606 protein-coding genes, 33 pseudogenes and 1 other annotated feature (1 of these 640 running past the window's edge) are annotated in these 695,929 nt (G+C 66.0%); of the genes and pseudogenes, 339 read left to right on the top strand and 300 right to left on the bottom strand.

All coding sequences use genetic code 11. From position 1 onward, the window contains the following. The first annotated feature begins 191 nt into the window (after positions 1 to 191). The 6 genes from ACCD06_RS24010 to ACCD06_RS23985 all read left to right on the top strand — a co-directional run bounded on the left by ACCD06_RS24010 (position 192) and on the right by ACCD06_RS23985 (position 7,950). Positions 192 to 2,141: a TonB-dependent receptor plug domain-containing protein gene (locus ACCD06_RS24010; protein ID WP_413344048.1), complete on the top strand. Its 1,950-nt coding sequence runs from the start codon at positions 192 to 194 to the stop codon at positions 2,139 to 2,141. Positions 2,142 to 2,143: 2 nt separating this feature from the next. Beyond that, positions 2,144 to 2,677 (top strand): YfiR family protein, encoded by a 534-nt coding sequence (locus ACCD06_RS24005; RefSeq protein WP_413344046.1) that lies wholly within the window; start codon positions 2,144 to 2,146, stop codon positions 2,675 to 2,677. A 33-nt stretch (positions 2,678 to 2,710) separates the two neighbouring features. After that, positions 2,711 to 4,468 carry an ATP-binding protein gene (locus tag ACCD06_RS24000; RefSeq protein WP_413344044.1) on the top strand — a complete coding sequence of 586 codons (1,758 nt, stop codon included), beginning with the start codon at positions 2,711 to 2,713 and terminating at the stop codon, positions 4,466 to 4,468. Positions 4,469 to 5,030: 562 nt separating this feature from the next. Beyond that, positions 5,031 to 5,975 (top strand): IS110 family transposase, encoded by a 945-nt coding sequence (locus ACCD06_RS23995; RefSeq protein WP_413344041.1) that lies wholly within the window; start codon positions 5,031 to 5,033, stop codon positions 5,973 to 5,975. 678 nt (positions 5,976 to 6,653) lie between these two features. After that, a complete protein-coding gene (locus ACCD06_RS23990) occupies positions 6,654 to 7,277 on the top strand; it encodes a ParA family protein (protein ID WP_413344039.1) in 624 nt (207 codons plus the stop codon). Continuing rightward, complete coding sequence (locus tag ACCD06_RS23985) at positions 7,270 to 7,950, top strand: hypothetical protein (protein WP_413344037.1); 681 nt, start codon at positions 7,270 to 7,272, stop codon at positions 7,948 to 7,950. Before ACCD06_RS23990 ends, ACCD06_RS23985 begins: the two co-directional genes overlap by 8 nt. A 501-nt stretch (positions 7,951 to 8,451) precedes the next feature. Here the strand turns inward: ACCD06_RS23985 and ACCD06_RS23980 are convergent. Genes ACCD06_RS23980 through ACCD06_RS23950 form a run of 7 tightly spaced genes read right to left on the bottom strand, consistent with a single transcriptional unit; the run spans position 8,452 to position 16,309 of the window. Further along, positions 8,452 to 10,722, bottom strand: a complete 2,271-nt coding sequence (locus tag ACCD06_RS23980; protein WP_413344035.1) for a zincin-like metallopeptidase domain-containing protein — start codon at positions 10,720 to 10,722, stop codon at positions 8,452 to 8,454. After that, positions 10,709 to 10,972, bottom strand: a complete 264-nt coding sequence (locus ACCD06_RS23975; protein ID WP_413344033.1) for a hypothetical protein — start codon at positions 10,970 to 10,972, stop codon at positions 10,709 to 10,711. The genes ACCD06_RS23980 and ACCD06_RS23975 overlap by 14 nt, the downstream gene beginning before the upstream one ends. Beyond that, complete coding sequence (locus ACCD06_RS23970) at positions 10,923 to 11,537, bottom strand: lytic transglycosylase domain-containing protein (protein WP_413344031.1); 615 nt, start codon at positions 11,535 to 11,537, stop codon at positions 10,923 to 10,925. The genes ACCD06_RS23975 and ACCD06_RS23970 overlap by 50 nt, the downstream gene beginning before the upstream one ends. Further along, entirely contained in the window at positions 11,534 to 12,088 is a 555-nt protein-coding gene (gene traF / locus ACCD06_RS23965) for a conjugative transfer signal peptidase TraF (protein WP_413344029.1), read from the bottom strand. Before traF ends, ACCD06_RS23970 begins: the two co-directional genes overlap by 4 nt. Further along, positions 12,085 to 13,965: a type IV secretory system conjugative DNA transfer family protein gene (locus ACCD06_RS23960; protein WP_413344027.1), complete on the bottom strand. Its 1,881-nt coding sequence runs from the start codon at positions 13,963 to 13,965 to the stop codon at positions 12,085 to 12,087. Before ACCD06_RS23960 ends, traF begins: the two co-directional genes overlap by 4 nt. After that, a complete protein-coding gene (traI, locus tag ACCD06_RS23955) occupies positions 13,962 to 15,962 on the bottom strand; it encodes a TraI/MobA(P) family conjugative relaxase (protein ID WP_413344025.1) in 2,001 nt (666 codons plus the stop codon). The genes ACCD06_RS23960 and traI overlap by 4 nt, the downstream gene beginning before the upstream one ends. Then, positions 15,959 to 16,309 carry a plasmid mobilization protein gene (locus ACCD06_RS23950; protein ID WP_413344023.1) on the bottom strand — a complete coding sequence of 117 codons (351 nt, stop codon included), beginning with the start codon at positions 16,307 to 16,309 and terminating at the stop codon, positions 15,959 to 15,961. Before ACCD06_RS23950 ends, traI begins: the two co-directional genes overlap by 4 nt. 348 nt (positions 16,310 to 16,657) lie before the next feature. Between ACCD06_RS23950 and ACCD06_RS23945 the strand changes: the two genes are divergently transcribed. The 3 genes from ACCD06_RS23945 to ACCD06_RS23935 are packed head-to-tail and all read left to right on the top strand — an operon-like array spanning position 16,658 to position 18,265. Then, entirely contained in the window at positions 16,658 to 17,032 is a 375-nt protein-coding gene (locus tag ACCD06_RS23945) for a hypothetical protein (protein WP_413344021.1), read from the top strand. Between the two features lie 10 nt (positions 17,033 to 17,042). Next, positions 17,043 to 17,828 (top strand): P-loop NTPase, encoded by a 786-nt coding sequence (locus ACCD06_RS23940; RefSeq protein WP_413344019.1) that lies wholly within the window; start codon positions 17,043 to 17,045, stop codon positions 17,826 to 17,828. 5 nt (positions 17,829 to 17,833) lie between these two features. Further along, the gene (locus tag ACCD06_RS23935) at positions 17,834 to 18,265 is read left to right on the top strand and encodes a hypothetical protein (protein ID WP_413344017.1); all 432 of its coding nucleotides are present in this window, start codon (positions 17,834 to 17,836) and stop codon (positions 18,263 to 18,265) included. A gap of 66 nt (positions 18,266 to 18,331) precedes the next feature. Here the strand turns inward: ACCD06_RS23935 and ACCD06_RS23930 are convergent, their stop codons facing one another. After that, complete coding sequence (locus tag ACCD06_RS23930; RefSeq protein ID WP_413344015.1) at positions 18,332 to 18,610, bottom strand: helix-turn-helix transcriptional regulator; 279 nt, start codon at positions 18,608 to 18,610, stop codon at positions 18,332 to 18,334. Between the two features lie 13 nt (positions 18,611 to 18,623). Further along, positions 18,624 to 18,908 carry a helix-turn-helix transcriptional regulator gene (locus ACCD06_RS23925; protein WP_413344013.1) on the bottom strand — a complete coding sequence of 95 codons (285 nt, stop codon included), beginning with the start codon at positions 18,906 to 18,908 and terminating at the stop codon, positions 18,624 to 18,626. Between the two features lie 479 nt (positions 18,909 to 19,387). On the opposite strand from ACCD06_RS23925, the gene trbB reads away from it, so the two are divergent. From trbB to ACCD06_RS23815, 22 genes are all read left to right on the top strand, one after another. Then, positions 19,388 to 20,371, top strand: a complete 984-nt coding sequence (gene trbB / locus ACCD06_RS23920) for a P-type conjugative transfer ATPase TrbB (RefSeq protein WP_413344011.1) — start codon at positions 19,388 to 19,390, stop codon at positions 20,369 to 20,371. A 7-nt stretch (positions 20,372 to 20,378) separates the two neighbouring features. Next, positions 20,379 to 20,744, top strand: coding sequence for a TrbC/VirB2 family protein (locus ACCD06_RS23915; RefSeq protein ID WP_413344009.1), 366 nt, complete (start codon positions 20,379 to 20,381; stop codon positions 20,742 to 20,744). Further along, on the top strand, positions 20,741 to 21,043 hold the full coding sequence (locus ACCD06_RS23910; protein WP_413344007.1) for a conjugal transfer protein TrbD: 303 nt from the start codon (positions 20,741 to 20,743) through the stop codon (positions 21,041 to 21,043). The genes ACCD06_RS23915 and ACCD06_RS23910 overlap by 4 nt, the downstream gene beginning before the upstream one ends. A 9-nt stretch (positions 21,044 to 21,052) precedes the next feature. Next, entirely contained in the window at positions 21,053 to 23,521 is a 2,469-nt protein-coding gene (locus tag ACCD06_RS23905) for a transporter (protein WP_413344005.1), read from the top strand. Continuing rightward, a complete protein-coding gene (locus ACCD06_RS23900) occupies positions 23,505 to 24,110 on the top strand; it encodes a hypothetical protein (RefSeq protein WP_413344003.1) in 606 nt (201 codons plus the stop codon). Before ACCD06_RS23905 ends, ACCD06_RS23900 begins: the two co-directional genes overlap by 17 nt. Before the next feature lie 8 nt (positions 24,111 to 24,118). Continuing rightward, positions 24,119 to 24,832, top strand: a complete 714-nt coding sequence (locus ACCD06_RS23895; RefSeq protein WP_413344001.1) for a type IV secretion system protein — start codon at positions 24,119 to 24,121, stop codon at positions 24,830 to 24,832. A 218-nt stretch (positions 24,833 to 25,050) separates the two neighbouring features. Beyond that, positions 25,051 to 26,298, top strand: a complete 1,248-nt coding sequence (gene trbL / locus ACCD06_RS23890) for a P-type conjugative transfer protein TrbL (RefSeq protein WP_413343999.1) — start codon at positions 25,051 to 25,053, stop codon at positions 26,296 to 26,298. A 56-nt stretch (positions 26,299 to 26,354) separates the two neighbouring features. Next, positions 26,355 to 27,053: a conjugal transfer protein TrbF gene (gene trbF, locus ACCD06_RS23885; protein ID WP_413343997.1), complete on the top strand. Its 699-nt coding sequence runs from the start codon at positions 26,355 to 26,357 to the stop codon at positions 27,051 to 27,053. Between the two features lie 11 nt (positions 27,054 to 27,064). Then, positions 27,065 to 28,024 carry a P-type conjugative transfer protein TrbG gene (gene trbG, locus ACCD06_RS23880; RefSeq protein ID WP_413343995.1) on the top strand — a complete coding sequence of 320 codons (960 nt, stop codon included), beginning with the start codon at positions 27,065 to 27,067 and terminating at the stop codon, positions 28,022 to 28,024. Positions 28,025 to 28,027: 3 nt separating this feature from the next. Next, entirely contained in the window at positions 28,028 to 28,477 is a 450-nt protein-coding gene (locus ACCD06_RS23875; protein WP_413343993.1) for a conjugal transfer protein TrbH, read from the top strand. Then, on the top strand, positions 28,474 to 29,862 hold the full coding sequence (locus ACCD06_RS23870) for a TrbI/VirB10 family protein (RefSeq protein ID WP_413343991.1): 1,389 nt from the start codon (positions 28,474 to 28,476) through the stop codon (positions 29,860 to 29,862). Before ACCD06_RS23875 ends, ACCD06_RS23870 begins: the two co-directional genes overlap by 4 nt. Before the next feature lie 455 nt (positions 29,863 to 30,317). After that, a complete protein-coding gene (locus tag ACCD06_RS23865; RefSeq protein ID WP_413343989.1) occupies positions 30,318 to 32,021 on the top strand; it encodes a methyl-accepting chemotaxis protein in 1,704 nt (567 codons plus the stop codon). 29 nt (positions 32,022 to 32,050) lie between these two features. Continuing rightward, complete coding sequence (locus ACCD06_RS23860) at positions 32,051 to 33,652, top strand: chemotaxis protein CheW (RefSeq protein ID WP_413343988.1); 1,602 nt, start codon at positions 32,051 to 32,053, stop codon at positions 33,650 to 33,652. A gap of 22 nt (positions 33,653 to 33,674) precedes the next feature. Continuing rightward, a complete protein-coding gene (gene cheB / locus ACCD06_RS23855; RefSeq protein ID WP_413343986.1) occupies positions 33,675 to 34,748 on the top strand; it encodes a chemotaxis-specific protein-glutamate methyltransferase CheB in 1,074 nt (357 codons plus the stop codon). A 22-nt stretch (positions 34,749 to 34,770) separates the two neighbouring features. After that, entirely contained in the window at positions 34,771 to 35,400 is a 630-nt protein-coding gene (locus ACCD06_RS23850) for a HEAT repeat domain-containing protein (RefSeq protein WP_413343984.1), read from the top strand. 3 nt (positions 35,401 to 35,403) lie between these two features. Beyond that, positions 35,404 to 36,282, top strand: coding sequence for a CheR family methyltransferase (locus ACCD06_RS23845; RefSeq protein WP_413343982.1), 879 nt, complete (start codon positions 35,404 to 35,406; stop codon positions 36,280 to 36,282). Between the two features lie 32 nt (positions 36,283 to 36,314). Further along, positions 36,315 to 36,689, top strand: coding sequence for a response regulator (locus ACCD06_RS23840; protein ID WP_413343980.1), 375 nt, complete (start codon positions 36,315 to 36,317; stop codon positions 36,687 to 36,689). Next, positions 36,686 to 39,289, top strand: a complete 2,604-nt coding sequence (locus ACCD06_RS23835) for a chemotaxis protein CheW (protein WP_413343978.1) — start codon at positions 36,686 to 36,688, stop codon at positions 39,287 to 39,289. The genes ACCD06_RS23840 and ACCD06_RS23835 overlap by 4 nt, the downstream gene beginning before the upstream one ends. Beyond that, positions 39,289 to 39,537 (top strand): hypothetical protein, encoded by a 249-nt coding sequence (locus ACCD06_RS23830; RefSeq protein WP_413343976.1) that lies wholly within the window; start codon positions 39,289 to 39,291, stop codon positions 39,535 to 39,537. The genes ACCD06_RS23835 and ACCD06_RS23830 overlap by 1 nt, the downstream gene beginning before the upstream one ends. After that, on the top strand, positions 39,534 to 40,367 hold the full coding sequence (locus ACCD06_RS23825) for a ParA family protein (RefSeq protein WP_413343974.1): 834 nt from the start codon (positions 39,534 to 39,536) through the stop codon (positions 40,365 to 40,367). The genes ACCD06_RS23830 and ACCD06_RS23825 overlap by 4 nt, the downstream gene beginning before the upstream one ends. Then, a complete protein-coding gene (locus ACCD06_RS23820; protein WP_413343972.1) occupies positions 40,364 to 40,738 on the top strand; it encodes a response regulator in 375 nt (124 codons plus the stop codon). Before ACCD06_RS23825 ends, ACCD06_RS23820 begins: the two co-directional genes overlap by 4 nt. A gap of 34 nt (positions 40,739 to 40,772) precedes the next feature. After that, on the top strand, positions 40,773 to 42,665 hold the full coding sequence (locus ACCD06_RS23815) for a methyl-accepting chemotaxis protein (protein WP_158281969.1): 1,893 nt from the start codon (positions 40,773 to 40,775) through the stop codon (positions 42,663 to 42,665). A 440-nt stretch (positions 42,666 to 43,105) separates the two neighbouring features. Here ACCD06_RS23815 and ACCD06_RS23810 read toward each other — a convergent pair whose 3' ends face one another. The 3 genes from ACCD06_RS23810 to ACCD06_RS23800 all read right to left on the bottom strand — a co-directional run bounded on the left by ACCD06_RS23810 (position 43,106) and on the right by ACCD06_RS23800 (position 45,506). Next, positions 43,106 to 43,957 (bottom strand): IS5 family transposase, encoded by an 852-nt coding sequence (locus ACCD06_RS23810; protein ID WP_413343970.1) that lies wholly within the window; start codon positions 43,955 to 43,957, stop codon positions 43,106 to 43,108. Positions 43,958 to 44,067: 110 nt separating this feature from the next. Beyond that, complete coding sequence (locus ACCD06_RS23805; protein ID WP_146205479.1) at positions 44,068 to 44,709, bottom strand: hypothetical protein; 642 nt, start codon at positions 44,707 to 44,709, stop codon at positions 44,068 to 44,070. Next, the gene (locus ACCD06_RS23800; protein ID WP_146205480.1) at positions 44,688 to 45,506 is read right to left on the bottom strand and encodes a hypothetical protein; all 819 of its coding nucleotides are present in this window, start codon (positions 45,504 to 45,506) and stop codon (positions 44,688 to 44,690) included. The genes ACCD06_RS23805 and ACCD06_RS23800 overlap by 22 nt, the downstream gene beginning before the upstream one ends. 1,020 nt (positions 45,507 to 46,526) lie before the next feature. Between ACCD06_RS23800 and ACCD06_RS23795 the strand changes: the two genes are divergently transcribed. Further along, positions 46,527 to 47,219, top strand: a complete 693-nt coding sequence (locus tag ACCD06_RS23795; protein ID WP_109074281.1) for a thermonuclease family protein — start codon at positions 46,527 to 46,529, stop codon at positions 47,217 to 47,219. Positions 47,220 to 47,337: 118 nt separating this feature from the next. Next, positions 47,338 to 47,640, top strand: a complete 303-nt coding sequence (locus ACCD06_RS23790) for a hypothetical protein (protein ID WP_109074282.1) — start codon at positions 47,338 to 47,340, stop codon at positions 47,638 to 47,640. A 98-nt stretch (positions 47,641 to 47,738) separates the two neighbouring features. Here ACCD06_RS23790 and ACCD06_RS23785 read toward each other — a convergent pair whose 3' ends face one another. From ACCD06_RS23785 to ACCD06_RS23770, 4 genes are all read right to left on the bottom strand, one after another. Continuing rightward, a complete protein-coding gene (locus ACCD06_RS23785; RefSeq protein ID WP_109074283.1) occupies positions 47,739 to 48,020 on the bottom strand; it encodes a PsiF family protein in 282 nt (93 codons plus the stop codon). Positions 48,021 to 48,225: 205 nt separating this feature from the next. Beyond that, positions 48,226 to 48,663 (bottom strand): hypothetical protein, encoded by a 438-nt coding sequence (locus tag ACCD06_RS23780; protein WP_146205481.1) that lies wholly within the window; start codon positions 48,661 to 48,663, stop codon positions 48,226 to 48,228. A gap of 125 nt (positions 48,664 to 48,788) precedes the next feature. Continuing rightward, positions 48,789 to 49,619, bottom strand: coding sequence for an SOS response-associated peptidase (locus tag ACCD06_RS23775; protein ID WP_199232149.1), 831 nt, complete (start codon positions 49,617 to 49,619; stop codon positions 48,789 to 48,791). A 333-nt stretch (positions 49,620 to 49,952) separates the two neighbouring features. Further along, positions 49,953 to 51,137 carry a Fic family protein gene (locus tag ACCD06_RS23770; RefSeq protein WP_109074284.1) on the bottom strand — a complete coding sequence of 395 codons (1,185 nt, stop codon included), beginning with the start codon at positions 51,135 to 51,137 and terminating at the stop codon, positions 49,953 to 49,955. A gap of 312 nt (positions 51,138 to 51,449) precedes the next feature. Here ACCD06_RS23770 and ACCD06_RS23765 point away from each other — a divergent pair, with 312 nt between their 5' ends. Further along, a complete protein-coding gene (locus ACCD06_RS23765) occupies positions 51,450 to 52,313 on the top strand; it encodes an IS5 family transposase (protein ID WP_413343966.1) in 864 nt (287 codons plus the stop codon). A gap of 147 nt (positions 52,314 to 52,460) precedes the next feature. Here ACCD06_RS23765 and ACCD06_RS23760 read toward each other — a convergent pair whose 3' ends face one another. From ACCD06_RS23760 to ACCD06_RS23740, 5 genes are all read right to left on the bottom strand, one after another. Further along, positions 52,461 to 53,636 (bottom strand): Fic family protein, encoded by a 1,176-nt coding sequence (locus ACCD06_RS23760; RefSeq protein ID WP_158281970.1) that lies wholly within the window; start codon positions 53,634 to 53,636, stop codon positions 52,461 to 52,463. A gap of 14 nt (positions 53,637 to 53,650) precedes the next feature. Next, complete coding sequence (locus ACCD06_RS23755; protein ID WP_413343964.1) at positions 53,651 to 53,947, bottom strand: hypothetical protein; 297 nt, start codon at positions 53,945 to 53,947, stop codon at positions 53,651 to 53,653. Between the two features lie 361 nt (positions 53,948 to 54,308). Then, positions 54,309 to 56,018 carry a methyl-accepting chemotaxis protein gene (locus ACCD06_RS23750; protein ID WP_109074286.1) on the bottom strand — a complete coding sequence of 570 codons (1,710 nt, stop codon included), beginning with the start codon at positions 56,016 to 56,018 and terminating at the stop codon, positions 54,309 to 54,311. Between the two features lie 630 nt (positions 56,019 to 56,648). Further along, a complete protein-coding gene (locus ACCD06_RS23745) occupies positions 56,649 to 58,400 on the bottom strand; it encodes a sensor histidine kinase (RefSeq protein WP_413343962.1) in 1,752 nt (583 codons plus the stop codon). A 286-nt stretch (positions 58,401 to 58,686) separates the two neighbouring features. Then, positions 58,687 to 60,912 carry an ATP-dependent RecD-like DNA helicase gene (locus tag ACCD06_RS23740; RefSeq protein ID WP_413343960.1) on the bottom strand — a complete coding sequence of 742 codons (2,226 nt, stop codon included), beginning with the start codon at positions 60,910 to 60,912 and terminating at the stop codon, positions 58,687 to 58,689. Between the two features lie 240 nt (positions 60,913 to 61,152). On the opposite strand from ACCD06_RS23740, the pseudogene ACCD06_RS23735 reads away from it, so the two are divergent. Next, a pseudogene (locus ACCD06_RS23735) lies at positions 61,153 to 61,398 on the top strand (transposase); the annotation flags it as partial. Between the two features lie 288 nt (positions 61,399 to 61,686). Here the strand turns inward: ACCD06_RS23735 and istB are convergent. From istB to ACCD06_RS23720, 3 genes and pseudogenes are all read right to left on the bottom strand, one after another. Next, positions 61,687 to 62,439, bottom strand: coding sequence for an IS21-like element helper ATPase IstB (gene istB, locus ACCD06_RS23730; RefSeq protein WP_252142257.1), 753 nt, complete (start codon positions 62,437 to 62,439; stop codon positions 61,687 to 61,689). A 9-nt stretch (positions 62,440 to 62,448) separates the two neighbouring features. Further along, positions 62,449 to 63,976: pseudogene (istA, locus tag ACCD06_RS23725) on the bottom strand (IS21 family transposase). Positions 63,977 to 64,141: 165 nt separating this feature from the next. Continuing rightward, positions 64,142 to 64,273: a hypothetical protein gene (locus ACCD06_RS23720; protein WP_282183597.1), complete on the bottom strand. Its 132-nt coding sequence runs from the start codon at positions 64,271 to 64,273 to the stop codon at positions 64,142 to 64,144. Here ACCD06_RS23720 and ACCD06_RS23715 point away from each other — a divergent pair. Further along, positions 64,227 to 64,966, top strand: a pseudogene (locus ACCD06_RS23715) (IS5 family transposase); the annotation flags it as partial. The gene ACCD06_RS23720 and the pseudogene ACCD06_RS23715 sit on opposite strands and share 47 nt — an antisense overlap. Here ACCD06_RS23715 and ACCD06_RS23710 read toward each other — a convergent pair. Then, positions 64,967 to 65,521, bottom strand: coding sequence for a nucleotidyl transferase AbiEii/AbiGii toxin family protein (locus tag ACCD06_RS23710; protein WP_158282104.1), 555 nt, complete (start codon positions 65,519 to 65,521; stop codon positions 64,967 to 64,969). A 105-nt stretch (positions 65,522 to 65,626) separates the two neighbouring features. Beyond that, positions 65,627 to 66,238: a type IV toxin-antitoxin system AbiEi family antitoxin domain-containing protein gene (locus tag ACCD06_RS23705; RefSeq protein WP_109157375.1), complete on the bottom strand. Its 612-nt coding sequence runs from the start codon at positions 66,236 to 66,238 to the stop codon at positions 65,627 to 65,629. A gap of 293 nt (positions 66,239 to 66,531) precedes the next feature. Between ACCD06_RS23705 and ACCD06_RS23700 the strand changes: the two genes are divergently transcribed. Next, positions 66,532 to 67,227 (top strand): IS6 family transposase, encoded by a 696-nt coding sequence (locus tag ACCD06_RS23700; protein ID WP_413343926.1) that lies wholly within the window; start codon positions 66,532 to 66,534, stop codon positions 67,225 to 67,227. On the opposite strand, the pseudogene ACCD06_RS23695 reads toward ACCD06_RS23700, so the two are convergent. The 8 genes and pseudogenes from ACCD06_RS23695 to ACCD06_RS23660 all read right to left on the bottom strand — a co-directional run bounded on the left by ACCD06_RS23695 (position 67,133) and on the right by ACCD06_RS23660 (position 75,423). Continuing rightward, positions 67,133 to 67,942, bottom strand: a pseudogene (locus tag ACCD06_RS23695) (IS6 family transposase). The gene ACCD06_RS23700 and the pseudogene ACCD06_RS23695 overlap by 95 nt on opposite strands. Before the next feature lie 142 nt (positions 67,943 to 68,084). Continuing rightward, the gene (locus tag ACCD06_RS23690) at positions 68,085 to 68,558 is read right to left on the bottom strand and encodes a MarR family winged helix-turn-helix transcriptional regulator (RefSeq protein ID WP_413343956.1); all 474 of its coding nucleotides are present in this window, start codon (positions 68,556 to 68,558) and stop codon (positions 68,085 to 68,087) included. A 91-nt stretch (positions 68,559 to 68,649) separates the two neighbouring features. Beyond that, positions 68,650 to 69,444 (bottom strand): class II aldolase/adducin family protein, encoded by a 795-nt coding sequence (locus tag ACCD06_RS23685; RefSeq protein WP_109157395.1) that lies wholly within the window; start codon positions 69,442 to 69,444, stop codon positions 68,650 to 68,652. A 26-nt stretch (positions 69,445 to 69,470) separates the two neighbouring features. Next, the gene (locus ACCD06_RS23680; RefSeq protein ID WP_109157394.1) at positions 69,471 to 70,511 is read right to left on the bottom strand and encodes a ketopantoate reductase family protein; all 1,041 of its coding nucleotides are present in this window, start codon (positions 70,509 to 70,511) and stop codon (positions 69,471 to 69,473) included. After that, entirely contained in the window at positions 70,508 to 71,257 is a 750-nt protein-coding gene (locus tag ACCD06_RS23675; protein ID WP_109157393.1) for an ABC transporter ATP-binding protein, read from the bottom strand. Before ACCD06_RS23675 ends, ACCD06_RS23680 begins: the two co-directional genes overlap by 4 nt. Continuing rightward, on the bottom strand, positions 71,254 to 73,077 hold the full coding sequence (locus ACCD06_RS23670; RefSeq protein ID WP_247871640.1) for an ABC transporter permease subunit: 1,824 nt from the start codon (positions 73,075 to 73,077) through the stop codon (positions 71,254 to 71,256). The genes ACCD06_RS23675 and ACCD06_RS23670 overlap by 4 nt, the downstream gene beginning before the upstream one ends. A 47-nt stretch (positions 73,078 to 73,124) precedes the next feature. Further along, a complete protein-coding gene (locus ACCD06_RS23665) occupies positions 73,125 to 74,162 on the bottom strand; it encodes a branched-chain amino acid ABC transporter permease (RefSeq protein WP_109157391.1) in 1,038 nt (345 codons plus the stop codon). A 106-nt stretch (positions 74,163 to 74,268) separates the two neighbouring features. Next, the gene (locus tag ACCD06_RS23660; protein ID WP_199232130.1) at positions 74,269 to 75,423 is read right to left on the bottom strand and encodes an ABC transporter substrate-binding protein; all 1,155 of its coding nucleotides are present in this window, start codon (positions 75,421 to 75,423) and stop codon (positions 74,269 to 74,271) included. Between the two features lie 828 nt (positions 75,424 to 76,251). Between ACCD06_RS23660 and ACCD06_RS23655 the strand changes: the two genes are divergently transcribed. The 10 genes from ACCD06_RS23655 (at position 76,252) to ACCD06_RS23610 (ending at position 84,469) form a co-directional block, all read left to right on the top strand. Continuing rightward, positions 76,252 to 77,412: an amidase gene (locus ACCD06_RS23655; RefSeq protein WP_109157389.1), complete on the top strand. Its 1,161-nt coding sequence runs from the start codon at positions 76,252 to 76,254 to the stop codon at positions 77,410 to 77,412. Between the two features lie 111 nt (positions 77,413 to 77,523). Further along, positions 77,524 to 78,693, top strand: coding sequence for an acyl-CoA dehydrogenase family protein (locus tag ACCD06_RS23650; protein ID WP_109157397.1), 1,170 nt, complete (start codon positions 77,524 to 77,526; stop codon positions 78,691 to 78,693). A gap of 21 nt (positions 78,694 to 78,714) precedes the next feature. Beyond that, complete coding sequence (locus ACCD06_RS23645) at positions 78,715 to 79,074, top strand: IacB protein (protein ID WP_109157388.1); 360 nt, start codon at positions 78,715 to 78,717, stop codon at positions 79,072 to 79,074. Further along, positions 79,071 to 79,598, top strand: a complete 528-nt coding sequence (locus ACCD06_RS23640) for a nuclear transport factor 2 family protein (protein ID WP_109157387.1) — start codon at positions 79,071 to 79,073, stop codon at positions 79,596 to 79,598. Before ACCD06_RS23645 ends, ACCD06_RS23640 begins: the two co-directional genes overlap by 4 nt. 53 nt (positions 79,599 to 79,651) lie before the next feature. After that, the gene (locus ACCD06_RS23635) at positions 79,652 to 80,929 is read left to right on the top strand and encodes an aromatic ring-hydroxylating oxygenase subunit alpha (protein WP_413343950.1); all 1,278 of its coding nucleotides are present in this window, start codon (positions 79,652 to 79,654) and stop codon (positions 80,927 to 80,929) included. A gap of 187 nt (positions 80,930 to 81,116) precedes the next feature. Further along, positions 81,117 to 81,593 (top strand): aromatic-ring-hydroxylating dioxygenase subunit beta, encoded by a 477-nt coding sequence (locus tag ACCD06_RS23630; protein WP_109157385.1) that lies wholly within the window; start codon positions 81,117 to 81,119, stop codon positions 81,591 to 81,593. 15 nt (positions 81,594 to 81,608) lie between these two features. Then, the gene (locus ACCD06_RS23625) at positions 81,609 to 82,349 is read left to right on the top strand and encodes an SDR family NAD(P)-dependent oxidoreductase (RefSeq protein WP_109157384.1); all 741 of its coding nucleotides are present in this window, start codon (positions 81,609 to 81,611) and stop codon (positions 82,347 to 82,349) included. Positions 82,350 to 82,361: 12 nt separating this feature from the next. Then, a complete protein-coding gene (locus ACCD06_RS23620) occupies positions 82,362 to 83,324 on the top strand; it encodes a PDR/VanB family oxidoreductase (RefSeq protein ID WP_109157396.1) in 963 nt (320 codons plus the stop codon). A 19-nt stretch (positions 83,325 to 83,343) separates the two neighbouring features. Then, positions 83,344 to 83,856 (top strand): flavin reductase, encoded by a 513-nt coding sequence (locus ACCD06_RS23615; protein ID WP_109157383.1) that lies wholly within the window; start codon positions 83,344 to 83,346, stop codon positions 83,854 to 83,856. 34 nt (positions 83,857 to 83,890) lie between these two features. Then, positions 83,891 to 84,469 carry a hemerythrin domain-containing protein gene (locus ACCD06_RS23610; protein ID WP_413343947.1) on the top strand — a complete coding sequence of 193 codons (579 nt, stop codon included), beginning with the start codon at positions 83,891 to 83,893 and terminating at the stop codon, positions 84,467 to 84,469. 152 nt (positions 84,470 to 84,621) lie between these two features. Here ACCD06_RS23610 and ACCD06_RS23605 read toward each other — a convergent pair whose 3' ends face one another. Beyond that, complete coding sequence (locus ACCD06_RS23605) at positions 84,622 to 85,590, bottom strand: IS5 family transposase (RefSeq protein ID WP_413343945.1); 969 nt, start codon at positions 85,588 to 85,590, stop codon at positions 84,622 to 84,624. 308 nt (positions 85,591 to 85,898) lie between these two features. Here ACCD06_RS23605 and ACCD06_RS23600 point away from each other — a divergent pair, with 308 nt between their 5' ends. Then, a complete protein-coding gene (locus ACCD06_RS23600) occupies positions 85,899 to 86,927 on the top strand; it encodes an IS110 family transposase (RefSeq protein ID WP_413343943.1) in 1,029 nt (342 codons plus the stop codon). 596 nt (positions 86,928 to 87,523) lie between these two features. On the opposite strand, the gene ACCD06_RS23595 is transcribed toward ACCD06_RS23600, so the two are convergent. Beyond that, positions 87,524 to 88,927 carry an amidase gene (locus tag ACCD06_RS23595; protein WP_413343941.1) on the bottom strand — a complete coding sequence of 468 codons (1,404 nt, stop codon included), beginning with the start codon at positions 88,925 to 88,927 and terminating at the stop codon, positions 87,524 to 87,526. Between the two features lie 215 nt (positions 88,928 to 89,142). On the opposite strand from ACCD06_RS23595, the gene ACCD06_RS23590 reads away from it, so the two are divergent. The 4 genes from ACCD06_RS23590 to ACCD06_RS23575 all read left to right on the top strand — a co-directional run bounded on the left by ACCD06_RS23590 (position 89,143) and on the right by ACCD06_RS23575 (position 93,111). Next, positions 89,143 to 90,261 carry an ABC transporter ATP-binding protein gene (locus ACCD06_RS23590; RefSeq protein WP_109157124.1) on the top strand — a complete coding sequence of 373 codons (1,119 nt, stop codon included), beginning with the start codon at positions 89,143 to 89,145 and terminating at the stop codon, positions 90,259 to 90,261. 72 nt (positions 90,262 to 90,333) lie between these two features. After that, positions 90,334 to 91,380 (top strand): ABC transporter substrate-binding protein, encoded by a 1,047-nt coding sequence (locus ACCD06_RS23585; RefSeq protein ID WP_413343939.1) that lies wholly within the window; start codon positions 90,334 to 90,336, stop codon positions 91,378 to 91,380. Between the two features lie 36 nt (positions 91,381 to 91,416). Then, positions 91,417 to 92,274 (top strand): ABC transporter permease, encoded by an 858-nt coding sequence (locus ACCD06_RS23580; RefSeq protein ID WP_109152112.1) that lies wholly within the window; start codon positions 91,417 to 91,419, stop codon positions 92,272 to 92,274. 15 nt (positions 92,275 to 92,289) lie between these two features. Beyond that, entirely contained in the window at positions 92,290 to 93,111 is an 822-nt protein-coding gene (locus tag ACCD06_RS23575; protein ID WP_109157126.1) for an ABC transporter permease, read from the top strand. A 6-nt stretch (positions 93,112 to 93,117) separates the two neighbouring features. On the opposite strand, the gene ACCD06_RS23570 is transcribed toward ACCD06_RS23575, so the two are convergent. Then, positions 93,118 to 93,471, bottom strand: coding sequence for a hydroxyisourate hydrolase (locus tag ACCD06_RS23570; RefSeq protein ID WP_413343936.1), 354 nt, complete (start codon positions 93,469 to 93,471; stop codon positions 93,118 to 93,120). Between the two features lie 26 nt (positions 93,472 to 93,497). Here ACCD06_RS23570 and ACCD06_RS23565 point away from each other — a divergent pair, with 26 nt between their 5' ends. From ACCD06_RS23565 to ACCD06_RS23555, 3 genes are read left to right on the top strand one after another with little or no spacing between them, the layout of a single operon-like run. Next, positions 93,498 to 94,694 carry an MFS transporter gene (locus ACCD06_RS23565; protein ID WP_109157128.1) on the top strand — a complete coding sequence of 399 codons (1,197 nt, stop codon included), beginning with the start codon at positions 93,498 to 93,500 and terminating at the stop codon, positions 94,692 to 94,694. Further along, positions 94,691 to 96,082 carry an amidase gene (locus tag ACCD06_RS23560; protein WP_413343933.1) on the top strand — a complete coding sequence of 464 codons (1,392 nt, stop codon included), beginning with the start codon at positions 94,691 to 94,693 and terminating at the stop codon, positions 96,080 to 96,082. Before ACCD06_RS23565 ends, ACCD06_RS23560 begins: the two co-directional genes overlap by 4 nt. After that, on the top strand, positions 96,079 to 96,810 hold the full coding sequence (locus ACCD06_RS23555) for a GntR family transcriptional regulator (RefSeq protein ID WP_109157130.1): 732 nt from the start codon (positions 96,079 to 96,081) through the stop codon (positions 96,808 to 96,810). The genes ACCD06_RS23560 and ACCD06_RS23555 overlap by 4 nt, the downstream gene beginning before the upstream one ends. Positions 96,811 to 96,866: 56 nt before the next feature. Here ACCD06_RS23555 and hydA (ACCD06_RS23550) read toward each other — a convergent pair whose 3' ends face one another. From hydA (ACCD06_RS23550) to ACCD06_RS23525, 6 genes are read right to left on the bottom strand one after another with little or no spacing between them, the layout of a single operon-like run. Then, the gene (hydA, locus tag ACCD06_RS23550; RefSeq protein ID WP_413343931.1) at positions 96,867 to 98,303 is read right to left on the bottom strand and encodes a dihydropyrimidinase; all 1,437 of its coding nucleotides are present in this window, start codon (positions 98,301 to 98,303) and stop codon (positions 96,867 to 96,869) included. A gap of 31 nt (positions 98,304 to 98,334) precedes the next feature. Beyond that, positions 98,335 to 99,081, bottom strand: a complete 747-nt coding sequence (locus tag ACCD06_RS23545; RefSeq protein WP_247871579.1) for an aspartate/glutamate racemase family protein — start codon at positions 99,079 to 99,081, stop codon at positions 98,335 to 98,337. Positions 99,082 to 99,125: 44 nt separating this feature from the next. Further along, the gene (locus ACCD06_RS23540) at positions 99,126 to 100,478 is read right to left on the bottom strand and encodes an amidohydrolase family protein (protein ID WP_109157132.1); all 1,353 of its coding nucleotides are present in this window, start codon (positions 100,476 to 100,478) and stop codon (positions 99,126 to 99,128) included. Beyond that, positions 100,475 to 101,293, bottom strand: coding sequence for an ABC transporter ATP-binding protein (locus tag ACCD06_RS23535; protein ID WP_109157133.1), 819 nt, complete (start codon positions 101,291 to 101,293; stop codon positions 100,475 to 100,477). The genes ACCD06_RS23540 and ACCD06_RS23535 overlap by 4 nt, the downstream gene beginning before the upstream one ends. Before the next feature lie 4 nt (positions 101,294 to 101,297). Continuing rightward, a complete protein-coding gene (locus ACCD06_RS23530) occupies positions 101,298 to 102,104 on the bottom strand; it encodes an ABC transporter permease (protein WP_109157134.1) in 807 nt (268 codons plus the stop codon). 52 nt (positions 102,105 to 102,156) lie between these two features. Then, a complete protein-coding gene (locus ACCD06_RS23525; protein WP_109157135.1) occupies positions 102,157 to 103,173 on the bottom strand; it encodes an ABC transporter substrate-binding protein in 1,017 nt (338 codons plus the stop codon). Between the two features lie 223 nt (positions 103,174 to 103,396). Here ACCD06_RS23525 and ACCD06_RS23520 point away from each other — a divergent pair, with 223 nt between their 5' ends. The 7 genes and pseudogenes from ACCD06_RS23520 to ACCD06_RS23490 all read left to right on the top strand — a co-directional run. Continuing rightward, positions 103,397 to 104,110, top strand: coding sequence for a GntR family transcriptional regulator (locus ACCD06_RS23520; RefSeq protein WP_109157137.1), 714 nt, complete (start codon positions 103,397 to 103,399; stop codon positions 104,108 to 104,110). A gap of 194 nt (positions 104,111 to 104,304) precedes the next feature. After that, positions 104,305 to 105,000: an IS6 family transposase gene (locus ACCD06_RS23515; RefSeq protein WP_413343926.1), complete on the top strand. Its 696-nt coding sequence runs from the start codon at positions 104,305 to 104,307 to the stop codon at positions 104,998 to 105,000. A 57-nt stretch (positions 105,001 to 105,057) separates the two neighbouring features. Then, on the top strand, positions 105,058 to 105,300 hold the full coding sequence (locus tag ACCD06_RS23510; protein WP_413344087.1) for a TrbI/VirB10 family protein: 243 nt from the start codon (positions 105,058 to 105,060) through the stop codon (positions 105,298 to 105,300). Positions 105,301 to 105,719: 419 nt separating this feature from the next. After that, the gene (locus ACCD06_RS23505) at positions 105,720 to 106,649 is read left to right on the top strand and encodes a replication protein RepA (RefSeq protein WP_109156425.1); all 930 of its coding nucleotides are present in this window, start codon (positions 105,720 to 105,722) and stop codon (positions 106,647 to 106,649) included. Between the two features lie 439 nt (positions 106,650 to 107,088). Beyond that, positions 107,089 to 107,598: a transposase gene (locus ACCD06_RS23500; RefSeq protein ID WP_109156415.1), complete on the top strand. Its 510-nt coding sequence runs from the start codon at positions 107,089 to 107,091 to the stop codon at positions 107,596 to 107,598. Then, entirely contained in the window at positions 107,586 to 107,771 is a 186-nt protein-coding gene (locus ACCD06_RS23495) for a hypothetical protein (protein WP_413343924.1), read from the top strand. Before ACCD06_RS23500 ends, ACCD06_RS23495 begins: the two co-directional genes overlap by 13 nt. 15 nt (positions 107,772 to 107,786) lie before the next feature. Further along, positions 107,787 to 108,082 (top strand): annotated as a pseudogene (locus ACCD06_RS23490) (DDE-type integrase/transposase/recombinase); the annotation flags it as partial. Positions 108,083 to 108,169: 87 nt separating this feature from the next. On the opposite strand, the gene ACCD06_RS23485 reads toward ACCD06_RS23490, so the two are convergent. Beyond that, complete coding sequence (locus ACCD06_RS23485; RefSeq protein ID WP_413343922.1) at positions 108,170 to 108,793, bottom strand: hypothetical protein; 624 nt, start codon at positions 108,791 to 108,793, stop codon at positions 108,170 to 108,172. 14 nt (positions 108,794 to 108,807) lie between these two features. Then, the gene (locus ACCD06_RS23480) at positions 108,808 to 109,614 is read right to left on the bottom strand and encodes a helix-turn-helix domain-containing protein (protein WP_413343920.1); all 807 of its coding nucleotides are present in this window, start codon (positions 109,612 to 109,614) and stop codon (positions 108,808 to 108,810) included. 855 nt (positions 109,615 to 110,469) lie between these two features. Here ACCD06_RS23480 and ACCD06_RS23475 point away from each other — a divergent pair. Further along, complete coding sequence (locus ACCD06_RS23475) at positions 110,470 to 111,690, top strand: hypothetical protein (RefSeq protein ID WP_109156418.1); 1,221 nt, start codon at positions 110,470 to 110,472, stop codon at positions 111,688 to 111,690. A 97-nt stretch (positions 111,691 to 111,787) separates the two neighbouring features. Here ACCD06_RS23475 and ACCD06_RS23470 read toward each other — a convergent pair whose 3' ends face one another. The 6 genes and pseudogenes from ACCD06_RS23470 to ACCD06_RS23445 all read right to left on the bottom strand — a co-directional run bounded on the left by ACCD06_RS23470 (position 111,788) and on the right by ACCD06_RS23445 (position 116,101). Next, on the bottom strand, positions 111,788 to 112,498 hold the full coding sequence (locus tag ACCD06_RS23470; protein WP_413343917.1) for an IS6 family transposase: 711 nt from the start codon (positions 112,496 to 112,498) through the stop codon (positions 111,788 to 111,790). Positions 112,499 to 112,634: 136 nt separating this feature from the next. Beyond that, positions 112,635 to 112,823 (bottom strand): annotated as a pseudogene (locus tag ACCD06_RS23465) (IS6 family transposase); the annotation flags it as partial. Positions 112,824 to 113,178: 355 nt separating this feature from the next. After that, positions 113,179 to 113,907 carry a DUF3102 domain-containing protein gene (locus ACCD06_RS23460; protein WP_109156420.1) on the bottom strand — a complete coding sequence of 243 codons (729 nt, stop codon included), beginning with the start codon at positions 113,905 to 113,907 and terminating at the stop codon, positions 113,179 to 113,181. Between the two features lie 14 nt (positions 113,908 to 113,921). Continuing rightward, complete coding sequence (locus ACCD06_RS23455; protein ID WP_109156421.1) at positions 113,922 to 114,662, bottom strand: ParA family protein; 741 nt, start codon at positions 114,660 to 114,662, stop codon at positions 113,922 to 113,924. 531 nt (positions 114,663 to 115,193) lie between these two features. Further along, positions 115,194 to 115,427: a hypothetical protein gene (locus ACCD06_RS23450; protein ID WP_109156422.1), complete on the bottom strand. Its 234-nt coding sequence runs from the start codon at positions 115,425 to 115,427 to the stop codon at positions 115,194 to 115,196. Positions 115,428 to 115,711: 284 nt separating this feature from the next. Further along, positions 115,712 to 116,101, bottom strand: coding sequence for a hypothetical protein (locus ACCD06_RS23445; protein ID WP_109156423.1), 390 nt, complete (start codon positions 116,099 to 116,101; stop codon positions 115,712 to 115,714). 193 nt (positions 116,102 to 116,294) lie between these two features. Here ACCD06_RS23445 and ACCD06_RS23440 point away from each other — a divergent pair, with 193 nt between their 5' ends. Further along, positions 116,295 to 117,020 (top strand): hypothetical protein, encoded by a 726-nt coding sequence (locus ACCD06_RS23440; protein ID WP_413343914.1) that lies wholly within the window; start codon positions 116,295 to 116,297, stop codon positions 117,018 to 117,020. A 411-nt stretch (positions 117,021 to 117,431) separates the two neighbouring features. Here the strand turns inward: ACCD06_RS23440 and ACCD06_RS23435 are convergent, their stop codons facing one another. Continuing rightward, positions 117,432 to 120,815 (bottom strand): SNF2-related protein, encoded by a 3,384-nt coding sequence (locus tag ACCD06_RS23435; RefSeq protein WP_413343912.1) that lies wholly within the window; start codon positions 120,813 to 120,815, stop codon positions 117,432 to 117,434. 1,335 nt (positions 120,816 to 122,150) lie between these two features. Between ACCD06_RS23435 and ACCD06_RS23430 the strand changes: the two genes are divergently transcribed. The 4 genes from ACCD06_RS23430 (at position 122,151) to ACCD06_RS23415 (ending at position 124,505) form a co-directional block, all read left to right on the top strand. Beyond that, positions 122,151 to 122,504: a hypothetical protein gene (locus ACCD06_RS23430; protein ID WP_413343910.1), complete on the top strand. Its 354-nt coding sequence runs from the start codon at positions 122,151 to 122,153 to the stop codon at positions 122,502 to 122,504. Between the two features lie 106 nt (positions 122,505 to 122,610). Next, on the top strand, positions 122,611 to 123,090 hold the full coding sequence (locus ACCD06_RS23425; RefSeq protein ID WP_413343908.1) for an antitoxin Xre/MbcA/ParS toxin-binding domain-containing protein: 480 nt from the start codon (positions 122,611 to 122,613) through the stop codon (positions 123,088 to 123,090). A gap of 5 nt (positions 123,091 to 123,095) precedes the next feature. Further along, a complete protein-coding gene (locus ACCD06_RS23420) occupies positions 123,096 to 123,593 on the top strand; it encodes an RES family NAD+ phosphorylase (RefSeq protein ID WP_413343906.1) in 498 nt (165 codons plus the stop codon). Positions 123,594 to 124,151: 558 nt separating this feature from the next. Then, positions 124,152 to 124,505 carry a hypothetical protein gene (locus tag ACCD06_RS23415; RefSeq protein WP_413343904.1) on the top strand — a complete coding sequence of 118 codons (354 nt, stop codon included), beginning with the start codon at positions 124,152 to 124,154 and terminating at the stop codon, positions 124,503 to 124,505. 387 nt (positions 124,506 to 124,892) lie between these two features. Here ACCD06_RS23415 and ACCD06_RS23410 read toward each other — a convergent pair whose 3' ends face one another. Beyond that, a complete protein-coding gene (locus tag ACCD06_RS23410) occupies positions 124,893 to 125,420 on the bottom strand; it encodes a hypothetical protein (protein ID WP_413343902.1) in 528 nt (175 codons plus the stop codon). Between the two features lie 1,219 nt (positions 125,421 to 126,639). On the opposite strand from ACCD06_RS23410, the gene ACCD06_RS23405 reads away from it, so the two are divergent. Next, positions 126,640 to 127,371 carry a hypothetical protein gene (locus ACCD06_RS23405; RefSeq protein WP_413343900.1) on the top strand — a complete coding sequence of 244 codons (732 nt, stop codon included), beginning with the start codon at positions 126,640 to 126,642 and terminating at the stop codon, positions 127,369 to 127,371. Between the two features lie 8 nt (positions 127,372 to 127,379). Beyond that, positions 127,380 to 128,045 (top strand): tyrosine-type recombinase/integrase, encoded by a 666-nt coding sequence (locus ACCD06_RS23400; protein ID WP_413343898.1) that lies wholly within the window; start codon positions 127,380 to 127,382, stop codon positions 128,043 to 128,045. Positions 128,046 to 128,134: 89 nt separating this feature from the next. On the opposite strand, the gene ACCD06_RS23395 is transcribed toward ACCD06_RS23400, so the two are convergent. Then, positions 128,135 to 128,767 carry a response regulator gene (locus ACCD06_RS23395; RefSeq protein WP_413343896.1) on the bottom strand — a complete coding sequence of 211 codons (633 nt, stop codon included), beginning with the start codon at positions 128,765 to 128,767 and terminating at the stop codon, positions 128,135 to 128,137. 38 nt (positions 128,768 to 128,805) lie between these two features. On the opposite strand from ACCD06_RS23395, the pseudogene tnpA (ACCD06_RS23390) reads away from it, so the two are divergent. From tnpA (ACCD06_RS23390) to ACCD06_RS23375, 4 genes and pseudogenes are all read left to right on the top strand, one after another. Further along, a pseudogene (gene tnpA, locus ACCD06_RS23390) lies at positions 128,806 to 128,952 on the top strand (IS66 family insertion sequence element accessory protein TnpA); the annotation flags it as partial. Between the two features lie 45 nt (positions 128,953 to 128,997). Beyond that, positions 128,998 to 129,381, top strand: a complete 384-nt coding sequence (gene tnpA / locus ACCD06_RS23385; RefSeq protein WP_149472613.1) for an IS66-like element accessory protein TnpA — start codon at positions 128,998 to 129,000, stop codon at positions 129,379 to 129,381. Further along, positions 129,378 to 129,734: an IS66 family insertion sequence element accessory protein TnpB gene (tnpB, locus tag ACCD06_RS23380; RefSeq protein WP_149472612.1), complete on the top strand. Its 357-nt coding sequence runs from the start codon at positions 129,378 to 129,380 to the stop codon at positions 129,732 to 129,734. Before tnpA (ACCD06_RS23385) ends, tnpB begins: the two co-directional genes overlap by 4 nt. Before the next feature lie 69 nt (positions 129,735 to 129,803). Beyond that, positions 129,804 to 131,357, top strand: a complete 1,554-nt coding sequence (locus tag ACCD06_RS23375) for an IS66-like element ISAli15 family transposase (protein WP_413338464.1) — start codon at positions 129,804 to 129,806, stop codon at positions 131,355 to 131,357. A 10-nt stretch (positions 131,358 to 131,367) separates the two neighbouring features. Here the strand turns inward: ACCD06_RS23375 and ACCD06_RS23370 are convergent, their stop codons facing one another. The 5 genes from ACCD06_RS23370 to ACCD06_RS23350 form a co-directional block, all read right to left on the bottom strand. Beyond that, positions 131,368 to 133,806, bottom strand: coding sequence for a PAS domain-containing protein (locus tag ACCD06_RS23370; RefSeq protein ID WP_413343894.1), 2,439 nt, complete (start codon positions 133,804 to 133,806; stop codon positions 131,368 to 131,370). Positions 133,807 to 134,081: 275 nt separating this feature from the next. After that, positions 134,082 to 134,498, bottom strand: a complete 417-nt coding sequence (locus ACCD06_RS23365; RefSeq protein ID WP_413343892.1) for a VOC family protein — start codon at positions 134,496 to 134,498, stop codon at positions 134,082 to 134,084. Next, positions 134,495 to 135,148, bottom strand: coding sequence for a hypothetical protein (locus tag ACCD06_RS23360; RefSeq protein ID WP_413344091.1), 654 nt, complete (start codon positions 135,146 to 135,148; stop codon positions 134,495 to 134,497). The genes ACCD06_RS23365 and ACCD06_RS23360 overlap by 4 nt, the downstream gene beginning before the upstream one ends. Further along, on the bottom strand, positions 135,054 to 135,308 hold the full coding sequence (locus ACCD06_RS23355; protein WP_413343890.1) for a nucleotidyltransferase domain-containing protein: 255 nt from the start codon (positions 135,306 to 135,308) through the stop codon (positions 135,054 to 135,056). The genes ACCD06_RS23360 and ACCD06_RS23355 overlap by 95 nt, the downstream gene beginning before the upstream one ends. 337 nt (positions 135,309 to 135,645) lie before the next feature. Further along, positions 135,646 to 136,422, bottom strand: a complete 777-nt coding sequence (locus tag ACCD06_RS23350) for a toll/interleukin-1 receptor domain-containing protein (protein ID WP_413343888.1) — start codon at positions 136,420 to 136,422, stop codon at positions 135,646 to 135,648. A 156-nt stretch (positions 136,423 to 136,578) separates the two neighbouring features. Here ACCD06_RS23350 and ACCD06_RS23345 point away from each other — a divergent pair. Next, positions 136,579 to 136,974, top strand: a pseudogene (locus tag ACCD06_RS23345) (IS110 family transposase); the annotation flags it as partial. 400 nt (positions 136,975 to 137,374) lie between these two features. Here ACCD06_RS23345 and pcaB read toward each other — a convergent pair. The 6 genes from pcaB to ACCD06_RS23315 all read right to left on the bottom strand — a co-directional run bounded on the left by pcaB (position 137,375) and on the right by ACCD06_RS23315 (position 144,222). After that, entirely contained in the window at positions 137,375 to 138,724 is a 1,350-nt protein-coding gene (gene pcaB, locus ACCD06_RS23340; protein WP_413343886.1) for a 3-carboxy-cis,cis-muconate cycloisomerase, read from the bottom strand. A gap of 27 nt (positions 138,725 to 138,751) precedes the next feature. Next, positions 138,752 to 139,567 (bottom strand): HpcH/HpaI aldolase/citrate lyase family protein, encoded by an 816-nt coding sequence (locus ACCD06_RS23335; protein WP_413343884.1) that lies wholly within the window; start codon positions 139,565 to 139,567, stop codon positions 138,752 to 138,754. Positions 139,568 to 139,570: 3 nt separating this feature from the next. Next, the gene (locus tag ACCD06_RS23330; protein ID WP_413343881.1) at positions 139,571 to 140,770 is read right to left on the bottom strand and encodes a CaiB/BaiF CoA transferase family protein; all 1,200 of its coding nucleotides are present in this window, start codon (positions 140,768 to 140,770) and stop codon (positions 139,571 to 139,573) included. Positions 140,771 to 140,780: 10 nt separating this feature from the next. Beyond that, positions 140,781 to 141,641, bottom strand: a complete 861-nt coding sequence (locus tag ACCD06_RS23325; protein ID WP_413343879.1) for a MaoC family dehydratase N-terminal domain-containing protein — start codon at positions 141,639 to 141,641, stop codon at positions 140,781 to 140,783. Between the two features lie 65 nt (positions 141,642 to 141,706). Continuing rightward, on the bottom strand, positions 141,707 to 143,086 hold the full coding sequence (gene dctA / locus ACCD06_RS23320) for a C4-dicarboxylate transporter DctA (protein ID WP_413343877.1): 1,380 nt from the start codon (positions 143,084 to 143,086) through the stop codon (positions 141,707 to 141,709). A 29-nt stretch (positions 143,087 to 143,115) separates the two neighbouring features. Further along, the gene (locus ACCD06_RS23315) at positions 143,116 to 144,222 is read right to left on the bottom strand and encodes a 4-oxalomesaconate tautomerase (RefSeq protein ID WP_413343875.1); all 1,107 of its coding nucleotides are present in this window, start codon (positions 144,220 to 144,222) and stop codon (positions 143,116 to 143,118) included. A gap of 142 nt (positions 144,223 to 144,364) precedes the next feature. On the opposite strand from ACCD06_RS23315, the gene ACCD06_RS23310 reads away from it, so the two are divergent. Both ACCD06_RS23310 and ACCD06_RS23305 read left to right on the top strand, forming a co-directional pair. Next, positions 144,365 to 145,255, top strand: a complete 891-nt coding sequence (locus tag ACCD06_RS23310; RefSeq protein ID WP_413343873.1) for a LysR family transcriptional regulator — start codon at positions 144,365 to 144,367, stop codon at positions 145,253 to 145,255. 372 nt (positions 145,256 to 145,627) lie between these two features. Further along, on the top strand, positions 145,628 to 146,062 hold the full coding sequence (locus tag ACCD06_RS23305; RefSeq protein ID WP_413343871.1) for an N-acetyltransferase family protein: 435 nt from the start codon (positions 145,628 to 145,630) through the stop codon (positions 146,060 to 146,062). Between the two features lie 233 nt (positions 146,063 to 146,295). Here the strand turns inward: ACCD06_RS23305 and ACCD06_RS23300 are convergent, their stop codons facing one another. Continuing rightward, complete coding sequence (locus tag ACCD06_RS23300; protein WP_413343869.1) at positions 146,296 to 146,688, bottom strand: winged helix-turn-helix transcriptional regulator; 393 nt, start codon at positions 146,686 to 146,688, stop codon at positions 146,296 to 146,298. Positions 146,689 to 146,778: 90 nt separating this feature from the next. Between ACCD06_RS23300 and ACCD06_RS23295 the strand changes: the two genes are divergently transcribed. Further along, positions 146,779 to 147,501: an SDR family NAD(P)-dependent oxidoreductase gene (locus tag ACCD06_RS23295; protein WP_413343867.1), complete on the top strand. Its 723-nt coding sequence runs from the start codon at positions 146,779 to 146,781 to the stop codon at positions 147,499 to 147,501. A 479-nt stretch (positions 147,502 to 147,980) separates the two neighbouring features. On the opposite strand, the gene ACCD06_RS23290 is transcribed toward ACCD06_RS23295, so the two are convergent. The 5 genes from ACCD06_RS23290 to ACCD06_RS23270 all read right to left on the bottom strand — a co-directional run bounded on the left by ACCD06_RS23290 (position 147,981) and on the right by ACCD06_RS23270 (position 152,470). Next, positions 147,981 to 148,292 (bottom strand): hypothetical protein, encoded by a 312-nt coding sequence (locus ACCD06_RS23290; RefSeq protein ID WP_413343865.1) that lies wholly within the window; start codon positions 148,290 to 148,292, stop codon positions 147,981 to 147,983. A gap of 72 nt (positions 148,293 to 148,364) precedes the next feature. Next, on the bottom strand, positions 148,365 to 149,978 hold the full coding sequence (locus tag ACCD06_RS23285; protein WP_413343863.1) for an MFS transporter: 1,614 nt from the start codon (positions 149,976 to 149,978) through the stop codon (positions 148,365 to 148,367). Next, complete coding sequence (locus ACCD06_RS23280; protein ID WP_413343861.1) at positions 149,975 to 151,087, bottom strand: HlyD family secretion protein; 1,113 nt, start codon at positions 151,085 to 151,087, stop codon at positions 149,975 to 149,977. The genes ACCD06_RS23285 and ACCD06_RS23280 overlap by 4 nt, the downstream gene beginning before the upstream one ends. Before the next feature lie 100 nt (positions 151,088 to 151,187). Next, positions 151,188 to 151,634, bottom strand: a complete 447-nt coding sequence (locus ACCD06_RS23275) for a carboxymuconolactone decarboxylase family protein (RefSeq protein WP_413343859.1) — start codon at positions 151,632 to 151,634, stop codon at positions 151,188 to 151,190. Positions 151,635 to 151,717: 83 nt separating this feature from the next. Next, on the bottom strand, positions 151,718 to 152,470 hold the full coding sequence (locus ACCD06_RS23270) for an SDR family oxidoreductase (protein WP_413343857.1): 753 nt from the start codon (positions 152,468 to 152,470) through the stop codon (positions 151,718 to 151,720). Positions 152,471 to 152,720: 250 nt separating this feature from the next. On the opposite strand from ACCD06_RS23270, the gene ACCD06_RS23265 reads away from it, so the two are divergent. The 3 genes and pseudogenes from ACCD06_RS23265 to ACCD06_RS23255 all read left to right on the top strand — a co-directional run. Beyond that, the gene (locus ACCD06_RS23265; RefSeq protein WP_413343855.1) at positions 152,721 to 154,340 is read left to right on the top strand and encodes a winged helix-turn-helix domain-containing tetratricopeptide repeat protein; all 1,620 of its coding nucleotides are present in this window, start codon (positions 152,721 to 152,723) and stop codon (positions 154,338 to 154,340) included. A 261-nt stretch (positions 154,341 to 154,601) separates the two neighbouring features. Continuing rightward, positions 154,602 to 155,144, top strand: coding sequence for an AAA family ATPase (locus ACCD06_RS23260; protein WP_413344085.1), 543 nt, complete (start codon positions 154,602 to 154,604; stop codon positions 155,142 to 155,144). A 469-nt stretch (positions 155,145 to 155,613) separates the two neighbouring features. Further along, positions 155,614 to 155,835 (top strand): annotated as a pseudogene (locus ACCD06_RS23255) (DDE-type integrase/transposase/recombinase); the annotation flags it as partial. 76 nt (positions 155,836 to 155,911) lie between these two features. Here ACCD06_RS23255 and ACCD06_RS23250 read toward each other — a convergent pair. From ACCD06_RS23250 to ACCD06_RS23215, 8 genes are read right to left on the bottom strand one after another with little or no spacing between them, the layout of a single operon-like run. Beyond that, positions 155,912 to 157,051 (bottom strand): M24 family metallopeptidase, encoded by a 1,140-nt coding sequence (locus tag ACCD06_RS23250; RefSeq protein WP_413343853.1) that lies wholly within the window; start codon positions 157,049 to 157,051, stop codon positions 155,912 to 155,914. Continuing rightward, positions 157,048 to 158,259, bottom strand: a complete 1,212-nt coding sequence (locus tag ACCD06_RS23245; protein ID WP_413343851.1) for a M20 family metallopeptidase — start codon at positions 158,257 to 158,259, stop codon at positions 157,048 to 157,050. The genes ACCD06_RS23250 and ACCD06_RS23245 overlap by 4 nt, the downstream gene beginning before the upstream one ends. Before the next feature lie 19 nt (positions 158,260 to 158,278). Further along, positions 158,279 to 159,865 carry a nickel ABC transporter ATP-binding protein NikE gene (nikE, locus tag ACCD06_RS23240; RefSeq protein WP_413343849.1) on the bottom strand — a complete coding sequence of 529 codons (1,587 nt, stop codon included), beginning with the start codon at positions 159,863 to 159,865 and terminating at the stop codon, positions 158,279 to 158,281. After that, positions 159,862 to 160,692, bottom strand: a complete 831-nt coding sequence (locus ACCD06_RS23235; RefSeq protein ID WP_413343847.1) for an ABC transporter permease — start codon at positions 160,690 to 160,692, stop codon at positions 159,862 to 159,864. The genes nikE and ACCD06_RS23235 overlap by 4 nt, the downstream gene beginning before the upstream one ends. Continuing rightward, positions 160,685 to 161,632 carry an ABC transporter permease gene (locus ACCD06_RS23230; protein ID WP_413343845.1) on the bottom strand — a complete coding sequence of 316 codons (948 nt, stop codon included), beginning with the start codon at positions 161,630 to 161,632 and terminating at the stop codon, positions 160,685 to 160,687. The genes ACCD06_RS23235 and ACCD06_RS23230 overlap by 8 nt, the downstream gene beginning before the upstream one ends. 4 nt (positions 161,633 to 161,636) lie before the next feature. Next, on the bottom strand, positions 161,637 to 163,223 hold the full coding sequence (locus tag ACCD06_RS23225) for an ABC transporter substrate-binding protein (protein ID WP_413343843.1): 1,587 nt from the start codon (positions 163,221 to 163,223) through the stop codon (positions 161,637 to 161,639). Beyond that, positions 163,220 to 164,443, bottom strand: a complete 1,224-nt coding sequence (locus ACCD06_RS23220; RefSeq protein WP_413343841.1) for a M20 family metallopeptidase — start codon at positions 164,441 to 164,443, stop codon at positions 163,220 to 163,222. The genes ACCD06_RS23225 and ACCD06_RS23220 overlap by 4 nt, the downstream gene beginning before the upstream one ends. Beyond that, positions 164,418 to 164,591 (bottom strand): hypothetical protein, encoded by a 174-nt coding sequence (locus ACCD06_RS23215; protein WP_413343839.1) that lies wholly within the window; start codon positions 164,589 to 164,591, stop codon positions 164,418 to 164,420. The genes ACCD06_RS23220 and ACCD06_RS23215 overlap by 26 nt, the downstream gene beginning before the upstream one ends. 125 nt (positions 164,592 to 164,716) lie before the next feature. On the opposite strand from ACCD06_RS23215, the gene ACCD06_RS23210 reads away from it, so the two are divergent. Both ACCD06_RS23210 and ACCD06_RS23205 read left to right on the top strand, forming a co-directional pair. Then, positions 164,717 to 165,445, top strand: coding sequence for a GntR family transcriptional regulator (locus tag ACCD06_RS23210; RefSeq protein ID WP_413343837.1), 729 nt, complete (start codon positions 164,717 to 164,719; stop codon positions 165,443 to 165,445). A gap of 536 nt (positions 165,446 to 165,981) precedes the next feature. Then, the gene (locus tag ACCD06_RS23205) at positions 165,982 to 166,362 is read left to right on the top strand and encodes an arginase family protein (RefSeq protein ID WP_413343835.1); all 381 of its coding nucleotides are present in this window, start codon (positions 165,982 to 165,984) and stop codon (positions 166,360 to 166,362) included. 30 nt (positions 166,363 to 166,392) lie between these two features. Here ACCD06_RS23205 and hpaI read toward each other — a convergent pair whose 3' ends face one another. The 7 genes from hpaI to ACCD06_RS23170 all read right to left on the bottom strand — a co-directional run bounded on the left by hpaI (position 166,393) and on the right by ACCD06_RS23170 (position 172,433). Next, a complete protein-coding gene (gene hpaI, locus ACCD06_RS23200) occupies positions 166,393 to 167,169 on the bottom strand; it encodes a 4-hydroxy-2-oxoheptanedioate aldolase (protein WP_413343833.1) in 777 nt (258 codons plus the stop codon). Further along, positions 167,166 to 168,056 (bottom strand): amidohydrolase family protein, encoded by an 891-nt coding sequence (locus ACCD06_RS23195; RefSeq protein ID WP_413343831.1) that lies wholly within the window; start codon positions 168,054 to 168,056, stop codon positions 167,166 to 167,168. Before ACCD06_RS23195 ends, hpaI begins: the two co-directional genes overlap by 4 nt. A 30-nt stretch (positions 168,057 to 168,086) precedes the next feature. Further along, positions 168,087 to 168,488: a RidA family protein gene (locus tag ACCD06_RS23190; RefSeq protein WP_413343829.1), complete on the bottom strand. Its 402-nt coding sequence runs from the start codon at positions 168,486 to 168,488 to the stop codon at positions 168,087 to 168,089. Positions 168,489 to 168,501: 13 nt separating this feature from the next. Then, entirely contained in the window at positions 168,502 to 169,305 is an 804-nt protein-coding gene (gene hpaH, locus ACCD06_RS23185; RefSeq protein ID WP_413343826.1) for a 2-oxo-hept-4-ene-1,7-dioate hydratase, read from the bottom strand. 3 nt (positions 169,306 to 169,308) lie between these two features. Then, positions 169,309 to 170,187, bottom strand: coding sequence for a fumarylacetoacetate hydrolase family protein (locus ACCD06_RS23180; RefSeq protein WP_413343824.1), 879 nt, complete (start codon positions 170,185 to 170,187; stop codon positions 169,309 to 169,311). Between the two features lie 28 nt (positions 170,188 to 170,215). After that, on the bottom strand, positions 170,216 to 171,604 hold the full coding sequence (locus ACCD06_RS23175; RefSeq protein ID WP_413343822.1) for an MFS transporter: 1,389 nt from the start codon (positions 171,602 to 171,604) through the stop codon (positions 170,216 to 170,218). A 73-nt stretch (positions 171,605 to 171,677) separates the two neighbouring features. Next, positions 171,678 to 172,433, bottom strand: coding sequence for a flavin reductase family protein (locus tag ACCD06_RS23170; RefSeq protein WP_413343820.1), 756 nt, complete (start codon positions 172,431 to 172,433; stop codon positions 171,678 to 171,680). 37 nt (positions 172,434 to 172,470) lie between these two features. Between ACCD06_RS23170 and ACCD06_RS23165 the strand changes: the two genes are divergently transcribed. The 3 genes from ACCD06_RS23165 (at position 172,471) to ACCD06_RS23155 (ending at position 175,060) form a co-directional block, all read left to right on the top strand. Then, a complete protein-coding gene (locus tag ACCD06_RS23165) occupies positions 172,471 to 173,292 on the top strand; it encodes an IclR family transcriptional regulator (RefSeq protein WP_413343818.1) in 822 nt (273 codons plus the stop codon). 113 nt (positions 173,293 to 173,405) lie between these two features. After that, the gene (locus ACCD06_RS23160; RefSeq protein WP_413343816.1) at positions 173,406 to 174,374 is read left to right on the top strand and encodes an IS5 family transposase; all 969 of its coding nucleotides are present in this window, start codon (positions 173,406 to 173,408) and stop codon (positions 174,372 to 174,374) included. A gap of 98 nt (positions 174,375 to 174,472) precedes the next feature. Further along, positions 174,473 to 175,060 (top strand): rhodanese-like domain-containing protein, encoded by a 588-nt coding sequence (locus ACCD06_RS23155; RefSeq protein ID WP_413343814.1) that lies wholly within the window; start codon positions 174,473 to 174,475, stop codon positions 175,058 to 175,060. Positions 175,061 to 175,279: 219 nt separating this feature from the next. On the opposite strand, the gene ACCD06_RS23150 is transcribed toward ACCD06_RS23155, so the two are convergent. The 3 genes from ACCD06_RS23150 to ACCD06_RS23140 form a co-directional block, all read right to left on the bottom strand. Continuing rightward, positions 175,280 to 176,449 carry an NAD(P)H-dependent flavin oxidoreductase gene (locus ACCD06_RS23150; RefSeq protein WP_413343812.1) on the bottom strand — a complete coding sequence of 390 codons (1,170 nt, stop codon included), beginning with the start codon at positions 176,447 to 176,449 and terminating at the stop codon, positions 175,280 to 175,282. Positions 176,450 to 176,479: 30 nt separating this feature from the next. Next, the gene (locus ACCD06_RS23145; RefSeq protein ID WP_413343810.1) at positions 176,480 to 176,656 is read right to left on the bottom strand and encodes a hypothetical protein; all 177 of its coding nucleotides are present in this window, start codon (positions 176,654 to 176,656) and stop codon (positions 176,480 to 176,482) included. A 293-nt stretch (positions 176,657 to 176,949) separates the two neighbouring features. Further along, positions 176,950 to 178,305, bottom strand: a complete 1,356-nt coding sequence (locus ACCD06_RS23140; protein ID WP_413343808.1) for a GDSL-type esterase/lipase family protein — start codon at positions 178,303 to 178,305, stop codon at positions 176,950 to 176,952. Between the two features lie 387 nt (positions 178,306 to 178,692). Between ACCD06_RS23140 and ACCD06_RS23135 the strand changes: the two genes are divergently transcribed. From ACCD06_RS23135 to glsA, 6 genes and pseudogenes are all read left to right on the top strand, one after another. Continuing rightward, the gene (locus tag ACCD06_RS23135; protein ID WP_413344083.1) at positions 178,693 to 179,292 is read left to right on the top strand and encodes a glutathione S-transferase family protein; all 600 of its coding nucleotides are present in this window, start codon (positions 178,693 to 178,695) and stop codon (positions 179,290 to 179,292) included. Positions 179,293 to 179,483: 191 nt separating this feature from the next. Further along, positions 179,484 to 180,566, top strand: a complete 1,083-nt coding sequence (locus ACCD06_RS23130) for an IS5 family transposase (protein ID WP_413343806.1) — start codon at positions 179,484 to 179,486, stop codon at positions 180,564 to 180,566. Next, complete coding sequence (locus ACCD06_RS23125) at positions 180,563 to 180,889, top strand: hypothetical protein (RefSeq protein WP_413343804.1); 327 nt, start codon at positions 180,563 to 180,565, stop codon at positions 180,887 to 180,889. The genes ACCD06_RS23130 and ACCD06_RS23125 overlap by 4 nt, the downstream gene beginning before the upstream one ends. A 139-nt stretch (positions 180,890 to 181,028) precedes the next feature. Beyond that, a pseudogene (locus ACCD06_RS23120) lies at positions 181,029 to 182,369 on the top strand (IS1380 family transposase). A 589-nt stretch (positions 182,370 to 182,958) separates the two neighbouring features. Then, positions 182,959 to 183,249 carry a hypothetical protein gene (locus tag ACCD06_RS23115; RefSeq protein WP_413343802.1) on the top strand — a complete coding sequence of 97 codons (291 nt, stop codon included), beginning with the start codon at positions 182,959 to 182,961 and terminating at the stop codon, positions 183,247 to 183,249. A 1,985-nt stretch (positions 183,250 to 185,234) separates the two neighbouring features. After that, positions 185,235 to 186,002 carry a glutaminase A gene (glsA, locus tag ACCD06_RS23110; RefSeq protein ID WP_413343800.1) on the top strand — a complete coding sequence of 256 codons (768 nt, stop codon included), beginning with the start codon at positions 185,235 to 185,237 and terminating at the stop codon, positions 186,000 to 186,002. 94 nt (positions 186,003 to 186,096) lie between these two features. On the opposite strand, the gene ACCD06_RS23105 is transcribed toward glsA, so the two are convergent. Further along, positions 186,097 to 188,232 carry a methyl-accepting chemotaxis protein gene (locus ACCD06_RS23105; RefSeq protein WP_413343798.1) on the bottom strand — a complete coding sequence of 712 codons (2,136 nt, stop codon included), beginning with the start codon at positions 188,230 to 188,232 and terminating at the stop codon, positions 186,097 to 186,099. Between the two features lie 304 nt (positions 188,233 to 188,536). On the opposite strand from ACCD06_RS23105, the gene ACCD06_RS23100 reads away from it, so the two are divergent. The 11 genes from ACCD06_RS23100 to ACCD06_RS23050 all read left to right on the top strand — a co-directional run bounded on the left by ACCD06_RS23100 (position 188,537) and on the right by ACCD06_RS23050 (position 200,805). Continuing rightward, positions 188,537 to 190,108 carry an ABC transporter substrate-binding protein gene (locus ACCD06_RS23100; RefSeq protein ID WP_413343796.1) on the top strand — a complete coding sequence of 524 codons (1,572 nt, stop codon included), beginning with the start codon at positions 188,537 to 188,539 and terminating at the stop codon, positions 190,106 to 190,108. Positions 190,109 to 190,250: 142 nt separating this feature from the next. After that, positions 190,251 to 191,240, top strand: a complete 990-nt coding sequence (locus tag ACCD06_RS23095; protein ID WP_413343794.1) for an ABC transporter permease — start codon at positions 190,251 to 190,253, stop codon at positions 191,238 to 191,240. Then, positions 191,227 to 192,159, top strand: coding sequence for an ABC transporter permease (locus tag ACCD06_RS23090; RefSeq protein WP_413343792.1), 933 nt, complete (start codon positions 191,227 to 191,229; stop codon positions 192,157 to 192,159). The genes ACCD06_RS23095 and ACCD06_RS23090 overlap by 14 nt, the downstream gene beginning before the upstream one ends. A gap of 4 nt (positions 192,160 to 192,163) precedes the next feature. Then, a complete protein-coding gene (locus ACCD06_RS23085) occupies positions 192,164 to 193,165 on the top strand; it encodes an ABC transporter ATP-binding protein (protein WP_413343790.1) in 1,002 nt (333 codons plus the stop codon). Positions 193,166 to 193,250: 85 nt separating this feature from the next. Beyond that, on the top strand, positions 193,251 to 194,225 hold the full coding sequence (locus ACCD06_RS23080) for an ABC transporter ATP-binding protein (RefSeq protein ID WP_413343788.1): 975 nt from the start codon (positions 193,251 to 193,253) through the stop codon (positions 194,223 to 194,225). Continuing rightward, positions 194,222 to 195,382, top strand: coding sequence for an acetylornithine deacetylase (argE, locus tag ACCD06_RS23075; RefSeq protein ID WP_413343786.1), 1,161 nt, complete (start codon positions 194,222 to 194,224; stop codon positions 195,380 to 195,382). Before ACCD06_RS23080 ends, argE (ACCD06_RS23075) begins: the two co-directional genes overlap by 4 nt. Positions 195,383 to 195,468: 86 nt before the next feature. Beyond that, on the top strand, positions 195,469 to 196,356 hold the full coding sequence (locus ACCD06_RS23070) for a LysR substrate-binding domain-containing protein (protein ID WP_413343784.1): 888 nt from the start codon (positions 195,469 to 195,471) through the stop codon (positions 196,354 to 196,356). 396 nt (positions 196,357 to 196,752) lie between these two features. Next, the gene (locus ACCD06_RS23065) at positions 196,753 to 198,039 is read left to right on the top strand and encodes an alpha-hydroxy acid oxidase (protein ID WP_413343782.1); all 1,287 of its coding nucleotides are present in this window, start codon (positions 196,753 to 196,755) and stop codon (positions 198,037 to 198,039) included. Between the two features lie 93 nt (positions 198,040 to 198,132). Next, on the top strand, positions 198,133 to 199,104 hold the full coding sequence (locus ACCD06_RS23060) for an ABC transporter substrate-binding protein (RefSeq protein WP_413343780.1): 972 nt from the start codon (positions 198,133 to 198,135) through the stop codon (positions 199,102 to 199,104). A gap of 16 nt (positions 199,105 to 199,120) precedes the next feature. Continuing rightward, positions 199,121 to 199,951 carry an ABC transporter permease gene (locus ACCD06_RS23055; RefSeq protein ID WP_413343778.1) on the top strand — a complete coding sequence of 277 codons (831 nt, stop codon included), beginning with the start codon at positions 199,121 to 199,123 and terminating at the stop codon, positions 199,949 to 199,951. A gap of 14 nt (positions 199,952 to 199,965) precedes the next feature. Further along, positions 199,966 to 200,805, top strand: coding sequence for an ABC transporter ATP-binding protein (locus tag ACCD06_RS23050; RefSeq protein ID WP_413343776.1), 840 nt, complete (start codon positions 199,966 to 199,968; stop codon positions 200,803 to 200,805). Positions 200,806 to 200,859: 54 nt separating this feature from the next. On the opposite strand, the gene ACCD06_RS23045 is transcribed toward ACCD06_RS23050, so the two are convergent. After that, the gene (locus tag ACCD06_RS23045; RefSeq protein WP_413343774.1) at positions 200,860 to 201,141 is read right to left on the bottom strand and encodes a hypothetical protein; all 282 of its coding nucleotides are present in this window, start codon (positions 201,139 to 201,141) and stop codon (positions 200,860 to 200,862) included. Positions 201,142 to 201,913: 772 nt separating this feature from the next. Continuing rightward, positions 201,914 to 202,819, bottom strand: coding sequence for a LysR family transcriptional regulator (locus tag ACCD06_RS23040; RefSeq protein WP_413343772.1), 906 nt, complete (start codon positions 202,817 to 202,819; stop codon positions 201,914 to 201,916). Positions 202,820 to 203,416: 597 nt separating this feature from the next. Between ACCD06_RS23040 and ACCD06_RS23035 the strand changes: the two genes are divergently transcribed. Further along, positions 203,417 to 204,568: a M20 aminoacylase family protein gene (locus ACCD06_RS23035; protein WP_413343770.1), complete on the top strand. Its 1,152-nt coding sequence runs from the start codon at positions 203,417 to 203,419 to the stop codon at positions 204,566 to 204,568. Between the two features lie 210 nt (positions 204,569 to 204,778). On the opposite strand, the gene ACCD06_RS23030 is transcribed toward ACCD06_RS23035, so the two are convergent. After that, complete coding sequence (locus ACCD06_RS23030; RefSeq protein WP_413343768.1) at positions 204,779 to 205,402, bottom strand: FMN-binding negative transcriptional regulator; 624 nt, start codon at positions 205,400 to 205,402, stop codon at positions 204,779 to 204,781. Positions 205,403 to 206,031: 629 nt separating this feature from the next. On the opposite strand from ACCD06_RS23030, the gene ACCD06_RS23025 reads away from it, so the two are divergent. Together ACCD06_RS23025 and ACCD06_RS23020 are read left to right on the top strand one after the other, a co-directional pair. Next, positions 206,032 to 207,597: a methyl-accepting chemotaxis protein gene (locus ACCD06_RS23025; protein WP_413343766.1), complete on the top strand. Its 1,566-nt coding sequence runs from the start codon at positions 206,032 to 206,034 to the stop codon at positions 207,595 to 207,597. Between the two features lie 459 nt (positions 207,598 to 208,056). Further along, on the top strand, positions 208,057 to 208,866 hold the full coding sequence (locus ACCD06_RS23020; protein ID WP_413343764.1) for a substrate-binding periplasmic protein: 810 nt from the start codon (positions 208,057 to 208,059) through the stop codon (positions 208,864 to 208,866). 183 nt (positions 208,867 to 209,049) lie between these two features. Here ACCD06_RS23020 and ACCD06_RS23015 read toward each other — a convergent pair whose 3' ends face one another. Continuing rightward, entirely contained in the window at positions 209,050 to 210,363 is a 1,314-nt protein-coding gene (locus ACCD06_RS23015) for an MFS transporter (RefSeq protein WP_413343762.1), read from the bottom strand. A 1,491-nt stretch (positions 210,364 to 211,854) separates the two neighbouring features. On the opposite strand from ACCD06_RS23015, the gene ACCD06_RS23010 reads away from it, so the two are divergent. Beyond that, positions 211,855 to 212,739 (top strand): LysR family transcriptional regulator, encoded by an 885-nt coding sequence (locus ACCD06_RS23010; RefSeq protein WP_413343760.1) that lies wholly within the window; start codon positions 211,855 to 211,857, stop codon positions 212,737 to 212,739. Positions 212,740 to 213,383: 644 nt separating this feature from the next. On the opposite strand, the gene ACCD06_RS23005 is transcribed toward ACCD06_RS23010, so the two are convergent. After that, positions 213,384 to 214,610: an MFS transporter gene (locus ACCD06_RS23005; RefSeq protein WP_413343758.1), complete on the bottom strand. Its 1,227-nt coding sequence runs from the start codon at positions 214,608 to 214,610 to the stop codon at positions 213,384 to 213,386. A gap of 97 nt (positions 214,611 to 214,707) precedes the next feature. Between ACCD06_RS23005 and ACCD06_RS23000 the strand changes: the two genes are divergently transcribed. Then, complete coding sequence (locus ACCD06_RS23000; RefSeq protein WP_413343756.1) at positions 214,708 to 215,595, top strand: LysR substrate-binding domain-containing protein; 888 nt, start codon at positions 214,708 to 214,710, stop codon at positions 215,593 to 215,595. A gap of 185 nt (positions 215,596 to 215,780) precedes the next feature. Here ACCD06_RS23000 and ACCD06_RS22995 read toward each other — a convergent pair whose 3' ends face one another. Together ACCD06_RS22995 and ACCD06_RS22990 are read right to left on the bottom strand one after the other, a co-directional pair. After that, the gene (locus ACCD06_RS22995; protein ID WP_413343754.1) at positions 215,781 to 216,476 is read right to left on the bottom strand and encodes an IS6 family transposase; all 696 of its coding nucleotides are present in this window, start codon (positions 216,474 to 216,476) and stop codon (positions 215,781 to 215,783) included. A gap of 219 nt (positions 216,477 to 216,695) precedes the next feature. Further along, positions 216,696 to 217,574 carry a MurR/RpiR family transcriptional regulator gene (locus ACCD06_RS22990; RefSeq protein WP_413343752.1) on the bottom strand — a complete coding sequence of 293 codons (879 nt, stop codon included), beginning with the start codon at positions 217,572 to 217,574 and terminating at the stop codon, positions 216,696 to 216,698. 166 nt (positions 217,575 to 217,740) lie between these two features. On the opposite strand from ACCD06_RS22990, the gene ACCD06_RS22985 reads away from it, so the two are divergent. From ACCD06_RS22985 to ACCD06_RS22940, 10 genes and pseudogenes are all read left to right on the top strand, one after another. Then, a complete protein-coding gene (locus ACCD06_RS22985; RefSeq protein WP_158282859.1) occupies positions 217,741 to 218,793 on the top strand; it encodes an ABC transporter substrate-binding protein in 1,053 nt (350 codons plus the stop codon). A gap of 87 nt (positions 218,794 to 218,880) precedes the next feature. Continuing rightward, positions 218,881 to 220,260, top strand: a complete 1,380-nt coding sequence (locus ACCD06_RS22980; RefSeq protein ID WP_413343750.1) for an amidase — start codon at positions 218,881 to 218,883, stop codon at positions 220,258 to 220,260. Positions 220,261 to 220,352: 92 nt separating this feature from the next. Beyond that, positions 220,353 to 221,480 (top strand): ABC transporter ATP-binding protein, encoded by a 1,128-nt coding sequence (locus tag ACCD06_RS22975; RefSeq protein WP_413343748.1) that lies wholly within the window; start codon positions 220,353 to 220,355, stop codon positions 221,478 to 221,480. A gap of 11 nt (positions 221,481 to 221,491) precedes the next feature. Next, entirely contained in the window at positions 221,492 to 222,373 is an 882-nt protein-coding gene (locus tag ACCD06_RS22970) for an ABC transporter permease (protein ID WP_109076145.1), read from the top strand. Then, a complete protein-coding gene (locus tag ACCD06_RS22965) occupies positions 222,370 to 223,224 on the top strand; it encodes an ABC transporter permease (protein WP_109076146.1) in 855 nt (284 codons plus the stop codon). The genes ACCD06_RS22970 and ACCD06_RS22965 overlap by 4 nt, the downstream gene beginning before the upstream one ends. Positions 223,225 to 223,234: 10 nt before the next feature. After that, complete coding sequence (locus ACCD06_RS22960) at positions 223,235 to 224,779, top strand: N-acyl-D-amino-acid deacylase family protein (protein ID WP_109076147.1); 1,545 nt, start codon at positions 223,235 to 223,237, stop codon at positions 224,777 to 224,779. Positions 224,780 to 224,797: 18 nt separating this feature from the next. Beyond that, a complete protein-coding gene (locus ACCD06_RS22955; protein WP_109076148.1) occupies positions 224,798 to 226,459 on the top strand; it encodes a methyl-accepting chemotaxis protein in 1,662 nt (553 codons plus the stop codon). A gap of 33 nt (positions 226,460 to 226,492) precedes the next feature. Then, positions 226,493 to 227,782, top strand: a complete 1,290-nt coding sequence (locus ACCD06_RS22950) for a D-amino acid dehydrogenase (RefSeq protein WP_109076149.1) — start codon at positions 226,493 to 226,495, stop codon at positions 227,780 to 227,782. A 99-nt stretch (positions 227,783 to 227,881) separates the two neighbouring features. Continuing rightward, positions 227,882 to 228,793, top strand: coding sequence for an ornithine cyclodeaminase family protein (locus ACCD06_RS22945; RefSeq protein ID WP_413343744.1), 912 nt, complete (start codon positions 227,882 to 227,884; stop codon positions 228,791 to 228,793). Between the two features lie 244 nt (positions 228,794 to 229,037). Next, a pseudogene (locus ACCD06_RS22940) lies at positions 229,038 to 230,325 on the top strand (IS701 family transposase). 31 nt (positions 230,326 to 230,356) lie between these two features. Here ACCD06_RS22940 and ACCD06_RS22935 read toward each other — a convergent pair. The 13 genes and pseudogenes from ACCD06_RS22935 to ACCD06_RS22875 form a co-directional block, all read right to left on the bottom strand. Continuing rightward, positions 230,357 to 231,293, bottom strand: a protein-coding gene (locus ACCD06_RS22935) for an IS630 family transposase (RefSeq protein WP_413343742.1) whose coding sequence is annotated in 2 segments (ribosomal slippage) — positions 230,357 to 230,954 and positions 230,953 to 231,293 — 939 coding nt in all. Because the reading frame shifts where the segments join, the coding sequence is not laid out codon by codon here. A gap of 385 nt (positions 231,294 to 231,678) precedes the next feature. Further along, complete coding sequence (locus ACCD06_RS22930; RefSeq protein ID WP_413343740.1) at positions 231,679 to 233,082, bottom strand: N-acyl-D-amino-acid deacylase family protein; 1,404 nt, start codon at positions 233,080 to 233,082, stop codon at positions 231,679 to 231,681. 191 nt (positions 233,083 to 233,273) lie between these two features. Further along, entirely contained in the window at positions 233,274 to 234,284 is a 1,011-nt protein-coding gene (locus ACCD06_RS22925) for an ABC transporter ATP-binding protein (RefSeq protein ID WP_413343739.1), read from the bottom strand. Further along, entirely contained in the window at positions 234,281 to 235,345 is a 1,065-nt protein-coding gene (locus ACCD06_RS22920) for an ABC transporter ATP-binding protein (RefSeq protein WP_413343737.1), read from the bottom strand. The genes ACCD06_RS22925 and ACCD06_RS22920 overlap by 4 nt, the downstream gene beginning before the upstream one ends. A 9-nt stretch (positions 235,346 to 235,354) precedes the next feature. Then, on the bottom strand, positions 235,355 to 236,248 hold the full coding sequence (locus ACCD06_RS22915; RefSeq protein ID WP_413343736.1) for an ABC transporter permease: 894 nt from the start codon (positions 236,246 to 236,248) through the stop codon (positions 235,355 to 235,357). A gap of 52 nt (positions 236,249 to 236,300) precedes the next feature. Further along, the gene (locus ACCD06_RS22910) at positions 236,301 to 237,236 is read right to left on the bottom strand and encodes an ABC transporter permease (protein ID WP_413343734.1); all 936 of its coding nucleotides are present in this window, start codon (positions 237,234 to 237,236) and stop codon (positions 236,301 to 236,303) included. A gap of 57 nt (positions 237,237 to 237,293) precedes the next feature. Beyond that, complete coding sequence (locus tag ACCD06_RS22905; protein WP_413343732.1) at positions 237,294 to 238,907, bottom strand: ABC transporter substrate-binding protein; 1,614 nt, start codon at positions 238,905 to 238,907, stop codon at positions 237,294 to 237,296. A 33-nt stretch (positions 238,908 to 238,940) separates the two neighbouring features. Next, positions 238,941 to 239,951 (bottom strand): succinylglutamate desuccinylase/aspartoacylase family protein, encoded by a 1,011-nt coding sequence (locus ACCD06_RS22900; RefSeq protein WP_413343730.1) that lies wholly within the window; start codon positions 239,949 to 239,951, stop codon positions 238,941 to 238,943. Between the two features lie 194 nt (positions 239,952 to 240,145). Next, entirely contained in the window at positions 240,146 to 241,030 is an 885-nt protein-coding gene (locus tag ACCD06_RS22895; protein ID WP_413343728.1) for a LysR family transcriptional regulator, read from the bottom strand. An 89-nt stretch (positions 241,031 to 241,119) separates the two neighbouring features. Next, a complete protein-coding gene (locus tag ACCD06_RS22890; protein WP_109076158.1) occupies positions 241,120 to 241,998 on the bottom strand; it encodes an MBL fold metallo-hydrolase in 879 nt (292 codons plus the stop codon). Between the two features lie 120 nt (positions 241,999 to 242,118). Beyond that, positions 242,119 to 243,088 (bottom strand): annotated as a pseudogene (locus tag ACCD06_RS22885) (IS5 family transposase). A gap of 177 nt (positions 243,089 to 243,265) precedes the next feature. Then, the gene (locus ACCD06_RS22880; RefSeq protein WP_413343726.1) at positions 243,266 to 244,249 is read right to left on the bottom strand and encodes an NAD(P)H-quinone oxidoreductase; all 984 of its coding nucleotides are present in this window, start codon (positions 244,247 to 244,249) and stop codon (positions 243,266 to 243,268) included. Further along, entirely contained in the window at positions 244,249 to 244,797 is a 549-nt protein-coding gene (locus ACCD06_RS22875; protein ID WP_109076159.1) for a hypothetical protein, read from the bottom strand. The genes ACCD06_RS22880 and ACCD06_RS22875 overlap by 1 nt, the downstream gene beginning before the upstream one ends. 121 nt (positions 244,798 to 244,918) lie before the next feature. Between ACCD06_RS22875 and ACCD06_RS22870 the strand changes: the two genes are divergently transcribed. The 18 genes and pseudogenes from ACCD06_RS22870 to ACCD06_RS22785 all read left to right on the top strand — a co-directional run bounded on the left by ACCD06_RS22870 (position 244,919) and on the right by ACCD06_RS22785 (position 261,513). Further along, on the top strand, positions 244,919 to 245,839 hold the full coding sequence (locus tag ACCD06_RS22870; protein ID WP_413343724.1) for a LysR family transcriptional regulator: 921 nt from the start codon (positions 244,919 to 244,921) through the stop codon (positions 245,837 to 245,839). 114 nt (positions 245,840 to 245,953) lie between these two features. After that, on the top strand, positions 245,954 to 247,216 hold the full coding sequence (locus ACCD06_RS22865) for an MFS transporter (RefSeq protein ID WP_413343722.1): 1,263 nt from the start codon (positions 245,954 to 245,956) through the stop codon (positions 247,214 to 247,216). Positions 247,217 to 247,330: 114 nt separating this feature from the next. Further along, a pseudogene (locus ACCD06_RS22860) lies at positions 247,331 to 247,984 on the top strand (IS6 family transposase). Between the two features lie 390 nt (positions 247,985 to 248,374). Continuing rightward, positions 248,375 to 248,626 (top strand): type II toxin-antitoxin system RelE family toxin, encoded by a 252-nt coding sequence (locus tag ACCD06_RS22855; protein ID WP_136702277.1) that lies wholly within the window; start codon positions 248,375 to 248,377, stop codon positions 248,624 to 248,626. Then, positions 248,623 to 249,003 carry a helix-turn-helix domain-containing protein gene (locus ACCD06_RS22850; protein ID WP_413343720.1) on the top strand — a complete coding sequence of 127 codons (381 nt, stop codon included), beginning with the start codon at positions 248,623 to 248,625 and terminating at the stop codon, positions 249,001 to 249,003. The genes ACCD06_RS22855 and ACCD06_RS22850 overlap by 4 nt, the downstream gene beginning before the upstream one ends. A gap of 355 nt (positions 249,004 to 249,358) precedes the next feature. Continuing rightward, positions 249,359 to 249,601: a DUF4167 domain-containing protein gene (locus ACCD06_RS22845; RefSeq protein WP_109157556.1), complete on the top strand. Its 243-nt coding sequence runs from the start codon at positions 249,359 to 249,361 to the stop codon at positions 249,599 to 249,601. Positions 249,602 to 249,614: 13 nt separating this feature from the next. After that, a complete protein-coding gene (locus ACCD06_RS22840; protein WP_413343717.1) occupies positions 249,615 to 249,983 on the top strand; it encodes a hypothetical protein in 369 nt (122 codons plus the stop codon). 866 nt (positions 249,984 to 250,849) lie between these two features. Further along, positions 250,850 to 252,871, top strand: coding sequence for an ELWxxDGT repeat protein (locus ACCD06_RS22835; RefSeq protein WP_413343715.1), 2,022 nt, complete (start codon positions 250,850 to 250,852; stop codon positions 252,869 to 252,871). A gap of 425 nt (positions 252,872 to 253,296) precedes the next feature. Continuing rightward, the gene (locus ACCD06_RS22830; RefSeq protein WP_085083272.1) at positions 253,297 to 254,232 is read left to right on the top strand and encodes an IS110 family transposase; all 936 of its coding nucleotides are present in this window, start codon (positions 253,297 to 253,299) and stop codon (positions 254,230 to 254,232) included. A gap of 89 nt (positions 254,233 to 254,321) precedes the next feature. After that, positions 254,322 to 255,200, top strand: a pseudogene (locus tag ACCD06_RS22825) (IS5 family transposase); the annotation flags it as partial. Positions 255,201 to 255,327: 127 nt separating this feature from the next. Further along, positions 255,328 to 255,669, top strand: a complete 342-nt coding sequence (locus tag ACCD06_RS22820) for a substrate-binding domain-containing protein (RefSeq protein WP_247882522.1) — start codon at positions 255,328 to 255,330, stop codon at positions 255,667 to 255,669. After that, a complete protein-coding gene (locus tag ACCD06_RS22815; protein ID WP_256379215.1) occupies positions 255,654 to 255,785 on the top strand; it encodes a hypothetical protein in 132 nt (43 codons plus the stop codon). The genes ACCD06_RS22820 and ACCD06_RS22815 overlap by 16 nt, the downstream gene beginning before the upstream one ends. 146 nt (positions 255,786 to 255,931) lie before the next feature. Beyond that, complete coding sequence (locus ACCD06_RS22810; RefSeq protein ID WP_413343713.1) at positions 255,932 to 256,384, top strand: hypothetical protein; 453 nt, start codon at positions 255,932 to 255,934, stop codon at positions 256,382 to 256,384. A 233-nt stretch (positions 256,385 to 256,617) separates the two neighbouring features. Continuing rightward, positions 256,618 to 257,538, top strand: coding sequence for a polyamine ABC transporter substrate-binding protein (locus ACCD06_RS22805; RefSeq protein WP_199231859.1), 921 nt, complete (start codon positions 256,618 to 256,620; stop codon positions 257,536 to 257,538). A 63-nt stretch (positions 257,539 to 257,601) separates the two neighbouring features. After that, positions 257,602 to 258,660 carry an ABC transporter substrate-binding protein gene (locus ACCD06_RS22800; protein ID WP_247871110.1) on the top strand — a complete coding sequence of 353 codons (1,059 nt, stop codon included), beginning with the start codon at positions 257,602 to 257,604 and terminating at the stop codon, positions 258,658 to 258,660. 25 nt (positions 258,661 to 258,685) lie between these two features. Next, positions 258,686 to 259,936: an ABC transporter permease gene (locus ACCD06_RS22795; protein ID WP_413343710.1), complete on the top strand. Its 1,251-nt coding sequence runs from the start codon at positions 258,686 to 258,688 to the stop codon at positions 259,934 to 259,936. Between the two features lie 30 nt (positions 259,937 to 259,966). Continuing rightward, positions 259,967 to 260,770 carry an ABC transporter permease gene (locus ACCD06_RS22790; RefSeq protein WP_136702679.1) on the top strand — a complete coding sequence of 268 codons (804 nt, stop codon included), beginning with the start codon at positions 259,967 to 259,969 and terminating at the stop codon, positions 260,768 to 260,770. Beyond that, the gene (locus tag ACCD06_RS22785) at positions 260,767 to 261,513 is read left to right on the top strand and encodes an SDR family NAD(P)-dependent oxidoreductase (RefSeq protein ID WP_109155612.1); all 747 of its coding nucleotides are present in this window, start codon (positions 260,767 to 260,769) and stop codon (positions 261,511 to 261,513) included. The genes ACCD06_RS22790 and ACCD06_RS22785 overlap by 4 nt, the downstream gene beginning before the upstream one ends. 25 nt (positions 261,514 to 261,538) lie before the next feature. Here the strand turns inward: ACCD06_RS22785 and ACCD06_RS22780 are convergent, their stop codons facing one another. From ACCD06_RS22780 to ACCD06_RS22765, 4 genes are all read right to left on the bottom strand, one after another. Next, on the bottom strand, positions 261,539 to 262,216 hold the full coding sequence (locus ACCD06_RS22780; RefSeq protein ID WP_247871112.1) for a GntR family transcriptional regulator: 678 nt from the start codon (positions 262,214 to 262,216) through the stop codon (positions 261,539 to 261,541). 104 nt (positions 262,217 to 262,320) lie between these two features. Next, complete coding sequence (locus ACCD06_RS22775; protein WP_413343707.1) at positions 262,321 to 263,634, bottom strand: aspartate aminotransferase family protein; 1,314 nt, start codon at positions 263,632 to 263,634, stop codon at positions 262,321 to 262,323. A 61-nt stretch (positions 263,635 to 263,695) separates the two neighbouring features. Beyond that, on the bottom strand, positions 263,696 to 264,691 hold the full coding sequence (locus ACCD06_RS22770) for a transketolase family protein (protein WP_109155609.1): 996 nt from the start codon (positions 264,689 to 264,691) through the stop codon (positions 263,696 to 263,698). Next, complete coding sequence (locus ACCD06_RS22765; RefSeq protein WP_413343705.1) at positions 264,688 to 265,626, bottom strand: transketolase; 939 nt, start codon at positions 265,624 to 265,626, stop codon at positions 264,688 to 264,690. The genes ACCD06_RS22770 and ACCD06_RS22765 overlap by 4 nt, the downstream gene beginning before the upstream one ends. A 215-nt stretch (positions 265,627 to 265,841) precedes the next feature. Between ACCD06_RS22765 and ACCD06_RS22760 the strand changes: the two genes are divergently transcribed. Genes ACCD06_RS22760 through ACCD06_RS22750 form a run of 3 tightly spaced genes read left to right on the top strand, consistent with a single transcriptional unit; the run spans position 265,842 to position 269,768 of the window. After that, complete coding sequence (locus ACCD06_RS22760; protein ID WP_413343703.1) at positions 265,842 to 267,221, top strand: aminotransferase; 1,380 nt, start codon at positions 265,842 to 265,844, stop codon at positions 267,219 to 267,221. Between the two features lie 10 nt (positions 267,222 to 267,231). Then, entirely contained in the window at positions 267,232 to 268,659 is a 1,428-nt protein-coding gene (locus ACCD06_RS22755; protein WP_413343701.1) for an amidase, read from the top strand. Positions 268,660 to 268,676: 17 nt separating this feature from the next. After that, positions 268,677 to 269,768 carry an ABC transporter ATP-binding protein gene (locus ACCD06_RS22750; RefSeq protein ID WP_136702683.1) on the top strand — a complete coding sequence of 364 codons (1,092 nt, stop codon included), beginning with the start codon at positions 268,677 to 268,679 and terminating at the stop codon, positions 269,766 to 269,768. 210 nt (positions 269,769 to 269,978) lie between these two features. Here ACCD06_RS22750 and ACCD06_RS22745 read toward each other — a convergent pair whose 3' ends face one another. The 7 genes and pseudogenes from ACCD06_RS22745 to ACCD06_RS22715 all read right to left on the bottom strand — a co-directional run bounded on the left by ACCD06_RS22745 (position 269,979) and on the right by ACCD06_RS22715 (position 275,337). Beyond that, a complete protein-coding gene (locus ACCD06_RS22745; protein WP_413343699.1) occupies positions 269,979 to 270,689 on the bottom strand; it encodes an IS6 family transposase in 711 nt (236 codons plus the stop codon). A gap of 46 nt (positions 270,690 to 270,735) precedes the next feature. Beyond that, positions 270,736 to 270,954, bottom strand: a pseudogene (locus ACCD06_RS22740) (IS5/IS1182 family transposase); the annotation flags it as partial. Positions 270,955 to 271,015: 61 nt separating this feature from the next. Then, entirely contained in the window at positions 271,016 to 272,170 is a 1,155-nt protein-coding gene (locus tag ACCD06_RS22735; protein WP_413343697.1) for an iron-containing alcohol dehydrogenase, read from the bottom strand. A gap of 25 nt (positions 272,171 to 272,195) precedes the next feature. After that, the gene (locus ACCD06_RS22730) at positions 272,196 to 272,642 is read right to left on the bottom strand and encodes an acyl-CoA thioesterase (RefSeq protein WP_109155602.1); all 447 of its coding nucleotides are present in this window, start codon (positions 272,640 to 272,642) and stop codon (positions 272,196 to 272,198) included. A gap of 37 nt (positions 272,643 to 272,679) precedes the next feature. After that, positions 272,680 to 273,882 (bottom strand): acetyl-CoA C-acyltransferase, encoded by a 1,203-nt coding sequence (locus tag ACCD06_RS22725; RefSeq protein ID WP_136702687.1) that lies wholly within the window; start codon positions 273,880 to 273,882, stop codon positions 272,680 to 272,682. A 40-nt stretch (positions 273,883 to 273,922) separates the two neighbouring features. Continuing rightward, positions 273,923 to 274,858: an SDR family NAD(P)-dependent oxidoreductase gene (locus tag ACCD06_RS22720; RefSeq protein WP_247871109.1), complete on the bottom strand. Its 936-nt coding sequence runs from the start codon at positions 274,856 to 274,858 to the stop codon at positions 273,923 to 273,925. Further along, positions 274,855 to 275,337, bottom strand: a complete 483-nt coding sequence (locus ACCD06_RS22715) for a MaoC family dehydratase (protein WP_413343694.1) — start codon at positions 275,335 to 275,337, stop codon at positions 274,855 to 274,857. The genes ACCD06_RS22720 and ACCD06_RS22715 overlap by 4 nt, the downstream gene beginning before the upstream one ends. 274 nt (positions 275,338 to 275,611) lie before the next feature. Here ACCD06_RS22715 and ACCD06_RS22710 point away from each other — a divergent pair, with 274 nt between their 5' ends. After that, positions 275,612 to 276,253, top strand: coding sequence for a TetR/AcrR family transcriptional regulator (locus ACCD06_RS22710; protein ID WP_109155598.1), 642 nt, complete (start codon positions 275,612 to 275,614; stop codon positions 276,251 to 276,253). Positions 276,254 to 276,324: 71 nt separating this feature from the next. Here ACCD06_RS22710 and ACCD06_RS22705 read toward each other — a convergent pair whose 3' ends face one another. Then, complete coding sequence (locus ACCD06_RS22705; protein ID WP_413343692.1) at positions 276,325 to 277,959, bottom strand: AMP-binding protein; 1,635 nt, start codon at positions 277,957 to 277,959, stop codon at positions 276,325 to 276,327. Positions 277,960 to 278,151: 192 nt separating this feature from the next. Between ACCD06_RS22705 and ACCD06_RS22700 the strand changes: the two genes are divergently transcribed. The 13 genes and pseudogenes from ACCD06_RS22700 (at position 278,152) to ACCD06_RS22640 (ending at position 292,916) form a co-directional block, all read left to right on the top strand. Then, positions 278,152 to 278,895, top strand: a complete 744-nt coding sequence (locus ACCD06_RS22700) for an enoyl-CoA hydratase/isomerase family protein (protein WP_109155596.1) — start codon at positions 278,152 to 278,154, stop codon at positions 278,893 to 278,895. A gap of 40 nt (positions 278,896 to 278,935) precedes the next feature. After that, positions 278,936 to 280,174 carry an ABC transporter substrate-binding protein gene (locus tag ACCD06_RS22695; protein ID WP_413343689.1) on the top strand — a complete coding sequence of 413 codons (1,239 nt, stop codon included), beginning with the start codon at positions 278,936 to 278,938 and terminating at the stop codon, positions 280,172 to 280,174. Positions 280,175 to 280,269: 95 nt separating this feature from the next. Further along, complete coding sequence (locus tag ACCD06_RS22690; RefSeq protein WP_413343687.1) at positions 280,270 to 281,025, top strand: ABC transporter ATP-binding protein; 756 nt, start codon at positions 280,270 to 280,272, stop codon at positions 281,023 to 281,025. Further along, positions 281,018 to 281,755, top strand: a complete 738-nt coding sequence (locus tag ACCD06_RS22685) for an ABC transporter ATP-binding protein (RefSeq protein ID WP_085082702.1) — start codon at positions 281,018 to 281,020, stop codon at positions 281,753 to 281,755. Before ACCD06_RS22690 ends, ACCD06_RS22685 begins: the two co-directional genes overlap by 8 nt. Before the next feature lie 18 nt (positions 281,756 to 281,773). Then, positions 281,774 to 282,661, top strand: coding sequence for a branched-chain amino acid ABC transporter permease (locus ACCD06_RS22680; RefSeq protein ID WP_413343685.1), 888 nt, complete (start codon positions 281,774 to 281,776; stop codon positions 282,659 to 282,661). A 45-nt stretch (positions 282,662 to 282,706) separates the two neighbouring features. Further along, complete coding sequence (locus ACCD06_RS22675) at positions 282,707 to 283,642, top strand: branched-chain amino acid ABC transporter permease (protein ID WP_413344080.1); 936 nt, start codon at positions 282,707 to 282,709, stop codon at positions 283,640 to 283,642. Between the two features lie 182 nt (positions 283,643 to 283,824). Continuing rightward, positions 283,825 to 284,793, top strand: a pseudogene (locus ACCD06_RS22670) (IS5 family transposase). Between the two features lie 396 nt (positions 284,794 to 285,189). Beyond that, the gene (locus tag ACCD06_RS22665; protein ID WP_109156002.1) at positions 285,190 to 287,016 is read left to right on the top strand and encodes an ABC transporter ATP-binding protein; all 1,827 of its coding nucleotides are present in this window, start codon (positions 285,190 to 285,192) and stop codon (positions 287,014 to 287,016) included. A 55-nt stretch (positions 287,017 to 287,071) separates the two neighbouring features. Beyond that, entirely contained in the window at positions 287,072 to 288,013 is a 942-nt protein-coding gene (locus tag ACCD06_RS22660; protein WP_109156001.1) for an ABC transporter permease, read from the top strand. Between the two features lies 1 nt (position 288,014). Beyond that, the gene (locus ACCD06_RS22655; protein ID WP_109156000.1) at positions 288,015 to 288,884 is read left to right on the top strand and encodes an ABC transporter permease; all 870 of its coding nucleotides are present in this window, start codon (positions 288,015 to 288,017) and stop codon (positions 288,882 to 288,884) included. 34 nt (positions 288,885 to 288,918) lie between these two features. After that, entirely contained in the window at positions 288,919 to 290,511 is a 1,593-nt protein-coding gene (locus ACCD06_RS22650; protein WP_413343683.1) for an ABC transporter substrate-binding protein, read from the top strand. A gap of 206 nt (positions 290,512 to 290,717) precedes the next feature. Further along, positions 290,718 to 291,788 (top strand): MalY/PatB family protein, encoded by a 1,071-nt coding sequence (locus tag ACCD06_RS22645; RefSeq protein WP_413343681.1) that lies wholly within the window; start codon positions 290,718 to 290,720, stop codon positions 291,786 to 291,788. 129 nt (positions 291,789 to 291,917) lie between these two features. Continuing rightward, positions 291,918 to 292,916, top strand: coding sequence for a LysR family transcriptional regulator (locus tag ACCD06_RS22640; RefSeq protein WP_109076386.1), 999 nt, complete (start codon positions 291,918 to 291,920; stop codon positions 292,914 to 292,916). 24 nt (positions 292,917 to 292,940) lie between these two features. Here the strand turns inward: ACCD06_RS22640 and ACCD06_RS22635 are convergent, their stop codons facing one another. Then, entirely contained in the window at positions 292,941 to 293,909 is a 969-nt protein-coding gene (locus ACCD06_RS22635) for a LysR substrate-binding domain-containing protein (RefSeq protein WP_413343679.1), read from the bottom strand. 75 nt (positions 293,910 to 293,984) lie between these two features. Here ACCD06_RS22635 and ACCD06_RS22630 point away from each other — a divergent pair, with 75 nt between their 5' ends. The 3 genes from ACCD06_RS22630 (at position 293,985) to ACCD06_RS22620 (ending at position 297,498) form a co-directional block, all read left to right on the top strand. Continuing rightward, complete coding sequence (locus ACCD06_RS22630; protein ID WP_413343677.1) at positions 293,985 to 294,920, top strand: MBL fold metallo-hydrolase; 936 nt, start codon at positions 293,985 to 293,987, stop codon at positions 294,918 to 294,920. Between the two features lie 29 nt (positions 294,921 to 294,949). Then, positions 294,950 to 295,942, top strand: coding sequence for an alpha/beta hydrolase (locus ACCD06_RS22625; protein ID WP_413343675.1), 993 nt, complete (start codon positions 294,950 to 294,952; stop codon positions 295,940 to 295,942). A 221-nt stretch (positions 295,943 to 296,163) separates the two neighbouring features. After that, on the top strand, positions 296,164 to 297,498 hold the full coding sequence (locus ACCD06_RS22620; protein WP_413343673.1) for an MFS transporter: 1,335 nt from the start codon (positions 296,164 to 296,166) through the stop codon (positions 297,496 to 297,498). Between the two features lie 145 nt (positions 297,499 to 297,643). Here the strand turns inward: ACCD06_RS22620 and ACCD06_RS22615 are convergent, their stop codons facing one another. Further along, complete coding sequence (locus ACCD06_RS22615; RefSeq protein WP_136702703.1) at positions 297,644 to 298,315, bottom strand: GntR family transcriptional regulator; 672 nt, start codon at positions 298,313 to 298,315, stop codon at positions 297,644 to 297,646. A gap of 202 nt (positions 298,316 to 298,517) precedes the next feature. Here ACCD06_RS22615 and ACCD06_RS22610 point away from each other — a divergent pair, with 202 nt between their 5' ends. The 3 genes from ACCD06_RS22610 to ACCD06_RS22600 all read left to right on the top strand — a co-directional run bounded on the left by ACCD06_RS22610 (position 298,518) and on the right by ACCD06_RS22600 (position 302,171). Beyond that, positions 298,518 to 299,261, top strand: a complete 744-nt coding sequence (locus ACCD06_RS22610) for an enoyl-CoA hydratase/isomerase family protein (protein WP_413343671.1) — start codon at positions 298,518 to 298,520, stop codon at positions 299,259 to 299,261. Continuing rightward, positions 299,258 to 300,823: an acyl CoA:acetate/3-ketoacid CoA transferase gene (locus ACCD06_RS22605; RefSeq protein WP_413343669.1), complete on the top strand. Its 1,566-nt coding sequence runs from the start codon at positions 299,258 to 299,260 to the stop codon at positions 300,821 to 300,823. The genes ACCD06_RS22610 and ACCD06_RS22605 overlap by 4 nt, the downstream gene beginning before the upstream one ends. Before the next feature lie 175 nt (positions 300,824 to 300,998). After that, a complete protein-coding gene (locus ACCD06_RS22600; protein WP_413343667.1) occupies positions 300,999 to 302,171 on the top strand; it encodes an ABC transporter substrate-binding protein in 1,173 nt (390 codons plus the stop codon). A 45-nt stretch (positions 302,172 to 302,216) separates the two neighbouring features. Here the strand turns inward: ACCD06_RS22600 and ACCD06_RS22595 are convergent, their stop codons facing one another. From ACCD06_RS22595 to ACCD06_RS22585, 3 genes are all read right to left on the bottom strand, one after another. Continuing rightward, positions 302,217 to 303,587, bottom strand: a complete 1,371-nt coding sequence (locus tag ACCD06_RS22595) for an FAD-dependent oxidoreductase (protein ID WP_413343665.1) — start codon at positions 303,585 to 303,587, stop codon at positions 302,217 to 302,219. 97 nt (positions 303,588 to 303,684) lie between these two features. Next, a complete protein-coding gene (locus ACCD06_RS22590) occupies positions 303,685 to 304,743 on the bottom strand; it encodes a dipeptidase (protein WP_413343663.1) in 1,059 nt (352 codons plus the stop codon). Positions 304,744 to 304,820: 77 nt separating this feature from the next. Then, a complete protein-coding gene (locus ACCD06_RS22585) occupies positions 304,821 to 305,795 on the bottom strand; it encodes a LysR family transcriptional regulator (protein ID WP_109076376.1) in 975 nt (324 codons plus the stop codon). A gap of 204 nt (positions 305,796 to 305,999) precedes the next feature. On the opposite strand from ACCD06_RS22585, the gene ACCD06_RS22580 reads away from it, so the two are divergent. From ACCD06_RS22580 to ACCD06_RS22540, 9 genes and pseudogenes are all read left to right on the top strand, one after another. Further along, positions 306,000 to 307,475 carry a M81 family metallopeptidase gene (locus tag ACCD06_RS22580; RefSeq protein WP_109076375.1) on the top strand — a complete coding sequence of 492 codons (1,476 nt, stop codon included), beginning with the start codon at positions 306,000 to 306,002 and terminating at the stop codon, positions 307,473 to 307,475. A 53-nt stretch (positions 307,476 to 307,528) separates the two neighbouring features. Next, entirely contained in the window at positions 307,529 to 308,056 is a 528-nt protein-coding gene (locus tag ACCD06_RS22575) for an ureidoglycolate lyase (protein ID WP_413343661.1), read from the top strand. Positions 308,057 to 308,108: 52 nt separating this feature from the next. Next, on the top strand, positions 308,109 to 309,701 hold the full coding sequence (locus ACCD06_RS22570; protein WP_413343659.1) for an ABC transporter substrate-binding protein: 1,593 nt from the start codon (positions 308,109 to 308,111) through the stop codon (positions 309,699 to 309,701). A gap of 49 nt (positions 309,702 to 309,750) precedes the next feature. Continuing rightward, positions 309,751 to 310,986 carry a PLP-dependent aminotransferase family protein gene (locus ACCD06_RS22565; protein ID WP_413343657.1) on the top strand — a complete coding sequence of 412 codons (1,236 nt, stop codon included), beginning with the start codon at positions 309,751 to 309,753 and terminating at the stop codon, positions 310,984 to 310,986. A gap of 77 nt (positions 310,987 to 311,063) precedes the next feature. After that, complete coding sequence (locus tag ACCD06_RS22560) at positions 311,064 to 312,563, top strand: M81 family metallopeptidase (protein ID WP_413343655.1); 1,500 nt, start codon at positions 311,064 to 311,066, stop codon at positions 312,561 to 312,563. 56 nt (positions 312,564 to 312,619) lie between these two features. Continuing rightward, positions 312,620 to 313,504, top strand: a complete 885-nt coding sequence (locus ACCD06_RS22555) for a DMT family transporter (RefSeq protein WP_413343653.1) — start codon at positions 312,620 to 312,622, stop codon at positions 313,502 to 313,504. Positions 313,505 to 313,562: 58 nt separating this feature from the next. Then, positions 313,563 to 315,011 carry an amidohydrolase gene (locus ACCD06_RS22550; protein WP_413343651.1) on the top strand — a complete coding sequence of 483 codons (1,449 nt, stop codon included), beginning with the start codon at positions 313,563 to 313,565 and terminating at the stop codon, positions 315,009 to 315,011. A gap of 18 nt (positions 315,012 to 315,029) precedes the next feature. Then, the gene (locus tag ACCD06_RS22545; RefSeq protein WP_413343649.1) at positions 315,030 to 315,995 is read left to right on the top strand and encodes a D-2-hydroxyacid dehydrogenase; all 966 of its coding nucleotides are present in this window, start codon (positions 315,030 to 315,032) and stop codon (positions 315,993 to 315,995) included. Positions 315,996 to 316,292: 297 nt separating this feature from the next. Further along, positions 316,293 to 316,920 (top strand): annotated as a pseudogene (locus ACCD06_RS22540) (IS6 family transposase). A 61-nt stretch (positions 316,921 to 316,981) separates the two neighbouring features. Here ACCD06_RS22540 and ACCD06_RS22535 read toward each other — a convergent pair. The 3 genes and pseudogenes from ACCD06_RS22535 to ACCD06_RS22525 form a co-directional block, all read right to left on the bottom strand. After that, positions 316,982 to 317,153 (bottom strand): annotated as a pseudogene (locus tag ACCD06_RS22535) (IS5/IS1182 family transposase); the annotation flags it as partial. 94 nt (positions 317,154 to 317,247) lie between these two features. After that, positions 317,248 to 317,484 (bottom strand): tautomerase family protein, encoded by a 237-nt coding sequence (locus ACCD06_RS22530; protein WP_094304936.1) that lies wholly within the window; start codon positions 317,482 to 317,484, stop codon positions 317,248 to 317,250. Positions 317,485 to 317,524: 40 nt separating this feature from the next. Beyond that, the gene (locus ACCD06_RS22525; RefSeq protein WP_136702718.1) at positions 317,525 to 318,235 is read right to left on the bottom strand and encodes an SDR family NAD(P)-dependent oxidoreductase; all 711 of its coding nucleotides are present in this window, start codon (positions 318,233 to 318,235) and stop codon (positions 317,525 to 317,527) included. A 240-nt stretch (positions 318,236 to 318,475) separates the two neighbouring features. Between ACCD06_RS22525 and gcvA the strand changes: the two genes are divergently transcribed. Further along, entirely contained in the window at positions 318,476 to 319,399 is a 924-nt protein-coding gene (gene gcvA / locus ACCD06_RS22520; RefSeq protein ID WP_413343647.1) for a transcriptional regulator GcvA, read from the top strand. On the opposite strand, the pseudogene ACCD06_RS22515 reads toward gcvA, so the two are convergent. After that, positions 319,398 to 319,532 (bottom strand): annotated as a pseudogene (locus ACCD06_RS22515) (IS5/IS1182 family transposase); the annotation flags it as partial. The gene gcvA and the pseudogene ACCD06_RS22515 overlap by 2 nt on opposite strands. A gap of 353 nt (positions 319,533 to 319,885) precedes the next feature. Here ACCD06_RS22515 and ACCD06_RS22510 point away from each other — a divergent pair. Then, the gene (locus tag ACCD06_RS22510) at positions 319,886 to 320,782 is read left to right on the top strand and encodes a LysR family transcriptional regulator (RefSeq protein ID WP_413343645.1); all 897 of its coding nucleotides are present in this window, start codon (positions 319,886 to 319,888) and stop codon (positions 320,780 to 320,782) included. Between the two features lie 15 nt (positions 320,783 to 320,797). Here ACCD06_RS22510 and ACCD06_RS22505 read toward each other — a convergent pair whose 3' ends face one another. Then, the gene (locus ACCD06_RS22505; protein WP_413343643.1) at positions 320,798 to 322,123 is read right to left on the bottom strand and encodes an NAD(P)/FAD-dependent oxidoreductase; all 1,326 of its coding nucleotides are present in this window, start codon (positions 322,121 to 322,123) and stop codon (positions 320,798 to 320,800) included. Positions 322,124 to 322,368: 245 nt separating this feature from the next. Between ACCD06_RS22505 and ACCD06_RS22500 the strand changes: the two genes are divergently transcribed. Further along, positions 322,369 to 322,845 carry an Lrp/AsnC family transcriptional regulator gene (locus ACCD06_RS22500; RefSeq protein ID WP_085086154.1) on the top strand — a complete coding sequence of 159 codons (477 nt, stop codon included), beginning with the start codon at positions 322,369 to 322,371 and terminating at the stop codon, positions 322,843 to 322,845. 61 nt (positions 322,846 to 322,906) lie between these two features. Here the strand turns inward: ACCD06_RS22500 and ACCD06_RS22495 are convergent, their stop codons facing one another. The 7 genes from ACCD06_RS22495 to ACCD06_RS22465 all read right to left on the bottom strand — a co-directional run bounded on the left by ACCD06_RS22495 (position 322,907) and on the right by ACCD06_RS22465 (position 331,412). Then, positions 322,907 to 324,562, bottom strand: a complete 1,656-nt coding sequence (locus tag ACCD06_RS22495; protein WP_413343640.1) for an ABC transporter ATP-binding protein — start codon at positions 324,560 to 324,562, stop codon at positions 322,907 to 322,909. Then, positions 324,562 to 325,416 (bottom strand): ABC transporter permease, encoded by an 855-nt coding sequence (locus tag ACCD06_RS22490; RefSeq protein WP_413343638.1) that lies wholly within the window; start codon positions 325,414 to 325,416, stop codon positions 324,562 to 324,564. Before ACCD06_RS22490 ends, ACCD06_RS22495 begins: the two co-directional genes overlap by 1 nt. After that, the gene (locus ACCD06_RS22485) at positions 325,413 to 326,363 is read right to left on the bottom strand and encodes an ABC transporter permease (RefSeq protein ID WP_413343636.1); all 951 of its coding nucleotides are present in this window, start codon (positions 326,361 to 326,363) and stop codon (positions 325,413 to 325,415) included. The genes ACCD06_RS22490 and ACCD06_RS22485 overlap by 4 nt, the downstream gene beginning before the upstream one ends. Positions 326,364 to 326,484: 121 nt before the next feature. Then, positions 326,485 to 328,092 carry an ABC transporter substrate-binding protein gene (locus ACCD06_RS22480; RefSeq protein ID WP_413343634.1) on the bottom strand — a complete coding sequence of 536 codons (1,608 nt, stop codon included), beginning with the start codon at positions 328,090 to 328,092 and terminating at the stop codon, positions 326,485 to 326,487. A gap of 65 nt (positions 328,093 to 328,157) precedes the next feature. Next, positions 328,158 to 328,889 (bottom strand): HAD-IA family hydrolase, encoded by a 732-nt coding sequence (locus ACCD06_RS22475; RefSeq protein WP_413343632.1) that lies wholly within the window; start codon positions 328,887 to 328,889, stop codon positions 328,158 to 328,160. Between the two features lie 251 nt (positions 328,890 to 329,140). After that, on the bottom strand, positions 329,141 to 330,517 hold the full coding sequence (locus ACCD06_RS22470) for an aspartate aminotransferase family protein (protein WP_413343630.1): 1,377 nt from the start codon (positions 330,515 to 330,517) through the stop codon (positions 329,141 to 329,143). A 13-nt stretch (positions 330,518 to 330,530) separates the two neighbouring features. Beyond that, positions 330,531 to 331,412 (bottom strand): GNAT family N-acetyltransferase, encoded by an 882-nt coding sequence (locus ACCD06_RS22465; RefSeq protein WP_413343628.1) that lies wholly within the window; start codon positions 331,410 to 331,412, stop codon positions 330,531 to 330,533. Positions 331,413 to 331,750: 338 nt separating this feature from the next. Between ACCD06_RS22465 and ACCD06_RS22460 the strand changes: the two genes are divergently transcribed. Together ACCD06_RS22460 and ACCD06_RS22455 are read left to right on the top strand one after the other, a co-directional pair. Then, on the top strand, positions 331,751 to 332,419 hold the full coding sequence (locus tag ACCD06_RS22460) for a haloacid dehalogenase type II (protein WP_413343626.1): 669 nt from the start codon (positions 331,751 to 331,753) through the stop codon (positions 332,417 to 332,419). A 45-nt stretch (positions 332,420 to 332,464) separates the two neighbouring features. Beyond that, complete coding sequence (locus tag ACCD06_RS22455; protein ID WP_413343624.1) at positions 332,465 to 333,748, top strand: NAD(P)/FAD-dependent oxidoreductase; 1,284 nt, start codon at positions 332,465 to 332,467, stop codon at positions 333,746 to 333,748. Between the two features lie 67 nt (positions 333,749 to 333,815). On the opposite strand, the gene ACCD06_RS22450 is transcribed toward ACCD06_RS22455, so the two are convergent. The 6 genes from ACCD06_RS22450 to argE (ACCD06_RS22425) are packed head-to-tail and all read right to left on the bottom strand — an operon-like array spanning position 333,816 to position 340,375. Continuing rightward, a complete protein-coding gene (locus ACCD06_RS22450; RefSeq protein ID WP_109072793.1) occupies positions 333,816 to 335,276 on the bottom strand; it encodes an NAD-dependent succinate-semialdehyde dehydrogenase in 1,461 nt (486 codons plus the stop codon). 43 nt (positions 335,277 to 335,319) lie between these two features. Then, positions 335,320 to 336,363 carry a tartrate dehydrogenase gene (locus ACCD06_RS22445; protein WP_109072794.1) on the bottom strand — a complete coding sequence of 348 codons (1,044 nt, stop codon included), beginning with the start codon at positions 336,361 to 336,363 and terminating at the stop codon, positions 335,320 to 335,322. 28 nt (positions 336,364 to 336,391) lie between these two features. Beyond that, positions 336,392 to 337,867, bottom strand: a complete 1,476-nt coding sequence (locus ACCD06_RS22440; protein ID WP_413343622.1) for an aldehyde dehydrogenase family protein — start codon at positions 337,865 to 337,867, stop codon at positions 336,392 to 336,394. Between the two features lie 9 nt (positions 337,868 to 337,876). Beyond that, complete coding sequence (locus tag ACCD06_RS22435) at positions 337,877 to 338,230, bottom strand: cupin domain-containing protein (RefSeq protein ID WP_136702733.1); 354 nt, start codon at positions 338,228 to 338,230, stop codon at positions 337,877 to 337,879. A 56-nt stretch (positions 338,231 to 338,286) separates the two neighbouring features. Next, positions 338,287 to 339,210, bottom strand: a complete 924-nt coding sequence (locus ACCD06_RS22430; protein WP_109072797.1) for a 2-hydroxyacid dehydrogenase — start codon at positions 339,208 to 339,210, stop codon at positions 338,287 to 338,289. A gap of 40 nt (positions 339,211 to 339,250) precedes the next feature. Next, complete coding sequence (gene argE, locus ACCD06_RS22425; protein ID WP_413343619.1) at positions 339,251 to 340,375, bottom strand: acetylornithine deacetylase; 1,125 nt, start codon at positions 340,373 to 340,375, stop codon at positions 339,251 to 339,253. A gap of 305 nt (positions 340,376 to 340,680) precedes the next feature. Here argE (ACCD06_RS22425) and ACCD06_RS22420 point away from each other — a divergent pair, with 305 nt between their 5' ends. Together ACCD06_RS22420 and ACCD06_RS22415 are read left to right on the top strand one after the other, a co-directional pair. After that, on the top strand, positions 340,681 to 341,604 hold the full coding sequence (locus tag ACCD06_RS22420; protein WP_413343618.1) for a GNAT family N-acetyltransferase: 924 nt from the start codon (positions 340,681 to 340,683) through the stop codon (positions 341,602 to 341,604). Positions 341,605 to 341,747: 143 nt separating this feature from the next. Beyond that, the gene (locus tag ACCD06_RS22415) at positions 341,748 to 342,752 is read left to right on the top strand and encodes a DMT family transporter (protein ID WP_413343616.1); all 1,005 of its coding nucleotides are present in this window, start codon (positions 341,748 to 341,750) and stop codon (positions 342,750 to 342,752) included. Here ACCD06_RS22415 and ACCD06_RS22410 read toward each other — a convergent pair. After that, entirely contained in the window at positions 342,652 to 343,797 is a 1,146-nt protein-coding gene (locus ACCD06_RS22410; RefSeq protein ID WP_413343614.1) for an NAD(P)/FAD-dependent oxidoreductase, read from the bottom strand. The two genes, ACCD06_RS22415 and ACCD06_RS22410, sit on opposite strands and share 101 nt — an antisense overlap. 252 nt (positions 343,798 to 344,049) lie before the next feature. Here ACCD06_RS22410 and ACCD06_RS22405 point away from each other — a divergent pair, with 252 nt between their 5' ends. The 4 genes from ACCD06_RS22405 to ACCD06_RS22390 are packed head-to-tail and all read left to right on the top strand — an operon-like array spanning position 344,050 to position 349,755. Continuing rightward, positions 344,050 to 346,098: a hydantoinase/oxoprolinase family protein gene (locus ACCD06_RS22405; RefSeq protein ID WP_413343612.1), complete on the top strand. Its 2,049-nt coding sequence runs from the start codon at positions 344,050 to 344,052 to the stop codon at positions 346,096 to 346,098. Between the two features lie 5 nt (positions 346,099 to 346,103). After that, complete coding sequence (locus tag ACCD06_RS22400; protein WP_413343610.1) at positions 346,104 to 348,092, top strand: hydantoinase B/oxoprolinase family protein; 1,989 nt, start codon at positions 346,104 to 346,106, stop codon at positions 348,090 to 348,092. After that, complete coding sequence (locus ACCD06_RS22395; RefSeq protein ID WP_109072803.1) at positions 348,089 to 348,397, top strand: (2Fe-2S)-binding protein; 309 nt, start codon at positions 348,089 to 348,091, stop codon at positions 348,395 to 348,397. Before ACCD06_RS22400 ends, ACCD06_RS22395 begins: the two co-directional genes overlap by 4 nt. Continuing rightward, positions 348,394 to 349,755: an FAD-dependent oxidoreductase gene (locus ACCD06_RS22390; RefSeq protein WP_413343608.1), complete on the top strand. Its 1,362-nt coding sequence runs from the start codon at positions 348,394 to 348,396 to the stop codon at positions 349,753 to 349,755. Before ACCD06_RS22395 ends, ACCD06_RS22390 begins: the two co-directional genes overlap by 4 nt. A gap of 182 nt (positions 349,756 to 349,937) precedes the next feature. Here ACCD06_RS22390 and ACCD06_RS22385 read toward each other — a convergent pair whose 3' ends face one another. Beyond that, positions 349,938 to 350,858, bottom strand: a complete 921-nt coding sequence (locus ACCD06_RS22385; RefSeq protein ID WP_109072805.1) for a LysR substrate-binding domain-containing protein — start codon at positions 350,856 to 350,858, stop codon at positions 349,938 to 349,940. A gap of 118 nt (positions 350,859 to 350,976) precedes the next feature. On the opposite strand from ACCD06_RS22385, the gene ACCD06_RS22380 reads away from it, so the two are divergent. Next, positions 350,977 to 353,016 (top strand): FAD-dependent oxidoreductase, encoded by a 2,040-nt coding sequence (locus ACCD06_RS22380; protein WP_413343606.1) that lies wholly within the window; start codon positions 350,977 to 350,979, stop codon positions 353,014 to 353,016. Between the two features lie 174 nt (positions 353,017 to 353,190). Here ACCD06_RS22380 and ACCD06_RS22375 read toward each other — a convergent pair whose 3' ends face one another. Both ACCD06_RS22375 and ACCD06_RS22370 read right to left on the bottom strand, forming a co-directional pair. After that, positions 353,191 to 353,904 carry an IS6 family transposase gene (locus tag ACCD06_RS22375; protein WP_109072807.1) on the bottom strand — a complete coding sequence of 238 codons (714 nt, stop codon included), beginning with the start codon at positions 353,902 to 353,904 and terminating at the stop codon, positions 353,191 to 353,193. A 113-nt stretch (positions 353,905 to 354,017) separates the two neighbouring features. Next, positions 354,018 to 354,938, bottom strand: coding sequence for a LysR family transcriptional regulator (locus ACCD06_RS22370; protein WP_109072808.1), 921 nt, complete (start codon positions 354,936 to 354,938; stop codon positions 354,018 to 354,020). Between the two features lie 111 nt (positions 354,939 to 355,049). Here ACCD06_RS22370 and wrbA point away from each other — a divergent pair, with 111 nt between their 5' ends. Together wrbA and ACCD06_RS22360 are read left to right on the top strand one after the other, a co-directional pair. Then, entirely contained in the window at positions 355,050 to 355,685 is a 636-nt protein-coding gene (gene wrbA / locus ACCD06_RS22365) for an NAD(P)H:quinone oxidoreductase (RefSeq protein WP_109072809.1), read from the top strand. A 3-nt stretch (positions 355,686 to 355,688) separates the two neighbouring features. Further along, the gene (locus ACCD06_RS22360) at positions 355,689 to 356,927 is read left to right on the top strand and encodes an MFS transporter (protein ID WP_413343603.1); all 1,239 of its coding nucleotides are present in this window, start codon (positions 355,689 to 355,691) and stop codon (positions 356,925 to 356,927) included. Positions 356,928 to 357,049: 122 nt separating this feature from the next. On the opposite strand, the pseudogene ACCD06_RS22355 reads toward ACCD06_RS22360, so the two are convergent. Next, positions 357,050 to 358,004, bottom strand: a pseudogene (locus tag ACCD06_RS22355) (IS5 family transposase). 122 nt (positions 358,005 to 358,126) lie between these two features. Then, positions 358,127 to 358,684 (bottom strand): dihydrofolate reductase family protein, encoded by a 558-nt coding sequence (locus tag ACCD06_RS22350; RefSeq protein WP_109072811.1) that lies wholly within the window; start codon positions 358,682 to 358,684, stop codon positions 358,127 to 358,129. Between the two features lie 145 nt (positions 358,685 to 358,829). Here ACCD06_RS22350 and ACCD06_RS22345 point away from each other — a divergent pair, with 145 nt between their 5' ends. The 4 genes from ACCD06_RS22345 to ACCD06_RS22330 all read left to right on the top strand — a co-directional run bounded on the left by ACCD06_RS22345 (position 358,830) and on the right by ACCD06_RS22330 (position 360,671). Further along, positions 358,830 to 359,105, top strand: a complete 276-nt coding sequence (locus tag ACCD06_RS22345) for a type II toxin-antitoxin system Phd/YefM family antitoxin (protein ID WP_413343601.1) — start codon at positions 358,830 to 358,832, stop codon at positions 359,103 to 359,105. Continuing rightward, positions 359,105 to 359,521 carry a type II toxin-antitoxin system VapC family toxin gene (locus ACCD06_RS22340; protein WP_109072813.1) on the top strand — a complete coding sequence of 139 codons (417 nt, stop codon included), beginning with the start codon at positions 359,105 to 359,107 and terminating at the stop codon, positions 359,519 to 359,521. The genes ACCD06_RS22345 and ACCD06_RS22340 overlap by 1 nt, the downstream gene beginning before the upstream one ends. A 446-nt stretch (positions 359,522 to 359,967) precedes the next feature. Further along, entirely contained in the window at positions 359,968 to 360,213 is a 246-nt protein-coding gene (locus ACCD06_RS22335; RefSeq protein WP_109072814.1) for a type II toxin-antitoxin system Phd/YefM family antitoxin, read from the top strand. Positions 360,214 to 360,218: 5 nt separating this feature from the next. Then, complete coding sequence (locus ACCD06_RS22330; RefSeq protein ID WP_413343599.1) at positions 360,219 to 360,671, top strand: PIN domain-containing protein; 453 nt, start codon at positions 360,219 to 360,221, stop codon at positions 360,669 to 360,671. Between the two features lie 324 nt (positions 360,672 to 360,995). Here ACCD06_RS22330 and ACCD06_RS22325 read toward each other — a convergent pair. The 3 genes and pseudogenes from ACCD06_RS22325 to ACCD06_RS22315 all read right to left on the bottom strand — a co-directional run. After that, positions 360,996 to 361,614 (bottom strand): annotated as a pseudogene (locus ACCD06_RS22325) (IS5 family transposase); the annotation flags it as partial. A 729-nt stretch (positions 361,615 to 362,343) separates the two neighbouring features. Next, a pseudogene (locus ACCD06_RS22320) lies at positions 362,344 to 363,293 on the bottom strand (IS5 family transposase). 251 nt (positions 363,294 to 363,544) lie between these two features. Further along, on the bottom strand, positions 363,545 to 364,288 hold the full coding sequence (locus ACCD06_RS22315) for a FadR/GntR family transcriptional regulator (protein WP_136702754.1): 744 nt from the start codon (positions 364,286 to 364,288) through the stop codon (positions 363,545 to 363,547). Positions 364,289 to 364,478: 190 nt separating this feature from the next. On the opposite strand from ACCD06_RS22315, the gene ACCD06_RS22310 reads away from it, so the two are divergent. From ACCD06_RS22310 to hydA (ACCD06_RS22285), 6 genes are all read left to right on the top strand, one after another. Beyond that, a complete protein-coding gene (locus ACCD06_RS22310; protein WP_109072821.1) occupies positions 364,479 to 365,279 on the top strand; it encodes an ABC transporter substrate-binding protein in 801 nt (266 codons plus the stop codon). Between the two features lie 129 nt (positions 365,280 to 365,408). Beyond that, a complete protein-coding gene (locus ACCD06_RS22305; protein WP_109072822.1) occupies positions 365,409 to 366,080 on the top strand; it encodes an amino acid ABC transporter permease in 672 nt (223 codons plus the stop codon). A 97-nt stretch (positions 366,081 to 366,177) separates the two neighbouring features. Next, positions 366,178 to 366,876, top strand: coding sequence for an amino acid ABC transporter ATP-binding protein (locus ACCD06_RS22300; RefSeq protein ID WP_199231979.1), 699 nt, complete (start codon positions 366,178 to 366,180; stop codon positions 366,874 to 366,876). Continuing rightward, positions 366,873 to 367,400, top strand: coding sequence for an ureidoglycolate lyase (locus ACCD06_RS22295; protein WP_109072823.1), 528 nt, complete (start codon positions 366,873 to 366,875; stop codon positions 367,398 to 367,400). Before ACCD06_RS22300 ends, ACCD06_RS22295 begins: the two co-directional genes overlap by 4 nt. 17 nt (positions 367,401 to 367,417) lie before the next feature. Then, positions 367,418 to 368,671, top strand: a complete 1,254-nt coding sequence (locus tag ACCD06_RS22290; protein ID WP_211103511.1) for a cysteine desulfurase-like protein — start codon at positions 367,418 to 367,420, stop codon at positions 368,669 to 368,671. Between the two features lie 56 nt (positions 368,672 to 368,727). Then, positions 368,728 to 370,164 carry a dihydropyrimidinase gene (gene hydA / locus ACCD06_RS22285; RefSeq protein ID WP_109072824.1) on the top strand — a complete coding sequence of 479 codons (1,437 nt, stop codon included), beginning with the start codon at positions 368,728 to 368,730 and terminating at the stop codon, positions 370,162 to 370,164. Positions 370,165 to 370,219: 55 nt separating this feature from the next. Here the strand turns inward: hydA (ACCD06_RS22285) and ACCD06_RS22280 are convergent, their stop codons facing one another. Next, positions 370,220 to 371,533 carry a CynX/NimT family MFS transporter gene (locus ACCD06_RS22280; protein ID WP_413343595.1) on the bottom strand — a complete coding sequence of 438 codons (1,314 nt, stop codon included), beginning with the start codon at positions 371,531 to 371,533 and terminating at the stop codon, positions 370,220 to 370,222. Between the two features lie 797 nt (positions 371,534 to 372,330). On the opposite strand from ACCD06_RS22280, the pseudogene ACCD06_RS22275 reads away from it, so the two are divergent. Further along, a pseudogene (locus ACCD06_RS22275) lies at positions 372,331 to 373,044 on the top strand (IS6 family transposase). Between the two features lie 171 nt (positions 373,045 to 373,215). Here the strand turns inward: ACCD06_RS22275 and ACCD06_RS22270 are convergent. Next, positions 373,216 to 374,148, bottom strand: a complete 933-nt coding sequence (locus tag ACCD06_RS22270) for a LysR family transcriptional regulator (protein ID WP_109072826.1) — start codon at positions 374,146 to 374,148, stop codon at positions 373,216 to 373,218. Positions 374,149 to 374,525: 377 nt separating this feature from the next. Between ACCD06_RS22270 and ACCD06_RS22265 the strand changes: the two genes are divergently transcribed. From ACCD06_RS22265 to ACCD06_RS22215, 11 genes are all read left to right on the top strand, one after another. Continuing rightward, positions 374,526 to 375,299 (top strand): ABC transporter ATP-binding protein, encoded by a 774-nt coding sequence (locus ACCD06_RS22265; RefSeq protein ID WP_169054887.1) that lies wholly within the window; start codon positions 374,526 to 374,528, stop codon positions 375,297 to 375,299. Beyond that, a complete protein-coding gene (locus tag ACCD06_RS22260; RefSeq protein WP_413343592.1) occupies positions 375,296 to 376,813 on the top strand; it encodes an ABC transporter permease in 1,518 nt (505 codons plus the stop codon). The genes ACCD06_RS22265 and ACCD06_RS22260 overlap by 4 nt, the downstream gene beginning before the upstream one ends. A gap of 80 nt (positions 376,814 to 376,893) precedes the next feature. Next, positions 376,894 to 377,916: an amidohydrolase family protein gene (locus ACCD06_RS22255; protein ID WP_109072828.1), complete on the top strand. Its 1,023-nt coding sequence runs from the start codon at positions 376,894 to 376,896 to the stop codon at positions 377,914 to 377,916. Beyond that, complete coding sequence (locus ACCD06_RS22250) at positions 377,913 to 378,893, top strand: ABC transporter substrate-binding protein (RefSeq protein WP_413343589.1); 981 nt, start codon at positions 377,913 to 377,915, stop codon at positions 378,891 to 378,893. The genes ACCD06_RS22255 and ACCD06_RS22250 overlap by 4 nt, the downstream gene beginning before the upstream one ends. Before the next feature lie 14 nt (positions 378,894 to 378,907). After that, complete coding sequence (locus tag ACCD06_RS22245; RefSeq protein WP_109072937.1) at positions 378,908 to 379,726, top strand: SDR family NAD(P)-dependent oxidoreductase; 819 nt, start codon at positions 378,908 to 378,910, stop codon at positions 379,724 to 379,726. Then, positions 379,723 to 380,529 carry a sugar phosphate isomerase/epimerase family protein gene (locus ACCD06_RS22240; RefSeq protein WP_158281924.1) on the top strand — a complete coding sequence of 269 codons (807 nt, stop codon included), beginning with the start codon at positions 379,723 to 379,725 and terminating at the stop codon, positions 380,527 to 380,529. Before ACCD06_RS22245 ends, ACCD06_RS22240 begins: the two co-directional genes overlap by 4 nt. A 37-nt stretch (positions 380,530 to 380,566) precedes the next feature. Next, on the top strand, positions 380,567 to 381,127 hold the full coding sequence (locus ACCD06_RS22235; RefSeq protein ID WP_109072831.1) for a hypothetical protein: 561 nt from the start codon (positions 380,567 to 380,569) through the stop codon (positions 381,125 to 381,127). A 36-nt stretch (positions 381,128 to 381,163) separates the two neighbouring features. Continuing rightward, positions 381,164 to 381,952: an SDR family oxidoreductase gene (locus tag ACCD06_RS22230; protein WP_413343586.1), complete on the top strand. Its 789-nt coding sequence runs from the start codon at positions 381,164 to 381,166 to the stop codon at positions 381,950 to 381,952. A gap of 46 nt (positions 381,953 to 381,998) precedes the next feature. Next, positions 381,999 to 382,787, top strand: coding sequence for an SDR family NAD(P)-dependent oxidoreductase (locus tag ACCD06_RS22225; protein ID WP_109072833.1), 789 nt, complete (start codon positions 381,999 to 382,001; stop codon positions 382,785 to 382,787). Beyond that, on the top strand, positions 382,784 to 383,482 hold the full coding sequence (locus tag ACCD06_RS22220; RefSeq protein ID WP_413343583.1) for a ThuA domain-containing protein: 699 nt from the start codon (positions 382,784 to 382,786) through the stop codon (positions 383,480 to 383,482). Before ACCD06_RS22225 ends, ACCD06_RS22220 begins: the two co-directional genes overlap by 4 nt. 33 nt (positions 383,483 to 383,515) lie before the next feature. Then, the gene (locus tag ACCD06_RS22215) at positions 383,516 to 384,412 is read left to right on the top strand and encodes a TauD/TfdA dioxygenase family protein (RefSeq protein ID WP_109072835.1); all 897 of its coding nucleotides are present in this window, start codon (positions 383,516 to 383,518) and stop codon (positions 384,410 to 384,412) included. Positions 384,413 to 384,460: 48 nt separating this feature from the next. Here the strand turns inward: ACCD06_RS22215 and ACCD06_RS22210 are convergent, their stop codons facing one another. The 13 genes from ACCD06_RS22210 to ACCD06_RS22150 form a co-directional block, all read right to left on the bottom strand. Beyond that, positions 384,461 to 385,276 carry an amidohydrolase family protein gene (locus ACCD06_RS22210; protein ID WP_136702767.1) on the bottom strand — a complete coding sequence of 272 codons (816 nt, stop codon included), beginning with the start codon at positions 385,274 to 385,276 and terminating at the stop codon, positions 384,461 to 384,463. Beyond that, positions 385,269 to 386,039 (bottom strand): enoyl-CoA hydratase/isomerase family protein, encoded by a 771-nt coding sequence (locus ACCD06_RS22205; protein WP_413343580.1) that lies wholly within the window; start codon positions 386,037 to 386,039, stop codon positions 385,269 to 385,271. Before ACCD06_RS22205 ends, ACCD06_RS22210 begins: the two co-directional genes overlap by 8 nt. Before the next feature lies 1 nt (position 386,040). Beyond that, positions 386,041 to 387,240, bottom strand: coding sequence for an amino acid ABC transporter substrate-binding protein (locus ACCD06_RS22200; protein WP_413343578.1), 1,200 nt, complete (start codon positions 387,238 to 387,240; stop codon positions 386,041 to 386,043). Between the two features lie 52 nt (positions 387,241 to 387,292). Then, on the bottom strand, positions 387,293 to 387,709 hold the full coding sequence (locus ACCD06_RS22195) for a Zn-ribbon domain-containing OB-fold protein (RefSeq protein WP_136702770.1): 417 nt from the start codon (positions 387,707 to 387,709) through the stop codon (positions 387,293 to 387,295). Then, positions 387,709 to 388,872 (bottom strand): thiolase family protein, encoded by a 1,164-nt coding sequence (locus tag ACCD06_RS22190; RefSeq protein ID WP_413343576.1) that lies wholly within the window; start codon positions 388,870 to 388,872, stop codon positions 387,709 to 387,711. The genes ACCD06_RS22195 and ACCD06_RS22190 overlap by 1 nt, the downstream gene beginning before the upstream one ends. 24 nt (positions 388,873 to 388,896) lie before the next feature. After that, entirely contained in the window at positions 388,897 to 389,619 is a 723-nt protein-coding gene (locus tag ACCD06_RS22185; protein WP_413343574.1) for an ABC transporter ATP-binding protein, read from the bottom strand. Beyond that, positions 389,616 to 390,410, bottom strand: a complete 795-nt coding sequence (locus ACCD06_RS22180; RefSeq protein WP_136702773.1) for an ABC transporter ATP-binding protein — start codon at positions 390,408 to 390,410, stop codon at positions 389,616 to 389,618. The genes ACCD06_RS22185 and ACCD06_RS22180 overlap by 4 nt, the downstream gene beginning before the upstream one ends. Next, positions 390,403 to 391,371, bottom strand: a complete 969-nt coding sequence (locus tag ACCD06_RS22175) for a branched-chain amino acid ABC transporter permease (RefSeq protein WP_413343572.1) — start codon at positions 391,369 to 391,371, stop codon at positions 390,403 to 390,405. Before ACCD06_RS22175 ends, ACCD06_RS22180 begins: the two co-directional genes overlap by 8 nt. Beyond that, a complete protein-coding gene (locus tag ACCD06_RS22170; protein ID WP_413343570.1) occupies positions 391,368 to 392,249 on the bottom strand; it encodes a branched-chain amino acid ABC transporter permease in 882 nt (293 codons plus the stop codon). The genes ACCD06_RS22175 and ACCD06_RS22170 overlap by 4 nt, the downstream gene beginning before the upstream one ends. A 12-nt stretch (positions 392,250 to 392,261) precedes the next feature. After that, the gene (locus ACCD06_RS22165) at positions 392,262 to 393,443 is read right to left on the bottom strand and encodes an acyl-CoA dehydrogenase family protein (protein WP_413343568.1); all 1,182 of its coding nucleotides are present in this window, start codon (positions 393,441 to 393,443) and stop codon (positions 392,262 to 392,264) included. After that, a complete protein-coding gene (locus tag ACCD06_RS22160) occupies positions 393,440 to 395,029 on the bottom strand; it encodes a class I adenylate-forming enzyme family protein (protein ID WP_413343566.1) in 1,590 nt (529 codons plus the stop codon). Before ACCD06_RS22160 ends, ACCD06_RS22165 begins: the two co-directional genes overlap by 4 nt. Before the next feature lie 103 nt (positions 395,030 to 395,132). Further along, positions 395,133 to 396,050 (bottom strand): hydroxymethylglutaryl-CoA lyase, encoded by a 918-nt coding sequence (locus ACCD06_RS22155; RefSeq protein WP_413343564.1) that lies wholly within the window; start codon positions 396,048 to 396,050, stop codon positions 395,133 to 395,135. Between the two features lie 3 nt (positions 396,051 to 396,053). Further along, a complete protein-coding gene (locus tag ACCD06_RS22150; RefSeq protein ID WP_413343562.1) occupies positions 396,054 to 397,253 on the bottom strand; it encodes a CaiB/BaiF CoA transferase family protein in 1,200 nt (399 codons plus the stop codon). A 285-nt stretch (positions 397,254 to 397,538) separates the two neighbouring features. On the opposite strand from ACCD06_RS22150, the gene prpR reads away from it, so the two are divergent. Further along, positions 397,539 to 399,527, top strand: a complete 1,989-nt coding sequence (gene prpR / locus ACCD06_RS22145) for a propionate catabolism operon regulatory protein PrpR (RefSeq protein WP_413343560.1) — start codon at positions 397,539 to 397,541, stop codon at positions 399,525 to 399,527. 7 nt (positions 399,528 to 399,534) lie between these two features. Here the strand turns inward: prpR and ACCD06_RS22140 are convergent, their stop codons facing one another. Both ACCD06_RS22140 and ACCD06_RS22135 read right to left on the bottom strand, forming a co-directional pair. After that, on the bottom strand, positions 399,535 to 401,025 hold the full coding sequence (locus tag ACCD06_RS22140; RefSeq protein ID WP_413343558.1) for a class I adenylate-forming enzyme family protein: 1,491 nt from the start codon (positions 401,023 to 401,025) through the stop codon (positions 399,535 to 399,537). Beyond that, positions 401,022 to 402,188 (bottom strand): acyl-CoA dehydrogenase family protein, encoded by a 1,167-nt coding sequence (locus tag ACCD06_RS22135; protein WP_413343556.1) that lies wholly within the window; start codon positions 402,186 to 402,188, stop codon positions 401,022 to 401,024. The genes ACCD06_RS22140 and ACCD06_RS22135 overlap by 4 nt, the downstream gene beginning before the upstream one ends. A 208-nt stretch (positions 402,189 to 402,396) precedes the next feature. Between ACCD06_RS22135 and ACCD06_RS22130 the strand changes: the two genes are divergently transcribed. The 5 genes from ACCD06_RS22130 to ACCD06_RS22110 all read left to right on the top strand — a co-directional run bounded on the left by ACCD06_RS22130 (position 402,397) and on the right by ACCD06_RS22110 (position 407,373). Next, entirely contained in the window at positions 402,397 to 403,227 is an 831-nt protein-coding gene (locus ACCD06_RS22130; protein WP_413343554.1) for a phytanoyl-CoA dioxygenase family protein, read from the top strand. Positions 403,228 to 403,232: 5 nt separating this feature from the next. Beyond that, on the top strand, positions 403,233 to 404,348 hold the full coding sequence (locus ACCD06_RS22125; protein ID WP_109072853.1) for an alcohol dehydrogenase catalytic domain-containing protein: 1,116 nt from the start codon (positions 403,233 to 403,235) through the stop codon (positions 404,346 to 404,348). Then, positions 404,341 to 405,144 (top strand): enoyl-CoA hydratase-related protein, encoded by an 804-nt coding sequence (locus ACCD06_RS22120; protein WP_413343552.1) that lies wholly within the window; start codon positions 404,341 to 404,343, stop codon positions 405,142 to 405,144. Before ACCD06_RS22125 ends, ACCD06_RS22120 begins: the two co-directional genes overlap by 8 nt. Positions 405,145 to 405,248: 104 nt before the next feature. Beyond that, positions 405,249 to 406,532: an ABC transporter substrate-binding protein gene (locus ACCD06_RS22115; RefSeq protein ID WP_136702782.1), complete on the top strand. Its 1,284-nt coding sequence runs from the start codon at positions 405,249 to 405,251 to the stop codon at positions 406,530 to 406,532. A gap of 109 nt (positions 406,533 to 406,641) precedes the next feature. Then, on the top strand, positions 406,642 to 407,373 hold the full coding sequence (locus tag ACCD06_RS22110) for a GntR family transcriptional regulator (RefSeq protein ID WP_413343549.1): 732 nt from the start codon (positions 406,642 to 406,644) through the stop codon (positions 407,371 to 407,373). A 119-nt stretch (positions 407,374 to 407,492) separates the two neighbouring features. Here the strand turns inward: ACCD06_RS22110 and ACCD06_RS22105 are convergent. The 7 genes and pseudogenes from ACCD06_RS22105 to ACCD06_RS22075 all read right to left on the bottom strand — a co-directional run bounded on the left by ACCD06_RS22105 (position 407,493) and on the right by ACCD06_RS22075 (position 412,395). Then, a pseudogene (locus ACCD06_RS22105) lies at positions 407,493 to 408,462 on the bottom strand (IS5 family transposase). 110 nt (positions 408,463 to 408,572) lie between these two features. Continuing rightward, the gene (locus ACCD06_RS22100; RefSeq protein ID WP_413343547.1) at positions 408,573 to 409,103 is read right to left on the bottom strand and encodes a VOC family protein; all 531 of its coding nucleotides are present in this window, start codon (positions 409,101 to 409,103) and stop codon (positions 408,573 to 408,575) included. A gap of 101 nt (positions 409,104 to 409,204) precedes the next feature. Next, positions 409,205 to 410,053, bottom strand: coding sequence for an alpha/beta fold hydrolase (locus ACCD06_RS22095; protein WP_413343545.1), 849 nt, complete (start codon positions 410,051 to 410,053; stop codon positions 409,205 to 409,207). A 50-nt stretch (positions 410,054 to 410,103) separates the two neighbouring features. Next, on the bottom strand, positions 410,104 to 410,346 hold the full coding sequence (locus tag ACCD06_RS22090) for a hypothetical protein (RefSeq protein WP_413343543.1): 243 nt from the start codon (positions 410,344 to 410,346) through the stop codon (positions 410,104 to 410,106). Positions 410,347 to 410,354: 8 nt separating this feature from the next. Next, positions 410,355 to 411,005 carry an SDR family NAD(P)-dependent oxidoreductase gene (locus ACCD06_RS22085; protein WP_413343541.1) on the bottom strand — a complete coding sequence of 217 codons (651 nt, stop codon included), beginning with the start codon at positions 411,003 to 411,005 and terminating at the stop codon, positions 410,355 to 410,357. Continuing rightward, positions 411,002 to 412,045 carry an NAD(P)-dependent oxidoreductase gene (locus ACCD06_RS22080; RefSeq protein ID WP_413343539.1) on the bottom strand — a complete coding sequence of 348 codons (1,044 nt, stop codon included), beginning with the start codon at positions 412,043 to 412,045 and terminating at the stop codon, positions 411,002 to 411,004. Before ACCD06_RS22080 ends, ACCD06_RS22085 begins: the two co-directional genes overlap by 4 nt. 71 nt (positions 412,046 to 412,116) lie before the next feature. Next, positions 412,117 to 412,395 (bottom strand): EthD family reductase, encoded by a 279-nt coding sequence (locus ACCD06_RS22075; protein ID WP_247871334.1) that lies wholly within the window; start codon positions 412,393 to 412,395, stop codon positions 412,117 to 412,119. A 285-nt stretch (positions 412,396 to 412,680) separates the two neighbouring features. On the opposite strand from ACCD06_RS22075, the gene ACCD06_RS22070 reads away from it, so the two are divergent. The 3 genes from ACCD06_RS22070 to ACCD06_RS22060 all read left to right on the top strand — a co-directional run bounded on the left by ACCD06_RS22070 (position 412,681) and on the right by ACCD06_RS22060 (position 414,558). Continuing rightward, positions 412,681 to 413,544, top strand: coding sequence for a LysR family transcriptional regulator (locus tag ACCD06_RS22070; RefSeq protein WP_413343537.1), 864 nt, complete (start codon positions 412,681 to 412,683; stop codon positions 413,542 to 413,544). 25 nt (positions 413,545 to 413,569) lie between these two features. Next, complete coding sequence (locus ACCD06_RS22065; protein ID WP_413343535.1) at positions 413,570 to 413,962, top strand: transposase DNA-binding-containing protein; 393 nt, start codon at positions 413,570 to 413,572, stop codon at positions 413,960 to 413,962. Positions 413,963 to 414,366: 404 nt separating this feature from the next. Continuing rightward, positions 414,367 to 414,558 (top strand): hypothetical protein, encoded by a 192-nt coding sequence (locus tag ACCD06_RS22060; protein WP_109072861.1) that lies wholly within the window; start codon positions 414,367 to 414,369, stop codon positions 414,556 to 414,558. On the opposite strand, the pseudogene ACCD06_RS22055 reads toward ACCD06_RS22060, so the two are convergent. After that, a pseudogene (locus ACCD06_RS22055) lies at positions 414,558 to 414,701 on the bottom strand (IS5/IS1182 family transposase); the annotation flags it as partial. The gene ACCD06_RS22060 and the pseudogene ACCD06_RS22055 sit on opposite strands and share 1 nt — an antisense overlap. 317 nt (positions 414,702 to 415,018) lie before the next feature. On the opposite strand from ACCD06_RS22055, the gene ACCD06_RS22050 reads away from it, so the two are divergent. Continuing rightward, a complete protein-coding gene (locus tag ACCD06_RS22050; protein WP_413343533.1) occupies positions 415,019 to 415,597 on the top strand; it encodes a TetR/AcrR family transcriptional regulator in 579 nt (192 codons plus the stop codon). Positions 415,598 to 415,716: 119 nt separating this feature from the next. Continuing rightward, positions 415,717 to 416,205, top strand: a complete 489-nt coding sequence (locus tag ACCD06_RS22045) for a hypothetical protein (RefSeq protein ID WP_413343531.1) — start codon at positions 415,717 to 415,719, stop codon at positions 416,203 to 416,205. A 216-nt stretch (positions 416,206 to 416,421) separates the two neighbouring features. Here ACCD06_RS22045 and ACCD06_RS22040 read toward each other — a convergent pair whose 3' ends face one another. Beyond that, a complete protein-coding gene (locus ACCD06_RS22040) occupies positions 416,422 to 416,844 on the bottom strand; it encodes a transposase (RefSeq protein WP_413344077.1) in 423 nt (140 codons plus the stop codon). 226 nt (positions 416,845 to 417,070) lie between these two features. On the opposite strand from ACCD06_RS22040, the gene ACCD06_RS22035 reads away from it, so the two are divergent. Continuing rightward, positions 417,071 to 417,364: a DDE-type integrase/transposase/recombinase gene (locus ACCD06_RS22035; protein ID WP_413343529.1), complete on the top strand. Its 294-nt coding sequence runs from the start codon at positions 417,071 to 417,073 to the stop codon at positions 417,362 to 417,364. A 169-nt stretch (positions 417,365 to 417,533) separates the two neighbouring features. Here ACCD06_RS22035 and ACCD06_RS22030 read toward each other — a convergent pair whose 3' ends face one another. Beyond that, a complete protein-coding gene (locus ACCD06_RS22030; RefSeq protein WP_109072866.1) occupies positions 417,534 to 418,247 on the bottom strand; it encodes a TetR/AcrR family transcriptional regulator in 714 nt (237 codons plus the stop codon). 317 nt (positions 418,248 to 418,564) lie between these two features. Between ACCD06_RS22030 and ACCD06_RS22025 the strand changes: the two genes are divergently transcribed. From ACCD06_RS22025 to ACCD06_RS21995, 7 genes are read left to right on the top strand one after another with little or no spacing between them, the layout of a single operon-like run. Beyond that, complete coding sequence (locus ACCD06_RS22025; RefSeq protein WP_413343526.1) at positions 418,565 to 419,851, top strand: hypothetical protein; 1,287 nt, start codon at positions 418,565 to 418,567, stop codon at positions 419,849 to 419,851. A gap of 34 nt (positions 419,852 to 419,885) precedes the next feature. Beyond that, positions 419,886 to 420,761 (top strand): VOC family protein, encoded by an 876-nt coding sequence (locus ACCD06_RS22020; RefSeq protein ID WP_109072867.1) that lies wholly within the window; start codon positions 419,886 to 419,888, stop codon positions 420,759 to 420,761. A gap of 39 nt (positions 420,762 to 420,800) precedes the next feature. After that, positions 420,801 to 422,471, top strand: a complete 1,671-nt coding sequence (locus tag ACCD06_RS22015) for an AMP-binding protein (protein ID WP_413343524.1) — start codon at positions 420,801 to 420,803, stop codon at positions 422,469 to 422,471. Continuing rightward, complete coding sequence (locus ACCD06_RS22010) at positions 422,468 to 422,950, top strand: acyl-CoA thioesterase (protein WP_413343522.1); 483 nt, start codon at positions 422,468 to 422,470, stop codon at positions 422,948 to 422,950. The genes ACCD06_RS22015 and ACCD06_RS22010 overlap by 4 nt, the downstream gene beginning before the upstream one ends. Then, positions 422,947 to 424,101, top strand: a complete 1,155-nt coding sequence (locus ACCD06_RS22005) for an FAD-dependent monooxygenase (RefSeq protein ID WP_413343520.1) — start codon at positions 422,947 to 422,949, stop codon at positions 424,099 to 424,101. The genes ACCD06_RS22010 and ACCD06_RS22005 overlap by 4 nt, the downstream gene beginning before the upstream one ends. Continuing rightward, positions 424,098 to 425,468, top strand: a complete 1,371-nt coding sequence (locus tag ACCD06_RS22000) for an MFS transporter (RefSeq protein ID WP_413343518.1) — start codon at positions 424,098 to 424,100, stop codon at positions 425,466 to 425,468. Before ACCD06_RS22005 ends, ACCD06_RS22000 begins: the two co-directional genes overlap by 4 nt. Before the next feature lie 12 nt (positions 425,469 to 425,480). Next, positions 425,481 to 426,245, top strand: a complete 765-nt coding sequence (locus tag ACCD06_RS21995; protein WP_413343516.1) for an Asp/Glu racemase — start codon at positions 425,481 to 425,483, stop codon at positions 426,243 to 426,245. A 207-nt stretch (positions 426,246 to 426,452) separates the two neighbouring features. On the opposite strand, the gene ACCD06_RS21990 is transcribed toward ACCD06_RS21995, so the two are convergent. Both ACCD06_RS21990 and ACCD06_RS21985 read right to left on the bottom strand, forming a co-directional pair. Continuing rightward, positions 426,453 to 428,507, bottom strand: coding sequence for a M48 family metalloprotease (locus ACCD06_RS21990; protein ID WP_413343514.1), 2,055 nt, complete (start codon positions 428,505 to 428,507; stop codon positions 426,453 to 426,455). Positions 428,508 to 428,698: 191 nt separating this feature from the next. Beyond that, positions 428,699 to 428,941: a hypothetical protein gene (locus ACCD06_RS21985; RefSeq protein WP_413344089.1), complete on the bottom strand. Its 243-nt coding sequence runs from the start codon at positions 428,939 to 428,941 to the stop codon at positions 428,699 to 428,701. On the opposite strand from ACCD06_RS21985, the gene ACCD06_RS21980 reads away from it, so the two are divergent. Both ACCD06_RS21980 and ACCD06_RS21975 read left to right on the top strand, forming a co-directional pair. Further along, a complete protein-coding gene (locus ACCD06_RS21980) occupies positions 428,912 to 429,364 on the top strand; it encodes a transposase (RefSeq protein ID WP_413344075.1) in 453 nt (150 codons plus the stop codon). The two genes, ACCD06_RS21985 and ACCD06_RS21980, sit on opposite strands and share 30 nt — an antisense overlap. Further along, positions 429,336 to 429,881: pseudogene (locus ACCD06_RS21975) on the top strand (DDE-type integrase/transposase/recombinase); the annotation flags it as partial. The gene ACCD06_RS21980 and the pseudogene ACCD06_RS21975, both read left to right, overlap by 29 nt. Positions 429,882 to 429,988: 107 nt before the next feature. Here ACCD06_RS21975 and ACCD06_RS21970 read toward each other — a convergent pair. The 3 genes from ACCD06_RS21970 to ACCD06_RS21960 all read right to left on the bottom strand — a co-directional run bounded on the left by ACCD06_RS21970 (position 429,989) and on the right by ACCD06_RS21960 (position 431,859). Next, the gene (locus ACCD06_RS21970) at positions 429,989 to 430,294 is read right to left on the bottom strand and encodes a DUF4282 domain-containing protein (RefSeq protein ID WP_109072875.1); all 306 of its coding nucleotides are present in this window, start codon (positions 430,292 to 430,294) and stop codon (positions 429,989 to 429,991) included. Positions 430,295 to 430,692: 398 nt separating this feature from the next. Next, positions 430,693 to 431,532: a Fic family protein gene (locus ACCD06_RS21965; RefSeq protein WP_413343511.1), complete on the bottom strand. Its 840-nt coding sequence runs from the start codon at positions 431,530 to 431,532 to the stop codon at positions 430,693 to 430,695. Positions 431,533 to 431,577: 45 nt separating this feature from the next. Next, positions 431,578 to 431,859: a hypothetical protein gene (locus tag ACCD06_RS21960; protein WP_413343509.1), complete on the bottom strand. Its 282-nt coding sequence runs from the start codon at positions 431,857 to 431,859 to the stop codon at positions 431,578 to 431,580. A gap of 360 nt (positions 431,860 to 432,219) precedes the next feature. Here ACCD06_RS21960 and ACCD06_RS21955 point away from each other — a divergent pair, with 360 nt between their 5' ends. The 8 genes and pseudogenes from ACCD06_RS21955 to ACCD06_RS21920 all read left to right on the top strand — a co-directional run bounded on the left by ACCD06_RS21955 (position 432,220) and on the right by ACCD06_RS21920 (position 440,211). Then, complete coding sequence (locus ACCD06_RS21955; protein WP_109072879.1) at positions 432,220 to 432,393, top strand: transposase; 174 nt, start codon at positions 432,220 to 432,222, stop codon at positions 432,391 to 432,393. A gap of 143 nt (positions 432,394 to 432,536) precedes the next feature. Next, positions 432,537 to 432,920, top strand: a complete 384-nt coding sequence (locus tag ACCD06_RS21950) for a DUF1801 domain-containing protein (RefSeq protein WP_413343506.1) — start codon at positions 432,537 to 432,539, stop codon at positions 432,918 to 432,920. 338 nt (positions 432,921 to 433,258) lie between these two features. Next, positions 433,259 to 433,438: a hypothetical protein gene (locus ACCD06_RS21945; protein ID WP_413343504.1), complete on the top strand. Its 180-nt coding sequence runs from the start codon at positions 433,259 to 433,261 to the stop codon at positions 433,436 to 433,438. A gap of 63 nt (positions 433,439 to 433,501) precedes the next feature. Further along, a pseudogene (locus ACCD06_RS21940) lies at positions 433,502 to 434,206 on the top strand (transposase); the annotation flags it as partial. Positions 434,207 to 434,875: 669 nt separating this feature from the next. After that, positions 434,876 to 437,143: a pre-peptidase C-terminal domain-containing protein gene (locus tag ACCD06_RS21935; RefSeq protein ID WP_413343502.1), complete on the top strand. Its 2,268-nt coding sequence runs from the start codon at positions 434,876 to 434,878 to the stop codon at positions 437,141 to 437,143. Positions 437,144 to 437,265: 122 nt separating this feature from the next. Next, on the top strand, positions 437,266 to 439,776 hold the full coding sequence (locus tag ACCD06_RS21930; RefSeq protein ID WP_413343500.1) for an ELWxxDGT repeat protein: 2,511 nt from the start codon (positions 437,266 to 437,268) through the stop codon (positions 439,774 to 439,776). Between the two features lie 41 nt (positions 439,777 to 439,817). Beyond that, positions 439,818 to 439,961, top strand: a complete 144-nt coding sequence (locus ACCD06_RS21925; protein ID WP_413343498.1) for a hypothetical protein — start codon at positions 439,818 to 439,820, stop codon at positions 439,959 to 439,961. 61 nt (positions 439,962 to 440,022) lie between these two features. Then, positions 440,023 to 440,211 carry an EAL domain-containing protein gene (locus ACCD06_RS21920; protein WP_247871339.1) on the top strand — a complete coding sequence of 63 codons (189 nt, stop codon included), beginning with the start codon at positions 440,023 to 440,025 and terminating at the stop codon, positions 440,209 to 440,211. On the opposite strand, the gene ACCD06_RS21915 is transcribed toward ACCD06_RS21920, so the two are convergent. The 9 genes from ACCD06_RS21915 to ACCD06_RS21875 all read right to left on the bottom strand — a co-directional run bounded on the left by ACCD06_RS21915 (position 440,189) and on the right by ACCD06_RS21875 (position 460,479). Further along, on the bottom strand, positions 440,189 to 440,596 hold the full coding sequence (locus ACCD06_RS21915; RefSeq protein ID WP_413343496.1) for a type II toxin-antitoxin system VapC family toxin: 408 nt from the start codon (positions 440,594 to 440,596) through the stop codon (positions 440,189 to 440,191). The two genes, ACCD06_RS21920 and ACCD06_RS21915, sit on opposite strands and share 23 nt — an antisense overlap. Before the next feature lie 6 nt (positions 440,597 to 440,602). After that, positions 440,603 to 440,839 carry an AbrB/MazE/SpoVT family DNA-binding domain-containing protein gene (locus ACCD06_RS21910; RefSeq protein WP_109072883.1) on the bottom strand — a complete coding sequence of 79 codons (237 nt, stop codon included), beginning with the start codon at positions 440,837 to 440,839 and terminating at the stop codon, positions 440,603 to 440,605. A 153-nt stretch (positions 440,840 to 440,992) separates the two neighbouring features. Further along, a complete protein-coding gene (locus ACCD06_RS21905; RefSeq protein ID WP_136702789.1) occupies positions 440,993 to 441,421 on the bottom strand; it encodes a type II toxin-antitoxin system death-on-curing family toxin in 429 nt (142 codons plus the stop codon). A gap of 5 nt (positions 441,422 to 441,426) precedes the next feature. Then, the gene (locus tag ACCD06_RS21900; protein WP_109072885.1) at positions 441,427 to 441,651 is read right to left on the bottom strand and encodes an AbrB/MazE/SpoVT family DNA-binding domain-containing protein; all 225 of its coding nucleotides are present in this window, start codon (positions 441,649 to 441,651) and stop codon (positions 441,427 to 441,429) included. Positions 441,652 to 441,762: 111 nt separating this feature from the next. Then, a complete protein-coding gene (locus ACCD06_RS21895) occupies positions 441,763 to 447,657 on the bottom strand; it encodes an amino acid adenylation domain-containing protein (protein ID WP_413343493.1) in 5,895 nt (1,964 codons plus the stop codon). Positions 447,658 to 447,694: 37 nt separating this feature from the next. Continuing rightward, positions 447,695 to 450,646 carry a non-ribosomal peptide synthetase gene (locus ACCD06_RS21890; protein WP_413343491.1) on the bottom strand — a complete coding sequence of 984 codons (2,952 nt, stop codon included), beginning with the start codon at positions 450,644 to 450,646 and terminating at the stop codon, positions 447,695 to 447,697. Next, a complete protein-coding gene (locus ACCD06_RS21885; RefSeq protein WP_413343489.1) occupies positions 450,646 to 451,740 on the bottom strand; it encodes a TauD/TfdA family dioxygenase in 1,095 nt (364 codons plus the stop codon). The genes ACCD06_RS21890 and ACCD06_RS21885 overlap by 1 nt, the downstream gene beginning before the upstream one ends. After that, the gene (locus ACCD06_RS21880; RefSeq protein ID WP_413343487.1) at positions 451,629 to 459,437 is read right to left on the bottom strand and encodes an amino acid adenylation domain-containing protein; all 7,809 of its coding nucleotides are present in this window, start codon (positions 459,435 to 459,437) and stop codon (positions 451,629 to 451,631) included. The genes ACCD06_RS21885 and ACCD06_RS21880 overlap by 112 nt, the downstream gene beginning before the upstream one ends. A gap of 10 nt (positions 459,438 to 459,447) precedes the next feature. Beyond that, complete coding sequence (locus tag ACCD06_RS21875) at positions 459,448 to 460,479, bottom strand: TauD/TfdA family dioxygenase (protein WP_413343485.1); 1,032 nt, start codon at positions 460,477 to 460,479, stop codon at positions 459,448 to 459,450. A 351-nt stretch (positions 460,480 to 460,830) separates the two neighbouring features. On the opposite strand from ACCD06_RS21875, the gene ACCD06_RS21870 reads away from it, so the two are divergent. From ACCD06_RS21870 to ACCD06_RS21830, 9 genes are all read left to right on the top strand, one after another. Beyond that, positions 460,831 to 461,040, top strand: a complete 210-nt coding sequence (locus tag ACCD06_RS21870; protein WP_109072890.1) for an MbtH family protein — start codon at positions 460,831 to 460,833, stop codon at positions 461,038 to 461,040. 44 nt (positions 461,041 to 461,084) lie between these two features. Next, positions 461,085 to 462,533, top strand: coding sequence for a diaminobutyrate--2-oxoglutarate transaminase (locus tag ACCD06_RS21865; RefSeq protein ID WP_413343483.1), 1,449 nt, complete (start codon positions 461,085 to 461,087; stop codon positions 462,531 to 462,533). Positions 462,534 to 462,545: 12 nt separating this feature from the next. Then, on the top strand, positions 462,546 to 465,746 hold the full coding sequence (locus tag ACCD06_RS21860; protein ID WP_413343481.1) for an amino acid adenylation domain-containing protein: 3,201 nt from the start codon (positions 462,546 to 462,548) through the stop codon (positions 465,744 to 465,746). Then, positions 465,743 to 467,392, top strand: a complete 1,650-nt coding sequence (locus ACCD06_RS21855) for a cyclic peptide export ABC transporter (protein WP_413343479.1) — start codon at positions 465,743 to 465,745, stop codon at positions 467,390 to 467,392. The genes ACCD06_RS21860 and ACCD06_RS21855 overlap by 4 nt, the downstream gene beginning before the upstream one ends. Positions 467,393 to 467,482: 90 nt before the next feature. Beyond that, positions 467,483 to 468,571, top strand: a complete 1,089-nt coding sequence (locus ACCD06_RS21850) for a GNAT family N-acetyltransferase (protein WP_413343477.1) — start codon at positions 467,483 to 467,485, stop codon at positions 468,569 to 468,571. A 3-nt stretch (positions 468,572 to 468,574) separates the two neighbouring features. Further along, a complete protein-coding gene (locus tag ACCD06_RS21845) occupies positions 468,575 to 469,912 on the top strand; it encodes a lysine N(6)-hydroxylase/L-ornithine N(5)-oxygenase family protein (protein WP_413343475.1) in 1,338 nt (445 codons plus the stop codon). A 19-nt stretch (positions 469,913 to 469,931) separates the two neighbouring features. After that, entirely contained in the window at positions 469,932 to 471,986 is a 2,055-nt protein-coding gene (locus ACCD06_RS21840) for a TonB-dependent siderophore receptor (RefSeq protein WP_413343473.1), read from the top strand. Positions 471,987 to 472,720: 734 nt separating this feature from the next. Next, entirely contained in the window at positions 472,721 to 473,962 is a 1,242-nt protein-coding gene (locus ACCD06_RS21835) for a PepSY-associated TM helix domain-containing protein (RefSeq protein WP_413344073.1), read from the top strand. After that, a complete protein-coding gene (locus ACCD06_RS21830; RefSeq protein ID WP_413343471.1) occupies positions 473,955 to 474,263 on the top strand; it encodes a DUF3325 domain-containing protein in 309 nt (102 codons plus the stop codon). The genes ACCD06_RS21835 and ACCD06_RS21830 overlap by 8 nt, the downstream gene beginning before the upstream one ends. Positions 474,264 to 474,299: 36 nt before the next feature. Here the strand turns inward: ACCD06_RS21830 and ACCD06_RS21825 are convergent, their stop codons facing one another. The 8 genes from ACCD06_RS21825 to ACCD06_RS21790 all read right to left on the bottom strand — a co-directional run bounded on the left by ACCD06_RS21825 (position 474,300) and on the right by ACCD06_RS21790 (position 482,198). Further along, the gene (locus tag ACCD06_RS21825; RefSeq protein ID WP_413343469.1) at positions 474,300 to 474,515 is read right to left on the bottom strand and encodes a hypothetical protein; all 216 of its coding nucleotides are present in this window, start codon (positions 474,513 to 474,515) and stop codon (positions 474,300 to 474,302) included. Beyond that, positions 474,512 to 475,213, bottom strand: a complete 702-nt coding sequence (locus ACCD06_RS21820) for a uridylate kinase (protein WP_413343467.1) — start codon at positions 475,211 to 475,213, stop codon at positions 474,512 to 474,514. Before ACCD06_RS21820 ends, ACCD06_RS21825 begins: the two co-directional genes overlap by 4 nt. A 4-nt stretch (positions 475,214 to 475,217) precedes the next feature. Then, positions 475,218 to 475,727 carry a dihydroneopterin aldolase gene (locus ACCD06_RS21815; protein WP_413343465.1) on the bottom strand — a complete coding sequence of 170 codons (510 nt, stop codon included), beginning with the start codon at positions 475,725 to 475,727 and terminating at the stop codon, positions 475,218 to 475,220. A gap of 180 nt (positions 475,728 to 475,907) precedes the next feature. Further along, on the bottom strand, positions 475,908 to 476,927 hold the full coding sequence (locus tag ACCD06_RS21810; protein ID WP_413343463.1) for a GlxA family transcriptional regulator: 1,020 nt from the start codon (positions 476,925 to 476,927) through the stop codon (positions 475,908 to 475,910). A 647-nt stretch (positions 476,928 to 477,574) separates the two neighbouring features. Beyond that, on the bottom strand, positions 477,575 to 478,954 hold the full coding sequence (locus ACCD06_RS21805; protein ID WP_413343461.1) for an aspartate aminotransferase family protein: 1,380 nt from the start codon (positions 478,952 to 478,954) through the stop codon (positions 477,575 to 477,577). A gap of 27 nt (positions 478,955 to 478,981) precedes the next feature. After that, positions 478,982 to 480,223, bottom strand: coding sequence for an NAD(P)/FAD-dependent oxidoreductase (locus tag ACCD06_RS21800; protein ID WP_413343459.1), 1,242 nt, complete (start codon positions 480,221 to 480,223; stop codon positions 478,982 to 478,984). Continuing rightward, positions 480,220 to 481,050 (bottom strand): phosphonoacetaldehyde hydrolase, encoded by an 831-nt coding sequence (phnX, locus tag ACCD06_RS21795; RefSeq protein ID WP_413343457.1) that lies wholly within the window; start codon positions 481,048 to 481,050, stop codon positions 480,220 to 480,222. The genes ACCD06_RS21800 and phnX overlap by 4 nt, the downstream gene beginning before the upstream one ends. Before the next feature lie 29 nt (positions 481,051 to 481,079). Then, a complete protein-coding gene (locus ACCD06_RS21790; protein ID WP_413343455.1) occupies positions 481,080 to 482,198 on the bottom strand; it encodes a 2-aminoethylphosphonate--pyruvate transaminase in 1,119 nt (372 codons plus the stop codon). Positions 482,199 to 482,303: 105 nt separating this feature from the next. On the opposite strand from ACCD06_RS21790, the gene ACCD06_RS21785 reads away from it, so the two are divergent. Further along, positions 482,304 to 483,272, top strand: a complete 969-nt coding sequence (locus ACCD06_RS21785) for a LysR substrate-binding domain-containing protein (RefSeq protein ID WP_413343453.1) — start codon at positions 482,304 to 482,306, stop codon at positions 483,270 to 483,272. On the opposite strand, the gene ACCD06_RS21780 is transcribed toward ACCD06_RS21785, so the two are convergent. From ACCD06_RS21780 to ACCD06_RS21750, 7 genes are all read right to left on the bottom strand, one after another. Next, positions 483,190 to 484,926 carry a putative 2-aminoethylphosphonate ABC transporter permease subunit gene (locus tag ACCD06_RS21780; protein WP_413343451.1) on the bottom strand — a complete coding sequence of 579 codons (1,737 nt, stop codon included), beginning with the start codon at positions 484,924 to 484,926 and terminating at the stop codon, positions 483,190 to 483,192. The genes ACCD06_RS21785 and ACCD06_RS21780 overlap by 83 nt on opposite strands. Next, on the bottom strand, positions 484,923 to 486,008 hold the full coding sequence (locus ACCD06_RS21775) for a putative 2-aminoethylphosphonate ABC transporter ATP-binding protein (protein WP_413343449.1): 1,086 nt from the start codon (positions 486,006 to 486,008) through the stop codon (positions 484,923 to 484,925). Before ACCD06_RS21775 ends, ACCD06_RS21780 begins: the two co-directional genes overlap by 4 nt. An 86-nt stretch (positions 486,009 to 486,094) precedes the next feature. Continuing rightward, positions 486,095 to 487,135, bottom strand: a complete 1,041-nt coding sequence (locus ACCD06_RS21770; protein WP_413343447.1) for a putative 2-aminoethylphosphonate ABC transporter substrate-binding protein — start codon at positions 487,133 to 487,135, stop codon at positions 486,095 to 486,097. Between the two features lie 264 nt (positions 487,136 to 487,399). Continuing rightward, complete coding sequence (locus ACCD06_RS21765; RefSeq protein ID WP_199232005.1) at positions 487,400 to 487,912, bottom strand: plastocyanin/azurin family copper-binding protein; 513 nt, start codon at positions 487,910 to 487,912, stop codon at positions 487,400 to 487,402. Positions 487,913 to 487,914: 2 nt separating this feature from the next. After that, complete coding sequence (locus ACCD06_RS21760; RefSeq protein WP_413343444.1) at positions 487,915 to 488,328, bottom strand: hypothetical protein; 414 nt, start codon at positions 488,326 to 488,328, stop codon at positions 487,915 to 487,917. Between the two features lie 43 nt (positions 488,329 to 488,371). Then, positions 488,372 to 489,100, bottom strand: coding sequence for an RNA polymerase sigma factor (locus ACCD06_RS21755; protein WP_413343442.1), 729 nt, complete (start codon positions 489,098 to 489,100; stop codon positions 488,372 to 488,374). Positions 489,101 to 489,269: 169 nt separating this feature from the next. After that, positions 489,270 to 489,473: a hypothetical protein gene (locus ACCD06_RS21750; protein ID WP_371306928.1), complete on the bottom strand. Its 204-nt coding sequence runs from the start codon at positions 489,471 to 489,473 to the stop codon at positions 489,270 to 489,272. A gap of 860 nt (positions 489,474 to 490,333) precedes the next feature. Between ACCD06_RS21750 and ACCD06_RS21745 the strand changes: the two genes are divergently transcribed. Continuing rightward, on the top strand, positions 490,334 to 490,597 hold the full coding sequence (locus ACCD06_RS21745) for a hypothetical protein (protein WP_211103476.1): 264 nt from the start codon (positions 490,334 to 490,336) through the stop codon (positions 490,595 to 490,597). A 696-nt stretch (positions 490,598 to 491,293) separates the two neighbouring features. Further along, positions 491,294 to 491,694: pseudogene (locus ACCD06_RS21740) on the top strand (MucR family transcriptional regulator). A 159-nt stretch (positions 491,695 to 491,853) separates the two neighbouring features. On the opposite strand, the gene ACCD06_RS21735 reads toward ACCD06_RS21740, so the two are convergent. The 11 genes from ACCD06_RS21735 to ACCD06_RS21685 all read right to left on the bottom strand — a co-directional run bounded on the left by ACCD06_RS21735 (position 491,854) and on the right by ACCD06_RS21685 (position 501,456). After that, on the bottom strand, positions 491,854 to 492,438 hold the full coding sequence (locus tag ACCD06_RS21735; protein ID WP_109072914.1) for a hemerythrin domain-containing protein: 585 nt from the start codon (positions 492,436 to 492,438) through the stop codon (positions 491,854 to 491,856). A 17-nt stretch (positions 492,439 to 492,455) separates the two neighbouring features. Next, positions 492,456 to 493,163 carry an ABC transporter ATP-binding protein gene (locus tag ACCD06_RS21730; RefSeq protein WP_413343440.1) on the bottom strand — a complete coding sequence of 236 codons (708 nt, stop codon included), beginning with the start codon at positions 493,161 to 493,163 and terminating at the stop codon, positions 492,456 to 492,458. After that, positions 493,156 to 493,908, bottom strand: coding sequence for an ABC transporter ATP-binding protein (locus tag ACCD06_RS21725; RefSeq protein ID WP_136702816.1), 753 nt, complete (start codon positions 493,906 to 493,908; stop codon positions 493,156 to 493,158). The genes ACCD06_RS21730 and ACCD06_RS21725 overlap by 8 nt, the downstream gene beginning before the upstream one ends. Then, on the bottom strand, positions 493,908 to 494,903 hold the full coding sequence (locus tag ACCD06_RS21720; RefSeq protein WP_413343437.1) for a branched-chain amino acid ABC transporter permease: 996 nt from the start codon (positions 494,901 to 494,903) through the stop codon (positions 493,908 to 493,910). The genes ACCD06_RS21725 and ACCD06_RS21720 overlap by 1 nt, the downstream gene beginning before the upstream one ends. Positions 494,904 to 494,914: 11 nt before the next feature. Next, on the bottom strand, positions 494,915 to 495,772 hold the full coding sequence (locus ACCD06_RS21715) for a branched-chain amino acid ABC transporter permease (protein WP_413343435.1): 858 nt from the start codon (positions 495,770 to 495,772) through the stop codon (positions 494,915 to 494,917). 104 nt (positions 495,773 to 495,876) lie between these two features. Further along, complete coding sequence (locus tag ACCD06_RS21710) at positions 495,877 to 497,061, bottom strand: ABC transporter substrate-binding protein (RefSeq protein WP_413343433.1); 1,185 nt, start codon at positions 497,059 to 497,061, stop codon at positions 495,877 to 495,879. A gap of 51 nt (positions 497,062 to 497,112) precedes the next feature. Continuing rightward, positions 497,113 to 497,766 (bottom strand): maleylacetoacetate isomerase, encoded by a 654-nt coding sequence (gene maiA, locus ACCD06_RS21705; RefSeq protein ID WP_413343431.1) that lies wholly within the window; start codon positions 497,764 to 497,766, stop codon positions 497,113 to 497,115. Between the two features lie 13 nt (positions 497,767 to 497,779). Continuing rightward, a complete protein-coding gene (locus ACCD06_RS21700; protein ID WP_413343429.1) occupies positions 497,780 to 498,973 on the bottom strand; it encodes a 3-hydroxybenzoate 6-monooxygenase in 1,194 nt (397 codons plus the stop codon). A 39-nt stretch (positions 498,974 to 499,012) separates the two neighbouring features. Continuing rightward, the gene (locus ACCD06_RS21695) at positions 499,013 to 499,723 is read right to left on the bottom strand and encodes a fumarylacetoacetate hydrolase family protein (RefSeq protein ID WP_413343427.1); all 711 of its coding nucleotides are present in this window, start codon (positions 499,721 to 499,723) and stop codon (positions 499,013 to 499,015) included. A 21-nt stretch (positions 499,724 to 499,744) separates the two neighbouring features. Next, positions 499,745 to 500,782, bottom strand: a complete 1,038-nt coding sequence (locus tag ACCD06_RS21690) for a cupin domain-containing protein (protein ID WP_413343425.1) — start codon at positions 500,780 to 500,782, stop codon at positions 499,745 to 499,747. A gap of 218 nt (positions 500,783 to 501,000) precedes the next feature. Further along, complete coding sequence (locus ACCD06_RS21685; RefSeq protein ID WP_413343423.1) at positions 501,001 to 501,456, bottom strand: MarR family winged helix-turn-helix transcriptional regulator; 456 nt, start codon at positions 501,454 to 501,456, stop codon at positions 501,001 to 501,003. A 220-nt stretch (positions 501,457 to 501,676) separates the two neighbouring features. On the opposite strand from ACCD06_RS21685, the gene ACCD06_RS21680 reads away from it, so the two are divergent. The 4 genes from ACCD06_RS21680 (at position 501,677) to ACCD06_RS21665 (ending at position 505,352) form a co-directional block, all read left to right on the top strand. Further along, complete coding sequence (locus tag ACCD06_RS21680) at positions 501,677 to 501,949, top strand: transposase (protein ID WP_169054894.1); 273 nt, start codon at positions 501,677 to 501,679, stop codon at positions 501,947 to 501,949. Between the two features lie 213 nt (positions 501,950 to 502,162). After that, positions 502,163 to 502,636 carry a (2Fe-2S)-binding protein gene (locus tag ACCD06_RS21675; RefSeq protein WP_136702824.1) on the top strand — a complete coding sequence of 158 codons (474 nt, stop codon included), beginning with the start codon at positions 502,163 to 502,165 and terminating at the stop codon, positions 502,634 to 502,636. Beyond that, positions 502,636 to 504,921 carry a xanthine dehydrogenase family protein molybdopterin-binding subunit gene (locus tag ACCD06_RS21670; protein ID WP_136702825.1) on the top strand — a complete coding sequence of 762 codons (2,286 nt, stop codon included), beginning with the start codon at positions 502,636 to 502,638 and terminating at the stop codon, positions 504,919 to 504,921. Before ACCD06_RS21675 ends, ACCD06_RS21670 begins: the two co-directional genes overlap by 1 nt. Before the next feature lie 17 nt (positions 504,922 to 504,938). Beyond that, positions 504,939 to 505,352 (top strand): hypothetical protein, encoded by a 414-nt coding sequence (locus tag ACCD06_RS21665; protein WP_109072928.1) that lies wholly within the window; start codon positions 504,939 to 504,941, stop codon positions 505,350 to 505,352. A gap of 145 nt (positions 505,353 to 505,497) precedes the next feature. Here the strand turns inward: ACCD06_RS21665 and ACCD06_RS21660 are convergent, their stop codons facing one another. The 15 genes and pseudogenes from ACCD06_RS21660 to ACCD06_RS21590 form a co-directional block, all read right to left on the bottom strand. Further along, entirely contained in the window at positions 505,498 to 506,703 is a 1,206-nt protein-coding gene (locus tag ACCD06_RS21660; protein ID WP_136702826.1) for an ABC transporter substrate-binding protein, read from the bottom strand. A gap of 37 nt (positions 506,704 to 506,740) precedes the next feature. Then, positions 506,741 to 507,673, bottom strand: a complete 933-nt coding sequence (locus ACCD06_RS21655) for a 3-keto-5-aminohexanoate cleavage protein (RefSeq protein WP_109072930.1) — start codon at positions 507,671 to 507,673, stop codon at positions 506,741 to 506,743. 40 nt (positions 507,674 to 507,713) lie between these two features. Then, the gene (locus ACCD06_RS21650) at positions 507,714 to 508,745 is read right to left on the bottom strand and encodes a 3-hydroxyacyl-CoA dehydrogenase NAD-binding domain-containing protein (RefSeq protein ID WP_413343419.1); all 1,032 of its coding nucleotides are present in this window, start codon (positions 508,743 to 508,745) and stop codon (positions 507,714 to 507,716) included. After that, positions 508,660 to 508,857, bottom strand: coding sequence for a hypothetical protein (locus ACCD06_RS21645; RefSeq protein ID WP_413344071.1), 198 nt, complete (start codon positions 508,855 to 508,857; stop codon positions 508,660 to 508,662). The genes ACCD06_RS21650 and ACCD06_RS21645 overlap by 86 nt, the downstream gene beginning before the upstream one ends. Before the next feature lie 253 nt (positions 508,858 to 509,110). Continuing rightward, positions 509,111 to 509,191: pseudogene (locus ACCD06_RS21640) on the bottom strand (TetR family transcriptional regulator); the annotation flags it as partial. A gap of 929 nt (positions 509,192 to 510,120) precedes the next feature. Next, on the bottom strand, positions 510,121 to 511,200 hold the full coding sequence (locus tag ACCD06_RS21635) for a nickel-dependent hydrogenase large subunit (RefSeq protein ID WP_136702827.1): 1,080 nt from the start codon (positions 511,198 to 511,200) through the stop codon (positions 510,121 to 510,123). A 12-nt stretch (positions 511,201 to 511,212) separates the two neighbouring features. Next, on the bottom strand, positions 511,213 to 511,755 hold the full coding sequence (locus ACCD06_RS21630) for an NADH-quinone oxidoreductase subunit C (RefSeq protein ID WP_247871710.1): 543 nt from the start codon (positions 511,753 to 511,755) through the stop codon (positions 511,213 to 511,215). Beyond that, positions 511,745 to 512,287, bottom strand: a complete 543-nt coding sequence (locus tag ACCD06_RS21625) for a 4Fe-4S binding protein (RefSeq protein ID WP_109157659.1) — start codon at positions 512,285 to 512,287, stop codon at positions 511,745 to 511,747. Before ACCD06_RS21625 ends, ACCD06_RS21630 begins: the two co-directional genes overlap by 11 nt. A 14-nt stretch (positions 512,288 to 512,301) precedes the next feature. Next, positions 512,302 to 513,210: a respiratory chain complex I subunit 1 family protein gene (locus tag ACCD06_RS21620; RefSeq protein WP_109157660.1), complete on the bottom strand. Its 909-nt coding sequence runs from the start codon at positions 513,208 to 513,210 to the stop codon at positions 512,302 to 512,304. Then, the gene (locus ACCD06_RS21615) at positions 513,207 to 513,716 is read right to left on the bottom strand and encodes an NADH-quinone oxidoreductase subunit B family protein (protein WP_413343416.1); all 510 of its coding nucleotides are present in this window, start codon (positions 513,714 to 513,716) and stop codon (positions 513,207 to 513,209) included. The genes ACCD06_RS21620 and ACCD06_RS21615 overlap by 4 nt, the downstream gene beginning before the upstream one ends. Next, entirely contained in the window at positions 513,713 to 514,927 is a 1,215-nt protein-coding gene (locus ACCD06_RS21610; protein WP_413343414.1) for a proton-conducting transporter membrane subunit, read from the bottom strand. Before ACCD06_RS21610 ends, ACCD06_RS21615 begins: the two co-directional genes overlap by 4 nt. A 20-nt stretch (positions 514,928 to 514,947) precedes the next feature. Further along, positions 514,948 to 516,798 (bottom strand): NADH-quinone oxidoreductase subunit L, encoded by a 1,851-nt coding sequence (locus tag ACCD06_RS21605; RefSeq protein WP_413343412.1) that lies wholly within the window; start codon positions 516,796 to 516,798, stop codon positions 514,948 to 514,950. A gap of 14 nt (positions 516,799 to 516,812) precedes the next feature. Continuing rightward, the gene (locus tag ACCD06_RS21600) at positions 516,813 to 517,085 is read right to left on the bottom strand and encodes a MoaD/ThiS family protein (RefSeq protein WP_413343410.1); all 273 of its coding nucleotides are present in this window, start codon (positions 517,083 to 517,085) and stop codon (positions 516,813 to 516,815) included. A gap of 93 nt (positions 517,086 to 517,178) precedes the next feature. Continuing rightward, positions 517,179 to 518,984, bottom strand: a complete 1,806-nt coding sequence (locus ACCD06_RS21595) for an aldehyde ferredoxin oxidoreductase family protein (protein ID WP_413343409.1) — start codon at positions 518,982 to 518,984, stop codon at positions 517,179 to 517,181. A 2-nt stretch (positions 518,985 to 518,986) separates the two neighbouring features. Further along, positions 518,987 to 519,463 carry a 4Fe-4S dicluster domain-containing protein gene (locus ACCD06_RS21590; RefSeq protein WP_085091330.1) on the bottom strand — a complete coding sequence of 159 codons (477 nt, stop codon included), beginning with the start codon at positions 519,461 to 519,463 and terminating at the stop codon, positions 518,987 to 518,989. 561 nt (positions 519,464 to 520,024) lie between these two features. On the opposite strand from ACCD06_RS21590, the gene hypA reads away from it, so the two are divergent. After that, on the top strand, positions 520,025 to 520,366 hold the full coding sequence (gene hypA / locus ACCD06_RS21585; RefSeq protein ID WP_109107123.1) for a hydrogenase maturation nickel metallochaperone HypA: 342 nt from the start codon (positions 520,025 to 520,027) through the stop codon (positions 520,364 to 520,366). Between the two features lie 108 nt (positions 520,367 to 520,474). On the opposite strand, the gene ACCD06_RS21580 is transcribed toward hypA, so the two are convergent. The 5 genes from ACCD06_RS21580 to ACCD06_RS21560 all read right to left on the bottom strand — a co-directional run bounded on the left by ACCD06_RS21580 (position 520,475) and on the right by ACCD06_RS21560 (position 525,947). Next, positions 520,475 to 521,485 carry a hypothetical protein gene (locus ACCD06_RS21580; RefSeq protein ID WP_413343406.1) on the bottom strand — a complete coding sequence of 337 codons (1,011 nt, stop codon included), beginning with the start codon at positions 521,483 to 521,485 and terminating at the stop codon, positions 520,475 to 520,477. A 109-nt stretch (positions 521,486 to 521,594) separates the two neighbouring features. Next, the gene (locus ACCD06_RS21575) at positions 521,595 to 522,827 is read right to left on the bottom strand and encodes an ABC transporter permease (protein ID WP_413343404.1); all 1,233 of its coding nucleotides are present in this window, start codon (positions 522,825 to 522,827) and stop codon (positions 521,595 to 521,597) included. Continuing rightward, entirely contained in the window at positions 522,824 to 523,570 is a 747-nt protein-coding gene (locus tag ACCD06_RS21570) for an ABC transporter ATP-binding protein (RefSeq protein WP_413343402.1), read from the bottom strand. Before ACCD06_RS21570 ends, ACCD06_RS21575 begins: the two co-directional genes overlap by 4 nt. A 30-nt stretch (positions 523,571 to 523,600) precedes the next feature. Beyond that, positions 523,601 to 525,028: an efflux RND transporter periplasmic adaptor subunit gene (locus tag ACCD06_RS21565; RefSeq protein ID WP_413343400.1), complete on the bottom strand. Its 1,428-nt coding sequence runs from the start codon at positions 525,026 to 525,028 to the stop codon at positions 523,601 to 523,603. A gap of 190 nt (positions 525,029 to 525,218) precedes the next feature. Continuing rightward, positions 525,219 to 525,947 carry a HisA/HisF-related TIM barrel protein gene (locus ACCD06_RS21560; protein WP_413343398.1) on the bottom strand — a complete coding sequence of 243 codons (729 nt, stop codon included), beginning with the start codon at positions 525,945 to 525,947 and terminating at the stop codon, positions 525,219 to 525,221. Between ACCD06_RS21560 and ACCD06_RS21555 the strand changes: the two genes are divergently transcribed. Genes ACCD06_RS21555 through ACCD06_RS21545 form a run of 3 tightly spaced genes read left to right on the top strand, consistent with a single transcriptional unit; the run spans position 525,946 to position 528,458 of the window. Further along, positions 525,946 to 526,938: an ATP-grasp domain-containing protein gene (locus tag ACCD06_RS21555; RefSeq protein ID WP_413343396.1), complete on the top strand. Its 993-nt coding sequence runs from the start codon at positions 525,946 to 525,948 to the stop codon at positions 526,936 to 526,938. The genes ACCD06_RS21560 and ACCD06_RS21555 overlap by 2 nt on opposite strands. After that, positions 526,931 to 527,965: a hydantoinase/oxoprolinase family protein gene (locus tag ACCD06_RS21550; RefSeq protein WP_413343394.1), complete on the top strand. Its 1,035-nt coding sequence runs from the start codon at positions 526,931 to 526,933 to the stop codon at positions 527,963 to 527,965. The genes ACCD06_RS21555 and ACCD06_RS21550 overlap by 8 nt, the downstream gene beginning before the upstream one ends. A gap of 10 nt (positions 527,966 to 527,975) precedes the next feature. Next, complete coding sequence (locus ACCD06_RS21545) at positions 527,976 to 528,458, top strand: GreA/GreB family elongation factor (RefSeq protein ID WP_413343392.1); 483 nt, start codon at positions 527,976 to 527,978, stop codon at positions 528,456 to 528,458. Positions 528,459 to 528,467: 9 nt separating this feature from the next. On the opposite strand, the gene ACCD06_RS21540 is transcribed toward ACCD06_RS21545, so the two are convergent. The 11 genes from ACCD06_RS21540 to ACCD06_RS21490 form a co-directional block, all read right to left on the bottom strand. Further along, the gene (locus tag ACCD06_RS21540; protein WP_413343390.1) at positions 528,468 to 528,881 is read right to left on the bottom strand and encodes a chorismate-binding protein; all 414 of its coding nucleotides are present in this window, start codon (positions 528,879 to 528,881) and stop codon (positions 528,468 to 528,470) included. A gap of 43 nt (positions 528,882 to 528,924) precedes the next feature. Next, positions 528,925 to 529,521 (bottom strand): GNAT family N-acetyltransferase, encoded by a 597-nt coding sequence (locus ACCD06_RS21535; RefSeq protein WP_413343388.1) that lies wholly within the window; start codon positions 529,519 to 529,521, stop codon positions 528,925 to 528,927. 77 nt (positions 529,522 to 529,598) lie between these two features. Beyond that, positions 529,599 to 530,483, bottom strand: a complete 885-nt coding sequence (locus ACCD06_RS21530) for an ABC transporter permease (RefSeq protein ID WP_109157515.1) — start codon at positions 530,481 to 530,483, stop codon at positions 529,599 to 529,601. A gap of 3 nt (positions 530,484 to 530,486) precedes the next feature. After that, positions 530,487 to 531,770: a glycine betaine/L-proline ABC transporter ATP-binding protein ProV gene (gene proV, locus ACCD06_RS21525; RefSeq protein WP_109157514.1), complete on the bottom strand. Its 1,284-nt coding sequence runs from the start codon at positions 531,768 to 531,770 to the stop codon at positions 530,487 to 530,489. 64 nt (positions 531,771 to 531,834) lie between these two features. Continuing rightward, positions 531,835 to 532,617: an electron transfer flavoprotein subunit beta gene (locus ACCD06_RS21520; RefSeq protein WP_413343386.1), complete on the bottom strand. Its 783-nt coding sequence runs from the start codon at positions 532,615 to 532,617 to the stop codon at positions 531,835 to 531,837. Further along, positions 532,610 to 533,842, bottom strand: a complete 1,233-nt coding sequence (locus tag ACCD06_RS21515; protein ID WP_413343384.1) for an electron transfer flavoprotein subunit alpha/FixB family protein — start codon at positions 533,840 to 533,842, stop codon at positions 532,610 to 532,612. Before ACCD06_RS21515 ends, ACCD06_RS21520 begins: the two co-directional genes overlap by 8 nt. Continuing rightward, positions 533,839 to 535,755 (bottom strand): DUF3483 domain-containing protein, encoded by a 1,917-nt coding sequence (locus ACCD06_RS21510; RefSeq protein ID WP_413343382.1) that lies wholly within the window; start codon positions 535,753 to 535,755, stop codon positions 533,839 to 533,841. The genes ACCD06_RS21515 and ACCD06_RS21510 overlap by 4 nt, the downstream gene beginning before the upstream one ends. A gap of 31 nt (positions 535,756 to 535,786) precedes the next feature. Continuing rightward, positions 535,787 to 537,832: an FAD-dependent oxidoreductase gene (locus tag ACCD06_RS21505; RefSeq protein ID WP_413343380.1), complete on the bottom strand. Its 2,046-nt coding sequence runs from the start codon at positions 537,830 to 537,832 to the stop codon at positions 535,787 to 535,789. Positions 537,833 to 538,002: 170 nt separating this feature from the next. Next, complete coding sequence (locus ACCD06_RS21500) at positions 538,003 to 539,157, bottom strand: GlxA family transcriptional regulator (protein WP_109157525.1); 1,155 nt, start codon at positions 539,155 to 539,157, stop codon at positions 538,003 to 538,005. Between the two features lie 108 nt (positions 539,158 to 539,265). After that, positions 539,266 to 540,375: an FAD-binding oxidoreductase gene (locus ACCD06_RS21495; RefSeq protein WP_413343377.1), complete on the bottom strand. Its 1,110-nt coding sequence runs from the start codon at positions 540,373 to 540,375 to the stop codon at positions 539,266 to 539,268. Between the two features lie 111 nt (positions 540,376 to 540,486). After that, on the bottom strand, positions 540,487 to 541,767 hold the full coding sequence (locus ACCD06_RS21490) for an aromatic ring-hydroxylating oxygenase subunit alpha (protein ID WP_413343375.1): 1,281 nt from the start codon (positions 541,765 to 541,767) through the stop codon (positions 540,487 to 540,489). Here ACCD06_RS21490 and ACCD06_RS21485 point away from each other — a divergent pair. From ACCD06_RS21485 to fae, 3 genes are all read left to right on the top strand, one after another. Beyond that, on the top strand, positions 541,766 to 541,984 hold the full coding sequence (locus ACCD06_RS21485) for a hypothetical protein (protein WP_413343373.1): 219 nt from the start codon (positions 541,766 to 541,768) through the stop codon (positions 541,982 to 541,984). The two genes, ACCD06_RS21490 and ACCD06_RS21485, sit on opposite strands and share 2 nt — an antisense overlap. A 379-nt stretch (positions 541,985 to 542,363) precedes the next feature. Continuing rightward, the gene (locus tag ACCD06_RS21480) at positions 542,364 to 543,254 is read left to right on the top strand and encodes a glycine betaine ABC transporter substrate-binding protein (RefSeq protein ID WP_109157508.1); all 891 of its coding nucleotides are present in this window, start codon (positions 542,364 to 542,366) and stop codon (positions 543,252 to 543,254) included. Positions 543,255 to 543,478: 224 nt separating this feature from the next. Then, on the top strand, positions 543,479 to 544,012 hold the full coding sequence (gene fae, locus ACCD06_RS21475; RefSeq protein WP_109157507.1) for a formaldehyde-activating enzyme: 534 nt from the start codon (positions 543,479 to 543,481) through the stop codon (positions 544,010 to 544,012). A gap of 95 nt (positions 544,013 to 544,107) precedes the next feature. Here fae and ACCD06_RS21470 read toward each other — a convergent pair whose 3' ends face one another. Next, positions 544,108 to 545,301 carry an MFS transporter gene (locus ACCD06_RS21470; protein ID WP_413343370.1) on the bottom strand — a complete coding sequence of 398 codons (1,194 nt, stop codon included), beginning with the start codon at positions 545,299 to 545,301 and terminating at the stop codon, positions 544,108 to 544,110. A gap of 166 nt (positions 545,302 to 545,467) precedes the next feature. Between ACCD06_RS21470 and ACCD06_RS21465 the strand changes: the two genes are divergently transcribed. After that, a complete protein-coding gene (locus ACCD06_RS21465) occupies positions 545,468 to 546,244 on the top strand; it encodes an AraC family transcriptional regulator (RefSeq protein ID WP_413343368.1) in 777 nt (258 codons plus the stop codon). Between the two features lie 9 nt (positions 546,245 to 546,253). Here ACCD06_RS21465 and ACCD06_RS21460 read toward each other — a convergent pair whose 3' ends face one another. Further along, positions 546,254 to 547,141 carry an SDR family oxidoreductase gene (locus tag ACCD06_RS21460; RefSeq protein ID WP_413343366.1) on the bottom strand — a complete coding sequence of 296 codons (888 nt, stop codon included), beginning with the start codon at positions 547,139 to 547,141 and terminating at the stop codon, positions 546,254 to 546,256. Positions 547,142 to 547,243: 102 nt separating this feature from the next. Here ACCD06_RS21460 and ACCD06_RS21455 point away from each other — a divergent pair, with 102 nt between their 5' ends. After that, on the top strand, positions 547,244 to 548,104 hold the full coding sequence (locus tag ACCD06_RS21455) for a helix-turn-helix transcriptional regulator (RefSeq protein WP_413343364.1): 861 nt from the start codon (positions 547,244 to 547,246) through the stop codon (positions 548,102 to 548,104). 91 nt (positions 548,105 to 548,195) lie between these two features. Here ACCD06_RS21455 and ACCD06_RS21450 read toward each other — a convergent pair whose 3' ends face one another. Beyond that, complete coding sequence (locus ACCD06_RS21450) at positions 548,196 to 549,623, bottom strand: sigma-54 interaction domain-containing protein (protein WP_413343362.1); 1,428 nt, start codon at positions 549,621 to 549,623, stop codon at positions 548,196 to 548,198. A gap of 332 nt (positions 549,624 to 549,955) precedes the next feature. On the opposite strand from ACCD06_RS21450, the gene ACCD06_RS21445 reads away from it, so the two are divergent. The 6 genes from ACCD06_RS21445 (at position 549,956) to ACCD06_RS21420 (ending at position 555,907) form a co-directional block, all read left to right on the top strand. Further along, the gene (locus ACCD06_RS21445) at positions 549,956 to 550,867 is read left to right on the top strand and encodes a 3-hydroxyacyl-CoA dehydrogenase family protein (RefSeq protein ID WP_413343360.1); all 912 of its coding nucleotides are present in this window, start codon (positions 549,956 to 549,958) and stop codon (positions 550,865 to 550,867) included. A gap of 81 nt (positions 550,868 to 550,948) precedes the next feature. Further along, entirely contained in the window at positions 550,949 to 551,887 is a 939-nt protein-coding gene (locus ACCD06_RS21440; RefSeq protein WP_136702859.1) for a 3-keto-5-aminohexanoate cleavage protein, read from the top strand. A 34-nt stretch (positions 551,888 to 551,921) separates the two neighbouring features. After that, on the top strand, positions 551,922 to 552,701 hold the full coding sequence (locus tag ACCD06_RS21435; RefSeq protein ID WP_413343357.1) for a 3-hydroxybutyrate dehydrogenase: 780 nt from the start codon (positions 551,922 to 551,924) through the stop codon (positions 552,699 to 552,701). Between the two features lie 83 nt (positions 552,702 to 552,784). Continuing rightward, on the top strand, positions 552,785 to 553,993 hold the full coding sequence (locus tag ACCD06_RS21430; protein WP_136702861.1) for an ABC transporter substrate-binding protein: 1,209 nt from the start codon (positions 552,785 to 552,787) through the stop codon (positions 553,991 to 553,993). A gap of 169 nt (positions 553,994 to 554,162) precedes the next feature. Continuing rightward, positions 554,163 to 554,582, top strand: coding sequence for a CopG family transcriptional regulator (locus tag ACCD06_RS21425; protein WP_136702862.1), 420 nt, complete (start codon positions 554,163 to 554,165; stop codon positions 554,580 to 554,582). A 53-nt stretch (positions 554,583 to 554,635) separates the two neighbouring features. Continuing rightward, positions 554,636 to 555,907 carry an alpha/beta hydrolase family esterase gene (locus ACCD06_RS21420; RefSeq protein ID WP_136702863.1) on the top strand — a complete coding sequence of 424 codons (1,272 nt, stop codon included), beginning with the start codon at positions 554,636 to 554,638 and terminating at the stop codon, positions 555,905 to 555,907. Between the two features lie 78 nt (positions 555,908 to 555,985). Here ACCD06_RS21420 and ACCD06_RS21415 read toward each other — a convergent pair whose 3' ends face one another. Further along, positions 555,986 to 556,192 carry an MHS family MFS transporter gene (locus ACCD06_RS21415; protein WP_136702864.1) on the bottom strand — a complete coding sequence of 69 codons (207 nt, stop codon included), beginning with the start codon at positions 556,190 to 556,192 and terminating at the stop codon, positions 555,986 to 555,988. 334 nt (positions 556,193 to 556,526) lie between these two features. On the opposite strand from ACCD06_RS21415, the gene ACCD06_RS21410 reads away from it, so the two are divergent. Then, positions 556,527 to 560,246 (top strand): ELWxxDGT repeat protein, encoded by a 3,720-nt coding sequence (locus ACCD06_RS21410; RefSeq protein ID WP_413344069.1) that lies wholly within the window; start codon positions 556,527 to 556,529, stop codon positions 560,244 to 560,246. Positions 560,247 to 560,489: 243 nt separating this feature from the next. After that, positions 560,490 to 562,136: an isovaleryl-CoA dehydrogenase gene (locus ACCD06_RS21405; protein WP_413343354.1), complete on the top strand. Its 1,647-nt coding sequence runs from the start codon at positions 560,490 to 560,492 to the stop codon at positions 562,134 to 562,136. A 213-nt stretch (positions 562,137 to 562,349) separates the two neighbouring features. On the opposite strand, the gene ACCD06_RS21400 is transcribed toward ACCD06_RS21405, so the two are convergent. Further along, positions 562,350 to 562,799: a hypothetical protein gene (locus tag ACCD06_RS21400; protein WP_136702867.1), complete on the bottom strand. Its 450-nt coding sequence runs from the start codon at positions 562,797 to 562,799 to the stop codon at positions 562,350 to 562,352. 177 nt (positions 562,800 to 562,976) lie between these two features. On the opposite strand from ACCD06_RS21400, the gene ACCD06_RS21395 reads away from it, so the two are divergent. Further along, on the top strand, positions 562,977 to 563,651 hold the full coding sequence (locus ACCD06_RS21395; protein ID WP_413343352.1) for an FmdE family protein: 675 nt from the start codon (positions 562,977 to 562,979) through the stop codon (positions 563,649 to 563,651). Positions 563,652 to 564,024: 373 nt separating this feature from the next. On the opposite strand, the gene ACCD06_RS21390 is transcribed toward ACCD06_RS21395, so the two are convergent. The 4 genes from ACCD06_RS21390 to ACCD06_RS21375 form a co-directional block, all read right to left on the bottom strand. Continuing rightward, complete coding sequence (locus ACCD06_RS21390) at positions 564,025 to 567,636, bottom strand: molybdopterin cofactor-binding domain-containing protein (RefSeq protein ID WP_413343350.1); 3,612 nt, start codon at positions 567,634 to 567,636, stop codon at positions 564,025 to 564,027. Beyond that, the gene (locus ACCD06_RS21385; protein WP_413343348.1) at positions 567,533 to 568,117 is read right to left on the bottom strand and encodes a (2Fe-2S)-binding protein; all 585 of its coding nucleotides are present in this window, start codon (positions 568,115 to 568,117) and stop codon (positions 567,533 to 567,535) included. Before ACCD06_RS21385 ends, ACCD06_RS21390 begins: the two co-directional genes overlap by 104 nt. 80 nt (positions 568,118 to 568,197) lie before the next feature. Further along, positions 568,198 to 568,680: a MarR family winged helix-turn-helix transcriptional regulator gene (locus tag ACCD06_RS21380; RefSeq protein ID WP_413343346.1), complete on the bottom strand. Its 483-nt coding sequence runs from the start codon at positions 568,678 to 568,680 to the stop codon at positions 568,198 to 568,200. Positions 568,681 to 568,774: 94 nt separating this feature from the next. Further along, on the bottom strand, positions 568,775 to 569,824 hold the full coding sequence (locus ACCD06_RS21375) for a 2,5-dihydroxypyridine 5,6-dioxygenase (RefSeq protein ID WP_109154296.1): 1,050 nt from the start codon (positions 569,822 to 569,824) through the stop codon (positions 568,775 to 568,777). Positions 569,825 to 570,292: 468 nt separating this feature from the next. On the opposite strand from ACCD06_RS21375, the gene ACCD06_RS21370 reads away from it, so the two are divergent. The 16 genes from ACCD06_RS21370 to ACCD06_RS21295 all read left to right on the top strand — a co-directional run bounded on the left by ACCD06_RS21370 (position 570,293) and on the right by ACCD06_RS21295 (position 588,707). Beyond that, positions 570,293 to 571,441 (top strand): FAD-dependent monooxygenase, encoded by a 1,149-nt coding sequence (locus ACCD06_RS21370; RefSeq protein WP_413343344.1) that lies wholly within the window; start codon positions 570,293 to 570,295, stop codon positions 571,439 to 571,441. Continuing rightward, positions 571,438 to 572,265 (top strand): alpha/beta fold hydrolase, encoded by an 828-nt coding sequence (locus tag ACCD06_RS21365; RefSeq protein ID WP_413343342.1) that lies wholly within the window; start codon positions 571,438 to 571,440, stop codon positions 572,263 to 572,265. Before ACCD06_RS21370 ends, ACCD06_RS21365 begins: the two co-directional genes overlap by 4 nt. Positions 572,266 to 572,334: 69 nt before the next feature. Further along, positions 572,335 to 573,036 (top strand): Asp/Glu racemase, encoded by a 702-nt coding sequence (locus ACCD06_RS21360; protein ID WP_211103526.1) that lies wholly within the window; start codon positions 572,335 to 572,337, stop codon positions 573,034 to 573,036. An 11-nt stretch (positions 573,037 to 573,047) separates the two neighbouring features. Continuing rightward, complete coding sequence (locus tag ACCD06_RS21355) at positions 573,048 to 573,680, top strand: N-carbamoylsarcosine amidohydrolase (RefSeq protein ID WP_136702873.1); 633 nt, start codon at positions 573,048 to 573,050, stop codon at positions 573,678 to 573,680. 279 nt (positions 573,681 to 573,959) lie between these two features. Further along, positions 573,960 to 575,297 (top strand): MFS transporter, encoded by a 1,338-nt coding sequence (locus tag ACCD06_RS21350; RefSeq protein WP_211103484.1) that lies wholly within the window; start codon positions 573,960 to 573,962, stop codon positions 575,295 to 575,297. A 191-nt stretch (positions 575,298 to 575,488) separates the two neighbouring features. Next, positions 575,489 to 577,135, top strand: a complete 1,647-nt coding sequence (locus tag ACCD06_RS21345) for a methyl-accepting chemotaxis protein (RefSeq protein WP_413343339.1) — start codon at positions 575,489 to 575,491, stop codon at positions 577,133 to 577,135. A gap of 474 nt (positions 577,136 to 577,609) precedes the next feature. Beyond that, positions 577,610 to 578,785, top strand: a complete 1,176-nt coding sequence (locus ACCD06_RS21340) for a transporter substrate-binding domain-containing protein (protein WP_413343337.1) — start codon at positions 577,610 to 577,612, stop codon at positions 578,783 to 578,785. Positions 578,786 to 578,807: 22 nt separating this feature from the next. Continuing rightward, positions 578,808 to 579,413 carry an ANTAR domain-containing response regulator gene (locus ACCD06_RS21335; protein ID WP_109075071.1) on the top strand — a complete coding sequence of 202 codons (606 nt, stop codon included), beginning with the start codon at positions 578,808 to 578,810 and terminating at the stop codon, positions 579,411 to 579,413. A 539-nt stretch (positions 579,414 to 579,952) separates the two neighbouring features. Then, complete coding sequence (locus ACCD06_RS21330; protein WP_109075072.1) at positions 579,953 to 581,200, top strand: transporter substrate-binding protein; 1,248 nt, start codon at positions 579,953 to 579,955, stop codon at positions 581,198 to 581,200. A gap of 56 nt (positions 581,201 to 581,256) precedes the next feature. Further along, the gene (gene urtB, locus ACCD06_RS21325; RefSeq protein WP_413343335.1) at positions 581,257 to 582,126 is read left to right on the top strand and encodes an urea ABC transporter permease subunit UrtB; all 870 of its coding nucleotides are present in this window, start codon (positions 581,257 to 581,259) and stop codon (positions 582,124 to 582,126) included. 119 nt (positions 582,127 to 582,245) lie between these two features. Further along, positions 582,246 to 583,373, top strand: a complete 1,128-nt coding sequence (urtC, locus tag ACCD06_RS21320; protein ID WP_136702876.1) for an urea ABC transporter permease subunit UrtC — start codon at positions 582,246 to 582,248, stop codon at positions 583,371 to 583,373. Between the two features lie 14 nt (positions 583,374 to 583,387). Further along, positions 583,388 to 584,137 (top strand): urea ABC transporter ATP-binding protein UrtD, encoded by a 750-nt coding sequence (urtD, locus tag ACCD06_RS21315; protein ID WP_136702877.1) that lies wholly within the window; start codon positions 583,388 to 583,390, stop codon positions 584,135 to 584,137. Beyond that, the gene (gene urtE / locus ACCD06_RS21310; protein ID WP_413343332.1) at positions 584,130 to 584,825 is read left to right on the top strand and encodes an urea ABC transporter ATP-binding subunit UrtE; all 696 of its coding nucleotides are present in this window, start codon (positions 584,130 to 584,132) and stop codon (positions 584,823 to 584,825) included. The genes urtD and urtE overlap by 8 nt, the downstream gene beginning before the upstream one ends. Before the next feature lie 131 nt (positions 584,826 to 584,956). Further along, on the top strand, positions 584,957 to 585,997 hold the full coding sequence (locus ACCD06_RS21305) for an aliphatic amidase (RefSeq protein WP_136702879.1): 1,041 nt from the start codon (positions 584,957 to 584,959) through the stop codon (positions 585,995 to 585,997). Positions 585,998 to 586,113: 116 nt separating this feature from the next. Further along, complete coding sequence (locus tag ACCD06_RS21300; RefSeq protein ID WP_413343330.1) at positions 586,114 to 586,914, top strand: CbbQ/NirQ/NorQ/GpvN family protein; 801 nt, start codon at positions 586,114 to 586,116, stop codon at positions 586,912 to 586,914. Between the two features lie 41 nt (positions 586,915 to 586,955). Beyond that, positions 586,956 to 588,707 carry a nitric oxide reductase activation protein NorD gene (locus ACCD06_RS21295; protein WP_413343328.1) on the top strand — a complete coding sequence of 584 codons (1,752 nt, stop codon included), beginning with the start codon at positions 586,956 to 586,958 and terminating at the stop codon, positions 588,705 to 588,707. 187 nt (positions 588,708 to 588,894) lie between these two features. Here ACCD06_RS21295 and ACCD06_RS21290 read toward each other — a convergent pair whose 3' ends face one another. Then, positions 588,895 to 590,490: a gamma-glutamyltransferase family protein gene (locus tag ACCD06_RS21290; protein WP_413343326.1), complete on the bottom strand. Its 1,596-nt coding sequence runs from the start codon at positions 590,488 to 590,490 to the stop codon at positions 588,895 to 588,897. A gap of 331 nt (positions 590,491 to 590,821) precedes the next feature. Here ACCD06_RS21290 and ACCD06_RS21285 point away from each other — a divergent pair, with 331 nt between their 5' ends. The 6 genes from ACCD06_RS21285 to ACCD06_RS21260 all read left to right on the top strand — a co-directional run bounded on the left by ACCD06_RS21285 (position 590,822) and on the right by ACCD06_RS21260 (position 598,145). Then, on the top strand, positions 590,822 to 591,712 hold the full coding sequence (locus ACCD06_RS21285; protein ID WP_109154279.1) for a LysR family transcriptional regulator: 891 nt from the start codon (positions 590,822 to 590,824) through the stop codon (positions 591,710 to 591,712). A gap of 138 nt (positions 591,713 to 591,850) precedes the next feature. Next, on the top strand, positions 591,851 to 592,864 hold the full coding sequence (locus ACCD06_RS21280; RefSeq protein WP_413343324.1) for an NAD(P)-dependent oxidoreductase: 1,014 nt from the start codon (positions 591,851 to 591,853) through the stop codon (positions 592,862 to 592,864). After that, positions 592,861 to 594,081, top strand: coding sequence for an enolase C-terminal domain-like protein (locus ACCD06_RS21275; protein ID WP_413343322.1), 1,221 nt, complete (start codon positions 592,861 to 592,863; stop codon positions 594,079 to 594,081). Before ACCD06_RS21280 ends, ACCD06_RS21275 begins: the two co-directional genes overlap by 4 nt. A gap of 37 nt (positions 594,082 to 594,118) precedes the next feature. Beyond that, a complete protein-coding gene (locus tag ACCD06_RS21270) occupies positions 594,119 to 595,207 on the top strand; it encodes a maleylacetate reductase (RefSeq protein ID WP_413343320.1) in 1,089 nt (362 codons plus the stop codon). A gap of 59 nt (positions 595,208 to 595,266) precedes the next feature. Then, entirely contained in the window at positions 595,267 to 596,274 is a 1,008-nt protein-coding gene (locus tag ACCD06_RS21265; protein ID WP_413343318.1) for a TRAP transporter substrate-binding protein, read from the top strand. Then, positions 596,271 to 598,145, top strand: a complete 1,875-nt coding sequence (locus ACCD06_RS21260; protein ID WP_413343316.1) for a TRAP transporter large permease subunit — start codon at positions 596,271 to 596,273, stop codon at positions 598,143 to 598,145. The genes ACCD06_RS21265 and ACCD06_RS21260 overlap by 4 nt, the downstream gene beginning before the upstream one ends. 89 nt (positions 598,146 to 598,234) lie before the next feature. On the opposite strand, the gene ACCD06_RS21255 is transcribed toward ACCD06_RS21260, so the two are convergent. Continuing rightward, positions 598,235 to 598,399, bottom strand: coding sequence for an alpha-hydroxy-acid oxidizing protein (locus ACCD06_RS21255; RefSeq protein WP_413343314.1), 165 nt, complete (start codon positions 598,397 to 598,399; stop codon positions 598,235 to 598,237). 86 nt (positions 598,400 to 598,485) lie between these two features. Here ACCD06_RS21255 and ACCD06_RS21250 point away from each other — a divergent pair. Continuing rightward, positions 598,486 to 598,847, top strand: a pseudogene (locus ACCD06_RS21250) (IS3 family transposase); the annotation flags it as partial. Next, positions 598,770 to 598,869, top strand: a sequence feature (AL1L pseudoknot). It overlaps the preceding pseudogene by 78 nt. Here the strand turns inward: ACCD06_RS21250 and ACCD06_RS21245 are convergent. The 9 genes and pseudogenes from ACCD06_RS21245 to ACCD06_RS21205 form a co-directional block, all read right to left on the bottom strand. Further along, a pseudogene (locus tag ACCD06_RS21245) lies at positions 598,845 to 599,182 on the bottom strand (electron transfer flavoprotein subunit beta/FixA family protein); the annotation flags it as partial. (Overlaps the previous feature by 25 nt.) The pseudogenes ACCD06_RS21250 and ACCD06_RS21245 overlap by 3 nt on opposite strands. 5 nt (positions 599,183 to 599,187) lie before the next feature. Then, positions 599,188 to 600,057 (bottom strand): aldolase/citrate lyase family protein, encoded by an 870-nt coding sequence (locus tag ACCD06_RS21240; protein WP_413343312.1) that lies wholly within the window; start codon positions 600,055 to 600,057, stop codon positions 599,188 to 599,190. Beyond that, a complete protein-coding gene (locus tag ACCD06_RS21235) occupies positions 600,054 to 600,914 on the bottom strand; it encodes a MaoC family dehydratase N-terminal domain-containing protein (protein WP_413343310.1) in 861 nt (286 codons plus the stop codon). Before ACCD06_RS21235 ends, ACCD06_RS21240 begins: the two co-directional genes overlap by 4 nt. Continuing rightward, positions 600,914 to 602,404 (bottom strand): FAD-binding oxidoreductase, encoded by a 1,491-nt coding sequence (locus ACCD06_RS21230; RefSeq protein WP_413343308.1) that lies wholly within the window; start codon positions 602,402 to 602,404, stop codon positions 600,914 to 600,916. The genes ACCD06_RS21235 and ACCD06_RS21230 overlap by 1 nt, the downstream gene beginning before the upstream one ends. Before the next feature lie 29 nt (positions 602,405 to 602,433). Beyond that, positions 602,434 to 603,888, bottom strand: a complete 1,455-nt coding sequence (locus ACCD06_RS21225; protein WP_413343306.1) for an aldehyde dehydrogenase family protein — start codon at positions 603,886 to 603,888, stop codon at positions 602,434 to 602,436. A 53-nt stretch (positions 603,889 to 603,941) separates the two neighbouring features. Continuing rightward, on the bottom strand, positions 603,942 to 604,925 hold the full coding sequence (locus ACCD06_RS21220) for a ketopantoate reductase family protein (RefSeq protein WP_413343304.1): 984 nt from the start codon (positions 604,923 to 604,925) through the stop codon (positions 603,942 to 603,944). Positions 604,926 to 604,944: 19 nt separating this feature from the next. Beyond that, entirely contained in the window at positions 604,945 to 606,735 is a 1,791-nt protein-coding gene (locus ACCD06_RS21215) for a TRAP transporter large permease (RefSeq protein ID WP_413344066.1), read from the bottom strand. A gap of 169 nt (positions 606,736 to 606,904) precedes the next feature. Further along, the gene (locus ACCD06_RS21210; protein WP_247882492.1) at positions 606,905 to 607,552 is read right to left on the bottom strand and encodes a TRAP transporter small permease subunit; all 648 of its coding nucleotides are present in this window, start codon (positions 607,550 to 607,552) and stop codon (positions 606,905 to 606,907) included. A gap of 112 nt (positions 607,553 to 607,664) precedes the next feature. Then, positions 607,665 to 608,750 (bottom strand): TRAP transporter substrate-binding protein, encoded by a 1,086-nt coding sequence (locus ACCD06_RS21205; RefSeq protein WP_109155758.1) that lies wholly within the window; start codon positions 608,748 to 608,750, stop codon positions 607,665 to 607,667. A 508-nt stretch (positions 608,751 to 609,258) separates the two neighbouring features. Here ACCD06_RS21205 and ACCD06_RS21200 point away from each other — a divergent pair. From ACCD06_RS21200 to ACCD06_RS21180, 5 genes are all read left to right on the top strand, one after another. Continuing rightward, entirely contained in the window at positions 609,259 to 611,934 is a 2,676-nt protein-coding gene (locus ACCD06_RS21200) for a 2-oxoglutarate dehydrogenase E1 component (RefSeq protein WP_413343301.1), read from the top strand. Between the two features lie 73 nt (positions 611,935 to 612,007). Continuing rightward, positions 612,008 to 613,711, top strand: coding sequence for an acyl-CoA dehydrogenase family protein (locus ACCD06_RS21195; RefSeq protein WP_413343299.1), 1,704 nt, complete (start codon positions 612,008 to 612,010; stop codon positions 613,709 to 613,711). A gap of 106 nt (positions 613,712 to 613,817) precedes the next feature. Next, positions 613,818 to 614,777 (top strand): LysR substrate-binding domain-containing protein, encoded by a 960-nt coding sequence (locus ACCD06_RS21190; RefSeq protein WP_413343297.1) that lies wholly within the window; start codon positions 613,818 to 613,820, stop codon positions 614,775 to 614,777. A gap of 136 nt (positions 614,778 to 614,913) precedes the next feature. Next, entirely contained in the window at positions 614,914 to 615,666 is a 753-nt protein-coding gene (locus ACCD06_RS21185) for a glucose 1-dehydrogenase (protein WP_136702894.1), read from the top strand. A 74-nt stretch (positions 615,667 to 615,740) separates the two neighbouring features. After that, positions 615,741 to 616,949, top strand: a complete 1,209-nt coding sequence (locus ACCD06_RS21180; RefSeq protein ID WP_413343295.1) for a CoA transferase — start codon at positions 615,741 to 615,743, stop codon at positions 616,947 to 616,949. Between the two features lie 479 nt (positions 616,950 to 617,428). Here ACCD06_RS21180 and ACCD06_RS21175 read toward each other — a convergent pair. Beyond that, positions 617,429 to 618,199 (bottom strand): annotated as a pseudogene (locus ACCD06_RS21175) (IS30 family transposase); the annotation flags it as partial. Between the two features lie 89 nt (positions 618,200 to 618,288). On the opposite strand from ACCD06_RS21175, the gene ACCD06_RS21170 reads away from it, so the two are divergent. Both ACCD06_RS21170 and ACCD06_RS21165 read left to right on the top strand, forming a co-directional pair. Further along, positions 618,289 to 618,735, top strand: a complete 447-nt coding sequence (locus ACCD06_RS21170) for a transposase (RefSeq protein ID WP_413343293.1) — start codon at positions 618,289 to 618,291, stop codon at positions 618,733 to 618,735. Continuing rightward, positions 618,623 to 619,171, top strand: a complete 549-nt coding sequence (locus ACCD06_RS21165; RefSeq protein ID WP_413344064.1) for a transposase — start codon at positions 618,623 to 618,625, stop codon at positions 619,169 to 619,171. Before ACCD06_RS21170 ends, ACCD06_RS21165 begins: the two co-directional genes overlap by 113 nt. On the opposite strand, the gene ACCD06_RS21160 is transcribed toward ACCD06_RS21165, so the two are convergent. The 6 genes and pseudogenes from ACCD06_RS21160 to ACCD06_RS21135 all read right to left on the bottom strand — a co-directional run. Further along, a complete protein-coding gene (locus ACCD06_RS21160) occupies positions 619,151 to 619,549 on the bottom strand; it encodes an MmcQ/YjbR family DNA-binding protein (protein ID WP_247871139.1) in 399 nt (132 codons plus the stop codon). The genes ACCD06_RS21165 and ACCD06_RS21160 overlap by 21 nt on opposite strands. Positions 619,550 to 619,859: 310 nt before the next feature. Then, complete coding sequence (locus ACCD06_RS21155; protein WP_413343290.1) at positions 619,860 to 620,357, bottom strand: GNAT family N-acetyltransferase; 498 nt, start codon at positions 620,355 to 620,357, stop codon at positions 619,860 to 619,862. 154 nt (positions 620,358 to 620,511) lie between these two features. Next, positions 620,512 to 621,768 carry a glycosyltransferase gene (locus ACCD06_RS21150; RefSeq protein ID WP_413343288.1) on the bottom strand — a complete coding sequence of 419 codons (1,257 nt, stop codon included), beginning with the start codon at positions 621,766 to 621,768 and terminating at the stop codon, positions 620,512 to 620,514. Continuing rightward, entirely contained in the window at positions 621,765 to 622,376 is a 612-nt protein-coding gene (locus ACCD06_RS21145; protein WP_109155752.1) for a TetR/AcrR family transcriptional regulator, read from the bottom strand. The genes ACCD06_RS21150 and ACCD06_RS21145 overlap by 4 nt, the downstream gene beginning before the upstream one ends. A gap of 230 nt (positions 622,377 to 622,606) precedes the next feature. Then, positions 622,607 to 623,347, bottom strand: coding sequence for a class I SAM-dependent methyltransferase (locus ACCD06_RS21140; protein WP_413343286.1), 741 nt, complete (start codon positions 623,345 to 623,347; stop codon positions 622,607 to 622,609). A 454-nt stretch (positions 623,348 to 623,801) separates the two neighbouring features. Beyond that, a pseudogene (locus tag ACCD06_RS21135) lies at positions 623,802 to 624,215 on the bottom strand (transposase); the annotation flags it as partial. Positions 624,216 to 624,617: 402 nt separating this feature from the next. On the opposite strand from ACCD06_RS21135, the gene ACCD06_RS21130 reads away from it, so the two are divergent. The 12 genes from ACCD06_RS21130 to ACCD06_RS21075 all read left to right on the top strand — a co-directional run bounded on the left by ACCD06_RS21130 (position 624,618) and on the right by ACCD06_RS21075 (position 637,109). Further along, complete coding sequence (locus ACCD06_RS21130) at positions 624,618 to 625,553, top strand: flavin reductase family protein (RefSeq protein ID WP_413343284.1); 936 nt, start codon at positions 624,618 to 624,620, stop codon at positions 625,551 to 625,553. A 35-nt stretch (positions 625,554 to 625,588) separates the two neighbouring features. Next, on the top strand, positions 625,589 to 627,100 hold the full coding sequence (locus ACCD06_RS21125; RefSeq protein ID WP_413343282.1) for an aldehyde dehydrogenase: 1,512 nt from the start codon (positions 625,589 to 625,591) through the stop codon (positions 627,098 to 627,100). Positions 627,101 to 627,145: 45 nt separating this feature from the next. Then, a complete protein-coding gene (locus ACCD06_RS21120) occupies positions 627,146 to 628,261 on the top strand; it encodes an LLM class flavin-dependent oxidoreductase (RefSeq protein ID WP_109155748.1) in 1,116 nt (371 codons plus the stop codon). Positions 628,262 to 628,263: 2 nt separating this feature from the next. Next, a complete protein-coding gene (locus tag ACCD06_RS21115) occupies positions 628,264 to 629,106 on the top strand; it encodes an alpha/beta fold hydrolase (RefSeq protein ID WP_413343280.1) in 843 nt (280 codons plus the stop codon). Beyond that, a complete protein-coding gene (locus ACCD06_RS21110) occupies positions 629,099 to 629,497 on the top strand; it encodes a carboxymuconolactone decarboxylase family protein (RefSeq protein WP_413343278.1) in 399 nt (132 codons plus the stop codon). Before ACCD06_RS21115 ends, ACCD06_RS21110 begins: the two co-directional genes overlap by 8 nt. Continuing rightward, positions 629,494 to 629,808, top strand: coding sequence for an NIPSNAP family protein (locus tag ACCD06_RS21105; protein WP_109155745.1), 315 nt, complete (start codon positions 629,494 to 629,496; stop codon positions 629,806 to 629,808). Before ACCD06_RS21110 ends, ACCD06_RS21105 begins: the two co-directional genes overlap by 4 nt. A 230-nt stretch (positions 629,809 to 630,038) precedes the next feature. Further along, positions 630,039 to 631,166, top strand: a complete 1,128-nt coding sequence (locus ACCD06_RS21100) for a quaternary amine ABC transporter ATP-binding protein (RefSeq protein ID WP_413343276.1) — start codon at positions 630,039 to 630,041, stop codon at positions 631,164 to 631,166. Beyond that, positions 631,159 to 632,121: an ABC transporter permease gene (locus ACCD06_RS21095; protein WP_413343274.1), complete on the top strand. Its 963-nt coding sequence runs from the start codon at positions 631,159 to 631,161 to the stop codon at positions 632,119 to 632,121. The genes ACCD06_RS21100 and ACCD06_RS21095 overlap by 8 nt, the downstream gene beginning before the upstream one ends. A 70-nt stretch (positions 632,122 to 632,191) precedes the next feature. After that, positions 632,192 to 633,232: a glycine betaine/L-proline ABC transporter substrate-binding protein ProX gene (proX, locus tag ACCD06_RS21090; RefSeq protein ID WP_413343272.1), complete on the top strand. Its 1,041-nt coding sequence runs from the start codon at positions 632,192 to 632,194 to the stop codon at positions 633,230 to 633,232. Positions 633,233 to 633,338: 106 nt separating this feature from the next. After that, positions 633,339 to 633,950 carry an amino acid synthesis family protein gene (locus ACCD06_RS21085; RefSeq protein ID WP_413343270.1) on the top strand — a complete coding sequence of 204 codons (612 nt, stop codon included), beginning with the start codon at positions 633,339 to 633,341 and terminating at the stop codon, positions 633,948 to 633,950. A gap of 23 nt (positions 633,951 to 633,973) precedes the next feature. Then, positions 633,974 to 635,233 carry an MFS transporter gene (locus ACCD06_RS21080; protein WP_413343268.1) on the top strand — a complete coding sequence of 420 codons (1,260 nt, stop codon included), beginning with the start codon at positions 633,974 to 633,976 and terminating at the stop codon, positions 635,231 to 635,233. 82 nt (positions 635,234 to 635,315) lie between these two features. After that, positions 635,316 to 637,109, top strand: a complete 1,794-nt coding sequence (locus tag ACCD06_RS21075) for a helix-turn-helix domain-containing protein (RefSeq protein ID WP_413343266.1) — start codon at positions 635,316 to 635,318, stop codon at positions 637,107 to 637,109. A 79-nt stretch (positions 637,110 to 637,188) separates the two neighbouring features. On the opposite strand, the gene ACCD06_RS21070 is transcribed toward ACCD06_RS21075, so the two are convergent. The 9 genes from ACCD06_RS21070 to maiA (ACCD06_RS21030) form a co-directional block, all read right to left on the bottom strand. Then, entirely contained in the window at positions 637,189 to 637,758 is a 570-nt protein-coding gene (locus ACCD06_RS21070) for a histidine phosphatase family protein (protein ID WP_413343264.1), read from the bottom strand. Then, the gene (gene gph, locus ACCD06_RS21065; protein WP_413343262.1) at positions 637,752 to 638,447 is read right to left on the bottom strand and encodes a phosphoglycolate phosphatase; all 696 of its coding nucleotides are present in this window, start codon (positions 638,445 to 638,447) and stop codon (positions 637,752 to 637,754) included. Before gph ends, ACCD06_RS21070 begins: the two co-directional genes overlap by 7 nt. A gap of 12 nt (positions 638,448 to 638,459) precedes the next feature. After that, entirely contained in the window at positions 638,460 to 639,587 is a 1,128-nt protein-coding gene (locus ACCD06_RS21060) for an ABC transporter ATP-binding protein (RefSeq protein WP_109155738.1), read from the bottom strand. 41 nt (positions 639,588 to 639,628) lie between these two features. Beyond that, complete coding sequence (locus ACCD06_RS21055) at positions 639,629 to 641,341, bottom strand: ABC transporter permease (protein ID WP_252138580.1); 1,713 nt, start codon at positions 641,339 to 641,341, stop codon at positions 639,629 to 639,631. Between the two features lie 75 nt (positions 641,342 to 641,416). Then, entirely contained in the window at positions 641,417 to 642,781 is a 1,365-nt protein-coding gene (locus tag ACCD06_RS21050; RefSeq protein WP_413343259.1) for an extracellular solute-binding protein, read from the bottom strand. Positions 642,782 to 642,959: 178 nt separating this feature from the next. Beyond that, on the bottom strand, positions 642,960 to 644,306 hold the full coding sequence (locus ACCD06_RS21045) for a sigma-54-dependent transcriptional regulator (protein ID WP_413343257.1): 1,347 nt from the start codon (positions 644,304 to 644,306) through the stop codon (positions 642,960 to 642,962). Positions 644,307 to 644,316: 10 nt separating this feature from the next. Then, positions 644,317 to 646,812 carry an ATP-binding protein gene (locus ACCD06_RS21040; protein ID WP_413343255.1) on the bottom strand — a complete coding sequence of 832 codons (2,496 nt, stop codon included), beginning with the start codon at positions 646,810 to 646,812 and terminating at the stop codon, positions 644,317 to 644,319. Continuing rightward, positions 646,809 to 648,413 carry an ABC transporter substrate-binding protein gene (locus tag ACCD06_RS21035; RefSeq protein WP_413343253.1) on the bottom strand — a complete coding sequence of 535 codons (1,605 nt, stop codon included), beginning with the start codon at positions 648,411 to 648,413 and terminating at the stop codon, positions 646,809 to 646,811. Before ACCD06_RS21035 ends, ACCD06_RS21040 begins: the two co-directional genes overlap by 4 nt. A gap of 53 nt (positions 648,414 to 648,466) precedes the next feature. Then, a complete protein-coding gene (maiA, locus tag ACCD06_RS21030; RefSeq protein ID WP_413343251.1) occupies positions 648,467 to 649,120 on the bottom strand; it encodes a maleylacetoacetate isomerase in 654 nt (217 codons plus the stop codon). 315 nt (positions 649,121 to 649,435) lie between these two features. Here maiA (ACCD06_RS21030) and ACCD06_RS21025 point away from each other — a divergent pair, with 315 nt between their 5' ends. Next, the gene (locus ACCD06_RS21025; protein WP_413343249.1) at positions 649,436 to 649,942 is read left to right on the top strand and encodes a MarR family winged helix-turn-helix transcriptional regulator; all 507 of its coding nucleotides are present in this window, start codon (positions 649,436 to 649,438) and stop codon (positions 649,940 to 649,942) included. A gap of 42 nt (positions 649,943 to 649,984) precedes the next feature. On the opposite strand, the gene ACCD06_RS21020 is transcribed toward ACCD06_RS21025, so the two are convergent. Both ACCD06_RS21020 and ACCD06_RS21015 read right to left on the bottom strand, forming a co-directional pair. Further along, entirely contained in the window at positions 649,985 to 651,751 is a 1,767-nt protein-coding gene (locus ACCD06_RS21020; RefSeq protein WP_413343247.1) for a cytochrome c biogenesis protein DipZ, read from the bottom strand. A 59-nt stretch (positions 651,752 to 651,810) separates the two neighbouring features. Beyond that, positions 651,811 to 652,581, bottom strand: coding sequence for an alpha/beta fold hydrolase (locus ACCD06_RS21015; RefSeq protein WP_413343245.1), 771 nt, complete (start codon positions 652,579 to 652,581; stop codon positions 651,811 to 651,813). 226 nt (positions 652,582 to 652,807) lie between these two features. Here ACCD06_RS21015 and ACCD06_RS21010 point away from each other — a divergent pair, with 226 nt between their 5' ends. Both ACCD06_RS21010 and ACCD06_RS21005 read left to right on the top strand, forming a co-directional pair. Then, positions 652,808 to 653,548 carry a response regulator gene (locus ACCD06_RS21010; protein ID WP_109155728.1) on the top strand — a complete coding sequence of 247 codons (741 nt, stop codon included), beginning with the start codon at positions 652,808 to 652,810 and terminating at the stop codon, positions 653,546 to 653,548. Beyond that, the gene (locus ACCD06_RS21005) at positions 653,545 to 654,867 is read left to right on the top strand and encodes a sensor histidine kinase (RefSeq protein ID WP_413343242.1); all 1,323 of its coding nucleotides are present in this window, start codon (positions 653,545 to 653,547) and stop codon (positions 654,865 to 654,867) included. Before ACCD06_RS21010 ends, ACCD06_RS21005 begins: the two co-directional genes overlap by 4 nt. 7 nt (positions 654,868 to 654,874) lie before the next feature. Here the strand turns inward: ACCD06_RS21005 and ACCD06_RS21000 are convergent, their stop codons facing one another. Continuing rightward, positions 654,875 to 655,522 carry a TetR/AcrR family transcriptional regulator gene (locus tag ACCD06_RS21000; protein ID WP_413343240.1) on the bottom strand — a complete coding sequence of 216 codons (648 nt, stop codon included), beginning with the start codon at positions 655,520 to 655,522 and terminating at the stop codon, positions 654,875 to 654,877. Positions 655,523 to 655,637: 115 nt separating this feature from the next. On the opposite strand from ACCD06_RS21000, the gene ACCD06_RS20995 reads away from it, so the two are divergent. Continuing rightward, on the top strand, positions 655,638 to 657,236 hold the full coding sequence (locus ACCD06_RS20995) for an ABC-F family ATP-binding cassette domain-containing protein (RefSeq protein WP_413343238.1): 1,599 nt from the start codon (positions 655,638 to 655,640) through the stop codon (positions 657,234 to 657,236). A 185-nt stretch (positions 657,237 to 657,421) separates the two neighbouring features. After that, a complete protein-coding gene (locus ACCD06_RS20990) occupies positions 657,422 to 658,498 on the top strand; it encodes an alpha/beta fold hydrolase (protein WP_413343236.1) in 1,077 nt (358 codons plus the stop codon). Positions 658,499 to 658,608: 110 nt separating this feature from the next. Here the strand turns inward: ACCD06_RS20990 and ACCD06_RS20985 are convergent, their stop codons facing one another. Genes ACCD06_RS20985 through ACCD06_RS20975 form a run of 3 tightly spaced genes read right to left on the bottom strand, consistent with a single transcriptional unit; the run spans position 658,609 to position 661,912 of the window. Beyond that, on the bottom strand, positions 658,609 to 659,172 hold the full coding sequence (locus ACCD06_RS20985; RefSeq protein WP_413343234.1) for an Rrf2 family transcriptional regulator: 564 nt from the start codon (positions 659,170 to 659,172) through the stop codon (positions 658,609 to 658,611). A 34-nt stretch (positions 659,173 to 659,206) separates the two neighbouring features. Next, complete coding sequence (locus tag ACCD06_RS20980; protein WP_413343232.1) at positions 659,207 to 660,781, bottom strand: MDR family MFS transporter; 1,575 nt, start codon at positions 660,779 to 660,781, stop codon at positions 659,207 to 659,209. A gap of 27 nt (positions 660,782 to 660,808) precedes the next feature. After that, entirely contained in the window at positions 660,809 to 661,912 is a 1,104-nt protein-coding gene (locus tag ACCD06_RS20975) for an HlyD family secretion protein (protein WP_413343230.1), read from the bottom strand. A gap of 159 nt (positions 661,913 to 662,071) precedes the next feature. Here ACCD06_RS20975 and ACCD06_RS20970 point away from each other — a divergent pair, with 159 nt between their 5' ends. From ACCD06_RS20970 to ACCD06_RS20925, 10 genes are all read left to right on the top strand, one after another. Continuing rightward, positions 662,072 to 663,037 (top strand): LysR family transcriptional regulator, encoded by a 966-nt coding sequence (locus tag ACCD06_RS20970; RefSeq protein WP_413343228.1) that lies wholly within the window; start codon positions 662,072 to 662,074, stop codon positions 663,035 to 663,037. Between the two features lie 210 nt (positions 663,038 to 663,247). After that, positions 663,248 to 664,003, top strand: coding sequence for an SDR family oxidoreductase (locus ACCD06_RS20965; protein ID WP_413343226.1), 756 nt, complete (start codon positions 663,248 to 663,250; stop codon positions 664,001 to 664,003). A gap of 72 nt (positions 664,004 to 664,075) precedes the next feature. Further along, positions 664,076 to 664,492, top strand: coding sequence for a cupin domain-containing protein (locus ACCD06_RS20960; protein ID WP_413343224.1), 417 nt, complete (start codon positions 664,076 to 664,078; stop codon positions 664,490 to 664,492). A gap of 87 nt (positions 664,493 to 664,579) precedes the next feature. Further along, on the top strand, positions 664,580 to 665,110 hold the full coding sequence (locus tag ACCD06_RS20955) for an RrF2 family transcriptional regulator (protein WP_413343222.1): 531 nt from the start codon (positions 664,580 to 664,582) through the stop codon (positions 665,108 to 665,110). Between the two features lie 394 nt (positions 665,111 to 665,504). After that, complete coding sequence (locus tag ACCD06_RS20950) at positions 665,505 to 666,167, top strand: alternative oxidase (RefSeq protein WP_413343220.1); 663 nt, start codon at positions 665,505 to 665,507, stop codon at positions 666,165 to 666,167. After that, positions 666,164 to 666,298, top strand: a complete 135-nt coding sequence (locus ACCD06_RS20945; RefSeq protein ID WP_413343218.1) for a hypothetical protein — start codon at positions 666,164 to 666,166, stop codon at positions 666,296 to 666,298. The genes ACCD06_RS20950 and ACCD06_RS20945 overlap by 4 nt, the downstream gene beginning before the upstream one ends. Positions 666,299 to 666,486: 188 nt before the next feature. Continuing rightward, on the top strand, positions 666,487 to 667,644 hold the full coding sequence (locus tag ACCD06_RS20940) for a bifunctional nicotinamide-nucleotide adenylyltransferase/Nudix hydroxylase (RefSeq protein ID WP_413343216.1): 1,158 nt from the start codon (positions 666,487 to 666,489) through the stop codon (positions 667,642 to 667,644). Between the two features lie 85 nt (positions 667,645 to 667,729). Continuing rightward, complete coding sequence (locus ACCD06_RS20935; protein WP_413343214.1) at positions 667,730 to 669,442, top strand: NAD+ synthase; 1,713 nt, start codon at positions 667,730 to 667,732, stop codon at positions 669,440 to 669,442. A 30-nt stretch (positions 669,443 to 669,472) separates the two neighbouring features. Then, a complete protein-coding gene (locus tag ACCD06_RS20930) occupies positions 669,473 to 670,789 on the top strand; it encodes a nicotinate phosphoribosyltransferase (RefSeq protein WP_413343212.1) in 1,317 nt (438 codons plus the stop codon). Positions 670,790 to 670,806: 17 nt separating this feature from the next. After that, on the top strand, positions 670,807 to 671,571 hold the full coding sequence (locus ACCD06_RS20925; protein WP_413343210.1) for an isochorismatase family protein: 765 nt from the start codon (positions 670,807 to 670,809) through the stop codon (positions 671,569 to 671,571). A gap of 12 nt (positions 671,572 to 671,583) precedes the next feature. Here ACCD06_RS20925 and ACCD06_RS20920 read toward each other — a convergent pair whose 3' ends face one another. The 3 genes from ACCD06_RS20920 to ACCD06_RS20910 are packed head-to-tail and all read right to left on the bottom strand — an operon-like array spanning position 671,584 to position 673,769. Further along, on the bottom strand, positions 671,584 to 672,807 hold the full coding sequence (locus ACCD06_RS20920) for a glutathionylspermidine synthase family protein (protein ID WP_413343208.1): 1,224 nt from the start codon (positions 672,805 to 672,807) through the stop codon (positions 671,584 to 671,586). Between the two features lie 4 nt (positions 672,808 to 672,811). Continuing rightward, positions 672,812 to 673,396 (bottom strand): DUF1190 domain-containing protein, encoded by a 585-nt coding sequence (locus ACCD06_RS20915; protein WP_109155711.1) that lies wholly within the window; start codon positions 673,394 to 673,396, stop codon positions 672,812 to 672,814. Positions 673,397 to 673,415: 19 nt separating this feature from the next. After that, positions 673,416 to 673,769, bottom strand: a complete 354-nt coding sequence (locus ACCD06_RS20910; protein WP_247871132.1) for a DUF350 domain-containing protein — start codon at positions 673,767 to 673,769, stop codon at positions 673,416 to 673,418. Between the two features lie 277 nt (positions 673,770 to 674,046). On the opposite strand from ACCD06_RS20910, the gene ACCD06_RS20905 reads away from it, so the two are divergent. Genes ACCD06_RS20905 through ACCD06_RS20885 form a run of 5 tightly spaced genes read left to right on the top strand, consistent with a single transcriptional unit; the run spans position 674,047 to position 680,399 of the window. Beyond that, positions 674,047 to 674,631, top strand: coding sequence for a TetR/AcrR family transcriptional regulator (locus ACCD06_RS20905; protein ID WP_413343205.1), 585 nt, complete (start codon positions 674,047 to 674,049; stop codon positions 674,629 to 674,631). Next, complete coding sequence (locus ACCD06_RS20900; RefSeq protein WP_413343203.1) at positions 674,628 to 678,041, top strand: acyl-[ACP]--phospholipid O-acyltransferase; 3,414 nt, start codon at positions 674,628 to 674,630, stop codon at positions 678,039 to 678,041. The genes ACCD06_RS20905 and ACCD06_RS20900 overlap by 4 nt, the downstream gene beginning before the upstream one ends. Next, on the top strand, positions 678,038 to 678,730 hold the full coding sequence (locus ACCD06_RS20895) for a CDP-alcohol phosphatidyltransferase family protein (RefSeq protein WP_413343201.1): 693 nt from the start codon (positions 678,038 to 678,040) through the stop codon (positions 678,728 to 678,730). The genes ACCD06_RS20900 and ACCD06_RS20895 overlap by 4 nt, the downstream gene beginning before the upstream one ends. Beyond that, positions 678,727 to 679,425, top strand: a complete 699-nt coding sequence (locus ACCD06_RS20890; RefSeq protein WP_413343199.1) for a lysophospholipid acyltransferase family protein — start codon at positions 678,727 to 678,729, stop codon at positions 679,423 to 679,425. Before ACCD06_RS20895 ends, ACCD06_RS20890 begins: the two co-directional genes overlap by 4 nt. Before the next feature lie 20 nt (positions 679,426 to 679,445). After that, positions 679,446 to 680,399 (top strand): phosphatidate cytidylyltransferase, encoded by a 954-nt coding sequence (locus tag ACCD06_RS20885; protein WP_413343197.1) that lies wholly within the window; start codon positions 679,446 to 679,448, stop codon positions 680,397 to 680,399. Between the two features lie 60 nt (positions 680,400 to 680,459). On the opposite strand, the gene ACCD06_RS20880 is transcribed toward ACCD06_RS20885, so the two are convergent. Further along, complete coding sequence (locus ACCD06_RS20880) at positions 680,460 to 681,299, bottom strand: isocitrate lyase/PEP mutase family protein (RefSeq protein ID WP_413343195.1); 840 nt, start codon at positions 681,297 to 681,299, stop codon at positions 680,460 to 680,462. Positions 681,300 to 681,627: 328 nt separating this feature from the next. Here ACCD06_RS20880 and ACCD06_RS20875 point away from each other — a divergent pair, with 328 nt between their 5' ends. The 10 genes from ACCD06_RS20875 to ACCD06_RS20830 all read left to right on the top strand — a co-directional run bounded on the left by ACCD06_RS20875 (position 681,628) and on the right by ACCD06_RS20830 (position 694,488). Beyond that, entirely contained in the window at positions 681,628 to 682,152 is a 525-nt protein-coding gene (locus tag ACCD06_RS20875) for an RNA polymerase sigma factor (protein ID WP_413343194.1), read from the top strand. Positions 682,153 to 682,253: 101 nt separating this feature from the next. Next, positions 682,254 to 683,279: a FecR family protein gene (locus ACCD06_RS20870; protein WP_109155703.1), complete on the top strand. Its 1,026-nt coding sequence runs from the start codon at positions 682,254 to 682,256 to the stop codon at positions 683,277 to 683,279. A 162-nt stretch (positions 683,280 to 683,441) separates the two neighbouring features. Then, positions 683,442 to 685,898: a TonB-dependent siderophore receptor gene (locus tag ACCD06_RS20865; RefSeq protein ID WP_413343191.1), complete on the top strand. Its 2,457-nt coding sequence runs from the start codon at positions 683,442 to 683,444 to the stop codon at positions 685,896 to 685,898. Between the two features lie 36 nt (positions 685,899 to 685,934). After that, the gene (locus tag ACCD06_RS20860; protein WP_413343189.1) at positions 685,935 to 687,083 is read left to right on the top strand and encodes a PepSY-associated TM helix domain-containing protein; all 1,149 of its coding nucleotides are present in this window, start codon (positions 685,935 to 685,937) and stop codon (positions 687,081 to 687,083) included. Next, the gene (locus tag ACCD06_RS20855; protein ID WP_109155701.1) at positions 687,080 to 687,265 is read left to right on the top strand and encodes a hypothetical protein; all 186 of its coding nucleotides are present in this window, start codon (positions 687,080 to 687,082) and stop codon (positions 687,263 to 687,265) included. The genes ACCD06_RS20860 and ACCD06_RS20855 overlap by 4 nt, the downstream gene beginning before the upstream one ends. Positions 687,266 to 687,403: 138 nt before the next feature. After that, a complete protein-coding gene (locus tag ACCD06_RS20850; RefSeq protein WP_413343187.1) occupies positions 687,404 to 689,269 on the top strand; it encodes an ABC transporter ATP-binding protein in 1,866 nt (621 codons plus the stop codon). A gap of 50 nt (positions 689,270 to 689,319) precedes the next feature. Next, positions 689,320 to 690,855, top strand: a complete 1,536-nt coding sequence (locus ACCD06_RS20845; RefSeq protein ID WP_413343185.1) for an ABC transporter substrate-binding protein — start codon at positions 689,320 to 689,322, stop codon at positions 690,853 to 690,855. A 98-nt stretch (positions 690,856 to 690,953) separates the two neighbouring features. Continuing rightward, complete coding sequence (locus ACCD06_RS20840; protein ID WP_413343183.1) at positions 690,954 to 691,877, top strand: ABC transporter permease; 924 nt, start codon at positions 690,954 to 690,956, stop codon at positions 691,875 to 691,877. A 5-nt stretch (positions 691,878 to 691,882) separates the two neighbouring features. Continuing rightward, entirely contained in the window at positions 691,883 to 692,737 is an 855-nt protein-coding gene (locus ACCD06_RS20835) for an ABC transporter permease (protein WP_413343181.1), read from the top strand. Continuing rightward, positions 692,734 to 694,488: a M14 family metallopeptidase gene (locus ACCD06_RS20830; protein WP_413343179.1), complete on the top strand. Its 1,755-nt coding sequence runs from the start codon at positions 692,734 to 692,736 to the stop codon at positions 694,486 to 694,488. The genes ACCD06_RS20835 and ACCD06_RS20830 overlap by 4 nt, the downstream gene beginning before the upstream one ends. A gap of 75 nt (positions 694,489 to 694,563) precedes the next feature. Here the strand turns inward: ACCD06_RS20830 and ACCD06_RS20825 are convergent, their stop codons facing one another. Together ACCD06_RS20825 and ACCD06_RS20820 are read right to left on the bottom strand one after the other, a co-directional pair. Next, positions 694,564 to 695,790, bottom strand: a complete 1,227-nt coding sequence (locus tag ACCD06_RS20825; RefSeq protein ID WP_413343178.1) for an ABC transporter substrate-binding protein — start codon at positions 695,788 to 695,790, stop codon at positions 694,564 to 694,566. 51 nt (positions 695,791 to 695,841) lie between these two features. Further along, positions 695,842 to 695,929: the end of a hydroxymethylglutaryl-CoA reductase, degradative gene (locus tag ACCD06_RS20820; RefSeq protein ID WP_136702919.1), read on the bottom strand. The gene runs 1,202 nt beyond the window's last position; 88 of the gene's 1,290 nt are visible here — the last part of the coding sequence; the start codon falls outside the window, past its right edge; it ends in the stop codon at positions 695,842 to 695,844.

The following is a 695,929-nucleotide window of genomic DNA, read 5'->3' as shown; positions in this document are numbered from 1 at the left end:
ACTAGACAAGATCGGCTAGCTGGAAGCGAATCTCGCCACGCTGCGGTGGAACGCGAGCGCTTGGGGGGTTCCGGCGAGCAGCCGCCCGAAAGCTCTAGGAAAAGTTCGGCCGTTCCGCCTAGCGGATAGTCACGGTCAAGGCTGCTATAAAGCTCGTTCGTGCAGACACTGAACCGAGCCAGCAAGCACCAATGCCATGGTCAGCCACCCGTCGGGACAGCAGATGCCGCAGGTCTGAGAGAGCCGGTCGTCCGGCACGGTGGCTGTCGGTCGCCCTGTCGCTCGCCCTGATCCCGCATGCGGCACCGGCCCAAACGGTTGAGGATCTGTCGACCCTGTCAATCGAGGAGCTGGGGGCGATCAAGGTCACCTCCATCTCCAAGCGGCCGGAACCGCTGAGTGACGCTGCGGCGTCCGTCTATGTCATCACGGCGGAGGACATCAGGCGTTCCGGCGCGACCAGCCTGCCGGAGGCCCTGCGGCTGGCGCCCAACCTGGAGGTGGCGCGGCTGAACACCGCCGGCTACAGCGTCACCGCCCGCGGCTTCAACTCGCCGGAATCGGCCAACAAGCTGCAGGTGATGATCGACGGCCGCAGTGTCTATTCGCCGGTCGCCTCTACCGTCTTCTGGGAGGCGGTCAACGTCCCGCTGTCGGAGATCGAGCGGATCGAGGTGGTCAGCGGCCCCGGCGGCACGCTGTGGGGGGCCAATGCTGTCAACGGCGTCGTCAACGTCATCACCAGGTCCGCCAAGGACAGCCAGGGCGGATTTGCCGAGATCGGCGCCGGCTCCGGCGAGCGCAACGGCACCCTGCGCTATGGCGTGACGGCGGGGGGAGAGGGTAGGACCGCGCAGATGGCGCTGCGCGGCTATCTCACCGGCTTTGACCGGCGCAGCAGCCACGCGGTGACGCCGGGCGATCGCACCACCGACGCCTTCGACGGCTCGCAGGCCGGCTTCCGGCTGGACGGAACGGCGGCAGGCGGGGCGGCGTCCTATACCCTGCAGGGCGATCTCTACCGCAACCACACCGACTGGCTGGACACAACGCTGCATGGCGGAAACCTGCTGGGGCGCTGGACGTACAAGCTGAACGGCGGTTCGTCGGTGCAGCTGCAGGCCTATTATGACCAGCAGAACCGTGACTATCTGGTCGCGACCGACCGGTTGCAGACCTTCGACGTCCAGGCCCAGCACAATGTGGCGCTGGGCACCCGGCACCAGCTGGTCTGGGGCGGGCAGTACCGGGTGTGGCGGTCGGCCTTCCGTTCTCTGGTCGCCTTCGGCTTCCCGGACGAGGACGCGACGATCTCGCTGGGCAGCCTGTTTGCCCAGGACGAGGTGACGCTGGCCCCGAAGCTGAAGCTGACGGTCGGGATGAAGGCGGAATACAACAGCTATTCCGGCTTCGACCTGCTGCCCAACTTGCGGCTCGCCTGGAAGCTGTCGGATGCGCACATGCTGTGGACGGCGGTCAGCCGGTCGGTGCGCACGCCGTCGCGCATCGACCGCGAGCTGTCGGGGACGGGCATCCTGGCGCCCTCGCCCGACTTCCGGTCGGAGCGGCTGACCGCCTACGAGGTGGGATATCGCGGCCAGCCCACCGCCAACAGCCGCGTGGCCCTGTCGGCCTTCTACAATGTCTATGACGACTTGCGCACCACCAGCCTGACCAACGGCGGACTGCCGGTCATGCTGCGCAACGACATGGAGGGCAGCACCTATGGCGTCGAAGGCTGGGGCAGCTATGGGCTGACCAGCTGGTGGACCCTGCATGCCGGTGCCAACTGGCTGCACAAGAGCCTGCGGCTGAAGCCGGGGGCGACCGACCTGTCCGGATTCCAGTCTGCCGGGCAGGACCCGGCCTATCAGGTCCAGCTGCGATCGCGGATGAATCTGACGCCCGATGTGGAGTTCGATGCCACGCTGCGCCGGGTCGGCCGGGTGGCGGTGTCGAATGTCCCGGCCTATACCGAGGCCGATCTGCATCTGGGCTGGCAGGTCACGCCGTCGCTGGACCTGTCGCTGTTCGGCCGGAATTTGCTTCACGCCCGCCATCTGGAGGCCTACGACCCGTCCAACAACGCGCCGCGCGCCATCGGGCGGAGCATCTATGCCCGCCTGCGGGTGGGGTTCTGAGCGTGGAGGAGTGGCCGACCCGCTGGTGCCGTCCGCTGGCGCTGAGCCTGCTGCTGGTGCTGGCCGGCACCCCGGTGTCCCTGGCGGTGGCGGCGGAACCGCTGGAGGAGGCGGTCAAGGCGACCTTCCTCTACAAGTTCATCGCCTTCGTCTCCTGGCCGCAATCCGCCTTCGCCGGGCCGTACAGCCCGTTCCGCATCTGCGTCGAGGGGACGGACCCGTTCGGTGAATTGCTGGACCGCGCTGTCGCCGGGCAGAACGTCGGCGGCCGGCCCATCGAGCTGTGGCGCCGGTCGCGGTTCGACCGCGGGTCGGGCTGTCACCTGCTTTATGCGACCGGTTCCATGGACCGGCTGCGCGGCGAGCCGGTGCTGACCGTCAGCGACGTCGATTCAGCGGGAGGACCGGCCGCCGGTGCGGTTATCACCTTTGTGCTGCGCGAGGATCGGGTCCGCTTCGTCATCGATGCGGCTGCGGCACAGGACAACCATCTGGCGATCAGCTCCAAACTGATGAGCCTGGCGGTGCAGCCATGAGGAAACTGCCATGACCAAGCTGGAGGGCGGGACGTGACCGATCTGGCAGGATTCTGGCGGCATACGCCGCGTCTGACGGTGCTGGCGGTGGCGGTGCTGCTGATCACCGGCGGGCTGATGGCCCTGGCCAGCGAACGTGCGTATCGTGAGGAGCGGGCGGGGGACGTGGAGGTGCAGGCGCGCATCCTGGCCGCCACCGTCACCGCGGCGCTCAGCTTCAACGACCGCACGGCTGCCGGGGAATATGTGGCGGCGCTGTCCGCCAGCCCGGAGTTCGAGGCCGCAGGCGTCTATGACGGGAATGGCGCCATGTTCGCCACCCATACCGCGGGTGGGATGCAGCCGATGCTGGCATTCGCCGAGCCGCCGGGCCGTCATTTCGACGGCGGGCACCTGACGGTGACTGTGCCCGTGATGCAGGACGGGCGCGCCATCGGCAGCGTTTCGCTGCGCACGCAGGTGGAGCCCTTCGCCCGCCGGGCCGAACGCTATGTCGGGATGGCGCTGCTGCTGGCGATGACGGTGCTGATCGTGCTGGTGCTGGGGGCGGCGCAGGCGGCGCTGGCGCGGGCGAACCGCGATCTGGCGGAGCGTGCGCGCGACCTGTCCACCGCCAACGAGGCGTTGAACGCGGAAATCGCCGAGCGCGAGAAGGTCGAGGCCGCCCTACGCCAGAGCCAGAAGATGGAGGCGATGGGCCAGCTGACCGGCGGCATCGCCCATGACTTCAACAATCTGCTGCAGGCGCTGGCCGGCTGTCTTCAGCTGGTCGGCCGCCGGGCGAAGGAGCCGTCGATCCAGCCGCTGCTGGAAACCGGGCAGCAGGCGATCGACCGCGGCGCCAAGCTGGTCCAGCAGCTGATGGCCTTCGCCCGCCGCCAGACCCTGCGGCCGGAGCCGATGGACGTCCGCGACCGTCTGCTGGGCATGGCCGACCTGCTGACCCGCGCCATCCGTGCCGACATCACGCTGGAGACGGAGCTGGAGCCCGGCCTGTGGCCGGTGGAGGTCGATCCGACGCAGTTCGAGCTGGCGATCCTGAACCTTGCCGTCAATGCGCGCGACGCCATGCCCGAGGGCGGCCAGCTGCACATCACCGCCCGCAACCGGCCGGCCGGCGACGCGGGAATAGAGGGCGATCTGGTGCAGGTGACCGTCAGCGACACCGGCACCGGCATGGAACCGGAGGTGAAGGCCCGTGTCTTCGAGCCCTTCTTCACCACCAAGGAGGTCGGCAAGGGCTCCGGTCTCGGGCTGGCGCAGGTGTATGGCTTCACCCGGCAGTCGTCGGGACGGGTGGAGATCGACAGCGCGCCTGGCCGCGGCACCGCCGTCTCGCTGTTCCTGCCGCGGACGGCCAAGCCGGTGGCGGCCCCGGCGGCGGAGCGGGCCCTGGACACCGGGTGCGGGGGGGACCGGCACCTCCTGCTGGTGGAGGACGACCCCATCGTCGGCAGCATGGTGGCGGCGGCACTCGAGGAGATCGGCTATGCTGTGCTGCGCGCCGCCAATGCCGAGGAAGCGCTGGGGCTGCTGACCGATGGCGATCTGCGGATCGACATCTTGTTCAGTGACGTGGTGATGCCAGGGCCGATGAACGGTGTCGACCTCGCCCACGCCGCCCGGCGCCTGCGCCCCGGCCTGCCGGTGGTGCTGACCACCGGCTACAGCGAGGATGTCGCCCGCATCGAGGGGGTGCGGGTGTTGCCGAAGCCCTACCGTGTTGGGGCGCTGGCCGAACTGCTAGACGCGGTGCTGGCGGCCGAGGGGGATCTCACTCTCACCCGGTAAGAGGGTCGGGGTGAGGGCGATGCACCGGGAGGATTCTTGGTGAAGGGCCGCCGCGCGACCCCCTCGCCCTAGATGCCGTAATGGGCCTTGCACCAAGCTCTGGCTTGGGCGGGCGGCCTTCACTACAGTGAGAGCTTGTTCGCAGCAGGCGCATCCCTGGCGGGGCTGAGGTGATGTGGTGGACGGCTCTTCCACCTTCTGGGATTGATGGCAAGCTAATGCCGTCGAAGACGGCCATGTGTGGACGACCCCTCCGGTGCAAAAGGGAAATCCGCACTGGCTGGCCGAGAAGAATGCATCCATATGTGTCCAGCCTGTTGTCGCAGCCGCTAGCTGCTGGCCTTGATGAATTCGACGGATCGACACCCAAATCACCTTATGTCGTGGGAAAGTCCTAAATTGATGCCCAGACGGCCCGCCAAAGGCGGGCCGTCTGGGCTGACCGACCCCGCAATCACCTTGGCGGACAGGCCGTGACTGAGCTCGGAGGCGGTCAGCCCTTCCTTGAAGTCCGAACGGTTGCTTGGGCTCGAGCCCGCACCACAAGGAAGGAACAGCAAGGATGTCCACCATCGAGATGGCCGCTGGTATTGACTGCGGCAAGCGCTTTTTGGATGTGGCGGTTTCCGCCACCGGTGACACGATTCAAGTCGCCAACACGCCTTCTGGGCATCAGGAACTGGCGGCGTGGTTGGCTCATCGAGGGATCACGGATGTCGGCATCGAGGCCAGCGGCGGCTACGAGCGGCCGGTCCGTGATGCGTTGCGCGCGGCGAGCTTGTCGGTGCGGGTGTTTGATCCGGCACGCGTGCGTTTTTATGCAAAAGCCATGGGGCGGCGGGCCAAGAACGATACCATCGACGCCGCCCTGATCGCGGCCTTCACCGCCTCCGGGGCTGCGTCGACCGCCACGCCGGTGGATCCGACCCGCGAGGAATTGGCCGGCTTGGTAAAGGCGCGTCGTCTGCTCGTCGACAAGCGAGGCGATCTGCGCCGCGCCTTGATCTCCGCTCCGGCAGCAGCCAAAGCGGCGCTGGAAGAGGCCATTGACGCTTTGACCGAGGCGCTGACCACGCTGGAAGCCGCGATCGAGCGCACGCTCGCCACCGTGCCGGTGATGGCTGAAACCGTGGCTGCGCTCCAGACTGCTCCCGGGGTCGGACCGGTGGTGGCGATCGGCCTCGCCGCTTTGCTCCCGGAACTGGGCCACACGACCGGTTGGAAGGTCGCCGCCCTGGTCGGCGTTGCGCCCTTCGATCATGACAGCGGGCAAGCGCATGGCCGCCGTCGTATCGGTGGCGGCCGCCCCGATGTTCGGCGAATCCTCTACATGGCCGCCGCCGTCGCAGCCCTCCATACCACCGGCGTGATCGCCGACCACTATGCCCAACTGACCAAGCGCGGAAAGCCGCCGAAGTTGGCTCTCGTCGCCTGCATGCACAAGCTGATCGTCCGCCTCAACGCTATGCTCGCAAAGGGACGGACCTGGGAGATCAAAACCGCCTGACGATGCCGGCGGTCGACGCTCGCCGCCGACCCCATGCCAAACCCAATGAACCGGGTGCGCGGACGGGTCAAGGCCGCAGCCGCCCGAAGGGCGGGCGCGCGTCCGCGCGAGCCTTGACGCGGAGCACATCCGGTTCAAGCACGTTTCGTCATTAAGACGGTTGCTCAGTAGTTCGTACAGCCGTATGCACATGTCGTCGGCAATTGGAAGAGAACTGAGGAGCTACATGCCTCGTGAGGCCAGCCGGATTGTAGCGATCTGCGTGAGTCCCGATCTAAACTCAAACCTACCCGAGGTCATTCTCGTTGGTAAGTCGTCCGATGTCGAAGAACGAGCAGCGCAGTTCATCCAGCAAGCTGAAGCTCTTCCTGCCTTCGTTGAACTCGGGTCAAGCCAATGGATGTATCAAGCCAATGGATGTACGTAGGGGTGCGGACTTCGAAAACCACGACCACTGATCCGGCAGTGATCGCTTGCGAAGCGGCCCACGCTTCTCGAACAGACGTGGTGCGGGTTCTTTATATTAAGCAGGTTAGCCGATAAGGCGTGCCGTCAATCCGATCGCCCATCACACTCCGGTATCTTAGACTTGAGCGTTCCGCTGACTGCCATTGACAGCGCGTTCGGAAATCCTCCAGTTTTGTCGGCGAGAATTTCCTACACCGCGGGAGAAAGATCGTGGCGATCATCGCCGTTGCCACCACGAAGGGCGGCTCCGGGAAGAGCACGCTTGCCGCATGCCTCTCCGCGTATTGGGCTGAGAGCGGCGTTACTGTGCAGACCCTCGACACCGATCCCAACCGTAACCTGCTCGCCCGTCTCGATGGCTCAGGAATTCCATGCCTAGGCGTAGACGAGGAGGCAATCCTCATGGCTGTCGCCGCTGCAGCCAAGGAAGCAGAAATCGTGATCGTGGACGTTGCCGGCGCCCTCGCCCGCGGCATGCTCTACGCCGTCTCGGCCGCTGACATTGTCCTCATCCCCTGTCGCCCCGACCGTAACGACGTGGTAGAGGCTGTGCGGACCCAGGAAGTGATTCGGCAAGCCGAGGTTATGACCAGACGCTCGATTCCTCATTCCGCCCTGCTCACCCAGGTGAACTCGCGCGCCCAAGTGACAGGCCAGACCAGAACTCAGCTTGATGCTCTTGGTATCCCCTACTTCGGGGTCAACATGCCAGCTCGTACTGCTTACCAGCAAGCCTCATATACCGGCGCCCCACTCGCAGATACAGCCGTTCAGAAGGACATAGCAGCCATTGCTGCCGCTGTCACCGAACTGATGGAGCGTGGCAATGCCTAAGAAGGATCTTATGAAGGGCGTCGAGGTAGTACACAAGCTGCCGGGGAGGAAGCCGAAGCCGGCAATGCGCGCCATTGATCCAGATGAAATCCGCCGGCAGGTCGCCCCATTCGCCGACCGGCTGCCAAGTCAAACCGCCCCAACCGCTGTCACCTCCACTACGGACAAGCCTCTCAGAGGTGAGGTGCTACCGCCGGCACCGCAATCCCTTGACGAGTTCGATGCAGCGATCTCGGAGGAACTGGTCCGTGCACGCAAAAGCTACTTGCGAATCGGTGAGTTGCTCTCAGTCGCCGACGAGACCCTGCAGCCTGAGCAGCGGGCCGAGCTGGTCAAGCGGCTCGGCGCCCGGTTCGACCTAAAGAAATCAGCGTTGACGCAGATGATGAAGGCGTTTCGTGCCATTCGCTCGGGACGGATTCCCGAAGTCGTAGCGTCGGCGGGCTACACTGCCGTGTACACCCTTGCCAACCTGGACGACGAAAGCCGCGAGAAGGCGAAGAGCGCGGGCCTCTTCCGGTCCGGGGTGCGGCAGGCGGATGTCCGAGCCTTCGTACAGGAGCTCAAGGCGCCGAGAAACGACAAGGGAAAAAAGGAGGCCTTGGAAGCCGAGCTTGAGAGGCTGTTGGCTCGTGTCGAGAAAGTGCGGGCAGAGCTGGCGCAGTTTAGTTGACTAAACCGGCTAGCGTGGAAAACCTTTCCTTCCCCATCGTTCCTGAAGACCCGGTTTGCCGATGAACGCTGAGACCGAGCGATCATGCAGTGTGTCCTGCCCCTAGTACCGCATCGTTTCTCGGCCGACAACACCGCCCCGGGCCGCCTTGATCCATTCCACTATTCGCACGCCTATGGAAAGCGGAAGCACAGTCACACCATCCGCCGAATGACCCAGTGAAAATCGCGGCATTTGAGGTAGGCAGATCACGAAGGCATTGTCAGGACAATGACCTACAACCGCCCCTTCCACCTCACCACCATAGACTTAGAAACCCAATAATCCGAACTTTGGTAACACCGGTGCACTTCCCGTAAATCTTGAAAAACACCGAGGCTCGAAGCATGGAAACGCTTCGAGCCTCTGAAGGAATTGATTTCGTACGGAAACTGTGGCGACAGGACAAACGACCCCCGTTCTGGACTATAGGGCTCAGCAATCAGATGTAGCGCTTTATCATCACCTCCTGATGCCCCGTGCTTTACGATGTCGAATCTCTTGCTCAACCTGGGTCAATCGCTGGCCTTCGTCCTGGCGCAAACTCTTCTCCTGACTCTGCGCCTGAGGCTTGCGCGCCTGCGCCAGTTCGGCCGCCATACGCTGCCGCTCGCCCCGCGCCAGCCCGGCCGACACCTGCTCAACCAGCACCGCTCGGCCCTGCGAGCGTGCCAGATCGTTCCAGTCGGTGCCCTGGTCATCCGGCCGGAAGGTTGGCAGCAATAGCGTCCCACCGACCTTAGCCGCCGCGTCCTCGGCTTTCTCCCGCCCGACGTTCGGCTTGCCCTGGCGCTCCTTGACGTGATCGTTGTCACCGGCGATCATCAGCGGCTTCTCCGGATACCGCTGACGCAACGCCTCGGCCACCCGCCCAAGGTTGCCGGCGTTGAAGGCCACTGCTACGGCCAATCCGGTTTCCCGGTGCAGCGTCGCCGCGGTGGCATAGCCCTCCGCCACCAGCACCGACTTTGAGGCCGCGGCATCCCCGATCAGGAAATGCCCACCCTGCGTCTTGGCTTCCTTCTGGAAGCTCTTGCGCCCCTCGGCGGTGATCGCCTGCACCGACATCACCTTGCCGTCCATGTCCCGGATCGGCACCAGCAGGTTCCCCTCGCGGTCCTGGCGCAAACCATAGGACGGCACATCTTTGGACCGCAGATAGGGATGATCGTCAATCGCCGGCTCGGCTTGGGCAAGCCGTGCCTCGGCGGCGTCGGCTGCCCGCTCCTGCACCAGCTCGCGCTCTTGCGCGCGGGCCTGCCGGCGCTGGGCCGCCTCTGCCGTCAGACGAGCACGATCCACCGCGGTGGCGGCCTGCACCCGGCCCGGCGCCTTCCAATTCCGTTCCGCTCCCGTCTTATGGTTCTTGATGTAGCCGGCCGGATGCCCATCGGTATGGCCGACATAGGCGCCGCTGCGCTCGCCCGGCTTGTCGCCCTCCACCTTCACCCGCCGCATCTGGCCGTCCATCTCCGGCGGCCCATCCAGGCGCAGCCCGGCTTCGCGTAAGGCGGCGGCGAACTCGGCGCGGGGGTCGCGGCCGGCGTCCACATGCAGATCGGTATGCCCTGGCCGCCATTTCTCCAGCGGCGCCAGATCGACACCGGGCGGCGCATACCACGCCTTCTGCTGGCGGTCCCACTGTGCGCCCAGCCCCTTCGCCTCGTCCTTCTCCGCATAGGGCACCGCCAGATAAACCCGCTCGGCGGCCGTCTGCATCGCCACGACCTGCGTCTCTGTCATGAGCACCGGCATCTTGACCTGTACCCCCTCGTCCTGGCCCTGGGCCGGCACCGACGTCTGACCGCGGCCTTGCTCCTGGCCCTGGTCCTGGCTGAGCTGCTGCCCCAGCCCGTTGAGGTGCTTGACGATCTTCTCCGCGTCGGCCGCCGCGCGGAAAATCTCCCGTGGGTCCTCCTGCAGGACTTCGATCCACGCGCCGATGTAGGCGACGTGCTGGCCGGGGTCGTGGCCGATTTCGAGCTGCTGCCCCAGCACCATCGAGGCGATTTCTGCCCGCAGTTCCTCCCTGGCGTATCCCGCCGAGCCGAACGGGTGCGACAGGTCGCGGTCCAGGCGGGAGCTGTGCCCGGTCCAATGCCCCTTCTCGTGGAGCGCCGTCGCATAGAAGCCGTCGGCGCTCGGAAACTGCGAGCGCTCCGGCAGCACGATGTGGTCCCATACTGGGCTGTAAAAGGCGCGGTTGCCGCCTTGATGGAGGATCTTCGGATCGCCGGCCGACAGCAGGCGCTCCGCCTGCTCGTGCCGCTGCCACTCCGGCAGCGCCGGCTTCGCCTCAACCGCCGGCAACCCATCGATCTGCGCCGCGTTGAACACCACAGCGGCGAGGACGCGTGGCCGCTCGTAACGCGCCATCTGCTTGAGCGGCTGGCCGTCCTCGCCGGTCACCGGTTTGCCGTCCTGCCCCAGCACCGGCTCCAGGCCCTGCCATTTCCAATACTGGACGCGGGTGCCCGTCTCGCCCTTGCGCACCTGGGCGCCCGTGTCCTGCGCTTGGTTGTAGGTCATCCAGCGGAGATCGCCATAGCCCCTGGCCTGCCCCACCGCCATCAGCCACAGGGTGTTGGCGCCGCGATAGTCGTTGCCGGTGGTCGGGTTGTAGGGCAGGTGGCGCTCGCCCGGCTGCCACGGCTTGATCCAGGGGGCCGTCCCCTCCTTGAGCTGGTCGATGATGGTGTCTGCAACGGTCTGAACGAACTCACGCGACGCCATGGCCGAGGCCCTCCAGCTCTTCGCCTAAGTCGGCGTTCGACTCCCAAGCGGCGGCCTCGGTTAGCGCGGTTTCCTCGAACGCGCCCAGCGCCTCAGCCTCGTCAGGATCGACCTCGACCACCACCCCTGGCGTGCCGAAGTCCGACAGTCTGGTGGAGAGGATCGCGTCCTGCTGAATGCGGGTCGGCGCCTGTTCGGCGTCATTGGCGGCCTGGGGCAGTGCCCCCGTGGTCAAGCTGCTGTTGGACATTGGTCGTCCTCCGGTAAGCCGTGGTGTCAGCGTGATAGGGATCGGCCGGCGCCGCCTCGGGCGCCGGCGGGGGGAGGAGTTGGCGCGAAGGAGCCGCGTCACCCGAAGCAGCGCCGGCCGCAAAGGTCACACCCGCACCGTAGTAGCGGGCGACGTAGCCGTTGCGGAACCCGCGCTCGAAACTGCCGGTGTTGTAGGCGCTGAGCGCTGCCTTCAACGCCTCCTGGCCGGGACCGTGGCGCTCGACCGCCCGTCCATAGTTGACGGTCAGGATCGCCGCTCCGGCTTTCAGGTTGGTGCAAGGGTCGAACAGCTGCTCGACCGTGTAGCCGAACCTCGACAGGTTGGCCGAGTTCACCTGCATCAAGCCGAGATCCACCGTGTAGCCGGCGGCCATTGCCGAGCTGGCAAGCTTCACAGCATCGGCCACGTCGATGGCCGGCCGCGCCAGCGACGCGCCGTTGATGTTGATCGCCAGGGGATTCCCCCCGCTCTCCACCCGGATAATCTCCTCCACGGTCTGCGGCGCCACGTCCGGCGCACAGGTAAGGATGAGGTCGATCATGACGCCCCCTGCACCAGGATGGGCCGCGCGGTGCCCTGGATGCTTTCCAGCGGCAGCGCCCCGAAATAGCGGCTGTCGAAGGACGCGGGGTGATGGGAGGACACCACCCACACGGTGCCGGCCTCGACCCGGTAGCGGCCGGGCAGCAGCACCGGCATCGACCGGCCGGTGCCGTCTGCGGCGAGCGGCCGGCTGTTCACCAGCAGCAGGCCGTTCACCCGCACCCCCTCGGCCGTCAGCTCCACCTCGTCGCCGGCCTGGGCGACGATGGGCTTGAACAGCGGCTGATAGCCGCCAGGGCAAGCCCCCGCCGGCACATAGCCGCGCTCACGCGCCAGCCGGAATGGTTCGCTGTCGGGCGGGCACAACTCGACCACCACGCCGGGAGTCACGGCGCCGGCCGCATCCACCCGCCACAGCCCGACCGGCAGGGATGGCGTGGCATTGATCCGCCAGCCGGCCGTGCCGGCGGCGGTGGTCGCCACCGTGGTCAGGATGGCGGCGCACCATACTCCCACGGCAAAGCGCCGGCCACGATTGGGCCGGCTCACAGCACGAACGCCTTGCCCGGCTTTGGGCCGCGCAGATGGTCGGTCGGTGGAGCTGGGATCTTGGCCCGGTTGGCAAAGATCGGATCGCGGAAGTAGAGGCTCTGCGTGCCATAGACCGGGGCATGGCCGGCGGTAAACACCAGTACGTCGCCCGGCTCGCTGATCCGGCCGGCCTCGTCCTTCACCGGGGCTTTCAGCCGCATCACCTCGTCGGGCGTCAGCAGCGGCCGGCTCACCTCGTGATAGGAGCGTGTCACCTGCTGCAAGACGGCGCCGAAGCGCGACCCACTGGTGGAGATGTCTTCTTTCACAATCGTCGTGGTGCCGGTCATCTTCGACAGCCATTCGGCCGTCTCGACCTTGTTCGGCGCGTAGGCCACCCGGACGTGGCAACTGGACAGAATGCTCTCGTCCTTGCCGTAGAGGCTCCACAGCTGCGCCACGTCCTGAACAATCACATACGCCTTGATACCGTAGCCGGTGATGAAGGACAGCGCCTCTTGGAAGACCTCCAGCTTGCCGAAGCTGGCGAACTCGTCCAGCAGCAGCAGCAGGCGGTGCTTGTGAAGCGCTTGCTCCCGGCCGTCGACAAAGGTCATCTCCTCGCGCACCAGCACCCGGACGATCTGGTTGATGACCAGCCGCATCAGCGGTTTCAGCCGGTCCTTGTCGGCGGGGCGGACAACCAGGTAGAGCGACACCGGCCGCTCATGGTCCATCAGGTCGCCGACCATGAAATCGCTGCGCCCGGTGTTCTGCTCAACCAGCGGATCACGGTAGATGCTGAGGAAACGCCGGGCGGTGGAGAGGATCGAGGCGCGTTCCTCATCCTCGGTGTTCAGCATGTCGCGGGCCGCCGCCGCCACCAGCGGATGCGCCACCGCCTCGCCTGTCTCCGCCTTCCACAGATGCCGGTTCTCCAGCATCTCCTCGTACAGCTCGATCACCGGCCGCTCGGGATCGGACAGGGCCTGCGCCACCGCCGGCAGGGTGACGGCCCGCCCGTCCTTGGCTTCCTTGTAGCTGAGATGGAGGATGACCCCGGTCAGCAGCGCATGCGCCGATGCCGCCCAGTGGTCCAGCTGCCCGGTGCCCTGGGGATCGACCATGATGGTGACGACGTTCTGCACGTCGCCCACCTCGTAGAGCGTGCCGAAGCGGATTTCCGCCAGCGGGTTGAAGGCAACGCTGCCCTCGGCCGCCGCCGGATCGAACTTCATCACCACATGGCCCTGCGCCTTGCGCCAGCCCGCCGACATCGCCCACAGCTCGCCCTTCATGTCGTGGGCGACGACGCTGTGGGGCCAGGACAGCAGGGTGGGGACCACCAGCCCGACGCCCTTGCCGGATCGCGGCGGTGCGATGGCGGCGATGTGCTCCGGCCCGTTGTGCCGCAGGTAATGCAGCCGGCCGGTCGCCGGATCAGTCCAGCCGCCGACATAGACGCCGGCACCCGGCTTGTCCGCCGCCGGCAGCAGCCCGCTGCGCTCCACCTCGCTCCGGCTTGCCCAATGGGCGGTGCCATGCACGCCCTCATGCCGGGTGGCGCTGCGCGTCGCGAAACCAACGGCCAGCACAGTGGTCAGGATGCTGGCGCCCAAGCCGCCGAGAAAGCCGAGATTGACTGTGTCGAACACCTCCTTGGCGTTCCAGTACCAGTCCGTTTGCCACTTGAACCACGCCCACGGTGGATAGACCACCCCAATCAGCGGCTCCCCGAGCGCCGGGTGATAGCCGAGACTCTGCGCCACATACTGGGTGCAGACGCTCGACAGCCCGACCGCCGTCCCGGCCAGCAGCAGCGGCCCGAACAGCCGCGCCCGAGATCGTTTGCGCTTGGGCTGGAGGGTCGGACTTAAGGGACCGGCCGTCGTCATCGCTTACGCCCTCTCGATGGGGACAGGAGGCGGCCCCGGCTGTCCAGCTCGACCGTCTGCCCGACCCGCCATGTGCTCGCCTTGGCGGCTTGGGCGGGGGTGACCGGCTTGACCAGCGTCTCGCCGCCTCGATGCAGCAGCACCACCTCGGCACCGTCTTGCAACCTACGGCGGCCTTGGTAGACCACCGGGCCGGCGTCGCTCGCCGTCCAGAGGCGTATATAGTCTATCGACGTTATCGTTTCCCTCCTATTGTTCCGGCGGGAGATGAAGTCGGTGACAGATGTAGATCCTTCGGCCTGGGTCATAGGCTGGACCATTCGAGCGCGCTCCCGCTCGAGCTCGGGGTCGGCAAAACGCACCTCGAGCCCCTTTATCGCCGCGAGCTGCGCCACCTGCGTTTTGAAGGCATCAGAGCCCTCCACCACCAGGGCTTGACCACGGAAGCGGTCGTCGGCCAGCGACAGAGCGAGGAAGGTCGCCCCGGCGGTGACCTCGGTCACCCGCACCTGGGTTGCCTCGTCGCTGACCACCCCGCCATCCTCCACCCGGTAGACCAGCGCGCCGTTCTTGCCGGCCTTCGGGCGCAGCCGCTCATAGACGATGTGCCGGGCCACATCGGCGTCGGCAGCGGTCAGCAGGGTCTCCGCCATGCGGCGCTGCCGGCGGGATCGGCTGCGCAGAACCGCCACCGCGCCCTCATTGCCCCGGCTGGCTTCTACCGTCAGGAACTCCTGCCACGTCGGCAAACCCGTCCCTGCCGCCCCCTGGCGCTGCCGGCTTCGCTCCTGCCGCCACGCCGCCGCATCGGCCCGGCGCTGATGCGCCAGCATCGTGTAAGCATGTCGGCGCTCGGCCGCCGTCAGCACCGGACTGCCCTTGATCTCCGCCCGCCGCGCCGCATACCACGCCGCCAGCTCTTTGGCGTGTTCCGCCTGGGCTTGCCGTTGAGCAGCCCGCTGGGCGGTCCGTGCCTTTACCAGCGCCTCCCGCTGCGCCTGATACTCTTGGTACAGCCCTTCGCTGTTGCTATGGCGGTGCAGCGGCATTCTCTGGTAGTCGCGCCCTGGGTGCGCGGGATCGCCAGCTGGTGCTGATGTGACAAAACGGGCAGCGTCCGCAGCCCCTTGCGAACTGTCACCGTTCGTCCGGCGCTGGGCCGCCATTGGGGGCGGCCCGTAAGCTCCCAGCCGCCTGGTCAACGATTTGACCGACAGGCTGCGGTCGACACTGCTTGCCTTCACGCCGAGCCCTGTTGCCTCCTGCACGATGGCCAGACCGGCACCCTTGGGCCGGATCGCCAGCCCATAGCGCTCCAGCACCGCGTGCAGCTCGCCCCAGCTTGCCGCCTTGGCTGCCCCCTCCATGAGCTCGGCGCCGGCGGTCTCCTTCACCCACCGCAGGAACGACACCTCACCGGAATGCGCCTCCATGTCGCCCGGCCGGCCGGGCAGCGTCGGGCCATCCATTGGGTGGAGCTGAAGGCCATGCTTTTGCTCCAGCGCCCGGCACAGCCGGAACAAAGTCGGGTGGTCGTAGAACGGCTCGACGCACCGCAGAGTGCGGGGATGCACCCGGTTGATCGCGATGTGAATGTGGAAGTGCTGGGTGTTGGTGTGGGCGGCACTGATCCGCTGATGCTCGGCATAACCGATGCCGGCGCACAACGTGTCCTCGATGTCCTCGAGCTGAGCCCTGGTCGGCACCTCCCCCTCGGGGAAGCTGACGATCAGGTGATAGGTCTTGTCGCCCTTCGCCCGCTTGTTGCGCTCCTGTGTCACCAGGATCTCGCGGATCGCCCACCCCGGTTCGTCACTGGTGCAGTTGGTGATGCGCGACCACGCCAGCTTTTCCCCGCCGCCCTTGGCGTCCAGAATGTAGTCCGCCGTCCGCGTCCATAACTGCGCCGCCTCCTCGGTCTTGGCCGCCAGAATATAACGACCCAGTCTTGCGAAATCGGACGTCGCCTTGGTGCGCTTGACCCGCTTGGCGATCATAATCGCGTCACCGCATGGCGAAGCTCGTCCTGGGTATCCTTGATGTGTCCCAGCAGCTCGCGCACGTCGGTAACCGCTGCGCCCCGCCCCGGCGTGTCGATCAGCCACAACTTTAGGAGGCCGCCCAACCGCCCCAGGTCGGCGTTCACTATTATCAGCCGCTCAACCGCATCGAGGTCCACCACACTGCGCGGCTGGTGCCCCAGTCCGACGTTCCGCAGATAGGCCGACACCGACAGTCCGGCCGCTTCAGCCTGCGCCTCGATCCGCGCCCGCTCGGCCGCATTCACCCACACCTTCAAGGGCCGTTGCCGGTCGCGGGTCTTGCCCGCAGTCAGTGCTGTCATCGGGATTTCCCTCCTGGCGTTCAAAGCGGCGGCAGCCGCCGTATGCCTCGCAGAGCAAGATCAGCGTCGAGCCCAAAGGGCGAGTAAGCACGGGTGTTGTAGGACTGCACGGCTCTGCCGTGTAGGCCTACAACACATATCTTGTCAGCCAAAACTCTGCGAAACTCTGCAATAGTCTGCAACACTTTGCGAAGGTCTATCCCACCTGGGTCACAATCGTAAAGATCTGCAGAGCCTCTAAAACCTTCGCAATGGTTCGCAGAGTTTCGCAGTCTATACCGTCGGAGAGTTTGCGAAACTCTGCAAACCTTTGCGAGACTTGGGTCTCGGTAGCCGCTGAGAGAGCCGATGATGGACAAGCCGGACAATGCCGGCCCTGCGCGCCACTGGGGCGCCGGCCGGATCGCCTTCCTGACCATCCTTGAAACCGTTCGCAAGGACGTGACCCAGGGTTACCCGCTGACGGTGATCCACCAGCGTTACGCCGCCAGTCTGGGCGTCAGCTACTCAAGCTTCGCCCGCTATGTGCAACGCTACATCACTGAGGTGGACACTGCTGAAAGCCGGCGGCGAAAGAGCGACAGGGACGTGACCGCTCCTCCCAGTAAGGCCGACCTACCCGCGTCCCCTACGCCGCGGCCGCCCTCCGATCCGAACGCCGGTCCCATGATCCGTCACTTTAAATACAATCCTCGCGCGAAAAACCCCGAGGACCTGATTTAAGGAGTCACCGATGGCTACCAAGGCCCGACAGGCTGCCGATGAGGCCCTGACTGCTGCCCCCGCCTTATCTCAGCCGGCGCCGCAAATTCACATGACGCTCCAGGGGAAAGGGGGTGTCGGAAAGTCCATGGTCTCGTCCCTTCTGGCCCAGTACCTTACCGCCAACGGACGGTCGGTCACCTGCATCGATACCGATCCCGTCAACGACACCCTCTCGGGCTATACCGCGCTCAACGCCCGCCGCCTCGACCTCTTGCAGGGCAACCAGATCAACACCCGCCGCTTCGACGAGATGATGGAGTTGCTGGTCTCGGAGGATGCCAGTGTCGTGGTCGACAACGGCGCCGCCTCCTTCCTCCCCCTCACCAGCTACATGCTGGAAAACGGCGTTGCCAATCTTCTTGCCGCCTCGGGCCGGCAACTCGTCGTCCATACCGTCGTCACCGGCGGGCAGGCCATCATGGACACCCTCACCGGCTTCGATCAGCTCGCCTGCCAGCTCCCCGAATCCGTGCAGATGGTTGTGTGGCTCAATGAATACTTCGGTGACATCCAGGCCGGAGGAAAGAGCTTCGAAGAGATGAAGACCTACCAGATCAACAAGCATCGGGTGATAGGACTGGTACGGATCAAACGCTACACCGGAGAGACCTTCGGCAAGGACATGGAAATGATGCTGGATCGCAAGCTTACCTTTGATGAAGCGGTCAGAAGCCCGGACTTCGGTCTTATGGCAAAGCAACGTTTGACGATGATGAAGCGTGATATCTTCCAACAGATCGCTCTTGTCGTCTGACCGCCATGGACGTCCAACGCCTGATCGGGGAGGTTGCCAAGCGGCACAACGTGCTGCTCGGCCCCTCTGACCCGATCCTCGTCACCCTCACCCTCAACGAGTTGGTGCTCGCCCAGTATGTCGAGCGACTGAACGCCACGCTGGAACAGGCAGAGGACCGGACGGCTGCGGGATCGGCCCAGCAGATCGCCGCTGCCCGCGAGTTGGCAAGCAAGCTGGTCACCGAGACCGGCGGCTACGTGGCCGGACAAGTCGAGGAAGCCGGCAGGGCCGTGCAGGCGCAGCTTCTCGCTTCGCTCGACCTGCAGGTGCAGGCAGCACGGGAAGCCGCTCAGCAGGCCGCTTTGGCCCGCCGAACGGCCCTTTACGCCGCCTTAGTGGCTGTGGGGGCCGTCTGTTGCCTCGTCGGCTTGCTGGTGGGAGCGATCACCTTGTAGCGCCGCCTGCCTCCAAGTCACTCACCCGACGCTCACATGTCTGTTTGATGCCAGGGGGATGGTGAACTAGGGCTCGAGCAGCTCATACAATGGCTTTCCCACCACACGCGCAAGCAATGCCATGTAGCTGAGGCTGGGGGAGTGGCGGGCATTCTCAATAACACTGATATAGGCTTGGCCTATCCCAGTTAGTGCCGTGATGTCATTCTGAGAGAGCCCTGCTTCCAAACGAGCCCTTTTGAAGTTTCGTGCAAATGTGAGCAGCTCAGGCGGCGCATTTTCTTTCGTAACGCGTCGCTTGTGTGTCTTGGCCGGACCACTTACGTCTTGGTCGTCACTGGTCAACGCTTGACCCCCTTCATTTGCCGGGGGACGGCTTTAAGAGCTCATGCAAAGGTTTTCCCACCACACGAGCCAACAAAGCCATGTGGGTCAGGCTTGGATCAACCACAGCCCGCTCCACCTCGGACACATAGGCCTGCGACACGCCAATTCTCTTGGTGATATCAGTTTGAGTCAGTCCGGCGGCAAGGCGGGCTTGTTTGAAGTTATGCGCAAATATCAACAACTCAACAGGCTTGTCTTTATGGGACGTCCGACGCTTGCGAGAGGCTGGTTCTGGTTTTTCGTCAGGATCAACCATGTCAGTCACTCGCCCTTATCGATCTGCATGGCTCAATCCAGAATTTCTAATGTAGATAATGTGCCAAGTCCTAACGGAATAGACCCGATGCTTAATCCAACCGATTCACGGAGTGGGTATTTTCATGTAACGGCGAAAGCCTTACCCCTTCGACCGCAAGACAGAAGCCGGACATTTCCCTCACCCATTCAAAACAACTTCCAGGCTCAAGCCTGGGTTCACCTTACTGTTTGATTTCTAAAATACAAGGACGCTGCGCGTCCGATCTCCTACACAATCGGCATACCCAAATATGCATTTATTCTTGAACAATCGGTCACCGGGACTCTCTTACAGTTGCCCTACCCGTTTGTATGCACAACCTGGCCACGACCAAGGTGAGGTCTCCCTATACCCTTTCAGTCATTCTGAAGGTCATTCGATTACGGATATAGTGAGTTCCGCCGCAGATACGCAACGAACGACTCCGGGAGATGCCGATGGCTGTGGTTGCTGCCGCCTCGTTCCAACAGGAACACGACCGGCGCGTGCAGGAGAAGCTGCGCCGTGAGCTTGGCCAGTTGGTGTGTGGTTTTCTGGCCGAAGCGGATGTCGTGGAAATCGCGTTGAACCCGGACGGCCGGCTGTGGGTCGAGCGCCTGGGGCAGGAGATGATGCCGGTCGGCACCATGTCGGCCAGTCAGGCGGAATCCCTGATGACCACGGTGGCGGCGGCTCTGCGCACCACCATCACCCGCGACACCCCGATCCTCGAATGCGAGCTGCCCTTTGACGGCTCCCGCTTCGAGGCCCTCATTCCACCGGTCGCTGCCGCTCCCACCTTCGCCATCCGCCGCAAGGCGTCGCGCGTCTTCACGCTAGAGGAGTATGTCGAGCGCGGCATCATGACCGACCGCCAGCGGGCGGTACTGGTCGAGGCTGTGGCCGCCCGGCGCAATATCTTGGTGGTCGGCGGCACCGGCACCGGCAAGACGACGCTGACCAACGCCCTCATCAAGGAGATCGAGCGCGCCACCCCGCATCACCGGCTGATCATCATCGAGGATACGGTGGAGCTTCAATGCAGTGCGCCCAATGCGGTGCCGCTGCGCGCCACCGAGCATGTCAGCATGCTGCGACTGCTCAAAGCCACCATGCGCCTGCGCCCCGACCGCATTCTGGTGGGCGAGACGCGCGGTCCGGAGGCATTGGCGCTGCTGAAAGCCTGGAACACCGGCCACCCCGGCGGAGTCGCCACCGTCCACTCCAACACCAGCGACAGCGCCGGCACCGCCGGCTTGGTCCGCCTGGAAAGCCTCATTGCTGAAGCAACCCCGACGCCGATGCACACGCTGATCGCCGAGGCGGTCAACCTGGTGGTCAACATCGAAAAGACCTCATCCGGCCCGGGTCGGCGCATCGCCGCCGTTCTCGCCGTCGAGGGGTTCGACGGCAGCAATTACGTCCTGTCACAACTCGGATAAAGCCCCCATGCGCAATCCCCTCTTACGCGGCGTCTCAGCCGCCACCCTGACGGCTGCCCTCACGGTGCTGACCGCCGCTGCCAATCCGGCGCTCGCTGCCGGCGGCGGCGGTGGCGGGCTTCCCTGGGAAGCCCCGCTCCAGACCTTCGTCAACTCGCTGACCGGCCCAGTTGCCTTCGCTATCTCGCTGCTCGGCATCGTCGTCTGTGGCGCCATGCTGATCTGGGGTGGTGAAATCAACGAGTTCGCCCGCCGCTTCGTCATGCTGGTGCTGGTGGTCGCGCTCTTGGTGTTCGCCACCAACATCCTGACCCAGCTTTTCGGCGTCGGCGCGGTAATCGCTACGGCCGGCGCCGGGGTGGTGCTGGCGTGACCGGGGCCGCCACCGGTGGACTGCGCCGGACGGAGTTCCGCCGGGCGTTGCACCGCGCCAACCTGCTGATGGGCGGCGAGCGCGAGTTGGTGATGTTCACCGCGCTGGTGGCCGGCGGCCTGATCCTGACGGCGCAGAACTGGATCGCCACGGTGGTCGGTCTCAGCGTCTGGTTCGGCCTGATCGGCTTCCTGCGGACCATGGCGAAGGCCGATCCCCGCCTCAGCCACGTCTACACCCGCCACCTCCAATACCAAGCCTACTACCCGGCCCGGTCGCGGCCCGCCCGCGACCGATAAGGAGGGGCCATGCTGGCTCTCAAGACCTATCGCGACAAGGCCAGGGGCGTGCCCGATCTGCTCGACTGGGCCGCCCTGGTCGATGACGGGATCGTTCTCGGCAAGAGCGGCGCCCTGCTCGCCGGCTTCTACTACCGGGGGCCGGACACCGCCTCCTCGACCGCCGACGAGCGCAACTATGTGACGGAGCGGGTCAACGCCGCCCTTGCCCGGCTGGGAAGCGGCTGGGCCAGCTGGTTCGAGGCCGCCCGCCTGCCCTCGGCCGGCTATCCATCGGCCGAGGCCTCGGCGCTCCCCGATCCGGTCAGCCGCCTGATCGAGGCGGAGCGCCGCCGCCAGTTCACCACCCACGGCGCGCACTACGAGTCCGCCTATGCGCTGGTGGTGCAATACACCCCGCCGCTGCGGCGCAACACCAAGATCCAGGATTACCTGTGGGATGAGGATCCGACCGCGGCGCCGCAGTCGCCGGCCGACCAGACGCTCGCCGCTTTCAGGAAGGCGCTCGACGATCTGGAAGACGCGCTTGGCACCGTGCTGACGGTGCGCCGCATGACCAGCTACACCCATGTCTGCGCCCAGGATCGCGAGCATCTGCGCGACGAGCTGGTCGACTATCTGCATTTCTGCCTGACCGGCGACGACAGCCCGCTCAACATTCCGCCGGACGGGATGTATCTCGACGCGGTGATTGGCGGGCGCGAGCTGTGGACCGGCGACACCCCGCGCATCGGCGAGCGCTACATCGCCTGCGTCTCGCTGGAAGGCTTCCCCGGCGCCTCACACCCCAACATCCTCGACGTGCTGGAGCATCTGCCGGTGGCCTACCGGTGGTCCTCGCGCTTCATCCATCTCGACCAGCACGAGGCGGTGACCCACCTTCACCGCTACCGCCGCAAATGGAAGCAGAAGGTGCGCGGCTTCTGGTCCCAGGTCTTCCGCACCCAGGGCGGCGTCGTCAATGAGGACGCCCTGCTGATGGCCGGAGAGGCCGAAGCGGCGATCACCGACGCCAGTTCGGCTCTGGTGACCTTCGGCTACTACACCCCAGTCATCGTGCTGATGGGCGAGGACCGCGGCCAACTGCTCGACAGCGCCCGGCTGGTGTCGCGCGAGGTGCAGCGCCTCGGCTTCGCCTGCCGGCTGGAAACGATCAACGCTGTGGAAGCATGGCTGGGCACCCTCCCCGGCCATCCCAACCCCAACGTCCGCCGGCCGCTGATCCATACGCTGAACCTCGCCGATCTGCTGCCGCTCGCCAGCGTGTGGGCTGGGCTGGATGCCGCCCCCTGCCCGTTCTATCCGGAGGCGTCACCGCCGCTTTTGTACGGGTCCGCCCCCGGATCGACCCCATTTCGGCTCAATCTGCACGTTGGCGACGTTGGGCATACTCTGGTCTTCGGCCCGACCGGCGCCGGCAAATCCACCCTGCTGGGCACAGTGGCGGCCCAGTTCCGCCGCTACCCCGGCGCCACCGTGGTGGCCTTCGACAAGGGCCGCTCCATGCTCGCCCTGGCGCTCGCCTGCGGCGGTGCCCACCACGACATCGCCGGCGAGGCCAGCCGGCTGTCCTTCGCTCCGCTCGCCGCGCTCGATACCGCTGGGGATCTCGCCTGGGCGGAAGACTGGATCGAGTCCTGTTACCAGCTCCAGACCGGCATGCCGCCGACCCCGGCGCAGCGCGAGGAAATCCACCGCGCCATGCGGCTGCTGAGCCAGGAAAAGGGGCCGGAGGAACGCTCCCTCACCGACTTCCTGCTGACGGTACAGGACGAAAAGCTGCGCTCGGCGCTGACGCCCTACACCATCAGCGGCCCGCTCGGCCATCTGCTCGACAGCACCCGCGACGGGCTGGGAGAGGACGCCTTCACCGTCTTTGAGATCGAGGAGCTGATGGGGATGGGCGAGAAAAGCCTGATCCCGGTCCTGCTCTACCTGTTCCGCCGGTTTGAGAAGTCCCTGCACGGCCAGCCGGCGCTTCTGCTGCTGGACGAGGCCTGGGTCATGCTCGGGCACCCGGTGTTCCGCGAGAAGATCCGGGAATGGCTGAAGGTGCTGCGCAAGGCCAACTGCGCCGTCGTGCTCGCCACGCAAAGCCTGTCGGATGCGGTGCGCTCGGGCCTGCTCGACGTGCTGTTGGAGTCTTGTCCCACCAAGCTGCTGCTGCCCAACGAGGAAGCCGACAAGGGCGGCACGCCACAGGTGCCGGGGCCGCGCGACCTCTACACCGCCATCGGCCTGAACGAGGTGCAGATCGGCATTCTCAAGACCGCGGCCAAGAAGCGCGACTACTACTACCTGTCGCCGGAAGGCCGCCGGCTGTTCTCGCTCGCCCTCGGGCCGGTGGCGCTCGCCTTCGTCGGCGTCTCCGACAAGGAAAGCGTGGTGCAGGTGCGCGAGCTTGCCGCCAGCCATGGCGCCGACTGGCCCTTCCAGTGGCTCCAGAAGAAAGGGGTGCGCTATGACCACCTTCTGTAATGCCGTCACCTCGGCCGGCGCGCTGCTGGCCGGCCTCGCCCTGCTGCCGGAGCCGGCCAAAGCGGACGATTGGGGCTGTCAGGTCCTGCTCTGCATGAGCAACCCCGGTGGCCCGACGCAGTTTGCGGAATGCGTGCCGCCGATTAAACGGCTGTGGCGGCATCTGCGCCGTGGCGGCAGCTTTCCCACCTGCGACATGGCCGGCTCGCCGGAAAGCGGCGGCTCCTACGTACAGCAGGTGTTCGACCCGTACGACCTCTGCCCGGCCGGTCTCCAGCCGGCGCCGGCCGGCCAGTGGGTCGGCAGCCGCTCGCAGCTTGCACTCTTACCGCTTGGGGGCCTGCCGGCCGATGGGGATACCGCGCGGCCGGCCCAGTCGGAAGCCTCGATCACCAGCGACCACGGCGGGCGCCTGGGACCGCGGGCCTGTGTTGGCTCGCTGATGGGAACCACCGTCCAGGGCGGCTCGGACGATGAACGGATCACCGTCTCCATCTACGACGACGTGCAATGGCTGCAACCGAAGTCGCCGCAGGCCTTCGACGTCTACATCGACTCCGGGCTCTTCCACCGCGTTCGACTGCAGTAGGTGCCCCGATGCGCAAGCCGCTCTCCGCCTTCCTGCTGTCCGCCCTGCTGTTCCACACCCTGCCGGCGCAGGCCCAAGGCATCCCGGTGATCGACGTGTCGGCCATCGCGCAGATGATCACCCAGGTCGCCAACCAGATGGAGCAGATCAGCAATCAGGTTCAGATGATCGAGAACCAAGCCCGCTCGCTCCAGACCTTGGGCGGCGGCAGCTTCGGCGAGCTGCACGGCAATCTTAGCCAGCAGGTAGGCCAGCTCAACGCGGTGATGAACCGGGTTCAAGGGATCGGCTACCAGCTCGGCGGCATCGAACAGGAATTCAACCAGCTTTTCCCGCCGGGAACGGACTGGCAGTCGGTGCCGACCGAGGACGTGGCGCCCTACTACCAGCGCTGGTCCAGCCAATTGCAGGATGCCTCGCGCACGGCGATGGACAGTCAGGGGGTGGTGCGCAACGTCCAGCGCAACGTCTCGGTCGCGCAAGGCATTCTGGCTGACGCGCAAGCTTCGGACGGTGAAGTGCGCCAGCTCCAGGCGACCAACGAAATGCTGGCCCTGTTGGCGACCCAGCTTGGCGACATGACCATGACCATGGCGACCACCGGCCGGGTCACGGCGAGTGCGGCGACGGCGGCCCAAACACGATCTGATGCCGAAGCCGAGCTACAGCGCCGGTTCTTGAATCCTCCCCCTGTTCCCGTCACCAACGGTGAAGCTTTCTAAAGGAATAGCACAATGCTCCAAGTAAAGATGTCAATCGCTGCTCTAATTCTTATCGGCGCAATTTCCGGGTCTGCCATAGTCGCGCACGTTGCCACTAAGTATAGCCTTTCCGTTACCTGTGCGCCGCAGGCGAAAACCCAAGCTCAGCCACGAAACAGCCTGCCGATTGGGCCACCTGTCCCGGTTGGAAATGGCGAGAAGTTTTAGGAGGTCCCAAGATGAAGCAGGTTCTTCGCTTCTTGCCCTTCGCCATAGCTGTGGGCGTTGTGGTGATCTGCAATGACGCACTCGCTCAGGTGGCGCAAGATAACGCTTTGGATAACATAGTCCGGCTGTATCGTGACCATTCCGCGGCTTGGCAGGCAACCCTTCGGAATTATGCTATCTCCTTGTTTTGGATTTTAGTGGCTATAGAGTTCACCTGGGCGTCCGTCCGTTTGGCTTTAAAGGGCGCTGATTTCGGGGAGTGGGTGGCAGAGGTTACAAACCAAGTTCTTTTCATCGGCTTCTTCCTGACCCTGCTGCTCAACTCAGCCGACTATGCGCAATCGATTGTCAACAGCTTTCGGGAGGCCGCAAGTCAGGCAAGTGTCGCTACTGGAGGCTCTCCCAACATTTCACCATCCAACATCTTTGATGTCGGTCTGACGCTTGCCAACAACGTTGCTCAGCAGGCTTCCATATGGAAGCTGGCAGATAGTGCTGGATTGATCATCGCGGCACTCGTGGTTTTGATCTGCTTTGCCCTGATTGCGGCCTTCCTAATCCTCGCTCTGGTAGAGAGCTACATCGTCATCTCTGCCGGTGTTTTGCTGATGGGTTTCGGCGGCTCACGCTGGACCAAGGATTATGCCGTCAAGGTTCTGGTCTACGCCGTAGCGGTCGGCGCCAAGCTGTTTGTCCTGCAACTGCTCATTGGACTGGGGCAAGGCATGATTATCACTTGGTCAGGGCAGGTGATGAACAGCACAGCAGATGTGTTCGTCATCGTCGGCTCCGGTGTTGTCATGCTGGCGGTTACCAAGGTGGTGCCGGACATGGTCCAGAGCCTCGTGAACGGCACGGCCCCCAGCGGCGGTGGTGCCCTTGTCGGTGCTACCGCAGCAGTCGGCGGGGCTGCAGTTGGGGCCTTGGCCGGTGCAGCCGGCGCCGGCATGGCGGTCGGCGGCGCCTCCAAGCTTGCTAGCGCCCAGCTAGCCAGTTCGGGCCTGTCCTCGTCCCCTCCGCCAGCTTTTGCCGCCCGCATGGCCGCTCGTGCTGCCGGCAACCTTGGCCAGGCGGCGGTGCAGGACGTCGGCCGCCGCCTGTCCGGCCGCCATCACGGCACCATGGGCGGGCGCATGGGCGAGAGCATGATCCACAAGGCCCGCGAGCTCCGGGCCTCGACCGAAAAGCCACAGGCTCCGCAAGCCCCCCAGCCGGGGCAGCCGTCGGGCCAACCCAACAACGTGATCCGCCCCGAATAGGCGTTCGGGTTTGAACGCCAGGGGGAGGGATTCCTTTGCTCTATAGGCATTCGACTATGAAGACCCACGCCCTGCGCAAGCCGAAACCTCCAGAAAAGCCGCCGGCCGAAACCCCCTACCTCTCGGCCCGGCGCGAGTGGAACGAGCGGTACGGTTCCTACATCGCCCGCGCCAATGCCTGGCGTCTCACGGCACTGTCCAGCCTCGCCATCGCCGCCCTGGCGGTCGGGGGCGTGGTGTGGATCGGCAGCCAAAACCGCCTCGTTCCCTATGTCGTGGAAACCAACAAGCTGGGCGATGCGGTGGGGGTGCGGCGGGCCGATCAGATTTATGTGCCCAATGAGCGGGTCATCCGCGCCCAGCTCGCCCGCTGGGTCAGCAACATCCGCTCCGTCTATGTCGATGCGGCGGCGGAGCGGGCGCTGATCGACGAAGCCTTCGCCATGCTCAACAAGCGCGGCGCTGCCTATCCGCAAATCCTCGAACACTTCCGCGCCAACGATCCCTTCAAGCGCGCCGAAAGCGAAACCGTGACCGTCGAGGTGCAGTCGGTGCTGCCGATCAGCCAGGACACCTGGCGGGTCGAATGGCGGGAAAGCGTGATGAACCGGGACGGCTCGGTCAAGCAACTGCCGGTCTCCTGGCAGGCCACGGTGACGATCAGCATCGCGCCGCCAGCCACCGAACAGGCGATCCTCATGAACCCGATGGGGGTCTACGTGAACAGCTACTCCTGGTCCCAGCGGCTCATCTGACAGGTGCCCCCATGCTCAAGGTAACCCTTACCCTGGCCGCCCTGGCGGTGACCGGCGCGGGACCGACGCTTGCCCAGCAGGTTCCGGCCATCCAGACGGTGCAGACGGAAGCACCCGGCGCCGCTCTGCCGGCCGGCGATCCTCCGGCCGTCCTGACCCGCCGCACCGGCACCCCGCCGCCGGTCAACTTGATGTCGGGCAAGGAGGCCGAGCTGAACGCCAAGGAAAAGCGCGGCGTCGCGCTCTCCGGTGAATGGCGCGGCGGCAAGGACCGCCCGGCGCGCGGGCAGGCCGGCCGCGTCACCTTCACCTACGGCTCCACACTGCCCTCCGTCGTCTGCGCGCCTTTGCGGGTCTGCAATCTCGAACTCCAGCCGGGTGAGGTGGTGCAGCAGATCGACCTCGGCGACATCGCCCGCTGGAAGGCCACGCCCACCGCCTATGGCACCGGTGCCAATCAGACCAGCGTCATCGTCATCAAGGCGAGCGACAGCGGGCTGACCACCACCATGACCATCGCCACCGACCGGCGAATTTACGTGGTTCAGCTCGTCAGCCGCACCAAGGACTGGATGCCGCTGGTGGCCTTCGTCTATCCAGAAGATGTTCAGCAGGACTGGGACGCCTACCGGGCGGCGGTGAACCGGCGCCAGCAGGCCACCACCCTCTCCGATGGTCTGAACGCCGCCAATCTCGACTTCAACTTCGCCATCCGGGGCGACAGCCCGTCCTGGCGGCCGGTGCGGGTCTACACCGATGGGCGCAAGACCTACATCCAGTTTCCCAGCGAGATGCGCTACGACGAGTCCCCCGCCCTGGTGGCGATCGGCGCGGACGACAAGGAACAGCTGGTCAACTACCGGGCCAGTGGCGACCGCTATGTGGTCGACAAAGTGCTGCGCCATGCGGCGCTGATTTCCGGTGTCGGCGACGACCAGACCAAGGTCGAGATCCTCCGCAAAAGGAACTGAGCCATGCGGCACCCCCTGCATACCGCGGTGATCGGCGCGATGCTGCTGCTCAGCGGCTGTGCCGGCGTCGGCCCACGCTCCTCCTACGTCGAGGCGGTGACGCCGGCAGATGCCCCGGTGCTGGCGGCCGACATCGCCGGCTTCGTGGCGGAGCGCCTGCCGGCGGCCGCCACCACCCTGGTGCTCAATGCGCCGACCGGCGAGCTGGCCAGCGACAGCCTGACGCCGGTCCTGCGCGATGAGCTGCGGCGGATCGGCTTCGGGGTGGCGGACGCCGGCCAAAAAGCACCAGGCGCCCACCCCCTGCGCTATCTGGTGACGCCGCTCGATGCCGGGGTGCTTGTCCGTCTCCATGTCGACCGCACCACTGCCTCGCGCCTGTGGCTGCGCAACAGTGCCGGCACCCTCCAGGCCGGCTCCCCCTTCACCGTGCGGGAGGACGCCGCAGAATGACTGACCAGACGCAGCAGCCGGCCGATGGTCCCGACCGCTCGCCCGACTTCCTGGCCGGTCCCACGTTGCGACAGACCGGTGGCCGACGCCTGACCCGCGTGCCGATCTACATCCTGATCGGCATTTCAGCATTGGTTGCCATCGCCATCGCCTACACGATGAATGAGCGGGCCAAGCGCCGGGCGGCCGGTGCCAGCAGCACCGAAGTGGTGGCGGCGCCGGAGCCGGTGGACGCCAAGCCGCTGTTTGGTGCGGCGCAGAATGCCGGCATCATCGAGGCGCGGCGGGCAGCTCCGCCTCCTGCAACGCCGGCAATACCTCCTGCGATCACCCCCGCCACCCTGCCAGGGGCACCACCGGACCCGATGGGGCGAGGCCCCGCCGCCAATGGCGGCCGGACACTGGAGGATGACGCCCGGATGCGGGCATGGCAGCAGTATGACGCCGAGGTGCGGCGGATCGAAGAACAACGCCGGGCGGCACTGAAGGCGGCTCTGGAAGCGCCGACCACCGTCCCCGGCAACCGCACCCAGCCCGGGCAGATGCAGCAGCCGGCCGCAGCTGGTCCTGGCGCCGCCGGCACCAGCTCACAAGCACTCGCCCAGCTCGCCAATGGCTTCGGCAGCTCGGGGTCGAGCGGCGGCCTGGGCGCGGCCGGTGGGACTGGTGGCGGTGATGGCGGCTATGGCAGCGGCCAAAGGCGTGGGGAACAGGGCACCGGCCCGGATGCCAAACGCAACGTCCTCACTCAGCAGCCCGGGCGCGGCTCGCACTACCTCGCCGGCACCCGCGAGGCGGCACTGTCGCCCTATGAGGTGAAGGCCGGCGCCATCATCCCTGGTGTCATGGAAAGTGGCATCAACTCCGACCTGCCGGGCATCATCAAGGCGCGGGTGCGCGAGAACGTCTACGACACCGCCACCGGGCAATACCTGCTGATCCCCAAGGATTCCATGCTGATCGGCAGCTACGACAACGGGGTGGAGATGGGCCAGGAACGGGTGCTGATCGCCTGGAGCCGGATCATCTACCCTGACGCCTCGTCGCTGGATCTCGGCAGCATGCCCGGCGCCGATCAGGGCGGCTATGCCGGCGTCTCCGATCAGGTGAACAACCACTATGTCCGGACCTTCGGCAACGCCCTGCTGCTGTCGATCTTCTCGGCCGGCGTCCAGCTCTCACAGCCGCAGCAGCGCGGCGACACCCGCGGCGGCTATGACGCGCAACAGATCATCGCCGGCAGCCTCGGCCAGCAGATGGGCCAACTCGGCGCGGAGTACGCCCGCAAGGGCCTGAACGTCGCTCCGACCCTGGAAATCCGCCCTGGCTACCGCTTCAACATCATGGTGACCAAGGACATGATCATCCCGCCTTGGCAGGGATGAATTCACCAGAGCCGCTGTTGGAAGGCGTTCACAACCCGCTGGCTCGGGGGTGAAACCTGAGGGAACCCCAAAAAAAATTAATTCTCCAAGGAAAGACCCGAGTGCGGCAATACGTCATATTATGTATTAGGGTCTCACCCAATTTCCTATCTCATATAGGATATGCCTAACTTCTGGCTGAGGAGAGCCGGCCAGACCCTCCTCAATCAGTTGAGGAGAAGCTTCCTATGGCCCTGGTGAAGAAGACCACCCTATCCTATCCTGACGAGAGCGCAGACTATCGCACGCCCCCGCGGCCGAGCCGCGAGCGCAGCGGGCAATCGGAAGATCAGCGCCGCCGGGCCCGCACCCACGCCAAGTCCTAGAAGGCCGCGGAGCGCATCGCATCTGCCACCTCCCAGCTCGCCAGCGGCATCACCGAAGCGGCATCGGCCGCCGACCAGCTGCGCAAGGCGATGGAGCAGATCGCGTCGGGTGCCCAGGAGGCCGCCGGAGCTGCCGAGGAATCCCAGCGCGCGGTGACCGGTATCGGTCGCCAGATCCTGTCAGCCCGCGAAAACGCCGATGCCGCCAGCCGCAAGACCGAGACCCTTCAGGGGCTGATCGCTAGCGTCTCCACCCAGATCGCCAATTCGGTGACCGCCATCGGCACGGCGGCCGAGCGGCAGACCGCGTCTGTCACCATGGTGGCGGAGCTGGAGCGCCAAGCTGCCAACATCGGCGACATCGTCAAGGCCGTCGCCCGCATCGCCGACCAGACCAACCTGCTCGCTCTGAACGCGGCCATCGAGGCCGCCCGCGCCGGCCAGCACGGCAAGGGCTTCGCCGTCGTCGCGGACGAAGTGCGCACGCTGGCGGAGACCTCCGAAAAGAGCGCGCGGGACATCCAGGACCTGATTGGCCAGATCCAGGGCGAAGTGAAGGTCATCGCCGACGGCATCAACGCTTCCTCCCAGGCGGCCAAGGCCGAGGTGGACAGCGGCAGGACGATCTCCGCCCAGCTCGAGCAGGTGCGAATCGACATGGTCGAGGTCAAGCGCGGCGCCGACGAGATCACGGTGGCCGCCACCGAGGCCGACCGCGCCGCCGCGGAAGCGCAGAAGGGATCAGAGTCCATCGCCGCCGCCGCCGAGGAACAGTCGTCGGCCTGCCAGGAGGCACTGAAGACAGTCGAGCAGCAGGCGGTCGCGCTGAACCAGTCGGAACAGGCTGCCACCGAGCTGTCGGAACTGTCGGAGGACCTGAAGAACTCCACCGACATCGGCAAGTCGAGCGAGGAGGTCGCCTCCGCCGCGGAAGAGCTGTCGTCCGCGGTCGAGGAGATCAACCGCGCCGCCACCCAGGTCATGACCGCGCTGGACCAGATCGGCCGGGGTTCCCAGACAGCGTCCGCCGCCACCCAGCAGTCGGCGTCGGCCATCGTCCAGATCGAGAAGAGCGCGACACTGGCGCAGGAGCGCGCCGGTTTCGCCCGCGAGAAGGGCACCGCCCTCCAGGTCACGCTGCAGCAGAATCGCGGGGCGGTGGAGACGCTCATCGCCGGCGTCGCCAAGGCGGTGGAGGAGAATGCCCGGAGCCGCGACCAGATCGGCGGCCTGGAAGAGGTTGCCCGCCGCATCGACAAGATCGTCGATGCCATCAGCACCGTGTCAGTCCAGACCAACATGCTGGCGGTCAATGGTTCGATCGAGGCCGCCCGCGCCGGCGAGTTCGGCAAGGGCTTCGCCGTTGTCTCCACCGACATCCGCAACTTGGCGCGGGATTCGTCCGAGAATGCCGAGCGGATCAAGGATCTGGTGAAGGCCATCCAGGACCAGATCGCCAAGGTCCGCCGCGACCTGGAGGAGATCGCGACCTCCGCCGCCGCCGAGGTGGAAAAGAACAAGGCCACCACCGCCAACCTGGAGATCGTGTCGCGTGACATGTCCACCGTGGTGGAGGGTGCAGAGAACATCCTGAAGGGGGCCGACGCCATCGTCACCACGGTGGGCGAGGCCAAACGGGGGGTGGAACAGATCTCCGCCGCCGCCCAGCAGTCCGGTGCAGCCGCCAGCGAAGCGGCGCAGGCAGCCAAGGAACAGTCGCGGGGGGCCGAGGAACTGGCCGCCGCCGTCGAGGAAATCGCCTCGCTAGCCGACGAACTGCAGAACGCCGGCTGACCGGGGCACCCGACAGGAGAACCCAAGCGATGGCAAACCCCATTGACGTGGGCGCGGACGGATCGGCTCCGTCCGCCGCCCCCGGAGCCGATGCCGCCCGTGGCGACATTCAAGCCGACGGGCAGGCCGACAACCGGCAGTTCGTGACCTTCACTGTGCGCGGCGAAACCTTCGCCGTGCCCCTGGCCGAGGTTCAGGAGATCATCCGCCTTCCCGACATGGTGCAGGTGCCGATGAGCCCGCGCAGCCTGGAAGGGCTGGCGAACCTGCGCGGCACCGTCCTACCGGTCGCCAGCCTGCGCCGCATGTTCCAGGTCGAGGATGCGGAGCACGACGACGCCACCCGCGTGGTCGTCATCAACAGGGGCGTTCCCGTCGGCTTCATCGTCGACCGCATGGCCAGCGTCGTGTCGGTCGAGCCGGCGGACATCGAAACGGTGGACGGCATCCGCTCCACCGTCGCCGCCGATCTGCTGGCGGGCATGATCAAGCACGGGTCGGCGATGATCCAGATCCTGGACCCCGCGCGGCTGATCGAACAGGAGTTCCGCGGCTTCGGTGCGCGCCGGACCTCCGCCGCCGAGCTCGACGCAATGCGCGGGGGTGATGCGGGGCAGGACCGCGAGGCGGTGGACGAGGTGCAGCTGGTCAGCTTCGAGGTGGCCGGGCAGGAATATGCCCTGCCGATCGAGGACGTGCAGGAGATCGTGAAGGTGCCAGCCAGCATCAGCCACATCCCCAACAGCGACTCCCACGTCGTCGGCGTGATGACCCTGCGCCGGCGCCTGTTGCCGCTGGTCAGCCTGCGCCGCATGTTCGGCCTGCCGGCGACCGGGCTGGACGAGCACAACCGCATCGTCGTCGTGTCGCTGGGCACGGACGCGGATGGCGGCGAAAGCGGCGGCGGCTCGGTCGGCGTGGTGACCGACACCGTCAAGGAGGTGCTGCGGGTAAACCGCAGCCTCGTCGACAGCATGCCGGCCCTGCTCAACCGCGGCGGCGCGAAGGGTGAAATCCAGTCGATCTGCCGGCTGAAGGACGGCCAGCGTCTCGTCTCCATCCTGACCGCCGACCGCATGTTCCGAAACGCCGACCTGAGCGAGGCCGTCGCCGCCCAGGGCGACGGCGGGGAGATCAGCATGGACAGCAGCAACACGCGGCCGGGCGCGGTCGACGACGAGGAGCAATTCGTCGTCTTCCGGCTGGCGCAGGAGGAATATGGCGTCCCCATCGACAGCGTGCAGGAGATCGTCCGCGTTCCCGACGAGCTGACCCACGTCCCGAAGACCCCGGACTTCATCGAAGGGGTGGTGAATTTGCGCGGCACCGTCCTGCCCGTCATCGACCAGCGCCGGCGTTTCGGCCTGCCCGAGACCGCGCGCAACGACCGCCAGCGCATCATGGTCTTCACCATCAACGGCGTACGGACCGGCTTCATCGTCGACAGCGTGTCGGAGGTGCTGAAGATCGCCCGCTCCGTCATTGGCCGCGCACCGGAGCTGTCGGCGGAGCAATCGTCGCTGATCACCCGCGTCGCCAACATCGAACGGCAGAAGCGGATCATCCTGCTGCTGGACGTCGACCAACTCCTCGACAAGAAGGAGTTGGGGGCGCTGGTCCAGGCGGCCTGACCGGAGCTGGGGCGACTTTGGCATGGTCAAGCTGCTGATCGTCGACGATTCCGCCCTGATGCGGCGGTGCCTGCGCGAGATCTTCGAGGCCGAAGCCGATTTCGAGGTGGCGCAGGCCCGCAACGGCCGGGATGCGCTGGAGCAGATCGAGGGCTTTCGTCCCGACGTGGTGACGCTGGACGTCAACATGCCGGAAATGGACGGCCTCACCTGCCTCAGCGAAATCATGGCCCGCGAGCCGCGGCCGGTGGTCATGGTCTCCTCCCTGACCGCTGAAGGGGCGGAGGTGACGCTGGAGGCGCTGGCGCTCGGAGCGGTGGACGTCATCCAGAAGCCGGACGGAACGGTGTCGCTGCACATCAACCGCATCAGGCACGATCTGGTGGCGAAGGTGCGCGCCGCGGCGGGCGCCCGCGTCCGCCGCGCCCGCACCCTGGCCCGCCGCCTGCGCAAGCAGAGCGGCCGCCCCGGCCCGGCGAAGTCCCTGCCCGCTCGCCAGCCTTTGCCGCCGCTGCGCACCGCCACCCAAGGACTGATCCTGATCGGCGTGTCCACCGGCGGTCCCCGCACGCTCGAAGAGGTGCTGCCGCGTCTGCCGGCCGACCTGCCCTGGCCGGTGCTGGTCGCCCAGCATATGCCGGGCGCCTTCACCGGCGTCTTCGCCCAGCGCCTGAATACGGTCTGCGCGCTCGACGTGGTGGAGGTCGGCAAGCCCACCGCCCTTCAGCCCGGCCGCGTCTACATCGCCCGCGGCGATGCCGACATGGTGGTGGAGACGCGCCTGGGCCGGCTGACCGCGGTGCCGGTGCCCAGCGACGAGGCGCATCTCTGGCATCCCAGCGTCGCACGGCTGGTGGACAGCGCCATGCGCCAGCTTCCCGCCGACCGGCTGATCGGCGTGATGCTGACCGGCATGGGCAACGACGGCGCCGCCGCCATGGCCGAACTGCGGTGCCTGGGCGGCCGCACCATCGCCGAAGACGAATCGACCGCCGTGGTCTTCGGCATGCCGGCCGACCTGATCCGCCGCGGCGGTGCCGATGCCGTGCTGCCCTGTGGCGATATCGCCAGCCAGCTCCTGCGCTGGCTGTCCTGACGGAAGAAGGACAATACTGCAAATGCCGCTCGTCAAGAAGCCGACCCTTCCGGCCCCTGAACCAGTGCCGGACGACTCGTTCCCAGACGATTGGGACCTGCCGGCCCGCCTCGCCGCGCCGGCGGCATCGGTCCGGCGCGCCGCCGTACGTGCCTTGGCCGAAACCGGAGGCGACGATGCCGCACGCACGCTGTGCGGACGGCTGGCGGTGGAGACGGACGGCCCGGTCCGCGAGGCGATCTTCCTGGCGCTTGCCGCCATCGGCGGGGACGAGGTGGCGGCGGGCCTGCTTGCGCTGCTGCGCCACGAGGACCCGGCGTTGCGCAACGGCGCCATCGAGACGCTGCAGCAGCTTCCTCAACCGGTGGCGCCCCGCATGGAAGCCCTGCTGGCCGACCCCGATTCCGACGTGCGGATCTTCGCCGTCAACGTGGCGGGCAATCTGCGTCATCCGGACGTGGAGCGCTGGATGCTGTTCGTTTTGAGAGGCGACAGGCACGCCAACGTCGTCGCCGCCGCGATCGACACCTTGGCGGAGGTCGGCACGGAAGCCGCCTGCGCCGATCTGGAGCAGGTGGCGCAACATTTTCCCGGCGACGCTTTCCTCGCCTTCGCCCAGCGCACCGCCCTGCGCCGCATTCGCGGAGGCTGAGCGATGCCTGGCCCGCAGACCATGCCCCAGCCGCAGGGGATCGCGATCTCCGAAGAGGATTTCGCCCGCTTCCAGGAGTTCTTCTACCGGAAGACCGGCATCTCCTTCGACGCGAAGAAGCGCTACTTCGTCGACAAGCGTCTGGTCGACCGGGTCGAGGCGCTGAAGCTGCGGGACTTCCGCGAGTATTTCACCCACCTCCGCTTCCAGGTCTCGGGGGAAGAAGTCCAGACCCTCATCAACGCGATGACGGTCAACGAGACCTATTTCTACCGCGAGGAATACCAGTTCCGCTGCCTGGTGCAGTCGATCCTGCCGGAGCTGGTGCGGCGCAAGGCTGCGGGCGAGCGGCTGCGCATCTGGTCGATCCCCTGCTCGACCGGGGAGGAGCCCTATTCCTTGGCCCTCTATCTGCTGGAACATTGGGAGCATGTCGACCGCTTCGACATCGAGATCGTTGCGTCGGACATCGACACCAAGGTGCTGGAGGCGGCGCGCCAGGGCCGCTATGGCGAGCGCGCCCTGCAATACCTGCCGCAGGCGACGCGGCGCCGCTTCTTCTCACGCGTTGCCGAGGACACCTACCAGATCATCGACGATCTGCGGACCTCGATCGAGTTCACCACTGTGAACCTGAACGATCCGCTGCAAACCCGGCGGCATCGGGATTTCGACGTCGTCTTCTGCCGGAACCTGCTGATCTACTTCGACGACCTGTCCAGGCGGCAAGCGGCGGACACCATCTTCGACGCCCTTCAGCCGGGTGGCTTCTGCTGCCTCGGCCATTCGGAATCGATGAGCCGCATCTCCCCCCTGTTCCGCGTCCGCCGGTTCCCGGACGCCATCGTCTACCAGAAGCCGGACCGTGGGGAAGAGCCATGATCCTGCCGTTTCCGCGCCCACAGGAGGCCGCCATGAAGCGTGTGCTCGTCGTCGACGATGCCGCGACCGTTCGTCTCTATTACCGCGACGTGCTGGAGGCCGCCGGCTTCGCCGTCGAGGAGGCCGTGAATGGGCTGGAGGGGCTGGAAAAGGCGCTGGCCGATGCCTTCGACCTGTTTCTGGTCGACGTCAACATGCCGAAGATGGACGGCTACCGGTTCCTGTCGACCGTGCGGCGGGAGCCGGCGCTGCGCCCCGTGCCGGCCATCATGATCTCCACCGAGGCGAAGGACAGCGACGCCATGCGCGCCTACGCCGCCGGAGCCAATCTCTACATGGTCAAGCCCGTGCAGCCCGACGCCCTGGTCCGCACCGTGGCGCTGATGACCGGAGGTCCGGTGTCATGAGCGACCTTCTCGGCCAATTCATCTCCGAAAGCCGCGATCTGCTGGAAAAGGCGGCGGAGGGCCTCCTGGCCCTGGAAAAGGCGCCGGACGACGGCGAGCTGGTCAACACCATCTTCCGCTCGGTCCATACGCTGAAGGGCGCCTCGGGCTTGTTCGAGATCGCGCCGCTGACCCGCCTGGTCCATGCCGGCGAGGATCTGCTGGGCGCGGTGCGCGCCGGAACCCTGATGCTCGATCCCGGCACGGTCGACCTCCTGCTCGACGGGCTGGACCAGGTCGGCCGCTGGCTCGACGATCTGGAGGCCGCCGGCTGCCTGCCCGACGGGGCCGACTCCCTGTCGGACGGCATGGTGGCCCGTCAGCGCGCTCTGCTGGGTGCGGTGACCGCGGCCGACGGCGTCGTCACAGTGGCCGCCGGCGTGGCGCAGACCGCCGCCCCCTGGCTGGCGGACTTCAGCGAGGCCGAACGGCTCGCGGCGATGGAGCGCGTGCTGGACGGTGCCCGGGTGTGGGCGGTCGAATACCGGCCCGACAGCCAGTGCTTCTTCAACGGCGAGGATCCCGTCCATCTCGCCCGCCAGTTGCCGGACCTGCTGGCGCTCCGCATCGCCCCGCTCATGGAGCTGCCGGCGCTGGCCGACTACGACCCCTTCGTCTGCGCGGTCCGCTTCCAACTGCTGACCGCTGCTCCGGGCGAGGCGGTTCGGGACCTCTTCCGCTATGTGGAGGAGCAGGTCGACATCGTCGGGGTGGAGCCCCGGCATCTGGTCCTGCTGGACGGCGACCGGATCGACGGACCGCTCTACGAGGATTTCGCCGAGAATGCGCTGGGCTGGCTGGAGCGCGGCGATGCTCCTCGGCTGCGGTCGGCCGCGCGGACCCTGCTGGGGCTGACCGGCGCCGCCACCCATCAGGCATCGGGCCTGCGCGCCCTGCTCGCGGCGCTGGGAGCCGACGATTGCAGCCGTCCTCTGCCCGGCTGGCTGAACGCCCTGGTCGAGGCCATCGCCAGCGGCGCTGATCCGGATTGGACCGCCGCACCGCTGTCAGCCGGAGCCGCCGAACCGGCTGGAACCGCTGTCGCGATTGGGCTCGACGATGACAGCCGAACGATCCTGCGGGCGCAGCTCCGTCTGCTCGACAGCCCCTGCGCCGCCGAGGTTCGCCTCGGCCATCTGGAGGCCGCGGCGGCCGCCGTGCGCAACATCCTGCGAGCCGGTGGACATCACGACGACACCCTGGAAGGGACACTCGGCAAGGCTGTCGGGGACAACGATCCGGCGAGCCTGCGCGCCGCACTGTTCGCCCTCCTCGGCGTGGAGCCGGCCGCGGTGCCGGCCGTCGTTCCGGAGAGCGCATCGGAGCCTGCGCGTGGAGGAAGCCGCCCGGCCGAGCGCATGCTGGAGGAGGTGCGTACCGAAACCGCCGCGGCGCAGAAGGTGCTGAAGGTCGACCAGGGCAAGGTCGATTCCCTGATGAACCTGATCGGCGAGCTGGTGGTTGCCAAGAACGGCCTGCCCTATCTGTCGCGGCGGGCGGAGCAGATTTATGCTTCGCGCGAGATGGCGCGGGAGATCAAGGACCAGCACGCCGTCATCGACCGCATCGCGCAGGAGCTGCAAGAGGCCATCATGGCGGTGCGCATGCTCCCCGTCGGCCAGATGTTCCAACGGTTCCCGCGTCTCGTCCGCGATCTCGCCCGCCGACTGGACAAGCGGATCGAGCTGGTGGTCACCGGCGAGGAGACCGAAGCCGACAAGACGGTGATCGAAAGCCTGGTGGACCCGCTGGTCCACATGATCCGCAACGCCATCGACCACGGCATCGAACCGCCGGAAGACCGCCTTGCCGCCAGCAAGCCGGAGACCGGTACCATCCGCCTGTCGGCCTGCCAGGAGAACGACCGCGTCGTCATCGAGGTGTCGGACGACGGCGCCGGCATCGACCCGGCGACGATCCGCCGCAAGGCCGTGCAGCGCGGCCTGCTGGCTGCGGAGGCCGCGGAGGCGCTGTCGGACGCCGACGCGGTCAATCTGGTCTTCGCCCCCGGCTTCTCGACCAAGGAGCAGGTGTCGGACCTGTCCGGCCGCGGCGTTGGCATGGACGTGGTCCGCACCGCGGTGGAGAAGGCGGGGGGAACCGTCACGCTGACCAGCACGCTGGGCGGCGGGACAGCGGTCCGGCTGGCGGTGCCGCTGACGATGGCCGTAACCCGCGTCATGTCGGTGGACGTGAGCGGACATGCCTTCGGCGTCCCGATGGACATCATCGCCGAGACGGTGCGCATCCCCCAGGCCCGCATCCACAGCATCCGCGGCGACGAGGCCTTCGTCCTGCGCGACACGGTGGTGCCGGTGGTCCGGCTCGGCCGGCTGCTCGACCTGCCGGAGACGGCCGAACGGCCGGAGGAGGAGGCGGTGATGGTCGTCCGCTTCGGCAAGGAACGGCTGGGCGTGGTGGTCGACGGCTTCCGCGAGAGCCTGGAGGTCATCGTCAAGCCGATGGACGGCATCCTGGCCGGGATGCCCGGCTATTCCGGCACGGCCCTGCTCGGCGACGGCCGCGTCCTCCTCGTCCTCGACCTGAAGGAGTTGGTCTGATGCCGATCCGCTTTGAAAAGACCATGGCCGTGCTGGAGGGGGTGTGCGCCGTCGAGGAGGCCGAAAGCCTGCTGGACTGGCTGAAAGGCCGCAAGCGGCCGCGCGTCGACCTCGGCCGCTGCGAACACCTGCACACCGCCGTCCTGCAGTTGCTGATCGCGGCGAAGCCGGCGGTCGTCGCCTGGCCCGAGGATGCCGAATGGCGGCGCTGGGTCGTCGCGGCCTTCCCGGCGGAGGTGCCGTCATGACCGCCGCATCCGCCTGTCCGCAGGTGCTTGCCCTGTCCAACCGCAAGGGCGGAACCGGCAAGACCACCACCGCGGTCAATCTGGCCGCCGAATTCGGCCGGCGCGGCCTCCGCACGCTGGTCGTCGACCTGGACACGCAAGGCCATGCCGCCTGCGGGTTCGGCGTGAAGCCGGCCCGGGGAAAGCCGCGTGCCCATGATACGTTGCGCGGCGACGGTGTTCCGCTTGCCGATGCCGTGGTTCCCACCGACCAGCCGAACCTGTGGCTGGCTCCGGCGGACGAACAGTACGAGGAGGCCGACCGCCCGACACCCGCCCGGCGGCTGGCGGAGGCGTTGGCGCCGCTGCGCGGCCGCTTCGACAGGATCGTCATCGACACGCCGCCGTCGCTGGGCGGCACGCTGGTCAATGCACTGACGGCGGCCGATGCCGTGCTAGTGCCGCTGCTGCCGCATCATCTGGCCGGCGAAGGCGTCAGACAGCTGAGCCGGCTGTTCTTCCGCGTGGCGATGGAACACAACCCGGATTTGCGTCTGCTCGGCATCGTTCCGGTGATGGTCGACCGCCGGCTGAACCTACACCGGCAGGTGATCTCGGCAATGAGCCGTCAGTTCGGCGCCGACCGCATCTTCACCGGCATCCGCGCCGACATCCATCTTGCCGAAGCCTTCGCCGCCGGCAAGCCGATCGCCGCCTACCGGCCGCGCAGCCGCGGCACGCTCGACCACAGCCTGCTCGTCGACGAGATCGACAGCTTGTCCACCCACGGGTTCGACCGCCGGCCGGACCGGCACATCCACCCGCTTACCCGTACCGGAGCCCCGTTATGAAGCCGATTTTCCTCGTCGACGACAGTCCTACGATCCTGATGAGCATGACCGACATCCTGACCAAGGCCGGCTATGCCGTGGAAAAGGCGGCGAACGGTCCGGAGGCACTGAAGAAGGCGCAGGGCGGGCTGCAGCCGGCGCTGGTCATCACCGACTACCACATGCCCGGCATGACCGGGGTGGAGCTGATCCGCGAGCTGCGCAAGCAGGCCGGGTTCCGCTTCACGCCCATCCTCGTGCTGACCACTGAATCCCAGCAGGACAAGCGGACCGAGGCCAAGTCGGCCGGCGCCACCGGGTGGCTGGTGAAGCCGGTGGCGAGCGATCAGCTGCTGCAGGTCATCAAGCAAGTCGCCCCAACCGCACGCTGACACGGACCCTGCACCGACACACACGGAATCGATCATGTTCGGGTTGACCATCTCCGAGTGGCTGCGATTGAGAGCATTGCGGCGCCTGCAACTCCTCGACACGCCGGCGGACCCGCGCTACGACCGCATCACCAACCAAGCTGCCCGCCTGTTCCGTGTTCCAACCGCCCTGGTGTCGCTGGTCGACAGCGACCGCCAGTGGTTCAAAAGTCGGGTTGGTCTCGAAGCACCAGAAACCCCACGAGAGATCTCCTTTTGCGCGCAGGCGATCAAGGGTCAGGATCCGCTCGTCATCCTGGACGCCGCAAACGACGTGCGATTTGCCAACAACCCCCTGGTGACTGGAGCTCCGGGCATCCGCTTCTATGCCGGCGCGCCGCTGACCAGCTGTGATGGTCACCGGATCGGCACCTTGTGCGTCATTGACGACAAACCTCGCAGCGAGTTCACCGACGCCGACCGGACACAGTTGGTCAGGATGGCTCAGGCCGTGATGGACATTGCGCAAGCCCAATATCTGCCTGTGCAGCGCATGAAGACGCTCGTTGGCGCGGGGCTTGGGCTTCAAATCCTCGTTCTTTCCCTGCTGATCTGGGCGTTTGGTTCAACCTGGGTGGACCTCCTTGGCATAATCGGTCTGCCGGTGTCGGCTGCCATGGCTTTGGCGACCGCCAGTTTGCTGGCCATTGGACTGGCGGTGCTGCTCCTAGTGCTGGAAAAATTCACTGTTGCCGCTGCATTCAGCGATCTGGTACCCAAAATTCCGCTCGTTATCAGCGGGGAAAGCTATTCGGGAAAACACGCCGACGAGGCCATTGCAGCCATCGATGAAGACATCACCTATTCGCGGTCTTGCCTCATCAAAGCCGGCATTACAGAGGACTTGGACAATCTCCCATCTCTGTTCTCTGCTCGGCGCAAACACATGGAAGCCTTGGAATCCCGTGCCACCAGTGCCGCTGCCGCAGTGTCCGATGTTCCAGGATTCTGCGACGTGACCGGCGCCCATCTGCGCACCGTGGTCGACCAGACGGAAAACGCCGCCTTTGCCATCCTTGGGCAGCTGCGCGACATCGATGCCCATGTCGTTCGCCTCGTGGACTTCATCCGCCGCTCCGACCGGGAGTCGACGGCGCTGATAGACGGCTCCGGAGAGAGCATCGCCCGCAACCGCGACTGCATCGACACCCTGCAGCGTTACCTGGAAGAACGGTTGCAGGACGCCATGCACGACCGCAATCGGTTCTCGGAGATCGTTCAGGTGGCCGATGGGCTGGAAAGCTCCATCGACGCCATCACCCGCATCCTGTCAGCCACCAACATGCTCGCGCTCAACGCCACCATCGAAGCCACCCGGGCAGGCGAGTTCGGTCACGGCTTCAAGGTCGTCGCTGCGGAGGTGAGGGAGCTATCGCAGCAGACCTCAGTCGCGATCCGTCATGTGCATGAGGGCATCTCCAAGATGCGCCAAGCGATCAATCACCAGATCAACGGCCAGCAGCTGGAACAGAAGGTGGAGAGCGAGCGTGCCATGCTGACCGGCTTGACCGACCAGCTGGTCGGTATGTCCGACCGGTTCCATGGGGTCGCTCACTACCAACGCAGCCTGCTGGAGGAACTGGACCGTGCCGGTCAGGGGATTGCCGAGGTGATGATGAATGCGATGGGGCAGGTCCAATTCCAAGACATCGTGCGCCAGCAGGTCGACAGCATCCTGGCGGGGTTGGACGGGCTGCGCCGTTTCAATGACAGCCTGGCTGCTCATCTGGAGGTTGGGGGAGATGGAGCCCCGACCGACCTCAAGGCCGTTCTCGAGACGATGACGCGAACCTATGTCACCGAGGTCCAATGGCGCCGCCATGAGGAGGTGATGACCGGCACCATGGGGCGCCCCGCTGACGGGCTCCCTGCCATAGAGCTGTTCTAGGGAGACTGCAGGACAGCCGTCTGTGGCACTGTGGAGATGTAGGTGAATGCATCTGGTACCACGCAGATCGGATAGCCCACCGCCAAGGTGGCAGAGGGCTCCCTCCAACTCTGCCGACGAATTGTCCGGCAAGGCTGCCGGCATGTTCATAGGGCTGCCCCGCCTACCGCTCACATGAGTATCGTCCGCTGCAGCCGTACATCGCAGGGGCAGTCGCCCGCCGAAGTACGGTAAGCCACTCCGCTTCTGATCTTTGATCCGTCCGGCATTGGAAATCCCCTGTGTTGCGTGGTCCCTTTGGGCAGTCCCTGATCATGATGCGCCCCGACGTTGCCAAACTCGCGGTACTTTGGGAAACCGGTCTCCTCACGGGGATCGCCGTAATGGTGGCGTTGTTGCATAAATCGGACTGTGGGCAAATTTCCGCAATCTCCCGGGTTTCAGGCGAGTTTGCGTGAGACCGGCATTCCGAGGCTGGTCATCCGATTAAGGACGGCGCAGGCGATCCGGGCCTCGATCTTCTGAGCAGGCAGACTCCTGGCCCGGAGGCTCCGTCCGATGAGAACCTTGTAGCGGAAGAAAACCGTTTCCACGAGGGCGCGCCTTCCATAGCCGGTCGTCGCCTGCCAGCTCATTCGGCCCTTCTCGACGATCTGCTGGATGTGGTGGTCGCGCTGAGTGGGAGTGGTGTCGGCCTTCTGGCCCGGCACAGCCATGGCGCGGGGCGGGATGATCACCGCGGCAGTGGGGTGCCGGTCGGAAATGGCACGGTAGACGGGCTCTCCATCATACGCGCCGTCCGCCAGCACCGCGCTGACCGGGCCGGGTATGTGGTCGAGCAAGGGGCCGACCTGAGAGGCGTCGCCGTCCTCGGTGGTGGTCAGCTCCGCAGCCAGGATGTCACCGCTGTCCGGATCGATGGCGATATGTAGTTTTCGCCAGCTCCGGCGTGGCTTTCCGCCGTGCTTTTCCAAGTGCCACTCGCCGGCTCCGACCATCTTCAGGCCTGAGCTGTCGATCACCACGGTCATAGGGCCGATCGGCTTGACCAGCGCAGCCGCCAGCGACAGGCGGGCACTGCGTCGGGCCAGCGTTGTGTAATCGGGAACTGGCAACGCCATGCCGAGGATCTGGACAATGGAGCACAGCAACCCCTCCGTCTGCCGCCATGGGCGCCCAAAGGCCAAACGCAGCATCACCCCGGTCTCTATGGCGATGTCCGAGTAGGCTGCTGGACGGCCTCTCCGGCCGGTGACGGCGCGGTTCATTGTGCTTATACGGCATGCGGGCACTCGGCGGCGGAGCCCATCTCTATACCGGCTGCGCCGACGTCCCGTACCACAAACCGGATTTATGCGACAACGCTATCTCGCTCCCAACAAACCGCAGCCAAACATAAATCTTATTGATTTACCACATTGTATCGCTTTAGCTCAGCGCGAGACAACCAGTGAACTTCAGTCTTATGGGTTTCAACTATTGGCGTCATAAGCTCAAGACTCACAGACATTTCGACTAGATACTTCGCTTGGATTGCCGCGATACGAGCCGCCCACTGTTCAACGAACGGAATAACATCTCGAGCCCCGCTGGCGCCATAACGTCGGATCAGCGCGGTTATAGTTGCCAGCAGTTCCGGATCGACCTCCTTGGCCGACATATGCACTCCAATCCGGCCGTCCACGTTCCGAAAAACGCCTCCAATGAATGCATAGGCGCAAGCGCTGGCACAGTCCGCACCTGCTGGCACCCGGGTTGCCAAGCCTGTTTTCCTTAGATATCGACCTATGGCCAGTCCAGCACCAAGGGATCCACCCTCTGATGACAGCCACACCTCGTCAACGCGCCCTGCCCGCTCCACGGCCCTGATAAAGCGCTTATCATCGTCCAGCATAAACTTGCCAGTGGCGAGCAGGATTTGCTCATTTCCCGCCATCTGCTGCTTGAACTCCAGTGCGTCGGCGCCTCGGTAGGCGCCAACGATCCAGATGATTAAGGCAGCCATGACCGCCCATGTTCGAATCACGCGGCTCGCCGTGTCCAACCGACCGCTCCTGGAGCCCGACAATATTCGACTTGGTCGGCCTGCTCTTTACCATCGACATAGACAACTTCCCGCGCGGTCTTGCACACCGTCTCCATCTGAAGGGGTGAAGGCTCGATCGCAGAAGCTGGCTTCGGAACCTTTTCTACCGCAACAGAGGCAGTCTGCACCCTCGCCGGCTTGTCTACGTTCTTGGCGCGCGATGGCTTCGGAGCAGAGCTCTCCTGCTGCCCCCTTGAGGCAGGAGCGGGCATAGTGTCCGGAACCAATGCGAGATAACGCTCTCGACTGATCTCGACCACACTGCCGTTGCTTGGGCACCGCTGCGCCTCCAACCGATACGGCCTGCCGTTTCCAGGATCGCAATAGACAACCGGCCCGGTATAGGTTGTTTCCGAAACGGGAATGGTAACCGTTTGCCCTGCAGGCGTCGGCATCGCAGTCGTAGGAACGGTGCGGGTGCCAAGAATTTCGGTCCGGCCATAGACCGTCGTTGGATTCTTGGGGCTGGCCCAATAGATCGTTGAACCATTCCCATTCAAGGCCGCCTGCGTGGCCTCCTGTTGCTTGGCTCGATCGACGTCATCGATGATTTGGCCGACCATTGATCCGGCGATGAAGCCGGCGACACCACCGAACAGGGCGCCGCCAGCCGCACCCATATCGCTATGCCCTCCAATGGCCGCCCCAACAACCACTCCCAGAACGGTTCCAATGGCACCGCCCGCCTCCTTAGCGCTCTGCGCGTTGCAGCCGCCGAGAAGAATAGCTGCGCTCAATGCCGCAACGGACGCCACCTTACGATATCCACTCACAACCACCCCCACACGGTGTAACACCTTTGTGGATGATGCCATGGGTTGCGCTATCGAAGTCAAGATCGCCATGCAAAGCACAGTCACCCTCTTCAACCGACTGGTACCGCTCTCGGCACGAAACCAACGCAATCCCGCAACGCACATGGCGGCGGGTGGCACGTATGGGCGCTCAACGTCGTCAACGCCCATGACGAGAAACCACAGCGCTTTCGCCGCACGTTGACCGCGGGACGGCAACGCGCAACGCAGCGTTCCGCAGCGGCGGTGCTGGAGCGCATTGAGGGTGCGCTGGCGGTGGGTTTCGCTCCGAGCGGGGATGTATCCGCAATAACGCAAACTGTTAGCAGACCCGGTACAACGCCCCCTGTAGTCCGACGACGAGCAGCATCACGGGGCACGCCGACGATCTGCGGGAAGCGTCTGGTCACAGCGACCATCAACGCCGCAGAGGCCGCCGACCCATAGCTGTTCGTGTCGGACCGACGGCCGTCTGTCGGCTGGGTCGGCTGGCTCAGACCGTTGGGTATCTGCTGACGGGCCGATTACCGATCCACGAGCTTGGTGCCATATGTCCCGTTGTGTGGGTTATAATTTCCGCGGGCCTCGTAGTTGTCCCGCTTCGTCGAGTTGGGATTGGTCTGATAGTGGGGCGCGACGTACGTGCCCCGATTTGTGGTATACCCGCTGGTGTAGTGTGAGTTCGAGTTGGAACCAGTCCCGCTGTAGACCCTTGCGCCGCTTGAACTGTGTCCCCCACTGCCGCCACGCGCATAACTCGGCGATGCAGCAACTACGCTAGCGACGGCAATCAACAGAGCTAAATGCATACGCAACATTTGCCTTCCCCTTTATTTTTTGGCGATCAACAGCCTGTTATATGCAATCAAGCGATGTCAATTGGCCGCGTGACCCGTGCTTCCGTCGAGGTCCCCGTGATGATCGACAACAGCCGTGTTCCCGAGCATCATAGGGTTGCACGGCCCCCCTGCGAGTTCTCCCATGCGCATTCCTGTTCTCATCGCCACCCTTCTCTTCATCTCCTCCCCTGCGGTCGCGGCTGAGACCATCGCCGGCACTGCGTCGGTCATTGACGGCGACACCCTGGAGGTCCAAGACAAGCGCATCCGGCTCCATGGCATCGACGCACCGGAAAGTGCCCAGCTTTGCCAGGACGCCGCCGGCAAGGATTGGCGCTGCGGTCAGCGAGCGGCGCTGGCTCTGTCCGACCGGATCGCTCGGCGGCCGGTGACGTGCGAGGTGAAGGACACCGATCGGTACGGGCGGAGCGTTGCCGCGTGTTCGGCCGGCGGCGAATCGCTCAATGCCTGGATGGTCGCCAATGGATGGGCCATGGCCTATCGCCAGTACAGCAAGGAGTATGTCGACGCCGAGGCAACTGCCCGCGCCGCTCGCGCCGGCATCTGGGCCGGGACCTTCCAGCCTCCCTGGGACTGGCGAAAGGACAAGCGGGAGGGTAAGCAGCAGCCCGCCAATCAGAATACCGCGGCGCTGGCTGCGGCGGCCGCCAGGTGCACGATTAAGGGCAACATCTCCGCCAAGGGGGAGCGCATCTATCACGTTCCCGGCGGCCGGTTTTACGAGCAGACGCAGATCAACGAGCGCGACGGGGAGCGGTGGTTTTGCAGCGAGCAGGACGCTTCCGCCGCCGGGTGGAGGAAGGCGGCACAATGACCAAACGCGATCCCTTGTCCCGCGGCTTCACGCTCATCGTCGAAGGTGCCGTGTTCGCCTGCATCTTGGGTGCGCTTTACGCCTGGAGCTGCGTCGCCGCACGGCGGAGCCCCAGACAATGACCAACCGATTATCGAAGGTCTGTGCGAATTCCGCCGTCGCGGCGGCTCTGCTGATCGCCGGTACCGCGGTCGCGCGAGATGCCCGGCCGACCGATGACGAGGTGCGGCAGCGGATCATCGCGGAGTCGATCGCTTCCTACCCAGGCAACTGTGCCTGCCCTTATAGCACGATGCGCAACGGTCACCGGTGCGGCGGTCGGAGCGCCTACAGCAAGCCGGGGGGCCGGGCGCCGATCTGCTATTCCGACGAGGTGACGGAGGCGATGGTTGCGCAATGGCGCCGGGCTCACGGCGGTTAACCGCCACGCCGTGATTAGGAAGCCTACGCCGGCAGATTCGGTATCCGCCCGTCGACACTGCCCAACCCCGGTGACGGCGGGCAGTGTCGCCCCTGGTGTCAGCCCTTCAGGCAGCTGCTCATGAACGCCTTCCGATCTTCACCCGTTTTTCCAGCGGCGTCGGCGTTGCACTTCTTCATCTTGTCCTGCTGACCCGTCAGCGGCTTGGCAGGTTCGGCGGTTGCGGCCGGCTTGTTCGAGAGGCAGGCGCTCATGAACGCCTTGCGCTCGTCACCCTTCAGGCTCTTGGCGGTCGCATCGGCATTGCAGGTCTTCATCTTCTCCTGCTGCGGCATGGCCGCAGTCGACGCACCGGAACTGGCAGCCAGCGTCACGACCATGGCAGCAGCTGCAATTATGTATCTCAGCATCTTCTGATCCTCCCGAGCACGCCGCCTCGCACGAGACATGTCGCGGAAAACGGAGGATGGCACGGTAGAAGGCAAAGCGCTAAGGTTCTGACGGATTCAAACGCTCAGCAATGGTCAGTTCAGCAATGATCTATTCACTTGCTTCGCAAGTGATGTAAAATTTACCCTTGCACAGTCAATGGTGCCGCATAGACTGCCATTCCACTAATTTACCCTCTATGATTCCGAAAATTATAAAGGACATAAAATCATAATGGCACAACATTTTTACTTGCCGATCTGTAAATCTCATAGAAAGATACGGCTCTCTAATGCTGATGTATTTTGCATCGAACAACGTTTCTCGATTTTCATAGAAATACAATACGCAAGCCTCCTCAACTATCGTTACGCCCTCCTGATCTGCAGAAAAGTTATGGTAAATCTGACTTTGAGGGCCTTTCACCGAATTGTTTATATTGAATATATCATATAAGCGGCTGGAAAATCCTGGGATCCATTTATCAGCCATTGAAAGAACGAAATTCACCAAAAGAAACAATCCAAACGCTGCTCCAATAAGCACACTAAAATTGGAAGAAATTTTCTCGAATATATCCTTGTCGCTATCCATTTGTATCGCGACCTCAGCGTGGCGAAATATTTCCGGTCTTTGTGCGGCGACGTCTACTTGGAGTTGATGGGCTCGATCAGGCCGGGCCGGTCGTTCCGCACGTTGCCGACGTCCCCATGGACCGGTCACAGCCGTATCTGGTCCGCCGGGTACGGGCGCATCAGCGCCATCAACTCGTCGGCGCTGGCGCCCTCCTCCCCAAGCCAAGCGGCCCAAGTCGTCGGCGGCAGGATCACCGGCATGCGGTCGTGGACCTCGCGCGTGACGTCGTTCGCCTCGGTGGTCACAATGGTGAAGGTGTGCAGCCACTCATCGCTCGACGGATCCTGCCAGCCTTCCCAGAGCCCGGCGAAAGCGTCCGGCTTCTCGTTGCTCGTCGTGCCGAAGGCGAAGGGCTGCTTGGCCTTCCCCTCGGTCTTCCACTCATAGAAGTTGTCGAAGGGGATTAGGCACCGGCGCTTCTTGAACGCTGATCGGAATGCCGGCTTGTCGGGCGTCGACTCGGCGCGGGCGTTGATCATCCGCGCCGCGCCGCTGCTGTCCTTCGACCACACTGGCACCAGCCCCCAGCGAAGCAGGGAGAGCGTGCGCTCGCGGGTCTCCGGATGGGACCGGATCACCGGCAGCATCTGCAACGGCGCCGCGTTGTAGCGCGGGCCGAACTCTGGAAGCTGACCGACCACGCCGAATCGGCTGGCGATCTGGTTGCTCGGGCTGTGAATGGCAAATCGTCCGCACATGCGGTCAGGATGATCGTCCGGGTATGCTGCGTCAACCCGACCACCCGGCTTAACGACGGCCCAACCGCGCCGCCGACAGAATGGACAGGACAGGACATCGCGCAACTCCGCCAGCCGGACGTCCGGCCCCAGCCGCTGTATCGCGTCCACGACGTCCACCTCCCATCGCCGCCGGCAGGCGCCGCAGGTCGCGGAAAGCTGGCTGCGCACCGCCATTAGGTCGCCGATCCGACCATCATAGCGCGACAGCGACGGTGACGACTTCCAGGAGGCCTGTCCAGTATGAGCGCAGCGGGCGCATGCTATCTCGTTGACGGCGTGCTTCAGGAAGGCATGCGGCCCCAGGCGTCCCAACAACTCTGCCCCATCGATCTCCTCCTCATGCCCGCATCGATGGCATAGCCGCACCGCATCCACTGTCTGGCGGAGGAGGTCACGGAGGCGAAGGGTGGGTAGCAGTAGGACGGCACCCTGTATGCGCATGCGTTCCTCATACGTTCTCACCAATGAGAAGCGTCAGAGGAAACCGGAGTCAAGAGGGTGGAAATCTCAACCCGTCACCGGAAGCGGATCGGTTCCCTCGCTTAGAATTGCGAGGTATTGGCGGTAAGCGAACACACGCCCGCGTTTACGCCCGGTAACCTCCTCCACGATGCCGAGACGCTCGAGGTCAGCAAGCGCGGCGTTGACGGTCGGTGCGCTGAGGCTGGTACGCTCGACAAGGAGGTTGGCGGTCACAAACGGATTTTGCTGGAGAAGGTCGTGAACACGCAACGCCGAGCCAGTGCGTTCACTTGCCGCCGTTATGCGCTCGCGATCCTCCTTGAACAAACCGACTATACGGGTAGCGGCGTTGAAGGCTTGGTTAGCCGTCTCTGCAACCCCATCGAGGAAGAACTCGAGCCAAGCCTCCCAGGCGCCCTGCTCACGCACCTCCTGCAGCAGACGGTAATAGTCGGCCCGGTGGGTCTTGAGGTAAAGGCTCAGGTAGAGAAGCGGCGAACGCAGCACGCCATGGACACACAGGAATAGGGTAACGAGCAGACGGCCAATGCGGCCGTTGCCGTCTAGGAAAGGGTGAATCGTCTCGAATTGCACGTGAAGGAGCCCGGCCTTGATGAGCGTCGGCAACCGCGAGCGGTCCTCGTGCATGAATGCCTCGAGGGCGGCGAGGCAGGCGCCGAGTTCGGTCACCGGTGGCGGAACGTAGAGGGCATTGCCGGGCCGCGTGCCGCCGATCCAGTTCTGCGAACGCCGGAATTCGCCAGGGCTCTTTGTCTCGCCGCGACCGCTTTGAAGAAGGCGAGCATGCATCTCGCAGATCAACCGGAGCGACAACGGTAGCTCGTTCAGCCGCTCCAGCCCGAACATCATGGCATCGACGTAGTTGGACACCTCCCTAACATCGTCGATCGGCTGGCCAGCCTGCGCCTCGGTCTCAAAGCGCAGTAGATCGGTGAGCGTCGATTGCGTGCCCTCAATCTGCGAGGACAGCACGGCCTCCTTGCGGACGTACATGTAAAGGAACAGCTCCTGCCGCGGCAGGAGCATGGTAATGCCGTCGAGCCGGCCGAGGGCGCGTTCGGCGAGGCTGAGGCGCTCTAGGAGAGGCAGGACGTCTATGCCGGGCTCCGGCGGGAGCGGAGGCGGCACGAAGGCGTGGACCGTCTCGCCGGCAGCGGCGGTCTCTACGAAGCAGCCGAACCGCGGATTGGGTGCTACGGCGTCAGACATGCGGTCTTCTATAGCCGGCGACGATAAATAAAGCAAAAGGCAGTTGGCTTAAATAGGCGGGGCTCTTATTTAAGTGGGCTTAAACAAGCCGGAGGCACCTGCTACGCGAAGTGGTCGTCATGCTCGTTGGCCACCTATTAGAAATTTTCTCTCATAAAATCAGGAAGGTAGCCAGATTCAGAATTTGTTTGCACCCGAGCAGTCCCGGCTGGCGCTGAGCGGGATGCTACTTTAAGCTGAGTAGGGGTGGTGCGGCGGGGCGTGGTCTGGTAGGTCTGCGGCCCTCGTTCTGACTGCCTGGATCCGCACTCTATGGGCACTGCCGTTCGTCCCGCAAGCACCACGTCGGCGTCCTGGGATACGTTCTGGGATGCCGATGCTTTTGTCGATGAGGTGCTCAGCGAGCTGACAGCGATGGCGGCCGACGGCAGTCGCCCAACCCGTTCCGGGCCGAAGCCGGCGCTCACGGGAGCAGCGTTGCGCAATGCGATCATGGCAATCTGGTGCGTGTGCTTTTGCGGCATGCAATGGCGCGCCATCGGTCAGCTCACCGGCATTCCGTTCGGCACGTTGTACACCCTGTTCGCCCGCTGGACCCGGCTCGGACTGTGGCGGCGCTTACTCGACCGGCTGTGCCGCACGTGGCGCATGGCATGCGGCGACACGGCCGAGCCGAGCACGGTGGTGATCGACAGCCGCACCTGCCCCTCGGCCCCGAGTTGTTTCGCGCGGGGCGTGGATGGCGGCAAGAAGATCCGCGGCGTGAAGGTCAGCATCGCGGTGGAGAAGTACGGCCTCCCGCTGGCGATCGACGCCATGCCGGCCAACGTGCACGACACCAAGGGCATCGTACCGGTACTGCGCCAACTCGCTGGACGTGGGTTCCAAGGCCCCGCCATCGGTGATCTCGGCTATCGGGGTGAACGCTTGGCCAAAGCCGCGGAAGCGCTCGGCATCACCGTCCGGCCGATCGCCCGCGGCCGTGACGGCGTGTTCATTCCTACCGAGATCGCCTGGGTCGTGGAGCGCTCCTTCAGCTGGATCAGCCGCTACCGACGATTGAACACCATCGTCGAGCGGACGAAGGAGCACCTCGTCGCGTTCGTCGAAGTCGCCTTCATCTCCATCCTTTCCAGGCGCCTGAAGCGGCTCACGCCCCAGGAGGTCAGCGCATGACGTCTACGAACAGGTTCTAAATCGGCAGGGGTTTCGACGCCGATCGGCACAGTAACCTGCTGAGGGCATGAGAACTCTTGGGGTTCCACCTGCGTGCTGTTTCACAGCCCCTCCTTTCCTCCCGATCTCCAGGCGGACGGATTCCGTCTACGGGCGCGGCGTCCGGGACCGGGGTTCCGGAGTTGGGGCCCGCTGAGCGGCTGGACCCTCGAACAAGGCGACGATGGCGGAAGCGGTGAACAGGCGGTCACGCTGCCCTGCCCCGACGGGCTCCACAATCCCGGCGTTGGCAAGCTGGCCCACGGCCCGGTTGACGCTGGCGAAGGTTCCCCGGCCGATGCCTGCCAAGGCATCCCGGACGGTGAAGGTCGGCCGGGTCACGATCCACGGAACAAGGTCATGCACGGCGCTATCGGCGCGGACGCCCTTTGTCGCCCGCCTCCAGCCGTCGTAAAGTGCCCCGAGCCGCGCCACCCGGTCCAGATTCAACCCGGCCGTCTGCGCGGTCAGCGACAGGAACACCCTCGTCCACGCGCCCATGTCGCCCGTCTGCCGCCCCCGCTTCAGGGCGGAAACATACACGCCCTTGTCCCGGTGGACGGCTTCGCCAAGGAAGGCGCAAGCGTTCGCCGTCGCGCCTTTGGCCCGGAGAATGAGCGGTACCAGCAGCCGCCCGACGCGGCCGTTGCCGTCCGCGGTCGGGTGGACGTGCTCGAACATCCAATGCGACAGGGCTTGGCGGACCAGTTCGGGGCCGCCCTCGGCCATGGTGAACGCCCGCCACTCCTCTAGCACCCCCGACAGGGACGCCGGGGACGTGTAATGGAACAGCCCCGTTGCCGATTCCGGGTCGTCCGTGGCGTTGGCATAGGTCTTCCATCTGCCCGCCTGGTTGGCCCAATACGGGTCGGGGTCGCGCTCGAACAAGCGACGGTGGATCGCAAGAGCGGCGTCCAGCGGATCACCCATGCCCTCGTGCAAGGCGTCGAACGCCTCAGCCGCCCCCGACACGGACGCTGCGTCGTGCGGGTCTTTCGCCCGGCGCAAGACCGTCTGGAACTCCAGAAGGTCGGTAAATGTCGTGGTCGCCCCCTCTGCCCCGGAGGAATGCACGGCGTCCAGCCGGGCGAACAGGCGTCCGACGACACCGGGCACGGGGAAAGTGGAAAGCGCCCGGTCGAACTCCGCGACGACGGCCCGCGCCCGGTCCAGTACTTCCCACACGTCGTCAATGGGGGGCAGGGGCGGTACGGGCGGGCGGTAGCACGTCAGATACCGCCCGCCCTCGGCCTCGAACGACTCATAAGTGCCAAAGCCGATCATACGAACCCCTGTTGTTATACTTTGCTGTAGCAAAGTAAAATAGCACGCCATCCTATTATAGGATACCGCGCTAGAGGATCACAGGCGGGGTCCGCCTCCAGCCTGCGCCCAGGGGCCTCCTCCTCCCGGCGGCGCTGGGCGGCGTCGATCGCCGCGGCTGCCTCGGCCTCGGCCCGTGCTGCCGCCTTGGCAGCTTCGGTGTCGGCCTTGATGACGCCGCGGATTTGGTCGTTCCAATCCTTGAAAGCCGAGTCCGGGATGCTGTCCACAATCCGGGCCTCGGAGTTCCCTTCTTGCAAGGCGGCGGCCACCTTTGCCTTGAAGAGGGCAGCGCGATAAGTGTCAGCTAAACAACGCCAAGAGACGATTATCGGCGGTCGTTGACGGCGGCTCCGACAGGCCAGGGCGGCCGCCCCGCCATTGCCTGCATGCATGAGTGGACCGGCCGGCTTAACGAACCACCGTCGAGAAGACACTCGCCTCCGACCAGGACTCCGCCCGGCGGCGAGCCGTCCTCGGCCTGCAGTGTGAGTCAGCGCCAGTTCAGGACCCCTGTCAGGAAGGGGTTATCGGCTGTAAGCTAATGATCCATCTAACCTCAGGTAAGCAATTTCGGGGTCAATCAGACGCTGACAGGGGTCCTGAACTGGCGCTGATTCACACTACACCACCTCAAGCAGCCCGAACTCGGGCAATGAAGGTATCGACCTCGTCGCGCAGGCGCTCGGCTTCGTGTGATAGCCGACTGGCGGCGTCGAGAACTTGGCTCGAAGCCGTTCCCGCTTCCTCAGCCGCTTTGCTCACGCCGACGATGTTGTTGGACACCTCCTGGGTGCCTTGGGCTGCTTGCTGAACGTTGCGCCCAATTTCTCTGGTCGCCGCCGTCTGTTCCTCGACCGCTGCGGCAATCGTCCCGGCGATCTCGTTCACCTGCGTGATGGTGCGACCTATACCGCGAATAGCCTCCACCGCGCCCCCGGTCCTCACTTGAATCTCCGAGATTTGGCCGGCAATCTCCTCAGTGGCTTTAGCCGTTTGACTTGCCAGTTGCTTGACCTCGTTGGCGACCACGGCGAATCCTTTGCCCGCCTCCCCAGCTCGTGCTGCTTCGATGGTGGCGTTCAGCGCCAGCAGGTTGGTTTGGCTGGCAATGTTCTGGATCAGCCCAAGGACATCGCCGATGCGCTGAGCCGAGACGCTCAACCCCTCGACGGTCGTGTTGGTTTGCTCGGCCTGCACCACCGCGGCCCCAGAGATGCGGGAGGATTGGGTCACTTGGCGGCTGATCTCGCCGATCGAGCTGCTAAGCTCCTCCGAGGCCGATGCGACGGTCTGGACGTTGGCCGACGCCTGCTCGATTGCCACCGCCACGGCGGTGGACTGGCGCGCAGTCTCCTCGGCGATTGCCGACATGCTCTGGGCGTTAGACTGCAACTGTGCGGCGGCTGACGACACGAACTGAACAACGCCCTTGACGTTCGCCTCGAACTCGTCGGCAATGCGCCCCATCGTTCGGCGCTTGTCTTCTTCCGCCAGCTGCTTCTGCCGTTCCTGGTCAGACCGCAGCTGCTCAGCTTCGATCATATTGTGTTTGAACACTTCGACCGCACGCGCCATAGCGCCCACTTCGTCCTGGTGATCCACGGCTGGAATCGCAATACTCAAGTCGTGAGCAGCAAGCTGTGTCATCGCTACCGTCAGACCGGCAATGGGGGAAGTTACCTTGCGAAGGACGATGGCAAATCCACCAATAACCATCATGACGGCCAGCGCCGAGATGGTCCAGGTCGTGACGGTCGCTTGATTGTTTACCGCCGACACCGTGTCATAGCTACTGCCAGCGGCACGGACTTGGATGTCGATCAACTCCCCGATCTTTCCGGTGACAGGGTCGATACCCGCGTACAGCTCCTCGCGGACGAATTTGTCGAACCTGGAGGAATCCTTCTCTCTAAGAAGGTCGGAGAGAGTCTGCACGGTCCGGTTCGCGTGCTCCATCAAAGGCTTGATCTCCGTGAGGAGCCGTGTCTCATCCGGGTCCATGTCGGTTGCAAGGTAAGCTTGCCAACGCTTGGCAATTTCGAGCTTCGCCCTCTGGGTCGATGCAATGGCGGCGTTCCAGTCCGTATTGCCGTTGCGGACCTTGTGCGCTGCGTCAACGATGTCGACGGCGTAGGAATCAGAGATCACCTTCAGATCGCGCAAGGGAATCACGCGATCCTCATAGACAGATTTGAGGCCCTCCTTCGCGTCGCTCATCGAGCTCAAACTCACGGCATCCGACAACATCAGCATGCCGCCCAGCACGGCAAGAATGACCAGAAGGGTCGTTTTGATCGTGATTCTCATTCTCGCCTCGTCTTTTTGACTGGTATCTGTCATGCCGGCGCGCAGTCCGATGATTCCGGGTCCAGAATGTAAAAACCCTTAAATTTGGGCGCTTAGAAGTTAATGACTCGTTGCGAAATCAGCATGGAAGCATTCAAAGCATGCGCAATTGCATTGCAATGTGGTTTTTCTGTTTCAGAGAGACTCCTTTTCGCGATTTGCTATCTGCAGTCTGGCTTTATTTATTTCTAAAATGAGAAATAATATTCCTTCAGAGGCTTTAACAGCGTAAGAGCGCACCGCTCGTCCCTACATGCCCTCCCAAAGACGACTGGCGAGCGGCAAGCAAGGGGGCTTTCCCATTTAGGATGGCATAGGAAAGGTATCCATCCATCCCCACACCTGCTCGTAGCCTGATGCGATCGCCGCCGTAGGTTTTTGCAACTCGCTAACAACGTACCTGCACATTCGAAAAGCGCGCGATGGGGTTCGTTAAACACTGCCAAGGATGAATTGAACCGGAGCAGTTGCTTGCCCCCCTGACCGGCCTCCCGGCGGCGTGATCGGCGCCTTGCCTGTAGATCGGCGTCGATGCAGAGCCACTCTGCTGTGGGGTTTCTCTATCAAAATCAACGATGTAAACCGTCCTCCCATCTGGCCGTGATTGGGCGCCGATCCACAGACTCAGATAAGAAACATCACTCGCAGCTGGGTTCCGGGGCCAACCGTCCATTGTGGTTCCCCGCCAACCTGTTCGGCAAGCATGGCGATCAGCTGAAGACCGGAGGCCCGTGTCTGCCCCTCCGGAATGCCAATGCCGTTGTCGGTTAGGGTGAGACAGACGGACCCTGGATGTGGCACGTCCAGATCGAGCATGATCGTCCCTGCTCCTTCGGGGAAGGCATGCTTGGTGCTGTTGGTGACGAACTCGTTGGCGATCAGACCGAGCGACACCGCCGTGTTATGGTCGACGTAGACCTCACAGACGCTTGCCCTGAGGGTGACCTCCCCGGCAATGCTCCGCCCATACAAGGCGACTGCATTTGTGCAGAGCTCTCGCAGGTATCCGCCCAATTCGACCGTCCCAACTCGGCTGGTCTCGTAGAGGCGGCTGTGGATGAGGCGCAGCGCCTCGACACGGCCTTGCAATTCACCAAGGATGCGGTGGGTCTCAGCCCCATTGGACTGGCCGCTCTCCAAAGCGATCAGGCTCAGGATTGCCTGGAGGTCGTTCTTCACCCGATGTTGAAGCTCTCGCATCGCTGTCAGGCGCTCTTCCTCCACACGTCGCAGATGGGCATCGGTGGTCTGCATCGACTCGTACACCGAGGCCAGTTCCGCGAGATCGATACCGGGTGACGGCGGCAACTTCGCCTCCGGCTCCCGCATAGCGTCCACCACCCGCGCCAACCCCACGACAGCCTGGGATAGCCGACGTGCGTAGACCAGCACCAGGAGCGACGCGAACCCGAGCGCCAGGACGCATACCGTCGTCGCCAACATCAACGAACGGCGCATCGGGGCTTCGAACACCTTGGCAGGAGCGGCAAAGGCAACGGTCCACCCTGAGACGTGCGAGCGTGCAAAAGCCAGCGACAGCGGTTCTCCTTCCAGCGCTGGGCCTGACGCGTGGCCCTCTGGTGCCGTTTGAATGGCCTCCCGAACCCAGTCGGGAGCCAGTTTCCCGACGGAGCTTTCGGCGGCGCGAGTGCGAGCGACGATGACGCCGTCCCGGTCGATGATCCCGGCCACCCAGCCGGACGGGATTCGTTGCTCGTGCAGGAGTGCCTCCCACTTGATCGCCGTGACGGCGGCACCGAGCACATATTGTCGCCCGTCCGGCCCGCGGGCCGGTACGAACACCACCGCGACCGGGGCACGGGCAATCGGCCCGTACAAGAGGTTGGATACCTGCGGCTGGCCTGTGAGCAGTGCCGTGTTTATCCAGGGGATGACAGCGTCCGTTCCGGCTGCGGGAGCCCCGTAGGAAATAGCGGTGGTGAAAAGGATCTTGCCCGTATCATCACGCAAAATCACGTGCGACCAATAGGGATGATTGGTCATAACGTCCTCGGCGATGCGGTGCAGCCGTTCGGGGTCGGCATTCTCCTTCATGGTCGACACGAGGCTTTGCAGGGCGGCCGTGGTGACAAGAAGCTGCTGGTCGAGGGCGGCAGCGATGGCCTGGACGGTCCGGCCCATCTCCGCCTCGGCTAGCCGCCGCTGGGATGTCATGTTCCATGCCAACAGGCCCAGTGTGATCAGGGCCATCGATGCCAAGGCCGCGACCACGACGCGGAGAAGATGGCCACGGATGTTTTGCCGCGGTGACGAACCCAAGGGCGGTTGCGCCTTGGAAGAGGCTGACGCGCTCATCGGAACCGCCCCATCTTGGTTGAGCGATGCACCAGCAACCTCGCTGCTGCCCTTGATCACAGGAGCCGTCATCTTACCAGGAGAGCTCAATGGATTTGATTAATCACTTGAAGCGCAAAGAATTTGGTTTTTGGTCAAGGGGCATGACGATTGGTACGTCGCTACCCTCGTGCAGATCGGGGATCCTTTGATCGTTGGTCTTCGATGTCGGCTATAGAATTTTGGCGCACAATTTGTGAATCGCCGCCGCCTTAGGCCCCCTATCAGCGTCTGATCGATACTGGAATTGCTTACCTGAAGTTAGGAGGATCAATACCGTCATAAGAGGACGACGTTCCCGCATTGGTCAGGCTGCTTTTGACAATAGCCACTCCTTCAGCTTCGACCACCGGCGCCCTTCCTGACATGATCGTACCGCCATTCCGAGTGCCTTCCGCTGTCCCACGATGACGACCAGTCGCTTCCCCCGGGTGACGCCGGTGTAGAGGAGATTGCGCCTGAGCATCGTCCAGTGCTGCATCGCCAGCGGGATGACGACGGCTGGGTACTCGGACCCCTGGCTCTTGTGGATCGTCGTCGCATAGGCCAGCGACACCCGGTCGAGTTCTCCGAAATCATAAGCGACCTCCCGGCCGTCGAAGTCGATCAACAGTTCGCTGGTCTCGGGATCGATTGCTGTGATGACCCCCAGATCGCCGTTATAGACCTCCTTCTCGTAGTCGTTCTCGGTCTGCATCACCTTGTCGCCGACACAGTAGGTCCAGCCGAAGCGCTCCACCCGGACATCGCCAGGCGGGTTCAGCACCGCCTGGAGTCCCACGTTCAACGACCGGGCGCCCAGGCCCCCACGGTTCATCGGACAGAGCACCTGGACATCGCGCACGGGGTCGAGGCCGAAACGCTTCGGGATCCGGTTCCTGACGACCTCGATGAGCTTGCGAACACCGTCCTCGGGCTCCGCCGCCTCGACGAAATAGAAGTCCGAGCCTTCTACGGGCGTCAGGTCCGGCATCTGTCCCTGGTTGATACGGTGGGCGTTGATGATAATGCGGCTGGCCGCCGCCTGCCGGAAAACCTCCGTTAGGCGCACCACGGGCACAGCGCCGGATGCAATCACGTCGGCCAGCACCTGCCCCGGGCCCACCGACGGCAACTGGTCGACATCGCCGACCAGGATCAGGGCCGACCTGTCGGGGGTCGCCTTCAGCAGCGCGTTCATCAGCGGCACGTCCACCATGGACGTCTCGTCGACGACGAGCAGATCGCATTCCAACCGGTTCTCCTCGCTGTGCTTGAAGCCTCCGGCAGCCGGGTCGAAGGCGAGTAGCCGGTGGATGGTCCTGGCCTCCAGCCCGGTGCTCTCCGAGAGCCGCTTGGCCGCCCGTCCGGTCGGGGCGCACAGCAGGATGCGGATGTGCTTGGCGGCCAGGATCTTCAGGATGGAATTCACCAGGGTCGTCTTACCGACGCCGGGGCCGCCGGTGATAACCATGACCTTGGATGCCAGGGCAAGCCGGACAGCCTCCCGCTGGCTCGGCGCCAGCGTCAGTCCCGTCCTACCCTTCACCCACTCCAGCGCCTTCTCCATGTCGATGGTGGGCCAGGGCAGCGTCCCGCCCGCAAGCCCTCGCAGCCGGGCGGCGATGGCCTGCTCGGCCCGGTACAGCCCGGCCAGGAAGACGCAGTCCCTGCCCTCCAGCTGATCGGCGATGACGGCGCCGTCACGAAGCTCGTCGGCCAGCGCCTCGGCCACCAGATCGGTGCCGACCTCCAGGAGGTCGCTGGCCAGCTTCTCTAGGTCCTCCACCGGCAGGCCGCAGTGTCCCCCGTCCATCGCCTCGGCCAGGGCATAGCCGATGCCCGCTCGGACGCGGACCATGGCCGTCTTCTCGATGCCCAGCTTGGCCGCGATCTGGTCGGCCGTCTTGAAGCCGATGCCGCGGATGTCCCGGGCCAGACGGTATGGGTTTTCGGTGATGAGTTGGATCGCCTCCTGCCCGTAGGTCTTGTAGATGCGGACCGCCCTGGATGTCCCGACACCATTGGCGTGCAGGAACAGCATGATCTCCCTGATCGCCCGCTGGTCGGCCCATCCCTTGATGATGCGGTCGGCCCGCCTGGGCCCGATGCCCGTCACCTCGCGAAGGCGAGCAGGTTCGGCCTCGATGACGTCGAACACGGCCTCGCCGAATGCCTTCACCAGCTTCCTGGCGTAGACGGGGCCGATGCCTTTGATCATGCCGGAGCCCAGGTACTTCTCGATGCCCTCCAGCGTCGTCGGCTGGGTCGCCTTCAGGAAGGTGGCCTTGAACTGGAGGCCGTGGGTGCGATCGTTAACCCAGCTGCCGCTTGCCTGGATCCATTCCCCGGAGGAGATCATGGCGGCATGGGCGACGACGACAACCAAGTCGCGGTGCCCACGGACCTTTACCCGAAGCACGCAGAAGCCGGTCTCGGCGCTGTGGAAAGTCACACGCTCCACCAGCCCGGCCAGGGACTCCGTCGATGACACGATGGCTTGCCCGCTCATGTCGGGATTGTGCAGGATTCCCCAACGCCGGGCCAGCCGCATTCGCGGTCGACGGCCAACTGCAGCCATACAGATCAACGAGCTATATCATTGATCGGCTGATAGAATTTCCTGCGTAGGGTGGCCCTGCGTCGACGCCGATGGAGAGCCATCCACCAAGCCCTTTTCTTCGATGAACCAACAAGATGACCGATTGCAGGACGTTGGCGCATAAATCACCGAGGACTGGCGGTGTGAGGGTTCTGGCGGGTATAGAGGCGGCCCGCTGAAGCCGAGCCCCCGATGCCGTACAAGGCCAACGAGCCGCGCCGCGCCAAGATCCCGAAGGCCCGGTACCGTGTGGAGAACTGGGCGGCCTACGACGTGGCGCTGCGTCGGCGTGGCGATCTGACCATCTGGGTGACACCGGAGGCGATCGCCGCCTGGACGCCACCCGTCACGGGACGGCGTGGCCGGCCAGCGCGCTACTCCGACGTCGCCATTGAGACCGGGCTGATGCTGCGCCTGGCGTTCGGTTGCAGATTCCGATGAAGCCGGCCGGGTATTCCGATTTGAAGGCGGCCACTGTTCCGAACTGAAGCCGGCCAGCGTTCCGAAGGAAAGCGGCCGGGGTGGCGTATCCCCGCGAGGCGTTTTTCGTGTCGCATGAGCATGGCGTCGGGTCAAGCCGCCATGATCATGTCGAGGTGGAGGGCGTCCCCGGAATCCATAGGAGGGCCCCGGGCAAGCCGGTCGCGAGCGCGCCTCATCACGCTGGAGAGCGGCCGGCTTGCCTGGGAGGTGCCTGTGGAGCTCCGGGGGCGCCCGGCGGTCTCGTCACTCTCCGTCGGATAGGGCTGGCTGGCGTCGCGGCTTGCGCATTGAGTCTCCGGTGAGGTCGATGCGGTAGGCGTTGTGAAGAATGCGGTCCAAGATCGCGTCCCCGAGAGTCGGATCCCCAATGAGTTCGTGCCAGCGGTCCGTGGGAATTTGGCTGGTGATCAGCAAAGAGCCGGCGTTGTAGCGGTCCTCTACGATCTCGAGCAGGTCGCGGCGCTGCTCTGCGTTCAGCGGCTCTGGTCCCCAGTCGTCCAAGATGAGAAGTCGCACGCGGGCGAAGCCACGCATCAGGCGGGCGTAACGGCCGTCGCCGTGTGCAAGGGCCAGGGTCTCGAACAGCCGGGGCATCCGCTGGTAGAGTACCGATAGGTTTTCGCGGCAGGCACGGTGGCCAAGCGCGCAGGCCAGCCAGGATTTGCCGATGCCGGTCGGCCCGGTGATGATCACGTTCTGGTGGTCGTGGATCCATCGGCAGGTCGCCAGCTTCTGGAACAGGGCGCGGTCCAACCCACGCGGCGCCCGGAAATCAACATCCTCGATTACGGCGGGGTGGCGCAGCCGGGCGCTCTTGGCGCGTGCTTCGAAGCGCTTCTGCCGCCGCAGCGTCACCTCGTGATCGAGCAGCACACCCAGCCATTCCTCATGGCTGAGCGTGCCGGCCTCGCGGTTGGCCTGCATCTCGCGCAGCGCCTTGGCCATGCCGTGCAGCCCCAGGTCGCTGAGCTGGTCGAAGGTGGGATGGGAAAGCATGGTGGGCTCCTAATGAAAGTACCGCGAGCCGCGGATGTTGGCGTGGTCCAGCGCCGGCGCCTCAGGGCGGGCGGTGGAGCGAACCCGGTCCAGGTTGTTGCGCAGGATCGAGGCGATGCTGTCGGCGGTGGTGGCGCCGATCTCCAGCGCCCGGGCACTCACCGCCTCGGCACGGGCCCGGTTGGGGCCGCGAAACAGCTTCAGCACGCCACGGCAGGTGCGGAAGCCCTGTTCCGGGTGCGGCCGGCTGGCGAGAATGGCGCGGATCAACGCCACAGTGTTTGGGGCCAAGGTCGCCGGCGTCCCGCTCGAAACGCTCGGGGCTCCACTCGGCATAGCGGCGGTGTGCCGCCGGCATGTGCTCGGGCACGGTGCTGTGGCGCTCGCCGCCGTGCCGGCGGGCATGGGCGGCGATCCGTTGGCCGCGGTGGAAGAACTCCACCGTGGTGGCGGTGAGGCGCGCGTCGATCTGCTGGCGGATCAGCGTCGCCGGTACCGAGTAATAGAAGCCGGCGACCTCGACATGGTAGTCGGGGCCGACGCGCACGAGCTTCCACTCCGCGTATTCGTAGGGCGTGTCGGGCAGCGGCCGCAGCGCCGGCCGATCAAGCTGTTCGAACAACTCCCTGCGGCTGAGCCCGAGGCGGCGCTGGGGCCGTGTGTTGAGGTCCTCCAGCACCCGGTCTATCGCGCCATTGGCTTCGGCCAGGGAGAAGAACGGCAGATTGCGCAGCCGGCCGAGGATGAAGTACTGGGCGATGCGCACACCGGCTTCCACCTTGGCCTTGTCACGCGGGCGACGCGGACGCGCCGGCAGGATGCCGACGCTGTAGGCGTGCGCCATGTGGGCGTAACTGCGGTTGAGCTCCGGGTCGTAAAAGGAAGCCTTGAGGACGCCGCTTTTCAGGTTGTCCGGCACGATCAGGCGCGGGCAACCGCCGAGGTCCTCGAACATGCGGACATGCGCCCCAATCCAGTCGGGCAGTGTCTGGGTCCAGGTCGCCTCGGCGTAGGTGTAGTTGGAGGCGCCCAGCACGGCGATGAAGAGCTGGGCGGGCCGCACGGCGCCGGTGGCGGGATCGCGGATGGGCAGCGTCTTGCCGGAGTAGTCGACGAAGACCTTGTCGCCGGACAGGTGGGGCTGACGCATGCTGGGGGCGAGCCGCGCCTCGAACTCCCGGTACAACTCGCAGAAGCGGCTGTAGCCGTAGCCGTCGGGATGAGCGGCGCGGTACTCCTCCCACAGGATCATCAGCGTGACGCCCGGGCGTTTGAGTTCGCGGTGCATAGCCGCCCAGTCGGGTTCCGGACGCCGGCGGGCGCCGGGGCGAATGTTCGGGCGGGCGAACAGCCGCTCCTCCAGCTCGGCATCGCTGAGGTCGGGGGGCAGTGGCCAGGACAGGCCGGCGGCATGGGCGCGCTCCAGGTACTCCGCCACGGTGCTGCGCGCGACACCGAGCTGGGCTGCGATCTGGCGATCGCTGGTCGGCAGCAGGCTGCCGAACTTCAGGCGAAACAATTCACGGATCTGCCGCATGGAAAGCCTCAAGGCTGGCATCCGCTCCTCCTGTCGGTTGGATCAGGAGGCGGTGCTTGATGGAAGCTCTCCTCGCGGGGAAGACGCCATCATCATGCCGACGATGGTGCCGGCCGCGTTCACAGCGGAAGGGTGGCCGGTTTCATGTCGGAATGGTGGCCGCCTTCAAATTGGAATGCCGGCCGGCTTGCGATCGGAATACTGGCCGCTTTGGCGTCGGAAACCGTGGCCGCTTTCAGTCGGAATCTGCACCGGACGGCCGTGGCGCCAGACCGAGGGTTTGCTGGGCTCGCTCATGCGCCGGTTCGGCCTAGACCTCCCGGTTCCCGATCATACGACGTTTTCCCGGCGCAGTACCAATCTGGCTGTCGCGTCGGCCCTGGCCAGGACGGACGGGCCGGTCACCGTGGTCATCGACTCCACCGGGCTGAAGGTGTTCGGCCGGGGCGAGTGGCACCTGGAAAAGCATGGAGGCCAGGCGCGCCGGAGCTGGAGAAAGCTGCACCTGGCCGTCGATCCCGCCACTGGCGAGATCCTCGCCTCGGCGTTGACGGGCAACGAGGAGGGAGACGCTTCGCTGGTTGTCCGTTGCTCGACCAGGTCACGGGCCCGATCAGCGCGGTCCTGGCGGACGGCGCCTACGACGGCGAGCCCGTCTATCGTGCTGTCGCCGAGCGTGCGCCGGACGCCGAGGTGATCATCCCGCCGCGCGCGACCGCCGTGGTGAGCGACACCGCCCAGAGCGCGCCAACCCGGCGCGACCGCCACATCCAGACGATCAAAGAGCGTGGTCGGCTGGGTTGGCAGCGGGCCGTCCAGTACGGCAGAAGATCGTTGGTCGAGGTGGCGATGCTCAGGTACAAGGTCCTCATCGGACGCAGCCTGCGCGCCCGGACTCTGCCCGCACAAAGAGCCGAGGCCAAGGCCGCCTGCGCCGTCATCAATCGGATGACCAGCCTCGGCAGGCCGACCTCCCGGAAGGTCGCCTGATCACCATCGCCTCTGGGCAAAATCCGTCCTCAGGCCGAGTTCTGCACCAAAGTCGCTGATAACCCCAAGATCGTAGAAGTCTTTGAGTCGCCCGTTGATGTCGCCCAAGGAAATGATGGCTTCAAGTTTTTCTGCGATGACCGTCTCAGGCGGATAGGAGAGCACGCGCGGCGCGGGCTGGTTCAGAAGCGTAGGGAAGTGGATTTCCTGAGTGCCGGGCGTGATGGCATCACCGAAGCCGATATCGACCTGGATCGGAAAGCGTGCTCCGGAGATTGTTGCGTTTGTCGTGACGCGCACGCCATCGTACTCGTCCTCGGGGCGTATGCGCGTTGCCTCAATGGCCGTCAGGTCAAACTGGACGCCGTCGTCGGCGGGGAGAGACAGGATGCTCTGGAAGGCTTTCTTCATCTCATCGGTGTCACTGCTACCGAAGGAAAGGAAATCGGCGTCCCGGGTGGGACGAGCCGTATCCGCCTGCCACGCCAGGAAAAGCAGGCCACCTTTCAGGATAAGGCGGTCCCTGTGCTCGGAAATGCTGATGCGGTAAAGCAAGCGTTCCAGACTGACTGCGTGCAGATCTGTTGAAAGTCGGCAGCGCGGACTTTGGCCACGTTGAGCAGCTTCTGCCGCACTGAGGCAGCGATGTTTCTGGGGGGCTTAATCGTCACTGATGCAGGCCTCGAGATACGGGCGAACAATCTTCGCAACCCTCAATTCAGAGGCGTGGTCGAGAATCTCTTGGGGCTTGGCTTTGCGCTTTCTCAAACCCAACTGCATTCCCTCGATTGCCACATCGACGCCCACCAGCGAACGAAACTTGAAGCAATCGGCGACGGTCTTGGCTGGTGAGAAGATCGGCACCAGTACCCCTTCGATCTTATGGTGTTCCACTCCGGCGCTGATCGCCGCCCTTGCCATGTGGACGGTTTTGACGGGGGGATAGGCGAACTGCGGTCGCCAAGTCCCTTGCGGCAGAGCAAGCCAAACGCGCGATGGCATCTGCAAGGTCAAGCCATGATACACGAGGGCGGAAATGAGACAGATAACGCCTTTGGGAACCAGCCTTGCCACTTCAGCGAGGCTGTGCGCGGCGTCGAAGTCGGTGTCCGGCAACTGGTAGAGACCTCGAGCGAGTTGGACCACGTCGCCATTTTCGACCATCCGCATCAGTGTTGAAGGGGGCACTCCAAGCGCCCTGATGTCACGGGATCGTGCAATTCCATGCTCCCGCAGAAAGGCAACAACCTGCTCCCGCCTGGTGGAGCCCATGGTACGAACCCTCAGTAGTTCTAAACAAGTGTATAGGATTTGTACCAGATGGGAAGACCTCAAAACGGTGACCCGGTCCTCAGCTTGGTTCTTGTCAACCGACGTAAGCCGCAGGATGGGAGGCGCGTAACCAAGGTTCAAATCAGGCCGGATTGATGGGAGCAATCAGCTCCGGCCGATCGTTCCGGACGTTTCCGACATCGCGGTGGACGGGCCACAGGCGTGTCTGGTCCGCCGGGGGCATTGTCACATCAACGATGGTGGCCTGTCGGTCGTGACGGTAACCTCGCGGGATGCCGCCGCTCTCGTATGCCCGCCACCACTTCCCGCCCGCGATCATCCAGCATGCAATCTGGCTCTATCTCCGGTTCACACTAAGCTACCGGGATGTCGAGGAGCTGCTGGCCGAACGCGGCGTGGACGTATCCTACGAGACCATCCGCCGCTGGGTCCTGACGTTTGGACCGGCCATCGCCGGCAACCTGCGGCGATTGCGTCCCAAGCCCAGCCCACCCTGGCACCTGGACGAGATGGTGATCAGGGTCGGCGGCCGGCTCATGTACTTGTGGCGGGCCGTCGATGATGAAGGCGAGGTGCTGGAGGTGCTCGTCCAGCGCCGACGCGACAAGGCTGCGGCGTTGAAGTTGATGCGCAAGCTGCTGAAGAAGCACGGTTTCGCGCCCACCCAGGTCACGACCGACAAGCTCCGGTCCTACAGGGCCGCTTTCCGCGAACTCGGTTTGACCGCCCACCATGAACAAGGGCGTCGAACGAACAACCGCGCCGAAGTCTCGCACCAGCCGGTGCGGCGACGCGAGCGGAAGATGCAGCGGTTCAAATCGCCCGCGTCCGCTCAGCGCTTCGTTTCCCTGCACGCCGCCGTCTACAATTGCTTCAACCTCCAACGCCACCTGGTATCCCGTCGTACCCTGCGCACCTTCCGGGCGCGGGCCAGGGCCGACTGGCAAGCAGCCACCGCTGCGGCGTGAGCCTGTCGGGAAATCGAAGCATGCTGCGCGCCGGCCCCGTTTTCGTGACAAAGCCGTCGCGGGTGATGTTGAAGCTGGATGCTTGGCCTTTGCGAAGCGCCCGCATCACCTCAAAGCCCTTGATCGTTGCGTAGGCTGTCTTCGGGGTCTTGAAGCCCCGCACCGGGCGAATCAACTGCTTCAGCTTGCCATGGTCGGCTTCCACCACATTGTTCAAGTATTTGACCTGCCGGTGCTCCGTGTCCTCCGGGCATTTGCCCTCGGCCTTCAGTTCCGCCAGGGCTGGCCCATAAGGTGGCGCCTTGTCGGTGTTGATGACCGTCGACGTCTCCCACGCCTTCAAGCCGTTCAGCGCCTTGGACAGGAAGCGCTTGGCGGCGGCGGTGTTTCTCGCGGAAGAGAGGTAGAAGTCGATGGTGTTGCCATGCTTGTCGACAGCTCGGTATAGGTAGGCTCACTTGCCGCCCACCTTCACGTAGGTCTCGTCAACCCGCCAGCTGGTCGACCGCGGACAGCGCCACTGCCAGCGTAGTCGCTTCTCGATCTCCGGCGCATACTTCTGGACCCAGCGGTAAATGGTCGGGTGATCGACCGAAACGCCACGCTCGGCCATCATCTGCTCAAGGTCGCGATAGCTGATGCCGTACCGGCAATACCACCGCACTGCCCAGAGCACGATTTCACCCTCGAAGTGGCGACCTTTGAAGTCCGACACGGCTTGGCTCCGTCCAACCTCCAGCCATTCCGCCGCCTGCCGGCCAACTTTGCAACAGAGCCATCTCCGGAACTCGTCGCCTCGCTGCAACACGCCGCCCCTGGCGCAAATTCTACTGCAAACGAAAGCTAGGGGGGACGGCTCAATCCTCCGCGAGATTGTCGTAAAGCTGCTGCAGGGTAGCGTTCAGCTTAGCGATCTGCGATTCCGACAGCCCCTCGAAGCTGCGGGCGAACAGCCGCCCGGTCGCATCCTGGATGCGCTCCACCAGCGCGTGGCCGGCCGGCGTCATCGTCACCTCGGTGACGCGGCCGTCCTCGGCGTTGGTGCCGGTGTCGACTAGCCCCTCCGCCTTCATGCGATAGACAATACGGGTCATCGTCGACAGCTTGACGATGGCGTGGGTCGAGATCTCCGAAATGCTCGAGGTGCCGTGCGTCTTCAAGATGAACAGCACCCGCCAAGTCGGGATGTCGGTGCCGATCCGCTTCAGCGCCATTTCCATCTTCTGCGTGTAGATGCCCTGGACGCGGGCAAGCCAGTAGAAGGGGAATTCCTCGACTTGGAACTCGGGGTCGGACGGGATGTAGCGGCGAAGCTTCTTGGTGATGGCCATGATGCCCAATGTCTGTCCAGCGTTTGGCGAGGCCGGGGCCCTGTTGTACCAATGGCCGGTTAGCTTGCCAAACGCCTTACAGCGCGACTGCTCACCAGCCCGGCTCGCGCTCCGCCCGCATCTTGCGAACCATGGCGTCGAAGAACTTCATGGCAAAGCCGCTGTCGCGGATCAGCATGGCAGTCAGGTCGCTGCATTTCTGCCGGACCTCGGTGGACAGCTCCACATCCTCGCTGCGCATGCTGTCGGCCAGCGTCTGGATCTCGGCGGCGCGCTGCACCGTCCACAGCAGGAAGAAGGTCTTGGCGATGCTGGATTCGCCGACCGCAATGCCGTGGTTGCGCAGCACCAGGATGTGTTTGTCGCCCAGGCTCTCCAGCATGCGGGGCTTTTCGTCCGCGAACAGGGTGATGCCCTCGAAGGCATGGTAGCCGACGCGGCCGTACAATTGGGCGCCGTAGAAGTCGTTGTGCGAGAAGGCCTGCTTCTTCTGCACGATGGCTGACACCTCGGTGGTGTGGGTGTGGATCACGCAATGAATGTCGGCGCGCGCCTCGTGGATGGCGCTGTGCAGGGCGAAGCCCGCCGGGTTGGCGTCATAGGGCGACGGTTCCAGCTTCTCGCCGTCCAGACCGACCTTCAGCAGGTTGGCCGGGGTCACCTCGGTGTAATTCAGGCCGAAGGGGTTCACCAGATAATGATGCGCCGGCCCCGGCAGGCGGGCGGAGATGTGGTTGAAGATCGTCTCCGTCCAGCCCATGAAATCGACGAGGTGATAGCAGTCGGCGAGCTGGCAGCGCAGTGCCCACTCCTCCTCGCCGATGTGATCGGGCTTCACGACGCTGTTGTGGCCGAGCTTCGGCGCGGTGGTGGTCGCGGTAATCATGATTTGCGGTCCTCTTCGGATGGAGGTTACAGGCCCGCGGCGGCGCGCAGCGCGCTGTCGCTCTTGAAGCGGGCGAGGATGGCGATGTTGCGGGTCAGCGGCATGGACAATCCCTGCAGTTCGGCCAGTTCGATGACGGCCTCGCAGATGGCGGAGAGTTCCAGCGGCAGCCCCTTCTCGAAGTCCTGGAGCATGGAGGTCTTCACCGGCCCCATCCCGGCCCCCATCGCCAGCAGGGACGCCGGGTCCAGCTCGATCCGCGCGCCATAGGCGGCGGCGGTCAGCAGCGCTTCCGACAGCATCTGCCGGGCGATCTGCGACAGCGACGGGTCGCCGTAGATGTCCTGCAGCGTCGCCCCCGACACCACCGACAGCGGGTTGGAGGAAAGGTTGGCGATCACCTTGGTCCACAGGGGATCGCGCACCCGCTCGCTCGCCTGGGTGTGGATGCCGCAGGCGGTCAGCATGGCGGCGGTGCGGGCGAGGCGTTCGCTCGGGCGGTGGTCGATCTCGCCCAGGATCAGCTTCAACGGGTTGAAACTGCGGGCGACGCCGGGGGCCATCCGCTCCGCCGTGATGTAGGCGATGGCGCCGATCACGCGGTCGAGCGGCACCAGATCCTTCAGCGCCCCGTCGGGATCGACGGCGCGGACGGCGCGGCCCTGGTGGCGTCCATCCTCCCCCTCGAAATACCACCAGGGGATGCCGTTCACCACCGGGACGACCAGCGTGTCCGGCCCGATCATCGGCCGGGCGGCGCGCACCAGCGGCAGCAAATCCTGCGCCTTGGCGCAGAGGAACAGCAGGCCCGGCTGCCCGAGATCCTCCGCCGGCCCGGCCGCCACCCGCACATGATGCTCGCCCTCGCGGTCGGTCAGGTGCAGCCCGTCCTGCCGGATGACATCCAGCGTCGCCCCGCGCGCCAGCACGCCGACCCGGTGACCGGCCCGCGCGATGCGAACCGCCAGCGTGGTGCCGATGGCCCCGGCCCCGGCGATCCCGACATGCCAGTGCCCCACATGTCCGTGCCCGGCCTCCCGATGCGTTCGCCAGTCGGGTTCCGTCATGAGGCGAGCATCTCCTGATGCTTGCCGGCCATGCCGAGATAGGCCGCCACAACACGCGGGTCGTGCGCCAGTTGCGACGCCGGACCTTCCATGGCGATGCGTCCCAGTTCCAGCACATAGGCATAATCGGCGACGCGCAGGGCGGCGCGGGCGTTCTGTTCGATCAGCAGGATCGACACGCCCTTGCTGCGCAGTTCGGCGATGATGCGGAAGACCTCGCGCACGATCAGCGGCGCCAGCCCGAGCGACGGCTCGTCCAGCATCAGCAGCTTCGGCCCGCCCATCAGGGCGCGGGCGAGCGCCAGCATCTGCCGCTCGCCGCCCGACAGCGTCGCCGCCATCTGGCCGCGCCGCTCCTTCAGCCGGGGGAACAGGACGTAGAGTTCCTCCATCGCTGCGTCCTGCTCCCGCTTCGACCGCGAGTGGAAGCGGAAGCCGCCGAGCCGCAGATTGTCCTCCACGCTCATGGTGGCGAACAGCGCGCGCTTTTCCGGCACTAGGCTCATGCCGCGCGCCACCATGTCCTGAATGGCCGGCGACTGCCCGTCATGGCCGAGGAAGCTGACCCGGCCGCGCGACGGCAGCACGCCCATGATGGCGGAGAGCAGCGTCGTCTTGCCGGCGCCGTTCGGGCCGATTACGGTAACGATCTGCCCCTCGCCCACCCGCAGGCTGGCGTTGCTCAGCGCCTCGATCTTGCCGTAGGAGACGCAGAGGTCGGTGACCTCCAGCAGCGGCGCGCTCATTCGACACCTCCCAGATAGGCTTCGAGAACGGCCGGGTTGGTCTGGATCGTCTCGGGCGGCCCCTCGGCGATGCGCTCGCCGAACTCCATCACATAGACGCGGTCGACCAGCCCCATGACGAAGTCCATGTCATGTTCGACCAGCAGGATCGCCATGCCTTCCGACCGCAACTTGACCAGCAGATCGGCCAGCGCCTGTTTCTCCAGGAAACGCAGGCCGGCGGCCGGCTCGTCCAGCAGCAGCAGGCAGGGATCGGCGCACAGCGCGCGGGCGATCTCCAGGATGCGCTGCTGGCCGAGCGCGAGGCTGCCCGCCTCGGCATGGATATACTGGCCGAGGCCGACGCGGATCAGCTGACGCCGCGCCTCGTCGAGCAGCCGCGCCTCCTCCGCCCGGTCCAGCCGCAATGCCGCGGCCGCAACGCCCTTGGAGCCGCGCAGATGGGCGCCGATGGCCACATTCTCCAGCACGCTCATGGTGGGGAGCAGCTTGACGTGCTGGAAGCTGCGGCTGAGGCCGGCGCCGGCCATGGCGCGGGCGGTGCGGCCGTCGATGCGCTCGCCGCGGAACAGGATCTCGCCGGAGGTCGGGTGGTCGACGCAGGAGAGCTGGTTGAACAGCGTGCTCTTGCCCGCCCCGTTCGGCCCGATCACCGCCAGGACCTCGCCGGCCCGCACGGCGAAGCTGATGTCGCGGTTGGCGACCAGCCCGCCGAAGCGGCGCGTCACGCCCTTGGCCTCCAGCACCACCTCGCCCTTTTCCGGCATCGGCCGGCGGGGCAGCGGTTCGGCGGTCGGCAGTTCCACACCCTCCACCGCACCCTGGGGCCGACGCCGCCGCTCGAAGGCCTTGGTGATCCAGCCAGCGATGCCGCCGGGCAGGCGCTGCATCAGCAACACGATCAGCAGGCCGAAGACGATGGATTCGAAGTTGCCAGTGCGGCCCAGCAGATGCGGCAGCAGATCCTGCAGCCACTGCTTGGCGAAGGTGACGCCGGCCGCCCCGATCACCGCACCCCAGACCTGCCTGACCCCGCCGATCAGCGCCATGAACAGGAAGTCGATGCCGGCCTGCAGGCTGAAGGGGGCCGGGCTGACGAAGCGTTGGGTGTAGGCGTAGAGCCAGCCGGCCAGCCCGGCATAGAGTGCGGCGACCAGGAAGGCGGTCATCTTGGCGCGGAAGCTGTCGACGCCCATTGACTCCGACATGCGCTGCCCGCCGCGCAGCGCCCGGATGGCGCGGCCGACGCGGGAGTCCAGCAGGTTCAGCGTCGCCACCACCGCCAGCAGCAGGATCGCCCAGATCAGGTAGAACAGCGTCTCAGCATTGTCGAAGGCGATGCCGAACAGGCTCAGCGCCAGGATGCCCGACAGGCCGGTGTGGCCGCCGAGGAACTCCAGATTGCCGAACAGGTAGAACAGCGACAGCCCCCAGGCTATGGTGCCGAGCGGCAGGTAATGCCCCGACAGGCGCAGCGTCACCGCCCCCAGCACCGTCGCGATGGCGAGCGTCAGAATCAGCCCGACCGCCAGCCCGGCCAGCGGCGATCCCGCCATCCAGGCGAGCGGCGCCGGCAGGTCGGCCGCCGACACGGTGGCGAGATAGGCGGTGGCATAGGCACTGACACCGATGAAGGCCGCCTGCCCGAAGCTGGTCATCCCGGCGACGCCGGTCAGCAGCACGAGACCCAGCGTCGCCAGCGCGAAGATGCCGATGTTGTTGGCCAGCGTGACCTGATATGTGGGCAGAATCAGCGGGGCGGCCGCCAGCACAGGCAGCAGGGCCAGCACGATCCAGCCGGACGGCGACAGTCTGGGCATCGACAGGGACGGCCTTTCGGCGGAAGTTTTGGAAAGAACGCCGGGCTTCATTCCTCGTCCTCCGCGCCATGGTGGGAGAGGGAGCGCCAGACCAGCACCGGCAGGATCAGCGTAAAGACGATGACCTCCTTGTAGCTGCTGGCCCAGAAGGTGGAGAAGGATTCGGCCTGCCCGATCAGCAGGGCGCCGAGCGCGGCCACCGGGTAGCTCGCCAGCCCGCCGATGATGGCGCCGACGAAGCCCTTCAGGCTGATGATGAAGCCGCTGTCGTAGTAGATTGTGGTGATCGGCGCGATCAGGATACCGGACAGGCTGCCGATCAGCGCCGCCAGCGCGAAGCTGGCCTTGCCCGCCAGTTCCGGCGAGATGCCGACCAGTTCAGCCCCCAGCCGGTTGACCGCCGCAGCGCGCAACGCCTTGCCGTAAAGGCTGCGCTCGAAGAACAGGTAGAGACCCAGGATCAGGCCCAGCGACACCGCCACCACCCAGAGGGTCTGGCTGTTCAGCATTACCGTGCCCAGCCTGAGGCCGCCGTCGGAGAAGGGCTCCGTGCGGGCGCCTTCGGGGCCGAACATCAGCAGCCCGACGCCGACCAGCACGACATGCACGGCGATGGAGACGATCAGCAGCACCAGCGGGTGCGCCGCAGCGACCGGCTGGTAGAAGACGCGGTAGAGCGCCAGCCCCAGCGGCACGATCAGCGCCATGGTCACTAGCGCCTGCACCGCGACGCCGGCCTCGGCCAGCGGCAGCAGCGTCGTCAGCGCGGTCAGTCCCGCGGCATAGGCGACGCCCAGCGCCGGCCCGCGCCGCACCGCGATGCGGCCGTCGCGCCGCCATGTGGCGTGGCTGTCCATGACCAGGGCCGCGGCGGATAGCGCCAGCAGCAGCCAGCCCAGCCGGACCGGGGTTCCGCCCTGCATCGCCGCCATGGTCAGGGCGGCGAAGGCGACGAATTCGCCCTGCGGAATCAGAAGGATGCGGGTCACCGTGAAGACCAGCAGGATCGACAGCGCCAACAGTGCATAGATGGCGCCATTGGTGATCCCGTCCTGGCCCAGCAGCATGACGATCTGGAGGTTCATGACCGGTATTCCTTCGCTCCGGCGGCGGCCCAGGACATGGACTCTGGGCCGGGGCCGCCGCCGGATCACTTCACGAGGTCATTTCACGGGCGGTGCGTCACATGCCTCACTTCACCAGCGTCCACTTGCCCCCGGACACGGTGATCAGTTCGCGGCCCCGCTCGTCGAAGCCGCTGTGGTCGGCGGCGGTCAGGTTGTAGACGCCCTGCGTCGCCGGCAGCTCCTTCACCTGCTCCAGCGCGTCGCGGAGCGCGGTGCGGAAAGCGGCCGATCCCGGCTCCCCGCCCTTCAGGGCGACGGGGATGGCACGCTCCAGCAGCAGGCCGGCGTCGTAGACGTTGGCGCCGAAGGTGGCGGGCTTGGAGCCGTTCTGCTTCTCGTAGGCGGCGACATAGTCGCTGGCGATCTTCTTCGACGGATGGCTGTCCGACACCTGGTCCAGCACCAGCATCAGGCTGGCGGCCAGGATCGTGCCCTCCACCTTCTTGCCGCCCAGCTTCAGGAAGTCGGGCAGCGCCGCGCCGTGCGTCTGATAGATCTTGCCGCGATAGCCCTGGTCGTACAGCGTCGTCTGCGGCAGGACCGAGGAGCTGCCGGGGGCGGCGATCAGCACCGCGTCGGGCGAGGCCGACAGGATCTTCAGCCCCTGCGCCGTCAGCGAGGTGTCCTGCCGCTGGAAGCGCTCGCTCGCCAGCAGCTTGATGCCCCGCTTGGCGGCACCCTCGCCGAACACCTTCAGCCAGTTGTCGCCATAGGGATCGGCGGTGCCGATGAAGCCGACCGACTTGATGCCGGCCTTTGCCATATGCTCCAGCAGCGCCTCGGCGATCAGGTCGTCGTTCTGGGTGGTCTTGAACACCCATTTCTTCTGCTCGGTCATCGGCAGCACCACCGCGGCGGTGCCGACCGGGGCCAGCATCGGCACGCCGGCCTCGGCGGCGAACTGGATCACGCCCATGGCGTTGGGCGAGCCGGACGGGCCGATGATGGCGTCCACCTTCTCCTCGGTGATCAGCTTCTTGAAGGCGGCGACGGTGGCCGTCGGGTCGCTGCCGTCATCGAGCGTGATGTACTGCACCGTCTGGCCGCCGACGCTGGCCGGCAGCAGAGGCACGCTGTTCTTCTGCGGAATGCCGACCAGCGCAATGGGGCCGGTCGAGGAGGTCACCACGCCGACCTTGACCTGCGCGTCGGCCGGCAGGGCGGCGCCCACCGCGAACGCCCCGAACAGCAGCGAGACCGCCAGCTTCTTTGCAATCACCACACCCTCCATTTCGTGTTGCCGCCATTTCGTGTTGCCGTCTGTCCACGTCCGACGGACTTTCGCCGCCGAACCCGCCGGGCCGGTGCGGCCCGCCCCCTAAGGAGCCCCCAGCCGCCCGACCTCTTGTTCTGTCGAAAGGAACAAAGCAAAGACCGCGCCAATGAAAGCGGTGGCGCACCCCGTCAATTACCCAATACAGCGAAAATAGACGACGCGAACATTTATCGGGCGTCCCGCCGGGACGAATACCGGAAGGACATGAGGAAACAACGACGCTTCCACATCACGCCGGCCAATAATGGCCGGCAGCTTTGTTCTTTTGGGAGTTTGATGGCGGCGACACCACGCACCACCAGTGTAGTCCTGCGGTGGTCACGCCCGGTGCCGGTCGCTCTTGCCGCCCATTAAGCCAGAGTTCCGTGAATCCGCAATGGATTTTTCAAGAAAAACTGCCCATTTGTTGGCATTCCATTGCATGCTTTTCAGGCGAAATCCGACCAAGTGTGCCGATCAGGTACTTTGGAATGAAGCCTTATCCGGAAAGTAAGAATTTTCGGAAAAATCCTTCCTTATCAGCATGATGAAGAGAAGCTCCCCTCCATCTCGTTCCGCTTCACCGCCCGCGTCGCCGCCAAAGCACTGCTCGGATTTTGTGCTTCGCCGTCAAAAATTATTTTTCCAAAGTCAATTGACTATTCACGTTTCTCGCCGTTAGGCTCTGGGCATCCCATCCACCCCGAACGGCTCCGATCCCGGCGGCGAAAGACAAGCCCGGTGTCGTCTGAATCCGTGGGGAAACCGGTCAGACCGGGGAAGGCATTGCCCATGACATTGCCCACCATTGTGCCCAGCACGATCTTCGTTCAAACGCTCGACCTCGTCGGCAGCGGCACCGACCGCGACACGGCGCCCACGGTCGCGATAAAGGACAGCATCGACATCGCCGGCACGCCGACGCGCGCCGGCAGCAGGTCGCTGGACGATGCTCCGCCGGCCGCGGAAAACGCTGAAATCGTGGGCAATCTGCTCGCCGCCGGCTGGCGGATCACCGGCAAGACCACGATGCACGAACTGGCCTTCGGAACCACCGGCATCAACCGCTGGGCCGGCACCGCGCCGAACCCGAAATACCCCGACTTCGTGCCCGGCGGGTCGTCCAGCGGCTCGGCCGCCGCGGTCGCCGCGGGTCTGGCCGATGCCGCGGTCGGCACCGACACCGGCGGATCGGTGCGCATTCCCGCCGCCTGCTGCGGCGTGTTCGGGCTGAAACCGACCTTCGGACGGGTCAGCCGGCGCGGCGCGATGCCGCCCCGGAGCACGCTGGACTGCGTCGGTCCCTTCGCCGCCGACATGAAGCGTCTGATCGCCTGCATGGCGGGCATCGACCCGACCTTCGGACCGCCGCCGGCCATTGACGGCATCACCATCGGCTTGCTGAAGACGGACGCCGACGACGGAAGCAACCACGCGGTGAGTTGGGCGGTCGAAGCCGCCGGCCTGCCGGTGGAACCCGTCGTCCTGACCGGCATGCACGCAGCCTTCGAGGCCGGGCTGTCGGTCATCAATGTCGAGACCTGGGCCGCCTGCGCCGCCCTGGTGGAGACCGGGTTGGTCGGCGAGGATGTGGCGTTCCGCCTGCGCAACGCCGCCCGCACCACGGTCGAGGATGTGGCCCGCGCCGAGGCGGTGCGCGACGCCTTCACTGCGGAGGTCGATGCGCTTCTGGCGCGGGTTGCGGTCATCGCGTTGCCGACCATGGCCGGCCCGCCGCCGCTGGTGGCGGATGCCGGCGACACCAGCCGGCTGGTCGGCATGACCACGCTGGTCCGCCCCTTCAACCTGTCCGGCCACCCGGCCATCGCCATCCCGCTTGCCCCCGTCGGCGGCGCCCCCGCCAGCCTGCAGCTGGTCGCCGCCAAGGGAGCGGACGAGCTGCTGTGCGCGGTGGCGGCCCACATCGCCGAACGATTGTCTGGTCCGGCATAGCCGCTTCAAGACCAACGCCCATTCCCCAATGCCATGGACGGAGTTGCGCTCCGAATGCGGACGCGCGCCTTCCCTCCATCGCCTGCCCCATCGCCTGCCATGGAGATCCCGATGTTGGTGACTCTGCCCGCGCAGAAACAGGACGGCGGCCGGAGCTTCGACGACGCTCTGCTCGCGGAGCTTCTGACCGAGATCCGCGGCCGGCGCGCCGAATTCGAACAGCAGCAGTTCGTCTCCCAGGACATCATCGAACGCTACCGCAAGCTTGGCGTCTACCGCGCCCTGGTCGCGCGCCGCTTCGGCGGCGACGAACGCTCCCCCGCCGAGTTCTGTCGGCTGGTGGAGCGCATCGCCGAAGCCGACGGGTCGGCCGGCTGGGTCGCCAGCTTCGGCATTGGCGCCGTCTATCTGTCGGCCCTGCCGCTCGACACGCTGCGCAGCCTCTATGCCCGCGGCCCCGACCTCGTCTTCGCCGGCGGCATCTTCCCGCCGCAACCGGCGGTCTTCGTCGATGGCGGCCTGAAGGTGAAGGGCCGGTGGAGTTGGGCAAGCGGCTGCATGGGCGCCGACATCGTCGGCGTCGGCATCGCGCCGAAATGCAGCGACGGCGCCAGCGGCGGCCTGCCGCGCATGGCGGTGATGCCGCGCAGCGCGGTTAAAATCGAACGGAATTGGGACGTCGTCGGCCTGCTCGGCACCGGCAGCCACGACCTCGTGGTCGATGACGTGGTGGTGCCGGAGGAATGGACCTTCGTGCGCGGCGGCAAGTCGGCGCTGGACGAACCGCTCTACCGCTATCCGACGCTGGCCTTCGCGGCACAGGTCCTGTCGGTCGTCTCGCTCGGCATCGCCCGCGCCGCTTTGGACGAACTCCGCTCCATGGGTTCCCGCGCGTCGGTGACCGGTGCGCCGAAACTGGGCGAGCGCGCCGCCTCCCAGCTGGAGACCGCGAAGCTGGAGGCCGAGTTGCGGGCCGCCCGCTCCTGGTTCTACAGCGCCATCGACGAGGTGTGGCAGTGCCTGCTGGCCAGCGACGATCCCACGCCGGATCAGGTCAGCATGCTGCGACTGTCGGCCACCCACGCCACCCGCACCGCCGCCGACGTGACGCGCCGGGCGCAGATGCTGACCGGCATGGCCGGCGTCTATGAGCGCTGCCCGATCGCCCGCCAGGTCCGTGACGTCCAGATGATCACCCAGCACGCTTTCCTGGGCGACGTCACCTACCAGAACGCCGGCGCCATGCTGTTCGGCCTGTCCCCCCTGCCCGGTTATCTCTGACCCCATCCCCGGAGACCTTCCATGAGCGACAAGAAGCCCCTGCGCGTTCTGTTCTGCATCGGCGTCAACCAGAACTTCTTCGACGCCACGGCGGAGGAGGCCAAGCAGGTGTGGGGCGCCTTCTCCACCATGATGCGCGGCATCGGCGAGCTGCCGGGCGTCACGGTTCTCGGCAATCTGGACGACGACCAGATCATGGTCGGCCCGTCCACCAACTGGCCCTGGACCACCTATGTGCTGGCCGACGTGCCCGACATCGAGACGGTGACCGCCGCCTGCAACCTGTTCCGCGTCACCCCCGTCGGCGACGGCACCTTCAAGCTGTGGAAATACTGCCGCGTCGAGGCCCGCGTCGGCCGCGAGCTTGTGATTCCGCAATGACCGCCGCCCACCCCGCCGATCTCGCCGATCTGGCTGCACGCCTTGCCCGCTTCGAGGCGGAGGCCGCCGTCCGCGCCTGCATGGTCCGCTACATGGCGCTGTGCGACGCGCTGAACCCGGCGACGCCGCTGGACGAGCTTGCCGGCCTGTTCACGCGCGATGCGGTGTGGGAGGGCATCGGCGAGAAATACGCGAAGACCTTCGGCCGGATCGCCGGCCGCGCGGCCCTGCGGGAGATGTTCGCCAGATACATGGTCGAACCCTCCCACTTCGCGCTGAACGTCCATTTCCTGACCTCCGAACTGATCCGCACCACCGGTCCGGAATCGGCGGAGGGCAGCTGGATCATGCTGCAGACATCCACCTTTGCCGCTGGCGGATCGCACCTGAACGCCGCCCGGCTGACAGTGGATTTCCGCCTGGAAGAGGGCGCTTGGCGCATGAGCCATTTCCGCACCGAGAACCTGTTCAGCCGCCCGGTCGACAGCTGGAACCGCCCCGACCCGGTTCCGGTCCCGGAGTGATCCTCCTCCTCTCCGCTCCCCTTCTCCGCCCTTAAGACGGAAAGACCATAGCCATGGCCATCGATCTCAAAGCTCCGCCGGCAGCAAGCCGCGACCTTGCCGACCTCGTTCGCGCCGACCGCGCCCACACCTCGCTCTACACCGACCCGGCGATCTTCGAGCAGGAGATGGACCGCATCTTCGCCAACTGCTGGGTCTGGGTCGCCCATGTCAGCGAGGTGAAGGAGGCCGGCGACTACAAGTCCACCTATGTCGGCCGCCAGCCGGTGGTGGTGGTGCGCGACCGCAAGCAGAAGATCCATGTCCTGCTGAACCGCTGCCGCCACCGCGCAGCCACGGTCTGCGAAGAGAAGAAGGGCCGGACCAACAGCTTCGTCTGTCCCTATCACGGCTGGAGCTATGGCCTGGACGGCAGTCTGCGCGGCGTGCCGCATCCGGAAAGCTACGGCCAGTGCCTGGACAAGGGCGAATATCCGCTGAAGAGCCTGCGGGTCGAGGAATATGCCGGGATGGTCTTCGCCACCTTCCGCGAGGACATCGAGCCGCTCGCCGACTGGCTCGGCCCGGCAAAGAAATGGATGGACCTGTTCATGAAGCAGGGCGGCGGCTATCCGATCAAGGTGGCCGGCGAGCACCGTTTCCGCTTCCCCGGCAACTGGAAGATCCAGTTGGAGAACACCACCGACGGCTATCACTTCCCGGTCGTCCACAAATCCTTCCTGTCCTCGGTCGACGAGCAGACCGAACGCATGCTGGACTTCGTCAACGGCCCCGGCTTCGTCGAGGACCTCGGCAACGGCCACAGCGTCATGGTGATGATCCCCGAGCTGGTGGATCTGGAGGAGAACCTCGACGCCCCCGTCCCCGCCCGCTTCGCGGAGCTGGCGGAGGAACTGCGCAAGGAGGGCCATGACGAGGCCAATGTGCGCCGCATCGTCCGCGCCGTCGGCGGGTCGGGCTTCAACCTGAACCTGTTCCCCAACATCGCCTGTTCGATGGCCTTCTTCCGCGTGCTGCGCCCGGTGTCGGTGAACGAGACCGAGATCCACCACGCCGTCATCACCATGGACGGAGGCCCTGCCGCCGCCAACCGCGCCCGCCTTCGCCTGCACGAGCACTTCCAGGGCCCGATGGGCTTCGGCACGCCCGATGACTCGGAAGCCTGGGAGCGGGTGCAGAAGGGCGCCCAGGCCGGCACCGACCTCTGGATCCTGCTGAACCGAGGACTTCCCGGCGAACGCATCACCGAAGACGGCCGCGCCGGCGACGTCAGCGCCGAGACCGGCATGCGCGCCGCCTACCAGCAGTGGAAGAAGCTGATGACGGCGTGAGCGGGGCGGGGGTGATGCCCCACCCTAACCCTCCCCCGCTCTCGGACGACCGAAGGTTGGTCCGATCGCAGCGAGGGAACTGCCGCCACTCTCCCGCATCAGCACCTACTCCCTCCCCCGCCCAGCGGGGGAGGGTCGGGGTGAGGGCAAAACGTCGCTCTACCCTGACACCTCCGGAGACACGCCCATGAACACCCAACTCCTCACCGAGGTCAGCGCCTTCCTCTGGCAGGAGGCCGATATGCTCGACCACCGCGAGTATCAGGACTGGCTGGCGCAATGGACCGCCGACGGCCTCTACATCGTGCCGATCGATCCGGAGGCCACCGACCTCGCCGACCGGCTGAACTACGCCTATGACGACGCCGACATGCGGGCCAAGCGCGTCGCCCGCCTGACCAGCGGCGAGTCCGTCTCGACCCAGCCGGCCTCGCGCACCGTGCGTTCGCTGTCGCGCTTCCGCATCCTCACCGACGGCGGCGCCACCGTCACCGTCCGCGCCGCCCAGCATCTGCGCGAATTCCGCAAGGAGACACTGCGCGACTACACCGCCGACGTTACCTACGAACTCGCCCGCAGCGGCGACGGCTTCCGGCTGAAGAGCAAGATCGTCCGGCTGGTCAACTCCACCGACGCGCTGCACAGCATCGGCTACATCCTCTGACAAGGAGCCCACGGGATGACACAGGTCGCACTCGTCACCGGCGCGGCCCAGGGGCTGGGCCGGGTCATCGCCGAACAGTTCCTCATCGCCGGCTACCGCGTCGCCCTGACCGACGTCGCGGACGGAGCGGTGCAGGAGACGGCAACCGCCCTTGATCCGTCCGGCGAGGCGGTGCTGCCGCTGGTGCTCGACGTCACCCGCAAGGCGGATTTCTCCACGGCGCTCGACGCCGTGCTGGCCCGCTGGGGGGCCTTGCATGTGGCGGTCAACAACGCGGCGATGACGCCGATGACCCCGGTGATGCAGATCACGCCGGAGGAATTCGACGCGGTGCTGACCGTCAACCTGCGCGGCACCTTCCTCGGCTGCCAGGTCTTCGGCGCGCATCTGGCGAAGGCGGGCTATGGCCGCATCGTCAACATCGCCTCGCTCGCCGGGCAGAATGGCGGCACGGCGTCGGGCGCGCATTACGCCTCCTCCAAGGCCGGCATCCTGACATTGACCAAGATCTTCGCCCGCGAGTTGGCGGCCAGCAATGTCACCGTCAACGCCATCGCCCCCGGCCCGATGGAACTGCCGTCCGTCCGTGCCTCGGTCCCACCGGAACGGCTGGAAACGCTGATCGGCATGATCCCGGTGAAGCGGCTGGGCAACCCCGCCTTCGTCGCCCGGATGGCCGTGGAACTGGCCTCGCCCGACGCGGATTTCACCACCGGTGCGGCCTGGGACATCAACGGCGGCATCTTCATGCGTTGAGGAATGACGGTCATGACGACGCAAGAAACGCTGACGCTGACGGTTGCCCGCCGCCGGGTCGAAGGGAACGGGGTTCTGCTGCTCGACCTCATCGACAGGTCCGGCCGGCCGCTGCCGCCCTTCGAGGCCGGGGCGCATGTCGACCTGCATCTGGCGCCGGGACTGGTCCGGCAATATTCGTTGTGCGGCGACCCGGCCGACCGCAGCCGCTATCGGCTGGGCATCCTGCGCGATCCCGCCTCGCGCGGCGGCTCGGTCGCGGCGCATGACCGGCTGCAGGAGGGAACCGAGGTCGCGGTCGGGCTGCCGCGCAACCTGTTCCCCTTGGCGACCGGCGCCGCCCATTCGATCCTGATCGGCGGCGGTATCGGCATCACCCCGATGATCGCCATGGCCCATGCCCTGGCGGCGGCGGGCAGCAGTTTCGAGCTGCATTACTGCGGCCGCAGCCGCGATGCCTGCGCCTTCCTGAACGAACTGGCCGAAGCCGACTTCCGCGATCGCACCGCCCTGCATCTGGACGACGGCCCGGCCGGCCAGCGCCTCGACCTCCCCACCCTGCTCGGTTCCACGCCGGCCGGCACGCATCTCTATGTCTGCGGCCCGACCGGCTTCATGGACTGGGTGATCGGCGAGGCGACGAGCCTCGGCCTGCCCGCCGACCGCATCCACCGCGAATACTTCCAGGCGGAGGTCGCCACCGGCGGCGGCGCCTTCGATGTGGTGGCACAGCGCAGCGGCAAGACCGTGCGGGTGGCGGAGGACGAGACCATCGTCCAGGCGCTCGGCCGCATCGGCATCAAGGTGCAGATGTCCTGCGAACAGGGCGTGTGCGGCACCTGCCTGTGCAATGTGCTGGAGGGCACGCCCGACCACCGCGACGTCTTCCTGACCGACGAGGAGAAGGCCGACAACGACCAGATCCTGCTCTGCTGCTCGCGCGCCCGCAGCGACACGCTCGTCCTCGACATCTGATACTTTAAGGACTTCCGCCATGGTTGAGGTTTCCCGCTTCCGAAACGGCATGTCGATGCTGACCGGTGCCGTGAACATCATCACCACCGCCGGTCCCGGCGGCCGGGCCGGCTTCACCGCCACCGCAGTATGCAGCGTGACCGACCAGCCGCCGACCCTGCTGGTCTGCCTGAACCAGTCCTCCTTCGTGCATCGGGCCTTCACGGAGAATGGCGTGCTGTGCGTCAACCCGCTCTGCGGCGGCCAGCAATCCCTGTCGGAGGTGTTCTCCAACCGCGCCCTGTCGGCCGACCAACGCTTCGCCCATGCCGACTGGACCAGCCTGGAGACGGGCAGCCCGGCGCTGGCCGGCGCGCTGGTCAACTTCGACTGCCGCATCGTCGATACCCACAGCGTCGGCACCCACAGCGTCTTCTACTGTCAGGTCGTCGACATCCGCCAGCGCGAGGTCGACGGGGATGATCATCTCGGCCTCGTCTACTTCAACCGCGCCTACCACCGGCTGGGCGACACCTCGCGCGCGCTGCCCTGATCCTGACCACCCAGATCGGGGAGACCGACCCAGCATGGACGCCATCCGCATCATCAAGGACGAGCATTTCGCCATCGCCGCGGTGCTGCACGCCCTGCGCCACCAAATCCGCGCCATACGCGGCGGGTCCGCCCCCGACTTCCCCCTGCTTCATGCCATCCTGGACTACATCGTCAGCTATCCCGACCACTGGCACCATCCGAAGGAGGACCGCTTCCTCTTCGCCGCCGTCCGCCGCCGCGCGCCGGAGGCCGAAGTCCTGCTCGGCAAGCTGGAGCGCGAACACGCGCTGGGCTATCCGATGATCGAGACGCTGAAACGGCAGCTGTTCTGCTACGAGGCGGGCGACGATGGCGCGGCGGAGGATTTCTTCGCCACCGCCGAACGCTATGCCACGCTGGAATACGCCCATCTCCAGACCGAGGAGGAGCAGCTTCTCCCCCTGGCCGAACGGGTCCTGACGGAGGAGGACTGGCGGGAGATCGACGCCGCCTTCCGCGAGAACGACAATCCCCTTTTCGGCATCAAACCGAAGGAGGAGGCGGAGCGGCTCTATCAACGCATTCTGGATCTGGCTCCGCCGCCGATCGGCTATGGGCGCCAGGATGGTTAGACCGAACTCTCAATTGGGGACCTCATCCGGCGGCCGTTGGTGAGCAGGCGGGCGATTGTCCGCGCGTCCGGCGCTCGCCGGCGATCTCGCGCAGGACCGACGTTGTTGCATCGAGGCGGTGGAACTTCTGACGGCGTGGCCGACGCTGTTGATTACGCGATGCGGATGGAGTCCGGGCGTCCGAGGTCGAGCATGCGGTTCAGGACCAGGACGGCGACGCCGATCTCGGTCTGCTGCCGGTCGTCGGTATGGAAGCGCAGACCATCCCCGATCACGTGTTTGTAGCGGCTGAAGAAGGCCCCCACGAGCGCGCGTAAGTTGTAGCCAGATGTTGCCTGCCACGCCCTGCGACCACCGTCAGCGATGGCCTGCAGATGCCGGTCCCGCGGTGTCGGATCACTCTGCGCGGTATCGCTCGGCACCGCGGTGGAGCGCGGCGGCACGACCACGGCCGCCCCTGGGTGCCGCTCGTTCACGGCCTCGTAGACGGCGCTCTGGTCGTAAGCGCCGTCGGCGATGACGGCCTCGAGTGGCTCAGCGATCTGGTTCAGCAGTGGGCCGACTTGCGAGGCGTCATCCATGTCATGGTCGGTCAGTGTCGCGGCGACGATGCGCCCGGTGGCGGCGTCCAGGCCGATGTGCAGCTTGCGCCACGCGCGGCGCCGGCGCGTGCCGTGCTTCTCGACCAGCCAGTCGCCGGGGCCGCACAGCTTCACACCGGTGCTGTCGACCAGAAGACGCACCGGTTTGTTGGCTGTTGCCAGCGGGGCCAGGACGGTGACGGTCTTGGCCCGGCGGCTGAGCGTGGAATGATCCGGTACCGCCAGATCGAGCCCGAGCAACTGGACGAGGGAGGCGACCAGACCCTCCGTTTGCCGCAGGGCCAAGCGGTACACCGCGCGCAGCGTCAATGCTGTGAGGATCGCCAGGTTGGAGTAGGTGTGCTGCCCGCCCGGTGTGGATCGGGTCTCGGCCCGCCAGCGCTCCACGGCCTCGTCGCCGAACCACACGGTCAGGCTGCCACGCGCCCGCAGCGCGGCATCATACTCCTGCCAGTTGCGAACCCTGTATCGCTGCTTGGGGATGTGATGACGGCGCGCGGCGTTGGCTTTGAACGGCATCGGCTGGATCAGAACAGGGAAAGGTCAACGACGCCTCCCCTACGTTCCCACCCCGCCATCCGCAATCCCCGCCTCGCTGCAACAACGTCGAAGCACAGCCAAACCGCCGTCGCGATGATCTCGGCAGGATAGCGATAGCCAGCGTAGCGGGGATCGGGGCGCATCGCCATGCCGTCCCATACCCCGCCACCGTCGGCCCAGGCAACGGAATGGGCGACAAGTTGATGGTGTGGACGACCGCTGCTCCCGGCATCGAGGTGCCATAGATTGGTGGTTGCAGACTCCCACCTGACGAGAGGGCCGTCCACATGAGCATTGTCACCGTCGGTCTCGATCTTGCCAAGCACGTCTTCCAGGTCCATGGCGTTGATGAAGCCGAAAAGGTGGTCGTGCGCCGGCAGCTTCGCCGGCAGCAGGTGGAGGCGTTCTTTCGTGGCTTGACGCCTTGCCTGGTCGGTATGGAGGCGTGCGCGACGGCTCATCACTGGGCGCGTCTCATCAGGGCTCTCGGCCATGAGGTCCGGCTGATCCCGCCGACCCGGGTCAAAGCCTACGTCCAGCGCGGCAAGAAGAACGACGCCGCCGATGCCGCGGCCATCGCCGAGGCCGTGACCCGGCCGCAGATGGCCTTTGTTCCGATCAAGAGCGAAGAGCAGCAAGCGGCTCTGGTCCTTCACCGCTCCCGTGACCTGCTGGTCCGCCAGCGTACCATGCTGCTCAATGCCCTGCGCGCCCATCTGGCGGAATTCGGCATCGTGGGGGCGCAGGGCCCCCGGAAGCTGGCCGAGTTGATCAATCAGCTGAGCGATCTGCCGATCCCCGAGCTGGTTCGCTTGGCCCTGGGGGAATTGGCCCAGCAGGTCGAGAACTGCAGCGCGCGAATTGCGGCCCTGGAGAAGGCCATCCTGGCGTGGCATCGCACCACCGAAGCCAGCCGCAATCTGGCCACCATCCCCGGCATCGGGCCGATCACCGCCTCGGTGCTCGCCGCCACCGTCACCGATCCGAGCGCGTTCAAGAACGGCCGCCATCTGGCCGCGTGGCTGGGGCTGGTGCCGCGGCAGAATTCCAGCGGCGGCAAGGATCGGCTCGGCGGCATCACCAAGGCAGGCGACCGCTCGCTCCGCCGTCTTCTGGTCATGGGCGCCACCACGGTGATCCGCTATGCCCGCAGCAAAGCGCCCGGCGAGGGCGAGTGGCTGAAGGGCCTGCTGGCCCGCAAACCGGCTCGGTTGGCCAGCATCGCGCTGACCAACAAGATGGCCCGCATCGCCTGGGCGGTGCTCAGCCGCGGCGACGTCTACCGCAAGACTGTCCCGGTTCCGGCGGTTACCTGAGCCGTCAGCGCCAGGAGCATCCGGAGCGGATTGTCCGCCCGTCCGCGGAATCTTCTCAAGCCTGGCCCTGCGGGCCATCGCCTGCGGCGGCGCTGGGCTTAACAAGGCCCCGCCGACGAGCGGTCTGTTCCACAATCGGATGCAAGCCACCGTGTCGCTGGACCGTCCGGTTTGGTAACGCTGAAGAACAGGACAATGCTGTGTGGGGGTGCAGAGAGAGGTGATGGCGAAACGGTTCGAGCCAGGGATTGGGAAGACCCACGTACTGTCATGCGCCTCGAGCGCGGCAAGTTGATCGGGACCCAATCCCGCGGAGTTCATCATGGCCCGCGGTCATCAGCACCGCATTCTTCGAGGCCGGACACATGACCGCACCCGACCTTTTCGCCAAGCCAGTTCTCTTTTCCCTTGCGCCGCAGCGGTCGTCCACACATGACAGTACCATCTGGGCTGGAGGCGGCGATCGCCCAAGCCGGTTCCGTTCAAGGTTCCATCCCAGCCTTATGACCAAGCGCAAATCCCATAGATTTGCCCGGTTGCCGGCTCGGTCGACAGGTTGGTGCGGAGCAGCAAAGCTCTGGGATACGCGCGATATTTTATCGGGTCACCAAAGCGGGCGGCCAGCGATGAACGAACCCGGCCTCCCGCTCCAGCATCCGACCTAGGCGGATCAACCGTCGCTCCTCGCCCGGACGGGCAATCAGTTGGATGCCAAAGGGCAGTCCATCTCCACCGACCGGCAGGGTCAGCACGGGGAAGCCGATCAATGTGACAATGGCGGTGACACCGAGGTAGTCGAGAATGGTCTCCACCGGCCGCCCGTCGATCACCGTCACCTCGCCATCCTCGTTCGGCCAGGGCAGCACGCCGCAGGCCGGGGCGGCCAGCACGTCGATCTCCTCGAACAGGGCGACGAAGCGGCAGTAGAGCGCGGTGCGGGCGGCCTGCGCCGCCAGATAGGCGGCGGCGGTGATGCCGCTCCCCGCCTCGATGTTCCAGCGCACGGTGTCGGTCAGCGCGTCACCATGCTTGGCCAGCATCGGGCCGAAGGCGTGCCGGGTCTGGGCGGCACGCAAGGTGCGGAAGGTCGCCATGGCGTCGGCGCAGTCGGGATGGCGGCGCGAAATCGGTCCGGCAACCCGCTCCAGCCGCTCGACCGCCTCGGCGAAACGCTCCCGCACTGCGTGGGACACGGTGGCGACGCCGAAATCGGCGGTGGCGCCCAGCCGAGTGTCCGATCCATCATCGCGATCACCGAACAGAGACGTCGGGTCGCGCAGGTCGCTGCCCGCCATCGCCGACAGCAGCAGGGCGCAATCGGCGGTGTCGCGCGCCAGCACGCCGTGCGTCGCCAGCGTGTCCCAGCCCAGCGCGCGGCCGGGCGCCGGGATCAGTCCCGGCGTCGGCCGGATGGAGGCGACGCCGCAAAAGCTCGCCGGCACCCTCACCGACCCGCCGAAATCGGTGCCGTGCGCCAGCGGAGCCATGCCGGCGGCGACGGCAACCGCCGATCCGCCGCTCGATCCGCCGGAGGTCAGCCGCGCGTCGAACGGATTGCGCGTCGGTCCCGCCAGACGGTTGCGGCAGATCGCTCCGAAGCCGAATTCCGGCGTGTTGGTCTTGCCGATGACGATGCCGCCGGCCGCCTCGATCCGCGCCACCGCGATGTCGCTGGTGGCCGGCACATGGTCGGCATAGAGCGCCGAGCCGTAGGTGGTGCGGATGCCGGCGGTGTCCGTCAGGTCCTTCACCGCCACCGGCAGGCCATGCAGCGGGCCGGCGGGCGGGCCCGTCCGCCCCAGCGTCGCGTCCAGTTCCGCGGCCCGGGCCAGCGCCTCGTCCGCGGCGACGGTGATAAAGGCGCAAAGGTCGGGATTGGCGGCGGCGATCCGGTTCAGATGCGCCTCCATCACCGCCCGCGCCGAAAGCTCCCCACCGGCCAGACGCGCCGCCAAGGCGGCCGCGCCGTCCTGCCACAGACCGTCGCTCTGCACAGACATCCATCGATCTCCCAGCCGCTGTCCCGGCGATGGCGCCAAAAGCGGCAACTGCATCCGGTCGCCGCTCAAGATGACGGCATACCCGATTCCACGCTTCAGGCAGCGTATTCCAGAACATACTTATCATACTGTAATATATGGAAAACACGAAAATCGGCATGCTGTTTGCTTAGGGAGGACGCATAGAACGGAAACGCGAAAGGGATGGTGCAGCCATGGTCAGCGCTTCGCCCAACGGTCCGACTTCCTCACGCGGGCAGACGCTCCTCCTGGATGGGATCACCCAACGCTACGGCGCCTCACTCGCCGTCGACGGGGTCACGCTCGACATCCGCGGCGGCGAACTGGTGGCCCTGCTCGGCCCGTCGGGCTGCGGCAAGACGACCCTGCTCAGGATCATTGCCGGCTTTCTGGCCCAGACCAAGGGCCATGTGATGGTCGGCGGGCAGAGCGTCGACGGCCTGTCGCCCAACCGCCGGTCGGTCGGCATCGTCTTCCAGAACTATGCGTTGTTCCCGCACATGACGGTGGCGGAAAACGTCGCCTACGGGCTGGATGCGCGCGGCGTCGACCGTGCCACCCAGCGCAGCGAGGCGCAGCGCATGCTGGATCTGGTCAAGCTCGGGCATCTGGGCGACCGCACCCCGCGCCAGTTGTCCGGCGGGCAGCAGCAGCGCGTGGCACTGGCCCGTGCGCTGGCGGTCAACCCGTCGATCCTGCTGCTGGACGAGCCCTTCGCCGCGCTGGACAAAAACCTGCGGCTGGACATGCAGATCGAAGTGAAACGGATCCAGCGCCTGTCCGGCATCACCACCATCCTCGTCACCCACGACCAGGAAGAGGCGCTGTCGATGGCCGACCGTGTCGCGGTGCTGAGCCAGGGCCGCCTGGAACAGTTCTCCCCGCCGACCGAGATCTACGACGCGCCCGACAGCCTGTTCGTCAACACCTTCGTCGGTTCGGCCAACCTGCTGGGCGGGGTGCTGGTCGACTGCGACCGCACCGCCGGCCGGGTGCGGCTGGATGCCGGCGGACTGATCGAGACGCGCGCGCCCAAGGACGACCTGCGGCCAGGTTCCCGCGTCACCGTCTGCCTGCGCCCTGAACATCTGAGCGTCGATCCGGCCGCGACCGATGCCGACACGCTGAACGGCGTGGTGGAGATGGGGCTGCCGCTGGGCGCCACCGTCGTCCATGAGATCCGCGTCGGCGACGGCACCGCCGTCAAGGTGTCGGAACCGCGCATCCAACGCGCCGACCTGCTGGCCCCCGGCACGCCGGTACGGCTGGCGCCGGTGGCCCCCCGCCTCGCCTCGGTCTTCGCCGCGGCCTGACCTGCTTATTGCCCCTTAGATCCGCCCACCTCCTCTCACCTTCAGGCCTCCTCTCACCTTCAGGAGTGAACGATGCTGCTGACCCGCCGCAATCTGATGCAGACAGCGCTGACGCTGGGTGCCATGCACGCCTTCCCCGGCCTGACCTGGGCGCAGGCGCGCCCGCTGGTCTTCGCGACCTTCACCGGCAGCTGGGAGGAAGCCCACAAGGCGGTGCTCGTCCCCGCCTTCCGCAAGGCGGCAGACAATGCCAACATCGTTCTGGACCCGATGCTGTCGGTCGACCAGATCGCCAAGGTCAACGCCGCCAAGTCCAACCCGCCGATCGACGTCATGCTGCATGATCCGGGTCCGGCGCTGCAGGCCATCGCGCAGGATCTCGTCGAACCCTATCCGGTCGAGAAAAGCGCCCACTACAAGGACCTGATCCCGGCTGCGCAGGTCCCGATGGGGCCGGCGCCCTTCTTCCAGGTGGTCGGCATCACCTACAACCCCGAGACGGTGAAGACGCCGCCGACCTCCTGGGCCGACCTGTGGAAGCCTGAATTCAAGGGCCGCGTCGGCATTACCAACCTGAACTCGACCCTCGGCACCGGCTTCATGGTCGAACTCGCCAAGATGCATGGCGGTTCGGAAGCCAACATCGACCCGGCCTTCAAGGCGATCGAGGCACTGCGCCCCAGCCTTGCCGCCGTCGCCGCCAACCCCGGACAGCTCGCCACCCTGTTCCAGCAGGGCCAGATCGACATTTCCCCCGGCAACTTCAACGCCATCCAGATCCTGAAGGCGCGCGGCGTTCCGGTGGAGTTCGTCATCCCCAAGGAAGGCGCCATCGCCTTCAAGACGACCATCCACATCGTCAAGAACTCCCCCAACAAGGAGCTGGCCTTCAAGCTGATCGAAGCCGCCCTGTCGCCCGAGGTGCAGGCCACGCTGATGGAGGAGCCCTATCTGATCGTGCCGACCAACACCAAGGTCGCGATCAAGGGCGAACTGGCCAAGACGCTTGCCAAGGATCATGCCGAGATCGCCAAGAAGTTCGTGTTCCAGGACTGGGGCAAGATCAACGAGCAGCGCGCGGCCTGGATCGAGCGGTTCAACCGCGAAATCCGCGTCTGACCATCCCACAAGCCCGCCAGCCGGAGGAGGCGCCCCATGGCCGCGACGTTGCGCGACGTCACCACCTACGACCTGAAGCTCGCGGCTCCGCTGGCGGCGGGCTTCGTCCTGTTCTTCGTCACGCCGCTGGTGATCCTGCTGGCGCTGAGTTTCCAAACCGACCAGCAGGGCGGCCATTACGGGCTGACTCAATATGTCAATTTCCTGGGCGACAGCTTCAGCCTGGGGGTTCTGGGCTCCACCCTGTGGCTGGGGGTGAAGGTGACGGTGCTGACCCTGCTGCTGGGCTATCCGGTGGCATGGCTGCACCAGCGCTCCCCCGGCTGGGCCAGGGGGCTGATCATGCTGCTGGTGTTGCTGCCGTTGCTGACCAGCGTGGTGGTGCGCACCTTCGCCTGGGTGGTCATCCTGGGCCGCCAGGGCATCGTCAACGCCACGCTGGCTTGGCTGGGGCTGATCGATACGCCGCTTAAGCTGCTCTACACCGACGGTGGCGTAGTCGTGGCACTGGCGCAAGTGCAGATGCCGCTGATGGTGCTGCCGATCATCACGGCGCTCAGCCGCATCGATCCGAACCTCGCCGATGCCTCGTCGGTGCTGGGGGCCGGGCATTGGCGGACCTTCCGCAAGGTGCTCCTGCCGCTGTCGCTGCCGGGCATCGTCGCCGGCTGCCTGCTGACTTATGCCGCGGCGATCACCGCCTTCATCACGCAGAGCCTGATCGGCGGCGGCCAGATGCTGTTCATGCCGATGTACATCTACCAGCAGGCCTCCACCCTGCAGAACTGGCCCTTCGCCGCAGCGATCTCCATCGTCTTCCTGGTGTCGGTGCTGGTGGTGGTTTCGATCTTCAACGCGCTGGGCCGCCTGTCGCGCGGCTATGCCAACGCCTGACCAGGGGAGGCTGTCATGTCCAATATTGCCGGTCGCCGCATCGATTTCGACGCGCTCAGCTTCCGCATCGTCATGACCGGGATCGCGCTGATGGCCCTGGTCCTGCTGGTCGCCCCCACCGTGGTGGTCATCTGGGTATCCTTCACCAGCGGTTATTCCCTGAAATTCCCGCCGCCCGGCTATTCGCTGCGCTGGTATGGGGAGCTGTGGAATGCCTGGCAGCTCCAGTTCGCCATGATGAACAGCCTGAAGGTGGCCGCTTGGGCGACCGGTCTGTCGGTCCTGCTCGGCGTCTCCGCCTCGCTGGGCATCGCAAGGTCGCCGACGCTGACCGCCAAGGTTCTTGACAGCCTGTTCCTGTCGCCGCTGGTGCTACCGGCGCTGGCCTTCGGCCTGTCGTCGCTGATGTTCTTTTCGATGATCGGGGTGCCGGTGTCGCCGCTGACGCTCATCATCGGCCACACGGTCGTCTCCGTGCCATTCGTGGTGCGCAACACGGTGGCGTCGCTAGCCCAGATGAACCCGTCGCTGCTGGAGGCGTCGTCCAGCCTGGGTGCGGGGCGCTGGTACGGCTTCCGCCGCGTCACCCTTCCGCTGATCCGACCCGGCATCATGGCCGGCGGATTCATCGCCTTCATGGCGTCCTTCGACAACGTCCCCGTCTCGCTTTTCCTGCGCGACGCCGCCACCGACATGCTGCCGATCCGCATGTGGCAGGATCTGGAAGGCCGGCTGGACGTCACCGTCGCAGCGCTGTCCGGCGTGCTGATCGTCGCCACCATCGCGCTGATGCTGGTGATGGAACGTGTCGCCGGCCTTTCCAAACGGTTGACCTGACCCGTGTCATACACCCAAAAAGAGCGAAACCCCGTAGGGCGTGAACTTGAAGGGCAGATGGAGATGGCGGTCGAGGTCGGTGACGACAAAACGGAACGGAACGATGTCGAGGAAGCGGGCCTGCTCCTCGGCATAGCCGGCCGCGCGCAGCCAGTCGCCGACATGGAACAGCACCTCGTGCGGGCCTTCCGCGATGCCCTCGCCGCGCACAGTTGGATGGTCGAGCTGTCCGTTGGCGCCGAGGTCGCCCGTGGCCAGCAGCCGACGCTCCGGAGTCAGCGCGTAAAGCTCCACCCGCATGCCCTGGGCCGCGACGCCGCGCGCCACGTCCACGCCATGGATCGAAACTCCGCCTGCCATGCCGCCTCCGTCTTCGGTTCGCCGCGATGGTAGCCGACACGGCGACCGCGACGCCAGTTCCACGGCTTCCCCCGCTCCTTCCGGCGCTGGCCGGCATGACCGGCCTGCAGGCGCTGGTCGCGCTTGCCCTGTTCGCACCGGGGGTACTGGCGCCCCGATTGGGGATTGATCCGGCGGGGCTGGGCCTGTTCACCACAACCGGCTTCGCGGTCGGGATGGCGGCGTCGCTGTATGGGGGCGTGCTGGCCGGGCGTCTCGGGCCCTTCCGGGTCGCCAGCCTCTGTGCGGCGGCGGTCGCTGCCGCCATGCTGTGCGCGATGATGGGCGGGAGCGCCGCAGCGCTGCTGGCCGCTGGAATCGCCATCGGCCTTGCCTGCGGACCTGAAACACCGGCCAGTGCCGCGATCCTCGGCCGGCTGGTTCGGGAAGCCGACCGGCCGATGGTGTTTTCCGTCCGCCAGACAGGCAACCAGATCGGCGCCATGGCTGGATCGCTTGCTCTGCCGCTTCTGGCCGTCGCCCTGGATCCCCGCGCCGGCTATGCGGTCATCGCGATGCTGGCGCTGGCCTGCATTCCGGTCTTCGAGCGGCTGCGGCCTGTCTATGATCCGTTGACCCGCAATGCCGCCGCTGGTTTCGGTCTGGGTACGGCGATTCAACTGCTGCGCGGCGATCCGGCGCTGCGACGGATGGCGCTAGCGGCCCTCCCCTATTCCGCCAGCCAACTGACGCTGAACGGCTTTTTCGTGGTTTTCGCGGTGGCGGAACTGGGTCTGGAGCATGTGTCCGCCGGGGTAGCGCTGGCTGCCGGGCAAGCCGGCGGTCTGGTGGGACGGCTCGGCTGGGGCGTGGTGGCATCGCGCTGGATGGCGCCACGCCGGCTGGTCGGCCTGCTGGGGCTGGGCATGGCCGCAGCATCGATCCTGGTGGGATGGGCCGGAGCCTCCCTGCCCTTCCCGGTGCTGACAATGGCGACTTTCCTGTTCGGACTGACCGCCAGCGGCTGGAACGGCGTGTTCGTGGCCGAGGTCGCAAGGCTGGCGCCCGCCGGCCGCATCGGCGAGGCGACCGGCGCCGTCATGGTTGGCGGCTTTGCCGGGCTGATCGCCGGACCGATCCTGCTGGTCGCCGCCGCCGCGGTCAGCGACCTCGCCACCGGCTATATCGCCGTGGGTCTGCTGGCGGCGCTGGCCGGCCTCAGCCTTCTCGGAGACAAGCGATGACCAATCCTCCGCGTGCGCGCGCCATTGCCGAAGCCGTGCGCACCGGCCGCAGCAGCGCCCGCGCCGAAACAGAAGCGGCGCTGGTCCGCATCGCCATCGGCAACCCGGCGCTGAACGCCTTCGTCTCCGTCGATGAGGCCAAAGCGCTGGCCGAGGCGGATGCCATCGACCGCCGGCTGGCCGCCGGAGAAAAGCCGTTGCTGGCCGGTGTCCCGGTCGCGGTCAAGGACACCATCTGGGTCGCCGGCCGCCGCGTCACACAAGGGTCACGCCTGTTCGCGGACTTCCGTGCTCCGGCTGACGCCATCGCGGTGGAGCGGTTGCGCACTGCCGGCGCCGTCATCGTCGGGATGGCCAACAGCTCCGAATTCGCCTGCAAGGGCGTCACCACCAACCCACTGTTCGGACCAACGCACCACCCGCAGGATCCGACCCTGACCCCCGGCGGGTCGAGCGGCGGGCCTGCCGTGGCGGTGGCCGCCGGGCTGGTGCCGCTGGCGCTCGGCACCGATGCCGGCGGGTCGAGCCGCCGCCCACCCGCCCATGTCGGCGCGGTCGGGTTCAAGCCGTCCTTCGGCGCCATCCCCTACGGCCCCGGCTTCGCCGAACCCTTCACCGGCATCGCCGTGATGGCCCCGATCGCCGCCGATGTCGCCGACGCGGCGCTGATGTTCGAGGCGCTTTGCGGCCCCGATCCGCGCGATCCCGAGTCCATCGCCGTCGCCCCTGCGGCCACCCGACCGCCCGAATGCCTGACCGTCGCCTACAGCCCCCGCTTCGGCCTGGATGCACCGGTCGACGAGGATGTGCGGCAGGCGGTCAAAGGCACGGTGGACGCACTGGAACGGGCGGGCGGGCGCATCGTCCGGCGCGATCCGTCCTGGCCGGCCGGGGTGACAGAAACGGCGCTGATGCCCTTGCAGCATGCCGGACTGGCCGCCCTCTACGGCGACGCCTTCCGTCACGACCCGACGCTGTTCGATCCCGACATCGCCGTGCAGATCGAACGCGGCCTGACTCTGACGGGGGCGGAGGTCGCGGCGGCGCAGTTGCTGGGGGTGGAGGTCGCACGCGCACTCGCCGCCTTCTTCACCGACGCGGACCTGCTGATTGGCCCGACGACGCCCTGCGTCGCCTGGCCGCTGGACCGGTTGGGTCCGGAAGCCATCGGAGGGCAGGCGGTGCCGCCGCGGGCCCATGCCGTCTTCACCCCGTTGTTCAATCACGCCAAGGTTCCGGCGATCAGCCTGCCCTGCGGCATCGGCCGTGACGGGCTGCCCGTAGGGATGCAGGTCGTCGCCCCACGCGGGCGGGACCGCCGGGTGCTGCGCTTCGCCGCCCATATTGAAACGGTGCTCGCCGCCGGCGGGCAAGGACACCCCGGATGAGCATGGACAACGACGTTCCCAGAGACGCCTCCGAAACCGAAGCCGCCCCCCGGCGCCGCCGCACGGTGCCTCCGCCGCCGCTGGCGGAGATGGCGGTGGAACGTTTGCGCGCCATGATCATCTATGGCGAGCTGCCGCCGTCGGCCCGCCTGATCGAGCCGGAGCTGAGCGAGAAGCTCGGCATTTCCCGCACGCCCCTGCGCGAGGCGCTGAAGCTGCTGGCGGCCGACGGGCTGGTGATGCTGCGTCCCAACCGCAACGCCATCGTTGCACCGCTCAACGCCGACGAGCTGATCCACCTGTTCGAGGCTGAGGGCTGCATCGAGAGCTTCGCCGCGAGGCTGGCCGCCGAACGCATGACCGCCGCCGACCTGCGCCGTCTGCGCGGCTTCCAAGACAGGATCGAAGCGTTGCAGGGGGCCGGGGTTCTTGAGGAGTATTTCTCGATCAACCAGAAGATCCACCGGCTGATCGTGTCCGGCGCCAAGAATCCGGCATTGGTGGATGCGCATGACCGGCTGCTCGGCCGGCTGGCGCGGGCACGCTATTTCGCGCTGGGCGCCCAGGGCCGCTGGAAGGAGTCGGTGCTGGAACACCGCGAGATCCTGGCAGCGATGGAGGCCCGCGACGGCGAGACCGCCCAGCGCCTGTTCATGCACCATGTCGGCCGCACCGGCGAGGTGGTGGCCGCAGCCTGCGCCTCGCCAAAGGCACGGCGGGCTGGGTAGCGACCGTCCTTAAGCCGGCGAGGATCGCCCTCTCCCGCCCCGGGAGAGGGAGTGCATCAAAACGGCAGAACCGGCGCTGGGGCGCTTTTGGGACGCGCTGGGGCCGGCAGGCCGCAGGGCAGGAATTGGCCGCGGCCGGGCTGAGCCAGAAGCGCGCCGTCGCGGCACACCACCGCCCCACGGGAGATCGTCGCCACCGGCCAGCCGGTGACCTCCATCCCCTCATAGGGGGTGTAGTCCACATTGTGGTGCAGCATGGCGTTCGTGACGGTCACCCGCCGGGTCGGGTCCCACAGGGCGATGTCGGCGTCGGCCCCGACCGCGATCGTGCCCTTGCGCGGATGCAGGCCATACATGCGGGCCGGGTTGGTGGCGGTGAGCTCCACGAACTTGGTCAACTCCATCCGCCCGGTCATCACGCCAGCGGAGAACAGCAGCGGCAGGCGCGTCTCCACCCCCGGAATGCCGTTGGGCACGCAGCGGAAGGGCGCTTTCTCGCCATGGACCTTCTTGCCGCCCGGGCCGCCGAAATGGAACGGCGCATGGTCGGATGAGAAGACCTGGAAGGTGCCGCCGGTCAGCCCGTCCCAGATTACGGCCTGATTGGCGGCATCGCGCGGCGGCGGCGAGCAGATGCACTTGGCTCCGTCGAAGCCTTCCCCGCCCAGATCGTCGGCGGTGAGGAACAGATATTGCGGACAGGTCTCGGCGTAAATCCGCAGGCCGCGTCCCTGCGCCCAGCGGATCTGCTCCACCGCATCAGCGCCGGAGACATGGACGATCAGGATCGGCACGTCCACCAGTTCGGCCAGCGAGATGGCCCGGTGGGTGGCCTCGCGCTCCGCCACCCGCGGGCGGGAGACGCCATGGAAGAAGGGAGCGGTCTGCCCGGCGCGCTCCAGCTTTTCGGTCAGCCAGGCGATGCAGTCGGCGTTCTCCGCATGCATCATCACCATGGCGCCCTCGCTGCGGGCGATGTCGAGAACCTCCAGGATCTGGCGATCGTTCAGCTTCAGCGCATCGTAGGTCATGTAGATCTTGAAGGACGTGTAGCCCTCGCGGATCAGCGCCGGCAACTCCTGCCCCAGCACCTGTTCGGTCGGATCGGTGACGATCAGGTGGAAGGCGTAGTCGATGACCGGCTTGCTGGCGGCGCGCCGGTGATAGTCGTCCACTGCCTCGCGCAGCGACCGGCCCTTTTCCTGGCAGGCGAAGGGAAGCACCGTGGTGGTGCCGCCGAATGCGGCGGAGCGGGTGCCGGTCAGGAAATCGTCGGCCATCACCGAACCGTCGCCGGTCGGCTGGTCGAAATGGACATGTCCGTCGACGCCGCCGGGCAGGACCAGCAGACCGGCTGCGTCGATCTCCTCACCTCCGGGGGCGAGGCCGGCGCCCAGCGCGGCGATCGTCCCGCCGCGCACGCCGACATCGGCCTTGAACACGTCCGACGCGGTGGCGATCGTGCCGTTGCGGATGACCAGATCGAATTCCATGTTCCCCTCCCCTGTTTCAGCCATCAACCGGTCAGCCGTGCAGTTCCCGGAACAGGCTGCCCCAGCCCTCGACACGGCGGGTGTCGACGCCGGTCATGCGCAGTGCCTTCCACACCACGGTGGACACGGTATCGTAGACGGGGATGCCCAGCGCCTTTTCCACCCGCTCGGCCACCGGAGCGCCGCGCATGTTGGTGCAGATGATGGCGATGGCCTCCGGCTTCGCCTCCGCCACTTCGGCGCACATGCGCTCGATCCGCTCCTCGGTGATCTCGGAGAAGGAGAAGTTGCCGCGGTCGTTCAGATGACGCTCCGCCACGACTTCGAAGCCGGCGGCATTGTAGTTGGCGACCATCCGTTCCTGGATTTCGTCGAGATAGGGGCTGACGATGGCGAAGCGCTTGCGCCCCGTCGTCTGCAGAATCTCGTTCAGCGCCAGCATGGAGGTGCAGGCCGGGATGCCGGTCTCCGCCGCGATGGTGCGGCACAGCCTCTCGTCGGCATCGAAGCCGAGCCAGCCGGCCGAGGTGCCGTTCCAACCGATCACGTTCAGTTTCGCGTCGGCCAGCAGGCGGGCGGCGTCGAGGAAGGGCGCATCGGTGAACTGGTCCAGCGCCGCGGCGCGCAGCGAGATTTCCTTGACGGTGAAGCGGCCGAAATGGGCCGACACCTCCGGCAGCCCGCTCAGCATGGCGGAGGTCACCGGCTCGAGAACCGTGTTGGACGACGGGGTCAGCATCCCCAGAAGGACGCGCTTGGTCAGGTCGGGCATGCTCATGTTCGGTCCTTATCGCTTCAGGCGTTTCTTGTTCTCAGGGGGGCTCAGGCGCGCGCCCACAGCGCGCGGGCGGCCTCGTCGGCCTCGATGCAGATCCGCTCCAAGTCGGCGCGCAGCAGGCGGCCGTCTTCCACCAGAATCTCGCCGTCCACCATCACCATCTCCACGTCGCGGCCCTGGCCGGTGTGGACCAGCGTGCCGAGTGGATTGATCTGCGGGCGCAGGTGCGGACGGCGGCTGTCGAACACCACCAGATCGGCGCATTTGCCAACGGTCAGCGTGCCGATCCGGTCGGCCATGCCGACGGCCTCGGCCCCGCCCAGTGTAGCCATGCGGAAGACGTCGGCCGGCTGCCAGTCGGCGGTGACGCCGCCTTGGCCGATGCGGGCGGTGGCGAGCGCCCAGCGCATCGTCTCCACCATGTCGCCATGCTGGGTGTCGGTGCACAGCGCCAGATTAACCCCCGCCGCCTTCAGGGCGGGGGTCGGCGCGAGCCTGCCGGATGCGGCGTTGCATTTGGGCACATGCACCGCATGGGCGCCGGCATGGGCTAATCGGGTGATGTCGTCGTCATCGACATAGAGGCAATGGGTGGCGAGAAGCCGGTCGTTCAGCAGCCCGACCTCCTCCAGCAGGGCCGCGGGCGACAGGCCGGTGGACGCGCGGACGCGCTCCACCTCCACCCGGCTTTGCGCCAGATGAGTGTTGACGCGCATCCCGCGGGCCGACGCCTCGGTGCCGAGTGTCCGCAGGAAGCCGGGCGAACAGGTGTCCGGCGCATGGGCGGCCATCTGCACCTCGATGCGCCCATCCTGAGCCCCGTGCCAGCGGTCGTGCAGGTCGAGCGTCCGTCGCAGCAGATCCTCGCCGATCCCGGCATCGAAGCGCCACTCCCCCTGCGGCACGCGGGCGAAATCCACGTCGTGCACCCGCCAGCCGGCATGGACCCGCAGCCCCAATTCCGCGATGGCGTCAAGCGTCGCCTCGGCATGGACGAAATGGTCGCAGACCAGGGTGGAACCTGACAGCAGCGCCTCGGCCACGCCGAGCCGGGCCAGCGCCCGCGCCTCCTCCGGCGTGGCGTCGGTGCCCTTGGGAACACCGGGGGTGTAGGACGGGGCAAACCCCAGGTCGGCGGCGACGCCGCGCACCATCACCAGCACCGCATGGAGGTGGGCGTTGACGAAGCCCGGCGTTGCCAGCCGGCCGGGACGATACAGCGTGCGCTCCGCCGCCGGCAGTCCGGCGGAGACCGGGGCCAGATGGGCGATCCGGCCGTCGCGGATGCCGATGGCGGCGTCCTCGATGATGCCCAGCATCGGGTCGCCTGTGATGGCGGTGACGCCGGTCAGCAGCAGGTCGAGCGGGGGCCGGGTCGGGGGCGCGGCCGGGGTCATGCCGTCGCACCCTGCCGGCTGACCGCCAAGGAGTCCGGACGTGCCTCCTTGCGCTGCTGCATCCCTTCCTCGCGGATCAGGTTCAGGATGTGGCGCTTGTGGTCGTTGAACTGCTGGCTGGTGATGTCGCGCGGGCGCGGCAGGTCGAGGTCGATCAGTTCGCGCACCCGTCCCGGCCGGCTGGTCAGAACGGCGACCTGGGTGCCCAGCACCAGCGCCTCGTCCACGCTGTGGGTGACGAAGACGATGGTGCAGCGCTGCTTCTGCCAGATGGCGACCAACTCTTCCTGCATGTCCATCTTGGTCTGGGCATCCAGCGCCGCGAACGGCTCGTCCATCAGGATGACCTGCGGGTTCAGCAGCAGGGCGCGGGCGATGCCGACACGCTGGCTCATGCCGCCCGACAGTTCGGCCGGGAAATGGTTCTCGAAGCCGCGCAGGCCCACCATGTCGATGTATTCCTGCGCCGCCGCGCGGCGGTCAGCCTTGCGCCAGCCCTTCAGCCGCAGATGGAAGGCGACGTTCTCCCACACCGGCAGCCAGGGCATCAGGTTGGCCTGCTGGAAGACCATGCCGCGGTCGGCGCCCGGCCCGTCCACCGGCTTGCCGCCGACCGTCACGCTGCCGCTGGTCGGCTTCTCGAAGCCGGCGATCATGTTGAGCAGCGTTGACTTGCCGCAGCCCGACGAGCCCAGCAGGCAAAGGAACTGGTTCGGTTCCACCGAAAGGCTGACATCGTCGATGGCCAGCAGATCGCGCTTGCGCTTGGCGTCACGGAAAATCTTGGTGATGTTCTTCAGCTCGATGGAGGCCATGGCGTCAGCCCTCCCGGCTTTGCAGGGTGGATCCGTGCTGCCAGTGCAGCGCCACGGACATCAGGAGCTTGATCAGGCCGTCGGTCGCGTAGCCGAGCAGGCCGATGCTGGCCATGGAGGCGAGAACGAGGTCATAGCGCAGGAAGTAATAGCTGTCCCACAACACGTACCCCAGCCCGCTCTTGACCGCGACCATCTCCGCCGTGACCGTGAGCATCCAGGCGGCACCAATGCCGATACGCAGCCCGGCGAAGATGCTGGGCAGGGCCGCCGGGAACACCACATGGCGCAGAAGCTGCTGTTCGGTGGCGCCCATCATGGAGGCGGCGCGGATCAGGTTGCGGTCGGCCGTCTTCACCCCGTGGATGGTGTTCATCAGGATGGGGAAGAAGGCACCGAGGAAGACCAGGAAGATGGCCGGCTTGTTGGCGATGCCGAACCAGATGATCGCCAGCGGAATCCAGGACACCGGCGGAACCGGGCGCAGCATCTGGATGGTCGGCTCCACCGTCCGTTCGACCCAGCGCCACCAGCCGATGGCGATGCCCAGCAGGATGCCGCTGACCGCCGCGATGCCGTAGCCGGCGGCGACCCGCAAGGCGCTGGACAGCGCGTCGGCCAGCCAGCGTCCGCTGTTGGCCTGTGCGGTCTCGTCGAAGCCGAACACCCAGTCGCCCCACGCATGCAGAACCACCGTCGGCGGCGGCAGCAGCGCCGCGGGCAGAAGGCCGGAGCGCGACACGGCTTCCCACGCCCCCAGGATGAAGAGGGGAACGACAGCACGTTCCCAGGATTTCCATATCGCCGTCATGAACCGGACTCCTGTCCCATAAAACATCTGGCCGGATGCAGCCGGTTGCGGATCAGAATCCCAGCTCGGTCTTCGGCTTGTTCGTGACGGTCTCCAGGAACTTATAGTCGAGGTTCTTTTCGGCAGCGGCGGAGACGTCGTGGCTGATGTATTTCAGGTCGCGCATCATCGCGGCGATGGCCAGCGTGCTGTCCTTGTGCATGGCATAGTCGGGCGAGGCGTTCTTCAGCGCTTCCGCGGCGACCGTCTTGTCCATACCGGTGTACTTGTTGATGGTGTCGACCCAGGCGCCCTTGTCCGCCTTCAGCTTGTCGACCAGTGCCACGACGGACGCGACGGTCGCCTCGACCGCCTTGGGATGCTCCTTGATCACGTCGGACCGGGTGACGATCAGGTTGGTCAGGTTGCCGGCGGCCTGATCGTAGGGAAGCGTGAAGTGCCGGCCCACCCCGCTGCCGCGGATCTGCGAGGCGAAGGGCTCGACCGTGCAGATCACGTCGACCTCGCCGCGCTGGAGGGCGGCGGCATGGTCGGATGGGTTTGGGATGTTGACGAACTGCACGTCCTTGTTGGCGTCGATGCCGTTCTTCAGGAAGGCGCCGCGCATGTGGATGTCCTGGGCGTTCCCGCGCGACGCAGCGACGCGCAGCGGCTCTCCCTTCGCCTTGCGATCGGCGATCAGCGCCTTCAGCCCGGTCCAGTCGTCCGCTTTCAGCTCGATCCCCTTGGCGGTCAGAATCTCCGAGCCGCCATTCACCTGACCGGAGATGGCCACCACGTCGAACCCTTTGTCGAGAGCGGTGATGTAGTGGAGGTAGGTGACCTGCGCCACATCGATGCTCTTGGACACCAACGCCGTCAGCACGTCGTTGCCGGAATTGAAGTTGATCGCCTCGATCTTGACGCCCGTCGCCAAGTCCGGCGTCAGCGCCATCGGCAGGCAGTGGGCGCATTTGGCGAATCCCAGCTTCACCGCTTCCGTGTCGGCGGCTTGGGCGGTCACGGCAGCCGCGGACAGGGCGAGGACCACGCTGGTGACGGCGCCAAACGTGAAGGATCGAAGCGACATGGGCGAAATTCCCTGATGCGGTTGCGATGATCCGACAGTCGCAAGCCGCGTGCCAAATTGTATACAATATGGTGATTTGTAATTTATCTCGTTATATCAACTGCGTATGCTAATCCGTGATGAACATGCGCCAGCGTCCGCTCTTGCCTTGTTTTTAAGCGCATGGCATCGTTCGCGCATCACTGCACAATCATTCAGCACAATGGGCATCGCCGGATCGACCATGGACACCGTGAAGACCGCCAAGGCCTCCGCCGGGCCGATCCGCCGTGAAACACTGCATCACGGCGCCGTCGCGGAACTGCGCGCGATGATCCTTTCCGGCGAATTGCGTCCGGGCAGCCGCGTACCGGAGGTCCAGCTGTGCGAGCAGCTCGGGGTATCCCGCACGCCCTTGCGGGAAGCGCTCCGCGTCCTGGCGGCGGAGGGGCTGGTGGAACTTCGCCCGCACCGCGGCGCCGTGGTGACGCTCATCGATCCAAAGGAAATCGCCGCCGTCTTCGAAGTGATGGAGGCGCTGGAAGCGCTTGCAGGCGGACTTGCCTGCCAGAGGGGCACGGTGGAGGAGTTCGCCGAACTTGACCGGCTCCATGCCCTGCTTCACGCTCAATTCGAAGCCGGCGACCGGCTGGCATATTTCATGACCAATCGTCAGATACACGCCTGGATCGTCGCAATGGCGCGCAACCCATCTCTGGAAGTCACCTATGCTGGCTTCGCCTCAAAGATCCTCCGCGCCCGGTCACTGGCCAATTATGATGCCAACCGCTGGCGCGACTCCCTGAGCGAACATGAGAGCTTCATGGTGGCGCTCCGGCGGCGCGATGCAGCGGCGGCCGGCAGTCTCCTGGCAGACCACTGCGGCCACACCGCGGATGCCGTCCTCGCTGCGCTCAATGTGGCTCTGTTGCAAAGTTTGCCGGCAGGCGCGAGATGATGGTTACGGGCATCACCGCCGATGCTATGCGTCCTGGAGTTCGAGCTGCTGGCTGATGAACTGCACGGCCTCGGCGAGCACGCAGGGTCCGACGTTGAAGGCGCGTTCGACGAGGCGCGCCTCGCCCCGCATGTCGCGGGGGCATTGTCACATCAACGATGGTGGCCTGTCGGTCGTGACGGTAACCTCGCGGGATGCCGCCGCTCTCGTATGCCCGCCACCACTTCCCGCCCGCGATCATCCAGCATGCAATCTGGCTCTATCTCCGGTTCACACTAAGCTACCGGGATGTCGAGGAGCTGCTGGCCGAACGCGGCGTGGACGTATCCTACGAGACCATCCGCCGCTGGGTCCTGACGTTTGGACCGGCCATCGCCGGCAACCTGCGGCGATTGCGTCCCAAGCCCAGCCCACCCTGGCACCTGGACGAGATGGTGATCAGGGTCGGCGGCCGGCTCATGTACTTGTGGCGGGCCGTCGATGATGAAGGCGAGGTGCTGGAGGTGCTCGTCCAGCGCCGACGCGACAAGGCTGCGGCGTTGAAGTTGATGCGCAAGCTGCTGAAGAAGCACGGTTTCGCGCCCACCCAGGTCACGACCGACAAGCTCCGGTCCTACAGGGCCGCTTTCCGCGAACTCGGTTTGACCGCCCACCATGAACAAGGGCGTCGAACGAACAACCGCGCCGAAGTCTCGCACCAGCCGGTGCGGCGACGCGAGCGGAAGATGCAGCGGTTCAAATCGCCCGCGTCCGCTCAGCGCTTCGTTTCCCTGCACGCCGCCGTCTACAATTGCTTCAACCTCCAACGCCACCTGGTATCCCGTCGTACCCTGCGCACCTTCCGGGCGCGGGCCAGGGCCGACTGGCAAGCAGCCACCGCTGCGGCGTGAGCCTGTCGGGAAATCGAAGCATGCTGCGCGCCGGCCCCGTTTTCGTGACAAAGCCCCCTGCTGCTGTCGATCTTCTCGGCCGGCGTCCAGCTCTCCCAGCCGCAGCAGCGCGGCAACACCCGCGGCGGCTATGACGCGCAGCAGATCATCGCCGGCAGTCTCGGTCAGCAGATGGGCCAGCTCGGCGCGGAGTATGCCCGCAAGGGTCTGAACGTCGCTCCAACCCTGGAGGTCCGCCCCGGCTACCGCTTCACCATCATGGTGACCAAGGACATGATCATCCCGCCCTGGCAGGGATAACTCTTACAGTACGTCACATCACCTTGCTGGTAGATTCCACTCAGCATTCCGGACGTACGAACCAGGTGCTGGTAGATTCCACTGATCCTGCCGTTGCCGGTTTGCTGGTAGATTCCACCGCCGGCTAGGTACAGAAGGCAACCCCCGAGTCGCATGCGCTGATACATTCCACCGCTGAGAAGACCCCGATTCGGCCAACCGCGCTGGTAGATTCCACTGGACGGCCAAGGCGCCAGCAGCCGGAGATAATTGCTCAGTGGAATCTGAAAGCCAGATGGGTGGAATTTACCAGCACAGTACCGAGTCGCTCAGTGGAATCTGCCAGACAAGCAAATAGGTTGAACCAAATAACTTCGAATAGCCTGCCCTGGTAGATTCCACCGTTGACGATCCCTCAGGTCGATGAGGAAATGGGTCACATGAGGAACATTCATAAGCTGCTGATTGATCATGGCCTCGAAGCCGCCCGCGAGCTTGTCGTCGACAAAGCCGAGCGGCGCCAGTTGGAGATCGCCGCTGCTGTTTTGGCAGAAGAAAGCGAGACGCTCGGTATTTGTCATGCCGGCTTTGCTCTGACCTCATTACCTCACAAAGACATTATAGAGCCTTTCTGGCGCCGTGAGGGCCATCGGATTACCTTGATGGTCGAATCAGGCCGTGACCGCCAAGGCAATGTGGTCGGCATCCCGTATGGGTCAAAAGCTCGCATGATTCTCATCTACCTTCAAACCCAAGCTGTCCGTACTCGATGCCGTGAAGTCGAACTCGGCGGATCCCTCAAGGGCTGGATGAAGAACATGGGAATGGCATCCATCGGCGGAGCCACGTATAAGATGGTTACTGAACAGGCCCGTCGTATTTCCGCATGCCGCCTAACCTTCTTCACCGATCACGGCCACGCCGATCGGGTCGCTAAAGGTGCTTTTGTCGAAGAATACTTTGATTTAGCCGGAATGCTGAACGATGACAATCAACCGACCCTTTGGCAGGACAAGGTAACCCTAAACGACGCCTTCTACCGCTCCCTGATAGACCATCCTGTGCCGGTCAGCGAAACAGCCCTCCGGGAGATCGGCAACAAGTCGATGGCAATCGATATCTATGTTTGGCTCGCCTATCGCCTTCACAGCCTTAGCAAACCCACGCCAGTCTCTTGGCCGGCACTAATGGCCCAGTTCGGCGCTGGGTTCAACGCGATGCGCAATTTTAAGCCCGCTTTCACTGAGGCGCTTCGCATGGCGTTGGCGGCCTACCCTGATGCCAAAGTCCAGGTGGAATCTACCAGCATCACCCTATATCCAAGTGCGCCGCCAATCGCCAAGTCTCGCGACAGGCTCGGGGTATTGTAAGGCGCCTGCGGCGTTTTCGCCACGCTACCCCCTCAGGTGGAAGTCTGCAGCCAGAAAGCGTGCGCGCTTTACGCAGGCGCTTTTCTTCGATGAGCTTTATTGCTTGTGCCTACGGAGACCCGTGTGAAAACCTGTTCGCAGCGGGTGCGTCCCATCCGGCTTTAGCCGGGATGCTACTTCAAGCTGAGTAAGGGTGTTACGGCAGGAGCGTGATCTGGTCGGTCTGCCGCCCTCGATAACACCGCTTGGACCCGCACTCTATGGGCACTGCCATTCGTCCCGCAAGCACCACCCCAGCCTCCTGGGACGCGTTCTCGGATGTCGATGCCATTGTCGAGGAAGTGCTGGTCGAGCTGACGGCGATGGGAGTGACGGCACCCGTCCAGCCCGCACCGGGCCCAAAGCGCCTCTCACCGGAGCGGCGCTGCGCAAGGCGATTATGGCGATCTGGTGCGTATGTTTCTGCGGCATGCAATGGCGCGCGATCGGGCAGCTCACCGGCATCCTGTTCGGCACGTTGTACTCTCTGTTTGCCCGCTGGACCCGGCTCAGGCTGTGGCGCCGGCTGCTCGACCGGCTGCGCCGGATGTGGCGTCTGGCCTGCGGCGATACCGCGGAACCGAGCACGGTGGTGATCGACAGCCGGACCTGCCCTTTGGCCCCGAGTTGCTTCGCGCGCGGCGTGGACGGGGGTAAGAAGATTCGCGGGGTGAAGATCAGCATCGCCGTCGAGAAGCACGGGATCCCGCTGGCGATCGACGCCACGTCCGCCAACGTGCACGACACCAAGGGCATCGTGCCGGTGCTGCGCCAACTCGCCGGACGGGGGTTCCAAGGACCAGCGATTGGCGATCTCGGCTTCGCGGCGAGCGCCTGGCCAAGGCCGGAGCGGCGCTCGGCATCAGCATCCAGCCGGTTGCCCGCGGTCGCGACGGCGTGTTCATCCTGACCGAAATCGCCTGGGTCGTGGAGCGCTCCTTCAGCTGGATCACCCGCTACCGTCGATTGAACACCATTGTCGAGCGGACAAAGGAGCACCTCGTTGTCTTCGTCCAGATCGCCTTCATCTCCATCCTCTCCCGACGCCTGCGCCGGTTCGACACCCAAGCCGGCAGCGCGTGACGTCTACGAACAGCTTCTGACAAGCTGCGCTCCTATGGGGCTGCGTTTCGTGAGATCGGCCTGACGGCGCACACCATGAACAAGGCCGGCGCAAGAACTGCCGGGCCGAAGTCTCGCATCAGCCGCTCAGGCGACGCGAAAGGAAGATGCAGCGCTTCAAGTCTCCAGGCTCGGCCCAGCGTTTCGTCTCTCTGCACCCCGCCGTCTACAACACCTTCAACCTTCAGCGCCACCTGGTTTCCCGCCGCACCCTGCGCATCTTCAGGGCACAGGCCATGGCCGCCTGGCTATTCGCGACCATGGCCGCGTAAGCGAACGTCGAACTGGGGGGTACTGCATACCGGCTCAGTTCCCGTGACAGTGCCCTAATAAGCGCAGTACCTGTCCGCCCCCTGCCCTCAACTCATCCGCCGGATCGCCCCCGCCGTCAGCGCCTTGGCTGCCCCGCCTTGGACCCGGTTCTGCTGGCCGGCCTGAACAACCGCCTGCAGCCGCTCGGCCAGCTTGCGCTCTCCGGCGCAGAGGTCGTCGCACAAGGCCCGCATCTCCGCGATGGATGGCCGCCACTTTTTGCTCCGGCGCCAAACCCTCGCCGCGGCGTCGATGGCCCAAGCCGGGTACTCGCCTAGATCCTCGGCCCAGTCCAACGCCACCAGCCGCTCGACGTCGGGCGTCATGTTTTTCGCCGGGTAGTGGCTTAGCAGGGCCAACACTCGCGCAAGGACGTGATCCGTCGGCGCCGGGGCCAGGGCCATCATCGCCAGATCGTCCAGGGCGCGCTGCGCCATTGCGGCGTGCTGGACTGTCACACCGGCCGGCGGCGACCAGGTCTCGGTCACGCCGTCGAAACCGTCGTCGGAGAAACGCGGGCGGCGTTCGACGGGTCCGGCGACCAGCAGGTCCTGGAGTGGCGGCGGTAAGGCTCCGATCAGGAGAGAATGACGGTCGGCCGCGGGCATGGCCGGGTCGAACGGCAGCGGCGAGCGGGGGCTCGGGAAAGCGGTGATGTTCGGAGCGGGCATTGCCGACCTCACAATTAGGACGTGGATGTTGCCGCGGTGCGCTGGCGCAATTCGGCGGCGGCGGCGGCCCAGGCGCTGAAGCGCTGTTCGGCGGCGGTTTGTCGCGTGCGGCTCGGGGGCATAGCCGCGGCGCCGGCAAAGGGCGTGTTGCGGAGGATTGGTGCCTTGCTGGCGGCTGCATCCTGGGCCAGCCAAGCGCGCCAGGCAGACGAGATGTCGCGGTAACGGTAGCCGTGGGCTTGGCAGCGGAGGATGAAACCCTCGACGTGGCGGCCGAGGTCGACCTCAGCGTGACGGACTCGTGCCCAGGTTAGATCGTCGGTGGTCGGCATCCAGTCCACAGGCACATCGCGCACCGGCTCGCGCCCGCTCGAAGCGAGCGAGTCAGGAGTCTGTTCCGGATGGAGCTGTTCCTGACTCGCCTGCGAACAGGGGGTGTGCGCCTCCGAGTCATCCCTGTCGGCTGCCCGCACAGCGTGCTCGGCGGGCTCGCGCACCCCTTCCCCGCCGTCCTGGACGAACCGCAGGCGATACAGGCAGGACAGGCGGGCGCCGTCGCGGCCGCGACGATGCTCAATACTGACCAGCCCAATGTCGTCGAGGCGCTGCAGGATGCGGTTGATCGTTGGACGGGACCGCTTCAGTTTCGCCGCCAGAGTGGACTGCGATGGCCAGCACAGGCCGGTCTCGTCGGCGAAGGTGGCCAAGGCGGCTAGGACGGCGAACCCGTCGGCGTCGAGATCGGGGTGTTCCAGCCACCAGGCCGGGATGCGACCCCAGCGCCCGGTATCGGGACGTTCGGTAACGCTTGTGGATGGCATCGGGAAACTCCGCGAGGTGTGGTGCCAGGAAGGCCAGCGATCTTGCGGCCAGGATTCCTCGGGATGGGGCAAAGTACCAAACCGCCACCAAGTCCCATATGTTGGTCTCAGGTGCGGTTCTGTTGGAGCCAGGTGCGGACCTGTTGGTCGTAGGTGCACCCCTGTTGGAACCAGGAGCGATTCGGTTGGACCTGGGTGCGGCGATTTTTGCGAATCGGGACGCTGCGGACTCGGTTGCCCCAACAGCGCGCCCCGAGTCGATCATCGGGTTGTTCTTAGGTGCGCCACGAGATGGCAATCCTGTTGGAATTAGGTGCGTTTCGTGTGGTATTCCGCGTGGCAGACTGGGACCTTTTGGAAACAGGAGTGCCTTTGGAAGAGTCAAGCCTCTCCTGTTGGACCCAGGAGCGGCGGTACCATCCGTTCGGCCGGAACGTCGCTCCTCTCCGATCACGGGTAGGTTGGAACCAGGAGCGGGGCCCCCGACACGCCTAGAAAATGCTCGATCGACTCTGTTGGAACCAGGAGCGGGATTGAGGCCGCTGTGAAATGCCCGTCTCCACGCGGCGGGATGTGTCCTGTTGGAGCCAGGTGCGGCCGAGGGGAGGTGGCTGGAAGTCCAGGTGCGTGATTTCTGCGATTGGGATTCGCCCATGCGATTCGCCTCCACGCGCGGCCCTTCGCGCGCGAGGTTTTCCTGAGTTGGCTGCCCCGCACCTAGGTCCAACCGAACCGCTCCTGGCTCCAACAGGTCCGCACCTGGTTCCAACATAGCCGATCGGCGAGACGGCACCGACATGGTTGCCGACCTCCCACGGGCGGCGTTACGGTCGCTCGAGCGATTGGAGTGAGAGCATGACCGGCGACCGCGAGACGTGTGACGGCAAGGCCCAGATGACCTCCCTGCAGTTGACCCTGTGGGAGACGCCGGACGACGGGCAGGGCCGGGCGCGTGACACCAACGCCGTTGGCATCTACGACCAGGCGCCACGCTTCGTGTTCTTTGGCACTAAGAAAAGCAGGGACAACGGCGCCAAGCGGAAGGCTGGAGAACAGGCCGCCAGTGCGCAACCTGTCATGGTAAAGCCCTCTACAAGATCCCGCCGCATGATCAAGCGCGACTTCGACTTCGGCGGCGCGACCTACGGGGTGACGATCCGGCCGGTCCTTATCGAGCGCCGTGGCTCCGACGGCGAAATGACCGAATTGGAGGTGTACCCGGGCGAGCGCGAACAGATCGTCGAGGAGGTCATCCGTCGGATCGCGACCGAGCGGGCGCGCCTGCGCCTGTCGAAGGAGGACAGGATCCAGATGGATTTCTCGTTGTACGAGGTTCTGGAGGAGTTGCGCCGCGTCGGACATGGGCTGAATCTCCAGGAACTCAAGGAGGCCCTGACCATCCTCCATCTGGCCTCCATCCAGATCAAAGCCGTTGGTGCTGGCGGCGAGGAACTGCTGCACTCGTCTGCCTTCCCAGTCATGGCGTTGGCGTCTCGCGCGGGAGCGGAGGGCGAGCGGCAGGTGGAGCGAACCTACCTGGAGTTCAACCCGCTCGTTGCCAAGGCGATCCGCCAATTGCAGTTCCACCGGCTCGACTACGAATGTCTGATGCGGATCGACAACCCGGCGAGCCGGTGGCTCTACAAGCGCTTGGCCTGGGGCATTCAGAACGGCGAGGAAAACCTGTCGATCAGTGCCACACAAATTGTCCGTAACAGCGGGATGACGCCGTGGTCCCGATTGCGGGCCATGTTGTCGTGGATCACCAAGGCATGCGAGGCGCTAATCGAGAAAGGCATTTTGGCTTCGGTCGAGAAGGACATCATCAAGAACGGCGCAGCCTACGTGGACATAAACTACGTGCTCATCCCCTCGGAACACTTCCTGGGGCAGATGCGCATCGCGCGCGCTCTAGCCCAGCATGATGCGGCCGAAGTCAAGCGAATCACCGGCTCGACGAAGGCCCCTGATCAGTTTGTCCGAATCGATCACGAGACGGCCGTTACAACCCGTCGAAAGCGGAGGAAGGTGCTGAGCGCAGAAACCGAGGCTGTGTTGCCACTCATCGCGGAATAAACCGCTACTGTATTATTATTATTGCGCGTGCTGTTGTTGTTAACTTTACCAGCCAAGGACGCAATGACGATGAGCAGCCCCGCTTTTAGGTCGTTGGTCAGCTGACCTGAGCAAGGCCAGTCACCTCGCGCCAAACGGTGAAGGCGCGAGCGCGGGCGGCACGGTGCTCGGAGGAGGAGATCAGGTGGCGGTGCAGTTGGAAGTCATTGTGGACCGGGCTGTGGCTGGAGAGAAATTGCTGGGCCTGCTGGGCGGATTTGAACCGCTGCATGTGCCGCTCGCGCCGTCGGGTCAGCTGGTGCAAGACTTCGCAGCGATTGTTCAGGTATTGGCTTTGCCGATCTTCGTTGCCGAGCCTCATCCCCCTCTTCGCTGCCGCGTAGGTTTTCAGCTTGTCGGTGATGACGACCCGCGGCGCATAGTGCAGCCCTTTCAGCAGTTTGCGAAAGAAGCGCATGGCCCCCTTCGTGTTGCGCCGGCTCTGTACCGGGATGTCCAGCACCACCCCGTTCTGGTCGATGGCGCGCCACAGGTAGTGCTGCTTGCCGCGGATGCGGATGAACACGTCATCCAGGAACCACTGGTCGCCCGGCTTGGGCCGACGACGCCTGAGGGTGTTGGCGAAGTCGCGCCCGAACCGGAGGCCCCACTCCCGGATGGTCTCGTAACTGACCTCGATGCCTCGCGTCGCCAGGATCAGTTCGACTTTCCACAGGCTGAAGCTGAAGCAATGATACAGCCACACCGCTTCGCTGATGATCTCGGCCAGAAAGCGGAAACCACGATAGGGATTGGACGCCCTGCTCATGCTCGCCAACCTGCCACGCCGGAGCGGCCCAGCCCAACCTGACAACACCGACGTCGGCGATGAGCCGGGGTAACTCCCGAACGGTGCACATCGCGAGACGGACCACCATCCTCAGCCCAGGCAGACATGGGGACTTGTCATTGCGAGCCAGGCGGCGCTGGCGGATGCCGGTGGCAATCCCGCGGCCGAACTTCAGGCCCCACTGACGGATCGTTTCATAGCTCACCGCGATGCCGCGTAGCGCCAGCATCTCCTCGACCATGCGTAGGCTCAGCGGAAAGCGAAAGTAGAGGTACACCGCGTACCTGATCACCTCGGCAGGGAAGCGGTAGCCGACGTACATGCGATCGGGGCGCGTCGTCATCCCCGCCTTATACCGACGCTTCCCGGGTCCGGCCAGCCCACCTTGACGATGCCCTCCAGAGGCTCACGCTGCGGTCGTCGGCCGGCTCGTCGACGAAGTCGAGATGGCGGAGATGGATGCGGCGACGAGTGCGCGCATGTGGATCCTCCAATGTCTTGTCGGAGGAATCCTATCACGAGGTCAGCGATCCGATTTGCGCATGGAGCGGGCCAACGACGAATTTTGGCTATGATGGAAGGGGAGGGAGCCGATCGCCCTGCCCCTCCCCAACCTTCCACCCAGTTGTGAACCGGAAGCATGCTTCCAGTCTTGTGGATCAGTCGTCTGCTTCGACCGTCGCGGCGACGCGGCTACCTTGCAGTTCCGCCAGCCGCGCTTCGATACGGGCTTTTTCTTGGAGGAGCCGTGCGATCTCCTCAGCAACGGAGTCCATGGCTTCGGACATGAGATCGTCACCGCCCTGCCCTCCTCCAGAGACTTGGCGGCGGAATGCGAGGATTTCGCGTCGCGTGACGTCTGGACGGATAAGATCTCGCTCCTCAGCCAGTTTGCGCTCATCCTCCGACATGCTCGCCAAAAGGTACACGTTGGCCCAGGATCGTGGCGCCCGCTCTGGAGCGATGGTGCGGTTCGTGATGGCTCGTGCAGCCGTCATTAGCATGGTGGCCGTGCGGTGCGAGAACGGTAGCAAGGCTACCATCTTGCTCCATTCTCCATGCTGGAGCCGCGCCTTCGCCTCAATGAGGTGGCGGCCAATCTGAACGAACCGTTCCTCTGCCTCGTCGTAGAGGCGGGAGATAGTCGTCACATAATCGGCAACGGAGTCAGGCTTGCCTTCCGGCGGCAGAATTTCGATCGAGCCGGATGTCCTCTCCGACAGCAACGGAGAGGTCGGAACAGCGGATTTGCCGACCGCCCCACCCTGCGGGTTGGTTAGGCTCGGCATCCCCGCTGTCGCGGATCGCAGGATGCTGATTACATCCTGCCCTGCGGGCGCGCTGCTCGGGGACGAACCGGTGTCGATCGGCAAAGGCTTTTTGGCCACGGTCTATCCTCCCCTCACGCTGGGGTCGCGGCCGGAGCGGCCTTCTTTGCACGAAGCGCCCTGCCCTTTCCTGGCTTTGCCTCCGGCGGCGCCAATCCAGCGAGCGACGCGATTGCAGTGCAGACGGTAGCGATCTGCTTCTTGAGCACCTTGTCGGACACTTCTTGCGGCGAACACTTATGCCACCAGGCTTTTTCAAACGAAGTGCGGTGGGGAACATGCGCATCGTCACCGAACACGGGCACGTTCCACGCGGCCAACTGCTGCTTGGCCGCCTTGTAGGTGTCAGTGTTGGGCCGGACCTTGCACAGGAGCACCTTTGCCGGCAAGGAGAAGGAGGGGTTTCCGGCGGACAGCAAGGCTGTCGTCTGCTCAACAACCTGGTAGGTCTTGCGAGCCTCGTCGATGTCCCCTTTGCTCGAGCCCGACGGGATGACCACGGCCGAAGCGTAGCCAAAACCAAAGACCATTTCTTGGGTCAGCGCTCCAGCGAAATCGACGATTACGACGTCATGTTGTGCCTTGGTGTCGGTGATTGCCTCGACGATGTTCCGGCCGAGGAGAGACATAAGGGTAATGCCTTCCACCCGGCTCTCCCCTTTCTCATTACCGAGCCAGGAGATAAGTTTCTGGTTCGGGTCGGCGTCGAGCAGAGCGACAGTGCCACATTTGCGAAAGTGTTCTGCAAGCATAACGATAGTGGTTGTCTTTCCTACGCCACCTTTGCTGGAGGCTACCGCGAGAACCCCGTCCATGCACCTCTCCCCTGCTCTCTCGCCCCGGACGCTTGATCAGCATCCTTGTTTTGCCAACATCCTCAGGCTTATCAGCGAGGTCAACGTATTCAGCGATCATATGGAATTATCAGCAGCATTGCGTGTCGATTGAGACACGCCATTCATGCGCGCCACTGCCCTGAGGAATGCGCGCGCTCAAAGTGGAGGCATGCTTCCATTCTGCTTCCATCGAAGTGACCCTGTCAGACAACGACTCGGAGGGGCATGAGCCAAGCGTGCTACCGGGGCGCTATCCTGCCCACATTGAAATGGAAGCATGCTTCCACCTCTGAGCGCCGCCCTGCCCTATGCTCTCCACACCGAAGCTCCGCTGCGGCCGACAGCAAGCGGCGCCACATGTTAATGGCTAACTGGAAGCATGCTTCCACTCTCTGGAGATGTTCGCAGATACAGAGGTGGGGCGCAGCCTGTAGGTCAGCATCCAACCACAGCGCACGTAATGGCACGCGTCGGTATTGATGATTGTATGCTTCGGCACGCTGGCCTCCTTCAGCGTGTCGGCGAGACCGGATCGGCGATCACCTCGCCCAGGCGCTGCGCCACCTCGCCGCCGGCCCGGGCGGACATGGCACGCACGCTGCCGAGGAAGGCCACCGCGTCAAACGCCTCGGCGACAACCTTGTAGCCAGTGGTGCCGGAACTGTCGATGCCGATAGTTGCTATGAAGCGCTGCTGATCCGCACCCTCTGTGGTGAGGCTGTCGTACAGGCGGGCCAGCCGCATGCGGTCGATGTTGGTCGGCTCCTTCGATCGAGCGGTCCAGCGAAAGGTCGGTCGCCATGGCGAAGGAATTGAGCCGGAGCAGCCGGTCGGCCCGGTCGCGCTCTTCCTGCTGCGCGCTGGCGATCACCTGAGCCATGGCGTTGAACGCGACCTGCGCGCGATCCTAGCGGCAGGGCGCCATCGTGGGTGAGGTTGGGTTGGCGTTGAACGACTGACCGCCAAGCACCATCAATCCATGGCGCAGCGCGGTAAGGCCGGTATGCGGGGCCTTCGACGCGGCGGCGTCAGGTGTAAGCCGGTAGAGGTCGGCCGCCACGCGTAAAAACGGTCAGCCTTCTGGACGCGAAGCGCTGCATCACGGCCGAGTAGGGCGTCGTGTAGACGGTTTGCTGTGGTGTTCTCCAATGGCTCGGCGGTGAACGAGGAAAGGCTTGCGGCGTAGTCGCGCTCCGACCGGGAGAGCAGGGCAAAGCGCCCCTTGACTCGACGCGCTGGGCTTCCACAACCTTGACGAGGCGCATTCGGTCCTCGACTGAGTAGCCGGGCAGGGCGTTAGCGATGACATCGAGCGCCGCGGTGTCCACGCCAAGCCGTGCCGCCGGATTGACGTGCATGTCGCGGTCGACGTCGATGGTGATTTCCATCGCCTTGGAGGCGTCGGCCAGGACGGACATGGCCTTGTCGACATAGCGCTCGGCGGAGGCGCTGGCAAGCGAGACACCGCGCGCCAGATCAGAAGGGCAGGGTAAGGCAGGGTAGGGCAGGGGTGCCGGCGCACTCGACCGTCGCGTCAAACCTTGCGGGCGAGACCCTCAGCAGGGTGCCGCGAGGCGATGCATCCAGCCGGTTGCCCGCGGTCGCGACGGCGTGTTCATCCCGACCGAAATCGCCTGGGTCGTGGGGCGCTCCTTCAGCTGGATCAGCCGCTACCGTCGATTGAACACCATTGTCGAGCGGACGAAGGAGCACCTCGTCGCCTTCGTCCAGATCGCCTTCATCTCCATCCTCTCCCGACGCCTGCGCCGGCTCGACACCCAAGCCGGCAGCGCGCGACGTTTACGAACAGCTTCTGAGATCACTGGACCTTCGCATCTGTTGAGGGGGCATCGGCATCGGTTTGGGAGCCGAACCAGGACGCTTCAGCTGCGGGAGTTGAGTGAGGACGAGCGGACGGACGTGCAGGGGATCACACGCTCGCACACCCTCGGAGCTCGGCTGGTCCGGCCTGCCCAGATTATCGCACATGCCATGAGCGGCCTGAAGGCGGAGCAGAGCGCGACCCGCATGGACCTATGTGGCAACACGGTGCGCTACAGGCTGAACCGCTTCAACGCATGTGGCCTGGACGGGCTGAAGGAGGATGTGCGCACCAGGCGCCCACCGACCAATTCGGCCGCGCCGCGCCGTCATCGCCGCCGCCCTGACCTGCCCATCCGAGCTGGGCCTGCCCTTTGCAGTCTGGACGCTGGATCGCCTGGTCGCCTATCCGAGCTAGCAGGGGATCGCTATGCGCCGCAGTCGGATCAGCGAGATCGTCATCCGAGAAGGCCTGAAGTGGCGCCAGCAGGCGAGGTTGTTCGGCGCGTGGGTTGATCCCGACTTCGCCAAAGAAGGGGTATCGACCAGCTCTACATGGCGCCACCAGGCACCCAAGCCAGCGGCTCGTTCGACCGGCTGCACCGAAGGCCGATCAGGAAGGCGAACAGGCGGCGGAGTTGCCCCGAGATCCGCAGCAGATCCTCCAAGCCGCAGTGGTTCAGGCGAAGATGCTCCTTCACGAGCAGAGCGGCAAACAGGCTGGAGGGTCGGCAGGCAGAGCGGACGTACTTGCTCAGACGTAAGGGAAGCGCGCGGCGCGCCACAGCATCGGCCAGCCGCGCAAAGCACAGCAGATGATTTTCCGTGAAACCGTCAGATGGGCATCATACCGTTAGACGGCGAGGCTCTCGACAAAGCGAGGCGTGGTCAGGTGAGAGCATTCGGCGTCTCATCCGTTCGCCGATGTCACCCGTCGATGGGAGCCAACAGGAAATCGAGGTCGTCTGCGGTCAGCAGTTCCTCCGCCGTCTGGCCCCGGTCGTAAACCGCCTCCCCCAGCCGGCGCTTGCGCTCTTGGAGTTGTACCATACGTTCCTCCACAGTACCGCTGGTGACCAACTTGTAGACGAAGACCGGCTTGTCCTGGCCGATGCGGTGGGCGCGGTCGGTCGCCTGATCCTCGACCGCCGGGTTCCACCAAGGGTCATAGTGGATCACCGTGTCGGCGGCGGTCAGGTTCAGCCCGGTGCCGCCGGCCTTCAGGCTGATGAGGAATAGCGGCACCTCGCCTGCCTGGAAGCGCCGGACTGGGGTCTCGCGGTCCCTTGTGTCACCGGTCAGTTCGACGAAGGGGATGGCGAGTCGGTCGAGTTCCGGCCGGATCAGGTCGAACATCGAGGTGAACTGCGAGAACAGCAGGATGCGCCGACCGTCGGCCAGCAGCTCCGGCAGCATCTCCAACAGCCGCTCCAGCTTGGCCGACGCCGCCCCCTTTGGCACCCTCTTGCGCGCACTCTCCAGCTTCACCAGCCGTGGATCGCAGCAGACCTGCCGCAGCTTCAGCAGTGCGTCCAGGATGGTGATGCGGCTGCGCGCCAGCCCCTTGCGCGCCACCTCGTCGCGCACGCGCTGGTCCATGGTCAGGCGGATGGTTTCGTAGAGGTCGCGCTGGCCGCCGCCGGGCTCCACCGCTTCCAAGATCTCGGTCTTGGGCGGCAGCTCCGCCGCCACCTCCTCCTTGGTCCGGCGCAACAGGAAGGGGCGGACGCGGCGGGCCAGCACGCGCTGGCGGTCGGCATCGCCGTGCTTTTCGATGGGGGTGCGGAAGGTCCGGCGATAGCCGGTGCGGTCGCCGAACAGTGAGGGCACGCTGACGGCAAACAGCGCCCACAACTCGTCCAGGTTGTTCTCCACCGGGGTGCCGGTCAGGCAGAGGCGCTGGCGTGCCTCCAGTGCCTGTGCCGCCTTGCTCGCTTGGCCAATGGGGTTCTTGAGATATTGCGCTTCGTCGAAGATCGCCAGATGCCATGGCTGGGCCTCGAGCACCGCGCGGTCGCGCGGCAGCAGCGCGTAAGAGGTCACCACCAAGTCGTACTCGGTCAACGAACCCTGCGCCGCCTTGCGCTGGGGCCCGTGCAGGACCAGCGTGCGCAGGCTGGGAGCGAAACGCTGCACCTCCGCGCGCCAGTTGCCGAGCACACTGGTCGGCGCCACCAGCAGGCTGGGGCGGTCAAGCCGGCCAGCCTCCTTGTCCACCAGCAGATGGGCCAGCGCCTGCAAGGTCTTTCCTAACCCCATGTCGTCGGCAAGGATGCCGCCGAAACCGTGGGCGGCGAGGAACTGCAGCCAGTCGAGCCCCGCCTGCTGGTACGGGCGCAAGGTGGCGTGCAGCCCCTGTGGTGGGGGCACCGTTGGCACACCGCCCGCTTCGCGCAGGGTCTTGGCCATGCCGCGGACGGCGTTGGCGCCGAGCAGCGGGATGCCGGCAGCCGATGCTGCCTCCTCCAGCGCCGACAGGTCGCCCAGATGGGACCGGCCAATGCGCAGTTCGCCGCCGCCAGACTGCAGGCCGAACAGCTCCATCAGCACGCCGATCATCGGCGCCACCCGCTCCACCTCCAGCGGGATGTAGCGGGTGGAGCCGATCCGCACGAACATTGTCCCGGAAGGCGCCAACTGCTCCAGCACCGCCGCCAGCCCCGGCGTCCGGCCATCCGTCCTAGCGGTACCCTCCTCTCCATCGGCATCTTCGTCGAAGACCTCGTCGTCGAAATACTCATCGTCGAGCAGGTCCGGGTCGATCCGGGTGAGCGCATCAATCACCTCGCGCAGCACCGGCAGCAGATCGATGCGCTCACCGCCAATGTCGACGCCAAGCGACAGGCCAAACCAGTCGATCCCGGAGCCATCCTCAATCTCAAACGCCCAGTCCTTGGGCGCGTCCAGAACCTCGAAGGGGAAATCGGGAGCGATCTCAATGATCCAGCCGGCGGCCCGTAGGTCGGGAAGCACCGAATGGCAGAAGCTCAACCAGATCGACCGTTCATCGAGATCGTCGCCGGGGGCGGCGAACAACTCGTCGCGGACCGGTGAGGCGCCACCGACGCTGAGCGGCAGTGGCGGGATGGCGAGGCCAGCCTCCTCCAGTCGTTTGATCGCCGTCTTCTCCTCTTTCGGCTGAGGCTTGGCGATGACGAGGACACCGTCCTCCATCCATTGCAGCGGCGGTCCTCGCCGTTTCCAATGCAGCCGGGTGCCGGCATAGTCGAAATGGAGGTCGGCGACCGGGAGTTCGGGCATCCCTATCATCCCATAGGCCGAGGGGTACAAGGAGGACAGCCCCGCCAGCCGGGCCATGCTCAGCCGCAGCACCGGCCGCGGCACAATACGGCGATGTTCGGTCCGCGCCGGGGCGTCCGGCAGCACTGGCAGCCGGTCTCCGAGCCGTTCCGCCTCAGCCCGGAAGGCGGCCACCTCGCCCGGCGGCAGCGGCGGGGCAGTCAGCAGCGCCACGGCGATCTGCGGTGACACCGTCGCGGCGACGACGGAACCGCAGATGGCGTTTGTGGGATCGACATAGAGCAGCGGCACCGTCGGCAGCACGATGGCCGGCGGCGCTTCGACGGCGTTCGGCTGGAGCGCAATGGTGAAGCGCTGGCGGCCGGCGCCGTCGGTCTGCCAACGCGGTGTTCCGGTCAGGACAGGGCCTGAGCGCAGCGCTCTGCCGCTGCGGACATCCTGCCAATAGAGCCGGCCAGTGGGCAGCATGCGTTCGATCAGCCAAGGGGCGACGTCGGCCGACAGCACGAACCCGTGCGGACCGGCTTGTGCGTTGCGCGACACGGCATTCAGCAGCGCGTGGTCGGCCGGGGTGACAAACTTCGCCGAATTCAGCGTGCCGAACTGATAGGCATCATAGGCCTTGTCATCGTTGGCGAACTGGCCATCCTTGCGCAAGGTGGCCGAGAGGATACGCAGCAGCAGCCTGCGGTCGCCGGAGGGGGTGTCATCAAGGCGCAGGACGTAGAGCAGCCGCTTACGGACGGTGTCGGCATACTGCTCTGCGGTTTCACGCAGGACCGCCGCCGTCAGCCGCGACAGCAAATCCTTCACCGGAGCCGAGAGCCCGGGTTCTCCAGGCGGCGTCTTGTCCTGAACGGCAACAGCCGACGGCGACGGCAATGACGGGGCGTATCGAGCGAAGGATGGCCGTTCAGACGGTTGGCTGGTGGCAGTGGTGCTGCGCTCTGCCCAGGCCAGCAGCGCTGCGGCGACATGCTTGCAATTGTACCCCACCGGACAGTCGCACACCCCCTCCACCTGCCGGAGCACGCCATTGACGAGTTTCACCGTGATGTCCTGGCCGTAGAGCGCGCGACCTGAGCCTCGGACCATTGACGTCACGGTCCAGCCATCCCCTCGGCGCCGTTGCGCCTCAATGGTCTGGACGCGGCCGTCCGCCCAATAGTGCCGGCCCCGGTCAAGCGAGCCGGCATCGAAAAAGCGGCGGAGGTCAGAGGGGGAAAACACGCGGTACGTCTCCTCGCACGTCTCCAGATGTGGTTGGAACGGGCGCCCTGCAATGAAAGAAGGTGGCGCATTATCCGCAGCCAATTCCTCGGTCGCAAGCGGCGTCGGAGCAATACGTGACACTCCCAAATGTGGTTGGGGCCAGGGCAGTGTATAGACGGCACAGAATTGATGGAGGGCCGAATGCGTGAACGAAACCGCATACACTACCATGCTCCTCAGGGAGCTTATGGTGAGGCGGTCGGCGAAGTTTGGGAGGATGAAACCGGAGCGATGTGGGCTGGAAACGGAGAGTATGCGACGCGTGTAAGCTACAACCCCTTCACCGGGCAACCCGCACGGTCTCCCGTTGCCCTGATCAAAGCCAAGCCGGATGGCTACAGCGCTCCGAGTGGCATAGCCTTTACCTGGAGTGAGTGACTGCAAACAAACAGGCCTAAGATTAGGTGCCCAACGTCGAGGATGTGATTTTCACTCCTTTACTTCGTAGATCTTTCGCTTCTTATTGAGAGCTTCCCCACTGTTTCGCCGTAGCCGTCTGGTCCATCAATGGATTGAAACCACCGCCATAGGGCGGGAAGCTTTCTCGCGACGAGATGCGCTCGCATAGGGTGGCGCGTTCTGCTGATCCCGGCCCCCTCTTCCGACAATTAGCGTGTGGTGTCGGTGGGACCGCCTCATCATCGTGGGATGTCATGGCGTGGATCCTTGCCGTCACATGGGCCGACGTATTGGCCATTTCGGCCAGCGAGCTGGTGAGTCGGGGCGGGATTGCGGCCGGGCCGGTGGGAGCGGCGCTCGGTCCACGGCGTCCGGTGAGGCCGGCGCCCCGGTAGGGGAGGGGGACGTCGAGTACAATGGCGTCGCCGAGCCCCGCCGTACGTGGGCGGCTGACAGCGTCGAGATCAATAGTACGGCCGAGCAGGCACTCCAGATCACGCCGGGTCACTGGCTGGCGATAGGCGGTGGGGCGCATCGTCCGGGGCACCGAAGGGCGAAGTGAAAATCACCGCCTCAACCCGGCTCATCCACTCCTGCCACCGCCGCTCGGGCGGCGAATTGGCCAAGGCCCGGTCGAACGACAGGTTATTGGCGGCTTTTTCGGGAGGCGGTGCCATGGTCCCTCACTGAGAGCCCGTAGAGGCGGGTGGTGGTTTGCCCGGCCAGCTCGCGGACGGCACCGAGGGCGACCAGTCGATTGAACAGGCAGCGGGCTGCGCACTCTGGGACGAGGTCGGGCACCCTAGCGATCGCGAAGATGTTACTGGTACCGAGCGTGGCGTGCCCGACTGCGATGGTGGCTACTTCTACAACAACACCGCGGTCGAAGTTTGGCGCGACTGTGCGACGGTGACGACTTGGCCAACGAACGGTGGTGTCGAGCGGACGATTGTCGAGATCAATGCGGCGACTTTCGCTGAGATCGAGACGATTATGGAGCGGCACAGCTTCGGCGATGCCAACCCTGTTGTCGACGTGCAGCGAGCCATCGGGCACATGCCTTCCTGACCGGCTGGTGACGAACGCGGGAGGACGTTCGGCCGCGAGCGAGGTGGTGGCTTGAATCCCATTGCGTCATGTGTCACATTTTTGGCGACAGATGACGGAGAACGCCATGGCCGCGGTCGGGTCCGACACTGAACGGGGTGAGACGGGACCCTATCAGCGGGTCATCGACCTGCTCGGTGGTTCGCGGGTGTTCAAACGCCCAGTGATGACGCAACTCGATGCCCACAACGCCATCAAGACTGGCTTGCCTGGTGGCGCGCTGCACCATCTCGTGACCCACCTTCGGGTCCTCACGCCGGCGAGCATCGAGTCCGCCGTGGGGATGAGCGTGCGCACCTATCAGCGCCGCAAGGGGGCACCAGACAAGCCGCTCAGCCCCGAGCAGGGTGGGCGGACCTGGAAGCTGGCCGAGGTTCTGGCCCAGGCCTCTGAGGTCTTCGGCTCCCAGGAGGAGGCCGAGCAGTGGCTGGAGCGTCCGGCCATTGGGCTGGACAACAACCGTCCGCTGGACCTGCTGGACACGCCCACCGGGGTCGAGATGGTCGAGGATTACCTGGGGCGGATGGCTTCCGGGGTTTACACGTGACACCCTTGCCGGCGACGCTGGGCGGCACTGAGCTGGTCGCGTGGCGGCTCGACCCGGAGCCCTCCCGCACAACCTGGGACAGCGGCGAAGGGGCCTACCGCTTCGGCGGCCGCTGGAACAGCAAAGGGGTTCGCGCCGTCTACTGCTCTCTCGATCCGGCAACCGCGATCCTCGAGGTTGCGGTCCACAAGGGCTTCAAAGCGCTCGACACCGTCCCGCATGCGCTGACGGCTCTGACCATAACCGACCCTGCCGCCGTCCATGTGGTCACACCGGCCGAGGTGTCTAACCCCAACTGGCTTCGTCCCGGCATCCCTAGCTTTGGGCAGCAGCAGTTCGGCGATGCTGTGCTGAGCGCACACAAGTTTGTCCTCATCCCAAGCGCCGTGTCCTCGCACAGCTGGAACCTTTTGTTCGTCGCGTCTCTGGCGGCGGGGGCGTATACGATGCGCTCCCAGGAGCGGTTTGCGCTGGACACGCGGTTGCACCCGCCGCCCACCTGACGAATAGGCGTCCACCGCTCGCCTCCAGTCTGGCGGTGCACGCACGACCGCCTGGTCAGCCCGTCAACGACCCGGTCGTCAGGGCGTCGCGGAGTCCGTCACCGGCTCTTAAGCAGAAGCTGCACGCGTTCGACGACCCGGTTGGTATCGGCGAGCAGGGTGTCGAGTGCGGCGTAGTCGACCTCCATGCGCTGCGAGCAGGTGGGCACCACGATCTTCGGCCGTCCCCGCCGGCGTCCGTAGCGGCGCGGCCCGGCGGTTTCGCCGCGGATGCCCTCGGCGCCCGGCAGAGGCCGTACAGGGGTATGGCACGGCGCTGGCAGTGGCTTGTAAGGGCGATTAAAGCCAAGTTTTCCGCCATGTTGGCAGAGAGTTCTCCCTCGGCGACTGCCAAGATGGAGGCTTACAGCCGCATCGGCCCATCACGGCGTCACCTGCTGAGGAGGATGACCGGTTGGCGCTACTCCGGAGGAGGCGGGTGTCGCCTCCGTCCAGCGGTGCAGCGGGGATCCGCTTATGCTATCATACCTTTAGCACGAGAAGGCGGAGACCATTGCGATGGCCATTGATCCCGAGGATCCCGGTACGCTCGATTTGCTCGCGGGGATTACCCCGGCGGCCCCAGATGCTGTGCCGACAGTGGCCTCATCCATTGGAGCCGCGTCACATGAAGCCGAGTTAGCGGCGCTGCGGGCCGAAGTCGACCGGCTGACGGTTGAGAATGCAGCGTTGCAGGAGCGGACCCGCGTCGCCGAAGCCGAAGCTGTTGCCCTGCGCGCCCGCCTCGCGCGGCGTCACCCACTCTTTCCCGATGACGGTTTGGACGACGGGACCGGGGGACTGCTGCCAACGCCGCAGCCGCGCGGTCTTGCCGACCTTGGCAATCTGCTGTTCACGTTGCGCGGCCGCTGACCCCCGCCCAGCCGAGCCCATTGCATCGCCGCCGGTCTGCAACCGTTGGGCTGTTCACGCAGCCATGCCAAGTCGCTTACGCAGCCCTGCGTCACAGAGAAATGGCTATGAACTGCCCAATCGACCCCTCGATTACTTGCCGCGCATGTCCTTGACCCGTGGTCGGTTTCTGCCGAAAACTTTCGCTCCGTTACGCCGTCAATGGATCAACGCATCAACGGCTTCGATCCAACCCTTGCGGCGGAAAGGCTTCTTGCTGCCGAACGCGTTCGCGCCTGCGGTTGATACAATAGGCGGCTTACCGCCTCGCCTGCGATCTTCTCATGACGTCAGGTAACGGTCGACCGATGCACATGCGCAATGGCCTATTGGATGAGGCCCAGCCGCTCAGCGGCCGGGCGGCAGGAAGCTGAGGTCGCATGCCCAGACCCGCTCACCGCCGCGGTCGGCGATGTTGCGCACCACACCGGCCTTGGCGAGCTGCTCCACCAGCAGATGCACCCCGCGCAGCGACAGGCCGCAGCGCCCCTTCAGTTCGCCCGCCACCCGGCTGATGGTGAAGGCCGGGCGGTCGTGCAGCCAGTCGAGCACGTCGGGCAGACGCGAGCTGCTGCGCCGCGGTGTGGCGGCCAGCCGCGCCTCCCAGTGCTCCTGGACCAGATCGAGGTGGCGCAGCCGTTCCAGCTCATGCGTCACCAGTTCGGGCATGCTGTCGAGGACCCAGCGGGTCCAGGCGCCCTCGGTCCCGGCCAGGGCGAGCCGGTAGCCGGTGACGTCGCGAGCGAGGGCTGCCGTCACCGGTGGCCGCGCATGAAGCAGCCGGCAGGCCTCGCGGACCGGGTCGGAGGCGGCGAGCCATACCACCACGCTCCACCAGGATGTCGGTGGCCGGTCCGCCGCGACCGCAGCGCGCATGGTGGCGCTTTCGGCATCGTCGTGTAGCCACGGCGCTCCGGCGCTCCCGGATCGGGGCGCAGCGCCAGAGTCCGGATTGCCGCCGCACCGAGCAGGCCGGGGGCGGCCGCCAGGGCCTTCGCCACCGCCTCCAGTGCGGAAGCGGCATCGGCGGCGCGGGTCTGGTCAAGGCCGACCGGACGGTCGCCCTGGGCAACACTCCAGCGCCGGTGCAGCTCGTCCAGCCAGGGCCGGGTTCAGGGCGTCAACGGCGGCGAGACAGCAGTGGCCTTGTCGCCGTCAGCGTCTTCTGGATCGTCGCCGCCCTCGAGGTCAACCGCCTCCAGCGCGGCGATCGAGGCGCGCACCGCGGCCACGACATCCCCCGGGCCACCTCCCTGACCAGGTCTACCGCGGGCCGGGCGGAGGTGCGCTCTGGTGACACGGCGGCGCGGGCGGCCTCGCCCTAGGCGTGCTCCGGCGTGGCCAAGGCGCGCTGGAAGTCGTGGGCGCCGAGGCGGTGGCCGTCGAGGCGGATCACCGCGGCGGCCGAGCGGCGGGCGGCATCAGCGGCGAGGCGCCGGCGCCGCGCCGGCGAGCGCCTGGTCGAGGCGGCCGAGCGCGCGTTCGGCGGCGAGCAGGGCAGGGAGAAGGGAAGGGACGATCATCGCGGCTCCAGAAAAGCCATGCCAGGATAGCCAAGTGTAGCGATCGTTGCTAACTGCACCGACATCGGACATCCACAAAACTGGGTTTTGATAACGGTCTGATAATGACAGTTATCAGGACGTTATTATTGACGGACATAAAAAAAGGCGCCATCCTGGCACCCGAACTTGGCTGTCGGCTGGCGAAATAACCTTTACTGAAGCCGCTTCAGCCGGAATCCTGGTCGCAATAACGTGAACTGGGATCATGCTGCCGGTGCCCCCTCGACCTCAATAGCCTTTACCAGCTATCTCAATAACCTTGACTGGTACCCGGCCGCAGGCCCGTCTTCGGGAGGCACGCGTCGCCGTTTGGCCATGCTGCCGCCCGCCTGAGCGTCGGCTTGACCGCTGTCGGCCCGCACTTGTCCGACAAGCGACGTGGTCCTCCGGAGCGGGCAGCCGACATCGGGGCGATCCGGTTAACCTTATTGAGCTCAGGCTCGTGCTTCAGTTTGCATTATTGGTATCCAGTTAACGATAATGCGACCGGAACAAGTGCTTGGTTCTATGAGATTTGCGAGTAAAGCTTATTGGGATCGCTGACAGATGGCATCATGCCCACCGACCGCACGCTGATGGCCATAGATGCCGCCATTCCCTTCGCTCTGGTCCCGACCCTGACGTCCGCCGAGGTCAAGCGTTTGCGCGCCGCCTTCGCCGCCCGGTCCATGGCGGCGTCCACTCGGCGCGCCCTGCTCGGCGACGGGCGTCTGTTCGTGAGCTGGTGCGGGCAGACCAAGCGTCCGGCAATGCCGGCCAGCGGGGAGACGGTGGCGGCCTTCCTGAGCGCGGCTGCCGCAGACGGCCGCTCCCCGGCCACCTTGCGGCGCTACCGGAGCTCGCTCGCTTGGTGGCACGCCGCCGGCGGCTTGGCCAATCCGTGCGCCGGGTCGGCCGTGGCCGTGCCGGTGCCCAAGCCCGATCTTGCCAACGCCGCCATGGCGGCGCTGCGGACGTTCATGGACGTTGCCCAGCGCGGTTATGCCAAGGCGACCCTGCGCGCCACCGAGGCGGACGTTCGGCTGTTCGCCGGCTGGTGCGGTCCGCAGGGGCTGTCCTGGTTGCCCGCCGAGCCGGCGACGGTCGGGCACTACATCCGGGACCTCGGCAGCTCCCGCAAGCCGACGACCGTGGCGCGCTACCTGGCGTCGATCAGCCTGATCCACCGCGCCGTCGGGCATACCGACCCCTGCCGGCACTGGAGAGTGACGCTGGAGCGGCGCGGGCACGCGCGTGCGGTGGGCTCCGAGCGGCGGCGCTGATCGACGCGGTGCTGGCCCCCATCCTCGATCGGCTCGATCCGGCCCAGCCCGACCGGTTGAAACCGCTGAAGCCCATCGATCTCCGCGACCGTGCGCTGTTGCTGGTCGGCCGCGACACCCTTGCCCGCGCCGACGAGCTGGTGGCGCTGCGCTGGGCCGACCTGCGCCCGGTCGACCTTGCGTTGACCCCGGATGCACACCCGGGAGAGGCGACCATTCGGATCCGCCGCTCCAAAACCGACCAGGAGGGGCAGGGCGCTGAAGCTTGGCTGCCGGCTGAGGCTGTGGCGGCACTCACCGCTTGGCGGGCAGTGGCGCCGCGGTGGCCGGCCGAAGCGGACGAGGAGGGGCTGCACTCCCGGGACGGGGCTTACCTGTTCTGCCACCTGTCGCGCAGCGGCGCCGGCGAGCGGATGAGCCCGGCGCCGGTGCGCCGCGTGGTGGAGCGGCGCACCGGCGAAGCCAACCCGCTTGCCGTCGGCTTCAGCGGCCACAGCTTGCGCGTTGGCGCCGCCCAGGATTTGCTGGCCGCCTGCGTCGATCTGCCCGGGCTGATGCAGGCGGGGCGATGGACGCCGCCGGTGATGTCGGCGCGCTACACCGAGCGCCTGCGGGCGACGCGGGGTGCGGTGGCCCGGGTCCGGCGTCAGAAAGCTGGAAAGGTGTCGCCCTGAGGGGCGCACAGCTCCTCTGATCGGCGGCAAGCAGATCCAAACCAGTCAGCATCTCGGGTGGTGTCGCCGATGATCTCCAGCCGTTCCTGCTACAGGCGCCGTCGTGTCAATCGGCGCAGCACACGCGACACGTCGTCAACGGCATAGGGCTTGTGCAGCAGCTCGAAGCCGTGCCGCCCCTCTTCGGCCAGGACATGGCTGTAACCGGAGGTCAGCACCACCGGAAGGCCTGGAAAGCGCTGTCGGATTTCCCTCCCCAGCTCAATGCCACTCATTCCCGGCATGACCACGTCCGAGAACACCACGTCAAAGCGAGCAGCATCCTCATCAAGGAGCGTAAGAGCCTCCCGCGCATTCGCCGCCCAGGTGGTCTCGTAGCCGAGGTCCTGAAGAAGCTGAGTCGAGAACCGGCCCACCTCGATGTTGTCCTCGACAACCAGCACCCGCCGCCCGCCGCCGTCCTCGTCGTGGCCGTGATCTCGACCGGGATCTGAGGCGCCGCCCGTTTCGACGTCCCGCTCAACCATCGGCAGGTAGAGGGTGAAGGTCGTGCCCTTCCCGAGCTCGCTCGCGACGGCGACATCGCCACCGGACTGCTTGGCAAAGCCGTAGACCTGGCTCAGGCCCAAGCCCGTGCCCTTACCGATTTCCTTCGTGGTGAAGAAAGGTTCGAAAATCTGTAAGCGTTGTGTGACGACACATCCGACGTGATCGTGGTTCATGAAATATTCCGCTGGTCGCAGCTCAGCGGGGTAAGAGGATGTCGGGTCAGGATCTGGAGAGCTATTGGCGCAATCATGTTGATGCCTGGAAGGGCAGCGGGCTGACGCAGAAAGCCTACGCTGAAGCCCATGGAATTGGACGCTGGGCTCTGGGCCGGTGGTCGCACCGCTTTGCCGCTGTGGAGGAGGTGAGCGCTCGCTGTCATAGGGATAGTCCTGGTGCTGTCCCTATGACGGCGAGCGCTCCCTTGGTGATGGAGATCGTCGAGGCGGCACCCCGCCGGCGGTATTGGTCACAGGCAGAGAAGGAGCAGCTGGTGGCGGAAACCTGCGAGCCGGGCGTGAGCGTGTCGCTGGTCGCCCGGCGGCGCGGGGTCGATCCCAGCCTGCTGTTCCGCTGGCGCCGCCAGATGCTCACTCCGGCCGAGCCGACGCCCATCTTCGCGCCGGTGGAGGTGGCGGACACCACGTCGGCTCTTCCCCTCACGCCGCCAACTCCATGCGGTGCCAGCATGATCGAGATCGAGTTGGCCGGCGGACGGCGGCTGCGGGTTGGGCGGGATGTCGATGCCGAAGCACTGCGCCGGGTGATCAGCGTGCTGGAGCGGCCATGATGCTGTCGATCCCGGCCGGTGTGCGCATTTACCTGGCGCTGGAGCCCTGCGACATGCGCCGGGGCTTCGACGGACTCGCCCTGCTGGTGCAGCAGGCCCTCGGCAAGGACCCGTTCTGCGGCCACCTCTACATCTTCCGAGGGAAAGGGGCTGGACGCGTGAAAATTCTCTACGCCGATCAGAACGGCCTGTGCCTGTTCGCCAAGAGGCTGGAGCGCGGCCGTTTCGTTTGGCCAACCACCCGCACTCCGGGCGGCACGGTGGTACTGACGCCGGCGGAACTGTCCCTGCTTCTGGAGGGACTGGAATGGCGTCACACCGTGTCGGCATCCAGGCCGGCCGTAGCGGGATGAATGGGAGAAAAGATGAGGAAAACCGCGGGCTTGGCTGGCTTGGGGCCGTGATCCGAGGTACAATCGGCCATGCGCTTCGACCTCGACAACCTGCCCGCTGATCCGGCCCTGCTGCAGCAGATGGTGCGCGATTTGGCCGAGGTCGTGGAGCGCCAGAAAGCCGATCTGGCGGAGCTGGAGGCTCTGCGTCAGCAACTCCGGCAGATGCAGCGCACCGTCTTCGGGCGGCGCTCCGAACGGCTCGATCCCGATCAGCTCGATCTCGGGTTGGAGGAGCTGGAGGCGGACATCGCCCGGGTCGAGGCCAAACTCGCATCCCCTGAACTGGAACCGTCGGCCCCTGCGGAACCACCCAGCCGTGGCCGCGACTTGCCCGATGATCTGCCGCATCACGATCTCACGCTCGAGCCGCCTGGGCTGGAGTCCGGCGCCGGGGTTTGCCCCTGCTGCGGCGGGGCGTTGCATGAGGCCGGCGAGACGGTGGCCCGGATGATCGACTACGTGCCGGCCCAGGTGCGGGTGCTGCGCATCCGCCGGCCCAAGTACGCCTGCCGCGGCTGCGGCACGCTGCATCAGGCGCCGGCCCCGGAGAAGCCGATCGCCAAGGGCATGGCGACGCCGGCGATGCTGGCGCACGTCATCACCAGCCGCTACTGCGATCATCTGCCCTTCTACCGCCAGGCGCAGATCCTGGCCCGCAACGGCTTCCCCGTCGACCGCTCGGTTCTGGCGGGCTGGGCGGGACAGGCGTGTTGGTGGCTGGAGGCGCTGCATGAGGAGCTGGCCAAGGCCCTGTTCGCCTCGGCCAAGCTGTTCGCCGACGACACGCCGATGCCGACGCTGGCGCCGGGAACTGGCCGGGTGAAGACAGGACGGCTGTGGGCCTATGCTCGCGATGATCGGCCCTGGCAGGGGCTGGACCCGCCGGCGGTGATTTACGCTTACACCAGCGATCGCAAAGGCGAACGCCCAGCCGCCCACCTGCGGGAGTTCTGCGGGGTGCTGCAGGTGGACGGTTACGCCGGGTTCGAACGGCTGGCTGCCGGCAATAGGGTCGTGCTGGCGGCCTGCTGGAGCCATGCGCGCCGACGCTTCTACGACCTGGCCGAAAACGGCTCGCCGATCGCCGCCGAGGCGCTGCGCCGCATCGCCCGGCTCTACGCGATCGAAGAGCGCATCCGCGGCCGCACGGCCGATGAACGCCGGCAGCTTCGGCAAGCCGAGGCCGCTTCCCAAGTGGCGGAGCTGAAGGCGTGGCTGGAGCACGAACTTCCCCGCCTGCCGGGCCGCTCCAAGCTGGCCGAGGCGATCCGCTATGCGCTCGGCCGCTGGAAGGCGCTGTGCGTCTACCTGGGCGACGGCCGGGTGGAGATGGATACCAACACAGTGGAGCGCTGCATCAGACCGGTAGCCCTCGGCCGGAAGAATAGCCTCTTCGCCGGCTCGGAGGGCGGCGGCCATCGCTGGGCGGTGATCGCCTCGCTGGTTGAGACCTGCAAGCTCAACGCTGTCGAGCCGTTCGCCTACCTGCGCGACGTCCTGGAGCGCATGGTGAACGGCTACCCCGCCGCACGCCTCGCCGATCTGCTCCCCTGGAACTGGAAGCCCGCCGTCAACGCCTGATCCGGTGCGATCACGCTCCGCTTACGAAAATCTGGCCGAGCTGATCCGCCGGGATGCCCGACCCGGTATCGCTGATGGACACCGCCACGAACTTGCCGGCTCCGCCCGCATGCCTGCGGATCGGCGGCATCTGCGCGTGGGCATCGACATGCACCCTCAAGGTGCCCTCGCCATTCATGGCGTCACGGGCGTTCACCACCATGTTCACGACGGCCGTCTCGAACTGGACCACATCCGCCTCGGCAAAGCACCGATGGCATGCGGCGTCGATCACGATCTGGATGCGGCTTCCGACGATGGTGCGCAGCATGTCCGTGATTGCCTGCATCCGCTCAGGCACATCGAACACCTCCGGTTTGAGCGCCTGCCGTCGGGCAAAAGCCAGCAGCTGTCCCGTAAGCTTGGCGGCACGGTCCACCGTTTCGGTGATCGCGTCGATGTAGCGACAGCGGCGCTCCTCTGCGAGATTGGGCCGGCGCAGGAACTCGACCGACGAACGGACAATGGTGAGCAGGTTGTTGAAGTCGTGAGCCACGCCACCCGTCAATTGCCCCACCGCCTCGAGCTTCTGCGACTGGCGCAGGGCTGCCTCGGTCTTCTCACGCTCTGCGACCGCATGAAGCACGCGGGTTTCCAACTCCTCGTTGAGAGCGCGCAGGGCAGCCTCGGCTTTCCGACGATCGGTGACATCGAGAACGAACTCCACCACTTCGTCGCCGACCTTGCGTGGTGCGAACAGCCCCCACCAGCGCGAGCCGTCCTTGCGGAAATACTGCTTCTCGTAAGGCGTGGCCTCACCCGTCGTCATCACCTGTTCGACCGCCCGCCAGGACTCCGGGTAGAATTCCTCTGGCGTGAGCTCCTGCCAAGTTTTGCCGAGCGCCTCTTCACGGCTGAAGCCAGTCATCGCCAAGAACGCATCGTTCACCTCGGTGAGCCCGAAGTTCGGCCCCCAGAACAACACTCCGACCGTGCTGATCCCCACGGCTGTCCTGAGGCGCTCCTCGCTGCGGCGCAGCGCCTCCTCTGCGCGTACCCGCTCGCTGATGTCGCGGTAAAAGGCCGCCACTCCGCCTGGAACCGGGTAGACGCGCAGCGCCAGCCAGAGGTCGTGTCCGGTCGCCGCATCCTGGTAGTGATGGTTCAGCTCCACCGGCACGCGCTCGCCCATCGCCCGGCGGTACGCGGCCTCGACCGGGGTTCCGACCGAGGCGGGGAACAACTCCCAGTGGGTCTTCCCGACGATCTCACTTTCAGGTCGGCCATCGATCCGCAGGCCTTCAGCATTGATCTCGGTGACGCGGTAATCCTCGTCGAGAACAAGGAAGCCCTCGCTCATTGCCGCCAGTACGCTGCTGTATCGTGCGTTGCTGGTCTCAATGGCAGCCTGGGCCAGATGTACCTCTGTGACATCGTGGCCCTCGCAGAAGATCCCGGTGATGCGACCAGCCTCGTCCCGCACAGGCTCGTAAATGAAGTCGAGGAAGCGCTCCTCCGCGATCGCATCGGGTGAACGTCGGAGACGGATCGGCAGATGATGAGCCGCGAAGCGCTTGCCGCTGGTGTAGACTTGGTCGAGCTGTTCGAAGAAGCCTTGCCCTTCGAGTTCGGGGAAGACCTCGCGCACGGTCCTGCCGACGAAGTCACGGTCACCGAACAGGCGCCTGTAGGCTTGGTTGACGAACTCGAAACTATGCTCCGGCTGAGCCAGGACCGCCACAAAGCCTGGCGCCTGTTCGAACAGCCGTCGCTGGCGCTCGGTCTCGGCTGCAAGCCGCCGCTCGGCCATGACCTGACCCGTGATCTCGGTGCAGGGGCAGAAGAAGCCGGTGATGGCCCCTGCCTCATCGCGCACCGGCGTGTAGGAAAAGGCGAAGTGAGTTTCCTCCAGATAGCCGCGGCGCTCCATCATGAGTGTGATGTCGTCCATGTGGACGGGCTCACCGTTGTAGGCCTGCTCGACAATGGGCAGCAGATCGGCCCGGATTTCATGCCAGACCTCGAGAAAGTCGCGGCCCAAGGAAGCCGGATGCTTCCGTGCAAGGATTTCGGCGTAGGCATCGTTGTAGAGCAACGTGCGGTCCGGACCCCAGGTGACGAACATCGGCTGGATGGAACCCAGCATGACCCCGACCAAGGTCTTGAGGCCGGAGGGCCAGCCGGTGGGCTCCCCGAGCGGCGTCGCCGCCCATTGGTGGGCGCGGATGAGCGTCGCCATCTCGCCCCCACCAGAGAGGAAGTCCAGTCTGCGGTTCGATCCAAGGCTGCCGTGCATCGCGTCCGATCTCGTTGGTGCGCCGGATGGTGAGCCGGTATGGCCCAACTCAAGCTGAGCCAGGCAAGATGTCATTCCCGGCTCATGGAAGAAGGCGTGAAATGGGAAATCGAGCGGGAACTGTAAAGGCACCGTGCGAATATCGGATTCATCTTGTTCAGCTGCTGCCGGCATCTCCAGAGGAAGCCTGATTCTCCAAAATCCCACGCATTTTTGAGATATAGTTCCTGCTGCCTCTCAGAAGCCGCCCAGGGGGCGGCTCGTGCCTCGGAAACGGCAAAGGCCGCCGACTGAGCGCCGACGGCCTTGCTGTCGTCGCGGAAAGGTGGGGGCAGGCATCACTGGGCCATGGCTTCTACGCCGATCCGTAGGCCGCCGCCAGTCTCGCATCCCTGCACCACGCTGGCCGGCGTGGAAAGCGGACGGTCCGCCTTTGTTGATGTCTTGGATCAGTCGGACGCGTGGGGTTCGATCAGGTCCCAGAGATTTCCGTAGAGATCCTCAAACTTGGCGACCATCCCGTACGGCTCCGATCGCGGTGATTCGCGGAATACGACGCCCGCCGCGAAGTAACGGGCATGATCGCGGGCGAAGTCGTCCGTTTCAAGGAACAGGAAGACCCGACCGCCGCCCTGTCGGCCGACGGTGGCGCTCTGTTGTTCCCCGATGGCTCTTGCGAGAAGGAGCGAGGCGTCACCTCTGGGAGGCCCAACGACGACCCAACGCTTGCCGTCCGCCAGCTTGGTGTCCTCCCGTAGCTCGAAGCCCAGTTTGTCGACGCAGAAGGCGATCGCCTCGTCGTAGTCTCGGACCAGCATCGTCGCGAGGGATAGGCGCCGACGTCCCGTTCGATCGTCAACCGTCATCGGCTGTGGTCTTTCATGTCTGGCAACCCTCGACCGATGAAGTCGCGAAGGAGATCGGGCATCAGCCTGGTCTTTTTCAGCGCCGGATCGTCGGCCCGTAGATCAACGTAAAGGTCGATGCAGGCTTCGATGGCGTCCCTCACCGAAGCGACGTCGTGACGAGCGAGGGTCGTCGTCAATCTCTCATGCTCGTCCAACCGCAGAAGCTCCAGGCGTCTCACACCCCGCTGGTTCTTGCCGGCACGTCGATGTAACAAGGGGCCGAGCACCTGTTCGCGGAAGAAGCCAAGCATGCCGATCGCCTCGTAGAGTTCACCGCGAGCGAGCTTGGTGGCCGCGTAGTGCAGCCAGATCCAGGCGCGGGCTTCGAACCATTCGGAGGGTAGGTTCGGCCATTCGACCCGACCGAACCGTACACGCCTCTCAACTTCCGCATAGTCCCGGGCGAACAGGATCGCACGGCGTTCAATTTGGTTGTCGAGGTCGGCAGCCAGGACGAACTTCAAATCTACGTGCAGAAGTGGCGGACCGTAGAGACAAATCAGAAGCCGCGGCTCACCGACATGCTCGCCCGTGAAGGCACCGAGGAGATCGGGCAACGCTTCGGCAAAAAGCCATACGCGACGCCATGACGCCTGAGTAGCTGTCATCCTCAACGACGATCAAGAAGTCGAGGTCCGAGTGCTCATCGAAGCCTCCGTGTATGTACGAGCCGCCAATCAGAAGGGCGCTGAACCGATCGTCGGATGCGACCGCATCGCGAACACATTGAAGAAACGTGGCATGAAGATGGGGAAGGGTGCTGGGCATGTTTTTCTCCTAGCCAGCACCTCAGGATGCAATGATCAGAGGTGCCTTTGCAAGCTGTCACTTGCGCATCGACGACGGCTGCTTGCGTGTGAATGGGGGGCGAGTAGCCGCCCAGCTTCTCGGGGTCACTACACGGAAGTGCGCAAATTGCACGGGATCTGAGAACGCGGCGCGAGCATGGGCGTGGCTGCGCGTTCGCGCCCCCTTGTTGCTGACGAAAACGGTCGGCCCATGCCCCGGAAACAGCAAAGGCCGCTGGCTGGGCGCCGGCGGCCTCGCTGTCGCAAATAGGTGCGCATTCTGGCACACCAAACCGGGCCGGAGCCTCAGGGTCAGGTCAGGCACGCCCCTCGCCGCCCTCGCCGAAGCCATACCGTTCCAACTGCTCGAAGCTACGGGGTTGCACGATGTCGGTGAGCACCGCCAGGATGTCGGACACCTGGGTGAAGAAGCGCTGCATCAGCCGCAGTTCAGCGCTGCCGGATTGACCCAGGACGTCCACGCCGTGCTCGCGGGCGGCAGTGTCGAGCGCGTCATGCTGCGTCTTCCAATGGATGGCCCATTTCACCCGATCCAGCGGGGTCCAGATCGTGGCGTCCGGCAATGCATAGACGCGCACCCGGTCGAGGAAAGCCTTTCCCTCCTGCCGGCTGGTGCGCCAGATCTCGCTGAGTTCGAACAGGCAGTGGGGCGAGCGCAGATACTTGTCGCTGAGGATGACAAGGACGCGGTCGCCACCAGCGATCCGCCGCATGAAGGCCGAAATGCTGTCACCCAGCTCGAGAACCTCCTTGTCGCGCAGAATTTTGCGTCCGCGCGCCGCGGCGGCGTCGCACAGCCGGTCCACCACGTCCTCGCGCGCCTTTCCCTCGGGCGTTCCATCCCCCCAGGCGTAGGACACGTACCATTCCGGCAGAGCTGGTTTCTCCTGGGCGAAACTCATTGCCGCTTTCTCCCGTGTCGTGTCGGCCGAGGTCGAACGTTCCATCGCCGACGGCCGCAGGCCCATTCGGTTCTGTGCCCTTTCCACCAGCTTGACGAGAAGGTCCAGCAGTTCCGCCGCAAGACAGCCCTGGGTCCGGACCACGATCTCTCCCTGCCAGGGACCGGTCATGGTCTGCTCGATGCGCAGCCGGCTACCGCTGGTCGCTTCGAAGCCCGCTAGACCCCATGTCCCTGCTGAGCTGCAGGTGGCTCGTCTCACGTTATGTCACGCACGAGGACTGCGCTGGGTGGGCCGGCGCCGAGCCTCAGACACAAGAGACAAGCCATGGAGCAGAATACCGGGGTGTTTGTCGCCATGGACACGCACAAAGAGACGATCGCCGTCGCGGTAGCCGAGGCCGGACGCTCGGGCGAGGTGCGCTTTTGGGGCGAGATCCCCAACCGGGCAGATACAGTGCGTCGGCTGGTCGAAAAGCTGGCTGGCAAGTACGGCCGGCTGAGCGTGTGCTACGAGGCTGGGCCGTGCGGCGATGAACTGCACCGGCAGATCACTGATCTTGGCCATGAGTGCGTGGTGGTTGCGCCTTCACTCATTCCAGTACGCAGTGGCGATCACGTTAAGACCGATCGGCGCGATGCCCCGACCCTGGCGCGGCTGCACCATGCCGGCGAACTTACTGCGGTCTGGGTGCCCGACGCAGCTCATGAAGCCATGCGCGACCAGCGGGCGCAGCTTCGCTGATCTGGCTGGCCAGCATCGGCCGGCGCCGGTCAGAAGTAGGATCCCGGCCAACTGCCTCCGAACATCCGCAAAGAACCAATTGCAGATATAGAGCTTTTGGTGCAGCACCGATAGCTGCCCTCCGACATCTAAAGGCAGGCTGCTGACAGCCCGCCTCTTTCAGCCATCGAGCGCAGGGCCTTCCTGCAATTTCCCGGTGCTTTGTCTTCTACGGGGCGCCCATAACGCCCTTCTGGAGGAGTCCCGACAGGCACCGCGCAGGAGGAACGGTCCGCGCAGCCCGACAACACTGGCCGGGATGGCGGGTGTCCCGTTCGCCCAGGCGAAAACAACCAACAACCTGCGCTTGGTTCGTGTGAGCCTGTCCTGAACGGCCCAATCAGCTGTTCATGCGGGCCAGCACACGATCGACCATGACACCGGACTGTCCAAGGTAATTGGCCGGGTCGCACAGCTTGGCCAGTTCGGCGCGGCTGAGGCAGGCGCTGACTTCCGGCGTCTCGGCCAGCAGATCGAGCAGCGGTCGGTTCTGCCGCACCGCCTCGCGGCACAGGTCGTAGACGAGGTCATGGGCGTATTCGCGGCCGATGTGGCGGCCGAGCCCCATCATCACCGCCTCCGATGCCACCAGCCCGTTGGTCATGTCCAGATTGACGCGCATCCGCTCGGCATCGACCTCCATGCCGCTGACCACGAACCGCGCCTGCTTCAGGGCGCCGGCCAGCAGGCAGAAGGCTTCCGGCAGGACGATCCACTCGATCTCCCACGGACCGGTCGACCGCTCGTGGTCGGCCACCATGGCGTCGAGCAGGGCGGCCGTGTGCTGGCGCACCACGGAGATCGCAGCGTGAATGTAGCAGCTGGAGATCGGGTTGCGCTTCTGCGGCATGGTGCTGCTCGACCCGCGGCCGTGCGCATAGGGCTCGTAGACCTCGCCGACTTCCGTCTGCATCATCAGCTTCACGTCCATCGACAGCTTGCCGAGCGTGCCGCCGACCAGACCGAGGAAACAGCCGACTTCGGCAATGGTGTCGCGGATGGTGTGCCAGGCGATCACCGGCTGGGCGAGCCCCAACTCCTCCATCAGCCCGGCCTGGGTTTCCATGGCGCCATGCTCCAGGGAGGCCAGCGTGCCGGACGCTCCGGCGAATTCGCCCATCAGCACGCGCGGGCGGAGCTGGTCCAGCCGCTCCCGATGGCGTTCGACCGCCGACAGCAGCCCGGCCATCTTATAGCCGAAGGTCACCGGAACCGCCTGCTGAAGGTTGCTGCGGCCGATCATCGGCGTGTCGCGGTGGCGCTTGGCCAGATTGGCCAGCGCCGCCGAAAGGGCGGCCAGATCCTCGCTCACAAGGTCCAGCGCCTCGCGCACCTGCAGGACCGTCGCCGTGTCGGTGATATCCTGCGTGGTGGCGCCCCAGTGGCAATATTCGCCGAGCCGGTCGCGGCAGAGCGCGTTGAGCTGCGAGACGACGCCCAGCACCGGATAGCCGATGCGTTCGGTCTGCGCCTTCAGCTTCGCCATGTCGATCTTGTCGAAGGAGCAGTTGGCGACGATCTCGTCCGCCGCCGCCTGCGGGATGATGCCCAGCCGGCCCTGGACGCGGGCGAGTGCCGCCTCAATGTCCAGGTACTTGCGGGTGCGGTTCTCGTCCGACCAGACCCCACGCATGGCCTGGGTGCTGAAGATGTCGCCGAAGATGGTGGAGTCAATGATTGTGGACGGCATGGGTCTGCTCCTCCCAAGGAAAATTTGTCAGTTAGCGACGCGGTCGAGGATCGACTGCGCCTTCAGCAGCACGGGGCGGTCGACCATCCGACCGTCCACCTGCACTGCGCCCGCGGTGCCCTCGGCCGCGGCGGCGACCCGCCGGGCCCAGGCGATCTCCGCCTCGTCGGGCGTCAGGGCCCACCTGACGGCCGACACTTGGCGAGGGTGGATGCACAGTTTGGCAGTGAAACCGACGGCACGCGCCCAGGCGACGTCGCGGGCGATCGCGTTGTCGTCGCCGATCTCTGCCGTGACCCCGGCGATCGGCGGCGCCCGATCGGCGCAGCGCGAGGCGACGGCGATCGCCAGGGCCGGTCCCGTTAGGCCGCGCTCGTCGCCGGACAGGTTGAGATCCATGGTGAAGTCGAGCGTGCCGAAGGCGAGACGCTGGACGCCGTCGGTGGCGGCGATCTCATCCACGGCGCGCAGGCCGCGGGCGGTCTCGATCAACGGAACCACGCTTCCACCGGTGGAGGCGAGCGCCGCGCCGACCCGGGTGACCTGCCCGGCGCTCTCGGCCTTGGGCAGCATCACGCCGGAGATGCCGCGCTGGTGCAACAGCGCGAAGTCATCGACGAACCAGGGCGTCGTCTCGTCGTTGATTCGGACCAGCACCGGCGTCTCGCGGCGCGGACCGGAGTCCAGCCAATCGCGCACCGCGGTGCGTGCGATGGCCTTCGCGCCGGGCTCCACGGCGTCCTCCAGGTCGAGGACGACCGCGTCGGCACCGGAGCCAACCGCCTTGTCGAAGCGGTCCGGCCGGTTGCCCGGCACGAACAGATAGGTGACAGGGAGGGCCATGGATCAGATCGCCTTTTCGCTGCGCAGCCGGGCGATGTCGCCGGGCGCGTAACCCAACTCGGCCAGAATTCCATCCGTGTGCTGGCCGAGCGCCGGCACAGGGTCCATACGCTCATCCCCCGGACCCCCCACCATGCCCGGCGGCAGCAGGGCCGGCACCGGCCCGTTCTGGGTCTCCACCGTGCGCCAACGGTTTCGGGCCGCCAGTTGCGGGTGGTCCCAGACGTTCTGCATGGTGTTCACCTGGGCGTTGGCGATGGAGGCTTTCTCCAGCCGGGTGACCACCTCATCGGCGGTCAGGCCAGCGAAGGCCGCCACGATGATCCCGCGTAGTTCGTCGCGCGCCGCGTTGCGGCGGGAGTTGCTGGAGAAGCGCTCCTCCCGCGCCAGTTCGGGGCATTGCAGCACCGTCTCACAGAAGGCCACCCACTCGCGCTCGTTCTGCAAGCCGAGCAGCACGGTCTTGCCGTCACCGGCCGGAAAGGGTCCGTAGGGGTAGATGGTGGCATGGCTGGCGCCGGTGCGGGCCGGCGGCGGCGCGCCCTCGAAGGCGTAGTAGAGCGGGTAGCTCATCCACTCCACCAGCGACTCCAGCATGGAGACGTCGATCTTGCAGCCGCGTCCGGTCTGTTGACGTTGCAGGAGCGCCGCCAATATGTTGCTGTAAGCGTACATGCCGGCGGAAATGTCGGCGATGGACGGGCCGGCCTTGGACGGCGTTTCCGGCGTGCCTGTCACCGACAGGAAGCCGGATTCGCCCTGGATCAACAGGTCGTACGCCTTCTTGTCGCGGTACGGTCCGTCGCCGCCATAGCCGGAGATGTCGCAGACGATGATCCCCGACTTCTCAGCGGACAGCGACTCGTAGGACAGGCCGAGGCGGGCGGCCGCACCGGGGGCGAGGTTCTGCACCACCACGTCGGCGTGCTCGCGGATCAGGCGCTTGAGGATCGCCTGCGCCTCCGGGTGCTTGACGTCGAGGGCCAGGCTTTCCTTCGAGCGGTTGGTCCACACGAAATGCGAGGCGACACCCCGCACCCGCTCGTCGTAGCCGCGGGCGAAGTCGCCAACGCCGGGGCGTTCGACCTTGATGACGCGGGCGCCGAGATCGGCGAGCTGGCGCGTCGCGAAGGGGGCGGCGATGGCGTGTTCCAGTGTGACAATGGTGATGCCGTTCAACGGTTTCATGGTGGCGGCTTTCATGATCTCCTCCTCACTTCAGGACCGCGGTGGCGTCCATGGTCAGCCAGCCCTCATGGTCCTTGGCCCACAGGCGGACCGTCTTGCCATCGGCTGATGGCGTGCCGCACACCGAGAAGGGGTTGATGTCGAAGGTCGGCCGCACCGCCTTGAAGCTGTAGGAGGCGACCTCGGCCTCCGGCCGCTGGTGGCGCAGCAGGTCGAGCAGCAGGGTGGCAATCAGCGGTCCGTGCACGATCAGCCCCGGATAGCCCTCCATCTCCGTCACATAGCGCCGGTCGTAGTGGATGCGGTGGCCGTTGAAGGTCAGTGCCGAAAAGCGGAACAGCAGCACGTCGTCGGGCACCCAGCGGCGCTCCCAGGCCGCGTCCGCCGGCGCCGGCCGCGGCTCCGGCGGCGTATCGCCGGGCGTGGCGGCCTCGCGGTAGACGATATCGTGGAACTCGGTCAGCGCGACGTCGGTCTCGCCGGCGCGGCGGATCTCGTGGCGGACCTTGACGAAGACCAGCGGACCAGTGCGGCCGGATTTCTCGGTCACGTCATGGATGGCGGAGGTCCGGGTCAGGGTGTCGCCGACGCGCAGGGGGCTGCGGAACTCGAACTGGCTGCCCGCCCACATGCGGCGGGGCAACGGCACCGGAGGCAGGAAGCCGCCACGCTTGGCATGCCCGTCCGGCCCGATCTCCGACTGGCGGTGCAGCGGCAGGAAGTAGAGCCAGTGCCACAGCGGCGGGAGCGGAGTGCCGGCCGCGGGGCGCTCGGCGGGCCGGTCCAGCGTGGCCGACAGCGCGGCGTAGGGGGTGGCGGTGACGGTATCGGACACGGTCTCGGTCCGGCCGATCCAGTCCTTCGCGGTCATGGTCGGGGCGTTCATGATGGCGTCCTCGAACTTGCTTGCGGCTTCCGGGCAGAGCCCCCTTGGGGGCGATCTCCGGGAGATCAGTGCGACGGCTGGGCGGGGGCCCGGGTGCTCAGTTGCAGGGCGGCGATGTCGCCCTTCTCCTCCAGGGTCCGCTCGGTGCTGGCGTAGCTCTGGTTCAGCTCGCGGTGCAGGACATCACGGTCGCAGGCGTTCTCCCAGATTGAGACGACGATGCTGGCGACGCAGTTGCTGATGATGCTGGTCAGGGCACGGGCCTCGGACATGAAGCGGTCGATGCCGACGAGCAGCGCGACGCCGGCCACCGGAAGATCCGGCATCACCGTCAGCGTGGCGACCAGGGCGACGAAACCACTGCCGGTGACGCCGGCGGCACCCTTGGAGGTCAGCAGCATAACGCCGAGCATCGTGAAGATCTGGCCGGCCGACAGGTGGATATCGCAGGCCTGGGCAATGAACAGCGAGGCCAGGGTCAGATAGATCGCCGTGCCGTCCAGATTGAATGAATAACCCATCGGCAGCACCAGGCCGGAGACGCCCTTCTTGCAGCCCAGCGCTTCAAGCTTCTGCAGCACGCGTGGTAGGACCGGTTCGGAGGACGAGGTGCCGAGCACGATCAGCAGTTCCTCACGGAAGTAGCGCAGGATCTTCCACAGGCTGAAGCCGTGCAGCCGGGCCAGTGTGCCGATGATCGCTACCAGGAAGACGCCGCAGGCGACGTAGAAGGTGAGGATCAGCAGGCCGAGCGAGCCGATGCTGTCGATGCCGTATTTGCCGACGGTGAACGCCATCGCGCCGAACGCGCCGATGGGGGCCAGCTTCATGATGAAGCCGAAAGCGGCGAACAGCACGTGGGAGAAGGACTCGATGCCTTGGACCACCGGCTCGCCGGCCTCGCCGACCCGCGTCAGCCCGAAGCCGACCAGGACGGAGATCAGCAGCACCGGCAGCACCTCGCCCTCGGCGAAGGCACCGAAGAAGGAATGCGGGATGATGTGCAGCACGAAATCGGTAAAGCCGACCGGTGCGGCCTGCTTGGCGAAGCGCGCGGCCACCGCGGGGTCGAGCGAAGACGGCGACACGTGCATGCCCACGCCGGGTTCGATGATCAGGACCGTCGCCAGCCCAATGAGGAGTGCCGCCACCGTCAGCGCGTAGAACAGCGCCATCGATTTGACCAGCGTCTTGCCGATCTCGCGGGTGTCGTTGAGGCTGGTGATGCCGCTGACGATGGTGCAGAAGACCACCGGCGCGATCATCATCTTGACCAGCTTGACGAATCCGTCGCCGAGCGGCTTCAGGGAGGCCCCAATGTCCGGCCAGAAATGGCCCGCCAGGATGCCGAGGGTCAGGCCGACGGCGACCTGGAAATAGAGGGCCTTGTAGATGGCCTTGGACTTGGCAGGCGTCGGGGTATGAGCTCCCGTTTGTAGACGCATGGCGTTTCCTCCTCTGTAATGCTGTGGGATCAGGCCGCCATGGCGGCCCGCGGCGGGGTCGAGGGCCGTGCGAACACGGTTCCCTCGAACAGGCGCCGCGCGGTGCGCAGGATGCCGGCTACGGGGGCAGCTCGGCCGACACCCGCTTCAAGGCGGACGGTCAGCCGCCCGGCAGGATGTTCGAAAGTGACGTCGCCGGGCATGGCAAGCAGCCCACCCAATGCGGCGGCCACGGTTCCGGGAATGGTGCAGGCTGTGGCGGTGGCGACGGCGCCGGTGATGGCCATCGCCCGGTGGCAGTCGTGCGGCATGAAATAGCGAACGGTCAGCGTGCCGCCGCGCGCCGGCGGGGCCAGCAGGACGGGCTTGGGGATCACCAGCCCAGCCGTATTGGGGAACCCCATGCGGCGGCCGGCTTCAACGCGCAGCGCCTCCAGCCGGGTCATGAACTTCCGATCGGCCCGGTAGCTGTCGGCAGGTTCATAGCCGGTCTTGCCGAGGTCGGCGGCATGGACCAGCATCACCGGGATGGCCGCGTCGATGCAGGAGACCTCAATACCGTCAATCAGGTCGGCCGGCACACCGGTGGGCAGCAGCCGGCCGGTGTTGGCGCCGGCAGCATCCAGAAAGGCGAGGTGGATGGGAGCGGCGGTGCCGGGCACGCCGTCGATCATGGCCTCGCCCTCATAGACGACTTGGCCGCCGGGTGTCTGGACACACGCCTCGATCAGCTTGCCGGTGTTGACGTTGTGGATGCGCACCACCGTGACGCCGTCCGTCGTTTGAACCAGCCCGGACTCGATGGCGAAGGGGCCAACGGCGGCCAGCATGTTGCCGCAGTTGGGCGAGGTGTCGACCACGCCTTCCTGCACCCGCACCTGGGCGAACAGGTAATCCACATCCGCACCGGCCCTGGTGGCGGGACCAACGATCGCGACCTTGCTGGTTAGCGGATTGCCACCACCGATGCCGTCGATCCCGAGATCGTTCCCCGCTCCCATCACCGAGAGCAGGAGAGCATCACGCTCCGCCGGAAGGGCGGGAAGATCGGATGCGAGGAAGAAGGGTCCGCGGGAGGTCCCGCCGCGCATCATCACGCAGGGAATGCCGATCTGGCGGTTCATCAGATTGGTCATGGCGCTTGGTTTCTCTTGATTTCGCCGGCAGCGAAGAAAGCCGATGCACCGATATTCAGACTGTGAACGATATTTGTGAAATGCATTGATTCGCGGTATTATTCCATTCTACACATCAATCCAGGTGCGGGCGGAGTTCGGCATGAATTTCGAACTGGTGGACCTGAAGGCGTTCGTGGCGGTGGCCGAACTGGGCAGCTTCAATCGCGCTGCCGAGTTGCTGAACCTCTCGCAGCCCGCTCTCAGCCGCCGCATCCAGAAGCTGGAGGATACGCTGGGCGTCGCCCTGTTCGAGCGCTCGACGCGCCATGTCGCGCTCACCATGGTGGGACGCGACTTCATGCCCAAGGTTCGGCGCTTCCTGGACGAATTCGAGTCATCGCTGCTGGGGATCAGCGATCTGGGCGTCCGGAGCGGCGGGCAGATCACCATCGCGTCCGTTCCGACGGCGGTGTTCTACTTCTTGCCGAACGCGATCAGCCGCTTCAGCGTCGCGTTCCCGCGCATCCGCATCCGCATCCTGGACCTCGGCGCCAACGAGGGGTTGGAGGCGGTGGCCCGTGGCGAGGCCGATTTCGGCATAAACTTCATTGGCACGTCACACCCGGACATCGAGTTCACGCCGCTGGCCGAGGACCCGTTCGTCGTTGCCTGCCGGCACGATCATCCGCTGGCATTGCAAAAAGTTGTGAACTGGGAGGAATTGGCCGCCCATCGGGTCATTACCGTGGGCCGGACCAGCGGCAACCGGGCGCTGATCGACAACGCCCTAGCGCAGCACGGTCTGAAACTGAACTGGTCCTACGAGATCACGCATCTAGCCAGTTCGCTTGGACTGGTTGAGGCGGGCCTTGGCGTCGCGGTGCTTCCCAAGCTCGCCACCCCAGCCTCTGGCCACCCCATCATCCGGACCATCCCGCTGAGCCACCCGAAGATTTCTCGGACGATCGGCGTCGTCCAACGACACGGCGCCATCCTCTCCCCAATGGCGGCGCGCTTTCTGGGGGTGCTGCTCGGTTCCTGGAAAGCCTGATGCTCTTATGCAATGCCGCGTCGCGTTGAAAGCCGTCGAAGGACGGCTGCTGGCGCAATGCGGTTCCAGTCCAACTTCCGCTTCGGGTCAGAACCAGACGCTTGAGGGTGTCGGGAAAGGGGCGGCATAGCCACCTCGCTTGCATGCCGGCGGCGATCAGCTGGCCAGCACCAGCCCGGCCGGCTCCTCGATCTCCACCGCGGCCGCCAGCACGTCGATGTCGAGGCCCTGCGCTTGGTGCCCACTGTCCGGCGCCGACGGCGCGGCGTAAAATCAGCCGCTGAGAACCGATGTCGCGAAAGGGACCATGACGGATGGCTTTGGTGAGACAACTCGTGCCAGACGATGCCGAGGCCTTGCGGATGCTCCGTCTTGAAGCCCTGGAGTCGCATCGAGGCATTCGGATCGAGCCATGCCGAGGAGAGTGCCCGTTCCGTCGATACGTTCGCGGCATGGACCACGGGCGGCTACATCGCCGGTGGGTTTGTCGACAACCAGCTCGACGCGATGGCCGGCCTATCCATTCCTAGGACGGTTAAGCAGATGCACAAAGGCATGCTCTGGGGCGTCTATGTCCGGGAATGCCGGCGAGGCAGCGGCCTTGCTGAAGCGGTGATGGACGCCGTTCTCGACCATGCCGGAACACGGGTCGAGCAGATCCACCTCTCCGTCGCCGCCGCCAACGAACGTGCCATCAACCTCTACCGGCGCTTTGGGTTTCAGCCGTACGGGACCGAGCCGAGGGCGCTGATGGTCAACGGCATCTACATCAATGAACTCCTGATGGTGAAGTTCCTGAGCCGCTAGGCGAGGCAGTGTTTCGGTCCAGTATGATCTGGGCGACAATGGCGGTCACGATCGCCTGGGTGCTGTAGCGAAAGGGAGGCACCGCCGGCGTCACCATGGTCAATCAGCCCGCCAGTTGGCGCAGCCCGGCGGATCAGGCTGGTTGGCATCGACCGACGCCGGTCAGGTGAAAGGACGCCCCTCGATCACCTCCGAACGTCCGCAAAGCGCCAGGAGCGGACACAGGGACGCCGTCAACGACAATTTGCCGTGTTGTCATAGCTCAGCGTGGCTGCCTCGATCTTGTCGCCGTTGGCCTTTGCCCACAAGCACAACGCTTCAAACGGCTCCCGCAGTGAATGGCCTAGTGGAGTGATTGCATATTCCACGCCAATCGGTTGCGTTGGGAGTACGGTTCTCGTCACAAGGCCGTTCCGCTCAAGCCTCTTCAAAGCATCGGCCAGAGCCTTGTGGGTGATCCCATCGAGACGCCGCTTGAGTTCGTTGAACCGCGCAGGTTTCGGACAGATCACTGTCAGTATCAGGATCGTCCATTTGTCAGCGATCTTGTCGAGCACCGGACGAACCTGCGCCATGTCGCAAAGCGCGCGATGAGAAAGTGCCTCCAGGTCGGTATACTGGTCCATATCTAGGCTATTCCAGGTGCGTAATTGATATCAGGTATACAGCGCATATCATGTCGAGACCATTCAGTGGAAGGACTTACGATGGCTCGAATGAATGACAAAGTGGCTTTGGTCGTCGGTGGCGCAAAGGGTATCGGCCTAGCGATTGCTGAGCGGCTTTCTGCCGAAGGGGCAAATGTCTTCATCACCAGTCGTAGAGGTGAAGATGCTGAAAAGGCAGCCAGAGGCATCGGCAATGGCACGGTCGGCATTACCGCTGATGCAAGCTCTCCGGAAGATTTGGTGGAGGCTGTTGAGAAAGTTCGAAAAGCATGCGGTCGTATTGACGCGCTCGTTCTGAATGCAGGTCTTTCCGAGCCTTCGCAGATCGCCGAAATAACTCCGGACCACTTCGACCGCCACTTTGGCGTCAACGTCCGAGGGATGGTGTTCGGCCTACAGGCAGCGCTCCCCGCAATGACAGAAGGCAGCTCGGTCGTCCTCGTCGGGTCCATAGCCGGGAGCGCCGGCTACTCGGGTTATGGAACCTACTGCGCAACCAAAGCGGCCGTTCGATCCTACGCCAGAACTTGGACGGCAGAACTCGCAGCAAAAGGTATTCGGGTCAACGTCGTTGCACCCGGCCCCACGGATACGGAGATGATGGCTGCTGTTGCGGAAGACACTCGCGCGGCAATTGTCGCTCCGATTCCGATGGGTCGTTTGGCACGGCCTTCAGAAGTGGCTGCGGCCGCCTTGTTCTTATTGAGCGATGACGCAAGCTATATCGCCGGTGCTGAACTGTGCGTCGACGGTGGCTTGCGGCAGGTCTAAGGGTCTTTTGAAAAGGTGTACCCGATCTCGAATAGGTCGGGTACAGCAACACGCGCTCAATGACAGGCTGACTTTAAATTGAAGCCGTTCAACGTCGAAAAAAGTCACGGAACACCGAGTGCGATCATGTTAGCGCCTCTGTTCTCGACGAACCCATCCACCTGTCGTGAACCGTCCGCTTCGGGTCAGAAGCGGACGCTTGAGGGTGTCGCGAAAAGGGCGGTATGGCCACCTCGTCACCGCTGATGATGGATGGACCAACAAACTGGGCTATTTGTAGGTGGGCAGTGGCATACCAAGGTATGTTCACCAGCCATTAACTCGGCCGTACCACCCTGCGGCATCTTGTCCAGGGGGGCCTTTGAAGTGGGTGCCTTGTTGAGCGTTGCGGTTGCTATAGCAGGTGGATTTACAGCCGAAATCGCTGATCTTGGCGATCGTCGGGAAATTTCCGTCGTCCGTCGGGTAGGAACGGAAGTCTACCATGAGGTGACTACGGCGTCGTTCGACGCCTGCATCAGGCGTTTCGCCGCAGGATCAGCTGGCCCAGGTTGAGCATTGGTGTGGGACATCGGGTCAGTTTCGGGGGAACGGCGTCCTGCGAACTGGCTCGGCCGGTCGATCAGGGCATCAATGCCGGCTAGCCCGCCAGCCGAATCCTTCAGTACATGGCGCATGGCCATTGACGGCGCCGAATCGAGACGGCGAGCAGAAATTCCGCTCATGAGGACCTTAGAGTCGACACCGGAAACAATGTCGCGAAAGGGAGGCGTCATCAGAATGAGCATCATGCTCAGGTTGACGGGCTGGGCGCCGTTGGCGGCACCTCGGTCAATCAGCCTGTCAGCCGGCGCCTGCCTCGGCTATCGGGCTTCACTGCCGGCCCGGCGATAACGCGCCGCGCGCCCCATCCTGCGACGGGAGAGGCCGATCTTGATACCGATCAGCACGGGAGCGGCGATGACGAAGAGCAGGGCGACGGCGTTGAACGCCGTGTCGAAGGCGATCACCGTGGACTGACCCGTCACCGATCGGCCCAGAAGGCTCGTCGCGACCCGGTTCGCCGCCGCCGCCTCCAGCCCCTTCGCCGTCAGCGCGGCTGCGGTGGTCGTCAGCCGCTCGATGAGAAGGGAGCCTCCCGCGGTGACGTGGGCGCCGAGGACCGCGGCGTTGGCGGCGATGTCATGGTCGATCAGGGTCTGGAGCGCCGCGACTCCCATCAGGCCGCCAAGCTGGCGCCCCATGTTGAAGAGGCCGATTCCGGCCGCAAGAGACCGGCGGTCGAGGGTGTCAAAAGCGATCAGGGTGATCGACAGGAACAGCAAGCCAAGACCTAGGCCGCGCAGCAGGATCGTCGCCATCATATCGCCGGCGCCGCTCTCGGCGGTCGAGCCGGACAGCATCCACATGGCGGCCATGATCGCCAGGATGCCTAAGGGCACCGTCGCGAACGGGGAGACGCGGCGCACCTGAATCAGAAAGGCGGCCATCAGAAGCGAGCCGATGAAAAGCGCGCCGCTCGGCAACAGGAGCAGACCGGCCTCGATGGGGGTGAAGGCGAGGACGGACAGGGCGAAAGACGGAATCAGGAACGCGCTTCCGAACAGGGCGGCTCCGGCGACGAAGCTGACGATGAAGGCGAAGAAAAAGGCGTCCGATGAGAAGGTGGAGACGTCGAGCAGCCCCCGGCCCTTCATCGCGGCTTGCTGGGCCAGAAAGACCGGCAGAGCGGCTGCGCCGGTCACGGTCAGCCACAGGATGCGGGGCTCCTCGAACCAGTCCCACCGGCTGCCCTGACTGAGGACGCAGGTGACGCAGAAGAACGTGACGGCGATCAGGGCGAAGCCGACCCCATCAAAGGGACGGGGCGGGGCCGCGGCGGGCATCGGCCCGTTGGCGATCAGCAGAAGTCCCGCGGCCGCCAGGGCCAGCGGAACGACGCTGAAGAAGATCGAGCTCCAGGATTGGCTGTCGAGCAGCCACCCCAGGAAAGCGGGTGCGACGGTCGCGGGAGCGACGACGGCTCCCATGGCGAACGCGGCTTGAAGGACCGGTTGACGGGACCGGGGGCAAGCCAGAAAAAGGATCGCCTGTCCCCCGACGAGCAGGGTGCCGCCGGCGAAGCCCTGGATGGTGCGAAGAGCGACCAGCAGGTCCAGCTGATCGGTCAGGGCGGCGATGCCGCACGCCATGCCCATGACCAGGGTCGAGTTAACGACCATGCCGCGCGGGGGGACGCGGGTCATCAGCCAGGGGGCGGCCATGAAGCCGATGAGCTTGAGCGTGGTGTATCCAATGTCCAGCCAGGCGAACTCGTCGGGGGTCGCATACGTATCGCCCATGATGTCGCCGCGCCCGAGCGACAGGACGGTGCCGGCGACCGCCTCCGTCAGTGTGGCCAGCAGGATGCCGGCGACGAGGAGGATCTCGGCCGCAGCCCCGTCGCGGACCGGCGTGGCGGTGGAGGCGCCGGTCATCGGTCGTCTCCTCGGACGATCTCGACGCGCGCCGACAGGCCAGGCAGGAGGCGGCCAAGCAGCCGGTCGCCGACGAGTCGGATCTTCACCGGCACACGCTGGACGACGCGAACGAAGTTCCCCGTCGCGTTGTCCGCGGGCAGCAGGCTGAAGGCGGACCCGCTGCCGGGCGCGAGGCTGTCGACCACGCCGTCGAGCGTCCCATCCGGATAACCGTCGACGGTGATGCGGGCGCGCTGGCCGGGCCGGATGTGTTCGAGCTGGGTTTCCTTGTAGTTCGCCACCACCCACACGTCGTCGACCGGAACGATGTCGAGCAGGGAGGCGCCCGGCGCGACGAGGCGGCCGACGCGGACCTGGCGGTTGCCGATGACGCCGCCGACCGGCGCGCGCACCACGGTGCTGTTGAGATCGATCCGGGCGAGGTCGCACGCGGCCTCGGCCTGCGCCACGGCGGCGGCGACGGCGTCGCGCTGCGCCGCAAGCACGGCGAGGCGCTGCTGCTGGGCCTCGACCGCCGCCGAGGCGGCCGACACGCCCGCCTCGGCTTTCAAGCGCGCCGCGTCGCTTTCATCGAGGTTGGCTTGGCTGACGGCGTTGCCGCGGATCAGTTCGCGGCGGCGGTCGTAGGCCTTGGCCGCGAGAGTCATCTCGGCCATGGCCGACCGTCTCTGGGCTTCGGCCTGCCGGATCAGGACGTGCTGAAGCCGGGTCACCGCATCGACGTCGGCAAGCCGGGCCCGGGCGGCGTCAAAGTTGGCCACCGCCTGGGCAAGCCGCGCGCGGTAATCGCGGTCATCGATCCGGAACAGGACGTCGCCGATCCCGACGGTCTGGTTGTCCTCGACCTCGACGGTCGTGACATAGCCGGCAACCTTGGGGGCGAGCGAGGTCACGTCGCCGCGGATATAGGCATTGTCGGTCGCCGTTCCGCCGGTCGAACCGGCCCAGAGCCATCCCCCCGCCGCAGCCAGCACGGCGCCGAGGCATAGCAGTACGCCGGCCGTCCTTCTTGTGCCGGTGCGCGCAGCGGCGGCGCCGACCGCGGAATGTTCGCCGGTGACGCTTGCGTCGGCGACGGCGGCCTCCCTCCCCTCGATCCTATCCATTCCCTCATTCCCTGTTAGGTGTGACCGGCCGCCACCGCCACGTCGGGGTGTCGCCGGAGGGGAGCGGCCGCCGCTCGCCGCCGCTCCCCTCCGCATCGGCTCAAGCCTTGGCGGCCACCGAGAGACGGAAGGGGGCACCCAGCCGGTTGAAGGCGTTCATCGCGGCGATGGCGATGGTGAGATCGACCAGATCCTTCGGCTCGAACGCCGCCGATGCCGCCGCATAGGCGGCGTCCGACGCGTGGGTTTCGCTGACGCGGGTCACCTCCTCGGCCCAAGCCAGGGCCGCGCGCTCCGTATCGGAGAACAAATGCGGGACCTCCTCCCACACCGGCACCAGTGTGACCTTGTCGATCGACATCGTCTTGCGGAGGTCGCGGCTGTGCAGATCGATGCAGTGGGCGCAGCCGTTGATCTGCGAGACCCTGAGGAACACCAGATGGATCAGTTCCTCGGGCAGGTTGGTGCTCTTCGTGACGTAGTGATGAACGCCGAACAGAGCCTTCGCGCCGTCGGGCGCGACCTCGTGCCAAGCCAAGCGTGCCATGTCCTTTTCCTTTCCTGGATATGATCGATTGCGGTGCCCGCTTCGCCGGCCCATGGCCGCCGCAGGGGTGTCTTCGAAGTCCTTCAGCGCGCGGTTTGCCGGCCGAGCCAGTCCTCGAACCGGATGGCGCCGAGGCGGGGGTTCTGGCCGGGGGTCAGCGATTGATCGTTGAGAACGTCGCCGAAGTAGCGCGCGTGGATGTCCGGCACGACCTTGCGCGTGTCCTTTGTCGCCAGCAGGAAGCGCCGGACCAGCTCGTCGAGCGGAATCGCCTCCGGACCGGCGACTTCGAGCGTGCCGCCAACCGGCGGCGCGAGGGTGACGTCGACGAGCGCCGCCACCACGTCGTCGGAGGCGATCGGCTGGATCAGCGCCGGCGACAGGCGGATTTCCTCGCCGACGGTGGCCGACTGCGCGATCCCGCCGACGAATTCGAAGAACTGCGTGGCGCGCAGGATGGTGTGGGGAATGCCGGACGCCTTGATGAGGCTTTCCTGGGCGACCTTCGCCCGGAAATAGCCGTTGTCGGGAAGCCGTTCGCTGCCGACGATCGAGAGGGCGACGTGGTGGCGGACGCCGGCGGCCGCTTCGGCGGCGAGCAGGTTGCGGCCCGAGGCCTCGAAGAAGTCGAGAACGGCCTTGTCCTCCCACACCGGCGCGTTCGCCACGTCGACGACGATAGCGGCTCCGTCAATCGCCTGGGCCAGACCCTCGCGGGTGATGGTGTCCACCCCCGTCTTCGGGGAGGCTGCGAGCGCATCGTGGCCGCGTTCGCGCAGCGTCTTCACCAGCTTCGATCCGATGAGGCCGGTACCTCCGATGACGACGATCTTCATGGGGTCTCTCCGCGGTTCTCGGCGCGAACCAGCGCCGCCGATGGGACGGAGAGTGCCTGGGCTTACCGAGGAAGTCCTTGCGGCGGGCTTGGATTGCCCTTCAAGAACGCTTGCTTTTCCGTCCAAGGAAGCCATGAGGCGCGCCTTGACGCGAACGGTGCAGCCGGCAATGCGCCACTGTGCTATCACTGGCACGTACCGTTCACCCGTCGCCCCGGACAGGGAGCCGAGGGGGATCGGCCCCGGGGAGATGGTGACCTTGCGGTTCACGTTCGGAGAGTGTGTGCTCGATCAGGAACGCCGGGAACTGACCCTGCGCGGACAGGTCGTGGGCGTCGGCCCGCAGGTCTTCGACCTGCTGCTGCATCTCGTCCGCAACCACGACCGCGTCGTCAGCAAGGACGACCTGCTGGAGGCGGTGTGGAACGGACGGATCGTCTCGGAATCGACCATCACCAGCCACATCAACGCAGTCCGCAAGGCCATCGGCGACAGCGGCGATGAGCAGCGCCTGGTCCGCACGGTCCCCCGCAAGGGATTCCGCTTCGTCGGTGCGATCGAAGGTGGTGCGATCGAAGGCGGTGCGACCGGGGAGACACGGCAGCCCGGCGGATCGGAAATCGCCAGCCACGCGTCCGGCGAAGGCAGGGAGACACCGTCCGGGCCGGCCCTGCCGGGCAAGCCCTCGATCACCGTGCTGCCTTTCCAGAACCTGAGCGGCGACCCCGAGCAGGACTATTTCGCCGACGGGGTGGTGGAGGACATCATCGCCGCCCTGTCGCGCATCCGCTGGCTATTCGTCATCGCGCGCAACTCGAGCTTTGCCTACAAGGGCCGGGCGGTGGATGTGACGGAGGTCGGCCGCGAGCTGGGCGTCCGCTACGTGCTCGAAGGCAGCGTCCGCAAGGCCGGGAACAGGGTGCGCATCACCGGGCAGCTCATCGACGCGACGAGCGGGACGCATCTCTGGGCGGAGCGTTTCGAGGGCATGCTCGACGACCTTTTCGAACTGCAGGACCGGATCGCCGAAAGCGTCGTCGGCGCGATCTCGCCGCAGCTCGAGCGGGCGGAGATCGAGCGCGCCAAGCGCAAGCCGACGGAAAGCCTAGACGCCTACGATTACTATCTCCGCGGCATGGCGAAGCTGCACAGCGGAACCCGCGAGGCGATCGATGCGGCGCTGCCCCTGTTCCACAAGGCGACCGAACTCGACCCGGAATTTGCGTCGGCCTATGGCGCGTCGGCTTGGTGCCATCTCTGGCGCAAGGTGAACGGTTGGATGACCGACCGGCCCCGGGAGATCGCTGAGGGGGTGCGGCTGGCGCGGCTGGCGGTGGAGTTCGGCCGCGACGACGCGGTCGCCCTGACGAGAGCCGGGCATGCGCTCGGTCACTTTGCCGGCGATCTCGATGGCGGCATCGCGCTCATCGACCGGGCCGTGCTGCTTAACCCCAATTTCGCCCCGGCCAGGTTCCTCGGTGGCTACCTGCGCGCCTTCCGCGGTGAAACGGAAAGCGCGGGCGAGCATTTCGCCCATGCCGTCCGCCTGAGCCCGCTGGATCCGGAGATGTTCCGGATGCAGGCGGGAACGGCGCTCGCGCATTTCTTCGCCGGGCGCTACGATTGTGCTGCGGCCTGGGCAGACAAGGCGTTGGGGAACCTGCCCGGCCTCCTGGTCGCCATCGCCCTGACGGCGGCGAGCCACGCGCTCGCCGGGCGGATGGAGGAGGCGCGGCAGGCGATGCGGGGGCTGCGCGCGCTCGACCCGTCCTTGCGCGTCTCCATTCTTAAAGAGTGGCTGCCGATCCACCGTCCCGAGGATCTCACGCGGTTTGCGGAGGGGCTGAGACTGGCTGGGTTGCCCGAGTGAACTCGGCCCCTGTCTGAAACCTCGACAGATGCAGCTTTGCGTCACAAGCCGCCGCTTCCGGCTGGCCGCTGCGTCCTCCAGGTCCTGCACACCCCGGCGTCGACCGCGCCGCCCTCGGGGATCACCTCGCCGACATGCCGTTGAGGATCAGATTTTGCACGCATGCGGGCATACGCGCTGCAGGATCCTCCCGCTGAAAGGATGTCGCGAAAAGGAGGCGTCGTCGTCATGAACTCCAAGGTCAGCGGATAAGTCGAGCGTCTGCCGGTTCTGACCGGCGGCCCTGGCTCGGGCAAGACCACACTGATCAATGCACTTCAGCGAGCTGGTTATGCTCGGTCCTGGGAGGCTGGCCGCGGCATCATTCAGGATCAGGTCGCTATCGGTGGGCGCGCCCTACCATGGTGCGATCCGATCGCCTTTGCTGAACTAATGCTGTCTTGGGAGATGCGCTCTTACCGTCAGGCGCAGGACCAAGCCGGCCCGGTATTCTTCGATCGCGGGCTACCGGACATCGTCGGGTATCTGCGGATGCTCGATCTGTCGGTGCCGCTCAATCTCGTGAAGGCGATCAAACTATGCCGATATAACAAACGCGTCTTCATCGCACCTCCATCGCCCGAGATCTTTGAGCAGGATCAGGAGCGCAAACAGACGCTCGATGAGGCCGAAAGGACTTATAACGCGATGGTGGCGACTTATACTGAGTATGGCTACCAACTGGTCGAGCTTCCGCGCAAGCCGGTCGAGGAGCGCGTTCGTTTCATAGTTGAATCGATAGGCCGACAGGTGGTCTCCACCTGACGGCAGGCGATGCGGAAAGGAGCGGCTGGATCGGTACGGCCGCTGTCGCGAACGGGTCGGTATGGCCACCTCGCCGGCGCTGACGGTGCCGACCAGACTGCTACCACCGGCCCGGCCGGTCGGCCGCGCCCACCCGCGTCCGTCCGCGCGTCGGCAGACATTAGCATCACTGCCGCGTCGGAATATTTCCGCGCATCGTAGCCTTGCGCGGCGTAAACTCTGTCAGGTCAAAGGATGACCCTCCACTCTATTCAAGAAAGTTGGTAGGCCCCATGCCACCCCCCAGGTCCTACGTACCAGTGCCGCGACAGAATTGCAGCAAGTCCCGTCCCACCACGGCCATGTCGACCGGGGTTCGACCATCACCCGCCCGTGTGAACGGATCAGCGCTTCAGAAACAGTCTCAGTGGCTTGCCCGCGCGGCCGATGCCGAACGCATTGGCGATGGCGTGGAGGCTGAATTGTGTCGGCAGTCAGCGGAAACCTGATGTACGTGCGGCGGGCTGTCGATGAGGAAGGCGAGGTGTTGGAGGTGCTCGTCCAGCACCGGCGCGATAAGGCCGCAGTCTGCAAGCTGATGCGTAAGCTGCTGAAGAAGCACGGTTTCGCGCCCACCCAGGTCACTACCGACAAGCTCCGTCCATACGGGGCCGCCTTCCGTCAACTTGGTCTGACCGCCCGCTTTGCAAGTTCTACTTGCAGGCTCAGTTTCTGTGACAAAGCCCCCCGCAGCGGTGATCAAGCTGGCGCGAATACCGACGGAACTCTCAACCTTGTATAGGCTGACGCGGGCAGTTCGTCAGCAGGCGCGGCGCGGCTTCGGTCACGAGAACGATCTCGCTCACGGCGACGCCGCGCGCCGACGCGTACATGTGGAACACCTGACCCGGTTCCAGAATGAAGTCGGCGGCGGGATGAAAGGACTGCGAGAAGTCGCTTGGGCGCGGCGTGCGGGCGTAGAGGCCCATGGCATAGCCAGTCACGTTGCCGTACTCGGCCCGCAATCCGGCGGCTAGCACTGCTGTCCGCAACAGTTCATCGACGTCGCGGGCCGTACCGCCCGGCCACATGGCGGCGATCTGCCGGTCCTGAAACGCCACCAAACGGTGGAAGGTCTCCAGCGCCTCAGCTGGCGGGTCTCCGACGAATACCGGCCGCATCAGCCTGGCCCCGTAGTTCCCGACTCTCGGCGTCAGCTCGGCATGCAGGATATCGCCCGGCATCAACGTCCGGTCGAGGCCGCTGCCATGCAGGAAATCGACGTGGCCACCCGCTCCATGGCCGCCCGACACCAGGATCGGTCCCGGTCCGCCATCGTCCGCGCCGAGCCGGAGCTGTGCCGCGGCAGCCATTGCGGCCACGTCCCGCACCGTCTGGCCGGGACGCACCTGTCCTTCCAGACCGAGCATGCACCGGTCTGCGATCTTCGCCGCCGTTGCAATGGCGTCGATCTCGTCAGCGAACTTGCAGGCGCGCAAGCCGTCGCTCAGCCCGGGCATCAGGACAAAGCGGGCATTGGGGAGCAGTTCGGCAAGGCGACGCGCGGTGGCGACCGTATGACCGTAGGACATGGGATCGACGCCGATCCTCCCGTCGGCAAGTCCGCGCGCGGTGAGCGCGTCCGCCACTGCGCCATGCGGTTCCTCATGGTCGTCGAAGGTCACCACGTCACTGAACCAAGCCCCGGACCGGCAGGGACCGGCGTCGATCGAGCGAAGGACGAAGCAGGGATTGTCTGTCTTCGGCACAATGACGGCGCGGTAGAGCGTCTCCGACACGGTGTAGCCGCTGATCCAGGCGATCAACTCGGCATGGTCGGACAGGAACGCGTCGCAATCCTGCGCCGCCATGGCGTCGCGCAGCCGGGCCAACCGCGGCGCGAAGCGGCCAGCCGTGCCGTCGGTCATCCGCAAATCTCCAGGATGGTCAGCATGTAGACGCGGATCATGTCGAGGTAGTCGTCGATGTCGACCCGCTCATCCGGCATGGTGTTGTAGCGTCCGCCGGGACCGCAGACGACGCCCTCCATGCCTCCGGCATGCTGCAGGTGGCCGGCGTCGGTGCCGTAGAAGCCCGGCGGGGTGATGGCACCGGTCGGCTGGTCGGTGCCGCGCACTGCGTGGTAGGCGCGGTTCACCGCCTGCACGATCCGGCTGTCCTTCGCCACCTCGAAGGTCGGCATGGTCGGCGTGCCGCCGCGGTCTTCGGAGAAGACGCTGGCCTTCAGCCCCGGGAAGCGCGCCTCCAGCGCGTCCAGCTCGCGCCGCAGGTCGGCCAGCGCTCCCTCCTCGCTCTGGCCGGTGGCGTAACGGGCCGAGCCCTTGATCCGCACGAAGTCGGCGACCTGCGGCGACCGCCACTCGTGCAACTCCTTGCCCAGCGCGCCGTGGACGACGCCAACATGGACGCGGTTGATGGTCGCATGCTCCGGCGACTTGGCGCCGGACAGCGCCATGGCGTTCAGACGCGGGATCAGGTCGCAGGCGGCGGCGATGGCGTCGACCGCCTCCTCGCGCTTGGACAGGTGGCGGGTGTCGCCGACCAATTCGATGACGAAGCTCAGCGCCGCCGCGTGCATCGTCATCGCCTGCAGGTCGGTCGGCTCGCTGTTGATGAAGCAATCGGCGCGCAGCCCCTGTTCCATCAGCGCCAGCGTACCGACGCCGCCCTGAAGCTCGCCCACCACATAGGTCAGGATGACGTCGCCGCGCAGCCTCACCCCGGCGTCCATCAGAGTCTTGACCGCGCAGAAATAGGCGGCGTCGCCCGCCTTCATGTTGGAGCAGCCGATCCCGTAGATGAAGCGGTCGTCGATCTTTCCGCCCCAAGGATCGACGGTCCAGCCTTCGGTCACCGGGTTGGTGTCGATGTGGCCGTTGAACAGCAGGCTCTTGCCGCCACCGGTGCCGCGCCAGCGGCCGACGGCGTTGACCCGACCGCCCGGCACCGGCGTCAGCTCCGCCTCAAGACCAAGGGTCGACATGGAGGAGGCCATGAAGCGGGCCAGTTCGCGCTCGCCTTCGGTCTGGCTGTAGCTCTTGTGCTGGACCATGCGGGACAGGAAGGCGAGGGCAGCTTCCGTATCGAGACGGGCAAGAATGTCTGCTGTGTCCATGGGGAAGGTTCCTAGCGGGTCAGCCGACCGGGGTCGGGGAGGCGGCCATCAGGTCGCGCGTGTAGGGGTGGACATGGTCGGCGTCGACCGCGTCGATGGGCAGCAGATCGACCAGTTCGCCCCGGCGCATCACGGCGATGCGGTGGGCGATCTGGCGGATCAGATTGATGTCGTGGGTGATGAAGAGATAGGCGGCTCCGGTCTCGGCCCGCAGCGACAGCAGCAGCTCGATGATCGAGGCCTGGACCGACACGTCGAGCGGGGCGGTGATCTCGTCGCAGATGACCAGCGACGGCCGGGCGGCGAAGGCGCGGGCGATGGCGACCCGTTGCTTCTCGCCGCCGGAGAGCTGGTGCGGCCAGCGCTTGGCATAGGCAGCCGGCAGGCGCACCTGTTCCAGCATCCGGCCGATCTCGGTGCTGAGGTCGGCTGAGCCGGTGCCGAACAGCTTCAGCGGACGCGACAGGATCTCGCCGACTGTCTGGCGCGGATTCAGCGAGCCGTCGGGATGCTGGAAGACGATCTGCACCGCGCGGCGGTAAGCGCCGTCCATGTCGCGCGCCGAGGCGATCGGCCGGCCGTCGAAGCGGATGCCGCCGGAGAAGTCAGCCAGACCAGTCAGAGCACGCGCGATGGAGGATTTGCCGGAACCGGACTCGCCGACGATGCCCAGGATCTCGCCGGCCTTGATGTCGAAGCCGACCGCGTGGGTCGCCGGCGGCGGAGGCGGACGGAACAGGCGCGGCCGGGCATAGCGGACCGAGACCGCTTCGGCCGCGAGCAGGACGCGGTCTCCCGGCCGGTCGTGGACCAGCCTGTTTTCCGGGCGCGGCACCGCCGCCACCAGCTTGCGCGTCTCCTCGTGAGCGGGGCGAGAGAAGATCGAGGCGGCCGGCGCCTCCTCCACCAGCCGGCCCTTCTTCATCACCGCCACCCGGTCGGCGACGCGCGAGACCAGGGCGAGGTCGTGCGAGATGTAGAGCGCCGCCACCCCGGTCTCGGCGCGCAGCCGGGCGAAGAGGTCGAGGATGCGGGCGCCGGTGATGACGTCGAGCGCCGTGGTCGGCTCGTCGAAGACGATCAGTTCCGGCCGGCAGCCGAAGGCGGTGGCGATGAGGATGCGCTGTTTCTCGCCGCCCGAGATCTCGTGCGGATAGCGCCGCATCAGCGCCTCGGGATCGCGCAGCTCGACATGGCCCAGCAGTTCGAGCGCCAAGTCCCAGGCGGCACGCCGGGTCAGGCCGCGGTTGTTGACCAGCGTCTCCGTCACCTGCCTGCCGACGGTCAGCGTCGGATTCAGCGCGGTCGAGGGATCCTGGAACACCATGCCGATGCGCCGGCCGCGAATGCGGGTCAGCGCGCGCGGCGGCAGGCTGCGCAGGTCGGTGTCGCCGAGCCGGATGCTGCCGGACAGCTCGCGGGCGTTCTTCGGCAAGTGCCGCATGATCGCCCAGGCCAGCGTGCTCTTGCCCGAGCCGGATTCGCCGACGAGCCCCAGCACCTCGCCGGGCGCGATGTCGAGGCTGATGTCTTGGAGGACCCGCAGAGGACGGCTGCCGGTGAGATAGTCGAGCGTGTAGTCGCGCAATGAGAGGACTGCGGTCATCGTTCGTCCCGCGGGTTCATGGCGTCGCGCAGCCCGTCGCCGAGCAGGTTGAAGGCGATGGCGGTCAGCGCGATAGCCAGCGACGGCGCGATGATGATCCAAGGCGCCTGATGGACGTACTGGCGCGCCTCCGACACCATCAGGCCCCATTCGGACGCCGGCGGTTGGGCGCCGAGGCCGAGGAAGCTGAGGGTGGCGAACAGCATCACCGCGAAGGAGACGCGGATCGTCGCCTCGATCACCACCGGGGCCATCACGTTGGGCAGCATCTCGCGGAAGATGATCCAGGGCGCGCTCTCTCCGCGTACCGTGGCCGACTTGACATAGTCCTGGCCGCGGACGGTGAGGGCCACCGCGCGGGTGACGCGCGCCATGCCGGGCGCGAAGGTGACGGCGATGGCGATCATCGCGTTGCCGGCGCCGTTGCCCAGCGTGCTGACCAGCAGCAGGGCGAGCAGAAGGCCGGGCACCGCCATCACCGCGTCGATGGTGCGCATGATCGCCTCGTCCCAGCGCCCGCCGAGATAGGCCGAGGCGGTGCCGACCACTGCTCCGGCGACGGTGCCGAGCAGGGTGGCGGCCAGCGCCATCGGCAGGGTGGAACGGGCGCCGACCAGCAGGCGGCTCAGCACGTCGCGGCCGAACTGGTCGGCGCCGAACCAGTTCTGGGCGCCGAGCGGGCGGAAGCGGCCGAGGAAATCCATCTTCTCCGGATCGTGGGGCGCCAGCCAGGGGCCGAACAGGCACACCGCGGCCAGGATCGCCAGCAGGAACAGGCCGATGGCGCCTTGCGGCGTTCGCATCAGGCGGCGCAGCAGGTCAGTCATAGCGGATCCTCTTGTCGAGGAAGGCATAGGCGACGTCGGCCAGCGTGTTGGCGACGGCATAGGTCGCCGACATGATGAGGGCGCCGGCCTGGATTGACGGCAGGTCGCGGGCGGTGACCGCCACCATCAGCTGCCGGCCAATGCCGGGAATGGCGAAGATCTCCTCAATGACGATGATGCCGCCGAGCAGATAACCGACATCCAGCGCCACGATGGTGACCACCGGCAGCAAAGCGTTGCGCAGGGCGTGGCGGACCAGCACCGTGCGTTCCGGCAATCCCTTCAGCCGGGCGGCGCGGATGTAGTCGCTGTGCAGCACGTCAAGCGTCTCCGACCGCACCATGCGGGCGACATGCGCCACCAGGATCAGCGAGGCGGTCAGCACTGGCAGCGCCAGATGCCGCACCGCGCCGCCGAAATCCTCAAGGGGCGAGACGTAGCCCGTGGCAGGCAGCCACTGCAGGGTGTCGGCCAGCAGCATGGCGAGCAGCGTTGCGGTGACGAATTCCGGGAAGGAGACGCCGAGATAGGAGATCAGCCCGGTCGCCATGTCGGCCAGCTTGCCCTGGCGCACCGCCGCCACCATGCCCAGGGGCACGGCGATCACCAGCATGACCAGGATGGCGGCGACGGCCAGCAGCAGCGAACGGCCGAGCGCCGTCAGCATCTCCGGCCCCACCGGCTGGCCGGTGCGCATCGACAGGCCGAAATCGCCGGTCGCGGCGTGCCCGACCCAGCGCAGATACTGCCACCAGATCGGGTCGCCGAGGCCCAGCCGCTCCCGGATTGCGTTCAGCGCCTCGGCGGTGGCGTTCTCGCCCAACAGGGTGACGGCGGCGTCGGCCGGCAGGGCCTGGGTGATGCCGAAGACCAGCACTGACACGATGAAGACCGTGTAAAGGATCAGCGCCAGCCGCCGCAGGAGCCAGGAAGCGCTCACGGCCTCAACCCCGCTTGGGCGCCGCGGCCCCGAGCGAGACGAAGTCGAGGCGGAACACCGAGCCGCGCGGGTGCAGCTCGTAGCCCTCGACGTAATCGCGACGCGCCGCCAGCAGGTCGAAGAAAACCGGGATGACCGACGGCACCTCGTCATGCATCAGCTGCTGGGCCTTGGTGTAGAGGGCAGCGCGTTCAGTCTCGTCGGTCTTGGCCCGTGCCTCGGCGACCAGGGCGTCGAACGCCTTGTTGTTCCAGCGAGTCTCGTTCCAGGCGGCTTCGGAGGTGTAGAGCAGCGAGAAGACGGCGTCGGCCGTGGCCTGCATATTGTAGAAGCCGACGTAGAAATTGCCCTTCTTCCACACCTGATCCAGGTAGGTGGCGTGCGGCATGGTCTGCACCTGGATGCGGAAGCCGGCGGGCTTCGCCATCTCGCGGATGGCGACCGCCAGCTCGGTGCGGGTGCCCGGCTTGTCCGACGCGATCATGGTCAGGTCGACGCCGTTCGGATAGCCGGCCTCGGCCAGCAGTTTCTTCGCCTGGGCGAGGTCGGCCTTGCGCAGCGGCTGCTCGCTGTAGAAGCGGTAGGCCGGGCTGATCGGCGTGTCGTTGCCGGGGGTGCCGTAGCCGCCGGCGACGAAGCCCACCATCGCCTCGCGGTCGACGGAGAGCGCCAGCGCCTTGCGGACGCGCGGGTCGGAGAAGGGCTTCTGGTCGCAGCCCATGTTGACGTTCAGGAACTGGCCCGACGGCACCCGCAGCGCCTTGACGCCGGAGGCCTTCTCCAGCCGCTGGTATTCGCCGGGCGCTGTGCCCATCATCAGGTCGATGTCGCCGGAGATCAGAGCCGAGGCTTCGGCGGTGCGGTCGGGATAGACCAGCACCTCGACGCTGTCGAGATAGGGACGGGCCGGGTCGTAATAGGCGGGGTTGCGCTCCACCACGATCTTGCGGTCAGGTTCGAAAGAAACCAACTTGAACGGCCCGGTGCCAACCGCGCTGCGCGACAGGCTGTCGAGGTCGGTCTCGATCACCTTGGCCGGGATGATGCGGGCATTGGTGTAGGCCAGCGCCACCGGCAGGTCGGCATAGGGTGAGGTCAGGCGGAACAGCACGGTCCGCTCGTCCTTGGCCGTCACCTCCTTGATCGGGCCGACATTGGTGCGGCCCGGCGAGGCGGTTTTGGGATCGAGGATGGCGGTGAAGGTCGCGACCACGTCCGCAGCGGTGCAGGCGGAGCCGTCGTGGAAGGTCAGCCCTGGCCGCAGGACGAAGGTCCATTCGGTCAGCGTCTGGTCGGCCGACCAGGATTCGGCGAGGTCCGGTTCCACCTTCATGCCGGCGGCGAGCCGCGTCAGGCCGGAATAGAGCAGCTCGGCCACCAGATATTCGGGGTTCACGCGGGTGCGCAGCGGATGGATGACGCTGGCGGCCTGGTCGACCGAGATGCGCAGCACGCCGCCGCGGCCCGGCGCCGATTTGGCTGAGGCCGATTGGGCGAAGGCCGGCGATGCACCCGGCAGACCGAAGGCGGGCAGGGCGCCGAGGCCGGCGGCGGTCCCGGTGAGGAAGAGGCGGCGGGTCACGGAACTCATCGGTCGGACTCCTTCTGCGGGCCGCGGCCTGAGGTCGGCACGGCGTTCAGATCGGTATTCTCGGGGATCAGGTCAGGAGCGAAGCCGGCCGCCAGATAGGCCAGCACGCTCTGTGCCAGGGCGATGATGTCGGCGACTGTGGTGTGTTCGTCAGGGGAATGGACGTTGCGCTCCGGCCGGCCAAGCCCGGTCAGCAGCACCTCCTGCATGCCGGTGCGCTGGACCCAGCCGAAGTCGGAGCAGCTGGCCGCCCCCCAGGCGCGGAACTGGTCCGGGCGATAGCCGAAGCCGGCCGACAGCGCGGCCTGCCAGCGTGGCCAGTGCGGGCCGGTCGGATCGCCGGTCGGGGCGAGATGGCCGACCAGTTGGATGTCAACCGCGATGTCGGGAGCCCCGGCCATCGCCCGGGCGATGGCCGCCTCGATTTCAGCCCGTGCCTCCTCGTAATCCTCTTCCGGCGCGTAGCGGCGGCAGACCAGGATCTCGAACAGCGAGGGCACCTGCCCGCCGCAGATGCCGCCATGGGCGGCGGCGATGTCAAGCCGCGCCGTCAGCGGGCCGGATGCGGTCGGCGGCGGCGGCAGGGCCGAGGTCCGTTGCGCCACCACCGGCTTGAGGTCGGTCAATGCCTGGAGCAGCGGCAGCGCCGCCTCAATGGCGTTCACGCCGGAGCCTGAACGGTTGCCTTCGCCGGCATGGACGGTGTGGCCGTGCAGCCTGACCAGCAGGTTGAACAGGCCGAAGCAACCCGCCCAGATGCGTGGTGCCGCACTGCCGTTGAAGTTCAGGATATGGCCCTTCAGCAGCCCCTGCTCGGCGAGATACCGCACGCCGGGATAGAGCCCACCCTCCTCGTCGGTGCAGAACAGCAGCATCGGGTCGTAGGCCAGCGGCAGGTTGCAGGCCTCGGCAGCCCGCAAAGCCAGCAGCACGGCGGCGATCGTGCCCTTCATGTCGGCGGCGCCCAGACCGTACAGCCGGTTGCCCTCGCGGGTCAGGCGGAGCGGAACCTTGTCCCAGCCGGCGGCGGCGGGCACGGTGTCGACATGGAAATAAAGCCCGAGAACGGGCTTGCCCGTCTCCCGCTCGCCGATGAGATTGGTGCGCCGGCCGGACGCCGGCCCGTTGGGCACCTGCCAAAGGGCGTCGGGGACGACGATCCGGCTGGACCGGAAGCCCAGCGGCGCGATCAGCTCATCCATCAGGTCGGAAGGCGTCATAGCCGGCACCGGGAGGAAAGGACGTGTCGACAGCAATCATACGGGCAAGATCGGCCACAGCAGGTTCGGCCGAACCCGCGATCCATGCCATGGCAGCATCAAGGGAGTCGTCGCCCGTGCGCTGGCCGTATCCGTGCGGATTGTCCATGACTCCCTCGCCATTTTCTATATTCTATAAAGAAATGTGACCGGCGCACAAATCTTTGTCAATCATCAACATTCGAGCAATTTCTGACTATTTTTGAGGCGGTGATGAACAAAAAGGCGGCAAACATGGCGGGCGACCTGCCGATCCCACTCTATGAGCACGTCAAGCGCCGCATGGCGGAAGCCATTCTGCTGGGTGAATGGCCGCCCGGCATGGTGCTGCCGGGCGAAGTCGCGCTGGCCGCCGACTATGGGGTTGCGGTGGGAACGATGCGCCGTGCTCTGGCCGACCTGACCGCGGACGGCATGCTGATGCGCAGGCGCAAGACCGGGACGGTGGTCACCGGGCGCACGCCGCAGCACAGCCTGCGCTTCTTCTTTCAATATTACCGCCTGCATGGCGGCGATGGTCGGCTGCTGTCGTCCGAGGCGGTGGTGACGGAAATCATGTGCAGTCCGACGACTGCGGACGAGGCCGCCCTGCTGGGCGAGGAGCCGGGGGAGCCGCTGATCCGCATCACACGGCTGCGCCGGGTGGAGGGGCGGGCGGTGATGCGCTCCCATATCGCGCTGGTGGCCCGCCGGGTGCCCGATTTCCCGCTGGATCCGTCACTGGTGCCGCAGCGGCTCTACCTTCATCTGCTCGACGTTCACGGCATCCGCATTTCCGCCGTGCGCGAGCGGGTCTCAGCCGGACTAGCCACTGCCGAGGATCGCGCCGACCTTGGCGTTCCCGACCCGACGCCGCTTCTGGTAATCGACGAGGAGGCGTTCGACCAGACCGGAACCTTGACCATCATCAGCCACCACAGGACGCTGACGGACGATCACAGATATGTAAACGAAGTGCGCTGACGGACGAGAAAGCAAACAGGGCCAGGCTGGCGCCGATCCCGCCCCGGCAACCGGTCAAGGGAGGCGACCGGACCTTCCGCTTGAGCGGTACCGCGCACAGCATCGACGCTGTGAGAACAGCGGGAGTTGGACGCGGCCGCCGTTGTCCGCATGGGCTTTCGCAGCACGCGATGCGGCATCCTGGGCGCCGACCATGGTGCGCGCAGTTCCGGAACGAACCTGCTCGCCAGCGACCGTGACGACCCAGGCCCACAAGTCCGGCCCCCGCCAGATCACCGCCAGGTCGCACCCGTGGATCCGCAACACCGCGTGTCGAATCGTCCAGTCCGTCATCGTTGGCATGGCGGCGCCCCCATGAGTTCGGCTTGCTGTAACACAGGATCAAGGGAGCCAGCCAGTAGCGACCAGCTGTCGGTGCCGTTCTGGGTGGTGCGGTTGCCGATCAGCAGGATGACGTCGGCCTTCTCGACCATCGGGCGGAGGTGGGTGGGACCGCCGGTGCCCTTGAAACAGCCGCCCGGGCCGAACGACAGCGGGTGACGCTCGTCTACCGCCCCCTAGCCCATGGCGGTGGTGGGGATGGGCCGGTCTATGTCTCCTTCGACGTCGACTGCCTCGACCCGGTGTTCGCTCCGGGCACCGGTACGCCGGAGGTCAGCGGGCTGATCACGCGGGCGGCGATCGAGCTTCTCCGAAGGCTGGCCGGGCTCGACGTCATCGGCGGCGACGTGATTGAGGTGGCTTCGAAGTATGACGCCACCACAACCACCGCCCAGACAGGGGTGCAGATGCTGTTCGACATCCTGTGCCTCGCCGTCAAAGGGTTCGGCAGCAGCGGGGCTGATCCCTGCCGGCCGGTCGAGCGACCGTCCGCAGGAAGGCAGCCTGCGCGACGGTCACTGGCTTTGAGGGGGTGAGGACACATTTGCAGTAGAGACTCTGCACCGTCACCTCGTCGACCTTTCCAGCCCGAATCCGGCGGCAAGCTCGCGTGTTTTGCCAGTCAGCACTGAAACGTCGGTGCCGACGGCGACGAATCTTGCCCCCAGTTCAAGATAGTGCCTTGCCAGTGCCGGATCGCCGGTCAGGGCCCCGGCCGGGCAGCCCGATGCGGTCAATCTGACGATTGCATCGTCGACCCGCCGACAGATCTCCGGATGCCCAGGATTGCCGAGATGGCCGAACGACGCCGCAAGGTCGGCCGCGCCGATGAACACACCGTCGACGCCGGGGGTGTCGGCGATGGCATCCAGATTGTCCAACCCCTCGCGGCTTTCCACCTGAACCAGGAGGCAGACCTCCGCGTCGGCCTTTCCAGGATAGCCGGGAATGCCGTTCCAGCGGGATGCGCGTGCCAGCCCGCTGCCGACACCGCGCCTGCCATTCGGCGGATAGCGTGTCGCCTTGACCAGTTCGGCCGCCTGTTCCGCGGTATCGACCATCGGCACCAGCAGGGTTTGGGCACCGATGTCGAGCAACTGCTTGATCAGAACCGGATCGCCGACGGGCGGCCGGACCACCGGCTGGCTTCGGTAGGGGGCAACCGCCTGAAGCTGGGCCAGGATGCCGCGCAGGTCGTTGGGAGCATGCTCGCCGTCGATCAGCAGCCAGTCGAAGCCGGCGGTGGCGCAGATTTCCGCACTGTAGGGATCGGCCAGCGCCAGCCACAGCCCTATCTGCGGCTGCCCATTGCGCAATGCCGTCTTGAAGCGGTTCTCCATCATTGCCTCCCCTCGTCCGCTGCCGGGAAGCCGAACAGCCTGGCCGGATTGTCGACGAGGATGCGCCTGCGCTGCTCATCGTCCGGGGCGTATCGGAACAGCAGTTCCATCAGGTCGGCGTCGTTGGGCGGCTGGCGGGTGGAAACCGGATGGGGCCAGTCGCTGCCCCAGATGCAGCGGTCGGGCGCGGCCTCGATCAGCGTCTGGGCCAGCGGGACGACATCGTCCCAGGGCGGCCCGGCCTTCGAGGTCTTCTCGCCGAGCGACAGCATGACCCAGACGTTGCCGGTGTCCAGCAGTTCCAGCACCTTGCGGAGGTTTGGGTCATCGAGGCCGCGTTGCGGATCCGGGCGTCCCATGTGGTCGATCACCACCGGCACGTCGAGTTTCTCGAAGGGTGCGATTGCGGTCAGGAAATCGTCTGGATGCGGCTGGACTTTGACGTACCAGCCCAGTTCCCGCACCTTGCCCAGCGCCCGTTCGATGTCCTGCGGGCTCAGCGTGATGCCGAGGCCGGCGCGCGAAAAGCGCGCCCCGCGCACCCCGGCGGCGTCCAGCCGGTCGAGATAGGAGTCCGACGCCGTCTTCAGCACCGACGCGTTGGCACAGCCGCGGTAATTGGGGCCGGCGGCGGCAAGGCCATCGAGGACCACCTGATGGTCGGCACCGTAGGTCGTCGCCTGCACGATGACGCCGCGCTGCAGCCCGAGAGTGGCATGCAGCGCCAGGGCACGCTCGATGGTGGCGGACGGCATCTCGTAGACGGCGCCCGGCTGGACCGGGTAGCGTTCCCTCGGACCGAAGACGTGGAACTGGCTGTCGCAGGCCAGCGGCGGCAGCGACACCGACGGGGTGCGCGGATGCGGATCGAACGGAAAATAGTCTGGCATGGCGGAGAACCCATGAGGCTTGCGGTGTGGTCAGCCGATCACGGCCATGAAGTCGCATTGGACGAGCGACGGTCCGTCGGCGGTCAGGGGCTGCGCATGGCGGGCCGGCCGTGAGTCCGGATCCGGGAACATCCTGATCCACTCCTCGTTCAGGGCCTCGCGCCGGGACCGGTCGCGCAGCCAGACCGTCATCTTGATGATGTCGTCAGTGCTGCCGCCGCCGGCCTCGACGATGGACCGGACATGGGCGAACATGTGGGCGCATTGCGCCTCCAGCGTCTGAGCCACCGCACCGGTGGCCGGGTCGACGCCCAGAATGACGCCGGAGACCAGCAGGTTGCCGATGCGCGAGGCGTTGGGGATCGGGTTGACGTGCTTGAAGCCGTGGACAGTGACGCTGGTCCTGCGGGACATGGCGGGGGCGGAGGACATAAGGACGGGCTCCTCAGGAAAAGCGGCAGGAAACGGACCCGAAGGGGCCGTAATCGGCATGGATGGTGTCGCTGGCGGACACATCGATCGGCCGGGTAAAGGAACCGGCGAGGACGATCTCCCCCGCCGCCAGCGACTCGCCATGGGCAGCGAGCTTGTCGGCGAGCCAGGCGATCCCCATCGCCGGGTGATTGAGCACGCCGGCGGCGACCCCGGTTTCCTCGATGCGGCCATTGCGGAACAGGAGTGCCGCGATCCAGCGCAAGTCTGCCTCCCCTGGACGGACGGGCCGGCCGCCCAGGACCAGGGCGGCGTTGGCGGCATTGTCGGAGATGGTGTCGACCACCGTGCGCCCGACCCCGGTTTCGGGATCGCGGCGGTGCATGCGCGCGTCAAGGATTTCCAAGGCCGGCGTGACGTAGCGGGTGGCGTCCAGAACGTCGTAGAGCGTGCAGCCCGGCCCGCGCAGAGGCTTGTCGAGGATGAAGGCCAGTTCGACCTCCACCCGCGGCTCGCGGAAACGCGAGGCGGCGATCACGTCGCCGTCGTGATGGACCATGTCGTCGAACAGCACACCGTAATCGGGCTCGTCGATGCCGACGGCTGTCTGCATGGCGCGCGAGGTCAGGCCGATCTTGTGGCCCTTCACCACGCGACCGGAGGATATCTTCAGTTCGGCCCAGGCGCGCTGGACGGCGTAAGCGTCCCTCAGGGTCATTTCCGGATGCTCGCGCGTGAACATCCGGAGCGGCGTGCCGGTCCGCTCGGCCTCATCGAGACGACGGGCCAGCCCGGCGATGGTTGCTTCAGGCAGCATGGCTCACTCCTCGTCAACAACGTCGTTGCGCAGGGTGCCGATGGCGGTGCATTCGACCTCCACCCGGTCGCCCGGCTCCAGCCAGCGCGGCGGGTCGAAGCGGGCGCCGGCGCCGGTGGGCGTGCCGGTCAGGATCAAATCACCCGGCATCAGCGTCGCGAAGCTCGTCAAATAGGCGATCAGGTCGGCGAACGGGAACATCAGGCGGCCGGTGTCGTCCTGCTGGCGCAACTCGCCGTTGACCCTGGTGGACAGGTCGAGGGGACGGTCGAGCGCCAGTTCGTCGGCGGTGACGATCCAGGGGCCGATGCTGCCGGAGCGGTCGAAGTTCTTCCCCTGCGTGACGTTGAACTTGCCATGGCGCAGCCAGTCGCGGACCGTGCCCTCGTTCGCCAGGGTCATGCCGAAGACGTGGTCAAGCGCCCGCTCGGCGGTCACATGGCGGGCCGCCTTGCCAATCACCAGCACCAGTTCGCCTTCGTAATCGAGCTGTTCGGACTGGCGCGGCCGCACGACCGGCTGGCCGTGGCCGACGAAGGAGGTCGGCGCCCGGACGAACAGGCTCGGGTATTTTGGCAGGTCGGAATTGTCGCGGTATTCGGCGTTGCGGTCGCGGTAATTGACGCCGATGCACCAGATTTTCTGCGGCTCCGGGATCGGCGGCAGGAAGATCACCTCCGTCGGATCGTGATCGACAACACCATCGGCGGCAGCAAGCACGCGGCGGGCGGTCTCCAGCGCATCGGCGGCAATGAGGGCGCGCAGGCTCGGGAAGTCGACACCGATCCGGGCCGTCAGGTCGACGATGCCACGGTCGGTCATGGCGCCGTAGCGGGCCTGACCGTCAGGAGACCCGGGCGGCAGGTAGCTCAGCAGTTTCATAGCGGTTTTCCGTTGTGTGCCTGGACGATCAGGCGTGCTGGGACTTGGACGCGATCCGGTCGGCGTGCGTGTGCGCATCCTGGGTGCCGCCCATGGCACCGCCATGATCGACCAAGTCAGCGTCGGCGGCATCGGCATCGGCATCCAGCGAGCGACCGCGGGTTTCCGGCAGGACCAGAGAGGCGATCAGAAACAGGACGGCGGCCGGCAGGGCGATCAGCATGCCGTCGGCAAGGTGCCCGCCCATGCCCGATGCCGCGATCGGGACGATCACCGGGGCGAGGCTGCCGGCAGCGCGCCCGGCCATGTAGATGGTCGAGACCGCGGTGGCACGCACATTGATCGGATAGAGTTCCGAGAGCCATGCGCCGACCACGCCCAGGGCGGAGTTGCCGACCGCGAACAGCACGGCGATCCATAGCAGAGGCCAGGACAGCAGCGAGCCGGCGTACTGCGTGCCGTTGGCGGCGTAGAGGAGACCGAGGCTGGCCAGCCACGCCAGACACGGCGCGACGGCACCGAAGCGGCGGCCGAAGCGGTCGTTGCACCAGCCCATCACGATGTAGCTGATGCCACCCACCACCGAGGCGACGACCATGGTGACCTGCACCGCTTCCGGCGGCGTCGCCAGCACCCGCAGCATCAGGGTCGGCATGAAGACGATGATGCTGTAGTAGCAGAACATGTAACCGATCAGCCAAACCAGCGAGACCGTGGTGACCCAGGCCAATCGCCCGCGGAAGAGAACCGCCAGCGGGTTGCCGGTCCGCACCGCTGCCGGAACCTCGCCGCTCCTGCGCTTGCGGTCGAACTCGATCCAGGCCTTCGATTCAGGCATCCAGAAGCGGATGAAGATCATCAGGATCAGCGGCGCACCGCCCGTCAGCAGCCCGACGCGCCACCCCATCTCCTGTCCGAATCTGGAGATCGCCCAGATGCCGATGATCGACGCGCAGGAGGAAGCGACCACCGCCGATCCTTGGATCAGCGCGCTGCCTAGACCACGGCGGCGCGGGTTCCAGGTTTCGTTGAACAGCACCATGCCGGCGCCCCATTCACCGCCAAGGCCGATCCCGACCACGAAACGCAGGACGGCCAGGGACCAGTAGTCCCATGCAAAGGCCGAAGCGACGGAGCCGACCGCGAATAGGCCGAGCGTGAATTGCAGGGACGCCTTGCGGCCCATGCGGTCGCCCAGCCATCCGAAGAGTGCCCCACCCAGGACCGACCCGAACAGGGTGCAGCTGGTGATGCTGGCGACCTCCGTCAGCGAGATGGACAGGGAATGCTGAATCGACGGCATCAGGTAGGGCATGATGAGCACGTCGTACAGGTCGAGCGCAAAGCCGAGCATGCAAGAGACGATGATGGCCGTGCGTTGGAATGACGTGTAGGTGTTCGCGGATGACTCCGGCATAGGGGGCATTTCTCCCGGTTGCAGAGTATTGTTCTTGATTCTCTGCGGATTTATCGGACTTCGACGTTCGGTTTCAGCTTTTCGATGTTTGGTGGATCGACGGCATCCGGATGAGATCACCCAGGCGGGCATAGGTGGGGCCGGCGACCCTGGCGATAGGATCGAGTGCCGCCGTTTCGACCTTGCCGTCCGCAACCAACCCATCGCGGAGATGGATGACCAGCACCTCGCCGACCAGCAGGCGGCTTCGCGTCTCGCCGAACTCAACGCAGTGCCGGAACCGGCATTCCATCGCCACCGGCGCTGCGGCGACACGCGGCACCGCGATCCGTTCGCCGGGCACGGTGTCCAGTCCGAGCATCTCGGCCTCGCTGACGTCGGGCGGGAATTCGACTGCACTGCGGTGGACGACATCGATCAGCGGGCTGTCGGCGATGTGGACCACGAACTCGCCCGTGCGCAGGATGTTGTTGGCGGTGTCCTTGTAGCTGCCGGCCTTGTGGCCGACGCTGATTGCAAGCATCGGCGGTTTCGGCGCCACAAACGTGAAGGCGCTGAATGGAGCCAGGTTGACGCCGCCCACCGGCGAAATCGTCGTCACCCAGGCAATGGGTCGGGGGACGACCAATCCAGTAATCAGGCGATAGGACCGTTCTGCATCCAGATTCTCGACGGCAATGCGCATTGTGATTTCTCCACGGAAGCCGGGAGCTGTCCGCCGGCAACCGCTGCGGAAAAGATTGTTTGGAGTGCGATTATTCTGCTTTGCTGATTGCAGGATCTCACGATCGGCCGGAGCGGCCAATTGAAAAGCGGCAAAACTGTCCATAATGTGGACTTCATGTGAAGCAAGCCGGAATTTGGAAATGGACGGACCCGATGATGGTCATGGCGATCCTGTGGATCGGACGGCGGATGCGCAGCCAGTAGACGGCGCGCAGAGCATCCGCCGGGCGTTGACGATCCTTCGCATTATCGCTGAGGGCCGCGATGCCGGTGTGTCGCTGTCGGAAGTGGCGCGCGTCACCGAGATCAGCCGTCCGACGGTGCACCGGATCGTCCGCGTCCTGCTGGACGAAGGCGTGGTGGAGCAGAAGCCGAGAAGCCGGCGCTACGCCATCGGTGAGCAGGTGCCGCTGCTGGCATTGGCACGGTCGTCGCGGTCGCCGCTGCTGGCGGCGGCGCAGCATCCCCTGGACGAGCTGTCGCAGATCTTGGGCGATACCCTGTTCCTGACCATCCGGACCGGCCTGGACACGCTGTGCATTGCCCGCCGCATCGGTCCTTTCCCGATCCAGGTCATTTCGCTGGAGGTTGGCACGCGCCGCCCTTTGGGGGTCAGCAGTGCCGGCATCGCGCTGCTTTCACAGATTCCGGCCGAACAGGCTGCCGAAATCCTGGAACGCAATCGCGAGCGCTTCAAACGCTACCGCACGGCGGAGGAGACTGCCGCCGCCGAAGTGGCCGAGGCGCGCAGACTGGGGTTCTGTATCCGTAACATTGGCCTTGTGCCGGGGACCAAGGCGATCTCGGTGGCCTTCACCGGACCGGCCGGCAGCCCCCAAGCTGCCCTGACCCTCGCCGCGGTACAGCGGCGGCTGACCGCAAGGCGAGAACCGGACGTGGTCGATAGGCTCCGTCAAGGTGTGGAGGATATCATCGGCAATCTGGTAAGCCGGAGGAGCTAGTTGTCAGGTTGCGACACCTCCTTGGCACGACCTTGTTGCACCGAGGCCTTCAGTTGCGGCGTTCGGGCTATCGCGGTAGAAGGCCAGCCCTTCGCTCTCGTGCTGGTTCGGTCATGCTGTTCAAAGCCAATGCATCCCGCCGCCATCACATTCCGAAGCAGCGCCATCGGGTTCGCAACTGGGCGGGGTATGACGCGGGGCTTCGGGCGCGCGGCAGCCTGGCGGTCTGGTTCACGCCGGAGGCGGTCGCGCGCTGGCGGGCGGAGACGCGGACCACGCCCGGCGGGCAGCGCCTCTACTCGGACCTGGCGATCACGACAGCCTTGACCTTGCGCGCCGTGTTCCGGCTGCCGTTGCGCCAAACCGAAGGCTTGGTCGGCTCCATCGTCCGACTGGTTGGCGTGGAGCTTGCCGTCCCCGACCATTCCACCCTCAGCCGTCGCGCACAGACCCTGCGCCTCCCTTCGGAACCGGTCTCATCGGGCGGCGCTGTGGAGCTGCTGGTCGACAGCACGGGCGTGAAGCTGTGCGGTCCCGGCGAATGGTCGGTCGAAAAGCACGGTACCCAGCGCCGACACGCGTGGAAGAAGCTGCATGTCGGACTGGATGCTGTGACCGGGCGGATCCTCGCGGCGACCCTGACCGACCACGGTGTTGATGACGGCTCGCAGGTCGGTGCTCTGCTGGACCAAGTTGAGGAGCCCCTTGCCGCGTTCGTGGCCAACGGGGCTTACGACCAGACCGGCGTGGCCGCAGCCGTGGCGGAGCACACGCTGGACGTCGCCGTGGTCGTGCCGCCTCGCTCCACGGCGGTGCCGAGCGCGAACGCCGCGACCGACCCAACGCAGCGCGACCAGCACCTTCAGTACATCGCTGAGCACGGACGCTTGGCGTGGCAGAAAGCCTTCCGGTACACCGTCCGCGCCCTGGTCGAGGCGTTCTTCAGTCACTGGAAGCGCGTCATAGGTGACGGTCTGCGGTTCCAAACCGAGGATCGGCGGAACGCCGAGATCGCCATCGCGGTCCGGACCCTGAACCGCATGCTCGACCTCGGACACCCGGACTTCATCCGCGTCGCGTAACCACGACGCCGGGAAAGGGCTTCCTGCAAGCGAAATTGACTCGCTGCAACAAAGTCCATGGTCACTCCAAACCGTTCTCTCATATTCACGAGGACAGTATGACCGGATTGACGTGGGTCACCGCCGCGCTGTGTGCCGCCACCTTGTCGCTGGTGGCATGCCAGACCTCCCGTTCCGTCGACCGCTCCCAACTCGCCGGTATCGCCCTGGCTGACAGGACCTATGCGGTCGAGGCGGCCGACTGGGGTATTTCGCCGCGCGGCACGCTGCTGGTCGGCCGCTATCACGCCCGCACGCCGACGGCGGTTCCGGGCGCGCGGACCGTCGCGACCGCGGACCTCTTGCGGCTGCTCACCACCGATCCGTCGGTGGTGCTGGTCGACGTACTGGGCGTGGCCGCCCATCCGGGCCTGCCACAGTCGGTCTGGCTGGTGGACGCGGGGCTGGGCAAGGGCTTCGACGAACCGCTGCAGGTCAAGCTCGGTGGCCGGCTGGCCCAACTTACCGCCGGCGACCGGCAGCGATCGATCGTCTTCTACTGCCTGTTGGCGGAATGCTGGCTGTCCTACAACGCCTCGCTACGGGCCGTTGCGCTCGGCTACCGATCCGTCCTCTGGTGCCGCGGTGGCATCGGGGCGTGGAGGGCGGCCGGGCTGCCGATGACGCCGGCCATCGGCAGTTGGTAGGCGACCAGATCATGCTGCCCTCCATTGCAAGGTCGGACAAACACGACATGCTAGCAGCTCCGATGCCGAGGAAAGAGGGGTATCCATACCGTCAGTTCATTCTGCGCACAGGCTCTGTTGCCATGATAATGCTCTTGCAATGGCTGCATGATCCCGCAATTCGCCGATGTGCCAACGCGGGTCCTACAACGCGGGAGAGACCCCGAACGCCCTGGCTCGCTATACTTCATGACGATACCGCAGCAAAGCCTGATCGGTCTCTCTGACCAAATCCGCGAATAAGTCAGTCGCTCTGCGATGACGCAGAAGCGGCACCGCCTGTCCGGCCCAAAGCGACATCAGGTCGGCTCGATCCTGCGCAATTGCTGCTGCTTTCAATTGCCCGGTCATCCAGCCCTGAATAGGATACGGCGCGGCGTCGCCCTCATAGGCGGTCATCGTGTCGGTGAAGTGATTGCGGATGGATCGGGCAAGCCGCCCCGAGAAGACCCGCGTTAGAACGGTCTCCCGCACCTCCTTGGAAAACATGGCCTTGCGTTGCGTTTCGCTTGCACCGGATTCTTCGCAAGCCAAGAATGCAGTGCCTACCTGAACGCCGTCCGCGCCCAATACCAACATCGATGCAACAGCTCTGCCGTCGGCGATTGCTCCGGCGGCAATAATTGGGAGCCGAACCCGGGTTCGGACGAGTTGGACCAATGCTAAGGTTCCGATCATCCCCTCTTCAGGTGCTTTCAGAAAGGCCGCACGATGCCCGCCGGCCTCCTGCCCGGTAGCGACCACGGCATCGAGGCCAGCCGCTTCGACCGCAACGGCTTCTTCCGGAGTGGTCGCCGTGCCGATTGTGACGATGCCGCGTGCCCGGCACGCGCGAATCACCTCGGGGGAAGGAACGCCGAAAACGAAGCTCAAAACCGGTGGTGATGATTGCAGCACAGCCTCGATCTGCTCGTCGAACACTTGGCCGAAGCGAGCTGGAGGTGTCGGCAGCTCCAGTTCGAGCGTTTCGAAGAAGGGGCGTAGCCGTTCCATTTGACGGTCGAACTGCGCCGACGTGAACTGGGACACTGCCGCATCGTGCCCGTCGACCCATAAATTGAGAGCGAAAGGCTTCGACGTTTTGGCGCGCAGCGCGTTCACTGTGGCGACGATTTGCTCCGGCGGTAAATGATGCGCGCCAAAAGAGCCTAGGCCGCCCGCTTGGGAAACGGCAGCCGTGAGTTGCACCGAAGAAAGTCCTCCGCCGAACGGACCTTGTATGATGGGAACATCGATTGACAGGAGGTTTGTCAGTGAGTTTGTTTTCCACATGTCTTTGGCACTGCCTAAATGGCGTTGGAGAGGAAGTGACGTGATCCCGGCATAAGGTTCCGTTGCAAAGATCGACATCCGATGCGGTTAGCCGAGGAGGCTGCGTCTTCAGGCGGCCTGAGCGGGCATGTCGTTTGCCGGGATGGCGGTGACCTGCCTTTTGCGGACCATCGCCAAGATCTCGTAGCAGACGATCGTCCGGTGTGTGGTGTGGAAGCTCTTGAAGCCGAGCCGCGTCGTGTTCGACGGCCACGCCGCGGCCAGCCGGCGTCTGTTCCAGGTCACGGTGGTGGATCGGGACCTGAAGGGTACCAGCGCAGCATCCAAAGGATCACCTCCGCCGTGCACTGCCAGCTCTTGAACGGATCCTTCTTGGACCGCATCCCTCTGTCACCCCAGTCGTCGAAATGGGCTGGGTCTTGACCGATCGCCGCCCCGGCGCAAACGCTACATAGAACCTGTGGCGATGATTTCCGCACTTCTGGTCGTCCAGTCGGATGGAGCCATCAACTGAACTCCTTTCCATTCCGAAGGGGATAATAGGCGACCCCGATGCCGATGCTCTGAGCGGGTTCTCGTCATTTGACCTGCTTCGCCAGCAGGCCGGGCAGAAGGAGTTCAGGGGAGATGCCGAAGCCCATAGTGTGATAGCCGGTACGATTGGGGTGCAGCTTGTCGCCGGGACCTCCCGTTGTCGATTCGGGAACGAATTCAGCCTTCAGGCCACCTGATCGCGGATCGGTGGCGATCGCGTCGAAATCGATCACTGCGTCGAACAGGCCCGCGGTCCGGATAAAATCGTTGAGGGCCTTGCGTTTTTCATCCTGCTCTGTGAATCCATGCGCGCTGCTGGTGCTGCCCAGGGCGCTTACCACCGTCGCGCCGACTACCCTGATGCCCTTGGCGCGCAGTTTGGCTACGGCATTGCGCATGCCGTCCTGAACCGCTTCCACAGTCGCATTGCCGTTCTTGCTGAAGTCATTGATCCCTTCCAGCCAAACGAACGTCGTGACACCGGACAGGCTGAGCGCGTCGCGTTCCAGACGTTGCGTCGCAGAGGGGCCTCCAGGGAACGGCTTTTTCGGCCCGTATTCGGCCGGTCCGGCCACCTGATTTCCGCCGATCCCACCATTCAGGACGCCGACGCGATTGGCGCCGTAGATCTGCAATATGCGGCGCGAGAGAAAATCTGGCCAACGGTCATCGGCGTTCATTGTCGATGCCGTGCCGTCGGTGATCGAATCGCCAAAGGTCAGAACGACAGGAGTGTTGGCTGGAGCCTGCACGTCGAGCGCGTCGAGGAAAAACCACGAAGAGGTGGAATAGGCGAACGCCCGCTCATCCTCCTCCGCTCCGCTCGCTCCGCTGCTTGGCGGTGTGAGGTAGGATGTTTGCATGGCCTTGGCATGCCACGTCATCGGGCCGCTCTCACCGGCGACATGAAAGCTCACTGCCAGCTTCCGCCCTTGGAGGAGCGGAGCCGTGGGGTCGGCCGCTCCGGGCAGGTCGACCGGGTCGCTCCAGATCGAGCCGCCCGGCTCGATCACGATATTGTCGCGTCCGCCGAACCTGACCTCTCGATTCGTGCCGGGGACGATAGCGGCGGCGCCCAACTGGACGCCGATATGGACGCCGTCGAAGGTGACCGGCTTCGTCCCGAACGCATTGGACAGGCGGATGCGCGCCTGCCTGCCCCACAGGCTCGGCCGGACGATCAGGCGAAAGGTCTGGTCAACCGCACCTTTCTCTGAGTCCGGGAACGCATAGCGCTGATCGGGCTGGGCAGATGGATTTCCCACCGGATAGGGTCCCTGCACCGGGCCAACCCAACTGGTTTTCCAAACAAGAGCTTCGCTCGACTGGGCTATGGCCAATCCTGGAACAGAAAGGAACAAGAATGCAATGAGGCCTAGATTGAGCTTCTTGGATATCATGGTTACCTCCCTTACTGATTTTGCAGTCGCGCTCATGTAGTGTGTATTCACTGCGCGCGATGAATGTCGATATCCGGAGCGTTTTCTTGGAAGTGTATATAAATCGCTCGTTAATCCAATTGTGGGAATCCACAGTATTGGTATAAATAACAATTATACCCATATATTTGATAAGCTTGCGAAGCTTCTTCTTCGGTGGTAACGATCCGCAGCTCGGCTTCGAAGGCCCTGGCTGGGAGTGTTCAGGCGTTCAGGTGATCTTTCATTCGCCGCAGCCGAGCGGGGGCTGGAAGCTACTGTAGATCCCGATGCGCACTTGACGAGCGATGGTTGACCTCGGTCGTCAGGGAATGTGCCGATCCGTTCGGCGCGCCGTGATCGTCGCGGCTGGGAAAGGGAAGCACTTACCAGCGCATCGACATCAATCTTGCCAACAAGCCGGACAGGTTCCTCTCCATGTCGCCGACGGGCAAGACGCCGCTCCTGCGGGTGCGGGTGGATCAGGGCGCCGAACATATCCTGTTCGAAAGCGCCGTGATCGCAGAGTATCTCGATGAGATCGCACCAAGTCCGCTCTTGCCTGCCGATCCTCTTGTCCGTGCCCGTCACCGGGCCTGGGTCGAATTCGCTTCGTCGACGCTTGCCGACATTGCCAAGCTTTACACCGCGCCGGACCAATCGGTCTATCAGGCGAAAGCGGAAATGCTGCGCCGCCGCTTTACACAAGTCGAGCCGGCGTCGACGGGTCCGTGGTTCGGCGGTGAGCGCCTTAGTCTTGTCGATGCTGCCTTCACAGCAATTTTCCGATATTGGACGCCTTCGAGCGGTTGCTGGGGCTGCAACTCGCGTCCGACCTCCAGAAGGTCGGCGGATGGCACTCTGCCAACGGCCGTCAGTACGGAGCGCAGTGGTCGCGACCACCCCGCGCGATTGGACGTCTTCATGCGAACCAGCAACGGTCATTTGGCCGTATTGTGGAGTCAGTAGCCCTGTTCCGGCTCGGGCGTTGCGAACTTTGAGTGGATCAAGCCGGCAGGACGGCTGGTCTCCGGAGCAAAGCCAAGTTGGCTTCGCTGAATATCTGGCATTTGAGACGTTTAGGCTGCTGAAAAACACCCTTCCTGTCGCGGCGCGGTTGTGATTCGCTTGCCTTATGGCGGTCAGGCGAGGTCACGGGGATGCGCGGACGGCAGTCGCATCAGGGCGCAATGTTCAGCTACGTGTCGCTGGAGGAGCGGGTTCCCGCGAAGCATCCGCTGCGGGCGATCCGGGCGGTTGTGGACGAAGTGCTTGCCGGCATGGCCGGCGCGTTCGCCGGGCTCTACGCCAGCACCGGGCGGCCGTCCATCCCGCCCGAACAGGTGCTCAAGGCGCTGCTGCTGCAAGCCATCTACTCGATCCGCTCGGAGCGTCAACTCGCTGAGCAGATCGACTTCAACCTGCTGTTCCGCTGGTTCGTCGGGCTGGGCGTGGACGATCTGGTCTGGCACCCGACGGTGTTCACCAAGAACCGCGACCGCCTGCTTGACGGCGACGTGGCCGGCGCTTTCCTAAGCGCCGTGGTGGCGCACGCCAAAGTGAAGGGCCTGCTCTCCGACGAGCACTTCTCGGTGGACGGCACGCTGATCGAGGCGTGGGCCAGCGTGGAAGGTTTCCGGCCGAAGGACGGCGGTGGCGAGCCGCCGGGGCCGGGGCGCAACGGCGAACGCGATTTCCATGGCGAGCGGCGCCGCAATGACACGCACGCCAGCGTGACGGATCCCGAGGCCCGGCTGTTCCGCAAGGGACGCGGCAAGGAAGCCAAGCTCAGCTTCATGGGACACGTGCTGATGGAGAACCGCAACGGTCTGGTGGTTGGGGCGAGGTTGACGCAGGCCAGCGGCACCGCCGAGCGGAGCGCCGCGCTGGACCTGATCGGCGCCATGGAGGGCCGGCACCGTATTACGGTGGGTGCTGACAAGGGCTACGACACGGCGGATTTTGTGGCCGACCTGCGGGCACTGAAGGCGACGCCACACGTAGCGCAGAACACGTCGGGGCGGCGTACGCGCATCGACGCGCGCACCACTCGGCATTCCGGCTACGAGGTGAGCCTACGCTGCCGCGAGCGCATCGAGGAGGTGTTCGGCTGGGTCAAGGTGGTGGCCGGTCATCGCAAGAGCCGCTTCCGCGGCACGGCCCGGGTGGGTTGGGCTTTCACCTTCGCCACGGCGGCCTACAAACTGATCCGGCTGCCCAAGCTGCTGGAGGCGACACCATGACGGCGGCGCGGCGCTGCAAGGCGCTCGGCAAATGGCGCCTCACCGAAGCCGACCAGTGGGACCGCGCGTATCTCGATCTGGTCGAGCCGGCCTACATCTGTTTCGACGAGAACGGCCGTGGCGAGATGGTGTTCGGTGCTCTTCAGGCCGGCTTGGTGTGCGAGACCGGCGTCAGCATCATCTTCTTCGACTTCGAGGGCGACGACGAGATGACGCCCATCCGCGGCACCGGCACGGCCGAATTGGCCGAGAATGGGAGCCTCGAGGTTGAAATCAGCATCCGCCACGGCGACGAGATCCAGCTCAAGGCTCATCGCTGGTAGCTTTTTCAGCGGCCTGTTAACCTGGATAATTCACCAGAGCTGAAGCTGGGGCGGCGGGCGTGAGGTTAAGCCGCTGAATTCGTGTATGATTCTGGTGCTGAAGCAGTCTCACCACGGATTAACGGAGTTCACGCCCGCCATGACCGAGAGTACCGGGGTTCTGCCCGGCTTGTCACCGGTTGCCGGCAAGCCGGTCCTCGCCGCCTTCGATGGCGGCCGTCTCACCTCCGACGCCGGCGTCCTGCTGCTGGCGGAGATCGACCGGCGGCTTGGGATCTGCGAGCGTCTGGCGCGCTGCATAGAGGATCCACGCGCTCCCGAGCGCATCCAGCACACGCTGTCGGAGATGATCCGCTTCCGCGCTCTGCTGATCGCCGCCGGCTACCCGGATGCCAATGACTGCGATACCCTGCGCAGCGATCCCGCCTTCAAGATGGCGGTCGGGCGGCTGCCTGAAAGCGGCGCCGATCTGTGTTCCCAACCCACGATCAGCCGGTTGGAGAACCTGCCCGGCCCAGTGGCCCTCAAGCGCATGATGGCAGCCATGGTCGACCTGTTCTGCGACAGCTTCGCCACGGTGCCTCGGCGCATCGTGCTGGACATCGACGACACCGAGGATCGCGTCCGCGGCGCCCAGCAGCTCTCGCTGTTCCACGCCCATTACGATGGGCGTTGCTTCCTGCCGATGCACATCTACGAGGCGACGACAGGCAAGCCAGTCGCCGTGATCCTGCGGCTTGGCAAAACCCCGGACGGCGCCGAGGTGGCGTTGGTGCTGCGCCACATTGTGCGCGCCATCCGCGCCCGCTGGCCGCGCGTCGATATCCTGGTGCGCGGCGACAGCCATTACGGCCGCCATGAGGCGATGAGCTGGTGCGAGCGCAACCGTGTCGGCTAAGTTTTCGGCCTGGGCGGCAACACAGTCCTGCTCAGGCGGGTCACCGGTCTGGCTGAGGACGCCGCGATGGGCCGGATCGCCGGCGAAGCGGACAAGGTCCGGCGCTTCGGCGAACTCCGTTACGCCGCCCGCACCTGGAAGGTCGAGCGGCAGGTCATCGCCCGGATCGAGGCGTCGGCCCAGGGCACCGACAGCCGGTTCATCGTGACCAACCTGGCCGGCACGCCCAAGGCGCTGTACGAGACGATCTACTGCGCCCGCGGCCAGATGGAGAATTTGATCAAGGCGCATAAGCTGCACCTCGCCTCCGATCGGACCTCGTGCAGCAAGGCAACCGCCAATCAGTTCCGGCTGCTCATCCACACCGCCGCCTATTGGCTGCTGCACACCTTGCGCGGCTTGGCGTCGAAGGCATCGTTCTGGCGCGAGGCGCAGTTCGACACGCTGCGCCTCGGCCTCATCAAGGTGGCGGCGCAGGTCACCGAGATGAGGACCCGCATCAAGCTGTCGCTGCCGACCAGCTTTTCCTACCAGGAAAGCCTGACGATGCTGGCGGCCCGCACCGTCAAGCTGCCGCCGTGAACGCCGGGGCGACGTGCCCCTGAATAAACCTATCCCCGCAACCCTCCAGCCCCGTCATGCCGCGCCATTGGCGCCCCCTATCGACGCGCCTTCGGGCCGCCGTTCCAAAACGCTGATGAATGATCCGGGTTAAGGCGGTTGATCCGCCTCTCCACCTGCCCGCTGCTCCATGGTAACGTGAGTGCTACTTGGCCGGTGGCTCGGTCCTGCTGCAATCCATCTCACGCAATTTATCAAAATTTTCAACATTCATTCTAACAAGGAAAGCAAACTGCGACGCCCCTGGCGCAGCAACAGAATATTACGTCTCGTAATATGTATATAACAAACTTTTAGGTATATTTCTTATGAAATTTATTATAGGTTCGTTTTCGCAACGGATATCTATTTAAATGTCATTTACTCTCTAATGAATAGTCGGTGTGCAGGAGCGGTGCATTTACAATAATTCGACATAGCAATGTGCTTATGAAGGGGAGAGGTGCATTATACAAGCGCTGATTGTATCGCGTATAACGTAGGATTAAAAACAAATTTACTATTATTGATGGTAGCCCATCCGACGTTTTCTTTCAAGGAGAGTGCGACGATGACGGACTTGATCGTACGGCCGTTTCAGATCGCCGATCGAGAAGCTTGGCAAGTGCTGTGGCGTAAATATCAAGCTTTCTATAATTCAATTTTATCAGATGCTTCTGTTGAACTTGCTTGGACGCGCCTCCATGATCCTGAAGAACCGATGTATGGCGCGGCGGCAGTCCAAGCGGAAACGATTGTAGGCATTGTACACTGGCTGCACCACAGATCCTTTTGGACGGCAGGAGATTATGCCTACCTTCAGGATCTGTTCATGTGGCATAGAACTAGGCACCAGGACTAGCTGTGGTTTCTGTCCCCTTACTCATCCTTCCCTTTGGAGGCTGGATGCTCTCTGGTCATGATGTTTCCCCTTCAGAGCCCCCACAACTCACGGTGACATGGCTGCCTTTTCATGCCACCCAACACCAGTGATCATTGGTCAGTCTGTTTCCTGAGGGTTTTAAACTTGTGCACCCCGAGCTCTAGGCAGTGACTGGTTGGACTGTGCCCCCAAAAGAAGGGCATTGCCATTTATTCTGAGGCATGGTTTGAGCACCGTGCTAGTGTGCTTTCCCCGAAGGCTCAGTACCAGTTGGTACTTTGTTCTTGCCTGTTTGTTTATTACTAGACACTGTGTAACCAGTGAATGGCATTTGTTGGCATTCTACCTTCTCTGTTGTGTGAAATATATGGCTGGCTGCCTACATATGTCTCTTTTTCTCAACAGTGCAAAGAACTTGTCACCAGTTTATTTGCCACAGATTACCCTGAAGGTGGCGGCACCTTGTTGAGAGCAGTCTCTTCTGATTTTAGGTGAAACATGTGCTAAGTGTTGAGATGCCTACCTGGCAGCATTTCTTCTCTTGTTGTGTGGGCCAGATCAATGGACTTGAGCTTTGGACAACATGGACCTTCTGTGGTGGGTCCCCTGGTTTCGATCATCCAGAACTGTGATTTAGTACCTTCTCCCCGTGTGTGCGCGCGCGCGCGCACACACACACACACACACACACACACACACACACACGCACGCGGGGCGGACCGTGTCTGTTGTTTGTTTTTCTGTCTGTTGTTTGTAGAGGTGAATGCCTGCTGGATGGCTGAGATTCCTTTGATCTGGTGTTCGGCGGGGCCTATGGGGCCTTCTGTGGACGGTGCCCACCCGCGTGAGCACCTGTTGTGCAGGCCTGGCAGCTTCACTCGCGCGGCCCCCGGCCTGGCTCCCCGCGGCTGGCACCGCTGTCGGCCTGCCTGCCTTGTCTGCCAGCGCGGCCACCTACCTTCCACTGGGCTGGCCGTGTCGGGCTGCCTTCCACCCCTGCCACCCCATTTACCAATGGACACATTGGTTTGGAGGGGTATTCTGTCAATTATTTTGTTATTTTTTTGTTGATGTTGCCCCATAACAATTTCTTGTAGTATTTGGTCGTCAAAGTCTAATGTTCAGTGTGCATATTTGATTGAGCACTTTTTGGAGGATTTTTGGTGATGTTGCTTTTACCCGTTTCCCTTTACAGCTTTTACCGGGGGAAATTCTCTCTCTTTTTTTTTTCTGATGATCTTTGCTCGATGTCATTTCCCACATATGCTTCAGCTTCTTCTGATATATATAGTTCCATTTTCAGCGTCTGCTGTTAGCGTCTAAATTTTTATTTACTCTGTTGCTTTTAGCTTTTGCTTATTGAGCAGTGTTTGGTATGCTTTTTACCCTTTGTTTGCTGTTGATCCCAGATATCGATTTTTTGTGTTGTTTTTTTTATACAAAATTGCCAGTAGTCTCCCCCCACGGTTGGTGTGCAGGCGGAAAAGCAGAGAATGTCAGTGCAGGAGGCTGTGCACACCATCTGCCTGCAGGAGCTTTTGAAACTGCCCCCCCACCGACATGGCCCCCACCCCAGCGTGTGCTGCCCCGAGCCGAATAACACCCCCCCCCCTTGCCCCCGCCCGGGGTGGGCTGGAGCTGTGTTGCCTGGACGCACGCGGGCGCCCGGCCGCCTGCCGTTCCCCCGCCGGCGCGGGCACACACGCGCGGATGTGGTGGTCCCCGGTCCCCTGTGGTGGTCTCTGTTAGGCAGGACTTGTTTCTTCAGCGCCCGGCAGGCACTCGGACCCCGTGCCGTCTCAGAGCTTTCTGGCGCCCCATGCCCCCCCCCCGGCCCTTTGCAGCAGCCTTCTGCCCGCGTAGGGAGGGTCGCCGCCCAGCCTGGGCTGGCAGAAAATTCTCTAAAGCTGAGGAGCATTCTGGATGCATTTGCTCCCTGTTCGCCATTACTCGGGTGATGCCGTGTGGTCGGAGATGCGCATGAGCCATTCTCGATACAGAGCATATCCAAGTTACTGACGCTGATCCTGGCGCTCTGCCGCGGCGGAGATGAAATTTGGCAAAGTGTCGGCAAAGAACCGTCGGGGACGCCATTCAATTTTCTGGCACAGCTTGAACTGGAGAGTGGCTTTCCCCGCAACCCCTTTATCAATGCCGGTGCATTGGTCGTCACGGACTACCTGCTGAAGAAGCTTGGGGCAGTCGCGCCGGTGGTTCGTGATTACGCCCGCGCATTGTCGGGAAGCACAGACATAGACATCAACCGCCAAGTAGCAGTTTCTGAATTCAAACATGCTCACAAGAACCTCGCCATCGCCCACCTTCTGAGTACCCACGGCATGATCCACAGTGCTCCTTCGGCCCTCGTGGAGGAATACTGCAGCCAATGCGCCCTCGAGATGAGTTGCAGCCAGCTTGCCCGGCTGTTCCTTCCTTTGGCAACCGGGGGATTTTCTCGCATCCTCGGTGAAACGGTGATGACGCAGCGGATCGTCCGGCGGCTCAATGCCCTGCTGATGACATCCGGCGTTTACGACTCGGTGGGCAGCTTCGCTTACCGCGTCGGATTGCCGGCCAAGAGCGGGGTGGGAGGCGGAATCGTCGCGATCGCGCCTGGGAAATGCTCCATTGCCGTCTGGTCACCTGGTCTCGACCGATCAGGCAACTCCCTTGTCGGAACACTGGCCCTCGAACTCTTCGCGCAGAGGACCAGATTGTCCGTTCTTGGCTGATCGCCACCACGGTGGTCGCAGCGGGCGAATGGGGCTGGCCATGGAGATGGGCCACGTTGACGTGCCAACCATCACCGATGGCCTCCCCGCCAGATCATGCCATCAGCTTGTGGGTCAGTGCCTGTACCGAGTTTCCCAGGCGCCCCGCCGAGACGTTGAGTTGTTCAGCGGCGTTCAGCACGCTGCCGACGGACAGCTTCGACACCTCCGCGGCCTTCAGAACTGCAACGATGTCATTTTCCAGATCGGTGGTACCCGCTGCGGCGCCACGCACCGTTTGCGAGATCTCGCCCGTCGCCTGTGATTGTTGGCTGACCGAGTTGAGGATAGCCTGGGACACCGAGGCCATGTCACGCACCACGTTGGCAATGGCGTCGATCGAGCCGGAGACATCCTGCGCGGACGTTTGGACCGACGTCAGCACGTCCGAGATCGTCGCGGTGGCTTCCAAGGATCGCGTGGCCAGCCGCTTGACTTCGTCAGCCACGACCGCGAAGCCACGGCCGGCCTCGCCCGCACGACTTGCCTCGATGGTGGCGTTCAATGCCAGCAAGTTGGTTTGGCCCGCGATTTGGCTGATCAACGAGATCGCATCGCTTATCCGTCCCGCCGACGTCATCATTTCTCCCATCCGTAGCGTGGCGGCATCCGCCTTCGTCGAAGCGTCGTCCGCCACTACAGCGGCGTGGGCCGACTGGCGGCTGATTTCCTGGATCGAGGCGGACAATTCCTCCGCTGCACCAGCGATCGCCTGCATGTGATCGCTGAGCTGGGAACTCACCGACCGCACCGCCACCGCTTGGGTATGGGCCTGCGCGGTCGCTGCGTCCAGCGTTTCGGCAGAGCGACGGATGCCGTCCGCCGCGTCGACGACACCTGTGACCGCGTCCGTCACGGTGGTCTCGATTGCCTGCGCCAGCGAACTGGTGGCATCACGCCGCTCGCGCTCGGCCTGTTCACGCAGCCGTTGACGCTCCAGCTCCATGTCTTTCAAACGCACGGCGGTGTCGCGGAACACGAGCAGTGCGCGGCTCATCGCCGCGATCTCGTCGTGGCCTTCCGTCGATATTTGGGTGGCGAGATCCCCTTCGGTCACCGCAACCATCCGGACCTGCAACTCCCGCAGACGGCGCAGCACGAGGCGGCCGACGTAAGCATAGCCGAGCAGCACGGCGGCGGCGGTCCCAGCGATGGCCAACACAATCACCATAACGGCCCCGTCCTCGGCGGACGTCCGTGCCTGAAGGGCCGCCTGGTCGACGCTGGCCCGGCTGATCTGAACCTTGGTGTCGATCAGGCCCGTCAACCTCGCCGCCTCGTTCCGGCTGTCGTCCAATGCCGCCGACAGGGCGACATGGGTGTCGGCCAGAGCCGCCGCCGCCGAGAATGGAGCCGAGGCGGCGAAGCGGTGCAACTTGTCGATGTTTTCCTCAGCCACCGCTCTGGTTGCTTCGTCCAGATCACGGAACGCCGTTTCCAGGGCCATCGCCTCGCGCCTGAAATCAAGTTCAACGCGCTTGACCGCTTCGCTGGTGCCCTCAAGGCTGGCCTGCAGCACCAGCCGGCGCAGCGCGCCCATGCTACGCTCCACGTCCGCAAAGCGAATGCCGCTGCGCCCCGCGGTGACCAGAAGGTCCACCGTCGTCTGATCCGACGCATGTCCCTGAGCCGAAGATGCCGCATAGTCGAAGTCCGAGCGCGTCAGCTCGATGCCTGGTCCCAGGCGTTCGCGCATCGTTTCCAGCAGGGACACAAGCTCGCGGCCCACTGCCTCCGCCTCGGTGCGGCGATAGAGCATCGTGGAGGTTGTGGCGTCAAGCGTGCCAATGGTCGCCGCCAGCCGGTCGAGTTGCACCAGAACGTCCTGGAACCCGAGCGCCCCTTTGGCGTCGCGCGCCAAGATCGTGCGGGCCAACCGACGGGCGAGGGCAATATCATCTTTTAGTTGGGTGGAAAGAGCGACCCGCTCCTCTTGGGAGCGCGCTGTCGGGATTGACGGAGCGAGGGTGGCGATCGCCTGTGCCCGAATTGACAATGTGAGGGCATCGGCGATCAACGGCACCTCGCTGGCGGCGAGACCGCTCAATCGGGCTTCCAGGCCTTGGAAAACATAGACAGATACGCCGGCAGATAGGATCAGTAACGCCGCGATGCCGAGGAAGGCGCCCCACAGCCGAACTCCAACACCGCCTCGGCGGAAACGTCCAACGGTCTTGTCCTGAACAGACATTGCCTATCCCCTTGTAAGCGTCATGCATAGATGCCCGGTATATTGGCAAATGGCTATAAAATGCCCTTTGCTGCGACGGCGGCGCACCGCTGTTGGTAAGTTGATCTCTATCATTTCAGAGAATGTCGAACAACTATCTTAAGCTGTTATTATGGTATAACGAATTTTCATATATTGTTTATTCGGAAGTCCGGAGTATCATCGGAAATCTGCACTTCCAAGCAGCAATCAGCCGCCTTGCATGTCAAAAGTTTCGCAAAGCAAGGCGGAAAGGGGGCATACCGATCTGGTAACGGAGATAGCGATGCGATTGAGCACCCTAGTTCTTTCGGCTGCGTTGATGACAGCGCCGCTGTTCACTGCCGATGCTAAGACGTTTCGATGGTCCAATGACGGTGATGTTGTGTCATTGGACCCGTATTACACCAACAATACCTTCCAACTTGGTTTTCTCGGCAACATCTATGAGCCACTGGCTCGCCGATCCAAAACTTTGACACTGGAGCCTGCGCTTGCCACAAGCTGGAAGCAGGAAGACGCCAATCGCTGGCGCTTTGTCTTGCGCCAGGGCGTCACCTTCCATGACGGCAGTCCTTTCACGGCGGACGACGTGGTTTTCTCGCTTGGCCGCGCAATGGCGGAAGGGTCGGATCTGCGGTCCAAGCTGCTTTCGATTGCGGAGGTGAAGGCGGTCGACGCGAACACCGTCGACATCATCACCAAATCGCCGAACCCGCTGCTCCCCGGCGATATCAGCTCCGTTTATATGATGTCGAAGATCTGGGCGGAGAAAAACAACGCCGTCAAGCCGACCGACATCAAGAAGAACGAGGAGAATTTTTCTACACGCAACACCAACGGCACGGGTCCTTTTGTCCTGAAGAGCCGCGAGCCGGACGTGAAGACCGTTCTCACCAACAATCCGGGCTGGTGGGACAAGCCGGAACACAATCTTACCGAAGTGATTTTCCAGCCGATCAAGGCGGCCAACACCCGTTTCTCGGCACTCGCGACCAATGAAATCGATATGGTCTATACCTTGCCGTTGCAGGATGTAGATCGCGTGAAGAGTGACTCTTCCTTGAAGCTGTACCAGGGGCCGGAGATGCGCACCATCTTCCTCGGCTTCGACCAGGGTCGGGACGAATTGCTCTATTCCAATGTCAAGGGTAAGAACCCCTTCAAGGATGTGCGGGTCCGCAAGGCGGTCTATCAGGCCATCGATATGGAGGCCATTCGTGCCCGTGTCATGCGCGGCGCCGCCACCCCGACCGGTTTGATGGTGGCGCCCACCGTGAACGGCTTCGACGCCGATCTGAACAAGCGCTTTCCCTACGATCCTGAGGCCGCGAAGAAGCTGTTGGCGGAGGCCGGCTATCCAACCGGGTTCGAGGTCACGCTTGACTGCCCGAACGACCGCTACGTCAACGACGAACAAATCTGCGTGTCGCTGGTGCCGATGCTCAAGCGGGCGGGCATTACGGTGAAGCTGAACGCCATGCCGAAGGTGAACTATTTTCCCAAGCTGGCGGCGCTCGACACGAGCTTCTACATGCTGGGCTGGACGCCCGACACCTATGATGCGCTGAACGTCCTGGCATCGATCATCGGCAGCCGCAACGATACGGGGCAGGGCGGCTACAACTACGGCCGCTACAGCAACAAGCGGATTGACGAGCTGATCGGTCAGATCCAGTCGGAGATCGATCCTGACAAGCGCAAGGCGATGATCCAGGAGACCTTCACCATCCATCGCGATGAGGTCGGCCACGTCCCGCTGCATCAACAGGCATTGGCCTGGGCCACCCGCGCGAATGTCCAACTCCACCAGCTCGCCGACAACACCTTCAATTGGCGGTGGGTCACGGTGAACTGAACAGCCGCAAACGGCATGAATGGAACCGACGGCTTTCGTCCCCTGCCGCCGCCGGCTCCATTCGCGCCCCCGCTCCCGAACGGGGGCGCACAACTCGGGCGGCGCCATCAGGATGTGGTGGCGCCGCTGGAGAGAGGGAACCATGATCTTCTTCATTGTTCGGCGCATTGCCGAAGCCTTTCTGGTGATGGGCGTCGTGGCGCTCATTTCCTTCTCCCTGTTCCGGTTCGTCGGTGATCCGATCAACAACATGGTCGGCCAGGACACCTCGCAGGCCGAGCGGGAGGTGCTGCGCACGCAACTTGGGCTGAACGATGCGATCGTGACCCAGTTCGCCCGCTTCGTCGCCGACGCTTCCCATGGCGATTTCGGCATGTCCTACCGCCAAGCGCGGCCGGTTGCGGAACTGATCGGCGAAAGACTGCCCGCCACCCTCGAACTTTCGGTCGTGGCCAGCGTCATCGCCCTGGTGCTCGGAATGGTCCTCGGCGTCTATACCGGCTTGCACCGCAAGGGCTTCCTGTCGCGCTTGGTGATGGCCGGATCGTTGATCGGCATTTCACTGCCGACCTTTCTGATCGGCATCTTCCTGATCCTGATCTTCTCGGTCTGGCTCGGCTGGCTGCCTTCCTTCGGGCGCGGCGATGTCGTGCGGATCGGTGGCTGGAGCACCGGCCTGCTCACCGTATCCGGCTGGAAGGCCGTCCTGATGCCGGCGGTGACGCTGGGGCTGTTCCAGATGACGCTCATCATGCGGCTGGTGCGCTCGGAGTTGATGGAGATCCTGCGTACGGACTACATCAAGTTCGCCCGGGCCCGTGGCCTGCCGGACCGGAGCATCCATTTCGGCCATGCCCTGCGCAACACCATGATCCCCGTGATCACCATCACCGGGCTCCAGCTGGGTTCGATCATCGCCTTCGCGATCATCACCGAGAGCGTCTTCCAATGGCCCGGTCTCGGTCTGCTGTTTCTGCAATCGGTACAGTTCGCCGACATCCCCGTGATGGCGGCCTACCTGCTGCTGGTGGCGTTCCTGTTCGTCCTGATCAACCTGTTGGTCGATGTCCTTTACTACCTTGTCGACCCGCGCCTGCGCGGCCAGCTGGGAGGCACCCATGCCAAGACCTGACCTCATCAAGGGCCGGTTCGCCGCCTTTTGGAACAAAGACATCGTCTGGAGTTTCCGCTCGTCGCCGGTCACCGTGGCGGCGGCCGTTCTGGCCCTGATCATCTTCGTGGCTTGTTTCGGCGCCGCTTGGGTGGCCCCGCACAATCCGATGGACGTCGCGACGGTGGAGTTGATGGACGCCGGCCTGCCGCCAGTCTGGCAGAGCGGCGGCGATCCGCGGTTCCTGCTGGGAACCGACGTGCAGGGTCGGGACATCCTGTCATCCATCCTCTATGGCGGGCGCATTTCGCTGACCGTCGGCGTGCTGTCGGTGCTGTTCGCCGCGGTGCTCGGGATTACGCTCGGCCTGGTCAGCGGGTATTTCGGCGGGACGATAGACACCATCATCATGCGGATCGCCGAGGTCCAGCTCAGCTTTCCGGCGATCCTCATCGCGTTGCTGGTCGACGGCGTGGCCCGCGGCCTGCTCCCTGCTGAGCAGCATGAAGCAGTCGCCGTTCCCGTGCTGGTGCTGTCGATCGGCCTCAGCTTTTGGGTGCAGTATGCGCGCACGGTGCGGGGCAGCACGCTGGTTGAAAAGCAGCGCGACTATGTTTCCGCCGCCCGCATCATCGGGCTGTCGCCCGCGCTGATCCTGATACGCCACATCCTGCCGAACGTGATCGGACCGGTGTTGGTGATCGCCACCCTGAATTTGGCTTTGGCTGTGATCACGGAAGCCACGCTGTCCTTCCTGGGCGTGGGCGTTCCGCCGACGCAGCCTTCCCTTGGCACGTTGATCCGCATCGGCAACGAATATCTGTTTTCCGGAGAATGGTGGATCACGGTCTGGCCCGGTCTCGCGCTGATCCTGATGGTGCTGTCTGTCAATTTGCTGAGCGATTGGCTGCGCGACGCCCTCAATCCCAAACTGCGGTGACACGATGAGCCCACACACCCAATCCGCGCCGCTTCTCAACGTCGATCACCTGCGCGTCGAGTTCGCCACCCGACGAGGCGTGCTGCGCGCCGTCGACGACGTCTCCTTCTCCGTGCAACCGGGTGAAATCCTCGGCTTGGTCGGCGAGTCAGGGGCCGGCAAATCATTGACCGGCATGTCGATCATCGGCCTGCTCGATCCTCCTGGCCGGGTGGTCGGCGGCGACATCGAGTTGGAAGGCGATCGCATTTCCGGTCTGACCCCCGACGCTATGCGCCGGATTCGCGGTTCGAAGATTGGTGCCATCTTTCAGGATCCGCTCACCAGCTTGAACCCGCTCTATACGGTCGGCCGGCAATTGATCGAGACCATGCGCGTCCATCTCCCGATCACTCAAGCCGAAGCCCGCCACCGTGCGATCGAGCTGTTGAGAGAGGTCGGGCTGCCGGCACCGGACAAACGGATCGACCATTATCCCCATCAGTTTTCCGGTGGTATGCGCCAACGGGTGGTCATCGCGCTCGCCCTGTGCGCCAACCCCCGTCTCATAATCGCCGATGAGCCGACAACCGCGCTCGACGTTTCGGTCCAGGCGCAGATCATCCAGCTTCTGAAGCGGCTGTGCCGCGATCACGGCACCGGGATCATTCTGGTCACCCATGACATGGGGGTGATCGCCGAGGCCGCCGACCGGGTGGCGGTGATGTATGCCGGCAGGATCGTGGAGATCGGCCCGGTCGCGGATGTCATCCACGCGCCGAAGCACCCCTACACCATCGGCCTCATGGGGGCGATTCCGAAGATCGGCCAACGCGATGGCCGGCTGACCCAGATCGACGGGTCGATGCCGCGGCTGAACGCGCTCCCGCCGGGCTGCGCATTCAACCCACGCTGCCATCTGGTGACGGACCGCTGCCGGCAGACCCCACCCCCGCTTGCCTCGGTTGGGCGCAGCCAGGCCGCTTGCTGGGTCGCGGCCAAGGAGGTTCACGTCAATGTCCAATAACAAAGCTCCCCTCACTCAGCAGGGCACCGGTCCGCTGGTTTCCGTCCGTGACCTGGAATGCCGCTTCGACGTTTCGGCCCCGTGGGTGGTGCGCAAGCTGCGTGGACTTCCACGGCAGTCGGTGAAGGCGGTGGCCGGCGTCAGCTTTGAGATAAAGCGGGGAACCACCTTCAGCCTCGTGGGTGAATCCGGCTGCGGCAAATCGACGGTGGCCCGGATGATCGTTGGATTGTACCGGCCCGCGGCCGGCAGCATCCGCATCGGCGGTCACGATTTGGCGCGGACGTCGCCGGCGGAACAGGCGGCCTTGCGTCGGCAGATGCAGATGATCTTCCAAGACCCCTACGCCAGCCTGAACCCGCGCTGGCGCGTGCGCAACATCATCGCTGAGCCCATCCGTGCCTTCGGCCTGCTCGACGGCAGGCAGGCGATCGACCGTCGCGTGGACGAATTGCTGCGCCTGGTCGGTCTGGCCCCGTCGGATGGCGAGAAATTCCCCCATGAATTTTCCGGTGGGCAACGCCAGCGCATCTCGATCGCCCGCGCCCTGTCGAGCAATCCGGAGTTCCTGGTCTGTGACGAACCGACCTCCGCCCTTGACGTGTCGGTGCAGGCGCAGATTCTCAATCTGATGAAGGATTTGCAGGGTGAGCTCGGCCTTACCTACCTGTTCATCAGCCACAATCTGGCCGTGGTCTCATTCATGGCCCACCAGGTCGGGGTGATGTATCTGGGCCGGCTGGTGGAGGTGGCGGAAACCGACCGACTTTTCCGCAACCCACAGCATCCCTACACCCGGCTTCTGCTCGACACCTTGCCGGACTTGTCGATGGCGCGGCGCGACCGCCAGCCGATGGGTGGCGAGGTGCCCAACCCGATCAACCCGCCGACCGGCTGCAGCTTCCATCCGCGCTGTCCGCTCGCCACCGACCGCTGCCGCAATGAACGGCCGGCGGTCCGCGTGCTCAGCGATGGCAGCGAAGCCGCCTGCCACGCCGTCTCCTCGACGGTGGGGACGACGCCGGCCATGCCCCTCAGTATTCTCCGGAGAGTTTCATGACGAGCATCGAAATCCTGCGCCGTCTGGTCGGCTTTGACACGGTCAGTTCAAAGTCCAACCTAGCGCTGATCGATTGGGTGCGGGACTATCTCGAACGGCGCGGCGTCGCGTCCGAACTGGTCCACAACGAAACCGGAACCAAGGCCAATCTGTGGGCCACCATCGGCCCGGACCGCGACGGCGGCATCGTCCTTTCCGGCCACACCGACGTGGTGCCTGTGGAGGGCCAGCCATGGAGCAGCGACCCGTTCACCCTGACCGAACGCGGAGGCAAGCTCTATGGCCGGGGGACCTCGGACATGAAGGGGTTCGTCGCCGTGGCGCTGAACGCGGTCGACCGCTTCAAGGCGACGTCGCTCGACCGGCCGGTTCACCTGGCATTCTCCTATGACGAGGAGGTCGGCTGCCTCGGCGTTCCGACCCTGCTGGAGGCGATCCGGCTGCGGGGCATCCGACCGGCTGCGTGCATCGTCGGCGAACCGACATCGATGAAGCTGGTCGTCGGGCAGAAGGGCATCCTGTGCGCCGATGCCCATGTGCGTGGGCACGAATGCCACAGTTCGATGGCGCCGGACGGCGTCAACGCCGTGCAGTACGCTGCGCGCATCATCGATTTCATCCGTCAGGAGACCGAGCGGCGCTACAGGGAGGGGCCGTTCGACGAACGCTTCAACCCGGCCTCGACCACCCTTCACGTCGGCATGGTGCGCGGCGGGACTGCCTCCAACATCGTGCCGCGGGACTGCCATTTCACGGTGGAGATCCGCCATCTGCCGATCGACGACCCACACGAAATCCTGCAGTCGGTCGAAAACCATTGCCGCAGGACGCTGGAGCCGGAGATGCGCGCGGTGGCCCCCGACACCGGCATCACCCTGTCGGTTGTGAGCAAAAGCCCTGGCCTCGCCACGAATCCCGAGGCCGATATTGCTGCCGTCGTGCGCCGGATCACCGGTGACAACAACAGCTTCGCCGTCGCCTATGCCACTGAAGCCGGCCACTTCAGCGAAGCAGGCATTTCCACCATCATCTGCGGTCCCGGATCGATCGCTCAGGCTCACAAGCCAGACGAGTTCATCGAAATCTCCCAAATCGAAGCCGGTGACCGCTTCATGCAGGCCCTCGCCGATGCCCTTGGCCGAAAAGCGGCCGCCTGAGACCGCTCAGCGGATCACGAAGGCTGCGGCAACGGAATGTTCACAATTACGTCATGTAATGATCGAGGGCCGCAAAGGGACATCGGATGAATCTCCGCCAGCTTGAAGCCTTCCGTCTGGTCGTTTCGACAGGAACCACCGTTGCCGCTGCCCGGATCTTGAATTTGACGCAGCCGGCGGTCAGCAAGCTGATCACGGAATTTCAGAAATCGATGGGAATTCCGCTGTTCCGACGCGAGAATGGGCGTCTTATTCCCACCAACGAAGGGATGGCGCTGTTCGCTGAGGTGGGAAAGGCCTTCGCTTCGCTCGAAGCCATCACCGAATTCGCCAATCGGGCACGCGACGTCAAGACCGGCAACGTCAACGTCATCATCATGCCCAGCCTCGCCTACAATTTCGCCGCACGGGTCATCGCCAACGTCTCGCCGTTGTTTCCAGGCTATCTGTTCGACGTGGGGTTCGGCGAGGCGGCGAGTTACGGGTTGGAACGGCTTGAGGACAAGGCAGATCTCGTCTTGCTGCTGATGCCGGCCCATCTGCCCGGCGTCGATGTGTTCCCGCTGGTCGATGTCCGTTGCGTTTGCGTCGTGCCGCGCGGACATCGCCTGACCAACCGATCCACCATCGATGTTTCAGATCTCGACGGTGAATCGCTCGTGCTGATCAATCCGCTGTATCACTGGCGCCAGAAGCTCGAAGAGGTGTTCGCACGCGCCGGCGTCAAGCCCATCGTGCGGGCGCAGACAACCAGCAGCGCCCATGCCTGCGGACTTGCCGCGCAAGGTGTTGGAATTGCACTTGTCAATGAACTGATGGCCAACGAAATCAATTTTCAGACAGCAGTCATTCGACCCTTCACCCCGACGCTTTGGCAGACCGTGGCCTTGGCCGTGTCGAAAAACAAGCCGAAATCGGATGTGTTGGTTGCGCTGATCGATGCTTTCCGCTCCGTGGCGAGAGAGTATTCTTGAGTTGAAGGTGTTTGATAAAATATCATGTCCTGGATTGTGATTGCCTGAATCACTTATTTCCATTCAGGCAATGGAGAATTTGCGATCTTTGATATGTTCGTTTGAAATTACGGGAAATTGACCATGAGGGCATGTCTTTCAACTAATTAGCTTGTGCCTATCGCATCTGGCGGATGCACTTGTCGTCCATTATCCAGGCTGTCGGAGCGTAGATCGACATCCAAGGCCACACCATCGACCATGAATCCTCCCTGCTTCCGACAGGGGTGTGCTCCGTCTGATCTGCGAGCAACTTGTTCGATTTAAGTGAACAAAGTGGCCGACATATATTCGCTATCTTGATACATGCAAATAGGCGGATCATACGTGCGACAACTCATTCACGGTTCTCCGCTCATGCTCGATACAGAAAGTCAGACCAAAGGCCCATCGAAGCGGATGCTGGCGCTCAAGGATTTTGAAGCTGCGGCGAAGCGTCATCTTCCCCGTTCGATCTTCGGATATGTTTCGGGAGGCGTCGAAGACAACCAATCGCTCCGGGAAAATCGCTCTGCCTTTGCAGAGCATCACCTGTTGCCGCGGGTGCTGGTCGACGTGTCCCAACGGAGCCAGGCGGTAACGCTGTTCGGGCGGAAGTACGATACTCCCTTTGGCATCGCGCCCATGGGATTATCGGCGCTTTCCGCTTATCGAGGCGACATCGTCCTGGCGTCCGCCGCCAGGGCAGCCAACGTGCCGATGATTCTGAGCGGTTCTTCATTGATCCCTCTCGAGGATGTCATCGCTGCGGCGCCTGGAACCTGGTTTCAGGCCTATCTGCCTGGCGATGCGAAGCGCATCGACGCACTTCTCGACCGTGTCGATGCCGCTGGATTCGAGACGCTGGTGCTTACAGTCGATATTCCGGTCTACGGTAATCGCGAGAACAACATTCGCAATGGCTTTTCGACACCCTTGCGTCCTGGCCTTCGACTGGCCTGGGATGGCTTGACACACCCGCGCTGGCTTTTGGGTACGTTTCTGCGCACGTTGATGCAGCATGGGATGCCTCATTTCGAGAATTCCTTCGCCGAACGTGGCGCACCGGTCCTGTCGGCCAATGTGCTGCGCGATTTCAGCAACCGAGATCATCTGAACTGGCGCCATTTCGACCAGATCCGCTCGCGCTGGAAAGGCACCCTGATCATTAAAGGGGTGTTGAGCGTCGCCGATGCGTTGACCGCACGGGAAAGGGGGGCGGACGGCGTCATCGTTTCCAATCACGGCGGGCGTCAACTTGACGGGGTGTTGTCGCCGCTACGGGTTCTGCCGGAGATCGTAGAGGCCCTCGGCCGGTTTCCGGTCATGATGGACAGCGGCATTCGCCGCGGTACCGATATCGTCAAGGCCCTGTCCCTGGGTGCGAGGTTCGTCTTCGTCGGGCGTCCTTTCGCTTATGCAGCGGCCGTGGGGGGACAGGGTGGGGTACTGCATGGAATCCGACTGCTCCGTGAAGAGGTCGACCGCGACATGGCGTTGCTTGGCGTTCGCTCATGCGAGGAGTTGAGCCGGGACCTGCTGCGACCAACGGCATCGCCGTCCGATGGTGAATATTCCGCTTCGGTGCTGCCTGCAGCGATGAAGCCACCGACGCCGGCGGATTCGATGAGACCGCGCGGGCTGGCGAATTCGGCCACCGCCTAGTTGCCAAAGAAGATCCGGACCTTCGAGGTTTCCAAAAGTGCCGCGCCTCCTGGGCGCGTCCGAAGAACTTTCATGGAATATGGGGAGAGATACATGCTCAAGAAGAATGTGCTGGGAGCCACCGTTGCGTTGGCGCTCGCATCCCAATCCGCTGCCGCCGCCGATCTGGTCCGTCTCGGCAACCTCAAATTTGCCCATTTCGGGGCGATTTCCTACATGAAGGAAATTGCGCCAAAATATGATTTGAAGATCGACGAGCGCGTGTTCGCCAAGGGAATCGATATTCTGCCGGCGATCGTCGCCGGCGAGATCGACATGGCGGCAAGCGGCGCGGACGCCGCGGTTGCCGGCCGCGCTTCCGGCGTGCCGATCTATGCGGTCGCCGGCTTTGCCAAGGGCGGGGCGCGCATCGTCGCGCGCTCCAACGCGGATATCAGGAGCATTGCCGACTTGAAGGGCAAAAAGGTCGGCGTTTCCCGCGGTGGTGCTCAAGAGCTGCTGCTGCTCGCTGAACTGGCGAAGCATGGTCTGAGCTGGTCCGACCGTCCCGGCAAGGACGTGCAGATCGTCTACATGGCCTTTGCCGACCTCAATCAGGCTATCGCCGCGGGCAGCATCGACGCCATGTGCCAGTCCGAACCGCAGGCAAGCCAAGCGATCAACAAAGGCTTCGGTACAGAGGTGATCAAACCCTATGACACCGAACTCGGTTCGCCGGTACGGACGTTGGTGATCACCGAAGATCTTTACCGGAACAAGCCGGACGTCGCGGAGCGCGTGCTGCGCTGCTTCGTCGAAGCCACGGCCACCTTCATCGCCAATCCGGAATTGGCCGAAACCTATGTGCGCGACAAAATCTTCAAGGGCCAGATCACGAGTCAGGATTATCAGGACGCCATCGGCAATTCGCAATTTACCTACGACCTGACGGTCGAGCATGTCCAGGCCACCACGGATCTCATGCAGAAATACGGTGTCGGTCGGATGGACCGGGCGCCCAAGGCGGCCGACTGGGTCAAACTTGACCTGCTGGCCAAAGCCAAATCTGCCCTCAAGGTCAACTGATCGTCTGGAATCCACCATGTCCCGATCCGTTTCTCTGACGCCGGCCATGCTCTTCCGTGGTGCGGTGGTTCCGATCGCCGTCCTTGCATTGTGGCAGGTGCTATCCTCCACCGGTCTGATCAATCCAACGATTCTGCCATCGCCGGAGGCTGTTCTCATTCGCTGGTGGCACTATCTGCTGCCGACAGACGCCTATGACCCGGCCCGGTCCGGCTGGCTGGCCTGGGCGCTGTCGGGCGAGATGTTGTTCGATGCCTATTCCAGTCTTTATCGGGTGGTGCTTGGTTTTCTCGTCGGAGCCGGGTTGGCGCTGCCGCTCGGCCTGCTGATGGGCACCAACCCTCGCGTCTATGAGTTGTTCGATCCGCTGATCCAGGTGCTGCGGCCGATCCCGCCCATCGCCTACATCCCGCTGGCGATCCTATGGTTCGGGCTGGGCAACCCGCCGGCAATCTTTCTGATCGCCATCGGCGCCTTCTTCCCGGTGCTGATGAACACCATCGCCGGGGTGCGCCATGTCGACGGCATCTATCTGCGCGCCGCCCGCAACCTGGGTGCCGGTAGGCTGACCATGTTCCTGCGCGTCATCCTGCCGGCCGCCACGCCCTACATCCTCGCCGGCGCGCGGATCGGCATCGGCACCGCCTTCATCGTCGTGATCGTGTCGGAGATGATCGCCGTCAACTCCGGCCTCGGCTTCCGCATCTTGGAGGCGCGCGAGTTCATGTGGTCCGACAAGATCATCGCCGGGATGTTCACCATCGGCCTCTTGGGCCTCGCCATCGATATCGCCATAAACCGGCTGAACACCCATCTGCTGCGGTGGCACCGCGGTCTGGACAGCTGATCGGAGACGCCGACATGATCACCGCAGTAAAGAGCATTGCCGACGCCCGGCTCGTCCCCGGCGCTACCCAAATCGAGGTACGCGGTGTGAACAAGGTGTTCACCACCGGGGGCCATGACATCGTCGCCTTGCAGGGCATCGACCTGACGGTGGGGCAGGGGGAGTTTGTCTGTCTGCTGGGTCCGTCAGGCTGCGGAAAGTCTACGCTGCTGAACGCGGTCGCCGGGTTTCAACCGCCGTCCCAAGGCGTCATCACAGTCGATGGACAACCTGTGCTTACGCCGGGTCCCGATCGCGGGATGGTGTTCCAGGAATATGCATTGTTCCCCTGGATGACGGTCGCCGAGAACATCGCCTTCGGCCTGCAGATCAAAAGGATGGGCCGCGCCGAAGTCAAGGAGCGGGTGGACGCGCTGCTGGCCAAGCTGCATCTTCAGGATTTTCGGCACCGCTATCCGAAGGATCTGTCGGGTGGTATGCGGCAACGCGTCGCCATTGCGCGCGTGCTGGCATTGGACAGCCCCATCATGCTGATGGACGAGCCTTTCGGCGCGCTGGACGCCCTGACCCGCCGCACGCTTCAGGACGAGCTGCTGCGCATCTGGGAGGAGGTGGGTAAGACAGTCCTGTTCGTGACTCATTCCATTGAAGAGTCGATCTACCTTGCAGACCGTATCATCGTGATGACCTACAGGCCGGGCACCATCAAGCGCGACATCCATGTCGACATGCCCCGTCCGCGGGACGGTTCCAATCCGGAGTTCAATCGCCTGAAGCGCGAGCTTTCGCAGATGGTGATGGAAGAGCAACAGCGTTTCAGCCAGGAGGAAATCCGGTCCGTCACAGCGGATTAGCTTTGCAACCGAAAATCGCGAGCTTTCGGAGTCGGCCTATGTGGACGGCCAATGTCATCCCGGGGATTTTGCCCCTGATGCCAAGTACGAGCCCAAGCCGATAAAGTCCACCAGGATTTTGACGCTAAAGCAGTTCGGCCGCGGATCAAAGGAGTTCGTTCCCGGCATATCCCATGGCGTCGTGCGCTCAATGTGAACGGCACGACGCCATGGGATATGCCGGGAACGAACGATTCGGATGACGGGATGGGCGGCCAGATGGACGGTGAGGCCCTGCCGGTTCAACTCCGCCGTGACGGAATCGACCAGGAAGGGCATGTCGTCGACGATCTCCACGACCGAGCGTTCGGCCTGCCGGCCATGCTCGTCCAGCCCGGTCGCAGCTTCACGAAGTGCTCCGCCCGCGCATTCGGAACCCGGCTGCGCACCAGCTCGGCCAGCTGTTGCCGCAAGTTGCCCACCAGATCCTTCGTCACCAGCGGCATGACGGTGGATGTCTCTTCTCAATTTTTGAGTAGGAAGATATCCCAAGTCATCTGGAGCCACATTTTGTAAAAAACATGCCTGCGATGGGGCATGGCAAAATCTAAGTAAAAGCATAGTCGGCAAATTAATTCTGTAGCGAATTGAATGAGAGTGTTGAATACTGAATTATTCATCGCAGCGATATTTTCACAACTTACGTGAAAAAAGCCCGAGACGATGTATCGTCTCGGGCTTAGTTTGTTTATCAGGAAGGATGTCTCACATAAAGATGCGCTCAAACGCACAGTTTTATTAGCGGTCTGAAGCCGATAATGCAAGGTCAATGTCTCGATATGGCGAAATAATATTCAAGAATAATTATAATCGTATAATGGGATTTCATAATCCTTGTATGCGGCTTCATGATTTTTCAAGGATGGGACATGTTCATGTGCCGGCCCTGTGGGGTGCTGGATAAATGGCGAAGGTTCTATTCGGAATCTTGCACCTGGCTGGTCCGGGTGAACTTGGAGGGTATGAAGTCGCGGATCGGAACCGGTCCGATGGTTGAGGAGGATCAACAAATCCAACCCACCAAGCCGGGTTTGGCAGGCATTCCCAATCGCCGAAATCGCCTTCCCGTTCAGCGGTTCTTGAAGCTATTGAGATATGATCGCAAATGCCCCAGCAGGGAAAGAGCGGACGGCGGCAGTTGCCGACCCCGTCGTGTGATCAAATGAATCTCTGCCTTCATCAACGTGGCGTTGGAGATCGGGATTGCCTCGACGAGCCCCTCTCTCACTTCCTTCATCGCAACGAATTCCGGAAGAAGAGCGATGCCCAAGCCTGATACCACAAAGTTACGCAGAAGCGTGAAGGAGTTGGTGCTCATTATTACAGGCATGGACAGTCGTTCAATTTGCAGTGCGTGACCTATGAGATGCTGCACGCCGAAGGAATGGTTCAGCGATGCACTCGGAAAGGACGCCAGTTCGCGCAGCGAGGGAGCATGCCCTAGACACGCGAGCGGATGGCCTCTTGGAACGATTGCGCGAATCGAACTGCCGATTCGTGCATTGCAACTCAGGCGAGGGTCGAATGGTGGATTGAATACCAAGCCGATTTGCGCATCGTCTTCGATAACGGCGCGAACGATGGCGTCGGTGGCCATTGTCTCTATGGAATAGGATAACGTCGGATGTTTCCGACAGAAATCCCGCAGCGCATCCGAGAGAAAATCACTTATAAACCCCTCCCCCAGCACAAATTGGACAGTACCGCGTACGAGATTATTCAGTTCATGGATCCTGGCAAGCACATCGGCGCGCGCGACCTGCTGCCCCAAATGGTAGTCAATCAGCATCCGGCCTGCTTCCGTGGGACGGACGCCGCGTGGCAGGCGCTCCAGCAAGGCGACGGCCGTCTCCTGTTCCAGCATTGCGATTTGCCGACTGATGGATGAGGCATTGACGTTCAGGCGGTCAGCCGCCGCACGGATGCTGCCGGCTCTGACCGTCTCGTACAAATAAGCGATGCGTTGGTCTTGCATGCGAGCTTACCGGACCTTCCGCGGAGGCGTGTAAACCGTTGCGCTGGAGGCAACGCTATCGATCTTCGCATCATATGTCCGTTACAGCCTCACCTGTGCAAGAGTGGTCCGCGGAAAATCCGGAAAAGAGACGGTTACAGAAGCTGGATCGGAGGCCGAATGTCGCGATCAAGAAAAATCGGTGAAACAGAGCGGACCATAAGTGCCGTTCGACGCAGGGAGAAGGTGCACCTCAATCCTCGGACACTCGGCTTTTAAATTTGACCCCGGAAAGATTTGGTCGATGCCATTGGTGGTGATGACGGAACATCTGAGCGGAGCCGTGTCTGCCGCCGTCTTCACCGGATTGTCGGCCTCTTCATCACAAGCCTGAACATCTTTGACCTAGCTGAACTCGTCATGGGCGCCGGGATTGGATCAGGCAACATGATGGCTGCAGCATCGACTGCCATCGCGTAAGCGTGAACCCGGCGTCTCCGCCGGCCCACCCATCGTCACAGGGTTGAGGGCCGGCAGAGGTACTTTTCCGGGCGCAGCCCTGATTATCCACTACCTTCACCTCTAATCCGCGAATAATCATCAGAAGGCAGCGACGCCATGGTCGACAAGGACATTGCAAGCGACATGCGCATTTGGCGGCATGATCTGCATGCTCACCCCGAAACCGCCTATACCGAATTCCGGACCAGCGAACTGGTCGCAGCGCGGTTGGCGGAAGATGGATTTGCGGTTCATCGAGGTTTGGCCGAAACCGGCGTTGTCGGAACCCTCACGACCGGAGACGGACCGGTAATCGGGTTGCGGGCCGACATGGATGCATTGTTCCTTGATGAAAAAGGCGCGCTGCCGCATGCGTCATGTCATCCGGGCAAGATGCACGGATGCGGCCATGATGGCCATACCGCCATGCTGCTTGGAGCGGCGCGCCAGTTGGCGCGTACCCGTAACTTCCGCGGAACCGTCCATGTAATCTTTCAGCCGGCCGAAGAAAATGAAGGCGGAGGACGCCGCATGATCGAGGAAGGTCTTTTCAGCCTGTTTCCGTGCGATCAAGTCTTCGCTCTTCACAATTGGCCGGCTTTGCCCTTGGGACAATTCGCGGTCAATGGCTCCACCATGATGGCGGCCTTTGACACTTTTGAAGTAACGGTAAGCGGGCGGGGTTGCCATGGAGCCATGCCGGAAACCGGTATCGACCCGCTCATTCCCGCTGCGCAGATACTTCTTGCTCTCCAGACGATCGTCAGCCGTCGCGTCAGCCCCTTGAGCCAAGCGGTGCTCAGTGTGACGCAGGTCCATGCCGGGGACACATGGAACGTGATTCCCGACAGCGCCGTCATGCGTGGTTGCGTTCGGTCCATGTCCTCCGACGTCCAGGACCACATTGAGCGTCATATGAGCGCGATCGTGCGTGCCACCGCGGAAGCGCATGGTGCCACGGCAACCCTGCGCTATGAACGCCGCTATCCGGCCACCATCAACACCCCGGAGGCCGCCGCCGAAGCGGCACGGGCTGCGCGAGCGGTGGTTGGCGACGAGCGAGTCGACTGCGACTGCCTTCCGTCAATGGCTTCCGAAGATTTTGGCTTCATGCTCCAACACAAGCCTGGCGCATACATCTTCATGGGTGTCGATGATGAAAGTCACCGGGCTGCCCTTCACAATCCTCTTTATGACTTCAACGACGCGGCACTCGCGATCGGTGCGTCTTTTTGGGTGGAGCTGGTAGAGCAGCTCCTGCCAAGTTGAGCAAGGTGTTGCCTTGATTTCGGAGCAAGCATGATCAGCCTGTGAACATCTTTTAAGACTGGTATGGAGTCTTCATCCTCGCGCATGGTCGGACCGATGAAGGCTACCGCGGAGTTCCTCAAAGGGTTGGAAGACGCCGGGTAGCCTGACCGAACCGTTGCCGTCGATGTGATGCCTTACGGGGTTGCATGGTCCACAGTGGATGGAGCATCACTCCGCGATGAGAGCGGCCGCTTGCCGGTCTCCAGGATCAGCGCTGCCGAGCAGCCCCGCCTTTACGCTCGCTCTGTCCTCCGGAGTGCGATTCTGGCTCATCTTGCGCTTGGCGTCGAACCGTGTGATGGGCAACCGCACACCGACTATGCCTCGCAATTGGGCCTCGACAAACTCGGGCGGCGCGTCACCGACAGCCCAAGGCTGTGGGCGTGATGCCTCATGACGGTCCGTCAGGCGTGTAACGACATCGAGCAGGAGATCGGATTCGGTGAAAAACTCGACGCGACCGTAAGCATGTATCGCCACGTAATTCCACGTTGGAACGACCTTCCCATCCGAGGTCTTGCCACCATACCATGACGGAGTGATATAGGCATCCGGCCCCATGAAGATTACCATCGCCTCACCGACGGCCGGCGCTTTCCATTGCGGGTTGGCCTTCGCAATGTGCCCGTAGAGGGTGCCCATCTCCCCTTCATTCTCGTCGAGGAGCAGGGGCAGAGGGGTGCACTCCAACCCGCCGGCTGTGGCCGTAACCAAATTGGCGAGCCTCGCAGTCCGCATCATGTTGTGGATGGTCGGCAGGTCCGTCTCTTGGAAAGCCGGCGGCATGTACATCGAGATCTCCTTGACGCGCGGAACAATAGTGCAACCGAAACACCATGCTGAAAGACTACGACCGACGCAACTACTATGATAGTTGATCGTAGCTTGAATTCTGGTGAAATGCCCGGCCAATGAATCGGAAATTATCTCTATTTCAGATTTCACGGCGCGTCCGGAGCCGGATTGGAAAAGGGAGATATCGGGCCGGAAGTCAGCATATCCGTGTAGAGTAGACACCTGCCGACGATCGCCGTTTCGTCGATTCATTAACTACAATCGTTGCTTGGGAATGTATTATGTCTGAGGGAGGGCGGTGTAGACACCGAAAGACAATCGGCTTTCCCTGCAGCTTCTTGGCGTTCCTGTGTGCAGAAAGTTAAATTGCTATTACATGAAATAAAATTACCGGGAAGGGGCTGGCGCCGTTCCAGCGCGTTAAGAAACATTTAAGGTTTTGTTACGTTAAATTGGTTGAGGTACTAACAACGTCAGCATTTACCCCGAATTATTGGATGTTTTCTACCAGAGGCAGCATTCTTAATTCACAGAACCGTAACACTCTGGCCAACGCGCAACCTGAGATTTCCAAGTCTACCTCGTGCCGTCGGACGATAACGAACGCCTTAGCTAGGAGACGGACAATGGTCAATCCCATGAAGGGGATGCTGGCTGTACGGGTGGTGATACCAATCGCGCTCATGGTTACAGTCATGGCAATGCTGGCCATTGGCGGCATTGCCATGACCAATATGGATGATGCTCGCTCTTCCCTGGAAGATCGCGCCGACGTCACGACAAAGGTTGTCGCTGGCGGGCTAACCGAGGCGCTCTGGAATGTCGACCAAGAGGCAGCTCGGGCGCAACTTGCAGCCCTGGCGAACGACCCCGACTATGTCGGCAGCAAGGTGGTGGATCCGAAGGGTAACGAGCTGGCTACCCATGGGAGCCCTAATACATCGGGTGGACTGATTCTGGTCCGCAAAGCTGATGTCGTTCGGAAGAATGACGGAAATAGTAAAGTCCTTGGTAGCGTCGAAATCCATCTTTCTGCTGCACGGGCTGAACGCGTGGCGATCGAGCGCGCTTGGAAGCTGGCCGGAATAGGATTTCTAGCCCAGATCGTGCTTTGCGGAGTATTGTTTTTCACTGTACGAGCGTCCACCAGACCAATCGTCGTGCTGACAACCGTGATGGCAAAGTTGGCTGCTGGAGACAGTTCAGCGGAGGTGCCGTCGCGGAAGAGGGCTGACGAGATTGGCCGGATGGCGAACGCAGTCCAGATTTTCAAAGAGCAAGGTATCGAAAAGCAGAGACTTCAATCTGAACAAGAAGTATTGCGCCGACAGTCTGACGAGAACCGGAGGACCGCAATTGCCGGTGTCGCGGATCATTTCGAGCGTCAGGTGAGTTCCGTCTTGACGGAGGTTTACGCCACCGCAGCTCAAATGGCCGAGTTCACCACGCTCCTGACCGAGGCCTCCGGTCGCAATGGGCATATAAGTCAGCAAACCGCTGGCAATGCGGCATCCGTCAACAGGAACGTCGACAGCATGGCGAATGCTGTCGAGCAGCTCGCTGCGTCCATTCGCGAGATCTCAGATCAAGCTCAACGCTCCCAGCAGATTGCCGGTGAAGCATCCGTGCGTGCAAACAGAGCGGAGAACATGGTTGTCAATCTTGTTCAGGCTTCCGAAAAAGTAAATGCCGTTGTCACGCTCATCAACTCCATCGCCAGCCAAACCAATTTGCTTGCGCTGAACGCAACGATCGAAGCAGCGCGAGCGGGTGAGGCTGGAAAGGGCTTTGCCGTCGTGGCAGGTGAGGTGAAGGCTCTCGCAAACCAGACGGCAAAGGCAACGGAAGAGATCGAAAGCCAAATACGTGCGATACAAGACTCGACCGGAGCAGCGGCTGGAGAGATAACGGAAATCGCCAAGGTCGTCTCCCATGTCAGCAGCATCAGTGCATCCATCGCCGCTGCGGTGGAAGAACAGAACGCCGCCACCGGTGAGATTGGCCGCGGCGTGAACGAAGCGGCCAGCGGCGTGCGCGCTTTGCTGGTTGACGTTAATGCGACGACCTCCGCTGCCGATGATACCGGAGAGGCGTCTGGGCAATTGCAAGACGCAATGAAGACACTCCAGCTTCGTATGAACGCAATGCAGAAGCAGGTCACGGAGTTCGTTACTTCTTTGCGCGCAGCTTGAACGAAGTGTAATGACAAAATCTTGGGCTCGACCGTGATTTCAAGATTGCTGTAGGTACAATCAGGATCTACGGAGTCTTGTCTGATAAGGTGGGGAATTGGCTGGCATCAGCGTCTCCCCATCTTACTGGTGCGTTGCTGCTCCTATGGCGGTAGCGTTACGAGTCCCCTCTATCCTCAAGTGAATCGTTTAGAACATGGACTTTTCAGGTATCAGGCGGTCTGGAAATACGCTCTCGTAAGCGAGCCAGTCGCAACGAAGTCACCTGACAATAAAATTACGGCGACCCACAAGATTTTTTCTAAATACCTGAAGAGATAAGTTAGCCATGGAGAGAATTGTCGAAGATAGCCATATATGATGTTAAGAAATATGAAACAAGTTTTCAGGATTATTGAAATTGACGGGCTGACTTACCCATCTTGTCGGTTAACATATAACATAAAGGGTCGGCACAAAATGTGTGAAGAAGAGAAAGAGAGACGCGAGGCCGGTGTTTACAGCCGCAGGCGCGTGCTATTCCTCACGGGTGTAGCGGCAGCTCTACCTTTGATTTCACCGCTCGGTCGTGCCAAAGCGGCTGATGCAGCGCTCCGAATCAACGTGTTTGACCAGTTCGCCCCACTGAGCTTTAAAGAGGGAGGGGCAATCACTGGCATTCTTCCCGATCTTCTGAATGAAGTGCTTCAGAAGAGAATGGGGCATCCCATCTCCTTCCAAGGTATGCCGTGGCTTCGTGCTCAGGAGGGTGTCAAGGATGGGGATGCAGATGCATTCTGCACGACTCCAACGGATAAACGCCGCGAATATGCTGTTTTCGGTCAGGAGCCGATCCTGACTTCGGGAACTGCCGTATTTTTTGCGAAGTCGAATCCTCGCGCGGAAGAAATTCGGAATATTTCCACGATCGACGATCTGCCGAAATTTTCACAGGGCGACTATTCCGGTAATGGATTTGCCGAAACCACCTTCAAGGGATTGAAGATTGAGTGGGCTAATTCTCTCGATCAGGTGATGAAGAAGATCGCTCTGGGTAGGAACGATATATTTGTCGGTACCGATGTGGTAGGTCGCTGGACAGTCAAGCAATCAGGACTGTCGGATCAGATAGTCAACTTCAATGTTGATTTTGCCCCTCCTTCAAATTTCAATCTTGGTATTCGGAAGAGCTTGAGTGGTCACGAGCAGGTGATCCAACGCTACGATGAGATTGTCAAACAAGCAAAATCTGACGGAACGCTGGCTGGTATCATCGCGCGTTATGCCTGATTCCGCAGGTGCGCCAAGCATAGAAAGATAGGGTCGCGAGGCGCCGTCTAATGGCGGCGCCTCGGAATTCGACCACGCGACCGCTGGATGGGGCGGCCGCGTGGCTCTGTCTCCCGACTTTCACCCTGAATCCTGGCGAGGTCCGGCAGAGCGGAACGGAACCCTGCCGAGCGATCGTTGGATTCAGCGCTTGACGTCGAAATGCCTTGTCTCAGGCAACATGCACATCGCAACAAGGCTGATCATGCTGGTCGCTACCACATAATATGCTGGTGCGACGGCACCGAACATGTTGATGCCCCAGGTGATGATGACTTGGGTCGTGCCTCCGAAGACCGTGGCGCCGATCGCGTAAATCACCGATACGCCCGTCGCGCGGAGTGCGATCGGCATCATTTCGGGAATAGCGACCAGGCTGGCGGCGCCGCTCATTGAGGTCAGCATCGTTATTACGCCAGTTACGATGAGCAGAACCGGTTCATCTTTGGATTGCGATAGCCACATGAAAAGCGGCACGATCGACAGCATCAATAGCATGCGTGGCCAAATCATAACGCTCTTGCGTCCGTAGCGATCTGCGAGGTAGCCGGCAACGAGAGAAAAAATGAATGTCATCGTGCCGCCGAGGACGGTGACACCCTGCGCCAGAGTCGAAGGTAACTTCAGCGTCTGGATCGCATATGTTGTCATGTAATTGCCGACTTGCGTGGATACGGTGGTCGAGAGCATTACAAGAATGCCGAGCGCCAAGTACCGTGTATGCTGTTTGAATATCGTTGCGACAATCATGGCTCCACTTCTCTCGCTCGGCCTTTCGAGAGTCTCGGGAAGCATTCGACGGATGTACACGGCGATTGGGATCAGAGCCAAGCTGACCAGGAATGGGATCCGCCATCCCCAGGATACCAAATCCTCATGTGGCAAGTTCCAAGACACCAGCATACCGACCAACCCGCCGACGACCACGGCGATGCCTTGGCTGGCGAATTGCCAACTGGCATAGAGCCCCCGCTTTCCCCGCGGTGCGGCTTCGATCAGCATTGAGGAGGCAGGTCCGACCTCTCCACCAAGCGCAAGGCCCTGCACGAGGCGGCAAACGAGAACGATGATGGGAGCGGCAATCCCTATGCTTTCATAGCTTGGTGTCAGGGCCAGTCCCAATGTGCCGACCGTGATCAGGGACACCGTCAGGATCATGGCGGCGCGCCGTCCGACCTTGTCGGCGAAGGCTCCAATCAATACACCGCCCAGTGGGCGCGTAAAGAAGCCGACACCGAACACGGCGACCGAAGCGAGTAAGGTCGCAGTGTCGCTTCCAAGAGGAAAGAACGTTTGCCCGATGTAAACGGCAAAAAAAGAGTACACGATGAAATCATAGAATTCGAGGGCATTCCCCGCAACCGCGGCAGCAATTGCTTTGATGGAGACTGGCTGCGAGGTTGTGGATAGCGAAGAGTCACTCCCCGCCAAAGATGGTTCCACTGAAACGCTGTCCAAAGCTTCCTCCTTGGCATCTTAGATTACTTAACCTGATCGGGGAAAATTCAAAATCGAGGCGATGTGCCCGTCGCTCGTTTGGTTGCCTTCTTCTTTGTCGTTTTCATCTGTTAAGCCCGGAGATTTTTTAGAAGCGTCTGATTCCGGTGATGCTTTTACTGAAATGATATACATGCTACCAAGATATTTGCAAATCTATGTAGTGAGTCTGCAGATATGTGTTGGTAGTGCCCGTTGGGAGGAACCTTGAAATACAGTGACGATTTGAATCCATTCGTAGAAAGAAGAAAAGGTGAGTTCTGCCGGCAGGAAGGCATAAGCAATGACATCATTAGCATTTCATGAGCAAGAATGCAAACGAAGCTGAATCCGCCAAGACGATATTTTGAATTGTATTTTTATAATGATATGACGAATTTTTATATCACTATGGATTGATTCCATTGAGGAGGAGGCGATGTTTCTTGTTTTCTGATCTCGCCTATGCGGGAGACGATATTTACGGTATAAGGATTGATCTGGAGCAATATTTATTTAGATAAAGAGGTATTGACTCAGTATCGGATCAACTACGGGGCGGAGTCCAGCCTATTATATTACTACAAGTTGTTCAAATCAATTTCGAAGCAGAAGGAGGCGGCCCCCATGCATGTTGGGAAACGATCAGACATAGCACTGGCACCAATGTAGCAGTGGCTGGAAGTTGAGCAAGTGGCCAAGTTGAATGGTGAGACGGTGTAAGCGATCATTGACCGACTAAGGCTTATCCGAAATAAGCCACTCGATGGGTGCGAGCGGGGCCGGTTCAACATCGATAATCGTAGGGATGAAAAGAGCCAGAAGCAGAACTCTGCTTCTGGCTGAGATTGATTAACAGGATAGACGTTTGAACAGTGGGAGCGCTCAAACGTAAAAAATTTAGCGCAAATGATTTATTTCCTCAATCAAGAAATTATGGGGGAGCCATTTTTTTGACGGACGTGTTATAGGCATATGTTATATTCTTATGGGATAAATGTCAGATTTTCAGTAAAATAAAGCCATCATATCACTATAACATACTGCAGGTATTATTTTTTCTTGTGTAGTTCCGTAGCTGTAGATATCAATCGGCATCGGATTGGAATACACCTCGACAGAGGCTTTGCCGGTCGCTCCAGGATGTGAAGAGTGGTCAAGCAAGCAATACAATTGTTTACTGATTCATACCGGCGGCACTGTCGGCGGGATGGGAGCCATCCCGGCTATCGTGAGCTTGGCGCTCCTCATGGTTCATGATCTTCGGGGCCGAGTGCCTGATCCGGGTGATCGCGATCGGTTGCCGGCATGCGGACGTTCGACTAGACGAAAGGACAGGTTGGATCCTGTTCGGCCCATCATCAACCGTCGTAGCGCATTCCTATACTGTTCATTCAATGGATTGAACTGTTAGGATTAGCCAATGGACTATATTCATTAGATCATTCTACTGCCCAGATCAGGGGTGTGGTCGTGACGCTAAAACAGCTCGAAGCCTTTTACTGGGCAGCATCCTGCTCCAACTTTGCCGTTGCGGCACAGCGTTTGCATCTTTCAGTTTCGTCCTTGTCCAAACGGATCGCCGAGTTGGAGGTCTCCCTTGGGCAACTTCTATTCGATCGCAGCGGCCATCGTGCGGTTCTAACCGAGGCCGGAAATTTCCTTATGCCCCGTGCGCGAGAACTCCTGATGGCGGCGGAGAAACTGCAGACTGAACTGAGACATGCAGCAAACCTCGAAGGCTATTGTCAGATCGGCGTCGGAGAGTTGACGGCCCTCACCTGGTTGCCAAGCCTGTTGAGACAGGTTCGGAATAGACATCCCAAGCTGTCGCTGGAGGCGTTTATCGGCATCGGTGAGATACTCGAGCAGCGCCTCGCCGATGGCGAGATCGATGTCGCGGTTGTCGCTGGACGATCTTCGCTCCGATCGGTGTCGTCGGAGCGTATCGGCGAAGCACGCTTTGCTTGGTATATCGCGCAAAGTGTTCATCCCGAATTTTCGACCGTCGAGCCCGGCCTGTTCGAGCAATTGCCCATGGTGGGACTGCCCAGCGGTTCTGGCGTCACGCGGCTGGTAGATGATTGGCAACGTGACCAGGGCCTCGTGGTCGGCGAGCGTATAGTTTGCAATCAGTGGGGAGCAGTTGTTGGATTGCTGCGCGAGGGCTTGGGGTTTGGTCTACTCCCACGCGGTTGGGCAGACGCATTCTCCGTACAGTATGGACTGCGGCGTCTTGGATGCGAACCCGAATTGCCGGCGCTGGATTACTATGTTCATTGGCGCAGTGACGATTATCGAACGTTGGTGAAGACATTACGTGAACTTGTTCTTCGTTCTGTCTGCTTCAATATTTAAAATTTGCAATAAACTGTGACGGTATGGCCTTTATAACTGCACGCTTAATATGTCGGTAAGATAAAGTCAATTCTACTGATTTTATTCATACTATCGAGATGATAGATTTGGGAGTGCGCTGAGGGAACATGATGGCGCGTTCATCTCGCTGCTACACCTTGATGTTCAGCAAAGGATCGGCGTCAGAGATGACCTCTGCCGGTGGTCCGGCCATCCAATGTTCCAGCCAGCACGAGCAGCGGTCCGGCAGCGTCATCCAGTCGGCTTTGACCAATCCCGGATCGGACTATCGGAGTTGTTTCAGCATCAGATACATGCCTGTGTTCTGACCGCGACTGTCCGTATCACGGGAAAGTGCCAGGGTTATGCTCACGAATCGTTGTGTTGCTATTGGGGTGCGGAGAACATCGTATTCTGCCTCTCCGGCACCTGGCTGTGAACCAGCAGCCAACCGGGCCCCCAAACCGACGCACCACAAACACTTGAATTGGTAGAGGAAAACTCTGCTAAGGTGGGGTCCCGATCGGCGCTGATCGGGACCCCACCTTAGTGAGTAAAATTCATTCATTTACAAAGGTCTACATTGCTTCTGATAGGGGGTCCCGCTTTCGAGCCGATTCACAATTCGGGAGTTTTGCGAAAGCTCAGATGGCGTGCGCCGGTGCTTGTCGATCACAGCACAGCAAGAACACCATCAGGCCGCCTCCCACCGCAAGACCGGTCGAGATCATCCAAACCCAATCGTAACGCATGGTCAGGTCGAAGACGTAGCCACCCGACCAAGCTCCAAGAGCCGCACCGAGGGAATGGCCCGCCGAAATCAACCCCATCGCAAACCCCATGACTCGTAAGCCTATATGACTGGCAACGAGGCTCGCCGTGACGGGAACCGTCGCATAATCCACCGCGCCGAACAGGATTGCGAACACGACGAGCATTTCATAGCTGCCCCCGACGTTCATCAGGATCAAGAACGTCAGCCCCCGCAGAATGTAGATCGAGCCAAGCAGGACGATCCTGTTCATACGATCAGTCAGCCAACCAGCCCCGATCATGCCAAGCATGTTGACGGCCGACAGCGCACCGTAAGCGGCGGCGCTCGGAACCGGGCCGAAACCGCAGAATGAGGCATAGGGCAGGAAATGCGTTTCAATCACGCCCGCCGTGGTGTAGCCGCAGAGCAAAAAGCTCCAGAACAGCACATGGAATGCCGGTTTTCTGATGATAGACCGAAGATCGGCCTTCAGCGACGATGCGGCCCGTTCGGAAGCGGCTTGCGCATCGCTCTTCTCCGTTGTTCCCAATGTCCACCAGAGAATGGGAATCAGGGCAAGGCAACCGATCCCGATGGCGAGAAAGCTCCATCGCCAACTGAACACCGCCAGAACCGTCGCGATCAAGGGCACGATCAGGAATTGCCCGCCTGTCGCGCCTGACGTGGCGATACCGGTGGCAAGCCCCCGGTTCCGGTCGAACAGGCGGGCAATGGCCGTGGAGACGACATGCGTTGCCACGATGCCGAAGCCGAGTGCCGAAAGGCCGCTGAAGGCGAAGAGAAACACATAGGCGTTGCTGGTCGCGGCGACGATCAGACAACCGATGCCTACGAGCGACAGGCCCAGCGTCAGCGTTGCCCGGACGCCATGCCGATCGACGATGCGACCGGCAAAGGGCGCGACCATCGCCATCACCAGCAGTGCTGCTGCGGCCGAGCCGGAAACGAAGCTGCGCGACCAGCCCAACTCCTGCGCCCAGATCGGCATGACAAGGCCGAGCGTAGCGCGAGCTGAGAAGGCCAACGCCAGTGCCAGAAAACCAAAGACGACGACCGCCCATTGCCGAAATGATGTTGGGGATTGCTTCGCGCTCATAAAACCCTCCGGATAGATCGGAGAACCATTCAGCAAGCGAGCCCCACCCGGCAAACGATCGTTTTTCCGACCATGTTTAGCTGTGCTAAACATGGTCATGACCATACCGCTGCCCTTGCTCGAAACCTTTGTCGCCGTGGCCCGATCTGGGCGGATGCGAGATGCTGCGCTCACGCTATCGCTGACGCCGGGTGCAATTAGCCAGCGAGTGCGGGAGTTGGAAGAACTGGCGGGATGCCGCCTGTTTTCGAGAACACCGGCCGGCGTGACTCTGAGTGAAGCAGGACAATCGCTGTTCGCCACGCTGGACGAGCCGTTCCGCCGGATCGAAGAGGCTCGGCGCGGGTTGGAAAAGGCATCAACCCGCCGCGTCAGGGTAAGCACGATGGCCTCCTTCGCCGCCAACTGGCTGGTGCCGCGCCTGCCGCGCTTCTCGAGGCTCCATCCTCAGATCGACATCGAACTGGAAACCGACAGTCGCCTTGTCGATCTGAAACGCGAGCCGGTTGATATGGCGATCCGGCACGGGCTTGGAGACTATCCCGGCCTTGTCGCCTTACCACTCATCACGCCGGAGTTGATCGTCGTGGCCAGCCCTTCATTGCTCCAGGGGCGTGTCGCGATTGAAAGCCCGGCTGGCTGCCTTGCCTTTCCGCTGCTGCACGATATCGACCGGGCCGATTGGCGTCTCTGGTTCGAGGCGCATGGCGTGCAAGCCCCCGCGCAGCTCTCCGGCCCATCCTTCTCTGACGACCATCTGATGGTAAAAGCGGCCATCACAGGGCAAGGGCTTGCGCTGGTGCGAGATACCTATGCGGACGACGATTTGCGTACCGGCCGTCTCGTGCGGGCGACCTCCATCCAGTGGCCGGCAAACTTCGCCTATTACGTGGTCAGCACGGCCGAAGCGTTGCAGCGGCCGACAGTCAATCACTTTCGGGATTGGCTGGTTTCTGAAGTCGCCGCAGATTCGCGAAAATCCTAAGTTTCGCGACAGGTAGGTACCAGACTGGATCCGTGGGGCATTTGATGTTGCAAAAGTCTATCGCAAAAGGAAAGAGTTCTGCGATAGCTTTTGCGACGGATGCTCCATGATCATCGGCTATGCGCACGACGGCTTTGTCACGGCAACTGAGAAGGCAGATAGAAGTTGCGAAATCCGCAATTGGTTCACGCTGCGGCGGTCGCGGCCCGCCAGTGGGCCACGGCCTGCGCCCGGAAGTTGCGCAGGGTGCGGCGGGAGACCAGGTGACGCTGGAGGTTGAAGGTGTTGTAGACGGCGGCGTGCACGGAGACGAAGCGCTGGGCCGAGCCTGGGGACTTGAACCGTTGCATCTTGCGCTCTCGTCGCCGCACCGGCTGGTGTGAAACCTCGGTGCGGTTGTTTGTTCGCCGCCCTCGTTCATGGTGGGCGGTCAGACCGAGTTGGCGGAAGGCACCCCCGCAGGACCGGAGCTTGTCGGTGGTGACCTGGGTGGGGGCGAAGCCATACTTCTTCAGCAGCTTGCGCATCAACTTCAAAGCCGCAGCCTTGTCGCGTCGGCGCTGGACGAGCACCTCCAACACCTCGCCTTCGTCATCGACGGCCCGCCACAAGTACATCAACTTTCCGCTGACGCTGAGCACCATCTCGTCCAAATGCCAACGCGGGCTGGGTTTCGGCCGGAGACGCCGCAAGTTGCCGGCGATGGCCGGCCCGAACTTCACCACCCAACGCCGGACCGTTTCGTAAGACACCTCGATGCCGCGTTCAGCCAACAGTTCCTCGACGTCCCGGTAGCTCAACGTGAACCGCAGATACAGCCAGATCGCATGCTGGATAATCGCGGGCGGGAAGTGGTGGCGGGCAATCGAGAGCGGTGACATTCGGTGAGAATACCGTCACAGCCGCCGTGCCATCGTCTTTGGTGTGACAATGCCGTTTGGGTGGCTGAGCCGCTACCGGTGATTGAACACCGTCGTCGAGCGGACGAAGGAGCACCTCGTCGCGTTCATCGAGATCGCCTTCATCTCGATCCTCTAACGCCGCCTGAAGCGACTCGTCACCCAGGCACCCCCACATGACGTCCACGAACAGCCACTGAATCAGTGCTCTTCAGGCAGGTTGCTCTTGGTCGCGAACGTCTCAAAGCGAGACCAGAGCCGTTCCGCTTCCTTCAAGCGGTCGGCGATTTGAGTTTTGCGGAGTGCAGCCACGACGTTGCTCAGAGCGTTGGCCGCGAACATCAGAGCCGCATAGGAATCGAACAACGAGGCCCCTTCGACTGGGCAGTGGATGCCGAAACTGGCCATCGCGGCTATCGGCGACGTTTCACTGTCGCCGAGCAGCAGCACCTGGGCCGAGCGCTCACTGAAGGTTTGCGCCACATAAAGCGATGAACGGGCATAGCGTCGGGGATCGACGACCAGCAGACTGTCGTCAGGGCCAACCTGCAGCAAGCGGTCCGCAAGCAGCGACTGCTCGGACGTCAGCATCACCACCCGGTCCAGACAAAGGTTGAGTTGGGCGTACAGGTAGAAGGCGACGGCATGCGCCTTCTTTTCCCCGTAGACGTAGAGCGTCCCCTTCGACTGTACGAGAATCTCGGCCATGCCGATGATCCGGCTCGGCTGCATCCCGGCACTGGCCGCCTGAATGTTGCGTAGATCGCGCTCCAAGGTCTGAGCGACCAAGTCCGTCATGGACTCCGCGTTGGACCCCTTCGAACCCAAGCGGCCGAGCGGAGAACTCAGGCGCTGTTCGATCTGTTCGCGAACTTCCCGCTGCACGTCGGCAAAGCTGTCGTAGCCCAGCTTCGTGAAAAACCGCGTCGCGGTCGCCGCGCTGACATCGCACTTCTGCGCAATCTGGGCGGCCGGTTCGTAGGCCAGACCGGCGTAGTTCATCGCGACGTAGCGGGCGAGCGTCTGCTCGCTTTCCGTCAGGTCGGCACGGCGCAGGCCGATCCGTTCCAGCAGGTTCATTACTTGGTCTTCCCGGCAGCGTGTCGTGCAAATTTCATAAATGGATGCCTATGAAAAACACATTGCGGCCACTCATGCAACGATGTAAGGTATCTTTCATAAAACCTTTCCAACGAAATGCACAGCCCCACCAACTGTGCGTTGGCCACTCATAAGGGAGGACATCTTGCTTTCATTGCGGACCCTCACCCTCCTGTCCGCGTCGCTGGCGGTCGCGCTGGGCAGTGCGGCTCCATCACGTGCGCAAGAGAAGGAATTGGTCGTCGTCGCGACGGGCGGCGCGTTCGAGCAGGCGCTGCGCAAGAATTTCTATGAGCCCTTCACGGAAAAGACCGGTGTCCGCATCCGTCCGGTGGCTGCCAGCAACGCGGAAACCTGGACCAAGGTGAAGGCCATGCGCGAGGCGAACGCCATCGGCTGGGACATCGTCACGGCCTGGCCGGAGGATCTGGTCGCGCAGGCCGACAGCTTGGCCAAGCTTGACTGCTCCAGGCTCACGAACCTCTCCCAGGCGGTTGACGGTGCCTGCACCGAACGTGGCCTGCTGCGCACCATGGGCGGCGTCAGCATCGTGTACGACGCCAAGCGATTCCCTCAAGGCGGACCGCAGACTTGGGCCGATTTCTGGGATGTCAAACGCTTCCCCGGACCGCGCGCGATGCCCAACGCCGGGGCGCCCTGGTGGCCGCTCATGGCGGCATTGATGGCCGACGGGGTGCCGCGGGACAAGCTTTTCCCGCTCGACCTCGACCGTGCGTTCAAGAAACTCGACGAGCTGCGTCCATCGATCGCCGTATGGTGGCGCACCGGCGACCAGAGCATGCAGCTGCTCCGCTCCAACGAGGTCGTCATGGCCATGATGTGGTCGGGCAGCGGCTTCGTCCTCAAGGACCAGGGGCTGCCCATCTCCGTCGTCTGGAACGACGCCGTGCCGAACATCGGCTATTGGGCGATGCTCAAGGGTGGAGCGAACCAGGACAAGGCCTACGCCTTTCTCGACTATTACCTGACCCGGCCGGAAGCCCACCTCACCTTCGCGAACGCATTCAAATACGACACCTCGAACCGCAACATGCTGGCGCTTCTCAGCCCCGAGGACCGTGCAGCGCGTGGCTCGGCGCCGGAAAACATGGCGAAGATGGCCGTGATCGACCCTGCATGGATCGCCGCCAACCGCGCCGCGGTTATCGAACGGTGGAATCGGTGGCTCAGTAGGTGACGCTCCCGACCGCCGCCCGAGCCTGAAACGCGAGCCTGAAACGATGGCGCCGATCGAAACGGCGCATCAATCCTGGATTCATCGACCATGGACGCTTGCAACCCGAATGGGTCTGGCCTGACTCTGTCCCAACTGGCGACGGCACTGGCCGAGGGCCATCTGTCCTCCGAAGCCATCGTCTCCGGCTGTCTTGATCGCATTCGCCGGGACGATCCGACGTTGAACGCCTTCGTCGCCTTGGCCGACGACGCTTTGTCGCTGGCCCGGGAAAGCGATGCCCGCCGCCGCAGCGGGCTGGCGCGCGGTTCGCTCGACGGGATTCCGCTGGCGGTCAAGGATCTGTTCGACGTGGCCGGCCTGCCGACGCGCGGCGGGTCGAACGCGCGACCGCCGACCCCGGCGCCCGCGTCCTCCTGCCCGGTGAAGCGGCTGCAGGATGCCGGGATGATCGTTCTTGGCAAGACCGCGACGGTCGAGCTGGGCTGCGGCGGCTGGGGGACCCAGAGCGCGTCCCCGATCCCCCGCAACCCCTGGAACGTCGGAGAGCACTGCGTTCCCGGCGGGTCGAGCAGCGGGTCCGCGGTCGCCGTCGCCGCCGGCTTGGCGCCGATCGCCCTCGGTTCCGATACCGGAGGGTCGGTGCGCATTCCCGCCGGCTTCTGCGGCATCGTCGGATTCAAGCCATCTCCGGGGCTGGTGCCGCTCGACGGGGTGATCCCCTACAGCCCGACGCACGACGTCGTCGGGTTGCTCGGCCAGACCGTCGAGGACGTGCGGACGGTGTTCACGGCACTGTTGCAGGGCGGCGGGACAGCGGGTGGGATGTCACAGGGCTCCGTTACCCCGCTGCGGATCGGCGATCTCGAGGACGTCGAACTGGACACGGTGACGCCGGAGATCCAGGCGCTCTACCGGGCGGCGCTGGTCAGGCTGGCGCATGCCGGACACCGGGTCGGACGGTTCCACAGTCCGGAACGCCTCGAAACCTACTCGGCGCTGGCTGGCCACCTCGCGCTCTACGAAGCCTACGCCATCCATGGGGCGGCGATCGAGGCGACGCCGGAGCTGTTCGGGCCGGTCGTCCGCAACCGCATCCTGAGCGGTCGCGCCATGCCGCCGCACGAAGCGATGATTGCGGAGCGGCGGCAGCACCAGCGGCGGTTCGACGCCGCGATGTGCGGGTTCGACCTTATCGCGCTTCCAACCTGCCCCGACGGCGCGATCCCCGTATCCGCGGTGGACGAGGACCACGTGCCGACTGTCTTCACCCGGTTCGCCAATTATCTCGACCTCCCGGCGCTGTCCATCCCGATCGGCTTCACCGCCCGAGGCATGCCGGTGGGCCTGCAGTTCGCCGCACGGCGCCATGACGACACGATGCTGCTGTCGTTCGCGGCTGAGGCGGAGCGCACCATCGACAGCCCGGTTCCAAGGCAGCGCGCGACGCTGTGCCGCGTCGCGGCGTGATGCACGGCATTCCGGGATATTCCCCCAACGCCGCACCCAGAACCCCGCCCCGCCGCCATGCAGCGGTGGGTGTCTCCTGAGAGGAGAGCTCCATGACCACAGCCCACTCCATCCACGAGGACTATTCCGCCTTGCAGCCCATTCGCGGCGGAACGGTGTCGATGGACAGCATCATCAAACACTACGGCAGCTTCACGGCGGTGGACGGCGTCAACCTCTCCGTCGGTCGGGGTGAGTTCGTGGCGCTGCTCGGCCCCAGCGGGTCGGGAAAGACGACGCTGCTGATGATGATCGCCGGCTTCGAACACCCGGACAGCGGCGCCGTATGCATCGACGGCGTCGACGTGTCACGCATGCCGGCGCACCGCCGCGACGTCGGCATGGTGTTTCAGAAGTACGCGCTGTTCCCGCACATGACCATTCTCGACAATGTGGCGTTCCCGTTGCGCATGCGCGGCGTCACCACCGGGGAGCGCCGGCTCAAGGCGCTGGATGCGCTGCGCGCCGTCGGGCTGGAGGGCATGGAGAAGCGGTTGCCCGCGCAGCTCTCCGGTGGCCAGCAGCAGCGCGTGGCTCTTGCCCGCGCCATCGTCTACCGGCCCCCGGTGCTGCTGATGGACGAGCCGCTGGGGGCGCTCGACAAGAAACTGCGGGAGCGCATGCAGATCGAAATCAAGCACCTTCAGGAGTCTCTGGGCGCCACGGTGATCTACGTTACCCACGACCAGGAGGAGGCGCTGACCATGGCCGACCGCATTGCGGTCATGAACCGGGGCCGGCTGGAGCAGGTCGGCACCCCGGCGGAGCTGTACGAGCGGCCGGCGAACCCCTTCGTCGCCAGCTTCGTCGGCGAGACCAACCTGCTGGATGGCGAGCTTGTGGCCACTGCCGGAAAGGAGTGGACGGTGCGGCTTGCCGGCGGGGCGGTGGTGCGGGGCACGCCGGCCGCCGCCGCCGCCCGTCACGGCACGGCGTCGGGTGCACGGGTGCGTCTGACGGTCCGTCCGGAGCGCATCGCGCTGGCGCCCGCCACCGCCGGCGGGATGGCCGCCACGGTGGCGGACGTGATCTATGCCGGACCGACGCTGATCTACCTGCTGCGCTCCGACGGTCTGCCCGAGATCACCGTGCGCGTCCCGGTGCAGAGCGACGCGATGAAGCCCGTGCGCCGCGAGGCGGTGTCCCTGACCTGGGACCCTGCCAACGCGCTGGTCTATTGAGGGGCGCCGCCATGACCGCATCGCTCAAACGGCTCGCGGCCACGCTGTGGCAAGCCGACGGACGGAGGTTTCCGGCATCGCTCTCCCTGCTGCTGGTCGGCCCGCTGGTGATCGGGCTGTGCGTGGCGTTCATCCTGCCGGTCGGCCGCCTGCTTTCGGTGAGCGTCTGGAACCCGGACTTTACTCTCGCCGAGTTCGTCCACATCGCCGAATCGCCGCTCTACCTGCGCATCCTCGGCCGGACCCTCCTGCTGGGCATCACGGTCACCGCCCTGACGCTGGTGCTGGCCTATCCGGTGGCCTTCCTGATGGCCCGGCTGAGCGGCTGGCGGCTTGCCGTCGCGACCGCCTGCGTCCTGGTGCCGCTGTGGACCAGTGTGCTGGTGCGCAGCTATGCCTGGATCATCATCCTGCAACGCAATGGCCTGCTCAATTCCGTGCTGATGGGCCTGGGGCTGACCGATGCGCCGCTGCCGCTGCTCTACAACGAGCTGTCGGTCACCATCGCCATGACCCATGTGCTGCTGCCCTACATGATCCTGCCGATCTGGGCGGCGCTGCGCACCATCCCGCGCGACCTGCCGCTGGCGGCGCAGAGCCTCGGCGCCAAAGCATCCCGTGTCTTCTTCCTGGTGGTGCTGCCGCTGAGCCTGCCGGGCGTCGCCTCGGGCGTGCTGATGGTCTTCATCCTGTCGCTGGGCTTCTACGTCACGCCGGCGCTGGTCGGGGGACCGGAGACGCTGATGGTCGCCACGCTCATCGGCCAGCAGACCACGGAACTGCTCAACTGGCCCTTCGCCGGTGCGCTTGCAGCCCTTCTGCTCGGCATCACCCTGCTGCTCGTCACGGTGTTCAACCGTTTCCTCGGGCTCGACAAGAAGGCCGCGTCATGACCTCGCACGCGCATTCCGCGCCGGCGGCCACCGCGGCCGCCCAGCGCCAGAATCTCTCGAAACATTTCGGCGACGCGCTGCTCAAGGGCGTCTGCGCCCTGATCTTCCTGTTCCTGCTGCTGCCGACCCTCGTCGTCATTCCGACCTCGTTCAGCGACACCCAGTATCTGGCTTTCCCGCCGGCCCACTGGTCGCTGCGCTGGTACGTAGCGTATTTCCAGGACCCGGAATGGATCGGCGCCACGCTGTTCAGCCTGAAGGTCGCCGGATTGACCACCGTTGCGGCCATGACGTTCGGCACCATGGGCGCACTGGCGCTGGTGCGGGGCAGGGTGCCGTTGAAGGGCGCCGTGCGCGCCGTCGTGCTGGCGCCGATGATCGTGCCGCACATCGTGATCGCCGTCGCCATGTACATGGTCTACATGAAGTGGAACCTGCTGGGCTCGCTGACAGGCTTCGTGCTGGCCCACACGGTGGTCTGCCTGCCCTTCGTTGTCATCACTGTCTCGGCCGGCCTGCAGAAGATGGACCCCAGCCTGGAGATGGCGGCGGCCAGCCTTGGGGCGAACCGGCTGCGCGCCTTCCGGCATGTCACGCTGCCGCTGCTGGGGCCCAGCTTCGCGACCGCCGCGGCCTTCGCCTTCATCACTTCGCTGGACGAGGCGGTGATCTCCTACTTCCTGTCCAGCAGCACCGAAAAGACGCTGACACGCAAGATGTTCGAGGACATCGACTTCGACCTGTCGCCGACCATCGCGGTGGTTTCCACGCTCATCATCGTCATGTCCGTGCTGCTGATGGGCGCTATCGAAGGACTGCGGGCACGGGCGGCGCGCCGGGCCAAGGCATAAGGGACGCATCATGGAAGAGCTCATCACTCCGTCTCTGCCGCAGCCTTGCGGCGGGGACGGAAACGGGGAACCGCGCCCGCTTTACGACGTGGTTCTGCGCAACGGCATGGTGGCCGACGGCAGCGGGCGGCCGGCCTTCACGGCGGATGTCGCCATCGCGGCGGACCGCATCGTCGCGGTCGGTCCGTTGACTGAGGGCAGCGGCGCGCTGGAGCTGGACGTGACCGGACTGGTGGTGGCGCCCGGATTCATCGACGTCCACACCCACGATGACCGGCTGATCCTCATCCAGCCGGAGGCGGAGCCGAAGGTCACGCAGGGCGTGACGACCGTGGTCACCGGCAATTGCGGCGTCAGCCTCGCTCCCGTGATCCTCGATTCCGCGGCCTCCGATGGCATCGTGCCGGCCCCGCTGAACGTGCTGGGCAAGGCGACGGACGACTTCTTCGGCACCTTTCCCGCCTATCTGGCGGCGGTGGAGGGGGCGTCCCCCGCGGTGAACGTGGTGCCGCTGGTCGGGCACATGGGGCTACGCGCGTCGGTCGGCGCCGACCCGGCACGGGCGGCGTCGGAAGGCGAGGTCGCCGCCATGCGGGCGATGCTGGACGAGGCGATGCGGGCGGGGGCCTTCGGCTTCTCCACCGGCCTCGCCTATCCCTTCAGCCGCAACGCACCGATGGAAGAGGTGGTGGCGCTCGCCTCGGTCGCCGGCCGCTACGGTGCGGTCTACACCACCCACATGCGCGACGAAGGGGAGGGGGTGCTGGCGTCGCTCGAGGAATCCTTCGCCACCGCGCGCGCCGCCGGGGTGCGGTTGGTCATTTCCCACCACAAGTGCCTCGGCCTGTCGGTCTGGGGGCGCAGCGTCCTGACGCTGGCGGCCATCGACGCGGCGACCGTTGACAAGGCTGCGGGGGTGTCGAACATCGCCCTCGATGCCTACCCCTACACCGCAAGCTCCACCGTCCTGCTGCCGGAAAAGCTCCAGCGTTCCAGCGAGACCTGGGTGACCTGGTCCACCCCCTTTCCCGAGGCGACCGGCCGGCGGGTCGACGACATCGCCGCTGACTGGGGCTGCACGCCGGAGGAAGCGGCGGAACGCCTGGCACCGGCCGGTGCGATCTACGTCAATATGGACGAAGCTGACGTCCGCCGCATTCTGAAGCACCGGCTCTGCATGATCGGGTCCGACGGCCTGCCGCACGATCAGCACCCGCATCCGCGGCTCTGGGGCACGTTCCCGCGCGTGCTCGGCCATTATTGCCGCGAAACCGGCCTGTTCACCCTGGAAGAGGCGGTCCACCGGATGACCGGGCTGCCGGCGCGGCAGTTCGGCATCGCCGACCGCGGCACCGTCAGCGTCGGCGCCTTTGCCGACCTCTGCGTCTTCGACCCGGCCACGGTGTGCGACTGCGCCGACTTCCGCAACCCCACCAAGCCGGCGGCCGGCATCGTCCACGTCTTCGTCAACGGCCAGCCCGTGCTGCGGGACGGCGGCATCGTCGGCGCGCGTCCCGGACGGGTCATCCGCAATCCCCACACCAGCGCGGCCTGATCCGCGCAGGAGGCGTTCATGAACACAGGTCCGGGCAGGCGCGCCAAAGGCATCGCGACCAAGCTGGTCCTCCTCTTCGGTATGTTCGTGGCGGTGTCATTCGCCGTGGCCGGCGTCAATCTGCGGGGGCTGGAGGCGATCGGCCGCAGCGAGGAGGCCACCGTCCAGGGATATGAAGTGATCGGCCGGCTGCAGCAGATCCTCCAGAACGTCTCCGAGCAGGACATGGCCGTCAGCCTCTATCTGGCGTCCACCAATACAGAGGTTCTGGCCCCCTTCAAGGACACGCTTAAGCGAAGGTTCGACACCCTTGTCGCGGAGACGCAGGCGCTCCGACCGGCCGACCTGCCTCACCGCGCCCGGCTCGAGGCGACCATCGAGGCGGTCAAGCAGTGGCGGGACGCGGTGCAGGGCGACATGCGGATCATGACCGCCACCGACGCGTCGCGCAATGCGATCGAACGCATTCGCCACTCGGTCAGCGAAACCATCGAAGCGGAGCGCACGGCCCTTGCCGCGCAGTCGCAGGCCGCGTCGGAACGCTTCGCCGAGCAGCGCCTGATCATGGCCGTCGGAGCGGCGGCGTCGGTGTTCGGAGCGGTCATCCTCTATGCGTTCGTGGCGCGGATGGTGTCCCGTCCGATGCTGCGCATCGCGCAGGTCATGCAACACCTGTCGGCTGGCGATACAGGCGCTACGGTGCCGCATGCCTCGCGCTCCGACGAGATCGGCACCATGGCGCGGTCCGTCCAGGTGTTCCGCGACGCGCTGCTGGAGCGTGGGCGACTGGAGTCCGAAGCCGCGGCACAGGCCGACCGGGCCGCGGCCGAGCAGCAACGTCTGATGGCCGGCATCTCGAACCGCCTGGAAAGCAGCGTGCACAGCGTGGTGGCGGCGCTCAACGAGCGTGCCGGCCAGCTCCAGCAACGCTTCGGCATCGTTTTCGAGGCAGCCGAATGCTCAAGCCGCGAGGCGGCCAAGGTCGCCTGTCTGGCCGACGAGGCGTCGGTGCGCGTGGATGCCGTGGCCGGCGGTGCCGAGGAGCTGTCGGCATCCATCGCCGACGTGTCCAGCCAGGTCAGCCGCGCCGCCGATGTCGCCCGCGAGGCCACCGCCAAGGCCCATCACACCAACGCGATGGTCGCCGGCCTGGAGGAGGCGGCGGAGCGCATCGGGCGCATCGTCACGCTGATCAGCGAGATCGCCCACCGGACCAACCTGCTGGCCCTGAACGCCACCATCGAAGCGGCCCGGGCCGGCGAGATGGGACGCGGGTTCGCGGTCGTCGCCTCGGAGGTGAAGAGCCTGGCCTCGCAGACGGGCAAGGCGACCGACGAGATCAAGGCGCAGGTCGGCGCAATGCAAAGCGCCACCGGTGCAGCCGTGACCGCCATCCGCGAGATCGCCGACACGATCACCGCCATGCAGGAGATCTCCGCCACAATCGCCACGGCGGTCGAACAGCAGGGTGCAGCCACCGCCGACATTGCCCGCAACGTGCAGGGAGTGGCATCGGGCACACGGGAGGTATCGCACCACATCACTGACGTCAGCGTGGCGGCGGAGACCTCGTCGGCGACGGTTCGTGAGGTGCAGGCGGTCGCCAGCGAGTTCGTGACCGAGGCTGAAAACCTGCACGGAGCGGTGGCCCGGTTCCTGGCGCAGTTGCGCGCCGCGTGAGCGGATGCCGCGCTCCAATTGAAAGATGCACGCATGCACATCATCGTTCTCGGGGCCGGTGTCGCCGGCCTGACCACCGCTTACTGCCTTGCCCAGGACGGCCACCATGTCACGGTCGTCGACCGGGAGCACGGTCCGGCGCGCAGTGCCAGCTACGCCAACGGCGGTCAGCTCAGCTACAGCTACGTCGCACCGCTGGCCGGCCCCGGCGCCTTGCGGGATTTGCCGCTCTGGCTGCTCGACCGCAATTCGCCGCTGCGTTTCCATCCGCGTCTCGATCCGCATCAATGGCGCTGGTGCCTGCAGTTCCTGGCGGCGTGCACCGGCCGGCAGAGCCGCCGCGCCACCGAGCGCCTGCTGACCCTCTCCTTGTACAGCCGCGCGATGCTGGAAGAGTTCGTCGCCGGAACCGAACTGGACTTTTCGCACTCCCGCACGGGCAAGCTGGTAGTCTACTCCAACGAGAAGAGTTTCCAGGGCGCCGTCGCGCAAATGCGCTACCAGGAACGCTTCGGCTGCGTTCAGCACGCCGTTGATGCGGCGGAGTGCCTGACGATCGAGCCGTCCCTGTCCCGCATTCGCGACCGCCTGGTCGGCGGGATTTTCACGCCCAGCGAGCAGGCCGCCGATTGCTATCGGTTCTGCGTCGGGCTGGAAGCGCTGCTGCGTGCGGCGCCTTACACTGTCAAATTCGCCTATGGCCTCGCCGCCAGCAGATTCGTTTGCGATCGGGAACGGGTGTTGGCGCTCGAAACCGACCAGGGCGCGATTGAGGCCGACGCCTATATCCTTGCTCTCGGAACCGGAAGCCGGGCGCTGGCAGGCACGGCGAGGGTCGATCTGCCGATCTACCCGCTGAAAGGATACAGCATTTCGGTGGCGGTACGCGCAGCGGCAACGTCTCCCGCTGTCAGCGTCACGGATTATGCCCGCAAGATCGTCTACGCTCCGCTCGGCGATCGCCTGCGTGTCGCGGGTATGGCCGACATCGTCGGGTACGGACGGGAGATGGATGAACAGCGGCTGGCGCTGCTGATCCGCGAAGCGAAGGCCGCTTTCCCCGACGTTTCCGACTATCGGCAACTCGATCCATGGTGCGGCTTGCGACCGGCAACGCCGACCAGCATGCCAATTCTCGGGCCGACGAAATTGTCCAATCTGCTCTTGAATGTCGGGCACGGCGCCCTCGGCTTTACCTTGGCGATGGGGTCGGCGCGGGTCGTTGGTGATCTGGTGGCCGGCCGTCGCCCGGCCATTTCGCTCCAGGGGTTCACCTTGCCCAGCCTCGCTGGAACCAGCGCCGAACTGGTTCCCGCCTCTTAGCGAGTGATGGGGCGGGTATCCGGGCGGATCGGGCAATTGAACCGACCAATCTGCCAATTTTGCTCAACGGCGGCCATTCGGCCATTTCCGGAGGTTACAGTGTTCATCAGCGATTCAGACGTTCGTAGCGTCCTGACCTTTCCCGATGCCATTGCTGCCATGGCAGACGCTTTCCGCGATCATGGACGCGGCGCCGCCGCCATGCAGGACCGCGTTCGGGTACATGGCGGCGGTGTATCGCTCAGCATGATGGGTGCCATCCTCACCGACGCCGGCGTCACGGGGGCCAAGATCTACCCGACGGTCGACGGCAAGTTCAATTTTATCCTTCCTCTGTTTTCCAACACCGATGGCCGGCTGATCGCCGTCATGGAAGGCAACGCGCTGACTGAATTCCGCACTGCGGCAGTCACGGTGGTGGCTGCCAATGCCTTGGCCCGGCGCGATGCCGAGGTGCTGGCCGTGTTCGGCACAGGCATCCAGGCCCGTGCGCATTTGGAAGCCTTTCTGACCACCCGGACGTTTGGCCTCGTGCATATTGTCGGTCGGGAGGGGGCTGTCGATTGCGCCAGATGGATTCGCGACCGCTTCGGGGTCGATGCGGCGGCGGTCGAGGCGGCTGAGGCCGTGCGTGAGGCTGACATCATCGTCACGGCGACCCGTGCCAAGACCCCACTTTTTTCCGGTAATGTGGTGAAGCGTGGTGCCTTCGTGGCGGCAATCGGATCAAGCAAACCCGACACTCGGGAAATCGATGCGATCCTGCTCGAGCGCGCGGAGCGCATTGTCGTGGAGTGGAAGCCGCAGGCGCGCCGCGAGGCGGGCGATCTGGTGCTCGCCGGCGACGCGGTGGACTGGCAGCGAGTGGAGGAACTGGGCGCCGTGGTCGCCGAACCCAATGCGTGGAGAGGTGATCACGAGCAGATCATCGTCTACAAGTCGGTTGGCGTAGGAATTGAAGATGTGGCGCTTGCCAACCTCGTTGCTCGTCGGCTCAGTATCCCCACATGAGATTGGAGAATTGCCACTGAGACCTTGTTCGTGGCGTGGTGTTTCAATTGGAAGTTATGTGAACGCTTCTTTGAGGAGAGCGGGACTGTTGCAGCAGTCGGACGGACTGGCATGCAGATTGCCGTCAACAGTGCCTGCAACAGCATGCTATAGGCACAACCGGCTCCTGGGGCACTAATACTACAACCCGGATCAATTTGCGGCCCGCTTGTTGAAGGGTTCATCCTAACGCTGGGAGGTTGGGATGATGACGGCAGCGGAAGCGGCGAGTTGGGCTCGGGATCTGGATGTGCTGGCTGTCCGGATTGGCCCCCGATTTTGTCGGCCAGAGGCAGGCGAGCGGGCTCGTCGGTATTTGGCGGGCCTTCTGTCTCCCCTGGAGCGTAAGAACGGCTGGCATCTGGCTGAAGCTGCCGGCGATGCCAGCCCCGACAGCGTCCAGGATTTCCTGGCCCGCATGCGCTGGGACGCCGACGCCGTTCGCGACGACTTGCAGACTTATGTCGTTGATCATCTGGGCGATCCCGACGCCGTGCTGGTGCTGGACGAGACCAGTTTCCTGAAGAAGGGCGAGCGTTCGGTCGGCGTGCAGCGTCAATACTCAGGCACCGCTGGGCGCATCGAGAACTGTCAGATCGGCGTCTTCCTTGGCTACGCCGGACGACATGGTTACGCCCTGATATACCGCGCCCTGTATTTGCCGCAGTCCTGGGCCGGCGATGAGGATCGCTGCCGCACGGCCTGGGTGCCGGAGGAGGTGGCCTTTGCCACCAAGCCCAAGCTGGGTCTCACGATGCTGAAGCGCGCGCTGGACGCCGGCGTGCCGTGTGCCTGGGTGGCAGGCGACAGCGTCTACGACACCGACAGCGCCATCCGGCGCGAACTGAAGCGCCGCCGGATCGGGTGCGTGCTGACCGTTACCAGCGGTCAGCGGCTATGGCCGGGTACGGTGAGCGACTGGATCGAAGAAGTGCCCGCGGACGGCTGGAAGCGGCTCAGTGCCGGCGATGGCGCCAAGGGGCCGCGGCTTTACGATTGGGCACACCTGCCGTTCCGTGGTGCCTCGCAGGGCTGGAACAAAGCCCTTCTGATCCGACGCCGTCTGGGGGATGGCGCGTTGACCTTCTACCTGACCCATGCTCCGGAAGGGACCGCGTTGGCCGATCTGGTGCGGGTGGCAGGCGCGCGCTGGACCATCGAGAGCAGCTTCGAGATGGCGCAATGGCGAGGTCGAGCTCGACCAGTACGAGGCGCGCTCCTGGACCGGATGGCACCGCCACATCACCTTGGCCATGCTGGCATTCGCCTTCCTCACCGTCTTGCGCAAGGCGGCCATCGGGGGGAGAGGACCTGGTCGACCCGGCGGCCGACTTGATCCCCCTGACTGTACCGGAATTTCGACGCCTGCTTCTTCACCTTCTGCCTCGGCCGACACTTGGCATCGACGCCGTTATCGATTGGTCACTTTGGCGAAGACGTCATCAACAGCGAGCAAAACAATCGCATTGGAAACGACGTACACAAATCGATAAATGCCGAGTGTAGTACTAGAGCGGATTCCGATCATTCTGGTTCGTAACCGGCGGCGGTAAAGAAGGTTCGACTGTCGCTTGGCGTCACGTTGTCGATAGCATCCCACAGTTCTGGGAGCGTCCTTGCGGCGGCTTCCCTGAGGCTCGCCTTGATCTTTGAGAAGGCCATCTCGATGGGGTTGAAGTCGGGGCTGTAAGGCGGCAGGAGCTTCAGGACGGCACCTGTCCGCTCGATTGCCGCCCGCACGGCCGGAAGCTTGTGGGCGGGCAAGTTGTCCATCACGACGACGTCTCCGTGGCTCAACGTCGGTCCCAGGACCCGCTCGACATAAGCGAGAAAGGCTGCGCCGCCCATGGCGCCGTCGAGCGTCATCGGGGCGGTGATCCCGGACAACCGAAGGGCGCCCACGTAGGTCGTCGTCTTCCATTGCCCATGAGGAACCGCAGCGCGGCAGCGTTCTCCTCGTAACGCGCGGCCGTACATCCCCGCCATCTTGGTGGAGGTGCCGCATTCATCGATGAACACCAGGCGCTCTGGGTCCAGGTCCGGCTGGACGTCGAACCAAGCCTGACGGCCGGCGGCTATGTCCGCTCGATCCTGTTCGGCAGCGTGCGCCGTCTTTTTTCCGCGTCACACTGTGACGCTGGAAGAACCGGCACACAACGCTGGGCAGTGGCCGATACCCCACCGCCTCATCCAGACGCTCGGCCACCTCCGCCAAGGTCAGGTCGGGCTTCTCCTCGATCCAGCCAAGGATGAGGTCCCGGTGCTCGTCGATCCGATGTGAGCGGACATTGCCACCGCGTTTGTCCGGGGTCAGGTCTCCGCGCGTTCGCGCACGGACCACCCAGCGGATCGCTGAGGAAACCCCAACCTCGAAGCGCGCCGCAGCCGCCCGGCAAGACGCTCCAGCCGCAACCGCCTCCACCACACGCCGACGAAGATCGACAGACAGGGCTTTCGCCATCCAGACCGGCCTCCTTCAACCAGTCCAAAGCTTGAATCATAAATGACCGCTCGTGGGATTCCCCCGATTCAGATGCCGGTCAATCCGCTCTATCAAGGGCATTGCCGCGATAACTTGGCAGGCGCGCAGCATGCTTCGATTTCCCGCCAGGCTCACGCCGCGACAGCCGCTGCCTGCCAGTCCACTCTGACCTGCGCCCGGAAGGTGTGCAGGGTACGGCGTGAGACCAGGTGGCGTTGGAGGTTGAAGCAGTTGTAGACGGGCGGCCTACAGAGAAATGAAATCCTGCCGGCGCGGATCGAGTGCAGCGTGAAGGACGGCGGCACCGAGGTCATTGCGGAAATCGACGCGTTTCCGGGCGAGAAGGAGCAGGTCGTTCAGGAAGTCATCCGCCGGCTTTGCCGATGATACGGCCCACACCGCTGCCGGTGTGGCGGCCGTCGCGCAATGCCATGTGCCCGTTGACAAGCACATGGACGATGCCGGAGGCGGGCTCCGTCGGACGGGTGAAATCGGCGTGGTCACGCACCGTCGCCGGATCGAAAACGCAGAGATCGGCAAAGGCGCCGACGCTGACGGTGCCGCGGTCGGCGATGCCGAAATGGCGGGCCGGCAGGCCGGTCATGCGATGCACCGCCTCCTCAAGAGGGAACAGCCCAATATCCCGGCTATAGTGGCCGAGGACCCGCGGGAACGTGCCCCACAGTCGCGGATGCGGGTGTTGGTCATGCGGCAGCCCGTCCGATCCGATCATGCACAACGGGTGCTTCATGATGCGGCGAACATCGTCCTCGTCCATGTTGACGTAGATGGCGCCGGCCGGGCCGAGCCGTTCCGCCGCCTCTTCAGGCGTGCAGCCCCATGCCGATGCGATGTCCTCGACGCGCCGGCCGGTCGCTTCCGGGTGCGGGGTCGACCACGTCACCCAGGTTTCGCGCGCGGTCTTGAGCTTGCCGGGCAACAGGATGGTCGAGCTGGCCGTATAGGGATAAGCGTCGAATGCGACGTCCCACGACCGCGCCGCCTCGTCGATCGCCGCCAGCGTCTGTGCGCTGCGCCCCCACATCGACATGCCGAGGCACTTGTGATGCGAAATGACCAACCGCACCCCGGCTGCGCGCGCGGTGGCGAACGACTCTTCCAGCGCCGCCAGCATGCCTTCACCCTCGTCGCGCATGTGGGTGGTGTAGATGGCGCCGAATTCTCCGGCCACCGCGGCGAGCGCCGTCACTTCCGCCGTAGACGCGTTGTTGCTGAACGGATAGGCCAGTCCGGTCGAAAAGCCGCAGGCGCCGGCTTCCAGGGCTTCCCTCAGCATGGCCTGCATGCGAACGATCTCGTCGGCCGACGCCGCGCGCGCCGGATCGGCGCCGACCGACGCGCGCAAGGTCATGTGTCCGACCAGCGGCACGACATTCACCGCGGGGGAGGCCTTCCCGACAGCCGTCACGTAGTCGGCGAACGAGGAGAAGAAGTCGCCGGCGCTCTTGCCCAGGAGGTTCAGAGGTCCCGGGACCGGGTCGTTCAGCATCGCCGGTGCGAGACTGGCTCCGCAGTTGCCGGTCACCACGGTCGTGACCCCTTGGGTGATCTTCGGCACCGCCTGCGGCTGGATGAGCACAAGCCGGTCGTCGTGGGTGTGGACGTCGATGAATCCGGGGGCCACCACCAGCCCGGTCACGTCCAACTCCGCCCTGCCGCTTCCCGCCGGCAACCGGCCTACCGCGGCGATGCGGTCTTCGACAATCGCAACGTCCGCCGTGAAGCCCGCCCGGCCGCTGCCGTCCACCACGGTTCCGTTGCGCAGGACCAGATCATAGGCCGGCCGTGACGCTTCCAAACTGTTCATGGGGAAAATCCTTCCGGCCCGACGGCGCCATCCGGCGATGTGTGGAGGTGCGATGGAAAGGAGAATGGCCGTGGTGGCGACATCATGGTGCAGCCTTGATCAGGGGGTGGGAGCGGCGGGCGTGGACCGGGCTATGCGGCGAGATGGCATGCCACCCGATGCGACGAGGAGCCGCCCGCGGCGGGCGGGGCCAGCGTCGGCGCGGTCTCCCGGCATTCGGCCCGGGCGAATGGACAGCGGGGATGGAAGCCGCAGCCGCTCGGCGGCTTGAACGGACTCGGCGGGTCGCCGAGCGGCAGCATCCGCTCCGCTTTCGCCCTGGGACGGGGCGATGGCACCGACGACAGCAGCATCCGGGTGTAAGGGTGGGCGGGGCTGTTGAACAGCGTGTCACGGTCCGCGATCTCGACGATGCGGCCGAGATACATCACCGCCACCCGGTGGCTGATGTGGCGGACCACCGCCAGATCATGGGCCACGAACAGATAGGCGATGCCCAATTCCGCCTGCAGGTCCATCAGCAGGTTGACCACCTGGGCCTGGACCGAGACGTCGAGTGCCGACACCGGCTCGTCGCAGACGATCAGCTTCGGGTTGAGTGCCAGCGCGCGGGCGATGCCCAGACGCTGGCGCTGTCCGCCGGAGAACTCCGCCGGCAGCTTGCGCATCGCCTCGGGCCGCAAACCGACCCTGGAGAACAGCCAGGCGATGCGTTCCTCCCGTTGCCTGGCCGAGCGCCAAGCCGGGTCGTCGAAGTTGCGCAGCGGCTCGGCGACGATATCGCCGGCCGGCAGGCGCGGGTTCAGCGAGGCATAGGGATCCTGGAAGACGATCTGCATGTCGCGGCGGCGGCGGCGCATCTCGGTCGGGGACAGCGAGAGCAGATCCTCGCCGTCGAGACGGATCGAGCCACCGCTGGGTTCGATCAGGCGCAGCACCGACTTGCCCGTGGTGGTCTTGCCGCAGCCGGACTCGCCGACCAGGGACAGCGTCTCGCCCCGATCCAGCGCGAAGGACACGCCGTCCACCGCCTTGACGCTCGGGGCAGGCGTCCACGGCGCCCGGCGGCCAAGCACGAAGTGCTTGGTGAGGTTCGTCACGTCCAGGAGAGGCGACGGGGGTGCGATCGATTGCAGGGTCATGCGGATGCTCCAGCCTGCGATGGAGAGGTCTGGAAGGGGAGCGGGAACGCCGCTTTGGTGCAGCCCACGCGCTCCGCCTCGAAGCAGGCGACGGCATGGCCGTCGCCGACAGCGGTCAGGGGCGGGGGCTCGCGCCGGCATCGCTCCGTGGCGAAGGCGCAGCGCGGGGCGAAGGCGCAGCCGGCGCCGAGATCCTGGGGAGCGGGCACCATGCCAGGAATTTCCGGAAGGCGCGAACCGCCGCCGGCCATCGACGGCATCGATGCCATGAGCGCGCGGGTGTAGGGATGCAGCGGCCGGTCGAACAAATCCTCGACCGGCGCCTCCTCCACCTTGCGGCCGGCATACATCACCACGACGCGGTCGCAGCATTCTGCCACCACCCCGAGATCATGGGTGATCATGATGATCCCCATGCCGAGCCGGGCCTGAAGATCGCGCAGCAGGTCGAGGATCTGTGCTTGGATGGTCACGTCCAGCGCGGTCGTCGGCTCGTCGGCGATCAGCACGTCGGGATGGCAGGCCAGGGCCAGCGCGATCATCACCCGCTGGCGCATCCCGCCCGACATCTGATGCGGGTACTCGGCGGCACGGCGGTCCGGCTCGGCGATCTGGACCAGCCGCAGCATCTCCACGGCGCGGGTCCACGCTTCGCGCCGGCCGAGACCCTGGTGCAGCATGACCGTCTCGGCGATCTGGCGTCCGACCGTCAGCACCGGGTTCAGGGAGGTCATCGGCTCCTGGAAGATCATCGAAATCCGGTTGCCGCGGATGTCGCGCATCTCGCGTTCCGACAGCGACAGCAGATCGATACCGCGGAAGCGGATGGCGCCTCCGGCGAAGCGGGCCGGCGGCGATGGCAGCAGGCGCAGGATCGACAGGGCGGTCACGCTCTTGCCGCATCCGGACTCGCCGACGATGCCGAGCGTTTCCCCGGCGTTCAGCCGGTAGGAGACGCTGTCCACCGACCGGACGGTGCCGGCCAGCGTGTCGAAGTGGGTGCGCAGTTCGTCGATTTCCAACAGGGGCGGATCGTCCCGCAGGTCGCGTGAGGCGGTCATGGCGGAATCCTAGAGTTGGCGGGCCAGGCGGGGGTCGAGGGCGTCGCGCAGCCCGTCGCCGATCAGGTTCACCGACAGCACCGTGGCGGCCAGGAACAGACCGGGGAACAGCGCGGCGTGGAAGGCGATGGCGATGAAGTTGCGGGCGTCCGCCATCATGGTGCCCCAGCTCGGGATCTGCGGCGGCAGCCCGACGCCGAGGAAGGACAGCAGCGCCTCGATCAGAATGGCGGTCGCGGCGATGAAGGTCGCCTGCACGATCAGCGGCGTGATCATGTTGGGCAGCACATGGCGGACCAGGATCACCGGCAGGGGCGTGCCCAGCGCATGCGCGGCCTCGACATACTGCCGTTCGCGCAGGCTCAGCGCCAGCGAGCGGACCAGACGCACCACCCTCGGCACCTGCGGAACGGTGATGGCCACGACCACGGTGGTCAGGCCGGCGCGCGTCACCGCCATCAGCGCGATGGCGAGCAGGATGTCCGGAATGGCCATCAACCCGTCCATCAGCCGCATCACCGGCCCTTCGGCCCAGCGGACGAAGCCGGCCAGCAGGCCGAGCGCCACCCCGACCGAGGTTGCCAGCACCGCGACCAGCAGGCCGACCGACAGGGAGGCGCGGCCACCCCAGACGGTGCGGCTGAACAGGTCGCGGCCCATCGCATCCGTGCCGAAAAGATGCTCCGCCGAGGGCGGCCGGAAACGGGCCAGCGGATTGAGCGCCTGGGGATCATGGCTGGCGATCCAGGGTGCTGCCACCGACAGGGCGGCGACGGTGGACAGCAGAGCGGCGCCAACGATCAGGGTCGGATGTTTGCGCAGCCAGCGGCGCATGCGCGAGCGGATGGTGGGCGTGCGTACCGCGGCACCGGCCGCCGCCGGAGCGAGGGAGACTGTCGTCATGGCAGTGGACCTTTCGTCGGAGCTTTCATTCCGGCCGGCATTCCGGGCGGGTTCAGGCGCGGATGCGCGGATCGAACAGGCGATAGCTGAGATCGATCAGCAGATTGATCAGCACATACATTCCTGCCGACAGCAGCAGCACGCTCTGGATCACCGGATAGTCGTGGCGTTGGACGGAATCGATCACCAGCCGCCCGACGCCGGGGATCGCGAACACCGTCTCGCTCACCACCACGCCGCCGATCAGGAAGGCGATGCCGACGCCTACGGTGGTCACGATGGGAATGGCGGCGTTGCGCACCGCGTGGCCCAGCACCGCGACCACCCCCAGCCCCTTGGCGCGGGCGGTCCGGATATAGTCCTCGTGCAAGACGTCGAGCACGGTGGCGCGCGTCATCCGGGTCAGGAGCGCGATGTAGACCAGCGACAGGTTCACGCAGGGCAGGATCAGGTGGCTCAGCCACGGCCAGAAGCCCTTGCCGAGGCTGACATAGCCCTGCACCGGCAACCAGCCGAGCTTGATGGCGAAGCCGTAGATGAACAGGTAGCCGACCAGAAAGACGGGCGTCGAAAAGGCCAGCACGGCGAAGATCATGACCAGCCGGTCGACCCAGCTTCCCGCCTTGTGCGCCGCCAGCACCCCGAGCGGCACCGATATCAGCACGGCCAGCGTCATGGTCAGCAGCGCGATGGAAAGCGTCGGTTCCAGCCGCTGTGCCAGAAGCGAGGCGACCGGCACCCCGGTGAAAATCGAGGTGCCGAGGTCACCCCCGGAGAGCCGGCCAATCCACAGCAGGAATTGACTCCAGAGCGGCTGGTCGAGGCCGAGCACGCCGCGCAGCCGGGCGATGTCCTCGGCGGTGGCGGTGTCGCCGGCGATCAGAGCGGCCGGATCACCGGATGACAGGTGGATCAGCAGAAAGACGAGGATCGCGACGACCGCCATCACCGGCAACGTGGCGGCGACGCGGCGAAGAACATAGGTCATGACGATCACTCCACGAGCGCGTTCACGGTTATCGGGCGGGCAGTCACTTGGCGGTGGTCACTGGGTAGCTGGACTCTTGTCCAATACCCACAGCTGGGGTACGTCGCCCGTCAGCCGATCGACGTTCGTCACGTCATTGCGCACCGCGTAGGGGGAGGCGTACTGGCCAAGCGGGATATAGGGCACCGTCTGGTACGCCCGCTCCTGGAAGGCGTCGAGCCGGGCGCGGCGCTCTTCAGGCTTGTCGGCCCGGATCCACTCCGCCCGCAGCTTGTCCAGCGTCTCGTCGCAGGGCCATCCGGGCATGCTGTTGCCGCAGGCCGAGCCCAGCATGAAGTTGTTGATCGGCGAGTTGACGTCGAAGCTGGCGGCGTAGGTCGCATACGCGCTCCAGCCGCCGGCGCCCGGCGGATCCTTTCTGGCGCGGCGGGCGACCACCGAAGCCCAGTCCATCGACTGTGTCGTGACGTTCATCCCGATGTCCTTCAGCGTCTGGATGACCATCAGTGCCGCGGCATTCAACACGGCATAGTCGGTGGGCAGCAGCACCACCACCGGCTCGCCCTTGTAACCGGCTTCGGCCAGCAGCCGTTTGGCGGTGGCGATGTCGGGCTTCTTGTAGGCGTCGGCACCGGCCGGGGTTTCGTTGGGACCGCCGCAGATGAAGAAGGTCGCGCAGTGCTTCATGCGCAGGTCGGGCGGATAGCCCATGACGGCCAGAAATTTCTCCTGGTCGATCGCATGCAGCACAGCCTGACGGATTTTTGGGTTGTTGAAGGGAGGGTGCAGATGGTTGACGATCAAGGAGGCCTGGATGGCGCCGCCCTGACGGACCTGGATCGTCTTGTCGTCGCGCAGAGGGGCGATGTAGTCAGGCGGTACCAGCTCCAGCATGTCGACTTCGCCCAGGGCGAGCGATGCCGTGGCGCTGTTGGAATCGGGAAGGTAAAGCCATTCGATGCGGTCGATATGTCCGGCGCGGTTGCCGGCGAGGAAGTCCGCCGGCTCGCTTCGCCCGACATAGGCCGGATTGCGCACGAACACCACCTTGCTGCCGGGTACCCATTCATCCCGCTTGAACATGTAAGGGCCGGAGCCGATGGCCTCGTTCGACGGCTCGTCGCCCGACCGGCTGGCGGTGCGTTCCGGCATGATGACCGGGATCATGCCGGATGCCTTGGCAAGGGATTCAAGCACCAGACCGAAGGGCTGGGCAAGCGTTAGGGTGAAGCGGCGCTCGTCCTCCACCCGCCACTGTGCGCCGGCGGCCATCATGGCGCGGCCGTAATTGTCGCGCTTGGACCAGCGTTGCAAAGACGCGACGCAGTCGGCGGCGCGGACCGGGGCGCCATCGTGGAAGGCGAGTCCGGGCCGCAGAGTGAAGCTCCAGGTCAGCCCGTCGTCGGATCGGGTATAGCTTTCCGCCATCTGCGGTTTCGGCACGCCGTGCGAATCCAGGCCGAACAGCGTGTCGAAGACGAGATAGCCGTAGTTCCGCGTCACGTAATTGGTCGTGAACATCGGATCGAGAAACTTCAGGTCCGCCTGCGGCACCATGCGCAGGGTCGTGGGAGTGCCGGCGGCGCCCGCATCCGCAGCGGCGAGCAGCGGCAGGCAGGCGCTGGCGGCGAGGACCGAACGTCGAACGAGCGATGGCATGGGCAAGGGCATGGGTAAGCTCCGGTCTGGAGGGGACGGCGGGGGTCAGGTCCAGTTCGTGTCGGCGGCGAGATGGACGACGCAGTCGCCGGGTTGCACGTGGGTGAAGCTGCGGACGCAGACCGCGACGCCGGAGCCGCCGAAATGCAGTTCCACGGGGTCGCGCCAGGGCGCGTGGGGGTCGTGGATACGGCCGGCGAGTTGCCCCTCGCTGACATCGTCGCCAAGGCGGAAAGCGGGCTCGAACAGGCCAGTGCAGGGGGCGAAGACATAGTGCCGTTCGCCCCCCACGCGCAGCAGCCGGCCCGGGCGCGGTTCGGGTGCCGGATGTTCGGGCAGCAGGCCGACCGTGGTCAGCAGACGCTCGATGCCGTCCTCGACGATGGCCAAGCCGGTCGGATCGCAGGTGCCGAAACCTCCGAATTCCCCGCACAGGAACAGCTTGCCCTGGCGTTCGGCGGCTGCGGCGAAGGTGCGGTCCTCGCCCAGCAGGTTGGCGATCATCACGTTCGGCGCACCGAACCCCTCGACCAGCCGGCGATAAAGTCCCTGCCGCTCTTCGTCCGGCGGCGGCGAGGCGAGCAGGGTCGGCAGATGGTTCATCGACGCTCCCCCGGCGTGAAGGTCGAGGGCTAGGTCGGCCATCGGCAGCAGGACGGTCTCCACATAGTGGGCGATCATCTGGGTCGGCGTGCCGTCGCGGGCGCCGGGGAACATCCGGTTCAGGTTGCCCTTATCGATCGGCGAGGTGCGGCTGCCGTTCATGTGGGCCGGGAAGTTCAGCGCCGGGATCACGATCAGGCGGCCGCTGATCGCCAGCGCGGGCAGGCGGCGCACCAGCTTGGCCAGGGCGATCGGCCCCTCATACTCGTCGCCGTGATTGCCGCCGGTCAGCAGAACGGTCGGTCCGGTTCCGCGCTTCAGCACGGCGACGGGGATCGCGATGTGCCCGTAGGCGGAACGGTCGTGGGAATGGGGAACGCGCAGCGTGCCGGTCTGGAAGCCGTCGCGTTCGAAATCGACATCGGTGGAGATGCGGGACGTCGCACGGGTCATGCGGACCTCGTTGGGCAAAGGGGAACTGTTTGAAAGCAGCGTCGCGAGGCGCCGGCCGTTCCGGCAGCATCGTTCGGATCACTGACTGTCTTCAGTGTTGCGAATTCCCAATGGAACTGCGAGTGCTGTTTTCTGCTCGTACTGATGCCTCCCAGGCATCGGTATGAGCATGGCAGCGCGCCCGCAAAGGGTGTTCAGAGAGCGGCGGCGATGACGGAGCGGAAGCGGATCAGCGCCGGGTTGGCGTTCTCGGACAGGCACGCGAAGGATAGCGGCAGGCGGATCGACACGTCCGCCAGATCAAGGAACTGGGCCCGTGCGGGGGGACGCGCGCGGTTCGCCGAGTTGACGATGGCTGCTCCGATTCCGGCGGAGACCAGCGACAGGATGGCGGCTTCGGTCGACACCTCCTGCACCACATTCAGGGTCAGCCCGGCTTGGCGGCAGGCGCTCAGCAGCAGGTCGTAGTATGCTGGGTAGATCGAGCGGGGAAAGGTGACGAAAGGGCGGCCGGCAAGGTCCCGGGCGCGCATCGGAACATCCGCCGACAGCCCCCAGGCGCGCGGCACCGCGAGCGTCACGCCATGGTCGAGCAGGGGGACGGTCGCGAGGTTGGCCGGCGGCGGCTCGAACAGGTAGACGAAGCCGCCGTCCAGGGTTCCATCCTCCATTTCCTCCAGCTGCATCGGGGTGTTGAGCGGCGCCAGCTCGAACTGGACACCGGGAGCCTCCCTTTGGAAGCGGCTGAACAGTTCCGGCACCAGTCCGTCCCAGCCGGCGTTTTCTACGAAGCCGATCCGCAGCCGCCCCTGTAGACCGGCGGCGATGAGCTTGACGGAGCGGCCGGCGGCTTCAAGTTGTGCCAGGAGTCTGCGCGCCTCGACCAGATAATGGGCGCCGGCGGCAGTGAGCCGCAGCCCGCGCGGCCCGCGATCGAACAGCGCGACCCCCAGTTCCTCCTCCAGGAACTGGATCTGGCGCGAGATGGCGGGTTGGGTGATGTGCACCCGCTTGGACGCCAGCCGCACGCTCTCATGCTCCGCGACGGCAATGAAGTAGCGGAGATGGCGCAATTCCATGGGCTACGCTCCGAATGGGGGCGTTTGGGTGGCGGGTTCCCGGCCGCCGCACGCGCGTGGTCTGCGCGGCGACATCGCCCCGCGGCGGTTCACGCGAAGGTCCAGTGGAAGCACTCGCCCCTGCGTACGACGCGGCCCGCCGAACGGCCGCCGAAATGTGCGGGAAGGACCAGCGCTGAACGCTCCGCGGCGTGTTCCAGCGCCCAGCGGCGCGACCGGCGGGCCGTTTCGGCATCCTGGCAGAACATCGAGTTCCAGGTGGGACGAAGCACCTGCACGGGGCTGTGAAGGACGTCGCCGCTGAAGAAGGCCTCATGGCCGGCGGAGCGGACGGAAATGGACATGTGACCGGGCGTATGGCCCGGGGTGGGGTGGAAGGTCACCCCCTCGATCACTTCGCCGCCGTCGTCGGGTACGAGGTCGAGCAGGCCGGCCTCGATGACCGGCAGCACGCTGTCCTCATAGACGCCGGCGGCGGGGCCGGTGCGGAAGCCTTCGCTGGCCGCCTTGTCGTTCTCGGTCCGCGACCAGAGATAGCGTGCGTTGGGAAATGCGGGGGTCCAGCGCTCGTCGTTCCAGTGTGTGTTCCATCCGACATGGTCACTGTGGATATGGGTGCATAGCACGTAATCGATGGCCTCCGGTGCGATGCCGGCCGCCCTCATCCGATCGAGGAGGCCGGTGTGCAGACCGTCGAACTGCGGGATCCGGCGGGTGCGGCCATCGCCGATCCCGGTGTCGATGACCATGAGATGATGCGGGGTCCTTACCACCCACAGATTGACGTTGACCATCAGACCGGCGCCGTCCGGGGTCATCGCATCCGGGATCAGCTCGTCCTGATGTGGAGCGATCAACTTGTCGGCCCAGTCCGGCAGGAGCATGGTCGCCTCATAGGGGGGAAAGACGATTTCGGTCAGCCGGAGAAGGTCGAGGCTGCCCAATTGGAAGCGCAGTTCGTCGGTCATCCTCGCAGCCTCCCATGGAGCATGGCATCTGTGGTGCCGTTGCCGGCTAGATATAGCATGAGCACTGGCGTTGGTGCACAACTTGGCGCGTTGACAGAGTTTGCCCTAACTGATCGGTGATCAGGCGACCTTGCGGGAGATCGGCATGCCCAAGCTGGTCATGATGTTCATGGCTTTGCAGCCGACGGCGGCCTCGACCTTCTGGGCAGGCAGACTCCGAGCGCGCAGGCTGCGCCCGATCAGCGTCTTGTATCTCAGCATCGCCATCTCGCCCAAGGACCGCCTTGCGTACTGGACCGCCCGCTGCCAGCCAAGCCGTCCGCGTTCTGCGATCATCTGGATGTGCCGGTCACGCTGTGTGGGAGCGCTTGCGGCGGTATCGCTCGGCACCGCCGTCGCGCGCGGCGGGATGATCACCGCGGCGTCGGGCGTGTGTGCGCTGACCGCGCGGTAGACGGGGTCCTCCGTCATACGCGCCGTCCGCCAGCACCGTGCTGATCGGGCGGGTGATCTGGTCGAGCAGCGGACCGACCAGAGAGGCGTCGCCGTCCTCCGTAGTCGTCAGGTCCGAGGCGAGGACTTCGCCCGTATCGGGATCGACCGCCAGGTGGAGTTTTCTCCAGCTCCGGCGCGCGTGGCCGCCGTGCTTTTCCTGGTGCCACTCGCCCGTGCCGAACACCTTCAGCCCGGTGGAATCGATCACCACCGTGACCGGCCCGTTCGCTTTCGCCAGGGTGGTTGCCACCGCAAGGTCGGCGCTGCGGCGGGAGAAGGTTGTGTGATCCGGGACTGGCAGGTCCAGGCCGAGCAGGCGTATCAACGAGCCCAGCAGACCCTCGGTTTGGCGCCACGGCCGGCCAAAGGCCAAGCGCAGCATCAATCCTGCCTCAATGGCGATTTCCGAGTAGCGCGTTGGGTGGCCGCGCCGACCCGTGTTGGCCGGCGTCCAGGCGGCGATCGCCTCGGGCGTCACCCAGATCGTCAGGTCACCCCGTCGGCGCAACGCCGCATCGTAGGCCGCCCAGTTCTCAACCCGGTAGCGGGCACGCGGGATCTTGTGACGGCGCTTCTCGTTCGCCTTGTACGGCATCCGGCTCTCGGCTCCAGCGGGGCCCGATCCTTTACCCGCAGTCCTGCTCGATCACCAGACCCCCATTTTCGCACCAACGCCCCGCCACACCGCCACGGCGTTCGAAGCAGTGTGGGCGCTGGTCATGCGCGGGTTGGAGGCGCGGGGGTGATGTGATGCCCCCTTCGTCCAGACCCCTCAAGGCAATTTGAGCACGATCTTCCCGAATCCTCCGCCGCGCTCCATAGCCTCGTGCGCTTGCACGACCTCCGCCAGGGGAAAAACCTGCGAGACCACGGCGCGCATGGTGCCGGAGGCAAAAAGCGGCAGCATTCGATCGGCAAAGCGTTGAACCATTGCGCGCTTTTCGTCGGACTGCCGCGACTTCATCACCGTTCCCACCAGCCGCAGATGGTTGTGAAGAAGCAGGCCGAGGGGAATCGTCGCATCGCCCCCGCCTCCCATCAGCCCGACCTGCACCAGGATGCCGCCCGGCCGCAGGCTGCGCAGGTTGCCGGCGAGCGTGGCGCCGCCGATGAAATCGACCACCGCGTCGAGACCCTGGCCATCCGTGAACCGTCGGGCCTCCGCCTCGAAATCCCCCGATCGGTAGTCGACGACCGCCTCCGCCCCCAGCGAGAGGACATCGCCGAGATGACCGGCGCCGGCCGTGGCCAGTACACGGCCCCCGAGGGCGCGGGCAACCTGCACCACGGCGGAGCCGACACCGCCTGCGGCGGCGTGGACGAGCACGGCCTGTCCGGCGCCGAGACCTGCCAGATGTCCGACGACCTCATAGGCGGTGACGAAGGACTCCATCACCGCCGCCGCCTCGATAAAGCCGAGATGTTCGGGCATCCGGACAGCCATCCCCTGATCGATGCGCGCGAACTCCGCATAAGCGCCGCCGCCGGTGATTGCCATCACCCAGTCGCCGCGGCGAAACCCCGTCACCTCCTCTCCGGTCTCTATCACCTCGCCTGCCAGTTCGAGGCCGAGCAGCGGGCTGTCGCCGAAATTCTCCGTGCCATAGGCCCCCTGCCGCTGCAGAAGATCGGCCCGGTTCACCCCGGCGGCACGCGCCCGCACCAGAAGATCCGTCGGCCGGATCTCCGGGGCCGGCACTTCGGCGAGGCGGAGAACATCCGCCCGGCCGAAGTCCTGGAAGACCACGGCTTTCACTACGCCGCCGCCTGTGCCCGCGCCTTGGCGCGCCGCGCGATGCTGGCGGCGAAAAGGGGCGTTTCGCGCCGGTTGTGGTCGCCGCCGGCGGCCTGACGAGCAGCGGCGGCGGTTTCGTAGGACAGCTGATGCGCCTCCAGAAAGTCCATGAAGGCATCGGTGGGATGCGCGGTCACCCGGTTCGTGTAGCGGGTCCGGCCGTTTTCGATGGCTTCGGCCATCAGTTCCCAGACGACGTTGACCTGCGTGCGGCCGTTCGCTGTGAAGACGTCCGAGATCGAATTCATCCGCACATAGGTCGGGCCGGCGTCTTCAGCCACATAATGCTGGACCACGAGCCCGGTGCCGATCATCTCGACATTGATCGACATCCGGCGGCCGTCGTCGGTCGTGGTGATACCGGCGGCGATATGGTCGGGTGCGCAGCAGCGCAGATACTCGGCCTCCGGCAGGGAGAACAGCCATTCCTCGATGTCCACCTGATCCAGCGGCACGTCGATTTCGGCGGAATAGGCGGATTGCGACAGGATGCGATCCAGAACTTTCATTGTACTCTCCATTTCACTTCGGCCGGGCTGCAGCGCCCGGCTCGTGGAATGGACCTTACGCAGCCTCCGCAGGTGCGAGAATGCAGGCGGATCTCGAAACCTTTTTGCCGGGAACGCAAAGATGATCGATCCGCGCTTCGCAGAGCACCTGACGGTCTTCGTCGACGTGGTGCGGGGCGGCAGCTTCTCCAACGCGGCGCGGCGGCGCGGCCTCACTCCCTCCGCCATCGCCCGGCAGATCGACGCGCTGGAACACAGCGTCGGCGTCCCGCTCTTCGTTCGCTCGACACGCGCGCTGGCGATGACCGATGCCGGCGAGCGGCTCTTCGAACGCGCGCAGCGGCTTCTCGACGATCTGGCCGACACCCACGCGGAAATCGCCGCCTTCGACGGGGCGGTGACCGGCGTCTTCCGCCTGGCCTGCTTTCCGACTTTCGGCAAGCGCTACGTGATCCCGGCGGTGGAGGCGGTGATGCGGGACCATCCCCGGCTGACCGTCGAGCTCGATCTAACCGAACGTCTGGCCGATCCGGTCCTCGAGCGCCTCGACGCCGTGATCCGCATCGGAGAGCTGGCGGACAGCACGCTGATCGCCACCCGTCTCGCCGTACAGAAAAGGCTCCTCGTCGCCTCGCCAGACTACCTGTCGCGCAATGGTGCGCCGGCCGACAGCGCCTCGCTCGCCGGTCACCGGCTGATCGACAAGCTGCATGGCGCGGATCTGCTCGGCTGGGCGGACGTGCTCGGCCATCCGGCGGGGTATCGGCAGGATGCCGGCGTGGTCTTCCGCTGCGACGATTTCGAGGCGATGCGGGGCGCGGCCCTGTCCGGAATCGGGATCGGCTTTCTGCCGGATTGGGTCGTGGGCGCCGACGTTCGTGCCGGCGCCCTCCTGCGCCTGTCCCTCGATGGCGAACCCTGGAACGTGGCAGACACCGGCATCCACCTGCTGCGCGCCCTGGCGCAACCCTCCGCGAAATTCAGGGTGGTGAGCGGCGCCATCCGCACGGTGATCGGCACGCCGCCGGTCTGGGCGTCCTGATTCCAGTTTTGCGCGCATCGCACAAAGCTTTCGAGTCCGTCACGCATTCTCGCGCCGGATCCCGCGAGGCATTTTTCCGGCCATCGGCCCTTGTGCGGGCCGCCGCACGGGAAAATGGAAATCGAAATGACCTGCCTTGCCAATGAGCCACCTGCCCGGCGCCGCTTCCGGCCGTCGAATCGCACGATCACGGCCTTTTGCGCGGTGACGGCCGCCACCTTCCTTGCCAGCGCCGCGGCCCCCACGCCGCTCTACCAGCATTACCAGTCGGCGTTTGGCCTGGGATCCGGCGCGCTGACGCTGATCTTTGCCGCTTATGCGTTCAGCCTGCTCGCCGCACTTCTGACGGTCGGCGCGCTGTCCGACCATGTCGGACGGCGTCCGGCCATCCTCACCGCCACCGTGATCAACATGGCCGCGATGCTGCTGTTCATGACCGCTCATTCCGCGTTCGGGCTCGGCTTAGCGCGCATGGTTCAAGGCTTCGGCACAGGCATGGCGACGACCGCCCTCGGCGCGGCGATCCTGGACGTCGATCGCAAGCGGGGGCCGCTCCTGAACAGCGTCACCGCCTTCATCGGTCTGTTCTTCGGTGCGCTCGGCTCCGGTTTGCTGGTCCATTGGGCACCGGCGCCGACGCAGCTCGTCTATGCCGTCCTGCTCATCATGTCCGCGGCCCAGGCCGTGCTGGCGATCGGAATGCCCGAAACCGCCTCGCGTCGGCCGGGCGCGTTGCGCTCGCTGCTACCTGAGTTGCGCATGCCCAAGACTGCAAGGCACAGCTTCATCCATGTCTCGCCCGTGAACATAGCGGGCTGGGCGCTGGGCGGACTGAACTTTTCGCTGATGCCCGCACTGGTCGGCCTTGCCGAGGGCCGGAACGAGCCGCTCACCGGGACGCTGGTCGTGGCAACGCTGATGGCCGGCGCCACGCTGGCGGTCCTGGGACTGCGCCGGTTTGCCGCCGAACATGCGTTGATTGCCGGAGCGATGGCACTTTCCCTCGGCATGGCCCTGGCGCTCTGCGCATTGTCGTTGCCATCGGTCACTGTGATGTTCGCTGGTGTCGCCCTGGCGGGTGTCGGCTTCGGCGCTTCATTTTCCGGCGCCTTCCGCGAACTGCTGCCGCGTGCGGAAAGCCATGATCGCGCTGGCCTGCTTTCGACCTTCTACATCGAGAGCTATCTGGCCTTTAGCCTGCCGGTCATCCTTGCGGGATTGGCTATCCCGCAACTGGGCCTTGCGGAAACCGCCGCAATCTATGGAGAAGCGATAATCGTTCTTGCGCTGATCTCGGCCGGCGTGTTCTGGAGACGGCTACTTAAAGGCGGTTTCCAGAACCGTTATCCGATGGCCACCCCTCCGGAAACCCGCTGATCGGCAGTCGGTTTTCTGGGTGTTGGCACGAGAACGGTGGCGGCCAGTTGGCAATGAGGTTACCGTTCTCGGATGACGCCGATCTCATAAGCCCGCCATCAATTCCCACCGGCCGTGATCCAGCAAACCATCGGGCTTTATCTTCGGTTCACGTTGAGCTACCGGGATATCGAGGAGTTGCTGGCCGAACGTGGCGTGGACGTATCCTACGAGACCGTGCGCCGTTGGGTCGTGAAGTTCGGCCCGCTCATTGCGCGTAATCTCTGAAGCCTGCGGCCGAAGCCCAGTTCACGCTGGCATTTGGACGAGATGGTGCTCAGGGTCAGCGGCTGGATCATGCACTTGTGGCGGGCCGTCGATGATGAAGGCGAGGTGTTGGACGTGCTCGTCCAGCGCCGACGCGACAAGGCTGCGGCTTTGAAGTTGATGCGCAAGCTGCTGAAGAAGTATGGCTTCGTCCCCATCGAGGTCACGACCGACAAGCTCCGGTCCTACGGGGCCGCCTTCCACCAACTCGGTCTGACCGCCCACCATGAACAAGGGCGGCGAACAAACAACCGCACCGAGGTCTCACACCAGCCGGCGCGGCGACGAGAGCGCAAATTACAGCGGTTCAAATCATCGGGTTCCGCCCAGCGCTTCGTCTCTCTTCATGCCGCCGTCTACAACACCTTCAACCTCCAGCGTCACCTGGTCTCCCGCCGCACCCTGCGTACCTTCCGGGCGCAGGCCGTGGTCGACTGGCAGGCCGCGACCGCCGCAGCGTGAACCAGTTGCGGATTTCGCAACTTGTATTCGCCGCCTTAGTTTCTGTGACAAAGCCCTCCGCCAGCAGACCCTGCGCGTCGACTGCGCCGATCAGCAGCAAAAATTTTCGCGCATGGCGAGCATGCGCGCGGAATACTCTTCTGGCAGAAAAAGCGAGGCGTCGAACCGCCGGCTATTACCCGGCCAAGATCCCGAAATGACCGACAGGCGGCGCTCGGCTTGCGTTGGGGCAGTGAGGCATGGCGAATCGACTGGCCCCGCTTGGTCGACCGTCGCACCGGCGCGGAGATGTCCAGGCAGGCAGTGACCTGCCGCTGTCTATCAAGGAAGCAGTTCGCCATCAGCGAATAGCCACTTGACGGGAAATTCGCTATCAGCGATCATGACATCATGAAGCTCGTGATCGAAGCCACTGCGCTGAAGGTTCTGCTTCGCATGCCGAAGGGCGATGCGGCCGGGCTGCGGGAGAAGCTGAAGACCTTCGCCGCCGCTCCTTTTGACCCGCATCCCTGGGCGAAGGCGTTTGGCGGCGGACAAGGCCGCATTCGCCACGGCGACTGGCGGGCCGTCTACCAGATCGACGGCGATGCGCTGTTGGTCACGGTGCTGAAGGTCGGGAACCGCAAGGAGGTCTATCGATGAACGCTCTGCCCATCACGCCGATTGCCGAGACGGCGGACAGCGTCACCCTCAGCCGGGCCGACTTCGAGGCCCTGGCTGATCTGGTGACGGACGCCCAGGACTTGGCTGACGCCGAAGCCGTAAAGGCACGGCTGGCGGCGGGAGAGACGGAGGCGTTTCCGTTCGAGGTGGCGGAGCGCATCCTCGATGGGGAGCATCCGGTCACGGTGCTCCGCGAGCATCGCGGTTTCACCGCCCGCGGGCTGGCGGACGCCGCAGGCGTGGCTCCGTCCTACCTGTCCGAGATCGAGAACGGGAAAAAGCCGGGCAGCTTCGACGCGATGGCACGCATCGCCGGCGCGCTCCAGGTGCCGCTGGACATGCTGGTACGCCACTGAACGGGTGCCCAGAAAAGGAGCCAAAACTGGATGTCGGTCATCAATCAACGCCTTTGAAGGTCCGTTTCTGGCGCTTCGCGGTCGCGAGCGATGGTCTGCTTCGGGTCAGAAGCGGACATCGGAGGCTGTCGCGAAAGGGTCGGTATGGCCACCTCGCCGGCGCTGACGGTGCCGACCAGACTGCTGACCACCGGCCCGGCCGGTCGGCCGCGCCTCCCGTGTCCGTCCGCGCGTCGGCAGACATTAGCATCACCGCCGCGTCGGAATATTTCCGCGCACGGTAGCCTTGCGCGGCGTAGACTCTGTCAGGTCAAAGGATGACCCTCCACTCTATCCAAGAAAGTCGGTAGGCCCCATGCCACCCCCCAGGCCCCACGTACCAGTGCCGCGACAGAATTTCAGCAAGTCCCGTCCCACCACGGCCATGTCGACCGGGGTTCGACCATCACCTGCCCGTGTGAACGGATCAGCGCTTCAGAAACAGTCTCAGTGGCTTGCCCGCGCGGCCGATGCCGAACGCATTGGAGATGGCGTGGAGGCTGAATTGTGTCGGCAGTATGCTGAGCATTGGTTCCGCGTATCGCGGGGAGAGGACTGAGGGAGATGATCTGGTGAGTGACACCACCTTGACGCCGCGGGAGCGGGCTCTGATCCGCAACGAGTTCATGGTGCGCTTTGGGCAGGCACCGAGGCTGGAGAGCGGCATCCTGGTGAAACATTGGGCCACTGGGCCGAACAAGGGTCAGCCGAAGCCGGGAACGGTCATTCAGGGGATGCTGGACCGTGGGCTGCTGGAGTTGCGGGATGACGGCGGCCATTGGCTGCGGGCTCGGTTTACCGAGACCGGCCTCGCTGCCTTACGGCACATGGCCGAGGATGCTCGTGCCCTGCCACCGGGCGAATACCAGCATGTTCTGGTCGAACTTGGAAGCGGCCAGCGGGCAGATAACAACGACGCATCGTCGGCCACCCTGGGTTAGATATCTGTCGTGAAATAGCGCGGCCGGAGCGGCGGCCGCTGTTGCAGAATGGGGACGGCCGAGGCCACCCTGGTGCTGTCATGGGAGGGAGAGGCTGCGCGCCCGGAAAGGACCTTTCCTGTTCTGCGTTCCCTCGTGCAGCGGCACCGGCGAGTAGATGAATATAGGAGGCAATTCGGCGTTTCGTGAAGCGACGCACTGGGAAACCAATACGATGGGCGTCGGCTTCGGTGAGCATGCAGAGACGGCCGGCGCGGGCTGCTGTCTGTTCAAACACTCTGTACAGGCGGCCAAACGTTCATTTTCTCAAAATTGATCAAACTGTACAAAGGGGCGTTTTCCCTCCGCTCCGGAGCTTCTCCATGATCTTTGTCGCTGCTGGGCTAATCAGGAGAAAATCCGGATTCCAGAACTTCCAGCACCATCCCCGATGCTGATGTGTAGAGCCAATCATGTGAACCAGCAGCTAACCGAGACCCCAAACCAACGCACCACAATCACTTGACGCGGCTGAGGAAAGCTCTGCTGAGGTGGGGTCCCGATCGGCACCGATCGGGGCCCCAGCTTGCGAGTGTAATTCATTCATTTACAAAGGGCTACATTGCTTCTGATAGGGGGACCGCTTCCGAGCCGATTCACACCCTAGCGGCGTCATCTCCGGCATGTCCCGGACAGGTACGGGTTACGGCGCCATGTCGACATGAGCACTTTCTGAAAGGCGCATCATCATGATGCGACGAAAGTCATTGCAAAGTCATGTTGCGGTCATTCTTAATAAAAGCTAAATATACTTCCGCGGAAATCCTGTAAATATCACAGCGTATCCTGCTGCCTTCCAGTCAATGCTTTTCCGGATTGGAGGGGGCATGACACAGACGCAGATCGCTATTTTCACAGCCACGATGCAAGACACGGGCGCGGAGCTTTGGGTGACCGACGGCACGCCCTCCGGGACCCGGCTCCTTGCCGACATAAGGCCGGGCCCGCAGGGAAGCGCCCCCGAGGATGCCGTCATCGCCGGCGGCAAGATCTTCTTCACCGCCGACGACGGCCAGCACGGTCGCGAACTCTGGGTCACGGACGGCACCAGCGGCGGAACCCGGATTTTCGACGCCGCCGCGGGTGCCGCATCCGGGGCTCCGGACGACCTGACGGTGGTGGGCGACCGGGTGTTCTTCACCGCCGATGACGGTATTCATGGCCGGGAGCTGTGGGTGAGCGACGGGACCGCGTCCGGCGCCCGCATGGTTGCCGACCTCATGCCCGGAGCCGAGGGATCCTCACCATCGGCACTGACGGCGGCACAGGGCCGGGTATACCTGCACGCGGATGGCGGGGCACACAGCGGGATTTGGAGCTCCAGCGGCACTGCTGCAGATACCCGCCTCTTTCATGAGATGGCGCCGCTCTCCCCATGGTCTCAAGGCATTTCCCTGATCGGCATGACCGACGGGCGGATGGCCTTTCACGAGGGAAAGACGCCCTGGGCGTCCAATCTCACCTTCGTCGACGCCGACGGCAGCACGACGACATTCACGGACATCATTCCCGACGGCGGCGGGGCTGTCCGCTATGCCGCCACGCCGGACGGGATTGTGGCGTCGGTCACCACCGTGATAGACTGGACCGGCAGCATGGAATGGCCGACTGCCGTCCGACATTCGACCTTCTGGGCCACCGACGGCACGGCAGAGGGCACGCGGTATCTCGGCGACATGACGACACAGGGGTGGGACCTCGGCAGTGTCGTCGGACTGCATGACGGCCGCGTGGTGTTCACAAGCCACATGGACGTTTACCGGACCGAACAGGGAAGCGCGTCACGGATCAGCAAGCTGGATGAGGCCACAGGCAAGGTGAGCGTCCTCTCGGCACAGGAGCTTGCCACGCCGCTGGGATGGCTCGACCAGGGATCGCCTGGCGAGGAGGGCGACCGCCTGCTCTTTCTGGACGAAAGCTATTGGTCGGGCTCCCAACGCCTTCTGGCGACGGACGGCGCGGGGCTGAAGACCGTTGAACTCCATCAGAACAGCGGGATGTATCAGGACATCGCGATTACCGGGGGGCGGGCGTTCTTCCTGACGGACCAGAGCGGAGCCGATCCCGCCGGGCTCTGGGTGACCGACGGAACCTCGGAGGGCACGCACCATCTTTGGCAAACGGCGGGGGGAGCGTTTGGCGACAAGTTGCTGGGGGAACTCGATGGCCGCATGCTGGGGTTCGATCACGACTATTTCGCCAACACCGATCGGTTTTTTCTGTCCGACGGAACGGCGGACGGCACCGTCGTGCTCGCCGAGCTTCCTCCTGGCGCGGGGACGGACTATTGGGATCATACGGCCAAGCTGCTCGGGGTTGTCGCGGCGCCGGACGGTATCCGCGAGGGGGCTGACGGCGACGACACGTTGTGGGGCGACGATGGTGCCGACCGGATTCACGGCTTGGGCGGCAACGACCGCATTCTGGCCGGCTCTGGAGATGACCGGTTGAACGGAGGCGCCGGCGCGGACTACATCGATGGAGCGGACGGCGCCGATCGGCTCTATGGCATGTCCGGGCGGGACACTCTCGTGCCGGGAGCGGGCCGCGACATCGTCGATGGCGGTGTCGGCGACGATGTGCTGCTTGCCGAACGGGATGGCGAAAGCGATCAGTTCTTCTTCGCCCCCGGCAGCGGCGTCGACGTGCTGACGGCCTTTGACCCGCATCTGGACATCCTGATCCTGAAGGGGTTTACGCCGGACATCGGCACAGCGGCATGGCGAGCGGAGTACGTGACCGATCTGGGAGTCGGTGTGCAGGTCGATTTCGGCGGCGGCGACAGCATTCTCGTCCTGGACACGACAGCGCATGACCTCCGCTTCCTGGTCATCGACGCGAGTGTTTGACGGACGCGTGTCAGACTTGGAGCGTAAGCCTGCATCCAACGGCAGAACATGTGGGTTCTGTTGCAGCGTTTTCGAACGGGCGGCCGTGTCCCGGCAGGTGGTGTCTGAGGCGTGAGGCTGGCCCGCCGGAGCGCTCCCCCGTAGCTGGCGCAGGCGGGCCAGCCGTTCGGGAGCGGGCGGTCACCGTGTTCTTCGGCTAAGAGGCGGTTTCCAGAACCCTTGTGTCTTTGAATTTTGCTAGAGAAGAAGCCCTGGGGGGTGGGGCATGCCCCACCCCCCAGGGTGGAGCGGCACCCGCTAAACCCTTGGCCCTGGCCGGCCGCGGATGAGCTTGGGACCGCTCCGCCGTCTTCCACGCCCGAACAGTTGCCTGGCACGACCGCCGAACAGGCAAGGAAGGGATCCGAAGAATGGCACTTCTTCTCATATTTGTCGGCATTGATGTAAGCAAAGACGCTCTCGATGTCCATCTCCTGCCCGGCAACGCTTCCTGGCGCGTGGACAACACCGAGCAGGGCTGGAAACAACTGATGGCGTGGCTGGAACGCCACGGCGAGCCGGCCCAGATCACCATCGCCCTGGAGGCCAGCGGTGGCTTCGAGAAGGGCTGCGCCCGCAAGTTCGCCGAGGCGGGCTATACCGTCTCCATCCTCGATCCAGTACGCGTGCGCCGCTTCGCCGAGGCCGCCGGTCAGTTCGCCAAGACCGACGCCATCGACGCCCGCGTCATCGCCCGCTTCGCCCAGACCTTCACCACCACCCCGGCGGTCTTCGACCAAGCCACCGAGCGGCTGGCTGAGACTGTGCGCTGGCGCCGCCAGCTGATCGAGCAGAAGACCGCGCTGGACAATCAACTGCGTGGCTTGACCAGCACCTCCCTGCGCCGTGCCACGCGCGGCCTGCTGACCCGGCTCGAAACGCTGATCGAGCGGATCAGCGACGAGATCGCCAAGCAGATCCAGGCCAATCCGGCCTGGACCGCCGTGACCAAGCCGATCCACTCGATCAAGGGAGTCGGCCCGGTCACGGTCGCCACCCTGCTGGCCGAGTTGCCTGAACTGGGCAGGCTCGACCGGCGAAAGATCGCCGCATTGGTTGGGGTGTGCCCTTACACCCGCCAAAGCGGCAAGAGCGACGCCAAGCGCATGATCCGCGGTGGGCGCCTTGGACTGCGCAACGCACTCTACATGGCCGCACTAACCGCCATGCGATATGATCCAACCCTCAAAGCCTTCTCCGAGCGCCTCAGAGCCGCCGGAAAGCCGGGAAAGGTCGCCGTCGTCGCTGTCATCCACAAAATGCTGACAATTCTCAACGCTCGGGTCCGTGACGCACTGGCAGCCATTCCCACCAACACATGAACAAGACAGTTGCTCATCCGATGATCACCCCTCCGGAAACCCGCTGATCTGCTGTCGGTTTCCTGTGCCTTTGGCACAGAGAGGCGGGCATGGGACCGACAGTTGCGGACTTGGTTGCAGGGCTCATCGACCGGATCGAGGCTCGGCCTGCCGGCCCCGGGCGTCCGCCGATGTCCACCGTGGAGGTCATCGAAACCCTCCGCTTCTTCCTGCGTGAGGGCGTCCAGTGGCGCGAACTTCGGGCGGCGGACGGGCGCGCCTCAGGCTCAACCCTGCGCCGCCGCTTGGACAAATGGGACACGACAGCGTTGCTCCGCCGTGTCCATGCCGTCCTCGTCCGTATGGCGCGCTCCGGTCCCGATGCCGCCGCTTGGGACGTCGTGGTCGACAGTTGTTCGGTACGTGCAAAGCACGGTGGTGAGTTGACCGGACCAAACCCGACCGACCGCGGCAAGCCCGGCACCAAGTATCACGTGGTGGTCTCCACTGACGGCCTGCCACTGGCGGTCATGCCGTCAGCCGCCAATGTCCATGACACCATGCTCTTCCCCGACTTGCTGCGCTTGGCCCAGGTCGTCTGCACCGCCATCGGCAGGCTCTACGCCGACGCAGGCTACGACAGTGCCGATAACCGTTGGCTCTGTTTACGTGACGGGGTTCAACCGTGCATCCGCAAGATCGGCGAGCCCCATGGCTCCGGGCTCGGAAAGGTCCGATGCGTTGTCGAGCACGGTTGCGCTTGGCTGCTCGCGAACAAACGCCTGGATCGACGGCAGGATAGGCTCGGACGGATCGTCCTCTCCTTGCTCACTGCCGCCGCCATCGTCAGATCCCGGCATCCCGACCTTCGACCAGCTTCGTGTGTTCTTGACTGTGGTAGACACCGGCAGTTTCGCCGGGGCGGCGCGCAAGTGGGGCGGGCGACCTCCGTCATCAGCTATTCCATCGCGAATCTGGAGATGCAGCTGGGCGTCTCCCTGTTCGACCGCGAGACCACCAAGCGGCCGCAGCTGACCGACGCCGGCCGCGCCGTTTTGTCGGAGGCGCGGACCATCGCCATCGGCATGGGCAGCCTGCGCGCCAAGGTGAAGGGCCTTGAAGGGCCTGATCGAGGGGCTGGAGTCCGAGGTGCTTCTGGCGCTCGACGTCATGCTGCCGGCCTGGAGGGTGGTCGACGCGCTGAAGGCTTTCCGCGAAGCCTACCCGACCGTGACCTTGCGCCTTCCTGTCGAGACGCTGGGTGCGGTGACCCAGATGGTGCTCAACCGGGCAGCGACGATCGGCATCAGCGGACCGCTGGACATGGAGATCGACGGCATTGAGCGGATCGGCGTCGGCTTCGGCGAGTTGGTGCCGGTTGCCGCCCCTCCCACCCGCTGGCGCTGGCCGGACGCAACCCGCCCCGCGCGGGGCGCGAGCATGTGCAGCTGGTGCTGACCGACCGCTCCACCCTGACGCAGGGCTGGGAGTTCGCCGTCATCGGCACGCGCACCTGCCGGCTGGCCGATCTGGGGTCCAAGCACATGCTGCTGCGCGAGGGGAATCGCCGTTGATTGTTCCTGATTGTGCAACAGATTTCTTCGATCTGCTTGGTTTATCGTTCGCGTAAGAACATTTAGCGTCCTTGCATGACCGGCACGGCAATCCGTTCGCGTCCGGCCTGATCCTGATCTCTCCCAAAGATCCAAGGACGCGGATCATGAGCCAATCCACCTCCCTCTGCGTCGCCGCCGGCGATGTTCTGTCGACCCTTTCCTGCAAGCTGCACAGTGCCGGCTGCTCCGTCGTTCGCGGGGTGCTGGACCTGTTGATGATGCCGTCGGGCAATCAGCGCCTTCTCGGCTGGCTCGGCAATCACCTGCTGTCGATCGCCGGTCAACTCGGCGGCGGTGCATCGGACCTGATCCCGCTCCATTTCGACCTTCATTTCGCTGCCGTTGGCTCGTTTCTGACCACAATCGGCTGTGCCGCGATTCTGGCGCTGCGCTCGCTCGGCACTGCGGTTGTGCTGGCGATCATCATGCTAACCGGTGCGCATGTTCTGATCCTGCTGTTGCCGCCGGACCTCGCCGCGTCGGTCAAGGGCGTCGAATTCGTGATGATGGCCGGCTTGCTCGCGGTCAGTGCTGCAGTCCGCCACTCACGGCATTGACCGAATTGCCCGTCTTGACAGGTAACTTATAACTTATAAGATTGACGCATCGGATGGTCCGGTGCGGTGGGACGTCGCCGGCCTTCCGGGTTCCAAACAAGGAGGGTCGGATGACGACGAGACGGGCAGGGCGCCTTTGCGCGCCCATAGTGTTCGCCATACTGATTGCGTCCGGGTCATCGCATGCGCGTGACCTGACCGTCGTTGGGTTCGGCGGATCGTTGCAGGACGCGATGCGGACCGCCTATTTCGAGCCTTTTTCCAAACGGTCGGGTGCGCCGCTGATCGAGGAATCCTACACCGGCGGCATCGCCAAGCTGAAGGCGATGAACCAGTCGCGGACGGTCACGTGGGACGTCTTGCAAATGGACGAGAACGAGATGACTCTGGCCTGCGACGAGGGGCTTCTCGAACCCTTCGACTGGAAAAGCCAGCCGAACGCCGCCGACATCATCCCGCAGGTCAAGGCGCCTTGCGGCGTCGGTGCCTTCGTCTGGTCGAAGGTGCTGGCCTTCGATCCGGCCAAGACCCCCGGCGTGAAATCCTGGGCGGATTTCTGGGACCTCAAGCGCTGGCCGGGCGAACGCGGCTTGCGCAAGCAGGCGCGCATGACGCTGGAGATCGCCCTGCTGGCCGACGGCGTCGCCCCCGACAAGCTCTATGAGACGCTGGGCACCAAGGCGGGGGTGGACCGCGCCTTCGCCAAGCTGGACCAGATCAAGCCGCACATCCGCTGGTGGGTCAGCGGCGCGCAGCCGGTCGAATGGCTCGCCGCCGGCAATGTCGTCATGACCTCCGCCTACAACGGGCGGGTCGCCGCCGCCAACAAGGACGGGCGGTCCTTCACCATGCTGTGGACGCAGCAGCTCTATTCCGCCGATTACTGGACGATCCCCAAGGGAACCGACAAGCTGGCGGCGGCCAGGGACCTGGTCGCCTACATGACGAGTGCCGATGCGCAGAAGCGCTTTGCCGAGACGATCCCCTACGGCGTCACCAACGGCCGCGCCTCCGCCCTGATCGATCCGAAAATCCAGCCGGACCTGCCGACCGCCCCGCAGAACATGGCGGGCGCGCTGATGATCGACACGCCCTTCTGGGTGAACAACGAGGACGAGTTGCAGCAGCGCTTCGAGCGCTGGGTCGCCCAATAGATCCGGGTTCACCGGACCGGGTGCAGAGCCGACCGCAACCAGTTTTCTGAACAGGTGAGAAACATGATGCTTCACGCGACGCGCATCGTCGGATGCGCGCTGGCCGTCGGGCTGTTGTCCGCGCCGGCCCTGGCGCAATCTCCCGCGCAAACCGAGCAATTGACCGTCGTCGGTGCCGGCGGTGTGCTGCAGGACGCCGAACGCGCGGTGTTCTTCCGCCCCTTCGCCGATGCCAACAAGGTGCAACTGACCGAGGATTCCTATTCGGGTCAGATGGCGAAGGTCCGCGCCATGGTCGATACCGGCAGCGTCAGCTGGGATGTGCTGCAGGTCGAACAGAACAGCCTGCTGAGCGGCTGCGAGGAAGGGCTGTTCGAGAAGATCGACTGGACCGGGATCGGCGACCGCAGGGATTTCATCGACGGGGCTTACAGCGAATGCGGTGTCGGCGCCTTCGTCTGGTCGATGGTGATGACCTATGACCGCTCGCGCACCGCCGACGGACCGAAGAGCTGGGCCGATTTCTGGAACGTGCAGCGTTGGCCGGGAAAGCGCGGCCTGCGCCAGACCGCCAAGATGACGCTGGAGATCGCCCTGCTGGCCGATGGCGTGACGCGTGAGGAGGTGTACAAGGTGTTGGCGACCCCGGCCGGGGTGGAGCGTGCCTTCGCATCGCTCGACAGGCTCAAGCCGAATATCCTGTGGTGGACTTCCGGCGCCGAGCCGATCGAGCGGCTGGCTGCCGGCGACGTGGTCATGGCGGCCGCCTTCAACGGTCGGGTGGCGGCGGCCAACCAGGGCGGGCGGTCCTTCGCGCTTTCCTGGGACGGGCAGGTGCTGGGCGTCGATTATTGGGCGATCCCGAAGGGGGCGAAGAACCGCGCCACGGCGGAGCACTTCATCGCCTTCGCCAGCCGGCCGGAGGTGCAGGCGCATTTCCCCAGCCACATCGCCTATGGCGTGACCAACCGCAAGGCGAACCTCGCCGTCGATCCGACGCTGGCCGCCGACCTGCCGACGAGCCCGGCGAATTTCGCCCTGGCGGTCCCGCTCGACACGGCCTTCTGGGCCGACCATGGCGAGGCGTTGGAAGCGCGCTTCGCCAACTGGCGCTCCCGATGACCGGCAGGAAGGAGCGATGACGCGCATGGCAACCACCACAGAAGCAATGGAAGGGGCTTCGGCGCTTGCGCCGCCGTCCCTGTCGTCGCGTGCGAAGGCCCGGATGGTTTCAGCCCTGCTGATCGCGCCGCTCGTCCTGTTCCTCACCCTGGTCTTCGTGCTGCCGCTGGGCGGCATGCTGTTCCACGCGGTGGAGAATGGCGAGGTGCGCGAGGCGCTGCCCGGCGTCGCCGCGGAAATGCGCGGCTGGACCGGCGAGGGACTGCCGCCCGAAAGTGCCTATGCCGCGCTGGCCCGCGACCTGAAGGCCGCCTATGGCGAACCCCGTCTGGGCGAGGCGAGCCGGCGCCTGAATTACGAACGCGCCGGCTACCGGGCGCTGCTGGCCAAGACCGCGCGCGCCGTTCGGGCCATCGACCGGCCGCAAACGGGCTGGACGGCGGAGTTGACCGCCATCGATCCGCGCTGGGGCGAGCCTGCCACCTGGGCGGCGCTGCGGCGGGCCAGCCCGCCGCTGACGCCCTACTACCTGCTGACGGCGCTCGACCTGCGGATGGACGACAGCGGGTCCATCGTGCGGGCTCCGGCGGAGGAGCGCATCTACATCGACACGCTGGGCCGCACCCTGTGGATCGGCTTCGTCACCACGCTCCTGTGCTTCGTGCTGGGCTTCCCGCTCGCCCATGCGTTGGTCAGCCTGCCGCGCGGCTTCGCGTCGGTGCTGATGGTCTGTGTGCTGCTGCCCTTCTGGACCTCGCTGCTGGTGCGGACCAGCGCCTGGATCGTCGTGCTGCAGAAGGAAGGCGTGCTGAACGGGCTGCTCACCCGGCTCGGCATCGTCGATGCGCCGCTGGAATTGGTGTTCAACCGCTTCGGCCTTTATGTCGCGATGGTGCACATCCTGCTGCCATTCATGATCCTGCCGATCCTCAGCGTGATGAAGGGTATCTCGCCGTCCTACATGCGGGCCTCGGCCTCGCTGGGCGCCCATCCGGCGGTCGGCTTCCTCAAGATCTATCTGCCGATGACTCTGCCGGGCGTCGGGGCGGGCTGCCTGATGACCTTCATCATCGGCGTCGGCTATTACATCACGCCCAGCCTGGTCGGCGGCGCCCGCGACCAGATGACCAGCTATTTCATCGCCTACTACGCGAACACCACCATCAATTGGGGCCTGTCCTCGGCGCTGGGGGCGATCCTGCTCGCCTGCATCATGCTGCTCTACGCGACGGTCGGGCGCCTGATCGGCGTCGGCCGCATCGCCGGCATCCAGTGAGGTCCCCGCGTCCGGAAGAGAGGCCGAACCATGTCCAATCCCACCCGTGTTCTCCACTATGCCTTCTGCTGCGCGATGATGGTCTTCCTTGTGGGGCCGATCCTGGCGGTCGTCCCGATTTCCTTCAGCTCCGCCGGCTTCCTGTCCTACCCGATCCCCGGCCTGTCGCTGCAATGGTACGAGAAGGTGATGGCGGCGTCCGGCCCCTGGCTGCCGGCGCTGCGCAACAGCCTGATCGTCGGCACCGGCGCCATGGCGCTGGCCACGCTGCTCGGCACGCTGGCGGCGCTGGGGCTGGCGCGCAACGACCTGCCGGGGCGGTCCTTCCTGCTCGGCCTGCTGATCGCGCCGATGGTGGTGCCGGTGGTGATCAGCGGCGTCGCCATGTATTTCCTGTTCGCGCGGATCGGCCTCACCGCGTCCTATCTCGGGCTGATCCTGGCGCATGCGGCACTGGGCGCGCCCTTCGTCGTCATCACGGTGACGGCGACCCTGCGCAACTTCGACACCACCCTGGTGCGGGCGGCCTACAGCCTGGGCGCCTCGCCGGTGCGGGTCTTCCTGACCGTGACGCTGCCGCTGATACTGCCGGGCGTGCTGTCCGGCGGCCTGTTCGCCTTCATCTTTTCCTTCGACGAGGTGGTGGTGGCGCTGTTCATCGGCGGGCCGGAGCAGCGGACCCTGCCGCGCCAGATGTTCGACGGCATCCGCGACACCATCGACCCGTCCATCCTGGCGATGTCGACCCTGCTGGTCGGCGTCACCATCGTCTTCATGGTCCTCCTCGCCCGGCTGGGGCGGGGGACCGGTTCAAAGCCTGGGAGCAACGCATGATCATCGTAACCGGCGGCACGCACGGCATCGGCCGCGCCTGTGTGGAGCGCCTGACCGGCGAGGGGCAGGCCGTCCTCTTCACTGGCCGGGATGAGGCGGCCGGCGCCGAACTCGCCCGCCGCTGCCCGGGCGCCGTCTTCCAGCGGGGAGACGTCGCCTCGCCCGACGACTGTGCCCTTGCGGTCGGGCGCGCGATGGACCTTGGCGATGGCCGTATCGACGGGCTGGTCAACAATGCCGGCATGTCGCGCCGCGTCGCCTTCGCCGAGGCGCAGGTGGAGGATTGGGACCAGGTGATGGCGGTGAACGCCCGCAGCGCCTTCCTGTACACCCGCCTTGCCCTGCCGGGACTGCGGGCGGCGCGCGGCGCTGTGGTGAACGTCGCCTCCGTCGCCGGCAAGATCGGGGAGGAGGGGTTGGCGATCTACTGCGCGTCGAAGGCGGCGGTGATCGGCATGACCCAGGCGCTGGCGCTGGAGTTCGGCGACGAGGTCCGCTTCAACGCCGTCTGCCCGGGCCAGATCGACACCCGCATGATGCAGGGGATCAAGACGCAGGAGATCAGGCGCCGCCGTCTGGAGCAGCGCATTCCCGCCGGCCGTTTCGGCGCGCCGGAGGAAGTCGCCGACGCGGTCGCCTGGCTGCTGTCGGAGCGGTCGAGCTATGTCAACGGCACCGTCCTGACCATCGACGGCGGCGAGACCGCCGGGATGCGCACCCCGCGCGGTCTGGACGAGGAGTGAGAAAAGGACTGCGCCCTGGCGCCGGTCAGGCCGGCGTCAGGGACTGGCCGACCTTTTCGAGATAGGGGATCAGGCTCTCGCCGCCGCGGATGATGTCGCGTTCGATGGCGGCCCGCGCGGCGGGGCCGTCATGGGCGCGGAGTGCGGCGATCAAGGCCAGATGCTCGTCGGCGCCGGCATAATCGTCGTGTTCGACCTCGTTGTAGAACACGTTCAGGATTGGTCCCATCGACACCCACAGGCTCTCGATCTGGCCGACCAGCATCTCCATTCCCGACAACCTATAGACCGCGAAGTGGAAGTCGCGGTTGTGCTGAAGTGCCGCCTTGACGTCGCGCGCGCGCTCCGCCGCGTCGAACCGGGCATGCGCCTCGGTCAGGCGGGCGATATCCTCCGCCGTGGCATGGGTAGCACCGAGTTCCGCCGCCAGACCTTCCAACGCGATGCGGATGGTGCGGATTTCCAGATAGCGCGACAGGCTGAGCCCCGGCACGCAGACGAAGCGGCCCGATCTCAGTTCCAGCCCCTGTTCGCTGACCAGCCGCAGGCAGGCCTCACGCACCGGCGTTATGCTGGTGCCCAGCTCGTCCGCCAGATCCTGCATGACCAGCCGCTGGCCGGGTTTGAAGCTCCCGGCGATCAGCGCTTCGCGCACCGCCACATAGGACCGCGCCGACAGGTTTCCCGGTTCGATCGGCTGCATTCGCACGACATCATCTCCTCACACACGGACGGACGGCAGGGGCTGCGCCTTGGGCTACGCCGCGGCGTAGCCTCCTGCCGTCCTATAAGCTATAACACAGAAAGTCAGGCGCCGACCCGCATCGCCGGACGCAGCGCATGCAGCGTCTCCGCGATGGCGTCCAGCGTGCGGTCGATCAGCGCCTCGTCATGGGCGGTCGACAGGTAGAGGCGCTTCAGCGGCAGGGGCTGGAAGATGAACCGCTGCTTCACCAGCCGCCGGCGGAAGGCGAGGTCGGTGGCGTTGTCGTTGCGCAGCAGATCCTCGTACCGCTCGAAGGCTCCCTGGAAGAAATAGAGCAGCCAGACTGAGCCGTAGCCCGCCGGCTGCGCCGGAATCCCCAGCCGCTCCACGATGGCCGACAGTCCCGTCCGCATGCGGTCGCCGAGCGCGAACAGCCGCTCGTAGGTGCCCGGCCGCTCCAGCTCGCGGATGGTCGCCAAGAGGGCCGCCAGCGAGGGCGGCGTGCCGTTGAAGGTGCCGCCCATGAAGACCGCGCCTTCGCCGGTCCGCCCCAGCCGTTCCATCAGGTCGGCGCGTCCGGCCAGGATCCCGACCGGATGGCCGGACGCCACCGCCTTGCCGAAGGTGGCGAGGTCGGGTGTCACCCCGACGATGGACTGGTAGCCGCCGAGCGCGTGGCGGAAGCCGGTGATGACCTCGTCGAAGATCAGCACGGTGCCGTGGTCGGCGGTCAGCCGGCGCAGGTCGCGCAGGAAGGCATCATGGGCGATCACCGATCCCATGTTGTGGCCGATCGGCTCGACGATCACCGCGGCGACCTCGCCCGGATGGGCGGACAGGTAATCCTCCACCGCCTGGGCGTCGTTGTAGGACAGGACCATTGTGTGCCGGGCGGCGTCGAGCAGGATGCCGTCGCACACCGGGTCGTATTGGCCGATGCGGTCGGCGGGCGACTGCACGTTCATGGCGACATAGTCGTGCCAGCCGTGATAGCCGCCCTGGAACTTGATGACGGTCCGCCGCCCGGTGGCTGCGCGGGCCAGCCGTAGCGCGTGGTAGGTCGCCTCCGACCCGCTGCTGCAGAAGGCCACCTGATCGGCGCAGGGGATCAGGCGGACCAGCGTTTCCGCCGCCTCGATCTCCAGATCCAGCGCCGCGGCACCGATCAGGTCGATGCGTTCGGACACTGCCGTCACGCGGTCGCGCACGGCGGCGGCGCAGTGTCCCAGCATGTTGGCGCCGAAGCCGCAGTGATAATCGACATGCTCGTTGCCATCGGCATCGTACAGGTATGGGCCAGCGGCGCGCACGAAGACATAGGGGTGCGCCAGCTGGCGGCTGGGGCTGAGCAGCCCGCCGGGCATGACGGCCCGCGCCCGCGCGGTCAGCGCGGCGTTGTCGTTTTCGATTGGCATGATTGGTCCTCGTCGGGGCTGCCGGGACGGGCGGCGGATCGGCCCGTCCCGGCTGGCGGTGTCAGGCCAGGATGTCGCGGACGACCGTCTCGATGCCGGCGGCGTCGAGCTGGTAGTGGCGGTAGAGATGGGTCGGCGGGGCGATCAGGCTGTATTCGTCGCGGATGCCGTGGCGGATCAGCAGCGCCTTGGTGCCGGCCTCCGCCATCACCTCCGCCACCGCACCGCCGAGCCCGCCGAGGATGTTGTGCTCCTCCACCGTCAGGATGATGCGGGAGCGTTCAGCCGCCGTCAGCACGGCGTCGCGGTCAAGCGGCTTGATCGTGTGCATATCGATCAGCCCGACCGACAGGCCGGACGCCCGCAGCGCCCGCACCGCTTCAAGGCAGGGGTGGACCATGGTGCCGCAGGCGATGATGGTCAGGTCGGTGCCCGTCTCGTGCTCGATGGCTTTGCCGAACCGGAAATCGGGCAGGTCGTCATAGACGTTCGGTTCCTGCCCGCGGCCGATGCGGAAATAGATCGGCTCCGGGTGGTCGGCCGATGCCTTGATCGCGGCGGCCAGCTGCGGCCCGTCGGCCGGATTGACCACGGTCAGCCCGGCGATGGAGCGCATGATCGCCAGATCCTCGGTCGCATGGTGCGAGGTGCCGTAGAAGCCGAGAGCGATACCGGCATGGTGCCCGATCAGCCGCACCGGCAGGGCGGAATAGGCGACGTCCATGCGGATCTGCTCGCAGCACAAAAGCCCGAGGAAGGAGGCAAAGGTCGCCACGAAGGGCATCACGCCGGTGGTGGCGATGCCGGCCGCCGCCGACACCATGTTCTGCTCCGAGATGCCGAACTGGATGAAGCGGTCGGGATGGCGGGCGGCGAAGCGGGCGAGGCCATTGGAATATTGCAGGTCGGCGGTCCCGGCCATCACCGGGTGGCCGTCCGCCACCAGCGCCGACAGCGCGTCCGACAGATAGGACAGTCCGGGGGCGCGGGAGTTGAGCTGCCGGTACTGCCAGCTGCCGGGATTGACCGGTCCGGTGAGAGTGTCGGCGGCTGTCATCGGGCGTCTCCCTGGAAACGGGTGCGGGCGGCGGCCTGCCCCATGATCTCGGCGATGGCGGCGGCCTCGTCCTCCGGAGCCAGATATCCCAGGTGCCAGCCGGCCTCCCGCTCCATGTAGCCGACGCCCTTGCCCTTCAGCGTCCTGGCGATGATGCAGGCGGGCGTCTCACGCGCCTCGTCCTGCTTCAGCCGGCGGAACAGGGTGGCGAGGGCGGCGACGTCGTGGCCGTCCACCTCATGCACCTCCCAGCCGAAGGCGCGCCATTTGTCGGCCAGCGGCTCGATTCCCATCACTTCGTCCACCTGGCCGTCGAGTTGGTAGCCGTTGCGGTCGACGATGGCGATCAGGTTGCCGGCCCTCTGGTGGGCGGCGGCCATTGCCGCTTCCCACACCTGCCCCTCCTGCATCTCGCCGTCACCGAGCATGACATAGACGTCGAAGCGCTGGCCAAGCATCCGGCCGCCCATCACCATGCCGAGACCCGCGGACAGCGCGTGACCGATGGAGCCGGAGCTGAAATCCACCCCCGGCACCTTGGTCATGTCCGGGTGGTCACCCAGCGGGTTGCCAAGCCGGGTGTAGCCGTCCAGCAGTTCCTTCGGGAAGAAGCCCCAGTCGGCCAGCAGCGGGTAAAGCCCGACCGCGGCATGGCCCTTGCCCATCAGGAACCGGTCACGGTCCGGCCAGCGCGGTTCCCCGTGCCGCAGGCGCATGGCGTCGTAATAGAGCGTCGCGAACAGCTCCGCGCAGGAGAAGGTCGAGGAATAGTGGCCGACCTTGGCGATGGCGATCAGCCGGATCGTCTCCAGCCGAACGTGACGGGCGCGTTCCTCCAGATGGGCGACGGTTTCGGGGGTCAGGATTTCGGGCGTCAGGGGGCGGCCGGCGCCCATGGGGTCGGGCGCCGGTCCGGCAATGGCGGTCGTTGGCATGGTCATCCTGTCAGCGGATCGGCGCTGGATCGTAGGCGATGGGGTCCAAGGGCGCGCCGAATTGCCCTCGACAACTTATAACTTATAAGATACAAGTTGGGAATGGCAAGTGCGACGTTGCTGCTCCTTCCGACCCAGTCCCCAGCCAAGTCCGCGGTTGGAACGCCGTCAGCGCTCTCCTCACCCAATTCCCGCAATCAGGAAGAGCCGATCCCATGACCAACGCCCTTCGTGCCTTGGACATCGACCTGCATCTGCATTCGCAAACCAATGCCCGCGCCCACGAGGACCGTGGCCCGCTCACCCTGGTGCGGGGGGACGGCGTCCATGTCATGGACGAATCCGGCCGCCGCTATATCGAGGGGATGGCTGGGCTGTGGTGTGCGTCTCTCGGCTTCGACGAGGCGCGGCTGGCCGAGGTCGCCGCCCGCCAGATGCGGACGCTGGCGACCTACCACACCTTCAACCACCGCACGAACGACGCCTGCGTGGCGCTGGCCGAGGCGATTTCGGCCATCTCGCCGATCAAGGGCGGCAAGATCTTCTTCGCCAATTCCGGGTCGGAAGCCAACGACACCATGGTGAAGCTGGCTTGGTACTACAACGCCGCGCGCGGACGGCCGGAGAAGCGCAAGATCATCAGCCGCACCGGTGCCTTCCACGGCAGCACGGTGATGGGTGCGGCACTCAGCGGCCTGCCGCACATGCACCGCGCCTTCAACCTGCCGGACCAGGGCGTGGTCTTCACCGCCTGCCCCAACCATGCCCGCCATGCGGAACTGGGCGAAAGCAGGGAAGATTACGCGACGCGGCTGGCGGCCGAACTTGAGGCGCTGATCGAGGCGGAAGGCGCCGACAGCATCGCGGCGATGATCGCCGAACCGGTGATGGGGGCGGGCGGGGTGATCCTGCCGCCGGAAACCTATTTTCCTGAAATCCAGGCGGTGCTGGCCCGTTATGACATCCTGCTGCTGGCCGACGAGGTAATCTGCGGGTTCGGCCGTACCGGCAACTGGTTCGGCAGCCAGACCTTCGGCTTCCTGCCGGACATGATGTCGATGGCGAAGGGACTGTCGTCGGGCGCCATCCCCATCGCCGCGGTGGCGCTGAGCGACCGCATCTATCAGACGGTCGCCGACCAGAGCGCGGAGATCGGCGTCTTCGGCCACGGCTTCACCTATTCCGGCCATCCGGTGTCGGCGGCGGTCGCGACCGAGGCGATCCGCATCTATCACGAGATCGACGTGGTCGGCCGGGCCCGCCGGCTGGGCGCCCATCTGCGCGCCGCATTGGACGAGGGGCTGGCCGGGCACCCGCTGGTCGGTGAGATCCGCAGCGTCGGTCTGTTGGCCGGCATTGGCCTGACCGCCGACCCGGCGACCGGCCGCGAGTTCGATCCCGCGCTGCGGGTCGGCGCCCAGGTCGAGCGGCGCTGCCTCGCCCACGGCGCGATCATCCGCAACATGGGCGACAACATCGCGCTCTGCCCGCCCTACGTCATCGAACCCGCTCAGATCGACGCGCTGGTGGAGCGGCTGCGCGCCGCGCTGGACGACGTTGCCGACACGCTGTCCCGTGACAGCCTCGCCGCCTGAGGGATGCGCCATGCCATATTTCGACCTGATCGACCAAGCCGGCCTGATCCGCGATGGCGAACTCAGCGCCGCCGAGCTGCTCGACGCCACCATCGCGCGCATCGAGGCGGTGAACCCGGTGCTGAACGCGGTGATCCTGCCGCTCTACGACCAAGCGCGCGCCGCGCTGGAGACGGGGGAGGCGTCGTCCGGCCCCTTTGCCGGCGTGCCATTCCTGATCAAGGATCTCTACTGCCACGTCAGTGGCACGCCAACCACCGGCGCTTCCCGCCTGCTGGCCGGTGCTGTCGTCGACCATGACAGCGAGTTGATGGCGCGCTACCGTCGCGCCGGCCTGCTGACGGTCGGCAAAACCAACCTGTGCGAGTTCGGCACGCTCGGCACGACGGAGCCGGTGCTGTTCGGCCCGACCCGCAACCCGTGGGACCCGAGACGCTCCAGCGGCGGGTCGAGCGGCGGTGCCGCGGCTGCGGTCGCGGGCGGCATGGTGCCGGCGGCCCATGGCGGCGACGGCGCTGGCTCCATCCGCATTCCTGCGTCCTGCTGCGGGTTGTTCGGGCTGAAGCCGACGCGGGGACGCATCACCATGGGGCCGGACCTGGGCGACAGCCTGGGTGGCATCGTCAACGAACATGTGGTGACGATGACCGTGCGCGACAGCGCGGCCCTGCTCGACGCCACCCAGGGGCCGATGGCTGGCGATCCCTACAGCGCGGCGCCGCCAGCGGACAGCTTCCTGTCGCAGGTCGGCCGCGAGCCCCGACGCCTGCGCATCGCCGTCACCGACCAGTCGCTGCTGGGCACCGACGTCGATCCGGATTGCGTGGCGGCGGTGCGCGACACCGCGCGTCTCTGTGCCGAGCTCGGTCATGACGTGGAGATCGCCGCCCCGGTCTTCGACGCCGAGCAATATCAATCCACCTATCGCCGTTTCTGGTCGATGACAGCCACGCGCAGCCTGTGGAGCATCGGCCGTGCCACCAACCGCTCCCCCGCCGCGCTGGCGGAAGAGGTCGAGCCTTTCAACCGATATCTGTTCGAGCGTGGCAGCCGCATCCTGGCGGCGGATTACGTGACGGATCTCGGCTGGTTCCACGGCTTCTCCCGCATCCTCGGGCATTTCCTGGAACGCTACGATGTGTGGCTGACGCCGACGCTGGGTTCTCCGCCGCCGAAGCTCGGCCATTTCGATGCCGGACTGCATGGTGGGGAGGCGGCGATGGACCGCTTCATGCAGTTCCTGGCCTTCACCACCTTCGCCAACATGGCCGGCCTGCCGGCGATGAGCGTTCCGCTGTCCTGGAATGCCGAGGGGCTGCCGGTCGGTTCCCAGTTCACCGGCCGAGCAGGTGACGAGGCGACGTTGTTCCGTCTCGCCGGCCAACTGGAACGCACCCGCCCCTGGCGGGACCGTCGCCCGCCCGTCCACGCCGCCTGATCCTGGAGGGTAAGATCATGGAAAGCCAAGGATTTGTGGAGTTCTCCGGCGTCCAGAAAAGCTATGACGGGCGCACTCTGGTAATCGAGGGGCTGGACCTGTCGATTCCGAAGGGGGAGTTCCTGACGATGTTGGGGCCGTCCGGTTCCGGCAAGACCACCAGCCTGATGATGCTGGCGGGGTTCGAGGCGCCGTCGCGCGGCGAAATTCGTGTGGCCGGCAAGCCGATCCAGAATGTGCCGCCGCACCGCCGCAACATCGGCATGGTGTTCCAGAACTACGCGCTGTTCCCCCACATGACCATCGCCGAGAATCTGGCCTATCCGCTGAAGGTGCGGCGGATGGGGCGGGCGGAGACGGAGCAGCGGGTGGCCCGCGCGCTCGACATGGTGCAGATGGGGGCGCTGGCGCAGCGCCGTCCGTCCCAGCTTTCGGGCGGGCAGCAGCAGCGGGTGGCGCTGGCGCGGGCGCTGGTGTTCGAACCGGATCTGGTGCTGATGGACGAGCCGCTGGGCGCGCTGGACAAGAATCTGCGGGAACACATGCAGTTCGAGATCAAGCATCTGCATGAGCGTCTCGGCGTGACCATGGTCTATGTCACGCATGATCAGGCGGAGGCGCTGACCATGTCCGACCGCATCGCCGTCTTCAACCGCGGCCGGGTGGAGCAGCTGGCGACGCCGGCGGAACTGTATGAGGAGCCGGCCACCGTTTTCGTCGCCGGCTTCATCGGCGAGAACAACCGGCTGTCCGGCGTGCTGGTCGACCGGCAGGGCGACAGTGGGACCGTCAAGCTGGAGAGCGGTTCGGTGGTGCAGGCCCGTGTTGCCGCCGGACTGGAGGCCGGGGCCTCTGTCACCGTGTCGCTGCGGCCCGAGCGGGTCCGGCTGGCGCCGGCTGGTGAGGCCGGAGGGGAGGGTCTTTTCGCCCATGTTGCCGAACTGATCTATCTGGGCGACCACATTCGCGTGCACTTGGCGGACGGTCCGGCCGCCGGGCTGGTCGCGAAAATTCCCAACAACGCCGACCACCAGCATGTGCGCCCGGGCGGCCGTTATCAGATGGAATGGGGACCGGCCGACGCCATCGCGCTGCCGGTCGGTCCCTAAGCGGATCGAGATCTGGCCAGCGGGGGAGGCGCCGTGGCGCCTCCGCACCGTCGGTTGGGTTTGCCGGCATTAGCGGCGGGCATCGAGGCTGAAACGGCCGGCACCGAAGGCGACAATCTGCAACAGGCCGCCGGCGATGGAGATAGGTGTTGTCAACTTGACCAACCAAGGGCGCAATAAGGACGAGCAGCCACGCTGCTGGGTCTTTGGTCAGCTAACCTGGGCGAGGCCGGTCACCTCGCGCCAGCCGGCGAGCGCGCGAGCGCGGGCGGCGCGGTACTCGGAAGCAGAGATCAGGTGGCGGCGCAGTTGGAAGTGATTGTAGATCCGGCTGTGGATGGAGAGAAATTGCTGGGCCTGCCGGGAGGATTTGAACCGCTTCATGTGCCGCTCGCGCCGTCTGGTCGGCTGGTGCGAGACTTCGCAGCGATTGTTCAGGTATCGGCATTGCCGATGCTCGCTGCCGAGCTTCATCTCCCTCTTCGCTGCCGCGTAGGATTTCAGCTTGTCCGTGATGATGACCCGCGGCGCATAGCGCAGTCCTTTCAGCAATTCGCGGAAGAAGCGCTCGGCCGCCTTCGTGTTGCGCCGGGTCTGGACCAGGATGTCCAGCACCACTCTTTTCTGGTCAACGGCGCGCCAGAGATAGTGCTGTTTGCCGCGGATGTGGATGAAGACCTCATCCAGGAACCATTTGTCGCCCGGCTTGGAGCGGCGGCGCTTGAGGGTGTTGGCGAAGTCGCGCCCGAACCGGAGACCCCATTCCCGGATGGTCTCGTAACTGACCTCGATACCGCGCGCCGCCAGCATCAGCTCGACCTCCCGCAGGCTCAAGCTGAAGCAGTGGTACAGCCACACCGCTTCGCTGATGATCTCGGCCGGAAAGCGGAAACCGCGATAGGGATTGAACGCCGTGCCCATGCTCGCCAACCTGCCACGCCCGAGCGGCTCACGCCAACCTGACAACACCCTTGTGCGCCCCCGTCCATTGCGCGGCGGGATCCGAGCGCGAGACAAACTTGGGCTTCACCTCGCTAGCGGCACCCGAGCCGGCCTCGTCCAGCGTATCGAGATATTCTCGGACCGAGCGCCGGGTCGCCGCCATCGCCTCCCAGTCGACCTCCTCCGATCCCGCCGCCGAGCGCTGACTGTTGGCGTCCGCGCAGATCAGGCTGGCATCGACTGATCTTGCCCTGGTTCCCCTGGTTCGGTGGACACGGGTTCACTGGACCGGAGCAAGATTATCTTCACCATGCCTGTTCGTAGAGATCCAAGGCATCCTCGTAGCGGACATCGCGCAGATTGTTGACCAATAGCCTTTGCACCTTCATGGCGTCGGCGGCTAGCATCGGCAGAACGTCACGCCGAATGCCAACCTGTTCCAGCCGCTGCTCCATCGGCATGGCGGCGACGAGATCGCGCATGGCGTCGATGAAGGCCGCTGCCGCCCCGGCCGGCGTGGCGAAGGAGCGGCCGGGCAGGACCGCCGGGGCGAGTTCGGCATAAAGACCCTCCGCGGCCGGTCGATTGAATTCCAGCACCGGCCCGAGCATCAGCGCATTGCTCAGTCCGTGCGGCACGTGGAAATGGCCCCCCAGCGGATAGGCCAGGGCGTGGACCGCCCCGACGGGCGCGTTGGCGAAGGCGATGCCAGCGAGCAGCGAGCCTTGGAGCATCACCGCGCGGGCGGCGACGTCGCGCCCGTCCGCGATGACGGCGCGGATGTTGCCACCCAGCAGGCCCAGCGCCCGCAGCGCGAGGCTGTCGGACAGCGGGTTCTTCTTGTGGCGGGTGGTGTAGGCCTCTATGGCGTGGACCATCGCGTCGATGCCGGTCATCGCGGTGACCCGCGGCGGCAGCCCCAGCGTCAGATTGGCGTCGAGCACCGCCAGGTCGGGATAGAGCAGACTGGAAACCACCCCCTTCTTCTCGCTGGCCGGCGTGGTGACGATGGCGATCGGCGTCACCTCCGATCCCGTGCCGGCGGTGGTCGGTACCTGGATCAGCGGCAGGCGCGGCCCCTTGGCGAGGCCGATGCCGTAGATGTCCGGCAGCTCCTGCGACGTGCCGGCCAGCAGGGCGACCAGCTTGGCGGTGTCGAGCGAGCTGCCGCCGCCGAAGCCGATCACCCCGTCGGCCCCGGCGTCGCGTGCCGCCCGCACCGCCAGCGCGACCGACTCTTCCGGCGGGTCGGCCAGCACGTCGGAAAACAGGGCGCAGGCCGTGCCGGCGGCCTTGAAGCCGGCCTCGACCGGCTCCAGCAACCCGGCCGCCACCAGACCAGGGTCGGTGACGATCAGCGCGCGGCGGATGCCCAGTTCCTTGGTCATCCCGCCCAAACGGGCCGCCCCCCCCACCTCGCACACCAGCTTCGGCGTGGTTTCGAACACGAAGTCCATCATGTCTCGGTCCTCACCGGATTGGGGGTCAGTCGGTTTCGGCCGGCGTGACCAGCCGCCCGAGCACCATGCGGAGTTTCTCCGGCAGCGCCGCCGGGCGGCGCGTCTCGCGATCGACATAGACATGCACGAAATGCCCGCAGGCCGCCGGGGTGGGGTCGTCGTTGCGGAAAAGCCCGACCTCGTAGCGGACGCTGCTGGTGCCCAGCCGCGCCACGCGAAGCCCGGCCTCGACCCGGTCGGGGAAGCTGACCGGTGCGTAATAGCTGCAGCCGGTGTCTACTACCAGTCCGATCACCGGGCTGCTTTCGATGTCGAGCGCGCCGTTCTCGATCAGGTACTGGTTCACCACCGTGTCGAAGTAGCTGTAATAGACCACATTGTTGACGTGGCCGTAGGCGTCGTTGTCCATCCACCGGGTCGGGACGATCTGGAAGTGGGGGTAGGAGGCGCGGGTGTCGTGCTTGCGGTCCATTTGGGTTCCTCCCTGTATCGGGCTGTGCTTTGGAGATTCAGGCGACTTCGAACAGGCCGGCGGCGCCCATGCCGCCACCGACGCACATGGTGACGACGACATGGCGCACACCCCGGCGCTTTCCCTCGATCAGGGCGTGGCCGACCAGACGGGCGCCCGACATTCCATAAGGATGGCCGATGGCGATGGCCCCGCCATTGACGTTCAGTCGCTCGTCGGGGATAGCGAGCCGGTCGCGGCAGTGGATCACCTGCGCGGCGAAGGCCTCGTTCAGCTCCCACAGCCCGATGTCGTCGACGGTCAGTCCATGCCGCTTCAGCAGCTTTGGCACCGCGAAGACCGGGCCGATCCCCATTTCGTCCGGGTCGCAGCCGGCGACCGCGATGCCCCGGTAGGTACCGAGCGCCTGCAAACCCCGCCGTTCGGCCTCCGCTGACTCCATCAGCACGCAGGCCGACGCCCCGTCCGACAGTTGCGAGGCGTTGCCGGCGGTGACGAAGCGTCCTTCCCGGATCTGCTGGCCGTCGCGGAACACCGGCTTCAGCGCCGACAGCCCGGCCAGCGTGGTGTCCGGCCGGTTGCTCTCGTCACGGTCCAGCGTGACCGTATGACGGGTGGTCTCGCCGGTCGCCTTGTCGAAACGGGTCATGGTGGTGGTGAGCGGCACGATCTCCGCGTCGAAGCGCCCGGCATCCTGCGCCTTGGCGGTGCGGGCCTGGGAGCGGGCGGCGTAGGCGTCCTGCGCCTCGCGCGGCACGCCGTAGCGCGCCGCCACGATCTCCGCCGTCTCGATCATCGCCATGTAGACGTCGGGGCGGTGCTCGACCAGCCAGGGATCGCGCCAGCGCTCGACGTTCATACGGTCGGTCTGCACCAGCGACAGCGATTCCAGCCCGCCGCCGACCGCCACGGTCATGCCGTCGGCGACGATCTGCTTGGCGGCGATGGCGATGGCCATCAGGCCGGAGGCGCATTGCCGGTCCACCGACTGCGCCGCCACCGAGGTGGGCAGTCCGGCGCGCAGCGCGCATTGCCGGGCCATGTTCATGTGGGTGGCGCCCTGCTGTAGCGCCGCCCCCATCACCACGTCGTCGATTTCGGCGGGATCGATCCCGGCACGGGTGACGGCATGGGCGATGGCGTGCCCGCCCAGCGCCTGCGCCTGGGTGTCGTTGAAGGCGCCGCGGTAGGCCTTGCCGATGGCCGTGCGGGCGGTCGATACGATGACGGCTTCTCTCACCGGTCTTCACCTTGTTTCAGCGGGGTCTCGGCTGGCCGGCTCAGCCGGCGGCGTCCGCCGCGCGCTTCAGGATGCGGTCGACATGGCTCAGGCCGGCGTCGATCTCGTGCTGGCGGTCGAGCGAGGCGATCTCGGCGAAGCGGGCGGCCACGGCCTCCAGCGTCCGCTCGCCCTCGGGCAGGAAGACGCCGTCCGATTCGACGATGGCGAGCCGGGCATAGGTGCCGGCGCCGGCGAGGATCACCGTGCGGCTGGGCGCCCGCTCCGACACCAGGAACAGCGCCGCCGGGGTTACGAAATCCGGGTTCAGCCGGGCCAGCGCCGTCTCGTCTAGGATGTCGGAGGTCATGCGGGTCGCCGCCGTCGGGGCGACCGCGTTGACGTGGATGCCGTTGCGGATGCCCTCCAGATGCAGGACGTTCATCAGCCCGACCAGACCGGCCTTCGCGGCGCCGTAGTTCGACTGGCCGAAATTGCCGTAGACGCCGGAGGTGGAGGTCGTCATCAGGACGCGGCCATAGCCCTGCGCCCGCATGATCGGCCACACCGCATGGGTGACGTTGGCCGCCCCCATCAGATGCACGTCGACGACCGAGCGGAAATCCTCCAGCTCCATCTTGGCGAAGCTCTTGTCGCGCAGGATGCCGGCGTTGTTGATCAGCACGTCGATGCGGTCCCAAATGCCGTGGGCGCGCTCAACCATGGCGGCAACCTGCGCCGGGTCGGTGACGTTCGCGCCGTCGGCGATGGCCTCGCCGCCGCGGCTGCGGATCTCCTCGACGACGGTCTCGGCGGCATCGGAAGCGCCGCGGCCGTCGCGCCCGCCACCCAGGTCGTTGACCACGACCCTGGCGCCGCGCGCCGCCAGTTCCAGCGCATAGCGGCGCCCCAGGCCGTTCCCCGCCCCGGTGACGATGGCGACCCGCCCGTCGAAGCGGATGCCGTCAGCCCCCATACCGTCCGATTGAATGCTCATGCTGCGTTCACCTGTTCTTTCAAAAGGGTCAGGATGATCCAGTCGGCCGCCAGCGCCGGCCTGCCGCCGCCCTCGATCTCCACCGTCACCGCATAGCGCGCGGCCAGTTCCCGATCAGACCGGCGGGTGACCTCGCTCAGCACGAAGCGGGCGCGGACCCGCGCGCCGGATCGAACCGGGGCGGGGAAGCGGACGCGGTCGAAGCCGTAATTGATGACCATCGCCTCTCCGGCGATCGTCGGCAGTACGCCCTTTCCCATCGCCGTCAGCAGCGACAGCGACAGGAAGCCGTGGGCGATGGTGCTGCCGAAGGGCGTGTCGCGGCTTGCCCGCTCAGGATCGACATGGATGAACTGGTGGTCGTCGATGGCGTCGGCGAAGGCGTCGATGCGCCGCTGATCGATCTCGAACCAGCGCGACACACCGATCTCGCCGCCGACACGCCGCTCCAGATCCTCGGCGGGAATGGGTTCGTTCATTGGGCGCGTTCCCGTCCTTGTTTGGGCCATGTTCGGGTGGGCCACATGCGTGTGGCCTTCGGTTGGGTGCGCTTGCCGCAAAGTTTGCTTGCATCACGCAGGGAAAACCTACCAAGTAGTATGTGAGTGAGCCCGCTCTGTCCAGGCAGAAATGTTGCCTGTGGGATGGATTGGTCCTAGCTTCACCTGACCGGCCCCCGCCGGGGTGCCGCGAAGGGATGATGCGGGCGGAACGGATTGATCGCCGACGAAATTATCGAGTTGGAACTGGACGATGAGCAGTGAAAAGAGCCAGCTGTCACCCCGCATCGACAAGACCGGGAACATCGATATCCTGACCGCCGCCGCCGAATGCTTCATGGAGCAGGGCTATCACGCGACGAGCATCGATGACGTGGCGCGGCGTCTGGGTGCTACGAAGGGTCGCATCTACCATTACTACCGCTCGAAGACGGAGCTGTTCTTCGACGTCCATCGCGAGGGGATGCGGCGCAACTTCGAGGCCGTCACCCCGGTGATGAAGGGGCCGGAGCCAGCGGCGAAGCGCCTCAGCGCCATGTTCCGCCAGCACGCCCTGTCGATGATGGAGAATCTCGCCCTGGAGGCGGTGGTGGTGCAGGGTGTCGAGATGCACCGTTTCGGCGCTACGACGCCCGAGCAGCGCCGCACGCTGGCCGAGCTGATGACCGTGCGCAACGACTTCGAGAGCCTGTTCAAGCGGATCACCTACGAGGGGGTCGAGGACGGCTCGATCCGCACCAGCGACGTGTCGGTGGCGGTCAAGGTGGCGCTGGGCGCCATCAACTGGCTGTCGATCTGGTACCGCCCCCGCCCCGCCGAGACCCGTGACGACCGCGAGATCCTCGCCGATAAGATCGTGGATTCGATCATGCAGGGGCTGAACGCGCCAGGATGAAGGAAAACCCCTCTTCCGTCGCGGGAGAGGGGCTCGGCCACCGTTGAACGCTCACTGCATCGGGTCGCCTCTCAGACGAGCCTTTCACGCTTGAGGCGGATGCCCGCGGCCTCGCGGTCCCAGCAATCCTCGGTCAGGCCGTCGGCGCGCAACATGTGCTTCTGGAGCTTGCCGCTTGCCGTCTTGGGCAGCTCCTCCACCACGCGGACATAGCGCGGGACCATGTAGTGCGCCACCCTCGCGGCCAGGAAGCCGATCAGTTCGGCCGGGTCGATCGCGGCGCCGGGGATCGGGGCGACGACTGCCAGCACCTCATCCTCGCTGACGTCGCTGGGCACGGCGACGGTCACCGCCTCGCGCACCGCCGGATGGGCGCAGATCTCCGCCTCCAGCTCGAAGGAGGAGATGTTCTCGCCGCGGCGGCGGATGACGTCCTTCAGACGGTCGACGAAGAAGAAGCGCCCGTCCGCCTCCATGCGGAAGGCGTCACCTGTGTGGAACCAGCCATTGCGCATGGACGCCAGCGTCGCCTCCGGGTTGCGGTAATAGCCGGAGCCGAGCGCCCAGGGCCGGTGCGAGCGGATGATCAGCTCGCCGATGGTGCCCGGCGGCAGCTCGGCGTCGTTGCCGTCGACCACGCGCAGCTCGAAGCTGGGGCGCGCACGGCCGCACAGGCCCGGCACCATCCCGTCCGGTCCGGCGGTCCGCGGGCCGGCCGTCAGGGGGCTGGCGATCTCGGTCATGTTGTAGACCGTGTGGAGTTCGACGCCGAAGCGCTCGCCGAATCGGGGTGCGTCCTCGCCGAAGGGGACGATGAAGACCTTCTTGAGGGTATGGTCGCGGTCCCGCGCGTCCGGCGGCGCCTTCAGCAGGAAATTCGCCATGATGCCCAGAAGCAGGACCACCGTGCTGCCGGTATCGCGGATCGAGTCCCAGAAGTCCGGCGTCCGGAACTCCGGAACCATCGCTATGGACCCGCCCTTGCCCAGCATGCAGTAGACGTAAAGCGTGCTGCCGCAATGGAAAATCGGCCCGCAAATCATGCAGCGGTCGTCTGCTGTGATGCTGTCGAAGGCGTCCGGCCCCATCGTGTAGATCTGCACGTAGGAGGTCACGACCCCCTTGGCCGCCCCGGTGGTGCCCGACGAATACATGATCGCATGGGGGTCCCAGGGCTGGATCGGCCGGTCGAGTGGCAGGCTGAGATCGGCATCGGCCGGTGCATCTACCAGCGGCGCGACGGAGACGCCGGGCAGCGCGGGCGGGTCCGCATCCACCGTGCCGACGGTCAGGATCTTGACCAGAGGCCCGCGCTCGATCTCCGCCAGACGGCCGATCAGGGCAGCATGGGCAATGAGGATCGTGGCGCCGGCATTGTCCAGCATATGCTCCAGCGGACGCCCGCGGCTTGCGGTGTTGAGCGGCACATAGACCGCGCCGAGATAATTGATGGCGAACCACGCGGTCAGCAGATCCGGCCCGTTTGCCATCCAGCACAGCACATGGTCACCCTGGCGGACACCCTGCGCCCGCAAGGCCCCGGCGCGGCGGCGGACACGCTCCAGCGTCTCGCGGTAGCTCCAGCTTTCGCCCCGCCAGAAGGCGACGAACACCGCGTCGGGCTGCCGCGCGGCCTGCCCTTCCAGAAGATTGCGCAGCACGCACTCGTCCGCCGTGGGGATCCGCGCCCAATCATCGCCGTGCATCGCCGAAAACCCTCCCTGTTCTTTCCAATCCCTGTCCGGACCACGGGCCTCGCGCCCGTGTTGGCGACTGTCGTTCATATGTTTGCACCACCAATCAAAAGATTGCAACATACTCAGTAGAATGTTAGGGAGTTGACGCCAGCAAGAACGGCACGCCGCGCTGGCGGAGCCTGGTGGGGAGGAAAAAGCGGAATGAGCCTTGTTTCGATCGAGCATGCGGACGGGGTGGCGCTTGTCCGCTACGACCGGGGCGGGCGGGCCAACGCCCTGAACGCGGCAGCGATGGAGAGGCTGACCGATGTCGCCCACCGCCTGCGCGCCGACACCAGCGTTCGGGCGGTGGTGCTGACGGGTACCGGCACGGTGTTTTCCGGCGGCATTGACCTGTCAGATCCACTGCTCTGGCCTACCGGCGCGGATGTCCTGGAGCAGCACGCCGCGGTCGAGCGCGGACGTGCCCTGTGCGACGCCTGGGCGGCGCTTCCCCAGCTCACCATCGCCGCCGTGGAGGGACCGGCGGTCGGCGGCGGCGGCGTGCTGGCGCTGGCGCTGGATCTGCGGGTCTTCGGGCGGGACGCGCATCTGCGGCTGCCGGAGGCGCGGCTCGGCTTCAACCTCGCCTGGGGCGGACTGCCGCGTCTGGTCTCGCTGGTCGGTCCGGCCCGGGCCAAGCGGCTGCTGTTCACCGACCTGCGGGTCGATCCGGCGCTGGCGCTTGATTGGGGTCTGGCCGACCTCGTCGCGGCGGATGGCGCCGCGGTCGACGAAAGCCTGCGGCTGGCGGGCGAGGCGGCGGCGGTCCCGCCGCTGGCCCTGCGCATGACCAAGCGCGCCATTGACGCCCAGGCCGACCAGACGCGGCTGGCCCATGGCGACAGCGACCAGTTCCTGCTCGGCCGCCTGCTGCGCGACGCCGCGGCGACGGCCAAAACCTGAGACCACTCTTCAAATCAATCAGAATAGGGAGGACGAACGCATGACGAAGCTCAATACCGCTCTGCTCGCGAGTATGGCAGCCTTCGCTTTCACCGGCGCACTGCCTGTCGCCTTTGCCGGCACGGCGCATGCGCAGATCTCCGACAATGTGGTGAAGATCGCCGTGCTCGACGACATGACCGGCATCTACGCCGACCTCGCCGGGCGCGGCTCGGTGGTCGCCGCGCAGATGGCGGTGGAGGATTTCGGCGGCAAGGTCAAGGGCGCGCCTGTCCAGGTCGTCTTCGCCGACCACCAGAACAAGGCCGACATCGCCGCCAGCGTCTCCCGCCAGTGGATCGACCGCGAGCAGGTCGACGTGATCGTCGATGTCGGCAACTCCGCTGCGGCGCTCGCGGTGCAGGAGGTGACGCGCGAGACCGGACGGGTTCACCTGAACTCCACCGCAGGCACCACCGAGCTAACCAACGAGAAATGCTCCCCCACCAGCGTCCACTGGACCTACGACACCTACGCGCTCGCCAACGGTGCCGGCCGCGCCCTGACCCAGCAGGGCAACAAGTCATGGTTCTTCATCACCGCCGACTACACCTTCGGCCGCAGCCTTGAAACCAACACGTCTAACGCGGTGAAGAAGGCCGGCGGCGAGGTCCTGGGCACGGTCCGGGCCCCGGTGGCGACGCCGGACTTCTCCTCCTTCCTGCTCCAGGCGCAGGCGTCGGGCGCGCAGGTGGTGGCGCTCGCCAATGCCGGCGGCGACTTCGTCAATGCGGTGAAGCAGGCCAACGAGTTCGGCCTGACCCAGGGTGGCCAGAAGATGGTCGGCATGTTGGTCTTTTTGACCGACATTGACAGTCTCGGCCTCGACGTCACCAAGGGAATGATCATCACCACCGGGTGGTACTGGGACACCGACGAGCGGACGCGGGAGTTCGCCAAGCGCTTCGGCCAGCGCTTCGAGGGCAGGATGCCGACCATGGTGCAGGCCGGCGTCTATTCAGCGGTGCTGAACTACCTGAAGGCCATCGACGCCAGCGGCACCGACAAGGGCCTGACCGTGGTCAACCAGCTGAAGACCATGCCCATTGAGGACATGTTCGCCCGCAACGGCAAGGTCCGCGCCGACGGCCGCATGGTCCACGACATGCACCTCGTCGAGGTCAATAGCCCGCAAGAGTCCAAGGGACGCTGGGACTATTACAAGATTCTCAGCACCATCCCCGGCAACGACGCCTTCCTGCCACTGTCCGAAAGCAAGTGCCCCCTCGTCAAGGGCTGACGGGCGGGACCAATGGGGATGCTCCGGTCGTCGGTTCCGCCTGGAATCGCCGGCTGGCTGCGCGGCCGACGACTGGCAAGAGGATCGCATCGCCGATGACCGACGACATCATCCTGGAAGCGCGCAACCTGACGAAGGAGTTCAAGGGGTTCGTGGCGGTGAAGGAGGTGAACCTTCAGGTTCGCCGCGGCACCATCCACGCGCTGATCGGCCCGAACGGCGCCGGCAAGAGCACGGTGTTCAACCTGCTGACCAAGTTCCTCACCCCCACGCGCGGCCAGATCCTCTACAAGGGCCGGGACATCACCCGCACCAAGCCGGCCGACATCGCGCTGATGGGGCTGGTCCGCTCCTTCCAGATCTCGGCAGTCTTCCCGCACTTGAGCGTGCTGGAGAATGTCCGCGTCGCCTTGCAGAGGCCGCTCGGCACCAGCTTCCATTTCTGGAAGTCGGAGTCGTCGCTCTACGACCTGCATGACCGGGCGCTGGAGCTGATCGAGGCGGTGAACCTCACCCCCTGGGCCGGCCACACCGCCGCCGAGCTGCCCTATGGCCGCAAGCGCGCCCTGGAGATCGCCACCACCCTGGCGCTCGACCCGGAGGTGATGCTGCTCGACGAGCCGCTGGCCGGCATGGGCCATGAGGACATCGAGGGCACGGCCGCACTGATCAAGCGGGTCGCCGCCGACCGCACCGTGCTGATGGTGGAGCACAATTTGTCGGTCGTCGCCCACCTGTCGGACACCATCACCGTTCTGCGCCGCGGCGAGATCCTGGCGGAGGGACCCTACGAGGTCGTCTCCAAGAACCCGCAGGTGATGGAAGCTTATATGGGGACCGGACATGCCTGACGGCGCGATGACCAAAACCGCCCACACCGGAACGGCGATGCTGGAGATCGCCGACCTGCACGGCTACTACGGCGAAAGCCATGTGCTGCACGGCGTCAGCCTGGAGGTGCGGCAGGGCGAGGTGGTGACGCTGCTGGGCCGCAACGGCGCCGGCAAGACCTCGACCATGCGCGCCATCATGGGGATCATGGGCAAGCGCACCGGCTCGATCCGCTTCCAGGGCACCGAGCTGATCGGCATGGCCCAGCACAGGATCCCGCGCCTTGGCATCGGCTATGTGCCGGAGGAGCGCGGCATCTTCTCAAGCCTCAGCGTCGACGAGAACCTGACGCTGCCGCCGGTGGTCAAGGACGGCGGGATGACGGTGCCGCAGATCCACGACCTGTTCCCCAACCTGAAGGGCCGCGGCTCGACGCAGGGCACGCGGCTGTCGGGCGGCGAGCAGCAGATGCTGGCGATCGCCCGCATCCTGCGCACCGGCGCCACCCTGATCCTGCTGGACGAGCCGACCGAGGGTCTGGCCCCGGTCATCATCGAGCAGATCGGCGTCGCGGTGCGGGCGCTCAAGGCCCGCGGCTTCACCATCGTGCTGGTGGAGCAGAACTTCCGCTTCGCCGCCACCATCGCCGACCGCCATTACGTGATGGAGGAGGGGCATGTGGTGGACATGATCCCCAACGACCAGCTCGACGCCAACATGGACAAGCTCCACACCTATCTCGGCGTGTGAGCGGGAGAGAGACGCCCGATGTCCCAACTGCTCGGCATTCCGCCGCAAGCCCTGTTCGGCCAGCTTCTGCTCGGCCTGATCAACGGCTCCTTCTATGCGCTGCTCAGCCTGGGGCTGGCGGTGATCTTCGGCATGCTCAACGTCGTCAACATGGCGCATGGTGCGCTCTACATGGTCGGCGCCTTCGTGGCGTGGCTGCTGCTGACCTATGCCGGCATCGGCTATTGGGGGGCGCTGGTGCTGGCGCCGCTGGTGGTCGGCGCCGTCGGGCTGGTGCTGGAGCGCACCATGCTGCGCCGGCTCTACAAGGTCGACCATCTCTATGGCCTGCTGCTGACCTTCGGGCTGGCCTTGATCTTCGAGGGCGCCTTCCGCCACCAGTACGGCGTGTCAGGCCAGCCCTATCCCATTCCCGACCTGCTGAAGGGCGGCACCAACCTTGGTTTCATGTTCCTGCCGACCTACCGCGGCTGGGTGGTGGCCTTCTCGCTTCTGGTGTGCCTTGGCACCTGGTTCGCCATCGAGCGCACCAAGCTGGGCGCCTATCTGCGCGCGGCGACCGAGAACCCGACGCTGGTGCAGGCCTTCGGCATCAACGTGCCGGTGATGGTGTCGCTGACCTACGGCTTCGGCGTGGCGCTGGCCGGTCTGGCCGGCGTTCTGGCGGCGCCGATCTATCAGGTGTCGCCGCTGATGGGGTCGAACCTGATCATCGTGGTGTTCGCGGTGGTGGTGATCGGCGGCATGGGATCGATCCTCGGCGCCATCGTCACCGGCCTCGGGCTGGGGCTGCTGGAAGGGCTGACCAAGGTCTTCTATCCCGAAGCGTCCAACATCGTGGTGTTCGTCATTATGGCCGTGGTGCTGATGGTGAAGCCGGCCGGCCTGTTCGGACGGGAGAGATAAGCCATGACCATGCAAACCCGCGACACACTGCACGAAGGCCTTGTCATGTCCGGCGGCTCGCCGAAGATCCTGCTGACCGGAGCCGGGCTGCTGCTGGCGGTCCTGGCGCCCTATGTCCTGTATCCCGTCTTTCTGATGAAGGTGCTGTGCTTCGCGCTGTTCGCCTGCGCCTTCAACCTGCTGATCGGCTTCGCCGGCTTGCTCAGCTTCGGCCATGCCGCCTTCTTCGGCGGGGCGGCCTACGTCGCCGCGCATGTGGTGAAGGAATGGGGCTGGGCGCCGGAATTCGGGCTGCTCGCCGCCACCGTGGTGGCCGGGCTGCTGGGGCTGGTCTTCGGCCTGATCGCCATCCGCCGGCAGGGCATCTATTTCGCCATGATCACGCTGGCGCTGTCGCAGATGGTGTTCTTCCTGGCGCTGCAGCTGCCCTTCACCCATGGCGAGGACGGCATCCAGGGCGTGCCGCGCGGCCTGCTGTTCGGGCTGTTCGACCTCAGCCAGCCGCTGACCATGTACTACGCCGTGCTGGCGATCTTCGTCGCCGGCTTCGCCCTGATCTGGCGCACGGTGCATTCGCCCTTCGGCCAGGTGCTGAAGGCGATCCGCGAGAACGAGCCGCGCGCGGTGTCGCTCGGCTACCGCACCGACCGCTACAAGCTGGTGGCCTTCGTGCTGTCGGCCTCGCTGGCCGGGCTGGCCGGCGGGACCAAGGCGCTGGTGTTCCAGCTCGCCAGCCTGACCGACGTGACGTGGCAGATGTCGGGCGAGGTGGTGCTGATGACGCTGTTGGGCGGCATGGGCACGCTGTTCGGGCCGGTGGTCGGTGCCGGGTTGGTGGTGACGCTGGAAAGCTACCTCGCCTCCACCAGCCTGCCGGTGCCGGTGGTGATCGGCTGCATCTTCGTCGTCTGCGTCCTGCTCTTCCGCCGCGGTATCATCGGCGAACTGATGCACCGGCTGTCAGGCAGGGGGAACCGCTGATGTCCCGCCTCGACGGAAGGCGCCTGCTGCTGCGCCACAGGATCCCCGGCGCGCCGAGGCCGCGTGGGTGGGTGGACGTGCGCCGGGGCCGTTGCGTGACCTTGTTGCACCGAGGCCTTCGGTTGCGGCGTTCGGGGTATCGCGGTAGAAGGCCGGCCCTTCGCTCTCGTGTTGGTTCGGTCATGCCGTTCAAAGCCAATGCATCCCGCCGCCATCACATTCCGAAGCAGCGCCATCGGGTTCGCAACTGGGCGGCGTATGACGCGGGGCTTCGGGCGCGCGGCAGCCTGACAGTCTGGTTCACGCCGGAGGCGGTCGCGCGCTGGCGGGCGGAGACGCGGACCACGCCCGGCGGGCAGCGCCTCTACTCGGACCTGGCGATCACGACAGCCTTGACCTTGCGCGCCGTGTTCAGGCTGCCGTAGCGCCGAACCGAAGGCTTGGTCGGCTCCATCGTCCGACTGGTCGGCGTGGAGCTTGCCGTCCCCGACCATTCCACCCTCAGCCGTCGCGCACAGACCCTGCGCCTCCCTTCGGAACCGGTCTCATCGGGCGGCGCTGTGGAGCTGCTGGTCGACAGCACGGGCGTGAAGCTGTGCGGTCCCGGCGAATGGGTGGTCAAAAAGCACGGTACCCAGCGCCGACGCGCGTGGAAGAAGCTGCATGTCGGACTGGATGCTGTGACCGGGCGGATCCTCGCGGCGACCCTGACCGACCACGGTGTTGATGACGGCTCGCAGGTCGGTGCTCTGCTGGACCAAATTGAGGAGCCCCTAGCCGCGTTTGTGGCCGACGGGGCTTACGACCAGACCGGCGTGGCCGCAGCCGTGGCGGAGCACACGCTGGACGTCGCCGTGGTCGTGCCGCCTCGCTCCACGGCGGTGCCGAGCGCGAACGCCGCGACCGACCCAACGCAGCGCGACCAGCACCTTCAGTACATCGCTGAGCACGGACGCTTGGCGTGGCAGAAAGCCTTCCGGTACACCGTCCGCGCCCTGGTCGAGGCGTTCTACAGTCGCTGGAAGCGCGTCATAGGTGACGGCCTGCGGTTCCAAACCGAGGATCGGCGGAACGCCGAGATCGCCATCGCGGTCCGGACCCTGAACCGCATGCTCGACCTCGGACACCCGGACTCCATCCGCGTCGCGTAACCACGACGCCGGGAAAGGGCTTCCTGCGAGCGAAATTGTCGCGCTGCAACAAAGTCCCTTGATGCTGCACATATGGGCCGGGTGAGCTGCCGGACGCCCAGCACCGGCCCACGATGGTGTTGCTCCATGGGCAACGATCTTCGACTCTCACAGTTCTTTCTGCATTCGTTGGTCACTGCTATCGTCAGTGCTTGAGCGCAATGCTGGCAGATTGTGAGGCCACGTCGTTCAGTCTGCCTGATCTGACCTACCCATAAACAAGTCCTGCAAAAGGCAGTGTCTTCCGAGTTGTTGGTACCGACCGGCGTAGGCAACGCCGGCCGCAAGGACGGGCGTTGCGCTCTTGGCGGTCAAGTTGCCGGTTCGACAATCATGGATAGCGGTTAGGAGGAGGTATTGGAGCAGACGGTTCTTTCCGTGCGCAACCTGACGACATCGTTTGCGCGGGATGGCCTGTGGCAGCCGGTGATCAGGAATTTGTCCTTCGACATCCGCCCGCGGGAGACGCTGGCGATCGTCGGGGAATCCGGATCCGGCAAGAGCGTCACGGCTTTGTCGATCATGCGCCTCCTTCCGCCGACGAACAGCCGCATCGCCGGGAGCATCAACCTGATGGGGCGCGATTTGCTCCGGCTTCCGGACGAGGAGATGCGCAGGATTCGCGGCAACGAGGTTGCCATGATCTTCCAGGAGCCGATGACGAGCCTCAATCCGGTGCTTCCGGTCGGGTTCCAGATCGTCGAAGCGCTGATGCTCCATCGAGGACTGTCGCGGGTGGAGGCGGAAGCCGAAACCGTCCGGCTGTTCGACAAGGTGAGGATTCCTGCCGCCAAATCGCGGCTCGGCGAGTATCCTCACCGCTTTTCCGGCGGCATGCGGCAGCGTGTCATGATCGCCATGGCGCTGGCCTGCAAGCCGAAGCTGCTGATCGCCGACGAACCGACGACCGCGCTGGACGTCACCATCCAGGCGCAGACGCTTGAACTCATCAAGACGTTGCAGGCCGAAGAGGGCATGTCGGTCCTATTCATCACCCACGATATGGGCGTCGTGGCGGAGATCGCCGACCGCATGCTGGTGATGTACCACGGCGACGTCGTGGAAACCGGCGAGACCGCCGAGGTCTTCCGCAATCCGCGCAAGCCCTATACGCGTGCCCTGCTGTCGGCGGTTCCGCAATTGGGGTCGATGACGGGCCGGGAGCGCCCGATGCGCTTTCCCGTGGTCGATATCAAGACCGGAGAGGCGGACACGCCGGTGGAAACGCCGGATACCATCGCCCAGGCCGACCGCCCGGTCCTGGAGGTGCGCGGCCTGACGACCCGCTTCGACATCCGTTCCGGCATCCTGCGCAAGCCGGCCGGCTGCGTGCATGCGGTCGAGAATGTTTCCTTCAGCGTTCAGCCGGGGGAAACCCTGTCGCTGGTCGGGGAAAGCGGGTGCGGCAAGTCGACCACCGGGCGGTCGATCCTGCGCCTGATCGAACCGAGGGCAGGAACGATCCTCGTCGAAGGCACCAACATCCTGTCATCCAGCGCGCGCGCCCTGTCGGAGGCGCGCAAGAAGATGCAGATGATATTCCAGGATCCCTTCGCCAGCCTCAACCCCCGCATCAAGGTGGGCAACGCGATCGCCGAGCCGTTCTTGGTCAACCGGATGGGAACGCGCGCCCAGGCGCGCGACAAGGTTGCGGACCTGCTGGTCCGGGTGGGTCTCAAGCCCGAGATGGCCTCGCGCTATCCGCACGAATTCTCCGGCGGCCAGCGCCAGCGTATCTGCATCGCCCGCGCGCTTGCGGTCGAGCCCAAGCTGATCATCGCCGACGAGGCGGTTTCGGCGCTCGACGTGTCGATCAAGGCGCAGGTCGTCAATCTGATGCTCGATCTCCAGGCCAGCCTGGGACTGGCCTACCTCTTCATTTCGCACGACATGGCGGTGGTCGAACGCCTCAGCCACCGCGTCGCGGTGATGTATCTGGGCGAGATGGTCGAAATCGGGCCCCGCGCCGCGGTCTTCGGCAACCCGCAGCACCCTTACACCAAACGCCTGCTTTCCGCAGTCCCAGTGCCCGATCCCACGCGGCGCAGGATGGCGCGGTCGATTTCGAGCGCGGAAATCAAGAGCCCAGTGCGCAGGCTCGACTACATACCGCCGGTCCGCGAATACCGCGAGGTTTCGGCAGGGCATCTCGTCCAGTCATGGGGCGAGGAATGGGCCGCATAAGCTTCGGCATCTTACGACCGAGGGCGTGACGGCCAGACAGGAACAGGGAAGAACCATGCTCGCATTCATCATCCGGCGATTGTTCGGTGCCATACCGGTCGTCGCCCTCGTTGCCCTGATCATCTTCTGCCTTCTGTATTTCGCGCCGGGCGACCCGGCCACCATAATCGCCGGGGATCTGGCGACACCCGAGGAAATCGACCGGATCCGCGTCGCCCTGGGGCTCGACCAGCCCTTTCACGTCAGGCTGGGGATCTTTCTGCTCAACCTCGTGAAGGGCGACCTGGGGACGTCGATCTTTTCGAACCTGCCCGTCACCCACCTGATCGCACAGCGTCTGGAACCGACCTTCTCGCTCGGTGCGCTGACCGTCCTGCTGTCCGTGGTGGTCGCAGTGCCGCTGGGCGCGCTGGCGGCATGGCGGGCGCGGCGGGCAGTGGATCGGCTGGCGCTCGTCGTCAGTGTGTTGGGCTTTTCGGTTCCAGTCTTCGTGGTCGGCTATCTGCTGATCTGGGTGTTCGCGATCAAGCTCGCCTGGTTCCCCGTGCAGGGCTACACGCCGCTGTCGAACGGTGTCGGACCATGGCTGTCCAACCTCGTCCTGCCGACGCTGTCGCTCGGGATGGTCTACATCGCGCTGATCACCCGGATCACCCGGGCCGGCGTGCTGGAGGTGCTGTCGCAGGATTACATCCGCACCGCCCGCGCCAAGGGGATGAGCGACCGGGTGATCATCTGGCGGCATGCCTTGCGCAATGCGGCCGTGCCGATCGCGACGGTGGTCGGCATCGGCGTGGCGCTGCTGCTCGGCGGGGTCGTGGTCACCGAGACGGTCTTCGCGATCCCAGGCGTCGGGCGGCTGCTGGTCGACGCCATCCTGCGCCGCGACTACCCGATCATCCAGGGCGTCATCCTGCTGCTCGCCGGCATCTACATCATCGTCAACCTTTGCGTGGACATCAGCTATGCAATCTTCGACCCACGCATCCGCTACTGAAATGGCTCCGGCCACCTCCCCCGATCCCGAGCGCGTCGGCTCGACATGGGGTCCCTTCCTGCGTCATCACGGCCCGATGATCTTCGGCGCCCTGGTGCTGTCGCTGATCGTCGCCGCGGCGCTGCTGGCCCCCTGGCTCGGGACCACCGATCCGCAGAAGCTGGCGCCGGCCGCGCGGCTGAAGCTTCCCTCCGCCCAATACTGGTTCGGGACGGACGCGCTGGGCCGGGAGCTTTACAGCCGGGTGCTGTATGGCGGGCGGGTTTCCCTTCTGGTCGGGTTCTCGGTGGCGGCGCTCGCCATGCTCGGCGGGCTGGTGCTCGGACTGCTGACGGGCTTCTTCCGGCAGCTGGACGCCCTCCTGATGCGCGTCCTTGAAGCCTTCATGGCGATCCCGGCCATTCTTCTGGCCATCGCCCTGATCGCCCTGACCCGCGCCAGCGTTGAGAACGTGATCATCGCGCTGGCGATCGCCGAGACGCCGCGGGTGACCCGTCTGGTCCGTGCCGTCGTCCTGACTCTGCGGGAACAGACCTATGTGGAGGCGGCGATCGCCATCGGCACCCCGCCGATGGTCATCCTGCTGCGCCACATCGCGCCGAACGCGCTGGCGCCGCTGATCGTCCAGGGCACCTTCATCTGCGGTTCGGCCATCATCTCGGAGTCGATCCTCAGCTTCATCGGCGCCGGTACGCCGCCGTCGGTGCCGACCTGGGGAAGCGTCATCTCCGAGGGCCGCAGCTACTTCCAGCTGTTCCCCAACATCATCTTCTTCCCGGCGGTCTTCCTGTCGCTGACCGTCCTCAGCATCAACCTGATCGGCGATGGACTGCGCGACCTGCTGGATCCGCGCCTCTCGCGCGAGCTGTAACCGGCAAACCCCATTTTCTCGGAGAATTCGTGCCATGACTGTGACCCGGCGTGCGTTTCTGGCAGGATCGGCGATGGCGGCAGGGGCGCTGGCGGGGTCGGCGGGGCTGAGTGCCCCGGCGATCGCCCAGACCAAGAAGACCGTGTTGCGCGTCGTGCCGGCATCCAACCTCTCGGGCATCGATCCGGTGGTCACCAGCGGACAACCCGTTCGCAATCACGGCTACCAGATCTACGACACGCTGTTCGGGATGAACACGCGGTTCGAGGTCAAGCCGCAGATGGCCGAGGGGGCGGAACAGTCCGCCGACGGGCTGACCTGGACGATCCGGCTGCGTGACGGATTGAAGTTCCATGACGGCGAAAAGGTCCTGGCGCGCGATTGCGTCGCCAGCCTGAAGCGCTGGGGCGCCCGCGACCCGCTGGGCCAGACCATCTTCGGATTGACCGACGAGCTGCGCGCCGTCGACGACCGTACCCTGGAGTTCCGTCTGAAGTCGCGCTTCGGCCTGCTGACCAAGGGGCTGGCCAAGATTGGCGGGCCGGCGCCCTTCATCATGCCGGAACGGATCGCTCAGACCGACCCTAGCGTATCGATCAAGGAGGCGATCGGTTCCGGTCCCTTCCGCTTCCTGGCCGACGAATGGGTGCCTGGCAGCCGCGCGGTCTATGCGAAGTTCGACGGCTACGTGCCACGCAACGAGGCACCCGACTGCACCTCCGGCGGCAAGATCGTCTATGTCGACCGGCTGGAGTGGCATGTCATCCCCGACGCCGCGACGGCGACGGCGGCGCTCCAGCGCGGCGAGGTCGATTGGTATCATGGACCCGACCTGACGCTGCTGCCGCTGCTGAGCCAGGATCCGGCCATCAACACCGAGGCTTACGACGATCTCGGCTACATGACCATCCTGCGCTTCAATCATCTTCAGCCGCCGTTCGACCGTCTGGAGATGCGCCGGGCGATCCAGATGGCGGTCAATCAAGTCGATTACCTCCAGGCGCAGGTCGGCATGCCCGATCTGTACAAGGAATGCCGGTCGACCTTCTTCTGCGGCACGACGATGTCCACCGGTGCCGGCTCGGAGGTCATGGCGGCCAACTTCGAGAAGGCCAAGGCGCTGCTGGAGTCCTCCTACAAAGGCGAGAAGGTGGCGATTCCGACCGCGACCGACCTGTCCTGGCTGCACGCCGCCTCGCTGGTGACGGAAGATTTGCTGAAGCGCATGGGGGTGAATGTCGAGTTGCAGGCGATGGATCTCGGCACCTTCTACAAGCGCCGCACCAGCATGGAGCCGGTCGACAAGGGTGGCTGGTCGATCTTCCATGCCGGCTTCAGCGTGACCGACATTCTCGACCCCTCGACGCATCTCGGGCTGCGCGCCAACGGCAAGCAGACCTGGCCGGGCTGGCCGACCGATCCGGTGATCGAGCAGCTGCGCGACGAGTGGATGACCGCGGATCCGCAGGACCAGGGCGCGATCGTCCGGAAGATCGAGGCGCGCGCCTTCGAGACTGTGCCCTTCGTTCCGCTGGGGCAGTTCCAGACACCGTCCGCCCGGCGGCGCACCGTGACCGGCATGCTGAAGGCGCCGCTGCCGCTCGCCTGGAACATCAAGCTGGGCTGAGTCACGTCGCGGGAAGCAGGGGTCGAGGGGGAGGCGGAATGATGATCGGAAATCGAGAGGCCAGACTAGAGGCCAGAGCGAGCGTCACCGGCTTCCCAGGGCCTTCACGGCAGAGCTTTTTCCTGTCCGAAAGCACCTTGCGCCGTCGGGGCTCGCTCAAATGGGACCGCTACGATCCTTCGGTCATTCCCTGCTGGGTTGCCGAGATGGATTTCGACATGGCCGAGCCGGTCCGCCGGGCCGTGGCAGATCTGTCGGCGGCGGGCGCCTTTCAATATCCTCTGCGTCGGGGCCGGCCGCCGGACCGCCTGGTCGCCGATGCCTTTGCGGAACGGATGGAGAGGCGGTATGGCTGGCCGGTCGAACCCGATTGCACGCTGGTCGTCACGGATCTCGTGCAGGCCATCTACGCGGCGGTGACGGCCTTCACCCGGAAAGGGGAGGGCGTCGCCGTCCAGCTTCCCGCCTATCCGCCGTTCAGGGCGGCTGTCGAGGATACCGGACGGCATGCCGTCGCATGGCCCGCCGTTCTTGGTCCGGGCGGCTATGGCTGGGACCTGGGCCGGTTATCGCAAGACTCACGGCTGGCTGCGAAACTGCTGATCCTGTGCAATCCGCACAACCCGACCGGCAGGATGCTCAGCCGGGCGGAACTGTCGGAGTTGGCCGACCATGTGGTCCGTAACGATCTGACCGTCGTCGCCGACGAGATCCATGCGGACATCGTCTATGACGGTCGTGCCCATATTCCGTTCGCCTCGCTGGGGCCGGAGGTTGCCCGGCGGACCGTCACGCTCCATTCGGCGACCAAGAGCTTCGGCATTCCCGGCCTTCGCTGCGCGGTGATGCATTTCGGGTCGCGCGCGCTGCTGGAGCGGTTCACGGCGGTGCTGCATCCCAGATTGCTGGGGCAAAGCAGCATCGCCGGCATCGAGGCGACGCTGGCCGCGTGGCGGGACGGGCAGGGGTGGTTCGACGCCGTGCTGGCCCATCTGCAAGGGATGCGGGATTATGTCTGCGCGGTTCTGCGGGCGGAGATGCCGGAGATCGGGCTTCATCCGCCGCAGGCAACCTATCTGGCTTGGCTGGATTGTTCGGCGATGGGGTTGGACCGGCCGGCCGGGGAGTTCTTTCTCCACCATGCGAAGGTCGCGTTCGGCGCCGGCGAAACCTTCGATCCGCAATCCCCGCAGTTCATCCGGATGAATTTTGCGACGTCGAAGCCCCTCATCGACGAAATTCTCGACCGGATGCGGCAGGCGATGAGGAGCCGCTGACAGGACTAGCTCACAGGAATCAATGGCGACCGCCCGGCTCGTGGGGCATCCCGCAGGGCATCGCGACGATGCGCCAGATGGTGGTTCAGGAAGCATCCTTGTTCCGTTTTGCGGAGAATGGAAAGCCCGATGCGGGAGATCAACCAGCGGCGGCTGCGTTACTTTCATGAAGTTCTGACGCACGGCTCGATCCGTCGGGCCGCCGATGCAATCAACACCGCCCCTTCGGTGATAACGCGCCAGATCCGGCTGCTCGAAGAGGAGCTGGGGGCCGCATTGTTCGAGCGGGGAGCCAGCGGCGCCACGCCGACCGAAGCGGCGCAATATGTCCTCGAATACTGGCGCTTCTGCCGATCCCAGCAGGAGAATCTCGAGGAACGGATTTCCGAGATCAACAACCTGCAACGCGGAAGCCTGCGTCTGGCGATCAGCGAGGGATATATCGACGAGTTGATGGAAAAGGCGCTGCTGCCGTTCAGCAAGGCCTATCCGAACATCCAGTTCACGATGAACACCATGTCGGCGACCGAGGTCGTGTCGGAAGTGGCGGAGGACGTCGCCCATATCGGGATCGCCTTCAACCCGCCCCGCTCGACCAAGACCCGTACGGTTCTGAAGGCGAATGCCCCGGTCCATGTCCTGGTCGGTGCCCGCCATCCGCTGGCGCTGTGCCCCGAGCCCGTCACCCTTTCCCAGGTGTTCGAATATCCGGTGGCGACAATGCCGTCGGCGACGGGTCTCGGCAAGCTGGTCGAAACGCTGGCCTATGTCGAACAATTGCCGCTCAACATCGCCTTCATGACCAACTCCGTCCACAGTCTGGCGCGGTTCGTCCTCAACAACCACGCGGTGACCTTCACCGGGGCGATCAACGCGTCCGCCATGGCGGATGCGGGGGAGGTCGTCGCCCTGCGCATCCAGCATCCGCTTCTGCTGAAATCCAATGCGCAACTGATCGTGAAGGCGGGCCGCAACCCGATCAAGTCGGCGCGGACGCTGATCGACTATATCGGCAGCAGAACCGGGATCTTCGCGCCCGAGTTCCGCACATCGGACGGGCCGAGAGCGCGATCGGAGAAGCCGTCGCCGCTTCCCTGCAAAGGCAATGGAGGCGCCGTGACGCTGTGACCTGGATGGTCAGGCGCGGAACGTTCAGCCCCGGCCGCCGACCGTCCTCAAGGTGTCGCGGACATCCAATTCCGCCGCCAGCAGGATTTCGGCGACCTGATCCCTGATCCAGGCCGATGCCGGATCCTGATCGAGCTGGAGCGACCACACCATCGCGACCGCGGGCAGTCTCAGGGTCAGAGGAGCGGGGCAGTCGGTCAAGCCGAAGCGGGGAGCATAAAGACGGGCCATGCGGGTCGGAATGGTCGTGATCACCGGCGCGCAGGCGACCGTCGCCAGAATGGTCAGGAACTCCGACCCGGCGGCGACGACGTCGAGATCCGCCCCGATCTCGGTCAGGGCATTCTCAAGGCAGCCTTGCAGGCTGTCGGTCCGCGTCACCAGGGCGTGCGGCGCGGACAGATAATCCGCCAAGCTGATCGGTGTGCCGAGCGCAAGCTGGCGGGCATTGAAGACGCAGCTCAGGGACTGTTCGAACAGGAACCGCGATCTATGGCGCTGGGCCACCGCGTCGAAGCAGCCGACGGCCAGATCGAGCGCCCCGTCGTCCAGCATGCGGTGAGCCTCCTCCTTTCCGGTCGACCGGCAGAGAAGGCGGATCCCCGGTGCCAACTGCCGGATCCGTGCCGTCAGTTCGGGGAGCAGCAGAAGCTCCACCTCGCTGGAAAAGCCCAGGCGGACGGTCCGTTCCTCGGTCGCCGGATCGAAGAGGGTGCGGGCATGAAGCGCCGTCTGCATCTGATCGAGGGCGGTGCGGATCGGTCCGGACAGCATGCGGGCACGGGCCGTCGGCTGCATGACCGTCCCGACCCGCACGAACAGCTCGTCCTGGAACAGCATGCGCAGGGTGGAAAGGCTGTGGCTCATCGCCGGCTGGCCGACCCGCAGGCGCGTGGCGGCGCGCGTGACGCTGCGTTCCTGCATCAACGCATCGAACGCGACGAGAAGATTGAGATCGAACGACCGCAGATCGAAATGATTGATTGAGACCATGATCCGCATCGATTTGTCTGATGGGCAATGTGGCATTAGGTTGGCTGCCAGGCAACCCCCCAACAGGAAAATCCCATGCAGTCCGAACCGGCCGTGTATCGCGTCGGCGATGCCGTCATCGTCAAAATTCCCGAACTGCCGCTCGAGGGAGTCGATCCGGCTTACCTCTACCCCGACTTCGACCCCGCCGTCGGCCCCGAGACCGCCCGTGAGTTCGGTCCCGGATCGGTGGACCAGCAGACGGGCATGCTCCGCCAGAGCATCCATACCTGGCTGGTCCGCACGCCGGACAGGGTCATCCTGGTCGATACGGCGACAGGAAACGACAAGGAACGCCCGGCGATGCCGGTCCTGCACCGGCTCAACGAACCCTTTCTCGACCGCTTGAAGGCGGCGCAGGTCGATCCCGAGGATGTCGATCTGGTGCTGTTCACCCACCTGCACGTCGATCATGTCGGGTGGAACACGCACAAGGTCGGCGATCAATGGATTCCGACCTTCCCCAATGCGCGGTATGTCTTCTCCGCCCGTGGACATGACTATCTCGCGGCATTGTCTGCCGGCGACGGCTCCGACGCGGCAATCAGGGCGGAAGCCGGGCTGGGCCGCATGGTCAAGACGCCGTTGGCGGGGGTCTATGAGGACAGCGTGCGTCCCGTCGTCGAAGCCGGGCTGGCGCGACAGATCATGGTCGATGAGCTGGAGGCGGTGGAGGGCTTTTCCTTCCTGCCGACCCCCGGCCACAGCATCGATCACGCCTGCATCCGCTTCACGTCCCGGGGGGAGCACGCGCTGTTCTGGGGCGACGTGCTGCACCACCCGACGCAGATCGTCAGGCCCGATTGGAATTCGCTCTATTGCGAATTTCCCGAGGCTGCCCGGGCGTCCCGCCGCTGGACGCTGAACCATGCAGCGGAAACCGGGACCCTGGTCTTCACGAGCCATTTCGCCGAATCCTCCGCCGGCCGCGTCGGGCGCGACGGCGACCGGTTCACCTGGCAATTCGCCTGAACGGATTTTGCCTGAGCTAAGGAGCGAGCATGTTGCAGACAGACCATTCGCCGAACCGCCGGATCCAGTGCGAGCGGGTGATGATCCCGAGCGATACGGACGGCGTGACGCTTCAACTGATCAACAAGCGTCCGGTCAATGCGGTGGAGTATTCGGCCGAACGCACGCTGGTCATGATCCACGGCGCGACCTTTCCGTCGGAAAGCCTGTTCGACGTGCCGGTCGCAGGCGCCTCGTTCATGGATGTTCTGGCCGGCCATGGCTATGACGTCTGGGCCGTGGACGTCCGCGGCTATGGCGGTTCGACGCGCCTGCCCGAGATGTCGGAGCCGCCCGAAGACAATCCGCCGCTGAGCCCGGCCCGGACGGCGGTCCGCGATCTCGCCACGGCGGTCGATTTCGTCCGGCGGAAACGCGGTGTCGAGCGGGTGAACCTGCTCGGCATGTCCTGGGGAGCGACCGCTGTCGGGACGCTGGCCGCCGAAGCCGGCGACCGGTTCGGAAAACTGATCCTGGTCACGCCCCTCTGGCTGTCGGGAACGCCCTTGCGGTTCGATTCCGGGGGGCCGATCGGCGCCTACCGCATCGTCAACCCGCTGGCTTTCGAAGCCGCCTGGCGCGGTGCTGCGCCGGAGCAGGAGAGGGCGGGGCTGATCCCGGAGGGCTGGTTCGACGACTGGGCCGAGGTCACGCTGGCCACCGACCCTGCTTCGTCCACCGCGGGGACGATCCGTGCGCCCTCCGGTGCCGTGCTGGACGTCCGGCAGCACTGGACCGCCGGCAATCCGCTCTACGACCCGGCGGCGATCGCCAATCCCGTCCTGCTGGTCTGCGCCGAATGGGATGTCGATGTGCGGTTCGACATGGCGCAGGATCTGTTCACCCGGCTTACCGGTGCGCGGTACAAGCGGCTGGTGGAGATCGGTCAGGCGACGCATATGGTGCTGATGGAAAAGAACCGCGGACAGGCGTTCGACGCGGTCATCCGGTTCCTGGACGAACAGGCCGAACCCGCCGCCTGAGCGCAGGCGAGCCGTTCATCAGTCAAGAAGTTTTGAGGGCCGTCTCGCTCCGTGGCGAGGGCGGCCCTCGTTGCCTTAAACCGGATGATTAAAAAAATGGATCCGGCCGTCCCGCCGGCCCGCGCTTGACTAACGGGAAATTACTGATAGTCTGATGAGCGACGACTGACATGTCAGAACTCATTCAGTCGTCAATCCAGAAAATCTGCGGGAGGAAACTGATGAGGAACAAGATTCCCTATCGGTGGGTCGTGGCGATCGTGCTCTTCGTCGCCTACAGCATCCAATATCTCGACCGGGTGAAGTCGAGCGTCCTCACCCCGGCGATCGCCCAGGATATCGGTCTGACGACGGCCGACATCGGGACTGGCGCCTTTCTCATGCTGCTGTTCTATGGTCCGGCACAATATATCTCGGGCCTGCTCACCGATCGTTTCGGTGCCAAGAAGATCCTGCTTTTCTCAGTGGTCGCGTGGTCGGTGATGACGGCTTGGATGGGGCTGATCCAGTCCCGTGACGAGTATCTGCTGCGCATGGCGATGTTCGGCTTTCTCGTCGGCACCGAGTATGTGCCCTCCGCCCGCATCCTGATGCGCTGGTTCAACAAGCAGGGGCGCGCACGGGCACAGGCACTGTTGTCCTGGGCCTGGATTCTGACGCCCGCCTGGGCCAGCGTCTTCGCCACCCATCTGGCGCAGGTGTCCGGCGATTGGCGGCTGGTCTTCTACGTCACCGCCGCCTGCGGCGTCCTGCCGCTGGCTCTGATCGGTCTGATGGTTTTCGACCGGCCGGAACAGTATCCCAAGATTACGCCGGACGAACTCGACCACGCCTACCGCGATGAGATCGAGGAGGGAGTGATCAAGAAGGGTGAGTACGGCGACGCCCGGAATACGATCCTTCGCAGCAACACGATCACGTTCGTCCAGTTCTTCCGCAACCCCAGCTATGTCGCGGTGGTCTTCGTCGACATCGTGATGCAGGTGACCCTCTACGGCGCCCTGACCTGGATTCCGCTGTATCTGTCCGACGTGTTCCACTTCAAGCTTCAGACGATGGGGTGGTGGAGTTCCCTCTATTTTCTGGCCGGCGCGGTCGGCAGCTTCACCTCGTCCTATCTGTCGGATCGCGTGTTCCACGGCAACCGCCGCATCATGATCATGACCTGCTTCATCGGTCTGGCGCCCTTCGTCTTCCTGCTGGCGACCCTGCAGAGCGCCGACCCGGTTCTGCTGGCGGTCGCGCTGTGCGGCATGGGGTTTTTCGGGAACATGGCATGGGGCCCCTTTCTGGCCGTGCCGGCGGAAATCTTCACCCCTGAGGTCTATGGCAAGGCGATGGGGTTCGTGAACGGTGCCGGATACTTCGTCGCCGCATTCAGCGCGAAGATCTTCGGTGCCCTGGTGGTGGTGACGGCTGCGGGCAAGGATTACTCGAACGGTTGGTACTTCATCGGGGTCTGCGTCCTGCTCGGCATCGTCGCCGCGAGCTTCATCCGTCCCCGGCTGCAACGGGAAGGAGGGATCCAAGGGCGGCCAGCTCCTGCGCGCGCCTGACGGCGGGTTGTCCATACCGCCTCAAATTCTCCTGTACGAGGCGGCACTTGTGGCCGAGCGGTCTCCGCTCGGCCATTTTTCATGGAACCCTGATGTTGAGGAGAATCAACGGTTTCAAGACACCGAACCGGGGTTTCGACGGACTTTAGAAATCGCGCGACAAGGCGCGGCGCGTCAGCCGGTCGAGGAAATCGATGAAGCCCTGTGTCGCTTCGACGGCGCGCTCTTCCGACGATTCCGCGATGGCGGTCAGGATCTTGGCGTGCAGGTCGGCGGCTTCCGTGAAGCTGTCGGTGTCCTCGATGTAGGCGTACCAGAAGCGCCGCGAGAGCGCCAGGACACCCCTTGCGGTTTGCGCCAGCATGCCGTTGTGGGCAGCCGCGGTGCGGATTTCATGGATGGCGCGGTTCGTCGTGAGATAGAGAGAACGGTTTCCGGTCGCCGCCGCCTGCCGGATGACCGCGGCCAGCCGCAGCATTTCCGACCGTTCCGCTTTGGTGGCGCGCCGGATCGCCAGCCGGGACATCAGCAGTTCCAGCGGCAGGCGGACCTCCAGCAGTTCCAGCTGCTTCATGACGTCCACCGGGGTCACCAGCGCGCCGCGGCGCGGGTGAATCTCGATGAAGCCTTCAAGCTTCAGCCGTTGCAGCGCCTCGCGGATCGGCGTGCGTCCGCATCCCAACTCTTCGGCCAGCCGGTTCTCAGAAATCATCGATCCCGGAGGCAGCGCCCGCGTGACGATCATCTCCTCGATCCGCTGATACGCCGTTTCGGCGATCGACGCCGCTTCCTGATCCACCTTGATCTCGTCTCCCATCAGGCTCTCCGTCTCCCGGTTCCGCACGGCAATCCCGCACGACGATTCCACGCTGGTCCACTTTGGCGATCCAGCTTGACAATATTGCGCCCCATCTGATATGTCACATGCATACTAATCGAGCATCAATCGGCGTTGCCCCAGGATCATCAGTTTCGATCGCCGGGCCGCCGCGACCTCTCTCCAGCAATACGGACATCCCATGATCGGAATCGAAAAGACGGGGCGCGTCTGCGTCATCACGCTCGACCGGCCGAAGCGGCGCAATGCGCTGGGCGAGGAGGTCATGAAGGGGCTTGCCGCCGCGCTGCGGGCGGCGGAGCAGGACCCCGATGTCGGGGCCGTCGTCCTGACCGGAGCGCCTCCAGCCTTCTGCGCCGGCAGCGACCTGAAGGAACTCGGCGGCCAGTCGATCGCCGCCATGTGCGGGCACGAGGCGGAAACGGCGGCCATCGCCCGGACCATCGCCTATATGTCCAAGCCGGTCGTCGCCGCCGTGGAGGGCTATGCGCTGGGCGGCGGGTTCATTCTGGCGGTGTGCTGCGACATCGTCGTCACCGCCCGAGGAACCCGCTGGCACCTGCCGGAGGTGCAGAACGGCTGGCTGCCGCCCTGGGGGCTGCAGGCCCTGGTCGCCCGCGTCGGCGGAGTCAAGGCGCGTCTGCTCACCTGGGGGGGCGAGCCGATCCTTGGCGACGAGGCGCTGAGGCTGGGCGTCGCCGATTACGCGGCCGAGGACGGCGCCGCTCTCGACCGTGCCAAGGCGCTGACGACGGCGTTGGCCGCACTTCCCGCCAATGCGGTGGCGACCACCAAGCGCTTCTTCGAGGCGTTCGCCGCAGCGGACGCGGAGCGCGCCGACATGCAGGCGTCGCGCCTATTCGCCGAGGATTGCCTCTCTCCCGCCGCCCGCGCCACGATCGACCGCTTCACGGTGAAGTCATGAGCAAGATCGTCGATGTTGTGGAGGCCGTCGGCGGGATCGCCGACGGCGCCACGGTCGCCTCGGTCGGGGTGATCGGCTGGGTTACGCCCGACAAGGTGCTGAAGGCGCTCGGCGACCGCTTCCGCGCCACCGGATATCCGCGCAACCTGACCTTCTATTTTCCGGTGGGAACCGGTGATGCCCAGGGCATCAGGGGCATGGACCATGTCGCCCAGGAAGGGCTGATGAAGCGGATCATCGCCGGATCCTACATCAATCCGCTCGATCCCAGGACCAACCGGCGCCCGGAGCTGATGCGCCTGATCCGCGAGAACCGCATCGAGGCCTATTCCTGGCCGATCGGCGCATCGATGCATTGGCTGCGCGAGGTCGCGCGCAAGGGGCCCGGCTATCTGACCCAGGTCGGGCTCGGCACCTACATCGATCCGGCGCATGGCGGCGGCCGGTTCACCGCCAGGGCGACCGAGGAACTGGTCAGGAAGGTGGAGTTCGACGGCAAACCCTATCTCTACTATCCCAGCTGGCCGATCGACGTGGCAATCGTTCGGGCGTCGACGGCCGACGAGCACGGCAACCTGTCCTTCGAGGACGAGGCGCTGGTCTCCTCGAACATCGGCCTCGTGCTCGCCGCCAAGGCCAGCGGCGGCCGGGTGATCGCCCAGGTCCGGCGGGTGACGGGGGCGGGGGAACGGCCGGCCTCCATGGTGACGATCCCCGGCATGTTCGTCGATGCGGTGGTGGTCGATCCGGACATGATGATGTCCACCGGCATACCGTTCGACTCCGCCTATTTCAGCGGGCAGCGATCCCCGTTGTCGGCGCTGCCGAAACCGGCCCAGAGCCCGGACAAGGTGATCGCCGCCCGTGCGGCGCGCGAGGTCGCCAAACGCCAGCTGTCGATCTTCGGCTTCGGCGCCGCCGCTGATATTCCGCTGGTGATGGCGGAGCAGGGGCTGTTCGACGACGGCGCCCTCGACGACTACTGGTTCACGACGGAGCACGGCTCCTACGGCGGCGTCGTCATGTCCGGCTGGCAGTTTTCCGCCAACATCAACCCGGATGCCATTCTCGACGGACTCTACCAGTTCGACGCGATCGACGGCGGCCTCTGCGAGTTCGCCGCCCTGGCCTTCGCGCAATTCGACAGCCACGGTTCGGTCAATGTCAGCCGGTTCGGCGCGGCCAACCCCGGTGCCGGCGGGTTCATCGACATCGCCCAGAATGCCAAGCGTCTGGTCTTCACCGGCACCTTTACAACCGGCGGCCTTGATATCGCGATTGCCGACGGCCGTCTCGACATCCGGCAGGACGGCAAGATTTCGAAGTTCGTCCGCGATGCCGAAAGCGTGACCTATCGCGTTCTCGACGGCGTTCGCTACCGGGACCAGTCGGCACTCCTGGTAACCGAGCGTGCGGTCTTCCAGGTGACGTCCGACGGGCTGGTGCTCAGCGAGATTGCGCCGGGCGTCGATGTCCGCCGGCATGTGCTGGAGCGGATGGAGTATCAGCCCATCCAGATTCTCGACCCGCTGCCGGTCATGGACGCGGCCCTGTTTCGCTGAGCAAAAGCGACGGCGGCGACCGGACGTCACCGTAACCGGCGGCCATAGCGGCCGCCGGATGCGGCTTGCCGAGCGTCGGCTCCGCTGGTTTGCCCGTCTCTTTCAAAAAGCCAAAAGAATGGGGTAGGAAACGATGCAGAGAAAGGCACTCTCTTGCCTGGCGGCGACCATATGCATGGTCTCCGCCGTGGCCCGGGCCGAGGTTGCCGGGGTGCGGATCGGTGTCCTCAACGACCAGTCCGGCATCTATGCCGACATGGGCGGAAAGGGTAGCATCGAAGCGGCCCGGTTGGCGGTCGAGGATTTCACCGCCGCGGGCGCGGGCGCAAACAAGGGTATGAAGATCGAGATCATCAGCGCCGACCATCAGAACAAGGCGGATATCGGCTCGGCAATCGCCCGCGAATGGTACGATCAGAAGGGCGTCGATCTCATTGTCGATATTCCCAATTCCAGCGTCGCCTTGGCGGTCCAGGCGGTGGCCCAGGACAAGGGTAAGCTCGCCATCTTTTCCGGGGCCTCCTCTTCCGACCTGACCAATGCCAAATGCTCTCCGAACAGCTTTGCCTGGACCTACGACACCTATGGCCTCGCCAAAGGAACGGCGGGCGCCCTGACCAAGGGGGAGGAGGACAGCTGGTTCTTCGTGACCGCCGACTATGCCTTCGGTCATGCGCTGGAACGGGACGCCGCGGCGGTCGTTACGGCCGGAAAAGGGAAGGTGATCGGCTCGGTCCGCGCCCCGCTTGACACTCCCGACTATTCCTCGTTTCTGCTGAAGGCCCAGGGGTCCGGCGCCAAATACATCGGACTGGCCAATGCCGGCGGCGACACCATCATCTCGATCAAGCAGGCCGGAGAGTTCGGCCTGACCGACGGGGGGCAGGCGCTGGCCGGGCTTGTCGTCTACCTGACCGACGTGCATGCGCTGGGGCTGAGCACGGCACGCGGCCTGTTGCTGACGGCATCCTTCTACTGGGATCTCAACGACGAGACCCGCGCATGGTCGAAGCGGTTCCATGAGCGGACCAACAGGATGCCGACGATGGTGCAGGCCGGCGTCTACAGCGGGGTCATGCACTATTTGAAAGCAGTGTCGGTGGCCGGCACCACCGATGCTATGACGGTTGCCGAACAGATGCGCAAGACCCCGGTCAAGGACATGATGACCGACAACGCCGTGCTGCGGGAGGACGGCAAGCTGGCGCGCGACATGTACCTGTTCCAGGTCAAATCGCCCGCCGAATCCAAAGCGCCATGGGACTATTACAAGCTGGTCCGCCGGATCCCCGCCGGCGAAGTCGTCCGTCCGCTCTCCGAAAGCCAGTGCCCTCTGGTCAGGAAATAAGCGAAGAGGGAGCGGAAGCCGCAGGGCTTCCGCTCGGTACTTCCGTCAGAAGGCGCTGCCGTTGCGGGCCATTTGCTCGCGGACCCGGGCGCCGGGAATATCGCGGAACCGCAGATCTTCATCGAGGGACAGCACCGTAGCGACCGCCGCGGCGTGGCCATATTCGAAGCATTGGGCGGTGACCCGCGCCGAGGCCAGCGCCTCGTGCTCGGCGCTCAGGCAGCGGCCGGCCACGATGATGTTCTCGCCCGCTTCCGGAACCAGGGCCAGATAGGGAACCTCGTACCAGTCGTCGAGCAGCCAGTGCAGCTTGGGTTTGTCGCCCGCATGCAGCTCGATCGGCCAGGGCACGCGGCAGATGCCGTCCGCCCGCTTGCGGCATTCGACCACGTCGCTGTTGCGCAAGGTCTCGGCCCCGACGATGGAGCGGGTTTGCCGGATTCCGGCCTCGGCCCCGGTATCGACGACATAGCTGTTCTCGCAGCCCGGCACCGTGTCGCGCAGGAAGCGGGCATATTCGCGGACCTGAAGGCGCCCGCTCATCTCGGCTTCGGTGAAGTCGGCCGGATCGATGACGTTGAGCATGCGCTCGTCACGGCCGCTCAGCCGTGTCGCGTTGACCATCAGCTCGTTCGGCCGGGTGGTCGGGAAAATCCAGATCTTGTTGCGTGGAAGTTGGTAGCCGCCGCCGTCATTTGCCCGCCGGATGGCTTCGGTCAGTTTCGGCGGGCAGATGGTGTCCTCTCCGTAATAGGCGAGGTAGCGATCCATATCGACGTTGCCGAGACGGAAGAACATCGTCGGATTCTGGATTTTGCCATTGTCGCCGAAGAGATAGCGGTGGCCGGCACGGGCGACGACCGCCGCGTCGCCCGAGGCGTCGACGACGCGCCGGGCGCGCACGGTGGACCGTCCGGCCTTGGACTCGATGACGACGCCGGCATAGCGGTCGCCATCCATGAGAACGCCGGTCACCGCGGTGTGGAACAGCACGCGGACCCCGGCCGCGGCAAGAAAGGCATCCGCCGTTTCCCGCCACATCAGCGGGTCGTGGGTCACGGTCCAGGTCTTGCCGTAGATTTGCGGCGCGGTCAGGCCGCCCCGCTCGGAAATCGCCCGGCGGAACCGTTCGGTGAAGCCGAAGACGACCTGCTCGGGGCCGGCATTGCGGTCGGTGGCGAGATACATGCCGCAGATCGTGCCCGACATGCCGGCGACCGCCGCACCGCCGCAGAAGCCGTACCGTTCCAGAAGCATCACCGACTTGCCGGCCTCCGCCGCGACCGTTGCGGCGGCGACCCCGGCGGCACCGCCGCCCACCACCAGCACGTCGACATCGGCCAGGACGGGGAGGCCGGGGGCTTCCTCCAGACGGCACACCGTCGTCCAGCCGGGAAACAGGTCCGCCTGAAACATCGTACCCACCTTTTGATATGTCAGTTGTCGATTAACGGTAGCGGCGGTCGCCGGCTTTGTCGACTGCTTTCTGACCGCCGCCCTTGTCGGCGGCTCCTCAGCCGATCGTCCGCTCCAGCACGTCGAGCCAGTTCGACCAGCCGATCTTGTTGAGCAGCGTCTCACCGTAGCCGCGCCGGCGCAGTTCCTCGTAGAACAGCGGCATGCCCGCCGCCGTGCCGATGTCCCGCGGGACGACGCACCCGTCGAAGTCCGACCCGATCGCCACCCGGTCTTCGCCCAGCCGTTCCAGCAGCCCCTCCAAGTGCCGCACAACCACCTCCATGCCGGTATCCGGGTTCATGTTGCCGTCGGCGCGCAGGAAGGAGGTGGCGAAACACAATCCCACCACCCCGCCGGATTCGCGGATGGCGTCGAGCTGCCGGTCGGTCAGATTGCGGGATGACGGGCAGAGCGCGTGGGCGTTCGAATGGGTGGCGACCAGCGGTGCCTTCGACAGGCGCGCCACGTCCCAGAATCCCTGTTCGGTGATGTGCGAAAGATCGATCATGATCTTCATTTCATTGCAGGCGCGGACCAGTTTTTCGCCCGCCGCCGTCAATCCCCCGCCGCAGTCGGGGCTGCTGGGGAAGCGCGCCGGCACCCCATGGCCGAAGATCGTGTCGCGGCTCCAGACCGGCCCCAGCGAGCGGAGCCCGGCCGCATGCAGGACGTCCAGCATGTGCAGGTCGGCGTCGATGGCGTCGGCGCCTTCGAGATGGACCAGCATGGCGATGCTGCCGCGCGCCATCGCCGACCGGATCGCACCGGTATCGCGGCAGATGGTGACGGCCCCCTGCGAGGCCCGCTCCACCCGGAGGAGCAGGGACAGCATGGTCACGATGGGATCGCGCGCCGCTTCCAGTTCGAGCATCGGTGGCAACGGGATGTCATAGCGCTCGCCGGCCATGCTGGAGTAGTTGTTGCGGGACGATGAGGGCGAGAACAAGGCGAAGAAGCCACCCGCGAAGTTGCCGGCGCGGGCCTTGGGCAGATCGATGTGCGCCTCGTCCTGTCCCCCAAGAAATGCCGTGGCTGGATCGACCGCCGCGGTGCGGTAAAGACGAAGGGCGACGTCGTTATGGCCGTCAAAGGTGGGAATCGACGCTGGGCTCATGGGATGGGTTCTTCCTGATGTCCGGCAGTTATTTCTGCCCATCAGGATCTTGGCGGGGTTTTTCCGGCTGGCGAAGTCTATTCTGCGACGTCTTCCGTTGCACTCTGGGCAACTCCGGACGGTTCGAGCGAGCTCAGGAACTCCGTCGAGAAGATGCGGGTTAGGGAGCGGATGTGCTGGATCAGCATCTGCGTTGCCCTGGTCGGGGGCCGGCCGACCTTGACGATCAGATGCGCCGCCGATTTCAGCAGCAGCGGATGGTCGACCCGCCGGGCGACGACACCGCCGCCCTCCGCGGCGGCCAGCGCGTTGTGGGCCCCGAGAAAGGTCACCGCCCGGTTGTTCCGCACGAAGCGCGCCAGGCAGTGGACCGAATTGGTCGAGAAGGCGACGGTGAGCGGGACCTGTTCGACATAGGCCAGGGTTTCCATGATCTTGCCGATGCCGAAGGTCGACGGCATCATCGCCACCGGATATTCCAGGGCCTGCTGGATCGTGATCGGTCCCGGCATGGCGGAAAGCGGGTGATCGGCGCCGACCAGCATGTAGAGCGGAAGCACCGATTTCATCACCGTGCGGATTTTCGCCGATCGCGGCGGATTGAAGGTGATGCCGATGTGGGCGATGTCCTCCGTCACTTCGGCGACCACGTCGTTCGCCGTCATGGTGTTCATCGTCAGCTGGATGTTCGGATAGGCCCTGCTGAACGGCAGCAGCGCATGGTCCATCAGATCGTCGATGAAGCCCTCGCCGATCGCCAGACGCAGGCTACCCCTTTGCAGATTGTTGAGCTCGGCGATGCGTTCCTCCAGATCCTCCTGCTGCGACCGGCAGGTCCGCCAATAGTCGAGGACATGGTGCGCCGCTTCCGTCGGGGTGACGCCGGAAGCCCCGCGCTCGAACAGCGGGGTGCCCAGCTCCTCTTCCAGCAGGCGGATCTGGCGGGCGATGACCGATGGCGCCGTATTGATCACGTTGGCCGCCCCGCGGATCGATCCGTGAGTCAGCACTTCGAAGAAATAGCGCAACCGTCGCTGATTGATTTCCCGCATCGAGCACCCCTGCGGCTTTGCCTCTTAGCCTTGACCGGCGTGGCCGGCTGAATCCGATACCGGGAGCACGCTAACAGTGTTCCCATTTGGGCAACGCCGGAGAACTCCAGCTGCTCTTCCCGCGCCTCGTAATCGCGCACTAGATTTCCCAGGAAGAACATCTTGTCGACCGACCTTGCAATTCCTGACAGAACTGGTGAGACCATGCGCGTACTGGTCGCGGGCTTTGAGCACGAGACGAATACATTCGCTCCTACCAGGGCAGGCTATCAAAACTTCGTGAATGGAGAAGGCTATCCGGCCATGGCGTGCGGCAGCGAGATGCTGCGGCTGCGCGACGTCAATCTGGCGACCGGCGGATTCATCCAGGCTGCGGAACAGCGCGGGTTCGAGATCGTCCCGGTGATCTGGGCAGGGGCGAGCGCCTCCGCGCACGTCACGACCGACGCCTACGAGCGGATTGCCGGCGAGATCGTCGCGGCGGCGAAGGCTCACGCATTCGATGCCATCTACCTCAACCTTCATGGGGCGATGGTAACCGAACTGCATGACGATGGCGAAGGCGAACTGCTGCGCCGGCTGCGCGCGGTCGTCGGGCCGGAAATGCCGATCTTCTGCTCGGTCGATCTCCATGCCAACATGACCGAAGCGATGCTGACGCTGGCGACCGGGATCGTCGGCTACCAGACCTATCCGCACGTCGACATGGCGGAGACCGGACGCCGCGCCGTGGTCTTGCACGACGCCTGCCGGGATGCCGGCGGGCGTCTGTATCGTGCCGCCCGTCGTCTGCCGTTCCTCATCCCGCTCAACGCACAATGCACGCTGGTCGATCCGGCGCGGTCGACCTACGCCCTGTTGCGGGAGAAGCAGGTGGGGGACGTGGTGTCGCTGTCCTTCGCACCGGGCTTTCCTGCGTCCGATTTTTCCGAATGCGGCCCGGTCGTCTGGGGCTATGGCCGGACGCAGGACGCCGTCGAGGCCGCGGTGGAGGCGGTCTACCGTCACATCCTGGAGACGGAGCCGCAATGGGCGGTGACGTTCCTCGATCCGGAAAGCGCGGTGAAGGAGGCGATGCGCCTGTCGGCCGGTGCGACCCGGCCGGTGGTCATCTCCGACACCCAGGACAACCCAGGTGCTGGGGCCGATGCCGACACCACCGGCATGCTGCGCGCCCTCGTCGCCTGTCGGGCGGAGGGAGCGGCCCTCGGCGTCTTCTACGATCCGGCCGCGGTCGCCGCCGCGGTTGAGGCGGGGGCCGGCGGAACGGTGACCCTGGCGCTTGGCGGGCGCTCCGGCACCGCGGGGGACGAGCCGTTCGTCGGAACCTTCGAGGTGGAAACGGTCGGCGACGGCCGTTGCGTGTTCGAGGGGCCGATGCTGCGGGGAACCGAACTCGACCTCCAGGGGGCCGCCTGCCTGCGCATCGACGGCGTGCGGGTCGTGGTCAGCGCGACCAAGGCGCAGATGTTCGACCGCAACCTCTACCGCATGGTCGGCATCCAGCCGGAAGCGATGAAGATCCTGGTGAACAAGAGTTCCGTGCATTTCCGCGCCGATTTCGGACCGATCAGCGAGGCAATCCTGATCGCCAAGGCGCCGGGACCGATGAAGGCCGATCCGAGGGACTTGCCCTGGACGAAGCTGCCGCAGGCGATGCGCCTTATCCCGGCGGCCTGAGAACTGACCACGGGTTCCATCCTGTGCGCCGCTGGCGCGATGAAAGGTTCAGCATGACGACCGACACGATCATTCATACCCTTGAGGTCGAGGACCTCACACCGGCGGCCTTCGCGCCGTTCGGAGAGGTGCTCGCGGTCCGCGAGCGGCCGACCTTCGATCTGCCGACCAAGACGCTGCATCGCTTCGATTGGTCCACCGATTCCGAAACCATCGTCCAGATCATTGCGTTCAAGCCGCTGCCCTTCATAGTCGGTGCCGTCGAACGGCACTGGCACGTCACGGAATCGCGCATGCATATCGGCGGTTCTCCGGCCGTCGTGGTCGTGGCGCCGCCCAGCGACGCTCCGCCGAGCCCCTCCGATCTCCGGGCGTTCAGGATCGATCGTCAGGGCTTCATGTTCAAGACGGGGACCTGGCACAGCCTGAACGCCTATCCGGAAGGCTCGGCGCCATCGGAATTCCTGTTCCTGTCGGATCGGGCGACCCAGAGCGAGCTGTTCGACAACCCGACGCCCAACCCGGTCCGCAGCAGCATCCACCGGTTCGAGACGGGAATCGCGATCCGGCCGCCTGCCTGAGCTGCCGGCGCTGCCACGACAAGCGGAGCTTTCACATCGGGAGGCGGAAGTCATGGGAATCTCACGGCGTGCGTTTCTGGCAGGATCGGCAACGGTAGCAGGGGCGGTGGCAGGCGCGGCGACGATTGCCGCTCCGGCGATCGCGCAAGCGCGGAAGGCTGTCCTGCGCTACATCCCCCCCTCCAATCTGGCGGGCATCGATCCGGTGCTGACAAGCGGAGCGCCCGTCCGCAATCACGGCTACCAGATTTACGACACGCTGTTCGGGATGAATACGCGGTTCGAGGTCAAGCCGCAGATGGCCGAGGGGGCGGAACAGTTTGCCGACGGGCTGACCTGGACGATCCGGCTGCGTGACGGATTGAAGTTCCATGACGGCGAAAAGGTCCTGGCGCGCGATTGCGTCGCCAGCCTGAAGCGCTGGGGTGCCCGCGACCCGCTGGGCCAGACCATCTTCGGATTGACCGACGAGCTGCGCGCCGTCGACGACCGTACCCTGGAGTTCCGTCTGAAGTCGCGCTTCGGCCTGCTGACCAAGGGGCTGGCCAAGATCGGCGGGCCGGCGCCCTTCATCATGCCGGAGCGGATCGCCCAGACCGACCCTAGCGTATCGATCAAGGAGGCGATCGGCTCCGGTCCCTTCCGCTTCCTGGCCGACGAATGGGTGCCGGGCAGCCGCGCGGTCTATGCCAAGTTCGACGGCTACGTGCCACGCAACGAGGCGCCCGACTGCACCTCCGGCGGCAAGATCGTCTACGTCGACCGGCTGGAGTGGCACGTCATCCCCGACGCCGCGACGGCGACGGCGGCGCTCCAGCGCGGCGAGGTCGATTGGTACAGCCAGCCGGATCTGACGCTGTTGCCTTTGCTGAAACAGGATCGCGACGTGATCGTCGAGGCGTTCGACGATCTCGGCTACATGACCATCCTGCGCTTTAACCAACTGCAACCGCCGTTCGACCGTCTGGAGATGCGCCAAGCGGTCCAAATGGCCGTGAATCAGGTCGATTATCTCCAGGCTCAGGTCGGCATGCCCGATCTGTACAAGGAATGCCGATCGACCTTCTTCTGCGGCACGACGATGTCCACCGGTGCCGGCTCGGAGGTGATGACCGCCAATTTCGAGAAGGCCAAGGCGCTGCTGAAATCCTCCTACAAGGGCGAGAAGGTGGCGATCCTGACCGCCACCGACCTTTCCTGGCTGCATGCAGCCTCGCTGGTGACGGAAGATTTGCTGAAGCGCATGGGGGTGAATGTCGAGTTGCAGGCGATGGACCTCGGCACCTTCTTCAAGCGCCGAACCAGCATGGAGCCGGTGGACAAGGGCGGCTGGTCGATCTTCCACACCGGGACCAGCGTCACCGATGTCATGGATCCGGCGACCCATCTCGCCCTGCGCGGCAATGGTCGCCAGGGCTGGCCGGGCTGGCCGACCGACCCGATCATGGAGCAGCTGCGCAGCGACTGGATGGCGGCATCCGGACCGGAGCAGGACGCCATCACCAGGAAGGTTGAGGCACATGCCTTCGCCGCGGTGCCATTCGTTCCGCTGGGGCAGTTCCAGACTCCGTCCGCCCGGCGGCGCACCGTGACCGGCATGCTGAAGGCACCCCTGCCGCTCGCCTGGAACATCAAGGTCGCCTGAGCCGGTCCGCCGCCTCCGCCAGAAACCGCAGCCGGGAAACACAGCCGCCATGTCCGAAGCGTCGTTCGACTTCACGCGCCTCCTCGCACCCACGGCCGCTGCTCCCGCGCCGTTTCCGGCCGGCCTTCCCCGATACCCGTTCGTCGGCGGGCACAACGATCCGGAGCAGGTGCCGGCGGAGCTGATCGCCGAGGCGGCGGCGGCCGTCATCAGGCGCGAAGGCGCCGATCTCGCCAAATACCATCTCGGCCGCGGACCGCTCGGTGTCCCGGCTCTGCGCCAGTGCGTGGTCGACAAGCTTGCGAAGCGCCGCGGCATTATAACGACGATTGACGAGGTGCTGATCACCAGCGGATCGAATCAGGCGATTGATTTCCTCTGCCGAACCATGGTCGCGCCGGGTGACACCGTCCTGGCCGAGGAGCACTGCTATGAAGGTGCCCTGAAGCGTTTCCAGGCGGCGGGGGCGCGGGTTCTGCCGATGGCGATGGACGCCGACGGCATCGTGATGGAAGTGCTGGCCGCGCAGTTGGAATGGCTAGCCTCCGGCGGCCTGAAGCCGAGATTCATCTACACGATCCCGACCGTGCAGAATCCGACCGGCAGCATCCTGCCGACCGACCGGCGGGAGGCCCTGATCGCGCTGGCGCGGCTCCACGACCTCGCGATCCTGGAAGACGACTGCTACGCCGATCTGGTCTGGCTGGACCAGAACCCCGGCCCCGCCCTGAAGGCCCTGGCGCCGGAGCGGGTGCTCTATATCGGATCCTTCTCCAAATCCTTCGCTCCCGCCGTGCGGCTCGGCTACCTGATCGCGCCCTGGCCCCTGATGAGCCGCATTCTTCCGGCCAAGACCGATGCGGGAACCGGAGCGCTGGACCAGATGATCGTCGCCGAATATCTGTCCCGCCAGCCGGACGAGCTGATCGAGCGGTTGCGCTCGGCGCTCCATGCCAAGATGAGGGTGATGATCGAGGCGGTCGAGCGGGAGTTCGGCACCGCCGTCGAATGCCGGGCGCCGAAGGGCGGGATCTTCGTCTGGCTGAAGCTGCCGGACCATGTCGATGTCCGCACGCTGGTGGCCCCGGCCGAGCAGGCCGGGCTGGTGTTCAACCCCGGCCCTTCCTGGGCGGTGGAACCGGAGGCCGCCCGCTCCTTCCTGCGGCTGTGCTTCGCCCTGCCGACCGAGGATCAGATCGTCGAAGGCGTCGCCACGCTGGCCCGCATCTGCTTCCAGCAGACCGGCATTCCGGCAATCGCCGGAAACCGCCGTCTCGACGCCTGAGCCGGGCCGTCCCTTTCCCCGTGACGCGGCGTCCAGGCCGCGCAATCAGCCGATTGGATCGAGCGATGAAGCTCTTCATGGCAGCCCTTGCCACGGAAACCAATACCTTCTCCCCCATACCGTCGGGCCGGACGGCCTTCCATGGCCGGGAGTATTTTCGCGGCGACGGCAGCCTGCATCCCCCCAGGCTTGGCAACGTGCCGCTGATCGAATGGCGCCGCCTTGCGGAAGCCGATGGATGGGAGGTCGCCGAGAGCCTGTGCGCTTTCGCCACCCCGGCCGGCAGCACGCAGAAGCCGGTCTATGAGGGGCTGCGCGAAGAAATCCTCGACGATCTGTGCCGTGCCATGCCGGTTGATGTCGTGCTGCTGTTCCTGCATGGCGCGATGGTCGCCGACGGTTACGACGACTGCGAGGGGGATGTCCTCGAAAAGGTCCGCGCCATCGTCGGTCCGGACGTGCCGGTCGGCGTAGAGATCGACCTGCATTGTCATCTGACCGAACGGATGCGGGCGAATGCCGACGTCATCGTCGCCTTCAAGGAGTATCCGCACACCGACATCCCGGCACGGGCGCAGCAGCTTTACCGACTGTGCAGATCGGCGCAGCGTGGCGAGATCAGGCCGGTGATGGCGCTCCACGATTGCCGGATGATCGGGGTGTGGCGTCCGCCCTTCGAGCCGATGCGGTCGCTGGTGCAGGAGATGACCGACCAGGAAGGCCGGGACGGCATCCTGTCGGTTTCCTTCGGGCATGGTTTCCCCTGGGCCGACATTCCGGACGTCGGCGCCAAGATGCTGGTCGTCGCCGACGGCGATCCGGACAAGGCCAGACAGGTCGCCGAACGGTTCGCGCGCAGGATCTGGGAACTGCGCGACGTCACCCCCCAGCACTACGACACCATTGATGAGGCCATCGACATCGCGCTGGCCGTGACGTCCGCCGATGGCTCCCGGCCGGTGGTGCTGGCCGACGTGGCCGACAATGCCGGCGCCGGGGCACCGTCCGACAACACCGCGATCCTTCACCGCCTGATCGCGCGCGGAATTTCCGGGGTCGCCAGCGGCTGCTACTGGGATCCGGTGGCGGTCGGCTTCTGCCTGGAGGCCGGGGTCGGGGCGACGTTCGACCTGCGGGTCGGCGGCAAGACCGGCGTCGCCTCCGGCCTCCCGGTGGATCTGCGGGTCACCGTCATGGGGCTGTCGGAAGACCATTCGCAGCGCTCCCTGGGCGGTGGGCGCTCCAGCTACGGGCCGAGCGCCTGGGTGCGCGGCTGCGAGCCGGGGAAAGGGAAGGGAATCGACCTGATCCTCACCTCGGTGCGCCAGCAGACCCACTCACCGGAGGCCTTCACCGGCCTGGGCTGCACGCTCGACGACAAGCGGATCATCGTCGTCAAATCGATGCAGCATTTCTATACCGGCTTCGCACCGCTTGCCGCAGACGTGCGCTATGTCGCGGCGCCGGGCGCTGTGGCGCCCGATTTTGCCTCGCTGTCCTACACCCGCCGCGCGCCGGATTACTGGCCGCGGGTCGCCGATCCGTTCTCCGCGCATGGCGGCGGGGCCGGCTCGTGAGCTTCGCGCCCAGAAGCATGGTCGGGAGCGGTTCTCCGGCAACGCCACGCCGGACCATGGCCGGTCAGGCCGTGCTGCTGATGATCGTTACCGCGATCGTGATCCCGCTGCTGAATGCCACCGTGAAGTATCTGGGGGGCCGCTACCCGGTCGCCGAATTGCAATGGCTGCGCTATGCCGGCCACTTCCTGTTCATGATGGTGGTCTTCCTTCCGCGCTACCGGTGGGCGCTGTTCCGCACGCGGCGGCCGGATTTGCAGGCGGCGCGCTCGGTGCTGTTCTGCGCCTCCTCCCTGATCATGTTCTATGCGTTGGAGCACACCCCGCTGGCGACCGCCACGGCGATCGGCTTCACCGCACCGCTGATGGTGACGGCGCTGGCGCCGCTTCTGCTGCGCGAAAATGTCGGGCCGGTGCGGCTTTGCGCGGTGGTCGTCGGCTTCGTCGGGGCGCTGATCGTGGTGCGGCCGGGCTACAGTCCGCTGCACTGGTCGGCCGCCCTGATCTTCCTCAGCGCCATGACCTCCGCGCTGACGCAGATCCTGTCGCGCAAGCTCTCCGGACAGGATCCGTCCGCCACCTCCAGCACCTACATGGTGCTGCTGGGCTTCGTCCTCAGCAGCATCCCGGTTCCCTTCGTCTGGGTGCCGCCGACCGACCTCCGCGACGCCATTCTGTTTCTGGCGCTCGGCACGCTCGGCGGGTTCGGTCACTATTGCCTGGTCCGCGCCTTCGAGGTGGCGCCCGCGCCCTTCGTCGCCCCCTTCATCTATCTGCAGATCTTCGGCGCCGCCGCGCTCGGCTGGCTGGCCTTCGGACAGCTGCCCGATCTTTGGACCTGGGTCGGATCGGCCGTGATCATCGCCAGCGGTATCGTGGTCCTGCTGCGCGAACGGCGGCGCGGCAGCACGGTCGCGGCGCAGGCCACCAGCGATGACTGACCGCGACGACAGACCCGTTTCCCGGCTTCCCTTCGATGATTTTGAAAGGATGTTCACCATGAACAGCAGCCTGTCCAACACGACCTCTCTGCGCACCGCCATCCTGGAGGCCGTGGACTCGAAGGCCCCGGCCTTTCATGACCTCTCCGACCGGATCTGGGGATATGCCGAACTCGGCTATTGCGAGTTCAAGTCGATGGAAGCGCAGATCGAGGCCCTGGCGGCCGAGGGCTTCCGGATCACCCGCAATGTCGGCGGGGTGCCGACCGCCTTCATGGCCGAAGCCGGGTCCGGCGGGCCGGTGGTCGCATTGCTCGGGGAGTTCGATGCCCTGGCCGGCCTCAGCCAGGTGGCGGGCGCCACCGCGCCGCAGGCGGAAATCGCCGAGGCGCCGGGGCACGGCTGCGGGCACAACCTGCTGGGCTCCGGCGCGGCGCTCGGCGCTGCCGCTCTTGCGGCGGCCCTGACCCGCGAAGGCCTGTCCGGCCGGGTGCGGTATTACGGCTGCCCGGCGGAGGAGGGCGGCGGCGGCAAGGCCTTCATGGCGCGCGGCGGTGCCTTCGACGATGTCGATCTCGCCCTGACCTGGCATCCGGCGGCCTATACCGGGATGAATTTCGCCGACACCCTGGCCTTCCTCCAGGCTTCGGTGCGCTTCACCGGGCGGGCGGCTCACGCCGGCCTGTCGCCGCATCTCGGCCGCAGCGCGCTCGATGCGGTCGAGCTGATGAATGTCGGCGTCAATTACATGCGCGAGCACATGATCCCGGAAGCCCGCGTCCATTACGCCTACCGCGATGCCGGCGGCCGTGCCGCCAACGTCGTCCAGGCGAATGCGGAGATCGCCTACGTCGTTCGCGCTCCCGACCTCAATCAGCTCTGGCAGCTGTTCGAGCGTGTGAAGAAGATCGCGGAAGGTGCCGCCCTGATGACGGAGACGACAGTGGAGGTGCGGGTCGAGTCCGGCATGTCCAACGTGCTGCTCAACCGGACCCTCGGCGACGCCCTGTATCGCCGCATGCAGGATGTCGGCGGGGTCCGTTTCGGCGAGGATGATTACAGGACGGCGCAGGCCTTCATGGAAACCCTCTCGGCGGAGGATCTCCGGCATGTCCGCACCAAGGGATTCGGCTCCGGCTCGGCGCCGGAGCGCAGCCTGCATGACGGCGTGGCGCCGTTCGACGGCACCCGCACGCGCAATTTCGGCTCGACCGACGTCGGGGACGTCAGCTGGGTGGTGCCAACCGCGCAATTCTGGGGAGCGACCTGTGCGATGGGCACGCCGTTCCATTCCTGGCAGCTGGTCGCTCAGGGCAAGCTGCCGGGCGCGCACAAGGGCATGACCAACGCGGCGTCGATCCTGGCGCTGACGGCGCTGGACGCGCTTGCCGATCCCGATCTGATCGCCAAGGCGAAGGAGGAGTTCCGCACCCTCACCGGTGGCCGTCCCTACCAGTGCCCGGTCCCAGCGGATGTCCAGCCGCCGCTCCCAGCGACGGCGGCCTGAGGGCGGAAGGACGGATCAATGCACAGAATCGTCTTTCTCGACCGTGCCACCCTGGCGCCGCAGATCCGTCTGCGGCGCCCCTCCTTCGACCATCGGCTGGAGGAACATGCGCGGACCCATCCCAACGAGGTCGCGGAGCGTCTTTCCGGCGCGTCCATCGCGATCACCAACAAGGTGCCGATCACGGCGGAGACGCTGGCGCGCCTGCCGGACCTGAAGCTGATCGCGGTCGCGGCGACGGGCACCGATTGCGTGGACAGGCGGGCCTGCCAGGAGCGCGGCATCGCCGTCGCCAATATCCGCGGCTATGCCGTCAACACGGTTCCGGAGCATACCTTCGCGCTGATCCTGGCTCTTCGCAGGAGCCTCGTCGGTTTCCGCCAGGACGTGCTGGCCGGCGCCTGGCAGCAGGCCGGGCAGTTCTGCTTCTTCAACCACCCGATCCGCGACCTTCGCGGCGCCCGGATCGGGATCGTCGGGGAAGGGGTGCTGGGCCAGCGGGTGGCGGCGATCGCCGCCGCCTTCGGCATGGTACCGCTGTTCGCCGCCCATAAGGGCGCAAGCGGTCTCGGCCCCCTCTACACCCCCTGGGAGGAAATGCTGGAAACCAGCGACGTGATCACCCTGCATTGTCCGCTAACCCCTGAGACGCGCGGCATGATCGGACTGCCGGAGTTTCGCCGCATGAGCCGCCGCCCCTTGCTGATCAATACCGCGCGCGGCGGGATGGTGGTCGAAGAGGATTTGGTGACTGCGCTGGAGGAAGGGCTGATCGGCGGGGTCGGTTTCGACGTCACAGAGGTCGAACCGCCGGATCCATCAAGCCCGCTGATGCGGATTGCCGGGCGTTCAAACGTGATCGTCACTCCGCATGTCGCCTGGGCATCGGACGAGGCGCAGCAGATGTTGGCGGATCAACTCATCGACAATATCGAGAATTTTCTTGCTGGCAATCCGAGCAATCTGGTGCACGGCTCATATTGAGAGTTTGTTCGTAGCGGGTGTGTCTCAGCCTGTGCTGAGCGGCGTGCTACTTTGAGCTGAAAAGGGGTGTTGATCTGGGGTGCCGTCGGGTAGGGCTTGGCGGTCGGGGAGTGTCAGGAATTTCGTGCTTGGCGGGGCGTGTTGAGTATCAGGCGTTCATCGCCCTTGCGAAGCGCTCTCCGAAGATGACGGCCATCTGCGCCTTTGTGGCCGTCCACTCCCGCGGCGGCATCTTCCAATCTTTCTCAGGTGTTGTCAGGTTGACGAGCGCGCCCTGTCCTTGGCAGGTTTCCGGTTATGAGCACGTCGCCCAACCCGTATCGCGGTTTCCCCTTTCCCGCCGAAATCATCAGCGAAGCGGTGTGGCTGTATCACTGCTTCAGCTTGAGCCTGCGCGAGGTCGAGCTGATTCTGGCGTCGCCGGCCCAAGCTGGGCGACAAATGGTTCCTGGATGACGTGTTCATCTGCATCCGCGGCAAGCAGCACTATCTGTGGCGCGCCATCGACCAGAACGGGGTGGTGCTGGACATCCTGGTACAGAGCCGGCGCAACACGAAGGGGGCCATGCGCTTCTTTCGCAAACTGCTGAAAGGGTTGCGCTATGCGCCGCGGGTCATCATCACCGACAAGCTGAAATCCTACGCGGCAGCGAAGAGGGAGATGAGGCTCGGCAACGAAGATCGGCAAAGCCAATACCTGAACAATCGCTGCGAAGCCTCGCACCAGCCGCCCCGACGGCGCGAGCGGCACATGAAGCGGTTCAAATCCGTCCGGCAAGCCCAGCAATTTCTCTCCAGCCACAGCCCGATCCACAATCACTTCCAACTGCGCCGCCACCTGATCTCCTCCTCCGAGCACCGTGCCACCCGAGCTCGCGCCTTCACCATCTGGCGCGAGGTGACCGGCCTCGCCCTGACCGCCTGAACCAGCCAGAACGCAGGTTGTTCAGACCCTCAGCTCGTCAACCGACCGTGAAGTTGACAACACCGCGCCGTCCCGTGGCGGGCGGCGTCCAGGCGGCGATCGCCTCGGGCGTCACCCAGATCGTCAGGTCACCCCCGTCGGCATAGCGCCGCATTGTAGGCCGCCCAGTTCTCAACCCGGTAGCGGGCACGCGGGATCTTGTGACGGCGCTTCTCGTTCGCGCTGTACGGCATCCGGCTCTCGGCTCCAGCGGGGCCCGATCTTTTACCCGCAGTCCTGCTCGATCACCAGACCCCCATTGTCGTACCTACGCCACAGGGTGGCGGTTCAGGACGTCTTGCCCGCCGTCTGGCGCCGGTATTCCTCAACCGGCAACCCGCCCATACCCCAATTCTCCATGGGAACCTCGTCGATTACGACGAAGGTCGCCGCGTGCGGCTTGTTCAGCACCTCGAACAACAGGTCGCTGACCCCCTTGATCAGGGCCGCCTTCTGCTCCGGCGTCGCGCCGGTTGCGCCGGGGCTCGTGCCCTCGCGGGTGATCTGGATGTTCACGTACGGCATCGGGTGTTCCTCTCCACTTGATGGCGTTACCGCCAGGGCCTTACCAGCGACCGGCGTGCTGGCCGCCGTCGACGTGCAGCGTTTCGCCGGTGACAAAGTTGGCGGAGTCGAGGTAGAGCACCGCGTCCACAATGTCCTGAATGTCGCCCAAGCGGCCGACCGGGTGCAGAGCGGCCAGGAATTCGTGTGTTTCGGTGGCGTGCATCGGCGTCTTGATGATGCCCGGCGACACCGCGTTCACGCGGATGCCCTTGCCTGCATATTCGATGGCGAGTGAGCGAACCACCGCGTCCAAGCCGCCCTTGGTCAGGGAAGCCAGCGCCGCGGGCACGCTGGCCAGCGGCTGTTCCACCAGCGTGGTGGTGATGTTGACGATGTGCCCGCTGCGCTGGTTCAGCATCTGCGCCGCGGCCAACTGGGACACATGGAAGAAGCCGGTCAGGTTGGTGGCGACGACCCCCGCATAGTCGGCCTCGGTGTATTCGGTGAACGGCTTGGCGATGAAGATGCCGGCGTTGTTGACCAGAGTGTCGATGCGGCCGAAGCGTTCGCGGGCGGTCTCCACCAAGCGCTTGGCGGTGTCCGGGTCGGCGACGTCGCCGCCGACGGTCACGACGTTCGGGTCGTCGCTGGCCTTGATGGAGCGGGAGTTGGCGACGACGGCGAAACCGCGCTGGCGGAAGCCCGCAACCAGACCCGCACCGATGCCCTGCGACGCGCCGGTGATCAGCGCAACCTTCTGCGTGCTCATGATGGTTCCTTTGAGTTCGAACAAGGGTCGTATGTGGATGGCCCGCCACCCGCGGGTCGTTTCACGCCCCTTGGCGTGGATTGAAAAGATGAGAATTTCTGTCGTGAGGTGTGAGTCGGAGGACCGTCGAAACCTGCGATCGCTCCGCCTTGCTGCCTTGCTTTCCTGTTGAAAAATGCCGCAGGACGCGTAGAACGGCAAACGAGCTTTCCTCATCGAATCGACAAGGTGGATTTGTCGATGTCGCGACCGTTGCTGCCCCTCAGCGGGTTCCGCGCCTTCGAGGCCGCCGCCCGCCACCTCAGCTTCGCCCGCGCCGCGGACGAACTGCGCGTCACCCCGGCGGCGATCAGCCATCAGGTGCGGACGCTGGAGGTTTATCTCGGCGTACCGCTGTTCCGGCGCAGCGGCCGGCGCGTGCTGCTGACCGAGGCGGGGCAGATGCTGCTGCCGGACCTGCGGCGCAGCTTCGACCTGATGGAGGCCGCCATGGGGCAGGTCAAGCGGTTGGCCGCGGGCGGCATCCTGACGGTCAGCATGTCGCCGTCCTTCGCGGCCAAATGGCTAATGCCGCGCATCGAGCATTTTCGGACGCGCCACCCGGGCATCGACCTGCGCATCGACGCGGACGTGCGGCTGGTGGATTTCTCCACTCACGAGGTGGACATCGTCATCCGCTATGGCCCCGGCTCCTACCCCGGCCTGAAAAGCGTGCTGCTGTTCGAGGAGGAGCTGTTTCCGGTGTGCAGCCCCCGGCTGTTGTCCGGCGCCGTTCCGTTGCGGAGCATCGCCGACCTGCGGCAACACACGCTGCTGCACGACGAGACCATCAATTTCGCGGGGCCGATCCCGTCATGGCGGGTCTGGCTGCAAACGGTCGGGCTGGAGCAGGCCATCGACCTCACTCGGGGGCTGCGCTTCAATTCCTCGGTGACGGCGACCCAGGCGGCCGTCGACGGGCATGGGGTGCTGCTGGGGCGCAGCCTGATCGTTGCCGACGATCTCTCGGCCGGGCGGCTGGTCCGTCCCTTTGCGGAGTCCTGCCCGGCAGGGTTCGGCTATTACCTCGTGTATCCACCCCAGGTCGCGTCGCGAGCGAACGTCCACGCCTTCGTCGATTGGATCATTGAGGAAGCGGCCGGTCAGCGAACTTTCACCCCTTGATGGCCTCGTCCGAAAACCAGACCGTCAGGCTGCCGCGCTGGCGCAGGGCGGCGTCATACTCGGACCAATTCGTCACTATGCGCTTCGCTCGCGGAATGTGATGGCGACAAGCGGCATTGGCCTTGTGCGGCATAGCGGGCGACCAGATCAGAGACGGGGGCGTGACCTACGACACCCACCGCATCCATGCAACACGGCGCCATCGGCCACAGAACGCCCGAGCAAGCCGAGCTACAATCGGCGTGAACCCGTGTCCACCGAACCGGGGCAAGATCAAAAGCCGAATGGCTGAGCCACTCGACCAGCGCCCAAAGTCTTGCATCGCAGGGTTTCATCGGGGAAGTCGGTGCGGCTTCGTAACCGGATATTGCCGTCCTGCCGATGCTGCTCGACCCTCGGTCCCGCCGATCGGTATAATGGCGCTGCCAAAGTCGGAATCAGGCGGTGCCGGTTCCGCCTTCCTTCCGTCAGCCTCCAGGATCGTGAATGCAAGCCCGCCAATTGGAAGTCTTCTGCATGCTGATGCGCTGTGGAACGGTCACCGGGGCGGCGGCGATGCTGAACATTTCACAGCCGGCCTTGAGCCAAATCCTGCTGCACGCCGAGGATCAGCTCGGCTTCAAGCTGTTCGACCGGGTGCGCGGGCGTCTGGTGCCGACGCAGGAGGCCAACGAACTGTATCCGGAGGCCGAGCGGATTTTTTCGGAACTCGGCGCCTTGCGCCGGCGAACGGTCGACATGCGCCATGGCCGCACCGGTCTGGTCCGTCTCGCCGCTTCGCCCGCGCCCTCCATGTCCATTGTTCCGAAGGCGCTGACCGCATTTCGTGAGGCCCATCCCGACATCGTCGTGCGGTCGCTGGTCGCGCCGGTCGCCAGCATTCTGGACATGCTGCGCAGCGGCGACGTTCTGCTGGGGGTGGCGATGAACGACATGCCCCACCACGATCTTGATGTCGAGACAGTCGGATATGCCGAACTGGTCTGCCTCTTGCCGGAGGGACATCGGCTGGCCGAACAGGCTGAACTTGGATTTGCCGATCTGGTGGAGGAAACGCTGATTTCCTACCGCGTGGACACGCTGCCCGGCCGGCTTCTGGCCGGGGCGGTCGATGCGGAGTGCGGCGTTTATGCCCCGGCGGTGGAAATCGACCTGTCCATCACAGCGCTGCCCTTCGTACGCGAGGGGATCGGCGTGGCGGTCGTCGATGGGCTCCTGCCGTGGAACCAGTTCTCCGGAATCGTCCAGCGGCCCTTCCGCCCGAGCATCCGCGTGCCCATCACCATCCTGACCAGCAAGGAGCGTCCGCTGTCGGGCAGCCACGAATTAATGCGCGAATGCCTGCGCCGGGCTGCCCGCGCTCTGGAGCCCGGTGGTTCCTGACGGACCGGTCTCCGGTTAGAAATCGGCGACCTTGCCGGCGGCAAATCCGGCGAAGCGGTCGGGGTGATAAGGCTTGGGGTCGACGATCGTCGCCTGGTCGGTTATGAGGTCGGCGATCAGGTGGCCGGCGCCGGGGCCGATGCCGAAGCCATGGCCGCTGAAGCCTGCCGCCAGGATCAGGCCGGGCAGGCTGCCGACTTCACCGATGGCGGGAACGCCGTCGGGCGTGCTGTCGATGTAGCCGGCCCAGGCGGCGGTGACCGGCGCGCCCTTCAGGCCGGGCAGCAGCGCCATGGCCCGTTCATGGGTGAGACGGATGGTGCCGCGGTCCGGCTTGGGGTCCAGAACCCGCACCCGCTCCATCGGGGTTGGGCGGTCGAGCCGCCAGCGTCGCAGCGTCTCGTGGCCGGAGCGCACACCCTCCAGCCCGCCGGGCATCAGGCTGCGCCAGCGGCGGCTGAACATCGGCATGAATTGCGGCGCGAAGCGGATCTGCTGCATGGTCGGATCGACGCGCCCACGCCCGCTGATCGCCAGCGTATGGCCGCCGTCGCCGCGCCGGGTGACCGACACCGCGGCGGTGTGCAGGGCGTCGGGAAGACCGGACGGGCTGGGGCCGACCGACAGGATCGACGACCGGATCGACGCGAGCGGGAAACGCACGCCGATCTGGTGGCAGAAGGAGGAGGCCCAGGCCCCGCCCGCCAGGACCACCAGCTTGGTGCGGATCGTGCCCTTTTCGGTGACGACGCCGCTGACCCGCCCGCCGCTGGTTTCCAGACCGCGCGCGGCGCAGCCCTGATGCACCGTGCCGCCCAGCGCCATGATCGCCCGCGCCACGGCGGGAGCCGCACGGGCGGGATCGGCGATGCCGTCCGACGGCGAAAAGACGCCGCCCTTCCAGGGGCGTCCGGTGGCCCGGCCGCGCTCGGCGGCTTCGGCGCCGTTCAGCATGTGGGTGGTGACGCCGACCGACCGGGCGAAGTCGCGCCAGCGCGCCCAGCCCGCCAGCTCCTGGTCGTCGTTGCTGAGATAAAGCAGGCCGCAGCGGCTGAAGCCGGTGTCTTCGCCGCTCTCGGCGGCAAAACGCTCCCATAAATCCAGGCTCTTGGTCGCCATCGGCAGTTCGCGTGCGTCGCGATTCTGCTGCCGGCACCAGCCCCAGTTGCGGCTGGACTGCTCCGCCCCGACCTGCCCCTTCTCCACCAGAGCCACTGACAGGCCACGCCGGACAAGGAAGTAGGCCGCCCAGACGCCTACGATGCCGCCGCCGATCACGACGACGTCGGTCTGACCGGGCAGGTTCGGGGAGGACGCGATAGTTTGCAGTGGGGCTGGCATTGGAAGGATCTCCGATTTCGGCGTTGCGCCATCTAGCCATGCCACGCGGCCCGGTAGGCGCTGCTTTGGCCGATTCAACGGCATTATCTTCTGTCGTTGCCGCAGGACATGATGCTTTGTTCTGTCGGGGACCCGCGTCTTGGCCATCGACAGGCAGGCAGTGCGTGCTAAGCTCACCTGGTCCGATCGGCAGAATTTTCTGCTGTCGTTTTCCGTTCCTTGCCCTCGAACCGGATGGGTTCCCCATGAAGCTGGACCGCATCGACATCAAGATTCTGCATCAGCTCCAGAAGAACGGCCGGATCACCAACGTGGAGTTGGCCGAGCTGGTGAATCTGTCGCCCAGCCCCTGCCTGATGCGCGTCAAGAAGCTCCAGGCCGAGGGCTACATCGAAGGCTACACGGCGCAGATCAACGTCAGCAAACTCGGCCAGACCCTGACCGTCTTCACCGAGGTGACGCTGAAGAACCATCGGCAGGTCGATTTCGCCCGCTTCCTGGCTGCCGTCAAGAAGATCGAACAGATGCTGGAATGCCATCTGGTGTCGGGCGGCTACGACTACATGCTGAAGTTCGTCACGTCCGGCATTGGTGAGTATCAGGAGATCATGGAAAAGCTGACGGACATGGACATCGGCATCGACAAATACTTCAGTTACGTCGTGCTGAAATCGCCGATCGTGCGGGCGCACATGCCGCTGACCACGCTGTTTCCGATGTGAGGACCGTCGCGGCGGAACCGCATCCCCCGCGCGGCGGCGAACCGCGCGGGGGGCAGGCCGGTCAGGCCACCCGCATCCGGTCGGCGTCGATGTCCAGCGTGTCGAGCCATGTCGGATCCAGCTTCGGAACCGACGAGAACAGCAACTGCGAGTAGGGATGCTGCGGCTGCTGCCGGGCCGAGGGGATGATGGTCTCGACCGCCTGCCCGCGGTACATCACGATGATCTCGTCGCAGATCGCCTCGATCACCGACAGGTCGTGGCTGATGAAGACATAGGATAGGCCAAGTTCGCGCTGCAGTTCCTTCAGCAGGTCGATGATCGTCGAGGCGACGACGGTGTCGAGGGCCGAGGTGATCTCGTCGCACAGGATCAATTTCGGTTCGGCGGCAAGCGCGCGGGCGAAGTTCACCCGCTGTTTCTGGCCACCCGACAGCTCCGCCGGAAGGCGGTGGCGCAGGGCACGGGGCAGGCGGACCATGTCCATCAGCGCGTCGATGCGCGCATCGCGGGCCTTGCCGCGCAGGCCGTGATAGAAGGTCAGCGGGCGGCCGAGAATATCCTCGATCGACTTGGCCGGGTTGAGCGCCGTGTCGGCATGCTGGAAGACGATTTGAAGGTCGCGCAACTGCTCGCGGCTGCGCTGGCGGGCGCTGTGCCACAGCTCCCGTCCGTCGAACTGGATGTCGCCGTTGCAGGCCGGCAGGATGCCGGCGATGGCGCGCGCCAGGGTCGATTTCCCACAGCCGGACTCCCCGATGATGCCGAGGTTGGTGCCCCGTTTCACCTGCAGGCTCACCCCCTTGACCGCGAGGGCCAGCGGTAGCCCGTTCGACTGCGGCGGGCCGTAACCGGCGCTCAGCGTCTTGATTTCCAGCAGCGGGGAGGCATCGGTGGCAAAGGCCTCCGCCGCGGCAACCCGCCCGCCGGTGTCGGGATGGAAGGCGTGCAGCAATTCCTTGGTGTAGGGATGGGTCGGGCGCGTCAGGATGTCGTTGACGCTGCCCGTTTCCTGCACCTCTCCGTGGCGCAGCACCATGATGCGGTCGGCGATCTGGGCGACGACGGCAAGATCGTGGGACACATAGACACAGGCGATCCGGCGCTTGTTGGTCACCGCCTTGAAGGCGCGCAGCACTTCGACCTGGGTGGTGACGTCGAGCGCCGTGGTCGGCTCGTCGAAGATCACCACCTTGGGATCGCCGATCAGGGCCATCGCCGCCGCCAGCCGCTGCAGCTGTCCGCCCGACACCTGGTGCGGGTAGCGGTCGCCGATGCTGTCGGGATTGGGCAGCGACAGGGCGCGGAACAGGGCGACCGCACGGCGGCGGGCCTCGTCCGGCGGCATCAGCTGGTGGATCCGCGTCACCTCGATGACCTGATCCATGATCGTCGCCGCCGGGTTGAAGGCGGCCGCCGCACTCTGCGGCACATAGGCCACGACCGTGCCGCGCAGGGCCGCCCGCTGCTTCTCCGACAAGGTCACCATGTCATGGCCGTCGACCCGCACCGTGCCGCCGGAAATCCGGCAGCCGGGGCGAGCGTAGCCCAGCAGCGTCATGGCGGCGGTGGTCTTGCCGGACCCGCTTTCGCCAATGAAGGCGACGGTTTCGCCGGCGGCGATGTCGAGGTCGATGCCCTTCAGGATTTGGATCCAGCGGCCGGAATCGGTGGTGGCCTCGACCGTCAGGCCGCGGATTTCGACGAGGTTCGTCATCAGGAGGCACTCCGGTCCCGGATCTTCCGCGGAAGATTGTCGATCAGCAGATTGACGCTGATGGTCAGGGTGGCGATGGCCAGCGACGGCACGATCACCGCGGGCGCTGCGAAGGGCAGGCCGCCGATGTTCTCGCGCACCAGCGCGCCCCAGTCGGCGTAGGGCGGCTGGACGCCCAGACCCAGGAAGGACAGGCCCGACAGCAGCAGCACGATGAAGACGAAGCGCAGGCCCAGATCGGCCAGCACCGGACCGACGATGTTGGGAAGGATCTCCGACCCGATCAGGTAGGGCAGCTTTTCCCCGCGAATGCGGGCGACCATCATGAAATCCATCGTGTCGATGTTGACCGCCAGCGACCGGCTGAAGCGGTAGGCGCCGGGGATGTAGATGACCGACAGGGTCAGGATCAGCACCGGGATCGACGATCCCACCGCCGCCACCACCATCAGGCCGAACAGCTTGCTGGGGATCGAATTCATGGCGTCGAGCACCCGGCTGACCACCATGTCCACCGGCCCGCGCAGCACGGCGGAGGTCATGCCCAGCACGACCCCGGTGAAGCAGGCGATGGCGACCGCGGCCAGCGAGATGCCGACGGTGTAGCGGGTCCCGTAGATGATGCGGGACAGCATGTCGCGGCCGAGATAATCCGACCCGAGCCACAGGCCGGGCCGCATCGGGCCGAAGTAATCGAAGTCGATCATATCCCCCACGGAGTGGGGGGCGATGTAGGGAGCGAACAGGGCAACCAGCGCCCAGAACAGAACCACGCAGAAACTGACCAGGCCTACCGGATTGATCCTGTAGCCGGACCATGTTGCGAGGGAACCGGTGGAGGTGTGTGTCTTCATCGGAGCCTCGGGTTCGACAGGATGGCGACGATGTCGGCGGCGGTGATCAGGATCAGATAGCCTACGCAGAAAATCATCGCGCAGGACTGGATCAGCGGCAGGTCGCGGGTGGACACCGCGTCGACCATCAGCTTGGCAATGCCGGGATAGTTGAAGATCGTCTCGACGATGATGACGCCGCCCACCAGATAGGACAGCGACAGCGCCACCGCGTTGGAGATCGGGCCGAGCGCGTTGGGCAAGGCATGGCGCAGGACCAGCCGGGGGCGGGACGCGCCTTTCAGCAGGGCCATCTCGACATAGGGCGTGTTCAGCGTTTCGATCACGGCGGCCCGGCTCATGCGGATCATCTGCGCCGAAACCCCGAAGGTCAGCGTGATGACCGGCATGGCATAGGCCCGCAGCAGCCCGGAGAAGCTGTCGACATTATAGGTGAAGGACAGGGCGGGCAGCCATTTCAGGTAAACCGCAAACACCAGGACGGCCAAGGTCGCCAGCACGAATTCCGGAACCGAGATGATGCCGATGGTGGCGACGGTGACGACGCGGTCATACAGCGTGCCCCGCCACATCGCGGCGGTGATGCCGAGCGTCAGCGCAAGGGGAACCGATATCAAGGTGGTCAGGCCGGCAAGCTTCAGCGTGTTGAGCAGCCTACCGGCGATCAGCGACGACACCGGCATATGGTTGGCGTAGGAGGTGCCGAGATCGCCCTGGAACAGCCCGCCGATCCAGTAGAAGAAGCGCAGCAGGGCCGGTTCGTCGAGATGCATGGCCGTGCGCAGGCCGGCGATCGCCTCCGGCGTCGCCGCCTGACCCAGCAGGATGGTCGCCGTGTCGCCGGGCAGCAGCGTGGTGGCGAAGAAGACTGCGAAGGACACGATGGTCAGCGTGACCAGCGCAATGAACAGCCGGCCGAGGATGAGGGAGGGAACACGTGATGTCATGCCTGGCCTCCGCATGGTGAGGCGCCCCCGGAGGGCTTGCCCAGTCGGGCGGCGACGAGAGGGGCCACGGCGGACCGGGGCGGCCGGACAGCCGCCCGCCCCGTCCCGCCGACCCACTGTATCAGGCAGCCAGCCAGACATACTCGGCAAACGCGTAGCCCATCATGCCGCCCAGCGGGTTGGGAGCGAGGCCCTTCAGCTTGTCGGTGATGGCGTCCACGTTGGAGATGTAGGCGGGGATGATGGTGCCGGCTTCCTCGGAGATCATCACCTGCATCTGGTCGTACAGTTCCTTGCGCTTGGCCCAGGCGAGCGTGCCGCGCGCTTCGAGCATCATTTTGTCGAACTTCTCGGACTTGTACTGGCTCTCGTTCCACGGCGCTTCGGAGGCGTAGAGGAGGGAGAAGAGGATATCCGGCGTCGGGCGCGGGTTGATGTTGCCGAAATGGATCGGGGCCTTCAGCCAGTAATTGCTCCAATAGCCGTCGGACGGCACGCGCTGGACGTCGAGCTTCATACCGATGTCGGCGCCGGCGGCCTGGATCACCATGGCCATGTCGACGGCGGATGAGGCGGCGTCCGACGTGATGACCGGGATGGATTGTCCCAGCACGCCCGCCTTCTTGAACAGGGACTTGGCGCGTTCCGGGTCGAATGCCTTGGGTTTCAGCGCGGCGTTGTGGAAGGGGCTGGACGGGGACACCGGCTGATCATTGCCGACCTCGCCGAAGCCGCGCAGGGCGGATTTGACGATCTGCTCGCGGTTGACGAGATATTTCATCCCGTCGACGAAGTCCTTGCGGCTGCCCGGCTCCATGTCCAGCCGGATGTTCAGGTCGGTGTAGTTGCCCGACGTCGTCTTGGACAGGGAGAAGCCCTGCTGCCCGTCGACCAGCCGGGTGGAGCGCGGGTTGATCGCCGCGGCGAGGTGGATGTCGCCGGACAGCAGCGCGTTGACGCGGGCGTTGTCGTCGCTGATCGCGAAAAACTCGAAGGAATCGACGTTCGGGCCGCCCTTCCAGTAATTCGGGTTGCGCACGCCGATGGACCGCACGCCCGGCTCGAAGCTCTTGCAGATGAAGGCGCCGGTGCCGTTGCCCTTGGAGAAGTCGGTGGTGCCGTCGGCCACGATCATGAAGTGATGCGTGGCCAGGATGGTCGGCAGGTCGGCGTTCGCGGTCGCCAGCGTGATGGCGACGGTGCTCTTGTCCACCGCCTTGATGTCCGTCATCTGGGAGGCGATCTTCGCGACCTTGGACCCGACGGCCGGATCGAGATGGCGCTTCAGCGAGAACACCACATCGTCGGGGGTCAGCGACTTGCCGTCGTGGAAGGTCACGCCCTTGCGGAGCTTGATCGTCCAGGTCTTGGCGTCTTCGGTATCGACCGATTGGGCCAGTTCCATCTGCGGGATGCCGGCCTTGTCGAGGAAGGTCAGGCGGTTGTAGAAGGCACAGCAGCGGACATAGTCGGTCGACAGCGACGCCTTCGCCGGGTCCAGCGTGTCGGCGGTGGATGACGACCAGCCGGCGGCCTTGAGCGTGCCACCCTTCACCGGCTCCTCGGCAACCGCGGCGTCGGCGCGGCCCACAAGGAGGTTGGCGGCGGCGAGCGACACCCCGCCCGCCATCAGCATCTTGAGCAGATCGCGGCGGTTGGCCCCGCGCCGTATGGCGCTTTCGACCATGCTGTCGTCGATCCGGGACCAGCTATCAGGCGTCTTTGTCATGCTAGCCTCACTCTGTTCGTGTGTTGTCTGTTTTTTATTTTTTGGCGCACTCCGGTTTGGTCCGGTTACGCGGAGACGGTCTTCGGCGTAGCGGCGGCATCGACCGCATCCGCCAGTTCCGCCATCGAGCGGAAATGGAAATCCGGTTCGGTGAATTCGGCGGGCTCGATGGTGCCGCCATAGCCCTTCTGCGCATGCCGCCGCTGGATCCAGCAATTTTTCATGCCGAGGCGACGCGAAACGCCGACGTCGTGATACTGGCTCTGGGCGACGTGCAGGATGTCGTCCTTGCTGCCGCCGTCGCGCTCGACGAAGTCGAACACCTGCTGGAAGAAGGCGGGGTCGGGCTTCTCGACGCCGGTGTCGTCGGCGGTGAAGCCGGCATAGAATGGGTCGCCCAATTCGCGGGAGAAATGGGTGAAGGCCCAGCGCCGCGCATTTGTCATCGCGATCAGCTTGTAGCGCTTGGCCAGACGGGCCATGGCGTCCCTGCTGTCGGGGAAGCCGGCCCAGGACGCTGCGGAATCGCGCAGGCGTTCACCGTACTGCGTGCCGGCGGGCAATCCCAGCTTCGGCGCGATGACCGAATAGACCCGCACCAGATCGTCGGGGAATAGGTCGGTGGCGTCGGTGTAGCGCGCTTCGCGGTAGAGGGTCAGCGCCGCTTCGCCGTCCACCGTGGTTCCCGCCTCCGCCGCGATTTCGGCGAGGCAGTCCTTGATGCCGCCTTCGAAGTCGATCAGCGTGCCGACGACGTCGAAGGTCAGATATTTGAAATTCAGCAGACTCTTGGGCAACGCACCAACTCCTCATCAAGGACCGCGTGGGAACCGTGTCGGTTCGGCGGAGCGTTTCAGGTTCGGCGGCATCGTCCGCCGGGTTGTCTCTGGAGGTGGCCCCTCTGGAGAGTGTCCAGAGTTCCGGTCTTCTGTCCCATCCAGTGTGGTCTAAGGGCTTGACGCCTGTCTCTGAATATCGGTGTCGGACAGCAGAAAATGCTGGATACGGGGGTGTTCACGGATTCTTGCGCGGACGCCCCCTTTTTCGCCTATCGCATCGCCCGGCGGATGTCGGGATCCTCAAGTGTCTGGTCGAGCGTTTGGGCTGTGTGCTCCAGGATCGCATCGATGTCGTCGTCGGTGCAGCAGAGCGGCGGGGCATAGCCCAGCACACCGTTCCCGAAGGCACGGATGACCAGCCCGTTGCTCCAGGCGCGGTCGAAAATCCGCCGGGACGGCTCGGCGGCGGCCGGCAGCGGGGTCTTGCGGTCCTTGTCCACCACCAGCTCGATGGCGGCCAGCATGCCGCGTCCGCGCACATCGCCGACCAGCGGATGGTCGCGCAGGGCATGCAGTCCGGCCATCAGCCGCGCGCCCGCCTTGACGCCGTTGGCCAGCAGGCCGTCCTCGTACAGCCGCAATGCCTCCAGCCCCACCGCGGCACTCACGGGGTGGGCGGAATAGGTGTAGCCATGGCCGACCGCGGCGGCTCCGGCAGCATCGGCGATGGTGGCATAAACCGCGTCGGACAGGAAGACGGCGCCCATCGGCACATAGCCGGAGGTCAGGCCCTTCGCCGTGGTCATCAGGTCGGGAACCACGCCGTCGTCGGTGCAGGCGAACAGCGGGCCGGTGCGGCCGAAGCCGGTGATGACCTCGTCGGCGACGAACAGGATGCCCAGGCTGCGGCAGCGGTCGCACATCGCCTTCATCCAGCCGTCGGGCGGAACCAGGACGCCGCCGGACCCCTGGATCGGTTCGGCATAGAAGGCCGCCACCCGCTCCGGCCCGCCGATCTCGGCGATCTTGGCGTCGAGCGCGGCGAGCGAGGCGGCGATGATCGCGTCGGCATCGTCGCCGACCGGGTTGCGGTAGGCGTAGTGCGACGGAATCTTGTGCTGCCAGTCGAACGGCACGCCGAAGCCGGCATGGAAGGCGGGCAAGGCGGTCAGCCCGGCGCCGACGGTGGAGGAACCATGATAGCCCTGCTCGATCGAGATGAACTGGTCGCGCTGCGGCTGGCCCTTGGCCTGCCAGTAGTAGCGGATGAAGCGGATGGTGCTGTCCACCGCGTCCGACCCGCCGAGCGTGAAGAAGACATGGTTCAGGTCGCCGGGAGCGCGTTCGGCCAGCGCCGCCGCCAGCCGGATCGCCGGTTCGCTGCCGAGCCCGAAATAACCGGTGGCGTAGGGCAGTTCCTGCATCTGGCGGGTGGCGGCCTCGACGAGGCTCTTCTGTCCATAGCCGGCATTGACGCACCACAGGCCGGCGAAGCCATCCACCAGGCGGTGGCCGGACGTGTCGGTGAGGGTGGCCCCGGAGCCGGAGGCGATCACCCGGACGCCGGCCTTCTCATGGCCGCGGTAGGATGCGACGGGATGCACCAGATGGGCACGGTCGAGTTCGATCAGGGAATTGCTGAGCATGGTCCTCTCCGGATCAGCCGAGTGCCTGGCTGGCGAGCGCGAAGGTCGAGATGGGGGGGGCCGCTGCGGCCGCCGATGCTGTTGGGGCGGCGCGGCGCATGGCGATACCGCCGCCGACATGGCGAAGACCACAGTCGGCCAGCCAAGGGCCGAGGCCGGTGTCGGCGGTGGTGTCCACCCGCAGGAATTTGCCGGGATTTGCGGCGATGATCGGACCGATCAGGGCCTTGGCGCCGTCCACATCGGGTGCCACCACTGGGCCGATGACTTGGCCGCGGCCGAAGTCGCGCAGGGCGGCGAAGCCGACAGGAGCGCCGTTGCGACGCAGCAGCGTTAAGGAACCACGCTCGGCGAACCGCTCCAGCAGCTGGCTGCGGTCGGCGCCGAAGGCCTGCCGGTCGAGGGCGGCGATGGCGGCGCGGTCGTCGGCGCCCGCTGGGGTGGCGTCTTCCGTCGCAAACAGCGCAACCGGACCGCCTTCTCCCTGGTGCTGAAGGACCGTGCCAACCTCGCGGAAACCCAGTTTTTCGTAGAGCGGCAGCCCATCGGTCGTGGCGACGAGGCGCAGGGGGCGGTCTCCCGCGAGAGCCATGGCCTCGTCCATCAGGCGGCGGCCAAGGCCCTGCCCGCGCCAGCCTTCATCGACGATGACCATGTTGATGGTGGCGGCATCCTCGCCATAGGGGGTCATCAGCACCGTGCCGACCACCTGCGCACCGTCCGGCGCCTCCGCATCCACAGCGACAAGCCCCTGGCTGAGCGCGAGGGTCAGGGACCAGTCTTCCAGACGGTGCGGCCATTGCGCCTGCCGCGACAATGCCAGCGCATCCTTTAGATGCTTCGGTTCGAAAGCCAGACAGTGAACCGTTCTTTTGGAAACCGTATTCTTGCTCATGGGCAGTCCTTTCACCCTCTGCCTCAAGAGTGGGCGCACCGCTCCCGGACGTTCGTCTGAAGGCGACGCCCGCCGCGACATCTTCCACCTTTGCTTCGGCGGCCGGCCGCATCTTATGCCGTGGCGGAGCGCTTGGACCCGGTTCCGACCCGGCTTTGGGGGCGCGAGCGCCGCTCAGCTCCCAACCAAATGCTGAGCGTCGAGACGGAAACGGAACTTTGTGCTTTCGCGCCGGGCAATTCGGTCAGGCCCGGCATTGCGACGAGGCTAGGATCATGTGGCAGGGCGAGATCGCGCCCCAATCCATTCCCCCACCGCCCCATCCCGAGGAAGCAGCCATGAGCCAGTTTCGGCCGAAATACGTCACCTTCGATTGCCACGGCACGCTGATCAACTTTCAGATGGCCGAAGCCGCGCGCGATCTGTACGGGTCGATCCTGGACGAGGCGCGGATGACGGAGTTCATCAAGAACTTCGCCGCCTACCGGCTCGACGAGATCATGGGCGATTGGAAGCCCTACGCCGAAGTCGTGCAGAATTCGCTGGAGCGCACCTGCAAGCGCAACAATGTCGTCTTCCGCGACGAGGATGCGCGCATGGTCTATGAGCGGGTTCCGACCTGGGGGCCGCACCCGGACGTTCCGGCCGGGCTGGCGAAGGTCGCCAAGGAAATTCCGCTGGTCATCCTGTCCAACGCCATGAACGACCAGATCCCGTCGAACGTGGCGAAGCTGGGCGCGCCCTTCCACGCCGTTTACACCGCCGAACAGGCGCAGGCCTACAAGCCGCGATTCAAGGCGTTCGAATACATGTTCGACATGCTCGGCTGCGGGCCGGAGGACATCCTGCACTGCTCCTCCTCCTTCCGCTACGACCTGATGTCGGCGCATGATCTGGGGATCCGCAACAAGGTGTGGGTCAACCGCGGCCACGAACCGGCCAACCCCTATTACGGCTATACCGAGATCCGCGACATCTCCGGCCTGCCCGGCGTGGTCGGGCTGTAAGGGACGCATTTCACGGTTCAGGCTGCAATGGGAAGGACCCAGGTCATGAAATTCGTCTCCTACTGGCACGACACCGCTCCCGCCTTCGCGGGCGGGGCCGAGGGGGCCGCAGAGGCCGTTGAGGGCCAATATGACGTCGCCATCGTCGGAGGGGGCTTCACCGGCCTGGGTGCCGCCCGCCAACTGGCCAAGGCCGGCGCGCGGGTGATCGTGCTGGAGGCCGGCCGCATCGGCGGCGGGGCTTCGGGGCGCAACGGCGGGCACCTCAACAACGGTCTGGCGCACAGCTTCATCGCCGCCAAGACCGCCTTGGGGACGGAGCGCGCGATCGCGCTCTACCGCGCCTTCGACCAGTCCATTGACACGCTGGAAGCGCTGATCGCCGAGGAGGGGATCGAGTGCGATTTTCGCCATGCCGGCAAGTTGAAGCTGGCCTCCAAGCCGGCGCATTTCGACGCCATCGCCCGCAACTTCGAGGTCGTGCACCGTGAGGTCGATCCCGACACGGCGCTGCTGAGCGCCGAGGAGTTGAAGGGGGAAGTCGGCTCGCCCTTCCATGGCGCGATGCTGTCGCGCAAGAGCGCCATGATGCACATGGGCCGCTTTGTCGTCGGGCTGGCGGATGCCGCCAAGCGGCATGGCGCGGTGCTGGTGGAGAACGCTCCGGTCGGCGCCATCACCCGCTCGGGCGACCGCCACATGCTGTCCACCCCGCGCGGAACGGTGACCGCCAAGGAGGTGCTTGTCGCGACCGGCGCCTACACCACGCCGAATTTCAGCCATTTCCGCCGCCGCATCATCTCGGTCGGCAGCTTCATCATCGCCACCCGGCCGCTGAGCGACGACGAGGTGGCGTCGGTGGTGCCCGGCAACCGCACCTACGTCACGTCGATGAACATCGGCAACTACTTCCGCCTGTCGCCCGACCGGCGACTGATCTTCGGCGGCCGGGCGCGCTTCTCGGCAAGCTCGGACCAGCAGTCCGACGCCAAGAGCGGCGCGATCCTGCGGGCAAGCCTTGCGAAGATCTTCCCGCAGATCGCCGGCGTTGACATCGATTACTGCTGGGGTGGGCTGGTGGACATGACCAGCGACCGCTACCCGCGCGCCGGCTATCACGACGGGCTGTGGTACGCCATGGGCTATTCCGGCCACGGGGCGCAGCTGTCCACCCATCTCGGCATGACCATGGCCGACGCGATCCTGGGGCGGGAGGACAAAAACCCGTTGAAGGGGTTGTCCTGGCCCGCGGTGCCCGGCCATTTCGGCAAGCCCTGGTTCCTGCCTCTGGTCGGCCTGTACTACAAGGCGCTCGACCGCATTCAGTAATCGTCGGAAAACAAAAGGCCCGGCGGAAGTGCTTCGCTCCTGCCGGGCCTTTTGTTGCGCTTCGGCGTCAGCCCAGCCCGCCGATGTGGAAGGTCTTCAGCTCCAGATATTCCTCGATCCCCACCTGCGCTCCTTCGCGGCCCAAGCCGGACTGCTTGACGCCGCCGAAGGGGGCGACCTCGGTGGAAATCAGGCCGGTGTTCAGCCCGACCATGCCGGCCTCCAGCGCTTCGCCCACCCGCCAGGACCGCGCGAGGTTCTGCGTGTAGAAATAGGCGGCGAGTCCGAAGGGCGTGGCGTTGGCGAGCGCGATGGCCTCCTCCTCCGTCTCGAAGCGGAAAAGCGGAGCCACCGGGCCGAAGGTCTCCTCGTGGGCGAGCAGCATGTCGGTGGTGGCATCGGTCAGCACCACCGGTGCGACGAACTGCGGACCATCCGCAGCGACAACGGCGGAGGACGCGACGCGTGCCCCCTTGGCAACCGCGTCGGCGACGTGGCGCTCGATCTTGGCGACGGCGGCGGCGTTGATCATCGGGCCGATGGCGACCCCCGGTTCCAGCCCCGATCCCACCCGCATGGCGTTGACGCGGGCGACCAGACGGTCGCGGAACGCCTCGTAGACGCTCGCCTGCACCAGGATGCGGTTGGCGCAGACGCAGGTCTGCCCGCCGTTGCGGAATTTGGACAGCAGGACGCCTTCCACCGCTTGGTCGAGATCCGCGTCGTCGAACACGATGAAGGGCGCATTTCCCCCCAGTTCTAGGCTCAACCGCTTGATGCCGTTGGCGGCCCCGCGCATCAGCAGGGAGCCGACGCGGGTGGATCCGGTGAAGGAGATCTTGCGGACGGTCTCGTTCGCAAGGAGTTCCTCGCCTATGGCCTCCGGCCGGCCGGTCAGGATGTTGATGACGCCGGCCGGAATGCCCGCCCGCTCCGCCAACACGCCGAGCGCCAGCGCCGAGTAGGGGGTGAAGTCCGACGGCTTGATGACCACGGTGCAGCCGGCGGCCAGCGCCGGAGCCACCTTGCGGGTGATCATGGCGTTGGGGAAGTTCCACGGCGTGATGATGCCGCAGACGCCAACCGGCTCCTTCAGCACGACGATGCGGCGGTCCGGGGTGGGGGAGGGGATGGTGGTGCCGCCGATGCGCCGCGCCTCTTCGGCGAACCATTTGACGAAGGACGCGCCATAGCGGATCTCGCCGCGCGCCTCGTCCAGCGGCTTGCCCTGCTCGAGCGTCAGGAGGCGGGCCAGATCCTCCAGATTCTCGATCATCAGGGCATGCCAGCGCTCCAGAAACGCGGCGCGGTCGGCATGGGTGCGCCGCTTCCAGGCCGGGTAGGCTTCGGCTGCGGCAGCGATGGCGTCGCGGGCGTCGGTTCCGTCCATGTCGGGAACGCTGCCGAGGGCACGGCCGGTCGCCGGATTCTGGACATCGATGGTCCGGCCGGCCGCCCCGTCGCACCAGCGCCCGCCGATCAGCCCCTGTTCGCGGAACAGGGAGGGGTCCGTCAGGTGATGGGTCATGATCGTGTGTTTTCCGCTGCGGGTATTCTTGAAAGGGCCGGTATCACGACAGCGCCGACAGCACGGCGGCGGTGATCGCGTCCGTCCTGTCCTTGCCGGGAACCGTGCCGATGCCGCGTCCGGTGGTGTCGCCCAGCGCCGCCATCACGCGGTCGGCGGCGGCCTTCTCCCCCAGATGCTCCAGCATCATCGCGCCGGACCAGATGGCGGCGATCGGATTGGCGATGCCGAGATGGGCGATGTCGGGGGCGGAGCCGTGCACCGGCTCGAACATCGACGGTGCCTTGCGGTCGGGGTTCAGGTTGGCCGAGGCGGCGAAGCCCAGCCCGCCCTGGATCGCGGCCCCAAGGTCGGTGAGGATGTCGCCGAACAGGTTGGAGGCGACGACGACGTCCAGGCTTTCCGGCGCCGTCACCATGCGTGCAGCCATGGCGTCGACGTGATAGCTGGTGACCTCGACGTCCGGGTGTTCGGCGGCCAGCTGGCGGGTGATCTCGTCCCAGAACACCATCGAATATTTCTGCGCGTTCGATTTGGTGACGGAGGCCAGCTTGCCACGCCGGGCGCGGGCCTGGGCGAAGGCGAAGCGCAGGATGCGCTCCACCCCCATGCGGGTGAAGACGCCGGTCTCCACCGCCACCTCATGCGGCGTTCCCTGATGGATGCGTCCGCCGGCGCCGGCATATTCGCCCTCGGTGTTCTCGCGGATGCACAGGATGTCGAAGCCGCCGCGGCGCAGCGGCCCCTCCACCCCCGGCAACAGCCGGTGCGGGCGGACGTTGGCATACTGGTCGAACGCCTTGCGGATGGGCAGCAGCAGCCCGTGCAGCGACACCGCGTCCGGCACCTCCGCCGGCCAGCCGACGGCGCCCAGCAGGATGGCGTCATACTTGCGCAGCATGTCGATGCCGTCGGCCGGCATCATGACGCCGGTTTCCTTGTAATGGGCGCAGGACCACGGCAATTCGGTGCCGTTCAGCGCAAAGCCGGACTGCTTCGCCGCGGCCCGCAGGACTTCCCAGGCGGCATCGACCACGGGATGCCCGATGCCGTCGCCCTTGATGATCGCAATGTTGTGGGTTTTCATCGAACGTCCCTCACCTGCTTTGATTGGATTACAGGCCGATCAGCACGCTTTTGCTGCGGCGGTTGGCGAGATAGGCTTCACGCCCCAGATCCTTGCCGATGCCGGAGCGCTTGTAGCCGCCGGTCGGCAGGATGTGGTCGCGCGAGCGGCCATAGCGGTTGACCCACACCGTCCCGGCCTGCAGCCGCCGGGTCAAGCGGATGGCGCGCGACAGGTCGCGGGTGTAGAGGCCGGCGGCCAGCCCGTAGGTGGGATGGTCGGCCATCGCCATCGCCTCCTCCTCGCTGTCGAAGCTCTGCACGGTCAGCACTGGGCCGAAGATCTCCTCCGTGACGGCGGGGGAGGTCTGGTCGACACCGGCCAGCAGGGTCGGCGCGTAGAAATAGCCGTCGCCGTCCATCGGGCCGCCACCGGTCAGGCACTCCACCGATCCGGTCAGCGAGGCGGTGACGATGGAATGGATGCGGGCGCGCTGCCGTTCGGAGATGATGGGGGAATAACGGGCTTTCTCGTCCCAGGTCGGACCGGGGCGGACGGCGCGCATGTGGCCCAGGATCCGCTCGATCAGCGGTTCGGCCACCGATTTTTCGACCAGCAGGCGCGATCCGGCGACGCAGGCCTGTCCAGCGTTGGACAGCACGCTGGTGGCGATGGATGCTGCGGCCTTCTCCAGGTCGGCGTCGGCGAAGACGATCTGGGGGCTCTTGCCGCCCAGCTCCAACGTCATCGGCTTGACGCCGCTGCGGGCGATGTCGGCCATGATCGCCGATCCCGCCGCCGTCGATCCAGTGAAGCTGACCTTGGCGATGCCGGGATGGCGGGTGATGGCGGCGCCGGTCGTCGGGCCGTCGCCCTGGACGATGTTGATCAGCCCGGCGGGAACGCCCGCCTTCACCGCCAGCTGCGCCAGCAGGACGGTGGAGAAGGGCGTCATCTCCGACGGTTTCAGCACCACCGCGTTGCCGGCGGCCAGCGCCGGGCCAAGCTTCCAGCCCGCCATCGACAGGGGGAAGTTCCACGGCGTAATGGCGCCGACGACGCCGTAGGACTCCGTCATCACCATGCCGAAGCTGCCGTCTTCGGTGGGAGCGAGGTCGCCGCCCTCCTTGTCGGCGAATTCGGCGAAGAAGCGGATCTGTTCGGCCGTCACCGCCACGTCGCCGGTGACCAACTGGCCGACCGGACGGGTGGAGGACAGCGCCTCCACCTTCGCCAAGGTCTCCGCCTCCTCCTCGATCAGGGCGGCCCAGCGCTGCAGCACAGCGGTGCGTTCCCGCGGGCGCACGCCGCCCCAGTTGCTGGATTTCAGGGCGGCCTGCGCCGTGGCGACCGCCTCGTCGACGAGGTCGGATGAGGCCACCGGACAGTCGGCATAGGCCCGTCCATCCGACGGGCGGTGCATGGGCAGCCCGCCCTCCATTGCGATGGCCGCCGGAATCAGGCGGTCACCGATGAAGTGGCCGATGGGCAGCGGCAGGCGGTCCGGGTCGAAGGACAGGCTCATGACACGCCCTCAGGTGATGGTGACGTAGATCTTACGGACCGTCTCGATGGTCTTCCACACGCCGGTGAAGCCCGGCTTCATCACGAAGCTGTCGCCCGCCCGGTAAACCACCGGCTCCCCGGCGTCCGGGGTGATCTCCACGACGCCGGACAGGATGTGGCAGAACTCGAAGGTCTCGCCCTTGATCGAACGAGTTTCACCCGGCGTTGCTTCCCACACGCCGGTCTTGATGGTGTCGTCCTTGGCGGCGTCCTGCGCCCAGGTCTTGAAAGCGGGCGACCCGGCGATCAGCCGTTCCGGCATCGGGGTGGACTCGCGCGGGGCGAAGGTCGGGGTGGGGTCGATGGTCTTCAGCAGCGACATGGAAGAATCCTTGTTGGTGAGCGGCTGTGCCGCTGGGAGCGAAACGGGCGCCGGCGTCAATAGCCGCGCTTGCGGTCGACCAGCCCGATCGGGTCCTGCCCGGCGAAATGCCGGCGAAGGTTGCCGATGACCGCGCGCGCGGCGCCGTCCGGCTGGGTGACGCTGGCGATGTGCGGGGTCAGCACGATGTTCGGGTGGGTCCAGAAGGGATGGTCGGCCGGCAGCGGCTCCGGATCGGTCACGTCGACCACCGCGCCGGACAAGTGACCGCTGTCGAGCGCGTCCAGCAGCGCCGCATGGTCCAACTGCAGTCCTCGCCCGGTGTGGACCAGCGCGGCACCTCTGGGCAGCTTGCCCAGCAACTCCGCATTGAGGAACCCGCAGGTGTCGGAGGTCAGCGGCAGCAGGACGATCAGGATGTCGGTCTCGGCCAGCATCGCGTCGAGGCCGTCCGTGCCGTGATGGCAGGTCACGCCGTCGATGTCGCGCGGCGAGCGGCTCCAGCCCGCCAGTGGGAAACCGAAGGGTTTCAACCGCTCCAGCACCGCCTGCCCCAGCACGCCCAGCCCCAGAACGCCGACCCTACGTTGCGCCGCCTGTGGCTGGGGCAGGGGACGCCAGACGTGCTCCGCCTGCTGGGCGCGGTAGGCCGGAATCTGGCGATGCAGGGTCAGCACGGCCAGCGTGGCGTATTCCTGCATCATCCGGACGATGCCGTCCTCCACCATGCGCACGACCTTCACATGGGCGGGCAGCGCGGCCATGGTGAACTGGTCCACCCCGGCCCCGATTGAGAAGACGATTTCCAGATTGCGGTAGCGGGCGAGGTTGTCCGGGATGGTCCAGGTCAGCAGGTAGCGCACGGCATCGGGATCGACGCCGGTCGGATCCATCGAAAAGGGCAGGTCCGGCAGCTCGCGGGCAAAGGCCTTGGCGAAGACGGCGCCGCGCGCGGCATCCGAATTGAACAGGAAGGTCATCAGCGTTCCTTTGGCGATGCGCGGCAATTTTGAATTGCTGTCAAAGACGGCAGCGCTGGCCCAGCGCCTCGATCATCGACTGGCAGGCGTTCAGTTCCTCCACGAGGATGTGTTCGTTGGGACGGTGCGCCCGCGCGATGTCGCCGGGGCCGCAGATGATCGCGTCGATCCCGGCGGTCTGGTACAGCCCGGCCTCCGTGCCATAGCTGACGGCGGCCTGCGGCTCCTGTCCGGTCAGTTCCTCCAGCAGGCGGGCCAGGGGCGAGCGGGCTGCCAGGAACAGGGCGGGATAGGCGCCGGTCTGCGTCCAGTCGACGGCGAAGCCGCGCTCCTCCAGCCGCTCTGCCGCTTCGCGCACCGGCTCCAACAGGGTGACGGGGTCGATGCCGGCGATGGCGCGGGCTTCGAACTCGGCGGTGCAGGCATCGGGAATGATGTTCACCGCAAGCCCGCCCTGGATGGTGCCGACCTGCAGCGAGGAGTAAGGCGGCTCGAACACCGAATCCAGGGGCCCCTGGGTCAGGCGGTCGGCCTGGGCGACGGCGGCGGTCAGCGCGTCGGCCATGGCGTGGATGGCGTTCAGCCCCTGGTCGGGGCGGGAGGAATGGCCGGAGCGTCCGCGCACGGTCAGCCGGGCAGCGGCCTTGCCCTTGTGGGCGCGGACGGCGCGCAGGCCGCTCGGCTCCCCGACGATGACGCCCAGCGGCGGTGCGCACAGGGCGGGCAGATGCGGCAGAAGATGCGGCGCGCCCTGGCAGCCGGCCTCCTCGTCATAGGTGAAGGCCAGATGGATCGGCCGGGCCAGCGGGGCGGCGGTCAGGGCCGGCAAAGCCGCCAGCGCCGCCGCGATGAAGCCCTTCATGTCGGACGTGCCGCGCCCGTAAAGCCGGTCGCCGTCGGCGCGCATCCGGAACGGATCGCTGGTCCATTCGGGTTCGGTGGCGGGAACCACGTCCATGTGGCCGGACAGGACATAGCCCGGAACCATCGCCGGACCGATGGTGGCGAACAGGTTGTACCGGTCGCCCTCCGGCCCCGACAGAACCCGGACGCGCACCCCGGCACCTTCCAGAACGCCGCGAATCCCGTCGACGATGGCGCCGTTCGGGGTTCCGACGACGGAGGGAAAGGCGATCAGGTCCTTGAGGATGTCGATCACGGTCATGGCGGCCTCACCTTGTCCCATGCTGCGCGCCACGGGCGCGGGGAGTCGTTTTCGGGTTCGCCGCGGTGTGCGGAGAAGGGTGGCGGCCTTGGCGGCTGCGACAGTGATGATCTTAGCGGGCGGGCGCTCCATTCCATGCTGAATGCATAAGTGATTTGGAGGATTGTTGTGCCGAGCCGGTGCTTTGCGGTGAATTGTGCGGTGGGTCCCCCGGTAGTCTCAGGCGACGGTCGGTGGCTCAGGCATGTCGGTTGAGCAAAAGGCGCACCGCCTCACGCTATGGAAACTCCGGGGAGGAGGCAGCTTTGAGCGAACGCGGGCTTGCGGATCGACCGGGGGACGGTGCGTTACCGCCCTCCCTGACGGTCGACGCCTTCGACGTGCGCATGGCCGACGTCGCCGACATCGACCTTGAGCGCTTGCAGGCGCTGTCGATTTCGGTGGGCTGGCCGCACCGCGCGGAGGATTGGCAGTTCGCGCGCGAGGTCGGTCACGGTGTCGTCGCCCTCGACGAGATCGACCGCGTCCTGGCATCGGCGATGTGGTTTCCCCATGGCGACGACTTCGCGACCATCGGCATGGTTATGACCTCGCCCCGGCTGCAATCGCTGGGAGTCGGCGAATGGCTGATGAAGCGGGTGTTGTCGGCCTCGGCCGGGCGGACCTACCGGCTCAACGCCACCCGTGCCGCGCTGGCGCTATACCGCTCGCTCGGCTTCATCGGCCACCGGACCGTGTTCCAGTGCCAGGGCGAGGCGCGGCGCGGTGACCAGCCACCCACGGAGGGACCGGTGCGGCGCCTGGAGGCGACGGATCTGGCGGCGATCACGGCGCTGGACGGACACGCCTTCGGAACCTCGCGCGCCGGGCTGATTGCGCGGCTGTTCGAGCAGTCGGTCGGCTATGGGCTGGAGCGCGACGGCAGGCTGGCGGCCTTCGCCCTCTGCCGACCCTTCGGCCGCGGCCATGTCGTCGGTCCGGTGGTCGCCGGGCTGGACGAGGATGCGGTCGCCGTGGTCCACCCCCACGTGGACGAGCATCACGGCCGTTTCCTGCGTCTGGACACCCATCTGGACGAAGGCATCTTCCCGCTGTTCGTCGCCCGGTCGGGTATGAAGATTCACGATACGGTGCTGACCATGTCGCTGGGCGCGCCGCTGACCGATCCGGCGACGCGCGGGCCGGACCGTCCCGTCACCTTCGCACTCGCCACCCAGGCCCTGGGCTGAGCCACCACCGGCTTTTCAAAAAGGATGCGCCGATCATGCCTGGACAGACGCCGGAACCCTCCGCCGGCCCCCAGTCCATGTCTCCGCCCGAACCTCTGCCTGAACCACCGCCCGAACCAACCCCCTCCGGAGTCCGCAGCGGCGTGCTGCTTCGGCTGGTGTCGGCCGGGCTGTTCGTGGTGATGTCGCTGTTCGTCCGGCTGGCCACCGTCGAGGCGCCTATCGGACAGATCGTCTTCTACCGCAGCGCCTTCGCCCTGCCGCCGATCATCGCCTATTTAATGTGGCGCCGGCAATTCCCTTCGGCCCTGAAGACACGGCAGCCGGTGGGGCATCTGAAGCGCAACTTCTATGGCGGCGCGGCGATGGTGCTCTCCTTCATTTCGCTGGCCTATCTGCCGCTGGCGCTGGCGACGGCACTCGGATTCCTGGCGCCGCTGTTCGCGGTGCCGGCCGCCATGCTGTTCCTGCGGGAGCGGCCGGGCGCCGTCGCCATCGGTGCGGCGCTGACCGGCTTTGCCGGGGTGGTTTTGATGCTCGCCCCCGCCTTCGAAGGGCCGACGCTGGATCGCAACACCATCATCGGGGTGGCGGCCGGGCTGGCCATGGCCGTCGCGACCGCTGCCGGGCGTGTCGAGATCAAGACGCTGACCGCGACCGAAGCGCCTGGGACCATCGCCTTCTACTTCGCCCTCCTCTGCGCGCTCGGCGGTCTGGCGAGTTTGCCATTCGGCTGGAGCACCCCAACGGCCCAATCGCTGGCTTTTCTCGTCGGCGCAGGGGTCACCGGCGGCCTGGCGCACATCACCATGACCGAGGCGATGGCCCGCGCGCCGGTGTCGACCCAGGCCCCGTTCGACTACACCGCCATGCTGTGGGCGCTGATCCTCGATGCGGCGATCTTCGGCCTGCTGCCGTCGCCGGCCAGCTTGGCCGGAGCCTTCGTCATTGCTGCCTCGGCGCTGGTGATCCCCGTGGCCGGCCGGTTCACCACCCGGTCCGAAGCCCTGCGGCCCGCGCGCGGAAGCGCGGGCCGAATCGGCTCGGTCAGAGCTGTCCCGTTTCCAGGCCGACCGGCCGGCCGGCGGTCTGGAAACGGTCGATGCGGAAATCATGCAGCGGAGTGTCGGTGCGCCCGGTGGCGATGATCTCCGCCATCACGTCGCCGACGCCGGGGCCGAGCTGGAAGCCGTGGCCGCTGAAGCCGAAGGCGTGGAACAATCCCGGTGTCGTCGCCGACGGCCCCATCACCGGAAGCTTGTCTGCGACATAGCCCTCGCAGCCCGACCAGGTGCGGATCACCGTGACATCGGCGATGGCCGGCAGCAGCCGGACCAAGCCGCGCAATTGTCCGGGCAGCCTTGCCGGGTCCGCCTTGGCATGGCCGGGGTCGAGCGGCACCGCCACGCGCTCCGCCGCGCCGCCGAAGACGATGTTGCCGCGCTCGACCTGACGGAGATAGCCATCCCCGCCTGCGCGCGACCACATGCCCACCACCGGCAGGATCCGGTGCGGCAAGGGTTCGGTGACGCCCATCTGCGGCCCATAGGCCGACATCGGCACTTCTTCGCCGAAGCCGGCGGCGATGCGCGCGCCCCAGGCGCCGGCGGCGTTCAGCAGGCAGTCGGCAGTAAAACGGCCCCGCTGCGTTACCGCCTGGAAGCCCGAACCGGCCGCCGATACCTCGACCGGGCCGCTGTCTTCGATGATCTCGGCCCCCAATCGGCGGGCGGCGTCGGCGAAGGCAGGGGCGATCAGGCGCGGATTGCCGCTGCCGTCCTGCGGCGAAAACGAAGCGGCGATGGCGCCCGGCCCCAGCCCCGGAAAGCGGCGGCGGATCTCCGGCGGCGTCAGTTCATCCAACTCCAGACCCCATGGCCGGGCGTCGGCGATGTAGCGGCGCATGTCGGCCAGCCCGTCCTCGTCGAACACCAGCCGCAGGTGGCCGGTGGCGCGGAACTCCACGTCGCGGCCCAGCAGTTGCTCCGCCTCGCCCCACAGCACCCGCGACCGATGGGCGAGCGGCAGTTGCGGCAGATAGCGCCCGCTGCGGCGGATGTTGCCGAAGGACGCGACGGTGGCGCCCGTGCCGACGCGGTTGCGTTCCAGCAGAGTGACGCGCAGGCCGCGCCGGGCCAGGAAAAAGGCGGCGGCCGATCCCATCAACCCGCCGCCCAGCACGATAACCCTCATCGACCTCTCCCACATGCGGGCGGACGCGGCTCCGCCCCATCGGTCAGGCTGCCCAGGACGGGCGGGCGGGTCAAAGACGGGTTGGGCATGATCCCATAAGGCCGGGCTATGGATCGAGCCATTGGAGGCCCGGTGCATAAGTTCGCCTTATGCGTTTGCTTTCATTGGGTCTTAGACCGCCCTCGCCCCGCCATGTCAGCTTTTTGCCCAGCACAGGCTGATTTGCTGAAGGGAGCGAAGATGGACGGGGGTATGGGTGAGGCCGATTGGAAGGTCGGCGTCGATATCGGCGGGACCTTCATCGATTTCTGCGCGCTGGACACCCGGTCGGGCCAGGTCGCGTCGCTGAAGGTGCTGACGACGCCGGACGATCCCGGTGCGGAGCTGATGACCGGCCTGACCCTGCTGGCCGAGCGCGAGGGGATGGACCCCGGCGCCGTCACCCGTTTCGTGCACGGAACGACGGTGGGGATGAACACGGTGATCCAGCGCAAGGGCGCGCCGCTGGCGCTTCTGACCAATGCCGGCTTCGAGGATGTCATCGAACTCGCCCGGCTGCGCATGCCCGACACCTACTCACTGTTCTGCTCGCGCCCCGACCAGCTCGTGGCCCGCGACATGGTCTTCGGCATTCCCGCCCGCCTGCGGTCCGACGGGACGGAGCGGCAGGCCCCCGACATGGCCGCCGTTGCCGAGGCCGTTGCGGCCCTCAAGGCCAAGGGGGCGGTGGGCGTCGTCGTCGCCTTCCTCCATTCCTGGCGTGATGGCGGCCATGAGACCGCAGTGAAGGAGGAGATCGCCCGGCTCGCCCCCGACCTGTTCGTCTTCACCTCCGCTGAGGTCTGGCCGGTGATCCGCGAGTATGAGCGGACGACGACCGCGATCCTGAACGCCTACGTCCATCCCCGCATCTCCGGTTACCTGTCGGCGCTGGAGGAGCGGCTGGCCGGACGTGGGGTGCCCGCCCGTCCGCTGCTGACCAAGTCCAACGGCGGCGTGATGAACGCGGCGGAGGGCAAGCGGGCTTGCGTGCACATGCTGCTGTCCGGTGCCGCATCCGGTGTCAACGGCGCGGCGTGGCTGGCCCGGCAGGCGGGGGAGCCGCGCATCCTGACGCTCGACATCGGTGGCACTTCGGCCGATTTCGCCCTGATCATCGACGGTCAGGCCCAGTTCGGCACTGGCGAGATGATCGGCGAGTTTCCGCTGCACATCCCGTCGGTGTCGGTCAGCTCCATCGGCATTGGCGGCGGGTCGATCGCCAGCGTCGACGGACAGGGGGTGTTGCGCGTCGGGCCGGAGTCCGCCGGATCGACGCCCGGTCCGGCCTGCTATGGCCGCGGCGGCGGATGGGCGACGGTGACCGACGCGATGGTGGTGTGCGGCTGGCTCGGCCACAGCCAGATGGCCTACGGGCAGCTGCGGATGGACGTCGATCTTGCCCGCGCCGCCGTCCGGCGGTTGGCCGACGAGCTGTGCCGTTCGGTGGAGGCCACCGCGCAGGCCATCCTCGACGTTGCCGTGTCGGAAATGTTCGCGGAGGTCGAGAAGATGGCGGCGCGTGCCGGTGTCGATGTGCGGGATTTCGCGCTGATGCCGTTCGGCGGCGGCGGGCCGATGCTGGGGGTTTTCCTGGCGCGCGAGTTGGGGATGCCGCGCGTCGTCGCTCCGCGCTGGCCGGGCGTGGTGTCGGCGCTGGGTGGGCTGGTCGCCGACCTGCGCGGCGATTTCGTCCGCACCCTGTTCGCAGAATTGAATGCCGGGCTGATGCCGACGCTGCGCGAAGCCTTCGCCGCGATGGGCGCGGAAGGGCGCGACTGGCTTGCCGCCCAGGGCCATTCCGGCGCGGTCGAGCTGATGATCGTCGCCGACATGCGCTATGCCGGCCAGAGCTATGAGATCGAGACGCCGCTGGACCCCTCCTGGCTGGATGGAGACGCCCCCGGCGCCATCGCCGCCGCCTTCCATGCGGCGCACGCGCGTCTTTACGACTTCGACGACCCCGATGGGCGGATCGAGATCGTCAACCTCCGCCTGTCGGCCATCGGCAACGGGCCGGCGCTGCACTTCCCCACCGCGCAGGACGAGCCGCGCGCCGCGTCGGCGGAGCGGACGGTTCCGGTCTTCACCGGCGGTGCCGTGACCCCGGTCGGGCTGTATCGCCGCGCGGACCTGCAGGCCGGATCGCGCTTCCAGGGGCCGGCCATCGTCGCCCAGGAGGACACCACCTTCGCCATCCCGGCCGGGACCGAAGCCCGTGTCGACGCGCACCTCAACCTCCACCTGACCTTTGCGGAGTGATCGCTGTGTTTGACCGTATGAAGCTTCAGGTTCTGGCGAACCACGCACGCTCGGCGGCCGAGAACATGGCCCACACGCTGCAGCGCACCGCCCATTCCGCCTTCGTCAAGGAGACGGAGGATTTCACCGTCATGTTGCTGAACCGCCGGGGTGAGACCTTCGGCGTGCCGATGGAACTGGGGGCGACCTGGTATCCGGGCCTGACCTATGGCCGTGCCATTGACATGATCAAGGATTACCGGCCGGGCGACGTTGCCTTCACCAACGATCCCTATTCCGGCTTCGTCGCGACCCACGCCCCCGACACCCACCTGTGGAAGCCGGTCTTTTACGATGGGGAGATCATCGCCTGGACCGGCGGGCACATCCACAACACCGACATGGGTGGTGCCGTACCGGCCTCGCTGTCGCGGGCGCTGACTGAAATCCATCAGGAGGGCATCCGCTTCCCGCCGATGAAGCTGGTCCGCGAAGGGGTGTTCGACGAGCAGATCCTGCGGATCATGACCACCAACGTCCGCAAGCCCGACCTGAACATCGGCGACATCAAGGCGCTGGTCGGCGCGCTCAACGCGGGCGAGCGCAAGATCCTCGCCATGGTGGAGAAGTTCGGCAAGACCGCCTTCCTCGACGGTGTCGACGCGCTGCTCGACCATGCCGAGGCGCAGGCCCGCGACATCCTGCGCGCCATGCCCGACGGGGAGTGGGTGTTCGCCGACTACGCCGATGAGGATTCCGTCGCCGCGAACCCCTGCCGCCTGAAGCTGACCCTGAGGATCAGGGGCGACGCGGCGATCCTGGACTTCACCGGGTCGGACCCGCAGCTCGCCTCCTCGCTCAACGTGCCGTCGGGCGGCGATCCTCGGCACACCATCCTGCTGGTCGGCGTCTATTACGTCCTCTACACCCTCAATCCGAAAATCCTGCTGAACACCGGCCTGACCCGCCCCTTCACCTGTATTGCGCCGGAGGGAACGGTCCTGAACCCGACCTTCCCGGCGGCAGTGGGGATGCGGTCGCTGACCTGCGCGCGGCTGCGCTCTGTGATCTTCGGCGCCTTCTCCCAGGCGGTGCCGGAGCGGCTTCCGGCGGCCCCCGCCGGAAACAACTGCATCGTCAATGTGATGACCACCGACGAGCGGACGGGCAACCGCATCATCGCCGCTGTCAATCCGGTGGTCGGCGGCGGCGGCGGCATGCCGCACCGTGACGGCACCAACGGGTCGGGCGCCGACGCCGCCTATCTGAAGAACACGCCGATCGAGATCACCGAGATGGAGACCCCGGTTGAGTTCGTCCGCTATGGCTTGGCGACCGACAGCGGCGGGCCCGGGCGCTGGCGCGGCGGATTGGCCACCCATATGGCCTTCCGCGTCTTCGCCCCCGACACCCGGATCACCGCGCGCAACCGGGACCGCGGCTTCTTCCGCCCCTGGGGCGTGCTGGGCGGCCGGGCGGCCGGGCTGTCGGATATGGTGGTCAATCCGGGCACGCCGGGGGAAAAGCGGCTGGGCAACATCGACACCGCCGTGCTCCAGCCGGGCGACGTGCTCGACATCCGCTCGGCGGGCGGCGGCGGGCGGGGCGACCCGTTCACGCGCGAGGCATGGCGGGTGGCGCAGGACGTGGTGCGCGGCTACGTCTCGCTGGAGGCCGCGGAGCGGGAGTATGGGGTCGTCATCCACGACGGAGTCCTGGACATCGACGCCACCGACCGGCTGCGTGCGGCCCGGCCGGCCCCCACCGGGCATTTCCATTACGGTCCCGAGCGCGAGGGCTACGAGCGGCAATGGACGGCGGCCGCCTATGATTTGCTTACGCGGACCCTCGCCGGCTTGCCGATCCATTGGCGCTTCTTCGCCAAGACCGAGATCTTCAGTCGCATGGGAGGCCGCGGTGGGGCCGAAGGGGTGGAAGCCGCGCTGGAGGAGGTCCATGCCCGCTTCCCCGAAATGCCGCGGTCCAAGGCTCCGGCCCGGGAGGCGGCGGAATGAGCGGGATGACTGGCGGCCGGCTGGTCAGGCTGGCCGAAACGGGACGGGCGCCGGTCCGCTTCCTCCTGGATGGCGTGGAGCGCGTGGCCCTTGCGGGTGATACGGTTCTGACGGCGGTCCTCACCAATGCCCCGGCGCTGCGGCAGGCGGAGTTCGGCCCGGAACAGCGTGCCGGCTTCTGCCTGATGGGGGCCTGCCAGGATTGCTGGATCTGGCAGGAACAGGGGCCGCGCATCCGTGCCTGTTCAACTCCGGTCGCCGACGGCATGCGGCTGCTGACCCGGACGCGGGAGGATTGGCCATGACTGGACCGCGGATCGTGATCGTCGGGGCCGGACCCGCGGGAATCCGTGCCGCCGAGACGCTGGCGGCTGCCGGGCTGCGCCCGACGGTGATCGATGAGGGCGCGCGAGCCGGCGGGCAGATCTACCGGCGCCCGCCCGACGGCTTCACCCGTCCGCCGGAGACGCTCTACGGATCGCAGGCCGCCAAGGCGGTGGCGCTGCACACCACCTTCGACGGGCTGGTGGCGGCGGGGCGCATCGTCCATCTGCCGCGTCAGTCGGTCGTCGCTCTGGCCGGCGGGGTGCTGCACGCGGTGGGGGACGGCGGAAGCCGCCGGATCGGCTATGACCGGTTGATCCTGGCGACCGGCGCGACCGACCGTCTCGCCCCGGTGCCGGGATGGCAGGCGCCCGGCGTCTACAGCCTCGGCGCGATGCAGATCGCGCTCAAGGCCCAGGGTATCGCGATGGGGCGGCGGATTGTGCTGGCCGGGTCGGGGCCGCTGCTGACCCTGCTGGCGACGCAGCTCCTCAAGGCGGGAGCAGGGGTCGCGGCGGTTCTCGACACTGCCGGTCTGCGCGGCCAGATGGCCGCCTTTCCAGACCTTGCCGTCCGTCCGTCCTTCGCCCTGCAAGGGCTGGCGATGAGGGCGCGGCTGGGGCGGCTCTACCATGCCGGCGTGGCTTTGGAGAGGATCGAGGCGACGGACAACGGCGTGACGGCGGTCCATTGGAAGGACGCCGCCGGACGGGTGCGGAGCACGGCCTGCGACGCAGTCGGGCTCGGCTGGCATCTGAAGGCGGAAACCCAGCTTGCCGATCTCGCCGGCTGCCGCTTCGCCTATGACGAGACCTGGGCGCAATGGTTGCCCTGCGCCGACCGCATGGGGCGTGCCCGGAGCGGCGTCTATCTGGCCGGCGACGGCTTGCGCCTGCTGGGGGCCGACGGGGCGGAGGTCGCCGGGCGGCTCGCCGCGTCCGCCTGCCTGTCCGACCTGGGCCTGCCGGGACCCGACGGCACCGCCGACCTGAGGCGGCTCGACCGGTTGGACCGCTTCGCCCGCGGCATCGCGCGGGCCTTCCCGTGGCCGGCCGATCAACTGCGCGCCCTGCCCGACGATGCCGTCCTGTGCCGCTGCGAGGGGGTCACCGCCGGTTCGGTGCGGGAAACCGCCGTCTATGGCGGGGCGGAGGCGAACCGGGTGAAATCGCTGGGCCGTGCCGGGATGGGGCGCTGCCAGGGCCGCTATTGCCAGATCGCGGCGACCGACCTGATCGCGTCCGCCAGCGGGCTTGCGCATGCCGGAGAGGCCGGGCGCCTGCGTGCGCAAGCGCCGATCCGCCCCACGGCGATAGGTGAGTGGCTGGAGCAGGAATGAACGACGGCGAAGCTCCTCCCTCCCCGGGAACCGCGCTTGGTCGATCCCGCTCGGGCAGGGGGGCGCACCCATCCTGCCCGCAGTCCTGCATCGTCGCCCCGACCGTACCAGACAAAGCCGGCCATGATCAGGTCCGGGAGCATGGGAGCCGTTCCCCGAGGGGGCCGCCGCGCTCCTAGCGATCATTGAACAAGCGCCACATTGATCCGCCTGAGATCGTCGAGCATCACGGCGATGAGCCATTCGCAGATCGCCGGCACCATGGGATGCAGGGGCCGGGATTTCGGCGCGATGAGCGAATGCCAGCGCCCGGTGCGTATCTCGCTTGCGCAGGCGCGAACCAGAAGCCCCTCTCCAAGTGTGCGGGATACGACGCTGACCCAGCCGAGCGCGATCCCTTCGCCGTTCTGCGCCGCCTGCAGCGCGACCGAGTAATCCGAGAACACGTCCCAGGTCCCGACGGCTTCCAGACGCTCGGGTGAGCTGAGAAGCCGGTTCCAATGCGCCTTGTGTTCGTCGTTCAGGTTCAAGAACACATGGCGCTGCGGATCGGCATCCAAGGGGCCGCGTTCGGCCAGATAGCCGGGGCTGCAGACCGGCATGATGATTTCCGGGGCGAAGGGCCAGATGTGATAACGCGGGTCATCGGCCTCGACGACACGGGTGGCGATATCCACGTTGGCGGGGGGCTGGCCGAGCATTCCCTGCACCAGATCCAGCCGCAGTTCGACGGACGGGAACGCCGCCTTGAAGGAGCGCAGCCGTGGCACCAGCCATTGCGTCGCGAAGGAACTGGAAAAGGAGAGGGTGATCCGCGTTTTCGCCACGCGCTGGCGCACGGCGTCGACCGTGCGATCGATCGCCTCCAGGCTGTCGCGCAGGGTGCGGAAAATCTCGTCGCCGTCCGGGGTCAGCATGATGCCGGTGGGGGTGCGCTGGAACAGCCGCAAGCCCAGGCGGTCCTCCAGCTGAGCGATGCTGCGGCTGACCGACGGCTGGGTCACGTTGAATTCCCGTGCCGCGGCGGAAAAGCTGCCGGTCCGGGCGGCGGCCTCGAAGATGAACAGGGTCCGGGCAAGGGGAGCGATGCTGCGCAGGGCCATACCCTCAGCGTATACCCCCTGCAAGTTTTATCAAGCTTCCTGCCTGCGCACCGCTGCCTCATCCTTGGGTGTTGTTCCCGCCCCGGCATGCCCCTAAGGCACGTCAAGGAGATCTTCCATGCAGTTCGCCGACAGGTCCAACACTTGGACCTCCGATCCCCTGCTGTCGCCGTTCCGGCTGGGCGGGCTGCTGCTGCGCAACCGCATCGTCAGCACCAGCCATGCCTCGATGCTGGATGAGGGCGGTATGCCGACCGAGCGTTACCAACGCTACCATGAGGAAAAAGCCAAGGGCGGCATCGCCATGACGATGATCGGCGGCTCCGCCATGACCTCGCGCGATTCGAGTTGGGGGGGAGGGCAGCTCAATCTGTCCAGCGACGCGATCCTGCCGCACCTCGGCGCGATGGCGCAGCGCATCCACGACCATGGCGCCGCGATCATGTGTCAGGTGTCGCATCTCGGGCGGCGGGCGACCGCGCTGGGCAGCGGCTGGTTGCCGGCGATCGCGCCGTCGCGCATACGCGAAACGCGAACCCGCAGCTTTCCCAAGGAAATGGACCGCGCCGATATCGACCGCGTCGTCGCCGATTACGCCGCCGCCGCAAGGCGCTGCAAGCAGGCCGGATTGGACGGGGTGGAAACCCTGACCGGCGGGCATCTGATGGGCCAGTTCCTATCGCCACGCACCAATCTGCGCACAGACGCTTTCGGCGGTTCGACCGAAAACCGCGCCCGCTTCGTGCTGATGGTGCATGAGGCGATGCGCGAGGCCGTCGGCCCGGATTTCGTCATCGGCATCCGCTACGTCATCGACGAAGGGGGGGAGGACGGGCTGCATATGGACGAAAGCATCGAAATCGCCCACATGCTGCAACGCGAGGGCCATATCGATTTCTTCAACTGCATTTATGGCCGAATGGACAGCGATCTGCTGCTGACCGAACACAACATGCCCGGCATGTTCCAGCGCAGCGCTCCGTTCCTCAGCGAGGTGCGGCGCTTCCGGGCCGAGGTCGCGCTGCCGGTCATGCATGCCGCCGGCATCCGGGACGTCGCGACGGCGCGGCATGCCCTGCGCGAAGGCATCGCCGATCTGGTCGGCATGACGCGGGCGCATATCGCGGACCCACATCTGGTCGCGAAGATCCAGCGCGGCGAAGAAGATCGCATCCGGCCCTGTGTCGGTGCGTCCTATTGCCTGTATCGCAAGGCGCATTGCGTCCACAACCCCGCAACAACCCGCGAGACTACGCTGAGCCACGAGATCACGCCCGCCGATACGCCGCGCCGCGCGGTGGTGGTCGGCGGCGGACCAGCGGGGATGGAGGCCGCCCGCGTGCTGGCCGAACGCGGCCATCGTGTCACCCTGTTCGAGGCGGGAAGCAGGCTGGGCGGGCAGATCCTTATCGCTGCCAGCGCCGAAGGGCGGCAGGACCTTCTCGGCATCACCGAATGGCGCCGGAACGAGCTTGAGCGGCTGGCCGTGAACATTCGCCTGAATGTATTTGCCGAAGCCGCCGAGATCACCGCCGAGAAGCCGGATATCGTCATCGTCGCCACCGGCGGCATCCCCGACCTGGACTGGCTGGATGGTGGCGAACATTGCACCAGTGTCTGGGACATGCTGTCCGGCCATGTCCCGGCGCAGGAAGACGTGCTGATTTATGACGGCACCGGCCGGCAGGCGGCACCCTCATGCGCGCTGAAGCTGGCGGCGGCGGGAAAGACGGTGACCTTCGTCACGCCCGACGCGGCCACGGCGGTCGAGATGCCGTATCAGGACACATCCAGCTTCCGCAAAAGGCTCTATCAGCAGGGCGTCACGCCCTTGGTAGATCACCGCCTGATCCGGGTGCGCCGCGAGGGAAATCACCTTGCCGCCGTCCTGTGCAACGAAATGACGGATCAGGAGCGCGTCATCGTCACCGCTCAGATAATCGTCGAACACGGCACGCTGCCGATGGACGGGGTGTTCCACGAACTGCGCACCGCATCCCTGAATGACGGGGTCACCGACATCGACCGCCTGCTGGCGGGCGACCCTCAGGATTTGCAGCCAGGCCGCTTCGCCCTGCATCGCATCGGCGATGCGGTGGCCAGCCGCGACCTGCATGCCTCGATCCTGGATGCCTACCGCTTGTGCAGCCGGCTTTAACCACAACGGAACAGGGAGCGGCAGGAATGAACGTTGGTGCAGAAATCAGCATTCTGGCGGGCTCCGCATTATCCCGCGGTGTTCAGGTGGCGCGGCGGGACACCGGCATGCCGAGGGCATCGTCACATCAACGTGAGCGAGGCAAGGGAAGAGGCCTGCAACTGCCAACGGCAGCTACGACGCAACCTTATGGACGCACGTCTCCTGCTGCCAGACGGCGAAGGCGTCAGCCCGATAGGTGCGATACTCAGCGGCGCTCACGCGATGTCGACGTGGGTGGGCGTGCTGGTATATGGGGCCATGGACGGAGTGGAATTGCTGGGCTTGGCGCGGTGACGTGAAGCGCTTCATCCGCCGCTCGCGTTGGCGGGTCGGTTGGTGTGAATTCTCGGCGCGGTTATTGAGATACCGACTTTGCCGGTGCTCGACTCCGGGGATGATCTTGGCCTTGGCGGCGGCATAGGACTTCAACTTATCGGTGACGACGACACGCGGCACGTAGCGCAAGCCCTTCAGCAGCTTCTTGAAGAAACGCTCGGCGGCCTTGGTGTTGCGCCGGCTCTGCACCAGGATATCGAGCACCACGCCGTGCTGATCGACGGCGCGCCAGAGATAGTGCTGCACTCCATTGATTCTGATGAACACTTCGTTCAAGTGCCAATGATCGCCGGGCCGTGGGCGCCGACGGCGCAACCGGTTGGCAAAGGTCTGGGCGAACTTGCGACACCAGCGCCGAACCGTTTCGAATGAGACCTCGACACCGCGCTCGGACAGGAGCAATTCGACATCGCGGAAGCTGAGCGGGAACGTGTGGTACAGCCAAACGGCGTGCGCGATCCCCTCGGCTGGGAAGCGGTGGCAGTTGTGGGGATCGGGCTCGCGTCTTATCCCGCTACCATGCCCGGCGCACCTCCGGCTCGCCAGCCCCGCAGTTTATGTGACGATGCCCCGTGAGATTATCCACTTTCAGCGCTGTGGATCGGTCGGCTTCAGACCCGCGCCTATGCGCGCGAGGGGGGAGTTGCTCGGCGCAGCGCGGTACGAAAGGCGCAGGCAGCAGGGCCAAGCGGGGTGTCGTTCCGATGTGCCAAGAATGCGTCTACAACGGCCTCGCCGTCGCGCCCAAGCGCCGAAGCCCGCACTCGCACCAGGCGCCCTTCGGCAAGATCGCGTTCCACCGCCCACCGCGGTAACCGCCCCCAACCGGCGCCCGCCAGGATCAGCGCCTGTTTGGTGTCCTGACCGCTGACCCGCCAGGTACCGGGCGACAGCACGCCGAAGTCGCGCCCCTCCGACAGGGGGGTAGGATCCGCCTGCACGATCTGCAGGTGGTCAGTCAGCTCCGTCGCTGTAACCTCCTCCCCAGCGCGGCTCCGCGCCGCCAGAGGGTGTGCCGCTGCGACCACAGCGACGAACGACAGCGACGACAGCGCCTCCAGTTCGATTCGCGGATCACGCAGATCGCGGCCAACGACGATCCCGACCGTGGCCTTCCCTTCGCACAGCGCGGCGAACGGTACGCCGAGCGGCCCGACCATCACTTCGACGCCGACCGCAGGGTAGGCGTCATGCAGCTCTTTCAAGGCGGTGCCGACCGCGGCTAGTGGAAACAAGCAATCCACCGCGATGGACAGCGAAAGTTCAACGCCTTCGCACATGCCGCGCGCCCGTGCCCGCAGGGAATCAACCTTCAACAGGATGGCACGCGCGTCGGCAAGCAATGCCCGCCCGCCCGGCGTGAGCACAGGTCGGTGGCCCGATCGGTCGAAAAGGGTAAGCCCGAGCTCAGCCTCCAGATTGGCCACCGCGTGGCTCACCGCTGATTGAACGCGCGACAGGCGGACAGCCGCGGCACGGAAGCTCCCGGCTTCCACCACCATGACGAAGGTGCGCATTTGGTCGAGCGTGAGTGCGTCCAGCATGATCGATCAGATCGATTAAACTCAGCAATCTTTTCACAGTTCCGCGCATCATGTCGAGATGGCATCTATGGCTTCCCACCACTGAATGAAACCATTGGGTGAGGAAGGTTCATGAGCAGGATCCTCGTTCTGTACTATTCCTCTTACGGCCACATTGGGGCCATGGCCGCTGCGATCGCCGAGGGCGCCCGGGAAGCCGGCGCCGAGGTCGTGGTGAAGCGGGTTCCGGAACTGGTACCGGAGGCGGTCGCCCAGGCAGCGGGATACGCGCCCGACCCAACGCCGGTCGCCACGGTGAACGAACTACCGGACTACGACGCGATCATCTTCGGCACGCCGACGCGCTTCGGAAACATGGCGTCGCAGATGAAGAACTTCCTGGACCAGACCGGCGGCCTATGGTTCCAGGACAAGCTCGTCGGGAAAATCGGCAGCGTGTTCACCTCGACCGGCAGCCAGCACGGCGGACAGGAATCTACGATCCTGTCGATGCATATCGTGCTGCTGCATCTGGGCATGCTGGTTGTTGGGCTGCCATACACCTTCAAGGGCCAAATGCGCATGGACGAGGTGACCGGCGGGTCGCCCTATGGCGCCTCGACGCTCGCCGACGATGGCCACGGCGGCGATCGCCGGCCAAGCGCCAACGAACTTGACGGCGCCCGCTTTCAGGGGCGCCACGTGGCCGCACTCGCCATCGCGCTGGCTCATGGCCGCGAGCGACTGCGCACACCGTCCGGGAGGTAAGCGATGGACGCACTCCACACGCGGAATGACGCTCGCTGGCCGAGTATCCTGCTGATCGTGGGGGCGGGCGTAGTTTCGGCCTGCCAAGTCGGCAAGGCGCCCGCCGCGCTCGCCGCCATCCAGGCCGACCTCGCACTCGACCTCGGCACCGCATCCTGGCTGCTCTCCGCGTTCGCCATTGTCGGCGCGCTCACGGGCATCACCATCGGCGTGGCGGTGGATCACGTCGGCGCCCGGTTCATGGCGCTCGGTGGGCTCCTCCTGCAGGGCGGAGGCAGCGCCATCGGCGCCTTGGCGAATGATGCGCCGCTACTCCTGGCCATGCGCGCAGTCGAGGGGGTCGGATTCCTGGCGGTGAGTGTAGCGGGACCGACCCTGATTGTCGCGGTCGCGCGATCCAGCGACCACAGTCGGGCTATGGCCATGTGGGGCACCTTCATGCCGATTGGCATGTCCGCGGTATTGATTGCAACGCCACTGCTGGACGCCTTGGGGTGGCGCGGCTTCTGGCTGGTGAACGCAGCCCTGCTGATTGGCTATGCTGCTCTGCTGGTGCCGGCCACGCGTGGCATTCCAGCCCGCATGGTTCCCGTGCGGAGCATCGCCCGTGTTGTTCGGTTGGCACTGTCCGCTAGCGGGCCATGGCTCCTTGCCGGGCTTTTCGCCTTCTTCGCGGCGGCCTACTTCGCGGTGTTCGCGTTTCTACCGGCAATCCTGTCCGAACGGTTGTCCGTGGACACCAGGATGGGCGGTCAGCTCACCGGGATTGCGGTATCGGTCAATGCGCTCGGCAATCTTGCCTGCGGCGCCCTGTTGTCGAGGGGTGTGGCTCACCGCACGATCCTACTGGTCGGCTTTGGAGCAATGGCCGTATGCAGCATTGGCGTTTTGAGTGGCGCGTTGTCCGGCGCTCTTGTCTACACCGCCAGCATCGTCTTCTCCGCTCTTGCCGGGCTGATCCCGGTCGCGCTGATCCACTCCGCGCCACGGATGGCGCCCTGCCCCGAGCTGATCGGGGCGACCATCGGTTTCCTGATGCAAGGGAACAACGCCGGGCTCGTCTTCGGCCCGGCTGCAGCGGGTGCACTGGCGGTGGCCCATGGCTGGCCGACAGTGTCCCTCCTGGTCGTAAGCCTCGCCACTGCCGCCAGCCTACTCGCAATCTCGCTGCATCTGCAGCAATGCAAAGCTAGGACACGGCCCAGTTCGGTGAGGTACCCGGCTGCGGTAGATGAACTGTAGCCAGAGCTTACGGTTCCACATTGCCTTCGGCTGGCGTAGCCGGCTTGCTTCCAGATGCGCCCCCTCAGGACTTTGGTGCACAAATTGGCGCGAGGGCGGAGTTCACCGGCGGCCAGGGGTGCTCAGTCGACCTTGCGGGTGGTCGGCATGCTCAAGCTGGTCATCATGTTCTTGACCTTGCAGCCGACGGTGGCCTCGACCTTCCGGGCAGGCAGAGTGCGAGCAAGGAGGCTGTGCCCGATCAGTTGCTTGTAGCGCATCGTGGCCACCTCGCCCAAGGAGCGGTGGCCGTAGTGGACCGCCCGCTGCCAGCCCAGCCGACCGCGCTCGTTGATCAACTGGATGTGGGGATCGCGTTGGCTGGGGGTGCCGGCAGCGGTCTCGCTCGGCATCGCGGTGGAACGCGGCGGAATGATCACCTTGGCGTCGGGTGTGTGTGCGGCGACAGCGCGGTAGACCGGCTCACCGTCATATGCGCCGTCCACCAGCACCGTGCCGATCGGGCGCTTGATCTGGTCGAGCAGCGGGCCGACCAGCGAGGCATCGCCGTCCTGCATGGTCGTCAGCTCCGAGGCGAGGATGTCGCCGGTATCGGGATCGACCGCCAAGTGGAGCTTTCTCCAGCTCCAACGCGCCTGGCCTCCATGCTTTTCCAGGTGCCACTCCCCGGTGCCGAACACCTTCAGCCTGGTGGAATCGATCACAACGCTCACCAGCCCCTCCGCCTTCGCCAGGGCGGTCGCCACCGCGAGGTTGGCGCTGCGTCGGGAGAAAGTCATGTGATCGGGAACCGGCAGGTCGAGGTCGACCAGGCGCATAAGCGAGCCCAAGATGCCTTCGGTTTGCCACCACGGCCAGCCAAACGCGAGGCGCAGCATCAGCCCAACCTCATTGGCGATGTCCGAGTAGCGCGCCGGCCGGCCACGCCGGCCTCCACGCGGCGATTGCCTCGGGTGTCACCCAGATGGTCAGGTGCCCGCGTTAACGCAGTGCCGCGTCGTACGTCGCCCAATTCTCGACGCGGTAGCGGGCCTTCGGAATGCGGTGGCGACGGTTCCTGTTGGCCTTGTACGGCATGTGGCTCTCGGCGTCAGGGGGACGCCTCTATACCGGCCCGGTACTCCGCCCGCCAACCGTCAATCGAATTGCGCACCAACGTCGCCCGTTACGGCATCTAGGCGCGTTGAGGCGTCTCTGAGTCAGCGTTCGCGCCGGTAGTGCATGGCGACGGCGCCTTTATGGAGCGGCTTCACCGAGACCAACTCGAGTCGTCGCGAACTGGGCAGCCCGCCCTGGTACAGAGTCGGCCCGTGGCCAACGATCCTGGGATGAACGAGGAACTTATACTCGTCGATCAGATCCAGCCGATCCAGCTCAGTTGCGAGTTTGCCGCTACCAACGAGTACGCCCGCCGGAGTCGCGTCCTTGAGCCTTTGCACGCCTGTCCGCAGGTCGCCGGCGATGTGGTGGCTGTTGGTCCAAGGGAAGTCCTTTCGTGTCGATGACACCACGTACTTCGGCTTGGCTTCTAACTTGACCGCCCACTCGCGTATCGCCGGCGGCGCCTCCACCTCCCCGCGGGCGACCGCCGGCCAATAGCCCTCCATCATCTCGTAGGTGAGGCGGCCCCACAGCATCGCCCCGCCCTCGTCCATGAGGCCGGTGAAAAACGCGTGGGTCTCGTCGTCAGCGATTCCCTCTTGGTGGTCGACGCAGCCGTCCAAGGTTACGTTTATGACGAAGGTCAAAAGTCCCATGTGGCGAGCCTGAGCAATTTGAGCACAAAGATCTAGAGCGATCGCTCCCGTATGAAGTTCGGTCCACAATACGCCACTTTGTAGGATTGTCCCTACATTTCGTTTGGTAGCTCTCGCTCAAATGTAGTATTGTAGCATCCTCATAATGTCTGGAGTGGATAGCATGGGCCGTATGATATCCAGCAGAGAGTTCAATCAGAACCCAAGCGAAGCGAAGCGAGCAGCCGAGGATGGTCCGGTGATCGTCACCGATCGCGGGGAGCCGGCTTTCGTGCTGCTGCGCTACGACACCTATCAACGCCTGTCGGGCGAACAGGGCGGCTCCATCGTCGAGTTGCTGCGCCAGGACGATGCCAGTGCCGACTTCGATTTCGAGCCGGCGCGGATCGACGACATAGCCCGGCCGGCGGTGCTGGACTGATGTTCCTGCTCGACACCAACGCCATTTCCGAACTGCGGCGGCCGGTGCGGGCCAACCCCGGCCTGCTCGCCTGGGCGGGCGGCGTGCCGCCGGCCGACTTATTTATCTCCGCCATCACCCTGTTCGAGGTCGAGCTGGGCGCAGGGCAGGTCGGCCGCCGGGATGCCACCCAAGGGGCGGTGCTGCGCGCCTGGATCGATACCCAGGTGATACCGGCCTTCCGGGGCCGCATCCTGCCGGTCGATGCCGAGGTGGCTCAGCGCTGTGCGACGCTCCACGTTCCGGACCCTCGGCCACAGGGCGACAGCCTGATCGCGGCCACCGCGCTCGTTCATCGCTTGACCGTCGTGACCCGCAACGTGCGTGATTTCGAGCCGATGGGCGTTGCACTGCTCAACCCCTGGATCAGCAACTGACCCCCTCCAGCCTTTCCAGAAACCGCCCGTCGCCAAGAGACTGTCCGACACGGCCATCACCGACAGCAATCTGATCGCTCTTTCTTCCTTGTCTGAGGTGGACCGCAGGCAGGTAAGCGACATGCCGCGAGGGATCGGACCTGCCGCGCTACTCCGTCTCGAACGGCCATGCTGGTAAAACGAGAGGGGCTTGTCTCAGCGACTTGTCCACGCGCGGGGCCGTCAGCCCTGGCGTTCTGCGCAACAACGCCGGTCGGCTTAAGCAGCTGAACTTATTGGGCAGGTTTGACATCGTCCAGCTTGCGGAGAGCGCGACGATCACCAGCGCTGGCGCGCACGCCTGAGCGGCCAGGATGTGTCGCTCTAAAGTAGTGAAAACACTACTCACTCATTGACGCAGGCCAGCACTGTTCATATAGTAGTGAGATCACTACAAGGAAGCTGAGATGCGTCGCACCGTATCCGCAGCCGACGCCAATCGGCATTTCTCCGAGATCCTCGGGCAAGCCATCATCGGGCACACCGTGATCATCACCAAGCGTGGACAGCCGGTGGCGCAGTTGGCGCCTTATGATCGGTCTGCCGCCAAAACCGATGGCGGCTCGGCTTGGAACCGTCTGTTCCAGACGCTGGAAGATGGCGTGGACCTCGGGGACGCGCGGTTTGACCGTGACGCCCTTTATGACCGGTAACCGCCATGCGCTTCACGCTCGACACGAACATCTTGGTCTACGCGGTCGACCGATCCGCCGGGAAGCGGCACCATCAGGCTGTTAGCCTGATCCACCGCCTCCCTGGCCGGGACTGCGTGTTGACGCTCCAGTCTCTGGCAGAGCTCTTCCGCACCCTCACCGGCGCGAAGCAGGGCATCCCGCCGGGGCGAGCAACAGAAATTGTCCAGCAGTGGCGCGACATATTGCCGGTGGTGGCGGCGGACGACGCGTGCCTCACGGATGCCATGGACGCAGTCACCCACCATGGCTGGTTGTTTTGGGATGCGATGATCTGGGCGACAGCAAAGCGTCACGGGTGCCGGCTCCTCCTGTCGGAAGATGGTCAGGCCAGTCGTACGCTGGGTGGAGTCACCATCATCAACCCGTTTGCCGATGGCCCGCAGCCTCTTCTTGATCAGGCGCTGGGCGTGAACTGAACGCGATCTGCCGTTTGTTAAGTGAACGCCAGTTGCCGATGCCCTGCACATGGTCCAGGTCTCTTCCTCGCCAAGACAGGCGCCACCCGCAAGTACGTTCTGCCGTCCAGCTCGGATGGTGGTGGCCATGGGGCAATGGGCAGGCGAACCCTGGCCCCGGGTCCGCGGCCTCGCGATGTCTTGCGTCTTGCTCCGGGTCAGGTGTGCGGCCTCTAGTTTGGCCATCTCCTCAGCCACCAACCGCTCATGCTCATGGAACAGGTTCAGCGCGACATTGGTGCAGAGCTCAGCACGTTGACGGACTCCGCCCTGGGCAGTTGGCGTTCAGACGACCTTGCGGGAAACCGGCATCCTGAGGCCGGTCATGATGTTGAGGACCTGGCAGCCGACGCGGGTCTCGACCTTCTGCGTCGGCAGAGTCCGGGCGTGCAGGCCGCGGCCGATCAACTGCTTGTACCTCAGCATCGCGACCTCGCCCAAGGAGCGGCGTCCGTAGCGGACCGCCCGCTGCCAGCCCAGCCGACCGCGCTCGTTGATCAACTGGATGTGGCGATCGCGTTGGCTGGAGGTGGTGTCGGCCGTGTCGCTCGGCACCGCCGTCGAGCGCGGTGGAATGATCACCGCCGCGACCGGGCTGTGGGCGACCACGGTCCGATAAGTCGGGTTCCCATCGTAGAGGCCGTCCGCGATAACGGTCGCGATCGGGCGCATGATCTGATCGAGCAAGGGGCCGACCAAAGAGGCGTCGCCCTCGTCCGTGGCGGTCAGCGTGGACGCGAGGATCTCGCCGGTATCTGGGTCAACACCCGGATGCAGTTTCCGCCACGTCCGATGCGCCGTGCATTTCCAGGTGCCACTCCCCGGTGCCGAACACCTTCAACCCGGTGGCATCGATCAGAACGCTCACCAGCCCCTCCACCGTCGCCAGGGCGGTCGCCACCGCTGGGCGACCGGGCCCAACACGGGGGCAAGCCGAAGCCGGGAGCCACCTTGCAGGAAATGATCGACCGGGGTCTGCTCACCCCGGACGACGATGGATCCCATTGGCTGACGGCCCGCTTTACCGACATGGGCATCGCGGCATTGCGACGTATAGACGGCGACAAGAGGGCATTGCCGCCTGAAAAAATGCCGACAGCTCCTCCACAAGCTTGGAGTGGGGCGCCTGGTGGACGATAATGGGCCGGTGGGTCCGTCGCTGAGACGGCCTGCGCTCTATACCCGTAAAGGAAAACAGAAAGTGATGTTGAACACGGACTTCGGCGAACCCCTCGACAAGCTCTGCCCGAAGTGCGGGAGCGCACACCTCATCCACAGCGTGGAAGCGCAGGCGGTCCGTTTCCCCTATGGGCCCGGGGACGTCCTGATGGCGACCGTCGATGTGCAGGTCCCTGTTACCACGTGCGGCGCCTGCGGGGACGCCTGGACTGATGCCCGAGCAGAGAGCGTCCGGGAGGAAGCCGTCTTGCAGCGCCTTGCTGAGTTGAAGGCCTGAGAGGTCTGCCGCAACTGAGAAGCTGTTTGCGGCAGTTATGCGCGGACCTCCTGGGGAACGAGCCGCTTTAGGCGCCGTGCGAGGATCGAGTTAAGGGCGATTTGGACGAAAGCGATGAGGTGCGACTTTGGCGCACAATTCGGCGCGCAAGTGGAGTCCGCCGACCGACTGCGGTGATCAGGCGCTTTTGCGCGAGACGGGCATGCCCAAGTTGGTCATGATGTTGATCACCTCGCAGCTGACGGCCGCCTCGACCTTCTGGGCAGGCCTACTCCGGGCGTGGAGGCTGCGCCCGATGAGTTGCTCGTAGCGCATCATGGCCACCTCGCCCAAGGAACGGCGGCCGTACTGGACTGTCCGCTGCCAGCCGAGCCGACCATGCTCGTTGATCATCTGGATGTGGCGGTCGCACCGGGTGGGGGAGGTCTCGGTGCTCCCGCTCACCACTGCGGTCGCGCGCGGCGGGATGATCACCTCCGCCTTCGGTGCCAGTGCCGCGACGGCGTCGTACGCGCCGTCGGCCAGGACCGCGCCGATCGGGCGCTTGATCTGGTCGAGCAATGGAGCGACCAGAGAGGCATCCCCCTCCTCGTTGGACGTCAACTCCGAGGCGAGGATCTCACCCGTGTCTGGATTGACCGCGAGGTGCAGCTTTCGCCAACTCCGGCGCGCTTGACCACCGTGCTTTTCCAGGTGCCACTCACCCTTGCCGAACATCTTCAGCCCCGTGGAGTCGATGACCACGGTGACTGGCCCGTCCGTCCTGACCAGCGCCGACGCGACCTCAAGGTCGGCGCTGCGGCGGGAAAAGGTCGTGTGATCCGGAGCCGGCAAGTCCAGGCCGAGCAGGCGCATCAACGAACCCAACCGGCCTTCGGTCTGCCGCCACGGCCGTCCGAACGCCAAGCGCAGCATCAGCCCAGCCTCAATGGCGAGGTCCAGTGGCGCGATGGTCGGCCTCGCCGGCCAGAACGCGCCGGCGTCCAGCCAGCGATAGCCTCCGGCGTCACCCAGATGGTCAGGTCGCCACGCCGACGCAGCCCCGCATCGTAGGCCGACCAGGTCTCCACCCGGTAGCGGGCGCGGGGGATCTTGTGGCGGCGGCTCTCGTTGGCCTTATACGGCATGCGGGTCTCAGCTTCAGCGGGGCGCCTCTGATACCTGCCAAGACCACGACATCGCCAGCTACCAACAAATTTCGCACCAATGTCCTCTGCAGTGGGATTTTTCTATCGAAATCAACGATGTAAACCATCATTCCGTGTGGCCGTGATTGGACGTCGATCCACAGTCCAGGTTGAAGGCGACGGCGCGGATGGGGGGCAGCTTGGGCTCGCCAACTCCGTAGTTTACGTGGTAATGCCCTCCGCGAACACCGTCAAAAGTTGCAACCGAACCGCTCCGCGGGGGGCTGCCGAGTATCCGATCTCGAGCCGGCTCCTGTACCCAATAGGATGCCGAGCCGTTCCGCTGCGCCAGTGATATGGTCAGACATTGCCTGAGCGGCGCGGGGGCAGTCACGCGATCGCAAAGCCTCGAGAATCCGTTCGTGTTCTTCCAGGGTTTCCCAAACGCGGTCCTCCTGCGCGAAAGGAAGCCTCTGGATCTCCGCAACCACGGCATCAACCGTTCGGAACAGGTCCATGAACATGCGGTTGCCGCAGCCTTCAACGATCAGGCGGTGGAAATTGCTGTCCTCCACTCCGGCTTGTGCGAAGTCATGTGCTTGGAAGGCGGTGCGCATCCGGACCAGCGTGCTGGAAAGCGTTTCGAGTGCGGTGTCGGGCAGGGCGATAGCGGCCAGTTGGGCGGCCTGTGGTTCCAACGCCAGGCGCGCCTCGTAGACTTCGCGGGGCGAATAGAGGTCGGCGAACCGCCAAGCGGCGACCGGGTCCGGTGGCTTTCCATCTGTCAGGAAGACGCCACGCCCCACCTCGATCCTGATCAAGCCAAGGGTCTCCAGTGCTGAAAGTGCCTCGCGCAGAGACGCGCGGCTGATGCTCAGCCTTTCGGCAAGCTCGCGCTGGGGCGGCAACTGGTCGCCCGGACGCAGCCCCTGTTCGTCGATGATCTGGCGGATCTTCTCGACCGCCGCCTGTGGCACCAACAGCCGTCCACGCATCCTGCCGATCCCTGTCTGTCGTTGTTCTTGCCGGGGTGCCCCACGCGACGCCTTGACAATAGCTCAGAAAGGGCGTGCAATCCAACTGGTCAGACCGGTCCGGCCTATCAGACCAAAGAAAAATACCACCGGCTTTCAGGGATTCGCGTCAGGCATTCACCCACCCATGCAGGGAGACGCAGGTACAGCCATGCGCAGACAGATTCTCAAATTCGCTCTCCTCGCGGCGGCGACGGCCACCGTCTGGGGCAACTTCGCACCGGCCCACGCCGCCGACCTCGCCGTCGGTGCCAACATCGGCAATGTCCCGTGGGAGTTCCAAGACGCATCCGGCAAGTTCGTCGGCTTCGAGATCGATGTGGTCAACGAGGCGGCCAAGCGCCTGGGCAAGACCGTGGAGATCGTCAACATCCCCTTCAACGGTCTGTTCTCCGCCGTTCAGTCGGGTCGGATCGCCATGGCGATTTCGTCGATCACCATCACCGACAAGCGCCTGGACTCGGTCTCCTTCGCCCAGCCTTATTATGACAGCGACCAGTCGCTGACCGTGCGGGCGAACACCCCGCTCAAGAGCGTCGAGGACCTGAAGGGCAAGTCGCTCGGCGTCGACACCGGCTCCACCGGCGACATGTGGGCCAACCAGAACCAGGCGAAATACAGCTTCGGCGACGTCCGCCGCTATGAGGGGCTGCAGCCGGCCATGCTCGATCTTGGGGCCGGGCGCCTGGACGGCTACATCAGCGACATTCCGGCCCTGCTCTACTACACCAAGGACAAGCCGCAGTTCAAAGTCGTCCAGCGCATCCCGACCGGCGAGCGCTATTCCGTGATGTTCGCCAAGGACAGCCCGCTGCTACCCGCCGTCAACGAGCAGATCACCGCGATGAAGAAGGACGGAACTTTGGCGGCCCTGCATGAGAAGTGGTTCGGCGTCAAACCCGAGGCCGAGGGCAGCACCGTCAAGGTTCTCGACATTCCGAAGAAGTCCTGAACGCGGACCGTCTCCCCGCAATTGCACCTAATGGCCGGGGACGTGGCGCCCGAGCGGTGTCATGCCCGGCCGTAGCCTCCGGGCCGTCGCCTTACGGCCTGGACCCGGCCCATGCCTGGACATTCTCTCATGGACTTGATTGACACCTTCTTCAACGGAAGGGTGCTGTGGGATGCGCTGCCGCTCCTGCTGATGGGGCTGGGGACGACGCTGACGCTGGGGATTCTCAGCATCGCGCTCGGCCTCATCGGCGGCCTGATCCTCGCTCTTCTGCGCCTTTACGGCCCGCCGACCCTGAGCGGACTGTGGGTGCTGTACATCGACCTGTTCCGCGCCATTCCCATCTTGGTGCTTCTGGTCATCGTCTATTACGCCCTGCCGTTCGTTGGAATCCGACTTTCCCCCTTCGCGTCCGCCACCACCGCCCTGTCTCTGGTCAGCGCCGCCTACAGCGCGGAAATCCTGCGGGCCGGCATCCAGGCGATCCCCCGCGGCCAGTTCGAGGCCAGTCAGGCGCTGGGCCTGTCCTACTGGAGCATGATGGGGGACATCATCCTGCCCCAGGCCGTCCGCGTCGTCATCCCGCCGATGACCAGCAACTGCATCAACGTGATGAAGGACACGGCACTCGCCTCCGTCGTCGCGATGCCGGACCTGTTGAAGCAAGCGACCCAGGCCCAGGCACTGGCGGCGAATCCGACGCCGCTGATCGGCGCTGCCGCGCTGTATGTGCTCCTGCTCCTGCCGATGGTGCGCGCCGTGGGCTCGCTGGAAAGACATTTTGCCCGGGAGCGCCGCTGAGATGCAGACCAAGAATATGCAAACGGGGGAACGGGGCGTGGCCGCGCCCGCACCGTCCGCCGCCCGGCCGATCATCTCCATCCGCGACCTGCGCAAGATGTACGGCAGCTTCTGCGCCCTGTCCGACATCAACCTCGATGTCGCGGAAGGCGAGGTCGTCGTTCTGCTCGGCCCCTCGGGTTCGGGCAAATCGACCCTGATCCGCTGCATCAACCTTCTGGAGACCTACGACGGCGGAACCGTTCTGGTGGACGACGTCGCCGTCCGGCCCGGCCCCAATCTGGCGGCCGTCCGCAGCGAGGTCGGGATGGTGTTCCAGAGCTTCAACCTGTTTCCCCATATGACCGTGCTGCGCAACGTCGCGTTGGCGCCGATCCGGGTGCGCAAGCTGACGCCGAAGGCCGCGGAGGACAGGGCCATGGAGTTGCTGACCCGCGTCGGCATCGCCGAACAGGCCGGCAAATTTCCCGGCCAGCTTTCGGGTGGCCAGCAGCAGCGCGTCGCCATCGCCCGCGCGCTGGCGATGGAGCCCAAAATCCTGCTGTTCGACGAGCCGACCTCGGCGCTTGACCCGGAGATGGTCGGCGAGGTGCTCGACGTCATGCAGTCGCTGGCCCGCACCGGCGTAACCATGGTGGTCGTCACCCACGAGATGGGGTTCGCCCGCCGCGTGGCCGACCGCGTGATCTTCATGGAGCGCGGCCAGATCGTGGAAGAGGCCAAGCCGGACGCCTTCTTCTCCGCGCCCAAGGAGGAGCGTGCCCGCGCCTTCCTGCAAGCGGTGCTGAACCATTGAGTGCCCTCCGGAGCATCCCGCCGGTGCCGCTGACCGGCGAGGTTTTCGCGCCGTTCGGTACCGTGCTCGCCGCCGGCCTTGGCAGATCGTCCCTGGTCAATGACGGGCGCGGCATCCGCTATGACGCCGAGCATGGGCTGGGCTTCGCCGGCGAACCGCTGCCGCCGGTGCTGGCGCTCTATCGCCTCACGCCGTCGCGCCTGCCCTTCACCGTGACGGCGATGGAGCAGCACCCGCTCAGCAGCCAGACATTCGTCCCCATGACCGGCGGACGCTTCCTGGTGGTGGCCGCCCTGGCCGATGCCGATGGCGAACCGGATCCCGAAACAGCCCGCGCCTTCATTGCCGGTCCCGATCAGGCGATCACTTATGCCGGCGGGGTCTGGCACTGTCCGCTTGTGGCACTCGACGAGACCGCCGACTTCGCCATGATGATGTGGCGCGCTCCCGATCCCGACGCCGACTGCCGCGTCGTCTCCCTGTCCGTGCCGCTGCTGGTCGCCGACCAGACCGCGACGACCTGACCGAAGGAACTGAACCCGTGTCGAACGTGACGTCCTCCCCGCTCGATCTGTCCTTTGTCCGCTCCCAGTTCCCTGCGCTCGCCGGCGATTGGATCTTCATGGACAATGCCGGGGGTTCCCAGACCCTAACGCGTGTCGCCGACCGCATCCGGGATTATCTGCTGACCAGTAATGTCCAGTTAGGGGCCAGCTACGCCGTATCGCGGCAGTCCGGCGCACGGGTCGCCGACGCCCATGCCGACATCGCCGATCTGATCGGCGCCGCCCGGCCGGACGAGGTGGTGATGGGGCCGAGCACGACGGCTTTGCTCTACACCCTGTCGACGGCGATGGCCGAACAGATCCGGCCCGGCGACGAAATCGTCGTCACCAACTGCGATCACGAGGCCAACATCGGCCCCTGGCGCAAGTTGGAGGAGAAGGGCGCCGTCATCCGGACCTGGGCGGTCCGCCCCGACAGCCTGGAGCTGTCGCTGAACGACCTGGAGCCTCTGCTGAACGGACGCACGCGGCTTGTCTGCGTCACTCATGCCTCGAACATCCTCGGCACCATCAATCCGGTGGCCGACATCGCCCGGCTGGTGCACCGGCACGGCGCCAAGCTGCTGGTCGACGCCGTCGCCTATGCCCCGCACCGCGCGGTGGACGTGGCCGGCTGGGATGTCGATTACTATGTCTTCAGCTTCTACAAGGTTTATGGTCCGCATTTTGCCGTACTTTACGGCAAGCACGAGCATCTGGCGGCACTGCCCAGCCTGAACCACTACTTCATCGACCGCTCGGTGATCCCCTACAAGCTCCAGCCTGGCAACGTGAATTACGAACTCGCCGTCGGCTGCACCGGGATCGTCGATTACCTTGCGGAGCTGGGGGAGCGCTGCGGCGCCACGGGACCGCGCCGGGCCAAGATCGAGGCTGCCTTCGACGCCATCGCCGCCCATGAGGAGGCGCTTGCCGAGCGGCTGCTCGCCTATTTGTGCGGACGCAACGATGTGACAGTCATCGGCCACTCCGCAGCCGATCGGACCCTGCGGGTGCCGACCATCAGCTTCGTGGTGGACGGTTACCGGTCGGACGAGGTGGTGAGCGCGGTCGATGCATCGATGATCGGCATCCGCTTCGGCGATTTCTATGCCAAGCGCCTGATCGAGACGCTGGGGCTGGCCGCCGTCAACGGGGTAATCCGCGTTTCACTGGTCCACTACAACACGCTCGACGAGGTCGACCGTCTCATCGAGGCGCTCGGCCGGGCCATGCCGCAGGCGCGGTGAGCGCCAGGAAGACCAAAGGATGACCGACCGATCACATCTGGAACAGGATAAGGCACATGGCTGAGTTCGATCTGGTGGTGCGCAACGGAACGGTGGTCACGGCCGCCGATGTCAGCCGCTGCGACATTGGCATCAAGGACGGCCGCATCGTCGCCCTGGCCGAACGGCTCGACACGTCCGGAGCGGTCCTCGACGCCTCCGGCAAGCTGGTGATGCCGGGCGGCATCGACAGTCACGTCCACATCGCGCAGGACGGCGATGACGGCACGATCATGGCCGATGATTTCCGCAGCGGCACGCTGTCCGCGGCCTTCGGCGGCAACACGACGGTCATTCCCTTTGCGCTGCAGCCCAAAGGCCAGTCGCTGCGCGCCGCGGTGCAGAATTATCACGCGCGGGCGGAAGGCCAGTGCCTGACCGACTATTCCTTCCATCTCATCATCTCCGACCCCACCGAGCAGGTCCTGGGGCAGGAACTGCCCGCCCTGGTCCAGGACGGCTACACGTCGTTCAAGGTCTTCATGACCTATGACGACCTGAAGCTGAACGACCGCGAGCTTCTGGAGGTGTTCGACGTCGCCCGGCGCGAGAAGGCGCTGGTGATGGTCCATGCCGAAGGCTATGACGCCATCAAGTTCCTGACCGAGCGGCTGGAGCGCGCCGGCCGCACCGATCCCTACTATCATGCCGAATCCCGCCCAATCCCGGTGGAGCGGGAGGCGACCCACCGCGCCATCTCCTTCGCCGAGATCGTCGACGTGCCGATCATGATCGTCCACGTCTCCTCTGCCGATGCCATCGAACAGATCCGCTGGGCGCAGAGCCGCGGACTGAAGGTCTATGCCGAAACCTGCACCCAGTATCTGACCCTGACGGCCGACGACCTGAAGGGACTGAACATGGAGGGCGCCAAATACGTCTGCAGCCCGCCGCCGCGCGACAAGGAAAGCCAGGACGCCTGCTGGACCGGCCTGCAATCCGGGCTGTTTTCCGTCTTCTCCTCCGACCATTGCCCCTTCCGCTTCGACAGCCCCGCCGGCAAGAAGAAGCAGGGCGAGCGGACGGCCTTCAAATGGGTTCCCAACGGCATCCCCGGCGTCGAGGTCCGCCTGCCGATCCTGTTCTCCGAAGGGGTAGGGAAGGGACGGATTTCACTGCAGGAGTTCGTCGCCCTCACATCCACCAACCACGCCCGCATGTACGGCCTCGCTCCACGGAAGGGCAGCATCTCGATTGGGGCGGATGCCGACCTCGTGCTGTGGGATGCCGACCGCAAGGTGACGATCACCCAGGAACTGATGCACCACGGAGCCGATTACACGCCCTATGAGGGGATGGAGGTGACGGGCTGGCCTGAAACCGTTCTGCTGCGCGGCACTGTCATCATCGACAAGGGCGTCCAGACTGGCAGGGCAGGCGATGGCCGGTTTCTGCACCGGTCGATCTCGCCCTTCGCGGCCCCGCGCGGCCGCCGCCCGACGCACTATGACTGAGCGGATGGCGACGGGGGCGATGCCGGAAGCGCTCTGCCGTTCGCAGAGCGCTTGATCAGACGCGGAGCTGGCGGGGGCGGCCGGCGAGAAAGCCGAAGAAGCCCGCCAGCACGGCAATGGCGACGAAGAGCAGGGTGGAGGCGTGCCAATCGCCGCTCCAGCCATGCAGCAGCCCAACCAAGAATGGACCGGCTGAGGCCAGCGTGTAGCCAACGCTTTGCGACATGCCCGACAGGTGCGAAGCGGTGCGGCTGTCGGGCGAGCGCAGCACGATCAGGGTCAGCGCGACGGCAAAGGCCCCGCCTTGTCCTATCCCAAGAATCACTGCCCACAGCGCGATGGTGCCGAGTGGCGCGTAGAGACAGCCGACCATGCCGACCAGGCTGCAGCCGAGCATCGAGACGGCGGCGAGGCTCTGGCTCGGGGTGCGCGTCGCCAGCATGGGCGCGACCAGCGCTGCCGCCACCTGAACCATGATCGAGCCGGAAACGATCAATCCGGCCGTCGTCGGATCAAACCCGCGGTCGCGCAGCATCGGCGCCATCCAGCCGAACACGATGTAGGCCAATGCCGATTGCAGCCCCATGAACAGGGTGATCTGCCAAGCCAGCCCGTTGCTCCACAGGCCGCGCACTGACGGGCTGCCGGGTCCGGTCGCGCTCTGGCGTCCACGTGCCAACGGCAGCCAAGCCAACGCCGCCACCACGGCCGGGACCGCCCAAAAGGCGAGGGCGCCGGTCCATTGCCCCAAGGCGCCCTCAAGCGGCACCGTCGTCCCAGCGGCGGTCGCTGCCCCGGCGCAGAGCGCCATGGTGTAAACACCCATCATCAAACTGATTTTCTGAGGGAAATCACGCTTCACCACAGCGGGCAAAAGCACGCCGATGATGCCGATCCCAGCACCTGCCAGCGTTGCCCCCGCGAGAAGCGCGGCGAAGTTGCCGACCCCGCGGAGGGCGACGCCACCTCCCAGAATCAACAGCATGATGAATATCATCCGTTCCGTACCGAAGCGCTGGGCCAGATGTGGAGCCACCACTCCAAAGAGGCCGAGGCACAGCACGGGTGAGGTGGTCAGCAGGCCTGCCTGCCCAGACGTCAGGCCGGCGTCGCGCACCACATCGCCCATGACCGGCGCAAGGCTCGACAGCGCCGGCCGCAGGTTCAGCGCCACCAGCACCAAGCTGACGGCGACCAGCAGCGGGTGATGCAGGGCTGAGTTCTTCGCCCGCGCGTCTTTCACCTCAGGGTTCTCAGTCCGAATGGCCGCCGGGCAGTTGTTAGAAGGGTCGGCGGAACGGCCGGCGGCGCTGTCGATGTTCATGAACGGCCTGGACAGTGTGAGTGGCAGGGCCAGGCAATCGACCATTGGTTGCTCGTACGGTCAAGCCGGTTCCGTCATCTCTGACCTCAGGCTTAGGCCATGGCCGTGGTCGAGTAGCTCAGTCATTCGGCATTCGCCCCCACAGATGCATATTTCAGCGGAAAGCACCCGTCCGTTTCCGTGAATTCGCCCACACGTAGGGGTGGTGTCGGGGGCCGAACCAGCCTTTGATATGTCCATGATCCTTCCTCGGCACAGGTCAAGGAGGATAGGGAAGCTTCGAGCAAGGTCGGACATGCGACGGATCGGAGAATTCCTTCGTCTGTGGGATGAGTTCGGTGCCAGCCAGCGGCAGATTGCCGACACCTGCCGGCTGCCGCGGAACACGGGGTTCCGTCAGGTTTCGCGCCAAGTCTGAGCTGACGACCCAGGGGTCGCTAGCTGACAGTAGGGACGGAGACCGATCCCGAGCGTCGCCAACGTCGGCGTGAACCCCAAGTGACCTTCCCCGGCAGAATGGACACCGGGTCAAGCGGCTCGAAACTCGGCCTGGTCCGGGGTGATGTCGCCGAGAGCCGAGTGCGGGTCGGTCCAAGATGCGTGTGGAAATAGGCTTCAAAGCCGCTGTCCGGAAGAGGCTCGGCCTGATGCCGTAAATTCCCTTTTCTTTTAATAGTTTGTAAAGCTACGGCTTGTGTCCGAGAAGGCTAACGTTTTTGGACGGTGATGCCTCTCCACGAGGAAACCGGACCTCGTTGCCCTTGGCATGGGCGGGAAATGGTGGAATCGGCACCGTCAAGTTCGGGCTGGCAGGGGCGCCTGGGTGACGGTATGGGGCCGGCATGACGACGCGCCCCGATGCGATGTACGCCGGCTACCGCTTCCCTGCCGAGGTGATCAGCTACGCGGTGTACCTGCACTTCCGCTTTCCGCTGAGCCTTTGGATGGTCGAGGAGATGGTGGGGCTGCGTGGTCTCACGATCAGCCATGAAACCGTGCGCTAATGGGGCCTGAAGTTCGGCCGAGAGATCGCCACCCGCATCCGGCAACGGCGCCTTGCGCGCGGCGACACGTGGCATTTGGATGAAGTCGTGATCAGCGTCGCCGGCAAGAAGCACGACCTGTGGCGGGCGCTCGACCAGGACGGCTTTGTTCTCGACGTGCTCGTGCAAAGCCGGCGCGACACGAAGGCGGGCAAGCGTCTGCTGGGCAAGCTGTTGAAGAGGCAGGGCCGGGCGCCGCGGGTGCTGATCACCGATAAGCTGAAGTCCTACGCAGCCTCCAAGAAGGCCCTGAAGCTGCGCAGCGAGCACCGCCAGCATAAGGGCCTCAACAACCGGGCCGAGACCAGCCATCAGCCGACGCGCAGACGCGAGCGGCAGATGAAGCGCTTCAAGTCACCCCGGCAGGTGCAGCGATTCCTCTCCATTCACGACCCGATCAACAACCTCGTCCACCTCCGCCGCTACCGTCGCCCCGCTGCCGAGTACCGCACCGCCCGAGCCCAAGCCTTCGCCGCCTCGGCCGAGGTGGCCGGCGTGCCCCTGGCCGCGTAATCACCTTTGTCCACCGGGCATTCCTGGTCATACCGCGCCCGCCACCATCACCGGCGCCGACAAATTGACGGTGCCTTGCCGACCTGCTCGCTGTCGCCTGACCAACACGGAGCCGGAGGACGGGCTCTCTGCGCCCACTCGCTCACCTTGGCGCGAGACCTGATGGAACCGTCAATCCTGCTCCGTCGCGACGGTGAAGTTCGAGTCCTCGTGCCTCAACTCGTCCAGCAGGTCGTCGATGATGCGCAGCGCCTGTGACGTGGCGGCATTCATTTCGCTTCCGGTGGGATGAATGAGGAACAGCGTGCGCATCAGTGCCGGGTCGCAGATCGGCCGGATCACCAGGGTGCCGGTCTGGACGTCCTCCGCGACGGCACTGTGCGGCAGGATCGCGCAGGCCAGTCCACGCCGGACCATGTCCTTGATCGCCTGCATCGATTCCAGCGAGAAGGCGACGTTCGGCACCAGCCCGCGCGCGGTCATCGCGCCGGTGACCAGACGCCGGACCAGATCGCCCTCGTTCGGCATCGCCAGTTCGGCGTCGGCGATGGCAGCCAGTGACAGCGGACCGATCCCGTCGAACTGCGAGCCCGGATGGGTGATCAGGCACAACGCCTCGTTCAGCCGCGGCTCCCGGTGCAGCATGCGGCTGCGCGGCACCGTGTAGGCCAGCGCGAGATCCAGCTTGCCCGAGGAGACATGACCGATAAGGGAGTGGCTTAGTTCCTCGAACAGTTTCAGTTCGACCCCCGGCAGGGCGCCGTGCAGCCGTTCCATCAACCTGCCGGCCAGAAGCCCCGACAGGCTGGGGGTCAGTCCCACGGCCAGCGTTCTCGGAACCTGTCCGGCAACCTCGCGCAACGAGCGTTTTAAATCCTGCAGGCGGCGCACCATCAGCCGCGCCTCTTCCAGGAAGAGGAGGCCGGCCGGGGTGGGGTGGGTCCCGGTGACGGTGCGGACCAGCAGAGGCACGCCGAACTCTCTCTCCAGCGCCTTGATCTGCACACCCAGCGCCGGCTGCGCGATGTTCAACGCCAGCGCCGCCTTGCTGATGCTGCCCAATTCGCAGACGAGGATGAAACTTTCCAGCTGGCGGCTGCGCATCTGCGGGATCCATTGCTTTGGCGGCCGTTGCGGCCGTTCACATCGCTTGTATCGGAGCGACGGCAGGCAGGTCGGTACGCCCCGGGCATGGTCCCGAAGCCTCGCATCGGCGGCGGGGGAGGACAAACAATTTTTGTATGGGGGTGGTCCAAAGCTGTCCTAGACAGAGCCGGCGGGCTGCTTTTGTATGCTTACAAAACAAACAGAATTCAGGCGGAACGCCCGACACCGGGAGGGAGATGCAGCCCATGCGTGGTCTATCGTCAGAAAGAGCACCGGTCCCCGAGGATCCGGCAGGCGGGTCCCATCCGGCGCAGCCCATACCGTTCGGCCGCGCCCCGGGTCCCAACGGTCTGACGGCAGGAAGCCATGCGGTGATGACCGGTGTCACCCGCATCTTCGGATCGGCGATCCATGCGTTGGGGCCGGTCGATCTGGAACTGCGCCGAGGAGAGTTCTTCTCCATCGTCGGGCCGTCCGGCTGCGGTAAATCCACGCTGCTCGACGTGCTGGCCGGGCTGAGCAGCCCCACGGACGGTACGATCACCTTCGAAGGCAAGCGCGTGCGCGGCACGGTTCCCGACGGGGTCGGCGTGGTGTTCCAGGAGGATGCGTCGTTCCCCTGGCTGTCCGTGCGCGACAACATCGGCTTCGGCCTGCGCCGCGCCGGCTTCCGTGGCGCCGAGGCGGAGGACCGCGTAAGCCATGCCATTGATTTCATGGGTCTGAACGATTTCGCCGACGCCTATCCCAACCAATTGTCCGGAGGTATGCGCCAGCGCGTCTGCATCGCTCGCACTCTGGTCATGCGTCCGCGCCTTGTCCTGCTCGACGAGCCGTTCGGCGCGCTCGACCAGCAGACACGCCTGCTGATGGGCGACGAACTGCTGCGGCTGTGGCGGGCCAGCGGGGCGACCGTCCTGCTCATTACCCACGCGCTGGACGAGGCGGCGATGCTGTCCGACCGCATCGGTGTTATGTCGTCGCGTCCCGGCCGCTTCATCGAGATCGTCGAGACCGGCTGGCCGCGCGACCGGACCAGCGCCATCGCCGCCGAACCCGCCTTCGGTGACGTCACCACCCGCCTGTGGAACACGCTGCGCGAAGAGTCGCTGAAGGCGATGGCCAGCCAGCGGAGGGTCGTGGGATGACGCGGGCCGGCATCCAGCGCCTGCTGATCACCGCCGCGGCTGTCCTGGCGCTGGAGGCATCCTGCCGCCTGGGCTATGTCGGGCGCGGCACCATGATCCCGCCGTCGGAGATGCTTGCCGAACTGGTCCGTCTGATGGGAACCGACGGGTTCTGGTCGCAGATCGGCTTCACCCTGCGCAACATCCTCGCCGCCGCCGTCGCCGCGATGGTCGTGGGCTTCGCCGGCGGCGTCGCGCTCCACGCCCTGCCGCGGGTCCGCCGGGCGGTCGAGCCGCTGATCGCCAGCTATTACGCCCTGCCGTTCTTCGTGCTGTATCCGCTGTTCATCGTTCTGCTCGGCATGAACGCGCTGCCGATCATCGCCATGGGCTTCCTCTATGCCGTGATGGCGATGGTGACGGCGACGCTGTCGGGGCTGGACCGCATCCCGCCGGTGCTGCGCAAGGTCGGACGCACCTACCGCCTCGACCGTGTGCAGGACGCGCTGCTGATCCAGCTTCCGGCCGCCGGGCCGCACATCTTCACCGGGGTGAAGCTGGCGCTGAGCTATTCGGTGACCGGCGTCATCGGGGCGGAGTTCATCCTGGCCGGCAGCGGGCTCGGCTACTCCATCGCCTTCGCGTACAACAATCTCCAGGACCGAACGATGTACGCGCTGCTGCTGTTCGTGGTGGTCTTCGTGTCCAGCCTGACGGTGCTGCTGCACTGGGCGGAACAGCGGGTGCGCCACCGCTCCGGCGCCGGCCGTGTCGGCGCCGCCCGCGACACCGCCGGGGGCGGGGAGAAGCTGGTGGCCGCCGCTGTTATCGCCCTGCTGATCCTGGGTGGCTGGCAGCTGTTCCACGGGCTCGCGGGGGATGAGGCCCTGGCATCGCCCGCCGTTACCCTGAACCGGCTGATGGTCCTGTTCGGCAACCCGTCCTTCTGGGAAAACGTGGCGGAGACGGCGAAGGCGCTGGGGCTGTCGCTGCTCATCTCTTGCATCGGCGGCGGGCTGGCGGGTGTGCTGATCGGTGCCAACCGGTCGCTGTCGGACGTTCTGGAGCCGTTGTTCGTCACCCTCTACGCGATTCCCAAGGTCACGCTCTATCCGGTGATCCTGCTGCTGTTCGGCCTGGGCATGCCGGCGAAGGTCGCCTTCGGCACCCTGCACGGCTTCATCCCGATGATGCTGGTTACGATGGGGGCCATCCGCGCCATGAACCCGGTGCTGCGGCGATCGGCCCGGGCCATGCGGCTGACGTGGATGCAGACGCTGACCGCGATCCTGGTGCCGGCGACGGTCCCGGAAATCGTAACTGGCCTGCGCATCAGCTTCTCCATCACCCTGCTGGGCGTGATGGTCGGCGAGATGTTCGCCTCCAAGCGCGGGCTGGGCTTCATGATCATGAACGGCATCAGCGTCAACGACACCGCGACGATGATGAGCGTCACCGTGTTGATCGGCCTGTTCGCCCTGGCGGTCAACAGCGCGCTGCTCGCGCTCGACAACCGGATGCACCGGGTCGCCTGAGCGGCACCCGCCTTCGAGCGTCCTCTTCGCCTGTCACCTCCTTCCCGGCCGCCGGCCCGCCCGGCGGAAAGGACCTTCTCATGCCCATCGAAACTGCGAAGCTGATCGACGTCCATGCCCATGTCCGATTGGAGGCCACCAACGGCGCCGCCGGCATCCACGGGCCGGAGCATGGCGTCGACGAGAACGGCCAGCCCTGGTACCGCGTCGGCAACTACCGGCTGAGCGGCGTCCGCCATTTGAACAGCCCCTTCACCGATCCGGAGCTGCGGCTGCGCCGCATGGATGAGGCCGGTATCGACTTCCAGGTGCTGTCGGCCAGTCCGCTGAACTATTTCCACCACATCGACGTGCCCTCGGCCGTCTCCTTCTGCCGCCGGCACAACGACGCGCTGGCGGAACTGGTCGCGCGCTATCCCGACAGGCTGGGCGGGCTGGCCGCCCTGCCGATGCAGGATCCGCGTGCGGCGACGGAGGAGCTGGAGCGCTCCGTCGGCGAACTGGGGCTGTGGGGGGCGGCGACCGGCACCGAATTCGCGGGCGAGCCGCTGCACAGCCCGGCGTTCGACAGGCTCTACGAGGCGTTCGTCCGGCTGGACGTGCCGCTGTTCCTGCATCCGGCCCCGGCCGGCATCGACGGTCCGCCCGGCGATCCGGCGCTGAAGCGCTTCGACCTCGACGTCATCATCGGGTTCGCCGCGCAGGAGACCATCGCCGTCGCCACCCTGATCTTCGGCGGCGTGCTGGAGCGCCATCCCCGGCTGGATGTCTGGATCAGCCATGGCGGTGGTGCGGCCGCCTTCACCGCCGGGCGGCTGGCGCAGGCCGGCATGAAGCGGCCCTGGGCCAGCCAGTCGATGAAGAAGGACGGGGCCTTCGAGGAGATGCTGTCGCGCCTGTGGTTCGACACGCACCTGAACGACGACCGGGCGCTGGCGCTGCTGACGCAGGTGGTTGGGCCGGACCGGCTGGTCTTCGGCACCAATTTCGCCGGCTGGGACCAGCCGGAGGACGGACACCACGGCGCCGTGTCGCCGGCGCTGGCCGGCAACGCCCGCCGCCTGCTGAGAAAAGACAAAACCCATAACGGAGGGACGCCATGACCATCACCCATTTCCTGACCCGCGCGCTGGCGGCGGTGCCGCTGATCGGCGGCCTTCTGGCCTCGGCGCCGCAGGCCCATGCGCTGGAGATCATGGCGTCCCATTACGGCGCTCTGCTGAACACCGCCCCGATCGCCGTGGCGCTGGAGCGGGGCGAATACAAGAAGAACGGCGTCGACGTCACCGACGTGATGAGTTCGGTTGGCGGCGGCACCGGCATCCGCAACATGGTGGGCGGCGGGCTAGGCTACGGCATCGTCAGCACCTCCACCGCTCTGGCCGGCATCAGGCAGGGCATGGACATCCGCATCGTCCACACCGCGATCCGCCGAGTGGACGACCTGCTGTGGGTGACGCGGCCGGACAGCGGCGTTTCCTCGGTCAAGGATCTGGTCGGCCGCAAGGTCGGCATTACCGCGCCGAAATCGTCGAGCGAGCTGATGGTCGTCATGGCCTTCGAGGCGGCCGGCTATCCCGGCAAGGCCGACATGGTGGCGCTGGGATCGGTCGGCTCGGGCCTGTCGGCGCTGGAGCAGGGCGGGGTGGATGCGGCGCTGATCCTGGAGCCGCTCTACAGCGCCCGGAAGGACCGCTACAAGGTCGCCTTCTCGCTGGAGAACCTGCCGTCGATGACGCCGACCGTGGGCGTCGCCACCGGCGACTTCATGCGCAAGAGCCCGGACCAGTTGCGCGGGCTGCTCGCCGCCTGGCGCTCGGCGGTGAACTTCATCTACGAGAACCCGGAAGAGGCGGCGAAGATGGTCGCCAAGCGCTATGGCGACACGCTGCCGATTGAGGTCGCAACCACCTCAATGAAGCGCATGGCGGCGATCAAGTACTGGAGCCAGGGCGACTTTGACATGGATGCCCTGAACATCTGGGTCAAGGGCATGGAGCGCATGGGCGAGTGGTCCGGCCCGGTGGATTGGTCGAAGGTGCTGGACGACTCCTTCCTCGCTGCCGATCTGCGCAAATGACGGGGTATTCCGCCATGAAACCGCAGATATCGACCACGGGTGGCGCGCTGGCCGTCGTCATCGGCGGCGGCAACGGCATCGGCGAAGAGACCGCCCGGCTGATGGCGTCGCGCGGCTGGCGGCTGGCCGTCGCCGACCTCGACCCGGCGGCGGCGGAGCGGGTGGCCGGTGAACTCGGCGGTGTCTCGCTGGCGCTTGACATCGCCGACGCCGATGCGGTGGAGCGGGCGGCCGCCGCCATCGAGGTGGCGCATGGTCCGGTCGGTGCGCTGGTGGTCGCCGCCGCCGTCTTTCAGCCGGTGCTGCCGCCGGCCGAGCTGCCGCTGGAGGTGTGGGAGCGCACGGTCCACGTCAACCTGACCGGCACCTATTACGCCAACCGCGCCTTCGGCACTCGTATGGCGCGGCAGGCGCGGGGCAGCATCGTCAACATCGCGTCGATTGCCGCCATCGGTTCGGTGCCGGTCCATGCCTATGCGTCGAGCAAGGCGGGGGTGGTCAGCCTGACGCTCAACCTCGCCGGTGAGTGGGGGCGCGCCGGGGTCCGGGTCAACTGCGTCTCGCCCGGCTCGACGCTGGTGCCGCGGGTGGTTGAACGGATCCGGTCGGGCCGCTATGCCGCCGATCCGGCCGAATTCACGGCGCTCGGCCGGATCGTGCAGCCGCGCGAGGTGGCGGAGAGCATCGAGTTCCTTGCTTCCGACCGGGCGTCGGCGATCACCGGCGTCAATCTGGTGGTGGATGCCGGATGGCACGTCGCCGGCACCTGGGCACAATATGGCGGCGTCCGTCCGGCTCCGTCTCCCCTCGAGGCGGCGGGAGGCGCGGCATGAATCCGCTGTCGCTCTCCTACTACACGGTGCCGGAACTGTCGCCGCCCGACATGGTGACGGTGGCGGCGGACCAGGGCTGCGCCCATGTCGGCCTGCGCCTGCTGGGCGGCCAGCCCGACGGCGATCCGATGCCGCTGCTGGCCGACCCCGCCCTGCGGCGCGAGATGAAGCGGTGCATGGCCGACCGCGGCGTCACGGCACTCGACGCCAACACCGCCCGCGTCCTGCCCCACACCGACCTCGACGCCTTCCGCCCCTTCCTGGAGGCCGCGGCCGAGCTGGGTGCCCGCCATGTGCTGGCGACCGGCGACGACCCCGACGGGGGGCGGCTGGCGGCAAGGCTCGGACGGCTGTGTGACGATGCCGCCGGCTTCGGCCTGACCGTGCAGTTCGAGTTCGTGTCCTGGATGAGCGTGCCGAGCGCCGCCGCCGCCGCCCGGCTGATCGGCCGGGTGGGGCGCCCGAATATCGGCATCGCGCTCGACGCGCTGCATTACGATCGCTCCGGCGGCACGCCGGCCGAAGTGGCGGCGATCCCGCCCGGCCTGTTCGCCTACATGCATCTCTGCGACGCCCCGCGCGACCATGGGACCGACCGCGACTCCCTGCTGCACACGGCGGTGAAGGAGCGGCTCTTCCCCGGCGACGGCGGCATCGACCTGACCGGGCTGCTGCGCGCGCTTCCGCCCGGGCTGCCGCTTGCCCTCGAAATTCCGACCGCCACCCTGGCGCGGACGATGGACGCGCCGGCCCGCGTGGCGCGCGCCGTTGCCGCGACCCGCCGCCTGCTGGCGGCGCTCTGAGCACCGCCTCTCAAGAGGCCTTTCAGGAGGAACCACCATGGCCGCCAGCCCCGAGACCGGCACCGCCATCCGCGCCTGCGCCCAGGCGGTGATCCGGTCGATCGAAACGCACGGACACGACACCGCCCACCTGACGGCGGCGCTGCGCGAACCGCTGGCCGCGCTCGCCGCCCGCCCCGACCTGTGCACGGCCGGCGTGCCGCGCATCGGCAACCACGTCGCCAACTCCCAGTACCTCTACTATGACGGCGACCTGTCGATCCTGCTGTTCGAACTGCCCGAGGGTCAGCCTATCGCCGTCCACGACCACGGCAACTGGGAGAGCATGGCGATTTATCGGGGGCGGGTGAAGCACACCGTCTATGAGCGGCGCGACGACGGCTCGGTTCCCGGCAGGGCCGACCTAGCCGTGGTCGAGGACCGCGTGCTGGAGCCGGGCGACAGCGTGGTGATCGCCCCGCCCACCGACATCCACGGCTTCATGGCGCTGGAGGAAGGAAGCTGGGGCATCACCGTGGCGAGCGGCACCTACAAGCCCGAGCGCAGCTATTTCCAGCCCGAGGCCGGAACCGTCGTCAGCAAGCGTCCGCGCGGCTGACGGGCCGCCGCATCCGGAACAAGGAAGACCACAGCGATGGATTTGGGACTGAAGGGCAAGGTCGCGCTGGTGCTCGGCGGCAGCCAGGGCATCGGACGGGCGGCGGCGCTGGGGTTCGCGCGCGAAGGCTGCGTCGTCGCCATCTGCGGCCGCGACTCCGGCCGGCTGGAGGAGGCGAGGGCGCTTCTGGAGGCGGCCGGCGGCCCGGTGCTGGCGGTGCCGGCAGACGTTGGCGACCCGGAGGCGGTGGAGCGGCTGGTCGGTGAGGTTGCCGACGCTTATGGCACCATTCACATCCTGGTCAACAACGCCGCCGGTCCGAAACCCGGCTCCTTCGACGAGCTGAGCGGTGCCGACTGGGAGGACGCCTTCCGCCTGACGCTGATGTCGGCGGTCAATGCGACCCGCGCCGCGCTTCCCCACATGCGCCGGCAGCGCTGGGGGCGGGTGGTCAACGTCAGTTCCTATTCCGTCAAGCAGCCGATCGGCGAGCTGATGCTGTCCAACAGCCTGCGGCTGGCGGCGCTGGGCTGGGCCAAGACGATGGCGACGCAGCTGGCGCCGGAGAACATCCTGGTCAACACCGTCTGTCCCGGCTGGACGGCGACCGACCGCATGACCCAGGTGGTCGGCGCCCGTGCCGCCGCCCAGGGCCGGACCGCGGAAGATACTGCGGCCGGCATCGCCGCCGGCATCCCGCTCGGCCGTTTCGCCCGACCCGAGGAGGTCGCCGACCTGATCGTCTTCCTGGCATCCGAACGCGCGAGCTACCTGACCGGCACCGCCATCCCGGTGGATGGCGGCGTCGTGCAGAGCACGCTATGAGGCCGGCTCAATCCACGTCCAACATCCGTTTTCCCGGGAGGATCACATGACCAAAACCGCTCTGGTGACCGGAGCCGGCGGCGGATTGGGCGCGGCCATCGCGCGCCGTCTGGCCGGCGAAGGATACCGCGTGGCGCTGCTCGACCTCGATGCCGCCGGGTTGGAGGTGGAGGCCGCGCGGATCCCCGGCGCCCTGGCCTTCACCGCCGACGTGACCGACGAGGCGCAGATCGATGCGGTGGTCGCCGCGATGACCGAGGCGTTCGGCGACGGACCCGACCTGCTGGTCAACAACGCCGGCATCGTCCGCTTCGGCGACCTGCTGGAGCACAGCGTCGCCGATTTCCGCCGCGTGGTGGACGTGAACCTGACCGGCACCTTCATCGTCACCCGCGCTGTGGCGCGGCGGATGGCGAATCGCGGATCGGGGGCCATCGTCAACATCACCTCGCTGAACGCCGTCGCCCCCAGCCCGGACGCCGGGGCCTATCCGGCCACCAAGGCGGCGGTGGCGCTGTTAACCGAACATCTGGCGCTGGCGCTGGCGCCGCGCGGCGTGCGGGTCAACGCCGTCGCCCCCGGCTTCATCGACGCCGGCATGTCGGCGCCGATCTACGCGGATGCGGAGGTGCGCGCGGTGCGCGGCGCCGCCGTGCCCGCCCGGTCGCTCGGCACCGCCGACGATGTCGCCGACGCGGTGCTGTTCCTGGCCTCGGACCGGGCGCGCTACATCCACGGCCAGCATCTGATGGTCGACGGCGGCGTCTCCTTCAGCCTGAAGATGCACCTGCCCCGCCGCGCGCCGGCGGTCAAGCCCCCGGCGGGCGACCGATGAGTGGGGCGATCCGCAACCTGATCCTGACCGGTGGCATCGGCCATCCCTTCGCCGACGCTGCTCCGGTGCTGGACCGGATCCTGGCCGATGCTGGGGCTGTCTCGACCGTCACCGACGACATCGAAGGTGGGCTGGAGGCGCTGGATCGGGGCGGCTTCGACCTGCTCACCGTCTATGCGCTGCGCTGGCGGATGCTGGGCAGCGAGAAATACGCCCCGCATCGCGAGCGCTGGGCCTTTTCGCTGTCGCAGGCCGGACGGGAGCGGCTTTCGCGCTTCGTCACCGGCGGAGGCGGGCTGCTCGGGCTGCACACTGCGCTGATCTGCTTCGACGACTGGGCGGAATGGAGGGATCTGCTGGGGGGGGCCTGGGTGTGGGGCCGCTCCGCCCATCCGCCGCGCGGCCCGGTCACCCTGGTCCCTACCAACGCGCCCCATCCCCTGACCGCCGGCTTGCCGCCCTTCACGGTCACCGATGAGGCTTATGGCAACTTTGATCTGGCCGAGGGCGTCCAACCGCTGGCGATCGTGGCGTCGGAGGAGGGAGGGGCCTGGCCCGCCTTGTGGGCGCGCGACGTCGGCCGGGGCCGGGCAGTGGCCGACACGCTGGGCCATGACCGTGCGTCCCTGGAACACCCGGTGCACCGCCAAATCCTGACGCGCGCCGCCCTTTGGGCCTGCCGCCGTCCACTCTGAAAACCATCCCGCCCTGCAAGAGGAACCGTCCCAATGAACAGCCTCCATGCGCAAGCCGCCTCTCCGGCCGATACCTCAAACCGCCCCATCTCCCTGTTCATACCGCTCGACGGCATCATCGGGGCGGAGACCGACGGGCTCGACCTGTCCCGGCCGCTCGACGGCGGGACGGTTGAGGCGGTTCGCGCGGCCTTCCGCGACCATCATCTGCTGGTGATTCGCAACCAGTCGCTGGACAAGGAGCGCATGTACCGGTTCGCCGAACTGTTCGGCCCCATCGAAGGCCACATGATCCGGCTGGCCGACGGGTCGAAGTGGGACGCGGTCCACACCATCACCAACCTGGATGCTGCCGGCAACCCGGTGGCCAAGCCCTTCATCAGCTCCAACTATTTCTGGCACACAGACAAGTCCTTCCTCCGCGAGCCATCGCTGCTGACGATGCTGCAGGCGGTGGAACTGCCGCCGAACGGCGGCGACACGCAGTTCGCCGACATGACCGCCGCCTTTGACGCCCTGCCGGAGGCCACGCGCCGGCGGATCGACGGACTGAAGTCGGTGCAGAGTCTGGAATTCATGCGCCGCTACACCGGCAGCGCCCCGCCGACCGAAGACGACATTGCCGCCGCTCCGCCCATTGCCCATCCGCTGGTCCGCACCCATCCCGAGACCGGCCGCAAGAGCCTCTACATCGGCATGTACAGCTCCCACATCGAGGGCCTGCCGGAGGAAGAGGGACGCGCCCTGCTGGAAGAGCTGCTGGAGCACGCGACGCAGGACCGTTTCGTCTATACCCACCGTTGGCAACACGGCGATCTCGTCTTCTGGGACAACCGCTGCCTGCTGCACCGGGCCACGGCCAACTTCGAGATGGGCAAGCACCGCCGCGTGCTGATGCGCGTCGTGGTGAAAGGCTCCGTACCGGAGTGACGTGCGCGGCCCCGGCGGCAGATCGATGCGACCGCCGGGGCCGGCTCCTCAGGCAAGCCCCAGCAGGCGGCGGGCGTTGCCGCCCAGGATCTCCGCGCAATCCCCATCGGTCAGGTCGGAGGCGAGGATTTCCAGCAGGGGGAACGGAACGCTGAACAGTTTGGGCGAGGAGTAGAAATCCGTACCCAGCAGCAGCCGCTGCACTCCCGCCTCGCGCACGAAACGCTCGATCATGTGGGAAACCGGAACCATCACCCCGGTGTCGAACAGGATGTTCGGATGGCGCCGGGCGATGTGCGGCATCCAATGGGCGAAATCGGGAGACGAGAAGGCGTCCAGCGCGACGAATTGGACATCGCGGAAGCGTTCGGCCAGAACCTCCAGCTTCCAAGGGGATTCCAGCTTGGAATCGCCGATGATGTGGATGAAGGCCGGCACGCCGTGATGACGAACGCGCTCCAGCAGCGCGTCCATGCGCGGATGGTCGATGGCGCAGCCCTGGAACCGGTGGTGCCAGACGATGCCCTTCATCCCGAGAACCTGGATGCAGCGGTCGATCTCGTCCAGCGCCGCGTCCCCTTCCAGCGGGGAAACGGTGGCGAGCGCCGCCGGGAAACGGTCGCTCCAGCGGTCGCGGTACTCCGCGACCTGATCGTTGACGCGGCGGGTGTCGGCGATGCCGTTCGGCGCCTGATAGCCGTTGGATGGCATCAGCAGGGCCTGGGCGATGCCGTTGCGGTCCATGAAGGCGATCCGCTGCTCGGCATCTGCAGTCATACCGCCCGAAGCGCCGCCGCCGACAATGTCGAGCGAGCCGACATGGTGATGCAGGTCGAAGACCTGGAAGGATTTGGCGTCACGCATCCGATGTCCTCCAGAAATCGCTGTAGTCGGGCCGCCGTCGGTCGCGGAAGGCTCCCAGCCCTTCCGTCCATTCGCCGGGAGGCACCTCGGCCAACATCGCCCGCACTGCCGTCCAGTCGAGCGGCGCCGCGCGGCGCACCGCGCGCTTGACCGTGGCGATGGCCCCCGGCGGCGCACCGTCGGTGATGGCCCGTGCCAACTCCACCGCGCTGTCCACGGCGTTTCCGGGCGGGACGACGCGGGAGACCAGTCCCAATGCTGCCGCCTCCTCTGCCCCGATGCGGCGGCGGGTCAGGATCAGGTCCAGGGCATGGCGCGGGCCGGCGATCTGGGCCAGCCGCGCCAGCCCGGTGTTGGGCACCACCCCCAGCCCCAGTTCGGGCAGCGCGAAGACGGCGTCCGCCGCCGCGACCACCAGATCGCAGCACAGCGTCAGCTCGAACCCGCCGCCGAGCGCCCGGCCATGGACGGCGGCGACGGTCGGGCGGGAATATCCGTCCAGCCGCTCGAACAGGTCCATCGGCGTCGGCCCGCCGGGTGTCGGCATCATCCAGCCGGCGTCCAGCAGGTCGCCGATGTCCGCCCCGGCGCAGAAGGAGGGGCCGTCGCCGGCGATGACCAGGGCGGCGGCCTGACGGGCGTCCGACCGGTCGAGCGTGGCGAGCAGGTCGGCCACCAGATCGACGGCCAGCGCGTTGTGGCGGTCGGGCTTCGTCAGGGTGATCAGCCCGACCGTTCCGCGGCGTTCGAAGCGGACCATCATCTTACGGTGCCGGATAGACGAGCGTGCCGCTCGCCTTGGCCGGGGGATAGACGATCTCCTCCCCCTCCTTGCGGTGCTGGACGATGACCATCGTTTCGTCCGACAGCAGCTGGTGCAGGCCGCCGCCTTCCGACGGTCGGTAGCCGATCTTGCCGTAGGGGGTGTCGAAGGTGGCGGTGGACAGCGCCTTGCGCACCTTGTCCTGGTCCAGCGTGCCGGCGCTCTCGATCGCCTTGGCCAGGGTCATCATGCCGGTATAGCCCTGGGGAAAGACGGGAGCGATGGTCTGGCCCTTCGCCTCCACCTTGCGGATCAACTCGGCGGCAGCAGGGGTGCGGTCGGCGGTGGACCATTCGGTGATCATGGTCAGCCCCTCGCTCATGTCGCCGTAGTCGGTGCGACGGTCGCCGGCGGACACCACCATGGTCAGCTTCGGTTTGATCCCCAGGCTCTTCATCTGGCGGACGAGCTGGAGGTTGTCGCCCGAGTAACCGACGGAGAAAAAGGCGTCGGGGTTCAACGACTTGACGCGGGTCAACACCGGCGAGAGGTCTGGCGAGCCGGATTTGAACGGCTCCTTCATCACCAGCTTGATCCCGGCCTTCGTCAAATATTCTTCGGCATATTTGGCCGCGTCGGCGCCGTAGAGCCCGTCCTCATAGGCCAGCGCCACCGTCTTGACCTTGGGGTCGATGGAGGCGAGGAAACTCGAAGCCGCCTTCTGGCGGTGATAATCCCAGATGTAGATATGGTAATACCAGTCCTCCGTGCCGAAGGTCTTCTCCAGCCGGACGGACGAGGAGCCGGTGTGGATGAACAGCGGCTTGTAGCGCTTGATGCTGGACAGCAGCGCGAAGTCGGCCGTGCTGCCGTATCCGCCGACGAAGGCGTAGACCTTGTCCTCGGTCACCATCTTGGAGGCGATGGTGGCGGCGGTGTTCGGTTCGCTCTTGGTGTCCTCGATCAGCAGGGAGACTGGACGGCCGAGCAGGCCGCCGGCGGCGTTGATCTCGTCCGCCGCGAACTGCACGCCGGCCAGGATGGTCTGGCCGCCCACCGCCAGGACGCCGGTCAGCGGCAGCGGCACGCCGATCCGGATCGGCTCCGCCGTCTGGGCGGCAGCCGGAGTTGGGCCGTTCATCGCGAGCGCGGCGATGCCGAGTGCTGCGGCGCCGGCCGCCAGCCGTTTCACGAAACGCATGGCTTCCTCCTGTTCTTATGATCGTTGTTCGCGGGTGGTCTCCGCCGCCGGTTCAGCCGGCGGGGGCGCGTTCGAAGAAGGGGTATCGACGGTCGCCGATCTGCGGGAAGACGACGGACACGGCGTCGCCGCCGCGCACGGCCGGGGCGTTGTCGCCGATCAGCCGGCTGAGCATCCGGGGGCCTTCGGCCAGATCGACGAGCACCACCGTGTAGGGAAGCTGGCCGCTCCATGCCCCACCCTGGAAGGCGACGTGGACATGGCTGTGGGAAAAGACGGTCCCCCGGCCTGACATCCGCTGCCAGCCTAGCGCCGTATCGCCGCAGAGCGGGCAGTGCCGGCGCGGGTAGTAGAAGAGATGGCCGCAGCGTCCGCATTTGGGGAACAGCAGTTCTCCCCGGTCGCACGCATCCCAGAAGGGAGCGCTGGCCCCGGTCGGGTTCGGCGGGGTGGCGAGAAGATCCAGCATCAGGGTTTCTCCAGAATCATGGCGCCGCAGACCGAGAAGATGCCGCCGTTGCCACTGACCAGCGCCCGGCGCGCGCCCTCCACCTGCCGCCTCCCGGCTTCGCCGCGCAGCTGGCGGACCGCCTCGGTGATGTGGAGCATTCCGCCGATGTGCGCCTGGGACAGCAGGCCGCCATGGGGGTTCAGCGGCCTGCGGCCACCGAGATCCATGGCACCCGAGCGCACCAGCGATCCGCCTTCGCCCGGTCGCGCGAAGCCCAGCGCTTCCAGCGACACCAACACCGAGATGGTGAAGGCGTCGTGCAGGTTGGCGAGCTGGATGTCCTCCGGCCCTATGCCCGCCGCCTCGTAGGCGTCGGCGCCGGCGGCGGCCATCCCGAGTTCCGGAATGTCCGGCATCAGGGCCACCGAGTTGTGGGTAGTCTTCATGCCGATGGCGCGGATGGCGACGCCGCGGCCGCGGCCCTGCGGCGCCCGCCCGGCCCGCGTCAGAACCAGCGCGCCGCCGCCGTCCGACACCAGCGAACAGTCGAGCAAGCGCAGCGGGCTGCTGATGAGGCGGCTGGCCCGGTAATCCTCCAGCGTCATCGGCTTGCGCATCTGCGCGTTGTCGTTCAGCAGCGCGTGGCGGCGCGTGACCAGGGCGACCGCCGCCAGATCCGCGTCGGTGGCGCCGTAGAGGTCGAGATAGCGCTGGGCGAGCAGTGCGTAGGGGATCACCATGCCGTGCAGGCCGAACGGCTCCTCCCACTCCTCCCCGCCCAGCAGATTGTGCATGTGCAGGCCCTGCGCGCCCGCGGGGCGGCCGGTCAGGGCGTTCTCGCCGTAGACGCAGGCGGCCACGTCGCAATAGCCGCTTTCGATGGCCCAGACCGCCTGCTGCAGCATGGTCATGCCGGTGACGGTGCCGCCGACATCGACCGTGCAGGCGAAGCGGGGCGCCACCCCCAGATGCTCGGCCAGCGTGGACGAGAACATGCTGTTGGGGGTGGCGTAGGGATCGAGGTTGATCAGTCCGTCGAGATCGGACAGGGCGAAGCCCGCGTCGCGCAGCGCCGCGAGAACGGCCGCGGCCTGGATTTCGACCGGCGACCAGCCGGGCAGGCGACCGACGGGGGTTTCGCCGATGCCCGCGATGACGACGTCGGAACCGACTGCCGGCATGGGGTGTCCTCCGTTTCCGATGCGTCAGACGCCCAGATAGGCGCTGCGCAGCTTTTCGTGGTTGACGACCTTGGCCATCGGCCCGGAGAGGGCGGTCCGCCCCTCCTCCAGCACGACGCAATGGTCGGCGACGTGGGTGGCGTAGCCGACATTCTGCTCGGCCATGACGATGGCGCAGCCGGTCTCCCGCTTGATCTTGGCGAGGGTTACAAACAGCTCCTCGACGACGATTGGGGCCAGCCCGGCCGACGGCTCGTCCAGGATCAGGGCCGACGGCTCGGCCATCAGGGCGCGGCCGATCGCCAGCATCTGGCGCTGGCCACCGCTCATGGTTCCGGCGATCTGGCGGCTGCGGTCGCGCAGGACCGGGAAATAGCCGCACACCATGTCGCGCAGCCGTCCGTAGGGCGCCTGCCGCCGCCGTCCCGCCGCGGCACCGTGTGCGCCCAGCAGGTTGTCCTCGACGCTCAGGTTCGGGAAGCAGCGCGCCCCGTCCGGGACCAGCACCACGCCATGGGCCGGAAGCTGCCAGGGCGCGCAGCCGCTGAGGTCCTCGCCGTCCAGCGCCAGATGGCGGCCGCTGGTTGCGACGGTACCGGCGAGCGCCCGCAGCGCCGTGGTCTTGCCCGCGCCGTTGGAGCCGAGGATGACGAGCATGTGCCCGCTCTCCACCGCGATGTCGAGCTGGTGGAGGACGCGCAGGCGGTCGTAGGACGCGCCGCCGATCCGTCCGACGAAGCGGCTCATGACGCGAACCCCTTGCCCAGATAGGCTTCCCGCACCGCTTGGTCGGCCAGCACCGTGGCCGGCGCGCCTTCGGCCAGCAGGCGGCCGTTGTTCAGCACCACGACGCGGTGGCACAGGCTGGTGATGACGCGCATCAGATGCTCGATGATCACGATGCTGATCCCCTGTTCGTGGACATTGCGGATCAGGCCCATCACCTGCACCGAATCCTCGTGCGACAGGCCGGCCATCGCCTCGTCCAGCAGCAGGAGATCCGGCGCGCAGGCGAGCGCGCGGGCGATCTCCAGCCGCCTGAGATCGGTCACCGACAGGTCGCCGCAGAAGCGGCGGAACAGCGGCCCGAGCCCGCAGAAGGCGGCGATGGAGGCGGCGTCGCCCAGCCCCGGCAGCCGGTGGCGGTCGCGCCCGGCATAGAGCAGGGGAACCGACAGCACCTCCTCGACGGTCAGGGTGGGGGGGACGCGCGGGATCTGGTAGGTGCGGGCCATACCGGCGCGGACGATGCGGTCGGGACGCCGCCCGGTCACGTCGCCGCCGCGCAGGCGGATGCGCCCGCCGCGGACTGGAAGCTGGCCAGACACGGTGTTGACCAGCGTGCTCTTGCCCGAGCCGTTGGGGCCGATCAGGCCGGTGATCTCGCCCGCCGCGATGGACAGCGACACCCCGTCGAGCGCCTTCAGCCCGCCGAAGGCCACGGTCAGATCCTCGACCGCCAGGATCGCGCCGTTGGATGTGGCGGCCGGTGTCCGTGCGAGCTGCTCGGCGGGGCCGGGAGAGGCTGTGTCACGCATGGCGTTCCCGCTCCTTCTTCTTCTCCCCGGCGGCGCTCCGCCGTCGGGCCAGCGTTCCGGCCTTGCGCAGCAGGCCGACGATCCCCTGCGGCATGCCGATGACGAACAGGATGATCACGGCGCCGTAGACCACCTGATAGCCGGTGCCGCCGATGACCGAGCGGGCCACCTCCTCCAGCGCCTTCAGCGCGATGGCGCCCAGCAGCGGGCCGATGGTGGTGTCCATGCCGCCCAGCGTGGCGATGGCCAGCGGCAGCACGCTCCAGTTGGTGGTGAAGACGTCGGTCGGTACGACATAGCCGTAGAGGCCGCCGTAGCAGGCGCCGGCCAAGCCGATCAGCACGCCCGAGACGATGAAGGCGAAGATCTTCATGCGCACCACCGGCACGCCGCTGGCCGCGGCCAGTTCCGGCTTGGTGCGGATCATGAAGAAGGCCGGGCGGAAGCGCAGGCCGAGCAGCGCGTCCGACAGAGCCACCGCCGCCAGCAGCAGAAGCCCGATCAGTCCGAGCTGCCAGCGCGGATCGCCGTCCGCCAGCACCGGCGGCGCGATGCCGCCCGAACCGCCGGTCCAGTCGGGGAACACCACGACCAGCACCTGCATCGACAGGGCGAAGCCCAGCGTGGCGATGGCGAAATACATCCGGCGCAGCCGCAGAGTCAGCAGGCCGAGCAGCGTCGCCGCCAGCGCGCAGACCACCGCCACCGCGATCCAGGCCAGCGCCAGCCCGATCAGCGGTTCGAAGATCGCCAGCGTGTAGGACCCGATGCCGAAGAAGGCCGCCGACCCCAGCGACACCTGACCGGTGCGCGACAGGATGTCCCAGGCCAGGGCGGTGATCGCGGTGATGGCGACGCCGATGGCGAGCTGGATCCAGAAGGGCTTGTCGATCCACACCAGTGCCAACGTGACCAGCAGGATGACGGCGTAGGGGAGAAGCCGCGTGAGTCCGGTCTTCATGCGCGCCGCTCCGATCCGAACAGCCCGGTGGGTCGTACGACCAGCACCAGGACGATGATGACGAAGGCGACCCCGTAGCCCCAGCTTCCCCCGCCCGGCACGAAGGTGGCGGTCAGGTTCTCCGCCGCCGACAGCAGCACCGCGCCGATCAGCGCCCCGCCGATGCTCCCGAGCCCGCCCAACGCCACGATGGCGAAGGCGCGCATCACCAGATCGACGCCGACCAGCGGCTGGACATAGAGGATCAGCGCCACCAGTCCGCCGCTGACGCCCGCCGTCAGTCCGCCGATCAGGAAGGACAGGCGGAACATCCGCGTGACGTCCACCCCCGCCAGAACCGCCAGCTGCGGGTCGTCGGCGGCCAGACGCAGCAGCAGCCCCTGGCGGGTGTGCCGCATGAACCAGATCATCCCGGCATAGAGCGCGATGCCGACCAGCAGCACGACCAGATTGTTGCCGGGAACGATGACGTCGCCGAGCTGCAGCGGCGGCAGCAGGGGCGGGGCGTGCATCACGCGGGCGTCCGGCGTCCAGGCGATCATCGCCAGATTGATCAGCAGGATCGACAGGCCGATGGTGGCGAGAATCTGGTTGTGCTCGTCCTGTTTCAGCACCCTCGACAGGAATCCATCGAAGACCAGCCAGGACAGGGCCGTCATCGCCAGACCGGCCAGGACCATTCCGGCCAGCGGCGGCACGCCCGCCGTCTCGTACAGGAAATAGGTCAGGAAGGCGCCCAGCATGACGAACTCGCCATGCGCGAAGTTGATGATGCCGGTGACGCCGAATTCCAGGGTGAGGCCGGAGGCGATGGCGGCGTAGAGCCCGGCGGTGGTCAGGGCCAGCAGCAGGGATTGGGCCAGGAGCGTGGTTTCCATCCGCGATTGTCCTCACATCCGGTCGATCAGGCTGCGCGCGATCTGGAGCCGCTGCATCTCCGAGGTGCCCTCGCCGATGCGGAAGCCGCGCGCGTCGCGATAGATGCGTTCCACCGGCAGGTCGGCCATGAAGCCGGCCCCGCCGAAGATCTGGAGGACCCGGTCTGCCACCCGCCCGACCATCTCGGTGCAGTAGAGCTTGGCGCGCGAGGCGGCGATGCGGGCGTCGGGATCCCCTTGGTCCGACAGGCGCGCCGCCTTGGCGCAGAGCAGCCGGCCGGCATCGATCTCCACGTCGCAATCCGCCAACATGAAGGCGATGGCCTGATGGTCGGCCAGCCGTTTGCCGAAGGTGGTGCGGTCGCGGGCATGGGGCACCGCCAGATCGATCAGCCGCTGGGCCATGCCGACGCAGCGGCAGGACACGAACAGCCGGTCGTTGTTGATGGTCGCCATCATCACGCCGAAGCCGGCGCCGGGCGCGCCCAGCACATGGTCGTCCGGCACGAAGCAGTCGTCGAAGCTGAGCGCCGAGAGGTGGTAGCCGTGCCAGCCCAGCTTGCGGAAGCGGCGCTCGACGATGAAGCCCTGCGACCCGCGCGGCACGATGAAAGTGGTCAGCCGCCCCTTCAGCGGCGCGTCACGGTCGGTCACCGCCAGCACGATGGTGTGGTCGGCGGTCTCCGCATGCGAGATGAAGGTCTTGGCGCCCGACAGCCGCCAGCCGCCGTCGGTCCGCCGCGCCCGCGTCCGCAGCGCGTTCAGGTCGGACCCGGCGTCCGGTTCGGTCAGGGCGTAGGCGACGGTGCGTTCGCCGCGCATCAGCGGTCCGACGAACCAGTCGCGCTGGGCAGCGTCGGCGAACAGCAGCGATCCCGGCAGATGGCCGCAGGCTTCGGCGAGTGGCATGCTGGTGTGGCCGGTCGCCTCGTCGATGGCCGAGATGGCGATCCGGCTCAACCCTGGCCCGCCGATCTCCTCGGGCATGTTGTAGCCGTAGATGCCGAGGTCGGCGGCCGACCGGCGCAGATCGCGCATCAGGCTGGGATCGACGTCGTCGGCGCGGTCCACCGCCTCCTCGTGCGGCCGCAGGGAGGTCTGGACGAAGCCGCTCACGGTGCGGACCAGCGCGTCGATTTCGGCGGCATCGTCGCCGGTGGCAGCGGCGACATAGGTGGACAGGCTGTCGCTCATGATGGCTCCGCCGTCTGGCTATCGACCCAACTTTCGACCCAGCTTTCGATGGCGCCGCGCTGCACCTTGCCGGTGGTGGAGCGGACGATGCGCTCGGGCGGCACGAAGTGGATGGCCTTGGGTTGCTTGAATCCGGCCAGTTCCCGCCGGCACAGGGCGGACAGTTCGGCGGCCTCCAGGCGGGGGTTTGCCGACACCACCACCGCCACGGGGATTTCGCCCCAGCGGTCGTCCTTCCGGCGCACGACCACGGCATCGCGCACGTCGGGATGCCCGACCAGAACGCGCTCAATCTCCGCCGGGTAGATGTTCTCGCCGCCCGACTTGATCAGGTACTTGGCGCGGTCAACGAAATCGTAGAGCCCGTCCGGCCGGCGGCGGAGCAGGTCGCCCATGTGGAACCAGCCGTTGCGGAAGTCCTGCCGGGTCGCCGCCTCGTTGTTCCAATAGCCGCTGAACAGCGTCGGGCCGCGCATGGCGAGTTCGCCGATGCCGCCGTCGGGAACGTCGTTGTCGTCCGGGTCGACCAGCCGGATTTCCGCCCCGACGCTCGGCGCCTTGCCGAGATCGTCGGTGGCGCCGCGGGGAAGCTGGCGGCCGGACAGCGGCGGAGTGCCGGTCTCGGTCGATCCGAAGCAGTTGAGGAAGTCGGCGCCCAGCAGTTCGCTCAGCCGCGCCACCTCGGCGGGCGGCGACAGGTCGGCCATCACGCCGCAGGTGCGCAGGCCGAGCGGCCTGACGTCGCGCCGTTCCAGCACCTCGATCATCCGGCCAAGCGTACCCGGCATGATCGACACCCATTCGAACCGCTCGGTCTCGATCTTGTCGGCGATCCGGTCGGGATCGAAGGCGTCGAGCACGATCACCCGCCCGCCGGTCAGCAGGGCATAGTGCGCCGGCTCGGTGCCGCCCATGTGGTAGAGCGGCGGCCAGCACAGGTTGGTGTTGCCCGGCCGCACCCCCAGGTCGAACGGTGCCGCTGTCATGCGGGCCAGCTGGCTGCGATGGGTAAGCACCGCCCCCTTGGGCAGGCCGGTGGTGCCGCTGGTGTAGAGGATCAGCAGGGGATCCTCGGGCTCGCCGACGTCCGGCGGCGTGTCGGCGGATGCGGCTGCGAGGCGGCGCTCCCACTCCGCGCCGAATTCGATCACCGGGATCCCGGCGGTGGCGGCGTCGGACAGGATGCCCGCATGCCGGGGCGAGACCAGGATCGCCGTCGGCGCGACGAGGCCAATGCAGTGTTCCAGTTCGCGCGGGCTGAGGCGCCAATTCTGGCAGGCGGTGATCGCTCCCAGCAGGGCGCAGGCAAGCTGCGTCTCGATGTATTCGAGCCGGTTCTCGGACAGCACGCCGACGCGGGCGCCGCGCGTCACCCCCAGTGCCGCCAGCGCCGAGGCGCTGCGGTTCACCCGTTCGGCCAGCTGGGCGAAGGTCAGGATGCGGACCTCGTCCTGGCCGTCATCCTCGATGGCGATGCGTTGCGGATAAAGCCGCGCGGTGGAAAGGAACAGGCTTCCCACGGTGGAGGCGGCGGCCCGCGCCACCAGTGCGGCGGCCGGTCGGTCCATGCCGATTGTCAAACTCATGACCAAGCTCCTCCCTGTTTCTCATTGGATTGTTGAGGACTTTATTTCCTTTTGCGTCTTAATTATCGGCAGGGCAAATGATGTCGAATATTCCGGTATGTACTCAACGGGGATCTCCGGTGGGCTGCGCGTAGCTGCGTCTCAGCCACGGCATGGCCCGTCCGCCCAGCGGCCGGCCCAGCAGGCGTCCGGCGACATCGACCGCTCCGATCAGGGCGGGAAGATCGACGCCGGTGGCGAGGCCGGATTTCTCGGCCAGCAGCACCACGTCCTCGGTGGCGAGGTTGCCGGCGGCGCCGGGGGCGAAGGGGCAGCCGCCGATCCCGCCGGCGCTGGCGTCGAGCCGGCGGATGCCCGCCTCGATCGCGGCATGGGCATTGGCGATGCCAAAGCCGCGCGTGTCATGGAAATGCATGCCGATCCGCTCCGCCGGCAGGCTGAGAAGCAGCGCCCGCAGCAGGGCGGTCACCTGACCGGGAGCGGCGGCGCCGATGGTGTCGGCGATCACCACCTCGCCGGCACCGATGGCGGCGAAGCCCTCCGCCAGCCGGACGACGGCAGCCGGATCGACCAGCCCCTCGAACGGGCATTCGAAGGCGACGGCGACATAGGCGCGCACAGCGATGCCCGCCTCCAGGGCGCGGCCGATCACCTCCTCGGCGGCGGCGGTCGCCCGATCCAGAGTCATGTTGATGTTGCGCCGGTTCATTTCCTCCGTCGCCGCCACCACTGTGGCGATCTGCGGCGTTCCGGAGGACAACGCCCGGTCCAGTCCGCGCCCGTTCATGGCGAGGGCAGAGACCACCACACCCGGCAGGGAGTGGGTTCCGGCGATGATCTCCTCGGCATCGGCCATCTGCGGCACCGCCTTGGGCGAGGCGAAGCTGGCGGCCTCGATCCGTGTCAGTCCGGCCTCGGCCAGCCGCCGGATCAGCTCCAGCTTGCCGGCGGTGGGAACGAGGATCGGCTGGTTCTGCAATCCGTCGCGCGGGGCGACCTCGGTCAACAGCAGGCGGTCCATGGCTTACCCCACCCGTCCAGCACCGCGCAGTTCGCTGATACGCTCGGGCCCGTAGCCCAGCAGCGTTTCCAGAACCGCGTCGGTGTCGTGGCCCAACTCGGGGGGTGCGGTGAAGCGGTCGGGCTTGCCCCCGGATAGCTTGATCGGGTTGCCGGGCATCCTCACCGTGCCGCCCTGCGGCAGCGGCACCTCCACCACCATGTCGCGGGCGACCACCTGCGGATCGGACATCGCCTGGGCGAAATCATTGACCGGGCCGCAGGGCACCCGCGCCTCGCGCAGCCTGGCGAGCCAGCTGGCGGAGCTGTCCTTGACCAGTTCCTCCCCGACGATGCGCTCGATCCGCTCCTTGTCGGCGTAGCGGCCGGGTTGCAGGCGGTAGTCAGGTGCTTCCAGTTCCGGTCGACCGATGACCGGCAGCAGCCGCTCGAAGAAGGCGTCCCCGATGCAGGCGATGATGATGTGGCCGTCGGCGGTCCTGAAGGTGTTGTAGGGAACATGGACGAAATGGCCGTTGCCCAGCCGTTCCGGCACATGCCCGGACATCAGGTGCATCGTGCCCATGTAGTTGAGCAGCGAGATCTGCACGTCCAGCATCGACACGTCCACATGGCGGCCGACCCCGGTCCGCTCCCGCTCCTGCAACGCGGCGAGCACGCCCAGCGCGCCGAACAGTCCGCCGCCCAGGTCGCCGATGGGAATGCCGGACCGCAGCGGCGGTCCGTCGGGCAGGCCGGTGATGCTCATGCCGCCGCCCATCGCCTGCACCACCTGATCGAAGGCGGGCCGGTTCGGATCGGGACCGTCGCCGCCGAAGCCGGTGACCGAGCAGGTGACGATGCGCGGGTTGACCGCCGACAGCGACGCGAAGTCGATGCCCAGCCGCTCCGTCACACCGGCGCTGAAATTGTCGAACACCACGTCGCTCTTGCGGACGAGGTCGAGGAAGACCGCGCGCCCCTCCTCGCTTTTCAGGTCGATGCAGACGCTGCGCTTGCCGCGGTTGAGCGTGAGGAAATAGGCCCCCATGCCGTGCCGGGAAAAATCGGGATCGCCGGCCAGCAACTGCCGCGTTCCTTCGCCCTGACCCGGTGGTTCGACCTTGATCGTCTCGGCCCCCAGATCGGTCAGCAGCATGGTGCCGTAGGGACCGGACAGCATGTGCGTCAGGTCGATCAGCCGGATGCCGTTCAGTGGTGCCATACCCTTCGCCCCAGATGCTTCGTTTGCGGAATGTTTGTTCGCTCATCAATCAGCAAGCGGTGTGCCAATCCGGTACCCGATGATTTTTTCTTTCAATATCAATCGATTGGTGATTCGGGGGACTGAGAGAGGCGTTTCATGAAACGGGTGGCTTGTTGCGAAGAAACGTGTCATGAAACATTTGTTTGCAACGCTGATGAAACGGCGGCAGTCCCGGATCGATGTCGCCGGCCCCGTCGGGACGGATGCGGAGGGCGGATGGCCGGGGGGTAAGGAACCATGCCAATGACGTTGGGCTATCCGAACAATGGGCGGTTGCGGCTGTGCTTTCTCAGCTACCGCCATCTCACCCGGCTGGCACGTGCGGTTCTGGACGAATATGCCCAACGTGCCGAGATCGAGGTGATCGACCAAGCTTATGAGGCGGCATTGGCCGTGGCGCGGGAGCGCGAGGCGTCGGGTGCGGTGGACGCCTTCGTCAGCGCCGGCGCCAATGCCAGCTACCTGCGCAGCACCGTGAAGTCGCCGGTCGCCACCATCAAGGTCGGCGGCTACGACATCCTGCTGGCGCTGCTGAAGGCGCGGGAGCGGTCGAACCGGGTCGGTATCGTCATGCACCGCCGCATCATCCCGGAACTGGACGCCATCAAGGGGCTGCTGCGGACCGAGGTGGAGCAGGGCTGCTACGAGACACCGGACGAGGCCGTCGCCTGCGTCAAGGGCATGGCTGAGCGCGGCTTTCCCGTCATCATCGGGTCGAGCGTGGTGGTCGAGGCGACCGAGCGGCTGGGAATGGAGGGCATCCTGGCCTATTCGGTGGCGGGCGTGCGCCAGGGGCTGGACGACGCGCTGGAAATGGCCCGCATCGCCCGGCTGGAAAATGCACGCTACAGCCAGTTGAACGGCGTCCTCCAGAATGTTCAGGAAGCGGTGCTCGCAGTCGATCCGGCCGACCGGGTGACGGCGGTCAATCCGGCGATGGAAGCCCTGCTGGGCTTTCCCCCGAACGCCATTCTTGGCCGGGTCGCGGCGGAGGTGGCGCCGGAACTGTCGTTGCGCGGAGTGCTGGGCAGCGGCGAGGCGGAAAAGGGCAGTGTCCTGACGTTCCGCCGCCGCGACTGGATCGCCAACCGCATCCCGATCCGCGAGCATGGGCAGGTCACCGGTGCCATGATCACGGTCTACGACGCCCGCGCCATCAGCGAGGCGGACGTCAGCCTGCGGTCCCAGACCCGGCGGCGCCCCAACCGGACGACCCGCTACACACTCGACGACATCCGCGGCGACAGTCCGGCCATCGAGCAGGCACGAGCCACGGCACGGCGCTTCGCGGCGAGCGACCTGACGGTGCTGATCTCCGGAGACAGCGGGACGGGGAAGGAACTGTTCGCCCAGGCCATCCACAATCTCGGCCCGCGCTCCGGCCGCCCCTTCGTGGCGATCAACTGCTCGGCCTTTCCGGATTCCCTGCTGGAATCGGAGCTGTTCGGCCATGAGGAGGGGGCCTTCACCGGGGCCCGCAAGGGCGGCAAGGTCGGGCTGTTCGAGGCGGCGCACACCGGCACGCTGTTCCTCGACGAGATCGGCGACATGCCGCTGGCCCTGCAAACCCGGCTGCTGCGCGTGCTTCAGGAGCGCGAGATCGTGCGTCTGGGCAGTGTCGTGCCGGTTCCGGTCGATCTGCGGGTGATCGCGGCCACCCATCAGCCATTGGAGGAACTGGTGCCGCAGCGCGCGTTCCGGGCCGACCTGCTTTACCGGCTGAACACGCTGCGCCTGCGCCTGCCGCCGCTGTGCGACCGGGTGGAGGATGTGCCGGTGCTGGCCGAGGGGTTCGTCGCCGCCTGCCTGGAGCGCACCGGGATCCGGCTGGCGCCTTCGGTCGTCGTCGAGCCTTTGAAATCCCGGCTCGCCAGCTACCGTTGGCCGGGCAACGTGCGCGAACTGGAGAATATCTGCGAGCGTCTGACCATGCTTGTTCTGCAATTCGGCACCGTCGAGGACATTCCCGCCGGGATTCTGCGTCATGACTGTCCTGAGCTGTTTCTCGAACCGCCTGGGCAGGACAGGCCGGCCGGCGGGAACGGGCATGGGGCTGCGGGCCAGGACAGCGGCGACGCGCGCGCCGCCATCGAAAGCGCCTTGTCCCGCACCCACGGCAATCGGGCGGAGGCGGCGCGCGCTCTGGGCATCAGCCGGGCGACGTTGTGGCGGCGCATGCACCAGCTTGGTCTCGGCGGTTCCGCGGATGGCGAGGATGCCGCAAGGGATTAGCGGCGCATCACCCCTTGTGCCGCCCCAGATCCACGATGTCGCCGGGATGGTCGTGCAGCAGATGGCGCTGAACCTTCTGGGTGGCCGTCTTCGGGATTTCCGTCCGCAACTCGACGAAGCGCGGACACATGAAGGCGGGGATGCGGCCGGTCAGGAATGCCGGCAGTTCCCTCGGGTCGAAGCCGGGGCGGGGAACGATCACCGCCTTGATCTCCTCGCCGAGAATGTCGTCCGCAACGCCGACGACTGCGCAGTCCTGAACGGCCGGATGCTTCAGCAGGGCCGTTTCGATCTCGACGGGGGCGATCATCTCCCCGGCGCGCCGGATCAACTCCTTCATCCGGCCGTCGAAATGCAGGAAACCGTCGGCGTCGATCATGCCGCGGTCACCGGTATGCAGCCACAGGTTCCGCGTCGCCGCCACCGTCGCTTCGGGTTTTTTCCAGTAGCCGTCGAACATCAGGCCGGGACGGCGGGGACGGACGACGATCTCCCCCTTCTCGCCGGGAGGGAGCGGGGTGTCGTCGGCATCGACCACGCACAGCTCGGTGTCCGGCCGTGGCGCGCCGACGCTGCCGAACTTGGCGGCCTGCGCCGTGTTCATCGACACCCAGCCGCCGGTCTCGGTCATGCCGTACAGCTCGCGCACCGCAAGGCCCAGCCGCTCCTCGATCTCGCGCCAGACGCCGGGGGGCGCGCCGCCGCCGACCGCCCAGCGCAGGGAATGGCCGCGCTCCGGCCCGGTCAGCCGCTTGGCGAGGATGCTCAGCACCGTGCCGACATAGGTGAAGCCGGTGGCGCCGTAACGCCGCGCATCCTCCAACAGCCGCGACGCCGAGAAGCGCGGCAGCAGCGCAATGGTTGCCCCGGCCCGCAGGCAGGACATCACGCCATACATCTGCGGGTTGGCATGGAACAGCGGCAGGAACAGCAGGATCCGGTCCTCGTCCGTCAGCTCCAGCGCCGCCGCCATATGCTCGCCCGCCAGCTCGTAGCAGGCGTTCGGGATGACCGCCCCCTTCGGCAGCCCGGTGGTGCCGGAGGTGTAGAGGATGGCGTTGGCCGTGCCGCCGGGCAGGGCGAGGCGGCGGCGCGGAGTCCACTCGCGGCCGGACGCCGTCTCGAAGCGGTCGTTCATCGGCAACAGCGCCGGAGCGGAGGCGGGCAGGGCGGGGAGAAACTCCTCTTCGGCGATCAGCAGGGAGGCTTCGCTCTGTTCCAGCAAATAGCGCAGCCCCTCGCCGACCAGGGCGGTGTTGAGTGGAACCGTGATGGCGCCGAGTTCCGACAATGCGAACCATGCGACGAGAAAGCCGGGCCGGTTGCCGACCATCATTGCCACGGTCTGGCCGGCCGTCACGCCCTGCGTGGCCAGCCGCTCGACGGCGTTGTCCACCAGCGCCACCATGGCGCCGTAGGTGATGGTGCGGTCCCCGAACAGCAGGAAGGGACGGTCGGGCGTGGCGGCGGCGCGGGCATAGAGCGGATCGGCGATCACGACAGCGCCTCCTGCTGCCGGATCACATGCTGTTGCAGCCGCTTGGCGATGGTGTTCTTGAGGATTTCCGACGATCCGCCGGCGATTTCGTAAGCCTTGGCGTCGCGCAGGTACCGTCCGAAGCGCGCCGATTCCATGACGCCGTAGGCGCCGCAGATCTGCACGGCGCGGGCGGCGGTATCTGTGGCGACCCGGCTGGCAAGCAGCTTGGCCTCGCTGCCGAAACGGGCGATGTCGTCATGGTCGTCCAGCTTGCGCGCGGCTTCGTAGGTCAACAGCCGGGCGGCGTCGATTTCCGCCAGCATGTCGGCGAAGTACCATTGGATTCCCTGGAAATCGAGAATTTTGCGGTCGAAGGCGCTGCGCCCGGCAGCAAAGGCCAGGGCACCGTCGAAGGCAGCCCTCGCGATGCCGAGACTGATGGCGGCGGCCATGGTCCGCGAATAGTCCAGCGTCGTCACCGCCTGGCGTACGCCCTTGCCCTCCACCCCGATCAGATGATCGGCAGGCAGCGCCACCCGATCCAGCACCAGATCGACGTGCGGACCGTTGCGCAGGCCGAAGGTGGCGGCGTTCGGGCCTTCCTCCGTCGATACGCCGTCCATGCCCTGGCGGACGAAGAAGGCAGACACGCCGACCGGCGTTTGCGCCAGGATCACATAGGCTTCTGCCGCCGAGCCGGAGGTGATGAAGGACTTGCGCCCACTCAGGATCCAGCGGTCGCCGTCGCGCACCGCTTTGGTGTCGAGGCTGCGGATGTCGCTGCCGTGGTTGGCCTCGGTGAGGGCGTAGGAGGTGATGAGTCCGCGGCCGAACTCCGGCAGCACCGCCCGCTTCAGGCTGTCGGCGCCGAACAGGTGGATGATTGTCTGGGCCTGCAGGATGGTGATCAGGCTGATGCCGACGGCGGCGCTGGCGTAGGAGGCTTCCTCGAACAGCGCCGCGCAATGGGCGAAGCCCAGACCGCGCCCGCCGAGTTCCTGCGGCAGGGTCAGGCTGGTGTAGCCCCGACGGGCCAGTTCCTTAATCGCCGCCACCGGATAGATGTCCTCGCGATCGACGGCGTCGGCGTCAGGCTCCACATGCTCGGCGACGGCGCGCCTTAGCGGAACAAGGAAATCCGGTTCGACCAGATCGGTCCACAACGCTGTCGGCAGCTGCATCGGCCATGTCCTCCCTTTGGATCCTGTCGGCATCGACGCCGGTCGTCGGCTCAATGCGGCCGAACGAGCCGGTCCGTCCCCCACGCCTTTTGTTCGATGTGCTGATCGTTGACATTTTCCATTGAACGCGTTTGCATACGATAATATGGTACCGATATATCGGCTGTACATCAACAGTATCTTCGATTCAGAACCGAGGGAGGATGCCATGAGGCTGACCGATGCGCAGATGGCGGAGTATGAGGAGCGCGGATATCTGGTGTTTCCCGACCTCGTGTCGCGCGAGGAGGTGGAAATCCTGCGTCGCGACCTGCTGAGGGTGACGAGAAATGAAGCCGAAGGGGTGATCCGTGAGAAGAGCGGCACCGTTCGGACGGTCTTCCGCGTCCACGACGAACGCAGCCCGACCGCCTCGCCGCCGTTCCAGGCTTTGGCGACGCTGCCGCGGGTGATCGATCCGGCGCGCCAGGTGCTGGGCGACGAGCCGGTCTATGTCTACCACACAAAATGCAACCTGAAGGACGCGATCGACGGCGCCATCTGGCAGTGGCACCAGGATTACGGTTATTGGAAGACCGACGGCGTCGATCGGCCGGATATGACCACTTCGCTGCTGATGCTGGACGAGGCAACGGAGATCGGCGGCTGCCTGTATTTCATCCCCGGCAGCCACAAGCTGGGCCGGCTCGATCCTGAGATGGACGAAACCACGACGTCCTACAAGCTGTGGACCGTGCCCAAGGATCAGGTCATCGACATCATGCGCCGCTTCGGCGACCCGGTGGCGATCACCGGCAAACCGGGCACTGTGGTGCTGTTCCATCCGAACATCGTCCACGGCTCCGGCCACAACATGTCGCGCCATTCGCGCTGGCACATCTACACCGTCTACAATCAGGTCTCCAACCGGCCGCATGGCGTCGAAAATCCCCGCCCCGAATGGGTGGTGGCCCGGAACTGCGAGCCTCTGCAGACCGGTAGCGACGACGGCATCCTGCGTTGGGCCGAGGCCGGAATCCGACGGCCGGCGGCGGAGTAGGGTGGATGGCGGGATCGACCTTCCAGGCGGCGGTGCTTCGCGAGACGGGAGCGCCGCTGTCCATCGAACCGCTCACCCTGGCGCCGCTGGAGTCGGGCGATGTGCTGATCCGCATGCATGCCGCCGGCCTGTGCCACACCGACCGCGAGGCGATGACCGGAGCCTTCGCGGTGCCGCCGCCGGTGGTGCTTGGCCATGAGGGCGCTGGCGTGGTCGAGGCGGTCGGCTCCGCGGTGCAACGGGTGAAGCCGGGCCAGCATGTGGTGTGCACGATCTACGCCGCCTGCGGCCAATGCTATTACTGCCGCCATGACCAGCCGATGCTGTGCGACATGGTGGTGCCCAACCATCGCGCCGCCACCCTGTCGGCAGGCCGCAAGCGGCTGCGCGATGCCGCCGGGGCAGAGGTCGGCCATTTCCTCAGCGTCTCGTCCTTCGCCGAATATGCCGTGGTGCCGGAGGCCGCGGCGATCCCGGTGCCGGACGAAATGCCGTTCGACCGTGCCTGCCTGCTGGGGTGCAGCGTCATCACCGGCGTCGGTGCGGCGCTGCGCGTCGCCCGTGTCGGCCTGGGCGACAGCGTGGTGGTGGTCGGCTGTGGCCCGGTCGGGCTGAACGTCGTGCAGGGGGCAAGGCTGGCCGGAGCCGGGGCAATCATCGCCGTCGACCGCCGCGCCGACAAGCTGGAGCGCGCCAGCGCTTTCGGCGCCACCCACACCATGCTCGGCGGCGAGGATCTGGCCACCCAGGTGCGCGCAATCACCGGCGGGCGCGGGGCCGACCACGCCTTCGAGGCGGCGGGCGTCATCGGTTCGTTACAGGATTCGGTGAACTGCACCCGGCCGGGCGGCAGCGTCACCATTCTCGGCAAAACCGATCCCAACCGTCTGGTCGAGTTGCGCTTTGGCTCGATCAGCGGCGAACGGCGCATCCTGCGCTCCAGCCTGGGCGGGGCGAAGGCGGCCGACGATTTCCCGGCCTATGCACAGGCTTATCTCGACGGCCGCCTGCGTCTGGACGAGCTGATCGACCGGCGCCTGCCGCTCGGGTCTATCAACGAGGCCTTCGAAGACGTGGAGCGCGGCGACGTGATCCGCGCCGTGGTGGTGATGCATGAGTGACGATACGGACGAAAGCGCTGGCAAGGTCCGGCTGGAACGCCGGGGCGCCGTCGCGATCCTGACGCTGGACGCGCCGAAAACCCGCAACGCCGTCACCGATCCACCGGTGTTGAACCCGCTGGTGGCGACGCTGGAGGAGATGAGAGACGACCGCTCGGTGCGCGTGCTGGTGGTGACCGGCGCCGGCAAGGCGTTCAGCGCCGGCGGCAACATCCATGACATCCGTGACCGGCGCGGCATGTTCGGCGGCCCCGCCGACCAGGTGCGCAACGCCTACCGCGACGGGGTACAGCGCATCCCACGCGCCATGGCTGCTCTCGAGATCCCAGTGATCGCGGCGGTGAACGGCCCGGCTTATGGCGCCGGCTGCGATCTGGCCTTCATGTGCGACCTGCGCATTGCCGGGGAGTCGGCACGCATCAGTTCAAACTTCGTCAAGCTGGGGCTGATTTCCGGCGACGGCGGGCTGTGGTTTCTGACGCGCGTCGCCGGACCGGCCGTCGCCGCCGAGTTGGCCTTTACCGGACGGGCCGTCGGCGGGGTGGAGGCTGCGGCCCTGGGGCTGGTTTCCCGCGTGGTGCCGGACGCCGAGTTGATGCCGACGGCGCTCGCTCTGGCGGAGGAGATCGCCGCGAATCCGCCGGAGGCGGTTCGGATGACCAAACGCATGCTGCAGCAGGCAGGCCGGGTCGACCTTTCCACCATGCTGGACATGGCGGCGGCGTTGCAGGGCATCTGCCATGCGGGAGAGGAATCCCGTCTGGCCATCGCGGCGACGATGAAGCCGGCCACTTAATTCTGTGCATTTCAGCCGCTGTAAGGATCGGCGTCCAACGACCGACCCGCCAAGAGTAAGGCTTCAGACAACCAGACGATCACCTGAAAAGGGAGGGACGATCCATGATGAAACTCGTGTCCCACGGGTTCCTGGCCGCCACGGCTGCCGGCATCGCGCTGGCGTTCGGCACGCTATCCTGGCCGGCCGCGGCCCAGACGACCACCACTCAATCTGCGCCTGCCAAGAAGGCGACCGGCCCCATCCGCATTGGCGTGCTGACCGACCTGTCCGGCTCGCTTGCCGACCTCAGCGGCAGCGGCAGCCTCGAGGCGGTGAAGATGGCCGTGGAGGATTTCGGCGCCTCCGTGCTCGGCCGTCCGGTGGAGGTGCTTTCCGCCGACCACCAGAACAAGGCCGACATCGGCGTGCAGATCGCCGCCGACTGGTACGACAACAAGAATGTCGAGGTGGTGATCGACCTGCCCAATTCGGCGGTGATGCTGGCGATCCAGGAACTGACCCGGCGCAAGAACAAGATCGTCTTCGGCACCGCCGGCGGCTCATCGGACTTCACCGGCAAGGCCTGCTCGCCCAACGGCATCCACTGGGTCTACGACACCTATGCGCTGGCCGCCGGGACCGGACGGACCATGGTGAAGCAGGGCGGCGACAGCTGGTACTTCATCACGCTCGATTATTCCTTCGGCCTGTCGCTGGAGCGCGACACCGCCGCCTTCGTCACCGGGGCCGGCGGCAAGGTTCTGGGCTCGGCCCGCCATCCGCTGAACAGCGCCGACTTCTCCTCCTACCTGCTGCAGGCACAGGCGAGCGGGGCCAAGGTCATTGGGCTTGCCAACGCGGGCGGCGACCTGATCAACACCGTCAAGCAGGCGGCGGAATTCGGCATTACAAAGCAGGGCCAGAAACTGGCCGGGCTGTTGATGTTCCTGTCCGACATCCATGCGCTTGGCCTGGAGACGGCGCAGGGGTTGGTGCTGACGGAGGCCTTCTACTGGGATCAGAATGAGGAGACCCGCGCCTTTTCCAAACGATTCTTCGACCGGACCGGCCGCATGCCGACCATGGTGCAGGCCGGCAATTACGGTGCGATCACCCATTACCTGAAGGCGGTGAAAGCGGCCGGCACCATTGATGCGCCGACCGTGATGAAGACGATGCGCGACACGCCGATCAACGACTTCATGACCAAAAACGGCCGCATCCGCGAGGATGGCCGGGTGTTGCGCGACATGTATCTGTTCGAGGTGAAAACCCCGGCGGAATCCAAAGGTAAATGGGACTATTACAAGCAGTTGGGCGTCATTGCCGCCGCCGATGCGGCCCGTCCGCTGGCGGAGAGCGAATGCCCGCTGATCCGCAAATCCGCCGACGCCGGCAAACCGTAATAGGACGGGCAAGTTTGCGGCGCCTGTACCCGCTTGCGTCCTCCGTCCCGGCGCGCTAAAGCCAGGACGAGGGACGCAAGCGGGCGTCGGGTCGAACCGGCGGCAATGGATGAGGGGCGACAGGGTGACGGAGCCGGCCAGTCAGCAGATGGGGCAGCAGGCGGGTGCCCAGACCGAAGCCGGATCGATGGCCGATCAGGCCTATGCCGCCATTGAGGAGCTGATCGTGTCGGGCACGCTGCCGCCGCGCAGTTTCGTGTCGGAGAAGCAGGTCAGCACCCAACTCGGGATCGGCCGCACCCCAGTGCGCGAGGCGCTGAAGCGGCTGGAACTGGACGGCATGGTGACCATCGTCCCGTCACGCGGGATCATGGTCACCGAGGTGGACGTGAAGCTCCAACTCTATGTTCTGGATGTGCGGCGTGAGCTGGAGCGGCTGATCGCCCGGCGGGCCGCCCGCTTCGCCCTGCCGGCCGAGCGGGAGCGCTGCCGCAGCATCGCCGACGAGATGCTGGAGGCGGCGCGCACCGGCGACGGTATGCGTTTCATGCATCTCGACCAGGAGGTAAACCAGCTGCTCGATCAGTGCGCCCGCAACCCGGTGGCGACCCAAACCATCCGGCCGCTGCGGTCGCTGTCCCGCCGCTTCTGGTTCCAGAACTACCATGTCCATACCGGCAGCCTGGAGGATGGAGCCAAAACCCATGCCGACCTGATGCTGGCGATCCACCGCGGCGACGCTGATGAAGCGGCGGCGGCCTCCGACCGGTTGATGGCCTATGTCGAGGCCTATGCGCGCGAGACCCTGCGCTACCCGTTCGACGGCCACGCGGCGCAATAGGGCGGCCCGGCAAGGCCATGCAGCAGAGGTGACGCGGCGACGGCTCAGCCGATGCTGGCGCGGACGACTTTGATGCACAAATTGGCGCGAGAGCGGAGTTCACCGGCGGTCAGTGGTGCTCAGGCGACCTTGCGGGTGGTCGGCATGCCCAAGCTGGTCATCATGTTCATGACATTGCAGCCGACGGTGGGCTCGACCTTCTGGGCAGGCAGAGTCCGAGCACGGAGGCTGCGCCCGATCAGTTGCTTGTAGCGCATCATGGCCACCTCGTCCAAGGAGCGGTGGCCGTAGTGGACCGCCCGCTGCCAGCCCAGCCGACCACGCTCGTTGATCAGCTGGATGTGGCGGTCACGCTGCGTGGGGGCGCCCTCGGCCGTGTCGCTCGGCACCAGCGCTCGAGCGCGGCGGGATGATCACCTCGGCGTCGGGTGTGTGGGCGGCGACGGCGCGGTAGACGGGCTCGCCGTCATAGGCGCCGTCGGCCAGCACCGTGCCGATCGGACGGGCGATCTGGTCGAGCAGTGGGCCGACCAGCAAAGTGTCTCCCTCTTCGTGGGACGTCAACGCCGAGGCCGGGATCTCGTCAGTATCGGGATTGACCGCCAAGTGCAGCTTTCTCCGCGTCCGGCGCGCCGTGCCGCCGTACTTTTCGAGGTGACAATCGCCCTTGCCGAACACCTTCAGCCCGGTGGAATCGATGACCACCGACACCGGCCCGTCCGTCCGGGCCAGCGCCGACGCGACCTCCAGGTTGGCACTGCGCCGGGAGAAGGTCGTGTGATCTGGAACTGGCAGTTCCAGTCCGAGCAGGCGCATCAGCGAACCCAGCAAGCCTTCGGTCTGGCGCCACGGACGACCAAAGGCGAGGCGCAGCATCAGCCCGGTCTCGATTGCCAAGTCCGAGTAGCGGGAAGGCCGGCCACGCCGCCCCGTGGCGGGCGGCGTCCACACGGCGATCGCCTCCGGCGTCACCCAGAGCGTCAGGTCGCCGTGCCGGCGCAGCGCCGCATCGTAGTTCGACCAGTTCTCGATCCGGTAGCGCGCCTTCGGGATTTTGTGGCGACGGCTTTCGTTGGCCTTGTAAGGCATCGGGCTCTCGGCTTCAGCGGGACGCCTCTATACCCGCCAGAACCCTCACACCGCCAGCCCCCGACGATTTATGCGCCAACGTCTATGCGAGTCCCTTCTTCGCGCCCTGCTCAGTCCTCGTCCTGCCACCTGCGCAGTTCAGTCTGGTCATGATAGGGCATACGGTCCGGCGTGGTGATGAATTCCATCGTCGTGCCCCAGGGCATGCGGCAGTAGCAGACCTTGTTTCCAGGACCCTTCTCGGTGGCATAAGGAATTGCGCGCGGCGCTGTGAGGGGTGTGCCACCAGCCTTCTCGAAGCGCTCGACTGATGCGTCGATGTCGTCGGTGTAGAGAGCGAAGTGCGTGATGCCGAAGTCACTCGCCTGGATCGGCTCGGCTTGCTCGGGGCCGTGCATTTCGAAAAGCTCGATATCGGGTCCGGTTCCGATCTTGACCATCGCCTGCGCACGAACAACCGTTCCGGGGAAAGCGCCGACGGCCCGCTCGAATTCGGGTCCCTGCCGCGGCGGATCCTGCGGTCCGAAGGATTGGTAGATCACTTGGCCGCCAAAGGCTTTCACCAGGAACGATTTTGCCGCTTCGATGTCGGGCACTGTGATGCCGATATGATTGACGCCGCGAATGAGAGGTGCGGTCATGACAGTCTCCTTGATTTTGTCTATCCATCGCGACCGCTTCGGGCGCAATTCGCCCGCTGCGTCGCGATCCGCCCGGCCCGCGACGGCGCGGGCGCAGAGTTTCAGTTGGCTTTGAGGAAATCGACCAGGGCGGCCGCGACTTCGTTGGGCCGCTCATCCGCGACATAGTGGCTGCACCGCGTGATCGAGCCACCGGTTACATGACTGGCAAACTCTTTGAGCATCGGCACCATCTGCGCACCGAACCGCTGGTCCCCACCCAGACCAAGGACCGGTATCTCGAGGGGGTTCTTCTTGTACTCAAGAGCAGCCGCATGATCGGTGGCGAGGGTGCGATACCATTCCATGCCGCCGCGCGTTCGGCCAGGACGAGCCATCGCCTTCGCGTAGATCTCGATGTCCGCCGGATTGAAGGTGCTGTGATCGTAGAACCGCTCTGCCATGAAAGCCGAAACATAGTCACATTCACGGCCATGGATCAGGCGTTCGGGTAGATCCCGGTTCATATGGAAGCTGAAGTGCCAGAGCCTCGCGGTCGTCGCCTCCCATTCGGTCCAGCCGGGAAGCGGAACGTCGAGGACGGCCAGGTGGGTAACAGCCTTCCGATAGATGGCGGCCTGCGGCAAGGCGACCATTCCGCCGATGTCATGTCCGCACACGGCGTAGCGTTCATGCCCAAGGGCAATCATGACCTCGTGCGCGTCGCGGGCCATCGTTGCCTTGTCATAGCCGTCGAGCGGGCAGTCGGAAAAGCCTGCGCCGCGCAGATCGATGGCCACCACGCTGAAATGCTCGGCCAGCAGCGGCATCACATTGTGCCATTCCCACCATGTTTCCGGCCAGCCGTGAAGCAGAAGGATCGGCGGACCTGAGCCTCCCGTGACAGCGTTGATCTTGATGCCATTCACCGGCACCAGCTGCTGGGTAAACCCCTTCAAAGTTGCGATCATAATCGCTTTCCGGTCGATGTTGACGTTTGAACAGAGCTTGCGGCCGGCGCTCAGGGCTGATCGAAATCGGTGGCGATCGAGACGTCGCGCCAAGCGTCGATATCGCTGCGGAACGCAGCCAGCTTTCGCTCGGCGATCGCGTGCGCGATGGGGCCGAGTGGCAGATGAAGCGGGGTGTCATCGGCGTCGACTGCCTGCATGATCACCGTGATCGCCTTGTCGGGATCGCCCGCCTGATTGCCGTTGTTGGTTTCGCGATAGTGCTTGCGCGAGCTCGCGGTGTATTCCGGCATCTCGTTGGTCACCATCCTGATGGAACGGCCAAGGAAATCGGTGCGAAATGGCCCAGCTCGACGGTCAGCACGCGGATGCCGAACGGCGCCAGCTCGCTGGCGAGCGCTTCGGAAATTCCTTCCACCGCGAACTTGGCGGCGTTGTAATAGCCTCCGCCTCCGCCTCCGCCTCCGCCTCCGCCTCCGCCTCCGCCTCCGCCTCCGCCTCCGCCTCCGCCTCCGCCTCCGCCTCCGCCTCCGCTGCCCGCGATGCCGGCGCCGGAGGACATGCTGACGATCGTTCCGCCCGAGTGTCGCAGGACGGACAGGGCGGCTCTGGTGGTTTCGATCAGACCGAAGACGTTCACCTCGAACATCGGCCGATATTCTTCAGGCGTGCCTTCTTCGATTGCGCCGAACAGTCCGTAGCCGGCATTGTTCACGAGCACGTCAAACCCGCCGAATGTCTCGACCGCCGTTGCGGCCGCTGCCTTGGCTGCGGCCGCATTCGTCACGTCTAGCGGCGAGGTGATCATGCGGCCGCCGAAAGGCTCGGCCATTTCTTCGATCGCTTTGACATCGCGGGCCGTCGCGATGACCTGATCGCCGCGTTGTGCCGCGGCGAGCGCGAGGCGTTGTCCGAAGCCGCTTGAGCAGCCGGTGATGAGCCAAGTCTTCATTCGGTCTTCTCCGGGTTGCTTTCGGACGAGGCCATGCTGTCGCCGCCGCGAACCGTCATGTCGGCCATGATCGACCAATCCTTCTTTCCGAAGCCCGCCGAGACGGCTTTGCTGAGCCCCTCGCGGACAGCTTCGAGCATCGGGAGCGTGCGTCCGATCTCGTTGCCGGCCTCAGTCGCGAGACGCATGTCCTTAAGCGCGAGTTCGGCTTTGAAACCCGGCTTGAACGACCGTTCCGTGATCTGCGCGCTGTAGCTCTCATAGGCGCGACCCGAAAAAAGGGTGCCCAAGATGAGTTCGAAGAAATCCGCACGGTCGAGGCCGACGCTCTCGGTCAGCACGACACCCTCAGCCATCGCCTCGATAGCCATGGCGATCATCATATTGCAGGCGAGCTTCGCCGTATTCGCCAGAGCAGGATTCTCCCCCAACTTCCAGATCTTTTTGCTGAGTGAAGCGAGCAGCGGCTCGATCGCGGCAACTGCATCGGCCTTCCCGGCCGCCAGGATGTTAAGCTGGCCACTCGCCGCTACGTTCGGTCGTCCGAGGACCGGTGCGGACACATAGCCAAGGCCTGCCTCTTCGTGCAGCAACTCCAGTTCCCGCGCGAAAGCGACCGAGATCGTCGAGGTGACAACATGGGTCAGCCCTGGTTGCGCGCTTGCCAGCAGGCCGGCATCGAGGATCACCTCCCGAATGGCAGGGTCGTCGGATAGCATCGTGAAGACTGCGTCAGCCTGGAATGCATCCGCCGCGCGCTTGACCAGCGTTACCCCGGGAATGCTTTCCTGTGCGACCTTGCTGCGGTTCCAGGCCCGCACGTCATGGCCGGCCTTCACGAGGTTCAGGGCCATTGCCGAGCCCATATTGCCGAGACCGATGAACCCGATCTGCATGTTCTTTCTCCTGTTGTTCAGATGAGGGCTGTGCGCGGGATCGGACGCAGGCTGCCGGGCGATCGTGAGGCCGAAACCTGCGCCGACAGGTTGGCCAGCATCGGCGCACGCCCCGCTGAGCGCGTAGAAGACACCGCCGATCACGGTGACGCCGGCCGGGGCGCAGACCTGGAGAGATCAGCGGCCCCCGCAATCGACAGGCACCGCTGTGCCGTTCAGAGCGGCTTCACGATGTTGCGTTGCGGTTTGATGGCGGTGACGATGTCGACGTCAGCCATGATCTGGGCGGCTTCCGGCGACCTGAGCGCCGCTTCCATGGCGGCTTCGTCGCGGAGGTTGACGACCCCGACCGCGATCAGCCCAGCACCATCACCTTGCGGGAAGAACCTTCCGGCGCTGACCAGCCCATAACGTCCCCAGCTTTCCCGGACGAACGGGAGGTGCAGGTTGATCCAATGGTCGCGGTCGAATGGCGTTTTTCTCATCGCCCGCATAGGTCACCAGCATCGTGATCATCGTCGAAGTCCTCATTTGCGCGTTTCGAGGCGGGCTGCCGCGTTCCGCCGCCCCTCAGGAAAATCCTCTCTGTTCAGTCCGGACGAGCTTCCCTTGGGTGCCGCAGCCAGGGTCACGTTTCCTTCACCCAAGCGGCGGCCCGCATGGATCTGGCGGGTCCGCAGCAGGGTCCACCTCCAAACGATGAGAGCAATCTAGGCATTTAGATTTGTTCCGTAAGTGACATAACTGTACTCTCGGCGTTCAATTTTGTGTGGGTCGGCATGATGGAATGGAGTGATGTCAGAGTCTTTCTCGCCATTGCGCGATTCGGTACGCTCGGTGCCGCCGCGCGTTCCCTCCAGACAAGCCATCCGACCGTCGGTCGGCGCCTCCGCGCACTTGAGCAGGCGATCGGTCACACGCTCTTCCAGCGCACCGCGGACGGTCTTGTTCTGACAGAAGAGGGCCGTGGGATCATCGCGCTGGCGGAGCAGATGGAAGAAAGCGCGCTGGCGATGGAGCGCCGGCTTGCGGGGCAGGAGCAGAATCTCAAGGGCAATCTGCGCATTTCATCCGCGGACTGGTTCGGGGCCTATGTCCTGCCTCCCATCCTGGCGGATTTCTCGAAAGCCCACCCCAATGTCGACGTCGAGATCCTGACGGGCACGCGCCAGTTCAACCTCGCCCAGCGGGAGGCCGACGTCGCTTTTCGTATCGTTCCGTTCGACACTGCTGACATTGTTCAGCGACGGCTCTTCCGCCTTGAGTATGGCGTTTACATCGCGGAAGAGGCGCAGGAGCCGAAATATGGCGATGGGACCGGTTTCCGGCTGATCACCCACGACACGTCCACGGGTCATTTCCCTGACATCGCGTGGCTCATCGAGAGTTTCCCCAACGCGAGACCGGTCTTGCGATCGAACAACCGCAACGTCCAGGGGCGCATGTGCAGGCAAGGCGTCGGCATCGCCGTCCTGCCCCGCGTGGTCGGCAATCAGATCCCGGGTATCCGCAGACTGGAACTGCCGACGCCGCCGCCGGCGCGAGACATCTGGATGGGCTATCACCGGGACCTACGGCGTCTTCAGCGTCTTCGTGCGTTCATCTCGACCGTATCGGACCATCTTGTGAATGGGACCGCATGATGTGCGACCCGGAGATGATTCAAGGTTGCCCGAGAAATTCCAAGATCGTTGCAGTCGTCTCGGCCGGTCGCTCCTCGCGGATCCAGTGCCGGGTTGTCGTGAATTCCATCATCGTCGCATGCTGCGCGTAACGATCAAGGAAGGCCTTGAGCAACGGTGTGCTGATCCCGTGGACGTCAAGCTTGGCGCCGGACCGGTGGTGATGACGCCTCCCGGTCCAGACAAAGTGACTATTGGTCTGTTGGCCCTGAACGATGTTCAAAAGGTGCCGATGGCCACAGGATCAAACGCATGGATCAACGATGAACTGGCCGGCTGCCGCCTCGCCGACGAACGACTGAGCTACCTTTTGGGCACGTTGCTCGATCAGATGGCCGGGGCGATGGGTGGCAGCATCCTTCTGGCTTGCCAGGACTGAGCCAACACGAAGGCGGCCTACCGATTCTTCGCCAACGACCGCGGAAGTGAAGAGGACATCCTCGCCGGCACTTTCGACTCGATACGCCGGCGTATCGCCGCGACCACCGGCCCCCTCCTGGTCATTCAGGACATTACGGAGTTCTCCTCCCAGCGCGAGCACCCCGAGAAGATCGGCCAGACCGTCTGGATGAACAGCGGTCAAGATCAGGATGACCGGTTTGGGATGCACACCGTGTGTGGGTTGCTGAAGCACGCCAGCCTAGCGGTCACGACTGAGGGCCTGCTGCTTGGCCTGGGCGCGGTCGAGTACTCGACCCGCACCAAGTTCAACGGTACCGCCCCCCTCAAGAGGAGGATCACCCGACGCGGATTCCGATCGAGCAGCAGGAGAGCGTCCGCTGGTTGGAGTACCTGGGGCGAACTACGGAGCTGTTCGGCGATCTGGGACGTTGCATCCATGTCGGCGATCGCGAGAGCGACATTTACGAGTTGTTCTGCTTGACCCAGGAGTTGGGAACACAATTCCTGGTCCGCATCTGCGTCGACGGGCTCGCCCTCGAAGGCGACACCACCGTCGACGGAATATCCGCCTAGCGTCCGCCCGACTTCAGCACATGGACAATTCCGCTAATTACACGGAGATCATCCATGCGCGGCTTGCCTCGGGTGTCGCGCGGAAGGTGCGGCTCACGCCACCCAAACTGCTCCATCGTCAACCAGAACTTGCCATTGCGCATCACAACGCCCCTTTCCAGGGCTTTGCGTCACAACGATTCCCTGCGGGAAAGGCTCTTTATGGGTCCGGACCCTTAGGCATCACTTGGCGGCTTGGGTATTGGGCCGGCTCTGCCCTGGGAGACCGAGCACCAAGCCGTCCTGGTCGACGGCGCGCCATAGGTAATGTTGGACCCGGGGATCAGGTTCGCGTCTCATCCCGCTGCCATGCCCAGCGCACCTCTGGCTCGCCACACCCACGTATTATGTGACAATACCTGTTGATACGCATGCATCGAGTTCGCGTTGACAGGATACCTACTAGTTGGTAGGTAGAGATATGAGGAACACATCGACCAGAGCCGACGACATCCTAAGCTGTGCGCGCTCCCTGATCACCAGGGGCGGCTACAACAGCTTCAGCTACGCCGACATCTCCAAGGTCGTCGGCATCCGCACCGCGAGCATCCACCACCATTTCCCCGCCAAGGCGGATCTGGTCCGCGTGCTGGTTGCGCAATACCGACAGGAGGTCGAGGCCGGGCTTGTCGAACTGGAGCGGAACGTCTCTGATCCCCTCGAACAGCTTCGCGCCTATCTCGGCTACTGGGAGGGGTGCTTCGCCGACACGACCGACCCGTTCTGCGTCTGCGCGCTGCTGGCGGGCGAGAGTCCGGTGCTTCCCGAAGCAGTCGCTCTCGAAGTGCGGGCGCATTTCCGCAAGCTCGCAGACAGGCTCACCTCCGTCTTTGAGCGAGGCGCCGCACAAGGCCGTCTCCGGCTGGTCGGAACCGCCAGGAGCGATGCCGAACTGTTCATGGCCGGCGTGCATGGCGCGATGCTATCCGCTCGCGCCTATGGCGACGCCGCAACCTTCGGAGCGATAGCCCGTACTTTGCTGCAGCGAATCGTCGCTTGAAGACGGCACTTCGCCGGGAGATTGAACGCATGCCTGTTTTACCTATCGATTGATAGGTAGATATGGCGGCGTCGCCGAGTAGCCTGCTTTGCCTCACTGGATAAGGAAGGAAATCCTTCATGCTCGGAATTTCGCCGCTTGGCTGGGCCCATACGCTCGGCAGCCTGCCGGCCATTCCCATGGCCTTCTATATGCTTGCCCGCCATGGTCGGATCGTTCCCCGGTCCAAGGCGGGCGCCGTCTATTTCGTTTCCATGCTGATCGGCGCTTCGACAGTTCTCCTCGTGGCACATCAGCCGGTCAGCTACGCCATCGGCGCCGTGACGATCCTCCTCCTGCTCGCGGGCTATGGGGTCAAGGGAGTTGTTGGGGCGGGGCGCTCGGCCGGATACATCGAGATCGTTTGTCTGAGCGTGAGCGCGTTTCTTCTGCTGGTGCCGACCGTCAGCGAAATCCTGCGCCGTGTTCCGGACGGCCACCCATTGGTGACTGACCTGAAGTCGCCACTGCTCCTTGGCGCCCAGGGTTGCTTGGCGGCTATCTTAGTGGTCGGCCTGACCGCCCAACTCCTCCACTTAGCAAGGCAGGGCAGGGCGGCCACGAAGTAGGAGGCCAACGGAATGATCTTGCCCCGGTTCGGTAGACGCGGGTTCACGCGGATTGTAGCTCGGCTCGTTCGGGCGTTGTATAGCCGACGGCCCTATGTGTGCGCTGTCGTTTGTAGTAGGTCTCCATGTAGGCAAATACCTCTCGGCGGGGCATTGTCACGGGAATAGAGCCGGCGTGCAGAACCCCCTAAATTTGTGAGAAGCTGTTTGCAGCAGCTATGCGCTGACCTCCTGGGGAACGAGCCGCTTTAGGCGCCGTGCAAGGATCGAGATAAAGGCAATTCGGACGAAAGCGATGAGGTGCTCCTTCGTCCGCTCGACGATGGTGTTCAATCGCCGGTAGCGACTGATCCAGCTAAAGGAGCGCTCCACCACCCAGGCGATCTCGGTGGCGATGAATACCCCCTTGCGGCCGCGGGCGATCGGCCGGACTGTGATGCCGAACGCTTCCGCGGCTTTGGCCAGACGTTCGCCGCGATAGCCGAGATCGTCGATGGCCGGCCCTTGGAAGCCACGTCCGGCGAACTGGCGCAGCTCCGGCACGATGCCTCTGGTGTCGTGTACATTGGCCGGCGCGGCGTCGATGGCCAGCGGCAGGCCGTACTTCTCCACGGCGATGCTGACCTTTACGCCGCAGATCTTCTAGCCGCCGTCCACGCCACGCGCGAAGCAACTCGGAGCCGCTGGGCTTCGAGGTGTCTTACGAGCCGGTCCGGCATTGTGTGGTGAAGTTCGGGCTGGCCATCGCCGGCAACCTGCGGCGTCTCCGGCTCAAGCCCAGCCCGCGCTGGTATCTGGACGAGATGGTGTTCAGGGTCAGCGGAAAGCTGATGTACTTGTGGCGGGCTGTCGATGACAAGGCGAGGTGTTGGAGGTGCTCGTCCAGCGCCGGCACGATAAGTCGGCAACCCGCAAGCTGATGTGTAAACTGCTGGAAAAGCACGGTTTCGCGCCCACCCAGGTCACCATCGACAAGCTCCAGTCCTACCGGGCCGCCTTCCGCCAATTCGGTCTGACCGCCCACCATGAACAGGGGCGGCAAACAAACAACCGCGTCGAGGTCTCACACCAGCCGGAGCGGCGACGAGAGCGCAAGATGCAGCGGTTCAAATCAACGCGTTCCGCCCAGCGCTTCGCCTGTCTGCATGCCGCCGTCTAAAACACCTTCAACCTCCAGCGCCACTTGGTCTCCCGCCTTGCCCTGCGCACCTTCCGGGCGCAGGCCGTGGCCGACTGGCAGGCCGCGACCGCCGCGGCGTGAACCAGTTGCGAAGTTCGCAAGCTCTACTTGCCAACTCAGTTGCCGTGACAAAGCCGATGGAACCCCTTCAGGCTCCCGCATCCTGTTGCTTGTATAGGATTTCCAGGCAATCCAGATTCTCGTGCAACTGGCGAAACAGATCGCCGGGATCGCCGGACGTCTTGCGCTGATCGTCCGACCGCAATAGGCCGTGCACTGCCAGATCCGCTAAAATCCCAGCGACCTCCCTGGCCGTCTTGCGCCCGCCCTCATGAAACCACCACGTCGTCCAGCTGCACATGCCGATCAGCGCGAAAGCGGCGACGCGGGCGTCGACGGGACGGAACACGCCCTGCTGTATCCCTCGTGCGATTTGCGCCGTGAAATGGTCGAGTACGGCCCGCTTGGATCGCTCGTGCACTGCGCGCACGTCGGGCGGCAGTTCCACCTCAGTCCGATCGACGACCCGGAACTGGAGGGCGTGCGAGAGGAGAAGCTCCACATGGCCGCTCACCATCGAGCGCAACACCTCGACCGGATCGTCGTCGGTGCGGGCTGAGAGCATGGCGGATTGCCGATCGCTGACAACGGTGACCTCCTCCACCAGCGAAGCCAGCACCTCCTCCTTGCTTTTGAAGTAGTAGTAGAGCGCTGTGCGCCCGACATTCAGCGCGTCCGCGATGTCCTGGAAGCTGGTGCCCGCGAAGCCGCGTTCGGCAAATAGCTTCGCCGCCGCGTCGAGCACGCTCTGGCGCAGCAGCGCCTTCCGGCCGGTTTCCGCTTTGGCCGATGTTCTGCCCACCCCGTCCTCCTACCAGGTTTCTCCACGCAGCAGGATGGGAGGTTTTGACGCATACGTCAAATTTTTGAAGCGTTGACAGACGAGCATTTTGGTACCCGGCGGCATCGAAGCCTTTGAAAACATTGCGCTGAAAAGCAATGGCCACATCGCAGGTGCGGCAAAACGCGCCTTGACAGGAATTTCCGCCTATTGACGGTACCGTCAATTATTCGTCACGATGTCAAATATGCAGAGCGGGCAGCGTCAGTGAGTAGCCGTGCCGGCCTGCCTCAAGACCAACATATGGGCGGATCACGCCGCCCTCCAAAAGGGAGACGATGGACATGCCGGCTTCGGGCACACCCACGCCTGCCGCACATCAGGCTGCGGATCAGGCGGCGACGGCGGGATTTCTCAACACCGATTGGAACCCACGCGACCTTCCTGACGGCACGCTGACGCGCAACGTGGCGCTACGCACGGCCGATCGGGCGGCGACGGGGGGCACGCTTTATGTCCGCGGGCGCAGCGACACGGTTGTGTGCATCATGCACCCGCGGGAATTCATGGCCTGCCATTACCTTGTCCCGGACATCGTAGAGGCCGGATTCGCGGCTTGGTCCCAGTCGCCACGCTCCGTCGGCAACGACAGCCGGCTTGAACACGAGACGGCTCTGTTCGACGTCGCCGCTGGGCTGTCCTTCCTGCGCGCCCAGGGATTCCGCCGCATCGTCCTGCTCGGCAACTCCGGCGGCGGCAGTCTCTACGGCTTCTATATGCAACAGTCGCAACTGGCGCCGGAGCGGCGGATCGCCCGCACGCCCGGCGGCCGGCCGACCAACCTCGCGTCGCTCGACATGCCGGTGGTCGACGGGCTGGTGCTGGTCGCTCCTCACCCCGGCCAGGGCATGCTGTTGATGGGCTGCATCGACCCGTCGGTGACCAACGAAGACGACGCGCTGTCGGTGGAGCCCGCCCTTGACCCCTTCAGCCCGGCGAACGGCTTCGCGGAGCCTCCGGGACCGTCCCGCTATGCCCCGGACTTCGTTGAGCGCTACCGCTCCGCCCAGAAGGCCCGGGTCGCGCGCCTGGACGAGCGGGCGCGTGCCCTGATCGCGGAACGGCTGGCGGCGCGCAAGCGCGCCAAGGAAACCGGCAGCGTTGACGACCGGCGGCGCGGCGCCCACACGCCGCTGATGACCGTCTGGCGGACCGACGCCGACCTGCGTTGCTTCGATTTGACCCTCGATCCTTCCGACCGCGGCTACGGCACGCTGTGGGGGCGGGATCCCTTCGCCTCCAACTACGGCGCGGTCGGCTTTGCCCGCGTCTGCTCGCCGGAGGCGTGGCTGTCGACGTGGTCAGGCTTGTCATCCAACGCCGCCCTATACAAGACCGCGCCGGCCATCGAACAGCCGTTGCTGCTGGTCGAGTACACCGGCGACGTCTCGACCTTCCCGTCGACTGCCGCGGCTCTTTTCGACGGCTTCGCCACACGACACAAGACCCATCTGCGCATCCGCGGCGACCACCACGGTCGGGCACTGATCCCGGAAGAGGAGCCGGGGCGCTACGCCGCCGGCCGGGCGGTCGGCGACTGGCTGCGCGACCATTTCGGCGGCTGAGCGCCACGAACGATAGGATTTCAAGGAGACCAGCATGCTTGAACAACCCGCGACGCGGCTCCGCCTGCGCGGCGTGGACCATACCGCCCGCCCGACCTGGAAACTGCGCGAAACCGTGGAGTTCTACCGCGACAAGCTGGGCCTGCCGCTCGTCCATGTCATCTCGGCGCGCGGTTGGGGCCCGGCCACCCATCCCGACTTCCTGCATTTCTTCTTCGACAGCGGCAACGGCAGCACGATCGCCTTCTTCTATTATCTCGGGTCCGAACAACCGGAGGCGCTGGTGGGGCGCGCATCGATGCCGCCACTGCCGGACGATCACGTCTTCGACGCGACCCACACCGCCTGGCTCGTCGACAGTGAGGAGGAACTGAAGGGCTGGAAGCGGCGCCTGGAAGCCGAAGGTCTGACAGTCTCGGTGGAGACCACGCACGAGGTGATCGAGTCCATCTACGTGCGCGATCCCAACGGCTATTTCGTGGAAATCACGCGCAAGCTGCGGCCGCTGAACGCCATCGATTCCACCGATGCCGCCCTGACCCTGCGGGCCGCTCTGGACGCGGAGGATGCCGCATCCACCGAAGGCCGGCGCGTCGTTGCCATCGACGAGGTCTGGGCACGCAAGTCCACGTTGCTCAATCCGGACGGCGGCAACGCGGCGGCGGTCAGCATCTTCGTGCCGCGGCTGGAGGAATTCGCCAGCCTGACCCGCGCGGCCCGCGGGCGCGACGACTGCACCGTCACCGCGCTGGACACCCACGACCGCATCGATGCCGCTGGGCCGGTCGAGTTCCAGCGTCGTGCGCTCGGGCTGAAGCCGGCGGTCTGGTACGGACTGTTCACCGGCGGCATCTGCGGTCGGATCGAAATCTTCGACCGCGACCGCGTCGTCATCGCCCCCGCTGCTTAGCCGGCTTGCAATTTAAAACGCATTTAGGGGAGGACAGAGATGACAGGAATCCGCAATCCCATAAGCGGAGTCGTCTACACGCCGGCCGATCAGGCCGATCGATACCTTGCCGACGGGGCCTGGATCCCTTCCACCGTCGGGGACGTGCTACGTGCCACTGCAGCGCGCCATCCTGACAAGCCGGCTTTGATCAGCGACGAGCGGACCGTTACCTTCGCCGAACTGGACGGAGCGAGCGACCGGTTGGCCGCGGCGCTGCTGGCGCTGGGCCTTGCCACCGGCGACCGCGCGATTTTCCAGATGGGCACAACGATCGAGACGGTAATCGCGCTCGCCGCCTGCTTCAAGGCGGGGATCATCCCCGTCTGCACGCTGCCGCAGCACCGCGAGGTGGAGATCGGCGAACTGGCCCTGCAAAGCGGAGCCCGCGGCTATTTCGTTCAGGCGGATTTCAGCCGCTTCGACCTCGTCGGCTTTGCCGCGTCCATGATGGAACGGCACCACGGCCTGGATCATCTCGTGGTTGCGCGGGGTGAGGCGTCCGCCGGACTGGCGCTGGAGGATCTGGTCGCCGCCGTTCCGGCGGAAACGGCGCGCGACCGGCTGGCCGACAGGCCTTTTGGTCCACAAGACGTCCTGACCTTCCAGCTATCCGGCGGCACGACCGGACTGCCCAAGATCATTCCGCGCTTCCATGCCGAATATCTCGGTCACGTGTGGCACCTGATGGGGCTCTACGGGATGACGGCGGACAGCCGCATCCTGTGGTCGCTGCCCCTGCTGCACAATGCCGCCCAGGTTTATGCGCTGATGCCGATGATGCTCGGCGGGGCGACCGTCGTCCTGATGCCGAGGGTCGACATCCGGCGCATGCTGGAGCTGATCGAGGCGCACAGCGTCACCCACGCACTGTCGGTCGGCCCCATCGCACCGCAGCTGATGGGCTATGCGGACATCCGGCGGCACGACCTGTCCTCCCTCCGCCTGTTCGCGACGATGAGCCGTGCCGACAAGCTGGAGGAGCACATCGGCGTGCCCTGCTCGAACCTTTACGGCATCACCGAAGGGTTGCTTCTCGGCTCGCCGGCGGACGCCCCGACGGAGCGGCGGTACCGCACGCAGGGCACCTCCGGCTGCCCGTTCGACGAGATCCGGCTGCTCGAACCGGGAACTGAGACGCCGGTGCCGCCCGGCCAGATGGGCGAACTGTGCTTTCGCGGCCCGTCCAGCCTGCGCGGCTACCTCGGCAACCCGGCGGCCAACGCTACGGCCTTCACATCCGACGGCTTTTACCGCACGGGCGACATCATGACGGCGCATGTCGTGAATGGGCAGACCTGCTACGCCTTCGAAGGGCGCCTGCGCGACAACATCAACCGCGGTGGCGAGAAGATCGGCTGCGAGGAGGTGGAGGCCTATGTCAGCCGCCATCCCAGCGTCGCCGACGCCAAGCTGGTCGCCATGCCCGATCCGCTCTACGGCGAGAAGGGCTGCATCTTCATCATCATGCGACCAGGCATGCCGGCTCCGAACGTGCAGGAGTTGGGCGCCTTCCTGACCGGTTGCGGGCTTGCGAAATACAAATGCCCGGAGCGCGTCGAAATGCTGGACGAGTTCCCCCTCACCCGCGTCGGCAAGCTGGACAAGCCGGCGCTGAAGACACTGATCGCCGACAAGTTGGCGGCTGAAACCACGGCAGGTGCGGCATGACTCTCAACGATTTCACAGCAACGGAATACATTGTCGGCACCACCCCGCTGGTGATCCGCCGCTGCGTCAAATGGGGGGAGTGCGATCCGGCCGGAGTCGTCTACACGGTCACCTTCAGTGAATATGTCATCTCGGCCGCGGAGCTGTTCTACGGCAGCCTGTTCGGCACCACCCCGCAGCGCGCCAAAGACGAGCAGGGGTTCGGCACTCCCACCCGCGCGCTCGACTTCGACTTCCGCCGGTCGCTGCGGCCGGACGAGGTGTTCGAGATGACCGTCACGGTCGCCGAGATCCGGAACCGGACCTACGTGCTGCGGATCTGCGCCCGCACACTCGATGGCGACATCGCGTTCCTGGCGCATCTGACCCCGGTCTGCGTCGCCCGCGGCGAACGCCGCTCCATCGACATCCCCCCGGCATTCCGGCAGGCGTTGGAACGCTACCGCGTCGCCTGCGCGGCAGAAGGAGGCCCGGCATGAAGATCACCATCATCGGGGGCGGCCCAGCCGGCCTCTATTTCGCCCTGCTCGCGAAGAAGCACGACCCGGCGCACGACATCCAAATCTTCGAGCAGAACCCGCGAGGCGCCACCTACGGCTGGGGTGTGGTCTTTTCCGACGTCGGCCTTTCCTTTTTGAAGGAAGCAGACCCGGACTTCTTCGCCGAATTCACCGCCGGGCACGAGTGCTGCGACTATATGGAGATCGTCCACCGCGATACCCGCGTGCAGATCCAGGGCAATCACTTCTCCCGCACCGCCCGGCTCGCCATGCTGGAAACGCTAGAGCACGCCTGCCGGCGGGTGGGGGTGGAGATCCGCCACGGCGAACGCATCACTGACATCGATGCGCTGGCGCGTGACGCCGACCTGCTTGTCGGGGCCGACGGCGCCAACAGCGCGGTGCGCCTGCACTACGCCGAACAGTTCCGCCCCAGCTTCGAACGGCGACGCAACAAGTTTGCCTGGTACGGTACACGCCAGCGCTTCCATCCCGTCTCGCTGATCTTCCGCGAAACCGCGGCGGGCGTTTTCATCGCTCACAGCTACCAGTACAGCCCGGAGTTCAGCACCTTTCTGGTCGAGGTCGCTCCGGAGACGTGGCTGCGCGCCGGCTTTGACCGGATGAGCGAGGAGGAGAGCAGCCGCGCCTGCGCCGAAATATTCCGTGCCGACCTTGGCAGCAACCCATTGCTGACCAACCGGTCGCACTGGTTCGAGGCGAACGTCGTGCGCAACGAGCACTGGCACCACGGAAACGTCGTGCTTCTGGGCGACGCGCTGCGCACCGTGCACTTCTCGCTGGGATCCGGCACCCGCATGGCCATGCAGGACGCCATCGCGCTGCACCGTGGGATCGTCGACCACCCCGACGACCTGCCCGCCGCCTTCGCCGCGTTCGAAGCGCAGCGCCGCCGGTCCTCCTCCAGCTTCCAGGGAGCCGCGGCGCGCAGCCTGGACTGGTACGAGACGGTGGCCGGCAAGCTCCACCTCGACCCCGTCGACTTCGCCTACGACTACATGCGGCGTACCGGACAGGTCAGCCACGAGGATTTGCGCCGCCGCGATCCGTACTTCACTGCCGCCTACGAGGCGCAGAACAACGACGAACCCCTGGGGAGGACGGCATGAACATGGTCAGCGTCTCCGACGTCATCGGGCGCAGCCGGCTGGGCGGCCTGCAATTGCGCGTCGTCGCGCTCTGCACCTTGTGCATGATCGTCGACGGCTTCGACGTCCAGGCCATGGGCTACGTGGCGCCGGCGATCATCGGCGACTGGGGCATCCAGAAGGCGGACCTCGGCACCGTATTCGGCGCGGCGTTGCTGGGCATGACCCTGGGTGCTCTGGTCATGGGCATGATCGCCGACCGGTTCGGTCGCCGCCCGGTGCTGATCGCCGCCATGCTGTGTCTGGCACTCACCAGCTTCGCGACCGCGCAGGCCGCCAGCGTCGAGGAGTTGCGATGGATGCGCTTCCTGACGGGCCTGTGCATGGGTGCGATCGTGCCGAACGCCGTGGCGCTGGCCGGGGAGTTCAGCCCGGTGCGGGTGCGCATCACCCTGATGATGGTCGCCTCATCCGGCTTCATCCTCGGTGGAGCCGTGGGCGGGGTCGTCGCCGGCCTGCTCATCCCGGCCTATGGCTGGCATGCGGTGTTCCTCGCCGGTGCAGCCGCCCCGCTGCTGTTGGGCGTGGCGATGCTCGCCCTGCTGCCGGAATCGCTTCAATACCTGACGGTGAGGGGGCGGAACCTGGAGCAGGTGCGACGCTGGCTTGCCCGGATCGAGCCGGGCCTGGCCATGCGCGACGACACGATCCTGGCTGCGGCCGACCGTCCGGCGCGCGGTGCGCCGATCCTGGAGCTGTTCCGCGGCGCGATGGCGGTGGCGACTCCGCTGCTGTGGCTGCTGAACTTCATGAACCTGCTTGCCGCCTATTTCCTCGCCAACTGGCTGCCCGTGATCATGACGGAGGCCGGCCATCCCGCTTCGGCAGCGGTGCTGGTGGGAACGATCTTCTGGGTCGGCGGACTGGTCGGCAACCTGCTGCTCGGTTGGCTGGTCGACCGGCACGGCTTCGGTCCGACGCTGGCGATCAATCTGCTGGCCGGCGCACTCGGCGTGGCGCTGATCGGGCAGGTCTCTGGTTCACTGGGAGTTGCGGGCGTGGTAATCGCGGTGGCCGGCTTCTGCATCCTGGGGGGACAGTCCGCGCTGAACGCGCTCGCCGCCGCCTTCTACCCGACACCGGTTCGCTCGACCGGTGCGGGCTGGGCGCTTGGCATCGGCCGGCTCGGGTCGATCTTTGGGCCGGTCATCGGCGGGGAACTGATGCGGCTGAACTGGTCCACCGCGGACCTTCTGGTGGTGGCCGCCATTCCGTGCCTGATCGCACTGGCCGGCAACCTGCTGCTCTGGGCGCTTGGCCGGCTGCCGCGCACGGCCGGCAGCACTGCCGGCGCGCTTCCCCCGCAACCTGCCCGATCTCGCACCTGAGGAGCCCGCACCATGACCCGGACCTACCGCATCGGGCAGATCGTGCCCAGTTCCAACACGACCATGGAAACCGAGATCCCGGCCATGCTGCGCGCCCGCGAAGCGGTGCTACCGGAGCGCTTCACCTTCCATTCCAGCCGGATGCGCATGCACCGGGTGGTGAAGGAGGAGTTGGAGGCGATGAATCGTGAAGGCCTGCGCTGTGCCGCCGAACTTGCCGACGCCCGCGTCGACGTGATGAGCACGGCCTGCCTCGTCGCCATCATGGCGATGGGCTTCGGCCACCACCGCACTGTGGAGCAGGAACTGGCCGAAGTCGCCCGCGCGAACCACTGCGCGGCGCCGGTGATGACCTCGGCCGGCGCGCTGGTCGAGGGGCTGAAGGCGCTCGGCGCGCGCCGCATCGCCCTGATGGCACCCTACACCCGTCCCCTGACCGAACTGGTGGTGGCTTACATCGAGCATGAAGGGATCGAGGTGATCGACTGGCGCTGTTTCGAGATCGCCGACAACCTGGAGGTCGGCCGCCGAGATCCCATGCGGCTGGTCGAGGACGTGCGTTCGCTGAAGACGGCTGGGGCGGACGTCGTCGTCGCCTCGGCCTGCGTGCAGATGCCGTCCCTTCCGGCAATCCGCCCCATCGAGGAGATGCTGGGCATCCCGACAGTCTCCACGGCGGTCTGCACCGTGTACGGCATGCTCACCCGTCTTGGCCTAATCCCCGCGGTTCCTGGCGCCGGGGCGTTGCTGGAGGAAGGCGGATCGGTCCCGAGCTGACTGCCAAGGGCAACGTCAATTTGTTGATGCTGTGTAGATTCCGACTGAATGTTCTGTCAGCCTTCGCGTCATCCTGTTCGGCGACGCAGGGCGGACGTAGAGGATAACGTCCACTCTGGAGGTGATCGATACGGCTCTGTTGCAAAGCTTACCGGCAGGCGGCGCACGCACTTTCTGCCCGCTCGTCGAAAGATGCCACTCACCGCATCAATCGCCGGCGAGCCGGCGGCGGGCATAGGCGGCGGTGAGGTAGCGGCTCACCAGCGCCTCGAAGTCGGCGGCCTTCATCCCGCGGATTCCCATCGCCTCGAGCACCACGATCCGCTTGCGACGGTTCACCTTGTTGTAAATGGAAAAGCCGATCCGGTTGGGCAGAGGCGCCTCCTCATGCAGAGCCAGCACCAGCGTCAGCCGGCGCGATGTCGTCACCTGCATCCCGGCCACATCGGTCCAGGCGATTGCCTCCCGCAGCCGGGCCGACACCAGCGCGTCGGGGGTCAAGGTCATCAGTGGCGCCTTCGTCTTGTGGCGGACCCAGGCCGCGTGGGCCAAAGCGATGCAGACACCGAGGGCCGTCACCGCTCCAACGAATGCCGTCGTCCCCGAATCGTTGCCGATGCCGAGTGACTGCCCGAAGAAGATGCTGCCGATGGCAAAGGCGACGAACATTGCCGCGATGAACGCCATGGCCCAGATCATCGGCCTGCCGTTCTCGTAGAGCACCGTGTGCTCCTTCGGAACGGCGGCGGCGGCGGCCTCCAGCTCCGCCCGGTCCAGCCGGTGTGCCTCCCGCGCCTCGTCGAGGAACGCCGCCGTCAGAGCCTGACAAATCCCGCTCCAGTCGGCGAACAGCCGATGCGGCAGGCTGGTGTCTTCCGCAACCGGTCCGCGGGCAGCGCGTGCCAGCAGGCGCTCGTCGAGCTGGACGCCAAGGGTGCTGATCCGCAGGGCGGTCGGCGGGTGGCTGTCGGTCGGATGAGGCTGGCACTCTTCCAGATGCGCAGCGGGATCGGGGAGACCGCCTTCGACGCGCCGCTGGATTTCGGCCATCAGATCTGGCCCGGACGTTTCCGGGGCGGAGAAGGCATCATTCAGCGTCCCAACGATGGCCGGCGCCAGTGCCGCGCTGCGAATCAGCGCAAGGGGAACGCTCTCCGGACCGCTGACCAGACTGGCCCGGCGGTCAGCCTCCAGCTCGCGCTGCCGCCTGTGTTGGGCGACCGCGAGGTCGAAACTCTCGAGCGTGTGGAAGCCGAGATGCAGAGCGGGGGTGATCACGAAACCGCCGGTGCCGGAACGCTCGCCGAGCGCGGTCAGGGTCCGCCACAATCCGGCATGGATCGGGGCGAAGCGGCGGCTGTAGGTGGTATCCCCGCCCGAGAAATGGGCGAGTTCATGCCCGATGACCGCTGCGAGTTCGGTCTCGCCGAGCAGCGGCAGGCAAGGAGCCGGCAAATGAAGGGTACGGCCCTGCAATACCCGGTCTCCGCCGAGCGGCCGGACCGGCGCCTCGGTAACGAAGAAGCCCTCGGTCAGGCTGATCAGGATGCTGTCCGGCATCAGCGCCTCGTGCCGGACCGCCAAGTCCTCGATGAAACGCCAGAGGCCGGGCGCCTCGTCCCGGCTCACCACCAACCCACGGATGTCGAGCGGCTGCATGGTGTAGAGGTCGAAGACCCGGCGCAGTGCGATCACCGCCATCACGGCACTGTAGGCCGCGAGTGCCGCGAGCGTCACGGCAGCGGCGAAGAGTTTCATGCTGCCGGTCGACAAATGGTCCCAGAACCACAAGCTCGCCGCTTCGAACAGCGAAGCCGAAACACTGGCAATGCTGAGGCCGACGAGCACGGCGGCGAGCGCGAAGGGCAGGCCCCGCCTCAAGCGGTCGAAGTTCCGGACCAGGGCGTCGCGCGACTGCTGCGCCCGCAACGCCGCGACCCGTGCCGCCAGCAACCCGGTGAGCCCGGCAAGGAAAGCCAGCAGGCCGCCGGCCATCGTGCCCCAGCTCAACGGGTAGCGGATCAGTGAAACCTCGGTGCCATCGTCCGTTGTGTCGATGGCGTTGCGGACCCCGGCGATGGCCATCGAGACCGGCATGCGGCGGCCGTCCGGTCCGCCCATGGTCACGAAGGCCGACGGATTGTTCGCTTCAATCCGCTGGAGTTGGGCAAGCGCCTCCGGCAATTCCTGTCCGGCTTGCCGGTACTCGGTAAGCGTCGCGGCGGCCCGCTGCTCCTGCTTGATCCCGAGCGCCACAAACATCAGTGGAACGATCAGAAGCCAGACGGCGCGAAGAGCCCATAGAGGAAAACGAAAAGCACGCCGGGCGGTGCCAGCCGTTCCACCGGAAGCGATTGTGTCCGCCACGCCCAATCCCCCATTTATCGATGCATCGTGCGGAAGGATCGCGCAATGCGCGAAGCGGGGCCAGCCACCCGGAAGGGGTAGCGATTTCACGTCATTCTGTCATCCACCCCCTCACCCAGTCCGTTGAATTGTACGACACCTATCAAACAAAGGTGGCGGACTGCGGTTGGCGGATCAAGCAAGTCCTTGACCGGTTGAAGGCGGCGGCTCCAGAACCGGCCAAGCCGCTTTCTTCCCCGCGCAACAAGAGGCGGGGTGTCAACGCTCCAGCCTTCGATGTGCACAAGGATCTTCACGCGATGCTTGGCGTCGATCTGACGCAAATCCACGGGTTGGGTCCACATCTTGTGCTCAAGCTGGTTGCAAAACGTGGAACCGACCTTTCGGCCCGGCCGAACGCCAAACACTTCACCTCTTGGTTGTCGTTGGCTCCGCATAAAATGATTCCCGGCGGAAAAGTGCTGGCTTCACGAACCCGCCGTTCCGGCAACCGGGCGGCCTCGCTGCTGCGGTTGGCCGCCATCACCGTCGGGCGCACCGAGGCGGCGCTGGGGGGCTTCCTACTACAAGGAACGTTACCATCAGCGCGTTCTGACCAATCTCCAGAGGCGGGCCAAAGCGCTCGGCTATGTTCTTACGGAGGCCCATGCCAGTCCCGAAGCCGTGGGAGTTTCTTAGGAAAGTGGCGCAATTGCTGGAGACTTTGCCCGCCTCGACGGATTGCGGCGAGTGCAAGTGATGGCTGCCATTGAGAAGGCGGCTGCAAGGGTGGACGTCTCCACCGCCTGTCCGATGCTTGGCGTGCCGCGCGCCAGCTTCTATCGTCATCGTGACCGGCAGCGCCGGGTCGGTCCACCACCGCCATCCCGCCATCGGCCCTCTCCATCACGCGCGCTGAGCGGCGGTGAGCGGGATCGCGTGCTTGACTTGCTGCATGGCGAACGCGTCGTCGATGCCGCCCCGGCCCAGGTCTACGCCACGCTGCTTGATGAAGGGCAGTATCTGTGCTCGGTGCGCACCATGTACCGCCTGCTCGCCGCCAACGATGATGAAGTGCGCGAGGGTCGCCAGCAGTGCCGGCACCCGGCCTATGCCAAGCCCGAACTGCTTGCCACCGGCCCCAACCAAGTGTGGAGCTGGGACATCACAAAGCTGAAGGGGCCGGTCAAGGGCACCTGGCTGTGCCTATACGTCATCCTCGACATCTACAGCCGCGCCATGGTGGGCTGGACAGTGGCCTACCGGGAAAGCGCGGCACTGGCCCGAGCGGCTGATCCGCCAGACGGTACGCAAGCAGGGTATCACCCGCGACCGGCTGACGTTTGTGGGAATCCCTCGATTCAGATGCCTGTCAAACCGCTCTAGGCATTGCCATTTTACGCAGACGCCTGCCGGCTCAGCGCGTCCTTCACGTGGCCCAGCCGTTCGTGAATACCGAAAACGACGATCATGCCTTCGCAGGCAACGCGCCACATCAGCAAACCGAAAGCGGTTCCGGCCAAGGTGACGATGAAGGTGCCAACTCCTGCCGCCGCATCCCAACGCATCATGCCGAGTCCACCGATAGCCGAAACAACGCCCCCAACGGCGCCTCCAATCAGGCCAATCCAGTAGAGAACCTTAATAACTGGAATTGCGATCATGCGATCAAAAGAAAGAAGACTGGAGAAAATCTTGATCACCTTTAGATCTCCTGTTAAAAAGCCAGTTTTGTTGGTGAAGGGTTTACGGAAAAACTTGTTATTATTCAGTCCGTCGTCAGTTCCGAGGTTAGTCTGGACGAGATAATCATCGGTGCAATATAGACATTATGTCGCAGTCCGCTTGACTACCTTCTGCTCTCCGGTAGACGTGTGGACCGGCGTCCTGGCGATGGTGCGCAAGGGGCATGTCGCCGCCATTCCCACCAGCAACATGGCCGCCGAGACGACCTTCATCGCCCGTCTGTTCGGTGTGGCCGCCTGACGACGCCGACGCCACGACTCTCCGCGCCGACCGTCAAACATTGCAACGGAACCGAACCAGATGCTCGACCTCGGACGTCCGGACTCCAGCTCCAGACCGGCGGCTTGATGGGCGTTCAGGCGTCGTCCTCGTCGGAGGGCAGGGCTCTGGCGACGCGCACGATCCGCTCCAGATCATCAATCTCCGCATCCGACAGCTCTGAGAAGAGCTTGAGCCGCTTCTCCTTGCCAATCCGGTTGTTCTGCATCACCAGCCGCACCAGTTGCGCCGCCTTCCGGTTCGGCATGTCGATACGGTCCATCATCCCCTGCATCGCGCGGTCGAAGACCTCGACGAAGAGGACCTCCTCCTTGAGGTTGCGCCGCACGGTATCGATGATACAGCCGTACAGATACTCGGCCTTCGGCGTGGCATCGAAGTAGCGGTAGAGGTGGTCGGTCCGGTTCTGGGCGACGATGGCCGGACCGTCCTCGGATGCGCTGGCCACCCACTCCCAGTCGATGTGCGGTGTGATCGCACGTGAGAATCGCTCTAGCGACCCGTCGTAGGCCGCTTGGTTGCGCACGATGGCCGCCGAGACTGGGAACAGGATGCCTGGCGGGGTGAAGCCGGCTTCGTCCAGCGTGTGGTGGATCAGATAGCGGTGGATGCGTCCGCTACCGTCTTCAAACGGGTGGATGAACACGAAGGCAAAGGCGATCGCGGCGGCGGCCAGGACGGGGTCGATCTCAGCCCCCTTCAGCCGCGCGACCAGCCCTGCAAAGCCTGCCATGAGGGAGCGCACGTCTTCAGGCTTGGGGCAGATGAAGTGGATGATCTCCCGGTGCTCCGTCGAGGATTCGCCGACGAAGTTCTGGAAATCGCGCCATCCGGCCGCCGCATAGCGGTGATCGACGATGACGTTTTGCAACCGGGTCTGGTCGCTCTCGCTGGCCGGATCGAAGTTGCGGACCATCCGCAATGCTTAGATGAAGCGCTCTGACATTTTGCCACTTGAGGGTTACCCCTCGACGGCGAAGGTCTCCTTGGTTTCCTTAGTGTAGAGATCGTTGATCGCGCGGGCCAGGATCTGTGGGTCGCAGCCGCGGACCAGAACTGCGGCTTCCTCCCGGATGCCCGACCGGAGCAGCGCCTCGATCTGCGGCGTCCGGCGGATCACCGGGCAGAGGGAGGGGGTGCCGAGTAGGTTGTCGGTGACGCGGTGGCGCCGCGAAGGCCCGCCCGGTAGCACGATGTGCTTGTCCGGCAGCAGCGCGGGCGTATAGCGCGACGGCGCCGGCATCGGGGAGATCGAACTGCACGCCGGTGAGCCACTCGTGGAAGAACCAGGCGCGCCGGGCAAAGGTCCCGTTCGGCTCGCTCACCTTCGCGCAAGGTGTCTGGCATGCTGGGTTCCTGGGATCGCAAAAGGCTTCGCGACCGGCCGGCCGCCTGCGGAAATCTTCACGATCCTGCGAAAACTTCAAGAATCGAACGTCGTCCTCAAAAACCTTCACGCTGGCCCAGCCCTGGACAGCGCGGTCTGTCCGCGGCCATCCCGATCCTATGCCGCGGGCTGTTCGGGTGGACGAAGGGGATCGATTTGCAAAAGCTGTCGGACGACTGGTGACCATGCTGCTGCCAGAGCTGATCCTCGACCGACATGGTGAACTGGTATGCGCTGAGGTGGCTGGTGGAAACCGTCATGTCCGTCGCAAAGCGGAGGTGGGGCGAGGCTCTATCTGCCCGCACAGACCTCACGCAACGATCTCAGGCGTTGCTCAGAGGCGTCGTCTACAACGTCAACCGCCTTGTTCTGCTTGGTATTTCCGCCTGAGGCTTTAGCTTGCCATCGTTTCAGGAAAGTGGAAGGGCCGTCCACCACATCAGCTCAAGCGTCATCGGCTCCTGTATGCTGGCGCGGCACCAGGACCGCACTTGGTGCAAACCACGTCCGCCTCAACCGTAAGGATGACCAAAATGTCAGAAGCCGTCGACGCAAAGATCGCCAGCCTTCCCGATTGGCGTGGGGCACTCCTCACCCGCATCCGTCAGCTGATTAGGGACGCCGTCCCGGATGTCGTTGAGGATGTGAAGTGGCGCAAGCCGACTAACCCCCTCGGTGTGCCCACATGGTCGCATGCCGGCATCATCTGCACGGGTGAGACATACAAAGACAAGGTCAAGCTTACATTCCCCAAAGGAAGCATGCTCCAGGATAAGCACAGGCTCTTCAACGCTAGTTTCACGGGGGTAAGGCGTGCGGTCGATCTCATCGAAGGAGATGATCTTGATGAAAGAGCTTTCCAAGATCTTATTCAGGAGGCGGCGACTATGAACTCGGCTGTCGCGCGCGCCCGTTGACGAAGATGTTCGCAGTGGATGTTTTTGAGGGTTCTGTCAGCCTTCGCGCCAACTTGTTTGACGGCGCGGGGCTGACGTAGAAGATCATCTCTCCGTTGGGGGGACCGATGCGCTGCCCACACTGCTCTTCGACCGCGACGACAGAGCGTTCGGATTGGACGGCCCACGGCTACCGCCGCTTCCGCTGCCGGGAGTCTGGGCGCGGTTTCAACGAGCGTACCAGCTCGGTGCTGAACCGCCTGCAGCTGCCCTCCAACGTCGTTTTCCCAATCGTGCTGTGGCGGCTTTGATTCAAGCTGAGCCTGCGCGATCTCGCCTAAATCCTGCTCCTGCGTGGCTTGGTCTTCTCCCATGAGGCGGTGCGCGACTGGGAGACCCGGCTTCTTTCCACCCACGGCCCGATCCACACCCATTTTCAACTGCGCCGCCACCTCATCCCCACTTCCGAGTACCGCGCCGCCCGTACCCGCGCCTTCACCACATGGCGCGAGGCCACCGGCGCTGCCCAGGTCAGCTGACATGGGAGGCGAATGCAGGTCAGCTGACCGCAATTCCACTCCCCGCCAGCAACTTGACAACACCACTGGGCGGCCTACGATGCCGCGCTGCGCCGGCGGGGAGATCTGACGATCTGGGTGACGCCGGAGGCGATCGCCGCGCGGACGCCGCCCACCACGGGCCGAGGCGGCTGGCCAGCGCGTTACTCCGATATAGCCATTGAGACCGGGCTGGTGCTGCGGCTGGCGTTCGGTCGGCCGTGGCGCCAGATCGAGGGATTGCTGGGCTCGCTGATGCGCCTGCTCGGCCTGGACCTCCCGGTTCCCGATCCTTCGACGTTTTCCCGGCGCAGCACCGATCTGGCCGTCGATCCCGCCACCGGCGAGATCCTCGCCTCGGCATTGACGGGCAACGAAGAGGGAGACGCCTCGCTGGTCTGCTCACTGCTCGACCAGATCAAGCGCCCGATCGGCGCGGTGCTGGCGGACGGCGCCTGCGATGGCGAGCCCGTCTATCGCGCTGTCGTTGAGCGTGCGCCGGACGCCGAGGTGATCATCCAGCCGCGCGCGACCGCGTTGGTGAGCGGCACCGCCGAGAGCGCCCCCACCAAGCGCGACCGCCACATCCAGACGATCAAGGAGCGTGGTCGGCTGGGCTGGCAGCGAGCCGTCCAACACGGCAGGAGATCGTTGGTCGATGTGGCGATGCTTCGGTACAAGGTGCCAATCGGACGCAGCCTGCGCGCCTGAACTCTGCCCGCACAAAATGCCGAAGCCAAGGTCGCCTGAGCCGTCATCAATCCCATGACCAACCTCGGTATGCCAACCACCGGGAAGGTCGCCTGATCTCCATCGTCTCTGGGCGAAATCCGTCTGCAGGCCGAGTTCTGCACCAAAGTGCCGGGAAAGGGGCTCCTGCGGCCGAATTCACCTCGCTGCAACAAGGCTCCGCCAAACCTCATGAATTTTCCCGGCTAAAGGAACGCCCGGTGCGGATGCCTGACCCGGTTCAGCTTATCCTTGGCGTTGTTCAGCGAACACCTATCGCGCTCTCCTCCGACGGCATCGATTTGCTCGCAAAAATTCACTTCCAGCTCTCGAAGGAGACATGTCGTCTTACAAAGGGGCGGTATCTTGTCACACATGTACAGGGAATGGCTTCGAACGCGACACAAATGTAGTATTCGTCAATACCAGAGAGAAAAATAGTACATGCACAACTTCAATACGCGAAACCTCCCTCCGATAACTCCCATCTCCCATTGCCTAGCCCCGCAATCCTCACCATGCGTGCTATAAGATTGTAAGGCAAATCATCTCTCAAACGACGTGAAGACCTGAGGGCCGCAGATTGCGGGACCGTTCAGATGGTGGACTCGTTGCCCGGCAGGTGCAGCATATCGTGGGATGCCAAGATTATGCTGGACAGTACAGAGTATCACAAGCGGAGAAGAAACAATGGCTGGAGCACAAGAGTGCGAGCTTTACGATAAGGCTTCCATTGACCGCTCCATTCAGTCGATCAAGGGCAACGGGCCCAATTCGCTGGAGAGCCTCGTTAATGCCGGCATTCTCAATGGGAACCTGTCCGATGCGGAAAGCCGCCAAGCACCTTCAGTGGCTTTGGCCACCGGTACCTTTGACGTTTTTGTCGAAGCCTCCTTGATGCCACAGATCGCGGGGTCACTGGACGTCTACGCGGCGGACCTAGCTGCCGAGGGCTATGACGTCTCTATCCGGCCTTGGAACGGTTCCGCTATGGAACTACGTGATGAGTTGCATACGCAATGGGAGCAGTCCGGGCTGGAAGGCGCTTTGTTTGTCGGCAACATTCCCCATGTCGATTTCACCAGCGAAGACAATTGGGGTGGAGCGTCCCAAACAACCTATCCCCACGACTTGTACTTCATGGACCTCGACGGGACCTATATTCTGAACGAGCAGGGGCTGGACAGCCACACCGGCGATGTCGATTGCGAGATCTACGTGTCACGGCTTTCTGCGGATAACCTTCAGGGAATCATTGCCGGAAGCGAGGCAGACCTCATCAATTCGTACTTCCAGAAGGTCCACAACGTCCGTACGGGCGCTCTTCAGTATGAGGATCGTGCGATCTGGTTTGCCGATGACGACTGGTCTCCCTATGTCGGAGACCTGCAAAGCTTGGCATCGCTTTATAGTCAGGTCACAGACATCCGGAACCCCAGCGAGACAACGCTGCCCCGTTATATACAGGCGCTCGGTGAGAATGCCGAAACTGTGATCGAGCAGATCCACAGCTGGTCAGCGGGCCATTCGGTGAGTGGTGTCGACGGCGGGATTTTGACAAGCCAAGAGGTTGCTCAAATCGATAAACGCTTTGGCTTCCTGAATATGTTTAATTGTTCCAGTGCCGACTATACGACGGCGGACAACCTGATCGGCGCCTACGTGTTTGGGCAGGGCAATGTCGTCAATGCCGTTGGCAGTACCAAGACCGGCGGCATGCTGAATTTTGCGGATTTCTATTCTCCCCAAAGCAGTCTTGCCAATATGGGGCAGGCATTCAAAGACTGGTTCAACGCGAACCTCGCGCCAACTGACGCCCCATCGGATGATTGGAAAGTCGACTGGTTCTACGGGATGACCATGCAGGGGGATCCTACTCTGCGCCCGGCCTTGATTCCGTCCCAGACAGTCGATGTCATGGAACCCAATGATACAATCCAGCAGGCGGGGGACTTTACTGCCGAACTCCGACAGGAAAGAAAACTCTCGTTGAAGGGTTTCCTTGGCGACAATGCTGGCGTGGAGAGCCGGCCCAATGAGGTTGATTTGGTGAAGTTCCGGCTTGCACCGGGACAGCAGGTCATGATCGATACGGACGCTGTCAATGCCGGAGTGTCCAATCTGGACACGATCCTGCGCATATTCGACGATCAAGGCAATCAACTCGCCTACAACGACGATTCAGATGGGCTGGACTCGCGAATTACATTTACTGCGCCGGAACAGGGAACCTACATCGTCGGCGTCAGTGGTTTCGCGAACTCCAACTACGATCCAAACATTGAGGGCAGCGGTTCTGCCGGCTTCGGTGTGGGGCGCTATGTCCTGAATGTCGAGGCCCTCAATCAGGGCCGAACGGATCGGGTATTTGGAACGGCGGGGGACGACGTCATCAATTTGTTCGACGGGTCCATTACGGTGCTCGGCGGTGCTGGGAACGACCTTGTCGACTCCTCCCAGTCGCCCGGCTCGAACCGGCTGTTCGGAGGAGCTGGCAACGATGAACTGCTGGCCGGATCGCATGACCAACTGTTTGGGGAAAGTGGAGAGGATGTTCTCAATGCCGTGGCTGGTGGCGGTAGAAACCGGCTGTACGGCGGTCCCGATGGCGACGTCCTACTTGCTGGTGGGTCGGATTTGCTTTTTGGCGGCGATGGTGCGGACGAGCTGTTCGCCGGGGCGGGCGGCAGCACCATGACGGGAGGAGCGGGCGACGACCTGTTTTGGGTGACGGCGGCCGCCTTGCCGGACAGTCCGAACACGCTGACTGACTTCACGCCCGGCTCTGACATTATCGGCTTCGGTGGTCTGGGGTTGAGCCCTGCTGACATTCTCCAATCCTCGGTCGGGGAGGATCTTCTGCTCTCGGTGCGGCAGAGGGGCCAAGACGTTCCTGTCTTGACGATCAGCGGCTTCGGCCAACAGCGGTTGGGTAGCAGTGACCTCATTATCATCTGAGAGAGTCTGAAGGGTTTATCCGCAAGTCAAACAGTGCTCTCCGGTCAAGGCACCACCCTTATTTGCTGCGCATTTCCATAAAAATAATATACCGCGCGTATCAGCAAGAGGAGGGTTGAAAGATGGCGTACTTCGGAGGAAACGATTCCAACAACTTTTTTCGCGGTACAGATGGCAATGACATCTTTTCGGCCAAGGCAGGCAATGACACCGTCTTTGCGGCTTCGGGAAGCGATCTGATCTATGCACACGCCGGCAGAGATCTTCTGTACGGTGAGGGTGGCAATGATACGCTGGACGGTGGCGACGGTGCCGACACCATGGATGGGGGTTCGGGCGACGATGTGCTTTACGCCGGTGACGACGCCGCTCCCGACCGTCTGGCTGGCGCGCTCGGAAATGATACCTTTTGGGTGAACGGGCCGGAAGACACAGTCGTCGAATACGCCAATCAGGGCATCGACACTGTGCGGGCCAAATTCTCCTGGCAGCTCGGGCCGAACTTGGAGAATGCGACCTTGCAAGAGGTTGGGGCTTGGGCCAACGGAAGTGCAACGGGCAACGGGCTGAACAACCTTCTGGCCGGCAACAGCGGCAACAATAGATTGTATGGTCTGGCCGGCAATGACACCATCGACGGCTGGGGTGGCAACGACACAGTTTGGGCTGGCGACGGCAACGACCGGGTGGACGGCGGGACCGGAAACGACCTCATTTACGGCATGAACGGCCAGGATTCGCTGTTCGGCGGCGTCGGGGATGACACAGTTCGAGGCGGGAACGGTGTTGATTTTGTTGTCGGCAGCTATGGCGACGATGTGCTCTACGGCGGGAACGGCGGCGACAATCTCTACTCCTTCTACATGGGGGAGGGAGGTGATCTGGGCCATGACGTCTTCATTGCCGGCCCGGGTGATGACACCATCCTTGACGGTACCCTCCGCAACCCTCCATTCAGTGATCAAGGCGACGTTTTCCTTTTCCAGAAGGGTGCGTCCGGCTTCGGGAATGACCGGCTGGAAATGTTCAATCAGCAAAACGACCAGCTCGTCTTCAGTGGCTACCGCAGCCAGGACCTGTCCGGTCCAGTGAGGCTCACCAGCCAGCCCTATATGACGCCTGGGCAAGAATATTGGCAGGCCGACTTTTCCTTCCGCGACGGTTCCGCCCTGCACGTCACAGGTGTATCCATCGGCGCGCCACAGATGTCTCTGGGCAGCCAATACGTCTTCGCCGGGGCGAATTGGGAGCGGAGAGCCGCCCGGAACGACTGGGCTGGCGTCTTCCGCGACAAGCCGTCGGGTGGGGGCGCCGCGCTGTTCGCAGGCACCGATGAGGCGCACGGCGGCGAACTTTGGAGCACGAATGGCGCCTCTGCGCATCTGATCAAGGATATCGCGCCGGGGATGGCCTCCTCCACACCTTCCAATCTGACCGCCGTGAATGGCACGGCCTACTTCACCGCCAACGATGGCGTGCATGGAGCGGAGTTGTGGAAGAGCAACGGAACGGCGGCCGGAACGACGCTCGTCAAGGACATCCAGCCTGACAATTCAATGTCGCCGCCCGGCCAACTGACCCGCGTTGGCGACACGCTCTACTTTGCGGCGGACGATGGCATTCACGGAAACGAGCTTTGGAGGAGTGATGGTACGGCGTCGGGCACCATGATGGTGTCAGACATATGGGCAGGTTCCTCGTCGTCCGCTCCCGGCACATTTGCTTCGGTTGGCAATACGCTTTATTTCGCGGCAAAGGACGGAACGCACGGGGCAGCGCTCTGGAAGAGCAACGGAACGACTGATGGAACGACCCTGGTTAAGGACTTCATACCGGGAAGCGTTGATTCGATGGCGCCCTATAATCAGGCACCGGACCATTTGACCGCTGTCGGCGATTTCCTCTTTCTGACCGCACGAGATGGCGTGGGCAATGACACGGATCTGTGGAGGACCGATGGCACTGAGGCCGGGACCGTTAAGCTGAAGGGTGGCATTACCGAAGAACCGCGTGTGGGCATTTCCATCGATTTGGAGCCCATGGGAAACCGGCTGTACTTCAACGCCGGATTCGAGCTGTGGACGTCCGATGGAACGACGGCTGGCACGCGGAGAGTGAAGGAGTTTACCTCCATGATGGGCGCCAACCCCACCGATCTGACTGCGGCCGGCAACACGCTGTTCTTCCAAGGGTACGATGGGGTGCACGGGATGGAGCTGTGGGCTTCAGACGGGACGGAGACGGGCACACGTATGGTCAAGGAGCTACGTCCCGGCGAACTTGGCGCCCAGATTTCCAATCTCACTGCTGTCGGTGACCAAGTCTTCTTCACCGCAAATGACGGCACCCACGGCTATGATCTGTGGATGAGCGACGGTACCGCCAATGGAACCAGGATGGTCAAAGACGTCACTGACGATGACGCTTGGACTGCTCCCAGCGCCCTGGGCACGGTTGGTAAAACACTCTTCTTCAATGCTACGGACAGTCAGCAGAACCAAGTGGTGTTCTCCTTCAACACTGACACCTCGGACTTGGTACGGATTGGCAGCGCCACACCCGTCCAACTGTCTTACGATCCTTATAGCTCTCATAATCCAGTTAACATTGTCTCGCTTCTAACAGGCTGCTGAAAGACTACTGGAGATGAGCCTTAATTCTGGATCAAGTCGCCATGATGGATGCTGTTTTCAATTTCGAGGCTTCTATCCTCGGCCAATTCGGCCGTGTCGGAGCCGCAGATGAAATCATCTCATCGCTGTCCTCGAACTCGAAGGAGACGATCCTGACGCCGGTCTCGCCCTCCAGGCCGGCCTGAGGGGAACCGAACAACGGACGATTTCGGCACCGGCTATTCCTCGCTGTCGCAGCTCAGCCGCTTGCCCTTCGACGTGCTGAAGATCGACAAGAGCTTCATCAGCGCGCTCGCCACCGATCCCAGGCAGGAATCGCTGCTGCGCGGCATCGTCGAACTGGCCCATCGCATCGGGCTGGAGGTCGTCGCCGAAGGCATCGAGACCGAGGCGCTGCTGTCGGCTGCCGGTTCTACTGCGCTTCCGGCGCCATAAGAACGACCGACGGGAAATACGAACGGTAGCGTTTGGCATCGCGGGTCAGCAGCGGCAGCCCGAGCACGGCGGCATGGGCGCCGATGAAGAAATCCGGCAGCACGCCCGAACGGGCGCCGCCCGCGGTGCGATAGCGGCGAAACGCCTTGCCGGCCAGGAACAAGGCTTCGCGCGGGAGCTCTTCCATGGCGATCCCGGCCTCGTCGAGCAGATCGTCAAGGTCTTCGATCCGGTCAAAACCCACCGACAGTTCGGCATAGACCACGTCGTTGATGATCAGCGGTCCCTTGACGGCGGCATCGTCCAATTGCCGGATGGACCAGTCCGCCCAAACCGGATCGTTCGTCACGAGATCGAGCAGGACATTGGTGTCGACCAAGGTCATCGGCGGTCAGTCCTCGCCACGCGTCAACGCCATGATCTGGTCAGTGCTCAGGCCCGCGGTGGCGCGGCCCCGCAGGCGCTCGAACCGGCTCTTTGCCGGAAGCGTTCGGTCCGCCGGTCTCAGAATGACGCGCCCGTCCTCCGCGATCTCGAATTCCACGGCACTACCGGGACCGAGACCCAGACGATCGCGGATGGGTTTGGGAATGGTGACTTGCCCCTTGGTGGTGAGCGTCGTGGCCATGGCCGCCTCGGTAATACCAGTGCGATGCTAAGTATTACTTAGCGCGTTCCAGGGCCTTCCGCAAGCGAACCGGGCTGGGCTGCCAACACATCCCGGACGTCGTGGAAGGGGCCGAGGCGCTGCTGTCGGCCGCCGACTCGGATTGGCGGTGGTTTAAAAATCCGGCGTTCCGATGTCGTAGGCATGGTCGGCCACCCAGTTACGGAACGAATCCTCGGTCATCGTGCCGGCGGCAAGTGCAAGAATGATGTCGGCAGCCTCACGTTCTGAGGCATCCAGTTCGAACCCATTGAGACCGAGTACGAGCCCGAGAGTGATGAACGCGGCACGCTTGTTGCCGTCCACGAATGGATGATTGCGGCAGACGCTGGCGCAGACCGCGGCGGCGAGGTCGAAGATGGTCAACCGCCCGTCACCATAGGCCATGAGCTGGAACGGCCGTGCCAACGAGGCCTCCAGTGCTCCCAGATCGCGGATGCCGGGTGCTCCGCCATGCTCAGTCAGAAGCTCGCCATGCAGATCGAGCACCGCCTGGAGCGGCGGGTTGACGTAAGGACGGCCCTGGATGGTGGGTTCGTCCATGGAGATTACTTGGACAGAATGTCCATGGTGCGGCGGTAGCGCGCGGCAAAGCGTCGGCCTACATCCATGGCATGGTTGTAGGTATCGTCAGCCTTGGCAATTTCGATCCGCCCGTCGCGCACTTCGACGGCCACCTCATCGCCACGGTCGAGGCCAGCCGCCGCCAGAACCTCCCGCGGCAGCGTGAGACCCGTTGAGTTGCCGATCCTGGTGAGCTTTGTGGTGTGCACGGACGCCTCCTCACAGTCAACGCATTATGTAATGACGCTTGTTATTACGTCAAGGCCCATGGGCTGCCGTTTCGCAGGAAACGACCACCGCCCAACTGGCTTCCTGCGCTGTCATCCCAGGCATGGAGCGTCATCCGAAAGAGCCAAAGCCTGCAGCTCGCGGACCAACCCGTCGACCAATGCCGCCGAATCCTGGGGGCGGAACAGGGCGCCGGCATATTCCAGCCGCAGGACCAGCGTGTCACGTGGCACCACCACCAGGGTCAGCGGATAGCTCATCCGCCCGCGGTTGCCGACCTCGCGGAAGGACAGGGTTGCGCGTTCGCTTTGCCGCAGGGCGGCGTCAACCGGATAATTCTCGAAAATCATGATGCTGTCGAAGGGGGCGGAGGCCGGGTCGGTCCAGCATTGAAGGGCTGGCGGCGGCGCATGCTCGTGTTGACGGGCGGCGATGTTGGCGGCCAGCAGCCCGCGCAGCCAGTCGTCTTCACGGTCTTCTTCGTGGGTGCCGACCTCGACCACCTCGTGGACCAGCGGCAGGACGCCCACCAGCAGGCCGGTCACCTGGTCGATCCCCGGCATCTCGGCGGACCGGCCGGACATGACGGCGCCGAAGCCGACCGTGTTCTGTCCGCACAGCCGGGCCAGAAGCCGCAGCCAACCGGCCTGGATCAGCGTGTTCAGCGTTACCTTCCGGGCGCTGGCGAAGCGCAGGAGCTGCTGCACAGCCGCCTCGTCGATGATGCGCTCATCGGCCCCATCCGGCCCGGGTTCATCCGGGGGCGGCAGGATGGCGGTCAGGCGGGTGGGAGCCGGCAGGGCGGCGAGACAGGACCGCCAATGGGCGTGCGCGGCGGCGCGATCCTGCGCCCGGCTGAGCGCCTGAGTCCAGGCGACCAGATCGCGGACGCGCACTGCCGGCGGGGGCACCGGCTCCCCATCGTAAAGCCGCAGGATCTCGCCCAGCAGGCGCGACATGCTCCAGCCGTCGAGCAGCGCGTGGTGCCAGGTCCACAGGAAACGGTGGGTGGAGGGGCCGGTGCGCGCCAGCGCGACCCGCATCAGGGGCGCCTCGGCGAAATCGAAGCCGCGGCCGTACTCGTCATCGCACAGGCGCAGCCACGATTCGTCGGACTCGGGTTCGCCGCACCAGTCGAGCAGGGTGAAGGGTAGCTCCGCGGTCTTGCGCACGACCATGACCGGCTTGTCGACGCCGTCGCGCACCAGGGCGCCGCGCAGCACGTCGTGACGGGCGATCACCGTGCCCCACACCGCCGCCAGCCGATCGACGTCCAGCCCGTCGATGGCCGCCCAGACCTGGACGGTGTAGGCCCGGGACCGCGGGTTGGCGAGGCCGTGATGCAGCATCGCCGACTGCATCGGAGTCAGCGGCAGGATGTCGGCGATGGCGGGGGCGGGCACCGGCAGGGCATCGATCTGCGCTTGGCTCAGCGGGACGAGCGGGAAATCGGACGGGGTCGCCTGACCCGCCTCGACGCCGGCGCAGTGGGCAGCCAGCTCCGCCAATGTGGCCCGGACATCGTCCATCAGGCCGGCGATTATTCCGTCGGAGAAGAGGGCGCGGCTGGCACGGGCCTGCAGGACCAGTTCGCCGGCCATCACCTGCCCGTCGATGGAGATCATGGCGCCCAGCGGTGCATCGGGATCGGTGCCGGCGCCGCACTCCTCGAGGGCCGGACGCCAGGGAGCGTCGTCCGCGGCATCGAACTGGCCCAGATAGTTGAAGGAGATGGCCGTTGGCGTGCTGGACAGGGCAGCACGGGCCTCCGGCGGTCCCAGATGGCGCAGCAGGTTGAAGCCGATGCCGCCATCGGGCACCGCGCGCAGCGCCTCCTTGACGTGGCGGATGGCGCTGTCGCACGAAGCGGGCGGTGCAAGACGGACGGGATAGACGCTGGTGAACCAGCCGACGGTTCGGCCGATGTCGATGTCCGGGAACAGTGCGTCGCGCCCGTGCCCTTCGACATGGACGGTCAGGGCGTCGCGTCCGAAGCGGCGGGTGGCCGCAAGGGCGACGGCGGTGAGAAGAAGGGTGTCGATGCGGGTGCGATAGGCGGCAGACGCATCGGTCAGCAGCCGGCGGGTCTCCTTGCGGTCGAGCCGCAGGCTGTGGGTGACGGCATGCCGCCGCGTGTTGAGCGAAAGCGGGCCGATGATCGGCAAGGCCGGCGTGTCAAGCGCGGCACGCCAATGGTCCAATTGGTCGAGGAACTCGGGCACTGCGTCGGCCAGCCGCCGCGTCCACAGGGCGAAGGGCGTGCCGGCGGCGGGCAGCCGGTCCAGCAGGCAGGGACCCTGCAGGGCCGCCGCCAGCTCCTCCAGCAGGATGCGCCAGGAAACGCCGTCCACCACCAGATGATGGGCGACCAGGAACAGCCGCTGCCGGCCGTCGGCCTTGCGGATCAGCAGCGCCCGCATCAGCGGCCCCCGCGCGAGGTCGAGGTCGCCCTGCAATTCGTCGCACAGCCGCGTGACGGCGGCATCGTCGTCGGCCGTCGCCTGCTCCAGCGGGATGGTGGCCGGCCCGTCGGCATGGGTCTGCGTCCAGCCGCCATCCTGCTCCTGGCTGAAGCGCAGGCGCAGGGCGGCATGCCGGCCGGCAACCATGGCGAGAGCCGCCGCCAGCCGGCCGGGGTCGACCGGCGTCGTCGCGGCGAGCAGGACCGACTGGTTCCAGCGGTTGCGGTTGGGGATCGGCTGGTCGAAGAACCAGGACTGGATCGGCGCCAGCGGCGAGGGGCCGGCGGGAGGCTCGGCGACAGCCACGGTCGGCGCCGCTTCCTCCGCCACCACGGCCAGGGCGGCGATGGTCTGGCGTTCCAGCAGCTGCTTGGGCGTGATGCGCAGGCCGGCGGCGCGGGCGCGGGCGACGATCTGCAGAGCGATGATGGAATCGCCGCCGATCTCGAAGAAATTGTCGGTCACGCCGACCCGTTCGGCGTTCAGCGCGTCCCGCCACAGCCGGGCCAGCAGTTCCTCGACCGCGGTTGACGGGGCGACCTGCGCGTCCGATTCCCAGCGCGGCGCCGGCAGTGCGACGCGGTCGAGCTTGCCGGTCGGCGTGACCGGGATCGCGTCCAGCACCATCAGCCGCGCCGGCACCATATGGGCGGGCAGGCGCCCGGCCAGCGCCGCGGTCACCGCCGCCGGGTCGGGACGGTGGCCGGCGGCCGGCACCAGATAGCCGATGAGCCGGGTGACGCCGTCGGTTTCCTGGGCGATCACCACCGCCTCGCGCACGCCGGGTTCGGCGGCGAGATGGGCCTCGATCTCGCCCAGTTCGATGCGGAAGCCGCGCAGCTTGACCTGATGGTCGCGCCGGCCGAGGAACTCGACGGTTCCGTCCTCACGCCAGCGGGCGAGGTCGCCGGTGCGGTAGTGGCGGGCGCCGGGACCGCCGAACGGGTCGGGGAGGAAGCGTTCGGCCGTCGCCGCCGGGCGGTCGAGATAGCCGCGGGCAAGCCCGCTGCCGCCGATCCACAGCTCGCCGGTGACGCCGATCGGCAGCGGGTTCAGGTCATCGTCGAGGATGTGGGCGCTGCGGTCGCCGACCGGCCGGCCGATCGGCACATAGGAGGACTCGGGAAGGCTGCTGCCGTCGCCCTTCCACACCAGCGGCGTCACCACCGTCTCGGTCGGGCCATAGCCGTTGATGGCATGGCGGGGTCGCAGACTGCGGAACAGCCGCTCCAGCCCGGCGCGGGGCATCGCCTCCCCACCGAAGGAATAGAGCTGGACCCGCGGTGGCTCGCCGCCCTGCTGCTCGGCCCAGGATGCCAGCTGCTGCAGGTATTTGGGTGGGAAGCCGGCATGGGTCAGGCGATGGCGGCGGATGGCGTCATAGGTCTGCTCGGCGGTCCACAGGCTGTCGTCGCGCAGCAGGATGGCGCCGCCGGCCGCCAGGGCGGTCATCCAGCGCTCGTGCGCGCCGTCGAAGGTGAAGGACAGGAAATGCAGCTCCCGGCTGTCCGGTCCCATGTCGTAGACGGCGGCGGTGGCGACGCAATGCATGGCGAGCGGGCCGTGCTCCACCGCCACGCCTTTCGGCGTCCCGGTGGAGCCGGAGGTGTGGATGACATAGGCGAGGCTGCGCGGGTGGATCGCCACGCCGGGGGCGTGATCGGGTTCCCCGGCGGCGTCCTGCGGGGAGATCGTCGTCACGCCGTCCAGTGGGGTGGCGGCGATCAGCAGCGACAGGCCGGCGGCGTCGCGGATGGCGCGCTGTCGCTCGGCCGGGTGGCTGGGGTCGAGCGGCACGAAGGCGCCGCCGGACTTCAGCACCGCCAGAAAGGCGACGATCAGTTCGGGCGAGCGGGGCAGGCAGACGCCGATGCGCCGCTCCGGCCCGGCGCCCCGCGCGATAAGCCGGTGGGCGAGGCGGTTGGCGCGTCGGTCCAACTCGCCCCGGCTCAGTACGCCGTCGCCGAACAGGACGGCGGGGGCGTCCGGCCGTTCGGCGGCGAGGCGGGCGAGCAGGATCGGCACTGGATCGGGCGCCGCTCCGGTCCAGCCGGGGTCGCGCGACCAGCCGGCAATCGCGCGGATCTCCTCCTCGCTGCGCGGGTCGAAGGCGCGCAGCGGACGATCGGGATCGGCGGCGACCTGGACCAGCAAGCGCTGCCAGCGCCGCAGGATGCGCGCCGCCGGACCGGCCGCGCCGCGATGGGCAAGGCGGACGAGGATCGACCCGTCGGGCCGCCCGCTGCCCGCGAGGGCGATGTCGAATTTGGCGGTGCGGACCGGCAGCTCCAGCGGCTCAACCTCCAACCCATCGAGTCCGTCGAAGGTCGTTGGATCCGGGCGGTGGTCGAACATGACCTGAACCGCCGGGCTTGCGCCATGCTCCGGCCGGCCGGCTTCAAGGATGGCGTCGAGTGGAAGATCCTGGTTGTCCTGAGCCTCGCCTACCAGCCGGGCGATGTCGCGCAGCCAGTGCCGGAAAGGCTGCGACGGCGTGACGCGCAGGCGCAGCGGCAGGGTGTTGACGAAGCAGCCGATCGGCCGCTCCGCCTCCGGTTGCCGGCGGCCGGCGACCGGGATGCCGACGATCAGATCGTCCTGTCCGCTCATCCGGCCCAACAGCAGGGCATAGGTGGCCAGCAGCACCACGAAGGGCGTGCAGCCTTCGCTGGTGGCCAGCCCCTTCAGCCGGCCGGATAGCTCTGGGGAAAGGATGGCGGTCTGCTCGCCGCCTTCGTCGCTGCCACTCTCGCTGCCGGGCAGGTTCAGGCGGGCCGGCGCGCCGGACAGGGCATCGCGCCAGAAGGCGGACTGGCGGTCCGCCTCGCCGGCGTCGAGCCACGCGGCCTGCCAAGCGGCGATGTCGGCATACTGGACCGGCAGGCCGGGAAGGTCGGGAAGGCGGCTTTGGCGGGCCGCGCGATAGGCCGCCGCCACGTCGGCCATCAGCAGCCCGATGCTGGCGCCGTCGGCGGCGATATGATGCAGCGTGACCACCAGCCAATGGTCGTCGGGCGCGATCCGCAGCAGGTCGGCGCGCCAGGGTTCCGCCCGCTCCAGGTCGAAGGGGGCGGCGGCAAGCTGTTCGGCGAGGCCTTGCGCATCGGCCGGACGGCCGGACAGCTCGTGCCGGCCGAGACGGAACGGCCGGGGCGGCAGCGTGACCGTCCGCAGCCGGCCGTCGCCGTCTTCCCGGTAGACGGTGCGCAGGATGTCGTGCCGCTCGGCGACGGCGTTCAGCGCGGCTTCCAGCGCCGCCGCATCCAGCGCACCGCGCAGCCGGAACACCCCCGGCATGTGGTAAGCGGCCGATGCCGGATAGAGCCGGTGCAAGGTCCACAGCCGGCGCTGCGCGGGGGAGGCCGGCGCAGATGCCGACGGATCGTCGCGACGGGGCACCGGCAGCCGGGAAAAGGCGATGCCGCGTGCCCGCAGCGCGTCAAGGAAGGCGCGCCGCCGTTCCGTCGGCAGGCGGGCGAAGCCCAGCGCGATGTCGTGCAGGGTAGGGGCGAGCGTGTCGGCCATGAACCGGAACCGTCCGTGTCGTGAAAGGGGGGAACCGTCAGGCGGCGGCCCGGTCGAGCTGTCCCGGTTCGGTTTCTCCCGCGCGGAGCGCATGGGCGAGACCGGCGGGGGTCGGGTGGTCGAAGACGATGCCCGGCGGCACCTCCACGCCCAGCCGCTTGCGCAGGCGTGACACCAGCTTGATCACCAGCAGCGAATGGCCGCCGAGGTCGAACAGGTTTTCGCCCACACCGACCCGGTCGCGCTCCAGCAGACTGGCAAACAACCCGGCGATGAGCGTTTCCAGTGGTGCCGCTGCCTCGTCCACCCCGGCGGTGGAGCGCGCCGTCTCCGGCAGGGCGACCCGGTCGATCTTGCCGTTGCCGAGCCGCGGCAGACGGTCGAGCGGCAGCAGCTCCGCCGGGACCATGGCGTCCGGCAGCCGGCGGCGCAGTTCCTCCCGCAGGGCGGCCGGGTCGAGGACGGACCCGGCGGACGGAGTGGCGTAGCCGATCAACCGTCCTTCGCCCCAGACCTTCACCGCCGCCTGGGCGACGCCGGGCACGGCGAGGATGGCGGCCTCGATCTCCGCCGGTTCGACGCGGAAGCCGCGGATCTTGAGCTGATCGTCGGCGCGGCCGACCAGTTGGAGACCGCCGTCCGGCAGCAGCCGGGCAAGGTCGCCGGTGCGGTACAGCCGCTCTCCGTCGCGTTCCGGATCGGCGCGGAAGGCGGGATCGTCCGGGCGGCCGAGATAGCCGCGGGCGACCTGGGGACCGCCGATGACGAGTTCGCCGACGGCGCCGATCGGCACCGGCCGTCCCGCCGGGTCGAGCAGCAGCACCCGGCTTCCGGCCAGCACGCGGTCGAGCGGCAGCCGCTCCGGCAGCGGGCCTGCCGGCGGCAGCGCATGGACCATCACGCCGACGGTCGTCTCGGTCGGGCCGTAATGGTTGAAGATGCGGCAGCGGGGGGCCGCGGCGCGGATGGCCTGCAGAAGCGGCCGGCCGGTGGACTCCCCGCCGAGAATGAGCGTGCCGGGAAGCACCGGAGCCGGCGTGTCGATCAGGGCCGCCAGATGGGACGGCACGATCTTCACGCAATCGATGGCCTCGTCGGCGATGAAGCGGGCGAAGGCGGCGCCGTCGGTCATGGTCGCCTCGTCAGCCACCACGAGGCATCCGGCGGCGGCCAGCACCCCGAACAGCGTGGTGTTGCCGAGATCGGCGGCGACGGTGGAGGTCAGGGCGAAGCGTCGGCAAGTGCCGAGGTCGAGCGCCGCGCCTGCCGCCGCCACATAGGATGCGAGCTGCCCCTGCCCGATCACCACGCCCTTCGGCGTGCCGGTGGAACCTGAGGTGAACAGCACATAGGCGGCATCCAGCGGGGTGGCGACGGGCAACGCGGCGTCGGGCGCCGGCTGCGCCAGGAGGGCGGCCAAATCGGCGGACTCCAGCATCCGGCAGGGGGCTGCTGCTGCGATCACCGCGGCCCGCCGCGCCTCGGGCCAGTCCGGATCGACCGGTACATAGGCACCGCCGGCCCGCATCACCGCGTGCAGGGCGATGACCAACTCGGCGGAGCGGGGCAGGACCAGCGCCACGCGCTGCCCCGGTCCGACCCCGTCGCGGTGCAGATGGCGGGCCAGACGCCCGACCACTTCGTCGAGTTCGCCATAGCTCCACCGGCGCGCGCCGTCCTGCAGCGCCGGGGCGTCGGGCCGGCTGGCGGCGAGGTTGGACAGCAGGGCGGGGATCGTCGGCGCGGCGGCGGGTTCGGGGCCAGCGAGAGCGGCATGGCAGCGGAGGTCGCGCTCCGCCAGCAGCGGCAGGTCGGCGACACGACTGGTGCGATGGCCGGGAAGGGCAACCAGGGCGGCGAGATACTGGTCGGCCAGCGCCTTGACGGCGGCGGATGCGATGCGGGCAGGGTCGGCGTGCAGGGTGATGCCCAGCGGCAGGCCGCCGGCCATCGTCACCGCCAGGGTGAGGGTGCCGACCGGTCGCGGCGCGGGCCAGCCGCGTGGCTTCCAGCGCAGGCTGCCGGTAGCGATGGCTTCCGGGGCTTCCGTCAGGGTGAAGGCCACTGTATCGGGCGACAGGATGCCGTCGGGGCGCTGTTCCTGCGCGTCGCGGTGAGCGTCCATCATCGACGCGACACGGGCGAGCAACCCGTCGACGGTCTCGTCGCCGGGCAGGCTCAAGGCCAGCGGGAGCGTGTCCTCGAAAGCACCGATGCCGTCGGCGAGCATGTCGTAGTCGCGGCGCGGGGCGTTGACCCACAGGCCGCGGAACGCCTCCTCGCCGGTGATGCGCGCGATCAGCAGCCACCACGCGGCCTGCAGCACGGCATCGACCGGCTGCCCGAGGCTGGCGAGCCCGGCGGCGGTCTGCGGCGGGATGCTGCGGGTGGCGGTGCCGGCTCCCGGAATGACCGGAACCGGGCCGGGGAGCCGTGGGTCGATCAAGGATTCCAGCCCCAGGCCGGCCCAATAGGCGCGTCCGTGAGCCGCATCGTCCGATGCGTCCAGCTCCTCCCGCCATGCGGTGAAGCGGGCAAGGCCGATTCCGGCGGCGGGCGTCCTGCCGGCATGGAGGTCGGCGATGGCGGCGACGAGCCGGACCAGTCCGCCGCGATCGCAGACCAGTGGCGAGACGGCCAGCGTCAGGGTGGCGCTTTCAGCCCCCTGCCGCGACAGCTGCGCGCGGAAGACCCGGCCGGTGGCGGGGTCGAGCGGCGTGGCCGTCTCGGCGTCGGTCTCCGTCCAGGCGACAGCAGGCACGGCGCCGACGACCTGCCGCGGGGTCCGGAAGCCCGGCACCGGCACCAGTGTCGTGCGCAGCGCGTCGAAGGTCGCGGCGGCCTGCTCCACCGACCGGCGCAGCCCATCGGCGTCGAGCGGGCCGTCCAGATCGATGACCACCTCCAGCGGCGAGCCGTCGGGAGCGCCGTTGGCGATGGCGTCGAGGATGTCGCGCTGGCGCGGCGTCAGGGCGGTCGACTCGTCCATCACAGAACCTCCATGGTGCGGGCGTCCGGGATGCCGCTTTCCACGGCCCCGCGTTCGACGATGGCGCCCATGGCCACCACGACGCGGCGTGGCCCTTCGAACGGGTCGCGGGCGTGGGCGGTCAGCATGTTGTCCACCATCACCACGTCGCCGCGCAGCCACTGGAAGCGCACCGCGCACGCCTCGTACGCCTCGCCGATCAGGGCCATGGTCTCGTCCGGAATCGTCTCGCCGTCGCCGAACAGGACGTTGCGGGGGAAACGCTCGATGCCCGCCATCTCCAGCAGGTCGGCCCGCACCTCCGGTTCCAGGCAGGCGGGGTGGTGGAGCTGCATCTGGTTGAAGAAGCTGCGCTCGCCGCTCAGCGGATGGCGGATCACCGCAGGGCAGCGGGTCCGGGTCTGCGGCGTGTCGGGATCGAGCCAGCGCAGCTCGATCCCACCGGCGGAGCAGTGGGCTTCCACCGCCGCGCGGTCATCGGTCTTGAAGAAGTCGCGCCAATCGACATCGAGGCGCGGCGTGAAGGTGCGGACATAGAGCAGCCCGCGCGTCTCCAGCATCGCCACCAGATCGGCCGGCAGGAGCGTCAGCATCCGGCGGCAGTCGACGATGGGGGTGCAGCCGCCGACCGGCGCCACCTGCTCGGCGAAGAACCACTGCTTGCGTGGCCAGCGGTCCAGATGGCTGCTTTCATTGTGATAGAGGATCATCTGCCGTTCGGGGTACGGCGTGGAACGGTAGGTGTTTCGCCCACCCTCCTTCTTCGGCAGGTCGCCGTAGGAACCGAACAGGCCAGACGGTTCCATCGCCTCGGCGAAGCATTCGAAGGCTTGCGGGTCGGGCAGGGCGAAGCCGCGGAACAGGATGGCACCGTGGCGCAGCAGCAGATCATCGATCAGCCCGCGGTTGCTCTCAGCCCAGGTGACCGGGTCGAGATCGGGCGCCGCCGGCTCCAGCATGATCAGAAAGTCCGAACCCGGCGTCAGGACCGAGCGACGGACGGGATCGGCGGCTTGCAACCGGGCCGGCCGGCAGGGAGCCGTCGGCCCGCCGAGGCGGGAGAGCTTGGCGCTGGTGCGCCGGGTCTGGTCCATGGGTGGGAATTCCTGACCGGCAGAAGGGGCGTGGGAGGGGGAAGGACGGGCTGGGACGGGTCGGTGACCGCGCGTTCCAGCAGCGTGACCCAGGCGTCGTGGAACCGGCGCACGGTCGCGGGATCGAACAGGGAGCTGGCGAACACCCAGTCGGCGGCCAGGGCAGGAGCACCGGTGTTGCCGCCGCCGGCCACCGGCTCCAGGAACAGGGCCATGTCGAACTTCGACTGGCGTTCCGCTGGCGGGGCTTCGGCGATGACGAGGTCCGGCAGTTCCAGCGGCCCGTCGGGCACGTTCTGCAGCACGAACAGGACCTGGACCAGCGGGTTGCGCCCGCGGTCGCGCGGCACCCCGACCGCTTCGACGATGCGGTCGAAGGGCAGGGCGTCATGCTCGAAGGCGTCGAGGGCCGTCTGCCGGGTGCGGTCGAGCAGCGCGTCGAAGCTGACCCCCGGCTCCAGGCGGGAGCGCAACGGCACGACATTGACGAAGAAGCCGATCAGCCCTTCCAGGGCGCGATCCGGCCGGCCGGCGGTGTCGGTGCCGACCAGGAGGTCGCCGGCACCCGATTCCCGATGCAGCATGGCATTGAAGGCGGCGAGCAACGCCATGAAGGGCGTGGCGCCGCGGCGGCGCGCCCAATCCTCCACGCGGGCCAACAGGTCCGGATCCAGGCGCAGGGGCAGGGAGTCGCCGCGCGTGGAGGCGATGGCCGGGCGTGGCCGGTCGGTCGGCAGGGCAAGCGCGGTCGGTGCCCCGGTAAGCCGGTCGCGCCAGAAGGCGGTTTCACGCGCCAGCCGCTCGCCCGACAACAGGCTGCGTTGCCAGACCGCGTAATCGGCATATTGCACCGGCAGCGGCGGCCAGTCGGGAGCCCCGCCGGCCCGTGCCGCGCGGTAGGCGGTGGCGAGATCACGGCACAGGACGCCGACCGACCAGCCATCGGCGATCATGTGGTGCATGGCGAACAGCAGCCGGTGGCGGTGCTTGTCCATCCGCAGGAGACGGGCGCGCAACAGAGGGCCGGCCGCGAGATCGAAGGGGGTGCGCGCATGCTCCTCCTCCCGCGCCCGGGCGCAGGACTCCCGTTCTTCCGGCGGCAATCCGGACAGGTCCTCCAGCGGCAGCGGTATCAACAGGGCGGTGGCGACGACGGCGGCAGGCTCCTCGTCGCGCTCCGGATAGGCGGTGCGCAGGATCTCGTGGCGGGCGACGACGGCGTTGAGGGCCGTTTCCAGCGCCGCGGCGTCGAGGTCGCCGGAAAGGTCCAGCCGGGCCGCCATCAGATAGGCTGTGCCGCCGCCCGACAGCCGGTCGACCAGCCACAGGCGCTGCTGGGCAGGGGACAGCGGCATCACCTCCCGCCGCTCCACCGGACGCAGCGGCGGGGTGTCGTCGGTACCTGCGCCGGCCAAGGCGTCGAGCTGGGCGGCGAGGGCGCGGAGTTCCGATGCCTCGAACACCGTGCGCAGGGGCAGGCCGGGCCAGCCGTCCCGGCGCAGCCGGGCGATCAGGCGGGCGGCGAGCAGGGAATGGCCGCCGAGGGCGAAGAAGTCGGCGTTGCGGCCGACGGCGCTTCCCGGCAGCAGCTCCTGCCAAAGCTGCGCAAGACGGCGTTCGGTTTCGGTGACCGGTTGCTCGTCCGCTGTGGAGGAAGATGCGGCCTCGGCATCGGGCAACGCCTTGCGGTCGAGCTTGCCGTTGGCGTTGCGTGGCCAAGCAGACATCCGGATCCAGCGTGTCGGTACCATGTAGGGCGGCAGCGTTTCCGCGGCATGGGCGGCGAGGGGTTCGGCAAGGACCTCGGCATGGGGCTCTGCCGGTTCCCACCATGCGGTCAGGTGGTCGGCGCGGATCTGGACGACGGCACGGCGGACGGCCGGATGGCGTTCCAGCGTGGCCTCGACCTCGCCGGCCTCGACGCGGAAGCCGCGCAGCTTCATCTGGAAGTCGCTGCGCCCGACCCAGTCGATGGCACCCTGCGCCGACCAGCGGCCGAGATCGCCTGTGCGGTAGAGCCGGGCGCCCGGTGCGCCGTCCGGGTCGGGGATGAAGGACAGGGCGGTCCGGCGCGGGTCGCCCAGATAGCCGCGGCCGACCCCGATGCCGCCGACGGCGATTTCGCCGACCGTTCCGATCGGGACCGCGGCGAGGTCGCCGTCGACGATGCGCAACTCCGCACCGGCGGTCGGGCGGCCGATGGGAATGGTGGAGCCGGGGAGCGGTGCCGCATACAGCGGATGGAAGGCGACATCGTCGGCGCATTCGGCCGGGCCGTAGGCGTTCATCAGCGGGATGGCGGGATAGGCGTCGAACCACGCCCCGGCATCGGCGGCGGACAGCGCCTCTCCCGTCGGCAGGACCCAGCGCAGCGCCGGCAGCGGCCGTGGGCGTCCGTCGGCATCGCGCGTTTCCGCCAGGGTGCGCATCAGCGACGGCACCGGTTCGAATAGGGTGACGCCCGCCTGTCCCAGCTGGTCGAGCAGGGCGTCGGGATCGCGCACCACACTGTCCGGGATGATCTCCACCACCGCACCCAGGAGGGGAGCGGTCAGGGTCTGCCAGACCGAGATGTCGAAGCAGGAGGGGGCGGTCTGGGCGATGGCGTCCTGTTCGCCGAGCTGCAGTGGATCGAGTTTCGCCAGCATGTTGTTCAGCATGCCGTCGCGGGTGACCATCGCCCCCTTTGGCGTCCCGGTGGAGCCGGAGGTGAACAGCACATAGGCGCGCTGGTCGCTGCGGGGTGGCACCACCGGCAGGCGGCCCTGCCCGGCGCGGGCCAGCAGATCGGCGGTGGTAAGGGCGGGCAGGTCGCTAGCGACCGTTTCGTCACGGATCAGCAGCGGATGGCCGGCCTGCTCCATCACCTGAGCCCAGCGGGCCGGCGGATGGGCGGGATCGAGCGGCAGCCACGCTCCCCCGGCCCGCAGCACCGCCACCTTCAGGCACAGCAGGTCAAGGCCGCGGGGGGCGAGCAGGGCCACCAATTCGTCGGGGCGGAGTCCCACCGCATTGAGCCCGCGGGCCAGCCGTTCCGAACGCCGCCAAAGCTCGCCATAACTCAGGCTGTTACCCTCGCACCGGGCAGCGATGCGGTTGGGATGGGTTTCGACGCGGGCGGCGACCCGCTCCACCCAGTCCGGCGACAGGTGGGAGGAGGCCGGGCCGATGGCCCATTCGCGTAAGCTCCGCGCCTCGGCCTCGCCCATCCGTGGCAGCGACGCCAACGGGGTTCCGGCACCACGGGTCAGCGACAGCAGGGCGGCGCGGAAGCCGTCGGCGATCCGGGCGAGGGTGGCGGCGTCGATCCGGCGGCCATCGGCGTCGAAGACGACCGCGAGCCGGTCGCCGGGGAACACCTCCACCGTCAGGGCGTAGTGCGTGCGCTCCACATTGTCGCGCTGGCGCAGGTCGAGCGCACCGACGCGGCGCCGCCGCCCCTCCAGCATCGGCAGATTCTGGAAGACCAGCAGCGTGTCGAACAGTGGCCCGGCGCCGGCCTGTGCCTGGATGTCGGCAAGCGCGCTGTGCTCATGCTCGCGCATCGCGGCATTGTCGGCCTGGATGCCGCGCAGGTAATCGCCGAGGCGGCGTTGGCCGGGCGCGCGCACCCGCAGGGGCAGCGTGTTGATGAAGACGCCCAGCATGTGCTCCGCCCCGTCCAGCTCGGCCGGCCGGCCGGAGGAGGTGACGCCGAACAGCACGTCGTCGCATCCCGACCGGGCGGCCAGCACGAGGCCCCAGGCGCCCTGCACCAGCGTGTTCAGGGTGACGCCCAGCCCACGCGCCGTAGTGGTCAGACGGGTGGTTTCCGCCTCGTCCAGCAGCAGGGAGTGGCTGAGCGGAACCGCGCTGCCGGTCTCGGGCGCCGGTGCCAGCATCGGCAGCGGCGTGGTGCCCTCCACGCCGGCGAGGAAGGTCCGCCAGAAGCCGGCGGCGGTGCGGTCGTCCCGGCACTGGAGCCACGCGATGTGGTCGCGGAACGGGCGACGGGCGGGCAGAACCGGAGACTCCTCCGCCAGCCGGGCGCGGTAGCGTTCCAGCACCTCGTCCAGCAGCAGGATCGAACACCAGCCGTCGACCACCAGATGATGGCGGCTCCACAGCAGCCACCAGCGGCCGTTGCCGCAGCGGATCAGCGCAAGCCGCATCAGTGGAGCCCGGTCCAGCGCGAAGCCGCGCGCCCGGTCCTCCGCCAGGAAGGCGGCAAGGGCCGCCTCGCGGCCGTTGTCGGACAGGTCGCTCCAGTCGCGGCGGGCGACGGGCAGCGTAGCCGTGCGCTCCACCAACTGCAGCGGACGGTCCACCCCGTCCCAGCGGAAGGCGGTCCGCAGGATGGCGTTGGCGGCGACGGCGTCCTGCCAGGAGGCGGTGAAGGCGTCGGCGTCGAAGGGGCCATCCGCCTCGATCACCAGTTGGTTTACGTAGGCGCCGCCGGCCGGGTAGATCAGGCTATGGAACAGCAGGCCCTGCTGCAGCGACGACAACGGATAGGCGTCCTCCAGCCCCGGACGCTCGGCGCGCAACGCTGCCACCGCATCAGCGTCGAGGCCGCAGAGGGCGAAGGGGGTGGGCTCCACCGGGACGGGCTTGCCCTCGGCCGGCGCCTGCGGCCGTGGGGTAGCGGCGGTGATTGCGGCGGCAATGGCCGCGATGGTGCGTTTCTGGAAGAACAGTTTCGGTTTCAGCACAAGACCCTGCGGCCGGGCCTTGGCGATGACCTGGAGCGCCAGGATCGAATCGCCGCCGATGGCGAAGAAGTCCTCCTCGATCCCGACCGATGGGCGTCCCAGCACCTCCGCCCAGATGGCGGCGAGCGTCTCCTCGGCCTCCGTCAGGGGGCGGCCGGCCGAGGGGGCGGGCGGGGCAGCGTATTCATCGTCCCGTAGCGACTTGCGGTCGATCTTGCCGTTCGGCAGGCGGGGCAGCGTGGGCAGGGCATGCAGCGCAGACGGCACCATCGCGTCCGGAAGGGCGGCGGCCATGGCGGTTCGCAGGGCGTCTCCGTCCAGCGTCGCCGGGGCGACGAAGGCCGTCAGGCGCAAGCCGGACCCGCCGCCGGAGGTCACCGGACGGGCGAGGACCGCCGCCTCCGCCACGCCGGGCTGGCGGCGCAGCCAGGATTCGACCTCGCCCAGTTCGACGCGGAAACCGCGGATCTTCACCTGATCGTCGGCGCGGCCAAGGAACTCCACGAGGCCGGCGGGGGTGAGGCGCACGCGGTCGCCGGTGCGGTATAGCCGGCCGCCTCTGCGCCAGGGGTCGGGCACGAAGCGCTCGGCGGTCAGCGCCGGCCTGCCGAGATAGCCGGCGGCGACACCGCAGCCGCCGATGGCGAGTTCGCCGACGACGCCAAGCGGTGCCGGATCGCCGTGGCGGTCGAGCACCGCGGCATGGACGCCGGCCAGCGGGGTGCCGATGGGAACCGGAACGCTCGGGTCTTGCGGGGCGGGGGCCGTCAGGCAGCCGACGGTGGTCTCGGTCGGGCCATAATGGTTCAGCACCCGGCAGCCGGGGGCGAGCGCACGCAGGCGGACGACGAAGCCACCCTCCAGTGCCTCGCCGCCGAGGACGAGGCAGCGGCGCGGCAACAGCCGGGCCGGATCGGCCACCGCCATCAGCGCGGCGAGATGCGAGGGCACGATCTTCAGCGCGTCGACCGGCCGTTCGGCGAAATGGCGGGCCAGCGCGTCGGGGTCGTCGGCCAGCGACGGCGCGATCACCCGCAAAGTACGTCCGCCGAGCAGCGCCCCGAACCACGCGGTATAGCCGAGGTCGGCGGTCACCGACGCCAGCGTGGCAAGCGTGGCTTCTTCCGGCAACTCCATCGCCGCCAGCACGCCTTGGGCATAGTGGGCGAGGTTGCCCTGGGTGACCACCACCCCCTTGGGCGTGCCGGCGGAGCCGGAGGTGTAGATCAGGTAGGCCGGCAGGTCTGGGCTGGCCGGGACATCAGCGACGGCTGAGCCGCCCGACCGGCCGTCGAACTCCAGCCACGCCGCTCCGCCAAGCCAGCCCGGTGCCGCGCCGTGGCCGACGATGGCGCGCGTGCCGCTGTCCGTCGCCAGGAAGGCAAGGCGCGCGTCGGGCAACGCCGGGTCCAGGCAGAGGTAGGCCGCTCCCGCCTTCCACGCCGCGATCATGCCGACGGCCAGCGTCGCGCCCCGCGGCAGCCACAGTCCGACGCGGTCACCCGGCCGCACCCCGGCGTCGGCGAGCCACACCGACAGCCGGCCGGCCGCAGCGTCGAGGTCGGCGTATGTCAGGGTTTGGTCGCCGTCCTCCACGGCCGCGCGGCGGGGATGACGGGCGACAGCGGCCTCGAACAGGGCAAGGGCCGAGGTCGGCGCGCCGGCGGCGGGTCCCCGGCGCAGCGAACGGTCGACATCGTCCGCGGTCGCCTCCAGCGTGATGACCGGAGCATCGGGATCGGTGATCGCGCGGTCGAGCAGGGCAAGGAAGCCGCGCCTCATACGGGCCGAGGTCTCCGGTCCGAACACCGCCGGGTCGGCGCGCCACTGGCCGGTCAGCCGCTCGCCGTCGTCGACCCAGCGCAGGTTCAGCTCGTTGGCGGCGCCGCGCTGCTGGGCGAACAGCTCCCGCCGGACGGCGCGGTTGACGGCTGTGCGCTTGCCCACCGGAACATAGGTGGTCATGTGGCGGTACAGCGGCCCGTTGCCGCCGGCCAGCGCGGTGATGCGGGCGAGCGGCAGGCGGCGGTGGCGCAGCAGCGCCTTCAGCGTCCGTTGTGCGGTGCGCGCGAGCTCGGCGACGGTGGGGCTGCCGGCCAGGTCGGCAGGCCAGGGCAGGGCGTTCAGCGTGTAGCCGATCATCTCGCGGTCGGCAGCCCCCTGCCGCCCGGACACCGGCGTCCCGATGATGAAGCGGTCCTGGCCGCTCCAGCGATGCAGGAAAATCTGGAAGACCGCGGTCAGCAGTGGGAAGACGCCGACGCCGGCCCGGTCGGCCGCCGCGCGCACGCGCGCCGTCATGGCGGCATCGAGCCGTAGGTCGGCCTCATTCGGTGGGCCCGGACGATCGATGCGGTCAGCCGGCAGTTCAGGCGGCGGTGCCGCATCCGTCATGCGGTCGCGCCAGAAGGCCTCCAGCCGCGCGGCCTCGGGACCGGATTGCAGCGCTCGCTGCCGTTCCAGCCAGTCGAAGTAGCGGCCTCCAGCCGTGGAGCCGGCTGCGGACGGTGCCTCATAGGCGGTGAAGGCCTGTTCGCACAGGATTTCGAAGGACAGGTAATCGCCGGCGATGTGGTGCAGGACGACCAGCAGGTGCAGCATCCCGTCCGGCTCGGCCAGCAGCCGCACGCGGCAGGCGACGGCGCGGTCGAGCGGCAACGGCAGGTCGGCCTCGCGCTCGAGCCAGCGCAGGCGGTCGGCGTCGCTCATCGCCTCGGTGGCGTGGACGGTGACATCGGGGATGAATCTGGGACCCCGTTCCATGATGAGGCGGCCATTGGCGTCCTCGCGGTAGTGGCTCGATAGCGCCTCATGCCCGGCGATGACCCTGGCGAAGGAGGCGGCCAGCCGCTGCGGGTCGATGCCGGGCGCAAGCTCCACCGCGTAGGTCATGTTGTAGGCCGGATCCTCCGGCGCCAGGCGCCAGGCGGTCCACAGGGCGCGCTGTTCCTCGCCGGCAGGAATGGCACCGGAAGTTGGGGCGGGTGCGGTCGTGATGCTGTCCATGGCCGGGTCCTCAGGCGGCGGGAAGGTCGGGGGAGCGCACCGGGTCGGCCATGGCGACCACGACCTTGCGCCTGCCGGTGAAGGGCTCCCGCCCATGGGCCGCCAGCATGTTGTCGAGCATCATCACGTCCCCGTCCTGCCAGGGGAAACTGCGGGTGCAGTCGTCCAGCACCGCGCGGATATGGTCCAGCGCCTCGTCCTCGATCGGCGTGCCATCGCCGTAGAAGACATGGCGGGGAAGTTCGGACTCGTCCTCCACCACCGCCAGCAGGCTGTCGCGCACCGCGGGCGGCAGGTTGGAGACGTGGAACAGGTGGGCCTGATTGAACCAGACCTCCTCGCCGGTCACGGGATGCCGGGCCACCGCCTGACAGATCTGCCGGGTGCGCAGCTCGCCGTCCTCGGTCCACTCCCAGGCGATGGCGTTGGCGCGGCAGAAACGCTCGACTTCCGCCGGATCGTCGGTGTTGAAGGCGCGCTGCCAGGGAAGGTCGAGGCCGTTCCCGTAATTGCGCACATACATCAGGCGCTTGGCGGCGAAGCGGGCGCGGATCGCCGGATCGATGCGCCGGGCGACCAGCCGGCTGTCGGCGATCGGCGTCGCCCCGCCGGTGGTGGCGGCGGTCACGCAGTGGAACCAGATCGTCTGCGGCCACTGCAGGGTATAGGCCTGCTCGTTGTGCAGCGGGATCGACTGGTGGGCCGGATATTCGGTGGAGGTGTAGACGCCCTTGTCCACCGCGGAGCGCGGGGTGGAGCCGAAATCATAGTTGAGCAGCGGCCGGCCGAAGCTCTCGGCGAAGGCGCGGAAGGGAGCGTCGCCATGCAGCCCGAAGCCGCGGAACAGCAGTCCGCCGGCAACGGGCAGCCGATCGCGCACCACCGCGTGGATGTCCGGCAGCAAATTCCGCCACCCCCCGTCGTCCAGCGCGCCGTCCTTCGGCGTCACCAGCAGCGGCAGGTCGGCGCCGGGAAGCAGCGGCTGCACGGCCAGAGTTTCGGGGTTTGCGGCCGGGCTCGGATCGAAAATGCGCTGGTCCATGGGGTGATCGGTCCGTCCAATTGCGGGCAGGTCTGCAGAAACGTCTTTACTGCGACTAAGAATCGTTCGCATAGTCGGGCAGAGCGTTGCTCCTGCCGGCAGGTGGGGCAGCAATCGCAGCGGGTTCTGGGCCGTGCTTGGAACGGCTTCAGCGTAGGGGTCGCATAAACAACACATATCTTGCGGGCAATCCCGCCGGGCCCTGCAGCCGGGACGAACGTTAGCGCACTACAAATCGACTTGCAAACGAGAATCATTCGCATTATGCAAGAAGGCATGACGCGATCTTCCGAACGCGCATTCCCCGAACACGATCATCTCTTCCGCGCCCTGACCTGAAGGAGCTTCGGCATGAGCTGGGATAGCCCGGACACGCGATTTCACGTCGTGGTGAATGACGAGGAACAGTACTCGATCTGGCCCGACCACAAGCCGGTTCCCGCCGGTTGGCGCACGATCGGCGTCAGCGGCTCCAAGGAGGACTGCCTCGCCCACATCGAGCGGGTGTGGACCGACATGCGTCCGCTCAGCCTGCGCCGCGCCCTGGGCGATGCGGCCTGACCGGCCGTGCCCGATCCCGTATTCCCGATGAGGGAGATGTGCCCATGACTGCGACCATCACGGCACCAACCATCGCAGCGCCATTGGGCCTGGACGGTTTCCATGCCCAGCCGGCGATCCGCCTCGGCGACGATCCGATGCTTCGCCGTCAGGAGGCGCGGGAATCGAACGCGCGCTCCTATCCGCGGCGCATCCCGCTGGTGCTGACCGAAGGCCGCGGCATCTATCTGCGCGACAGTGCCGGTCAGTTGTTCATCGACTGCCTCGCCGGTGCCGGGACGCTGGCGCTGGGGCACAACCACCCGGACATCGTGGCGGCGCTGCGCGCGACGCTGGACAGCGGGCTGCCGCTGCACACGCTGGACCTGACCACCCCGGTCAAGGACCGGTTCGTCGAGGATCTGTTCGCAGCCCTGCCGCCGGCCTTCGCCCGTGATGCCCGGATCCAGTTCTGCGGTCCCACCGGCGCGGACGGGATCGAGGCGGCGATGAAGCTGGCCCGCACCGCCACCGGGCGGCGCACCATCGTCGGTTTCTCCGGCGGCTACCACGGCATGACCCATGGCACGCTGGCAATCATGGGCAATCTGGGGCCGAAGCGGCCGTTGGGCGGCGGCACCGGCGACGCCCACATGCTGCCCTATCCCTACGACTACCGCTGCCCGTTCGGGCTTGGTGGCGAGGCCGGGGTGGATGCCGGCCTGTCGATGATCGAGCAACTGCTGAGCGATCCGGAATCGGGCGTCGTGACGCCGGCGGCCGTGGTGGTGGAGGTGGTGCAGGGCGAAGGCGGCGTGGTGCCGGCGCCGGTGCGCTGGCTGCAGGGGCTGCGGCGGCTGACCCGTGTCCATGGCGTCCCGCTGGTCATCGACGAGGTGCAGACCGGGCTGGGCCGCACCGGCCGGCTGTTCGCCTTCGAACATGCCGGGATCGAGCCCGACATCCTGGTGCTGTCCAAGGCGATCGGCGGCAGCCTGCCGCTGTCGGTGGTGGTCTACAATGCCGGCCTCGACTGCTGGGCGCCGGGCGCCCATGCCGGCACCTTCCGCGGCAACCAGCTGGCGATGGCGGCGGGGTCGGCGACCCTGTACCGGATCCGTACCGACCGCCTGGACGAGCATGCCGCCGCCATGGGCGCACGGCTGACCGGCCATCTGCGGGCGATCCAGGCCGACCATCCCTGCCTGGGCGATGTGCGGGGACCGGGCCTGATGATCGGTGTCGAGATCGTGGACGAGCGCCGGCCGCCCCTGCGGCTGGGCGCCCGGCCGGCCGATGGCGAGCTTGCCCGGTCGCTGCAGCGCCGCTGCCTGGAGCAGGGCTTGATCCTGGAGCTAGGCGGGCGCCATGGCGCAGTGGTGCGGTTCCTGCCGCCGCTGATCGTCAGCGCCGCAGAGATCGACGAGATCGCCGACCGCTTCCGGACCGCCTTGCGGGCCGCACTGGTCGACCGGGCGGCGGGCGCGGCCTCCACCAGCCTCGCGGCGGAATAGGCGGGCCGATAGATGCAAGGAACTCTTAGTCGCATTATTGAGACGGCTCCGCTGTCGTTGGCGCAGGAGCGTTTGTGGCTGCTCCAGCGCCTGGATCCAACGGATGCCGCCTATAACCTGACGCGCGCCTTCCGTCTGGACGGCGCCCTGGACGCGGCGGCGCTGGAGCGGGCACTGGAAGCGCTGGCCTGGAGGCACGCCATCCTGCGGACACGGTTCGAAGAGCGGGACGGGGCGCCGCAACAGGTGGTGCTGTCCCGTCCGACCCTGCGGCTGACGCGGGAACCCGTCCAGCCCAATGAGGCGGCGCTGGCGGAGCGCATCCGCGAGGAGACGCGGCGGCCATTCGACCTGTCCGCCTACCCGCCGATCCGCGCGACACTGCTGCCGGGGGCCGGCGGAGGGGCCGTGCTGCTGCTGGCGATGCACCACATCCTGTCGGACGGTCCGTCAAACCCGATCCTGGCGCGCGACCTGATGACCGCATACGTCGCCGCCCTGGCGGATCCGGAAGCCGACCCGGCGGCGCTGCTTCCCCCGCTGACCCTGCAATATGCCGATCATGCGCGGGCACAGCGCGACGAGGCGGCGCAGGCGCGCTTCGAACGGGCGGTCGAACGGGCCGTCAGGCGGCTCGGCACCGGCATCCCGGCCCTGGAACTGCCGACCGACCGGCCCCGCCCGAGCGTTCGCGGCAGCGCCGGGGCGCGGGGCGAGTTCGCCCTGCCGGATGAGACGGTTTCCGCCCTGCGCTCCCTGGCACGGGCAGAAGCCTGCACGCCCTTCATCCCGCTGCTGGCGGCTTGGCAGGTCCTGCTCGGCCGCTGGTCCGGGCAGGATGATTTCGCCGTCGGTGTGCCCGATGCCGGACGGAACGACGAGGAGCTGGAACCGCTGGTCGGCTTCTTCGTCGAAACCCAGCTCTTCCGCGCCCGCCTGACCCCCGGCCTGACCGGCCGCGCGCTCTGCCGGCGGCTGCGCGCGGAGGCGCTGGCGGCGCTGAGCGACGGGGCGGCCCCCATCGAGCGCCTGCTGGAGCGGTTCGATCCGGTGCGCGACGGCAGCCGGACGCCTCTGTTCCAGACCCTGCTGAACCTGCGGATGGACGCCCCCGCCGCCTTGCGGCTGCCGGGCCTGACCGTGACGCCGCTTCCGGTGCCGGAGACCTCCGCCAAGCTGGACGTGGCGCTCGACGTTGCCGTGGGGGAGGCGAGGGCGCTCTGCGCGATCGACTATGCCACCGACCTGTTCGATGCCGCGACGGCTGAGCGTCTTGCTGACGGCTTCCGCACCCTGCTGGCCGGAATGCTGGCCGATCCGGAGGCTGAGCTGGCCGACCTGCCGCTGATGGCGCCGGTGGCGCGGGCGGAGGAGTTGACGCGCTGGAACGACACCGCCCTCGCGCTGGATCCGGCGGAAGACCTCGTGGCGATGGTGGAACGCACCGCCGCCGACCTGCCGGACTGCGTCGCCCTGGTCTGCGGCGAAACCGCGTTGACTTACCGCGCGTTGAACGCACGGGCCAACCGCCTCGCCCGCTGGCTCGCCGCCCGCGGGGTCGGCGCCGACAGTCTGGTGGCGGTGGCGCTGCCGCGCGGGGTCGATCTGCCGGTCGCGCTGCTGGCGATCCAGAAGGCGGGCGGCGCCTATCTGCCGCTCGATCCCGACCAGCCGGCGGCGCGCAATGCCCACATCCTGGCCCAGGCCCGGCCGGTGCTGGTGATCGACGCGCCGCTGGCGGAGTACGCAGCCGGATACGAGGAATTGGCGGACGGCAATCCCGGCCGCCCGGTGCATCCGCGCCAGCTCGCCTACACGCTCTACACCTCGGGATCGACCGGCGTGCCGAAGGGCGTGCAGATCGACCGGCAGGCCTTCGCCAGTTTCCTCCATGCCATGCAGGCGCAGATCGGCCTCGTCGCCGACGACCGGCTGCTGGCGGTTACGACGCTGGGCTTCGACATCGCCGGGCTGGAGCTGTTCCTGCCGCTGGTCGCCGGTGCCCGCGTCATCCTCGCCACGCGCGAGCAGGCCCACGATCCGCAAGCGCTCGCCGGGCTGATCGATCGCCACGGCATCACCGTCCTGCAGGCGACGCCGGCGACTTGGCGCATGCTGCTGGACGCCACCGAGCGTTCGTGGCCGGGCCTGCGCGCGGTGTGCGGCGGCGAGGCGCTGGGCGTCGGTCTGGCCCGTCGCCTGCTGGGGCGCGGCGTGCGGCTGCTGAACGTCTACGGCCCGACCGAAACCACTGTCTGGTCCGCCGCCTGGCCGGTGGAGCGGGCCGGGGATGGCGACGGCACGGTTCCCATCGGCCATGCCGTCGCCAACAACCGCCTTCACATCCTGGACAGCCGGCTGGAGCCGGTCCCCCCCGGCGTCACCGGCGACCTATGGATCGGCGGGCTGGGGCTGGCGCGCGGCTATGGCGGGCAACCGGGCCTGACCGCGGCCTGCTTCCTGCCGAACCCGTTCCCCGAGGACATCGCACCCGGCGCCGGTGCCGGCAGCCGCCTCTACCGCACCGGCGACCGCGCCCGGCGGCGCACCGACGGCGCCATAGAATTCCTGGGCCGCCGCGACCATCAGATGAAGATCCGCGGCTTCCGCATCGAGGCGGCGGAGGTGGAGGCGGCGCTCGACAGCCATCCGCAGGTGCGCCACTCCGTGGTCGTCGCCCATATGCCGGCTGCCGGCGATGCGCTGCTCTGCGCCTATCTGGTGACGACAGACGGGACGGAACCGCCAGACCTGCGCGCCCATCTCGCCGCCCGCCTGCCGGCCTACATGCTGCCGTCGGTCTGCGTGGTGCTGGACCTGCTGCCGCTGAACGCCAACGGCAAGATCGACCGCAAGGCGCTGCCGCCGCCCGACATGCCGGCCACGTCCGCCGGGTTCGAACCGCCGGCCACCGACACCGAGGCACGGCTGGCCGCGCTGTGGGAGGAGGTGCTGGAACGGCAGGGGCTTGGCGTCACCGACGATTTCTTCCGGCTGGGCGGGCATTCCCTGCGGCTGGTCCGGCTGCAGACGCGCATCCGCGGCGTCTTCGGGGTCGACCTGCCGCTGGCAGAGCTGTTCCGCGCCCCGACCGTCCGCGCCATGGCCGCCCTCATCGACTCCCGCGGCAGCCGGGACGAGGCGGACGACCTCGCCTTCATGGCCGGCCTGCTGGCCGCTGAAGGGGTGGCCGAACCGGGCGGTGCGCCATGAGCCTGCTGCTCTCCCTCCTGCGCCGCTTCCGCTGGCGCATGCCGCTGGCGCTTGGGCTGGGCGCCGCCGGGGCGCTGGCCGGTCTGTGGGTGATCGCGCTGGTCAACCGGCTGATCGCCGGCAGTGCGGCGCCCGACGCGCCGACCTTCGCGCTGATCGCCGTACTGCTGGCGGCGGTGTTCGGCTTCGGCTTCGGTGCGCAGGCGATCCTGACGGCGCTCGGCCACCGGGTGGTGTGCGAGATGCGCACGGCGACGGTGAAGCGTCTGCTCGACACCGATGTGGAGCGGCTGGAGACCATCGGCGCCCCGGCGCTCTACGCCACCCTGACCAAGGACATCGCCACGGTCGGACAGGCCTTCAACCGGTTGCCCTTCGTCTTCTGCAACGGCGTGCTGGTGCTGGGCGGCTTCCTCTATCTCGCCTGGCTGTCCTGGCAACTCTTCCTGCTCAGCGCCGCGGTGATCTGGCTGGGGGTGGGGGCGGCCTATGGCTGGGTGTCGGCGATGCGCCGGCTGATGGTCGAGGTGCGCGAAACCGACGACTGTCTGCTCGCTGGCTATCGCGGCGCGATCGAAGGCCGCAACGAGCTGGCGCTGAACACGGTGCGCAAGCGCGTCTTCCACCGCCACGACGTGGCGGCGGCGGCGGAGCATGCCCGCGACACCGAGACCCGCGCCGACCGTTATTGGGTGCTGAGCCTGAGCTGGACCGCCCTGGTCATCCTCGGCCTGATCGCCGGCATCTTCGCCGCCGGCGAGGCACTGGACCTGCCGCGGCCGCACACCGCCGGTTTCGTGCTGGTGCTGATGTTCCTGCGAATGCCGCTGAACGATCTGGTCGGCACGCTGCCGATCCTGCTGTCCGGCAAGGTGGCGCTGGCGAAGGTCGAGGCGTTGCGCCTGGAAGCGCATCGCCCGGACTTCGACCGCCCGGAACCGGCGTGCGCGGCGCTTCCCGCCAAGGGGCCGCTGCTCAGCCTGTCCGGCGTCGTCTACGACCATCCGGCCCAGGGCGACGAGCCCGGCTTCCACCTCGGCCCGGTCGAACTGACGGTCGAGGCGGGGGAGACGCTGTTCATCGTCGGCGGCAACGGCGGCGGCAAGTCGACCCTGCTGACCCTGCTGGCCGGACTGCGCCGGCCGGCTGCCGGCACCATCCGGCTGGGTGGGCTGGAGGTGACCGAGGAGCGTCGCGGCTGGCATCGCGAGCAGATCAGCGCCGTCTTCTCCACCCCCCACCTGTTCGACCGGCTGGTCGGCCCCGACGGCCGGCTGGACGAGGAGCTTGCCCAGACGTTCCTGCGCCGGCTGCGGATGGACCGCAAGGTGGCACTGGCCGGCGACCGCCTCTCCGACATCCGGCTGTCGCAGGGACAGCGCAAGCGCATCGCCCTGCTGGCCGCGGTGGTGGAAGAGCGGCCGATCCTGCTGCTCGACGAATGGGCGGCCGACCAGGACCCGCTGTTCCGCCGCTTCTTCTACGAGGAGCTGCTGCCGGAACTCAAACGCGGCGGCCGCACCATCATCGCCGTCAGCCACGACGACCGCTTCTTCCATCTTGCCGACCGGGTGCTGCGCTGCGATGCCGGGGTGCTGTCGCCCTGGAGCGAGGTGCCGGTCCAGCCGGCGCATGCGGCGCAATGATCGCCGGGCGGCCGCCGGCCGAAACCCCCATCCCTTTCCCAAACGCCTGTCGCCGCGCCTCGCGCGGCCGGCCATGAGGAGGCGCCTTCGATGACCGCCGATTCCGACACCCTGACCGCGTCCGGCGGTGTTCCGGTGCCCTGCCGTGCGCTTGGCCGCCCGCTCCGCACCCTGTGGGACGGAGCCGACCTGACCGTCCGCCTGGATGGCGAGGTACGGCAGCGCTGGCGGCTGTCCGGCAGTGCCGCGGCGACCGAACTGACCCTGGTGGAGGATGCGGTACTGGCGGCGGACGGCGAAGACCTCCGCCGTCTGGCAGCATTCGCCGCGCTCGACGCCACCTTCATCCGCGCCGACGACCCCGCGATTTTGCGGCTGACCGCCCCCGACCGTCTCGCCGAGGCGCTGCGTCTGGACGGCGTCGTGGTGGAGGATGGCGGCACCCAGCTGGCGATGGCCGGTGCCCTGTACCAGCGGCCCGACCTGTGGCTCCTGGGCGCCGGATCGGGCGGATATCCCCAGGCGCACATCGTCTCGAACGGCCGCTACCACCCGCGCCGGCCGCCCAAGCCGCAGGGCACGCTCTACGCCCGCCACATCCCCTGGCTGGAGCAGACGCTGTCCTTCCGGGTCGCCGACATCGACGGTGATCTGGAGCGTTTCCATCGCTGGCAGAACGACCCGCGCGTCGCCTTCTTCTGGCAGGAGGAGGGCGATCCGGCCAAGCACCGCGCCTATCTGGAGGCGCAGCTCGCCGATCCCCACAGCATCCCGCTGATCGCCAGCTTGGACGGTGCGCCCTTCGGCTATTTCGAAGTCTATTGGGCCAAGGAGAACCGGATCGGCGCCTTCTACGACGCGCAGGATTACGACCGCGGCTGGCATGTGCTGATCGGCGAGGAGCATGTACGTGGACGGGCCTATGTCAGCGCGTGGCTGCCGTCGCTGGTGCATTTCATGTTCCTGGACGACCCGCGCACCCAGCGCATCGTCGGTGAGCCGCGGGCGGACCATCACCAGCAGATCCGCAATCTCGACCGCTCCGGCTTCGCCAAGGTCAAGGAGTTCGACTTCCCGCACAAGCGGGCGATGCTGATCATGCTGCTGCGCGAGCGCTATTTCGCCGACCGTCTGTGGGTGCCGCGCGCCGACCCGGCCACGACGAAGCAGAGGGGCTGAGCGATGCATGGCATCCCCTCCCTCATCGGCGACGGTGGACGTGTTCTGGACCTCGTCGGCGTCGGCTTCGGCCCGTCTAATCTGGCCCTGGCGGTGGCGTTGCGCGAGGGGGGTGCCGGTCTGGCCTGCCGCTTCCTGGAAAAGCGCGAAACCTTCGTCTGGCACGGCAACATGCTGCTGGACGGCAGCCGGATGCAGATCTCGTTCCTGAAGGATCTGGTGTCGCTGCGCGACCCGACCAGCCGCTACAGCTTCCTCAGCTACCTGCACGGTCAAGGCCGGCTGCAGGACTTCATCAATCTGCGAACCTTCTATCCCAGCCGGCGCGAGTTCAACGACTATCTCGCCTGGGTCGCCGCCGATTTCGACGATTTCTGCGACTACGGGCTGGAGGCGACGGCGATCGAGCCGGCGCGGGTGGGAGAGGCGGTGCCGCTTGTCCGCGTCCATGCCCGTGACCGCGCCGGCCGCGAGCGGAGCTGGCTTGCCCGCAACGTGGTGATCGGCGCCGGGGCGACGCCGCGGATTCCCGACGCCTTCGACGGCCTCGTGCGCAGAGGTGCCGGGGCCGGGGGCGGTCCGCTCGTGATCCATTCCAACGATTATCTGTCCGCCGCGGAGGAGCTGGCGCGGGCCGGCCGGGTCGCGGTGGTCGGGCTTGGGCAGAGCGCGGCCGAGATTTTCCTCGACCTGCATGGGCGGGGCGTCGCAGTGGACATCATCGGGCGCGGACCGGCGATGCGGCCGGCCGACAGCAGCCCCTTCGCCAATCAGGTCTTCGACGCCGGCTACACCAATTACCTTTACGGCCTGCCCCCGGCCGAGCGTGCCGACCTGCTGCGCGCCTTCCACAACACCAACTATGCCGTCGTCGACCCCGATCTCATCGATGCCGTCTACGGCATCTTTTACCAGCAGAAGGTCGAGGGGACGGCGCGCCACGCGATGCTGACCCGGCACGAGGTGGTGGCGGCCCGCCGCGCCAGTAACGGCGACCCGGTGCTCGACCTCGCCAGCCTGGACGGCGGCGGACGCCACGAGCGGCGCTATGGCGCCGTGGTGCTGGCCACCGGCTATCACCGCCGCATCCACGAGGAGTTGCTGCAGCCGATGGGGCCCTGGCTGGCCGGCGGGGAGGTCAGGCGCAACTACCGCCTGCCGACCGTCCCCGGCTGCACCGCCGGCCTGTATCTGCAGGGCTGCTGCGAGGCGACGCACGGCCTCAGCGACACCCTGCTCTCAATCCTGCCGATCCGCGCGCAGGAAATCGCCACGGCCCTGACGGCGGACGCCGACCGGGGAGACGGCCAACAAATCCGCACAACGACATCAGCACAGTGACGAATGGGGGACTTTCGGAATGAAGACCATTGGGCAGCCCGGACGCCGTTGGGGAAATAACAGGGGGCGCGTCCGTCTGCTGGGGTCGGTCGCGGCGGCAGCCCTGCTGCTGCCGGCCGTCGCACTGGCCCAAAATGCAGTCCAGAATCCGGCGCAGAACACCGGAAACACATCGTCCGAGACGATGACGCTGCCGACGATCGACGTCAGCGCCGACCGCCAGCGCGATGCCAACCCGCCGACCACGGTCGGCTCCAAGCTGCCGCTCGCCCCGCGCGAGGTGCCGCAGACCGTCACCACGGTGCCGCGTGAACGCATCGAGGAACAGAAGCTCATCACGCTGGAAGACGCCATGCGGCAGACGCCCGGCGTCACGGTGGAACCGATCGACGGCAACCGCCTGAACTTCTATTCGCGCGGCTTCGAGATCACAACCCTGCAGTTCGACGGCGTGCCGACGACGCTGGACGACCGCATCTTCGCCTCGCCCGATCTGGCGATGTACGAGAGGGTCGAGGTGCTGAAGGGGCCGGCCGGGCTGCTGAACGGCATGGGCGGGCCGGGCGGTGCGGTCAATCTGGTCCGCAAGACCCCGAAGAAGACGCTGGAAGGCTATGGCGAGCTGACCGCCGGTTCCTATGCCAACTATCGCGGCGAGGGCGACATCACCGGTCCGCTGAACGAGTCCGGCAGCCTGCGCGGGCGCTTCGTCGGCGCCTATCAGGACCGCAACGCGTTCCAGGACTGGACGGAGCAGCGCCGCGGCCTCGCCTATGGCAGCATCGCCGCCGACCTGACGCCCGACACCACCCTGACGGCCGGCGCGTGGTACCAGCGCATGAGCTACCAGGGCGCCTGGAACCTGCCGGCCTATGCGTCGGTGGTGGGCGGGCGGCCGCAGCTGCGTCTGCTCGACGTCGACCGCTCGACCTCGCTGGGCGAGAAGTGGAACGAGGACGTCTTCACCACCAAAGGCGGCTTCGCCGACCTGGAGCACCGGTTCGACAATGGCTGGGCGGTGAAGCTGGCCACCCATTACATCGACAACGAGATGGACCGGAAGATGGCCTATGCCTACGCGCCGGTCACGCCGGGGGTGAACCGGACGACGCTGTTTGCACAAAAGCTGCGCTACGATCAGGAGCAGCTGGGCGCCGACCTGTCGGCCACCGGCAATTTCGGGCTGTTCGGCCTGACCCACGAGGTGGCCGTCGGCGCGAATTACGAGCGGACGACCTTCCGCCACCGCGCGGCCAATCCGTCCGGCAGCTGGTCGGTGACGCAGAACATCTTCTCGCCCGACGCCTCGGCGGCCGAGCCGGCCTGGCGGGACTGGCAGAAGGACACCAAGACCACCACCGACAGCTGGGGCACCTACGGCGTCCTGCGCCTGAAGCTGGCCGAGCCGCTGAAGCTGATCGTCGGCGGGCGGATGAACTGGTGGCAGACCAAAGTCGATGCCGACGCCCTGGCCGGCACCGCGGAAAGCAGCGCGTCCGTCCGCGGCAAGGTCACGCCCTATGCCGGCCTCGTCTATGACGTCAACTCCACCTACGCCCTCTACACCAGCGTCTCCCAGGTGTACGAGCCGCAATCCTACGTCGATGCGTCCGGCAAGGTGCTGGAGCCGTTGAAGGGGCGGCAGTATGAGGCCGGCATCAAGGCCGATTACTTCGGCGGCCGCCTGCACGCCACCGCCTCCGTCTTCCACATCGAGGAGGAGAACCGGCCGCAGTCCGACCCGCGCTTCCCCAACCAGTCCATCTACGTCTCCGGCGGCAAGGCGCAGAGCCGCGGCTTCGAGCTGGATGTCTCCGGCGAGATCCTGCCGGGCTGGGACGTCTATGCCGGCTACACCTTCACCCGTGCCAAGAGCCTGGACAGCAGCGCCAACGCGGCGAGCGCCTTCACCGCCATCGCGCCGATGCATCAGGTGAAGCTGTGGACCAACTACCGTCTGCCCGAGACCATTGACGACCGGCTGAGCGTCGGCGGCGGCGTCACCGCCCAGAGCTCGATGTACAACGAGTTCCCGTCGCTGAACTACGCCCTGTCGACGAGAGGGACCATATGATTAGAATGGGTCTGCTGAAGGATGGATGGAGAGTGTGATGAGGAGAATGAACACAGAACTGTTCTGATCAAGAAGTATGAGATGACAACAACAGACAAATTCCAAGAAGGATCATGGTAGCTATGCATCACATGATTCACAGAAGGGAAGATGGAGGCTCAGGGTGGACACAGCAGAGCATTCAGCTGAGGTTACCAGGTTTCCAGAACACACAGGCAGCAGCAGAAGACTGAATGGAATGGCCTCTGAGCTCAGCAGGGAGCCACACATTGCCACTTTGGCAGGAATTTTAATGCTGAGCATGGCCTCAGCTGAGGGCACAGAGCCAGCATCACTGCTCTTCTGATCTGCAGCAGTGCAGCCAGGGGCTGAGAAATGCAAATGGGATTCAAGGCAGGGGCTGAGAAGATACCAGGAGAGATGTCTGCTGCATCAGGCTGACAGACTGGGTGCCAACATTATGCAGTGGTGCTGACTGTCCAATGAGGCCATGCAGGGGCTAGCACCTGGAACAGAAGAGGAGGCTGAGAAGGCCTGTTGATCACAATGCCATGAAATGCTGAGCATTCTGCTCCTGGATTGATTCACACAGAATATGTTGGATACCCAGATCCCAGGCGGGGAGGCTGGAGCTGGTCTCCCCCATCCACTGTATGCTGCCATGATGCCCACGGAAGGTCAGCAGACGGAGAAGAAGTCGTCCATTGAGGAGCTGGTACAGCAACATCAGCACAGTGGCACGAGCGGGGTGCTGGAGCGAGCAGACCGCTCGGTGCGGCCATGCCACGCAGGGGCCAGAAGCTGGCCTTTCACTGGCCCATTACAGCCTACACCTGCGGGCGGGATTCGTCGGCTATTGGATCGTGTCCTTCGCGTCGGTGGCGATGCTGGCCGGGCTGATCTCCGGCGTCATCATCCACGCGCGGATCTTCAAGGACTTCTTCACCTTCCGCAGCTGGGGCCAACTTCGCCGCTCGCTGCTCGACCTGCACAACCTGACCGGGGTGCTGGTGCTGCCCTTCCATTTGATGATTACTTTCACCGGGATCGTCATCATCCTGCCGATCGTGCTGCCGGCAGGCGTCCAGGCGCTCTATGGCGGGGACGTGCAGCGCTTCTACGACGACGCGCTCGGCAATTACAGCCGGCCGCGCGCCGGCACCCGGGCGCGGGCGGCACCGCTCGACCCGATGCTGGCCGAGGCCAAACGCTTGTGGGGCGGCGGCGAGGCCGCAGTGGTCTTCGTCTACAATGCGGGCGATGCCGCATCGGTGGTCCGCATCAACCGCGACACCGGCGACCGCATCAGCCTGGATGTCCAGCCGGTCTTCTTCGACGGGGTGACCGGCGCGCTGCTGAAGTACCAGCGGCCGGGACCGATGGTGGCGGCGCACCGGGTGATGTCGGGGCTGCACTTCGCCGCCTTCGAGCATTGGCCGCTGCGCTGGCTCTATTTCCTGTTCGGCTTGACCGGCTGCGTGCTGATCGGCACCGGCATGCTGCACTGGATGGAGAAACGGCGCGTCATCCATGGCCTGCCCGGCGTGGGCTGGCGCAGCGTCGCCGCCCTGACCTGCGGCACCACCACCGGGCTGCTGATCGCCACGCTGGCGATGATGGCGGCCAACCGCCTGTTGCCGTCCGGAGTGCCGTCACGCGAGCTGGTGGAGGTCGGCGTCTTCTTCCTGACCTGGATCGCCAGCGCCGTTCACGCCGCGCTCCGCACCAAGCAGGATCCGCCCTGGAGCAGCCAGTGCGCCGCCATCGCCCTGCTGGCCGCGGCCTGCGTGGTGCTGAACTGGATCACCACCGGTGAGCATCCCGTCCGGGCGGCGGCGGCCGGCGACTGGGCGGTGGTCGGCGTCGACGCGGTGCTGGCGCTGACGGCGGCCGGTGCCTGGAGCGTTTCCAGGCGTCTGGCCCGGCGTGCGCGGCCCGAGGCGTCCACCCTGTCGAGGCTGACCGACCATGCCTGACGTCCTGTCCTTCCCCGCGATCTTCGGCCTCTGCTACCTCGCCTTCGGGGCGCTCGTCCTGACGGTGGAGCGGCATTGGCGCGATCTGGTCGATTCCCCGCGGGTCCTGCCGCGGCGGACGATTCATCGCCTGCGCTGTGCCGCGGCGCTGTGCATGGCGGCGGCCCTGTCTGCCGCGGTGCACCGGGACGGCGCCGGCTTCGGCATCCTGCTCTGGGTGCTGGCGCTGACCGCGGGTGCACTCGCCGTCAGCGCCACGGTCACATGGCTGTGCAGGCCGGCACGCGGCCGGACGCGGTGACGCTTTCGACGACGCCGGCAACCCTGTCCGGGTCGATCACGTCGCCTCGTGCGCCGCCCCGGCACAGGGCGCCGCGAAATCCCGGAAAGGGGCGATCACCAGATCCTCCCCGCTGCGGGTCACGCGGAAGGGGGCGATGTGCGGGGTGCCGCCGGCGCCCATCAGGTTGAGCGTCTCCTTGATATAATGGTCGGATCCGGTCAGCGCCCAGGCCGACCTCGGCGGAGCGGAAGCAGAGGATGATTCGGTCATACCCGCAGGCCCGGCAGAAGTTCCGCCTCCGGGTTGCGCAGCAGGCCGCAGCCGGGATTCGCGCGGCCGGCAAGCGCCTCTTCCATCAGGCTGTGGTTGTCGCGATGGATGCACCAGCTCTCGCCGGAAAAGCGCGCGCGCCAGTGCGGGAAGGCCGCGTCGACCAGCCCGTCGCGCGCCAGCGACGCCGCATCGGTCGCCGCGCAGGGGCAGGGTCCCGACTTGACCAGCACCAGCGCCGCCGCGTCCAGCTCCACCGCCAGCCATGCCGCGAGACTGTCGGAGGTGACTTCCCAGCTTTCGGCGATCTCCGGCCGATCCAGCACCATGGCGGACGGCAGCCACACCGCCGGCATCCGTGCCCGGATCAGCGACCGCAGCCGCTCGTGCGTCGCCGCCGTCTGCAGCGCCGGGCAGATGCCGTGCAGCATCAGCCCGAATTGTTCCATCGCCAGCAGGGCCATGCGATGGGCGAGGCGATCGTCGAAGCGCCAATTGTCCTGGGCATCGCGGACGGCATCGGCGAACGGACCGCCACCCGGCACGATGACCAGAGGGTGGAGATGGCCAGGACGGGCGATCAGGTCCAACCAGGTTCCCAGCCGGTGCCAGTCCGACAGGCTGCCGCCGATCTTGATCACCCAGGGCCGCGCCGCGGCGTCTGGCGATCCGTCTTCTGGCGATGCGTTGGCCGTCATCGGATCAGATCCGCCGGTCGGCCAAGCGGTCGGCCATGACCATCAGGCGATGTGACGCCGGCAGGGACGACGCCGGCATCTGGTCGCGCGTCCGCTCCAGCCTGATGCCCGGAACCGCGACCCCGTTGTAAATGTCCAGCTTCGCCACCGACACGCGGGCCGACTGCACCTGTTCGTGGGCCAGACACATACGGGCGATCTTCTCCGCCAGCATCTCGACCAGATTGGTGTGCTCGTCCATCAGGATCCGTTTCAACCCGGACAACAGATCATCGTAGGACAGCACATCGCCTATATCGTCGGAGAACTGGGCTCCGTCCTGGCGCACCTGCAGCAGAAGATCGATGCGCACCCGCTGAGGCGCGCCGCGCTCGTAATCGAAGACGCCGATCCGGCAGGGCAGGACGACATTCTCCAAAAACAACTCGTAGAGGCTGGCCGGGATGGAGGACAGCCGGGCGTCGGCCGTGGCCGCGCCGCGCGCGCATTGGGCGGAAAGGATCGTTTCGAGCATCGGTGCCGTCCTCCTGGCAGTTGTCCGGCGGGGCCTGACGCGGATCGGATGTGTGGCAGGCCGTTTTGTACCTTATCGGCGACCTGAGGAGGGCATGTGTTCGAATACGACACCGAATTGAGGAATCCCGCCGCCACCCGCCTGATTTCCCGGAGTTGAGCCTGCTCCGCACCTGCCGCATCAGGTCAGGCCGGCGAACTCGTGCGCGGCGGCAAGCGGGCTGTGCCGCTGGCTCTGGCGATCGCTTCGCGGGGCGATGCCGAAGTGATCGCGGTAGCATTTGCTGAAGTGGGTGGCGGAAATGAAGCCGCAGCTGATCGACACCTCCATCACCGACATGCGGGTTTGGCACAGCAGCTGCCGCGCCCGCTTCATCCGGAGGCCGAGATAGTATTTCGCCGGCGAGCAGTTCATGTATTTGCGGAACAGCCGCTCCAGATTCCGGCGGGACTGGCCCAGCTCCGCGGCGAGCGTCAGCAGGTCCAGCGGTTCCTCGATGTTGGCCTGCATCACCGCCACGGCGGAGTTGAGATCTTCGTGATCCAGCACCGGATTGACATGTAGTTCTTCCTGCTGGCGGATGCTGCCGGCCCGGATCTTGGTGTGGAGAAGCTGCTCGGCGATGTCCATCGCCAGCTTCTCGCCATGCCGGGCGGCGATCAGGTGCAGCATCATGTCGGTGGCTGCGGTGCCGCCCGCGCAGGTGAAGCGGTTGCGGTCGATGGTGAACAGCTCCCCCGTCGCCTCGATTTCCGGGAAGGTCTCGGCGAAGCCGGCCATGTTCTCCCAATGGATGGTGCAGCGGTAGCCGTTCATCAGGCCGGCCCGGGCCAGGATATGGCTGGCCGTGCACAGGGCGCCGAAGGCGATCCCCTGGGCGGCCGAACGCCGCATCCAAGAGAACACCGCCCGATCCTCGTACCAATGGCCTCCGATGCCGCTGCACACCATCACGGTGGACAGCTGTGGGGCGTCGGCGATGGCGTGGTCGACGCAGATCCGGATGCCGTTGCTGGCCCGCTCGACACCGCCGGTCGGGGAGAGCAGCACCCAGCGATACAGCTCCTTGCCGCTGATGTGGTTGGCAAGGCGGAGAGGCTCCACCGCCGCGGTGAAGGCGATCATGGAGAAATCGGGAACCAGGAGAAAGCCGATCGTGTCGACCTTGGAACCGTCGGACTGCTGTTCAATGCACTTCATTGTCCCGTGCCCCTCTTCCGCTTTCCTGTTCGTATCGTGGGTCGCGAATGGTCGGCGAACACGCTGTTTACCCGTGGCCTTGTTTGCTTCGGCGGCCACGTTCGGATGGGCGTGGGATCGATCCCTTTCCGCGCCATCAAACTTTTATGACAAGCAGCCTACGCAGGTTGCGGCCCCGTGACATTGAACAAAGCGGACATAATTCTTGAAGAAGCACGACGTTGATCGAGTTAGGATTGTTTTTGGTGCCAATCATCCGTATGTGCGAACGATAATATCATCCGGCGAGGTAATCCCGCATGTCCCAAACGGATGATCCTGGATGAACTTTGGACCCGGCCCTTATGAAAGGGCGCCGTCAGGTTGGCGTTGGACGGGTTGCCGGGGCGAGCGCCGTCTGGATATGGAGCGGCCTGACGACCCTCACCAACCGCCACAGCCGTCCGGCCTCCGACTGTCGTACCGCCCGAGCCCAAGCCTTCGCCATCTGGGCCAAGGTCGTAGGCGCGCAGTTGGTTGCCAAGTGATCGCCCGATCCCGGGCGTCCATGGGCAATCGGTGCCATCGATAATCGTCAGGATCAACAAGTTGAGGGTGCCATCGCGAGACCGACACCAAGGGGGTGATCCGCCACTTCACCTATGTGGTCAGAAAGTGAAGCCCCCCGCTGTGGAAATCGCCTGGGCGACAACCGCCAATGCCTGCTCCAGATCGGCCTTGGCAATGGTCAGCGGTGGGGACAGCGTCAGCACGGTGGCCTGCGAGATCTTCAGGCTGACACCGGCCGCGAGCGCCACGTAGAAGGTCGCCTCCGCCCGGTCGGCCGCGCTGCGGCCGTCATGGTCGGCCAGTTCCACCCCGATCAGCAGCCCGGCTCCGCGGATGTCGGCGATGCCGGGCAGCGCTGCGGTCAACTCGTGCAGACGATCCAGCGCGAAGGCGCCAAGGTTTGCGGCGCGTTCTGCCAGCCCCTCGTCCCGGATGATGTCAAGGGTGGTCAGGCCGGCGCGGGCGAGCAGCGGATTCTTTTCGTGGGTGTAGTGGCCGAGCGCCCGGTCGGCGGCCACGTCCAGCCCGGGGCGGGCGATCACCGCAGCCAGCGGCAGCATGGCGCCGCCCAGCGCCTTGCCCAGCACCAGGATGTCCGGCTGCGCGCCGAACGGCTCGTGGCTGAACAGGCTGCCGGTCTTGCCGAGGCCGGTCGGGATTTCGTCGAAGATCAGGAGGGCGCCGGTCGCGTCGCAGGCCCGCCGCACCTCCGCCCAGAATCCCGGCGGCGGCACATAGGGCACGGCGCGCACCGGCTCCGCCACCACGGCGGCGACGTCGCCCTCCTTTTCCAGCACATAGCGCAGCATCCGCGCACAGGTCATCCGGCAGACGCCAAGGTCCGGGCCTCCGCCGGGCGCCGGGTCGAAGCCGTAGGGACAGCGGGCGCAGGCGAAGGGTGCCACATGCTCGGTCCCCGGCAGCAGCGGTCCTATTCCATGGGAGCGGAACAGCGCCTCGCCGCCGACGCCGGATGCACCGAAGCCGGCGCCGTGGAAGGCGTCCCAGAAGGAGACGGTCTTGAAGCGGCCGGTGGCGACGCGGGCCAGTTTCAGCGCGATCTCGATCCCTTCAGACCCTCCCGGCGCGAACAGCACGCGGCTGCCGGGGCCGGTCGGGGCGACTGCCGCCAGGCGTTCCGCCAACTCGGCCGCCGGTTCACACGCGAAACGGCGCGGAGCGAAGCTAAGCTCGTCCATCTGCGTCTTGAGCGCCGCCACCAGCCGGGGGTGGGCGTAGCCGATGTGATGGACGCTGTTGCCGTGGAAATCCATGAAGCGGCGGCCGTCCATGTCCTCGATCCAGATGCCCTCGGCCTTGCGGATCGCCGACAGGCAGGGGGTGGACAGGGACTGTCTCAGGAAGGCGGCGGCATCGCGCTCCACCAGTGCGCGGGAGCGGGGGCCGAGGGCGTCCGCCATCCAGCGTTCGCGCCGCGGCCCGAGGTTGATGTCGCCTTCGGAACGGTCGGCCTGCATCGCGTCATCCTTCTGTAAATCGGCCTTTCAGCCGGTGATCTTGCCGGTGCGTGCGGCGGCGCAGGCGTCGTGCAGCGCCGGTGAAAAGGGGTCGACCCCGCCGAAACGGCCGGGCGCGAAGGGGGACAGGTCCACCGACCCCGGCTTGGCCAGGACGGATGCCGCCACGGACCGGCCGATGCCGCCCGACGCGGCGATGCCGGCGCCGCAACAGCCGGTGGCCATGAAGAGCCCCGGCACCTCCAGGACCGGCCCCAGCACGAACCGGCCATCGGCGGTGTAGGTGGACAGGCCGGAAACATAGTGGGCGATGCCGGCTTGCAGCAGTGGCGGACAGAGTCGCGCCAGCGCCTGCCAGCCCTCCTCCAGCGTCTCCCAGCCGCCGTCGGCGTCGGCAAGGTCCAGTCCGGCCGTGTCGGCGGGAAGCCGGGCCGGATCGAAGGCCAGCGACCGCCGTCCGCGCAACCCGAACAGCAGAGCGCCCAGTTCCGGCCGGGCATAGGCGCCGGCATCGGGCATGACCAGGGCGGGAAGATCGCGGGGGAACAGGTCGGGGTGCTGGCCGGTGATCCAGTATTGGCTGCGCACCGGCGCCTGCGGCAGCCCCACTCCGGCGGTCCAGGCCAGCCCGGCCGCCCAGGCGCCCGCGGCATTGACCACCGTCGGGGCCGAGATGACGCCATGGTCGGTGTCGATGCCCACCACCCGTCCCCCCTCCACCCGGATCGCCTGGACCGACGGGCCGATCATGATCCGCACGCCGGCGCGGCGGGCCGACCGGCGGTAGGCATCGGCCAGCCGGACCGGATCGATGAAGCCATCCATCGGCATGAAGGCGGCGCGTTCAACGGCCTCCACCGACAGGCAGGGCGCGAGGCGGGCGGCGCGGTCGCCGTCCAGCCAGTCGGCCGGGTCGGTGCTGTCGGCGACGAGGGTACGCAGGGCCTCGACACGCGCAGGGCTGGCGGCCACATGCAGGGTGCCGACCCGCCGCAGCCCGAGATCCTCGTCCAGTTCTTCTTCCAGGCTCGTGATGGCGGCATAGGTGTCCCGCACCAATGCCGCCGTCGCCGCATCGCCGCGGGCGCGGGTCAGCAGGGCGGCGGCCCGCGCCGTCGCCTGGGTCGCCGGCGGATGACGATCGACCACCAGAACCGACCGGGCGGCAGGACCCAGTTCTTGCCCCAGTGCCCAAGCGACCGCCAGCCCCAGGACACCGGCGCCGACCACCACGATTTCCGAGCGGTCGATGACAGAACCGGCCGTCACGGCTTCTCGCCGCGTACCAGCCGGGCCTCGATGGCGTCGAGCAGCGGCAACACCTCGGCCAGCGACCGGACAACGTAATGGGCGCCGGCCCGAGCCAGCCGATCGGATGCGGTGGCATGGAGCGCATCGCGCCGTTCGGGCGACAGGGCCTGCCAGTCGGCAAGCGGCAGGCCGACCTCGTTGCCGGTGTCGGCCACCGCGATGGTCCACATGCCGGCATTCAGCCCCTCTTCGACATCGACGATGGTGTCGCCGATCTTCACGCAGGCTTCCACCGGCGAGACCGACAGTTCGACCACGCAGCGCAAAGCCATCGCCGGACCGGGCCGGCCGGCCGGCGTCTCCCCGGCGCAGACGGTGATGTCGGGTTCATATCCCTGCGCCGCCGCCACGCGCTGCACCACCTCCATCACCGGTCGGGGGTAGCCGGTGGTCGAGCCGATCTTCAGCCCGTGCGCCCGCATGGCGGCAATCGTCTCCGCCGCACCGGGAATCACGTCGGAATGCCGCTCCACCACCTCCACCTGCAGTGGCAGGAAGGTTTCATAAAGCTGGTCGACATCGGCGTCGGTCGGGGCGGCGCCATGGACGGCGGTCCAGGCGTCGGTCACCGGCGCCATGCGGGTGATCGCCTGGATGTGATGCCATTTGGCCATCCCCATGGGGGCACGGGCCTGCTCCAGTGTGATGGTGACGCCGGAACGGCGGAAGGCCTCCATGAAGGCGCCGGCCGGGGCGAGGCAGCCATGGTCCACCGTGGTTCCGGCCCAGTCGAGGATGACCGCCTGGAGCGGCCCGGTGTAGCGGCGCGAATAGACGAAGCTCATCGGATTTGGCTTTCGAACGGAAGGAGCGGTCAGGGAGTGCCGGAAGCGACGCCCATCTCCGACAGGGTGGCGCGGATGGCGGCGAGGGCGGCGGTCATCTCTTCCGTCCCAAGCCGGCCGATGCAGCCGATGCGGAAGCTGTCGGCCACCGTCAGCTTGCCGGGATAGATGACAAAGCCGCGCTCGCGCAGCCGGTCGTAGAAATCGGCGAAGACGAAGGCCGGATCGGCCGGCATGCGGAAGGTGACGATGATCGGAGCCTGGATGTGGTCCGGCAGAAGGGTTTCGAATCCCAGTGCCCGCATGCCCTCGATCAGGATGGCGGCGTTGGCGCGGTAGCGGGCGCCACGGCCCGGGACGCCGCCTTCCGCCTCATGCTCGTCCAGCGCCTGGGCGAAGGCGGCGACCACATGGGTGGGCGGGGTGAAGCGCCACTGCGCGTTCGCCTCGAAGCCGCGCCACTGGTCGTGCAGGTCGAGCGACAGGGAATGGGCATTGCCCTTGGCAGCCTCCAGCGCGTCGCGGCGGGCGATGACGAAGCCCATGCCCGGCACCCCCTCCAGGCATTTGTTGGAGGATGCCGCGACCGCGACGGCGCCCAGCGCCGCCATGTCCAGGGGAAGCGCGCCGAAAGCGCTCATGGCGTCGATCAGCAGAGCGCGCCCGCGGGACCGGGTGACTTCGGCCACCGCCTCGATCGGGTTGAGGATGCCGGAGGTGGTTTCGCAGTGGACGATTGCGACATGGGTGATCGCCGGATCGGCATCCAGCGCCTCGGCCAGCGCGGCGGGCGACACCGGCAGATCCTCCGCCGTCTCCAGCGCCGTGACGGGTCGGCCGGCCACCTGGGCGATCCGCACCATGCGGGTGCCGTAGGCGCCGTTGACCAACACCAGCAGCCGGCCGGCGCGCGGCACCAGCGTGCCGATCATCGCCTCGACCGCGAAGGTGCCGGAGCCCTGGACGGGCACCGCGACATGGCTGTCGGCACTGCCGCCCGCCAGACGCACCAGCCGATCGCGGATGGCGGCGTTGAGGCCGATGAAGCGGCTGTCACGCGAGCCCCAGTCGCGCAGCATCGCCTGCTTGACGGTGGCGGAGGTGGTCAGCGGACCCGGAGTCAGCAGATAGGGCACAGTGTCGGACATCAGGGACAATCCCGAAGGGAAGAAGAGGACCGTGACGGACGGAATGGCCCCATGACGCCGGTTCGCCTATTATAAAGCCAATCCATTCGGCCTATGGGTCCATAGATGAAATCAATGAACTTCGCCCAGCTTCGCGCCTTCCACGCGGTGGCGACGGAGGGGGGATTCACCAAGGCGGCACGTCTGCTGAACGTGACGCAGCCGACCTGTTCGCAGGAGGTGAAGGCGCTGGAGGAGACCTATGGCGTCACCCTGTTCGACCGCAGCAACCGTCAGGTGGCGCTGACCGAGGTCGGAACGGCGCTGTTCGCCGTCACCCGCCGCCTGTTCGCGGCGGAGCAGGAGGCGATGGAACTGCTGGCCGGGGTGCGGCATCTGGATGGCGGCACGCTGGCGGTGGGAGCGGACGGGCCGTTCCATGCGGTGCCGCTGATCGCCCGCTTCACCCGTTGCCATCCGGGGCCGACGGTGACGCTGGCGGTCGGCAATTCCCGCAGCATGCTGGAAGGGCTGATGGAAACGCGCATCGACGTGGCGGTGCTGGCCGACGTGCCGGGGGATTCGCGACTTTATGTGCTGCCGCTGCGGCGCGATCCGGTGCGGGCGCTGGTGCCGAAGGCGCATCCGCTGGCGCGGCGCCGGGCGGTGGCGCTGACCGACTTGGCAACGGAGCGGCTGGTGCTGCGGGAACCGGGATCGATGACCCGCCGGCTGATCGAACGGGCGCTGGCGGCGGCGGAGGTCACGCCCGCCGCCGTCATCGAGATTCAGAGTCGCGAGGCGGTGGTGGAGGCGGTGGCGGCGGGGCTTGGCATCGGCTTCACCTCCGCCGCCGAATTCACCGGCGACGGGCGGCTGGTCCTGCTGCCGATCGCCGGTGCCGAGGTCGAGATGGACGAATATGTGGTCTGCCTGCGCGAACGCCGCCGGCTGGCGGTGGTGCGGGCTTTCCTGGATCTGGCGCGGGAGGTCGCGGCCGACGCCGACGGGCTCAGCGGCGCCGCCATGCCTGGGTCCGCGCCTGCAACGCCTGTGACAGCAGGGCATGCAGCGCCCGCACCGCGGCGGAGGTGAGCACGATCATCATCGCCATGGCGGCGGCCCCCGCCACCTCGCCGGCGTCGTCCATGTTCAGCACGGCGACCGAGGCTGGCTTGGTTTCCGGGGAATAGAGGAAGACCACCGCCGACACCGTGGTCATGGCGTTGACGAAGAAGTAGATGGCGATGTCGAGGATGGCCGGCAGGCACAAGGGCACCGTTACCCGCAGGAAGGTCGACCACACCGGCACCTTCAGACTGGCCGACACCGCTTCGAATTCGGCATCCAATTGCTTCAGGGCGGTGACGGCGGTCAGATGGCTGACGGTGTAGAAATGCGCCACCGTCGCCAGCACCAGGATCGACATGCCGTGGTAGAGCCAGCCCAGCGGGTTCCACGGCGCGTTGAAGAAGAAGATGTAGGCCAGCCCCAGGACCATGCCAGGCACCGCCAGCGGCAGGATCGCCATCAGCCGGACCGTTCCCTTCATCGCCGCGCGTCCGGGTGCCCGCTCCACCAGCCAGGCGCCGGTGAAGACAATGGCGGTGCCGGCCAGCGCGGTCCAAAAGGCCAGGGTCAGGCTGTTGGCGTAGCTGCTCCAGCCTGCCGCGTCGAACTGGGCGAAGTCGTAGTTCGCCAGCGTCGGCGTCAGGTTATAGGGCCAGAAGGTGACGATGGAGGCGAAGCCCGCCACACCGAGCAGGCCCAGCAGCAGGCCGCCGACCAGCGTGCAGAACAGCAAGGCCAGCCGGTCACCGACCGGGCTGACCCGCGGCTGGAACGGCACCGAGCGGGCGGACAGCAGCGCCATCTGCCGGCGCTGACCCACCCAGTCGGCGACGAAGGCCAGCACAGCCGGCAGAAGCAGAACGATGCCGACCACCGCTCCCATGCCGAAATTCTGCAGGCCCACCACCTGCTTGTAGACGTCGGTCGCCAGCATGTTGGTGGAGCCGCCGATCACCTTGGGCACGCCGAAATCGGTGACCACCAGCGTGAACACCACGAAGATCGCGGAGATCAGGCCATAGCGCACGCCGGGAAGGGTGATGGTGGCGAAGCGTTTCCAGGCGCCGGCGCCCAGCGCCTCCGCCGCCTCGTAGAGCCGGGCGTCGGAGGTCGACAGCGCCACGGTCAGGATCATCACCGCATGCGGGAAGGTGTAGAAGACCTCCCCCATCACGATGCCGATGGGGCCATAGATGCTCTCCCCCATCAGCAGGCCGCGCAGGATGCCCTTGTTGCCGAACAGATAGACGAGCGCGATGGCCGGCAGCAGCGACGGCGCCAGCAGCGGGATCTGCGCCAGCAGCCGGAACAGCCCCTTGCCCGCCATATGGGTGCGGGTCAGGCAGAAGGCGTAGAGGAAGGCCAGCGCCACCGTGATGACTGTGGTCAGCAGCGACAGCGTCAAGGTGTTGGCCACCGACCGCACCAGCGTCGGCGCCTCCAGGAAGGCGGCGAAGTTGGCGAAGCCGACGAAAGCGCCGTCGCGGTCATAGACGCTGCGCAGGAAAACCGCACACAGCGGCAGCAGGACGAACAACGCCAGGAACAGCGCGATTCCGCCCATTCCCAGCCCGAAAAGCCAACGTTCGCCCGGCTCCACCGGCCGGCCGGATTGGCGGCCGAATTGGCGAAGGGTGAAGAAGACCGGCTTTGCCGTCGCAGCTTTGACGAGGCTCATCGCACGGCCTCGAACACGCGCAGCCGCTCGCGCGGCAGGGTCACCGCCAGTCGGCGGCCGGACTCCAGCGACATGTCGCGCACCAGATTGGCCGACAGGTCGGCGGTGACGCGGGCCTCGCCCAACCCGTCGGCGGCCAGCCGGGCGCGGTGGAAGGGGCCGAGGAATTCCAGGCTTTCGATCACCGCCTCCAGCGTGTTGGCGCCGCCGGCCGCGCGCACCTGCACGTCCTCCGGCCGCAGGCAGACGGTGACGGCGGCACCGGGGGCTGCAGACGCCAGATCGTCGCCGTCGCACTCGAAGCCGCACTCGAAACCATGGTCGCCCAGCCGCACCCGCCCCGGCGCCTCCAGCACGCCGGGCAAGAAGTTCATCGCTCCGACGAAATCGGCGACGAAGGGGCTGGCCGGCCGGCGATAGACCTCGTCGGGCGCGCCGACCTGTTCGATCACGCCGTTGTTCATCACAACGATGCGGTCGGCCATGGTCAGTGCCTCCTCCTGGTCGTGGGTGACCATGATGGTGGTGATGCCCAGCCGGCGGTGCAGCTCGCGGATCTGGCGGCGCAGGTGCAGCCGCACCCGCGCGTCCAAGGCCGACAACGGCTCGTCCAGCAGAAGCAGGCCGGGGGAAGGCGCCAGCGCGCGGGCCAACGCCACCCGCTGCTGCTGGCCGCCCGAAAGCTGCGCCGGGAATTTCGGTCCGGCGTCGGGCAGGCCGACCAGTGCCAGCAGTTCTTCCACCCGCGCCCGTTCGGCGGCCCGGCCCAGCTTCAGGCCGTAGGCGACATTCCTGTGCACGGTCAGGTTCGGGAACAGCGCATAGGACTGGAAGACGATGCCGTAATCGCGCGCCGACGGCGGCAGGCGCGACACGTCGCGGTCGCCCAGCCACACCGCTCCGCCGCTCTGCGGGTCGAGCCCGGCGATCACCCGCAAAAGCGTGGTCTTGCCACAGCCGGACGGCCCGAGGAAGCAGATGAACTCGCCGCGCCGGATGTCGAGCGATACGCCCTTCAACGCGGTGAAGGTCCCGAAATTTTTGACGATGGAGTCCAGGCGGAGAAGGGGCTCGGCGGTCATTGGCGGACTGTCCCGGCGGAAAACGGAAAGAACGGGCGGGCACCCGCGGCACCCGCCCGTCGGCTCGACCAGGTTTTTCCCTGGCCTCAGCTCTTCGGTTCGGATTTGGCGCCGTAGCGCTTTTCCCAATCCGCCAGGATGCGGTCGCGGTTGGCGGCGGCCCAGGCGAAGTCGTTGGTCTTGATCATCGCCGCCTCCGCGTTCTTCGGATAGTTCGGCGTTTCCTTGGTCACGCCGGGATGGGCGGTGACCTGATAGAAGTTCACATATTCCTCGTTCGCCTTGCGGCTCGCCGCCCAGTCGGCGAGCGCCTTGGCGGCCTCGGCCTTTTGGGTGCCCTTGACGATGGCCGTCGCCTCCATCTCCCAACCCACGCCCTCGGAGGCCAGGATCACGTCGATCGGCGCGCCCTTGGTCTTCTGCTGGGCGCCGGTGTATTCGATGGAGATGCCGATCGGGTATTCGCCGGCCGCCGCCATCTTGCAGGGCTTGGACCCCGAATGGGTGTAGAGCGCGACGTTGTCGTTCAGCTTGTCCATGTAAGACCAGCCCTTGTCCGCCCCCAGGGTCTGCAGCCAGCCGGACACAGCCAGGAAGCCGGTGCCCGAGGAGGCCGGGTTCGGCATGACGATCTGGCCCTTGTATTCCGGCTTCAGCAGGTCGGCCCAGGAGGTCGGCTTCGGCAGCTTCTTCTTCCCGGCCTCGACCGTGTTGAAGCAGATCGCCGCCATCCAGGCATCCATCCCGACCCAGGCCGGCGGGGTCTTGGCGTCGCGGAAACTTGGCTTGAGCGCCTCGGCTCCCTTGGGCTGGTAGGGCATCAGCATGCCCTGGGCATCCAGGATCATCAGGCTGGAGGCGGCGAGGCCCCACACCACGTCGGCCTTGGGATTGTCCTTCTCGGCCAGCAGCTTGGCGGTGACGACGCCGGTGGAATCGCGCACCCATTCGATCTCGATGCCGGGGTTGTCGGCCTCGAACGCCTTCTTGTAGGGGGCGAGCTGTTCGTTCTCCAGCGCGGTGTAGACGGTCAGGCGGGTGGCTGCCCCGGCTTCAGCGGCGGATGCGACGGCGGCCAGCAGCGCAAGCGCACAAGTCCCAAGCAGAGTGGTGCGGCGGATCATCATGGAGCTCCCGTGGTCGAATGGGCGGAGTTTAGAGACGTCCTGGAGTGGCGTGTTTGCCGCGGGAGCGGCAGTTGCACGCCGCCCCGTTACAGGAAGCCTCTCTACGCCCAAGCGCCCGTTCACTCCCGTTAAGCTTTGGTGACTCCGGGGTGGGAATGTCCTCGCCTCACCGGCGATCGCGTTGCAAAGGCGGCCGGATCTCCGCGCCGACCGTCAAGCTTTGCAACGGAACCGGTCTTCATCGTGTCCTCCCTGCGGCGTTTCTCATGGGGTAATGCGGACGGTCTTGCGGCGGATGATCTCCTCCGGCGCGGGGACCAGACGGCGCGCCGGCTCCGGCAGCGTCGCGTCGGAGACGCTCCCCCGTGGGCGTCCGACGACGATGCGGCCGACCATGCCGGCCTCCTCGTGCGGGACGCAGAAATAGTCGTAGACACCCGGCGCGGTGAGGCTCAGCTCGAAACTCTGCTCCGGCAGCAGGTAGTCGGAGTTCCACGGCGCGGCTCCTTTGGGGATGCGCAGCGGGTGTCCTTCGTTCGCCGGGTGATAGGCGGTGCTGGTGTGCGAATTGCCGGGATCCGTGTTGATCCAGCGCAGCGTCTGCCCAGGTTCCACCAACACACCGATCGGATCGAACCACACCTTGGAGCCGTCGGCATTGCCGCGCATGCGGATCTCCACCACCGATGCCGCGGGCGTCGTGACCGGCAGCCCGACCAGCGCGAGTCCGGCGGCCCAGCCGCCGGCCCGCAGCAGCGTGCGTCGCACCAGCATCATGGCTACTTCGCCACGCGTGCCTCGTCGGCCTTGGACACGTGCCAGAGGACGACGTGGTAGTGCGGCTTTTCCACGCCGGGATGGCCCGCGTTGTAGTACATGTCGACGTGATCGACGGTCCCGCCGGCGGTCTTCAGGTTGTCGAACTTCTTCTGCCCCTGTATGTCCTCGACCGGGATCATGTAGATCGTGCTGGCGAGCCGGCTGTCGTGGTCGTAGGCCAGGAAGGGGCCGGCCGGCAGCGTCTTCGGGTCGACGTAGAGCGTGCCCATGCCCGGCAGGAAGTCGGGCAGCTTCACCAATTCGCTGACCTTCTTGTAAGCGCCGCCAGGCGGTGCCTTCTCCACGCTCTGCGCCTGCACGGGGACGGCGGCCAGGGCGAGCGCGCTGGCGGTCAGGACGGTGCGAATCAACATGATGTCCTCCCTTGGGTGGTTCGGTCCGATCGTGGACCACGGGTCAGTCCGGGTCGGACGGCGGGTTCCGCCGTAGGCTGTGGCCGAGGCGGTCGAGAACCCGTTCGGTGATGCGGGCGCAGCGCTCGCCGGCGAACGGGAACACGCCGCCGAGATCGGGTGAGAGTTCCCGCCGCAGGCTTTGGCCGAGCAGGCCGCGCGCCCGATGCAGGCGCGTCTTGACGGTGTCCGGCGGAATGCCGAGGCAGGATGCCGTTTCCTCGACGCTCAACTGCTCAATCTCGCGCAGCATGAAGACCGTACGGAACGCATCCGGCAGCGCGTCGATGGCGCGCTCAAGCAGACGCCGCGTCTCGGCGCGGGCGGCGTCCTCCTCAGGGGTCGTGGGGGGCGGTTGGGCGCCCGGGAAGGGGATCACCTTGGCGCCGGGGAGCGCACCGTCAGGTCCGTCCTCTCCGTCCAATCCGGTCATTGGTCGTCTCTGCCGCAGCCGCCGCAGCGCCTCGTTGAGGACGATGCGGCCCAGCCAAGTGGACAGGCTGGAGGCGTCGCGGAACTGGTGGATGCGGGTGAAGGCAAGGATCCAGGCGTCCTGCACCGCGTCCTCGGCCTCGGTGGAGTCGCGCAGCACGCTGCGCGCCATGCGGAAGAGCGTCTGGTTGTGCCGCTGCATCAGAATGCGAAAGGCGGCGGCGTCACCCAACCGGATGCACCCGGCGAGATCCGCGTCGGAAACCGCTGCACCCTGTCCGATCCGCCGTGCCTGGTCCATGCCCTCGCTCCTCGTGTTCGTGGCTTTGATGCTGGATGTGGGGATCAGGTTCCCGCGCAGAAGGAGTAATCATTTCGCCGTAGGCGCGGTGGGTGTGGAGGTGAGACGATGACGGATGCCCGGCGCCCCTTCTGGACGGGCGGCAACACCGCACAATGATTGTAGGGCCTTAGTCTCTCACCGCCGACTGGAGGCCCCTTACCATGCCGCTGGACCGCCGAATCCTACTGAAGGCGACTGCCGCGACCGGAGCCCTGGCCGCCAGACAACTGCCCGCCCTCTTCGCCCCGCCCGGTCCGCACAGCTTCAGCCCCGTGCTGTCGACCAACAGGTGCATGGGGTGGCCGCTCAAGCGTGGTGCTGACGGCAACATCACCGTTCGGACGCGGCGGGCGGTGGTGGAGTGATCGGGCACCGGCAACTCTTGATGAACAATGGGCAGCTACAACCGTGACTGCAGACGATGCCTTTGCCGTGTCAACGCCGCTGGAGGCTGTCCGTGTCGCGCTCGGCGCTCCGAAGGACCGCCAGGGTCTGCGCGAGGCATTGCGGCAAGTGGCCGACCTTCTGGCCGAAGCACCTGCCATGTCTTCCATGATTGTATGAATTCCGTCGGCACATTGCATGCATTTTGGTTGACATTGCAGGCATCATCGGAGCATACGATCGCGCATTGCATGCAGGCATTGCTTGCCATAGCCTCCCGAAGGAACACGCGATGTCATCCGAACAGGAGTGGCCGCCTCTTCCCCCTCTCGGCGCCGGCCTGCGTGGTCACTGCCCACGCTGCAGCCAGGGTCATCTGGTCAGTGGCGTTTTGAAGCTGCGGTCCCACTGCGAGCTCTGTGGTCTGGACCATTCATGCGCCGTTCCTGGTGCTGACCTGTATTCCGCACTTGCGGCCGTTGAAGGGTTGGCTGGTGGCCCGCGAGTACTTCTACAAGGCCGAGGAAGCCCGTTTCGGTACGGCCGCGCCAACCCAGCCGCTTGCGGCCCCTTCCGCAGATAAAGACTCGCGCTCGACCTGACTGCCGTCAGGTTCCCCGACGACAGATAGTGTCATAACTTGGAGATGTTCAAAATGTATGATTGGTTCCCCTTAGTCTTCTTTCCATTCAAGATTATTGTGTTAGGCACGGGCATGTTCTTCGCCATCAAGTGGCATCACGATCAAGCGAAGAAGGAGCGAGCGAAGAAGAATAACGAAACCAGCAGACCGTAAGTGAGCGCGGCGTGGTCGTGTCGCTGGTCCACGCGCAGGACGGCATCGCCACCGGGATCTCGCTGGTGGCGTCCACCAGTGGGGTCTCGCTGCTGCCTGCCTATGTGGATCCCTTGCTGCCGCGCTCGCTGGTCAGCCGGCCGCTTACCGGCAACGCGCCTGTGATCGAGATCGCCGCAGGCTATCGAGCGGACAATCCCTCGCCCATCCTGCAGGTCTTCCTGAAGAGCATCGACCAGCTCATCACGTCGAGAGCAAAATTGCCGATCGCTTAGCCGGCAAAACTTTTCAGGCGTGAACGTGACCCTGCGGGCGGCGGGCACGAGGATAAGAGCGTGTTTGTAGACGTCATGCGCTGATGGCGTGGGGAGCGAGCCGCTCGAGGCGCCATGCGAGGATTGAGACGAAGGCGATCTCGATGAAAGCGACAAGGGGCTCGGCCATCCGCTCGATTCCCGTCGTTCTGGTGGCCTTTAGACCCAAGCGATCATCCGCTTTCAGGCCGTCCAGATTTCATTGGCTCGGCTGGATCTGTGGGCGGGGTTCCGCGGCCGGTTGTTTTGGCAGGCTCAGGTGGTTCGTCCTTCTCCTCTGGACGGCGGCCGAGGCAACTCCCATCAGGACGGGCGAACGGATCAAAGGCCGGACTTGGTGGACGGTGAACGGTCATCGTTGAAGAGCCCTCGCATGTAAACAGAATTATAGTCACTCCGTGACGTGCTTTTCTACAAATAATTCACGGATTTATCCTATCATTCTTTGATCAACACCCTTAGCGTGTTAGTATAGCTATGATATAGATCAGTAATTAAGCAGACGCCGCAGATGACTTGAATCGATGCTCGAGGATCTGTGCCCTCGCCTGATGCTGTGGGATCAATGGAGTGCATTCAATGATTGACAGTATGGACCCGGTAAAACTCATCTCCTTAACGAATAAAATAACCGTGTCCTCTCCGCGTGGATAGTCGGTGCCCTCCTCTCTCTACCCTGACTTGATCCGGCCCGTTCACACCGCGCTGTCGCAGGCTGGACAGCAGGCGCTGACCGAGGAAAAACGACTGTTGCCAGCGGTTCCGTTCCGTCGGTCGGTAATCCCAAAGGCGATTTTCTGCCTGGAATGCGGTAAGCGCAACAGCATGCTGAAGCGTCACTTAGGTCGCGAGCACGATCTCTCGACCAATACAGGGGGAAATGGCGGCTGCCGCAGGAGTCCCCGATGGCAGCCCCCGCCTACGCGGCGGCTCGATCCAAAATGGCAAAGGGTATGGAACTCGGTCGTCGCGCCCAGACGTCCGCGTCGGTGGCACCGGAAACGCTGACAGGGCGGGGGACACGACCCGGTGATCTTGCTCCAAATAGTTGTTCTTGAATTTTGAGGTGCGGTGCTCGACGGCATCCCCGAACACCTCCGTAAGGGCCGAGGGATAGGCGCCGGGCTTTGTGCTGCTCCATGTCCTGGAGGCAGTACCCACCGGCTTGCCCTCTCCTGCCATGACGCTGCCGCCGGCCGAAACCCAATTTCCCGATTTTATGTGTCGGAGCCTGCAGACGGCCCAAGGCCGTGGGGAGCGGGAACCATCGACACGATGCGGGTGAACAGCGAGCGGAACTCCCCGGTCGGGCCGGACCAGGGATCCTTGTTGGCTTCAAAAGCGGCGTCGATGTTGGCCCATTCCCCCTCACTCAGTCCCTTGCGGGCCAGCGGCAGAAGCTCGCGCTCCTCCAGCCCGACATGGCCCCAGCTGTTGGCAATATAGGCGCGGGCCGTCCCCTCAAACGTCCGGAAGCCGTCCGGTCCCTCTTCCCGGTAGCGGCGCAGCGCGTCGCGCAGTTCCGCGATGTGCCGGTTGCCCTCGACATGGTCGTGCTGGAGCTTGTCGATCAACGCGCCCGCCTGCGGAATGCGCGCCCGCAGGACGACGAACAGGACGTCGTCCTCCTTGGGGTGGTGCAGCTTGTCGGGGACCTCGGTGATGTATTCGATCATCGCTTCCAGCAGCGCGAAATCGGGCTTCAGCCGGCCGTCACGCACCTCGTCGAGGATGAAGCCGAACGCCTGGAGCACGGCGCCGAGCGCGCGGTGTTCGGCGTGGATGATGTCAATCGCTTTCATGACGGTCTTCCTGTCGGTCAGTGCGCCACGACGCCGAGCCAGCCGTCCAGCAGCGCACGGTCGTTGAGCAGAGTTTCGCTGTCCCCGCGGTAGACGGCCTTGCCGCGTTCCAGCACCAGCGCCTGTCGGGTCAGCGGCAGGATCTGGCGGGCGTGCTGCTCGACCAGGATGATCGCCATGCCGCTGTCCTCGGTCAGGCGCTGGATGATCGTCATCAACTCCTGCACGATCAGCGGCGCCAGCCCTTCCATTGGCTCGTCCAGCAGCAGAATTTTGGGGTTCAGCATCAGCGCGCGGCCCATCGCCAGCATCTGTTGTTCGCCGCCTGACAACTGGTTGCCCATGTTGCCGCGACGCTCCTTCAGGCGGGGGAACATTTCGTAGACCCGCTGCAGGGTCCAGGGTCCGTGGGTCGCCACAACGGTCAGGTTCTCCTCCACCGTCAGGGAGGGAAAGATGTCGCGTTCCTGCGGCACCCAGCCGAGCCCGCTATGGGCGCGGGCGTGGGCCGGAACCCGGGTCAGGTCACGGCCGGCCAAGCGCATCGATCCGGACCGGTGCCGGGCCGCCCCCATCAGGGTGGAGAACAGCGTCGTCTTGCCCATGCCGTTGCGGCCAAGAAGGGACAGGCTGTCGCCTTCCCCCAGCGTCAGGGAGATGTCCTCCAGCACCACGGCGTCGCCATAGCCGGCCCAGACATTCTCCAGCGTCAGAAGCTCAGGCACAGATCGCCTCCCCCAGATAGACTTCGCGGACCTTCGGATCGTTGGCGATCACCTCGGGCGTGCCGTGGGTCAGCAGCGCGCCGCCGACCAGGACCGAGATTCGGTCGGCGAAGCGGAACACGAGATCCATGTCGTGCTCGATCAGCAGGATGGTCACGTCGCGCGGCAGGGCGGCGATGGACTCGAACAATTCGCGGCTTTCGGTGGTCGGCACGCCAGCCGCCGGCTCGTCCAGCAGCAGGACGCGCGGCTTCATCGCCAGCGCCAGCGCGATCTCGATCAGCCGCTGCTTGCCGTAGGCAAGGCTGCGCGTCTTCTCGTGGGCGACGTCGAGCAGGCGCAGGCTGTCCAGCAATGCCACCGCCTCGTCCACTGCCTGGCCATGGGCACCGACCGGCTTCCAGAAGCGGGCACCCAGGCCCAGCCGCTCGTTGACCGCCATGGTCACCGATTCCAGTACGGTCAAGTCGGCGAACAGACGGTTGATCTGGAAGGTCCGCGCCAGACCGCGCTTGACCCGCTGGTGCTGGCCCAGCCGTGTCACATCCTCGCCCTGAAGAATGACATGGCCGGCCGTCGGCTCCAGAAAGCCGGTGAGCAGGTTGATGAGCGTGGTCTTGCCGGCGCCGTTCGGGCCGATCAGCGCGTGGCGCGCGCCGGCCTCGACATTCAGGCTGACATTGTTGGTGGCGGTGAAGCCGCCGAAATTCTTGGCGAGATTGCGTGTCTGCAGAGCGTAATGCATCACCGTGCTCCCTTCCGGAGGCCGCCGGCCGCATGGCTCAGCCGGCGCAAGCCACCCATCACCCCGTCCCGCGCGAAGAGAACGACCACCACCAGAAGGGCGCCCAGCCAGAACTGCCAGTATTCCGGGTTCATGTCGGACAGCACATGGTGGGCCGACATGAAGACGATGGCCCCGATCACCGCGCCGTAGAGCGATCCCGACCCGCCGAGAACCAGGATCAGCATCAGCTCGGCCGACCGGTTGAAGGACAGGACGTCCAAGGCGACGAACTGCGTCGTCTGGGCCAGCAGCGCCCCGGCGATCCCGGCATAGGCGGCGCCGATGGTGTAGATGGCGGACAGCCGGGCGTTGACCGGCGCCCCGATGGCCGGCATGCGCGCGACGTTCAGGCGGATGCCCTTCAGGCTCAGTCCGAACGGGCTGTGCACCAGCTTGCGCGCCGCCCAGAACAGCACGAACAGGACGGCGACCGCGTACCAATAGGCGGTCTTGCCGTAGAGGTCGAAAGTGAACCGGCCGAGCAGCGGCGTCATCTCGATGCCCTGCAGCCCGTCGACCCCGCCGGTGAGGTCGGTCAGCTTGTTGGCGACCTCGTACAGCATCATCGCGATGCCCAGCGTCACCATCAGTCGGGTCAGATCGGAACCGCGCAGCACCAGGAAGCTGGTGACGAGGCCGAGCGCGGCGCTCGCCAGTGCGGCCACCACCAGACCGGCCAGCGGATTGCCGATGCCGTTGGCGGCCAGCAGCCCGGCCGCGTAGGCGCCAAACCCGAAGAAGGCGGCGTGGCCGAGCGAAACAATGCCGGCATAGCCGAGGATCAGATCGAGCGACAGGCAGAACAGCGCGGTGATGGCGATCTGGGTCAGCAGGACCAGATTGTCGGGAAAGACCAGATAGGCGGCGACCGGCAGCAGCCAGAAGGCCAGTTCCGCCGGATGCCAGCGGTCGGCGCGGCGGAGCGGGGTCAGATCGAAGGTTGCGAGACTCATGCTCTTGTCCTCTAGCGCGCCGCGCGGCGCCCGAACAACCCTTGCGGGCGGAAGATCAGCATCACCACCATGACGGCGTAGATGACGAAGGCGCCGATCTGCGGGACGTAGTATTTTCCGGCAACGTCGAGCACGCCGAGAATGAGCGAGGCGACCAGCGACCCGGTGATGTTGCCGCTGCCGCCGACGGCGACGACGATCAGGAAATAGACGATGTATTTGACCGGAAAGCCGGGATCGAGGCCGAGCATCTCGACGCCCAGTGCACCGCCCAGTCCGGCCAGCGCCGTTCCCAGGGCGAAGGTCAGAGTAAAGACGCGCTCGACATTGATGCCCACGCCGCGGGCCGCCCGCGGGTTGTCAACGGATGCCCGCAGCTCCGCCCCGAACCGGGTGCCGCCGACCAGACGCTGCAGGCCAAAGGCGATCACCATGCTGAGCAGGATCAGAAACAGGCGGTAGGCGCCCATGTCCAGTCCCGGCAGGCTGATCTGGCCGCGCAGGAAATCCGGCAGGGTCAGGGGTTGCTGCTGCGCACCGAAGAGGAACTGGGCCGCCGCGATCGACATGAAGACCAGACCGATCGAGAACAGCACCTGATCGAGATGGGTTGCCGTGTACAGCCGGCGGTACAACGTGCGTTCCAGCACCACCCCGACCAGGGCGGTCAGGGCGGCAGCCAGCGGCAGCGCGGCCAGGAACGGCACGCCGACGCGGTTCAGCAGCAGGACGCACAGATAGCCGCCGACCATGGCGAAGGCGCCATGTGCCAGATTGACGAAATTCATCAGCCCCAGCGTGACCGACAGACCGACGCTGATGAGAAACAGCAACATCCCCGAGGCGACACCGTCGAAGAGGACGGTCATGGCAAGCTCCTTTGTCGACGGTGCGAAAGGGCGGTTCAAAAGGACGCTGTGAAAAGCGGAAGGTTGCGGTCCCGGGCGGGGGCACCCGGGACCGCGGCGCGCGGTTAAGGCTTGCCCGGATCGCGGACGTTGGCGACGGCGTCGAACTCGACGTTCTGAAGCTTGCCGTCGACGCGCTCTACCTTGCGGATGTAGATGGTCTGGACAATGTCGCGGGTATCCGGATCGATGGCGATGGAGCCGCGCGGACTGGTCCAGCTCATGCCGCGGGCGGCCGCCATGAATTTGTCGCCGGTGACGTCGCCGCCGGTCTTCTCCAACGTGCGGGCGATCAGCTGCATGCCGTCGAATCCGCTCACCGACATGTAGTTGGGGCGGTCCTTCGGATAGGCGGCGTAATAGGCCCGCGTGTAGGCGGCGTTCTCCGGCGAGTTGTGGACTTCCGAATATTGCAGCGAGGTGATCAGCCCCAACGCATTGTCGCCGACGGCGTCGAGGATGTCCTCCTCCGTCAGGTCCCCGGTGGCCACGATGCGGATACCGGCCTTGGCGAGGTCGCGCTCGACGAAGCCCTTCATGAAGGCGACCGTCTGCTCGCCGGGCGGCACGAACAGGAACACCGCGTCCGGTTTGATGTCCTTGATCTTTTGCAGGAAGGGTGCGAAGTCCGGGTTCTTCACCGGGGTGCGCACCTCGCCGACGATCTCGCCGCCCCCGGCGGTGAAGGTCTTCTTGAACTGCGTCTCTGCATCGTGGCCGGGGCCGAAATCGGCGACCAGCGTATAGACCTTGCGGATGCCGTTCTTCACCGCCCAGTCGGCGATGGGGGCGGTCAGCTGCGGCAGCGTGTGCGAGACGCGCAGGACGTAGTTGGATTTGGTGGTGATCGCCGATGCGGCCGCGTTCATCACGATCATCGGCTTCTTCGCCTCGGTGGCGATCGGCGCGGCGGCAAAGGCCGACGGCGTCAGGCCGAAGCCGCCCAGCACGTCGACCTTGTCCTTGACCACCAGTTCCTGCGCCGCGCGCTTGCTGATTTCCGGAGCGACGCCGGTGTCGTCCTTGACGATCAGTTCCACCGGGCGGCCGGCGATGGTTCCGCCGGACTGCTGGAGGTAGAGGCGGGCGCCATGCTCGATCTGCTTGCCGTAGGAGGCGAAGGGCCCGGACATCGGCAGGACGAGCCCGACCTTAAGCGGATCCGCGGCCCGGGCACTGTGGGCGGCGAGCGACAGGGCAGAGGCGGCGAGCGCGGCGGTCACCCACGCGATGGACGTCCTCGGTTGCATTCTTCCCTCCCTTTTTTCTCTTCGGTCTCGTGTGGCGGTTCGGTGTGACGGTCAGGCTGCGTCGGGTTGGTTCGCAGGTGCGGCGCGGCGGAAGGCATCAAGCGTGGCGCAGGCGCGGTCGATCGCCACCAGTGTGGGGTAGGGCGTCAGGTCGACGTTGAACCGCCGCGCGCTCTCGATCTGCGGGACCAGATAGACGTCGGCGATCGTGGGCGCGTCGCCGAAGCAGAAGGCGCCCCGCCGCGTGTCGGTGGCGAGCATCGTCTCCAGCGCCTGGAAGCCGGCGTCGATCCAGGTGGCGCACCAGGCGAGCACCGCCGCCTCGCCACAGCCCAGCGACTTGCGCAGATATTCAAGGACGCGGCGGTTGTTCAACGGGTGAATGTCGCAGCCGACCAGGGCGGCCAGCGCCCGCACCCGCGCCCGCGCATCAGGATCGGCGGGAAGCAGGGGCGGTGTCGGGTAGCGCTCCTCCAGCCATTCAATGATCGCCGGGGATTGGGTCAGCGCGTGGGCGCCTTTTTCTCCATCGACGGCCAACACCGGCACCAGCCCCTGTGGGTTGATCGCCCGGAAAGCGGTGCCGCTATGCTCTTCGGTGCGCAGGTCGACTGCGACGTACTCGACGTCGAGCCCCTTCAGGTTCAGCGCGATGCGCAGGCGATGCGACGTTCCGCTGCGAAAGAAGTTGTAGAGCTGCATCATAGCCTTGGACCCTTCAGCCCTGGGCCAGGCAATTGCCGACGTTCCAGCCGTACAGCCATTCCATCGCGTCGTAGAAGCGCTCGCTCGGGCGGCCCTTCCACAGCGAGTTGCGGACCAGACGCTCGACGCCCTTGGCGTGGTAGATTCTCCCCATCTCGCGGCCGGAGAGCACGATCCGCGCGGTGCGGGTGATGCGCGACCGCTGGTACAGATCCAGCGCCTTGGGCCAATCGTTGCCGGTGACCCGCAGGGCCTCGCCCAGCGTCACCGCGTCCTCCAGCGCCATGCATGCGCCCTGGGCCATGTACTGCGTCGTCGGGTGGGCGGCGTCGCCCAGCAGCGTGACTCGGCCGAAGGTCCATTGCGGGATCGGTTCGCGGTCGGCGGTGGCCCAGCGCTTCCACTGCTTTGGCAGGTCGATCAGCTGGCGGGCCTTCGGACAGATGTCCTGGAAATAGCTGCGGACCTCCTCCGGGCTGCCCTCGGTGACTCCCCACTCTTCCTTGTCGCGGCTGTGGAAGGTGACGACGACGTTGTACTGCTCGCCGCCGCGCAGCGGGTAATGCACCAGATGGCAGTTGGGACCGACCCAGATGCTGGCCGCGTTCCATTTCAGCTCGTCGGGGAACTCCGACTTGTCGATCACCGCGCGGTAGACGACATGGCCGGTGACGCGCGGCGGGTCGTTCACATATTGCTGGCGCACCACAGACCGCACGCCGTCCGCGCCGATCAGGGCCACGCCCTTGTAGGCGTTGCCGTTCTGGTCATAAACGGTGACGCTGGTGTCGTCCTGCTCGATGCGCTCGATCCGGGTGTTGGTGCGGAACTCGACCCGGCCGGTCTCCTGCGCGCCCTCCAGCAGCGACAGATGCACGTCGACCCGGTGGATGACGGCATAAGGATTGCCGAAGCGCTGGCGGAACGCCTCGCCGGTCGGGACCTTGCCGACCTGGTATTCGTCGATGGCGTCGTGCATCACCATGTAGTCGGTGAAGACGGCACGGCTGCGGGTCTTGTCGCCGACACCCAGCGCGTCGAAGGCATGGAAGGCGTTCGGGCCGAGCTGGATGCCTGCGCCGATCTCGCCGATCTTGGGGGCCTGCTCGAACACCTGGACCTTGAAGCCGCGGCGCACCAGGGCAAGTGCCGCCGCAAGGCCGCCGATACCGCCGCCGGCGACCAGCACGGGAAGTTCTTCAGTCATCTCTTCCTCGGATTTTCGAAACGGTGGGATGTCGGGGCGTTATTCGGCATCGCCGATGATGAGGGCGATGTCGCCGACCTTCTCGACATGGCCAATGAGGCGGTCACCGGGTTTGACCGGACCGACCCCCTCCGGTGTTCCGGTAAGGATCAGGTCGCCGGGCTGCAGGTGGTAATAGTGCGAAAGATCGGCCAGCAGCTCGGGGATTTCCCAGATCAGCTGACTAAGATCGGCGCTCTGCTTCTGCTCGCCATTAACCTGAAGGCTGATCGCGCCGGTCTTCAGAACGCCGAGATCGCCCTGCGGAACGATCGCCCCGCACACCGTGGAGTTTTCAAAATTCTTTCCCAGATCCCATGGCCGTCCTTGGTCGCGAGCCACCAGCTGCAGATCGCGGCGGGTCATGTCGAGCCCGGCGCAATAGCCGTAGATCAGGCGTCCGGCGTCGGATTGGGTGACACGGAACCCCTCGGCGCCGATGGCGACGACCAGCTCCATCTCATACTGGTAGTTGGTGGTTCCGGCCGGGTACGGGACGGTCGTGCCGGACGGCACCAGCGTCGACGGGTCCTTCAGAAAGTAGAAGGGTTTGGAAGACGCCTTGTCGACCGGACGGTTCATTTCGATGGCGTGGGCATGATAGTTGCGGCCGACGCAGAAGATCCGCTTCACCGGGAAACGCGCGTCGACGCCCCGTACCGGCAACGAGGCGACCGGTGGAGGCGTCCAAAGATATTTGGCGTCAGACATGTCTCGTCTCTTTTCTTTGATTCAGGTGCGGACTTCGTAGAGGCCCAGCTTCTTCTGAAGCGGCGCGTCGTCGGCGATGAAGAGGAAGGCGGGTTGCTCGGCGGATTGATTGCGCAGGTTCACCGGCTCGTAGCCGGGCACGCAGCAGGTGTCGGCCTCGGCCAGGGCGAGGTGGTTGCCGTCCAGTGTGACGTCGGCGGCGCCCTCGATCAGGTGGAAGACCATGGCGGTGGACCGGGCCGGCAGGTCGAGCCGCTCGCCCGGACGCAGCATCAAGGCCGAGAAACCGAGAAGTTTCTGGCAGTCGGCACCGGTCTCCGGGTTGACGTAGGCGACCTGTACCGCATCGATGCCGGGTTGGCTCTCCGCCAGGGCCAGCAGCGCCTTGCGAACCTCGGCCCAGGGGTAGCGCAGCATCGGGAAGGGCTTTCCGGCCCGGCTGAAGACGGGTGACGGAACCACGCCGCCGCGCTGGTAGGCACGTTCGGCTGCCTCGCCATTTACCGACTGGGCGTTGCCTTCGGTGACATAGGAAGCTTCCATGTAATAGACCATCGGCAGGTCCAGCACGTCGAGCCAGACCACCGGCTTGTCGCCGTCATGGCCATGCTCGTGCCACAGGCCGGTCGGGGTCAGGATCAGGTCGCCGCGGTTCATCAGGCATTTCTCGCCGTCCACCGTGGTGTAGGCGCCTTCGCCTTCGACAATCATGCGCACGGCGTTCGGCGTATGCCGGTGGGCCGGCGCCCATTCGCCGGGCAGCAGAAGTTGCATGCCAAGATAAATCGTCGACGTCGCCTGCATCTTTTCCAGGCCATGCCCGGGATTGGCCATCACCAGCACGCGCCGTTCCGCCTTTTCCATCGGCGTCAGGTCACCGGCGCGGAGCAGCAGCGGGCGCAGGTCCCGATACGTCCAGACGATCGGCTGGGTCCGCCGTGCTGGCTTGCCGGGCGGCAGGACGGCCCGCAGGCTGGGCCACAACGGCACCAGATTCTGCGCGGTCAGGGCGGCGCGGTAGTCCTCCGGCAGGTCTTCGAGGCGACCGAGTTCAAGCATGGAGAGTCCTCCGATTTCGGCGACAGCCGGTTCTGGCAAAGTTTGGGTGCAGGGCGCCGTTCGCCGGCTTCGTCAAGCGGCGGGCGGGTGTTCGGAATCCGGAAATTTCAAAACAGAGAAATTATCAAATGAAACTACAAGAACATGAAGAAAGAGCGCCAAACTCCTGGCGCATGAGTCAGACAATCATCCGGCAAGCTTGCCAGAATGGGCTGCGTTTACTTCTTGAATGGAGCGCGGCTGCTTTCGTTGTTCTCGTCCACCAGGCGTTCCAGCAAGGCCATGAAAACGGCGCGCTCGTCGCCGTTCAGCGGTTCCAGCAGGCGTTGCTGCACCCGCTCCACCGATGGTTCCACCGTTTCCAGAATGGCTTGCCCGGCTTCAGTGAGAGACACCAGCTTCTGGCGCCGATCCTCCACCCCGGCCGTCCGGCGGATCCAGCCCTTTTCCTCCAGCCGTTCGACCAGACCGCCGATGGTCGAACGGTCCAAGGCCGCCCGCGACGCCAGGGTGATCTGATCGAGGTCCGATTTCTCCCGCAGCACAGCCAGGACCGCGTACTGCGTCGGCGTCAGGTCGAATTCCTTGCACTCATCAAGAAAGATCGACACCGCGATCTGTTGCGCCCGGCGGATCAGATGGCCGGGTTTGAGATGCAGGTCGCCGTGCAACATGAAGTCCCCCATTGCCGCCTTATTCCAGATCGATAGCGCGATGTGTTTCGTAGCACGAACTGCACACCGTGCAATCCCCGCCTGCCTCCGCGCCCGCCGGTCATCTCCCCGCTCCGTCGAAGTTAATCAGTGTGCTGATAGACAGCATACTGATCATCAGTGCTTCGTTCAACATGTTTTTTGGTGGGGGGCGTCGGCTGCTCGACCGGCTGCGGCGGACATGGCACGTGGTCTGGGGCGACACGCCGGAGCCGAGCACGGTGGTGATCGACAGCCGCATCAACCGATCGCCCGCGGCTGCGATGGGGTCTTCCTCCCGACCGAAATCGCCTGGGTGGTGGAACGATCGTTCGCCTGGATCAGCTTCTATCGGCGAATGAGCACGATCTTTGGGCGGACGGCCGAGCACCTCATCGCTTTCATCGAGATCGCCTTCGTCTCAATCCTTGCACGGGGCCTCAAGCGGCTCGCTCCCCAGGCATTCAGCGCATGACGTCTACAAACACGCTCTCAATCGGTGGGTGGACTGCCAACGACCCAGCGCCCGGCCCAACCACCGCAATGTTCAAGGTAAGCCTTACCGACACGGTATTGCGGCTAGCCGGGGAAACTCTCCCGCCGCGCGGCTGTTGAGGCGCGTGGCTACCCTTGCGCGTCAATGGCGGGGGCGGGACGAGCCGGATGCGTCGGGAAAGGACAAACTTCCATGGTGACCTTGAGCGTGAATGGTACCGAACACCGGTTTGATGGCGATCCGGACATGCCACTGCTTTGGTACCTGCGCGATGAACTGGGCCTGACGGGCACCAAGTTCGGCTGCGGTGTGGCGCAGTGCGGTGCTTGCACCATCCATGTGGATGGGCAGCCCGCCTTCTCCTGCGTCACGCCCATGAGCTTGGTGAATGGGACGAAGATCACGACCATCGAGGGGCTGGCCAACGACGGCAACCACCCGGTGCAAGTGGCTTGGCGGGAGTTGAACGTGGCGCAGTGCGGCTACTGCCAAGCCGGCCAGATCATGCAGGCCGCCGCCCTGCTGGCCGCCATTCCCAACCCGTCGGACCAGGACATCAATGGCACGATGAGCGCCAATCTCTGCCGATGCGGCACCTATACGCGCATCCGCGCCGCCATCAAGCAGGCGGCGCAGGGCCAGTCCGCCGGACGGAGGGCCGGGTGATGGGCGATCTCTCCCTCAGAAACGTCAGCCGCCGCATGCTCCTCGGCGGCATGGGTGCCGCCACCTTCGTGCTGGCGGTCGGGCTGCCCATCCTGTCGCGTGCGGAGGAAAAGAAGAAGTTCGGCGCCGACGCCATGCCGCATGGCTGGAAGGACGACCCGCATGTCTTCGTCTCCATCGCCAAAGACGGTGTGGTGACGATCACCTGCCACCGCTCGGAAATGGGACAGGGTGTCCGCACCTCCATTGCCATGGCCATCGCCGACGAGCTTGAGGCTGACTGGGCGCGCGTCAAGGTCGCCCAGGCGCCCGGCGATGAAGAGCGCTTCGGCAACCAGGACACCGACGGTTCGCGCAGCCTGCGTCACTTCTTCATGCCGATGCGCCGGGCCGGCGCATCGGCCCGCGCCATGCTGGAGCAGGCGGCGGCCAAGCAGTGGGGCGTCCCGGTCACGGAGGTCCGGGCCGAGAACCACAAGGTCGTCCACGCTGCCTCCGGCCGCTCCATCGGATACGGCGATCTGGCGGAGGCTGCCGCGGCCCTGCCGGTTCCGGCGGCCGACGCGGTGCGGCTGAAGGACCCGAAGGAGTTCCGCTACATCGGCACGGAAAAGATCGGGCTGGTGGACAACCGGGACATCACCACCGGCAAGGCCATGTATGGCATCGACACCCGGCTTGAGGACATGCTGTACGCTGTGATCGCCCGCCCGCCGGTCTTCGGCGGCAAAGTGTCGAGTTATGACGCGGGCGAGACCTTGAAGACGCCCGGGGTGGTGAAGGTGGTGGCCATCGATGCACCGCAGATCCCCTCGGAGTTCGAGCCCCTGGGCGGCATCGCCGTCATCGCCCGCAACACCTGGGCGGCCATCCAGGGCCGCAAGAAGCTGAAGATCCAGTGGGACGACGGACCGAACGCCGGCTATTCGTCGGACAGCTATCGCAAGCAGCTTGAAGAGGCTGCGCGCAAACCGGGCAAGCTGGTGCGCGCCCAGGGCGACTTCGACGGCGCGATGGCGAAGGCCACCAAACGCGTCGAGGCCGAATATTACATTCCCCACCTCGCTCAGGCGCCGATGGAGCCCCCGGCGGCCGTCGCCCGCATCGTGGACGGGGGTTGCGAGGTTTGGGCCTGCACCCAGGCACCACAGGTCACCCGCCTGCGCCTCGCCAAGCGGTTGGGTCTGGAACCGGAGAAGGTCAAAGTCAACGTCACGCTGCTGGGCGGAGGCTTCGGTCGGAAATCGAAACCAGACTATGTGCTGGAGGCTGGCATCCTCAGCAAGGCCATGGACGGCGCGCCCGTGAAGGTCACCTGGACGCGCGAGGACGACCTTCACCACAGCTACTACCACACCGTTTCGATCGAGCGGCTGGAGGCCGGGCTGGACGAGCAAGGCAGGCCTGTCGCCTGGCTCCACCGTAGCGTGGCTCCGACGATCGGCTCGATCTTCGCGCCCGACCCCAAGCACGAGATGCCCTTCGAACTCGGTATGGGTCTGACCAACACGCCCTTCCCGATTGCCAACTTCCGTGCCGAAAACCCGGAGGCGCCGGCCCATGTCCGCATCGGCTGGTATCGATCGGTGTCCAACATCCCCCACGCCCTTGCTATCCAATGCTTTGTGGCGGAGTTGGCCCACGCAGCCGGCCGTGACCCCAAGGATTACCTGCTGGAATTGATCGGACAGCCGCAGAAGATCGACCCGACCGATCTGGGCGACGTCTGGAATTACGGCGAGAACCCCGACCGCTATCCGATCGACACGGGGCGCCTCCGTACGGTGATCGAGACCGCCGCGAAAGGAATCGACTGGGGCCGGACGGTTTCGAAGGGCAGCGGCCTGGGCATCGCCGCCCATTACAGCTTCGTCTCCTACGTCGCCGTAGCGGCCGAGGTGGCTGTGGGCGACGGTGGCCGCCTGTCGGTTCCCCGCGTGGACATCGCCATCGATTGCGGCCCGCAGGTCAACCCGGAGCGCATCCGCTCACAGATGGAAGGAGCGGTCATCATGGGCCTCGGCCAAGCCCGGCGGGCCGAGATCACGTTCAAGGATGGACGCGCCCAGCAGAACAATTTCGACAGTTACGAGCTGGTCCGCATGGACACGTCCCCGCGAGAGATCCACGTCCATCTGGTCAAGCCGAATAACCCGAACCTGCCTATGGGCGGCGTCGGCGAGCCTGGCCTGCCGCCGGTGATGCCGGCCATCGCCAACGCCGTCTTCGCAGCAACCGGCAAGCGCATTCGCCAGTTCCCCATCCGCGACCAGCTCGCCGTCTGACGGCAGGGAGACCAGTCATGAAGCTCGCCCTTACCCTCGCGACCGCGGTCGCCGGTCTCCTCGCGAGCAGTCCGGCCCTCGCCGCCTCCTGCACCGAGCGGATCACCTCATTGGAGGCCAAGCTGGCGGAGAAGGCGGAATCCGCCATCTCCACGTCCTCCGCCGGCCAGGGTGTCGCTGGTGCCCGTGAGGGGCAGGCTATTCATGCCGAGAACACGCACGATCCAGTCGGTACCCCCGCCGTTCCCTACCAAAAGGAGCATAAAGAAGCCGGCGCCGTTCGCTCTGCCGAAAACGCGGGTGCCGCCGGCGATCGTGTTATGCAGGCCAAGGCCTCGCTCAACCAAGCCAAGAGCTTTGACCAGCAGGGCAATGCCATCAAGTGCGATGAAGCCGTGACCAAGGCGCAGAAGCAGCTCGAACCCGACTGAGCGCGAACGGGCGGCGTCAACGCATATTGCCCGCCCGGATCGTTGATCTCGAACGCATGCCGACCGCGGCGTCCATCCCATCAAAACTCGAAAAGTCGCTCCCCAGCCGCGCCAGTTTTCCAAAGCGGCCGGGGAGCCGGCCGGATTACTTCAACAGCGGGCAACCGCCCTTGTCGATTGGTCGGTAGGCCTCGTTGCCCGGAATGGTGGTCAGCACCTTGTAATAATCCCACGGTCCCTTGGATTCGGCCGGGCTCTTCACCTGCATCAGGTACATGTCGTGGACCATGCGGCCGTCTGCGCGCAGCGTGCCGCCCTTGGCGAAAGCGTCGTTCACCGGCGTCTCGCGCATCTTCACCATCACCGCCTTGGCCTCGTCGGTGCCGGCGGCCTCGATGGCCTTCAGATAGTGGCGCACGGCGGAATAGCTGCCGGCCTGGATCATGCTGGGCATCTTGCCGGTCCTGGCCATATAGGCCTTGGCAAAGGCGCGGGCATCGTCGTCGCGGTCGGCGTTCCAGCCATCCATCAGCACCAGCCCCTGCGCCGCCTGCAGACCGAGGGAATGCACGTCGGTGGGGAACATCAGCAGGCTCGCCAAGGTCTGCCCGCCCTGCGGCAGGCCGAACTCCTGCGCCTGCTTGATCGAATTGGCGGTGTCACCGCCGGCATTGGCGAGTGCGATGACTTTCGCCCCCGATCCCTGCGCCTGCAGCAGGTAGGAGGAGAAGTCGGCGGTGTTCAGCGGGTGGCGGACGGAGCCGGTGACCTTGGCGCCGTTGACCTTCAGCACCTCGGTCAGCGACTGCTCCAGCGCATGCCCGAAGGCGTAATCCACGGTCAGGAAGTGCCAGCTGTCGCCCAGGATCTTGACACCCGCCTTACCCATGCCCTGGGCCAGCGCATAGGTGTCGTAGGTCCAGTGCGCCGTGGTCGGCGAACAGGCCTCCCCGGTCAGCTGAGCGGCACCGCCGCCGGAGATCAGGAAGACGCGGTTCTTGCGCTTGGTGATGTCCTGCACAGCCAGCGCGACGGAGGAGGTGGGGACGTCGACGATCACGTCCACCTGTTCGGTGTCGATCCACTTGTTGACCAGCGCCGCGCCGATGTCCGGCTTGTTCTGGTGGTCGGCGAAGATCACCTCGACCGGCTTGCCGGCGACCTTGCCGCCCATCTCCTCCACAGCCATGCGCACCGCCTCGACCGAGCCCATGCCGGTCGGGTCGGCATAGACGCCGGTCATGTCGTTCAGGACGGCGATCTTGACCTTGTCGTCGGAGATTTGGGCGTGAGCGGCCCCGGCGATCAGCGCGGCGGAACAGACACCGGCAGCCAGAATCCAGCATTTCATGGATGTTTCCTCCCTGTTGGTTTATTTTTTCGGACGGTCAGAAGGCGACGTTGTCACCGCCCTTGGTCTGCAGCATCGCGCGCGCCTCCTCCGGCGTGGCGATCTCCAGGCTCAACTCTTCAAGGATGCGGCGGATCTTGGCGACCTGTTCGGCGTTGGAGGTCGCCAGCTTGCCGCGTCCGGCATAGAGGCTGTCCTCCAGACCGACGCGGACGTTGCCTCCGAGGATGGCGCTCAGCGTGACGAAGGACATCTGGTGGCGTCCGGCGGCCAGCACCGACAGGTAATAGTCGTTGCCAAACAGCCGGTCGGCCGTGGCCTTCATGTGCATCAGGTTTTCCGGATCGGGGCCGATGCCGCCGAGAATGCCGAAGATGCATTGCGTGAAGAAGGGCGGCTTGACGATGCCGCGATCGGCGAAATGCGCGAGATTGTAGAGATGGCCAACGTCGTAGCACTCGAACTCGAACCGGGTGCCGGCATCGCCCAGCTCGCGCATGCCGCGCTCTATCTGGGCGAAGGTGTTGGACAGGATGAAGTCGGTGGTCGACTCCAGATAGGGCTTCTCCCAGTCGTGCTTGAAGCTGTCGAACTTCGCCGCGGCGCCGGAGATGTTGAAGTTCATCGATCCCATGTTCATCGACGCCACTTCCGGCTGCGCCCGCTTGGCCGCGGCCAGCCGCTCGTCCAGCGTCATGCCCAGCCCGCCGCCGGTGGTGATGTTCAGGATGGCGTCGGTCTGCTGCTTGATACGCGGCAGGAACTCCATGAACAGGGCGGGCGAGGGCGAGGGTTTGCCGGTATCCGGATCGCGGGCGTGCAGGTGGAGCATCGCCGCACCGGCCTCCGCCGCCGCCACGGCGTCGCGGGCGATCTCGTCCGGCGTGACCGGCAGATGGGGCGACATGGTCGGTGTGTGGATCGAGCCGGTCACGGCACAGGTGATGATGACCTTGTCGGCGCGCTTCATCGGGTGTCTCCTCCCTTGTTTTCCGTGGTGTCGAGTGCGGTCAGGAGCCGGTGCCCAGGCTCCGGCGTTCCTGCTGGAGCGTCTCGATCAGCGCCAGGAGCAGCTGGTCGCGCTCCTGCGCCAGATCGGCCTGCGACCGGCCGTGCAGCGCCTCCCGCATGCCGGCGTTCAGCTGCCCGCGCAGTTCCGGCGTCAGCGCCGGGGTGCCGAGATGCCGCCACCAGTCCTCCATCGCAGGGCCGATATGGTCGAGGAAGTGCGGCATGCCGCCCGCACCGCCCGCGAGGTTGAAGATCATGTTCGGCCCCATGATCGCCCAGCGCAGGCCCGGCCCTTCGGCGATGGCGGTGTCCACATCCTCCACGCTGGCCAGCCCGCTGGCGACCGCATGGACCGCCTCGCGCCAGAGCGCCGCCTGGAGACGGTTGGCGAGATGGCCCGGCACCTCCCGGTTCAGGCGGATCGGGCGTTTGCCGATTGCGCGGTAGAAGGCGATCAGCCATTCGACCGTGCCGGCCGTCGTGTCCCGGCCGCCGACGACCTCCACCAGCGGGATCAAATGCGGCGGATTGAAGGGATGGCCGACGGCGAAGCGTCCCGGCACGCGGCACCCCTGCTGCAGTTCGCTCATGATCAGGCCGGAGGTGCTGGAGGCGACGATCGCGTCGTCGTCCAGCACCTCTTCAAGCGCGGCATAGAGCGCGCGCTTGACGTCGTGGCGCTCCGGCGCGTTCTCCTGGACGAAGCGGGCGCCGCCCGCCGCATCGCGCGGGTCGGTGTGGAAGCTCCACTTCTCCGGATCGGCGCCAGGGGCGAGGCCCAGCCGTTCCAGCGCCGGCCAGGATTCGGCGATCAGGCCGCGCACCGCCACTTCTGCGGCGGGATTGGGGTCGCTGATGGCGACGCTCATCCCCCTGGACAGGAACAGCGCCGCCCAACTGGCGCCGATGGTGCCGGCGCCGATGACGGCGACGCGCCCAACTGCGTCAGGATCGGGGGCCATCGGCCCCTGAAGGTCCGATCGGGTGTCGGTCGGATTGGCCGTTGGGTTGGCCCTGGGATTGAGTGTCATGGTCCTCCCCGGATGTTCTGGTTTTGCCCAGGCCGTTCATCAGCAGGTCGATGGACTGGGCCGCGATGTCGCGGGCACTGAGGTCGCCGTTCGGCCGGTACCAGCGGGCGATGCAGCCCTCGGCGATGCCGCGTTCGATCAGGCGGCCGAAGCTCCTCGCCGACGTGGATCACGCACAGGCCGAAGTCCATGGTGACGATCTCGGCATATCTGTGCATGACGGCGGTCAGTTCCTCATAGGCGCTGCCGCCATGGCCCATCACGTCGTTGGAGACATCGCTGAGCATCTTCAGCCCGATGCGCACGCACTCGAAGAGGATCTTCTCCTTGTTCCTGACGTAATAGTGGATGGTCGGCTTGGTGACATTCAGGCGCCGCGCGATGTCGTCCAGCGACGTGTTGTGAAAGCCTATTTCGTAGAAGGCCTGCGCCGCCGTCCGCAGCACGGCGACATGCTTGGCTTCCCGCTCCGTCCGGCAGTCCACAGACGCCTTTCATGGCGATCCGCCGTCCAAAGTTTTCCGCATTGGAGCATCTTGCATCGCATCGTCACTACGTTCCGGCACGCGGTCATCCTCCAGCCTTTGCATTCCCCTCCGCTTTCGTCCATCGCGCCGACAGCCGCAACAGCCATGGCCGATTGATAGCCACGCGCACTGTTGATAAGCGCATCGATTTGTCCCATCCTACTCACAAGTAACATGCATTCCAATAAGTATGTTTGCGGTCGCAAGCATAAGTAAGGATGAACGCGTGGACGCCATCGCCTTGGCCCGGACCGACAGCATCGGCGCAGCGCCGGCCCGCAGCGCCCGACGAAATGGTGCACGGACCGCCCTGACCTACGAGGAGCGGGACTGAAGCTTTTCCAGTCTGCACCAAGCCGCGCTGCGGGTGGCCAGCCAACTGGGCGACTTAGGCCTGCGTCCCGGAACCGGGTGGCGGCCTATGGCCGCGCTCACCACCATCCTGCGGCCGGAGGAGCATGAGGCGCTCCCGGCCGTGTCGCTCGGCATTGCGGTTGAGCGTGGCGGGATGATCACCTCCGCGTCGGGGTTGTAAGCGGCCCCGGCGCGGTAGACCGGCTCGCTGTCGTAAGCGCCGTCCGCCAGCGCCGTCGCGCCGTCCCGCCCTGGCCGGCGTCCAGGCGGCGATCGCCTGCTGCGTCTCCCACACCGTCAGCTCACCACCCGGCGCAGCGCCCGATCCTAGGCTGTCCAGCTCTGCATCTGGTACTGGGCATTCGGGGTCCTGTGGCGGCGGGGCTCATTCGTCTTGTACGGCATCGGGGGCTCGGATTCAGCGGGGGGCGCCTCTATTGCCGCTTGCCCTCCCGACCGCCACCAGCCCGGCCTTTTTGCATCAATGCCGGCCGCTACCGGTCGGTGCAGGAAATGCAGGGGTCCACCGAGGCCTGAATGATCGACAGGTCGGCCAGCGGCTGGCCCATCACCATCGGTTCGATCGCCGGGATGTTGACGAAGGACGGGGTGCGGATCTTGACGCGGGCCGGCGAGGCCCCGCCTTCAGAGGCGACGTAGTAGAAGGCCTCGCCGCGCGGTGCCTCGGTGCGGATGGTCGCCTCGCCGGCCGGGATCTCCGGCAGCCCCTGGGTTGCCCGCAGCGGGCCGGGGGGCAGCGACAACAGCGCCTCGCGGATCAGCCGGACGCTCTCCATCATCTCCAGCGCCCGCACCACGACGCGGGCCAGCACGTCGCCTTCCGGCCGGACGACGCTTTCGAAGCCCAGATCGGCGTAGGACAGGTAGGGCTGGTCCTTGCGCACGTCGATGTCGAAGCCGGAGGCGCGCGCCACCGGGCCGACCACCGCCCATTCCACCGCCTGCTCCCTGCTCAGCCGGCCGACGCCGCGGGTGCGGGCCAGCGCGGTCGGGTTCTGGGTGAAGGTGGGGATGACGACCTCGCCCAGCCCCTTGGCCAGCGCGTCGAGCGCCGGCAGATGGGCCGCCGGATCGGAAATGTCGCGCAGGACGCCGCCGATGCAGTTCATGCCGTAATTGACCCGGTTGCCGCTGATCGCCTCCAGCGTGTCCATCACCCGCTCGCGCAGGGTGAAGACCTCCATGAACAGCGAATGGAAGCCGATGTCCTCCGCCCCGACGCCGGCCCACAGCAGGTGGGAATGCAGCCGTTCCAGTTCGGCGATGATGGTGCGGATGTGGGCGGCGCGCTTGGGCAGCTCGATTCCGGCGATGGTCTCCGCCGCCATGCAGAAGGTCATGGCGTGGGTGTTGGAGCAGATGCCGCAGACGCGCTCGATGAGGGTGATGACCTCGACCCAGTTGCGTTTCTGCGCCAGCAGCTCGATGCCGCGGTAGCTGAAGCCGACCTCGACGGTGGCGGACTCGATGACCTCGCCCTTGCACTGCACCTTGACCTTGAAGGGCTCTTCCAGGGCCGGGTGATAGGGGCCGAGCGGAAAGCTGTAGGGCATGGCCGGAAACTCCTAAGAACGGGCCGGACGAGGGGCGGGCGGGGAGGCCAGCGGAGAAGAGGGCTTGCGGGCAACCGTCGCCGGGCGGCACATCGCCTCGCGCAGCGTCGCCGTGTCGATCCCCTCCGGACGGATCAGCGGGACCGGGTTGGGGTGGCCGGGGAACTCGACCGCGAACAGGTCGCGGATCTCGCGCTCGGCCCAGGACGCTGCCCGGACGCTGGGCGCCAGCGAGGCGAGCGTGCCGTTGCGGGTGCAGGTCTTGACGTTGATGATCCGATGTTCGTCGATGTAATGGTAGATCACCGTCGATTCGGCGCTGTCGGGGTGCGGAATGGCGGTCACGGTGCCGAGCCGGATGCCCAGCGCCGCCATCGCGGCGGCCATCGCCTCCACATCCAGCAGCGGGGCGTCGGCCCACAGCGCGCCGTTGCGGAGGTCGACCGACCGGACGCCGGGGATGGCGCGGAGCGCCTCGATCAGGCGCGGGAGTGCGCGTTCGGCGCTTTCGATGTCGGCGGTCATGGTGTCGGCGATCATGGTGTCAGCGGTCATGGCGACCTCCCTCCGCGACAGCGCCGTCCGGGATGAAGGCGGTGCGCAGGCGCGCGCTCGCCGCCCAGCGGCGGCAGTCGGGGCAATAGCCGCGCTCGGCCTCGTCCGCATCCGCTGCCCACAGCGTGTCCATCGTCGCCGCCGGCAGCGGGACATGGGCGGCGCCGCAGCGGGTGCAGGGCTGCAGGTGGATGACGCTTTCCAGCCGCAGCCCGTCGCCGCCGGCGCTGTTCATCGAACCGGGGATGTCGGCGCGCAGATGGATCGCCCGGGTCGGGCAGTTCTGCTCGCACAGCCCACAGAAGGAGCATTGGCCGATGAAAAAATGCCAGGACACCGAGACGCCGGGATCCTGGGTGAAGGTGATGGCCTTGGGCGCGCAGACGAAGGCGCAGGTGCCGCAGGCGGTGCAGCGGCCGGCGTCGTGGGTGAGCGCGCCGCGGTACGTCAGGGGCACGACCGGCATGTCGGCCGGTGCGCGGGTGCGCGACGGTCGCATCAGGTTGCCGAGGATGGTCTTCAGCATTGCCATGGCGGTATCCCCCCTCACCGGACCAGTGTCGCGGCCATGGTGATGGCCGAGGCGAGGCCGCCCCAGACCCAGTAGAAGCGGAAAGCCTGGGTCAGGCGCAGCCGCGCGGTGGTGGTCGCAAGCAGCGTCACCCCGCCAAGCACCAGGATGCCGGCGCCGAGATAGACCACCAGATTGACCAGCGGCCAGGGCGTCGCCGGGATGAAGACGACGGCGAACAGCTCGGTCAGCAGCACGACCTCGATGGCGTGGGACAGCTTGAACAGCGCCAGCGGCGGGCCGCTGTATTCGATGTGGCTGTCGGCGATGATCTCGTGCTCGGCGTTGGCGATGGAGAAGGGGTTGAGCTTCATCCGCGCCGGCAGCGCCAGCAGGAAGGTCAAGGCCGCCAGCAGATGGACGAGGCCGTAGGGCACCTCCTGCAGGGCGCGCATCTGGAAGCTGCCGGCCATCTGCGCCATGGCGATGATGGCGACCAGGAAGGGCAGGTTGTAGGCCAGGGACAGGATCGCCTCGCGCATCGCCGCGACCTGCCCGTAGATCGAGCGGCTGACATAGCCGGCGAGCACCTCGCACAGGACCGGCACCTCCATCAGGTACAGCAGCAGCACGACGTCGCCGGGCAGAGACGGCACCGGATTGCCGGGCAGCGGCACGATGGCCAGCGCCGCGGTCACCGCCGCCACCGACACCAGCGGCAGCGCCAGGAAGATGCCGCGGCTGACGCCCCGGGGGATCACCGTCTCCTTGCCCAGCAGCTTCATGACATCGAAGAAGGGCTGGAAGAAGGGCGGACCCTGGCGGCCTTGAAGCCGGGCCACCAGCTTGCGCATGAACCACAGCTCCAGCCAGCCGAGCGGGGCGGCGAACAGCAGGCCGGGCCAGACGGCGATGGCGACCAGATAGGACCAGACGGCGTTCATGACAGCCTCCCCCACCGGCTTTCGGGCTGGCTTCCGGCAAGCCGGCTCTTGGCCAGCTGGCTCTTGGTCGCGCCGTCTTCCAGCAGTTTGGCGGCGCGGGCGATGCCGTCCAGGATGGCCTGGGGGCGCGGCGGACAGCCGGGCACCCAGACATCGACCGGAACGACGGTGTCGAGCGAGCAGCTCAGCACCAGCGGGCTGCCGGCGAAGACGTTGCCCGACGACGGGCAGGATCCCAGCGCCACCACCGCCTTCGGGTTGGGCACCTGGTCGTAGATGTCGAGGATTGCTTGGCGCGAGCGCAGAGTCAGCGTACCGGAGATCAGCACGATGTCGGCGTGCTTGGGCGTGCCGTGCAGCTCGATGCCCAACTGCTCGGCGTCGTAACGCGGGCTGAGCAGTGGCGTGATTTCGATGTCGCAGCCGTTGCAGGAGCCGGTGTTCAGTCGGCAGATCCAGGGCGACCGGCGGCGCGAGATCGCGATGACCCGTTCGATGAGGTTCATTTCACACCTCCCAGCGGGTTGGCCACCAGCGGGCCAGTCAGTTCAGCGACGTGCGGATGAGGCTCGAGCGTGGGGCGCAGCCGGTTCGGGGCCAGGCCGAACAGCACCGGCGCGATGGCGAAGACCAGCAGGACCGCGGCGGCGGCGCGCGGCAGCGTCTTCCCGCCTGTTCCGACGGAAGGACCGAGCCAGACCCGGTGGATGACGCGGACGTAGCACAGCAGCGCCATCGCCGAGGAGGCGTAGAGCACGGTGAGCAGCAGCGGCCCGCCCAGCTCCGCCCCGGCCAGATAGAGCCGCCAATGGCCGATGAAGCCCAGCGTCGGCGGGATGCCGATGAAGCCCAACGCCCCGAGCATGAAGGCGGCGCTCGCCACCGGCAGCGGGGTCGACAGGCCGCGGTCGTCCAGCGTCACCGCCCGGCCGAGATGCCATTCCGCCGCCCCGACCGCGCCGAACAGCACGATCTTGCCCAGCGCGTGGCCGAGAATGCCGAACCACGCCCCGGCCATGCCGTCGGCGCCGCCGATGACCAGCCCGAGCAGCAGATAGCCCATGTCGTCAATCGAGGAGAAGGCCAGCATCGGCTTCAGCGCGCGCTGGGCCAGTGCCAGCAGCGCGGCACCCAGCAGCGACAGCACCGCCAGCCCGACCCACAGCGGCGCGAAGCCGGTGAAGATCCAGGGTGCGGTATCGCGCAGCGCCAGCAGCTCGCAGAAGGCGCCGACATCGACCACCGCGACGATCAGCGCGGTGGTCATCGCCGACGAGGCGCGCGCCACCGCCGGCAGCCAGAAATAGACCGGCACCAGCCCCAGCTTCAGCGCGACGCCGATCAGCAGCAGCGCCACCGCCAGCTTGTCCCAGGGTGCACCCGGCCGCAGCGTGCCGAGGCCGGTCAGCGCCAGCGCTGCCCAGGTGCAGAGCGTGGCGAGGACCACCGCCGTCAGGTATTTGCGGGCGGCGGCCCGCGCCGCGTCGGTTCCGCCGCTCCACACCATGCCGACAGCCACCAGCTCGGCGGCGGAGGCAAGCAGGGTCGCTGTCCAGGAATGGGGCAAGGAGTGGCCGACCAACCGGGCGACGATGGTGAGAGCGACCGTGGCGGCGGCGAAGCGCCACCAGGATCGATCCCCCTGCGGGATGGCGCGGGCGTAGAGGCCGACGCCGAGCGCGATTCCCAGGAAGAGTGGTATCAGGACCGTGTCCATGTCGATGCCTCCGGCAGCGCTCAGACCAGCCACACGCCGGCCAGCGCGGCAATCGCGACAAGACCGATGGGCAGCAGCGGGCGATCCTCAAGGACGGCGCCCGCCGCGGTCTGCGCCGCACCGGCCACACGGTTCAGGGCGCGCCAGATCCGGAGATAGCCGGGATCGGGATCGAGCGAATAGACGGGGTGAAAGGCGGTTTCCGCCATCTCGGCGAAATCGACGGCGCCGGGCCGGTCGCCGGCCGGCAGCGGTTCGCCGCCGGAATAGACCGACACCAGCCCGGGGGCCGGCGCCTGCGCCAGCCGGTAGACCAGCAGCCCCAGCATGGCCGAGGCCAGCACCACACCGCCGCCGACGGTTACCGCGATGGTGCCGCGGTCAGTCATGATGCCGAGCCAGCTCATCTCCACCGCCCAGTCGAAGCCCAGCGAGCGCACCGCCGGGGCGACGATCGGCAGCATCAGCAGCTGCGGCGCGACGCCGAACAGCAGGCACAGCCCGGCCATCGACCCCATGCCGGCCAGCATGCTCGGCGACGCCTCGTGCACCGGACGGCCGAGCAGCGCCTTGGAGGGCACGCCATAGAAGGCGTTGACCGTGGCCTTGAGGAAGGAGAAGGCGGTCAGGATGCTGCCGATCCAGCCGACCAGCACGACGGCCAGCAGCCCCTTGTCGAGCGCTGCGCTGAACAGCAGCCATTTGGCGACGAAGCCGTTGGTCAGCGGCACGCCGGCGATCGACGCCGCGGCGATGATCCACACCTTCGCCGTCCCCGGCATCGCCGACGCCAGACCGCCGAGGTCGCGCAGGTCGCGGGTGCCGGTGGCGTGCTGGATGGCGCCGGCGCACATGAACAGGGTGCCCTTGAACAGCGCGTGGCTCAGGCAATAGAACAGCCCGGCCGCCAACCCGAGATCGGTGCCGAGCGCCAGCCCGACGACGATGTAGCCGAGCTGGCTGACGGTGTGGAAGGCGAGCAACCGCTTCAGGTCGGTCTGCGCCATGGCGAAGATGACGCCGACCAGGATGGTGACGCAGCCGACCGCCAGCAGCGGAGTTCCCATCGCCTCATGCCATTGCCTGCCACCCACCACATACATGCGGGCGATCAGGTAGACGCCGGCCTTGACGTAGCAGGCGGAATGCAGCAGCGCCGATACCGGCGTCGGCGCGTTCATCGCCTCCGGGATCCAGGTGTGCAACGGGAACATCACCGATTTCGCCATCGCCGCGACGATGAACAGCGTTGCGACACCCGAGGTGAAGGCGGAGGCGACGGCCGGATCGGTCCAGGCCAGCGTACCGGCCCGTGCATAGACCAGCACCAGCCCGACGAGGAAGCCGTAGCCGGCGAGGTGGGTGATGACCAGCACCTTGCGGGCGCCGTCGGTCGCCGCCTTCTGCTTGTACCAGAAGCCGACCAGACTGTAGGAGCACAGCCCGATCACTTCCCACGCCACATAGGCGCCCAGCATGTCGGCGGCGCCCGCCAGCAGCAGCAGGCCGGCGATGAAGACCAGCATGATGGCGTAGAAGCGCGTCGTGCCCTGCTCCTCATGCTCCATGTAGCGGACGGAGAACAGCAGGATGGCGGCGCCGATGCCGGTGCCCATCACCATGAACAGGACGCTCAGCCCGTCGATGCGCAGGGCGAGGGAGAATGGCCCGTCCCAGCCCGGCAGCAGCAACGCCTCCGCCGCGACGCCGGCCATGCTGGCCGGCACCAGCGTCAGCGAGGCGAGGAAGGAGGCGAAGACCACGGCGGTCGCGAGCACCCCCTTGCCGACCGGCGTCAGCCAGCGGGCGAGCAGGAGTTGAAGGACGAAGCCCCCGAGCAGGAGAAGAATGGGGAGCGTTGTGGACGTCATGACCAGCCCCTTTCTCAGCCACCGGCCAGCGGCGGAAAGATGAAGACGTCGGAGTCCGGCGACAGTGGCGTGTCCAGCCCCTGAAGACCGCGCACGTCCTGGCCGTTGACCAGGATGATGGCGTAGCCGGCGAGTTCACCGTCCTTCAGGATCCAGCGGGCGAAGTTCGGGCCGTATTCGGCGACCAGATCGCGCAGCAGGTCCCGCAGGGTTGCCGCGGGACGCTGCCACACCTCATGCGACTTCTTGGTGGTGTCGCGCAGCAGCGCGAAATAGGAGATTTTCATGGGACAGGGCCCTTCTTCCGGGACCGCCGCCAGACCACCGCCACCCGGCCGCCGCCGCCGCGGCGGATGGCCGCGGCGGCGGACCGGACAGGGTCAGGCCAGCGCCAGCGCGCTCAGCTTCTCCGGCGTGGGCACGCCGTTGGTGTCCCAGCCGCGAACGCCGTAGTAGAGAGGCAGCATTTCCGGCAGGCGGCTGACCGCCCCCTTCGACGGGCCGGTCACGATCGGCTCACTCAGCAGGCGCGGCGGCAGGGTGTCGTCGGCGGCGGTCAGGCCGGCCTTCAGGTTCCACAGCCGCTCCAGGTTCCAGATCCGCTCGCCCGCCTCGATGAAGCTGTCGCCGGTGTAGGCGAAGCCGGTCAGCGCCGTCATCAACTCGGCGAATTCGGGCGCACCGATGCCGAAGGTGGCGAACAGGCAGGATCCGCTCGAATCCAGCGCCGCCGTCAGGTTCTGGAACAGGGCGACCAGCTCGGCCTTGCCGTCGATGCTGTCCTTGTCGACCTTGACCGGCACGCCCAGCACCTCGGGGCTGATGGTGTAGCCGCGGACGTGACAACCGCCGCGGTTGTTGGTGGCGTAGTTCAGGCCGATGCCCTGGACCGCGCGCGGATCGTAGGCCGGCATCTCCTGTTTCTTGACGGTCATCGACAGTTCCGGATGGCCGTAGAGGCTGGCCAGCCGGTAGGAGCCCAGTGCGAGCTTCTTGCCGAAGCCCTGGCCGATGCCGGCCAGCCGCACCGCCTCGACCATCGCATCGGCGTTGCCGAAGGTCAGCTCCAGACCCTCGGTGTCCTTCAGCGTGATGATGCCGCGGTCGAACAGCTCCATCGCGCAGGCGACGGTGCCGCCCATCGAGATGGTGTCCAGGCCGTATTCGTTGCAGTAGTAGTTGGCCTTGATCACCGCATCGAGGTTGTCGATCCGGCAATCCGGGCCGAAACCCCAGGCGGTTTCATACTCCGGCCCCTCGCCCTCGCCCTTGTATTTGGGGTGTTTGACCTTGGTGGCGCGGCCGCAGGAGATGATGCAGGAGAAACAGCCCTTCGGCCGCTGCAGCTGGTTGGCCGCCAGCGTCTCGCCGCCCACCTTGTCGGCGGTTTCGAAATGGCCGTCCTGGAAGTTGCCTGTGGGCAGACCACCCACCGAGTTCAGGATATTGACCAGCACGTTGGTGCCGTAGAGGCGCAAGCCGGTGCCGCCGACCGGATGCTCCTTGATCATGGTGCTGGCCTTGCTCACCGCGGCGAGGAAGGCGGCCTTGTCCGCGACGGTGACGGCACCGGTGCCGCGCACCACCACCGCCTTCAGGTTCTTCGACCCCATCACCGCGCCGACGCCGGTGCGGCCGGCCGCGCGCTGCATGTCGTTCATGATGGAGGCGATGAAGGACAGATTCTCACCGGCCGGGCCGATGCAGGCGATCTTGGCGTCGGTCGCCGTCTCGGCGTTCAGCGCCTCGGTCGTCTCGGGAACGTCCTTGCCCCAGAGATGGGCGGCGTCGCGGATCTCCACCTCGTCGTCCTGGATCCACAGATAGACCGGCTTCGGCGAGCGGCCTTCTAGGATCAGCATGTCGTAGCCGGCATATTTCAGCTCCGGCCCCCAGGCGCCGCCGGAATTCGACGCGGCAATGGTGCCGGTCAGCGGCCCCTTGGTCACCACGTCGTAGCGGCCGGCCGACGGCGCGAAGGTACCGGTCATCGGACCCGATGCGAAGATCAGCTTGTTCGCCGGAGACAGCGGGTCGACGGCGGGATCCACCTCGTCGTACATGTATTTGGTGCCGAGTCCGCGGGCGCCGATGTAGTCGCGCGCCAAGTCGGTCTTCAGCGCTTCGGTACCGATCTTGCCGGTGCTGAGATCGATCCGAAGGATTTTTCCTGTCCAGCCGTGCATGATCAGACCTCCGCAAAGGCGTTCTTGAGCTTGGTGGCGAAGGAGCGTTTGCGCGCCTGCGCCGACACCGTGTCCTCGACCCATTCCAGTGCGTGGGTGGGGCAGATCGTCGCGCAGGCCGGATCGCCGCCGCAGGTGTCGCATTTCAGGATCTGCGACCCCAGGAAGTCCCAGGAGGCGCAGCCGAACGGGCAGGCCTGCACGCACATCTTGCAGCCGATGCATTTCGACTGATCCAGCTCGACCTGGCCGTTGGCCGGGTTGCGGTGCATCGCCTTCGGCATGCAGACGGTGGTGCAGGCGGCGTCTTTGCACTGCTGGCACATCATGGGGACGGAGAAGCCTTCACGTTCCCAGGTGTAGACATGGATGCGGGAGGCTTTCGGTCGAAAGTCTCCCTCATGCTCCATGGAGCAGGCGAGTTCGCAGTTGCGGCATCCGGTGCATTTGTCCGGATGGATCATCAGCATCATGCTCATGGTCGGGTGACCTCCTGATAACCGTGACGCGGGCTCCGCTTCTCAGCGCTCCTGTCGAGTATGTTCCGGCCTTTCCGGCGGGCCGGTTCTCGCGCGTCCGGTGTTGGGCTGGTTCCTCGGGTCGTGGCTTGGCCGGCTTGCGGCAATAGGGGATCGCCGCCGGAGCGGCGGAGAAACCGCCGGGCGTGGCCAGAATCTGGATGTGGGGCATGGGGGACCGGCCCGGGGATGAAGCCGGCCTGTCGTGATCGGGACGCCCGTCAGGGCGGATGGCACCCCAGGGTGTTCGTTGTCGATCCGCCGGAGCCCGGGGCTGTCGGGCGGACGGTCCGCGTTGTTGGGGTGACCATAATCGTTGACCCGTTATGATCGAATGAACACAGTGCCCGGCTGTTAACTATGTCTGGAGGGCGGGGCCGCCAATCTTTGGTCCAGACTGCTCTTTCATATCACCAGTGCTGCATGCGCCGATATGATTTACATCAACGCCACTGCGCTGGTTATGGTGAAGACATAGAACCGGCCCTAGGGGAAAGCCTCGATTTCTTCGGAAACTTACCGATGCACGAATTGTCATTGTGCGAAAGCATCGTCACCCTGGTGGTCGAAAGCGCCGGACGGGAGGGCATCCGCCGAGTGACCCGTGTCACGGTGGACATAGGCGCGGGCGCCGCCATCGATCCGGACGCGCTGCTGTTCTGCTTTCCCCTGGTGACGGAGGACACGCTGGCCGCCGGAGCGGAACTGGCGATCGAGCGGACGGCGCTGAAGGCGCGCTGCGACGCCTGCGGCACCGACTACGCGCCGGACACGTTGATCGCGCCATGCCCGGCTTGCGGTGGGACCCGGCGCACGCTGCTGGCCGGCCGTGACATGCGGGTGGTGTCGTTCGAAGGGGAATAGAGTTCCGGCAGTGAAAACACGAGATGGAGCGGATCCTGGTCGTCATATGCAATACGTCCAGGGCGGAGGTATTCCTGTAGGGGCGGGTTGCTGGATAATCATCCCACATCATACGGACCGGTCCGCCCACCCCCCGCCGGTGGCGATCCGCCGTGCCGCCGTCTCGATCAGCTGGTATTTCACACTGCTGACGGTGGCTTCCCGGAACCAGTTGATCAGGTCGCCCCAGGGATCGACGATCTTGGCGAGGCCGGAGACGAACGCGACGACCGCACCGACGTCGATGTGTCCCTGCACCACGTACCAGCCGCCGATGCCAAGAACCACCGCGACGCCGAGGTGGTGCAGCAGGTTCATCAGGAAGTTCATCCCGAACTTCAGCGTGTAGATGCCCATATTCAGCGCGAAAACGGTGTCGATGCGCTTGGGCTGGTCCCGGCTGTTGGCCACCGTGCTTCCGGTGCTGCCGATGATGTTGCTGCTGATCTGGCGCAGCGTCCTGATGCGCATCGCCGCCCGCCGGTTGATCGCCCGCTGGATCAGCGGAACGATGATCATCTGCGGCAGGAAAACCAGTGCGCTGACCAACGCGAATTCCAGCCGCAGATGGGCAATGTAGACGAGCACGCTGAGCAGGATGCCGGTCTGGAGCAAGGGTTCTGACACGCTGATGCCGACGAAGTTGCCGATCGGTTCCGCTTCCGACAGGACCAGCGCGATTTCCACGCCCTCCTCTTCCTGTGAATCGTGCCGGCGTGGATCGCAGCGGGCCAAGCTGAGGATGGTCATGCGCAGATGCCGCACCGCCCTTTCGCTGACCCAGCCCCGGTAGAGGTTCAGGATGAACTTGAGCACACCTTCGAGGAGCGCGATGCCGAAATAGGCGACCGACAGCCAGACGATCGCGGACAGCGATCTCGACGAGATGGCATCATTGACGATGCGCCGCTGGATCTCGAGCGGCCAGATGCTCAAAAGGAAGACCATGACGGAAAGGACCGCCAGCCCGACCTGATGCTTGCCGCTGTGGCGCCAGACATAGCCGCCGACCGACGCCGGCAGCGGTCCATTGCCTTGTCCGCGCAGCGCAACTCCGGAGTCTGCCCTTTCTTCCATCATGCCGGCGCGCCTGCCGCCGCCCGCCGCGGATGCCACCGGCCGACCGTGGCAGCGTTGTCGAGACCGTTCTTCATGTCGCCCGTTCCCCTGTACGTTGCACCGCCACGCATCACTCGTAGCGCAGCGCTTCGATCGGCTGGAGGCGGGACGCCTTGCGGGCCGGATAGAAGCCGAAGAAGACCCCGATCACAGCCGCAAAGCCGACCGCCAGAAGGATCGCCGGCACGCTCAATTCCGTCTGCCAGTGCGCCCAATGCCCGATGATGAAGGCGGCGGCGGCACCGACGGCGATCCCGATCAGCCCGCCGGTCAGCGACAGCGTCAGGGCTTCGATCAGGAACTGGCCCAGGATGTCACGGCTGCGCGCTCCGACGGCAAGACGCAGTCCGATTTCCCGGGTCCGCTCGGTCACGCTGACCAGCATGATGTTCATGATGCCGATTCCACCCACCACCAGCGACACCGAGGCCACCGCCGCCAGCAGCAGCGTCAGCACGCGAGACGACGCCTCCTGTGCCTGGGCGACCTCCGACAGGTTGCGGATCCAGAAATCATCGTCCTGTGCGGGCTGAAGATGGTGGCGCTGCCTCAGCAGGTCGTGGATCTGCGTCCCGGCGGCATGCATGTCGGCACCCTCGCGCATCTTGACCAGGATGGCGCCCACCGCCCGCCGGCTCACCTCGCTGCCGCCCAGCACGCGGTTGCGCGCCGTGCTCAGAGGCATGACGACTGTGTCGTCCTGATCCTGGCCCTGCATGCTTTGGCCTTTGCGGTCCAGCACGCCGACCACGGTGAACGGCACCTTCTTGATGCGGACCAGTTGGCCGACCGGATCCGCGCTGCCGAACAGCGTGGACGCCACCGTCTGGCCGAGCAGCGCCACCTTTGCCGCGCGGTCCTCTTCCGCTTGTTCGAAGGGCCTGCCTTGGGCGATGCCCCAATCCCGCGCCGCCAGAAAGTCGGTGGTGGTGCCGAAGATCACGGTGGACCAGTTGAGGTTGCCGTAGATGATCTGGGCCGTGCCGCGCACGCCCGGTGCCGCGACCAGAATCTCGGGGACTTCCCGCTGCAGGGCCTGGGCGTCGTCCTCACTCAGCGTCATCTGTGTGCCGAAGCCCAGACGCACGCCGCCGGAGGTGATCGCGCCGGACACCACGATGATGAGGTTGGAGCCGAGGCTGTCGATCTGTTGGGCGATGCGCGCTTCCGCTCCGGCACCGACCGCGATCATGGTGATGACGGACGCCACCCCGATGATGATCCCCAGCATGGTCAGCATGCTGCGCATGAGGTTGAGACGCAATGCCGCGAACGCAATGCGGATGGACGACAGGGGGTTCATGCCGCGGCTCCCGGCTGCTGCAAGCCCGCCAGCACCTCGGACGCCACGCGGGGTGCAACGACCGGCCGGTCGTCGATCAGCCGGCCATCGCGAAAGCTCAGCGTGCGCAGGGCGAAGGCTGCGATGTCCGGCTCGTGGGTCACCAGCACGACCGTGATGCCGCGCGCATTGAAGCCCTGGAACAGCGCCATGACCTCGATGCTGGTGCGTGAGTCGAGTGCGCCGGTCGGTTCGTCGGCCAGGATCAGCAGCGGGTCGTTGACCAGCGCACGGGCGATGGCGACGCGCTGCTGCTGGCCGCCCGACAATTGCGAGGGATGATGCCATGCCCGCCCGGCAAGGCCGACCTCGGTCAGGCGGGCGAGGGCGCGGCGGCGGCGCTCCTGGGCGGACAGGCCGGCGTAGACGAGCGGCAGCTCCACATTTTCGACTGCCGGCGTGCGCGGCAGCAGGTTGAAGCCCTGGAACACGAAGCCGACCAGACGGTTGCGCACCCCTGCCAGTTCATCGGGAGCAAGGTGCGACACGTCGCGCCCGTCGAGGCGGTAGAGGCCGGCGCTGGGGCTGTCGAGGCAACCGAGCAGGTTCATGAAGGTGGACTTGCCCGATCCCGACGGCCCCATAACGGCCACGAACTCGCCGGCGGCGATGCGCACCGACACGTCGTTCAGGGCGAGCAGGGGCACGTCCCCCAATCGGTATTCCTTGCTCAGGTGTTCGGTCTCGATCAGCCAGTTGCCCATGGTCGGGCTCCCCGGTGGAAGGCGCAGATGTCAGAGACGGGGTCCGCCGCCCATGGACGGCATCGTGCCGGAGGCGGCAGCCGGGGCGGTTTCGCCGAGGATGACCCGTTCGCCGGCAGACAGCTTGCCTCCGACGACCTCCACCATGGTCCCGTCGGAGGTGCCGAGACGAAGGGGGCGGCGTTCCGGCTGGCCGGACGAGCCGAGCACCCAGACCTCGCCCGCTTGTGGGGATGGCGGCGCATCCGGCGGGGTGGCCTTGGCCGGGCGATAGCGCAGAGCGGCATTGGGGACCAGCAGCGCGTCGTCGCGATGCTCGACGACGATGCGGACGTTGGCGGTCAGGCCGGGCAGGAGTGCCAGATCGGGATTGGGCGCCGAGATGACCACGTCGTAGGTAACGACGTTCTGAACGACCTGGGGTGCTTTGCGAATCTGGAGCACCGTGCCGACAAAGGCGCGGCCGGGGTAGGCATCCACGGTGAAATGCACCTTCTGGCCGACCCGCACCGTTCCGACATCCGCCTCGTCCACAGATGCGTCCACCTGCATGGCCGTCAGATCCTGGGCGATGGTGAAGAGGACCGGCGCCTGCAGGCTGGCCGCAACGGTCTGGCCGCGATCGACGTTGCGCTGGATGACGGTGCCGTCCACCGGCGCGACGATGCGCGTATGCTCCAGATTGATGCGCGCGCCCTGATAGGCCGCCTCCTTCTGCTGCACCAGGGCCATCGCAGCCGCGAGGTTGGCTTGGGCGAGACTCAGCTGGGCCTCGGTGGACCGGATCGTGGCCTGTTGGCTGACCTCCTGTGCGCTCAGCGCCTCGACATCGGCCTGGGCGGCGTCGCTGGTGGACTTGGCGCTGTCACGGTCCGAAGCGGACGCATTTCCCCGCTCGAAAAGCCGTTGCGTGCGGTCGAAACTGGTCCTGGCGTTGAACAGGAGCGCCTGCGATCTGCGCAGCTGGGCCTGGACGTTGGTCAAGGTCGCGCGCGCGGCCTCCAAGTCGGCGGCTGCGCGGGCGACGGTGGCCTGCTGGGTCTGGATGCCGGCCCGGGCGACGGCGAGATCGCCTGCCGCCTGTGCCACCTGTGTTTCGAACAGCGCGGGATCGATGCGGGCGATGAGCTGGCCGGTCTTCACCTCCGTGTTGAAGTCGGCGACCAGTTCACTGATTTGTCCCGACACCTGCGATCCGACCTGCACCGTAACGACCGGATTGACGGTGCCGGACGCGGTGATCGATGCGGTGACCGCGCCGCGCGCCACCGGTCCGGTTCGATAGGCGGGAGCGGCGGTCTGGGTGCCCATGGCGTGATAGAGCAGCCCCACCGCGCCCAACATCGTGAGCAGGATCCCCAGCAGCCAGCCCGAGTGCCGGAAGGCGCGTTGGGCTGGTGGGGCAGGGTTGGTCGAGCGTCCGGGGCTCGATCCGTGGTCGGTCAGCGGCAGAGTCATCGGCCGTCTCCGGAAGGACCGGTTCGACGGTCCACGCTATCGACCCAGGCTATCCGTCTGACGGTGCACAGCATTGACGTGCATCAAGATCGGCGGCGCTCGATCAGGGTACTGCAAAAGCTGTAAAGACAGGACGGCCCTGCACCGGTGGGACACCGTCAAGTTGGCGGTGACGGATTGCCGGCGCGGTTCACCCCTTCGCCGCCAACTGACCCGACGCGAAGCGGGCAAGCGTTCCGGCGTTGAGGCGCCGGTCGTGGAGAGCGCTGGCCACCAGCACGGCATCGGCGCCGTGTGCGGCCAGCGCGTCCAGATCCGCCGCATCGCGCACGCCGCCGGCCCCCCACACCCGAACCCCCGGGCGTCGGGCCGTCAGCGTCGCAATCCGGTCCAGATCCGGCCCCTCGCCCGAGCCGACCCGGTCCAGCGTCATGGCGATCACGCGCGCGGGCCAGCGGCCGGCATCCTCATGCAGCACCGCCGGTCCCAGCGGCACTCCCTGCCGGACATCCAGCGACAGCGCCACCCGGTCTTCTCCGGCCAGCGCCAGCGCCGCGTCCAGCGTCGCGCCGTCCGACTGGCTTTCGCTGCCGATCACCAGATGCCGGACCCCGGCGTCGAACCAGCGGCGGCAATCGTCGGGCGTCGCCAGTCCTGCATCGACCCAGAACGCCACCTCCGGCCAGCGGGCCTGCAGCGCCGCGACGGTGGAACGGTGGTCGCCATTTCCCCTGATCGCGTCAAGATCGGCGACATAGCAGGCGCGGAAGGGTTGCAGCGCCAACAGCGCGGCCACGATATCCTGTGGTGCGGCTCCTGCGGTCAGCGCGCTTTCGATGGGGCGGTAGCGGTCGCGCTCCCCCCGCTTGGCATGAACCACCTGCTCGCCCAGCAGGTCGATGACGGGAACGATGTCCATGGAGAACAGCCTTCGTCGGGTTCTGGTCTGCGAGTATGTCACCGGCGGCGCGTTGTGCAACGGGCCGCTTCCGACCGACCTGATGGCGGAAGCCAACGCGATGGTCGTGGCCCTGGTCGGTGATCTGGTCGCGCTGGACGGAATAAACGTCACGCTATGCTGGGACAACCGCCTTGCCCCGCCGTCTTTCCCGGCCGACCGTGTCGCCCTGTTTCCGGTGGCGCCGGGCGAGGATCATGAGGCGCGCTGGCGCGCTGCCGCCGCCCGGTGCGACATGGTCTGGCCGATCGCGCCGGAAAGCGACGGGCTGCTGGGCCACGTCGCCGCTCTTTTCCGCGGCACCGGCCGCCGGGTGGTCGCCTGCGCCCCCGAGGCCATCGCTCTCGCGTCGTCGAAGACGGCAACGGCGGCGCGGCTGGCCGCGCACGGCATCGCGACCATTCCCACCGTTCCCTTCGGCGCCCCGCCGCCGCCCGCCGCCTGCCATGTGGTGAAGCCGGACGATGGCGCCGGTTGCCTCGATACCTTCATCGTCGACAACATCGCCGCCTGGACGCCGCCGCATGCCGGCCGCTGGATCGTCCAGCCGCTGGTCGAGGGCGAGGCGTGCAGCCTGTCCATGCTGGTCGACGATACTGGCGGGGTGCGGCTGCTCGGCTGCAACCGTCAGACGGTGGAGCGCGGGAGCGACTGCTTCTCCTTCCATGGCGTGGAGGTCGGGGCGATGGAACACCGCCGCGCCGCCTGGGAGCCGCTGGCCCGCGCCGTCGCCGCCGCGATTCCGGGGCTGTGCGGCTATGTCGCCGTCGACCTCATCGACCGGCCTGATGGTCCGGAGACGAATGGCCCAGTGGTGGTGGAGGTGAACCCGCGCCTGTCCGTCGGCTATTCCGGGCTGTCGCGGGTGCTGGGCTGGAACCCGGCGGGCGACATCCTGACTCTGTTCCACACCATGTCGGCCGATGCGGGCCGGGAGGACGCACATGCCTGACACCCGTGGTTCGATCGTGATCGGCTGGGACATCGGCGGCGCCCACCTGAAGGCCGCCTGGGCGGAGGATGGCCGGCTGCGCGATGCGGTCCAGGTGCCCTGCCGGCTCTGGCAAGGGATGGGAGAGCTGGATGCTGCACTCGCCACGGTGCTGGAGCACCTGCCGGCGAACGCCGACCATGTGGTGACGATGACCGGCGAACTGGTCGATCTGTTCGACGACCGCGCCCAGGGCGTGCACACGCTGATCGACCGGATGGCGGCGGCCCTGCCGCAGGTGCGGCTGCGCGTCTATGCCGGCCGGCGCGGATTGCTGTCGCCACAGGAGGCGCGGGGACAGGTGATGGACGTGGCCTCCGCCAACTGGATGGCGACCGCCGCGGTGGTCGCCCGGCTCCTGCCGGCGGCGCTGCTGGTCGACATGGGCAGCACGACCACGGACGTCGTGCCGGTGCGCGACGGCGCCGTGGTGGCGCGCGGCGTCACCGATCACGAGCGGATGGCGGTGGAGGAACTGCTCTATACCGGGCTGACCCGCACGGCGGTGATGGCGATGGAGCGCACCGCGCTGGTCGCTGGCGAGCGGTTGCCGATGATGGCCGAGTATTTCGCCACCAGCGCCGACCTCTACCGCGTGCTGGGCCGGCTGGACGAGGCCGCGGACCAGCATCCCGCCGCCGACAACGGGGCGAAGACGGTCGAGGCCAGCCTGCGCCGTCTGGCCCGCATGGTCGGGCATGATGCCGGCGATTACGATCCGGCGGTCTGGCGGGCGATGGCCGCAGATCTGACCGAACGCCAGTTGCGCCGCATCCACGATGCCGCCCGTCGCGTGCTGTCGGCCGGGGCGCCGCCCCTGCCGGACGATGCATCCGTGGTTGGGGCTGGCGTCGGACGTGCCGTCGTGAAGGAGGTGGCCGCCCGGTTAGGCCGTCCCTACCAGGATTTCTGCGATGTGGTGGGGGCCCCCGGTCAGGATTGGGTCGCCAGTTGCGCCCCCGCCGCCGCCATGGCGCTGCTGGGTTGAGGGGGGAGACATGAGCCGCGCCTTCGTCAAGGAAAGCGACGCCGAAACCGAGGGGCCGCTGCCGCAGATCACCGGTCCCCTGCACGTGTCCGCCGCCACCGTTGCCGCTTGGCAGGAGGAGCTTGCCGCGGCCGACGCCGAGGTTGCGAATCTGCGCGGCTTCGATGCGCCGGAGGACCGGCAGGCGATGAGCAGCGCCAAGCGGCGCGCCGACCTGCTCCGCGCCCGTCTGGCCGCCGCCGTGGTGGTGCGCCCGGCCGGCTCGGCGGATGAGGTCGGGTTCGGCTCCGTCGTCGTCGCCGAGGATGAGGACGGGCGCCGATGGACATTCACACTGGTGGGCGGCGAGGAGGCCGCTCCCGCCGCCGGCCGGATCAGCTGGCAATCGCCGTTGGGCGAGGCGCTGATGGGCGGGCGGGCCGGCGACGTGGTCGAATGGCCGCGCCGGAACGGCCCCCTGTCGCTGACCCTTCGTTCGGTGTCGGCGTCCTGATCCCGCCCCTCAACCGCCATCCAGCACGCGCAGCGGCGGACGGATTTTCACCATCATCTCGTCATGCTCGCGGCCGGGATCGGAATCGGCGACGATGCCGCCGCCGGCCTGGGCGATGACGCGGTCCGGCGTGACGGTCAGGGTGCGGATGATGCTGCTGTACATCGCCCCGTCGAAGCCGATCCAGGCGACCGACCCGCAATAGGCGCCGCGCCGCGGGACCTCCAACTCATCGATGATCTCCATGGCGCGGATCTTGGGCGCGCCGGTGATGGAGCCGCCGGGGAAGGTGGCGCGCAGCAGGTCGACCGGACCCAGCCCCGGCTTCAGTTGCCCCTCGATCACTGACACCAGATGGTGGACAGAAGCAAAGCGCTCCACCCCGCACAGGACCGGGACCTTGACACTGTCGATATGCGCCACGCGGGGCCGGACTGTCGAAGACCAGGCTGTCCTGCGGCATGCGTCATGCTCCGATGCTGGTGGCGAGGGACTTGACCCAGAAACGAAGGGGTTTGGCGGTCTCCTCCCGGTCGCAGGCGTCGCACCAGGACAGGGCTCCGCCGATCTCCGGCTCCAGCCGATAGCCCAGCCGCCGCCACGCGGCATCGGGCGTCCGGTAGGTGTTCGGGCGGCGGGGATGGTCGACGGAACGCACGATCTCGCCGAAGGCGATGGACGCGAAACGGCCGGTTTCGCGTATGTGGGATTCGCCGATTTCCAACAGGGCGGTCCCCACTCCGCGCCCGCGATGGGAGGGGAGGACCACCACCTCGCCGAAATAGAAGATCGAGCGCGGGTTGCAGCCTGCATGGGTGAACGGGTCGCGCAAGGCGTCCAGTTCCTGGTCGAGCGGTGCGCCGGTGACGGCCGCGACCATGCGGTTGCGCTCGAAGGCGGTCAGGATGAGTCCGCCCGGCAAGCCGCCGAGACCGGACAGATAGCGTTCCTCGTACGCGGCCGAGCCGGAATAGAGATAAGGGAACTCGCCCAGCACCGTCAGACGCAGGGCCGCCAACTCCTCCACCCGGTCGGCCAGGGCGGCGCCGGTCAGCCGCTCCACCCGTATGCCGCCTCCTATGTCACCATGCAGCCGCGGCCCGTGGGGCGGCACGGGCCGCGCCGGAAGAGCCACTGCGCTCACGGTGCCGGCACCGGCCGGAACCGCCGTAGGAACGCGAAGCGTGCCGGGCGTGGGGCGGAGGCGGTCCGGCCGAAGCTTTGCGTAATGCGGTCGAGAACGATGGCCAGCAGAACGACGCTGAGGCCGCTTTCGAAGCCGAGCGCGATGTCCAGGCGCTGGATGCCTTGCAGCACCACGTTGCCCAGGCCGCCGGCGCCGATCATGGAGGCAATGACGATCATCGACAGCGCCATCATCATAGTCTGGTTCACGCCCGCCATGATCGAGGGCAAGGCGTTCGGCAGTTGCACCTTGAACAGAAGCTGGCGGTCATGGCAGCCGAAGGCCTTTCCGGCCTCGACGATCTCGGCCGGCACCTGCTGGATGCCGAGCGACGTCAGGCGCACCGCCGGCGGCATGGCGAAGATCACGGTGGCGAGGATGCCCGGCACCCGGCCCAGGCCGAAGAACATCACCGCCGGGATCAGATAGACGAAGGCCGGCATGGTCTGCATGAAGTCCAGCGTGGTGCGGACGATGCTTTCGACCACGCGGTTGCGCGCCATCCAGACGCCCAGCGGCACGCCGATCAGCAGGCTGAGCAGGGTGGCGGTCAGCACCAGACCCAGGGTGGAGGCAGTCTCCGTCCACAGCCCCATGCCGGCGATCAGCAGCAGGGCAGCGACCGTAAAGACGGCGAAGCCGACGCCGACGCGCCAGAGGGAGATCGCGACGAGCAGCCCGATCAGCAGCCAGGCCGGCGCGCCGACCAGCACATAGTCGATGGCGCCGCCGAAGCCGTTCACCACCGTCGCGATCGTGTCGAACGTCGATTGGAAATGGTCGAGCATGAAGCTGACCAGCTCCTCGACCCATTTGCCGATTCTGATTTCGGACTCCATCGGTCAATCCCCCCGAACCAAGGTATGGAGCATGAGGGCGCGTGAAATGGCGCCGAGGAAGTTGTGGTCGTCGTCGACGACGGGCACCGGCCATTCGGTGTCGGCGACGAGCGCGAGCAGGGCGTGGACCGGCGTCGCGGCATTGACCGTGCGGACGTCGGGCAGGAAGGCGTTGACGAAGCGCGGCTGCGGCCCATTCAGTTCACGTTCCAGCGTCGTCTGCGAGACGATACCTTCGAAGCGGCCGTCATGGGTGCGCACATAACCGAAATTGTGGTGGTTCTCGCGCAGCTGCTGCAGGGCGGGGGCCAGTTCGCCGGGCAGCCGGATGACCGTGTTGGTCGCCTCGTAGCGCGCCACGTCGCCGGCCCGCAGCACCTTGGAGGCATCGACGTTGCGGAAGAAGGAGCGGACGTAATCGTCGGCCGGGCGGCTGAGGATTTCATAGGGCGTGCCGACCTGTACGATGCGGCCGCCTTCCATGATGGCGATGCGGTCGCCGATGCGCATCGCCTCGTCCAGATCGTGGGAGATGAAGACGATGGTGCGCTGATGCTCGCGCTGCAGGCGCAGAAGTTCGTCCTGCATTTCCGTGCGGATCAGCGGGTCGAGGGCGGAGAAGGCCTCATCCATCAGCAGGATGGTGGGATCGTTGGCCAATGCGCGGGCAAGGCCGACGCGCTGCTGCATGCCGCCCGACATCTCGCGCGGATAGCGGCTGGCGTAGGCGCCAAGCCCGACCTGCTCCAGCGCCTGCTGCGCCGCCTTGTGCCGCTCCGCCTTGGACACACCGGAGATTTCCAGGCCGAAGGCGGCGTTGTCCAGCGCGCTCAAGTGCGGCATCAGGGCGAATGACTGGAAGACCATGCCCATGTTGCGGCGGCGGGCCTGGATCAGTTCGGACTTGGACATGCTGACCAGATCCTTGCCGTCGAGCAGGATCTCGCCGCTGCTCGGTTCTATCAGCCGGTTCAGCAGGCGGATCATGGTGGATTTGCCGGACCCCGACAGCCCCATGATGACGAATATTTCGCCCGAACGGACCTGAAAGCTGGCATCCAGCACGCCGACATTGACGTTCAGCTTCTCCAGAACCTCCGCCTTGCTGGCGCCCTGGCGCAGCATGGTCAGCGCGGGTTTGGGGTCGGCGGAGAAGACCTTGTAGACGTTCCGGACTTCCAGGCGGACCGCCGCGTCATCGCCGACGCTCGTCCTGGCAGCGCCGCGGGGAAAGCCCAGGCTGGCCGGTCCCCCGACCGAAACCGCGCTTCGCATCATCGTGTTCATCGACAGGCCTCCTCTCGATTGGCGACAGCGCGACCTGTGGTACTGGGAGGATCGTTTTGCATGGTCATGGAAGCATTCCCTGTTCGACGAGGCTGTCGTAGATGGCCAGCGCCCCCGCTTCAGCTGTCGGGTTGACCAGCAGTTGGCCTTTTCCGCTCTTGCTCTCGGTCGCGGCTTTCAGCCGGTCCAGCGCCGAGCCGCCGCGCTTCACGCGCATCAGCTTGGGCTTTGGTCGCCATGGCCGATGCTCACAGTCCGACAGGAAGAGGTCGGCGGTCGCCTGGACCGCCACCGGCTCGATGACGCCCCGCCGGGCCGGGCCGAAGGCCGAGGCGCGGGCGGGCGGGGCGGAAGGATGGACGGTCGCTATGAGGCGGCCGGTTGCGATCAATGCCCGCCGCTGTCCGCGCGGCAGCGCCTGAACGAGGTCCACCGCGCCCGGCATGGAGTCCGGCGCATCGGCGGAGCCGATCCGCACCACATCGGGCACGACGGCGGCATCAAGGCCGCCGGCGATCAAATAGGGCAGCATGCCGCTGCCCTCGCCGTCCTCCGCCTGCCGTCCGGTCAGGACCAGTGACGGGTCGAACTGGCGCAGATGGGCGATCAGCGGTTCGACCGGATCGCTTCCCTCCGGCAGGTCCAGCAGCGTCAGCCGCTCCAGCCCCATGCCGAGATAGGCGCGCAGCGCCTCTCCGTCGACGGCGGGGCCGGCATGGATCGCCGTCAGCCGCCGCGGACGCATTGCCAGCGCCATCTCCAGCGCCTGCGCGTCGGTGGCGGCACGGCGAGCGCGGCCGGAGACCGGATGGCGGCCGATGGACAGCAGGACGGCGACATTATGCATGGCGGCGCTCCCGGATGAGCCGGATCAGGGCGGGCATGACGGCTTGTGCATCGGCGACGATGGACAGGTCGGCACGCTTGATCATCTCGGCGTGGAGGTCGGTGTTGACGGCGATCACATGCCTGACGCCGGTGATGCCCTGAAGATGCTGCGGAGCGCCGGCGATGCCGAAGGCGAGGTAGCAACGGGCGCTGACCACCGTGCCAGAGGCGCCGACCTGCCGTTCGCGCGGCAAATGGCCGGCGTCGCAGACCACGCGGCTGCCGGCGCGGGTGGCGCCCAACGCCTCGCCCAGCTCGGCGAAACTTTGCCAGTCGGTCACGCCGTTGCCGGCACTGAGGATGAAATCGGTTTCCGACAGCGACAGAGCGTCGGGATCGACGGCCAGCCGGCGGGCGCCGGCCAGGCGGGGCAGGACTTCCTCCCCAGCGGTCACCGGAGCGGTGAGGTCGAGCGGCCGGGCTTCATGCCGCACGCTGTCGAGGGAGGCGAAGGCATCCGCCGCCACCGTCATCAGCCGGGTCGGGCGGTGCCCGGTCTCCAGCGACCCGCCGGCCGATTGCCGAGTGGCGCGGTCGGGGCCGAGACTCTGCACACCGGCGAACAGCCGCTCGCCCGCCGCCGCGGCGACCCGCCGCGCGACATCGGCGCCGTCCGGGCTGTCCGGGAACAGGATGTGACGGGGAGACAGTGCGGCCATCAGCGCGGAAGCGGCGGCGGCGCGCCGTTCCGGCACGTAATCGTCGGCCCAGCCGTCGGGCAGGGCGACATGGCGGTCGGACCCGGCCTCCGCCAGCGCCTCCCCCGACCCGGTGGAGACGGTCACCACCGCACCACCGCCAGCGTCGGCCAGCAGGCGGGCGGCGGCGATCACCTGCCGGTCATGCTCGCTGACCTCGCCGCCGGGACGGTCGAGCATGGCGAGGATCAGATAGGCCGGTTCGGGGATCACCTTCAGCGGGATCACGGGGGCGGCGGCAACGGCGACGCCAATTGCGGCGGCGATGCCGACGGAGGCCGCGTCGCGCGTCCAGTCGTAGCGAGGGCGCGGCTGGCGCTGGACCAAGGCGGCGTCGCGGATGGCGCGCGGGTCGCGGCGGCGCTCATTCGTCGCGGCGGCGACCGGCTGGCGCAGCAGGCGCGGGCGCTGGCCTGTCAGGATTGTGCGGGCGGCACGCTCGGCGCGGGGATCGACACGGCGGCGGATGGTTGGAGGGTGAGTCATCGGGCGGTCTCCGTCGCGGCGAGCACCAGCTCGGCGATCTCCGCCACCTCCGGCCGGGGACCGACGACGCCTTCGAGCATCAGGGCGCAGTTGGGGCAGGCGACGGCGACCAGCGAGGCGCCGGTTTCCCGGACATGCTCCATGCGGACGTCGGGAATGCGGCGTTCGCCCGACACGTCAGTCAGCGGAGCGCCGCCGCCGCCGCCACAACAGCTCGATCGCAGGCCGGAGCGCAGCATTTCCCGGCGCTCCACGCCGATGGCGTCGAGCAGGGCGCGCGGCGCCTCGATCTCGCCATTGTAGCGACCGAGGTAACAGGGGTCGTGGAAGGTCACGCTGCGCCCGACCGGTTTGGTCACCGTCAGTGCGCCGGCGGTGATCAGTTCCAGCAACAGGGCGGTGTGATGGACCACGGTCCAGCTGCCGCCGAAGGCCGGATATTCATTGCGCAGCGTGTGCAGCGCGTGGGGGTCGGCGGTGACGATGCGGCCGAAGCGGCGGGCGTTCAGTGTCGCAACGTTGCGGGTCGCCAGCGACTGGAAGGTCGCCTCGTCGCCCAGCCGGCGGGCGACGTCGCCGCAATCCAGCTCCTCGTCGCCCAGCACGGCGAAGTCCACCCCGGCGCGACGCAGCAGAACCACCAGTGCCCGCAGCGAGCGCTGGACCCGCAGGTCGAAGGCGCCGTCACCGACCCACAGCAGCGTGTTGCAGGCCCCACCGGCCGGCAGCCGGGGCAGCGACAGGTCGGCCGCCCAGTCCCAGCGCCGGGCGAGCGCACGGCCGCCGGGATTGTCGGTGGCGCGCAGTTCCTCCAGCATGACCGCGGCCTTGCCGGGGGTGGCGCCCAGCTCCAGCGTCTGGAAGCGGCGGAGATCGACGACGGCGTCCACATGCTCGATCATCATCGGGCATTCCTGCACGCAGGCGCGGCAGGTGGTGCAGGACCACAGCGTGTCGGGATGGATCATCGCATCCGGCCCGATCAGCGGCAGCGCCGCCCCGCCATGGGCCTTGCCGACACCCCGGCCGGGATGGGGATTGCCGGCATAGGCGGCGTCGCTGGCCTCGCCATCCATGGCGGCGACCAGATCCTGCACCAGCTTCTTCGGGTTCAGCGGCAGGCCGGCGGCATAGGCCGGACAGGCCGTCTCGCAGCGACCGCACTGCACGCACGCATCGAAGCCGAGCAGCCGGTTCCAGGCGAAATCGATGGGACGCGCTACGCCCAGCGCACCCGCCTCATTTTCTTCCGTGGGAGCGAGCGGCAGCGGCTTCAGCCCGGTGTCGCGTCCCATGCCATCATGGAAGCGAGCCGGACGCGGGTGGAAGGCCAGATGCAGCGCCCCATGCACGGCATGCTTCAACGGTCCCTTCCAGACGCCCCACACCAGATCGGCCATCGCCACTCCGGCAATGGCGATCAGCACCAGAGCCAGCGCCTCCGGCATCACGCCGCCCAGCGACTGGTCGAGCGCCACCACAAGCAGGCACCCGGAAAATCCCAAAAGCGACAGCGGAAGGCGGGCGAAGCGGCCCTGCGACAGTTCGCGCGGGCGGATCACCCGGCGGCGATGGCGAACCATCAGGGCACCCGCCAGCATGGCCGCCAGCACCAGCGCCAGCAGCAGCCAGAGAATGCGCGATCCGCCGATGGCGACACCCATCGCCACCAGCAGCACCAGCGCCGCGAGGAAGCCGCCGGCGACCAGCGCGTGGAAGCGGGCGTTGAACGGCGTCCGCCCGACCACATGGTGGACATCGACCAGATAGCGGCCGGGCAGGGCGCGCAGCCCGGCGACCACACCGACCGCCGCCGGCCGGCCGGCCAGCCAACGCCGCGACTGCCAGGCGGCCAATGCCGCGCCGATGGCGAGGACGGCAAGGACGACGGTGGTGAGAGCGGTGGCGATCACGTCGGACGGCTCCTGTCGCGGGGTGGAGGTGTCAGATGTCCTTGCACAGTCGCGCGGCGTCGTAGATGGCGGCGTGGATGTTGCGGCCGGCCACCGCGTCGCCGATGCGATGGAGCGTGTAGCCGCCATGGCCGTTGGCCTGCACCGGCTGCGGCCGGCCGGCGATCAAACTGTCGAGATCGGTCTCGCCGCGGTTCAGCGAATGGTCCTTGAGATCGAAATAGAGACCGTCGTTGGGCAGGGTGCCCAGCTCCACCACGATCTGGTCGACCAGCCGTTCCTCCTCCTCGTGGGTGTATTCGTTGCGCAGGACGGCGACGCGGCGGTTGCCCTCCGGGTAGATTTCCACGAGCTGATGGTTGGTGGTCATCACCACGTTCAGCTTGTACAGCTCACGCAGGTGGATCGGCTGGTTGGTGGTGCCGACCTCCTCCGCGACCATGCGGTCAGGGGTGGCGATCTCCACCAGCGCGCCGCGCTTCGCCATGAATTCGGCGCAGGAGGCGCCGTGATGCTGGCCGGTGCCGTCATACATCAGGACAGTCCCCGTCGGCTCCACCGCCCCGGTCAGGACCTCCCAGGTCGACACCGCCAGATCGGCGCCCTTGAAGTCGCCGCGGTTGGGGCGACCGCCGGTGGCGAGGATCACCACATCGGGGGTCTCGGCCTCGACGGCGGCGCGGTCGGCCTCCACCCCAAGGCGGACATCGACGCCCAGCTTGGTGACCTGCTGGGACAGCCAGCGGGTGATACCGCTCATCGCCTCGCGCCAAGTCGCCTTGGCGGCGATGCCGATCTGGCCGCCGGGGGCGGCGTTGCGTTCGAGCAGGACGACCGAATGGCCGCGCTCGGCGCAGACGCGGGCGGCTTCCAGGCCGCCGGGGCCACCGCCGACCACGACCACGCGGCGTTTGCGCTCCGCCTTCGAGATCACGTGCGGCATGGTGCGCTCGCGCCCGGTGGCGGCGTTCTGGATGCACAGCGCGTCGCCGCCGACATAGATGCGGTCGATGCAATAGCCGGCGCCGACGCACTGGCGCACGTCGTCCAGCCGCCCCTCCATCAGTTTGCGCACCAGATGCGGGTCGGCGATATGGGCGCGGGTCATGGCGACCATGTCGACATGGCCTTCCTCCACCGCGCGGGCGGCGGTGGCGAGGTCGGTCACGCGCTGGGCATGGAAGACGGGAATGCCCGCCTCGCGCTTGATGCCGCTGGCCAGATGCAGGAAGGGGGCGACCGGGAAGGACATGTTGGGCAGCGAGATGGCGTGCGCCAGATGATCGCGCGCCTGTCCGCCCAGCGCGTTGACGAAATCGATCAGCCCGCGTTCGGCATAGGTGCGGGCGATGGCGATGCAGTCCTCGTGGCTGAGGCCGTCGTCGATCAGTTCGTCGCCCGACATGCGCATGCCGACGACGTAGTCGTCCCCGACTTCGGCGCGGATCGCCTCGAACACCTCGATGCCAAAGCGCATGCGGTTTTCCAAGCTGCCGCCATACTTGTCGGTGCGCCGGTTGACCGAGGGGCTCCAGAATTGGTCGATCAGGTGGCCGTGGGCGGCCGACAGCTCGAAGCCGTCCAGGCCGCCCTCCTTGCAGCGGCGGGCGGCGGCGGCATAGCCGGCGATGATCCGCTTGAAGTCGAAATCCTCCATCTCCTTCGGCGTGTTGCGGTGCGCCGGTTCGCGGGCGGCCGAAGCGGAAACGGTGGGAAGCCAGTTCTCGGTGTCCCAGCGGGTGCGCCGGCCCATGTGGGTCAACTGGATCATCAGCGCCGCCCCGTGGCGGTGCACCCGGTCGGAGAATTCGCGGAAGAAGGGAATGACGCTGTCGTCGGCGACGGAAATCTGGTTCCACGGCGCCGCCGGGCTGTCCACCGCGACGGAGGAGGAGCCGCCGAACATCGTCAGGCCGATGCCGCCTTTTGCCTTTTCCTCGTGATAGAGCTGATAGCGTTCCTTCGGCTTGCCTTCGGACCCGTAGCCCGGCGCGTGGCTGGTGCTCATCACGCGGTTACGGATCGTCAAATGCTTGATCTGCAGAGGCTTCAGAAGGGCTTCGGCGGGTGAGGACATGGCAGGAACGATCCCCAGTATTGAGCCTGCCAAGAATTCACCATCGGCGCGATTGTCGCGTTGCCCCCCGCGACCGGAAATTTCCTTTTTGCGACAGGAGCGGAACGATGCGGTGCCGATCCGTCAAATATCTGATTTCTTTAGGCGAATTGGGAGTGATGGCACCCCCTTCAGTCCGTTGCCACACCCTCTTGGGCCGTCGGCGCCTGGTCCTCGAACAGGCGGCGGTCGGGCAGCAGGGAGTCCCCGTTCGTGCGCCGGAAAGCGGCGAGAGGCGAGAGATGCGGATCGGCCTCCGCATCCGGCTCGGCAGTGCGGCGCACCTCAGACGGTGATATGCCGAACAGTTCGCGGAACTGGCGGGAGAAATGGGCGCAGTCGGCGAAGCCGGCCTCGTTCGCGATGGCAGTGACCGACCGCTTGGTGTTGCGCAGCAGCCAATGGCCATAGCGCAGGCGCAGTGTCCGGTAGTAGGTGGCCGGGCTGGTGCCGACGGCCAGCCGGAACAGCCGCTCGAATTGCCGGGTGCTGACGTTCAGGCGGCGGACGATCTCCTCCACCGACAGCGGGTCGCTGATGTGCTGCTCCATCAGCAGCAGGGCGCGGCGGACACGGTCGTTGGTGATCTCGACGACCGTCGGCGGCTGCGGTTGCGACTGGCTGGCGGGACGAGCCTTGTCGATCAGCAGGATGTGCATGGTTTTCTGGGCGGTGGCGCGGCCCAGATGGCGCTCGATCAGGAAGGCGGCAAGGTCCGCCACTCCGGCGCCGCCCGAACAGGTGATGCGGTCGCGGTCCACCACGTAGAGCTGGTCGGCCACCGGCACCAGATCGGGAAATTCCTCGATGAAATCGCGGTGATGATACCAGCTGACGCAGCAGCGCCGGTTCTTCATCAGGCCGATGCGGCTCAGCACGAAGCTGCCGGTGCACACGCCGACCAGGGTCACGCCATAGGATGCCGCGGCGCGCAGATAGGCCAGCGTCTCGTCGTCCAGCTGCGGGCCGGCGTGCAGCAGCCCCCCCACCACGACCACATAGTCGAAGCGGCGGGGATCGGTCAGCGGTTCCCAGCGGGCGACGCCAATGCCGCAGCTGGACATCACCGGCTCCGCCCGCGATCCCATGATGGTCCAGCGGCACCGGATCTGGCGCGACCGGTCGCCCTCGTCGGCCGCCAGCCGCAGGGCGTCGATGAAGGGGGCGAGCGCCGTCAACGTGAAATTGTTGGTCAGGATGAACCCGACCGACAACAGCGCGCGTTCCTCCTGCCGGGGTGCGGGACCGCTACCGCCGAAACGGCGATATTCCACTGTCTTCCCCACCAGGATACCCTCCCAGTTCCACGGTCCCAGCCTGACGGCCGTGATCCGTCCTTCGGGATGCTAGCGTCAACGGCTCGCCCTCCGGAAGACAATTCGTTGGCGATAATTCTAACGCTCTATCACCAGATCACTGGTCGGGCGGCTGCAACAGAGCAGGATCAACCCCTGGTCGATTTCACGTTTGCGGATACCGCCGGTGTGGCTCATTTCCACCGTACCGGAGATCAACCGCGTCTTGCAGGTTCCGCACATCCCGCGTGAGCAGGAGGTCGGAACCCGGATCTCGGCGGCCGATGCCGCATCTGCGACCGCCATGTCGGGCGGGCAGGCGAAGACCCTGCCGGTTTTTGCGAATTCCACGCGGAAGCCGTCCGTGGGCGCTGCCTCCTGGACTGGTGCGGATCGCGCCGGCGGCTCTCCCGCGGCAAGTTCGGCCGTGAGTTCCTCGAAATTGAAGCTTTCCTGGTGGTAGCGGGCCATGTCGAAGCCGCCCTGCTCCAGAAAGGCGCGCACCGCCTTCATGAAGGGGCCGGGACCGCAGACATAGACCTCCCGCTCCATGAAGTCCGGAGCGATCAGCCCAAGCATCGGCAGAGACAGCCGGCCGGTGAAGCCCGCCCAATGGGCCTCGGTGCCGATGCCTTCGCACACATGGGCGACGCGCAGGCGGCGGCCGGGACCGGTCAGCGCGTCCAGTTCGCGGCGGAAGACGATGTCGGCAGGCGTCCGGGCGGCGTGGACGAAGACGATGTCATGATCCTCGCCCAGATCGTCGAAGGTCCGGGTCATCGACATCAGGGGCGTGACGCCGCTGCCGCCGGACAGGAACAGGAACTTGCGCGGAGTCTCGGACTCCCCCGGCGTGAATTCGCCGAGGGGGCCGACCGCGCGGATCGTGTCGCCCGGCTTCAGCGTGTCGTGCAGCCAGTTCGACACCGGACCGCCGGGCACGCGCTTGACGGTGATCGAGAGCCGATGCGGTCGCGCGGCGGAGGAGGAGACGGTGTAGCTGCGGTGAATGGTTTCGCCGCCGATGGGCAACTCCAGCGTGATGAACTGACCCGGCTTGAACCGGAACAGGCAGGGGCGCCGTGGCGCGAAGACGAAGGTCTTCACGTCATGCGTCTCGTCCCGCACCGCCCGGCACACCAGCGTGTCGTCGATTTCGGGATCCCAATCCCGGACCGGAGGCGGAGCCGCATCCTGCTGCATCGTCATCTCTCTCCTTGAGCCCTGAACCTTGAGCCCTGAACCCTGGGCCTCGAGCCCTGAATCCTGACCAGCGGGCGATCCCGGCGGCTTGCCGGCCGGGATCGCCCTGGCGTCGCGTTATTCGGCGGCGACGCCCATCGGCGCCTGCTTGCCCAGCAGATGTTCGGCCATGCGGCCGATGTACCATTCCGTGAACTTCTCCACGAGCGGCTCGGTGTAGGGCGAATAGGGACCCGGCTCGTAGGCAGGGCTGAGGGCGCCGTTGTGCGAGATCTCGACCAGATCGGCATCCTGCTGGTTGGTCGCCTCCCACACCTCCGTCAGGCGGTTCAGGTCGTAATCGACTCCCTCGACCGCGTCCTTGTGGACCAGCCAGCGGGTGCGCAGCAGGTTGCGGTCGGGACCGAGCGGGAACACCGAAAAGGTAACGATGTGGTCGCTCATGAAGTGGTTCCAGGAATTCGGCTGGGTCCAGAAGGACAGGGCGCCCAGCTTGCGCTCGGTGATCGACCCCAGCAGCTTCCTGGAAGCGCTGCGCGTGTCCTTGGTGTGGGCCTCGCCGGCGCCGTCCAGCGGCAGGCGCTCGGCGCGGAAGCCGGTGGTGTCGGTCAGGCGATCGACCTCGCGGCTGGGGAAGCCGGCCGCTTCCCAACCGGCGTGGCAGGACTGCACCAGCGCGTCGTACTTGGCGGCATGTTCCATCCGCTTCGGGTTGGTGCCGTCGGGGGCGAAGCCGAAGCCGTATTCGAACAGCGGGATGGTCAGTTCCGGATGGTTGCTGACGCAGTGGTAGCATTCACGATTGTTCTCCATCGTGAGCTTCCAATTGCCCTTCTCGATCAGGTCCACCGTCTTGGCGACCTTGCAGTTCTTCAGATCGTGCGGAAGGATGTAGGGCTCGATGGCCGCCGCCATGCGGTCGATGTCGTCCGGCGCTTCCTCCGCCAGACAGATGAAGATCAGGCCGCCGACCGACCGGATGTGCACCTTCTTCAGATTCCGGCACTTGCGGTCGAAATCACTGCCCATATGCTCGGCGAACAGAAGCTCGCCGTCCTGGCCGTAGGTCCACTGGTGATAGCTGCACACCAGATTGCCGACCGAGGTCTTCTCCTGGAGGATGATGCGCGCGCCGCGGTGGCGGCAGACATTGTGAAAGGCCCGCAGTTCCATGTCGTCGTCGCGCATGACGATGACGGAGGTCTTGCCGATATCCACCACCATCACGTCGCCCGGCTCCGCCACGTCCGGCTCCACACCCACGTGCAGCCAATGGCGGCCGAAGATGATCTCCATGTCCAGCTTGAAGATCTCCTCGCTGGTATAGAACGGGGCTTCCAGGCTGTGCCCCTTCTTGCGGCGCGTCAGCAGGGCTTCTATGGAAATCTCGGACGACATGGCGGTTGACCTTCTGCGGGAGTGGGGCCGTGCGTTCTTGGAATCGTTCAGCCTTGATCGGGCTGTTGCCATTTTCGATTCCACGACACCCAGCCTGCCGCCCGTCGCGGCGCGTCGCGTTCTGGAATGCGACATCAACTTTAAAAAGGCCGACAGGCGCACCTGTCTTTTTGCGCAAGCCGGACTTCGGCAGCAGTCGTTTTGCGACACGCCGTGATTATCCAAGGACAACGGCCGCCGCCTGTAAGGCGGGCAACATTCGCCGACAGGGCCGGGGTCGTACGAGGCTGTCGCAAATCCGATACGAATTGCCGCTCTGATGAAGGTTTTTTGCTTTCGGGGCCGGCATTCTTCCTCAATCAGCACTGATGCCAACAACGATCCCGTTGGTTGGAAACGACTTTCCGCGTCGATCCCGGAAGGTGGCCGGCGGATCATGCATTCGATCCGGAGCCATCATCCGATCGCGTTCTCCGGTAGGACGGAGGTGATCTTCCGGGCCACCTGCTCGCGTCTGCTGCAAGTTTCGGCACGGCGACGCCGGGCCGTCCGGCCAAACGGGTCCAAACAAACAAACGATAAGAGGAGGCTTCTTGATGAAAATCTTCGGTAAAGCCTTGGGCGTGCTGCTTTCGGCGGCCATGACGGTCAGTCTGGGGACCGGCGTGATCGCCGCCCCGGCGCAGGCCGCCGAGAAGTCCATCAACATCGGCTGGACCGCCTGGTCCGACGCCGAAGCGGTGACGAAGCTGGCCAAAGCCGTGATTGAGGAGCGGTACGGTTACAAGGTCGAGCTGACCATGGCCGACATCGGCATCCAGTATCAGGGCATCGCCAGCGGCAAGCTGGACGCCATGCTGATGTCGTGGCAGCCGCTGACCCACAAGCCCTATCTCGACAAGGTCGGCAAGGACGTGGTCGACCTCGGCCCGCTCTACACCCGTGCCCGCCTGGGCTGGGTGGTGCCGGACTACATCCCTGTCGATCAGGTCAAATCCATCGAGGATCTCAAGAAGCCGGACGTGCAGCAGAAGCTGGGCGGCAAGATCCAGGGCATCGATCCGGGATCGGGGTTGATGCAGGCGTCCGAAAAGGCGCTGAAGACCTATGATCTGAAGGGCCTGCAGCTGGTGTCGGCCAGCGACGCCGCGATGCTCGCCGCTCTGGAGCGCGCCATGAAGCGCAACGAGTGGATCGTCGTGACGAGCTGGAGCCCGCACTGGATGTTCGCCAACTGGAAGCTGCGCTACCTGGACGACCCCAAGGGCGCGTTGGGCGGGTTGGAGAGCGTGAACGCCATCGTCCGCAAAGGCTTCTACCAGGATCATCCGGAAATCTTCGAATTCCTGAACCGGATGGTCCTGCCGATCGGTGATCTGGAAGCGATGATGCAGGAAGCCCGGCAGACCAGCTACGAGCAGGCGGTCGACAATTACATCAAGAACAACAAGGCCCGGGTCGATTATTGGGTCACCGGCAAGCTTTGATTGGCCGCGCTCCCTTTCCCTTACCGTTCGTGGAGGCGGTCCGTTCCAAACGCGCACGCGTGTGGGACGGCCGTCTTCAGCCACGCCATGATCGTGGTCGCCGATGGACTCGTCAGCACACATGCAGGGTATCGCATCGAGCCCCGGCAGGACCGACCGGCTGCTGGACGGCATCCGCACCGGTTGACCGGCAATGTCACCCTTATCAAGAGAACGATGATCCCATGACCAATCCGCTGTTCCGTGTCGGTGAAGCCACCGTCTTCGCCAAGGAGGGCCAGTTCACCGACGCCATGCCGGAGATCGTGATCGGAACGGTCGATGGTCCGGCCGGCCACGCATTCGCCACCATGATGGGGCAGACCGCCGGCCACACCCGCATGTTCGCGGTGCGGGATTGCAATCAGATGGTCCGTCCGGCCACCATGATGGTGTCCAAGGTCACGATGAAGTCCAGCGCCTATGTCGACCTGTTCGGCGGCATCGTCCAAGCGGCCACGGCCGACGCCGTGCTGGACTGCGTCATCGAAGGCATACTGCCGCGCGACGGGATCAACGACCTGTGCATTCTGGTGATGGTCTGGATCGACCCCCGCTGTCCCACTGATCCGAACCTCGATCGCGCCGATCTCTACCGCACCAATTACGAGGCGACCAAGATCGCCATCGGCCGGGCGATGCGCAATGAACCCACCATCGACGAACTGATCGAAAACCGGCACAAGGTCCGGCATTTCATGTTGGATCCGCTGGAGTGACCTGCTGGCCCGACACAGCAGACCAGGAAAAAAGCCCGCCTCCGATCAGGAGCGCGGGCTTTTTGCCGTAGGGCCGCTTGACCCGTCCCCGGCGGCTATCGGCGCTCCACATTCGGCAGGAAGACGGTCAGCAGCCCCAGGAGCGGAAGGAACGAGCAGGCGGAATAGACGAAGCCGATGCCGCGCCAGTCCGCGACGACGCCGAGCCCCGCCGCACCGATGCCGGCGACGCCGAAGGCCAGCCCGAAGAACAGGCCCGACACCAGACCGACCCGGCCGGGCAGCAGTTCCTGTGCATAGACCACGATGGCGGGGAAGGCCGATGCCAGGGCCAGCCCGATCACGGCGCTGAGAACCACCGTCGCCGTCAGGCCGACATAGGGCAGGGCCAGGGTGAAGGGCAGGATCCCGAGGATCGAGACCCAGATCACCGTCTTGCGGCCGATGCGGTCGCCGACCGGACCGCCGATCACCGTTCCCGCCGCGACGGCCGCCAGAAAGACGAACAGGCAGAGCTGGGCGTCGCCGGTGGACAACCCGAAGCGGTCGATCAGGTAGAAGATGTAGTAGCTGGTGATGCTGGCCAGATAGACGTATTTGGAGACGATCAGCGCGATCAGGATGCCGACGGCCCTGGCGACCTGTCCGGCCGGCAGTTCGCTCCGCTGCGCCGACTGTCTGCCACCCGACCGGGGTTTGGCGTTCAGTCGCTGCCAGCTGCCCAGCCGGACCATGACCACCATACCGGCAAGGGCGGCGATGGCGAACCAGCTGAGGCTGCCCTGGCCGTGGGGCAGAATGACGAAGGCCGCCAGCAGCGGGCCGAGCGAGGAGCCGAGATTGCCGCCGACCTGGAACAGCGATTGGGCCAGCCCATGGGCGCCGCCGGAGGCCTGGCGCGCGATGCGCGACGCTTCCGGATGGAAGACGGACGACCCGAAGCCTAGCAGCATGCCGCCGGCCAGCAGCGCCGGAAAGCCGGGCGCCCACGCCAGGGTGAGAAGCCCGAGCAGGGTGGAGCCCATGCCGAAGACCAGCGAATAGGGCATCGGCTTGCGGTCAGTGAACAGGCCGACCAGCGGCTGAAGAAGCGATGCCGTCACCTGATAGACGAAGGTCAGCAGGCCGAGTTGGGCGAAGCTGAGGCCGAACTCGTCCTTCAGGATCGGATAGACCGCCGGCAGCAGCGACTGGATCATGTCGTTGAGCAGGTGGCAGGCGCTGATCGCGGCCAGAATGGAAAAGGCCGTCGAACCGGTGCGGGGCCGGCTCATGGTGGTGTCGGTCACGGGGGCATGCCCTCTTCTCTCCGCCTCAGGCGTTGGGTCCGTCCCGTCCTCGATGAAGGGGGCGGTCCGGGATCGCCCGGCATGTTGCGTTGAATGCGCTGTAAGCCTACGGTCGGCAGAGAAGGCCCGCCACCGCGGTCAGGCCAGTTTCCTACGAGATCGGGCCATGGTCAGAAATGTCCGCGTCGACGAGATCGACGCCGTCCAGCGGCCACTGCTCGCCACCACCCACGACTACCCGGACGGCGGGACGCTGCCGCTCCACCGGCACCGGCGCGGACAGCTGATCTCCGGTATCACCGGGGTGCTGATCATGTCGACGCCGCAAGGGCGGTGGGTGGTGCCGCCGGACTTCGGCTTGTGGATCCCGCCTGGTGTCATGCACGAGGTCCGCATGATCGGGGCGGTGACCACCCACAGCCTTTTTCTCGATCCGGACCTGAGCGGCGGCATGCCGGACCGCTGTCAGGTCGTCGGGCTTTCGCCCTTCATCCGCAGCCTGATTTCCCGCGCCGTGGATGTCCCGGCCGATTATGACCCGGACAGCCATGACGGCGCGGTGATGACGCTGATCCGCTACGAGATGCAGCATCTGCCGGCCCAGCCGCTGACCGTGCCCTTCCCGACGAATCCGGCCCTGGCCGAGCGCTGCCGGCGCTTTCTTCGGCAGCCGGCGGTGCATGAGACGATCGAGCAATGGTGCGACGGGCTGGGGGTCAGCCGGCGCGCCTTCACCCGGCTGTTCCGGCGGGAAACCGGGCTGAGCTTCCTGGAATGGCGACAGCAGGCCTGCCTTGCCGCCGCGCTGCCGCGGCTGGTGGCGGGGGAGAGCGTCACCGCCGTCGCGCTCGACCTCGGCTATGACAACCCCGCCGCCTTCACGGCGATGTTCAAGCGGGTGCTGGGATCGTCGCCGCGCGCCTATCTCAAGGGTGACGGCTGACTCTTCCGCTCATGGGTATCGCATCGCCTCCAGGTCGGCGATCAGACCGGGGCCTTGCGGTCGCCAACCGAGCGTCGCCTGTGTCAGGGCGCTGGATGCCGCCATGTCGATGCCCGCGAACATCGCCATCCAGCCGAAGGACTCCGCCGCCTTGTCCTGCGGGATTGAGACCGAGGGGATCTTCAGGCCGCGCGCCAGCGCTTCGACGATCGCGCGGGTCTCGACGCCTTCCTCGCCGACCGCGTGATAGCGGGCGCCGGGTTCCGCCTTCTCGATGGCCAGCCGATACAGGCGGGCGACATCGCTGAGATGACCGGCGGACCAGCGGTTGCGCCCGTCGCCGATGTAGGCTGCGGCCCCCTTTTCGCGGAAGATGGCGATCAGCGGGGTGATCAGCCCCTGCTTCTCGGTGTTGTGGACCTGCGGCAGCCGCATCACCGCGACGTTGACGCCGGCATCCAGCAGCTCGTTGCCGGCCCGCTCCGACGCGATGCGCGGATTGGGGTGGGACTCATCGAAGACATCTTCCCGCGCGAGCCGGCCATGGCCGGCACCGCCGATGCCGACCCCGGACGTGATCAGCAACGGGCGCCGAGACCCCTTCAGCACCTCGCCCAGCGCGCCGATCACCCGGCGATCCTTTTCGCAGTTCTCGACGAAGCGCGAGAAGTCGTGGTCGAAGGCGGTGTGGATCACCGCATCGGCTCTTTCGGCGCCGCTTCGGACGCTCGCCGGGTCCTCCAGCGTGCCGTGGTGTGGCTCGGCCCCGGCGGCTTCCAGCGCCCGGGCGCCGTCGGCCGAGCGGGTCATGCCGATGACTTGATGGCCGGCTTGGAGAAGTTCGGACAGCACCGCCCGGCCGATGAAGCCGGTGGCGCCAGTGAGGAAAATACGCATGGGGAAATCACCGTTCCAATTTCGTCACCCCCACTGTGACGCCCGGTGATATCCTGTTAAAGTAGTGACGTTTTCCTAGTATAATGGCTACCAGGATCGCCGATGCAGCCCGACGCCAAACCAGCGGACAAGGCCAACACGCTAGCCGGCTTTTTACGGGACCGCCGCACGCGGCTCGATCCGGCGGTTTTCGGCTTCACAGGGCGGCGCCGTACGCCGGGACTGCGCCGGGAAGAGGTGGCGCAACGGGCCAACATCAGCCCGACCTGGTACACCTGGCTGGAACAGGGGCGGGGAGGGGCGCCGTCGGCCGACGTGCTGGACCGGATCGCCGGCAGCCTGTTGCTGACCGATCTGGAACGGGAGCATCTGTTCATCCTGGCGCTCGGCCGTCCGCCGGAGATGCGGTACAGGCCGGCGGACGGCGTCAGTCCGCGTCTGCAACGGCTGTTGGATGCGTTCGACGCCTGTCCCGCCTTCATCAAGACGGCGACTTGGGACGTGCTGGCCTGGAATCAGGCCGCCACGGTCGTTCTGACCGATTACGCCACGCTTCCCCCCGACCGGCGCAACATCCTGCGGCTGGTGTTCTGCAATCCGGCGATCCGGGCCAAGCAGAAGGATTGGGAAGGCATGGCGCGGTTCCTGGTCGGCGCCTTCCGTGTCGACGCCGCCCGCGCCGGGGCGGTGAAGGAGATTGCCGACCTCGTCGACGAGTTGTGCCGGGCCAGCGCGGATTTCGCCCGGTTCTGGAAGGAGAACGATGTCTATGCGCCGAGCGAGGGGATCAAGCACCTCCAGCATCCCGAACTCGGCAGCATCGAGATGGAGTTTTCCGGCTTCGCCGTCGATGGCCGCCCGGACCTGGGGCTGCTGGTCTACAATCCGCTGGATGAGCACACCAAGGACCGCATCCGGGCGATGGTCGCCCGAAGGACTGAGGCGGGGGCGGCAGGGCACTGAGCGGAGTGCCCTGATAGGTCTCGTCCGACCGTCCGACGGCCGCGACCGTCCATCGACGCCCGGATGCTGGGCCGCGGTCAGGAGGCTGGCATCAGTCGTCTGAATGCGACGCAATGCCGTGTTTGCGCAGTTTGGCGTAAAGGTTTGTGCGCGATAGGCCGAGCCTCCGGGCGGCTTCGAGCTTGTTGCCCCGGCAATCCTCCAGGGCTTCCAGAATGAGCGACCGTTCCAGCTCGTCCATGGCGGCGGTCAGGGACCGCTTCCGGTCGGGTGGGGCAGGCGGCTGGATTGCGGCGCTCGGAAGGATGTCCGCGAAATCCTCGGCCCTGATGCGCTCACCTTCGGTGCGCACATAGACCTGTTCGATGACGTTGGCCAGTTCACGGACATTGCCGGGCCAATCATGCTGTCGCAGCGCATCCAGCGCCGCAGGCGTGAACTCGCGCATCGGCTGATCAAGACTGATGGCGATCTTCTCCGAAAACAGGGGGGCGAGGATCTCCAGGTCGTCCTTGCGGTCACGGAGCGCCGGCAGCTGTATCGGAAAGACATTGAGCCGGTAGTACAGATCCGACCGGAAGGCGCCGCTGCGCACCATCTCGGCCAGGGGACGGCTGGTTGCCGCGATGATGCGGACATCGACCTTGATGATCTGATTGGACCCGAGCGGCTCGACCTCGCGTTCCTGCAGGGCGCGCAGCAGTTTTGCCTGCAGTGGCAGCGGCATGTCGCCGATCTCGTCGAGAAACAGCGTTCCGCCATGGGCAAGCTGGAACTTGCCGGGGCGCGGCTGGCGGGCGGCGCCCGTGTATGCGCCCGGCGCGACGCCGAAGAACTCCGCTTCCAGAAGGTTTTCGGGAATTGCGGCGGTATTGACGGCGACGAAGGGACGGTGGGCGCGATCCGAGGAGGCATGGATCGACTGAGCCACCAGTTCCTTGCCGGTCCCGGTTTCACCAAGCAGAAGGACCGCCGACCGGATCTGGCCGGCCCTGCGCACCAGCCGCTTGACCTGCAACATCGGCTGGCTGAAGCCGATCAGGTTCTCGACCGTGTATTGGGAGGCCCGGCTCGCCGCCAACTCCTGCTCCACACGGGTCAGGCGCGACTGCAGCTTGTTGAAACGGTCGGCGATGGGCCGAAGATAGGTCAGGCTGTTCTTCAGGGCGAAGGCGAGGGCTCCGATGACCTGTCCTCGCTCATCGCGCAGGGGCAGGCGGCTGACCAGCAGCGTGTGCTCGCCATAGCGCATGATGTCGAGCGGCAGCGACCGGCCCGTTTCTACAACCTCGCGCATCCGGCTGTGTGGAATGATGCGTTCCACCGGCTGGCCGATTGCGTCCGCCGGCGACCGGAAGCCAAGCATCGCAATCTGTTTGTCGCTGAACCAGACATGCTTGTCGTTTGACCAGACGAGGCGCGCATCCTGATCGACCAGGATGGCGCCGTCGATCATCTCATCGATCATCACCATCAGCGCACGTGCCGCAGCGAAATGGCCGGCCGGATCCTTCTGCATGCCACGCTCCTTTGCGTCACTGATTGTCAATATGTCGCACATTGTCTGTCAGAAAAGTGAACACGGGGAAAGTGCCGATTTGCAGCGGTGTTCCGCCCTTTGCGCCAGTCGACTGTCAGCGATCGCTGAATCCTGCTCCCCCGCATGTTGAGCGTCTCTTTGAATATATTCTTTCTTTTCAAGTATTTACTCGCATGGCACGCGTGTTGCTAGCCATCCCTTCCAAAATGCACGCCATCTGAACAATCCGTCTCGCGATCCTGTGGGCCTTGGCAGGAAATGGGTGGTGGGGCACAGGCTTCCGGTCAGGCAAAGGGGGAAATGCACGCGCCATGACAAACCAGCGCATCGCGATCATCGGCGGCGGACTGATGGGGCACGGGATCGCACAGGCCTTTGCCGCCGCCGGACATCGCGTCGCCATCCAGGAACCCGATGCCGAACGCCGGTCCGCGATCCCCGACCATATCCGCCGCAATTTGCAGGTTTTGGGGGAAGACGTCGCGGCCGCCGACCTGATCGAGCTGCACGAAACGCTGGCGGGGGCCGTTGCCAGCGCCGACATCGTTATCGAGGCGGTGCCGGAGGACCTCGCCCTCAAACAACGCATCGTCGCGGCCATCGAAGCGGAGGCGCCAGCCCATGCACTTCTGGCCAGCAACACGTCGGTGATCCCGATCACGCGGATCATGGAGCCGCTTTCCGACAAGACCCGCGCCATGGGCACCCATTGGTGGAATCCGCCCTATCTGATCCCGCTGGTCGAGGTGATTCAGACCAAGGATAGCAGCGATGCCGCGATCACAGCGATGATGGGCCTGCTGACGTCCATTGGAAAGACGCCGGTGCATGTCCGCAAGGATGTTCCCGGCTTCATCGGCAATCGTCTGCAGCACGCGCTCTGGCGTGAGGCGATTGCCCTGGTCCAGAACGGCGTGTGCGATGCCGAAACGGTCGATGCCGTGGTCAAGGCGAGTTTCGGCCGGCGGCTCGCCGTGCTTGGACCGTTGGAGAATGCCGATCTTGTCGGCACCGACCTGACCCTCGCGGTTCATGAGCATGTCCTTCCCGATCTCGACCGCAGTCCCGGTCCGTTGCCCCTTCTGCGCCATCTGGTTGCGTCAGGGCGGCTGGGCATGAAGGCAGGCGTGGGCTTCCGGACCTGGACGGAAGCGCAGCGGGAGGAGGTCGCCACCACCCTTGCCACGCATCTTCAACGGCTGGATGCCCTGGAACGCCGGTAGCCGCCACCGCAGCCGCTCGGCGACGTTCAATCTTCAATCGTCCGCAACCCCGACGGGCGGACTTACACAGGAGGGCCTTGCATGGCCGCATCAGGCAAGAAAGTCATCATCAGCTGCGCGCTGACGGGCTCGATCCACACACCCACCATGTCGGACGCCCTGCCGGTCACGCCCGACGAGATCGTCGAGCAGGGGGTCGGTGCGGCCGAGGCCGGGGCAGCGATCCTGCACCTGCACGCCCGCGATCCCCGCACCGGGCAGCCGACACCGGATCCGGCGGTGTTCATGCAGTTCCTGCCGCGGCTGAAACAATCGACCGATGCGGTGCTGAACATCACCACCGGCGGCTCGCTCAACATGACGGTTCAGGAACGACTTGCCGCCCCGCTGCAGGCCCAGCCGGAAATGTGCTCGCTCAACATGGGATCGATGAACTTCGGCATCTTCCCTCTGGCCGACCGGTACAAGAACTGGAGGCACGACTGGGAAGAGCCCTATCTGCGCAGCACCGACGACTTCATCTTCCGCAACACCTTCCGAGACATCGCCTATATTCTGGAACATCTCGGTGAAGGCTGTGGCACGCGCTTCGAGTTCGAATGCTATGACGTCGGCCATCTGTATAATCTTGCACATTTCCTTGATCGCGGGCTGGTGAAGACGCCGCTCTTCATCCAGACGATCTTCGGAATCCTGGGCGGCATCGGGGCGGAGGAGCGCAACCTCGTCTTCATGCGCGAAACTGCCGACCGCCTGTTCGGCAAGGATTACGAATGGTCGGTGCTGGCCGCCGGCCGCCATCAGATTCCCTTCACGACCATGGCCGCGGTGATGGGCGGCAATGTCCGGGTCGGGCTTGAGGACAGCCTCTATCTCGCCAAGGGCCGGTTGGCGCGGAACAGCGCCGAGCAGGTGACGAAGATCCGCCGCATCCTGGAGGAACTGTCGCTGGAGGTCGCCACTCCGGAAGAGGCGCGCGCCATGCTCCACCTCAAGGGCGCCGATCAGGTGGCGTTCTGAGCCGCCCCATTTTCTTATATCTAAGGACCGAGAGATGCAGAACAGAAACGCCGTGGTTACCGGCTCCACCAGCGGAATCGGGCTGGCGACGGTGCGGGAACTGGCCGGCCGGGGCTGCCATGTGATGGTCAACGGCTTCGGCGACCGTGCGGAGATCGACCGGACCTGTGCCGAGATCGCGGAGCGGAGCGGGACCCGGATCGTCTATTCCGCCGCCGATCTCAGCCGGCCGGAGGAGGCCCGCGCCCTGATGGCGGAGGCGGCTGACCTGCTGGGACCGATTGACATCCTGGTGAACAACGCCGGCGTCCAGCATGTCGCCGCCCTGCACGAGTTTCCCGACGACAAGTGGGACCTGCTACTGGCAGTCAACCTCAGCGCCGCATTCCACACGATCAAGGCGGCTGTGCCGGCGATGCGGGAACGGGGCTGGGGGCGCATCGTCAACACGGCCTCCGTGCTGGGCATGGTCGGCGCCCCGCACAAGCCGGCCTATGTGGCCGCCAAGCACGGCATCATCGGCCTGACCAAGTCGGTGTCGATCGAGGTCGCCGGTCACGGCATCACCTGCAACGCGGTGTGTCCCGGCACGGTGCTGACCCCGATCATTGAACGGCAGATCGCCCAGCAGGCGCAGGTCACCGGCCTGCCCGAGGATCAGGTCCTGAAGGCGGTATTCCTGGAGAAGATGCCGATCGGCCGGCTGATTGGCCCGGAGGAGGTCGCCGCCGCCATCGCCTTCCTCTGTTCCGACGCCGCGGCATCGATCACCGGTGCGGTCCTTCCCGTCGACGGCGGCTATACCACCCATTGAGTCCTCATTCCGCGACCCTCCGGGCGGCGCCGTCGCCGGCGACCGCCCCAATCACCAAGAACTGTCAGAATTGGGAGTGAAAGATGCGCAAGTTCCTTCTCGCCGGCGTCGCCTTCGCCACGCTGGCCGCGGGTTCGGCCCAGGCCCAGGCCCAGATGTCCGACTCTGTCATCAAGATCGGCATGCTGTCCGACCGCTCCGGCATCTATGCCGACATCAACGGCGAAGGATCGGCGGTGGCCGCAAGGATGGCCGCAGAGGAGTTCGGCAACGCCATCAACGGAACGAAGATCGAGATCATCGTCGGCGACCACCAGAACAAGGCGGACATCGCCGCCAACCTCGCCCGCCAGTGGATCGATACGGAAAAGGTGGACGTGATTGCCGATGTGCCGAATTCGGCCGCCGCGCTGGCCGTGCAGGGGATCACGCGGGACAAGAAGCGCCTGTTCCTGATGTCCGGTCCGGGTTCGACCGATCTGACGGGCAAGGATTGCAGCCCCTACGGCTTCCAGTGGACCTGGGACAACCATGCCGTCGCCTCTGCCACCGCCCGCGCACTGGTCGAGCAGGGCAGGAAGAGCTGGTTTTTCATCACCGCCGATTACGCCTTCGGCCATTCGCTGGAGGCCGAAGCGGCTGACACCGTCAAGCAACTCGGCGGGACGATCAAGGGCAGTGTGCGTCATCCGCTGGGCGCATCCGATTTCTCCTCCTACCTGCTTCAGGCTCAGGCATCCGGCGCCGATGTCGTCGCCTTCGCCAATGCCGGCGGCGACACCATCAACGGCGTCAAGCAGGCGGCCGAATTCGGCATTCCCCAGAGTGGGCAGACCTTGGCCGGCCTGCTGCTGAACATCAACGACATCAAGGCGCTCGGGCTGGAGACCTCGCAGGGACTGATGCTGGCGAACTCCTTTTACTGGGACATGAACGACGAGACCCGCGCCTGGTCGAAGAAGTTCGAGGAACGGACCGGCCGCAAGCCGTCGATGAACCAGGCCGGTGTGTATTCGGCGGTCCGCCATTACCTGAAGGCCGTGCAGGAAATCGGCACCGACGATGCCGACAAGGTGGCTGCCAAGATGCGCAGCATGCCGGTCACCGACATGATGATGAAGGAGGCGAAGATCGCCGATAACGGCCGCGTCTTCGACGACATGTATCTGGCGCAGATCAAGATGCCTGCCGAATCGAAATACGCCTGGGATTACTTCAAGATCATCAAGAAGATCCCCGGTACGCAGGCCTACATCGACCCGAAGGCAAGCGGCTGCCCGCTCGTAAAATGACGGAAAAAGGGGAGCGTTCGGGCTCCCCTTTTTATTGCGCCGCGTCAGGCCATCCGCGGTGGCGGGAGTTGCGTACCGTCCGGCTTCCGAAAACATCGGGGTCGGGCTTGAACGGCCGGCGCCCACCATCCATTTACCATCCAGACAGATGGTGAGCGGATGGACGATCATGAGCGACGTGGCGCGAGACCTGCGGCCGAAAGCCGGAGACAGCGAGAAGATCACCATCAATCTCGGCTACGTCGACCTAGGTCACATCGACCTGTTGGTGGAGGAGGGGTTTTATTCGAACCGCACCGACTTCATCCGCACTGCCATCCGCAACCAAGTCGACAAACACGCTGACGTGGTCCGCCAATCGGTGACGCGAAAGAGCGTCGATCTGGGCCTTCGTCATTTCAGCCGCGCCGACCTGGAAGCCGTACAGGCCGAGGGGCGGATGCTGGATATCCGCGTCCTCGGGCTTGCCGCCATCGCCCAGGACGTGACGCCCGAGCTTGCCCGCGCCACCATCGCCACGCTGACCGTACTTGGCGCGCTCCATGCGCCGTCCGCCGTCAAGGCGGCGCTCGCCGACCGCATCCGCTGATGCGTCCCGCAGAGCCGATGTCGGCGTCATCCCCGAACCGAGAAAGCACCCAAATGTCCCAAACACGCCCCACCGGCTTTCCGCCCGGCATGGACGAGGTCGCCCGACTGACCCGGGCTGGCCGGCTCGCCGAAGCGACCGGTCTGGTCCAGCGTCTGCTGCGCGGAGAGGGCGCGGCCGAACCTGCGGCAACTCCGGCCACCGTGCCAGACCCGACTTTGCTGGAGGGAGAGTTCGTGAACCTCGATGCTGCTCCCGGACCGCAGGTTCGCAGCGACACCCCGAACCGCGCGCGACCGGCCGGCAAGATGCCGGGAGGCCGGTCAGGAAAGGGCGCGAGGACCGGCCTGAGCGAGACCCTGCGCGGCCTTGCCGCGCGCCTGCAGCCGACGGGGTTGCTAGGCGGAACCGGTGCGCCGCGCCCGCCCGCCGAACCGCTGCCGGATGGCGCGTCCTTCGCAACGGCGTCCCACAGCGGGGCAGCGGGGACGCGGGCGTATAAGCTCTATGTGCCGGCCAACCGCGGAGACGGGCTGCGTCCGCTGGTGGTGATGCTGCACGGCTGCACCCAGTCGCCCGACGATTTCTCCGCAGGGACCAGGATGAACGCCTTTGCCGAGCGGCACGGCGTTTACGTCGCCTACCCCGAACAGCCGACCTCGGCCAACGCCCAGCGCTGCTGGAACTGGTTCAAACCCGAAGACCAGCGCCGCGGACAAGGGGAGCCTGACCTGCTGGCTGGGATCACCCGCCGGATCATCCACGACCACCCCATCGACCCGAACCGGGTTTACATTGCCGGGCTGTCGGCCGGCGGTGCCGCCGCGGCCATCATGGGGGAAGCCTATCCCGACCTCTATGCGGCGGTCGGCGTGCATTCCGGCCTGCCTGCCGGCGCCGCGCACGATCTTCCCTCCGCCCTCGCCGCCATGCGCCAGGGCGACGGCGGAGCCACAGGCAGGGCAAGAGCAGGAAGAGCGGGTGCCGGCCACCCCGTGCCCACCATCATCTTCCACGGTGATCGCGATACCGTCGTCCACCCGCGAAACGGCGATCATGTGGCGGCCCGCGCGACGGCCGCCGCGGCCGGCCTCGGCACCGAAGTGCAACATGGCGAAGCCCCCGGCCGGCGTTCCTACAGCCGAACCCTGCACACCGACCCTTCCGGCCGGACGCTGTGCGAACTGTGGGCTATCCATGGCGCCGGACATGCTTGGGCGGGTGGGAGCCCCACCGGCTCCTACACCGACCCGCAGGGTCCGGACGCCACGGCGGAGATGCTGCGCTTCTTCCTGGGACACCAGTTGCGGACCGCGTCCGCCTGACGGCCACCCGCATCATAGCGTGTCCACCTACAGGCACCATCGGCGCCACACTGGACGCGCCGATGGCCCGAGGCACCCTCAAGGGCGGGGCGGCGGCGCGGTCACCAGCACCGCGACAGCGACGCACATGTTGGCCTGCATGCTGTCGACCTTCAGGACGCCTTGCAGGAAATACAGCATGTAGACCACCGACGTGTACAATGCGACCGATGTCCCGCCCTGGGCGCCGAAGATCGCCAGCAGGCTTCCCCTCCAGGCCGCCCACGGACCGCTGTTCCGCGGCATCGCCCACAACGGGAACCGGGTTTTGACTGACCGACCAAGGTTGGGAAGGCCCGTCTCTATGCAGCACTTGGCGTAATTGGAAGAAAAAGATAATCGCTGAAAGGAGTTCTTTGTCCGTTCCGCATGGATTCTGCTAAGTTGACGCCTGCCACCCTATCCTCAAGTATAACAGGGGACAATCAGACTATGCATAGCGTCTGACACTCTTTCGATTTCTTTTATACTCAGAGCAATGAGTCTAATGTATGCTCTGAAATAATGGTAATTATTTCGCGATGTGGTAGAAATAGTCCCGGCGTCCCTAGCGTCTGCGGAATTGCAAGAGGTGATCGCCATGACAACAACCGTCGTTACCGATCTCAATCTTGTAAGTTCCACTGCCAAAAACACCGGTGGAAACTTGGACTCAGAAAGTCCAGCGCTTTCGGGCGACGGCACAAAAGCGGTCTTTGTCAGCTATTCAAGCAACCTTATTGAAAATGATTTGACACCCCATGAACCCGATCTTTACCTAAAGGACATCAAGACCGGTCAGATTATGCTGATCAACCAGACACAATCGGGAAAGCAGGTGATCGGATGGCTAAGCGCGGCGACCATATCGGATGACGGAACAACGGTGGCCTTTTCCAGCTACACGGATGATCTCCCGCCGACAAACAACAACGGGTTCTATGATCTTTACGTGAAGGACTTGACGACCAGAGCATTGACGTTGGTTTCTCGTGCGGAGGACGGCGGCGATGCGAATGGCTCGAGCTTTGCCGCTGCATTGTCCGCCGATGGAACGAAGATTGCGTTCCTCAGTCAGGCAAGCAACCTCGTCACCGGTGACACGAACGGACAGGGGGATATCTTCGTTAAGGACCTGACCACGGGCAAGACGACCCTCGTCAGTCAGGCAGTGGACGGCTCCCTTGGGAATGGGCCCAGTTCCAATCCCGCGATTTCAGCGGACGGAACGAAGATCGCCTTTTCCAGCAGTGCCGATAATCTGGTGCCAGGTGACGGCAACGGCAGCGAAGACATATTCGTAAGGGATCTGAACACAGGGAAAACCATCCTGGCCAGTCGGACCATGGATGGAAGGCAAGCATCAGGAGTCTTGGGCATACCTTCAATTTCGGATGATGGAACCAAACTTGTCTTTTCCAGCAACGACGATGATCTGGCTCCAGATGACTGCAACGGAACCGATGATGTCTTTCTGAAGGACTTGGTGACAGGCAAGCTGACGCTGATTAGCCGTAACCAGGACGGCATGCCGGCAAACGGGCAATCCATACTTCCAACCATTTCGGGGGACGGAAGAAGAGTTGCCTTCTCAAGCGTGGCCGCCCTCGTTCCAAAGGATGGTCCCGCCTCCGCATTTGACATCTATGTGAAGGATTTGACGACCGGTGCGCTGATACTGGCCAGCGAGACCGGTGACGGTGTCCAGGCAAACGGCTCTTCATTCGGAGGCGTCATCTCGGCCGACGGATCACATGTCGGCTTTCAGAGCTTTGCCGACAACCTCTCACCCGACGATGCCAAAGGGGGGCTGACCGACGTCTTCGTCGCGACCCTTGGCCCACTGGAAGGCCAGCGAATCAACGGAACCAGTGGAGCGGATACACTGACGGGTGGGCGGGGGGACGACACGATATCCGGTCGCCGGGGCGACGATCTCCTCTTCGGCAAGGGTGGGCGTGACGAGTTGGAGGGGGATCAGGGCAACGACTCCCTATGGGGCGACAGCGGCAGCGACACCGTGAAGGGCGGTCCTGGTGACGACCGTCTGGACGGTGGGGCCGGAGATGATGTGGTGAGTGGCGGTCCGGGAGCCGACAGTCTGCTTGGCGGCAGCGGCCGCGACACGCTCTATGCCGGCGTCGATGGACAGACGGACACGATGGCCGGCGGATCTGGCGACGATGTCTATTGGATCATCGGAACCGGCAGCGACCAGCGGCCCAGCGACATCATCCGCGAAAATCCCGGGGAGGACACCGATACGGCCTTCGTCAAAGGCTCCTATCAACTGGCGGACAATCTGGAGAATGCCGTCCTGCTGGACAACCTATCCCAAGGCCGGACGTTCCTGAGCGGAAACAGCCAGTCCAACAACCTTCGCGGCAACGCGGGCGCAAACGATATCTTCGGCGCCGCGGGGAACGATACGATCCGGGGCGGCGGCGGCGACGACAGGCTGGGAGGCTATGATGGCGATGATCGCCTGTTCGGTGGCACCGGCAACGATCGCTTGAGTGGTGAAGCGGGCGATGACGTTTTGGCGGGTGGCTCGGGAAACGACTGGCTCGGCGGCGGAATGGGCAACGACCTGCTGATCGGCGGCGATGGCAATGACAGCATTGGTGTGCATGATCCTTATCAAGGAGCCCTTGCCGGACGCGACACCCTCGTCGGGGGCAGGGGCGACGACTGGATGGACGGCGGCGGGGCGCCCGGCCGATGGGGCGCCGTCGATTTCAGCGACGCTGCCGACCTGTTCCTCTTCGGCAGCGGCGGCCAAGGATTCGGCCACGACACGATCGCGGGCTTCAACGACGACAATGACCGGATCGAATTCCACGGCTACAGCCACGCGGATCTTGCCGGTCCGGTGACTGTCAAGGACATCAAGCCATACACCTATTACCCGGACGGCTATTCCTGGGCGGCTGACCTCGCCTTCAAGGACGGCTCCACCCTCCATGTCACCGGGGTGTCGCGCGGCCAGCCGACCTTCACCGAAGGAAGCGATTTTACGTTTCCCGACTCCAGGCCATCACGAACAAGAGCCCTGTTCACGGCCGACGACCCCGCCCACGGCCGTGAACTCTGGGGCACCGACGGCAAGGCTGCATACCTCGTCAAGGACATTGCGCCCGGGCCAACCTCTTCCCAGCCCACCGGCTCGGCGGCCATCGGCGACACGCTGTTCTTCACGGCTGACGATGCAACCCATGGCGCGGAATTGTGGAAAAGTGATGGAACCGCCAAGGGAACCGTTCTAGTGAGGGACATCCGTCCCGGTGGCGGCTCGTCCAGCCCGAGCGATTTGACGGTGATGGACGGCGAGCTCTATTTCACCGCCGATGACGGGGTGCATGGTCGCGCGCTCTGGAAGAGTGATGGGACCACCAGGGGAGCCCAAATGGTCTCCCACGCAATGAGCTCCATCATCGGCCTCACAGACGTGGACGGCACCCTGTTTTTCGATGCACGGGATGCCGCACACGGTGTCGCTCTCTGGAAAAGCGACGGCACCGCCTCCGGAACCATGGTGGTGAAGGATTTCCTCCCCGGCAACATCGACCCGGGAGGGCCATTTGCCCACGATCCACGGCACCTGACGGCGGTCGGCGACCGACTTTTCCTTACATCCGGGACGGGCGAGTTCGAAACGTATCTGTGGGTAACGGACGGCACGGAAGCCGGCACGATTCCATTGAAGGGCGGCATGGTCACCGACACGCGTGAGGGCTTCGACAACGACCTGGAGGCGATGGACGGGACGCTCTACTTCAACGCCGACTTCTCTTTGTGGAGGTCGGACGGTACGGTCGAAGGCACCAGGGAGATCAAGAGCTTCGCACCGATGCCGGGATGGAATCCCAACAGCCTTACTGCGGCTGGTGACATCCTGTTCTTTGCCGCCAATGACGGTCAACATGGCATGGAGCTGTGGGCCTCCGACGGAACCACACCGGGCACCCACTTGGTCATGGATATCAATCCGGGGACTCTCGGAGCGTCGATATCCGACATGACGGCCGTTGGCGAGGAACTGTTCTTCAACGCGGACGACGGCAAGAATGGGCGCCAGCTCTGGATGAGCGATGGCACCGCCGCTGGTACGCGCATGGTCAAGGAGGTCGCTTCAGGTCCCGATTGGACAGCGGCAGGTGATTTCAGTGCCGTCGGCGGCCAGCTTGTCTACAGCGCACTCGATACTCAACAAAATCGGGTACTCTTCTCGTTCGATGCTGCCTCTCTGAACGTTAATCGGATCGGCAGTGCCGACCTCGCAGGCGCATCCTACGACCCGAAGGGTGTCGTTTCAATTTGAGGTGAGCCCACGGTGTGCGTCAAATCGACGGTGGAGGGTTGCCAGACGGGCTCTGTTGCAAACTTCTGGTGTTGGCGCATGATGCTCGGCTTTCACCACATTGTTCAGATACTTGACCTGCCGGTACTCCGTCTCCTCAAGACTGTTCTCCGCCTGGGAGAGAGGTAGAAGTCGATGGGGCGCTGTTACGGGAAGGTTGGTGGCCCGCCGCAGCCTTTCACGTGACAGCTCGGAGCACAAGCCATGTCCCAGCGAGCACAGTTTATCACCCATGACGTGCAGAACCAGCCCGATCCCATGCCAGCCTACAACGCATGGCTGGGTGATCGGCCCCTGCGCCAGGCCGTAGAGCGGGAAGGGGGCGCTTGGGCCGCCGGCACCCTGACGATGTATGGCTCCCTTGCCGGTGGCGCGCTGATGGAACTGGGAGCGCAGGCCAACGAGAACCGGCCGCAGCTCCAGAGCTTCGATCGCTATGGTCGCCGCATCGACGAGGTGGCGTTTCACCCGGCCTACCATGAGGTGATGCGGCAGGCCATGCACTTTGGTGTTCACAGCTTCGCCTGGCGCAACGCCGGCCAGCCGGGTGCCCATGTGGCACGCGCCGCGCTGATGTACATGGGCAGCCAAGCAGAAGCCGGCACCTCCTGCCCGCTGACCATGACCTACGCCTCCGTGCCGGCGCTGCGCCACGCGCCTGATCTGGCAGCCGAATGGCTGCCGCGGGTGACGGCGCTGGAGTATGACCCGCGCTCGATCCCCGCCGGGCACAAGACCGCCTGCACGATCGGCATGGGAATGACGGAAAAGCAGGGCGGCTCCGATGTACGCAGCAACACCACCCGGGCGATACGGCAGCGGGATGGTGGCTACGAACTCGTCGGGCACAAATTCTTCTTTTCCGCTCCGATGTGCGACGCCCATCTGGTGCTGGCGCAGGCGGAAGGGGGGCTGAGTTGCTTCCTGGTGCCGCGCTTCCTTCCTGACGGTACGCGCAACGCGGTGGAGATCCAGCGCCTCAAGGACAAGCTCGGCGATTGGAGCAATGCCTCTGCCGAGGTGGAGTTCCTGGGCGCCTCCGCCAGTATGGTCGGCCACGAGGGACGAGGTGTGGCCACCATCATCGAGATGGTGGCGCTGACGCGGCTTGACTGTATGATCGGCTCGGCCGCACTGATGCGGCAGGCGCTGGTGCAGGCGCTGCACCACACCAGCCAGCGCCGCGCGTTCGGCCGCCTGCTGATCGACCAGCCGCTGATGCGCAACGTCCTTGCCGACTTGGCGCTGGAAAGCGAGGCGGCCGTCGCCTTGGCGATGCGCGTCGCCCGTGCCGTGGACTCCACCACCAGCAACAAGGAAGAGGCGGCGTTCGCCCGCATCGCCACCGCCATCGGCAAATATTGGATCTGTAAGCGCTGTCCGCCGATGGTGAACGAAGCGCAGGAATGCCTGGGCGGTATCGGCTATGTCGAGGAGAGCAATCTACCGCGCCTGTATCGTCAAGCCCCGCTCAACTCGATCTGGGAGGGAAGTGGCAACGTGCAGTGTCTGGACGTGCTGCGCACCTTGAAAAAGGAACCGGACGGCGCCCAAGCCCTGCTCGGCGAGTTGGCCACTGTCCGGGGTCGGAGCACGGATCTGGACCGCGAGGCGGAGTGGCTTGCCGCCACTTTTGCCGATACCGACGGACTGGAAGCACGCAGCCGACGTGTGGTGGAACGCGCTGCCCTCGCATTGCAGGCGACTGTTCTGTTGAAGGGCGACGACCCGCCGGTGGCCGAGACTTTTTGCCGTTCGCGCCTGGGCGGGGATCGCGGTTTGGCCTTCGGCACGCTGGACCCGCATGCGCCGCTGTCCGCGCTTATTCGCCGCGCGACGATCGACGGGTAATGGGTCGCGCTTCAAGCAGGAGCGTGTGGCGGGACAGGCGCGACGAGCGGCTCTTCGCTCGGGGCTCCCTTTCTAACACGACATCCTCGATCACTGCTGCTTTGCCAGCACCTTGGGGAAAGCGGCCGCAGACGGAGGAAGACAAAAGGGCGGCCCCGCCGGATGAACCAGGCGGGGCCAAGATCATGGGATGGGAGGTGGGTAACTCGCTACTCAGCGCTGGCGAACAAGGGCGCCTTGGCCGGCGACGTTGCCGATGCCGGCGGCGAGGTTCTGCACGTTGGCAAGGTTCGGAGGGCCAAAAGGCGTCCGGCCACCGGAGCGCTGGAGCACCGTCACGCCCTGCGACGCCGAGTTGCCGATACCCGCCGCAGTGTTCGACACATTGGCCATCGAGCCGCCGGGGAACAGCCCGCCGCTGCGCTGGCCGACGAACACGCCTTGGCTGGCGGTGTTGCCGACGCCGGCCGAGAGGTTCGAAACGTTCGCCATGTTCGGGCCGCCGAACAACCCGCCGCTACGCTGCAACGTCGTGACGTTCTGAGTGGCGGCATTGCCGATGCCGGCCGCGGTGTTCGACAGGTTGGACACATTCTGCGCCATGGCGGGAGCGGCGAACAGGGCAAGGGTGGCGAAGCCGGCGAGCAGGGAGGTGCGGATCATGGTGCGGTCTCCTTGGTGGGGCCGGTGCTCTGCATCCGGCCGGTGGTCTCGATGACATCACCCTAACGAACTCCGCCCGCCGCCGATGTGAGCCTGGCCACAGGCGGCCGCATGTCTCGTCCACGCCGAATGTTCCCCATCACGGCGGGACGGAGCGTTCGCGGCGATGCGCGCCGAATGGCGCGGAGTTTGCGCAAGCACAAAGAGGATCCGGCATTGTCGTGGCATGGTCCGACCATGACCTTTCCATCATTTTACGATGCGGCGCCGCGGCTCATTGTGCGCGATCCGCTGAGCGAGTTCCTCGGCGCGGCCGAGGGCGGCCTGCTTCACTACGGATATGCCGACGCTGTGCGGCTTGCCGGCCATTCCTGTCCGACCGTCGCGGGATCTTACCTGATGACTGTACGGTCATTGGAGAAGCTGTATCCCGATGAAGTGCCCGAACGCGGGGCTGTTGCAGTCTCCGTTCGTGAGGCCGCCGACGAGGGTGTGGCCGGCGTGATGGCAAGCGTCGCCACGCTGCTGACCGGAGCGACGAAAGACACCGGCTTTAAAGGCATCGCCGGACGCTTCGACCGCCGGAACCTCCTGTCCTTCGGCGTCGGCATGCAAGGCGCCATGGCCTTCGTCCGCACCGACACGGGGGCGGGCCTGCAGGCGACACTCGACATGAGTGTCGTTCCGGTGGATCCGGCGATGCCTCGCCTTCTGCAGCGCGTGTTGTCCGACGCGGCCACAGCGGACGACGCGGCGCAGTTCCGCAGCCTATGGCAGGAGCGGGTCCGACGCATGCTGGTGGATCACGCCGACGACCCACGTTTGGTCAGCCTTACCGTTTGGAATTCCTGACCCGGCGCGTAACGGCGGATGAGAGCGGCGATGGCACATCGGCAACGACATGACCTCCTCCCCTTGGCGACGCTGACCGCTTCACTTCCCAGCGCCGTCGATGACGTGCTCACGCCGGCGCAGGACGTCACCCTTGCGTCGGCTTACAGCCGATGCTGACGGACGGCGCCTGCGACGGCGAAGCGGTCTACCGTGCGGTAACTGCCCAAAGCCCCGACGCCAAGGTGATCGTCCCGCCGCGCTCGAGCGCGGTGGCGCGCGACACGACCGGGAGCACCCCCAGCCAACGCGGTCGCCACATCCAGATGATCAACGAGCGTGGTCGGCTCGGCTGGCAGTGGATAGTACCCAACGTAAGGCGCTGGTCTCCCCGTCAATGCGTCCCCGGATTGGCCCGCGCCCTCGTCACCGCGTTCGCCACGTCGGTCCAGGCCGCCTTGTCGGGTGCGAAGCGGCCGCGCAGATACGCCATCAGATCCGCAATCTGGCGGTCGGACAGGCTGTCGCGGAAGGCCGGCATATAGCCGAGGTCGCGGGTCGCCGGGTTCTGGATGCCGTGCAGGATGACGTGGGCAAGATTGTCGGGGCTGTCGCTGTGGACGTTGCTGTTCACCGCCATGGAGGGGCTGACGCCGAACAGCGTCGGCCCTTCGCCGTCGCTGTGGCAGGCTTGGCAGGCGCCGTTGAAGATGCGCTCTCCATTGGCGGAACTGACGGGGGCGGGGGTGGCTGCAGGCGCTTCCACCGCATCACCGCCCACCTCGCTGCCCAGGGAGGCGAGATAGACCGCCATCGCCCGCACGTCTGTCTCCGGCACGGTGGACAGTTCGTGCACCACCGCGGCCATCGGGCCGGCGGCGACGCCATGGCGCTGGGAGAAGCCGGTGCGCAGATAGGTGAACAGGTCGTCCTCCGTCCAGGGCTTCGGCGCCTTGGACAGGCCGTTCAGGGCCGGTGCCTCCCAGCCATCGACCGTGCCTCCGGCCAGGAACGCGTCGCCCAGCTTCTCCGCCCCCAGCGCGTTGCGCGGGCTGTGGCAGGCGGCGCAGTGGCCGAGGCCGTTGACCAGATAGTTGCCGCGGTTCCACTCCGCAGTCTTCTGCGGGTCCGGCTTGTAAGTCTCGCGGTTGAGGAACAGCGTGTTCCACCCCGCCATCATCGGGCGCAGGTTGAAGGGGAAGCGCATGGTGTTAGCCGGCGTCTCGCTGCGCACCGGCTGCTGCGTCATCATGTAGGCGTAGAGCGCCTGCATGTCGTCGTCGGTCATGTTGCGGAAGGCGGTGTAGGGGAAGGCCGGATAGAGATGCCGGCCGTCGCGGCTGATCCCCTCGCGCATCGCCCGGTCGAAGGCGGCGAAGGACCAGCGCCCGATCCCGCCGTCCGGGTCCGGCGTGATGTTGGTGCTGTAGACGGTGCCGAACGGCGTCTCGAACGGCCGACCGCCGGCGTTGGTCGTACCATTCTCCACCGTGTGGCAGACCGCGCAGTCGCCGAGTGCCGCCAATTGCCGCCCGCGTTCGATGGTGGCGGACGACCACAGCCCGGCAGATGGCGGCGCCACCGGGGCGATCTCGGCGCGGAAGGGCAGGGCGCTGCTCGCCATGCCGATCATCACCCCGCATAAGCCGGTCAGCGAGGCGCCGAGCCATGCCTTCCAGCCGCGCTTGCGCGGCTTGGCCGCTTCCGGCGGGGAGGGAGGGACCGGCTCGGACGGGCCGTTCAGCGCCTCCCTCACCCGTTCCGCAGTGATCGGCAACTCGCGGAAGCGGATGCCGGTGGCGTCGAAGATGGCGTTGGCGATGGCCGCCGCGCTGGGCACGGAGGCGGATTCGCCCGATCCCAGCGGCGGTTCGTTCTCGCGCGGCATCATCAGCACGTCGATGTCCGGCACCTCGGGGAAGGTCATGATCGGATAGCCGCCCCACTCCTTGGCGGCGACCACCGAGTCTTCGAACTCCACCTGTTCCTTCAGCACGCGGCTGGTCGATTGGATGACGTTGCCGTGGATCTGGTGGCGCACGCCGTCGGGGTTGATCATCTGCCCGGCGTCATGGCCGACCACCACGCGGGTCACCGCGATCTCGCCGGTCTTGCGGTCCACCGCCACGTCCGCCACCCAGGCCGCCCAGGCGGCGCCGAAGCCGGGGAACTTGCTGTGGATGTAGCGGGCATAGGCGAAGCCGCGACCGCGCAGCACGTCGCCCTCCGGCGGGGTCTGCTGCGGGGCGGTGCGCGGTTGCCAGTTGGCGCGGCCGGCGACGGCGCGGATCAGGTCGGCGGCGCGTTCGTCCTCGCGCAGGTGGCGCAGGCGGAACTCCACCGGATCGACCCCGGCGGCGAAGGCCAGCTCGTCGATGTAACTGTCATGGGCGAAGCTGTTGGGCATCGCCGACACGCCGCGCATCCAGGAGGCGCGGACGATGGGGGCCATGTCGTTGATGACCACCCGCATGTTCTCGTAATCGTAGGGCGGGATGGAGGTGCGGTCGCCCATCTCGAACACCGCCGCCACCGGATCGACCCGCCCGGTCAGCAGCAGCGCCAGAGTCGGCGCACCGTTCGACGGGTAGCTGGTGGCGAAGTCGTAGGCGACGATGCCGCCATCGGCGCTGATGCCGCCATCGACCTCCATCAATTGCGCGGTGCCCTTCGGCTCCCACAGATGCTCCTGCTCGCGGGTCAGCTGGACGCGCACCGGCCGGCCGACCGCCTGCGACAGCAGCAGCGCATCCGCCGCCACGTCGTCGGCGCAGTTGCGGCCATAGCAGCCGGCAGCCTCCATCCGCACCACGTCGATCCGCTCCTCCGGCCATTCCAGCAGCCAGGCGAGGTCGGCGCGCAGCAGATGCGGGTTCTGGGTGCCGGACCAGACGGTCGCATGGTCCGCCTTGCAGTCGGCGACGGCGCAGGACGGACCGATCGAGCCGTGCATCTGGTAGGGCCAGACATAGGTGCGCGTCATCCGCTGATCGGCGGTGGCAAGCGCGGCATCGACGTCGCCCTTGTCCAGCACTTTGCGCGGCGTGCTGGGGTTCTCGCGCAGCGCCTGGGCAAGGTTCGACAGGTCGGGCAGCTTGCGGGTCCAGGGCCTCCAGGTGATCTTCAGCTCGCGCGCGGCCTTGATCGCCTGCTCCTCGCGCTCCGCCACCACGCCGACGAAGTCGCGCAGCACCACCACCCTGACGACGCCGGGGATGTGGGCGATGGAGCCCTCATCGACGCTTTCCAGGCTGTTGCCGACGAACTCGCCGCTGTCGATGCCGGCATAGGGCGGGCGGACCACCCGGCCATGCAGCATTCCGGGAAGCCGCAGGTCGTGGACATACGAGAATTCGCCGGTCGCCTTGGCCGGGATGTCGACGCGCGGCGCGCCCTTGCCGACCAGCTTGTACTGTTCGCGCGCCTTCAGCGGGGCCTTGCCGCTGATGCGCAGTTCCACCCGCTCGCCCCGCACCAGTTCGCCGTAGGAGATGCGGCGGTTGCCGTCGCCGGCGATCACCACGCCCTCTTCGACCCGCAACTCGCCCGCCGGCACGCCGAACAGGGCGGCGGCGCGCTCCAGCAGGAAACGGCGCGCTTCGGCTGCCGCATTGCGCAGAGGCACGGCGGAGATCTGGATGGTGGCGCTGGCGATGGTGGCGCCCTGGTTCGGCGTCCGGCCGGTGTCGCCCAGCACCATGCGCAGCTGGTCCATGCGCAGGTCCAGCTCCTCCGCGACGATCTGGGTCAGCGCCGTCCGGATGCCGGTGCCGAGATCGACATGGCCGTTGAAGGCGAAGACCTGCCCGTCGTCACGCACCGCCAGGAACAGGGCGGTCTCCGGCGGCTTCGGCGTCGCGGTGCCGCCCTTGGCGACCAAGCCGGCGGGCGGCTGGATCTCGTCAACGATCAGCAGGACGCCGGTCGCCGCCATCAGCTCCGCACGGGTCGGCGTCGGCTGGGATTGCGTTTCGGGCGTCGGGCCGGGCGTTGGGTTGATCGTCATGATGTGCTCCGGGGGAGGAGAGAAGCCGCGCGGCCCGCATGACGGCGCGCAGGATTTCGACATGGGTGCCGCAGCGGCACAGATTGCCGGACAGGGCGCGGCGCACCTCGTCCATGGTTGGGGTCGGATTGCGGTCGAGCAGCGCCTTGGCGGTCATGATCATGCCGTTCATGCAATAGCCGCACTGGGCGGCCTGCTCGTCGATGAAGGCCTGCTGGACCGGGTGCGGGGCGGCACTGCTGCCCAGCCCTTCCAGAGTCACCACCTCGCGCCCCTCCACCCCCGCCAGCGGGATGACGCAGGACCGCGCGGCCACGCCGTCGAGGATGACGGTGCAGGCCCCGCATTCGCCGAGCCCGCAGCCGTATTTCGGCCCGTTCAGGGCCAGATCGTTGCGAAGGATGTAGAGCAGCGGCGTGTCGGCCATCGCCGTCACCGAGACGGCGCGGCCATTCACCCGCAGCGCGATGGTCTTTTCCATAAAGCGTCCGTCCGGTGCGATAGGTCCCGCATCCCCGCGAGCCTCCGCGGGAGTCTTGTCTGGAAGGCGTCGGCGGGAGGTTACTCCTCCCCGTCCTGCGCGATCATCTTCTGCAGGACATGGGTGACGGCCAGCCGTTCCGCCGGGTTCAGCTGTCCCATGGTCAACTCGCTGATCCGCTTGGCGCAGGGCACCATGTCCTCCAGCAGTTGCCGCCCCTCGTCGGTGAGGCAGTTGATGACCTTGCGGCGGTCCTGCGCGTCGGAGGTCTGGCGGATCAGCCCGCGCGCCTTCAGCCGGTCGACGATGCCGCGGATCGTCGCCTGGTCGATGGCGGTGGACTTCACCAACTCGATCAGCGAACTCGGCCCGTTGTCGCGAATGGCGCAGAGCGTGACGAACTGCACCGAGGTCAGCTGCGGGTCGCAGGCGTTGCGCTGGAAGATGGCGAGGTGCCGCTGATAGGCCCGCCGCAGCAGATGGCCGATCTGGTCGGAGAAGACGTAATCGGCTTCTCCGGGGCCAGCGTCGGCGCCGCCTTCAGGCAACAGGTCTTGGGTCATCGGGGTCAACATGCGGTGGACCGGTGGGTAGCGGACGATAGCAGCGGCGGCGGGGGCAGGGAAGGGTGGCGGGCTTCCGCCCTCATGCCGCACGTCATGCCCTCGAGGCTTCCGGCGCCACCACGTCGCCGGCCAGCACCACCGGCTCGCCGTCCAGCAGGATGTCGCAGCCGCGCAAGGGGATGTCCATGTGGCAGGGGGTCTTGCGGCTGCCGCCGACCTCGGTGTTCGGGCCGGTGGAGAACAGGAAGTTTCCGTAGAAGGCGCGCGCGTCCATGCACATGCCGTCGTTCTTGTCGTGCAGCCCCATCGCCGTCCATTGCGCCCTCGGCTGCAGGCCCCAGCCGATGTGGGAGATGCCGTAGACCTCCGGATCCTTGAAATAGGCCATGTAGTCGCGCAGGTATTCCGCCTCGAACCCACCATGGATGCGGCGGATGAAGCCCTCCTCGATCTCCAGCGTCACCTTCTCCCGCACATAGGTCTTGAAGGGCAGCAGGATGTCGCCGACGTCGAGAACCAGCGTGCCTTCGGCACTGCCCTCGTCCGGCCAGGAGAACAGGAAGCCGCTCGGCCAGTGGTCCCAGCGGCCCGGCTCGTCGGCGAATCCGTACTCCGTCACCGTCGGATACTGGCCGAGCGTCGCGCGGAAATCGCTGCCGGCCTTGGAGGTCACGGTTATGGAGCGGGCGCGCTTGAGCCGCTCCGCCGCGGCGTTGACGCGGATCTTGTCCTCTTCGGTCGGCAGGATGCGGGCCAGCACCTCCGGCGGCTCGACCGCCAGCAGGATGCGGGTGCCGGTCTTCAGGATCTGCTCCTGTTCCGGCGAATGCAGCAGCATCATGGTGTCGACGATCAGGTCGGCCGCCTCCAGCGCGCGCTGGGCGGCGAGGTTGCCGGTCAGGGGCGTGTCGCCGCAATAGGCGGTCATGTCCATGCCCATGGCGCGCGGGTGGTTGAAGGCCGGCAGTTCGACCCCGTAGACGTTCGCGCCCAGGCGCTGTGCCGCGTCCATCGCGGCGCGCACGATGCGCGGATTGGAATAGTCGCTTTTCAGCACAGCGACGCTTTGGGTCTTGTCCACCTTGGACAGGGTCAGAACCCGTTCGAACATCTGCGTCAGTTCGCGATCACTCACCGGCATCTCATCTCTCCCAACCTTGGTGGCCATGGTCGCCGAAGCGCGATCCGGGCCGTGTTTTCGGGTGGACAACCGCCGATCATCGCGGCGGGCTGACCAGGATATATAGAGCGTATAAGCTTAATTCGACCACGAACAGTAAGGTAGCAAACCCTTCACCGCCGCTGTGCCGATATGAACGTTAAATAGGCAACCCTGATTTAAAATGAGGCTGAGCAAGGCCAAATCGTGGTCACTCCGTGCCGCAAACGGCCCTGCCTGCCCCGCAAAGGCTGAGTAGCGTTGTATGGCGAATTGTGTTGCATGGCAAGCTGAAACAGCGTACACACTTCATATCGAGTTCAATGCAACGGTCGACGGCCGGAGCCGGGGCGAGAAGCCCCCGGACACTCCTCCCGCACCCTTGCATCCGGTCGCGAGCCCTTCGGCGGCGCCGACCGAACACCCCCACGTCAGCAAAGGGCCATATCCATGGGAAAGACTCAGAGAATCGCTATCGTCGGGGCCGGCCTGGGCGGAGCAGCCGCCGCCGGGCTCCTGCAGCAGGCCGGGTTCCAGGTGGATGTCTACGAACAGGCGCCTGAATTCTCCCGGCTCGGCGCGGGGATTCATGTCGGTCCCAACGTGATGAAGGTGTTCCGCCGCCTTGGCATCGAAAAGCCGCTGGAGGCGATGGGCTCCAAGCCGGACTTCTGGTTCAGCCGCGACGGCTTCACCGGCGATTACCTGTCGCGCATTCCCTTGGGTGACTTCGCCAAGCGTGAGTACGGCGCCGCCTATGTCACCGTTCACCGCGGCGACATGCATCTGCTGCAGATGGACACGCTGGCCCCCGGCACCGTCCAGTTCGACAAGCGGTTGGAAACCATCACCGACAGCGGCGACGACGTGCGCCTGACCTTCGCCGACGGGACCGAGGCGCGCGCCGACATCGTCATCGGTGCCGACGGCATCAACTCCCGCATCCGCGAGGCCCTGCTGGGCGTCGAGGCGCCGAACTACAGCGGCTGGGTCGCCCACCGCGCCCTGATCCGCGGCGATCAGCTCGCCAAATACGACCTGACCTTCGAGGACTGCATCAAGTGGTGGACCGAGGACCGTCACATGATGGTCTATTTCACCACCGGGAAGCGCGACGAATACTACTACGTCACGGGCGTGCCGCATCCGGCCTGGGACTTCCAGGAGGCCTTCGTCGACAGCAGCCGTGAGGAGATGTTCGAGGCGTTCCAGGGCTATCACCCGACCGTCCAGGCGCTGATCGAGTGCACGGACGAGGTCACCAAATGGCCGCTGCGCAACCGCAACCCGCTGCCGCTGTGGAGCCGCGGCCGGCTGGTCCTGCTCGGCGATGCCTGCCACCCGATGAAGCCGCACATGGCGCAGGGCGCCGGCATGGCGATCGAGGATGCGGCGATGCTGACCCGCTGCCTTTCCGAAACCGGCCTGACCGACTACCGCACCGCCTTCGCCCTGTACGAGGCCAACCGCAAGGACCGCGCGACGCGCGTGCAGGCGGTGTCCAACGCCAACACCTTCCTGCGCAATCAGGAGGATCCCGCCTGGGTCTTCGGCTACGACGTGTATGAGCAGCCGCTGCGCGAAGGCATCGCGGCATGACCGCCTCGACCTTCCTCTACGGCGCCAACGTCCAGGCCAACGGCATCCGCCAGCATTACCTGCGCTATTGCGGGGAGCGGCATGCCGGCCGCCCGGCCATCGTGCTGATCCCCGGTATCACCAGCCCGGCCGTCACCTGGGGCTTCGTCGCCGAGCGCTTCGGGCAGCAGTTCGACACCTATGTGCTGGACGTGCGCGGGCGTGGTCTGTCGGAAAGCGGTCCGCATCTGGATTACGGCATCGATGCCTGTGCCGACGACGTGAACGCCTTCGTCGCCGCGCTCGGCCTGACCGATTACGTCCTGGTCGGCCATTCCATGGGCGCCCGCTTCGCCATCCGCGCCTCGGTGCGCGGAAATGCGAAGGGCCTGCGCCAGCTGGTGCTGATCGACCCGCCGGTCTCCGGCCCCGGCCGCCGGTCCTATCCCAGCGGCCTGCCCTGGTACGTCGATTCGATCCGCCAATCCTTGAAGGGCATGGATGCCGACGCCATGCGCGCCTTCTGCCCGACCTGGACGGAGGAGCAGCTGCGGCTGCGCGCGGAATGGCTGCACACCTGCTACGAGCCGGCCATCGTCCGGGCCTATGAGGGCTTCCACCAGGACGACATCCATGCCGACCTGCCGAAGCTGCCGGTCCCGGCGCTGCTGATCGTCGCCGGCCGCGGCGGCGTCATCCAGCCGGAAGACGAGGAGGAGATCGCCCGCCTCCAGCCCGCCATCCGCATCGCCCGCGTCCCCAACGCCGGGCACATGATCCCCTGGGACGATCTCGACGGCTTCTTCGCCGCCTTCGGCGACAGCCTCGATCATCCGCTCGCCTGACACACAGGAACCAATCCCATGCCTTCGCTGTACCGCATCGGCCAGATCGTCCCCAGCTCCAACGTCACCATGGAAACGGAAATCCCGGCCATGCTGACCGCGCGTCAGGCGATCCGCCCCGAACGCTTCACCTTCCATTCCGCCCGCATGCGGATGAAGACGGTCAAGAAGGAAGAGCTGGCGGCGATGGACGCCGAGTCCGACCGCTGCGCCGTCGAGTTGTCGGACGCCCGCGTCGATGTGCTGGGCTATGCCTGCCTCGTCGCCATCATGTCGATGGGCCTGGGCTATCATCGCGATTCCGAGGCGCGGCTTGCCCGCAAGACGCTGGAGAACGACGCGCCGGCCCCGGTGGTCACCAGCGCCGGCGCCCTGGTCGACGGGCTGAAGGTGATGGGCGCCAAGCGCATCGCCATCGTCGCCCCCTACATGCGCCCGCTGACCGAGCTGGTGGTGGATTACATCCGCGCCGAAGGCTTCGAGGTGCAGGACTGGCGCGCGCTGGAGATCCCCGACAATCTCGACGTCGCCCGCCACGACCCCAACAACCTGCCGGACATCGTGCGCGGCATGAACCTGGACGGGGTGGACGTGGTCGTCCTGTCCGCCTGCGTGCAGATGCCGTCGCTGCCGGTGGTGCCGCGGGTGGAGGCGGAAACCGGCAAGCCGGTGCTGACCGCCGCCATCGCCACGACCTACGCCATGCTGAAGGCGCTGAAGCTGGAGCCGGTCGTGCCCGGCGCCGGCGCCCTGCTGTCCGGCGCCTACTGAGGAGCGACCACATGACCGACGGGCAGAGCGCATCCGACAATTACAAGGGCGTCTGGGGCAACCGGATCGGCTTCGGCGAGCGGCCGGCCCTGCTTGTGATCGACTTCATGCAGGGCTACACCACCGAAGGCGCGCCGCTCTACGCCCCCGGCGTGGTGAGCGCGGTGGCGGAGACGGTGGAATTGCTGGACGCCGCCCGCCGCCATGGCGTGCCGGTCGTCCACACCAACATCCGCTACCATCCCGGCCATTTCGCCGATGGCGGCATGTGGGTGCGCAAGGCCCCGGTGATGAAGGACATGGTGGAGGGCAACCCGCTCGCCGCCTTCTGCCCGGAGGTTACGCCGCGACCCGACGAGGTGGTGATCTCCAAGCAGTATGCCAGCGCCTTCTTCGGCACCAGCCTCGCCCCGATGCTGCATGCGATGGGCGTCGACACGGTGGTGCTGACCGGCTGCTCGACCAGCGGCTGCATCCGCGCGACGGCCGTCGACGCGGTCCAACACGGCTTTCGCACCATCGTCGTGCGCGAGTGCGTCGGCGACCGCCACGATGGCCCGCACGAAGCCAACCTGTTCGACATCGACAGCAAATACGGCGATGTGGTGAACAAGCAGGAGGTGCTCGACCGGTTCGGCCGGTGAGGGTGCGGGGACATCCCCTCTCCCCCCAGGGAGAGGGTTAGGGTGAGGGGGGCGCGCGGCGAGGATCCTCAAGAGTCGCGCACCTCCGTGCCATAGAGGATCCACGCAATGCATCCCCCTCACCCCGACCCTCTCCCCGGGGGGAGAGGGGGATGAGCAGTTCAGGACCAATAAAAAGAAAACCGGGACCGACACCCGGCGCCGCACCCGAGACAGGCGGCGCCGGCATGCAAAAACAGGACGGGTTCACAACGCGATCAGCGTAAGGAGACAGACAGCATGTCTTATGCCCAGACGACAACAGCGAATGCCGCACCCAATGCAGCTTTGGGCGCGGCGCAGTCCGTCGATGCGGATGAGCTCTACAAGAAGATCACCTGGCGACTCATTCCCTTCCTCTGCTTCTGCTATCTGGCGGCCTATCTCGATCGCATCAACATCGGCTTCGCCAAGCTGCAGATGATGGGCGACCTCCAGTTCAGCGAGGCGGCCTATGGTCTGGGCGCCGGTCTGTTCTTCGTCGGCTACATCCTGTTCGAGGTGCCGAGCAACCTCGTGCTGACCAAGGTCGGCGCGCGGCTGTGGATCGCCCGCATCATGATCACCTGGGGCCTGTTGTCGGCCGCCACCATGCTGGTCTCCACCCCGACGCAGTTCTACATCGTCCGCTTCCTGCTGGGCGCGGCCGAGGCCGGCTTCCTGCCGGGCGTGCTCTATTACCTGACGCTGTGGTTCCCGACCTATCGCCGCGGCCGTATCATGGCGCTGTTCGTCATCGGCCTGCCGCTGTCCAGCGTGATCGGCGGCCCGCTGTCGGGCTGGATCATGAGCCATTTCGACCATGTCCAGGGCCTGCGCGGCTGGCAGTGGCTGTTCCTGCTGGAATCGATCCCCAGCGTGCTTCTCGGCTTCCTGACCTTCGTGGCGCTGCCCAACTCCTTCCGCGATGCCAAGTGGCTGTCGGGCGATGAGAAGGCCCGGATTGCCGCCGACCTGCATGGCGACGATTCGGAAGCCAAGCATGCCGGCCACAGCTTTAAGGAAGGACTGCTGAACCTGAAGGTTTGGATGCTGGGCGGCATCGATTTCGCCATCCTGCTGACCGCCTACGCCATCGGCTTCTGGCTGCCCACCTTCATCCGCAAGACCGGCGTGGTCGACCCGTTCCACATCGGCCTCTTGACGATGATCCCCAACATCCTGGCCGTGATCGGCATCCTGCTGATCGGCGCCAGTTCCGACCGGATGCGCGAGCGGCGCTGGCACATCATCGTCCCCTTCCTGGCCGCCTCGGCCGCCATGGCGGCCAGCACCTTCTTCGCCGAGAACCTCGTCGCCACCGTGGCGCTGTTCACCATCGCGTCGGTCGGCGTGCTGGGTCCGCTTCCGGCCTATTTCAGCCTGCCGGCCACCTTCCTGAAGGGCACGGCGGCGGCCACCGGCTTCGCCATGGCGATCTCGCTCGCCAGCATCGCCGGGCTGGTCAGCAACTCGCTGATCGGCATCGTCATCGACCTGACCGGCAGCAGCAACGCCGCCCTGTGGTTCTTCTCCGGCTGCTTGTTGATCGGCGCTCTGCTGGTCTACGCCCTGCCGCCGAAAGTGGTGAACCGCTGACCAAATGGTGTAGCGCGTAAACCATATGTGAAAGTCTGAATGAAATAATCTTGCAGTCGGCCCGGCCGGCGTCTCACCAGCGGGTGGGGCGCCGGCTCGGCCGTTCCGACAAGGCCTATCCAGCAAGACGCCAGACGCCGAGGGACGAGAGAGACATGATTTCCGCATTGCGTGGTATCCGGGGGCGCCTGTTGCTGCTGCCCCTGATCACCGTCCTGGCGCTGGTCGGCGCCGGGGCCATGACCGCCAGGACGCTCGGCACCGTGATGATGGAGGAGCGCCAAGCCCGCGCCCGCGTCGCGGTGGAGATGGTGACCTCCATCATCGAACGGTTCGAGCAGCGGGCCGCCTCCGGCGAGCTGCCGGTCGCCGACGCGCAGAAGCTGGCGCTCGACATCGCGCGGTCGGCCCGCTACGACGGATCGGAATATGCGCTGATCCTCGACCGCAAGGGCAACATCCTGGCCCACCTGAACCCGCAGGTCGAAGGCAAGGCGATGTGGGACAGCACCGACAAGAGCGGCCGGCTGTTCGTGCGCGACGAGATCAAGGCGGCCGAATCCGGCGGCGGCTATTCCTCCTTCTCTTTCCCCAAGCCCGGCTCCAGCGATCCGGTGGAGAAATCCGCCTATTCCAAGCTGACCAAGGGCTGGGGCTGGGTGGTCAGCTCCGGTGTCTATCTCGACACGGTGGCCGCCGCGCGCCTGCAGACCATGCTGAACATCGCCGCGGTGATCGCGGTGCTGGCGGCGGTCAGCCTCGGCCTTGCCGTGTGGATCGGCCGGCGCATCACCACGCCGATCCTGCAGCTGACCCAGGCCACCAACCGCATTTCCACCGGCGACCTGTCCGTCGCGATCAACCACCAGGACCGCAGCGACGAGGTCGGCACGCTTGCCCGCGCGCTGGAGGAGTTCAAGCGCAACGGGCTGGAAGTCCGCCGTCTCCAGGCGGAAGCCGAAGCGCAGAAGGATCGCACCGAGGCCGAACGCCGCGCCGCCCTGCTCGGCATGGCCGCCCAGTTCGAGGCCCGCGTGATGGGGATGGTTGCCGCCGTCGCCGCCGCGGCGCATGAGATGGAGAAAACCGCCTCCGGCATGGCCACCGCCGCCGACCGCTCCGGCACCCAGGCGCAGGCGGTGTCGCAGGCCTCCGAACAGGCCAGCAGCAACGTCAACACCGTCGCCGCCGCGACGGAGGAACTGTTCGCCTCCATCGCCGAGATCGGCCGTCAGGTGACCATGTCGACCAGCGTCGCCGGCCGTGCGGTGGATGAAGCCACGAAGATCGACGGCATGATCCAGAGCCTGGCGTCCGCCGCCCAGGAGATCGGACAGGTGGTGGAACTGATCAACGCCATCGCCGGCCAGACCAACCTGCTGGCGCTGAACGCCACCATCGAGGCAGCCCGCGCCGGCGAGCACGGCAAGGGCTTCGCCGTCGTCGCCTCGGAGGTCAAGGCGCTGGCCAACCAGACCGCCAAGGCCACCGAAGACATCCAGGCCAAGGTGCAGGAAATCCAGCAATTCACCGGGAATACGGTGACGGCGGTGCAGGGCATCGGCAGCACCATCACCTCGGTCAGCGACATCGCCACCGCCATCGCTTCGGCGGTGGAGCAGCAGAGCGCCGCCACCAAGGACATCGGCGCCAACATCCAGCAGGCCGCCCGCCACACGGCGGAGGTCAACAGCAACATCGCCGGGGTCGCCCAGACCGTCGGCCAGACCGGCAGCGCCGCGTCGGGCGTGCTGTCCGCCTCCAGCGGTCTGGTCCGCGAGACGGTCAGGCTGCGCAGCGAGGTCGAGGACTTCCTGTCGACCGTCCGCGCCGCCTGATCGGAGGCCTCAGCGGGCGGGGACAGCACGACGTCGACGAAAGCCCGCCCGCGAGCGGCATCGCCCTTTGCCATGACGGTGATGCCGCACTTCGCACCATCGTCGCCTATGCCGGCACCTGTCCGGTGCTCTGCCGCTGGATGGGTGTCGACTCCGTCCTGCTGAGGCCGCCCAACGCGTCGCCTGTCACCCTGACGGGCGGCCGTCGCTCCCGGAACCCGCAGACCGGCGTAAAACAGGAGTCGCCAAACAATCCGTCCTTGTCATAGTATGCAAGTCCATATCTGTCCGACGTCACGCCAGGGGGCCGCGGCTGGGTTTCAGCGGGGTTCCGACGTGATGGAGCGGGCCGGAGCAATGGCGCTCCAATCCGGGCCGACAGCCCTGATTGGGGCTTTTTTTGTTTTATTTTCAACCGGATAGCCGCCGGTTGGTCTGGGCGCGGGTTGCGGCGTGAGTGCGACGAAGAGGTGGATGCAGATGGATTGTACCCCCAAGAGCGGTGAACCGTGGAGAGTCGGCGTGCTGTTCTCGCAGACCGGGGTCACGGCGGGAATCGAACGCACCCAGCTCCAGGGCACGCTGATGGCGATCGAGGAGATCAATGCCGGCGGCGGGGTCAACGGCCGGGAGATCCTGCCGATCGTCCAGGATCCGCAATCCGATCCGGCGGTGTTCGCGGCTCTCGCCGAGCGGCTGATGACCGAGGAGCGGGTCAGCGTCCTGTTCGGCTGCTATATGTCGAGCACGCGTAAGGCGATCCTGCCGGTGGTGGAGCGGCGCAACGGGCTGCTGCTCTATTCGACCCTCTATGAGGGGTTCGAATGCTCGCGCAACGTCATCTACACCGGCGCCGCCCCCAACCAGAACGGCCGGCAACTGGCCGACTATCTGACGCGGGAATATGGCAGCCGCGTCTACATGGTGGGGTCGGACTACATCTATCCCTATGAATCCAGCCGGATCATGCGGGAGCTGGTGCTCCAGCGGTCGGGCAAGATCCTCGCCGAGAAGTACCTGCCGCTGAATGCGACGCAGAAGGCGTTCGCCCCGGTCATCCGCGACATCCGGCGCAAGGAGCCGGACTTCATCTTTTCCACGGTGGTCGGCGCCGCCACCGCCCACCTCTACCACGCCTATGCCGAGGCTGGGTTCGATCCGGCGCGGATGCCGATTGCCAGCCTGACCACCAGCGAGGCGGAAATCAGCGACATCGGCGTCGCCGCCTCGCGCGGGCACGTCACCGCCGCCCCCTATTTCGATTCCATCGACAGCGAGGCGAACCGCCGTTTCGTCGCCCGCTACCGCGAGCGGTTCGGGGAGCACGAGCGGACCAACGCATCGTGCGAGGCCGCCTATTTCCAGGTCCACCTGTTCGCCCAGGCTCTGCGCATCGCCAACTGCATGGACACCGACCGGCTGCGCGACGCCATCTTCGGGCAGGAGTTCGATGCGCCCCAGGGGCGGGTGCGGATCGATCCCGACAACAACCACACCTACCTGTGGCCACGCGTCGGCCGGGTCGATGCGGATGGCCGGTTCGAGATCGTCGCTGAGTCGCTGGTGGCGATGAAGCCCGATCCCTATCTGGTGGATCATAACGTTGCCGGCGAGGCGGACATCCGCTGGCGGCGGCAGGCCACGGTCTGACTGCAAACGGGGCAAACGCCGCATGTCGATCAACCTGCTCCGCGACATCCGTTCCTTTCGCGTCGTGGTCATCCACCCGCAGGACGCCGAGGCGGAGGAGCTGTTGCGCCAGCTCCACCGCATCGGCTGTCAGGCCAGAGCCGAATGGCCGCCGCCCAAGGACCGCCCCAGCGGTGTCGATCTGATCTTCCTCGACATGACCCGGCTGCTGTCGGGGCAGGGTCGGCTGTCCTGGTCCACCGCCGACGAAGGACCGCCGATCGTCGCCGTGCTCGATTATGAGAGCCCGACCGTGCTGAAGGCCCTGGTCGATTACGGGGTGCGCGGCTTCGTCAGCAAGCCGATCCGCGCCTTCGGCCTGCTGACCACCATGTTCATGGCCCACCGTGCCGCGGAGGGCGAGCGCGGCATGCGCAAGCGCCTCCAGAAGGTCGAGCAGCGGCTGGACGGCATCAAGAAGGTGAGCAAGGCCAAGGCGATCCTGATCGAGCAGCGGCGCATCACCGAGGAGGAGGCCTACCGCTTCATCCGCGAACGCGCCATGGCCCGGCGGACGACCATCGAGGCGGTCGCCGCCGCGATCATCGACGCCAGCGAAATGCTGATGGCGGAAAATCCGACTCGCTGATCATTTTTGATATTGACGATAAGGCGGTGGGATGTGCATCTTACTAAGCAAGTGAAGCAAATCGCTCGCGTCCGCCAATGATGTCGGATCGACGGGCAGGCGATGAAGCCCCTGAAGGTGTGAAAGCCTTGCTGGGGTTTTTTTGTGTTTGAACCTAATGTACCGACGCGCACTCCGGCACCACAGATGCGAGGGAGGCCGATGGGCAGGTTTGTGCAGGGATAAGTCCGACCGTTCAATCCTTATGGACCGACGCGGCAACCCTCTTGTCGCGCAACGGTTCCTTTTACCCGGCGTCCGATCCATTCGGGGTCGGCCGGAACAATACTGGACAATCGACGCCACCATTCGTTGAATATTTTAAAATCAGCCTACACACCTTGAGACCGCACCAGGCACACCCCCGCCGATGACGCCGGGAGTTGCGCCGAGGCAATGAAGCCCCAGCAGGCCGCCGGCCTGGGTGGGGCTTTTTTTGTGCGCTCTCCTGTCTGTGCCGAAGAACCAGCAAGAACAGGCAAACGAGGAGGAAACACGTCATGACCTTCACACGGCGTAATTTTCTGAAATCGACGGCTGTCGCCGGATTGGCCGGATCGGTCGGCTTTCCGCACATCTGGATAAAGGACAGCGGCGTCGCCTGGGCGGCGAACGGCGAGATCAAGGTCGGCGTCCTCTTCTCGCTGACCGGCACCACCGCGGTCGTCGAGAAGTCGATGCACAACGCCACCCTGATGGCCATCGACGAGATCAACGCCGCCGGCGGCATCAACGGGATGAAGCTGACCGCGGTCGTCGAGGACCCGGCCTCCGACCCCGCCACCTTCGCCGACAAGGCCAACAAGCTGGTGCTGAACGACAAGTGCGTCAGCGTCTTCGGCTCCTACACCTCCGCCTCGCGCAAGGCGGTGCTGCCGGTCTTCGAGAAGCGCAAGAACCTCTACTGGTATCCGACGCTCTATGAGGGCCGCGAGTGCTCGAAGAACGTCATGTACACCGGGGCGGTGCCCAACCAGCAGCAGAAGGAGTTCATCCCCTGGCTGGTCAAGACTTTCGGCAAGAAGTTCTATCTGATCGGCTCCAACTACATCTATCCCAAGGAAGAGAACAACGTCTGCAAGATCCTGCTGAAGGAGCTGGGCGGCGAGGTGGTCGGCGAGGAATATGTGCCGCTCGGCCATTCGGAGTTCGGCTCGGTGCTGAACAAGTTCCGCGAGACCAAGCCGGACGTGATCTTCTCCACCGTGGTCGGCGACAGCGTGATCGCGCTCCACAAGCAGTACAAGGCGGCGGGCTTCAACCCGGACAAGATGCCGATGGCCAGCCTGACCACGTCGGAGGTGGAGATCGCGGCGATGGGCGGCGAGTACGCCGCCGGCCACTTCACCTCCGCCCCGTACTTCATGGGCCACCAGTCCAAGGAGAACGAGGTCTTCGTCGAGAATTACCAGAAGCGCTTCGGCAAGGATTCGGTGACGCACTTCGTATCGGAGGCGGCGTATTTCCAGATGCACCTGTTCCGCAAGGCGGTCGAGAAGATCGGCAAGGGCGACATCACCCCCATCGCCGTCCGCGACGCTACGGCGGGCCTGGAGATCATGGCGCCGCAGGGCAAGGTGAAGGTCGATGGCGACAACCTGCACTGCTACCTGTGGCCGAAGATCGGCCAGGCCCAGGCCGACGGCCAGTTCAAGGTCATCCAGCAATCGTCGGATTGGGTGAAGCCGGAACCCTATTGGGCCTATCCGGGCCAGAGCTGCACCAAGGACGGTCTGAAGGGTGCGTGAGCAATAGAACGGGCAGGGGAGGGCGTCGCCCGACGCTCTCCCCGTCGGAGGGGCTTATGGATATTTTCTTCGGTCAACTCTTCACCGGGCTCAGCATCGCTTCGATCCTGCTGCTGGTGGCGCTCGGGCTTGCGATCATCTACGGCGCGATGGGGGTCATCAATCTCGCCCATGGCGAGTTCGTCATGCTCGGCGCCTATGGCACCTGGTTCCTCCAGTCGCAGTTCGGTCTGCCGCTGATCCCCTGCCTGCTGCTGGTGTTCTTCATGGTGGCGGCGGCCGGCTGGGTGGTCGAGAGCACGGTGGTCCGCTTCCTCTACCACCGGCCGCTCGACACCATCCTGGCGACCTGGGGCATCGGCATCATGCTGCAACAGGCGGTGCGCCTGTCCGCCGGGGCCGAGCTGCGCTATGTCCAGACGCCGGAGTTCCTGTCCGGCAGCATCGACATCGCCGGGGTTGGCGTCCCCAGCTACCGCCTGTTCATCCTGGCGCTGACCGCCGCCCTGCTGGCGCTGACCTGGTTCCTCATCCAGCGGACCGAGTTCGGCATGAAGCTGCGCGCCGTCACCCAGAACCGCGAGATCGCCAGTTGCTACGGCATCAACAGCGCCAGGATCTACAGCCTGACCTTCGCCTTCGGCTCGGGCCTTGCCGGGCTGGCCGGGGCGCTGGTGGCGCCGATCAAGAGCGTGGCGCCGGACATGGGCACCAACTTCGTGGTCGATGCCTTCATGGTGGTGGTGGTCGGCGGCGTCGGCAGCCTGATCGGCACGGTGGTCAGTTCCGGCCTGCTCGGCAGCGGCACCGCGGGCATCGCCTTCCTGCTGAACGACACGCTGGCCAAGGCGCTGGTCTTCCTGGCGGTGGTGGTCCTGATCCGCTTCCGTCCGCAGGGTCTGTTCGTCGATCAGCGGCGCCGGTGAGGGGGACCAAGTCAATGACCAGTGTCCAGTTCCCCGACGACCAACCTTCCAACCTCCGCCAACCAGAACTCCGTAACGGGGCCAGTCCCCCGGTCAGTCCCGTCGCCCGGAGCCCGCTTATGTCGAAATCGACCCTGTCGCGCAGCAAGCCGTATGCGCAGTTCGCAGTCTATCTCCTGTTCTGCGCCGTCATCCTGGCGGTTCCCAGCTTCGTCACCGACGCCTTTCTGCTGAACAAGTTCGCCCGCTATCTGGCGCTCGGCCTCGCCGCTGCCGCGCTGGCCTTGAGTTGGGGCTATGCCGGCATCCTCAATCTGGGGCAGGGGGTCAGCTTCGGCATCGGCGCCTATGCCATCGCCATGCATCTGAAGCTGAAGACCAGCCCGGTCCACACCGGGTCGGCCGGCCTGCCGGACTTCATGGTGTGGAACAACCTCGATCACCTGCCCTGGTTCTGGCAGCCCTTCCATTCCAGCCTGTTCGCGGTGCTGGCCGGCATCCTGGCCCCGGTGGTGGTGGCGCTGCTGCTGGGATCCTTCATGTTCCGGGCCCGGATCGCCGGGGTCTATGTCGCCATCATCACGCTCGCCATGCTGGCGGTGGTCAACCTGCTGTTCATCGACCAGCAGGCCTACACCGGCGGCTTCAACGGCATCACCGATCTGGCGTGGCTGGAGGTCGGCAGCATCACCTTCGATCCCTACAGCCCGGCCTTCTACTATCTGTCCGCCGGGGCACTGTCGCTGTGCCTGCTGCTCGGCCTCGCCTTCACCCGCAGCAAGGCCGGGCTGATCCTCCAGGCCATTCGCAACGACGCCGACCGGGTGCGCTTCTTCGGCTACGACGTCGCCGCCTACCAGTCGCTGGCCTTCGCGGTGTCGGCGGGCATGGCCGGGGTGGCGGGCATGCTCTACGCCATGGTGCTGGAATTCGCCTCGCCCACCTTCATGGGGGTGCCGCTCAGCCTGTCGATGGTGATCTGGGCGGCGGTCGGCGGGCGCGGCTCGCTGCTGGGGGCCGCCATCGGCGCCATCCTGGTCAACTTCATGCAGGGCAGCCTGTCCGAGAGCTTCCTCGACACCTGGCAGCTCATCCTCGGCGGCATGTTCATCCTGGTGGTGGTCTTCCTGCCCAATGGGTTGTCGAGCCTGATCGGCATCCTGTCGGACCGCCTGACCCGCCCGGCCCGGCCCGCGCCCGCCTCCGCCCTTGCCGATGCGCCGCACGCCCGCCGCAAGCTGAGCTGAAGGAGACGACCGACATGGCCTATCTCGAACTCCACGGGCTGGAAGTCAGCTTCGACGGCTTCAAGGCGGTCAATGGCCTGGATCTGGCGGTCGAGCGCGGCGAGTTGCGCTGCCTGCTGGGCGCCAACGGGGCCGGCAAGTCCACCACCCTGGACCTGATCTGCGGCCGCACCCAGCCGACAGGAGGGCGCATTCTGCTCGATGGTCAGGACATCACCCATGCGCCGGAATATCGGCGCGCCCGCCATGGGGTGGGCCGCAAGTTCCAGGTGCCCAGCGTGTTCAAGGAGCTGACGGTGCGCGAAAATCTGGAGGTGGCGCACTCCCGGCTCCCCAGCCCGGCACGGACCATCCGCCTGTTCCCCGGCCTCCGCCTCAACCGGCGCATCGCCGAGGTGCTGGAGATCGTCGAACTGGCCGACGAGCTGGACACCAGGGCGGCCTTCCTGTCGCATGGCCAGACGCAATGGCTGGAGATCGCCATGCTGCTGGTCCAGGACAGCGCCCTGATCCTGATGGACGAGCCGACCGCCGGCATGACCATCCAGGAGACCGGCAAGACCTCGCGCATCTTCCAGCGGCTGCGCGGCCGGCACACGCTGATCGTGGTCGAGCACGACATGGGCTTCGTCCGCGAGATCGCTGAGACCATCACCGTTCTGCACCAGGGCAAGCGCCTGTCCGAAGGATCGATCCGGCATGTGGAGAACGATCCCAAGGTGCGCGAGGCCTATCTTGGAAGCGGGGGCATCTCCCATGCTTGACATGACCGACGTCTATTCCTTCTACGGCAGCAGCCCGGTGTTGCAGAACGTCAGCTTCGCAGTGCCCAAAGGCAGCCTGCTCAGCGTGCTGGGCCGCAACGGGGTTGGGAAGACCACGCTGATGCGGACCGTCATGGGGCTGACCGACCGGGTCACCGGCTGGATCGGGCTGGGTGGCAGCGACATCCGGAGCGAGCCGACCCACCGCCGCGCCGGCCTCGGAATCGGCTACGTCCCGCAGGGGCGCGGCATCATCGGCAAATTCACCATCCGCGAGAACATCCTGATGGGCACCTTCGCCCGTCCGGACGGCAAGCGCGAGATCCCGCCCCTGGTGTTCGAGATGTTCCCCTATCTGCGGGACAACCTGAATCGAAAGGGCGGTGACCTGTCCGGCGGGCAACAGCAGCAGCTGGCGATCGCGCGGGCGCTGGCGGCAAATCCGCAGGTCCTGCTGCTGGATGAACCGACCGAGGGTATCCAGCCCAACATCGTCGAACAGATCCAAAACGTGATCATGACCCTGAACCGCCAGTACGGCATCACCGTCGTGCTGGTCGAACAGAACGTGACGTTCGCCCGGCAGGCCTCCGACCATTTCCTGATGCTCGACAAGGGGCGGGTCGCCGCCCGCGGGCTGACGGAAAGCCTGACCGACGATCTGGTGCACCGGCACATGGCCGTTTAGGCCGCAGTTCCGGTCCCATTCCCGCCAACCCCGAAACAAGGGGTTCGCCGTCCCGCCTCGCACCGGGACGGGACGCCCTCTCCTTGTCCATCGACAGACCAAGCATCCACAGACGAAGAAGGAAACGCACCATGTTGCACGGCGATATTTCCAGCAGCAAGGACACCGTCGGCGTCGCGGTCGTGAACTACAAGATGCCGCGCCTGCACACCAAGGCCGAAGTCCTCGACAACGCCCGCAAGATCGCGGAGATGGTCCAGGGCATGAAGGTCGGCCTGCCGGGCATGGATCTGGTGATCTTCCCGGAATATTCGACCCACGGGATCATGTACGATTCCAAGGAGATGTACGAGACCGCCTCGTCGGTTCCCGGCGACGAGACCGAGATTTTCGCCGACGCCTGCCGCAAGGCCAAGGTCTGGGGCGTCTTCTCCCTGACCGGCGAGCGGCATGAGGAGCATCCGCACAAGGCCCCCTACAACACGCTGATCCTGATGAACGACAAGGGTGAGATCGTCCAGAAGTACCGCAAGATCATGCCCTGGGTGCCGATCGAGGGATGGTATCCCGGCAACTGCACCTTCGTCACCGAAGGACCGAAGGGGTTGAAGATCAGCCTGATCATCTGCGACGACGGCAACTATCCGGAGATCTGGCGCGACTGCGCCATGAAGGGCGCCGAACTGATCATCCGCTGCCAGGGCTATATGTATCCGGCCAAGGAGCAGCAGGTCATCATGTCCAAGGCAATGGCCTGGGCCAACAACACCTATGTCGCGGTGGCGAACGCCGCCGGCTTCGACGGGGTCTATTCCTACTTCGGCCATTCCGCCATCATCGGCTTCGACGGCCGGACGCTGGGCGAGTGCGGCACCGAGGAGAACGGCATCCAGTACGCCCAGCTCTCCACCTCGCTGATCCGCGACGCGCGCAAGAACATGCAGTCGCAGAACCACCTCTTCAAGCTGGTCCACCGCGGCTACACCGGCAAGATCAACTCCGGCGAGGATTCCAAGGGCGAGGCGGCCTGCGCCTACAGCTTCTACCATGACTGGATCAACGATCCGGAAGGGACCCGCGCCCGCGTCGAGGCGATGACCCGCGGCGCCGTCGGGACCGAGGAATGCCCGATCGACGGCATCCCCAACCCGGAGACCGCACTGCATCGCTGAAGGACCGAGACCCCGGCCGCCGAATCTCCCGGAGGATTCGGCGGACGGCGCGGCAGGTGCCAGGGGACGCCCGCCGCATCTCTCCGGACCGAGACCATTCACAAGGAGACGCGCCGATGGCGCTGGACGCACACCGGATTCTGGAGGAGCCCTATTACCGGCCCGTCGCCGGGGAGGTGGCGCTGTTCGAGGCCGCCTATGCGGCGCGCATGCCGATGATGCTGAAGGGTCCCACCGGCTGCGGCAAGACACGCTTCATCGAGCATATGGCGTGGCGGCTTCGCCGGCCGCTGGTGACGGTGGCCTGCCACGAGGACATGACCGCGTCGGATCTGGTCGGGCGCTTCCTGCTCGACCCTGGGGGCACCGTCTGGCACGACGGGCCGCTGACCCAGGCGGTGCGGCACGGCGCCATCTGCTATCTCGACGAGATCGTCGAAGCCCGCCAGGACACCACCGTCGTCATCCACCCGCTGACCGACGCCCGCCGCATCCTGCCGTTGGAAAAGCGCAACGAGCTGGTCCAGGCGCATCCGGACTTCCAGTTGGTGATCTCCTACAACCCCGGCTACCAGAGCGTCCTGAAGGATCTGAAGGAATCGACCAAGCAGCGCTTCGCCGCCATCGAATTCGGCTATCCCGGCGCCGCGGTGGAGGCGGAGATCGTCGCCCATGAATCGGGCGTCGCCCCCGACACCGCGGCCTTGCTGGTCCGCATCGCCGCAAGTTCGCGCAATTTGAAGGGCCATGGACTGCAGGAGGGGGTTTCCACCCGCATGCTGATCCATGCCGGCCGGCTGGTGGCGCAGGGGATCGCGCTGGAGACTGCCTGCCGGATCGCGCTGGTGCTGCCGATCACCGACGATGCCGACGTGCGGGACGCCTTCTCCGCCGCCGTGTCCGCGGCAATTGCCTGACCCATCCCTCTTCAGGGAGAGGAAAGAGGACCGGAGCCCAAATGCCCGACGACCAGTCGCGCCAATCTCCCGCAGACACCGCCTTCTCCTCCGTCGAGCGCCGGCTGGTCGCCTATCTGGTCGCCCTGTGGCGGTTGCGGGTGCCGATCCGCCATGCCAAGCCGGATGCCGCCGGCAACCCGCCGCGGCGGGTCAGCCTGTCGGACGGGCTGATCTGGATGCCCGGAACCTTCCGTGGCGTCGATGGCCGCCGCTCCGGCGCACTGTTCCGCGCCGCCCTGGTTCATGCCGGGGCGCATCTGCGCTTCACCGGTCCGCGCTTCCCGGCCGCCGGGCTGAAGCCGATGCAGCTGGCGCTGGTCTCGCTGATCGAGGATGCGCGGGTCGAGCATCTGGCGATGCGCGAGCATCCCGGCCTGCTGCGGGTCTGGCGGCCCTTCCACGTCGCCGAGCCGAATGGCGCCGGCACCGCGCCCGCTTTGATGGCGCGGCTGGCCCGTGCGTTGATCGACCCCGACTACCGCGACGACGACGCCTGGGTCGCCAAGGGCAAGCGCCTGTTCTTCGCGGCGGAGTCCGAGTGGGACAGCCCGGCGGTAAGCCGCCGGATCGGCGGGCTGCTGGGCAATGACCTCGGCCAGATGCGGGTGCAGTTCAATTCCAAGGATTACGTCGTCGAGCCTGCCTACCGCGACGACAATCTCGGCCTGTGGGACCATGGAGAGGCGCCGCCGACCCCGCCCAGCGATGCCGAAACGGTGTTCGAGGCCTTCCGCACCGAGCAGGAGGAGCGCGACCACGGCCGCCCGGACGATCAGGTGGGGGAGGGCGCTACCCCGGCCAGATTGTCCGCCACCGATGTTCCCGCCCGCGCGGTGGGGGAGGAGGAGATCACCGCCCCGCCGGTGCGCTACCCGGAATGGGACTACCGCGTCGGCATCGACCGTCCCGACTGGGTCGTGCTGAACGAACGCCGGACCGAGACCGGCGACCCCGCCGCCATCGCCCGCATCGTCGAACGTCATCAGGCGACCGCCGACCGGCTGACCGCGCTGGTCCGCTCGGCCAAGGTCAGCCGGCCGGTGCGCCTGCGCCGTCAGCCGGAGGGCGACCGCATGGATCTGGACGCCTGCATCGACGCGATGGTCAGCCACCGCCGCGGCGAGGCTCCCGATCCGCGGGTGCACGAAGTGTTGGTCCGCCGCAACCGCGACCTGTCGGTCCTGCTGCTGCTCGACGTCTCCGCCTCGACCGATGATCCGATCGCCGGAGGCGGACGCAGCGTGCTGTCGGTGGAGCGGGAGGCCGCGACCCTGTTCGCCCAGGCGCTGGACGAGCTGGGCGACCCTTTCGCCATCCATGCCTTTCGTTCCAACGGGCGGCAGGACGTCAGCTATTACCGGATCAAGGCCTTCCGCCAACCCTACGATGCCGCGGCCAAGGGGCGGCTGGCTGGATTAAAGGCCGGCCTGTCCACCCGGCTGGGCACCGCTCTGCGCCATGCCGGACGGCTGCTGGAGCAGCAATTGACCCATCGCCGCCTGCTGCTGGTGGTGACCGACGGCGAACCGTCGGACATCGACGTCGCCGACCGCCGCTATCTGCTGGACGACGCCCGCCGTGCCGTGCTGGGGCTGGCGTCGCGGGGGATCGACTGCTTCGTGATCGGGCTCGATCCGCAGGGCCGCGATTACCTGACCCGAATGTTCGGGGCGCGCAACGTCATGGTGATCGACCGCGCCGAAAAGCTGCCGGAGGTGCTGCCGACTTTCTACCTGCGGCTATCGACATGATTTAATCGGCCACACCGCTTCGCTGATGATCCCGGCCGGAAAGCGGAAACCGCGATAGGGCTTGGAGGCCGTGCTCATGTTCGGCAACCTGCCATGCCGGAGCGGCCCATGCCAACCCGACAACACCTCGAAGGGCCGTGGTGCGGCGACCACGGTCCTTCGACGCGACGCGCGTGGTGGTGACCTGTTAATGCCCCAGCGCGCACCCGTCCTTCCGGTGGTCAGAGCCGCCCAATAGGGTTCCATGCTCCCAATCAATGCCGATGGCCTGGGCACCGCCGATGGCCGAGTTGGGTGCCGTCACGGTGAAGCCGCGGCGGGCCAACTCCGCCCCCGCCTTGGTGCGGATTGCCGTCTCCGCTTCTACGGTGCGGGTGCCGGGCAGGGGGAAGAGGCGCGGCAGGTCGATGGCGCTTTGGATGTCCAGGCCGTGGTCAAACAGCTTCGATAGAAAGTGAGCATGGCCCATCGCCTGATAATGCCCGCCCATGACGCCGAAGGTCAGGCTGACGCGCCCGTTTTCGGTGACCATCCCCGGAATGATGGTGTGCATCGGCCGCTTGCGCGGTGCCACCATGTTGGGATGCCCGTCAACAAGGGAGAAGCTCTGGCCCCGGTTGTGGAACAGCACCCCGGTGCGGGGCGCCATCAGTCCGCTGCCATAGGGATGGAAGTTCGAGCTGATGAAGCTGACTGCCGTCCGGTGCTTATCGACCACGGCGATGTAGACCGTGTCCTTGTGCTCGACGCTGTCGAACACCCCACCGATCTCCAGCGCGCGGGCGGGATCGATCCGGGCGGCCAGCTGGTCGGCCAGCGCATCGGACAGCAGATGCTCCACCATCGACAGTCCGGTTTGCGCCGGATCGGCCAGGAAGGCGTCGCGCGCGGCATAGGCGAGCCGCGTCGCCTCGATCTCCACATGCAGGCTGTCGGGGTCGAGCGGATCGCCGGACCGCCGGAAGCGCTTGAGGATGTTCAGAATCATCAGGGCGATGATGCCCTGTCCGTTCGGCGGGCATTCATGGATGGTGCGGCCGCGATAGTCGGTGCTGATCGGCGTCACGTACTCACCCTTGGCCCCAGCGAAATCCTCCAGGCTGTGAAAGCCGCCCGCCGCCCGCAGGGACTCCGCCATGTCGTTGGCTATGGCGCCGCGGTAGAAGGCGTCCGGTCCCTCGCGCCCGATTGCCTCCAGCGTGTCGGCCAGCAGCGGCTGGGTCTGGACGGTGCCGGCCGTGGGGGCTTCTCCGTCCACCAGGAAGGTGGCGGTGGCGGTCGGATCCCGGCGCAGCAGATCGGTTTGCTGGGCGAGGTCGTGTGAGACCCGTGGCGTGATGACGTAGCCCTCGCGCGCCATGGCAATGGCCGGGGCGAAGACCTCGCTCAGAGGCAGGCGGCCATGGTCGGCGACCAGCCGCGTCCAGGCATCCACCGCGCCCGGCACCGTGACCGCGTGGGGAGAGTGGCGGTCGATCGCAGTGACGCCCGCCGCCCGCAAGCGCTCCAGCGTCAACGCCGCCGGGGTGCGGCCGGAGCCGTTGTAGGCGCGGATGTCGGTCCCGCCCAGCGGAGCGACCATGGCGAAGCAGTCGCCGCCGATCCCGGTCGATCCGGCTTCGACCACACTCTGGACCGCGCAGGCCGCCACGGCGGCATCGATCGCGGTGCCGCCGGCCTTGAGGATCTCGACCGCCGTCAGGGTTGCCGCCGGGTGCGAGGTGGCGGCCATGCCGTTGCGGCCCATGGCGAGCGAACGGCCGGGTTCTTCGAAGTTGCGCATGGTCTCCGTCGGCTCCCCGATGTTGGTCTTTCGCGGTGAAGGGCCGGATGCGAGGGTATCATCCACCGCGCCATCGATATGGTATACCAAATCCCACCTGGGCAAGAAGATCTGAAAGGGGATCGGCGGCCGGCACTCTCCTCTCGTATCAGGGTCATGTTTTGAGTAGCGCACAACTGGAACTCTACAATTCCCGCACTTATCAACATGTTTCCTTGTTGAGATCATCAAAGCGCAAACATCGCACTGACCTGCAAGCCGAACATCGCCAGACGGCCGGGCCGATCATCCTGCCTTTACAGCTTCGGCTGGATGATCTTATCTCCGCATCATGGATCGTCGCAGGCTCCAGTTTTTTGTCGCGCTCTGCGAAGAGCTGCATTTTCACCGTGCCGCCGCGCGGTGCCACATCACGCAGCCTGCCCTCAGCCAGCAATTGCGCCAGCTGGAGGAAGAGCTGCAGGTTCAGCTGATCCACCGCAACAAGCGGCGCGTTTCCCTGACGAGGGCCGGCGAGACTTTCCTGGGCGAAGCCCGGAAGATTTTGAATCAGATGGAACGTGCCGCGCAGCTCGCGCGTCAAACGGATCGCGGCGAAATCGGGCAATTGTCGGTCGGTATGACCGCACCGGCGCTCTACATCGTCTTCCCCGAGATCATGCACCGGTTCCGCATGGCATTGCCCAATTTCGGCGTGAACGTCCATGTCATGACGACGTCAGAGCAGGAAGAAGCCTTGAGGGCCGGAGCGATTGATGTCGGCATCTTCCATCCCCCGCTCGACGATCAGTCGCTGTCGTCACACCCGATCGCGCGCATGCGCTTCAATGTCGTGCTGTCGGACCGCAACCCATTGGCCGAACGGCCGCGCCTGCGGCTGGATGATCTCTCCAGGCAACGTTTCATCATCTTTCCGCGCGTGATCGGCCCACGCCTCTACGATGAGATCATCAGCCTGTGCCAGCAGGCGGGATTCAGCCCGGAGTTGATTCTCGAAGCCTCCCCGGCGCAATCGATCATCGCGCTGGCCGCAGCGGATTTCGGAATCGGCCTCATCGCCTCCGATCTTCAGCAATTCGCACGGCCCGGGGTGGTCTATCGTCCGCTCGACGGGCCGGCACCCCACCTGACGCTCGGGGTTGCCTACCAGAGCGACGACACCTCTCCCGCCATTCAGACATTTCTGGACGTCGCGACCGCGGTGGGCGAACTGGTCTCCTGAACGGTCGGCCTTTCACCCCAATCACCGACGGCGCAAACACCAGCCGGTGAAAACTATTTCTTATCAATCAATCACTTTTAAAAGTTGGACCTACTCAATTCGTTGGCTCTATCGTTCGTGCAACGGAGGATAAAGCCAATGAAAGTCTTCATGATTGGGGAGGCTGCCAATCACAAGGACAAGCTGGCCGCTTTCCTGACGACTCCCTGCGACATCATACCCCTTCCCCGTGAAGCCGCCCACTCGTCCCAGTTCGATTCCGCGATCACCGCAGACGACGTGGTCGTGTCTTTGCGGTTCTCCCGAGGCGGCAGAGCGGCACCTGAATTTCGCCTTTTGCATGTACCAGGGGCCGGACTGGACGGCATCGACATGGCTTCACTGCCATCCGGCGCCAGCATCTGCAACGTCTTTGAGCATGAAATTCCCATCGCCGAGTTCGTCATGGCGGCGATGTTGAACTGGGAAATCCGCCCCGACGCTCTGCGCAGCTCCTTCGCCACGGACACATGGTCCGATGTCTACCGGGCGCGGGTGCCCCACGGGGAGATCCACGGCCTGACACTGGGCCTCATCGGCTTCGGCCGGATCGGGCGTGCAATAGCCCGGCGGGCGGCGGCTTTCGGCATGCGCATCCTCGCGGTCGACCAGTTCGCCACCGACACCGACGGCTTGACCGAGGCGATCTTGCCGCCGGAACGCTTGCCGGATTTGCTGGCGCAATCTGATTTCCTGGTGATCGCCTGCCCGCTAACCGATCAGACCCGCGGGCTGATCGGGACGGCCGAACTCGCCGCCATGAAGCCGACGGGCGTATTGATCAACATATCGCGCGCGCCCATCGTCGACGAGGAAGCGCTTTATGATGTGCTGTCGCGCCGGACAGTCGGCGGTGCGGTGCTCGATGTCTGGTACGGCTATCCGGCAGGAGCCGACGACCAGGTGGCGCCCGCCAGCTTCCGCTTTGAGGACTTGTCCAACACCGTCTGCACCCCGCATTCGTCGGCCTGGACGAGCCGGCTGCCCGAACGCCGCTATGCGTTCATTGCCCAAAACATCGACCGGCTGGTGGCCGGCGAGCCGCTGCTGAACCTGGTGCGGGCACCTGCTCCGGTATCGCCTCCCGCCATCCAAAACACGAGCATTCCATGATCCGAGACACCGAGGACCTCGCCCGCCGGAGCGCCGGCGTGCCGATCAAGATCACCGGCGTGAAGACCTTCGTCGTCAACGCCGAGATGCGCAACTGGATCTTCGTGAAGGTGCTGACCAACCAGCCCGGCCTGTATGGCTGGGGCGAGGCCAGCCTGAACTGGAAGACGCGGGCGGTCACCGGCGCCGTCGAGGATCTGGAACCGACCGTGCTGGGACGCGATCCGCGCGACATCGAACAGTGCGTCCGCGCGATGAACAAGTTCAGCTATTACAAGCTGGGCATGGTCGGCGTGACGGCGATCAGCGGCATCGAGCACGCGCTCTGGGACATCTTCGGCAAGAGCGTCGGCCTGCCGGTCTGGCGCCTGCTCGGCGGCAAAGTTCGCGACCGCGTGCGCGTCTACACCCATCTCGGCCTTGGCGAGATGAAGTCGGTCTACGAGACCTTCGACGTCGGCTCGCTGAAGGAACGGGCCGCGGCGGTGACCGAGAAGGGCTACGACGCGCTCAAGGTCGTGTTCATTCCCTATGGCGCCCACAGCGCGCCGATTCCGGCCCAGCGCCATGTCGGCAAGATGATGCAGGCGCTGCGCGACACGGTGGGCGACGGCGTCGACATCATGATCGACTTCCACGGTCGCCCCGGCTCCATCGCCGCCGCCATGAGCTACATCCGCGAACTGGAGCCCTATCGGCCGATGTTCTGCGAGGAGCCGGTCCAGCCCGGCGATACCGAGGCGCTGCGCCGCATTGCCGAGCAGGCGGACTGCCCGATCGCATCCGGCGAACGGCTGGTCGGGCTGAAGGAGTTCCAGCCGGTCTTCGCCCAGAAGGCGGTCCATATCGCCCAGCCCGACCTGAACCACACCGGCGGCCTGCTTGAAGGCAAGCGGATCGCGGCGCTGGCGGAAGCCGACCTGATCGGCATCGCCCCGCACAATCCCAACGGTCCGCTGGCCGGCGTTGCTGCCCTGCATTTCGACATCTCCACGCCGAACTTCGTCATCCAGGAGGAGATGAGCGGCGCGGTGCCCTGGTACGACGACGTGGTGCAGACCCCGATCCGCCGCACCGGCAGCCATTGGGAGGTGCCCGACGCACCCGGCTTCGGCATCGAGGTGAACGAGACGGAAGCGGCGAAGCACCCGTTCAGGCCGGAGGTGATGCACACGACCTCGGCCATTCTCGACGACGGCACCATCGTCGATTGGTAAGCGCCGCCCTCACCGACCTATCGGACGGATTTCCATCATGAGAGAATTCAGCACCCCCGGCGACGTGTTCAACGCGCTGCCATCGCGGGTCGTCTTCGGAGCCGGGGCCATTGACCGGATCGACGCGGAGGTGGAGCGGCTGGGCGCAAAGCATGCGCTCGTCGTCTCCACTCCCGGCCGCAGCGCAATGGGTGGGCGTGTCGCCGACCGTCTTGGAAGCCGTTGTATCGGCATCCTGCCGGAAGCGATTTCCCAGGTACCCATCGAACTGGCCATCCGGGGCCGGGCCAAGGCGCGCGAAATGGGCGCCGACTGCCTGGTCAGCGTCGGCGGCGGCGCCTCCATCGGCTTGGGCAAAGCCATCGCGCTGGACCTCGGGCTGCCGATCATCGCCGTGCCGACCACCTATTCCGGCTCCGAGATGACCGGCTTTTGCGGGATCACCATCGACGGCGTCAAGCGGATGCACCAGAGCCTGCGCATGCTGGCCGGCACCGTTGTTTATGACCCCTCGCTGACGCTCGGGCTGCCGGTGGACGTCAGCATGGCCAGCGCCATGAACGCGCTCGCCCATTGTGTCGATGCCATCTACACCCCCACCATCAGCCCGGTGATCGTGCCGGCGGCGATGGAGGGCGCGCGGGCGATCATGGACGCGCTGCCGCGGGTGGCCGACCGTCCGGACGATGGGCAAGCGCGTGCCGACCTGCTGTACGGCGCCCACCTCGCCGGTGCGGCGCTGGCCGGCGGCTTCGCGCTCCAGCATGGCGTCGCCCATGTCCTGGGCGGCACCTACGGCGTGTCGCACGGATTGTCCCATGCGCTGGTGCTGCCCCATGTCGCAGCCTACAATGCACCCTTCGCCCCCCAGGCGATGGACCGGCTTGCCGCCGCCATCGGCGTGGAAGACATCGGCGCCGCCATTTTCGACATGATGGAAACGGTCGGCCTGCCGACGCGGCTGACGGAGGTCGGCTTTTCCGCCGACCGGATCGAGGAGGCCGCCCGGCTCACCGTCGAGACGGACAACAGCTACAACCCCGGACCGGTGACCGAAGAAGCCGTGCGCGGCATCCTCGCGGCGGCAGTGGAGGGGCGTCGCCCAGGATCGCCGTCGGGCCGGTAAGGGCCGGCCGGCACGGAGGGCAATCCGGACGAGAGAACACAAAAAGGGAGGGAACCAAGATGTTGATCAAGCGTAGGCAGTTTCTGGCCGCTACCGCGGTGGGCGCCCTGGCCGCACCCTTCATCTCAAAGGCGCATGCCGCGGAATTCGCATGGAAGTTCGGCCATGGCTTCCCGGCGAGCCACCCGCTGCATGTCCGCGCTGTCGAAGCGGCCGAACGCATCCGCAAGGAGACCGGCGGCAAGGTCGACATCGCCGTCTTCCCCAACAGCCAGCTCGGCGGCGACAGCGACCTGCTGGCGCAGGTGCGCTCCGGCGGCATCGAATTCTTCAGCACCGGCGGCCTGATCCTGTCGACCCTGGTTCCGGTTGCGTCGATCAACGGCATGGGGTTCGCGTTCAAGGACTATGACGCTGTCTGGAAGGCGATGGACGGCCAACTCGGCGGGGTGATCCGCAAGGGGTTCGACAAGGCCGGCCTCCACGCCCTCGACCGCATCTGGGACAACGGCTTCCGCCAGATCACCACCAGCACCAAGCCGATCACCGGGCCGGCCGATCTGGCGGCCTTCAAGATCCGCGTCCCGGTCAGCCCGGTCTATGTGTCGCTGTTCAAGGGGCTGGGCGCGTCGCCGACCAGCATCAACCTGGGCGAGGTCTATGCAGCGCTGCAGACCGGCGTGGTCGACGGACAGGAGAATCCGCTGGTGGTGGCCGACACCGCCAAGTTCTACGAGGTGCAGAAATTCTGCTCCATCACCAACCATGTCTGGGACGGTTCGTGGATCGTCACCAACGGCCGCTCCTGGCGTGGACTGCCTGAGGATTTGCGGCAGATCGTCAGCCGGAACCTGAACGACGGCGCGCTGCAGCAGCGCCAGGACATCGCCGGCCTCAACGACGCGCTGCAAGGTTCGCTCTCGCAGAAGGGGCTGACCTTTAACAAGGTCGATCCGGCGCCGTTCCGGGAAGCCCTGCGCAAGTCTGGCTTCTACGGCGAATGGAAAGCCAAATACGGTGAAGAGGCCTGGAGCGCCCTGGAAAGTTCGGTAGGGGCGCTGACATGACGGCGGTGGTGGATCACAAGTCCACCGCCGGCTCGCCCGACGGCGCCAGCCGGTGGCTGGCGCATGCCGACCGGCTTCTGGGCTGGCTATCCGAACTGCCGGTGGCGCTTCTGGTGGCCGCGGAAGTGGTGATTCTCTTCACCGGTATCGTCGCCCGCTACGTGCTCCACGCTCCGATCACCTGGTCGGACGAACTGGCGTCGATCCTGTTCCTCTGGCTGGCGATGTTGGGAACCGTTGTCGCCTTCCGCCGTGGCGAGCATATGCGGATGACCGCTTTCGTCAGTTGGGCATCGCCACGCGCGCGGGCGTTCCTTGATGTCTTCGCGGTGGCGGCGGCACTCTGTTTCCTGCTGCTGGTCATCATGCCGGCTGGCGAATTCGCCTGGGAGGAGCTGGAGATCACCACCCCGGCTCTGCAGATCTCGAACATGTGGCGCGCGGCTGCATTGCCGACCGGTCTCGGATTGATGATCGCGGCGGCTCTGATCCGCCTCGCACGGGTGGGCGATCTCAAGCTGGTGGTGGGTGCTGTAGCGGCGGTTGCGACGATCGCCGCATTGTTCTTCGTCCTCCAGCCTATGCTGGCCGATCTCGGCAAGCTTAACCTGCTGGTCTTCTTTGTGCTCGTGGTTGCAGGGGCCGTGTTCGCCGGTGTGCCCATCGCCTTCGCCTTCGGACTGTCGAGCTTCGGCTACCTCGCCCTGACCACCAGGGTGCCGCTGCTGGTCGTCGTCGGCCGAATGGATGAGGGCATGTCACACCTGATCCTGCTCTCGGTGCCACTGTTCGTCTTCTTAGGATTGCTGATCGAGATGACCGGCATGGCCCGCGCCATGGTGGCGGTGCTGGCCAACCTGCTCGGCCATGTGCGCGGCGGCCTGTCCTATGTGCTCATCGGCGCGATGTATCTGGTGTCCGGCATCTCCGGCTCGAAGGCTGCCGACATGGCGGCAGTTGCCCCGGTTCTGTTCCCCGAGATGAAAGCCCGCGGTGCCAAGCCGGGCGATCTGGTGGCGCTGCTGGCGGCGACCGGCGCGCAGACGGAGACCATTCCGCCCAGCATCGTGCTGATCACCATCGGCTCGGTCACCGGCGTTTCCATCGCTGCGCTCTTCACCGGCGGCCTGCTGCCCGGCTTGCTGCTGGCGGTGATGTTGTGTCTGGTTGTCCGCCACCGCTACCGCCATGAAAACCTGTCGGGAGTACGTCGGCCGACCGGTCGTGAGTTGGGCCGCAGCCTGGTGGTGGCGCTGCCCGCGCTCGCCCTCCCTTTCGTCATCCGCACCGCGGTGATCGAGGGCGTCGCCACGGCGACCGAGGTTTCGACCATCGGCATCGTCTATGCCGTTGCCGTTGGATTGTTGGTCTATCGCCGCTTCGACTGGGGGCGGGTGGTACCCATGCTGGTCGAGACCGCGGCGCTGTCGGGAGCGATCCTGTTCATCATCGGCACCGCAACGGCGATGGCCTGGTGCCTGACACGCTCGGGGTTCTCGACCGATCTGGCGCAGTTCATGGCCGGCCTGCCGGGAGGCGCTTTCACCTTCCTTGCCGTATCCATCGTCGCCTTCATCATCCTCGGCAGCGTGCTGGAGGGGATTCCGGCCATCGTACTGTTCGGCCCGCTGCTGTTCCCCATCGCCCGCGAGATGGGCGTGCATGAGGTGCAGTATGCGATGGTGGTGATCCTCGCCATGGGCCTCGGCCTGTTCGCCCCGCCCTTCGGCGTCGGTTTCTATGTCGCCTCGGCCATTGGCCGGGTCAACCCGGATGAGGGCATGCGCCCGATCCTGGGCTATCTGGCGGCTCTGCTGGTCGGACTGGTGCTGGTCGCCGCAATTCCCTGGCTTTCGACCGGCTTTCTGTGATCGCTGCTCGTCGTAGCCGCCCGAAGCCGGCCCCGGTTCGCCCCGGGGCCGGCTTTTATCGTATCAAGGCGGTCCGCGCGGAACAGCGCCTACACCGGCGCCAGCAGATGGTCGGACCCAATGGCCGACACGTTGCTCACTCCGCACAGCGCCATCGGAATGTCGAGTTCGCGACCCAAGATGCGAATGGCGTGGGTGATGCCGACTTCTCCACCCGCTGCAAGTCCCGAGAACTGCGACATCAGCACTGTCATGCGGCGATCCCAAACAGGCCGGCGAGAAAGGTTTGAACCGCACCGGGTTCACTGGAGGCCCCATCTTCTGAGAGAGTGGGGTCATCATGACGAAGCAGGCATCCCCCGAATACGCCCCTGAAGTCCGAGAGCGCGCGCTTCGGATGGTGTTCGAGCACGAAGGCGAGCACGCCTAGCAGTGGGCAGTGATCGGCTCGATCGTGGCGAAGAACGGTTGCAATGCCGAGACGCTGGGGAACTGGGGTCGGCAGGCCGAGCGTAATCAGGGCAAGCGTTCTGGTCCGACAACGGACGAGCAGGAGCGGATCAAGGCGCTGGAGCGTGAGGTGCGAGAACTGCGCCAAGCGAATGAAATCCTTCGCAAGGCGTCGGCGTATTTCGCCCAGGCGGAGCTCGACCGCCCGTTCAGGAAATGATCGCCTTCGTCGACGAACACCGCGCCGTCCACGAGGCCGGGGGCCTCCTTCTCGACCAGGGCCTTCAGCACCTTGGCGACGGCGAGCGGCTCGGTCGTCACGTCGGTCTGGATCAGGATGGCGCGGTCGGCACCCATGGCAAGAGCGGTGCGCAGGGTCTCCTGGGCCTGGGTCGGGCCGACGGAAACGACCACGATCTCGGTCGCCTTACCGGCTTCCTTGCACCGCACCGCCTCTTCGACTGCAATCTCGTCGAAGAGGTTCATGTTCATCTTCACGTTGGCGGTCTCGACGCCGCTGCCATCCGCCTTGACGCGGATCTTCACATTGTAGTCGACAACCCGCTTCAGGGGACAAGGAGCTTCATGAATATCAGTCCTCTTGCGGCTGGGCCGCAGATGTGGCGCGAGACAGAATGCGGCGGGCCTTTCGTGCCATAGCTTCGTCGATCATGCGGCCATCGACCACCGCAACACCCTTCACACTTTCCGCCAAGATAAGGCGGGCATGGGCGATTTCGGCCTCGGTCGGCGTCAGGGTCGCGTTGATAGCGGATATCTGGCCAGGATGGATCGCCGCCTTGGCGCCGAATCCCAGAGCCAGGGCGGCGGCGGCCTCCCGTTGCATCCCTGCTGCATCGGTCAGATCGAAAAATGGGGAGTCCACCGCTTCGATGCCGGCCAGAGCCGCGGCATTGACCAGCCGCGAGCGTGCGGACAGCAGCGGCTCCCACGCGCTGGCGCAGCCCAGGTCGGCGGACAGGTCCGCGGCACCAAAGAACAGCGCAGCCAGCCGGGGCGACGCGTGGGCGATCTCCTCCGCGGCGGCGACGCCACGGGCCGATTCGATCAGCGCCACCAGCGGCACGGACCTTCCCATGCCGCTCAGCAGCGCGTCGATCCAGCGGATGGTCTCGGCACTGTCGACCTTTGGCACGATGACGCAGTCCGGCCCGCCGTTTGGCGGCCGGCGCGTCAGCGCCAGCAGGTCCTCCAACCCTTCGGGCGTCACCGGTGCGTTGATGCGCAACGCCCGCAGGATCGGAACGGCCGGCGGTGCCGCGAGGGCGGCCAGCGCCGTGTCGCGCGCCGCCGCCTTGTCGGCCGGTGGAACGGCATCCTCCAGGTCGATGATCAGCACATCGGCGCCGGATCGGGCAGCACGGTCGAAGCGCTCCGGGCGGGTCGCCGGGGTGAACAGCCAGCTGCGGCGGGGCCGCCTGTCGTTGAACGGCCCGCTCATGGGGTGACCACGAATTCGGCGGTCATGGCGACCTGACCGTCCGGGCCGACCACCCACCCTTCGATTTCACCGTCCTCCCTGTCCGCCGCGTTTAGTGTGAAGGGCGCTGTGTCGAACAATGGCCGCCGGGCACGGAAGCGGAAGCCGGCGACCCGCCGGTCTCCGAGATCGCCGCCGAGATTGCGCAACACCAGGTCCATCAGCAGGGTCGCCGTCAGCGGCCCATGCACCACCAGCCCCGGGTAGCCTTCGGTCTCGCGGCAGTAGGGGCGGTCGTAATGGATGCGGTGGCCATTGAAAGTCAGCGCCGAATAACGGAACAGCAGCACCGGGTCGGGGGTTACGCTGCCGGTCCAGCGGGGGGCGGGCAGCGGCTCGGCTGTCACGGCCGGCGGAACCGTCTCGCCCGGCTTCGCGGCTTCGCGATAGACGATGTCCTGCTTTTCACGGATGGCGACTCCGGCGTCGGTCGCGATCTCGTGCATCACGCTGACGAACACCATGTCGCCGGACCGACCGGCCTTGTGCTCCACAGCCTGGATCGTGGAGACGCGCCGCATTTCCGCACCGATGGGGATCGGCGCCAGGAAGCGCATGTCGCTGCCGGCCCACATCCGCCGGGGCAGCGGCACCGGCGGCAGAAAGCCGCCCTTGTGCGGGTGGCCGTCCTCGCCAATGTCCCGCTGCAGCGCATTGGGGAGGAAATGCAGCCAATGGCCGAGCGGCGGCAACTCTCCCGCCGGCCATGGCGGGGTGTCGTGGTCCAGCGTCGCGGCCAGCCCCGCCAGCGGTGCGGCGGCGGCGGTATCAGTCCGCATCTCCACCCGGCCGACCCAATCCTTCAGATGATCGAACATCACGGCGACACCCCGGATATGTGCAGGATTTTTCCCGGATTCATGATGTTGTGCGGATCGAAGGCACGCTTCAGCGTTGCCATCATCTCCAGTTCCACCGCTGATTTGTAGCGCGGCATCTCGTCGATGCGCAGGCGGCCGATGCCGTGTTCGGCCGAGATCGAGCCGCCGAGTTCGACGACGATGTCGTGGACGATGGCGTTGACCGTCGCCAGCTTGGCCTTCCACTCGACCGGGTCGCCATCCTCCGCCTGGATTGGGTTGTAATGGATATTGCCATCGCCGAGATGGCCGAAGGAGAAGGGGCGGATGCCTGGGCAGGCCCGTTCCAGAGCCGCGTCGGTGCGATCAAGGAATCGCGCGACGCGGGAGATCGGCACCGAGACGTCGTGCTTGAAGGATACGCCTTCACGCTTCTGGCCTTCCGGAATGCCCTCGCGGATGCGCCACAGCGAATCGGCCTGGGCCTTCGATGCGGCGACCACACCGTCGAGCACCTCTCCGGCCTCCATCCCCGCCTCCAGGATGCCTTCCAGCATTTCGGCCAGACGGTTGCCGGACTCCTGGTCGGCCAGCTCCACCAGCACATACCAGGGGTAGCGGTCGCGGAGGGGATCGGGCACGTCCGGCACATGTTTGCGAGCCACGTCGATGCAGGCGCGCTGGATCAGCTCGAAGGTGACGATGCGGTCGCCCGCCACGCCCTTGGCGCGGGTCAGCAGATCGACGGCGTCGCTGGGGCCCGACACCGCGACCAGCGCCGTGGCGGTGGCGCGCGGCAGCGGCGAGAGTTTCAGCACCGCGGCGGTGACGATGCCCAGCGTGCCTTCGGACCCGATGAAGATCTGTTTCAGGTCATAGCCGGCATTGTCCTTGCGCAGGCCGCGCAGCCCGTTCCAGATTTGCCCATCGGGCAGCACCACCTCCAGCCCGGCCACGAGGTTGCGCATGTTGCCGTAACGCACGACCTGCACGCCGCCAGCGTTGGTCGCGATGTTGCCGCCGATCTGGCACGATCCCTCGGCGGCGAGGCTCATCGGGAACAGCCGGCCGACATCGCGCGCCGCGTTTTGGATGTTGGCGAGGATGCAGCCGGCCTCCACCGTCATCGTGTCGTTGTCGATGTCGATCTCGCGGATGCGGTTCAGCCGGTTGGTGGAGATGACGATCTCCAATCCGTCGGCATGGGGCTGGCTGGCCCCGGTCAGGCCGGTGTTGCCGCCCTGCGGCACGATCGGCGTGCGGGTTTCGGCGCAGATGCGGACGACGGCGGCGAGAGCCTCGGTGCTGTCGGGCAGCACCACGGCGGGCGACCGGCCGACCCAGCCGTCACGCCAGGACTCCATGAAGGGCTTCATGGTGTCGGGATCGGTGATGAGGCCCCGCTCGCCGACGATGGCGCGGATCGGGGCGAGGACGGCCGTCGCGAAGTCCGGCCGGAGGGTGGCCTGTCCGCTGGTCTGCCCGCTGGTCTGGATATCGTTCGGCAAGGGAGCTCTCCCTGGGCTTCGGGCCTGCGTCACAGCGCGCGGTAGGCCGTCTTGATGATGGTGTAGAATTCGATGGACGAGCGCCCCTGCTCGCGCGGGCCGTAGCTCGACATCTTCCGGCCGCCGAAGGGGACGTGGTAGTCGACGCCCGCCGTCGGCAGGTTCAGCATGGTCATGCCGGCCTGGATGTTCGCCTGGAAATGGCGGGCGTGCTTCATCGAGTTGGTGATGATGCCCGACGACAGGCCATAGTCGGTGTCGTTGGCGACAGCCAGCGCCTCCTCGTAATCGCTGACGCGGATGACGCTGGCGACCGGGCCGAACACCTCCTCCCGGTTGATGGTCATGGCGTTGCTGGTCTCGGTGAACAGGGTCGGCGCCAGGAAATACCCACGCGTCGGTCGGTCCAGCCGGGTGCCGCCGGACGCCAGACGGGCGCCCTCGTCAAGGCCGGTGTCGATATAGTGCAGGTTCTTGCTCAGCTGGAATTCGTCGATCACCGGACCGATCTGCGTTTCCGGTTGCAGGGCGTGGCCGACGCGCAGCGCCGCCATCCGATCCACCATCGCGGCGACGAACGCATCGTGGATGCTGTCCTCGACGATGAATCGGCCGGTGGCGGTGCAGCGCTGCCCGGCGTGGAAATAGGCGCTGTTGACCCCGATCTCGGCGGCACGCTCGGGATCGGCGTCGGCGAGCACGACCAGCGGGTTCTGACCGCCAAGTTCGAGCTGTACGCGGATCATGCGTTCGGCGCAGCGCACGGCGATGCGCCGTCCGGTGTTGACCGAACCGGTGAAGGACACCGCGTCCACCGTATCGACCACTGCGGCGCCGACATTCGGACCGGCGCCGATCACCAGATTGAACAGGCCCGCTGGCATGCCGTGCGCTTCCAGGGCCGCCGCGATGATGCGGGTGACGGCGATGGAGATGCCGGGGGTCTTTTCCGACGGTTTCCAGATCACCGCATTGCCGAAAGCCAGCGCCGGGGCGATCTTCCACATCGGCGTGGCGACGGGGAAGTTCCAGGGCGTCACCAGACCGATGACGCCGACCGGCTCTCGCGTCACGTCGACCTCGACCCCCAGCCGCACGGAGCCCAGCGTCTCGCCCGGCGCACGCAGCGCCTCGGCCGAGAAGAAGCGGGCGAGATGGGCGGCGCGGACGATCTCGCCCAGCGCGTCGGGGATGGTCTTGCCGCCTTCGGTGGCGGCGATCCGCGCCAGCTCGTCCTTGCAGTCGAACAGCGCGCGGGAGATGGCGTCGAGCACCAGGGAGCGCTGCTCCACCGTGGTGGCACGCCATTGTGGCTGGGCTTTGCGGGCGGCGGCCACCGCCTCGGCCACGTCGTCGGCACCGGCCAGCGTGTAGGAACCGGCCAGTTCGTCCAGGTCCGACGGATTGAAGATGTCGAGCCGGTCGCGGCCCGGCCGCCAGCTGCCGGCAATGAAGTTGGTGATCGGACGGGTGTCGGGGGACATGTCGGGTCTTCTCCGGAAATCTGTTGGTTCGAGGGGAGGTGCGGCGGCCGGCATCAGCCGGCGCGCGCCACCCGCTCTTTCAGGGCGGTCAGCGCCCACAGCGTCTCGATTGTCGGCACCGGCACGCTGCGGCGGCGGGCCAGTTCAAGGACGGCGGTCACGATGGGGTCGATCTCCATGCTGCGCCCTGCCTCGAAATCCTGCAGCATCGACGGCTTGTGGCCGGGAACGCCGCTGCCGCGGCTGAGCCGCTCATCGATGTCGTCGGGGAGGTCGACGCCCCAGGCACGGGCCACATCCAGGCATTCACGCATCAGCTGGCCCTGGACGGCAGCCATGCCGGGAGCCTGCTCCATGGCGCCCATGGTGGCGCCGGTCAGCACGCTGGTCGGGCCGACCGCCATGTTGAGCATCAGCTTGCTCCACAGCGGGACGCGGATGTCGGCGGGCAGACGGGCGGTCGCGCCGGCTGCATTGAAGCTGTCGGCCAGCGCCGCCAGCCTCCCGGCATGCTCGCCCGGGCGTGGCGCCCCGAAGGCCAGCACCGGCAGCGCGGTGTGGGCGACGACGCCCGGTTCGACGATGCGGGCGGGCAGCACCTCGATCACGCAGGCGGCGACCCGCTCCGGTCCGATGGCGGACCACAAGGCGCCACCGGGATCGACCACCTCCAGCGGCTCCGCTGCGACACCGTCGCCGGCGCCGTGCAGATACCACCAGGGAATGCCGTTCTGCGCCGCCACCACCAGCGTGTCAGGTCCGCAGAGCGACGGGAAGGACGAGGCCAGCGCCGGCAGCCCGTGCCCCTTGACCGTGACGATCACCACGTCCTGGGGACCCAGGTCGGCGGCATCGTCGCTGGCCTGGGGCCGGGAGATCAGCGTGCCTTTCGGTGTCTGGACGGCCAGTCCGCGCTCGCGGATGGCCGCCAGATGGGCGCCGCGCGCCAGCAGCGACAGCTCGTGCCGGCCGGTCGCGGCGAGATACCCCGCCAGCGCGCCGCCCACGGCGCCGGCCCCTACGACGGCGATGCGCATGTCGTCTCCCCTTCCTGTCTCACTTGAATTCCAGAGGCGGCAGCGCGTCGTCCATGTTGTTGCCCAGTCCCTGGAACTGCTCTTCGATCTGCTTGTCGTCAAGTTTGACGGCAGTCGACTTGTAATGCATGACCATTTGCGGGAAGGCGATCACCAGACCGACCATCACGAGCTGGATGACGACGAAGGGCACGGCGCCCCAATAGATCTGGCTGGTCAGGACCGGCGCCGTCTCCTTCTTCGTCACGCGGTCGATGTAGGGCAGCTTCGGCGCCACCGACCGCAGGAAGAACAGCGAGAAGCCGAAGGGCGGATGCATGAAGCTGGTTTGCATGTTCACCGCCAGGATGATGCCGAACCATACCAGATCGATGCCCAGCCGGTCCGCCGCCGGTGCCAGCAGAGGGATGATGATGAAGGCCAGCTCGAAGAAATCGAGGAAGAAGGCCAGCAGAAACACCATGATGCTGACTGCGATCAGGAAGCCCAGCTGCCCGCCGGGCAGGGAGACCATCAGCTCCTCGACCCACACATGGCCGTTGACGCCGTAGAAGGTCAGCGAGAACACCCGGGCGCCGATCAGGATGAACAGCACGAAGGCCGCCAGCTTCGCCGTCGAATAGGTGGCCTGACGCACCATGTCGAAGCTCAGCCGCTTCTTCATCGCTGCCAGCGCCAGCGCGCCGACGGCACCCATGGCGCCGCCCTCGGTCGGGGTGGCGAGGCCGATGAAGATGGTGCCGAGCACCAGGAAGATCAGCGCCAGCGGCGGCACCATCACGAAGGTGGCCTGCTCCGCCATCCGGGAGATCAGGCGCCGGCCGCTGGCCCGCTCCACCAGCGCCACCGCCAGGGCATAGAGCGCGCCCGCCGCGACGGAATCGCCCAGCAGGGCCAGCGTGGTCCAGCCGTTCAGCGTCTGCCATGCGGCTCCCGCCGTCAGCACCGCCGTGACGGCTGCCTGCAGAACCAGACGCTGCACGCCGAAGGTCCGGTTGAAGGTGGCGGCCAGGAAGGCCACCAGCACCGTCAAGGACAGCAGCAGCACGACATAGTCGGCGCCGGACTTCACGCCGGTGCGGCCCATCACCCAATAAGCGACCGCGCCGGAGAACAGGGCGAGCAGGCCGAGCTGCCAGATGCCGCGTGCGCCGTTCGGCTCGCGGTAGGCGATGGCCTCCGGCGGCAGGCCGGGGGCGGCCTTGGGGAAGATGATCGAGACGATGAAGACATAGAGGGCGTACAGGCCTGACAGCAGCAGGCCGGGGATGAAGGCGGCCTCGTACATGTCGCCGACGGAGCGGCCGAGCTGGTCGGCCATGACGATCAGCACCAGCGACGGCGGGATGATCTGCGCCAGCGTGCCCGAGGCGGCGATGATGCCCGACGCCAGACGGCGGTCGTAGCCGTAGCGCAGCATGATCGGCAGCGAGATCAGGCCCATGGAGATGACGGAAGCCGCGACCACCCCGGTCGTCGCTGCCAGCAGCGCGCCGACGAAAATGACGGCGTAGGCGAGGCCGCCCCGGATCGACCCGAACAGCTGTCCGATGGTGTCGAGCAGATCCTCTGCCATGCCGGAGCGTTCCAGCACCAGCCCCATGAAGGTGAAGAAGGGCACGGCCAGCAGCACGTCATTGTTCATCGTGCCGTAGACGCGTTCCGGCAGCGCCTGGAACAGATCGGGTCGGAACAGGCCCAGCTCGATGCCGATCAGGCCGAACAGCAAGCCGTTGGCGGCCAGTGCGAAGGCGACCGGATAGCCCAGCAGCAGCATGACCACCAGCACGGCGAACATGATCGGCGCCATGTTGTGGCCGAACCAGCCGCGCCAGCCGTCCTGTTCGGCGAGCGCGCCGGCACCCGGCACCGGCAGCACATAAAGCGCCACGGCGACGGCGGCCAGCAGCAGCAGGGAGATGACGGACAGCCGGACGGTGCGCGGCGAAATGGAGGGGGAGGTCGTGCTCATCGCGCGTCTACCGGCTGGGAATGGTGTCGGGATGGGCGGTCCGTTCGCGTTCAGCGGCGAGCAGCCGCTCGGCCTCCGCCTCGGCCGCCGCCTGATGACCTCCGGCCCGCTGGCTCGCGTCCTCCAGATGTCCGGACATGACCGCGGCGCGCTTGACCAGCTCCGACAGGCCCTGGACGAACAGCACGGTGAACCCGAGCGGAATCAGCAGCTTCGCCGGCCATTGCGGCAACCCGCCGGCGTTCATCGACTGTTCCTCGATGGCGAAGGAGGTGATGGCGAAGGGCCAGGAGGTGATCATCATCACGAAGCTGAAGGGCAGCAGGAAGGCAATATGGCCGAACAGGTCGATGCCGTCGCGCGCGCGCTTGGTCAGCATCGCGTTGACGATGTCGATGCGGATGTGTTCGTCGTCCTTCAGCGTCCAGGGGGAACAGAGCAGGAACACCGCGGCGAACAGCACCCATTGCAGTTCCAGCCACGAGTTGGAGCTGACGTCGAACAGCTTGCGGATGACGGCATTGACCGCCGAGACCAGGATCGCCAGCAGGATCAGCCAGGATATGGCCTTGCCCAGCCGGGCGGTGACCGCATCGACCAGCCGGCAGGCCCCGACCAGGGCCGTGATCAGAGGGGAGGGGGTGTGGCTCGTCATGGGGGCAGCTTCTCCCGGAAGGCCGGTCGCGAAGGCCGCGACGGAGCCGGGACCGGATGCGGCGATGGCGGCATCCGGTCCCGGTTGGGATATCGCAAGGAGCGGCGGCGGATCAGCGCCGGGTCAGGCGGAGCGTTGCGCTGTCGTAGGCGTAATCGGATGCCTGGAGCCACAGGTTGGAGTCGTTCTGGAAGCGGCGGTAGCTCTCATAGAGCTTCTTGAAGGCCGGGTTCTTGTCCGCCAGCTCGTCATAGAGGTCCATCGCCGCCTTGTGGCTGGCCTGCAGCACATCCTGCGGGAAGGCACGCAGCTTTGCGCCGTTGGCGACCACGCGCTTCAGCGCCGCCGGGTTCAGCACATCGTAGCGCGCCACGCTGTCGACGTTGGCGAGCGCCGCGCCAGCGGTCAGCGCCGCCTGATAATGCTTCGGCAGGCTGTTCCAGCGGTTGGTGTTGATGAAGAAGTGCTGGAGCGATGTGCCGTCCCACCATCCCGGATAATAATAGTAAGGCGCGATCTTGTAGAGGCCGAGCTTCTCGTCGTCGTAGGGGCCGTTGAACTCGGCGGCATCGATGGTGCCGCGCTCCAGCGCCGGGTAGATGTCGCCGCCGCCGATCTGCTGCGCCACCACGCCGAGCTTGGAGAGGATCTGGCCGCCCAGGCCCGAGATACGGAACTTCAGCCCCTTCAGGTCTTCGACGCTCTTGATCTCGCTGCGGAACCAGCCGCCCATCTGGGCGCCGGTGTTGCCGCCGGCCAGCGCCTTCAGGTTGTAGCCGGCATAGAACTCCTCCAGCAGTTTGCCGCCTTCGCCGTGATAAAACCAAGCGTTCTGCTGGCGGGTGTTCAGGCCGAAGGGCAGGCAGCAGCCGAAGGCGAAGGCCGGGTCCTTGCCGACATAGTAGTAGGACGCGGTGTGGCACATCTCCACCGTGTCGTTGCTGGCGGCATCCAGCGCCTGCAGCGCCGGGACCACCTCGCCGGCGGCGAAGACCTGGATCTGGAACTTGCCGTCGGTGGCCTCGGCGACGTTCTTCGCCATCACCTCGGCGCTGCCATAGAGCACGTCGATGTTTTTCGGGAAACTGGACACGCAGCGCCAGCGGATCGTCGGCTCCGACTGGGCGATGGCCGGGGCCGCAAGCGTGGATGCACCGGCGGCGACGGCGGCACCCTTGAAGAATTGACGGCGCTTCATGCTGTTTTTCCTCCCGAAGTTCTTGTTGTGTGGCGACGCGATGCCGATTGGACGCGGCGGAGCCGTTGGTGTCGTCAAGTTACAGGGCCATATGCATCCAGTTGGACAGGCATCCTGCTTTCGAACATCTGGCGGTAGGCGCGGCCTCTCCTTGGCGCGAGGTTCATGGGTGTTGGCTTGTGTTCCGCATATCGCTGAGGATTTTCTGGGAACGGCCAGGGACGATGTGGTGACCCTGACAGTGGAGCAAGCGTTAGCACAGCGGAATGTGTTTCGTGGGCATACCAGCCATAAGCCAGGCAAGCCTTCAGGAATGCCAACTGTTTTGCTCAAACCCAGTGAGGCACGGTGAAACGGCTGCGCCAGCAAACGGTTTGTTATGCCCGCAATGAATATCTGTTACAGGCACGCCGTGCGCTCCGCGATGGGCGGCCGGTCGATAGTCTGTGGCGGACTGTTCCCAACCGCCTCAAACGACGGATGTTCAACCGCATGAACGGTGTGCGCCATGTCTAGGCCGTCCTCTCCGCTCAACGCCGCCGGGGCTGCCTATCTCGAAGCGTTGCAGGAACGCTTCCGCGACGATCCAGCGTCGGTGGATGTGAGCTGGCGAGCCGTCTTCCAGATTCTGGACGAACTCGGCGCCGCCACCCCGGCGTCCGGTGCTCCGCTCTCCGATCCGCTGGTGTTGCTGCATGAGGAAATCCGCCAGCGCGGTCATGCCGCCGCCGCTCTCGATCCGCTGGGCCGTACCGCTCCGCCCGCTCGGATGGCGTCCGAGGATGCGGAGACCGCAAGGCTGCGCCGGCTCTATCAGGGCACTCTGACGCTTGAGACCGCCCATATCGACGATCCGGTGCTGCGGTCCTGGCTGCGCGACGCCTATGAGGGTGCCGACACCCTCCCGCCGGCCGAGGCGCGTCGCCGGGCGCTGTCGCTGCTGAGCGCGGCGGAGGAATTCGAAAGGCTGCTCGGCATCCGCTATCCGACCAAGAAGCGCTTCGGCGCGGAGGGGATGGAGACGTTGATCCCCCTGCTGGACCGCATCCTCGCGGCGGCGGCGGCGGCGGGCGTCACCGAGGTTCAGGTCGGGACCATGCACCGCGGCCGGCTCAGCCTGATGGCCAATGTGCTGGGCAAGCCCCTGGTCGAGCTGTTCGCGGGCATCAAGGGCATGCACCCGTTCCTGGCCGATCCGCCGGTTCCCGCCGACGTCCCCTATCACATGGGGGTGGAAAGCAGCCTGTCCTTCGACGACCGGACGCTTGCGCTGACCCTGTCTCCCAACCCGTCGCATCTGGAGGCGATCAATCCCGTCACCTTGGGCCGGGCGCGGGCGCGCCAGGATCTGGCCCGCGAGCAGGGTGGCGAAGCGCGCCGGGTTCTGTGCGTGCTGCTGCACACCGACGCCAGCGTAATCGGGCAGGGCAGCGTGACCGAGGCGCTGCAGCTGTCCGGCGTCGCCGGCTTCACTGTCGCCGGCACCATCCATATCGTCGTCAACAACCAGATCGGCTTCACCACCGAACGTGACGAGGCGCGGACCTCACTCCACTGCACCGGACTTTGGAAGGCGGTGGACAGCCCCATCCTGCACGTCAATGCCGACGATCCCGACGCGGCGCTGCGGGCCGCCGATCTTGCCGTCGCCTTCCGGCAGACGCATGGGCGCGACGCGGTGATCGACCTCGTCGGCTACCGCCGGAACGGTCACAACGAGATCGACGAGCCGCGCTTCACCCAGCCGCTGGACTACACGGCGATCGACACACACCAGCCGGCGCGCGCGCTCTATGCCAAGCGACTGGTGGCGGAGGGCGTCGTCGGCGACGGCGCGGTGGAGGGTCTGGCCGCCGGGCACAAGGCCCACTTCCAGGAGGCGCTTGCCGCCGCCGCCGACCACCGGCCGAACCATGACGGGTTCCCCGGAGGCCGCTGGGCGCCTTTCGCTCCGAACGGCTCGGCATCCATCGAACCGGACACCGGTATCGCCGCCGACCGGCTGCGAAGCTTGCTTGCGGCACTGGCCGCCATTCCGAACGAATTGGCGGTCGACCGAAAGGTCGAGCGCGTCATCCGTCGCCGCGCCGAGGAGCCGCTGGACTGGGCGACCGCCGAGGCGCTGGCCTTCGCCACGCTGCTGACGGATGGAACGCCGGTGCGGCTGACCGGCCAGGACGTTGTGCGGGGCGCCTTCTCTCACCGGCATTTCGCGCTGACCGATGCCGTCACTGGGCGCCGCCAGGTCAGCCTCAACCATTTGGGCGTCCCGCAGGCACGCTTCGACGTGGTCAACAGCCCGCTGTCGGAATATGCCGTGCTTGGCTTCGAATACGGCTACAGCCTGGAGCGGCCCGACGCGCTGGTGATCTGGGAGGCACAGTTCGGCGATTTCGCCAACGGCGCCCAGGTCCTGATCGACCAGTTCATCGTCAGCGCCGAGGACAAATGGCGCCAGCCCTCCGGTCTCGTCATCCTGCTGCCGCATGGCTTAGAAGGGCAGGGGCCGGAGCACTCCTCCGCCCGGCCGGAACGCTTCCTCCAGATGGCGGCACGTGACAACATCCGCATCGCCCATCCGTCCACTCCGGCGAATTACTTCCACCTGCTGCGGCGGCAGGTGTTGCGGCGCGACCGCAAGCCGCTGGTGGTGCTGAGCCCGAAGACCCTGCTGCGCCTGCCGGCCGCGGTGTCGGCGCTGGCCGAACTCGCGCCCGGGACCGGGTTCCAGCCGATCGTCGTCACTGCCGGGGAACAGGTTCGCCGCATCCTGCTATGCAGCGGCAAGCTGGCATACGAGTTGGAGCGTGAACGGGCAGCCTTGGGAACCGAGGATGTCGCGGTGGTGCGGCTGGAGATGCTGTATCCTCTGCCCGAAGCCGAACTGTCGGCGCTGTTCCGCCGCTGGCCGGACGCATCCTGCCTGTGGGCGCAGGAGGAGCCGGTCAATCTGGGCGCCTGGACCTACCTCGACCGCCGGCTGGAGGCCTTGCGGGAAGCGGCCGGCTGCATCGAGCCGCGCGTCGCCTACGTGGCCCGCGCCGAGGCGGCCTCTCCCGCCGGCAGCTTCCACGGCGACCATGACGCCGATCAGCGCCGGTTGGTCGAACAGGCTTTCGCTGGAATTGTCGCTGCTGCAAATGCCGCCTCTCCGCCATCCCGCGGGAAAGCGGCGGCGGAGTGACGACCCGGCAGTCTCCAGAGATGGCCGGACCGGATAGCAAACATCGTACAACGAACACCGGGGAAACACGCCGATGTCTTCCACCTTGAGCACCGACAGCCCGTCCGAAGCCCGTCCGCTTCTGCTTCCCGACCTGTTGCAGGCCACAGCTTCGGCGCTCGACGCGGTGGCGCGGCTGGCCGAGGCGGCTGAGCGCGGCGTCGCGGCGCTGGTGGCGCCGGAGGGCCGCGTGGACGCAGCCCTGCTTGATCGCCATCAGGTGGCGGCGCATGGTTTCGCCTGGGTCGCCACCTATGCCGAGGCGCTGCGCCAGATGCGGGGCTGGGCGGAGCGGCTGGACCGCGCCGGCCGGCTGGGCGAACTGGAAGCGTCCATGCTCCAGGCGGCGTTCGGCGAGTATCTGGCCCAACTCGATGGCGGCTTGGCGATGAGCCAGGGCGAGATCGTCCGGCCGGCCGACTTCGCCCTGGGCGAGGAGGAGCGGGACGCCTTCCGCACAGACGCGGTGCGCCGGCTGATGGCCGCCGGCAACGCGTCCGGCCTGCGGCTGCGCATCGCCGAGCTGCTGGCCGATGCGCTGCATGGCGGCGGCTTCGGCGAGGCGGCGCTGGAGGATGAGGCGCTGGACATGGTGCGCGACCAGTTCCGTCGCTTCGTCGCCGACGCGGTGGAGCCTCATGCCCACGACTGGCATCTGAAGGACGAGCTGATCCCGCTCGAGGTCGTCGAGCAGATGGCTGAAATGGGCGTGTTCGGCCTGACCGTGCCGGAGGAAGATGGCGGGCTGGGCATGGGCAAGCTCGCCATGTGTGTGGTGACGGAGGAGCTGTCGCGTGGTTATATTGGCGTTGGCTCGCTCGGCACCCGTGCGGAGATCGCGGCCGAACTGATCCGCATGGGCGGCACGGCCGAGCAGCGCGAGCGCTGGCTGCCGCGCATCGCGTCGGGCGAGATCCTGCCAACCGCCGTATTCACCGAACCCAACACCGGCTCCGACCTGGGAAGCCTGCGCACCCGTGCGGTGCTGGATGGCGACACCTATCGCGTCACCGGGGCGAAGACCTGGATCACCCACGGCAGCCGGTCGGATCTGATGACGCTGCTGGTGCGCACCGACCCAGACGCTCCCGGCTACCGCGGCCTGTCGATGCTGCTGGCCGAAAAGCCGCGCGGCACCGAGGCAGACCCGTTCCCGGCCGAGGGCATGAGTGGCGGCGAGATCCCGGTGCTGGGATATCGCGGCATGAAGGAATACGAGATCGGCTTCGACGGTTTCGCCGTTCCACGCGAAAACCTGCTGGGCGGCGTCGAGGGCCAAGGGTTCAAGCAGCTGATGGCGACCTTTGAATCCGCCCGTGTGCAGACAGCCGCCCGTGCCGTCGGCGTGGCGCAGAACGCAATGGAACTCGGCCTGCGCTATGCACAGGAGCGCGTCCAGTTCGGCCGTCCGCTCGCCGCCTTCCCACGCGTCGCCGGCAAGCTGGCCTGGATGGCGGTGGAAACGATGATCGCCCGCCAGCTGACCTATTTCGCCGCGTGCGAGAAGGACGGCGACCGCCGCTGCGACATCGAGGCGGGCATGGCGAAGCTGTTGGCCGCCCGTGTCGCCTGGTCGAACGCCGACAATTCGGTTCAGATCCATGGCGGCAATGGCTATGCCGTCGAATATCCGGTCAGCCGGGTGCTGTGCGATGCGCGCATCCTGAACATCTTCGAGGGTGCGGCGGAAATCCAGGCCCAGGTCGTCGCCCGCGGCCTGCTGTCGCGCCGCAACTGAGAACCGCCGGCCGGCCGGGAGGAACTGACCTGTGGCGACTACGCTTGTGCCATACCAGCGTATTCGCTATCCGACGGGGAGGACCGAAAAGACAAGGCTGCCCGCGATGGAACTTCTGGAACTGCGCTATTTCGTTCAGGTGGCCGACCTTGGCAGCTTTTCCAAGGCATCGGTCAAGCTGGGTATCACCCAGCCGGCGCTGAGCCGGCAGGTCCAGAAGCTGGAACACGAGCTGCGCACCAGCCTGTTCTATCGCCATGGCCGCGGCGTTTCGTTGACCCAGCAGGGGCGCAAGCTCTACGACGTGGTGCGCCACCTGCTGGGAGCGCTCAGCGAGATCAAGGAGGAAATCCAGGACCAGTCGGAACGGCTGACCGGATCGGTCACGCTGGGGCTTCCGCCGTCGATCTGCGCCACGCTGGGCGCCCCGCTCGCCCGACGCTTCCACCAAAATTATCCGGACGCCACGTTGCGCATCCACGAGGTGTTCAGCGGCACGTTGCTGGAGTGGGTGGAGGGCGGGAGGCTCGATCTCGCCGTTCTCTACGACGCGCGGCGCGGACGCAGCATGCTGTCGTCGCCCCTGCTGGTGGAAAACCTGCTTCTGGTCCAGTCCGCGAAGGAGGCGGAGGTCGGCGACGACGGGCCAGTCGGGGTGGAGATGTTGGGCGATCTGCACTTCGTGCTGCCCGGTCTGGAAAACGGGCTGCGTCGCGTGGTGGACGCGGCGGTTCGTCGTGCCGATATCAATCTGCTGGTCGATATGGAGATCGATTCCGTCACCGCCATCAAGCAGCTGGTGGAGGAGGGAATGGGATCGACCATTCTCCCCTTCGGCGCCGTCCACCGGGAGGTGCACCAGGGCCGGCTGGTCGCGCGCGAGATCACGTCGAAGGACATGCATGCTATGCTTGTCACCGCGACACCGCTGCATCAGCCGGTGTCGAAGGCGACGCGCGCCCTGCTGCGGCTGATCCATGCCGAAGTCGTCAAATGCGTCGCCAATGGCGTGCTGAAGGGCAAGGTCGTCGCTCCCGGCAGCGCGGGGGAGAACAGTGCGCCCTGACGGCGCCCGGCTCCGCACCTTCCACCCTGATATGCTTTGGGCGCTGATAGCAGTTATGACGGATGGTCCATAGCACGACCCGTCCGGCCCGGATAGCCTCCCCCATCATCACATAAACCTTTGGGAGGAACCGAGAATGACGAAGCGCCTGGACGGCAAGGTCGCCCTGATTACCGGGGCGGCGCAGGGCCTGGGCCTTGCGATGGCCGAGACCTTCATGCGCGAGGGTGCCCGCGTGGCGGTCGTGGACATCAACGGCGACGCCGCACGCGCAGTGGCGGAGCGGCTGGGCCAGTCCGCCATCGGCATCGCCGCCAACGTGACCAAGGCCGCCGATGTCGAAATGACCATCGCCGCGACGGTTGAAAAGTTCGGGCGCCTCGACATCCTGGTGAACAATGCTGGCTCCACCCACGCCAAGGGTCCGTTCGAGGATGTGACCGAGGAGGAGTTCGACCGCGTCTTCGCCCTGAACGTCAAGTCGATCTACCTCTATTCCAAGGCGGTGGTGGCGACCATGCGGGCGCAGAAGTCCGGCGTCATCCTGAATCTCGGCTCCACCGCCGGGCTGCGCCCGCGTCCGGGGCTGGTGTGGTACAACGCGACAAAGGGCGCGGTGCACAACATCACCCAGTCGCTGGCGCTGGAGCTGGCACCCGACAACATCCGGGTCTGCGCGCTGGCTCCGGTCGCCACCGAAACGCCGCTGCTCGCCACCTTCATGGGCGGCGATACCCCGGAGAAGCGGGCGGCCATGATGGGCATCGTCCCGCTCGGCCGCCTGGGCCGACCGTCCGACGTCGCCAATGCCGCGCTGTATCTTGCCTCCGACGAGGCTTCCTTCATCACCGGCGTGGTGCTGGAGGTCGACGGCGGGCGGTGCGTGTAAGGCCGGGGCGCATCTGCGCCCCTTCCCGGCGCTAATCCCTTCAATCTCATTCCTGCGAAGCGGATCCCCTTGCCATGTCCTCGCTACTTTCCGATCTGCGCATCGTCGAGGTGTCGGCCTTCGTCGCAGCTCCACTCGGCGGCATGACGCTGGCCCAATTGGGCGCGGAGGTGATCCGCATTGATCCCATCGGCGGCCACATCGACTACCGGCGCTGGCCGCTGGCGCCCAACGGCACCAGCCTCTATTGGACGGCTCTCAACAAGGCGAAGCGGTCGGTCGCCCTGGCGCTCGACAAGCCGGAGGGGCGGGAAATCGCCCAGGCCATCATCACCGCGTCGGGCGAGGATGCCGGCTTTCTGCTGACCAACCTGCCGGCCAGCGGCTGGATGGGGTATGAGGCGCTTTCCGCCAAGCGCGAGGACCTGATCATGCTGCGGCTGACCGGCAATCCCGACGGATCGGCGGCGGTCGATTACACCGTCAACTGCGCTGGTGGATTCCCGATGGCGACCGGCCGGGGAGGGGAGCCGGTAAACCATGTGCTGCCGGCCTGGGATGTGGCGGCCGGCCTCTATCTCGCCACCGGGCTGCTTGCGGCCGAACGGCATCGCCGCCGCACGGGCCGGGGGCAGGAGGTGACGGTGGCGCTGGCCGACGTGATGCTGGCGACCGTCGGCAATCTCGGCTACCTCGCCGACGTGCGGGTGAACGGCGCCGTGCGTCCGCCGATGGGCAATGACCTGTATGGCGCCTATGGCCGGGATTTCGCCACCGCCGATGGACGGCGGGCGATGGTCGTCGCCATTTCCAACCGCCAGTGGAAAGCGCTCGGCAAGGCGACTGGGCTTGGAGACAGGCTGGCGATGATCGGCCCACTGATGGGCGTGGACATGGATGATGAGGGCGGGCGCTTTCTGGCCCGGGATGCAATCTCCGCCGTGCTCGCCCCTTGGTTCGCCGCGCGCACCTTGGCGGAGGTGGAAGGCGCGTTCACCGGTACGGGGGTGCTGTGGGGCCCATACCGCGATTTCGGCCAGCTCGTTGCGGAAGACGCACGTTGCTCCATCGCTAACCCGTTGTTCCGCGAAATCGACCAACCCGGCGTCGGGTCGCTGCTGGTTCCGGGATCGCCGCTCGGTTTTCCCGGTCTGGGCGAGCGCACCGATCATCGTCCGGCGCCCCGGCTGGGACAGGACACCGAAGCGGTGCTGGCCGATCTGCTGGGTTTGCCTTCCGCGGAGATCGGTAGACTTCATGATGCCGGTATCACCATGGCATGAGGAGAGAGTGGGATGCGGCCCTATGACCGGGGCGCGCGGCTATCTGCCGAAGTGCTACGCGATACTCGCTCCGCCTCCTGCTGCGATTGGTGGCGCAAATCAGATCGTAGAGGGCAAGATCCGATCAAATCTTCGCTACAGGCAATGTTAATTCTCGGTGGTTGCGCCCCCAACCACCGAGAATTGACGCCCCCGTTCGAATGAGTCCCCGGCGTTCGTGACAGTTGGTGTTGGATTTACACGTCATGTTGCAACCGGGTGGAAGTGTCAGTGGTTTGCGCAAAGTAGGACTGTCAGTGGCAGTGGCTTTGGCTTGGTCGAGCTTCCTGGTTGCCAGCCTTCTTCGGCATATCTGGCATGGATGCGTTCGGGTTCGGCTCGGCAGTGCGGTCAAGCCCCGGAGCCGCTGTGCGGTGCGCCGCCCGCGGAATCAAGCTGAAGTGCGACAACACGTTTTTGTTGATCGGGTGTCCAGCTTTTTAGCCATCATGTTGGGAGAGGAGAGCTCGTACCGGGAGCCCATAGGCTTGATCCGCGCGCCGCCATCGCGATGGCGGATCAAGCCTGTGGACCCACCGGTGCGAGCGGCGGGGCAGGGGAGGGCTGCTGGTTTCACGGCCTCTCATGGCGCTCAGGCGTAGCTGGTATTCACCACTCGATCTTCGAAGCCACCAGATTGGCCGCAAAGACTTCGGCTGGCGTCCTGTGGTCATGGCAGCGGCGTGGCGTATCGTTGAGCCGCTTCGCGAGGGCGGCAAGTGCTGGGCCATTGCGCTCCGCTACAGGGACGCCCAGAGGCAAATATCGCCGCAAACGTCCGTTGGCATTCTCAACACCACCCTTTTGCCAGGGGCTGTGCGGATTGCAAAATAACTGTCCAACGATAGGCTTTTGTATGACAGGAACTCCGTTCCCCGGTCAAAAGTAATGGTCCGGCATGCATGATGTGGAAATTTGCCAAGCACCGTTGCGATCCGGCTAATCACCTCGGCTGAGCGGCGATCCTCATTGGCAATGAGGATGTGGTATCGGCTCTGACGATCCTGACGAGACGTGATGTTGGATTTGCCGAACTGAGGGCTGAAGATCACCAAGTCACATTCCCAGTGCCCGAAACTCTGCCGGGTCTCCACCTCGGCCGGACGATTGGCGATAGAGCGCTCAGCGGGGACCGGACTGTTGCGTGGTTTGCGCCCCATGCGCTTGCGACGCCGACGCCGGGCGACGGCCAAAAGCGCATAGAGATTAAGGCCCGGTTTCCAGAACTCTCCGCGGTTTGACTGCGAGCGCGATCAGGTAACCGCCTGCTGGTTCTCGTGCCTTCGTCATCGGAGTGGACATGCAATCGCAGGCGGTAGAGCTGGTGGCCGACATCATCGACCGGATCGAGAACCGGCACCCTGGTCCAGGGCGCCCGCCGGTGCCGACGTTGGAGGTGATCCGGACGCTCGGCTTCTTTCTGCGCGAGGGCGTCCAATGGCGGGAACTGAAGGCCACAGATGGGCGCGCCTCGGGTTCCACCCTGCGCCGCCGCCTGGACGAGTGGCACACGACGGCGGTGCTGCGCCGGGTCCATGCCGTCCTCGTCCGCATGGCGCGCTCCGGCCCCCGACGCCGCCACATGGGATGTCGTGGTGGACAGCTGTTCGGTGCGGGCCAAGCGGGGCGGCGAGCTGACCGGCCCGAACCCGACCGACCGCGGCAAGCCCGGGACCAAGTACCACGTGGTCGTCTCGACCGACGGTCTGCCGCTGGCGGTCATCCCTTCACCCGCCAACGTGCATGACACCATGCTCTTCCCCGACTTGCTGCGCTTGGCCCAGGTCGTCTGCGCCGCCATCGGCAGGCTCTACGCGGCCGCGGGTTACGACAGCGCCGACAACCGCTGGCTCTGCTTGCGCGACGGAGTCCAGCCGCACATCCGCAAAAGGTCGGCGAGCCCCACGGCTCGGGGCTCCGCAAGGTCCGAAGCGTCGTCGAGCACGGCTGCGCTTGGCTGCTGGCGAACAAACGCTTGGATCGACGACACGACAGGTTGGCGCGGATCATACTCGCGCTGCTCACCGCGGCGGATATCTTCATCGTCGCCAACCGCCTCAGCGCGTTCTGAAAACCATCCCTTAAACATGGAGGGGCCGCCGGGCGACGCTAGGGCCGGGCGTCGAAGACGGAGTCTGCTTCCGCCGTCTGACCCCGTTCCGTCATTCAATCAGCGCCGTTAAGCGCTTCGGCGCAACCAGCCGGTAACTCCGTCTGACCAGCGCAGCTATCTCGCCCCAGTCTGGATGACTGTCGAGTTGAACGCCGATCCAGCCTTTGTGCCCAACATAGGGCGGCACGAAGAAGCGGTCCGGATCGACACCGACCAGTATCATTTGGCTCCCCGGCGGGGCCTTGCACCAGAGCGAGATGCGCCCGTCACCACGCTTCTCCATCGCGAAGATCCTGTCGTGCACCCGAAAGGTCGGATCGCCCCATGCCTCCTTCTCCACCGCTTCTGGGAGAGCAAGGCATATCGCGCGCAGGTATTCGATTGGGTGTTTTGGCATGGCGCCTATTGTATCATTCGCTGGTTCTTCTATGAAGAGCGGCTCCAGCACTCGCGCTTAGTGAATACTCGACGGGCCGGTGTGGTGACCAACGCCTGGAGGACTGAACCAGACGGCTCGTATCGTTCTATATACGTAAAGCTCCGTCCGGCGCAGGCTACTAGGAGAACAGCCACCCGCGGTTACCCCATGTTTCCAAAACGCATTGAGTGGTTTGTGACGATGAGGACGGCCGCTTCGGTAAGCAGGTGAATGGAGCGGCCGACGACCTCATTGACGTTGCCTCCATAGTGCTCAGAAGCATTCGGAAGGTGCAGCCGTACCTTGGCTTTGCGGTGAATCTTCTGAATGTGTCAGAGTACTAACTCGCACCGAAGCCGGGATGATAGGAAGCCTCGCCTCTTGGAAAAGTTGCTGTGAATCCCAAGCATTGGAAGTACTCCGGTGGGGCATCGGCATACCGAAGGTGGGGGTCGTTCCTGAACCCGAACCGGCTGTAATAACCGGGGTCTCCGAGCACCACGCACCCTTGCGCCCCGATGTGCTGGAGACGATCCAAACCTTCGTGGATCAGTGCTAGGCCAATGCCTTTCCGTTGCTGATCCGGTCGAACGGAGACTGGCCCCAGGCCATACCATCCGTTCGACCCATCGCTGATTGCAACAGGGGAAAAGGCGACATGACCGACTAAGTCACCGTCTTGGACGGCAACTAACGAAATAGTCAATGCGCCAGCGTCCCTCAGAGCATCGACAATCATAGCCTCAGTCTGACTGCTATAGAGCATATCCCTGAATGCTGCGGTTGTCAGGCTTCGGATTGCATCCGTATCTTCAGGACGTTCTGAACGGATTTGCATGGTTTTGCTCCGATGATCATTCGTTAACTGTTAGGCTTCCATTGTGGATAGCGGTTCTGCGAGAATTGAGATGATATGATTGTGCAAGCGCAACATCCCGTGTTGATGAAATGCATCTTAGAGCTTGTTCACAGCGCGCGCGTCCCAGCCGGCGCTACGTGCGCGATAGCAAGCGCTCGATCTTGTTCACCGCCACAGCCAAGCCGCGCTCCGCGCGCATTCGCTCACCCACTTCACGGGCCTTCGCGCGCATCCTCGCGTCCTGGGCCGCATCGATGGCCCGCCGTAGCCGTTGTACGTTCAACTGTCGTGCCGGGACAGGTTCGGGCGCCACGCCAAGCCGCCACAGACGATCGGCCCAGAATGGCTGGTCCCCGGCGAACGGCACGACCACTGCCGGCACTCCCGCGCGTGCCGCGGAGTGGCTGGTACCGGAGCCACCGTGATGGACTACCGCCGACATTTTGGGGAACAACCACTGGTGCGGCGTTTCGCCCACCACAAAAATATGGTCGGGAAGCCCGCTGGTCTCGATCCCGCTCCACCCGGGTTGGAACACCGCACGGCGTCCCGCCAGCGCGCCAACAATGGCTTCTCGAGCCTGAGTAGGATTAAATCCCATCATGCTACCGAAGCCGACATAGACCGGCGCTTCGCCTTGAGCGAGAAAATCAGCCAGCCCCGCCGGCGGCGTCACATCTTGAGTCTCATGCACCCACTGCCCGCACACCATCGCATACCCGGGCCAATCCGCCGGCTGCGGCATCAGCGTCGGCGACACGCCGTACAGCATCGGATGCCCTTTCCATAAGGTACGCTGCGGCGGCAGCCCACAAACTGACGCCCTTGCACAGTTGGTGGCTGCGCGGAAGGCGCGCCACAGCATGCCATTGACGAATTCATGGCTGGCACGGCGCAGCCATCGCGGCACCAAGCGCGGGGGAAGGAACGGATGAGCGAACTCCGCCGTCGCCGTCAACGGGATCATTCCCGTCCCTATCGCCGGCACCCGCAGCGCCTCCGCCGCCGATAGGCCGACAAACCCTGCCAATCCGGAAATCACGATCCCGTCGCAACCTTGCCCAGCCTCCACCAGCGCCTTCAGCCAGGCCTGCGCATGCGCGTTCGCGATGCCTGCCAGCGCCCGCGCGGCTCGCCCCGGCGAATGGCCGTCGGCCACCACCTTGCCGATCGCGTTGTCGGCGTCGAGCGTGCCGCGGATGTCACCCGCCAGCGCAGTAGCGGGCACACCAAGGGCATGCGCAGTGGACAAGGTATTTCGGTCCGCCAGCAGTTGCACCCGGTGCCCGGCGTCCATCAGAGCCCGGCACAGCGCGACCAGGGGGCGGGTGTCGCCCTCCGTGCCATACGTGATCACGACAAGCTTCATGGCATCGTCCGGTTCGATCATGGCGCGCCATGTCGGGCAGTCGCGCCTTGCAGGAACAGCGCCACCACCGCCTCGAATTCGGTTTGCAGCACCAGCTCGGGCTGGTTCAGCCAACGCAGCATGGCGGCGAGATACAAATGGTGAAACGACGCCGCCAACTGTCGGGAAGACATGTCCGTGCGCAACTCACCGCTGCCTTGCCCCCTCTGCACCAGCGCCTCGAACGCGTCCACGATATCGCTGCGTGTCACTCCGGCCGGTTCCGGCTGGGGCGAGCCGATGGCAAGAAAGCGATGGCGCAGGTATGGAGGCAAGTAGGTCCGATGCGTCTCGCACCACTGCGCCGACGCATGCAGCAGCACGGTCACGCCCTGCGCAAAGCCACCCTCGGTCAAAAGGGGCGGCGAGAAAGACTGCATGTCATGAGCGAGCTCGGCGTGGAACCAGTGTGCCAGCACCGCCTCTTTGACTGGGAAATATCGATACAGGGTCCCCTTAGCGACCTGAGCCTCGCCTGCAATCTGCTCCATCGTCACGGCCTCGTAGCCATGCTGCTCGAACAGCGCGAAGGCGATGCGCGCGATATGGTCCAGGGTCTGCATGCGCTTGCGTTCGCGCAGTCCCGACATGGACAAGCCCCCAAAAAAAGTGAACGTCGTATAGGTTTATACGACGTTCACATATTCCGCAAGGGGAAGATTGCCAAGCCTGCTCAACCGCCAGAGATCGCTTGCCGATCTCGGAATGAAAACCTTGCCGTCACAGATAGGTGTTCGGAAACCAATGTCGGACCTTCCGCTTAGCAGGGGGAGCAGGCAGTCGCGAGCCGCCCGTTCTAGCAGCACGACCAGCTAGACTCTCAACGCGATTCTGTCTTTCGAGCCGAGACTAGGAGCATCATCGGCCGCTCCAGCTCTTCGGCCAGTTCAGGCGAATGCTCAATCTGTTCGCGCGTCGGAGCGAATTCCTCGACCCGGTGCAGTTTGAAGCCGGCAGCGATCAGCGTGTTGAGCGTTGTGCCGAGTGTCCGGTGATACTTCAGCACGCCCTTCGTGAACCAGTCCGTGTGTCGCTCGCCCTCGACCGAATAGCCGTTGACTGGCCAAGTTTTACGGCCGTCTTCATCGGCGATCCAATGAGGATGTGCCGCAGCCATGAAGATCGGATGCTCAATCGTGAAGACCAGATCTCCGCCGAAAACCAATGTCTTGTGGATCATGCGCGTGAGGCGCTGGAAGTCCTTGATATAATGAAAGGTCAGCGCACTGAAGACGATGTCGAAAGCCGCCGCGGGAAGTTCCAGCGTCTCGAGATCGGCGATTCGATACTCAATGGCGGGGTCCTGGGTATCGGCCTTGGCACGTGCGATCATGTTCTCCGACAGATCGAGGCCAAGCACCGAGACCGCGCCCTGCGCGCGCATCCAGCGTGAGACCCATCCGAAGCCGCAGCCCAGGTCGGACACGCGCTTGCCGATCAACGCAGGCAGCATGGCCCGGATTATCGGCCACTCGGGTGCGCCGTCCAGCCCATGTACCTGCCGAGGCAACTGGCTGTAGCCAGAGAAGAAATCGGGATTATCGTAGATATTCTGCGCCATGTTCATCTCCGCAGGGACGGGAGGACGAGGCACGTTTCAAAGCCGAAAGACCTCGTCCGCGAGCGACGAGGTCAGGGTTGGCGATCCGCATGTTCAGCGTGCGTGGTCGACATCCCGGCACCCCGCCTTGGGGATGCCGGCCAACCGGGCAACAATGTGAGTGTCCGTTTCGACCATGAACAATGTTTCTGCGAAATCCCCGGCACAGTCAAGAGCGCGGCATCGTCATAAACTCCGTTCATGCCATGACAAAGACGCGCCGACGCTTGAGGGAGGCGGATTCCTGACGGCGTTGCGCCGAAAAAACCGGACCAAAGGGAATTTCTCATTCTCAATTGGCTCTGACCGCCCCCTCATGCGCATGCTGAGTCTTATGGAACGCAATCTCTGCGTTCCCAAAGATCAACCCGAGGATTGCGCCGAAGGTGCCGCCGAGGTTCTGGAAACGATCCCTAAGGGTTCGGCCTTCTGGACCGTAGATGAAGCGGTAAATCGTCTCGTGCGACACTGTCGCGCCATCAGAAGCATCCAGCTTGAGGCGGCCAGCAATCTGTTGTGGCGACCAGCCTTCCCGCAGCCTGGCGATCACGTGGTCGCGCAGAACCGGCTTGAGCGTCAGTTTCAATCTACGCCGAGAGCGTCGATCACGGGCATACTTCTGGGCGCTGGTGCAGAAGTAGCACTTGTACTCTTTGCCCCAGCGATCTCGAAACGGGTCGTGATAGAAGTTGCGCCGGATTTCCCGGTGGATGGTCGACCGGTGACGGCCCAAAGCCTCGGCGATCGCCGTCACCGGCATCTTGGCGTCGCGCATATCCTGGATGCGGCGGCGCTCGGCGAAATCGATCTGCGAATAATGCTCACCCATCAGCGCTCACGACCCGTAAAGCCCTGTGATTACAAGAAAGTTGCACTTCAGAATAGAACCTACCCCGCCTACATCAAAAAAACACATAAGGCGCCTTATGGAAATAGGGCGCGGACTATGCGACATCGCATAAGAAGGCGCTTGTGCCCGGCCATATCGTCATGGTCAACCCAGCGCCCACCAGCGCGGCGGTAACCGACGCATCCACGTCGCAGCTGCCGCGACAGGAGGCGTTCCTCGGAATCGATGGGACAAAATGTCGCAGCTTCCGCTGCCCCGGAGGAAGATGGCCGCGTCCGCCCGGCGTAGCCTCGTCCTTGTCATGGAAGGGAGGTTGACGTGACAGTCTCTTCGAATGAACCAACGCCCATAAATCAAAGGGACCTCCGAAACGCCTTCGGCATGTTCCCGACCGGGGTCACGGTCGTCACCGTGCTTGACGAAGAGGGAAATCCGCGTGGGATCACGGCGAATTCCTTCACGTCCGTTTCACTCGATCCTCCGCTTGTCCTCGTCTGTATCGGCAATCGGTCGTTCAGTTTTCCGATCTTCTGCAGCGCGCCATCCTTCGCCGTGAACCTGCTGCACGAGGGACAGGCCGATGTCTCCAGCCTTTTCGCCTCTCGTTCACCCGAGAAATTCCACTCAACCGGGTTTGGCCCGAAACACACCGGCGCACCGGTCCTGACCGATTGCCTCGCCTGGTTCGATTGCACGGTGCATGACCGTGTCTTCGCCGGTGACCATCTCATTCTCATCGGTCGTGTACAGGACTTCGGTCCAAGCAAAACGGCAAACCGGACAGCTCCGCTCGGCTTCTGCCGAGGCAGGTACACGACGGTGCGCGACTCTCTGGACGCCGGTGCAGAGGCACCGCACGGCATTCAGGTCGGCTACCTCGTCGAAGCGGACGACGGTATCCTGCTGCAGTCCGACGGAGCGGGCGGTTGGCGCCTGCCGGGCGGTCGCAGCCGCAAGGCCGAACGGTCACTGTTTCTGGCAGACGGGGGTACGCTGCCGCTGCGGCCGGATGACAGCTTCCTTTATTCGCTCTTCGACATCGCCGGACAGGACGCCGGCTGTCTGGTCTATCGCGCCCGCCTCTCGGCCGACGCGGCGGCCACGACCCTGCCGCCGGGCTTCCGCTTCTTCGCGCTCGACGCCCTGCCCTTCGAGGCGATGCCGATGCGCGAGACCCGGGCGATGCTGCGCCGCTATGTCCGGGAACGCCGAGCGGACCGCTTCGGCATCTACATCGACTCAAGTGATGGCGGACGGCTGGCGATGGTCGACGGCAGCACCTCTTCCTGGCCCGGCGCTTTCGCCGAAAACGGCTGACTCCCGCCGCTCCCTCACAAAAATACGAGATCGCGATGCACACCACCTGCAGATCGCTCGAAGGCTCCCGCCGCGCCCTCTATATCGGCGGACGGTTCGTGGAACCGAAAAGCGGCCGCTACATTCCGAGCTACGATCCCACCACCGCCGAGCCCTGGTACGAGCTGGCCGATGCCGGCGAGGAGGATGTCGACGCCGCCGTCGCCGCTGCACGGGCCGCATTCGTCGATCCGGCTTGGCGGCGCATGACCCAGAGCGACCGCGGCAAGCTCGTGCGCCGACTGGCCGAGCTGATCCTCGCCAACGCCGAAGAACTGGCGCTGATGGAAACCCGGGACAATGGCAAGCTGATCAAGGAGATGCGTGCCCAGATGCGCGCCATCCCCGACAGCTACCTCTACTTCGCCGGAATGGCCGACAAACTGCAGGGCGACACCATCCCGGTGAACAAGCTCGACATGCTGAACTTCAACCTGCGTGAACCGTTGGGTGTCGTCGGCATGATCACGCCGTGGAACTCGCCGCTGATGCTGCTGACCGGCACGCTGGCGCCCTGTCTGGCCATTGGCAACACGGTGGTGATCAAACCGTCGGAACATGCCACCGCCTCTACCCTGGCGCTCGCCGAACTGGTCACGGAAGCCGGCTTCCCGGACGGCGTGGTGAACGTGGTGACCGGCGGTGGCGGCACCACCGGAGAGGCGCTGACCCGCCATCCCGGCATCGCCAAGATCGTCTTCACCGGCAGCACCCAAACGGGCAGCCGCATCGCCGCCAACGCCGCAGCCAACCTCGTGCCTTGCCAGATGGAGTTGGGCGGCAAGTCGCCTCATGTGGTGTTCGGCGATGTCGACATCGAGCGGGCGGTGAACGGCGTGGTCGCCGGCGTCTTCGCCGCCGCTGGACAGACCTGCGTCGCCGGGTCGCGCTGCTTTGTCGAGGCCGCCATCTACGACCGCTTCGTCGAGGCGCTGGTCGCCCGCACTGGACGCATCACCGTCAGCCACCCAATGGAGGAGAACACCGACATCGGCCCGCTTGCCCTGTCGGCGCAGCTCGCCAAGGTCGAGGGCTATGTCGCCTCGGGTCTGCGCGACGGTGCCCGGCTGGCGGCCGGCGGGCGGCGGCCCCAGGCGGCGGGGCTGGAGAAGGGCTGGTATTTCGAGCCGACGGTGCTGGCCGACGCGCGCAACGACATGGGCTTCATGCAGGACGAGATCTTCGGCCCGGTCGTCGGTGTGGTGCCCTTCGCCTCGGAAGACGAGATGATCGCCATGGCGAACGACACGCGCTATGGCCTCGCATCCGGCATCTGGACCAGCGACATCGACCGCGCCATGCGCTTCGCCACCCGGATCGACGCCGGTACGGTCTGGATCAACACCTACCGTGCCGCCGCCTACATGTCGTCAAACGGCGGCTTCAAGCAGAGCGGCTACGGGCGGCGTGGCGGCTTCGACGTGATGCGCGAGTTCTCGCGGTCGAAGAACGTCGTCATCGATTATTCCGGCGCCATGCAGGACCCCTTCGTCATCCGGCTGCGCTGATCCGCCCCGACCGGGCTTCTTCTCCCCCGCATAAAGGACCAGGACATGAAGTTCGCCGTCGCGCTCGCCATGGAGCGCTTTTCACCGCACACGCCGATGAGCGACGTGACCAGCACCATGCTGGAACTGGTGAGAATGGCCGACCAGGGCGGTTTCGAGACCTTGTGGACCGCCGAACATCACACGATCGAGTGCACGATCTCCCCCAACCCTTTCACCATCCTGACTTGGCTCGCCCAGCATACCGAGCGCATCCGGCTCGGCACCGCCACGGTCGTCGCCCCCTATTGGAGCCCGATCCGTCTGGCCGGAGAGGCGGCGCTGTGCGACCATCTGACCGGCGGCCGGCTGGAGTTCGGCATCGCCCGCGGCGCCTACCAGTACGAGTTCGACCGCATGGCCGGCGGCATGCCCCAGCAGGAGGGCGTCGCCTACATGAAGGAACTTGTGCCCGCGGTGCAGAAACTGTGGGCCGGCGACTACGCCCATGACGGCCATTACTGGAAATTTCCTCTGGCCACCTCGGTACCCAAGCCGCTGCAGACGCCGCACCCGCGCATCTGGGTGGCGGCCCGCGATCCGGGCACCTTCGACTGGGCGGTCGGCATCGGCGCCAGCATCCTGTCGACGCCGCTGGCCGCCCCGGCCGCCGAGATCGCCGTGCTGGGCGAAAAGTTCCGCAAGGCGGTGGCCGACCATCCGGAGGTGCCGCGCCCGCGCTTCATGATGCAGCGCCGCACCTGCTGCTACGAGCGGCCGGAGGAGGCCGAACTGGCGGTGCGGCACAGCATCGACTATGGCCGCAGCTTCGAGAACCTGTTCCAGAACATCGGAACGGTGACCAACGGATTCCCGACCGCCGTCTCCTACGAAAGCGTCGCCGGCCGCGACAATTACAAGCCGGAGAATGTCCTGAAGAACCTCATGTTCGGCACGCCGGACGAGGTGATCGAAAAGCTGCTGGATTACGAGGCGGCGGGCGTGGACCAGTTCTCGCTCGGCCTGTCCTTCAACCTGCCGTTCGAGTTGCAGCGCAAGACGCTCGACTTGTTCACCCGAGAGGTGCTGCCCGTCTTCGCCGCCCGCGAGCGAGACCGACAGCGCGAGGAGGATCGCCGCATTGCCGCGGCGGCGCCGCGCATGGCTGCGGCGGGACGTTGACCATGGCGGCATCCCGTCACTTCACCGTCGGGCCGGTGACGCTGAACTACCGGCTTGACGGCCGGGGTCCGGAGCCGCTGGTCTGCGTCCACGGCGTCGGCTCCTACCTGGAGGCCTGGAGCGGTGTGGTCGAGCGGCTGGCCGACCGCTTCACCATCCTGACCTTCGACCTGCGCGGCCATGGCGGCTCCACCCGGATCAAGGGCCGCTACGAGATCGATGATTTCGTCGGCGAGACGCTGGCTCTGGCCGACCATGTCGGGTTCGACCGCTTCAACCTGGCGGGATTCTCGCTTGGCGGGCTGATCGCACAGCGCCTGACCTTGAATCACCCCGAGCGCGTCAAGCGCCTCGTGCTGCTGTCCACCGTCGCCGGACGCAACCCGGAGGAACGGCGGCGGGTGCTGGACCGCCTTGCCGCCTTGCAGGCCGGCCAGCCGGGTTCGCACTATGACGCCTCCCTGTCGCGCTGGCTGACGGAGGGCTTCCAGGAGCGGAACCCGGACTTGATTCAGGTCCTGCGCCGGCGCAACGCCGAGAACGACCCCGATTGCTACGCCGCCGCCTACCGCGTCCTGGCGGAAACCGACTTCGGCGGTTTCCTCGATCAGATCCGCTGTCCGACCTTGGTCGCGACGGGCGAAGAGGACATCGGCTCCAACCCGCGCATGGCCCGCACCATGCACGACAGCATTCCCGGTTCCGAACTGCACATCCTGCCCGGCTTGCGTCATTCGATCCTGATCGAGGCGCCGGACGCGGTGGCGGGGCTGATGGGACGCTTCCTGACGCCGGCCCACCTTCCTCCCGCCGACCACCCAAAGGAGACTGCAAGCCATGGATGAGCCCCTGCAACGGGCGGGTGAGCGCGTCCGACGCGACGTGCTCGGCGACGCCTATGTCGACCGCGCGATGGCCGCGGCCGACGACTTCTCCCGCCCCTTTCAGCAGATGGTCAATGAATATTGCTGGGGGCAATGCTGGGCGGACGACGCGCTCGACCGCCGCCAGCGCAGCCTGCTGAACCTCGGCATGATCGCGGCGCTGGGACGCATGCACGAGTTCGAGCTTCATTTGCGCGGCGCCATCCGCAACGGCCTTTCCGATGCCGAACTGCAGGCGGCGCTGATCCAGATCGCGGTCTATTGCGGCATTCCCGCCGGCGTCGAGTGCTTCCGCATCGCCCGTAAAATCCGGCAGGAGAACGCCGAAGACGGCACGGGAGGCGCGCCATGATCGTCGAGGAACGGATCTATCGCATCCGCTCGGGCAAGCTGCGCGACTATCTGGCGCTCGTGCAGAACGAAGGGCTGGAAATCCAGCAACCGATCCTCGGCAACCTGATCGGCTACTTCGTCAGCGAGATCGGCCCACTCAACCATGTCGTCCATATGTGGGGATACGCGGATTTCGAGGACCGCACCGCCCGCCGCCAACGGCTCTCCGAGGATCCGCGCTGGCAGGCCTTCATCCCGAAGCTGACGGCACTGATCGAAACGGCGGAAAACCGCATCCTGCTGCCGACTGCTTTTTCGCCCCTGAGATGACGGAGACGCGTCGCCCGCATGCTCCGGTTCGCAGGAATGATTGGGCTGCGTTTCCTCCGTTTGACGGGAAGACAGGAAGAGGTCCAGTTTTTCTAAATGGGCGTAAGTAAAAAACTTTGAAGACAGGGAAAGCCCACCGACCACAACGATGGGAGACGGTTGTGACCGAACGACTGAGGGTAGAGAATCTTTGTAAAGTTTTCTCCAAATCTCCCGAGCCGGCTTTGAAAATGCTCGCGGCCGGTGCGAAAAAGTCCGAAGTGCTGGCAAAGACCGGAATGGTCGTAGGGTTGAACGACGTTTCACTGTCGGTGCAGAGCGGCGCTATCTACATGGTGATGGGGCTGTCGGGGTCGGGCAAGTCCACCCTGGCGCGCTGCATCAACCGGCTGAACGAACCGAGCGCCGGCCGCATCCTGCTGGACGGCCAGGACATCGTCGCCGCCGGCGAGGCGGAACTCCGCGACATCCGCCGCACGCGGATCTCGATGGTGTTCCAGCACTTCGCCCTGCTGCCCAACCGCACCGTCGCCGAGAACGCGGAATTCGGCCTGAAGCTCCAGGGGGTGTCCCCCCAGGTCCGGCGGCGCCGGGCGGAAGAGGTTCTGTCGATCGTCGGGCTGGCGCGCTGGGGAAACCATTATCCCCATGAGTTGAGCGGCGGCATGCGCCAGCGGGTCGGATTGGCCCGCGCGCTCGCCACCGACGCCGACGTGCTGATCATGGACGAGGCGTTCAGCGCACTCGATCCGCTGATCCGGACGGAGATGCAGGACGAACTGCTGCGCCTGCAGCGCACCCTGAAGAAGACCATCCTGTTCATCACCCACGACTTCCAGGAAGCGCTGAAGCTCGGCACCCGGATCGCCATCATGGCCGACGGCGAACTGGTCCGCGAAGGCACGCCCCAGTCGATCGTGCTGGAGCCCGGCAGCGACTATGTCGCCGCCTTCACCCGCGAGGTCGACCGCTCGCGCCTGTTCGACGCCCGTTCGGCGATGAGTCCGGTGCAGCCCGTTCCGCTGGCTGCCGGACTGTGCCTCGCCGAGACCGGCGACGGCGGCGGGCTGGTGCTGGACGACGGCGGGCATGTCGTCGGCGTGCTGGACGCCGAGACGCTCCGGGGCCTGCGCGACGGCAAGCCCTATGGGGACACAAATTTCGGAACCCTCCGCAAGGATTTCGTCACCGTGCGCGAAGGCGACAGCCTCCTCGACGCCGCCCGCGCCCACCGGGCCGGACGACCGATGGCGGTCGTCGACGAGGAAGGCCGGTTGACCGGAACGCTCGCCGGCGATCGCATTCTGGCCGGCATCGCGTCGGCCCCTCCTCACCCCGTGGGAGGTCTGCATGTTTGACGCCAATGACCTGAATGTCTTCCCCGTCGACGCCTGGATTCAGGACGGCGTCGCCTGGATCGCGCTGAATCTGCGTCCGCTCTTCCTCGCCATCAAATGGCCGGTCGAATATGTCCTGACGCTCAATATCTTCCTGCTTCAGGAAATTCCCTTCCTCGCCGTCGTGGCGGTGGCGGTGCTGCTGGCTTGGCGGCTGGCAAGCCTGGGCGTCGCCTGCTTCACCGGCGTCGCCCTGATCGCCATCGCCGCCCTGGGGGTGTGGTCGGAAGCGATGACGACCCTGTCGCTGATCACCACGGCCATCGTCATCTGCGCGGCCATCGGCATCCCGACCGGCATCGGCTGTGCCCGCAGCGACCGCTTGTGGGGCGTGGTCCGTCCGATCCTCGACATCATGCAGACCACCCCGACCTTCGTGTATCTGGTTCCGGTGGTGATGCTGTTCGGCGTCGGCACGGTGCCGGGCGAGGTGGCGGTGGTGACGGCGGCGGCGCCGCCGCTGATCCGCTTCACCAATCTCGGCATCCGCATGGTCGAGACCGAGATGGTCGAGGCGGGCCTCGCCTTCGGCGCCACCAAGCGGCAGCTGCTATGGGAGGTGCAGCTTCCCCTTGCCGTGCCGACCATCCTCGGCGGTCTGAACCAGACGGTGCTGACCGCAATGGTGATGTCGGTGGTCGTCGCCATGATCGGGGCGGAGGGGCTGGGGCTGGTGGTGCTCCAGGGCCTCGGACGGCTCGACGTCGGCCGCGCCGCGGTGGGCGGCATCGCCATCGTCCTGCTCGCCATGGTGCTCGATCGCATCACCCAGAAGATGGCCCAGCCCAGCGGCCCCGGCGGACGTCCGCTGCTTCGCAGCCTGCGGGCGCTGGTCCGCTCCGGCAGACCGGTGGAGGACAAGGGGGTCGCCCGGCCGGCCGTCTCCAATCCCGTCATCTCCAGTCCGGACCAGTGATCCCGACCCGCGCCACATCCTGGTACCCGGTTCCCCCCTATCCCGTCCCGCCCCGTTCGAGGAGACCGTCATGCCCTTCTTCAACGCCAAATCGGCCATAAAATTTCTGCCCATCGCCGCATTCCTCGCCTTGGGCTGCGCCCAACCCTCGCTGGCCGCCGACCAGCCCGGCAAGGGCAAGACCATCCGCTACGCCCAATCCGACAGTCTGGGCGCCAACTACGTCACCGCCCAGATCGTCTCCGCCGCCTTCAAGGAACTGGGATATTCGGTCAAGCTCAGCACACTCAGCACGACCCTGTTCTTCCAGGCGGCCGCGCAGGGCGACCTGGATATCGCCACCGACATCAACTTCCCCCAGCGCGAACCCGCCTTCCGCAAGGTGGAGCAGCAGGCGATGATCGTTGGCGGCGGACTGATCAAGGAAGGCGGCGTCAACGGCTATCTGATCGACAAGAAGACGGCCGACGCCCATCACATCACCTCGCTGGAGCAGATGAAGGATCCAAAAATCGCCGCGCTGTTCGGCAAGGGCGGCAAGGCCGATCTGGTTAATTGCGATCCCGGCTGGAGCTGCGGCGACGTGGTCGACTACCAGCTCGACAAGTTCGGCCTGAAGGACACGGTGAATTCGGTCCGCGGCAAGTACGAGCCGCTGATGGTGGAGGCCGTCGCCCGCGTCCGCCGCGGCGAACCGGCCTTCTTCTATGCCTGGAGTCCGTCCTGGGTCACCAACACGCTGATCCCGGGCAAGGACGTGGTCTGGCTGCCCACCCCGTTCGACGCCCTGCCGCCGTCGGTGCCCAACAAGGGAACCGCCCTCGTCAAAGGCGTATCGGGCTGCGCCGGCGATGCCGACCCTTGCCGGATGGCCATGGCGTCGTGGAACTGGAACACCGTTGCCAACCGCGACTTCATCGCCGCCAACCCAGCGGTGAAGGCGCTGGTCGAATCCATCGGCTTTCCGCTGCAGACCTGGGCCGGCTGGGAACGCAGCATCAGCGAGAAGGGTGCCAGCGAAAGCCACATCCGCGCACTCGCCCAGGAATGGCTCTCCGCCAACAAACCCACGTTCGAGCAATGGGTCGCCAGCGCCAAGGCGGCAAGCTGAACACTCGCGCGAACAGGCAGCGCACAGTCGAACAGCACTATGTCGCCGGCCGCACTGTTACGGTTTGGCCGGCGACGGGATTGAAATTCAAGAAAACGAACGGACCATGATGGACATCGGACTGCGAAAGATCTCCACCTTCATCGAGGAGACCATCGTCGAAGGCGGCAAGCCGGCCGAACGGCCAATCACGTCGGTCGTGGTTGCCGCCGTGCTGCGCAATCCCTGGGCCGGCCAGGGATTCGTCGAAAATCTGCAGCCGGAAATTCTGCGTGTGGCGCCGGTGCTGGGGGCGGAGATGACGCGGCGGCTTGTCGCCCTCATGTCGGCAGAACGTATCGAAGCCTACGGCAAGGCCGCCTCGGTCGGCGTCAATGGCGAGATCGAGCATGCCTCGGCCCTGATCCATACCCTGCGCTTCGGCAACATGTTCCGCGAAGCGGCGCAGGGAACCACCTTCCTCAGCTTCACCAACACCCGCAACGCCCCGGGCGCGCTGCTCGCCCTGCCGATGATCCACAAGACCGAGACCGGCAAGCGGGCCCATTTCCTGACCGCGAACTTCCAGGTTCCCGACGCACCCGGTCCCGACGAGTTGCTGGTCGCCATCGGCGCGTCGGACGGCAGCCGCGCCCACCCGCGCATCGGCGACCGCTTTCTCGACATGGAGGAGATGGAGGCCGAAAAGGCCTGCGCCCTCACCTTCGCCCGGACCTGAGCCGGACGGAGACGCGGAGATTGATGCCGCCGCTGCTGCCGGTCATGGCCGCTGCCATTCTGCTTCAGGCCGGCAACGGACTGCTCCAGGCCCTGCTGCCGTTGCGCATGCAGGCACAGGGCCTGTCGGCGGCCGATATCGGCATGGTCGCGTCCGGTTACGGCATCGGCTTCGCCGCCGGCTGCCTTGCCGCCCCCAGGGTGGTTCGCCGTCTTGGTTTCGTCCGTGCCTATGCCGGACTGGCCGCGCTCATGGCGATCCTGGTTTTGGCCCTGCCGCTGGCCGGTGGCGGCATCGGTTGGTTCCTGTTGCGGGCGATGACCGGCGTCGGGTTCGCAGGCCTGTTCACGGTGGTCGAAGGATGGATCGGCACCGGAGCGCAGAATGGCCAGCGCGGGCGCATCCTGGCGATCTACATGGTCACCACCAAGCTGGCGCTGATGGCAGGTCCCCTTCTGCTCGACCCCGGCGGCGACCAGCCCTTCCGGCTGCTGATCCTCCTGATCCTGCTGTCGGTGCTGCCGGTCGCCGCCGCCCGCCCTGCCCGCCCGGCCCTGCCGACGGCCGTGACTCTCGACCTGCGCGGGCTGTTCCGGCTGGCGCCGTCCGCCCTGGTCGGCTGCTTCGCGGTCGGCGTGGTGACCGGCACGATGACCGCGTTCGCTCCGCTGTACGGGCTGCGCATCGGCATGTCCGCGTCGGCCGCCGCCACACTGCTCGTTGCGCTCCAGGGCGGCAGCCTGCTTGCCCAATGGCCGCTCGGCGCGCTGTCGGACCGGCGCGACCGGCGCATCATCATCGCGGCCGTGGCGGCGACCGGCGCCATTCTGTCCGCCATCATGGCGCTGCTGCCGGCCGGAAGCCCCGAGTGGCTGGTATGGACGGGCTTCGCACTGTGGGGCAGTCAGGTCCTGTGCATCTACGCCCTGTGCGTCGCCCATGCCTGCGACGTGGTGCCGCCGGACCGCATCGTTCCGACGGTCAGCGGACTGCTGGTGGTCTGGGCCGCCGGAGCGATGATCGGCCCTGTCCCCGGCGCCCTGCTGATGGACAGGTTCGGCCCATCGGGCCTGTTCGTCTATGCCGCCGCCGGCTGCGCCGGACTGACAGTGTTCGTCCTCGTCCGTCGCGTCATACGGGAACGGGAGCATGCGTCCGGACAAACGGCTTTCTCCCCGCTGCCGGCCGAAAGCCTGACCGGGGCCGCGATCTCCAAGCCGCGCATGGTCGTCGACGCGACAGGCGTTGAGACGGCGGATGGCGAACCGCCGGAGGGACACTGAGGTTCCGGCTTTTTCCGACCGCCATAGCCGGGTTAGAGTCAGAAGGATTTGATCCGGGGCCTGTCCCTTCAGCGGAGGAAACGTGGTCGAGACATCGCGCATCCAGTCGTTGCGCGTGGTGGCAAGCCTGATCAATTCAGGCGGCGATCTGGCGACGGTGCTTCAGCGCCTGGTCCTGGCCGCCTGCCGGCATGCCAACTGGTCGATGGGGTCGATCATGGCGGTGGACGTCGAGCATGGCTATGCCCTGGTCGTCGTCCGTCACGACCCGACGCTGATCCAGCGCCCCCTGCCCGACCGCTGGGAGCTTGCGACCAGCCCATCGCTGGTCGCCCTGCGGCGGAACGAGCCGGTCTTCATCCCCGACGCCCGGGTGTCGGAGGAATTTCCCGGCTACCGCCGGGAGGCGTTCGAGCGCGACTATCACAGTGTGCTGGTCGTACCGATGAACTGCACCGACGACAGCGGCCGGCCGCTGGTGCTGAGCGTCGTCTCCCGCAGCATTGTCGAGGTGAGTGAGGAAGATCTGACCTTCATCGGCATGATCGTCCAGCTCGGCGAGATCGCGGTGGAACGCCAGCACCGGTTGCGGGCGGAGTCCCTTGCCGCCGAACGTTTGCAACGGGCGCTGGAAGTGAATACGTCGCTTCTGCGGCAGGCGCTGGAAGATGGGGCGATGGCCACTCTCCTGCCGCTCTTCCGCGACCTGCTGCCCTACTCGATCGTCATCGTCGACTTCACGGCCAACCTCGTCACCGCCGATAGGGCGCCCTGTGGCAGCGACATCGGCGATGCCGACTGGCAGGCGGCGGTCGCGACCAGCCTCGGTCCCTCGATCATGAAGGCGGCGCGCGATGCGATCGACCATCCCGCCGCCGGCGAAGCGACCCTGTTCTGGGAGGTCGGCGGCAAGCGCATCCGCACGGCCCCGCGCATCGACCCGCTGACCGCCGACGGCGAGGTGGTCGGCGCGCTGATGATCTTTCCGGGGCCGCAGCCCTACGGCCAGTCCGATCAGCTCCTCCTCGACGGCATCAAGCATGCTCTCAGCATCCAGATGCTGCGCAACGTCATCCGCTTTCGCTACGAGAACCGCACGCTCACCGATCTGTTCCTGGAACTGGTGGAACGGCGCTGGCGCGATCATCGCGACATCGGAGAGCGCGCGCTGCGGCTCGGCCTCAACCTCGATCTGCCGACCCAGATGATCGTGGTCGGACTGCCCGGCCGCAGTCCGCGGGCGGTGAGCGCCGCGGCCGACCTCCACCTTCCGGTCCAGCGGCTGTTGGCGCCGTGCGGGGTTACCGGAACGCTCGTCACCGTTCCGGCCGGACTGGTCTGCCTCATTCCTGCCGTCGACGAGCGCAGCCAGGGACCGGTCAAGCGGCTGATGGCACAGATTGCGCGATCCGTCGCCAACATCCTGCACGCCGAGCCATTCATCGTGCTGACGAGCCGCTGCACGGCTCCGCCGGATTATGCGGAGGCATGGGAGCGCTCGTGGCGGATGATCCGGATCGCCGAGGAGTTCGGTCGCCCCGGCGTGCTGGATGCCCGGCAGTTCGGCCCGCTACCGATGCTGCTGGCGGCGGCGAACACCCACGAGGTACGCGGCTATGTCGCCGACAGCATCGGCGCTCTTGTCGAGTACGACCGCCGGCATGGAACGCCCTACCTGGAGACGCTTTCCGCTTATCTGAAGACCGGATGCCGGACCAAGGCCTGTTCGGACCAGCTTGGCGTGCACGTCACCACTCTGCGCTATCGTTTGACGCGCATCGCCGAGCTGTTCGGCATCGACGTCGAAAGCCCGGAACGACGCTTCTCGGTCGAACTCGCCATCCACCTGAGCGGGGTTATCGACCAAGCCAATTGATCTTGGAAGGGCTCTGCGTATGCACCCCGTCACTCTGTCCTGCAAGGCGAGCGTCGCCGACAGGCCGGCCCGTTCATTCTCAGCCCATGGATGGAGCCCCACCACTTTCGCCGGGCATGTCCACTCCAACCATTCCCGTCTGCCGCGTCAGATGGACGGGGGCCGCATTCGGTGGCCACAGCATCTTGGAGTGCCGGCCCATCCATTGGCAGAGCACCGGCCATGTGCCGGCATGCGCCACGATCAGCGGCGGCCGGCCGTCCGCCGGCACCGGCAGGCCGTCGAGTGCCGCGGTGACGCGGGCGTGAAAGCCGGTCAGGCTTTCTCCGTTCGGCACGTGCTCCCGCAACAGATCGGCGGGAATGGCGCCACCCTCGAGATCACCCCAACGCCGTTCCTCCAACCCGGGTACAGGCATGACGGGAGCATTCAGGGCATCAGCCAGGATAGCCGCCGTCTCCAGCGCCCGGCGTTGCGGGCTGCTGTAGACGACCGGCACAGCCCACCCTTCGGCGAGCAGGGCCGCGGCGGCATCCCGCGCCTGCGCCCGGCCCCGTTCGGTCAGCGACACGTCCCGCGACCCGGCGAGCCAGCCGCCGATATTGCTCTCGGTCTCGCCATGGCGGCAGAAGATGACGGCATTCAACATGACAGCCGTCGCGGCAGATCGGCGAACCCGTCGAGAATGCCGTCGTGCGGCAGGCCATCGAGCGCCACCCGGGCGTAGCCATAGGGCACGACAAGCACCCGCGCGACCTTCGCTGCGCGGGCGGCGGCCACGTCGTGCTCGTTGTCGCCGACGAAGGCCGCCTCGTCCGGCCGCACCTCCAGCCGATCCAGCAGACCCAGGACCGGCTCGGGCGAGGGTTTGCGGGTCGGGTAGCTGTCGCCGCCGACCACCGCCGCGAAGACGCCGGCGATGCCCAGATCATCCAGAAGCCGCACCGTCGCCCCCATCGGCTTGTTGGTGCAGACGCCGAGCCGCAAGCCTGCTGTCGCCAGGGCCTCCAGCGTTTCGGCGACGCCTGGATAGAGTGCGCTGTGGGCGCTGGGGTCGGCCTCGTAGATGGACAGAAACCGCTGGAGGCAGCGGGCCGCTTCCTCCGGGGTCGGGACCCCGCCGGTGGCGGCCAGCACGCGCTCCACCAGCTTGGGCGCTCCATCGCCGATGAAGGAACGCACCGCCGGCAGATCGACCGGCGGTCGTCCCAGTTCGGCGAGCAGGGCGTTGGAGGCATGCATGAGGTCGGCCGCGCTGTCCACCAGCGTGCCGTCCAGGTCGAAGGCGACGGCGCGGATGGGGCGACGGATGAGGCTGTCGGCGACGGGATCGGTCACGGTGGCGGCACCTTATCGGCTGAGGAAGCGGGCCTTGTCGGCCGCAAGGTCGAGAATGATCGGGGCATCCGGGGCGAGAAGAGCATCGCCCGTCTGATGCGGCGCGTCCACCTGCACCAGCTGTCCACCGACGTCAACCGCGTAACGGATCGAGGCGCCCAGGAATTCCCGGTGCCGGATGTTGCCGGTCAGTCGGGCGTGGCCGAAGGCCGGGGGGGCGCCGTCCTGGCGGCCATTCTGACGAATGATCAGGTTCTGCGGACGGAACATCAGCTTGCCTGCTGCCCCCGGCGCCACCGACGGCGGCAGCGCCACCGGCGTGACGCCGTCGGCGACGAAGACGGTGCCGCCGTCGCGGCCCTGCACCGTGCCGTCGAGCACATTGGCGGTGCCGAGGAACCCGGCGACGAACAGGTTGGCCGGATGGTCGTAGAGGTCCTGCGGGGTGCCGACCTGCTGCACCTTGCCGTCGTCCATCACCGCGATGCGGTCGCAGATGGTGTTGGCCTCCTCCTGGTCGTGGGTGACGAAGATGGTGGTCAGGCCGAGCTTGCGCTGGAGGCTCAGCAGCTCCTGGCGCATCTGCACGCGCAGCTTGGCATCGAGATTCGACAGCGGCTCGTCGAGCAGCAGGATCTTCGGCTCGATCACCACGGTGCGAGCGAGCGCCACGCGCTGCTGCTGGCCGCCCGACAGCTGCGACGGCCGGCGGTCGGCCAGATGCTTCAGCCCGACCAGATCGAGAGCGGCATCCACCCGCCGCTCGATCTCGGCACGGGGCACGCGGCGCTCCTCCAGCCCGAAGGCGACATTGCGGCGCACGGTCATGTGCGGCCAGAGGGCGTAGCTCTGGAACACCATGCCGACGTCCCGGCGGTGCGGCGGCAGGGTGGAGATGTCGCGGCCACCGATGCGGACCTCCCCATCCTGTGCGGTGTTGAAGCCGGCGATCAGCCGCAGGAGCGTGGTCTTGCCGCAGCCGGACGGGCCGAGGAAGGCGAAGAACTCGCCCGGCCTGATGGCGAGATTCACGTCCTTCAGAACATGGTTGCTGCCGTAGGACAGGTTGACGCCCTCAATGTCGACGCCGACGCTCTCGATCCGGGGGACGAGCGCGGCCGGAGAAAACTGGTGGTTCATGATGGGGTTCCCTTCGGGGGCTCTGTCAGTGGTCTTGATCGTTAATGGTCCTGGCCGCGTTCACGGCGACCGCGCTCGATCACGACATGCGACAGGTAGGTGCCCAGACCGACGATGATGACGGCGAAGATGCCCAGCGCCGCACCCGGACCGCGCCCGGCCGCCGACTGCATGTAGACGTAGAGGCCGTATGCCAGCGGCGCGTCGCTTTGCGAATGGACCAGCATGATGGTCGCCGACAGCTCGACTGCCGCCGTTGCGAAGCTGGTGACGAAGCCGGCGAGGATGCCGCCCGACATCAGCGGCACGACGATGCGCCCGACCGTGCGCAGCTTGGTGGCGCCGAGATTCTCCGCCGCTTCCTCCAGCGACGAGCTGACCTGCTGCAGGGCCGCGGTGCAGGCGCGCAGTGCATAGGGCAGCCGGCGGATCGCCAGCGCGAAGACCAGGATCAGCCAGAAGTTCGACAGCGGCTGGCCGGAGAAGGGCATCGGCACACCGTAGAAGCTGCGCAGATAGCCGATACCCAGCACCACGCCCGGCACCGCCAACGCGGCCATCGCGACGTAATCCAGCCATTGCCGCCCCGGCAGCTTGGTGCGCAGGACCAGATAGGCGATGGCGGTGCCGATCGCCACGTCGAGCAGCGCCGCCAGCGAGGCGTAGAGCAGCGTGTTGGTGATGTACTGTCCGCTCTCGGTGAAGACGGTGTGATAGTGCTTCAGCGTGAAGGCGTCGGGCAGCGGGCTGAAGGACCAGATGGTCGCGAAGGACAGCAGCCCCAGCCCGATATGCGGCGCCAGAACCAGCACCAGGATCAGCAGCACGATGCCATAGGCCGCCACCAGTTCCAGCGGCTTCAGGCGCCGCTTGGCCAGACCGCCACCGCCGCGCTGCACCGTGGCATAATCCTTGCCGCGCATCGCCAGCGCCGATACCCAGAGCGCCAGCAGCGAGCAGGCGATCAGCACGACGGAGATGACATAGCCCATCGGGTCGGCGATGCCGATCGAGGAGATGCGCAGATAGGCCTGCGGCGCCAGCATGTCGTTGACGTTCAGCAGCAAAGGCGTGCCGAGATCGTCGAACACCTTGATGAAGACCAGCGAGGCGCCGGCGACATAGCCCGGCATCGCCAGCGGGAAGACGATGCGGCGGAACAGGCGGAAGCCGTGGCAGCCGAGATTCTGCGCCGATTCCTCCATCGCCCGGTCGATGTTCTTCAGGCTGGCCGACAGGTTGATGAGGATGAAGGGGAAATAGTGGATGCTCTGGACGAAGATGACGCCGTTCAGCCCCTCCATGAAGGGGATCGAAAAGCCGAAATGGTCGCGCAGTAGCAGGTTGACCGTGCCGTTGCGCCCGAACAGCAGCTGCATGGCGACGGCGCCGATAAAGGGCGGCATGATCAGCGGGATGATGCCCAGGCTCTGGATCAGCACAGCGCCGCGAAATTCGAACCGCGTGGTCAGATAGGCGAGCGGCAGTGCCAGCAGGCTCGCCACCACCACCGACATTGCCGAGACGTAGACGGAGTTGCCGAACGACCGCATGAACAGGTCGTTGCGGAAGAAGTCGGCGAAATTGACCAGGGTGAAGGCGCCCGTCGTCTTGTCCTGGAAAGCGACGAAGATGACCTGAACCACCGGAACGACCAGGAACAGCAGCAGGAAGGCAGCGATCAGCAGCGCGGCCAGCGCCGGCCCCGGCCGCACGCGCGCGATGCGGTCGCGCGTGAGCGCAAGTGACGTCATGGAAAAAGGCCCCTTGAGCTGGGGAGAAGAAAGGGGGCGCAACCGACGCGCCCCCGTGCGCAACGCGACGGCGCGTCAGCGCACCAAAGCCATCGCCTCGTCGGCCTTCTTGCGGGCGGCGGCGTAGTTTTCCTTGGCGAAGGCGGCCCACTTCTGCTCGATCTGCGCCTGGCGTTCCGGCACCGCGTCCTTGGCCGACTTGCGCTCCACCGTGAAGGCGCCGGCCAACTGCGGATCGGCGGCCTGCTCCGCCGTCGCCGGCATGGCGGCCACGAGGTCACGCGCTTCGGCCAACAGCGCCTTGGCCTTGTCATTGGGCTTCTTGGCCAGCGCCGCCTCGCCCTGCTGGATCGCCTTGGTCGCCGCCTTGAGGTCGTCGAGCTGGAAGGTGATGAGTTGGTCGAACAGCGCATCCACCACATTGTAGCGGGCCTGCGAGACATTGACGTCGAAATTCACCTGGGCGCCCAGAGACTTGTCCTTGAACGGATTGGGGTAGCCGGCGGGCGCCTTTTCGTAGGTCGCGGGATTGACCGGCAGGCGGCGGATCGCCGGCTCCAGCAGAACTTCCTGGCCCTTCGGCGACAGCAGGAAATCGACGAAGGTTTCGGCCGCCGCCTTGTTGGGGGCGTTCTTCACCACGCCGATGTTCGCCGGCACGATGGTGGTGACGGTCGGATAGGCGAACTCCACCGGGAAGCCCGATGCCTGGGAGGACAGCGCGAAGAAGTCGATGACGATGCCGACCCCGAAGGCTCCGGAATTGACGCCGTCCGGCACGCCGAAGCTGCGTTCGGTGATGGTGCGGTAGTTGCCGGCCATCTCCTTGTTGGTACGCCAGCCCTTCTCCCAGCCCTCGCCTTGGAGGATGGTTTCGATGGTCAGGTGCGTCGTGCCGGAGCGCGACGGGGCGGAGATCGCGACATGGTCGTAATAGGCCGGCTTGGTCAGATCGGCCCATTCCTTGGGAACCGGCAGATCGTTGGCCTTCATGTAGCGGGTGTTCCACATGATGCCGTAGCCGGACGCGGCGAAGCCGGCATACATCCCCTCGGGATCGTTGACCGGATAGGCGCCGACCTTCTCCGGAATGCCCTCCACCTTGGGCTTGTAGGGCTGCAGGAGCTGGGCGGACTTCAGCACCTCGAACGCATCGGGAGCCGACGCCCAGAACAGGTCGACGCCGTTGTTCGACGCGGTTTCCTGGAGATACTTCACGCCGGCATTGGTGTTGCGGTTCAGGATCTCGACCGTGACCTTCGGATAGGCCTTCTGGAAGGCCTGCTGGTAAGCGGTCGTCAGGTCCTTGGGAAACGAGGTGACGATGACCAGCTTGCCGCTGGCGTCCTGGGCGAAGGCGGCGGTGCCGGACAGCAGCAGAACGGCCAGGGCGGCGGCTGCATTGCCAAGGGTGCGCCTGGCGAGCGTGGTGCGAAGCATCGGTGTTGTTCCTCCCGTGAAGTCTTATGCTTGGAGGTTCAGCAATCCGCGTGCCAAAAGGTCAGGTCGTGTGCGGTCTGGCTTCGCCCGACACCGGTGGGTCAGGATGGGAACATCCGCCGGTGCGGCTGGGTAATGCCGGGAACATGCACCGGGAACATGGCGGGGGCCGCTCCGCTCACTCCTCCGTGAAATCTTCCCGGCTCAGGCCGTGGTGGCGCATCTTCAGATACAGAGTCTTGCGGGTGATCGCCAGCCGCTCCGCCGTTTCGCCGACCCGTCCGCCGCAGCGGGCAAGCGCGTCCTCGATCAACTGCTTCTCGATGCGGTTGATCTGGTCGGCCAGCGGCTCGATCTCCGCCGTTCCGGCCGCCGGCAGGGCGGAAGAGGCTGGCGTGAGGCCGTCGCCCAACCCCAGCGCCACCCGTTCGGCGACATTGCGCAGCTCGCGGACGTTGCCCGGCCAGGCGTGGGCGGCGAGGCGACCGAGCGTGGCTGCGTCGAGCGGCGGCGCCGTCCGGCGCGACCGGGTCGCGGCGGCATCAAGGAAATGGCGGAACAGCAGAGGCACGTCTTCCCGCCGTTCCCGCAAGGGGGGCAACGGGACGGTGACGACGTTCAGCCGGTAATAGAGATCCTCGCGGAACCTGCCTTCAGCCGACAGCTTCAACAGATCCACCTTGGTGGCGGCGATCACCCGCAGGTCGAGCGGGATCGTCCGGTTGGCGCCGATGCGCTCGATCGCCCGTTCCTGCAGGACGCGGAGCAGCTTGACCTGGAGATGCATCGGCATGCTCTCGATCTCATCGAGGAACAGGGTGCCGCCGGCCGCGAACTCCAGCTTGCCGATCCGCCGTCCTTGCGCGCCGGTGAAGGCGCCCGGCTCGTGGCCGAACAGCTCGCTCTCGATGATGGAATCGGGCATGGCGCCGCAGTTCAGCGCCACGAAATTGCCGGTCCGTCGCCGCCCGGCCTCGTGCAGGCTGCGGGCGACCAGCTCCTTGCCGGTGCCGGTCTCGCCGAACAGCAGAACATCGACTTCCGCGTCGGCGAGGTTGGCCACGGCGGCGCGCAGGCGCTCGATGGCCGGCGAGCGGCCGATGATGCGCCCCTCCAGGTCGCCGTCGGCGAGTTGGGCGCGCAGGCGCCGGTTCTCCAGAACCAGCGCGCGGTGGTCCAGGGCGCGCCTCACCACCTCGACCAGATGCCCAGGCTCGGCGGGCTTCTCGATGAAATCGTAAGCGCCCTCGCGGACCGCACGGATTGCCATGGCGATGTCGCCGTGCCCGGTGATCAGCACGACCGGAACCTCCGGATCCACCGCCCGGATCCGGTCCAGCAGGGCGAAGCCGTCCATGCCCGGCATCCGCACGTCGGTCACCACGATTCCCGGCCAGGATGCTCCGAGCCGTGCCAAAGCCGCCTCGGCCTCGGTCACCGCCAGGACGGCCAGCCCCTCCAACTCCAATGTCTGGCGGCTGGAATCGAGCACTTCCGGATCGTCATCGATCAACAGGACGGTCATGGCGGGGCTTTCACGCACGGATCAGGGTGAGGACGAAGGTGGTTCCGCCGGGGCCGCTCTCGGCCACCGACAGCACGCCGCCGAAGTCCCGGACGATGTTGTACGAGATCGACAGCCCCAGACCCAGCCCCGTTCCCATCGGCTTGGTCGTGAAGAACGGATCGAAGATCTGCCCGGCCAACTCGGCGGCGATCCCGGGACCGCTGTCGCGCACCTCGATACGGACGATGTCGGGTTCCCCGGTTTGCGCACCGCCCGAAGCCTCCGCCCGGATCAGGATGCGGCGGACCGGGGCAGCGGCCACGGCGTCCAGCGCGTTGCTCAGCAGGTTGACCAGGACCTGCTCCAGCCGCACCTCCTCGGCACGGACCCGCAAGGGAGCGCCGGCATCCGGCAGTTCCACCGCGACGCCAACCGCCTCTTCGCGCAGACGGTCGCCGAACAGCGACAGCGCCCCCTGGATCACCGGCCCCAGTTCAACCGCGCCCAGCCGGGTATCGGGGCGCCGGGCGAAGCGCTTCAGGTGGTTGGTGATGTTCGCCATGCGGGACGTCAGGTCGGCGATCTTGCCCAGATTGCCGCCGGCCTCCTCCGTCCGGCCAAGCTCGATCAGCTTGCGGCCGTTGTGGGCGTAGGAACGGATGGCGGCGAGCGGCTGGTTCAGCTCATGCCCGACGCCGGCGGCAAGCTGGCCGAGTGCCGCCAGCTTTCCGGCCTGGACCAGTTCCGCCTGCGCCTCCCGCAGCTCGCGCTCGGTGCGCCGGTGCTCGGCGACGGCCCGTTCGAGCCGGTCGTTGGTGGCCCGGAGGTCCGCGGTGCGCTCCTGGACCGTGCGTTCCAGGATGTGCTGGGCCTCCACCCGCTCGGTCATGTCGGTCAGCGTGACGATGAAGCGCTGCTGCTGGCGGCGCCAGAAGGGACGGACGCCGACCTGCACCGGCACGGCCCCGCCGTCCGGACGACGCCCGGTGGACAGAATCGACAGGGCCGGCGCGGCGCCTTCCTCGGGACCGGTGGATGCTTGGGCGAAGAACGCCGTGACGCGGGCGGCGCCCTCGGCGTCAAGCCGGTCGGCAAGGCGGGGCGCCCCTCCGCCCTGCTCCGCATGACCGTCGGACGGCGGGGCGATCAGGGCGGCGGCGAGCGGATTGACGAACTCGATCACGCCATCCCCGTCGGTGATCGCCAGACCTGCCTGGGCGTTGTCGATCATCGCCTGGGCGTTCGCCTCCTCCACCGCGATGGCCGTGTCGCGGAAAACCAGAAGCGCTGCCGCCATGTCCGACAACTCGTCGTTGCCGCCCAACGGGATCTCAGCCTTCAGGTCCCCGGCGGCGATGGCACGGGCGGCGTCCCCCAGCCGGGTCAGGCGGGAGATCAGATTGCGATTGACGTAGAGCCACGCCACCAGCACAGCCACCAGCAGGCTGACCACGGCGCTCGCCAGCAGGGCGGAGCGGCCAAACGCGATGGCTTGGGCGGAGCGCCCGGCGGCGGCGCGGGAATCGCTCTCCACCGCTTGGACCTGTCGGGCGATCAGGCCATTCAGCCGGGCCACGATGTCCCGGTTTTGGGCGAGCAGCGCCTGCCCACGGGCGGTGGTCTCCAGCTCTTCCCGGCGCAACGCCGGCACACTGCCGTCCGCCCCGCGGGCGAGGGCGAGGAGTTGGCCCACCACCTGCCCCAGCGACACGCCGTCGGGCCAGTCGGCCAGCGCGGTGAGATCGCGTTGCAGCCGGTCGGCGGTCTCCTCGAGGAATCCGGCGTTGTCGTCCAGCATCTCGGGCGTGGCGAGTGTCGCCGCCCGCGCGATCAGCCCGACCGCAAGATTGCCGTTGGCGCCGATCTGCAGCACCGCCTCGCTCCGCCGGTTCTCCTCCCGCAGGACGCGGACGGCATCCGCCGAAGGTTTCCCGCTTTCCACCGACGCCAGGGCGCTCTGGATGTTGAAGCGCGCGTCCGCCACCAAGGGTTCGATCTCGTCGAGGAAATCAGCGTGCAGCCAGCGCAGACGCTCGATGGCCTCCTGGTTGCGGCGGCCAAGCGCCAAGCGGCGGCGTACCGTGCCGTCCAACTCCGACAGATTGCGGCTGAGGGCATCCACCACCGGACGCAGGCCGGGAACGCCACCTTCGATGGCGTCCGTCAGTGAATGCAGGGCGGCCAGACGGCGGCCCAGCGCCTCGCGGATGGCGTCCATCTCGGCCTCCGTCCGGCTGCCGGCCAGGACGGGCGCGGTGGCGATGATGGCTCCGCCCTCCTCCGCCAGCTTGGCCGCCAGGCCCAGGGCAGGCAGGTGGCTTTCCGCGAACTCGTCCAGCGTGCCGCCCAGCCGGTCATAGGACAGCCAGCCCAGCGCGCAGGCCACCACCGACAGGACCGCGACGGCGACGAAGGCAAGAAAAAGGCGAACCCGGATGCCGAAGCGTACCGGCCACGTCCCGCCACCCATCGCGGGCGGTGGGGCCGTCTGGACGCTCGCTTGGGCGCTCGCTTGGGCGCTCATGGCCATCCCCCCTCTCCGGCCGCCACGCGCAGGATGACCAGGGCCCGTTCGGACGCCGACAGAGCCGCCTCCAGCTGGTCCTTGGAAAAAGCTCGCCATTCCGCCTCCAGCTCTCCCTGCCGTGCCGAGACCGGCATGCCGCGGGCGGGACGGCGCAGCGCGGCGGGAAAGGCCGGATCGGCAGCCTGGGCGGCGCTGACCGGAACCCCGGTGGCGGCCTTTCGCGCGGCGCGAAGCAGGTCGCGCGCCACCGGATCGGGGGTGGCGGCGAGACGGGTTTCGCCCTCATGGATCAATTGCCAGACACGGTTGAGCGTCTTCACCCGGAAGGTGATCAGCTCGTCGAACAGCAGGTTGACCAATTCGTAGCGACGGCTGGACAGGCCCCGGTCGAAGAGGAAGAGGTCGTCGCCGGTTTCCCGTGCATAGGGATTGGGGTAGCCGGCGGGTGCGTCGGCATAGCTGTCCGGACGCACCGGCAGCCGTCCGATGTCGGGACGCAGCATCAGTTCCTGCCCGGCCTGTGACAGCAGGAAATCGACGAAGACATTCGCCCCCGCCGGATTGGGAGCACCGCGCAGAATCGCGACGCTGGCCGGGAGGAAAACGCTGTCGACCGGATAGGCAAACCGCAAGCCGTCTGTAGCAGGCTGCTTTTCTTCCACCTCCGGCCCCTGCTCCGCCGATTGGCCTACCCCTTGTCCCAGAAAATCGATGGCCAACCCGATGCCGAAACGGCCCTTTGCAACCCCTTCCACCACGCCGTAGCTGCGCGCCGTCACCGTGGCGAGGTTGCCTGCGATTTCAAGCCATGTCGCCCAGCCGCGCTCCCAGCCCTGGAGTTGCAGCACCGTCTCCACCATCAGATGCATGGTGCCCGACCGCGATGGCGCTGTGATGCCCAGGTGCCGGGCATATCCGGGACGCCGCAGATCCTCCCATCCCCGAGGAGCGGCAATCCCGTGTCGGTCGAGGTAGGACTGATCCCAGACCAGCCCGTAACCGGACAGCGCGAAGCCGAGATAGGTGCCGTCAGGATCGTCGACCGGCTGGTTGCCGATGGTCGACGGGGCACCGGTCGACCGGGATGCGATCGGGGCCAGCAATCCCGCCGCCTTCAGAACCTCAAAAGCATCCGGGGCAGAGGCCCAGAAAACATCGACGCCCTCGCCTTCGCGGTCCTGCAGCCGGGTGATCGCCGCGGTGGTTTTGGTGTTGATCACGCGCAAATGCCGGTCCGGATGAGCGCGCTCGAAGGCTTCCCGCACCGGCTCGTAGAATCCGGCGGGAAACGACGTCAAGACGATGATCGTCCCCGATTCCGTGCCCGTCAGGTCCCGACCTGCTGCTGTGACCGGGGCCAGCAGAACCAAGACGACCGCCAGCCTGCGCGCCAGATGTCCTCCGCGGCGCAAGACCCAGCTCAACCCTGCAATCGGATCGCGCGTACGACCGTCCATGCTACCTCCACCGACCACGGCTCCGGAACCGTCCAACACCTCACAGTGCAATGAACTTGTCCAGTTCTGAGCGACGGTGGCGGTTCCGGCGGACAACTTGTTACACACATGATGGCTGTGTTGCATCAGCGGGTCCGACATCGATCCCGCCACACATGTGCGCAGCCGAGGCTAGGTGGTTGTGTCCGGAAATTTCACTCGGTGGAAGCGTCTGCCGACCGAGGCACCGGCGCATTGGCTGCAAATGCGGACATGGTGCGCAAGGTCGCGACGACGGCGGCGATGCGTGGCCATGGCTCAAGGGAAAGGCCCGCCCGCTCCGCGTTGACGGCTTGCGGGAAGAGGACGACGTCCGCGACCGACGGAGCGTCCCCAACGGCGAACCGTCTCTCCGGCTGGCGGGACAACAGGGCTTCGACCGCCGTCAATCCTTCCTGAAGCCAGTGGCGGTTCCAGTCCCCAACGGTCATGGAATCGGCGCCCGGAATGGTGCCCAACCGCTTTGCCACGCGGGGCGGCAAAAGGGGATGGATGTCCGATGCGATGGACAGGGCCACCGACCGCGCCAGGGCGCGTTCGGCCGGATCAGCCGGTAAAAGCGCCGGCTCGGGAAACCGCTCGTCGAGATACTCGACAATCGCCAGCGATTGCGTGATCAACGCGCCGTCGTCGGTCAGAAGCGCCGGCACGAGACCCTGCGGGTTGACCGCAAGGTAATCGGCGCTCCGACTGCGCGGCTGCGCACCGAGGATGGAAATCGGGACGCTTTCGACCTCCACCCGCTTCAACGCCAACGCGATCCGCACACGGGCGACGGCGGAGGAAATCCGGTCTTCGAAAAGCTTCATGTCTTTGTCCTCACTGTTGGGGCGTGCTCACTGCTGCCGATGTGTCGACAGGCTGGTGCGAAAAGGGGGTGACAGAGGAAGGGAGGGGCTGCGAGAGCAGCGCCAGGATCGAGGGGGCCTCGCGGGGGTCATCGTCCCAGGCGCAGGGGGCGGCAGCGAGCCCGATGGCCGCCGCCATCGCGAGAAGAACACGCATCGTGCTGTCTCCCACAGTGGATGTATGATAATCATTATGATCGTAACCACATCGGCGTGGCGCCAAGGCGGGCAGTTGCGGCGATGGTGATCAGGACAACCGAACCTTCCGGTGACGATATGAGCCGCAAGACTGCCAGCACTCCCGCCGCCCCCGCCTCCGACACGCCGGCCGCTCCGCCGGCCGGGAGGTCGCAAACCGCCAAGCTGGCGGATTTCATGTGCTTCACGATCTATTCGGCCAACCTCGCCTATTCGCGGGTCTACAAGCCGGTGCTGGAGCAGCTTGGCGTCACCTATCCCCAGTACATCACCATTATCGCCCTGTGGGAGGAGGATCGGCAGACCGTCAAGAGCCTCAGCGAAAAGCTGTTCCTGGAGCCCAGCACCATGACGCCGATGCTCCAGCGGCTGGAGGCGATGGGCTATGTCACGCGGATGCGCGACGACGAGGACGAACGCAGCGTACGCGTCTCTCTGACCGAGGCGGGGCGCCAACTTCGCGAGAAGGGCTTGGGCTTCGGTGAGTTGACGGTGAAGGCTTCCGGACTTCCGCCCGACGAGTTCCGCGCGCTCCAGAGAGCGGTCGCCCGGTTGCGCGATAACCTCCGGGATGCCAGGAAGTGAAAGACAGTGGATGCGGAAGATCAAGGCTATGCGGGCTTCTCCTCAACCGAAGGTGAAGGCGTAGGCGTCGACGCCGGGATCGAGGAAACGCAGCTCGAACGTCCGCTCCCGCACCGCGCCCGCCTGCCGCACCAGCTGGTAGAGCCTGGTTTCCGAAACGGTGCCGTAGCCCTCGGCATCCGTATCCGTTCCGTGATCCGGCCCGGGTGCCATGCCGTCGATGGTGACCTGGAAACGCACGGGCTTGCCGTCCTGGGCGGGACCGAGGATGAGGTGCAGGTCGCGCGCCCGGAAGCGGTAGACGATCGCCCCGCCCGCCCGGTTCAGCCGGGCCTGCTCGGCCCCGACCGTCCAGTTGCCGGAAAGCCCCCAGCGGTTGAGCCGCAGCGCACCGACCGTGTAGTCCTGCGGATGGTCGATGCCGTCCCGTTCCGGCGATGCGAAGTTCGCAGCCTGCCGATAGCCGACATAGGTTTCGCCAGAGCGAATGTCGTCGAGGTCGGCGGGTGCCTGCGCGCCCTGCCCCGCCGGGCTGACGAGCCTCCCATCCTCGTCCCGACGTCCGGCGGCCTCTGCCAACAAATCCTGGATGACCCGTTCGGTCTGTTCGTATCCGCCCTCGCCGAACTGATGATGGCGGATTCGTCCCGTGGCGTCGGCGATATAGAAGGCTGGCCAATAGCTGTTGCCGAACGCCCGCCAGATGCGGAAGTCATTGTCGATCGCCACCGGGTAGGTGATGGCGAAATCCCGCAACGCCTTCTGAACGTTCCCGATCCGCTTTTCGAAGGCGAACTCCGGGGCATGGACACCGACCACCACCAGCCCCTGGTCCCGGTACTTCTCCGCCCATGCCCGCAGGTACGGCAGCGTGCGGATGCAGTTGATGCAGGAGTAGGTCCAGAAATCGATCAGGACGACCTTTCCACGCAGCTCCTCCGTGGTGAGCGGCTTTGAGTTCAGCCAGTCCGTCGCGCCGTCCAGGGAGGGAAGAACACCCTCGACCGGCAGGCTGCTGCGGTAGACCCGCCGGGCATCGGCGAGCACCAGACCCGTCCCGGACGTCTCCGGCGCACCCGACGTTGCGGCAGTGGCAGACGGAACGGCAGGGGCGAACCGGTCGATCAGCGACTGTTCGACGCCGGACGTTCCGGCATAGGACAGGCGGGCCAGCAACCCGGTGTCGAGCCCCAAGGCGATGACGCCGACACCGGCAAGGACGGCGATGCCGAGTCCCTGGCGCAGACGCTCCCCAACACCGAGCGACCGCTTCATCGCCGCCAGCAGCCGGCCGCCGGCCAGAAGGGCGAAGGTCAGGGATGTCGCGGCACCCGCCGCATAGGCCACCAGCAGCAGCGTGGTTTGCAGGCTGGCGCCATGAAGCGCAGCGCCGGTCAGGACCAGCCCGAGGATCGGCCCGGCGCATGGCGTCCACAGCAGGCCGGTGGCGACACCCAGCAGGAACGACCCGGCGACACCGGCCCGGCCGGACAGCCGGTTGCCGACGGCGACCAGCGGTCGGCTGAGCGCCGCCGCGGCGCGGGGCGACAGGAGCGTCCATCCGAACACCGCCATCAGCGCGATGGCGGCGGCCCGCCCGGCGCCATTCGCCTCCACCGCCCAACCTCCGCCGACGGCGGACAGCGTGGCGACCCCGGCGAAGCTGGCCACCATGCCGAACAGCATCGGCAGGATGCCACGGAGCAGCGGCTGCCCCGCCCGGGAAAAGACGAAGGGCACGACCGGCAGGATGCAGGGGCTGACGATGGTCAGGGCGCCCGCCAGGAAGGAGACGAGAAAGAGGATCATGGCTGAACCTTTCGAGGGCCGGGTGCGGCTTCGCGCCCGCCCCGAAGATCATTGGAAGATCACTGCGAGACCGCCTCGGCCGCCTCGACGATCAGGGCAGCGACGGCCTCGGGCTTGGCGGCGTAGACGGCGTGGCTGGCCTCGATCGACCGGACATGGCTGCCGGCCCGGCGGGCCATCTCCAGTTCCAGCTCCGGGTTGATCGACCGGTCGGCGGTCGCCACCAGTGCCCAGCTCGGCTTTGATTTCCACGCCGGCTCCCCGGCCGGCATCATGAAGGCCTCCTTCGCCGCGAACACCTGGGAATGGGCGAGGAAGGCCGCATCCGCCGCCGGAAGGTCCGCGGCGAAGGCACCGGCGAAAGCCGGCGGGTCGAGGTAGAGGTAGCCGTCGGCGGTGGCCTTGACGGCCCCCGGCTCAGCACCCGACACCGGCTTGCTCTCGGCCAGTTTGGCGAGGCTCTCGCCCTTGTCGGGTTCGAAAGCGGCGACATAGACCAGGGCCGCGACATGGCTGTCGTTCCCGGCCTCGCTGATCACCATACCGCCATAGCTGTGGCCGACCAGGACGGCCGGGCCCGTCTGAAGAGAGAGGACGCGGCGGGTGGCCGCGACATCGTCGCCGAGCGAGGTCAGCGGCTGCTGGACGATCGACACGGCATAGCCCTTGGCGGTCAGGATGTCGGACACCTTGCGCCAGCCTGAGCCGTCGGCGAAAGCGCCATGCACGATGACCACGGACTTCACCGGGGCGGCGGCGGCCGGCGACCAGGGAGCGGCCAGCGACAAAGCCAGACCGAACAGGGCAGCCGGAAACTTGCATCGGAGCATGGAAGTATCCCCTCATGTGGTTTGCGTCATAATGATTATTTTGATAAGTACATTGCCGGAAGGCAGGCTGTCCAGACGGAACGATGCGGATGCCGGCTCGCGGCAGGCGGTTTTTTGTACCGGCATGTATCAGCCGACGGGGCGGATACAGACCGACACAAACCGCCGGACGCGGGCAGGACTCCATCCGTCATAGGACCGCCGAACAGCAGCGGGGTTCGACCGAATGGATCACATCGACCACGTCCTGATCGTCGATGACGACCGCGACATCCGGGAGCTGGTGTCCGGCTATTTGAAAAGGAACGGCCTGCGCGTGACCCTCGCCGCGGACGGACGGCAGATGCGGTCGTTCCTGGAGCGCGACCGGGTGGACCTCATCGTGCTCGACATCATGATGCCGGGCGATGACGGGCTGGTTCTGTGCCGGGAGCTTCGTGCCGGCCGGCATGCCACGACACCAGTCCTGATGCTGACCGCGCGCAACGACGAGATGGACCGGATCCTCGGCCTGGAGATGGGGGCCGATGATTATCTGGCGAAGCCGTTCGCCGCACGCGAGCTGCTGGCACGCATCAAGGCGATCCTGCGCCGGGCGCGCATGCTGCCGCCCAACCTCCAGATCAGCGAGGCCGGACAGTTGCTGAGCTTCGGCACGTGGCAACTCGACACCGTCGCCCGCCATCTGCTCGACCAGGACGGCACGGCCGTCGCGCTGAGCGGCGCGGAATACCGGCTGCTGCGCGTCTTCCTCGACCACCCGCAACGGGTCCTGTCGCGCGACCAGCTCCTCAACCTGACGCAGGGGCGCGAAGCGGAACTGTTCGAGCGGTCGATCGACCTGCTGGTCAGCCGGCTTCGGCAGCGGCTGCGCGACGATGCGCGCGAGCCCAGCCACATCAAGACGGTGCGCAACGAAGGCTACGTCCTGGCGATGCCGGTGGAGATCATGAGGGCACGGTCATGAAGGGCGCGATCCGCCGGTTCCACCGCTTCCTGCATCCGCCCCGCACCTTGCGCTGGCGACTGTTCCTCATCCTCCTGACCGGGCTTGTTCTGGCGCACGGACTGTCCTTCGGCGCGCTGCTCCTGGAGCGCACCAGTGCCGCCAAGGCGATGATGCTCGGCACGCTGGAGCAGGATGTGGCGACCTCGGTCGCCCTGCTCGACCGCCTGCCGCCGGAGGAGCGCGGCCGCTGGCTAGCGGTGCTGGAGCGGCGCACCTATCGTTACCAGCTTGGCCCCGGCCTGCCGGGTGTGCCGGACCTTGGCAGCCGTGGTGCGGAGATCGCCCGCGCCATCAACGGCGGTGTCGGCCCCGGCTTCCCGGTGGCGGTCGAGACCATTCCGGGCGACCGCCCGCATCTCCAGGCCCATGTCACGCTTCGCGACGGCTCGCCGGTGACAATCGATGTGACACCGGCGCTCATGCCGCTCGCCGCCTGGCTCCCCCTCCTGCTGGCCGGCCAGCTCATGTTGCTGGTCCTCTGCACCTGGCTTGCCGTGCGGCAGGCGATCCGGCCGCTGGCGCGCTTCGCCAAGGCTGCCGAGACGCTCGATCCCGGCGGGAAGTCGGCGCGGCTGGAGGAGGACGGCCCAAGCGAGGTCGCCCATGCCGCGACCGCCTTCAACGCCATGCGGGACAGGATCGCCCATTACCTGGAGGAGCGCGTGCGGATCCTCGCCGCCATCTCCCACGACCTGCAGACGCCGATCACCCGCATGACGCTGCGGGTCGAGATGGCGGAGGACAGCCCGGAGAAGGAGCGGCTGCTCCGGGATTTGTCGCAGATCGAACGGCTGGTGCGCGAAGGGGTGGCCTATGCGCGTAGCGCCCATGGCGATGTCGAGACGCCGGCCCGCATCGATGTCGGATCCTTCGTCGAAAGCCTCGCCTTCGACTATCAGGACATGGACAAGCCAGTGACCGTCCGCGGGCTCTCCGGCGCGGTCCTGACCACCCGACCGCACGCGCTGCGCCGCATTCTGACCAACCTGATCGACAATGCCCTGAAATTCGCCGGAGAGGCCGAGATCACGGTGACCCGGGACGGCACCGGCCGGATCGGCATCGCCGTCCGCGACACCGGTCCCGGCATTCCCGAGCATCAGCTCACCGCCGTCCTCCAGCCCTTCTACCGGCTCGAACAGTCCCGCAACCGTGACTCCGGAGGAACCGGACTGGGGCTGGCCATCGCCCACCAGCTGGCGCTGGCGATCGGCGGGTCGCTGACGCTGCGGAACCGGCGCACCGGCGGCCTTTGTGCCGAGGTGACGCTCGGCTGACGGGGGGCTAACCGTTTCCGAAGGCAGTGGTGAAGACCGCCCAGCGCTCCTCGAACAGCCGCAAGAGGGACGGCACCTCCACCACTGCGTCTTCGCCGAGCCGCAGCCGGTTGTTGACGCCCTCCAGCAGGTCGACCAGGATCCCGCAGACCGAACCCGGATCGCCGGGTCGCAATTCACCCGCCGCTTGCGCAGTCGAAACGAGCCCGACCAGCGGTTCCAGGGCATCGCGTGACCAGGATGCCAACCGCTCCCGGAGAACCGGCGAGACCGCAGCCTCGGCGCTGACGGAGAGATAGAAGGCGGCGTAGTCGCGCGACGACCCGATCTCGACATAACGGAACGCGGCGCGGCGCAACGCGTCGAGCGCCCCCTCTCCCTCCTTGCCAGCGGCGGCGGACAGCAGGGCATCGCGGAACCGCCCGACGTCACGTCCGACCACGGCTTCAAGAAGGGCGGCTTTGTTGGGGTAACGGCGATAAAGCGTGTGCTTGGACACACCGAGTTCGGCCGCAATCTCTTCCAAACCGCTGTTGGCGACGCCTTTGCGACAGAAGACGGCCCTGGCGCCATCAAGGATGCGCGCATCGATGGCCGCAGCCTGCTCCCTGGTCGGCCTTCCTCCTGGCTTGCGTCCGCCGGTGTCCACGTTCACATCCCTTCAGCTCTCCATCCGCCAGCAAAACAGCACAGGTCCGTTGCGTTTTCCATCGCCATCTGGTATCAGCACGGCTGCGTGCCGATATCCTGACTCCAACAAGGGGCGACGCATGGCATCAATCTCCCTATCCCGGATCAGTTGGGCCACGCCCGACGGGCACAGCGTCCTGACCGGTGTCGACCTGAATTTCGGGCAAGAGCGCACCGGCCTCATCGGACGGAACGGTGTCGGCAAATCGACCCTCCTGAAACTCATCACGGGAGAACTTCAGCCGCTCGCCGGCACCGTCCGGGTCACCGGCACGCTCGGCCTGCTGAAACAGACGGTCCGACCCAGCGAGCGGGAAACAGTGGCTGCTCTGTTCGGCGTGACTGGGGCGCTCGCCCTCCTGCGCCGCGCCGAGGCTGGGGCCGCAAGCGTGAAGGAACTGGCGGACGCCGACTGGACGCTGGCAGAGCGCATCGCCGCCGCCCTGGCCCGCGTCGGGCTTGATGCCGGTCCCGAGACCCGGCTGACGGAACTCTCTGGCGGCCAGCGGACCCGCGCCAGCCTCGCTGCGGCGATCTTCGCCGCACCGGATTTCCTGCTGCTCGACGAGCCGACCAACAACCTCGATCGCTCCGGCCGCGAGGCGGTGATTGCCCTCCTCGCCGGCTGGCGGACCGGAGCGATCGTGGTCAGCCATGACCGCGAGCTACTCGACCGGATGGACGCCATCGTCGAACTGAGCTCGCTGGGTGCCGCCCGTTATGGAGGCAACTGGACGCGCTATCGCGAGCGCAAGGCGACGGAGTTGGAGGCCGCTCAACAGGATCTGGCCCACGCGGAAAAGCAGGCGGCCGAGGTCCGGCGCAAAGCGCAACACGCGGCGGAACGGCAGGACCGGCGCGATGCGGCCGGGTCACGGAAGGCGGCGCAAGGCGACATGCCCCGCATCCTGCTGGGCGGACGCAAGAGCAATGCCGAGGCAAGCCGGGGTGCCGGCGCCAAACTGGCCGACCGCCAGCGGGCGGAGGCCCAGGCCGCACTCGCCTCGGCGCGGTCCCGCATCGAGATCATGCAGGACCTCTCGGTTGCGCTGCCGCCCACCGGACTTCCGGCCAATAGGACCGTCCTGCGGCTGGACGGTGTCACCGCCGGCCATGACCCGGAGAATCCGATCATCCGCGATCTCTCCTTCACCATGGAGGGGCCGGAACGGGTCGCCATCGTCGGACCGAACGGATCGGGCAAGACGACGCTGGTGACGCTGATCGCCGGCGGGATCGGGCCGATGCGGGGGACGGTTTCGGTCGCCGTCGACTTCGCCATGCTGGACCAGCGCGTCGGCATCCTCGATCCCGATGCGTCGATCCTCGATAACTTCCGGCGCCTCAATCCCGGCGCCACCGACAATGCCTGCCGGGCAGCTCTCGCCCGCTTCCTGTTCCGGGCGGACGCGGCCCTGCAACAGGTGGGAACGCTGAGTGGCGGACAGACGCTGCGCGCCGGCCTCGCCTGCACGCTGGGCGGACCACGGCCACCGGCGCTGCTGATCCTGGACGAGCCGACCAACCACCTGGACGTCGACTCGATCGAAGCCATGGAGGCGGGCCTGAGTTCCTATGACGGCGCCATCCTGCTGGTCAGCCATGACGAGACGTTCATGACCAACATCGACATCAACCGGCGGTTGAGACTCGGCTCAGCGGAAGGCGATGGCCCATAGCCTCTGCCGGCATGACCGATCCGCGACAGGGTCGGGACGTTCACCTCCATCCGGACTTTGTATCCCACTGTATCCGATGGGCCGAACGGTACAGACGCTTTCACCATGCCCCTTGGTCGGACATGCGGGGGATACATCGGCATCTCATGTTGCGGCCACGAATGAACGCATCTCGGGAGAGATAGATGGCACGGAAACTGGAGACGGAAACCGCCGGCACGGCCCTGGTCGACCACGGGCGGCGGCGCTTCATCGGTACGGCGACCCTTGCAGCGGCGGCGGCCGGCCTCGGACTGGAAATGGGGCGGGCGCAGGCAGCGGAACCACCCGCGGCCCGGCCGACGGCGGGCTCTTCCTCGCCCACAAGCTTTAAACCCTTGAAGCAGATCGATGCCGGACCGCTCAACATCGGCTATGCCGAGGATGGTCCCGCCGATGGACCGGTGGTCCTCCTCCTGCACGGCTGGCCCTACGACATCCACAGCTATGTGGAGGTGGCCTCCATCCTGGCGGCGGCCGGCTACCGCGTCATCATCCCCCACCTGCGCGGCTATGGCACGACGCGCTTCCTGTCCGCCGCAACGCCGCGCAACGGCCAGCAGGCGGCCATCGCCGCCGACATGATTGCCCTGATGGATGCGCTGAAGATAAAGACTGCAATCCTCGCCGGCTACGATTGGGGGGCCAGGACGGCGAACATCATGGCCGCACTCTGGCCGGAGCGCTGCAATGCCATGGTATCGGTTAGCGGCTATCTGATCGGCAGCCAGGACCTTAATCGGGCGCCTCTGCCTCCCAAGGCGGAGTTGCAATGGTGGTATCAGTATTACTTCGCCACCGACCGCGGCCGCGCCGGTTATGCGAAGTATACGCATGAATTCGCCCGGCTCATCTGGCAACTGGCCTCCCCGAACTGGGCGTTCGACGACGCCACGTTCGAACGCTCCGCGGCCTCCCTCGACAACCCGGACCATGTCGACATCAGCATCCACAACTACCGCTGGCGGCTCGGCCTGGCGGAAGGGGAGGCGCAGTATGACGCACTTGAACGGGCGCTGGCGGCCTTCCCGACCATCAAGGTTCCGACGATCACCATGGAAGGCGACGCCAACGGCGCGCCGCACCCCTCACCGGACATGTACCGTGCGAAGTTCACCGGCCGGTACGAGCATCGGCTGATCACCGGCGGCATCGGCCACAACCTGCCGCAGGAGGCGCCAATGGCCTTCGCCCAGGCCGTGGTGGATATCGGTAAAGCCTGACCAGGGCTTGACCGCGGAAGTGCCATGGGCCTTCCCGGCTGGATGTCGATAATGCGGATGCCCATGAGTTCGCAGCCGACGCTGGCCAAGAGCTCGAAGCCGCCTGATGGTCACGACTCTTGCTTCGCGGCCCCCTGCCCGAGGGTATGGAGGACAGGGGGCTGCGGCAGGCCGAGCATGGATGCCATGCTGCGGCGATGGCGGACGATGTCGGCCAAGCTATAGTCGTCAAGGACAGCCAGGAAGGCCTGCAACGCCTCATGCAGAGCGCTGCGCAAGTTGCAGGCCGGACTCAGTCGACAAAGAGGCGGGTCCTGAAGCGCGCCCATGCAGTCGACGATGGCCATGTCCTCTTCGGTGTAGCGGACGACATCGCCGATCCGGATCTGCTCGGCCGGACGACCGAGGCGCAGCCCGCCGTTCCGTCCCCTCACGGTTTCGATATAGCCGCCACGCCCGAGATCGTTCGCCACCTTCATCAGGTGGTTTTTTGAAATGCCATACACCTGCGCAACCTCGCTGATGGTCGGCAACCCCTCCTGCCGCACCGCGAGGTACATGAGCAGGCGCAGCGCATAATCCGTATAGCTCGACAAGCGCATCGCCGACCAAACCTGTATAAATTCTACATCAATATAGCCGTGCTTCTTAAAACCTGCAATCGACCGTCCCATTCCGTCGGGACGGAACGCCGGCAGAAGCCGCGGTTCAATGGGCGCCGCCCCCGCCCAAATGGTCGGGCTTCTTCAGCAGCAGGGTCGCGAACAGAGCGACGAGCAGGGCGGTGCCCAACAGGAAAAATGCATCACTGAACGCCATGACGAAGGCCTGTTTGCGCACCACGGCGCCGATGGCGACATAGGCGCGGCGCCCGGCGTCGACCGGATCGGTGATGCCGTGCGACTGGAAGTACCGGGTCAACTGCTCGATGCGGGCGACGGTCGCCGGCTCGAACAGCGAAACCGCGTGCGACAGGATGTTGGAATGGAACTGCTCGCGTTTCGTCAGGAAGGTCTGCAGCAAGGCGATGCCGACGGCGCCTCCGAGGTTCCGCATCATGTTGAACAGGCCGGAGGCCGAGCCTGCGTTCTCCTTCTCAATCCCGGCGGTCGCCACCGCGGACAACGGCGCGAAGACCAGCGCCTGCCCGACGGCGCGCACGATGTTCGGCACCAGCAGTTGGTCTGCGGCGTAAGACGCGGTCATGGCGATGTTCATGAAGGCGCTGCCGGCGAAGAGCATGAAACCCACGGCGATCAGCAGCCGCGCATCGAACCGCTTCATCAGGCGCGGAACCAGCGGGATCAGCAGAAGCTGCGGCAGCCCGGTCCAGGCCAGCACGCCGCCGATCTGTTCGGCGTTGTAACCCTGGATGCGCGACAGATAGACGGGCAGGACGAAGACGGACCCGTAGAGCGCCACGCCGAGCATGAAGTTCGCAACGATGCCGAACCCGAAGTTGCGCCGCACCAGCAGCCGCAGGTTCAGCAGCGGCCGGGCGCTGCGCAGCTCGATCCACAGGAACAGCCCCAGCGAGACCGCCGCCACGATGCTCAGCCGCAGAATGAAGGGCGAACCGAACCAATCCTCCTTGTTGCCCTCCTCCAGCACAGTCTGCAATGTGCCAAGCCCCACCGCCATCGTGATTATTCCAGACCAGTCGCCCGTCTTCAGCAGGTCGAGCTTCATGGGCGCGGGGTCAAGCGACAAGGCCAGCAGGCCGACCATCGCGGCGCCGGGGATCAGGTTGACATAGAAGATGTACTGCCAGCCCCAGTTTTCCGTCAGATAGCCGCCGATGGTCGGGCCGATCGCCGGGGCGAAGGTCGCCGACAGGGCGAACAAGGCGAGCCCGATCGACTGCTGCGCCTTGGGAAGAAGCGTGATGATGATGGTGAAGGCCATCGGGATCAGGACGCCGCCGCTGAAGCCCTGGATCGCGCGCAGGATGATCATCTGCTCCAGGTTCGCGGCAAAGGCGCACAGGACCGAGAAGACGAGAAACAGCACCGCGTTGGTCAGCAGATAGCGGCGGATGGAGAAGACCTGGGCCAGCCAGCCGCTCAAGGGGATCACGATGATCTCGGCCACCAGATAGGCAGTGGAGATCCAGCCTCCGTCGTCGATGCCGGCGCCGATGGCACCCTGGATGTCGGCGAGCGAGGCGTTGACGATCTGGATGTTAAGCACCGCCATGAACGCGCCCAGCGTCGAGCCGGTCACGGCAAGCCAGTTCCGGGTGGTGGCGGCACCGGCCGGGCCGGATGCGGCAAGAGTGGACATGGTCTTGATCCTTTGCCCTGAGGGAGGTCAGCTTGCGGGCGTCGCCGTTTCGCGGGTGTCGATGGTCGGCTCGACCGACATGCCGGGGCGCAGCAGACCCGACAGCGGGCCGGGATCCAGGACGATCCTCACGGGGATGCGCTGCACGATCTTGGTGAAGTTGCCGGTCGCGTTGTCCGGTGGCAGCAGAGCGAACTCCAGACCGCTGGCCGGCGACAGGCTGTCGACATGGCCCTTCAGCTCGACGCCGGGGAAGCCGTCCACCGCGATCTCGACCGGCTGCCCGGCATGGACGTGGGTCAGCTGGGTTTCCTTGAAGTTCGCGACGACATAGACCGCCTGCAGCGGCACCACGGCCATCAACTGCGTGCCGGTCTGCACATACTGCCCGACCCGCAGCGAGCGGGCGCCCACCGTACCGGAGATCGGGGCGGCGATGACCGTGTAGGACAGGTTCAGCCGCGCCTGCTCCAGCGCGCTGCGGCTGCGGTCGCGCTGTGCCACGGCCTTGCCGCGCTCGGTGACCAGCACCGCGATCTTGTTTTCGGCGGCGGCCAGAGCGGCGCGGTCGCCGTTCACCTTGGCTTGCGCTTGTCCCAGGGTCGATTCCGCCTGCTGCGCCCGCTGGGTCGTGCCGTAGCCGGTCCGCATCAGGTTGCTGTAGCGTGCGTTTTCCTTCTGCGCGAAAGCAAGGGCGACCTCGCTCGCCGCCACGTCGGCCTTCTCCTGCTCGATCAGCGACCGCTGCAGCACGATCTGGGCGTCCAGGTTGCGGATCGCCGCCTCCGTCGTCTCCAGGTCCGCCCGTGCCTGGTCCAGTGCGACGCGGAAATCACGGTCGTCGATCCGCGCGAGCGGCTGGCCGGCGGCGACGCGCTCGTTGTCCTGCACCAGCACTTCGGCGACATAGCCGGACACCTTGGGCGCGATCACTGTATGATCGGCTTTGACATAGGCGTCGTCGGTGCTTTCCAGATGCCGCCCAATGGTCCAGTAGCGATAGCCGACGTTGCCGGCCGCGGCGACGCCACCGAGGAGAACCAGCGCCAGCGCCATGCGCTTCAGCGCCTTGCGCGTGCCGAGCGCGGCAGGCGCCGCTCCGGCCTCTTTGCCGTGAGTGAGTTCAACCATGGCACCGATCCTTTTCCGAGGGATTACCGGGAGCTGTGGCCGTCCCGGACCGCGTTGTCAGGATGGGATTGGGGTTGCCGGTTGAGAATTCGGGAAAGGCTGGAAAGATTATCCGGCGTGAGTTGATAATCGTGGCGAACCAAGGCGGCGGGGGTGCGCATGGACCGGCTGACGAGCCTGACGGCCTTTGTGCGGGTGGTGGAGTGCGGCGGCTTTTCCGCGGCGGCGCGGCGCTTGAACATGTCCGTCACCATGGTGAGCAACCATGTCCAGGCGCTTGAGGACCGGCTGGCGGTCCGCCTGCTGAATCGGACCACGCGGCGGGTCAGCCTGACCGATGCCGGTCGGGCGTATTACGACCGCTGCATCACCATCCTCGCCGAGCTGGAGGCCGCCGACGAGTTGGCCGTGGCGCTGAACGCGACGCCGCGGGGCACCCTGCGCCTTCACATCGGCACGCACCTCGCCCGCTTCATAGCGCCGGTGATCGGCGACTTCGTCGCGCGCTACCCGGCGATTTCGGTGGAGCTGACCATCGGCGAGGCTTCGGTGGACATCGTGGACGAAGGATTTGACCTGGCGGTGCACCCGTTGCAGCCGCAGAACACCAGCCTGATCTGCCGGCGGCTGACGCCCTGGCGGCATGTGCTGTGCGCGGCGCCGGCCTATCTCGAAAAGCACGGCGCTCCCGAAAGCCTGGAGGATCTGGCGAACCATAATTGCCTGCGCTACAGCCATTATCCGTTCGGCAATGAGTGGCGTTTCACTGGCCCGGACCAGTCGGACCTGTCGGCACGGGTGTCGGGCAATCTGGTGACCAACAGCGCGGAAACCCTGCTGCTGGTCGCATTGAACGGCGAGGGTCTGCTGCTGCTGCCCAGCTTCATCGTACTGGATGCTTTGCGCAGCGGAGCCCTATGCCGGCTGCTGCCGGACCACCGGCCGGTGGAGTTCGCCATCAACGCCATCTATCCGCACCGCGATCACCTGTCCACCAAGGTGAGAACCTTCATCGACCTGCTGGCCGTGCATTTCGCCCGGCATCGCGAATGGCTGAACCCCTTCGACCCCTCCTCCGCGCGGTCGGGAGCCGGACCCGACGGATTGCCCCCGCACCAGGACTGAACGGTCCCACAGGCGGCTTCGCCACTCGGCCCCAAACGCAGACAATGATAGTCTCTGTTTTCTGCTTGTGCGACAAAACGCAGACTGATATGGTCCACGTTATCGGATGGGCAGCCGGATCGCGGTGATCCGCAAGGTTCGAACGCCCGCCGTCGCCATTTCCGGCTTTTCAATCGGGCACCAGACGCCCGTTGGACAGGAGAGGGACTCATGAAAATCGTCGTCATCGGTGGAACGGGGCTGATCGGTTCCAAGCTTGTCGCCATCCTGAGCGCCAGCGGCCATGAGGTCGTGGCCGCCTCGCCCAGCAAGGGCGTGAACACCATCACCGGCGAGGGACTGGCCGAGGCGCTGGCCGGCGCTGCGGTCGTCGTCGACGTGTCCAATGCCCCGTCCTTCGACGAAAAGGTCGTGACCGATTTCTTCCGGACCTCTGGCGGCAATCTGGCCGCGGCCGAGGCGAAGACCGGTGTCCGCCACCATGTCGCCCTGTCGATCGTCGGTACCGACAGCGTCGCCGACCTCGGCTATTTCCGTGCCAAGGTGGAACAGGAACGGCTGATCGCGCAGTCCGGCATCCCCTACACCATCGTCCGCGCCACCCAGTTCCTGGAATTCCTCGCCGGCATCGCCGACGGCCATGCCGATGGCGACACGGTGCGGCTGGCGCCGGTGCAGTTCCAGCCGATTGCCGCGGACGATGTGGCCACCATTCTGGCCGAGACCGCCCTGGCGCAGCCGCTCAACGGACGCATCGACATCGCCGGTCCGGACCGCGGTCCCTTCGCCGACATCATCGGCCGTTATCTCAAGGCAGTGGGCGACCGCCGCAACGCCGTCGGCGATCCGGCAGCTCGCTATTTCGGCGGCAGCGTCACCGAATTTTCCCTGGTCCCCACCGGCCCGGCCCGCCTCGGCCGGATCAGCCTGACCGACTGGCTTGAACGGTCCAAGGCCGGCGCCTGATCGACTTTCCGGCCCAAGGCGTCGCTACCCGGCGTCCAATCAAAACCCCTCGATTGCTGAAGGAGCAGACCCATGAAGCGCTTTATCGCCCCCCTCTTGTTCGTGACCCTGCCGTTCGCCACGGCGCTCGCCGATACCCCCCAGTCGAAAAATGCCAAGGTGACCTTGGTCTACGAACACGCACTGCCCGACGTGCCTGGCAAGAGCGTCAAGGGCGTGCTGGTCGAATATGGTCCGGGCGGCTATTCGCCTGCCCATACCCATGCGAAGTCGGCGCTCATCTACGCCACCGTGCTGGAAGGGGCGATCCGCAGCAAGGTCAATGACGGCCCGACCAAAACCTATCGGGTGGGCGAGAACTTCACCGAACTGCCGGGCGACCATCATGGGGTCAGCGCCAACGCCAGCGACACCAAGCCGGCGAAGCTCCTTGCGGTCTTCGTGGTGGACACCGCCGACACGGAGCTGACCACGCTGGACAGGAAGTGACGGGGAAGTTGCGGAACAGGGATGGCTTGCGCTTTGAAACGCGGATTATTAATGTCCCTGTTCCACTGTTTTCCATCGGAACCGGCCATGGCACATCTCACCGTCAGCGTCGAGTACGGCATTCACTGCCTTCTCTGGCTGGTCTCATCGGGCAACCAGCCACTGAGCAGCCGTGACCTGGCCGAACTGCAGGGCATTTCACCGTCTTTTCTTGCCAAGATCTTCCCGAAGCTTGAAAAGGCCGGACTCGTCATGGCCAGCGAAGGCGTGCGCGGCGGCTATCGGCTCGCCAAAGCGCCGGAGGACATCACCTTTCTGGACATCGTCGATGCGATCGAAGGCGACAAGCCGCTTTTCGATTGCCAGGAAATCCGCGGTCGCTGCGCCGTGTTCGGGGAGCGACCGCCCTCCTGGGCGACATCCGGTGTCTGTGCGGTGCATGCGGTGATGCTGCGCGCGGAAAAGGCGATGCGGGCGGAATTGGCCAAGGAGACACTTGCCAGTGTCGCCAATACATTCGGCCGAAAGGCCCCGCCGGAATTCTCCGACGAAATTGCACACTGGATGCAGGACCGGTTCAATGCCCGGACCTCGACACGCACGTCGCGATCCAAATGAGTCGTCCGTCATCCCCCAGGCGGGACGCAGAGCATCGGACATTGAGCTTGGATGCGGCGTCGGGACTGAGATAACAACTATAACATTCATAGGATATGAATGATTTATATCGCCGGCCATCACGTTGCCGTGCGACCTGCTCACAAGCCTCATTGACGGCTGCAGCACTTTGCCCCATTCAACCGCGCATTCTGGACATCCATCCAACTCCCGACGCCAAGTGCGACAATCTGTCCGCTCTTAAAGATATATTTTTTGCGCATATTATATCCACAGCATCAAGCGGCCGGCGCCAACGGCGACACGCTCGATGCACCTGACACGTCACGCTGTGGACGCCGTCGACAACCGCCGACAGAGCGTACCGGCGCACTGGAGCCGAGGAGCTCAGATCATGAATACCTTCATCCTCACCACGCATCATACGCCTCGCAACGTCAGTGACCGCATTGCGCTGGGCTTCACCAAGGTGCTGCGCCTGCTGGCCGACACCTTCTTCGCCAAGCGCTATGGACATCGCGCCATCGTCCTGGAAACGGTGGCGGCGGTTCCCGGCATGGTCGGCGCGACGTTGCAGCATCTGCGCTGCCTGCGCCACATGCAGCATGACCAGGGCTGGATTCACACCTTGCTCGACGAGGCCGAGAATGAACGCATGCACCTGATGACCTTCATCGAGGTGGCGAAGCCGAACTGGCTGGAACGCGTCCTGATCCTGCTGACCCAGGGTGCTTTCTACAACGCTTTCTTCCTGCTGTACCTGATCTCGCCGCAGACGGCCCACCGTGTGGTCGGCTATTTCGAAGAGGAAGCGGTCATCAGCTACACCGGCTACCTCGCTGAAATCGACGCCGGCCGACATGCGAACCCGCCGGCCCCGCGCCTTGCCATCGATTACTGGCAGCTTCCGGAAACCGCCACCCTGCGCGATGTCGTGCTCGCCGTCCGCAATGACGAGGCCAACCATCGCGACGTGAACCACGGCTTTGCCGATACGCTGGCCGGCCGGCCGTCCGCCGATGCGGATCACCGTGACGAATCGCGCAAGGCGGCTTGATCGAAGGTGCCAAGGTGGCCGTGTTCGCCCGCAATGCGAAAGTCCGGCAGAACCCGGTCGCCAAAGCTCCGGTTCCGATGCTGGCCGTCGCCGGTGAAGAACGTATTTGGGCGGTGCCGCTTTTCGTCTGATGACGTCATCTCTCAAGAATCGGGAGCTTCGGGAATCCCGGCCCCGTGCACCATCTCCAGCCATACGCTGCCGAAGGCATTGCTCCAAATGAGCATGCACGAGGACCTTGAGAAACCTCCGCCATGACCGTATCGTTCTTGTGCCGCAGATAGACTGCGGCGTTCTTTCAGCAAGGAGCTTGCTGAGCATGGTTTCTACCAACAGCACCGGACGCGAGTCCGGCACCCTGTCGTTGCCGAGGAAGACCGCGGTTCCCAATGCCCAAGGCGCCCTGGCCACCAGAGCGGATAGCGCCTTGGCGTACGATTTTCTGGTTTTCGTCGGCCGCTTCCGCCCGTTCCATATCGGCCATCTCACCGTCATGCAGCGGGCTTTGTCGCTGGGGCGCCATCTGATCGTGCTGGTCGGATCGTCGCGTCAGGCGCGCAGCCACCGGAATCCCTTCCGCTTCGAAGAAGTGCGCTCCTGCATAGCAGGCGCTTTCACACCGGAAGAGTGCGAGCGCATCACGGTGCTTCCCCTCATCGACCGCTACAACGACCTGGAATGGATCCGCGATGTCCAGGCCGCGGTGCATGGTGTCGTCGTGCAGCATCACCGGCCTGCCGATGGCTCGACCCCAAGGGTTGGCCTGATCGGTCATTCGAAGGACCACAGCAGCTACTATCTGCGCATGTTCCCGCAATGGGGCGCCGTGGAATGCATGAACTGCCGGGGGATTTCGGCCACGCCCATCCGCGACGCCTATTTCGCCGACGCGGCGGCGGCGCTGGAGGCATGGAAAGAGGCATTGCCCGCGAATGTCACCGCCTTCATGGCGGAGTTCGCACGCACCGACGAGTACAAGCGGCTGGCCGAGGAAAGCGCCTATATCGCCAAATATAAGGCAGGCTGGGCCAACGCACCTTACCCTCCGACCTTTCTGACCGCCGATGCCGTGGTGGTCCTGTCCGGTCACGTCCTGCTGGTCGAACGCCGGGGCCTGCCGGGACGCGGTTTGCTGGCACTGCCCGGAGGCTTCGTCGGCCAGCATGAGCGGATCAAGGACGCCATGATCCGCGAGTTGCGGGAGGAGACGAAGCTCAAAATTCCAGCGGGCTTTCTGGAGGGCGGCATCCGCGCCAGCCAGATCTTCGATCACCCCTACCGCTCGACGCGCGGGCGCACGGTGACTCAAGCCTTCCTCATCCAGCTCAAGCCCACCGACGAAGGCTTTCCCAAGGTGCGTGGCGGCGACGATGCCAAATTGGCCCGCTGGATGCCGATCGCGGAAATCGATCCCGAACAGATGTTCGAGGATCACTTCCATATCATCCAAACACTGATCGCGTTGTCCAACAACTGAGTGCGGTGTCAATCCGGCGCTGCAATCCAGCATGACGACCAAGCCCGCCGGACAGACCGGCGGCATTCGGCAAAGGAGCTTTGCCATGTCAACCACTCCGTCCACCACTCTGCGCATCGTCTGCGTCCAGGCCAACCCCACGGTCGGCGCCCTCCAGGATAACTTCGCCATCATCCGCCGCCGCCGCGAGCAGTACCGCGGCAAGGCCGACCTGCTGGTGTTCAGCGAATGTTTCGGCACCGGCTATCCGCTTCAGGATCTGGTGCTGCGTCCGGGCTTTCGGCGCGATTTCCGCACGGCGCTCGACGCGCTGGCCGGCGAGATGCGGGGCGACGGCGGACCGGCGGTGCTGGTCGGCGGACCCCTCGACGGCGCCGCCCTGCCCCACAACGCAGCCTTTCTCATCGAGACCGACGGTTCGATGAGGATCGTGCTCAAGCACACGCTTCCAAACGACGAGGTCTATGACGAGAAGCGGGTTTTCGCCCCCGGCCCGCTGCCCTCGCCCGTCGATTTCCGCGGCTTCCGCCTGGGCATCGCCATCTGCGAGGATTTCTGGCACGGCAAGGTCGCCCAGTCCCTGGCGGCCGAAGGGGCAGAGGTGCTGATCGTACCGAACGGCTCGCATTTCAGGACCGGAAAGCAGGCGGTGCGGCTCGCCATCGGCCGGCGCACGGTCAAGGCCACCGGCTTGCCGATCCTCTACGTCAATCAGATCGGCGGACAGGACAGCCTGGTGTTCGATGGGGGAAGCTATGTGATGGACCGGGCCGGGCTGGTGATCGCCCAGGCCGGCTTCCGGGAATGCGTGTTCGACATCACGCTGGAGCGCGGCGAGGACGGAGCCGTCGATCTGCGGCGCGGCGACGTGCTCGGCATGCTGCCGAACGGTTACCCCGAGGAGACCGAGGCCATGTACCAGGCGTTGGTGCTGGGCTTGCGCGACTATGTGAACAAGAACGGTTTTCCCGGCGTGGTGCTCGGCATGTCGGGCGGCATCGACAGCGCTTTGTCGGCCGCCGTCGCGGTGGACGCGCTGGGCGCCGGGCGCGTGCTGCCGGTGCGCATGCCGTCGCCCTACACCTCGGCGGAAAGCATGGAGGATGCCGAACGGGCCGCCACCCTGCTCGGCACCCGCATGCTGACCGTGCCGATCGCGCCGGCGATGGCCGCCTTCGACGGCATGCTCGCTCCGGTCTTCAATGACCTGCCGGTGCCGGTGGCGGACACCACGTTGGAGAATGTCCAGGCGAGGGCGCGCGGCATGACCCTGATGGCCCTGTCCAACCGGCTTGGGCTGATGGTGCTGAGCACCGGCAACAAGAGCGAGATGAGTGTGGGCTATGCGACCCTCTACGGCGACATGTGCGGCGGCTATTCGGTGCTGAAGGACGTCTACAAGACAGTCGTCTTCCGTCTGGCACGCTGGCGCAACACGCACCGCGCCGAAGGCCTGCTCGGCCCGCAAGGGGCCGTGATGCCGGACCGCATCATCGCCAAGCCGCCGAGCGCCGAACTGCGCGAGGGGCAGACCGACGAGCAGGCGCTGGGCGCCTACGAGCATCTTGACGCGGTGCTCGCGACCATGGTCGAGGGTCTGAATGGGGCGGACCGTGCCGCCGAACTGGCGAGCGCTGCCGTCGGCCAGCCGATTTCCACCGCCTATACCGAGCGCATCGCCCGCATGACGGCGCGTGCGCAGTACAAGCGCGACCAGAGCCCTCCGGGCGTCGTCGTCACCGAACGGACCTATGGGCCGGGCTGGCGTCTGCCGGTCACCAACCATTACGGGCTGTGACCCGGTCAGCGAGAACAGGAGGTTTCAGCCATGCTCGTCAATTTCAGCAGCCGCGCCCACAACCACAATTTCGCCACCGACTTCATCGTCCGGTCGCTGCTCGACACCGACTGGTACAAGCTGGCGATGCTGCAATTCATCTGGCGGCATTTCCGCGACGTGAAGGTCCGCTTCAGCCTGATCAACCGCACCCGCTCGGTGAAGCTGGCCCGGATCATCGACGAGGCCGAACTGCGCCGCCAGCTCGACAATGTGCGCTCGCTGCGCCTGAAGCGGTCCGAGGCAGTCTGGCTGCAAGGCAACACCTTCTATGGGCAGCGCGGGATCTTCCGGCCCGAGTTCGTCGCTTGGCTCGCCGACGACTTCGCCCTGCCCGACTACCGGCTGTCGGAGGAGGACGGCCAGTGGCGCCTGGATTTCGAAGGGTCGTGGGCAATGACGACGATGTGGGAGATCTACGCCCTCAGCGTCATCAACGAGTTGAAGACGCGCGCCGCGCTCGCCAGCATGACCGAGACCGAACTCGACATCCTCTACGCCCGCGCCAAGGTGCGCCTGTGGGACAAGATCGAGCGGTTGCGCCCGCTCGAGGACCTCAGCCTTTCCGATTTCGGCACGCGGCGGCGGCACAGCTTCCTCTGGCAGGAATATGTCGTGGAGACGATGGCGGCCGAACTCGGCCCGCGTTTCATCGGCACCTCCAACACCCATCTCGCCATGAAGCACGATCTGGAGGCCATCGGCACCAACGCCCACGAGTTGCCGACGACGGTTGCGGCACTGGCGCGGAACGACGACGACCTGCAGGTGGCACAATATGATGTGCTGCGGCTGTGGCAGGAGACCTATGGCGGCGCGATGCTGGTTTTCCTGCCCGACACCTTCGGATCGAGCCAGTTCCTGAAGGACGCGCCGGACTGGGTGGCGGACTGGACCGGAATGCGGGTGGACAGCAAGGAGCCGGTGACGGCGGGCGAGGAATACATCGCCTGGCTCGAACGGCACGGCCGCGATCCCCGCGAGAAGCGCGTCCTGTTCAGCGACGGGCTGGATGTCGAGGATATCGTGAAGCTTCACCAAACCTTCGGTGGCCGCATCCGCGACGGTTATGGCTGGGGCACCCTGCTGACCTCGGATTTCCGGAACTGCCACCCGCGCAACGGCCAGGGGCTCGATCCGCTGAGCCTCGTCTGCAAGGTGACCGCGGTCGAGGTCGATGGCGCCTGGAAGGGAGCCGTGAAGCTCAGCGACAATTACGAGAAGGCCACCGGGCCGGCCTCCGAAGTCGCCCGCTATCGTGCCATCTTCGGCACCGAGGGCGTCGCCAACGTCCCGGTGCTGGTCTGAACCGGAGGAGAGAAGCCATGACCAAGTCCATTATCAGCCCCGCCATTGACCCCGGCGCCGCTCTGGAGGCCGTCGCCGCCGCCCTGCCGGTGCGCAGCACCAGCGTTTCGCTGGCCGGCAAACGGGTTGGGAAGCTCGACGTCGATCCGGTGAACGGGTTCGCCGCCATCGGCGGCGGCAATCTGGCGCCGCCGGTCGCCAATGCCCAGGTCAGCCGCATGATCGCCGAGATCGACCGCACCGACCGGCTGTTCCTCTCGGCAGGCTATCCCATCGCGGTGTTTCTCGACACCCATGAACCGGGCAAACCCGAATACCCCTACCCGCCCCACTGCGAGGCCGGCACCGGTGAGGAGAATCTGGTCGAGGCGCTGTCCTGGCTGGACGGCGCCCCCGGCGTCACGCTGATGCGCAAGGACTGCATCAATGGCGTGGTCGGGACGACCGACCTCGCGAGCGGGCGGAACCGGCTGTTCGACTGGATCGCCGCCAACGGCATCGAGACGCTTGTTGTGGACGGCATCTGCACCGACATCTGCGTGCTTCAGGCTGTGCAGGCTCTGCTGTCGGCGCGCAACCACGGCATGACCGGACCGCTGCGCGAGATCGTCGTGTATGAGCCGGGATGCGCCACCTACGATCTGCCGCTCGCCACCACCCGCAGCCTCGGCCTGCCCGACACCGCGGCCCACCCACAGGCGGTCGCCCACCACATCGGGCTGTATCTGATGCAGGCGAGCGGCGCCATCATCGCCGACGAGCTTGTCTTCCGCGGCGCGTGACCGCAAGCGCCGTCAGGTCGGCGCGATCATGTGCGGGACGAAGCGGCTGGTGTTGCCGGTGATCAGGGCGCGGTCCTCGCGGATTCCCAGACCGCAGGCCTTGTCGCCGGCCATCCACACGCCGAGGACGGCATGGTTGCCATCGGCCTCCGCCAGCGGCGTGAAGGCCTGATACACCCAGCCCTCGTCGACATAGGGCCCTTCGGTCTGCGCAATCGGCTGGCCAACCGGGAAACCGGCGGCGTCGAGGGTGGCGATGCTGACGTTGCTGCCCTCGCGGCCGAGCAGCGGCTTCGCCACCACCATACTCCCAGCCGGAAAGCCGGTGCGGTCGAGGGCCGTCGGCAACAGGTTAGGGTGGCCAGGGTTCAGTTCCCACAGCAGGGCGAACAGCCCCTTCGACGCCATCACCATCTTCCAGGCCGGCTCGATCATCCGGATCCGCCCTTGAGCGGCGGCGGTCACCAGTTCACGGCCGGTCGTCTCCCGGATCATCCAGTCCCAGGGATACAGCTTCATCAGGTGCCGGATCGGCAGACCGGCCTCATCCAGGAAACAGCCGGAGGCGTCGTCGTAGCGGATCGCCTGGATCGGCATCGCCTTGGTGGTCATGCCGGCGCGCAGCGCCAGGGTCTGGAGATAGGCGATGGTCGCCTCGTCCTCCGGATGCGGCATCAGGCAGGCGAAATGCACCGCCTCGGCCTGCGATGCCATAGTGGGAGATGCCAGGGCAGGAAACATCTGCATCCGCGCCTGCCAGCGCTCGACCAGGGCCTCCTCCAGGCTGTTGAACTGGTCGGCGTCCGGATGGACGTCCTGAAGCCAGCACCATTGGGCGACGGCGGTCTCATAAAGCGAAGTCGGCGTTTCCGCATTCAACTCCAGCGCCTTCGGCGCCCCGCCCTTGCCGTCCCAGGCGAAGTCGAAACGGGCGTAGAGCGCCATGTCCCGCCCCTTGCGCTCCGCCCAGCTTGCCTCTATGGCGGGAGCCGCCCAAGGGGGAAGTCCGACCGCCTCGTAAAGACCGCGCGTCACGACATGGCCGACCGCGTCCTCGCACAGCCGGTAAACCTCCTCGGCGGCGGCCTCCAGCGTCTCGATTTCGGCGAGGGAGAAGCGCCAATAAGCGCTTTCGTCCCAGTAGGCCGTGCCGTCGGCATCGGTGTGGAAGGGAAAGCCGATCTCGTCGAGCTTGGTCTGCCACTGCGGGCGAGGGGCTGTCGGGACGCGCTCCATGGCCTCAGCTCCCCGAAAAGCCGCGCGACGAACCGGTCGAGCCGAACCCGGCGCTGCGCCCGCTCGTGGTGACCGAGAAGGACTTTCCCGCGTTGCCCGAGCCCGGCCGGTAGTAGGAACCGGAACTGGAAGCCACGCCCCCGCTGCCCTGGCGAATCTCGTCCCGGCGCTGCGGCGGGAGCGGTGTCTCGGCGATCCGGGTGTTGCCGCTGCGGGCGTAACCCTGACGGTCGAAATAAACCGGCTGGGCGTAACCGCCGGTCAGGCTGCGGCCGATCATGAAGCCGACCAGTGCCGGAACGAAGACGTTTCCCGTGCCGCTTCCCACGCCTTCATTTGCCGGAGTGCAGGCACCGTCGCCCATCTCCGCTTCGCAGGCCTCCCGGCTGGAGAAACGGGGTGCGCCCGCCAGATGCTCTTCGCGCGCAGCGGCAAAGGCCTCAGCACAGTCGCTTGCCGGCTTCTCGGCAGTGCAGGCTTCGACGGAGGGATAGACGGTCGCCTCTTCAGGGCCGTCATCGCCGCAAGCGAACAAGACCGGGCTGATGCCGCCCAGCAGCAGGGCCGCCACGGTGCGCGAGCGCTTCATCGGAAAGCCTTTCCTCGGATCAATAGGTCAGCGAGCCGTAGTTCAGCAGCCCGACCGCTATGGACAGGCTGGCAAGCAAGATGCCGTAAGCGGTGCGGTCGGCTTCGACACCGGCCCGGAAATCCGGCAGCAGCACGCGCGAACCGGTGACGTAGACCAGAAGCTGCGACACCAGCGCGATCACACCCCACACCGCCAGATCGACGATGCTGGTGGTGTGGGAGGCGACGCTCGTCAACGGCAGGGCGAAGCCGATCATGGCGCCGCCCAGGGTCAGGGCCGCGGTCGTATTCCCCTGACGGACCAGGGCCAGATCGCGATAGGGGGTGACGGCGGTGTAGGCCAGGATGAACAGCAGCAGGAACCCCAGCATCACGACAGCGAAGAGCAAATATGACGGAAGGGTTGTCAGTGACTGGAGAATTGGCGTCATACCTTCATCCAACGTTGCATCGCCACCCCCTAGCGTTGCATCGTTCCTGGGCGTTCGACAAGGACGGATCGGGATGGCGGGGGGCAGAGCGCTGCGGCTCATAAGCGGTATATCCATGGGCTAGGACCGGCGCGCCGCGACCTATACTTTTTCGTCATTGCGCCCGTAAAATGGCCTCGTCACCTTGTGAGTGAACATTCATTCACATGGAGGCGTCATGTCCACCGATGTTCGCCACAAGGTCCGCGATGCCGCCATCGCGCTGTTCGCCCAGAAAGGGGTGAAGGCGACGACGGTCCGCGACATCGCCCGTTCCGCCGGGGTGTCGGAGGGAGCGCTCTACCGCCATTGGCCGAGCAAGGAGGAGCTGGCGGCCGACCTGTTCGCGGCGGAATACACGGCCATGTCGCAAAGCCTGCGGGACGCGGCGGGCCAAGGTCCGGCGCCGGAGCGGCTGCGGCGGGTCATCCGCCACGCTTTCCATCTGGCGGAGGCGGCTCCCGACCGCACCCGTTTTCTTCTGCTGTCGCAGCATGAATCGCTGCCCCTGGTGCCCAGGGGCCAGGAGACGCCGGTCGACGTGATCTGCGGCATCGTCGCCGACGGGATCGCGGAGGGCAGCATCGTGCCGGCGGACCGCGATGCGCTGTCCCACATCGTCATCGGCGCCATCGTGCTGAACGTGCAGTCGCAGGTCTACGGCCGGCAGACGGCACCGCTCTCCAGCCTCGCCGACCCGATTGCCGACGTGATCCTCACCGGCATCGCGACCTCCACCGCCAGGACCGGAGCCGGACAATGAACGCGTCATCCCTTCTCGCGTCGCGGCGCTTCCTGCCGCTGTTCCTGGCACAGTTCCTCGGCGCCTTCGGCGACAATGTCCTGCGCGGCGCCATCGCGGTGCTGGCGGTGTATGGCGTGTCCGGCGAGGGCGCGCTGAGCGGGGCGATGATTTCGACCCTGGCGGCGGGCGCCTTCACCCTGCCCTTCCTGCTGCTGTCCGCCACCGCCGGCCAGCTGGCCGACCGCTACGACCGGACGCTGATCGCCCGCATCGTCAAGCTGGCGGAAATCGGGCTGATGGCGATGGCCTCCTGGGGCATCGTCGCCGCCGACCTGCCGGTCCTGATCATCGCGCTGGTCGGCATGGGTGCCCATTCGACGCTGTTCGGGCCGGTCAAATACGGCCTGCTGCCCGACCTGCTCGAGCCGTCCGAACTGACCGCCGCCAACGGTCTGGTCGAAGCCGGAACCTTCGTCGCCATCTTGCTGGGCACCATCGCCGGCGGCTCGCTGGCCCTGCTCCACCCCTGGGCGGTGCCGGGTATGCTGGGCGCTTCCGCGGTGCTGGGTCTGGCCGCGTCGCTGTTCATCCCGCGCGCCGGCAATGCCGACCCGGCGGTGCATGTCGGCCTCAACCCGCTGTCGGTGACGGTGCGGGTGCTGCGCTCAGTCGCCGGCGACAGGGCGTCAATGCGGGCGATCCACGGCATCTCGGTGTTCTGGGGCGTCGGCGCGGTGGTGATGGCGCAATTCCCGTCCATCGCCCGCGAGACGCTGGGAACCGACAGCGGTGGCGCAACCCTGCTGCTGGCGGTGTTCGCCATCGGTGTGGCCGCCGGCTCGGTGTTCGCCGGCCTTAGCCACCGCACGCCGTCCACCGCCGACGCTGGCCACGCCGCGCTGGCCGGTCTGGTCGCCGCCATGGCAGGCGCCGTCCTACCTCTGTTGACACCGGTCGCCCCGGCGGCGGAGCCGCTTACGCCGCTGGCGCTGCTGGCCCAGCCCTGGGCGTTGCCGCTGCTGGCCGACCTGTTCGTCATCGCCGCCGCCGGCGGGGCCTTTGCCGTTCCGCTCTATGCGCTGATCCAGTACCGGGCGGCGGCGGGAACCCGCGCCCGCGTCATCGCTACCGCCAATGTGGTCAACGCGCTCTACATGGTGGCCGGCTCGGCCGTCGCCGCCGGGATGCTGGCGCTGGGTGTCTCGCCGCTGACGGTCGCGTCGGTGGGCGGCGCCAGCATGGTGGTCGCCGTGGTGATGACGCTCGCCGTCGATGCGCAGGCGCTGATGCGCGTGGTCTTCCGCGGCCTGTTCCGGCTGGCCTTCCGTGTCGAGGTCCGCGGGGCGGAGCATCTGGACGGTCTCGACGGCGCCGCCGTGGTGACGCCGAACCACCAGTCCTTCTTGGACGGCGCTCTGCTCGCCGCCTTCCTGCCGGGCATGCGCTTCGCGGTCGACACCCACATCGCCAAGCATCCGCTGGTCAAGCCGTTCCTGGCGATCGCCGACCATGTCACGATCGACCCGACCAACCCGCTCGGCACCCGAATCCTGGCCCGTGCGCTTGCCGACGGCGACAAGGTCTGCGTCTTTCCGGAAGGGCGGATCACCGTCACCGGGTCGCTGATGAAGATCAACGGCGGCCCCGGCATGCTGGCCGACAAGGCCCGCTGCCCGGTGGTGCCGGTCTGCATCGAGGGCGCCCAGCGCTCGGTCCTGTCGCGGATGAAGGGGCGGCTGCGGCTCGGTCTGTTCCCGCGCATCACCATCACCGTGCTGCCGCCGGTCATGACGCCCGAGGTTGGCGGTCTGGTCGGCAAGAAGCGGCGCGCCGCCCTGAAGTCCTGGCTGTCCCGCGTGATGACGGAGAGCGTCTTCGTCGCCCGCCCGCGGCAGGAAACGCTGATGCTGGCCCTGCTCGACGCCCGCCGCAAGTCCGGGGCACGGGAGGATGCCGTCCAGGACGGCGATTTCTCCACCCTGTCCTATCGTGCGCTGGCGGCCCGCGCCCTGGTGCTCGGCCGCATCGTGACGCGCGGTACGCAGGCGGACGAGCCGGTGGGCGTGCTGCTGCCTACCGCCTCGCCGACGGCGGCGGTGTTCTTCGGCCTCGCCGCCCATGGCCGGCCGGCCGCCATGCTGAACTTCACCGCCGGTCCAGATGCGGTGAAGGCCGCCTGCCGCGCCGCCGGGGTGCGCCGGATCGTCACCTCCGCCCAATTCATCGAGAAGGCCCGCCTCGGCGCGCTGGTCGAGGCGCTGGCCGCCGACCACGCCATCATCCATCTGGAACAGGTCAAGCGCGGGCTGCGGCTGGGCGACAAGCTGCGCGCCCTGGCGGCACTGGTCGCGCCGGAACGGCTGCTGCCGCCGCAGGGCAGCGGCGACGACATCGCCGCCATCCTGTTCACCTCCGGGTCGGAGGGACCGCCGAAGGGCGTGGCCCTCAGCCATGGCAACCTGCTCGCCAACATGGCGCAGGTGGCGTCGGTGGTGGACTTCAACCGTCAGGATGTGGTGTTCAACTGCCTGCCGGTCTTCCACTCGTTCGGCCTGACCGGCGGCATGCTGCTGCCGATCCTGAACGGCGTGAAGACGGTGCTCTACCCCAACCCGCGCCATGTCCGGCTGATCCCGGAACTGGTCTACCAGACCAACGCCACCGTCCTGTTCGGCACCGACTTCTTCCTGAACGCCTGGGCGCGGTCCGCCGACCCCTACGACTACCGCTCGCTGCGCCTCGTCTTCGCTGGCGCCGAGCGGCTGCAGGACGAGACGCGGCGCGTCTACACCGAACGGCTGCGCGTCCATCTGCTGGAGGGCTACGGTACCACCGAGACCGCGCCGGTGATCGCCGTCAACACCCCGGCCCGCTTCCGCTCCGGCAGCGTCGGACAGGCCCTGCCCGGCATCGAGACCGAGCTGGTGCCGGTGCCCGGCGTCGATGCCGGCGGGCGGTTGCGGGTGCGCGGGCCGAACGTGATGAAGGGCTACCTGCATGCCGACCGTCCGGGCGTGATCCAGCCGCCGGCCGATGGCTGGCACGACACCGGCGACATCGTCGAGATCGACGCCGACGGCTTCATCCGCATCGTCGGCCGGGTCAAGCGCTTCGCCAAGGTGGCGGGCGAGATGATCCCGCTTGGCCTCGTCGAAGAATTGGCGTGCCTCGCCGATCCGGACGCCACGCATGCCGCCGTCACCCTGCCCGATGCCAAGCGCGGCGAGCGGATCGTGCTGGCGACCACCAGCGCCGTCCTGGCCCGCGATGCGCTGGTCGCTACCGCACGCAGCCGGGGAGCGCCCGAAATCGCCATTCCGCGCGATATCCTGCGCATCGACGCCGTCCCGCTTCTGGGCACCGGCAAGACCGATTATCCGGCCGTGACGCGGTTTGCCGCGGACGCCGCAGCCAAGGAGCCTGCATGATGGAGACCTCCGCAACCGCCGCCAAAACTGCCGCCGCCAAGTCTGCCGCCGACCGGCGCCCCATCGCCACCCGGTCGGCCCGCTGGGCGCAACGGCTGGCGGCGTGGCTGACCACGACGCCGGTGTCCCCCAACCAGATCTCGCTGCTGTCGGCGGTGTGGGCGGCAATCGGCGGCGCCCTTCTGCTGCAGGGCGGTGTCCTGGCCTGGATCGGCGCCGCGCTGTGCGTCCAGTTGCGCCTCGTGTGCAACCTGCTCGACGGCATGGTCGCGGTGGAAGGCGGCAAGGGATCGCCGGTCGGCGCGCTCTATAACGAGATTCCCGACCGTATCGCCGACACTGCCTTCCTGGTGCCGCTGGGCTACGCCGCCGGCCTGCCCTGGCTCGGCTGGGCCGCGGCGCTTGCCGCCACGATGACAGCCTATGTCCGCACTTTCGGCGGCGCCCTCGGGCTGGCGCAGGATTTCGGCGGCGTGATGGCCAAGCAGCGCCGCATGGCGGCCCTCACCGTCGCCCTGCTCGCCCAGGCGGTCGAGCATGCGCTGTGGGGCACGAGTTACAGCCTGCTCGCGGCGGCCTGGATCATCATGGCCGGCAGCCTGCTGACCGTCGCGACGCGCACGTTCGGCATCGCCCGCCGCCTGAACGCCCAACATCTGGAAGCTCATCAACCGGAGGCCCGGTCATGATCGCTCTTTTCCAACCGGCGCTCCGCCATGGTTTGCTGGGGCTGACCCGCCTGCTGGTCGGTGCCCGCGCAAGCTGGGAAGGCAGTGCTCCCGCAGACGTTCCGCGCATCTATTTCGCCAACCACACCAGCCATCTCGACACGCTGGCCGTCATGGCGGCCCTGCCGGCGAAGCTGCGGGCGCGCACGCATCCGGTGGCGGCGCTCGACTATTGGGGCGGTTCGGCCCTGCGCCGCGCGGTGGCGGTGGGATGCCTGAACGCGCTGCTGGTTGACCGCACCGGCAAGGCGACCTCGGAGGTGATGGATGCCATGGCGGCGGTGCTGGAAAGCGGGCAGTCGCTGATCCTCTTTCCCGAAGGCACGCGCGGCGACGGCACCGTGGCGCCGTTCAAGAGCGGTCTCTTCCATCTCTCCCAACGTGTGCCGAATGCCGAACTGGTGCCCGTCTTCATCGAGAACCTGCACCGCGTGATGCCGAAGGGCATGCCGCTGCTGGTGCCGCTGATCTGCACCATGCGCTTCGGCGCGCCGCTGGAACCGGTCGAGGGCGAGGACAAGGCGGCGTTCCTGGGACGGGCGCGCGACGCGCTGGTGTCACTGTCCCGGCCCGGCTCGCAGTCGGCCTCTCAGTCCAACTCCCAATCCGGCTCCCAGGCCAACCCCCAGCCCTCTGACCAACGGACCACCCGATGAGCAGCGTGATGAACTCAGTAATGACTGTTTTCACGACCACCGAACCGCTGTTCCTCTGGCTGTCGGGCGCTGCCCTTGGCCTGCTGGTCGTCGCCACCCTGATCGGCACCGTCCTGGCCTACCGCGTCCAGACGCCGGCCGGACGCGACACGGTGCGCAACTTGAACGCCCGCATCCGTTCCTGGTGGGTGATGGTGGCGCTGTTTGCCGCGGCGATGCTGCTGGGCAGCGTGGTAACGCTGGTCCTGTTCACCCTGCTCTCCTATCTGGCGCTGCGTGAGTTCATTACGCTGACGCCGACCCGGCGTGGCGATCATGCCGGGCTGTTTCTGTCCTTCTTCGTGGTCGTGCCGCTGCAATACTGGCTGATCGGGATCGGCTGGTACGGGCTGTTCTCGATCTTCATCCCCGTCTACGTGTTCATGGCGCTGCCGTCGCTGTCGGTGCTGGGCGCCGACCCCACCGACTTCCTGACCCGCACCGCCAAGGCGCAGTGGGGGCTGATGCTGGCGGTCTATTGCACCAGCCACGCACCGGCGCTGCTGTGGCTCGACATCCCCGGCTACCAGCTGCCCAGCGCCCTGCTGCTGCTGTACCTGATGACGGTGGCGCAGCTGAGCGATGTCTTCCAGTACGTCTTCGGCAAGCTGTGGGGCAAGACCCGGCTGTCGCCCGGCATCAGTCCGTCCAAGACGGTGGAAGGGCTGGTCGGCGGCGGGATGACCGCTATCGCCATCGGCACCGGGCTGCACGTCATCACGCCCTTCTCGCCGCTCCAGGCGGCGGGCATGTCGCTGATCATCGTGATCGCCGGCTTCTTCGGCGGCTTCGTCCTGTCGGCGATGAAGCGCGACCTCGGGGTCAAGGATTGGGGCACCATGATCGAGGGGCATGGCGGCGTCCTCGACCGCCTCGACTCCATCGTGTTCTCGGCGCCGCTGTTCTTCCACCTCACCCGCTACTGGTTCACCTGACCAAGGGATGCGCCTGACAATGGGCAAAAGTTTGCGTGGCGCTCCCCTGTTGCGACACACTCATTCGGTGCTACGGACGTGTGTCCGGAAGAAATCGTTGAGTGTGTCGAACGGCTCGGCTTCGGAAAGGGCATCAAAGCGGCCATGATCGGCCAACATCCGCGCCGCCCGGAGAAAGCCGCCCCACGCCGCGCGGCTGAGTGCGCTTCCAAGGCTGATCCGTCGCACGCCCAATTCGGCAATCTGCTGCACCGACAGACCGATCGGCGAGGAGACAAGCAGGTTGAGCGGCTTGGGTCCCACAGCATCGACCGCCGCCTTTATCACGCTCGGATTCCGCAGGCCCGGCGCATACAGGACGTCAGCCCCCGCCGCCGCGTAGGCAGGCAGCCGGCGCAGCACCTCATCGACGGCCGCCGAATGATCGACCAGCACGGCTTCGCAGCGGGCGGTCAGGAGAACGCCCGAGCCTCGCAGCGACTCCGCCGCCGCCGCGATACGCTCGACGCCGTGGGAAAAATCGTACAGCGGCTTCGATGGATCGCCGGTGGCGTCCTCCACGGACAGGCCGGCCACGCCGGTTTCGGCGCAGAGCCGCACGTTGCGGGCCAGCCCCTCGACGTCATGGGCATAGCCGGATTCGAAGTCGGCATTCACCGGCAGATCGGTCGCCTGAACGATGTCGGCGATGTGGGACAGCATGTCTGCGCAAGACACCGCCCAATCAGCATCGGGAAGCCCCCGCGAAAAGGCAAATCCTGCCGAGGTGGAGGCCAGTGCGCGGAACCCGAGATGTTTCAGCATCATGGCGCTGCCGATATCCCAAGGGTTGGGAATGACGAAGCAGCCGTCCTTGTGCAGGTCGGAGAACGCGGTGCGAGTTTTGCTGTGATCGGCCATCACGGACTCTTTCTGAAATGGCAGCGCGGTCTCGGCTGAATACCTACCGCAAGGTACGGCAGCGGTCCGGCACAGTCTATTGGCAACGGCGGATGCCCCGGCGGCGGCCTTGGTTCTGACCCCATTTCACCGCGATCCGGGCATGAAGGGCGTCCTGCGATAATAAGAATCGTTCGCATTCTAAGTTCGGTGCGGCTATACCGGTGTGACCGGCATCAAAGGCGAAGGCCTCACGGATGCCGGTCCCTTCGCATCCGCCAGTCCGCGCATCCGTGACCGATACCTGCCCCCCTGCCCTGTCCGATGACCTCCGTTCCTGGCCCGCCCGATGATCGGCCCTGTCGGCAATTGGGCGCGCAGGATCGCGGAACTGTTCGATGCGCATCGGCTGCGGGTGGAGCGTGCCATCGCCCGGCGGACCGGCGATCCGCAGACGGCGGGCGATCTGGCGCAGGATGCCTTCCTGCGGTTGGCGCGCCTGCCGGACGGCGAGGCGGTGCAGAATCCGGCCGGTCTGCTCTATGTGGTGGCCGACCGCATTGCGCTGGACCATTGCCGGGCAGCCCGGCGCCAGCGGATGCGCGAGGCGGGTCCGCCCGACGAGGAGTTGCCGGCCGCAGGTCCCGGCGCCGACGCGGTGGTGGAGCGGAACCAGACCATGGCCCGGCTTCGCGGTGCCATCGATGCCCTGCCGCCCAAGACCCGCGAGGTCTTCCTCCTCTACCATGTCGAAGGCCTGCCCTACCGCGCCATCGGCGAACGGCTCGGCATCTCCCCACGCACCGTGGAGTACCATCTGCGCACGGCGCTGGAACAATGCCGCACCCATATGAAGCGGCGCCCGCCGCGATGATCGGCAATTTCCGTTCCCCTACAGGCAATTTTCTTTGAGGGATCCGCCTCCGCCGGTCGTCTTACCAAACACGGGGCAACAGGAGCTTGCGGCAAGACGCGATGGACCATCGGGATGAACGGCAGAAGGACCCGGCAGACGAGGAGCCGGCGGACGGCGGACCGGATGGGGACCGGCTGTTCTCGGAAGCCAATGCGTGGTTCTTTCGGCTTCAGTCCGACGACCTCACCCCGGCGGAGCGCACCGCCTTCGCCGAGTGGCTGGCCCGCAGCCCGGCTCATTCCCACGCCTGGAGCGAACTGCGGACCCTCCTGCACGACCTGAAGGAACCTGCCCGTGCCGCCTATGCCGGGTCCCGCATCGCGGCCCCCCGACGCCCTGTGGCAGCCCAGGTGCGGCGCTTCGCTGCGGCGCTGGCGGTCCTGCTGGTGGCCGGCGGGCTCGGCGTCTGGCGCGGACCGGCGCTCTACCAGAATGCCGTCGCCGATCAGGTGACCTCGACCGGGCAGAGGCGGACATTGGCCCTGCCGGACGGCTCCACCGCCGAGATGAACGGCGACACCGCACTGGTTCTCGATTTCCGGGATGGTGAGAGGCGAGTCCGGATTCTGCGCGGAGAGGCATGGTTCCACGTCACCCGCGACCCCGACCATCCCTTCGTCGTCGATGGCGGGGCGGGTTCCGCCCGCGTGCTGGGCACCCGGTTCAGCGTCCGGCGCGAGGACGACCGCACGACGGTCACGGTCGGGGAGGGGCTGGTGGAGGTCGCCGCCCAACGAGACGCCGACAGCCATGCCCCCTGGCCCGACAGCATCCGTCTGCACGCGGGCGAGAGCGCGGAGGCCGACTCCCACGGCATGACCGGGCCACGGGCGGTGGATCCCGCCGTCGCCTTCGCATGGCGCCAAGGCCAGATCGTCTTCCGCCAGCAGTCGCTTGCGTCGGTCATCACCGCGCTGAACCGGCAATGGCCGGGCCGCGTTATCCTGCTGAACGGCGAGGCGGCGGAGCGCGTGGTCTCCGGCGTCTTTGCGCTCGACCGGCCGGATGCCGTGTTCGATGCGCTTGAGCGCGGCCTCGGCGTGCGCGCCACCCGCGTCACCCCCTACTTGACCCTGCTTCGCTGAAAAAGTTCGGGAGGTCCGAAAAAACCTCCCAGGGATCTCCGTCTGCCCATCGTCATCACCGGGAAAGAAGAGAATGAGACGCAGTCGCAGAATGCGGCGCGGTCTCTCACCGGATGACAGAGGCGAGCGATGGAATCGGCAAAGTTTGGGCTTATGGATGTGATGATCGGACGCCGGGGCAGCGTCCATGGTGGTCGGTTCGGCCGCGTGTTCCTGGGGCGGCTGCTGGCGACGACGGTGCTGATCGCGCCGGGCCTGCTGCTGTCCAGCGTCCCCGCAGCGATGGCGCAGACGAACCCGGCCGGGGCGGTGACCTTCGCTATTGCGCCGCAATCGGTGGACGGGGCGCTCGCCGCCTTTTCCGCCGCGACACGCATCCAGGTGCTGAGCCCCGGCGCGGTGACGCAGGGCGTCAATTCCCCCGGCGTCAGCGGTTCGATGCCCGCGCGCGAGGGGCTGAACCGCCTGCTGTCCGGCACCGGGCTGGCCGCCCGCTTCCTCAACACCGAAACGGTGACGGTCGAGCGCGTGGCCGCCGGTGGCGCCATCCAGCTCGACCCGGTGCAGATCGAAGGCAGCGGGGGCGCGACCGGTCCCGGCGCCCTGCCCCCGGCCTATGCCGGCGGTCAGGTGGCGCGCGGCGGGCGCATCGGCGCGCTGGGCAACCAGGACGCGATGGACGTTCCGTTCTCCGTCACCGGCTACACCGACGAAACCATCCGCAACCAGCAGGCGGATACCGTCGCCGATGTGCTGGCCAACGACCCGGCGGTGCGCAGCGGCCTCGGTTACGGCAATTTCGCGGAGAGCTTCGTCATCCGCGGTTTCCAGCTGATGGGCGAGGATCTGTCGATCGACGGCCTCTACGGAACCGCACCGCGCCAGATCGTCGCCACCAACATGTTCGAACGGGTGGAGGTGCTGAAGGGTGCCAACGCCTTTCTGAACGGCGCGGCCCCCAGCGGGTCCGGCATCGGCGGCGGCGTGAATCTCGTGCCCAAGCGGGCGGAGGATGAACCTCTGACCCGCCTGACCGCCAGCTATACCATGGACAGCCGATTCGGCCTGTCCGCCGATGTCGGCCGCCGGTTCGGCGACGCCAACCAGTTCGGCGTGCGCGTCAACGCCGCGGTCCGCGGCGGCGAGACCGCCATCGACGACGAGGAGCGGACGCTGAAGCTCGGCTCCCTGGCGCTGGACTATCGTGGCGAGCGCACCCGCGTGACGCTCGATGTCGGCACCCAGACCCAGCGGGTGGAGCAGGGCCGCCCGGTGGTCTATTTCGGCAGCTTCGTCCCGGCGGTGCCGTCGGCTTCGCAAAACTATGCGCAGCCCTGGAGCTATTCGCAGATGCGCGACACCTTCGGCCAGATCCGTGCCGAATACGACATCCTGCCGAACCTGACCGCCTACGGCGCCTTCGGCCTGCGCAGCATGCGCGAGGACGGCGACTATGCCTCCCCCACCATCACGCGGCCCGACGGCACCGGCACCGTCAGGCGCCTGACCGTCCCGCGCGAGGATTTCACCAGCACCGGCCAGGCCGGGCTCCGGGCCGACCTGCACACCGGTCCGGTCAGGCACCAGTTGAATGCCGGCGCTTCCGCGCTGCGGACGACCAACAACAACGGCTTCGAGTTCGGCACGACCACCGCCATCAACCTCTACACCATGGTCGGCTTCCCGCGCCCGGCGACGACATCGGCCAGCGGCATGGTCGGCGATCCGCCGAAGGTCAGCGAATCGGTGCTGCGCAGCGTCTATGCGTCCGATACGCTGTCGATCCTCGACGACCGGGTGATGCTCACCGCCGGCCTGCGCCAGCAGACCATCCAGGTCCGCGGCTTCAACCGCGCCAACGGCGCCCGCACCTCCGATTACGACCAGTCGGCGCTGACGCCGGTGGTCGGGCTGGTGGTGAAGCCGGTCAAGGAACTGTCGCTCTACGCCAACCGGATCGAAGGGCTGGCGCAGGGACCGACCGCCCCGTCCACGGCGGCCAATGCCGGAGAGATCTTCGAGCCCTACCGCTCCGTCCAGTACGAGGTCGGCGGCAAGCTGGACTTCGGCAGCTTCGGCGGCTCGCTGTCGCTGTTCCAGACCACCCAGCCCAGCGGCGTCACCGACGCGTTCACCCGCATCTACAGCGTGTCCGGCGAACAGCGCAACCGCGGCATCGAGCTGATGCTGTATGGCGAACCGGTGCAGGGCGTCCGGCTGCTGGGCGGCGCCACCTTCATCGATCCGGAGCTCACCGACACCGGCAGCGCCGCGACCGAGGGCAAGGACGCCGTCGGCGTTCCGCGCCACCAGTTCAATGCCAACGTCGAATGGGACCTGCCCTTCCTTCCCGCCTCCTTTCCCACCGTGACGCTGACCGGCCGCGTGATCCACACCGGGTCGCAGTATCTCAACACCGCCAACACGCTGAAGATCCCCAGTTGGACCCGCTTCGACGTCGGCGCGCGGATGATCGCCGACGTTCAGAACCGTCCGGTCACCATCCGCGCGGCGGTGGAGAACGTCACCGACAAGGCCTATTGGGCATCCGCTTATGGCGGCTACCTGAGCCAGGGCGCTCCCCTGACCGCCAAGCTGTCGCTGTCGGTCGATTTCTGAACGGTGCATTCATGACGGCGGCATGAGGAGTGCCCGATGACCAACCGAACCATCCGGATTTGGACGCTGATCCACAAATGGACCAGCCTGATCTGCACGGTCTTCATGCTGCTGCTGTGCCTGACTGGCCTGCCGCTGATCTTCCATGACGAGATCGAGGCGCTGACGGCGGAGGACAACCTTCCGCTCCTGCCGGCCGAGACGCCGTTGAAATCCTTGGACGAGGCGGTTGCCTCGGCGCTGGCCACATATCCCGGCGAACGTCCGCTGTTCCTCAGCTTCGACGAGGATCGGCCGGTGGTGAACGTCACGACCGGCCCGACCGCCCGCCCGCCGGTGTCGCAGATGCACATCTCCGCCATCGACCTGCGCACCACGCGGATCCTGGCCGACCTGAATGACGACGAGGGCTTCATGCATGTGATGCTGCGCCTGCATGTGGACTTGTTCGCCGGGCTGCCCGGCGAGCTTTTCCTCGGCTTCATGGGCTTCCTGCTGTTCCTCGCCACCCTGTCCGGCGTGGTGATCTATGCTCCTTTCATGCGCAAGCTGCCCTTCGGCACCGTGCGGGCCGGGCGCAGCAGGCGGCTGAAATGGCTTGATCTGCACAACATGCTGGGGATCGTCACGCTGATGTGGGTGATGGTGGTCGGGCTGACCGGCGTCATCAACACCCTGTCGGTGCCGCTGGTCGCCTATTGGCGATCCAACGAGCTGGCGGCGATGATCGCCCCCTATGAAGGCAAGCCGGTGCCGGAACGCTTCGCCTCCGTCGACGCGGCCGTCCGCACAGCGATGGAGGCCGCCCCCGGCATGCGCCCGCAGTTCGTCGCCTTCCCCGGCGTGCGATTTTCCAGCAACCATCATTACGCGGTGTGGCTGAAGGGAGCCACGCCGGCCACCAACCGGATCCTGACCCCCGCCCTGATCGACGCGGAAACCGGGGCCTTCACCGATATGCGCTCCATGCCCTGGTACATGCTGGCGCTGCGGCTGTCGCAGCCACTGCATTTCGGCGATTACGGCGGGCTGCCGATGAAGGTCCTATGGGCGGTGCTGGACGTGCTGACCATCGTCATCCTCGGCAGCGGCCTGTATCTGTGGATCGCCCGCCGCCGCGGCGCACAGGAACAGGCCGGCGCAAGCCCCGGCCTGCGCGCCGTCGCCGGGGAGGCCGCGGAATGAAGCCGCGCGCTCCCCTCCCCCTGCCGGCGATCTTCGGCATTCCAATCGCAATCGCGCTCGTCACCACCGCCGGGCTGGTCACCGCCCTGCTGGACGACGGCCTGGTGGACGCGTTGTCCTGGGCGGCGCTGTCCGTCCCCGTGCTGGCCGCGGTCCGGGCTTGGCGGAGGCGCGAGCGCTGACGGCTCCCCCGACACCACGGTGGGGACCGGATGATAACATCCGGCACGGTTATCGATCCGAAATAATGCATTGACGGAACTGGTGGATCCGGGAAACCTCAGTCTCTTGACAATAGGGACACCAAGGTTCCGCGCCCGATGCAGTCGCCCACCCGGAACGCCTCTCCAACCCCCGCACAGCAGGTCACGCCACCTTTGCTCAGCGTCGAGGACCTGTCCGTCGCCTTCGGCGGACAACGCGTCATCGAGGATCTGAGCTTCCGTGTTGATCCGGGACGGACGCTGGCGATCGTCGGCGAGTCGGGGTCGGGCAAGTCGGTGACGTCGCTGTCGGTGATGCGGCTCGCCGACATGGTGGGGGCGCAATACCCCACCGGCCGCATCCTGTTCCAGGGCAGTCAGGGGCCGCGCGACCTGCTGACAGCCACGCAGAAGGAGATGCGGGCGATCCGCGGCAAGGAGATCGCCATGATCTTCCAGGAGCCGATGACCTCGCTGAACCCCGTCTTCACCATCGGCGACCAGATCGGCGAAACGCTGATCCTGCACGAAGGCATGGGCAAGGCCGCAGCAGCGGAGGAGGGCCGGCGACTGCTCGACATGGTCCGCCTGCCGGATGCCGCCCAGATCCTGAAGCGCTACCCGCACCAGCTCTCGGGCGGCATGCGCCAGCGGGTGATGATCGCCATGGCGCTGGCCTGCCGGCCCAGGCTGCTGATCGCGGACGAACCGACGACCGCGCTCGACGTGACGATCCAGGCGCAGATCCTGACCATCATGCGCGACCTGCAGGCCGAACTCGGCATGGCGATGATGTTCATCACCCACGATATGGGTGTGGTGGCCGAGATGGCGGACGACGTCGTCGTCATGTGGAAGGGCCGCAAGGTCGAGGAGGGTCGCGCCGCCAACCTCTTCGCCACCCCGCGCCAGCCCTATACACGCGCGCTGCTGGCCGCAGTGCCGCGGCTTGGCGCCATGGCGGGACAGGATCACCCCCGCCGCCTGCCGCTGACCGTTCTCGACGGCGACCACGTCACCACCGTGGGCGAGGCCCGGGTGCAGGACACGGCCGACTACGGCGCAGCCCCCCTTCTGTCGGTCCGCGATCTGTCCGTCCGGTTCAAGTCCAGGACCAACTGGCTCGGCCGCGCCACGCATCAGGTCCATGCGGTGACGCAGGTCTCCTTCGACATCCATCCGGGCGAAACGCTGGCGCTGGTCGGCGAGTCCGGCTCCGGCAAATCGACGATCGGGCGCACCATCCAACAGTTGCAGGAGGCGACCTCGGGCCGCATTTCGTTCCGCGGCCGGCCGCTGTCGGAGATGGGGGCGGCGGACCGCAACCGGCTGCGGCGCGACGTCCAGTACATCTTCCAGGATCCCTTCGCGTCGCTCGACCCACGCAAGACGGTCGGCTTCTCGATCGCGGAGCCGATCCGCACCCATGGCCTGCTTGACGGCGAGCGGGAGATCCGCAAACGGGTGGACGGCCTGCTGGAGCGGGTCGGACTCGCCCCCGCCCACGCCGCCCGCTACCCGCACGAATTTTCCGGTGGCCAGCGCCAGCGCGTTTGCATCGCCCGCGCGCTCGCCTCCGACCCCAAACTGATCATTGCCGACGAGGCGCTGTCGGCGCTCGACGTGTCGATCCAGGCGCAGGTCATCAACCTGTTCATGGACCTTCAGGCCGAACGCGGCCTCGCCTATCTTTTCATCAGCCACGACATGGCGGTGGTGGAGAAGATGAGCCACCGTGTGGCCGTCCTCTTCCTCGGCCAGATCATGGAGATGGGAAGCCGGCGGCAGATTTTCGAAAGCCCGGCGCACGACTACACGCGCCGCCTGCTGTCCGCTGTCCCGGTCGCCGACCCCTCGCGGCGGAGCCGCCGGGCCCTGCTGGACGGGGAAATCCCGAGCCCGGTCCGCGCCGTCGGCGACGATCCCGCGGTCCTGCCGCTGGAAGAGGTGCAGCCGGGGCATTTCGTCCGCCGGAGCGCATGACCCGGCGCCCTCGTCAACCAACAACAACCATCGATCAAGGAACAGGTGTCATGGCATTGGGAGTGAAAGGGATCAAGGCCGCGTTTGTGGCGGCGCTGCTGAGCGGGGCGGCCTTCATGGCGACGCCCGCGGATGCCGCCGGGAAACTGACGATCTCGTCGCCGCAGGATCCCGGAAGCTGGGACCCGATCGACACCTTCCTGGTCAACTGGGCCTCGGTCGGCACCAACATCTTCGACGGGCTGACCTACCGCGGCCCGGACCGCAAGCTGGTGCCCGGGCTGGCGGAATCCTGGACCGAGATGGACGGCGGCAAGCGCATCCGCTTCAAGCTGCGCGGCGGCGTGACCTTCCACAACGGCGAGCCATTTAACTCCGCCGCCGTGAAGTTCACCTTCGACCGGCTGCTGGGCGAGGAAGGGGCGAAGGGTCCGCAGCGCTCCAACTACATCGCCATCGACAGCGTCGAGGTCATCGACGACACCACCGTCGATCTCAAGCTGAAGGCTCCCGATCCGGTCCTGCTGACCAAGCTGGCCGGCTATGGCGCGATGATCGTCCCGCCGAACTACATCAAGGAGAAGGGCGACGCCTTCTTCAACGTCAACCCGGTCGGCACCGGGCCGTTCAAGTTCATCTCCTACGCCCCAAAGACCGGCATCAAGCTGGAGGCCAACCCCAACTACTGGGGCGGCGCGCCGAAGCTGTCGGAGGTCGACTACCGCTTCATCACCGAACCGGCCACGGCGGTCGCCGAGCTTCAGGCCGGCCGCGTCGACGTCGTCCTGCCGCCGACCATTCCCATCGGCATGGTCCCGGTGATCCAGGCCGATCCGAAGCTGACGCTGCTCAGCGTGCCGGGGCCGACGGTCGACGCGCTGCGTTTCAACACCAAGAGCGGCATCACCGCCGACCCGCGGGTGCGCAAGGCGCTGATCATGGCGGTGGACCGCGCCGCCATCGTCAAGTCGATCCTGGCCGGCCAGGCGTCGGAAATCGCCAGCTTCCAGGGCGAGCTGTCCTTCGGCTACGACCCGGCGCTGAAGCCGCTGCCCTTCGATCCGAAGGGGGCGCAGGCCCTGATGGCCCAGGCTGGCGTGAAGCCGGGCGCCACGGTGCAGATCGACATCCGCGGCAACGACGCCACGATGAACGAGGTGGCCCAGGCCGTCGCCGCCTATCTGGGCGCCGTCGGCGTCGTCGCGACGATCAAGCCGTATGAGACCAACGTGCTGCTGAACGACATCATCCCGCAGGGCAAGACCGGCGCAATGTTCCAGCAGAAATGGGGCGGCTGGACCTTCGACTACGACAACACCGCCTACGCCATGTACCATTCCGGCGAGAAGTGGAACCCGTACGAGCAGGATGCCGATCTCGACAAGCTGCTGGAATCGCAACGCGCCATCACCGACGTGGCGGAGCGCGAGCGCATCCTGAAGCAGATCGCGCACACCGTCGCCGACAAGGCGCTGGAGATGCCGCTCTACAACTCCAACGCCATCTACGGCGTCGCCAAGCGGGTCAAGAACTTCCCGCCGGCCTCGGACAACCGTCCGAAGCTGACCGAGGTGACGGTGGACTGACCGCCCGTCCGGCACCGCCCTTCCCCCTCGGGGAGCGGCGGCGCCGGTTGTGGTTTTGCTCCATTTTATCAGGCCCGTTTTTTCCAGGGTGGCACGTTTTGGCCGGTTTCCTTCTCAAGCGCCTGATCCAGGCGATCTTCGTCATGGTGGTGGTGACGCTGGTCGTCTCCTTCGCGATCCGCCTGACGGGCGACCCGGCCCTGATGCTGACGCAAGGGGCGGGCAGCATCACCGAACAGGACCTGGAGCGCATCCGTGAGGCGCTGGGGGTCAACCGGCCCTTCCTCGTCCAGTATGGCGGCTTCCTGACCGGACTGCTGCGGTTCGACTTCGGGAACAGCTTCCTTGGCGGCACCCCGGTGTCGCGGCTGATCGCCGACGCGCTGCCGGCCACGCTGCTGCTGGCGCTGATATCGATGGCCGTTTCCATCGCCCTGTCCATTCCGCTCGGCATCCGGGCGGCGACGGCGCGGGGCGGGGTTGCCGATCAGGCGATCCGCATCCTGTCGCTGGTCGGCCTGTCGGTGCCCAACTTCTGGCTGGCGACGATGCTGGTGCTGCTGTTCGCCATCACGTTGGGCTGGCTGCCGCCCAGCGGGATGGAAAGCCCCTCCAACTTCATTCTGCCGGCGGTCACCATGGGCGTCATCCTGACCGCGACCAACGTGCGGCTGGTGCGCAGCGCCATGCTGGAAACCCTGCAGTCGCAGTATGTCATTGTGGCGCGCGCCAAGGGGCTGAGCGAAGGCAAGGTCCTCTACAAGCACGCGCTGCGCAACTGCGCCATCCCGCTGATCACCTATTTCGGCTTGCAGTTCGGCGGCCTGCTGGGCGGCATCGTCGTGGTGGAGCGCGTCTTCAACTGGCCGGGGCTCGGCACGCTGGCCTTCGACGCGGTGGCCGCGCGCGACTACCCGGTGCTTCAGGGCGTCATCACCGTCCTGTCGCTGCTGATCGTCGGCGTCAACCTGCTGGTCGACATCGCCTATGGGCTGGTCGATCCGCGCATCCGGACCTCGTGACCGCCATGGCCGCTGCGCTCTCCTTCCTGCGCTCCCCGCGCTTCCGCAACCTGGAATTCCTGCTCGGCGCGTCGCTGACCCTGGTCATCTGCCTGGCCGTGCTCTTTTCCGACCAGCTGTTCCCCGGGGGTGCGGACAAGATGGACCTGCTTGCCCGTTTGTCCCCGCCCTTCCGGACTGCGGCGCACCCGCTGGGCACCGACCCCCTGGGGCGGGACGTGCTGGCCCGCGTGGTGGCGGGCGGCAAGATCTCGCTGCTGGTCGGTTTCGTCTCGGTCGCTGGGGCGGCAGTGATCGGCGTGCTGATGGGCCTGATCTCCGGCTATTACCGCGGCATCTGCGACATCGTGGTGATGCGCTTCGCCGACGTGCAGCTGGCACTGCCCTTTATCCTGCTGGCGATCACCTTCATCGCCATCGTCGGCGGCAGCCTGACCAACACCATCATCCTGCTGATCGTGTCGCAGTGGGTGCAGTACGCACGCCTCGTCCGCGGCTCCGTCCTGGCATTGCGCGAGCGGGAGTTCATCCAGTCCGCCCGCGCCATCGGGGTGAAGGATTGGCGGATCATCGTCCAGCACCTGCTGCCGAACCTGATCGGCCCGGTGATCGTGCTGCTGACGCTGAACGTCGCCAACAACATCCTGCTGGAAAGCAGCCTGACCTTCCTCGGGCTCGGCATTGATCCGACCATCCCCAGTTGGGGCGGCATGCTGGCCTCGGGGCGCACCTATCTCCAGGTCGCTTGGTGGGTCAGCGTCTTCCCCGGCCTTGCCATTCTTCTGACCGTGCTGGGCCTGAACCTGCTCGGCGACTGGCTGCGCGACAGCCTCGATCCCACCGGGAGAACGTCTCGATGACCGTCCTGTTCGAAGCCTCGTTCGAGCGGACGCTCGACCGGCTGTGCGCCCAGCTGAACGGCGGCGCCCAGAGCGGCAATCTGGTGGAGGCCTGGACCTTCGACGACGCGCGGAGCCGCCGCGCCGCCGAACGGCGCCTCGTGGAGCGCGGCGTGTCCGCCCGCCTTCGCAGCGCCTACAAGCCCCTGCTGCATTTCTTCCTGGAGGAAGTGCAGCGGCGCGATCTGGCCGCCGTGACCGTCGCCTATCCGGTCCACCAGCAGGCGCCGGCGAACCGCTTCCTGCTGGAGGCCTATCCACTGGCCGCCCTGCTGGACGGGGTGGAGGTGGCGTTCCGCCCGCGGGCGGACGGCGCGTTCCATTACGACGTGACGCTGACCTTCAAGGACGGCCGGCGGGAGGAGCAGCGGGTGGCCGCGCCCAACCGCGTCCACACCGACATGGCGGGGGAGACCAGCGTATCGCCGACCGGTTGGCTGCGCCTGGGCAACAATGAGGACGGGGAAAGGCTGGAGACCGATTACGAGCGGCTGTTCGAAGCCGCCATGACGGCCATCATTGCCCACCCCTGGGCCGGCGGGGAGCCCTATTTCGAGGAGCTGAGCATCCGCGCCGACTATCCGGCAGAGGACGAACCGCTGGACTTCGCCGACGAGGTTGTGAGCCTGCGCGAGGCCTTGCACGAGGACTTCTATTTCTCCCTGCTGGAGGTGTTCCAGCGCAAATCCGGCCGGCCGCTCGGCGACCGCGGGCTGAAGCCGGGCCAGATCGCACCGGATATCGGGCTGAGCGACGGCGCGGTGCGGGTGCGGGTGGAGTTGCGTCCCCTGTCATGCGACGCCGCCACGGCCGCCGACGAGCCACTCGACGCCCCGTTGCTGGACCGCGCCGCCGCTCCGATCGGGGACGCGGCAATCCGTGCCGGGCTGGAGCGGATCGGCGGCGAGCCGTTCGAGGCGGGGACGCGCAGCGGGCGCCGGGTGCTCGCCCGCTATGTGCGGGGCAGCGACGCGCCGGTGATGATCAGCGGCGGCCAGCACGCGAACGAGACGACCGGCGTGGCGGGCGCCCTGCGCGCGGCAAGCCGGCTGGCGCAGCGTCCGGGGGCGCACTTCACCGTTTCGCCCCTGGAGAACCCAGACGGCTACGCCCTGCATCAGCGGCTGCGGACCGACAATCCACGCCACATGCACCATGCGGCGCGCTACACCGCGCTCGGCGACGACCTGGAATACCGCAACCCTGTGGAGGCCGGCCCCCATCTCAATGAAAAGGCCATCCGGCTGGAGGCGGAACGGTTGAGCGGTGCCCGTCTCCACCTGAACCTGCACGGCTACCCCTCGCATGAATGGACCCGGCCGCTGTCGGGCTATGTACCGCGCAACTTCGCCATGTGGACCCTGCCCAAGGGCTTCTTCCTGGTGATGCGCCACCATGCGGGTTGGGAGACGGCGGCGGAGCGCCTGCTCGACCGGGTGACGGCGCATCTGGCCACAATTCCGGAGTTGGCGGCCCGCAACGCCGAACAGATCGCGCTCTACGAAATCCATGCCGGCGAAACCGGATTCCGCCTCATCAACGGCTTCCCCTGCCTGTCATCACTGGATGAACGCAGCACGGTGCCGGTGACGTTGATCACCGAATATCCGGACGAGACCATCTACGGCGATGCCTTCATCCAGGGCCACACCGCGCAGATGGCGACGGTGCTTGCCGCCTACGAGGCCTGGCAGGAGCTTATCGTGAGCTGACAGGCTCCATCATGGCATGCCCAGGCCCACGAGAGTGGGCCTGGGGCTGTCGGTTAAGCCGGGCCGGTGACCCGCTTACTTCTCCACCAGCGGGCAGCCACCTTCAGACAGCGGGCGGAACGCTTCGGGGCCGGGGATGGTCTTGACCAGCTTGTAGAAGTCCCAAGGTCCCTTCGACTCTTCGGGTTTCTTGACCTCGAAGAACAGCATGTCGTGGACCGCCCGGCCGTCAACGCGAACGCTGCCCTTGCCGAACAGGGGATCGTCGGTCGGCAGGTCCCGCATCTTGGCGGCGACGATGGTGGCGTCGGTGCTGTTCGCCGCCTTGACCGCCTTCAGGTAATGGAGGGCGCCGGCATAGACGCCGGCCTGGTTGCCGGTGGGACGGCGCCCGTCCATCCGGGCGGCGAAGCGGTCGGCGAAGGCGCGGGTGCCGGGATTCAAATCCCAATAGAAGGCCTCGGTCAGATACAATCCTTGCGCATCCTTCAATCCGACGGCGGCGACGTCGCTCAACTGCATCAGCAGGGCGGCCAGCCGCTGGCCACCCGCGGTGATGCCGAACTCGGTCGCCTGCTTGACCGACCCGATGGTGTCGCCCACCGCGTTGGCCAGCCCAATGACCTGCGCGCCGCTGCCCTGCGCCTGCAGCAGGTAGGAGGAGAAATCGGACGCGTTTGGCGGATGGCGGACGCTGCCGACGATGGTGCCGCCCATGCTCTTGACCACCGCCGAGGCGTCGCGCTCCAGCGCATGACCGAAGGCGTAGTCGGCGGTCATGAAGAACCAGCGCTTGCCGCCGCTCTCCGTCACCGCCCGCGCCGTGCCATTGGCCAGCGCCCAGGTATCGTAGGTCCACTGGATGGTATTGGGGGAGCATTTCGGGCCGGTCAGCTCCGTCGTACCGGGACCGGATGCGATGAAGACGGCCTTGGAGTTGCGCGTCACCTCATTCACCGCCAGCGCCACCGACGAGAAGGGCACGTCCAGAATCGCGTCGACATGCTCCTGGTCCAGCCAGCGGCGCGCGGTGGCGGCGCCGATGTCGGGCTTGTTCTGGTGGTCCGCGTGGATGACCTCGATGGTGACGCCGGGCAACTCCTTGGCGAAATCCTCCGCCGCCAGCTCCGCAGCCACCACCGAGCCCCGGCCGGTGCTGTCGGACGCGAAGCCGCTCATATCGGTCAGCACCCCCAGCTTTACCCGTTGGGACGCGATCTCGGCCGATGCCGGGACGGTGCCGATCGACAATGCGACGAGGCTGGCCGCGGCCATGCCGGCCAGCGTGTATCCGGTCTTCATCAAGGTCCTCCCCTTATTCATTTTGATGCTCTACGGTTTTGCCCACTGCCGTCAGGCGCCGGAAACTCCACCACGCAGGTCCCGCAGGATCTCCTGGGCGATGTCCTGGCGCACGCTGCCGCGCTGCACCAGCGCAGCG

The organism is Azospirillum sp. CT11-132, from assembly GCF_047302835.1.
Classification (GTDB): domain Bacteria; phylum Pseudomonadota; class Alphaproteobacteria; order Azospirillales; family Azospirillaceae; genus Azospirillum.
Note: the sequence above shows the minus strand (reverse complement) of the source record. Positions and strands in the feature narration are given on the sequence as shown.

Coding starts and splice junctions, on each gene's coding strand:
- ACCD06_RS24010 (WP_413344048.1), top strand. CDS start 192: ATGCCATGGTCAGCCACCCGTCGGGACAGCAGATGCCGCAGGTCTGAG.
- ACCD06_RS23995 (WP_413344041.1), top strand. CDS start 5,031: ATGTCCACCATCGAGATGGCCGCTGGTATTGACTGCGGCAAGCGCTTT.
- ACCD06_RS23985 (WP_413344037.1), top strand. CDS start 7,270: ATGCCTAAGAAGGATCTTATGAAGGGCGTCGAGGTAGTACACAAGCTG.
- ACCD06_RS23980 (WP_413344035.1), bottom strand. CDS start 10,722: ATGGCGTCGCGTGAGTTCGTTCAGACCGTTGCAGACACCATCATCGAC.
- ACCD06_RS23975 (WP_413344033.1), bottom strand. CDS start 10,972: ATGTCCAACAGCAGCTTGACCACGGGGGCACTGCCCCAGGCCGCCAAT.
- ACCD06_RS23970 (WP_413344031.1), bottom strand. CDS start 11,537: ATGATCGACCTCATCCTTACCTGTGCGCCGGACGTGGCGCCGCAGACC.
- ACCD06_RS23960 (WP_413344027.1), bottom strand. CDS start 13,965: ATGACGACGGCCGGTCCCTTAAGTCCGACCCTCCAGCCCAAGCGCAAA.
- traI (WP_413344025.1), bottom strand. CDS start 15,962: ATGATCGCCAAGCGGGTCAAGCGCACCAAGGCGACGTCCGATTTCGCA.
- ACCD06_RS23950 (WP_413344023.1), bottom strand. CDS start 16,309: ATGACAGCACTGACTGCGGGCAAGACCCGCGACCGGCAACGGCCCTTG.
- ACCD06_RS23945 (WP_413344021.1), top strand. CDS start 16,658: ATGATGGACAAGCCGGACAATGCCGGCCCTGCGCGCCACTGGGGCGCC.
- ACCD06_RS23940 (WP_413344019.1), top strand. CDS start 17,043: ATGGCTACCAAGGCCCGACAGGCTGCCGATGAGGCCCTGACTGCTGCC.
- ACCD06_RS23935 (WP_413344017.1), top strand. CDS start 17,834: ATGGACGTCCAACGCCTGATCGGGGAGGTTGCCAAGCGGCACAACGTG.
- ACCD06_RS23925 (WP_413344013.1), bottom strand. CDS start 18,908: ATGGTTGATCCTGACGAAAAACCAGAACCAGCCTCTCGCAAGCGTCGG.
- trbB (WP_413344011.1), top strand. CDS start 19,388: ATGGCTGTGGTTGCTGCCGCCTCGTTCCAACAGGAACACGACCGGCGC.
- ACCD06_RS23915 (WP_413344009.1), top strand. CDS start 20,379: ATGCGCAATCCCCTCTTACGCGGCGTCTCAGCCGCCACCCTGACGGCT.
- ACCD06_RS23905 (WP_413344005.1), top strand. CDS start 21,053: ATGCTGGCTCTCAAGACCTATCGCGACAAGGCCAGGGGCGTGCCCGAT.
- ACCD06_RS23900 (WP_413344003.1), top strand. CDS start 23,505: ATGACCACCTTCTGTAATGCCGTCACCTCGGCCGGCGCGCTGCTGGCC.
- ACCD06_RS23895 (WP_413344001.1), top strand. CDS start 24,119: ATGCGCAAGCCGCTCTCCGCCTTCCTGCTGTCCGCCCTGCTGTTCCAC.
- trbL (WP_413343999.1), top strand. CDS start 25,051: ATGAAGCAGGTTCTTCGCTTCTTGCCCTTCGCCATAGCTGTGGGCGTT.
- trbF (WP_413343997.1), top strand. CDS start 26,355: ATGAAGACCCACGCCCTGCGCAAGCCGAAACCTCCAGAAAAGCCGCCG.
- trbG (WP_413343995.1), top strand. CDS start 27,065: ATGCTCAAGGTAACCCTTACCCTGGCCGCCCTGGCGGTGACCGGCGCG.
- ACCD06_RS23875 (WP_413343993.1), top strand. CDS start 28,028: ATGCGGCACCCCCTGCATACCGCGGTGATCGGCGCGATGCTGCTGCTC.
- ACCD06_RS23870 (WP_413343991.1), top strand. CDS start 28,474: ATGACTGACCAGACGCAGCAGCCGGCCGATGGTCCCGACCGCTCGCCC.
- ACCD06_RS23865 (WP_413343989.1), top strand. CDS start 30,318: ATGGAGCAGATCGCGTCGGGTGCCCAGGAGGCCGCCGGAGCTGCCGAG.
- ACCD06_RS23860 (WP_413343988.1), top strand. CDS start 32,051: ATGGCAAACCCCATTGACGTGGGCGCGGACGGATCGGCTCCGTCCGCC.
- cheB (WP_413343986.1), top strand. CDS start 33,675: ATGGTCAAGCTGCTGATCGTCGACGATTCCGCCCTGATGCGGCGGTGC.
- ACCD06_RS23850 (WP_413343984.1), top strand. CDS start 34,771: ATGCCGCTCGTCAAGAAGCCGACCCTTCCGGCCCCTGAACCAGTGCCG.
- ACCD06_RS23845 (WP_413343982.1), top strand. CDS start 35,404: ATGCCTGGCCCGCAGACCATGCCCCAGCCGCAGGGGATCGCGATCTCC.
- ACCD06_RS23840 (WP_413343980.1), top strand. CDS start 36,315: ATGAAGCGTGTGCTCGTCGTCGACGATGCCGCGACCGTTCGTCTCTAT.
- ACCD06_RS23835 (WP_413343978.1), top strand. CDS start 36,686: ATGAGCGACCTTCTCGGCCAATTCATCTCCGAAAGCCGCGATCTGCTG.
- ACCD06_RS23830 (WP_413343976.1), top strand. CDS start 39,289: ATGCCGATCCGCTTTGAAAAGACCATGGCCGTGCTGGAGGGGGTGTGC.
- ACCD06_RS23825 (WP_413343974.1), top strand. CDS start 39,534: ATGACCGCCGCATCCGCCTGTCCGCAGGTGCTTGCCCTGTCCAACCGC.
- ACCD06_RS23820 (WP_413343972.1), top strand. CDS start 40,364: ATGAAGCCGATTTTCCTCGTCGACGACAGTCCTACGATCCTGATGAGC.
- ACCD06_RS23815 (WP_158281969.1), top strand. CDS start 40,773: ATGTTCGGGTTGACCATCTCCGAGTGGCTGCGATTGAGAGCATTGCGG.
- ACCD06_RS23795 (WP_109074281.1), top strand. CDS start 46,527: ATGCGCATTCCTGTTCTCATCGCCACCCTTCTCTTCATCTCCTCCCCT.
- ACCD06_RS23790 (WP_109074282.1), top strand. CDS start 47,338: ATGACCAACCGATTATCGAAGGTCTGTGCGAATTCCGCCGTCGCGGCG.
- ACCD06_RS23785 (WP_109074283.1), bottom strand. CDS start 48,020: ATGGTCGTGACGCTGGCTGCCAGTTCCGGTGCGTCGACTGCGGCCATG.
- ACCD06_RS23780 (WP_146205481.1), bottom strand. CDS start 48,663: ATGGATAGCGACAAGGATATATTCGAGAAAATTTCTTCCAATTTTAGT.
- ACCD06_RS23775 (WP_199232149.1), bottom strand. CDS start 49,619: ATGGCGGTGCGCAGCCAGCTTTCCGCGACCTGCGGCGCCTGCCGGCGG.
- ACCD06_RS23770 (WP_109074284.1), bottom strand. CDS start 51,137: ATGTCTGACGCCGTAGCACCCAATCCGCGGTTCGGCTGCTTCGTAGAG.
- ACCD06_RS23765 (WP_413343966.1), top strand. CDS start 51,450: ATGGGCACTGCCGTTCGTCCCGCAAGCACCACGTCGGCGTCCTGGGAT.
- ACCD06_RS23760 (WP_158281970.1), bottom strand. CDS start 53,636: ATGATCGGCTTTGGCACTTATGAGTCGTTCGAGGCCGAGGGCGGGCGG.
- ACCD06_RS23750 (WP_109074286.1), bottom strand. CDS start 56,018: ATGACAGATACCAGTCAAAAAGACGAGGCGAGAATGAGAATCACGATC.
- ACCD06_RS23740 (WP_413343960.1), bottom strand. CDS start 60,912: ATGCGGCTGGCCCGGCGTTGGGGAATCCTGCACAATCCCGACATGAGC.
- istB (WP_252142257.1), bottom strand. CDS start 62,439: ATGCTTTCCCATCCCACCTTCGACCAGCTCAGCGACCTGGGGCTGCAC.
- ACCD06_RS23720 (WP_282183597.1), bottom strand. CDS start 64,273: ATGAGCGAGCCCAGCAAACCCTCGGTCTGGCGCCACGGCCGTCCGGTG.
- ACCD06_RS23705 (WP_109157375.1), bottom strand. CDS start 66,238: ATGGGCTCCACCAGGCGGGAGCAGGTTGTTGCCTTTCTGCGGGAGCAT.
- ACCD06_RS23700 (WP_413343926.1), top strand. CDS start 66,532: ATGCCGCCGCTCTCGTATGCCCGCCACCACTTCCCGCCCGCGATCATC.
- ACCD06_RS23690 (WP_413343956.1), bottom strand. CDS start 68,558: ATGGCCATCACCAAGAAGCTTCGCCGCTACATCCCGTCCGACCCCGAG.
- ACCD06_RS23685 (WP_109157395.1), bottom strand. CDS start 69,444: ATGATTACCGCGACCACCACCGCGCCGAAGCTCGGCCACAACAGCGTC.
- ACCD06_RS23680 (WP_109157394.1), bottom strand. CDS start 70,511: ATGACGGAACCCGACTGGCGAACGCATCGGGAGGCCGGGCACGGACAT.
- ACCD06_RS23675 (WP_109157393.1), bottom strand. CDS start 71,257: ATGAGCGCGCCGCTGCTGGAGGTCACCGACCTCTGCGTCTCCTACGGC.
- ACCD06_RS23670 (WP_247871640.1), bottom strand. CDS start 73,077: ATGCCCAGACTGTCGCCGTCCGGCTGGATCGTGCTGGCCCTGCTGCCT.
- ACCD06_RS23665 (WP_109157391.1), bottom strand. CDS start 74,162: ATGAACCTCCAGATCGTCATGCTGCTGGGCCAGGACGGGATCACCAAT.
- ACCD06_RS23655 (WP_109157389.1), top strand. CDS start 76,252: ATGACATTGCCCACCATTGTGCCCAGCACGATCTTCGTTCAAACGCTC.
- ACCD06_RS23650 (WP_109157397.1), top strand. CDS start 77,524: ATGTTGGTGACTCTGCCCGCGCAGAAACAGGACGGCGGCCGGAGCTTC.
- ACCD06_RS23645 (WP_109157388.1), top strand. CDS start 78,715: ATGAGCGACAAGAAGCCCCTGCGCGTTCTGTTCTGCATCGGCGTCAAC.
- ACCD06_RS23640 (WP_109157387.1), top strand. CDS start 79,071: ATGACCGCCGCCCACCCCGCCGATCTCGCCGATCTGGCTGCACGCCTT.
- ACCD06_RS23635 (WP_413343950.1), top strand. CDS start 79,652: ATGGCCATCGATCTCAAAGCTCCGCCGGCAGCAAGCCGCGACCTTGCC.
- ACCD06_RS23630 (WP_109157385.1), top strand. CDS start 81,117: ATGAACACCCAACTCCTCACCGAGGTCAGCGCCTTCCTCTGGCAGGAG.
- ACCD06_RS23625 (WP_109157384.1), top strand. CDS start 81,609: ATGACACAGGTCGCACTCGTCACCGGCGCGGCCCAGGGGCTGGGCCGG.
- ACCD06_RS23620 (WP_109157396.1), top strand. CDS start 82,362: ATGACGACGCAAGAAACGCTGACGCTGACGGTTGCCCGCCGCCGGGTC.
- ACCD06_RS23615 (WP_109157383.1), top strand. CDS start 83,344: ATGGTTGAGGTTTCCCGCTTCCGAAACGGCATGTCGATGCTGACCGGT.
- ACCD06_RS23610 (WP_413343947.1), top strand. CDS start 83,891: ATGGACGCCATCCGCATCATCAAGGACGAGCATTTCGCCATCGCCGCG.
- ACCD06_RS23605 (WP_413343945.1), bottom strand. CDS start 85,590: ATGCCGTTCAAAGCCAACGCCGCGCGCCGTCATCACATCCCCAAGCAG.
- ACCD06_RS23600 (WP_413343943.1), top strand. CDS start 85,899: ATGAGCATTGTCACCGTCGGTCTCGATCTTGCCAAGCACGTCTTCCAG.
- ACCD06_RS23595 (WP_413343941.1), bottom strand. CDS start 88,927: ATGTCTGTGCAGAGCGACGGTCTGTGGCAGGACGGCGCGGCCGCCTTG.
- ACCD06_RS23590 (WP_109157124.1), top strand. CDS start 89,143: ATGGTCAGCGCTTCGCCCAACGGTCCGACTTCCTCACGCGGGCAGACG.
- ACCD06_RS23585 (WP_413343939.1), top strand. CDS start 90,334: ATGCTGCTGACCCGCCGCAATCTGATGCAGACAGCGCTGACGCTGGGT.
- ACCD06_RS23580 (WP_109152112.1), top strand. CDS start 91,417: ATGGCCGCGACGTTGCGCGACGTCACCACCTACGACCTGAAGCTCGCG.
- ACCD06_RS23575 (WP_109157126.1), top strand. CDS start 92,290: ATGTCCAATATTGCCGGTCGCCGCATCGATTTCGACGCGCTCAGCTTC.
- ACCD06_RS23570 (WP_413343936.1), bottom strand. CDS start 93,471: ATGGCAGGCGGAGTTTCGATCCATGGCGTGGACGTGGCGCGCGGCGTC.
- ACCD06_RS23565 (WP_109157128.1), top strand. CDS start 93,498: ATGGTAGCCGACACGGCGACCGCGACGCCAGTTCCACGGCTTCCCCCG.
- ACCD06_RS23560 (WP_413343933.1), top strand. CDS start 94,691: ATGACCAATCCTCCGCGTGCGCGCGCCATTGCCGAAGCCGTGCGCACC.
- ACCD06_RS23555 (WP_109157130.1), top strand. CDS start 96,079: ATGAGCATGGACAACGACGTTCCCAGAGACGCCTCCGAAACCGAAGCC.
- hydA (WP_413343931.1), bottom strand. CDS start 98,303: ATGGAATTCGATCTGGTCATCCGCAACGGCACGATCGCCACCGCGTCG.
- ACCD06_RS23545 (WP_247871579.1), bottom strand. CDS start 99,081: ATGAGCATGCCCGACCTGACCAAGCGCGTCCTTCTGGGGATGCTGACC.
- ACCD06_RS23540 (WP_109157132.1), bottom strand. CDS start 100,478: ATGACCCCGGCCGCGCCCCCGACCCGGCCCCCGCTCGACCTGCTGCTG.
- ACCD06_RS23535 (WP_109157133.1), bottom strand. CDS start 101,293: ATGGCCTCCATCGAGCTGAAGAACATCACCAAGATTTTCCGTGACGCC.
- ACCD06_RS23530 (WP_109157134.1), bottom strand. CDS start 102,104: ATGACGGCGATATGGAAATCCTGGGAACGTGCTGTCGTTCCCCTCTTC.
- ACCD06_RS23525 (WP_109157135.1), bottom strand. CDS start 103,173: ATGTCGCTTCGATCCTTCACGTTTGGCGCCGTCACCAGCGTGGTCCTC.
- ACCD06_RS23520 (WP_109157137.1), top strand. CDS start 103,397: ATGGACACCGTGAAGACCGCCAAGGCCTCCGCCGGGCCGATCCGCCGT.
- ACCD06_RS23515 (WP_413343926.1), top strand. CDS start 104,305: ATGCCGCCGCTCTCGTATGCCCGCCACCACTTCCCGCCCGCGATCATC.
- ACCD06_RS23505 (WP_109156425.1), top strand. CDS start 105,720: ATGAGGAACATTCATAAGCTGCTGATTGATCATGGCCTCGAAGCCGCC.
- ACCD06_RS23500 (WP_109156415.1), top strand. CDS start 107,089: ATGGCGATCTGGTGCGTATGTTTCTGCGGCATGCAATGGCGCGCGATC.
- ACCD06_RS23485 (WP_413343922.1), bottom strand. CDS start 108,793: ATGCCCGCTCCGAACATCACCGCTTTCCCGAGCCCCCGCTCGCCGCTG.
- ACCD06_RS23480 (WP_413343920.1), bottom strand. CDS start 109,614: ATGCCATCCACAAGCGTTACCGAACGTCCCGATACCGGGCGCTGGGGT.
- ACCD06_RS23475 (WP_109156418.1), top strand. CDS start 110,470: ATGACCGGCGACCGCGAGACGTGTGACGGCAAGGCCCAGATGACCTCC.
- ACCD06_RS23470 (WP_413343917.1), bottom strand. CDS start 112,498: ATGAGCAGGGCGTCCAATCCCTATCGTGGTTTCCGCTTTCTGGCCGAG.
- ACCD06_RS23455 (WP_109156421.1), bottom strand. CDS start 114,662: ATGGACGGGGTTCTCGCGGTAGCCTCCAGCAAAGGTGGCGTAGGAAAG.
- ACCD06_RS23450 (WP_109156422.1), bottom strand. CDS start 115,427: ATGCGGCTGGCCCGCCTGTACGACAGCCTCACCACAGAGGGTGCGGAT.
- ACCD06_RS23445 (WP_109156423.1), bottom strand. CDS start 116,101: ATGTCCGTCCTGGCCGACGCCTCCAAGGCGATGGAAATCACCATCGAC.
- ACCD06_RS23425 (WP_413343908.1), top strand. CDS start 122,611: ATGGCCGCGGTCGGGTCCGACACTGAACGGGGTGAGACGGGACCCTAT.
- ACCD06_RS23415 (WP_413343904.1), top strand. CDS start 124,152: ATGGCCATTGATCCCGAGGATCCCGGTACGCTCGATTTGCTCGCGGGG.
- ACCD06_RS23410 (WP_413343902.1), bottom strand. CDS start 125,420: ATGCGCGCTGCGGTCGCGGCGGACCGGCCACCGACATCCTGGTGGAGC.
- ACCD06_RS23395 (WP_413343896.1), bottom strand. CDS start 128,767: ATGAACCACGATCACGTCGGATGTGTCGTCACACAACGCTTACAGATT.
- tnpA (WP_149472613.1), top strand. CDS start 128,998: ATGACGGCGAGCGCTCCCTTGGTGATGGAGATCGTCGAGGCGGCACCC.
- tnpB (WP_149472612.1), top strand. CDS start 129,378: ATGATGCTGTCGATCCCGGCCGGTGTGCGCATTTACCTGGCGCTGGAG.
- ACCD06_RS23375 (WP_413338464.1), top strand. CDS start 129,804: ATGCGCTTCGACCTCGACAACCTGCCCGCTGATCCGGCCCTGCTGCAG.
- ACCD06_RS23370 (WP_413343894.1), bottom strand. CDS start 133,806: ATGCCGGCAGCAGCTGAACAAGATGAATCCGATATTCGCACGGTGCCT.
- ACCD06_RS23365 (WP_413343892.1), bottom strand. CDS start 134,498: ATGACGGTTGACGATCGAACGGGACGTCGGCGCCTATCCCTCGCGACG.
- ACCD06_RS23360 (WP_413344091.1), bottom strand. CDS start 135,148: ATGACAGCTACTCAGGCGTCATGGCGTCGCGTATGGCTTTTTGCCGAA.
- ACCD06_RS23355 (WP_413343890.1), bottom strand. CDS start 135,308: ATGCCCAGCACCCTTCCCCATCTTCATGCCACGTTTCTTCAATGTGTT.
- ACCD06_RS23350 (WP_413343888.1), bottom strand. CDS start 136,422: ATGACCGGTCCCTGGCAGGGAGAGATCGTGGTCCGGACCCAGGGCTGT.
- pcaB (WP_413343886.1), bottom strand. CDS start 138,724: ATGCCGTCCACAATCATTGACTCCACCATCTTCGGCGACATCTTCAGC.
- ACCD06_RS23335 (WP_413343884.1), bottom strand. CDS start 139,567: ATGGCCCTCCCTGTCACCTATCTGTTCGTGCCGGGCAACCGGCCGGAC.
- ACCD06_RS23330 (WP_413343881.1), bottom strand. CDS start 140,770: ATGAAAGCCGCCACCATGAAACCGTTGAACGGCATCACCATTGTCACA.
- ACCD06_RS23325 (WP_413343879.1), bottom strand. CDS start 141,641: ATGAACGCCCCGACCATGACCGCGAAGGACTGGATCGGCCGGACCGAG.
- dctA (WP_413343877.1), bottom strand. CDS start 143,086: ATGCGTCTACAAACGGGAGCTCATACCCCGACGCCTGCCAAGTCCAAG.
- ACCD06_RS23315 (WP_413343875.1), bottom strand. CDS start 144,222: ATGACCAATCTGATGAACCGCCAGATCGGCATTCCCTGCGTGATGATG.
- ACCD06_RS23310 (WP_413343873.1), top strand. CDS start 144,365: ATGAATTTCGAACTGGTGGACCTGAAGGCGTTCGTGGCGGTGGCCGAA.
- ACCD06_RS23300 (WP_413343869.1), bottom strand. CDS start 146,688: ATGGACCAGTATACCGACCTGGAGGCACTTTCTCATCGCGCGCTTTGC.
- ACCD06_RS23295 (WP_413343867.1), top strand. CDS start 146,779: ATGAATGACAAAGTGGCTTTGGTCGTCGGTGGCGCAAAGGGTATCGGC.
- ACCD06_RS23290 (WP_413343865.1), bottom strand. CDS start 148,292: ATGATGCTCATTCTGATGACGCCTCCCTTTCGCGACATTGTTTCCGGT.
- ACCD06_RS23285 (WP_413343863.1), bottom strand. CDS start 149,978: ATGACCGGCGCCTCCACCGCCACGCCGGTCCGCGACGGGGCTGCGGCC.
- ACCD06_RS23280 (WP_413343861.1), bottom strand. CDS start 151,087: ATGGATAGGATCGAGGGGAGGGAGGCCGCCGTCGCCGACGCAAGCGTC.
- ACCD06_RS23275 (WP_413343859.1), bottom strand. CDS start 151,634: ATGGCACGCTTGGCTTGGCACGAGGTCGCGCCCGACGGCGCGAAGGCT.
- ACCD06_RS23270 (WP_413343857.1), bottom strand. CDS start 152,470: ATGAAGATCGTCGTCATCGGAGGTACCGGCCTCATCGGATCGAAGCTG.
- ACCD06_RS23265 (WP_413343855.1), top strand. CDS start 152,721: ATGGTGACCTTGCGGTTCACGTTCGGAGAGTGTGTGCTCGATCAGGAA.
- ACCD06_RS23250 (WP_413343853.1), bottom strand. CDS start 157,051: ATGACCGACGGCACGGCTGGCCGCTTCGCGCCGCGGTTGGCCCGGCTG.
- ACCD06_RS23245 (WP_413343851.1), bottom strand. CDS start 158,259: ATGGACACAGCAGACATTCTTGCCCGTCTCGATACGGAAGCTGCCCTC.
- nikE (WP_413343849.1), bottom strand. CDS start 159,865: ATGACCGCAGTCCTCTCATTGCGCGACTACACGCTCGACTATCTCACC.
- ACCD06_RS23235 (WP_413343847.1), bottom strand. CDS start 160,692: ATGACTGACCTGCTGCGCCGCCTGATGCGAACGCCGCAAGGCGCCATC.
- ACCD06_RS23225 (WP_413343843.1), bottom strand. CDS start 163,223: ATGAGTTCCGTGACCCGCCGCCTCTTCCTCACCGGGACCGCCGCCGGC.
- ACCD06_RS23220 (WP_413343841.1), bottom strand. CDS start 164,443: ATGACGCCTTCCGACCTGATGGATGAGCTGATCGCGCCGCTGGGCTTC.
- ACCD06_RS23215 (WP_413343839.1), bottom strand. CDS start 164,591: ATGGACAATCCGCACGGATACGGCCAGCGCACGGGCGACGACTCCCTT.
- ACCD06_RS23210 (WP_413343837.1), top strand. CDS start 164,717: ATGGCGGGCGACCTGCCGATCCCACTCTATGAGCACGTCAAGCGCCGC.
- hpaI (WP_413343833.1), bottom strand. CDS start 167,169: ATGATGGAGAACCGCTTCAAGACGGCATTGCGCAATGGGCAGCCGCAG.
- ACCD06_RS23195 (WP_413343831.1), bottom strand. CDS start 168,056: ATGCCAGACTATTTTCCGTTCGATCCGCATCCGCGCACCCCGTCGGTG.
- ACCD06_RS23190 (WP_413343829.1), bottom strand. CDS start 168,488: ATGTCCTCCGCCCCCGCCATGTCCCGCAGGACCAGCGTCACTGTCCAC.
- hpaH (WP_413343826.1), bottom strand. CDS start 169,305: ATGCTGCCTGAAGCAACCATCGCCGGGCTGGCCCGTCGTCTCGATGAG.
- ACCD06_RS23180 (WP_413343824.1), bottom strand. CDS start 170,187: ATGAAACTGCTGAGCTACCTGCCGCCCGGGTCTCCTGACGGTCAGGCC.
- ACCD06_RS23175 (WP_413343822.1), bottom strand. CDS start 171,604: ATGCCGGAGTCATCCGCGAACACCTACACGTCATTCCAACGCACGGCC.
- ACCD06_RS23170 (WP_413343820.1), bottom strand. CDS start 172,433: ATGGACAGTTTTGCCGCTTTTCAATTGGCCGCTCCGGCCGATCGTGAG.
- ACCD06_RS23165 (WP_413343818.1), top strand. CDS start 172,471: ATGGACGGACCCGATGATGGTCATGGCGATCCTGTGGATCGGACGGCG.
- ACCD06_RS23160 (WP_413343816.1), top strand. CDS start 173,406: ATGCTGTTCAAAGCCAATGCATCCCGCCGCCATCACATTCCGAAGCAG.
- ACCD06_RS23155 (WP_413343814.1), top strand. CDS start 174,473: ATGACCGGATTGACGTGGGTCACCGCCGCGCTGTGTGCCGCCACCTTG.
- ACCD06_RS23150 (WP_413343812.1), bottom strand. CDS start 176,449: ATGTCGATCTTTGCAACGGAACCTTATGCCGGGATCACGTCACTTCCT.
- ACCD06_RS23140 (WP_413343808.1), bottom strand. CDS start 178,305: ATGATATCCAAGAAGCTCAATCTAGGCCTCATTGCATTCTTGTTCCTT.
- ACCD06_RS23130 (WP_413343806.1), top strand. CDS start 179,484: ATGCGCGGACGGCAGTCGCATCAGGGCGCAATGTTCAGCTACGTGTCG.
- ACCD06_RS23125 (WP_413343804.1), top strand. CDS start 180,563: ATGACGGCGGCGCGGCGCTGCAAGGCGCTCGGCAAATGGCGCCTCACC.
- ACCD06_RS23115 (WP_413343802.1), top strand. CDS start 182,959: ATGACGGACTTGATCGTACGGCCGTTTCAGATCGCCGATCGAGAAGCT.
- ACCD06_RS23105 (WP_413343798.1), bottom strand. CDS start 188,232: ATGTCTGTTCAGGACAAGACCGTTGGACGTTTCCGCCGAGGCGGTGTT.
- ACCD06_RS23100 (WP_413343796.1), top strand. CDS start 188,537: ATGCGATTGAGCACCCTAGTTCTTTCGGCTGCGTTGATGACAGCGCCG.
- ACCD06_RS23095 (WP_413343794.1), top strand. CDS start 190,251: ATGATCTTCTTCATTGTTCGGCGCATTGCCGAAGCCTTTCTGGTGATG.
- ACCD06_RS23090 (WP_413343792.1), top strand. CDS start 191,227: ATGCCAAGACCTGACCTCATCAAGGGCCGGTTCGCCGCCTTTTGGAAC.
- ACCD06_RS23085 (WP_413343790.1), top strand. CDS start 192,164: ATGAGCCCACACACCCAATCCGCGCCGCTTCTCAACGTCGATCACCTG.
- argE (WP_413343786.1), top strand. CDS start 194,222: ATGACGAGCATCGAAATCCTGCGCCGTCTGGTCGGCTTTGACACGGTC.
- ACCD06_RS23070 (WP_413343784.1), top strand. CDS start 195,469: ATGAATCTCCGCCAGCTTGAAGCCTTCCGTCTGGTCGTTTCGACAGGA.
- ACCD06_RS23065 (WP_413343782.1), top strand. CDS start 196,753: ATGCTCGATACAGAAAGTCAGACCAAAGGCCCATCGAAGCGGATGCTG.
- ACCD06_RS23060 (WP_413343780.1), top strand. CDS start 198,133: ATGCTCAAGAAGAATGTGCTGGGAGCCACCGTTGCGTTGGCGCTCGCA.
- ACCD06_RS23055 (WP_413343778.1), top strand. CDS start 199,121: ATGTCCCGATCCGTTTCTCTGACGCCGGCCATGCTCTTCCGTGGTGCG.
- ACCD06_RS23050 (WP_413343776.1), top strand. CDS start 199,966: ATGATCACCGCAGTAAAGAGCATTGCCGACGCCCGGCTCGTCCCCGGC.
- ACCD06_RS23040 (WP_413343772.1), bottom strand. CDS start 202,819: ATGCAAGACCAACGCATCGCTTATTTGTACGAGACGGTCAGAGCCGGC.
- ACCD06_RS23035 (WP_413343770.1), top strand. CDS start 203,417: ATGGTCGACAAGGACATTGCAAGCGACATGCGCATTTGGCGGCATGAT.
- ACCD06_RS23030 (WP_413343768.1), bottom strand. CDS start 205,402: ATGTACATGCCGCCGGCTTTCCAAGAGACGGACCTGCCGACCATCCAC.
- ACCD06_RS23025 (WP_413343766.1), top strand. CDS start 206,032: ATGGTCAATCCCATGAAGGGGATGCTGGCTGTACGGGTGGTGATACCA.
- ACCD06_RS23020 (WP_413343764.1), top strand. CDS start 208,057: ATGTGTGAAGAAGAGAAAGAGAGACGCGAGGCCGGTGTTTACAGCCGC.
- ACCD06_RS23005 (WP_413343758.1), bottom strand. CDS start 214,610: ATGAGCGCGAAGCAATCCCCAACATCATTTCGGCAATGGGCGGTCGTC.
- ACCD06_RS23000 (WP_413343756.1), top strand. CDS start 214,708: ATGACCATACCGCTGCCCTTGCTCGAAACCTTTGTCGCCGTGGCCCGA.
- ACCD06_RS22995 (WP_413343754.1), bottom strand. CDS start 216,476: ATGTCACCGCTCTCGATTGCCCGCCACCACTTCCCGCCCGCGATTATC.
- ACCD06_RS22990 (WP_413343752.1), bottom strand. CDS start 217,574: ATGAACCTGCTGGAACGGATCGGCCTGCGCCGTGCCGACCTGACGGAA.
- ACCD06_RS22980 (WP_413343750.1), top strand. CDS start 218,881: ATGGACGCTTGCAACCCGAATGGGTCTGGCCTGACTCTGTCCCAACTG.
- ACCD06_RS22975 (WP_413343748.1), top strand. CDS start 220,353: ATGACCACAGCCCACTCCATCCACGAGGACTATTCCGCCTTGCAGCCC.
- ACCD06_RS22970 (WP_109076145.1), top strand. CDS start 221,492: ATGACCGCATCGCTCAAACGGCTCGCGGCCACGCTGTGGCAAGCCGAC.
- ACCD06_RS22965 (WP_109076146.1), top strand. CDS start 222,370: ATGACCTCGCACGCGCATTCCGCGCCGGCGGCCACCGCGGCCGCCCAG.
- ACCD06_RS22960 (WP_109076147.1), top strand. CDS start 223,235: ATGGAAGAGCTCATCACTCCGTCTCTGCCGCAGCCTTGCGGCGGGGAC.
- ACCD06_RS22955 (WP_109076148.1), top strand. CDS start 224,798: ATGAACACAGGTCCGGGCAGGCGCGCCAAAGGCATCGCGACCAAGCTG.
- ACCD06_RS22950 (WP_109076149.1), top strand. CDS start 226,493: ATGCACATCATCGTTCTCGGGGCCGGTGTCGCCGGCCTGACCACCGCT.
- ACCD06_RS22925 (WP_413343739.1), bottom strand. CDS start 234,284: ATGACCCTGCAATCGATCGCACCCCCGTCGCCTCTCCTGGACGTGACG.
- ACCD06_RS22920 (WP_413343737.1), bottom strand. CDS start 235,345: ATGACCGCCTCACGCGACCTGCGGGACGATCCGCCCCTGTTGGAAATC.
- ACCD06_RS22915 (WP_413343736.1), bottom strand. CDS start 236,248: ATGACGACAGTCTCCCTCGCTCCGGCGGCGGCCGGTGCCGCGGTACGC.
- ACCD06_RS22910 (WP_413343734.1), bottom strand. CDS start 237,236: ATGACCTATGTTCTTCGCCGCGTCGCCGCCACGTTGCCGGTGATGGCG.
- ACCD06_RS22905 (WP_413343732.1), bottom strand. CDS start 238,907: ATGCCCTTGCCCATGCCATCGCTCGTTCGACGTTCGGTCCTCGCCGCC.
- ACCD06_RS22900 (WP_413343730.1), bottom strand. CDS start 239,951: ATGACCCGTGCGACGTCCCGCATCTCCACCGATGTCGATTTCGAACGC.
- ACCD06_RS22895 (WP_413343728.1), bottom strand. CDS start 241,030: ATGGAATTGCGCCATCTCCGCTACTTCATTGCCGTCGCGGAGCATGAG.
- ACCD06_RS22890 (WP_109076158.1), bottom strand. CDS start 241,998: ATGACCGACGAACTGCGCTTCCAATTGGGCAGCCTCGACCTTCTCCGG.
- ACCD06_RS22875 (WP_109076159.1), bottom strand. CDS start 244,797: ATGAAAGTTCTGGATCGCATCCTGTCGCAATCCGCCTATTCCGCCGAA.
- ACCD06_RS22870 (WP_413343724.1), top strand. CDS start 244,919: ATGATCGATCCGCGCTTCGCAGAGCACCTGACGGTCTTCGTCGACGTG.
- ACCD06_RS22865 (WP_413343722.1), top strand. CDS start 245,954: ATGGAAATCGAAATGACCTGCCTTGCCAATGAGCCACCTGCCCGGCGC.
- ACCD06_RS22855 (WP_136702277.1), top strand. CDS start 248,375: ATGAAGCTCGTGATCGAAGCCACTGCGCTGAAGGTTCTGCTTCGCATG.
- ACCD06_RS22850 (WP_413343720.1), top strand. CDS start 248,623: ATGAACGCTCTGCCCATCACGCCGATTGCCGAGACGGCGGACAGCGTC.
- ACCD06_RS22845 (WP_109157556.1), top strand. CDS start 249,359: ATGCCACCCCCCAGGCCCCACGTACCAGTGCCGCGACAGAATTTCAGC.
- ACCD06_RS22835 (WP_413343715.1), top strand. CDS start 250,850: ATGACACAGACGCAGATCGCTATTTTCACAGCCACGATGCAAGACACG.
- ACCD06_RS22810 (WP_413343713.1), top strand. CDS start 255,932: ATGAGCCAATCCACCTCCCTCTGCGTCGCCGCCGGCGATGTTCTGTCG.
- ACCD06_RS22805 (WP_199231859.1), top strand. CDS start 256,618: ATGCGGACCGCCTATTTCGAGCCTTTTTCCAAACGGTCGGGTGCGCCG.
- ACCD06_RS22800 (WP_247871110.1), top strand. CDS start 257,602: ATGATGCTTCACGCGACGCGCATCGTCGGATGCGCGCTGGCCGTCGGG.
- ACCD06_RS22795 (WP_413343710.1), top strand. CDS start 258,686: ATGGCAACCACCACAGAAGCAATGGAAGGGGCTTCGGCGCTTGCGCCG.
- ACCD06_RS22790 (WP_136702679.1), top strand. CDS start 259,967: ATGTCCAATCCCACCCGTGTTCTCCACTATGCCTTCTGCTGCGCGATG.
- ACCD06_RS22785 (WP_109155612.1), top strand. CDS start 260,767: ATGATCATCGTAACCGGCGGCACGCACGGCATCGGCCGCGCCTGTGTG.
- ACCD06_RS22780 (WP_247871112.1), bottom strand. CDS start 262,216: ATGCAGCCGATCGAACCGGGAAACCTGTCGGCGCGGTCCTATGTGGCG.
- ACCD06_RS22775 (WP_413343707.1), bottom strand. CDS start 263,634: ATGCCAATCGAAAACGACAACGCCGCGCTGACCGCGCGGGCGCGGGCC.
- ACCD06_RS22770 (WP_109155609.1), bottom strand. CDS start 264,691: ATGACAGCCGCCGACACTCTCACCGGACCGGTCAATCCCGGCAGCTGG.
- ACCD06_RS22765 (WP_413343705.1), bottom strand. CDS start 265,626: ATGCCAACGACCGCCATTGCCGGACCGGCGCCCGACCCCATGGGCGCC.
- ACCD06_RS22760 (WP_413343703.1), top strand. CDS start 265,842: ATGACCAACGCCCTTCGTGCCTTGGACATCGACCTGCATCTGCATTCG.
- ACCD06_RS22755 (WP_413343701.1), top strand. CDS start 267,232: ATGCCATATTTCGACCTGATCGACCAAGCCGGCCTGATCCGCGATGGC.
- ACCD06_RS22750 (WP_136702683.1), top strand. CDS start 268,677: ATGGAAAGCCAAGGATTTGTGGAGTTCTCCGGCGTCCAGAAAAGCTAT.
- ACCD06_RS22745 (WP_413343699.1), bottom strand. CDS start 270,689: ATGGGCACGGCGTTCAATCCCTATCGCGGTTTCCGCTTTCCGGCCGAG.
- ACCD06_RS22735 (WP_413343697.1), bottom strand. CDS start 272,170: ATGATGGACTTCGTGTTCGAAACCACGCCGAAGCTGGTGTGCGAGGTG.
- ACCD06_RS22730 (WP_109155602.1), bottom strand. CDS start 272,642: ATGGACCGCAAGCACGACACCCGCGCCTCCTACCCCCACTTCCAGATC.
- ACCD06_RS22720 (WP_247871109.1), bottom strand. CDS start 274,858: ATGAGCATTCAATCGGACGGTATGGGGGCTGACGGCATCCGCTTCGAC.
- ACCD06_RS22715 (WP_413343694.1), bottom strand. CDS start 275,337: ATGAACGAACCCATTCCCGCCGAGGATCTGGAGCGGCGTGTCGGCGGC.
- ACCD06_RS22710 (WP_109155598.1), top strand. CDS start 275,612: ATGAGCAGTGAAAAGAGCCAGCTGTCACCCCGCATCGACAAGACCGGG.
- ACCD06_RS22705 (WP_413343692.1), bottom strand. CDS start 277,959: ATGCACGGCGATGATTGGGCGCGGATCCCCACGGCGGACGAGTGCGTG.
- ACCD06_RS22700 (WP_109155596.1), top strand. CDS start 278,152: ATGAGCCTTGTTTCGATCGAGCATGCGGACGGGGTGGCGCTTGTCCGC.
- ACCD06_RS22695 (WP_413343689.1), top strand. CDS start 278,936: ATGACGAAGCTCAATACCGCTCTGCTCGCGAGTATGGCAGCCTTCGCT.
- ACCD06_RS22690 (WP_413343687.1), top strand. CDS start 280,270: ATGACCGACGACATCATCCTGGAAGCGCGCAACCTGACGAAGGAGTTC.
- ACCD06_RS22685 (WP_085082702.1), top strand. CDS start 281,018: ATGCCTGACGGCGCGATGACCAAAACCGCCCACACCGGAACGGCGATG.
- ACCD06_RS22680 (WP_413343685.1), top strand. CDS start 281,774: ATGTCCCAACTGCTCGGCATTCCGCCGCAAGCCCTGTTCGGCCAGCTT.
- ACCD06_RS22675 (WP_413344080.1), top strand. CDS start 282,707: ATGTCCGGCGGCTCGCCGAAGATCCTGCTGACCGGAGCCGGGCTGCTG.
- ACCD06_RS22660 (WP_109156001.1), top strand. CDS start 287,072: ATGCTCGCATTCATCATCCGGCGATTGTTCGGTGCCATACCGGTCGTC.
- ACCD06_RS22655 (WP_109156000.1), top strand. CDS start 288,015: ATGGCTCCGGCCACCTCCCCCGATCCCGAGCGCGTCGGCTCGACATGG.
- ACCD06_RS22650 (WP_413343683.1), top strand. CDS start 288,919: ATGACTGTGACCCGGCGTGCGTTTCTGGCAGGATCGGCGATGGCGGCA.
- ACCD06_RS22645 (WP_413343681.1), top strand. CDS start 290,718: ATGGATTTCGACATGGCCGAGCCGGTCCGCCGGGCCGTGGCAGATCTG.
- ACCD06_RS22640 (WP_109076386.1), top strand. CDS start 291,918: ATGCGGGAGATCAACCAGCGGCGGCTGCGTTACTTTCATGAAGTTCTG.
- ACCD06_RS22635 (WP_413343679.1), bottom strand. CDS start 293,909: ATGGTCTCAATCAATCATTTCGATCTGCGGTCGTTCGATCTCAATCTT.
- ACCD06_RS22630 (WP_413343677.1), top strand. CDS start 293,985: ATGCAGTCCGAACCGGCCGTGTATCGCGTCGGCGATGCCGTCATCGTC.
- ACCD06_RS22625 (WP_413343675.1), top strand. CDS start 294,950: ATGTTGCAGACAGACCATTCGCCGAACCGCCGGATCCAGTGCGAGCGG.
- ACCD06_RS22620 (WP_413343673.1), top strand. CDS start 296,164: ATGAGGAACAAGATTCCCTATCGGTGGGTCGTGGCGATCGTGCTCTTC.
- ACCD06_RS22615 (WP_136702703.1), bottom strand. CDS start 298,315: ATGGGAGACGAGATCAAGGTGGATCAGGAAGCGGCGTCGATCGCCGAA.
- ACCD06_RS22610 (WP_413343671.1), top strand. CDS start 298,518: ATGATCGGAATCGAAAAGACGGGGCGCGTCTGCGTCATCACGCTCGAC.
- ACCD06_RS22605 (WP_413343669.1), top strand. CDS start 299,258: ATGAGCAAGATCGTCGATGTTGTGGAGGCCGTCGGCGGGATCGCCGAC.
- ACCD06_RS22600 (WP_413343667.1), top strand. CDS start 300,999: ATGGTCTCCGCCGTGGCCCGGGCCGAGGTTGCCGGGGTGCGGATCGGT.
- ACCD06_RS22595 (WP_413343665.1), bottom strand. CDS start 303,587: ATGTTTCAGGCGGACCTGTTTCCCGGCTGGACGACGGTGTGCCGTCTG.
- ACCD06_RS22590 (WP_413343663.1), bottom strand. CDS start 304,743: ATGAGCCCAGCGTCGATTCCCACCTTTGACGGCCATAACGACGTCGCC.
- ACCD06_RS22585 (WP_109076376.1), bottom strand. CDS start 305,795: ATGCGGGAAATCAATCAGCGACGGTTGCGCTATTTCTTCGAAGTGCTG.
- ACCD06_RS22580 (WP_109076375.1), top strand. CDS start 306,000: ATGCGCGTACTGGTCGCGGGCTTTGAGCACGAGACGAATACATTCGCT.
- ACCD06_RS22575 (WP_413343661.1), top strand. CDS start 307,529: ATGACGACCGACACGATCATTCATACCCTTGAGGTCGAGGACCTCACA.
- ACCD06_RS22570 (WP_413343659.1), top strand. CDS start 308,109: ATGGGAATCTCACGGCGTGCGTTTCTGGCAGGATCGGCAACGGTAGCA.
- ACCD06_RS22565 (WP_413343657.1), top strand. CDS start 309,751: ATGTCCGAAGCGTCGTTCGACTTCACGCGCCTCCTCGCACCCACGGCC.
- ACCD06_RS22560 (WP_413343655.1), top strand. CDS start 311,064: ATGGCAGCCCTTGCCACGGAAACCAATACCTTCTCCCCCATACCGTCG.
- ACCD06_RS22555 (WP_413343653.1), top strand. CDS start 312,620: ATGGCCGGTCAGGCCGTGCTGCTGATGATCGTTACCGCGATCGTGATC.
- ACCD06_RS22550 (WP_413343651.1), top strand. CDS start 313,563: ATGAACAGCAGCCTGTCCAACACGACCTCTCTGCGCACCGCCATCCTG.
- ACCD06_RS22545 (WP_413343649.1), top strand. CDS start 315,030: ATGCACAGAATCGTCTTTCTCGACCGTGCCACCCTGGCGCCGCAGATC.
- ACCD06_RS22530 (WP_094304936.1), bottom strand. CDS start 317,484: ATGCCGTACGTGAACATCCAGATCACCCGCGAGGGCACGAGCCCCGGC.
- ACCD06_RS22525 (WP_136702718.1), bottom strand. CDS start 318,235: ATGAGCACGCAGAAGGTTGCGCTGATCACCGGCGCGTCGCAGGGCATC.
- gcvA (WP_413343647.1), top strand. CDS start 318,476: ATGTCGCGACCGTTGCTGCCCCTCAGCGGGTTCCGCGCCTTCGAGGCC.
- ACCD06_RS22510 (WP_413343645.1), top strand. CDS start 319,886: ATGCAAGCCCGCCAATTGGAAGTCTTCTGCATGCTGATGCGCTGTGGA.
- ACCD06_RS22505 (WP_413343643.1), bottom strand. CDS start 322,123: ATGCCAGCCCCACTGCAAACTATCGCGTCCTCCCCGAACCTGCCCGGT.
- ACCD06_RS22500 (WP_085086154.1), top strand. CDS start 322,369: ATGAAGCTGGACCGCATCGACATCAAGATTCTGCATCAGCTCCAGAAG.
- ACCD06_RS22495 (WP_413343640.1), bottom strand. CDS start 324,562: ATGACGAACCTCGTCGAAATCCGCGGCCTGACGGTCGAGGCCACCACC.
- ACCD06_RS22490 (WP_413343638.1), bottom strand. CDS start 325,416: ATGAAGACACACACCTCCACCGGTTCCCTCGCAACATGGTCCGGCTAC.
- ACCD06_RS22485 (WP_413343636.1), bottom strand. CDS start 326,363: ATGACATCACGTGTTCCCTCCCTCATCCTCGGCCGGCTGTTCATTGCG.
- ACCD06_RS22480 (WP_413343634.1), bottom strand. CDS start 328,092: ATGACAAAGACGCCTGATAGCTGGTCCCGGATCGACGACAGCATGGTC.
- ACCD06_RS22470 (WP_413343630.1), bottom strand. CDS start 330,517: ATGCTCAGCAATTCCCTGATCGAACTCGACCGTGCCCATCTGGTGCAT.
- ACCD06_RS22465 (WP_413343628.1), bottom strand. CDS start 331,412: ATGAGCAAGAATACGGTTTCCAAAAGAACGGTTCACTGTCTGGCTTTC.
- ACCD06_RS22460 (WP_413343626.1), top strand. CDS start 331,751: ATGAGCCAGTTTCGGCCGAAATACGTCACCTTCGATTGCCACGGCACG.
- ACCD06_RS22455 (WP_413343624.1), top strand. CDS start 332,465: ATGAAATTCGTCTCCTACTGGCACGACACCGCTCCCGCCTTCGCGGGC.
- ACCD06_RS22450 (WP_109072793.1), bottom strand. CDS start 335,276: ATGACCCATCACCTGACGGACCCCTCCCTGTTCCGCGAACAGGGGCTG.
- ACCD06_RS22445 (WP_109072794.1), bottom strand. CDS start 336,363: ATGAAAACCCACAACATTGCGATCATCAAGGGCGACGGCATCGGGCAT.
- ACCD06_RS22440 (WP_413343622.1), bottom strand. CDS start 337,867: ATGAGCCTGTCCTTCGACCCGGACCGCCTGCCGCTGCCCATCGGCCAC.
- ACCD06_RS22435 (WP_136702733.1), bottom strand. CDS start 338,230: ATGTCGCTGCTGAAGACCATCGACCCCACCCCGACCTTCGCCCCGCGC.
- ACCD06_RS22430 (WP_109072797.1), bottom strand. CDS start 339,210: ATGACCTTCCTGTTCAATTCGGATGCCGCGCGCGGCGCCGTCTTCGCC.
- argE (WP_413343619.1), bottom strand. CDS start 340,375: ATGACCGTGATCGACATCCTCAAGGACCTGATCGCCTTTCCCTCCGTC.
- ACCD06_RS22410 (WP_413343614.1), bottom strand. CDS start 343,797: ATGAGGGTTATCGTGCTGGGCGGCGGGTTGATGGGATCGGCCGCCGCC.
- ACCD06_RS22405 (WP_413343612.1), top strand. CDS start 344,050: ATGGGTGAGGCCGATTGGAAGGTCGGCGTCGATATCGGCGGGACCTTC.
- ACCD06_RS22395 (WP_109072803.1), top strand. CDS start 348,089: ATGAGCGGGATGACTGGCGGCCGGCTGGTCAGGCTGGCCGAAACGGGA.
- ACCD06_RS22390 (WP_413343608.1), top strand. CDS start 348,394: ATGACTGGACCGCGGATCGTGATCGTCGGGGCCGGACCCGCGGGAATC.
- ACCD06_RS22385 (WP_109072805.1), bottom strand. CDS start 350,858: ATGGCCCTGCGCAGCATCGCTCCCCTTGCCCGGACCCTGTTCATCTTC.
- ACCD06_RS22380 (WP_413343606.1), top strand. CDS start 350,977: ATGCAGTTCGCCGACAGGTCCAACACTTGGACCTCCGATCCCCTGCTG.
- ACCD06_RS22370 (WP_109072808.1), bottom strand. CDS start 354,938: ATGCTGGACGCACTCACGCTCGACCAAATGCGCACCTTCGTCATGGTG.
- wrbA (WP_109072809.1), top strand. CDS start 355,050: ATGAGCAGGATCCTCGTTCTGTACTATTCCTCTTACGGCCACATTGGG.
- ACCD06_RS22360 (WP_413343603.1), top strand. CDS start 355,689: ATGGACGCACTCCACACGCGGAATGACGCTCGCTGGCCGAGTATCCTG.
- ACCD06_RS22350 (WP_109072811.1), bottom strand. CDS start 358,684: ATGGGACTTTTGACCTTCGTCATAAACGTAACCTTGGACGGCTGCGTC.
- ACCD06_RS22345 (WP_413343601.1), top strand. CDS start 358,830: ATGTCTGGAGTGGATAGCATGGGCCGTATGATATCCAGCAGAGAGTTC.
- ACCD06_RS22340 (WP_109072813.1), top strand. CDS start 359,105: ATGTTCCTGCTCGACACCAACGCCATTTCCGAACTGCGGCGGCCGGTG.
- ACCD06_RS22335 (WP_109072814.1), top strand. CDS start 359,968: ATGCGTCGCACCGTATCCGCAGCCGACGCCAATCGGCATTTCTCCGAG.
- ACCD06_RS22330 (WP_413343599.1), top strand. CDS start 360,219: ATGCGCTTCACGCTCGACACGAACATCTTGGTCTACGCGGTCGACCGA.
- ACCD06_RS22315 (WP_136702754.1), bottom strand. CDS start 364,288: ATGCGTGGACGGCTGTTGGTGCCACAGGCGGCGGTCGAGAAGATCCGC.
- ACCD06_RS22310 (WP_109072821.1), top strand. CDS start 364,479: ATGCGCAGACAGATTCTCAAATTCGCTCTCCTCGCGGCGGCGACGGCC.
- ACCD06_RS22305 (WP_109072822.1), top strand. CDS start 365,409: ATGGACTTGATTGACACCTTCTTCAACGGAAGGGTGCTGTGGGATGCG.
- ACCD06_RS22300 (WP_199231979.1), top strand. CDS start 366,178: ATGTACGGCAGCTTCTGCGCCCTGTCCGACATCAACCTCGATGTCGCG.
- hydA (WP_109072824.1), top strand. CDS start 368,728: ATGGCTGAGTTCGATCTGGTGGTGCGCAACGGAACGGTGGTCACGGCC.
- ACCD06_RS22280 (WP_413343595.1), bottom strand. CDS start 371,533: ATGGTCGATTGCCTGGCCCTGCCACTCACACTGTCCAGGCCGTTCATG.
- ACCD06_RS22270 (WP_109072826.1), bottom strand. CDS start 374,148: ATGCGCAGCCGCCAGCTGGAAAGTTTCATCCTCGTCTGCGAATTGGGC.
- ACCD06_RS22265 (WP_169054887.1), top strand. CDS start 374,526: ATGACCGGTGTCACCCGCATCTTCGGATCGGCGATCCATGCGTTGGGG.
- ACCD06_RS22260 (WP_413343592.1), top strand. CDS start 375,296: ATGACGCGGGCCGGCATCCAGCGCCTGCTGATCACCGCCGCGGCTGTC.
- ACCD06_RS22255 (WP_109072828.1), top strand. CDS start 376,894: ATGCCCATCGAAACTGCGAAGCTGATCGACGTCCATGCCCATGTCCGA.
- ACCD06_RS22250 (WP_413343589.1), top strand. CDS start 377,913: ATGACCATCACCCATTTCCTGACCCGCGCGCTGGCGGCGGTGCCGCTG.
- ACCD06_RS22245 (WP_109072937.1), top strand. CDS start 378,908: ATGAAACCGCAGATATCGACCACGGGTGGCGCGCTGGCCGTCGTCATC.
- ACCD06_RS22240 (WP_158281924.1), top strand. CDS start 379,723: ATGAATCCGCTGTCGCTCTCCTACTACACGGTGCCGGAACTGTCGCCG.
- ACCD06_RS22235 (WP_109072831.1), top strand. CDS start 380,567: ATGGCCGCCAGCCCCGAGACCGGCACCGCCATCCGCGCCTGCGCCCAG.
- ACCD06_RS22230 (WP_413343586.1), top strand. CDS start 381,164: ATGGATTTGGGACTGAAGGGCAAGGTCGCGCTGGTGCTCGGCGGCAGC.
- ACCD06_RS22225 (WP_109072833.1), top strand. CDS start 381,999: ATGACCAAAACCGCTCTGGTGACCGGAGCCGGCGGCGGATTGGGCGCG.
- ACCD06_RS22220 (WP_413343583.1), top strand. CDS start 382,784: ATGAGTGGGGCGATCCGCAACCTGATCCTGACCGGTGGCATCGGCCAT.
- ACCD06_RS22215 (WP_109072835.1), top strand. CDS start 383,516: ATGAACAGCCTCCATGCGCAAGCCGCCTCTCCGGCCGATACCTCAAAC.
- ACCD06_RS22210 (WP_136702767.1), bottom strand. CDS start 385,276: ATGCGTGACGCCAAATCCTTCCAGGTCTTCGACCTGCATCACCATGTC.
- ACCD06_RS22205 (WP_413343580.1), bottom strand. CDS start 386,039: ATGATGGTCCGCTTCGAACGCCGCGGAACGGTCGGGCTGATCACCCTG.
- ACCD06_RS22200 (WP_413343578.1), bottom strand. CDS start 387,240: ATGCGTTTCGTGAAACGGCTGGCGGCCGGCGCCGCAGCACTCGGCATC.
- ACCD06_RS22195 (WP_136702770.1), bottom strand. CDS start 387,709: ATGCTGGATCTTCTCGCCACCCCGCCGAACCCGACCGGGGCCAGCGCT.
- ACCD06_RS22190 (WP_413343576.1), bottom strand. CDS start 388,872: ATGCCGGCAGTCGGTTCCGACGTCGTCATCGCGGGCATCGGCGAAACC.
- ACCD06_RS22185 (WP_413343574.1), bottom strand. CDS start 389,619: ATGAGCCGCTTCGTCGGACGGATCGGCGGCGCGTCCTACGACCGCCTG.
- ACCD06_RS22180 (WP_136702773.1), bottom strand. CDS start 390,410: ATGCGTGACACAGCCTCTCCCGGCCCCGCCGAGCAGCTCGCACGGACA.
- ACCD06_RS22175 (WP_413343572.1), bottom strand. CDS start 391,371: ATGAAGACCGGACTCACGCGGCTTCTCCCCTACGCCGTCATCCTGCTG.
- ACCD06_RS22170 (WP_413343570.1), bottom strand. CDS start 392,249: ATGGAAACCACGCTCCTGGCCCAATCCCTGCTGCTGGCCCTGACCACC.
- ACCD06_RS22165 (WP_413343568.1), bottom strand. CDS start 393,443: ATGAGCGACAGCCTGTCCACCTATGTCGCCGCTGCCACCGGCGACGAT.
- ACCD06_RS22160 (WP_413343566.1), bottom strand. CDS start 395,029: ATGAGTTTGACAATCGGCATGGACCGACCGGCCGCCGCACTGGTGGCG.
- ACCD06_RS22155 (WP_413343564.1), bottom strand. CDS start 396,050: ATGGACCGCCTGCTGTTGACCGAGGTCGCCCCGCGCGACGGATTGCAG.
- ACCD06_RS22150 (WP_413343562.1), bottom strand. CDS start 397,253: ATGGCACCACTGAACGGCATCCGGCTGATCGACCTGACGCACATGCTG.
- prpR (WP_413343560.1), top strand. CDS start 397,539: ATGACGTTGGGCTATCCGAACAATGGGCGGTTGCGGCTGTGCTTTCTC.
- ACCD06_RS22135 (WP_413343556.1), bottom strand. CDS start 402,188: ATGCAGCTGCCGACAGCGTTGTGGACCGATCTGGTCGAACCGGATTTC.
- ACCD06_RS22130 (WP_413343554.1), top strand. CDS start 402,397: ATGAGGCTGACCGATGCGCAGATGGCGGAGTATGAGGAGCGCGGATAT.
- ACCD06_RS22125 (WP_109072853.1), top strand. CDS start 403,233: ATGGCGGGATCGACCTTCCAGGCGGCGGTGCTTCGCGAGACGGGAGCG.
- ACCD06_RS22120 (WP_413343552.1), top strand. CDS start 404,341: ATGAGTGACGATACGGACGAAAGCGCTGGCAAGGTCCGGCTGGAACGC.
- ACCD06_RS22115 (WP_136702782.1), top strand. CDS start 405,249: ATGATGAAACTCGTGTCCCACGGGTTCCTGGCCGCCACGGCTGCCGGC.
- ACCD06_RS22110 (WP_413343549.1), top strand. CDS start 406,642: ATGAGGGGCGACAGGGTGACGGAGCCGGCCAGTCAGCAGATGGGGCAG.
- ACCD06_RS22100 (WP_413343547.1), bottom strand. CDS start 409,103: ATGACCGCACCTCTCATTCGCGGCGTCAATCATATCGGCATCACAGTG.
- ACCD06_RS22095 (WP_413343545.1), bottom strand. CDS start 410,053: ATGATCGCAACTTTGAAGGGGTTTACCCAGCAGCTGGTGCCGGTGAAT.
- ACCD06_RS22090 (WP_413343543.1), bottom strand. CDS start 410,346: ATGCCGGAATACACCGCGAGCTCGCGCAAGCACTATCGCGAAACCAAC.
- ACCD06_RS22085 (WP_413343541.1), bottom strand. CDS start 411,005: ATGAAGACTTGGCTCATCACCGGCTGCTCAAGCGGCTTCGGACAACGC.
- ACCD06_RS22075 (WP_247871334.1), bottom strand. CDS start 412,395: ATGCGGGCGATGAGAAAAACGCCATTCGACCGCGACCATTGGATCAAC.
- ACCD06_RS22070 (WP_413343537.1), top strand. CDS start 412,681: ATGATGGAATGGAGTGATGTCAGAGTCTTTCTCGCCATTGCGCGATTC.
- ACCD06_RS22050 (WP_413343533.1), top strand. CDS start 415,019: ATGAGGAACACATCGACCAGAGCCGACGACATCCTAAGCTGTGCGCGC.
- ACCD06_RS22045 (WP_413343531.1), top strand. CDS start 415,717: ATGCTCGGAATTTCGCCGCTTGGCTGGGCCCATACGCTCGGCAGCCTG.
- ACCD06_RS22025 (WP_413343526.1), top strand. CDS start 418,565: ATGGACATGCCGGCTTCGGGCACACCCACGCCTGCCGCACATCAGGCT.
- ACCD06_RS22020 (WP_109072867.1), top strand. CDS start 419,886: ATGCTTGAACAACCCGCGACGCGGCTCCGCCTGCGCGGCGTGGACCAT.
- ACCD06_RS22015 (WP_413343524.1), top strand. CDS start 420,801: ATGACAGGAATCCGCAATCCCATAAGCGGAGTCGTCTACACGCCGGCC.
- ACCD06_RS22010 (WP_413343522.1), top strand. CDS start 422,468: ATGACTCTCAACGATTTCACAGCAACGGAATACATTGTCGGCACCACC.
- ACCD06_RS22005 (WP_413343520.1), top strand. CDS start 422,947: ATGAAGATCACCATCATCGGGGGCGGCCCAGCCGGCCTCTATTTCGCC.
- ACCD06_RS22000 (WP_413343518.1), top strand. CDS start 424,098: ATGAACATGGTCAGCGTCTCCGACGTCATCGGGCGCAGCCGGCTGGGC.
- ACCD06_RS21995 (WP_413343516.1), top strand. CDS start 425,481: ATGACCCGGACCTACCGCATCGGGCAGATCGTGCCCAGTTCCAACACG.
- ACCD06_RS21990 (WP_413343514.1), bottom strand. CDS start 428,507: ATGTTTGTGGCGCTCGGGATCAAGCAGGAGCAGCGGGCCGCCGCGACG.
- ACCD06_RS21980 (WP_413344075.1), top strand. CDS start 428,912: ATGCTTGGCGTCGATCTGACGCAAATCCACGGGTTGGGTCCACATCTT.
- ACCD06_RS21965 (WP_413343511.1), bottom strand. CDS start 431,532: ATGGTCCGCAACTTCGATCCGGCCAGCGAGAGCGACCAGACCCGGTTG.
- ACCD06_RS21960 (WP_413343509.1), bottom strand. CDS start 431,859: ATGCCGGCGCCGTCGCGCTATACGCCCGCGCTGCTGCCGGACAAGCAC.
- ACCD06_RS21955 (WP_109072879.1), top strand. CDS start 432,220: ATGGTGAACTGGTATGCGCTGAGGTGGCTGGTGGAAACCGTCATGTCC.
- ACCD06_RS21950 (WP_413343506.1), top strand. CDS start 432,537: ATGTCAGAAGCCGTCGACGCAAAGATCGCCAGCCTTCCCGATTGGCGT.
- ACCD06_RS21935 (WP_413343502.1), top strand. CDS start 434,876: ATGGCTGGAGCACAAGAGTGCGAGCTTTACGATAAGGCTTCCATTGAC.
- ACCD06_RS21930 (WP_413343500.1), top strand. CDS start 437,266: ATGGCGTACTTCGGAGGAAACGATTCCAACAACTTTTTTCGCGGTACA.
- ACCD06_RS21925 (WP_413343498.1), top strand. CDS start 439,818: ATGATGGATGCTGTTTTCAATTTCGAGGCTTCTATCCTCGGCCAATTC.
- ACCD06_RS21915 (WP_413343496.1), bottom strand. CDS start 440,596: ATGACCTTGGTCGACACCAATGTCCTGCTCGATCTCGTGACGAACGAT.
- ACCD06_RS21910 (WP_109072883.1), bottom strand. CDS start 440,839: ATGGCCACGACGCTCACCACCAAGGGGCAAGTCACCATTCCCAAACCC.
- ACCD06_RS21905 (WP_136702789.1), bottom strand. CDS start 441,421: ATGGACGAACCCACCATCCAGGGCCGTCCTTACGTCAACCCGCCGCTC.
- ACCD06_RS21895 (WP_413343493.1), bottom strand. CDS start 447,657: ATGGCCGACACGCTCGCCCCTACCCTGCACGACATCGCGCTGGGCTTC.
- ACCD06_RS21890 (WP_413343491.1), bottom strand. CDS start 450,646: ATGGACGAGTCGACCGCCCTGACGCCGCGCCAGCGCGACATCCTCGAC.
- ACCD06_RS21885 (WP_413343489.1), bottom strand. CDS start 451,740: ATGGACCAGACCCGGCGCACCAGCGCCAAGCTCTCCCGCCTCGGCGGG.
- ACCD06_RS21880 (WP_413343487.1), bottom strand. CDS start 459,437: ATGGACAGCATCACGACCGCACCCGCCCCAACTTCCGGTGCCATTCCT.
- ACCD06_RS21875 (WP_413343485.1), bottom strand. CDS start 460,479: ATGGACCAGCGCATTTTCGATCCGAGCCCGGCCGCAAACCCCGAAACT.
- ACCD06_RS21870 (WP_109072890.1), top strand. CDS start 460,831: ATGAGCTGGGATAGCCCGGACACGCGATTTCACGTCGTGGTGAATGAC.
- ACCD06_RS21865 (WP_413343483.1), top strand. CDS start 461,085: ATGACTGCGACCATCACGGCACCAACCATCGCAGCGCCATTGGGCCTG.
- ACCD06_RS21860 (WP_413343481.1), top strand. CDS start 462,546: ATGCAAGGAACTCTTAGTCGCATTATTGAGACGGCTCCGCTGTCGTTG.
- ACCD06_RS21855 (WP_413343479.1), top strand. CDS start 465,743: ATGAGCCTGCTGCTCTCCCTCCTGCGCCGCTTCCGCTGGCGCATGCCG.
- ACCD06_RS21850 (WP_413343477.1), top strand. CDS start 467,483: ATGACCGCCGATTCCGACACCCTGACCGCGTCCGGCGGTGTTCCGGTG.
- ACCD06_RS21845 (WP_413343475.1), top strand. CDS start 468,575: ATGCATGGCATCCCCTCCCTCATCGGCGACGGTGGACGTGTTCTGGAC.
- ACCD06_RS21840 (WP_413343473.1), top strand. CDS start 469,932: ATGAAGACCATTGGGCAGCCCGGACGCCGTTGGGGAAATAACAGGGGG.
- ACCD06_RS21830 (WP_413343471.1), top strand. CDS start 473,955: ATGCCTGACGTCCTGTCCTTCCCCGCGATCTTCGGCCTCTGCTACCTC.
- ACCD06_RS21825 (WP_413343469.1), bottom strand. CDS start 474,515: ATGACCGAATCATCCTCTGCTTCCGCTCCGCCGAGGTCGGCCTGGGCG.
- ACCD06_RS21820 (WP_413343467.1), bottom strand. CDS start 475,213: ATGACGGCCAACGCATCGCCAGAAGACGGATCGCCAGACGCCGCGGCG.
- ACCD06_RS21815 (WP_413343465.1), bottom strand. CDS start 475,727: ATGCTCGAAACGATCCTTTCCGCCCAATGCGCGCGCGGCGCGGCCACG.
- ACCD06_RS21810 (WP_413343463.1), bottom strand. CDS start 476,927: ATGAAGTGCATTGAACAGCAGTCCGACGGTTCCAAGGTCGACACGATC.
- ACCD06_RS21805 (WP_413343461.1), bottom strand. CDS start 478,954: ATGCAGGCCGACCGTTCCGAAGGCGACATCAACCTCGGGCCGCGGCGC.
- phnX (WP_413343457.1), bottom strand. CDS start 481,050: ATGAGCTTCGTCTATTCGCGCCGCTACACCGGGCCGCTCCAGGCGGTC.
- ACCD06_RS21790 (WP_413343455.1), bottom strand. CDS start 482,198: ATGTCCGACACTGTGCCCTATCTGCTGACTCCGGGTCCGCTGACCACC.
- ACCD06_RS21785 (WP_413343453.1), top strand. CDS start 482,304: ATGAAATCAATGAACTTCGCCCAGCTTCGCGCCTTCCACGCGGTGGCG.
- ACCD06_RS21780 (WP_413343451.1), bottom strand. CDS start 484,926: ATGAGCCTCGTCAAAGCTGCGACGGCAAAGCCGGTCTTCTTCACCCTT.
- ACCD06_RS21775 (WP_413343449.1), bottom strand. CDS start 486,008: ATGACCGCCGAGCCCCTTCTCCGCCTGGACTCCATCGTCAAAAATTTC.
- ACCD06_RS21770 (WP_413343447.1), bottom strand. CDS start 487,135: ATGATGATCCGCCGCACCACTCTGCTTGGGACTTGTGCGCTTGCGCTG.
- ACCD06_RS21765 (WP_199232005.1), bottom strand. CDS start 487,912: ATGATGCTGGTGCGACGCACGCTGCTGCGGGCCGGCGGCTGGGCCGCC.
- ACCD06_RS21760 (WP_413343444.1), bottom strand. CDS start 488,328: ATGTTGATTCGCACCGTCCTGACCGCCAGCGCGCTCGCCCTGGCCGCC.
- ACCD06_RS21755 (WP_413343442.1), bottom strand. CDS start 489,100: ATGGACCAGGCACGGCGGATCGGACAGGGTGCAGCGGTTTCCGACGCG.
- ACCD06_RS21750 (WP_371306928.1), bottom strand. CDS start 489,473: ATGTTGCCGTCAGCACCACGCTTGAGCGGCCACCCCATGCACCTGTTG.
- ACCD06_RS21735 (WP_109072914.1), bottom strand. CDS start 492,438: ATGAAAGCGATTGACATCATCCACGCCGAACACCGCGCGCTCGGCGCC.
- ACCD06_RS21725 (WP_136702816.1), bottom strand. CDS start 493,908: ATGCATTACGCTCTGCAGACACGCAATCTCGCCAAGAATTTCGGCGGC.
- ACCD06_RS21720 (WP_413343437.1), bottom strand. CDS start 494,903: ATGAGTCTCGCAACCTTCGATCTGACCCCGCTCCGCCGCGCCGACCGC.
- ACCD06_RS21715 (WP_413343435.1), bottom strand. CDS start 495,772: ATGACCGTCCTCTTCGACGGTGTCGCCTCGGGGATGTTGCTGTTTCTC.
- ACCD06_RS21710 (WP_413343433.1), bottom strand. CDS start 497,061: ATGCAACCGAGGACGTCCATCGCGTGGGTGACCGCCGCGCTCGCCGCC.
- maiA (WP_413343431.1), bottom strand. CDS start 497,766: ATGATGCAGCTCTACAACTTCTTTCGCAGCGGAACGTCGCATCGCCTG.
- ACCD06_RS21700 (WP_413343429.1), bottom strand. CDS start 498,973: ATGACTGAAGAACTTCCCGTGCTGGTCGCCGGCGGCGGTATCGGCGGC.
- ACCD06_RS21695 (WP_413343427.1), bottom strand. CDS start 499,723: ATGTCTGACGCCAAATATCTTTGGACGCCTCCACCGGTCGCCTCGTTG.
- ACCD06_RS21690 (WP_413343425.1), bottom strand. CDS start 500,782: ATGCTTGAACTCGGTCGCCTCGAAGACCTGCCGGAGGACTACCGCGCC.
- ACCD06_RS21685 (WP_413343423.1), bottom strand. CDS start 501,456: ATGTTGCACGGCGACCTGCATCTCAAACCCGGCCATCTGATCCGCCGG.
- ACCD06_RS21680 (WP_169054894.1), top strand. CDS start 501,677: ATGGCACGTGGTCTGGGGCGACACGCCGGAGCCGAGCACGGTGGTGAT.
- ACCD06_RS21675 (WP_136702824.1), top strand. CDS start 502,163: ATGGTGACCTTGAGCGTGAATGGTACCGAACACCGGTTTGATGGCGAT.
- ACCD06_RS21670 (WP_136702825.1), top strand. CDS start 502,636: ATGGGCGATCTCTCCCTCAGAAACGTCAGCCGCCGCATGCTCCTCGGC.
- ACCD06_RS21665 (WP_109072928.1), top strand. CDS start 504,939: ATGAAGCTCGCCCTTACCCTCGCGACCGCGGTCGCCGGTCTCCTCGCG.
- ACCD06_RS21660 (WP_136702826.1), bottom strand. CDS start 506,703: ATGAAATGCTGGATTCTGGCTGCCGGTGTCTGTTCCGCCGCGCTGATC.
- ACCD06_RS21655 (WP_109072930.1), bottom strand. CDS start 507,673: ATGAAGCGCGCCGACAAGGTCATCATCACCTGTGCCGTGACCGGCTCG.
- ACCD06_RS21650 (WP_413343419.1), bottom strand. CDS start 508,745: ATGACACTCAATCCCAGGGCCAACCCAACGGCCAATCCGACCGACACC.
- ACCD06_RS21635 (WP_136702827.1), bottom strand. CDS start 511,200: ATGCCCTACAGCTTTCCGCTCGGCCCCTATCACCCGGCCCTGGAAGAG.
- ACCD06_RS21630 (WP_247871710.1), bottom strand. CDS start 511,755: ATGACCGCTGACACCATGATCGCCGACACCATGACCGCCGACATCGAA.
- ACCD06_RS21625 (WP_109157659.1), bottom strand. CDS start 512,287: ATGGCAATGCTGAAGACCATCCTCGGCAACCTGATGCGACCGTCGCGC.
- ACCD06_RS21620 (WP_109157660.1), bottom strand. CDS start 513,210: ATGAACGCCGTCTGGTCCTATCTGGTCGCCATCGCCGTCTGGCCCGGC.
- ACCD06_RS21615 (WP_413343416.1), bottom strand. CDS start 513,716: ATGAACCTCATCGAACGGGTCATCGCGATCTCGCGCCGCCGGTCGCCC.
- ACCD06_RS21610 (WP_413343414.1), bottom strand. CDS start 514,927: ATGGACACGGTCCTGATACCACTCTTCCTGGGAATCGCGCTCGGCGTC.
- ACCD06_RS21605 (WP_413343412.1), bottom strand. CDS start 516,798: ATGACGTCCACAACGCTCCCCATTCTTCTCCTGCTCGGGGGCTTCGTC.
- ACCD06_RS21600 (WP_413343410.1), bottom strand. CDS start 517,085: ATGAAAATCTCCTATTTCGCGCTGCTGCGCGACACCACCAAGAAGTCG.
- ACCD06_RS21595 (WP_413343409.1), bottom strand. CDS start 518,984: ATGCACGGCTGGACAGGAAAAATCCTTCGGATCGATCTCAGCACCGGC.
- ACCD06_RS21590 (WP_085091330.1), bottom strand. CDS start 519,463: ATGAGCATGATGCTGATGATCCATCCGGACAAATGCACCGGATGCCGC.
- hypA (WP_109107123.1), top strand. CDS start 520,025: ATGCACGAATTGTCATTGTGCGAAAGCATCGTCACCCTGGTGGTCGAA.
- ACCD06_RS21580 (WP_413343406.1), bottom strand. CDS start 521,485: ATGATGGAAGAAAGGGCAGACTCCGGAGTTGCGCTGCGCGGACAAGGC.
- ACCD06_RS21575 (WP_413343404.1), bottom strand. CDS start 522,827: ATGAACCCCCTGTCGTCCATCCGCATTGCGTTCGCGGCATTGCGTCTC.
- ACCD06_RS21570 (WP_413343402.1), bottom strand. CDS start 523,570: ATGGGCAACTGGCTGATCGAGACCGAACACCTGAGCAAGGAATACCGA.
- ACCD06_RS21565 (WP_413343400.1), bottom strand. CDS start 525,028: ATGACTCTGCCGCTGACCGACCACGGATCGAGCCCCGGACGCTCGACC.
- ACCD06_RS21555 (WP_413343396.1), top strand. CDS start 525,946: ATGGAGAACAGCCTTCGTCGGGTTCTGGTCTGCGAGTATGTCACCGGC.
- ACCD06_RS21560 (WP_413343398.1), bottom strand. CDS start 525,947: ATGGACATCGTTCCCGTCATCGACCTGCTGGGCGAGCAGGTGGTTCAT.
- ACCD06_RS21550 (WP_413343394.1), top strand. CDS start 526,931: ATGCCTGACACCCGTGGTTCGATCGTGATCGGCTGGGACATCGGCGGC.
- ACCD06_RS21545 (WP_413343392.1), top strand. CDS start 527,976: ATGAGCCGCGCCTTCGTCAAGGAAAGCGACGCCGAAACCGAGGGGCCG.
- ACCD06_RS21530 (WP_109157515.1), bottom strand. CDS start 530,483: ATGGAGTCCGAAATCAGAATCGGCAAATGGGTCGAGGAGCTGGTCAGC.
- proV (WP_109157514.1), bottom strand. CDS start 531,770: ATGAACACGATGATGCGAAGCGCGGTTTCGGTCGGGGGACCGGCCAGC.
- ACCD06_RS21520 (WP_413343386.1), bottom strand. CDS start 532,617: ATGCATAATGTCGCCGTCCTGCTGTCCATCGGCCGCCATCCGGTCTCC.
- ACCD06_RS21515 (WP_413343384.1), bottom strand. CDS start 533,842: ATGACTCACCCTCCAACCATCCGCCGCCGTGTCGATCCCCGCGCCGAG.
- ACCD06_RS21505 (WP_413343380.1), bottom strand. CDS start 537,832: ATGTCCTCACCCGCCGAAGCCCTTCTGAAGCCTCTGCAGATCAAGCAT.
- ACCD06_RS21495 (WP_413343377.1), bottom strand. CDS start 540,375: ATGACGATGCAGCAGGATGCGGCTCCGCCTCCGGTCCGGGATTGGGAT.
- ACCD06_RS21485 (WP_413343373.1), top strand. CDS start 541,766: ATGGCGGTTGACCTTCTGCGGGAGTGGGGCCGTGCGTTCTTGGAATCG.
- ACCD06_RS21490 (WP_413343375.1), bottom strand. CDS start 541,767: ATGTCGTCCGAGATTTCCATAGAAGCCCTGCTGACGCGCCGCAAGAAG.
- ACCD06_RS21480 (WP_109157508.1), top strand. CDS start 542,364: ATGAAAATCTTCGGTAAAGCCTTGGGCGTGCTGCTTTCGGCGGCCATG.
- fae (WP_109157507.1), top strand. CDS start 543,479: ATGACCAATCCGCTGTTCCGTGTCGGTGAAGCCACCGTCTTCGCCAAG.
- ACCD06_RS21465 (WP_413343368.1), top strand. CDS start 545,468: ATGGTCAGAAATGTCCGCGTCGACGAGATCGACGCCGTCCAGCGGCCA.
- ACCD06_RS21460 (WP_413343366.1), bottom strand. CDS start 547,141: ATGCGTATTTTCCTCACTGGCGCCACCGGCTTCATCGGCCGGGCGGTG.
- ACCD06_RS21455 (WP_413343364.1), top strand. CDS start 547,244: ATGCAGCCCGACGCCAAACCAGCGGACAAGGCCAACACGCTAGCCGGC.
- ACCD06_RS21450 (WP_413343362.1), bottom strand. CDS start 549,623: ATGCAGAAGGATCCGGCCGGCCATTTCGCTGCGGCACGTGCGCTGATG.
- ACCD06_RS21445 (WP_413343360.1), top strand. CDS start 549,956: ATGACAAACCAGCGCATCGCGATCATCGGCGGCGGACTGATGGGGCAC.
- ACCD06_RS21440 (WP_136702859.1), top strand. CDS start 550,949: ATGGCCGCATCAGGCAAGAAAGTCATCATCAGCTGCGCGCTGACGGGC.
- ACCD06_RS21435 (WP_413343357.1), top strand. CDS start 551,922: ATGCAGAACAGAAACGCCGTGGTTACCGGCTCCACCAGCGGAATCGGG.
- ACCD06_RS21430 (WP_136702861.1), top strand. CDS start 552,785: ATGCGCAAGTTCCTTCTCGCCGGCGTCGCCTTCGCCACGCTGGCCGCG.
- ACCD06_RS21425 (WP_136702862.1), top strand. CDS start 554,163: ATGAGCGACGTGGCGCGAGACCTGCGGCCGAAAGCCGGAGACAGCGAG.
- ACCD06_RS21420 (WP_136702863.1), top strand. CDS start 554,636: ATGTCCCAAACACGCCCCACCGGCTTTCCGCCCGGCATGGACGAGGTC.
- ACCD06_RS21415 (WP_136702864.1), bottom strand. CDS start 556,192: ATGCCGCGGAACAGCGGTCCGTGGGCGGCCTGGAGGGGAAGCCTGCTG.
- ACCD06_RS21410 (WP_413344069.1), top strand. CDS start 556,527: ATGACAACAACCGTCGTTACCGATCTCAATCTTGTAAGTTCCACTGCC.
- ACCD06_RS21405 (WP_413343354.1), top strand. CDS start 560,490: ATGTCCCAGCGAGCACAGTTTATCACCCATGACGTGCAGAACCAGCCC.
- ACCD06_RS21400 (WP_136702867.1), bottom strand. CDS start 562,799: ATGATCCGCACCTCCCTGCTCGCCGGCTTCGCCACCCTTGCCCTGTTC.
- ACCD06_RS21395 (WP_413343352.1), top strand. CDS start 562,977: ATGGCGCGGAGTTTGCGCAAGCACAAAGAGGATCCGGCATTGTCGTGG.
- ACCD06_RS21390 (WP_413343350.1), bottom strand. CDS start 567,636: ATGACGATCAACCCAACGCCCGGCCCGACGCCCGAAACGCAATCCCAG.
- ACCD06_RS21385 (WP_413343348.1), bottom strand. CDS start 568,117: ATGGAAAAGACCATCGCGCTGCGGGTGAATGGCCGCGCCGTCTCGGTG.
- ACCD06_RS21380 (WP_413343346.1), bottom strand. CDS start 568,680: ATGACCCAAGACCTGTTGCCTGAAGGCGGCGCCGACGCTGGCCCCGGA.
- ACCD06_RS21375 (WP_109154296.1), bottom strand. CDS start 569,824: ATGCCGGTGAGTGATCGCGAACTGACGCAGATGTTCGAACGGGTTCTG.
- ACCD06_RS21370 (WP_413343344.1), top strand. CDS start 570,293: ATGGGAAAGACTCAGAGAATCGCTATCGTCGGGGCCGGCCTGGGCGGA.
- ACCD06_RS21365 (WP_413343342.1), top strand. CDS start 571,438: ATGACCGCCTCGACCTTCCTCTACGGCGCCAACGTCCAGGCCAACGGC.
- ACCD06_RS21360 (WP_211103526.1), top strand. CDS start 572,335: ATGGAAACGGAAATCCCGGCCATGCTGACCGCGCGTCAGGCGATCCGC.
- ACCD06_RS21355 (WP_136702873.1), top strand. CDS start 573,048: ATGACCGACGGGCAGAGCGCATCCGACAATTACAAGGGCGTCTGGGGC.
- ACCD06_RS21350 (WP_211103484.1), top strand. CDS start 573,960: ATGTCTTATGCCCAGACGACAACAGCGAATGCCGCACCCAATGCAGCT.
- ACCD06_RS21340 (WP_413343337.1), top strand. CDS start 577,610: ATGCAGATGGATTGTACCCCCAAGAGCGGTGAACCGTGGAGAGTCGGC.
- ACCD06_RS21335 (WP_109075071.1), top strand. CDS start 578,808: ATGTCGATCAACCTGCTCCGCGACATCCGTTCCTTTCGCGTCGTGGTC.
- ACCD06_RS21330 (WP_109075072.1), top strand. CDS start 579,953: ATGACCTTCACACGGCGTAATTTTCTGAAATCGACGGCTGTCGCCGGA.
- urtB (WP_413343335.1), top strand. CDS start 581,257: ATGGATATTTTCTTCGGTCAACTCTTCACCGGGCTCAGCATCGCTTCG.
- urtC (WP_136702876.1), top strand. CDS start 582,246: ATGTCGAAATCGACCCTGTCGCGCAGCAAGCCGTATGCGCAGTTCGCA.
- urtD (WP_136702877.1), top strand. CDS start 583,388: ATGGCCTATCTCGAACTCCACGGGCTGGAAGTCAGCTTCGACGGCTTC.
- urtE (WP_413343332.1), top strand. CDS start 584,130: ATGCTTGACATGACCGACGTCTATTCCTTCTACGGCAGCAGCCCGGTG.
- ACCD06_RS21305 (WP_136702879.1), top strand. CDS start 584,957: ATGTTGCACGGCGATATTTCCAGCAGCAAGGACACCGTCGGCGTCGCG.
- ACCD06_RS21300 (WP_413343330.1), top strand. CDS start 586,114: ATGGCGCTGGACGCACACCGGATTCTGGAGGAGCCCTATTACCGGCCC.
- ACCD06_RS21295 (WP_413343328.1), top strand. CDS start 586,956: ATGCCCGACGACCAGTCGCGCCAATCTCCCGCAGACACCGCCTTCTCC.
- ACCD06_RS21290 (WP_413343326.1), bottom strand. CDS start 590,490: ATGCGCAACTTCGAAGAACCCGGCCGTTCGCTCGCCATGGGCCGCAAC.
- ACCD06_RS21285 (WP_109154279.1), top strand. CDS start 590,822: ATGGATCGTCGCAGGCTCCAGTTTTTTGTCGCGCTCTGCGAAGAGCTG.
- ACCD06_RS21280 (WP_413343324.1), top strand. CDS start 591,851: ATGAAAGTCTTCATGATTGGGGAGGCTGCCAATCACAAGGACAAGCTG.
- ACCD06_RS21275 (WP_413343322.1), top strand. CDS start 592,861: ATGATCCGAGACACCGAGGACCTCGCCCGCCGGAGCGCCGGCGTGCCG.
- ACCD06_RS21270 (WP_413343320.1), top strand. CDS start 594,119: ATGAGAGAATTCAGCACCCCCGGCGACGTGTTCAACGCGCTGCCATCG.
- ACCD06_RS21265 (WP_413343318.1), top strand. CDS start 595,267: ATGTTGATCAAGCGTAGGCAGTTTCTGGCCGCTACCGCGGTGGGCGCC.
- ACCD06_RS21260 (WP_413343316.1), top strand. CDS start 596,271: ATGACGGCGGTGGTGGATCACAAGTCCACCGCCGGCTCGCCCGACGGC.
- ACCD06_RS21255 (WP_413343314.1), bottom strand. CDS start 598,399: ATGACAGTGCTGATGTCGCAGTTCTCGGGACTTGCAGCGGGTGGAGAA.
- ACCD06_RS21240 (WP_413343312.1), bottom strand. CDS start 600,057: ATGAGCGGGCCGTTCAACGACAGGCGGCCCCGCCGCAGCTGGCTGTTC.
- ACCD06_RS21235 (WP_413343310.1), bottom strand. CDS start 600,914: ATGTTCGATCATCTGAAGGATTGGGTCGGCCGGGTGGAGATGCGGACT.
- ACCD06_RS21225 (WP_413343306.1), bottom strand. CDS start 603,888: ATGTCCCCCGACACCCGTCCGATCACCAACTTCATTGCCGGCAGCTGG.
- ACCD06_RS21220 (WP_413343304.1), bottom strand. CDS start 604,925: ATGCGCATCGCCGTCGTAGGGGCCGGCGCCGTGGGCGGCGCGCTGGCG.
- ACCD06_RS21215 (WP_413344066.1), bottom strand. CDS start 606,735: ATGGCGCCGATCATGTTCGCCGTGCTGGTGGTCATGCTGCTGCTGGGC.
- ACCD06_RS21210 (WP_247882492.1), bottom strand. CDS start 607,552: ATGACGAGCCACACCCCCTCCCCTCTGATCACGGCCCTGGTCGGGGCC.
- ACCD06_RS21205 (WP_109155758.1), bottom strand. CDS start 608,750: ATGAAGCGCCGTCAATTCTTCAAGGGTGCCGCCGTCGCCGCCGGTGCA.
- ACCD06_RS21200 (WP_413343301.1), top strand. CDS start 609,259: ATGTCTAGGCCGTCCTCTCCGCTCAACGCCGCCGGGGCTGCCTATCTC.
- ACCD06_RS21195 (WP_413343299.1), top strand. CDS start 612,008: ATGTCTTCCACCTTGAGCACCGACAGCCCGTCCGAAGCCCGTCCGCTT.
- ACCD06_RS21190 (WP_413343297.1), top strand. CDS start 613,818: ATGGAACTTCTGGAACTGCGCTATTTCGTTCAGGTGGCCGACCTTGGC.
- ACCD06_RS21185 (WP_136702894.1), top strand. CDS start 614,914: ATGACGAAGCGCCTGGACGGCAAGGTCGCCCTGATTACCGGGGCGGCG.
- ACCD06_RS21180 (WP_413343295.1), top strand. CDS start 615,741: ATGTCCTCGCTACTTTCCGATCTGCGCATCGTCGAGGTGTCGGCCTTC.
- ACCD06_RS21170 (WP_413343293.1), top strand. CDS start 618,289: ATGCAATCGCAGGCGGTAGAGCTGGTGGCCGACATCATCGACCGGATC.
- ACCD06_RS21155 (WP_413343290.1), bottom strand. CDS start 620,357: ATGCAAATCCGTTCAGAACGTCCTGAAGATACGGATGCAATCCGAAGC.
- ACCD06_RS21150 (WP_413343288.1), bottom strand. CDS start 621,768: ATGATCGAACCGGACGATGCCATGAAGCTTGTCGTGATCACGTATGGC.
- ACCD06_RS21145 (WP_109155752.1), bottom strand. CDS start 622,376: ATGTCGGGACTGCGCGAACGCAAGCGCATGCAGACCCTGGACCATATC.
- ACCD06_RS21140 (WP_413343286.1), bottom strand. CDS start 623,347: ATGGCGCAGAATATCTACGATAATCCCGATTTCTTCTCTGGCTACAGC.
- ACCD06_RS21130 (WP_413343284.1), top strand. CDS start 624,618: ATGTTCCCGACCGGGGTCACGGTCGTCACCGTGCTTGACGAAGAGGGA.
- ACCD06_RS21125 (WP_413343282.1), top strand. CDS start 625,589: ATGCACACCACCTGCAGATCGCTCGAAGGCTCCCGCCGCGCCCTCTAT.
- ACCD06_RS21120 (WP_109155748.1), top strand. CDS start 627,146: ATGAAGTTCGCCGTCGCGCTCGCCATGGAGCGCTTTTCACCGCACACG.
- ACCD06_RS21115 (WP_413343280.1), top strand. CDS start 628,264: ATGGCGGCATCCCGTCACTTCACCGTCGGGCCGGTGACGCTGAACTAC.
- ACCD06_RS21110 (WP_413343278.1), top strand. CDS start 629,099: ATGGATGAGCCCCTGCAACGGGCGGGTGAGCGCGTCCGACGCGACGTG.
- ACCD06_RS21105 (WP_109155745.1), top strand. CDS start 629,494: ATGATCGTCGAGGAACGGATCTATCGCATCCGCTCGGGCAAGCTGCGC.
- ACCD06_RS21100 (WP_413343276.1), top strand. CDS start 630,039: ATGCTCGCGGCCGGTGCGAAAAAGTCCGAAGTGCTGGCAAAGACCGGA.
- ACCD06_RS21095 (WP_413343274.1), top strand. CDS start 631,159: ATGTTTGACGCCAATGACCTGAATGTCTTCCCCGTCGACGCCTGGATT.
- proX (WP_413343272.1), top strand. CDS start 632,192: ATGCCCTTCTTCAACGCCAAATCGGCCATAAAATTTCTGCCCATCGCC.
- ACCD06_RS21085 (WP_413343270.1), top strand. CDS start 633,339: ATGATGGACATCGGACTGCGAAAGATCTCCACCTTCATCGAGGAGACC.
- ACCD06_RS21080 (WP_413343268.1), top strand. CDS start 633,974: ATGCCGCCGCTGCTGCCGGTCATGGCCGCTGCCATTCTGCTTCAGGCC.
- ACCD06_RS21070 (WP_413343264.1), bottom strand. CDS start 637,758: ATGTTGAATGCCGTCATCTTCTGCCGCCATGGCGAGACCGAGAGCAAT.
- ACCD06_RS21060 (WP_109155738.1), bottom strand. CDS start 639,587: ATGAACCACCAGTTTTCTCCGGCCGCGCTCGTCCCCCGGATCGAGAGC.
- ACCD06_RS21055 (WP_252138580.1), bottom strand. CDS start 641,341: ATGACGTCACTTGCGCTCACGCGCGACCGCATCGCGCGCGTGCGGCCG.
- ACCD06_RS21050 (WP_413343259.1), bottom strand. CDS start 642,781: ATGCTTCGCACCACGCTCGCCAGGCGCACCCTTGGCAATGCAGCCGCC.
- ACCD06_RS21045 (WP_413343257.1), bottom strand. CDS start 644,306: ATGACCGTCCTGTTGATCGATGACGATCCGGAAGTGCTCGATTCCAGC.
- ACCD06_RS21040 (WP_413343255.1), bottom strand. CDS start 646,812: ATGAGCGCCCAAGCGAGCGCCCAAGCGAGCGTCCAGACGGCCCCACCG.
- ACCD06_RS21035 (WP_413343253.1), bottom strand. CDS start 648,413: ATGTCGGACCCGCTGATGCAACACAGCCATCATGTGTGTAACAAGTTG.
- maiA (WP_413343251.1), bottom strand. CDS start 649,120: ATGAAGCTTTTCGAAGACCGGATTTCCTCCGCCGTCGCCCGTGTGCGG.
- ACCD06_RS21025 (WP_413343249.1), top strand. CDS start 649,436: ATGAGCCGCAAGACTGCCAGCACTCCCGCCGCCCCCGCCTCCGACACG.
- ACCD06_RS21020 (WP_413343247.1), bottom strand. CDS start 651,751: ATGATCCTCTTTCTCGTCTCCTTCCTGGCGGGCGCCCTGACCATCGTC.
- ACCD06_RS21015 (WP_413343245.1), bottom strand. CDS start 652,581: ATGCTCCGATGCAAGTTTCCGGCTGCCCTGTTCGGTCTGGCTTTGTCG.
- ACCD06_RS21010 (WP_109155728.1), top strand. CDS start 652,808: ATGGATCACATCGACCACGTCCTGATCGTCGATGACGACCGCGACATC.
- ACCD06_RS21005 (WP_413343242.1), top strand. CDS start 653,545: ATGAAGGGCGCGATCCGCCGGTTCCACCGCTTCCTGCATCCGCCCCGC.
- ACCD06_RS20995 (WP_413343238.1), top strand. CDS start 655,638: ATGGCATCAATCTCCCTATCCCGGATCAGTTGGGCCACGCCCGACGGG.
- ACCD06_RS20990 (WP_413343236.1), top strand. CDS start 657,422: ATGGCACGGAAACTGGAGACGGAAACCGCCGGCACGGCCCTGGTCGAC.
- ACCD06_RS20985 (WP_413343234.1), bottom strand. CDS start 659,172: ATGGGACGGTCGATTGCAGGTTTTAAGAAGCACGGCTATATTGATGTA.
- ACCD06_RS20980 (WP_413343232.1), bottom strand. CDS start 660,781: ATGTCCACTCTTGCCGCATCCGGCCCGGCCGGTGCCGCCACCACCCGG.
- ACCD06_RS20975 (WP_413343230.1), bottom strand. CDS start 661,912: ATGGTTGAACTCACTCACGGCAAAGAGGCCGGAGCGGCGCCTGCCGCG.
- ACCD06_RS20970 (WP_413343228.1), top strand. CDS start 662,072: ATGGACCGGCTGACGAGCCTGACGGCCTTTGTGCGGGTGGTGGAGTGC.
- ACCD06_RS20965 (WP_413343226.1), top strand. CDS start 663,248: ATGAAAATCGTCGTCATCGGTGGAACGGGGCTGATCGGTTCCAAGCTT.
- ACCD06_RS20960 (WP_413343224.1), top strand. CDS start 664,076: ATGAAGCGCTTTATCGCCCCCCTCTTGTTCGTGACCCTGCCGTTCGCC.
- ACCD06_RS20955 (WP_413343222.1), top strand. CDS start 664,580: ATGGCACATCTCACCGTCAGCGTCGAGTACGGCATTCACTGCCTTCTC.
- ACCD06_RS20950 (WP_413343220.1), top strand. CDS start 665,505: ATGAATACCTTCATCCTCACCACGCATCATACGCCTCGCAACGTCAGT.
- ACCD06_RS20940 (WP_413343216.1), top strand. CDS start 666,487: ATGGTTTCTACCAACAGCACCGGACGCGAGTCCGGCACCCTGTCGTTG.
- ACCD06_RS20935 (WP_413343214.1), top strand. CDS start 667,730: ATGTCAACCACTCCGTCCACCACTCTGCGCATCGTCTGCGTCCAGGCC.
- ACCD06_RS20930 (WP_413343212.1), top strand. CDS start 669,473: ATGCTCGTCAATTTCAGCAGCCGCGCCCACAACCACAATTTCGCCACC.
- ACCD06_RS20925 (WP_413343210.1), top strand. CDS start 670,807: ATGACCAAGTCCATTATCAGCCCCGCCATTGACCCCGGCGCCGCTCTG.
- ACCD06_RS20920 (WP_413343208.1), bottom strand. CDS start 672,807: ATGGAGCGCGTCCCGACAGCCCCTCGCCCGCAGTGGCAGACCAAGCTC.
- ACCD06_RS20915 (WP_109155711.1), bottom strand. CDS start 673,396: ATGAAGCGCTCGCGCACCGTGGCGGCCCTGCTGCTGGGCGGCATCAGC.
- ACCD06_RS20910 (WP_247871132.1), bottom strand. CDS start 673,769: ATGCTGGGGTTCCTGCTGCTGTTCATCCTGGCCTACACCGCCGTCACC.
- ACCD06_RS20905 (WP_413343205.1), top strand. CDS start 674,047: ATGTCCACCGATGTTCGCCACAAGGTCCGCGATGCCGCCATCGCGCTG.
- ACCD06_RS20900 (WP_413343203.1), top strand. CDS start 674,628: ATGAACGCGTCATCCCTTCTCGCGTCGCGGCGCTTCCTGCCGCTGTTC.
- ACCD06_RS20895 (WP_413343201.1), top strand. CDS start 678,038: ATGATGGAGACCTCCGCAACCGCCGCCAAAACTGCCGCCGCCAAGTCT.
- ACCD06_RS20890 (WP_413343199.1), top strand. CDS start 678,727: ATGATCGCTCTTTTCCAACCGGCGCTCCGCCATGGTTTGCTGGGGCTG.
- ACCD06_RS20885 (WP_413343197.1), top strand. CDS start 679,446: ATGACTGTTTTCACGACCACCGAACCGCTGTTCCTCTGGCTGTCGGGC.
- ACCD06_RS20880 (WP_413343195.1), bottom strand. CDS start 681,299: ATGGCCGATCACAGCAAAACTCGCACCGCGTTCTCCGACCTGCACAAG.
- ACCD06_RS20875 (WP_413343194.1), top strand. CDS start 681,628: ATGATCGGCCCTGTCGGCAATTGGGCGCGCAGGATCGCGGAACTGTTC.
- ACCD06_RS20870 (WP_109155703.1), top strand. CDS start 682,254: ATGGACCATCGGGATGAACGGCAGAAGGACCCGGCAGACGAGGAGCCG.
- ACCD06_RS20865 (WP_413343191.1), top strand. CDS start 683,442: ATGATCGGACGCCGGGGCAGCGTCCATGGTGGTCGGTTCGGCCGCGTG.
- ACCD06_RS20860 (WP_413343189.1), top strand. CDS start 685,935: ATGACCAACCGAACCATCCGGATTTGGACGCTGATCCACAAATGGACC.
- ACCD06_RS20855 (WP_109155701.1), top strand. CDS start 687,080: ATGAAGCCGCGCGCTCCCCTCCCCCTGCCGGCGATCTTCGGCATTCCA.
- ACCD06_RS20850 (WP_413343187.1), top strand. CDS start 687,404: ATGCAGTCGCCCACCCGGAACGCCTCTCCAACCCCCGCACAGCAGGTC.
- ACCD06_RS20845 (WP_413343185.1), top strand. CDS start 689,320: ATGGCATTGGGAGTGAAAGGGATCAAGGCCGCGTTTGTGGCGGCGCTG.
- ACCD06_RS20835 (WP_413343181.1), top strand. CDS start 691,883: ATGGCCGCTGCGCTCTCCTTCCTGCGCTCCCCGCGCTTCCGCAACCTG.
- ACCD06_RS20830 (WP_413343179.1), top strand. CDS start 692,734: ATGACCGTCCTGTTCGAAGCCTCGTTCGAGCGGACGCTCGACCGGCTG.
- ACCD06_RS20825 (WP_413343178.1), bottom strand. CDS start 695,790: ATGAAGACCGGATACACGCTGGCCGGCATGGCCGCGGCCAGCCTCGTC.